This window comes from Brevundimonas alba, from assembly GCF_011927945.1.
In the GTDB taxonomy this organism is placed as follows: Bacteria; Pseudomonadota; Alphaproteobacteria; order Caulobacterales; family Caulobacteraceae; genus Brevundimonas; species Brevundimonas alba.
Window position 1 is genome coordinate 1,027,222 of record NZ_JAATJM010000001.1, and the last position, 890,096, is coordinate 1,917,317.

An 890,096-nucleotide genomic window follows, 5' to 3' on the forward strand; every position below is an offset into this window, starting at 1 on the left:
TCTGGCGCGCGGCGCGGGCCGGGGAACTCGACCTACTCTATGTCTCGCCCGAGGGACTGGCCCAGCCGCATCTGATCGACCGGCTGCACGACCTGCCGCTCTCGCTGATCGCCATCGATGAAGCGCACTGCGTCTCGCAGTGGGGACACGACTTCCGTCCCGACTACCGCACCCTCGGCCGGCTGGCGGAACTGTTCCCCGGTGTGCCGAGGATCGCCGTCACCGCCACGGCCGACGCCCGCACCCGCGAGGACATCGTGCGCTCGCTGCGGCTCGGCGACGCCAGGGTAGTGGTCGACAGCTTCGCCCGGCCCAATCTGCAGCTGGCGGCGGTGCGCAAGGAGAACGGCTCCCGCGCCCGCACCGACGCCGCCGTGATCGATCTGGTCCGCCAGCGGCGCGGCAAGTCCGGCGTGGTCTATTGCGGCTCGCGCGACGGCTGCGAGCGGGTGGCGCAGGCGCTGCGCGACGCCGGGACCAACGCCATAGCCTATCACGCCGGAATGGAGGCGCGGGACCGCGACCGCCGGCTCGAACGCTTCCTCGCCGAAGACGGGGCGGTGATGGTGGCGACCATCGCCTTCGGCATGGGCGTGGACAAGGCGGACGTCCGGTTCGTCATCCACGCCGATCCGCCCGGATCGCTCGAGGCCTACTGGCAGGAGATCGGCCGGGCGGGGCGCGACGGCGAACCGGCCGAGGGCCTGACCCTCTACGGTCCGTCGGACATCGCCTGGACGCTGCGGCGGCTGGAAGGCCGGCCGATGGCGGAAGAGGTCAAGGCGGTGCAGGTGCGCAAGGCCCGCCAGCTGTTCGCCATGCTGGACGGCGCCGTCTGCCGCCCGCAGGCGGTGCGACGCTATTTCGGCGAGGGCGACGCCCAGCCCTGCGGCGTCTGCGACATCTGTCAGGACCCGCCCGCCCTGTTCGACGCCACAGTGCAGGCCCAGAAGGCGCTGGCGGCGGTCCAGCGGCTGGGCGAACGCTTCGGCCGCGGCCGGATCGTCGACCACCTGCTGGGCAAGACAAAGGACGTCCAGCCGTGGGAGACGGCCCTGTCGACCTGGGCCATCGGCGCAGACACGGCCCTGCACACCTGGCGCGACGTGCTCGACCACCTGATGTTCGAGGGGCTGCTGGTCGAGGATCCGAACGATGGCAAACCGCTGGTCAGACTGGGCGATCCCGAGGCGGTGCGCGCGGTTTATCGGGGCGAGCGGACGCTTGAAGTGCGGCTGGCCCCCGCCCGCGCCGTCGCCACACGGGAGCGGGTGCGCACAGGACGCAACGCCGCGCTCGAAACCATGGACGCCGATGTCCGCGCCCGATTCGAGACCCTGCGGGCGTGGCGTCGCGACCGCGCGGCCGAGCAGCGGGTGCCGCCCTATGTGATCTTCCAGGACAAGACCCTGCTGGAAATCGCCATGGCAGAACCCGGCGATCTCGAGCGCCTGTCGCATATCCCCGGCGTCGGTCAGACCAAATTGGACCGGTATGGCAAGGGCGTACTGGACGCGCTGGGGCGGCAGGCGGCCTGACCCAAAACGGGCGACCGATGTTCCCACGGTAAGATTCAGGCAAGGTCTCGGAAGGGGGGCCTTAAACTTTCGCCGTCACAGTCCGATGGTGATCCCCAGTCGCGCCCCCTCCCTGATCGACAAACTGGCCGTGGCCGTGGTCCACGAGCCCGTGCGCGCGGTGAATTCCTACGCTCCGCTTCCCGCGGGCGCGCGCGAGGAAGCGCTCCGTTTCCTGCTGCAGACCGCCGCCGACGCCGGCGTCACCCTGGTGGCGACCAAGCCCGAGGGCGACGGCGAGCGCAAACTGGGTCAGGCCTGGCCCTTCCCGTCGCCGTTCCGCGTCACCGTTCGCACCGTGCCCATCACCGAGGGACTGGACCGGGTCGAGGCCCGCGCCCGCCGTTCGCTAGAGCGGCTCGGTCTGCCCCGCGGCGACACCGTTCTGGTTTCCAGCGCCGGTGATCTGGCCGGCGCCGAGGGCCGCGCCCTGTGGGACCGGCTCGAAGCGCTCAAGGCCCGCGGCCTCTACCGCCACATCGGCTTCCGCGCGTCGATCGAAGACGGCCCCGCCCTGCTGGCGCGCCGTTTCCAGCCCGACGTCGTCGAACTGCCGCTGAACCTGCTCGACCAGCGGGCCCAGCACACCGGCGTTCTGGCGGAGCTGGCCTCCCTCAAGGTCGACGTCCACGCCACCTCCGTCTTCGCCGACGGCCTGCTGTTCATCAGCGGCGAGCCCCTGCCGCCCGAGATGGCGGTCCACGCCCACGCCCTGTCGCGCATCCGCCGCCGCCTTGCGGAGGCGCGGATCGATCCGATGCAGGCCACCCTCGCCTACGCCATGAGCCTGCCGGAAGTGTCCGCCGTCATCGCCAGCGTCGCCTCGGCGGCCGAGCTGCGCGCCGTGGTCGCCGCCGCCAACGCCCCGACGCCCGCGCTCGACTGGGCCGCCCTGCAGCTGGAGCCGGCGACGGTCGCCGCCGCCGGCTCCAGTCTTCAAGGGAATGGGCGCGTCAGTAGCGCAGCCTGATCCCGAGGTAGCCGGACCGCCCCGGCTCTCCGTATCCCAGCACCTGCTGATAGCGCTCGTCCGCCAGGTTCTCGATCCGCGCCGTCAGCGACACCTGATCCGTCAGGGCCAAGGCGCCGTTCAGATTGGCGGTGACGAAGGCCTCGCGGACACCACCCGCGTCGTCCTGTTCGCTCTCGCCGCGCACTGTCAGCGCCGCCGACAGACGCTCTCCCGTCCAGCCGAGAGTCGCTGATCCGGCCTGCTCAGGCACGCGCAGCAGCCGCGCGCCGGTGGTCTCGTCGCGCGCATCGGTCCAGGCCCAGGCGAGGCCCAGGTCGAAACCGCCGCCCAGCCGCGCCCGGCCCTCCAGCTCGACTCCGTCCGTCGCCGTCTCGGCCACATTGACGTAATAGCTGTCGAAGGTGACGGGATCGAAGACGTAGGTGATCTGGTCCTCGACCTCGAGCCGGTAGGCGGTCAGCCGCCCCTCGATCCGCCCGTCCGCCGAGGCCCAGCCGACCGCCGCCTCATAGCCTTCCGCCCTCTCGGGCCGCAGCACCGGGAAGGGCTGGGACGAGAAGCAGAAGTCGCACACCGCCTGGCTGATCGACGGCGCCTTGAATCCCGTCCCGTACGCCGCCGACAAGGTCACGCCGCCACCGACGTCGAACGCCGCCGAAACCCGGCCCGTCGTCTTCGAGCCGAAATCGTCCGTCTCGTCGAACCGCAGGGCCCCGGACAGGCTCAGGCGGCTCGAGGGCTCGATCCGCGCCGTGGCGAAGGCCGAACTCGTGCCGAGGTCCTCGGTCAGGCCCGTCGAGAGGCTGCCCTCCGTCTCCTCCCGCTCGGCGCCGACCACAAAGGCGACGCCGCCCGCCGCCCCGTCTGCCTGCCAGCGCAGGATCTGCCGGTCCGCCTCGAACGCGGACGAGAAGGCAGAAACCGTCTCGCGCGCGATGTCCGAGGCCGAGAGGCTGAACTGGTGCGACAGGCCGAACGCATCCAGGCGCAGCCTGCCGAACCCCGACCACTGCTCGCTCTCCTGCGTGTCGTCGGTATCGGCGAGGACGAAGGCCGGGGCCGGATAGCCGTCCAGATCCGCCTCGCTCTCCGTCCAGCGGATCGAACCGTCCACCGACACGGCCTGGCTGAAGAGATACCGTCCCCGCGCGCCGGCCGTGGTCGACCTGAACCCGTCAGCTTCGGTATTCCCGTCCGCCTCGTCCGCCGCGGAGATGCCGTCCGTGTCGAAACGCGAGACCCAGGCGCCGAAACCGTAGCGGTCGGCGGAGACGCCCGCTGCGGCCCGGCCGCGCACCGTGCCGAACGACCCGGCCTCCGCTTCCAGCGCCACACCGTCGAGGTCGCGGGTGGTGAAGGCGATCACCCCGCCGATCGCGTCCGAGCCCCACAGCGATGACTGCGGCCCCGACAGCACCTCGATCCGCTCGATGTCCGACAGTTCAAGGCCCGAGAAGTCGAAGGCGCCGTTGACCTCGGCCGGATCGTTGACCGGCACGCCGTCGACCAGCACGAGCGTCTTGCCCGGCGAGGCGCCCCGCATCCGCACCTGGGCCACGCCGCCGAATGCCCCTGAGCGGACCACGGACAAGCCCGGCACATCGGTCAGTATGTCGGCCGCGAAGACCGCGCCGCGCTGGTCGATCACGGACCGGTCGATGACGCGGGCTCCGGGCGTGTCGCCGACGATGGCCGCCAGGCGGGTGGCGGTGACCACCACCTCCGGCAAGGCGTCGGGGTCATCCGGCGTCTGGGCGTGAGCACACACGGGAAGGAACACGGCCGCGGCCGTGGCGAGAAGCAGGGATCGCATCAGCGATGTCTCCGTCGTCCCCGCGCGAGCGCATCGCGGCGACGGGGGAAGGGCGACCGACACATACCCCGTTCGGGGTATGACGCAGGTGTCGGGTCGCCTCGACGGATCACCGCGCCTCTGTCTGGTCCCGGACAGCGGACGTGCGACGTCGGCGGCCAGGTCTCCTGGCTTGCGGGTCAAAAGCCGCCGTCCACGCCTTCCCGGCGTCCCGAATGAACGCCAGTGACGCCGGAGATCGCTCTCCGGACCGGACGACGGCCTCGCCGCCTACAGTTGCGGGCACAGCCGCGGTGTTGGACCGCGTTCCCTTAACCGCCTGCGGGGCTTGTCGCAGCGCGGTGAAGCCTGTGCAAGGTCTGGAGACGCCGCTTGAGCCCACCGGCGCATTCCGTCACCTTGCGCCGCTCAGATGAACGCCCCCCTCGCCCATCCGCCGAAAGCCGCAGACCTGCCGTCCGCCGAGGGCGTGACGCCGGTGATGGCGCAATTCCTCGCCGCCAAGGCGCAGGCGCCGGACGCGATCCTGTTCTTCCGCATGGGCGATTTCTACGAGCTGTTCTTCAGGGATGCCGAGATCGCCGCGGCGGCGCTGGGCATCACCCTGACCAAGCGCGGCAAGCATCAGGGCGAGGACATTCCGATGGCCGGGGTGCCGGTCCATGCGCTGGACGGCTATCTCGCGCGGCTGATCCGGCAGGGCTTCAAGGCGGCGATCTGCGAGCAACTGGAGGCCCCGTCCGAGGCGAAGAAGCGCGGCTCCAAGGCCGTCGTGCATCGTGACATCGTCCGCGTCGTCACGCCGGGAACCCTGACCGAAGACTCGCTGCTGGATGCGCGCGGCGCCAATCGGCTGGCGGCCGTGGCGATCCGCAAGGGCCGGGCGGCCGTGGCGGTGGTCGAGTTGTCGGCCGGCTCGGTCGATGTCGTCGCCTGTTCGCTGGAAGACTTGGCCGCGACGCTGGCGTCGTTCCGCCCCTCAGAGGTGCTGGTCCCGGACCGTCTGTTCTCGGACGAGGCGGCGAAGGCGGCGCTCGACGGCTCGGGCGGCGTGGTCCAGGTCCTGCCCCAGGCGCTGACGGAGCCGGTCGGCGCGCGCGCCCGGGTCGAGCGGCTCTACGGCGTCGCCTCGCTGGATGGGTACGGCGCCTTTGAGGAGGCGGAAGTCTCGGCGCTGGGACTGATCGCCGCCTATCTGGAGACGACCCAGGCCGGCAAGATTCCGGCTCTGTCGCCGCCGCGCCGCTCGGGCGACACGGGCTTCCTCGCCATCGATCCGGCGACGCGGCTCAGCCTCGAGATCGACCGCACCCAACGCGGCGAGCGAGACGGATCCCTGCTGGCCTGTATCGACCGCACGGTCACCTCCGGGGGCGCGCGGGCCCTGGCAGAACGGATCGCCCGGCCGCTGCGCGACACGACCGCCATCAACCACGGCCTCGACGCCGTTGAATGGCTGTTGGAACGCCGCGATCTCCGCCGCGACCTGCGGGACGGGCTGAAGGCCGCGCCCGACGTGGCGCGCGCCGTCTCGCGTCTGGCGCTCGGCCGCGGCGGCCCGCGCGATCTGGCGGCGATCCGCACCGGCCTGTCGGTGGCCGAAGGCATCGCCGGCCTGTTCCCGCCTGAGCGCAACCCGCTGACCGGGCCGCCCGCGCGACTGGCCGCCTGTCTTGAGCGGCTGACGCTGTCGCCGGACACGGGCGGGCTGCTGGTCGATCTGGCCGAGGGTCTGGTCGCCGAGCCGCCGCATCTCGCCCGCGACGGCGGCTTCGTGAACCCGGCTTTCCGCCCCGAGCTGGACGAAGCCCGCCGCCTGCGCGACGACAGCCGCCGCGTGGTTGCCGATCTGGAGGCGCGGGCCGTCACCGACTCCGGCGTGCCGTTCAAGATCCGCCACAACGCCGTGCTCGGCTATTTCCTCGAGGCCAGCGCCAGGGCCGCCGAGCCATTGCTGCGTCCGACCGGCGACAGCCCCTACATCCACCGCCAGACCCTCGCCAATCAGGTCCGCTTCACCACCGTCGAACTGTCGGAGCTCGACGCCAAGATCAGTCAGGCGGGCCACCGCGCCCTCGCCATCGAGGGTGACACCTTCGAGGTGTGGCGGCGCACGGTCCAGTCGCTCGCCCAGCCCCTGCAGGCGGTCGCCGAGGCGCTGGCCGAGCTCGACGCCCACGCCGCCCTGGCGCAGTGGGCCGAGGAGGTCGGGGCGGTCCGTCCGACCGTCGACGACACCGCCTGTTTCGAGGTCACGGCAGGACGCCATCCGGTGGTCGAGGCGGCGGTCAAGTCCGCGGGCGATCCCTACACTCCGAACGACTGCCGCTTGGACGGCTCCGGGGCGGGCTGTGCGCGGCTGTCGATCGTCACCGGTCCCAACATGGCCGGCAAGTCGACCTTCCTGCGCCAGAACGCCCTGCTGGTGGTGCTGGCCCAGGCCGGCGCCTTCGTGCCCGCCAAATCCATGCGGCTCGGCGTTGTCGATCGCCTGTTCAGCCGCGTCGGCGCCGGAGACGACCTCGCGCGCGGCCGCTCCACCTTCATGATGGAGATGGTCGAGACCGCCGCCATCCTGACCCAGGCCACGGACCGCAGCTTCGTGGTGCTGGACGAGATCGGCCGCGGCACCGCCACCTATGACGGCCTCGCCATCGCCTGGGCCGTGGCCGAGGCCCTGCACGACCGCAACCGCGCCCGCACCCTCTTCGCCACCCATTATCACGAGCTCGCGGGGCTGGAGACGCGGCTGGCCCACGTCTGCAATCTGTCGATGAAGGCGAAGGAGTGGAACGGCGACCTCGTCTTCCTGCACGAGGCCGCGCCCGGCGCCGCCGACCGTTCCTATGGGGTGCAGGTGGCCAAGCTGGCGGGTGTCCCCGCGGCGGTGGTCGGCCGCGCCCGCGAGGTTCTGGACCGGCTGGAGGGCGAGAAGTCGGCGGCGATCAGCCTCGACGACCTGCCGCTGTTCGCGATCGCCGAGCCACCACCACCGCCCCCGTCGTCCGCCTTGAAGGACGCGCTCTCGGCCATCGAGCCGGACGAACTGTCGCCGCGCGAGGCGCTGGAAGCCCTCTACCGGCTCAAGGCGATCAAGGCCTAGCTCGCCCGGGCGAAATCGAGGACGCAGACCCGGCGCCACACCCGGTGCGGGGCGCAGGCCGATCCCACGAGGCCGTAGACCGGATTGAACAGGATGCGGCGGTGACCCCTGTCCGGCACCCCGTCGTCGACGATCAGCTGCAGGATCACGTCCTCGGCGCGGTCAGGGCCGTAGGCGATGGCCTCACCCGTCGCGGACCAGCGGCCACGGCGGCGCATGCGGTCCGCGGGACTGGAGCCGTCAGCCCCGGTATGGGCGACGGCTCCGCTGAGGGCCTGATCCGTCGCGTGCTCGCCGGCGGCCTGGTCGAGACCCGGGTTGCCTCGCAGAGCCGGAAGCGGCGCCTGCGCCTCGAGGAAGGCGATCGCCTCGTCCACCGCCGCCGTGCCCTCATTGGTGACGATGGCCGTCTCTCCGGGGCGCTCGATGCGATCTCCCCTGAACAGGGCGCGGAAGGCGCGGACCTTCCGGGCATAGCCGGCGGGATCGGTCCGGGCGGCGTTGAGCTCCTCGATGAGGTCGGCGCGATAGACCGCGTCCGGCAGATTAGCGGCGGGAGATACGACTCCCGGTGACGAGGCCACGGCGGGCGCGCAGCCGGCTATCAGGCCGGCGAGCAGCAGCCCTGTGATCCTGATCATGCCCGGCCCTCCACAACGTCGTGAGCCACTGTCGCGCAGGCCCGCGCGCCGGTCTATACCGGCGGCATGAGCGCCCGCAGCCGCCGCCCCGCAGACACCGCAGACGTCCGCGGCGCCGACAGTGACGGCTGGGTCGAGGCGGCGTCGGCTGCCGATCCCCGCGCGGCCGCCACGGCGCTTCTCCGTCAGTCGTGGGATGCGGCGAGGGCGCGTGCGGCCCTGCGGCTGGAACACGGCCTCGGCGGTGTCGAGGTGGCGCGGCTCCATGCGGCCGCGGCGGACGAGATGCTGGTTTCGCTATGGCGGTTCGCGACGGAACGCCTCTACCCCGCCCCCAATCCAACCGAGGCCGAGCGGCTCAGCCTGATCGCGGTCGGCGGCTACGGACGCGGCGTGCTGGCGCCCTTCTCCGATCTCGACCTGCTGTTCCTGCGGCCGTGGAAGCCGATCCCGCGCACCGAACAGGTGATCGAGTTCATGCTCTACGTCCTGTGGGATCTGGGCGTGAAGGTCGGCCAGTCGTCCCGCTCCGTCGACGACTGCCTCGCTCTGGCGAAGAGCGACATGACCGTCCGTACGGCGCTTCTCGAGGCGCGCCCGCTCGCCGGCGACGAAAAGCTGGCGGCCGACTTCATCGCCCGCTTCCGCGCCTTGGTCACCAAGGCCGACCCGCGCCCCTTCATCGCCGCCAAGCTGGAGGAGCGCGACACGCGGCATCAGAAGGCCGGGGCGGTGCGCTATCGGGTCGAGCCCAACGTCAAGGACGGCAAGGGCGGGCTGCGCGACCTCAACACCCTGTTCTGGATCGCCCGCTCGCTGGCGCCCGACAGCCCGCTCGGCGCACGGGTCATGGACGATCTGCTGACCCCGCGTGAGCGCCGCACCTTCGAGGAGGCCTTCGACTTCCTGTGGCGCACCCGGGCCCACCTGCACCTCGTCGCCGGGCGGGCAGAAGAGAAGCTGACCTTCGACCTCCAGCCCGAGGTGGCGCGGCGGATGGGCTGGCGCGGACGCGGGGACGAGCCGGCCGTCGAGCGCTTCATGCGCCGCTATTTCATCGTCGCCCGCGACGTCGGCGCCCTGACCCGCGCCCTGTCCGCCAAGCTGGAGGCGCGGCAGCAGAAGCCGACGCTCAGCCTGTCGCGGCTGATTCCGGGCCGCAAACGCAAGCTGGGCGTCGAGGGCTTCATCGAGGACAGCGGGCGGCTGTCGGTGACCGGGCCCGAGGTCTTCGTCGCCGCGCCCGAGAAGCTGCTGATGCTGTTCCGATGCGCCGACGCCCACGATCTGGACCTGCACCCGGACGCCTTCTCGGCGGTCAGTCGGTCGCTGTCGCTGGTCACGCCGTCGCTGCGCCGGGACCCAGAGGCGACCCGCGCCTTCCTCGACATACTGGCGCAGGGCCAGCGGCCCTACCGGGTGCTGACGCTGATGAACGAGACGGGGCTGCTGGGGCGCTTTCTTCCGGAATGGGGGCGGATCGTCGGCCAGACCCAGTTCAACATGTATCACGCCTATACGGTCGACGAGCACACGCTGCAGGCCATCGGCATCATCAACGACATCTGGCGCGGCAAGCTGAAGGCCGAGCATCCGACCGCGACGGAGATCGTCCACCGCATCGACGACTTCGAGGCCCTGATGTTGGCCATGCTGCTGCACGACGTGGGCAAGGGCGGCGACCGGGGGCAGTTGGAGGACGGGGCCATTGCCGCCCGCCGCGCCTGCGACCGGCTGGGCCTCGATCCGCGCCGGACCGAGTTCGTGGTCTGGCTGGTGCGCAACCACCTGGCGCTCAGCGACTACGCCCAGAAGCGCGATGTGTCGGACCCGGAGACGGTGCGCGCCTTCACCGAGCTGGTCGGCGATCCCGAACGGCTGCGCACCCTGCTGATCCTGACCGTGGCCGACATCCGCGCCGTCGGGCCGGGGGTCTGGAACGGCTGGAAGGGCCAGCTGATCCGCGACCTCTATCTACGCACCGAGGCAGCGTTCCGGGGCGAAGATCTCAGCGGCGCCGACCCGCTGGACGACTATCCCGAACTGATGGCCCGCGCCCGCCAGCACGGCGCGGCGGCCGCGGTTCTGGACATGGCGGCCGATCCCGAGGGCGAGCATCCGGCGGCGCGGGTCGCGGTCGCCGCGACGGACCGCCCCGGCCTGTTCGCTGATCTGGCGGAGGCCCTGGCCGCGGCGGGAGCCGACGTCGTCGGCGCGCGGGTGGCGACGGCCGAGGACGGCGCGGCGCTCGATGTGTTCGAACTGCAGGACGGCGCCGGGGCTCCCTATGGCCAGGCCGAGCCCCGCCGGCTCGACCGCCTGCTCAAGGCGCTGGAAGCCGCCGCCCGAGGGCAGGCGGGAAGCCCCCGTCCGTCTCCGCCGCCGTTCAATGCCCGGCGCGCCGCCTTCGACGTAAGGCCCACGACCATCGTCGATCTGGAGCACAGCCCCACCGCCGCCGTGGTCGAGGTCTCGGGCGCCGACCGGCCGGGGCTGCTGGCCGATCTGGCGCGCGTGCTCGCGGGCGCCGGCCTGTCGATCCGCTCGGCCCATATCGCCGGCTTCGGCGAGCGCGCCGTCGACAGTTTCTACGTGACCGACGCCAAGGGCCGGAAGCCCAGGGCCGGCGCGCCGCTGGACCGGCTTCGCGCCGATCTGGAGGCGGTTCTGGACCGCAAGGAGCGGGGCGAGGCCGGCCTCTCGGCGCCGGTGCGGGCCAGCTTGCGCGACGTCTCCGAACTCGGACGGCTGCGGCCCGCGCGGCGCCCCAGACCGGACCCCGTATCGCGCGCGCCGGAAGCAGGCTAAGGCGCGGATATGGCCGAGAAGAACCTGCCCGAGACCGAACCCATGGAAGCCGCTCCGCCGGTGCCCTCGGCGTCGGGCACGAGCGAGCCTCTCGTCCAGCCGCCGGCCTCGGCGACGACCGCGCGCAAGGGCGGCGGCATGATGCGCTCCTCGGCCATCTTCAGCGGCCTGACTTTGGTCAGCCGGCTCGCCGGTTTCGCCCGCGACGTGGTCATTTCGGCGGCGCTCGGCGCCTCGGCGGGACCGGCCGCGGACGCCTACAACACCGCCCTCAACTTCCCCAACCTGTTCCGCCGCATCTTCGCCGAAGGGGCCTTCGCCGCCGCCTTCGTCCCCGCCTACGCCCGCACCCTGCAGGTCGAGGGCGAAGAGGTGGCCGACAAGGTCGCGACGGATGCCCTAGCCGCCGTCGCCTTCGCCACCGTCCTGCTGACCATCGTCGCCCAACTGACGATGCCGTGGCTGATGACGGTCATCAACGTCGGCTTCCTCGACGATCCGGCGCGGTTCAAGCTGGCGGTGATCCTGACCCAGATCACCATGCCCTACCTGCCGTGCATGGCCATCGCGGCCCTGCTGTCGGGGGTGCTCAATGCGCGAGGCCGGTTCATCGTCTCGGGCGCCTATCCGATCCTGCTCAACCTGATCATGCTGGCCGCCGTCATTCCGGCCCGGGGCGACCAGATCGGCGCCGCCTACGCCGCGTCATGGGCCGTGCTGGCGGCGGGTGTCTCGCAGGCGGGACTGTGCTGGTGGGCGGCCCGCAAGGCCGGCGCCGACATCCGTCTCGGCCTCCCCAAGCTGACCCCGGCGGTCAAGGCCATCATCATCACCGCCGTCCCCGCCGCCATCGGCAACTCCGCAACCCAGATCAACGTCTTCATCTCCGGCAACCTCTCCAGCTTCGTGGCCGGGGGACGGACCTGGCTGGCCACTGCCGACCGGCTCTACCAGCTGCCGCTCGGCCTCGTCGGCGTGGCCATCGGCATCGCCCTGCTGCCGCGCCTGTCACGCGCCGTCGCCTCGCAGGATCACGAGCAGCAGCAGGCCTCAATGGACGAGGCCCTGACGCTGTCCATGGCCCTGACCCTGCCGGCCGCCGCGGCCCTGATGGCCATGCCCTATTTCCTGATCGACGCCCTGTTCACCCGCGGGGCCTTCCTTCAGGTCGACGCCATCAACACAGCCCGCGCCCTGTTCCAGTTCGGCTGGGGCGTGCCGGCCTTCGTCCTGATCCGCATCCTCGCCCCCGCCTTCTTCGCCCGGGGAGATACGCGCACGCCGATGATCTTCGCCCTGGTCTCGGTGGTGGTGAACGCGGCGCTCGCCATCGGGCTGTTCAAGCTCGGCTGGGGCATTGCCGGGATCGCGGCGGCTGTGTCGGGCGCGGCCTGGACCAACGTCCTGCTGCTGGGCGGCGCCCTCTGGCGGCGCGGCGTCTATCGACCGAGCGTGGCGGCCTTGTCTCGGCTGGCGCGGATCGCCGTGGCCGCCGCGGGGCTGGCGGTGGTCGTCGGGCTGGCGGCCGCCTTCCGCTCCAGCTTCGAGGCTCCGGTCGCCAACCTGCTCGCTTCGCTGGGCGCGGGCCATGGCGCGAAGGAATCGGCGCTGCTTCTGGTCACGGCCGCGGGCGGGCTGACCTATCTGATCCTCGCCTTCGCCACCCGCGCCGTCACCATGGCCGAGGTCAGAACCCTGATCCGCCGTTCACGCTAGGAATCCCGCGCCGCGGCGGCTTGCCCTCGCGGTCCCGCTGGGGCATGTGCCGCCCATGTCAGACGCCCCGAACTCCTCCCCCGCTCCGGCCGCCTACGCCGGTCCGCGCCGCGTTCTCAGCGGCATCCAGGCGTCCGGCGCCCTGCACCTCGGCAACTACCTCGGCGCCCTCAAGCGGTTCACCCAGCTGCAGGACACGGGCGCGCCCTGCCTGCTGTTCGTGGCCGACCTGCACGCCATCACGGTCTGGCAGGACCCGGCCCTGCTGACCGCCCAGACGCGCGAGATCGCCGCCGCCTATCTGGCCTCGGGCCTCGACCCGGCCCGCTCGATCATCTTCCCGCAGTCGGCCGTGCGCGCCCATGCCGACCTGGCCTGGATCTTCAACTGCGTCGCCCGGCTCGGCTGGCTCGACCGGATGACCCAGTTCAAGGAGAAGTCCGGCAAGCACAAGGAACGCTCCTCGGTCGGCCTCTACACCTATCCGGTGCTGCAGGCGGCCGACATCCTGCTCTACAAGGCCACCGAGGTGCCGACGGGCGAGGACCAGAAGCAGCACTTGGAGCTGACCCGCGACATCGCCGCCAAATTCAACAACGACTTCAACGCACCGGGTTTCTTCCCCCTGCCCGAGCCATTGACCCAGGGCCCGGCGCCGCGCGTCATGAGCCTGCGCGACGGGGCGGCCAAGATGTCCAAGTCCGATCCGTCGGACCAGTCGCGCATCAATCTGACCGACGACGCCGACACCATCCTGGCCAAGGTCCGCAAGGCCAAGACCGATCCGGAACCGCTTCCGGAGACCATCGAGGCGCTGGACGCCCGGCCCGAGGCGAAAAACCTCGTCACCATCTACGCCGCCCTCGCAGACCTCAGCCGCGAACAGGTGCTGGCCGAGTTCGGCGGGCAGGGCTTCGGCGCCTTCAAGCCGAAACTGGCCGACCTCGCCGTCGCCTCCATGGCCCCGGTCACCGCCGAAATGCGCCGCCTGATGGCCGATCCGACCGAGATCGACCGCGTGCTGAAGGACGGCGCCGAGCGGGCGACCGCCATCGCCGATCCGGTGCTGGACGACGTGAAGCAGATCGTCGGCTTCTGGAGGGGTTGAGGATGCTGTTCGGTGTTTTCGGGGCGGCCATCGCCGTCACACTGACGGCCACGGGCGCGGCCCTCGCGCAGGACGCGCCCGCAACAGCGGAGGCTGGCGATCTGACCGTCAGCCAAGCCACGATGATGGGATGGAATTCCTCGCACACCGGGCTGGGCGGCGAGGTCAGCTTTACCGTGCGCAACCTGGGCGAAGCCGACCGGGTCGTTTCGGTGAACTCGCCCGCGGGTCCGCCGGGAGAAGTCTCGGTGCAGGTCGCGCGCAATGGTCAAGCCATCCGTCTGGAACCGGGCGACGCCAGCGTCGCCGCCGCTGTCGACGGTCAGCCCGGTCTCTCGCGGGTTACCGCCCAGTTGACGGGACTGGCGCACGGCCGTCCCTCCTCCGTGCCGACCACCGTCACGGTGACCTTCGAGCGGGCGGGGCAGGTGACGGTTTCTGCGACCCCCGTGTCGCCCGCGCCGCCGCCTGCACAGTGATCCGGCCGGATTCGGACGTCGCGCTCCGTCCGGGGCTGACGGGGGCCGGATCCTGAGGCAGATGTCGGTCATGACAACCGGCCATCCTCTCGACCGCCCCGTCTGGAGCGCCCTTACCGGTCGCGTGGCACCGCTGGCGATCCGGCGGGAGGTCGGCGCCGGCGCGGCCTTGCGTCTGAATCCTGACGTCGGGGTGTTCGTGGCCGCCGCAGACGCCTCCGCCGACAGTCGGACCGCCCTCAACGCCCTCTGCCGCCGATATCCGGGCTCTGGAATGGTGGAACTCGAAGACGGACTGATGGCCCCGGTCCTGCCGGATACGCCGGTCGTTTCGCGTTCGGCCTGCGTGCAGATGACCGCCGCCGCCTTGACCCCGTCGGCCGGGAGTGACCTCGACGTGCTGACCCTGGACGAGGCGGACGCCGAAGAGATGCTCGCCCTCGCCACGCTTACGAAACCCGGCCCCTTTCGGCGCGGCACGCTGCGGCTTGGCGGCTTCGTCGGCGTCCGCCGCGAGGGCCGGCTGATCGCCATGGCCGGCGAGCGCATGAAGGTCGAGGGGTTCACCGAGCTGAGCGGCGTCTGCACCCACCCGGATTTTCGAGGGCAGGGGCTCGCCGGCGCCCTCAGCCGCGTCGTCGTCGGCCGCATTCTGGAGCGCGGCGAACAGGCCTTCCTGCACGCCTACGCCGAACACGCCGCGACGGTCGCCTTCTATGAGGGTCTGGGGTTCGGCGTCCGTGCGCGGATGACCTACACCGTCCTGCCCTAGGAGACGCGGTCCAGCCTGGCGATAAAGAAGCCGTCCAGCCCGCCCTTTTCCGCCCACATCGACGGCAAGATGCGCAGCCAGCCTTCCGGGGTCAGGGCCTCGTCCGGAGCGCCGACCTCGGCGGGAACGGCAGGCGCCGTCCGGAAGGCGGGGTTGCGGCGCAGGAAGGCGATCATCTGGGTCTCGCCCTCCTCGCGCTCCAGCGAGCAGACGCAATAGACCAGCCGTCCGCCCGGCTTCACCCGTTCAGCGGCGGCGTCGAGCAGCCGGTGCTGGACATCGGCCAGCTTGGCCACGTCGGCGGGTTTGGTGGCGCGCAGCACCTCGGGATTGCGGCGGAAGGTGCCTGTGGCGGTGCAGGGCGCGTCCAGCAGGACGGCGTCGAAGCCGCGCGGGTCGTCCCATTCCTCGGCCGGGGTGACCACGACCTCGGCCTCGAGTGCGGTGCGGGCCAGATTGGCCTCCAGCCGCTTCAGGCGCGTCGCCGACCGGTCCAGCGCCACGACCGAGGCCCCGGCGGCCGCCAGCTGCAGCGTCTTTCCGCCGGGCGCGGCGCAGAAGTCGACGATCGCCTCGCCGGCCTTGGGGGCCAGCAGACGGGCCGGCACGGCGGCGGCGGCGTCCTGAACCCACCAGCTTCCGTCGTCGAAGCCGGGCCAGCCGGCCAGATCGCCGCGTCGCGAGGTCCGCACGGTTCCGGCCGGCATGACCTCGCCTTCCAGCAGATCGGCCACGCTGGCGGGATCGACGCCGGGCTTGAGGCTCAGGTCGGTGGCGGGCTCCTCGCGGGCGGCGAGCGCCAGTCCGGTCAGGGCCGGCTCGCCATAGGTCGCGCGCCAGCGGGCCGCGAGCCAGTCGGGCAGGTTGGACTCGGCCGTGGTCAGGCCAGGTCCCTCGCGCTCGATGCCGCGCAGCACGGCGTTGACGAGGTTCTTGTAGGGCCGGGTCTTGGGATCGCGCTCGGCCAGTTTCACCGCGGTCGAGACGGCGGCGAAGGCGGGCGTTTCCAGCACCAGCGTCTGGGCCAGGGCGATGCGCAATATGGTGCGCACGCTGAGCGGCGGCCCCTTCTGCAGGCGGCGGTCGAGGATCTGGTCGATCTCGCCGAGCCGGCGCAGGGCGGCCATGGCCACGGCGCGGGCGAAGGCGCGGTCCGGCCCGGGCAGGGCGGCGACCTCGCGGAACGACAGGGCGGCGTCCAGACCGCCGCGCCCCTCCAGCGCCGCGTTCAGCAGCACGCCGGCGGCCAGACGCGCCTCGACGCCGATGTCGGCGGCCTCGTCACGCGGCTGTTCGACCTTCGGCGGACGCGGACCGCGAGACTTGTCAGCCATGCGGCGACCGCGGGCGGCGGAGTTGCGGCCCTGACCGCCGCCGGAGCCCGGCCCGCGGCTCAAACCGCCACCTGCGTGCCCAGCTCGACCACCCGTCCCGGCGGGATGTGGAAGAAGTCCGTGGGATTGGCCGCGTTGCGCATGAGGAAGATGTACAGCTTGTCCTGCCACAACGGCATGCCCTGGCTGGCCGAGGCGATGATCGAACGGCGGCCGAGGAAAAAGCTGGTCGACATGATGTCGAACCTCAGCCCCTGCTGTTTGCGGCACACGTTCAGTGCCTTGGGCACATTGGGCCGCTCCATGAAGCCGTAGGAGATGACCAGCTTCTTGAAGTCGTCCGAGATGGGCTCGATCCGCACCCGGTCGGCCTCGGACACCCGCGGCCGGTCGGTGGTGCGCACGGTCAGGATGACGTTCTTCTCGTGCAGCACCTTGTTGTGCTTGAGATTGTGCATCAGGGCGACCGGGGCGATCTCCGGGTCGGAGGTCAGGAAGATCGCCGTGCCCGGGGCGCGGTGCGGCGGCCGGGCGCGCAGCATCTCGATCAGGTCGGCCAGCGGCAGGCTGTCCTTGCGCGTCTTCTCCGAGATGATCTGGGTGCCGCGCACCCAGGTCCACATCACCAGCACCAGCAGGGCGCCAAGCACGAGCGGCAGCCAGGCCCCGTCGGGGATCTTCAGCAGGTTGGAGGTCAGGAAGACGGTGTCGATGAAGCCGAACGGGATCAGGGCGCCGAAGACGGCCCACAGCGGCCAGTTCCATTTCCGGCGGATGACCGGATAGGCCATCATGGTGTTGATCAGCATGACGCCGGTGACGGCGACGCCATAGGCGGCGGTCAGGTTGGCCGAGCTCTGGAAGGCGAACAGCAGCACCAGCACGCCCACCATCAGCAGGGTGTTGACCGCGGGGACGTAGATCTGCCCCGCCTGCGTTTCCGAGGTGTTGCGGATGTCGATGCGGGGCAGCAGGCCCAGCTGCACCGCCTGCTGCGTCACCGAGAATGCCCCGGTGATCACGGCCTGGCTGGCGATGACGGTGGCGACCGTGGCGAGGCCCAGCATCGGCCAGTAGATGAAGGTCGGCACCATGCTCCAGAACGGGTTCTCGGAGGCCAGCGGGTCGTCGAGGATCAGGGCGCCCTGGCCGAGATAGTTCAGCGTCAGACAGGGCAGGACGAAGGCGACCCAGCCGAACCGGATGGGCGACTTGCCGAAATGGCCCATGTCCGCATACAGCGCCTCCGCCCCCGTGACGGCGAGGAAGACGCTGCCGAGGATGACGAACCCGAGGAAGCCGTCCTGGATCAGCAGCTGAACGCCATAGTGGGGCGACAGCGCCCTGAGGATGCTCAGGTCGTCGAAGATGTGGATCAGGCCCAGCACGCCGAGGCTCAGGAACCAGACGGCGGTGATCGGGCCGAAGAAGCGCGCCAGACCCGCCGTTCCACGCGCCTGCACGAGGAACAGGGCTATCAGGATGCCCGCGGCCACAGGCACGATGAAGGGGTCGAGGCTGCCGCCGACGCCGGGCGCGTCCTTGACGCCCTCGATGGCCGACAGGACCGAGATGGCCGGCGTGATGATGCCGTCGCCGTAGAACAGCGCCGCGCCGCAGATGCCGAGAATGAAGATGAAGGCGCTGCGCCGGCCCACCGCGTGGGTCGCCAGCGCCATCAGGGCCAGGGTGCCGCCCTCGCCCTTGTTGTCGGCCCGCATCAGGAACATGACGTATTTGAACGTCACCACGATCATCAGCGCCCAGAACGCCAGCGAGACGACGCCGACCACGGCGAGGTCGCCGCCGACGCCTTCGCGGGCATGGCCGATCGCCTCGCGCAGCGCATAGAGCGGGCTGGTGCCGATGTCGCCGAAGACGACGCCGATGGCGCCGAGGATCAGGCCGAATTTGCCCGCCTTGACGTGACCGCCCTCGCCGGCCGCCGCGGGGTGCGGGTGAGCCGGGGCGACCGATCTGTCGGCGGATGGTTTGGGATTCGTGGCGGCGGGCTTGCCGTCTTCACCTTGGGGAGAGGCCCCGGCCATGAAGTTCCTCCGGGACGCCGCACGTTGCGGTTCCCATCAAAAGAGCGGCGAGCCTTTAGGCTCTTTCACCGGGCGGTTCAATCGTGCTGCGAGTGCGAAGGTTGCATGGTTCGGGCGGCGTGGGGAACCGGCGTTTGTGAAAGCGCCGCCGTCATCCTATCTTGGGGATAACGCCATGTCTGACAGCCAACGATTTCCCGTCGCCGCCCACGCTCTGGCCTATCTGGCCCACAAGGGTGCCTACTCGCCGGCCGCCGCCGCGCCGAGCGCGGTTCTGGCCGCCTCCGTTCCGACCAATCCGGTAGTGGTGCGGCGCGTGACCGCCCTGCTGGCCAAGGCCGGCCTGATCGCGACCCGTCCGGGCGCTTCGGGCGGGGCCTGGCTGCTGCACCGGCCGGAAGCCATCACCCTTGACGCGGTCCTGCGGGCCGTGAACGGCTGCGCCCAGTTCGGTTCGCCGCCCGCCGGGGCCAAGGGCTGCCCGGTCAGCGAACACATCCCGCGTCAGGTCGCCCGGGCGATCACCGCCGCAGACAAGGCCGCGGGCGAGGCCCTGTCGAAGATCACCATCGCCGACCTGCTGGACGAGAACCCGCCCTCGCTGGCGGCCTTCGCACCGCATCCGTCCTGCCCTGTCGCCGCCTGAGCCGGTGAGCCGCCGCACCGTCCTGATCACGGGCGCCTCGGCCGGCATCGGCGCGGCGCTGGCCCGCGTCTACGCCGCCGAGGGCTGGGACCTGATCCTGACGGCTCGCCGCCAGGCTCCGCTGCAGGCGCTGGCCGCTGAACTGCCGGGCGCGAACGTCACCGTCATCCCCGAAGACCTCGCCGACCCCCAGGCGCCGCGCCGCCTGTTCGACGCCATCGCCTTGCGCGGACTCACCGTCGACGGCCTGATCAACAACGCCGGCTTCAGCCGCACGGCGGGCTTTCTGGTCACCGACCCCGAGCAGCACGCCGCCATGATCCGCGTCATGCTGACCGCGCCCGTCGAGCTGGCCCGCCTGTTCGCTCCCGCCATGGTCGAGCGGGGCTACGGCCGTATCCTCAACGTCGCCTCTCTGGCCGGACGGATGCCCGCGACCGGCGGCGACACCCTCTACGGTCCGATCAAGTCGTTCCTGATCAAGGCTTCCCAGGGTCTGCATCTGGAGCTGCGCGGGACCGGGGTGCACGTCACCGCTCTCTGCCCCGGCTATACCCTGACCGAGTTCCACGACGCCAACGGCACGCGGGCGGAGGTCTCCGCCGCCTACCCCGGCTGGATGTGGCAGACCGCGGCGCATGTCGCCCGCGTCGGCTACGAGGCCAGCGAGGCCAATCGCCCCAGCGTCACGCCCGGCGTAATGAACAACCTGCTCGCCGGCCTCGCCAAACACCTGCCCGACCGCATGGCCCTCGCCATGGTCGGCGGCCACGCGAAACGGCTGAAGCGGATCTAGACGCTATTGCTGCCGTTCATGCCGGTTGATCCGTTCGATCCAGTCGCTGTCGAGGTTCAGCAGGGCCTCCGCGACGCTGTAATGCCCCTTTGCCACAGCCTCGGCTGCGGCCGCCGACAGCAGCATATCCTCCGTCCAAGGACCTTGCCGGTGCTTGGAGATACAGTCCGGCAGCCGCTCCAAAGCCGCGAAATAGGCCTCGGCGACAAAGGCCGGAACTTCTGGCCCGCGCCCGTTCTGTCTAGCCACTTCGATTGAGGCAGGCAGCATGAAAAAGCTGAAGTCGATGGGCTCGGGGGCGTCGAAGGCGATCTCCACCAGATGCGGCACGGCAGCGTAGGAGGCGGAGTAGACGTCGCCCTGATGGCACAAGCTGGACCAAAGACTGAAGAAAGGCTCGGCATCGGGCGGTTGCTGGCCTGGCGACGCCGCCGCACGCCTCAACAACTCCGGCGTATCCGACGCGGCGCCGTATGCGTGGGTCAGTTCGGACCAGGCCGCATCCTCCAGCGGCAGCATGACTCTAGTGCCCGCCCGTCGGATAGGGCGTCGTCACCGCCCCCGAGATCATGCCGGGGATCGCTTCGGACAGGCCCAGCAGGATGAACTGGATGGCCAGGGCGCACAGGATCAGGCCCAGCACCCGCACGATGATCGACATGCCGACCTCGCCCAGCACCCGGCTGATGGGTCCGGTGGCGGCGAAGCAGAAGAAGGCGGCGATACAGGCGGCTGCGATGGCGGCGACGCCGGCGACCTGACCGGCATAGCCGATCTTCGACGCCTCGCCGGCCTGGATGATGATGGTCGAGATGGCGCCGGGCCCGATCATCAGCGGGATGGCGAAGGGCACGACCAGCCGCTGGAACCGCCGCCGCGCATAGCCGCGCACGTCGGTCACGTCATGGGCCGAGTCCGAGTCGGTGAACGACTTGAGGAAGTCCTCGCGCGTCATGTCGAGGCCGAGCAGCAGCAGCAATATGCCGCCCGCGATCCGGAACGCCGCCAGCGAAATCCCGAAGAACTGCAGCAGCGCCAGGCCGGTGAAGAAGAAGAAGGCCAGGAAGGCGGCGGCGAATACGCAGATCAGGGCCGCGACCGACAGACGCTGGCGGGTCGTCGCCCCCGCCGTCGCCGCGGCGAAGATCGGCACATTGCCGATCGGGTCCACGAGGGCGAACAGGGCCACGAACAGGTTGACGCCCAGATCGACCGCGTCCATGTGCTGACCTCGCCCTGCAATTCACCCTGACAACGGCCATCAAGGCTGACGCCCGCCCGCGCGTCCAGTCCTTAGCTGAGCCGGAGGAGCGACGCCATGACGCCCGTGCTGACCGACCCCCGCCTGATCGTCGGCCTCGATCTGCCGTCGCTGGACGCCGCCCGGGCCATGGTGGAGCGCCTCGGCGCGACCGTCTCCTCCTACAAGATCGGCCTGACCCTGCTGGCCCGCCCCGGCGGCGTCGCCTTCGCCCACGAGCTTCGCGCGCGCGGCAAGATGGTCTTTCAGGACTGGAAGCTGCACGACATCGGGGCCCAGGTGGAGGGCGCGGCCCGCGCCGTGGCCGAGGGCGGCTGCGATCTGCTGACGGTCCATGCCGAGCCGCAGGTGATGCGAGGCGCGGTCAAGGGACGCGACGCCGCCGGATCAGAAACGAAGCTGCTGGCGGTGACGGTGCTGACCAGCCTGTCCGACGCCGACCTGACCGAGCTCGGCTACGGCTTCACCGCCTCCGATCTGGTCGAGCGGCGGGTGCGGCAGGCGCTGGACTGCGGCGTCGACGGCGTGGTCTCCAGCCCGCTCGAGGCGGCCCGGGTGCGTCAGATCGCGGCCGAGGCGGGCCGGCCCGACTTCCTGATCGTCACCCCCGGCGTCCGGCCCGAGGGCGCGGACAAGGGCGACCAGCAGCGCGTGGCCACGCCCCGCGCGGCGCTGGAAGCGGGCGCCACCCACCTCGTGGTCGCCCGTCCGGTGGTCGGGGCCGACAATCCGCTGACGGCCGCCTCGGCTATCGTCGAGTCGATCGACGGCCTCTGATCAGCCGCGCTCGCCCGGCTCCTGGCGGTATTCCTGCCGGGGCGGCGGGGGCGCCTCATGGTGCGGACGGCGGGGCCGATGCGGTCGCGCGGGCGGCGGGGCCGGCGGCTCGTAGCGCGGCGGCTCGGGCAGATAGGGGGCCGGATAGGGCGCCGGCTCGCGGCATCCGCAATCGCCCCGGTCGCGCTCATGATAGTCCCGGTCCTCATACGAACGATCCTCGTACGAGCGATCCTCGTAAGACCGATCCTCATAGGCGCCGTAGCCTTCGTACGCCTCGTATTCCTCGACGCTTTCGTAGCTCTCGTACGAGCTCTCCTGATAGCTGTCGTGGCGTTCGCTGTAGCCGTAGCGGCCGCCGCGGTCATAGCCCTCGTCCCGGTATTCGACGTAGCGGCCGCCGCACGACGGGGCGCGGCGGTCGTCCCGTCCGAAGCCGATGACGATATAGCCGTAGGGCGCGCTGGCGCAGGCCAGGGCCCGCCGGTCGATGTCGTAATAGACCGCGCCGCCGGTATAGCCGTAGCCGACGTCGCCGCCGTAACCGCCGCCGCCGGCATAGATCGTCCCGCCGCCGTATCCGCCGCCCCGGAAACCACCCATGTCATAGGCGCGGGCGTTGAAATACGAGCCCGCCGACGCCGAGGCCTCGGCCGACGCCCGGGCGCTGGCGTTCACATTGATGTTTACGTTGTGAGAGCCGCCGCCGTGATTGCAGCAGGGCGGGGGAGGCGGCGGGGGCGGAGCGCAGCAAGGGCCGCCTCCATGTCCGCCGCCGTGGCGGTCGCCGGCGAGGGCGGAGCCCGCTGAAATCAGGAGAAGGACGGCGGAAAGGGTTAACACGCGCATGACACGGACTCCGATGCTGGAGCCCTTCTAAGTCACTGGAAAGAAAAGGGTTCTAAATGCACCGAGGAGGCGAAATGAGGGGCTTCGCTTTCCCCGGGAGGCGTCAAAATTAACCCTGAACCACCTCAGCGGTCGTAGAGATAGACGTCTCCGCAGCCGCAATCCCGATCCCGGCCATGGTCCCGCCGCTCGCGCGACCACCCCCGCGCCGACGGATGGCGGTCGTCGTTGTAGCCCCACTCGTCGCGATAGCCCTGATAGGGGCGCCGCTCGGACCGGCCATAGCCCTCGCCGTAGCCGTAGTTCCGCCCATAGCCATCGTGGCCATGGCCGTAGCGTGCGTCGTAGCCGTAGCGGGCGTCGTAGCCGTAGCCGCGCCCGCCGTAGCGCCCTCCGTAACGCTCGCCATAGACCGGCGCCGGCACATAGACGTAGGCCTGATCCGAATAGCCGTCGGCCCAGCGGCCGGTGTTCACATAGGACCGGGTCTCGACCTCCGACAGCGGCGTCCCGCCGACGACGTGGCCATAGGGGGTGACGTAGATCGGCTGCCCCCAGGTCTGGGCCGAAGCCGCTCCGGCGAGCGATACGGCGGCGAGGGCTGCGGCGGCGGCGAGGGTGCGGATCATGACGGCGGGCTCCTGTGCGACAGGGTTAACGCCGTTCGTCCGCCGCGGTTCTATGGAGCCGGCGCGGCCTCAGAAATCGACCGCCAGCCCCTTCTTCTCCCAGTCGCCATAGCGGGTCGGCTCGGGCCCACGCGGGCCGCCGTGCTCGGGCTGCAGCGCGCTCTCGCCACCCGAGGCGCGACGTTCCGCCGCTTCCAGCAGGGCGCGCCGCGCGGCCTCGCTCAGGGGGCGCTCCGGGGTGGCGTGGGGCACGTCCGCATTGAAGGCGGGCGCGTCGGTCACGGCCTCGGCGATGTCTGGGGTGGGATGATCGGTCACAGCGGTCCTGCCTTGAGCCAAAGCCGGCGACTCCACAAGTTAGTCCGCGGCGCTCCCTCCGCCAGTCCCGACCCGAGACCGCATCACCGATGAACCACCTGAAGACCTTCACCCTGCTGGCCGCGCTGACCGCGCTGTTCGTCGGCATCGGCTATCTGATCGGCGGCGCGACCGGCATGCTGATCGCCCTGGTCTTTGCCGCCGGGATGAACCTGTTCAGCTACTGGAACGCCGACAGGATCGTGCTGCGCATGTACCGGGCCCAGCCCGTCGACGAGCAGCACCCCAATGCGGTGGTGCGCACCTATGTCGCCGACGTTGTGCAGATGGCGCGGGCCGCGGGCCTGCCGCGTCCGATGATCGCCATCATCCCCAACGACCAGCCCAACGCCTTCGCCACCGGCCGCAATCCGCAGAACGCCGCCGTCTGCGCCACGACCGGCCTGCTCGACATGCTGACCCGCGACGAGATCCGCGGCGTCATGGCGCACGAGCTGGCGCATGTGAAGAACCGCGACACCCTGACCATGACGGTGACCGCCACCGTCGCCGGCGCCATCGCCGCCCTCGCCAATTTCGCCCTCTTCTTCGGCGGCGGCGACGACCGCGAGCGGCCGGGCGGCATCGTCGGGACCCTGGCCCTGATGATCCTCGCCCCCATGGCCGCCGGCCTGGTGCAGATGGCCATCAGCCGCACACGCGAATACGAGGCCGACCGCGTCGGCGCCGAAATCGCCGGCGACCCCGCCGCCCTCGCCTCGGCCCTGCAGAAGATCGAGGCCTGGTCGAAGCGCATCCACAACCCCGTCGCCGAGCGCAATCCCGCCTCTGGCCAGCTGTTCATCATCAACCCGCTGGCGGGCCGCGGCGCCGACAACCTGTTCTCCACCCACCCGGCGACGGGCAACCGGGTGCGGGCTCTGATGGAGCTCGGGACGAAAATGGGTCTGACCCCGCGCGCGACGGCGCCTGTGGCGACCCCGATCCAGAGACCGGCCGCCACCAGCGTCCCGGCCACGCCGTCGCGGACAGCCGGGCCTTGGGGCTGACAAGGCATCCCCATCCAGCAGACGGCCCGGTTTGTCGCCCATCAACGGGATGCTAGGCTGCCCCCATGGCCGAGAACCCCGCCACCGCTGAAGACGCCGCCGCCGGCCTTCTGAACGGTCTGATGATCAGCCTGTTGGGCAGCGCCTTTCCGGTGGCGTTCATCTGGCAGCTGGTCAGCCGCTGGAAGAGCAATCCCATCGATTTGAGCCTCGCCTCATTGTCGGATGTCGGGCCAGTCTTCGGGCTGGCGATCTTCAGCCTCCTGTTCGTCAGGACGGGCGTCCGGCTGCTTTGGGAGAATCTGAAGTATTTCCGGCGCCGCCCCGGCGCACCTTCTCCGGAGTGAGACCGCCGCAATCACGCCCTTGCATCGCGGGGCGTCTGGTCCTTTAAGCGCGCGCAACGCTTGCAACGCCTCCCCGCGTTCGCCGAAGGACCCGCCATGCCGCTTCCCGCGCCGAAGAAAGTCGTGCTCGCCTATTCCGGCGGACTGGACACCTCGATCATCCTCAAGTGGCTGCAGACCGAATACGGCGCGGAGGTCGTGACCTTCACCGCCGACCTCGGTCAGGGCGAGGAACTGGCGCCGGCGCGCGAGAAGGCGCTGAAGCTCGGCATCAAGGAAGAGAACATCTTCATCGACGACCTGCGCGAGGAGTTCGTGCGGGACTACGTCTTCCCCATGTTCCGGGCCAACGCCCTGTACGAGGGCCAGTATCTGCTCGGCACCTCGATCGCGCGGCCGCTGATCGCCAAGCGCCAGATCGAGATCGCCCGCATGGTCGGCGCCGACGCCGTCTGCCACGGCGCCACCGGCAAGGGCAATGATCAGGTCCGGTTCGAGCTCGGCTACTATGCGCTGGAGCCGGACATCCGGGTCATCGCCCCGTGGCGCGAATGGGCCTTCAAGTCGCGCGAGCACCTGCTCGACTTCGCCGAGAAGCACCAGATCCCGATCTCCAAGGACAAGCGCGGCGAGGCGCCGTTCAGCGTCGACGCCAACCTTCTCCACTCCTCCAGCGAGGGCAAGGTGCTGGAGGATCCGGCGGTCGAGGCCCCCGAGTTCGTGCACCAGCGGACGCTCTCGCCCGAGGATGCGCCGGATACGCCCACCGTCATCACCATCGGCTTTGAGCGCGGCGACGCCGTCTCGGTCAATGGCGAGGCGATGAGCCCGGCGACCCTGCTGACGGCCCTGAACCAGTACGGCCATGACAACGGCATCGGCCGCCTCGACCTGGTCGAGAACCGCTTTGTCGGCATGAAGTCGCGCGGCGTCTACGAGACCCCGGGCGGGACCATCCTGCTGGCGGCGCACCGCGGCATCGAGTCGATCACCCTCGACCGCGGCGCCATGCATCTGAAGGACGAGCTGGCCGTCAAATACGCCCACCTGCTCTACAATGGCTTCTGGTTCTCGCCCGAGCGCGAGATGCTGCAGGCCGCCATCGATCACTCGCAGACGAAGGTCTCGGGCACGGTCCGGGTCAAGCTCTACAAGGGCAATGCGACGGTCATCGGCCGCGAAAGCCCGAACAGCCTGTACGATCAGGAACTGGTCACCTTCGAGGACGGCGCCGTGGCCTACGACCAGAAGGACGCCGCCGGCTTCATCAAGCTCAACGCGCTGCGCCTGCGCGTGCTCGGCAAGCGGGATCAGCGCGGCGAAGGCTGAGTCCGCGCGATCCTGAGAATGGCGCCGGCGCGGTCGTCGGCGATCCAGATCGAGCCGTCCCGCGCCACCGCCAGGCCGGCGGGCGATCCGCGCGGGTGCACGCCGGCCCGCGTGTCCCAGCCGGGCGTCAGAACCCGGGCGCGCGGCGCGGGCGCCTGTGCCGGGTAGGGCAGGCTGCCGTGCGGATAGATGGCGTAGCGGGCGCGGCTGTCCGTCATCGGCGCGCCCGCGGCGTCGGTCTCGATGGCGACCACTCTCCCGGCCGCCCGCCGATAGCCGTGCCAGCTCATCAGCATCCGGCCGCGCAGCTCCGGGAACATCGGCCCGTCATAGTAGAGCATGGCCAGCGGCGCCGCGTGCGGCGGCAGCAGGGAGACCGGCGCGGTCCGCTCGCCGCACCGTGACCGGCGCGCGGTCCAGCCGGGCAGGGCCGCGCCCATGTCGGTGCAATACGGCCAGCCGAAATCGGCGCTCGCGTGCAACTGGTTGATCTCGTCGAACGGCCGGTCCGGCGTGGTCAGATCGACCGAGTTCTCGGCCTGATAGACAGCCCCCGACGCATGCCGCGCCATGGCCACCGAGTTGCGCAGCCCGGTCGAATACGCCGTCCACTCGCGGCTCCAGCGCCCGCCGCCCAGATAGCCATAGCGCCGCACCATCCCCTGTTCGGCGCTTTCGACGCACTGGCCCTGCGCGGTCCGTCGGGGCGCGCCCGCCGCGTCGAGGCAGCGGTCCGACGGTGCGCCGACATTGACCAGCAGGGCGCCGTCGCGGTCGAAGACGAAGCTGGACAGCGGATGGCGGTTTTCGTGCAGCCGGTTGTCAGGCAGGCCATCGATCACAGCGGTCACCGCTTCGGGCCGCGCCGGATCGACGGCGAAGATCCGGCTCATCTCGGCGACATAGACGCGCCCGTCGGGGCCGGTCGCCACCGTGTGAGGCATAGACAGGCCGCGCATCAGCCGGGTCCACCGCACGGCCCCGTTACCGCCCGGGCTCATCCGCCACAGGGCCCCGCGCCCCGCCTCCCAGCCGCCGAGGTCGGTGACCAGCCAGTCGCCGTCCGGCAGTTCCAGCAGGCCGCGCGGCATCCGCGGCCCCTCGCCGCCGGTCCGCTGCCACACCCGCCCGAGGCAATAGCCCTCGGCCATCCGCACCGCCGTCGCAGGCCGTCCGCCGCAGTCGCCCGAGACGGCGTAGACATGGCTCGCGCCCTGACCGGCGACGGGGGCGGCGAGGCTCCCGACGACCAGCGCCGCCAATATCGCGATCCGTCGGATCATGCGCCCCTCCTGCTACACCGACGCTAGCGCGAACCGCCGCCGTCAGAAATGGCCTCGCCTCCGCCGTGGTTTGGCGCCACCCTGCGGGCAGGAGCATGGGCTCCTTCGACGTATCAGGAACCCTCTATGTCTCTCCGTATCATTCTCGCCGCCTCGGCCGTTCTCGCCTTCGCTGCGCCCGCCTTCGCCCAGGACGCCCCCGCCGCTCCGCCGGCCGCCAGCGCAGAGGACACCGCGGCCCAGGCCGCCTTCGAGGCCAAGGGCGAAGCCTTCGGCGCCCGCATGGAAGCCATGGGCGGCGAGATGCAGGCGGCCGTCACCGCCGCCAACGGCGATCAGGCCCGCGCGACCGCCGCGCTCGACGTCATCGTCGCCAAATACCAGCCCGAGGCCGACACCTTCGCCACCGAGCTGGAAGCCTTCATCACCAGCCAGATGGCCAATGCTCCCGAAGAGCAGCGCGCCCAGATGGTCGCCATGGGTCCGATGATCTCGGCCCAGGTCAAGGGCGCTCCGGCGCAGATGCGGGACCAGGCCCTCGCCTCGATGACGGCCGCGGCCGCCGCTCCGGCCCAGTAATTTCTCCCATGCGGATGAGGCGGCGGTCACCCCGGCCGCCGCCTTACCGCGATTTCACTTGAGGCGGGACGGCGTTCGGCGGATTTTGATCGGGTCCTTCAGGAGCCCCGCCATGATCAAGGCCCTCTCTCTCGCCGCCGCCCTCGCCCTTCTGCCCCTGTCGACCGCGGTCGCCCAGGAGGCCAAGGGTTCGTCCGAAGCCGCCCTCGAGGCCGCCGCGGCCGTCTTCGAAGCCCGCATGGAAGCCTTCGGCGAACGCGCCGAGGCCATCTCAGCCGACAAGAGCCTGACCGAGGCCCAGCGCGAGGTCCGCATCGCGGCGCTCTGGACCGAATATCAGCCCGACGTGAACGCCTTCACCGCCGCCGCGACCCAGCACGCCTCCGGCATCGCCGCCGAGGCCCTCGCCGAGGTCGACATCGAGGCCGTTGTCGCCGAGGCGCTCGCCTCCGTTGACGTCGCCGCCATCACCACGGAGGCGCTCCAGGGCGTCGACATCCAGGCCATCACCGCCGAAGCCATGGCCGAGGTCGCCGCCTCGGGCGTGCTGCAGGGCGCCCTCGCCGGCGCCGAGGGCATGGCCGCCAACGGCTCCTGGGCCTCCAACGATCCGGAGCATATGGCCACCTACGGCCTGATGGCCGACTACGCCGTGGGCGAGGCGCTCGACTCGCTCGACGAAGCCCAGGCCGACCTCGCCGAGGCCGCCGCGGACGTCGAGGTCGACATCGATGTCGCCGACGAGGCGCCCGAGGCCGCCGACGAGGACTGACGCTTCCCGCTTGACCGCGGAACCCGCTGACGCGACACGGCGGCCATGTCCGGCCTGCCCGTCGATCCGCACCTCTATCTGACCTTCCTCGGGGTCATGGCCGTCATGGCCGTGACGCCCGGGCCCGCCAACCTGTTCTCGGTGGCCAACGGGGTCGAGCGCGGCCCGGCCGGAGCCCTCGCCGGCGTCGTCGGCATGAACGCAGCCACCCTGGTCTGGTTCGGCGCGGCGGCGCTGGGTCTCGGCGCCCTGGTCGTCGCCTTCCCGCAGGTCTTCCGCCTCGTCTCCATCGCCGGCGCCCTCTATGTGGCCTGGCTGGGGATCAACGCCCTGCGCGGCGCCTTCCGCACCGCCGCCGACCCGCACGCCCCCACCATCCGGCTCGGCCGAAGCGCCCTGTTCGACGGCTTCATGGTGCAGATCGCCAACCCCAAGGCGATCCTGTTCTTCACCGCCGTCCTGCCGCCGTTCCTCGATGTCAGCCGCCCTGCGGCCCCCCAGCTGGCCCTGTTCGCCCTCGCCACCATCGGCATGGACGTGCTGTCGATGTCCGCCTACGGTCTGGGTGGAGCGGCCCTCGCGCGGCGCATGTCCGAGCCGCGTTTCAGGCGCGGTTTCGCCCTCGCCACCGGCGGCCTGCTTCTGGCGGCGTCAGTGCTTATTGTCTCAAGATTATAAGGGCTTGTCCGACGGCGGAACCGCGTTGTTCATGTGCCGTTCAGCAGGAAAGGCGCTTTATGGGCGCCTCAAGGAGATTTCAGATGAAGACTCGCGTCCTCAAGCCCGTCCTGCTCGCGGTGACGGCGGCGCTGGCCCTGTCGGCCTGCGCGACGGCGACCCCCTACGGCCCGGCCGGACAGGGCAGCCGCTACGGCTATTCCGACCTCCGTGTCGACCAGAACCGCTTCCGTGTCGCCTTCGCCGGCAATTCGGTGACCTCGCGTGAACAGGTCGAGATGGGCCTGCTCCTGCGCGCCGCCGAGGTGACGCTGGAAAGCGGCAACGACTGGTTCGCCACGGTCAACCGCGCCACTGACCGTGACGTGCGCTACGCCGCCTCGCCGGATCCGTTCTACTACGACCGGTACCGCCCGTACTGGGGTCCCTCGTGGCGCTACTACCGCCGCGGTCTGTGGAGCCCGTGGGCCGATCCGTTCGGCTCCAGCATGGATGTCCGCGAGATCGACCGCTTCGAGGCCAATGCCGAGATCGTGGTCGGCGACGGGCCCAAGCCGGCCGGCGACCCCAACGCCTTCGACGCCCGCGAGGTGATCCAGAACCTCGGCCCCCGCGTCCCGCGTCAGATGTAAGACCGGAAAGCCCCTTCGCCCTCGGCGGAGGGGCTTTTCTCTACCCCAGCCTCGGCGTCTTCAGCCGGCGCTTGTTGGTGTGCGTCTGCGGCGCCGCGCCCAGCTCCTCGGGCAGTTCGCCCTTGAAGTAGAACCGCTGCCACGCCTCCTTGGCCGCGTCCGGATCGCCCGACGCCAGCCGCCTGTTGAAGTCCGTCCGTTGACGGTTCCAGGCCTCGAACTGCCCCTTCATCACCGGATTGGATTCCAGCGACCGGATCACCGGATCGAAGGCCTCCGCCTTGCGGTGCTCGATCGGGGTGATGAAGCAGAACGGCTCCCCCCGCTCGAACTTGATCCGTCCCGGCCGGGTGAAGATCCAGTTCATCGTGAAGGGGAACGGCAGCCAGTCCGTCTCGATCAGCCCGGTTAGCGGCGCGATGCCGTCCTTGATGTGGTTGGGCGCGCCCGTGGCCAGCAGGCCCCAGCCCGGCGGCGTCCGGAACAGATACTGCGGATGCAGGGTGATCACCCCGCGCGAGAAATGCGAGGTGACGATGTGGTGCAGGTTCGGCGCGTGCCGGTCCGGGGTGATGACGATGTCGTTCTGGCTCGGCCCGCCGTTCCACTCCGCCGTGAAGCTGATCGGGCACAGGATCTCCCAGCCCGTCGTATTGGCCATGGTCAGCGGCAGGCAGCGATAGGGATGCCGGCTCGGAAACGCGTCCATCCAGTCGCGCGGCTGCCGTCCCGGCACCAGGTCGCACGGCTGGTCCGACATCGGGTAGCATTCCAGTTCCACGGCGGCGCTCCGGACGGTATCGAGGATGTCCTCATCCCTAGCTGCGCCCCATGACCCAAGACAAGCCGAACGCCGACACAGGCCTCGCGGAGACTGCGCCGCTCTTCGACCGCGACCGCCTGCTGGCGTGGATGGCGGACCACGGCGTGGCCCAGACCACCACCGACCACCCCGCCGTCTTCCGCGTCGAGGAGGGGCTGGAGCTCAAGGCCGCCATGCCCGGCGCCCACACCAAGAACCTGTTCCTCAAGGACAAGAAGGGCCGGCTGTGGCTGATCTCGGCCCGGCAGGACACGGTCGTCGACCTGAAGCGCGCGCCGAAGGCCATCGGCTCCGACCGCCTCTCGTTCGGCAACGAGGCGCTCCTCTACGAAACCCTCGGCGTCCGCCCCGGCTCGGTTACGGCCCTCGCCCTGATCAACGACCCCGACGAGCGCGTGACCTTCGTCCTCGACAAGGCGCTGTGGGACGCGGACATCGTCAATTTCCACCCGCTCACCAATACCGCGACGACGGCGCTGGGGCAGGTGGAGTTCCGCAAATTCCTGTCGCTGATCGGTCGGGAGCCGGTGGTGGTGGACTTCGACCAGCTGACGATCTGACGGCGGCCCATCAGGCCCGCGACGCGTCTCTCGTCTGCGGCCCGTCATCGTTACCCGCCTCGTCCGGTTCCGGCCGCGTCATCGCGTTGCGGAACGCGCGCATGGCGGCGTAGCACTCGCAGGCCTGCCCCTCGAGACGGGCCCGGCTCGCCACCTCGATCACGCCGCGGCTGTAGCGGATCGCGCCGCTCGCCTTGAGCGTCCGGGCCGCGGCGTTGACCGTGGTCCTCTGAATGCCGACGAGGCTCGACAGCAGCTCCTGGCTCATCGGCAGGGCGTCGGTCCCCGAGCGGTCGCTATGCTCCAGCAGCGTCCGCGCCAGCCGCGCGTCGGTCGAGTGACGGGTCCGGCAGGCGATCTCCTGTCTCGCCTCGGTCAGGATCACCTCGCTGTAGTGGGCGATGGTCCGGCGCAAAGACGCGCTGCCGTCGTGCACCGAACAGAAGGTGCGGGCGTCGACCACCCACGCCTCGCCCGGATGCTTGGCCATCGCCCGCATCGAGGAGACGCCGGCGCCACACGCCGCCAGGGCGCCCACCGCACCCTCCCGTCCGATCGAGGCGACCTCGACCGCCGACCCGTCCTCGAACGGCGACACCAGCGACACCACCCCGGAGACCGGGAACCAGACTTTCGCGACATGCGCCCCGGCCTCGGCGAGCGTTTCGCCCTGCCCGAAGGCGACCCTCTTGACCCGTGTCAGCAGCCGCTCGCGGTCCGCCGCCGCCATCGTGTCCAGCAGATGATTTCCGGTCATACGCCGCAGAGCCTCTCAGCCTTTGTCTCGCTCAGGGGCGGCATTACGTCCGATGATCGCGTTTGGATCACTAACCTGAGTCCGGAACCCGACTTTATGCAGCGTGTTTTTGCGCCATGCCGGACAGACAGCAACCCTCCGACAATCCCCGCAAGGGTCCCCTGAACCCGACGGCCCGCGACGCCGTGGTGGTGGTCCAGAATCCGCCCGAAAAGCCGATGCACATGACCCCCGACGAGGCCGACATCTCCGGCATCCGCATGATGGACGCCGCGGACCGGGCGCGAAAAGGCGGAGACAGGCGCTAGGGCGCCGGGTTTTGCGAAACAACTAGATGCTGACCCGGCCTACTCAGCAGCTTGGCTGTGTATCGTTGATCTGCGATATCATCCCATGGCTCCGCGTAAGCAAACCCTTCTAAACACCCTCAAGGACCACATCGCTGTTGTGGTGGGCGTGACCACGATAATCGGCATTGTGGCGGGCTGGGTCGGATCATGGGCCGTCGGTCAACGCGACGCCGGAATACAATCAGCTCAGATCGCTCAGCTGCAGAGCCAGATCGCCGAGCTGAAGAGGCCGATCAACCAGAATCCGACGCTTGAGCAATGCGTAAACCTAAGCAGGGCCCAAGCCGTCGCGATCGAAGAGATGCAGCTAATCAAGGCGGACGAGTATCGCGCGCTAATGGACGATCTCGGCTGTCAGAACGTCAATTCCGGCCTGTAAGCCAAGCTTATGAGCAGCCTCCGGACCCTCGAACTGAACATCGTTTCCGACCTCGTGGATTTCATACGGGGCACGGGATACGTCCTAGATTTCAGCGACGCGTCATTTATGGAGTTCTTTGCGACGGAGCTCGATGTCGATATCGAGGACCATCGCTATTCCGACGTGGGCACCTCGAAGGGCAAGCGCCTCAGGCGTTTTCTCCAGCTTGTCGATGACACCACCGCGCTTAAGACCCTGCGTGCGCTTTGGGAGCATCGTGTCGATTTCTTGATGCGCACTGGCCGTGAAGATCCGGTGCCGAATGCCGAGGTGCGCTATCTCACCCTTGTCGCTCGACTCGGCGGCGGTCCGGCGGCTGCGACGCCACAACAAAGCCCAAAGCCAGCGTTCGATCACGCTCGGTTCGACGTCCTCAAGGCGGAACTCTTAGCGCTGAGCAGTATGGACCCCCATGCTCGCGGCTATGCATTTGAGAAGTTTCTTCGGTCCCTCTTCGCCGCGTATCGTCTCCAGCCACGTACTCCGTTCGAGAACCGTGGCGAACAGATCGATGGCAGCTTCGTCCTAGGAGGCGACACCTATCTACTTGAGGCGAAGTGGCATCAACAACCAACAGGCCAAGCTGACTTGCTCATTTTCGAGGGCAAGTTGGGGAGCAAGGCACCGTGGGCGCGAGGTTTGTTCGTTAGCTACAACGGCTTCACTGACGGAGGCCTTGAGGCATTCGGAAGAGGGAAGCGCACGATTTGCATGAACGGCAACGACATCTACGACGCGCTCGATCGCCGCATTCCCTTCGATGAGGTCATTGATCGCAAGGCGCGGCGCGCTGTGGAAACGGGGTGGCCCTTCATTCCGGTGCGCGAGCTGTTCTAGGGACCCGTGTCTGGGCCAGGCGACTCTGTTGCAATGAGCACGAATGTTGTGACCTCCGCAGTTCTCTCCCCCCGCCGACAATGCTAGAGCCGCCCCGTCTCCCCGACTCCCAGCACAGACACGGACGCCGCCATGCCCGCCGCTCCCGACTTTCCGCCCGCGCCCGACCGCGTGGCGCCCCGCCGCGCGCTGATCTCGCTCAGCGACAAGACGGGACTGGAGGCGGCGGCCCGCGCCCTGCACCACCTCGGCGTCGAACTGGTCTCGACCGGCGGCACCCGCGCCGCCATCACCGGCTTCGGCCTGCCGGTGAAGGACGTGGCCGACCTGACCGGCTTCCCCGAGATGATGGACGGCCGGGTCAAGACGCTGCACCCGGTGGTGCACGGCGGCCTGCTGGGCGTGCGCGACGAGCCTTCTCATGCGCAGGCCATGACCGAGCACGGCATCGGCGGCATCGATATCGCCTGGATCGACCTCTATCCGTTCGAGGCCACGGTCGCTTCGGGTGGCGGCTTCGAGGCGGCGGTCGAGAACATCGACATCGGCGGCCCGGCCATGATCCGCTCGGCCTCCAAGAACCACGGCTATGTCGCCGTCTGCGTCGACAAGACCGGACTGGACGAGGTGCTGGACGCCCTGAAGGCTGACGGCGCGACGACGCTGGAGCTGCGCAAACGCCTCGCCGCCCGCGCCTTCGCCCGCACCGCCGCCTATGACGCCGCCGTCTCCGGCTGGTTCGCGGGACAGGTCGGCGACGCCGCACCCGCCCGCCGCTCGATCTCGGGCGCCTTGGCCCAGACCCTCCGCTACGGCGAGAACCCGCACCAGACCGGCGCCTTCTACCGCACCGGCGACGCGCGGCCCGGCGTCTCGAACGCGCGCCAGCTGCAGGGCAAGGAGCTCGGCTACAACAACATCGCCGACGCCGACGCGGCCTATGAGCTGGTCGCCGAGTTCGAGGCCCCGGCCTGCGTCATCGTCAAACACGCCAACCCCTGCGGCGTCGCTGTCGGGAACGACCTGACCGCCGCCTATGCCCGGGCGCTGGAGTGCGACGCCGTCTCCGCTTTCGGCGGAGTCGTCGCCGTCAACCGGCCGCTGACCGGCGCTGATGCGAAGCTGATCACCGACATTTTCACCGAGGTCGTCATCGCCCCCGGCGCCGACGACGAGGCCCAGGCCATCTTCGCCGCCAAGAAGAATCTGCGCCTGCTGCTGACCGACGGCCTGCCCGATCCGCTTGCGGCCGGCGAGGTGTTCCGTTCGGTGGCCGGCGGCTTCCTCGTTCAGGGGCGCGACCGCTCGCGCATCGCCCCCTCCGACCTGAAGATCGTCACCCGCCGCCAGCCGACGCCGCAGGAGATCGAGGACATGCTGTTCGCCTTCACCGTGGCCAAGCACGTCAAGTCCAACGCCATCGTCTATGCCAAGGACGGCCAGACCGCCGGCATCGGCGCAGGCCAGATGAACCGCCGCGACTCCGCCCGCATCGCCGCCATTCGGGCGAGGGAAGCCGGCGAGGCCAAGGGTCTGGCCCACTCGCTGGCGCAAGGGTCCGCCTGCGCCTCCGAAGCCTTCTTCCCCTTCGCCGACGGCCTGCTCGAAGCCGTCGCCGCGGGGGCCACCGCCGTCATCCAGCCCGGCGGCTCCATCCGCGACGACGAGGTCATCGCGGCGGCGGACGAAGCCGGCGTCGCCATGGCCTTCACCGGCGTGCGCGTGTTCAGGCACTAGGCGTCGTCACCTCGGGCTCATTGTCATCCCGGCCGAAGCGAAGCGGAGAGCCGGGACGGCTCGCAAGCAATGCAGAACTCCCGGAAATCGCCTGCGATTATCCGGGAGCAGGGTAAGGGCCGCACTCCGGTCTGACCTGTCTCCCGGATAGCGGCCGGCGCCGCTTCCGGGAGTGTGACCTCCCGGCGTCCGACGTCCCGGATCACGGCTTCGCCGTGTCCGGGATGACAAGCCGCACTGCTGACAATCCGCCCTCTGTCTCCATACTTTTCGAGACAAACCCCGGCGATTCCAGTCTCTTCCGAAAAACCCAGCGTCACGAACGCGCCGCAGGAGTGGGCGGGCGCATACTCCCGCCCGATCGCCCTGGGTCTTTGACAATCGAACAATCCCCCCGCGCCGCCGAGGCGCGCGCTTTGCGAAGCAAACCCGACTCTATGGACTCTACGGACCCGTGTTTTTAGTTCTACCCGGGTAAAACCCCACCCCGATACCCGCTTCCGCCGCCCCGCCCGTCGGTTATGGTGGCGCTCATGGATACCCCCTCCCAGCGCTGGGCCCGGCTCGAGCCCCACACCACCGTCGTCGGCCCCGACGACGACCGGCCCCGCCCCGCAGTCCTGCTGTTCCACGGCTGCGGCGGTCTTCGGGACCATCTGCCGAGGTATGCCGAGGCGGCCCGGGCGGCGGGGTGGAGAGCCTTCACCGTCGATTCCTACGCCCCGCGCGGCTGGAACCGCCCCTTTGCCCTGGCGACGGTCTGCACCGGTCTGCTGCTCCGCGGATCCGAGCGGGCCGGTGACATCCTCGCCACCCTGCACGGCGTGTCGCAACGGCCCGACGTCGACGCCTCCAAGGTCGTGCTCGCCGGCTGGAGCCACGGCGGCTGGGGCATCATGGAGGCGATGAGCGCCGACCGCTCGCGGCCGGGGCTCGGCGTCGCCGATCCGGGCGCGGTCGATCTCGATGGCGTGCTCGGGACCTATCTCGCCTACCCTTATATCGGGGTGGCGGCGCTGAACCGGATGCGTCCCTGGCGTCACTGCCCGAAGACGCTGGCGGTCATCGCCCGTTCGGATCACCTGACCACGGTGCGCAACGCCGAACGGGTCCACGCCATGATCCGCAACTGCGGCGCCGAGGTCGAGACCTGGGTCGCCGACGGCAGCCACAGCTTCGACGAGCCGACCAGCGCGCCGCCGATGAAGTTCGATGAAGCGCTGACCGCCGAGGCCCTGCGCCGGTTCGCGGCCCTGCTCGGCGACGTGGCGGTCGCGCCCGCCGCCTGATCGGTCTATGGACCGCGCCATGACGACCCTTCTCTATGGCCGCCCCCCGGCGGTGTTCGATCCGCCCGGCGACGCCGTCCAGACCTCGCCCCTGATCCCCGGCTCGACCGCGCTGGAGAGCGTGGCCGAGGGCTCGGCCGAGGCCGCCATGATCTACGCCCCGCCCGGCGTGCTGGAGCGCCGCTACACCCTGGCCCTCGCCCTGCGGGCGCTGAAGCCCGGCGGCCGCCTCGACGTCATGGCGCCCAAGGACAAGGGCGGCTCCCGCCTGAAGAAGGAGCTCACCGGCTTCGGCGTCGAGGTCGGCGAAACCGCCAAGGCCCACCACCGCCGCTGCGTCGTGATCCGCCCGGACCGGGTCGAGGGCTTGGACGAGGCCATCGCCGCCGGCGCGCCGCGCCTCGTGCCGGGGTTGGACGCCTGGTCCCAGCCCGGCGTGTTCGCCTGGGACCGCGTCGACGCCGGCACTCTCCTGCTGGCCCAGGCCCTGCCGCCGCTCAAGGGAGCCGGCGCCGATCTCGGCTGCGGCTACGGGGCGCTCGCGACGGTGGTGCTGGGCTCCCCCGCGGTCACCGCCCTGCGCCTGATCGACCTCGACCGCCGCGCCGTCGAGGCCGCCCGCAAGAACGTCGACGACCCCCGCGCCACCTTCGACTGGGCCGACGCCCGCACGGTGGAAGCCAACGGCGACCTCGACTTCGTGGTCATGAACCCGCCTTTCCACGACGGCGGCGCTGAGGACCGCCGGCTGGGTCAGGCCTTCATCCGGCAGGCCGCCGCCATGCTGAAGAAAGGCGGCGTCCTCTGGCTCGTCGCCAACCGCCATCTGCCCTACGAGGCCGACATCACCGCCGCCTTCAAACGCTCGCAGCCCGTCGCTGACAAAGGCGGCTACAAGGTCATCGAGGCGGTGAAATGAGCCCGCCCTCAAGCAGTCCGAAGGACGCCAGGGCGAACAGGAAAGTCCCGACGAGCCGCGTCGACAAGCTGCTCGGCTCCATGGGCTACGGCTCCCGCACCGAGATGGCGCGCCTCGGCAAGGCGGGCGGAATCGTCCTCGACGGCGTGGACCTGACCGACGTGTCGAAGCGGATCCCGGTCACCCCCGACCTGCCGTCCCGCATGCAGATCGACGGCGAGCCGCTCGACCCGCCGCCCGGTCTGGTGATGATGCTGCACAAGCCGCTGGGCATGACCTGTTCGCACAAGGAGGACGGGGCTCTGGTCTATGACGTCCTGCCCGACCGCTGGCGCCGCCGCGACCCCGCCATCTCCACCATCGGCCGTCTCGACAAGCAGACCACCGGCCTGCTGCTCCTGACCGACGACGGCGACCTGCTCCACCGCGTCATCAGTCCCAAACGCCACGTCGCCAAGGTCTATCGCGCCACGCTTGCCCGCCCCCTTGCGGGAACCGAGGAAGCCCTGTTCGCCGCCGGCGGGCTGGTGCTCGAGGGCGAGGACAAGCCGCTGGCGCCCGCCGTGCTTGAGGTTCTGTCGCCGACCGAGGCCCGGCTGACCGTCACCGAAGGCCGCTATCACATGGTCCGCCGCATGTTCGCGGCCGTCGGCAACCACGTCGAAACCCTGCATCGCGAGCGCATCGGCGGCCTCGCCCTGCCTGACGATCTTCCGCCCGGCGAGTGGCGGCTGCTGGACTCCGCCGGGATCGACGCCATCTTCGCCGCATGACCTCCGTCAAGATCTGCGGCCTGACCACTCCCGAAACCCTCGACGCCGCCCTGGCCGGCGGGGCCGCCTTCGTCGGCGCCGTGATCTTCCCGAAGAGCCCGCGCCACCTCGACCCGCTCCACGCCGCTGCCCTGTTCGAGCGCGCCCGCGGCCGGGCGGGGGTCGTGGCCGTGACCGTCGACGCCGACGACGCCCTGCTGACCGAGATCGCCCTGATACTGAAGCCGGACCTGCTCCAGCTCCACGGCGCCGAAACCCCCGCCCGTGCGGAGCAGGTGCGCACCCTGACCGGCGCGGGGATCATCAAGGCCCTGCCGATCCGGGTCCACGAGGACTTCGCCGAGGCCGAGGTCTGGGATGCATTCGTCGATCACCTGATGTTCGACGCCAAACCGCCCGAAGGCTCCGACCTTCCCGGCGGCGTCGGCGCCCGCTTCGACTGGACGCTTCTGGCCGACCGCGCCTTCCGCCATCCGTGGTTCGTGGCCGGCGGGCTGAACCCCGGCAATGTCGCCGAGGCCATCACGATATCGGGCGCCCCTGCGGTCGATGTGTCCTCTGGCGTGGAAACCGCGCCGGGTGTTAAGGACAGCGCCCTGATCGCGGCCTTCCTCGAAGCGGCGCGCTCGGCCTGATTTCCGCCGCTCCCCCGCGCGAGTTTGTCACCGTGAACGCCATCCTGCCCAACCGCTACGCCATGCCCGACGTCGAAGGCCGCTTCGGCCCATACGGCGGTCAGTTCGTGGCCGAGACCCTGATGCCGCTGATCCACGAGCTCAACGCGGCCTATGAGGCGGCCAAGGCGGATCCGTCGTTCCAGGCCGAACTGGACGGCTTCCTGACCGACTACGTCGGTCGCCCGAGCCCCCTCTATCTCGCCGAGCGGCTGACCGCCCACTACGGCGCGGCCGACATCTGGTTCAAGCGGGACGAGCTGAATCACACCGGCGCCCACAAGATCAACAACTGCATGGGCCAGATCCTTCTGGCCATGCGGATGGGCAAGACCCGCATCATCGCAGAGACCGGCGCCGGCCAGCACGGCGTGGCCACCGCCACCGTCTGCGCCCGCTTCGGGCTCCAGTGCGTCGTCTACATGGGCGCCACCGACGTCGAGCGGCAGTCGCCCAACGTCTTCCGCATGAAGCTGCTCGGCGCCGAGGTCGTGCCGGTGACATCCGGCCGCGCCACGCTCAAGGACGCCATGAACGAGGCGATGCGGGACTGGGTGACGAACGTCGAGGACACCTACTACCTGATCGGCACCGCCGCCGGTCCGCACCCCTATCCGGCCATGGTTCGCGACTTCCAGTCGGTGATCGGCCGCGAGGTCCGCGCCTCCATGCTGGCCCGCAAGGAGAAGCTGCCGGACGCCTGCATTGCGGCGATCGGCGGCGGCTCGAACGCCATCGGCCTGTTCCACCCCTTCATCGAGGACGCCGGCGTCCGCCTGATCGGCATCGAAGCGGCGGGCCGTGGCCTCGACGGCCCCGACCACGCGGCCTCGCTGCAGGGCGGCCGCCCCGGCGTGCTGCACGGCAACCGCACCTATCTGCTGCAGGACGACGACGGCCAGATCCTCGAAGGCCATTCGATTTCCGCCGGCCTCGACTACCCGGGCATCGGCCCGGAGCACGCGTGGCTGAAGGATATCGGCCGCGCCGAATATCGCGCCGCCACTGACGCCGAGGCGCTGGAGGCCTTCCAGCTTTGCTCGAAGCTGGAGGGGATCATCCCCGCGCTCGAACCCAGCCACGCCCTCGCCCGGGTGGGCGAGATCGCAAACGAAGTGGGCAAGGGGGGCGATGTCGTGCTCAATATGTGCGGGCGGGGCGACAAGGACATCTTCGCCGTAGCGAAGCATCTGGGCGTGGAGCTCTAGAAGAATGAGTATGCTGATACTGGCCGCCAGGGCGGCGCTGAGCCTGGCCCAGGCCGCTCCGGCGGCCCCGCTGGACCTCCAGATACCCGAAGTGGCGGGCACGGTCGCCGATCCGACCTGCGGCGGAAACCCCGCCCTGGCGTCACGTGCCTTCTGTGTGGCCACAACCCAGGCCGCCATGCAGGCGGTCGCCGACCAGTATGATGCGGCGTTTCAGTCGCAGGGTTGGCTCGCGGCCTCAGGCGAGGCCAATTTGACCGTCTACGTCCGCCGCAAGGAAGGCGGCGGCTGCACGGCATTCCAGTTGCTGGCTTTCGCCGATCCCAACCGGCCGGCCGCTCCGGGGGCTCCGGGCTATTTCGCCCTCGCCACCATTCCCGGCGACATCTGCGCGGCGTCGACCGCCCCGTCCGGCGCCCAATGACCACAGCGCGTATCGACGCCCGTTTCGCCGCGCTTAAGGCCGACAGCCGCGCCGGGTTCGTGGCCTATGTCATGGCCGGCGACCCCTCGCGGGATCAGTCGCTGGACATCCTGCGCGGCCTGCCCGCGGCCGGCGCCGACATCATCGAACTGGGCTTCCCCTTCTCGGACCCCATGGCAGAGGGCCCGCCGATCCAGCGTGCCGCCCTGCGCGGCCTCAGGGCCGGACTGACGCTGAAGGGCACGCTCGATCTGGCGCGGGCCTTCCGGGAGGGCGACGACCACACGCCGCTGATCCTGATGGGCTACCTCAATCCGATCGAAACCTACGGCTATCAGGCCTTCGCGCGGGATGCCGCAGCCTCGGGCGTCGACGGCCTGATCGTCGTCGATTGCCCGCCCGAAGAGGCCGGACCGCTGTCCGACGCACTGGATGCCGCGCAGGTGTCCCTGATCCGTCTCGCCACCCCAACCTCGGATGACGCCCGGCTCAAGGTAATAGCCGAGCGCACTTCGGGCTTCGTCTACTATGTTTCGGTCGCGGGGGTGACCGGGGTCAAGGAGGCGCAGGCCCTGTCAGTCGCGCCGGCGGTCGAGCGAGTCCGGAAGGCCTCGGGCCTGCCGGTCGCGGTCGGCTTCGGCGTCAAGACGCCGGAGCGCGCGGCCGAGATCGCCCGCGTGGCCGACGCCGTGGTCGCCGGCTCGGTGCTGGTCGACGAAGTGGCTGCGGCGCTCGAGGCGAACGAACCGCCCGCCCCACGCGTTCTGGCAAAGGTGCGGGCGCTGGCCGGGGCGGTCCGGGGTGCACGCGTGACGGAAACCGTCTAGAGACCCGCGCATGGTCGACAAGAACAAACCCCAGCAGGAAAAGCGCGGCGGCTGGCTGTCCCGCTTCGCCCCCGGCGTCCGCAAGATCGTCAGCCGCCGCGACACGCCCGACAATCTCTGGGTCAAGGATCCGGATACGGGCGAGATGCTGTACCGGTCCGACCTCGAGGGGTCGCTGTGGGTCACACCCTCGGGCCGACATATGCGGATCGACGCTCCGACGCGTCTGCGCTTCACCTTCGACGGCGGCGCCTATGAGAACATCGACACCCCCGAGGTGCCTGAGGACCCGTTGAAGTTCTCGGACGGCAAACCGTACAAGGATCGCTTGGCCGCAGCCCGCAAGGCGGCCGGCCGCAGGGACACCATGGCCATCGGCTTCGGCGAGCTGGACGGCACGCCGGCGGTGGTCATCGTGCAGGATTTCACCTTCATGGGCGGTTCGCTGGGCATGGCCGCGGGCGAGGCCTTCATCGCCGCCGCCCGGGCCGCGATCGAACGCGGCGTGCCTCTGGTCTGCTACACCGCCGCCGGGGGCGCGCGCATGCAGGAAGGCGCGCTCAGCCTGATGCAGATGGCGCGCACCACGCTGGCCATCCAGGAGCTGAAGGCGGCCCAACTGCCCTTCGTCGTGGTGCTGACCGATCCCACCACGGGCGGCGTCACCGCCAGCTACGCCATGCTGGGCGACGTCCATCTGGCTGAGCCGGGCGCGCTGATCGGCTTCGCAGGGCCGCGCGTCATCGAGGCGACCATCCGCGAGAAGCTGCCGCCGGGCTTCCAGCGCGCCGAATACCTGCAGGAAAAGGGCATGGTTGACCGTGTCGTTGTCCGCGCCGACCTGCCGCGCGTGCTCGGCCAGATACTGTCGATGCTGATGGGCGGGAAGCGCCGGGCCGCCTGAGCCCGATGGATCCCATCTCCGAACGCCTGCGCGCCCGCCACCCGCAACGCATAGACCTGTCGCTGGAGCGGATGCGGGTTCTGTGCGCCGCATTGGGCGACCCGCAGCATCGGCTGCCGCCGGTGATCCACGTCGCCGGAACCAACGGCAAGGGCTCCACCGTCGCCTTTATCCGTGCCATCGCCGAGGCGGCGGGTCTCAGCGTCCACGCCTACACCTCTCCGCATCTGGTCCGCTTCAACGAGCGCATCCGTCTGGCCGGACAGCTGATCGCAGACGAGGCGCTGAACCCCATTCTCGACAGGATGGAGGCCGCCATCGACGCGTCCGGAAGTCAGGCCACGGTGTTCGAAAGCACGACCGCCGCGGCCTTTGTGGCCATGAGCGAAACCCCAGCCGACCTGGCCATCATCGAGGTTGGACTGGGCGGGATTCTGGACGCCACCAACATTATCGAGCGTCCATTGCTCAGTGTGATCACGCCCGTCGATCTCGACCACGCGGAGTTTCTCGGAACCAGCTTGCGAGGCATCGCGGTGGAGAAGGCCGGCATCCTGAAGCCGGGCGCCCGTGGGCTGATCGCGCGACAGGCCGAGGAAGCCATGGCCGCCATCGAGCTGGCCGCCGCCGCCGTCCATGCTCCATTGACGGTCATGGGCGTGGACTTCGACGGCTGGGCCGAGCGGGGCGGCATGGCTTTCCAGGACCAGAGCCGGTTCCTCGACCTGCCGGCTCCGTCGCTGACCGGTCCGCACCAGATCGCCAATGCTGCCCTCGCGGTGGCCGTGGCGCTGGAACTGGATCTTCCCGAGGCGGCCATCGCCGAGGGTCTGCGCGCCGTGCGGTGGCCGGCCCGGATGCAGCGGCTGACCGCCGGACCCTACGGCGACGCAGCCCGTGCGGCTGATGCGGAGCTTTGGCTGGACGGGGGGCATAATCCGCACGCGGGCCGGGCGCTGGCCGAGACGCTTCTCGAGCGACAGTCACGCGCGCCCCGCCCGCTGGCGCTGATCGTCGGCATGCTGGCCAACAAGGACGCAGGCGGATTCTTCGAGGCGCTGAAAGGCACGGACGCGGCGGTCTTCACCGTCCCGTTCGAGGGCGCGGCCGCAGAGCCCCAGGCGCTCGCCGCAGTAGCGCAGGGGCACGGGCTGGGAGCGACGGCCTGCGGCTCGGCGACGGAGGCGCTGGAACGCGCCCTTCGTCTCGGAGCCGGCCGGGTGGTCATCTGCGGCTCGCTCTACCTCGCGGGGGAGGTGCTAGGGGCGAGCCGCGAGACCTGGCCGGACTGATCAGGCGGCCGAGCTGGCGCCCGAAATGCCCGCCTCGGCCAGCCATTCGACGATCTTGCCCTTGGGCATGGCGCCCACCTTCATCGAGGCCAGCTGACCGTCCTTGAACAGCATCAGGGTCGGAATGCCCTTCACGCCGAGGCGCGACGGGACCATGGGGCTGTCGTCGATATTGACCTTGGCGATGGTGACCTGACCGGCCAGTTCATCGGCGATCTGCTCGAGAGCCGGGCCGATCTGCTTGCAGGGGCCACACCACTCCGCCCAGAAGTCCACGAGCACGGGGGTGGACGATTTCAGGACGTCGGCGTCGAAGCTGTCGTCGGTGACCTTGACGGTGGCCATGGGCTCTCCTTGGTGCGGCAAAAAGCGGCGCGATGCGATTTCAGCCGGCCATCATGCGATGATTCCGGCGGTTCGAAAGCGATGTGGGGCGTCTGCCCGATCAAATCAACGCGCGGCGGCGAGGGCGGCGTCCATCAGGGCCCGAGGGACCGGCATCAGCTTCGGCCCGTCGGTCCAGACCAGCGCCGCCTCGACCGGCCGATCCGGATAGAGCCGCCGCAGCACGGCCACATAGACCGCCAGCTGAAGCACATAGGCCGGATCGGCGTCCTCGATCCTGTCCGGGGCCGGTCGGTTGGTCTTGTAGTCGACGACCAGCACCCGCTCCGGCGTGATCACCAGCCGGTCCATCCGACCCGAGACGGCGACTCCCTGCGGCAGTTCCGGCGCGCTTCCCGTCAAGGCGACCTCGGCCCGCGAGCCCGAACCGAAGACCGGGGCGAAACGGGCGTCGTTCAGCACCAGGAAGGCGGCTTCGGTCATCTCGACGCGCTGGGCATCGGTGAGGTCCCGCTCCCGCGACAGCATCCGTTCCGCCGCCGCCGCCCGCCCGTCCGGGGCGATATCCGGCAGCCGTTCGAGCAGCCGGTGGATCAGGTCGCCGCGCCGGAACCGTCCCAGAGACGCCCCGGCTCCGACGGCCGTCGAGAGCGGCGAGGGCGCCGGACTGCGGATCGACCCCTCCATTTGCGAAGGGGCGGTGAAGCGCGCGGCGTTATCCGCGGCGGGTGACATGCGGGCCCATGCCGGGACCTCCGCGATGCCGCTCCGGATGGAGGGCGTCGCGGCGAGCGTCTCCGGATCGACCCCGAAGCGCAGCACGCCGTCGCCTATGTCGCGGACGTTCAGGGGATCATCGTCCCTTAGTCGCTCGAAGGTCTCTGCGATGACGCTCCACCAGCTGCCGGCCTCGAATCCTTCCTCAGGCCGCCGAAGCGCCCGACCCATAACCACCAGCCGGTCGCGGGCGCGGGTCAGGGCGACATAGAGGAGCCGCAGGGACTCGGCGTCGGTGCGGGCGATGCGGGCATCCCGCGCCGCCTTCGAGGCTGGGCAGTCGTCCTTCGCCGAGCCGGGGCACATCAACCAGCCCTCGCCCTCCTCCCCTGACTCGCTCGCCGAGGGCATCAGGGTCGGTCCCTGCGGCTTGGCCCGCGAGGTTGTGTCGGGGAGGATGACGATCGGCGCCTCCAGTCCCTTGGCGCCGTGCACGGTCCTGACCCGCACCTCGTTGCGGGCGCCCTCCATCTCGCGCTTGACCTCGACATCGGCGGCCTCAAGCCGGGCGACGCAGGTTTCCAGATCGACCCCGCCGCGATCCTCAGCCGCCAGAACCTGGGCCAGGGTCTCGTCGATCGCCTCCTCCGCCTCCCGGCCCAGCCGGGCGAGAATCCGGGCGCGGCCGGAGACGCCGGTCTCGTCGACCCGGTTCAGTAGGCTGGAGAAGAAGGCGAACGGGTCGCGGTACCGGGCATCCAGCGCGGCCTGGACGAAGTCGCGGGCGCGGCGCCATTGGGGCTGTTCATCCGCCCGCCGCCGCAGCTCTCGCCACAGCGAACGGCCCTCCCGCGCCTGCCTGTCCGCCAGCGGGTAGAGGCTGTGCGGATCGCCGAAGTCGGTCACGTCGCAGAAGGGGCTGCGCAGCACCTCGGCCAGGCTCAGATCGTCGTCGGGATAAAGGGCGAAGCGGGCGACGGAGATCAGGTCGTCGAACACGATATGGCTGCTGAGCTTGAGCCGGTCCGCGCCCGCGACGGGGACGGCGTCCGCCTTGAGGGCGCGGATGATCTCCTCGAAGAGGGCGTCGCGGCGCCGCACCAGCACGAGGAAGTCGCCCCAGCGCGCCGGGCGCATACCGCCGGGCGCATCGCGGTCGTGGACCGCCGACCCGGCCATGACCTGTTTCCGGATGCTGCGCGCGAGGGCCTGGGCCAGCTGTTTGCGTCCGCTGCGGGCGTCCTCCTTGTCCACCGGCGCATTCCACGCCTCGCGGTCGGGCGTGACCGGATCATGGAACAGGGGCCACAGATCGACCGACCCGTGCTGGCCGACGCGTGCCGGGTGGTGGGTCGGAATGTCGCCGGCCTCGCCGACGAGGGCCCGTGTCCGCTCCGGCCCCTCGAAGACGGCGTCGACGAAGCCAAGCACCTCTTCAGTCGAGCGGAACGAGGTGTCGAGCGGCACCGCCTCGAAAGGCCGGCCGGCCCCGCGCGCCAGCGCCTCATAGGCCTGCGCCTCCTGCCGCAACCGCTCAGGGCGAGCCCCTTGGAAGGAGTAGATCGACTGTTTCTCGTCCCCGACGGCGAAGACGGTGCGCGGGATGCGGGGATCGTCGCCCCGGCGGCCGGCTCCCTCCCCCGAGAAGAACTCCTCGGTCAGGGCCTTGAAGATAGCCCACTGTTCGGGCGCGGTGTCCTGGGCCTCGTCGACCAGGACGTGTTCGATGCCTCCGTCCAGCTTGAACAGCACCCAGGCGGCGGTGGCGCGCCGGGTCAGCAGATCGACCGTGCGGACCACGAGGTCGGAGAAGTCGAGCGCCCCCTGCCGCGCCTTGGCCGTCTCGTAGAAGGCGGCGTGGGCATGGGCCAGCGTCAGCGCCTTGACGGTGTCGTCCGCCACCCTGGCCGCGCGCATCCGGTCCAGCACGGCGCAGTATTTCAGAGAGACGGCGTCGAGGTAGGCGGCGGCCGCGGGCGGCGCGCTCTTCGTGCCGAACTTCGTCCGCGCCTCGCCCTTCGAGTCGATGAAGAGCGCCTTCATGGCGGCGAGGCTGGAGTGCGGCGGGACCGCCTCGCGCATCTGGGCGGCGATCTTCTGGTCGTTGGTCGAACCGGTAGCGAAGCCGTCGGCGGCGGCGCGCCATGCCATGGGGTCGAGCCAGTTCAGGAAGTCGGTTTCGATGGCCGAGGGAGTGTCATCTTCGGAGACACCAGCCAGGATGTGCGGCCCCGGCGCAGCGCCGCTCTCGACCTGCGCAACATAGGACACCAGCTCGCCGCGCTCGGCCTCGATCATCCCGAGCAGGGCGTGGAAGGATTTCCAGTCCAGTTCGACCGCGAAATGGGAATAGGCGCGCCCCACCGGCCCTTCGGGACCCTTCAGCGCCTCACGCGCCAGATCTTCCCGTGCTTCATGCGACAGGGCGACCGCCGCCTCGTTCTCCAGCACCCTGAAGGCGGGCGAAACGCCGGCTTCGATCGGGAAGCGCCGCAGCAGCTTCTCGCAGAAGGCGTGGATGGTCTGGATCTTCAACCCGCCCGGCGTTTCCAGCGCCCTGGCGAACAGCCGCCGCGCTTCCCGGAGGTCGGAGGGATTCAGCCCCGCCGGATCGCGCCCATCCAGCCGGGCCAGATCGCGCGACAGCTCCGCATCGTCCATGACGGCCCAGCGGCCCAGCTTGTCGAACAGCCGGGCCTGCATCTCCGCCGCCGCGGCCTTGGTGTAGGTGACGCACAGGATTTCGCCGGGCGAGGCCTTCTGCAGGAGCAGCCGCGCCACGCGGTCGACCAGCGTCGTGGTCTTGCCCGAGCCGGCGTTGGCGGTGACGAAGACCGACCGGCCCGGATCGGCGGCGGCGGTCTGATGGGCGCGGGCCTGTTCAAGCGGCGAGAGGGTCATTCCGGCGCCTCGTCCTCGCCGCCGACCACATGCCATTCCCAGACGCGGGCCAGATGGTCGTAGTTGCCGCCGAAATTGCCCATGAACTGCGGCGCGGCCCAGGAAACGTAGGGACGGGCTTGCCGATCGAAATCGGCCACGCCCTCGACCAGCCGCTCCAGTTCGCGCGCCGCCAGCTCCGCCGCGGGCAAGGGCTGGTTGCGGCTCACCCTGCCGACATCGATCGCCTCGCCGGGGGTCTTGCGGCCCGTCACCTTGACGTAGAGCAGTTCGGACGCGGGCGTGGGTGGTGCGCCCGCGAAGCCACCCTCGGCCAGAATGGCGGCGGTCAGGGTCAGCTGTGGCGCGAACCCCTGCGCGACCTGTTTGGCGCTCGGCGTCGAGCCGGTCTTGAAGTCGATGATCGCCGCGCCGCTCGCGTCGAGTTCGATGCGATCGGCCCTCGCGGTCAGGGTGAAGGGACCGGCGGGCGCGTCGAAAGTCATCTCGCCCGTCTGCTCGATCAGCAGGGTCGCGCCGCGCGCCCGCCGCTCCCGCTCCCAGCCGGCCAGCCAGACGGCGCAGTTCCGGGCCAGGGGCGTCTCGCGCGCCATGGCGTGATCCTCGAAGCCGGCGGCGTCCAGTTCCTCACGAAGGAAGGTCTCGATCTGGTCCGCGCAGTCCTCCGGCAGGGCGTCCGGCCAGGTCACGACCACCCGTTCGATCGCCCGGTGCACCGCATTGCCGCGCGCCATGGCCTCGGCCGACGCGCCGGGGCGTTCCAGCTTCCGCAGGCCCAGGATACGCTGGGCGTAGACCGCGTAGGGATCGCGAACCCAGCGCTCGATACCCGTCACGGGCAGCTTGCGCGGCCGCCGGTCCACGGGTGGCGTCGGGGCCGGACGGCGTTCGTAGCGTGGCGGTCCCGGCGGAGGGACATCCAGAGCGCGAGCCACCGCGGCGCTGTCCGAGCTCCGCTCCAGTTGCACCGGCGTGTCCGCAGCATCGGCTCCGCGGGTCAGCATTTCCAGCCGCCAGAGCCAGCGGGACTTGACCGCCGGCTGACCGCCGCGTCGTTCCGAATGAACCAGAATGGCCTCGTCGGCGCAGGCCGCCTGGACGAAGTCCTGCGCGGTCTGGCCAAGGCGGCGTTCGGGCGGAGGCAGGCCCATGGCGGCGCGCATGGGTCGCGACAGGAAGGGGTCGGTCGGAGCGGCGTTGGGCCAGACGCCCTCCTCCAGCCCGGCGAGGATCATCCGGTCCGCGCGCACCAGCCGCGCCTCGATGGCGCCAAGGACCCGCAGCCGCGGCTGATTGGCTCCGCCCGTGCGCACCGTCTCCTCGCTCAGCAGGGCGCGGACCAGTTCGGCGAAGTCGGCGCGGGAGATGGCGCCCAGAGAACCGCCGCCCTCGATCAGACCCGCCAGCAGGGCGGCCGCAGCCTCGCCGTCGGGCCCGCTCCACGCGGCCTGTCCGGCAAGGGATTCGATCAGGACCGTCAGGGCGCGCGTCGCATCGTCCAGCGGCGCGGTGTCGGCGAAGGGCGCACGCGCGGCATCGGTCAGGGCCTCCAGCCGGTCGAGCAGGTGGAGGGCGGCGGCGACCCGCGCCACTGTCCGTTCGGAGCGCGCCGATCCATCCTCGCGCGCCTCGCCTGCCTTGAGCAGCGCCCGGCGAGCGCGCGCCCAGTCTCTCAGGCGTGGCCCGCGCAGGGCGTGCTCCTCCAGCGCCCGGACCGCCGTCTGCGCATCCTCGCCCTGTCCGATTTCGACCAGCGGATGTTTGAGCAGAGCGAGCAGGGCGTGGGGGTCCAGCGGATCGGCCATGAAGCGGACCACGAGGTCGATCAGCCGTCCGGCGGACATGCGGGCGAGCGGCTGGCCTGAGGAATTGTCCGCGACCACGCCCCAGCGTTCGAGACGGGCCGCCACACGACGGCCAAGCGCGAGGTCGGGCGTGACGAGGGCGCAGGTCATGCCCGGCGTCTCCAGCGTCTCGCGCATCATCAGCGCCAGGGTCGCGGCGGCGTCTTCCTCCGCACGCACCGTGACGACCGACAGCCCGTCGAGGCCTTGGGCGATGGGATCGGCCGAGCGCTCCCGGAACGCTTCCTGCCGCAGGGTTCCGATGACTGTGCGCCAGTCGTCTGTCGCATCAGCGGGACGAAGCGCCTCGTTCAGCAGGCGCTGACGGGCGCGGCCACGGACGAGCCGATCGGGCGCTTCCGGCGGCTGGAACCACGGCCTCACGACTTCGCGAGATACCCCGTGTCTGTCTAGCAGGCGCCAGAGCGCATTCTGGGGATGCTGTTCGTTGTCTCCCAGCCGGGACCAGACCTGGGGGTCGAGATCACGGTCCAGCCCCGGCAGCACCACGCAGCCTTGAGGCGCGGCGGCCACCGCGGCGAGTACATCCGCGGCCGCCGGGGCCGTGCCGGTCGAACCGGCGGCAATAACGGGCTGGGTCGGGGGGCGTTCGGTCCAGCTCTCCGCCAGCAGGCGGAGCAGTTGGGCGCGACGCCAGGCGGGATCGACGAGGCCCATCGCCGCCAGACGCTTCGGCCAGGCTTCCACCGCCAGCCCCAGAAAGCGGGCGGAGTCCTGCCAGTGCTCGGCCAGATCGCCCTCGACCAGACTGGCGACCCGCTCGAGATCGCTGATCTCCTCCAGCTGGCAGGAATCGAGAAAGCCGCCGAGAGCGTCCGCCATTTCAAGCGCACGGAGCGGCCCGAGGCCTGGGTGAAACTCCTCGACGATCATCCGCGCCATCTCGAAACGGCGGGTCAGGGGCGCGATGGCGGGCGGCAGGTCGAGACCAAGTTCGCCGGGCGCGAAGGGCGGCTCGTCCTCCTCGAGATCGCCCAGAGGACGGACCTGCGGCAGCAGCACGGGCCGGTCGCCGGCCAGTCTCGACAGGGCCGAGGTGAAGGCGCGGGCGGCGCGCCGGTTGGGCAGCAGGATGACCGCGTCGGACAGGGCCTCGGGAGGATGCTCGCCCAGCCAGTCCAGCACGCCGGCGGCCAGATCCTCGAGGAACGGCCGCCGAGCCTCGACCGCGTACCAGCGGGGGGCGGGCGTCGCGAAGGGATCGAACCGGGCGCTCATCCGCCCCCGGCCAGCCGCGCGTCGGCCTCGTCGCGCGCCTGCGGGTCGCCGACATGCATCCAGTCGCCGTCGAGGACGCAGCCATAGAGGCGGCCGGCGGCCGCCGACTTGCGCCACAGGCCGCTCAGCGAGAACGGACCTTCCGGCCCGTCGGCGACATAGTCGGGCCGGCAGATGTGGACGCCCATATAGGCGAAGGGGGCGTCTACCGCCTCGCCTCGGAAGGTCAGTCGCCCGTCTTCCGCGAGGAAGAAGTCTCCGTCGCCCTCGAAACCGATCGAGCCTTCGCGCCGCGCCAACAGCAGGGCCGCGTCCATGATTGACGGATTCCACAGGCGAGCGAGTTGATTCAGCGCGGAATTCCCCTCCGGGCCGTTGTCGGTCCAGACGCTGTCTATATTAGCCACGAACACCGGATCAGGGCCCAGCAGCGGCCCCGCCTTCTTCAGCCCGCCGCCGGTTTCGAGCAGCTCGGCCCGTTCGTCGGAGATGACGATCTCGGGTCCCCGGCCCCGGGCGCGCAGATGGCCCTCCAACCGGTCGGCGAACCAGTGGACATTGACCACCGCCCGTTCGACGCCGGCGTCCGCCAGCCGGTCGAGAACATGGTCGATCAGCGCGCGGCCGGAAACCTCCACCAGCGCCTTCGGTCGGTCGTCCGTCAACGGCCGCATCCGGGTGCCGAGACCCGCAGCGAGCACCATGGCCGTCCGGGGCGCGGTCACCGGCGCAGCTCCGCCGGGACATGGGTGTCGAACCACGTCTGGACGGCTTGTCCCGCCAGTGGGATATTGCGTTGCAGATGATCCCACATACGCGCCATGAAGGCGCGATAGCGGGGCTTGCCGTCGCGCACGATCAGGCGGGCGAAGATGCCGAGGATGCGGGCCTCGTTCAGCGCCGCCAGCGCCGCATAGGACCGCATGAAGGCCTCCCGGTCGAGGTCGGGCCGCAGGGTGAAATAGTGGTCCAGCGCCCGCGCCTCGAGCTCGGGCGAAACATCGCGCCGCGCGTCCTGCAGCAGCGAATGCAGGTCCCACGACGGATGCGCCCGCACCGCGTCCTGGAAGTCGATCATACCGACGCGGGCGGCGCCCTGCCGCTCCGGCAGCCAGATCAGGTTCTCGGCGTGATAGTCGCGGTGCGCCATGACCGAGGCCTGAGCCTCCGCTTCGCGAATGACCGGAGCCCATGCCGCATCCCACTCCGACAGCGCGGAATCGGCGAAGACGAGGCGCGGCTCCAGTTTGGGCATCCATTCGACGAACAGGTCGGCGCCCCCCTTCAGCGCGACGGCGTCATAGATCTGCAGCGGCCATTCGCCGGCCGGGCCGGACAGGGTCTGTGGCGTTTCGGCCTGGTGCAGGCTTGCCAACGCCTCGACCGCCGCCAGATACAGAGGCTCCTCTGGCTCGCCGTTCTCGATCACCCGGGCGAACAGGCCGTCGCCGAAATCCTCAAGCACGGCGAGACCCGCGTCCGCGTCCACGGCCATGATCTCTGGAGCCGATAGGCCGAGCGACCGGAGATGGTTCGCGACGGCCGCGAACGCCTCGATCCGGCCCGCTGACAGACGTGCGATGGCGTTCCAGCCCTGGGCTTGCCGCTCGGCCGGCGTCCAGGCCGGGTCGCAGGGCCGGGACTCGGCGGCGGGCGCCTGATCCATGAGCATCAGGGATCGGCCCGACGGCGTGGTCAGCCGCTCGTAGCGCCGCGTGGACGCATCGCCGGGCAGGGGCGCGCGCTCCGCGTCGGCGAGGCCGGCGGACTTCAGGAAATCGAGACGCTGTTGTTCGCGGTCAGACATGCAGGTGCTTCAGCTTCCCTTCCCATGCGCCTACGCCAGAAACGGTCGCAACGCGTCCAGCGCCTTTTTCCGAGAGGCTGACGACCAGTCGGTCGGGTCCGAGCCAGGCGGATGCATCCTCGCCGAGCCGTTCCGGCCATTCGATCACCGCGCAGCCGTCGTCGAGCGCTTCATCCAGACCAATCTCCGCGGCTTCCTCGGGTCGGGTCAGGCGATAGAGATCGAAATGCGCCACCGGCGGCGTGCTCTCGTAGAATTGGACGAGGGTGAAGGTAGGGGAGGGCACATCCTCGTCCGGCCTGGTCAGGGCCCGGATCAGGCCGCGCGCCATCGTCGACTTGCCCATGCCCAGCGGACCATAGAGCAGCACCGTCTCCCCCGGCTCGAGCAGGGGCGCGACCGCCGCGCCCAGTTGCGTAGTCGCTTCGGCGTCCGCCAACGTCAGGGTCAGGCCGCCGGCGTCAGGCAAAATCGGCGTCCGGCTGGCTCGGCAGGACCCGTTCCGTAAAGGCCTTGAGCGCGTAGGTCGCCCGCGCCGCGTCGATGTCGAGCCGAGACGGCGGGATAGGCTTGCCGACCTTGAGGAAGAACCGCTTGCGCTTCTTGTTCAGCAGCTCGTGGAAGAGGGTGATGTCCCTCAGTTCGGGCGAGATGCGGTCGAACCAGTGGAACAGGCGCGAGTTCGGGCCCGCGACGTGGATCGGCACCACCGGCGCATTGTATTTGCGCGCCAGTGACGCGGCGGTCGGAGCCCATTCCGGGTCGGTGACGGAGCCGTCCTTCGCCACCCGCGCCAGCCGCCCGGCCGGGAACATCACCAGACACCGGTCGGCTTCGAACGCCTCTTTCGCCGCCAGCAGCGTCGCCCGCGTCTTCTCCCGCGTGCGCTTCTCGACCACCCATTCGACCGGGATGATGGCCTCGCCCAGCCGGGGCGAAACCCTCAGGGCGTCGGCGTTGGCGAAGAAGATGGCGTCCTGCCGCCGCGCCCGGATGGCGTCGAACACCGCGATGCCATCGGCGATGCCGGTCGGGTGGTTGGCGACGACGATGCAGCGTCCGCTGGCCGGGATGCGGTCGGCGTTCATCACCGCGACCTTCAGGTCCAGCAGGTCGCTCATATAGTCGAGTGCGTCGGCTCCGGAGAGCGGTCGCACGGCGTCGGCCATCCGCACCGCCTGCCGGTAATTCAGCAGCTTGTAGAGAATCGGCCGGGCCAGCGGCCAGAAAGCCGACCGCGTCAGGCGCGGCGCGCGCTCGGCGATCAGCACATCGCAGATGTGCGGCTCGGCCCGCGGAGCCGTCGGCGTGTCCAGTGGATCAATGGCGTCAGCGAGAACCATACTCCGCGCTTGTCGCCGCTCCCGCGCCGCCGGGCAAGCGGCTTCAAGTCTCGCAGCTTGGTTGAGGCGACACCGGATGATACCCGTTGACGCCAAGCTTCCGGAGGAACGCTCGCATGGCCCGGTCCGGATCCGCCAACGTCGAACAGCGTCTGGCCGTCCTCCGCGAGCGGCAGGCCGAGCTGGCGGCCGCCGTTCCTGTCGAGGACGCCCGGCTGCGCTCGGTCGGTGACGACATCGTCGCCACGGCCCGGAGCCTGGGCTTCGACCCCGAGGAGGCTGCAGCCATCGCAGCCGGGATCGACGCCCCCGCTACAGGTCCGGGACACACAATGGCCGGGCAGTATCGCGTTCTGCGTGGCGCCGCCGAACCGATCCTTACCTTCTCGGCTCTGGTGGTAGCCGGGGCCGTGACCGGCCTGGGGCAGCCGTTGGCCGGCGCCGCCGTCGTGCTGGCGGCTGTCGCCTCATGGGTGATCCGCGGAGCGCGCCGGATCGCAAGGATCGATATCGACAGCTCCGGCGCGCTAAGCTTTCCTGGCCGCCACGGTCGCATCGATCCGGCGCACCTGACCGCCATCTCTTTCGCCTACCGGTATCCACCGTTCATCGCCGATCACCAGAAGGCGGCGAGCGAGACCGTGGATCTGCGGCTGCATCTTTCCGGAGGGGTGTCGATCAAGTTGGCGCATGGCCCGCTTTGGCGCCTCGCACCCCGCCGGGAGCCTGTCGCCTGGCATCGGCTCGAGCGGCATCTCCTCGCCCATGCGCGCCGCGCCGGCCTGGAGATTGATCACGTCGGCGCGAGCTGGACGGCACGCCGGGTCTGAACGCCCGCGGAGCCTTGGCGACGGCCGAGCGGGGGTGCTACGCCTTCGCCGCAAGCTTTCAGAGGATACGTCCATGCGTCACCGCTCGCTTCTCTCCGGCGTCGCCGCCGCCGTGCTGCTCACCGTCGCCGCACCGGCCCTGGCTGAGTCGCCCGCGAGCCCCGCCGCCGCCGCCGCGCCGGTGCAGGCGGCCGAGCCGTTCACCTATCGCGACATGATCTCGGCGAACCGGCTGGGCGATCCGCAGGTGTCGCCGGATGGCCGCTGGGTGGTCTATTCGGTGACCACGACGGACGTGGAGGCGAGCCGCCGTTCGGGGTCGCTCTACATCATGGACCTCCAGGACCCGGGGGAAGGCCGGCGTCTGGCGATCAGCGAGGGCGGAGCCAACACCGCGCGCTGGGGCTCGGACGGCAAGCTGTATTTCCTGTCCGGACGTTCGGGCACGAGCCAAGTGTGGCGCGCCAACGCCGATGGTACCGGGCCGGTGCAGGTCACCGACCTGCCGCTCGACGTCAACGCCTACCGGCTAAGCGGCGACGCCCACAAGGTCGCGGTCTCGCTGGCGGTCTTCCCGTCCTGCGCCGATCTCGCCTGCACCGTCGATCGCAGCAAGGCCGAGGCCGACAGCAAGAATACCGGCCAGGTCTACGACCGCATGTTCGTGCGCCACTGGGACACCTGGGCCGACGGCACACAGAACCATCTGTTCGTGCAGTCGATCGGCGCCAACGGCCGCGCCTCCGGCGAACCGGTCTGGGTCACCCGCGGCTTCGACGGCGACACCCCCTCCAAGCCGTTCGGCGACGAGAGCGAGTTCACCTTCACGCCCGAGGCCGACGCTGTCGTTTTCTCGGCCCGGCTGGCCGGACAGAGCGAACCCTGGAGCACCAATTTCGATCTCTACCGCACCAATGGCCTGAGCGGCGACGGCACGTTCGAGAACCTGACCGACGACAACGAGGCCTGGGACACCGGCCCGGTCTTCTCGCCCGACGGCCGCACCATGGCCTACCGCGCCATGGCCCGGCCCGGGTTCGAAGCCGACAAATACGCCATCTTCCTGCGCGACGTGCAGACCGGGCGGGTCCGTCAGGTCGCCGCGAACTGGGACCGCTCCGCCGACACCCTGCAGTGGTCGCGCGATGGCAACACCCTGTACGCCACCGCCGGCGACGTGGGTCAGTCCCGCCTGTTCGCCATCGATACCCGCAACGGCGTGGTCACCCCGATCACGGGCGAGGGTCACGTCTCGGCCTTCGCCCAGACGCCGTCGGGCTTCGTCTTTGCCCAAGATTCCCTGACCCGGCCGAGCGAGCTGTTCGTGAAGACCTTCCTCGGCCGCGAAATGCCGCGCCGGATCACGGACGTAAACCCGCAACTGGACGCCAAGGCGTTCGGTGAGGCGGAGCAGTTCACCTTCGCCGGCTGGAACGGCGAGGCGGTGCATGGCTACGTCATCAAGCCGGCCAACTATGTCGAGGGCCGCAAATACCCCGTCGCCTTCCTGATACACGGCGGACCCCAAGGCTCCTTCGGCAACAGCTGGTCCTACCGCTGGAACCCAGAAACCTACGCCGGCGCCGGCTATGCGGTGGTGATGATCGATTTCCACGGCTCGACCGGCTACGGCCAGGCCTTCACCGACGCGATCAGCCAGCACTGGGGCGACCGCCCGCTGGAAGACCTGCAGAAGGGCTGGGCCGCCGCCCAGCAGCGCTACAACTTCCTCGACGGGGACAACGCCTGCGCCCTGGGAGCATCCTACGGCGGCTATATGATCAACTGGATCGCCGGCAACTGGCCGGGCGAGTTCAAATGCCTGGTCAACCACGACGGCGTCTTCGACATCCGCGGCATGGGCTACGGCACCGAGGAGCTGTGGTTCACCGAGTGGGAGTACGGCGGCACGCCCTACGAGAACCCGGAAGGCTATGAGCGCTTCAATCCGGTGCATCACGTCGCGAGATGGCAGGATCCGATGCTGGTGGTCCAGGGCGACCGCGACTTCCGCATCCCGACGTCGCAAGGTCTGTCGACCTTCAGCGCCCTGCAGCGTCGGGGCATCGAAAGCCGGCTGATCGTCTTCCCGGACGAGAACCACTGGGTGCTCAAGCCCGCCAACAGCCTGCAGTGGCACACCGAGGTGTTCGGCTGGCTCGACAAGCATCTGAAGCCGGTTCAGTAGGCCCGGATCAAAGGCCTGACAGAAGGGGCGTCTTCGTTCGCGGAGACGCCCTTTTCGTTTGAAGTCCCGGTTGACTGAGCCTTTCGCCTCGCTCGCGCGTTGTCTCCGCTCGACGGAGTTCGCGCTTGCCCAACCCCTTGAAGGACAACCCCAACTGGCTGGTCGTCCGCGACCGCGCCCTGGTCCCGGCCGGGGCGCGCGTGCGCGGCTGGCGCGACTGGGTCGTGGCCAATGACCCGCTGTACGCGGCCGCCCGCCGCCCGGGCCGGCCCGAGAAGATCGCGGCGACGGTCACGCTTGTCCTGATGGCCGCCATCACCCTGTTCCTGATGCTGTTCGACTGGAACATGCTGCGGGGACCGATCGGCCGCTGGGCCTCGGCGCGCTACGACCGTGAAATCCGGATCAACGGCGATCTCGACGTCAACCTGTTCAGCTGGACGCCCTCGGCGCGCGTTCAGGACGTCCGGATCGGCGGGCCCGACTGGGCGCGCCAGCGCGACACGCTGAAGATCGACGACGGGGAGGCCTCGGTGCGTTTGCGCTCGCTGTTCGCGGGCCGGATCGAGATGCCCATGGTGTCGATCTCCCGCCCGGAGGTGGTGCTGATCTCGACCGCCGACGGCAAGAAGAGCTGGCAGCTCAACCCTGACGCTCCCGATACGGGCGAGGGCGTCAAGCTGCCGCCGATCAACCGCCTGATCATCCGCGACGGCAAGATTTCGCTCGACGAGCAGGGTCGCGAAATCCGCATGGAGGCGACCATCAACGCCCGCGAGGGCTCGGATGGAACGGCCGGCTTCCATCTGGACGGGCGCGGCACCATCAACGGAACGCCTCTGACCCTGAGCGTACGCGGCGGGCCCTTCATCAACATCCGCCGCGACCGGCCCTATACCTTCCATGGCGAAATCGCCGGCGTCGGCACGAGGCTGGTCGCCGACGGCGCGATCACCCGGCCGTTCGATCTCGGTCAGTTCAACGCCACCCTGAGACTGCAGGGCCGCGACCTGGCCGACATCTATCTGCTGACGGGCATCACCACGCCAAATACGCCGCCCTACCGTCTCGCGGGCAAGCTCACGCGCGACGATGCCAAATTCACCTTCGCCGACTTCACCGGACGGGTCGGGTCTTCGGACCTCTCGGGCGATGTGGTGGTCGACAAGACCGGCGACCGCCGCCGGGTCGACGCCGACCTGCGCTCGCGGCTTCTCGATCTGGACGACCTTGCCGCCGTGCTGGGCGCCAAGCCGCAGGTCACCTCCAGCGGAGATACCGTCGCGTCCTCGGGCGCCCCCGGCCGGCTGTTGCCCGATGCGCCGCTCAACGTCGAACGCCTGCGGGTGATGGACGGCACGCTGAAATACCGCGCGGCCCAGGTGAAGCGGAACGAGCTGGACGTGCGACGGGTCGAGCTGGGCGCCGATCTCGAGAAGGGCATACTGAACCTCGATCCTGTGGCCTTCACCTTCAACCGCGGCGAACTGCGCGGCACGGCCAAGATCAATGCGACCCGTAACCGGCCCTACAGCGCCATCGACTTCCGACTGCGCGGCTATCCGCTGGAATCCATCGTGCCCGCCCGCAACGGGGCGCCGACCGTCACCGGCCGTGCGCTGGGCCGGGCGCGGCTGGAGGGGCCGGGCGCTTCGGTCCATGACTTCGCGGCCAATTCGAAAGGCTCGGTCAGCTTGGTGGTGCCGCAGGGCCAGATGCGCGCCGCCTTCGCCGAACTGCTGGGCATCAACGTCACGGCCGGGCTGGGCAAGCTGTTGGGCGGCGACACCTCGACTTCGGAAATCCGCTGCGCCGTGGCGGACTTCTCGGTCAGCGGCGGCACGGCGACGGCGCGGACCTTCGTCATCGACACCACGCCGGTGCTGGCGCAGGGGAGCGGCACGATCGATCTCAGGGCCGAAACCCTGAACCTGCGCATCGACGGCGAGACCAAGGAGGCGCGGCTGGTGCGTCTGTGGTCGCCGATCACCGTGCAAGGGCCGTTGACCGCGCCCAAGGTCGGCGTGGACGCCGGGTCGGTTGCTGGCCAGGTTGGTCTGGCCGCCGCGCTGGGCGCGCTGATCAACCCGCTGGCGGCCCTGCTGCCGTTTGTCGATCCCGGTCTGGCCGAGGACGCCAACTGCGGAGCGTTGATATCGTCGGCGAGGTGATTGAGCCGAATGGCCGCTTCGTGCGTATCCTGCACCGATGACCCGTAGAGGATTTCTCGCCCCCGCCGCCGCAGTGCTCGCCGCGGCCTGCTCGCCGCTCGGCGCGCTGAACGCCCTCGGCCCCCGTGATCCGGGCGTTCGCCGTGTGGGTCGGGACATTCCCTATGGCGAAGACCCCCGTCAGCGCATGGACATCCTCGCGCCCACGGCGGCTGCGGCGGGTCCGTGGCCGACGCTTGTGTTCTTCTACGGCGGCGGCTGGGACTCCGGCATGCGGACCCAGTACGGCTGGGCCGCCCATGCCCTCGCCGCGCGCGGTTTCGTCGTGGTGGTGCCGGACTATCGGCTCGTTCCGCAGGTTCGCTTCCCCGCCTTCATCGAGGACGCCGCAGCGGCGACGGCCAGGGCGGGAGCAATCGCTCGCCAGTACGGCGCCGATCCCGCTCGCCTTGGCGTGATCGGCCATTCGGCGGGCGCGCATCTGGCCATGATGATCGCGCTCGACCGGCGCTACATGGCCGCGGCCGGGGCGCCGAACCTGATCAAGGCGGCCGCCGGGCTGGCGGGCCCGTACGACTTCCTCCCCCTCGACGTGCCCTCCTCGATCAACGCCTTCGGCCGGACGCCCGACCTGACGCTGACCCAGCCCGTCACCTTCGTCAGGCCGGACGCGCCACCGCTCTGGCTCGGACACGGGACGAAGGACGAAGTCGTCCACGCCGAGGACACCACCATCCTTTGCGAGCGGATGCGGGCGGTCGGCGGGCGCTGCGAGGCGAAGCTCTACGAAGGCCTGAACCACGCCGACCTGATCGCGACCTTCTCGCCCCTGTTCCGCAAGAAGGCCCCGGTCCTGCAGGACGTCACCACCTTCCTGCATAGCGAACTCGGATAGGCTGCCGAGGACGAACCGGCTTCAGAGCCTCGCCATTGTCATCATCTTCCGTTATCGGAGGCCATGACAGACATGAACACATCGGCCCTGAGCGGCCCGGCGGCGCTGGACCGCCTCGAAACCCTCTACAACGCAGCCGTCACCAACCTCCGCGAGGCGGTGCGGACTTTCCTCGCCACGGGCGAGCGGCCGGATGCCGAAGCGCGGGCCAAGGGCCTGTTCTCCTATCCCGAGCTGCGCGTCAGCTGGTTCGGCGACCGGCCCGCCAATCTGGCCAGCCGCGCTTACGCCCGCCTGTCCCGGCCCGGCGTCTATTCCACCACCATCACCCGGCCCGAGCTGTTCCGGCCCTATCTGACCGAGCAGCTGGCCCTGCTCGAAGCCGACTATGGCGCGACCTTCGACGTCGGCCCGTCGGAGCAGGAGATTCCCTTCCCCTATGTGATGGACGGCTCGGACGTGGCGCTGGACCGCAGCCAGACCGCCGCCGTCGCCCGCTACTTCCCGACGACCGACCTCGCCCACATCGGCGACGAAATCTCCGATGGCCTTTTCGACACGACGCAGGACTTTCCCCTGGCCCAGTTCGACGGCCTGCGAACCGACTTCTCGCTGGCCCGGCTGCGGCACTACACCGGCACGCCGGTCGAGGACGTCCAGTCCTACATCCTGTTCACCAACTACAACCGGTACGTCGACGAGTTCGTGCGCTGGGCCTGCGAGCAGGTGGCGGATCCGTCCAGCCCCTATGACCGGCTGGTCTGCGCCGGCGGCGTCGTGATCACCCGTGACACGCCCAATCCCGGCGAGATGGTCATGGATGCGGCCTGGAAGAAGCACCAGATGCCCGCCTATCACCTGACGGCGCCGGGCTGGAACGGCATCACCCTGGTCAACATCGGGGTCGGCCCGTCCAACGCCAAGACGATCTGCGACCACCTGGCGGTCACCCGGCCTCATGCGTGGATGATGATCGGCCACTGCGGCGGTCTGCGCGACAGCCAGACCATCGGCGACTATGTGCTGGCCCACGCCTATCTGCGCGAGGACCATGTGCTCGACGCCGTGCTGCCGCCGGACATCCCGATCCCGTCGATCGCCGAGGTCCAGCGCGCCCTCTACGACGCCGCCAAGATGGTCTCCGGCGCGCCGGGCGAAGAGGTCAAACGCCGGCTCCGCACCGGCACGGTGGTCACCACCGACGACCGGAACTGGGAGCTGCGCTACGCCAAATCCGCCCAGCGCTTCAACCAGAGCCGGGCCGTCGCCATCGACATGGAAAGCGCCACCATCGCCGCGCAGGGCTACCGGTTCCGGGTGCCCTACGGCACGCTGCTGTGCGTTTCGGACCGGCCCCTGCACGGCGAGATCAAGCTGCCGGGTCAGGCCAACCGCTTCTACGAGGGCTCGATTTCGGAGCATCTGCAGATCGGCATTCAGGCCGTGGACCTGCTTCGGGCCGAGGGCGCGCGCCTGCACTCCCGCAAGCTCCGCGCCTTCGACGAGCCGCCGTTCCGGTAGAATTCCAGGCAGCGGGGGGCCGATCCGTGGATAAAAGCTCTACAATTATCGCGGTCAGATCCTCGACAATCCGTTGCCAGATTATCGACACTGGCGACTGCCCGCCGGCGGCGAGCTAGCGCTTCAGCCGCTTCGCATTGGCGACTGCGGCGGCGTGGATCGGCGCCAAGGCGTCGGCCTGCAGCTTCAGCATGGTGGAGCCGAAGGCCCAGCCGTCGCTGACAGCCCGGCTCATGGCGGCGGTGACCCAGGCGCCTTGCGCCAGAGCCGCCTCGGCCGGGGTCGAGGCCTTGAGCACCGCACCCAGGGCGCCCTGCGCCGCCGCGGTCTCGCGGGCGACGGCGGCCGCGGTGGTCGCCGCCATGCCGACGGCCGTGTTCAGCCCCACGGTGGCCGAGGCCGTCAGGGCCTCGACCTTCTCGGAGCCCATCAGGCTCATTTCCAGAAGGTCGGCCTTCAAGGGATCACGAAACCCCTCGGCGACGATCTCCAGACGCCGGGCGATGACGTCGCCGGAGGCCTGCAGAAGTTCCTGGCCCGCGCGGGCGGTGCGGGCGGCCTGTTTGATCGGTGACATGGCGGAACCGTGCGCCGCGCCGCGGGCTACGGCAAGACCTCTGCCGTGAAGTCGGCCACGTCCTTCAGCAGGGCCGGAACCGCGACGTCGATGATCTCCTGCCCCTTCTCCGGGCTGGCCAGCAGCGGATCGGAGCCTATGCGGCCGTCGGGGAAGCGCGCCCGATAGTCCAGCGCGTCGCGGATAGGTCCAACGGGGGCGATCCGCGGCTCCATCGCCGCCGTCTTGACCAGATGCGGATAGGCGGCCTGGGTCACGGCGATCTCTGACGGCGTGGCGTGCATGCCGTGGCCGGTCGGGAACATGCGATTGCAGAAGCCGTGGACGCCCGGCAGGTCCCACCAATTACGCAGCTTCAGCACGAAGGGCGGCTGCTCCTCGACGAAGCTCCACTCGGCGTAGATTTCCGCGAAGGTCGCCTCGATGGTGGCGACGTTGCCGCCGTGACCGTTGAGGAAATAGATCCGCTCGAAGCCGTGCCGGCTCAGCGACGACACCCAGTCGGTGATCGCCGCCATGAAGGTCGAGGGCCGCAGGCTGATGGTGCCGGCGAAGGCCAGATGGTGCTGCGCCATGCCGATGTTGAAGGTCGGGGCGACGACCAGTTGTTCGTCCTGCCGCTCCGCCGCATGGGCGACGATCTCGGGGCACAGCCAGTCGGTGCCCAGCAAGCCCGTCGGCCCGTGCTGCTCGTTCGAGCCGATCGGAACGACGACCGTCTTCGTGGTCTTCAGCCGTGCATCGATTTCGGGCCAGGACGACAGGTGGATCAGCATGGGAAGGGTCTCCGACGGGTACTGCCCCGCGCTCTACGCCCTTCGTCCCTCCCCGTCACCCGGCAGGATCAGGGCGCGAAGGCCCGGATGAAACGCCGCGCCGTCTCCGCCGCCCGGGCGTCGCGGTCGAACGGCGGATGGGGCACGCCCAGAACGCCACGCAGATGCCCGTGGCCCAGCACCATGCCGGCGAACATCTCGGCCGCCGCGTCAGGGTCAGGCAGGGCAAGCGCGCCCGTCCGGTTCTGCTCCGCCAGCCATTCCGACAGACGACGCAGGCTTTCGCGCGGCCCGGCTTCGTAGATGGCCAGCGCCACCTCCGGGGCATGGGGCGACATCAGGGCCACGCCGCGCATCGAGGCCTTGCCGTCGTCGCCGCAGATCTTGTCCAGCAGCAGCGCGGCGAGCGTGGTCAGAACCGTTTGCGGATCACCGCCGGCGCGCAGGGGCGCATTGATGGCGTCGGAACGGCGGCTGGCCAGCGCGCGGCCGATCTCCAGCTTTGACGGGAACCGGTTGTAGAGCGTCTGGCGCGACACGCCCGCCCGCTTGGCGATGGCCTCCATCGACACCCCGCCCCCCTGTTCGGAGAACAGCACCGATGCCGCATCGAGAATGGCCTCGGTCTTGGTCTCGTCGACCTGTCCGCGAACGCGCGCCATCAGTGCGCCTCCACCGGCGGCGCTCCAGTCGGGATCTTCACCGGCCTCGCAAGAAGGGTGACGAAGGCGGCGAACGCGCAGCCGATGGCCAGCATGGCGAAGGCGTCGCCGAACGCCAGCGTCGTCGCCTGCAGGTTCAGCATCCCGTAGACCGCCTTCATCGCCGCGCCCGCGGGGTCCAGCGAGCCGGCGAACCGCTCCTGCATGGCCGCCAGCAATCCGACCATGCCGGAGTTGCTGTTGGTAATGTTCTGGGTCAGCTCGCTCATGTGCAGGGCGGTGTTGGTGGTCAGCGAGGTGTTGAGGATCGCCAGACCGAAGGCGCCGCCCACGTTGCGGAACAGGTTCACCAGCCCGGATGCGTTCTTGACCATGTGCGGCGGCAGGGTCGACATGGTCACCTGCTGCGAGGCGATCATGGCCATCATGACGCCGACGCCGCGCAGGGCCTGCACCCCGGCGAACTCCCAGAAGGCCCATTCGGTGGTGACGGCATGCGCGTCCCACATGGCCCAGGCGCACATCATGAAGCCGCTGAACATCAGGATGCGAGGGTCGACCAGCCGGACGAGCCGACCGGCGAACGGCGCGGTCAGGAACATGGCCAGCCCGGACACCACCATCGTCGTGCCGACCTCGGCGGAGGAGTAGCCGCGCACTCGCCCGAGGAAGAGCGGCAGGAGGAAGGTCCCGCCGAACAGGGCCGCGCCGACCGTGAAGGTCATCACCACCCCGACCATGAAGTTGCGGTTGGCGAAGGCGCGCAGTTCGACGATCGGATTGTAGTAGCTCAGCGCCCGCCAGACGAAGGCCGGGCCCGTGATCGCGGCGATGACGGCGAGGAACAGGATGTGGTCGTCGGCGAACCAGTCGTTCTTCGAGCCCTCTTCGAGCACGAACTGCATGCTCATCAGGAAGGTCGCCATCAAGGCCAGGCCCCACCAGTCGAAGCCCTTGGCCAGCGACGGGTCGCCCTTGTCGAAATTGGCGTAGCGGCCGACGAGGAACAGCACCAGCAGTCCCGGCGGCACATTGATGAAGAACAGCCAGCGCCAGCTCAGCTGCTCCGTCAGGTGGCCGCCCAGCGTCGGCCCCACGGTCGGCGCCAGCGTCACGATCAGGCCCATGATGACGCTGGCCGTGACCCGCTGCTTGGGGGGGAAGGCGGTGAAGGCGACGGCGAAGACGGTCGGGATCATGGCCCCGCCGACGAAGCCCTGGATCGCGCGGAAGAAGATCATCTGCTCGACCGAGCCGGACAGACCGACGGCCACGCTCATCAGCATGAAGCCGGCGCAGGAGGCGAGAAACACGTTCCGCGTCCCCCACAGTCGCGACAGATATCCCGACAGCGGGATCATCACGACCTCGGGGATCAGATAGGCGGTCTGGATCCAGCTGATCTCGTCGGCCGAGGCGCCCACGCCGGCCTGGATCTGGGGCAGGGACGAGGCGACGATCTGGATGTCGAGGATGGCCATGAACTGGCCGATCACCATGCCGGCGAAGCCGAGCAGCAGGACCGTCCAGTTGACCTTGGGCTCGCCGGCCGTGGTCGCGCCGGCGCCCATCGCGGGGGCGGCGGCGGTCACTGCGCGACGGGCCCCGCCACGGCTGCGGTCTGCACGGGCGCGGCGGCGGCCTCGGCGAAGGTCAGCGTGCCCGCGCTCTTCAGGTCGACCTTGACCTCGACCGACAGGCCGGGGCGCAGGGCTGCGCCCTCGCGCCGCTCTACGCGGATGCGGACCGGCACGCGCTGGGTGATCTTGGTGAAGTTGCCGGTGGCGTTCTCGACCGGGATCAGGGCGAACTCCGAACCCGTGGCCGGGGCGAAGCTCTCGATCCGGCCGGTCAGGGGCTGACCCTTGAAGGCGTCGGCCTTGATCTCGACGGTCTGGCCGAGGCGCAGCCGCCCGACCTGGGTCTCCTTGAAGTTGGCCACCACATAGGTGTCGCCCAGCGGCACGATCGACAGGATGGAGCCGCCCGGACGGACGTACTGGCCGACGCGCACGCCGCGGGCGCCGATGACGCCCGAAACCGGCGCGCGGATGACGGTGCGCTCGAGGGCGATGCGCGCCTTGTCGACGGCGGCGCGCGCCTGTTCGACCGTGGCCACCGACTGGGTGCGGGTCGAGCCCAGCACGCCGGCGGCGCGTTGTTCGGCGACCAGAGCGGCCTGCGCCTCGGCGACGGAGGCCTGGGCGGTGCGGACGCCTGCGCGTTCGGTCTCGATCCGCTGCTGGGACACCCAGCCCTTCTCGGCCAAGGCGCCGTAGCGGGCGACCTGCTGGCGGGCGAGGTCGGCCTGGGCCTGCGCTTGGCTGACGGCGGCGGCGCGGCTGGCGATCATCGCCTGTTCCTGCGCCGCGCGGGCGTCGACGTTCTGCACGCCGGCCTGAAGGGCGGACAGCTCGGCCTCGGCCTGCGCCAGATTGGCCCTGGCGTCGGCGTCGTCGAGCCGGATCAGCACCTGACCGGCCTCGACCCGCTGGTTGTCGGCGACCAGCACCTCGACCACATAGCCGTCGATCTGCGGGCTGACCTCGGTGGTGTCGGCCTGGACGAAGGCGTTCTCGGTGGCTTCCCACCGCTGCTTGCCCTGCCACCAGACGACGCCGCCCACGATCAGGGCCACGCCCACCACGCCGGCGACGATCAGGGGGAGGCGCTTCTTGAGAGCGGGATTCAGGGCCATTGCGGATCTCGGAGAAAAGCGTTCGGGGAGGAACGGCTGCATAAATGGACAGAACTGTCCAAAAATCAACTCCGCTTGTTCGTGCGCTGCAACACGTCATGTTTCGGCCCGTTAAGGACCGCGATGACCGACCACCTCCCCGCCTCTCTCGACATCGCCGTGATCGGCGCCGGCGCCGCCGGACTGGCGGCGGCCCGCCTGTTGTCGCGCCATCCGCTCGACGTCGCCGTGCTGGAAGCGCGGGACCGTGTCGGCGGCCGCGCCCACACCGTCGGCTTCGAAAGTTATGGCTTGGACATGGGCTGCGGCTGGCTGCATTCCGCCGACGAGAATCCGTTGGCATCCATGGTCGAGCCCGCGGGCCTGACCGTCGACCGCACCCGTCCGCCGTGGGAGAGCCAGGCCTTCAATCACGAGATGTCGCCGGGTGAGCAGGCAGCCTTTCGCGAAGACTTCGCCGCCTTCGAGGAACGGGTCGCCGAGGCCGCGGCGCGAGGTCGGGAGGGCCCCGCCTCGACCCTCTTCGATCCGGACAGCCGCTGGAACGCCCGGATCGACGCCATCTCGGGCGCGCTGAACGGCGCCCGCTTCGCCGAGGTCTCGATCCTCGACTACGACGCCTATCGCGACACCGGGGTGAACTGGCGGGTGGTCGAAGGCTACGGCCGTCTGATCGAGCGGCTGGGGCAGGGCGTTCCGGTGGTGTTCGGTTGTCCGGTCACCCGCATCGACCGTTCCGGACCGGTGCTGCGGCTCGAAACCGGCAGGGGCGCGGTGGAGGCGCGGGCAGTGATCCTCACCCTGCCCACGGACCTGATCGCGGCGGAGGCCATCCGTTTCGATCCGCCGCTGCCGGAGCTGATCGAGACCGCCTCCAGTCTTCCGCTCGGCCTCGCCTCCAAGCTGCACATGACCGTGACGGGCGCGGAGGACTTTCCCAAAGACAGCCAGCTCTGGGGCCGCTCCGACACCCCCGACACCGCCGGCTACCATCTGCGCCCGTTCGGCCGGCCGATGATCGAGGGATGGTTCGGCGGCGACATCGCCCGCCAGCTCGAGGCCGAGGGCGAGGCCGCCTTCTTCGCCTTCGCCACCGACGAACTGGTCAGTCTGCTCGGCTCCGGCATGCGCCGGCGGCTCGCCCCGGTCGCCACCTCCATGTGGGGCGCGGATTCGTGGTCCCGGGGCGCCTATTCCCACGCCCTGCCGGGCCATGCCGGCGACCGCGCGCGGCTCAAGGCGCCTATCGAGAACCGCATCTTCCTTGCCGGTGAAGCGACGTCCGACGGGTTCTACGGCACCGCCCACGGCGCCTGGATCGAGGGAGAGCGGGCGGCGCGGGAGGCGCTAACGGCGCTCGGCCTTGACGCTGGTCCTGAGCCCGGCGACGACGAGGCATGAAGCCGTCCAAGGCCTTGTCGAAGAGCCGCACGAAAACCCTGCGGAATCCCGCGCCGAAACGTCCCGCCGTCCTGACCGGGCCGGTCGTGCCGGTGCTCGGCTGGCCGCCAGACGAAGATCGGGTCGAGGCCGTCTTCGAGCGGCTGTCGCGGACCATGCCCGATCCGAAGACCGAGCTGAATTTCTCCAGCCCCTTCACCCTCGTCGTCGCCGTCGCCCTGTCGGCGCAGGCCACGGACGTTTCGGTCAACAAGGCCACCGACCGGCTGTTCGCCGTCGCCGATACGCCGGAGACCATGCTCGCGCTGGGCGAGGAGGGGCTGATCCCCTTCATCTCCTCGATCGGCCTCTACCGCGGCAAGGCGCGCAACGTCATCGCCCTGAGCCGGCTCGTGCTGGAGCAGCACGGGGGCGAGGTTCCGCTGAACCGGGAGGCGCTGCAGGCCCTCCCCGGCGTCGGTCGCAAGACCGCGAGCGTAGTGCTGAACGAGCTCGGCATCGAGCCGGCCATCGCCGTCGACACCCATGTGTTCCGCGTCTCGCACCGGCTCGGCCTCGCCAACGCCGCGACGCCGGACAAGGTCGAGGCCCAGCTGCACCGGATCGTGCCGGAGGAATGGCTGCCCAAGGCTCACCACTGGCTGATCCTGCACGGCCGCTACACCTGCACGGCGCGGAAGCCGAAATGCAGCGGCTGCGTGATCAGCGACCTCTGCCCCTCACGAGCCGGTTTGCAGGCCTTGGGGGATGCGGGCTAGAGCCGCGCCCGCACCGCCTCAGCGAAACGGCGTCCGCCGTCGGGCGCCGAGCCGAGATAGAAGTCCGGCTCGATCAGCTCGGCCTCCATCAGCAGCCATTCGCCGCCCGGCCCCTGCGCCATGTCGATACGGGCGTAGAGCAGGTCCTCGTCGATGGCGGCGAGCGTCTTCTGCGCCAGAGCCAGCGCGCCTGCGGACGGCTCAGGCAGGGCCGAATATTGGCCCCCGAACTGGACCTGGATGCGGAATTCGCCGGCGACGGGCCGCTTGTTGACCACGTGGCTCAACGCGCCGCCGAAGAACAGCAGCGAGGTTTCGCCCTCGCTCTCGATCGACGGCAAATAGGGCTGGATCATCGCCGGTCCCTCCGGCGCGCCGCTCAGGGGTTCGCCCCGCGACAGCCGCAGCGTCTTCCATGCCCCGCCCGAGACGCGCGGTTTGACGATGACCGTCTCCGCCCCGAAGCGTTCGAAGGCGGCGTCGACATCCGCCTGCGTCACGGCCTCCACCCAGACCGTGGGCGGGATCGCCACGCCCTTGTCGGCCAGCCGGCCCAGATAGGATTTGTCCGAATTCCAGCCGATCACCTCGGCCGGGTTCAGCATCTGCACCCCCGCCGCCTGCCATGTCTCGCAAGCCTGCATCCAGCGTCCGTGGTCGCGGTGGTAGCCCCAGACGATCAGGGGCAGCACCAGCGGATGGCCGGTCAGGCCGGAAGCGTCCTCGACGTGCTCTGTCCACGGGCTCGGCTCGACGGTGATCCCCGCCGTCGCCAGGGCGCCGGCCAGCCGCTCGAGCACGGTGGGCCACTGGCCGGCATAGGAGGAGTCGGCGGGATCGGGGGTCAGGACGGCGATACGGGTCATGGCCCGGTCATTCGCCGGAAAGCCGGGTCTTCGCAACTCCGCTTTGCTTGTGCGCCCACAAGGTGCGCCGCTGGCCATTCGGGGCGCCAGCGGCTATGGGCGCGCCCATGACCCAAGCCCCCACCTACGACGTCTGCGCCGTCGGCAACGCCATCGTCGACGTCCTCGCCCCCAGCGACGCTGCCTTCCTTGACGCCCAGGGACTGACCGCCGGTTCGATGCAGCTGGTGGACGCCGCCCGCAGCGCAGCGCTCTACGAGGCGATGGCGGCTGGGGTGGAGGCCTCGGGCGGCTCGGCGGGCAACACCGTGGCCGGCGTCGGCTCGTTCGGCGGCCGCGCGGCCTATATCGGCAAGGTCGCCGACGATCAGCTGGGCGGCGTCTTCAGCCACGACATCCGCGCCGCCGGCGTCCATTTCGAAACGGCTCCCCTGCGCAACGGCGCCGCCTCCGGCCTCGCCACCGGCGTCTGCATGATCAACGTCACGCCCGACGGCCAGCGCACCATGTGCACCTTCCTCGGCGCCGCCAATCAGCTGGAGGCCGCGGACATCGACGCCGCCCTGATCGGCGCCTCGGCCATCGTCTATCTCGAGGGTTATCTGTTCGATCCGGCTCCGGCCCGCGCCGCCTTCGAAGCCGCCGCCGCCGCGGCCCACGCCGCGGGCCGCAAGGTCGCCATCACCCTGTCGGACAGTTTCGTGGTTCACCGCTGGCGGGCTGAACTTCTCGCCTTCATCGAGGCCTCGGCCGACATCGTCCTCGCCAACGAGGCCGAGCTGACCGCCCTGTTCGAAACCGACGACTTCGACGCCGCCGCCGCCCGTCTCGCCTCCATCGTCGAGGTCGCCGCCGTGACCCGGGGCGCCGAAGGTTCGGTGGTCCTCTCGGGCGACGAGCAGGTCGCCGTCGCCGCCTTCCCGGTCGACAAGGTGGTCGACACCACGGGCGCCGGCGATCAGTACGCGGCGGGTTTCCTGCTCGGCCTTTCCCGGGGCCTTACGCTGGAGGAAGCCGGCCGGCTCGGATCGCTGGCCGCCTCGGAAGTCATCGCCCACTGGGGCCCTCGTCCGATGACCCCCCTTCGCGAGCTGGCGCAGAGCGCGGGCCTGACGCTCGGCGGCTGACTTCGCCATCCGCCTGAATTTTCTGTCATTAGTCTCCCCTTAGCCTCCACTGCGGCAGGCTGTCCGTCGCGCCAGAACGGCGTATGGGGCGGGGGAGAGCATGACAGCCGTTGCGAGCGACTGGCGCCGTCTGGTCTTGCGCCGTCTGCTGCCCCTGCTCGCCATCAGCGTGGCGGTGGCGCTGGTGTCTCTCGCGGCTGTCGCATGGACGAGTTTCGGCTCCCTGACAGCGATCTGGCCCACAAACGCCCTGATCCTTCTCGCCATTCTGCGCGGTCCCCGCGAGCGATTCTGGACCTTCGGCGTCTGCACCGGCTCCTACATCGCGATGGCGGCCCCGATCATGTACGCCGGCGCGCCCCTGATCGGGGCCATGATCATCGCCCTGACCAATATTCTGGAGATCGCGACCGCCGTCTGGTTGCTTGGCGCCTTCCGCTTGATGGACAGGGATCTGACCCGGCCGACCACCCTCGTCGGCTTCCTGCTCTGCGCCGCCGTCATCGCGCCGGCCGCCGGGGCGGGCGCGGCGACTCCTCTGGTCGCCGGTCTCGGCGGCGGCGCGGCGGCGCAGGTGTGGTGGGACTACTGGTCCGCCGACGCGCTCGGCGTGATGATCCTGGTGCCCTTCGGCATGGTGTTGACTCGCGAACACCTCAGCCGGCTGGCGCGCAGCCGCGACCTGATCCAGGCCGCCGGCCTGCTCGCCGCCCTCGCTGTCGGCTGTTTCCTGCTGGTCCGTTCGGATGCGACCCAGCTCGCTCTGCTGACGCCGCTGGCGATCCTCGCCACCCTTCGCTTCGGCGCCCTCGGCGCGGCGGGTTCGGTACTCTGGGCCGGTCTGATCGCCATCGCCCTGAACCTCACCGGTTTCGGCACCGTCGCCGCTGACAGTCCCGACATCCGGGCCGAGCTGTTCAATCTCCAGATCGGCCTGGCCATGCTGCCCCTCGCCACCCTGCCGGTCGCCGCCGTCCTCGCCGAGCGGGACCGCGCTGCCCGAGCCGCCCAGGCCGCCGACCGGGCCAAGTCCGAATTCCTCGCCAATATGAGCCACGAGATCCGCACGCCCCTGAACGGCGTCGTCGGCATGTCCGGCCTGTTGTCCCAGAGCGCCTCCAGCCCTCGGGAGCGCGAGATCGCCTGCGTGATACACGCCTCCGGCCTGACTCTCGAAAGGCTGCTGTCCGACGTGCTGGACCTAGCCCGCATGGAAGCCGGCGGCCTCGATCTCCGGACCGAGACCTTTGACCTCGGCGAGACGCTTAGACTGGCGGTCGGCCTCGCCTCGGAACAGGCGGCGGGCAAGCCACTGACCATCGAAGGCGAAATCGCGCCAGAAGCGGACACGCGGCGGCTCGGGGATGCCGCGCGCGTTCGTCAGGTCGTTTCGACCCTGCTGTCCAACGCGGTCAAATTCACCGACGCGGGCCAGATACGGCTGATAGCCGCCGCTGACGGCGATTACATTCGGCTGACGGTGTCGGACACGGGCTGTGGCTTCGATCCCGCCCACAAGGCCGAGGTCTTCGGACGCTTCCAGCAGGCGGACGGCTCCATCACCCGCCGTCACGACGGCGCCGGCATGGGGCTGGCGATCGCCCGCCACGTCGTCGAACGCATGGGTGGATCACTCGACGCCGAAAGCGTGCCGGGCGAAGGCTCTGTCTTCACCGCGATCCTGCCGCTGGGCCTGCCCGCTGCGAAGGCGTCCACGCCGCTCCAAGCGCCTTCCGAGCTGGCGGAAGGTCGCCCGCTCCGGATCCTTCTGGCCGACGACCATCCGACGAACCGGAAGGTGGTCGAACTCATCCTCGCCCAGGCCGACATCGACCTGATCCAGGTCGAGAACGGCGCCGAGGCTGTCGACGCGTTCAGGGCCGCGCCGTTCGATCTGGTCCTGATGGACATGCAGATGCCCGTGATGGACGGCCTCACCGCCGTGCGCGCGATCCGGGCTCACGAAGCGGTTTCCGCCCTGCCGCGCAGGCCGATCCTGATGCTGACCGCCAACGCCCTGCCCGAACACGCGGAGGCCAGTCTGGCCGCCGGGGCCGACCAGCACCTGACCAAGCCGATCACGCCGCCGGACCTCTTCGCCGCGATCGAGCAGGCCCTGTCGTCGGCGCCCGAGGCCTTGGCCGCCTAGGGCCGACGGATCGTCACATAGAGGGCGCCGTCTCCGCCGTGGCGGCGTGCGGCCGGCGCGAAGCCGGAGACGACGCTACGCAGGCCGGGGCTTTGCAGCCATTCGTGGACCGAGGCCCGGATCACACCGCCGCCCCGTCTGCCTTGACCCGTGATCACCAGCACAGAGCGATAGCCGCGCATCTGCGCCATCGTGAGGAAGGCGGTCAGCGCGTCCTGCGCCTGAAAACGGCCGAAGCCGTGCAGGTCGATCCGCGCCTCGATCGGATCGCGTTCGCGCGAGAGGCGGCGTTGACGGCGGGGCTCCAGTTCTTCGGGGAGACCCCGCGGACGCCCCGGCGCCGAAACGGGTGGCGCATAGGGCGGCGGCACCGGGCGGGCCTTGCCCGATCCCGTCGACAGCGGCGCCGGCGGCGGTTCGGGATCAACGGCTCCGGGAACGATGCGGGCCGGCTTCTTGCGCCGGGAGGGCGTCACCGATCCCGCCACCCTCGCCCAGATACGCCGGTCTTCCGGGCTCAGGTCGTCGCGCCGGCTCATGTCGTGCCGGGGGCGTTTCCGTCCGTGTCCTCGTCGGAACCCGGGTCCTGCGGTCCGGGAGTCTGGATCAGCAGATCGCCCGGCTGGCAGTTCAGCTCACGACAAAGGGCGTCGAGCGTCGTGAAGCGAATGGCCCTCGCCTTGCCCGTCTTCAGGATCGACAGATTGGCCAGGGTCACGCCTACGCGGTCGGCCAGCTCCGTCAGCGACATGCGCCGTTCGAGAAGGATGCGGTCAAGCTGTACGCGGATTGCCATTTGAAACTCTCTATACCGGCGCGCGTGGGGACGGAAAGCCGTCGCCGCCTTGTCAGATGGTCAGTTCGGCCTCGCGGCGCAGGCGCGCGCCCTCGGCGAAGATTTCGGCGATCACCACGACGATGACGACCGCGAAGGATGGGGTGATCAGGTCGAACAGGCTGGGCGTCGGCATGGCGCCGCGCACGAAGCGGGCGACCAGGAACTGGCCGGCCCAGACGCCGAGCATCACCGAGGCGAAGGCCGCACCGATCTGATGCAGCCGGCGCACGTTCACGGGGTGAAAGGGGTCGTCCGCGCGCAGTGTCCCCACGATGCGGGCCAGAAGGCGGAAGATCAGGGCGGAGATGCCGAGGTAGGCGAATGCGGCGGTGGCGACCAGCAGCACATAGGCCCAGGGCAGAGGGATGACGATGGCGTCCTCGCCCTCGCCGGCGGTCACCACAGGGGTGCCGAAAAGCTTCAGCGCCAGAACCGCGGTGGGCACCAGAACGGCGCCCGCGGCCAGGATCCAGAAAGCGACGGTGCAGACCGTGCTCGCCAGGCGCGAGATCGAGACGAAATTCAGAAGTGGCAGGGAGGGGGTGCTTATCCCGAGCGGTTTCGTCTTCGGGAACGGCATACGGCCTCGTTCAGGCCGGAAGTCCAGGCGAGGATGCCGCGCGGGGTCCGGCGAACCCACACGCGGTCTTATTCTTCGCGTTTGTCATGCAAATCGTCAAAGCTCCGGTGAGCCGATTGGAAATCACAGGGCCTGGACGAGGGTGGCGACGAGCGCGGTCGGCAGGGCGGCGAGCAGGAAGGCGTTCAGGAAGCCGTGGCCAACCTTTTCGATGAAGTAGGAAGCGTTCATGGTGTTCATTGTCGTTCTCTGTTGATCCTGAGTGAGGGATGTTTTCACCCCTCGTTCGTTGTACCGCTGCATCGATTTTGCCGGTTTGGCTTCGATCGGGGAACGTTGCGGCGTCCGTCCTTGGGTTAATAGATAGGCCGTGCGCGGCAGGAAGTCATGTTACATATCGTTTAACGATATTAAACTTTGGCAATGGATCGTTACAGAGCGCGTGATCGGTATGAAGTTGAAGCTTATCAAAGGGATGCGGATCGTCGCGGCGACGCACAACCCCGGCAAGGTGCCTGAGATCGAGGCCTTGCTGGGCGGACATTACGAGGTGGTCACCGCCGCGGCGCTGAATCTGCCCGAGCCGGAGGAAACGGAAACCACGTTTGTCGGAAATGCCCTGCTCAAGGCGCGGCACGCGGCGGACCGGGCCGGCGAAGTGGCGCTGGCGGACGATTCCGGCCTGTCGGTGGCGGCGCTCGGCGGTGCTCCGGGCATCTTCTCCGCCCGCTGGGCCGGGCCAGACAAGGATTTCGCCTTCGCCATGCGTCGCGTCGAAGAACGGCTGGACGAGGCAGGCGCAGATGATCGGCGGGCATGGTTCACCTCGGCTCTGGCCGTGGCCTGGCCGGATGGACCCGCCGTGGTGGTCGAGGGTCGGGTCGAGGGGCGGTTAACCTTCCCGCCACGCGGCGACCGGGGCTTCGGCTACGACCCGATCTTCATTCCGGACGGCTATGACCAGACCTTCGGCGAACTGGACCCGAAGCTGAAGGATTCCATCAGCCATCGCGCCCGGGCATTCGAGAAGCTCAAGGCCGCGCTGATTGACTGATCCGTTTCGCGACCCCGGGACGGACGTCGCCCTGTACGTCCACTGGCCCTACTGCGCCCGGATCTGTCCCTACTGCGACTTCAACGTCGTCAGGGATCGTGGCCGCGACACCGAGCAGGCGGCGCTGGTGGGTGCCATCCTGTCCGATATGGAGGCGCAGGCTGCGCTGACCGGCCCCCGGCGCCTTGCCTCCATCTTCTTCGGCGGGGGGACGCCCTCCTTGATGGCCCCGGAAGCGGTGGCGGCGGTGATCGACAGGGCGCGGGCCCTGTTCGCCCCCACGAGCCCCATCGAGATCACGCTCGAGGCCAACCCCACAGACGCTGAAGCCGATCGTTTCGCCGCGCTTGCGGCCGCAGGGGTCAACCGGCTGTCGATGGGGGTGCAGGCGCTGGACGATGCGGCGCTGGCGTTTCTCGGCCGCAACCACTCCGCCGACGAGGCGCGGCGCGCTGTAGCGGTGGCCGGCCGCGCGTTCGACCGTTTGTCGATCGACCTGATCTATGCGCGTCCCGACCAGACGGTGGCGAACTGGACCGCCGAGCTGACCGAGGCGCTGGACCTCGGTTTCGAGCACGTCTCGCCCTATCAGCTGACCATCGAGCCCACGACCGCTTTCGGCCGGGCGGTGGCCCGAGGGGCGTGGACGCCGCCGGATGAAGATCTCTCGGCGGCCCTCTACGAGACGACTCAGGCGGTCCTCGAAGCCGCCGGTTTCGAGGCCTACGAAGTCTCCAATCATGCCCGTGGCGTCACGACCCGCTCGGCTCACAACCTCCACGTCTGGCGAGGCGGCGATTACATCGGCGTGGGCCCCGGGGCCCACGGGCGGCTGACGCTGGAGGGCGTTCGGACCGCGACGGTCGCCCATCGCGGGATCGGAGACTACATCCCGGGCGTCGGGGCAGGCGCGCCCTGGGTCAGCCGCGAGCCGCTCGATCCTGCCGCCGCGGCGGAGGAGCGGATCCTGCTCGGCCTGCGGACCGTCGAAGGCGTCGGGATCGAAGATCTGGCGGCTCTGGGCCTTTCCGGCGATCCGGGCACGCTGGCCAGTCTGATCGCCGACGGCTTCCTGGCCCGAAACGGAGAGCGGGTGGTCGCCACATCGACCGGACGCCCGGTTCTGGATGGCGTGCTCCGGGCCCTCCTCACCTGACGGTGCGACTTCACGGAACCTCCACGCCTGATTGAAGCTTGTGCTGGCTCGCGCCGCTTCGCGGTCCGGGGAGTGTCGTTTGCGTATCGTCATGTTTGTGAAGCGGCACTGGCCTTTTCTGCTGGTGGTGCTGGAGTTGGTCACCATCGCGGCCCTGACCGGCTTCATCGCGGCGACGCCGGTCGGCTAGGCCGCCCTTGAGTGCGCATCGCGCGGCTGGCACGGTCTCGCCGATGCCCGATCCGTCTGCCTTTCCCCCGACCGCTCCGCCGCCGCGCCCGGTTGCGCCGGGCCTCTATCTGGTGGCGACGCCGATCGGGAACCTGCGCGACATGACGTTGAGGGCCCTCGACGTCCTCGCCGCCGCCGATCTGGTTCTCGCCGAGGACACCCGCGTCACGGCCAAACTGCTGTCCGCTTACGGGTTGAAGGCCAGGCTGGAGCGCTGCGACGATCATGCCTCGCCCCGCGCTGCCGAACTGGCCATCGAGCGGCTGCGCGACGGCGCCGTGGTGGCGCTCGTATCCGACGCCGGCACGCCGCTGGTCAGCGACCCCGGCTTCGTTGTGGCCCGGGCCGTGATCGCCGAGGGGTTGCCGGTTCATCCGATCCCCGGACCCTCCAGTCTACTGGCGGCCCTTTGCATCGCCGGCCTGCCGGCGGACCGGGTGCTGTTCGCCGGCTTTCTGCCGCCGAAGTCGGGCGCCCGCCGTGCGGCGCTGGAGGACCTGCGGACGGGCCGACAGACGCTGGTCTTCTTCGAGAGCGGGCCGCGTCTGGCCGACAGCCTCGCAGACATGGCCGCGGTGCTCGGCGCTCGTCCGGCGGCCGTGGCCCGCGAACTGACCAAGCTCTACGAGGAGTGCATCCGCGGCTCCCTGTCCGATCTCGCCACCGACCCGCGCTGTCAGTCGCCCAAGGGCGAGATCGTCATCGTCATAGGACCGGGCGAGATCGAGGTCGCTTCCGAAGCCGACGCCGACGCAGCCCTGGCCGAGGCCATGACCCGGCTCCCGCCCGGCGAGGCGGCCGCGGAGGTTTCCAAGGCGCTGAACCTGCCGCGCAAGCCGCTCTACAAGCGGGCCCTGGAGCTGCAAGGCCGGTGAGCGGCGCCCGGACCCCGGTTCGCCTGAAGGCGCCGAGGGTCGTTGTGGCGAAGCGCGGCTGGCGGGTGTCGCTCGGCGCCCTGTCGCATCGGGAGGGCCATCGCTCCGAATGGCTGGCGGCCCTGCTGCTGATGAGCCGCGGCTATCAGCTGCTCGGCTTCCGGCTGAAGACGCGCGCGGGAGAGATCGACATCCTCGCGCGGCGGGGCCGCACCCTGGCGGTGGTGGAGGTTAAACGGCGCGCCACCCTGGAACTCGCGCTCACCGCCCTGACGGCCAAACAGTACGAACGGCTGTTGGCCGCGGGTCGCGCTGTGTTGCGTCAAAGACCCAGCTTGGCCGGGCATCTGCTCAGAATCGATATGGTGGCGCTGGCTCCGGGACGGCTTCCGCGTCATCGTCGGGGTGTAGAGCCGTTCGGGAGGGAGCGGGCGTGACGCGCGACGAAGCCGAAACCGTACTGATGGAGGCCGGTCAGGCCGACGACGGGGCGTTTCCGCTGCTCGAGGCCGCGATCGCCTGCGCCATCCACGACTACCCCTTCCGCGATCCGGAGCCGGTCAGGACGCTGGCGCACAACGCCGCCGAGCGGCTGGCCGAGCGGGTCGGCAGCGAAGGCCCCGATGACGCCCTGGCGGAAACCATGGCCGCCGATCTGCGGCTCAACGGCGACCTGCTGAACTACGACCATCCGGGCAACACCGATGTGATCGACGTCGCCGAGCGGCGGCGGGGCCTGTCGGCGACGCTGGCGATCTTCTATCTCGACGCCGCCCGGCGGGCCGGCGTGAAGGCGCAGGGCGTCGACTTCCCGGGCCACTTCCTGCTGCGCGTCGAAACGCCCGAGGGGCCGGTGGCGCTGGATCCCTTTAGCCAGGGACGGCTGGTGCTGCCGTCGGAACTGACCCGGCGGGCGCTCCGGGCCGGGCTGACGCCGCATGTCGCCGACCGGCTGGACGTGCTGATGGCCCCGGTCAGCGACCGGCAGGCCCTGCTGCGGCTGCAGAACGTGCTGTTCAGCCGCGCCATCCGGTCACAGGACTATGAGGGCGCGGAGCGTTCCGCCCTGCGCCGTGCGCTGCTCGATCCGGAAGATCACCGGCCCTGGCTCGATGTCGCCGCGGCCCGTGAAAAGCAGGGCGCGCTGGCCGGGGCCCTGGAGGCCCTGTCGCGCGCCCGCACGCTGGACGAGCCGACCGATGTGCATCGCCGCATGTCCGTCGATCGGGTGCGTCTGCAGCTCAACTAGGCTTGCGCCCCGCCGTCCGGCTGCCCATTAGCCAAGCTCCCACCGCGCGGAAGGACAGGGCATGCTGAGAGTCGCGATCCAGATGGACCCCATCGAGGCGGTCAACATCGAGTCCGACACGACCTTCCTGCAGGCGATGGAGGCCCAGAACCGCGGCTATCCGCTGTGGGTCTACGACTTCCGCACCCTGGCGCTGGAGGACGGAGAGTTGTTCTGCCGCGCCCGGCCAGTGACCCTGCGCCAGACTGTCGGCGATCACGTCAGCTTCGGCGACGAGGTGAAGCTGAATCTCGGGGACGATGTCGACGTCATCCTGATGCGGCAGGACCCTCCGTTCGACATGGCCTATGTCACCGCAACCTATCTGCTGGAGACGGTGCATCCGAAAACGCTGGTGGTGAACGACCCTGCCGAGGTGCGTTCGGCGCCCGAGAAGCTGCTGGTCACCCACTTCCCCGGCCTCACCCCGCCGACGCTGATCTCGTCGGACCCGGTCGCCCTCGCCGACTTCCATCGCCGTCATGGCGAGGTGGTCCTGAAGCCGCTGCACGGCGCCGCGGGCTCGGGCGTGGTGCGTCTGAAGGCGGACGATCCCAATCTGGATGCACTGGTCGAGATCCACGCCATGGGCTCGCGCGATCCGCTGGTGATCCAGAAATTCCTCCCTGCCGTGTCGAAGGGCGACAAGCGGATCATCCTGATTGACGGCGAGCCGGTCGGGGCCATCAACCGTATCCCGGCCAAGGATCAGGTGCGGTCCAACCTGCGCGTCGGCGGCACCGCCGCGCCCGTCGAACTGACCGAACGCGACCGCGAGATCTGCGCCGCCATCGGCCCGACTCTGAAGGCGCGGGGGCTGATCTTCGTCGGCATCGATGTGATCGGCGACTGGATGACCGAGATCAACGTCACCTCGCCGACGGGAGCCCAGCAGCTGAAGCGCTTCACCGGCGTGGATGCGGCGGCGCTGATGTGGGACGCTATCGAGCAAAAACGGCTCGCGTAACGCCGCTCTTGTAAAGCTGTCTGGTTCATGGTTCGTTCTCCCTGCGGATTGCGGGAGGGCGGCCGATGGTGGCCAGCGTCGTGACAGTGGCGTTCGAGGGCGTGGACGCCCGGCGCGTGGACGTGCAGGTCCAGCAGCTGTCCAGCGATCAGCCGTCCTTCACCGTCGTCGGTCTGGCCGACAAGGCGGTGGCCGAGAGCCGCGAGCGGGTCCGCGGAGCCTTCGCCGGCATCGGTCTGGCCATGCCGTCGAAGCGGATCATCGCCAATCTCGCGCCCGCTGATCTGCCCAAGGAGGGTAGCCATTTCGACCTGCCGATCGCCCTGGCCCTGCTCGCCTCGATGGGCGTCATTCCCGCCGACGCGCTGGCCGGATGGGCCGCCGTGGGCGAACTGGGGCTGGACGGGCAGATCGCGCCGGTGGGCGGGACGCTCCCCGCCGCCGTGGCCGCCGACGCCATGGGGCTGGGTCTGATCTGTCCTGAGGCGAATGGCCCTGAAGCGGCCTGGGCGGGTGACGTCGCCGTGCTGGCGCCCCGATCGCTGATCGGGCTGGTCAACCATTTCAAGGGCGTGCAGGTGCTGCGCCGGCCCGAGCCGGGCGCCATGCGGTCCGGCGACCGCGTGCCTGACCTGCGCGAGGTCAAGGGACAGGAGAGCGCCAAGCGGGCGCTGGAGATCGCGGCGGCGGGCGGCCACAACCTGTTGTTCGTGGGTCCGCCCGGCTCGGGCAAGTCGATGATGGCGGCGCGGCTGCCCGGCCTGCTGCCGCCGCTGACGCCGAAGGAACTGCTGGAGACCTCGATGGTCTGGTCGGTGGCGGGCCTGATCGAGCGCGGGGCCCTGACCCGCGACCGGCCGTTCCGCTCCCCGCACCATTCGGCGTCCATGGCGGCCCTGACCGGCGGCGGGCTCCGCGCCAAGCCGGGCGAGGCCTCGCTGGCGCACAATGGCGTTCTCTTTCTCGACGAACTGCCGGAGTATTCGGCGCAGGCGCTCGACTCGCTGCGCCAGCCGCTTGAGACGGGCGAGATCGTCGTGGCGAGGGCCAATGCCCATGTCCGCTACCCAGCCCGTTTCCAGCTGGTGGCGGCGATGAACCCCTGCCGCTGCGGCATGGGCGGCGGCGGCAAGGGGGCCTGCGGCAAGGCGCCCCGCTGCCAGCGCGACTATCAGAACCGCATCTCCGGCCCGATGTTCGACCGCATCGACCTGACCGTGGAAACCCCGCCGGTCACCGCCGCCGACATGGCTCTGCCGCCGCCCGCCGAAGGCACGGCCGAGGCGGCCGCCCGCGTCCACGCCGCCCGCGCCATGCAGCAGGACCGGCTGCGCGCCGCCGGCATCGATCCGGACACCGCCTACGATCAGGCGATCAACGCTCGCGCCTCGGGTGAGACGCTGGACAGGTTCGCGACGCCGGACGAGGCCGGTCGCGCCCTGCTGATGAGGGCCGGAGAGGGCGGCGGGCTGACGGCGCGCGGCTGGACCCGGACGTTGAGGCTGGCGCGGACCATCGCCGACCTCGACGGCTGCGACGGCGTGCTGCGCCGGCACATCGCCGAGGCGCTGGTCCACCGTCGCTCCACCGTCGGCGCACAGGCGGACTTCGAACGGCAGGACGGAGGCCGCGCCGACCGCCGCACCGAGACACCGGCGTTCTGACCGATAGCCTTCCTTAACCCACTGGATTGAACCAGCCTTAAGACATTGCCGCGCATGGTTACCGCCCAAGGGGACGGTGATGGCGCGCAAGACGAAACCGGCGACGGACATGGCGAAACCGGAGGCCGCGGCGGCCGAGGGCGCCGAACATCAGTTCCTGCGCCTGATGAGCCACGAAATGCGAACGCCGCTGAACGGCGTCATCGGCATGCTCGGCCTGTTGCAGCGGACCCGTCTCGACGGCGCCCAGCGCGCCTATGCCGAGGCGGCGCGGTCCTCGGCCGAGCATCTGCTGGGTCTCGTCAACGATCTTCTGGACTATGCCCGCCTCGAGGCCGACCGGCTGGAGTTCGACGCCGCCTCGGTCGATCTGGAGACGCTGGTGCGTGGCGTGGCCGAACTGCTCAGCCCGAAGGCCCACGACAAGGGGCTGGAGATCGCCTGGTCGGTCGCGCCTGACGCCATCGACGTCATGGCCGACGAGGGCCGTCTGCGGCAGGTGCTGTTCAATCTCGCCGGCAATGCGGTGAAATTCACCGAGACCGGTGGCGTCCGCATCTCGGTCGAGCGCGCCGGCGGATCGGTGAAACGGCCGAAGCTGGCCTTCATCGTCGATGACACGGGGCCCGGCGTGCCGGCCGAGGCGCGTGGGCGGATCTTCGAAGAGTTCGGCCACGTCGACGCCTCGGATGCGAGCCGCTTCGGCGGCGCGGGTCTCGGTCTGGCGGTGGTCCGCAAGCTGGCCGACGCCATGGGCGGAACCGTCAGCGTCGCCGACCGCCCCGACGGCCCCGGCGCGCGTTTCCGCTTCGAAGCCGCCTTCCCGGTGGTCAAGGGCGCGGAGCGGGTCCTGTCGCTGGGCGGGCAGACCGTCGCGGTTACCAGCCCCGACCCCTTTGTGCGCGCCGCAGCCGCGGCCCAGATCGAGGCGTCGGGCGGGGCCGTGGCGACCAAGGCGCCGGTCGTCCTGATCGATCATGCGGCCAGACAGGCCGGACAGGGCATGGTGTCCCGCCCCTCCGATGCGCGCGCCATCGTGTTGCTCAAGCCGTCGGAGCGCGACCTGATCGCCCGCTACCGGTCGGCGGGATTCCAGGGCTATCTGATCAAGCCCCTGCGGCGGGGATCGCTGGCCGAGCGGGTGCTGGCGGCTTCGGGCGCCCAGCAGGCGATGCAACCCGGACCGCCCCCTCCGCCGCCTGAGGACGACCGCGTCGCCCTGACCCGGTTCTCGGGAATCCGGGTGCTGCTGGTCGAGGACAATCCGGTCGGGGCCCTGCTCGCCGCGACCCTGCTGCGCCGCGAGGGCTGCGCCGTCGAGACCGCCGCCAGCGGCCATGAGGCGCTCGATGCCTTGAAGCGCGCCCGCTACGACCTCGTCTTCATGGACATGCGGATGCCGGGCATGGACGGCCCCAGCGCCGCCCGGGCCATTCGCGCCCGGGGCGACGAGACGCCCATCGTGGCCCTGACCGCCAACGCCTTTGCTGAAGACCGCCGGGCCTGCCTTGAGGCCGGGATGGACGACCATCTGGTCAAGCCGCTGGAGCTCGACGCCCTGCGCGCCGCACTGGCCCGCTGGACGAACCGCGCGGACCGCGCCAAGGTCGCCGTCGCATAACGGCGCCGGGGGGCGTCGCGAGGGACGCACCGATGACTGACAGCTCCACGGCCGCCGCGCCGCGCAAGGCGACCACGAAGGATGTCTTCAAGGCGCTGGGCCGCGGCCGCGTCCTGATCACCCTGCTGCTGGGCTTCGGTTCCGGCCTGCCCTTCCTGCTGACGGGGGCGACGCTCAGCCTCTGGCTGGCGGAAGGCGACGTGGCCCTGTCCGCCATCGGCTTCATCTCCTGGGTCGGCCTCGCCTATTCGTTCAAATTCCTGTGGGCCCCGGTGGTGGACCGGTTCGACGTTCCGCTCCTCGGCCGGTTCGGGCGGCGGCGTGGCTGGATGTTGCTGTCCCAGATTCTCGTCGGCGCCGCCCTGATCGCCATGGCCATCATCGGTCCCGAAGGGGGACTGACGGCGCTGGGCACGGCCGCGCTCGTCACCGCCTTCGCCTCGGCGACCCAGGACATCGTCGTTGACGCCTGGCGGATCGAGACCGCGGAGGACGACGAAGACCTGAGCCTTCTGACCTCGGCCTATCAGCTGGGGTACCGGTTCGCGATCCTGGCGGGCAATGCGCTGATCCTGTTCTTCGCGACATGGTTCGGCTGGAACGGCGCCTACGGCATCTGGGGCGCGGCCATGTCCATCGCCGTCATCGCGACGCTGTTCGCCAAGGAGCCGCTGGATCGGTCCGACATCGCCAAGGCCACGGGCGGGGCCGCGCCGTGGACGCTGCGCGGGATGTTCGATGCGGTGGTTGGGCCCTTCGTCAACTTCGTGAAGACGCACAAGACCGCGGCCCTGCTGATGCTGGCGGCGATCAGCCTGTATCGGCTGCCGGACTTCGTCATGGGGCCGATGGTGGGGCCGTTCTACATCGAACTGGGTCTGACCAAGGAGGCGATCGGGGCGATGCGACTGAGCTTCGGTCTGGCAGGCTCGATCGCCGGCATCGCGGCTGGGGGCCTGTGCGCGCTGCGGTTTGGCTTCGGCCGGACGCTGCTGCTGGGCGCCTTCATCGGTCCGATGTCCAACCTGGGCTATACGCTGATGGCGCTGGCGGGGCTGTCGACGCCGATGTTCGCGAGCGTCCTCTTTGTCGAGAATTTCAGCGAGGGTTTGGCCGGCGCGGCTCTCGTCGCCTACATGTCGAGCCTGACCGGCATCGGCTATACGGCGACCCAGTACGCCCTGCTCAGCTCCTTCTACGCCCTGCTCGGCAAGTTCCTGAAAGGCTTCTCGGGCGTGGTCGTCGAGTGGCTGCAGCAGGGGCACGAGCAGATGGTCGCCTTCGCCCTGTTCTTCGCCGGCACGGCGGCGGTCGGCATTCCGGCCGTCATCCTGTGCTGGCTGCTGGACCGCCGGAACCGCCGGCTGAAGGCGGAGCTCGGGGCGACCTGAGCCCCTACTCCTCCCCGATCGCGCCTTCCTCATAGGCGGCGAAGGTGGCGGCGGTGATGATCTCGCTGACCGAGGCGCCGAGGCTGACGATCTGGACCGACTTCTCGAGGCCGACCAGCAGCGGGCCGATCACGGTCGCGCCGCCGAGCGCCTGCACCAGCCGGGTCGAGATGGCCGCCGAGTGGATGGCCGGCATGACCAGAACATTGGCGTGGCCCGACAGCCGCATGAAGGGGTAGGCCGCGCGCTGCTCGGGATCGAGCGCCAGTTCGGGCGGCATCTCGCCCTCGTATTCGAAGTCCACGCCGCGGGCGTCGAGGATGCGGATGGCCTCGCGCACCTTTTCGGCGCGGTCTCCGGGCGGGTTGCCGAAGGTCGAATAGCTTAGGAAGGCCACGCGCGGCGTCTTGCCCAGTTTGCGGACGGTCTCGGCCGCCTGGATGGCGATCTCGGCCAGTTCTTCCGCATTCGGAAGTTCGTGGATCGAGGTGTCGGCGACGAACAGAGTGCGGCCCTTGGCGAGCAGGATCGACAGGCCGATCATCCGCTCCTTGACGTCGAGGACCCGGCGGACCTCCTTCAGCACCATGTTGAAGTTGCGGGTCACGCCGGTGACCATGCAGTCGGCCTGGCCGCGGGCGCACATGGCGGCGGCGAAATAGTTGCGGTCCTGATTGATCATCCGTTGCACGTCGCGGCGTAGATAGCCCCGGCGCTGCAGGCGCTCGTAGAGCCAGTCCGTGTAGTCGGCGTTGTGCTCGGACACCCGGGCGTTGACGATCTCGATCGCCATTTCGTCGAAGTTCAGACCGGCCTCGGCGGCGTTCTTGCGGATCAGTTCTTCGCGGCCCAGCAGGATCGGCGTGCCCAGCTCGGCCTGTTTGAAGCCCCAGGCCGCGCGGATCACGGAGGTCTCCTCGCCCTCCGCGAAGACGACGCGCTTGTTCGGCGCGGCGCGGACGGCGCCCGAGATGTTCTGCATCAGGGCGGCGGACGGATCGAGGCGCGACCGCAGCCGCGTCCGGTATTCGTCCATGTCCTCGATCGGCTTGCGGGCGACGCCGGTGTCCATGGCGGCCTGGGCCACGAAGGGCGGGATGTACCAGATCAGGCGCGGGTCGAACGGCGTCGGGATGATGTAGTCGCGGCCGAACTTCAGCTTGCGGCCGCGATAGGCGGCGGCGACCTCGTCCGGCACGTCCTCCCGGGCGAGGGCGGCGAGGGCCTGGGCGCAGGCGACCTTCATTTCGTGATTGACCCGCCGGGCGCGCACGTCGAGCGCGCCGCGGAAGATGTAGGGGAAGCCGAGGACGTTGTTGACCTGGTTGGCGTAGTCGGACCGGCCGGTGGCGATGATGGCGTCGGAACGGACCGACTGAACGTCTTCCGGGGTGATTTCCGGGTCGGGGTTGGCCATGGCGAAAATGATCGGATTGGGTGCCATGGAGGCGACCATCTCCTTCGTGATCGCGCCCTTGGCGGACAGGCCGATGACGACGTCGGCGCCGACCATCGCCTCTTCAAGCGTGCGCAGATGGGTGTCGGTGGCGTGGGCCGCCTTCCACTGGTCGACGTTGGCGCGGCCTTTGTAGACGACGCCCTCGCGGTCGATGATGACGGTGTTCTCGGCGCGCACGCCGGCGGCCTTCATCAGGCCGATCGAGGACAGGCCGGCGGCGCCGGCGCCGGTCAGGACGACCTTGAGGTCCTCCAGCTTCTTGCCGGCGATATGGGCGGCGTTGATCAGGCCGGCCGTCGAGATGATGGCGGTGCCGTGCTGGTCGTCGTGGAAGACGGGGATGTCCAGCAGGTCCTGCAGCTGGGCCTCGATCTCGAAACATTCCGGAGACTTGATGTCCTCCAGATTGATGCCGCCCCAGGTGTCGCCGATGTTCTTGACGACGGTGATGAACTCGTCGGGGTCGGTGGTCTTCACCTCGACGTCGAAGCTGTCGACGTCGGCGAAGCGTTTGAACAGGACGGCCTTGCCCTCCATCACCGGCTTGGACGCCATATGGCCGAGGTTGCCCAGCCCGAGGATGGCCGTGCCGTTGGATATGACGGCGACCAGATTGCCCTTTGATGTGTAGTCGTAGGCCTTGTCGATATCGGCCGCGATGGCCAGCACCGGCACGGCCACGCCGGGCGAATAGGCCAGCGACAGGTCGCGCTGGGTCGCCATCGGCTTGATCGGCGCCATGGAGATCTTGCCCGGGGCGGGGAGGCGGTGGAAGTCCAGCGCGTCTTCGTCGGAGAAGGTCTGCTTGTCGGTCAGGTCGGGCATCGGGCTCTCTGGGCTGCCTGCCGTTCCTAGTAGCCCCGGCTCCCCGGGACAACCGCGCAGGCGCGACCTAAGGTCCGGTGACGGGCAGGTGGCGGGCGAGGAAGGCCTCCATCTCCGTCAGCACCAGCGCCTCGTTCTTCATCGACCAGCCGTTGTGCCCCTCATGTTCCAGCTCGACGAGCTTCACATCGGCGCCGGCCCGCCGCAGGGCGCGCTCCATGTCCTTCGACTGATCGAACGGAACCAGTTCGTCGTCCGATCCGTGGATCAGGAGGGTCGGCGGGCGCCAGCCCTCGACATGGCGAACGGGCGAGGTCGCCTCCAGTCGCGCACGATCAGATCCCGGATCACCGATGGAACGAAGCCAGTAGGCGTAGGCGTCCGAGTCGTCGCCATTCACCCGCCGGGCATGAGCCATGAGGGCCGGAAGATCGCTGACGCCCGCGAGGGAGACGACGCAGCGATACAGGTCGGGCTGGGTCGCGCCCCCCCATAGCGCGGCGTATCCGCCGTAGCTCGCTCCGAGGATGCATACGCGAGAGCGGTCGACCAGACCCTCACGGACCATCTGCTCGACCCCGGCGGTGATGTCCTCCTGCATGCGACCGCCCCACTGGCCGTATCCCGCGACGGCGAAGTCGCGGCCCATGCCGGATGAGCCGCGGAAGTTGGGCTGGAACACCTGGTAGCCGCGGCTGGCGAGGAACTGCGCCCATCGATCATAAGTCAGCTGGTCGCGGGCCTCGGGGCCGCCGTGAGGCATGACAATCAGCGGAGCGGCGGATCCCGTGTCGTTGGCGGGCCGCGTCAGATAGCCGAACAGGGAGGCGCCATCGGCACTTCTGTAGTCGTAGCGGAACGCCCGGCCGAGGCCGGTCTCCGGCAGGCCCGCATAGGCGGCCCCGATCGGCTCCAGCCGCGTCTCGGCGACCCGGTACAAATAGAAGGCGCCGGGATTGTGGGGCCGTGTGACCTCCAGCGCCCAGACGTCGCTGTCCTGGGAGCGCGAGACGATCTGCACGCCCGCGTCCTCGCCGAAATGTCGGCGCAGGCTCGTCATGGTCGCCTCCTGTCCGGTGTCGTTGAAGGCGCAGCGGAAGGTGTCGGCCACGACGCACCCGCCGAGGAAGGCGTTGGTCTCGAGATCGATGACGATGCCCGCGGCGTCGTACTGCGGGTCCCGCCAGATCGCAGGGCCGAGCGTCCGGCTGCGGAAGTCGTAGACATGGACGCCGGAGATCGATTCGGCGTCGTCGTCCTCCGGCCTTACGATGGCATAGACCTGCCCGGGCTCCTCCGCCGCCCCGATGAAGGCGTAGTCCGGCAGATCGCGGATCTCGTCCTTCTTCAGGCGGAAGACCTCGGCCCAGCGGCCGTCCTCGCCCCGCGCCTCCATCACCAGAACGCGATCCAGCACGCCCCGGCGCACCGTTCGGCCCACCACATTCCCGTCCCGGTCCGTAACGTAACTGAGCGCCCGGCGGTCGCCGTTCTCCACCTGCTCGGCCTCGCCGGTCAGGACATCAATGCGGGCGACGTCCAGACCGTTGTCGGTATAGGTCATCAGAATGTGACCCGGATCGTGCGGCAGCATATCCAGCACCGGTCCAGGCCGGCCGTCCCGCGTGAAGGGCGGCTTGATCTCCACGAAGCCGCTGCCGTCCCGCGCGACCGAGAACAGTCCCTGCCCGTAACGCCAGTTCCGGATGTCGCCATCGGCGTCGTTGCCGTCCCTGTCGATATCCAGAAGCGTCATCCGGACGATGAGCCGGTCCTCGCCCTTCCATCGGAACCAGTCGATGAACTGGCCGCCGAAGGCCTCGTTGGCCGTGCTGCCCATGACGGCAGTCGCGGTGCCTTCCTGAAGGTCGGTCACCACCACATTGCGCACGTCGCCCGTGCGGCTGATGACCGCGAGATACCGGCCCGACGGCGACAGGGCCGGGCTCGACAGCACGGGCTCCGCGGTGAACTCGGCGATGCTCGGCGGCGCCGTTCGCTCCTGCGCCTGGACGGAAACGCCGGCCAGCGTCACCGCCGTCACGGCCGCCAGAATCAGTCCCCTGCCGGTCATCGCCCGCCCCCTCATTGCTATCGCAGCGTGCCGGTGCCCTCGATCTCGACCGGCCCGGTCATGAATACGTGGCCTGAACTCTCGTCCCAGTCGATGACCAATTCGCCGCCGTCGGCTTCGATGACAGCGTGACGGCCGGTCAGACCGCGGCGGGCCGTAGCCACCAGGGCCGCGCAGGCGCCGGTGCCGCAGGCCTTGGTCAGGCCGGCGCCGCGTTCCCAGACGCGCAGGCGGATGCGGTCGGGGGCGAGGACGTTGGCGAAGCCGACGTTGACGCCTTCGGGGAAGAGGGGGTGGTGCTCGACCAGCGAGCCCGAGCCGCGGACGAAGCCGTCGTCCTGCCGGTCGGTGAAGAAGACCACATGCGGATTGCCCATCGAGACGGCGCCGGGCGTGTGCAGGATCGGGGCGTCGATGGGGCCGACCTGAAGCTCTATGCCACGGGTGTCCATTTCCTCGGCCAGCGGCACATCGGTCCAGTCGAGACCGGGTGGGCCCATATCGACCCGAACCTGATGAAGGCCGGCGCGGCTGGCCGTCGTCGGGCCGCCGAGGGTGTCGATGACGACCGTGTCCTTGCCGGTCGATTCCATCAGCAGCCAGCCGACGCAGCGCAGGGCGTTGCCGCAGGTCTCGACCTGACCGCCGTCGGCGTTCCAAACGCGCATGAAGGCGTCGGCCCTGTCTGACGGTTCGATGGCGATCAGCTGATCGCAGCCCTGCCCGCTGTCGCGGTCCGCGATGGCGCGCGCCTGATCGGCCGTCGGGGCGAACGGCGTCTCCAGCGCATTGACGACGACGAAGTCGTTGCCGGCGCCATTCATGCGGACGAAGGGACGGGTCGCGGAGTGGGTCATCGCAGGCCGATATAAGCCTTGCCGGTTCCTTGCGCGAGCGACGCGCGTTATCGCTGGACCATGAGCCGCTCCAGACCCGTTTCCGCGAACGCGCCGAAAGCCGAGGGCATGCGCCTGAGGGCGCGGTTGCGGTATTTCTACCATGGCTCGTCGCCGATGGCGGTGCGGTTCCGGCTGGCCGTCATCGTCATCGATTTCGCTATCATCGGCTTCTTCCTCGCCGCGCCGATCCTGCATGAGGCGGGGCTGGTCTTCTACGTCGTGGATTATCTGATCGCGGCCGTGCTCGCCGCCGATCTGGCGGCGCGGGCCTATGCCCATACCGACTGGAAGGACTGGCTGAAGAAGCCGGTGGTCTGGGTCGACCTGCTGGTCCTGGCGACGCTTCTGTTTCCGGCTTGGCTGTTCAATTTCGGCTTCCTGCGCCTGCTGCGCCTGTGGACCCTGCTGAACTCGGACTTCTTCTGGCGCACCGTCGGTCACAAGTGGGACGACACCCGGGTCGAGGAGATCACCCGGGCGCTGGCGGCGCTGGTGACCTTCATCTTTGTGGTGACCGGCTTCGTCTATGCGACGTTCCGGAACCGGCACGACGGGATCAGCGGCTATCTGGACGCGCTGTATTTCACCGTCGCCACCCTGACGACGACCGGTTTCGGCGACATCACCCTGCCCGGAAACTGGGGGCGGCTGCTGTCGATCGTGGTCATGCTGACGGGCATCACCCTGTTCCTGCGGCTGGCCCAGACCCTGTTCAAGCCGCACAAGGTCCGCTTTCCCTGCCCGACGTGCGGCCTGCAGAAGCACGATCCGGACGCGGTGCACTGCAAGGCCTGCGGCGAGACGCTGTGCATTCCGGACGAGGGGAGCTGAAGGGGGAGGCGGGATCGACAAACCGTCTTGTAGCCGACCCTCCGCCCGGTAAGGTGCCGCCCGACCAATCCGTCGGGGAATGCCAACAATGATCCGCACCGCCGCGCTCGCCGCGCTTCTCGCCTCCACCGCCCTTTCGAGCGCCGCCATGGCCCAGACTTCTACGCCCGCCCCCGCGCCTGCCGAAGCGTCCGGCGGCGGCTTCGCCACGTCGGAGGCGACCGATCCGTATCTGTGGCTGGAAGAGGTCGACGGCGAACGGGCCATGGCCTGGGTCAACGCTCACAACGAGCATTCGCTGGGCGTGCTGCGCGGCGATCCGCGCTACGAGACCCTGCACCAGCAGGCGCTGGAGATCGTCCAGTCGCGCGACCGCATCCCCTCGCCGGGCTTCAACCACGACGGCACGATCGACAATTTCTGGCAGGACGCGGGCCATGTGCGCGGCGTCTGGCGGACGACGACGCTGGACAGCTACCGCTCGGCCGAGCCGCAGTGGGAGACGGTGCTGGACATCGACGCCCTGTCGGCCGCCGAGGGCAAGAACTGGGTCTACAAGGGCGGGAGCTGCCTGCCGCCGGACGAGACGCGCTGCCTGATCTCGCTGTCGGACGGCGGCAAGGACGCGGTCACGGTGCGCGAGTTCGACCGCTCGACCCGGACCTTCGTCGAGGGCGGCTTCGTCCTGCCGGAATCCAAGGGCGGGGCGTCGTGGGTCGACGCGGACACCCTGCTGATCTCGCGCGACTTCGGACCGGGATCGATGACGACCTCGGGCTATCCGATGATCGTCAAGGTGCTGAAGCGCGGCCAGAGCATCGATCAGGCGCAGACGGTGTTCACCGGCCAGCCGACCGACGTCTCGGTCTCGGGCTACACGCTGCGGGACGCGGACGGCGTCATCCGCGCGACGCTGATCAACCGCGGGATCAATTTCTATGAGGGCGAGACGCACCGGCTGAACGCCGACGGCTCGACCACGAAGCTGGAGCTGCCGGCCAAGTCCAGCATCAACGCCCTGGTGCAGGGCCAGCTGGTGGTGACCACGGATCAGGACTGGACCGCGCCGTCGGGACAGTCGTTCCGTACCGGCGACGTCATCGCCTGGAACCTCGACCGCTGGCTGGCCGATCCGGCGACGCCGGCGCAGCTGGTCATCCGTCCGGGCGAGCGGGAGGCCATCGAGGGCATCTCCAACACCCGCAACAAGCTGGTCGTCGCGCTGTACGAGAACGTGCGCGGCTCGGTCTATGTCTATGAGCCCAATCCGTCGGGCGAGTGGGGTCGGACGCGACTGGACCTGCCGCAGAACGTCACCGTCGGCGTGGGTTCGGCCAGCGAGCGCGACGACAAGGTGTTCGTCAGCGTGGCCGGCTATCTGAACCCGTCCAGCCTCTATCTGGCGGATGCGGCGGCGGGATCGGCCGACGTGGTCAAGTCGCTGCCGGCCAAGTTCGACGCCACTGGCATGGAGGTCGAGCAGTTCGAGGCGACCTCGGCCGACGGGACGAAGGTGCCCTATTTCGTCGTTCACCGCGGCGACATGGCCATGGACGGGTCGAACGCGACGCTGCTGTACGGCTACGGCGGCTTCCAGTCGTCGCTGCTGCCCGGCTATTCGGCCACGGTCGGCAAGCTGTGGCTCGAGCGGGGCGGGGTCTATGTCGTCGCCAACACCCGCGGCGGCGGCGAGTTCGGGCCGCGCTGGCACCAGGCGGCGCTGCAGGAGAACCGGCAGCGGGCGCACGAGGACTATCAGGCCGTGGCGCTGGACCTGATCGCACGCAACATCACCTCGCAGCCGAAGCTGGGCATCATGGGCGGCTCCCAGGGCGGGCTGTTCATGGGGGCGATGCTGACCCAACGGCCGGACCTGATCAACGCGGCGGTCATCCAGGTGCCGCTGTTCGACATGCTGCGCTTCCACAAGCTGCTGGCCGGCGCCTCGTGGATCGCGGAATACGGCAATCCGGACGTGCCCGAGGAGCGGGCGTGGATCGAGCGCTATTCGCCGTATCAGAACCTGCGCGCGGGCCAGCCCTATCCGGAGGTGTTCATCCACACCTCGACCAAGGACGACCGGGTGCATCCGGGCCACGCCCGCAAGGCGGCGGCGCGTCTGGAGGAACTGGGCTATCCGGTGCTGTTCTACGAGAACACCGACGGCGGCCACGCGGCGGGCGCCAACCTGCAGGAAACGGCCCGGCGGCTGGCGCTGGAATACACCTATCTGACCCGGCGGCTGATGGATCAGCCGGCGGCGGAATAGATCGTCCGGCGGCGGACGAAATCCTCGTATTGCGGAGTTTGAGATGAACCGACTGATCCTGTCCGTTGCGATACCGGCCTTGATGCTGGCCGCGTGTTCGACCGCCGGCGCGCAGAACGCGACCTGCGCCGACTGCGGGACCGGTGCGCTGATCGTCCAGACTCCCCCGCCGCACATGCCCGCCGATCTGACCCCCGCCGGTGTGCGGGCCGCCGACGATCATCTGGCGCTCGAGGAGGTCAACGGCGCGGAGGCCATGACCTTCGTCCGGACCGAGAACGAGCGGTCGCTGGCCGCCCTGACCGGCGACCCGCGCTACGAGACCTTCCGCCGGCAGGCCGAGACCATCCTGACGGCGACGGACCGGATCCCGGGGCCGAGCTTCCTCGGCGAGGGGATCGGCAATTTCTGGCAGGACGCGGCCAATCCCAAGGGGATCTGGCGGCGCACGACGCTGGATAGCTACCGCTCGGCGAATACGCGGTGGGAGACGATGCTCGACATCGACGCCCTGTCGAAGGCTGAGGGCAAGGACTGGGTGTGGAAGGGCGCGGACTGCCTCGCGCCGGACGAGACCCGCTGCCTCGTCAGCCTGTCGGACGGCGGCAAGGACGCCGTTGTGGTGCGGGAGTTCGACACCTCCACCGGACTGTGGGTCGAGGACGGCTTCATCCTGCCCGAGGGCAAGCACCGGCTGGAATGGCTGGACCGGGACACGCTTCTGGTCGCGACGGATTTCGGGCCGAACACACTGACTGAGTCAGGTTATCCTTACATCGTGAAATCGCTGAAGCGCGGCCAGACGCTCGCGCAGGCGACGGAAGTGTATCGCGGCGATCAGGGCGACGGCGGCTACGGGGTCAGCCCGAGCGTGTTCCGCGACAAGGATGGCGCTGTTCAGGCCGTGATCATATCCCGCCCGCTGGACACCTTCCGGTCGGAGACGTGGGAACTGGTCGACGGCAGGCCGGTGAAGCTGGAGCTGCCGCAACGGGTCAGCGTCTACGGCGTCCAGGGCGGGTCCTTCATCCTGTCTCCGGACGAGGACTGGTCACGGCCCGGCCGTGACTACAAGGCGGGCTCGCTGCTGGCGATCTGCATTGCCTGCGTGCGGGCGACGGATGGACCCGGGGTTATTTCCAACCAGGCCGATACGATCTTCGTGCCGAGCGACCGCCAGTCGATCAGCGACGTGAGGGTGATGCACGATCGCGTGGTGGTCGGCATTTCGGACAATGTCGTCGGCCGTCTGGCGGTGTTCCAGAACCGCGGCGAATGGGGCTGGCCCCGTACCGACATCGCCGTGCCTGACAACGTCGACGTCTCGCTGGGCGATTCATCGAAATCGCGCGGCGAGATCTTTGTTTCGACCCAAGGCTTCCTGACCTCGCCGACCCTGAGCCTCGCCTCGGTCAATGCCGCCGCCCTGACCCAGCTCCGCTCCGCCCCCGCCCGCTTCGACGCGTCGACCCACGTCGTCGAGCAGTTCGAGGCGACGTCGTCGGACGGGACGAAGATTCCGTATTTCGTGGTGCGGCCGCGCGATCTGGTGATGGACGGCCATGCGCCGACGATCATCTATGGCTACGGCGGGTTCCAGGTGTCCAAGCCGCCGATCTACATCCCCGAGATGGGCAAGCTGTGGCTCGAGAACGGCGGCGTCTACGTCAACGCCAACATCCGCGGCGGCGGCGAGTTCGGACCGCAGTGGCACCAGTCGGTGCTGAAGGAAAACCGGCAGCTGGCGTTCGACGACTATGCGGCGGTCGCGCGAGACCTGCAGCAGCGGGGCATCACGAGCCCGCGCCGAACCGGCATCTATGGCCGCTCGAACGGCGGGGTCCTGACCTCGGTGGCGGTGACGCAGCATCCGGAGCTGATCCATGCGGCGGTGATCGAGAGCCCGCTGATCGACATGCTGCGCTATCACGAGCTGCCCGCGGGCGCCTCCTGGATCGGCGAATACGGCGACCCGCGCGTGCCCGAAGAGGCGGCGTATATCGCGCGCTATTCGGCCTATCAGCAGCTTCGTCCGGGTGCGGACTATCCGCGCGTCTACATCACGACGAACACGCGCGACGACCGGGTGCACCCCGGCCACGCCCGCAAATTCGCGGCCCGGCTGGACGATATGGGCTACGACCACCTGTATTACGAAGAGACGGCGGGCGGGCATTCGAACGACGCCGATCCGGTGGCCAACGCCCGTCGCTGGGCCCGGCATTACGTCTATCTGGCGCAGCAGCTGATGGACTGAGGCGTCAGGCGGGTTCGACCAGTTTGAGCTTGGCGGGCTTCTTCGGCTTGCTCGCCTTCTTCGCCAGCTTGTCGGCCTTTTTCGCGTCGCGGGCGGCCTTCTTGGCGGCCTTCGCTTCGGCCCTGGCCTTGTCGGGCGCGGCGTCGGCCTCGCCGGCAAGGTCGGCGAGCAGGGCGAGGAAGCCGTCGCGCTTGCCCTTGGGCAGCAGGGCCATGATGCGTTTGTCGGCGGCCTCGACGCGGGGGCGGGCGGCCTCCAGCGCGGCGGCGCCCGCCTCGGACAGTCGCACCGCCTTGGCGCGGGCGTCGACGACCGAGCGCTCGCGGTCCAGCAGGCCCTTGGTGGTCATCCGGGCGACGAGGTCGGCGAGGGTCGAGCGGTCAATGCCGGTGGCGCGAACCAGATCGGTCTGGGTCAGCCCGGCCTTGTGCGAGACGGCCTCCAGCACGGCGAACTGGCGCTGGGTCAGGCCGTCAGGGCCGGCCTCCTCGGAATAGATGTCGAGCGCCAGCTGGAGCGCGCGGTGCATCAGATGGCTGGGCGAGGCGGCGAGGCCGCTCCGCTTCGCTTTCGAGCCCGACTTGACCATCGACCGTATCCCTTCGGTTGCAAGGCATAGCTAGCAGCCGCGTTTTACGGTTTGACGACGGACGATCCGCGAACGCCGGAAGCCCGGCCAAGGGCGCGTGATCAGGGAGCCCGGTCGGGCTCGGCCGGGGCCATGGGATCGACCGGCGCGTCGGTCGAGGTCAGGTTGCGCAGGATCAGCGGCACCTGCGACAGGCCGAAGACCGAGGAGGCGATCCACAGCACGCCGCGGAAGCTGACCCAGACGTCGGCCGGGTCGACATCCCCGCGGCCGATCCGCGCTGCGGCCCAGGCGACCAGGGCCTCGCTGCGCACCAGCTCGTTGACGATGGCGACGCAGAGGAAGAACAGGCCGTAGCGGAAGGTCAGGATGCGCCACGCCCGGTCGTTGATCGGAATGACGGAGCCGAGCAGATGCCGCAGGGGCTGTTTGCCCATGGCCAGACCACCCAGGAGGGCGACGGCGAGGGAGGCGTTGAGCACCGTCACCTTGACCTTGACCCACAGGCCGTCGCCGGTGAGCAGGGTCAGCAGGCCAAAGACGAGGGCGAAGCCGCCGACGATCAGGGGCATCAGGGCCAGCCGCTTCTCGACCACCAGACCAACGACGACGGCGACGGCTGAGCCCGCGACCAGCGCCCAGGTCGCCTGCACCAGGGCTTCGTCGCCGGTCATTCCGCGCAGGCGCAGCACGAGGAAGGCAAGGCCGAAGGCCAGCAGGCCGCCGAAATCGACCAGCTGGCGCAGGTTCGATTCCTTCTGCGGAGGCGCGGCGGGGACGGTGGTGTCGGGCTCGGTCATGCGTCAGTCCTCGAGTCCCACCAGCGAGCGTGAAAAGGCCCGGGCGTCGAACGGTTGCAGGTCCTCGATTCCTTCGCCGACGCCGATCAGCTTGATGGGGGCATCGGATGCCTGGGCCACCGGCACCAGAACGCCGCCACGGGCGGTGCCGTCCAGCTTGGTCATGACGATGCCGGAGACATAGGCGATGCGGCCGAAGATCTTCTCCTGCTCCAGCGCATTGCGGCCGACGGTGGCGTCGAGCACCAGCAGGGTCTCGTGCGGAGCGTCGGGATCGACCTTCTTCAGAACCCGGACGATCTTGAGCAGTTCGTCCATCAGGGCGGACTTGTTCTGCAACCGGCCGGCGGTGTCGATCAGGACGACGTCGAAGCCTTCGGCCTTCGCGCGCGTGTAGGCGTCGAAGGCCAAGCCGGCTGGATCGGCTCCGTCGCGGCGGCTCTCGAAGGTCGCGCCGGCGCGTTCGGCCCAGACCTTGAGCTGTTCTCGGGCGGCGGCGCGGAAGGTGTCGCAGGCCACGATCATGACCTTGGCGCCCTGACCCGTCAGGTCGGCGGCGATCTTGCCCAGCGTGGTCGTCTTGCCCGAGCCGTTGACGCCGACGAACAGGGTGACGAAGGGGCGGGGTCCGTCCAGCGGCTCGAACCGGGCCTCGTGATTGACCAGTTCGGCGGCGACGGCTTCCGCCAGCGCCTCCTTGACCTCACGCTCATTGGCGCCCGCGCCGAAGCGCAGCTCGCGGAAGCGGGCGACGATGCGGTCGGTCGCGGCCGGGCCGAGGTCGGATTCGAGCAGATGCTCTTCCAGCCCTTCGAGGGCGGCTTCGGACAGGGGTTCCTTGACGAAGGCGGCGACGACCTGCTCGGTCATCTGCTTCGAGGAGCGGGACAGGCCCTCGCTCAGGCGGGACAGCCAGCCCTTTTTCGGCGCGTCGTTCATGAAGCGGGCTTAGCCGACCATGCGAACGCCGTCACCCATTCCATTCGCCGCTCATCCCCGCGAAGACCGCACCGGCTCCGGGGAGCCAGTTCTTTGGCTGCGCCGTTTAGGCCTGTATGAGCATAAGGCGGTGTCCAGCCGCCTGGCGCTGGACAGTACTGGATCCCTGCCTTCGCGGGGATGAGCGGAAAGACTGATGGCCGACACGCACCCGTTCCACTCCCCCACCACCCACGGCTTCGTCCGCGTCGCGGCGGCGACGCCGGTGGTGCACACGGCCGATCCTGTCGCAAACGCCGACGAGCACATCGCCCTGATCCGGCAGGCGGGGGAGCAGGGGGTGGACCTGCTGGTCTTCCCCGAACTGAGCCTGAGCGCCTACGCCATCGACGATCTGGTGATGCAGGGCGCGCTGCTGGACGAGGTGGAGCGGCAGATCGGACGGCTGGCGCCGGTGACGGCGGAGACGGGCGTCGTGGCGGTGATCGGTGCGCCGCTGCGCCGCGAGGACCGGCTCTATAACTGCGCCGTGGTGCTGGGGAACGGCCGCATTCTCGGCGTTCTGCCCAAGACCTATCTGCCGAACTACCGCGAGTATTACGAGAAGCGCTGGTTCTCGGCGGGCGGGGACGTATCGAGCCGGGACGGCGACCTGACCGTGGCCGGCGAGGAGGCACCGTTCGGGGTCGATCTGGTGTTCGAGGCGCCGAACCGGCCGGGCTTCGTGTTCGGCGTGGAGATCTGCGAGGACTACTGGGCGCCCCTGCCGCCGTCGACGCGTCAGGCGCTGTCGGGCGCGCGCATCCTGCTGAACCTGTCGGCGTCCAACATCGTCATCGGCAAGGCCGACGAGCGGGCGTTGCTCTGCGCCAGCCAGTCGGCGCGGGCCATGGCCGCCTATGTCTTCGCCGCCTCGGGCTGGGGCGAGAGCACCACCGATCTGGCCTGGGATGGACAGGCGACCATCCACGAGCTGGGCGCGCGTCTGGCCGACGGCGAGCGGTTCGCGCTGGAAAGCCATCTGACCGTGGCCGACATCGACGTCGAGCGGATCGGTCTGGACCGGCTGCGCAACGGCACCTTCGCCGACTGCGCCCGCGACGAGCTGGACGGCTATCTGTTTGAACGGGTCCTGTTCGATGCGCGCGAGACGCCGGCGGCCGGCGACCTGATCCGCCCCCTCGACCGCTTCCCCTTCGTGCCGGACGACGAGAAGCGGCTGGATCAGGACTGCTACGAGGCGTTCAACATCCAGGTGCAGGGGCTGATGCGGCGGCTGAAAGCGACCAATGGCGAGCGGATCGTCATCGGCGTCTCGGGCGGGCTGGATTCGACCCATGCCCTGCTGGTGGCCTGCCGCGCCTTCGACCGGCTGGGCCTGCCGCGCACCGGCATCCTCGGCTACACCATGCCCGGGTTCGCGACGTCCGAGGGGACGAAGTCGAACGCCTGGGCGCTGATGAAGGCGCTGGGGATCACGGGGGCGGAGATCGACATCCGGCCCGCCGCCGAGGCCCTGCTGCAGGGCATCGGCCACCCCTATGCCAGGGGCGAGGCCGTCTACGACATCACCTTCGAGAACGTGCAGGCGGGCTTGCGGACCGACTATCTGTTCCGGCTGGCCAACCAGAACGGGGCCTTCGTGCTGGGCACCGGCGACCTGTCGGAACTGGCGCTGGGCTGGGCCACCTATGGCGTCGGCGACCACATGAGCCACTACAGCGTCAACGGCGGGGTGGCGAAGACGCTGATGCGGCACCTGATCCGCTGGGTCGCCGACCGCGCGGTGGTCGGCGAGGACGTTGTTCCGATCCTGCGCGGCATCCTCGGCACCGAAATCTCGCCCGAACTGGTGCCGGCCAAAGACGGCAAGATCCAGTCGACCGAGGGGACGGTCGGCCCCTATGCGCTGAACGACTTCTTCCTGTTCTACGTCACCCGCTTCGGCCTGAAGCCGTCGAAGGTGGCCTATCTGGCGCATCAGGCGTGGAAGGATGCTGGGGTGGGCTTCTGGCCCGCGGGCACGCCGGACGCCGAGAAGATCGAATACGATCTGGCCACGATCAAACACTGGCTGCGGAAGTTTCTGGTGCGGTTCTTCCAGACCTCGCAGTTCAAGCGCTCGGCCCTGCCGAACGGGCCCAAGGTGGTCACCGGCGGATCGCTATCGCCGCGCGGCGACTGGCGGGCTCCGTCCGACAGCACGGCCCGGGTCTGGCTCGACGAGCTGGAAGCGAACGTGCCGGACGCCTGATCAGGCGAGGACGGCGAGCACCAGAAGGATCGGGAACAGGGGCAAGGTCACCCGAAGGATAGGGACGAAGAGCCGCGTATGTCTGTCGGTTAGCCGGTAGCGGCGCGAGTAGAGCAGCGGCAGGTCGATCGTCTGGCCGACGCTTGAGAAGCCTCGTGACAAGCCGAAGAGCCGGGGGGTCGATGCAGGCAGGTCGCCGCTCTGCTTCAAGGCGTGAAGCCGCAGGTCGAGATAGAGAAGCAGGGCCAGCGTCACGACAGCGTTGAGAGCCAGCGCGGACCACAGGATCGCGCCGAGCCCCGGCATCAGTCCACCTCGCCCAGGAACGGGAAGATCGCCGCCTTGGCTTCGGGCTCGTCGAGCATGGGGGCGTGGCCAACGCCGGGGACCTCGACATAGTCCATCTTCGGGGCGCGCTTGCGCATCTTGGCGGCGATCGACTCGCTGAGCAGGTCGGAGGTCTCGCCTCGCACCAGCAGCACGGGCCGCGCCTTCGCCAGACGTCCGAACATCGGCCAAAGGTTGGGAACCAGCGCCTTGGCTCCGGCGGCGCGGATCGGCACGGCGATGTCAGGGTCGTAGTCGAGCACCGGCGCGCCCTCGGTTCCGATCCTGAACACCCGCCGCGCGAACGCGTCCCAGTCCGCGTCGGTGTAGTGGGGGAAGGCAATGGCGTTGTGCTGTTTCACATAGGCGGCGGCCTCGGCCCATGACGGGGTGTCGACGGGCTGGCCGGAATAGGCGGCGATGCGCATCAGCCCCTCCTTGGCCACCTCCGGCCCCACGTCGTTGACGATGGCGGCTGCGATGACCTTCGAGCGGATGGCGGCCAGGGCCATGGTGATCAGCCCACCCATGGAGGTGCCGAGGAAGACGGCGCGGGCGATGCCCGCCTGATCCATCAGGGCCAGCACGTCCTGGGCATAGTTGAGCGGCTGGTAGGTCATGGGATCGGGCGCGCGGTCGGACCGGCCCCGCCCGCGCACGTCGATGGCCAGCACCCGGCGACCGCTCTGGGCGATCAGGGGGGCGATGGCCCCGAAGTCGGCCGAGTTGCGGGTCAGGCCGTGGATGGCGATTACCGGCAGCTTCGCGGGACCCGGCGCGGCGGCGTAGTCGCGGGCGAACAGCGACAGGCCGTCGGGGCTGGTCCAGCGGCGTTCGGCGAAGGTCTGGGTCATGCGGGGCTCCGGTCTCTGGCCGGAGTAATTCACCGCCGGGCGAATTGCTTCAATGGCCCAGCAGGTCTTTTACGAAATCATTGAGGTCGCCGCCCTCGAACAGGAAGCCGGGAATGCCGGCGCGGCGGCCCGCCTCAAGGTCCGTGGCCTGGTCGCCGATCAGGAAGGAGCGGGCCGGATCGATATGGTGATCGGCGATGGCGCGCAGGATCATGCCGGGGTTGGGCTTGCGGTCCGGATGGTCGGGGTGGCGGTAGCGCTCGTCCCGCGCCTCGGTGTGGAAGGGGCAGGCGTAGACGGCGCCGATCACCGCCCCCTTCGCCGCCAGCCGGCGCACGATCAGGGCGTTGAAGGCCTTCATCTGCTCTTCGCTGAACAGGCCGCGGGCGACGCCGGACTGATTGGTCACGATCACGCACAGGAAGCCGAGCGTGTTCAGCCGGCGCACGGCCTCGGCGGCGCCGGGCATGAGGCGCAGATGGGCTTCCAGATGGGGGTAGCCGGTATCCTCGATCAGCACGCCGTCGCGATCGAGGAAGACGGCAGGAACGCCGGATGTCATGATGGCCGGGCATACGGCGCCGTACGCGGTCGTTGCAACCCGTCACGGGAAGTGACTTCCGCGGATTTGGCGTGGCCGCGGACGATTTGGTAGGGAGCGCCACCCCGGCGCGGCCTCGACCGCGCGCTCGGAGACTCCCGGCATGACCATCCCCTTCATCGACCTTCAGGCCCAGCGGTTGCGGCTGGGCGGCGCCATCGAGGCGGCCGTGCAGGAAGCCGTCGTCGGCGGCGCCTGGGTGATGGGTCCGCAGGTGCGCCAGTTCGAGGCCGATCTGGCCTCCTTCGGCAAGGCGAAGCACGCCCTGGGCTGCGCCAACGGCACCGACGCCCTGGCCCTGCCGCTGATGGCCTGGGGGCTCGGGCGGGGCGATGCGGTCTTCGTGCCCAGCTTCACCTTCGCCGCCACCGCCGAGATCGTGCCGTGGTTCGACGCCGAGCCGGTGTTCATCGACGTCGATGCGAAGACCTACAACATGGACCCCGGCCATCTGGAGGCGGCCATCGAGGCGACGCTGAAGGAAGGCCGGCTGAAGCCGCGCGTGGTCATCGCCGTCGACCTGTTCGGCCAGCCCGCCGACTATCCGGCGATCAAGGCGATCTGTGACAAATACGGGCTGAAACTGATCTGTGATTCGGCCCAGGGATTCGGCTGCACCATCGGCGGGGAGCATCCGCTGAAATGGGCCGACATCACCACCACAAGCTTCTTCCCGGCCAAGCCGCTGGGCTGCTACGGCGACGGCGGGGCGGTGCTGACCAATGACGACGAACTGGCGCAGCTGATCGATTCCATCCGCGTGCACGGCAAGGCGGTGGCTATCGACCTGAAGGACCGCACCTTCGAGCACGACCCCAAATATCTGAACATGCGCATCGGCCTGAACAGCCGGCTGGACACCATCCAGGCCGCGGTGCTGATCGAGAAGCTGAAGGTCTTCGGTCAGGAGATCGAATGGCGTAACCGCATCGCCGCCCGCTACAACGAGGGCCTGCGCCCGCATGTGGCGGCGGTCCCGGACGTGCCGGCCGGCAATGTCTCCAACTGGGCCCAGTACACCATCGAGCACGAGGACCGGGACGGTCTGGCGGCGCATCTGAAAGAGCAGGGGGTGCCGACGGCGGTCTACTATCCGATCCCGCTGCACCTGCAGCCGGCCTATGAGATGTATCCGCGCGGGCCGCAGGGCCTGCCCGTCACCGAACGGCTGAAGGACCGGGTCATCAGCCTGCCGATGCACTCGGATCTGGACGAGGCGACGCAGGATCGCATCATCGCCGCCGTCGCCAGCTACAAGGCCTGACCGCATGCCCAACTCGATTCCCCCGCTCAAGGTCGGCGTCGCCGGCGTCGGCGTCATGGGCCGCAACCACGCCCGTGTCCTGTCGGACATCCGCGAATTCGACCTGACGGCGGTGTTCGATCCGGACGCGCCGACGGCCGAGGGTGTGGCCTCCCTCTACGACGCGAAGGCCTTCACCACGGCGGACGATTTCGTCGCCGCCGGTCTGGACGCCGCGGTCGTGGCCACGCCCAACCGCCACCACGCGGACCTCGGCGTGGCCCTGCTGAAAAGGGGCGTCCACGTCCTCGTCGAAAAGCCGATCGCCGCCACCGTCGCCGACGCCCAGCGGATGATCGATGCCGCGAAAGCCAGCGACCGGGTCCTGATGGTCGGCCAGGTCGAGCGGTTCAATCCGGCGGTCGAAGCCGTCAAGCGCGCGATCCAGGGCGAGAAGGTCATCTCGATCCAGATCACCCGCGTCGGCCCCTTCCCGCCGCGCATGGGCGAGGTCGGGGTGGTCATCGATCTGGCCGTCCACGACATCGACATCATTCGCCACCTGACCGACAGCGAGATTGTCGAGGTCCAGCCCCAGCTCGCCCGCACCAAGGCCGAGCGCGAGGACACAGCCCTGCTCCAGTTCAGGCTGGAGAACGGGACCATCGCCCACATCACCACCAACTGGGTCACCCCCTACAAGGTCCGCACACTTCAGGTGGCGACCGAAGGCAAGTTCGTGGTCGCCGATCTGATGACCCGTCAGGTCACCGAATATTTCGGCCAGCAGCCCGACGGCAGCTATTCCACGCGCGGCGTGATGAGCTGGCCCAACGAGCCGCTCAAGAAGGAGCTGGAAGCCTTCGCCCACGCCATCCGCACCGGCGAGCCGCCGGCGGTGACCGGGGAGGACGGGCTGCGGAACCTCGAGGTGGCGTTGAGGTGTCTCGGGGAGGGGTGAACCCTCACCGAGGTCGGCGCGTTTCCCGCGCATGACCGAGGTCCCCATCACCCCCGCTCCCGGCGACGACGCTGAACCCGGCGCGCCGGGGACCGGCGAGAACATCTGCCCGGGGTGCAACGGCACGGGGCTGGTCGGCGACCGGCCGTGTCCGACGTGCGAGGGCTCCGGCCGAGTGATCGAGGGCATAGGCGGCGGCTAGCCCACCACCTGCATTCCCAGCCATTCCGCGATCAGCGCCGGTTTCTCGCCGCCGTCTATCTCGACGGTGACCTCGTGCTTGAGCAGCCAGCGGCCGCCGCCCTTGTCTTCCGCAGAGAGCAGTTTGAATCGACCACGCACGTTCGAACCGGCCGGCACGGGGGCGAGGAAGCGGAGTTTGTCGAAGCCGTAGTTGACGCCCATGACCACGCCTTCCAGCGGCGGCACGGCGTCATAGGTCATGGCCGACAGCAGGCTGAGCGTCAGGAAGCCGTGGGCGATCGTGCCGCCGAACGGCGTCTGCGCCGCCGCCACGGGGTCGATGTGGATGAACTGGCGGTCCTCGGTGATCTCGGCGAAGGCGTCGATCCGCGCCTGGTCGACGGTGATCCAGCGGCTGACGCCGATCTCCTGACCAACGAGGCCGGGCAGGTCGGCGACGGGTGTGGGCGTGCCCTTGCGTTCGGTGCGGCTCATGGTCTGGCTCATGGGCGGAGGTCCTCAGGCGATGGGGGTGAAGCGGTCTTCGATGATGGCGGCGAACAGGGACGGATCGACATTGCCGCCCGACAGGACGACGGCGGTGGTCCTGCCCCTCGCCTCGATCCTGCCCGCCAGCAGGGCGGCCAGCGACACCGCGCCACCCGGCTCGACCACCAGTTTCAAGACGCGGAAGGCGTAGCGCACCGCCTCGGCCACCTCGGCGTCGGAGACGGTCTCGATCCGGTCGAGTCTACGGTTGATCGGGAAGGTCAGCTCGCCCGGTCGGTCGGTCATCAGGGCGTCGCAGATCGTGCCCGGCGCGGCCGCATGGGTCAGCCGCTCGCCCGCCGCGAGCGATAGCTGGGTGTCGTTGTAGTGCCGCGGCTCCACCCCGATCACCGGCGTGTGCGGCGACAGGGCCGCCATCGACAGATTGATCCCCGCGATCAGCCCGCCGCCCGAAGCGCCGCAGACCAGCTGGTCCAGCGGAACGGCGCCGAGCGCCTTCGCCTGATCCATGATCTCAAGGCCGACCGTGCCTTGGCCCTCGATGACGAAGGGATCGTCGAACGGGCGCACCAGCACCGAGCCCTTCAAGGCGGCGATCTCCTCGCCGATGGCCTCGCGGCTCTCGGTGTAGCGGTCGTACATGCGGACCTCGCCGCCGAACGCGATGACGCCCTCGACCTTCACCTTCGGGCTGTCGGCCGGCATGACGATGATGGCGGTGGTCCCGACCATCCGCGCCGCCGCCGCCACGGCCTGGGCGTGATTGCCGGACGAATAGGCGACGACGCCGCGCGCCTTCTCATCGTCGGTCAGGCGGCTGATCCGGTTGTAGGCGCCGCGGAACTTGAAGGCTCCCGCCAGTTGCAGGTTCTCGGCCTTGAGCAGGACCCGGCCGCCGACATGGGCGTTTAGCGCGGGGCTTTCGATCAGCGGCGTGCGCACGGCATGGTCGGCGATCTGACGGGCGGCGTCCTGAACGCCGGCGAAGGAGGCGGTGTGCATCCCGGCACTTAACCCGAAGCGTCGCCTCTGCGTAAGGTGGGCCCATGAACCGACTGATCCTCGCCATCGACCAGGGCACCACCTCGACGCGGGCCATCGCTTTCGAATGCGCGCCCGAGGGCGGGCTGCGGCCCGTCGCCGTCAGCCAGATCGAGCTGGCGCAGCATTTCCCCAGGCCCGGCTGGGTCGAGCACGATGCGGCGGAGATCTGGAGCGCGACCCTTCAGACCTGCCGCGAGGTGATCCGCAAGGCCGGGGGCGTCGGCCGGTTCGCCGCCATCGGCATCACCAACCAGCGCGAGACATCGGTGATCTGGGACGCGGCGACCGGCGAGCCGCTGCATAAGGCCATCGTCTGGCAGGACCGGCGCACGGCGGACGCCACCGGACGGCTGGCGGCGGCCGGTCACGAGCCGATGGTGCAGGCGGCGACGGGTCTGATCCTGGACCCCTATTTCTCCGCCTCGAAATTCGCCTGGCTGCTCGACGCCGTGCCCGGTGCGCGCGAGCGGGCGGAGCGGGGCGAGATCAAGCTCGGCACCATAGAGACCTGGCTGATTTGGAAACTGACGGGAGGAGCCAGCCACGTCACCGACGCCACCAACGCCAGCCGCACCTCCCTGATGGACCTTGCCACGCGCCAGTGGCGGCCTGATCTGGCGGCGCTGTTCAATGTCCCTGTGGCGGGACTACCCGAGATCCGGGGCTGCGCGGATCACTTGGGCGACTGCGAGCCGTCGGTGCTCGGCGCGGCACTGCCGATCCACGGCTCGGCGGGCGATCAGCAGGCCGCGCTCGTGGGACATGGAGCCTTGAAGGCCGGCGACGCCAAGATCACCTACGGCACCGGCGCCTTCCTCGTCGCCAATGTCGGTCCCGCGCCCGTCGCCTCGACCAGCCGGCTTCTCGGCACCCTCGGCTACGCCGCCGACGGCCAGGTCGCCTATGCGCTGGAGGGTTCGATATTCTCGGCCGGCTCGGCGATCCAATGGCTGCGCGACGGACTCAAGGTGATTACCGAGTCGCGCCAGTCCGAGGCGATGGCGCAGGGGCTGACGGACAACGGCGGCGTCTATCTGGTGCCCGGCTTCACCGGCCTCGGCGCGCCTTGGTGGGAGCCGGAGGCGCGCGGCACTATCGTCGGCCTGACCCGCGACAGCGGCCCGGCCCAGATGGTGCGGGCGGCGCTGGAATCGCTGGCCTACCAGACGCGTGACCTGCTCGACGCCCTGGCGAAGGACGGCGCTCCGAAGCTGTCGGTGCTCAAGGTCGACGGCGGGGTGACCGCCAACGCCTTCGCGATGCAGTTCGTCGCCGACATCTGCGAGGTCGTGGTCGAGCGGCCCGCCTTCCAGGAAATGACGGCGCTCGGCGCGGCCAAGCTGGCGGCGCTCGGGGTCGGCCTGCTGGGCGATCTGGACGACCATCCGGTCGAGGCTCCCGCCCGCTGGGAGCCGCGCATGGGGGCGGAGGAGCGTGAGCGGCTGCTCAAGGGCTGGCGCGGCGCGGTCAAGGCCGCCATCATCGCCGCGCAATGAGCCAGACCGACCCCGCCGACGATGTCCAGTCCACCTTCTCCGGCACCCGCGAGGTCGATCCCCGCTATGCGCTGGACGAGGCCCGGCTGGGCGGATGGCTGGCGGCGAATGTCGAGGGCTATGCGGGCCCGCTGATCATCCGCCAGTTCAAGGGCGGGCAGTCCAACCCGACCTATGAGCTGGCCACGCCGGGCCGCACATACGTCCTGCGCCGCAAGCCGCCGGGCACGCTGCTGGCCTCGGCCCATGCCGTGGATCGCGAGTTCACCGTCATCTCCGCCCTGCACGCCCAGGGCTATCCGGTGGCGCGGCCGTGGGCCCTGTGCACCGATGATGGCGTCATCGGCTCGATGTTCTACGTCATGGACAAGGTGGAGGGCCGGGTGCTGTGGGACCTCAAGCTGCCGGGGCTCCAGCCCGATCAGCGCCGCCCCATCTATGACGCCCAGGTCGATGCGCTGGCGGCGCTGCACGCCTTCGACCCGGCCGCCATCGGCCTCGGCGACTACGGCCGGCCGGGCAACTATTTCGAGCGGCAGGTCGGGCGCTGGACCAAACAGTACCGGGCGTCGGAGATCGAGCCGATCCCGGCCATGGACCGGCTGATCGAATTCCTGCCCGCGACCCTGCCGCCGGAAGGGCCGACGCGGATCGTCCACGGCGACTTCCGCCTCGACAATCTGATCCTCGCGCCCGACGCGCCGGAGGTGCGGGCGGTGCTGGACTGGGAGCTGTCGACGCTCGGCGATCCGATGGCCGACTTCTCCTACCTGCTGATCGCCTGGGTCATTCCGGCGAGCGCGCGCAACGGACTGGCGGGGGCGGACATCGAGGCTCTGGGCATTCCGTCAGTGGAGCAGACGGTCGAGCGCTACGCGCGGCTGACCGGGGCGGCGCCGCGGAACCTCGACTGGCTGTTCGCCTACAATCTGTTCCGGCTGGCGGCCATCTGCCAGGGCATCGCCGGGCGGGTGCGCGACGGCACCGCCGCCTCGGCCCATGCCAAGACCATGGCGGCGCAGGTGCCGATGCTGGCGGCGGGGGCCTTGTCGTTCGCGAAGAAGGCCGGAGCCTGAAACCCGCGCCTAGTTGGTCAGCACCTGAACGCGGGTCCACAGCGCCCCGCGGTTGACCACATCGACCCTCAGCCGCGCGGGCGCGCCGGGGGCGAGGGTGCAGACCGGATAGTGATCGCCGAGACCGTCCGAGCACAGCACCTTGCCAGAGGCGTCGCGCACGGTGAGGTCGACGTCCGTATCGCCGTCGCCGATGGCCGCCACGCGCAGGATTTCGGCGCCGCGCGCGTCGATGACGAAGCTCCAGCTCTCGCGTGAGCCGAGCCGTTTGACCGTCGACACCGGCCCGTCCCCGAACGGCGACGAGCGCACACCCATGATCGGTGGCGGTGGCGGTGGCGGAGGAGGAGGTGGCGGCGGAGGCGGCGGCGGAGGCGGCGGCGCCGGCGCGGGCTGACCCTGTGCAGGCGGCTCAACGACCGGAGCGGGAGGCGCCAGAAGGTCATCGCGGTCGACGGGGATCACGGGCGGCTCGCGCCCGGTCGCACGGTTGGCCTCGTCCCGATTGATCCGGGAGCCGGTGATCACGACCTCGTCGATCGTCGTCTGTTCGCCGTCCAGCTCGGCCGCCTCCTGCCGGAGACCGGCGGCGGTCAGCACCGCGGCGACGCCGGGATCGCCGCCGCTTCCGGTGCGCAGCGGCACCTCGTCCAGCATGCGGGCGGCCACCCGCAGGGCTTCGGCGTCGCCGCGTTCGCGGCCCCAGGCGGCGAGTTCGGCGGCGACGACCATCTGCGACACGGCGCGGGCTTCGGGCGTCTCGGCGGCGGGCGCGGGCGCTGTCTGCGGCGCGGTCTGGCGGGCCACCGCGCCCGATGTCGGGGCGGTGAAGGCGAGAGCCAGTCCAAGGGTCGTCAGGAGACGGAGCGCCGGTTTCATGCGGTCACCTGTGTCGCCGCCCGGCCACGAGCGGTCAAGCTCCCACTCTCGGCGCGAGGCCGCGGGGTTCGCCAGTGACGAAAGCTGACGACGTCAGCGTGGCGGCAGGACGGCGCCGTTGAGGATGCGCCGGTCCGTCCGGGCCTGAACCAGCACGGCGACGGCCTCGTTGGCGCCGACTCCGGCGGGCAGGGTGTAGAGCGCCGAGCGGCCGCTCCATGTGCCGAGGCTGCGCACCGAGCGGACCACATTCACCTGCCGCACGGTCTGGCCGCGGTTGTCGCCGCTCTGGATTTCCACCGTCTGCGGACCGGGGCGATAGATCACCGCCACCACCTCGGCCCCGCCGGCGGGGGCGCGGCCGGAGCCAACGCCGACGCGGTCGCCGGTCTCGCGGAACTCGATCTCGGGCGGAAAGACACGGCGGGCGGCCTCTTCGTCGACGGCCGCCTTGAGCGCGGCTTCCTGCGCGCCGGCGACCTGACGGCGGCCGTCGATGACGACCTGCGGCGTGCCGACGGAACGCAGTTTCAGCGGGCGGCGGTAGGCGCGCTGGCGCTGGGCGAACTCGGGCCGGGCGAAGGTGTCCTGCCAGCCCAGATAGTCCCAGTAGTCGACGGCGTAGGTCAGGGCGATGACGCCCGGTTCTCCGGCCAGCGCCTCAACCCGGGCATTGGCCTCGAGGCATCCGGCGCAGCCCTGGGCGGTGAACAGTTCGATGACCACGGGCTCGGGCGGGGTCTCTCCACGCGGGGCGCGGGACGAGGCCGGCTGGGCGCTGGACCCGGCCGCGACGGTCGCGGCCAGCAGGGCCGCCGCAGGGATGATCCAGCCCCTCGTGCGCATGGCGCGCACCTTAATCACGGCGGCGGGGCAGGCGCGCCTCATTTTCCCGTGAGGGCTCAGACGCGGATGTCGAGCAGGGATCCGGGGCGCTGCGGCCGGTCTTCGGCGCGGAAGAAATCGGCTGGCGGCGCGGGGCGTGCGACCGGCGCCGCCTTCGCTTCGGCAGGGGCCGCGACACCGTCGAGGGCGGCGCGGAAGAAGTCGGATCGCGAGGCGCGGGCGGGCGAAAGCGGTGCGCCCGGCGTCTGGGTCGGGAACAGGGGCGAGGGGACAGGAGGACGAATCGCGCTCATGCCGACAGGGTTAATGAAATCCGTCGGAAATGGGTTAACGCGCCTTTAGCCGGCGGCCCGTCAGCGCCGGGTGGCGGTCGGCAGCGGGCGCGGCGGGGCCTGGATGGCGGCGACCAGCCGGTCGATCTCGGCCGGGTCCATCAGCGGCGAGGACGACTTGGCCACCACCCTGCCCATGGCGTCGACAGCGAAGGTCTCAGGCGCGCCGGTGATGCCGAGATCGAGCCCGGCGCGCCCCTCGCGGTCGACCAGCACCATGGAATAGGGGTCGCCCAGTTCGTCGAGGAAGGCGCGGGTCTTTGCGGGGTCGTCCTTCCACGCCACGCCGACGACGGCGACGCCGCGGGCCTTGAGCGCCATCAGCTGCGGGTGTTCGAGGCGGCAGGGCGCGCACCAGCTGGCGAAGACATTGATCAGCATCGGCTTGCCGACGCCGGCGGTCTTGAGGTCCAGCACGCCCGGTCCGGCGGCCGCGCCGGTCAGCATGGGCAGGACCGTCTCGGGAACTGACTGGCCGATCAGGGCGTCGGGCCGGTATTCGCTGCTGCGGTTCTCGGCCAGCGACCGCCCGGTGAAGTCGCCCAGCCGCACGGCGGCGAAGGCGATCAGCGCCACAAGGGCGACCAGCGGAATGACGGCAAGCCAGCGGTTCACGGCTCAGTCCTCCGCGTCCAGCCGCTTGAGCTCGGCAGACCAGCGGCGCGAGGCGGCGACGGCGCGCACGGCCAGACCCGCCAGCACCACGGCGCTGATCGCCCAGGCGGGCCAGACGAAGGCGGCGTAGGGGCTCATGTCCAGATCGATCATGCTCAGGCCTCCAGAGCCCGGCGGGCGCGGATCGACAGCACCCGGCGGCGCACGATCTCGGTACGGATGGCGGTCAGCCAGACGGCGAGAAACAGCAGGCCATAGGCCGCCATCATCGTCAGCAGCGGGGCGAGGAACACCGCCGGCATGGCCGGGCCGTCGGCGCGGATCAGCGAGGCGGGCTGATGCAGGGTGTTCCACCAGTCGACCGAGAATTTGACGATGGGCAGGTTCACCAGCCCCACCAGACCCAGCACGGCGGCGGCGCGCACGGCCTTGGTCTCGTCCTCGATCGAGGCGCGCAGGGCGAGGTAGGCGACGTAGAACAGGAACAGCACCAGCACCGACATCAGCCGCGCATCGCCCCAGGCCCACCAGGCGCCCCACATCGGCTTGCCCCAAAGGCTTCCGGTGATCAGGGCCAGGGCGGTGAAGGCGGCGCCGGGCAGGGCGGCGGCGCGGGCGGCGGCGTCCGCCAGCGGATGGCGGAAGACGAGGGCGAAGAAGCTGGACACGCCCAGCGCCCCATAGGCGATCAGCCCAAGGCTGGCGGCCGGCACATGCACGAACATGATCCGCACCGTGTCGCCCTGCTGGTAGTCCTCGGGCGCTGTGAAGGCGAGCCAGGTCGCCACCGCCAGCAGCACGATGGACAGCCCCCAGACCACCGGCATGAGCGGTCGGGTGAAGCGCAGGAAGCGGTCGGGATTGGCGAGGCCGAACATCGGAGCGCTCTTTAGAGGGCTATCGCCCGCCGCGCTACTTGAGGCGTGGGGGAAGGCGTGTGCTAGAGCGTCGCGCTGATCAGGAGAAGGCGATGACCGACGACGTAACCAGGGACTCGAACGGTAATGTCCTCGCCGACGGCGACAGCGTGACCCTGATAAAGGATCTCAAGGTCAAGGGCTCCGGCGGGGTGACGCTGAAGCGCGGCATGCTCGTCAAGAACATCCGCCTGACCGGCGACACCGACGAGATCGAGGCCAATGTCGAAAAGGTCCGCGGCCTCGTCCTGCGCACCGAGTTCGTCAAGAAGGCCTAGGTCATCCCTGCGCATTCCGGATCGCCGCCGCTCCGGCGAAGGGCGTGACAACAGCGGCGAACAGGACATAGGCGGTCAGGAAGGCCAGCGCCGGCAGAGGCGACAGGCCGTTCACCGCCCGCTCCAGCGCCCCCGCGCCGAACACCACCGGCGGGATGAACAGCGGCAGGACCACGACCGCGATCAGCAGGCCGCCCCGCTTCGATCCCAGCGCCAGCGCCGCCCCCAGCGCGCCGGTCAGGGCGAAGCCGAGGGCGCCGATCAGGGCGGACAGGGCGACCAGCGGCGCCTGCTCCGGCGGCAGGCCCAGGGTGATGGCCGCGACCGGCGCGGTGACCGCGAGCGGCACGCCGACCGCCAGCCACTGGGCCTTGGCCTTGGCGATCACCACCAGTTCGAGCGGGGCAGGGCCGAGGGCGATCAGGTCCAGCGCGCCGTCCTCGAGATCGCGTTCGAACAACCGCTCCAGCGACAGCGTCGAGGACAGGGCCAGCGCCAGCCAGGCGACGCCGCCCGCCATCGGCCTCAGTCCCGCCGGATCGCCGCCCGCCGCCAGCGGCACGAGCACCGTCAGGCACAGGAAAAAGCCGCAGGCCAGCAGCGGCCCGCCGCCGCCCGACCAGGCCAGCGCCAGCTCGCGTCGCCACAGGATCGTCAGGGCGCTCACCGCCCGGCCCCGATGTCGACGGCGCGCGAGGCGACCGGCAGGGGATCGTGCACGGCGGCGAGGATGGCCCCGCCCTTGTCGATGTGCGCCTGCATCAGCAGGCCGAGCGCCCCCCGCCAGCGGGCGTCCAGCGGCGCGAACGGCTCGTCCAGCAGCCAGATAGGGCGCTGGACCGCGATCAGCCGGGCGAAGGCGAGGCGGCGGCGCTGTCCGGCCGACAGCTGGCGCACCTCCAGATCGAGCAAGGGCTCCAGCGCCAGCACATCGACGGCGGCGGCGATCCCCGTCGCGTCGGCGCCCAGCCAGCGGGCCTGAAATTCCAGCTCCTCGCGGGCGCGCCGGCCGCCCTTCAGCCCGTCCAGATGCCCCAGCCAGTGGATGTGCTTCGCCCTTGCTTCCGCCGGATCGGCGTCGGCGAAGGCGATGCTCCCGGCGTCGGGGCGGATGAAGCCGGCCACCGCCCGCAGCAGACTGGTCTTGCCCGCGCCGTTCGCTCCCGTCAGCGCCACGGCCTCGCCCGCCGCCAGCGACAGCGACAGGTCGCGGAACAGCACGCGCTCGCCGCGGGACAGGGTCAGGGCGTCGACGGCGATCATCCGCACCCACCCCAGTTGCGAACACCTATCAATACCCGCGTCCGCGTCGTGGATACATGGACGCCCGCGGGAACCACCGCTATATCCCGCCTCGCCGCAGCAGGCGTTCGCCGCGCGCGGCGGGGACCTGTGCGCCCCGTCGTCAGTCGCGCGTTCGTGCAACCGGATTGTCGGGCGGCGTGAACCAGAGGAAGCCTCTCCATGCCGTCAGTCGACAGCCTTTCCACCCGGCGCGATCTCTCCGTCGGGCGCAAGAAATACGCCTATTACAGCCTTCCGGCCGCCGAGGAAGCGGGCCTGACCGGGATTTCCCGCTTGCCGCGCTCGATGAAGGTGCTGCTGGAGAACCTGCTGCGCAACGAGGACGGCGTCTCGGTCAGCGAGGCCGACCTCAAGGCCGTCGCGGCCTGGATCGAGAACAAGGGCTCGGTCGAGCACGAGATCGCCTTCCGCCCGGCCCGCGTGCTGATGCAGGACTTCACCGGCGTTCCGGCCGTTGTCGACCTCGCCGCCATGCGCGACGCCATGTCGGCCCTCGGCGCGGACGCCTCCAAGATCAACCCGCTGAACCCGGTCGATCTGGTCATCGACCACTCGGTCATGGTCGACCATTTCGGCACGCCGGGCTCGTTCACCCAGAACGTCGAGCGCGAATACGAGCGCAACATCGAGCGCTATAAATTCCTGCGCTGGGGCTCGTCGGCCTTCAACAATTTCCGCGTCGTGCCCCCGGGCACCGGCATCTGCCACCAAGTCAACCTCGAGAACCTCGCCCAGACCGTCTGGACCGCGGCCGAGGGCAAGGCGACGCTGGCCTATCCCGACACCGTGGTCGGCACCGACAGCCACACGACCATGATCAACGGTCTGGCCGTGCTCGGCTGGGGCGTCGGCGGCATCGAGGCCGAGGCGGCCATGCTGGGCCAGCCCATCCCGATGCTGATCCCGGAAGTCATCGGCTTCCGCCTGACCGGCGCCCTGCCGGAAGGCGCGACCGCCACCGACTTGGTGCTGACGGTCACCCAGATGCTGCGCAGGAAGGGCGTGGTCGGCAAGTTCGTCGAATTCTTCGGCCCCGGCGTCACCAGCCTGACCATCGAGGATCAGGCTACCATCGCCAACATGGCGCCGGAATACGGCGCCACCTGCGGCTTCTTCCCCGTGTCGGACGCGACCATCGCCTATCTGACCGCCACGGGCCGCGACAAGGCGCGCGTCGCCCTGGTCGAAGCCTATGCCAAGGCGCAGGGCCTCTGGATCGACGACAGCTCGGAAGACCCGGTCTTCACCGACGTGCTGGATCTCGACATGGCCACGGTCGTGCCGTCGCTGGCCGGTCCCAAGCGTCCGCAGGACAAGGTCGAGCTGACCGTCGCCGCTCCGTCCTTCGAAACCGCCTTGACCGAGGTCTTCAGCCGCCCGGCCGACGCCCCGCGCGTCAAGGTCGAGGGTGAGAAGTTCGACCTCGGCGACGGCGACGTGGTCATCGCCGCCATCACCTCCTGCACCAACACCTCCAACCCGTCGGTGCTGATCGCCGCCGGTCTGGTGGCGCGCAAGGCCCACAAGCTGGGTCTCAAGGTCAAGCCGTGGGTCAAGACCTCGCTGGCTCCCGGCTCGCAGGTCGTCACCGACTATCTGACCGCCGCCGGCCTGCAGACCGACCTCGACGCCCTGGGCTTCAACCTGGTCGGCTACGGCTGCACCACCTGCATCGGCAACTCGGGCCCGCTGTCGGACACCATCTCGAAGGCGATCAACGACAACGGTCTGGTCGCCACCAGCGTGCTGTCGGGCAACCGCAATTTCGAGGGCCGGGTGAACCCCGACGTCCAGGCCAACTATCTCGCCTCGCCGCCGCTGGTCGTCGCCTATGCGCTGGCCGGCTCGATGCGGATCGACATCTCGAGGGATCCGATCGGTCAGGACAAGAAGGGCAAGGACGTCTTCCTCAAGGACGTCTGGCCGACCTCGGCCGAGATCGCCGCCATCCAGAAGAAGTCGGTCACCCCGGCCATGTTCGCCAAACGCTACGCCGACGTCTTCAAGGGCGACAAGCACTGGCAGGGCATCAAGGTCGAGGGCGGCCAGACCTACGCTTGGGACGACGCCTCCACCTATGTGCAGAACCCGCCCTATTTCGAGGGCATGTCGATGGAGCCGGCTCCGGTCTCCGACATCGTCGAGGCCCGCGTTCTCGCCATCTTCGGCGACTCGATCACCACCGACCACATCAGCCCGGCCGGTTCGATCAAGAAGACCTCGCCCGCCGGCGCCTATCTGACCAACCACGGCGTCGACGCCCTGGACTTCAACTCCTACGGCGCCCGCCGCGGGAACCATGAGGTCATGATGCGCGGCACCTTCGCCAACATCCGCATCCGCAACAAGATCACCCCGGAGATCGAGGGCGGCGTCACCAAACACTTCCCGTCGCAGGACGTGATGTCGATCTACGACGCGGCCATGCGCTACCAGTCCGAGGGCCGGCCGCTGGTCGTGTTCGCGGGCAAGGAATACGGCACCGGCTCGTCGCGCGACTGGGCGGCCAAGGGCACCCGTCTGCTGGGCGTTCGCGCCGTCATCGCCGAAAGCTACGAGCGCATCCACCGCTCCAACCTGGTCGGAATGGGCGTCGTGCCGCTGCAGTTCAAGGCGGAAGGCTGGAGCCGTCTGGGCCTCACGGGCGAGGAGATCGTCACCATCCGCGGCCTGTCCGACGCCAACGTCGGCCGCCTGCGTCCGCGTCAGGACCTGTGGGTCGAGCTGTTCCGTCCGTCGGACGGTAAGATGGCCCGTTTCCCGGTCCGCTGCCGCATCGATAACCAGACCGAGCTGGACTACTTCAAGGCCGGCGGCGTCATGCCCTACGTCCTGCGCAACCTCGCCCGCGGCTCCGAAGCCGTCGCGGCGGAGTAGGCGCTGGAGCCTGAACAAGAGAAGGGCCGGCGGAGCGATCCGCCGGCCCTTTTTCTTTTCAGCGAGCGCACCCCCCTCGAAGTACCGGCGGCCTAGTCCTTCAGGGCCTCGGCCACCCGGGGAGCCAGCCGGCGGGCGACGACTTCGATCCCCTTGGCGTTCGGATGGATGCGGTCGCTGAGGGCATAGGCGGGGTTCATGGCGATGCCGTCCAGCAGAAACGGATACAGCGCCGCCTGATGCCGCCGCGCGACGTCGGCGAAGACGCCGTCGAAGGCGATCGCGTACAGGCCGAACCACGGCGGGGCTCGCATGCCGCAGATCATCGCCGGTACCCCCCGCGCGGCGAGATGCTCGAGGATCGCGTCGAGATTGGACCGGATGCGATCCGTCGCGACCATCTGCATCATGTCGTTGGCGCCGAGCGCCACCAGACACAGCCGGGTGTCGTCCGGGACGTGGCGGTCGACCCGGCGCAGGCCGTCCGCGGTGGTGTCCCCCGACACGCCCGCATTGGTGACGACAGCCGGTCGCCCCAGCCGCTCCAGTTCCGCCTGAAGCCGGACCGGCAGGGCCTCGTTCGCGCGAAGGCCGTATCCCGCCGTCAGCGAGTCTCCCAGCATGGTGATCCGGATCGGGTTCACGCCGCCTGACATCCCGGCTCCAGCGGTTCAGGCGGAAAGCCCCAGCGCGGGTTCGCCAGCACCGACACCGGCCGCTCGCCCTCGTACAGGGCGATGGTTTCGAACCCCGCCCAGCCGGCCGACAGGTCGATCATCCGCGTGTGGGCGGCGGCGTCGTCGGCGGCGTTGATCGCCGCGATCTCACGAACCGGGACCCCGGGCAGGTTCACGATGCAATAATAGGCACTCACTCGAGACTCTCCGCGTGGCGGGTCGAAACGGCGCTCGGCCGCCCCGGTTCCCCGGCAAAAGGCCGCACCCGCGTGGCTGGCTTGGGGAGTTTCGGCGACCCGGCGCCATTCCGGCTGAACGCAACGCCAGGCCGCCATCGACCGGGGGGAGGCCGCAGTCGGGTGCGCCTTGGCACGGGCCGACAGCGGCGCCACCCACGGCTTCGACCTCGAGGCCGATGCGCTCAGAAACCCTTGTAGGACGTCTTCTGCGCGGCCTCGCGGGTCTGGTTCGCGCGCGCCTGCGCCGCATCCATCTGTGCGACCGCGGCCGTCGATGCCGCGCGGTCAGCGTCGGAGTATCTCAGGCGCGCGCTATCGGCCGCCAGCACACCAGCCGCCACCACGCCGCAGGCCACGAGGGCGCCGCCGGCCATGAGGGCAAATCGCAGTTTGGTCGAGCGGGTGTCCTGGGTCACGGTCGGGCTCCGGATGCGGAGCGCTGGCTCCATGGGCAGAGGCCCCGCCGGGGGAGCGGCGGGGCCTCGAAGGGGTGGAACGCTGTCGCGGGCGTTCGCCACTGAAATGTAACTGGGCCGGAAGCGTTCCCGGACTGGTAGCGCGACCTGCAGGCCGACGCCGCCGGCGCTACCCCCGCGTTGCGTTATGCGGGCCCGGGTCCCGCGGATTGCGGCCGAAAGCCTGGTCGCAGACGGAGCGGCCGAACTCCTCGGACACCATCATCTGTCGGTCGCCCAGCAGACCGGCGAGACGGCCGCCGGCGGTGGTTGCGACGCTGATCGGGAAACGGCCGACGACGAGATTGTCCCGGCCCGGATCGACGAACTCGACCGTGCCCTGCAGGGTGTGCATGCCCTCGCCGGTCAGCAGGGCTTCGGCCCGGCTCGCCCGTTCCAGCCGTTCGACATGGATGCGGACGTCGATCGGCGCGGTTCCGTGCATGCAGCGGGACAGCTCCTCGCGAACTTCCTCGGAGAAGGTCTCCGAGAAATCCTCCTCGGCGTTCAGCCAGCCGCTGGACATGGTGATCGAGCCGACCTGCGCGGTTTCCTGCAACCCCGGCGGCAGATCCATCGGCGGCCCGCCCTGCACAACAGGCGCGCAGGCGGCGCTGGCGATCAGGGCGGCGGCGGCCGCGGCGGCGAATGCGAGTTTCATGACAGGCCCCTTCTTGTTCCCGTGACGCTTAGGCCAGCGTCGCCGTGAACGGTGGATGAACCGTGTTCGGCTGGAGATGAAATCTCCGTAACCTGGGCGGCCATGCGACCGATGCTGACGGGCCGGTCTGTTAGTCTTCGCCCATGACAGGGGCTGTTGAAGGCGTGGGAGGAACAGTCGGCGGGCCGCTCCAGAGGTGGGAGCAAAACAGACTCTACGGACTCTTCGGACCCCATTTTCTGGTTGTACCCGGATGAAACCCTCCCGGGTCTCAGCGTCCGAAGACCTCGACGCCGATCTCGCCGGTGGGGGTCAGCCAGGCCCGCTTCATGCCCTGGCTGTTGAAGGGATGGGTGATGTTGCCGTCGCGGTCCAGCGCGATCATGCCGCCGTCGCCGCCCATGCCGCCGACGTCATCGATCACTGCCTGCGCCGCCTCGGCGAGGCTCTGACCCGCCTCCACCCGCCACGCCACCTGCGCCGCGGCCACGGCGCGGATGAAATATTCGCCGGTGCCGGTCGAGGAAACCGCCACCCGTCCGTCAGCCCAGCTGCCCGCGCCCGGCAGCGGCGTGTCGCCGACCCGCCCGGGCATCTTGCCGAACACCCCCGCGGTCGAGGTTGCGGCCGCCAGCCGGCCCTGGCTGTCGAGCACGCAGCAGCCGACGGTGCCGTGGGACAGCTTGCCCTTGGGCGGGTGGTTGTCGTCGCTCTGCCCCGCATGGGTGAACCAGGCCGGCTCGTCGCCGATGGCCTCCATGCCCTGCTCGGCCGCGAAGAGGGCCGCGCCCTCGCCGGCCAACATGACGTGGGGCGTGTGCTGCATCACCGCCCGCGCCACCCGCACCGGATTGCGGAACCCCTGCAGCGCCGCCACCGCCCCCGCCTCGCGCGTCGTCCCGTCCATCAGGCTGGCGTCCAGCTCATAAGCGCCGGCCAGATTGGGGCTGGCCCCGCGCCCGGCGACATAGAGGCCCGAGTCCTCGAGCATGACCGTGGCCTCGACCACGACCTCCATGGCCGAGGCTCCTGCGTCGAGCCGCGCCTTCATCGCCTCCACGACCTCGCGCATATGCGCGGCCTCGCGGCTGTAGTCCGTGCCGCGACGGGCGCCTGCGCCGCCGTGAAGGATAAGGGCCGTCATACGTGGTTCGTCTCCGGTTCGGCCTTTCAAAGGCGCGTGGGGCTGATTAGCGTCACTGGAGAACGCGCGCCACGGGGGCGGCGGTCCCGGCCGAGAGAAGTTTTGATGCGCGCAGTCCTGTCCAAGGCCCCCGGCGGCCCCGAATCGCTCGTCGTCGAGGAGGTGCTCGACCCCCGTCCGATGAAGGGCGAGGTGGTGATCGAGGTGAAGGCCGTGGGCGTCAACTTCCCCGACACCCTGATCATCGAGGACCGTTACCAGTTCAAGCCGCAGCGGCCCTTCTCGCCCGGTGGCGAGGTCGCGGGCGTTGTCGAGGCGATCGGCGAGGGCGTGAAGGGGGTCATGAAGGGCGACCGCGTCATCGCCGTGCCCGGCTGGGGCGGAATGGTCGAACGGCTGGCCGTCCCCGCCGCCACGGTGATGAAGATCCCCGACGGCATGGATTTCGAAACCGCCGCGGCCCTGACGATGACCTACGGCACCTCCTACTACGCCCTGAAGGACCGGGCGCAGCTCAAGGCCGGCGAAAGCCTGCTGGTGCTCGGGGCCGCGGGCGGCGTGGGCGTGGCGGCGGTCGAGCTGGGCAAGGCCATGGGCGCGCACGTCATCGCCGCCGCCTCGACCAACGACAAGGTCCAGTTCGCGCTGGAAGCCGGCGCCGACAACGGCCTGATCTATCCGTCGGGCAAGATGGACAAGGCGGCCCAGAAGGAGCTGTCAGGCGAGCTGAAGCTGGCGTCGGGCCGCGACGGGCCGGACGTCGTCTATGACGCGGTGGGCGGCGACTATTGCGAGCCGGCGCTCCGGGCCATGGACTGGAACGGCCGCTATCTGGTGGTCGGCTTCCCGGCCGGCATCCCGGCCCTGCCGCTGAATCTGACCCTGCTGAAGTCCGTCTCGGTCATCGGCGTCTTCTGGGGTGCGGCGGTGATGCGCGACCCGGCCGCCCACGCCGCCAACATGGCCGACCTGTTCCGCTTCTGGAGCGAGGGCAAGATCAAGCCGCGCATCAGCCGCACCTTCCCACTCGAACGCGCCCACGAGGCCATCAAGGCGCTCGGCGACCGTTCGGTCATGGGCAAGGTGGTGGTGACGGTCGACAGCTAGGCGTCGTCGCGCCGCAGCCGCTGCAAGGCCTCCGCCGCCTGCTCCTTGTGCCGCTTGCGGATGTTGGCGCCCAGGGTGGCGATCAGGGCCGCGATCACCGCCGCGTCGTCGGTGAAGCCGATGCCGGCGAAGATGTCGGGAATGGCGTCGACCGGCAGGACGAAATAGGCCAGCGCCCCCATCATGATCCCCTTGGCCGCCATCGGCGTCTCGGGATCGCGGGCGGCGAACCAGACGCTGAGGGCCTGACCGGCGAAGGGAATGCGCGAGGCCGTGCGGCGGATCTTGGGCCAGAATCCCTTGCTGACGCGCACCTCGTTGACCCGCTGCACGGACGGCACGAGGGCGCGCGACGGGTCCAGCGCCTCCTCGGGCGTGACGGGTTTGGCTTTGGCGGTCATGGCGGCTAAATCCCCGCGACGTTCTCAGGTTCACGACAAACATAGGGGCTCCGGCCATGAAACTCGACGGTTCGATCGCGGCGGTGGTGACGGGCGGCGCCTCGGGGCTGGGCGAAGGCACGGCGCGCGCCATCGCAGCGACGGGCGCCAGGGTCGCCCTGTTCGACCTCAACGAGGAGGCCGGCGAGCGCATCGCGGCCGAGATCGGGGGTGTCTTCTGCAAGGTCGACGTGACCGACGACGCCAGCGTCGCCGCCGCCTTCGACAAGGCCCGCGCCGCCCACGGTCAGGAGCGCCTCACCGTCAACTGCGCCGGCATCGCCAGCGGTCAGAAGACCGTCAGCCGCAAGAAGGACACGGGCGAAATCCGCGCCCACGACATGGCGACCTTCGAACGCACCGTGAGGGTCAACCTGTTCGGCACCTTCCGCGTCCTGTCCCAGTCGGCCGCAGGCATGGTGACGCTGGAGCCGATGGCGGACGGCGAGCGCGGCCTGATCGTCAACACCGCCTCGGTTGCGGCGCAGGACGGTCAGATCGGTCAGGCGGCCTATTCGGCGTCCAAGGGCGGCGTCTACGCCATGACCCTGCCGGTCGCCCGCGACCTGGCGCAGGAAGGCGTTCGCGTGAACACCATCCTGCCCGGCATCATGTGGACGCCGATGATGGCCGGCATGGACCAGAAGATCCAGGACGCGCTGGCCGCCGCCATCCCCTTCCCCAGCCGCCTCGGCACGCCCGCCGACTACGCCTCCCTGGTGCTGGAGCTGGCCCGCAACGTCTACATCAACGGCGAATGCATCCGGCTGGACGGCGCCATCCGGCTGGCGCCGCGCTGAAGCCCAAGTAGGCGCTAACGTTCGCGACGCGGTCGCTCGCTGCTTGAGCGCCGAATTTTGCGAGTGGGGGCTTGCGATGGATCGGGCCTTCCCGCTATACGCCCGCCTCCGACTGAAGTGCGGGCGTAGCTCAGTGGTAGAGCACAACCTTGCCAAGGTTGGGGTCGAGAGTTCGAATCTCTTCGCCCGCTCCAGTCGATTGAAGAGGCCCGGTCGCGCGATCGGGCCTTTTTCAATTCCCCGCCGGGCGGCGTGAGTTTGCCAAGGTTGGGGTCGAGAGTTCGAATCTCTTCGCCCGCTCCAGTCGATCCAGGAAGCCCGGTCCTCGCGACCGGGCTTTCTTGCTTTTGGCGGCCTGTGACCGTTACGAACGGGCATGTCCGTGCCCGCGCCCACCCGAGCCATGCTGGAAGCCGCCGTCGCCGCGTTCCGCGTCGCCGACTGGACCGGCGCCCGGGCGCGGCTGGAGGAGGCGACGGCGGCCGGAGCCGATGACGCGGACGCCTGGGCGCTGCTGGCCGCTGTCTGTCATCGGCTGGATGACGCCGCGGCGGCGGATTCGGCGGCGGACCGCGCCTTGGTTCTGAACCCCCGCAACCTGAGGGGCGTGCTGGCCAAGGCCGATGTGCTGGCGGGCCGCGGGGCCAATCGCGAGGCCAGCTTCTATTACAACGCCTTCGTCCTGCTGGGCGGCGAGCGGCCCTCGCTGCCGCCCGATCTGGCGGAAGGTCTCGCCCGGGCCCGCGCGGCGCAGAAGCGCGTCGCCGCCGGCATGATGACCCTGATCGACGAGGAGCTGGAGCAGGCCGGCTATTCCGCGGGCGCATCGGACCGCCGCTTCACCCACGCCCTCGACATCCTGACCGGGCGCAAGCAGCCGTACCTGCAGCAGCCACAGGCATTCTATTATCCCGAACTGCCCAACATCCAGTTTTACCCACGCGCCCAGTTTCCGTGGATGGACGCGGTCGAGGCTGCGACGGAGGCGATGACGGCGGAGCTGAACGCCGTGCTTGAGGATCAGGCGGCTTTCTCGCCCTACCTGAAGACCGATCCGAACCTGCCGAGCCGGCCGGACTATCCGCTGATCGACAGCATGGATTGGAGCAGCTGCTTCCTGTCGAAGGACGGGCGGGAGACGGCCAATGCGGAGCGCTGTCCGCAGACGATGGCGGCGCTGAGTGACGCACCCCTCTGCCAGGTTAAGGGCCGCTCGCCGCAGATCATGTTCTCCCAGCTGAAGGCGGGGGCGCACATCCAGCCGCACACCGGCTTCGTCAACACCCGCCTGACCTGTCACCTGCCTCTGATTGTGCCGCCGGACTGCCATTTCCGTGTCGGCAACGAGACCCGGTCGTGGGTGCGCGGCGAATGCTGGGCCTTCGACGATACCATCGAGCATGAGGCGAAGAACGGCAGCGACCGCACACGGGTGGTGCTCATCTTCGACATCTGGCGTCCGGAGTTGAGCAAGGAGGAGCGGCTGCTGGTCGCCACCCTCTTGGAAACCCTCGATGCCTATTCGCCGCAGGCGGCGGTGTGGGACTGACCATCGCGGATTGATCGGGCACGCCAAATCGAGCACCGTCAGGCGGGATCGGGAGGCTGGGCGATGGATGGTGGGTCAGCGGCAGGTCGTTTCAGGCCTGCGGAAGTGAATCGGCTGGATGCATTCGTCGACGCCGCCTTCGCCTTCGCGGTTTCCCTGCTGATCATCGCCGGCGGGGAGCCGCTGGCGTCGTTCGACGATCTGCTCCGCGCCCTGTCGCGCATTCCCGCCTTCCTCGGTGGATTTGCCCTGATCGTCCTGTTCTGGCTGGCCCACCGGTCGTGGTCCGCGCTTGGCCCCAGGCGGGACGGCTATTCGACGGTGCTTAGTCTGGCCATCGTGTTCTCGGTGCTGGTGTTCGTCTTCCCGCTGAGGCTGCTGACCGAAACGGCGATCCACTTCATGTCCGGCGGCTTTCTGCCGGGTGGCGATCTGATCGAGAGCTTCGAACAGCTGGGCTGGATCTATGCCATCTACGGGATCGGCTTCGCGATCCTGTCGATGCTCTATGTGCTGCTCTTCCGGCATGCTCGGGCAGGGCTGCCGGCGGGCGAGAGCGGGCGAGAGGAAGCCGGGTCCTGGATGCGGACGTGGTTGCTCGCCGGCTGTGCGGGAGCCCTTTCAGCCGTGGCGGCCGTGAGCCCGCTGCTTCGCATTGCGCCCTGGCTGCCGGGCTTTACCTATTGGCTGATCCCGCTGGGAATTGGCGTTCTCGCCCTGCTCGAGCGACGTCAGCGACGGCCACAGGACCGGGTCGCCTGAGCATAGGCGCGGCTGGACCGGACGGCGTTGGCGGTCTAGTCGCCTTCGGGGGGAAACCGGGCTGTTCCGGTTCGCCGTTTGCAGGGTGCCGCCCGAACGGCGCCGGGTGGCGCCAGAACGGGACAGTCGGGTCGCATGTTTCTGGAAGGCCAGATCAACTGGGTGTGGGTTTTGGGCGGTCTCGCGGCCGTCGGCTGGGTCGTCGGCCTGATCGGCCTGTGGCTGGCCCTGAAGAACCGCTCGCGCCATGTCAGCGCTTCCGACCAGCTCGACCTGATCCAGCGCGTGGCCGAGGATTCGCAGAAGCGCCTGTTCGAGACCCTGAACGCTATTCCGGTCGCCCTGGTCGAAACGGACCGGCAGGGAAAGTTCGTCTTCGCCAACCGCGCCGCGCAGCAGTTGCTGGGACGGCGTGACGCCGAGCTGATCGGCCTGCGTTTCCACTCGGCGACCTGGGGCATCACCTTCCCCGACGGGCGCCCGGTGCCGCCGGATCTGCTGCCCAGCGCCCGTGCCCTGCGCGGCCAGACGGTTAAGGGCTTCCAGCACCTGCTGGCCAACCCTGCCTCCCGCAAGAAGATGCTGGTCTCCGTGACGGCCATGCCGATCGAGAACGAACTGGGCCAGATCACCGGCTCGACCGCGGCCATTGTCGAGACCGAAGGGTTGATGACGCCGGAGCCGGAAATGCCGGAAGTCGCAGCGCCGGGAGAAGACCTCACCCGCCGGGTCTTCGACGCCGCCTCCAGCGCGCTGGTTGTGGTTGGGGCCGATGGGCGGGTGCGGGAGGCCAATCGCACAGCCTTGCTGGTGCTGGGGCGTGACAGCGCCGAGGGCGATTTCGCCGACCTGTTCCTCGACGAGGACGAGCGGGTCGAAGGCCGCCAATCGCTGCGGGCCGGCTTGGCCGCACCGGCCGGAGAAGCCGAGCCGATCGTATCACGCCGCGGAGCCGCCGAGGGCATCCGCTGGTCGATGCTGCCGCTCACCGACGCGGAGGGCCAGGTCGACGCCGTGCTGCTGGCAGGAGAGCGGGCCGATCCCATGCCTGCGTCGATCGAACTGGTTGAGGACGCCGGTGACGAAACGGTCTCCGGGTCTGTGGCCGATGAAGCCCTCCGGCAGGAGGCGGAAGCCGCCCGTGCCGCGGCCGCAGAGGCTCTGACCGTCGCCGCTGCGGCACGCCGTGAGGCCGAGGAGGCCCGGATCGCCGCCGAACAGGCGCGCGCAGAGGCCGAAACCGAACTTCAGGGCGGCCGTCGGATGGAAAGCGTCGGACGTCTGACCGGTGGACTGGCTCACGATTTCAACGCCGTCTTGGGCGTCATGACCGGCGCGCTCGACATGATGCTGCGCCAGGCGGACGACCCCGCGCGGGTGCGGCGCATCGGTCAGGCCGCGCTCGCCGCAGGCCAGAAGGGCGAGCTGCTGACCCGGCGCCTAACCGCCTTCTCGCAGGGCGACGACGAGCCGGTGCTGCGCGTCCTGGACGCCGGCGTGCTGCTGCGCGGCATGGAGACCCGTCTGCGTGAAATCGCCGGACCGGGGGTCGACCTGATGATCGAAGGCCCGGCGGAACCGGCTCCGGCCCGTCTGGATCCGGTCGCCTTCGAGGGCGCCGTCAAGGCGCTGACCCGCAACGCCGTCGAGGCCGTGGACGGGCAGGGCTCGGTCGCCGTTCGTCTGGAGAGCTTGATGGAAGGCGGCCTGCGCCTCAGCATTCGCGACAGCGGTCCGGGGATGGATCGCGATCTCGCCGCCCGCGCGGTGGAGCCCTTCTTCACCACGCGCGAGGGCGCAGCCGGTCTCGGCCTGTCGCAGGCCTATGCCTTCGCCCGTCAGTCCGGCGGCGTGCTGTCGATCGACAGCCAGCCGGAACAGGGCGCCGAGGTTTCGATCACCCTTCCCGCCGCCGCCTGAACCGGCGCCGCTGGCGCTGCCAGCTTGGCGGTGTAGAGTGGTTAACGGGGCCATGGGAGGGTCGGTCATGAAGCTGTTGCGTTTGGTCGTGGTGCTGGCGGTTCTGGCCTATGCGGGCTGGCTGGCCTGGCCGTTCATTTCGCCGCTGATCGAGGGCGCCGCGCCCGGGGCCGCGACGATGCGGGCCGAGGCTACGGCGGGCGACGCCGGCCTGCTGTTCGGCTTCGTTCCGTCCTGGGCCCTCTGGGTCGGGGCCATCGCCCTCTATGTCATTTCCGCCCTGCTGCTGGGCGCGGGCAACCCAAAGGCCGCCTTCGCCTATCTGCTCGGCTTCGCGGCCGACGCCGCCCTGCGGCTGGCGCTGGCGGACAAGGGCGGCGAGGCGGCGCGCTCGGGGCCGACGACGATGGCCGCGCCCGACGCGGCCTCGGGCCTGCCGGTGGATCCGCTCTGGCTCACGCTCGGCGCGCTGGTCCTGCTCGGCGTTCTGCTCATGATCGCCAGCCGCCGTATCCGCCGCGCGCGAACCCCGGGACAGCTGTCGTACTAGCTCCCGTTCCGGCCCACGGCGCCTATATGAGTCCGGACGGTTGACGCGCTCCGGCGCGCCGCTAGGTTCCGCGCGCTCCCCCGCGCCCCCACTGAACGAGAGACCCCATGGCCGAAGCCGCATCCCCCAGCGCCGCCTATGACGTCGTCATTATCGGCGGCGGGCCGGGCGGCTATAACGCCGCCATTCGGGCGGGCCAGCTGGGGCTGAAGGCCGCCTGCGTCGAGATGCGCGAAACTCTCGGCGGGACCTGCCTGAACGTCGGCTGCATGCCGTCCAAGGCGCTGCTTCACGCCTCCGAACTGTACGAGGCGGCGATCAAGGAATTCCCCACCCTGGGCATCGAGATCGGCGCGCCCAAGCTGAACCTGGGCCAGATGATGAGCCAGAAGGCCGACAGCGTCGGCGCCCTGACCAAGGGCATCGAGTTCCTGTTCAAGAAGAACAAGGTCGAGTGGATCAAGGGCCGCGGGCGCATTGCCGGGCCGGGTCAGGTCGAGGTCACCGCCGCCGACGGCGCCACCTCCATGCTGGCCGCGAAGAATATCGTCATCGCCACGGGCTCCGAGCCGACGCCGCTGCCGGGCGTGACCTTCGAGGCCGACAGGGTGGTGGACTCGACCGGCGCCCTGTCGCTGCCCGCGGTGCCGAAGCAGCTGATCGTCATCGGCGCCGGCATTATCGGTCTGGAGCTCGGCTCGGTCTGGCGCCGGCTGGGCGCGCAGGTGACGGTCGTTGAGTATCTGGACCGGATCACGCCCGGGATGGACAGCGAGGTCGCCAAGACCTTCCAGCGCGCTCTGACCAAACAGGGCATGAGCTTCAAGCTGGGGGCCAAGGTCACCGGGGCGAAGACGTCGAAGGACGGCGTCGAGCTGACGGTCGAGCCCGCCGCGGGCGGCGCGGCCGAGACGCTGAAGGGTGACGTGGTGTTGGTCGCCATCGGCCGTCGTCCCTACACCGATGGGCTCGGGCTGGAGACGGTCGGCGTCCAGACCGACAAGCGCGGCTTCCTCGTCAACGATCACTTCAAGGTGGCTGAAGGCGTCTGGGTGATAGGCGACGTCACCTACGGTCCGATGCTGGCGCACAAGGCGGAGGAGGACGCCGTGGCGGTGATCGAACTGATCGCCGGCAAGGCCGGGCACGTCGACTACGATCTGGTGCCGAGCGTGGTCTACACCTCGCCGGAAGTGGCCTGGGTCGGCAAGACAGAGGACCAGCTGAAGGAGGCGGGCGTCGCCTACAAGAGCGGCAAATTCCCCTTCACCGCCAACAGCCGGGCCAAGATCAACCACGAGACCGAGGGCTTCGTGAAGGTGCTGGCCGATGCTGCGACGGACCGGCTGCTGGGCGTCCACATCCTCGGCCCGCAGGCCGGCGAGATGATCGGCGAGGCCTGCGTGGCCATGGCCTTCGGCGGCTCGGCCGAGGACATCGCCCGCATCTGCCATCCGCACCCGACGCGTTCGGAGGCGGTGAAGCAGGCGGCGATGGGCGTCGACGGCTGGACGATGCAGGCCTAGCCCAGCGGTCGCAGTCCGCGGAACGCCATGCGCGAGCGGCCGAAATCGAGCATCACTTCGCGGAACCGGTAGAGCAGGTCGGCGCCGATCAGCAGGGCCGGCCGCTCGACCAATTCCAGCGCTTCGAAGGCGTGCAGATCGGCGAACAGAAGCGGCGTCGGGCCCAGCCTCTGGCCGCCCAGCTGGAGGTCTCGGACCTGGCCGCTGGCGGCGGCGAGGACCTGACCGGTGACGCCGTAGACGGTGACCCGCTCCAGCCCTGAGGGGTCTCCGCCGATGGCCGAGAGCAGGGCCATGTTGCCTATGGAATATTGAGCGCCGGTGTCGACGAAGACATCGATCTCGCGCCCTTCCGCGGCGCCGCGCAGGATCAGCGTGCCGAAGCGGCCATGCCGGGCCGGCCGCTCCTGGGTCGGCAGGCGGCTGGCCCGGTGACTGGCCGAGCCGATGGCCACCACGTCCGGGCCCGAGGGTGTCAGCCGCACCCGGCGCGACCCGATGCTCAGGTCGAGACGGAAGCGGCCGAGCACGTCGAGGCCGAGCAGGCCGTCGGCGGCGATGACCGAGCGCGGGAAGACCGGAGCCTGCAGGTCATGCATGCGCCGCCCGCCGAGACTGATCCGGCTGATGTGCACGGTCTGCGCGACCTGGGCGGCGGTCAGGCCGTGTACCAGGACGGAGGGCGCCGGCGGCAGAGCCCATGACCGGGCGAGGTCTTCGGAGATGATGCTCCGGCCGGCGCCGGTGTCGAGCACGAAGACGGCGCCGCGGCGGCCGTTGATGGTGACCCGCAGCGCCATGCGTGTGAGGAGATTGGCGAGCAGTCGGGGTTCGTCGGGTTCCGGCTCCTGGGCCGATACGAGGGTGGGCGCCGCCAGAAGGCCGGCAAGGCCCAGCGCCACGGTCCGCCGGTTCAGGATCGGGATCGCGCCGTCGGTCAGAGCCGCCTCCCCGCGTTCTGCGAAGGCAGTCTAGGCCCGCGGATGCGCCGATGCATAGGCGTCGAGCAGACGGGCGGCGTCGACGGCGGTGTATTTCTGGGTGGTCGAGAGGCTGGCGTGGCCGAGCAGTTCCTGGATTGAGCGCAGGTCGGCGCCGGCGCCGAGCAGATGGGTGGCGAAGCTGTGGCGCAGGGCGTGCGGCGTGGCGCTGGCGGGCAGGCCGAGCCGGCCGCGCAGCCGCTGCACCGTCGCCTGAACGTGGCGGGGGCTGAGCGGACCGCCGCGGCGGGCGCGGAAGAGTGCGTCCGAGGACTCGAGCGGGAAGGGCTGGAGGGAGAGGTAGGCGTCGACGGCCTGACGCACGGCGGGGAGGACGGGCGCGAGCCGGGTCTTGCAGCCCTTGCCTGTGATGCGCAGGGCGTCGGGCAGGGGGGCGTCGGCGCGGGTCAGGGACAGGCCCTCCGAGATGCGCAGGCCGCAGCCGTAGAGCAGGGTCAGGACGGCGCGGTCGCGGGCGGCCTCCCAAGGTTGGGCGTCGGGGTCGGCCTCGGGTTCGAGCGTGAGACCGCGGGCCTGATCCTCGGTGACGGGACGGGGCAGGGAGGCCTTCACCCGGGGGCCGCGGACGAGGGCCAGCTGGGGCGCGGCTACGCCGCAGCGGCGGTCGAGGAAGGCGTGGAAGGTGCGGATGGCCGACAGGGTCTGGCTGATGGAGCGGGCGTTCAGCGGACGGTCGCCGCTCCGGCGTTCGGCGAGGTGGGCGCGGAGTTCGGCGGGGGTGACGGTTCCGAGGTCGGACAGGCTCTGGGTTTCGCCGCGGTGGCTCTGGAGGAAGGCGAGGTAGCGGCGGCCGATGTGGCCATAGGCTTCGAGGGTGCGGGGCGACAGGCGGCGTTCGTGCGCCAGATGCTCCAGCCAGGCGGCCAGCGCCTGTTCGGCGGTCAGCTGAGGATGGGCCATCGTTCGGCCGTGCGCTCGACAACGCGGGCGATGAAGGCGACCAGTTCGCAGCCCATGGTCGGAGTGAAGCCCTCGTCCTCGGACGAGCCGAAGGCGCAGAGGGCCGGACGGGCGCCGGCGTCGTCGCCGGGGAAGACGGGCGACATGCGGATCAGGGCCACGGATTTCACCTCGTCCTCGGCGGCGCCGAACAGGTTCAGGCCTTCGAAATTGGGACCGAGCCAGGTCAGGCCGTGCTCGCCGAGCAGGCCGTCGACGCCGCCGGAGTCGAGCGGTTTCCAGCCGAAGGGGACGGCGCCGGGCTTCTCCAGCGCGATGGCGGCGCCGGTCAGGCCGAACCGGCCCTGGGCCACGGCGTCGAGACGGCGGGCGAGGTCCGAGGGGCTGCGCGCTTCCATCAGATCGAGCGCGGCGACGTGGGTCTGGGTCTGGGCGGCGAAATTGGCGCGGGCCACGGCCTCGATGCGCTTGCGGGCGTCGGCTTCGCGCTCGGCGGCGGCTTCGAGGCGGGTCAGGGCGGCGCGGCCGAACTCGACGACGTTGCGGCCGTGCGGCTTGAGGCCGATCTCTTCCAGCAGGGAACGGTCGTCGAGCAGGGTTTGCGGATTGGCCTGCAGCCAGGCGCGGATTTCCGGCCAGTGAGGCTCGGGAAGGTCCGAAGAGAGGTCAGGCGATACGCTCACAGACCTCTCCTCGAGGCATCGACTAGAGAATGGACTGGCCGGTCTTGCCCCAGTCCGCAAGGAAGGCATCAAGCCCCTTGTCGGTTAACGGGTGCTTGACCAGGGCCTTGAAAACGTCGGCCGGGATGGTCGAGGCGTCGGCGCCGGCGATCGCCGCGGCCGAGACATGGCCCGGATTGCGCAGGCTGGCGGCGAGGATGGCCGTGTCGAAGCCGTGCACGTCGTAGAGCACCCGGATCTCCTCCAGCAGGCCGATGCCGTCGGCGCCGTGATCTTCCAGACGGCCGACGAAGGGCGAGACGAAGGTGGCGCCGGCCTTGGCGGCCAGCATGGCCTGTGCGGCGGAGAAGCAGAGGGTGACGTTGGTCTTGATCCCCTTGTCGGCGAAGGCGCGGGTGGCGCGCAGGCCGTCCCACGTCAGGGGCAGCTTCACGACGACGTTCGGGGCGATGGCGGCGAGCTTGTCGCCCTCCTTGACCATGGTCTCGAAATCGGTCGCCACGGCCTCGGCGGAGATCGGCCCCTCGACGAGGGCGCAAATCTCGGCGATGACCTCGGCGATGTTGCGACCGGATTTGGCGATCAGCGAGGGATTGGTGGTGACGCCGTCCACCATGCCGGTGGGGACCATGTCCTTGATGACGGCGACGTCGGCTGTGTCGAGAAAGAGTTTCATGGGCGCGCTTCTAGCCCTTCGGAGCCGCCGGTGAAAGTCGCCTCGGTTCTCATTCCGCTGCCGGTGCCGGAGGCCTTCGATTACGAGGTTCCGGAGGCGCTGGCGCTTGCGCGGGGCGATCAGGTGGCGGTGCCGCTGGGGCCCCGGCTGATGCGCGGCGTGGTGGCGGAGGTGCGGGAGACGACCGGATCGAACCGGCGGCTCAAGGCGGTCGATCATCGGCTGGACGATCCGCCCCTGCCGGAGCGGACCGTGGATTTCGTGGAGTGGGCGGCGCGGTGGACGCTGAGCGCGCCCGGCGAGATGGCGTCGGCGGCGCTGAAGGGACTGCGCGCGCCGCGGCCCCGGCCCGAGCGGCGGGTGCGGCGCGTCGGCGAGCGAACCCCGGTCAAGACCACGGCGGCCCGGTCGGCGGTGCTGGAGGCGCTGGGCCAGCGGGCCATGGCGGGGGCCGATCTGGCGAGGGCGGCGGGGGTCTCGTCCGGCGTGATCAAGGGACTGGTCGACGAGGGCGTGCTGGAGGTGGTGGAGATCGAGGCGGTGGCCGCCTTCGATGCGCCCGATCCCGATCATGCGCCGGCGACGCTGAACGCGGATCAGGCGGCGGCGGCCGAGGCCATTGCCGAGGCGACGGGGAAGGGCGGTTTCGCGCCCTTCCTGCTGGATGGGGTGACCGGCTCGGGCAAGACCGAGGCCTATCTGGAGGCGGCCGCGCGGGCGCTGAAGGCCGATCCGGCGGCGCAGGTGCTGATCCTGCTGCCCGAAATCGCCTTGACGCAGGCCCTGATCGAGCGGATCGCGGCGCGGTTCGGGGCCGCGCCGGCGGAGTGGCACTCGGGCGTCGCGCCGCCCCGACGGCGGCAGGTCTGGGAGGCGGTTCAGTCGGGGCGCTGCAATATTGTGGTCGGAGCCCGGTCGGCCCTGTTCCTGCCCTACGCCAACCTGCGGCTGCTGGTGGTGGACGAGGAGCACGACGGCTCGTTCAAGCAGGAGGAGGGGCTGGTCTATCACGGCCGGGATCTGGCCGTGGCGCGGGCGCGGATCGAAGGGGCGACGGTGGTGCTGGCCTCGGCCACGCCGTCGCTGGAGACGCTGTGGAACGCCCATCACGGGCGCTACGGCTGGCTGAAGCTGGAGGCGCGGCACGGGGCGGCGGTGCTGCCGGAGATTTCGCTGCTGGACCTGAGGCAGAGCCCTCCGGACCCGCAGACCTGGCTCTCTCAACCGTTGAGAGAGGCGATCGGCGAGACATTGATGCGGGGCGAGCAGACCCTGCTGTTCCTCAACCGCCGGGGCTATGCGCCAGTGGTGCTGTGCCGGGCCTGCGGGCATCGGCTGACGGCGCCGGACACCGATAGCTGGCTGGTCGAGCACCGCTACACCGGGCGGCTGGTCTGCCACCTGACCGGCTTCACCATGCCGCGGCCGAAGCATTGCCCGTCGTGCGGGGCGGAGGATTCGCTGGTCTCGGTGGGGCCGGGCGTCGAACGGGTCGAGGAGGAGGTGCGTCAGCTGTTCCCGCAGGCGCGGACGGCGGTGTTCAGCTCGGACACCGTGCCCGACGGCCGGTCGGCGCGGGCGCTGATCCAGCGGATGGCCGAGGGGGAGATCGACATTCTGGTGGCGACCCAGGCGGCGGCCAAGGGGCACAATTTTCCGCACCTGACGCTGGTCGGGGTGGTGGACGCCGATCTGGGCCTGAGGGGCGGCGACCTGCGGGCGGCAGAGCGGACGTTCCAGCTGCTGACGCAGGCGACGGGCCGGGCCGGGCGGGCGGACAAGCCGGGACGGGCCATCCTGCAGACCTGGACGCCGGAGCATCCGGTGCTGATGGCGCTGGCGGCGGGTGACCGCGACGCCTTCGTCGAGGCCGAGATGGCGGAGCGGGAGGCGGCGGTGCTGCCGCCCTATGGCCGGCTGGCGGCGATCATCCTGTCGGGCGAGAACGCGGCGGCGGTCGAGAAGGTGGCGCGGGAGCTGGCGGGTTCGATCCCGAACGCCGAGCGGCTGGAGGTTTACGGCCCGGCGGATGCGCCTCTGGCGCTGGTGCGGGGCCGGCGGCGCAAGCGGCTGCTGGTCCGGGCCGACCGCGACGTGGACCTGCAGGGCTTCCTGCGGGCCTGGCTGGCGCGGGTGAAGGTGCCGGCGAGCGTGCGTCTGAACGTCGATGTCGATCCGTACAGCTTTCTGTAGGGCGCTATCGCTCGCGACGCGGTCGCTCGCTGCTTGAGCGCGGGTGGGGCGCTATCGCTCGCCGCGCGGCGGCTCGCTGCTTGAGCGCGGGTTGGGGCGCTAACGCTCGCGACTCGGTCGCTCGCTGCTTGGGCGCGGGGTTCCAGACGGCCGTCTTCGTCTTCCGGGGCGTGGGCCGCGAAAGTTGGGGAGGGTGCGGGGTCGCCGGGCCTCGCCCGGTGATGAGTTTTTAGTACCGTTTCGACGAGACAGACGCCCCGCGCAGTCGTTTTCCACACGCCCTCCGACTGGCGGCCCTGCATTCGGGCCTTTGACGGATCACACGGCGACAGCCTTGCGACTGCCGACGCGGGGGGGCCTACCGCCGCTGTTGCGACGTCCTCAACCCCACCTGAAGCGCGCGGCGAGCAAGCAAGCAGGATCCATCCCTGCCCACGAGGACCCCCGGACTCTCCATCGCCCGGGCTTCATCGCTCGACCACAGCCCGTCGCCATCGAGGAACGTGGATCCGACGCCCTCCCCGTCAACGGGATGGGTGAATTATGCGCTCGAAATCCAGCGTGCGCAGAAGATCGGTTTGAGAAAAGGCGAAGCCGCTGAAAAGGCGGGGGTTCGTCCGCGCTATCCGACTATAAAAACGCGGATTGTAAGCACAGCGTCATCACCTCCTTCTCCCTTTGCGGGAGAAGGTGCCCCGGAGAGGCGGATGAGGGGTGAGACACCCATGCATCCGGTCATCCGCCACCCACCTTATATCGGAGAGGCGGATAGAGCCCCCTCATCCGGGCCTCCGGCCCACCTTCTCCCTCAAGGGGAGAAGGAGTCCACTAAACCCCCGGTTCGGCGGTTTCGGAGCGGTTGAGTTCGGCCTGGCGGGCTTGCAGGGCGGCGTTTTTCTTGGCGGCGGAGCGGCGGCCCATCATGTTGAGGGCTTCGACGAGGCCGGAGAAGGCCATGGCGGTATAGATGTAGCCCTTGGGCACATGGACGCCGAAGCCGTCGGCGATCAGCACCATTCCGATCATCAGCAGGAAGCCCAGCGCCAGCATCACCACGGTCGGGTTCTTCTCGATGAAGTTGGCCAGCGGGTTGGAGGCCAGCAGCATGACGGTGACCGCGATGATCACCGCGACCATCATGATCGGCACGTGATCGGTCATGCCGACGGCCGTCAGGATGGAGTCCACCGAGAAGACCAGGTCCAGCAGGATGATCTGGATGATGGCGGCGCCGGCGTTGTTGATGACGGCCGACTTCTTGTCGAGCAGGTCGTGGTCGGACGGGGTCGGATCGACCGTGTGGTGGATCTCCTTGGTCGCCTTCCACAGCAGGAAGACGCCACCGGCGATCAGGATCAGGTCGCGCCAGCTGAAGGAGGTCTCGAACAGGGGCGCGCCGTGCTCGATCGGGCCGGTCAGGCCGAGGTCGAAGACCGGGGCGGTGAGGGCGACAATGAAACCGATCGTCGCCAGCAGGCCCAGACGCATGACGAGCGCGAGGCCGATGCCGAGGCGGCGGACGCGGGCGCGCTGCTCGACCGGCAGCTTGTTCGACAGGATGGAGATGAAGACCAGATTGTCGATGCCGAGCACGACTTCCATGACCACGAGGGTCACCAGCGCCAGCCAGGCGGCGGGATCGGTAATCAGGTGAGCGACGGAATCGAACATGCAGGCCTCTTGTCAGCTTCGCCGCTTCTAACGCAGGTCGAGGGCATACGGCCATAGGAACGGCGCGTCGGATTGTCGCCGCGTTGCGGTCAGGGCGTCTGGCGGGGCGGGACGGGCACGTCGCTGACGAGGGCGCCGGCGCCGCCGCCGGCGATCACCGCCTGACGCACGGCCGCGTGGCTGGCGAAGCTCTGGGCCTCGACATAGATGCGGCCGATCTGGGGGAAGGCGGCGCGCAGGCGGTGTTCGAGACGGGCGACCGTGTCCTCGACGTCGGCGGCGGTCAGGTCGTTGCGGAAGTCGAGGCTGAGGGCGACGAGGATTTCGTTGGGACCGAAATGCATGGTGCGGGCGTCGTTCAGGCCGTCGACGCCCGGCTCCTCCCGGGCGATGGCCTCGATGCCGTGACGCGTGTCGGGGTCGGCCGCCTCGCCGGTCAGCAGGCTCTGGCTCTCGAAGGCGAGGAAGCCGGCGGTGACGGCGAGGATGAGGCCGATGATCACCGAGGCGACGCCGTCCAGCAGAGGCAGGTTCAGGAGGTGGCTGGCCACGACGCCGACGAAGGCGACCACCAGACCCGCCAGCGCCGCCGTGTCCTCGAACAGGACAGTGAAGACGGTCGGATCCTTGGACGAGCGGATAGTGTGCAGGATGGGCCGGCCCGCCCGTTCCTGGTTGAAGGCCTTGAAGGCGACGAACCACGAGGCGCCCTCGAAGCAGATCGACAGGCCCAGGATGATGTAATTGACCCACGGATTGTCGATGGCCTCGGGACTGCGGATGCGTTCGACGCCGTGCAGGATGGACACCACCGCGCCGACGCCGAAGATCAGGACGGCGACGACGAAGGTGTAGAAATAGAGCTGGAGACCGTGGCCGAAGGGGTGGGTCTCCGACGCCGGGCGGGCGGCGCGCTTCAGGCCGATCAGCAGGATGATCTGGTTGCCGGTGTCGACGGTCGAGTGGATCGCCTCGCTCATCATCGCCGCCGAGCCGGTGAACAGGGCGGCCCCGAACTTGGTCACGGCGATGGCGGTATTGCCCGCGAGGGCGGCGAAGATGACGTTCTTCGAAGTGGAGGCGGCCATCGCGGGTCAGCGCGGATTGCGCACTATCGTTCCATGAAGCGGGGCCGTCGCGGGCATGCTCGTGCGACGATCCGGCCTGCTGCGTCGGTTGCTCCCCGGGGGGATGAGTGCTATCAGGCGCCCGGCTGAGCCGGAGGGTGCGTCGCAAGACGTTTCTCTGGCGTGCTTTCTTCAAGCATTTCAGGCCTTTGACCGGCGCGCACTCCGCCGCCGGTCGACAACCCGAACGCTAACCCGCGCGGACCATACAGTGGCTGACGATTACAGGACGACGGAAGTCGGCGAGCGCTATGCACAGGCGCTGTTCGACCTCGCTGACGAGACGGCCTCGCTGGAGGCGGTGCGCGCCGATCTCAAGTCGCTGCGCGCCGCGTGGAACGAGAGCGCGGACCTGCGCCGTCTGGCCACCTCGCCGGTGATCGCCTCCGAGGACCAGCAGAAGGGTCTGGTGGCCATCGCCGATGCGGCGAAGTTCAACGGCGTGACGAAGAATTTCCTCGGCCTGCTGGGCCAGAACGGCCGTTCGCGCGACCTGCCGGGCGTGATCGCCGGCTTCGACAAGCTCTATGCGAAGAAGACGGGCGTGGTCGCCGCGGAGGTGGTTTCGGCCCAGCCGCTGAACGCCGCCCAGATGCAATCCATCCAGTCCGCCCTGCGCGCTTCGCTGGGCAAGGACCCGGAAATGACCGCCCGCGTCGATCCGTCGATCCTGGGCGGCCTCAAGGTCAAGGTGGGGTCGAAGCTGTTCGACGCCTCGCTGAAGACCAAGCTCGACCAGATGAAGTTTGCCCTCAAGCGCGCCTAAGCGCTCCGATCAACAAGACTGCAGCGCCTCAACCGGCGCCCGACAAGACGAAAACAGAGAGCCTGTCATGGACATCCGCGCCGCCGAAATCTCGGCCATCCTCAAGTCGCAGATCGCCAACTTCGGCGTCGAAGCTGACGTTTCGGACGTCGGTCAGGTGCTGTCGGTCGGCGACGGCATCGCCCGCATCCACGGTCTGGACAACGTCCAGGCCGGCGAGATGATCGAGTTCCCGAAGGCCGGCGTGAAGGGCATGGCCCTGAACCTCGAGCGCGACAACGTCGGCGCCGTGATCTTCGGTCAGGACAGCCAGATCGCCGAGGGCGATGAAGTCCGCCGCCTCGGCGAGATCGTGGACGTGCCGGTCGGCAAGGGCCTGCTGGGCCGCGTCGTCAACCCGCTGGGCGAGCCGATCGACGGCAAGGGCCCGATCCAGTTCACCGAGCGCCGCCGCGTGGACGTGAAGGCTCCGGGCATCATCCCCCGCAAGTCGGTTCACGAGCCGATGCAGACCGGCCTGAAGGCCATCGACACCCTGATCCCCGTCGGCCGCGGCCAGCGCGAGCTGATCATCGGTGACCGTCAGGTCGGCAAGACCGCCGTCGCCGTCGACACCATCCTGAACCAGAAGTCGACCAACGCCGCCGCCACGTCGGAAGGCGAGAAGCTGTACTGCATCTACGTCGCCATCGGCCAGAAGCGCTCGACCGTGGCCCAGATCGTCAAGACGCTCGAGGAGCGCGGCGCCCTGGACTACACCATCGTCGTCGCCGCCACGGCGTCGGAGCCGGCCCCGTTGCAGTTCCTGGCCCCGTTCGCCGGCACCGCCATGGGCGAGTTCTTCCGCGACAACGGCATGCACGCCCTGATCGTCTATGACGACCTGTCCAAGCAGGCCGTGGCCTATCGTCAGATGTCGCTGCTGCTGCGCCGTCCGCCGGGCCGTGAAGCGTATCCGGGCGACGTCTTCTACCTGCACTCGCGCCTGCTGGAGCGTTCGGCCAAGCTGAACGAGGACAACGGTTCGGGCTCGATGACCGCCCTGCCGCTGATCGAGACCCAGGCCAACGACGTGTCGGCCTACATCCCGACGAACGTGATCTCGATCACCGACGGCCAGATCTTCCTCGAGTCCGACCTGTTCTACCAGGGCATCCGCCCGGCCGTAAACGTCGGCATCTCGGTGTCGCGCGTGGGCTCCTCGGCCCAGACCAAGGCGATGAAGAAGGTCGCCGGTTCGATCAAGGGCGAGCTGGCCCAGTATCGGGAAATGGCCGCCTTCGCCAAGTTCGGCTCGGACCTCGACGCCTCGACCCAGAAGCTGCTGGCCCGCGGCGCGCGCCTGACCGAGCTGCTGAAGCAGCCGCAGTACTCGCCGCTGACCATGGAAGAGCAGGTCGTGTCGGTCTACGCCGGCACTCGCGGCTACCTGGACGGCATCGCTGTCGGCGACATCGGCCGCTTCGAAACGGAGCTGCTGGCCCGCATCAAGTCGTCGAACGCCGGCCTGCTGGACGGCATTCGCGCCAAGAAGGACCTGACCGCCGAGCTCGAAGCCGAGCTGAAGTCGGTGCTGGAAGCCTTCGTCAAGACGTTCGCCTGAGACCGGCCCGGATAGCGAGAGAGTAGCCCCGGATGGCCAGCCTCAAGGAAATGCGCAATCGGATCGGAAGCGTGAAGTCCACGCAGAAGATCACGAAGGCCCTGAACATGGTCGCCGCGGCCAAGCTGAAGCGCGCCCAGGATCAGGCCGAAAGCGCCCGTCCCTATGCGAAGAAGATGGCGGCGGTGATCGCCAATCTGGCGGCCGGCGTCTCGGGCGACGGCGCGCCGAAGCTGCTGGCCGGCACCGGCCGCGACCAGAAGCACCTCGTCGTTGTCGCCACCGGCGACAAGGGTCTGGCGGGCGGTTTCAACACCAACGTCATCCGGGCGGCGCGAGAGCGCATCAAGAGCCTGATCGACGCCGGCAAGGACGTCCGCGTCATCGCCGTGGGCCGCAAGGTCCGTGACGGCCTGTCGCGGGTCTATGGCGACCGCATCGTCCGCACCTTCGAGATGTCGGACCACAAGGTCATCGGCCTGCCGGCGGCGGAGCCCATCGCGGCCCTGATCGCCGAGGAGTTCGAGGCCGGCAACGCCGACGTCGTGACCCTGTTCTTCAGCCGCTTCCAGTCGGTCATCTCGCAGGTGCCGACGCTGAAACAGCTGATCCCGGCGGTCGTCGACGGCGACGCGCCGCCGATCGACCTGAACGGTGCCACCTACGAATACGAGCCCTCAGAAGAGGAAATCCTCGAGACCCTACTGCCGCGCAACATCACGACCCAGATCCTGGCCGCCCTGTACGAGAACCAGGCCAGCTTCTTCGGGGCCCAGATGGGCGCCATGGACAACGCCACGCGCAACGCGGGCGACCTGATCAACAGCCTGACCCTGCAGTACAACCGCAAGCGCCAGGCCCAGATCACCACCGAACTGATCGAGATCATCGCCGGCGCTGAAGCGCTCTGATCCGACCCCCGCACAGATACGACTTTCCGAACGGAACGAACCGATGACCGACACCACCAAGAAACCCGCCGCCCGCAAGCCCGCCGCTCCCAAGGCGCCCAAGGCCGCCGCCGCGACCGCGCCGAACGCTTCGGCCCGCGTCGCCACGGGCCGCATCGCCCAGGTCATCGGCGCCGTCGTCGACGTCGAGTTCGACGGCCACCTGCCCGCCATCCTGTCGGCTCTGGAAACCCAGAACGTCGACCAGAAGACCGGCCAGCCCTTCACCCTCGTACTGGAAGTCGCCCAGCACCTCGGCGAGAACATGGTCCGCACCATCGCCATGGACACCTCGGAAGGCCTGACGCGCGGCCAGCCGGTGACTGACACGGGCAGCTCGATCCTGGCGCCGGTCGGCCCGGGCACGCTGGGCCGCATCATGAATGTCGTCGGCGCGCCGATCGACGAACAGGGCCCGATCAAGACCACGATGTACCGCCCGATCCACCGCGAGGCGCCGTCGTTCGAAGAGCAGTCGACCTCGTCGGAAATCCTCGTCACCGGCATCAAGGTCATCGACCTGATGTGCCCCTACACCAAGGGCGGCAAGATCGGCCTGTTCGGCGGCGCCGGCGTTGGCAAGACCGTGACCATGCAGGAGCTGATCAACAACATCGCCAAGGCCTACGGCGGCTATTCGGTTCTGGCCGGCGTGGGTGAGCGCACCCGCGAAGGCAACGACCTGTATCACGAGATGATCGAGTCCAACGTCAACGTGGACCCGGCCAAGAACGGCGGCTCGACCGAGGGCTCGAAATGCGCCCTCGTCTACGGCCAGATGAACGAGCCCCCCGGCGCCCGCGCCCGCGTCGCCCTGACCGGCCTGGCCCAGGCCGAGTATTTCCGCGACGAAGAAGGCAAGGACGTCCTGCTGTTCGTCGACAACATCTTCCGCTTCACGCAAGCCGGTTCGGAAGTGTCCGCCCTGCTGGGCCGCATCCCGTCGGCCGTGGGCTATCAGCCGACGCTGGCCACGGAGATGGGCAACCTTCAGGAGCGCATCACCTCGACCAAGAAGGGCTCGATCACCTCGGTCCAGGCCATCTACGTGCCCGCCGACGACCTGACCGACCCGGCGCCCGCCGCCTCGTTCGCCCACTTGGACGCCACGACCGTGCTGTCGCGCGACATCGCCGCCCAGGCCATCTTCCCGGCCGTTGACCCGCTGGACTCGACCTCGCGGATCATGGACCCGCTGGTCATCGGCGAGGAGCACTACCGCGTCGCCCGTTCGGTTCAGGAAGTGCTGCAGCAGTACAAGGCGCTGAAGGACATCATCGCCATCCTGGGCATGGACGAGCTGTCGGAAGAGGACAAGCTGGTCGTCTCGCGCGCCCGCAAGATCCAGCGCTTCCTGTCGCAGCCGTTCTTCGTGGCCGAGCAGTTCACCGGCGCCGACGGCAAATTCGTCTCGCTGGAAGACACCATCCGCTCGTTCAAGGGCATCGTGGCCGGCGAATACGACCACCTGCCGGAAGCCGCCTTCTACATGGTCGGCGCGATCGAGGAAGCCGTCGCCAAGGCGCAGAAACTGGCCGAGGCGGCCTAAGCATGGCCGGCAAGCTCAGCTTCTCGCTGGTGTCGCCTGAACGCGAGGTCTTCTCGGGCCTCGTGGATCAGGTGGACGCGCCCGGCGTCGAGGGCGACTTCGGCGTTCTGGCCGACCACGCGCCCTTCATGACCGCCCTGCGCGAAGGCGTGGTCACGGTCATCGATGGCGGCTCGCGCCGCCAGTTCGAGGTGCACGGCGGCTTCGCCGACGTGACCCCGGCCGGCCTCACCATCCTTGCCGAACAGGCCTCGGAAGTGTCGGCGGCGTAGAGCCGTTTGTCATTCCGGCCGACGCGACGCGGAGAGCCGGGACGCACCTGATTGAAAACTCCTCCTTCCGGAAGGCGCGCAGCGACTGTCCGGGAGCAGGGTTGAACCCACCCGGATCCCGGTTCAGCTCTCCGAGCTGACCGGGATTCGTCGTTTGTGGGCTATGCTCCGTCCCCGATAGCCGCTGCGCGGCTTCGGGGATGACAAGGGCCACGCTTGACCCCCCGGCGAGACAGCCTAGATAGCCCTTCGCAAGACGAGGCCACGTCCTCGCTCCCGCGCCTGATCCTGCATCGGGCGGGACGAAGTCCGGGACGGCCCGGCCCTTTGCGAGGAGGGCTGCGTGGCCTGGACCTATCTGATCATCGCCGGACTGTTCGAAGTCGTCTGGGCCTATTTCATGAAGCAGTCGGCGGGGTTCACCCGCCTGTGGCCGAGTGTGGCCACGCTGGGGTTCATGGGCGTGAGCTTCGCCCTGCTGTCGGTCGCCATGCGGTCGCTGCCGATGGGCACGGCCTATACGGTCTGGACCGGAATCGGCGCGGTCGGCGCCTTCGTCGTCGGGGCGGTGTTCCTGCAGGAGCACGTCAACCTGTGGCGGGTCGTGGCGGCGGGGCTGATCATCGCCGGGATCGTGCTGATGCGGCTGGCGCCGGGGCAGTGACGGTGTAGCTTCCGCATCAGGAGGCTCCCATGCTCGAACTGCGCCCCAACTGCGAATGCTGTGACCGCGACCTGCCGTTCGACAGCGCCGAGGCGCGAATCTGCACCTTCGAATGCACCTTCTGCGCGGGATGCGTGGACGGGGCGCTGAAGGGGGTCTGCCCGAACTGCGGCGGCGGCTTCGTTCCGCGGCCGATCCGTCCGGCTCGGCTGATGGAGAAATATCCGGCGTCCACGAAGCGGGTGCTGAAGCCGGCGGGGTGTGCGGCCTAGACCACCAGCCCCGCGAAGGCCTGCACCACCTGCTCGTAGGCGGCGCGCTTGAAGGGGACGATCAGGTCGGGGGCTTCGTCGAGGCGGCCCCAGCGCCAGGCGTCGAACTCGATCTCGTCGTGCTGTTCAAGGTCGATCTCGGACTCGTCGCCGGTGAAGCGGAAGGCGAACCACTGCTGCTTCTGGCCCTCCCAGCCGCGCGCCTGTTTCGATCCGCCGTAGTCCGCCGGGAAGGTGTAGGCGATCCACTCCTGCGTCCGGGCCAGCAGCTCCACCGAGACGACGCCGGTTTCTTCCTGCAGTTCGCGCCGGGCGGCGGCTTCGAGATCCTCGCCGTCGTCGACGCCGCCTTGGGGAAACTGCCAGTTGTGAGGGCCGGGCGTCGCCGCCCTGCGGCCGTACCAGACGCGGCCGTTCGGATGGAACAGCACCACGCCGACATTGGGTCGAAAGCGGGAGAGGTCGGGCATGGGAGAGTCAGCAGGCATCAGGCAGCAGGCAGCAGGGAGGATGGGTGGTCTTGCTTACAGGAGGCGATATCTGCTGTCGCCCTGCCTGCTGCCTGCTGCCTGCTGCCTGCTGCCTGCTGCCTATCTTCCGGGACGGTTCGCCAGTGCACTGGCCGGCGCCAGCTGCAGGCCACGAGCTTCGAGGCCGGCGGTCCAGCGGGCGGCTGCCTCGACCGTGACGGGATAGCTGAAGCCCGTGCCCAAGGCTTGGCCGCGGGCCTTGGCGAGGGCTTCGAGGGCGTTGAGCTGGCCGACGATCGCGGTCGGGGACTGCTGCTCGTCGATGATGCGGTTGGCGCTGGCGCGGGCCCAGGCGCCCGGGCGGCGGCTCATCGAACCATCGTCGATGAAGGCGACGCCGTGCTGGCGCAGCCGGGTCATGAAGGCGCTCATGCCTTCGTCCGAGGTGGCGAAGCGGTCGCCAAGATAGTTGGTGACGCCGAAATAGCCCGTGGCCCGGCCCAGCAGCCAGTTCAGCTTGGCGTTGATGTCGGCGGGCCCGGCGCCGGACAGAAGCGTGTAGGGGCCGGGGTCGTTGTTCGGATAGCCGGTGGGCTCCATCGGCATTTCCAGCATGACCTCGTGGCCCTGGGCGCGGGCGAGGTCGATCCAGCCCTGCAGGCCCTCGGCATAGGGCACGAAGCTGAGAGTGACCTCCGCGGGCAGGCGTTCGATGGCGGCGCGGGTGGTGACGGCGTTGAGGCCGAGGCCGCCGACAATCAGGGCGACGCGGGGCTTGCCGTTGGAGACGAAGGGACGGGCGTAGGCGACGGCGGGGACGCGGCCGTCGGGGGCGATGCGCGGCAGGGCGCCGTCGGGCCCTGGCTGGCTGAGGCCGGCGATCGGGGCGGCGGTCAGCGGGCGAGCGGCGACGCGCGGGGCGGTGACGGCCGCGCCCTCGCCGGAGACGGTGGCGCCGTCGGGCAGGGTGATGACCGCCTCTCCCATCAGGGCGGGATCGCCGCCGGCGGCGAGGTCCTGATAGAGGCCCGAACCATCCAGCGAGAAGGCTTCGAGCCCGGTTGGGACCGGAGTGGCGGCGGCGGCCGGGCGGTTGAGCGAGACGCGGGCCGAGGGGGCTCCGGCGCGAGGGTCGCCCAGCACGGTGACAAACAGGGCGGCGGCGCCCAGCAGCAGCACGCCCGCGCCCGCGACGGCGACCGGCGGCTTCTTCAGCACGCGGACGGCGGGGGCGAAGGTTTCGGCCATGGAGCGGCGGGCGGGCGGAGCGCCCGCGGTGGCGGCGAGAACGGACTGGCGCTTGGCGAACATGGGCAAGGAACTGGGCGCTCAACGAGAGTCCGCGGGACGGACTCCTTCAGCGCCCACATTGACCGCGCGTCGGTTAAGAAAGCCTAACGCGCTGTTAGCTATGCCGTACTCAGTTCTCGGGGGCCGGATCCGGGCTCGTCGCGGCCATGGCGGTGCCCGGGGCGGTGACGACGATGCCTTCCGGGGCGGCGGCGAGACGGGTCAGGTTTCCGCCGGCGCGGAGCACGTCGAAGGCGCGCTCCAACTGGTAGTCCTTGTCCTTGTCCCAAGCCTCGCCCGGCGCTTCGTGCGGGGTGTGCGGACCCTTGCGCTCGGCGCCGATGGAGGCGTCCAGGGCCGTGGCGAAGGCGGCTTCGGAATAGATGAAGTTCGAGCGCGAGACGATGCGGGCCTCGGCCTCCGAACGGGCGACCTCGAGGTCCGGCTCGATGCCGATCTTCTGGATCGAGGCGCCGGAGGGGGTGTAGTAGCGCGCGGTGGTGATCGACAGGGCGCCGTCGGCCCCGCCGCGCAGCGGGATGACGCTCTGGACCGAGCCCTTGCCGAAGCTGGTCAGGCCGACGAGCGTGGCGCGCTGGTGGTCCTTGAGGGCGCCGGCGACGATCTCGGACGCCGAGGCCGAGCCGTAGTTGATCAGCACCACGACGGGCAGGCCGCCGGTCAGGTCGCCCGGACGGGCGGCGTAGCGCATGATCTGCTCGGGGCTGCGGCCGCGCTGGCTGACGATCTCGCCGCGTTCGAGGAAGGCGTCGGAGACCGCGATAGCCGCGTCGAGCAGGCCACCCCCGTTGTTGCGCAGGTCGACGACGTAACCCTTGATGGCCGGGTTCTCGGTCTTGAGGCGGGCGATGGTCTCCCCCAGCTCGCGGCCGGTGTTCTCGTTGAAGGTCGAGATGCGCAGCACGCCGAAGTCGCCCTCGACGCGGCCGGTGACGGAATCGATCTTGATGATCTCACGGGTCAGGGTGACCTCGCGCGGCTCCTCGCCGTCACGCAGGAAGGTGACCTTGACCGAGGTGCCGGGGGCGCCGCGCAGTTTTTCGGAGACCTGGCTGACGGTCAGGCCCGACGAGTTCTGGCCCTCGATGGAGGAGATGACGTCGCCGGCCTGGACGCCGGCCCGGGCGGCGGGCCCGCCGTCCATGGGCGAGATGATCTTCACCAGCCCGCCCTCGGATGAGATGGTCAGGCCGACGCCGGAATACTGGCCCTCGGTGCGCTCGCGCAGCTCGGCATAGCCCTTGAGGGGCAGATAGGCGGAGTGCGGGTCGAGGGCGCCCATCATGCCCTGCAGGGCGGCCTCGATCAGCTTCTTGTCGTCGACGGGAACGACATAGTCCCGCTCGACCGTGGCGAGGGCGTCGCCGAACAGGCCGATCAGGCGGAAGGCCTCGTTGCGCGGCGTCTGTCCGGCGGTCGTGGCGGCGCCCAGTCCGACCACGGTGGCGGCGGCGGCGCCGATCATCAGCAACTTGCGCATTCGGTCTTTTCCAGCGGGCCGTGAGAGGCGGCCTGAACGTCGACAGATAGGGAGTCTCCGGCGACCAAATCGTGGCCGACCGGTGGTGCGCCGATAAAATCAGCGTCATCGGGGGATGGGAAGCGGATTCGCCTGTTCCGGGCCGATCAGCGGCCCAGCCACGGCGCCGGATCGACGGGGCGTTCGTCGCGGCGGAGCTCGAAGGCGATCTCGCCGTCGGGGCCGGCGCGGCCCAGCGGCTGGCCGTCGGCGACGCGTGCGCCGGTTTCGACGGAGACGTCCTCGAGGCCGGAGACGACGGCGCGCCAGCCGGGGCCGAGGTCGAGGATGACCACCTGGCCCCAGCCTTCCAGCGGGCCGGTCCAGGCCACGCGGCCTGCGGCGGGCGCCGAGGCGGTGAGATCGTCGCCGCGCCAGCGCCAGCCGGTGGAACCGGAGCCGAAGCGGACCGAGGGCGCGCCGCCGACGGGCGGAGTCAGGCGGTCGCGGCCGGCGGGACGGCTGGCGGTCGAGACCGGCGCCTCGGCGTCGAGGGTCGGGACGGTTCCGCCGAGGGCCTTCAGCCGGGTTTCGAGGGCGCGGGCGGCGCGTTCGGCGGTTTCCGCCTCGGCCTTGAGGATGGAGCGCAGGCGGGTCTGGCGGGCGGCGAGGGCTTCGGCGCGGGCGCGGCGGTCGCCCTGCTCGCTCTCGGCGGTGAACAGGGCCTCGCTGTTGAGGGCGGCCAGGCGGCGGATGCGGATCAGCTCGTCCTGCCGGTCGGCGAGGGCGCGGGCGCGGGCCTGAAGTTCGGGCGCGACGGCCTTCATCAGGATGGCGGCGCGCACGGTGTCGATCGCCTTGTCGGCGGGAACCAGCAGGGGCGGGGGCGGACGGCGGCTCATCATCTGCAGGGCGGACAACAGCCGCGCCTGACGGCCGCGCGCCTGCGACAGCCGGGCGACGAGGGCGGCCTCGCGGTCGCTGAGCTCCTTCAGGCGGGCGCGCTGGGCCGAGATGGTGCGGTCGCCGGCGGCCACGTCGGCGCCCAGCGAGGCGAGCTCGCGCTCCAGCCGGGTGATCTCGGCGGCGGCTTCCGCGGCCTCGGCGCGAAGGCGGCGTGCCCGGGCCTGTTCGTCACGGAACTCGGCGCGCAGGCGGCCGATCTCGGCTGTCTGCGGCGCGGCGGCGGCCACCGGCAGGGCGGTCAGGGCGAACAGAAGGGACAAGAGGGCGCGACGCATCAGTCGCGATGATAGGGCGATCCGGCCAGTATGGTCACGGCGCGATAGAGCTGCTCGGCCAGCATGGCGCGGGCGAGGGCGTGGGGCCAGGTCTGGGGGCCGAAGGCGAGGGTCGAGGCGGCGGCGGCGCGGACGCTGTCGTCCAGCCCGTCGGCCCCGCCGATGGCGAAGGCGAGGCGGCGCTCACCGCGGTCGCGGAGCCCGGCGATGTGATCGGCGAAGGCGCGGCTGGAGAAGGTCTTGCCGCGCTCGTCACAGGCGATCAGATGCGCGCCCTCGGCGGCCTTGAGGATCAGCTCGGCCTCGGCCGCCTTGCCGGGCTTGCGGGCTTCCAGATCGATCAGCTCGAGCGGACCCAAGCCGAGCGCCCGACCGGACAGGGTCGCGCGTTCGGCGTAGTCGGCCGCCAGCGTCGCCTCGGGGCCGCGCCCCGGCTTGCCGATGGCGATGACGGCCAGCTTCATGTCAGGAGTCTAGGCGCGGGCGTCGACGCGGTGGCCGCTGTCGACCGACCAGATCTTCTCGATGTTGTAGAAGCTGCGGACTTCCGGGCGGAACAGGTGGACGATCACGTCGCCGGCGTCGAGCAGGACCCAATCGCAGTGCGGCAGGCCGGACACCTTGACCTTGCCGAGGCCCTGTTCCTTCAGCGTGCGCTGCAGGTGATCGGCCAGGGCGCCGACGTGACGGTGCGAGCGCCCGGAGGCGATGATCATGGTGTCGGCCATCGGGCTTTTGCCCTTCAGATCGATGAGAACGATGTCCTGGGCCTTGTCGTCGTCGAGGCGCGAGAGAATGGCCTCTTCCAGCGGGGTCGCGCCGACGGGAAGGGGAGCCTCGTGACCGCTCTCTCGGGGACCGTCTTCTGAATGGATGGGCGCGATGGGGTCCATCTCGTGCGCCGTGTTCGAAACGGCGCTGTCTTGCGCATCGTGCGCGGGCGAGGGGGTCAGCGGAGGGCTCCGGGGAGATTACTAAAGGGGCAGTCTAGCACAAACCGCTCAAGGCGTCACGCGTTGCGCCCGGCGGCCCCGGCTTCAGCCTTCGCCCGCGCCCGGAGCGCCGTCGAGGAGCGGGGGTTGAGCGGGGCGGTGATGTAGGTCCAAGCGGGGGCTTCGAGATAGGGCAGCACCCGGCCTTTCGCGGCGGGGACGCGGGCGGCGGAGAAGCGGGCGGCGGCGGGGGCGGTGCGGCTGTCCAGCTCGGAGCCGGGGCGGGCGATCACCGCCATGGGCATCATCCGCATGATGTCGGTCCAGCCGCGCCAGCGGTGGAAGGTCGCCAGATTGTCGGAGCCCATCAGCCAGACGAAACGCACGCCGGGATGGCGGGCGGTCAGGGCGCGCAGGGTGTCGACGGTCCACTGCGTGCCGACGCGGGTCTCGAAATCGGAGACGATCATGGCGGGGCCGGACGCGGCGCTGGCGGCGGCGGCGCGGGCGGATGCCATGCGCTGGACCAGAGGGGCGCTGTCGCGGGCGTCCTTGAGCGGGTTCTGAGGCGAGACCAGCCAGACCACGCGGTCCAGTCCCAGCCGCCGCAGCGCCGTCTCCGCGACATGGGCGTGGCCGTCGTGGGCCGGGTTGAACGAGCCGCCGAAGAGGCCGACCTTCATGCCCGGCTGGAGGTCGAGCCCGTCACGCAGGCCGCCCGGTCGGGGACCGAAGGCTCGCGGCGCAGGACCGGCGTGGAAGAAGGACAAGGCGGGCTCTGGGCGGGCTTTGGCGGACTTATGCTCAGCAGTGAGCTAACACGCCCCGCCCCGGGTGTCGCCTGTGGTCAGCCGGGCTGTTTCTTGAAGGTGTCGCCGACCTCGGTGGCGTCGGGACCGTCCGGGCCGGCGCTCTTCTGCTCGCGTTCGGCGTTGCGCTTGACCGCCGCGTCGGAGGTCGAGGCGTCGGGCCGGCCGAGCGGAATGGCGCCGTTGTCGTCCCGGCCTTCGGTCTGGATCGGTTTGTCGGACATGGGGGGCTCCTTTCGTCGGGAAAGGAGCCGGTGCGGAATTGCGTTCCGCCGTCAGCCTTAGAAGTCGGCGCAGAACTGATGCATGTGCGCCGTGTATTCGGCCAGCGAGCCCATGTTGAAGTCGTCCCGCAGGGCCTGCACGCGCTCGGCGTCCTCGAGATCGTTGGGGGCCCAGACGCCCTTCGACACGCAGCGGCCCTGACTGCCGTAGCGCTGGGGCCGCCCGGCGTTCACCGCCACCCGGTCGAACAAATAGGCGAAGTCGGAGCGCTCGATCTCGCCCTCCGCCGCGAGGGGCTCGAGCAGGACGAGCATCTCCTGCTGGAATGCGGGGTCGCGATCCGCGTGCTGGATCATCAGCCATGCGGCGTTGCTAGCGGCGGGATGAAAGGCGGAGGTGCGGTACCAGCCGTTGGCGGCGAGGTCCGCCTTGAGCCATGCGGTGTTGTCGCTGTCGATCCCGCACACCCGGCGGCGGAGGTGGCCGAGCATCCGTGTCTGGGCGCCGGGGCTGAGCTCGCCCCACACCTTTGGGCCCGCTCCGAATCCGTGCCGGGTCAACTGGTCCTCGGCCACGCGGCGGTAGAGTTCTCGTTCCCGCTCCGTGGTGGCGCGGGCCATGCCGCGATACCAGCTGGCCACCGAGGCGAACGGCTGTTCCGGTTCCTGATAGCCGCCGGCCAGCTTCTCGGCGTAGGCGTCCCAGCGGGCCAGAGCCTCCGCGGCGGCGACCTTGTCTGCCTCGAAGGTTTCGGCGTCGGGGGCCTCAAGCGCAGCCGAGAGACCCATCTGCAAGGCCTCCTCGCCGGCGGTGAGGCAGCGGTCGCGGGCCCTCATGTAGATCGCGTCGGGGAGGCCTCGCAGGTCCGCGCCCGTCGCCTTGAAGGCCATGTAGTCGAACGCCTCCGCCGCTGCGGCGTCATCCGCCAGCTCCACGAGTTGTGGCGGCACTTGCGGCGGAACGGCCTGGAAGGCCGAGAGCGAGAGCCCGGCTAGCGCGACGGCGAGCGCTCTGGTGAAGCGAAACATGGCCGGCCCTCCCGTGGACGAGAAGAACAGCGTCGCTTCATGCCGAAATCAAGGCGCCCAGCCGCCGGGGGTTTCGACCACCGTTTCGTCCGTCTCGGCGGGGGCGACCTCGCCGCGGTCCTTGCGGACCTCGGTCCAGGCGGCGCGGAGGAGTTCGGTGACGCCTTCGCCGGAGACGCCGGAGACCAGCATCGGGCGGCGGCCGGCGACGGCCTCGAGTTCGGCGGCCTTTTCCTCGCGCGCCTCGGGGGTCAGGGCGTCGATCTTGTTGAGCGCCAGCACCTCGGGCTTGTCGGCGAGGCCGGCGCCGTAGGCCTCCAGCTCGTGGCGGATGATGGCGTAGGCCCGGGCGACGTCGTCCTGGGTCCCGTCGATCAGGTGGATCAGGCAGCCCGAGCGCTCGACGTGGCCGAGGAAGCGGGTGCCGATGCCGGCTCCTTCGTGGGCGCCCTCGATCAGGCCGGGGATGTCGGCGATGACGAACCGTTCGGTGGGCGACAGATCGACCACGCCGAGGTTGGGCACCAGCGTCGTGAAGGGATAGTCGGCGATCTTGGGCCGCGCGGCCGAGGCGGCGGCGAGGAAGGTCGACTTGCCGGCGTTGGGCAGGCCGGCGAGGCCGACGTCGGCGATCAGTTTCAGGCGCAGCCAGATCCAGCGCTCCTGACCTTCCTGACCGGGGTTGGCGTAGGCGGGCGCCTGGTTCGACGGGCCCTTGAAGCGGACGTTGCCCCAGCCACCGTTGCCGCCCTTCAGCAGCATCTCGGTCTTGCCGGCGGCATCCATGTCGAGCAGCACGGTCTCCTTGTCCTCGTCCAGCACCTGGGTGCCGACCGGAACCTTGAGGATGACGTCCTCGCCCTTGGCGCCGTGCATCTGCCGGCCCATGCCGTGGATGCCGGTCTGGGCCTTGAAATGCTGCTGGTAGCGGTAGTCGATCAGGGTGTTCAGGCCCTCGACCGCGGTGATCCAGACGTTGCCGCCATTGCCGCCGTCGCCGCCGTCGGGGCCGCCGTTCGGAATGAACTTTTCGCGCCGGAACGAGACGGCGCCGCCGCCGCCGTTGCCGGAGCGGATGTATATCTTGGCCTGGTCGAGAAACTTCATCGGCGGCTTATGCCGGAAGAGAGCGGCGAATTACAGGCGCAGACCCAGCTTGCGCTCGCAGGCCTCGGCCAGCGGGTTCAGCCTGTCGCGCAGGATGGCGTCGCCCTCGACAGTTTGCCAGATCAGGTCGGCGCCGGCCGACTCGCTGAAGGCCTGGCGGATAGCGGCCTCGTGGCGGGTCCAGCGGCGCTGGTCACCGTCCAGCGCGGCTGCAATGGCGTCGGCGCGGGTCGTCAGGTCGGGGCGATGGTCGACGGGTATGATGCTGCCGCCTTCGCCTCGCTCGTAGCCAGCGTTCTGCATGACCCATGTGATCGCACTGCACGCCGTCGCGTCTTCAACAGACAGGGCTGCGCGGCGTGTAGTCGACCAGCCCGCGGCCATCGCCACGACCGCGGTGAGGATCAGGATGACTGGAAATTGCCACGGCGGCTCGGGGTTCATAGGCGCACGATAACCCCATGCCGCAAGCCACGGGAGATGGCGCAAAGAAAAAGGGCGGCCGAAGCCGCCCTTTCTCCGAGATTTGCGGGGTTCAGCCCTTGGCCCACACGCCGAACGGATCGCTCCACGACAGGCCCATGGCCTCCGCCACCGCCGGATAGGTGATCTCACCCTTGAGCACGTTCAGGCCGCGCGCGAGGTGCGGATTGTCCTTCAGTGCGTCCAGGCCCTTGTCGGCCAGCGCCAGGCCGAAGGGCAGGGTGGCGTTGTTGAGGGCTTCGGACGAGGTGCGCGGGGCGGCGCCGGGCATGTTGGCGACGCAGTAGTGGACCACGTTGTCGATGACGTAGGTCGGATCCTCGTGGGTGGTGGCGTGGCTGGTTTCAAAGCAGCCGCCCTGGTCGATGGCGACGTCGACCAGCACCGAGCCGGGCTTCATCGACTTGAGGTGCTCGCGCTTGATCAGCTTGGGAGCCTCGGCCCCCGGAACCAGCACGGCCCCGATGATGACATCGGCCTTGACCATCTCTTCCTCGACCGCGCCGATCGAGGAGTAGCGGGTGATGACGCGGCCGTTGGTGACCTCGTCGATATAGGCCATGCGCGGGATCGAGCGTTCGAGGACCACGACTTCGGCGCCGAGGCCCATGGCCATGCGGGCCGCGTTGAGGCCGACGACGCCGCCGCCGAGAACGAGGACACGGGCCGGGGCCACGCCGGGGACGCCGCAGAACAGCAGGCCCATGCCGCCGTTGTGCTTGAGCAGGGTCTCGGCGGCCGAGAAGACGGCGATACGGCCGGCGACTTCCGACATCGGGGCCAGCAGGGGCAGGCCGCCCTGGGCATTGGTGACGGTCTCATAGGCGACCGCGGCGCATTTCGATGCGATCAGGCCTTTGGTCTGCTCGGGATCCGGCGCGAGGTGCAGGTAGGTGAAGAGGATCTGGTCCTCGCGGAGCATTTCCCACTCGACCTTCTGCGGCTCCTTGACCTTCACGATCATGTCGTTGTCGGCGAAAATGGTCTTCGCGTCGGCGACGATCTGGGCGCCCGCCTTCTTGTAGTCGGCGTCGGTGAAGCCCGCGCCGAGGCCGGCGCCGGTCTCGATCGAGACGGTGTGGCCGTGGGCCACGTATTCGCGCACGGCGGTCGGCGTCAGGCCGATGCGGTGTTCATTCTTCTTGATTTCCTTGGGGACGCCGACGCGCATGGGAGGTTCCTCTTGCAACAGGGTGCGGGCGCGCTCTGCGGCGGCCTCGCGTCGCGCGGCAATCTAGCGGCGGTCCGAACGCAGGTTCCTGTTCTTTTCACCGGGTGATCGGCGTAAAGTCGCAGAATCTGCGAAGAGGTCCGCGCTTGAAGACGATTTCCGCCGTCGCTCTGGACGACACCGACCGGAAGATGATCCGCGCCCTGCAGGGCGACGGGCGGATGACCAACGCCGATCTGGCCAAGACGGTGAACCTGTCCGAGAGCGCCTGCCTGCGGCGGCTGAGGGCGCTGGAGGCAGCGGAGGTGATCAGCCGATACGCCGCCATCATCAACGAACGCGCCGTCGGCCTGCCGATCAGCGTGTTCGTCACGGTGACCCTGTCGTCGCAGTCGGAAGCGGCGTTGACCGCCTTCGAGACGGCCATCGCCACCGTGCCGGAGGTGGTGGAATGCTATCTGATGACCGGCGGCTCTGACTATCTGCTGCGGCTGGTGGTGCGGGACGTGGACGATCTGGAGCGGGTGCACTCACGCGAGCTGACGCGGATACCGGGCGTGACGCGGGTGTCGTCCAGCGTGGCGATGCGGACGGTGGTGAAGCGCGGGGCGCTGCCGGTGTGATCTTGCGCCGCGGTTCCGCAGCGCCATCTGAAGCGCGGCGGTTCGGAGGGCGGCATGACGCGTGAAGACTGGATCTGGTACGGGGCCGCGGCGCTGTCCCTGCTGTGGGCAGCGCTGGCGCTGGCCTCAGGCGGCAGCGCCCTGTTCCCCGGTCTGGGGCTCTGCCTGAGCCTGATCTGCGCCGCGAGCCCCCAAGCGAGGTCACGGGTCGAGGGCTGGATCGCCGTTCTGTTTTCCGGTCCGCTCTGGCGGTCGGTGCTGATCGTGGTCGGCGCGATGATGCTGATTCAGCTCCTGCCGGTCGAACTCGCGTTGCTCGCCGCCGGCGATGTGCTGGCCTATGTCGAGGTCGTGGCGGCGGTCAGCGTTATCGCCGCAAACACCCGGCTACGACCGCTGGCGCAAGCCATGAAGTTGCGGATCGAGACGGCCGTCGTCCGCCTGCGGGCGGGTCTGCGCGGCGGACGTCAGACGCGAGTTCGACCGAGCCGCCCTGGCAGGGCGCCGCCCGCCGCCGACGACGACGGCCGAGGCTGGGCCTGCGCCTGAGGCTCAGACGTAGAAGCCTTCGCGCAGGTTGATGCCGTGCTCGACCCAGACCTTGAGGGCGGCCAGCATCTGCGACCAGCCCTGGCAGTTGCCGAAGGCGGCCTTGAGCCCCGTCGGCGTTTCGCGCCAGCCTGACTCCTCGATGGTGACGAGGGTGCGGCCGTCGTCGAGCGGTTCGAAGGTGAAGGTCACGGTGGTCATATAGGCGGCGGCCGCCGTCGCCTGACCGTCCTTGGGCGGCCCGTCGTTGGCCTGCCATCGCAGAACGATGCGGCGGTTGGGCTCGACCTCCACGACCTCAACCGGGAAGGCGCCGGGGAAGTCTGCGAAATCCCACTGGACCGTGGCGCCCGTCTCAAGCCGCCCGACCGCGCCGCCGGTGGTGAAATAGGCGGACAGTTTCGCCGGATCGGCCACGGCCTCGAAGACATCCTCGACCGGCCGGGCGATGCGGCCGGACACCTTGAACTTCAGTTCCATCGGACGCGCTCCTTGTTAGATGGCTATGATGTTATATTATTATAACATGTCAACCGAGGCGAATCAGGACCGGATTTTCAAGGCGCTTTCGGCCGGGGTGCGGCGGGCCATGCTGGACGCCCTCAGGGATGCGCCGCAAACGACCGGAGCACTCTGCGAGCGGTTCGGTTCGCTGGACCGGTGCACGGTGATGCAGCATCTGAAGGTGCTGGAAGGGGCGGATCTGATCATCGTCCAGCGGAAGGGACGGGAGCGGTGGAACCACCTGAATCCCCTGCCGATCAAGCAGGTGCATGATCGCTGGATCGGGCCCCACGCCGCACGGGCGGTGGATGTGCTCGAGCGGCTGAAGACCGATCTGGAGGGTGCGGGCTAGGCCTGTTTCAGGGCCAGGGTGACAGCCTTGATGTCCACGTATTCGTCGATGCCGTGGACGGAGCCCTCGCGGCCGTATCCCGACTGTTTGACGCCGCCGAACGGGGCGACGGCGGTAGAGATCAGGCCGGTGTTGACGCCGCACATGCCGGCCTCGATGCGGCGGCCGACGCGCATGGCGCGGTCGAGGTCGCGGGTGAAGACATAGGAGGCGAGGCCGAACTCGCTGTCGTTGGCCTTGCCCAGCACCTCGTCCTCGCTGTTGAAGGGGAAGACGGGGATCAGCGGGCCGAAGGTCTCCTCGTGACGGAACAGTTCATCGTCGCCCCCGAGGGTGACGGTCGGCTGGAAGAAGCGGCCGCCGAGTGCGTGGCGCGCGCCGCCGGTCAGGACCTTGCCGCCGGAGGCCTGGACGCGGGCAAGGTGATCCTCGACCTTGGCGATGGCCTTGTCCTCGATCAGGGGGCCGACCTTCACGCCGGTCTCGAAGGCGGCGCCGACGGGGATTTTCGCGACCTCGGCGGCCAGCTTTTCGGCATAGGCGTCGGCGACCGAGGCTTCGACATAGACGCGGTTGGGGCAGACGCAGGTCTGGCCCGAGTTGCGGAACTTGCCCCTGACGGTTTCCGCGACCGCGAGGTCGATGTCGGCGTCGGCGAAGACGATCAGGGGGGCGGCGCCGCCCAGCTCCATGGAGACGCGCTTGAGGGTGGGGGCGCACTGCTCGGCCAGCTTGCGGCCGACGGGGGTGGAGCCCGTGAAGCTGAGCTTGCGGATCAGGGGCGAGGCGGTCAGGACGCCGCCGATCGTCGCCGCGTCGCCTGTGATCACGCTGAGCGCGCCCTTGGGCAGGCCGGCGGCGTAGGCCAGCTCGGCGAGGGCGAGGGCGGTGAAGGGAGTCTGGCTGGCCGGCTTGACCACCGCAGTGCAGCCGGCGGCGAAGGCGGGCCCCAGCTTGCGGGTCAGCATGGCCGCCGGGAAATTCCACGGGGTGATGAAGGCGCAGGGGCCGACCGCCTCGCGGAAGGTCAGGATGACGTGGCCCAGCGGGCTGTCCTGCGTCTCGCCCAGCAGGCGCTCAGCCTCGCCGGCGAACCATTTGATGAAGCTGTTGGCATAGGCGACCTCGCCCCTGGCCTCCTCGAACGGCTTGCCGTTTTCGAGCGCCATCAGGGCGCCGAGCCCCTCGGTGTTCTCGTCGATCAGCCGGGCCCATTCGCGCAGGAAGGTTGCGCGCTTGTGCGGGTCGGAGCGGGACCAGTCGGGGAAGGCGTCGTGGGCGGCCTGGATGGCGCGCTCGGTCTCGGCGGCGCCGAGGTCCGGCACATGGCCGATGATCTCGCCGGTGGCGGGGTCGTCGACGGGGATGCGTTTGGCGGAGGCGACCGGCTCGCCGGCGATGAAGGCGTGTTCGCGCAGCAGGGCGAGGCCGGCGTCGCGGGCGGATTGGGTCATGGGATCGTCCGGTTCGGGGAGGAACGGAAAGAACGCTCAGTCTTCCATGGTGTTCAGGTCCCGGCCCTTCGTTTCCGGCAGCCAGATGAGGCTGACGATCACGGCGACCAGGGTGAAGGCTACGGAGTACCAGAGGCCGAAATAGATATTCCCCGACGCCGCCACCAGAGCGAAGCTGGCCGCGGGCAGCAGGCCGCCGACCCAGCCGGTGCCGATGTTGTAGGGCAGGCTCATGGCCGTGTAGCGCACCCGCGTCGGGAACAGCTCGACCAGGGCCGCCGCCTGCGGGCCGTAGAGGGCGGTGGCGCCGACCATGAAGATCATCAGGATGGCGAAGACGAACGGCATGTTGATCCGCGCGGGGTCGGCCTTCTCCGGATAGCCGGCGGCGACGAGCGCGGCCTTCACGCGGGTTTCGACGTCGGTGCGCGCGGCCTTGAGCTGGGCCGGCGTCATGCCCGCGCCCTCGACCGACGCGACTTCGGCGGAGCCGACACGAACGGTGGCGACGGAGCCCGGCAAGGCCGTGGCGTTGTCGTAGGAGACGCCGGCGTTTGACAGCACGCTCTTGGCGATGTCGCAGGCGCTGGAGAAGGTCGCCTTGCCGATGGGATCGAACTGCAGGGCGCAGGTCGCGGGGTCGGCGATGACGGTCACGGGCGAGGAGGCCTGGGCCTCGGCCAGCGCCGGATTGGCCGCCTTCGTCAGGGCGTGGAAGCCCGGGAAGAAGGCGACCAGCGCCAGGATCATGCCGAACAGCATCACCGGCTTGCGGCCGATCCGGTCCGAGAGCCAGCCGAAGAAGATGTAGAGCAGGGCTGAGGCGACGGTGACGGCCAGCACCAGCTGGTCGACGGTGTTGGTGTCGACCTTCAGCACCCGCTCCATGAAGAAGCGGGTGTAGAAATAGCCGCAGTACCAGACCGCGCCTTGGGCGATCATGACGCCGAACAGGGCGATCAGCACGAAGCGGCCATTGCTCCACGTCATGAAGGCCTCGCGGTAGGGCGCGCGGTGGTCGCTGTCAGAGGCCTCCGCCTCCATCTGCTGGTAGGCCGGGCTCTCGTTGAGCTTCAGGCGGATCCACAGGGACACCGCGAGCAGCAGGGCCGAGAGCAGGAAGGGAATGCGCCAGCCCCATGCATCGAAGGCCTCGGTCCCGAGGGCGGCGCGGGTGACGAGGATGACCGTCAGGGCGCCGATCAGCCCCATGGCGGCGGTGGTCTGGATCCAGCCGGTCAGCAGGCCCCGCTTCTTCGGCGGCGAATGTTCGGCGACATAGATGGCGGCGCCGCCATACTCGCCGCCCAGCGCGAAGCCCTGGAACATGCGCATGAGCAGCAGCAGGATGGGGGCGGCGATGCCGATCTGTCCGTAGTCGGGCAGCAGGCCGATGGCGACGGTGGCCAGACCCATCAGGGTGATGGTGACGAGGAAGGTGGTCTTGCGCCCGGTCCGGTCGCCGAACCAGCCGAACACCAGCGCCCCCAGCGGCCGCACCACGAAGCCGAGGCCGAAGGTCAGCAGGGCCATGATGTAGCTGACGGTCTCGCCGGCGTCGGCGAAGAAATGTCTTGCGATGATCGTCGTCAGCGAGCCGAAGACGAAGAAGTCGTACCATTCGAAGGCTGTGCCGGACGCCGAGGCGATCACCACGGTCTTGAGCCCGGGGCCGGCGTCGGTCCGTGTCGCCTGTTCCGTCATGGTCGTAGCCCCCGCTGTCGCCTCACGGCGTCGTCTGCGGACGCCTTCAGCGCGATGCTAGCGCCGCCGCCGCGCCACGCAAGCGCCGGACGGGTTCCAGACAAGCGAAGGCCCGCCGGCGGGGGGAAGCCAGGCGGGCCTTCTTCAACCGAGCCGCGTGTCGGGGGAGAGCCGCGGCCGGGAACTCGAAACGGTTAGTTCTTGGCGTCTTCCGCGGCGCCGGTGACGGCGTTGCCGGCGGCCGAGGCGTCACGACCGACACCCGAAACCGTGTTGCAGGCGGCCGCGGTAAGGGCGGCGGCGGCGGCGACGAGAACGAAAATCTTGCGCATGGTGCGATCTCCTTGGCGCCGGGGAGGTGGCGTATGCTTCAAGAACGTCGTGGCGCGGGACGGGTTCCAAGGTCCGACGGATCGGTCGGCGTGATGGCTTCGGGCGTGGCGAAGGTCATGCGGGCGATGGTGCCGCCGCCGGGGGCGGAGACCATCTCCACCTCGCCGCGCAGCTGTTTGGCGAAGGCCCCCATCAGGGTGCGGCCGACGCCCGCCCGGAAGGTTTCGCTGACGCCGGGCCCGTCGTCCTCGACCTCGAGGATGCTGCTCTCGCCCTCGACGCGGAAGCGAACCTGCAGGTCGCCGCCGCGGCCGGCGAAGGCGTGTTTCTGGGCGTTGGTCACGGCCTCGACCAGCCACAGGGCCAGCGGGGCGAGCTTGTCGGGATCGACCACGAGGGAGTCCGCCTCGACGGACGAGGTGACCACCGGTCCCCGCCCGGCCTCGCTGGACACCAGCTGCCCGACCAGTTCGGTCAGGAAGATGCGGGCGTCGGCGTAGCGCAGGTCGGCGCTCTGGTAGAGGGTGCGGTAGATCAGGGCCAGGGCCGAGATGCGCTGGCGCGTGTCGCCCACCGCCGCCTTGGCCTGCGGATCGGTCAGGGCGCGCTGCTGCATCGACAGCAGGGACGAGATGATCTGCAGGTTGTTTTTCACCCGGTGGTGGATCTCGCGCATCAGCGCGTCCTTTTCCTCCAGCGAAGTGTTCAGCGCCGAGTCGCGGGTGGTGATGGTCTCGGCCAGATCGTCGAGGGTGCGCGCCAGCACGCGGATTTCCGCCGGCGCGTTCATCGCCTGCACCGGCCGGACGGTGAACCGCCCTCGCGCATAGATGGCCGCGACCCGCTCCAGATAGACCAGCCAGCGGACCACGATCCGTTCGGACACCCACATGACCGACAAGAAGGCGATCAGCCAGGCCAGCAGCGGCACCATGAACGCGCCGACCGGGTTCAGCCGGGCCCAGGACAGAAGGCCGGGAGCCGGGGCCGACAGCAGGGCATAGACATCGCGGCCGGCGAGGGCGGCTCCGGCATAGACCCGGTGGCGGCCCGCGGCGTCATCCGCCTCGAAGATGGCCGAGGCGTCCTGCCGCGCCCGTTCGACCCAGCCGGTCAGGCTGCGGCCGCGAACGAGGGTGAAGGCCTTCAGATCGGTGGCCGTCAGGATGCGGCCTTCGCCATCGGTCAGCGCGGCCTGCGAGCCCTCGGGCAGGGCGCGGTCGGCGATGTCGGGCTGCAGCGCCGTCAACGGGATGACCGCGATCATGGCCCCGTCGAAGGCGCCGAGCGGGCGTTCCAGCCGGATGGCGACGATCAGGCCAGGCGCCTCGCCTGCCCGAATGGGCGCACGGGCCAGGACCGTGTCCTCACCCTCGCGCAGGCGCTGGAACCACGGCGAGGAAGGGGCCTGCGTCAGCCAGGTGGGAGCGGCGGCGGTGAGCTGGCGCGAGGCGCAGGTGGTCTGACCCGTCGGCGTCACGCGGGCGAGGCCGTCGATCGCCTCGATGCGCTCCACCAGCGAGGTCAGTCGCGGCTCGCAGAACAGCTCCAGCGCTTCCGGACGCAGGGCCTGAAGCAGGACGGTGGTGCTGTCGAGCCGACCCTTGACGCTGGCGGCCGTCCGCTCGGCGGCGAGCTGAAGATCCTCGCGCCGCTCCAGATCCTGTACCCGGAATTGGGTATTGGCCTGAAACGCCCCGAGGGCCAGCACCGGCAGCAGCGCGAAGGCCAGCGCTGCGCCGAGGCGAAAACGGATGCCGTGGAACTGCGGTGGAGCCAGACCCCGACCGAGCGCTCGCCCGACGCGGATCACCTCAGCCCCTGACGCTGCTCAGGCGATCGGCGTCGGCCAGAATGGAACGCATGGCGTCGCCGGCCGAGCGGCCGTCGCGGGCGTAGCCGCCCCGCTCAAGCGTGGCCTGCAGCGCCTTGCGGGCGCGGGAGACGCGGCTCTTCACCGTACCGACCGCGCACTGGCAGATCTCAGCAGCCTCTTCGTAGGCGAAGCCGCCGGCGCCGACGAGGATCAGGGCTTCCCGCTGTTCCTCGGGCAGGGTGGCCAGCGCCAGACGAAGCTCGTCGAGCGCCACCGGCGATTCCGGGTCGTCGACCGCCACCAGGGTGCGTTCCGCGGCTTCCTGGTCCAGCTGGGACTGGCGCCACGAACGGCGCTTTTCCGAGTAGAACTGGTTGCGCAGGATCATGAAGGTCCAGGCCTTCATATTGGTGCCCATCTGATAGCTGGCGCGGGCGTCCCACGCCTTCATCATCGCGTCCTGCGCCAGATCGTCGGCGGCGGTCGGATCACCGGTCAGCGTGCGTGCGAACGCGCGCAGGTGCGGGATCAGCGCGACCAGCTCCCTCTTGAAGGCGTTGTCGTCTGCGGAGGGAGGCTTGGGCGGCGGAGTCGAAGCGCCGCTCATGCGCCGCTCCCGTCCGACGAGCGTTCGTCGGCGCGGCGCAGGATGTCCAGGAACTCGTCCGGCACCGGCTCGTTAACCACCTCGTCGAACATGTGCCGGAGCTTGACCCCGATCGCCTGCTGACGAAGGCGTGCCTCCTCCAATGCGGGCCCGGGCTGGGGCGCCGCCTTGCGGGAAGGATTCGAATTTTCTGTCATTGAATGAACGGCCGCCACCCTGACGCTGTTGCTCGACTGCCGGAAACGCCAGCGCCGATGGACGGTTCCTAGGTTACCGCGGATTAATGCTCAAGCTTTCGCGTGCCTTGGGAACCGTGGCCGATTTGATACGTTGACGAGCACTGCCGAGGTCCCATTTGAGAGGACCGCTATTCATGTCGGGGAAGATTTCATGAGCTTGCTGGCCCGTCTCGCGCCGCACCTGCCGTATGTGCGCCGCTACGCCCGCGCATTGACCGGCGACCAGACCACCGGGGACAACTACGTCCGTGTCGCGCTGGAAGCGCTGGCCGCGGGCGAGCGTCAGCTGCCGCCGGAGATGACCCCCCGGGTCGCCCTCTATCATGTGTTCCACGCCATCTGGGCCTCGACCGGCGCCCAGCTGGAAGACAAGAGCGGCATGGAAGGGCGCGACGACGCCTCGCGCCGTCTGATGCAGATCGCTCCGCGCTCGCGGCAGGCCTTCCTGCTGACCGCGCTGGAAGGCTTCACACCTTCCGAAGCGGCGCAGATCCTCGACGCCGACGCCATGGACGTCGAGCGTCTGATCGCCGAGGCCCAGTCGGACATCGACGCCGAATTGGCCACCGACGTGCTGATCATCGAGGACGAGGCCATCATCTCGGCCGACATCGAGAGCCTGGTGAAGGAACTGGGCCATCGCGTCACCGGCACTGCCACGACTCACGATGAAGCGGTCGACGCCGTCGCCCGCCACCGCCCGGGTCTGGTTCTGGCCGATATCCAGCTGGCCGACGGTTCGTCGGGCATCGACGCGGTCAAGGACATCCTGAAGCGGATCGACGTGCCGGTGATCTTCATCACCGCCTTCCCGGAACGTCTGCTGACCGGCGAACGGCCCGAGCCGACCTTCCTGATCACCAAGCCCTTCCAGCCGGAGACGGTGAAGGCGGCGATCAGCCAGGCGCTGTTCTTCCACCCGTCGCGCCAGCGCGAAGCGGCCTGATTTCTCCCCCGACGCGTGAAAAGCCCCGGTCGCAGGACCGGGGCTTTTTGCTGCGCGGATGTCAGGCGTTTACTGGGCCGGAGCGGAGGGCTGGGCCGAGACGACGGGCGCGTTGACGTTGGGCGCCTCGCCGGTCGGCGGCGTGGTCGGCTGGCCGGTCGAGGTGGTCGGGGCGTCGGCGGCGGGAATATCCGTCCGGTCGGCCTGGAAGGCCGCGGCGTCGACGGCCTGATCGCCATCGTTGGCGTTGGTCTTGGCGAAGCCGCCCTGGCTGACGAACCACATGCCGAGCAGCAGGATCGCCACCGCGGCGAGCGAGATGACCAGCAAGGTCAGGATGCGGACGCCGCCCCGGCCGCCCCGCACATACTGGGCCTCGACGGGACGGCCCTCGTGGACCGCGTCGGCGGCCTTGTCGTGGGGAGATTCATGGGTCATGGCGCGGCCTCCGACGGCGGTTTGTCTGTGCGGGGTGAACGCCGTTGCCAGCGCGGCTGTTCCGGCGCTCGCGCCCCAAGCGAAAAAAGCTGCGTCCGGGTGGAACCGCATGGGGTCCGCTCCGTTATCGGTCTGCGGAGGCGGCGACGCCCCCCCGACTTGAGACTGGTGAGAACCAGTCTGTCGCCTCCGCGCCTCATTCTCGATGATGCCACTTCAAGGCGGACCCTCTGCGGTCCGCCTTTTTCTTTGCCCCGCCCGCTGGACAGGTCGCGCGCCATGGCCAAGATGGCGCGTCCTGAAAGAAAACCTGCGCTCAAGCAGCCCGAAGGGCGATGGCGCCAGACAACGGAGATCGTCCATGGCTCGCGTCAACCGGCAGTGGGTGCTGCGCCAGCGGCCCAAGGGCCTGATCCAGCCGGGCGATCTGGAGCTGGTCGAATCTCCGGTTCCAGCCCTGAACGAATCCGAGGTCCTGGTCCGCACCGTCTACCTGTCTCTGGATCCCACCAACCGCACCTGGATGAACGACGCGGAAGGCTATCTGCCGCCCGTCCCGATCGGCGGCGTCATGCGCGGCCTGACGCTCGGCGTGGTCGAGGAGAGCCGCTCCAGCCGCTTCCGGGCCGGCGACATCGTCACGCCCCTGTCGGGCGGCTGGGCCGACTATGCGATCGTGCCGGAGATGGAGCTGCGTCAGGTGCACCGCGCGCCGGGTCTTCCGCTGACGGCCAATCTGTCGGTGCTCGGCATGACCGGCCTGACCGCCTATTTCGGCGTCACCGATGTGCTGAAACCGCAGGCGGGCGAGACGATGGTGATCTCGGCTGCGGCCGGGGCCGTGGGCTCGATCGCCGGCCAGGTGGCCAAGGCGCGCGGCGCCCGCGTCATCGGCATCGCCGGCGGTCCCGAGAAATGCCGCTGGTTGACCGAGGAACTCGGGTTCGACGCGGCCATCGACTACAAGAACGAGGACGTCGGCGATGCGCTGGACCGGCTTGCGCCCGACGGCGTGGAGATGAATTTCGAGAACGTGGGCGGCGACATCATGATCGCCGTCTTCAACCGCCTGAAGACCCATGGCCGCATGGCGGTCTGCGGTCTGATCTCGGCCTACAATGCGACGAAGATGCCGCCGTCGCCGAACTTCTCGCGCATCATCACCCACCGGCTCAATGTGAGGGGCTTCCTCGTTCTGGACTACGCCCACCGCGCCCGCGAGATGGTTGCGGAGATGGGGCCGTGGCTGCAGTCCGGCGAGGTGAAGTGGAAGGTCCACGTCGACGACGGACTCGAAGGCGCGCTGGATTCGCTGAACCGCTTGTTCACCGGCAACCACGACGGCAAGCTGCTGGTGCGGGTGTCCGAAGAGCCCGCGGGCTGAGGATCTCCGCATGACCGAACCGCTCCACGTCCATTTCGAGGATCTGGCCGTGGGCGAGGTGGTGCCCCTCGGCGCCTGCATGGTCGACGAGGCGGCGATGGAGGTCTTCATCGAGCGGTTCTCGCCCGGCTGGGACGCGTCCTACGGTGCGCCGGACGCCATGGTCTACGCCCTGTGGAGCCGGCTGTTCGCGGACAAGTCCTCGGGCTGGGCCCAGTCAAAGGTGCTGGCCGTCGACGGCCTGCGCTATATGCGTAATCCCCCGGCCGGCGAACTGATGCGCGGTCGGATGACCATCATGGGCAAGGATCCGGTCGGCGACGAAAAGGGCATCGTCATCGCCCAGCACGACCTGCTCGACGAGGCGGGTCGGCTGGTCTTCTCCTGCCTGACACGGGCGTTGCTGGCCCGGCGATAGGCAGCAGGAACTTAGAGCGCAGCGAAAGGGCGGCCCGCCGAAACGAGCCGCCCTGATGCCTACTGCCTGTTGCCTGCTGCCTTCCTAGGCGTTGCCGGCGGTCGCCTGACCTGCGGCGGCCTTCTGGAAGGCGATGGCGATCAGACGATCCCAGCCCAGCAGCGACACGAGGTGGGCGTAGATCTGGCCCAGGGCGCCGTTGTCGCGCAGTTCCACCAGTTTGTCGGCCGGCAGGGCCTTCAGCTTCTCTTCCGAGACCGCGAAATACTCGGCGATCTTCTGCGGCGCGGCGGTCGTGCCGTCCGGGTTGCGCGGCGTGAAGACGGCTTCGCGGGTCTCGAACAGGTCGAGGTCGGTCAGCAGCTTGATGAAGGCCTCGGTGCGCAAGCGCTCCTGCTCGAAATTATTGCAGAACTCCATCGCCTGCTGAACGTAGGGCGAGGGCTGGCCCTCGACGAACAGCGGCGTGGCGCCGCCTTCCGTGATGAAGGGCGCGTCGCGGTCGATGCACAGGATCAGGCGCTGCTGGACTTCGTCGTTGGCGAAGACGAACGGATAGCGGCGCACATAGGCCGGGATGTAGGCCTCGGCCTTGAAGGCGCCGGCCTCGCTGACGAACAGGTTCTCACCCGGACGCAGACCCATCACCGCGACCGGCTGGCGGGCGTCGCCGACGAAGATCACCGGATAGGTCAGGGCGGCGGGCGCGAACTCGGTCACCGTCAGCGGCACGATGTTGGTGTTGGCCACGAAGGCGTAGGGCTGCTCGACCGGATTGACGCCGAGGGCGCTGTGCGCCTCGATCGAGAGCGGTTCCGGCTTGCCGTAGAACAGGACGTTGCCCGAGAGCGGGGCGGCGTTGGCGGTGGTGTCGGTCATGGACGCGAAACGAGCTCTGGATGAAAAAGGGAACGGCGCTTCTAGCCCAGACGGCGCGGGGCGGCAAACGCGGTTCCCCCGGGCGGTGAAGCGCGCGGTGAAAGCGACTTCGGACGGGTTGGATCAGAACCGGTAGTTGACCCCGACGCGCAGGTTGCGGCCGGGCTGCGGCGCGATGTCCTTGAGGAAGGAGGCGTGCTCGCGCGCCTCGACGTCGCCGAGATTCCGGCCCTCGGCGAACAGGGTGACGTTGCGGTCGGCGAACGGCCGCCAGGCCCCGAACAGATTGACCATGGTGTACCCGTCCGTCGGCAGTTCGAACGCGGCGACATCGTCCTGTTCCCCGACGCGGCGCACCTCAAGGCTGAGGTCGACCGGCCTGGAGGCGTAATGTACGCGGCCGGTCAGCGACCATGGCGGGATTCGCGCCGCGGGGCCCAGATCGGTGTCGGCGTCGACGTGGTCTGCCGCGCCTTCCAGCGTCACGACGCGGTCGCCCGAGGTCCAGACGTCATAAGCCAGCTGCGCCTCGAAGCCGCGGAAGTCGGCGCCGGTCTGCACATACTGGAAGATCGGGAAGGACTCGCCGCCGTCGACGAAGACCGAACCGGTGTCGCGGGCGTCGATGAAGCCGTCGTATTTCGAGGCGTAGACGTGCAGGTCGCCGCGCAGGGCGCCGCGATCCAGATGGACCGTGCCCTCCAGCGTCGTGACCTTCTCGCTTTCGAGCGTCGGATCGCCGGTCTCATAGGCGCCGGTGGCGATGTGCAGGCCGTCGGCGAACAGTTCGACCTCGGACGGCGCGCGTTCGTTGCGGGCGAGGCTGAGGCCGAGGAACAGGTCGCGCGAGGGCCGGATGAACGCCGCGGCGGAGGCCGACCAATTGTCGAACGCGCGCTCGACCCCGGTCGTGGTTCCCAGCGGCGTGGCCGTCAGGGTGCGGCGGTCGTAGCGCAGGCCACCCTCGAAACCATAGCCCGTCCGATCCAGCCGCTGGACGGTGTAGACGCCGGCCTCCTCGATCTTCGACGCCGGGATATAGGCCTCGTCGCCCACGGCGGAGAACTCGCGCGACAGGGTCTGGGCCCCGACCGCGCCGTTCCAGCCGCCGCGGTCCCGCTGGATCAGGTCGAGGCGCGCCTCGTGGCCGTCCGAGGCGAAGGTCGTGCCCGGAACGCCGACCGCCTCGAACTCGGTGTGGGTGTAGTCGGCCTGGCCGTAGCTGCCGCGGATCGCCCGGAAGGGCCCGGCTCCGAACCGGTATTCTCCGCGCGCGTCGAACCGCTGCTGCTCCAGCTGGATGAAGACGTCTTCCTCGGCCACGACGCCATAGGTGCTGTCGGTTTCCTTGTACGAGACCCCGGCGAAGCCGGAGTCCGCGACGAACGAGCCGCCGATGTCCCATGCCTCAAGCTCCGAGAAGCTGTTGGACTGGGTCCCGGTCCCGTCGCGCGGGACGCCGGTCGCATCGGACAGGCGTTGCGAGATCGGCGGGGAGGGAATGTCGTAGTCGTCGGCGTCCTTCTTCAGACCGTCCACATGGAGGACGAAGCGGCCGAGGCCGACGTCGGCATGCGCCGCGAACGAGGCGCCCTGATCGACCGTCGAGGTCTGGGCCGACAGGGCGCCGTCGAGACCGCCGTCCGGCTGTTCTTCGGGAACGCGGCCGTCGAGAATGTTGATGACGCCACCGATGGCCGAGCCGCCGTAGGCGAGGGTGGCCGGGCCGCGCACGACCTCGATCCGGTTCGACTCCGCCGGATCGGTGGCGACCTGGTGGTCGGGCGACACGGACGAGGCGTCGATCAGGCCGACGCCGTTGGTCAGCACCTGCACGCGCGGGCCGGTCAGGCCGCGGATCACCGGCCGGCTGGCGCCCGGGGCGAAGCTGGTTGAGCGCAGGCCGGGAAGGCCGCTCAGCAGATCACCGAGTGAGGCCGCCGGTGCGACCGCAAGCGCTTCCTCGTCCAGCACGGAGGTGGCGATGGTGGTGGCGCGCTGGCCGATGCCGAAGGGCGTGCCGGTGACGATCACGTCGTCCACCCGCACCTGCGGCTCCTCCGACGGTCCCTGCGGGCCGTTGGGCGCTGCGACCTGGGCCATGGCGGGAGGCGCGATGGCGATGGAGGCGGAGGCGGCGAGGAGAAGGGAACGGCGGGAGATCATCGGGCGGGCCTCATAGGGAGGCGCAGTGTTATGAGATAACATCACAGATGGTCAACCCCGGCCGTTGCGGCGGGCGGGCCGAACCATTAGCTCTGGCGCATGGGCGACGCCTGTCATCACCACCACACCGATGGCCCGCCGGGAGCGGCGGAGGTCGAGCGCGCGCTCGCCGCGGCCGATGGCCGGCTGACGGCCGAGGGTGAGCGGATGACCGCGGCCCGGCTGCGGGTGCTGGCGCTGCTGCTGGGCGCCGGCGAGCCGGTGAAGGCCTATGACCTGATCGCCCGCTTCGGCGAGGACGGCCAGCCGGCCAAGCCGCCGACGGTCTATCGCGCGCTAGAGTTCCTCGAGCGCAAGGGGCTGGCGCACCGCATCGCCTCGATCAGCGCCTATGTCGCCTGCACCTCGGGCGGGCGCGACCATGCCGCCGCCTTCCTGATCTGCGACTGCTGCGGCGCCACGCAGGAGGTGTCCTCGCCCGTGGCCGGCGATCTGGGCCTCGTCGCCGACGCCGCCGGCTACGCCATCGAGCGCACCACGATCGAGGCCCACGGCCGCTGCCCCGCCTGCCGCATCGCGGCGTGACGTAGCGTCATCTGGCGCGGGCCGCCGCCAGCGCCTATCTGCCCCTGATGGACGCGATCCGGCTCTCCCCGCCCCGTCGCCTGAGCCTGCCGGTCGAGAACCAGTGGGGCGCGGGCGAGATGAGCGTGCTCGATTTCGGCGACCCGAAGCGCCCGGTCGACCTGATCTTCGTCCACGCCAACGGCTTCAACGCCATGACCTACCGCAGCCTGTTGGCGCCCTTGTCGGGCTCGCTGCGTATCTGGGCGCCCGACCTGCGGGGGCATGGGCTGAGCCGCCTGCCGGCCGAGCCCGACGGACGGCGCAACTGGTACGACCACCGCGACGACCTGATCGCCCTGCTGGATACGCTGGACGGTCCGCCGGCGGTGCTGGCCGGGCATTCGATGGGCGGAACCTCGGCGCTGTTGGCGGCCGCCGAACGGCCCGACCGGGTGTCGAAACTGGTGCTGATGGATCCCGTGATCTGGGGCCGGCTGACCGTGCTGGCCTTCCAGCTGCCCCTGCTGGAGCGGATGGCCCATCGCATTCCGCTGGTGAAGAACGCGCGCCGCCGGCGCGCCCTGTTCGACAGCCGCGAACAGGCGATGGCCGCCTACAGCGGACGCGGCGCCTTCCGGGGCTGGCCCGAGCTCATGCTGGCTGACTATCTGGCCGATGGTCTGGTCGAGACCGCTGACGGTCTGGCGCTGGCCTGTCCGCCCGACTGGGAGGCGTCCAACTATGCGGCCCAGGGCCACAATCCGTGGCGGGCGCTGAAGCGGCTCGACCGGCCGGTGCGCATCCTCAAGGCCGAGGCCGGCTCGACCTGCCATCTGTCGCCGAACCCGCGCGGCCTGCCGCTTGTAGCGGTCGAGGCCGTCGAGGGCGGCACCCACTTCTTCCCGATGCTCAAGGCCGACGTGGCCCGCGACGCGCTGTTCGACGCGGCCGTCTGACGCCTCTCGGGCACTGGCGCCCGCCCGTCCGGCGAGCTAAACCGCCGCCCACAAGAACAAGCCTTCAGTTCAGGGAAACGCCGCGTATGCGCGAGATCAACCACTTCATCGACGGCGCCTCCTTCGCCGGCGCCTCGGGTCGCTTCTCGGACGTGTTCAATCCGAACACCGGCGAGGTGCAGGCGCGGGTGCAGCTGGCGAGCATGGCCGAGATGGATCGCGCCGTTCAGGCCGCGCAGAACGCCTTCGACGGCTGGTCCTCGACCAATCCGCAGCGCCGCGCGCGGGTGATGTTCGAGTTCAAGCGCCTGGTCGAAGCGAACATGAACGAGCTGGCCGAGATGCTCAGCTCGGAGCACGGCAAGGTCATCGCCGACTCCAAGGGCGACATCCAGCGCGGGCTGGAAGTGATCGAGTTCGCCTGCGGCATCCCGCATGCGCTGAAGGGTGAATACACCTGGGGCGCGGGTCCCGGCATCGACGTCTATTCGATGCGCCAGCCGCTGGGCGTGGTGGCGGGCATCACCCCGTTCAACTTCCCCGCCATGATCCCGATGTGGATGTTCGGTGTGGCCATCGCCGTCGGCAATACCTTCATCCTCAAGCCGTCCGAGCGCGATCCGTCGGTGCCGGTCCGTCTGGGCGAGCTGATGATGGAGGCCGGCGCTCCGGCCGGGGTGCTGAACGTCGTGCATGGCGACAAGACCGCCGTCGACGCCATCCTGACCCACCCGCTGATCCACGCCGTCAGCTTCGTCGGTTCGTCCGACATCGCCCACTACGTCTACCAGATGGGCGCCGCCAACCATAAGCGCGTCCAGGCCATGGGCGGGGCCAAGAACCACGGCATCGTCCTGCCCGACGCCGACATGGACCAGGTGATCAAGGACCTGTCGGGCGCCGCCTACGGCTCGGCCGGTGAGCGCTGCATGGCGCTGCCGGTGGTGGTGCCGGTCGGCAAGAAAACCGCCGATGAACTGCGCGAGCGGATGGTCGCCGAGATCCCGACCATGCGGGTCGGCGTCTCGACGGACGCCGGCGCTCACTACGGTCCGGTCGTGACGGCGCAGCACAAGGCGCGGGTTGAGGGCTGGATCGAGAAGGGCGTGCAGGAAGGCGCCGAGCTGGTCGTCGACGGCCGCGGCTTCAGCCTGCAGGGCCACGAGAACGGCTATTTCATCGGCCCGTCGCTGTTCGACAATGTCACGCCCGAGATGGAATCCTACAAGGAAGAGATCTTCGGCCCGGTGCTGCAGATCATGCGCGCCGCCAGCTTCGAGGAGGCGCTGAGCCTTCCCAGCAAGCACCAGTACGGCAACGGCGTCGCCATCTTCACCCAGAACGGCCGCGCCGCCCGCGACTTCGCCGCCCGTGTCAACGTCGGCATGGTCGGGATCAACGTCCCGATCCCGGTGCCGGTCGCCTACCACACCTTCGGCGGCTGGAAGCGCTCGGCCTTCGGCGACACCAACCAGCACGGCATGGAAGGCGTCCGCTTCTGGACCAAGACCAAGACGGTCACCGCACGCTGGCCCGACAGCGAACTGGAGCACGCGGACTCCAGCTTCGTCATCCCGACGATGGGCTAGGGGCGGCTTCGCCTGTCGGGCGTGCGAAGCATCGCAAATCAGTGCTAGGCGTTACACTGTCTGAACAGTGAAGCTGGAGCGCTCCCCCGCATGCGTCGCTTTTTCGTCTGGTCGGCCCTCGCGGCCCTGATCGGCCTGGTCGTCGCGGTCGGCGGTTTCTGGGCCTATCAGCATTTCTACGCCCGCTTCCAGCCGGTCACCGTGGACCGCAACCAGGCCGCCATCCAGCGGCTGCTGGACGAGGCGTCATGGCTGTCGTCGGGCGGGGGCGGGGAGCCGCTCTACATCATCGGCTACCGCGACTCGGCGGCCATGCAGCGCTACGAGCGCGAAGAGGCGCCCAAGCTGAGGGCCGCCGGCGTCGAGGTGCGGATCGTCGTCTTCGCCCGCCCCGATCGGGAAGGGCTCAGCCAGTCGACGGCGGCGGAGCGGGCGACCGTGGCCGAGCTGTGGCTGACGCGGGACTGGACCCTGTACCAGCGCTGGACCGCCACGCCGGCCAACAACTGGACCGGGGCCGGCATTCCGGCGGCGGACGGCAGCCTGGCGCGCACCGCCGTGGTCGACGCGGGCCGCACCTTCTCCGGCAAGCTGAATGAATATCTGTCCGGTGCGGGTCTTCAGACGCGGTATCCGCTGATCATCTGGCGCGACCGCGAGGGCTTCATGAAGGCCTGCGCCTGCTCCGACAGCCGGTCATGGGCCTTTGTGCGCGACGATCTGGACGCGCCGGACCGGGTCGAGCCGCCGTCGGTGGTGGCGGACGGCGTGCCGCCTCCGATCGCCTATCCGGGCGACGGCAGCCCCGAGACCCTGCCCTATCCGACCCTGCCGCCGATCCCGCCGGCTGGGGGTCAGGCCGCGCCCGCTCCGTCGCCGGGCGCCGCGCCCGGTACGACGCCGGCCGCCCCGGGAACCGCACCGGCCGCCGGGCAGACGCGGCCCGCGCCTCGCCCGACGCCGCCGGCGCCGCGCAAGGCCCCGGAGCCGAAGCGGCAGGAAGACACGACCTTCTTCTAGAGGCGGGCCGGGTCAGAGCACCCGTTTGCAGACCTCGATCAGCCGCTCGACGTCGGCCTCATCCTGATACAGGCCGAAGCCGAAGCGGATGGTGTCGTCCCGCACGTCGGTGACCACATTGGCCGCCAGCAGACGGGCGCGCCACGCCTGCGCGTCGGCGTGGCGGAAAGCGAGGAAGCGGGCGCGAACCGGCTCGTTGGCGACCGGATTGATCAGTTCGGCATCCGCCAACCGTCCCGCCTCGCCCGCCGCGACGGCGTCCTGGAAGCGGCGCATCAGGCCGCGCGCGTGGTCGGCGACGTCGGCCGTGGTCAGGCCCGCCTCGTCCAGCATCCGGCGGACGGCGCTGAAGCGGTACAGGGGCGTGGCGTCGAAGGTGGCGCCCCAGAACCGTCCGGCGTCGGCGCGGTACTGGACGTCCTCGGGCCGCCCCATCAGGTCGCCGAACTCGGCGAACCAACCGGTGGCGACGGGGCGGGGGCAGTAGCCGTCCGGCGCGTGCAGCAGGCCCGCGCCCTCGCCGGACATGGCGTATTTGTAGCCGCCGGTGACATAGAAGACCTTGTCCGCCACGGCCGACAGATCCGTCGGCGCGGCCATGAAGCCGTGGTAGCCATCGACGAGGACCCACGGCCCGGACGGGTCCGCGAGCGCCGCCAGATCGTCGAGACGCCCGAAGGCCTGACCGGTCTTGAAGAAGATCTGGCTGATCACGATCCAGTCGAAACCGCCGGTCCGCGCCGCCTCGACGAAACGCTCGTCGAAGGTGTCGAAGGGGTGCAGGGGCACGCGGGTGACCACGGCCTCGCCGGCCTCCTCCCAGCGCTCGCCCTGGCGGCGGAAGGAGTGGAATTCGCCGTCGGTCGACAGGATGCGGACCGGCTTCTTTTCGAAGCCCGAGAAGATGCGCAGCAGGAAGTCGTGGGTGTTGGGCGCGAACACCACCGTGTCCGGCGACGGCAGGTTCAGCTCGCGGGCGACATGGCCCTGCGCCTCCGGCACAACGTCGCCGAAGACGAGGTCCCATTTGCGGTCGGCGAACTTGTTCGCCTCAACCCAGGCCCGCAGCTGTCCGTCGAACGAGGCGTCGGGCCACAGGTGATGGCTATGGGCCGCGAAATGCAGCCGCTCCGGATCGAGCGACAGGGCGCGGGAGAACAGGTCCTTGCGAGCGGCCATCTTGATCTCCCTACGCACCAAGCCAGAGACAGCCGATAGCGAGGCGGGGCCCCGCGCTCAAGCCGCGAGCGACCGCGTCGCGAGCGATAGCGCCCTTAAACCAGCGTCCCGTGGCAGTGCTTGAACTTGCGGCCCGAGCCGCAGGGGCAGTCGGCGTTGCGCGGCGTCCGCTCCCAGTTGATCGGCAGGGCGCCGACGGGCAGCCGGGCGCGATCGTCGCCCTGCAGCACGCCTTCGGGCGACTGGGCCATCGGATCGGCCATCTCGTTCTCGCCGGTGCCCGGGTTCAGGTGGATTTCCTGGAACTCCGGCAGCTCCATCGCCGGCGGCTGCTCGAAGCGGAATTCCACCGTCATCAGCCAGCGGGTCACGTTGTGGCGCAGCTCGTAGAGCAGCGTCTCGAAGAGGTTGAAGGCCTCGGTCTTGTACTCGTTCAGCGGATCGCGCTGGCCGTAGCCGCGAAGGCCGATGACGCCACGCAGGTGATCGAGGTGCACGAGGTGCTCGCGCCAGTTCATGTCGATCATCTGCAGCATGAACTGCTTCTCGAGGCCGCGCGTCTGGTCGGCGCCGATGAGGGCCAGCCGTTCGGCGGCGCGGGCGTCGGCCGCGGCCATGACCCGTTCCTCGATCTCCTCGTTCGAGACGCCTTCCTCGGCCGCCCAGTCGTGCAGCGGCAGCTCGAGGCCCAGCGTCGACCGGACCTTCTCGTCGAGCCCCTCGATGTCCCACTGCTCGGCATAGGCCTTGGGCGGCATATGCTTTTCGATCAGGTCGGAAATGACGTCGTTGCGGAACTCGGCGACCAGTTCGGACAGGTCCTCGGCGTCCATGAACTCCTGGCGCTGCTCGAACACGGCCTTGCGCTGGTCGTTCACGACGTCGTCGTATTTCAGCAGGTTCTTGCGGATGTCGTAGTTGCGGGTCTCGACGCGCTTCTGGGCGGTCTCGACGGCGCGGTTCAGCCACGGGTGCGAGATCGCCTCGCCCTCGGCCACGCCGAAGCTGCGCATGATGGCGTCCAGACGGTCGCCGGCGAAGATGCGCAGCAGGTCGTCCTCGCAGGACAGGAAGAATTTCGAGGTGCCGGGGTCGCCCTGACGGCCGGTCCGGCCGCGCAGCTGGTTATCGATGCGGCGGCTCTCGTGGCGTTCGGTGCCGAGCACGAACAGGCCGCCGGCGGCCAGCGACTTCTGCTTCTGGACCGCGATCTCGGCCTTGAACTCGGCCTCGATGGCGGCCTCGCTCTCGGGCGTGACCTCGATAGCCATGTTGCGCTGGTCCTGACGCCACTTCTGCAGCTTCATTTCCAGGTTGCCGCCCAGCTGGATGTCGGTGCCGCGGCCGGCCATGTTGGTAGCGATGGTGACCACGCCGGGCAGGCCGGCTTCAGCGACGATATAGGCTTCCTGCTCGTGCTGACGGGCGTTCAGCACGCTGTGCGGAATGCCGCGGCCGCGCTTGATCTCGATGTCGAAGTCTTCGTCCGTGAGGGCCTGATAAGCCTTCTTCGCCTCGCGCCGGACCTTTTCGTCGTCGCTGGCGGCCTTCTCCAGCAGGTGCTGGTGCTGCGCCTTCAGCGTCTTGAGCGGAACCTCATACTCGTAGGTCTTGAGCAGTTCGGACAGGACCTCGGACTTCTCGATCGACACAGTGCCGACGAGGATCGGCTGACCTTTGACGTGGCATTCGGCGATCAGGCCCGCGATGGCCAGGTTCTTCTCGGCGGCGGTGCGGAAGATTTCGTCGTCGTGGTCGATCCGCTTGATCGGACGGTGCGTCGGCACCTCGAGGACATCCATCTTGTAGATGTCGAGGAATTCCTGGGCCTCGGTCGCCGCCGTGCCGGTCATGCCGGACAGCTTTTCGTAGAGGCGGAAATAGTTCTGGATGGTGACCGAGGCCAGGGTCTGGTTCTCGGGCTGGATCTTGACGCCTTCCTTGGCCTCGATGGCCTGGTGCAGGCCCTCGGACAGACGGCGGCCCTGCATCATCCGGCCGGTGAACTCGTCGATCAGCATGACCTCGCCGGCCTTGATGATGTAGTCCTTGTCCTTCTGGTACAGGGTGTTGGCGCGCAGGGCCTGGTTGATGTGGTGCACCAGGCTGATGTTGGCGGCGTCATAGAGGCCGGTGGTGTCGGCGGCGAACAGGCCGCGCGTCTCCATGATCTCCTCGATCTTCTCGGAGCCTTCCTCGGTCAGCAGGGTCTGCTTCTGCTTCTCGTCGAGGTCGAAGGTCGACGGGTCCTTGATCAGCTCCTTGATGATCTCGTCGACGGTCAGATAGAGGTCCGAACGGTCCTCGGTCGGGCCGGAGATGATCAGCGGCGTGCGCGCCTCATCGATCAGGATGGAGTCGACCTCGTCGACGATGGCGAAGTGGTGCGGGCGCTGCACCATCTCGCGCCGGTCGTAGACCAGGTTGTCGCGCAGATAGTCGAAGCCGAACTCGTTGTTGGTGCCGTAGGTGATGTCGGCGGCGTAGGCGGCCTGGCGCTGACCCGACGACAGGCCGTTGACGATGACCCCGACCTCCATGCCGAGGAAGCGGTAGACGCGGCCCATCCACTCGGCGTCGCGCCGGGCCAGATAGTCGTTGACGGTGATGACATGGACGCCCTTGCCGCTGAGGGCGTTCAGATACACCGGCGCCACGGCGACAAGGGTCTTGCCCTCGCCGGTGCGCATCTCGGCGATGCCGCCGTCGTGCAGGATCATGCCGCCGGTCAGCTGGACGTCGTACTGGCGCTGGCCGAGCACGCGTTTGGAGGCTTCGCGGGCGACGGCGAAGGCCTCGTTCATGATCTTGTCGAGCGTCTCGCCGGCGGACAGACGATCCCGGAACGTATCCGTCATCATCCGCAGCTCGTCGTCGGACAGGGCGGCGAACTTGTCCTCGAGCGCGTTGATCTTCTGCACCCGGCCCATGAAGTCCTTGACCTTGCGGTCATTGGAGGAGCCGAAAATCTTCTTGGCGATGCCGAGCATGAATGATCCGAAGGCGGGCGAGCGGCTGGGGCTCTGGTACTGGAACGGTCCCGAAGGAGCGGCGACGATGCTGCGCCGGGCGAGGCCTCGGCGGCGGCGGCCCGGCGCCCCTGATCACAGGCGCGCGCAAGGGCCGCGCGAACGTTCGAAAACCCCTCGACTTGGGCGCAGGCGGGACTTAAGCACCGGCCTTATCCCTGTCAACGCGAGGGCCTTTGCCGCCCGTGACGGAGCACGCCCCGAAATGAGCCTCATCCCGTCCCGGAGTCTGGCCCGCGCCCTGTTCCCGGCGCTGCTGGCGGTGGTCCTCGCCGTCTCCGCCTGCGCGCGTGGCGGGGGCTCCGACCGGCCGCCGGAACCCGGCGATCGTGCGGTGGCCAAGGTGCAGGACGAAACCATCTGGGCTTCCGACGTCAAGCGCGAGGCGGTGGCCCAGGGCCTCGTCGGCGAGGGCGAGCCGCTGGACGTCACCTCGGACCTGTTCCGCCGGGTGCTGGACGAGGTCATCGACCAGAAGCTGCTGGCCCGCGAGGCCGAGCGCCGCGGCCTCGACAACTCCGCCCTGGCCCAGCGCCGCCTGGCCGCCACCCGCGAGCGCATCCTCGGCGACATGCTGGTCGAGACGGTCGTCAACGGCACCATCGACGACAAGGCGGTCGAGACCATCTACCGCGAACAGGTCCGGCTGGCCGAAACCTCGGAGGAAATCCGCAGCCGCCTGATCCTGTCGCGCACGCGGGAAGAAGCCGACGCCGTCATCGGCCTGCTGGCCCAAGGCTCGGCCTTCGAGGCGGTGGCCCAGCAGCGCTCCATCGACGAGGCGACCCGCTTCTCGGGCGGCGACCTCGGCTACGCCACCCTCGACGTCCTGCCGCAGGCCTATGCCGACGCACTGCGCGACAAGCCCGCCGGCTCGACCGTGGGGCCGTTCCAGACCGAGGGCGGCTGGGCCGTGCTGCGGGTCGAGGACCGCCGCCGCGAGACCCCGCCGACGCTGGAGCAGGCCCGGCCGCAGATCGTCCGCTACCTGACCTATGAAGGCGTGCGGCAGCTGCTGGAGCAGCTGCGCGGCAAGGCCGAGGTCGATGTGCTGTTGGACGGGGAGGCCACGACCCGCGAGCCCGCCTCGGCTCCGGCGAAGGCTCCCGCCGCGCCGGCCGCGGTTCCGGCCGCGCCCCCTCTGGTCGTTCCCGCCGCTCCGGCGCCCGTGAAGGCCCGATGAGCCGCCCGCCCGCGCCGGGCCGGAGCTCGACCGGCCACAAGATCGAGCAGGCGCTGGAGAAGGCGCTGGACCCGCTGACCACCGCGCTCAAGCGCGCCACAAGCCCGGCCACGCCTGCCGCCCCCGCCGCTCCGGGCAAGCCCGGCCTGCAGGTCTCGCCGCTGGCCGTGCCCTTCCCGGCCATACCGCCCATCGCCGGGGTGGAGATCGCCACCGCCCGCGCCGGTTTCTACAAGCACGAGCGCGACGATCTGGTGGTGTTCAGCTTCGCCCGCGGCACGACCTGCGCCGGCGTCTTCACCCGGCACAAGGTCGGATCGGCTCCGGTCGACTGGTGCCGCCGCCATCTGGACGCCGAGGGCGGCGGATCGGATGTTCGGGCGCTGGTGGTCAACGCCGGCTGCGCCAACGCCTTCACCGGCAAGGCGGGGGCCGACGCCGCCCGCCGCACGGCCTCAGAGGTGGCCAAACGCTTCGGCTGCCGTCAGCGCGACGTCATGCTGGCCTCGACCGGGGTGATCGGCGTGGTTCTCGATGACCGCAAGATCGCGGCCCGGCTGCACGATATCGAGGCGGGGCTGGACCCCGATGCCTGGCTGCGCGCCGGCCAGGGCATCATGACCACGGACACCTTCCCCAAGGGCTCGTTCGCCGAGTGCGAGATCGAGGGGCATACGGTGCGGATCGCCGGCATCGCCAAGGGCTCTGGCATGATCGCCCCGGACATGGCGACCATGCTGGCCTTCATCGTCACCGACGCCTGCATCCACCCGAACGTGCTCAGGGCCATGCTGGGTCTGCACGTCCGGACCACCTTCAACAGCGTCACGGTCGATGGCGACACCTCGACCAACGACACCTGCCTGATCTTCGCCACCGGAGCCTCCGGCGCGCCGCGCGTCGGCCGGGTCGGCGACCGCCGGCTGCAGGACTTCTCGCGCGCGCTGGACAAGGTCATGCTCGACCTTGCCCACCAGCTGGTCCGCGACGGCGAGGGCGCGACCAAATTCGTCAAGATCACCGTCGACGGCGCCGCCAGCCCGGCCTCGGCCCGCAAGCTGGCCAAGTCGATCGCCGACAGTCCCCTGGTCAAGACCGCCCTCGCCGGCGAGGACGCCAACTGGGGCCGGGTCGTCATGGCCGTCGGCAAGACCGAGGAACCGGTCGACCGCGACCGCCTGGCCATCCGCTTCGGCCCCCATGTCGCCGCCATCGAAGGCGCGCCGTCGCCCCACTACGACGAGGCGGCGATGAGCGCCTATATGAAGAACGCCGAGATCGACATCACCGTCGACGTGGGCTCCGGCCGGGCGTCGGCGACCGTTTGGACCTGTGACCTGACCAAGCGCTACGTCGAGATCAACGGCGACTACCGGAGCTGACGGTGTTATCGTGCCGGCATGTCTCGCGCTGACGCATGCCCCGACGCCTGCCTGAACGATGCCGAGTTCGACGCCCTCGCTCGCGGCGAATTGGCGCCGGCGGCGCTGGACCGGCTCCGGACGCAGGTTCAGGCCGTGCTGGATGATCCCGCGGACGGAGTCAGTCACGACGCCGTATGGTCGCACCTCGAACAGCGCATGAAGCGTGCCGCTCGCGCCGCTTGACCTGATCTACCGCCGCGAAGCGGTCGCCGACCTCGACAATCTGTTCGAATACATCGCCGCCGATCGGCCCCGTGCAGCGGAGCGTTTCCTGCTCGAGATCAAGAGGGCTTGCGAGGGTCTCCGCTGGTTTCCGATGATCGGGCGCCAGCTCGATCCAGCGGACGACCGGGTGCGGGTCCTGACGGTGCGACGGCGCGCCGCGATCAAATTCTTCGTCCACGAAGGCGCGGTGCACATTCTCGGAATCAGCTACTGGGGACGAGATCTCGCCGCCTTTTTCGAAGGACGACAGCCTTGAAAGCCCTTCCCACCGTCCTCGTCGTCGCCGTGGCCCTGATCGATGCGGACGGGCGGGTGCTGATCGCACAGCGGCCGGAGGGCAAGCAACTGGCCGGGCTGTGGGAGTTTCCGGGCGGCAAGGTCGATCCCGGCGAGCGGCCGGAGGGCGCCCTGATCCGGGAGCTGAAGGAAGAGTTGGACATCGACGTGAACGAGGCCTGCCTGGCTCCGTTCGTTTTTGCGAGCCACGCTTACGATTCGTTTCACCTGTTGATGCCATTGTATCTGTGCCGACGCTGGTCGGGGGTGGTTCGGAACCGCGAGCACGCGGCTCTGAAGTGGGTCCGGCCGAACCAGTTGGCCGATTATCCCATGCCTCCGGCCGACGAACCCCTGGTCGCCTGGTTGCGCGACCTTCTCTAGCCGCCGAAGGAGGGGGCCATGCGAGCTCTGCTCTCCCGGTTCCGGGCCGACGAAAGCGGCGCGACCGCGCTTGAATACGGGCTGATCATCGCCCTGGTCTTCCTCGTGGCGCTCGCCGGCATCACCGCCTTCGCCAGCGCGGGGACGGGCACGTTCAACGAGGCCATGGGCAAGCTGGCGGCGGCGATCGGCGCGAACTGAGGCCCTGCAGGCCTCCGCTCAGTCTTCCTCGCCGGTCCATTCCCTGACCCCGAGCGCATCCGCCAGCCGGACCTTGGCCGAACCGCGCGGCAGCGGCTTCTGCTGGCCTTCATGCGGCGCCCAGCCCGCGAGATGGACGATCTCGAACGTCGCCCGGATACGGCCGTCCGGGTCGGCAAACCGCTCGGCGTAGAGTTCGGCGGCGCGCGCCAGCATGGCCCGGCTCATCGGCCGGACGGCTCCGGCCAGCGCATTGGTCTCGCCCATGGCGCGCAGATCGCGGACGAGGGCATAAAGGTCTGGATAGCGCACCGTCAGCCGGTCCACGTCCGAAACCGGCAGGGCGAAACCGGCCCGCTGCAGCAGGGCCGCGCCGTCGAAACCGTCGGCGAAGGGCGAAACCCGCGCTTGGGCCCCGCCGCGCACCTCCAGCTCGGCCTCGGTCAGCACGGCGCGAAGTTCCTTGAGGGTGCCGGCGCCCAGCAGGGCCCCCAGAAACAGCCCGTCTGGCCGCAGGGCGCGGCGGATCTGGGCCAACGCTCCCGGCAGGTCGTTGGCCCAGTGCAGGCTCATCAGGGAGACGATCAGGTCCTGCGACTGATCAGGCAGGCCCAGCGGACCCGCCCCGGGCGCGGCCCGCGCCGCATCGTCCCCGGGGGTGTGCACCGCGCCGACCCGGCCGGCGGCCGCGCTGTCGGCCAGCAGGCGTGCGAATGGGCCGGGCCGGGCCGACAGGTCGACGGCGTCGGTAAAGTCGCGCAGGATGACTTCGAGGCTGTTCACCGCGTTTTCGGCGGCCCGCACGTGCAGGAAGTCGGCCGCGGCGAACGTCTTTTTCCCCCGCGCCAGTTTCGCCGCGCGGCGTCGGCTGTCGAAGATCTGGGGCGGTCCGGGGGAGGCGGTCATGGTCCATCAGGATGGGGGCTGGCGCGAGCGATTGGAAGCCGGCGGCTCGCGGGTCGCGCTCGGTTTGCGCGCCTTGGGCCGGGGCGCAGCCGACCTTCTGATGCCGCCGCTGGCGCATGACAGCCCTGAAGCCACGGCCTCGGCGGGACTGACGCCGGATGCCTGGACCAAGGTGATCTTCCTCGAAGACCCGGTCTGCGACGGCTGCGGCGCCGGGTTCGAGATGGACGGCGGCGTGTTTGCGGCCCCGCGCTGCGCCGCCTGTCTGGCCCAGCCCTACGCCTTCGCCCGCGCCCGGGCCGCCTGCGTCTACGACGAGGCCTCGCGCGGCCTGATCCTCAAATTCAAGCACGGCGACCACCAGCCGTTCGCGCCGCTGTTCGCCTGCTGGCTCAGCCGCGCCGCCGCGCCCCTGCTGGATGAGGCCGACGCGGTGGTCCCCGTGCCGCTGCACCGGTTCAGGCTGCTATCGCGGCGCTTCAACCAGGCGGCGGAGGTCGCCCGGCCGCTCGCTCGGGGCGCCGGCTTGGACTATCTGCCCGACGCCCTGGTCCGGCAGACGCACACCACGACCCAGGGCGGCAAGTCCGCGCGCGGACGGCGGCTCAACGTCAAAAAGGCCTTCGCCGTCAGCGAGGAAGGCCGCCGCAGGATCAAGGGGCGGCGCATCCTTCTGGTCGACGACGTGTTGACCACGGGCGCCACCGCCGAGGCCTGCGCTCGCGCGCTGATCGAGGCCGGCGCCCGCGCTGTCGACCTGGCGGTCATCGCCCGGGTGCGAACCGCGCGGGAGTTGCCTACATAGCCGCTACAGACACTGGAGATCCCCTTGGCCGACGTCGTCATCTACACCAAGCCCGGTTGCCCCTACTGCATCGCCGCCAAGTCCCTGCTGGACAAGAAGGGCGCCGAGTTCACCGAAATCGTCGCCTCGAACGACCCGGCGAAGAAGCAGGAGATGATCCAGCGCTCCAACGGCCGCATGACCTTCCCGCAGGTCTTCATCGACGAGAAGCACATCGGCGGCTCCGACGAGTTGCATGCGCTTGACCGGCGGGGCGAGCTGGATCCATTGCTGGCGGCCTGATGACCCATGTCCCCGTCGCCCTAATCCAGACCCGCACGCCGGCCGGACCGGCGGCCGCCTTCGCTCATGTCGAGCCGCTGATCCGCGAGGCGGCGGCGGGCGGGGCGAAGCTGATCCTGACGCCGGAAGCGACCAATTTCCTGATCCAGGACCGCGCCGCCCGCGATGCGGTGCTGGAGACGCAGGACCGGGACGAGGCGGTCGGCAGGCTGCGCGATCTGGCCCGCGAACTGGGGGTCTGGCTGCTGATCGGCTCGGCCATCGTCAGGTCGGGCCGGGACGGCGACGACCGCGCCGCCAACCGGTCGCTGCTGATCGACGATGCGGGCGAGGTGGTCGCGACCTACGACAAGCTGCACGTCTATGACGTCGACCTGCCGACCGGCGAGCGCTGGCGCGAGAGCGCCTCGATCCGTCCGGGCGACGGCGCGGTGGTGGCCGGGACGCCTTGGGGCGGGCTGGGCATGACCATCTGCTACGACATCCGCTTCCCGCAGCTGCATCGCGCCCTGGCCAAGGCCGGGGCCGTGATGATCGCCGTGCCCGCCGCCTTCACCGTCCCGACGGGCGAGGCGCACTGGGAGACGCTGCTGCGCGCCCGCGCCATCGAGACCGGCTGCTATGTGCTGGCTCCGGCTCAGGCGGGCGCTCACGAGGACGGCCGCAAGACTTGGGGTCGCTCGACCGTCGTGGCGCCGTGGGGCGAGGTGGTGGCCAAACTGGATCACGACGAACCCGGCGTGCTGTTCGCTTCGCTTGATCTGGAGGCAGTGACCAAGGCGCGGCAGGCCGTGCCGCAACTGACTCACGACCGCGAATTCGCGCTCCCGTCATGATCCGCTACGCCCTCCAGTGCGACCACGACCATGGCTTCGAAGCCTGGTTCGGCGGGTCGGCGGACTATGACGATCAGGCCGCGCGAGGGCTGGTGTCCTGCCCCTTCTGCGGTTCGACCTCGGTCAGCAAACAGATCATGGCGCCCGCCGTCGCGGGCACTCGCAAGACGGCTCCTGCGCCCGACCCTGCGAAAATGCAGGGCATGATGATGCAGATGGCGCGGGAGGTCCGCAGCCATGTGGAGCAGAATTTCGACTACGTCGGCGACGCCTTCGCCCGCGAGGCGCGCGACATCCACGAAGGCCGCTCCGAGAAGCGCGAGATCTACGGCGAGGCCACGCCCGCCGAGGTGAAGAAGCTGAAGGAGGACGGCGTGCCCTGCGCGCCCCTGCCGTCCCTGCCGCCCGATCCCTCGACGCTGAACTGACGCGCCGTGTCGGGGGAGGGGGATCGCTATCAGGAGTTCGAGCCGCCCGCCCCGCTGCGCCCCTTCGTGCGCACGATCTGGACCTACGCCGCCCCGGCGCCTGAGCCGGCAGTGCAGCGGATCGCCCCGGACGGCTGCCCCGAACTGATCGTCGACATCGGCTCGCCCTATGAGGAGCAGGGCCCCGACGGCGTTTTCCGCCTTCAGCCGCCGGCACTCTTCGCCGGGCAGATGACCCGGCCGCTGGCGCTCAGGCCGGTCGGTCCGGTGGAACTGGTCGCCGTGCGTTTCGAACCGGACGGCGCGCGGGACTGGCTGGGTCTGCCGCTTGCCGAGGCGACCGACCGGCGTCTGGACATGACGGCGCGGACCGCCGAGGTGAGGCCCCCCGTCATCGCCCGCGCAGGCGATCCTGAGGCGCAGGTCGAGGTCGTCGTCCACTGGCTCGAGGCGCAGCGTCGCGCAGCGAACTGGGCGCTCGATCCCGTGGTGCGGGCCGAGGTGGAGGGCGCCGAACAGGAAGAGCAGGCCGCGACGCGATCACCCGCCGAGCACCGCGCCCTGCAGCGCCGCTTCCGCGACCGGGTCGGCATACCGCCGCGCATCCTGCGGTCGATCCTGCGGTTCCGCCGTGTCTTCGATCACGCCGGGGAACCCGAGTCCGAGGGGTGGCTGCAGGCGGGGTTGGACGCGGGGTATTTCGATCAACCGCAGCTGGCGCGGGACTTCCGGCGCTTCCTCGGCTGCACGGCGACCGAATGGGCCCGGGAGCAGGTCGGACTGGCGCGGCTGATCGCGTCGCAATCCTACAAGCCGGGGCCGCTGTCGCCGCACTAGGGTCCGGACGAACCAGAGGGGATTTCACAGATGCCGACCGCCGCCCTGATCGCCGCCGTCCTGTTGCAAACCGCGCCCGCCGCCAGCGACGTCTCATGGATGGCCGGCTACTGGCTGGACTGCTCGGGCGGCCGAGAGGCCTCGGAAACATGGAGCGATCCGCGCGCGGGGTTGAGTGTCGGTCATGCCGTGACCCTCTCCGGCGGCGAGGCGTCGTTCGAGGTCTCGCACATCGGGCCGACGCCGCAGGGCTTCGCCTATGTCGCCCAGCCGGACGGCGCGCCTCCGACCGTCTTCGTGCTGGCTGAGACCGGTCCGCGGCGCGTCGTGTTCGCCAACCCGGAAAACGACTTTCCGACGCGGGTCATCTATGAACGCGACGGCGACGCCCTGAAGGCCCGGATCGAGGGCGAGATCGACGGGCAGGCGCGGAGCATGGAATGGAATTTCAAGGCGGCCCCGCTGAACACCCGCTGCCCGGCCTGAGCAGAGAGGGCCTGATCTGGAGGCCGATGACCGCGGCCGATCTGGATGCCGTGGCCCGGATCGCCGTCCTCGGCTTCCCCGATCATTTCGAGGGCCGGGACTGTTTCGAGAACCGGCTGGCTCTGAACCCTGGCGGCTGTTTCGTGCTGGCCGGCGAGGACGGCCGGCCACGGGGCTATCTGGTCGCCTATCCGTGGCGGGCGGAGAGCGCCCCGGCGCTGAACACCCTGATCGAGGCCCTGCCGGCAGATGCGGACGTCATGTATCTGCACGACCTCGCCCTGCACCCTGAGGCGCGGGGCGGCGGCTGGACGGCGCCGATCGTCGAGCGGCTGGCGGCGGAGGCGAAGGCCGCCGGATGGCCGGCCCTTGCCCTCGTGGCGGTCAACGACGCCGCGCCCTTCTGGGAAAGACACGGCTTTCAGGTCGTCGAGAACCCGGCGATGGCGGCGAAGCTGCGAACCTACGGGCCCGACGCCCGCTACATGCTCCGCCGCCTCTAAAGGCCTAGCTGCGGGTCCAGCCCTTGCCGGCCATGCAGTCGCGGAAGGCGTCGTTGTGGCGGTTGCCGGCCTCGGCGCGGCAGGCGTCGCGGGCCTCGTCGAAGGGCTGGGCGTTGTTGCCGTGCCAGGCGTCGTCGCTGTCCGAGGCGTCGATGACGGTGACGCAGGCCGAGGACATCAGGCTGGCGGAGACGGCGGCGAGGATCAGAAGGCGTTTCATGGGGAGCTCCGGCTGAGGAGGTTGAGGAATGTCTCCTCATCCCACCGCCAAGCTTGGCTGTCCCGTTACTTCGACGTCAGGTCCATGAACGCTGGATGAACCGTGGTTAGTCGCGCGTGGCGACCATCATGTAGTTGATCCCGGCGTCGTCGCTCTCGCTCCAGCGGTCTGTCAGGGGATTATAGACCAGGCCGTACGGGCCGCTGACCGCCACCGGCTCTTCCGACAGCATCAGCCGGATCTCGTCCGGCTTGAGGAACTGGTTCCAGTCGTGCGTTCCCGCCGGGACCCAGCGCAGCACATATTCCGCCGCGATCTTGCCGAGGGCCAGCGACTTCAGGGTCCGGTTCAGGGTGGCGACGATCATCATGCCGCCCGGCTTCACCAGCCGCGAACAGGTGCGGACGAAGGCCTTCGGATCGGCGACGTGCTCGATGACCTCCATGGTCAGGACGACGTCGAACGGCCCCGCGCCCTCCGTCTCGATCTGCTCGACCGTCGCGGCGCGGTAGGCGATGTCGAGGCCCTGCTGTTCGGCGTGGACGCGGGCCGTGCCGATGTTCTCGGACGAGGCGTCGATGGCGGTCACGTCAAAGCCCAGACGCCGCATCGGCTCGGCGATGAGGCCGCCGCCGCAGCCGACGTCCAGCAGGGTCAGGCCGGCGAAAGGTTCGCGGCTCCGGATGTCCCGCCCGAACCGCTCCGCCGCCCGGTCGCGGACGAAGCCCAGCCGGGCCGGATTGAACTTGTGCAGCGGCGCGAACGGCCCGCGCGCATCCCACCATTCCGCGGCCTGGGCCGAGAACCGCGCCACATCGGCGGGATCGATCGAAGGGCCGGCGGCGCGGTCCATGGACTCCCCGCCGCTTTGGGGTTTGCGCGCCGATAGCGTGTCGGTAGAAGCGACCATGAGCCGAGGGATGAACCCGGACGGTTCTCCTTGCAAGACGGAGCGCTACGCCACGATGACGCGGCCAGAGTCTGATCGGCTGGTGATGAAGTTCGGCGGCACCTCGATGGGCGACCTCGAGCGCATCCGCCGCGCCGCCCGCATCGTCGCCGCCGAGGCCGCCTCGGGCAAGAAGATCGCCGTGGTGGTCTCGGCCATGGCCGGCAAGACCAATGAGCTGGTCGCCTGGACGGACGGCGCCGGAAGGCCGGGGCAGGGCATCGAGCTGTCGGACGACGAATACGATGTCGTGGTCGCCTCGGGCGAGCAGGTGACCTCGGGCCTGCTGGCCCTGACCCTGCGCAACATGGGACTGAACGCGCGCAGCTGGATGGGCTGGCAGATTCCGATCCTCACCGACGACGCCCACGGCCGGGCCCGCATCGAGGACGTGCCGGGCGAGGTGCTGGGCGCGGCTCTGGACAAGGGCGAGATCGCGGTGGTGCCCGGCTTCCAGGGCGTCACCCGCGACGGCCGGATCACGACGCTGGGCCGGGGCGGCTCCGACACCTCGGCGGTGGCCGTGGCGGCCGCGCTGGGCTGTTCGTGCGACATCTACACCGACGTCGACGGCGTCTACACCACCGACCCGCGCATCGAGTCCCGCGCCCGCCGCCTCGAAAAGGTCTCCTATGAGGAGATGCTGGAGATGGCCTCGCTCGGGGCCAAGGTGCTTCAGACCCGCTCTGTCGAGCTGGCCATGGCGAAACAGGTCCCGGTCCGGGTTCTGTCCAGCTTTATCGAACCCGACGAAAACGGCGTCCTGCCCGCCAAGTCCGGCACCCTGATCTGCGACGAGGAGGAAATCGTGGAAAAACGCATCGTATCCGGCGTGACCATGAGCCGTGACGAGGCCCGCATCACCTTGCTGGGCCTGTCCGACCGCGTCGAGGCGCCCGCCGACGTCTTCACCCGCCTGGCCGAGGCCAACGTCAATGTCGACATGATCGTGCAGTCGCAGGCCCGCACCGAGGGAGCAGTCAACCTGACCTTCACCACCGGCCGCCGCGATGCGCCGCGCGCCGCCGAACTCATGCGCGCCGCCCAGGCACAGATCGGCTTCGAGGAGCTTCGCGTCGACGAGGACGTGGCCAAGGTCTCGGTCGTCGGCGTCGGCATGCGCAGCCACGCGGGCGTCGCCCAGACCATGTTCCGGGCCCTCGCCGACAAGGGGGTCAAGTTCCAGGCCATCTCGACCTCGGAGATCAAGATCAGCGTCCTCATCGATGCGGCCTATGCGGAACTGGCCGTTCGTGCGCTTCATTCGGCCTACGGACTGGAAGCGGTCTAGAATCTAAGCTTGGCGGCGCCCATCTGCGGCGCTGATCAATGGGAGGGGCCATGCCGGTTGGCGGATTGACGACGAGGGGGCCGCGGAACCTCCTTCGCCAGATCCGCGAGGCTATGGCGGGGGCGGCGCCCGCGCAGGACCGTCTCGACACCGTTGTCAAAATCATCGCCCAGTCGATGGTCGCCGAGGTGTGCTCCATCTATCTGCGGCGCGCGTCCGGCGAGCTGGAGCTGTTCGCCACCCAGGGCCTGAAGCCCGAGGCCGTGCACACGACGCGACTGCGCCCCGGCGAGGGCCTCGTCGGCGAGGTGGCCCGGTCGGCCGAACCGATCAGCCTGTCCGACGCGCCGTCGCACCCCAGCTTCGCCTACCGGCCCGAGACGGGCGAAGATCCGTACCACGCCTTCCTCGGCGCTCCCCTGCTGCGCGGCGGCCGGGCTATCGGCGTCCTCGTCGTCCAGAACCGCTCCGAGCGGCGCTATGACGAGGAAGAGGTCGAGGACATCCAGACCATCGCCATGGTCCTGGCTGAGACCGTGGCCTCGGGCGAGCTGCTGGCGCAGGACGAGCTGCGCGACATCGAGGTGGCCCCGCACCGGCCCGAGCGGCTCAAGGGCCAGCGGTTCGCCGAAGGCCTCGCCTACGGCCACGTCGTCCTGCACGAGGCGCCGGTCCCGCCCGACAAGATTCTGGCTGAGAACCAGCAGGTCGAGGAAGTCCGCCTTCGCGAGGCGCTGGTCGCCCTCAAGGCCAATATCGATTCCATGCTCGAGGGCGGGCAGGGCAAGCTGGCGGGCGCCTCGTTCGAGGTGCTGGAAACCTACCGGATGTTCGCCGACGACCGCGGCTGGAACCGGTCGCTGGAAGAGGCGGTCCGCACCGGCCTGACCGCCGAGGCCGCCGTGGACCGGGTGCGCAACGAACACCGCGCCCGCTTCGCCAACGCCCGCGACCCCTATATCCGCGAGCGGCTGCACGACTTCGAGGACCTCGCGAACCGGCTGCTGCGGGTGCTGGCGGGCGACCGGCCGGGCGAGCGCGACTTGCCCGATGACGCCATTCTCGTGGCGCGCAATCTCGGGCCGGCGGACCTGCTGGAGTATCCCCGCCACAAGATCAGGGGCCTGCTGCTGGAGGAGGGGTCGGCCGCCAGCCACGCCGCCATCGTCGCCCGCGCGCTTCAGATCCCCTGCGTCGGCCGCCTCATGGGCCTGCGCGACCGCCTGTCCGAGGACGACCTCGTCATCGTCGACGGCGAGACCGGCGAGGCCTATCTGCGGCCCCGCCCGGACATGCTGTCGGCGGTCCAGTCGCGCATCGAGGTGCGCAGCCAGCGGCAGGCCGAATTCGCCCGGCTGCGCGACGTCGAGGCGGTCACCCGCGACGGAACCCGGATCACCGTCCTGACCAACGCCGGCCTCGCCGTCGATCTGGAGAACCTCGACGCCACCGGGGCCGAGGGCATCGGCCTGTTCCGCACCGAGTTCCAGTTCATGGTCTCGGAAGAACTGCCGCGCCTCGACAGCCAGGCCGCCCTGTACAAGCTGGTGCTGGACACGGCGGGCGACCGGCCGGTGACCTTCCGCACCCTCGACATCGGCGGCGACAAGGTCCTGCCCTATCTGGTGACGGAGCGTGAGGAGAACCCCGCCCTGGGCCGCCGCGCCATCCGCCTCGGCCTCGACCGGCCCGGCCTGCTGCGGCTGCAGCTGCGGGCGTTGCTGACCGCCGCCGCCGGACGCGAGCTGCGCGTCATGTTCCCCATGATCGCCACGGTCGACGAGTTCCGCGCCGCGCGTGAACTGGTCGATGTCGAGTGCGACTGGGCCCGGCGGCGGGGCCGGGCGCTGCCGGCGCTGCTCAGGGTCGGGGCGATGATCGAGTGCCCGTCGCTGCTGTGGCACCTGGACGCCCTGCTGCCGCTGACGGACTTCGTCTCGATCGGCACCAATGATCTGTTCCAGTACATGTTCGCCGCCGACCGGACGAACCCGCTGGTGTCCGACCGCTACGACCCGCTGTCGCCGCCGGCTCTGCGGGCCCTGGCCGAGATCCAGAAGAAATGCGCCGAGACCGGCACGCCCGTGTCCGTCTGCGGCGAGCTGGCGGGCCGACCGCTGGAGGCCTTCGCCCTGCTGACGCTGGGCTATACCCGGCTGTCGGCTCCGGCGGGCGGCGTCGGGCCGGTCAAGCGGATGATCCTGTCGGCCGATCTGCCCGCAGCCCGGCGCGGCATGGCCAACCTGCTCGGCTCCTCCTCGGGTTCGATCCGCGGCGAACTCGAGTCTCTGGCCCGGAAGTTGAACATCACGATCTGAAACCTCCGCGCCCGACACGGCCGGATGCCTAACAAATCGTTGATCGGTCAACTCAAATGAGTTATCCACAAGTCGGAACCGGGTGGTTTGCGGGGGCAAGCCCGAACTGTCATCCCGATATGATACAGGCCCGGGGTTCGAGTACGGCGTGCGTTGAGTCCTTTCGCGCGCCGAGTATGGGGTCAGGCCGGATGGCGCTGGATACGGGGAACTCCCCCGACGAGTTTCGGGACCATCCCGAGTGGAAGGACATGGTTCCTTCCGTGACCGACGCGCCGACTCTCGGCGACGGCCTCCGCATCGCCCGCGCCCACTCCGGCCGCTCGCTGGCCGAGCTGTCCACCATCACCCGGGTGCCGTCCCGCTATCTGACGGCTCTGGAGCAGAACGACTTCTCGGTCCTGCCCAACCGCGTCTTCTCCATCGGCTATGTCCGCGCCTATGCCGGAGCCCTGGGTCTGGACGAGCAGCTCGCGGTCGAGCGGTTCAAGCGCGAGAGCCCCGATCCCTCGGTGCCGCTGCAGCCGCCGGTCGGCGTCGCCTTCGAGGAAGTCCGCCGCTATTCGCCCCGCCTGATCGCCGCCGGTCTGGCGCTGGTGCTGGCCGTGGTCGGCTGGAACGTCTTCCAGCGCGTCAGCCTGATGCGCGCGCCCCAGCCGTCCGACATCGCCGCCGTGCCCGAAAGCTGGACCCTCGGCGCCGTGCCGGGACAGGAGCAGTTCATGCGCCTGACCGCGCCGCGCCCCGCGCCGCCGGACCAGACCGTGCCCGCCCTCTACATCACGCCCGGCCTCGAAGCCCAGTTGACCGGCATTGATCCCGCCTCGCCCGAGGGCCTTGCCGCCGCGGCAGCCGCCGGGCCGCCGGTGCAGAAGGCCTTCAATCCGCGCGGGGCCATCTACGGCGCCGCCGCCAGCGCCTCGCAGGTCGTGCTGCAGGCCCGCAAGTCCGCCTATCTGATCGTGCGCATGGCCGACGGCCGCGTGCTGTTCGCCCGCCAGCTCGCTGCCGGCGACGCCTGGCGCGCGCCGGCCAACGTCGCCGCCACGGTCGACGTGCCCGATCCGGCGGCGTTCGACGTCTATCTGAACGGCGAGCACGGGGGCGCCCTCGCGGCGGCCGAAACCCCGCTGAGCCAGCTGAACCAGCGGGCGCAGGCGCTCGGTCGTCAGGCAGCCGCCGCCGTCGCCGCCCGCACCGAGGCCGCCCGCACCGCCGCGGTCCAGGCGCAGGCCCAGGCCCAGCTTCAGGCCTCGACCACGGTGCAGCAGATCGTCTCCACCAGCGTCGGAGGCTAGGCGCGACGCCGTGCGTCGTGGCCATGCCGCAATCGTGAGCCTATGTTGCGCCCGTCATGAGCGCTGACCATTCGCACATCCGTCCCTGGCGTCACATCGAACGCCGCAAGAGCCGCCAGATCATGGTGGGCAATGTGCCTGTGGGCGGCGACGCGCCGATCACCGTCCAGTCGATGACCAATACCCCGACGTCGGACGCCTCGGCGACGATCGACCAGATCCGCCGGCTGGAAGAGGCGGGGGCCGACATCGTCCGCGTCTCCTGCCCCGACGAGGACTCGACCGCCGCCTTCCGCACCATCGCGCGCGAGGCCCGCGTGCCGCTCGTGGCGGACATCCATTTCCATTACAAACGCGGCATGGAGGCCGCCCAGGCCGGCGCCGCCTGCCTGCGCATCAACCCGGGCAACATCGGCTCGCCCGACCGCGTCCGCGAGGTCATCCAGGCCGCCAAGGACCACGGCTGCTCGATGCGGATCGGCGTCAACGCCGGCTCTCTGGAGCGCGAGTTGCTTGAGAAATACGGCGAGCCCTGCCCGGACGCCATGGTCGAGAGCGCGCTCAACCACGCCCGCATCCTGCAGGACCACGACTTCCACGAGTTCAAGATTTCGGTGAAGGCGTCCGACCCCTTCCTGACCGTCGCCGCCTACCAGCAGCTGGCCGAGGCCATCGATTGCCCGCTGCACCTCGGGGTGACCGAGGCGGGGCCGCTGCGCACCGGCACGATCAAGTCGGCCATCGGCATGGGCTCGATGCTGTGGGCCGGCATCGGCGACACCATCCGCGTCTCGCTGGCCGCCGATCCCGTCGAGGAGATCAAGGTCGGCTTCGACATCCTCAAGTCGCTGGGCCTGCGCCATCGCGGCGTGAACATCATCGCCTGCCCGTCCTGCGCGCGGCAGGGCTTCAACGTGATCGAGACGGTCGGCATTCTCGAGGAGAAGCTGGCCCATGTGACCACGCCCATGTCGCTGTCGATCATCGGCTGCGTCGTCAACGGCCCGGGCGAGGCCCTCTATACCGACGTCGGCTTCACCGGCGGCGGCAAGGGCTCGGGCATGGTCTATCTGAACGGCAAGACCGCCCACAAACTGGCCAACGAGGGCATGGTCGACCACATCGTCGAGCTGGTCGAGGCCAAGGCCGCGGAACTGGACGCCGCCCGCATCGCTGCCCTCGAAGCCGCCGAGTAGCCGCCGGGCCGGGGCTGGGCTACGGAGGAGGTCTCCTCCTTATCCCGGGCCCGTCATGAACCGCTTGCTGACCCTCCTGCGCCTGAGCCTGTCGCTCGCGGCGGCCCTGTCGCTGGTCCCCGTGGCCCCGGCGCTGGCGCAGACCGCCGGCGCTCAATTCGCCCCCGCCTCCGCCGCCGAACATATCGAGCTCCCGGCCAGCGGCGGCCGCACCATCGACGTCAGCGTCTGGCAGGCGGCGGAGGAGCGCGGCGTCGTTGTCTTCAGCCACGGCTACAACGGCGCGCCGGGCGCCTACAGCCGCATCCTGTCGAAATGGGTCGAGGCTGGCTTCACCGTCGTGGCTCCGCTGCACGTCGATTCCCTGCGCCACCCTCAGCACGACCAGTTCGACGGCCCGGCGGCCTTCTCGACCCGGATCGAGGACCTCGCCGTGGTCCGCGGCTTCGTCAAGGCGACCCGGCCCGGCCTGCCCATCATCGCCGCGGGCCATTCGTTCGGCTCGCTGATGTCGCTGATCGAGGGCGGGGCGCGCACCGTCGCCGGCCCTCTGGGCGACGCCGACGTCAAGGCCATCGTCGCCTTCTCCTCCGCCGGTGACCTGCAGGGCGTCGTCCTTCCCGACACCTACGCCGCTCTCGCGACGCCCATGCTGATGATCACCGGCGACGCCGATCTGGTGCCGCAATACGTCACCGACTGGCATGCGCACCGCAGCCCGTTCGACCGCTCCGCGCCCGGCGACAAGATGCTGATGGTCTTCGCCGGCGCCGACCACAGCCTCGTCCGCAACGCCGACGAGGCCGACTTCGACCTGATCGTCCGCGCCACCACGGCCTTCATGGAGGGCTACGGCCTCGGCGATCCGCAGGCACGCGCCGCCGCCCAGTCCCTTGCCGCGCCCGAGGGCGTGTCCATCGAAAGACGCTGAGATGAAACTCTACATCACCGGGCCGTCGCCCTACGCCCGCAAATGCCGGATCGTGGCGCGCGAGAAGGGCGTGCCGCTCGAGGAACTCTCGACCGACCCCTACGCCAACGCCGTCGAACTGCTGGCCTCGAACCCGCTGGTGCAGGTGCCGACCCTGATCGCCGAGGACGGCCTGCCGCTGAACGACAGCCCCGTCATCTGCGAATACCTCGACGAGATCGGGACCGGCCCGCGCCTGCTGCCCGAGGGCGGCGCCGGGCGGCTGCGCGTGCGGCGGGTCGAGACCCTGGCCGACGGTGCGCTCGAAATGGGCGTCAAACTGCTGCTGGAGAAGCGCCGGCCCGAGCACGAGCGGTCGGCATCCTGGATGGAACGCTGGACGACCAATATGGCCCGCTCGCTCGACGCGCTGGAGGCGCAGGACCTGAGCGCCGACGACCTGCACATGGGCACAATCACCGCCGCCGTGGCCATGACGTGGATCGGCTTCCGCCACCCGGACTTCGACCTCGGCAAATGGCCGAAGCTGGGTGCGCTCCAGACCGCGCTCGAGGCCCGGCCGAGCTTCATGGAAACGCGGCCCGCCTAGGCGACCAGACCGGCCAGTTGCGCGCCCTGAAACGCCGCCAGCAGCACCAGCACCGCGCCGACGGCATAGGTCATGGCCCGCTGCGGCACGCGCTTGACGATCAGCCCCGCGAAGGGCGCCGCGATCAGGCCGCCGACCACCAGCCCGCCCACCGCCGCGGCGTGATTCTCCAGCGCCCCCGCCTCTTTCCAGTGACCGCTGACCAGCGACCAGACGAAGGTCGCGCTGATCGCCATGGTGAGGAAGAACTCCGCCGTGTTCACCGTGCCGATGGCGCGGCGCGGCTCCTGCCCCGCGCCCACCAGCGTCGAGGACACAGTCGGTCCCCAGCCGCCGCCGCCGATGGCGTCGAGGAAGCCCCCGATCAGTCCGACCGGCGTCGCCATCCAGGTGCGGATCCGCTTCGGCTTGATGTCGTGCCCCGCTCGCCAGAGGATCCAGCAGCCCATGATGGCGAGGTAGGCGACGACGAACGGCTTCACGACGCCGCTCTCCAGTCCGGCCAGCACATAGGCGCCGAGACAGCCGCCGATGACCCCGGCGATGGCCAGCGGGACGAACAGCCGCCACTCGACGTTCTTGTGCAGCACATGGCTGCCCGCCGAGGCCGCGGTGGTGAAGACCTCGGCCCCGTGAACGCTGGCCGAGGCCATGGCCGGCGGCACGCCGAACGCCAGCAGCACCGAGGACGAAATCACGCCATAGGCCATGCCCAGGGCGCCATCGACCGACTGCGCCAGAACGCCGACGGCCAGAAACAGCAGGAAGGTTTCCATGGAGCCCCTTGCATGGCGGACGCCGTCCGCCCTCCAGGAGCTAATGCGCGAGACGCCGGGCCGTAACAGCTACGCTGTAACTTTTCCGTCAGACCCGGCGCGGCGGGGATTGGACAGGGCGCCGCTTGCCGGATAGGAGATCGGCCCCTCCCGGAGAAACCCTTGCGACTGCCCCAGGCCCGGCTCGATCAGGTGCTCGACCGCTTCCACCAGGTGGAGGCGCGCATGGGTGCGGCCACGGACGGTCAGGAGATCGTGCGCCTGTCCAAGGAGCACGCCGAGATCAAGCCGGTCGCCGACGCGGTCATGGCCCTGGCCCGCATGCGCGCCGAGATGGCCGATCTCGAAGTCATGGCCGCCGATCCGGAGATGGCCGACATGGCCGCCGACGAGCTGGAGACGCTCAAGGCCCGCCTGCCCGACATGGAGCGCGACGTCGCCCTGCTGCTGGCCCCGCGCGACGCCGACGAGAACGCCTCGGCCGTGCTGGAAGTCCGCGCCGGCACCGGCGGCGATGAGGCCGCCCTGTTCGCCGGCGACCTGTTCCGCATGTATTCGCGCTACGCCTCCACGCGCGGCTGGCGGGTCGAGGTCGACAGCGCCACCGAGGGCGAGGCCGGCGGCTACAAGGAGATCATCGCCACCGTCACCGGCGACGGCGTCTTCGGCCGCCTCAAGTTCGAAAGCGGCGTCCACCGCGTCCAGCGCGTCCCGACCACCGAGGCCGGCGGCCGCATCCACACCTCGGCCGCGACCGTCGCCGTCCTGCCCGAGGTCGAGGACGTCGAGATCGAGATCCACGACAAGGACATCCGCATCGACACCTTCCGCGCCTCCGGCTCGGGCGGCCAGCACGTCAACAAGACGGACTCGGCGGTGCGCATCACCCACCTGCCGTCCGGCATCGTGGTGACATCCTCGGAGAAGTCGCAGCACGTCAACCGCGACAAGGCGATGAAGAACCTGCGCGTCCGCCTCTACGACATGCAGCGGCAGGAAAAGGACCTCGCCCGCTCCAGCGCCCGCAAGTCGCAGGTCGGCTCCGGCGACCGGTCCGAGCGCATCCGCACCTACAACTTCCCGCAAGGCCGCGTCACCGACCACCGCATCGGCCTGACCCTGCACAGCCTGCCCCAGATCCTCGAGGGCGACCTCGACCCCATGCTGAACGCCCTGATCGCCGAAGATCAGGCGGCAAGGCTGGCGGATCTGGAAGCGGAGTTCGGGTGAGGCTCACCCCTCCGTCGTCAGCCCCCCGCCTTCGACCCTGACAAACTGCGCCCGGCCCCGCAGCGGCTCGAACAGCTCCGCCTCGGTGCCGGTCATGAAGGCCTGCAAACCCAACGCCTCGATCTCGTCGAACAGGGCGGCGCGCCGGCGCGTATCGAGATGCGCGGGGGCCTCGTCCAGCAGCAGGATGGGCGCCGCCGGCTGATCGGCCAGCCGGGCGATCTGGGCGAGGATGAGGTTCAGCACCAGCGCCTTCTGCTCGCCCGACGACCCCTCGGCCGCGGGCCGGTTCTTCTCGCGGTGCAGGGCGGTCAGGTCGGACCGGTGCGGGCCGTATAGCGACCGTCCGGCGGCGGCGTCGCGGGCGCGGCTGCGGGCCATGCCCTCGCGGATGCCCTCCGCGATCGCCTCCGGCCCCGCCCCCACGCCCGCCATCGCCTCGGCCTCGCCGGTCAGACCCAGATCGGCTTGAGGGAAAGGCCGGTCGCCGCGCCCGTCGATGGCCGCCTGCAGAGTGGCCAGGGCCGCGGAGCGCGCCATCGCCGCGGCGGCCCCCGCCTCGCCCAGCCGGAGCTCCAGCGCGTCGAGCCACAGCGGGTCGGCCGGCTGGCCCTCGGCCCCGTCGGTCAGCAGACGCAGCCGTTCGCGCAGCGCCTTCTCATAGGCCGACACCGAGGCGGCGTGATCCGGCTCCGCCGCAAACACCAGCCGGTCAAAGAATTTCAGCCGCTCCGCCCGCGCGTCCGAGAACAGCCGGTCCTGCTCCGGCGTCGCCCACACCGGCCGCAGATGCTCCAGCAGCCGCCCCGGCTGCGCCGTCTCCCCGTCGATGCGCACGATCCGCCGCGCCGCGCCCGGGGACTGCACACCGGTGCCCAGCTTCGTCTCTTCCTCGCCGTCGGTCAGCACCGCCGCCACGGCCCAGGCCCGGCCGCCTGACTCGCCCGGCTCACGCCGCCCCATCTCCGGCGCCGTCGCCCCGCGCAGCCCCTTGCCCGGGGTGAACAGGCTCAGCGCCTCCAGCAGATTGGTCTTCCCCGCCCCATTCGGCCCATGCAGCACCACCGTCCCCGCCGCGATGGACAGGGTCGCCGCCGCATAGGAGCGGAAATCGGTGAGGGTGAGGGACTGGATCAATTCTACTTCCGCTCATCCGGGCGAAAGCCGGGACCCAGTCCTTTTGCCCAAGCTCAGTCGGGCAGTCCAAACGTATCGAGCAGGTCTATCCAGACCGGGGCTCGATTTTTTGATCAGTTCCACTTTCAAGGCCCGCTTGCAGCGCCAGCCGGGCGCGCTCAGGCCGCACGCGCCTTCATCCGGGCCACGCCGGAGGGCGGCATGCTGAAGCCGACGGCCTCGCCGGGATTCACGGCCACGCCGTATTCGTCGCCGACCACATTCAGAATCCAGTCGGCGCGCACCTGAAGCGCGTGGGGATATTGAGGCGCGTTGCCGGCCCACCTCGAGCACTTGCCGGCGGTGGTGAAGACGACGAGCGCCAGATGGCCCTGTGGCGTCGACACCGTCAGCGGCGAGAGAGTCTGAGGGTCAGGGCCCGGGTCTTCCGCGAGCATGACGACGACGTACGAGCTCATGAACGCCGAGGCGAGGTCGTCGAGGCTTCCGCCGTCGTGTGCGGCCATGATCGCCGCTTCCAGCGCCGCGCCGGCCTCCTCGGGCGGGGGGACCTGCACGTCCTAGACCCGCAGCGGCATCAGCACATATTGCACGCCCGGATCGCCCGGATCGAGGACCAGCGTCGGGCTGGCCGGGTCAGCGAATTTGAAGTGGGCGGTCTCGCCGGTGATCTGGCCGGCGACGTCGAGCAGATAGCGGGCGTTGAAGCCGATCTCGAAGGGCTCCTCGGAATAGCCGATCTCGACCTCCTCGACCCCCTGTCCGGCCTCCATGTTGCGCACCGTCAGGGTGACGCGGTCCAGCTCGAAGGCCAGTTTCACCGACCGGCTCTTCTCGGCCGAGATGGTGGCGACGCGGTCGACGGCCGAGGCGAAGACGGCGTTGTCGATGTCGGCCTGTTTGTCGTTCCCCTTGGGGATGACGCGCATGTAGTCAGGGAAGGCGCCGTCAATGACCTTGGACGTCAGCGACGCCTGGCCGAATTCGAAGCGGATCTTCTGCGGCGAGACCATGACCTCGACCGCGCCCGAGCCGTCGTCCAGCAGGCGGCGGACCTGATCGATGGTCTTGCGCGGGACGATCACGCCGGGGCCGCCCGCGGCGCCCTCGGGGGCGGGGGTCTCTGCCAGGGCCAGACGGTGGCCGTCGGTGGCCACGGCGCGCAGCAGCGGAATGCCCGCCTCGGCCACGGTGTGGAGATACAGGCCGTTCAGATAATAGCGGGTCTCCTCGGTCGAGACCGCGAACCGGGTCTTGTCGATCAGCCGCGCCAGGTCTTCCTTCGGCAGGGTGAAGCGGGCGCCCGAGGTGTCGGTCGACATGACCGGGAAGTCGCCGGCCGGCAGCACCGGCAGATTGAACTTGGACCGTCCGGCCTGAACCACCAGCCGGGGATCGTCGCCGGAATAGCTCAGCGACACTTCGGCGCCGTCGGGCAGCTTGCGGACGATTTCGTAAAGGGTGTGGGCCGGGGCGGTGATCTGGCCCTCGAAGTTCACCGTGGCCTCGGCTTCGTCGACCATCTCCATGTCGAGGTCGGTGGCGGCGAAGCTCAGCTTGTCGCGTCCGGCGCTGAGCAGGACGTTCGACAGGATCGGAATGGTGTTGCGGCGCTCGACGACGCTCTGCACGTGGCCGAGGGCCTTGAGGAGCGCGGATCGTTCGATGGTCAGCTGCATGTCGTCTCGCCCGGCTGCGGCGACTCAAAGCGTCACCGCGAATAGAGGGCCTTGGACACTAGCGGATTGGCGGCGCGGGGCAAGGAAGGGGCGGGGGCTGCCGGGCGCCTGACCCGGGACGAGGCGGCGACTGTCTGTGGACAACCGCCGGGACGGGCCTGCGGGACCGTGACGCTGTGCTGACAATCCGCGGATTTATAGTCGGATAGCGCCGACAATTCCTTGCCCCGTCAGCCGGTTGACGATTTCTCGATCCGATTTGTCCGCCTGAGAAACGGGCGGGAGCATACTCCGGCTCTTCCCGCCTGCCCGGTCTTTGACAATCGAACCACCCCTCCGCCGCCGTCGAAGGCGGAGACGAGATGAGCAAAGCGGACTCTACGGACGCTACGGACCGTGTTTTCGGGGTTTTACCCGGACGTTATTATCCGCCGTGCGGACGTAACGGACTCTTCGGACCCCGTTTTCCGATTTTACCCGGACGTTATCCGTGCCGCGGGAGCCTAGCCGCGCAGCTTGCGGGTCAGGGCCTCCACGTCCCGGGCGATCTGGTCGTCCTGGGCCATCAGCTCCTCGATCTTGCGCACGCCGTGCAGGACCGTGGTGTGGTCGCGCCCGCCGAAGCGCCGGCCGATGTCCGGATAGGAGCGGGTCGTGTGCTGCTTGCACAGCCACATGGCGATCTGGCGCGGCCGGGCCACGGAGCGCGTGCGGCGCTCGGACAGCAGGTCGGCCTGCTTCAGGGTGAAATGCTCGGCGACGGTCTTCTGGATCTCGTCGACGGTGATGCGGCGCTCCGGTCCGCCGCGCAGGGCCGAACCCAGCAGGGTCTGGACCTCGTCGACGGTCAGGGCCGACAGCCGGGCGCCGGCGACGGCGGCCAGGGTGTTCACCGCGCCTTCGAGCTCGCGCATCGAGCCCGGCGTGCGGTCGACCAGATGCTCCAGCACCTCCTGACGCGCCTCCCCCGAGACGACGCCGAGGTTGGCCAGGGCGGCGATGCGGCTGCGGGCCACGGCCAGTTTCAGGGCGCGGTCCGCCGGTTCGACCGGGCAGGTCAGGCCCGAGGCCAAATGGCTGCGCAGGCGCGGCTCGACCTCGGTCAGGGCCATCGGCGGCCGGTCGGCGGACAGGACGATGCGCTTGCCGTCCTCGATCAGGCTGGTCAGCGTCGCCAGCAGTTCGTCCTGCGTCGAGGCCTTGCCGCCCACGAACTGGACGTCGTCGATCAGCAGCATGTCGGCGCCGCGCAGGCTTTCCTTGAACGCCGCGGTAGAGCGGTCCTGCATGGCCCGCACGAAGGTCGACAGGAAGCGTTCGGCGGTCAGATAGACCACCTTGGCGTCCGGGCGCAGGCGCTGGGCCTCCCAGGCGATGGCGTTCAGCAGGTGGGTCTTGCCGTAGCCGTAGGGGCCGCAGAAGAAGATCGGATTGAAGTGGCCGTCGGCCCAGCAGGCGGCCTGGCGGGCGATGGCGAGGGCGAAGGCGTTGCCCTGGCCTTCCACGAAGCTGTCGAAGGTCAGTCGCTCCTGCAGACCGGCGGCGCGCACGGCGCGGGCGCCGTCGGCGACCGGGGCGACCGTGGCCATGGGCATCGGCACGACATTGGCGGCGGGAGCCTCGGCCCGGCCGGCGGCGACCTGCGAGGCCGGGGCGACCGAACCCATCTCGGCGCGGCAACGCACCTCGAGACGGCGCGACAGGCCGTCAAGGCCCAGCCACAGTTCGTTCATGCGGCGCAGGGCGTTCTTGCGCACCCAGTCACGGGCATAGGCGGTCGGAGTGACGAGGATCAGCTGGCCGGCGCCGTCGGCGCGCACCGCCGAGGGGGCGATGTAAGAGCTGAAAGCGCCCTCGCCGATCTCGCTGCGCAGGCGACCCGCCGCCTCGGTCCAGATACGATCCGGATCGGTCATCCCCGCCATCTGTGCGCCCCCCGCCATGTTCAGCCACCCGCTCTAGAATCCATCACCTGACGCCCTTCGAGCGGCCTGGATCGGGGACGACTTCTCCTGTCCGGTGCGGCTGGGCGCCGCCCGGGTGGGGTCAAACTCTCGATCAGACATCTCACGCCGACGCGAAACTGGTCTCGCGCCGTGTTCATCCGTGTGGGGATGGAAGTGCGTTAGAGGCCCAAACTTACGCCGGGAGCGGGGGCCGTCAACGCTGATTCGAATCGCAAAAGGCAGTTAAATTGTTTGACTCCGCTAAAGCCAAACGTTGTCAGCGGAATCCCGGATTTCGCCACCGGGGCGAGCACAATTCGGGGCGTCGGAGGTTAGCCGCGCACGTGCAAACGGCGAGGGAGCGGTTGCGCCCTCGCCGTTGAAATCACTTGGATTTGTCGTGACAGGCCTGTGAAAGGCCGTCCGTCGCCGAAAGATCAGGCGGCCGACATTTTCTTCAGCTGGGCGGCCAGGCGCGACACCTTGCGCGAGCCCGTATTCTTGTGAACCACGCCCTTGGTCACGGCGCGCATCAGCTCGGATTGCGCCTCGACGAAAGCGGTCTTGGCGGCGCCGGCGTCACCACCGGTGACGGCTTCCTGGAACTTGCGCAGGAAGGTGCGGACGCGCGTGCGGCGCGCCTTGTTCACTTCGGTGCGGGCAGCGATCTTGCGGATCGCTTTCTTGGCGCCGGCATTGTTGGCCATCAGTCAAACCTTCGAACGGAAAACGCCGCGGAGCACACGTCCACGGCGCGAAAATCTCAAGAGCGCGCGGCTATAGCCGAAAGGGACGGGGGGTTCAAGGCGAAGAATCCACCTCCGCCCTCCGTCCTTCCCGCGCCTCCCGGCTCAGTTCTTGCCGGAACCGGGCTCGGCCTGTTTGCGGTGCATCTCGGCCAGGGCGGACTCCGGCGTGATGGCGGCCATGGCGGCCTGCAGCTTGTTGCCCATGCCGGCCACGACATCGCCGTCGCCGCGCTTCATAGCCTTGTAGCCGATCTCCGCCACCTTGGCCGCGTCCATCTTCTTGCCCTGGCCCACCATGGTGTCCATCAGGTCGGCGCGTTCGAAGAACTCGGTGTCCGTCGGCCCGGGCATCAGGACGGTGACGCTGACGCCGCTGTCCTTCAGCTCGTTGCGCAGGGCGAAGGAGAAGCTGTCCACGAAGGCCTTGGAGCCGTTGTAGACGGCCTGGAAGGTCCCCGGCATCAGGCCGGCGATCGAGCCGGTGAACAGGATCTGGCCGCGGCCCCGGTCGCGCATCTCACGCCCCACCAGCCACACCAGCCGCAGGGTGCCGGTGACGTTGGTGTTAACGACGGCGAGGATGTCGTCGAAGTCCTGATCGAGGAAGGCGTGGCCGAGTCCCTGACCGGCATTGGCCGCCAGCGCGTCGACGGGCCGGCCGCCGATCCGCTCATGCAGCGCCGTCACCCCCTCCTCGGTCGCAAGGTCGACCTGCACCGCGTCAACCTTCGCGCCGAGGCTCTCGAACGTCTGAACCGCCTCGGCAAGCGGCGTGTCGGCGGCGACCACCAGATCGTAGCCGTCGTCGGCGAACAGCCGCGCCAGCTCATAGCCGATGCCGGACGAGGCGCCGGTGACGACGGCGAGGGGACGGACGCCCTCGGCGGCGGTGGCGGACAGATCGGTCATGGACAGGCTCCCGGCTGGTGTTCGACGCGACAACCGCGCCGCTGCGGACCAGTTCCCGGGAACGAAGCCTGACCTCGACGGGTTCGCTGCCCGAAAGGAGCCGTCATGTCCGAACAGCCGATGTCGACCGACGCCGAGGTCGAATCCACCGCCTTCAACGACAAGGACCGGGTCGAGGGCGAGCACGAGGCCGCCAGCGTCCGCGCCGTGATGATCAACCGCCCGCGTCAGGAGCTCTATGACTTCTGGCGCGACTTCCGGAACCTTCCGGCCTTCATGGAGAATGTGAAGTCGGTCGAGGTGATGGAGTCCGGCCGGTCGAGCTGGATCGTCGCGGGACCCGCCGGCGCCGACTTCGAACTGGTCAGCGAGATCACCGAGGAGCGGCCCGGCGAATACATCGCCTGGCGGTCGCTGGAAGAGAGCGACATCGACCACGAGGGCTGGATCGAGTTCCGGGACAACGCCTTCGGCCGCGGCACGGAAGTCCGTGTCTTTGTCAGCTACGACCCGCCCGCCGGCGCCCTCGGCAAGGTGGTCGCCAAGGTGATGCAGCGCGAGCCGCGCATCCAGGCCCGCCGCGAACTGCGCCGGTTCAAGCAGCTGATGGAGACGGGCGAGATCCCGACCTCGAAGGCGCCGGACGCCGCGCCGCGCGCCAGCCGCCACTTCTGATCCAGACCCCAGCGAAAGAGAGTTTCATGCGCGCCCTGACCTGGCACGGAAAACACAACGTTCAGGTGGACACCGTCCCCGACCCGCAGATCGTCAATCCCCGCGACGCCATCATCAAGATCACCGCCACCGCCATCTGCGGCTCGGACCTGCACCTCTACGACAGCATGATCCCGAGCATGTCCAACGGCGACATCCTCGGTCACGAGTTCATGGGCGAGGTCGTCGAGGTCGGTCGCGGCAACACCAGTCTGCAGGTCGGCCAGAAGGTGGTGGTGCCGTTCGTCATCGCCTGCGGCAGCTGCTTCTTCTGCGGCAAGCAGCAGTACTCGGCCTGCGACAACTCCAATCCGGCGGACAAGTCGGACCTGTCGGAGGTCGCCTACGGCTATCCGATGTCGGGCCTGTTCGGATATTCGCACATGACCGGCGGCTATGCGGGCGGCCAGGCCGAATACGCCCGGGTGCCCTATTCCGACATCGGACCGATCGTGGTGCCCGACGGCATCGAGGACGAGCGGGTGCTGTTCCTGTCGGACATCTTCCCGACCGGATGGATGGCGGCCGAGAACGCCGAGATCGAGCCGGGCGACACGGTAGCGATCTGGGGCTGCGGACCGGTCGGCCTGTTCGCGATCAAGAGCGCCAAGCTGATGGGCGCCGGCCGGATCATCGCCATCGACCACCACCCGAACCGCCTCGCTCTCGCCAAGGCCAACGGGGCCGAGGTGCTGAACTACCACGAGGTCAAGGTGCGCGAGGCTTTGATGGAGATGACGGCCGGGATCGGGCCGGACGCCTGCATCGACGCCGTCGGCATGGAGGCGCACGGCTTCGCGCCGGACAACATTCTGGACGCCGTCAAGCAGGAGACGAAGCTGGGCACCGACCGCCAGCATGTGCTGCGCGAGACGATCATGGCCTGCCGCAAGGGCGGTCGGGTTTCGGTGCCGGGCGTCTACGGCGGCATCGGCGACAAGCTGCCGATCGGCGCCTTCATGCAGAAGGGCCTGACCATCAAGACGGGTCAGACGCACGTGCAGAAATACCTGCCGCAGCTGCTGGAGCTGATCCTCGACGGCAAGATCGACACCACGGACCTGATCTCGCACCGGCTGCCGCTGGAGCAGGCGGCGGAGGGCTACAAGAACTTCCACGACAATCCCAACGAGTGGACCAAGGTGGTTCTGAAACCGCACTGACGCGGAGCCGTTGTTCCTTCAGACACAGGAGAGAGTGCGATGAGCGACAAGCCCCTGAACGACGATCCGCAGAACGACCGCACGCCGGATCCGAGCAACGCCAAGACCGCCGGCGGCCATCGTCCGGATCAGGGCGGCGCCCCTCCCGGACGGGAGCAGGCAGACCCTGCGACGGGCGGCGAGGGCGCGGCGGGCGCCGGAGGCTCCGGCGGCTTCGGGACCTGACGGATGCGGACCTATCGCGTGACCGTGGGGGTCGAAGGCGGCCCCACACGGGTGATCAAGGTGCCGTCCAAGACGGATGTGCAGGCGGGTGACGCCGCCGTGCCGTTGATGTCGGAGGGCGAATCCATCCTCTCGATCGTGGAGACGGACGACCCCTATCAGGAGGTCGACGCCATGCCGGCCGGGAGCCAGACGCACCCGGATCAGATCACCTGAATGACAGCAACGCCCGACGCCCTCTTCGCCCCGCAGGTCCGCCTGAACGGCAACGTCGGCGACCCTATGTTCGGAGCCTTTCAGGATCAGTTCCGCGCCGCCGCCGATGGACTGGACCCTATCGTCATCGAGTTGACCACGATCGGCGGAGATGCGGACGTGGGACGGCGGATCGCGGCGGACATCCGGCTGTTCCGGGAGCGGACGGGGCGCAACCCGCTGTTCTTCGGCAAGACCACAGTGTTCTCGGCCGGGGCGACGATCATGGCGGGGTTCCGGCGCGAGGACCGCTGGCTGGACCGGCACGGGGTGCTGATGGTCCACTGCCGCAAGCTGACCAAGACGCTGGAGCTGTCGAACTTCCTGAAGGCCGAGCGGCCGCGGGTCGAGGCGCTGCTGGCCGAGATCGACCTCGGCATAAAGGTGCAGACCTGGGGCTTCGAGGAGCTGATCGCGGGCAGCGACGTCACCCTCGATGAGCTTGAGGAGCGAGCGCAGGAGAACTGGTATCTGACCGCGGAACAGGCCCTGCAGAGGGGCCTGATCGCGGGCGTCGTCTAGCGGCCGGTGAAGGTCGGCTTCCGCTTCTCGACGAAGGCGGACATGCCCTCTTTCTGATCCTCGAAGGCGAACAGGGAGTGGAACAGGCGGCGCTCGAACTGGACGCCCTGGGTCAGGGTCGTCTCGAGCGCGGCATTGACCATTTCCTTGTTGGCCATGACGGCGAGCGGGCTTTGCGAGGCGATCTTCGCGGCGATCTTGCGGACCTCGTCCAGCAGCGTCTCGTGCGGGACGACGCGGGAGGCGAGGCCGGCGCGCTCGGCCTCGGCGGCGTCCATCATGCGGGCGGTCAGGACCATGTCCATGGCCTTGGCCTTGCCTACGAGGCGGGTCAGGCGCTGCGACCCGCCGATGCCCGGGGCGACGCCGAGGTTGATTTCGGGCTGGCCGAACTTCGCCTTCTCGCTGGCGACGATGAAGTCGCACAACATGGCCAGTTCGCAGCCGCCGCCGAGGGCGAAGCCGTTCACCGCCGCGATGATCGGTTTGCGGAAGCGGGTGATGCGGTCGTGGCCGAGGGAGAAGAAATTGGCCTTGTACATGTCTGCGTAGGACTGGTCGGACATCTCCTTGATGTCGGCGCCGGCGGCGAAGGCCTTGTCGCCCGAGCCGGTCAGGATCAGGCAGCGGACGCTGTCATCATGCTCGACCGCGTCGAGGAAGGCGGCGAGGTCGGCGAAGAGGGCGGAGTTGAGGGCGTTCAGCGCTTCGGGCCGGTTCAGGGTCACCACCGCATAGCCGTCGGCGTGGCGCTCGATAAGCAGGGTGGAATAGCTGTCGGCCATCGTCGTCTCCTCGTACGTGCGGCCCGGCTTACCAAGAGGAACCCGGAGGGGAAAGCGTCCGGGTAAAACCCACGAAAATTGGGTCCAAAGAGTCCGAAGAGTCGGTTTTGCTCCGAGCTCTCTCTTGCTCACTCGAAGCAGTATGCACTGTCCCTGCGTCAGAATCGGTCGTGGTCAGCGGCGCGGCATCAGCATCAGGGTGAAGGCCGCGCGGACCAGCTCCGTCACCACCACCATGGCCAGCAGAACGTTGGCGGCGATGACCGGAACGGCGGAGGACATGCCGATCAGGTTCGTTCCAAACAGGGCCGGCAGGGCGAGCAGACCAGCGAGCGCCAGCACCATGACAATCAACAGCATCAGGGCGACGTGGCTGGCCTGCAGGGCGGCCTGAAGCGTCGGGCCGTCGTCGAGCACCCGGGCGCGCCGCCGGAAAAGCCAGGTGATCACGCCGGTGGCCAGGGCCTCGAGCCCGACGACCAGCGCCAGGGCGCCAAAGAACCACAACGCGAGCCCGCCCGTGTCGCCGCCCCGCAGGGTCTGGATCACATGGGCGAAATAGCCGCCCCAGACCACGACGCCGACGATCAGGCTGATCCAGAGGTGGACCTTGCGATGGCTCATGATGTCGTCTCCACCCCGGCCAGCGCCGCCAGCTTCAGGACCGTATTCCAGTTGCGGCCGGTGCCCATGCCGAGCATGCGCGGCGTCGCCTTCTTGAAGATGGCGGACTCGCCCTGACCGTTGGGGAACCAGAACCACAGCACGTCGTCGATGGCCTCGACCCGCTCGCCGCCTTCGGCGAGGGCGCGGCAGGAGTCCAGCGCGCCGTCCTTGACGCCATCCTTCATCACCATGGCCACGACCTTGGACGGCTGGGCGGTCGCCTCCGCCGGAAAGGGATTGGCGGCGATCACCTTCGCCCACTGTTCCGGCGTCCGGACCATGGCGGCGATCTTCAGGCCGAAGCGGCGTTCCATGGCGGCTTCGATGTCCGCTTCCAGCGCCGCGGTCGCCTTGCCGCTCTCGACCACGAGATTGCCGCTGGCCGCGAGGGTGCGCGGGTTCTTCAGCCCCATCTCCTCGGCCATGGCGCGCTGCTCGGCGACCGGGGCGCGGACGCCGCCGGTGTTCATGCCGCGGAACAGGATGATGCGGTGGGTCATGGGCTTCAGCGCTTCTGGCAGGACGGACAATAGAAGGTCGAGCGGCCGCCCTGCACGATCCGCTTCACGACGCCCGTGCAGCCATCCCCGAGGCAGGGCTTGCCCTCGCGGCCGTAGACATCGAAGCGGTGCTGGAAATAGCCTTGCCCGCCGTCGGCGTTGGCGAAGTCACGGAGGGTCGAGCCGCCGGCCGCGATGGCGTCGTTGAGCACGTCCCGAACGACGGCGGCGAGCGTTTCGAGCCGCGGCTTCGACACCTTGCCCGCCATGGTCAGCGGAGAAATCCGGGCGCGGTAGAGGGCCTCGCAGACGTAGATGTTGCCGAGACCGGCGACGATGCGCTGGTCGAGCAGGCTGACCTTGATGTTCTGCTTCTTGCCGGCGAACGCCTCCGCCAGATGCGCGCCGGAGAAGCCGTTGCCGAGCGGCTCCGGGCCGAGGCCGGCGAACCATGGATGGGCCTCGACCGCGTCCGTGGGGATCAGGCCCATGAAGCCGAAGCGGCGGGCGTCGGCGAAGCCCACGCGCGTGGTGGTCCCGGCTTTCACGGCGCAGAAACTGACGTGCTCATGCTTGCCGGTGGCGGGGGCGTTCTCCTCGAACTCGCCGACCTGTTCGCCGTCCAGGGTGAAGCGGCCGGTCATGCCGAGGTGGGTCACCCAGGTCTCGCCGGTCGAAAGCTGCATCAGCAGGTATTTTGCGCGGCGATCGATCCGTTCGACGGTGGCGCCGTCGAGCCGTTCGGTGAAGCGCTCCGGGAACGGGAAGCGCAGGTCGGGACGGTTCTGACGCACGCGGCTCAGGCGCGCGCCCTCCATCACCGGCTGCAGGCCGCGGCGGACGGTTTCGACCTCGGGAAGTTCAGGCATGGCCGAGGTCTAGCCGGGCGCGGGTCGGCTGGCGAGCCGCCTAGTTGGCCTTGTAGACGTCGTGGCAGGACTGGCAGCTCGCCCGGACGGCGGTCCACTGGGCGGTGAAGGCGGCGGTGTCATCGCCGGCGGCCAGTTCAGCGAGCCGGTCGGCGGCGGCGGCGTATTCGGCGGACTTGGCCTCGAAGCCGGCCCGGTCGCTCCAGACCTCGGCTTTCGCATGGGTCTCGACCCCGGAGTCGGGGCCGCTGCCCGCGGGGAACATGCCGGGCACGGCGTGTGCCCAGCGCGCGAGGGCGCGGCTGTTGAACCGCTGGGTGGCGGGCGCCTGACCCGCATCCATGGCGGACTTCATCGCGCCCATGGCGACGCCCGACAGCATCATCGCCGCCTGGCGCCCGTGGACGATGCCCTCGGGGCCTTCGCCCTGCGCGCTGGCCGTCCCGCCAAGGCACATCAGGCCGACCGCCGCCGTGATGATGATCCGCTTCATGAGTGTCTCTCCCCTTTGCCGTGACGCTCGCTCCCGCGGGCGCGGCTGTCAATGAACCGCATGCGTTCCCGATTGCCCCGGGGGCGGTTCTCGGCTTACCTCCGCGCAACAAGGGAGAGGGCCGCAATGACGGACACTGCTGCAAAGACGCCGCCGAGCACCGGCAAGCGCATCGAACTGACGCTCCGGGCGCTTGTGCTGGGCTGCCTGCTGGCGGTGATCTTCACGGCCGCGAACACCTATCTGGGCCTGAAGGTCGGGCTGACCTTCGCCTCGGCCATTCCGGCGGCGGTCATCTCCATGGCCATCCTTCGGTTGTTCAAGGATTCGACCATCTGGGAGAATATGACGGTGCAGACCGTCGCCTCCGTCGGCGGGGCGATGAGTTCGATCATCTTCGTTCTGCCGGGCCTGGTCATGGTCGGCTGGTGGACGGGCTTCCCGTTCTGGGAGTCGGTGCTGATCTGCGTCTTCGGCGGCGTGCTGGGCGTCACCTTCTCCATTCCCCTGCGCCGCGCCCTCGTCGTCGAGGCCAACCTGCCCTACCCGGAGGGGGTCGCGGCGGCGGAAGTGCTGACGGTCGGATCGCGCGGAGCCGAGCAGACCGAGAGCGCCGTGCGCGAAAACTCGGCCGGCCTGTGGGTCGTCATCACCGGCGCGGTCGTTTCGGCGGGTTACGCCCTGCTGGTCGCCGGACGGGTGTTCGCGGCCGAGGCCACCAAATTCATCAAGCTGCCGGCGGCGCTCGGCGGCGGCGCGACCGGCGTCGGCTTCGGCATGCAGTTCGCCCTGCTGGGCGCCGGTCACCTGATCGGCCTCAGCGTCGGTCTGGCCCAGCTGGTCGGCCTGATCCTGGCCTGGTGCATCGCCGTGCCGATCCTGACCTCGCCCGACACCATCGCCTGGCTGACCGCCCACGGCATTCCCTCGATCGCCACCACGCTGGAGCCCGGCGTCGCCGCCGAGGAGCTGGCCGGCACGGTGTGGAGCCGCGAGGTGCGTTTCATGGGCGCCGGCGTTATCGGCGTCGCGGCCATCTGGACGCTGATCAAACTGGCCGGTCCGCTGATCGGCGGCCTGACCTCGGCCCTGGCCGCCAACCGCCGCCGGCGGAGCGGCGAGGTGCTGGACCTGACCGAGCAGGACATCCCGATCAACATCGTCGCCGGCCTGTCGGTGGCCTGCCTGGTCGGGATCGGCTTCATCCTCGCCTGGTTCGCCAACAGCAATCCGACGCTGGCCGGCTCAATGCCCCTGCTGGTGGGCGGCGGCCTGATCTATGTCGTCTTCATCGGCTTCGCCGTGGCCGCCATCTGCGGCTACATGGCCGGCCTGATCGGGTCGTCGAACAGCCCGGTGTCGGGTGTCGGCATCCTCGCCATCGTCATCGCCTCGGTGCTGATGCTGGGCGTGCTGGCCTTGGCCGGACTGCCCGCCGATCCGTCGGTGGTGGCCTTCGCCCTGATTGTCACCGCGGTGGTGTTCGCGGTGGCGGTGATCGCCAACGACAACCTGCAGGATCTCAAGACCGGCCAGCTGGTCGCCGCTACCCCGTGGCGTCAGCAGACGGCCCTGATCGTCGGCGTCATCGCCGGCGCCATCGTCATCCCGGTGATCCTGAACCTGCTGAACAGCGCCTTCGGCTTCGAGGGGGGACCTAAGGGGATCGCCGACGAGCCGCTGGCGGCGCCCCAGGCGACCCTGATCTCGGCGCTGGCCCGGGGCGTCATAGGCGGCGACCTGCGCTGGGACCTGATCGGTCTGGGCGCCGTGATCGGCGTGGTCATCATCGTCATCGACGCCATCCTCAGCGGCGCGACCAAGGGCAAGATGAAGCTGCCTCCGCTCGCGGTCGGCATCGGCTTCTATCTGCCGGCGGCCGTGACGACGATGCTGGTCATCGGCGCAATCTGCGGCTGGTTCTATGACAAGGCGATCAAGAACACCCGGTTCGCCGATGTCGGCCGCAGGATGGGCGTGCTGCTGGCGTCCGGCCTGATCGTCGGCGAGAGCCTGTTCCTGGTCATGACTGCCGGGGTGATCGTCGGCACGCGGAACGACGCGCCGTTCGCCATGCTGCCCGAGGGGTCGACCTTCCCGGCCATGCTGGCGGGGATCGCGGCCTTCCTGGTGCTGACCCTGGCCATGTACGGCTGGGTGCGCAGACGGTCGGCGAAGGTCTGATCCGGCCCTCACACCGCCGCTTTCTGCGGCGATAACAGTCGTCGTTACGCCAGTGCGTGCTTCCCGCGCACTGGCGTTTCGCCGTTCGCCCCTGTAAGAGGCGCGCGCCTTCCCGCAATCACGCTCTTTTGCAGCGGCCCGGACCTTCCGGGACCGAACACAGTCCGCCCGAGTCCGAAATGAACCTGCGCAACGTCGCCATCATCGCCCACGTCGACCACGGCAAGACCACGCTGGTCGACCAGCTTCTGGCCCAGTCGGGCGTGTTCCGAGCCAATGAGGCGACGACCGAGCGCGCGATGGACTCCAACGATCAGGAGCGCGAGCGCGGCATCACCATCCTGGCCAAATGCACGAGCGTGCTCTGGAACGGCAAGGCGGGCGAGACCCGGATCAACATCATCGACACGCCCGGCCACGCCGACTTCGGCGGCGAGGTGGAGCGGATCCTCGGCATGGTGGACGGCTGCGTCCTGCTGGTCGACGCCGAGGAAGGCGTCATGCCGCAGACCAAATTCGTGCTGACCAAGGCGCTGAAGATGGGCCTGCGCCCGATCCTGTGCATCAACAAGGTCGACCGCGCCCACGCCGATCCGGACCGCGTCCACAACGCCGCCTTCGACCTGTTCGCCGCCATCGGCGCGACCGACGAGCAGCTGGACTTCCCGCACATCTACGCCTCGGGCCGCGCCGGCTGGGCCACGCTGGATCTGAACCAGCCCTCCGACAATCTGGGCCCGCTGTTCGACCTGATCGTCGACCACGTGCCGCCCCCGAAACAGGTCGAGGCCAAGGACAAGCCGTTCCAGATCCTGAACGTGCTGATCGAGAGCGATCCGTTCCTCGGCCGCCTGCTGACGGGCCGGATCGAGAGCGGCAAGGCCGTTCCGGGCATGGCCATCAAGGCCCTGTCGCGCGACGGCAAGACCATCGAACAGGGCCGGATCACCAAGGTGCTGGCCTTCCGTGGCCTGAAGCGCCAGCCGGTGGACGATGCCGAAGCGGGCGACATCGTCGCCATCGCCGGCATGTCCAAGGCGACCGTGGCCGACACCCTGTGCGCACTCGAAGTGACCGAAGCGCTGCCGGCCCAGCCGATCGATCCGCCGACCATCTCGATGACGGTTTCGGTCAACGACAGCCCGCTGGCCGGCCGCGAGGGCGACAAGGTCCAGTCGCGCGTCATCCGTGACCGCCTGCTCAAGGAAGCCGAGGCCAACGTCGCCATCCGCGTCACCGAGACGGGCGGCAAGGACGCCTTCGAGGTCGCCGGCCGGGGCGAACTGCAACTGGGCGTGCTGATCGAGAACATGCGCCGCGAAGGCTTCGAGCTGTCGATCAGCCGTCCGCGCGTGGTCTATCAGACCGGCGAGAACGGCGAGCGACTGGAGCCTATCGAGGACGTCGTCATCGACGTCGACGACGAATACACCGGCGTGGTCATCGAGAAGCTGTCGGCCCGCAAGGCCGAACTGAAGGACATGGGGCCGTCGGGCGCCGGCAAGACGCGCCTGACGCTGAAGTCGCCGTCGCGTTCGCTGATCGGGTACCAGGGCGAGTTCCTGACCGATACGCGCGGTTCGGGCGTGCTGAACCGTGTGTTCAGCCACTATGAGCCGCACAAGGGCGCCATCGAGGGCCGTCTGAAGGGCGTGCTGGTTTCGAACGGCGACGGCGAGACCGCCGCCTTCGCCCTGTGGAACCTCGAAGACCGCGGCGTGATGTTCGTCGGCGGCGGCGAGAAGACCTATCAGGGCATGATCATCGGCGAGAACGCCCGCTGGGACGACCTCGACGTCAACCCGATGAAGGCCAAGCAGCTGAACAACATCCGCGCCGCCGGCAAGGATGAAGCCGTTCGCCTGACGCCGCCGCGCCGTCCCTCGCTCGAACAGGCCATCGCCTACATCGAGGAAGACGAGCTGGTCGAGGTGACGCCCAAGTCGATCCGACTGCGCAAGGCCGTGCTGAACCCGTCGTTCCGCAAAAAGCGCGTCCGCGAGGAATAGGCGAACCGCGGTCGCCCAACACGGGGCGAGGGCGGGGCCATTTCGCGGCGCCCGGAACCGTCAAGCCGGACGTCGGTTGCCTGATCGGTGCGAGCCCTCCCCGCTCGCGTAGATCGAAGGCAATCAAAATGCGTAAGACCGCGCTCCTTTCGGGTGTCGCCGGCCTGCTTCTGATGTCCGCTCCGGCATTCGCGCAGGACGGCACGGCCCCGCAAACGCCTCCCGCCACTACGACTCCGCCCACTGCGGCTCCGAAGACCCTGCCGCCGGCCGCCGAGCCCGCGACGCCACCGGCCGCCGCGACCCAGCAGACGCCGCCCGCCGCACAGGCGACCCAAGCCCCCACCCTCACGCTGCAGCCGGGCATGACCGTGCGCGGCGGCGACGGCGATCTCGGCGTTCTCGTCGGCGCCCGGACCAATGGCGGCGCCCAGCAACTGACCGTGCGCGGCGCCGACGGGACAGTTCGTGCCGTGCCGATCACCGGCATTCGTCAGGACGGCGACGCGGTGGTGGTCGACTTCACCACGGCCCAGTTCGGCACGGCCGAGACGGTGACCGCCCCGGCCACGCCGGCGACACCGGCCCAGCCCGCTGAACCGGGCGTGGCGCCCGCGACCCCGGCCACGCCGGCGACGCCCGCCAATCCGAACACGGCCGAGCCGGCCGTTCCGGACGAGGCGACCCCGCCGGCGGGCGAGCAGACCGCGCCCCCGGCCGCCACGCCTCCGACCCTGCCGCCCAACACCCCGGCGACGCCGGAACCGGGCGAGGCTGACGACGGCGACGACGACGGCGACGAACCCCAGGCCTGACCGAAGGTCTGAGGCCAAAAGAGAAGGGCGGCTCCTCGCGGAGCCGCCCTTTTTGTCCTTCGAAGCGAAGGCGAGGACCGTCAGGTCCGTCGCTTCACCAGCCCCAGCAGGAACAGCAGAACGATCGCGCCGAGCGTGGCGACGATGATGCCGATGATCCAGTTGCCGCCGGCGTCCCCGCCGAGAGTGTTGTAGAGGAAGCCGCCGATCAGGGCGCCGACGATGCCGACGATCAGATTGGTCAGGAGGCCGTGGTTCCGCCCCATGATCTGTTCAGCCAGCCAGCCGGCGATAATGCCGATGACGATCCACGCAATCCATCCAAACCCACTCATAGTCCGCTCCTTCCAGCGATGGTCGATGGCCGTGTAATGCGCCGGAAGCGCAACGGTTGCTCAAGGCCGCCGCCGTCGCGGCCGAACCGGGTTCATCCATTATCCCCCAGCACGGGAAGCGGCACGCCCCTTGCCGCTCACAAGGCGAGCCGTCCCGCATCGGGACAGGTTCGAAACAAGGGGAACAGGGGCCATGGCCACCGACATCGACCTTCATCTCGGACGCCGTCTGCGCCGTCGCCGCCGCCTGCTGGGCCTGACCCAGCAGCAGCTGGCCACGCAGGTCGGAATCCGCTTCCAGCAGATCCAGAAATACGAATGCGGCGCCAACCGCATCTCGGCCGCCCGCCTGTGGCAGCTGTCCGAGGCGCTGGAATCGCCGGTCAGCTATTTCTACGACGGCCTGGAAGAGGCCATCGAGCGCCGGGAGGCGGCCAATCAGGGCGGCGAGATGTTTTCCCGCAAGGAAACGCTCGACCTGATCCAGGCCTATTACCAGCTGGGCGAGCGTCCGCGCCGCCGGCTGCTCGACCTCGCCAAGTCGCTGCACACCGAGGGTGAAGTCGTTCAGGGCTGACGCGGCCGGCGCATTGCACGGCGCCGGATGCAAAGATGCGGTGACATGACGGCGGGGCGTGAGTATCCCGCCTGTCATGACCGAGTTCGAACTGTTCGCCCTTGAGCTGGCCCGTGAGGCGGCGCGTGTTTCGCTGCCCTATTTCCGCGGGACGTTCGAGGAAGTCGACAAGGGCGGCGCCGCCGGCTTCGATCCGGTGACCCAGGCCGATCGCGAGGCCGAGGCGGCGATCCGCCGGCTGATCGCGGAGCGATATCCCGACCATGGCGTGATCGGCGAGGAGTATGGCGAGGACCGGCCCGACGCCGACCACGTCTGGATCCTCGATCCGATCGACGGCACGAGGGCCTTCATCGCCGGCCTGCCGCTCTGGACCAATCTGATCGCGCTGCGCAACGAAGGCTGTCCCGCCGTGGGCGTCATCGGCCAGCCCTATCTGGACGAGATATTCATCGGCGGCCCCTCGGGCGCCCGGCTGATCAAGGGCGCGGACGAGACGCCGCTGCGGGTGCGCGCCTGCGCCCATCTCAACGACGCCCTGATCGCCACCACCGATCCCGACCTGTTCAACGGCGCCGAACTGGGCGCCTGGACGCAGGTGCGCGCCGCCGCGCGACTGGCCCGGCTGGGCTGCGACGCCTACGCCTACGCCATGCTGGCGGCCGGCCGGATCGATCTGGTGGCTGAGAGCGCCTTGAAGGTGTGGGACTGGTCGGCGCTGGTTCCCGTCATCGAGGCGGCGGGCGGCGAGGTCACCAACTGGCGCGGCGAGGCTCCCGACGCATCGGGGCAGATCCTGGCCGTGGGCGACGCCCGTCTGCGGGATCAGGCGCTGGTCGCGCTGAAGCGCGCCGCCCTCTAGGCGGCTTCGGTCGGTTCGTCCGCGGCGGGCGCTGCGATCGGCGACAAGTCTTCGACCGGGGAAACATAGGCCCCCATGGCGTCGAACTCCTCGAGGAAGGTGGCCCTCAGGTCGTCGGTCTCCATGATGACCTCGTGCTTCGCCCCGGGAACCTCGACATAGCGGCCGCGGCCAAGACGCCGCGCCGCCCATTTGCTGGTCTGTTTCCAGACCCGGTCGTCCTCGCCCGCCTGGACGATGGCCACCGGTACGCGGACGGCTTTCAGCGCCTTGGGCTTGAGCGACCGTTCGCCGACATCGAGGGCGAAGGCCAGCCATCCCCAGGTCGGTCCGCCGACCGCCAGATGCGGGCAGGCGTAGAGCTGCTGCCGCCACTGTTCGTAACGGGTCTCGTCGGACGTCAGGGCGTCCTTCTCGAAGGTGTGGTCGAAGGGATCGTCCGGATTGTCGAGGACGTAGTCGCCGGCCTTGCCGTGCCGCAGGTTCCACCGCACCGCCAGCTTGACCGACCAGGCCGACCGTTTGCCGGTCTTGATGCGCAGCATGGGGCTGGTCAGCAGGGCGCCCGAAAAGCGCTCCTCGCCCGCCTGAAGGGTCATCAGGTTCAGGACCGCGCCCATCGAATGGCCGACCATGATCCACGGCTTGGGCGCGCGGGTCTCGTAGGTGTCGAGCAGGCGGGCGTAGTCGTCGAGGAATTCCTCGACCGCCCGGGCGTGGCCCTTGAGCCGATCGGGCAGCAGGCGGGCGGACAGGCCCTGTCCGCGCCAGTCATGGGCCAGCACGCACCAGCCGCGCGCGAGGAAATTGCCGATGACCTCGAAATATTTCTCGATCGGCTCGGTGCGGCCGGGGCTGACGATAACGGTGCCGCGCGGCTTGCGGGTCACGAGGGCGGAGGGCGTCCAGAAGGCGGCGCGCAGGCGCAGGCCGCCGGCCCCGCGGAACCATTCGCCGGTTCCGCCCGGAGGCGCGGAGGCGCGGAGGCGCCCGGAACCCCCATCAGGGGCGCGTTGGCGGCGTAGGCGGCGGCTCGGCTCACTCGGGTTTCCTGAACTTCAAGGTCATGCGGTCGCTCTCGCCGATCTCGTCGTACTTCGACCGGTCGAAGGTCGGGTCCGGCGGCGATCCGCGGGGCGCTGTGAGACCCATGGGGGGCAGGGTCTCGACGCCGAAGGGATGATCCTTGGTATCCCTTTCATTCGCGTTGATTTCCGACGCCGCGACGAAGGCGAAGCCGGCCTCGGCCGCGAGTTGCTTGACGAAGGCTTCCTGGACATAGCCATCGGCGGCCGTCGGGTCCTGATCCTTGTCGGGGCCGAGGCGATGCTGCTCGATGCCCAGAATGCCGCCGGGGCGCAGGGCGGCGTAGGCGTCGGAGAAAGCCTTTTCGGCGATGCCGGCGGCCATCCAGTTGTGGATGTTGCGCATGAACAGGGCCAGATCGACCGTCCCCGGGGGGGCGATGGGGCCGGATGTCGGGCCGAAGGTGGTCAGCTCGATCTCGCCGTACAGACGCCGGTCGTTGGTGAACCGCTCCTGGAAGGCGGCGGTCAGGGCGGTCTGGGCCGGGCTGGCGCCGGGGCCGGTCTGGAAGCCGGCGGCGATGTAGCGGCCTTCGCCCTCGGCCAGATAGGGGGCCAGAATTTCGGTCCACCAGCCGCTGCCGGGCCAGAATTCGACAACGGCCATGCGCGGCTGGAGGCCGAAGAAGCGCAGCGTCTCCATCGGGTGCCGCCACTGGTCGCGGGCCCGGTCCTGAGCCCGCCAGGGCCCGGCGACGGCCCACTCGAGGGATCCCTTCGGCGGACCGTCAGGCTGCGGCGGCGGCTCGGCGGTCTTTTCGCGGCCGCACCCGGCGAGGGCGAGCAGGCCGACGGCCCCCGAAAGAACCTTCCGGCGCGACGCCAGCGGTCGCCAGCCCTCGTGTGATTCAGCCATTCACGTCCCCCGCGACGCCTTGGCGCCATACGGTTCGTCCCCGTTCGGCAAGGGCTTAACCCTGTTCCCGTGGCCGGTCAAAGCGGTTGCGGGAGTGGTCCGCATCAGGCCGGCTTGCGGAAGCGCAGGGTCATCCGGTCGCTCTCGCCGATCGCGTCGAAGGCGGCCCGTTCGGCCTCCGTCAGGGGCGTCGGACGGTCATTCGCATTGCCCTGACGCGGGGCGCTGGTGCGGACCGGAGGCAGGGTCCAGACGCCGTAGGGGTGGTCGTGATCGTCCTTCGGATTGGCGTTCAGTTCGCTGCGCGCCTCCAGCACGAAACCGGCGGCGAGGGCGGCGCGGATGACATAGCTTTCCGGGACATAGCCGGTCGGCGCGGTCTGGTCGGGGTTGAGCCCGTCGACGCTGCGATGCTGTTCGATCGCCAGAACGCCGCCCGGCTTGAGAGCCTTGAAGAAGGCGGCGAGGTAGGGGCCCGTCCGGCCCGCGCGATGCCAGTTGTGGAAGGCCCGGGCGACCACGACCATGTCGGCGGTCCCGTCCGGAACGCCCATGCCCTCGAGCGGCCGGTTGACCGGAACATAGGTTCCGCCGGTGGACGCGGCGTACGGCTCGAGAATATTGCGCCACCAGCCGGCGCCGCCGGGCTCGATCTCGACGATCGTCGAGCCGGGCGTCAGACCCCAGAAGGTCAGGGTCTCGAACGGGTGGCGGTAGACGTCGCGGGCGGCGTCGGCGGCCGGCCGGTCCGATGACCCGACCACGGCCTGCAGCGCCGTGTCCTCCTGCAGGACTGGTGGCGTCATGGCGGCGCGCCGGGCGGTGCGCTGCGCGGCCGTCTCATCGAGGGTCGGCAGAGGGGGCAGGCTCTGGGCGGCCGCCAGCGCGGGCAGGGCCAGCGCGGCGGTCACGGCGAGGGCGAGCAGTCGCATCGATCGTCTCCGGTGGAGGAAGAAGGGCGACCCTGCGGGGTTCGGACCCGCCGGGCAAGTCACGATGGCCCCCGGCGACAGAATGAAGCGCTGAATGCTCAATCGGTGCACCCCTTGACGCTTTTTCGCGGCATCCCACATCTGCTGGCGAGGACGCCGATACCGGGTCCTCCAGCACCGACGGGGCCGATCATCGGGCCGCCGGAGCTGATCTCCCATCGCCGTCCCGGGCTTAAACCGCAGGGCCGGCTCAACCTTGCTGATCCTCAGGAGGATGACCCATGCGTACCTATGATTTCACCCCGCTCTATCGTTCCGCCGTCGGTTTCGACCGTCTGGCCGGCCTGCTGGAAAGCGCCGCGCGCACCAGCCAGGAAAACGGCTGGCCGCCCTACAACATCGAGACCACGGGCGAGAACGCCTATCGCATCGAGATCGCCGTCGCCGGCTTCAAGCCCGACGAGCTGAACATCGAGGTGAAGGAGAACCTGCTGACCGTGACCGGCCGAAAGACCGCGAACGATGACGCAGGCAGCGAGCGGAACTTCCTGCACCGCGGCCTCGCCGAGCGCGATTTCGAGCGCCGGTTCCAGCTGGCCGACTATGTGGTCGTGAAGGCCGCCGATCTGGTCAACGGCCTGCTGTCCATCGATCTGCAGCGCGAGCTGCCGGAAGCCCTGAAGCCCCGCCGCATCGAGATCGGCTCGGGTCAGGCCCTGATCGAAGGCAAGAAGGGCAAGGCCGCCGCTTAAGGGCCGGCTGAAGCTGAAGTCCTTGAAGGGGTGGCGTTCGCGCCGCCCCTTTTTCTTATCAGGCGGCGGCGGGTGGCTCGATTTCCATGCCGCGCGCACCGGTGGTGACCGCGCCGGACATCTCGGCCTGACGCAGGCAGGCGCCGCGCAGGGTGGCGCGGGTCAGGTCGGCGTCGCTCAGATTGGCCCGCTTGAGGTCGGCGCCGGACAGGTCCGCGCCCTTGAGGCAGGCGCCGGTCAGATCGGCGGGCAGCAGGCGGTCGGGGGCGATCATCAGCGGACCGAGCTGGGCCTGCCGCAGATCCGCGCCGTTGAGACGGGCGCGGGCGAGACGCGCGCCGCGCAGGTCGGCGCCCTTCAGATTGACCGAGCGCAGGTCGGCGTCCTCGAGGTGGGCGCCCTGAAGCTGAACCCCCTCCATGTCGAGGCCGTAGAAGACGGCGCCCTTGGCCGACAGGGCGGTCAGATTGTAGCCGGTGATGGAGCGCAGCGCCCTGAGGTCGACGCCGTCGAAGACGGAGGGGCGGCCGGCGGCGCCGCCGGTCTCGCACCAGTGGGCGTGTTCAGCCAGCATCTCGGCGGCGGGCATCTTGTCTACCGGGCTGCCGACGCAGCGATCGTCGGTGAGGGCGCCGGTCAGGTCCGCCCCGTCCGTCCGCCACATGGCCATCTTGACCCCGACCAGCACGGCGTCGCGCAGGTCCGCGCCCGACAGGTCCGCGCCCGACAGGTCCGCTCCGGCCATGTCGGCGCCGCGGAAGCTGGCCTGCTTCAGATTGGCCCGGACCAGTTTGCAGTCCTTCATGATGGCGTCGGAGAAGTCGGCGGCGACGGCGACCACCCCGGTCAGCTTCGACCGCTCCAGATTGGCCCCGACGAGGCAGGCGCCGGTGGCCTGGGTGTCGTTGCGCGCCTTGGCCTCGACGACCTTGAAGCCCAGCTTGGCGTCGGCGGCGGCGATGGTGCCTTCGCGCAGGTCGGCCTCGAACAGGTCGGCTCCGGTCAGGTCGGCTCCGCGCAGGCAGGCGCCGCGCAGGTCGGCCCGGCGCAGGCTGGCGTCCACCAGAACCGCATCCTGCATGTCCGCGCCGAAGAAGGTGGCGTTGTCGAGCTTGGCGCCCGAGAGGTCCGCGCCGATCAGGCTGGCGGCGGCGAAATCGGCGTCGGCGAGGTTGCGGCCGACGAGCGAGAGCCCGGAGAGGTCGAGCCAGGCGAAGACGGCGCGGGCGCCGCCGGGCTTGGCCTGCCACAGGCGGTCGTGCCGGGCGCAGATGGCGTCCAGCTCCTGTTGGTCGATGCGCCTTCTGGCGACTGCTGCTCCGGAATTCCCCGACATGGTCCCGCTATGGCACACCGGCGCTTAAGGAAGCCTGAAATGGTTAGTGGTTTTTCGGACGGTCAGGCGGTCAGCAGGCCCTGTTCGGCGAGGGCGTCGGCGAGTTCGCCGGGGCTGACCCAGACGCGGGTGTAGCCGGCCTCGCCGAGCCGCTTCAGCTCGGTGGCCAGATCGGCCTTGGGAGAGGCGGCGAAGCGGGCGTCGAAGCCCGCCCCGTCGTCGCTGATGCGAACCATGGGGCGGCCGGTCTCGACGCGGTGCAGATAGCCCTCGTAGAGGACGGCGGCGTCCTGGGCGAGGAGGCCGGTTTCGACCTGCAGGCCCGCCTTCTTCAACCGTTCCACGCCGCGCCCGGAGGCGAAGGGGGAGGGGTCGACGGCGGCGACGACCACGCGGCTGACCCCCGCGTCCATCAGGAAATGCGAGCAGGAGGTGCGGCCGGACGAGCGGGCGCCGCAGGGCTCCATGGTGACATAGGCGGTGGCGCCCTTGGCCCGGTCGCCGGCGGCGGGCACGGCCTGCTCCTCGGCGTGGGGCCGGCCGCCCGGTGCGGTGGCGGCCTCGGAGACCACCGCGCCGCCGCTGACGATGACGCAGCCGACCGCCGGATTGGGCCAGGTCTGGCCCATCTGCGCCTTGGCCAGGGCGATGGCGCGCCCCATGAAGCGGATGTCGTCGGAGGCCTGCTGAGCGTCGGTCATGGTTCAGGCTTTCGGCAGGGGCGGCAGTTCGGTCGCCCGGGCCTCGTCGAGATAGCGGGCGGAGACCGGCGTCAGGGTCCCGTCCAGATCGATTTCCAGCGGATTGCCGGTGGGGATTTCGACGCCGACGATCTGGTCGTCGGGCACGGCGAACAGGTGTTTGACGATGGCGCGCAGCGAGTTGCCGTGGGCGGCGATCAGGATGTCGTCCCCGGCCTGAAGTCGTGGCGCGATGGCCTCGTTCCAGTAGGGCAGGACGCGGTCGAGCGTGGTCTTGAGGCTTTCCGTGTCCGGAATGGTCTGGCCGGCGTAGCGGGGATCGCCGGCGAAGTCGTATTCGCCGCCGGGCGCGAGCGGGGGCGGCGGGATGTCGTAGCTGCGGCGCCAGATCTTGACCTGGTCCTCGCCGTGCTTCGCGGCGGTCTCGGCTTTGTCGAGGCCGGTGAGGCCGCCGTAGTGGCGCTCGTTCAGACGCCAGTCCTCGACCACCGGGACGCCCTTGAGCCCGGCCGAGTCCAGCGCGAGGGCGCCGGTGCGCTTCGCCCGCTTGAGCACCGAGGTGAACATCACGTCCGGGGTGAAGCCGGACTGCGCGATCAGTTCGCCGCCGCGCCGCGCCTGCGCCTCGCCCTCGGCGGTCAGGTCCACATCGACCCAGCCGGTGAAGCGATTCTCCAGGTTCCACTGGCTCTGGCCGTGGCGCAGCAGGATCAGGCGAGGCATTCAGGTCTCCGTCGAAGGTTGGACCGGGGTAGGCCCGCCCCGGGAACCGGTCAAGGTTGGCCCGGTTTCACGCCAACGCCGCACCCATACCGGCGTTCCCGCGTTGTTGTGACCCTCCGGCGGCCTGTCTATACCGGGCCCGCCCAAGCCCCAGGACCCATCATGATCAAGCCCCGCCAGGACCTTCGCCCGAACACGGCCGACTATGAGACCGTGCCGCTGGTGAAGCCGACGGGCTTCCGCGAATACGACGCCCGCTGGATCCTCGAGAAGGAGATCAACCTGCTGGGCATCCAGGCGCTGGGCCTCGGTCTGGCCACCTATGTGCACGAGATCGGGCAGCGGCCCCGGATCGTCGTGGGCCACGACTTCCGCTCCTATTCGCTGAGCGTGAAACAGGCGCTGACGCTGGGTCTGCTGGAGGGCGGGATGGAGGTGGTCGACATCGGCCTGGCCCTGTCGCCCATGGCTTATTTTGCCCAGTTCGAACTGGACTGCCCGTGCGTGGCCATGGTCACCGCCAGCCACAACGAGAACGGGTGGACCGGGGTCAAGATGGGGGCCCAGCCGCCGCTGACCTTCGGTCCCGACGAGATCGGGCGGCTGAAGGACATCGTCCTGAACGGCGAGGGCGTCAGCCGGGAGGGCGGGAAACTGATCCGGGTCGAGGACTTCCGCGAACGCTACATCGCCGACATCGTGTCGAAGACGAAGCTGACCCGGCCGATCAAGGTGGTCGCGGCCTGCGGCAACGGCACCGCCGGGGCCTTCGCGCCCGAGGCGCTGCGCCGGATGGGGGCCGAGGTGATCGAGATGGACACCGAGCTCGACTACACCTTCCCCAAATACAATCCGAACCCGGAAGACCACGCCATGCTGATGCAGATGGCGCAGAAGGTGCGGGACACGGGCGCCGATCTGGCGCTGGGCTTCGACGGCGACGGCGACCGCTGCGGGGTGGTCGACGACACGGGCGAGGAGATCTTCGCCGACAAGATCGGCCTGATGCTGGGCCGCGACCTGTCGGTCCTGCACCCCAACGCCACCTTTGTCGTCGATGTGAAATCGACCGGCCTGTACAAGACCGACGAGGTGCTGAAGGCGAACGGGGCCGAGACTGTCTACTGGAAGACCGGCCACAGCTACATCAAGCGCAAGACGGCGGAGCTGGGCGCGCTGGCGGGCTTCGAGAAGTCGGGCCACTTCTTCTTCAACGCTCCGCTGGGCCACGGTTACGACGATGGCATCGTGGCGGCCGGCGCGGTGCTGGCGATGCTGGACCGCAATCCCGGCAAGAAGCTCAGCGAGCTCAAGGCCGCCCTGCCGGACGCCTGGACCAGCCTGACCATGTCGCCGCACTGTGACGACGAGCTGAAATACGAGGTGCTGTCGCGCATCGTCGCCGACTACGAGGCGCTGGCCGCCTCGGGCGGGTCGATCCTCGGCCGAAAGATCGTCGAGGCGATCACCGTCAACGGGGTGCGGGTGCATCTCGAGGACGGGTCCTGGGTGCTGGTGCGGGCCTCGTCCAACAAGCCGGAGCTGGTGGTCGTGGTCGAGAGCATGCGGTCGGAAGACGACATGCGCGCCCTGTTCCGCGAAGAGGTGAAGCCGCGGCTGGCTAAATACCCGGAGATCGGCGCCTACAACCAGGAGATCTGACAGGGTCGCTGAAAAATCGCGAAATCCTGTCATCCCGACACTTCGGTGCGCGTTCCGTAGCCACGGAGCCGGTCGCGCGAGGCCGATTCCTGAGGCGGGAGCGGCGGTGGCTGATTGTCAAAGACCGTCCCCGTGGGGATTTCAGGCATTGGACCATGCCGATGCGTCAGACGCGGACGCAGCTGGTCGGCCGGCCGTTCAGCGATGACCGGAATGGCAGGGTTTGGCCGGGTATGGCCGGAATGACAGGGCGCCGGATGGCAGGGTGTTTTCGCCAGCGAGCGGTTTGACCGTCCGTGCCAGCCAGTCCAGAACGGCGTGAACCGGGAGACTTCGTGGCCGACAGCATCCAGCGCGTGGCGATCTTGGGCGGCGGCTTCTCCGGCGCCATGCTGGCGGCGCGGCTGGCGGAGACCGGCGTCGCCTCGATCCTGATCGACCGCACCGGACGCTTCGGCGCGGGCGTGGCCTACGCCACCACCTTCGAAGGTCATCTGCTGAACGTCCGCTCGAACCGGATGGGGGCTGTGGACGGGACGCCGGACGACTTCGCCCGTTGGCTGGCGGCGCACCACCCGCAGCACGCCGATCCCGACGGCTTCGCGCCAAGGGGGCTGTACGGCCTCTATGTCGAGGACCGGTTGCGGCGCGTGGAAGCCGCCTGCCCGGGCCTGATCGAGCGCGTCACCGGCGAGGCCGTGGCGGTCAGCGGATCGACCGTGAACCTCGCCGACGGGCGGATGATCGGCGCCGACGCCGTGGTCCTGACCACCGGCAATCCCGTTCCCCGCACCGCGCCGGCGGCGAGCGCCGACGGTCGCATCATCGGAGATCCGTGGGGGCCGGGGGCGCTCGACCGGATCGGCGCCGACGAAGATGTGCTGATCATCGGATCGGGCCTGACCATGGTCGATGTCCTGCTCTGGCTGCGTGCGAACGGCTGGCGGGGGAGGGCTTCCGCGATCAGCCGGCGGGGGCTGAAACCGCAGGCGCACGGAGCTCATCACGATCTGCCTGTTCCGCCGACGGACGGGCTGACGCGCGGCCCGCTGTCGGCGCGGCTCGCGGAAGGACGGCGTCTGGCGGAGACGCACGGGTGGCGCGGCGTCATGGAGGGGCTGCGCCCGCTGACGGCCGGCCTCTGGGCCGAGGCGGACACTGCCGGGCGGGCTCGCTTCCTGCGTCATCTGAGGCCCTGGTGGGACGTGCATCGCCATCGGATCGCCGGGCCGGTCGCCGCCGTCCTTCAGGCGCTGGAGGCGGAGGGTCGGCTGTCCGTCGTGGCCGGTCGGGTGCAGGCCGTCGAGGACCGTGGGGACGGCGTGGCTGTAGACTGGATTCCGAGGCGGGGCGCCGCGCGGCCCGCGCTGGCGGGCCGGTGGCTGATCGACTGCACCGGGCCGGGTCACGACCCGGCGGCGGACCCGCTGACCGGTCCGCTGATCGCCTCGGGACGGGCGCGGCTCGATCCGCTGGGGCTGGGTCTCGATCTGGACGCGCGGGGGCGCGTTCGAGGCGCCGACGGCACGCCGGACGAGCGGTTGTTCGTGCTGGGTCCGCCGGCGAGGGCCGCCTTCTGGGAGACGACGGCCGTGCCCGACATCCGCAAGCGGATCGAGGACGTGGCGGCGGCGCTGGCGGGGATCCGGGCTGGATCATGAGCGGCCGGCTCGCGGCGCTGAAGGCATGGGCCCGCCGACTGAAGACAGATGGCCTCGCCCTGTGGATCGCGGCACGCGATCCCCGCACGCCTCTGGCAGCGAAGTTGTTGGCGGCGGCGGTCGCCGCCTACGCCTTCAGTCCGATCGATCTGATCCCCGATTTCGTGCCGGTGCTCGGCTATCTGGACGACCTGCTGATCCTGCCCGTGGGAATCTGGCTGGTCGCGCGGCTGATCCCTCCGGCCCTGATGGACGAGTTCCGGGCCTTGGCGGTCTCGCGCGCCAGACCCGCGAGCCGCGCCGCCGCGGCGGCGATCGTGGCGATCTGGATCCTGTCCGCCGGGGCGTGTGGCTGGCTCTTCTGGGAGGCGATCAACTGAGGCCTCAGACGAGGGCCAGCAAACCGATCAGGCCGAGCGCCAGCACGATCAGGGACAGCAGCGACAGGGTGACGACCGTGGCGATCCGCACGCCGGAGCGGGCGACCGCGCGGGCGTCTGTGCTCAGGCCCAGGGCGGCCATCGAAACAACGGTCAGGGCGGCGGCGATCCGGGCCATGACAGGCAGGACCTCGGCCGGGATCAGGCCGAAGGAGCGCGCCGCCATCATCAGCAGGAAGCCGATCACGAACCACGGAAACAGGTGGCGCAGGGGGATGGGCGCGGGCGAGGGGGCGTCGGCTGCGACCCGCCGACGCAGGGCCATGGCGATGGCCAGCCCGATGCAGACGGGGCCGAGCATCAGCACGCGGACCAGCTTGATCAGCGTCCCCGCCTGGGTCGCGATCGCGCCGACGGGCATGGTGGCGGCGAGGACCTGGGGCACGGCGTAGACGGTCAGGCCTGCGAGCACGCCGTACTGGACACCGCTCATGTGCAGCAGGGCGCCGAGCAGCGGCAGGGTCAGGACGACGCCCACCCCGAGGACGGCGGTAAAGGCGATGGCGGCGGAGACGTCCTCGGGGTCGGCGTCGATCACCGGGGCCACGGCGGCGATGGCGGAGTTGCCGCAGATGGCGTTGCCGCAGGCGATCAGGGCCGCCATCCGGCGTGGCAGGCGGAAGAGCCGTCCCAAGCCATAGCTGACGCCGATGGCGGCGATCACGATGACGGCCGTACCGACCAGCAGACCCGGCCCGATGGCGATGACGGTGGCGGCGCTGACCGAGGCCCCGAGCAGGACCACGGCGATTTCCAGCAGGGTCCGGGCGCTGAACTCGATCCCGGGGCGCAGGTTGTCGGGTGGGGTCCAGACCGAGCGGATGGCCGCGCCGATCAGGATGGCCAGCACGATGGCGTCGAGCCAGCCGCGACCGAACAGCCGCAGTTCAAGCGCCTGAAGGCCCACCGCCACAAGGGTGACGACCGCACAGGCGATCAGGCCCGGCGCCAGGCGGGGGATCAGCGACAGGACAGGTGCGCCGCGGGCGGGAATCATCGCGCAAGACTGCGCCGTGGACGCCCGGGGTTCCATCGCTGAGTTGCGGCGAAGAACGCTGCTTTTTCGCGGCGTGTTCGAGGGCACGGAAACGCCCGCGCCGCGTTGATCTCGCATGCCCTCCGTGCCCGCAGCCTTCGCCGTAGAAATCATTGAGAAAATGAAGGGTTACGCCATCGTGGCCCTGACGGAGGACGGCACCGTGACGGAGTGGCTGGCGGATGCGGAAAACATCACGGGCTTCAGCCGCGACGAGGCCGTCGGGATGAATATCGGCGCGCTGTTCACCGAGGCGGACCTGGCCGCCGGGGCCCATCTGGAAGAGATCGAGAAAGCCCTGGACCAGGGCCGCTACGAGGATTCGCGCTGGCACCTGTGCAAGGACGGCGGGCGGTTCTGGGCCAACGGGCTGACGCTTCCGCTCTCCTATGGCGAGGCCGTGGTGATGAAGGTCTTCCGGGACGAGACCCCGCTGAAGCGGGCGGACGACCAGCGCATCCTGCTGCTCAACGAATTGAACCACCGGGTGAAGAACTCGCTGGCCACGGTGCAGTCGGTGGTCGACCAGACGCTTCGGTCGGCGGGCGTCGATCCCAAGGTCCGCAACGACCTGATCGCCCGGATCATCGCCCTGTCGAGCGCGCACAATGTGCTGGTCGACCAGAACTGGGCCGGCGCCGATCTGGAGGCGATCATCCGTGACGTCGCCCGCGCCTATGAGGGACCGGCCGGACGGTTCGTTCTGGAAGGACCGCTGCTTCAGCTGCACCCGTCGCAGGCGGTGACCCTGTCGCTGGTGCTGCACGAGCTCGTGACCAACGCCGCGAAATACGGAGCCCTGTCTGTCCCCGAGGGCCGCGTCGAGATCAACTGGAACCTGTCCCACGACTCCGAAGGCGTGAGGTTCCTGACCCTGCTTTGGCGCGAACAGGGCGGACCCCCGGTCGCGCCGCCCACGCGGTCAGGCTTCGGCACCCGATTATTGGCCAGCGCCCTCAACCATCAGCATGGCGGAGCCAAGGTGCGCTACGAGCCGGAAGGCGTCTGCGCCGTGCTGACCTGCCGTCTGATGGAGAAGGCGCCGGCGGTCGCGATGGCCACCGGGAACGTGTCGGCCGCGAGCTAGCCCGCCGCCTTCACCGCCGCGGCGACGTCGGACACCACGGCCTTGACCAGCTTCGCATCGTCGCCTTCGGCCATGACGCGGATCAGCTTCTCGGTGCCCGAGGGGCGGACCAGCAGGCGACCCTGACCGGCAAGGCGAGCCTCGGCGTCGGCGATGGCGGCCTTCACCTTGTCATTCTCAAGCGGCCTGGCGGCGGTGAAGCGGACGTTCTCCAGCTTCTGTGGCACGGGTTCGAACTGGCGGGCCAGTTCGCTCATCGGCTTGCCGCTCTCGGCGAGGATGGCGAGCACCTGCAGAGCCGACATCAGGCCGTCGCCCGTGGTGGCGTGGTCGTGGAGGATGATGTGGCCGGACTGTTCGCCGCCCAGATTGAAGCCGCCCTCGCGCATCCGCTCCATGACGTAGCGGTCGCCGACCCTGGTCCGCTCCAGTGTCAGCCCCTCTGCCTGCAGCCGGCGTTCGAGGCCGAGGTTGGACATGACGGTGGCGACGAGGCCGCCGCCCTTGAGCTGGCCGCGCCGGGCCCAGTCCAGCGCCACCATGGCCATGATCTGGTCGCCGTCGACCACGCGGCCGTTCTCGTCGCAGATGATCAGCCGGTCGGCGTCGCCGTCGAGGGCGATACCGATGTCGGCGCGATAGGTGCGGACGGCCTCGGCGATGGTCTGGGGATGGGTCGAGCCGCAGTCGGCGTTGATGTTCAGACCGTTGGGCTCGACGCCGACGGCGCAGACCTCTGCGCCCAGTTCATAGAGAGTCGTCGGGGCCACCTTGTAGCCGGCGCCGTTGGCGCAATCGACGGCGATGCGCAGGCCCTGCAGGCTCAGCCCCTTGGGGAAGCTGGCCTTGGCGATCTCGACGTAGCGCGCCTGGCTGTCGTCGATGCGCTTGACCCGGCCGAGGCGGTCGGCAGGGGCGAGGCCGGAACCGAGGTCCTCGTCCATCATCGACTCGATCTTCAGCTCGACGGCGTCGGACAGCTTGTAGCCGTCGGGGCCGAACAGTTTGATGCCGTTGTCGAGGAAGGCGTTGTGCGAGGCCGAGATCATGACGCCGATGTCGGCGCGCATCGAGCGGGTCATCATGGCCACGCCGGGGGTCGGCAGCGGCCCGAAGGTGCGCACGTCCATGCCGGCTGAGCAGAAGCCCGCCACCAGCGCCGGCTCGATCATATAGCCCGACAGGCGGGTGTCCTTGCCGATGACCACGAGATGGCGGCGGTCGTCCGACGACATGAACATCCGGCCGGCGGCGAGGCCGACGCGCATGGCGACCTCGGGCGTCATCGGGTGGGTGTTGGCGCGGCCGCGGATGCCGTCGGTGCCGAAATAGCGTCTCTCGCCCAAGTGTCGTCTTCCTCGTGTCAGCCCGGCACGGTGGCGCAGAAATGTTGCGAAACCGCTTTTCAGGTGCAATTCCCGGCCCCTGTCGCCTACACCGGCGCCAACGGTCAGGCTAGGCCTGCACCATACCGCATCCGCGCGAGGCGCGGGTCTCCAGATTTCCGAGGGGTAGAGTTCATGTGCGGCATCATCGGTGTCTCCGGCGTCGGCCCCGCCGTTCCCCGCCTGATCGACAGCCTGAAGCGGCTGGAATACCGGGGCTATGACTCCGCCGGGGTGGCGGCGCTGGTCGACGGACGCATCGAGCGCCGGCGGGCCAAGGGCAAGATCCGCGAGCTGGAGGCGGTGCTGGCGGCCGAGCCGCTGAACGCCACGGTCGGCATCGGCCACACGCGATGGGCGACTCATGGCGCCCCGACCACGACCAACGCCCATCCGCACAAGGCGGGCCGGGTGACGCTGGTCCACAACGGCATCATCGAGAATTTCGCCGAGCTGAAGGCTGAACTCGCGGCCGAAGGCCATCAGTTCGAAAGCCAGACCGACACCGAAGTCGTGGCCCATATGATCGACCGCGAGCTGTCGCGGGGGAACGATCCGCTGGTCGGGTTCAAGACCGTGCTGGACCGGCTGACCGGCGCCTATGCGCTGGCCGTGCTGATCGAGGGCGAGGAGGGGCTGATCATGGGCGCGCGGCGCGGCAGCCCGCTGGTGGTCGGCTGGGGCGAGGGCGAGATGTATCTCGGCTCCGACGCGCTGGCGGTCGGGCCGTTCACCCAGAAGATCTCGTATCTGGAAGAGGGCGACTACGTCGGGATCAACCGGTCGGGCGCGCGGATGTTCGACGTCGGCGGCAACCCGGTCGACCGGCCGATCGTGCAGGTCTCGGCGTCTTCGGCCCTGGTCGAGAAGGGCGAGTACCGGCACTTCATGGAGAAGGAAATCCATGAGCAGCCGGACAGCGTCCAGCACACCCTGTCGGAATACCTCGACTTCGTGAACGGCAAGGCCAAGGCCGGGCCGACCGACTTCGCGGCTATCGACCGGGTGCAGATCGTCGCCTGCGGCACCGCCTTCTACGCCGGTCAGATCGGCCGCTATGCGTTCGAGAAGCTGGCGGGCCTGCCGTGCGACGTCGAGATCGCCTCGGAGTTCCGCTACCGCCAGCCGGCGCTGACGCCGGGCACGCTGGCCGTGGCGGTCAGCCAATCGGGGGAGACGGCGGATACGCTGGCGAGCCTGTCGTGGTGCAAGGCCAACGGGCTGAAGACGGCGGCGCTGGTCAATGTCCATTCCTCGTCGATGGCGCGCGAGGCCGAGACCCTGTGGCCGACCCATGCGGGGCCGGAGATCGGCGTGGCCTCGACCAAGGCCTTCACGGCACAGGTCGCCGCCCTGCTGGCGCTGGCCGTGGCGGCGGGCGTGCAGCGAGGCCGGATCGATGCGGCGAAAGAGGCTGAGCTGGTCAAGGCGCTGTTCGAGGCACCCCGCCTGATCGCCGAGGCCATGCTGATGGAGGACGCGCTCAAGCTGGTGGCGCACGACGTGGCCAAGGCCACCGACGTGCTCTTCCTCGGCCGCGGGGCGATGTTCCCGCTGGCCATGGAGGGCGCGCTGAAGCTGAAGGAGATCAGCTACATCCATGCCGAGGGCTACGCCGCCGGCGAGCTGAAGCACGGGCCGATCGCGCTGGTGGACGAACTGACCCCGATCGTGGCCCTCGCGCCGCTGGACGAGGTGTTCGAGAAGACGGCGTCGAACCTGCAGGAGGTCGCGGCGCGCGGCGGGCCGGTGATCATGATCGCGCCGAAGTCGGCTCCCGATCCGCATGGCGCCGGCATCCGCCGGGTCGACGCGCCCGAGTGCCACTCGCTGATCGCGCCGCTGGTCTATGCCGTGCCGGTGCAACTGCTGGCCTACTATGTGGCGGTGCAGAAGGGCACGGACGTCGACCAGCCGCGAAATCTGGCCAAGTCCGTCACCGTCGAGTGATCGCATCGCGGCGGTTATGCGTTAGGCTGGCCGACCTCGCTGTTCAGGATCCCGCATGACCGATCACGCCCGCCGCCTTCGCAAGGCCGTCCTGCCCGTCGCCGGCCTCGGCACGCGCGTTCTGCCCGGCACCAAGACCACGCCGAAGGAACTGCTGAACGTCGTCGACCGGCCGATCCTGAGCTACATCGTGGAAGAGGCGCGCGAGGCCGGGATCGAGCACATCGTCTTCGTCACGGGCCGGTCGAAGGGCGCGATCGAGGACTATTTCGATCACCAGATCGAGCTCGAGGCCCAGCTGATCGCCAAGGGCAAGACCGACATCCTCGACATGATGAACGCCGAACTGGCCAGCGCGGGCGAGATGAGCTTCACCCGCCAGATGCAGCCGCTCGGCCTCGGCCACGCGGTCTGGTGCGCTCGCGACATCATCGGCGACGAGCCGTTCGCGGTGCTGCTGCCCGACGTGATCGTGGACGCCGCGCCGGGCGCGCTGAGACAGCTGGCGGACGTCTATGCCGAGGTCGGCGGCAACGTGATCGGCGTCGAGGCTGTGCCCGAGAGCGAGACGCACAAATACGGCATCGTCGATCCCGAGGACCGCAGCGGGCCGCACATCCGCATGAAGGGGATGGTCGAGAAGCCGCCGCGTGGCGAGGCTCCGTCGAACCTGTCGATCTCGGGCCGCTACATCCTGCAGCCGGAGATTTTCGGCATTCTGGAGAACCAGCCGCGCGGGGCGGGCGGCGAAATCCAGCTGACCGACGGCATGGCCCGACTGATGAAGGACCAGACCTTCACCGCCGTCGAGTATGAAGGCGTGACCCACGACTGCGGCGACAAGATCGGCCTGCTGCGCGCCAACGTCGCCCTGGCGCTGAAGCGGCCTGACCTTGGCGAACAGGCGCGCGCAGCCCTGACCGCGCTCCTTTAGACCGTTCGGCGCCCTGAACCGTCAGCGGTTGGAGGGCTGGCCGGTCACCTTGCAGACGTTGTCGAGCTGCGGACGGCCGGACTGCTGACCGGTTGGCGACAGGATGCCGCCGCGCGCGGTGCAGTCCGCGGACAGGCGCTCGAATTCCGACTGGTAGTGGTTCGAGCCCATGCCCGAGGCGCAGGCCGAGAGGGTAAGGGCGGAGGCGGCGACGATGAGGGCGGTACGCATGGCGTTGTTCCCGGTTGATCTCACGACAATGTAGAGCCTGAACGCCGGTTCCGTTCAACGGCCTCGATCAGCCGGTCCAGATCGGCCGGAGAGGACAGGCGGTGGTCGCCGCCCTCGATCAGGTCCAGCCGCACGTCCGCCCCCGTCAGGTGCTCGATCAGGGTGGTCTGGCGCCGCCACGGCACGACATCGTCGGCGCGCCCCTGCAGGATGTGAACGGGCGCCCGGACCGGCAGAGGCCCGCGCAGCACCAGCCACTCGCGCGCCTCCTCGAACATTTCTCGGGTCAGCACGTATTCGCCGAGGCCCTCCTCGACGACCAGCGTCTCGCCCTCGCGCAGGATCGCCTGACGCTCGTGGTCGGCCAGTCCGGGCCACATGAGATCCTCGGTGAAGTCCGGGGCCGGATTGACGAGCACCAGACCCGCCAGCCGGTCAGGCTGGGCCAGCGCCAGCAGCAGGGCGACCCAGCCGCCCATCGACGAGCCCACGGGAACGACCGGCCCTTCGAGGCTGTCGATCAGGGCGATGGCGTCCTCTCGCCAGCGGCCGATCGTGGCCTTTCGCCAGTCCCCGGACGAGCGGCCGTGGGCGAAATGATCGTAGCGGACGAAGTTCCAGCCCCGCTCGCGCGCCGCCGCGTCCAGCGCCAGCGCCTTGGTCCCCTCCATGTCCGAGCGGAAGCCGCCGATCCAGACGACCGTCGGCCCGGCGCCCCGGACGCGCTTCAGCGCCAGGTGTTCGCCGTCGGGCCGGGCCAGCTGTTCGAGATCGTCCATGGTCGTGCTCTCGCGAAAATCCTCAGGGACTGATAGCGAACGACCGAAAGCGAAGCGAAGGCCAATCCGCGTGTCCGAACCCAGGGTCCTGTTCGTCACCTCCAACCGCATCGGTGACTGCGTCATCTCCTCGGGCGTGATCCGCGAGATCGCGCGGCAGGTTCCGGGGGCGAGGATCACCGTCGCCTGCGGCCGGCCGCCCGCGCCCTTCTTCCGCTCCGCGCCTGGCGTCGAACGGGTCATCATCCTCGACAAGAAGAAGTTCGCCGGACACTGGATCGACCTGCTGAAGCAGGTCTGGCGCACCCGCTGGGACATGGTCATCGACATCCGCGGTTCGGCCCTGGCCTTTCAGGTGCGGGCGAAGAAGCGGCGAGTCTATCACCGGGGACTTGAGACCGGCACGCCCAAGGTGGAGATGGTCACCCGCCTGATGGAGGCGGATCACACCCTCGATCCCGAACTGTTCATCGACGCGCAGGCCCGGGCCGAGGCGGGGGCCGTCATCGATCCGCAACTGGCGACGGCGCCCGGTCCGATCATCGCCCTGGCCCCCATCGCCCATCAGCCGGGCAAGAGCTGGCCGGCGGACCGCTGGGGAGCCCTGGTCGAGAAGCTGAAGGCCGAACCGCGCTTTGACGGCTGGCGGTTCATGCTGGTCGGCGGGCCGGGCGATCATCCGCCGGCCGCGCCCGCTCTCGCCGCGGCGGGAGAGCGGGGCATCGACTTCGTCGGCAAGGGGGACATCCTCGCCTCGGCGGCGGCGATCGACCGCGCCGCCCTGTTCGTTGGCAACGACTCCGGCCTGATGCACGTCGCGGCGGCGGCCGGACGCCCCACGCTCGGCCTGTTCGGGCCGACGGAGTGGTGGCTCTACGGCCCTTGGGGACCGAAGACGCGCACCGTGGCCTCAAACGAGACACGCGGCGAGTTCGCGCCCATCGAGGCGCTGACCGTCGACCATGTGTTCGAGGGCGTTGTGGGTCTGCACGACGCCTTCATCGGCGCCGGAACGCCGGTCAAACCTTGAAGAGACGGGCATTCGCGGTCATATAGGCCGCTGGAGGGGAAGACCGCGATCCGTCGCGTGCTTCGTCTCGCCGACCCTGTCCACAAAAGGAAACGACGCCCATTCGCCGTCCGATGAACCAGCCGCCCGTCAAGGACGGGCCGCCCATGAACCACGAAATCCGCGCGCCGCGCGTTCTGCTGATCGACCAGAACGGCGAAAAGCAGGGCGTCATGCCGACGTCAGCCGCGCTGGAAGCCGCCGAAGAGGCCGGCATGGACCTGGTTCAGATCGTCTCCACCTCCGAGCCGCCGGTGGCGAAGATCCTCGACTACGGCAAGTTCCGTTTCCAGGAGCAGAAGAAGAAGGCCGAGGCCCGCAAGCGCCAGAAGGTCGTCGAGCTCAAGGAGATCAAGCTCCGTCCGAACATCGACACCCACGACTACGAGGTGAAGGCCAAGGCCATGCACCGGTTCTTCGACGAGGGTGACAAGGTCAAGGTGACCCTGCGCTTCCGCGGTCGCGAGATGGCCCACCCGGAGCTGGGCATGAAGCTGCTCAACAAGGTTCAGGCCGACTTCGACGAAATCGCCAAGGTCGAATACGCGCCGCGTATGGAAGGCCGCCAGATGATCATGATCCTGGCGCCGAAATAGGCTCCGCCTGATCGATCGCTGAAAACAGGAAGCCTCGACCGCCACGGTCGGGGCTTTCTTTTTGCCGCGCCAGCCGAGCCCTCTTGAAACCGGGGGCCGTGGCGGTGGACAAGGGCTACACGGCAAAGGGGAGGCTGGGCGCGTGTTCAAGTTGAAGCTGACGGCATGCGCCCTCGCGGTCGCCGCCCTGTGTTGCGGGGGAGGCGACGCATGGGGCCAGAGCGCCCTGCCGGCCCCCGCACCGCTCGAAGCCTACGGCGCGACCCCCGCCATCGAGCTTATCCAGCTATCCCCCAGCGGCGAATTGATCGCCCGGATCACGGTCGCGGGCGAAACCCGGGCCGTCGCGGTGACCCGCCTCGCGACCGGTGAGAACCTGTTCGTGCGCGATATCGGCGCCTACAAGGTTCGCGACCTGAGCTGGATCGGCGAGGGCAAGCTTCTGGTGGTCACCTCGCAGACGCGCAGCATCGCCACCCTGGGCGTGCCGCGGTCAGAACTGTTGTTCGGCCAGCTCATCGATCTGGGAACGCAGAACATCGTCCAGGTGTTGGACCGCACTCCGGACGTGCTGGCGGTGCTTTACGGGCGGCCCTCGGTCCGCCGCACCAGCGAGGGCGACGCCCTGTTCGTGCGCGGCGTCAACATCTCGAACGAACAGATCAATCTGCAGCGGATCGACCTCAGGACCGGGCGCGGGCGCCCGGTGGCCTATATGGATCACACGACCGACGACTATGTGCTGGACGGCGAAGGCAAGGTCATCGCCATGGCCCGCTACAATGATCGTAGCGGCCGGTGGGCGTTGCGCCTGCCCGAGGGACAGAATTACCGCGACGGGTGGACAGTCGACGCGCCGGTGGACACGCCGGCCCTCCACGGCATGGGCCGCACGCCGCGCACCATCGTGATCGGGGCCGACCGGCCGGACATCGCCGCGGCAGATGGAGGGGATCGGGACGCCCTGTTCGAGGTCAATGTGGACACCGGCGACTGGAGCCGCCTGCCGTTTGCCGAGGCCCCCGACTTCCTGGTGCATCATCCGCAGACCGGCCTGATGATCGGCGGCGGCCACATCGGCGAGGGCGGCCTCCGTTACGAGTTTCTGGACCCGCTGGCCCCCCGGCGCTGGCAGTCGGTTGAACGGGCCTTCAAGGACAAGGCCCCGGAGCTTGTTTCGTGGAACGACGCGATGAGCCAGGTCGTCGTCTTCACCGACACGGGCGAGGCGGGCCAGTATCAGCTGGTCGATTTCGGCCGGGGCGTCGCCGACATCCTCGCGGATGCGTATCCGGGCATCGCGCCCGAACAGGTCGGCGCCGTTCGGTCCATTCAGTATGAGGCGCAGGACGGGCTGGGCATTCCCGGTTACCTCACCCTGCCGCCCGGCGTTTCCGAACCGTCAGGCCTTCCGCTCGTGGTGCTGGCGCACGGCGGGCCGGCATCGCAGGATGTGGCGGGCTTCGACTGGTGGGCGCAGGCGCTGGCCTCGCGGGGCTATGCGGTGCTGCAGGCCAATTTCCGGGGATCGACGGGCTATGGCCGCGAGTTCCTCGAGGCGGGCTACGGCGAATGGGGCCGCAAGATGCAGACCGACCTCTCCGACGGCGTGCGCTGGCTGGCGGCCGAAGGCGTCATCGATCCGGCCCGGGTCTGCATCGTCGGCGCCAGCTACGGCGGCTATGCGGCGATGGCGGGCCTCACCCTCGACCACGGCGTCTATCGCTGCGGTGTGTCGGTCGCCGGCGTTTCGGACCTGCGTCGCATGGTCAACCGTGAGGCGCGGCAGGAGCGGCAAAGCGACAGTCAGACCGTGCGCTACTGGAACCGCTTCATGGGCGCGGCGCGGCTCAACGACCGGTCTCTGGACGAGCTGTCCCCGGCCTATCTCGCGGCCTCGATCGACGGCCCCCTGCTGCTGATCCACGGCAAGGACGATACGGTCGTGCCCATCGAACAGAGCCGGGTCATGGCCGAGGCGCTGCGGCGGGCGGGCAAGCCGGTCGAGTTGGTGGAACTGCCGGGCGAGGATCACTGGCTGTCGCGGTCCGACACGCGCCGTCAGATGCTGATCGAGACGGTTCGGTTCCTCGAAGCGAACAATCCGCCGGGCCCGCAGGACTGAAGGGCGCTCCGGGCGAAACAGATGCGGCGGCGATTGTCGTCCGCGCCTTGCGCGACCGCCCGATCTGCCTGACACAGGGGCAGCCCCCCGCCCCGAGAACCGCCCCGTGACGCCAGCCGCCCAGCCTCCGTCTCCCTCGCGATCGGCGCTGGCCGTGCTGTTCGGCGTGGTGTTCGTCAATCTGGTCGGCTTCGGCATCGTCATTCCGCTGCTGCCCTTCTACGGCCAGACGCTGGACGCGCCGCCGTGGCAGGTGGCCCTGATGTTCTCGGCCTATTCGCTGGGCCAGTTCGTCGGCGAGCCGTTCTGGGGACGGCTGTCGGACCGTATCGGGCGCAAGCCGGTGCTGATCGTCACCATACTGGCCAATGCGTTCGGCTATCTGGCGCTCGCCTTCGTCCCGAACATCTGGCTGGCCATCGCCGTTCGGCTGTTCACCGGCCTCGGGGCGGGCAATATCTCGACCGTTCAGGGCTATGTCGCCGACGTCACCCCGCCGGCGCAGCGGGCCGGGCGGATGGGGCTGATCGGCGCGGCCTTCGGTCTGGGCTTCATCTTCGGCCCGGGGCTGGGCGGCGTGCTCACACGGCCGGACCTCGGCGCTCTGGGGTATCAACTGCCCATCTTCGTTGCGGCGGGCCTGTGCCTGCTGGCGGCATTGGGCGTCGCCGTCCTGCTGAAGGAGAGCCGCGCGCCCGCCGATCCGGCGGCCCCGCGCCCGCCGTTCCTGAGCGGAGTGCACGACGCGGTGGCCAATCCGGTGGTGTCCCGGGTGCTGCTGGTGACCCTGATCTACATGGCCGGGTTTTCGGGCATGGAGTCGACCTTCGGCTTCTGGACCGAGGCCCGCTACGGCTGGGGCGCCCGCGAGGTCGGGCTGAGCTTCATGGCCGTGGGCGTGGTCTCGACCATCTGTCAGGGCCTCATCGCCGGACGGCTGGCGCGCCGGTTCGGCGAGGCGCGGGTGCTGGCGGTCGGCTGCCTGATCTTCGGCTCGGGGCTGGTGGGGCAGGTGGTCGCCAGCCGGTTGTTGCCCGACGCCGAACTGCTGGTGCCGGCGATCATGGCCTTCGGAGCCTTCGGGATGGCGGTGACCATGCCCAACATCTCGGCCCTGATCTCCCGTTCGGTCGATCCGGACCGGCAGGGGGCGATGCTGGGCCTGAACATGGCCGCCAGTTCAAGCGCCCGGATATTCGGCCCGATGGCGGCCGGAGCGATCTTTTCGGGGATCGGCCATGACTGGCCGTTCCTGATCGGCGCGGCCCTGACGGTCCCGGCCGCGGTGATGGCGATCAACGCGGGAAGGGCCTTCAGACACCGCGAGCTGTCGCGTGCGCCGCAGCCGGCGGAGTAGGCGGCTCGCGTTTCACGCTTGGCTCCGCTGTCCAAGCCTCCTACGGTTGAGCTTCAACAGCGGGGGGCTTGCATGTCCGTTCGAAATCTCTGCATCGCCGTGGCGGCCGCCTCGGCGGTTCTGTTCGGCGCCGCCGGCGCGGCGCTGGCCCAGTCGGCCCCGATCGAGGCCTACGCCGCCCTGCCGGCGATCGATGGCGTCTCGGTCTCGCCGGATGGATCGGCGCTGGCCTACATCCGACGCAGCCCGGATGGGGACACGGTCGTCGCGCAGGCGCGAACCGGCGAGGCCCTGGTCACCATCGATGTGAGCGACCGGGCTGCGCGCTTCGTGTTCTGGGCCTCGCCCGACCACGTGGTCATCTCGAGCACGATCAACGACAAACTGCCCTACACCACCTCTCCGGGCCTGTATGAGCAGCTGGACATCGTCAATGTGCGCACCCGGCGGGTCGCGCGGGCGCTGGGCAGCGCCGATAAGGCTATCCTGACGGCCAGCTTCGGCCCGGCGACGGTAGGGACCTATCGCGGGCGCCCGGTAATGTATCTGCGGACCTATACGGTCGAGAACAACGCCTACACCTACGACGTCTATCGCGTGGACCTCGACGATGGTCGCGGCCGCCTGCACCAGACGGGCGCCGAGGACACCAGCAGCTATGTCATCCGTCCGGACGGCGAGGTGCTGGCGCGCACCACCTATGACGGCGAGACCGGGGCCTGGCGCCTGCTGGCGCGTCGCGGCGGCAACTGGAACGAACTGCTGAGCCGGCGCTCGTTGCTGGATCGTCCCGCGATCCTCGGCTTCGGCCGTAGCGACGAAACGGTGCTGCTCAGCGAGGATCGCGAAGACGGGCCGGTGCTGGTCGAGATCAGTCTGGCTGACGGATCCGAGGTGGCGCAGCACGACAACGCGGGCGCGGACAACATCGTCCGTGACGGCGCCGGGCATATGGTCGGCATCTCCCGTCAAGGCCTGACCCAGTCCTACAGCCTGTTCGACCCGGCGCACCAGGCGAACTGGGACCGGCTGGTGCAGGGGCTGGCGGGCCGTCAGCTGTTCCTGACCGACACCGACGACGATCTGAGCGTCATGGTGTTCCGGGCCGAAGGCGCGGGCGAGCCGGGCTCGACCTATCTGTTCGACGCCGAGCGGCAGAGCGTGAACCTCATCGGGCGCGAGTATCCGGGTCTGACCGCCGCCGACGTCGCCGAGGTCAGCGCGGTTCGCTACAAGGCCGCCGACGGCATGGACCTGATCGGCTATCTGACCAAGCCGACCGGCCGGGAGGCGCGCAACCTGCCGCTGATCGTCCTGCCTCATGGCGGGCCGGCGGCGCGCGACAAGGCCGGCTTCGACTGGTGGTCGCAGGCGCTGGCGTCCCGCGGCTATGCGGTATTCCAGCCCCAGTTCCGGGGCTCCGAGGGCTTCGGCCAGACGCTTCTGGAGGCGGGCTACGGCGAATGGGGCCGCAAGATGCAGTCCGATCTCGCCGACGGGGTCAAATACCTGGCCGACGCCGGCATGGTCGACGCCTCCCGCGTCTGCATCGTCGGCGCCAGCTATGGCGGTTACGCGGCCCTGGCCGGAATGACGCTGGATGACGGCGTCTACCGCTGCGCCGTATCGGTCGCAGGCATTTCGGACCTGCCGGAATTCCTTGCGGTCGAACGGCGGGAAGGGGGGCGTTCGCGCTTTAACGAAGGACTTCGCTACTGGCAGCGGTTCATGGGCGTCACCAGCGACGTCGACCCGAGCCTCGCCGAACGCTCTCCGGCGCGGCTGATCTCCCGGATCGAGGGGCCGGTCCTGCTGATCCACGGGCGCGACGATACGGTGGTGCCCTTCGAACAGAGCCGGATCATGGATCGCGCCATGCGGGCGGCGGGCAAGGACGTGGAGCTGGTGTCACTGGCGGGGGAAGACCACTACATGAGCTTCCCGGCTACGCGCCGGCAGATGCTGACCGAAACGATCAAATTCCTCGAGGAGCACAATCCGCCCCGATAGGCGGATAATAGCCCTTCCACCTTGCGTTCCGGCCCTGCTTCGACTAGAAGCCGCGCCTTCGCGTACCGAACCGCCGGGCTAACAGGCATGCCTGGGCGGTTCTCAATCAGGGTCTATCCTCCCTATGGGCTCAAGTAGCCGATAGGCGGTAGCCCACTCAAAATAGAGAGTGAAAATGCCGAAACTGAAGACGAAGTCGGGCGCCAAGAAGCGCTTCAAATTCACGGCGACTGGCAAGGTTAAGGCCGGTGTTGCTGGCAAGCGTCACCGCTTGATCAGCCACAACAGCAAATACATCCGCCAGAACCGCGGCACCTCGGTCATGGCCGACGCCGACGCCAAGAAGATCAAATCCTACATGCCGTACGCCTGATCGGCGCGCGCTGTTCGACTGATCTCCACACCGAATTTGAAAGGATAGCGACATGGCTCGCGTCACTCGGGGCGTTACGTCCCATGCCAAGCACAAGAAGGTTCTGAAGCAGGCCAAGGGCTTCTACGGCCGCCGCAAGAACACCATCCGCACGGCCAAGGCCGCCGTCGACCGCGCCGGGCAATACGCCTACCGCGACCGCCGCACCAAGAAGCGCAACTTCCGCGCCCTGTGGATCCAGCGCATCAACGCCGCCGCCCGTCTGGAAGGCTTCACCTACAGCCAGTTCATCCACGGCCTGGGCGTGGCCGGCATCGAGCTTGACCGCAAGGTCCTGGCCGCGATGGCCGCCGACGAAGCCGCCTTCAAGGCGATCGCCGACAAGGTCCGCGGCGCGCTGGCGTAAGCCAAGCTCCATCGTGATTTCGAAACGCCCGCTCCGGTCCGCCGGGGCGGGCGTTTTCGTTTGCGGACCGAACGACTAGGCTTGGGGGATGTTCAGACCCCTATTCTTCGCCGTCGCCCTCGCCCTCCTTTCGGCGCCTGTTCAGGCGCAGCAGCGGGCCGTCGCCGTGACCTTCGACGATCCGCCGTATCAAGCCACCGAGGCGGAACTGTGCGACCCGGTCAGGGCCATGGCCCTGACGCGCGATTTCGTCGCCATGCTGCGGCCGCTGGACACACGGGCGACCGTCTTCGTCAACGAGGGCAAGGTGTGCGAGGAGCGGCGCGCCGACCTGCTGCCCGCCCTGCTGAACATGTGGCTCGACGCCGGGCTGGACATGGGCAACCACACCTTCAGCCATCTGAACATCCACCGGACCACCGTCGAGGCGTATCTGGCGGACGTAGACGCCGGCGCGCCCGTCACGCGCGCCGTGCTGGCGGAGCGGGGCGGCACCCTGCGCTTCTTCCGTCATCCCTTCCTGTTCACCGGCGAGACGCCGGAGAAGAAGGCCGCCATCGCCGCGGGTCTGACCGGGCGGGGCTATACCGTCGCGCCGGTCACCATCGACAACAACGACTGGATGTTCGCTGCGCTTTACCGCCGGGCCGAGGCCGCAGGGGACGAGGCGCTGAAGACGCGGATCGGCGAGGCCTATGTGGCGCACATGGCGGCGGTGCTGGATCACTGGGAGCCCTACAGCGCCGAGCTGACCGGCGGGCGTGAGCCGGCGCAGGTGCTGCTGCTTCACGCTCATACGCTGAACCGGGACTGGTATCCGCGGATCCACGCCCTGTATCTGGCGCGGGGCTACCGCTTCGTGACGCTGGATGAGGCGCTGGCGGACCCGATCTACGGCCACGCCGACGACTATGTGCGGGCCAACGGGGTCTCGTGGCTGCACCGCTGGACCTTCACCGAGGGCCGGCCGATCCGCTGGGAGCCGGACCCGCCGAAGTGGATCATGGACGCCTATGAGGCGCTGAACTGATCAAGCCGCGCCTGACCGGGTGACGAAAGCCCTTCAGCCCGCTAGACGACTGCGACCATGACCGATCTCGCCCAGCTCGAACTCGACCTGATCAACGCCATCGGCCGCGCGGAAACCGCTGCGGCGGTCGAGGATCTGCGCGTCGCCTCGCTGGGCAAGTCCGGATCGATCTCGGGTCTGCTCAAGGGCATGGGGGCGATGAGCCCCGAAGAACGCCGCGAGAAGGGGCCGATGATCAACGGCCTGCGCGACCGGGTGCAGTCCGCCTTGGCCGCCCGCAAGGGCGAACTCGAGGCCGCCGAGCTGGACGCCCGTCTCAAGGCCGAGCACCTCGACCTGACCCTGCCGTCGCGCCCGCGCCGCAAGGGCAGCGTGCATCCGACCATGCAGGTGATGGACGAGATGATCGCCCTGTTCGCCGACATGGGCTTCGCCGTCGCGGAAGGCCCGGACATCGAGGACGACTTCCACAACTTCACGGCCCTGAACTTCCCGCCCAAGCATCCGGCGCGGGAGATGCACGACACCTTCTTCCTGACGCCCGATCCGGAGACCGGCGAGCGCAAGGTCCTGCGCACCCACACCAGCCCGGTGCAGGTGCGCACGATGATGTCCCAAAAGCCGCCGATCCGGATCATCGCCCCGGGCCGGACCTTCCGGAAGGACAGCGACGCCACCCACACGCCCATGTTCCATCAGGTCGAGGGTCTGGTGATCGACAAGGCCATTCACATGGGCCACCTGAAGTGGACGCTGGAGACTTTCGTCGCCCGCTTCTTCGAGGTCGACGACGTCGATGCGCGCTTCCGGCCGCACCACTTCCCCTTCACCGAGCCGTCGGCCGAGATGGACATCCGCTGCGACCGCTCGGGCGGCGAGCTGAAGCTCAATCAGGGCGATAGCTGGATGGAGATTCTCGGCTGCGGGATGGTGCATCCGAACGTGCTGCGGAACTGCGGCATCGACCCCGACGAATACCAGGGCTTCGCCTTCGGCATGGGCGTGGACCGCTTGGCCATGCTGAAATACGGCATCCCCGACCTGCGGCCCATGTTCGAGGCCGATACCCGGTGGCTGGCCCACTACGGTTTCTCCGCCTTCGCGGCGCCCAACCCTGCAAGCGGACTGTCCTGATGGCCACCGACCAATCCCCGAACCGGCCCGTCGAAACCCGCGAGATGGACCCGCGGGCCACGACCTTCGAGGGCGGTCATTTCGCCCTGTTCGACCTGTACCGCGCCAACATCCAGTCGGGCGGCGGGGCCGTGATCGAGGGCCGCACCTTCGACGGCTGCTTCATCGAAGGACCGGCGGTGATGCTGGTGATGGAAGGGACGCATTTCGAGGGCGTCAATTTCGGCCCGTCCGGCGGCGACCTGCGCAACATGCTGTTCCGTCCGATGAGCGGCCAGATGGCCATCGGCGCGATTCCCGTCCGCAACTGCACCTTCCGCAACTGCCAGTTCCACACGCTCGGAATCACCGGCGGCGACGACCTGCTGCGCCGGCTGGTCGAGCAAGTCGCCACCACCGGCTGACGTCCAGAACCCGAGAGATCCGACCATGACCGATCAGACCATGTCCGCCGAAGAGGCCGCCGGTCGCGCCCTGGTGGCCCGCACCACCTTCGAGAACGAGGCCGTCTGGCTGCCCTCGCTGGCGGTCCAGCACTGGAACGCGGGCGAGATGTTCATCGAGGGCAAGACCTTCACCGACTGCGTCATCGAGGGGCCGGCGGTCATGGCCGTGATGAACGGCACCGTCTTCGACAGCTGCGCCATGGGTACGACCAGCGATATGGCGACGCTGCTCTACCGGCCCGTCGGCCGGGTCAAGATGGCCGGTGTGGTGGGCATGGCGAAATGCCGTTTCGTCCGCTGCCGCTTCGTCCAGGTCGGTTTCACCGGCACCGACCAGCTGATCGACGAGCTTCTGGCCGACGTCAAAACCCTGTCGGACGTCGCCGCGCCCACGGAGCCGTCGGCGTGAAATTCACTCTCTCCTGGCTGAAGGAGCATCTCGACACGGAGGCCGAGGTCGCCGCCGTGGCCGACGCCATGACCATGGCCGGCCTTGAGGTCGAGGAGGTCCACGATCCCGTCGCCGCCCTGGCGCCCTTCACCGTGGCGAAGATCGTCTCGGCCGAACGGCACCCGAACGCCGACCGGCTGCAAGTCTGCCAGGTCGCCACCGTCGACGGGCCGAAGGAGATCGTCTGCGGTGCGCCCAACGCGCGCGCCGGCCTGACCACCATCTACGCTCCCATCGGCGCCTATGTGCCGGGCCTCGGCGTCACCCTGGTCGAGAAGCCGGTGCGCGGCGTGGTCTCGAACGGCATGCTGTGCTCGGCCTCCGAGCTGGAACTGTCTGACGAAAGCGACGGCATCCTCGAACTGGGCGACGACCTCAGCGTCGGGACGCCGGCGGCCGGCGTCTTCGGCGCAGAGCCGGTGATCGATTTCGAAGTTACTCCGAACCGCCCCGACTGGCTGGGCGTCGCCGGAATCGCGCGCGATCTGGCGGCGGCCAGCCTCGGCCAGCTGAAGACCCCGTCCATCGTTCCGGTCGCCGGCGCCTTCCCGTCGCCGATCTCGGTGCGGATCGAGGCGCCGGAGATGTGCCCGGTGTTCGCCGGACGGCTGATCCGGGGCGTCAAGAACGGCCCGTCGCCCGAGTGGCTGCAGCGCCGCCTGACCGCCATCGGCCTGCGTCCGATCAACCGGCTGGTCGATGTCACCAACCTGATCGCCTACGACCGCTGCCGTCCCTTGCACGTCTATGACGCGGCCAAGCTGGTGGGCGGCGAGATCGTCGTGCGCGGCGGGCAGGTGTCCGAAGGGGCGGCGCACATAGCCGCCGGCACGCACGAGCAGCTGATCGCGCTGGACGGCAAGACCTACACCGTCGATCCGTCGATGTGCGTCATCGCCGATGCCGCCGGAGAGCGCCCCATCGGCCTCGGCGGCGTGATGGGCGGCGAGTCCACCGGCTGTTCGGACGAGACGGTCGACGTCTTCCTCGAAAGCGCCTGGTTCGATCCTCTGGTCACGGCCCAGACGGGGCGGACGCTGACGCTCAACTCCGACGCCCAGTATCGTTTCGCGCGCGGCGTCGATCCGGCGTCCGTGGTTCCGGGACTGGAGCTGGCGACCAAGCTGATCCTCGAACTGTGCGGCGGCGAGCCGTCGGCGGTCGTGGTGGCCGGACAGGCGCCGGCGAGCCCGCAAGCCTTCGCCTTCGATCCCGCCCGCGTTGGCGCCCTGACGGGCCTGTCGCTGGACGACGACCGTATCGCGGAAATTCTGACGCGGCTCGGTTTCGAGATCGCGCGCGGCGCCCCCTGGACCGTGACGCCGCCGTCGTGGCGTCGCGACGTCGAGGGCCCGGCCGATCTGGTCGAGGAAGTCGCCCGCATCGAGGGCTATGGCGAACTGCCGTCGACCCCGCTGCCTCACCTCGGCGCGCCGTCCAAGGGCATCCTCAACCCGCGTCAAGCGCGCGTGCGCACCGCACGGCGGGCGCTGGCCGCCTTGGGCTATGCCGAGGCCGTCACCTGGTCCTTCACCAAACAGTCCACCGCGGCCCTGTTCGGCGGCGGCGATCAGCGGCTGGTGGTCGAGAACCCCATCGCCGCCGACCTCGACTGCATGCGGCCCTCGGCCCTGCCGAACCTGATCCAGGCGGCGGCGCGCAACGCCGACCGCGGGCATCCGGACGCCGCCCTGTTCGAGATCGGTCCCATCTATCTGGACGACAGCCCGACGGGTCAGCGTACGGTCATCGCCGGTCTGGTCTCGCCGCGCTCGCCGCGCCACTGGGGCGGTGGGGCCGAGGAGGCCCTGTTCGCGCTCAAGGGCGACCTGATGGCGCTGCTGGAGGAGTTGGGCGCGCCCGTCGCCTCGCTGCAGCTGACGCAGGGCCAGAACCGCGACTGGTGGCATCCCGGCCGCTCGGCCCGCCTCCAGCTCGGCCCGAAGAACGTCATGGTCGAGTTTGGGGCCCTGCACCCGCGCGTGCTCAAGGCGCTGGACGCCGATGCGCCGATGCTGGCCTTCGAGATCGTACTCGACGCCGTGCCCGAGCCGCGCGGCAAGGCCACCAAGGCGCGGGGCGCGGCCTTGTTGGCCCCGCTCATGCCCCTGACCCGCGACTTCGCCTTCGTGGTCGAGGAAGGCCGGGCCACCGGCGACGTCGTGCGGGCCGTGGCCGGGGCGGACAAGGCCCTGATCGCCGACGTTCGGGTGTTCGACGTCTACCGCGGCGCCGGCGTGGCCGAGGGCATGAAGTCGGTGGCGCTGGAAGTCGTCATCCAGCCCCGCGACGCGACCCTGACCGAGGCCGAAATCGAGGCGCTGTCGACGAAGGTCGTCGCGGCGGCGGGCAAGGCGGGCGCGACTCTGCGGGGCTAGCAGATCAAGCGGCGGCAAGGTTCCGTTAACCTTGCAGCCGCAAGTCTGCCGCAAAAGCCGGTGACGGTGCCGTCCAGCGCCCGCGCGAGTCGGGCGGACCGTCCCCGCCTTCGGAGCCATCGCCATGCATCGCCGCCAGCTGATCCTTTCCGGCCTCGCCGCCACCGCCGGCGCCTCCGGCCTGTCCGCCTGCGCCACGGGCCCGGCGGCCGATCCGAACTATCCGATCCGCTCCGATCAGGAGGCGCAGGCCTATACCGCCGACGAGCTGATCGCGGCCGGGTCGCGCGAACTGGGCATCGCGGCCGAGGCCATCGGCGCGGCCATCGAGCGCATCTTCGCCGACCAGGGCGACCGCCCGACTGCCTATGTCGCGGGCGAGGAGGCCGCGGGTGCGGCCGGCGTCGGCCTGCGCTATGGCCGCGGCGCCCTGCACATGAAGGACCTCTCCGCGTCGCAGGAGGTGTTCTGGCAGGGCATCTCGATCGGCTGGGATGTGGGCGGCAACGCCAGCCGCGTCTTCACCTTGGTGTACGGCCTCTACCACCCCGACATGATCTACCGCCGCTACCCGGGCGTCGAAGGCTCGGCCTATCTCGTCGGCGGCGTGGGTGTGAACTATCAGCGCGCCGACGGCATCGTCCTGGCTCCGATCCGCACCGGTGTCGGCCTGCGACTGGGCGCCAACGTCGGCACCATGGCCTACAGCCGCCAGCGCAACCTGCTGCCGTTCTAGGCCGGGTTCTGGACGAGACGCACCAGCGTCCCGTCCGGGTCCAGCAGATAGCCGATCCGCAGGCCGGAGTGCTCCAGCGCCGGGGCCTGGACGCGCGGCAAGCCGCCCGACCGCTCCGGTACGCCCGCCGCCTTGCAGACCGCGTGGAAGGCGTCGGCGTCGTCGAGCCGCAGGCAGCAGCCGAACGAACTCGTCGCCGGGTCGAGGTCCGGATAGGGGAAGAATTCCAGCTTGAGGGCGCCCCGCGTCAGGATCATCCAGCCGCCGTCCTTCCACGTCGGTTCGAAGCCGAGCGCGGCGTAGAAGCGGGCGGTGGCGTCGAAATCCCGTGACGGGAGATTTGGCGTGGCGTGGTCGGTCATGGAACCTCCTGCGGCCGCGAAGCTAGCACGCCGCCCCTGACGATTGACGGTTGGGGGACGGGATGTTCCCGGACATCGCAGGCCATCTGTCCGGCATTTTCGAACGCCGATCGGGCCATGTCTCGCTTGTATCGGTTGTAGCGCTTCTGATCCCCGAAAACTGTCGAGGTTGTATCGCCTGATCGTGGTCAGGCCGCCTCTCCGCTGATCAGGGCTCCAAGCCCTTCCCGATACGTCGGATAGCGAGGCCGCCAGCCTAGCTCCGCCTTCGCCCGGGCGTTCGAAAGGCGTTTAGAATCAAGATAGAACCGGCGCATCGCGTCGGACACCGTGGGGTCGTCCAGATCGATCTCGGGCGGGCGGGGCATGCCGAGCCGGTTCGCGGCCCACTCCATGACCGCATCGGCGGGTGCGGGTTCGTCGTCGCACAGCGTATAGGCCGCGCCGGGCCGGGGCCGGGCCATGGAGGCGAACAGGCCGGCGACGGCGTCCTCGACATGGATGCGGTTGAACACCTGCCCCGGCTTGCGGACGATACGGGCCGTGCCGTCCTGCAGCCGGTCGATCGGCGAACGGCCGGGGCCGTAGAGGGCCGGCAGGCGGAAGATCTGCACCGTCAGCCCCATGCCCTGACCGGCGTCCAGCCAGTCGCGCTCGGCCCGCACCCGACGCGCGCCTTCCAGCGAGGCGGCGTTGAGCGGGTCGTCCTCGAAGGCCCAGCCCCCGGCCCGATCGCCATAGACGGCCGTCGAGGAGACATAGCCGATCCAGTCGGGAAAGGCGCCGCTGCGGGTCAGGGCTGGAACCAGCCGCTTCAGTCCGGGGCAGCCGTCGCTCTCGGGCGGGGCGGTGACGAGGATGGCGGTCGCGCCGCGCACGGCCTGCTCGAGCGCTTCGCCGTCGGCCGGGTCGACGGTGTCGAAGCCTTGGCCGAACAGGGCCTCGCGGCGGGCCGGATCGCGGCTGGTCAGGATCGCCCGGCCGCCCCGGCGCACGGCCTCGCGGGCGGCGGCCTGACCCAGCCAGCCGCCGCCGAAGACGAGCAGGGTGGAAGGAGCGTCTGCGGGCATGCCGTCCCGATCAGGCGGAGCGGGCGTGGGCGCCCGGCTGGGGCGCGACCACCACCGGCTCGGCCTTCAGAGCCTCGGCCCGCTTGCTGTTCCAGCTGGAGACGCACGGGACCTTGGTCAGGTCGGCGCGGTCCGCGTAGCGACGGGCGATGTCGGTGACCTCGTCCAGCAGGCCCTGCTCCAGGGTGATCGGCTTGAGGCCGAGGTGGCGGAACTGGTCATTGGCGACCACCAGCTCGTTCTCGTCGGCTTCCTGGCGCGGATTGGGCACGTTGTGGACCTCGGCGCCCGTCATGTCGGCGATCATGGCGGCGAGGTCGCGGACCCGGCGGCTCTCGGTCATCTGGTTGAGGATCTTGACCCGCTCGCCCGTCTTGGGCGGGTTCTTCAGCGCCAGCTCGACGCAGCGCACCGTGTCCTGGATGTGGATGAAGGCCCGCGTCTGGCCGCCCGTCCCGTGCACCGTCAGCGGATAGCCGACCGCCGCCTGCATCAGGAACCGGTTCAGCACCGTGCCGTAGTCGCCGTCGTAGTCGAACCGGTTGATCAGTCGCTCGTCCTGCCGCGTCTCTTCGGTCTGGGTGCCCCAGACGATGCCCTGGTGCAGGTCGGTGATCCGGACGCCGTCGTTCTTGGCGTAGAACTGGAAGAGCAGGGCGTCCTGCGTCTTGGTCATGTGGTAGATCGAGCCGGGGTTCGGCGGGAACAGGATCTCCTGCTCGGTCGGGCCGAAGTCGGTGTCGACGGTGACCTTCAGATAGCCTTCCGGGATCCGCAGCCCAGCGGTGGTGTAGCCATAGACGCCCATGGTCCCGAGGTGGGCCAGATGCACGTCCCGCCCGCTCTCCACGAGGGCGGCCAGCAGGTGGTTGGTGGCGTTCAGATTGTTGTCGACCGTGTACAGCTTGTGCCGCGCCGACTTCATCGAATAGGGCGCTGCCCGCTGCTCGGCGAAGTGGACGACGCTGTCGGGTTTCCAGTCGCGGATCAGGCCGACCAGCCGGTCGAACTCCTTGCCGACCGTCATGTTGACGAACTCGATGGTCTTGCCCGAGACATCCTTCCACGCGGCGACACGCTCGCCCATGGTCCGGATCGGCGTCAGGGACTGGACCTCCAGTTCATTGTCGATGTTGCGCCGGCTCAGGTTGTCGACGACCAGAACGTCCCAGCCCCTCGCCGACAGGTGCAGCGCCGTCGGCCAGCCGCAGAATCCATCGCCGCCCAGAACCAGAACCCGCATCCGTCCAACCCTCATCTTGACCGTCTCTTTGCCTAGCCGATGGCGGCGGCGCGTCAAAGCTTGAGTGTTGAACGCGCGAAGGTAGGGTTCGGGCTCAGCCCCGCGGACGCGAGCGCCACTGCTCGCGGCTCTGGCCCCAGCGATCCACGGCGACGGTATCGAACGGCGGGGGCAGGCGCGTTGGCCCCTGATTGTAAGAGCTCAGCCTTTCGGCCAGCCGCTGCGATGGCGTGTTGTCCGGGTCGATGCAGTGGATCACCGCGGTCCAGCCGAGAACATCGAAGGCGTAGTCGATCGCGGCGGTCGCCGCTTCCACGCCATAGCCCTTGCCCTGGGCGTCAGCGTGCAGGCCCCAGCCGACCTCTGTCCCGGGCCAGCCCAGCGGCGTCCACGGGCCGATGCGGCCCAGCCATTGGCCGGTGTCGCGCTCGATCAGCGAGAACATGCCCACGCCGGTCAGGCTCCACGCTCCGGCCATGGTCATGAAGCCGCGCCAGGCGGTCTCGGCCGGCATGGGGCCGCCGATGAATTTCGCCGCCTCGGGATCGGCCATCATCTCGGCCCAGCGTGGAAAGTCCTCCATCGCGGGCGGGCGCAGGGTCAGGCGGGCGGTCTGGATCACGGGTCCGGTCACAGCCAGTACTCCTGCTCGAGCTGATAGCGGCTGCCGTCGTGGGTCAGGACGCTGGACCACAGGCCGAAGCGGTCGACCCGTATCGGCGGCGAATGCAGCAGATTGTGCCCCGCGATCCACGCCCCGATGCGGTCCGGATTGGTCTGAGGCTTGAGGTAGGCGAGGGTCACGTGGGGGCGGTAGTCGCGCTTCTCCATCGTCACCCCGGCCCGCTCGCCGGCGGAGCGGCAGCGCCCGGCGAGAACCGACAGCCGGTCGTTCGGCTCGACGCCGGCCCACAGGGTGTGGCTGCGGTGCGAGTCCCCGAACGCGCCCACACCCCTCAGGGCGAAGTCGAACGGCCCGCCGGTCGCGGCGCGGCTCAGCTCGGCGGCCAGGTCGTCGGCGCGGCGCTCGTCGATCTCGCCGTAGAAGGCGAGGGTCAGGTGCAACTGGTCGCGGCTACGCCATTTGGCGCCGGGCAGCCCCGACTGGCGCCGTTCAAGGGTGTCGGCCACGTCCTCGGGGATCGACAGGGCGGTGAACAACCGGATCATGCGACCGTTCGTAGCGGCTGAAACTCGACGGCCCAAGTCCGGTTTTCCTTGCGGAAGGGCAAACCGGACCTGATATTCAGGCAAAGGTTGGGACACGCCCCAACCGAACGGAGGACTGATCGCCATGAGCGATTTCGGAAACTACACGGCCGCTGGATCCCGCGCCGACGCCGCGCTCGATCCCGGCCTCAAGAAATTCATGCTCGGCGTCTATCAGAAGATGGGACTCGGCCTGCTGGTGTCGGCCGCGCTTGCCTGGCTGACGTCCAGCTACGCCCCGGTGTCCAACCTCATGTTCGTCAAGACGCCCACCGGCGGGCTGGCGGGCTTCACCCTTCTGGGCATGATCGTCAGCTTCGCGCCGCTGGTCATCCTGCTGGGCTCCAACTTCATGATGAAGCGGGCCAGCGCCAGTTCGGCCAACATCCTCTACTGGGTCATCGTCGCGCTTGTCGGCGCCTCGCTCGGCACCGTGGTGCTGATGTACGCCGGCGCCAGCGTGGTCACGACCTTCCTGATCACGGCGGCGGCCTTCGGCGGGCTCAGCCTGGCGGGCTACACGACCAAGCGCGACCTGTCGGGCATGCGCAGCTTCATCTTCTTCGCCATGTGGGGCTTCGTCTTCGCCGGCATCGCCTTCTCGATCGGCGCATCGTTCGGGCTGTTCAGCGTCGGGCCGGTCTTCATGATCATGAACGCCGTCGGCATCCTGCTGATGGCGGGTCTGATCGCGGCCGAAACCCAGCACCTGAAGATGATCTATTACAGCGTGCGCGGCGACGGCGAGAGCATGTCGGCGGCGACCAGCTTCGGCGCGCTCAACCTCTACATCGCCTTCGTGAACCTGTTCCGCTTCCTGCTCTATTTCATGGGCGTGCGGCGCGACTGATCGACCTGGCATCTGACACGGAAAAGGCCCGGAGCGATCCGGGCCTTTTTCTATTCCACGACGGTGAAGCGGCGGCTGTCGAAGACGCGCAGGACCTGGGGCAGTTCGCGACCGCGCCGCAGCACCACGCCGCCCTCGCCGATCACCGCCCACTGGCCCTGCTTGAGACGAAGGGAAGGGCGCTTCTCGATCCGGTAGGCGGGGGCGTCGCCCGAGCGGCGGAAGACGGCAAACTCGGCCACGTCGGTGTGGCCGACCATGGCGTAGTCGCGCCACTCGCCCGCCGCCACCATCCGCCCGTAGACCCGCAGGATCAGGTCCAGTTCGCGCCGGTCGAAGAAGACCGGGCCCGATGCGGAATGCAGGTCGGCAGCGTCGCTCATGGGAGAAAGGTAGGCCCCCCGCGTCGAAACGCCAGCCCCTGGCTGTCACGGAATTCCACCGACCGGCGTGCCCCGAACGTCACTTTTTCAGGAAATCGCGCGGAACACGAAATAGCCGCGGTTCCGCCCATCCGCCGCCCCCTTGGGGGGCGACACCTGACCCATCGGCCCGTCGGAGTCCGGAGTGATCCTGGATCCTGAACAGCCCCCCCAGCCCCCTGGGATTTCTCCATCAAGGGCTCCGGCGGGTCGATGCTTCCTCCAAGCGAGACGCCCGCTCCGCCGCCCCTCCCCCTTTAGGCCGAGCGGGCGTTTTGCTGTCCGGGCCCCGGGATCGGCGGTCTAGCCGCCCAGCACCACCGTCACATCCTCTTCGCCTCGGCGCACCGTCAGCCGGTGCTCGCCCGCGCCAAGGGCGGCGGCCAGTCCGGCCAGATCGCTGACCGCGACATCGTCGACGCTCTCGATCACGTCCCCGGCCTGCAGGCCCGCTGCGGCCGCCAGTGAGCCGCCCTCGACCGCGAACAGCTGGACGCCGTCCGCGCTGGTGCGGGCGCTGAGACCGCGCGCCATGACCACCTCGGCGCCGGTGATCACGGACGGATCGCCCGGAGCCTCGACGGTCAGGGTGGCGCGGCCCTCGCGGCCTTCGCGCAGATAGACGACCTCGACCCGGGTTCCGGGTTGGGCGATGCCGATGGTCGCCGCCACCGTGCCGGCGTTGGAGACGGGGCGGTTCTGGATGCGGGTGACCACGTCGCCGCGGCGCAGGCCGGCGGCCTCGGCCGAAGAGCCCGGAGCCACGTTCTCGACTACCGCGCCACGGACGATGCCGAGGCCAAAATCACGCGAGCGCGCCGCATTGAGCGAGCCCAGAATGGCGCCGGTCGAGCCGCGCTTGACCTCGCCGATGGTCCGCAGCTGGTCGACCACATACATCAGGATGCGGCTGGGCACGGCGAAGGCGATGCCGTCGTTGCCGCCGCCGCCGCCCGACAGGATCGAGGTGTTGATGCCGATCAGCCGGCCCCGGCTATCCAGCAGCGGACCGCCCGAGTTGCCCGAGTTCACCGCCGCGTCGGTCTGGATATAGTCCTCGATCCGGTCGCCCATGCCGGAGCGCCCCAGACCCGAGATGACGCCCATGGTCAGGGTCTGGTCGAGGCCGAGCGGATAGCCCACCGCAAAGGCCAGATCGCCGGTGCGCAGCTGGTCGGAATCGACCACCTCGATTTCCGACAAGCCTGTCGCGTCGAACTTCAGCACCGCCAGATCGGTGGCCTTGTCGGTGCCGATCAGGACGGCGTCGAAGATGCGGCCGTCGGTCAGGTCGACGGTGAATTTCCGTCCGCCCTCGACCACGTGATTGTTGGTGACGACGATGCCTTCACGCGCGTCGATGATGGCGCCCGAGCCGCTGGAGATCGGGCGGGGCTCGTTCTCGCCGGAGCTGGGACCTTCCGACTGACCCAGGGTGGTGACCTGCACCACCGCCGGCAGGGCCTGTTCCAGACCGCTGGCGAAGGTGAAGACGCCTCGCCGGGCGTCGTAGGGGATCGGGCCCTGTGGCGTGGACTGGGCGGACGCCGCGGTCGCGGCCAGCAGGGGAACGGCGGCGACCAGCGCCAGAATCGACAGGCCGTGAGCCCGGTTGGTGGAACGCCGCATCGCCAATCCCCTGTTCTTGAGCGGACCCTAGCGCGAGAAACGCGCCGTGACGACAGCCCCCGGACGACCGTCATCAACCGTCATGACCGCCCCGTGCCGTTTCAGGATGGCCCGCACGAAGGCGAGGCCCATCCCGTGACTTTCGCGGCCGTCGGCCGGGGGCGGAGCTCCGGTCTGCCGGTCGGACGCGAAGCCCGGCCCCTGATCCGCCACGGAGAGGATGGGCCGGCCGTCCTCGACACTGGCCCGCAGCGTGACGACCCCGCCCGGCGGCGAGAATTTGATCGCGTTGTCGACCAGGTTGGTGACCGCCCGCTGCAGCAGCGACCGGACGCCGAGTACGGAGACCGGTTCCGCCTCGACGCGGATGGCGACCGCGCTCTCCTCAGCCAGCGGCTGGTAGAGCTCCGCCGCCTGCGCCGCCAGTTCGTCAAGCCGCACGCTCTCGAACGCCCACGCCTCGCCGTCGCGCAGCGCCATCGTCTCGTTCATGGAGCGGGTGATCTCGGCGAGGTCGGACCGCGCCTCGTCGATCAGCTTGCGGGCTTCGGGCGTCGTCGCGGAGGCCCGGAGCCGTTCGAGCCGGACCGAGGCGCGGGCCAAGGGCGTCCGGAAATCATGCGCCAGCTGATCGGCCGAGTCGCGCAGCCAGCTGAGCAGTTCGTCGAGGCGATCGAGGGTGCGGTTCACATGGCCGGTCAGCTCGGTCAGCTCCGGGGCCACGGCGGTTTCGGGCGCGCGCACGGAGAAGTCCCCGACCGCCGCCCGGTCCAGCGCCCGGCTGACCTCGGTCACCGCGCCCGTCAGCCGGCGCCGCGCGACCGCCGCGGCGGCCAGGCCGATAACCAGCAGCAGCAGGCCGGTCGCGATCACCGCCGCGACCGCCCAGCCCCAGGCCCGCCCCGAGCGATCGACCGTCCGGCCCACGGCGATGTCCAGGGCGCCGAATGTGCGGCGGACCACCACGACCTCGACCGACCGGGACGGGCAGAGCACGCCCCGGTCCAGCCGCACGACATAGACGTCCTTGCCCAGCCGCCCCGCGCGTTCACCGCGGATTGCGTCCAGCGCCGCCAGACCCGCGGGCTTGCCGACCGGCGCGCGAATGAACCTGACGCCGGCGCCGCCGCGCCCGGTCCGGCAGGTCTCCTCCAGCGTGCCCGCATCCCGGGCCGGTCCGCTCTGGAAGGCGCTCAGCCAAGCCGACAGCCAGGCGGCGTCGGCCTCGGTCAGCCGTTCGGCGGACAGGCTGGTCTCAGAGCCCAGCTTGGTGACCATGGCGCTGTAGTCATCCAGCGCGGCCAGCGCCGCCTTCTCGCGCTGGTCCATGCGCACCGCCGCGCCGGTGATCAGCAACGAGCCGGACAGGGCCAGCGCCGACAACACGCCCATGGCGGCGGCCAATTGCGTCGATGTCCGCCGCGCCAGCCAGCCGGTCAGGCCCGTGGATCGTCCGGCCATCCCCGGCTCAGCCCGCCAGCGCGGACAGGTCGCGGAAGATCAGGCTCTGGCTGCGCGCGGAAACGATCAGCGGGTGCAGATCTTCGCCGAGTTCGGGCGCCTGCTCCTTGAGACGGCGGCGCAAGGCGCTGATGCGGGCGTCGATCACATTGACGAAATTATCGGGCAGGAATTTCCATTCGACCCAGCAGCGGTCCCACAGCATGGTCTTGGTCACCGGTTGGCCCCGCGCGGCCATCAGCTCGCCGACGATGGCGAACTCCAGCGGCGACAGGTCGATCACCCGGCTGTCGCCCCCTTCGAGGTCCAGCCTCAGCGTCCGCGCCCCCGGCGACAGGCGGAAGGGTCCGTTGACCAGTTCGGCGCCCGCCGGACGCGCCGCGCGCGCCGCCCGCCGCAGCTGGGCCGCGATCCGGGCCAGCAGCTCCTCGTCGCCCACGGGCTTGGCCAGATAGTCGTCGGCGCCGCCCAGCAGCCCCTCGACCTTCTGCCGCTCGCCGCCGAGCGCGGTCAGCATCAGGGCTGGAGCATCCGCGGAGGTCCCGCCACCGGCGCGCAGTCTTTTGAGCATCTCCAGCCCGTCCATGCCGGCGGTCAGCCGATCGAGGATCAGCACGTCGTAGGGCGAGCGCGCCGCAGCTTCCAGGGCGGTTTCGCCCGCCTCGAACCGGTCGACGGCCTCGAAGCCGGCGGCGTTCAGCCGCTCGGCGACATGGTCGGACAGGGCGGGGTCGTCCTCGAGCAGCAGGGCGCGTCGGCCCGCGAAGACGGGCCCGAGCCGGGCGAAGGGGTCGTCCCCGTGTGCCATCGTTTCCCCGTCCACCCTGTTCTCCGCCGCAAGCCGCACGATACGGGGTCGAGGCTGAATGACAACGCTCGACGCCGCTCCTGCTCTAGGCCCGGTGGAGAGCGAAGGGGGCTGACCTTTCCTGACGTCCCTCGTCAGTCGCCGCCGTGGCCGTGGCCCTCGGTGTCCGCCGCACCGGCCGCCACGCCCTCTCCATCGCTCCCCGCGAACCAGAACGGCGCACGCGGTCGCTCGCGCGGCGCCACCTCGTTCATGCCCGAGTCGTAAACCCGGCCGTTGGCGATGGTGTAGGCGATGGAGGTGGTGTTGCGGATGTTCTCCAGCGGGTTCTGGTCCAGCACCACCATATCGGCCAGCTTGCCGACCTCGAGCGAGCCGATGTCGCGGTCCATGCCGAGCGCCTTGGCGCCGTTGAGAGTGCCGGAGCGGATCACGTCCAGCGGCGCCATTCCGCCCTGGGCCAGGCTCCACAGTTCCCAGTGGGCGCCGAGGCCCTCGCGCTGGCCGTGGGCGCCGATCTGGACATTGACGCCATCGGCCGCGAGGCTCGTGGCTTCGCGCGCGATGGAGATGTGGTTCCACTCGTTGTCAGGGGCGGTGACCGGCCGGCGCGCGCGCGAGTCGAGAATGCGGCGCGGGACGTACTGGGTCAGGATCGGGTGGTTCCAGACCTCGCTCTCCTGGTACCAGTAGTTCTCGCCGTAGCTGCCGCCATAGGCCACCACCAGCGTCGGGTTGTAGGCGACGTTCGTCTGGCGCCACAGCTGGTGGACGTCGTCGTAGAGGTGCGCCAGCGGGATCGAATGTTCGATCGTGGTGTGGCCGTCGACGATCATCGTCATGTTGTGCTGGAACAGGGAGCCGCCTTCCGGGACGACCATCATGTTCAGTTCGCGCGCCGCTTCGATGATCTGCTGGCGCTGGTCCCGGCGAGGCTGGTTGTAGCTCTTGACGCTCCAGGCGCCCGCCGCCTGCATCCGCCGCAGGGTCGAGAGGGCGTCGTCGAGGCTGTCGATCTTGGCCGTGGCCGCCGTGGTCGCTCCGTACAGGATGGTGCCGGTCGAGAAGATGCGCGGCGCCACGACCCGGCCGGTGCGGGCCAGTTCGCTGTGAGCGAAGATCTCGCTGGTGTCGTTGGACGGATCGTGGATCGTTGTCACGCCGAAGGCGAGGGCCGCATAGTCGACCCAGCTCTGTTCCGGGATGATCTCGTCCGATCCCATCGAGCCGTGCCAGTGGGCATCGACCAGACCGGGCATGATGGTCTTGCCGCTCATGTCCATCGTCGGGATGCCCGCAGGGAGGGACATGCTCGCCGTCGCGCCGATCGCCTCGATGCGGTTGCCGTTCAGGACGATGGTCCCGTTCTCGATGACCTCTGCGCCGTTCATGGTGATCAGCCGGGCGCCGGTCAGGGCCATTCGGCCCTCGGGCTTGTCCGCCGGGACGCTGAAGCCGAGGTTGATCCCGTGCTCGGGGGCCTTGGGCAGTTCCTCCGGCGCGCCGTCGACGAAGGCGAACGACTGGTTCAGGTCCCGCGTGAACAGCTCGGGGCCGAGCGACCATTGCAGGCGGCGGGAGTCGCCCGACCAGCTCAGCCATTCCCCGGCGTCGCGGGTCACCCGGGCCTGAGGCAGGGACTTGCCATCGGGGCTGATGGCGATGGGCCGGCCTGCGGCCACGAAGGGCGCGACATAGGCGTTGAAGCGCTCGGTCCAGCCGATCCAGCGGCCGTCCGGTGACACCGCGAACTCGGTGGCCCATTCGGACGTCAGATGGGTCCGCTCGTCGTCGCCGTTCAGATCGACAGACATCAGGGTGCGTTTGTCGCCGTCGCGGCCGGTCAGGAACAGGCGGCCGCCGTCGGCGCCGAACTGCGGCTGCTCGCCCTCGTCGGAGATCAGGACCGGCTCGCCGCCGCCGGTCGGGATGCGGTAGACGCCCAGGTCGCGGCTCCACAGCGCTCTGGTCAGGAAGCCGTCCGCCACCGTCCGGTAGACGATGGTGCGGCCATCGGGCGAGAAGGTCGGCTCGATGTAGTGGCCCGGCCGGGTGGTCACCACGCGGCCAGCGCCGCCACTGGCTGAAACCACGCGCACCGAGCCCAGCGCCTGATCGTCCCAGGTGGTGTAGACGACCGAACGGCCGTCGCGCGACCAGCTGGGGTAGAGCTCGAAATGGTCGCTCTGGCGGGTCAGGCGGCGCGCCTCGCCGGTCGGCAGATCGCGGATCCACAGGCTGCCCAGCGCCTCGAACACCACCCTCGAACCGTCCGGCGAGGGGCGGGCCCAGCGGATCATCTTCACATCGAAGGTGTCAGGCGCCACCTCGACCGGGAACCGCACGGCGTCCTGCACCCGGCGGGTGTCGGCGACGTGGAACGGGACGTTCGATACTGTCTTCGACGCCACGTCGATGCGCTGGATGCGGCCGTCGGCCCAGAACACGATCGAGCGGTTGTCGGGCGTCCAGCTGATCGCCGGATAGACGCCGTGGATGGCCCAGGTTTCCTGCAGGTCGCGGTCGAGGCCGGAGAACACCGGCGTCTCGCGCCCGGACTCGATGTCCATCACATAGAGGGTCGACTGGTATCGAACGCGCCGGATGAAGGCGAGCGACTTGCCGTCCGGCGACGGCGTCGGGCGTATCGAACCGCCGGGCCCCGTGACAAACGGCTCGATCTCGCCGGTTTCGCGGTCGAGCCGGCGGATGATGTAGATCTGGTCGTTGACGTCCTTGGAATATTCGAAGGTGTTCCCCGGCGTCGCGTCGTCGCTGAAATACAGATAGCGGCCGTCGGGTGAGAAGGCGGGCTCGCCAGTGTCCTTCTGGGGCGTCCGCCGTTCGGTCATCTGCACGCCGCCGCCGCCAGTGCGGTGGTACATCCACAGCTCGCCGGCCCCCAGGGAACGGGACGAGGTGAAATGTTTGCGGGCGACGATGAACTCGCCATCCGGCGTCCATTCCGGCTGGTTCAGCAGGCGGAAGGTTTCCTTGGAAATCTGCAGCGGGTTGGAGCCGTCGGCGTCCATCACCCAGATGTTGTCGCCGCCCGCGCGGTCCGAGGTGAAGGCGATGTGGCGCCCGTCCGGCGACCATTTCGGCTGCATGTCCCAGGCGACACCGCTGGCGATGGCGCGCGCCTCGCCGCCCGAAGCCGGCATGACGTAGATGTCGCCCAGCATGTCGAAGACGATGGTCTGGCCGTCCGGGCTGACGTCCAGCGACATCCAGGTGCCGCGCGTCACGTCGATGGGAATGTCGTGCGAGGGGCCGGGCGGGTTCTGGACATCCCACTTCGCCTCGTCCGCCTTGTCGCTTTCCGGAGTCGTCGGCGCGGCCTGAACGTTGGCGGCCGGCACGACCGGCGGCGGGGCGGGCTCGGTGACCTGGGCCATCGCAGGGCAGGCGAGCGCCAGCAAGGCGGCCGTGGCCAGAAGTTCGCGCTTCATCTGTCTGATCCCCGATTGTCCGGACGTCTTGCGCCGACCGTCGGCTGCGCGCCCTTCCCGAGCGCGCAGAGAGCCTTGTCGGCGAACGAAAGTCCAGACGCTCGCGGGCTTCAGCCCTCTGCGGCCGGGATGTAGTCGCGGGTCAGAGGCACGGCGCCGACCCGCTTCGACAGCTGGATCTGGAAGACCATGCATCCGCGATGGCGGAACGCCACCTCGCTGAGGCACAGGTAGAACTCCCACATCCGGCAGAAGCGCTCATCGTACAGGTCGGCGATCTGCGCGCGGTTGGCTTCGAATCGCTCGCGCCATGCCTTCAGCGTCTCCGCGTAGTGCAGGCGCAGGATTTCCACGTCGGTGACCCACAGGCCGGCTCGCTCGATCGCCGGCAGAACTTCCGACAGCGCCGGCGTATAGCCGCCGGGGAAGATGTATTTGCCGATCCACGGCTGGTTGCTGACCGAGACGTGGTTCTGGCCGATGGCGTGCAGCACCGCGACGCCGTCGTCCTTCAGCAGCCGGGCCACGGTGTCGAAGAACGCCTGATAGTTGGGCGCCCCGACGTGTTCGAACATGCCGACCGAGACGATCCGGTCGAACGTCTCCTCGACGTCGCGATAGTCCTGCTTGCGGAACTCCACCTGCCCGGCGAGCCCTCTCGAGATCGCCCGTTCCTGCGCGACCGCGAGCTGTTCGTCGGACAGGGTGATGCCCGTGACCCGGGCGCCGGCCTCCTCGGCCAGCGTCAGGCCCAGCCCGCCCCAGCCGCAGCCGATGTCGAGCACGCTCTGGCCCGGCTCCAGCAGCAGCTTGGCGGCGATGTGGCGCTTCTTGGCGATCTGCGCCTCGTCCAGCGTCATGTCCGGCCGGGCGAAATAGGCGCAGGAATACTGCATGTCGGGGTCGAGGAACCGGCGGTACACGTCCAGCGACAGGTCGTAGTGATGGGCCACGTTGCGCCGGGCCGCGACGCGGTCGTTCGCCTGAGCGATCCGCCGCCAGAGGCGCGCCAGCCGGCCTCGCCGGGGCGGCGGCCGAAGGGACAGATTGCGGCCCGCGAGGTCGAGCAGGTCCCAGATCGTCCCCCGCTCCATGATGACGCCGCCATCCATATAGGCCTCGCCCAGCGCCAGACCGGGATAGACGGCCAGCCGCCACGCGGTCCGGTAATCTCGCAGCCGGATCCGCACGCCGTCCGGCGCATCCCCCTGACCCGCATGCAGCACGTCTCCGCCGGGCATGACCACAGTCAGGGAGCCGGTCCGGATCAGGCCGCGAAGCAGCCGGGCGAGCGCCGCCCGGACGACGCCGCCGAGGAGGCCACGGGTCCGTCGGCTCGCCGTGTCCGGCGTTTGAATCCGATCGGCGACGAACGAGGCTTCCGAGCTCATCGCAGCTCCCCCTCAAGGGCGGTCAGCCCTCATTTTCGGACAACCTGAGCCGTGGGCCTGAAGTTCCCGGAGCTGCGCCGGAGGCAAGCTGGGAACAAGGCGAAGCGCCAGAGGGTTCGAGAGGCGGGATCAACCCGTCTTGCGCAGGAGCTCCCGATGTTCCCACACACGCTGATCGCCCTGTCGGCCTTCGCCTTTCCTCCCGCGGCGCTTCAAGTCGCAGCGCCGCCGCCGCCGCCCATTCCGGTCGCCGCTCCGGCGCCGGATCAGAGCTTCCCCGCAGGCGCCGAGGTGCTGGCGGTCGATGGCGAACCGCTGGGCGTGCTGGCTCGGGTCGAGATCACCCCCGGCGGCGAGCGCATCCTTCATATCCGCCGGCCCGACGGCACGACCGCCATAGCTCCGGCGACGGTCGCCTCCCGCGGTGAACGCGCCATTGTGCTCGAATGGACCCGCGCCGAGTTCGAAACGCCGCCCGCCGCGCCCGCCCCGGAGGCGACGCCGCCAACGCTGTAGGTCACAGCCCGGACGGCCAGGTCTCGTCAGCTCCCGCCCGCTGCCCCGTGACCAGCGGCGTCACGGCCGAGGTCTCGTCGAACCACACCCAGGCGTCGAACTGCTCCGGCAGGGAACAGCGGGCGTAGTGGCTCCACCGCTCCGTCTCCGGCCGGTAGATGACGCCGATGAACCGCTCCAGCCGGGGGTCCAGCAGGGCCGTTCTCAAGGGTCCGTGCACCCCATCCCTCAGGTCGAGCAGGAAGCGCTCGACGCCGCTGTCATGGGCCAGCCGCTCGTAGCTGTCCGGGCGCGAGGGATTGACCGGCTTGACCTCCAACGGCGCGTCCCAGTCGGAGGCGCAGGCGACCTCACCGTCGTGGGTTCCGAAGCCGATCAGGGCCGCATCCCGACCGAACCGCTCCCGGCATAGCTGGCCGATGTTCAGCTCGCCGCGCTCCCGGCCCATGTCGGTCTTCGATGCGTCGCCGATGTGGGAGTTGTGAGCCCAGACGACCGCCTTCGCCTCCGGCCCCCGCGCCTCCAGCACGGCGCAGAGGGTCTCGAACATATGCGTGTCGCGCAGGTTCCAGCTCTCCGCCCCGCCGTAATAGACCGCGCGATAATAGGCCTCGGCGTTCTTCACCAGCCGGGCGTTGGCGCTGGCGTCGAGGAAGTCGTCGCCGTCGCCGGCCGCGTAGTCCATCTGCTTCCCAAGCATGTCGGTGAGGGTCTTCACCACCGCCCGCTCGCAGCGGGAATACCCCCGGCTCAGCGCCATCCGCCCGTAACCCTGCGGCTCCTCGACCCACGGCTGGAAACAGCCGTAGCGTTCGCGCGCCACCGCCGCCGCCTCCGGATCCACCTCGTCCAGATAATCGATCACGGACCTCAGCGAGGCCGACAGATTGTAGAGATCCAGCCCGTGGAAGCTCGTCCGCGCCTCCGCCGGCCGACTCTCGTTCCAGCCGCGCAGCCATTCGGTGAAGGCCTCGACCTCGGTGTTCCGCCACATCCAGGTTGGGAAGCGCCGGAAGGGCGGCTCGGCGTGCTTCGGATCCGGACGCTGGCGCACATGGCGGTCAATGCTGGCGGCGTCCGGCCAGTCCGCCTCCACGGCGACGATGCTGAAGCCGTGCCGCTCGATCAGCCGGCGGGTGATGGCGGCGCGGGCGCGGTAGAACTCCGACGTCCCGTGACTGGCCTCGCCCAGCAGGACCACGCGCGCCTCCGCGAACCGGTCGAACAGGTCCCCGAACGCCGGGTCGTCGAGGTCAGGCAGCGGCTCCGCGGCCTCGCGGATCATCGCGGCGATCGCTGCGTCCGATGGCGTCTCCATGGCCCGTCAACCGGGGCCTCGCCGCGGTGTTCCGGCTTCGGGCCAGCCGGCCCCGTGCATTCCCGCGCGCCGCCCGCTATCTGGAACGCAGGATCGCCGCCGAGAACTGAAATGACCGACACCATCGACCTGTCCCACTGGATCAACGGCGAGACGGTCGCGAGCGACCGGCCCTCGGAGAGCCTGAACCCCTCCGACACCCGCGATCTCGTGGCCCGCATCCCCGACGGCGGCGTGGCCGAGGTCGATGCGGCGGTAGCCGCGGCCAAGGCGGCCTTCCCGGCCTGGTCGGAGGCCTCGCCCGAGGTGCGCTCCGACATCCTCGACCGGGCCGGGACCCTCGTCATGGAACGCCGCGAGGCGCTCGGCCGCCTGCTGTCGCGCGAGGAGGGCAAGACCCTGGCCGAAGGGATCGGCGAGACCGTCCGCGCCGGCCGCATCCTGAAATATTTCGCCGGCGAGGCGCTCCGTGTTCACGGTCAGAACCTGGCCTCGGTCCGCCCCGGCGTCGAGATCCAGACCTACCGTCAGGCCGTCGGCGTGTTCGGCCTGATCACCCCGTGGAACTTCCCGATCGCCATCCCGGCGTGGAAGGCGGCGCCGGCGCTGGCCTTCGGCAATACGGTCGTGATGAAGCCCGCCGGTCCCACGCCCGCGACGGCCGAAGCTCTGGTGGCCATCCTGCATGAGGCGGGCCTGCCCAAGGGCGTGCTCAACCTCGTCATCGGCCGCGGCCGGGTCGGTCAGGCGATCGTCGACCATGCTGACGTCGACGGTATCTCCTTCACCGGCTCGCAGGGCGTCGGCGCCGGCGTGGCGGCCGGGGCGGTCAAGCGGCAGGCGCGCGTGCAGCTGGAAATGGGCGGCAAGAACCCGCTGATCGTGCTCGACGACGCCGATCTGGAGCGGGCGGTGATGATCGCCCTGGACGGCTCCTACTACGCCACCGGTCAGCGCTGCACCGCATCGAGCCGGCTGATCGTGCAGGACGGCATCCACGACCGCTTCGTCGCGGCGCTCGCCGAGAAGGTCGCCGCCCTGCGCGTCGGCCCGGCGCTGGACCCGAACACCCAGATCGGCCCGGCCGTCAGCGAGGATCAGCGCGAGACCTCCTACCGCTACATCGACATCGCCCGGGGGGAGGGCGGCCGCGTCGCCGCCGGCGGTGAGCGGCTGACGCTCGACACACCCGGCTGGTACGTCCAGCCGACCCTGATCGCCGACACCGATCCGGCGGGCCGGATCAACAATGAGGAGGTGTTCGGCCCCGTCGCCTCGACCATCCGCGTCAAGGATTACGAAGAGGCGCTGGCCATCGCCAACGGCGTCGAGTTCGGCCTGTCGGCGGGCCTCGTCACCAGCTCGCTGAAGCACGCCCGCGACTTCCAGCGGCGCGCCAGGGCGGGCATGACCATGGTCAACCTGCCCACTGCGGGGGTCGATTATCACGTCCCGTTCGGCGGCACGAAATCGTCCAGCTACGGCGCGCGCGAGCAGGGCTTCGCCGCCGTCGAGTTCTTCACCCAGACCAAGACCTCCTATTCCGCCGGCTGACATTTCGCCGTGAACCGCTCGGCGCCCGCGGCGTTGATCGGGAAAGGGAGACAGCCATGGGCACTACCGATCACGTCCTCCGCCGGGCCGAGGCGGCCCCGGAACGCGGCGGCGGCGACGACCTCAGCGACGTCGAACTGGTCATCAGCCGCGCGCGCGCCGGCGACCTGACCGAGAACGAGGCGTTCGAGGATATCGAGCGGATCGTGCGGCGGCGCGACCCGATCGAGATCTACCAGAAGTCCTGGGGCTAGGGCGCGGTCAGCACTGCCCCGACGGCCGCGATCCGCTCCACCTCGCGATAGGCTTCCTGCCGCAGCGTGCCGCCGAACACGTCCGGATCGATCTCTTCGTAGGTCAGGTGCAGGCCGCCTTCGTCGGCGATGACCTGCAGCGCCTCGCGCACGGCGTCATGACCGGCGACGATCGCGCTGCCGGTGTAGAGCAGGAACCGTCCGCCGGGCGTCAGTCGCCGCACGCCTTCACGAACCCAGTCCAGCGCCAGCGCCGCGCCCAGCTGGTCGCCGCCGTCGCGATAGGTGCGTTTGCCCTTGCCCGCGATGTAGGGCGGGTTGGCGGCGATAACGTCAAAGCCGTCGGGCCGCTCCGGGAGACCGCTGCAATGCACCAGATCCAGCGGCAGTCCCCCATGCAGGCTGTTCAGACGCGTGAGCCTGAGCGCGCGGTGGTTGACGTCGCTTGCCACCACGCACGCCGACGGAGACAGCGCCGCGAGCGTCAGGGCGCCGACTCCCGCCCCGACCCCGATATCCAGCGCGGTCCTGAGGTTCGGCGAGCCGCCGAGCGCCTGACGGATGAACCTCACATAGCGATAGCTGTCGGGTCCGAGGAAGACCGCGTCCTCGTCCCGCGTCGGCGCGGAATGAAGGTGAAGACGCCCGTCCACCGTGCTGACCCGGATCGCGAGCCGCAGGCCCTCCGGCGCATGGCGCACGACCCCCGCCGTCTCGGCCAGTTGCATGAGCCCGGGTTCAAGCAGGTCCCGCGAAAAGGGCCGGGACCAGCCGAAGACATCGCGCAGCGCGTCGGCCTCCGAGGCCGCCCGCCGCAGGCCAACCGTCGCGTGCGTCGCCGGGGTCGGCGTGACGAAGGCGTAGCCCGCCTGTTCCAGATGCCGAAGGAGGTCCAGCAGGGCCTGATCCGAGACGGTCAGGCCGTCCGTGGCTATGGCGTCCATCAGGCGGACTGCAGAACCTGCTCAGGCCCCCACAGATGGGCGCGATAGGCGGCGAAGCAGCGCTCGCCCGCCCGCAGACGCATCACCGCGCCTTCCGCCAGGCTGCGGATCGCCTCCGGCCGTTCGGCGGCGAGGGGGCGCAGCACCTCCTCGTTCCACGTCCGGGAATGCTCGACGTCGAGCGTGGCGTGCAGCGCGAAATATTTCCGCTCGGCGCCCACGCCCAGCCGCTTCAGACCCGCGGCCACATGCCCGGCCCGCCACGGCGCCGTCAGCTCGACCGCCCCCAGCGCGCCCAGCGCGTGATAGGCGTATCGTCGGGTGGTCGAGAAGGCGACCAAGGTGTTGCCCAGCGCCAGCGACGGCCAGACCGTCTCGTCAATGGTCGGGTTCAGGTCCAGCACCTTGGCCAGCTTGTCCAGCATCGGCCCGTGCATGCCGCCCTCGTTGCCGCGGCCCATCTCGTCCCAATAGTTGCGGGCCAGTTCGAGCTTGGGCCGGGTCGGCATCTTGACCTGGGCATAGGCGACCAGGTCCTCGAACCCGGCCTCGCCCGCGACTTCCTGCAGCAGGAACCAGCGCATCTCCTCCAGCGTCGCCTGTTCGGCCAGCCAGGGGAACAGCGGGTCGCTCTCGCCCGGCCCAGCGCCCTGCAGCGCCTCGAACCAGGCGATGAAGCCTTCGACGTCCTCCGGCAGGTCACGCAGATACGGCGCCGCGTCGGCGCGCATCCGCTCGACGAAGGCGCCTTCCAGCAAGACCATCTCGGCATCCTCGCGCGCGTCAGCCATCCAGCCGGCATAGGGGATGCCGGGCGCAAGGCGACGATTGTTCCACCGCGACAGCTTGCGGTGGAACGCTGCGGGGTCGGCCACATCGTGGACGGACAGACTGTTCAAGGTTTCGATGCTCACGACAAAGCTCCCTGCGAGGGATGGCGGGCAAGGAATACGCATCCGTATCGCGCCGGTTCCATAGGCAACCGATTGTTTCTTCGGCGGAATATGTCGGCTTCTGGACATAGGAACCCATTGTTCCGACTGGCATTTCCGAAGCCTCTCGATACCGGGGAAGGACGATGCAGCACGCTGGCTATCAGTGGACGATACGACCGTCAGGCGAGGACTGGCTGTGGGAGATACGGGACCACGGCAATGGTGGTCTGGTGCGTGAAGGTCTGGCGCCGTCGCGCGCCGTGGCCGCGGCTCTCGTCATCCGCACGCTCGCGCGCGGCTCGGTCGAGCCGATGCGCCATCAGGACCTCGCCGCATGAGTGTCACGACCGGTTCCCGGCCGATGCGCATCCTCGAACACGGGGTGTATCGCGGCCCGCATCTCTACAGCCATCGGCCCATGGTCCGCATCCAGGTCGATCTGGGCGAGATGGAATCGTGGCCGACGGATCGGCTGCCCGGCTTCGCGGACGCGCTGATCGCGGCCATGCCGACGCTGGACAGCCACCACTGCTCGCTGGGCGAACGTGGCGGGTTTCTGAAGCGTCTCCATGAAGGCACCTGGCTCGGCCATGTGGTCGAGCATGTGGCGCTTGAGATTCAGGCACTGGCAGGCGCGAAAACCACGCGCGGCAAGACCCGGTCGGTGAAAGGCCGCCCCGGCGTCTACAATGTCATGTTCGCCTATGACGACGAGGCCGCAGGCCTGCTGGCGGGCCGTCTCGCCTTCCAGATCGTCAATGCCCTGCTGCCAGAGGAGCGCCGGGGCGTCGAACGGCTCGAAACCCTGACCGATGGAACGGCCGACCTCTCGGGCATCACCACCGTCGAGGCCGCTGTGCCTCTGGTGAAGGCCGCCCGCCGCCGCGGCATGTTCGGCCCCAGCACCCAGGCGCTGGTCGATGCCGCCCGCCGCCGCGGCATTCCCGTCACCCGCCTGAACGGCCAGAGCCTCGTCCAGCTCGGCTGGGGCGCCCGGCAGCGCCGGCTGCGCGCCAGCGTCACCGACCGCACCGGCCTCGTCGCCTCCGAACTGGCGGGCGACAAGGCCGAGGCCAAGGCGCTGCTCTCCGCCATCGGCTGCCCGGTGGCGCGGGGCGTCGTGGTGCGTACCGCGGATCGGGCGATCGCCGAGGCCAAGGGGCTGAAGCGTCCGCTGGTGGTCAAGCCGCTGGACGGCAACCACGGCCGCGGCGTCACCACTGGCCTGCGCACGGAGGACGAAATCCGCGCCGCCTTCGAGCTCGCGGTCCCGCACAGCCGTCACGTCATCGTCGAGGAGGAACTCCCCGGCCGCGACCACCGCATTCTGGTCGTCGACGGACAGGTCGTCGCCGTCGCGGAACGGGTTCCCGCCCAGGTAATCGGCGATGGTTCCCGCACCATCACGGAACTGGTCGCCGAGGCCAACGCCGATCCCCGCCGCGGCGACGGTCACGAGAACACCCTGACCCGCATCCGTCTCGACGATCAGGCGGCGAGGGACATCCTCGAACGGCAGGGGATGACCGTGGACAGCGTCCCGGCGGCCGGTCAGGTCGTCGCCCTGCGCACCACGGCCAACCTGTCGTCGGGCGGGATCGCCATTGACCGCACCGACCAAATCCATCCCGACAACGCCGCCATAGCCCGCCGCGCCGCGCTGGCCGTGGGTCTGGACGTCGCCGGCATCGATCTGCTCGCCCCCGACATCACCCGCTCGATCCGCGAGACCGGCGGCGGCATCGTCGAGGTCAATGCGGCGCCCGGCCTGCGCATGCATCTCGCCCCCTCAGAGGGCCAGGCGCGCGACGTGGCGGAGCCGATCATCCGCATGATGTTCCCGCGCGGCGCCCGGTCCCGCATCCCGATCCTCGCCGTCACGGGCACCAACGGGAAGTCCACCGTGGGCCGGATGCTGTCGCAGATCTTCCGCCATACCGGCCGCACCGTCGGCCTGACCAACACCAGCGGCGTCTACATCAACGACGAGCAGATCGCCGTCGGCGACTCCAGCGGACCCAAAAGCGCCCGCATGGTCCTGCGCGACCCCACCGTCGAGGTGGCCGTTCTGGAGTGCGCGCGCGGCGGCATCCTGCGCGAGGGGCTGGCCTTCGACAGCTGCGACGTCGGGGCGGTGCTGAACGTCCAGCCGGACCACCTCGGTATCAAGGGCATCGACACGCTTGAGGACCTCGCCGCCGTCAAATCGGTGGTGGTGGAAAGCGTCTCCCGGCGCGGCGTCAGCGTGCTCAACGCCGACGATCCCCTGACCCTGCGGATGGCGGAACACTCCGGCGGCCGGACCTGCTGGTTCTCCATGCGCGGCGGGCGAGAGACGCCGGGCTTCCTGCTCAAACACATCGGCGAGGGCGGCCTGGCCGTCCTGCACGACCCCGAGAACGGCGAGATCACCCTGCACGACGCTGGCGCCGCTCACCGGGTCTGCAACGCGCGCGATATCCCTGCGACCCTGAACGGCGCCGCCGCCTTCAATGTACAGAACGCGCTCGCCGCGGCCGGCATGGCCTATGGCGCCGGCGTGGAGCCGACGACCATCGGCGCCGCCTTGTCCGGCTTCGCCTCGACCTTCGAGCAGAACCCCGGACGGCTCAACGTCCACGATGGCCACGGCTTCCGGGTCATCCTCGACTACGCCCACAACCCCGAAGGCCTGCGCGCCCTCGGACGGCTGGTCTCGGCCATCCGTCCCCCGGCGGGTCGGACCATCGCCATGCTCAGCGTGCCCGGCGACCGCCGCGACGCCGAGATGCTGGCGATGGGCGAGATCGGGGCGGAGTTTTTCGACCAGCTGGTCTTCCGCGAGACGCCGGACAACCGCGGCCGTCCCGCCGGCGACGTCATCCGGCTGATGTCGCAGGGTGCCGAGGCGGCGGGCTGCGGACCTGAACGCATCCGCGGCTATCACCGCGAGGAAGACGCCGTGGCCGCCTGTCTGGAGATGGCTCGCCCCGGCGACCTCGTCATCCTGACCCCGACCCGGGTCGAGGCCGTCTGGCGCCAGATGCTCGACTTCCGTCCCGCGGCCTCGATGGACGGCGGCCCCGCCGGCGCCATGCTGGAGCCGCCGCATGGCTGAGCCGGGGGCGCTGATCGCTATCGGCGGTCACGAGGACAAGGAACGCGACCGCGTCATCCTCAAGGAGGTGGCCGGGCGGTTGAACGGCGGCAAGCTGGTCATCGCCACCGTCGCCTCGCACGAGCCCGAGGGCTATTTCGAAAGCTATCAGGAGGCCTTCGGCGCCCTCGGCGTAACGAATCTCGTCGAGCTCTATGTCGAGGAGCGGTCGCAGAGTTCGGACAATCCGGCCCTCGAGGCGCTCGACGGCGCCGCCGGCGTCTTCTTCAGCGGCGGCGACCAGCTGCGCATCTCCAGCCAGATCGGCGACACCCCGATCGAGCGCCGCATCCGCGAACTGCACGAGGCGGGCGCCGTCATCGCCGGCACCTCCGCCGGCGCCTCGGTGATGAGCGAGACCATGCTGGTCAAGGGCGCCAGTTCGGAGTCCTACCGCATCGGCGACCTGCACATGGCGCCCGGCCTCGGCCTGATCCGCGACCTGATCATCGACCAGCATTTCGCCGAGCGCGGCCGCTACGGTCGGCTGCTCGGCGCCGTGGCCCACAATCCGCGCCTGCTCGGTGTCGGCATCGACGAGGACACCGCCATCGTCGTCGAGGGCCGCGCCTTCCGCGTCATCGGCAGCGGCGCCGCCTACGTCGTCGACGGCGCGGAAACAACCCACTCCAACATCGCCGAGGCCCGCGCCGAACGCGCCCTGTCGATGTTCAACGTCTGCATGCACGTCCTGTCCAGCGGCGACCGCTTCGACCTCGACACCCGCAAGCCGACCGCCGGCGCCCACGAGGAGGGCGCCGAGGCCCGCAAGGACCGCGACTGACCGTCCCTCCCAAGAGGGGGTTCAGAGTCCGGCGATGTCTGGAAGAAAATGGCGCGCCCGGAATGAGCGAGATCGGTGTCCGAGCACGTCCGAGATTGTGAGTGGGTGTCCAAAAAGCGATTATATTTCAGATACTTAAATTCCGTGCTAGGCTAGAGCTGTTCGTGAGGATGCGCTCCAATCCAGCGTCCCTCTTATGAACCGAGTTATGAATCATCTCGCGAGGGCGGCTTGCCAAGAACGATGCACAGGCTCTCTGCGAGGGCGGCAGCGACACTGAAAAAACCGGGCATCTACGCTGACGGGGCGGGGCTCTATCTGCGGATTCAAAGCGCGAGCGCGCGGTCGTGGGTCTACATTTTCCATCTGTCTGGGAAGCGTCGCGAGATGGGGCTTGGAGCGCCACCCGGCGTCAGCCTGGCGCGTGCCCGAGAACGGGCCCAGTCCATTCGGGAGAGCGTGGCCGACGGAATCGATCCCATCGCCAGCAAGCGAGTCAGGCGGGACACTCCTACGTTCGGAGATCTAGCCGACGCTTTCATCGAGGATCGGAAAGCGACGGTTCGCTCCGACAAGTCGATCGCCCGGTGGAAGCGCGCGATTGGGCCAGGCGGCTACGCCCACGATCTGCGGGAACTGAAGGTCGACCGAATACAGACTGAAGATGTGCTGCCTGTTCTTCGATCGCTCTGGGAAAGTCACCCATCGAGCGCGGGCCTACTCCGAGGCTATATCGAAACCGTGCTGAACATCGCGAAGGTGAGTGGCCATCGTTCGGGGGATAATCCAGCCGCCTGGAGGGGTCATCTCGAACACATTTTGCCGGTTCGCCAACGCCTGAGCAGGGGCCACCATGCAGCGATGCCGTTCGCCGACGTCCCTCTGTTTTACGCTCGTTTGGGAGCGAATTCGTCCGTTGCCGCCAGAGCGTTGGAATTCACGATTCTTACCGCGGCTAGGACGAGCGAGGCCTTGAAAGCTTCGTGGGAGGAAATCGATCTCGCAAGTAGAGTCTGGACGATCCCGGCAAGCCGAATGAAATCTGCGAAGGAGCACCGCGTGCCCCTGTCCAAGTCCGTCTTGGATATCCTCTCTAAGTTGGGCCCATGTTCCGGACCGATTTTCCCCGGCCGACGAGATGACACGCCCTTGTCGAACATGGCGATGGATATGGTCCTTCGTCGAATGAAGGTGGAGGTGACCGTCCACGGCTTTCGAAGCAGCTTTCGCGACTGGGCAGGGGAAATGACATCCACCCCTCGTGAGGTCGCAGAGGCCGCTCTCGCTCACACGATCGGCAACTCCGCCGAGCTTGCGTATCGTCGCGGCGACGCCCTTGAGAAGAGGCGGGTGCTAATGAACAGCTGGGCGGAGTACTGTGCGGGCGAGACGGCTGAGGTGGCGATGCCTGGGCGTTGACGAAGGTCTGCCATGCGCCAACAGCGGACATTCGACCGCTGGCGAAGAGCAGACATTCCGCCGAACCGACTACAGGTGATTTACGGACGCGCTGCGGAACCCAGATTCGCTAGCCGCCGCTCCCGCCCTTGAAGCTGAAGATTTCCCGGTTGCGCCAGGCGACGACGCTCGTCATGTCGTCGTCTGAACCCGGTGCATTGCTATCCCAAGTCGCTGGTAGGGGATGATGACCGCAGGTCGTCCGGCTGCAAGGTCACGCCGTCACGAAACCCGTAGAGCGACCGGATCCGCTGCCCGTCCCATACGTAACGAAAATGGTCGCCTTGGACCGCACGGCCAAGAACGTCGCGATTGAGAATGGCGACACCTTGGGCGCTGGGACGCTCGGCCGGCCGGAACAGAACCCCGTCGAGGCCCAATTCGCGCACAGCCGCCGCGCGTCGCCAACGCTCCGCCTGGTCCATGTCCGGGTCCCAAGCCGTGAGATCGGCGAAGCGACCAGTCACCGGGCGGCTGAGCACCCGCATGTCCAAGCCCATCGGCTTCTCCCCCGTCCGGGCCAAGAAGGTCTCCCGCCGACCGACCGACACAGCCAACGCCGTCTGTAGGTCGTCGAAGAGCTCGAGCACCGGGGTGGTCGAGTCGAAATACCGCGTGCCCTCCGGGTTGAGGTAGGCGAAAGGCGCGTGATTCCAGTTCTGGAGCTTGGGCGAGTCCACATCCACGGCACCGACGTTGTTCAGCAGTCGCGCCTTCTCGCGCAGCCGCGGATTGGTCATGGCTTCCAATTCGGCGATCGCCTCGCCCCTGTCGGGTCGGGTGATCCGCTCGTACAGGGTGATGGGCGGAAACCGGGACGGGATCAGACCAAAGAAGACCTGTTTGAGGTCGACAATCTCGAACTCACCCGCCGCGCTGCGCGTCGAGGTATTGCCTGACTCGATAGATATCGACAACGCCCCCTCCCAACATCACATCAAGGGCTGACTGCCCGCCAAAATAACTGTTGGGCTTCTTCACCCAGTCATCCGCCGCCGTCTCGTCCGGCAGCAGTATTTCCAAACACTTGTATATCCCTAGCAGGTGAGAAATCCGTTCCAAGGCATCTCTTGGAATCGATCCTCCCTCCTTTTTCCACTTGAAAAACGTAGATCGGCCCGGCGAGCCAAGAAGCTTTATCTGGTCATCGGTGGATATTTTCCAAGCCTCCGCGAGTGAGGTGAACGTTTCCATGGCCACCGGAATCATGGATCGCCCGTCGCCCTCCGGGGCAACAGGGTGCGTGAGCGGCATGAGGCAACCTCCCATTCAAAAAGTCTATCCTTGGACTTGATTTCAATTCCAGTCCAATGATAGACAGTCCACATCGGGACTGAGTCGAGAAGGTAGTCCAACCTGATCGGTCCAGCAACCCGGAAACGGCGAACATATGGAAGGAAACACCCGGATGGCGGGTCAAGAGAACGGTCACGTGCGTATTAACGGCGTCGACTACGAAGTGAACGACGACCTGCTGTCGGGTCGTGAAATCCGCGCGACGGCGTCCCTGGACCCGGCGAGCGCCTACGTCCTGATCGAGTTGCGGGACCGCGGAACGGTGTCGATCGGCCTCGACGAAAAGGTGCCCGTGCCCAAGGGCGGCTCCGTCAGCTTCCGCGCCTTCGAGGGCGACCGCGCCTATGCGTTCACCTTCGACGAACGCGGCTTCGAATGGGGCGAAGACACCATCGCGGAAGCCGAGCTCCGCGCGCTGGCGGGGCTGCAGGACGACGAAGACATCGTCCTCGATCGCGAGCGAGATGAAACCGTGCCGCGCGGCGGGATGATCGCCCTCGGCCCTAAGGGCGTGGAAGCGCTCTACTCGCGCAAGGTTGAGCCGAAGCAGGTGGAAATCTTCGTCAACGGCCGCGCCAAGATGGTGGACCGCGGTCCGATCAGCTTCGAGGCGGTCGTGGCCTTGGCCAACCTGCCGACGCCGCCCGGCGAGACCATCTACACCGTCAGCTACCGCAAGGGCTCCGAGCCCAAGCCCGAAGGCTCGCTCGTCGCGGGTCAGTCCGTTCGCGTCCGCAAGGGGATGGTCTTCAATGTCACCGCAACTAATCGCTCGTAGTCCCGACCTTCAGCGGCTCGTCGACGACGGCTATGAGGTCGAAATCGTCGGCGGCCACCTGGTGCTGAACAGCGTCCCCTATGTGGACGCCCAGCGCCGGGTCCGGCTCGGACGTCTGGTCACCGCTCTCGCCCTGGCGGGCGACCGGACGGTCCAGCCCGCCACCCATGTCGCCACCTTCGCCGGCGACTTCCCCTGCGACGCGCAAGGCCGGCCGCTGAGCCGCATCAGCGCCGGCAGCGCGCGTCAGGCTCTCGGCGGCGGGCTCGTCGTGGATCACACCTTCTCCAGCAAGCCGGCCCAGGGCTACGCTGACTACTACGAGCTGATGACCACCTACGCCGCCATTCTCTCGGGACCGGCGGAGGCGCTGGACCCCGGCGTCTCGGCCCGCACCCACCGGGTCGTCGAATCAACGGACGGGGATGCGCCGTTCGAATATCTCGACACTGCGACCAGCAGGGCGGGTATCGCCGACGTGTCCACCAAACTGGCCCGGAATCGGGCGGTCATCGTCGGCCTAGGCGGCACCGGCTCCTATGTCCTGGACCTACTGGCCAAGACCCCGCTGCGCCGGATCGACCTCTACGACGGCGACGTCTTCCTCCAGCACAACGCCTTCCGCGGCCCGGGTGCCCCGTCCATCGAGGACCTGCGCCGCCGGCCGATGAAGGTCGACCACTGGAAGGCCGTCTACAGCCGCATGCATCGCGGCATCGAGCCCCATCCGGTCTATGTCACCGAGGCCAACATCGGCGAGCTGGAGGGGGCGGACATTGTCTTCCTCTGCATGGACGCCGGCGAGGCCAAGGTGGCGATCATCCGCGGCTTGGAGGCTATGGGCGTCCGCTTCATCGACGTCGGCATGGGGCTGGAGCTGGTCGACGGCTCCCTGCTCGGTCAGCTGCGGGTCACGACTAGCACGCCGGCCAAGCGGGAGCACGTCTGGGCGGGTCAGCGCGTCCCCATGACCGGGGCCGGCAACGACAACGTCTATGCGCGAAACATCCAGGTGGCCGATCTGAACGCCCTGAACGCCTGCCTCGCCGTGATCCGGTGGAAGAAGCTCGTCGGCTTCTATGTCGATCTGGAGGGCGAGCACCACTCCGTGTACGCGCTCGACGGCAACCAGTTGCTCAACGAGGAGGTGGATGATGCGGCGTGACCGGATCCGTGCGGCCTTCGTGGGCGGCGTTCCGGACCGGCTCGAGGAAGGGGTGCTCTACGTCTCGCTCGAGCACGACGCGATGTTGCACCTGTGCGCCTGCGGCTGCGGTCACGAGGTGTCGACGCCGCTCGGCCCGACCGACTGGCGCCTGACTTGGGACGGCGCTTCGATCAGTCTGTCGCCGTCGGTCGGTTCCGGCGCCCTGGCCTGCCGGTCCCACTACCTGATCGAGCGGAACGCCGTGCGCTGGCTGATGCCGATGACCGACTGGTCCATTGCGGACGAACAGGATCGGACGCGGGCCGCCAAGGACCGCTACTGGGGGCCAACCACGTCTGGCAACGATACGCCGGATGCCACGCAGCCGGCTACCCCGGTGCCGACCAATCCGTCTTGGTGGGGCCGGATGTGGAACCGGGTATTCGGCTGAACCAGCCTGTAGTGACGCGGCTGGCCTGATCCAGCCGCGTCCCTCGCCCCGTTCAAGTGAGTCACAAACGCCGGCCTTGGCAGCCTATGCAGGCATCTCCACCCTCGGTGGGCTGACATGAACCAGCGTTCCGACGCCAAAGGCGGCCCCGGCCGCGACCCGCCACGCCCGTCCCTGTCCGATCGACGTAGAACGTTTGCGGTGCGTCAAAAACCGAAGTCCCCGCAGTCGAAACCGCGCAGCAGGCAACCTGCGCCGCAGTCAAGCGGCCGCCAGCGTGACCGGCACGACCTGTCCCGACGTGACCATAACGATGAGGCCGCGCGGCGTGCCGGTCATACCAAGGTAGGATCGGACCTGCCGGACGTAATGATCGACTGTCTCCGGCGCTGGGTTGACGTCGCTTTTCCAGTCAATGACGACCTCGGCCTGTCCACCGGCACCGAAGCTTATCGCGTCCGTGAAGCCTGTGGTCACCCTTTCACCCTCCTCGTCTCGAGCGGAGGCATAGACGGGGAATTCTGCAACCAGTGTCGGCCGCAGTGCCGCTATTTCGGGCAGGGCGAGGGTCCGGCTCACGCATCCGGCCAGCTCATCGGGTGACGGGCCGGCCGCCGCGTCCGCGTTCGGCACTTGGCCGATGGCGACGATCAGCTCTTGGGCTCGGGCCATCAGGCTCTCCTGGTCCTCCGCGACCTCCCCGGTGAGGACCTCTTCAAGCAGCTTGTGCAGGATCAGGCCACGTTCCCGCCCTCCCTGAACTGGCCCGACGGGCACGTCGTCTTGGGGCTGCGCGCCGTCCGGCGCCGACCAGATCTCGGCAACTTCAGGCACAAGGAGCGGTCCTTGCGGGTTCTCGTCGCGACTGGGTGCCATCCATACTAGTGAGTGGCTTGCGACGGCGATGGTGGCAGCCTCAGCGGCGAAGATCTCGCGGGTCTGGAGGTTGGGTTCGATGGCACGGCCTTCACCGAGTTCGGGGGGCAAATGGCGGAGATCGAGGGCCCGCAGGTCCGCCAGCGAGAGGTCGACCAAGCCGATCCATGCCGTGCTCGCCGCCGCCACATCCAGCCGAGGCAAAACGAGAAGGTCTCGGGCCCGGGTCGCGGCGACATACCAGAGGCGGATCCGTTCTCGATCCAGTTCGGCCTTCTCCGCGTCGCGAGCGGCCTCGAACCCTGCCGGGTTCACACCTAGGACCGGGCAGTAGAAGACGTCGTTTGCCCGGTCGGTGACCGCGTTGTCCGTCGCGATCACACGGGTCATGGTATTGACCGGCACCACGATCGGCCATTCCAGACCCTTGGCCGCATGCATGGTGTAGAGGGCCACCGCCTCTTCCTGAGCGTCCGGTCGACCTTCGACCGCACGGGCTTCGTCCGTCCACGCCGTAGTCATCGTTTCGGCGAAGGCGCGCAAGCCTCGCACGCCATAGGCCGTGGCCAGAGAAAGATAGAGATCCACATTAGCCAAGGCGCGCTCAGCCTGACCCTCGTGTCTCTGCAGAAGCAGGGGCCGCACCCTAAGCACATCCACCGCCTGGGACAGAAGGTCGTGCGGCGTGGTGGTGTGAATCCGGCGGCCGAGTGACTGTAGAGCCTTGATGACGGATTGCGCCAACGGGTGCTCGATCAGGTCGGCGTCGACACCAAGGTTCAGCCGCGGGACCTGGTCCGGACGAGCCTCGTCGCGCGGCAAGGCCCAGATGATGTCGAGCAGCTCTTCTTCAGATAGTCCGACCAGCGGCCCGCGCAGGAGCGCGATGAGCGCGAGCCCGTCACGGCGGTCGGCCAAGACTCGCGTGAGAGCGATGAGGTCCTGGATTTCTTGGCGCCGGAACAGGCCCTTGCCGGCTTGGGTGGCGACGGGAATGCCGCGACGCTCGAGCGCTTCTTCGTAGCGCCACAGTTCGCTGCCCGTCGGAGCCAGGAGCGCGATGTCGCCGGGCCGGCAGGCGCGCCTATCCTCCGAGCGGCGATCGAAGATCATCTGGCTACCGATTAGACGAGCGCACATGTCCGCCACGGCTTCGGCTTCGGCGTCTCTCTGGGCGTCGGAAGAAGCCTTGCCCTCAGCATCGGCGGCCGCGACATCCAGAGCGGCAACGCAGACCGTGTCGCCGGGATCGGGATGGAAGGGATCAAGAGCCGTATACCCAGGCTGGCCCTCGCTAGACAGGACCGCTTCGAACCGACTGTTCACATAGTTCAGAATCGGCGCGCATGAGCGGAAATTGGTCGAGATCGACAGGACACTGTCGTCAGCCCGGCCTTCGAAGGTTTCGCGCGCTCGGATATAGGCTGCCACATCGGCACCGCGGAACCGGTAAATGGCCTGTTTGGGATCCCCGACAAGAAAGAGGGCACCGGGCCTGATTTCGAAGCTAGACCAGTCCGGAGCGGCAGCGTCGGCCGCGGCCGCGACCGCGGCCGGCGGTTCACCGCAGAGCCGCCAGAATATTTCCGTCTGCAGGGGATCGGTGTCCTGGAACTCGTCGACCAAGACCCGGGAGAACCGATCCGCCAAGGCGCGACGAACGTGGTCATGGTCGCGAAGCAGGTCTCGCGCTGCGAAGAGCAGATCGTCGAAATCCAACAGCGCAGCCGCACGCTTGTAACTGCGGAACTGGTCCAGGATAGGTTGGATCTGCCCGATCAGGCCCGCAAGTACTTGCCCAGAAGCCGCCTCTAGCAGTTCGCTCCAGGCGTTGCAGCATCGCCGGTACCGTTCCTCCCCTTCGGTGTTCAGACGCTCGCCATCCGCCTTCGACAGGCCCTGCCGTTTGGCGGCCTCGGTCCACTTTGCCTTCTTGCGATAGGCGCTGAAGGAGCCGGAGGCGGTTGTCATGTCGCGATGCGGTTTGAGAACCAGCAGCTGGACAAGGCCAACAGGGGTTTCGACGGCCTCGTCGTCGATCGCCGCCGCCATATCGGCGAAATGACGTGCGATGGCCGCGGTCTCCGGCTCCACCGCGTCGGCACCGGCGATAAAGGCGTTCAACTCACTGACCGCTTGCCGGAAGGCCATGACGTTCGGCGCGAGCGGCGGGGCGGGCGGGGCGGAGACGGTACGCCTCCGGCGCAGGTTGTCCGCGATCTTGTGCACGAGGGCAACGGTCTGCGTGGGATCCTGCACGACTAGTTCGGCGAGCAGACCACCCTGATCCCCCGCCAACTCGTCCCGCAGCCAAGCGTCCACGATCTCGATGAAGGCGAGGTCGCCTTGATTGCGATCCAGAATGGAAGCGCCGGGATCAATGTCGGCCTCGACGGGATAGGGCTTGATCAACCGCTGGCAGAAGCCGTGGATGGTCGAGCAGGTCAGGTCGCTGATGGCCCTGTAGGCGAGCGCCAGATGACCTTTCTGCTCGTCGGTGAGTCCGTCGGGAAAGGCGATGCTCAACTCGTGGGGCATTTCGCCGGCCGCCAGCGTGCTGACGACATCGCGGACCCGGATCAGGAGTTCACTGGCGGCCAACTCGGTGAAGGTCACCGCAGCGATCGAGGAAGGCGCGACACCCTCCGCTAACATCGCGGCGATACGGCCCGCCATGACGGCGGTTTTTCCCGAGCCCGCTCCCGCCTCGACTAGGAGGGAGCGGTCATGGGCTACGATGGCGATGCGACGGGCCTCGTCGTCCCGGAGGGGTTGGACGGCGTCGGTCATCAGGGGGCCTCCCAAACACGCGACGCCTCGCCCAAAGCGGCGACGACAGCGGGCGATTTGCGTTTGCAATAGGCGGCGGCGGCGTTCGCCGGGAGGGCGAACGCTAGGTCGTCATAAGCTCCACCCGCATCCGGGCCTGGTAGAGTCAGACCGGCGCTCAGGCTGGTTCGCGCCGCCTGCAAATATCGCGTGACCTCCGTCAGGGCCGCCTCCGGGTCGGCGAGCACATGCTCGACCGGAATGCGCGGATAGAGCAGGGACGCGGTGATCGATACCTCGCCGCCGAGCATGGCCTTGACGGCGAATGCGTACAAGCAACGCTGGAGTTCCTTGCCTCCGTCCACCACGACCCCCTCCTTGGGGGGACGTCCCGTTTTGTAGTCACGAACCAACGCGCGGCTGCCGTCGCCTGAAAGGTCCAGCCTGTCTATGTAGCCGGTGATTCTGAAGCCGGTATCGGGGATTTCGACCGGTGCTTGGGAGTCCCAGGGTTGAGCGCCCGCGGTCTTCGGCTCGGCGCCGCCGAACCCGACCTCTCCGTAGGATCGCGCGTTCGGCAGCACTTCGTCGCCGAATGTCAGCGCTCGCTTCGTCATCACACGCGCTTCGTCCTGCGTGCGGCGCCAGATGATCTCCGGGGGCGCGGCCTGCTCCACCTCGAACCGGTCGGCGACTTGGGCGGCTGCGACTTCGACAGCTCTCTCGATACCATCGTCGGTGGCGACCGCGATCCCGCCATCGGCTTCCAGGAGGGACAACGCAGCGTCCAACGTCATGTGCACGAGGTTGCCCATCTGCAGGGCGTCGAGCACGAGCGGATCTTCAGTCACGTCACGCCGCCGCAGCGCCATGCCGTAACGCCATACGAAACCGAGCGGGTTGCGGAGGAGTTGCTTTAGCGAGCTCGCCGACTGGGTGCGTTCAAGGATAGCCAGGATGAGCGGGTGATCCGCCCGCACCAAGCCGTCGTGGGCGGTGATCTCCCGCTTTTGCCAATCGCTCCATCCGCCGAGCGCGCTCACGGCCTGCGGGGTCAGGGCGAACTCGCCGCAGCGCGCCATCAGACGGTCGGTTTCGCTGAAGGCATGCGCCGGGATCTCGTTGCGCCGGATATAGGTCTCCTCGTTCGGCGCACCGCCCATGGCCGTGCGGCCGAGCAGTCGTCCGTCGCCGTCGCGCCTCGAGCGCGACAGGACAACGTGGCGTTCCGTGGTCGCCAGGATGGTCTCGAAATCGCGCCGGTCGGCAGCGTCTACGGGAAGCGGATCGAGGTCGAGCTTGGCTATGACGTGGTCGGGGATCAGTCGGTCTTCAGAAATGGGGCGCGGCCAGCGTGACGCGTTCAGGCCGATCAGGCGCACGAACTTGCGCGGCGACGCGGCCAGGCCGCTGGCGGGCATCCATGCGATGGAGGTACACGCCTCGAGACCGTCATCCTGCTTCAAGGAGTTGAGCGTGGCGTCGAGGGACGCCGACGGCCCGGCCAACAGCGCCTTCCGCCAGATAGTCAGGGCGCGGCCGGCGAGGAAGAACTCTCCGGCGCGTTCCGCTGCTTCGTGACCTTCCGCGAGCAAGGCGACCAGCGGCCGCAATACCGCGGCCCCGTCACGCCCTTCGGGCCAATCGTCCGGCGCGAGCCGACCGAACAGACGCTCCCAAGCTTGAACCGATGCAAGAGGCGCATCGGGCGGCATGATCTGCATCCACCCATCGGCAAGGGGCTGGAAGGGTCCAGCATCAGATCCGCAAAGGGCGGCAAGACGCCTTAGACGGGTCTGCGAGAGGCCGCGAACCAGAATGTCGGCGAGCGCTGCGGTCGCCTGCCCGTCTCGGGTGCTGATGGCCTTGATCCCATGTACGAAATGCAGATCGAGGTTCGCGTCTGCCCTTAGGGTGAACAGGTGGTCGTCATATTCGGCCGTGGAGGCAGCGGCGATTGCGATATCGGACGCTTCAGCTTGGCCTGACGCAAGGAGAGCGCGCGCCCATCGAATGGCTTCAATAGCCTCGTGATACGCGGTCGCGGCGCTGACGGCTTGGATTTGAGGCATCCGAGGATCCTCCCGTGTGATCACGATCGCCGATCCGTCGAGCCAATGCGGCGCTGGCCGAGGTCCTGCGGTCCAAGTGACCGGCGTGTGGTCCGCCAGCGCCAGCAGAAGCGGTCGCCAGCAGGGGGACAGCTCCGTGACGCCCACGATCTCTACGGGTCCGACGACCGCGGCCGCATGCTCCAGTCGGCCGGCTGCCGCGGCGACGATGTCGCACGGCCGCATCATGCCCTGCGGCAGACGCGCCAGCACCCCGGCTTCGAGCCGTGCGATCGCGTCGAGGCGCGGGTGATCCGCGGCGCGGCTGGAGAGGTCCACCCCCGCCAGCCAAGCCTTCTTCAGTGTGCCAGCCGCAGCCACGATCATGCCTGGCAGATTCTTGATACTCTCAAGTTCCCCGAGCGGGGTCGCGGGCAGGGTTTGCTGAATCGCTACCCGGAGGCTTTCGTCGTCCACCGCCCGTGAAAAACCGCCGGCGAGACGCACAGCGAGTTGTTCAAACGACATGATCTGAAGGCCGTGATCGGCGTTACGAGCGGCGCGTAGGCGAAACTCGCGCATGGCTAGGCGTCCGTGCACCACCACTGTTCTCCGGACGGACTGAGGCATCGCGTGATCCTGGGAAGCGTGAGCGGGAACAAGTCTCATAAGACGGATGATAGACCCTTGGCCCACCAAGCCGTGCGCATACGAACGCGAAAGATCCCCCGCGCCTTGCGTTGTCATTCACCAAGCCAGAGGCGAGCGAGGCATGCAACCCGAAGCTATGCCAGAGTGTGGCGCCCGGCGGATCAGTCTAGGGACCAAGGCTAGTGCAGCCCCGCCCCACAGCCCACACCCGGAAAGTCGGCTATGAGTCAGGAGCAGACTTCCGCGCCGGATCGGAGCGGTTCCGGATAGTGTGTTTGTGCTGAACTACCCCATTGTCCTTCAGCCGGCGCACGGGTGTGATGTTAAGGACTTCGCGAAGATCCAGGAGCCAAAATGCCCAAACGGACTGATCTGGAAGTCCCCGGGAGGCAGCTGAATGTATCGCCCCGGCAGCATACAATAACGGACCACCGCGGCTCATTCGTCGCCGATCACGGCCGTACCCCCAGAACAACCTTTGACGGCCTGTCGGACGAAAAGCGACAGCGGCTGGCAGCACAGATCAAGGTGGATGAGCGCACGCTCAAGGAGCTGGTGGACGATGCCGGCACAATCGTGGCCGTGTGGCTGCTCGCCCGAACAGGCCGAGACGTCTACTCGAAACCGCAGCATCAGGAGTTCATCAACGCGAGCGTCGAGTTCCTCGAACAAGTTCATCGTTTATCGCGCAGGGGAATAGATCGGCCCGAGTCAGAAGAGGGTTTTGCGGAGGCTAGGCTGACAGAGCTCGCCCTTACGCCGATCCGGCAGGAACTCACGCCGCTGATGAAACTCATCAATCCGGCTTGGCATGATAGCACCAACTGGGATGTCAGAGAGGCGCTGACGATGGCGCTTACGTTGTCTAACAAAATTCCACATGGCGAAGACGCGGCGGGGGACGATCGTGACCGCCTGGCAGCAGACTGCCTTACCGCCTCATGGTTGCGCCGTACGGGGCGCCGCCCAAGTACGGGGACAAAGCGCATGAGCGGGCCGTACCGGTTCTATTTGGCCCTCCTCGACGATAGATCGCCTGATGATCTGAGCCTCCCGGTGGAGCAGCCGCGGAGCATCATTCCGCAGGAACGCAGCAAGTTCTCCAGGGATGAGGTTCGTGATTTTCGCAAGGTTGTTGTTGAGGGCGGAGCTCTTCGTAGGGCGATCCTGCGGTGGCTCAGTGACAGCGAGAAGCGCCGGAAGGCGGGTTAATCCGCATACGGATTACCACCCATTCATTTGTAGACGCCAATCCATCCGTGCGTAAATTCGCGGGCTCCCCAACAAAGGAGCTGCCCCGTGCATTTACCCGTTCAATCCCGGCCATCAGCGGTTCAGCTGATGACGATATCGGAGGCCTGCAGGCGCCTCGAGATATCCCGGTCCACGTTCTACAACCTGGTCGCAGAGGGAAAAATCCCGCTGAGAAAGGTCGGCGGTTCAAGTCGAGTACGCTCGGACGAACTGGATGATTTCATCCAAGACCTGCCCCGCCTAGCGGCCGTCGCGGCAGTCGAGGTGCGGGAATGAGACGCCCCCGTCGTTACCAAGGCCTGAAGGACAACTATCGCCTCGACCGCCTTCTCCCGCCCTCCCAGAAAAACGGAAAAAGGCGGGGGTTTGAAACGGAGCATGCAGCGCTCACTGAGGATTCGACACGCGCCCGTTCGCTCGTTCGTTCTCTGGGAGCTGACACCGTCGCCGTAACTCTGGGCCGCGAGCTCGCAGGCGAGACTATGCCTGAAACCATGGCATCCGCCCGTTGGATGCGCGACGAGCGGCTGGAATTCGGTGCAGCAGTTATCGAAGGTCTCGAACCCTGGCCTGCCAAGAAGATCGCGTTCTTCGCCGGCATTCCGATCTCGGGGGAGGTGCCTGCCGATAAGCTGGACACTATTGACCCCAAGGCGCTGAAAGAACGGCTCCGACAGCAAATAAATCGTCTGGGTCTGACGTTCCGCTCCGGCTTTTTGGTCGCCATTTTTGAGGCCGAATTCGAGCCGGTGTCGAAGATCTACCGCTTCCACTTTCATGGCGCCGCCACGGGTTCGTACGTGAAGGCCCTCCGGCTGCTACAGCAGCTGCCCGCCTACAAGAGACGAGACCACGTTCATCAGCCGTTCCAGATCAAAAAGCTCACCTCGGACGCCGACCGTCCTCAGGCGGTCTCCTACCTGCTGAAAAGTCACTGGAAGCAGCGCCGTATCGGCCCGGTTGGCGAGGATTGCGTGGTCAAGCGCGATCGAAAATATCGTCGGCTCGAAGAGCCTCATCACGCCTACGCCCTGCTCTGGCTGGACCGTCATTCGGTCTCGGACATCACCCTGTTCATGGGCTGTCGCATGCGAAACTCGAAGCTCGAACTAACCGACCCCCGCGCGACGGACCGTACGTGACCCAGGCCGTCCCGTAGCCCTAACCGGGCAATCCAATCATCTAACCGGGCACTCAAGCCCATCCCCACAAAGCGTACGTGGCAACACTGGTGGCTCAACCACCATGATGGCGCGTGCTCAATTTCATAGGAAATCTGGGAAATGAGCCTCACCAAATCGGCGACTGTCGAAGGTATCATCGATCAACACGGCACCCGATGGGTGCAAATCACGACGGCGCTAGGCGTTTGCTCGTTGAGCATGACGGAGGTCGTCGAGCCGTCCAAAGCTGCCCCCAAACTCGCAGAGATCGGGATTGTGTTGCCTCCCGGGAAAGCGCGGTCCGACTTCTTCGCCTCTATTTCGGCCATCGCGAAATATGATGCGGTTCACGTCGTCGACCAAACCGGCTGGCACGGCCGCGTGATCGCGCTCGGGGATGGCGATCAAGTGGTCCCTTCGGGCGAAGACCCGCTTCCCTCAATGATGAAAGCAGAGCCTCGAGCCTGGACGACTCAGGGGTCGTTGAAGGCATGGAAGAAGGAGGTCGCCAAGCCGCTTACCGGGCAACGCATCCCGATGTTCGTGATCGCGTTGGCGTTCGCCCCCGCTATCATACGGTTCCTTCCGGCATGGACTAATCCCGGTTTCGAACTTGTCGGAACACGCGGTACCGGCAAATCGACGGCCCTGAAGCTCGCGTCGAGTGTCTACGGGGGAATCGGGGATGGGGACGGTCGCCGCTACTGGGCTACTTGGAACACCACGGTCGCCGGAATGGAGACCCTTCTTGACGGCCACACCAACTGCTTGCTGCCGCTAGACGAGCTGAACGCTTTCTCTGGCGGGGCGACGGCTGCCGCCAAGAGGAAGGCCTATAGCGACGTTCTCTTCCAACTCGCGGACGGCATCAATCGGACTCGATACGGCGACCGTCGGGGGCGACAGCACTCGCTTTGCTACCTGAGCACTTCCAACACATCGCTCATCCAGGAGCTTCGCGGCTGCGACGTCGAGGTCATCGGTGCTTGTTCCGACCGGCTTTTGACAATCAACGCTGACGCCGGTGCGGGTCTCGGAATTTTCGACTTCGTTCCGGCGGGGTTCCCGGACACCAAGAGCCTGATCGATCACCTAAAGGTCGCTGCTAGCGAAAACCATGGCACTGCAATTCGCCCCTACCTCCAGCAACTCGTCGATGAGGCGGCCAAAGACCCGGATGGACTGACTGCCAAGCTCTGCGCCTGGTCTCAGGAGTTCATGGATCGAGCGGGGCTGGCCAAAGCTTCGGGATCCGAGTTCCGAACTGCGAGCCTATTTGCCCTCGTCTATACCGCGGGACGTCTAGCCCAATCATATGGCGTGCTGCCCAAGGGTTGGAACTGCGGTTCGTCGGCCATGGCCTGCTACGTTCAACACAGGCTAGAAAAATCCCAAGCGCTGGGCGGGCCTCGGGAGATGATCCTGGCGTACAAGACTCTGCCAGGGGTCCTGTCGGGCCATACGTTCACGGCTGATGAGTTCCGAGCGAGCCCCGGCGTTCTGGTTCGTCATCGGGATCACGACGAGCTCATCGTCCACCCGAAGGCCTTGGCCGCCCGCGTACGTGATGCCGTCGCGCTGGTGAAGCAGTTGAAGGCGGTTGGAATCGCAGTGTGTGAGGCGGGAACGCTTCAAACAAAAAGGAGCATCGGGGGTAAGCAGACTCGGGTCCATTGCTTCCGGTTTGAGCGCGGATAGTTCCGCCTGGTGGTGCCCCGGGGGCCAAACTGACGAGTTAGCCCAGTAGGGCATTTGTTACAGATCACCCCATCGGCCGCCCTGACGTCCCCGGTGGCGTCGCGGTACGATCGTCAGACGGAGACGTCCAGGATGGCTTCGGGAGACAAGGCGGCGCTCTCCCTGACCCCCTTCAGCCCGATGGGGGAGCCGCGCCCCCAGAGGTTCCCGGGACGGGTTTGACGCGTCTGTGGCCTTGCCCGCCGCCGCCGGCCGGCCTTGGTTGACTGGGGTCGCGTGGGCAGTTTTGCGCGCCGCAGGACAGTCCGCAGACAGCGCGGTGGCGCTAACTAGCCGCTGTCCCCGGAGCCCGTCTTGAGAGGTCGAACGTGGACCAACATGGTCTCCCTTGGCCGGATCCGGTACTCCCCGCGCCGAACCGTGTAGCGGTCCAGGCGGAGCTCCTTCAGCGTTCCGGAGTCCCTCAGGATGATAGCTTGCGGCGTGATCGACGCGGCCACCGTCCAGTGGTCGTAAATGGGCGTCGATACGTTGAGGACCAGCGCGGACCGCCCTGACGCCATGATGTCCGCAATCGACTCCAAGAACTCCTCGTTGGTCCGGAATGTCGTCTCCCTGAAGGGACGGCTTACGACCACCGAGCCTCCGAGCGCCTTCCTGAAGGTAGGGAACGCGTCATCCGCCGCCCTAAGTAGATCCCGGCCGGTCAGGCCGTCCTTTATGGCCCTACGAAGCGTTCCCCCCGGCAGGGAGCCCGCCAGCTCCTCGAAGATCCTCCGGTGGACGGGTGACCGGCCTAGCCTACAGCCGGCGAGATCAAGGGCGTTGATGAGGGCGTAGAGACCGCAAAGGCCGTCAAAGTCGCCTTGTCTTGCGGCCCTCATGATTGACGCCCCAAGGTGGGGTCCTGATGGCCCGGCATCAGTATTCCTCCGCCAGCATGACCGTGAGCACGCGGACGCATTTGTCGGCGTCCGATGGGTCTACGGCTTGGGTTTTGATCCTCTGGTCGTAGTAGTCGATCTTCCAAAATATCCGCTGCGCGGAGACCGTAACTGCCCCGAAGTCATGCTCGCCGTATGGGTCGTTGGCCTCGTTGAACTCGTTGGCCAGGCTGATCGCCTGAAGCACCGCGGCGACGCCTTCTGGGCCAGCCGCCATGACTCCCTGGGTGATGAAGATGCGGCCCCCGATATGGTGGCGGCGCAGCTGGTCGTTGAGCGCGCGAATGCGCTCGCGCTTTTCAGCGGACATGGAAGACCTCCTGTTTGGACATGAGTCATCGCGCTCTGGCGGGATGCCAGAACGCTGGGGTGGAACTGCTCGTGAGGTAGGCTAGTGGGACGGCCCGGAGCCGCCGTGGGGCGCCTTAGAGGCTGTGGACCAGTCGACGCTGGGCGTCGCTGTCCCCGTCGATGTAGCGCTGCGTGACCTCGATCGACTTGTGGCCCGCGAGCAGTTGAACGTCACGCAAAGTGGCTCCGGATCGATGGGCTTTGCGGGCGGCGTTGGTGATGAAGGTTCGACGCCCTGAGTGCGAAGAACACCCTGCTGCGCCCACCTCCGCAAACAGCGCCGTGAACCAGTTGACGATGCTGTTGGGGCGAAGGTGGCCGCCCTTGGCCGAAGTCACCACGGGACCGATCCGAGCGGTCGGAGCGGCCAGCTGCGTGAGGGCCGTTCGAAGGTCGGGATGCATGGGGATGCGCCTGCCGCTGCCCATCTTCGCTATCGTGTCAGGGAGGGCGATAGATGAGCCAACGCGGCCGTTGGCATCCAGCACCATGGACCAGTTCAGACCGGCGATTTCACACGCTCGAAGACCGGCCCGTAGGGATAGGAGGATGATGACTTGGTCGCGTTTGCCGAGACGGCGGGCGTGAGTGACGGAAAGTGTCCGTCTGACAATTGTGTCGGTGAGTGTTCTGGCCTGACGACCAGCCATGAGCCATCCTTTCGCGAGCTAGCCCCCTCGGAAGGACCGGGAGCTCTGGAGTGATTTTGAGGGACATGGGCGGGGCAGCCAAAATGATGCGCAGCGTCCACCATCTCATTTTTATCACATAACATGTTGATTTGCAAGCAGAAAGTTTGATGCGGCTTGGTTTGGGCCGTGGTTTTCGGCGCTAGCGTTGGGCCGTGAGCGCGTAGGGTACGCTTGGACCTCAGCTAACTCGACCGCCCCTACTCGCGCCTTTCTGTCGTTATTCGCTTGCCCAGCGCCGACAACCTGAAAGGTTGGGGAATGCGGCGGCGCTACGCGGGAAAGCATCCCGCCGCGCGACTCAGCTATGACTGCGTCCTCGACCCCTCATACCCACGGGCCCTGATGTCTTTCGACTACGAGCACACGTTCCAGTTTCCTTTCGGGGAGCGCTATCAGCACCGTGTCATCCCGTACGCGAAGATCGAGCAGGAAGCGCCGATGGGGCCGGGACTCTACAGCTGGCATTTTCGGCTTCCGAGAAATGAGCAGGATCTCGAAAGAGTCCCGGCCTTTCTCCAGGCCCTCTTTCACAGCGGTTCTATCGCCGCCGAGGTGACAGGCAATTTGCGCCAGAAGTATCGAGGAGAACTCCCGCTCCAGACGAACGCTTTCGATCAAGGTTTGTCGGCGGCTCTCGCTCCCGCCTTCTTCGCGATCGCCTACCCGCTCTACATCGGAATCAGCCGAGGGCTACGCGGACGGCTTGGCTGTCACAAGGAGCAGCTGGAGGCCGCGAAGACCCAGCACCTCTACGAGCCCGGTCCCGGCGATACGACCGACGACGAGGCGGAGTCTCGGAACTTCGGCCAGCGCCTGGGGGCCGTATTTCGCAAGGCTGAGTTCTTGGACACAAGCTCCCTGTTCATCAAATGCGTCGCGTATCAGCAAGCTGGATCAGGCACCGAACCTTACGAGGTCTGGTTAGAGCAAGTGATGGTAGACATCGCCGCCGCTGAACGAACCTGCAACACTCTATTCCACCCCGTTTTTGGAAGGCGCTGAACAATGGCTCTCACTGGCACCCCGATCGCGAAACCGACGATCAAGGTTTTCGGCATGTTCGGTGCCTTCCATGTCGGCGATGCAGCGACGGCGAAGGACAAGGTTCTCGTTCGGTACTTCAACACCGTTGCTTCCGGGAAGCAGACGGCCGCCTCGGGGGACAGCCTCGGCCTGCTTCGAGAGCTTAAGCCTATGCGGGAACGTGTGAACGTCTCTGACCTGCGCGACCTCTCAAGCTTGCTCCAACGCGAACTCGATGACGCCCGGGTGGCCGAGGACCTCGTCCCCTACCTTAAGGGCGTCAATTCTGCTGTCGGCTTCTTCCCCGGTATTCTTGTCGCCTTGGTGCCGAAGGGATTCCTCCGCTCGGAGGAAGGGGTGGCCTATCCGAAGCCAGGAGCGGAGGGTGACGCGAACGGTCAAGTCTCAACCGGGTACGACGAATACTGGACGGCGAGCCGCTTCAAATTCGACGGCAAAGCCGTGTCGCTGGGCCTTCTGGAGATCGATCCCATGGTCACGGATCTGATCGTCCTCGATGGCCAGCACAGGGCGAACGCCTTCCGCTTCGCGACAAAGACCTTCGATGCGGTTCAGTCGGGCGAGACCATCTACAGGGCTTTCTACGAAAACGTCTCGGCGCCCAAGGACTTCGATTCCGAGCTGCCCGTAACGGTCGTTTGGTTCGAAAGCCAAGACGACATCGAGGCGCGCCTGATTTCGCGGAAGCTGTTCGTCGATGTGAATATGAGCGCACGGGCGGTCAGCGAGTCCCGGCGCGTCCTGCTTGATGACCGGGATCGGCATTCGATCGTCACCGGCAGCGTCTATCGCGGATTGGCTCAGCGCGCGTTCGATGCAGACCGGCTGTCGCTATTGCACACCGGCTTCGACTGCGAAGAGCAGGAGTTCCATCCCCTGACGTTGATGCTGCCGTCGCGCATGCAGGCGGTCGTCGCTTATGCGGCCTTCGGCAGGGATTCCCATTCGGGCTGGGAACCGTCTCTGAAGGGATACGCGCCCTATCTGGCGAACTACGGGCGCCTGAAGTCTATAGCGCCATCGCTTGACGAGGCGGTCGCCTTGAAGGCGGAGCGCGGTGACAGAAAGGCTTTCGAGGAGACGACCGCGGTCCTTGACGAGGAACTCGCGCCGAAATGGATCGCCGTCCTAGAAGGCTACAATCTTGTCAGCGCTCACATTGAAGCGTCAGTCGAACTGGACAGCTGGGTCCGCACCCAGGTGGTCGCAATCGGGCAGGTTTGGGACAAGGTCTTCCGCGGAGGGGAGGGCCTTTACGGCGGATTCGCTCGGGTTTCGGAGGATGGCTCCGGCAGCGCCCACACGTACAAAAAGGCGATCGACGAGATCTCGGAGAAGTTCATCTCCATCCGAGAAGCCAAGCTATCGGGCTGCGACCCGGATCAGGTCCGCCGGGCCTACGACACCTTCTCCTCAAAGGCGGGCCTGACCGGCCTGTTCATGGCCGCGCACCTTTATCTTGAGCGGCGAGAGGCCGGCTGGGCTGATGTTTCGGCCTTCGTCGCCGACCTCAACAAGATTTCGGCTGAGAACTGGGTGCGCCTGCTGTCGACCTACAAGCCGGCGGTGGTCAGGGAACTAGATCCGAAGCAGTGGCCCGTTATGCGGGCCATCATTCTGCGCGCTCTTCAAGGAGCCGATCCGTCGTTGAACTTCTTCGATCCGACGCTAGCGCAGCTTTACAATCCGGATATTCGTCTCATCAAACGAGCGGTTGAGCAGTCCGTGTCAGGCTATATGGACGGTTTGTCGCCGGCGCAGCGGGAGACGAACAGGGTCAGTGAAGAGCAGATCAGATCCTGGGCAACCGACGCCATGGCCCTGCTTAAAGATATCCTGGCGGGAGCCGGCCTGCAGCCCCTCAATGACGACCAAGTGTTGCGAAACTTCGCGGTGCAGTGGATCGAGAGCCTGCTGCCTAAGCAAGGCCTGGCTGCGGCCGAAGCGGAGGACGACGATGATCCGGATGAGGCCTGAGCGCGGGTGAGCGCTTCATTTACAACTTTAAATTTTAGATGGCTTAGAAGGATAGATGTCGGACGAGCATCTTCGCGGCTCGGACGATGTGCGGGGGACAAATCATGACGGATCAACCGACTACTGACGCAGACATCCCGCGCGTCATCGAGCAGATCGTCGAGCTCCAGCGGGAGTATTTCTTCGAGAACAAGGGCAAGGACCACGAACGGCGTAAACGCCTGCGAGACATCATCGACCGCGCGACCCCCAATGGGGCCGCTTGAGGATGTGGCTCTCACAAATCACGCTGAAGGATTTCCGATGCTTTCCCGGCGAGCACTCGATCGAGTTTTCTCAGGATCCCGAACGTAACGTCACCCTGATCCATGCCGAAAACGGCGTGGGCAAGACGACCCTCCTGAACGCTCTGCTCTGGTGCTTCTACGGTCAGACGACCGAGCGCTTCGAAAAGCGCGATGACCTGGTCAACTACGACGCCAAGGCCGCCGGGGCGCAGCACGCCTTTGTCGAGGTTCTGTTCGAGCACAACGGCAGCCGCTATCGCGCCCGCCGCTTCACCAAGGGAGGCGGGGGCGAGCGAGAGTTCACTGTCATGCGCATTGACGGCGGAAGCCACACCACCCTGCCCAACGCCGACGCCTTCATTAATACGGTCATCCCCAAGAGCATGGCCGGCCATTTCCTGTTCGACGGCGAACATGCCGAGTTCTTTCTTGGAGAAGACAACCGCCGCGCCATCCGCCGCGCCGTCCAAGACATTCTCGGCTGCTCGCTGATCGAGACGGCCATCGCCGATCTCGAGGAGACGGCGACCTGGTATCGCAAGCAGATCCCCAACACCAAGGCGTCCTCCTCCATGGACGCGCTGAGCTCGCGCATCGACGCATTGACGGGTCAGATCGCGGCCGCCCACGAAGCCAAGGACGGGCTGACCGGCGAGATCGAAACGATCGAGCAGCGGATCGCTGACATCGACGACAAGCTGCGCAACTCGTCCGCCGCCAAATCCCTGCAGACCCGACGCGATCGCGCCAAGGGCGAGCTCGTCCGCGCCCGTACCCGCGAAACCGAAGCTCAAACCGAGGTGCTCAAATGGCTCGGCGAGAACGGACGCTTCCTTGTCTCCACCAAGATCACCCAGCTGGCGATGGATCACCTCGATCAGCAGGAGACCAAGGGCAGGCTGCCCTCGCCCTATAACGAGGAGTTTGTGCACGACATCCTCGACATGAAACGCTGCATCTGCGGCGCCGCCCTAGAGCCCGGCAGCGATGCCCATGTCGCGGTGTCCAGCCTGCTGCAGAAGGCCGCGAACGCCACGCTCCGCAGCCGGATCAGCAAGGTGAAGGCGCGACTGTCCCAACTGAAGTCGGAGCGCCAGAAGGCTCCCGGTCGGCTCGACGCGGCCAACAAACGCCTGAATGACGCCCGCCAAGACATCTCCCGTCACGAACAGGAGCTCGACGATGTCTCCGAGAGCCTGAAGGGGATCGATTTCGACGATATCGCCGAGCGGGAGATCAAGCGGAACGATCTGCGCCGAGAAGCCAATGCGAAACGCGAGCACCTCGGCAGCCTCGGCGTGCGGATCCAAACGTCCGAAGCCGACAAAGTCAACGCCGAACGGGACCTCAAGAAACTCGCCGATGAGGACGCCGGCGCAAGGATATTCATGACGCGCTACGCCCTGTGCGAGCGGCTCAAGGGGCAGCTCGAGCTTGAGCTCAAGAAGGAAGAGGAAGAGGCGCGAGGCGTTCTTCGCGCCTCCATCACCCGGATCCTGGCGGACACCAGCCGCAAGGCCTTCAAGCTTAGCATGAGCAGCGACTATTCGATCAGCCTAGTCAACGAAGCCGGCACCCAGATGCCGAAATCAAGCGGAGAAAACCAGCTCCTCGGCCTGGCCTTCACCGCCGCCCTGGTCGAGTTCGCCAAGATCCGCGAGAACGCCTCTGACTACCGGCTGCTGAAGGGCACGGTCGCGCCGCTGGTGCTGGATTCGCCCTTCGGCCAACTCGACGAGGATTACCGGCGGACGACCGCGTCCTTCATTCCCAAGATGGCCGGACAGGTCGTTCTGATGGTGTCGAAATCGCAGGGCTCTGGCTCGGTCCTGGAAGCGCTGCGTGACCGTATCGGCGAAGAGGTGGTTCTCATTCGGCACAACCGCGCGGACCGCGACGGCCGCAAACCTGAGATCCGTCAGTTTCACGGCAAGGATGTAGAGACCGCGGTGTTCGGCGCTCCAAGCGACGGCAGCGCCTTTGTGCGGGTGACCTCCTGATGGCTGATCGCGTCCCCAACATTCACCGCAGCAAGCTCTATGAGGATCTCGTTCAGCGGCTCGCCACCCAGCCCGTTCCAGGGTCGGACCGCAAACTGTTCCCGACCCTGCGCGAAGTGCTTTGCTTCGCCGCCTTGCTCGGCTTCTCGGAAGGTCGCCGCCTTCCCCTGGATCGCTCGCACGGCACGGAGGACATCTCTTATCAGCAGTTCGAGGCCGATCCGGCCGCCGAAGACCTGCTCTGGACCTTGGCGGTGGCGGAAAGCCAGGACGTGGAGATCTTGCGCGAAGGCGAGGAAGGCCGATGTGCGGACATCTTCGAAGAATACGCCAACGGCGGCCTGGCGCTGATTAAGGACTATTTCCTGCGCAATGGCGGCGAGTATCCGGACCGGGCCTTGCTGGCCCTTCTGAGGGAGCGCGGCTACCTGCAACCGGTCGCCGCGGAGCCCGACCTCGCCGCGGTGACCTTCTAGGGATGTTGCGAAGCCTCGTCCTCAAGGGCGTCTACAAGTCCGATCAGGACGACATCCTGAGAAGCTTTTACTTTCCGGCGCTCGCGGCAGCTAATCGCTACGATCGAGCCGTCGGCTATTTCTCCGCTTCGTCCCTCAGCGAGGCCGCCCAAGCTTTGACCGTCTTCATTAAGGGAGACGGCGTGATCCGGCTCGTCGTCGGAGCCTTCACCGCGCAGAGCGACATCGACGCCGTTCGTGAAGGGCTGCGACTGAAGGAGATATCAGAGCGCATTGGTGCCGAGATGGTCGCCGCCGTCAGCGACATCGACGACGAACTCTTCCAGCATCGCTTCAAAGCCCTGGCCTGGTTAATCGCCCATGGCCGCCTCGAAATCCGCGTGGCGCTGCGCCCCAACGGCATCTACCACGACAAGGTGGGCATTATCAGCGACGCCGACGGCGACGCCGTCGTCTTCTCAGGCTCGGCCAATGAAAGCGCCGCCGCGCTTTTGCCGACGCAGAACTATGAATCGATCAACGTCTTTCCCACCTGGCGTCCCGAACTCGCTGACTTCCATGAGCCTCACCGGGATAGTTTCACCCGGCTATGGGACAACAAGAGCCGGGGCACGGTCGTCATCGATCTGCCGACTGCGCTGAAGGACAATCTTCTGGAGGTCGCCGCATCGCTTGACGGACCGCCCGACAGCGAACGGGAGGCCCAGATCGCTGAGCGGCTGCGCGCGCTCGAAGCGAGCGATGAAGCCGAGCCCGAGGCTCGCCTTCCCCGAGCACCGGCGATGATCCACGGGATGCCGTTCAAGATGCGCGAGCATCAGCTCGAGGCGCTGAGGGCCTGGCAGGCGAACGGCTATCGGGGCGTCTTCGATCTAGCGACCGGCGCGGGCAAGACCATCACGGCGGTCTACGCCACCGTGCAGATGGCCAAGGGGATTCCCGGGCTCGCCGTGGTCATCGCCGCCCCCTACCAGAGCCTGGCGGATCAATGGTGCGAGATCCTGGAGGCGTTCAACATACGACCGCTCCAGTGCTACATCTCCAAGGAGAACTGGCACGACGACCTGCAAAAGCGGGTCCTCGACATGCAAGGCGGCTCGGACGCCTTTCAGGCGCTCGTCGTCGTCAACCGCACCCTCAGAACGCCCGAGTTTCAGGCGGCGTTGGCGCGCATCCCCGGTAACCGGCTTCTGTGGATCGGCGACGAGTGTCACCACCACGGCTCGGAGTCCCTCGCGTCAGCCCTGCCGGCGCACGCCCATTACCGTATCGGGCTGTCCGCGACCCCGCTGCACTATCTCGATGAAGAGCGGAACGCCCGGCTCAAGGCCTACTACGGCGATATCGTCTTCAGCTATACGCTCGCCCAAGCCATCGCCGACAAGGTGCTCACCCCCTACAACTACTACCCCACCGTGGTTCCGCTCACGGCCGATGAGGCCAGCGAGTTCATCAGCCTGTCCGACGACATCGCTCGGGCCTTCATGCGCGAAGACAAGGGTTCCGGACCGCCGAGCACCATGCTGACGGCGCTTCTGATGAAGCGGGCGAGGGTCGTCGGCTCGGCCGCCAATAAGATGATCGCCCTGCAGAAGACCTTGGCCGGCCGCCCCCCGCAGCAACACGCCTTGTTTTATTGCGGCGACGGCCAAGTCGAGATGGACGGGGTCGACGAGGACGATGGGGCGGAGGATGGTCAGCCGACGCGTCAGATCGAGGCGGTCAGCCGGCTGCTCGACGATGAGGGATGGAAGGTCTCGCGTTTCACCGCGCGCGAAAGTCGGCGCGAGCGAGAGTCCATCCTGCAGTCCTTCAAGACGGGAGCGATCGACGGCCTGGTGGCCATCAAATGCCTCGATGAAGGCATCGACGTCCCCGCCTGCAGTATCGCCTACATCCTCGCCAGCTCCAAAGACCCGCGCCAGTTCATCCAGCGGCGCGGCCGAATCCTGAGGCGATCGCCCGGCAAGACGATCGCCAATATCCACGACTATATCGTCGTCCTGCCCGAGGACGCCGAGGACGTGAGCGGGGCCGCGCGCAAGCTTATCACCGGAGAACTCAAACGCGTCGCCGAGTTCTCGGGCTTGGCCGAGAACCGCAACGAAGCCTATGCCGCCTTGCGGCCGATCCTGACCGCCTACGATCTGGAACACGTTCTCTGAAGAACGGTCCGGTCCTCACTTGTGACAGGTGAGGCACAGCTTGGCGGCGGATTTGTAGATGTCCTCGATCTCGATCGGCGTGTCTCTGAGCGCGTTGGTCAGGCGGCGCGCCTTGAGGCGCTCCACCCTGCGGTCATGGTCCGCCCGGATCTGCGCGACCCGCTCGGGCCTGGCGATGTCCTCCAAGGACTCGCCGTGGCTCCAAGTGAACGGCGACCCGTGCTCGAGCGCATTCTTTTCGTAGCGTTTGGCGTCCTCGAAACTGTCCGGATGCTCATCCATCAACCGGACCCATTCGATCTTCTGCTGGTAGAAGCAGAAGGTGCAGCCGCTGCGCGACCGCCACCGGTAGTACTCCGGAAGGCCGAGCCCGGCCGCCTCCAGGATCTCCATCACGCCCGCCTTGTCGATGCCGGCTTCACGGAAGGGAAGGTGGGTCCGAAGTGCGTCCTTTCCGGACACATAGCCTTCGCGATAGTCCTCGTCGGAGCGGATGGCGACATAGCTATGGACCGTGACGCCGCTGGCCACCGACGGCTGAACCCAATCCTCGAACGGCTTGATCTTCAGCTGGCGCGTGCACCAGCGCGTCTGGGGCGACGGCAAGAAATTCTTGTATTCACGGAGCCAGTAATCGAAGTCCCGCTCCGGATTGAGACGCTCGATCGGCTTGTGAAGCACGCCCTCCAGCCGGCCGAGAAATTCGTAGACCTCCGGCAACTCCTTGCCGGTGTCGGTGAAGAAATACTCGATGTCCAACTCGGGCCGATGGTGGGACATATAGACCGCCAGCGCCGCGCTATCGCGGCCTCCGGACAGGCCCAGGACGTGCCGTTCAGCCATGGGCGGTCTCCGTTCGTTTCGCCGTCGCCGCATCGCGCGCGGCTTCGGGCGCGGTGCTCAGGATCAGTCCCAAACTGGCGACCGCGGCTAGGGCGACGTCGGGGCTGACGCCTTCGGCGCGAAGCAGGTCATTGATGCGCAGCGCCAAGGCGTCGGCGGTCTCGCGTTCCGCCGCGGAGACCTGAATCTCATGGGATTGCGGCTCGGGGTAGTCAGGGTCGCTGATATAGACCGCCATGGCCACCCGGCCGCCTTCGCGTCCTTTCAGACGCTGGAAGATCTCGGCCTTAAGGAACTGGTCGGCCAAGGCCGCGAGTTCGACGGACGCGGCGTCGAGGTCTCGATCGACCCAATCTCGCGTGGGCTTGTTCGCCGCCAGAACGGCGAACCCTTCCATATCGGCGATGTCGCCTTCGAACGTCGAAAGTCGGGTGGCCAGGGCGTCGAGACGGAAATTGCCGGTCAATCCCTTCACGTCCAAGGCACGCCGACGCAGTTTCGCCAGGCTGTCGGGATCGCCCTTGACCCGCAGCTCCCGCAGCAAGATCGTCTCGAGGCCCGCGAGCATCCCGCTATAGGCGCCCTTCAGTTCGTCCAGGGCGGCGATGACATGCCGCGCCAAAACCGGCCCTGCGTAGTTGTCCGCCTCAAGGCCGAAGGCTTTGGGCACGTCTCGCGTCAAGAACTGGTTCGGGTCGTCCGTGACCTTCGCACGGTCTCGGAACGCGATCGTCGTCGGCGTTAGGCGCGTCGTCCGAAGGGTCCAGTTCGGTAGATTGACGACGGCGGTGATGAGGCCGCGCGCGACGTCGAACGCCGTGGGCGGCACAGTCGCTTCAGTCGTGGACAGCCGCTCCGCCAAGCCCGAGATCAGCGCGACATCCACATCCGTCAGAACGATCGAGCGGATCCGCACGCAGCTCGAATCCTGGACCATTCGGTCGATCAGGAAGCTTTCCAGCCCGGGACGATAGACGCCCTCGAGATAGACTGCGGTCATCCCCGACCGGGTCATCATATAGGCCGCGCCGAGAAGGGTGCAGAGCCCGTCCCTGACTCCGAAGGGGGCCGCGCGCCAATGGGCGAAGATCTCCGCCATCGTCAGGCCGTCCGGCGCCGCCGCCAGCAGCTCGTCGGTTCGGCGCCAGAGGGCGTGAAGATGGTGCGGATCGCCTGCTTCAGGGGCCACGAAACGCCAGGTCCCGGTCGCTTCGTCAAGGCGGTGAAGTCCGGTGCTTTCCAGAAGACTCACGTACAAGCCGGCTTGGGGGGGGAAGCCGACAATGCCGAGGCGCGGCGACGAGGCCTGCCCGACCATGGCCCTGAGCAGGGCTCTGACCGCGGCGGCGGCGTTGGAGGAGGGGCGGCTGCGGTTGACGAGCTCGTTGGGCAGCCACGGCGCGGCGGGATAGCGCCAATCCGCCAGACGCGACGCGACGACGCTGAGACCGGCCGGCCCGGACAGCCGAAGCGAGACGCCGCTGTCGAAACCCTCCGGGGCGACCCATTTGACGCCATGAACCGCGTCGGAGAGCCGATCTTCAAGGTCCGCGCTGAGGCGGGCCACGCGCGCGTCGAGCTCGCGCCGCGCGATCGCATCCCCTTCGAGCTCCGCGCTATGCGCGCGGACATGCTCGAGGGCCGATAGATCGGACGCCATCTCGCGGATCATGAAGCTGTCCGAGGTCCAGCCGAGCACCACGAGCTGCTCACCCGCCAAGGCGGAGGCTCGCTTTAGGATCGTCTGGGCCTGCGCGGCGCTTTCGCCCTCTCCGCTGATGGCCAGAAGAAACAGGCCCGCCGCCCCGGGAGCCGGCCGATAAGCGCGCACGCGGTGTTCGACGTCCGCTAGGGCCGCGATCTCAATCTCAAACCAACGCAGGGCGCCGGTGATCTCATAGTGCCGCTTGGCCAGCACCGGCTGGAGGGCCGCGTGCCGGGCCAGCTGCCGATAGTCGAGGGCGACGCCCGCTTCGCGCGCCCGGTCCACGGCGGCGTCGATGTCGAAATCGCTCCCCGCATAGATCGCATAGCTTCCCGCGTGCTTGCGGAAGATGATCACGGACCAATCCGCGAGCTCCTCGAGAATGCGCTCGACGGCCTTGGGCGCGAGGCCGCTGACGGCATGCTGAAGGACCTGCGGCGTGGCCTGCAGACCCGATCGATCCTTGAACAGATCGATCAGGGCGACGGCCTTGAGAAGCGCGAGATGGTCGGCGCTGGCGGCGCGGCCCTCGGCGCGGACGATCGCCTCAAGGGCCGTCGACCAACGATGGCCGTCTGGCGAGGCCAAGATCGCCGGCTCCAGATTGGCGTGCAGATAGTCCCACAGGCGAGCGAGCGGGAAGAGGGGTGCGTCCTTGGCCGGAACCTCTTCAAGATAGGTCTGGAAGCCGTAGGGCTCGATCGAATTCAGGAAGCCGAACAAACTGCGCTGGTTCTGACCGAACCGCCGCCGAGACACCGGTCCAATCAGCGCCGCTACCAGCGGATGCAGCGGCCAGCAGGCATGCAGCTTGGCTTCGAGCGTCTGAGCGTCGCCTAGGCGCTGACTGCGCAGCAGCTCGGCGACGACCGGGGCGGCGGGATTGGATCGCGCGGTGCTCGGGGGGGCCTCGATGGCTCGACCGATCAGGTCGAGTTGTTCCTCGGCGGCCAGGTTGATCGGGATATCCAGATAGCGGCCCTGGATCTTGATCCATTCGTCACGGGCCTCGCGCGCGAGGCGGTGGGCGTATTCGTCGAAGGCCTGGTGCAGGATGCCGACGAGCAAAAGCCTTTGGTTCGACCGGGACGCTGTTTCCGCCAAGTCCTGGAACAGATGCACGTCGCCGTCGGCGCGCGCGGCGTGTTCGAGGAATTTGCCCATCTCATCGACGAGCAGAAGCAGTCCCGCGTGACGCGGGTCGGCGGAGACCCGCAACGTCCAGGCCGCCAGACTCTCTCGCTTGGCTCGCTCAAGGCCGGGAAGGTCCGCCACGGAGGCGGCGAGCGCCTCGCCGATGGCCCGCTCCGGATCGTCGCGGCGACCGACCGCGGCCACCACGAGCCAGGGCGTCTTGTCGCCACGGAACGCGCCGAGCAGCTCCCGCCGATCAGCGTCTCCGACCTCGGCGAGGAGGCCCTCGGCGGCCTTGCGCGAACCGCCCGCGAGCGCCGCTAGGGCGATGGCCAGACTCGATTTTCCACACCCATAGGGCCCCGTCCAAGTGAAGGCACCGTGCCCCGTGGCGCCGTGATGCCGGGCCATCAGAAGGAGGGCTTCGATCGCGGACTGCGAGCAGACATAGCCGTCGAGCGCGCGAGGATCGGTCAGATCGGCGTCGACGCGCACGGCGCGCGTGAACCGGCGCGCGACGCTGACGATGTCGGAGAGGCGAGGGGTCATGCCGCGAGCCGTCCCATGTCGCGCGCGTACATGGCGCGCAGAACGGCGTCGGCCTGAAGCTGCTCAAGGCCCGGCGCATAGAGTTGACGCATGCCGGAGGATTCATCCCAGCGAAGCGCGCCCCCGGTCAAATCATCGAGCCTCACCAGCCGTTCGGCGACCGCGTCTTCGTCGAGGAGAAAGACCTGTCCCGGCGAGCCTCGCTCGAAGGTGAGGAAGTCGACCGAGAAGGACCGGCGAGTGTCAAACAGCGTCCGCCAGAAATCGATCAGGGCATAGAGGAAGACCTCATCCGGCAGGGACGGCTTGGGCCCGCGTCGAAAGCGATACTGCTCGCCCACGCCGGCCTTCTGGATCAAACCCAGCTCGGCCAGGGGCGACTCGATGCTGTCCTCGGGGGCCCGGCGCCCCCCCGCGGCCGCGGCGTGATAGGTCCGGATGATGCACTCCACATCCCGCTTCAGGGTCACGCCGGCGATCGGCCGGTCGCGACTGAGCCGACCCGATTCCTGAAGCTCCTCGCAGCGACGAACCAGGCGCCGGGTCATCAATTCTCGATCAAAGGCCGGCTCGTGGAACTCGTTGAACGCCCAGTGCCAGGCTGACGCCCGACCGGGCCGGCTGGCCAGCGTCCAGTGCAGCAGCCAAAGCGATCCGGGGTGCTCCAGAAACGGATCGTTCGATTCACCGAACAGGAGGTCGCCGATGGGCCCCAAGGTCACCCGGCTTGTCCGTTCGCCCGGCGCGTCATGAGAAGAAAGAATATCGGTCGCCAAAGCCCAGTGTCTCATAGAAAGGACCATGTTCTTGCCTACGCCGAATCTCGCGATTGCTGCGTCGTCCAAGAAGACGGAAGCGCCTGTTGCCGAATCGACGCGCAGTTGTTCACTAACCGCGTCATAGGCTTTCTTCAGCCATCCGTAGCGGAGCGGAAACGTTTCGTGTCCGGCGAACTGTAGTTTGTAATCGTCGTTGGCGAGGAGGCTGCGGGTCATTGGTCCTGGAATGTCCTTCCAGTTGATGACACCCGGTCTTATGGCCTATGTCAACGGTCCTGGTGATCGTCACCAGCCCGACTTTGGAGGGATTCGCACAGGTGCGCATCGAGGACGCCATCTATCTCGATTATCAGGCTGCCACGCCGGTCGATCCGCGTGTGGCCGAGGCCATGCGCGAGACGATGCTCACGGACTTCGCAAACCCGAGTTCGGACGATCACGCCCTCGGCTGGAAAGCCCATCAGCGCGTTGAGCTCGCACGCGCCGCCATCGCCGACGCCTTCGGCGCTGCGTGGGGAGGCCTCATCTTCACGAGCGGCGCGACCGAAGGCAACAATATCGCGATCTTGGGCGGCGCGCGCAATGCCCCGCCCGAGCGGCGGCGGGTTCTGATCAGCGCCATAGAGCACAAGGCCGTCCTCGAAGCCGCCTCGGCGCTCGCGGCCGAGGGCTACGACATTGAGCGCCTTCCAGTCGACACCAGCGGGTGCCTCGACCTCGACGTCTTGGAGGCGTTGGAAGGAACGACCGTCGCAGTGATTTCGGTCATGGCCGTCAACAATGAGACAGGCGTTGTCCAACCGGTGCGAGCAGTTGCGCAGTGGGCCAAGCGCCACGGCGTCTTTTTTCATTGCGACGCGACCCAAGCGCCGCTCGCCATGGAAGTCGATCTTTCGTCATGGGGCGTGGATGCGGCCAGCCTTTCGAGTCACAAGATTTATGGGCCCAAGGGAATAGGTGTCCTGTACCTCGCTGATGATCGTCCTTGGACCCCCCGACCCTTAACGTTCGGCGGGGGACAGGAGCAGTCGATTCGGCCCGGGACCTTGCCCACTCCGCTCTGCGTGGGCTTCGCGACAGCCTCCATGCTGGTGAGTCGCGAAGGGGCAGCGGAACGCGAGCGCGTCGCTTCCCTTCGCGACTCCTTCGTAGCCTCGTTAAGAGACCTTGATCCCGGACTTCGGCTTACTGCTCCCTCGGGTGATCGTCATCCTGGCAACGCCCACGTCGTATTTTCTCGAGCCGACGCCGCCGATCTTCTGGCGCTTCTCCAGCCGGTCGTGGCCGCGTCCTTGGGGTCAGCCTGCACCTCGGGCGTCATCGGCCCTTCGCACGTTCTTACCGCGATGGGAGTAAGCGACAGCGACGCCAGCCGATGCGTTCGGTTTTCACTAGGTCGGTTCAGTGACGCGGCGCAATTGGCCGAAGCGAGTCACGCCATAGCAAAGGCGCTAAATAAGCAGCGGGGTCGAGCTCTGCCGGCGTAGCCCGCAGAGGGCGTTTATCGACGAACGTCGAGCCTCGCCTATTCCCATTGAGAGATTGCGGGAGGCAGCCGAACCCCCGGCTAGCGCTGGCCTTCGCGCGCATTTCTGGGAGTTATGAAAGGCTGTATGAAGCGTCAGATTTGACGAATACTTCTTCAGCATAAACAGCAGCTTGGAAGAAGAAATGGCGCGCCCGGAACGATTCGAACGTCCGACCCTCAGATTCGTAGTCTGATGCTCTATCCAGCTGAGCTACGGGCGCGCTTGGCCGCGAACGGCGAGGGCGGGTCTTTAGCGGACGAGGGACGGTGGGGCAAGACCCGGTTGGCGGCTTTCCTGCGGTGATTTCGCGACCGGGGGTTTCGCCGTGGCGCCGGGCGCGCCAAGTTGGGGCTCTCCCCGCCGTTCGCCGTCCCGGAACCCTCATGCGCCACGCCTCGCTCACCGCCCTGCGTCCCCTGCTCGCGCTCGCCGTCGGGGCGGGCCTGATGCTGGCGGGCTGCGCGGGCGGGGCCGGGATCGCGCCTGCTCCCGGGTCGGCCGCGTCGGCCGTAGCGGCCGCCCCGCAGGCTCGCGGGCCCTTCGTGGCTGCCGCCAATCCTCTGGCCGTCGAGGCGGGGCTGAAGGTGCTGCGGCAGGGCGGCTCGGCCGTCGACGCAGCGGTGGCCGTGCAGGCCGTGCTGGGTCTGGTCGAGCCGCAATCCTCCGGCCTCGGCGGCGGCGCCTTCATGATGGTGTTCGACGCGGCGACCGGCGAGGTCACCAGCTACGACGGCCGCGAGACGGCGCCTAACGCCGCGACGCCGGAACTGTTCTACGAGAACGGCAGGCCGCTGGGCTTCGGCGACGCGGTGCTGAGCGGCCGCTCCACCGGCGCGCCCGGGGCGGTGGCCCTGCTGGCCATGGCCCAAGGCGAACATGGCCAGCTGGCGTGGCGCGATCTGTTCGGCGACGCCGAGCGGCTGGCCCGCGACGGCTTCGTCGTCAGCCCCCGCCTCGCCGGCATGATCGCCGCCCGCTCGGGTCAGGCGCGGACCCGCTGGGCCAACGCCTATTTCACCAAGGCCGACGGGAGCCGCTATGTCGCCGGCGACGTGCTGCGCAACCCCGCCTACGCCGACACCCTGGCCGAGATCGCGGCGGGCGGAGCCGACGCCTTCTATCACGGCCGGATCGCACGCGAGATCGCCTCGACCGTCGCCGAGGGGCCGCGGCCCGGCGCCCTGACCGAGGCGGACATCGCCGCCTATCAGCCTATCGAGCGCGGCGCCCTGTGCCGGCCCTACCGGATCTATGTCGTCTGCGTGCCGCCGCCCCCGTCCAGCGGCGTGGCGGTGCTTCAGCTGCTGGCCATGGCCGAGCTGACGCCGGACATCCTCGAGGGTCCGGCCAGCGCCGACGCCTGGACCGCCTTCGCCCAACTGCAGCGGCTGATGTACGCCGACCGCGACCGCTACGTCGGCGACCCGGCCTTCGTCGGCGTGCCGGTGCAGGGGCTGCTCGACCCTGACTATGTCGCCGCCCGCGCGGTGCAGGCGCCGACCCTCGTCGGGGCGGCCGAGCCCGGCTTTCCGCCCGGGGGCGTCTTCGCCGGCCCGGACGCGACGCAGGAGCCCGCCGGCACCTCCCACTTCGTCATCGTCGACGCGGCGGGCAACGCCGTCAGCATGACCACGACGGTCGAGAGCGTGTTCGGGTCCGGCCGGATGGCGGCGGGCTTCTTCCTCAACAACCAGCTGACCGACTTCTCCTTCGAGCCGCTGCGGGCGGACGGCCAGCCCGCAGCCAACGCCGTGGCCGCGGGCAAGCGGCCGCGCTCCTCGATGTCGCCGGTCATCATCCTTGACCGGCAGGGCCGGCTCGTCGGCGCGCTGGGCTCGCCGGGCGGGTCGGCCATTCTCGCCTACAACACCAAGGCGCTGGTGGCCGTGCTGGACTGGGGCTTGCCGATGGCCGAGGCCTTCGCCCTGCCGAACCTGGTGGCCAAGGGCGACGATTTCGGCGCGGACACCGACCGGTTCACCCCCGACCTGCAGGCGGCGCTGGCTGCACGGGGTATTCAGTTGCGCCCGAACGCCAGCGAGAACTCCGGCCTGCACGGCGCCATCTGGCGGCAGGCGTCCGATGGAACATGGCGCTGGGACGGCGCGGCCGACGACCGGCGCGAGGGCGTGGCGAGGACCGACTAGTCCCCTACTCCGGCTTGATCGACAGCTGGAAGGCGATCAGGCCTTCCGAGACGTCGGTGTCTACGCCGTTGCCGGCGCGCAGCCCCTCGGCCTCGATCTCGCGATATACGAGGCCGATCGAGCTGTGCACCGGACCGCGCCGCAGGGCCACGCCCAGCGAGGCGTCGCCCATGAAGGCTCCGGAATCGTGGCTGACGCCCGAGCGGGCATAGTCGCCGTCGCGGTTGCGGGCCCAGTTATAGCCCACCGCCCGGCCCGAGCCCGCGGCATAGACATACCAACGCGACCGCTCTCCAAACTCGTCTTCACCGTCCGGCACAAGCCGGTCGAGGTCGCGCCCGATCCGCAGGGTGGCTCCGGCTTCCGTGACGTCGCCGCGGCTGCCCACGCCGACGCCCACGTGCGGCGTCAGGGTGACGTCCAGGCCGTTCTCCGTCTGGCCCAGCGTCTCAGTCCAGCCGCGCGTATAGGTGACGTCATAGTGTTCCGCGTCGTAGGCGGCGGCGTCGAGCGGGCCGGGCGGCAGAGGCGCCCCGTCGGCGCGGCGCACGCGGCCCTCGGTGCGCAGACGCAGCCGGTCGCTATAGGCGTCGCCCTCGTACCAGATGTCGCGGTTCGAAACGGCGCGGGTCGAGGCCGTGTCCCGGGCGGGATCGTAGCCGATCCAGCCGTCGGCGCCCGCGCGGTCGCCGGCGTCGAAGCGCGCGTCGCGGTCCAGACGGGTCAGAAGATCGGAAACATTGGTGGGGCGCTCACGCTCGACCCGCCAGGGATCGACGACGGCTTGCTGCGGCGAGGGCGGCTCCATAGCGGACGCGGACGACGCGATGGCCGCCAGACTCACTACGCCCGCACTAAACGCCCTCAGACGCATCAACGGTCCCCTCAGTCCGTTAACGTGCCCGACCCTCTCACGCGCGAGCCGGAACGCCAACCGACATTTTCCTGTCCGTCGAACGTCCCCCGCCGGGCACGGTTCCTCTTCAGCCCCAGGGGCGGAAATGCTTGGACAGCTTGAGGCCCTGCCGCTGGTAGTGGCTGCCGCCCTCGCCATAGAGACGCGACGGCCGCTCGGTCAGCGGCTCATAGACCAGCCGGGCGACGATCTGGCCGTGCTCCAGCAGGAAGGGCGTGTCGTGGGTGCGCACCTCCAGCACCCCCTTCGAGCCCTTGCCGTGCGCCTCGTCGGTGCCGAAGCCCGGATCGAAGAAGCCGGCGTAATGGACCCGGAACTCGCCCACCGACGGGTCGATGGGCGTCATCTCCGCCGCCTGCATGACCGGGATTTCCACGGCCTCGCGCGACGCCAGGATGTAGAACTCGCCCGGATCCAGCAGCAGCTCGCCGCGCCGCACGCTCAGCGGTTCCCAGAAGTCGCGCGGGTCGTGGCCGTCGATCCGGTCCAGATCGACGACGCCCGCATGCCGCCGTCCGCGATAGCCGACGATGGTGCCGTCCGCGCCTTCCAGATCGACGCCGACGCTGCGGGTCTCCAGCTTCGGCGGCTCCCCGGCCTTGAGCCGCAGCTGGTTCAGCCGCGTCCCCGGACGCACGAGGATGGAGAAGGTCTGGGGCGCGATCTCGAGATACAGCGGCCCGTCGTAGCCCTCTTCCACGTCGTCGAAGCTCGCGCCGCGGTCCGTCAGCAGGCGCACGAAGACGTCGACCCGGCCGGTCGAGCTCTTGGGATTGGCCCGGGCGATCAACCCCTTGGGCAGGGTCAGCCGCTCCTGCAGCCTGGCGATGTAGACGCAGCCCTTCTCCAGCACATAGCCGGCCGACAGGTCGATCGAGTGCATGGCCACGTCGGCGATGCGATCCTCGACCTTGCGCTGCCCCGGCAGGAAGGAGGCGCGCACCCGCCACGCCCGGTCCGACAGCCGCAGGTCCAGGCTGGCCGGCTGCACCTGGTCCGCGTCGAACGGCGTGTCCGAGGCGATCGCGCCGCCGGCGATCAGGGCCTCGATGGATTGCGATGGCAGGATGCCGGGGAGGGAGGTCGAATAGCTCTGCATCGCCCCCGATTACACGATTTCGCGTCGCGTCTCCCCCAAACTGTTCGGCGTCGCGGGCCTCGCCTCGTCGGCGCCACCCTTGACCTGCGGGCCGTGAGGGCGACCATGGGCGGATGCACGATACGCCCGCCTATGAAGCCGAGACCGAGGGCGTCCTCGTCCGCGTCCGCCCCAGCTATCTGGCGGGCCAGTCGGACCCCGAAGGGGGGCGCTGGGTCTGGGCCTATCAGGTCGAGATCGTCAATCTGACGACCACCACGGTCCAGCTGATGGCGCGGCGCTGGGTCATCACCGATGGTCAGGGCCGGGTGGAGGAAGTGCGCGGCGCGGGCGTCGTCGGCGAGCAGCCGGTGATCAAGCCGGGCGACAGCTATTCCTACGCCTCGGGCTGTCCGCTCGGCACGCCGACGGGCTCGATGGTCGGCGGCTACTATATGACGGACGCTTCCGGCCGCTCGTTCGAGGCGGCCATCCCCGCCTTCAGCCTCGACGTCCCGGGGCAGCGGCGGGTGCTGAACTAGGGCCCGCCAACAAAAAACCCGCCCGGAAGGGCGGGGGAGAGGGGGCTGCGTCAACCCGGAGAACCGCAGCCCCGCCCCTGACTCACCACCGCATGCGGGTGCGGCGGCGAGGCGGACGGCGGCTCCATAGGAGCCATTCGTGACAGCCATGTGGCTGAAAACATCAACGGTCGCCCGCGCTCAAACAGCGAGCGACCGTGTCGTGAGCGGTAGCGCTTGTCAGATGTAGCGGCGCAGGCTGCGGGCCAGTTCGGACGCGCCGTCCTTGCCGCCCTTGCGGACCTGCGGCTGGTAGGCGACGCGGGCATGCTCGACGCAGTAGACGCCTTCCGAGGACCGGCGGCCGCAGAAGCTGAACTCGTTCGAGGACGGGTCGCCGATGGGCCATTTGCACATGTGGGCGCCGAGCGTCATCACCGTGGCGGTGCCGGGCAGGTCGGGCATCGGCGCGGGCACAGAGGCCTGAACCGGACGCGGCTGGACCGCCTCGATGCGGCGCGGGGCCGACGGAGCCTGGGTCGGCTGGGCCGCCGGGCGCGGACGCGACGGGCGGAAGGTGGCGCGAGCCGGCTGCGACGGGGCGGCCCGCCCCGACAAGCCGAGGCGGTGCACCTTGCCGATGACGGCGTTGCGGGTGACCCCGCCGCCGAGCTGTTTGGCGATCTGGCTCGCCGACTGGCCTTCCAGCCAGAGCTTCTTCAGCGCGCCGACGCGGTCTTCGGTCCAGCCTGCGGTCATAGCCACCCTCCGGGGTCTCGGATTCAATATATGGGGTCGAGCCATCCCTCCCGGGCTCTCGACCTACCACTAATCGTAAACGAGGCCCTAACGGACGCAAGATGTGCGAATCAGTCCGTCCACAGAAACCAGATGTAGACGTGGTTAACGGCGCGGCGGCCGGAAGGGCCTTTCAGCGCCCCTTGCGAACCGGGCGGCGCCAGCGCATCTGCGGCCCATGACCGATCTGAGCTCGACCCGCCCCGCCGGACTGCCGCAGCCGCGCCGCTACGACGGCGTCAACTGGGTGGGGGTGAAGACCCTCTATCTTCGCGAGGTGCGCCGCTTCTGGAAGGTCGGGGCCCAGACCGTCGCGGCGCCGGTGGTCACTACGCTTCTCTACATGCTGGTCTTTGTGGTCGCCCTGAAGGGGGCACGGCCGCCGCTGCACGGCACGCCCTTCGCCGAGTTCGTGGCCCCCGGCCTGATCATGATGGCGGTGCTGAACAACGCCTTCGCCAACGCCTCGTCCAGCCTGATCCAGGCCAAGATCATGGGCACCTCGACGGACTTCCTGACGCCGCCGCTCAGTCCGCTGGAGCTGACCATCGGCTTCTCGCTCGGCGCCGCCACCCGCGGCATCGTCGTCGGACTGGTGACCGCCGTCTGCGTCCTGCCCTTCGCGCGCCTCGGCGTGGCCAATGTCGCGGCCATCGTCTGGTTCGCCCTCACGGCCTCGCTGATGATGGGAATGATCGGCGTCTTCGCCGGCCTCTGGGCCGAGAAATTCGACCAGCTCGCCGCCGTTCAGAACTTTCTGATCATGCCGATGACCTTCCTGAGCGGCACCTTCTATCTGGTCGACAACCTGCCCGAGCCGTTCGCGACGATCAGCCACTTCAACCCGATCTTCTACATGATCGACGGCTTCCGTTACGGCTTCATCGGCCACGCCGAGGGCAGCCTCTGGATCGGCGTGATCATGAGCGCCGTGCTGACGCTAGCCATGTCGTACGCCTGCTGGCGCGTCTTCAAGTCCGGCTGGCGGCTGAAGAGCTAGCGGTTCTCCCGGCCCCGGTCGTCCGGGTCCACTGCTCCGCCCGGGCCGGCGTTGTTCTCGACATCGCCCTCGACGGTGCTGTCGCCCTCGATCTCGTCCAGTCCCTCGCTCCGGTTCAGGCCCGGAGACTGGCCGATGCCCGGGTTGCGCTCCAGATCGTCGGGCCCCTTCACGGGCTGGTCCTGCGGGTCTGGGTGGTTGGACATGGCGGTCTCCTTTCGTGCGCCGTCAACCAGCCGTTTCGCGGCCGGTTCCGGTCGTCGGGCCGTGGTGTTGACTAACCCCGCCCCCCGTCCGACAAGGCCTGACCCTTTTTCAAGCGGTCCCGACGCCTTCCGCGCCGGGGCCGTCTCGCTTTTGGAGGTCTGCTCCCGTGTCCACTGAACATCTGATGGGTGTCTACAACCGCGCGCCGCTGGAGGTGGATCGTGGTCAGGGCGCGCGTCTGTGGGCGAAGGACGGGACCGAATACCTCGACTGCGTCATGGGCATCTCGACCAATGCGCTCGGACACGCCAATCCGATCCTCGTCCAGGCCGTCAAGGATCAGGCGGAGAAGCTCTGGCACGTCTCCAACATCTTCAAGATTCCCGGTCAGGAAGCGCTCGCGGATGCGCTCTGCGACAAGTCGTTCGCCGACGTGGTCTTCTTCACCAATTCCGGCACGGAAGCCGTCGAGTGCGCCCTGAAGACGGCGCGCCGCCACCACGTCGCCAACGGCCAGCCCGAGCGGATCGACATCTACGGCTTCGACGGCTCGTTCCACGGCCGCACCTATGGCGCGATCAACGCCGCGGCCAACCCCAGCTACACCGAGGGCTTCGGACCGAAGATGGAGGGGTTCCACCAGCTGGTCTGGGGCGACAAGGAGGCCCTTGAGGCCGCGTTCCGCAATCCGACCACCTGCGCCGTCATCCTCGAACCCGTGCAGGGTGAGGGCGGCTGCCGCGCAACGCCCGACGAGGACCTGCGCTGGATGCGCCAGATGGCCGACGAGACCGGCGTCCTGATCATCTTCGACGAGGTCCAGTGCGGCATGGGCCGGACCGGCAAGCTTTGGGCCCACGAATGGGCCGGCATGACGCCCGACATCATGGCCGTGGCGAAAGCCCTCGGCGGCGGCTTCCCGATCGGCGCCTGCCTCGCCACCGCCCACGCGGCCAAGGGCATGACGGTCGGGGTGCACGGCTCGACCTTCGGCGGCAACCCGCTGGCCATGGCCGTCGGCGGCGCGGCCTTCGGCGAAATCTCCAAGCCGGAGACCCTGGCCCACGTCAACGAGATCGCCGGCTATCTGAAGCAGCAGCTGCACGGCCTCGCCCAGCGCTTCCCCGACATCATCGTCGACGTGCGGGGCAAGGGCCTGCTGCTCGGCGTCAAGCTGGTGCCGAACAACCGCGAATTCATGGGCTGGGCCCGCGACACGCAGCAGCTGCTGGTCGCCGGCGGCGGCGACAACTGCGTCCGCATCCTGCCGCCCCTGAACCTGACCCTCGAAGAGGCCCGCGAGGCCGTCGAACGCTTCGAGAAGACCTGCGAAGTCGCACGCGGCAAGCTGGCGGCCTGACCATGGTCCGCCACTTCCTCGACCTGTACCGCCTCGAAGCCGAGGAACTGCGCGCCATCCTCGACGACGCCCACGCCCGCAAACAGGCGCGCAAGGGCTGGCCCAAGGGCCGCGTCGACGCCGATGCGCCCGCTCGCGACCGCGTCCTCGCCATGGTGTTCGAGAAGAACTCGACCCGCACCCGCTTCAGCTTCGACGCGGCCATCCGCCAGCTGGGCGGGGCCTCGATCATCGCCAATGCCGACGATATGCAGCTGGGCCGCGGCGAGCCGGTCGAGGACACCTCCCGCGTCCTGTCGCGCATGGTCGACGCCGTGATGATCCGCGCCAACAGCCACGAGGACGTCGAACGTTTCGCCCGCGTCGCAACCGTACCGGTGATCAACGGCCTGACGGACCGCTCGCACCCCTGCCAGATCCTCGCCGACATCCTGACCATCGAGGAGGCCCGCGGCCCCATCGCCGGCAAGACGATCGCGTGGGTCGGGGACGGCAACAACGTCTGCCACAGCTTCATGCACGCCGCGCCCAAGCTCGGCTTCCACCTGCAGGTCGCCTGCCCGGCGGACTACCATCCCGATCTGCACGACCTCGCCCGCGGCGGAAACCACGTCAGCCTGACCAGTGACCCGCGCGAGGCGGTGCAGGGCGCCGACGTCGTCGTCACCGACACCTGGGTGTCGATGGGCGATCAGGACTATGAAGCCCGGCTCGAGGCCTTCGACGGCTACGGCGTAGATGACGGCCTGATGGAGGCCGCCGCCGCCGATGCGGTCTTCCTCCACTGCCTCCCCGCCCACCGCGGCGAGGAAGTCACCGACGCCGTCATCGACGGCCCCAGCTCCCTCGTCTGGGACGAGGCCGAAAACCGCATCCACGCCCAGAAGGCCGTGCTGGCCTGGTGTTTCGCCGGCTGACGCCTACTGCAGGTTCACATCCGCCACGCCGCCCGAATCCGGCAGAGTCTTCGTCGCATTGGCCTTGGCGATCTCGTAGGCGAATTTGAAGAAGCCGCCCTCGTTGACCCAGACCCGGCCGTCGTCGGCGTCGAACTTCAGGATGGTCAGCTTCGGATCGTCCTTTCCCTCAGGATACCAGGCGGCCAGCACCGGGTTCCAGTAGCGGTCGACGATCTCGCGGTCATGGCCGTGCACCGACAGCTCGCCGTGGATGCAGGCCCAGACGTTCTGGTCCTTCGAGCCATAGTGGAACATGGCGCTCTGCCCCGTTCCCACCGCCGCGTCCTTCGCCAGATCGGTATCGTCGCGGGTGAAGAACCAGATCGTGCCCGTCTCCTGCTCGCGGAAGGCGGTCATCGGCTGGGCGTGGTAGCCCGGCTGGTCTAGGCCCAGCAGGCCGGTGTTCGACTTCTTGAGGCTGTCCCAGAAGGCGTCCTCGGCTTCGGCGGCGGTCAGAGTCTTGTCGGCCATGTCGGCGTCTCCTGATCTTGGGGGTCGATCAGGAATGGCTCGGCCTGTCGCCGGTTCCCTAGCGGCCCCGCTGCGGCAGGCCCGCGAGCGCGGCCAGATGCACCAGCAGCAGCACGACCACCGCGGCCGACAGGATCATGATGAAGCGCCACGGGACCATGCGCACGCCGAGGTGCGGCTGGGCCGGCCTTGCGCCTCGCCAGCCCGCGAACACGGCGGCGGCTATGAAGGCGGCGATCAGGCCGAGGGTCACGGACATGGTCATGGCCGCTGACTGGCGCGCCCCGGGCGTACGCGCAAGCGCCAAACTCCTTTCGGAGGCGTTAATCTTCACGCCCCGTTAACGCTTCCGGCGCGAGACTCCGGAGCGGTGTGAGGGCTTTCCACAGGAAGATGGTCGGCCCCTACATCTTGGGGTTAACCGCGCGTTTACACCCCTGATCTGGATGAGTAGCCTTGAGTCAAAGGTCGGGAGGCGAATCAGTGAGCGCAGCCGCGCCGTGGAGCGTAAAGGGGATCGAGCCCCGGGCGCGTGAGATCGCCAAGGACCTCGCCCGCCGCTCCGGCATGACCCTGGGCGAGTGGCTCAACACCATGATCATGGAAGACGGCGACGATGACGAGGGCGTCGTGCCCCTGTCGCGCCGTCCCCACGCCGCCGAAAGCTTCGATCGCCGTGGCCGCAGCCGCCGCGTCGATGACGCCTATGGCGGCGCCGAGGAGCCGTGGCACCGTCTCGGCGCCTCCATCGACGCCATCGCCAGCCGCCTCGAGGCGGCCGAGCGCCGCTCGACCGTGGCGATCCAGGGCGTGGACCAGGCCGTCTCCGGCCTCGTTCGCCGCCTCGACGGCCAGGAAGAGACGGACCGCTCGACCGGCCGCCGCATCGACGACATCGCCGAGGAACTGCGCGAGGGCCATCGCCGCCTGCGCCGCTTCGAGCAGGAAGTCGGGCCCAAGACCGCCGAAACCTTCGGCAAGGTCGAGACCACCCTCGGCGCGCTCGCCGGTCGGCTCTACGACATCGAGGAGCGCCAGCGCGGCAGCGTCAACGAACTGCGCCAGCGTATGGATGCGGTTGAAAAGGTCGCCGGTCCCGGCGTCGGCTCGGACATGCTGGCCCAGGTCGGCCAGCGTCTCGATCAGGCCCAGACCCGCACCACCGAGGCCCTGCGCGGGCTGGAGCGCTCCTTCGCTGATCTGGACCAGCGCCTCCGCGCCGCCGAGTCCCGCGTCGAGCCGGAAAGCGTCCGCGAGGCCGCGCGTTTCGAGAAACTCGCCGAAACCCTCAGCCGTCAGGTCGAGGCCAATCGCGCCGAGATGATGCGCCGGATGGACACGGCCGAGACCGAAGGCCGGATGGACCGCATCGAGCGCGCCGTCCTCGCCATCGGCGATCAGGTCAAGGCGTCCGAGGAACGCTCCGCCCGGGCCGTCGAGGCCATGGGCCACGAAGTCCTGCGCATCGCCCAGAACCTCAACGGCCGCGTCGGCGCCATCGAGACCGACGGCGCCGCCCGTCTGGAACAACTCACCGAAGTCGTCAGCCGCAAGGTCGAAACCGACATGGGCCGTCTGGCCCAGGGTCTGGAGCAGCGCCTCGTCGCCGCCGACGACCGTCATGCCCTCGCCCTCGAGAAGCTTGGCGGCGAGATCACCCGCATCTCCGACCGGCTCAGCGAGCGCATCGCCCAGTCCGAGCGCCGCTCGCAGCAGGCGCTGGAAGACATCGGCCGCCGCCTCGTCGACAGCTCCAGCCGCATCGAGCAGCACTACGACCGCGCCTCGGGCGAACTGGCCGAGCGCATGCGTATGTCGGAAGAGCGCACCGCCGCCCTGATCGCCGAGGCCCGCCAGAACATCGGCCGCCGCGCCGAGCCCACGCCTGCGCCCCCGCCCGAGACGGCTCAGCCGGACTGGCGCGCCGCGGCCTTCCCCGACGCTGCATTCCCCGACGCCGCCTTCCCTGAGGCGTCCTACGCCGAACCGGCCTATCCGGAGCCCGCCGCCTTCGACCCGGCCGACGCCGGCTACGACGATCCGGTGTTCGCGGAACAGCAGGCCTGGTCCGCCGAGCTCGCCCCGCCCGATCCGGAGCCGGAACCCGCAGCCCGCTCGGGCGACGAACCGCTGACGGCCGACGCCGTCTTCGACGCCATCATGCGCGGTCCGCTCGCCGCCGGCGCCCAGCCCGCGACTCCGTTCGGCAGCCGCGCGCCCGAACCCACCTTCGCCGAGCCGACGTTCGCGGAGGAGGTGAGCGCGCCGCCGGCCCACCCCCAAGCCCAGCCGCAGCCGCAGACCTTCACCCCGCCGCCGGTCGCGGCCCAGCCCGCCTTCGGTCAGGGCTTCGGCGGCGCCGACGTCTCCGACGCACTGGCCGCCACCGCGCCCGAGGCCTTCGATTCCGGCCACGAGGACTTCGCCGCCGAGACCGATTTCGTCGATCCGCGCGCCCTTCGCGCCGCCGCTGCCCAGGGCCGCGCCTCCTCGACGCGTCAGGCCATCGACGCTGCTCGCGCCGCCATGGCCGCGCCGGAGGAAGCTCCCGCCCGCTCCGGCTTCGGCCTCAAGCGCGGCGGCAAGTCCAGGCTGCAGGAGCGGCTCGACAAACAGGCCAAGGGTGGCGACACCGTTCGCAAGGCGCTCGGCGCGTCGGCCGTGGCCGTGCTGCTGACCGCCGGCGGCGCCGCAGCCTTCGGCGAACTGACCGGCATGGGGATCAACATTCCCGGTCTGGGCGGATCGGCCGGCGATAACGAGGCCCAGCCGATCGCCGCCCTCGCCATCACCCCGACCGACGCGGTCGCCGTCGATCCGGTCAAAGGCGCCGACCTGTATCGTCAGGCCGTCGAACTGCTCGACGCCGACGACGCGACGGGGATCGACGTGCTGAAACAGGCCGCCGGTCTCGGCAACGCTCCGGCCCAGCTGCACCTCGCCGGCCTGTATCAGGAAGGCGGCAAGGGTCTGACGGCCAGCCCCCGCGAAGCCCGCGTCTGGGCGCGCAAGGCGGCCGACAGCGGCGACGCCCGCGGCATGCACGCCTACGGCATGTATCTGTTCGACGGCGTCGGCGGCGCGCAGGATCGCGGCGAGGCGCTCAACTGGCTCCGCAAGGCGGCCGAGCGCGGCCTCGTCGACAGCCAGTTCAACGTCGCCAAACTCTATGAGAGTGGCGACGAAGGCATCCAGCCCGACCTCGGCGAAGCCTACAAATGGTACCTGATCGCGGCGCGCGCCGGCGACGGCGACGCCCAGGCGGCGGTCGAGCGGCTGCGCATCGCCATCCCGGCGCCCGAGCGCGGCGCGGCCCGTGCGGCGGCGGACGCCTTCCAGGTCGAGCCGCTCGCCTGAGGCGGGTGGGCGCCTAGCCTTTCTGGCGCGTGCGGTGGCGGTCTCCGCCGCATGAGTCTAGGACACACAGTCACCGTCGCCTTTCCGGCGCCTAGCCTCAGTTCCAGCCGAAGGCGCGTCCTTTGGATATCTATCTGCCGATCGCCGAGGTTTCGGTGAACTGGCCGCTCCTGGTCCTGCTGGGAGCGACGGTCGGATTCGTGTCCGGGCTATTCGGCATCGGCGGCGGCTTCCTGATGGCCCCGATCCTGATCTTCCTCGGCATCCCGCCCTCGGTCGCCGTGGCCAGCCAGGCCAGCCATGTCGTCGCCTCCTCGACCTCCGGCGTGATCAGCTACACCAAACAGAAGGCGGTCGATTACCGCATCGGCGGCGTCATGGCCCTGGGCGGGGTCATCGGCGCGCTGCTCGGGGTCGAGCTGTTCCGCTATCTGCGCCTGCTCGGCCAGGCCGATCTGGCCGTCGCCCTGTCATACCTGCTGTTCCTCGGCGCCATCGGCACGCTCATGCTCTATGAGAGCCTCGGCCAGATCCTGCGCCGGGTGCGCGGGGAGGTCATCCCGCACAAGGAACGGCGCCGGCCGCTGTGGCTCTACGGCCTGCCGCTGCGCATGCGCTTCCCGCGCTCCGGCCTCTACATCAGCGCCATTCCGCCATTCGCCCTCGGCGCCTTCGCCGGCGTGCTCTCTGCCATCATGGGGGTCGGCGGCGGCTTCATCCTCGTCCCCGCCATGCTCTATGTGCTGCGGATGCGCGCCAGCGTCGTGGTCGGCACCAGCCTGTTCCAGATCATCGTCACCACCGCCATGACGACCATCCTGCAGGCGGGCCGCAACCAGACCGTGGACATCGTCCTGTCGACCATCCTGCTGCTGGGCGGCGTCGTCGGGGCCCAGTACGGCGCCCGGCTGTCGGGCCGTTTCCGCGCCGAGGAACTGCGCGCCGTGCTCGGCCTGATCGTGCTGCTGGTCGGCATCCAGATGGGGCTGGAACTGTTCGTACGCCCGTCGGACCTGTTCGCCTTCGCCCCCGGGATCGCGGGATGATCGCCGCCCTGCCGCCGCCCCCGCCGACGATTCAGGCCCCGGCGCCCGAGCGGTCCGCCGCGACCACCGGGCAGGTCCGCGTCGCCGCCGCCATGACCGACGCGCAGGTCCGGGTGGACTCGAGCTTCCGCGGCGCCACGATCGTCCTCTACGGCGCGGTCTTCAATCCGACCGATGCGCCCACCGACGTCGTCGTCGTGGTGCGCGGACCGGACGCTCCCGTCCGACTGGTCAAGAAGACCCGCAACATGGGCGTCTGGCTGAACAGCCGCCCCGTCCTGTTCGAGGGCGCGCCCGGCTTCTACATGACCGCCTCGACACGGTCGCTCGGCGACATCGCCGACTTCGGCCAGCTGCGCCGGCTCGGCGTCGGCGTCGACCACCTGCGCATCAACGCCCCGCAGGAAAGCCGCACCGTCACCCGCTACGGCGTGCGCGACGTCGTCGTCAGCCGGCTGGGCGAGGACTATCTGGACTGGCGCCGCGCGGTCATCCGCCTGCGCGAGGCGGCGGCGCTCTACAACACCGATCCGGATGGCGTGGAGTTCGTCGACCAAGGCCTGTTCCGGGCCGAGATCGACCTGCCCGCGGTCGCCCCCACCGGCCAGTATTTCGCCGAGGTCTGGCTGTTCCAGGACGGCGAACCCGTCTCTGTTTCCAACCTCACCCTGACCGTCGAAAAGGTCGGCATCGAGCGCGACATCTTCGAGTTCGCGCATAACCGGCCGTGGACCTACGGCATCCTCTGCGTGCTTCTGGCGGCGCTGACGGGATGGCTCGCCAGCCGCATCTTCCGGCGCTCCTGATCCTCTCGCGGGTTAACCACCCTGCCCGGGAACTTCCCCGCAAAGGCCAAGGTTATGCCTCCGCAATGGAGGGTTCCGTCATGCGTAAGCTGTTCAGCCTCACTGTTCTCGCCGCCGCCATGGCGACCGCCACCGCGGCCCAGGCGCCCAACGCTCCGGTGCAGCGGAACGACCTCTGCTACATCGAATGCCAGTACCGCTGCTACGCCCAGTATCCGGGCGGCGGACCGGCCTGGACCCAGTGCTACATCGCCTGCGCCCAGACCAAATGCTCGTCGGGGGGCTGATCCGTCAGCCGGCGGCGAACTCGCTGAGGGCGTCCAGCACCGCACGATTCTGATCCTCGGTGCCGATGGTGATGCGCAGGCAGTCGGGAAGGCCGTAGCCGCCGACCGGGCGCACGATCACCCCCTTCGAGTTCAGATAGTCGTTGGCGCCCTGCGCCTGCGCCGCATCGCTGAAGCGGACCAGCACGAAATTCCCCGCGCTGGGCAGCACCTCGAAGCCGAAGCCCCGGATGGCCTGCGTCATCCGCGGCCGCCAGGTCTGAATCAGGTCGCGCGACGCCTGCTGGTGCGCCTCGTCGCCCAGCGCCGCCACCGCCGCCTCGATGCCCGGCACCGAGACGTTGAACGGAAGGCGGATGCGGTCGACCGCTTCGGCCACCTTCAGCGGCGCATAGCCGAAGCCGATGCGCAGCCCGCCCAGCCCATGGATCTTGGAGAAGGTGCGGGTGACGACGATGTTCTCGCTGTCGCGCGCCAGCGGGAAGCTGGTCTCCCAGTCCGGCTCGGTGACGTATTCGGCATAGGCCTCGTCGATGACCAGCAGGATGTCTGGCCGCAGCCCCTCGTGCAGCCGCCGGATTTCCTCGGCCGTGTTGTAGCTGCCGGTCGGGTTGGACGGGCTCGAGACGTAAACGATGCGGGTCCGCTCATCGACCTCGGCCAGCAGCGCCTCGGGCGTCGCCTTGAACTGCGGCTCCGGCGCCAGCTTGACCGACGCCTGATTGGCAAGGGCGCTGATGCGATAGGCGAGGAAGCCGTACTGGCCCGTCACGATGTTGTCGCCCGGCGTCAGATAGGTCTGGTTCAGCAGGGCGAAGACCTCGTCCGAGCCGTTGCCGAAGATCAGCCGCTCCGGCTCCAGCCCGTGATGATCCGCCACCGCCCCGCGCAGCTTGGTCGCCCGGCCGTCGGGATAAATGTGGATGTTGCGGACCGCCGCCTCGAACGCCTCGCGCGCCTTCTGGCCCGCCCCCAGCATATTCTCGTTGGACGACAACTTCATCGGTTCGGCCACGCCCTCGATGCGCGACTTGCCGCCGACATAGGGGGCGATGTCGAGGATTCCGGGCTTGGGCGCGGGCGCGGTTGCGTCGGTCATGAAGGTCCTCGAAATCAGAACAGGGGCGCGGCGCCGATGACGCCGGTCAGCGATCCGGGCGCGTCGTGCAGCCGCCCGTCCTCCGCCTGCACATAGCCCGCCAGGGCGAACAGCTTCAACCCGCCGCTCTCGATCAGCGGACTGGCCGCCAGTCCCGCCTCTCCCAGCGCCGCCACGATCCGCCCCGCCGTCATCGGACTGTCGGTGACCCAGAAGGTCCGGTCGTCGCCGGTCGGCCCCGGCGCCGCCCGCTCCACCATCAGCGCCCTCGGCTGCCCCGCGCCATGGTCAGGCAGGGCGGCGGTGACGTGCAGGTCCCGCTCCGCCAGCAGCCGCCCCCACCAGGCCGAGGCCGGCGTCACATCCATCAGCGCCCGCGCCCCGTCCCGCGCCGCCGCCAGCCCCGCCTCGGGCTTGGCCGCAAGCCGCGCCGCCAGCCCGAACCGGTCCGCGGCCAGCACCTGACTCGCCGGACCCCAGACGATCAGCGGCCCGCCGTGCGCGGTCTCGATCCGGCCCAGCACCGACCGCACCGCCGCCGCCTCGGCCGGCGTCAGGCCCTGCAAGACATCCCTCTGGGCGATGGCGTCCGCGTCCGGCGACGCGCGCCGTCCCCCCGCCAGCCGCGCCCGCACGGCCGCGACGACGGCGCGGTCCTGCGCCAGCCGCGTCGGGTCCTCGGCGGGTTCCTGCAGCATCAGAACAGCTTCGGCGCGGGGGCGAGGGCGAACGGCCCCAGCCAGGTCCGGCCATTGTCGAACCGCAGCACCAGATCCATCGGCCGGGCGCCCTGTGCGCTCGCCGCCGCCGCCGCGCCCGCCGCCGCCACCCGGTTCACCGCCCCCGAGCGCGAGCCCGCCAGCCCCGCCATGGCCTCGCCGGGCCGTTCGGCGGTCAGGGCCAGCCGCCCCTCCAGCCTTCCGTCCGCCCGCGCCGACAGCGCCTCGCTGGAAATCCGCGCGCTGCTGTGTCCCGCCAGCAGCCGGCCCCGCACCGCCGTGAACCGTCCGCCCGCCTCGGTCCAGTTGGCGAACACCCCGGCGCTATCCACCCCGCGCAGCCGGCTGGCCTGTTCGATGGTCGTCTCCAGCTCGATGCTCATATGCCCCGACCGCGAGGCCGCCTCGACCGGCCCGTCCGCCCGCCCCCGCGCCTCCAGCAGGCGGAACAGCACGTCCAGCTCGTCGGTCGTCGCCGCCCCGTTCGTCAGGTGCGGCCGCATCTCGAACTGGACTCGCTCGGCCGAGGCGATGGGGAAGGGCTCCGCCCCCTGGCGCGGCGTGAAGGTCGGCCGGATCAGCTCGGCCCTCAGGTCGGGGAAGCGGTCGCGCAGATGGCTGACGCTCAGCCGGGCCCCGTCCCCGCCGATGTCGATCTGGCCCTTGCCCGCCCGGGTCAGCGTCAGCCCGTCCGGGGCGATCATCACCCAGTGTCCGGGGTTCCAGGCGTTGGCCTCCGCCACCAGTTCCGGCGCCGCGACCCCATGCCCCGACGGCGCCACGATCACCGCCTCCGGGAAGGCCAGCCGCGTCCGGAACGGCCATCCGCCCACCGACACCGGCTCGTGCGTGATCCGCCATCCGGCCCCGCGCAGCGCCTCTTCCTGCACCACCAGCCGCGTCTCGATCTGCCCGGCCAGATAGAACCACCACCCACTCCACACGGCCAGCAGCACGCCCAGCAGGACGAACGGAATGATCAGACCGCGGCGGGAATGGCGAACGGGCGGGGCGGCGGGATCGGTCATGATGGTCCGGGGCGGAGCAGGGGCGGGAGCCGGGTGTATCGCGTGGACTTCGCCACTGTCGAGGAACGCCCACAAGGAACGCCGGATGCTCCCGTTCCGTTCGTACGGAAGCGGAACCGGCGGAAAGGAGCCCCGGAATGGAAACCCAGTCCCTGCATCGCGGCCGTCTTATCGATCATGTCCAGCTGGTGGTCGCCGACCTCGCCGCCAGCCGCCGCTTCTACGAGGCGGTGTTCGAGGTTCTGGGCGTGCCCTTGGGCGGGGAGGGCGACAGCTGGTTCTGGGCCGACGAACTGTTCATCTCATCGGTCGACAGCGAAGCCGCGGCCGGCCGGCCCACCGGCCGCTGCCACCTCGCCTTCCAGGCCGGCGACCGCGCGGCCGTCGAGGCCTTCCACAGGGCGGGACTGGCCGCGGGCGGCAAGGACAACGGCGCGCCGGGCGAGCGGCCCTACCATCCCGGCTACTACGCCGCCTTCCTGCTCGATCCCGACGGCAACAACATCGAGGCCGTCTTCCACGGCGACGCCGACCGCTCGGCGCCGAGCGTTGAGATCACTTTTCAGGCCTGAGTCCCGGTCAGCTGCAGGAAGCTTCCCACCAGCTCCACGGCTTCCGCCAGTCCCATCCGCTGCACCTCGGTTCCCGGCGGCAGGCTGCCGAACAGCCGGGTGGGGCAGGCGGCGTCCAGCATGACGAACACCCCCTTGTCGTCGGCCCGCCGGATCAGCCGCCCGAAGGCCTGCGCCATCCGCGCCCGCGCCAGCGCATCGTCGAAGTTTCGCCCGCCCGCGCCTTCGCCGCCGAACCGCGCCCGCCGCGCCTTGTGCAACAGGTCGGGTCGCGGCCACGGCACCCGGTCGAACGCCAGAATCCGCAGCGACCGCCCGGGCACATCCACCCCGTCCCGCACCGCGTCGGTGCCCAGCAGACAGCTGTCCTGCTCGGCCCGGAATACATCGACCAGCGCCCCCACCTCCAGCGGATCGACGTGCTGGGCGTAGAGCGGCAGCCCCGCCTTCGCCAGATCGGGTCCCAGCCGTTCATAGACCGCCTTCAGCCGCCGGATGGCGGTGAACAGACCCAGCCCTCCGCCGCCGGCCGCGAGAAACAGCTCCCGCATCGCCGCCGCCGTCTGGCGCGTGTCGTCCTTGATCAGATCGTTGACGACGATGACCCGCGCATTGGCCGCATAGTCGAACGGGCTCTCCACCTTCAGCGTCCGCGCCGGCTCGATCAGCCGCGCCGAGCCGGTCCTCAGCCGCGCCATGTCGAATGGATCGTCGCTGTCCGGATCGGACAGGGTCGCCGACGTCACCAGCACCCCATGCGCCGGCATCACCACCGCCGCTTCCAGCGGCACGGTCGGGTCGATCCAGTGCCGCCGCAGCGCCACGTCCATGATCCGCCCGAACGCCGCCTCTGCCGACAGCCAGTCCACGAAGTCCGGGTCCGGCTCGTCCGACGACACCTCCAGCGCCGCCAGCATCGACCGCCACCCCGGCAGGGTCATCCGCGCGCGCCGGTCCAGCCCGCGCAGCGCCCCCTCGATCCGCGACCGCTGCGAGCCATCCAGCTCCGCCGCCTCGTCGTCAAGGATGTCCTCCAGATGACGCGCCAGCGCCAGCAGCGGCGCCTCCACCGCGGCCAGCGCCTGCGCCGCCTCCCGCGCGGTCTCCAGCACCGGATCGGTCACCGGCCGCAGGGCGCACTCCATGCCGAACTCGACGCCGGAGCCGGAGGCGTTCTCGCTCGTCCGGGCCCTCAGTTGCTCCAGCCCCGCCAGCAGGAACCGCTCGATCGGCCCGACCGGATTGACCTCGCCCGAGGCCGGCGCGATCCGCCCGGACACGCCTTCGCCCGGCAGTTGCGCCGCCGCCCGCACCGCATCTTGCAGCGCCTTGGTCGCGGCCTCGTTGTCGGCGCACAGGTCGCCCAGCCTCTGCTCCAGCCCGCGTCCGCGCCGCCCGCGCCCCTCCGGTCCCCGGATCCAGCGCCTCAGCTCCGCCGCCTCCTGCCCCGACAGGCAGGCCGAAAACGCGCTGTCCGCCGCGTCGAACAGATGGTGGCCCTCGTCGAACACGATCCGCTTTAGAGCCGCCGTCTCGCCGTCCTGCTTCAGCCCCCGCGCCGACCGTGCCCCGTCGAACGCCGCCTGGGTCATGACCAGCGCATGGTTGGCCACCACCAGATCGGCGCGGCGGCTGGCGCGGATGGTCTTCTCGACGAAACAGGTGCGGTAGTGCGGGCAGGCGGCGTGGACGCACTCGCCGCGCCGGTCGACCAGATTGGCCGCGCTCGCCTGATGGCTCGTCCCGACCGCGAACAGCCCCGGCAGCCAGCCCGGATAATCGCCCCCGGTCATGTCGCCGTCGCGCGTGTGCAGCGCCCAGCGGCTGGACAGCGCCATGCCGATCAGGTCGCCGTTCCCCAGCTGCGCCGCCTGCACCATGTCCTGCAGGTTCAGCAGGCACAGGTAGTTCTCCCGTCCCTTGCGCACGACCGTCTTGCGCTTGCGTTCGACCGGATCGGGCCACAGGGCCGCGCTCTCGCGGTCGATCTGCCGCTGCAGGGCGCGGGTATAGGTCGACACCCAGGCCGCCCCCTGATTGCGCTCGGCCCACAACGACGCCGGCGCCAGATAGCCCAGCGTCTTGCCCGTCCCGGTCCCCGCCTCGGCCAGCAGCACCCGCGGCCGCCCCTCTTCGTTGCGCGGCGAAAAGGCGTAGGCGGCCTCGGCGGCGTAGTCGCTCTGCGTCGGCCGCGTCTCGTCCAGCCCCGACGCCTGCAGCAGCTTTTCCAAGCGGATGCGCGCGCTCTCGGAATCGACCGGCGCCGACCCCGCCTCGCCGCGCGGCGCCTCGTCCTCCCACTCGGGCAGCCGCGACCAGGCGTCCAGCCCCGATCCCCTCAGGTTCCGCTCCCGCACCGGCTGATGCTGCAGCGCTCCGCTGACCCGCCACGCCCACGCCCAGCCCGCCCGCCCCAGCGTCTCCGCCAGGGTGAAGGCCTCCTCCCGTCCCGGATAGGCCGGCTCCGCCAGTTCCCTCAGCAGCCCGTCCGCGGCCTTGCGCAACGCGTCTGCCTGCGCCTCCGCCCCCTTGGGCTCGCTCATCCCCATGGCCAGCGCCAGCCCGCTCGGCGACGGCGCGCAGAACTTTGCCGGCCGCACGAAGGCGAACAGCTCCAGCACATCCAGCAGATCGCTCGACCGCCCCGGCGGCGCGATCCCCAGCCTCCGCGCGGTCAGTGACGCATGCGCCACCAGCACCGGCCCGGTCGTGAAAGCCCCCTCTGCCGCCCCCCGCCCGATCTTCCTCGGGCCCTCGTCATCGCAGATAGCCCCCGCCCCCGGCGGCACGGCCAGCGCCGCCGGCAGCACGAGCCAGGGCTCGGCGCCGGTCAGGCCTGCGGAGGAGGAGAGGGTGGTGGTGGACACGGGTTGTAGATAGCGGTTCCGGCGCGGAAACGGAACGGGAACATTACCCCACCGCGCCCGCCCGGATGTTCGCCCTCAACGCCGGTTCCAGAAGCTTCGGCGGAGGCAGGGTCTCGTCCCGCGCCCGCCGCATGGCGGTGAAGTCCGCCTCTGTTGCGCCGCCGCCGACGTGGACATTCCCCTCGCGCTCGGCCCCGATCGTCGTCTCCCAGCGGAAGTCGCGGCGCCCGTCCTTCGGCAGATAATCGTGGCCGACGAACACCCGCGTCTCCGGCGGCAATGACAGCAGCCTCTGGATCGATCGATACAGCGTCGTCGCATCCCCGCCCGGGAAGTCCGCCCGCGCCGTGCCGAAATCCGGCATGAACAGGGTGTCGCCGACGAACACCGCATCGCCGATCCGGTAGCTGATGCAGGCCGGCGTATGACCCGGCGTGTGCAGCACCTCGACCTCGAGGCTCCCCAGCGCGAACCGGTCGCCATCCGCGAACAACTGGTCGAACACCGCCGCCTCCGGAACCGGCAGGCCGAAGCGCTCTGCGAAGGTCGACTGCACCTCGGTGATACGATCTCCGACGCCGATCGGCGCCCCGGTCAGTCCGCGCAGATAATCGCCGGCCGACAGATGATCGGCATGGGCGTGGGTCTCCAGCAGCCAGACCACTTCCAGCCCCTGCGCCCGCGCCGCCGCCAGCACGGCGTCCGCCGAGGCCGTCGAGGTCCCACCGCTCTCCGCGTCGTAGTCCAGCACCGGATCGATGATGGCCGCCGCCCCGGTCGCGGGGTCGTTGACCAGATAGGTCACGGTATTGGTCGCGTCGTCGAAGAAGGCCTGCACCGTCGGGTTCATCGCTCACCTCCTGCCCGGCGATGATACCGGCGACGTCACGTCGGGACCAGCAACGCTGTGGGGAGGTGAAACGGAACGGGAACATGCTATAGGCGCGGTGTGACGCCGCCGCCCGCTCCTGCAACGCTTTCGCCGCTTTTCGCCGACTGGTTCGCGCGTCGCGGCTGGGCGCCCCGGCGTCACCAGCTGGAGATGATCGCGGCCGCCCAGGCGGGCTCCCATGCCCTGCTCGTCGCCCCGACCGGCGGCGGCAAGACCCTCGCCGGTTTCCTGCCGTCCCTGATCGAACTCGCCGAGCGCGCGCCCAAGCCCGAGACCGGCCCCGGCGCGGGCGTCCACACCCTCTACCTCTCGCCGCTCAAGGCGCTGACCACCGACGTCGAGCGCAACCTGATGACGCCGATCCGCGAGATCGGGCTGAACATCCACGTCGAGAGCCGCACAGGGGATACGAAGCAGTCCAAGCGCCAGCGCCAGCGCGACTTCCCGCCCGACATCCTCCTGACGACGCCGGAGCAGCTCGCCCTGTTCTGCGCCTGGGACGGCGCGCGATCCTATTTCGCCGACCTGAAATGCGTCGTCCTCGACGAGGTCCACGCCATCTGGAGCGGCAAGCGCGGAGACCTTCTCTCGTTGGGGCTGGGCCGGTTGCAGAAATACGCGCCGGAGATGCGGAGGGTGGCCCTGTCCGCCACGGTGGACGACCCGCAGATGATCGCGGACTGGCTGGCGCCTTCTCCCAACGCTCCTCTTCCTTCTCCCCTTGAGGGAGAAGGTGGCCCGGAGGGCCGGATGAGGGGGCTGCCCGCCCCACGCTCATCCCCTGAAAGTCAGCCTGAGGACACAGCCCCCTCATCCGAGTTGCTTCGCAACCCACCTTCTCCCTCGGGGGGAGAAGGAAGCGATGTGCCCGCCGCCTCCACCGTCACCATCGTCCGCGGCGACCCCGGCGCTCCGCCCGTCGTCGATGTCCTCGTCTCCGAGGGCAAGGTCCCGTGGGCCGGCCATACCGGCCAGCACGCCATCCCCGAGGTCTACGACGCCCTGCGCCGCTCGGGCATGACCCTGATCTTCGTCAACACCCGCTGGCAGGCCGAGTTCGTCTTCCAGCAGCTCTGGGCGATCAACGACGAGAACCTGCCCATCGGCCTGCACCACGGCTCCCTCGCCGCCGAGCAGCGCCGCAAGGTCGAGGCGGCCATGGCGCGGGGCGACCTGCGCGCCGTCGTCTGCACCTCGACCCTCGATCTTGGCATCGACTGGGGCGACGTCGACCTCGTCATCCAGCTCGCCGCTCCGAAGGGCGCCTCCCGCCTCGTCCAGCGCATCGGCCGCGCCAACCACCGCCTCGACGAGCCCTCCCGCGCCCTCATGGTTCCCGCCAGCCGCTTTGAGATGCTGGAGTGCCAGGCCGCCCGCGAGGCCGTGGCCGAGAACGCGTTCGACTGGGAGCCGGTCCACACCGGCACCCTCGACACTCTCGCCCAGCACGTCATGGGCTGCGCCTGCTCCGAGCCCTTCCTGATGGAGGACCTCTATGCCGAGATCACAGGCTGCGGCCCCTATCGCGGCCTGACGTACGACCAGTTCGAGGAGGTGGTCGATCTGGTCGCCACCGGCGGCTATGCGCTCCGCACCTACGAGCGGTTCGCCCGCATCGTCCGCGACGCCAAGGGCCGCTGGAAGGTGCGCAACGCCCAGACCGCCCAGCGCCACCGCATGAACGTCGGCGCCATCGTCGCCGCCGCCACCCTCAACGTCCGCATCGCCTCCCGCCGCGGTCAGCGCCTCATGGGCGGCCGCAAGGTCGGGGAGGCCGAGGAGAGCTATTTCGAGCAGATGACGCCCGGCGACACCTTCGTCTTCGCCGGTCAGGTCTGGGCCTTCCAGGCCATCGCCGGCATGGACGCCCTCGTCACCCACGCCCAGCACAGCGACCCCAAGATCCCCTCCTGGGGCGGCTCGAAATTCCCAATGTCGACCTCGCTGGCCGACCGCGTCCGAGCCATGGTCCAGGACCGCGACCACTGGCGCGTCCTGCCACCCGATGTGCAGGAGTGGCTGGAGCTGCAGGAGGCGAAATCCGTCATTCCGCAGGCCGACACCATGCTGGTGGAGACCTTCCCGCGCGGCTCCCGCCACTTCCTCGTCGCCTATCCGTTCGAGGGCGGCCTGGCCCACGCCACTCTGTGCATGCTGCTGACACGCCGCCTCGACCGGCTCGGCGTCGGCCCGCTCGGCTTCGTCGTCACCGACTATTCCCTCGCCATCTGGTCGATCCGGCCGATGGACGGCCTCGACCTCGACCGGCTGTTCGAGCCCGACATGCTCGGCGACGATCTCGAAACCTGGCTGGAGGAGAGCTTCATGATGAAGCGCACCTTCCGCAATTGCGCCCTGATCTCCGGCTTGATCGAGAAACGCCAGCCGGGGAACGAGAAGACCGGGCGGCAGGTGACCTTCTCGACCGACCTGATCTACGACGTGCTCCGCCGCCATCAGCCCGATCATCTGCTGCTCAAGACCGCTCGCGCCGACGCCGCCGCCGGCCTGCTCGACGTCGCCCGTCTCGGCCAGCTGCTCGCCCGCATCCAGGGCCATATCCAGCATGTGCATCTGGACCGCCCCTCGCCCTTCTGCGTCCCCGTGCTGGTCCAGATCGGGCGCGAGCGCGTCGGCGGCGGTCAGGCGGCCGAGATGATCCTCGACGCCAGCGCCTACGGCTTCGACGAGGAAGACCTGATCGCTGAGGTCATGTCCGACGCCCCGCCCGAACTCGCGGGAGCCCAATGAACGCAGCCCTTAAACAGGCCCTGTCACCCGCGCGCTGCCCCAGCGGCGGCCTGCGCGTCTCTATCGAGGGCGAGCCCTGCGTGCTGCGCTGCTCCGGCGCCCTGTGGGTGCTGAACCACTGCACCCTGATCGCCGCCGATCTGCATCTGGAGAAGGGCTCCGCCTTCGCCGCCCGCGGCCAGATGCTGCCGCCCTACGACAGCCGCGCCACCCTCGACCGGCTCGAGGCCGAGATCGACGCCCTGCAGCCGGCCACCGTCATCCTCCTCGGCGACAGCTTCCACGATTCCAAATCCGTCGGCCGCATGGCCCCCGACGACGCCGCCCGCCTGCACCGGCTCGCCGCCGGCCGCGACTGGATCTGGCTCGAGGGCAACCACGACATCCGCGCGCTCGCCGACGCCATGGACGCCCTGCCGGGGCAGGTCATCGAAACCCTGTCGCTCGGCTCGCTCCGCCTGATCCACGAACCACAGCCGGGCGTTCAGCCGGGAGAGGTCGCCGGCCACCTCCATCCCGCCGCCCGCGTCGCCGCCCACGGCCGGGGCGTCCGCCGCCCCGCCTTCGTCACCGACGGCCGCCGCGCCGTCCTGCCGGCCTTCGGCGCCTTCACCGGCGGTCTGGATGTGCGCGACCCGGCCATCGCCGGCCTGTTCGAACACCCCCCGCTCGCCGCCGCCCTCGGCCGCGACAAGGTTCACGCCCTGCCGTGGGAGACGCTGCGCTAGCCGGTCAGGGCGCGGCCTCGAAGGTCACATCGGTCAGCCGGGGCCGGAAGCGCTTGCCGGTCGGCGACCGGTCGTCGTCCACGCCGGAGAACGAGGCCACGCGCCCCGTCACCCGCACCTTGTCCCGCACCGTATGGGCGACACCCGCCGTGTCCTGGAATTTCGCGTTCTTGAGGTCCACCAGCAGGATCTCCCCGGCGCCCGGCATCTGGGGAATGCTTCGCTGGCTGATCAGCGGCGTGTCGACCTGATTGGCCGCCGTCCCGCGCTCCGCCTCGAACAGGATCAGGTCGTCGCCCTGCCCCCGGGGCCGGCTGGTCAGGGTGTAGAGGATGGCGATGCCGCCCTCCTCGTCCGGGCCGTCGTCGATATGGATATAACCGTCGAGCATGACGCGCTTCCCGTCCAGCTCGTCCGAGAACTCCAGCAGCGGCTTGACCTGCGAGGCCTCGATCAGAACCGGCGGCGCCTCGGGTGCTCCGCAGGCCGAAAGCCACAAGGCCGCCGCCGCGACCACCACCCCGATCCGCATATCCTGCCTCCCTCGCTGGAGAGGCCAGAATGTCCCCGGATGATGAAGCGCTCGCGAACGCGCCGGTTACTTCAGCGCGGGCCGGGTCTCCGTCGTCAGCATCGCCCCCGAAGCCCCCTCGATCCGCGCCTCCAGCTGGTTCATGAACTCCGCCCGCTTCAGCCCCGCCGGGATCGCCGGCAGGAACTCATAAACCACCGTCCCGGGATAGCGCCGGAACCCGTGCGCCGGCCAGTGCACGCCCGAGTTGGTGGCCATCGGCACGCAGGGCGCCTCCAGATCGCGGTACAGGGCTGCGATGCCCGGCTTGTAGTCCGGCGCCGCGCCCACCGGGGCCCGCGTCCCCTCCGGGAAGATCAGGATCTGCCGCCCCTCGGCGAACCGCGTCCGCGCCTGTTTGACCATGTCCTTCAGCGCCTTCGAATGCGCCGACCGATCGACCGCGATCATCCCGGTCTTCCAGGCGAACCAGCCGAAGAAGGGCAGGGGCCGCAGCTCCTTCTTCATGATGAAACAATTGTCCGGCAGCACCGCGAACGGCGCGATCACGTCCAGCATGCTCTGGTGCTTGCCCGCGATCAGGGCCGCGCCGGTCGGACGGTGCTCCAGCCCGCGGAACTCGACCTTCACCCCCGCGATCCAGCGCAGGCCGAACAGCACGAACCGCGACCAGCCGCGGATCACCCACATGGCCTGCCGGTACGGCATCAGAAGCGCGGGCGACAGGCCGACGGCGAACAGGGCCATCGACAGATACAGCCAGGCGACGAACAGCAGCGAACGCAGGGTGGTCACGTCAGCCGGCCTTTCCGGCCACGGCGGCCTTCCCCGCGGGCGCGGCCTCGGTCGCGGAACGCTCCGCATCGCCGCCTCCGACCAGCGCCCGACCCAGCGCCGCGAGATATTTCATATACTCCAGCGTCATCCGCCGCGCCGTCACCGCCGCCCGCCACCAGCGCGAATCATCCAGCGACGGCGTCTCGACGGCATAGGGAGTCAGTTCCAGCTCCGGCGAGGCCGCCCGGATCTCGGTCAGGGCCCGGGGCATATGATAGTCCGAAGTCACCACGATCAGGCTGTCATAGCCCTTGGCCTTGGCCCATGCGGCGATCTCCTGCGCGTTGCCGACCGTGTCCTCGGCCTCGAAGCCCAGATCGACGCAGCAGTTGAACAGCTTGTTCGAGCCCGGAGTCAGGGCCCGCAGCTCCTGCCGGCGCACCTCCCGGTTGACGCCCGAGATCAGCACCCGCTGGCCCTTGTCCTGCTCCAGCAGGCGGATGGCGGCGTTGACGCGCTCGGCCGACGGGCCGGTGAGGGCCACGATCGCATCGGCCCGCGCGGGCTCCACAGCGGGCGTGAAGCTGCGCACCCGGTCGGCGAAGGCGAACAGGCCGACAAGCCAGATCACGGCCACGATGGCGACGAAGGTCAGAAACTTCATGGCGTTAACCTAGTGTCCGCCCCGCAATCGCGCCAGCGCGGTCATCCGCGCGGCCACAAGCGCTACCGTAGCGGCCAGCAGCGGGCATGGCGAGAGCATCGCCACGTCCGTCCACGACACGGGCAGGGCGGCCGTCACGCCTTCCGCCCCGCCGAGGAACCTCAGCCCGGCCGTCAGCGCCATCGCCGCCAGCGCCCCGGCCGCCCCCGCGCCCGCCGCCAGCAGGCCGTAGCGGGTCTGGTACAGCCCCGCGATCCGCCCGTCCGAAGCCCCGTTCAGGCTCAGGGTCTCGATGATCGTTCGCTGCGCCGCCATGCCCGCCTGGGTGGCATAGACGATCGCCGCCCCCGCGCCCCCCGCCGTCAGCAGGAATGCCGCGACGGCCAGCGCCGTGATCAGCGCCGCCGACCGTTCCACCTCGCCACGCCACAGGCTGTGATCGTCCACGGTCGCATCCACCCCCGCCTCGGCCAGCGCCCGGCTCAGGCTTACCGCGCTGGCCGGTGCGTTCCGGTCCAGCCGCACGGTGACCAGATGGGGCAGCGGCAGGTCCGGCAGCACCGCATCCCCGACCCACGGTCGCAGCAGGGCCTCGGCGGTGGCGCGATCCATCGCCTCCGCCTCCTCGACTCCGGTCACGCCCGCCAAAGTCTGCGCCGCCCGCGCAGCCGCCTCGGCGCCCGTCTCATTGACGCGTGGTCGCACCTGAACCGTCGCCTCGCTGCGCAACTGCCGCGCCCAGCCGTGCGCCGCCCGGTCCGCCGCCACGGCCCCGACCGCCGACAGGCAGGCGAGGAAACACAGCACCGCCACCACCGCCGCCAGCCACGGCTCGCCGCCGCCGTCCCGCGGCAGGATCGTCGACCGGCCCGAGGTCAGCCGCCGGATCACGCCGCGCCTCCCGACAGCCGCCCGCCTTCGAGCCGCAGAACGGACGCGCCCGACGCGGCCGCCAGCGTCTCGTCATGGCTGGCGATCAGCACCGTGGTGCCCAATCGGTTCAGCGACTGGAACAGCTTCAGCAGCCGCTCGCCCATGGCCGCATCGACGCTGCCGGTCGGCTCGTCGGCCAGAATCAGGTCCGGCCGGTTCACCACCGCACGTGCGATGGCCAGCCTCTGCTTCTCCCCGCCCGACAGGGTCGGCGGCCGGTCATCCATCCGCTCGCCCAGCCCGACCCAGTCCAGCATTTCCACGACGTTGTCCGCGTAGCTGTCCCGCTTCGCCCCCGCCAGCCGCAGCGGCAGAGCGACATTGTCGAACGCCGACAGATGATCCAGCAGGCGGAAATCCTGGAACACCACCCCCATCCGGCTGCGGAAGCGGGGCAGGGCGGACCGCGGCGCCTCGCCCGCATCCTCGCCGAAAAGCGTCAGCCGGCCCGCCGTCGGCCGCTCCGCCAGCGTCAGAACCTTGAGCAATGTCGACTTTCCGGCTCCCGACGGCCCGGTAAGGAAGTGGAAAGAGCCCGCTGCCAGAATGAGGTTAATGTCCCGGAGCACGCCCGGGCCGTCCGCATAGCCGAAGCCCACGCCCGAAAGGCGGACGGTCTCGGTCGCGGAGTCGGTCAAGGCGGCGCGGCGGGGCTGAACGGGCATCGATTTTGGGTCAGGACGCGGCCGTGAAGCCGCGACGGGAGGGGGCGGAACGCCTCTCAGTCAGCGCACATGATACTGACCTGCCCGTCCTGCGCCACCAGCTATTTCACCCCTGACGAGGCGATCGGCGCTGGCGGCCGCACGGTCCGCTGCAAGACCTGCAAACACACGTGGCGGGCCACGCTGGAAGAGCCGCTCGAGCTCTCCGTCTCGCCGCCGGGTCCCGAGCCCTCGACCTTCGCGCGCCGTGAAGACCCCGCCGAGAGCGCCGAATCACTCGCCGAGACACCGGCGCCCGAACTGCCTCGCGCCTTCCGGGCCCGCGCCGAACAGCAGCGCCGGCTGCGACGCGCCGCCGCCCATGGCGTCGTCTGGGCCGGCATCGCCTCCGGTTTCGCCGCCCTGCTGGGCGCCGCATGGCTGTTCCGCGTCGAAGTGGTCGAGATGGCCCCCCGCGCCGCCGCCGCCTATGCCGCCGTCGGCCTGACCGTGAACCCCACCGGCCTGGAGTTCGAGGCCGTTTCGGCTCGCGCCGCCCCCAACGATCCCGGCAAGGTGATCGTCTCGGGCGCCCTGCGGAACGTCCGCGAGAACGAGCGTATCGCGCCGCCGGTCCGCGTCGCCCTGCTCGACGCCTCCGGCGCCGAGATCGGCCACGCGATCGTCCGCATCGACGCCGCCCCGGTCCTGCCCGGCAAGGTTCAGGGTTTCGCCGCCACCATCGCCGATCCCGGCGGCAAGGGTCAGGGCGTCGGCGTCGCCTTCGTGCTCGACGGTTCCGCCCCGGCGCCTGAGCCCGCGGTGCATCACGCCGCCCCGGCCGTTCAGCGCCCGCTGCCGACAGCCGACATCGGCGGCCTGCGCCCCGCCATCTCGCCCGGCGCGTCCGCCCCGCTGGACATGCAGCCGATCGATGCGGTGCCGGTCTCGACGCCCGTCGCGACGCCTGTGGCTATCGACTCCCACGGTCCCGAGGCGGTATCCGCCTCGCATGGCTGACACCCCGACACCCACCGTCCTTCTGCCCGAGGCCGAGGTCGCCCGCATCGTCGCCGATCTGGCGCGCCAGATTGCGCCCGTCACCGATGACGAGACCGTCGCCGCCGTCCTGCTGACCGGCGGCCTGTGGTTCGCCGCCGACCTGACCCGCGCCCTGTCGCGCGTGGGCCGCAACGTCCGATTCGACGCCCTGTGGCTGGCCTCCTACGGCGACGAACAGTCCAGCCGCGGCAAGATCGACGTCTACGCTCCCTTCCAGCGCTCCATCGCCGGCAAGAAGGTGCTGATCCTCGACGACGTCTTCGACACCGGCCTGTCGCTGGCCGAGGCCGTGCGCATTGGGAAAGAGGCCGGCGCCGCCGAGGTCCTCACCTGCGTCTTCGCCAAAAAGCCCTGGCCGCTGCCCCGCGCCCCCGAGCCCGACTTCGTCGGCTGGGACGCCCCCAACCGCTTCCTCGTCGGCTACGGCCTCGACCACGCCGGCGCCCTCCGCGGCCTCCCCGACATCTGCGCCCTGGATTAGGTGTCCTTCTCCCCTTGAGGGAGAAGGTGGCCCGGAGGGCCGGATGAGGGGTAAGCCCGCTCCATTCCGGCTGACAGCCGGCTCGCCCCGGTCAGCCCCCTCATCCGAGCGGCTCCGCCGCCCACCTTCTCCCTCAAGGGGAGAAGGAAGCCGTGACGCTGTGCTGACAATCCGCGTTTCTATAGTCGGATAGCGCCGTCAAACCCTCGCGACTTCAACGACATCGGTTTTTCTCAACCCGATCTTCTGCGCACGCTATCCGGCGGCCGTATAATGCTGGCGTTCGTTTCCGCCGCCGGTCTTTGACAATCGAAACCCGCCCGCCCCATCAGAGGAGCGGCAATCGCTGCACCAGCCTGAACGTGCTGAGAAAACCGCGCCAAAGCGCACGCTTCGGACGGAGCGCACTCTACGGCCTCTACGCACTCTACGGCCTCTTCGGACGCAGTTTTTCAGGTTATACCCGGATAAAACCGACCTCAGCCCAGCCAGTCCGCCTTCGGCTCCCGCGCCCACATTTCTTCGTAGGACGGCCGCCCCCGCACCACGGCCCAGCGCTCGCCGTCGACCAGAACCTCGGGGACCAGCGCCCGCGAATTATACTCGCTCGACAGCACCGCCCCATAGGCGCCCGCGCCCATGAAGGCCACCAGATCGCCGGCCTCCAGCGCCGCCAGACGCCGGTCCCGCGCGAACACGTCCGTCGACTCGCAGATCGGCCCGACCAGATCGTAGGCGCCGGCCTCGCCGTCCCGCTCCCGCACCGGCACGACATCGTGGAAGGCGTCGTAGAGGGCCGGCCGCATCAGGTCGTTCATCCCCGCGTCCAGCACCAGGAAGGTCCGGCCGTCGCTCCTTGCATTGACCTGGATCACCCGGCTCAGCAGCACCCCGGCGTTGGCGGCGAGCAGCCGCCCCGGCTCGAATGCCGCCTCGACCTCCAGCCCGTCCAGCACCCGCGCGGTCATGGCGACATAGTCGGCGATCGACGGCAGGTCGGCCTGACCGTGGTATGGGACCCCCAGCCCGCCGCCGAGGTCCAGCCGACTGACTGTCAGCCCGTCGGCCCGCAGCGCCAGCGTCATCTCGCGCAGCGCCCGGAACGCCGCCTCCAGCGGCTCCAGCGTCGTGATCTGGCTGCCGATATGACAGGCCAGCCCGACCGGCGTCACATGCGGCGAGGCCGCCGCCCGGGCATACAGCGCCGGCGCCTCCTCCGCCGGCACGCCGAACTTGTCCGTCGCCCCGCCGGTGGTGATCTTCGCATGTCCCCCGGCCCCGATCTTCGGATTGACCCGGATGGCGATCTCCGGCGCCGCGCCCTTGGCCGCCGCCACCGCAATCAGCCGGTCCAGCTCGACCGCACTCTCGACATTGATCTGGCGCACACCGGCCTCGATGGCGAAGGCCAGCTCGGCGTCCGTCTTGCCCACGCCCGAGAAGATGATCCGCGACGCCGGCACGCCCGCCGCCAGCGCGCGCCGGATCTCGCCTTCCGACACCGTGTCCGCCCCGCAGCCCAGCCGCGCCAACGTCGCCAGCACCGACAGGTTGGAATTGGCCTTCACCGCAAAGGCGATCAGGGCATCCCCGAGGGAGGTCCGATGCGCGTCCACCGCCTCCCGCAGCAGGCCGTAGTGCCGGGTCAGGGTCGCTGTCGAATAGACATAGACCGGCGTGCCGACGGCGTCGGCGATAGCTTCCAGCGGCACGCCCTCGGCGTGGAGCGCGCCGTCGATCCGGTCGAAATGGTGCAAGGCTCTAGCGGGGGCTGGAACCCGAACCGCCGAACGGGTTCGAGCTGGGCCCGCCGTCGATCGGCGCCTGGCTGGGCGGACGATAGACCGTCGCCGGCTCGACCGGCCCCGGGCCCCGGCCGTCCGGCATGCTGCGCTCGGTGCGCTTGGCCGGCGGGGCGTCCAGGTCGGCCATGCGCCCGCAACCCGCGGCGGAGACGGCGATCAGGGCGGCGGCGCCCATGAGAACGATCTTTTTCATGGCAGACGGCTCTTCCACTCGGCGATACGGGCCCGGACCTGTTCCGGCGCCGTGCCCCCGAAGCTCTGGCGGCTGGCGCAGGAAGCCTCGGGGGTGAGCACCTTGTAAACCGCTTCCGTCACGCCCGCCTCAAGCGATTGCAGTTCGGCCAGCGGCAGTTGCGACAAATCCACGCCCAGCGCCTCCGCCCGCTTTACCGCCGCCCCCGTCACATGGTGCGCCTTGCGGAACGGAAGGTTCAGCTCTCGCACGAGCCAGTCGGCCAGATCGGTCGCCGTCGAGAAGCCCGATCCCGCCGCCGCCCGCATCCGCTCCGTGTCCGGCTGCAGCGCCGCGACCATGGCCGTCATCGCCCCCAGCGCCAGCGTCAGCGCGTCGAAGGCCTCGAACACCGGCGGTTTGTCCTCCTGCATGTCCTTCGAATAGGCCAGCGGCAGGCCCTTCATCACCGTCGACAGCGCCACCAGCGAGCCCATGATCCGGCCCGTCTTGGCCCGCACCAGCTCCGCCGCATCCGGGTTGCGCTTCTGCGGCATGATCGAACTGCCGGTGGTCAGGTCATCCGGCAGGCTGACGAAGCCGAATTGCGGCGTCATCCAGACCACGATCTCCTCCGCCAGCCGCGACAGATGCCCCGCGCAGATCGACGCCGCCGCCAGGCTCTCCAGCGCGAAGTCCCGGTCCGACACGGCGTCCAGCGAATTGCCCATCGGCCGGTCGAAGCCCAGCTCCGCCGCCGTCATGTGCCGGTCGATGGGGAAGGGCGACCCCGCCAGCGCCGCCGCCCCCAGCGGGTTCTCGTTCATCCGCGCCCGCGCATCCGCGAACCGCGAGGCGTCCCGCCCGAACATCTCGACATAGGCCATCAGGTGGTGGCCGAACGTCACCGGCTGGGCCGGCTGCAGATGGGTGAAACCCGGCATCAGGTCCGCCGCGTGCTGTTCCGCCCGCGCCAGCAGCGCCCGCTGCAGCCCCTGAAGCTGCCCTGCCGCCGCGTCGCAGGCGTCCCGCACCCACAGCCGGAAGTCGGTCGCCACCTGATCGTTGCGGCTCCGCGCCGTATGCAGCCGCCCCGACGGCTCGCCGATCAGCTCAGACAGCCGGGCCTCCACATTCATGTGAATGTCCTCGAACTGCTCCCGGAACGGAAAGCTGCCCTCCCGCATCTCAGCGTCGATCGCGTCCAGCCCGGCGAGGATCGCCTCCGCATCCGCCTGTGTGACGATCCCCTGCGCCGCCAGCATCCGGCAATGGGCGCGCGATCCCGCCAGATCCTGCGCCCACAGCCGCCGGTCCACGCCGATGGAGACGTTGATCGCCTGCATGATGTCCGCCGGCCTCGCCGAGAAGCGTCCGCCCCACATGTCTTGACCTTCCGCGTTCGGGGAAGTCTTAACTGTCGCAACGGGGGCGGAAGGCTGTGTCATGAAGGGCTCGAAGACGGCGGGGATAGCGATCGCGGGCGCGCTGGTGATCGGCATGATCGTGGGCGCCGGGCTGCTATACGCCAATCGCGACGCCTTCTTCAAAGCCGCGGCGCCCGAACCTCCCGCCAAGAGCGAACTGGCCCGCTTCGCCAAGGGCTCCTTGGCGCGGCTCGAGACCCCGGCGGCCCTCACGCCCGCGCCCGCCTATGCCTTCAAGACCCGCGACGGCGCCGCCGCCAACTTCGCCCAGTTCCGCGGCAAGGTCGTCGTGGTCAATCTCTGGGCCATGTGGTGCGCGCCCTGCCGCACCGAGATGCCGACCCTCGCACGGCTGGCCGAGGCATATGCCGGCAAGGACCTTGTGGTCCTGCCGATCAACGTGGACGCCACCGAGGACGGCCTCGCCGACGCCCGCAGCTTCATCGATGTCCACGAGCCTCTGCCGCTCTACAGCGACATGAAGTTCCAGCTGCCCTTCGAACTGCCCGGCGAGGGCAAGATGCCCCAGACGGTGCTGCTCGACCGGCAGGGCCGCATCCGGGCTCATTTCTCCGGCGAGGCGGACTGGGCCAGCCCCGAGGCGCGGGCGCTGATCGACGCCCTGCTGGCGGAACCGGCCTGAGCCGCCAGGCCTAGTTGCCCTTGGTGTCGGCCTTGGTCTCGGCCTTCTGCTCGTCGGCTTCCTCGGCCAGACGATCGGTGCCCTCGTCGATCTCCTGAGCGACCTCGCTGGCGCCCGCCTTGACCGCGGACCCGATCTGGGCGGCCTCTTCCTTGAGCGAGGCGCCGGCTTCCTCGGTCGCCTGACCGGTGTCGGCGGCGGCCTCGTTGGCGCTGGCCTGGGCATTGTCCTGCTCCGCCTCGGAGCAGGCGGCGGCGGTGAGCGCGAGAGCAGAGAAGGCGGCGACGACAGCGATACGGGTGCGCATGGGATATCCCCCTTCAGCGTGGAACCTTGGCCGCTAACGCCGCGCGTGGCGGGAGGTTGCGATTTGCCCGCCCGGCCTCGCGTGATACGATCAGGCAATCACACCGGGGAAGACCTCAATGATCTGCAAAGCCATTTTGAGCGGGGCCCTGGCTCTCGCGCTCCTCACGCCCGCCGCCGCGCTGGCCCAGCAGTCGCCCCCGGCGAACAATGGAAGCTCCGGCGGCGTCGGCGTCGGCGCCTACGGCCGGATGACCGAGCAACAGGAAGGCTGGCGCTTCGAGAGCGAAGAGATGCGCCGCCGCAACTCCATGACGCCCGAGGAAGCCGAGGCAGAATACGGGCCGGAGCGGGTCGAGCTGGCGAACCGGGTCCAGGCCCTGATCGATGCGGGCAAATGCCGCGAGGCGCGCGCCATGGCCAATGACGCCGGCGAGCGCCTGATGGCTCTGCGCATCCGTCAGACCTGCCGCGCTCGATGACCTGAGAAGGTGGTGGCTGGAGGCGGGCTCGAACCGCCGACCTGTGGGTTATGAATCCACCGCTCTAACCAGCTGAGCTACCCAGCCCCGATCCTTCGGGTCCGACGGGAACTGGTCTGTCCGCCGGAAGAGGCGTGCCTATAGAGGGGGGCGCGGGCGGTTTCAAGTCGTCGCAGCGGCCTTCTTGCACCTTGCGGCCCGGGTCGGCGGCGGGAACCCTCGGGCCCATTGCTTCGCTTCTCCACCACCAGGTCACAGGGGTTTCCGCCATGCGTCTCGTCGCTCTCGCCGTCTCCGTCTCCGCCATGGCTCTCGCCGCAGCCTGCGGAGCGCAGGGACAGCATCAGACCTCCGCGGCGGCGGCCGCCGGCGCCCCGCTCGAAAGCCGTCCCGCCAACGGCGCAGGCCAGCAACCTGCCTTCGCCGGCCAGACCCGCGCGCCGGGCGTTCGGACGGAGCAGGCTCTGACGCATGCGGTCGTCGCCTCCGGGCTGGAGCATCCCTGGGGGCTGGCCCTGCTACCCGACGGCCGCTGGCTCGTCACCGAACGCCCCGGCCGCCTGCGCATCATCACGGCGGAGGGCGGCGTGGGTGAGCCCATCACCGGACTGCCGGCCGTCGATGCGCGAGGGCAGGGCGGTCTGCTGGACGTCGTCGCCGGTCCGACCTTCGCTGCAGACCGGCTGATCTACTGGAGCTATGCCGAGCCTCGCGAGGGCGGCAACGCCACCTCCGTCGCCTGCGGCCGCCTGTCCGATGACGGAACCCGGGTCGAGGCGGTGCAGGTCCTCTTCCGCGCCCTGCCGACCTACGATGGCGACAAGCATTTCGGCTCCTCGCTGGCCTTCGACCGCCAGGGTCATCTGTTCATCACTCTCGGTGAGCGATCCGATGCGCCGATGCGTCCGCAGGCGCAGGACCTGGGCTCCCACATGGGCAAGGTCATCCGCATCAACTCGGACGGCTCGGTCCCGCGGGACAACCCGTTCGTCGGACGAGCCGGCGCCCTGCCGGAAATCTGGTCGCTGGGCCACCGCAACGTTCAGGGCGTCGCCGTTGCGTCCAATGGCGATGTCTGGACTGTCGAGCACGGCACCCGCGGGGGCGACGAGATCAACCTTGACCGCGCCGGTCTCAACTACGGCTGGCCGGTGATCGCCTATGGCGTCGAATACCGTGGCGGGCCGATCAACGAGGGCGTCACCGCCCGCCAGGGGATGGAGCAGCCCGTCTACTACTGGGACCCGGTCATCGCCCCGGGCGGCATGGTCGTCTACGACGGAGCCATGTTCCCCGGCTGGCGCGGCAACCTTCTGGTCGCCGGTCTCAAGGAAAAGCACATCGCGCGTCTGGTGCTCGAGGGAAACCGCGTGGTCGGCGAGGAGCGGTTGCTGACGGACCTTGGCGAGCGGGTCCGCGACGTGGCCGTCGCCTCCGATGGCGCGGTCTGGGCGATCACCGACGAGCAGAACGGAAAGCTGGTCCGGCTGGCGACGCGCTGACCCCCGCTCATCTTAAGGGTGTGCCGGGCCTCGAAACGTGCTCAGGTTCACTTGTCAGGGGTGGGCGCGGAGTGAACGTCATGTCGATCGGATGGGTCAGGCTCTCGACGGGCCTCTCGATTGCGGCCTTTCTCGCCATGGCTCCCGCTGCTTACGGGCAGATGCCGCCTCAGGATGGAACGACCATCACCTTGGGTGGTCAGGGCCGATTGTCGCGCGCCGAATCCGAGGATCTCGCTGTCTATGAGGCCGCCATGCGGGACTTCGAGTGCCGCGGCTTCGCGGGTCTCGAGGCCAACCGGACCAAGCTGATGCGGTCGCTGGACCGGGCTCCCGCCACTTACCCGGTGGTCGAACGGACCCGCGACCGTATCATCGTGCGGGTCGCCGACCAGGCGGACGCCCTGATGATGTCTCTGATGGCCGGCGCAATGGGCGGGGCCGATGACGGCCGCCCGCGGCAGGTCGTGACCCAGGCCAACGTCTACCCGATGATCGCTCTGGTATTGGGCAGCGCCGCGGTGGAGCGGCAGGACTATGAGGGCGCCATCGTCCTGCTGGATCGCGGTCTCGCGCTTCAGCCGCTGGATCGTTTGTTGCTGGCCGAACGGATCACCGCCCTGCACGGTCTCGGCAAGTGGGAAGAGGGCCTTCGGGCCGCCGACGAGGCTCTCGCGTCGCAGGACCTGCTCATCGCCAGCCATGCTGCGATGTTCCATCGCAAGCGCGGTTTCAGCCTGGTCGAACTGGGTCGGCTGGACGAGGCGCAGGCGGCCTACGAGGAATCACTGACGACCGAGCCCGACAACGCCGCGGCGCTTCGCGAGATCGCCTACATCGCGGAACTCCGTCAGGGCGCGAAGCCGACCGAGGCTCAGTTCATCGCTCCCGGGGCGGCGCCTTCGGCTCAGTAGGGCGTCAGTCCCGCAGCAGTTCGTTCACCCCGGTCTTGGCCCGCGTCTGCGCATCCACGCGTTTGACGATCACGGCGCAATACAGAGACGGCCCGCCATTCGGATCGGCCAGGGCGCCCGGCACCACGACCGACCAGGCCGGCACCTCGCCGCGGAACACCTCGCCGGTGGCCCGGTCGACGATCTTCGTCGAGCCGGACAGATACACGCCCATGGCCAGCACCGCCCCTTCGCGGACGATGACGCCCTCGGCGACTTCGGCCCGGGCGCCGATGAAGCAGCCGTCCTCGATGATCGTCGGATTGGCCTGCAGGGGTTCAAGCACGCCGCCGATGCCGGCGCCGCCGGACAGGTGCACGTTCTTGCCGATCTGTGCGCAGGAGCCGACCGTGGCCCAGGCATCGACCATCGACCCCTCGTCGACATAGGCGCCGATGTTCACGAAGCTGGGCATCAGCACGGCGTTGCGGCCAATGAAGGCCCCGCGGCGGACGATCGAACCGGGCACCGAGCGGAAGCCGGCGTCCTGGTAGTGGTTGGCGGTCCAGTCGCCGAACTTGTTGGGCACCTTGTCCCACCAGGGGCCGACGCCCGGCGCATGGCTGGCCGCTCCCCGGTCGCCGCCACGGACGAGAGTGTTGTCGTTCAGCCGGAACGACAGCAGCACCGCCTTCTTCAGCCACTGATGGGTGGTCCAGACGCCCTCTGCATCCCGGGACGCCACCCTGGCCTCGCCCGAGTCCAGCATGTCGACGGCCGCTTCCACGGCCTTGCGGGTCTCGCCATGGGTCGAGGACGAGACGTTCGCCCGATCCTCCCACGCGGCCTCGATCACGGATTCCAGATGGGCGCAGTCGGTCACGTCGGGTCTCCCGGCAGGATGGCGGTGGCGAGGAACGGTCCCAGCGCGGCGGCCCGGTGATCGACGAACGGCGCTTCCGCGTCGAAGGCGTGGGCGCCGACGAGAACGGTGGTCATGCCGATCGCCTTCGCCGGCTGCAGGTTGCGCGCCGTGTCCTCGAAGAATGCGGCGGACGCGGGCTCCACGCCGAAGCGCTGCGTCATGCGCGCAAAGGTTCTTGGGTCCGGTTTCGGTATCAGGTCGGCGTCCTCGAGCGAGAACAGGCCGTGGAAGAGGTCGCCCAAGCCCAGTTTCCCGACGACCCGCTCGGCATGCGTCTTGGCCCCGTTCGTGAAGACGATGCGGGGCCCCTGCAGCCGCTCGATGGCCGCGCGCAGCCCGGGGTCAGGGGTCAGCAGGTCCAGCGGTACGTCGTGGACCTCGGCCAGGAAGTCGACAGGGTCGATCTGATAGTGCGCCATCAGACCGGCGAGGGAGGTGCCATACTCCCGCAGATAGCTCTTCTGAACCGTCAGGGCTTCATCGGCGGGCAGGCCCACGGTGCGCACGACGTAGTCGTTGATCCGCTGCTGGATCAGACCCATGAACTGCGACTCGGGCGGATACAGGGTGTCGTCCAAGTCGAAGATCCAGCTGCGCACGTGGCGCAGGTCCGCGCCGATCTCGGTCGGCTGCGCAGGCTCGGCGGTCATCCTTCGGCCTTCACCAGCGTGCCGGCGCCATGCTCCGTGAACAGCTCCACCAGCATGGCGTGGGGACGCCGGCCATCGAGGATCACGACCGCCTCGACGCCGTCCCGCACCGCCGCCATCGCGGTCTGCAGCTTGGGTATCATCCCGCCGGTCGCGACGCCGTCCTCGATCAGCTTCGAGGCCTCGCCAACCGTCATCTGGCGGATGATCTCGCCGTCCGCGCCCTTGACCCCCGGTACGTCGGTCAGCAGCAGCATGCGCTTGGCGTTCAGGGACCCGGCCAGGGCGCCCGCTACGGTGTCGGCGTTGACGTTGAAGGTCTGTCCATCGTCGGCCACGCCGATCGGCGCGATCACCGGCACCCAGTCGGCATCCGATTCCAGCAGCCGCACGATCAGCTTCGGATCCACCCGGGTCGGCTCTCCGACGAAGCCCAGATCGACCTCATGCTCGATCATGCTGTCGGGGTCCTTGCGCGTCCGCCGGGTCTTTTCGACCGTCAGCAGGCCCGCGTCCTTGCCCGACAAGCCGATGCCGCGCACGTCCGCCTTGCGCCCGGCCATGGTGATCCAGTGGGCGATCTCCTTGTTGACCGCGCCGGACAGAACCATTTCGGCGACCTGCATGGTATCAGCGTCCGTGACCCGCAGGCCGTCGACGAAGCTCGACTTCACCCCGGCCTTTTCCAGCATGGCGCTGATCTGCGGTCCGCCGCCGTGGACCACGACCGGGTTCACCCCCATCAGCTTCAGCAGCACGACGTCGGCCGCGAACTGTTTCGCCACGGCGCTCTCGCCCATGGCATGGCCGCCGTATTTGATGACCACGGTCTTGCGATCGTAAATCTGGATATACGGCAGCGCCTCGGCCAGCGTCTTCGCCGTGTCCCAGCCCTGCGCGTCTCCGGCGCGATCTGCGGATTGCCGTTCTGTCTCGTCCATCACCCGCGGGTCCGTAAAGCCAAGCCGTGGCCCTGTCATCATGAAACCGGACCCTTGCGTGACCGTTCCGCCACGATGAACGAGCATGACATCGACGACCGCGACCTGACGCCGTCCGATCCGGTCGATCCCGCGACACAGCAGCATCCCGACCCGACTCTCTGTCCTGAATGCCTCGGGGCGGGCGCGCTGCCGTCGGGAGAGGTCTGTCCGGTCTGCGAAGGGACAGGCAAGGCGACCAACCGCACAGGCGGTGGCTGACCTCTGCGGGCCGAACCCCGCGGCTTGTCGTTTCCCTCTGCGCCGCTACGCTGACGGTCGGATTCGTCGGCTGAGTCGTCGCCCGGTCCGGCTCTCCCGCGCAGGATTGCGCGAGGCGAGCTGACCGCGGGGGGTGTCTCGACCGTCGCCACGGAGCAGGCGGCATGATCGGAGATCGGCGAATCCTGGCCATAGTGCCGGCACGGGGCGGATCGCAGCGGCTGATTTCCAAGAACGCCCTGTCCCTCGCGGGACGCCCCATGGTGGCGTGGACGCTCGAGGCGGCGCGAGGATCGACGCTGATCGATCATCTGGTTGTCTCCACGGACGACCCGGCCGTGGCGGCCACAGCGACCGAGCTGGGATGGCCGCCGCCCTTTATGCGACCAGATTATCTGTCCGGCGCCACCGCCTCGGTCATCGACGCCATCGAACACGCGCTGGAGCAGGTCGGCGGCCGCTGGGACTACATCGTTCTGCTTCAGCCGACATCGCCGCTGCGCACTGCCCGGGACATCGACGCCGCCATCCGGCTTTGCGACGAGACCGGCGCTCCGTCGGTGATCGGCGTGTCGCCGCTGCCGAAGCCGGCGAATTTCTACGGACGGGTGGACGGGGCCGGTTGCTTCATGCCCGGCGGCGTCGATCTGGAGCGGACTGTCGTCATCAACGGCGCCGTCTATGTAGGGCGACCCGACATCCTCATGCGCGACCGCACCTTCCAGTCCGAGGGCACGCGAGCCTTCCCGATGCCGTTCGAGCGCAGCTGGGATGTCGACACGCCCGCCGAGTTCGCTGTTTGCGAGGCGCTTTTCCCGTTCCAGACGACAAACGTCACATAACGACGTCCCGATCGGCGCCCGGTTTGAGCCGCTGTAACCGAATGGCCACGCTTGTGTCCGTTTGGACCTTCTTCGTCTCGACCTGGGCCAGCGGGGCTGTTATGAGGGTGCAAGCGGCGGCTCGTGCGCCGCCTTGAGCAATTCACCTGGGCTGCGGAGGGCATCCACCCATGCGCGTTAAGACTTTCATTCTGGCGTCCAGCGCCGCGGGGGCTCTGGCCCTTTCGGCCGGCGTCGCGGCTGCCGAGCCGAACGGCTGGTACGGCGCGGTCGATGTGGGCTACCACACGATCGACGACCTGGAACTGGTTTCGCAGACCACGGGCCCCCAGTGGGACTTCGAGGTCGATGACGACTGGGCGGCGTTCGCCCGTCTGGGCTACCGTTTCACGCCCAACTGGCGCGTGGAACTCGAAGGCGGCTACCGCAGCGGTGAAATCGGCACCGTCGTGAACCCGGGCGGCAACGTGCCGACCGGCGTTTGCAACGCCATCCCGGCCGCCGGCCCCTGCGAAAACCCCGAAGGCGACATCAGCGCCACCACGCTGATGGCCAACGTCATCTATGACTTCGGCAACGAAGACTCGATGCTGCGTCCGTTCATCGGCCTCGGCGCCGGTGTCGCGCGGGTCAACACCGAGTTCCTCGGCACCCTCGGCGGCCGTCGCACGACCGCGGTCGGCGCCGACGACAGCTCGACCAAGCTGGCGGCGCAAGCCATCGCCGGTCTGGCGTGGCAGCTGTCGGACCGGGCTCACCTGGACCTGACCTACCGCTACCTGATGACGAACATGGAGTTCAACACGTTCGTCTCGGTGGCCGCTGACGCCCCGCTGGTCGGCCCGTTCGCCGGCCGTTACGACGACAGCCACACCATCAGCCTGGGCCTGCGCTATGCGTTCGGCGCCGACGAGCCGGTCTACACCGCGCCGCCGCCCCCGCCGCCCCCGCCGCCCCCGCCTCCGCCCCCGCCGCCTCCCCCGCCGCCGCCGCCGCCTGCGCGTCCGGTTGCGCGTGAGTTCGTGGTCTACTTCGACTGGGATCGTTCGGACCTCACGGCCGAAGCCCGCTCGGTGGTCACGCAGGCCGCCAACTACGCCAAGTCGGGCCGTCCGACCCGCGTTCTGGTCGTCGGCCACGCCGACACCTCGGGTTCGGCTGCCTACAACGTCGGCCTGTCCAACCGCCGCGCCCGCACCGTTGCGGACGCGCTGGTCGCCCAGGGCGTCAACGGCGGCGTGATCTCGCTGGACGGCAAGGGTGAAACCGCCCTGGCCCGCCCGACCGCCGACGGCGTTCGCGAGCCTCTGAACCGCCGCGCCACCATCGGCATCAACTTCTAGGACGGTTTTCGGGCGCTGCACGAAGCGCCCGGACAACCACCTGGAAGGCCGAACGGCCTGCGACACGACAGCACCGCCGGTCCCTCACGGGGCCGGCGGTCTTGTTTTAGGCGCACGTCGGGTGAACCATCCGACCGCGGCCACCGTATGCTTCAGGTGCGGCGTCCGCGCGGAGTCTCCCCATGACCAGCCGTCCTCTCGTCAGTTTTGTCTTCCTTGGCCTCGTCGCCTGCTCCCCCGGATCCGCCGAAAGCGCTCCGAACTCACCCCAGGCGGGCGACACGGGCCGGCGCGAGACGGCCGTGTTCGCCGGCGGATGCTTCTGGTCCGTCGAAGCGAATTTCGAGCGGATCCCCGGCGTGGTCGCCGCGGTGTCCGGCTTCGCCGGAGGCTCCACGGCCAATCCCTCCTACGAACAGGTCGTCCGCGGCGGGACGGGGCATGTCGAAGCCGTCCAGGTGACCTTCGACCCGGGCCGGATCAGCTACCGCCAGCTGGTGGACCGCTTCTGGTTGACCATCGACCCCACGGATCCGGACGGCCAGTTCTGCGATCAGGGCCCGTCCTATGCGACGGCCGTCTTCGCCAGCCGGACCCAGAAGTCCGTGGCCGAGGCCTCGCGCCGGGCCGCCGCCTCACGCCTCGGTCAGGCGCGGTTTGTCACGCCTGTGCGGGACGCCGCCCGGTTCTGGCCTGCCGAGGCCTATCATCAGGACTTCGCTCGCCGGAATCCCGCGCGCTATGGGGGCTACAGCCAGTTCTGTGGCAGGACTGCGAGGCTCCGCGCGGTGTGGGGTGAGGCCGCCGCTTCGTCCGATCACGGATAAAGCCAACCATCCACAGACAATCCACCCACAGCGGTGTGTCTCCCGCGCCACCCGGCCGGACTGTCATATCACTGTCACACGAATGTCGTCCCAGTTTCCGATGGGGCCCGTAGAGGGAGCGGGATTTCAGCCGGCCGAGGCCGGACGGTGGGCGTTCGCGCTCTTCTTCATCGGGGATAGATGACAATGATGAACCGCAAACGCGTGTTCTGGGCGACGACCGCCCTCTTCACCGGCCTGTTGGCCGCCGGCGCCGCTTCGGCCCAGTCGTCGGGCACCGTCGCGACCGAGGCCACGGAAGTCGATACCGTTGTCATCACCGGCGTGCGCGGGCCGCGCGAAGTCGGCGGGGCCGTCGCCCAGAACGTCGACAAGACGCGTTCGACCATCGGTCAGGAACTGATCGCCCGTCAGAACCCCGGCCAGACCATCCTGCAGACCCTGAACCTGGTCCCGGGCCTGAACTTCACCAATTCGGACCCTTACGGCAACTCGGGCGGCAACATCCGTCTGCGCGGCTTCGACGGTAACCGCGTCGGCCTGGCCTTCGACGGCGTGCCGCTGAACGACACCGGCAACTATGCGACCTTCACCAACCAGCAGCTCGATCCGGAGCTGATCGAGCGCGCCAGCGTCAGCCAGGGCACGACCGACGTCGACAGCCCGACCGCGGCGGCCCTCGGCGGCATCATCAACTACACCAGCGCCCGTCCGTACGATGAAGCGGGTCTGACGGTGAACGGCTCGGCCGGCGAGTTCAACTACCTCCGCGGCTTCGTGCGCGCAGACACCGGCGCCTTCGGCCCGTGGGGCACGACGGCCTACGCCACCTACTCCTATACGAACTATGACAAGTTCAAGGGCCCGGGCGAGCTCGAGAAGAAGCAGGTCAACGGCCGTATCTACCAGGACCTGGGCGACGGCGATTTCGCCAGCCTGTCCGGCCACTGGAACGTCAACCGCAACGCCTTCTACAACAACTTCATCAACCTCGCTCAGTTCGAGTCGGGCAACTACCTCGAGAACGACATCGCCTGCATCCGTCCGCTGGCGGTCAACGGCACCGTCCAGAACGAAAACACCCAGGCGGTTCGCGTCCAGTCTGACGGCAGCCTCGCCAACGGCAGTTGCACCAACTACGCCGGCCTGCGCATCAACCCGTCGAACACGGGCAACATCCGCGGCCAGTTCAGCTACGGCCTGACCGACAACCTGCGCTTCACCTTCGATCCGTCGTACCAGTTCACCATGGCCAACGGCGGCGGTTTCACCGTCGTGTCCGAGCGTGACGACCGTCTGGACCTCGGCGGCGCGACCGGCGTCGACCTGAACGGCGACACCGACACGCTCGACAGCGTCACCCTCTACACGCCGTCGAACACCAACACGAACCGCTACGGCGTTCTGAGCTCGCTCATCTGGGATCTGAACGACGATCACCGCCTGCGCGCGTCGTACACGCTGGACTACGGCATCCACCGCCAGACCGGTGAAGCCGTCCGCACCGACCGCTTCGCCAACCCGATCGACGTCTTCGGCGGCTCGAAGAACTGGGGCTCGCCGGAAGACCGTGTCTTCGCCTTCAACAACAACTCGTGGTTCCGGACCCGCGACCGTCGCTCGGTCGCCATCCTGAACCAGCTGACCCTCGATTACCGCGGTCAGTTCTTCAACGACGCCCTGACCATCTCGATCGGCGCCCGCGCCCCGATGTTCAAGCGTGAACTGGATCAGTTCTGCTACACGCAGAACGGCACCAACACCGTGCTCTGCACCGCCCAGACCCCGGTCGGCTTCACCACCACGACCAACCCGGGCACCGGCGTCGTCACGACCACCCCGAACGCCGGCATGACCACGGGCGCCAACGGCAACGTCGCCTTCATCGGCAACACCAACCAGTACGTCGCCCCGTATCAGTCCGAGTTCAAATACGACGACATCCTGCCCAACATCGCCATCGGCTATGACTTCGGCGACAGCAGCGTCTACGCCAGCTACTCCGAGCAGATCGCGGTTCCGCGGACCGACAACCTCTACACCGCCTACCGTGTGCCGAACGCCACGACCGTCCAGCCGATCGCGCTGAACGACGTGGATCCGGAGTTCACCAAGAACTACGAAGTCGGCTACCGCTACACGACCTCGTCGGTTGTGGCCTCGGTCGCCGCCTACATGAACCAGTACAGCAACCGCGTCGTGTCGACCCTCGACAACGACCCGACCTCGGAAACCTTCAACACCACCATCGACCGCAACATCGGTGAAGTTGAAACCCGCGGCGTCGAAGGTTCGATCGGCTGGCAGGTTCTGGAGAGCTTCTCGCTCTACGGCGCCTTCACCTACACGGACTCGGAACTGCAGGAAGACCAGATCGTCGGCCAGTTCACCTGCCCGGCCGTCTCCCCGGTCCCGCCGGCCAACGGCGCTGGCTGCGTGCCCGGCGAGCGTTCGCCGCTGCTCATCCCGACCAAGGGCAAGCAGGTCGTCGAGACCCCGGAATGGCAAGTCTCGCTGCGCGCCGACTGGCAGGTCACCGACGCCTTCTCGGTGGGTCTGCAAGGCAAGTGGGTCGACGAGCGCTTCACCACGGACGTCAACGACGAAGTGGTCCCGTCCTACACGGTCGTCGATTTCGACGCCCGCTACGACCTGACCGACACCTTCGGCATCAAGGACGCCTTCGTTCAGCTGAACGTGAGCAACCTGTTCGACGAGCAGTACCCGATCAACATCTCCTCGGGTCAGCACGCGCTGAACCTGGCCGATGTGAACCCGGGCCCGGGCGTGAACCCGCGCACCGGCTCGCCGCGCACCTTCGGCGTCGCCGCTCCGCGCACCGCCGTCATCACCATCGGCACGCGCTTCTAAAACGCGTTCCACACCAAGACGCGAAGGGCGGCCCGGTGATGGGCCGCCCTTTTGCGTTGCGGAGAACGTTGAAGTCGCGGCCCCCGGTGTCTATCTGGCGCGGCTGGCCCTTCGCTCCTGCCCGAGGACACCTCCGCTCCATGACCACGCCCGTCCCCGCCGAATGGTCGCCGCACCGCGCCATGTGGGTCGGCTGGCCCAGTCACGGCGAACTCTGGGAGGACAACCTCGAACCGGCCCAGGCCGAGGTCGAGGCGCTGGTCCGCGCCCTGACGGGACCCGGCCGCGAGACCGTCAAACTCATGGGGGGCAAGCCCGAGGCCCTGGACGAGGCCCGCGCCCGCTTCGACGGCGTCGCCAACCTCGAGATCGTCGACGGCCGCTTCGGCGACATCTGGCTGAGGGACACCGGCCCGATCTTCGGCGCCGGCTCGGCCCGCGCCGCCGCCTTCCGCTTCAACGGCTGGGGCGGAAAATACGACCTCGAGCACGACGACACGGTCTCCACCCAGATCGGCCAACAGTCGGGCACCCCGCTCGACCGCCACGACTTCATCCTCGAGGGCGGGGCGCTGGATCATGACGGGCAGGGGACCATCCTCACCACCCGCCAGTGCCTGCTGAACCCCAACCGCAACACTGGCTGGACCGAGGCCGCCGCCGAACAGGCGCTGACCCCCTCTCTCGGCGCCCGCAAGGTGCTTTGGCTGGGTGACGGTCTGCTCAATGACCACACCGACGGCCATGTCGACAATCTGGCGCGCTTCGTCGCGCCCGGCGTCGTCGCCTGTCCCGTCGCCTGGGGCCGTGGCGATCCCAACGACGACGTCTATGCCGAGGTGGCCCGGGCCCTGTCGGAGATGACCGACGCCGAGGGGCAGCCGATCCGCATCCTGCCCCTGCCGTCCCCCGGCTTCGTCGGCGACGAGGACGAGAAGCCGATCCCCGCCAGCCATATGAACTTTCTCATCGCCAACGGCGCGGTGATCGTGCCCACCTACGGCGACGCCCGCGCCGCCGACCTCGTGTGCCAAGGCCTGAAGACCGTTTTCCCGGATCGCGAGATCATCCCCCTGCCGTCCCTCGCCATTCTCTCCGGCGGCGGATCCTTCCACTGCATCTCTCAGCAGGAGCCCGCCTGATGGCCAGAACGATCTCGGTCGCCGCCCTCCAGACGTCCTATGGCGAGGACCTGCAGGCGAACATCGACAAGACCATCGGCCTGATCCGCGACGCCGCCGGCAAGGGGGCGCAGGTCATCCTGCCGTCCGAACTGTTCCAGGGCCCTTACTTCTGCGTCAGCCAGGAGGAGAAGTGGTTCGCCACCGCCCATCCCTGGCGCGAGCATCCCTGCGTCACCGCCCTCCAGCCGGTCGCCGCCGAACTGGGCGTCGCCATCCCCGTCTCGATCTTCGAGCGCGAGGGGCCGCACTATTTCAACTCGATGGTCATGCTGGACGCCGACGGCTCCGCGCTCGGCCTCTATCGCAAGAGCCACATCCCTGACGGCCCCGGCTATCAGGAGAAATACTATTTCCGGCCCGGCGACACCGGCTTCAAGGTCTGGAACACCCGCCACGGCCGCGTCGGCGTCGGCATCTGCTGGGACCAATGGTACCCCGAGACCGCGCGGGCGATGATGCTGCAGGGCGCCGAGGTGCTGTTCTATCCGACCGCCATCGGCTCGGAGCCGCACGACAAGGAGCTGGACACCGCCGATCCGTGGCGGCGCGCCATGCAGGGCCATGCCGTCTCCAATGTCGTGCCGGTCGTCGGGGCCAACCGCACCGGGGCGGAATACGCCACCGAGGTAGGCCAGGTCTTCTACGGCTCATCGTTCATCGCCGATCATCGCGGCGATCTGGTCGAGAGCTTTGGCCGCGAGGAGGAGGGGGCGTTGGTCCACACCTTCGACCTCGACTACATCGACCGCCACCGCGCCGCCTGGGGCTTCTTCCGGGACCGGCGCACGGACCTGTACGGCTCGCTGGTCAGTCCCCGGCCATCCTGAGGGCTCGCCGCTCGGCGGCGCAGGCGGGGCTGGAAAGCCCCTCGGCGCGAGCCGCAGCGATCTCCAGGCGGGCCGACTCCATATCGACGGTAAATCCGGGCGAGGCGCTGGCCTGCTCATAGATCGTCTGGCCCAGCCGCAGGCCGTCTTCGACGTCGGACGGCCAGTTGGTGGCGCAGACGGCGCGGCTGATCCCGATTTCGCGTCCCATGGCCCGTGCAGCCCCGGCGCGATCCGGGGCGAGGGCCGCGAACAACTCCCCATAGGCTCCGCCCGCCACGGCCGCCGCCGCTGGCCACGAGCCGCCGGCCTTCTGAGCTTCGGTCAGACGCTGGCAGGCGCGCCGCTCGGGATCGACTATGGTGGGACGAGGCCGGGGATGGGCCTCGGCGAGCCTTTCCGTCAACACGGCGGAGTCCGTCAGCAGCCGCGCCATGATCCGCGTCAGGGCGGGGCGCGGCCCTCCGGTCAGCCGTGTCCCGAGTACGCAGTCGAAATGTTGCGCGGCTTCCGGTGGACGGATTTCGGCGTGGGCTGTGGCCATCCACCAGCGATCCGTGTCCTCGAACGCTCTCAGCGCTTCCGACGCGGCCAGATCGCCCTGATCGCTCCAGACGCCCGCTCCATCGGCCAATGCCTCGATCCGGTCGGGCGGCAGATAGCCGGTCACGGCTTCGGGCGTCAGCGACGGCGAGGCGCCCGCGCAGGCCGTCATCAGGGCGCAGGCGGCCAGGGCGGCCGCCGGTCTCACCGTCCGGCGGTCCAGGTAAGCTGCACGCTGGTCGGCTCTCCGTCGACGCGGGTGGCTACGACGCTCAGCAACTGGCCGCGGCCGTTCACCCCGTCGCCGGCGCTGTAGCCCATGGAGTCGCCGTTGTTCATCGTATTGATTGACTTCAAGCCCGCCGCCTCGGCCCGTTGGCGATAGAAGGCGACGACATCGGCGGGGCTTGCCTCTGTGGTGAACTCGACGATCCCGCCGGGGCCCTCGGCGCTCTGCGCCTGGGTCGCCGGGCCGCCCGGCGAACCGCCCGGGTAGATCACGGCAAAGGCAGGCGCGCCGTCGGCCGCCGGCGTAGCGGAGGCAGCGGCAGGGGCGGGCGCCATGCGGGCAGTGCTGTCAGCGGTAGCCGGCGCCGCAACGCTTTCCGCAGCGGCGGCGCCTTCGGCATTGGCCTCATCGGCCGGGCGGGACTGCCCACACCCGGCCAGAACCATGGCCCCCACGATGGCGGTGGCCGCAAGACTGCGCTTCATCCCTCGGTCGTCCCTGAAAAAGACTGTGTCGTTGGCTTCACCGTGGCCCAAGCCTGCGGCGGCGGCAAGGCGGGTTCGCGCCGCACCCTGGGCGGGAGGTGACGTTCCGTTCAGCCTGACGCGGCGTCGGCGTTATTGCCCATGCCCGGCTTGCCCTCGACGGGATCGCCGGCTGGCCCGGTGAAGCCGGTTCCCGCCTCGTCGTCGCCGGTATTGTTGATCGGCTGGTCGGAGTCGGCGCCCTGCGGCGGCGAGGTGGCGGAACGCATGCCTTCGCTGGCCAGACTTTCGTTGATCGCGTCTTGATCCGGATCGATCTCGGACCCGGTCGCGGCGCCGCCCTGCAGCGAACCGGCGCGCGTGTCAGAGCCCATCCCGCTGCCGGAAACCGCTTCGGTCAGGGCGTCGGGCGTGCGGCCCAGATCGGGTTTTTCGCCCATGTCGTCCGCCTCCCGGGCGTCTTCCGTCTGCTGCGACTGTTGCTGCTGGGTCATGGCGAACTCCTTCGCCCCGATAAGCGGATCGCCGGGTTCGCGGTTCCGTGGAGCCGGCCCGCCGCCGGTTTCAGGCACGAAAAAGGGCCGGGATTCGCATCCCGGCCCCATCGTTGTTCGATCGGCGTCCTATTTGCCGAACAGCTTGGCCCAGCGGCGCTTGTCCCGGTTCTTCCAGGCGCCCCGGTGGTAGGCGTCAGAGCCGATCAGCGGCACGACCGTGGTGGCCTCGGCGAAGACCATCTGTTCGTGCGTGGTCTGCACCTTGCCCCACGAGGCGGCTTCCTTGAGCGTCGAGGACGAGCAGGCGCCGTCGCGGACGTCGGCGACCGTGATCTGGACGGCATAACGGTGCATCTCGGCCTCGATACCCAGGATCTCGGCGCAGACGACGGTGTCCTGCGCAAAGTTCTTCGGCACGCCGCCGCCGACCATGAACAGGCCGGTAACGCCCGCGGCGATCTTGATGTCGGTCAGTTCGCGGAAGTCGGCCACCGCGTCGATCATCAGATACGGCTTGCCCTCGGCGATCCGCTCCTTCTGGTGCTTGACCAGACCGAAGCCGGCCGAGGAGTCGACGAACGCCGGGCAGAAGATCGGCACGCCTTCTTCATAGGCGGTCTGGATCAGGCTGCCTTCCTTCTTGGCGTTACCTTCCGACAGCCACTTGCCCATCTCCCAGATGAACTCGCGCGAGGAGTAGCCGCGCGGCTCAAGCCGGTTGCAGATTTCCAGGATGGTGTGGTCGCAGGCCTGGAGCTCTTCCTCGTCGATATAGGTGTCATAGATCCGGTCGATGTAGTTGTCGCGCAGGACGTTGTCGTCCACCTCGCCGGCGGCCTGGTAGTGTTTGAAGCCGAGGGCCTCGAAGAAATCCATGTCGACGATCGAGGCGCCAGTGGCGACCACGGCGTCGATCATGCCGAACTTCACCATGTCGCGGTACACGTGCATGCAGCCGCCAGCCGAGGTCGATCCGGCGAGGATCAGCCACGGCGAGCAGTCGGCGTCCTCGATCGCCATATTGAAGATGTCCGCGGCCCGGGCCGTGTCGCGACTCGAGAACGACATCTTGCGCATGCTGTCGATGATCGGACGGGCGTCGAACGACGTGATGTCCACGTGCTCGACGACGTTCTGCAGCAGCTGGGCCTTCTGGTTCGACTGAACTGGAGCGTTCATTGCAAGGGTTTCCCTTTGGTTTGAGCGCCCGTCGTCAAAAGAGACAGCGGCCCGGACGGAGCGACGGGCCGCTGCTTGTTGCTATGCTCCGGCGTCTACAACGCCCGAGTGACGATTTAGCGGCGACGTTGCTTCCGCTGACCGGCCTTGCCCTTGGGACGGCTCAGGCGAACCACCTTGCGGGCCTGTTCCTCGGCCGAGGTGCGCACGGTCGGGATCGATCGTGGCGCCAGGCCGTACAGCGAGGCCATCGGGGCGTCACCGACCATGGCGATGTCGTGCTCGCCATAGCCGTTGAAGCCGGTCGACATGGCCACGCCATAGGCGCCCAGCATGCCGATCTCGATGAAGTCGCCTTCCTGCACATCGGCCGGCAGCCAGAAGGGGCCCGGCATGTGGTCGATGCTGTCGCAGGTCGGGCCGTAGAAACGGAACGGCTTCAGATCGTTCGATGCATCGCCGTCCCGGACCAGCTTGGTCGGGAAGGGCCAGCGCGAGTGGGTGGCGTCGAACAGCGAGCCGTACGACCCGTCGTTCAGATACAGGGCGTCACCCTTGCGCAGGTCGACCCGGCAAAGGACCGACGAGCTTTCGGCGACCAGCGCCCGGCCAGGCTCGCACCACAGTTCGGTGGTGTGGGTGACCGGCATCTCGGCGAAGCCGCGGTGAATGGCGTCGGCGTATTCGCTCATGTCCGGCGGGACCATGCCCGGATAGACCGAGGGGAAGCCGCCGCCGACATCGACGATGTCGACGATCACGCCGGCGCGGGTGATGGCGCGGCCGACCTGGGCCATGGCGGCCTCATAGGCGGACGGGCGCATGCACTGCGAGCCGACGTGGAACGAGACGCCCATCAGCCCGTCCTTGACCGCCTGGCGGGTGGCCAGCAGCAGGGACGGAGCCTGATCCGGCGAGACGCCGAACTTGCCCGACAGGGAGTAGGCCGCGCCGTCCGCCGAAACCGCCATGCGGACGATCAGGTTCAGGTCCGCGGCGCCGCCCGCGGCGTCGATGATCTTGGCCAGCTCGTCATGGCTGTCGAGCGAGAAGGTGCGGACGCCGAATTCGAAATAGGCGCGGGTGATGGCGCCGCGGCTCTTGACCGGGTGCATGAAGGCCAGACGCGCGTCGGCGCTGACCAAACGGACCAGTTCGACCTCGGCGAGCGATGCGACGTCGAAACCGGTGACACCCGCCTCGATCAGGGTCTCGATGACCCAGCGCGAGGGATTGGCCTTCACCGCATAGAAGACGTCAGCGTTCAGATTGTCCTGGAACCAGCGCGCCGCTACGGAAACTGAACGCGGCCGCACGAGTGCGACGGGACGTTCAGGGGACCGCTCGCGGACCAGGTCCAGGGGAAATGGATACGTGCGCAATTCACGTAAACCCCTGTAATTGTTAAACCCAGACCGGCGTTAGCAGCGCAACGTTTAGACCTACGGGGTCCGCCGGAAGCCGCGATGTAGGGTCACGTGCCTGTCATGTAAAGCGGTTTTTTCTAGGCGGGCCCTGAGTTTGCGCGGCTTTGTCAGGGGACGGATCGAAGTCGCGCGCGCGAGCCGCCCTTCGTGACTCAGCCGTAACTTGCCGGGTGAGCGACCGCTGATACCGTCGCGGGCGAACTCTGGGGACTTTCGATGCGCAACGCCGCCTTCCTCGCCGCCGCCGCCGTTCTGCTGGCCGCCCCTTCGGTCGTTCTGGCCCAGGCCTCGCGGCCCGCGCCCGCTTCCGAACTCGCCCGGGGCGTCGACATCCCGTTCGAGGAGTTCACGCTCGACAACGGTCTGCGCGTCGTCGTCCACACCGACCGGAAGGCGCCCGTGGTCGCCGTCGCGGCCTGGTACAACGTCGGGGCCAAGGACGAGCCCGAGGGCCAGACCGGCTACGCCCACCTGTTCGAGCACATCGGCCTGTTCAACCCCACCGAAAACCTGCCGGGCGGCCTGATGGAGCCGCTGCGGGCCATCGGAGCCACGGACTGGAATGGCACCACCTGGTTCGACCGGACCAATTTCTTCCAGACCGTCCCGACCTCCGCCCTCGACCAGGCGCTCTACATGGAGAGCGATCGGATGGGCCACCTGCTGGGAGCGCTCAACCAGGAGCGGCTCGATAACCAGCGCGGCGTTGTCCAAAACGAGAAGCGGCAGGGCGACAACCAGCCCTACGGCCTCGTCTACTACGCCCAGCTCGAGGCGCTCTTCCCGCCCGGCCATCCCTATCGCCACTCCACAGTCGGCTCGATGGCCGACCTCGACGCGGCCAGCCTCGAGGATCTGCGCCAGTGGCACCGCGACAACTACGGCCCGAACAACGCCGTGCTGGTCGTGGCGGGCGACATCGACGCCGCGACCGCCCGTCAGAAGGTCCAGCAGTATTTCGGGCACATTCCCCGTGGTGCGACGAACGAGCCGGCGCAGGCGGACATCCCGACCCTGCCGGCCCGCATCGACCAGCTGATGCACGACCGGGTGCCGAACACCCGCCTGTACCGCACCTGGGTGGTGCCGGGCCTGCTGGCCGAGGAGTCGGCCGATCTGCAGGTGGCCGCCTCCGTGCTCGGCGGTCTGGCCAGCTCACGCCTCGACAACGCTCTCGTGCGCGGCGATGAATCCGCCACCTCCGTCGGCACGGGCTATCAGGCCTTCCACCGCATCGGCATGTTCTCCGTCACCGTGGACGTGAAGCCGGAGCAGGACGCCGACGCCGTGTCCCGCAAGCTCGATGACCTGATCGCCGACTTCGTTGCCAACGGCCCCACCGCCGACGAGATCGCCCGCACCGTCACCAGCACCCTGTCCGGCCAGATTCAGGCGCTGGAGCCGGTCGGCGGCTTCGGCGGCAAGGCCGTCGTCCTCGCCGAGGGCGAGCTCTACGCCGGCGACCCCGGCTTCTACCGCAAGGAGCTGGCCGCCATGGGCGCGGTCACGCCCGCCTCGGTCAAGTCGGTCATGGGCCGCTGGCTGACCCGTCCGGTGCTCGCCACGCGAGTCGATCCCGGCGACCGCGAGCCCTACGCCGAGGCCGCCGACACCCGACCGGCGCCGGCCCCGGCCGCGCCGCTGCCGGTCACCCCCCGCACGCCGATGCCCGGCGTCGGCGTCATGAAGGCGCTGGACTTCCCCGCCGTCGAGCGCGCCCGCCTGTCGAACGGCATCGAGGTGATCTACGCCCGCTCGACGACCGTGCCGACCACCCGCGTGGCCGTGGACTTCAATGCGGGCGTCGCCGCCGATCCGGCCGATGCGCCGGGCACGCAGCGGCTGATGCTCGACCTGCTGACCGAGGGCACGACCGGCAAGACCGCCGTGCAGATCGCGGAGGAGGAGGAACGGCTGGGCGCCGACGTTGCCGCCTTCGCCAGCGTCGACCGCACCACCGTCGGTCTGACGGCTCTCAGCGCCAATCTGGAGCCGTCGCTCGACCTTCTGGCCGAAGTGATCCGCAACCCGGCGTTCCGCGCCGCCGACATCGAACGTCGCCGCAACCAGCAGCTGGCCTCCATCGCCCAGGAGAAGAGCTCGCCCAACGGTATGGGAGCCCGCGCTCTGCCGGTGGTGCTGTACGGCCCCGAACACCCCTACGGCCGCGCCTGGTCGGGCCTCGGCGCCACAGAGGCGGTTCAGGCCCTCGACCGGGATGATCTCACCGGCTTCCACCAGCGCTGGATCCGGCCCGACAACGCACAGCTGTTTGTCGTGTCCGACCGTCCCCTGGCCGAACTGACGCCGCTGCTCGAAGCGCGCTTCGGCGCCTGGGCCGCGCCCGCCGTCGCCAGGGGAACCAAGAGCTTCGATGCGCCAATCCCGGCCGGCCGCCCCCGCGTGGTCCTGATCGACCGGCCCCAGTCGCCGCAGTCGCTGATCATGGGCGGTATCGTCCTGCCGGTCACCGGCCGCGACGATCTGGTCACCCTGAACGCCGCCAACGAGGTCATCGGCAACGGCTTCCTGTCCCGCATCAATCAGGACATCCGCGAGACCCGCGGCTGGTCCTACGGCCTCAACGGCCGGGTCAATCTGCTCGAGCACCAGACGCCCTACATCGTCAATGCGCCTGTCCAGTCCGACCGCACCGGCGAGTCCATCGCCGTCCTGATCGACCAGTACCGCGGCTTCCTCTCCGACCGGGGCGTGACGCCCGCCGAGCGCGACCGCACGGTCAACGGCAACGTCCGCCAGCTGCCGGGCAGCTTCGAGACCTCGGCCGCCGTGCTGAACGCCCTGCGCACCAACGCCCTCTACGGCCGCCCCGACAACTATTGGGAGACCTTGGCGCCCCGCTACGAGGCCCTGACGCCCGCGGCCATGGACGCCTCGGCCAGGCAGGTTCTCGACAGCACCAACATGGTCTGGGTCGTCGTCGGCGACGCCGCGGTGGTCCGGCCCCAGCTGGAAAGCCTCGGTCTGGAAGTGGAAGTCCGGGCGGCGCAATAGGCGGCCCCGCCCCCTCCGCTGCCGTCACGCTGGACGAAATCGTCGCGGCCGTGCCATTAAGACTTGCCCCAAGGGCCCGTTCGGGCCATGCGGCGCGCCCCTGCAACCGTCGACAGTCTGTCCATGACCGCATCCGCCGCCGCCGTCGCGTCCGTCCGGGACGTGTCCAAGACCTTCGGCGCCCGCAAGGCGCTGAACGGCGTGTCCGTCGAGGTCGGGGCGGGTGAAATGGTGGCCCTGATCGGCCCGTCGGGCTCGGGCAAGTCGACCCTGCTACGCTCCATCACCGGTCTCCAGAGCATCGACGGCGGCAAGGGTGTGATCGAGGTCTTCGGCGAGGTCGTGCAGAAGAACGGCCGCACCACCGGCCAGTGCCGCTCGGCCCGCCAGAAGCTCGGCATGATCTTCCAGCAGTTCAATCTGGTCGGCCGTCTGTCGCTGTTCTCCAACGTCATGCTCGGCGCCCTCGGCCGCATCCCCGGCTGGCAGGGGCTGCTTGGCGTCTGGCCGTCCGCGGACAAGCAGAAGGCCATGGCGGCCCTGCATCGCGTCGGCGTCGCCGACTACGCGGCCCAGCGCGCCAACACCCTGTCCGGCGGCCAGCAGCAGCGCGGCGCCATCGCCCGGGCGCTAGTCCAGGGCGCGAAAGCCATCCTCGCCGACGAGCCGGTCGCCTCGCTCGATCCGGTGTCGGCTCGCAAGGTCATGGAATTGCTCGTCGAGCTGAACAAGCGCGACGGCCTCGGCGTCATCGTCACCCTGCACCAGGTCGACTACGCTATCCGCTACTGCGACCGCGTCATCGCGCTCAAGGCGGGCAAGATCGTCTATGACGGCCCGTCGACCGGTCTCGACACCAAACAGCTTATCGACATCTACGGTCCCGAGTTCGAGGACGCGTTCTGGGAAGCCAAGGCATGACCCTGCCATCCTTCACCCGCCGGCTGGCGCTGGCCGCCCTTCTCGCCCTCGGCGTCGCCTCGTGTGGCGGCGGCGACGACACCAAGGCCGGCGGCGCGCCGGACGAGATCGTCTTCTCCATCCTCTCCGCCGAGGGCCAGGCCTCGGCCGGCCCGCTGTGGCAGCCGCTGCTGGACGACATGTCCAAGGCCATCGGCGTTCCGGTGAAGCCCTATTTCGGCTCGAACTACACCGTTCTGGTGAAGGCCATGGAGGGCAACCAGACCCACGTCGCCTGGTTCTCGGCCAAGCCCGCCATCGAGGCCATCGACCGCGCCCAGGCCGAGGTCATCGCCCGCACCGTCAACAAGGAGGGGATGGACAGCTATCGCTCCACCCTGATCGTCCGCACCGGCTCGGGCATCACGCTCGACCAGGTCCTGGCCTGCGGCAAGCGCTACGACTTCGGCATCGGCGACGCCCAGTCGACCTCGGGCACGCTGGCTCCGATGGCCTTCCTGTTCAATCCGCGTGGCGTCGTTCCGGCCCAGTGCTTCAAGACCGTGCGCTCGGCCAACCACCAGGCCAACGCCTTCTCGGTGGCCTCTGGCGTGCTCGATGTGGCGACCTCCAACACCGTCAACGCGGTCTTCCTCGCCAAGCAGAACCCGCAGGTGGCCAGCCAGATTCAGGAAATCTGGCAGTCGCCGCCGATCCCCGAGAGCGGCATCCTGATCCGCGAGGATCTCGACCCGGCGCTCAAGGAAAAGATCCGCAGCTTCTTCCTGACCTACGGCCAGGGCGACACCGCCGAGGCCCGGCGCCAGCGTCAGATCCTGACCACACTCGAATATTCGCGCTTCAGCGCGGCCGACGACAGCTATCTGAACCCCGTCCGGGAAATGGTCGCCGACCAGCAGCTGGGCGAGGCGCGCGCCAAGGGCGACACTGCCGCGGCCGCCACGGCCGAACGCGAACTGCAGCGGCTGCGCAGCCTGCGTGAGGTCCAGCCTTGACCGACGCCGTCGCCCGGCCTGCCGCCGCGATCCCCAACCCGCCCGTCAAGTCGATGGGCGCGTGGGTGCTCGACGTCCTGATCTGGGGCGGCGTCGCGGCCCTGCTGGTCTACAGCTTCGGCCCGGTCGAACTGAACCACGCCACCCGTCTGTTCGACCCGTCGGAAAGCACCCGCAATTTCGCCCGCGAACTGCTGAGGCCTGACCTGACCGACTGGCGGCTGTTCGTCTCCAAGATGTGGGAGACCATCCAGATCGCGCTCTGGGGCACCTTCCTGGCCGTCTTCGCCGCCATTCCCATGGGGCTCGCGGCCGCCCGCAACATCGCGCCGGTGTGGGTCGTCACGCCGGTTCGCTGGGTCATGAACCTGCTGCGGTCGATCCCTGATCTGGTCATTGGCCTGCTGTTCGTCGTCGCCGTCGGGCTGGGGCCGCTGCCCGGCGTCCTCGCCATCGCCCTGAACACCGCCGGCGTTCTGGCCAAGCTGTTTTCCGAGGCCGTCGAGTCCATCGACAAGGGGCCGGTCGAGGGCGTCCGCGCCACCGGGGCCACCAAGCTGCACGAGATCGTCTGGGGCGTGATCCCGCAGGTTGCGCCGCTGTGGACCTCCTTCGCCCTCTACCGCTTCGAGTCCAACAGCCGCTCGGCCACCGTGCTCGGTCTGATCGGGGCGGGCGGCATCGGCCAGGTGCTGTTTGACCGCATGAACGCCTTCGACTTCCGCGACGTCTCGGCCATCGTGATCATCGTGGTCGTCGCCGTGACCCTGATCGACATGCTGTCTCAGGCCATGCGCAAGCGCCTGCTGTAACGGACCTCACGTCGTCCTCGCCGGTTGTCCTCCCGGAGCCGTCCTTGGCTCCGGCAGGAGATCCACCGTGGCCATTCTCGACAACATGTTCCAGCCCACGTCCGGCGACAGCGGAAAGACCGGCGCGAACGACACCGACGGCGGCGCTGAGCCGCAGGTGTCGCTGCTGAACGACGAAACCGATCAGAACGAGGACGGCACGCTCGATCACGAGCAGGGCGCCGCGCCGACGTCGCCCATGGCGGACGACGCCGACGCCTCCGGTTTCTGACGGTCAGCCGCGCAGGTCGGGCGGGGTCGCCTCTTCGGTCAGGATGCGAATGGCCTCCTCGACCGTGACCACCTCCTGCGCCTGCGAGCCGAGACGGCGCAGCGCCACCTTGCCCTCGGCGGCCTCGTTCTTGCCGACCACGGCGATGACCGGCACCTTGCCGACGGAGTGTTCGCGGACCTTGTAGCCGACCTTCTCGTTGCGCAGGTCGATCTCGGTGCGCAGGCCTGCCGCCTTGAATTTCGCCACCACCTCGCGGGCGTAGTCGTCGGCCTCGGAGACGATCGTCGCCACCACCGCCTGCGTCGGCGCAAGCCACAAGGGGAAGGCCCCGGCGTAGTTCTCGATCATGATGCCGATGAACCGCTCGAAGCTGCCGAGGATGGCCCGGTGCAGCATGACCGGCCGATGCTTCTGGCCGTCCTCGCCGATGTATTCCGCGTTCAGCCGCTCGGGCAGGACGTAGTCGAGCTGCAGTGTGCCGCAGGTCCACTCCCGGCCGATGGCGTCCTTGACCACGAAGTCCAGCTTGGGCGCATAGAAGGCGCCGTCGCCCTCGGCGATGACCGGATCGACCCCGGCCAGCCGCGCGGCCTCGCCCAGCATGCCCTCAGCCTTGTCCCAGAACTCGTCGGAACCAGCACGGACATCCGGGCGCGTGGCCAGATTGATGTAGGCCGTCTGCATGCCCAGATCGGCATGGACGATCTTGGTCAGCTCGATGAACCGGCGCGTCTCGTCGACGATCTGGTCCTCGCGGCAGAAGATGTGGGCGTCGTCCTGGGTGAAGCCGCGGACCCGCATCAGGCCGTGCAGTGCCCCGGACGGCTCATAGCGGTGGCAGGCCCCGAACTCGGCCATGCGCAGCGGCAGCTCGCGGTATGACCGCTGGCCGATGCCGAAGATCTGGACGTGGCCCGGGCAGTTCATCGGCTTGAGGGACAGGGTCTCGCCCTCGACCGTCTCGCACACGAACATGTTGGGCCGGTATTTCTCCCAGTGGCCCGAGGCCTCCCAGAACTTCCGGTCCAGCACCTGCGGCGTCTTCACCTCGACATAGCCGGCGGCGTCGAGCCGGCGGCGCATATAGGCCTCGATGACCTGCCACAGCACCCAGCCCTTGGGATGCCAGAAGACCATGCCCCGGCCCTCTTCCTGCATGTGGAAGAGCTCCATGGCGCGGCCGATCTTGCGGTGGTCGCGCTTCTCGGCCTCCTCGACGCGCAGCAGATAGGCGTCGAGATCCTCCTTGGTGGCCCAGGCCGTCGCATAGATGCGCTGCAGTTGCGGATTGCGGTGGTCGCCGCGCCAGTAGGCGCCGGCCAGCTTGGTCAGTTTGAAGGCCTTGCCGACGAACTTGGTCGAGGGGAAATGCGGCCCCCGGCACAGGTCGACCCAGCCGCCCGTGGCGTAGGTCGTGATCGTCTCATCCGCCGGCAGATCGCGGATCAACTCGGCCTTGAACGTCTCGCCCTTGGCCTCGAACAGCTTGATGGCCTCGTCACGATCCCAGACCTGACGGACCAACTTCTCGTCGCGGTCGACGATCTCGGCCATCTTCTTCTCGATGGCGGCGAAGTCGTCGGTCGAGAACGGCTCTTCGCGGAAGAAGTCGTAATAGAATCCGTCCTCGATGGCTGGACCGATGGTCACCTGGGTGCCGGGGAACAGCTCCTGCACCGCCTGCGCCAGCACGTGCGCCGCATCGTGGCGGATGGTCTCCAGCGCCTCGGGATCGTCGCGCATGATCAGGCGGAAGGCGCCGCCGCTTTCCAGCGGACGGTCCAAGTCCCACTGTTTGCCGTTGATCTCGGCCAGGGCCGCCCGCTTGGCCAGCGACGGCGAAATGGAGGCGGCGACGTCGCGGCCCGTGGAGCCGTCGGGATATTCGCGGCTGGCGCCGTCGGGGAATTTCAGTTCGATCATCGTTCAGTCTTTGCAGGCGGCGGAACCGGGTCATAGCCCGATTTGCCGAATGGATGGCATTTGCAGAGGCGCCGGACGGTGAGCCATCCCCCCTTGACCGGTCCGTGCTGGATCAGCGCGTCCCGGCCATAGTCGGAGCAGGTCGGCAGGAACCGGCACTGCTGCCCGATCAGGGGCGACAGCGTCAGCTTGTAGCCGCGATGGGCCAGCCGGACGCCGCGTTCGTAGAGATTACCGCCGGGTGCCATGTCGCCGCGCTTATCCCCCGAGGCAGGCTCCGGGGCAACGGGCGCTATGCAGCGCCGGCGAGGCTAGTTCGCGTGTCGGGGCTCTTGCGCGCCAGCGCCTGCTTGACGGCGTCCAGCGTCGCTTCGATCGCCACCATGGTCGAGGCATGCCGCGCCGGATAGTCGGCGACCAGCTTCAACGCTCGCAGCCCTTCGAACCGACCCTCAGGACCTTCCCCGCCGGACTTGAGCATCGCCGTCATGGCGTGGCGGGCGGCCTCGATCTCTTCGGCCGAGGCGCCGAGTACGCTCTCGCCCAGAACGCCCGCCGCCGCCTGTCCGAGGGCGCAGGCCTTCACGTCCTGGGCGAAGTCGGCGATGCGCCCGGCGTCGTCCAGAACCACGTCCACAATGGCTTTCGACCCGCACAGCTTGGCCACCCGCTCGCCCGTGCCCGCAGGCGCAGCCAGCCGTCCGCTGTGCGGCAGGTTCGCGGCCAGCTTGAGGATGCGCGCGCTGTACAGCTCGTCGATCATGGCTCGAAGATAGGCGGGCAGGGGGGCGGAGTGAAGCCCGGGCCTTCAGCCGCCCTGCAGGGAACCCCAGGTCCGCGCCTGATCCGCGGCGCCCGCGCCGGTCCGGGCCCGCAGCCATTCCAGATTGCGGTCGGCGGCGTCCGGCGGCAGGTCGCGGCGCATCATCTGCTCGGCCTCGTCCATCTTTCCGTTCAGCCCCAGCGCCATGGCGAGGTTCAGCCGCACCTTCAGCGAGGCCCCCGGCTGGGCGGCGGCGCGGCGCAGCAGCGGCTCGGCGGCCGTCGTATCGCCCCGCGTCATCGCCGACATCGCCATATTGGTCAGTACATCGGGATTGTCCGGCGACAGCTGCAGCGCCCGGGCCCACGCCATCTGCGCGTCCTGCGACCGCCGCACCTGCTCATAGGCCGTGCCCAGCAGGGACCAGGCGCGCCAGTCGTTCGGCCGGGCGTCCCGCGCCTTCTCCAGCGCAGCGACGCCGTAGAAGGCCTGACCGCGCGCGATATGGCCCCGGCCGACCTCCAGCATCGCCTCGACGTTGTCGGGCTGGATCAGCAGAACCCGCTCGGCCATCTCGGCGGCCTCGACGTAGCGACCCAGCTCGCGCATCGACTGCGCCGCCTTCACCCCGGCGACCGGGTCGCGCGGGTCGATCTCGGCCTGTTCGGTCCAGAAGACGGAGCGGCTCAGGGCGTCGGCCCGGTCGTAGGCGGCGCGGGCCTCGGCGCTGGCGGGTGTGCGCGGCGCGGCGGCGGGCGCTGCTGGTGCGGTTTGTTGCGCGAGGGCGGGCGCGCCGACCACCAACAATGGCGCGGCGAGCAGGACGATGGTTGCGATGCGGGCGGTCGTGCGCGACATGGAAGGCGCTCCGGAAGGTTCGGGCTCCAGACTCGGCCCTTCGCGTCAATCCTTGGTTAAGATCGGCCTTCTTCGGCCGGAAAGGCCGCCTGCGATGTCCGCCCTCCACCCCGACTTGCTGACCACCGACGCCGACGGCGCCCTGCCGGTCCGCATCGTGAAGAAGGATGCGTCGATCGAGGGGGTCTGGAGCGCCTGGGCCCGCGCCAACGACTTCACCGGCAAGACCGGCCAGTTGCTGCTCCTGCCCGGCTCGGACGATGGAGTCTCCGGCGCCCTGTTCGGGGCGGGCGAGACCTTCGACCCGCAGTCCACCCGCGCCCTCGCCGCCAGACTGCCCGAAGGTCTGTGGCGGCTGGAGGGTCTCGAGCCAGCGCAGGCCGCTCCGGCCGCGCTCGCCTTCGCCCTCGGGACCTACCGCTTCGACCGATACAAAACCCGGCCCGCCAGTGCTGTCCGACTGGCCGTGGACCCTACAGTCGACGTCGCCGCCATCCAGCGGATCGCCGCCGCCTGCGCCCTCGCGCGCGAGATGGTCGACACGCCCGCCGCCGACATGGGCCCGCTGCAGATCGAGACCATCGCCCGCGAGATCGCTGGCCAATCCGGCGCCTCCATCAGCGTCGTCGCCGGTGACGCCCTGCTCGACGACAACTATCCCGCCGTCCACGCCGTCGGACGCGCCGCAACTCCGCACCGCGCACCCCGCGTCATCGAGCTGGGCTGGAACCTCGACCGGGCCGACCTCCCGCTCGTCGCCCTCGTCGGCAAGGGTGTGGTCTTCGACACCGGCGGCCTCGACATCAAGGCCGCCGCGGGCATGCGCAACATGAAGAAGGACATGGGCGGCTCGGCCCATGCCCTGGCCCTAGGTCGACTGGTCATGCAGGCCGGCTTGCCAGTGCGGCTGGTCGTCCTGGTCGCCGCCGTCGAGAACGCCATCTCCGCAGACGCCTTCCGACCGGGCGACATCCTCAACAGCCGCAAGGGGCTGACCATCGAGATCGGCAATACCGACGCCGAAGGCCGGCTGATCCTTGCCGACATCCTGACGCGCGCAGGCGAGCATTCTCCTGACCTGACGCTCGACTTCGCCACCCTGACCGGCGCTGCCCGCATCGCTCTCGGCCCCGAACTGCCCCCGCTCTACACGGACGACGAGACATTGGCCGCAGACCTGCTCGAGGCGTCGCGCGCCGTCGGCGACCCCCTGTGGCGCATGCCGCTGTGGCCTGGCTATCGAGCGTCGATCGAAACCGAGATCGCCGACGTCCGCAATGACTCCGCCGCCTGGGCCCAAGCCGGCTCCGTCACCGCCGCCCTGTTCCTGCAGAAATTCGCGCCGACGACGGGCTCATGGGCCCACATGGACATCTTCGCCTGGAACTCCCGCGCGCAGCCCGGCCGCCCCGAGGGGGCCGAAGCCCAGGCCCTGCGCGCCTGTTTCGAGATGCTGTCCCGGCGCTTCCCCGCTGACGCTTCGCCACGATAAAGCCTCCGTTCGTTAACGGCCCTTTCGGCATATCGCGGCATGCTGCGCTCTCAACCGGACGCGCCTTGCTTGACCCCAGACGCCGCCTCGACTGATCCCCGCACCACGCTCGCACGGCCCGACCTGGCCGAGCAGGCGCTGGAGGGGCTCGTGCGCGCGGACAGCTATCTGCCCGCCCGGCCGATGCACGCCGCCGTCCCCGTCGCCGACCTTCATGCCGGCGCTGCCCCGGCTTCGGAACGCATCGACCAGCTTCTGTTCGGCGAGGCGTTCGACGTGCTGGACCAGCAAGGCGACCGCCTCTGGGGCCGTGCTCGCCGCGACGGCATGGTCGGCTGGGTTTCCGCCTCGGCCCTGCGCCCCGGCGCGCCGCGCCCGAGCCACCGGGTAACCGCCATCGACGCCCCCCTGCCGCTGAACGCCCTGGTCGCCGAGGGCGATCTGCCCGCCTCCGACCTGTCCCCCGTCGGCGCATTCGAAAGCGACCCCGTCGCCGTCGCCGAACGCCTGCTCGGCGTGCGGCACAGCCTCGGCGCCCGGTCATCGGCCGCCACCGACTGCTCGGGTCTGATCCAGCAGGCCCTCTATGCCTGCGGCCTCGCCGGCCCGCGTCATTCGGACCAGCAGGCCGAACTCGGTGTCGCCGTCGAACGCGACACCGCCGGTCGCGGCGATCTCGTTATCTGGCTCGCCGAACCGGGCGAGCACAGCTGGACCGGCCACTCAGCCTTCATGCTCGACACCGACCGCGTGCTCCACGCCACCGGCCACCACGGCGCCGTCGTCATCGAGAGCTTCGCCGAGGCCGACGCCCGCTACCGCGCCGACGGCTTCCACGCCCCGGTCTTCCGCCGCCTTCAGGCCTGATCGCCCGTCCACTCCGTCTGGACTGAAGTATTCGCCTCGCCTCCCAGCCGCTCGGCCCGGAGCGCCCCGAAGCCGGGTTCGTCCATCAGCCGCGACAGCGCCCACACCGCCGCGCCCCGCACCAGCGGGGAGGCATCGTCCAGCAGCCCCCGCGCCGATGCGATCAGCGCCGCATCCCCGCTGTTGCCGATCGCATAGAGAACGTTGCGCACGAACCGGTCCCGCCCGATCCGCTTGACCGGGCTTTTCGAGAACAGGGCCCGGAACGCGGCGTCGTCCAGCGCCGCCAGATCGGCCAGCCGCGGCGACACCAACGCCTCCCGCGCCTGCACCCGCGCCTCGTGCGAGGTCACCGCGAACTTGTTCCAGGGGCAGACGGCCAGACAGTCGTCGCAGCCATAGATCCGCGACCCCGTCATCGACCGGAACTCGACCGGCCACGGCCCCGCGAACTCGATAGTCAGATAGGACAGGCACCGCCGCGCATCGAGCTGGAACGGTGCGGGGAACGCCTTTGTCGGGCAGGCATCGAGACAGGCCGTACAGCCCCCGCAATGCTCCGTCTCCGCTGCGTCCGGCTCCAGCTCCGCCGCCGTCAGGATCACGCCGAGGAACAGCCAGTTGCCCCGGCTCCGCGACAGCAGATTGGTGTGTTTCCCCTGCCAGCCGAGCCCCGCGCGCTGCGCCAGCGGCTTCTCCATCAAGGGCGCGGTGTCGACGAACACCTTGACCTCCTCGCCCGTCCGCGCCGCCACCTGCCCGGCCAGCGTCTTCAGCCGGCCCTTGATCAGCTCGTGATAGTCGTCGCCGCGCGCATAGACCGAGATGTATCCCGCCGATGCGTCGTCCATCTCCGGCAGCGGGTCATGCCCCGGTCCGTAGTTGAGCCCCAGCACGATGGCGGTCTTCGCGTCCGGCCACATCGAAGTTGGATGCGCCCGCCGCTCCAGCGTCGTCTCCATCCATCCCATGTCGCCATGCCGCCCGGACCCGACGAAATGCGCCAGCCGTTCCCCGGCGGTCCAAGGCTCCGACGCGGACGCGAACCGGCACACGTCGAACCCGAGGGCCGCCGCCTGCTTCCGGATAGTGTCGCGAGGATCGGGCAAGGTGTCACTGCATGGCTGCCAGCATCAGCTGGCGACGGGAAAATTCGGCGGCACGCTCGGCAACCAGCACTTCCGCCTTCGCCACCACTGCGTTCTGGGCATTGCCGTCGTTGGCCTCCGTGGCCGCGGCGAGGGCGACGTTCTGATCGGCGATCTGCCGCTCCAGCTCGGCGCTGCGATACAGGCTTTCGAGCATCGGCATCAATGCTTGGTACAGGGGAGTGCCGACGAGATCGGGCTCGTTGTCGAGCATCTGCTTGGTACGGGTGGTGGAGAGCGTCATGTCGTCGGCGGCCTCTCGCGAAAGCGCGGCGTGTTCCCGCATCCGACGTACCGTGCCCGCGCGGTCGAACGGCTGACCAAGGACGATCGCGCGGTTGAGCTGAAGCCAGGTGATCGCCACTCTGTTGGCCTCGGCCATCGCATTGGAGAAATAGTAGTTCGGCTCGCCGACCGGCCCTCGCGTGGCGGTGAGCATCAGGATTTCGGCTTCGAGGTGGGCTTCCAGCACCGCGTAGTGCCCGCCGTCCAGCGCCGCCAGATCCCCCGCCCGTCCCGAAGAAGCGGCTACGACGAGGTCGATGTAGGTCTCGCCGGATGACTGCGTCTGACGCAGCAGGGTTCCGATGCGGTCGCGAAGCTCGACCAGACTCTGGGCCGACTGCCGCAGCGCGGGATCCGTGCTGATTGTCGCCGGCAGCGGCGGCGGCGTCGGCGGAAGTCCGCTGAACGCCTCATACTCGGCCGCCATGCCGGCTCGCTGCTCGGCCGCCCACCGCACTGCCCAAGAACGCGCTTCGCGGTTTTTTACGGCGTTCAGAAGGTTCAGGACGTGGTCCTTGCCCTGGCCCAGCGACACCAGCCGGTCTGCACGCTGGTCGATCATCGCCGTGTACGGCGCGCTCCAGGCGGCGCTGCGACCGAGCCAGTCCTGCATGTCGGCGGCCTGGACCTCCAGGCTCTGGACGGCGGGCGGCGGTTCGGTCGTTGAAGCCGCCGCAGGCGTCACGGCGAAAAGCAGCACTGCGGCCAAGGCCGCCTCAGGACGAATGGAAATCACGCAAGCCCCCAATCAACAATGCCCCATCATGGCCCGACGGAGGCCTTCGGGAGAAGCGAAATACAGGGGCTCAGAAGTCGAGGTCGTGGTACCAGACGGAGGGCTGCACGCCCGGAAACCGGTCCGCCAGCAGCGGTCGGAAGCAGGGCCGGGACTTCAGCTTCATGTACCAGGTCTTGAGCGCCGGATACGACGCCCACGGAACCTCGCCGAAATAGTCGAGCACCGACAGATGCGCCGCCGCGACCATGTCGGCCTGGGTGATCCGGCGTCCGGCCAGCGCATCGCGTGCCGCCAGCAGGCCCTCCAGCATCGTCAGATGCGCCTTCAGCGACTCGCGGCCCGCCCTTAGCGCCTTGGCGTCGGGAGACCCCAGCCGCAGCAGCGGCTTCTCCATCCGCTCGTGCAGCAGCACGGCGTTGACCTCGTCGTTGAAGCGGCGGTCGAACCAGCCGACCAGCCGCCGCGTCTCCGCCCGTTCGGCCGGGTCCGACGGCATCAGGAACGGCTCCTTCGAGCGATCCTCCAGCCAGCCCAGAATTGCGGCCGGTTCGCACAGGGTCAGTGTCCGACCCGTCTCGGTCACCTGCAGCACCGGCGGCATGCCGGACGGGTTCAGCGTCGCCACCGGACAACCGTCTTCCCACGGCCGCACCACGGTGTCGGCGAACTCGACCTTGGCCTCGCCCAGCGCCAGCCGCGCGGCGCGGGAGCCGGGGTCGAAGGGGAAATGATACAAGACGCAGGCCGACATGGGCCGATCCATGCGCCAGAGGGCGTTAAGCCCGCGTTAGCCATCGAGGCCGGCGCGGCGCCTGACGGTTATTTCCGTTTGGCGGCGGCCTTGGGTGGCGTGACCGGAACCGAGGTCATTGTCGGAGCCGGCGTCACCGGACCTCGCGGATCGGGATGGATCAGGATGTCGGCGCGCGGGAAGGCCTCCAGTATGCGCGTCTCCGCCCCGACCACGATGGCGTGGGCCTGTTCCAGCGTCAGGCTCGGCTCCATGTCGACGTGCATCTGGATCATCATGACCGGGCCCGCCATCCGGCTGCGCAGCTGGTGCACGCCGGTGATGCGAGGGTCGGCGAGGACGGCGGTGGTGATGGCGATGCGATCGGCGTCCGACACTGCCCGATCGAGCAGATGATCCGCCGCGTCCTTCAGCAGCCCCAACGCCCCCCAGAACAACCAGACCCCCACGATCAGCCCCGCCGCCGCGTCCAGTCCGGGCGCGGCCAGAAAGGCGGCCGAGGCCACCCCGATCAGCACGACGACGTTCGAGGCGAGGTCGGCGGCGTAATGGGCCCGATCCGCCTTCACCGCCATGGAATCGCTGCGCCGGATGGCCCGGTCCTGCATCCACACCAGCCACCCCGTCAGGGCGATGGAGATAAGCATGACCATGACGGCCCAGTAGCCGGAGCTCACCGCGCGAGGGTCGAAGATGCGCTGCACCGCCTCCCAGCCGATGAAGAGGGCCGAGGCGAAGATCAGGCCCGCCTGCACGAGCGCGGCCATGGCCTCACCCTTGCCGTGGCCGTAGCGATGCTCGGCGTCGGGCGGCGCGGCGGCCCAGCGCACGGCGAAGAAGGTGGTCAGCGACGCCGCCAGATCGAGCGCGGAATCGGCCAACGAGGCGAGGATCGACACGGAGCCCGACGCGCCGAGGGCGAAGGCCTTCAGCGCGATCAGCACCACCGCCACGCCGACGGACAGGCGGGTTATGTCGCGGGTGGCCATATTCGCGTCGTCAACGTCGGTCGTGGTCATCGCCGCCTTGTCGCGGAAAGCGTCGGCGGCGCCAAGCGTCCCGCGTTAGCGGCATCGTCACGAAATGGCCCCATGCTGCGCGCCGCATGGACCTTGGGGTCCATCAGGCCCCTGGAGGCGACATGCAGTCGGCAGAGACGGCATCGCAGGCCGGCCGCTGGATCGGACGCGGCGAGGCTCTGGCCCGGTTGGGGGTCAAGGCCCAGACGCTCTACGCCTATGTCAGCCGCGGTCGCATCGCCGCCCGGCCCGACCCCGACGATTCCCGCCGCAGCCTCTACGCCGTCGCCGACATCGTCCGCCTCAGCGGCGACGAACCCGCCGCGGGCGAGATCGGCCAGTGGCTGCCCCCTCCCGAGGAGATGGAGGCTGCGGAGCCGGAGCTGCGCTCCTCCGTCTCGGTCACGGCGCGGGGACGGCTGTTCTACCGCGGCATGGACGCCGCCCAGCTCGCCGAGTCGGCGACGCTGGAAGAGGTTGCGCGCCTGATCTGGGACGCCCGCCCGGCCAATCCTTTCGCCGAGGTGCGGCCCCGCGTCGGCTCGACGCCGGGCCCCTCCGCCCGCGGCCGGCTGTTCTCGGCCCTTGCGCGGCGGACCGACGAGGACGCGGAACTCAAGGACCGGTCGCCCGAGGCCCTGCGCATCGAATGCGCCCGGGTGCTCGATGAAGCGGTCGATGCGGTCGCAGGTCCCGGCCCCCGCCTGTTCCTGCATCAGCGCCTCGCCCGCGCGTGGAAGGTGCAGGAGCGGGACGCCCATCTGATCCGCCGCGCCCTCGTCCTCGCAGCCGACGCGGGGCTTGACGCTCCGGCGCTCGCCGCCCGGGCGGCCGCGGACGGCGGCGCCTGTCCGGCCGGCGCGGCTCTGGCCGGGCTGGCGACGCTCAGCGGATCTCCGGCCATTGTCGATCTGTCCCGCGCCTCGGCCTGGGTCGTGGCCGTCCGCCGGCAGGCCGCCGACGCCGCCCGCCGCGCGCACGAGGCCGGCTCCCTGACGGGTTTCGGCGATCCCGACTGGCCGCAGGGCGACCCGCGCGGCGCCGCCCTGCTGCAAGCCGTCGACCTGCCCGACGACATGGCCCGCGCCATGCGTGAGGGACGGGAGATGACCGGTCGCGCCCCAACCTTCGGCCTGGCGCTCGTCGCGGTGGCTCGCCGGCTGGAGCTGCCGCGCGACGCCGCCGCCGACCTGCTGATGGTCGGACGCCTTGCCGGCCTTCTGGCGCATGCGCTGGATCAGATGACGAACGGCTCGCCTATCCGGGCGCGCCTGCGCTATGTGGGTCCGGAACCGGGCGCGAACTGATCCGCCCGGGCCTTATCGGGGGCGCGGATGGCGGACTGGCTGGCGGCGATCATTCTGGGTCTGGTCGAGGGACTGACCGAGTTCATTCCGGTGTCCTCGACGGGCCACCTGCTGCTGGCCAAACAGGCCCTCGGCCTCGCCGACGAGTCCTGGGACACCTTCATCGTCATGATCCAGCTCGGCGCCATCCTCGCGGTGGTCGCCCTCTATTTCCAGCGCCTGTGGAAGGTGCTGATCGGCCTGCCCGGCAAGGACCCCGCCGCCCGCCGCTTCGCCCTGTCGGTGCTGCTGGCCTTCATCCCGTCCGCCATCGTCGGCCTGCTGTTCCACGACTTCATCAAGGACGTGCTGTTCAACACCACCATCGTCTGCATCACCCTGATCGTCGGCGGTTTCGGCCTGATCGCGGCGGAGCGCTGGGCGCCCGCGCCGAAGGAGCACGACGCCATGACCTTCTCGTGGAAGACGGCCCTGGGCGTCGGCCTGTTCCAGTGCCTTTCGATCATCCCCGGCGTCTCGCGCAGCGGCGCCACCATCGTCGGCGGCCTTCTGCTGGGCGTGGAGAAGCGGGCGGCGGCGGAGTTCTCGTTCTTCCTCGCCATCCCGACCATGGTCGCGGCCTTCGGCCTGGATTTCTGGGAAAGCCGTGACCTGATCACCGCCGACGTCGCCGGCATCATCGCCATCGGCTTCGTCGTGTCCTTCATCAGCGGACTGTTCATCGTCCGCTTCCTGATCGACTTCGTCGGCCGCTACGGCTTCGCCCCGTTCGCGGCCTGGCGCATCCTGATCGGAACCCTCGGCCTGCTCGGCATGTCGCTCTACGCCTGAGCCGTCAGGCCTGAACGGTAGACGCCATGTCGGTCGGCCGCTCCGAGAACTGCCCGCCGCGCCGGTAGCGCCACAGGTATGACGGCGCGATGGCCTCGATGCCGGTCGGCTCGATGCCCAGTTCGGCCAGACCTTCCGCGCCCTCGGCAACGACATTGTCGGTCTTCAGCAGCTCGACTTGATCACGGGTCAGCACCGGCGCGATGCCGACGAGGCTGGTCAGCTGCGCCAGGCCGCCGATCGCGCGGGCCGCGAAGAAGGGCAGGGGGATCAGGCCGTTGCTGCGCCGCGTCTCGCGCAACACCAGCTTCAGCACGTCCTCGAAGGTCATCACTGCCGGACCGCCCAGTTCGAAGGTCCGGCCCGCCGCCGCCGGCTCCTCGACCGCCCGGACGATGGCCGCCGAGACGTCGCCGACATAGACCGGCTGGAAGCGGGTGCTCCCTCCGCCGATCAGCGGCAGGGCCGGGGCCATGCTCGCCATGCCGGCGAACCGGTTCAGGAAGCTGTCGCCGGCGCCGAACACGATCGAGGGGCGAACGATGACGGCATCGGGCTTGGCTTCGCGCACGGCCATTTCGCCGGCGGCCTTGGTCACCGCGTATTTCGATTCGCTTTCCGGGTTCGCACCGATCGCCGACATATGCACCAGCCGGCCGACGCGGGCGGCGGCACAGCCGACGGCGATGTTTCGGGCGGCCTCGACGTGCATCGCCTCGAACGACCGCTTGCCCGACTCGTACAGCACGCCGATCAGGTTGATAGCGGCGTCCGCGCCCATCAGGGCCGCCTCGACCTGCGCCGGGTCGGTCGCGTCACAGCGCACCGCCTGCATCTGGCCTACATGACCCGAGGTCTGCAGCTTGTAGGCCCGGTCCGGCCGGCGCACCGCCACCCGGATCCGCCAGCCGCGGCGCGCCAGATCCCGCACCACCTGGCTGCCGACAAAACCCGAACCGCCGAAGACGGTGATCAGGCCGGGCGCAGCTTCGCTCATGACAGACTCCAAAGGCGGGCGGCCGGCGCGAACCGGCCTCGGCGCGGGGATTAGACGATGGCCACCATGGCTGCAACGCAAACAGGACAAAAGCCTGTTGACCCGCCGTAGGGGCTGCCTTAAGGGTCCGCGCCTTCCGGACGGGAACGCGCGAAAGCGGGAACTGGTCTGGGCCCAGATGGCGGAATTGGTAGACGCGCTGGCTTCAGGTGCCAGTGATCGAAAGGTCGTGGAGGTTCGAGTCCTCTTCTGGGCACCATATTTTTGAGACGGCGTCGCATCCCTGATGCGGCGCCGTTTCTTTTTGGCCCTATCGCCTCGCGCGTCCCGAGAGGCTAGTTGAGGGGCTGATGACCTTGCCGAGACCGACCGCATGACCGTGCATTTCCACGAAGGCGACCTTCCGGACGGCCTCGACCTCGGCCCGGAGGTCGCGATCGATTCCGAGACCATGGGCCTGCGTTTCCGCCGCGATCCGCTGTGCGTGGTTCAGCTATCGGCCGGTGATGGCGACGCTCACGTCGTGCGCATGGCCCGGCCCGGCTACGACTGCCCGAACCTGAAGCGCCTGCTGGCCGATCCGGCGGTGCTGAAACTGTTCCACTTCGGCCGTTTCGACATCGGCATGTTCCAGCTGCACCTCGGCGTCGAGACCCGCCCGGTCTACTGCACCAAGATCGCTTCCAAGCTGGCCCGCACCTACACCGACCGGCACGGTCTCAAGGACGTCGTCCGCGAACTGGCCGGCGTCGACCTGTCCAAGGCCCAGCAGAGCTCCGACTGGGGTGCGGAGACCCTGACCCCGGCCCAGCTGGAATACGCCGCCTCCGACGTCCTTCATCTCCACGCGGTCAAGGCCCGCCTCGACGAGATGCTGGAGCGCGAGGGCCGCGCCGAACTGGCCCGCAAATGCTTCGACTTCCTGCCCACCCGGTCCGCCCTGGACCTCGCGGGCTGGGACGAGATGGACATCTTCGCGCACACCTGATGACCGATCCCGCCGACCTTCGCGATCAGGCGGACGAGGCCCGCATCGCCGCCACGGCCCGGGCCTTCCGCGCCCGTTCGCGGCGGGTTCAGCTGCTGCGCCGGGTTCTCCCCGTGGCGATCATCGTCCTGGCGGGCGGCACCATCAGCTGGATCGTGCTGCGCAGCGTCATCTCCGATGTCGAGCGCAAGGCCGGGGCGACGCGGGAGGTCACCCTCGAAAAATCCCGCTTCCTCGGCCAGGACGCCCAGGGCCGCAGCTTCGTCATCGGCTTCGAGCGCGCGGTGCGCGACGCCGACACCGGCCGCTTCCGCCTTGTCGGCCCCGCGCTCCGCCTCAATCTCGGCGGCCGAAAGGTCACCACCCTGACGGCCGACGGCGGCGTCTATGACGAGGCTTCCAAGAGCGTCACCATCGGGCCGAACGTCCGTATTTCCGACGGGGGCTCAGGTTTCACCCTCGTCACGCCCGAGGCAGTGGTGAACACCTCGACCGGCGTCGTGACCGGTTCGAAGGGCGTTCAGGGCTCCGGCCCCCTTGGAACCATCAACGCATCGTCCTATGCCATCTATGAACAGGGCGAACGGGTCGTGTTCAGCGGCTCCGGTGATAACAAGGTGCGCGGGACCATCAACGCCGCGAGGTCGGACGGATGAGCATGACCAGAACCCTGACGACGGCGGCGATCGCCCTGGCCCTCGCCGCCCTTCCCACCATCGGCGGGGCGCAGAGCTTCCAGGCCGGTCAGCCCATCATGTGGGGCGCCGACGAGGTGTCACGCACGACCACGGCCCTGTCGCTGCGCGGACGCGCCGAACTGACCCAGGGCGACAGCCGCATCCGCGCCGATCGCGTCGAGGGCGTGATCGCCAACGGCGGGCTCAGCCGCGTCGAGGCGACCGGCAACGTCTATTTCGTCACGCCCGAGCAGACGATCCGCGGCGACCGCGCCGTCTATACGCCCTCCAACGACACCATCGTCCTGACCGGTGACGTGATCCTGACCCAAGGCGAAAACGTCATGACCGGCGGCCGCCTGACCTACAACACCCGCACCGAGGCCGCCGAGATGGACGGGGGCGGCCAAAACGGCCGTGTGCAGGGCGTCTTCTATCCCGAACGCAGCGGGACCTGAGCCCCGGCTCGGACGACAGCGTGGCCCGCAAGGAACTCTCCGCACTCAACGTTCATGACGCCGCCGCCGAGGCGGTGGCAGAAGCCCCGCGCGCGACCGGCCTCAGGGTGCAGAACATCGCCCGCGCCTTCGGCCAGCGGCAGGTCGTGCGCGACGTCTCCGTGCACGTCGAGCGTGGTCAGGTGGCGGGCCTCCTCGGCCCCAACGGCGCCGGCAAGACGACCTGCTTCTACATGATCACCGGCTTGATCCCGCCCGACAGCGGCACGATCTGGCTCGATGGCGAGGACATCACCGCCCAGCCGATGTACCAGCGCGCCCGCATGGGGCTCGGCTATCTGGCGCAGGAGGCTTCGATCTTCCGCGGCATGACGGTCGAGCAGAATGTCCGCGCCGTCGTCGAACTGCACCACACCGGGCGCCAGACCATCGCCGACGAGACCACCCGCCTGCTGGAAGAGCTCCGCATCGACCACCTGCGCCATGCGCCGGCTGCGGGCCTGTCCGGCGGCGAGCGCCGGCGCTGCGAGATCGCCCGCGCCCTGGCCGGCCGCCCGTCGTTCATGCTGCTCGACGAACCCTTCGCCGGCATCGACCCCCTCGCCATCGCCGACATCCGTCAGGTCATCCGCTATCTCGCCGGGCAGGGGATCGGGGTGCTGATCACCGACCACAATGTCCGCGAGACGCTGGAGATCATCGACCACGCCTCCATCATCTCGGGCGGCGCCGTCCTGTTCGAGGGCAAGGCCGAGGACGTCATCCGCGACCCGGAAGTCCGCCGTGTCTATCTCGGCGACATGTACGGCTGAGGCTCAGGCGCCCCGCCGGCCGAACGGCCGCGCCGGAGCGATCCCCGCATCCCACGACGGTTGCCTCGGCTCGGGCGCGGGCTCCGGCTGCCGCGTCGGTCCCGGCCCGAAGTCAAACACGGGCGCGTAGGATGAGGCCTGCGCAGCCGGGGCCTCGTGGCCGCCGCCCCGCGCCCGCTTCGCCTCCTCGAACAGCTCTTCCAGGCGGCGCTCGTCATAGACGCTGGAGGTCGTCCGGTCCGGAGCCGGCGCATCGGGATTGCGCGGGTCGGGTCCGAACCGGTTGGGCCCCTGCGTGCCCGGCAGCACGGTCATGACCATCAGCCCCAGGCTGCAGGCGCCCGCGATCAGGATGATCAGCATGCTCTGGCTGAAGGCCTGCACGAAGATCGCCGCCGCCTCGGATTCCGCCACCCCGGCGTTGATGCGGCGGAAGGCGCCGGCCATGTTCTGACCCGCCAGGAAGGGCCACAGCGCACCGGGCAGCATCAACAGCATCCACCAGGCGGTCTGCCCGATGTCGTGCAGACGCCGGGCCAGAACGGCCAGATAGGGCACGAACAGCACCGTACTGGCCAGTCCGTACAGGCCCAGCCACTTCATGAAATTCCCGAAGGCCACGCCGGGGTTCTGCGGATTGTCCAGCGAGCCGATCGCCATCGCCAGGCATCCGCCGACGACCACCCCCTGGAACAGCACGAACAGCCAGTATTCGGCGCGTCGCGCGCGGCCGCGGAATACGGCGTAGCGAAGCAGCGGGCGGAACATCAGCATGGCGATCCCCATGGTGGCGACGCCGTCAGTGTGACCGACGAATTGTGAAGGGAGGCCCAACCGCGATGGTTAAGCGCGGCGCTTAGAAGCCGTTAACCGCTTCGGCCACAAGGTGGCCGCCAGCAAGTTTCGGGCCAACCGGTCCGGCTGGGGGTTTTCGAAGGTGCTCGGACAAAGGCTGGAGATACGGCAGGGGCAGGGGCTCGTCATTACCCCCCAGCTGCAGCAGGCGATCAAGCTGCTGCAGCTGTCCAACCTCGAGCTGGACGCCTTCGTCGAGGCCGAGCTCGAGAAGAACCCCCTGCTCCAGCGCGAGGACGCCGAGCCGGCGGGCGACGCCGACGCCCCCGCGGTCGAAAGCCACGACGCCGCCGAGATGAGCTTCGACGAAGGTCGGGTCCAGGACGCCGACCGCGCCCTCGACGCCCGCTCCGACGACGTCTACGGCGACGCCAGCCCGGGCGAGCGCACCTCCGACCGGATGGAGGACGTCGGAACCGGCGAGGCCCAGCCCGGTCTCAACGACTGGTCACGCGCCGGCTCCGGCGGCGGCCTGCCCGACGGCGAAGGCCGCGAGCAACCGGACACCCGCGAGGCCACCCTGTGGGAGCATCTGCAGGCCCAGGCCTCGCAGGCCGGCTTCAGCCCCGCCGACCACGCCATCGCCCTGTCCCTGATCGACGGCGTCGACGAGGGCGGCTATCTGCGCGGCGACCTGAACGAGGTCGCCGACCGGCTCGGCGTGGCGCTGGAGCGTGTCGAGGCCGTGCTGACCACCTGCCACGGCTTCGAGCCGACCGGCATCATGGCCCGCTCGGTGCCGGAATGCCTCAAGCTGCAGCTGGTCGAGCGCAACCGCTTCGATCCGGCCATGGAATGCCTGCTCGACAACCTCGACCTGCTGGCCAAGCGAGACCTCACCGCGCTGAAGAAGGCCTGCGGCGTCGACGGCGAGGACATGGCCGAGATGATCGCCGAACTGAAGGCTCTGACCCCGCGTCCCGGCGCAGGCTTCGGCGGCGAGCCGGCCCAGACCGTCATCCCTGATGTCCACGTCCGCCCCGACCCGGCAGGTGGCTGGAAGGTCGAGCTGAACGCTGACACCCTGCCGCGCCTGATCATGGACAAGCGCTATCACGGCGTCGTCGCGGCGGGTGCGCGGTCCGATACCGAAAAGACCTTCGTCGCGGAATGCGCCGCCCAGGCCAGCTGGCTGGTCAAGTCGCTGGACCAACGGGCGAAGACCATCCTCAAGGTCTCGTCCGAGATCGTGCGCCAGCAGGACGCTTTCCTCGCCTTCGGTGTCGAGTTCCTGCGCCCGCTGAACCTCAAGACCGTGGCCGACGCTATCGGCATGCACGAGTCGACCGTCAGCCGCGTCACCTCGAACAAATACGTCTCCACGCCGCGGGGCGTGTTCGAGCTGAAATTCTTCTTCACGGCCGCCATCCAGTCGTCCGACGGCGGCGCGACCCACTCGGCCGAGGCGGTCCGTCACCGCATCAAGGCCATGATCGACGGCGAGGCGCGCGATGGCGACGTTTTGTCCGACGACCGCATCGTCGAGATCCTTAACGAGGCCGGCATCGATATCGCCCGCCGAACCGTCGCCAAATACCGGGAAGCGCTGCGCATTCCCTCGTCCGTCCAGCGCAAGCGGATGCTGAAGGCCGGCTGAAGCTCCACCACATTTCGGTGATCGGCGTTGACACCAAACGCCTTCGGTCGCGTTCTACTCCCATGCAAATCCAGGTCAGCGGTAAGCACGTGGATGTCGGCGAAGCGTTAGGCTCCCGCATCTCCCAGGAACTCCAGGACGGGATCGGCAAATACTTCGAACGAGGGGCCCAGGACGCCGAGGTGATCGTCGCCAAGGAGGGTCACAGCTTCAAGGTTGATTGCTGGGTCCGTCTGGCTTCGGGCCAGGTGGTCTTCACCTCGGGCCTGGGCGGCGACGCCCATTCGGCCTTCACCGAAAGCCTCGAAAAGCTCGAGAAGCGGGTGCGTCGCTACAAGCGCCGGCTCAAGGATCACCACATCGGTCCCAAGGGCCTGTCGCCCGAGAAGACCGAGATGGCCGCCCGCGAGGTCGCCCGCAGCATCGTGCTGCGCGACCCGGACTCGGTCGAGGATGCGGATTTCGGCGAGGCTGGCGCGCCTGACGAGCCCCCGCCCGTCGGCATGGTCATCGCCGAGACCGAGGCGGAGATCCGCACGGTCACCGTCGGCCGCGCCGTGCTCGAGCTCGACATGACCGGCTATCCGGTCGTCGTCTTCCGCAATGCGGCCCACGGCGGCCTGTCCGTCGTCTACCGCCGTCCGGACGGCAACGTCGGCTGGATCGACCCCGAGCGGACCACCAGATCGCTCAACGGACACGGTTCGGTAAACGGTGGCTCGTCATAGTGCTTCCCACAAAGAGGCGGGTCGTCTAAACGGCGCCCGCCCGTCGGGAATGATCGGGTAGAGTCGGGATCAGCGTCATGGATATCGGGGATTTGCTGGCGGAGGGCGGAGTCGTCCTGCGCAGCGGCGCGTCGTCCAAGCGGCAGGCGCTGCACACCGTGGCTGAGGCCGCGGCGCAGACGCTTGGCCTGCCCGAAGCCCGGATCATGGAGGCGCTGCTGGAGCGCGAGGCCTTGGGCTCGACGGGCCTTGGCTCGGGCGTCGCCGTGCCCCACGCCCGCCTCGAAGGCGTCGATCAGGTGACCGCCGTCTTCGTGCGGCTGGATACGCCCGTGGCCTATGGCGCCGTGGACGACCGTCCGGTGGATCTGATCTTCGCCCTGTTCGCTCCGCCCCGCGACGGCGCCGAGCATCTGCGCGCCTTGGCCGCCGTTTCCCGCGCCCTGCGTTCGGCCGAGATGCGCGAACACCTGCGTCAGGCGCGTACCGTCGACGCCATCCGCGCCCTGTTCGTCAAGGACAAGGCCCCCGCTACCGCGGCCTAAAAGGCAGCGGTGCGAAGCGCGTTAGCGCCCTTCGTTTAATGCACCGAAACCGGCTCCAACTCGTGCGCCACCGCGGCGGCGAAGGCCGTCTCGCGGTCCATCATCACGGCCAGCCGCTCGCCGTCGGCGCCGTGCACCGCATAGAGGGTTGTCTCGGGATCGATCGACAGCCCCTTCACCTCGGGGAGGGGCGCATCTTCCAGAATATCGGCGGCGCGGATCTCGCGCACATAGACCAGGTCGGGCGCTCCGAGCCCCCGCAGGTCTTCCTTGGTCATCATCGTCGGCGTCATTGCGACCGCCTCCTTACTCTCGACTAACGCCCCGAAGGGCCGTGTGGTTCGGCCCCGAATGCGGCGGCCGTTAAAAACGACGCCCGGGTCAGGCCGTCGTGATGGGGATTCTGCGGATCGTCGGCAGGTCTTCCGGCCGGCTCAGTTCGACGTGCAGCAGCCCGTGCTCCAGCCTCGCCTGATCGACCTCCAGCCCGTCCGCCAGCACGAAGCTGCGGACGAAGCCGCGTCCGGCGATACCGCGATGCAGGAAGGCCTGCTCGCCCTTGCCGGCGTCCTCCCGCTTGCCCGCGATGGTCAGCTGCCGGCCTTCCAGCGTCACCGCCAGATCGTCGGGTCCAAAACCCGCGACCGCCAGGGTGATGCGCACCGAATGCTCGCCCAGTTGTTCGACGTTGTACGGCGGATAGCTGTCCGCCGCCGCCCGCGCGGCCCGGTCGATCAGGGCGCGGGTATGGTCGAAGCCCAGCAGGAAGGGGCTGTCGAATAGAATGGTGCGTGTCGTCATCTGGCCCTCGCGAAAGCGACCGGACCCTCCTCCGCCCCCCGATATCGGCAGGGCGCCGGGTCCAGCTTCCAGATGGGACTTCGGGCCTCCGGAATCAACGCCGGCGGCCCGTCAGGTCACCAGATCTCGACGCGGTCGGCAGGCGCCAGATACATGCCCTGGCCCGGCCGCACGCCGAAGGCGTCGTACCAGGCGTCGAGGTTGCGCACCGTGGCCGCGCGGTAGCGTCCCGGCGAGTGGCCGTTGGTCAGGATCTGGTTGCGCTCGGCGGCCTCGCGCGTATTGACGCGATAGTTCTGGGCGAAGCCGAGGAAGAAGCGCTGGTCGCCGGTGAACCCGTCGATCACCGGCGCCGGACGCCCGCCCAGCGAGCGGTGGTAGGCGTCGAGCGCCGCGCTGACGCCCGCGACGTCGGCGATGTTCTCGCCCAGCGTCAGCTCGCCGTTCAGCGCCAGATCGGGGTAGGGCCGGTAGGTGTTGTACTGCTCGACCAGCTTCTGGCCGTTGGCCTCGAAGCGGGCGAAGTCGGCCGGCGTCCACCAGTTGGTCAGCTTGCCGTTGACGTCGAACAGGGCGCCCGAGTTGTCGAAGCCGTGGCTGATCTCATGGCCGATCACCGCGCCGATGGCGCCGTAGTTGACGGCCGGGTCGGCGTTCAGATCGAAGAACGGCGGCTCCAGGATGGCGGCCGGAAACTGGATGGAGTTCTGCGACGGCGCGTTCAGGGCGTTGACCGTCTGCGGCACCATGAACCACTCGCCCCGGTCCACCGGCCCGTGCAGCTTGGCGATGTTGCGCTGGTATTCCCACAGACCGGCGCGCTCGGCGTTGCCCAGCGCATCGTCACGGCGGATTTCGAGGGCCGAATAGTCCTTCCAACGGTCTGGATAGCCGACGCTGACGGTCATGGCCGCCAACTTGGCGCGCGCCTGCGCCTTGGTCGCGGGGGTCATCCAGTCGAGCGCCGCGATGCGGGCGTCGAAGGCCGCCTTGATGTTCTGGACCATGTTCTGCACCTCGGCCTTGGCCTCGGGCGAGAAGTGGCGCTCGACATACATCTGGCCGACCGCGTCGCCGAGCGCTCCGTTGGTCGAGGCCACGGCCCGCTTCCAGCGGTCTGACTGGGCCGACGCCCCGGTCAGCGCCGTGCCGTGGAACGAGAAGCGCTGGTCGACAAAGGCTTTCGACAGGAAGGGCGCCGCGCGGTTGACGGCGTGATAGGTCAGATAGTCCTTCCACACGTCCAGCGACTCCGAACCGACGAGCGCCGCCAGTCCGGTGATCGCCTCCGGCTGCCACACCTTGATCATGTCCTGATCGGCCAGCCGCGAGGCGTCGAAGAAGGCGTTCCAGTCCATGCCGGGGGCGCGTGTGGCGAACTCGGCGCGCCGCCAGCTGTTGTTGCCCTTCGCCATGTCGCCGGTCGCCGTGGCGTCCCAGTGGCTGCGGGCGATGGCGGTCTCCAGCGCCAGGACGCCCCGCGCCCGCCGCTCGCCGTCAGACACGCCCGCCAGCGTCAGCATGGCCGCGACGTGCCGCAGATAGGTCTCGCGCAGTTGCACCGATCGCGGGCTGTCGGACAGATAATAATCCCGGTCGGGCATCCCGAGACCGCCCTGCATCAGATAGGCGGCGTAGCGGTCCGGGTGGTCGAAGTCCTGCGCCACCCACAGGCCCAGCGGCCGCTCCGTATAGGTATTGGTCGCGTTGATCGCGTCCACGTCTGCCCGCATCGTCGCGCCGATCTCGCGGCTCAGCGCCGCGCGGCTGTCGACCGCGGCGATCCGCGCCAGCGCCGGCCTCAGCGGCGTCGCCCCCAAGCGCTCGATGGCGGCCTCGTCCATATAGGCGGTGAAATAGTCGCCGACCTTGCGCGGCGACTCGCCCTCGGCCTGCCCGGCGGCCGCGGCGCGGATCAGCTCCACATTCCGCTCGTTGGCGCGGTCATTGAGGATGTCGAAGGTGCTCAGGCGCGACTTGTCCGCCGGGATCTGGGTCCGCGCCGCCCATCCGCCGTTGGCGTAGTCGTAGAACTCGTCGCCCGGCGCCACCGACGTATCCATGCCGGAGACATCGAAGCCGAACGAGCCGTAGAGCGGCCGGCTTGACGCCGCCGGAGCGTCGCCCGGAGCAGACGGCATCGAGACGGCGCAGCCGCTGGCGAACAGCACGGCGGCGGCGGAAAGCAGGAGATGGCGACGGATCATCGGATGGCCTTTCGGAGTCCTCTGGACCTCGGCGCCGCTGGGGCCCGCCGGTCCGACGGGGCGCATATGGCCACAGCTTCCGCCGCCGCCACAGGGCCCAAAGATGAGGAATCCGTAATATTGCGCCAGATATGGCGAAGGCCCCGCGGGTGTCCCGCGGGGCCTTCATGGTGGAGCTTAGCGGAGTCGAACCGCTGACCTCTTGCATGCCATGCAAGCGCTCTACCAACTGAGCTAAAGCCCCGAACCGTTTCCGGTCGGCTCGTCGGGGGAAAACCGCCCCCCGGCGAGGCGGCGGAACCTATGTCAGGGTCTGACGGCGATCAACCCCGGTCCCGCCATTTATTTTCGGTCCGTCCGGAGCCGCTCGCGGCGGCCCCGGACGACCCGGAAATCCTAGTCTTCGTCCTTGCCCGGCTTGACGATGTCGTCGTCGAAGGCGTCATCGTCCTCGTCCTCGATGAAGGGCACGGAGTCGTCGTCATCGTCGTCGGCCAGCACGTCGTCGTCATCGCCTGCTTCGCCCATGCCGGGCTCTTCGGTCGGATCGACGGGCGTCTCGTCGTCGTCGTCGTCCGGAGTCAGGATCGGCTCGTGGCCTTCCTCGTCGATCTCCGGCGTGGCGACGGCTTCTTCCTCGTCCTCGTCGTCACCGGCGGCCTTCTTCTCGACCTGATCCTCGGCGTCCTCGTCGGGGGTCTCGTCAGCGGCGTAGCCGGCCGGACGGCCGCGGCGGTTGCGCAGCTTCAGCGCCTCTTCCGGGTCGAAGTCGGTCGCGCATTTGGGGCAGTGGGCCGGGCGGCGGCCCAGGTCGTAGAATTTGGCCTGGCAGTTCGGGCAGACCTGCTTTTGGCCCAGTTCGGGATTGGCCACGGGGGCGCCTCTCTCGGTGGGGGGAATTCGGGCGCGTCCCTTGCCACCCCTGAGGGCCGCTGTCAAAAGCCATCTCCGCGCCGCCTGCACGCTTCGGAGATCGCCGGGTGACGACCCCCTCCCATCTGACCGCCCGCCGCGCCTCCGCCCTGACCGGCGTGGTGAGCGCACCGGGCGACAAGAGCATGTCGCACCGCGCCCTGATCCTCGGCGCCATGGCGACCGGCGTGACGGACATCGACGGCTTGCTCGAGGGTGACGATGTCCTCGCCACCGCCCGCGCGGTCGAGGCCTTCGGCGCCGGCGTCGAGCGTCTGGGTCAGGGCCGCTGGCGCGTCACCGGCCATGGCGGCTTCCGCCAGCCCGCCGGTGTCATCGACTGCGGCAACGCAGGCACCGGCGTCCGCCTGCTGATGGGCGCCGCGGCCGGCTATCCGATAACCGTCACCTTCGACGGCGACGCCTCCCTGCGGAAGCGGCCGATGAAGCGCGTCACGGGCCCACTGGCCCGGATGGGCGCGCGGTTCGAATGGCTCGGCGAGGAAGACCGCCTTCCCCTGACCCTCACCGGCGGCGGCCTCTCGGCCATCGACCATGTCCAGAGCGTCGCCTCAGCCCAGATCAAGTCGGCCATACTGCTCGCCGGCCTCAATGCGAACGGCGTCACCACCGTCGCGGAGCCAGAGCCCAGCCGCGACCACACCGAGCGCATGCTCTGCGCCTTCGGAGCCGAGGTCGGCGTCCTGCCCGACGGCGCCGGCTGGCGGGTCACCCTCACCGGCGGCCAGCCTCTGACCGCCACCCCCGTCTCCGTTCCCGGCGACCCGTCCTCCGCCGCCTTCCCGCTTGCCGCCGCCCTGATCATTCCCGGCTCGCAAGTCACGGTGGAGAGCGTCATGCTCAACCCCCTGCGCACCGGCCTGTTCGAGACCTGGCGCGAGATGGGCGCAGACCTGACCGTCGCCAACCGCCGCATGGCCGGCGGTGAGGAGGTCGGCGACGTCACCGCCCGCCACTCCGCCCTCACAGGCGTGGTCGTTCCGCCCGACCGCGCCGCCTCGATGATCGACGAATACCCGATCCTCGCCGCAACGGCCGCCTTCGCATCCGGCGCCACCGTCATGCGCGGCATCGGCGAGATGCGGGTCAAGGAAAGCGACCGCATCGCCCTCATGGCCGCCGGGCTGCAGGCCTGCGGCGTCGCCGTCGAGGAGGAGCCCGAAGGCTTCACCGTCACCGGCGGTCCCGTTCGCGGAGGCGCAACCGTCATCACCCATGGCGACCACCGCATAGCCATGAGCCATCTGATCCTCGGCCTCGCCGCCGCCGAACAGGTCACCGTCGACGAGCCCGGCATGATCGCCACCAGCTTCCCCGGCTTCGTCGAGTTGATGCGCGGCCTCGGCGGGGATATCGCCTCCGCATGAGCGCCGCCCTGATCATCGCCGTCGACGGACCCGCCGCCTCGGGCAAGGGCACCATCGCCGCGCGTCTGGCGGCGGAGTACGGCCTGCCGTTCCTCGACACCGGCCTGCTGTACCGTGCGGTCGGCGTCGGCGTGCTCGACGCCGGGGGCTCCCTCGACGACGAGGCGGCGGCGGAGGCCGTCGCCCGCGCCCTCGACGCCAGCCACCTCAGCGACACCGAACGCCTGACCAGCCGCGAGGCCGGCGAGGCCGCAAGCCGCGTCGCCGGATACACCGGCGTCCGCGCGGCCCTACTCCAATTTCAGAAAGCCTTCGCCCTCCAGCCCGGCGGCGCCGTCCTCGACGGCCGCGACATCGGCACGGTCATCGCCCCCGAGGCCCAGGCCAAGCTGTTCGTCACCGCCACGCCTGAGGTCCGCGCCACGCGCCGCTGGCGGCAGTTGACCGGCCGGGGCGAGGTCATCGCCTACGAGGACATGCTGGCCGACATCGTCCGCCGCGACGAGCGCGACGCCGGCCGCGGCGCGGCGCCCATGATCCAGGCCGAAGACGCCGTCTTGCTGGATACGACCGATATGGATATAGAGGCCGCCTTCGATGCGGCCCGCCGTATCGTCGAGGCGGCGCGCGTCCGACATGGTCTCTAGGGGCCCTGGGACAAATCCAACGCTCCCATCCTCGGCTTCCGCGGGCGTCCTGGCTTCATCTGCCTCGTATCCCGACGACCTGATCTCACTTTCAAACTCACCTCGCGCGGGGCCGTCCGGTCACGCGCCACAACCGTTAGAAACCCCAACCCTGCATGACCGATACCCAAAGCTTCTCCCCCTCGCGTGACGACTTCGCCGCGCTGCTCGACGAAACCCTTCAGGGCCGTGACCTCGGCGAAGGCCAGGTCGTCCACGGCCGCGTCGTCGGCATGGAAAAGGACATCCTGATCATCGACGTCGGTCTGAAGACCGAAGGCCGCATCCCCGCCCGCGAATTCGGCATCGGCGAAGGCGCCGTCATCCCGAAGGTCGGCGACAACGTCGAAGTCTACCTCGAGCGCGTCGAGAACGCCTTGGGTGAAGCGGTCATCAGCCGCGACAAGGCTCGCCGCGAAGAAGCCTGGACCCGTCTGGAAGTCGTCTTCGCCGACGGCCAACCGGTCAACGGCACCATCGTCGGCCGCGTCAAGGGCGGCTTCACCGTCGACCTCGGCGGCGCCTCGGCCTTCCTGCCGGGCTCGCAGGTCGACATCCGTCCGGTGCGCGACGTCGCCCCGCTGATGGGCAAGGAACAGCCCTTCGCCATCCTCAAGATGGACCGTCCGCGCGGCAACATCGTCGTCTCGCGTCGCGCCATCCTGGAAGAAGCCCGCGCCGAACAGCGCACCGAGCTGGTCGGCCAGCTGCAAGAGGGTGAAGTCCGCGAAGGCGTGGTCAAGAACATCACCGACTACGGCGCGTTCGTGGATCTGGGCGGCATCGACGGCCTGCTGCACGTCACCGACATGTCGTGGAAGCGCGTCTCGCACCCGTCGCAGGTCCTCGCCGTCGGCGACACCGTCAAGGTCCAGATCGTCAAGATCAACCCGGACACCCAGCGCATCTCGCTCGGCATGAAGCAGCTTCAGGCCGACCCGTGGGACGGCGTGGAAGCCAAGTATCCGGTCGGCGCCAAGATGTCGGGCCGCATCACCAACATCACCGACTACGGCGCGTTTGTTGAGCTGGAAGCCGGCGTTGAAGGCCTGGTCCACGTCTCGGAAATGTCCTGGACCAAGAAGAACGTCCACCCCGGCAAGATCGTCTCGACCTCGCAGGAAGTCGACGTGGTCGTGCTGGATGTCGACGCCTCCAAGCGCCGCATCTCGCTGGGCCTGAAGCAGGCGCAGGACAATCCGTGGGACGCCTTCGTCGCCAACAATCCGATCGGCTCGACCGTCGAGGGCGAAGTCAAGAACGCCACCGAGTTCGGCCTCTTCATCGGCCTGGACAACGACATCGACGGCATGGTCCACCTGTCGGACCTCGACTGGAACGTCTCGGGCGAGGAAGCCATCCAGCGCTACCGCAAGGGCGAAACCGTCAAGGCCAAGGTGCTGGACGTCGACGTCGAGAAGGAACGCGTCTCGCTGGGCATCAAGCAGCTCGGCGGCGATCCGATGGAAGGCGACACCTTCAAGAAGGGTCAGCAGGTCACGGTCACGGTGACGGCGGTGGAAACCGGCGGCATCGAGGTCAAGTTCGGTGAAGACGACGCTCCGGCGACCGCCTTCATCCGCAAGTCCGACCTGTCCCGCGACCGCAACGAGCAGCGCACCGAGCGCTTCTCGGTCGGCGACCGCGTCGACGCCATGGTCACCGGCATCGACAAGGCCTCGCGCCGCGTCTCGGTGTCGATCAAGGCGCTGGAAATGAAGGATGAGGCCGCGGCCATCGAACAGTTCGGCTCCTCGGACTCGGGCGCCTCGCTGGGCGACATCCTCGGCGCCGCCCTGCGCGAGAAGGCCGGTTCCAAGGAGTAGGTCTTCGCTGCAGAGCGAATGAACAGGGGCGGCCGGAGCGATCCGGCCGCCCTTTTTCATGCCCGCGCAGGCAAGGTAAACGTCCAATAACCGACATTTACAGCGCTCGGGCCTTTTGCCGTCGGCAGGCGGACGCTAGGGTGGGGATTGCATTCGAACCGCGGATGCACCCGTATGAGCCCTGAGAAGGGCGTTGGAGGGCGGGGGCCTGACATGATCAAATCCGAGCTGATCGAAAAGCTGGCGGCCGAGAACACCCATTTGACCCATGCGGAGGTCGAACGGGTGGTCAACATCGTGCTGGGCCGGATGGTCGAGGCGCTCGGTGACGGCGGCCGCGTCGAGCTGCGCGGCTTCGGCGCCTTCTCCGTCCGCAGCCGCCCCGCCCGGGCCGGCCGCAACCCGCGCACGGGCGAGACCGTCGACGTACCCGCCAAGGCCGTGCCCTTCTTCAAGAGCGGCAAGGAACTGCGCGAGCGGCTGAACGCCACCGACGCCTGATGGGCCTGCTTACCGAATTCAAGGAATTCGCCGCCCGCGGCAACGTCGTCGACCTCGCCGTCGGCGTCATCATCGGCGCTTCCTTCGGCAAGATCGTCACCAGCCTGGTCGATCAGGTCATCATGCCGCCCGTCGGCCTGCTGTTGGGCAGCGTCGACTTCTCACGCCTCCAGTGGGTGCTGAAGCCCGAGGATCCCGCCACCGAGGCCGTCGAAAAGGTCGCCATCCAGTACGGCGCCTTCATCAACACCCTGATCCAGTTCCTGATCGTCGCCTTCGTGGTCTTCCTGCTGGTCAAGGGCATCAACCGCCTCCGCCGCGCCGAAGCCGCCGCTCCGGAAGCCGCGCCGGCCGCGCCGACCCCGACCGAAGCCCTCCTCGCCGAAATCCGCGACGAGCTGAAGGCCCGGCGGCAGGACCTCGCATAAGGCTGACAGGCATTGCCCAAGCGCCTTCCGGCGCGCTGCATCCGGCTGCTGACGAAGCGCTTCTGCGCAAACGCCATCGTCAGCTCACCGCGCGAACCTCACGTTTAGCCATGCAACTGCGGAAGCCGGATCGACCCGCCGTTCTCCGGCAGACCGGCCTGTTGCTTTTGCGCCACAGTAACGTGACGGGGTGTCTCCGCATCGAAAAACGATGCAACCCCTTTCCAGCTTGGCCATTGATCCACGGCTCGCGGGTGTCGTTCCCGCGATTGAGGGATAGAGAATGAAGAAGCAATTGATGGCCGGAGCTGCGCTCCTGGCTTTGTTCGGCGCCACCCCGGCGCTGGCTGATCCGGATGGCGTCTATGTCGCCGGCGACCTGGGCTACCACTGGCCCCAGGAAAACGAATGGGAAGCCTGCACGGGGATCGTCTGCGCTCCGGTGGACGTCAGGGCTGGTGAAGACTGGGCCGGCTTCGGCCGTCTGGGTTACCGCCTGAACTCCAACTGGCGCATCGAGGCCGAGGCCGGCTATCGTGAGAGCAACGAGGTCGAGCTGGACGGTCTGACCGTGTCGGACGTCGATGCGAGCACCAGCACGCTGATGGCCAACGTGCTGTATGACTTCGGCAACCGCGACGCCTCGTTCCGTCCGTTCCTGGGCGCGGGTGTCGGCGGCGCCAAGGTCGAGTTCGAAGACATCGACGACACCACCTGGGGCTGGCAGCTGCTGGCCGGCGCCGCCTGGCGCCTCAGCGAGCGCGCCAGCGTGGACCTGACCTACCGCTATCTGAACGTTTCCGATCTGGAACTGACGGATGGCGTCGACAGCCTGTCGGGCGACTTCGAAGATCACTCGCTCAGCCTGGGCCTGCGCTACTCGTTCGGCGCCGTGGCGGCTCCGCCGCCCCCGCCGGTCGTGGCCCCTCCGCCCCCGCCGCCGCCCGTCACGCCTCCGCCCCCGCCGCCGGCTCCGCCGCGCCCGGTGGCCCCGGCTGACCGCGAGTTCGTGGTCTACTTCGACTGGGACCGTTCGGACCTCACGGCCGAAGCCCAATCGGTGGTTACGCAGGCCGCCAACTACGCCAAGTCGGGTCGTCCGACGCGCATCCTGATCGTCGGCCACGCCGACACCTCGGGTTCGGCCGCCTACAACGTCGGCCTGTCGAACCGCCGCGCCCGCACCGTCGCGGATGCGCTGGTATCGCAGGGCGTCAACGGCGGCGCGATCTCGCTGGACGGCAAGGGTGAAACCGCTCTGGCCCGCCCGACCGCCGACGGCGTTCGCGAGCCTCTGAACCGCCGCGCCACCATCGGCATCAACTTCCGCTAGGAAGCGAAGCTGATCCGGATCCTCGGCCCCGATCGGGCCGAAGGACGGAAGGCCTAAAACAGAGCCGCCGGTCCTCCCACGAGGGCCGGCGGTCTTTTTTTCCCGACAGATCAGCCGGCCCGGCGAACTCTAAGGCCAAGTTCACCGCGCAGTTGAAATAACAGTGCGCGCTCAGCGAAGAGCGCGTAGGCTCCCGCTTGCCCGGCGTCGCCGGCTGACCGTCATCGAGCCTGTGATGTGAGCAGGCCGACCCTGGAGCCGCACTCATGTTGGCATTCCCCACACACCGCGGTGTTTCCGGCTCCCTGATCAATCAGGGCCAGGCAGACGGCCCGGCCTCTCCACCGAGCCCCATGGCCGCCTTGCAGGCCGGCGCGTCGCCCGGGCCCCTGGCGGCCTCGCCCCCGGTGGATCAGCCGTCGAACGGCTATCTCGAGGGCATCGCTTTCGGCAACACGGTCTCAAACCTGCAACCGTCGCTGGCGCTGATCCAGGTGATGCCGCTGTCTGGCTTTTATCCGCAACGCGACGGGCCGGACGGGTCCAGCTACGGGTTCCAGCTGGGCCAGGTCCGCACCACCGCGGGAAACTTCTCATTCGCCGAAAACACCGCCAACGGCGCGACCTTGGCCATCCAGCAACACACGGCCCTGTTCAGCATCCTGGGCGTCACCTACGGCGGCAACGGGGTCAACACCTTCCGCTTACCGGACCTCGGCGGCCTCCTGACGGTCGGCGCGGGCAACGGGCCCGGCCTGTCCAACTTCGAGCTGGGCGAGTTCTTCGGGTCCGTTGGGCACAACCTGGCGACTGCGAACATGCCCGCCGCGGCCGGCGGAGGCGGCCAGGCTTTCAGCAATTCGCAGGAGTCCCTCGCGCTGAGGTGGCTGATCGCCGTTGACGGCTATTTCCCGATCGAGGGCGGTGGCGGGACCGACGGCTCTGCCGACATGATGGGCGCGCTCAGCCAGTGGGCGGGCTATTTCGAGCCCGCTGGCTTCATGTACGCTGACGGCCGCGAGCTGCTGATATCGGACTGGCCGGCGCTCTACGCGATTATCGGCAAGGCCTATGGCGGCGACGGCATCACGACCTTCCGTATCCCGGATCTGCGGGGTCGTACGGCCGTGGGCGCGGACAACGACTCGCCTGTTGGGACTGTGACGGGCGCGGAGACCGTGCTTCTGAACACGGACAACCTGCCGACGGCGGCGGGTGGCGTCGGCGCGCCGATTTCCAACCTGCAACCGACGCTGGCCGTGACCTATCTGATCGCCACCACAGGCGCCTTCCCCAGCCGCGGCGATAGCGCCGATTCCGAAATCATGTATCTCGGCGAGGTGATCGCCTTCGCCGGCGACTTCACACCCGGCGGCTACATGGAGGCCAACGGCCAGCTGCTGTCGATCCAGAGCAACCAGGCCCTCTTCGCCCTGCTGGGGACAACGTACGGCGGAAATGGCGTGACCACCTTCGCCCTGCCGAACCTGAACGACCGGGCGGTGATGGGCACGGGCTACAATCCCGAGCTGGGCTACGTCGCGCAGGGGCAGGTTTGGGGAGCGGAGTCGACCACCCTCACCTCGGCCGACATCGTCAATATCGCCCCCACGATCGCCGGCCTTCAGACCGACGACACAGGTGTGGAACAGGTCTACGACCGCCTCGATCAATCGGTCGACATCCAGGACTACAACCTCGACGTCAGGGGCTACGGGGGGGCGACCCTCGCCATCGGCCGTCAGGGCGGCGCGAGCGCCGAGGACGCCTTCCGCATCGACGCGACCGGCGCCAGCTTCACCATCTCAGGCACTGACGCCAGCGGCGCGCTTCTTGTCGCGGGGGTAACGGTCGCCACCTACGCCCTGTCCGGCGGCGTGCTGACCATCACCTTCGCCAACGCGGCGACCTCGGCCCTGGTGGATTCGGTGGCCTCGCGGATCGCCTACGCCAACCAGAGTGATACGCCTCCCGCCAGCGTGACACTGGCCTATACCTTCCGGGACGGGAACCTGGGCGCCCAGGGCGCCGGCGGCGTAGGCGTTCATATCGGTACGACCGTCGTCGCCCTGACCGCTGTCAACGATGCGGCCGTCGCCCGGCCCGACGCGGTCTCGGGCGCCGAGGCGGCGACGATCAGCGGCAACGTCTTCAGCAACAACGGGTCGGGCGTCGACAGCGACGCCGAGGGCGATGCCTTCACGGTCACAGCGGTCAACGGCGTCGGCGCCAGTGTGGGAGTCCAGATTACCCTGCCCTCGGGCGCTCTGCTGACACTGAACGCGGACGGAACCTTCGCCTACGACCCCAACGGCGCCTTCGCCTTCGCGCCCGGGGCCGGCTCGGGGGCCTCGAACCCGCCGCCCACCGACAGCTTCACTTACACCCTTGCCGGCGGTGGGGTCTCGACGGTGACCGTTACGATCAACGGCCAGGATTCCGACGGCGACGTGCTGGTTGGAACCCCGGGGAACGACACCCTGGACGGCGGGAACGGCGTTGACACCGTGGACTACAGCGGCGCGTCCTCAGGGGTCTCCGCCCAGCTTAACGACACCATCGCGGCCAGGGACGGCGACGGCGGGTTCGACACCCTGGTCAACATCGAGAACCTGACGGGCTCGGCCTTCAACGACCTCCTGATCGGCTCGAACGGCGGCAATGTCCTGATTGGCGGCGCCGGCTCGGACATCCTGCTCGGACTGGGCGGCAATGACCGGCTGGTGGGCGGAACCGGCGCATCCAATCAGCTCCAGGGCGGACTGGGCGACGACACCTATGTGGTCGACGCCACCGACACCATCGTCGAGGCGGCGGGGCAGGGATACGACACCATCGAGACCAGCCGCCTCAACTACACGCTCAACGCCAACGTCGAGGCGCTGCGCTACACCGGCGGCGGAGCCTTCACCGGCCGCGGCAACGCTCTCGACAACCGCGTCGAGGGCGGCTCCGGCGATGATTTCCTGAGCGGCCGGGGGGGCGTGGACCTGCTGGACGGCAATACCGGCTCCGACACGGCGGACTACGGTCAGGCCGCCGGAGCGGTGACCGCCAGCCTGTTCGAAGGCGCCGCTTCCAATGACGGCGACGGCTCCACGGATACGCTCAGCGAGATCGAGAACATCCAGGGCTCGGCCTTCGGCGACCGTCTGACCGGCGATGGCTCGGTCAACCGGTTGACGGGCGGATCGGGCGACGACACCCTGGAAGGCCGCGGCGGCGCCGACCTCTTGTTTGGCGGCACTGGTTCGGACACCGCCTCCTACGCGCTCGCGGGCTCGGCCGTTCTGGTCCAGCTGGGCCTGAATACGGCGCACGACGGCGAAGGCGGGATCGACACCCTGAACGCCATCGAGAATGTCACCGGATCGGACTTCAACGACACCCTCTTCGGCGACGGCGCGGCCAATGTTCTCAGCGGCGGCCTCGGCGCGGACGTCCTGATCGGCCTGGACGGGAACGACACCCTGCGGGGTGGATCCGGCGCGGCCAACCAGCTTCAGGGCGGCGCGGGCGACGACCGTTACATCCTCGACGCCTCCGACACGATCGTCGAACTGGCCGGCGAAGGCGTCGACACGGTCGAGGCGCGGGTCGGCAGCTACACGCTCGGAAACAACGTCGAAAACCTGATCTACTCAGGCTCCGGCAAGTTCATCGGCGCGGGCAACGCCTTGAACAACGTCCTGACCGGCGGCGCCCTGAACGACATCTTCAGCGGCAAGGGCGGCAATGACACCATCAACGGCGGTCTCGGGACTGACGAGGTGCAGCTACGTGGCGTCGCGGCCAACTACACCATCACCGCCGAAGGCGCGGGCTACCGCATCGTCGACAACGTCGCGGGCCGCGACGGCTCGACCTTCGTCACCTCGGTCGAGGTGCTCAGGTTCTCCAACAACACCACCACCACCCTGGTCTATCCGCCGGCCGGCCCGGCGCCGCTCGAGCCGTCGGAGAAGGGAGCCGGCGCACAGGTCCTGCCCACCGTCCACGATGACGGCTTCGTCCTGCCCGCCATCGTCGACGACCAGCCTCTCGTCCTTCCGGGCGCCGAGGCCCTCAAGTTCATCGACGAGCCGCTGGTTCTGCCCGGAGCCGACGACACGGACCCGCTATTCCTCCCGGTCGACGCGCGGCTGGACAGCCATCACGCCTTCATCGGCGACTGGATGATCACCCTGGATCCGGACGGCCAGCTGGCCGGCCTGCCGGCCTATCGGGAGAACGGCTGGTTCTAGGCCCCGGAGCTTGAGCAGGGGCGGCGGCCCACCCTTGGCAAGGGTCCGCTCCCGACCCATGGCGGACGTTTACAGCGCCACGCACAGCCAGTCGGATCACCCCTCTCGAGAGGCCCTGTCGCCCCAGGGCAGGGCCTCCACATCTCGAACGTGACCGCGCCGGGTCGTGCACTGGACGCCGGGGCGACCATTGTGGGCGGGTTCCCAGCCGTAGATGAGCGTCTCCGTGCCAGGCACGTCCTGAACTATGGCTGGCTCATCCAGCTGCACTCCGAGACTGGCCGCGCGTGCCCGGCACACGTCTTCGGTCGAGAGTGTTTGGGAGCCTGACGCCGCGGAAAGCACAATCGCGATGAGCGTCCGTCGGGCTTTCATGCGCTCAGGCTATCAGTGGGCCTCCACAAGGTCGATTTTCGACCTGTGCGTGACAGTCCGCTCCCGACCCATTGCGGGCGTCCAACGCTGCCGTATGCTGACAGCGGGTGCGGTAGCATAACTGGAGAGTGCATCAGGTTCGCCCTGAAGACGCTGGGTTCAAGTCCCGGCCCGCGCCTGCAACGTCCGCTGTTCGCATCCCTCTGACGGTCCGCTTCCGACCCGTTGCGGACATTGGCAATGAGGCTAAGTTCGATGGCTGAACCGAGGCGCAGCGGACAATGATGAAGGAAGTCGCCCTGCTATTGGCTGTCGGCGCAGTGCCGTGGTTGAGCCCGCCAAACGCCACACCGGTGACAACCGCCGAGGAGGCTTGTGCAGCAGTAAAAGCCCACGTCGTATCGCGGAATAGCCGAGCGGCGTCGGTGATAGCGTTCTGCGACCACATTCCGGAAACCGAGAGCCCTCGCGGCTACTACGTCATGGCTCTGCACAGCAATCGCGAGTGTGAAGGCATTTGCAGCACCAACATGGGGTGGTTTGCCGTCCAGAAATCGACGGGCGACGTGCTTGACTGGGACGTTGCGGAATGGCGACCGGGATAGCCGATCGATGGCCTCGGGAATGTCCACTTCCCACCCTTAGCCGACGTTTGCACCGGCTGCTCGTCGCCAACTGCGAAGAGGGTGGACGGCCGTGAGTTGAGGGCCCGCCGCCGCCATTTTCGGTTCGGCTTGAGGATTGCAGAGTGGGGGGTGTCAACCTGACACCGAGGAATATATTCCTCTCTGTCCCTTGACCCTCTCTCCCCGCTCCCCATGTTCCGACGGCATGGCCTTCAGGCCCTGCAGGGTCTTTGACAATCGGGTGAGGAGCGCGGCGGTTCAGCGGCGTTCTGCAGCACGCTTCGGACGGAGCGGACTCTACGCACTGAGCGGACTCTGCGGACTCTTCGCACTCTTCGGACCCTAATTTTTGGGATTACATCCGGGTAAAACCTCTCATCCCCAAGGAATCCGATTCCGCGTTTGACTCTGTTCCCGGCTGGAACAAATAATGAACATCCAGCTTCTGAACGATCATGAACCCGTCGCCCATCCTGTCACAGGACCCGTTCCCGGAGGTCGCCGCGCCGCTTGAGGAGGCGTGCGCGCCATCGCCCCGCGACGTGGGCGCGGCCGTGCTGTTCGCGGTGTCGCGGCGGCGGGCGGGCGACGACCGGCCGCTGCTGATGACCGCGCCCCGGGCGTTGTTCGTGGAATACGGCCGTCCCTACGGCCCCGGTCTGGCCGGCCTGCCCTTCATCCTCGCGCCCGTCTCCACCCTGGCCGAGGCCCTGTGGACCATGGAGCAGGGGCTGCGCTCGGGCGCGGTGTCGATGGGGCTGGGCGCGGTCGAGGGCGCGACCCTGGCCCAGACCCGGCGGCTGGATTTCGCGGCGAAACAGGGCGAGGCCGTCGGCCTGATCCTGTCGCGGGGGCTGGAGGGGCTCAGCGCGGCCCGCCGCCGCTGGCGCATCTCGACGCAGCCCAGCGCCGTCGACCCCGAGGACGAGCGCGCCCCCGGCCCGGGCCGCCTTCTCGCCGAACTGACGCGCGGACGGGGCGAGCGGCCCGGCGCATGGATGCTGGAGCAGGATGATGAGACGCATCGTCTCCGTCTGGCTGATCGACTGGCCGATCTCGGTCCGCCGTCGATCGCTGGAACGGGCGCGCCGTCCGGCCTCGCCGCCTGATCCCGCCCTCGACCCCCGCAATCCGTTCGCCCTGATCCTCAAGAACAGCCGGGGCGCGGCGGTGCTCCACGCCCTGAATCCGGCCGCCCGGGCGGCGGGGCTGCGGCGCGAACAGGGTCAGGCCGACGCCCTGGCCATGATCCCCTACCTGCTGCGCCAGCCCGCCGATCCCGCCGCCGACGAACGGGCCCTGAAGGCGCTGGCCCACTGGGCCGAGCGCTGGTCCCCCTCGGTCAGCGTCGATCCCTCCGGCGACGGGCTGGAAGGCCTGTTCCTCGACGTCACCGGCGCGGCCCATCTGTTCGGCGGCGAGGCGGCGCTGCTGCGCCAGATCCGCGACCGGCTGGCCGAGGCCGGCATCCCCGCCCGCGTCGCCATGGCCCCCACGCCCGGCGCGGCCTGGGCTCTGGCCCGCTGGGGCGGCGGCGACGGTCAGGCGCCCATCGCGGCCGACGACACGGTCCGCGACCTGCTGGCCCCCCTGCCGGTCGAGGCCCTGCGGATACAGGACCGCACCCTCAGGCAGGCGCGCCGCTTCGGCCTCAAGCGGATCGGCGACCTCTATCCCATGCCCCGTGCCGGACTGGCCCGCCGCTTCCGCAAGGAGGGCGGGGTCGATCTGGTCCAGCGTCTGGATCAGGCCCTCGGCCATGCCGCCGAGGCCCTCGTTCCCGTCCGCCCGCCGGCCCGCTATCGCGCCTGGCAGACCTGGATGGAGCCGGTCGCCGATCTGGAGGGTGTGGAGGCCCGGTTGTCCGAACTGGTCGCCGACCTCGCCGCCCCCCTTGAGCGTGACGGGCAGGGCGCCCGGTCCCTGACCCTGACCGGCTTCCGCTCGGACGGCGGCGCCACCGCCCTGTCGGTCCGCATGGGCCTTCCGGGCCGGGACGCCGGCATCTGGCTGCGCCTGTTCCGCGAGGCCGGTCTGGGCAATCTGGAGCTGGGCTTCGGTCTCGACGCCCTGATGCTGACCGCCGACGTGGTCGAGCCCATGCCCGCCCGTCAGGCCGCTCTGGAGACCGAGGCGGAGACCCGGCAGGCCGAAAGCCTCGCCGCCCTGCTGGACCGGCTGACGGCCCGGCTGGGCGAGGATCGGGTGCTGGCGCCCGAGGCGGTGGACAGCTGGATCCCCGAACGGGCCGAGCGGCTGCGTCCCGCCCTGGGCCGCCGCGTCGAGGGCGATGCGGGCGGCATGAGCCGCCGCCCGATCCTGCTGCTGGAGCCGCCCGAGCCCATCAAGGATCCCCTGTTCGACCTGCCCGACGGGGCCCCGGTCCGCTTCATCTGGCGCCGCGCTCCCCGCCGGGTGACCCGCGCCGAGGGGCCCGAGCGGCTGTCCCCCGAATGGTGGAGGACGGCCAAGGCCCGCACCCGCGACTACTACTGCCTCGAGGACGCCGACGGGGCCCGCTACTGGGTCTTCCGCGAGGGCCTCTATGGCCGCGACTACACCGGCGACCCGAAGCTGGTGAACGAGGAGCGCGCGCCCAGCTGGTGGATGCACGGGGTGCTGCCGTGAGCGGCTGGACCGGCGAATACGCCGAGCTCGGCGCCATGACCAACTTCAGCTTCCTCGAGGGCGCCTCCCACCCCGGCGAGCTGATGATGCAGGCGAAGTCGCTGGGGCTGGCCGCCGTGGGCGTGGCCGACCGCAACACCTTGGCCGGCATCGTCCGGGCCCTGATGGGCGCCGAGGAGGTCGGCTTGCGGCTGGTGATCGGCTCGCGGCTGGTCTTCACCGACGGCACGGCCCTGATGGTCTTCCCCCGCGACCGCGCCGCCTACGGCCGCCTCTGCCGCCTGCTCTCCCTCGGCAAGAGCGAGGCGGTGCCCCAGCCCGGCGCCGATCCCGACGGCGAGCGCATCGAGAAGGCCGAGACCCGCCTGACCTTCGAACAGGCCCTTGGTCTGGGCGAAGGCATGATCGCCCTCGTTCCCGCGCCCGACCACCCGGACGAAGCCTTCGAGACGCGGCTGGCGGCGTGGCGGCGCGCCTGGCCCGACGACCTCTATCTGGCCGCCTCGCCCCTCTGGCGCGGAGACGACCGCCGGCGCCTGAACCGGCTGGCCGCCATGGCCCGCCGCACCCGCGCGCCCATGATCGCCACCAACGCCGTCCTCTACCACCACCCCGACCGCCGCATGCTGCAGGACGTCCTGACCTGCATCCGCGAAGGGACCACCATCGACAAGGCCGGCCGCCGTCTACAGGCCAACGCCGAACGCTTTCTCAAGCCCCCCACCCAGATGGCCCGCCTGTTCCGCGGCCACGAAGCCGCGCTGGCCCGCACCATGGATGTGGCGAGAGCCTGCACCTTCTCGCTGCGGGAGCTCAGCTATCAATACCCGGACGAACCCGTTCCTCCGGGATACTCCCCGCAGGGCTGGTTGACCCGGCTGACGCTGAGGGGCGCCCGCTCCCGCTGGCCCGACGGCGTTCCGCCCGACGTCAAGGAGACGATCCACAAGGAGCTCAAGCTGGTCCGGTCGCTGGACTACGCGCCCTACTTCCTGACCGTCCACGACATCGTCGACTGGGCTCGCTCCCGTCCCGACCCCATCCTCTGCCAGGGCCGGGGCTCCGCCGCCAATTCGGTGATCTGCTTCTGCCTCGGCATCACCAATGTCGATCCCACCCGGCAGGATCTTCTGATCGAGCGCTTCATCTCCTCCGAGCGCTCCGAGCCGCCCGACATCGACGTCGACTTCGAGCACGAGCGGCGCGAGGAAGTCATGCAGCAGGTCTACAGGCGCTATGGCCGGGACCGCGCCGGGATCGTGGCGACGATCATCCACTACCGCCCCCGATCCGCCATCCGCGACGTGGGCAAGGCGCTCGGCCTGACCGAGGACGTCACCGCCCGCATGGCCGACACCGTCTGGGGCTCATGGGGCTCGAAGGTCGAAGAAGGCCATGTCGATCGGACCGGTTTGAGCCGCGACGATGCCCGGATGAAGCTGGCGCTGGAACTGACCGCCGAACTGATCCAGTTCCCGCGCCACCTCAGCCAGCACGTCGGCGGCTTCGTGCTCAGCCAGACGCCCCTGCTCGAGATCGTGCCCATCGGCAACGCCGCCATGCCGGACCGCACCTTCATCGAATGGGACAAGGACGACATCGACTTCCTCAAGCTGATGAAGGTCGACGTCCTGGCGCTCGGCATGCTGACAGCGATGAAGCGCGCCTTCCGCATGATCGAGACGACCTATGGCCGGCCTCTGCCCGACACCGCCGCCGTCCCCGCCGAGCGCCGCGGCGTCTACGACATGCTGTGCAGGGCCGACTCCCTCGGGGTCTTCCAAGTCGAGAGCCGGGCCCAGATGAGCATGCTGCCCCGGCTCCGGCCGGTGGAGTTCTACGATCTGGTGGTCCAGGTCGCGATCGTCCGGCCCGGCCCCATCCAGGGCAAGATGGTCCACCCCTATCTGCAACGCCGGATGGAGCGCCGGGCCTATGAGGCCAGACCCGGCGCAGGCAAATACCGCTTCTCCATGCCGGGCTCGACGAAGAACCCCGAAGAGCTGGCCAACATCCTGCGCAAGACGCTGGGGGTGCCCCTGTTCCAGGAACAGGCGATGAAGATCGCCATGGTGGCGGCGGAATTCACCGGCGACGAGGCCAATGGTCTTCGGCGCGCCATGGCCACCTTCCGGCACAACGGCACCATCGGCAATTACGAGACCCTGATGGTCAGCCGGATGATCAGGCGCGGCTACGATCCCGACTTCGCCCAGAACTGCTTCAACCAGATCAAAGGCTTTGGCGAATACGGCTTTCCCGAGAGTCACGCCTCCGCCTTTGCCCACCTCGTCTACGTCTCGGCCTGGGTGAAATGGCTGTATCCGGACGTCTTCGCCGCCTGCCTGCTGAACAGCCAGCCGATGGGCTTCTACGCCCCGGCCCAGATCGTTCGTGACGCCCGCGAGCACAAGGTCGAGGTGCGGCACCCGGACGTCAACGCCAGCGGCTGGGATGCGACGCTGGAGCCCCGGGCGGGACGCCGTCGCCGCGCCCTGCGGCTGGGCATGCGCTCCATCGACGGGTTCCGAAAGGAGTGGGCCGATCGGATTGTGGAGGTTCGGCAGGCGGGGCCGTTCGGCGATCTGGAAGACCTGCGGGTGCGGGCGCAGTTGCCGTCGGCGGCGCTGGACCGGCTGGCGGAGGCGGACGCCTATGGCTCACTGGACCTGTCGCGCCGGCAAGGGCTGTGGGCGGCCAAGGGCGCGGCTCCGGCCGCCTCTGCCCCGCTGTTCGAGGCCATGGGGCTGGACGAGACCGACGGCCAGCCGCCGGATGCCCTGCCCGAGCTGGCGCATTCCGAGGAGGTGGTCGGCGATTACCAGTCCCTGCGCCTGTCCCTGAAAGGCCACCCCGTCGCCTTCCTGAGGGAGCGGCTCAAGCAGGCGGGTGCGGTAATGGCGCGGGCCTGCGAGGCTGTGGCCAATGGCCGCCGGACGGTGGTGGGCGGGGTGGTGCTGGTCAGGCAGCGGCCCGGCACGGCCAAGGGCGTCTGCTTCATGACCGTCGAGGACGAGACGGGCATCGTCAATCTGGTGCTCTGGCCCGACGTGTTCGAGCGCTTCCGGCCGACGGCCATGGGCGCGCGGATGGTGCTGGCGAAGGGGCGGATCCAGAGGGCCGACGGCGTGACCCATCTGGTGGTCGAGGCGATCGAGGACTGGACCCCGATGCTGGGGAACCTGACGCCCGACCGGGCCCCCGGATCGGGCCATGAGCCGGCGCGGGGACGGCACCCGCGCGACGTGCGGGTGCTGCCGGGCTCACGCGACTTTCACTGACCCCGGCGGCGCTCCAGCCACTTCCACAAGGCGTTGCCCAGGATCGGCAGGAAGCCCCCGATCAGCGCCGCGATCAGCACGGTCCAGAAGCCGCCGCCCAGACCGTATTTGCCGACCGCCGCCCCGATCCCGGCCGCCAGCAAGGGCCCGAGCCAGGGCAGCCACGTCGGCGGCTTAGGCATCGACCTTGATGACGCCGCGCCGGATCTGGTCCAGTTCGATCGAGTCGAACAGCGCCTGGAAATTGCCCTCGCCGAACGCCTGGTTGCCCTTGCGCTGGATGATCTCGAAGAAGATCGGGCCGAAGGTGTCCTGGGTGAAGATCTGCAGCAGCAGGCCATCCTCGTCCGAACCATCGATCAGGATGCGGTTCAGCCGCATGCGGGCGACGTCGTGGCCGTGCCCGGGCAGGCGTTTGTCGATCAGGTCGAAATAGGTGTCGATGGTATCCTGGAAGGGTATGCCGCGGCGCTTCATCTCCTCGACGGTCTCGAAGATGTCGTCGGTGGCCAGGGCGATGTGCTGGATGCCCTCGCCGTTGTAGCGCTTGAGGAACTCCTCGATCTGGGAGTTCTCGTCCTGGCTCTCGTTCAGGGGGATGCGGATGGCGCGGTCGGGCGCGATCATGGCCTGGGACAGCAGGCCGGTCGCCTTGCCCTTGATGTTGAAATACTTCTGCTCCTCGAAGGCGAAGACGTCGCCGTAGAAGCCCGACCAGGTGCGCATCTGGCCGCGGCGCACGTTGTGGGTCAGGTGGTCGAGGCAGAACAGGCCGACGGAGTTCTTGCGCTCGGCTTCTTCCCAGCCCTCGATCTCGTCCCAGCTGTCGTAGAGGGAGCCGCGCTCGCCGTACTGGTCGACGATGTAGAGCAGCGAGCCGCCGATGCCCTGCAGGATGTAGGAATAGCCGTTCCCCAGCGCGCCGCCGTTGTGGTTCTCTGCCGGGCGGGCGCCGCGGGCGACGGCGCCCTCATAGGCGGCCCTGGCGTCGGCGACGCGGAAGGCCATGCCGTTGGCGGAGGGGCCGTGTTCGCGGGCGAACTCTTCAGCCTGGCCTTGGGGCGAGAGGTCGACCAGCAGGGTGATGTCGCCCTGCTTGAGGCGCACGGCGCCGGTGGCGGGGTTCACATGGGTGCGGGTGAAGCCCATCAGCTCGAGGCGGGAGGCCATGGCCTCGGGCTCGGGGCCGGTGAACTCGACGAACTCGAAGCCGTCCACGCCGAGCGGGTTCTCGTGATCCAGCCGGGCGGCGGCGTCAGACTGAGGGGCGTCGTGCATGGGGCGTCTCCTGAAAGGCTCGCGGCGGAACCTAGTGGCGGGCCGCCCGGAATCCAAGGTCAGGCGTGGAGGGCCTTGGGCGGTTCGGCGTCGTGGACCGCGGCGTGGCCGCCGTGGCGCAGGTGGGTCTCGTCGATCTCCTGGATCAGGGCGTCGGCGCGGTCCTTGCCGACGAGGTGGATCAGGGCGTCGATCTTGGCCTCCATCCGGTCGTCATTCTCCTTGGAGGAGGGCGAGCCGACGTAGAGGAAATAGGCCAGGCCCACGACCTGCCAGAGCAGCTGGAGGAACTCGGACTGCCAGTTCTCGAAGGTGTCCCGGCCCATTTCGATGAGCCAGGGCGAGAGCTCGGCGGCCTGGCCGTGGGACTGGGCCTCGTCGACGTAGGCGAACCAGCCGAAGCCCCAGTGGAGCACGATCGAGACGGTGAAGAAGACCAGGGTGATCCAGGCGTAGGCGTATTTCTTCAACATGGCGGCGATCCCTTCCTGCGAGGGCAACGCTTATCGCGGCGCTTCGGCTCCCGGGGGGACGTTGCCGGCCTCGACGCCGCGGGCGGAGGCGTCGCCGCTGGGATCGGCGCCGGGGGCGACCTGTGCGGGCGCGACGGGGACGCTGTCGTCGGCGGGGGTGGGCAGCTGGGCGGGCTGGACGGGGCCGCCGGCGGCCTCGTCGGCGGCGCTGTCGTCCGTGGCGCTCCAGTGGGACCAGACGTAGATGCCGGCGACCACAAACAGAAGAACCACCAGCCCGACCACCAGGCCGTTGAACTTCGTAGAACGTTTCGGGGCGGGCCGGTTCGAGCCGGCGGGATCGATCTGGGTCACGGGCGTCTCCTGCTGTCGGTCAGCTTAACCGGCGGGAGGGGCGCCGCGTTCCCGGAGCGGGAGGGCTCAGTGGCCGGCGTGGAGCTCCGGCGGCGGGGTCTGGCGGTCGAGCCGCATGACCAGCCGGTCGTCCTCAAACACCTCGACCCCCTCGCAGCTGGAATGCTGCTGCAGCTGGCCGAAGGCGGTGCGGGCCGCCTCGATGTCGTGCCGGCAGCTGGCGAAATCGAGCGCGGGGCGCCGGCCCCGACGGTCGTAGAAATGGAACTGGTAGATCCGCATCGCCGTCGCGCCCCTGATTAGGAAAGCATTAAAACCTTCCGTCACGGCAAAGTCTGTCGGGGTTTAGACATAACGACGGTTCTACACGGGCTCGTGAGCGCTCCGTCCGGCGACCGACTCGGAATTGGAGTGAAAAACAGCGTCCGAAGCGTCCGAAGAGTGCGAAGCGTCCGATGCGTTCGCTGCGTCAAATGCGTCGTCCACTGCGTCCGTAGCGGCCGCCGCGTCAGCGGCCGCCGCCTTCTGCGCCTCGTAGGCCGCGAGTTCGGCCCAGCCGGCGCGTTCATAACGGATCGCCTCGTGCTGGGCGGTGACGCGGTCGATCTCGGCCTGCTCCTCGTCCATGGCGATCCGCACCTTGCGCCAGCGCAGCGCCTCGGCCGCGTCGCCGCGCATCACCGCCCGCATGGACCGCCGATGGGCGACGAAGGAGAGCTGGTAGAATTCGACCTTGTCGAGGTCCCCGCCGGCGCGGTCCTCAAGCAGTATGCCCTCGTCGCTGACATCCAGCTCGTTCGGCGGCGGCGCCCACGCCTGGTCTCTCCGCCGCCAGAGCTCGCGGGCGGCCCGGCTGCGCAGGGCGGTCACCCCCACGCCGTAGAGGCGGCAGACGTCCGGGGCCGACATGCCGTCCAGATAGGCGTCGCGCACGCGCCGCCAGACATCCTCCGGCGCGGCGTGGCGGCCCCGGCGCGGCCGCGTGGCGGTGATCTGTGTTCCCTTGGCCATCCGGCGGCCCTTTCCTGACTGCGTTTCAACGGCCGGCATTATGCGGCCGCCGGTTTGTCAGGCGGACAAGTCGGATCGAGAAAAGCGGATGTCGTTGGAAAGGCGGGGGTTTGTTCGCGCTATCCGACTATAGAAACGCGGATTGTCAGCACAGCGTCATGGGGGTTTGGCAGCGCGCTGTCCTTCTCCCCTTGAGGGAGAAGGTGGGCCGGAGGCCCGGATGAGGGGGCTGTGTCGGCGCCCCGACTATCGGGTGTTTGGCGAATTGTCGGAAGCATGGGTGTCTCACCCCTCATCCGACCCGCTGCGCGGGCCACCTTCTCCCTCAAGGGGAGAAGGAAGTGGGTTAGTCCAGCGCGGCCCAGCCGAAATGGAGCAGGGGGCGCATGTCGGCGACGAAGTCGGCGAGGGTATCCGGCAGGTTGGGCGACGCGATCTCGGCCCCGGTTAGCGGCCGCCGCGCATACCACTGCAGGCGTTTCAGGGCGGGTTCCAGCGGGCCGCCGGCGTGGGCTTCGTAGCCCTTGGGCATGCGTTTGACGGCCATGCCGGGGGCGAGGCGGAGGCCGCGGGAGGCGAGGGCGGCCTCGACCTCGAGCCAGGCGTCGGGGTCGGCGGCGATGGCGCGGCGCACGCGTTCGGAGTTCTTCCGGTCGTAGAGATAGAAGCCGGCCGAAACGAAGGGGCCGCGGCCGTGGGCGTTCTCGAGGTCGGGGATTTCGCCTCCCCCGGTCAAGCCGGAGGATGACGAAGGCGCTTCGGACAGGCGGGCGCCGGGGTGGGTCGAGGGGTCGAGCGGGTCGATGCTGTCGTAGTCGAAACTGGCCTCGGTTACGCGCGAGCCGCCCTCGGGCTCGATGTGGATATAGGCCATGCCGGGCGACATCTTGCCCCCGCCGCGCGTCAGCACCGCCGCGACATGGGTCTTGTAGGGGCTCTTGTCCTTCGAAAAGCGCGTGTCGCGGTGGAGGCGGAACTGGCTCTTGGCCGGGTCGCCGGCGAGGGCGAGACCGCGGGCGGCGCAGGCGGCGGTCGTGTCGGTGATCAGGGCGGCGAGCGCGGGCTTGAGCCGGTCGTCATAGGTGGCGCGGTTGGCGGTGAACCAGTCGCGGTCGTTGTGGGCGGCGAGGTCGGAGAGGAACCGCAGGTCGGCGGGGAGGAAGCCGGGGAAGGTCATGGGGGAGGGGGGGATTAGGGGTTAGGGAATAGGGATTAGGGGCGAGGGCGTTCCGGATCGGGCTTCCCGGTCACAGGCAGCGACCCCACGAGACGGCCGGGCCAACCGTTCCCATATCCTGCCCTGACACCTGATCCCTAATCCCTACTCCCTAATCCCCACCACCGGAGCGTCCCATGCCCAAAACCCTGCACATCGACTTCGTCTCCGACGTCGTCTGCCCGTGGTGCGTCGTCGGCCTCGGCGGGCTGACGGAGGCGCTGGAGACGCTGAAGGGCGAGGGGATCGAGGCGCAGGTGCGGTTCCAGCCGTTCGAGCTGAACCCGCAGATGCCGCCCGAGGGCGAGAACATCGTCGACCATATCGGCCGCAAATACGGCTCGACGCCGGAGCAGTCGGCGAAGAACCGAGAGATGATCCGGGCGCGGGCGGCGGAGGCCTGGCCCGGGTTCGACATGCGGATGGGCGAGACGAGCCGCATCTGGAACACCTTCGACGCCCACCGGCTGCTGCATTGGGCCGGGGAGACGGCTGGGATGGAGGGCCAGGCGGCGCTGAAGCGGGCGCTGTTCGAGGCCCATTTCACACGGGGGGAGGATATCGGCGACGCACGCGTGCTGGCCGGGGCGGCGGAGGCGGCGGGGCTGGACCGCGCCGAGGCGGCGGCGGTGCTGGCGGAGGGGCGCTATGCGGACGAGGTGCGGGCGGCGGAGGCGCTGTGGGTCTCGCGCGGCATCACCGGCGTACCGGCGGTGGTGGTGGAGGGGAAGTATTTGATCAGCGGGGGGCAGCCGGCCTCTGTGTTTGAGGAGGCGCTCCGAAAGATGGCGGCCGAAACCTGATCCTTCTCCCCCTGAGGGAGAAGGTGGGCCGGAGGCCCGGATGAGGGGGCTGTTTCGGCGCCCTGGCTCGCGGGCGGTTGGCGGCTTGCCGGAGGAATGGGTGTCTCACCCCTCATCCGCCCCCTGCCAGGGGGCACCTTTTCCCTCAAGGGGAGAAGGGACGCGACGGGGTCTCGCGCGGGATCACCGCCGTGCCGGCGGTGGTGGTGGTGGAGAGGAAATGGCTGATCAGTGGGGCAGCCGGCTAGTCGAGCGGCTGTTTGTCCCGCTCACCACCGCCCGCCTTCTTCCAAGCAGCATACCGATGGGTCGCCGCGCCGAAGCTGATGTTCAAGGATTGCGCGACCGCGTACCGGGAGAGCCCCTTATCGAAAAGCCGATAGCAGATCTCGACACCGCGAGGCGTGAGCTTTTCTAAGCCTCCGATTTCATACTTGTTTCGAGGGTCCTTCGGGTCGAGCCCGCCCGCATCTTTCTCCGGTATAGCGAGATGGTCCCGAAGCATCAGCAGTCCCCCCCGGATCTTCTCGATACCATCGAGGAGGTGATCAACGGCGGCGCGCATTTCGGTGCCCGGTTGTGCTGGGATGGAAACTATCATGGCTGTTTGTCCTTAAGTAGGTTATAGACAAGACTCTCTTTAGCTAGGCTAAGGGTAAGGCGCAAGGCTTTTTATAGGCACCCTACCTAAAGGCCTAAGTTCGGTGCATTGCGCCGTTGCCACGCCGTATTGGGCGAGATGAGATCAGAACATTGACAGCGTCCGCGAGAACGCCGATCATCGACACGCGTGCTGAAAAGCCGCGGAACCGGGGCCGCAAGGTCCCACATTGAAACCTGGAGCAGGTTTCGGTCGAAGACTGGATAGCGCCGTGATCGGTGCTGCTCGCTGTTTTTCGAGCGACGCCTGTTCCTTTCGAAAGTCGAAAGGGACTTTTTTTATGTCTAACTTCATTCTGAAGTTCGCCCACGTCTCCGTTCAGCCGAGCGGAGATGAGAATTCCATTCGCCGCGCGGTGGGCTTTGTGAACATCGGCCAGTTGCTGTCGATCCTGGACAGCAAGGCGCTGGCTCCCAATCCGCGGAGCGCGAAGCGCAATGCCATCGTCGAAGGCATTCTAGGAACCCTCAACGACACCCCGGAACTTTTCCGATTTAAGTCGAAGGGACTGCTGATCTCCTCCCATCGGGTGGAGGAACTTCAGCGCGGCCGTTTTCGTGTGACTTTTGAAAAGGAGTTCGTGGACGGCGTCTTGGACGGCGGGCACAATCTCTTCGCCATCGGCCTGTTCGTGCTGTCCCAAGTCCTTGAACATAAGGAAGTCGCCCGCATCAAGACGTGGGAGCAGCTCGACCATGTTTGGGCCGAAAAGCGGAAGGAGATCGAGGGGCTAGAGTTCGACCCCGAGGATCTCGTTTCCGTGGAACTGCTCTATCCCGGTTCCAACAGCGAAGCTGATCAGGAAGCTTTTGATCGGGCAGCCTTTGATATCTCGCAGGCCCGGAACGCCAACACCGAAGTCAAAACGGAAGCGTTCCAGAACAAGCTCGGTTTTTATGACGTCTTGAAGGATGCGCTTCCCGTGGAACTCAGCCAACGGGTGGAATGGAAACCCGGTGTGGTCGAGCAAGCGGAGGCGAAACCTATTCCTGTCCGGGATATCGTCGCGCTGGCATGGATCCCGCTAAACCTCGCGAATGAGCACAAGTTGCTGCCCATCGATATCTCTGTGCTCCCTCAGAACATCTATCGCAACAAGGGGGAGTGTTCCGACAAATTCAAGACCCTCATGGCGCACAACGAAGTAACGGAACCGATCGGCGGCCAAGCGGGACAGGCTCGTGAACTAAAGCACGTGACTGTCGAATCCTGTCTGTTTATTGCGGGCGACCTTCCGCGCCTTTACGATCTGATCTACGAGAAATTTCCCCGTTTCTATAACGATGGAACCCATCGGTTCGGGAGTCGGAATGTGGTCAAGATGTACGACCCCGACAAGCTGAAGCAGCTGAAGGCCGATGGGAAGGACGCGTCTGGCTATACCGGGATCCGTCCTCTGACACCCTTCTTCCAACGGTCGTCGAAGGACATGAAATGGAAGTATCCTGACGCGTTGATCATTCCCTTCGTGACGGCTCTGTCGGCGCTCATGAAAATCGAGGGTGATGAGGTCGTTTGGGCTGTCGACGACATCGACAAGACGGTGTTGGAGAAGCTTGAGAAGGCTGCGCCGCTCTACGACGGGCAGCTGGACGCATACGACTGGGACCCCCAGCGTCTAGCCAAGAGCCCGTCCAGCCATAAGCAGGCCGCGAGCTACTACCGAGTCCTCTGACCCAAGCTGAACTTGGGCCAGAATGGTGGGGCGGGTCTTAGAGCCCGCCCCCTTTTTTTGCTCTCAGACCTTCACTTCGATGGCGCCGCCCCCAGCCCGGAATTTCGCGCTCATCTCCGCCATCCCGGCCTCCGCCTCGGCCAGCGAACCGCCGGCGTCGTTCTGCGCCTGGGCGTCCCGGCGGATGTCCTGGCTGATCTTCATCGAGCAGAATTTCGGGCCGCACATGCTGCAGAAGTGGGCGGTCTTGTGGGCTTCCTTGGGCAGGGTGGCGTCGTGGTATTTGCGGGCGGTTTCGGGGTCGAGGCCGAGGTTGAACTGGTCTTCCCAGCGGAACTCGAACCGGGCGCGGCTGAGGGCGTCGTCGTGGGCGCGGGCGGCGGGGTGGCCCTTGGCGAGGTCGGCGGCGTGGGCGGCGATCTTGTAGGTGATGACGCCGTCCTTGACGTCCTGACGGTCGGGCAGGCCGAGGTGCTCCTTGGGCGTGACGTAGCAGAGCATGGCGGTGCCGAACCAGCCGATCATGGCCGCACCAATGGCCGAGGTGATGTGGTCGTAGCCGGGGGCGATATCGGTGGTCAGGGGGCCAAGCGTATAGAAGGGCGCCTCGTGGCAGTGTTTCAGCTGCTCATCCATGTTGGCCTTGATCTTGTGCATCGGCACGTGGCCGGGGCCCTCGATCATGACCTGGCAGCCGTGGTCCCAGGCGATTTTGGTCAGCTCGCCGAGGGTGCGCAGTTCGGCGAACTGGGCCTCGTCGTTGGCGTCGGCGATGGAGCCGGGGCGCAGGCCGTCGCCGAGGCTGAAGCTGACGTCATAGGCGCGCATGATCTCGCAGATGTCGGCGAAATGCTCGTAGAGGAAGGACTCGCGGTGGTGGCTGAGGCACCACTTGGCCATGATCGAGCCGCCGCGTGAGACGATGCCGGTGACGCGGTTGGCGGTCAGCGGCACGAAGGGCAGGCGGACGCCGGCGTGGATGGTGAAATAGTCGACGCCCTGCTCGGCCTGTTCGATGAGGGTGTCGCGATAGACCTCCCAGGTCAGGTCCTCGGCGATGCCGCCGACCTTCTCCAGCGCCTGGTAGATGGGGACGGTGCCGATGGGGACGCTGGAGTTGCGGATGATCCAGTCGCGGATGTTGTGGATGTTGCGGCCGGTCGACAGGTCCATGACGTTGTCGGCGCCCCAGCGGGTGGCCCAGACCAGCTTGTCGACCTCGTCGTCGACGGAGCTGAGGACGGCGGAGTTGCCTATGTTGGCGTTGATCTTCACCAGGAAGTTGCGGCCGATGATCATCGGCTCGACCTCGGGGTGGTTGATGTTGTGCGGGATGATGGCGCGGCCGCGGGCGATCTCCTGACGCACGAACTCTGGGGTGACGAAGTCGGGGATGGAGGCGCCGAAATCCTCGCCGTCGCGGACGCAGGGGGCGGACTGCTCGCGGCGCAGGTTCTCGCGGATGGCGACGTATTCCATTTCCGGAGTGATCACCCCCTGACGGGCGTATTCGTACTGGGTGACGGGCCGGCCGGGGACGCCCTTGAAGACGCGGTGATTGCTGGTGTCGAAGCGGGGGGCGAGGTGGCGGCCGGAGGCGTGGCCGTTGTCCTCGGGTCTGACGTCGCGCGGGTTGGCGACGGGGGCGATGTCGCCGCGGTCGAGCTGCCAGCTGGATTTGACCTTCGGCAGGCCGCGCTTGATGTCGATGCTGACCGTGGGGTCGGTATAGGGGCCGGAGGAGTCGTAGATGGTCACCGGCGGCTCATTGGCGCTCGGGTGCACCGCCACTTCGCGGAAGGGGACGCGGATCTCCGGGTAGAGCTCGCCCTGCACATAGACCTTGCGGGAGCCGGCGCGCTCGCCGGTGGGGATGGTCCCGGTCTCGCGCATCACCTGATCGCGGGCGTCCTTGAGCGCCAGATCGACGTTCGGCTCTTCGGGAAGGGCGGGCGGGGTGACGACGATGTTCATGGCGGCCTCGATGTTGAGGGCGCCGACGCCGGGCGTGAGGGTCCTGTAACGTGGACCGAAGCGTACTCATCCCTTCGCCGGCATGACCCGGATCAGGTTCGACGGGTCGTGGGCTTACCCACCTCTCAGCCGCTCAAGCGCGACCCCCCGGAGAACGGGACAGTCCTACGCCTGAGGAGCCGAGGGTTCAACGGGTCAGGGTTCGGTCCAGCCGCGGGCGTGGAGCTGGAGGCCGGCGCGGGGGTCGGACTGGAAGCCGAGGGTGACGGTCTCCTCGCCGCCGGCGGGGACGTAGTCGATCGTGGCGGAGGCGGTCTCGTCGCCGAGCACGCCCTCGATCTCGACGGCGGCGGCGGTGGCGTGGCCGGTGTTGCGCACCTCGACCTCGGCCCGCCAGTGGCCCGGAGCCCCGCTTACGGCCTGCAGGCTGGGTTCGATCACGGGTGGGCCGCCCGGGCCCATCGCCTCGTGCAGCATGACGGCGAGGACGCCGAGGGTGAGCAGCAGACCGAGGCCGCCCATGATCCATTCGAGGACCGGCGGCTTCATGTCGGGGGCGGGCTTCTTCGAGGGCATGATCAGACCAGCAGGCGGGCGGCGGCGGCGCCGAGGGAGCCGGGGAAGGCGAGGACCACCACGGCGTCGACGATCTCGACGAAGCCGTGGCTGTCGGTGCGGCCGAACACCCAGAGGGTGCAGACGCTAACCAGCAGGACGAGGCCGTAGCCGGCGAGGGTGTAGTGGACGAAGGCGGTCAGGGCGCTCTCCTGCCTGTGCTCGCCCGCGAAGCCGGCGCGGTAGACGATGGCGTGCATGACCGCGAGGGAGACGAAGATCAGGGCGATCGCGTGCCAGGGGGTCATCCGGTAGGCGATCAGGATCATCTCCTCGGTCGGGGCCACGTTGAGGGCGAGGAACAGGCCGCCCGCGACCATCAGGAACAGCTCGCCGGGATACCGGGCCTCCGTCTCGTCGCCGTCGCCGCGGCCGGCGCTGAGCTGACGGCGGGCCAGCAGGGCGCCCATGGCGCCGGGCACCGCCTGCAGGGCGATCTGGCCGATGGAGTGGCGTAGCGGGGCGTCGGGCTGGACAATCGCCATGACCGTCAGCAGCAGGGCGGCGGTGAGATAGCCGACGGCGAGGGCGACGAAGGTGTCGAGCACCGCGTGGGCGACGCCATGATGCTGGTGGCTGAAGCCGGCGTAGTAGGCGAGGCCGACCAGCAGGGGCGCGGCGACGATCAGGAACAGGGCGAGGCGGCCGGGGTGGAGGCTGAAGCCGAACCACCACATCTCCATCGTCATCAGCAGAGGCAGGCTGAACAGGATCGCGCCGCCGAAGGCGCGGCCGAGGTCGCGGGCGTAGGCGGTTTCGCGGCGCGGATGAACGGCGGCGGGGCTCATGGATACGGCAACGCCTGAACGGGCGGTCCGGCTCCGCGAAGCTACTCCGGGAAGGCGACGAGCAGGGCGTCGAGAGCGGTTTCGATGCGGGCCCAGCCGGCTTCGTCGAGGGCGACGCCGCCGACGCCGGGGCGGGTTCCGCCGGACAGGGCAAGGTGCTGGACGGCGGCGAGGAGGACGGCGTTGATGGCCACGGCGTCGCCGGCGGGCGGGGTGCGCAGGCGGGGACGGCGCTCACGCATCCAAGCCTGCAGCACGGCGGAGCGTTCAGCCTCGATGCGGTTGAGCAGGGGCGAGGATTCGACGAGGGCCCAAGCCATCAGGCGCAGGGTCAGGGGACTGGCGCGCAGGGCGCCCAGCCAGGCCGAGAGGCTCTCCCGGGCGAAGGCGCGCAGGGACTCCGTCCCCGAGGCGGGCACGGCGTCGAGGAAGCGGACGAGGGAGGCGTTGGCGCGGCGGGCAATGCGCTCGACCACGCCATCGGCACCGTCGAAATAGCGGTAGACCAGCTTGCGGTCGCAGCCTGCCTCGGCTGCGAGAGTCTGGACGTTCAGACCGGGGAAGCCGTCGCGCAGCAGGATGCGCTCGCCGGCCTCGACGATGAGGGCTTCGGTGGCGGAGCGGTCGCGGAGGCGGGCGGGTGCAGGCGATTCGGCCATGCGGACAGCATCACGCCCGCAGGGAGTCGCGGCAAGGGATGTTGGATGGAGAGGAAAGGTGCGGCCCGACCTGCGTCGGGGGGGCGTGGCAGAGGCCGGGCCGCTTTTTCGGACTTAGTCGAGCGCGCATCGCCGCTTGGTCCGATCGATAAACATCACTCGGCGAGTTCGGTTCCGGGGGGCGCGCGACTTTTCTGAATTCTTTTCGCTCGGCGCCGATCTGTCCAGTCTTGGACATAGTGCCTTTGCTATCAAGCACTTGTAGACGGCGGGCCGAAACACGATAGGGTCACGGCGGAGCTGGAGGGATCATGCCGACACGAATAGACCGACTCGTTTACCGCAGCGTGGCGACCATGCCGACGGATGCGTTGATCCCGCTGGCCGAGCTGCTGGGCGAGGCGCAACGGAACAACGAGCGGGTCGGACTGACCGGCGCGCTGGCGGTGCACGGCGGGCGGTTCCTGCAGGTGGTCGAGGGCGATCCCGGGACGCTGGACCTGCTGCAGCGCCGGCTGGCCAAGGACGGGCGGCACCGGGACATCGAAGTGCTGGGCCGGCAACCGATCGAGCGCCGCGCCTTCGATGGTTGGAGCATGGCCAGCGCCGTCATCACGCCCTCCCTGCGGCCGGAGCTGGAGACGTTGATGAGCGGGATGACGCCATCCACGGACCGGATCGTCGGGGTGTTGCTGGAAGCCGTCGAGACGGCCGGGCAAGTTCGGGCCTGACGCGAGGCAGGCGCGTCGGTCGCGGAAGATGTCGGGCGCGTCCCCGGACAGGGCCGCGAGGCGTATGGCTCCGAACCCGTCGGCAAATCGCATCGGATGCGTCTAGAAGAGACGACCCACAGGAGCCCGCCCAAATGCATCTCGCCCGCTTCCCCCGCGTCCGTCTGGCGCACCTGCCCACGCCGCTGGAGCCGTTGCCGCGGCTGTCGGAGGAGCTCGGCGTCGAGCTTTGGATCAAGCGCGACGACTGCACCGGCCTGGCGGGCGGGGGCAACAAGACCCGCAAGCTGGAATTCCTGCTCGGCGAGGCGTTCGAGCAGGAGGCGGACACGCTCGTCACCCAGGGGGCGGTGCAGTCGAACCACGTGCGCCAGACGGCGGCGGCGGCGGCGGCGCACGGTCTGGCTTGCGAGGTCATTCTGGAGGAGCGGACCGGCTCGAAGGCGCACGACTACGTCGCCAACGGCAATGTGCTTCTGGACCGGCTGTTCGGAGCGGGCGTGCGGTTCGTGCCGGGCGGCAGCGACATGCCGGCGGAACTGGAGAAGACCGCCGCCGAGGTGCGGGCTCGCGGCGGGCGGCCCTATGTGATCCCGGGCGGCGGATCGAACCCGGTCGGGGCGCTGGGCTATGTCGACTGCGCGCGCGAGATCGTCGTCGGCGCGGACGAACTGGATCTGAGGATCGATCGGATCATCACGGCGACGGGCAGCGCCGGGACTCACGCCGGGCTGGTGGCTGGCCTTGCTGTGATGGGGGCGGACATCCCGGTGCTGGGCATCGGCGTGCGCGCGCCGAAGCCGAAGCAGGAAGAGAATGTACTGAAGCTGGCGCGGGAGACGGCGGCCCTGCTGGGACGGCCGGACGCGGTGACGCCGGAGATGGTCGTCGCAGACTGCGACTATGTCGGCGAGGGATACGGGCTCGTCGACGAGGCGGTGATCGAGGCGTTGAAGCTGGTGGCGCGCACCGACGGCATCGTTCTGGACCCGGTCTATAGCGCCAAGGCGATGAAGGGGCTGATCGCCCTGGCGCGGAAGGGCGCGTTCGAGGGGGAGACGGTGGTGTTCCTGCACACCGGCGGAGCGCAGGGGCTGTTCGGCTACGAGAGCGTGATCGGAACGGGTCTTTAAGGTTGCGGAACCTGAGCCGTATCAGTGCACTTTAGCGCGTGAGTTTTCCGGGGTGGGTATGATCAGGGACAGGCCGGCATCGCTGCGCACCGTGCTGGTGCTGTTCGCCCTATGCATCATCCTGCCGACGACCCTGGCCATCGGCGGCATGGTTGCGTGGAACGTGATGCAGGTGCGGCGTTCCCACGAGGCCGAGCTGCTGGCCACGGCAAGATCGGCCTCGAAGGCGGTCGACATCAAGATGGTGCAGCTCAAGACCGCGGCCGACGCCCTGGCCACGTCGGAACCCGTGATTGCCCAGAACTGGGGCGCGGCCCGTCGGCGCATAGAGCGGCTGGGTCTTCCTTCCGACTCGTGGGTCGCGGTGAGTGACCAAGCGGGACGGCGTCTGCTGAACACCAGCCCGCTCGCCGGACCGGCTCCGCCGCCCCGGCTGCCGAGACCCGCAGGCGTTCAGGCCGCGCTGAGAAGCGGCCGCGCCGTGATAAGCGACCTGTTCGTCGGGGCCAGCACCGGTCAGCAGGTGGTGGCGATCGACCGGGCGGTTCCGGGTGATCCGAACCAGAAGGTTGTCTCGCTGATCGTGGCGCCACGCAGGCTGTTGCCGTCCGCGGATGAACTGGCGTTGCCGGCGGGCGCCATCATCACGATCGTCGACCGGAGCCAGCACGTGATCGCCCGGAGTTCGGGGCATGAGCGGTTCCAGGGCGTCAGCGCGACCCCGCATATGAAGGCCATCCTGAACCGGCGGGTGGAGGACGTGGCGGCCAGCCGGTCGCTCGACGGGCGTCCGACGGTCGTGGCCTACAGCCGCTCGGACCTGACGGGATGGACCACGATGGTGGTGGTGCCGGAAGGCACCGTCCTGCAGCCGGTGCTGAGGAACGCCGGGGCCTTCGTCCTGCTGGCTGCGATCCTTCTGCTGCTCGGGATCGGTCTGTCGCGCATCTTCGGCAATGTGCTGATCCGGGAGCTGCGGGCGCTGGAGGAGGACGCGGTGCGTCTGGGCCATGGGCAGAAGGTGGAGCGCAGGCCGGGGCGGATCGAGAATGTCGAGACGGTGCAGTCGGCCCTTAGCGAGGCTTCGGCCGAGCTGCGGCAGCGGGCGTCGCGGCAGGAGCTGATGATCAACGAGTTGAACCACCGGGTGAAGAACACCCTGGCCACGGTTCAGGGCATCGCGGTGCAGACCTTCCGCCAGGCGGATCCCGACGCGCCGGCCAAGTTCGATCACCGGCTGGTCGCCCTCGCCGCGGCGCACGACCTGCTGACGAAGACGTCATGGGAGCCGGTCGACATCCGGTCGGTGGCGGAGGGCTGTCTGGAGGCGTCGGGCGGCGATCTGGTGTTCACCGGGCCGTCGATCCTGCTGCCGCCGCACGCGGCGCTGGCGCTGTGCATGTGCCTGCACGAGCTGGTGACCAACAGCCTGAAATATGGGGCGCTGTCCTCGCCCGGCGGCAAGGTGTTCATGTCGTGGACGCTGACCGACGAGGGCGAGATCGACTTCCTGTGGCGCGAGCAGGGCGGGCCGCCGGTCAGGACGCCCGAGCGGCGCGGCTTCGGCAGCCGGCTGGTCGACCGACTGGTGAAGACGGAACTGGGCGGGCACGTTGAACGGGAGTTCGCGCCGGAGGGGCTGGTGATCACCGGACGGTTCGTGCTGCCGGACTCGGAGCGGTGGCGGAACTCGTTCTGACGGGAAGTTCGGCGGCTACGCTTTGGATGAGGGCGGGGCGGGATTATCCTGCTGTTTTCCTTGAAGCTTCGCCATATGACGCCCGAACAGATCAAGGCTCACGCCGACGAGGTGCGCGAGATCAGCGCGACCATCGTGCGGGGGCTGTTTCCCGTCGAGACCATCGACGCCTGGAACGCGGCCTTCCAGCCGCTGCTGGCCGAGGCGATGGCGCGGGAGGGTGACGACCCGAACCGGGGTGCGGCGCGGTTTTATGTGACGCTGCCGTTCGACGGGCTCTGGGCCGATCCGGAGATCATCGACAACGACGTGGTGATGGCGATCGTATCCGAGCTGGTCGGGGCCGACGGGATGATGTGCCAGCTGGCCAGCGACACGCCGCTGAACGGGTCGGACTATCAGGGACTGCACCGGGACACGCAGCTGCTGTTTCCCGAGACGGGGGCGGAGACACCGCCGTACCAGCTGGCGGTCAATTTTCCGCTGGTCGATGTCACCGAGGCGAACGGGCCGATGGAGATGGCGGCGGGGACGCACATGCTGTCGAAGGCCGAGGGCATGCGCCGGGTCGAGAGCGGCGAGGCGCCGCTGGAGCCGGTGCTGATGAAGCGCGGCGACGTGATGATCCGCGACGTGCGCCACATCCACCGGGGGACGCCGAACCGCACCGACGAGCCGCGGCCGATGGTGGTGATCGGCTACAGCCGGCGCTGGCTGTACCGGCCGGAGGTGGGCATCCGCGTGCCGCGGGCGACGCTGGAGCGGCTGCCCGAGCGGGCGCGGCGGTGGCTGAGGTTCAATCCGGTGTTCGCTAACACGGCCGAGGCGCTGCAGGCCGGGGAGAGCTATCGCGAGTTCGCCTACTAGCGGCGGCGGGGTTTCGGCGCATAAGGGCGGCTGGACGATCGGCGGAGGCGAGATGGGCAAGGTTCTGGGCGTGCTGGGCGGCATGGGGCCGGCGGCGACGGTGGCGTTTCTGGCGCGGGTGCAGGCGCTGACGCCGGCCGAGGGCGACCAGGATCACATCCGGGTCATCGCCGACATCAATCCGCAGGTGCCGGACCGGAACCGCGCGCCCGACGCGGCCGAGGCGGTGTTGGGGCAGATGGCGATGCGGCTGCGCGACGCCGGGGCCCAGGTGCTGGCCATGCCGTGCAACACGGCGCACGGGCAGGCGGCGGGGATCCGCAAGGTCGGCCTGCCCTTCATCGACATGATCGCCGAGACGACCGAGGCCGCGGCCGCGGGCGGGGCGAAGAAGATCGGCGTGCTGGCGACGCCGGGCGGGGAGGCGCTCTATACGCGCTCGCTGCAAGGCAAGGGGCTGGTGGTGGTGCGGCTGGCGGGGCACGACCGCGACGCCTTCATGGACTGCGTCTATGCGGTGAAGCGCGGGGACGTGGGCGAGGCGCCGCGGGCGGAGATGCGGCGGCTGGCGGCGGCGCTGGTCAGCGCGGGGGCGCAGGCGGTGATCGCGGGCTGCACGGAGGTGCCGCTGCTGCTGGAGGCGGGGGAGGTCAGCGTGGCCTTCGTCGACTCGGCCGAGGTGCTGGCGGCGGCCTGCGTCAAGGCGTGCGCCTGACGGTTGCCTATCGGAGCGAGCCGCTCCAAACCTGATCCCGTGAACAGACAATCCCTCATCCTTGATTGCGACCCCGGTGTGGACGACGCTGTGGCGCTGATGCTTGCGTTCGGCGCGGGCGAGTTCGAGCTGCTGGCCGTCACCGCGGTGGGCGGCAATGTGCCGGTGGAGAAGACGGCGCGGAATGCGCGGATGCTGCGCCAGATTGCGGGGCGGGAGGACGTGCCGGTGTTCGCGGGCGCCGACCGGCCGCTGAGGCGCGAGCCGGCGGGCGCGGGCGAGTTTCACGGCGAGGAGGGGGTGGGCGACATGGAGCCCTTCGAGCCGGATGCTCCGTGTGCGGACGGTCACGCGGTCGACGCCATCGTCGATCTGGTCATGGCGCGGCCGGAGGGGTCGGTGGCCATGGCGGTGGTCGGCCCGATGACCAATCTGGCGCTGGCCCTGCGCAAGGAACCGGCGCTGGCGCAGCGGCTGGGGCCGGTGGCGGTGATGGGCGGGGCGCGGGCCGAGGGCGGCAACATCACGGCCTCGGCGGAATTCAACATCTGGGCCGATCCCGAGGCGGCGGCGGAGGTGCTGGCCAGCGGCTGCCGGGTGGTGCTGTTCGGACTGGACGCCACGCATCAGGTGCGGGCGACGGACGAGCGGATCGCGGCGCTGGAGGCCACGGGAACGCCGAGGGCGGGCGTGGCGGCCTCGATGATGCGGTTCTCGCAGCGGATCGAGCGGGAGATCGTCGGCTGGGACGCGCCGCCGGTGCATGATCCGTGTCCGGTGGCCTGGCTGCTGAAGCCGGAGCTGTTCGAACTGGCGGCCTGCCACATCCGGGTCGAGACCGAGAGCGAGCTGACGCGGGGACATACGGCGGTGGAGTTCCGCCGCGAGGTGGCGGGAACGCTGCCGCATGGCTGGGCGGTCACGGCGGACGCGGACGGGGTGTTCGCCCTGATCGGGGAGAAATGCGCGTGACCCGGATCACCGTCGTGGGGTCGATCAATCTGGATCTGGTGGCGTCCGCGCCGCACCTGCCGCGGGCGGGGGAGACGGTGACCGGGGCGACGCTGGCGCGGCATCCGGGCGGCAAGGGGGCCAATCAGGCGCTGGCCGCCCGGCGGCTTGGGGCCGAGGTGGCGCTGGTCGGGCGGGTCGGCGACGACGCGATGGCCGACGAGGCGACGGCGCTGCTGGAGGCCGGCGGGGTCGACCTGTCGGAGGTGGAGAACGATGCGGAGGCGCCGACCGGCGTGGCCCTGATCGCGGTTGATCCGTCGGGCGAGAACCAGATCGTGGTGGCGGCCGGGGCCAACCACCGGATGACGGCGGCGCAGCTGCCGGCGCGGATCGAGGGAGCGCTGATCCTGCAGCTGGAGCTGCCGCTGGAGGTGTGCGAGGCGGCGGTGGGGCGGGCGACCGACTTTGTCTGCGTCAACCTGGCCCCCGCCCAGCCGGTGTCGGACCAACTGCTGCGGCGGGCCGATCTGATCGTGGTCAACGAGACCGAGGCGGCCTTCTATGGCGACCTGCTGCATCATGGCGGCGGGCGGGTGGTGACCACGCTCGGCGCGAACGGGGCGGTGATGCATCAGCGCGGGGGAGAGATCGCGCGAGCCGCGCCGCCGAAGGTGACGGCGGTAGATGCGACGGGGGCGGGGGACGCGTTCGTCGGGGCGATCTGCGTGGCGCTGCTGGAGGGGATGGAACCGCAGGCGGCGCTTGCCTTCGCCTGCGCGGCGGGGGCGTTGGCGGCGACGCGGCCGGGAGCCCAGCCGTCGCTGCCGACGCGGGCCGAGGTCGAGGCGATCATTACAGCGTCGTAACTTGGGAGGCGGCGGGGCGGCTGTCAGGGTCTCGTCTTCTGTTCAGACCTGATCCTGGGGAACGCCGACATGACCCGCACCGCAGCCCTTCTGGGCGCCTCGCTGCTCGCCCTGACCGCCTTCGCCGGCGCCGCCTCGGCCCAGACCGCGCCGATCAGCGTGCCGCCGCTGGAATACACCCATCGCGAGCTGGCCAACGGGCTGGACGTCTACGCCATGCCCGACCCGAGCGCGGGCACGGTGACCGTGACCCTCTGGTACGACGTCGGCGGCAAGGACGATCCGCAGGGCCGCTCGGGCTTTGCCCACCTGTTCGAGCACATCCTGAGCCGCAAGACGGTCAACCTGCCCTACGGCCAGATCTCGACCATCGTCGAGAACGCCGGCGGGACGCGGAATGCGTCGACCGGGCAGGACTTCACCAACTACTATGAGACGGTGCCGCCGCAGTACCTGGAGACGATGCTGTGGACCCACGCCGAGCGGATGGCGCGGCCGGTGGTCGACGAGGCGGTGTTCCAGGCCGAGCGCTCGATCGTGAAGGAAGAGCTGCGCCAGCGGGTGCTGGCTCCTCCCTACGGCCGGTTCCAGCGCTTCGTGATCGGCGACAACGCCTTCGACGAGAGCATCTATCGCCGCAGCGTGATCGGCTCGATCGAGGAGCTGGACTCGGCCGTGATCGAGGACGCCCGGGCCTTCCATGAGGCCTACTACCGCCCGGCCACGGCGACGATGATCGTGTCGGGCAATTTCGATCCGGCGCAGCTGAACCGCTGGGTCGACCAGTATTTCGCCGGCATCGAGAACCCGTCGCGTCCGGTGCCGGTGTTCGAGCGGCCGGTCGAGACGCCGCGGACCACGCCCCGGTCGGTCGACTCCTATGCACCGAACGTACCGCTGCCGGCGGTCGGGATCATCTATCCCGGCGTGGCGGCCAACCATCCGGACGCGGCGGCTCTGGACGTGATGCAGGGCATCCTGTCGCGCGGCGAGAGCTCGCGGCTGTATCAGGCGCTCGTCTATGACACCCAGCTGGCTTCGAACGCCGGGCTCGGCGTGGGCAGCAACGAGGAGGACGGCACGATCACCGTCACGGCGACGGTGGCCCGCGGCAAGGCCATCGCCGATGTCGAGGCGGCGCTGAACGCCCAGCTGGCGCGGATGCGCGACGAGCCGGTGACGGCGGCGGAACTGGCGGAGGCCAAGACCGAGATCGTGGCGGGCGAACTGCGTCAGCGCGAGACGTCCTCGGGCCGGGCCTTCATCCTCGGACAGGCGATCGTCAGCGAGAACAATCCCAAGGCGCCGGACGAGCATCTGGCGGCGGTGCAGGCGGTCACGGCCGCCGACGTGCAGCGCGTCGCGCGGGCCTATCTGAACGACCAGGCGCGGGTGTCGCTGCGCTATCAGGACGAGAGCGCGCGTCCGGCGGGCGTGCCGGAGGACAGCTGGCGCAATCCGGCGCCGATGCCGACCTTCCTGACCGTGCCGGCCGCCGTTCTGCCGGCCAACGAACTGCTGCCGGAGGGTCAGCGGATGGCCCCGCCGGCGCCGGGCGAGGCGCGAGCCATGGCGACGCCGCGGCCGGTCGAGCGGCGGCTGTCCAACGGGCTGCGGGTGATCGCGGCCAAGTCGACGGACCTGCCGATCATGAACGCCCAACTGGTCATCGGCGGCGGGGCGGCGGCCGATCCCGACGACCGCGCCGGTCTGGCCTCGATGACCGCCAGTCTGGCGACACAGGGCGCCGGCGGGCGCACTGCGCCGGAGATCGCGCGGACGCTGGAAGCGCTGGGCGCCAACATCGGCGGCGGGGCGGATTCCGACGGCACGACCCTGTTCGTTTCGGCCCCGGTCGCTTCGGCCGAGGCGGTCGGCGAGGTGATGGCCGATGTGGTGATGAAACCCGCCTTCGCGGCCGAGGAACTGGAGCGCAGCCGCACCCAGACGATCAACGCCCTGACGGTCAACCTGCGTCAGCCGGGGCCGCTGGCCTCGCTGGTGCTGAACCGCCTGGCCTATGGCGGCGCGGCCTACGGGCGGCCCGCGAGCGGCACGCCGGAGAGCCTGGCGCGGCTGACGCGCGAGGACGTCACGGCCTTCCACGACGCGTGGTGGCGGCCGGACAATGCGACCCTGATCGTCACCGGCGGCATGGAGCCCGAGGCGGCGTTCGCCTTCGCCGAGAAGACCTTCGGCGGCTGGCGCGCGCCTTCGGGAGCCGTGCCCGCGGTGACCGCGAGGGCCGGCGGCGAGATGCTGGCGCCGCGCGTCGTGGTGGTCGACCTGCCGGGCGCGGGTCAGGCGGCGGTGGCGGCGGCGGTGCGCGGGCCGCGCCGCTCGGACGACGCCTGGTATCCGCTGGCGGTCGCCAACAGCGTCATCGGCGGCGGCCAGAACGGCCACCTGTTCCAGGAAATTCGCGCCAAGCGCGGCCTGTCGTACGGGGCCAACTCCTCGCTCGGCGCACGCGTCGACGGCGGCCTGCTGACCGCGGCGACCCAGACCAAGAACGAGAGCGCCGCCGAGGTGGTCGGACTGGTGCTGGCCGAGTTCGACCGGCTGCGCACCGAGGCGGTCGAGCCGCAGATCGTCACCGACCGGGAGACCTACCTGACCGGCGGCTTCTCGCGGAATATCGAGACCACCGGCGGCCTCGGCGGCTTCATCGCCGATGCGGTGACCTATGGCCTGCCGCTGAGCGAGATCGAGGCCTATCCGACGAAGATCAACGCGACGACCCCGGAAAGCCTGATGGCGGCGGCGCAGGCGGTCAGCTCGGAACAGGCCTATGTGGTCGTGGTCGGTCAGGCTTCTATGTTCATCGACGCGCTGCGGGCCCAGCACCCGGATGTGGTGGTGATCCCGGCGGCGGAACTGGACCTGAACAGCGCAGGGTTGGGGCTGCAGGGGCCAGTTTCCTCCCCGCGCATTGCGTGGGGAGGGGGACCGCGAAGCGGTGGAGGGGCTGGTTGATCCTGCCCCACTACCGCTCGCTGGCCGCAGCCCGTATGCCCGCCAGCACCCCGTCCAGATTGTCCCGGATCGAGAGCGCCGGGTAACGCAGGATGGCGATCCCCCGAGCTTCGAGCCAGGCGGTCCGCCGCTGGTCGTAGGCCATCTGTTCGGGTGTACCGTGGCGTGCGCCGTCCACCTCCACCGCGAGTCGCGAGGCGGCGCAGTAGAAGTCGAGGATGTAGGTCCCGATCGAATGCTGCCGACGGAACTTGAATCCGAGGGCACCACCCTTGAGGCAGCCCCAGAGACGGGCTTCCGGAGGCGTCATGTGGCGGCGCATGCGTGCAGCGCGCTGGTAGATGATCGGGTCTGAACCCACCGGCCCCTCCACCGCTTCGCGGTCCCCCTCCCCATCGCTGCGCGACGGGAAGGAAAGATGAGCGCGTGCTGTGGGTGAAAGCCAGAGGCTTCCTATCGAGGGTTGATTACCTCGCCCGGAACGCCGCGATGGCGTCCACGGTCCTCCGGACCTGCGCTTCAATCCCCGCCCAGTCGCTGGCCTTGACCGCGGCGTCGGTGACCAGTTTCGAGCCCATGCCGGCGGCGACGATGCCGGAGCCGAACCATTTGGCGATGGAGGCTTCGTCGGGGTCGACGCCGCCGGTGGGCATGATCTTGGTCCAGGGCATGGGGCCGAGCACGGCCTTGACGAAGTCGGCGCCGCCGACGCTGGCGCCGGGAAAGAGCTTGACGATCTCGCAGCCCAGTTCGTGAGCCTGGCCGATCTCGCTGACCGAGCCGCAGCCGGGGAAGTAGGCGGTCATGCGCCGGTTGCAGACGCGGGCGACCTCCTCGACCAGGCAGGGGCTGACCACGAAGCGGGCCCCGCGGTTGAGGTAGAGGGCGGCGGTGCCGGCGTCGACGACCGAGCCGATGCCCAGGATGATGTCCGGATCGGTACGCTGCAGCTCACGGGCGAGGTCACCGAACAGGTCGCAGGCGAAGTCGCCGCGGTTGGTGAACTCCACCGCCTTCGCGCCGCCGCGGGCGCAGGCGCGGATGACGTTGAGGCTGACCTCGGGATCCGGGTGATAGAAGACGGGGGCCACGCCCTGCGCTTCGAGGGCGGTCAGGACGGCGAGGCGGTCGTGGCGCATGGAGAACCCTTGTCCGCTTGTCCCGGTGAGCGCCGGGATCCGGTGTTGGCAGTCTGACCAGTAGGGCCGGACACCCACCATGACTATCCCAGCCTGAGCGCACAACGAAAGAGCCCGCGCAGCGGCTTCGCTGGATCGCGCTGAACTTATTGTTTCGAAGGGGCGCAGGCCCACAGGTCGGAGGAACCGTTCGTGCACGGAACCGGACGGAGGCTGACGGATTTCCTGACCCGATGATCGCCACCTTCCTGTCACTTTTGCTGCCCTGCGCCCTCCCGCAGAGCGCGCCGGCCCCCGCGTCCGCGCCAGCCGCAGAGGCCGCCGCTCCACCGGATATCGAACTGTCGATCACGGCGCGGGCGGACGAGATTCGCTGGCGGCAGGTCGGCTCGATTTCCGTCCGGGTTTGGAGCGAGCCGTCAGGAGCGGTGATCGAGGAGAACCTGAGCACGGGACTGCCGCGGCCGATCCCGGGCCAAAGGACGTTCCGCGACGTCGAATGGCGGCTGCGCGGCGCGGCGACGATCGCTTCGCCGACGCCGCAGATCGAGATCGAGGCCGGCGAGGCACCGGCGACTGAAACCCCCGAAGGAGATCCGGAATGAAACTCTTGCTGACGGGCGGCGTGGCCGCCGCAGTTCTCTTCGGCGCTGGCGCGGCCGCAGCCCAGACGTCCCCGTCCTCGCAGGTTTCACCGGTGGAGCCGGTATCGAGCCAGTCGTACGCCGCGGCGCCGGGCGATCCGTCGGCCGAGCCCGACGTGCTTCTGGACGTGCCGAACCTGTCAGTCGAGGAGATCACCATCGAGGTGGAGAACCTCGAGGCGCATCTGGCGCTGGAGGCGCGGCTGGCGAACCTGCTGTTCCTGAAGGCCGGCGCCGATGTGACCATCGACAACGTCAAGGTCACCATCAAGGGGGTCGAAGCCCAGGTCCTGTTGAAGGTGCGGCTGGACAATGTGCAGCGGATCATCGACCGCACATTGACCACGATCGACCGCAACCCGGAAATTCTGGAGCGGCTGCTGACTACGGTCGACAACACCGTCGGCACTGTGGGCGGGGTCGCCAACACGACGCTGCAGCCGGGCGGGGTGGTCGACAATGCGGTTGGAACGGTCGGCGGTGTCGCCGGGCAGGTGATCCCGCCTCGGCAGTGAGCTGACTATTCGGGGTAGTCTGGCACGGGATACAGGCTGCGGCTGAGCTGACGTTCGGTCGGCAGCTCGGGTGGGCGGTCCTGCAGCTCCGCGAGCGGAGCGAAGCCCACAACGGTCCACCCGGCGTCGGTCTGGTCGGCGTAGACGATCACGAAGTCGGCGAGGTCGAGGGGCCGGTTGCAAGTATCGCCGCGGTGGCGTGCGAGCGCCGGCACGGGATCCGGGAGGGCCGTGTCGTAGAGCGGCGCGATGGGCGAGAAGGTGAAGACGACGCCGTAGTCACGCGCCAGCCGCTGTCCGCTGACCTGGGCGAGGAAGACCGCTTTCGACCGCAAACGCCATTCGGCCTGCTGACGAGCCCAGCCGCGTGGAGAGTTCACAGGATAGGATTCTCCGTTCGGCTCAACGACCGCGAGCGGCGCGCAAGCCTCCGCCGTAGATGCCGGCAGGCAGGCGGTGGCGCTGATTGCAGCCACGCCGGCGAGAAGGATGCGGCTCATGTCGTCTCCTTCGCCAACTCCGCGATCCGCTTCACCAGGGCGCTGTCCTTGTCGAACAGCGGGTCCAGCACGGTGAAATGGTCGAGGCCGGGGAGGGCTTCGTAGCGGGTCTCGACGCCGCGGGCGGCCCAGAGGTCGGTCATCATGCGGGACTGGCGCAGGAACTCCGGGCTCTCGTTCGCGCCGACGATGCAGTCGAGCACCGTGCCGCCGGGCATGGAGCCGTCGGGGACCGGCCAGTGGATGGGCGAGAGGGCGGCGGCCTCGGCTTCGTCGAGCCGCAGGGCGACGTTGAGCGAGGTGGGGATCAGGGGGGCGAGGTCGAAGACGCCGCTGATGGCGACGGCGGCGGAGGCGCGGGCCTCGGACAGCATGCAGGCCGCCATGTGGCCTCCGGCGGAATGGCCGAAGACGATCGGGCGGACGCCCGCGCGCGCTCGGACAGCGTCGGTCGCGGCGCGGACCTGGCGCAGGATGTGACCGAGGCGGACGGCGGGGGCGAGGTCATAGGAGGGGATGGCGAGACTGACGCCGTGGGCGTTCAGGGCCGGGGCGAGGCCGGAGAACCAGCTGCGATCCAGCGCCTGCCAGTAGCCGCCGTGGAGGAAGACGGCGACGGGCGCGTCATCTCCGGCGGAGAACAGGTCCATGACCTCGCGCTCGCCGGGACCGTAGGCGATCTCCTGCGGGGGTGTGGCCAGGCGGGCGGCTTCGGCGGCGGCCCGCCAGCGCAGCATGACCGTCTGGTGGTCCGGCACGCGGGCGCGGTTGTTGTATTCCGCCTCGAGATCGATCGCGCTCTTACCCGTCACGCCGCCATCCGCTAGATGAACCTCCGGACACCGGAGGGACCGCCGCCATGATGACCGCCATCTTCGTCTTCATCAAATGCGAGCTGGGCCACGCCAACGACGTGGCGGCGGATATCGTGGACAATGTCGAGCACGTGTCGGAGGTTTATTCGACCTCGGGCCAGTACGACCTGCTGGCCAAGTTTCAGCTGCCGAAGGAGATGGACATCGGCACCTTCGTGACCAAGTCGGTGCAGACGCGGGCGAACATCCGGGACACGTTCACGGTGATCACCTTCTCGCCGTTCCTGCCGACGAAATAGTCGACCGACAGCCCCTCCACCGGTGCGCGGTCCCCCTCCCCATCAAGATGGGGAGGAGACGCTGACGCTGACGTAACGTCACCCGCGAAACGCTGCTAACGTCCCGGAGACGGAGGCTCGAATGACCGATCTGGATACCTTCCGCGCGGAGACGCGGGCGTGGCTGGAGGCGAACTGCCCGGCGGAGTGCCGCGGGCCGGTGGCCAGCGACGAGGACCGGGTGTGGGGCGGGCGCAATGCGACCTTCCCGACGCCGGCGCACAAGCTCTGGCTGGAGCGGATGGGCGAGCGGGGCTGGACGGCGCCGGAGTGGCCGGCCGAATACGGCGGAGGCGGGCTGAGCCGCGAACAGGCCAAGGTGCTGGCGTCGGAGATGCGCCGCATCGATGCGCAGGCGCCGCTGGCCAGTTTCGGCGTCTGGATGCTGGGCCCGGCCCTGTTGCAGTTCGGTACCGAGGAGCAGAAGCAGCGTTTTCTGCCCGAGATCGTCCGGGGGGAGATACGCTGGTGCCAGGGCTATTCCGAGCCGGGCGCGGGGTCCGATCTGGCGGCGATCCAGACGCGGGCGGAGGATCGGGGGGACCACTGGATCGTCAACGGGCAGAAGGTCTGGACCTCCTACGCCGACAAGGCGGACTGGATCTTCTGTCTGGTCCGGACGGACCCGGAGGCGCCCAAGCATCTCGGCATTTCGTTCGTGCTGTTCGACATGGCGACGAAGGGTGTGTCGACGCGGCCGATCACCCTGATCAGCGGCAAGAGCCCGTTCTGCGAGACCTTCTTCGACGATGTGCGGGTGGAGAAGACGAACCTCGTCGGCACGCTGAACCGCGGTTGGGACGTGGCCAAGGCGCTGCTGGCGCATGAGCGGACGATGATCGGGGCCATGGGCGAGATCGGCGGCGGACGGCCGCTGGGGCAGGTGGCGACGGGGTCGCTGGGCCTCGACGACGGTGGGCGGCTGGACGAGCCGATGCTCCGTGCCCGGATCGCCGAGCTGGAGGTGGACGCGGCGGCGTTCCGGCTGGCGATGGAGCGGACGGGCGATCTGGCCAAGGCCGGGCAGGCGCATCCGGCCATCGCCTCGATGCTGAAATACTATGGCTCCGAGCTGAACAAGCGGCGGCACGAACTGCTGATGGCGGCGGGCGGGTCGGACGCGCTGGAATGGGAGGGCGAGCGGTCGCGCGGGGGAGCGACGGCGCGCGACTGGCTGCGGACCAAGGCCAACTCCATCGAGGGCGGGACGTCCGAGGTCCAGCTCAACATCATCGCCAAACACCTGCTGCAATTGCCGGGCGCCTGACCTCCATGCCGCTGATCCTGACCGAAGAGCAGACCATGCTGAAGGAGGCCGCGGATGGCTTCCTGGGCGAGCACGCGCCGATCGCGCACCTGCGCAAGCTGAGGGACGAGCGTGATCCCGACGGGGTGTCGCGCGAGCTGTGGCGGGCGTTCGGCGAGATGGGTTTCGCCGGGGTGCTGATCCCGGAGGCGCATGGCGGCTCGGGATTGGGCGCGGTCGAGGCCGGGGTGGTGGCCGAGGCGCTGGGACGGACGTTGACGCCGTCGCCCTTCATGGGCTCCGGCGTGCTGGCGGCGACGGTGCTGGCGGGCGGATCGGACGAGCAGCAGGCGGCGTGGCTGCCGAAGATTGCGGCGGGCGAGGCGATCGTTTCGCTGGCGGTGGACGAGGGGCCCAAGCACGCGCCGGCGCGGATGACGGCCATGGCGGAGCGGTCGGGCAACGGCTTCCGGCTGAACGGGGCCAAGGGGTTCGTGCTGGACGGTCATGTCGCCGACGCGCTCATCGTGGCGGCGAAGACGGGCGAGGGGATCGGCCTGTTCCTGATCGATCCGTCCACGGACGGTGTGGCGGTCGAGCGGACGGTGATGGTCGATGCGCACAATGCGGCGCGGGTGACGCTGACGGATGTCCAGGTCGATGCCGATGCGCTGATCGGATCGGTCGAGGGCGGGGAGGCGCTGCTGGAGCGGGCGCTGAACCTGGGCCGGGCGTGCGCGGCGGCGTCGCTGACCGGGGCGGGGGATCAGGCGTTCCAGACGACGCTGGAGTATCTTCGGACGCGCAAACAGTTCGGCAAGCTGATCGGCGAGTTCCAGGCGCTGCAGCACCGGGCGGCGCATCTCTTCTCGGAGATCGAGATCGCCCGGGCGGCGGTGATGGGCGCGCTGCAGGCGCTGGACGCGGGCAGGGACAGCGCGCCGCTGGCGGTGTCGGTGGCCAAGGCCAAGGCCGGGCGGGTGGCCGAACTGGCGGTGCAGGAGGCGGTGCAGATGCACGGCGGGGTCGGCATGACGGACGAGTTCGACGTCGGCCTGTTCATGAAGCGGGTGCGGGTGCTGAACGAACTGCTCGGAGACGCCGGGTTCCATCAGGAGCGGATGGCGCGGGCGCAGGGGTTCTGAGAGGATCGACAGGATGCTGTCCATCGGACTTGCGCTCGTGGCCGTTGGACAAGACCCGCAGGTCCTGAACGGCGTGATCGTCCGCCCGCAATGGGTGGCGACGCCGACCGCCGAACAGATGATGCCGGAAAGCATCCGCCGTCCTGAGGGGACAGACCACCTTCCATACGGCGAAGTGCAACTGCGCTGCGTGGTGCAGGCCGAGGGTCGACTCGACGAGTGCCGGATTGTCACCCTGTCGACGGCCTATCCGGAGCTGGGCGAAGCCGCCTTGGACGCCGCGAGATATTTCCGGCATGCGCCAAGACTTGAAAATGGTCCGCCTGCCGCGGGACTGGGCGTTCTTCTCAAGTTGCGCTGGGCTTCGCCGGCAGACTGAGCGGGGTAGTGTGTCGCCCGCAGCCCCGCTAAACCTCCCTCACGGGAGACGACGCACCATGACGACGCGAGCCAACGCGCCAGCCTATATGCCGGGGTTCGGCAATCATTTCTCGACCGAGGCTGTGGCGGGCGCCCTGCCTGAGGGGCGGAACTCGCCGCAGCGGACGCCGATGGGGCTGTATGCGGAGCAGTTGTCGGGGACGGCGTTCACGGCCCCGCGGAGTGAGAACCGCCGGTCGTGGCTGTACCGGCTGAGGCCGTCGGCGCAGCATCCGGCGTACAAGCCGTTTCATCAGGGGCTGGTGAGGTCGGGGCCGTTCCACGAAGCGCCGCCGTCGCCGAACCGGATGCGCTGGGACCCGCTGCCGATGCCGGCCGAGCCGACAGACTGGGTCGAGGGGCTGGTGACCTATGGCGGCAACGGAGACGCCGAGGCCGGGATCGGGACGGGCATCCACCTGTATGCCGCCAACCGGTCGATGACAGACCGGGTCTTCTACTGCGCCGACGGCGAGCTGCTGATCGTGCCGCAGATGGGGGAACAGGCCTTCGTCACCGAGATGGGCCGGATCGACGCTCGGCCGGGCGAGATCGTGGTCATTCCGCGTGGCGTGCGGTTCCGGGTGGAGTGCTCCGGCCCGATCCGGGGGTATGTCTGCGAGAACTACGGGGCCGCGTTCCGGCTGCCGGATCTGGGGCCGATCGGCTCGAACGGACTGGCCAATCCGCGGGATTTCCAGACGCCCGTGGCGGCGTTCGAGGACGTGGATCGCCAGACGGAGTGCGTGCAGAAATTCGGCGGGCGGCTGTACAGCACGACCTTCGATCACAGTCCGCTGGACGTGGTCGCCTGGCACGGCAACAACGCGCCGTACAAATACGATACGGCGACGTTCAACACGATCGGCACGGTCAGCTTCGACCATCCGGACCCCTCGATCTTCACGGTGCTGACGTCGCCGAGTGATACGCCGGGCGTGGCCAACGCGGACTTCGTGATCTTCCCGCCGCGCTGGATGGTGGCCGAGGACACCTTCCGCCCGCCGTGGTTCCACCGGAACGTCATGAGCGAGTTCATGGGGCTGGTGACCGGCGAATATGACGCCAAGGAGGGCGGGTTCGCGCCGGGCGGGGCCAGCCTGCACAACTGCATGAGCGGTCACGGGCCGGATCAGGCCAGCTATGACAAGGCGGTCGCGGCCGATCTGAAGCCGGTCAAGATCGAGAATACACTGGCCTTCATGTTCGAGACGCGCATGCCGATCCGCACCACGGAATGGGCGCAAACCTCGCCGACCATGCAACTGGACTACGACGACGTGTGGACGGGATTCAAAAAGGGGCGGGTCGGGTAGTGGTGCGATCGGCGACCTTGTTCTTGCTGGTGCTGATGATCGCCGGCGGCGTCAACGCCCAGCCGACACAATCAGGGCCAGCGTACGTCCGCGGGGAACAACCCGCGCCTTACTCTGAATGGCTCGCCTGCGAGCAGGGCGGAGGCGAGATGAGGCGGGAAGGATTCCGGCAGCTCTACATGTGCGTCACGCGGTTCCGCGATGCCGGAAGGGTCTGCGACGCCAAGAGCGACTGCGAAGGTCAGTGCTTCGGCCGACCTGGTCGAACGCACCGCATTGGCCAAGCCGCTACAGGCATCTGCCAGGCCGATACCGCGGAGGCCTTCGGGTGTCGAACCCGCGTCGATGGTGGTCGCGTTGTAAGTCAGATGTGTATTGATTGACCCGTTCAGACAGGATGCCCCTTATGCGCTCAGTTCTAATTCTCGTCGCGGCCCTGTTCGCCGTCGCCTGCCAGCCGATGCCCGCGGACGGGGGAAAGACCGATCTGGCCCAGTCGTCGGGGCAGGTTCCGGTCCAGACCCCGGCGCAGAGCGCGGCCGGTGGAACGGACGCGGCGGCGTGCGCGGCCCAGGGCGGCAAGATGCTGCCGCAGGGACGGATGCAGACGATGCGCTGCGTGATCTCCTATACCGACGCCGGGAACCGCTGCACCGATGGCGGCCAGTGCCAGGGCGACTGCCGGGTCGAGGCCGCAGCCGAAGCGCCGAACGCCGGGGCGGCGGCGGTCGGCCAGTGCCAGGCCACCAGCAGCCGCTTCGGCTGCTACACCACCGTCAAGGACGGCAAGGCCGAAGCCACGATCTGCGTCGACTGACCGGATGCATCCGGCGTCCAGCCGCGGCGTTGCCGTGACATGACACTGCCCGAGATCGCCGCCCTGCTGGGCCTGAACCTGGTCCTGTCGCTGGCGGCGATGGCGGCTGCATGGGCCGTGGCCTGGCGAACCGGCAAGTCCGGTCTGGTCGACGGCGTCTGGCCGCTGGTCATGCTGCTGATGGCGGGGACGACCTTTCTGATCGTGGACGGCGACCCGGTTCGCAAGGCGCTGCTGCTCTGGCTGACCGGGCTGTGGGCCGTGCGCGAGGCATGGCGCGGGCTGTCGCCAAGGCTGAGGCTCAAGGCGGATGCACGCTACGCCCGCGTGTTCGAGAACAGCACGGGGCTGAAGACCACGGCCGCGGCGCCGCTGCTGTTGTGCTTCCTGCCGCAGGGGGCGCTGGGGTGGCTGACCGCCCTGCCGGCCCAGCTGGGACAAGTCGAATTCGCCCCGACGGTCGGATGGCTGGGTTGGTCCGGCGCGGTGCTGGCGGTGGCCGGCATGGCGGCGGCGGCGCTGGGCGATCTGCGACCGCAGGTGTTCGGCGGCGAGCGGGTGGCGGCGAAGGGACGGATCGGGTCGGCCTGGGCTCTCTGGCTCAAGCGCCCGGACTATCTCGGCGATCTGGCCGTCTGGTGGGGGCTGTTCCTGATCGCAGCGGAGACGGGGCCGGGTCGTTGGTCCATCGCCGGGCCTGTGTTCCTGACCGTGGCGCTGACCCACTGGGCGCAACGGAAAACCCCCGCCGCGTGAGCGACGGGGGCTGACCGTTCGAAGAAGTTCGCCGGGGTCATGAACCCCCGGCGTAGTTCGTCTTACTGACCCGGGTTCGCCGTCGAAGGCGAGGTGTTCGGGGTGTTCTCGGTGGTCATGCCGCCGTCGGCGTTGCCGGCTTGTTGCTCGATGGCGTCAGCCTTTTCGTTAAGCGCGGTTTCCTGCGACTCGGTCGGAGCGGCCGCGGCCTGCTCTTCCAGGGCGTCCGCTTTGACTTCGGCGGCGTTGTCGGCCGGGCTGTTGCAGGCGGCGAGGCCGGCGAAGGCGAGGGCGGCGGCAGAGGCGATGATCAGCTTACGCATTGTGAGTTCCTTCCACAGTGGAGCCTCCATAATGCGCCGCTTCGGACTTGGTTCACGTCCGCGTGACCAAAAAGTGAGATTCCCGACTTAAACCGCCTCAGCGAAGGCCACGCGGGCCGCTCCGAGCAAGGCTGCGTGCTTGTGCAGGATAACGTGGGTGGGGATTGCCGCCATGTAGTCGGTGAACCGGCCCTTGCGTTCAAACCGTTCACGGAACGGGCTCGACTGCAGGAACGGCAGGATGCGCGGAGCGATGCCGCCGGCGATGTAGACGCCGCCGCGAGCGCCGGTCGTCAGGGCGATGTCGCCGGCCACGGCGCCGAGGATGGCGCAGAAACGAGCGAGGGTGGCGCCGCAGGCGCTGCGCGGATCGGCGAGCGCCTCGTCCGTGATCTGGGCCGGGTCGTCGATGTGGGTCTCGCGCCCGTCGATCTCGGCCAAAGCGCGGTGCATGTTGAGCAGGCCGGGGCCGCAGATCAGCCGCTCGATCGAGACGCGGTCGTAACGGCGGCGCAGGATGCGCAGGATCTCGTCCTCGATCGCATCGCCGGGGGCGAAACAGGCGTGCCCACCCTCGGAGGGCATGGCCAGTTCATTGCCGCGGCCATCGCGCACCAGAGCCGAGACGCCAAAGCCGGTGCCGGGGCCGAGCACGGCGATGGCGGACTGGGGATCGCCTTCCTCGGGACCGCCCAGCGACGCCAGTTCGTCTTGCGGCACGACAGGTGCGCCCCAGGCGAGGGCCTCGAAGTCGTTGATCAGGCGGACGGGCTCGAGGCCGAGCGTGCCGAGTTCCTGTTCCGACACGCGCCAAGGCGAGTTGGTCAGGTCGATGGCGCCGTCGGTCACCGGACCGGCGACGGCGATGACGCCCGAGGTCGGCTTGACGTCGCAGCCGTCGATGAAGGCCTTCACCCCGCCGAGGAAGGTCGGGTGATCCGCGCCCTTGAAGCTCTGGTGATGCTCCAGCACCGGGCGGCCGTTGATCATGTGGGCGATGGCGAAGCGGGCGTTGGTGCCGCCGACGTCGCCGACCAGCAGCGTCTTGTCCCAAGCGATGGTCATTGGATGTTTGCCCTGTCGTTCGCCGCGCGGCGGCTCTCTGCTTGAGGGAGCGTCATGCGTCGACCGCGCGGTCGACGAGGTTCGGGTCGGGCTGGCTGTCGTTCCATTCCGATCCGGCGGTCGGGGCCGGGAAGCAGACGGTGGCGCCCTGCTCGGCGGTCGAGACGACATGGCGGAAGGCGCCGAACAGCTCGCGGCCATAGCCCCAAGCGGAGCCGCTGGCGTGCTCCGGCGAGCGGACGGCGGCTGTCCGGGAGGACAGGTCGACGCCGACGGTGGTCAGCACGCCGGCCTCGGGATCGAGCCGGATGATGTCGCCGTCGCGGACGCGGGCCAGCATGCCGCCCGCGAGCGCTTCGGGCGAGACGTGGATGGCGGCGGGCGTCTTGCCCGAGGCGCCGGACATGCGGCCGTCAGTGACGAAGGCGACCTTGAAGCCCTTGTCCTGCAGCACGCCGAGGGCCGGCGAGAGGCTGTGCAGTTCCGGCATTCCGTTCGCCTTGGGGCCCTGGAAGCGCAGGACGACGACCACGTCGCGGGCGAGCTTGCCGTCCTTGAACGCCTGAAGGGCGTCTTCCTGGGTTTCGAAGACCATGGCGGGCGCCTCGATGACGCGGTTCTCCGGCTTGACGGCCGAGACCTTGATCACGGCGCGGCCGAGGTCGCCCTGAACCAGACGCAGGCCGCCCTCCCGGTCGAAGGGGGCGGAGGCGGGGCGGAGAATGTCCGTATCCAGACTCTCCGTGACGCCGTCGCGCCAGACCAGCTCGCCGTCGACCAAGGACGGCTCCTGGAAATAGTGATGGATGCCGGGACCCATGATGGTCTGGACGTCGGAATGGATGTTGCCGGCCTGGGCGAGTTCGCGAGCGACGAAGGCGACGCCGCCAGCGGCCTGGAAGGCGTTCACGTCCGCCGAGCCGTTGGGATAGACGCGGGCCAGCAGGGGGGTGACCGAGCTGAGCTGGTCCATGTCGGTCCAGTCGATCAGGACGCCCGCCGCGCGCGCCATGGCCACGAGGTGGATGGCGTGGTTGGTCGAGCCGCCGGTGGCGAGCAGGGCCACGACCATGTTGACTACCGACTTCTCGTCGACGACGTCGGCCATCCGGCCCTGTCCCTCGCGGGCCAGTTCGACCGCGCGCTTGGCGGCGGCGGCGGTGAGGGCGTCGCGCAGACCGGTCTCCGGATGGACGAAGGCGGTCGAGGGCATGTGCAGGCCGCACAGCTCCATCATCATCTGGTTGGAGTTGGCCGTGCCGTAGAAGGTGCAGGTGCCGGGCGAGTGGTAGGAGCCGATCTCGCTCTCCAGCAGGGTCTGACGGTCGACCTGGTTCTGGGCGTAGAGGGCGCGGACGCGGGCCTTCTCCGCGTTGGGAATGCCGCTGGGCATGGGACCGGCGGGGGCGAAGACGACAGGCAGGTGCCCGAAGGCCAGCGAGCCCATGAACAGCCCGGGCACGATCTTGTCGCAGACGCCGAGGCAGATGACAGAGTCGAAGGCGTCGTGGGTCAGGGCGACGCCGGTCGACATGGCGATGACGTCGCGGCTGAACAGCGACAGCTCCATGCCGGGACGTCCTTGGGTGACGCCGTCGCACATGGCGGGGGTGCCACCGGCGACCTGTGCCGTGGCCCCGACCTCGCGCACCGCCTCGCGGATGATGTGCGGGAAGCGCTCGAACGGCTGATGGGCCGAGAGCATGTCGTTGTAGGCGGTGACGACGCCGACGTTGGGCGCCGTGCCGGACATGGCCGTCAGCTTGTCCTTGATGGGATTGCCGGCGAAGGCGTGGGCCCAGTTGGCGCAGCTGAGCTTGGCGCGGGCGACGCCCGAGGCTCCGGCGGCGTCCATGCGGCGGAGGTAGTCGGAGCGGGTGGCGCGGGAGCGCTCGACGATGCGGGCGGTGACCTCGGCGACGACGGGGTTCAGGGCGGGAGCGGTGCTTGGCATCAGGCCTTCTCCGTCCACAGAACGTCGAGCGGGACGCCGTTGGCGACGAGGGCGGCGATCGGCTGGGTGTTGGGATCGCCGGCGGCCTCGCGCTCGAAGACATCGCGCTTGGCGGCGCCGGTGAGGGCGAGGACCACCCGGCGGGCGCCCATCAGATAGGGCAGGTTGATCGACAGCCGCTCAAGCGTTGGGCCACGGCCGTCGCGGCCGGTGGGCACGCCGAGGACGGTCGGGTTCAGCTTCGGGGAGAGCAGCGATTTCAGGGTGGGGCTTTCGGGGAACATGGAGCAGATATGGCCATCCTCCCCCATGCCGAGAAGGACCGCGTCGAGATGTCCGCCCTCGGTGGCGAGCGCGTGGGCCGCGACGGCGGCGGCGCGGTCGACGGTGACCTGCGGTGAATAGAGGGGGACGAAGCGGCTGGTGGCGGCGGGGCCGTTCAGCAGGGTCCGCTTCATCAGGGCGGCGTTGGACTCGGGCGAGGACTCGGGGACGTAACGCTCATCGACAAGGGTGACGACGATGCGGGGCCAGTCGAGCGGCGCCTGGGACAGACGGGCGTAGATCGGGGAGGGCGTCGAGCCGCCGGCTCCGGCGAAGACAGCCTTGCCGGATTCGGCCAAGGCGGCGGACAGCGTCTCTGTCAGGCGGGCGGCGCAGGCGGCGGCCCAGCTATCGGCGTCGGGAAGGGTTTCGACCTCAGGCATCGCCGGAGTTCCAGGCGCGGCCGGTGCGGGAGAGGAGCAGGTCCGCGGCCTCGGGGCCCCAGGTGCCGGCGGGATATTCGTGCGGCTTGAAGGCCGCGCCCTCCCAGGCCTCGGAGACCTCGTCGACCCATTTCCACGCCTGTTCCGCCTCGTCGCGGCGGACGAACAGGGTGGAATCGCCGTGCAGGGCGTCGAGCAGCAGGCGCTCGTAGGCGATGCGGCGGCGGGGTGGCTTGGCAGCCTTGTCGTTCTGGCCCCAGGACAGGCTCATGCGGATGGGCTGGAGCTGCATCCGCTGGTCGAGGCCGGGCTTCTTGTTCATCACCGATAGGGAGATGTCTTCCTCGGGCTGGAGCTCGATCACCATGCGGTTGGCCTGGATCTCGCCGCGTTCGTTGCGGTCGAAGATCGAGTGGGGCAGCGGCTTGAACTGGATGACGATCTCGGTGCGCTTCTCGGGCAGGCGTTTGCCGGTGCGCATGAAGAAGGGCACGCCGGCCCAGCGCCAGTTGTCGATGTCGGCGCGGACGGCGACGAAGGTTTCGGTGTCGGACGGCTGGCCCCGTTCGTCGTCGTAGCCGGGGACGGCCTTGCCCTCGCTCTCGCCGGCGACGTATTGGCCGCGGACGGTGACGCGCTCGGCTTCTTCATAGGTGATCGGACGAAGCGAGCGGAGAACCTTGACCTTTTCGTTGCGGACGGAGTCCGGATCGAGGTCCGACGGGGGCTCCATGGCCACCAGGCAGAGCAGCTGGAGCATGTGGTTCTGGAGCATGTCCCGCAAGGCTCCGTACTCGTCGTAATAGGGCCAGCGGTCGCCGACGCCGACGGTCTCGCCGACCGTGATCTGGACGTGATCGATCGACAGGTTGTTCCAGAGCGGCTCGAAGATGGTGTTGCCGAAGCGCAGGGCGATCAGGTTCTGGACCGTTTCCTTGCCGAGGTAGTGGTCGATGCGGAAGACCTGATGCTCGGAGAAAGCGTCGGCGACGGCGTCGTCAATCTGGCGGAAGGTTTCGAGGTCCCGACCGACGGGCTTTTCCAGCACGACGCGGTCTTCGGGCTCGGCCAGTCCGGCCGCGCGCATGGCGGTGACGATGCGGGCGTAGAGCGAGGGCGAGACGGCGAGGAAGGAGGTGCAGGCCCCGTCGCCGACCTTGTCCTTGAGCGGCTTCAGGCTTTCGGCCGAGGTGGCGTCGACGGCGAGATAGTCGAGACGGGCCGCCATCCGGGACCATGCCTCGTCTGACCAAGCATCGTCGGCCTTCGCCTTGGCCTCGACCGACTGGCGGACCTTGGCGACATAGTCGTCACGGCTTTCGTCGGACCGGGCGGCGCCGATGATCTCGAGGCCGTCAGGCAGCAGGCCGTCGTGCTCGAGGAAGTAGAGCGAGGGCAGGAGCATCCTCATGGCGAGGTCGCCGCCGCCACCGAACAGCACCAAGGCCGCCATGCGCTCTCCTCAGGTTCAGGTCCCAGCTTGACCGGGGGTTTGTCTGGCCGCTTCCGCCCGCCGCGCCAAGACGTCGAGGACGTCCTGAAACACCATGTGACGGGCGCGCAGCAGCACCAGCAGATGATAGACCAAATCCGCGGCCTCCGAGGCGAGTTCCGCGTCGGGACCGGCGGCGCCGGCGAGGGCCGTTTCCACACCCTCCTCGCCGACCTTCTGGGCGGCGCGTTTGGGCCCCTCAGCCAGCAGGCGCGCGGTCCAGCTTTGGGACGGATCCGCGGCGGCGCGGGCGGCGATGGTCTGCTCCAGCCGGGCGATGCGGCCGAGGCCAGGGGCGTCGTCCTCGCCGAAGCAGCTGACGCGGTTCAGGTGGCAGGCGTTTCCGACCGGGCGGACCTTGAGGACCAAGGCGTCGGCGTCACAGTCGGGGGTGATCGAGACCACGTGCAGGCGGTCGCCGGAGGTCTCGCCCTTGCGCCAGCGGCCGCCGCGGGAGCGGGAGAAGAAGGTCGCCTCGCCCGATGCGATGGTCTCGTCGAGGGCGGCGCGATCCATATAGGCGAGGGTCAGGACCTGCAGAGTTGCGGCGTCCTGGACGACGACGGGTATCAGGCCGTCGCCCTTGGCGAAGTCGAGTGTGGCAGGGTCGATCATGGTCTGACCTCAACGCCCGAGCCGGCGAGATACGCCTTGAGCTCGGGTATTCTGAGCGCGCCCGTGTGGAAGACGCTGGCGGCGAGGGCGCCGGAGACGTTGGCGCTGGTGAAGACGTCGAGGAAGTGGGAGGCCGCGCCGGCGCCGCCCGAGGCCACCAGCGGAATGGTCAGGCGGGCGCGGGCGGCGGCGAGCTGGCCGAGGTCGTAGCCGCGGCGGACGCCGTCCTCGTCCATGCAGTTGAGGACGATCTCGCCGGCGCCGAGCGTCTGGGCCTCGATGATCCAGTCGAGGGTGCGGCGACCGGCGCCGCGGCTGGCGGTGGTATCGCCGGTGTACTGGTGGACCAGCCAGTCGTCGCCCGACCGTTTCGAGTCCACGCCGACGACGACGCATTGCGAGCCGAAGCGCGCGGCGAGGTCGGAGATCAGGTCAGGACGTTCGAGGGCTGGCGAGTTGATCGAGACCTTGTCCGCGCCGTGGTCGAGGCAGCGGCCGGCCTGTTCGACCGAACGGATGCCGCCGGCGACGCTGAAGGGAATATCGAGCAGGCGCGCGATGTGGCGCACCCAGCCGTAGTCGAGCGTCCGGCCCTCCGGGCTGGCGGTGATGTCATAGAAGACCAGTTCGTCGGCGCCCTCGTCACGGTAGCGGGCGGCGAGGTCGGCGGCGTCGCCCATGTCGACGTGGCCCTCGAAGCGCACGCCCTTGACCACGCGGCCGTCCCTGACGTCGAGGCAGGGGATGATCCTCCGGGCCGTCATTGGCGAGCGGTCTCCAGCGCCTGTTCCAGCGTGAAGCGGCCTTCGTAGAGGGCGCGGCCGACGATGGCTCCGGAGGCTCCGACGGAGCGGGCGCCGGTGAGGTCGGACAGGTCGGCGACGCCCCCCGAGGCCTGAAGCCAGAGGTCGGGGCGCCGCTGGTGGATTTCGGCCAGCAGATCGAGATTGGGACCGGTCAGGGCGCCGTCGCGCCCGACGTCGGTGACCAGCAGGTGTTTCGCCGAACCGGGGGGGTAGCGGTCGAGGGCGGCCCACAGGTCGATGTCGGCCGCCTCGGTCCAGCCCTTGAGCGCCGGGATGTAGCGATCGCCTTCGGCCTTCACGTCGATGGCGAGGGTGATGCAGTCCGTGCCGAAGCGCTCCAGCCAGCCGGTCACCGCGTCAAGATCGGAGACCGCGAGGGAGCCGACGACCACCCGGCTGACGCCGGCGTCGAGCAGGCGCTGGACGTCGTCGGCGGAGCGCACGCCGCCGCCGGACTGGATGCGAATGTCGATGGCGGCGGCGAGCTCGCCGATCAGGGCGTGCTGCATGGCGCGGCCCGCCTCGGCTCCGTCGAGATCAACGATGTGGGCCCAGCTCGCGCCGGCGGCGCGGAAGGCGGCGAGCCGGGCGGCGGGGTCGTCGTCATAGCGGGTCACGGCGTCGAAGCGGCCGTGCATCAGGCGCACGCAGACGCCGCCGCGCAGGTCGATGGCCGGATAGACGATCATGCGCTCAGGTCCAAAAAGTTGCGGAGGATGCGGGCGCCAGTGGCGGCGGACCGCTCGGGGTGAAACTGGCAGCCCCAGCGGTTTCCGTTTCGGACCACCGCCGGGACGGAGCCGCCGTAGTCGGCGCAGGCGAGGGTCGCGTCGCCGTCGGGGCAGGCGTAGCTGTGCACGAAATAGGCCCAGTCGCCGTCCTTGACGCCCTCCAGCAACGGGTCGGTTCGGGTGACGGTCAGGGCGGACCAGCCCATGTGCGGCACGGGGCGGTCGGCGCCGGGGTCCATCTTGCGGACGGTGCCGGGAATGAGGCCTAGCAGCGGGGCGCCGCCGCCCTCTTCGCTGGTCTCGAACAGCAGCTGCTGGCCGAGGCAAACGCCGAGCAGGGGCCGTCCGTAGGTGCGGATGGGCTCGATCAGTTCGAGCTCGGACAGGCGCGCCATGGCGTAGCCGGCGGCGCCGACGCCCGGGAGGATCAGGCGTTCGGCGTCCGCGATCTCGACGGGATCGGCGGTCAGGCGAACGGTGGCTCCGAGCCGTTCCAGCGCGAACTGGACCGAGGCCACATTGCCCGCGCCGTAGGAGACGACGGTGACCGTGCTCACAGAACCCCCTTGGTCGAGGGCACCGCTTCGCCCTCAATGCGGATGGCCTGCCGGAGGGCGCGGCCGAACGCCTTGTAGACGGCCTCGGTCTTGTGGTGGTCGTCGTCGCCGGTGACGGAGACGTGGATGGCCGCGCCCAGGTGTTCGGCGAGCGAGCGGAAGACGTGGGCGGTCAGGTCGGTGCGGTAGTCGCCGATGAAAGGCGTGCTGAACTCGCCATCGAACACGGGGAAGGGACGGCCAGACAGGTCGATGGACACGGATGCATTTGCCTCGTCCATCGGCAGGACGAAGCCGTAGCGGGCGATGCCGCGCCGTTCGCCGAGCGCCTGTTTCAGCGCCTGACCCAGGGCGATGGCCGAGTCCTCGATGGTGTGGTGCGGATCGGTGTGCAGGTCACCGTCGCATGACAGGCGCAGGGAGAAACCGCCGTGAGCCGCGATCTGCTCCAGCATGTGATCGAAGAAGCCGACGCCGGTCTGGATCGAGATGGGGCTGGCCGCGTCGAGGTCGACGGCGCAGACGATGCGGGTCTCTTTCGTGTCGCGGATGGACTGGCCGGTCCGGTGTGCGCGGGTGGCGGGCGCGAGGTCGAGGGCGGCGAGCAGGCGGTCGTTGATCTCGGGCCGGTCGGAGACGGGGAGGCGCAGGCGGTCGCCCGAGAGATCCGCCGCGACACCGAAGCGCGCGAGATCGTTGCGGATGGTCTGGGGATCGGAAGGCCGGGTCATGACGATGGGCCCGAATCCGGGCTCGACAGGCATGGCTCGGGATAGAGCCCTGGTCATCCGCTCGCGTTCGGAGCGGACGAGGCCGATCCGTTGCCGGGTTTCCATCATCCGCGATGGGTCCAGCGCCTGAAGGGCCAGCCGGATGGAGACCTCCGGCAGCGCGTAGGGTTCGAGCACGGCGGACAACCGGGCAAGAGTTTCGGGCTGCGCCAGAGCGGCACCGACCCGGGCTCCCGCGAGACCGTACGCGAGGGAGAGGCTGCGCAGGACGACGAGGTTGGCGTGCTTGCTCAGGAGGGTGGCGGCGGAGGGGGCGTCGGTGAACTCGGCCAGTCCTTCGTCGATGACCAGCAGGGTGGGAGCGAGGCGTGCGGCCATCTCCGCCACAGCTTCGGGCGAGCCGAGGGCCCGCACGACCACAGGGCCCGGCTGGGCGTCCGGGCGGACGTAGAGGGCGTCGAGCGAGCGGTACGGTTCGGCGTTGGGCGCTTGGACGCCGAGACCGTCGCGGGCCGCGAGGCGGAAGACGAGCTCCAGCCCGTGGGTGAGGCCGCGAACGGGCAGAACGCTATCGACGGGGACCCCGTATACCTCGGCCAAGCGGGCGGCGAGCGCCTTGGGCTCGGTCGGGTAGCGGTCCAGACCTTCGCCGCCGGAGACGAGCGGCGCGAAGGGGGCCGGCAGGTTGGTGATCATGAGCCGCTCCTCAGATCGGCGGCGCGTGCGTGGGCCTCGAGACCTTCCAAACGAGCGAGGCGGGCGGCGACCGGGGCGAGGGCGCGGGCGCCGGCTTCGCTGACGGACTGGACCGACATCGAGGTCATGAAGCTGGCGGTGGTGATCCCGCCCAAGGTGCGGGCCGCGCCGTCGGTCGGAAGAACGTGGCTGGGACCGGCGGCGTAGTCCCCGAGCGTCTCGGCGGCGTATGGGCCGACGAAGATGGCGCCGGCGGCCGTGATCCGGTCGATCAGGTCGTCGGCGTCGACGGTCTGCAGGGCGAGGTGCTCGGGGCCATAGAGGTTGGCGACTTCGCAGGCCTCGGCGACGTCGCGGACGCGGATGGCGCGACCCTCGGCGAGCGAGGCGCGGGCTATGGCGGCGCGGGGGAGGGTTTCGAGCTGACGTTCGAGTTCGGCCAGGATGGCGGCGATGTTGGCGCGGCTCTCCGAGACGAGGATGACCTGGGCGTCGGCGTCATGTTCGGCTTGGCTGAGCAGGTCGGCGGCGGCGATCTCCGGGTCGGCGTCCCGGTCGGCGATAACCAGCAGTTCCGACGGGCCGGCGGGCATGTCGGACGATGGGCCGCCGGGCAGGGCCGACGCCTGCTTCTTGGCCTCGGCCACCCATGCGTTGCCGGGTCCGAACAGCTTCCCGACGGGTTCGATCTCGCCGTCGTCGAGCGCGGCGCCGAAGGTCAGGGCGGCGATGGCCTGAGCTCCGCCGATCAGCCACAGGGCGTCGAGCCCGGCCTCGTCAGCAGCGACGATCATCGCGGGGTGGGGCTCGCCCGCCTTCGAAGGCGGAGTGAGGGCGAGACGCCGCCCGACCCCCGCGACCTGTGCGGGGATGGCCAGCATCATCAGGGAGGAGAACAGGGGCGCGGTGCCGCCGGGCACATAGAGGCCCGCCGAACCGATCGGCCGCCAGACCTGCCGGGAGCGGACGCCGGGGGTGGTCTCGATCCACGGGCTGTCTTCCGGACGGGTCGCCTGATGGAAGATGCGGACGTTCTCGGCGGCGATGCGCAGGCTGTGGGTGGCCGAGGGCGGCAGGGCGGCGCGGGCTGCGGCGACGACGTCCGGCGTGATGGCGATGCGGCGGGGCGGGGCGCCGTCGAGGCGGACGCTCCAGTCGGTGACGGCGGCGCCGCCGCGCGCCTGCACGTCCTCGAAGATGGCGCGGACGCCGCCGGTGACCTGCGTTCCGGTCCGGCGCTGCGGACGGGCCAGGGCGTCGCGGCGGCCGGCGGCGTCGAGGGTGTTCCAGTCGATCTGGCGCATCACATCATCTTCTCGATGGGGAGGACGAGAATGGCCGAGGCGCCGGCGGCCTTGAGCTTCTCCAGGGTCTCCCAGAAGACCGCCTCCTGGCAGACGGCGTGGACGGCGACGGCGTCGTCCCGGCCGGACAGGGGCATGACGGTCGGCGAACCCGCGCCGGGCAGGATGGCGGTGATCTGGTCCAGCGCCGAGCGGGGGGCATTGAGCATGACGTATTTGGCCCCCTGCGAGGAAACGACGCCGGCCATCCGCTCGATGATGCTGTCGAGCAGGTGCTGCAGCCCCGGCTCGGGCGCGACGGGGGAGCGGATCAGAACGGCCTGGCTTTCCAGCACGGTCTCGCGCGGGCCGAGGCCGTTGGCTTCGAGCGTCGCGCCGGTCGAGACGAGGTCGCAGATGGCCGAAGCCAGCTTCAGGCGGGGAGCGACTTCGACGGCGCCGCGCATGGTGACGATGTCGGCGCGGACGTTCCGCTCGTCGAGGAAGCGGCGCAGGATCTTCGGATAGGAGGTGGCGACGCGCAGGCCCTCCAGCGACGCCGGGCTGTCGTAGGCCAGGGTCGGCGGGACGGCGATCTTGAGCGTGCAACGGCCGAAGCCGAGCGGCATGATCACCTCGGCGGTCGGGCCGCCGTTGCGCGCCTCTTCCAGCACGTTCTCGCCGACGATTCCGAGATCGCAGACGCCGTCGGCGACGAAGGTCGGGATGTCGTCGTCGCGGACGCGCAGCAGGTCGATGGGGTAGTTCTCGACCCGATAGAGCAGGTCGTTGTTGCCCTTGACCACGCGCAGGCCCGCGTCGCGGACCAGATCGAGGCTGCGGTCGGCCAGACGGCCGGATTTCTGGACGGCGATACGCAGCCGACCCTGAACGGTGCTCATGATTTCAACTCAGGCTTTGAGGCGGTCCAGCACCATGCGGTAGCCCTGGTGCGGCATTTCCTTGAGGAAGCGGGCGACACGCACGACCGTGGTCGGGCTGGCCTGCGCCTCGGCGGCGATCTCTCGATACGACTTGCCGCCGGCGTCGAGCAGGCGGGCGACTTCCCAGCGCTCGGCGAAGGCGCGGACCTCGGCCGGGGTGCAGAGATCGGCGAGGAAGGCGTCGACCTCCTCGCGCGTCTTCAGCGACAGCAGGGCGTCATACAGGGCGACGCGGCTGCGCGCCGTGGCGGCGGCGTTGCGGGGGAGGGTGTCGGTCATGGTTGTTCCACTATGATGTAACAGTGGCACGGTCAAGCGACTCGTGTCGGAGCCGGCTGTGGCGGAGCGCCGCGGTTCGATCTATCTGCGGATCATGAGCAAGGTTCTGATCATCGGCGCGGGGCATGCGGGCGGAACGGCGGCGGCGCTGCTGCGGCAGTACGGCCATGAGGGGCCGATCGTGCTGGTGGGCGAGGAGGCTGCTCCGCCATACCAGCGGCCGCCGCTGTCGAAGGCGTGGCTGAAGGGCGAAGCCGATCTGGAAGCGCTGCTGCTGCGGCCGGAGGAATTCTACGCGGAACATGGCATCGAACTGCGGCTGGGTGTGACGGCGACGGGGATCGACGCGGCGGCGAAGAAGGTGACCTTCGCGGACGGGACAGCGGAGGCGTACGACGCGCTGATCCTGGCGACGGGCTCGACGGCGCGGAAGCTGGCGATCCCGGGGGCGGAGCGGCCGAACCTGCTGGAACTGCGGACGCTGAAGGACGCGGAGAGGCTGAAGGCGGCCTTGGGGCCGGGGCGGCGGCTCGCTGTGGTCGGCGGCGGCTATGTCGGGCTGGAGGCGGCGGCCTCGGCGCGGGCGCTGGGAGCCGAGGCGGTGGTCATCGAGCGGATGGACCGGGTGCTGGCGCGGGTCGCGTCGCGGCCGCTGTCGGAGTTTTTCACCGGCTATCATCGGACGCACGGAGTGGAGGTGCTGACCTCGGCCGAGGTAACGGCCTTCGAGGACAGCGGCGTGCGGCTGGGCGACGGGCGGCTGATCGAGGCAGACGCCATCCTGGTCGGTGTGGGAGCGCTGGCGTGCGACCAGCTGGCCGGCTCGGCGGGACTGACTTGCGAGAATGGCGTGGTCGTGGATGAGGCGGCGCGGACCTCCGATCCGGCGATCTGGGCCATCGGCGACGTGACATATCGGCCCGTGCCCGTGCATGGCGGGCGGCGGCACCGGCTGGAGAGCGTGCCCAATGCGCTGGAGCAGGCGAAGCAGGCGGCGGCGGCGATCACCGGACGTCCTGCGCCGACGCCGGAAGTCCCTTGGTTCTGGTCGGATCAGTACGATGTGAAGCTGCAGATCGCAGGGCTGCCGGACGCGGCGGACCGGCAGGTGGTGCGGGGCGATGCGGTGACGGCCTCGTTCGCGGTCTTTCATCTGACGGGCGACAGGATCGTCTGCGTCGAGGCGGTCAATGCGGCGGCGGAATTCATGGCCGGGCGGCAGATGATCGGGCGCGGCACGGCGGTGGACGCGGCGCGGCTGGCCGACCCGGAGGTGACGATGAAGGCCGTGGCGGCGGGCTGAGCCCGGTTCAGCCGACGGCGGTCTTGCCCCTGGCCTGCGGCTGTTCGGCGAGACGCTCGATCATCGCCGAAAGCGAGACGGGTCGGCCGATCAGATAGCCCTGCGCGAGGTCGCAGCCCATGCCCCGCAGGAGGGCGAGGGCGGTTGGGGTTTCGACCCCTTCGGCCGTCACCTTCAGGCCAAGGCCGTGGGCGAGGTCGATGGTCGACTTGACCAGCAAGCCGTCGCGGGCGGACTGGTCGAGGCCGAGAATGAAGGCCTTGTCGATCTTCAGCTCGTCGGCGCGGATCTGCTTCAGATAGGCGAGCGACGACAGGCCCGAGCCATAGTCGTCGAGCGAGATCGAGATTCCGGCGTCGGCGAAGCGGGAGACGATGCGCAGGGCCGTCTCCGGGTTGGTCATCACCGCCGTCTCGGTGATCTCGAAGCACAGGCGCGCGCCGGCGGAGGTCACCGCGGCGATGGCGAGGTCGGCGAAGGACTCGTCGGCCAAAAGGCGGCCCGAGATGTTCACCGAGACCAGCAGATCGTGACCGGCGGCTGAGAGGGTCCGCTGATCCTCGATGGCGCGATCAATGGCCCATTCGGTCAGCGGCCGGATGTGACCGGTCTCCTCGGCCATGCCGATGAAGAGGTCTGGCGGGACGAAGCCCCGGCGCGGGTGGGTCCAGCGCATCAGGGCCTCGACGCCGGTGACCCGCTCGGCCCGGAAGTCGTATTTCGGTTGGTAGGCGAGGGTGACCTCGCCTCCGCGCAACGCGGTCATCAGTTCGGAAATGAGGGACAGGTTGCCGGCGGGGTCGCCGTAGACCGCGGGATCGAAGGCGGCCACGTGGCGCTTGGCGGCGCGGGCCTGATCCAGGGCGATGGCGGCGCGGTCGACCGGGGAGGCGAGGTCGGAGCCGGAGCGGCCACGGTCGGCGACGCCGACGGTGACGGTGATGTCGACGGGCGCGCCGTTGATGATGACCGGTTCCTGGGCGGCCCCGACCAGACGCTCCGCCAAGGCGACAGCCTCGTCGGCGTCGGCGGCCTCGACCACCAGACCCAGAACGCCGGCGCCGACGCGAGCCACGGGCTCACCATCCGCAAGGGCCTCAATACGACGGCCCAGGGCGCCGATCAGGCGGGCCATGGAGTCGTAGCCGATGGCGTTGCGCACCACCTCGAAGCGTTCGACGCCGAACAGCAGGACCCAGCCGCCGGCCACGGCGCCGGCGCGGCGCTCGAGGGCAAGGCGATTGGGAAGGCCGGTCTCCTGATCGTGCAGCGCCATGTGGGTCAGGCGCGCCTCGCGGTCGCGCAGGTCGCCGACCATGGCGTTGAAGCTGGAGGCCAGCCGCCCGATCTCGTCGGAGGAGGTCACGGGCGCCTCGACGTATTCGCCGCGCTGCAGGCCGTGAACGGCGTCGTCGAGGGCTGTGATCGGGCGGGTCAGGCTTAGCGACAGCAGCCAGGTTCCGCCCATCAGAAGGGCGATGCCGGCGATGCCGATGATGGTCAGCGACAGGAACAGCGGCTCGTAGGGCTTGAGCGCGCGCGACAGGGGATAGGTCAGGACCAGAGCCGCCGGCGTCGCCCTGTCGAGGCTCGGCAGGGGCCGGGCAAGCCGCATGGAAGGGCCCTCGGCAGTCGGGACGATGGCCGTGCCGCGGTCCGTGGCGGCGGCGTTGGCGCCCACGATGACGGAGGCCGACAGCGGGATGGCGGACAGGCCTTCGAGATTGCGCATCTGCGCGGCGTCGAGCCGTTCCGCGAACACCACCCATCCAATCAGGACGGGCGCCATGACGGGGGCGGCAACCACTTGATAGGGCTGACCGTCGATGGTCAGGACGCCGGCCTCGACACCGTCGCGGTCGAGACCGGCGAACAGGGTGTCGAGCGTCGGCGCGTCGAGGTTGAGGCCTGTGGCGGCGGCATAGCCGTCGACACCCAGCATCAGCGCACCGTCGACGCCCTGGCGACTGCGAAGATTGTCGAGGGCGGACCGGACGGTGGCTTCGTCGCCGGTCGCGACGGCTTCGCGGAAGCCATAATCGCGGGCGAGGACCGCGGCGCCCTGTTGAAGCTGGTCCGAGCGGGAGGCCCAGATCTGCCCATAGACCGCCCCCGATGCGGTCATTTCGTTGCGCACCACCTTGCGGGCGCTGCTGCCGACCGCATTGAAGATGGCGACGGCAGCGAGCAGCAGGGCGATGCCGAACAGCCCCATGTAGAGGACCGTCAGGCGGGTGCGCAGCCGATTGAACCGCGGGAGCCGGGGCAAGGTGAACCCGGCGGTCACCGCACCGCCGCCCGACCGCTGAAGTCCCCCGTAAAGGTGCGCTGGGCTGCCGCCGCCGTGACAGTCACGGCCTGCGCCGTCTCGTTGCCGCGCACGACCAGTTGTGGATGCCATACCTTGAGGGTGGCGGCGCCCGCCGGGATGCCGCGCAGGGTGACGGTTCCGTCAGCGCCGCTTTTGGCTGCCCAAGGCGTGTCGACGACCTTGATGTAGGCCAGCATCTGGTCGTGGATGTTACAGCCCATTGCCGCGACGCCGACGGTATTGAAGGTGTAGGATCGGGACTGGTCGCGGCCGTAGAGTTCGATCTCGAAGCGGTTGCCGCGCGAGAAGGAATAGACGTGGTGGCGGACCCGATCGAGGTTCGGGAAGGAGACGACGCCGCCGACCGGCACGATCAGGACGTAGGGCTGGAACTGCAGGTCTTCCTGCGTCATCCGCAGCGGCCATGAGAACCGGATGGGGCCGCGCGGAACGCCGGCGGCGGGCGTGACCGTGACGACGGCGTCCCGGATCGCCTGTCCGCGAGCGTCCCGCACGCTCACGGTCAGGTCGCCGGCGAGCGCCGAACCGCCTGAGAAGAGCATCGCCAGAAGGATGAAAAGCGCCCGCATCTCTCCGGTCTTAGGGGCGTGATGTGAAATCAAGGTAAACCCTGAAGCAGGGTGAAGCGCCCGAGGCTACCCGAGGCGCCGCCGGTCAGGGTTCACAGGGACTTAACCTTAAATCGCGATGTGTTCCGCGGGCGAAGACCGTCGCCGGGGCGAAACGATGCGACACCTGCTGAAGCTGTCTCTGGCTTTTATGGCGCTATCGACCGCCGTTCAGGCCCAGAACCTCATTCCCGACAGCCGCAGTGGCGGCAAGCTGCTTCTGACCGGCGGCGTATCGACCGTCGAAGGCTCGGGCGGCGGCGGCATCGCAACCTGGGCCACGATCACCGGCTATGGCGAGGAAGACGGCATCGGCGCCAATGCGCACGCCACCTTCGTCGATCTGCCGGATTATGAGTTTCGCACGGCGGGCGTGGCCGTAGGGCTGTGGGACCGCGTTGAGCTGTCCATTGCGCGGCAGGAGTTCGACACCGGCAACACGGGCGCGCTTCTGGGTCTGGGGCAGGGGTTCACCTTCACCCAGGATGTGTTCGGCGCGAAGGTGCGACTGACAGGCGACGCGGTCTACGATCAGGACCGCTGGATGCCGCAGATCGCGGTCGGCGTTCAACACAAGGTCAACGATCAGGGGGTGATCATCGCCGCAGTCGGGGGGCGGGACCACGAGGGGACGGAGGTCTACGTCGCCGCGACCAAGCTGTTCCTCGCCCAGAGCCTGTTAGTCAACGGCACGGTGCGCTGGACCAACGCCAACCAGACGGGTCTGCTGGGCTTCGGGGGCGACGCCAACGACGAACACGAGGCCCAGTTCGAGGGCTCGGTCGGCTGGCTGGTCAGCCGCAACCTCGTAATCGGGGCCGAATACCGCACCAAGCCCGACAACCTGTCCTTCGCCGAGGAGGAGGACTGGTTCGATCTCTACGCGGCGTGGGCGGTGAACAAGCATTTCTCGATCACGGCGGCCTGGGCCGCTCTTGGGTCGATCGCGACCTTCGAGGACCAGCGCGGCCTCTACATCTCCCTGCAGGCGGGGTTCTGACATGATCCGGATGCTGAGCCTGACGGCGATGCTGGCGGTGGCGACACCCGTTGTGGCGCAAGACCCGGCGCATATGCCGGGCGAGGAGGCGGTCGACCCGTATTCGGTCGCCGACGCGAATGCGGGTGCGCAGCCCTTCGCGGGCACGGAAATGTTCGACGCCTTCCATGGTCAGGCGGGGATCGATCGTATCGTCGACCGGATGCTGGATCGATCGGCGGCGGATCCGAGGACGGCGGGCATTTTCGTCGCCACGGACATGATCCGGCTGCGGCGGACGCTGAAGGAGCAGTTCTGTTACGTGCTGGGCGGTCCTTGCGCCTACACCGGCCGGTCGATGAAAGACGCGCACGACGATATCGGTCTGCAGCCCGCTGACATGGGCGCACTGGTCGAGCATCTGCAGACGGCGATGGAGGAGGAGGGGGTGCCCTTCCATACGCAGAACCGGTTCCTGGCGAAGCTGGCGCCGATGCGGCGGGACATCGTCACCCGCTAACGGTCAAGTTTTCTGAGAATGTGTCGCAAAGGCGGTTGCGGCCCGGCGGGAAAGTGATATTGCGAGCCACTCGCAGATCACCTCCCCGGACGTTCTCATGACCTCTCGCGCCGAAGCCCTCCGAGCCCTGCTGTTCGCCTCCAGCGCGGCGGGCATGCTTATGGCGGGATCGGCGCTGGCGGACCCGGCGACAGATCCCGTCGATCCGCAGGACGCGACCAACCTCGGCACGGTCACCGTGAATGGCGCACCGACGCGGCGGGAGCCGAAGTCGCCGGAGTTCGTGGCCCCGCTGGTCGACACGCCGCGGGCCGTGACGATCATTCCGCAGCAGATCATCGAGCAGACGGCGGCGACCTCGCTGCAGGACATCCTGCGGAACTCGCCGGGGATCACCTTTGGGGCGGGCGAGGGCGGGCAGCCGCTGGCGGACCGGCCGTTCATCCGCGGGCAGGCGTCGGGCAACAACGTCTTCGTCGACGGCATCCGCGACTCCGGCGGCCAGCAGCGCGAGGTGTTCAACCTCGAGCAGGTCGAGGTCGTGAAGGGGCCGGACGCCGTCTATTCGGGGCGTGGTTCGGGCGGCGGCAGCATCAATCTGGGTTCCAAAGCGCCGCGCCTGACCGACTTCACCCGCTTCGGCCTGGGCGTCGGCACGGACGGCTATCTGCGCGGCACGATCGACAAGAACTGGAACCTCGGCGAGACCGCGGGCCTGCGCCTGAACCTGATGGGTTCCGAAGGCGACGTGCCGGGCCGGGAAGCGGTGGACTACGACAAATGGGGTCTGGGCCTGTCGCTGGCGGCGGGGCTGGGGACGGACACTTCGGCGACCTTCAGCCTCTATCACCTGACCAGCCACCAGATGCCCGACTACGGGATTCCGCTGTTCACCAAGATCGGCGTCCGGACCACCGACAGCGGCATTCTCGACGTGCCCTACGACAGCTTCTACGGCCTGACGGCGCGGGACTATCTGACCAATGAGGTCGACAGCCTGACGTTCGAGATCGAGCACGCCGTCACCCCCGGTCTGACGATCCGCAACGTCAGCCGCTGGTCCGAGACCCTGAACGACTATGTCGTCACCAACCCGGGCGACGGCGGCAACATCACCAACGGCGGCGTGGCGCTGATCGGCGGCGAGTACTGGATGAAGCGGGGCACCAAGTCGCGCTGGAACCCGACCACGACCATCGCCAACGTCACCGACCTGACCGGGAGGTTCTCGACGGGCGGGATGGAGCACAGCTTCAACGCGGGTCTCGAGCTGGCGCGGGAGAAGAACCGCAACGCCTCCTACACGGTCGTCACCACCGGCGGGTCGGTGTGCCCGGCGCCGCTGACCGGGTTCGACTGCACCCGGCTCTATGATCCGAACCCGTCGGATCCGTGGACCGGAACGATCGACCGTGGCGTCATCAGCACCAGCACGACGGATACGGTGGGCCTGTATGCGCTGGACTCGATCGCCTTCGGGGAGCGCTGGATCCTGAACCTGGGCGTCCGGTACGACGACTATTCGGTCCAAGGGGTGAACGGCACGGGGACGACCGCCGCGCCGATCTATACGCCGGTGGGGGGCGACTGGGAGTTCGTCAACTATCAGGTCGGGCTGGTGTTCAAGCCCACGGCGGATTCGAGCGTCTACGCCTCGTGGGCGACGTCGGCGACGCCGCCGACGATCTCGGCCGGCGACCAGAACACGGGCGGCGCCGTCGGGACCGAACTGCTCGATCCAGAGGAGACCGAGAGCTTCGAGATCGGGGCCAAGGTCAATCTGTTCAACGACCGGCTGGCGCTGTCCGGGGCGGCCTTCATGCTGAAGCGCGAGAACGCCCAGATACTGGTGTCGCCCGGCGTCTTCGAACAGGCCGGAGAGGCCGAGGTGAAGGGGATCGAGCTGGGCGTGTCGGGCAATATCACCCGGGCCTGGCAGGTGTTCGGCGGCTACACCTGGATGGACTCGGAGCTGGTCTCCGGCGCCTATAACAACGTCAATGTCGGCGACCCGCTGGCCAATACGCCGGAGCATACCTTCAGCCTGTTCAGCACCTATCGGGTGACCCCGAAGCTGAGCCTCGGCGGCGGCGTCTACTATGTGTCCGACAGCTTCGGCGGCAATCAGGGCGGGGCGGGCGGCGGCGCCAACCGGGTCTATGCGCCCGAGTACACGCGGGTGGACCTGTTCGCCTCGTATGACCTGACCGAGACCGCCTCGCTGCAGCTGAACGTGCAGAATGCGGGTGACGAGGAGTATGTGATGCGCACCAATGGCGTGCACCACGCCGACGTGGCGCCGGCGCGGCAGGCTATCCTGACGCTGAATCTGCGCTACTAGATCGGGCCATGCTGCTTCACATCCCCGGTGTCTTCTCGAAGGACGAGGTCGCGACGCTGCGATCGCGTCTGGACGCCGGGCCGTGGGCGGACGGCAATGTCACCTCAGGCCACCAGTCGGCGACCGCCAAGGTCAACCGGCAGCTGCCCGAGGACTCGGCCGAGGCGCGGGAGGTCGGGGCGCTGGTGCTGCAGGCGCTGAACGCCAATCCGATGTTCGTGTCGGCGGCCTTGCCGCACACGATTTTTCCGCCGCTGTTCAACGCCTATGAGGGCGGGGAGCATTTCGGGACGCATGTCGACAACGCGATCCGGCAGCGGGGGAACGTCCGTATCCGGAGCGATCTGTCGGCGACGTTATTCCTTGAAGAACCCGAGGCTTACGACGGCGGAGAGCTGATCGTGGAGGAGATGTACGGCGCCCAGTCGGTCAAGCTGCCGGCCGGCGATCTAGTGCTGTATCCGTCCAAGAGCCTTCACCGGGTGACGCCGGTGACGCGGGGACGGCGGGTGGCGAGTTTCTTCTGGATTCAAAGCCTTGTGCGGGATGACGCGGACCGGGAGGCTCTGTTCCGGATGGATGTGGCGATCCAGAGGGTCAATGCGGACAAGGGGCCGAAGGACCCGGCGGTGCTGGAGCTGACGGCCGTCTATCACAACCTGCTGCGCCGCTGGGCGGAGGTTTAGGGCGACGATTTCGACCACGGAAATCGGACGATTAAGACCAGTGGGACTGACCACTTCAATCAGCTTGACCATGAAGATCAGGGACGTCTGCCGAGGAGGCCTGAAATTGGCGCGCGCGCGATTGCAGGTTCAGTAGACGTCGCGGCGGTAGCGACCGGTTTCGGTGAGTTCCAGGAGGCGGTCGGTCCCAAGGGCTGACTCGAGCGCGGCATGGACGCCGGTCGACATGCCTTCGAGGCTGCCGCAGACAAGGATGACGGCGCCGCGGCCGACCCAGGACACCAGTTCGTCCGTGTTCTGAGCGATCAGCTGCTGGACGTAGCGGCCGTCCTGGGCGTCGCGCGAGAAGGCGCGGTCGAGGCGGGTCAGGGCGCCGGAGGCGAGCGCCGTCTGAAGCTCGGCGTCGAGGAAGGCGTCATGGGCCGAGGTGCGCTCGCCGAACATCAGCCACACGCCGCCATGGGGCTGGCTCGCGCGGGCTCGCCAATGAGCGCGGAGACCGGCGAGGCCGGTGCCGTTTCCGATCAGGATCAGCGGCGTCTCGGGGGATGGGCCGTGGAAGCCGCGGTTGGTGCGGATGCGCATGGCGACCGGGTCGCCGAGGGCGAGGTCGCGGATCAGCCAGCCGGAAGCGAGGCCGGGCGAGCCGTCGGGGCGGGTCATCAGGCGGACGATGAACTCGACACGGCCGTCCGACGGCAGGGAGGCGACGGAGTATTCCCGGCTGCCGGGCGAGGGGTCGCCCGGCAGGCCGATCTCGGCGATGTCGCCGGCGACCCAGTCGGGCGCGTGATCGACCGGTTCGAACGCCAGCAGCCAGGCCTCGCCGCCGGGACTGCCGGGGTTGAGGTGCGAGCGGGCGGCGAGCCGCCAGCAGTCGTATGCGGGCGGGGTCCAGTCGGCCTGAACGGCGTGGCCGGTGACGACGCCGAGCTGGTGCTGCCAGTGGCGGATGGCGCCGGCGTCGCCGTTGTCGACCTCGATCCGGTTGAACAGGGACGTGGCGCCCGAGCGCTGCAGCCAGCTGTCGAGCGCCCGGCCAAAGCCGCAGAAGTCGGCGTAGGTGCGGTCGCCGAGCGCCAGCAGACCGTAGGAGAGCCCCGACAGGTCGGCGGGGCCGGTCATGTGCTTGCGGGCGAACCACGACATGGCGTCGGGGCCGTCGCCCTCGCCGGTGGTGGAAGCGACGATCAGGACGCGCCCAGCGGCCTTGAGTTCGGCGGGTTCGAGATCGCCGAGCAGGGCCACGCGGGCGGGGACACCGGCGTCGGACAGGCTGGAAGCGGTCATCCAGGCGAGCTCCTCGGCCTGACCGGTCTGGCTGGCGAAGGCGACGAGCAGGCTCGCGTCGTCCGCCGAGGCGAGGGAGGAGGCGCGGAGTGTCGCGGCGCGGCGGGCGCGGGCGCGACTGAGGGCGACCCCGGCGACGATCAGCAGCCAGAGGCCGACGGCCAGGGCGGCCCAGAGCCAGCGGATCGGATCGGCGGTCACGCGCCCTCTTCGAGCATGGCGGAGAAGGCGGGGGTGATGGTCTCGGTGAGGCCGTCCTCGCCGCGCACCACGAAGGCGGCGGCGATGTTCATGGCCTCCGCGAAGGCGAGGCCTTCTTCAGAGCCCATGACGGTCAGGGCCGTGGCCATGGCGTCTGCGTAGATGGCGGTGTCGGCGAGCACTGTGACGGAGGCGACGCCGGTGTCGACCGGACGCCCGGTGCGGCCGTCGAGGGTGTGGCTGTAGGTCTGGCCATAGACTTCGTAGCGGCGAACCCAGTCTCCCGAGGTGGCGACAGCCATGTCGAAGAGTGCGGCGACGGTGCGGGGGGCGGGAGAGCCGGGGGCCTGTTCCAGCTGGACCCACCACGGCTGGCCGTCGGGCTTGACGCCGGCGCCGCGCAGCTCGCCGCCGATCTCCACGAGGTGGTGGGTCGCGCCCATGGCCGTGAGCCGCTCCGACAGCCGGTCGACGGCATGGCCCTTGGCGATGCCGGAGAGGTCGAGCTTGACGCCGCCCAGCTGCTGGACCGCGCGGGCCTCGCGGTTGAGGCGCAGACGGCCCCAGCCGCTGAGGGCGAGGGCGGCGGCGATCTCGTCCTCGAAGGGCACGGTCGGACCCACGCCGAAGGCGTCCAGCGGCCGCGGTCCCGGCGGGCCGAAACCCCACAGATCGACGAGCGCGCCCAAGGTCGGATCGACTGCGCCATTGGTCTCGTCCGCCAGATCGAGGGCGGCGTTGAGCAACGTCCAGAACGGCTCTGATACCGCCCAGAAGCCCGGCGGAGCGGCGTTCAGGCGCGACAGTTCGGAGCGGGGCTCCCAATGGCTGAAGAGCAGGATGATGCGTTTCAGCTCATCCTCGATGGCCGACTGAAAATCGGCGCGGGCGGACCCCGGCGGCGGTGAGAGGCGCACCGCCCAGGTGGTGCCCATGCTCTCGCCGGCGAAGTCCCAGATCAGGTCCGACGGCGGGCGAGAGGGCGCCCTTCCGTGGGCCGGGATCAGCACGCGGTTGTCCACGCGCGGTCCGCCGTCGCCGATCAGGATGGGCGGCGGGGCGGAGCGGTTCGCGGCGGACGGTCCGTCGGTCAGGGCAGGACTTCCATGACCGCGACGTACTGGGCATTCGCGGCGATGGTCTCGCCCTGCGCCGGGGTGCGGACGGTGGCGTTCAGCCAGTACATGCCGGGCTCGGGCCAGGTGACGGTGAAGGCGCCGTCGGCGCCGGTGGTGACCGTCATCTCTTCCGGATTGTCGCGGTAGCGCGTGCCGCCGCGGGCGACGGTGACCTCGACGCCCGACGCTGCAACGCCGTCCATCGACAGTTTGAAGGTGGCCGCTTCGCCCGCGGCCAGATCGTTGGGGTGGGTGACCGGGATCAGCACCAGTCCGCTGGCAGGATTGGTGAAGACGGTGTCGGTCGGGGCGCCGAGGGTGACGAAGGTCTCGACCCGGTTCGACGTGCGGGTGGCGACCACATCGGTGGCGCCCGCCGGGATGGCGCCCGGGAATTCGGCGGCCTGACCGCGCCAGCGCTTCTCTTCGCCATTCTCCCTGTAGGTGGCGTTGATGCCGCTGGAGACATTGGCGACCTTCCAGGTGCCCGGCTGCGTCAGGTGCAGGTCGAAGGACGAGCGGTAGCGGGCGCGGACCATGTTCTCGGGCTGGGCGGTCGAGCCGTCCGGCGCCGTGATGACCAGGCCGGCGAGGTTCATGGCGGCGTGGTCGGGGATGAAGACGCCGTTGGACATGCCGGCGTCGAAGCCGACCCAGGCGTCGGCGCCCGAGAGGACCGTGGAGGTCGGAGCCAGCCATGCGCGGTGGGCCTGGGCCGACATCGGCAGGGCCAGCGTCGCGAGAGCGGCGATAAGAGCGATCGACTTCTTCATGGCGATGATCCTTTAGCGGGTGACGGTGAGGCTGACGGCGCCGAGTTCGGTGGAGCCGGAGGCGCGGGCGGTATTGGCGGCGCCCCAGCGGAAGGGAACGCGGACGACCTCGCGGCCGCCCAGTTCGCGGGCCGCCTCGATGACCACGACATAGTCTCCGGCGGGCAGGCCGGCGAGACGGGCGCCGGGGACCGAGACCGTCTGGCGACCGGGCGCCTTGGTCGCGCTGGAAACGCCGTCGGCGGGCAGGGTCATGGCGCGGCCGCCACGGCGCCACCAGGTGCGCATGTCCTTGAGCCAGTCCTTGCCTTCGGCGACGTTGGAAACCTCGTACCAGACCGCGAGGGTGCGGACCGCCGTGTTGTCGGGCCGCTCGATCCAGACCGCGACATAGGGGCGGTGATAGGCGGCGACGGAGAGGCGGGGAATCTCGACCGAGACGTTCAGGTCGCCGGCAAGGGCCGGCGCGGCGGCGGCGCTTGCCATGGCGGCTGTGGCGGCGAGGGTGAGCTTACGCATGGGGCACTCGTCAGTGAATGAACAGCAGGGCGATGAGGGCGGGGATCAGCAGGCCGAGCCCGAGGAGGGGCCATGTCGAGGGGCGCTGGCGGGCGTGCATCCATGTCAGGCCGAAGCCGGTGACGGCGAAGATCAGGCAGGCGGCGGCGAAGACGTCGATGAACCAGTACCAGACGGGGCCCGTGTTGCGGCCTTTGTGCAGGTCGTTGAGCCAGGCGATCCAGCCGCGGGTCGTGCGCTCGCGCAGGGCCTCGCCGGTGGCCCGGTCGATGGTAAGCCAGCCGTCGCCGCCGGGCTCGGGCAGGGCAATGTAGATCTCTTCGGCTGTGGTCTCGGTGGGGTGCCCGGAGACCTGCACCTTGAAGGCGTCCGAGGCCCAGCGGGCGACGGCGTCGGGAACCGGCTCGGTGGTCTCTTCCGGGAAGGCGGTCAGCCGCTCCAGCAGCGGGGCGGGCACGGCGCCGGTCTGTTCGACCGTGATGGGCTCGGCGGGGATCTGGCGGGCGTGGTTCAGGGTGATGCCGGTGACGGCGAACAGCATCAGGCCGATCAGGCTGAGGGCCGCCGAAATCCAGTGCCACTGATGCAGCTGCTTGAGCCAGAACGAGCGTCTGGCGTTGAGGGCCTTCGGGGGCCGTGCGGGCGTGGCGGCGTCGGTCACCAACGGCTTGTGCCGAACTTGCGAACGGTTTGCAAGAGCGTCAGCGCGTGAGTCTGACGCCGAGGCTGAGGGTGCGGGGCGGGCCGAAGCCGGCGACGCCCGTAGCGGTTTCGGAAACCTCGACCTCGGCATCGAACAGATTGTCGGCGGCGAGCCAGAGCGTGGCCGAGGGCGAGAGGGTCCAGTCGGCGCGGAGATCGACGGTGGCGGCGGGGTCGAGAACCCGGCTGTTGAGGTCGTCCTCGAAGCGGCGGCTCTCCCAGCGGAGGTCGGCGGCGAGGGTCAGGCGGTCGAGGGGGCGCCAGTCGGCGCCGGCGACGGCGCTCCAGATCGGGGCTTGGGCCGGGCGCAGGCCGGTCAGCTGCGGGGCCATGGCGCCGCCGTCCACGCGGGCGTCGGTGGCGGAGAGGGCGGCGCGGAGGGAGAAGGCGTCCGACAGGTCGATGCGGCCGTCGACCTCGATGCCTGTCGCCTCGATCGTCCCGGCGTTCATCCGCTGGCGCAGGACGCCGCCGGCGGGGACGAAGCCGGCGCGGGGGAAGGTGGCCGGGCCGGTGCCGACGGTGACGTTGACGATGGCGTCCTCGACGGAGGTCCAGAAGGCGGTGGCGGTGAGCTCAGCGCGGTCGCCAGTCCATGACCAGCCGGCCTCGACGCCGGTGAGGCGCTCGGGCTCCAGGCCGGCGTTGGCTTCGGTCAGGTCGTTGCCAACCCGGAACGGACGGTGGAGCTCGTTCAGGGTGGCGGGGCGGAAGCCGGAGTAGGCGGCGAGGCGCAGCGCCTGTCCCGAACCGATGTCGCGTCGGGCGGCGAGGCGGGCGCTGACGACCTGACCGGAACGGTCGGGGTCGGTTTCGTCGAGGGTCGGCAAGCCGGTGGCGAGATCGCGTTCGAGACGGCGGCCCTCACTGTTGGACCAGGCGTCGTAGCGGAGGCCGCCGGCGACGAGCCATGCGCCACTGGTCCATGAGCCTTCGCCGTAGACGCCGGCGACGGAGGTCTCGCCGCCGGCGATGCGGTCGCGGGTGAAGGCACCGGACATAAAGCGGAAGCGTTCGCGGGTTTCGCCCTCGCTGAAGCGGGCGTCGGCGCCGAGCTCCCATTCAAGGCGGGCGACGCCGCTGACGACGACGCGGCGGAGGGCGGCGTTGGCGCCCCATCCGGTGGCGGGGGTTTCGTACTGGTCGTTGGCGGGGGTGGTGGAGGCGCGGTCAGCGGAGACGGCGACGGAGCTGTTGGTCAGATCGCTCTCGCGGCGCCACGCCTGCAGCCGCCAGCCGGGACGGTCGGCGCTGGGCGGGAGGGCGGCGGTGGCGGAGAGGGCCGAGCCGCTGGCGGTGGCCCGGGCGCCGGCGAGACCGGAGCCGCGGTCCTCCTCGAAGGCGGAGGCGCGGAGGGACAGGGCGGCCTCGCCCAAGGGGATGTCGGCGCGGAGGGCGGCGGCGCGGACCCCGAGATCGAGAGGGGTATCGGCGGCGCCGGCGTCGGGGCCGCGGATGGGGACGTAGCCGTCGCTGGTTTCATAGAGGCCGGAGGCGACGAGGCGCGCAGGTCCAAGGTTCGCTGCGCCGGATGCGCCGAGGCGGGCGCCGCCGCGCTCTGACAGAGAGGCGTTGAGGACGGAGCCGTCGTCGCGCTCGCGCAGCTGGATCACGCCGGTGAGGGCGCCCGCGCCGTAAGGACCGGCGCCGGAGCCGCGGACGATGTCGAGGCCGGAGAGGCTTTCGGTCGGGACCTGCGACCAGATCACCCAGCCGCCGAACGGATCATTCAGCGGCACGCCGTCGAGGGTGACCAGGGTGCGGCCGGCGCCGGACGGCGCGATGGCGCGCAGGCTGATGCCCTGGGTGGTGGGGTTGGCCGAGAGGCTGGAGGTGCGACGGAACAGGGAGACGGCGGGGACGGAGGCGAGGGCCTCGTCGAGGCGCTGCTGGCCGCGCAGGTCTTCCTCGTCGCGGCGGATGACGGAGAAGGCGGCCTCGCCGGCCGCGGGCGGGAGACGGGCGCCGGTGACGACGACCTCGGGGAGCTGCGGCGGGGCGTCCTGTATCATCCGGCCGAAGCGCGCAGGCGCTCCAGAAGCTCCGCTGCGAAGGTGGAAAGGGTGTCGTCGCGGGCCCCCATGACGACGATCCGGTCGCCGGGGCGGGCGAGGTCGACCAGGCGATCGCCGCAGGCTTCGCGGGTGGGCAGGGCTTCGGCGGAGCGGCCGGCGGCGCGGATGCCCGAAGCGATGTCCTCGCTGCCGACGCTGCGGTCCGTGGTGCCGCCGTAATAGACGGGCTCGGGCATCAGCAGGACGTCGTCGGAGCGGAGCAGGCCGGTGAAGCCGTCGATGAACTCGTGCTTCATCAGCTTCAGCGGGCCGAAGCCGTGGGGCTGGAACAGGATCAGCAGGCGGCCGTCGAAGGCGTGCAGGGTCTTGAGGGTGGCGGCGATCTTGTCGGGGTTATGGGCGAAGTCGTCGATGACGGTGACGCCGGCGGCGGTCCCGACCACCTCCATGCGGCGGCCGATGCCGGAGAAGGTCTCGAGAGCGGCGACGGCGTGATCCAGCGGCACGCCGATGGCCCGGACGGCGCCGAGGGCGGCGAGGGCGTTGGCGACGTTATGCGCGCCAGGGACGTTGAGGGTGACCGGCAGGGTCTGGCCTGAGGCGCGGTCCGTCAGGTCGAAACGCATACCGGTGGGCTGGGGGATCAGGTCGTGGGCGGAGAGGTCGGCGGTCGCATTGCCCAGGGCGAAGGTGACGACCGCGTCGCCGCGTCCGGTCTCGACCATCTGCTGGGCGAGGGCGGCGGTCTCGGGGTTGTCCAGGTTGAGCACGGCCGTGGTGGAGCGGGCGGTGAAGCCGCCGAACAGGTCGCGCAGTTCCTCCATCGACTTGTGGTCGAGCGAGATGTTGGAGACGACGGCGACGGTCGGGTCGTAGCGGGCGATGGAGCCGTCGGACTCGTCGACCTCGGCGACGAACAGGTCGCGGCCGCCGATCAGGGCGCTGGCGAACGGATGGTCGGCGTCGGCGAAATTGCGCATCACCGCGCCGTTCATGACGGTGGGCTCGCGGCCGGCCTGATGCAGGATCCAGGCGATCATGCCGGTGATGGTCGACTTGCCGCTGGTGCCGGCGACCCCGATGGAGGTCGGGGCGGCGTTGAATATCTGGCTGAGCAATCCAGGACGGGAGACGATGCGGGCGCCGGCGCGACGGGCGGCGCCGATGTCGGGGACGGTGTCCTCGATGGCGCCGGTGGCGACGACGGTCTGGGCGGCGCGGGTGACGCCGGAGCCGTCCTGCGGATGCAGGGTGACCCCATGGGCCTCGAGCCAGGCGAATTTCTCGGGCGTGCGGCCCTGGTCGCGGGAGCGGTCGGAGCCTTCGATCCGGCCGCCTTGCGCCTGCACGATCATCGCCAGGGGCAGCATGCCCGAGCCGCCGATGCCGCAGAAGAAATAGTCGTCTTGATTCATGAGGGCGAAACCGGGGAATGTCCGGCGGCCTGACTAGCACGGTCGGGCGGGGAGGCCAGCGGCCAGATGAAGATCGGCATCGTCAACGCCAGTTCGCGCTTCAGTCGGGAGCGGGCCGAGGCCGTCCACGCATGGTTCGCTGCCAATGTGCCGGACGGGTCGATCAAGGTGGTGTTTCACCCGGCCAGCTTCGGCAAGCACGGCCATTTCGGGGGCGACGACGCGAGCCGTGCGGCGGCCTTCGTGGAATACGCCAATGATCCGCGGCTGGACGCGGTGTGGTTCGCGCGCGGTGGATACGGATCGTGCCGGATCGCCGAGGCGGTGCTGCCGCGGCTGACGGAGGTCGCGCGGAAGAAGCGGTATCTGGGCTATTCGGACGCGGGGACCCTGCTGGCCGGGCTCTACAAGGCGGGGTTTCCGCATGTGGCGCACGGGCCGATGGCCTCGGACGCGGTGCGTCATGACGCGACGGCGTGGCGGGCGCTGAACTGGCTGAAGAGCGGCGACAAGGCGTCGTGGGAACCGTCGCTGCATGAGGATGGGCGGCCCGCCGTGGCGTTCAATCTGAGCATTCTGGACGCGTTGACGGGGACGTCGGTCGAGCCGGACCTGACCGGCCACGTGCTGATGCTGGAGGATGTGTCAGAGCCGCTGTACCGGGTCGACCGCATGATGTTCCACCTGACGGGGCAAGCGTCGATCCGGAAGGTGGCGGGCATCAGGCTGGGGCGGGTGTCGGACATCGTCGAGAACGATCCGGACTTCGGCCTGACCCCCGAGGAGATCGTCCGCTACTGGTGCCAGCGGTCGGGCATTCCGTTCCTTGGAGCCGCCGACATCGGCCATGACCGCGAGAACAAGGTGGTGCCGTTCGGGCCTCGATAGGGGCGCGACAGCGGCGACGCTGGCGCCCGGCCATCGGCCGCGCCATGTTCGAGGCGTATGAACCGTCGCAACCTGTTGATCCGGGCCGCAGGACTGGCCGCTGTCGTCGGCGGCGCCTGGTGGGCGCGCGAGACCCTGTTCTGGCCCGCGCCGGACCTGACCTTCGACGCCGGCGGAGCGACGCCGTGGCTGCCCTATGCACGGCGGGCCAATGTGCCGACGATCAAGGTTCAGGTCGGCGGACGCGAGGTGATCGCGCTGATCGACACCGGCGCCCAGTATTCCGTCATCGACCGGGCCCTGGTCGCCGCCCTGCCGCCGCAGCAGCGGGCGCTGTTCGAGATGCCGCTGGTCGCCTACGGCGTCGGCGGCGGGACGCAGATGGGGCGCGGCACGACGGTGAATGTGCGGCTGCCCGGTCTGACGATCGGCAAGCTGAGGGCCGCCATTCTGGATCTGGGGCCGCTGGCGTCGGAAGCCGGACTGAAGACGCCGCTGATCCTCGGTCGCGACGTGCTCGAGCATCTGGTGCTTGCGCTGGATCCGCAGCGTCGGCACGTGCGGCTGATCGCCCGGGAAGCGTTCGTCCGGCCGCCTGATCTCGCCCCCGCCGTGGTGCGGCGTTCGGGCGGCGGGCTGATCGCCCAGGTCACCGTGGAGGGCGTGACGGTGGACGCCATCGTCGACACCGGCGCGTCGTCCCTGCTGGCGCTGGACAAGGCGACCGCGCAGGCAGCTGGGCTGCTCAACGGACGTCCGCAGCAGACCGGCACAAGTCTCGTGCTGGGGGGCGCGATGCAGGCGGCGGTGCTTGAGGCGCGGACGGTAACCTTCGCCGATCACCTGTATCGGCGGGTGCAGGTGGGTGTGTTCGACCAGCCGCCGCTGCCGAATTTCCCGGGCGCCCTGATCGGCATGGAGGCGTTCGCCGGCCGCCGGGTCGCGCTGGACGTCGGCGCGGGCACGCTGCACGTCTCGCAGCCGCTGGATCTGACGGTCGGCTGAGCCGGGTCAGACGGCCGAGAAGGTGTCGCAGGCGGACGGATCGCCGGCCTCGTAGCCGCGACGCAGCCACTCGGTCCGCTGGGCCGAGGAGCCGTGGGTGAAGCCCTCGGGCACGACCCGACCGCCCTGACGACGCTGAAGTGTGTCGTCGCCGATGGCCGAGGCGGTGCGCAGGCCTTCCTCCAGATCGCCGGCTTCCAGCGCCACCGCGCCGTTCGAGGCGGCGGAGGCGTTGCGGGCCCAGACGCCGGCGTAGCAGTCGGCCTGAAGCTCCAGGGCGACGGAGTAGCGGTTGGCTTCGGCCTCGCCCGAGGCGCGCTGCTGGGCGCGTTGAACCTGATCCGAGGTGCCCATCAGGGTCTGGACGTGATGGCCGTATTCGTGGGCGATGACATAGGCGCGCGCGAAATCGGCGGCCGAGGCGCCGAGCTGGCTTTCCATCTGCTGCCAGAAGGACAGGTCGAGATACACGCGGCGATCACTGGGGCAGTAGAAGGGGCCCATGGCGGCCTGACCGAAGCCGCAGCCGGTCTGGGTGCCCTGTTCGTAGATGACGGTGGTGGGCGGGGTGTAGTTCGCCAGCTTCGTCTTCCAGACGTCGTCGACGTTCGTCCCGATCACATCGACGAAGGCGCCGGCCTGATCGGCGGGGCTACCCTGCGTCCCCTGTTGCGCGCTGCCGACGCCGCCGAGCTGGCTGGTGATCTGCTGGGTGGTTTCGGGCGGGACGCCGAAGACGAAATAGCCGATGGCCGCGAGGATCAGGGCGCCGATGCCGCCCCCCGCCATGCCCACGCCGCCCATGCCGCGCCGGTCCTCGATATTACCGCCGCGTCGTCCACCCTGCCAGCGCATGCTCGCTCCCTCGTCCTGTTCAAGCCAAGCCGTAACGCAGGCGACGGTGAAGGGATGCAGAGGGGGAGTCTAGCGCGCGGGCCGGTCCAGCCAGGCGTCGATCTGACCGACGCCGGAGGCCGTGGTGCGGCGGCGTTCGGTGGCGGATTCCCGCAGGGCCCGTTCCTCTTCGGGCGAACGCAGGGCGCGGTAGGGCTGCGGCTGGATCGGCTCGGGCTGGCGGGCGGCCTCGATCTCGAGCCGGTTCAGACGGGTTTCGGTCTGAAGCTGACTGGCGAAGGCCGCGCGCTGGTCGGCCTGGGCCCGCAGGCGGTCCATCTCGTAGCGATGCTGGTCCGCCTGATAGCGGTGGATGTCGACGCCGGGCGCGGTGTAGCGCGGGGCGGTCTGCGCCTGGACCGATGAGGCGGCGAAGGCGGCGCAGGCCAGGGTCAGGGCGATCAGCGGGCGGGTCATGGAGGGAAGATGGTCCCGGAGACGATTGTCGGCAAGCGAGGCCGCAACCCGGGGCGTGCGAGGCGGTTGTTGCGGCGACCTCCCGCTATCCAGAAGGAACCCTCCCCATGGCCCAGACCCTGTCCGGAAAGACCGTCGCCGCACTCGCCACCGATGGCGTCGAGCAGGTCGAGCTGACCGAGCCCGTGAAGGCGCTGAAGGAGGCCGGGGCGACGGTGCACGTCGTGTCGCTGAAGCCCGGTCAGATCCAGGGCTTCAACCATCTGACGCCGGGTGACAAGATCCCCGTCGACAAGGCGCTGTCGGAGACGGACCCTTCCGCCTACGACGCCCTGCTGCTGCCGGGCGGTGTCGCCAATCCGGACCAGCTGCGCGGCAGGGAGGAGGCGGTGAGTTTCGTCCGCGCCTTCTTCGACGCCGGCAAGCCGGTGGCGGCGATCTGCCATGCGCCGTGGCTGCTGGTGGAAGCCGGGGTTGCGGACGGCCGGACCATGACCGGCTATTCGACCATCCGCACCGATCTGAAGAACGCCGGCGCGACGGTGGTGGACGAGGCGGTTGTGGTGGACGACGGACTGGTCACCAGCCGCAACCCCGACGACATCCCCGCCTTCTGCGAAAAGATGATCGAGGAGTTCGCCGAGGGCCGGCACCGGGGACAGGCGCAGGCGGCGGCGGAAAGCTCTCGCCCCGCGGCGAACTGAGGGCCGCGCCGCTAGAGCGTCCAGACGCGGGTGCGTTTGACGGCGGAGTCCTCCAGCTCGCGGGTGGTGGGGACTTCGTATTCGGCCAGCAGCTGGAAGCCTGACTTCGGGAAGTAGGTGCGCAGGGGATCGCCGACGAGGATGCGGGTTCCCCGTGCGGTGGCGGCGGTGAGCCACGCCAGCACCCGCTCGGCCATCGGCTTTTCGTAAAACACGTCGCCGGCGCAGATGACGTCGACCTCGGGCGGCGGGGCGTCGAGCAGGTCGTCCGCGGTGAAGGCCAGGGCGACGCCGTTTCCTTCGGCGTTCAGCGCGACGGCGGCGCCGCAGAAGGGATCGATGTCGGCGCACAGGGTCGAGGCGGCTCCCGCCTTCATCGCCGCGACGCCCACGAGGCCGGAGCCTGCGGCGAAGTCGAGCACACGCTTGCCTGCCACTTCGTGCGGATTGTCGAGCAGCCAGCGGGCGAGTCCCTGACCCCCGGCCCAGGCGAAGGCCCAGAACGGCGGCGGCAGGCCCATCTCACCGAGCTCCTCCTCGGTCAGCCGCCAGATCGGGGTGATCTCGTCGGCGAGCCAGAGGGAAATCTCCGGCGCGTGAGGCGTCGGCTGAAGGCGGGTGTTGGCGAGGATGAAGGCGGCGGGGTCAGCGATCACGTGCGGCCGCTGGCTGACCGAAGGACGTCGACATAGCCGGCGGCGACCTCCATCCTCTCGCCCTGCGGTTTGGTCCGGACGGCGCGGTGGAGGGCGGGGAGCTTCCAGCAGGGGACGTGCATGAACAGGTGGTGCTCGGCGTGGAAATTGACCCAGTAGGGAGCGATCAGGGCGCGCTCCCACCAGGAGGCGCGGGTGGTGCGGGCGGCGCGGAAGGGGTCTTCGGCCGAGCCCTCGACACAGGCGTGTTCAGCGATGTTGCGCAGACGGGTGACCATGGGGAACCAGGTCGCCAGCGGCAGCAGCCATAGAGCGAAATACGCCCACCAGACGCCGGCGAGGATGGCGGCGAGCAGCAGGGCGGCGTTGACCAGCAGGAAGGGCAGCACGGAGCGGCCGGTGACGACAGCCCCCTCGGCGAGGTCTTCCTCGCGGCGACTTGAGAAAGCCTTGAGCGCGAACAGCACGCGCTGTTTGAAGAAGGTCTGGCCGGTCAGGTCGCGGACGATCTTGCGGTGCAGTGAGGCGCGGGTGACCGGGAAGGGGGCGGAGAGGACGAGGTCCGGATCCTCGGCCTGCTGGGCGTATTTGTGGTGGCTGAGGTGGTAGGGCCGGTAGAGGGCGAGCGAGGCGCCGACCGGCACGGCGCAGAGCCAGTGGCCAAGGGCGTCGTTCAGACGGGCCTTCGGCGACAGGCCGCCGTGGGCCGCCTCGTGCATCAGGATGGCGAGGCCTAGCTGGCGCGTGCCGATGACGGCGACGCAGAGCGGGATCAGGACCGGCCAGATCACGCCGATGGCGGCCGCCAGCAGGATGACGCCCCAGCAGTGCAGGACCAGCAGGGGGCCGGCCCAGGCGGCGCGCGTCTGGAACGGCGCCCACTCGTCGGGGGTGAATAGGTCCGTCGGACGGGCGCGGGGAGCGGCGGGCATAGAGTGGAGGATACGCCGCCTCGCAGGCCTCTGGAAGGCGACTCGGCCCGGCGAAGGAGTGTCAGGCTGAGCTGACGGAAAGTCAGGTTGACACGACACGACGCTAGTGTAAGGTAAGCATGACATCACGTCAGGAGGACTTGTCATGTTGGCCATGGCCAGAAACAGCACCCCGGCCCATCAGCGCTACGTCGTGCGGACGATGGCCTTCATGAGCGGCTATGTGGCGATTAACGTGGCGGCCATCTTCGGCGCGTTCGACGACATATCGTCGCCCGTGGCGGCCTGGGCCCTGGCGCTGGCGGTCTCCGCACCGGTGATCGGACAGATCTGGGCGACGCTGTCGCTGTTGCGGGAGTCGGACGAGTTCGTGCGGGCCGTGACGGCCAAGCAGTTCATTCTGGCTGCGGGCATGGCCATGGCCATCGCCAGCGTCTGGGGGTTCGGCGAGAGCTACGCCGACGCCTACCACCTGCCGGCCTGGATCATCTATCCGCTGTTCTGGGCCTGCTTCGGCCTGACGGCACCGTTCGTGAGGAACAGCCGATGAAGAACCGGCTGAAACTGCTCCGCGTCGAGCGGGACTGGACGCAGGGACAACTGGGCGAGGCGCTGGGTGTCTCACGGCAGGCCGTGAATGCGCTGGAGACCGAGAAGCACGACCCGTCGCTGGACCTCGCCTTCCGCATAGCCGTGCTGTTCGGGCGGCCGGTCGAGGACATCTTCGAAAACCCGCACGCCTGACGGCTTCAGGCGCTTTCAAAGGAAACTTCCCATGCTGCATCTCCGTCACTTCGTGGCGCGCTCGACCCTGCGCGCATTGTGCCTGGCCTCTGCGTCAGTTTTGGTCGCAGGCGTCGCGGTTCTGGCCGTGAGGGCCGAGGCCGCGCCGGTTGCGGCGGTCGCCCAGACCGCCTTCGTGTCCGACCGTCTCTCGGTCGAGGTGGTGGGTCAGGGTCCGGATGTCGTCCTGATCCCCGGCTTCGCCTCGTCGCGGGAGGTGTGGCGGGCCGAGGCGAACCGGCTGGCGGCCACGCACCGGGTGCACCTGGTCCAGCTGGCCGGGTTCGCGGGCGAGCCGTGGACGCATGGCGACGGCCCCTATGTCGCGCCGATGGTCGAGGAACTGGCGCGCTACGTCCGCCAGGCGGGACTGGAGCGGCCGGCGGTGATCGGTCATTCGATGGGCGGGCTGACGGGGGTGCTGCTGGCGCAGGGGCATCCGGAGCTGGTCGGCAAGGTGATGAGCGTCGACAGTCTGCCGTTCTTCAGCGCCATGTTCGGGCCGCAGGTGACGGCGGAGGCGGCGCGGCCGTTCGCCGATCAGGCGGCGGCGGGCATCCTGTCGGCGGACGAGGCGGGCTTCCGGGCGCAGCAGACCCAGACCGCGGTCGGACTGATCCGCGATCCGGCGACGCGGGAGGCCATGGTCGAATGGTCGATGGCCTCCGACCGGCACGGCATGGCGGCGGCGATCCGCGACGTGATGACCACCGACGCGAGGCCGGGTCTGGTGGCGATGACGACGCCGGTCTGGGCCATCTACGCCTCGGATGCCGACGGCGGCGCGCCGGCGGCCATGGCGGACGCCCTGTGGTCGCGCGAATACGCCCCGCTGCCGGGGGTGAAGCTGTTCCGCGTCGACGGCAGCCGGCACTTCATCATGGCGGACCAGCCGGCGCGGTTCGCCGAACTGGTGGATCAGTTCCTGGCGGACTGACCCAGACCGGCCAGACCGGCGTTGCCGGGCAGGCGGCAGGCGGACACGACGCGCTGGCGCCGCCCCGCCTGTCCCTCGTCGGGAGCCAGATCGAGGCAGTCGACCACCTGCATCGGATCGGTGTCGGCGATGATGACCCCGCCGCCCTCGACACAATCGATCTCGAGCAGCGGACCGCCGTCACGTGTGCGGCCGATCACGGCGGCCTCAGCCACCGTGCAGAGCAGTCCGGCGCGGCCGACGGCGGCGGCGGCCTGCTCGCGCGCCGCGGCGTTCGAGTCGGGCGAGGCAGAGCCGTTGCGGCCGTGGTTCATCGCTTCGCGGGAGGCGGCCATGCGGCTGGGCGTCTCGGCCGTGACCCCGAACTGCCCCGGGGTGTAGATGCGGACGCCCTCCGGCGCGCGAGGGGCGGTCTGCGACCAGGCCGGACCGGCCGCTGCGAGTGCGGCGACGAGCAGGGGGAGGATGATGCGCATCAGATCACCTGCGACGGCGAGGGCGTGACGTCGCCGGCCTTGAGCAGCTCCCCGCCGAACTCACCAGCATAGGCGGTGGCGAGCAGGGAGCGGAACAGGGTTGCCGGAATGGCGATCTCGTAGGCCCCCTCGACATAGGGTCCGGCCTGATAGGGGCCGACCAGGAAGGTCAGGCCGCCGGCCTTGCCCTGCACCGTGCCGGAGGCGAGCACGAAGGGCGTGGTGGCGATGCGGGGGCAGGCGAAGGGCTTGCTCTCGAAGGTGATCGAGGCGCCATCCGGGACGCGGGTGCGCTTGGCGGTGTTCAGGGCCGAGCAAAGGGCCTGATCGAGGACGGTCAGGTCCGCGCCTTTGCGGAACAGGTCCGCGAGGCCGATCTGCCGCTTCAGCGCCTTGTCCCAGAGGATGCCGCTGGTCAGGGTGTTGGGGTGCGCTCCGCCGGAATAGTCGAGCGAGGACCGCTTCAGGCTGAACAGCTTGCCGGTCTCGGCGGCCGCCGTGATGGTGACGGTGTTCTCGTATTTGGGCTGGTCCGGGTCGGCGCCGCCTTCGGTGCGGTCGCTCTGGGCCCCGTCGAGATACTGGCGCAGCTTGCGGACCTCCTCGGCGTAAAGGCGGGCGTGCAGATCGGGCTGGGCCTTGATCGCTTCCGGCAGGGTCAGCTTGACGTCGGCATAGGGGGTCTTTTCCTCGAAGCCGCCGGGGGCCGCGGCGTCGGCGAGGGTGATCTCGGCGTTGGACCCCTGTTTCGCGGCGGCGGCCTTGGCCGGATCGCGGTCGCGGTTGCAAGCGGACAGGGTGGTCGCGGCGAGGGCTGTCAGGAGCAGCAGTCGGAGGGGGGAGGTCATGCGGATGTCCTTCACAGCGGAAGCTGAACCGAGCCGAGAATGATGGCGAGAAGCAGGATGAAGCCGGCGTCCCTGTTCGAGCGGAACAGGCGCAGGGCGAGGGCGGGATCGTCGGGGCGCACGTCGCGGGTCTGGCGGAAGAGGTGGGCGGCCCAGGGCAGGAGGGCGACGTAGAAGACCGGGCCGAGGCTGGCGGTCAGGCCGGCGAGGACGGTGAGGAGGACGGTGGCGAGATAGAAGAGGCCGACGCCGCGGCGGACGTTGGCGCCAAGCCGGCGGGCGGAGGATTTCACCCCGACCACGGCGTCGTCCTCGATGTCCTGCAGGGCGTAGATGGTGTCGTAGCCGAGGGTCCAGAACACGCCGCCGAGGTAGAGGAGGAGGGCGGGGATGCAGAGCAGCACCGGCGAAATGAAGGCCACATTGGTTGTGCCGGTTTCGACAACGCCAGCGACCGTCATGAGCACGCTGCTCCCGAACAGCGCCGCTGCGAAGCCCATGAGGGCGCCCCAGTTGAAGGTCAGCCCGAGCCAGGCCTGGGGCCACCAGGTGATGCGCTTCATGAAGGGGTAGGCCGCGACGAGGGCGAGGGAGGCGACGCCGAGCAGGACGGCGACCAGATTGAGGGTCAGAAGGATCAGCAGGCTGACGAGACTGCAGCCGATCAGGAAGGCCCAGGCCTGTTTGACGCTGATCCGGCCGGAGGGGATGGGGCGCAGGGCGGTGCGCGCGACCTTCGCATCGATGTCTCGGTCGACGATGTCGTTGAAGGCGCAGCCGGCGGCGCGCATCAGGCAGGCGCCGAGGGCGAAGCCGACGAGCAGCCAGAGGTCATAGAGGTCAGGCGTCTTGCGATACTGACTGAGCGCGAGGGCGATGCCCTGCCAGCCGGGGAGAAGCAGGAGCCAGATGCCGATCGGCCGGTCGAAGCGGCCGAGCTTGAGCCACGGCTTCAGGCCTTCCGGCGCATGACGGTCCACCCAGTTCGATCCGGCGTCGGGAAGGGGGGCGGAGGTCATGGCCAAGGTGTAGCGGGTTCCGGGGGCGGGGGTGAAGGGACAAGCACGGGTTTTCGCCGCTTCGGCTGAAGCGGTGAGCGGGAGGCGTGCGGAGCGCCGGGCCTGCGCCCGGAGAAGAAGAGTTGATTACCGTTTCGACGCAGTCAGACGCTCCGCGCGGAGATTGTTCGGAAGCTTGCGTCGGGTGGCGGTGTTATCGCCTTACCGCAGCGCCTCCGGCGGGCGGGTCGGCCTTGCGCAGCCGAGCCCCGGACCGGACGAGTATCCCCCTCGCCCCTGGACCCGCTTCTCCACATCCCGCCGCCAAAGGACGCAAGGCCTCTGCGCCTCCCCTGCGACGGGACGGGAGGAGTATGCGCCGGCGCTCTCCTATGGCGCGTTCGTGACGCTGGGAAAGTGGTGAAAGCACTCGATTACAGCGTGTTGGCTGTTCAAAGTATGGAGACAGAGGCCGGATTTGCAGCGCAGCAATCTCTTCCTTCTCCCCTCGAGGGAGAAGGTGGGCCGGAGGCCCGGATGAGGGGGCTTTGTCCTTCAGTCGCGCTGCGTGACGATCAGCGGCTTTCCGGATGCGTGAGTGTCTCACCCCTCATCCGCCCCTCCGGGGCACCTTCTCCCGCAAGGGGAGAAGGGAGGCTTAGTTCGGCCGTCCCACCACCGCATCGACGGAGTTGGTGGTGACCGGGTGGTAGCCGGGGCGGGCCTGGGCGTAGATGCGGCGGGCGATGGGGCGGCCCCAGTCGCCTTCGGCCCAGAGGCTGGTGAACAGGGGCAGGACGAATTTGCGGCGGCCCTGGGTGGTGAGGAAATGCTCCAGCGTCGGCAGGGCCGGCTGGTAGCGGTGGGCTACGGCGATCTGGAGCCAGGCGAAGACCAGTTCCGAATTGCCTTCCTCGCGCAGGTTCAGGGACGCCTCCAGATCGGCGAGCTGGGCGTCGGTGAGCCAGTCGGCGCCTGCGCGCAGACCCTCGGGACGCCAGGCCAGGAAGCGCTGGCGCTCCTGCGTCGACCAGCCCGACCACGGGATGGCCGAGGCCGGTCCCTTGTCGGCGTAGAAGGCGCGGGCGGCGGCGTCGACCGGGACGAAGGCGGTGGAGACCGGCGGCACCCAGTTGGACGGCATGCCCGGCTGGTAGATCCAGGCGTCCATCATGAGCTGGTCCTCGAGGGCCTGCGTCGTGACGAGGTGGGCGCGGATGTCCTCGAGGAAGCGTTCGGTGGTCATCGGGCGGAAGGCGTTGCGCTCGAAATAGCCCTTGAGCCAGGCGTCGAACTTCTCGCGGCCGACGATGCGTTCGATGGTGCGCAGGAAGGCGGCGCCCTTTTCATAGGCGATGTCGGTCAGGCCTTCGTCGGGGTCGCGGCCGTCGAGATTGATCTTCAGCTTCGTGTCGGCGGCGGGCAGGTCGGCGAGGGTCGACTGCAGGTCGCCCCAGCCGAGCGACTGGAGCATCAGGGCCCGGTCTCGGCCGTAGAGCCGCTCCATGATCCGGTTCTCGAAATAGACGGTGAAGCCCTCGTTGAGCCAGAAGTCGGACCAGGTGGCGTTGGTGACCAGATTGCCCGACCAGCTGTGCGCCAGCTCATGCGCGACGAGCGAGACCAGCGACTGGTCGCCGGCGACGATGGTCGGGGTGGCGAAGGTCAGGCGCGGATTCTCCATCCCGCCGAACGGGAAGGAGGGCGGCAGGACGAGCAGGTCGTAGCGGCCCCAGCGATAGGGGCCGTAGAGCTGCTCGGCGGCGTCGACCATGCCGGCGGTCGGCGTCAGTTCGTCATGGGCGGCGCGCAGCATCGACGGCTCGGTCCAGACGCCGGTGCGCTCGTCGATGGACTGGAAGGCGACGTCGCCGACGCCGACCGCGATCAGATAGGGCGGGACCGGATTGGTCATGCGGAAGCGCCATGCCGTCTGGCCGCCCGAGGCGGGCTCGGCGCCGCCAACGGACTCGGCGCTCATCACCACCTTGAGGTCGGACGGCGCGACGATGCGGGCGTCCCAGGTCTGACGGATGCCGGGGCTGTCCTGGGTCGGAACCCAAGTGCGGGTCAGGATCGCCTGGCCCTGGCTGAACATATAGGGCTTCTGGCCGCCGGCGGTCTGGGCTGGAGTGAGCCACTGGAGGGCGGCGGCGTCGGGACGGGTGGCGTAGCGGATGACGATGCGACGCTGTTCGCCCGGGGCGAAGGCGGGGAAGCGGATGGTCAGCGGCTGGCCGAGGATCGGGTCATTGGGGCCGGTCTCGAACTGGAGCGGCTGGCCCTGGCCGTCGCGGACGTCCTGGATGTCGAGGTTGCGGACGTCGAGGACGATCTCGTTGGCGCCGGGCTCGGCGGTGATGTCGAGGGCGGCCGTTCCGGAGAGGGTCTTCGACTGGAAGTCGGCGGTCAGGTCGAGGGCGACGTGCTTCACCCGCGCGATCTCGGGCCGGGCGTAGGAGTGGATGTCGCGGACATAGTCGACCGCGGTCATGGCCGAGGCAGGCACGGGCGGCATGTCCGATCCGGACGTGTTCATGGCGGCGCAGCCTCCGAGAGCGGCGGCGAGGGCGAGGGCGGATACGAGGCCGATCTTGCGGATCATCGGGGCGTCCTTTGCGAGTGTGCGCGGAGAACGCCTCGGCGGGCCGGAAAGATCAACCCCCCGGATCAGCTTACGGTCGCGACCGGCTGGAGGTTCCGCGCCTTGAACAGTCGACCGCGCTCCGCGACCAGCACGAAGACGAGGGCGGCGAGGCCCATGGTCATCATGCCGAGGGCCATGGGCGCGACCGAGCCGTTGAACTGCTGGCCGATCAGGAAGCCGAGCGTCGAGCCGATGGTGGTCGAGACAAAGCCTTGGGCCGAAGAGGCGGTGCCGGCGATATGGCCCATCGGCTCCATGGCCATGGAGCCGAAATTGCCGGCGATCAGGCCGAAGCAGAACATGGTCAGGCCCTGCAGGACGGCGAAGGTCCAGATGGTCTCATAGCCGCTGAGGGTCACGGCCGAATGGATGGCGGCCATGGTGATGAAGCCGAGCAGGGCCGAGTGGGAGATCAGCCGCGAGCCGAGCTTCTCGACCAGCCGGGCGTTCAGCAGTGAGGCGACGGCGATGCCGCCGGCCACCATGGCGAAGACGGTTGTGAACAGCCGGGGGGCTTCGAACACGTCGTAGAAGATCTGCTGGCTGGAGTTGATGAAGCCGAACAGCGCCCCGGTGATGCAGGTCATGGCGAGGGTGTAGCCAATGGACTGGCGGTTGGTGACGGCCTGACGGAAGGCGGAGACGATGCGGCCGACCTGGATCGGCATGCGGTCCTCGGCGTGCAGGGTCTCGGGCAGGCGGATGGCGGCCCACAGCATGAAGGCGCCGCCGGCCAGGGCGAGGACGCCGAAGATCCACGGCCAGGGGGCGACGGTCAGGATCAGCTGGCCCAGCGTCGGGGCGATGATCGGAATGCCGAGGAAGACGAGGAAGCTCAGCGACATCACGCGGGCCATGGTCCGGCCGCTGTAGCGGTCGCGCACGATGGAGACGGCCAGTACGCGCAGGGCCGCGGCGCCGAGGCCGGTGCCGACGCGGGCGGCGATCAGCAGCTCGAAGCTCGCAGCGAAGGCGGCGAGGACGCTGAACAGGACATAGAGCGACAGGCCGATCATCAGCACCGGCTTGCGGCCGTAGCGGTCGGCGAGGGGGCCGTAGATCAGCTGGGCCACGCCGAAGCCGAGCAGATAGGCGGTGATGATCCACTGCCGGCTGTTCTCGGACACGACGTTCAGGGCCTCGCCGATGGCGGGCAGGGCCGGCAGCATGGCGTCAATGGCGAGGGCGTTGAGCGCCATCATCATGGCGATCAGGGCGACGAACTCGGGGAAGCCGGGGCCTTTGACGACGGGAGCGGGCGCGGGAGAGGCGGGGGAGGTCATCCGGGGCCAGATGCGGACGCAGGGCCGCCGACGCAACCACCGGGCCTTGAAATAGCGGCGGCGAAACGTGAAGTGAGCCCGTCCCGGCGCACCTTGGCAGAGCGAACCATGAGCGACTTTCCCGTCACCGTTTTTCACAACCCCGCCTGCGGCACCTCGCGCAACGTGCTGGGGATGGTCGAGGCGGCGGGCTACCGGCCCGAGGTAGTGGAGTATCTGAAGGCCGGCTGGGACGCGGGGCAGCTTAGGGCGCTGTTCGAACGGGCGGGGCTGACGCCGCGCGAGGCGCTGCGCGGGAAGGAGCCTCTGGCGGTGGAACTGGGGCTGTTGGAGGCGGGCGACGACGCCATCCTCAGCGCCATGGCCGAGCACCCTGTGCTGGTGAACCGGCCGATCGTCAGCACGCCGAAGGGCGCGGCCCTGTGCCGGCCGTCGGAGCGGGTGCTGGACCTGCTGGACCGGACACCGGAGACCTTCGTCAAGGAAGGCGGCGAGGTCGTGCGGGGCTGACAAGCGCCGCGTTGCCATGCCGCCCGACAGATGCGAAGGCGGGGTGACGGGCGTGGCGGGATGAGCGGAATGGCGGCGGGTGTGACGATCTATGACGTGGCGGCCCGGGCGGGCGTCTCGATCAAGTCGGTGTCACGCGTGCTGAACGGCGAGGCCAATGTCAGCCCGGCCCTGCGCGAGAGCGTCAACACGGCGGTGGCGGAGCTGGGCTATCGCCGGAACCTGTCGGCGCGGTCGCTGGCGGGGTCGTCGTCCTCGATCATCATCGCCATGGTCGACGAGGCCCTGACCATCGAGCATTGGCGCAGCGGGCGCGGCAACGACTATCTGAGCCGGCTGGAGCTGGGCCTGCTGATGGAGTGCCGGCAGGCGGACTATTATCTGATGGTCGAGCTGGTGGATTACGGGGCCGCGACTCTCCGGCGCGACCTGTCGGCCATGCTGGCGGCGATCCGGCCCGAGGGGGTGGTGCTGACGCCGCCGAACTCGGATCACCCGGTGGTGCTGGATGTGCTGGACGAGGCGGGCGTGGCCTATGCGCGGATCGGCCCGGAGCGGGATCTGGACCGCGGCGTGCGCATCCGCATGGATGAGCGGCAGGCGGCGGAGGACATCACCCGCCATCTGATCGAACTGGGGCACCGGCGGCTGGCGCATATCGCGGGGCCGTCGGCCTATTCGGCGAGCCGGCTGCGGCGCGAGGGGTTCGAGGCGGCGCTGCGCAAGCACGGGCTGGCGGTGGACGAGAGCCTGATCCTCGAGGGGGATTTCACCTTCCAGTCCGGGCTGCAGGGCGTGGAGCGGCTGCTGGCCCTGGCGGAGCGGCCGACCGCGGTTTTCGCGGCCAATGACGACATGGCGCTGGGAGCGTTGCAGGGCGCGGCGGCGGCGGGACTGAGCGTGCCGGGCGCGCTGTCCGTCGCGGGTTTCGACGACACGCCGAGCGCCCTGTTCAGCACCCCGGCGCTCACGACGATCCGTCAGCCGGTGGCCGAGATGGCGGCGGCGGCGGCGCGGCGGCTGGTGCCGACGCTGCGGGGGGAGATGCCCCGGTCAAGCGATCTGAACGAAGAGACGGTGCCGTATCAGCTGATGGTGCGGGGTTCGACCGGCCCGCTGGCCTGACGATCAGGCTGCGGGTTGACAGCGCTGTCAAACGGGGGCGCTATAGTCGGGCGAGGCGGCGTTTTCGTCTGGCGGACTTCCTGAGCGACCTGTCCGCGGCGGCTCACCCTGCCGCGGATTTTTTCCTGTAGAGGCATCCCATGCGCAGCACCGTTTCGCTTCTGGCCCTCGCGTTCGCCATCTCCGGGGTGGCGGGCGCCGCCGTGGCGCAGGCCCGTCCGGACGTTCCGGCGGAGGCTCGGGCGGATGTCTCGCACTGGCCGCACGCGGCCTCGCCGGCGGCGCTGAGCGATGCGCGGACGGAAGCCTTCGTCACCGAGCTGATGAGCCGGATGACGCTGGAGGAGAAGGTTGGGCAGACCATCCAGGCGGACATTTCGGCGATCAAGCCGGAAGAACTGCTGACCTATCCGCTGGGCTCGATCCTGGCGGGCGGCAACTCGTCGCCGGCGGGCAACGAGCGGTCCACGCCGCAGGCCTGGGTCGATCTGGCGCGAGCCTTCCGGGAAGCCAATGCGCGGCGGCCCGGGACGGCGATCCCGCTGATCTACGGCATCGACGCGGTGCACGGGCACAACAACGTCGTCGGAGCCACGGTCTTTCCGCACAACATTGGACTGGGCGCGGCGCGCGACCCGGACTTGATCCGGCGGATCGGCGAGGCGACGGCGCTGGAGGTGGCGGTCACGGGCGCCGACTGGACCTTCGGGCCGACGCTGGCGGTGCCGCGCGACGACCGCTGGGGCCGGGCCTATGAGGGCTATGCCGAAGACCCGGAGGTGGCGCGGACCTATGCCGGGCCGATGACGCTGGGCCTGCAGGGCGAGCTGACCGTCAACGGCTCGCTGACGCCGGGGCATATCGCCGGATCGGCCAAGCATTTCCTCGCCGACGGCGGGACCGACAACGGCAAGGACCAGGGCGATTTCAGCGGGTCGGAACGCGAGCTGATCGACGTCCATCTGAGCGGCTATCCGCAGGCGATCGACGCGGGCGTGCTGTCGATCATGGCCAGCTTCTCGAGCTGGAACGGGGTCAAGCATTCGGGCAATCCGACGATCCTGACCGACGTGCTGCGCGGGCCGCTGGGCTTCACCGGCTTCGTGGTGTCGGACTGGAACGCGCACGGGCAACTGCCGGGCTGTTCCAACGAGAGCTGCCCGACGGCCTTCACAGCGGGCATCGACATGTTCATGGCGCCCGACAGCTGGCGGCCGCTTTACGACAATACGCTGGCCCAGGCGCGCTCGGGCGAGATCCCGATGGCGCGGCTGGACGAGGCCGTGCGCCGGATCCTGCGCGCCAAGGTCAAGGCCGGGCTGTTCGGCGAGGCGCGGCCGGTCGAGGGACGGTTCGAGCATCTGGGATCGGCGGAGCACCGGGCGCTGGCGCGCGAGGCCGTGCGCAAGTCGCTGGTCCTGCTGAAGAACGAGGGCGGGGTGCTGCCGATCCGGGCCGGGGCGCGCGTTCTGGTCGCCGGGACGGCGGCGGACGACATCGGACAGGCCGCGGGCGGCTGGACCCTGACGTGGCAGGGGACGGGCAACAGCAACGCTGACTTCCCCAACGGCGAGTCGATCTGGGCGGGCATCGAGACGGCGATCGAGGGCGCGGGCGGCGAGGCCGTGCTGAGCGCCGACGGCTCGTTCTCGGACAAGCCGGACGTGGCCATCGTGGTGTTCGGCGAAACGCCTTACGCCGAGTTCCAGGGCGATGTGGAGACGCTCGACTTCGTGCCGGAGGAGCCGCTGGCGGCGCTGAAGCGGCTGCGCGCGGCGGGGGTGCCGACGGTGGCGGTCTTCCTGTCGGGCCGGCCGATGTGGACCAATCCGGAGATCAACGCCTCCGACGCCTTCGTGGCGGCCTGGCTGCCGGGCTCGGAAGGCGGCGGGGTGGCGGATGTGCTGGTCGGCGACGCGGCCGGTGCGCCGCGACACGACTTCTCCGGGAAGCTGGGCTTCTCATGGCCGAAGGACGCCGGGGGCCAGCCGTTGAACCGCGGCGAGCCCGGCTACGATCCGCAGTTCGCCTATGGCTACGGCCTGAGCTACGCGGCGCCGGCGGCGGTCGGGACCCTGTCGGAAGACAGCGGCGTCGCGGCCTCGGCGTCGAGCGTGGCCAATTATCTGGTCGACGGGCGTGTGGTGCCGCCGTGGTCGCTGGCGCTTGAGGACAGCGGCGGCCAGACGCGGGTCGGGGCCGAGAAGAACGTCGCCAGCCCGCGCGGCGGGGTGACCATGACGGTGGTCGACGATCTGGCGCAGGAGAGCGGACGCCGCTTCGCCTTCTCGGGCGGAGACGCTGAGCGGGCGCTGATCTGGGGCGGGGCGGTCGACCTGACCCGCCAGACCAATGGCGAGATGGCGCTGGGCTTCCGCTATCGCGTCGATGCGGCGCCGCAGGGGACGGTGCTGCTGGCCGCTGGCCCCGGCCAAGTCGATCTGACGCCGACGCTGCGTGCGGCGCCGATGGGCGAGTGGCGCACCATCAAGGTGCGGCTGTCCTGCTTCCGTGACGCCGGGTCCGACGTGGCGGCCATCGACCGGCCGTTCCAGCTGATCTCGACGGGCGCGCTGACGATCTCGGTGTCAGAGGTGGCGCTGGCCTCGAACGAGGGCGACGCGGTCTGCCCGGCGGCCGTCCGATGATCTGACGAGGTCGCCCGCGAGGGCGCTTGCGTCCGGCCGCCGTCGCGGTGACACCTGACGGATGGAGCGCGCCGCGAACACCGAGGGAGAGACGCGGCAACCGTCGCCGGTCAGCCGCGTCTTCATGGGCCTGTACGCCTTGGCGCAGATCGGCGGCTTCATCGCCTTCGTGCCGATGCTCAACATCCTGCTGCCGCTGAAAGCGGGGGCGATCGATCCGGCCGGCAAGGCCATTCTGCTCAGTCAGGTCAGTCTGTGGGGCGCGCTGGCGGCGGGCCTCGCCAATCTGGCCGCCGGGGCGCTGAGCGACGGCACGCGCGGGCGGTTCGGCCGGCGGCGGCCGTGGATCGTCGTCGGGACGCTGGCGGTCGTGGCCGCGCACGGACTGGTGTTCGCGGCGGATTCCATGGTCGCCCTGCTGGCAGGGTTCCTGCTGTTCCAGCTGACGGTGAACATCATGTTCGGGCCGCTGAACGCGATCCTGCCGGACATGGTGCCGGACCGGCAGAAGGGGCTGGTGTCGGCGCTGGCCGGACTGGCGCCGCCTGCCGCTGGTCTGTTCGCGGGGTTCGGCGTGGCGGTGCTGCTGACCGGACTGGGGAGCCGGTTCGGCGTCGTCGCCGCGGCCATCCTGCTGCTGATCCTGCCGTTCGCCCTCTGGGTGCGCGAGCCGAAGGCGGGATCGCCGGCGGGCGAGCGAGGGCCGCTGATCTCCTTCGTTGCGCTGCGGGACCACGACTATCTGATGGCCTTCCTGTCGCGCCTGTTCGTGCAGGTGACGATGACGCTGAACGTCCTCTATCTGCTGTTCTATCTGCAGGAGGTCGCCGTCTTCGGTGACCGGTTCGCGGGGCGATCGCCGGAGTCGATTCTCGGCTGGCTGCTGGCGGCGGGGACGCTGGCGGCGCTGGCGGCGGGGATGGCGGGGGGCGTGCTGTCGGACCGGCTGGGGCGGCGACGGGTGTTCGTCATGGCGGGCGGGCTGGCCATGGCGGCGGGCGCGGGGTTGATGGCGCTGGCGCCGGAATGGCCCGGTCCGCTGGCGGCGCAGATCCTGTTCGGGGCGGGGCTCGGCCTCTATTCGACCGTCGACATTGCGCTGGTGGCCGAGGTGCTGCCGGACCGGAACCGCGCCGGCCGCGACCTGGGTCTGATGAACGTGGCAATCACCGTGCCGCAGGTCATCGCGCCGCTGCTGGGGCTGTTGCTGCTGGCGGAGGCGGGGCGCGGCCTGCCATGGCTGTTCGCCGCGTCGAGCCTGTTCGGGTTGGCCGGCGCGCTGATCGTGATGCGGATCCGCCGGGTGCGCTGACGCCAGCCGTCAGTGATGCGCAGCGGGGTTCAGCGTGCGCAGCCGTTCGCGGACGAAATGGCCCGAGGGGCTGATCACGGCGTCGGTCCAGCCGCCGGTCCCGGAGGCGCCGGGCAGCAGGGCGGCCGAGGTTTCCTGCTTGTCCGTGATCGACCAGTTCAGGTCGCTGAGGCCGTGAGCCTGAACGAAGTCCCACCACAGCCGGGTCTCGGCCACGTCCATGGGGCCGTCGCCGGTCGCCGGGGTCGAGCCCCATTCGGTGACGAACAGGGCGGCGCCGAGGTCCATGGCCTTCTGCGCCTTGTCGCGCAGTTCCTGTCGGTGGGTGCCGGCGTAGAAATGCAGGGTGTAGGCGACGTTGTTGAAGGGCAGGGGATCGGCGGCGGCGATGTCGACGTCCTGCGACCAGGTGGGGGTGCCAGCGACGATCAGATTGTCGGGGTCGACGGCCCGGATGCCGGGGATGACGGCCATATGGTAGGGCTTCACCACCTCGGCCCAGCCATGGATGTTCAGCGGCTCGTTGTAGGTCTCGTAGATCACGTTGGGGCGGTCGCCATATTTGGCGGCAATGCGGGCGAAGAAGGCGGCGGCTGCCTCGGGCTCCGGCAGGTGGGCGTGCCAATCGACGATGACGTAGATGCCCTCGGCGATCGTGGCGTCGATCACCGCCTCGACCTTTGCGATCTCCCGCTCGGGATTGTCCATATAGCCGTCGTGGTGGACGGCCATGGCGGCGCGGACGACGGTGACGTTCCAGTCCGTCGCCAGCCAGTGGACGGCGTCGGCGTTGTAGAACTGGGGCTGCCACTGGCTCCAGAATAGGGACATGCCGTGGAGTGCGACCGGGTCGCCATGTTCGTCGACGATGCGGGCGCCGTCGACGCGAAGGGCGCCGTGCCGCTCGACCGGCGTGTGGGCCAGCGCCGGGGTGGCGAAGAGCAACGTGAGGGCGAGGATCAGGCGGATCATGGGCGTCTCCTGAGAGGCACTAGAGCTTGGCCTGACAGCGCTGTCAAACGTTCAGGGTTCTGGCTGCCAGCCGACGTTGCCGCCGCCGTCATGAAGGTCGAAGGCGGGCTGGTGGCGGTCGACGGATGACCGAATTTCCTCGGCGGCGATGTTGCTGACCGACGCCTCTCCCGGGGCGCGGATCTGCAGGACGGAGGCGCCACCCGTGATCTGGCCGCCGTCGATGGTGAGGCCACGGATCGGCTTGCCGAGGACCATGAAGGCGGCGTCGGTGCTGTCGAGGATGGTGGTCTCCTCGATGCGAATGCGGGCTCCGGTGATCGGAGGGTCGAGGGCGTAGAGCCAGAGCGCGCCGACGCCGTGGTTCCAGACAGGGTCGATGGAGCCCGCGCGGGCTACGAGGTTGTCGCTCAGAAAGATGTTGCCTGCGAAGGCGGTGGCGTCGAAGCGGGCGCCGAGGTGCAGGCCTCCGCCGCGTGTCAGGGTGTCGGCGACCAGGGTGTTCGAAACGGTGATGTCGCGGCCGCCGTAGATGGCGACGCCGTTGGCGAGGACCGGGGCGACGATGGTGTTGTCGCGGTAGACGATGTTCCGGTTCGGGGTTCGGTGCGACCAGGCGGCGAGGCCGTCGTCGCCGGTGTTGCGGACGAAGGACTGCTCGACGACCGCGTTTGTGACGCCACCGTGCAAGTTGAGGCCGTCGGCGGTCTGGTCGAGAATTCTCAGGCCGGTGACGGTCAGATCGGACATGGGGCCGTCGAGCCAGACGCCGACCTTGGTGTGCTGGATGAAGAGGTTGGAGAGGCGCGACCGGTTCAGCGCGCCGCCGACGCCGTTGAGCTGGGCGTGGTCGTCGCGATCCATCACCTCGCCGACGATGGCGAGGTCCTTCAGCACGACATCGTGGCTGCCGCCCGCCGCGGCCTTGCGGCCGTAGAGGCCGACGCCGTCGCCGAACAGGATGGAGCGCCAGGGACCGGCCCCGGCGAGAGTGACTTTGTCTATGGTGAGATGGCCCTCGACGCGGAAGCGGCCCTCGGGGAGCCAGACGGGGCGGCGGGAGCGGCGGCCTTGGTCGAGAGCGCGCTGGATGGCGACGCGGGACGAGGCGACGCCCGTCGGGTCGGCGCCGAAGTCGAGGACGGAGAGGTCGCCGGGCGGCGGGGTGTTCGCCGGCGGGACTAGCTCGAAGTCGGCGAGGTCGATGACGACCCAAGGCGCGGGACCGGTCTCGAAGACGAGTTCGACCCGGGCTCCGACGGGGGCGGGACGCTCCAGACGCAGGCGGGCGTGGTCGTAGAAATGATGCGCGCCGCCGGCCGCCGGATCGTTGGTGAAGGGGTAGTCGCCGTAGAACCAGCCGTAGCAGGGGGTGAGCGGGAGGCGGCCGGCGGGCTGTCCGTCGATGAGGACCGCCAGCGTCGTGTCGCCCGAGCGGCAGGGGGCGGCGTCGGGGACGCTGTAGCGGACCGTCAGGGCGTCGGCGGGCGCGTCGAGGATGAAGGCGACGGACTCGCCGGGTGCGTCGAGCCGGACGGCGCGGCGACCCGAGGCCTCGGCCGCCAGCGTTCCGAAGGTGCGGTCGGGACCGATGATCTCGCCGTCGGTGAAGGCGGTCTCGGCCTCGTGCTCGGCGAAGGGGGCGCTCGCGCCGTGGCGGCCGACGACATCGAGCGGCAGGCCCGCCATGGTCCGGGCCTCGGTCTGGGCCGAGGCCGCCCCGGCGAGAAGCGTGGCGAGCAGGGCGGGCAGGAACAGAGGCGCCCTCACGGCCGGCCGAGCGTCCGCGCCAGCGCCGTTCGCACCGCCTTGATGGTGGGGCCGTCGAGCCGACCCATGACGCCGCGGCGGGTCTCGGGAATGTGGTCGGCGGGGGCGCCGTTCCGCTCGAAGACATGGTGGTCGAACATGATCCGCCACGCCTCGCGGTGCGCGGGGTGCAGGTCGCGGACGGCGAGCATGGCGTGCATCAGGGCGTCCACCGGACGGCCACGCCCCTGGTCGGCGGGCGCCCACCAGTAGTTGACCAGCATGTTCATTCGCTCGGTCGAGCGGACGTGGTGCCACCACAGATAGGGGATGTAGAGGGCGTCGCCCGGTTCGAGGTCGACGGTCAGGCTGTGGTCGAGGGCGGTGCGGAAGCGGGGGAAGCGCTCGAAGTCGGGGGCGTCGAAATCGACCATGCTGACGGCGGGGCCGGCGGGGGTCAGCTCGAACGGACCCATGTAGAGATTGGCCACCTGATCGGGCGGGAACAGGGTGAAGCGGCGGCGGCCGGCGGCGACACAGGCGATGTTCTCGGACGGGTCGTGATGGGCGGCGACGGTGACGGCGTTGCCGATCCAGACCCGGGGCTCGACGGCGTCGCCCAGCAGCGGCATCCGGTTCTCGCGCTCGAACTCCGGCATGTGCTCGCGGACCGGCACGGACTGGACGGCGAGGGAGGAGGGGGCCTCCTCGCGGGCGTATTCCAGCAGCAGATCCATCGCCGCGCCGACGCGGACGGGCCCTCGCCGGAAGTTGAAGCCGCTCAGATCGTCGTTGTAGTGGAAGCGGCCGCCGATGCCGGGAGGGCCGAACATGGCGTTGACGCTGGAGCCCCGGTCGAACTGTTTCATGTAGGCGGCGAGGGCTTCCGGCGACTCGCGGCCGGCCTGGACGACAGGCCAGCCGGCGACGAGGCCGCGGAACACCACGGGCCGGGCTGCCGCCAGGATATGGTCCCGGAAGTGTTCCGAAGTCACGGAACCCATCTCGGCGACGCCGGCCGCCGTCAAACCCGGCTGGTTCATGTCAGCGTTCCCCGAGGTCAACTTCGATACTGGATAGCCGCGGCCGACACCTGACCGGACCCATGTTGTGTTCACTACGACACAGAAGAGCCGGATCGAATGAGACTTTTGGGCCTGTTACATAAAGCTACTGGCGGGAATTGATCCGTACCGGTTAGGAATGTGGCAAGTTCGGGACACGCGGACAGGGGGAGGGGTTCACAACGGTGAACCTGACAAACGCCGGATCGACCGGCCAAGTCGCCGACCTGCTGTCATCGTTGTCTGCTCATCGCCCTCCGGCGCGAGGCCTCGCAGAAGGTCCGTGGCGGGGGATTTCGTTCAAGTGCGTATCGGCCCCCTTCGGGGCTCTCGTGCCGGTCAAATTGACAGGGCTGTCATGGCCCACTCATCCGCTGTTGGGAGGCGGTAGGAATGAAGACTTCACGCAAAGGCATGACGCCGGGGCTGCGCAACAGCGCGTCCATGGTGATCCTGGCGGCGGCAGCCGCGGCCGCCTTCGTCCCGTCGACCGCGCTGGCGCAGGATGCGCCCGCCCAGGACCCGAGCGAGGACGCCACCCAGGTCGACGAGGTTATCGTCACCGGCACCCGCAGGGCGCTGGAAACCTCGCAGGAGCTGCGGCGTAACGCCGACACGGTCGTGGATACGATCACCGCCACCGACATCGGGGCCTTCCCCGACAAGTCGGTCGCCGAGGCGCTGCAACGCGTGCCGGGCGTGACCGTCAACCGGTTCGCCGCCAGCGACGACACCTCCCACTTCGGGGCCGAGCCCTCGGGCGTTCTGGTCCGCGGCCTGCAGCAGGTGCGGTCCGAGTACAACGGCCGCGACACCTTCAGCGCCAACTCCTCGCGCGGGCTGAGCTGGGGCGACATCTCGCCCGAGCTGATGCAGGGCGTCGACACCTACAAGAACCAGACGGCGGAACTGATCGAGGGCGGCATCGCCGGCACGATCAACCTGCGCACCCGCGTGCCGTTCGATTCGCCCGGCCGGCTGATGCAGCTGTCCGCCAATGTGAACTACGGCGACATCTCCAAGGAATACACGCCGGAAGCCTCGGCCATCTTCTCGGATCGCTGGGTCACCGACATGGGTGAGTTCGGCTTCCTGGCCAACATCGCCTATTCGGACGTCACCACGAACTCGCAGACCATCCAGTACGGCCGGATGGGCATCTTCGAGGGCGTGTTCGGTCCGGGCACCCAGTACATCCCGTCCAGCGTCGGCTACCGCGACACTGAATACCAGCGCCAGCGCAACGGCCTGGCCTTCGCGGCGCAGTGGGAAAGCACCGACGGCAAGCTGATGGCCACGGCCCAGTACAACCGTTCGGACTTCACCAACCAGTGGAGAGAGCGCGGCGTCATTGGCTACAACGCCGACATGTTCGCCCTGCCGACGGACTTCAGCTACTCCCCCGGCGGACCGCGGGCGCAGTGGATTCCGGTTCCGGCCCAGGGCACCCCGGGCTTCACCTTCGACTCCGACGGCAATTTCCAGAACGGCACGCTGGTCATCCAGCAGACCGACACCTTCTGGTGGGGCGCGTCCGACGCCGAGGCCACGCAGATCGCGGTCAACGATCAGGGCCAGAACATGCTGGTGCCCTGCTATGCCTGGCAGGGGACCTGCACCAATCCGACCCGCGGCGGCGACATCAATGCGGTGACCCGGTACAACGAAACCAACAACCTGACCGAGGACGCGGCGGTCAATCTGCGCTGGGCGATCAGCGACCGGCTGCGCGCCAATTTCGACGCCCAGTTCATCCACTCCGAGGTCGACAACTACGACATCGAAGTGGGCCAGTATTCGTTCGGCAACATGACGCTGGACGCCAGCGGCGACCGGCCGGTGATGACCTTCTCGGCTCCGACCAATATCCGCCAGTCGGCCGGCGGTCTGAGCAACGCCAACAACTACCGCTACAACCACGCCATGGATCACCTCGAGGACAGCGAGGGTGACGAAGTCGCCCTCCGCGCGGACCTCGAATACGACATCGACACCAACTGGCTGAACTCGTTGCGCGTCGGCGTCCGCTACGCCGACCGCGAGCAGGCCGTGAAGTACAGCGGCTATAACTGGGGCAACATCACCAACAACTGGAACCTCGGCAGCGGCCAGGCGGCCTACTGGAACATCGACCGGACGGCGCCGAACGGAGCCTTCAATGGCTATCCGACCGGCCTGTACGAGACGCGGGAACTGGGCGGCGGCTTCTTCGGCGGCGGCGCCAACCCCTATGTCTTCTTCGACATGGACCGGCTGGCCGCGCATGGCGCGGACCTGCTGAGCTACGACAACATCGGCGTCGGACAGGACCAGTGGCGGCCGATCTGCGATCGTCCGGGCGAGGTCGACGGATGCTTCCGCGCCAACGAACTGAACGATGTCGAGGAAGAGACGCAAGCGGCCTACGCCATGCTGCGCTTCGGCGGCGACAACGCGCTGCTGGGCGGCACGCCCGTGTCGGGCAACATCGGCTTCCGCTACGTCGAGACCGAGAACACCAGCACCGGTTCGCTGTCCTATCCGGTCCCGTTCTCGCCCGGCACGCTGGCCTGTAATCCGGTGCCGCCGATCCCCGGCGTCCCGAGCACTCCGGGCAGCATCGGCTGCTATCTGTCGGCTGACGACATCGCCTTCAACTCGGGCGGCGGTCTGTTGAGCACGGCGGAGTCGAAGCACAGGAACTGGCTGCCGAGCTTCAACATCAAGTTCGACATCCGCGAGGACTGGGTGCTGCGGTTCGCCGCGTCGCGCGCCATGGCCCGGCCGGACATCGGCCTGCTGAAGAACTACATCGAAATCTCGACCAGCCTGCCGGGCACCGATCCGACGGATCCGCGCTACGTCACCGGCGGCGGCGGGGTCATTACCGGGGTCAACCCGACCTATACGGCCAACGCCTACAACCCGTATCTGGAGCCGACGACGGCCGACCAGTTCGACCTCGCCCTCGAGCACTATTTCGCCGAGGTCGGATCGCTGACCTTCACGGCCTTCTACAAGACCTTCGACAACTACATCCAGTACGGCTCCTACGACCTGGACGTCACCAACAACGGGGTGACGCGGACGGTCCGGGTGCGCGGCCCGATGAACGGCGACGGCGCCAAGATCCGGGGTATCGAGGTCGCCTACCAGCGCTTCTTCGACTTCCTGCCCGGACCGTGGGCCGGGCTGGGGATGCAGGCGAACTACACCTACATCGACAACCAGGGCATCACGAACACCAACCTGAAGGTCGCCAGCGGCGGCGCGGACGGTCAGACGGCCCAGCCGGGCAGCGCCGGCACGGTGCTGACGGTCGACAAGCTCGAGGGCCTGTCCGATCACCAGTACAACCTGGTCGGCATGTACGAGTGGGGCCCCTGGGCCGCGCGTCTGGCCTACAACTGGCGCTCGGACTACCTCGTCACCGCGGTCGACTGCTGCGTCTATCTGCCGATCTGGCAGGAGGCCGCCGGCTTCCTCGACGGATCGATCCGCTACGCCGTCAACGACCGGCTGGAGCTGAGCCTGCAGGGCAGCAACCTGCTGAACACCGAGACGCGGCTGTTCCAGCAGGTCAACAACGCCTCGGAAGGCGGCACGCTGACGCCGAACGCCTGGCTGCAGTCGGACCGGCGCCTCGTGTTCGGGTTCCGCTTCCGCTACTGACGATCAGAGCGCGGGAGGAGGGTGACAGCTCTCCTCCCGCGTCGCCTGTCGTGAATGTTCAGTGAGGACGCTGGTGTGACCGGACCGCTCGATGTCGTCATTGTCGGCGGCGGCACGGCAGGCTGGATGAGCGCGGCCGGTCTGGTCGGCGTGCTGAAGCCCGATCAGTGCCGGGTGCGGCTGGTCGAATCCGACGAGATCGGCACGGTCGGTGTCGGCGAGGCCACCCTGCCTCAGATGCGCGAGTTCAACGATCTGATCGGGATCGTCGAATCCGACATGATGCGGAAGACCAACGCGACCTTCAAAATCGGCATCGAATTTCGCGACTGGGGCTTCAAGGGCTCCAACTACGTCCATCCCTTTGGCGCGCACGGCAAGGCCATGGGCGGGGTGGCCTTCCACCATCAGTGGGTGCGGGCGGGCCAACAGAGCAGGGTCGCCGATATCGGCGAGTATTCCTACGCCATCGAAGCTTGCCGGAAGAACCGGTTCGACTTCCCGGTGGACGATCCCGAGGCCATCAACTCGACCTACAACTACGCCTACCACTTCGACGCCAGTCTCTATGCGCGCTACCTGCGGGGGTGGTGCGAGGCGCGGGGGCTGACGCGGATCGAGGGGAAGGTCAACGACGTCGCCCTGGACCCGCAGTCCGGGGATGTGGCCTCGATCACGCTGGAGTCCGGCGAGCGCATCACCGCCGACCTGTTCATCGACTGCTCCGGATTCCGTGGACTGATCATTGGTCAGGCGCTGAACGTGCCGTTCGAGGACTGGACCCGCTGGTTGCCCTGCGACCGGGCGCTGGCGGTGCCGACGGAGCGGTCGGAGGATTTCGCGCCCTATACGCGGTCGACGGCGCTGGAGGCCGGATGGCAGTGGCGCATCCCGCTGCAGCACCGGACCGGCAACGGCTATGTCTATTCCAGCGCCTTCATCAGCGACGACGAGGCAATGACGCGGTTGCTCGGCAATCTGGACGGCAAGCCGCTGGCCGAGCCGCGGCCGATCCGCTTCAAGTCAGGGCGGCGCACGGCGTCCTGGACGAAGAACTGCATCGCGATCGGTCTGGCCAGCGGCTTCCTCGAACCGCTGGAGTCGACCAGCATCTATCTGACGCAGGTGGCGATTCTGAACCTGCTGAAGCTGTTCCCGCGGTCGCGGATCGACCCGGCGCTGGCGGAGCGGTTCAACCGTGTCGTCGACAATGAGTACGACCGGGTGCGGGACTTCCTGATCCTGCATTACCACGCCACCAGCCGGACGGATTCGGAGCTGTGGCGGCACTGCCGGGAAATGGATATCCCCGACACCCTGCGGGACCGGATGGCGCTGTTCGAACACCGCGGCCACATCGCCCAGTATCGCGACGGCCTGTTCTCGCCGCCCAGCTGGCTGAGCGTCTTCGTCGGTCAGGGGATGAGGCCGACAGGCTATCATCCGATGGCGGACAATCTGCCGCTCGAAACAGTGACGGCAGGCCTGGAGGCGATCCGACGGCGGGTGTCGGAGCGGGTCGAGGCCATGCCGATGCATGACGCCTTCGTGCGCGACTATTGCGCCGCGGCCGACATGGTCCCGGCATGAGCCGCAAGGTCGAACAGGTTCTGATCGTCGGCCGTGACGCGGCGGCCTGGCTGACGGCGCTGGCGCTGCAGCGGGCGTTCGGACGGACGGGCGTGACGGTCCGGGTGGTGGAGCTGCCGTCGCTGCTCGGGCCCGCCGACGTTTATGCGGCCGTGCCGTCGCTGACTGCGCTGCATGGCCTGCTGGGGCTGAATGACCATGAGGTGCTGGCGGCGACCTCGGGCGTGCCGGTGCTGGGGCAGCGATTTTCCAACTGGTCGGGGGCGGGCAAGCCGTTCGTGCACGGCTACGACACCCAGCGGGTGGCGATCGAGGACCTCGACTTCCTCCAGTTCTGGGTCAAGGCGCGGGCCGAGGGGCTGAAGGTCGAACTGGAGGATTTCTCGCTCGCCGCCGCCGCCGCGCGGCAGGGCCGGTCACCGGTCGAGGCCGACGGGACGCAGGTCGAGACGCCGGTCGCGCCCGGCTGGCATTTCGACGGCCGGAGCTATGTCGATCTGCTGCGCCGCGCCGCCTTGTCTGCCGGCGTCGAGGGCCGGGCCGCGGGGGTGCAGGCGGTCAGCCGCGAGGGCGATCGGATCGTATCGGTGACGCTGGACGACGGGCTGACGGTCGCGGCGGACCTGTTCATCGACGCCTCTGGCGCGGAGGCGGTGCTGATCGGCGACAGCCCCGGGGCAGAGTTCGAAAGCTGGCGCGATGCGTTCCGGGCCGACCGGATTCTCGTCGCCTCGGCGCCCGCGCTGACGCCGCTGCCCGGCCACAGCGAGATCGCGGCCTTCCCGGCCGGTTGGCTGGGGCTGTTTCCCCTGCGCGACCGCACGGCGATCACCGCCGTCTATGACTCCTCGGTGATGTCCGACCGGGATGTGGCGCAGGCCATCCCGGTACTGTGCGGACGGCCTGTCATCGGTGAGGTCACGGTCGAGCCGTTCGCGCCCGGCCTTCGGCCTGGATGGGTCGGCAACTGCGTCGCCATCGGGGGGGCCGCCGTGGCGCTGGAGCCGCTGGACGCCATCCTGCTGCACCTGATCCACACAGGCCTGTCGCACCTGATCGCCCTGTTCCCCGTGGATGCGGACCAGATGCCCGAGGCGCCGGTGTTCAACGCCGGCTTCGCCTCGCATGTGCGGAACATCCGCGATTTTCAGCTGACCCACTATGCGCTCAACCGGCGCTTCGACGAGCCGTTCTGGGACCGCGCCCGCGACGTGCCTGTGCCGGAGCGGCTGGCGGAACGGTTCCGCCTGTTCGAGGCGCGGGGGACGGTCGCCATCTATGACGACGAGTCGTTCCAGGAGCAGAACTGGACCTCGATCTTCGTCGGCCATGGCCTGATCCCGCGCAGCTATACGCCGCTGGTCGACCGTGTGCCGGTCGAGGAGCAGATGGCCAAATTCCGCGGACTGCTGGCGCGGGTAGCGGAGGAGGTCCGCGCCATGCCGGAGGTCGAAAGTCAGTTCGGCGGAGCGGCGCGATGACCGGCCCGGCCCGGGTCCGCGACATCGTCATCGTCGGCGGCGGCACGGCCGGCTGGATGACCGCCGCGGCGCTGGCGAAGGTGATCGGAACCCAGACCTATTCGATCACCCTGGTCGAGTCGGACGAGATCGGCACGGTGGGCGTGGGCGAGGCGACCATCCCGCCGATCCTGCTGTTCAACAAACTGCTCGGGATCGACGAGAACGAGTTCATCCGCGAGACCAACGCCACCTTCAAACTGGGCATCCAGTTCGTCGACTGGGGTCGGCCGGGGCACACCTACATGCATCCGTTCGGCCTGTTCGGGGCGGACATGAACGGCGTCGGCTTCAGCCACTACTGGCTGAGGGCGGTGGCGGCGGGCGGCGATCCGGATAATCACCGGTTCGTGGCCGAGGCGGAGGCGTTGCGGCTGGGCCGATTCATGCGGACGCCGCAGAAGACGCCGGACAAGCCGCAGATCAACTACGCCTTCCAGTTCGACGCCAGTCTGTATGCGGCCTACCTGCGCCGGTTCTCGGAGAAGCGGGGCGTGAAGCGGACGGAGGGGAAGATTTCCACCGTCGCCCGCCATCCGGAGTCGGGGCTGATCGAGAGCGTCACCCTGGCCGACGGCTCGACCGTCCGGGGGGACTTCTTCGTCGACTGCTCCGGCTTCCGGGGCCTGCTGATCGAGGGGGCGCTGCAGGCGGGCTACGAGGACTGGACGAACTGGCTGCCGGCCAACCGGGCCGTGGCCGTACCCTGCGACCGGGTCGAGGATCCGGGGCCCTATACGCGGTCGACGGCGGTCGAGGCGGGCTGGCAGTGGCGCATTCCGCTGCAGCACCGGACCGGCAACGGCTATGTGTTCAGCGACGCCTTCATCAGCGAGGACGAGGCGACGGCGGCGCTGATGCGGCGGCTGGACGCGCCGGCGCAGGCGGAGCCGCGGGTGCTGCGCTTCGTCGCCGGGCGGCGGCGCAAGGGCTGGGTCGCCAACTGCGTCGCCATCGGCCTGTCGAGCGGCTTCCTCGAGCCGCTGGAGTCGACGAGCATCCATCTGATCCAGGCCGCCATATCGAAATTGCTGGCCCTGTTCCCGACGACGCGCAACGAGCCGGAACTGGCGGAGCGGTTCAATCGGGATCTGGACCTGCAGTACGAGAGCGTCCGCGACTTCATCATCGCCCACTACAAGGTGTCCACACGCGACGACACGCCGTTCTGGCGGCACTGCCGCGACATGGCGATGCCGGACACCCTGCAGGCCAAGCTGGAGAGTTTCCGGGCGCGCGGCGAGGTGATGGTGGAGAACCACGAGCTGTTCCGCGAGACCAACTGGTTCGCCATCCTCTACGGGCAGGGGCTCGTGCCGGAGGGTTATCATCCGTTGGCGGACGTTCTCTCGGACGACGAACTGAAGCTGCGGCTGGCGGGCATCCGCGCGGGGATCGAGCGGCGGGTCGCGGAGATGCCGTCGCATGAAGCCTTCCTGAGGCAGTGCCTTGAGGGCGTAACTCGGCGCTGAAACCGGTTCGGCCTCTCTGCCAGACCGGAACGGCTTCGCCCGCTTCCGGGTTAGGTGAGAGTGAACGGAGCAGCAGATGATCGACACGGATCGCAGATCGCCAGAAGCCCTGGAGGAGCAGGCCGAGCGCGTGGAAGAGGACGCGGACGCGATGGATCGGCCGGACCGCGCAATCCCGCTTCCGCAGGATGGAGAGGATGAAGGCGTCGGGCCGATCACGACTCTCGTACCCTGATCCAGGCCGGCCGCGGCAAGGCCGATGCTGTTCCCGGATCTGGATTTGGTGCGGGCGGTCGGGCTCGAACCGACACTCCTTTCGGAACCGGATTTTGAGTCCGGCGCGTCTACCAGTTCCACCACGCCCGCACAGGCCGTCTGGGTCTTTCGGCAGGGCGGGAGAGGTAGCGCGGGCGGCGCGGGGAGGCAATCGCGGAAAGTGCAACAGAGGCTCTTGCGTTTCACTGTGGTGTAACGCATTTGCGCTGCATGAGCGCGCTTCCCGACCTAGCCATCGTCTATGAACATCCGCAGTGGTTTGAACCCCTGTTCGAGGCGCTGGACCGGCGCGGCGTCTCGTATGTGAAGGTCCCGCTGGCGGGGCATGTGTTCGATCCGGCAGGCAGTCCTGCGCCGGCGCGGGTGGTGTTCAGCCGGGTGGCGATGTCGTCCTTCCTGCGCGAGCCGGAGCACCCGATTTTCTACGCCCAAAGCCTGTTCGAACACTGGCAGGGTCAGGGGACGCGGGTGATCAACGCCTCGGCCTTGCCGATCGATACGTCCAAGGCGCGGCAGCTGAGCCTGATCGCGCGGCTGGGTTTCAAGGGGCCGGAGACGCGGGCGGCGCACCGTCAGGCGGACCTGCCGAGGGCGGCCGAGGGGCTGCGCTTCCCGGTGCTGGTCAAGGCAGACATCGGCGGTTCGGGTTCGGGCATCATGCGCTACGACACCGCGGACGAACTGGCCGAGGCGGCGCGGGCGGGGACGGCGCCGGCGGGCATCAACGGCATCTCACTGGTGCAGGAATATGCGCCGCGCGAGGGCGGGCGGATCACGCGGGTGGAGACGCTGGCGGGGCGGTATCTATATGCGCTGGACGTCGAGAGCCCGGGCGACGCCTTCGACCTGTGCCCGGCCGACGCCTGTCTGATCCGGCCCGGATCGGCCGTGCTGGGCATGACGCGGGTGGAGCCGCCGGCGGAGGTGATCGCGGCCGTCGAGGCGATCGTGCGGGCGGGCCAGGTGGAGATCGGCTCGGTCGAATATCTGGTCGACGAGCGGGACGGATCGATCCGCTTCTACGACATCAACGCCCTGTCCAATTTCGTGGCGAAACCGCTGGAAGTGCTGGGCTTCGATCCGCACGACAACCTGGTCGACTGGCTGGTCGGCATCATCGACGAAGAGAAGGCGAAGCGCCCATGAGGTACGGCTACTGGGCCCCGGTGTTCGGCGGCTGGCTGAGGAACATCGACGACGAGCGCGAGGCGTCGTGGGAGAACCTGTCGCGGCTGGTCAAGCGGTCGGAAGAGATCGGCTGGGACCTGACCCTGATCGCCGAGCTGAACCTGAACGACATCAAGGGCATCGAGGCGCCGGCGCTGGACGCCTGGTCGAGCGCGGCGGCGCTGGCGGCGGTGACAAAGACCATCGAGCTGATGGTGGCGGTGCGGCCGAACTTCCATCAGCCGGCGCTGTTCGCCAAGGCGGCCGCCAACATCGACCGCATCTCGAAGGGGCGGCTGGCGCTGAATGTCGTGTCGTCCTGGTGGGCCAAGGAAGCCGAGAGCTACGGCCTGCAGTTCGACCAGCACGACGACCGCTATGCCCGGACGACGGAGTGGCTGCAGGTTGTCGATCGTCTGTGGACGGAGACGCGAACGGACTTCGAGGGCCGCTACTACACGCTGAAGGACGCGATCGTGGAGCCCAAGCCGACCTCGACGGCGGCGCGGCCGCGGCCCGTGATCTATGCCGGCGGAGAGAGCGAGGCGGCCAAGACGCTGATCGCGCGATACTGCGACGCCTATGTCATGCATGGCGACGAGCCGGAGCATATCGCGGCCAAGATCGCGGACATGAAGGCGCGGCGCGAGAGCTTCGGCCTGCCGCCGATGTCGTTCGGCATGGCCGGCTATGCCGTGGTGCGCGACAGCCAGGCCGAGGCCGACCGGGAGCTGGAGCGGATCACGACGATCCCAGGGCTCGCCGAGGGCAAGCCGCCGGCAGGTTTCGCCAACTTCGACCAGTGGCTGTCCGGGACCGAGTTGGAGCGCGAGCTGAAGATCCGGGAATACAGCGTGTCGAACCGGGGGCTGCGGCCGGGGTTTGCCGGCACGCCTGAAACCGTGCGGGAACGGATCGCCGAGTTCGAGGCGGCGGGGCTGGATCTGCTCCTGCTGCAGATGTCGCCGCAGGAAGAAGAGATGGAGCGGTTCGCCGCGCAGGTGATCCGCGCCTGAGCGCTAGCGCATCCGGAAAATGGTGCGGAAGGACATACGCACCACCGGGACAGGCTGACCCTCGTTCGGGTTGCGGACGCGGGCATGTTCGGCGCCCTCAAGCGCGGCGCGGCCGAAGCGGCCATCATGGGGGTGTTCCATCTCCACCACGCAGTCGCGAAGCGCGCCTTGCGGCGTGGTCATGCAGGTGGTGACAACGAAGCCCGACGCGTACCGCGATGAGGGATAGCGCGGCCGGGGCGCGCGGTCCCAAACGAGCTCGCCCGTCAGGCCGGTTTCGCCGATCGCTTCCAGCTCGGCATCGCGCGGATCGACCAGCGGGCGGCCGCAGGCGGTGAGGGCCTCGTCTACGGCGGCGCTGGAGGTCGGGAGTTCGACATCGTAGCGAAGGTTCCGACCATCGGCGGCGCCGCGGGGCACAGTCAGCTTCAAGGCCCCGCCCTGCCGGAACTCTCGCGCGAGCGGCGCGGGGAAGTCGCTGACGACGACCGAGCTGTCGGTGGTCGAGGTCCACATGGTGGGATGGGCTTCGTCGTCCCGGAACGCCAGATCCAGCGTGCGCCGCTCGTCCCGCGACGGCGGCAGTCCGGCGATGACGGCGTTGAACGAGCCGTCGATGCAACGGAAGCCGACGCTCAGACCGTTGTCGAAGGTGGTGTAGGCGAGGACCATCCTCTTCGCCGGGTCGCGGCTGATGTCCCAGTCGCCCGAGGTGTCCTGGGCGAGCGCCGGCAGGGCGACGGCCGACGCGGTCAGCAGGACGAGAGCACGCTTCATCGGAGACGATCCAGACGGGGAGACAGGTTCGGAGGTGCGCGAACTCCGCTGCTTGCGTCAAGCGCCGCCGCAGGCTTCAGGCGACTTCGACGTGACCGTCGCCTCCACCAGCCTGAATCCGGCGGGCGCGGATGAACATCTCGATGCGCTGGACCACGATCATCCCGACCACGAACACCAGGAAGGCGTCGGTGATGGCGAGCGGATTGAGTCCGTATTCCGCCGCATGTGGCTCAAGAAAAGCCGTCAGGGCGCGGCGGCCCAGCATCACGGCGATGATGAGGATCAGGCCGATGGGCGAGGCCTGCGCCTTGAGCGTGCCGTCGGCGTGTTTCTCGATCGTCGTCATCTTGCCCCGCCACCAGCCGAAAACGCCCCCGAGAACCAGGCCGACGGCGACCATGACCCAGGCGAGGGTGTCGAAGGCGATGTGCGGCATGCGAGGATCCATGCTGCTGCCCCACAGCGCCAGGCCCATCAGCGGCACGATCAGAGCCGGCGTCACCCACATCCATTTGAGCCGAAGAGTCCGGGGCTTGCGATTACGCAGCAGGATCAGCGGCAGGAAAATGAGGATGGCGATGAGCGGAATCAGCTGCTGGGTCGTCATGCCGCGGGGCTCCCGTCCGCCGCCCCCCGATGGACGCGAACCTGTCGAAAGCTTAACCGCCGTCCCGCATCCGTAAAGCGCCTTCATCGCCTCCTGTGCGGACAAGGAGACGATGATGAAGCTCAGACATCTGATGACGGCCGCCCTGGGCGGTCTGGTCCTCTCGTGTGAAGGACCGGCAGCGGTGCTGGCGCAGGAGGCGGCGCCAGTCGTTCAGCCGCAGACGGCGATCACGGAGGCGCACCGGGCGCGGGCGCTCGATACGCTGGACCGCCGGCTGGCGCACTATGTGATGCACGAGCGGACGCCGGCGATCCGGGCCCGACTGGCGGAGCGGCGTGCGGCCTATCTGGCGCTTGCCGATCCGGAGGCGTTCCGGCAGGCCATCAACGCGGACCTGCTGGCGGTGTCGGGCGACAAGCATCTTCAGGTCTGGATCGAGCCGCGCAGCCGCGACGAGGTGATTGCGGAGGGGCCGCCCCCGACGATGGAGCAGATGTCGACGGAGGAGGCGCGGAACGGCTTCGGCGTGCGTGATGTGCGCGTGCTGGAGGGCGGGGTCGGCTACCTCGACCTCGCCTATTTCAGCGGCCATCCCGACGCAGGTGCGGCGATCGATGCCGCGCTGGCGAAGCTGGCCGGATCGCGGGCGCTGGTGCTCGACCTGCGGCGCAACGGCGGGGGCGGCGAGGCGGCGCTGAAGCGGCTGATGGGGCATCTTGCGCCGACGCCGATGCGGCTGGAGGATATCCAGATGCGCCGCTGCGCGCCTGATCCCGCCGATCCGGAAGGCTGCGTGCAGGACGGCTCGCGGGAGGTGCAGGAACGCCATGCGGACGCCGTGGCGGCGCCGGTGTTTCCGACACAGCCGGTCTATGCGCTGACCTCGGGCGGGACCTTCTCGGCGGCGGAGGCGGTAGCCTACGACCTGCAGGCCACCGGCCGGGCGACGGTGATCGGCGAGGTCACCGGCGGCGGCGCCAACCCGTCGATCGCCATGGACCTGGGCCCCTGGTTCACGGTCATCATGCCGATCGGCGAGGCGCGGCACCCGGCGACGGGGACGAACTGGGAGGGAGTCGGCGTTCAGCCAGACGTGGCCGTTCCGGAGGACCGGGCGCTGGAGGAGGCGCTAGGACGGATCGGCTAGGCGGCCGCCACCGTCTGTTCGATCGCGCCGAAGATGGAGTGGTGCTGATCGTCCAGCATTTCGATGCGGACGGTGTCGCCGTGCTTGAGGAACTCCGTCTCGGCCTTGCCGCGCAGGATGGTCTCGACCGTGCGGACCTCGGCGATACAGGAGTAGCCTAGGCCGCCTTCGCTGACCGGCTTGCCCGGACCGCCGTCCGCGTCGCGGTTCGACACGGTGCCCGAGCCGATGATGGTCCCGGCGCACAGGCTACGGGTTTTGGCGAGGTGGGCGATCAGGGTGCCGAAATCGAAGGTCATGTCGACGCCGGCGTCCGCCTTGCCGAAGTCCTTGCCGTTGAGCTGGACGTTCAGTTCGCCCTTGAGCTTGCCGTGGGCCCAGCGGTCGCCGAGTGCGTCGGGGGTGACGAACACCGGCGACAGGGCCGAGGCGGGTTTCGACTGAACGAAGCCGAAGCCCTTGGCCAGTTCGGCCGGGATCAGGTTGCGCAGGCTGACGTCGTTGACGAGGCCGACGAGGCGGATGTGCGACAGCGCCTCTTCGCGCGACACGCCCTGCGGCACGTCGCCGGTGACGACCACGACCTCGGCCTCCAGATCGCAGCCCCAGCTTTCGTCGGACAGGGGGATCGGATCGCGCGGGGCGAGGAAGGCGTCGGAGCCGCCCTGATACATCAGGGGATCGGTCCAGAAGCTGTCGGGCATTTCGGCGCCGCGCGCCTGCCGCACAAGGGCGACGTGGTTCACATAGGCCGAGCCGTCGGCCCACTGATAGGCCCGGGGCAGGGGCGAGGCGGCCTCCCGCTCATGGAAGCGGCCACGCGGCACGCCGCCGTGCTCGAGGCTCTCGGCCAGGGCTCGCAGGTCCGGCTCGACCCGGTCCCAGTCGTCGAGCGCCGCCTGCAGCGTCGGGGCGATCAGGAAGGCGTCCGTAAACCAGGCGAGGTCGTTGGAGACGAGGACGAGGCGACCGTCGCGGCCGTGCTTGAGCGAGGCGAGTTTCATGCCTCAAGGCTTAAGCGGTTTCCCGGCGTTGGGGAACAGGTCGTGTCAGTGATGACCGCCGCTGTGGCTCAGATGGGGGCGACGCGGTCCGGGATCGGAGAGCTCGGCGACGATGGCTCGCATCTCGCCTTGCCGGGCTGAGCGGTGGCGCCAGTAGTCGTTGAAGGCGGCGACCGCGAGCCGGAGGGCGTCGTTGCGTTCCTGCGTCGTCATCGGCCGCTTGGGGGAATGATGCGGCTGATGCGGCGCGTGCCCTGCGCCGGTCGTCGGGGCGTGCACGGAGATGGTGACGTTGGCCTGGGCGGGGGCGGGGGCATGATCCTGCCCTTGGCCGTCGTGGTCGTGCGGGGTCTCGCCGTGAGGGGCGGGAGAGTGACCGCCAGCGTGAGCCTTCTCATCGACCTCGCCTTTCAGCGCTTCGTCGAGCGACTTCATGCAGCGGTTCAGGTCGCCACCGAAAGCGAGGGTGCAGCCCAAGCGCGCCTTCACCACGCGCTGCAGTTCGGCGGCGCGGGCCGGCAGGGAGTCGGTGTCGGCCTTCATGGCGTTCTTGGCCGCATCGTCGACGGCCTCCCAGATGCCGGGCGCGGCGTCGCCCTTCCGCGAACGGGAGCCGCTGCCCATCAGCCAGCCGATCATCGCCGCCACGACCAGCGCGAGAAGGATGGCGCCCCAGATCATTGGGTCGGCGCCGATCAGAAGGGGCGCGTCGAGCGGCGCATTGGCCGCATCGGCGGTGGCGAAATCGGGGCCGTAGGACATGCTGATCCCCGCTGGAGCGACCGCGGTTCGCGGACGGCGCATCTTGCCCTCACCGTCACGCTTGGCAACGGTAAAGGTTAACGAGCGTGGCCGGACCTAGTCGGGGGTGATCAGCGCCTTGGCCTCGGCGCCGGTGCGGGCCCCGATGTCGCGCACCTCGACCTCGACGGAGACCGAGCCTTCGGGTTCGTGGGCCCAGAGGTAGCGGCGCTCGACCTCCACTTCGCGGCCGGAGGGCGCGAAGCCGGTGAAACTGTCGCCCCACGGGGTGATCGCCTTGATCTCCTGCCAGGCCAGGGCGCAGGCGGCGTCGAGCTCCTCCATGGCCATCAGGGAGAGTTCGTCACGCGGGTCGGTCACGGGCGCAGCGCCTCGTCACCGTAGATGGCCACGCGGGCGGGTTCGCTGGAGGAGACGGCGCCGCGGTACATGCCGGAGGTGTTCATGGCGAAGGCGGGGGTTCCGTCCAGGCCCATGACGATGACCCCGCCATCGCCGCGGATGGAGGCGACGTCGGCGATCTCGGCCTCGGCGGCGGTCTGGACGTCGGCGCCGGCGGCGGTGCGATGGCAGATGTCGCGGGCCACGGTGGCGCGGATGAAGTATTCGCCGGAACCGGTGGCGGAGACCGCGCAGCCGTCGGCGTTGGAGGCATAGGTGCCGGCGCCGATGATCGGCACATCGCCTACACGGCCCCAGCGCTTGGCGGTCATGCCGCCGGTCGAGGTGCCGGCGGCGAGGCGGCCCTGACTGTCCAGCGCGACCGCGCCGACAGTCCCGAATTTGCGCTCGTTGAGGGGCGGGGCGGGGAGATTGCTCGCGGCGTGGGGTGATGGAGCGCCGGTGGGTCGCTCGGGGATGGGCTGGCCTTGCTGTTCGAGCGCGCGGACGAGACCTTGCCAACGGCGCTCGGTGAAGAAGAAGGACGGCTCGACCTGCTCGAGACCGACGGAGGCGGCGAAGGTATCGGCGCCCTCGCCGATGAGCATGACGTGCGGCGACTGCTCCATCACGGCGCGGGCGGCGGCAATGGGGTGACGGGTGGTGGTCAGGCCGGCAACAGCGCCAGCGGTCAAGTTTGAGCCATTCATGATCGCCGAGTCGAGCTCATTGCGTCCCGCCGCGGTGAAAACGGCGCCGCGCCCGGCGTTGAACAGGGGATCGTCTTCCATGATCTGGATCGCGGCCTGAACGGCGTCGAGCGCCGAGCCCCCGCTGGCGAGGACGGCCGAGCCCGCCTCCAGCGCCACCTTGAGCGCGGCGCGGTAAGCGGCGTCCTGTTCGGGCGTCAGGCTGTCGCGCTCGATGACGCCGGCCCCGCCATGGATAGCGAAGGACCAGCGGGCGGGTTCCTGTGCGGCGGCGGGCGCGGCGATCAGGGCGAGGGCGGCGGCGAGGGGGAGCAGGCGGGTCAGGGTCATGGCCGCAAGGTCGGCCAAGCGCGGGCTCAACTCAAGGCCTGAAACCAGGGGTCTGGCCGCAGCACGGACAGCCGGTGGTCTCGACGCCGAACAGGGCGCGGATACGATCGGCGCCGAGGGCGTAGGCGGGCGTTTTGACTTCGATCCAGTCCGGACCGATGGCCAGAATGCGGTCGGCCCTTGCCGCGAACGGCAGGTGGTGGGTGGAGGCGAGGACGATCCGGCCCTCCGCGGCGAGAGGCCGGACCGCGGCCTCGACCGCCTGGGCATGGGCGGGGTCGAGCATCGCCAGCGGCTCGTCGAGCAGGCAGACCGGGGCTGCCTGCACGAACATGCGCGCGATCAGGACCAGTTGCTGCTGACCGCTGGAGAGACGGTCGAAGGGACGATCCGCGAGGTCGAGGACGTCGAGCCGGGACAGGGCCGCGCGGGCCGCCTCGACGTCGTCAGGCGTCAGGCCGGGGGACCAGCGGCGCAGACCCGCCCGGCCGAGCGCCGTCAGGTGCAGGGCGGAAAAGGCAGCGGAGACGGCGCCTGGCGGCGGGAGGTAGGCGGCGGAGGCCGGGCCGTCGATGCGGCCCGCGAGCGGCGGGATCAGACCGGCCAGGGTCTTCAGGAGGGTGGTCTTGCCGGCGCCGTTGGGACCGATCAGGGCGATGACCTCGCCTGGGCTGGCCGTCATGTCGAGCGGCGGCAGTCGGAAGCCCGCGCCGGTCCGCGAGCGCCGGCCCGCGACCAGGCCGTCAAGGACAAGCGCGCTCACACCCGCCTCGATGTGGCGATGAAGAGGGCGAGAAACGCGGGGGCGCCGACGGCGGCGGAGAGCAGGCCGACGGGCAGTTCGGCGGGGCCGAAGGCGGTGGACAGTCGGTCGAGGAGCAGGGCGAAAAGGGCGCCCATGGCCATGGCGGAGGGGATCAGCCGCTCCGCTCGGTCGCCGACGAGGCGGCGGGCGGCGTGGGGCGCGAGCAGGCCGATCCAGCCGACGATGCCCGCAATGGCGACGGCGGAGGACGTCATGAGCGCGGCGGCGGCGAGAGCCAGAAGGCGAAGAGGAGCAGCGGGGAGTCCGAGAGAGCGGGCCTGCTCATCACCCAGAGAGAGGACATCGAGGCGGAAGCCCAACCATAGGAGAACCGCGGAGCCCAGCCCGACCGGGGCGAGGGCCAGAAGCGCCTCGCCGGCCGTCGCCCGGGTGAAGGAGCCAAGCAGCCAGTAGGTGATCGACGGCAGTTGGGAGTAGGGCTCGGCCACGATGATCACGAGGCCCAGCCCGGCGGAGGCGAGGGCGCCGGCGACGATGCCGCACAGGATGAGGGCGAGCCGGCCGTCGCCGCTACGGGTCAGGGCGGCGCAGGCGATGGCGACGGCGCCTGTCGCCAGACCGCCGGCGAAGGCCGCGCCTTGGGTCAGCAGGGCTCCAGCGCCGAGCAGCAGGGCCAGAGCCGCGCCGAATCCCGCGCCGGATGTGACGCCGAGCAGATCCGGGGAGGCCAGTGGATTGCGGAACAGAATCTGGAACCCGGCGCCCGCTCCCGCGAGGGCCGCCCCGCAGGTCATGGCCGCCAGCAGGCGCGGCCCCCGAAGCGACAGGGCGAGCTCGGCCTCCGGCGGCCCATGGCCGAAGAGGGCCGTGATCAGCTGCTCGGGTGAGACGCCCAGAGGACCGGTCGCGAGAACCGCCGCGGCGGCCGCAAGGGCCAGCAGCGCCAGCGCCAGAGGCGCGGCGAGGGCGCGGAAGCGCTTCAGCGGATCCATCGCGGGCGGGGGATTTCCGCGGGCGCCATGCCGTACAGGCGGCGGCTGAGCACGGTCAGCTCCATCCAGCCGTGCTCGGGATTGGCCAACCAGGCGCAGCCCAGCAGGCGGTTTACGGACGGTGGCCGGTCGATCCAGCCGAAGGGCGTGGTCGGCAGCAGGAGAAGGGTTCGCCGCGCGCCGTTGCGACGGTTCCGCCAGACCGGATCGTCGGCGGCCGCTGCCGCGAACTCCGGACTGAGGGTGACGATCACCTCCGGATCCCAGGCGGCGACCTGTTCGCGGGTGACGCGGCCTATGTCGCGAGACCCCTCCGCGACGTTGGTCCAGCGGGCGCCCTCCAGCACTTCAGTGGCCAGCGCGCCGCGGAAGCCGGTCTCGAGCCCGTCGGCCCCACGGGCGTAGTAGAAGGTCCTTCCCGCCGGCGCACGTCGCCAGCGTTCGAGGATATCGGCGGCGGCATCGGCGAGTTCCTCCCCACGAGACCTGGAGTCGAGGAGCTGGCCGGCCTCGTGGAAGGCCTCGGGCATGCGCGGCAGCGAGCCGTCGATCAGCCGCCAGTCGACGCCGAGACGGGCTTTCATACGGGTCGCGAGACCCTGATGCTCCGGGTCGGCGTCGCCATAGTCGATGACCAGCCGAGGCTTGAGCGCGGCGATGGCCTCAGGCGTGGCCGGGCGGCCGCCGCTGGCCAGGGCGCCGAGCTCGGGAAGGGCCGCCGCCAATCCCGGCAGGGCGGCGAGAGCGGCCATATCGGGTTTGCGCGGCCAGCCCGCGAGGCGGTTCCGCGCCACGGCCCAGATCAGGAGGGCCGCCGGTTGACCCGCTGCCACCACGTCACCTGCGGCCGCGGTCGGCGGACCTGAACAGCCGGCCGCCAGCAGGCCTCCCGCCAGGCCTGAGAGCGTCAATGCGCGTCGTGTCAGCATGGCAGGGGCGGTCCTCCGCAGTCCGGTGCGAGGCCTCTCACGACCGGTTACGACTTGTAAAGCCTGACGCTCGGTGGTCCTATCGCCGCTTCGTCAGGGGAGGCGGGTGCGCCTTTTCGCGCGCCTTCAATCGAGGGCGGTGCATCCCCGCAGTCATAGGTTTGGCATGAATTTAGTCATCTTGCTGGGGGTGGTCGTCACCCTCGTCACGGGCATTCCCGTGCTGCTCCAGATCCTCAAGAACCACCCGAAGGGCCTGATCACCTGCTTCTTCGCCGAGATGTGGGAGCGCTTCTCCTTCTACGGGATGCGCGGGCTTCTGATCTTCTACCTGACCCAGCATTTCCTGTTCGATGACCGGTTCGCGTCGGGCCAGTACGGCACCTATGGTTCGCTGGTCTACCTGCTGCCGCTGATCGGCGGCATCGTGGCGGACCGGTATATCGGCACCCGCAAGGCGATCATGTTCGGCGCCGTCCTGCTGGTTATGGGCCATGGCCTGATGGCCTTCGAAGGCCGCGCCGCCACCCAGACGCTGGTCTATGGCGACGACACCTATCAGGTGCAGATCGAGGGCCGCGGCGATGACCGCCAGACCCGCCTGCTGGTCGACGGCCAGCCCTATGCCTTCTCGCAACGCGAGGCTTCCGGTCTGCAGATCGAGGGCGCGCCGGGTCTGCCGGCGACGCTGGCTAAGGACACGTACACCATCACCGACCCGGTCGAGGTCAACAAGCCGGCCTGGGCCGTGCTGGGTGACTTGGTCGAGGTCGAGCGGACGGTGACCACCGAACAGACCCTGACCTATCAAGGCCAGACCTACCCGGTCCGCAACGTCACGGAGGACGGTGAGACCCGCACCACCGTGCAGGTGGCCGGACGTGACTATCCGATGCCGACGACCGCCGGTCTCACGATCGAGGGCCTGCCCGCGACGGCTTCGCTGCCGGCGTCGCTGGACCAGGAGGACTTCACCTTCCAGGAACAGCGCGACCCGATGGGCCTGAACGTCTTCTGGCTGGCCCTGTCGCTGATCATCATGGGGGTGGGCTTCCTGAAGCCGAACATCTCGACGCTCGTCGGTCAGCTCTATCCGCAGGGCGACCCGCGCCGGGACTCGGGATTCACCCTCTACTACTACGGCATCAACCTCGGTTCGTTCTGGGCGGCGGTGCTGTGCGGCTTCCTCGGCCAGACCTATGGCTGGGGCTGGGGCTTCGGGCTCGCGGGCATCGGCATGTTCGCGGGTCTGGTGGTCTTCGTGCTCGGCAAGAAGCTGCTGCAGGGCAAGGGCGAGAGCCCCTATCCGGAGCTGATCAAGAAGCCGGTGCTGGGACCGATCAACCGCGAGTGGCTGATCTACATCCTCGCCTTCGTCGGCGTCGGCCTGCTGGCCACCTTCATCGTGTCGAACCACATGTTCGTCGGCATCGGCCTGGTCATCTCGACCGTGCTGTCGCTGGGCTTCATCACCTGGTTCATCATCACCAAATGCGACAAGGTCGCACGTGAGCGGATGATGCTGGCGATGGTGCTGGTGTTCGGCTCCGCGGTGTTCTTCACCCTGTTCGAACAGGCCGGCTCGTCGCTGAACCTGTTCGCGGACCGCAACGTCGATCTGGCGGTGACCAGCCAGGCCTATACCCTGTTCGGCATGCCCGTGGGCTCGCCGGCCCAGGTGGCGGCCGCCGGACTGGACACCTCGAACTGGTGGGGCTGGATCAACACCTCGCTGACCGCGTCGCAGACGCAGTCGTTCAACGCCGGCTTCATCCTGATCTTCGCGCCGATCTTCGCCGCGCTGTGGGCCTTCCTCGCCGCGCGCCGCATCGACCCGAACCCGGTGGTCAAGTTCGGCCTCGGCATCATCCAGGTCGGCCTCGGCTTCCTGGTAATCGTCTGGGGCGTGGAGGCCGGGATGGTCAACGAGGCCTTCCGCACCCCGCTGGTGCTGCTGGCCCTGCTCTACCTGCTGCACACCACCGGCGAGCTGTTCCTGAGCCCTGTCGGCCTGTCGGAGATCACCAAGCTTTCGGTGCCCTCCATCGTCAGCTTCATGATGGCGGTGTGGTTCATGGCCTCGTCGATCGCCCACTTCGTCGGCGGCATCATCGCCGCCACGGCGGGGACGGCCACGGTCGGCGGCGAGGTGACCAACCCGGAGGCGGCGCTGCAAAGCTCTATGTCCACCTTCAACAGCATCGGCTGGGTGGGTGTCGGCATCGGCGTAGCGTTCATCGCGGCGAGCTTCTTCATCGCCAAATGGGCCAACGGCGTAAACGACCCGGACAACCATCCGGGGCCGACGCTGACCGATCGCGGCGGGGAAGACGGCAACGTCGCCCGTCCGGAAACGACGACGCTCGGCTAAGGCGTCCGGCACGCCGAAACGGAAAGGGCGGGGCCTCGCGGCTCCGCCCTTTTTGTTTGCGCTATCGTCCGTCGGACGGATTGAGCTTCGTCAGAAGCTCTTGCGGACCTGCACGAACACCCACGGGCTCATCGTCGTGCGGCGAACCTCGCGGAAGGCGACCGGGGAGACGTCCCGGGGACCCGCATAGATCTCGCGGTCATAGCCGAGCTCGCGATCGGCGATGTTGGCGTAGTCGATCTTGATGGTCAGGTCCGCAGACGGCTTCCACTGGGCGTAGAGGGTGATGAAGGGCTCCTGGTAGAGGGATCGCACCTCGCGCACCCGGAACAGCCGTCCCTTGTCGATGTTGCAGCCGTGGTCGAAGCCGTAGGACCACTTTCCGCCCTGCAGGTCGTGGTTGAAGTTCACGCCGCAGCCGAAAGCCTGGTTGCCCTGGAAGCGGCGGGTCTCGCCGGTCAGGGGGTCGGTCACCTCGGTGTGGACCCAGCTGCCGCGCGCCTGCAGGCGGGCATTTGGGATGCCCAGCTTGTCCATCGGGAGGGTGAGGCGGGTTTCCAGCACGTCGAACGAGCCGTCGCCGATGTTGCCCACGCCGTCGAAGCCGCCGGTCAGGGGGATGATGTCCACCACGTCCTCGACCTCGCCGTGCTGGGCCATGATCGTCAGGGCGCCTTCGCCCCAGAAGCGACGTTCGTAGACGGCTTCCAGCAGGGTGGTCTTGTCCGGCTCGAGGTCGGGGTTGCCGCCCTCGACCTGGCCGATGTCGATGTCAGCCGAGGCGACGAAGTCGCCGAAGTCCAGCTGTCCGACCTGCCGCTCGGCCCGGAGGCGGAACTGGTGGCCCTCCCAAGGGGTCCAGGTCAGTTGCACCCGGGGTTTGGGATAGACGAAGGACTTGGTCAGATCGCTGTCGCCGGACTGGCTGATCTCGGAGACCTCGACCCGCAGGCCGGCTTCGAGGGTCAGTTTCGGGCTCGGGCGCCAAGTGGCCTGTCCGAACACTTCGCCGCGCAGTTCCTCGACCTTGACCGAGGACGACGGCAGCGGGATCTGCACGCCGTTTTCCTCATAGGCCGTGGCGCTGTCGAGGAAGTTGTAGGCGACCTCGCCGCCGCCCTCGAAGGCCCAGCGGTCGTTCGGGCGGAAGCGCAGCACGGCGCGGCCGATGGACTCGCCCTGGCTGCTGTCCTCGGAGAAGGTCGAACTGTTCGGACCGCTCTCGGAGACACCGACATAGTCCTGGGCGCCGTAGCGCTGCAGGCCGACGAGTTCGAGGCCGAGGCGGGGGGACAGGTCGCGGGTCCAGTTGACGCCGAGCTCGCTGTTGACGGACTCGACGTCCTCGTCGTTGAAGCTGTCGATGCCGGCGCCCGAGCGGATCAGGACGTCCTGCGAACTCTCGCTGCCGAACCAGCCCAGCAGCCCGTTCACCTTCAGGCTGCCGCCGGCGAACGGACGCTGGATGGCGCCGGTGCCGCGCACGTTGCGGAAGCGGTCCCAGAGGACGAGGTCGGCGTCCTGGATCAGGGCGCCGGACGGATCGTAGCGGCGGCGGAAGCCCTCGCCGGTGCCGTCGGTGCGGTCGGTGGTGGCGCTGAACGATCCCTCGATCGAGTTCTCGCCCTCGCGACGGGAATAGGAGCCTGCGATGATCGGGCCGAGGTAGCCGTCGGGATACATGTAGGTGTTGAGCTCGAGCACCCGCTCGACGGTGACGGTGCGGCGCAGGACGACGTTGGCGACCACAGACTGGCCCTGCATGTCGATGCCCGGCGCGCCGCCGCGGATCAGCTCGATGCGCTCGACGCTGTCGGCGGAGATGCGGCGCAGGACCTGGTCGAGACCGTCGCTCTTGGACGAGGGCCGGTCGCCGTCGATGAGGACGTTGCCGGCGGCCCCGGCATAGCCGCGCGTGCCGTTGTCGCCGGGGTTGAAGCCAAAGCCTGGCAGGCGGGCGATCATGTCCAGCGCCGTGTCCGGCCGCGAGTCGGCGAAGAAGGCCGGCTCGAAGACCAGCACGCCCTGCTGGGTGGCGTCGACCTCGGGCGCGGACTGCACGGGGCCGGTCGGCACGGGTGCGCGGGCGGCGCTGTCGGGGGTCGGCGACTGGGCCGGGGTGGTCTGCGCCAGGGCAGGCGCGGCCAGTACGGTCAGGGCGGCGGTGGCCAGCCAGATGGTCTTGTTCATAGGTCCCTCTCCAAGTGAGGGGACCGTGCCCGCGGCCCCGGGAGGGCTCCAGTTACAAGCCTGACAGGTGGATTAAATCGGAGACAGGCTTGCGGCGGAGGGGTGTCGCAAGGCTGGAGCGGCCGGCGGGAATCGAACCCGCGACATTCAGCTTGGGAAGCGTGCTTTGTCCTAGCAACATCAGTTGGATACTTCCCAACTACGCCCGGGGCGGCGCTAACCGATACAATGCGTTGAAGCGGTTTTCCCAACCGCCGCCCCGAGTGGTAATGTCCCCGTTTCCTCTGGAGATTGCGCGTTGGTCCAGCCTGGTCGCTTCAACCCATTCCGCCCGAATAACATGGTCAACCCGGGCATGTTTGTCGGTCGCGTGGATGAGCTTCAGGCCGTCGATCGCTGTCTGTTCCAGGCGAAGAATGGAAACCCCCAGCACTTTCTTGTGCTCGGCGAGCGTGGGATCGGGAAGTCCTCGCTTCTCTACTATGTGGAGTTAATCGCCTCGGGGAAGATTAAGGGCTTCAACCAAGTCGGAATGCGGTTCCTCACCGTCTCGATCGACCTAGGAAACTGCCCCACACAGTTCGACATCATTCGGAAGATCGCTCGCGGCCTCAAGCAAGCTGCCGGGGAGCATCTGATTGCCAGAGAGGCCGCCAAAGCGCTCTGGAACTGGCTGACCAACTGGGAAGTGCTTGGAGTTAAATACCAGAAGACATCCACCGAGATGGACAGCGAGGAGGTTATGGAGGACCTCGTCACCCGCCTCAGCGCCTTTTGTAGTGAAACTGTCGGGCATCTGGACGGGGTCCTCTTCCTCATAGACGAGGCGGACCGTCCCCATTCAGATGCGGGGCTGGGGGCGCTGCTAAAGTTCTTCACCGAGCGGCTCGCGCGCAAAAGCTGCAACAACGTGATCGTTGGTATGGCTGGCCTGCCGAGCGTTATGACCCGACTTCGGGAAAGCCACGAGTCGTCGCCGCGGCTGTTTCACACGCTGCCTCTGGAACCCTTGGAAGTCTCGGAGAGAAAGCAGGTGGTGGAGATCGGCCTGCTCAACGCGGCCGAGAAAAACCATGTGGCCACCCGGGCTACTCCTGAAGCCCTGAGTTTCATCGCAGAGCTTTCAGAAGGCTACCCTCACTTTGTCCAACAGTTCGCGTATGATGCGTTCGAGCAGGACCACGACGACGTGATCGACGTCGAGGATGTTGGCATCGGTGCGTACAAGGAGGGCGGCGCCCTTTCGCAGCTCGGCGACAAGTATTTCGCTGAGATGTACCACGCCCGGATAGGCTCTGAAGATTATCGCCGCGTGCTGAATGCGATGGCCCCCTACGGGGACGGTTGGGTGTCACGCAAGGACATCATCTGCGAGTCTGGCGTCTCTGAAACGAACGTCACCAACGCATTAGGCACCCTGAAGCAGAAGAACATCATCATCCAAGATGAGTCGCGGAGGGGGTTTTATCGGCTTCCGACCAAATCCTTCGGTGCGTGGATCAACGCCATCAAAGCGGCGAAGCAGAAGACCGAAGGGCAAAGTGGCGAACTATTTCTAGGCTGATGAGAGCTAGCGTCCGTTATGAGCCATTGGGATCCATTAGGGTCCATTAGGGTCCATTAGGGCCCATTAGGGTCCATTAGGTTCCGCCAGCTCTCGTTCATGAAGCTGAAAGTTCGGTAACCTCGGGACGCCCTTTCGCACATTGGGTGTTATGCGAAATCAGAGCGGGATGATCCGGGCGACGCGCCCTTCAATGTCTGACCGCCGCGCCGCCCGATCAGACGCATGATGAAGCGCCCGATGGCAGTTGGGGCAAATCGCAACAGCGTTTTCCACGATGTCTGGACCACCCTCGCCGAGGGGCTTCAGATGATGCACCTCAAGGAACGGTCCGGAGGCGGTCTGGAATGGGGCGGCGGATTGGCAGCCTTCACATACGCCGGCGGCGGCCTGAAGCACCCAGGCGACTACCTTCGGGTCGCGTTTGTGGACGACAACCGTGGTGGTCTTCGTCGGGGGGGTCTGATTGCCCGGTGGCTTGCTCGTGAGCGTTCCCCTGAGAGCCTGCGCCCGCGCGCTCAGTTCTTCCCTGTCGAACGTCGCCTCGTCCTCTTGAGCGTCCCATAGCTCGACAATGCGACGCCTGACGTTCGTACCAACCCTGGTCTGGGTAAGTCCGAACCTAGCAGTGTGCGGCCGGCCGGCGTCTTTTAGGGCGACGGCCACGTTTGACAGCCGTCGGGATGCTTTGTCCTGCGCGCGATTGGGGAGTGCTTTCGCCAGACCTTTCGAGATGTCGACGGGTTTGAAGTCCACACCCCGGGCCTCGAGATCCATCGCCAGTCGGAAGTGACGGATGGCTTCCGCCAGTTCGTCGTCGCTCCAGAGGTTCTGCGCCATGAGTGCTACTCGCGGATCAAATCAGCGGGGGTCACGCCCAGGGCCTTCGCGAGGCGAGCCAGCACCAACAGACTTGGATTCCGCTTCCCCCGTTCAATCCCGCCAACATACGTAAGGTCAAGGTCGGCGTCGAACGCGAGCTGCTCTTGGGTCATCTGCCGCGCCTGGCGGAGCCGGCGCACATTCCCCCCAACGATCGCCCGCCAATCCATTCAGAGATAGGCGGCTGTCGGGCATATAGTCACTAGGGACGATAGTCCCTATTCAGCACGCCCCACACATCTGGCGGCGCGTCTTTGTCCCAACCCGAAAATGCGCGTTCTGTCGCCGCCCTCTTCGAGGCGCTGGACGAGGTCGGGCGCGAGGTGGAATCCGTGACCGTGCATACCGACGGTCGCATCGAGTTCACCCTCACCAAGCCCACGCCGCCGAACGCGCTCGACCTCTGGCGGCACAGCCGTCGAGCGCCGAAAAGCTGACGTTCTTCGTTGCGGTTCAAACGACTAACGCCCGACCAGCAGCGTGGTTGGGAGCGGACGTCCGCAGTGAGTGGCTGCTAAGATATTGATTTGTAATCTGAAGGCGGAGCGGCCGGCGGGAATCGAACCCGCGACATTCAGCTTGGGAAGCTGACGTTCTACCTCTGAACTACGGCCGCGACCGGGTCGCCGATCGGAGGCGGACCATAGCTTCGCGCCGGCAAAAGAAAAGGCCCGGCGCGGCGGCCGGGCCTGTTCGTTCAGTTGATCCGTTCGACGCGGACGCCGCGGCGGTTGAGCATCGACTGCACGCTGTCGCCGCCGGCGAGGTGGGCGGAGCCGACGGCGATGAAGACGGTGCCGGAGCCGTCCAGCATGGTCTGGATCTGGTTGGCCCAGTTGGTGTTCCGCTTGACCAGCAGGGCCTCGTAGAGGGCGCGGTCGGCGCGGCGCATCGGCTGGACGCCGAGCCGGTCGATGGCGCGGACGTCGCCCGTCGACCAGGCCTCGACCAGACGATCCAGATCGGTGGAGGCGCTTTCGAAGTCCTCCAGTGTGCTGCGCAGGAAGGCCAGCTGGTCGTCTTCGGGGAAGCCGGCGAGGATGCGGACCTGCTCGTCGATCGTCTCGAAGCCGCCGACCTCCTTGCCGGCCGCGGTGGCGCGCGCCTTCAGGCCGAGCTCGACGCCGGACATCGGATCGTAGCCGGCATTGGTCAGCGGGGCGACGGAGAGGGTCAGGGCCGCGAGCCACGGGCGCATCGGATCGAGCGCCGCGCCGCTGGCGCCCATGGTCTGGGCGGCGGCGTCGAGTTTGACCCGTTCCTCGGCGTTCAGCAGGCTGGACAGCGGGCGCTCGGGAGACAGGCCACGCTGCTGGACGAGGGGCACGATGGCCGCCTGATCGTCGGGGTTGGAGATCTCCAGAACCACGCGGTCGGCGCTGTCGAAGGCGTTCTCGATCCGGGCCCAGCGCCACAGGGTGGTGGGGCGCAGCACGTGGACGGTGCCGAACAGATAGAGGGTGGAGTCCTCGTCGCGGACGACCCAGAGGGCCGGGCCGCCGGAGCTGGAGACGGGTGCGGAGGCGGCGGCTGCGTTGGCTTGAGCGAGCGCGGCGGCGGGCTGGAAGAGCAGGGCGGCGGCGATGCCGAGGCCGAGAACAGCGCGGAAGGGGCCGGCGAGGCGGCGGGGCTTGAAGGCGGACATCAGGCGGCGGGTCCTTGTTCGGTGTCGATGAAGATGGCTTCGATGGGTTGGGCGAAGACGCGGGCGATGCGGAAGGCGAGGGGCAGGGACGGGTCGTAGCGGCCCGTCTCCAGCGCGTTGACGGTCTGGCGGGAGACGCCGAGCCGCTCCGCCAGATCGGCCTGGCTCCAGTCGCGTTCGGCGCGCAGCACCTTGAGGCGGTTGTTCATGCGGCGGCTCCTAGCGGTGCTTCAGCCACCACACCGCCCAGGCGATGCCGTAGCCGGCCAGCTGGAACAGCAGGATGGTCCACATGCCGCCGACGATGAGCTCGGGGGCGGTGAGACCCGCCGGGGCCGCGACGGCGTCTCCGCCGACGGCGGTCAGGGAGACGAGCAGGATCGCGCCGACCGCCATGCCGCCGGACCCGCCCCACCACCAGGCCCATTTGTGAGCCTCACGGGCCGCCTCGTCGATGCCGCGCCACCACCAGATGCAGGCGGCGAAACCGACCGCCATGCCGAAGGTCATGGCGGCGACAGTCAGGGCGAGGCCGAGCTGTCCCGGCTGGTCGCCGAGCAGGGCCCGGGCGGCGCCGACAACACCGCCGACCAGGCCGACGCCCAGCAGCATCAGGACATAGGTTCCGAGCCCGAAGGGCTTTCTGGGGCGGCCGGCGGAGTTCATGAGGAGGTCCCTGTCGCGATGACAAGGGTGTTTTACATCAGCCGCCGTCGGTGTCAAGCAGGCTTGTCATCGTCCCCGCGAGACCTCGCGGCTAGCCGGCCACCCGTTCGGGGGCGGGCGCGATCAGTTCCGGGCGGGACAGGGCGCGCGGCGTCTGTTCGACCGGGATCAGGTCGGGCAGATCCTTGCCCTCGTGGTCGACCTGCAGATCCTCGAAGCGTCGGGCGGAGACCATGACCTGGCTCTCGAGCGAACCGACGAACTGGTTGTAGCGGCCGACGGCGGCCTCCAGCGCCTTGCCGACGGACGCCGCGTGGCCGCCCATCACCGACAGGCGCTTGTAGAGTTCCTTGCCGAGCCGGGCGACGTCTTCGGCATTCTTCGCCTGCTCCTCCGCCCGCCAGCCGTAGGCCACGGCCTTGCACAGGGCGAACAGGGTGGTCGGGGTTACGATGACGACGCGCGAGGCCATGGCCGTCGTCATTAGCTCCGGTTCGTGGTCGAGGGCGGCGGCGAGGAAGGCGTCGCCCGGGACGAACATGGCCACGAAGTCGGGGCTGGGTTTGAACTGGTCCTGATAGGCCTTGGAGGCCAGCTGCCGCACGTGGGTCTTCATACTGGCGGCCGTGCGCAGGGAGGCGGCGAGGCGCTGGGCCTCCTCGTCCCCGTCGGTCTCATCCCCGAAGGCGAGCGACACCTTGGCGTCGATGACGAACATGCCGCCGCCCGGCAGGCGGACGATGAAGTCGGGGCGGGAGTGGCGGCCCTCCTCGTTGGCGGCCGAAGTCTGTTCCTCGAAATCGAAGCGGCCGGCCATGCCGGCGGCCTCGAGCACATTGCGGCAGGTCTGTTCGCCCCAGCGGCCGCGCCGGCCCGTATTGCCCTTGAGCGCCTCGGTGAGGCGGCGGGCTTCGTCGCGGGTGGCGGTGGAGGCGGTCATCAGCAGCTGAAGCTGCTCCTTGAGGCCGCCGGTCTCCTCGGCGCGGACCTTTTCGAGCGCCGCGACCTGTTCCTGGAACTGCTTCAGCGTGTCGGCGACCGGCTTGAGCTGGGCCTCCATCCGTTGCTGGGCCATCAGCTCGCGATTGCGGAAGGTCTCGTCGGTGCGCTTGAGCAGTTCCTCGGCGACCGTGTTGGCGGACTGGGCGGCCTGGGCGCGGAGGAGTTCGGTGGAGGTCGCCGCCTGATCCTCGAACAGCCGCATCCGGGCCTCGGTCTCGGCGTGACGCTCGCGCAGTTCCCAGGCGCGGGTCTCGGCCGCGGCGGCGCGTCGGCGCTCCATCAGGGCCCAGCCGAGGGCGATCAGGGCGACGACGGAGGCGGCGAAAAAGGCGACGAGCGAAGCGTTCATGCTCCGTTCCTTACCGGGAGTCGCGAGGCGCCGCCATGGCGGGCGGCGAATGGAAGACGGGCCTTGGCCACGGGCGAGCAGGGCAGCGCGGACCCGCGAAATGGCCGTCGAAAAACGTCGGCCAGTGCGGCCACTTCGGCCACTTCCATCTGATGCATTCGACCCTCTCCATCCCGCCGGTACGCCGCAGGGACACGATAGCCGGGGGCTGCGTCAGGATCGGTCGTAGGTCCCGCTCTCTCCGTCAGTCCCGGGTCGAGCCGGAGAATGACAGGATTGGATCGACCTACGCCGGCCTTCGTTGCCGCAAGGCCTGGATGATCGTCCCGTCGTCGAGCCAGTCGAGTTCGCCGCCGACGGGGACGCCGCGGGCGAGGGAGGTGATCTCGACGCCGGAGCCGGCGACCCGCTCGGCGATATAGTGGGCGGTGGTCTGGCCGTCGACGGTGGCGGGCAGGGCCAGAACCACCTCCTTCGCCTCGCCGCCCCGGACGCGGCCGACCAGTTCGGCGACCCGCAGGGCGTCAGGGCCGATGCCGTCCAGCGCGGACAGCAGGCCGCCGAGCACGTGATATTTGCCGCGGAAGGCGCCCGACCGCTCCATGGCCCACAGGGCTCCGGCCTCCTCGACGACGCAGATCAGGCCGTTGTCACGGGAGCCGTCGGAGCAGATCGAACAGGGGTCGCGGGTGTCGGGCGCGCCGCACACTGAGCAGGAGGTGACCTTGTCCGCCGTCTCCTGCAAAGAGGCGGCGAGGGGGACCAGCAGTTGGTCGCGCTTCTTGAGCAGGGCGAGGGCCGCGCGCCGGGCCGAACGCGGACCCATGCCGGGCAGCTTGGCAAGCAGCGAGATCAGGCGCTCGATTTCGGGTCCTGCGGAAGCGGCCAAGTCAGAACAGCTTGGGCATGCCGGGGATGTTCATCCCGGCCATGGGGCCGGCGGCCTCGCGCATCAGGGCGGAGTTGACCTCGTCCAGCTTGCGCTTGGCGTCGGCGTGGGCGGCGACGATCAGGTCGGCGAGGATTTCGGTGTCGCCGGGGACCATCAGGCTGTCGTCGATCCGGACAGACGTCACCTCGCCGGGGCCTTTGAGATCGACGGTGACGAGGCCGCCGCCGGAGGTGCCAGAGGCGGTGGTTTCGGCCATTTTGGCCTGGGCGTCCTGCAGCTTCTGCTGCATCGCCTGGGCCTGCTGCATGAGGGCGTTGAGGTCTTTCATGGAGCCTAGATAGGCCTCGCCGCCCCGGCCCCGCAAGGGATCGGACAAGCGTGGCCATATTCGCAACAGTTTTTGTGCTTGATCCCCTTGCGCGCGCTCCGAACGGACCTAATTAGCAATCACTGCTGTTGCTAATGCCGATCAGGAGGGTTTTCCCCATGGCCTACGATTCCACCGTCGTCCGCGACCGCCCGCTGTCCGACAGCGCCTTGGCCCAGCTGTTCACCGAGGCCCGGACGCGCAACGCCTGGTCGGACCGACCGGTTTCGGAAGACCTGCTGCGCAAGCTGTACGAGCTGACCAAATTCGGACCGACGGCGGTGAACAACACGCCCGCGCGCTTCGTGTTCGTGACCTCGCCCGAGGCCAAGGCCCGGCTGGCCCCGCACATGTCGGAAGGCAACCGCGCCAAGACGCTGCAGGCGCCGGTCAATGTGATCATCGGCCAGGACATTGACTTCCATGAGCATCTGCCGGTGCTGTTCCCGCATGCGCCGGGGGCGAAGGACTGGTTCGCCGACGAGGCGGCCCGGCGCGAGGCGGCGTTCCGCAACAGCTCGCTGCAGGGCGGCTATTTCCTGCTGGCGGCGCGGGCGCTGGGGTTGGACGTCGGGCCGATGTCGGGGTTCGACCCGGCGGGCGTGAAGGCTGAGTTCTTCGCGGGCACGTCGGTGGAGCCGAACTTCATCGTCAACCTCGGCTACGGCACCGACGAGAACCTGTTCCCGCGCTCGCCCCGGCTGAGCTTCGAGGACGCGGCGCAAATCCTCTAGGCGCCTGAGTGTCATCCCGGCCGTAGCGCAAGGCGGCGGCCGGGACGGTCGGTCAGCCCGCCTCGATCAGTTCGCGGATACGGATGCCGAGCGAGTCCATGGCGAACGGCTTCGTCATCACATGCATGCCGGGAGCCAGATGTCCGTGGCTGAGCACGGCGTTCTCGGCGAAGCCGGTGATGAAGAGCACCTTCAGGTCTGGCCGCTTCGAGCGGGCGGCGTCGGCGACCTGCCGGCCGTTCAGCCCGCCGGGCAGGCCGACGTCGGTGATGAGCAGGTCCACCCGGGCGTCGGACTCGAGAACCTTGAGCCCCGTCGCTCCGTCCTCGGCCTCGATGGCGGTGTAGCCGAGGTCGGACAGGACTTCGCTGACGAGCATGCGAACGGTGGGCTCGTCGTCGATGACGAGCACGGTTTCGCCGGCCCCGCGGGGCACGGACGCGGGCTCGGGAAGCGGCTCGGCCAGTTCGCCTTCGCCGAGATGGCGGGGCAGGTAGATGCACAGCATCGTCCCCTGACCCAGCTCGGAATAGATGTTGGCGGCCCCGCCGGACTGTTTGGCGAAGCCATAGACCATCGACAGGCCCAGCCCGGTTCCGACGCCGATGGGTTTGGTGGTGAAGAAGGGGTCGAAGGCCTTGGCCTGAACCGCGGGCGTCATGCCGACGCCGGTGTCTGAGACGCAGACGGAGATGTACTGGCCCGGCTCCACGCCACGGTCGCGGGCGCTGCGCTGATCGAACCAGCGGTTGGCCGTCTCGATGGTGATCCGGCCACCGTCCGGCATGGCGTCCCGCGCGTTGATGCACAGGTTGAGGATGGCGTTCTCGAGCTGATGCGGGTCGATCAGGCTGGGCCACAGGCCGGCGGCGTTGACGGTCTCCAACTGAATGCCGGGACCGATGGTGCGGGAGATCAGGTCGCCCATGCCGGCGACGAGCTGTTTCACGTCCGTGGGTTTGGGCGAAAGCGTCTGCCGACGGGAGAAGGCGAGCAGCCGGTGGGTCAGGGACGCTGCGCGGTTCGCGGCGCCCTGGGCCGCGGTGATGAAGCGCGAGACCTCCGCCGTACGGCCTTGGGCGAGGCGGCTCTCGATCAGGTCCAGCGAGCCCGAGATGCCGGTCAGCAGGTTGTTGAAATCGTGGGCGAGGCCGCCCGTGAGCTGGCCGACGGCCTCCATCTTCTGGCTCTGACGGAGCATCTCCTCGCGGCGCAGGTCTTCGGTGATGTCCCGTCCGACGGTGTAGAACAGGCCCGAGCCCGGCGTGGAATCCGGAACCGCCGACCATGAGAAGGCGATCGGCTCGCCCTCCTGAGTGAGAAGACGGACGAGGAATTGATGGACGGGTACGCCCTTCATCAGTGCGGCGATGACGTTGACTGTCTCGTCCAGATCGTCGGGATGGATGATCTCGGCGAAGGGTCTGGCCAGCAGGTCCTCTTCGGATCGGCCAAGCGCGCTGGACCAGGCCGGGTTTATCGACTTGAGATAGCCGTCGAAGGTGGCGATGCCGAACAGGTCGCGCGACATCTCGAACAGCCGCTGCCGTTCGATCGCTGATTGACGTTGCGCCAGAACCTGGCTGGTCGTTTCGAGGCAGGAACAGAACATGCCTCCGACCCGGTCATCCTCGTCGAGGACCGGCGAATAGGAGAAGGTCCACCAGGTCTCCTCGAGATAGCCGTGGCGGTTCATGGTGAGGGGCAGGTTCTCGGACCAGGTCGCCTCGCCGGCCAGGGCGCGGTCGATGAGCGGCCGGATGTCGTCCCAGATCTCAGCCCAGATATGCTGGAACGGCTTGCCGAGGGCGGAGGGGTGTTTGCTGCCGAGGATGTCGGCATAGGCGTCGTTGTAGATGAAGGTCAGGTCCTCGCCCCAGGCGACGAACATCGGCTGGCGAGAGTTGAGCGCGATATCGACGGCCGTCTTCAGGGAGCGGGGCCAGTCGGCGACGGGGCCGAGGGGCGTGGCCTCCCAGTCGAGGCGCTCGACGCTTTGGGCCATGCCGACGGGAACGGGGTCCTGCGCGCTCAATCCAGATTCCTTGCTGGCGCGGGCCACGCCGCGCGGACCGGAGATTGCTCAAAAGCGTGACGGTGGCTGGCGTTCCCGCGAACCGTGAATTGGATCGCGCAGGGACGGGCTGAAGACGCGGCCAACCCGCGCGGGCGTCAGTCCTCTTCGCCAGCCTCGTCCGGGATCACCGGCAATTCCACGGGGGCGGCCAGCGTCTTGATCTCGCCGATCTTGGCGCCGGGGAAGGCCTCCATGACGGCGACGATGAAGGGGTCGGCCTCGATCTGCGCGCGTTCCTCGGCGCGCTTGCGGCGGTCGATCTCGATCATGGTCTCGCCGCCGCCCTGACCGTTGGCGGCGATCAGCCAGGTGCGGCCTGTCCACTCCTTGAGGCGTGACGAGAGGCGGCGGGCGAGGTCGATTGGCGCGCCCTGGATGCTTTCGTAGGTGATGGCGCCGGGTTTGAAGGCGACGGGGCGGACGTAGCGCTGGACGTCCATCTGCAGGCCGACCTCGCGCTTCTCGCCGATCAGGGCGACGACCTGTTCGAACGACTGCGGGTCGGGGAGGGCCGGAGCCTGCACCGGGCGGGCCGCGAGCTCGGCCGAGGCGCCGCCGCCTCCGCCGCCGGAGGGGCCGCGCGGGGCCGAGCCGCCGCCGGGCATGGGCTCGCCGTCGCGGAGGGCCTTGAGGGCCTCTTCCGGTCCGGGCAGGTCGGCGGCGTAGGCGAGGCGGACGATGGCCATCTCGACCGCGTCGGCGGGATTGGGCGCGCGGCGGACCTCGTCCAGCGCCTTGAGCAGCATCTGCCAGACGCGGGCGAGGGTGCCGGCCGAGATGACCGCGCCGAGGGCCGTCAGCTTCTGGGCCTGGTCGTTGGGCAGGCGGGTGGCCTGCGGGCCGAGCATCTTGGCGACCGAGGCGGCGTGGCAGTGTTCGAGCAGGTCGTTGGTCACCTGCACCGGATCGGCGCCGTAGCCGTAGAGGGTGCGGAACAGCTCCAGCGCCTCGGGCGTGCGGCCGGCCATGACGGCCTCGAACAGGGCGATGGTCTGGCTGCGGTCGGCGAGGCCGAGCATGTCGCGGACGACGGTGGTCTGGACCGTCTCGCCCTTTTCGCCCTGCACCAGCGCCTGATCGAGCAGGGACAGACCGTCGCGGACGGAGCCCTCGGCGGCGCGGGCGATCAGGGCCAGGGCGTCCTGCTCGATCTTCATGCCCTCGCGGTCGGCGATGCGGGCAAGGTGTTCGATCAGGATCTCGGGCTCGACGCGGCGCAGGTCGAAACGCTGGCAGCGGGACAGGATGGTCACCGGCACCTTGCGGATTTCCGTGGTGGCGAAGATGAACTTCGCGTGGGGCGGCGGCTCTTCCAGCGTCTTCAGCAGGGCGTTGAAGGCCTGGTTCGACAGCATGTGGACTTCGTCGAGGACGTAGACCTTGTAGCGCGCCTCGACCGGGGCGTAGCGGACGCTCTCGATGATGTCGCGGATGCCGTCGATGCCGGTGTGGGAGGCGGCGTCCATCTCGACCACGTCCATGTGCTGGCCGGCCATGATGGCGGCGTCGTGCCGGCCGTGGGCGGTGAGCTCCAGCGAGGGCCGCTCGATGACATCGGTCTCGTTGTTGAGGGCGCGGGCCAGCAGGCGGGCGGTGGTCGTCTTGCCGACGCCCCGCACGCCGGTGAGCATGAAGGCGTGGGCGATGCGGCCGGTGGCGAAGGCGTTGGTCAGGGTGCGGACCATGGCCTCCTGGCCGATCAGGTCCTCGAAGGTGCGCGGGCGGTATTTGCGGGCGAGGACGGTGTAGGCCTCGCCGTCGTCGGTGTGGGCGGCGGGACCGTCGTCGGCGGGAGCGGGCGTCGTCTTCTTTGGAGCCTTGGGGGCCGGCGCTTCGGCGACGGCCGCGGGCACGGGTTCCGGCGCAGCGGCGGCTTCGGCCTCGCGCATGCCGGCGGGCTCGGGCGCGCCGAACATGTCGTCGGTGTTGGGATCGCGCTCCTCGGCTTCGGGCGCGTCCTCCTCCCACGGGGGGCTTTCGAGACTCGGGTCGACGTCGCTCATGGTCCCGTCTTAGCGCGGGGGGGCGCGGGGGCGAAGGGGGTGCGGGAAGGGAGTTGTGGGTGGTCGGCCAGCCCCTCCACCGCTTCGCGGTCCCCCTCCCCACTGCGTGGGGAGAAAACGCGCTCAAGCAGCGAGGCTCCGCGAGCCGAGCGGTAGCGCACTAACAAAGAGGGAGAAGTGGAGACCGCGACCCGAAGGGGAATTCGTTGTGGCTGCTGCCTTCCGGCCCTGACCAGGTTGGCGAAGCCTTCGCCCGCGATCTCCGAGCGGGGATATGACGATTCCGGCTCGCGGATGCAAGCGCCGGCTTGCTAGACAGGCGCCATGCCTCTTCCCGCGCTGAACACCTTCGCCGGCAATCCGCTCGATCGGGCGGGGGACCGGCGGAACGATCCCGACTGGCTGGCCGAGCAGGCCTCCGACCCGGAAGCGCTGGCGCTGGTGCTGTGGGAAGGACGGCCGCTGCTGGAGGCGGGCGGGGAGCCCCGGCTGGCGTGGCTGGCCATGAGCCATGCGCGGGCAGTCGTTCCGGACCGGGAGCTGTTCCTCGGCCTGTGGAAGGGCGCGCCGGTGTTCGCGGTCGAGGTCGAGGGGACGGTCGATCCGTCGGCCGGGCCGCTGCAGGGACTGGGCGCCTTTCATGAGATGCGCGAGGCGGCGGCGCTGTTGCCGGCGCCGGACGCCGCCATGGCGGGGACGGCGAAGTCGCTGTTCGACTGGCGGCGGCGGCACGGCTTCTGCGCCGCCTGCGGGGTGCAGACCGGGAACGCCTGCGGAGGCTGGAAGCGTGTGTGCCCGGCCTGCGCCACGGAGCATTTCCCGCGGGTCGATCCGGTGACGATCATGTTGGCGGTCTACAGAGGCGGAGCCGAGCCGCGTTGTCTGCTGGGGCGGCAGGCGAGCTGGCCGGAGGGCCGGATGTCGGCGCTGGCGGGGTTCCTCGAGCCCGGCGAGACCATCGAGGAGGCCTGCGCGCGCGAGATCGAGGAGGAGGCGGGGCTGACGGTGACGGCGGTGCGCTATCATTCGAGCCAGCCGTGGCCGTTTCCGTCGCAGTTGATGATCGGGCTGATCTGCGAGGTCGATTCGGAGGACGCCGCGCCGGACCAGACGGAACTGGAAGCGGTGGTCTGGCTGACAAAGTCGGAGGCGGCCGCAGCGCTGGCCGGCGTTCACCCGACCATCAAGGCCCCGCCGAGGATCGCCATCGCCCGGACGCTGCTGCAGGCGTGGGTGGACGAAAGGGATTAGGGATCAGGGATTAGGGATTACAGTGTTCCTCCAGGGCTGTACTTTGGAGGCGACATGGCGATCCGATCACATCGCGATCTGGCGGTTTGGCAGAAGGGTATCGACCTTGCCTGCGGCGTGTATGCCCTCACGCGCTCTATGCCCAAGGAGGAAACCTATCGCCTATCCGGCCAGATCATTCGATGCTCCACTTCCATCTCCGCCAATATTGCCGAAGGGAATGCCCGAGGCACGCGCAAGGACTACGCGCACTTCATCAGCATCGCTCGAGGATCAGCGGCGGAGTTGGAAACCTTCCTAGTCATCATCAATCGCCTAGCATTGGCGCCGCGCGAGCAGGCCGAAGGCTTGTTGCGCGAGACGGAGGAGATTGGGCGAATGCTGACGGCGCTCAGGTCTCGCCTAGCCGCTCCTTCAATCCCTAATCCCTAATCCCTACTACCGCGCGCGCCGCTGCCAAGTCCGCCGGGCTGTCCACCGAGAGCGGGGCTTCGTCGATGACGGCGGCCCAGATCTGGAGCCCCATTTCGAGGGCGCGGAGCTGTTCCAGCTTTTCGCGGCGCTCCAGCGGTGAAGGCGGGGCGGCGCAGAAGCGTTCGAGGGCCGCGCGGCGGTAGCCGTAGAGGCCGATATGGCGCCAGACGGGTGCGTCGCCGTACAGGGTCGACCGGGTGAAATAGAGGGCGCGGCCGTGGGGCGCGCCTTCGGGGAGGGCGAGCACCGCCTTGACCACATCGGCATTGGCGCGGTCCGAGGCGTCGGCCTCACGGGCGACGAGGGTGGCGATGTCGCAGGACGGCTCGGCGTCCAGCAGGTTGGCGCAGGCGGTCGCGAGGCCGGGGTCGGCGAAGGGCATGTCGCCCTGCAGGTTGATCACCGCGTCGTGCCGGCCGTCCGGGTCGATGGCGTCGAGAGCCGCCCGGATGCGGTCGGAGCCGGACGGCAGATCGGGATCGGTCAGAACGGCGACCCCTCCGGCGGCCTCGACGGCCTCGACGATCTCGGGATCGCCGGCCGCGACCGCGACGGGCAGGCCCGATGCGACGGCCTGACGCCAGGCGCGGACGATCATCGGCTGGCCGCCGATGTCGGCGAGGGGCTTTCCGGGCAGGCGGGTCGCGGCCATTCGGGCCGGGATCAGAACGAGGGGGTTCATCGTTACCTTCCTGCCTGCGACGCCGGGACCGGGACAGGGACGCTCGGGGCCGGTTGCGAAGGTCGCGCTAGCGTGTAAGAGACGCCCACGCAAGAATCCGCCCGTCCGCACTCGCGGTCCGGGCCTCAAGAACGGGATGCGACGACGCGCATGAGCGGCGATCTGAACGCGAACAAGATTTTGGGCGCCGTGCTGGCGACCGCCTTCGTCATCGTCGGCGTGCAGCAGGTTACGGGCGCGATCTACCACAGCGAAGCCCCTGAAAAGATGGGCTACTTCGTCGACGCGCCGGAAGAGGCCGCGGGCGGAGCCGCCGAGGTCGAGCTGGCTCCCGACTGGGGCACCGTCCTGCCGACCGCCGATCTGGCCGCCGGCGAGGCCGCCTTCGCGCGCTGCCAGACGTGCCACAACATCGCCGCCGGCGGTCCGAACGGCACCGGCCCGAACCTGTACGGCGTCGTCGGCCGTGCGGTCGCCAGCCACGGGGGCTTCGCCTATTCCGACGCCATGGTCGCGCACAAAGCCGAGGCGCCGACCTGGTCTCTGGACGCGCTGGACGAGTTCCTGACCGCGCCGGGCCGCGTCGTGCAGGGCACCAAGATGTCGTTCGCCGGCATCCGCGACACCCAGACCCGGGTCAATCTGATCGCCTGGCTGCGTTCGCAAGGCTCGGGCGGCTACGCCATCCCGGCGCCCGATCCCACCCGCCAGCCGGGCGCTGCCCCGGCCGCCGGCGCGGCTCCGGCCGCCGAAGGCGCGCAGGACGCTGCGGCTGCGAACAACGGCCAGAACGGCGGTGCGCCGGAGACGGGCGCCGCCGCCCGTCCGGAAACCCAGACCTCGCCGGTGGCTCCGCCGCCGTCGGACAGCAACAGCAACAACAACACCGAACGCTAGGCCGCACGCCGGCCATGGCCTGAACGGGCGTCCGCAGCCGCGGACGCCCGTTTTCTATTGGTGGATGGTCTCGCCGTGCTGGGTGTAGTCGAGGCCCTCGATCTCCTCTTCCTTCGGCACCCGCAGGCCGGTGGTGAATTTGCACACCATCAGGATGAGGAAGGTGCCGACGCCGCTCCAGGCCACGACGGCCGCCAAGCCGATGGCCTGGTTCAGCAGGTTGGCGCTCGCGGCTGCGGGGTTGATCGCGGTGGTGGCGAAGACGCCGGTCAGCAGGGCCCCGACGATGCCGCCGACGCCGTGCAGTCCGAAGGCGTCGAGGCTGTCGTCGTATTTCAGCGCGCGCTTGAGCCAGACCGCGCCAGCGTAGCAGGCGGGGCCCGAGATCAGGCCGATGAAGAAGGCGCCCTTGGGGTCGACCAGACCGGCGGCGGGGGTGATGCCGACGAGGCCTGCGACCAGGCCGGACAGCAGGCCGAGCAGGGTCGGACGCCTGTGGTCGATCCACTCGACCACGATCCAGCCGATGGCGGCGGCCGCGGCCGCCAGAATGGTGTTGAAGGCGGCCACGCCCGCGATTCCGTCCGCGGCCCAGGCCGAGCCGGCGTTGAAGCCGAGCCATCCGACCAGCAGCAGGCCCGCCCCGATGGCGGTGAAGGCGAGGTTGTGCGGCGCCATGTTGTCCCGGCCGAAGCCGTGGCGGGGGCCCAGCACGAGCGCGGCCACAAGGCCGGCGACCCCGGCGTTGACGTGGACCACCGCGCCGCCGGCGAAGTCGAGGACGCCGAGCGAGCCCATCCAGCCGCCGCCCCAGACCTGATGGCAGATCGGCGCATAGACCAGCAGGTGCCACAGGAAGAAGAACAGGATGGAGGCCGAGAATTTGATCCGCTCGGCGAAGGCGCCGGCGATCAGGGCCGGGGTGATGATGGCGAAGGTCAGCTGGTAGGCGATCCACAGGAACTCGGGCAGGCCCGGCGCGAGGCTGTGCGCCGTGGACGGCGTGACGCCATTCAGGAAGGCGGCCTGCAATCCGCCGACGAAGCCGTTGGTCGCCACGCCGCTGGAGCCGAAGGACAGGCTGTAGCCGGCCACGAACCACAGCACGGTGACGATGGCGAAGGCGGCGGTGGAGTGGGCGAGGGTGGCGATGACGTTCTTGCGCCGCACCATGCCGCCGTAGAACAGGGCCAGCCCCGGCAGGGTCATCATCAGGACCAGGGCGGTCGAGGTCAGGATCCAGGCCGAGGACGCCTCGTTGAGCGCGAGCTGAGCCTGATGAGCCAGAAGGGCCGGGGCGGCCGAGGCTGAAGATACGGCGGCGAGGCTCGCGACAAGGGCGAGGGCGGCGGCGAGAAGTCGGTTCATGCGGCGTCCGGGCTGGGAGCTTCGAAATCTCGGCCCGAATCCGCGTCCGGCGCCACGGAGACAGACAGGACTATATTGCGCTGCAACAGGCAATAGATTTCGCAGACCGGCGTCTCACGTTTGGAAACGTGCCCCCTGTACGCCAGGCGGGGTCGACACAGCATGAACCTGCCTTCGGCCTTCGCAGGGGCGAACCCGAGCCGGGGGACGCGCGAAATTCGCCCCTTGCCAAGCAGCCGCGGGTTGTCGCCACTGTCGACAGCGCCTCGGCGCGACATGTCATTCAGGGGGTTATCTCATGCGCACTGCCCGTCTCGCACTGCTCGGAGGCGCGGCCTCGGCCGTCCTTCTCCTCGCCACCGCCGCACAGGCCCAGACTGTCGATGTGGCGGTCGCGCCGGCCGCCGCCGCGGCTCAGTCGAGGGAGCGGCTGGCGCCCCTGCCCGACGTCGACATCCCCTTCACCAAATTCACGCTCGACAACGGCCTGACGGTGATCGTCCACGAGGACCACAAGGCCCCGATCGTGGCGGTGAATATCTGGTACCACGTCGGTTCCAAGAACGAGCCCGAGGCCCGGTCCGGCTTCGCCCACCTGTTCGAACACCTGATGTTCAACGGGTCGGAGAACTACAACACCGACTTCTTCAAGGGCACGGAGCTGCTGGGCGCGACCGACCAGAACGGGACCACCAACACCGACCGCACCAACTATTTCCAGAACGTGCCGACGACGGCGCTCGATTCCATCCTGTGGCTGGAGAGCGACCGGATGGGCCACCTCATCGGCGCGATCGACCAGGCGCGTCTGGATGAGCAGCGCGGCGTCGTCCAGAACGAGAAGCGCCAGGGCGAGACCCAGCCGTACGGCCGCGTCTTCAACGCCATCACCGCCGCGACCTGGCCCGACGAGCATCCTTACGGCCACACCGTCATCGGTTCGATGGAGGACCTGAACGCCGCGGATGTGGCGACGGTGCAGCAGTGGTTCCGCGACTACTACGGCGCGGCCAACGCCGTGATCGTGCTGGCCGGCGACATCACGCCGGAAGTCGCGCGCGAGAAGGTGCAGCGCTACTTCGGCGATATTCCCTCGGGCCCGCCCGTCACCCAGCCGCGCCGCATGGTGGCGCCGATGGTCGGGGCCCAGCGCGAGGTCATGTACGACCGGGTCGGCCAGCCGCGCCTCTACAAGGTGTGGAACACCACCCCGTCCGGCGAGGCCGACACCGACTATCTGCAGATGGTCGCCGACGTCCTGACCTCGGGACGTTCGTCGCGTCTCTACAAGCGGCTGGTCATCGACGATCAGTTGGCGACGTCGGTGCAGGCCGGGGCGGGCGGACGCGAGATCGCGGGCCAGTTCACGGTCGTGGCCACGGCCAAGGCCGGCGGCGACCTCGGCCGGATCGAGGCTATCATCGACGAGGAGATGGCGCGTCTGCTGCGTGACGGCCCAACGGCGATCGAGCTGGAGCGGGTGCGGACGCAGACGGCCGCGGGCTATATCCGCGGTCTCGAGCGGATCGGCGGTTTCGGCGGCAAGTCCGATCGTCTGGCCCAGTCGGAGGTCTTCCTCGGCGATCCGGGCGCCTGGCGTACAAGCTACCAGCGGGTCGTCGATGCGACGCCGCGCAACCTGACCGACGCGGGCCGTCGCTGGCTGACTGACGGCAGCTACAGCCTCGAGGTCCTGCCGTTCCCGGATTATTCGGTGGCCCAGACCGGCGTCGACCGCAGCGCGGGCTTGCCGCCCGCCGGCCCGGCCGCCCAGGCCGTGTTCCCGAACGTGGAGCATGCCCAGCTGTCCAACGGCCTGAAGGTCCTGCTGGTCCAGCGCGAGGGCGTGCCGACCGTCAGCATGAATCTGGTGCTCGACGCCGGGGCGGTTGTCGATCCCGACGACAAGGCGGGTCTGGCCCAGCTGGCGCCGCAGGTGATGACCAATGGCACGGACGAGCTGACCGCGCTGGAAATCAGCGACCGGCTGCAGCTGCTGGGCGCCACGCTCGGCGCGGGCTCGGGCAGCAATGCCACCAATGTGTCGATGACGGCCCTGACGGCGCGGCTGGATCCGTCGCTGGATCTCTATGCCGACGTGATCCTGAACCCGGCCTTCCGTCAGGAAGATTTCCAGCGGGTGCAGGTGCAGCAGATCGCCGGCATCCAGCAGGGACGGCGCAACCCGGGCACCATCGCCCGCACGGTGCTGAACCGCGAGCTCTATGGTCCGACCAGCCCCTATGGCCGTCCGCTGTCGGGGACGGAGGCGACGGTGGGCGCGATCACGACCGCCGACGCCGAGGCCTGGCACGACACCTGGTTCCGGCCGGACAACGCCACCCTCGTCGTGGTCGGCGACGTCAGCCTGGCGGAACTGACGCCGAAGCTGGAGCGGGCCTTCGCCAACTGGCAGGCGCCGTCCTCGCCGATGCCGGCCAAGCCGGGCCCGGCCGACGCGCCGGACGCCGGGCCGGTGCGCGTCCTGATCGTGGACCGGGCGGGGCCGCAGTCGACCATCCTCGGCGGCCGCGTGGTGGATGCGTTCGATCCGGCCCGCGAGCCGGCCATCGACACCATGAACACCGCGCTCGGCGGCGCCTTCACCAGCCGGATCAACATGAACCTGCGTGAGGCCAAGGGCTGGTCCTACGGCGCGGGCGGCGGGGTGCCCTACGGCCGCGGCGAGCGGGTCTATTCCGTCAGCGCCGGGGTCCAGTCGGACAAGACGGCCGAGAGCCTGGCCGAGCTGCGCCGCGAGCTGACCGAGGTGGTGGGTACGCGCCCGCTGACCGACGAGGAGATCGCGGCGGCCCGTTCCAACATGGTGCAGGGCATGGCCGGCAACTGGGAAACCAATGCCGCCATCGCCGGCGAGCTTCAGAACATGGTCGTCTGGGGCGTGCCGGAAAACTACTACGACACCTACGCCCAGCGGGTTTCCGGCATGACCGGGCAGCAGGCGACGGAGGCGGCGCGCGCGGTGGTGGGCGCGGGGCCGACGACGTGGGTGGTGGTGGGCGACCGGGCCTCGATCGAGCCGAAGATCCGGGCGCTGAACATCGGCGAGGTGATCGTCGTCGACGCGGACGGCCGGCCGATCCAGTAGGCCTCTCGGGTGATGGCGAAGGGCGGGGCCGGCGACGGCTCCGCCCTTTCGTTTGCGTGGCGTCAGGCGCCGTAGAAGTCGCGGTACCAGTCAACGAAGCGGCGCACGCCGACGTCGATGGGGGTGGACTGGCTGTAGCCCAGAGCGGCCTGGGTCTCCGAGATGTCGGCCTCGGTGCGGGCGACGTCGCCGTCCTGCACCGGCATCAGATTGAGCTCGGCCTTGCGACCCAGCGCCTCCTCCAGCACCTCGATGTAGCGCATCAGCGGCTCGCGGCGGCCGGCACCGAGGTTGAGGATGCGCCACGGGGCCACGCCGCTGGTCGAGGGGTCCGGCCTGGTCGCATCCCACGCCGGATCGATGCGGGCCGGCTGGTCGAGGGCGGCGATCACGCCGGAGACGATGTCGTCCACATAGGTGAAGTCGCGCTCCATCTTGCCGTGGCCGTAGACGTCGATGGGGCGGCCCTCGAGGATGGCCTTGGTGAACTTGAACAGCGCCATGTCCGGCCGGCCCCACGGTCCGTAGACGGTGAAGAAGCGCAGGCCGGTCGAGGGGAAGCCGAACAGGTGGGAGTAGGAGTGGGCCATCGCCTCATTGGCGATCTTGGTGGCGGCATAGACCGTCATCGGATGGGCCACGCCCTGCTTCACCGAGAAGGGCAGGGCGCCGTTGGCCCCGAAGGCGGAACTGGTCGAGGCGAAGACCAGATGGTCGGCCTGCACGGCGCGGGCGCCTTCGAGGATGGTCAGGAAGCCGACGACGTTGGAGTCGATGTAGCTCTCGGGCTGTTCGAGGCTGTAGCGGACCCCCGCCTGGGCCCCGAGGTGGACGATGCGGCGGGGGGCGTGCTGCGCAAACAGGGCGGCCATGCCCGGGCGGTCGGCGAGGTCGAGGGTGTGGTGGATATAGTTCGGCTGGGCCTGCAGCCGTTCCAGCCGGGCCTGTTTCAGGGCCGGGTCGTAGTAGCTGTTGAGATTGTCGAGGCCGACCACCGTCTCGCCGCGCGCCAGCAGGCGCTGCGCCGTGTGGAAGCCGATGAAGCCGGCCGAACCGGTGACGAGGACGGGGCCCTTGCTCATCCGTCCTCGTTACCGCCCGCCGCCGCCGACCGCCAGAGTCAGCGGGCGTATCTCTCCTCTACCGGGGCGTAGCGGTCCCAGATGGCGCGGTCGGCGAGGGAGCGGAGGAGCTTGATGTATTCGGCGTGGGTCCAGGCCAGCGGAGTGGCGGAGTTGGTGCCTTCACCGGGACGGTAGTCGTGGGCGGTGTCGTCGCCGACGCCGTCCCAGACCTGTTCGGGCAGCAGCAGGCCGCCGTTGGCGAAGGACTCCATGCCGCGGACGTAGGTCTGGCGGATGCCGTTCAGCTGAGCCTGCGTCCAGCCGGTGTCGGCCGAGGGATGCTGCAGGGCGGCGGCCAGTTCGTACTGGCCGCGCTCGCCGGTGAAGATGGGCCAGAGGCGGCCGCGCTGACCCGCGTGCATCTCGCCGCCGACGCCGTAGTTCCCGCCCGTGTCGGTCTGCTCGCCATAGCCGTCGTTGCCGTAGCGGCGGAAGGCCGGGACGCCGTTGATGTCGTAGCGCACGCGGAAGCGGTCCTCGCGGGTCTGGTCGTCATACTCGGGCAGGCTGGCGAGGATGGACGGGGCGTCAGGCGCGCGGACGCCGTAGCGGACCAGTTCGAGGAAGCCGCCGTCGACGATACGGTCCTCGGGCATGGCGGGCTGGCCGTTGTTTTCGCCCAGCGGATTGTGGTCGTTCGGGTTCTCGTTGCGGCTCAGGCGGATGAAATAGTCGCCGTCGCCCCACGGGCCGTCGGTGGTGAACATCCGGGCCTCGACCTTCGAGGCGTAGTCGTCGGCGGCGGCCTGGTAGCGGGTCGCGGAGGCGGCATCACCGGAAGCGCGGGCGATGTCGGCGGCCACGGTCAGGCCGGTGATGACGGCGGCGGTGGTGGAGGGGGAATAGCCCTCCTGCTCCTCCCAGCGCTCCTGCTGGGTCCAGGGCGGGGTGATCTGGCGGTCGTTCCACAGCAGGCCGATCTTGCCGCCGTCGACGAGGAAGTCGGCGGCCGGCTTGATCATGCCGGCGTACATGCGGGCCATCTCGGAGTCGGTGACGAGGCCGGCCTTCCACAGCTTCCAGCCCAGCATGATCGGCATGGCGGTCTGGTCGAGCTGGACGCCGACCCATTCGATCTCGCCGTCGACGTGGGTCTTCTGCAGGAACCAGCCGGTGGCGCCCGTATTGCCCGGCGTCTGCGCATCGACCTGCACCTGCGGCAGGTAGCGGAAGGCGGCCAGCGGCGTCTCCTCGTCCCCGAGGGCCAGCAGGGCCATGGCCACCTGATAGAAGTCGCGCGGCCAGACGGCCTTGTAGCCGGTCGAGGGATTGGTCGCGTCGACGGTGTCGCCCCACGGATTGGACAGGGAGGCGATGAGGGCGCCGGCGTGGGTGCGATCCTCCTGCACCTTGAGCATCAGGGCGGAGGCGTATGCGAGCTTACCGCCATCGGTCGATTGCTCCGCAATGCGGGGAAGCTGGTCGAGGGAGGCGATGTAGTCCTCCCAGCCGACGCGTTCGCCCTCGCCGTTGAAGCGGCGGAGGACCTCGTCGAGGCCGGTGGTGGTCGTGGCCTCGATCGCGGCGTCTGCTTCCGCCTCAGAGGCGCCGAAGCCGATCACGAAGCTCCGTTCGGCCGTCTCACCCTCGGTGATGGGACCCATCGCACCGGTGAGCATGAGGTTGCCGGCCGTCTCACCGGTCGATGCGTAGGCATGATCGAGACGGCCATCGGCAAGGTCGGCGAGGCCATCCGACTGGCCTACAAAGCCCACGCTCGTGGCGGCAAAGGGTCGTCCGGGGCGGAGCACCAGATGCACGCCGTCTTCCCAAGCGTGCAGTCTTGACGGCAGGAAGCCGGAGGCGTCGCCGTCCACGATCATCGTGCTTGTCGATGCGTCGCCGCGGTCCCCCACCCCGGTATTGGCCATGTGCGGCTCGAGCAGGAGATAGGGCGTGATCCGTCCCCTGAGAGCACGGATGGAGGCCTGGATCACCAGGCTTTGGCTGTCGGGGTCGGTGTAGATCCGCTTTTCGATCTCGAAGCGGCCCTGTTTGTCGGTGGTGATGACGCGGTACGCGGGCGACAGCGGGCGGCCCTGCGCGTCGGTGTGCAGGTATTCGGTGCGATGGGTGGTGTCGGTTCCCTCGACCGACAAGCCGGTGTCGGTGACCACGGCGAAGCGCAGCTGCTTGATCTGGGCTTGGTGGATCAGGCCGTACATGGTCTCGGTCAGGACGCCGTCGGCGAGGGAGAACCAGACGCGCGAAACTTCGCCGGTGCGGCCGCCGTCGCGATACTGGCCGTCGACATAGGCCTCGTAGGATGCGCCGGCGCCGGTCTTGGCGGCGTTGACCCAGGTGGGTTTGTCGCCGGGCGCGCCGGGGGCGACGGAGGCGATTTCGGGCGCGACCTCCGACGGCGTCGCATCGTCGTGGCCGGGCATCAGCCCCTGCAGGGTCGAACAGCCGCCGAGGGCGGCCAGGGCGGCTCCGGCGAGAAGGCTGGAGATCAAGCGCATGGGGTGACTCATCGGGGCAGGGGCGGAAGCAGGAAGGTCAGGGGCACGTCGAGGCGGGCGTTCCAGCTCGTCTCGTTGTGTTCGGCGCCGGGGAACACCAGCGAGCGGAAGCGGTCCGGGGTCCAGCCGCTGGACCGGATCGCCGCATCGATGCGACTCTGGAACTCGGCGTAGAAAGCGTCGAGGGTCTCGTCGCCGCGGTCGAAATACAGGCGGTGGCGGCCCGGCGGCGGCAGGTCGGCGCGGACCACACCGGTCCAGGCCGCGGTCAGCCGCTCGCGCCACGCGTCGAGGTCGGCCGGGTCCGTCAGCTGGTCTATGCGAATGGGCCAGTGCGTCGAGACGCAGCCGGCGCCGCCGAACACCTCCGGATGCCTCATCAGCGCGTACATGGAGATCAGCCCGCCCATGCTGCTGCCCATGATCGCCGTGTCGTCGCGGCCGGGGCGCGTGCGGTAGGCGCCGTCGATGAGGGGCTTCAGCTCCTCGACGAGGAAGCGGAGGTAGCCGTCGGACAGGGACTCGCCGCCGTAGATGGCCTGCACGTCCGCGCGCATGTCCTCGGGCAGGGCGCGGATCAGATTGGCCGGGATGTATTCCCGCAGCCGCAGCGGCGTATTGCCGACGCCGACGACGATCGGCGTGCGGATCTGTCCGTTGGCGGCGAGGCGGGCGACGTGTTCGTCCACGCCCCATTCCGCGCCGTAGGGTGCGCGGCCCGCGTCGAACAGGTTCTGGCCGTCGTGCATGTAGAGGACGGGATACGCGCTGTCGGAAGCGTCGTAGCCGGGCGGCAGCCAGACGGTGACGTCGCGGGGCTGGACGTGGGCCGAGGCCATCGCCGGATGCTCGACGAGCCGGCCCTCGGTGGGCGCGTCGGCGCGGGCGGCGGACGCCAGCGGCAGCGCCGAAAGGCCGGCCAGCAGGGCGCGGCGGTGCAGCCTCATGCCGCCTCCGGCTTCACCTCGGGCACCAGCAGGCTGAAGCCCGCGGCGATCAGGAAGCTGACGGCGCCGAGGACCAACGCCCAGATCGCCTCGCCGCCGAAGACGCCCTTGAGGATGGCGCCGAGAATGGTGGCGGCGACCAGCTGGGGCACGACGATGAAGATGTTGAAGATGCCCATGTAGACGCCCATTTTCCGGCCCGGCACGGCGTTGGACAGGATGGCGTAGGGCATCGAGACGATCGACGCCCAGGCGAAGCCGACGCCGATCATCGGCAGCCACAGCAGGGCCGGGTCGCGGATCAGGAAGATGCCGAGGAAGCCCGCGGCGCCGAGCGTCAGATTGACGGCATGGGCGCCGCGCAGGCCGGTCTTCCGGGCCAGCACCGGGATCAGGAAGGCGGCGAGGGCGGCGACGCCATTGTAGACGCCCATCAGCACGCCGACCCAGTTGGCGCCCTCGCCGTAGCCGGCCGAGGTGGGATCGGGCGAGCCGTAGTGCACCGCCGTGACCGCAGGCGTCAGATAAATCCACATGGCGAACAGGGCGAACCAGCTGAAGAACTGGACGACGGCGAGCCCCTGCATCGTCTTCGGCATCGCGAAGATGTCGCCCATGATCTCGGTCAGGGCGTTCGAGCGCTGCGCCGCCGAAAGCGCGCCGACCACCATCTGCAGCAGGCCGAAGGCGAGGATGAAGCCCGCCAGAATGTAGAGTTCCTTCTGCAGGGCCAGCAGATTGACCGCGGTCACCCCCAGCACCCCCGCCAGCGCCCAGATCAGGCCTCCGGTGTACCAGGCCGTTTGCGACCTTGCGGCGGCGGGGGCATGTCCGGCGTCCCGCGAGGCTTCGAAGGCCTCGATCTGCTCGGGGCTGTATTCGCGGGTGGTGAAGACGGTCCAGAGCACCGCCGCCAGAAGGGCAATGGCGCCGACGTAGAAGGAGATGCGCACCGCCATTGGCACGACGCGTTCAGGCGCCGTCGAGGCCACGCCAAACCATTCCGTCAGGATGTACGGGAGGCAGGAGGCGAAGACCGCGCCGGCGCCGATGAAGAAGCTCTGCATCGCATAGCCGGTGGTCCGCTGCTCCGCGGGCAGGTTGTCGCCGACGAAGGCGCGGAACGGCTCCATGGTGATGTTGATCGATGCATCCATGATCCAGAGCATCGACGCCGCCATCCAGAGATACGGACTGTGCGGCATGACCAGCAGGGCGAGGGTGGTCAGGATCGCGCCGGCGAGGAAGTAGGGACGCCGGCGGCCCAGCGGCGTCCACGTCCGGTCGCTGAAATAGCCGACGATCGGCTGGACCAGCAGACCGGTCAGGGGCGCGGCGATCCACAGGATGGCCAGCGAATCCACGTCCGCGCCCAGGGTCTGGAAGATGCGGCTGGTGTTGGCGTTCTGCAGGCCGAAGCCGATCTGGATGCCGAAGAAGCCGACGCACATGTTCCAGATCGCCAGCCCGCTGAGACGGGGGCGGGCGGCGAGCCGGGCGTCAGGCGTGGCTGTGGTCACCGGCGGGCCCTTCCAAGCGGGACGAAGCGGATGGCCTGGCCGCCGCCGGGGGCGAGGCGCAGGTCGAGGACATCGGCGGCGGTGACTTCGCGCTGCTCGATGACGATGGCTTCGCGGTTGGTCTTCCAGTGGGCGTCGGGCGCGTCGCGGTAGATCTCCGCGCGATAGCGGCGGCCGGCGTCGAGGAAGGTCAGCGGCTCGGAGAAGGATCGCGGCGACTCGTCGGTGATCGAGCCGAGGAACCATTCGTCGGAGTTGCGGTCCTTGCGGACGATGGTGACGTAGTCGCCGACCTCGCCGTTCAGCACGCGGGTGTCAGCCCAGTCGACCGCGACGTCCTTGATGAACTGGAACGGCCCGGGGTTGGCCTCGTAGTTGACCAGCAGGTCGGCGGCCATCTGGATCGGGCTGTAGATAGCCACATAGAGGGCCAGTTGCTTGGCCCAGGTGGTGGCGACGCCGTCGGGGCTGCGCGTGGTCATGCCGAAGATGCCGGGGGTGAAGTCCATCGGCCCGGCCAAGAGCCGGGTGAAGACCAGATTGACCTCGTGCTCCGGCGGATTCCCGGGCTGGCCCCAGGCGTTGAACTCCATGCCGCGCGCGCCCTCGCGGCTGATCATGTTCGGGTAGGTCCGGCGCAGGCCGGTGTCCTTGAACGGCTCGTGGGCGTTGATTGCGACCTGATATTTCGCGGCGGTCTCGACCACCTTGAGGTGGTGGCGGGCCATGTCCTGGCTCTCGTGCCAGGCCATGTGGGCCTGACCGTCCGCGCCGGTAATACGCGCGCCGCCGGCGTCGGCGACATAGCCGGTCTTCACCGAATGCCAGCCGTGGCGCTGCATCTGGGCGAAGGCGGCGTCGAGCTGCTTCTCATAGACGAAGGCGTTGCCGCCGGTCTCGTGGTGGCCGATCAGCTGGACGCCCTTCTGGCGCGCATAGGCGGCGATGCGATCGATGTCGAAATCGGGGTAGGGCTGGGTGAAGCTGAAGTTCCAGCCGGTGCCGAACCACTCGCCGTCCCAGCCGACGTTCCAGCCCTCGACCAGGACGCCGCCGAAGCCGTGCTTCGCCGCGAAATCGATGTGCTTGAGCGTGTTCTCGGTCGTGGCCCCGTGCTTCGGACCCGAGTTCCAGCTCTTCAGGTCGAGGTGCATCTCCCACCAGATGCCGACGTATTTCATCGGCTTGAACCAGCTGACGTCGCCCAGCTTGTTGGGCTCGTTGAGGTTCAGGATCAGGCTGGATTCGACGAGGTCTCCGGCCTGGTCGGCGATCTGCACGGTGCGCCAGGGGGTGGCGAAGGGGGCGGCGCGGACGACGGCGGCGTTGGTCTGGCCGGGCGTCAGCATGGCGGTGAAACGCCCGCCCTCGGACCGGCGCAGATTCATGCCGGCGTAGTCGATCACGGCCGCCTCGTGGATCGACACGTGCAGGCCGTCGTCCAGCTTCATGGTCAGCGGGGTCTGGGCGACGCCGACGCCGGAGATCGGGGTTCTGGTGTAGAGATATTCCTCGCGGTTCCACTCGAAGGCCGGGATCCACCAGGCCGTGCCGGGCGAGACGACGGCGAACTCGGTCAGTTCGGCGCCGATGTTGACCGTCTTCAGATTGGCCTGATCGGGGAATTCGTAGCGGAAGCCGAGGCCGTCATCATAGAGGCGGAAGACCACGTCCATGCGGCGCTGCAGGCTGGAGGTCTCGGCGAAGTGGACGCGGAACTCGGTGTAGTGGTTGCGGATGAAGCGGCGCTCGCCCCACGGCTGCTCCCAGGTGTCGTCATGCTGCGTCGGGGCGTCGGCAGTGACGGTGAAGTTGCGCTCCAGCTTGGCGGCGTCGGTCAGGATGAAGCCGAGACGCGAGGGCGCGATGACCGGGCGGCCGAGGCGGCTGACGGTGTATTCGGGACGGCCCTCGCCGGTCACCCCGACCTCGACGGTGAGGACACCGCCGGGCGAGGAGGCGCTGATCTTGCCGTTGGTTCCGGCCGGGGCCTGGGCGACATCCTGCGCCTCGGCGGCGACGGGAACGGCGGCCAGAACGGCGCTGGTGGAGAGCAGGGAACGGCGGGTCAGCATCGGGACGGGCTCCGGATAACAGGGCTTGCCAAGCGCGCGGCGCGTGGCGCAGAACCAGCAAGGTTTGCAGCAAAATTTGCAGCCGCGCCATCGACAGGAAACCAAACGTGAGCCGCCGCAACACCCGTCTCGAGGATCTGGCAAAGCTGGCGGGCGTCTCGATTTCCACGGCCTCGCGCGCGCTCAACGACAGCCCGGCGGTCAATGCGCGGACCAAGCAGCTGATCTGGAAGCTGGCGCGCGAGCACGACTATCCGTTCCGCCGCTACATGCCCGCCGGGCCGATCGGCGCCGACGGGGTGATCGCCCTGGTGACGCCGCGGCCGCAGGGACGCGAGGGGCGGCTGAGCGACCCCTTCTTTCTCGAGCTTCTGGCGGGGGTCGGCGAGGCGGCGCGGGAGCGCGGCTGCGACGTGATCATGAGTCATTTCGCCCCGACCAGCTACGACGACCTGTCGGCGGCGATGAACACCAGCCGCGCCGACGGGGTGATCTTTCTCGGCCAGTCCTTCCTGCACCAGAGCCTGAACCGGCTGGCGGAAACCGATGGGCGTTTCGTGGTCTGGGGCGCTGAGATGTCTGACCAGCTGTACTGCTCGGTCGGGTCGGACAACCTCGCGGGCGGGCGCCGGGCGACGCTGCATCTGGCGCGGCTGGGCCGGAAGCGGATCGTCTTCCTCGGCGACCTCGATCCGCCCGAGGCCATGCAGCGGCATCGTGGATACCTCGAGGCGCTGGCCAAGGCGGGGCTGCCGGTCGATCCGGACCTGATCATGGAAGCCCATTTCGAGGTCGAGTCGGCCGAGGCGTCGGTGGACAGCCTGATCCGGCGCGGCGTCAGTTTCGACGGGGTGGTGTGCGCCTCGGACCAGATCGCGCTGGGCGCCGTGCGGGCCTTGCTGCACGCGGGGCTGCGGGTGCCGGAGGACGTGTCGGTCATCGGCTTCGACAATGTTCCGTTCAGCCGCTACTCGCGCCCGGCCCTGACCACGATCGCGCAGGACACGATGAAGGCGGGACGGCTGTTGGTGTCCAAGCTGCTCGACAACCCCGGCGACTCCGTCGGCCGGTCGGAGCGGATCCCGACCGACCTGATCGTGCGCGAGAGCTGCGGCGGCTGAGGTCATCCGGCGGCGGCGAGGACCAGCCCGGCCATCGGCGGCAGGGCGCCGCCTGAACCGGCCTCTAGGTTGACCGTCTCGACGACGCGCCAGCCGGCGGGGGCCGTCCAGTCGACCGGCTGCTCGCCCAGATTGAAGACGCACAGCAGCCGCTCGCCGGGGAGGGCGCGCTCGAAGCAGAGCAGGCCGGGCGCGCCGTCCACCAGTCGCATTTCGCCCCGCGTCAGGGCGGGGTGCGCCTTGCGCAGCGCGACGAGCCGGCGGGTGACGTTGAGCATGGACGACGGATCCGCCTCCTGCCGGTCCACCGCGAGGGCGACGTGGCGCGCATCGACCGGCAGCCAGGGCTCGGCGCTGGAGAAGCCGGCGTGGGCGGCGCCGGCCGACCACGGCATGGGGGTGCGGGCGCCGTCGCGGCCGAGCGTCTGGGGCCAGTTGGCGATGGCCTCGGGATCGACCAGCCGGTCGAACGGCACATCGGCCTGGGGCAGGGCCAGCTCCTCGCCCTGATAGATGAAGACGTTCCCGCGCAGGCACATCAGCAGCAGCATCGCCATCTCGGCGAAGGCCTTGAGATCGCGGGTGCCGGCCCAGCGGGAAATGGCCCGCGGAGCGTCGTGGTTGGAGAAGGTCCATGACGGCCAGCCCTGACCGTCGCGGCCGTGCCAGGCCTCGGCCCCCTCGCGGACGAGCTGGTCGCTGAGCGCCGGGGCGTAGAGGTAGAGGAAGCCATAGGCGCTGTTCAGGTGGTCGTCGCCGGCGGTGAAGGCCTGCATTTCGCGCTCGGCGTGATCGCCCCCGACCTCGGCCACGGTGAAACGGCCGCCGTAGCTGTCGGTCAAGGCGCGGACGCGCTTGAGGAAGTCGGCGATCTGCGGCTGCGACTGGTTGTGGACCTTGTCCTGGAAGTCGAACGGCCGGGTGCGCTTGCCGCCGGGCGGCAGGGGCGGATTGTCCCGCAGCAGCGGGTCGTGCATCGAGAAATTGATGGCGTCGAAACGGAAACCGTCGACGCCCCGATCGAGCCAGAAGCGGGCGGCGTCCAGCAGGGCGTCCTGCACCGCCTGCAGGTGCAGGTTCAGCTGCGGCTGCTCGGGCAGGAAATTGTGCATGTAGTACTGGCCACGGCGGGCGTCCCAGGTCCAGGCGGGACCGCCGAAGACCGACTGCCAGTTGGAGGGCGGCGAGCCGTCGGCCTTGGCGTCGGCCCAGACGTACCAGTCCGCCTTCGCATTGCTCCGGGACTGGCGGCTCTCGCGGAACCAGGCGTGCTGGTCGGAGGTATGCGCGAAGACCAGATCCGTGATGATGCGCAGGCCGAGCCGGTGCGCCTTGGCGACCAAGGCGTCGAAGTCGGCGAGCGTGCCGAAGATCGGGTCGACGTCGCAGTAGTCCGCCACGTCATAGCCGAAGTCCTTCATGGGCGAGGTGAAGAAGGGCGACAGCCAGACGGCGTCGACGCCCAGCGAGGCGATGTGGTCCAGGTGTTGGGTGATGCCCTTCAGATCCCCGATGCCGTCGCCATTGGTATCGGCGAAGCTGCGCGGATAGACCTGATAGACCACCGCGCCGCGCCACCATTCGGCGGCGTCGGTCCCGGCATGCGGAGACTCGAGGAACTGGACGGTCAAGCTCAACCTTCAGATACGCAGACGAGATAGCCCAGGGCGGGCACGGAGACGGATACGGCGCCGGGGGCGGCGGAACGGGCAGGGCACTGGCCGAGCAGGGCGCGCCATTCGGACGAGCGGACCTCGACCGGAACATTGACGTCGCGCGCCACGGTAGAGGTGTTGAACACCACCAGCGTCTCGCCGTCACTATCCAGACGGGAAATGGCGAGAATACCGGGCGTCTGGTCGGCGATGCGGACGGCGACACGGCCGCGACGGAGGCGGCTGTCGGCCGCCCGGACTCGGGTCATTTCCGCGATGCGTCGATACATGTCCGCATTCGTGTCGAAAGGCCCGGACGCCTGGCCGATGCGCCGGTCGTCGGCGTAGGCGGCGGTGCGGGTCTCGAACATGTCCTGCCGGGCGCGGCGGTCGTCGCCGTCGCCGGTGAAGCCCTGCTCGTCGCCGTAGTAGATGACCGGCACGCCCCGCCCCAGCACCACGAAGGCATGGGCGAGGGCCGACCGATCCAGCAGCTCCGCGTCTGAGATATCCGGCATGGCCTTGAGGATCAGGTGGCCGATCCGGCCCAGGTCATGGTTGCCGGTGAAGGTCGGCAGCTGCCGCGCGGTGTCGACGCCGCCGGCGTAGACGGCGTCCTCCATCAGCAGATAGCCCATGGCGTCCGGGTGCTGGACGCCGGTGACCATGTTCTGGACCACGCGCTGATAGGCGAAGTCGAGCACGGCCGGCAGGCGATCAACGACGGTGTGCATCGCCGCCGTGCCACTCTGGAAGTCGTAGGTCTCGCCGAAGATGTGGAAGTTGGGGATGCCCTTCGCGCGGGCACGGTCGAGGATGGCGGGCACGAACGCCTGCCAGAACTCGGGGTTCACGTGCCGGGCCGTGTCGATGCGATAGCCGTCGATCCCGTAGTCGTCGATCCAGCCGCCGTAGATGTCGATGAAGCCCTGAACCACGCGCGGGTGCTCGGTGAACAGGTCGTCGAGGCCCGAGAAATCCCCGTCCATGCGGGCTTCACTGTACCAGGCGCTGTTGCCCCGGTTGTGATAGAGCGAGACGTCGTTCAACCAGGCCGGCGCCTTCAGCGTCTCCTCGCCCGCCGGGTTGTAGGGCGTGTACGCATAATCCGGGCTGGTCAGGGTCGAGAAGTCGCCGCCGGGCTCGCCGGTGAAGCCCCGGTTTATCGCCTCGCCGGTCAGGCCGCCGCGGCGCTGATACGGATAGTCGCCCTTCCACCGGTAGTCGCAGTCGTTCTCGGGGCATTCGCGATAGCGGATGACGTCGGCCGTGTGGTTGATGACGATGTCCAGATAGACCTTCATCCCGCGCGCATGGGCGGCGTCGACGAGGGCGCGGAAGTCGTCGTTGGTCCCGAAGTGTGGATCGATGCGGGTGAAGTCGGTGATCCAGTAGCCGTGATAGGCCGCGCTCTCGTGGCCGGGCGGACCCTGAACCGGCTTGTTCACGAACGGCGGCGCGATCCACAGGGCGGTGACGCCCAGGCCCTGCAGATAGTCCAGGCGTTCGGTCAGGCCGGGCAGATCGCCGCCATGATAGAAGCCGGGATCGGTCGGGTCGTAGCCGGTCTGGAGGCGGTCGCCTCGAAGGCCGCCCCGGTCGTTTGCCGGGTCGCCATTGGCGAATCGATCCGGCAGCAGAAAATAGATCACCTCGTCTTCGGGCAGGCGGTCGCGCACCGCGGCAGTCGGGTCGGCAGACTGGGTAAGCGGCGTTGCGTCGGCGCTACCCGTGGTGGAGATCATCGCCGCGCACAGGGCAGCCGCACAGATCCAGCCTCGTCGCCCTGAGCTTGCCGCCATTGTCTCCGTCCCTCGGATCGCCCGCCGGCAGCATGGTCCGGCAAGTCGTTTGCAAGATTTTGCAGCGGACAGGCCGGATGTCAACCGGCACAGCCACGGCGTTCAAATTGCGGCGCTGCAAGGCCCAAACCCTTGCTGCACTGCAAAATGGCCGAGCCTGCGCGTCACATTTCAGCCACGGATCGTCGGTTGTTGAAGAGACGGCGCTTGCATCCTTTCCATAAGTTTGCGTAACTTTGCGATGACACCGGACGCTTCGTTAGAAATGCGACGGCCTTAGGGAGAATGAGATGCGAACCCAAGTCACTCGCCGTGCCCGCCTGCTCGGGGGCGCAGCCCTCGGCGCCGTCGCCGCCCTGGCCTTCACCGGAACCGCTTCCGCGCAGGACGCGCCGCAGGATGCGACCCAAGTCGACGAAATCGTCGTCACCGGCATCCGCTCTTCCATCGAGAGCTCGATCGCCAGCAAGCGGACCAACGACTCGATCGTCGAGGTCGTCACCGCCGAAGACATCGGCAAGCTGCCGGACGTCTCCATCGCCGAATCTCTGGCCCGCCTTCCGGGCCTGACGGCGCAGCGCCTCGACGGACGCGGTCAGGTCATCTCCATCCGCGGCCTGTCGCCCGACTTCACCACGGCGCTGCTGAACGGCCGCGAACAGGTTTCCGCCGGCGACAACCGCGGTGTGGAGTTCGATCAGTATCCGTCCGAACTGCTGGGCAGCGTTCTGGTTTACAAGACGCCCGACGCGGCGCTGATCGGTCAGGGCCTCGCCGGCACCGCCGACCTGCGGACCATCCGCCCGCTGGAATACGGTCGTCAGGCCATCGCCCTGAACGCCCGCTACGAGTGGAACGACTACGGCGCGCTGAACTCCGGCACCGAAGACACCGGCCAGCGCTACAGCATCAGCTACATCGACCAATTCATGGACGGCGCCCTGGGCGTGGTGCTGGGTTACGCCCACCTGTCGACCCCGTATCAGGCCGAGCGTTTCAACGCGTGGGGCTATCCGGGCGACAATGCCGTGGCCCAGCCCAACCTCGTGATCGGCGGCGCCAAGCCCTACGTCCAGTCGAGCGAGCTGGTCCGTGACGGCTATATGGCGACGGTCGAATTCCGGCCGAACGACCGCTGGCACTCGACGTTCGACGCCTTCTATTCCGAGTTCGACAACACCCAGATCCTGCGCGGCATCGAGTTCCCGCTGGCCTGGGGCGGCAGCTCCGGCGCCTGCCCCGGACCGGTCGCCGTCTGCCGGCCCGGACCCCAGCTGCAGCCCGGCTTCACCGTCGAGGACGGCATCGTCACGGCCGGCACATTCACCAACGTCAAGGGCGTCGTCCGCAACGACGGCAACCGCCGCACGGCCGAGCTGACCTCGGTGGGCTGGAACAACGAATTCCAGCTGGACGACAACTGGGCCGCGACCATCGACGTCAGCTATTCGAAGGCTGACCGCACCGACACGGTTCTGGAAACCAACGCCGGCACCGGCCGCAACATCGACGGCGCGCTGGACACGCTCAGCTTCGTGACCACGCCGGAAGGCACCACCTTCACCTCGACGCTCGACTATTCCGATCCGTCGCTGATCCTGCTGACCAGTCCGCAGGGTTGGGGCGGCGGCGTCTTCCCGGCCGGCATTCCCGGCGGTCAGGACGGCTTCATCAACAGCCCGTCGATCGTGGACGAGCTGCAGTCGATCCGCGGCGAGGTCGGCCGCGACTATGACGAGGGCCCGTTCAGCCGCTTCGAGTTCGGCTTCAACGTCACCAGCCGCGACAAGGAACTGACGCTCGAGCGCTACTATCTGGTGCTGGCCGCCAACGCCGCCGATCCGCTGCACAACACCAGCGTGCCGGTGCCGTCGCAGTTCCTGCTGGAGCCGACGCAGCTGAGCTACCTCGGACTCGGCGGCATGATCAGCTACGACCCGTTCGCCCTCGCCGAAAGCGGCATCTACAACCTGGTCGCGCCGCAGGACGACAACCTGCTGGCCTTCGGCTGGTCCGTTTCGGAGACGGTGAGCACCGGCTACTGGAAGGCGGACATCGGCTCCGAAATGTTCGGCATGCCGCTGACCGGCAACATGGGCTTCCAGGTCGTTCACACCGACCAGAGCTCGGACGGCACGGTCGCCTCGGGCAACCCGGCGACGCCGGTGCCGGTCTCGGGCGGCGACGAGTACACCTACATCCTGCCCAGCATGAACCTGAACTTCGAGGTTCATGAAGACCTCTACGTCCGCATCGGTCTGGCCCGCGAAATGGCCCGTCCGCGGATGGATCAGATGCGCGCGTCGATCAACATCGACTACAACGCCGGTCTCGCGAACAGCACGGACATCAACAACGGTCCGTGGGGCGGCAGCGGGGGCAACCCCAACCTGCGTCCGTGGATCGCCAACGCCGCCGACATCTCGATCGAGAAGTATTTCGGCCGCCGCGGTTACGTCTCGCTGGCTCTCTTCTACAAGGACCTGCAGAGCTACATCTACGACCAGCGCCAGATCGCCGACTTCACCGGCTATCCGGTCACGGGTCCCCAGCCGGTCCTGCGCCAGGGCATCATCAACACGCCGCAGAACGGCGAGGGCGGTGAAATCCAGGGCGCCGAATTCGCGGTGTCGGTGCCGTTCGACATGTTCTGGGAGCCGCTGGAAGGCTTCGGCATGACGTTCAGCGCCTCCTATACGGACAGCAACATCATCCCCAATCCGGGCAGCCCCTCGACCCCGCTGCCGGGCCTGTCGGAGAAGGTCGGCAACCTGACCGTCTACTACGAGCGTGACGGCTTCCAGGCCCGGATCTCGAACCGCTACCGCTCCGAGTTCCTCGGCGAGCTGTCCGGCGTCGGCACCGACCGCATCCAGCGAATGGTCGATGCGGAATCCGTCGTCGACGCCCAGATCGGCTACGAGTTCCAGTCGGGTCCGCTGGAAGGCCTCTCGGCGCTGTTCCAGGTCAACAACCTGACCGACGAGCAGTTCAAGACCTTCGAGAACAACGACGACCGCCGCGTCATCGACTTCCAGCAGTACGGCCGGACCTATCTGGTCGGGGTCAACTACCGCTACTGATCGTCCCAACCGATCAGCAAGGCTGGGCCGTCCCGCATGCCGGGGCGGCCCTTTTTGCATCCGGAGACCCGCCGCGGGCCACTTTTGGTTACGGCTCCGGTAAAACGGCTGGACGCGGACGTTCGACGGTGAAACCGTTTACCCAATCGCCGCGCACGTCAGAGGCGCGGCTATCCGGGGAGAGATATGACCGACACGAACGCGCCGGCGCGGCAGGGCACGACCCTGGCCTTCGCCTATGTGACCACCCTGTTCTTCGCCTGGGGCTTCGCCACCTCGCTGATCGACCCGCTGATCGCGGCGGTTCGCCGGGTGTTCGATCTGAGCACGGCCGAGGCCATGCTGACCGCCTCGGCCTGGTTCATCGCCTATGCCGTCGTCTCGGTCCCGGCGGCCGCCGTGCTGAGCAAGCTGGGCTACAGCCGATCGATCATCTCGGCGCTGGCCGTGATGGTGCTGGGCTGCCTGATCGTGCCGGTGGCGACCATCATGGACTGGTACCCCGGTGTGCTCATCGCCCTGTTCGTCATCGCCTCGGGCGTGACGCTGCTGCAGGTGGCCGCAAACCCGCTGGTGGCGGCGCTGGGCTCGAAGAAGAGTTCGCATGCGCGGCTGAACTTCTCGCAGTTCTTCAACTCGCTCGGCACCACGGTCGGCCCGTACCTCGGCTCGACCGTCCTGCTGACCGGCGGCGTGTTCGCCGCGGGGGCCGTGGTCACCGCCGCGACCCGGGACGAATCCCTGCGCAGCATCGACTTCGCCTTCCTCGCCCTCGGCGCCTTCTTCGCGGTCGTCGCCTTCTTCATCTTCACGGCCCGGAAGAAGATCAACGCCGCCGCCGCCGGAGCCGAGGAAGCCGGCGGCGTGTCGTCGCCGTTCCGGGCGTTCAGCTCGCGCTGGGCCCTGTTCGGCGCCCTGGCCATCTTCATTTACGTCGGGTCCGAGGTCGCGATCGGCGGCATCCTGACCAACTTCCTCAGCAGCCCCACGATCCTGAACATCCCCGAGGCCGACGCCGGCCGCATGGTCAGCCTCTACTGGGGCGGCGCCATGGTGGGCCGGTTTGTCGGCGCCCTGCTGCTGACCAAAGTGCGGGCGGGCGTGCTGCTGACGATCAATACGGCCGTCGCGGCCCTGCTCTGCCTCGTGGTCACCCAGACCTCGGGCGAGACGGCCGCCTACGCCGCCATCGCCGTGGGCTTCTTCAACTCCATCATGTTCCCGACCATCTTCACCCTGACGCTGGAGCGGTCGAACGCGCCGGCGTCGGCGACGTCGGGCCTGCTCTGCACCGCCATCGTGGGCGGCGCGGTGCTGCCCTACATCGGCGGCCAGATCGCGGACGCTTCCGCGACCTTCAATCCGGTCTTCTTCGTCCCGCTGGTCGGCTACGTCCTGCTGACGATCTTCGCCATCGCGGCAGCCCGGGCCAGGGTCGTCGACGGCGATGTGGTGGCGGCGCCCGGCTCGCACTGAGCCCCATCACGCAGACATGAGGGCCGCCGGGCATCCCCCGGCGGCCCTTGTGCGTTCAGAAACTTCGCCGATGTGGGCGGGACGGCAGTGAGCGTGAGCAGTGCGCGTATGGATACTCGGCGCCGCGCTGGCGCTGATTGCAGGCCAGGCCTGGGCCGAGGTGACGGTGACCTTCTACGCCCACCCGGGCGCGCGGATCCGGGGCGCGTATCTTCTGTTTCCGCACGCCTATGTGCACGCCGACGGGACCGTCGAGGCGACGGGCGAGGCGGTCGACTGGTCCGCCGGCTTCACCGCCAAAAGTCCGGGACCACAGCTGCTGTTCGCCCGCGGCGGCGGCGTGGTGACCGCGCCTGACGCCCGCTATGTCAGCGAGGGGCGGCCCTTCCTGCGGCTGACGGTCGACGACGCGACCTGGTACGCCCTGAAGGCGCGGGCGGAATGGTGGAACAGTCCGGAGGGCTCGGTCTACGACCTGCGACGGCGCAACTGCATCAGCTTCGTCGCGGACCTGGCCCGCGTGGCGGGACTGCGGACCGCGCGCGAGCCGTCGATGAAGCCCGGGACCTTCCTTGAGGCGACGGCGGCGCTGAATCCCGAGGCGGCATGGCGGGGGGGCGCAGCGGTCAACGCCGCGCAGGCGGCCCCGGCTCCGCCGATTGTCGTGGTCGCGCCGCCCGTTGCCGAACCGGTCCGCTAGGCTTCGCCGGACCACATGTTGTTGGCCTTCAGGAACGCCTCGTGCTCCGGCAGGGCCTCGACCGTGCGGGCGAAGACGTCGGAGACGTTGCGCAGTCCCGCCGCGGCGCGGTCCTGATCGGAATAGCCGTACAGCGGGTTGAACATGCGCGGGCGGATGCCCTGGCCGTACATCACGGCCAGCCATGACGCCTGGCTGAAATACTCGTCGGCGCCGACCTGATAGAGCAGGGCGCGGTCGCGGAAGGCCTCCACGCGCTCCGCAAGGCTGTCGGGGATCGGCATCGCCGCCACCTGCCGCCAGAACGGCGTGTCGGCCCTCTGGGTCGCGTGATAGTGCAGGATGACGAAGTCGCGGATCAGCTCGACCTCGCGTCCCAGCCGAGTGTTGTAGGCCGCTATATTGACGGGGCTGAACGACCGGTCCGGGAAATGCTGAAGCAGCCGGATCAGGCCCGCCTGAACGAGGTGGATGCTGGTCGATTCGAGCGGTTCAATGAAGCCGCTGGAGAGGCCCAAGCTGACGACGTTGCGGTCCCAGTATGTCTTTCGGCGGCCGGTGACGAAGCGGAGCGTGCGAGTCTCCGCGAGGGGCTCGCCGTCGAGGTTGGCCAGCAGGGTCTCGCGGGCGGCGTCGTCTTCGATGTGGTCCGAACAGTAGACGTAGCCGTTGCCGGTGCGGTGCTGCAGCCCGATGCGCCACTGCCATCCCGCCTCCCGGGCCGTCGAGAGGGTGTAGGGCGTGACCGGACCGACCTTGGCGCAGGGCACGGCGACGGCGCGGTCGACGGGCAGCCAGTGGGACCAGTCCTCGTACCCCGCCTTGAGCGCCCCCTCGATCAGCAGGCCCCGAAAGCCGGTGCAGTCGATGAACAGGTCGGCCGAAAGGCTGCGGCCATCCTCAAGGGTGATGCTGTCGACGAAGCCGTCTCGGGCCCGCTGCACCACATCGACAACCTTGCCCTCGATGCGTTCGACGCCGCGGCCCTCGCACACCTTGCGCAGGTAGCGGGCGTAGAGGCCGGCGTCGAAATGATAGGCGGTGAACAGGCCGTTGCGGGGCGAGCGCGGATCCGGATCGCGCGGCCCGACCTTGCCGGCGTCGGCGGCGCGCCAGCAGATCGAATAGTCCCCGAGGGGGCCCACCCGATCCTGCGCCTGAAGCGCCAGCCAGGTCTGCTGGAAGTCCCCGAGCGTGGGCCCGGGTCCGAAGGTGCCGAACGGGTGGGTGTAGCGGTTGCCGACCTGTCCCCAGTCCTGGAAGACGATGGCGACCTTCAGCGTGGCCTTGGTCTCGCGCATGAACTCGGCTTCGTCGAGGCCGATCATGACGTTGAAGTCGCGGATGGGAGGCACCGTCGCCTCGCCTACGCCGACGATGCCGATTTCCTCGGACTCGACCAGCGAGACCTTCACGTGCGGGCCAAGCGTCCGCTGCAGAGCCGCCGCCGCCATCCATCCCGCCGTTCCGCCCCCCACGATCAGGATGGTGCGGATCGGCCCGGACATCAGGCCAGTTCCCGTTCCGTGGGTCGCGCGGCCTTTTCGAGGATGGCCGCGCACAGGGCGAAGAGACAGGCGAGTGTGGCCGTGCGTAGCGGGTAGTCGACGGCCGAGTGCGCCAGCATGACCAGCAGGGCGATGCTGGCCGCCCTCTGCAGATCCCGCTCGCGCGACGGACCGGCGCGCCAGGCGCTCCACAGCCGCCGCCCGTACCAGACGAGGAAGGCCAGGATCAGCAGGGCCCCGGGCCAGCCCGCTTCCAGCCACGTCTCGAGATACTCGTTGTGGGCATGGTTGAAGAAGGTCGGATCAAGCTGCTCCAGCGGCTCGACCGACCGGAATACCGCGTCGAAGCTGCCGATGCCGGAACCGAGCGGCAGGTGGGTTTCCGCGGCGGCCGCGACGATCGGCCAGCCTTCGAAACGGCCTTCCGGCGCGGACTGAACCTCGAAGCGGGCGAGGATCGGCGGCAGGGCGAACAGGGCGACGGCGGCGACCGCGACGGCGGCTCCCCCTGCGAGGGCGATCAGCGCCGGCTTGGGTCGCCCGCGCCCAGCCGCGATCCATGCGGCCAAGAGGCTGGCGATCACGGCGGGGCCGAACAGGATCACGCCGGCGCGCGACCTGATCGCGGCCAGACCGATCACCACCAGACCCATGAAGAAGGCCCCAAACCAGAGCGCCAGACGCCGGTCGTCGGACTTATGACGCAAGGTGGCGGCCCCGAAGGCGGCGGCGAAGGGCAGGGTGGCCAGCAGCAGGGTGGCCAGATGGTTGCGATTGGCGAAGAAGCCCGTCACCGAACCGGCGCTGGTGGTTTCCCAAGGGTAGAGGCGCTCACCGCCGCTGGCGAGCTGGGCGGCGCCCAGCAGCACACCGACCACGGCGGCGGCCATGTAGATCCCGATCAGGCGGCTGTTCAGGGTGTGTGAGGATGAAAGCGCCAGCAGGAAGACGGCGGCGGGAGGTGTCAGGGCCAGGAAGGAGGCCCATGTCAGATCCGGCGTCAGGCTGAGTGGAGCCCAGCCGGGCTGAAGACCGGCGAGCTCAAGGGCCAGCACCAGTTCGTCGCGGCCGGGCAGGCCCGTCCAGACGGCGGCGGGCAAGGGGATCAGCTGGACGAGCGGAATGGCCGCGAGCGCGGCCAGCAAGCCCAGAGCGAATCTGTGCTCACGCCAGAGCCCGGAACGGATCAGGCGGCCGGCGCCGATCACCAGGACAGGAAGGGCGGCCAGCTCGACGATGGTGAGCCGCAGGGTGTGCTCCCGGCTGGCTCCGCCGAGGACGACAGAAAGGGCCAGCAGGATGATCGCCACGATCGCGGCGAGGTCCCACTGGCCCTTCGAAACCTTGTTTGGCACGCGTTACGTCAGCGCAATGGCGGGCGCGTCGCGGACCAGATCGGCTTAGTCGCTTTCCGACTCGTCATCGCTGGCGACGACGACCGTGGCGATGATCACCGCGGTGCCGATCAGCAGGACCGGGAGCGGAATGCCAGCGAATTCCGACGAGGCGTCAGCGCGGGCGCCAACGCGATCGCCAACGCGGGCAACGGCAGAGTTATTGGCGGCGGCGGCTTGGCCGGCCACGAGCAGCAGGCCCGCCGTGACAGCGGCGATGGTCTTACGCATGCTTTAATCCCCTTCTGAACAGGTCTTTGGTACGGGCTGGCCCGCGACGTATCAAGAATGGGTATACGGGCCGAAGGTTTCAAAAGCAATACGATTCAAAGAAAGTGTGGCGCCGGCGCATTACCCTCTGTGCTCGCGTAATCCTTATTGCACCGGGTTTACGGCCACCCGATCGATCCAGGCCACGGTCGGCGCGCGGCGGTCGCCGCCACTGCTTTCGAGCCTCAACCATTGGCCGGAACAGTCGCCGGGGACGGTGAATTCGGCCGAAACCGGGGTCCAGACCGATGCTGAACGCGGCAGGGCGGCAGCGGCGAGCACGCGCCGCTCTCCCGGCGAGCAGGTCACGGACCACACCAGCCGCTGGCCGGGTTCCCCCGCCTCGGCCCGCGCTTCCGCCGTCAGCCGATAGCGGCCCGGGCTCAGGAACAGCAGCTGTTCCGCGAACAGGACGCTGGAATAGCCGTCGTATTCAATGCGCAATGCGGGATCGGCCGGCCTGACCTCGTCCGGCACGATTTCGACGATCGCACCCGCTTCCTGACCCAACCGCCACTGGAACGGCTGCGGCGCGGTCTCGTCGTCGAAGCCGCCGTTCGAAACGGCGCCCCGGGCGGGCCGGTTCAGGCGCGCGCGGACCATGCGCAGGGCCGGGACCTGGCCCTTGTCGAGCAGGTGCATGTAGAACTGGGCGAGTTCCACGTTGGTCAGGGGCGCCTTGCCACGCTGGAGCATCACAGCGAGGCTGGCCGCGACCTGCAGGCCCTCTACCGTTCCGTACAGGCTGTCGAGATAGGACTGACGCCAAGGCGGCCGGGCGTCCAGAAGAGCGGCGATTTCCGGCAGAGCGCGGTTCGCATCCTGCGTGGCCGCGACGGTGAACAGTCTGAAGACTTGGGGTCGGATGTCTTCGCGACGCCTCACGAGGGTGTCGGCGTGGGCGAAGGCCGAGGCGTAGTCGCCCCGACGGAGACGGTGCTCCACCAGCCAGGCATGGGCCGGGTCGTCGCGAAGGCTCCAGTTGCCCGCCAGCGTCAGGATATCGTCCGCGGCCGCTTCACGGCCCGCGCGGGCCTCGGTCAGGCCGACGATCCTGAGGGCCCGGACATCGAACGGGGCCCTGTGCAGAGCGTCGCGCGCGAGTGACGCGGCGTTTGCATAGCGGCGGGCGTCGTTCGCCTCCTGACCAGCGACGAACTCCGCCTCGGCGGCGCGGCGCAAGACCGTCGGGGAACCGGACGCCGCGCGAACGGCGATCTCGGGCGGCGCTCGCTCGATGACCGGCTGAAGCAGGATCTGCCAGCCCAGCCAGACGGCGCCGACCGTCAGAACATACGGGGCGTAGTCCGCAAGCCGGCCTCGTCCGCGAGCGCGAGGGGCGGCCGGTGCGTCCGCCCGCTCCCTCAAGCCTTCTTGCCCTTCTTGGGCCCGGGCTCGCCGTCAGACCCGTAGGCGTAGTCGTACGCGTAGTCATAGCCGCCGTAGGAGGTGGTCTTGGCGTTGAACTTGGTCAGCACCGTACCCAGCAGACGGGCCCGGCCGACCTTGAGCCGGCGCAGGGCGCCCCGGGCCTGACCCCGGCGGGTGCCGCGCGACTCGAGCACGAACAGGACGCCGCCGACGCTCGCCGCCAGCAGGGGGGAGTCCGCAAAGCCGAGCACGGGCGGCCCGTCGACGATGACGTGGTCGAAGCTGTTGCGCGCCTCGAGCAGGAACTGGCGCAGGCGATCGCTGCCCCACAGTTCCGCGGGGTTCGGGGGCAGGGGACCGCAGGGGATGAAGAACAGATTGTCCTGACGCGTGCGCTGGACGACGCTCTGCAGGTCGGCCGAGCCGGAGAGCAGATTGCTCATACCGCGCTCGTTCTCGACCCCGACCACGCGGTGCATGGACGGATTGCGCAGGTCGCCGTCGATCAGCAGCACGCGCTTGCCGACACGGGCGAGGTTGAGCGCCACGGCATAGGCGGTCGTGGACTTGCCCTCGGCCGGACGGGCGCTGGAGACCAGCAGGCTGGCCGGAGCGCCATCGGGCGTAGAGAACTGCAGCGCCGTTCGGAGCGAATAGTAGGCCTCGGAGAAGCCTGACCGGATGTCGGCGAGCGCCGCGGCGGTGGTCTGACCCTTGTCGAGCAGGGGCACGACGCCGAGGACCGGGACGCCCAGCTTCTTCTCGACGTCGTCCGGCGTGGCCACCGTCTCGTCGAGGGCTTCCAGAACCAGGGCGGCGATGACGCCGAGGCCGAGGCCGAACAGGGCCGCCAGCGCCAGGTTGATCATCATGTTCGGCTTGGAGGGCGCGGAGGGAGGACGGGCGCTGTCGACGATGGAGATGTTGTTCGCCGTGACGTCGCCGGTGACCGCGATCTCTTTGTAGCGCTGCAGCAGGCTCTCATAGAGCGTCCGCGTGGTGTCGAGTTCGCGCTGCAGGATGTTGTACTGGATCGAACGGTCCCGCAGATCCAGCACGTCGCCCTTGAGGCCGTTCACCTGGGCCTGCAGCGAACGCTCCTGATTGGCGGCGACCACATACTGGTTCTGGATCGAGGACCGGATGTTGGCGGCCAGCGACTGGACCTGGCCGTCGACTTCGTTGATCTGGGCCCGCAGGCGGACCATCTCGGGATAGTCCTCCTGATAGACGCTGAGCTTCTGCTGGTACTCGGAATCCAGCTGGGCGCGCTGCTCGGTGAGACGCTGGATGGAGGGGTTCTGCAGCACTTCCGGCAGGGTCATTAGCTGGCTGGTGCGGGCCGAACGCCATTTCTCCTCGGCGGCCACACGGGCAGCGCGGGCGGTCGCGAGTGAGCTGTTCAGCGCCACAAGGTTGTTCGAGGCGAGCGACTGGCTGGCGCCGCTGTTCGCGTCGCCCTCGTCGGACTCGCCGACGTTGATGATCTGCTGGTTCGCGGCGTAGGCGACGAGTTGACGCTCGGCCTCTTCAAGGCGGCCCTTGGTCTGGGCGATGCGCTCCTCGAGGAACTCGCGGGCATAGGCCGAGCTCTCGTATTTCCGGTCCAGATTGGACTGGATGAAGTTCTCGGCGAAGGCGTTGGCGATCCGCGCGGCGACCACGGGGTCGGGATTGTCGAAGCTGATGGCGACCAGCCGGGATCCCCGCACGGGCGTGACGCCGAGCCCCTCCTGAATCACACCGAGAGCCACGGCGCGGCGGCGCTCGGCCTGGGCGGCGGCGGTGCCGGAGCGGGCCGGGGGCTCGGCGCCGATCGAGGCGAGCGCCTGATCGGAACTGGCGAGGCCAAGGCTCTCGACGACGCGTTCGGCCAGCGACCGGCTGCGCAGCAGGCCGTACTGGGTCTGGAAGAACTCTTCCCCCATGGCCATGTTTTCACGCGGCGTGACGTCTTCGGAGGTGACGACCCGGGCGGCCTCGCGGTCGATCTGCAGGGTCGCCGTGGCCGTGTAGATCGGCGTCATCAGCAGGGTCAGGGCCGCGCCGATGGCGAGAGCGCCGAGGAAGCAGCCGAGGATCAGGATGCGGTGCTTGAGCGCCAGCCTCCAGTAGGAGGCCAGGTCGAACGCCGGCGCTTCCTGCGGTTCTTCGCTCCAGAGGGCGGCCTGATCGTCTTCGAAGACGGCATCGCCGAATCCTCCGGCCGCGCGGCCCGCGCGCGGATTACGATCGTCAGCGGAGGAGGGATCGCCCAGCATCATTCAGTCGCTCATACGGTGGCGGCCCGGCCGCCGGTCACGTCAGGTTCGAGGCTGATATCGCAAAGCCTCGGCGGGCGCACACGAATTCCGCCTGAGACAGGCCGTCCACATGCGCGCATCTTGTTCTCGTCGGGGGGCGCCCGCAGGTCAAGCCGGAGGCTGGCCGGCAGGTGAAACCTGCAGGTCAGGATCGGCCGCGGACGATCGTTTCTGCGAGGGTTGCACGGTCCAGCTTCGATCCCAGACGACTTCGCTGTATAGGCCGGCCGTTCGCGCGCCGAAGGGCGACTGTTCGAGGCCCCGGCGACGCTCGAGGCGCGGCCGGTCCAGTCCATCCGTGCTGTGTATCGCCATCGTCCCTTCCCTCCCCGGAGACGTTAACCCAGTTCCATGAGACGTGCGAATCACCCCGACTCCCGCGGCCCAGGACCGCGAAACGAACCCGGTCTCCGGCTGTTCCGTACGGCTACGCTGGTCTGGGCGGTTGTGATGGCGTGGCTGGCGTTCCGCCCCGTCACCGGCGTGGAGGGCGGGCTTCCGTGGGACAAGGCCAATCACGCCCTGGCCTTCATCGTGCTGACGGCCCTGGCGGGCCGGGGATGGCCGGTCCTGTCGCGAGCGGCGCTGTTTCTCATCATGCTCGTCGCAGGGATCGGCATCGAGCTGGTACAGGGACTGCCCCAGATCGGCAGGGACGCGGACGTCTGGGATGTCGTCGCGGACGCCGTCGGAATCCTGGTCGGTTTGGCGCTGCTCGGCTGGCTGCGCCGATCCCGCTGGCGTGCCTAGGGGATAAGCGGGCGTCCGGCGGCCTTGCGTGAGGCGATGTCCTCGAGCACCGGCTGCAGCGCCCGACGGCGGCCGTCGGCGGACTGATAAATGCCCCCCGCATTGAACTGCGGTCCGCCCGCGCCTTCGTCGACCGTCGCCCAGCTCGTGAGAAACTCCATGGCGCGTGACGGGTCGAACTCCGCCCGCGTCAGGAGGAACAGGCCCATCCGGTCGGCGTCGGCTTCCGAAGACAGAGACAGACCCCGGCGCATCGAGATCGCCCAGTTCAGCCCGCCCCGGACCCCGACCACGTCGGGCTGTGTGCGATGTTCAAGCACCGCGTGCGCCAGTTCGTGGGCGAGGACGAAAGCCAGCTCGTCGTCGTTCTCGGCCAGATTGGCCATGCCGTCGGAGATGAAGATGTGCCGCCCGTCAGCCCGGCTTCGGAACGTCCCGGTGACTTCCACCTGCGTCGGGTAGGCGCAGGCGAGCACCGGCCGCAACGCGACGTCCCGCTCACGCCCGTCACGCCGCACCTTCAGTGTGACTGGACCGGCCGCGAGCGCGGCGTCCAGACGCGTGCTGTTGGCCGCAAGCCCGTCATAGGATTCGGCCGCGCCGGCTTCGCCCCGACTGAGCGCCTCGCCATTCACCGCGACGATCAGGTCGCCGGGTGCGAGACCCGCCTCGGACGCCGGGCTTCCGACCGGAGCCGCGACCACGCCGGGCAGGTCGCCGTTCAGTCCGAACCGCGCCTCGGCCAGCGGCCTGAGCTCGGCGCCGTACTGGCTGGCGGATTGCAGGGTCCAGCCGGCGCGCTGATGGCTCACAGGGCAGAGGTCGGCATTGGCGCGCGCGAGCCGCCACGCCACCTCGGCCACCCGGACATCCAGCCGCGTCAGCCGGTCCAGCCGAACGGCCGGACCATCCTGAATGCCGGCGGCGCCGGCGTCCGGCGCAGGATGGCCGCAGCCGCCGGCGGCAAGCGCCAGCGCCAGCGTTCCTGCCGCGATCAGGCGTGCAGGCCTCCGCACGGGATCAGAACGGACGGAAGATCGACAGGGCGGGAAGGGCGTTGAGGAGCTCGCGCATGTTGGCGCTCATCCGCGAGGTGTCGACGACGATGACGTCGTCGCCCAGCACCCTCGGGTCCTCGGCGCGGCCCTGACGGATGGCGGCGAGATCGAACAGGGCCACCGAGCGCTGGCCGTCGATGGTGCGGAACACAGCGACCTTGGTCAGGTCGGCGACACGGCTGGGGCCTTCGGCCATGGCGACGGCCTGCAGCAGCGAGGTCGTGCCGCGCATGGTGTAGACGCCGGGCTTGGTCACGGCGCCGTCGACGGTGATCTTCTGGCTGGCCGCCTCGGTCACGGTGACGGTGACCTGCGGGTTGCGCAGATACTGGCTGCTGAGCCGCTCGGCGACGGCGGCCGACAGTTCGCCCGACGTCAGGCCGGTCGCGCGGACCGCGCCGATCAGCGGCATCTGGATGTCCCCGGAGGTATCCACGGTCAGGCTGTCGAACGACAGGTCGGGCACCTGGAAGACCCGCAGGCTCAGCTTGTCGCCAACGCCGATCCGGTATTCGGTCTGGGGCGCCGAAGAGATTTGCCCGGCGGTCTGCAGGTCGACGGGCTGGGCCGCCGTCATCTGGCCGACGTCCATCTTCGTTCCACCGCAGGCAGCGAGAAGGGTGGCCGAGGCGATCAGGACCAGCGATAGGGCGCGCATCATGGGCGACAGTACCTTGAAACTCAGGCGGCCTTGAACAGCCGTTTGAAGAAACCGGGCCGGGAAGCCTGGCGCGGGGCGCCGACCGCGGGGGGGACCGAGGCTGGCGTAGCGTTTTCCAGCACGGCGAGGGGTCGGGTCAACACCATGTCCTTCGCCGCCTGCTCACCGAGCCTGCGGGAGACCGCCTCGACGGCCTCGGACAGCACCGGCGAACGGCTGCGAAGATTGTGGGCGTCGGTGGCGAGAATATGGACGATGCCCTCGTCCAGCATGCGCTCGGCCCAGTATTGGGTGCGCTTGCCGAACCGGCCGGTGACGGACCCAGCCGTGATCTGCATCCACGCCCCGACCTCGGCCATCTGAACCATCAGCTCGTACTGATCCTCGATCCAGCGCAGGCGCTCGGGATGGGTGATCAGCGGGTGGAAGCCGGCGGCCATGCAGTCGAACACGGCGTCCGCCATGCGCGGCGGCGCGGTGTTGTGGGGCGGCTCGAACAGGAAGTAGCGCGTGTCCGCGAGGGTCAGCTTCGAGCCGTCACGCAGACCCGAGGCGAGCCCCGGCACGAGGTGCACATCAGCGCCCGTGACGAGCTTGAGGGGAATGCCAGCCTGGTCGAGTTCGGCCTGCAGGGCCACCACGGCGGCGCGCACTCCGTCGGAGGTGTTCTCGTAATAGCCCGGCATCATGTGGGGGGTGCAGGCGGTGACGGTGATGCCGTCGGCGACAGCCATCCGCGCCATCTGAAGCGAGGTTTCGAGGTCCGGCGCCCCGTCGTCTATGCCGGGTAGAATATGGCAGTGCAGATCGATCAAGTCAGTCTCGCGTCCGGGCCCTGTCTCTAGAGGACAGCGTCGCCGGTGAACAGGGGATGAAGCCCGGCCCCCCGGCCGGTGATCCTGAACGCGAACCGTGACGGTTGGTTCAGATCGTCAGGCCAGACCGACCGGCGCGTCCGCGATCAGAACCTCCCGCGCCGCGACGCAGACCTCATCGAAGGCCCCGATGATATGATAGAGCGAGCTGGCCGGAGCCGGCTCGTCGACGAAGCTCCCGTCGGGCTGCAACTTGTCCCGCCACGTTCCGTTGGCGCAGAGGTAGCGGTTCAGGCCACGCATCGCCTTTCCGGCCTCGGCCAGTCGCTCCCGCCGCTCATCGCCGTCAGACAGCGCCGCCATCGCCAGAGCGGCGCGCAGCCATTCCGTCTGCGGCCACAGGCGGGCGCCAGCGCTGCGGACCTTGAGCACGTCGTCGAGTTGGTCGATCGCCACACCGCGGCGCGGATCGACGCCGCGCAGGCCGTGGGCGTACAGCTTGCGGGCTGCGGCCATGGCGGCCGCGTCCTGCCGGGCCAGAGCGTGACGCGACAGCAGCCAGCTCCATTCGAACTGATGCCCCGGCTCGACCAGATGCCCGTCCTCGCCCGGCGCGGGCCGCCAGTCGGCGTCGAAGAACTCGCGCAGGAAGCCGCGCTCAGGGTCGATCAGGCGCGTCAGGGCCAGGCTGGCGATGGTGTCGGCGATACCGTTCCAGCGGTCGTCCACCCCTCGCGCCGACCAGGCCTGCGCGGCCTCGAACAGATGCATGTTGGCGTTGGCCTGGAACGGGTGATCGCCCGCCTCGCGCCAGCCGCCGCCGGGGAGACGTTCCGCCTCCAGCCGATCCAGAAGAGTCCTCGCCTGAGCCTCGCAGCGCTCCGGAAGGATGCCGGCTTCGTGCGCCGCCGCCAGGGCCAGCAGGGCGAAAGCCTGCTCATACAGCACGGCGGTATCATCGAGGACCGTTCCGTCCGTGTTCAGGGCATTGCGGATCGCGCCGTCCTCACGGACGTAGCCATCGAGGAACCGGTTGAGCCCCGCCTCCGCCCGTTCGCGCCACGGCCCCTGCCAGCCGAGCGCACCCGCCCGGCACAGGACGAAAATCTGTCGGCTCTGCACACGCGCTCGCCGTCGGCTCTCGCTATGGCGGCCCTCCAGCGTCAGGGCCTCGACGAAGGCGCCGTCGGGGTGGACGCCAAGCGTGGTCCATAGGGGCAGGGCGGCGGTTCGCATCCAGTCGCCAAAGCGCGCGAACGGCGCCGCCTCTCGCCGCTCGGGGATGTCGGCGTGGCCGGGCGCTTCGGTCCTGATCCGATCGACGATGGCCTTGACCTGCTGGGCGCGGTCGAGGGCGCAGACGAGAACGGCGTCTGGTTCGACGATCACCGCCAGGTTCGACACGCCCAGCGTCGCTACCACCATGCCGTCCGGGACGCGGACGAGACAGCTCTCGCTGTCGACGGCGATGTGAATGCCGGATTGGCCCTCGCCGGTGTCCATCACCGAGTCCCAGGCGCCGACGTCGGACCATGCGAAATGGACCGGCAGGACGGAGGTTCGCCCGCTCTTCTCCATGACGGCATAGTCGATCGAGATCTTGGGCGCCGAACGGAAGGCGTCGCCGAGGCGTATCACCGGACCCGTTTCACCGCTGGCCGGGAGCGATGCCCGAACCTGCACCCCGATTTCGGGCGCGTGGGCGGCCAGGTCGTCCATTAACGTGCGGGCCGCGACGATGAAATTGCCGCTGTTCCACAGATAGCCCTCGGCGACGTAGCGGGCCGCGGTGGCGGTATCCGGCTTCTCGACGAACCGTTTGACCGGGGCGAGGCCGGGCCCCGACGGGCAGATGTAGCCGTAGGCCGAAGAGGGCGAGGTCGGGGTGACTCCAAGGGTGACGATCCGCCCTTGCGCCGCTTCAGTCGCGGCTATGCGCACCGCCTCCCGAAAGGCCTCGGCGTCCGGGATGTGGTGGTCCGAGGCCATGATGGCGGCTACGCCTGTGGGGTCCAGCGCCTCGATGAAGGCGGCGGCCGCGGCCATGGCGGGACCGGAGTCGCGCGCCTCCGGCTCAAGCAGGACGATCGCCTCCGCCTCGATTTCGGCAAGCTGGGCGGCGACAGCGTCCGCATGACCCGCGCCGGCGACCACGATGACCCGGCCATCCGACGCCAGCGGCGCGACCCTCAGCACGGTGCTCTGGAACAGGGAGTGCTCACCCGTGAGGGCGAGGAACTGCTTGGGCCGTCCGGGACGGGAGGCGGGCCAGAGGCGCGAGCCGGCTCCGCCGCACATGATCACCGGATAGATCGTCATCGGCCCCCCACGCCCTGGTCGTGTCGTGTTCTAGCGGCTCAAGGGCGCTGCGTCTCCCTTTCGGCGCAGCGCAATGGCTGCGACCGGTGTCAGGCCTCCAATCGGCCCTAGAGAAATCGCGAGTTCTGAAGAGCTGTCGTCTCAAATATATATTTTCCGAAACCCTTGTTACGCCTGTGGGGTGCAGGCAGGTGACAGCTTGGCCGGAAATGGCTAAGACGCCGGAACTTTTTCGGGTTTCGGTGATTGGAGGCCGTCGGGGGATTGTCGCGGGGGCTTGCGCGACCGTTTCCTTCTGATCGGCATAGAAGTGAAGGGACCGACTGTTTTCGTCACCATACTGCGATGACGCGCACTTATACTGTGGGCGACGCCGGTTTGGGGTCATATCAGCGGCGGAACTGACTTGGGCATTGCAAACACGCTGATTATCCGGGGACTGAAGGTAACCGCGCGCGCCGGCATCCGGGTGGCGGCGGTGATCGCCGCCTATATGCTGGTGGCGGGCCATGGCCTGACTCCGGCCGGAGTTCTCCGGGCCGCTGAAGCGGCGTGGCCGCACGCGATGGCGTTCGCCGTCCTGGGTCTCGCGCTCGACCTGGCGTTCCGGACAGACCGCGCCCTGTGGCGCTATGTTTCCATCGTCGACATCGGTCCGCTGGTCCGCAACTCCGTCCTGTCGGCCTTCATCTTCCTCGCCTTCAACTTCTTCCTCGAGCGGGGCGCGTCCCTGCCCCGCACGACACTGCTTATCCTGCCGGTGCTCGACATCGTCATGACGCTGGCCTTGGTGCTGGTGCGGCGGATCGCCCACGACAAGGACGCCCTGAGAAGCCTCGTCCCCTTCCTCGGCAAGCAGGACGACCGCAGCCCGCTCATTCTGGTCGGCCGAATGGATCGCGCGGACACCTTCCTGCGGGATCTGTCGCGCAGCGAGGACGACTACCGTCCGGCGGGCATCGTCACCGAGTCAGCGGGAGCGGCGGCGCGGGAACTGCGCGGCGTGAAGGTTCTCGCTGGCGTTCAGCAGGCCGCGGACATGCTCGAAGAGCTGGCGGAGCGCGGCGCCGAGCCGGCGATCGTATTCCTCGACGACTCCATCAGCCCGGCGGAGTTCGGCGTCGAGCGCCTGGGTCATCTGCGGACCGGCGGCGTCAAGCTGCTGCGTACCCCCAGCCTGGTCGAGGTCGGCGGCGCCGGCGACGACGGCGCGATGCGCGAGTTCCAGCTTGAAGAGCTGCTGGCGCGTCCGCCCGTTCGGCTCGATGACGCCCCGCTCAGGGCGCTGGTTGCGGGCCGGCGGGTGCTGGTCACCGGCGCCGGCGGCTCGATCGGCTCGGAAATCTGCCGGCAGGTCGCCAGCCTCGGCTGCGGGCATCTGGCGATGGTCGACAACTCGGAGTTCGGCCTGTTCAAGATCGATCAGGAGATCGGAGATCGCTGGCCGACCCTCTCGCGGCGCGAATATCTGTACGACGTCCGCAACAAGGCGCTGCTGAACGACTGTTTCGAGGACGTGCGCCCGGACGTCGTCTTCCACGCCGCGGCCCTGAAGCATGTGCCGCTGATGGAGCGGCATCCCTGCGAGAGCGTGCTGACCAATGTCGTCGGCACCTGGAACGTGGCCGAAGCGGCCAACGCCGCCGGCGTCAAGCACATGGTCTTCATCTCGACCGACAAGGCTGTCGATCCGCCGAACGTGATGGGCGCGACCAAGCGTCTGGCCGAGGCGGTCGTGCGCGCGCAGCAGACCAGCGCCGGCAACACCCGGTTCAGCGTCGTCCGGTTCGGCAATGTGCTGGGCTCCGCCGGCTCGGTGGTGCCGACCTTCCGGGCGCAGATCGAGCGCGGCGGCCCCGTGACGGTGACCCATCCGGATATCGAGCGCTACTTCATGACCATCCCCGAGGCCGTGCAGCTGGTCCTGCACGCCACGGCGCATTCGGCGCGGCAGACGGACGGTCCGCTGGGCGTCTTCGTGCTCGACATGGGCAAGCCGGTGAAGATCATGGATCTGGCCCGTCAGCTGATCGAGCTGTCCGGCAAGACGCCCGGGCGGGATATCGAGATCGAGGTCACCGGCCTGCGCCCCGGCGAGAAGCTGTTCGAGGAGCTGGTCGATTCCAGCGAGGTCTCGGAGATGTGCGGCCAGAGCCTGATGTGCGTCACCGACCGCATCCAAGGGGCGCGCATGACCGAGCAGACCGTGCACAAGCTGGAGCGGGTCGCCCGTCAGGGTGACGATGCGGCGACGCGGACGCTGATCTTCGAAACCCTCGCCAAGGTCCGCGCGGTGTCGTCGGAAGAGATGTCGGCGGCGGTGCTGCCGATGCGCCGGGCCTGACCGCGGCGGCCGGTCCGGCGGACCGGACTAGTGCGAAATGTCCTTGGCCCGCACGACCTTGCCGACGGTCATCCAGATCGTCTTCAGGTCCATGCCGAAGGTCCGGTTCTGCAGATATTCGACGTCCAGCCGGACCTTGTCGGGAATGGGCAGTTCGTCCCGACCGTTGACCTGGGCCCAGCCGGTCAGGCCGGGACGCAGCCGGTGAACGCCGAGCTCCGTGCGCAGGGCGATCAGGTCGTCCTGGTTGAACAGGGCGGGACGCGGACCCACGATCGACATGTCGCCGACGAGGATGCTCCACAGCTGCGGCAGTTCATCCAGGCTGCTCTTGCGCAGGAAGCCGCCGATCGGGGTCAGCCAGGCGGTGGTGTCGCTGAGCAGATGAGTGGCGACCGCCGGCGTCTCGATACGCATCGAGCGGAACTTGGGCATCCGGAACAGCCGGTTCTCCCGACCGACGCGGTCGGACCAGTAGATCGCCGGCCCCTTCGACGTCGCGCGCACGGCGATGGCCACGGCCAGCATGGGAAGGGCGAAGACGATCAGCGCGCCCAGCGCCATGATGAAGTCGAACGCGCGCTTCATGGGTTCAGCGGCCCTTGAAAATGCCGCGCATGGCGTCGACGACCCGCGCGATTTCGGCGGGGCTCATGTTCGAGCCCGAGGGCATGCATAGTCCCTGATCGAATATCCGGTCCGACACGGGTTCGTTCCCGTGGGCGAAGTGACGGCAGTGGGCGAAGACCGGCTGCAGATGCATCGGCTTCCATACGGGGCGGGCCTCGATCATCTCGTCCCCGAGCCGGCGGATCACGTCCGACGCCGTGAAGCCGGCGACGTCGGGATCGATTGTCAGGGCCGAGAGCCAGCGGTTGGAATAGCTCCAGTCCGGCTCCGGCTGCCACTCCAGCCCCTCGATGTCGGACAGGCCGTCGCGATAGGCCTCATAGACCGCCCGCCGCGCCTCGACGCGCTGCTCCAGCACCTGCAGCTGACCGCGCCCGACCCCCGCCAGGATGTTCGACATGCGGTAGTTGAAGCCGATCTGGCTGTGCTGATAGTGCGGCGCCGGATCGCGGGCCTGGGTGGCGAGGAACCGCGCCTGTTTGATCAGCTCCTCGTCGTCGGAGACCAGCATGCCGCCGCCCGAGGTGGTGATGATCTTGTTGCCGTTGAAAGAGTAGACGCCCATCCGCCCGAACACGCCGGAGGGCCGGCCCTTGTAGCGGGCGCCGAGGCTTTCGGCGGCGTCCTCGATCACCGGCACGCCGTGGCGGTCGCAGATGGCGTTGAGCGCGTCCATGTCGGCGCTCTGGCCGTACAGATTGACCACGATCACGGCCTTGGGCAGCCACCCCTCGGCGGTCGCGGCGTCGAAGGCGCGCTCCAGCGCGACCGGCGACATGTTCCAGCTGCCCGGTTCGCTGTCGATGAAGACCGGCTCGCCGCCCTCATAGACGATCGGATTGGCCGAGGCCGCGAAGGTCAGGGTCGAGCAGAAGACCTTGTCGCCGGGCTGCACGCCGAGGATGCGCACCGCCAGATGGATCGCCGCCGTGCCGGAGGAGACGGCCGCCGCGTGCCCGGCCCCGACCAGATCGGCGATCTCGCGCTCGAAGGCGTCGACGTTGGGTCCCAGCGGCGCGATCCAGTTGGTGCGGAACGCCTCCTCCACATAGTGCAGCTCGGCCTCGCCCATGTGCGGCGTGGACAGCAGGATGGGCGCGCCGATATCGCGGCGGTTCAGCACCCGCACCACCCGCCCGTCGCCGTCGATAAGCGGCAGGTGGTTGATCTCGTGCTTGTCCATCAGGGCGAGCGCGCCCTTGCGGCTGATCTCTTCCGGCGCGGTGACGGAGGCCAGGTCCGGCAGGCTCTCCAGCGTCCCGGCCATTTCCGCGCCGTCCAGCAGAAGGCGTCGCAGGTCGCCGTCGGTCACGGTGCGCTGGAAGCGGCCATCGGCGTCGAGCAGCAGCAGCATCTGCATGCCCGAAGCGTTGATCGTCGCCATGGCGTCCCGGATCGTCGCCGTGCGCCGGGCGCAGAAGTCGTTGATGTCTGTCATGCGTTGCAGCTTCCCCCCGGCGCTTTCGCGTCCGGCCATGTCTCGTCGGATTGCAGGTCCCGGCTGACGACCGCGCCCGGCGCGACCACAGCGCCGGGGCCTACCGTTCGTCCGGTCGGCACGACGGCGCCGGGGCCCACGGTCGCCCTCTCGCCGATCGTCACCCCGCCGCCGAGCGCGGCGTTGGCGCCGATGAAGGCGTGATCGCCGATCCGGCTGTCATGTTCGACGACCGCCCCGTGATTGACGATCACATTCCGGCCGACGACGGCCCCCGGCCCGACCACCGCCAGTGCTCCGACGAAGGCGCCGTCGCCGATCCGTGCCAAGGGCGAGAGCGAGGCCGAGGGGTGTCGCACCGCCACCGGCCGCGCGCCTGCGGCCTCAGCGGCGAGGAAGAGACGGGCGCGGACGGCGTTGGCTCCGACCGCGACATGCACCGCCTGCCCTGATAGCCGTTCGTCGATCTCGGGACAGTCCACGGTGACGCCGAGCACCTCCGCGCCCTGCATCTCGGGCCGGCCGTCGCGAACCCGCAGTCCACCGCGATCGGCGCCGCCGGCGAGCAGCGCGTCGATGACGACCTTGCAGTGACCTCCGCCCCCGATCAGATGGATCATCTCAGTACCGGTTCACCTTCATCAGCAGGGCGTCGTCGATGACCGCGCTGGCCAGATGCGCCGTGATCCGCTCCGCCGCCGTGCCGCCCGGAACGCTGTAGATGTTGTCCGTCGGATAGCGTCCGTGGGCCAGCAGGTCGCGGAGGCCGGCGCCGACCGCCTCGGCCGTGATCGGGACATCGGTCGTATTGGCGTTGCGCTCGCGCAGGTTCTGGCGCCGCCCGACGTTGAGCACCGGCGTGCCGAAGCTCGAGGCCTCGGTGATGCCCGAACTGGAGTTGCCGACCATCAGATCGGCCACGGCGAGAGCGGCGAGGAAGTCCGGGCGCGCCAGATGGGTGCGAAGTTGCACGTCCAGCCGATGCTCCGCGTCGCGGAGGGCCTGCCGGACCCCGTCGCTGCCGGCGTCGGCGTTGGGCATCAGCGCCAGCAGCTGAAAACCCGCGGCCAGGATTTGGTCGACCAGAATGGCGGTGTCGGAGGCGGCGCGATCCGCCTCCTGCAGCACGGGGTGATAGACCATCAGCGCGAAGGGGCGCGCCGGATCGAGGCCTTGCGCCGCCATGACGGCCGCGCGGTCAGGCAGGGGGCCATCGGTCAGGCCGTCGATGCCCGGCGCGCCGACGACATGCACGTGCTCGGGAGCCTCGCCCATGCGGATCAGCCGCTCACGCGCGCCCTCGGTGGCGGCGAAATGCAGATGGGACAGCTTCGAGATGGCGTGCCGGATGGGCTCGTCGACGGTGCCGGAGCGCTCGCCGCCGCAGACATGGGCCACCGGCAGGTTCAGGTGGATGGCGGCTATGGCCCCGGCCAGCATCTCGCCCCGGTCGCCGAGCAGCAGGACGATATCGGGCCGCGCCGCCTCCATGGCGTCGACGAAGGCCGGGATCATCGCCCCGATGCCCCGCGCCATGGTCGCGCCGGTCGCCGGTTCCAGCGCCACGGGCACGCGGTCCACGATGTCGAAGCCCGCCGCTGCCACTTCGTCCACGGTGTGGCCGTGCTCGCGGGACAGATGCATGCCGGTGACGATAACCGACAGCGACAGGTCCGGATGACCGTCGATGGCCAGCAGGGTGCGCTGCATCAGGCCGAAGTCGGCCCGGGTCCCGCTGACATAGCAGATGCGGCGCATCGTCAGGCCAGATGCTCCCACTGCAGGGGGTGGCCTTCCTCGATCGGGGCGGTGAGCGTCCGGCCCAGCACCTCGTCCAGCGCCTTGGCCGGGATTCCCGATGCCGGTCGCAGCAGGATCACGTCCTCCAGTCCCAGCACGTGACCTGCGGGCAGGGCGCGGCGGGCGGTGACCGAGCGCCTAACCACCGCGCGAACCGGTATTTCGGAGGCCGTAGGCGCCTTGACCGGAGAGCCGAGCGCCGCCTCGACGTCGCGGATCTGGCGGATCAGGGCGGTCAGTTCATGCGGTTCCAGCGATGCGCGGTGGTCCGGGCCGGGCAGGGTGTTGTCGAGGGTGAAATGCTTCTCGATGACCGTCGCACCCATGGCCACGGCGGCGGTCGAGACCGCCAGTCCCAGGGTGTGATCGGAATAGCCGATCGGCAGACCGGTGACCTCGGCGATGCTCTGCATGGCGCGCAGGTTCACGTCGGAGCAGGCCGCCGGATAGTTGGAGGTGCAGTGCAGAATGGTGACCGCCTCGCTCATCGGCGCTGTGAAGCCATGCCCCTCGCGAACCCGGGCGATCAGGGCGACGGCCTCCTCGATCTCCTGCATGTCGGCCATGCCTGTGGAGACGATCAGCGGCCGGTCCTTCGACGCCAGGAAGCGCAGGAAGGGGTGGTTGACGATTTCGCCCGACGGCACCTTGATCCGCTTCATGCCGAGGTCGAGCAGGAAGTCGGCCGCCTCCTCGTCGAAGGGGGTCGACATGAACTCGATGCCCTGCTCGCGGCAGCGTTCCACCAGCCGGCGGTGCAGTTCGTCGGACATTTCCAGCGGGCGCACCATGTCGCGCTGGCTGCCCTCGCCGGTTTCGCGCTTCTGGTACTCGGCCTTCTCGGCGGTGGGGCCGATGACCTTGTCGGTCGAGAAGGTCTGGAACTTGATCGCGTCGGCCCCAGCGGCCCGCGCGGCATCGACCATGGCGAGCGCCCGGTCGGCGTCGCCGTTATGGTTCACACCCGCTTCGGCGATGATGAAGACGCTCAATTCCAGACCCCTTCCAGGACGCGGCGGCGGGCGCCGTCACGCTTCGATGACCTAACCCATTCACCGCTTGCGAGAAAGCGCCGGGCGCCGTGTCCGCCTGTGTTCACGGGGTCCAGCCGAGGGTGTCGCGGGTGTGGGCGATGTCGACCTCCAGATCACCGAACAGCTGGGCGCTCATGGCGGAGCGGCCCGCCAACTTCAGCGCCAGCGCCAGTAGGCCGGTCGGCACTGGCAGCAGCCTGAGCGGCCGTCCCATATCGGCGGCCATGTCTTCCAGCAGTCGACGGGTGGACACAGGCGCGCCGTCGCTGACGAGGAAGGTCTGACCGGCCGCCGCCGGATGGTCGATGCAGATCGCGATCAGGTCGGCCAGCGTCTCGCGCGAAACCAGATCCCGCCGGTTGCGCGTGGCCAGGGCGAAGGGCAGGGGCAGGCCGCGCGCGATGAAGCGCGCCAGCGTGCCCAGGTTGCCCTTTGGGTCCGGCCCGGTGATCAGCGGCGGCCGGATGATGACCAGTTCGAGGCCGGTCGTCGCCGCAGCCTCCGCCAACCCCAGCTCCCCTTCATGTTTCGACACGGCGTAGGGCGAATGGGGGCGAGGCGTGTCGATCGGGCGGAACGGTTCGCCACGGGTCTCGGCGCCGTTCACCCCGATGCTGGAGATGAAGATCAGCCGCCGGACGCCCGCGACCGCCGCCTGCCGCCCGAGCGCCACGGCCCCGTCGGCGTTGACCCTCCGGAACTCTGCCAAGGGATCGCCGGCTGTCTCGCGAAGCACGTGCGCCCGGGCGGCGCAGTGAATGACCGTCTCGACGCCGGACAGCGCCTCCGCCCAATCCGTGTCAGGGCCCAGGTCTCCGACGGATACGGTTTCGACGCCCGCCGGCATCGGCGCGCCCGCCTGCCTTACGGCGGCGCGGACCGGGCGGCCGTCGGCGACGAGCCGGGCCACGACGGCGCCGCCGAGGAAACCGGTCGCACCGGTGACCAGCACCTTTCCGGTCCGGTTCGCCATCTGTCATCCCCGCTGAACGCCGTTGGAGCCGACCCTTAGCCCGGCGGTGGCGAGGGTCATATGACTATGCCAGTATCGCCCCATGAAAATCGCCATCTACGGACCGGGCGGCTTCGGCCGCGAGCTCGTGCGATCGGCCCTCGACGCGGTCGAGGCCGCGGGGGGCGGCTCGGTCGTCTTCGTCTCCGATGATCCGAGCGAGATCGGCGGCGTGGTTTGCGGCCTGCCGGTGATCGGTCCCGACGCCCTGGATTGTCCGGCGGTCGTGGCGGTCGGAGACGCCGCCGTCCGCCGCCGCATCGCCGACCGGATCACCGCGGGCAGTCTGGCCGCCGCGACCCACCGGCGCGGCCCGGACGTGGTCGTGGGCGAGGGCGCCGTATTCTGCGACTTCACCGTCGTCACCGCCTCGGCGCGGATCGGCCGTCACTTCCACTGCAACATCTATTCGTATGTCGCCCATGACTGCGTGATCGGGGACTTCGTCACCTTCGCGCCGAACGTCTGCTGCAACGGCAACGTCCACATCGAGGACGACGTCTACGTCGGCACCGGCGCGATCCTGCGTCAGGGCGCGCGCGACAAGCCCCTGCGTATCGGCAAGGGTGCGATCATCGGCATGGGCGCGGTGGTGACGAAGGACGTGCCGCCGGGCGTGACCGTGATCGGCAATCCGGCGAAGCCGATGGAGACGCGGCCCACCTGACGGTCCGTCAGTCGACCTTGACCCCGGCGCTCACGGCCGCGTTCGGATCCGGCGCCGGACCCGTCATCGGGAGGTCGCCATTGGCCCGCGCCATCTTGATCCACCGCCGTGCGCCCGCGAGGCTCGGGTGGTCGTCGTCGTAGTACATCGACTGGTTGTCGATGATCGAGCGGCACTGCACCTCGTCGCAGAAGGCCGGCGTCGGATCGACGAGGTTCACGCCGGGCAGGCTGTCCAGCCGTCGCAGCACGGGCAGGATGCGTGCGTTGCGGGCGCGGTAGAACTCCATGCTAGCGCCGGTGATCCGGTCCGGATCGCTGCGGTCGCTGGCGAAGATATACCGCTCCACGTGGGTCGGCAGTTCCGGGATCGGCATCACGACATGCACCCGCTTCCCGGCGGCGCTGAGCCGGCGGACGGTTTCGCTGAAGCTGTCGATGTAGATCTGGCGGGCCTGTTCCGCGGAAACGCCCTTGAGGAAGACCGGCATCTCGTTCGGCACGCGCGGATAGCTGCGGGTCTGGTCGCCGAACATGTGGAAGCTGTGGCGGAAGACGACCACCACGTCGGTGATCTCCGGCGCCCGCTCGAGGAAGGCCACCGACTGTCGCATCCATTCGCTGCAGCCCGGATTGGTCGATTCATAGGTCAGCGCCGCCTGGCAGGCGGAATAGGTGAGATGCAGGACGCCTTCGCCGGCGGGCCTCAGTTCCTCGGCCAGGACGTAGGCGGTCTCGACGCCGTGACTGTCGCCCAGCACGGCCCAGTGCACCTTGTCGGTGAAGTAGCGGCAGGCGCTTTCAGGCGGCTTCGGATTCAGGCGGTCGGCGTGGCACTCGACCCGTTTGAGGCTGAACCCGGCGGTGGCGTTCAAGGCCAGGGTCTCGCGGTCGAAGCGGTTCGGGAAACCCATGGCGAAATGCCCCGCGACGCCGCCCGCGACCAGCACGCCCGAGAGGATGAAGAACAGGATGTAGATCCGCAGACGGCTGATCCGCCGACGATCCCGGAACGGCTGCTCGACGAACCGCCAGGACAGATAGGCCAGCACGAAGGTCGCGGCGATCAGGATGGCGTAGATGAAGGGGCCGCGCTCGGTCAGTCCATAGACCCGCGACAGGGCGTACAACGGCTGATGCCAGAGGTAGGCGCTGTAGGAGAGCAGGCCGACGCCCACCATCGGTCCGCTGGCCAGAACACGCCCGACGATCGATGTCCGGCTGCTGGTGAGGATCAGCGCCGCCGTGCCGAGAACCGGGATCGCGGCCACCGCGCCGGGGAAGGCGGTGGTGCTGTCGAACATGAAGATAGAGACGAGGACGGCCGCCGCTCCGGTCAGCTCGATCGCGGGCCGAACGCCCCGGACCTTGTCCAGACTAGCCAGCCACGGCCGCTGGTACATGGCGACGAAGACGCCGGCGATCAGCTCCCAGGCCCGCATCGGCGTGAGGAAGAAGGCGGCCAGCGGATGGTCACGGGTGACGTAGACGCAGGCCGCGAACGAGACCGCGAATACCGCCGCCATCAGCCACGGCAGCCACCGCTTGCGGGGTCCGGCGGCGATGAGAACGAGGAAGGGGAAGAAGACGTAATACTGCTCCTCGACCGCGAGGCTCCACATGTGGACCAGCGGGAACAGCTCGGCGTCGCCGCCGAAATAGCCGCTCTTGAACCAGAAGAAGAGGTTGGCCGCGAAGGCCGTGGTGGCGACGACGCTCTGGGTGAACGTCTGCATCTGCTCCGGCGGCAGGATGAACCAGGACCCCACCGAGGTCGCGAGCAACACGACGAACAGGGCGGGGAAGATGCGCCGTATGCGCCGCTCGTAGAAGCCGACGAAGGTGAACCGCTTCTGGTCCATCTCGCGCAGGATGATCGACGAGATCAGATAGCCGCTGATCACGAAGAACACATCGACGCCGATGTAGCCGCCGGTGGCGAGCCCGAGGTTCGTGTGGAACAGGATGACGGCGACGACCGCCACCGCCCTCAACCCGTCGACCTCCGGCCTGTAGCCGTCCGCGCCCCCCGCTGAAGTCATCGAGCTATGCTTTCCTTCGCGCGGGACTGCCGGCCGCCGGCGGCGTCTGGACACGTATCGTGCGAGACAGGACCAGGGTCAGCACCATCCAGAAATGGGTGACCAGTCCGTTCGAGAAGCCGATGGGCGTGCCGATCGTGCTGAAGGCAATGCCGAGCGTGACGAAGGGGACCGCCAGCAGCCATCTGGGATCCACGCCTTGTTTGACCCTGCGGTACACCAGCCCGGTCAGCCATCCCCAGCCGCCAGAGACCAGCAGGCCGAAGAATTTCAGATCGACGTAAAGCGCGCCGAAGGCCGAGGGCAGGAAGCCGTAGACGTTGATCGCGCCCAGATGGGAGTAGCCGTCCGCCACGAACTGTCCGTTCAGGCGGCGCATCAGCGCCGAGATGAGGTCGATGCCATAGACGCCGAGGAGGGCCGGTCCGTCGTAGGTGCTGAACACCGCGTTCGACATGACGTAGCCCTGGATCCAGTACCAGACGAACACGAAGACCATGTAGGTCGCGTCAGGCCCGAGCAGGGAGAAGAACACGTCGGACCCGCGTCCGTTGAAGTTGACGCCCCACTGGCCGCCGGCGACCCCGAACATCGCGTCAATCCCGCCGGCTACGTCGGCGCGAGCGGAGAAGACCTGGACGAAGTAGACCAGCATCGCCAGACCCAGCACGCCGATGGCGGCCTTGGCCGGCGCGTTCAGCCGGAAAGGCGTCTTCGACCGCAGGGTCGGGCGGGGCATGCCGGGCCTCCAGCCGGCCGGCGGCGCTGGCCGTCGCGTCGCCGCGGGCTTGGGCGGGAACAGCTGTCGGCGCAGGGCGAAGCCGTAGACCAGCATCAGCAGGGCATAGAACAGCGGCGCCCGGCCGCCCATGGCGAGGGACGCGAGCGCGACCGGCAGAAGGCCGAAGACGCCGATCTTCCACGGCACCGGGCGGAGCCGGAACGCCACCTCGCGCACGATGTAGACGTAGCCGGCCGGGTAGGTGACGAACGCCAGCTGGAACCAGATCGTACTGTCCGAGCCGCGACCGGCCATCAGGTCGCCAGCCCGGTCCGAACGGATTTCGTAGGAGGCGGCCAGATCGAAGACGTTGCGGCCCGCCGTGTCGGCCAGAGCGGCCAGAATGGCGATCGACGCCGCCAGCATGAGAGCCCGGTCCGCCAGTCTGAAATCGACCGTGGTTCCGGGCGGCAGGGGCCTCTGCGCCATCGGGAGACTGGCGCTCAGGGCTCCGGCGCAGAAAACGGCGATGAAAAGCGCCAGGATCATGAACCCGTACAGGGTCATGAACCGGTTCTCGAGCTGGAACGGCAGGATGTAGAACAGGCCCATGCAGGCCGCCCACACCATCACCATCAGGACGGCGGGATGAAACCTCACGTCAGGATCCCTGTATGGGCGGGCGCGCCCGGCGCGGGCCCCGTCATCCGATCACGCAGGTGATGACGCGGCGCTCACCCTCGACGACCATGCCGCCGCGGTGAATCCCCTTGGTGTCGAACAGGACGATGGAGCCCTTCGGGGCCTTGATGGCCCACAGACCGGCGTTGATGCGCTCACTGAGCGGCGACGCCGGCGTGAGGTCGTTGCCGAACGCCCCCTTCTGCCGCAGCTTCTTCGGCAGGGCGGCGAACCGTTCGCGCGCGACGGGATCGGTCGCGCCGAGGCCATTGCTGTCGTTGGTCTCGCAGATCAGGTCGTCCACGCGCGAGATACGCATCCGGTTCGAGCCCAGCACATAGCTGAACGGTCCGTTCCGCTCGCCGACGTCGCTCAGATAGATGATCGCCTTCAGGTCGCCGCCCGAGGCGTCGCGGTGGCAGTAGGCGGTGGCCGGTAGCTGGTCGGCGGCCACGTCCGGGAAGATGTCGCGCCAGAAGCTGTCGCTGACGTCGTTGATCTGCGGATTGACGTCGATCAGGCGGGCCGGGCGGCCGAGATAGGCTCCCGACGCCGCCATGACGCCGGACTCCTGCAAGGCGGTCTCGATGGCGTCGAACAGTGTGCGCGCCCGGGCGCGGCTGGCTTGGGCGCGGGATTCCTCGAACTCCCGCTTGCCGTTGGACTGGCCCCGGCGCGCGGCCAGTTCCTCAAACAGCGGAGCGGCGGCCTCTTCCAGGGTGGCCGTCTTGGCGGGTGGCATGGTGACGACCATGCAGCCCAAGCTGTCCATGGCGCCCGCGGCGGAGGCGGGAGCCGCCGTCGCATGGCGCTTGCGCATCGCTCCCGCGGTCGCGTTCGACAGGGCGGCGCCGACGAAGCGCAGGCGACCGCGCGGCGATCTGTCATCGCGCACGTCGTAGGGGATCATCTCGTAGCGTATCACCCGCTTCAGCAGCAGTTTCGCCAGCGCGGCCGTGAAGATGACGCTCGCCTTGATCCGGGCGCCGAGGGCGGGCCGGGCCAGAAAGTCGCGATAGGCGTCGTGAGCCTCGTACCGCACCAGGTCGGGCGACCACTGGATCTCGTCCATCGGCCGGACATCGGGTCCGGGTTCAACGATCGCGTAGCCGGGCGACATCATCGGACTGGCCTGTCTGACTGCGGAAGGCGGCGCGAAAACACCAGGGATCGGGGCGGCCCCCCGGAGGTTGTCCTATCGAAGCTCACCCCGTAGGGTCAAGCACAGCTCGGGCCGGAGCCGCTTATCGCAGCGGCGATCCCTCGTGATTTCCTCCGCCCGGCGGCAACTCGCGCCGGTGCCAGTCCTCGCCATCGGGGCCAAGCTGCCTGAGACGCTGACCGAGCCGGCGTCCCAGTTCGGCGGCGGCGGGGTTCGGATCGGACGGATCGAACTTCTGGAACGAGAAGAAGTCGGCATCGAAACTGCCCTGCAGCAGATGCGCGATGGTCCGGCCCTGACGGGCGCGCAGATCGGCGGGCTCGCCGGTCAGGTCGAGGCGTTCAGGCAGCGCCGCGAGGTCATCCCACGAGCGCAGCACGATGAAGTCGTCGTCCGACCCGACATAATAGGCCTCGCAGACGACCGAGCGATTGCCCAGAAGCCCGGCCTGCAGACCCAGGGTGCCCGTCGCCGTTACGCTGACGCCGCACATCGCCAGAACGGCGTTGCCGCTGACCTCATAAGGCACGATCACCACGTTCGGCAGGCTTCTGAGCGCCTCGATCAGCTCCGTCTGGCGGAAGCCGAACTGAAGCGGGTGGTCCTTGACCACGACGACGTAGCCCGCAGCGGTCAGGCCCCGCGCGAGTTCGACCAGAGCGTCCTCGTGCCGGACCAGATCGAGGTCGTCGAGCCAGTAGTCGATGGAGGCTTCCGGCAGCAGCTGAAGGCCAAAGAAGACCCGGCGATCGCGCGGGAAAGCTTCGATCCGCGCCTGCCAGTCGGCGTCGATCATGCCGACGATGCGCATGTCGCGCCATTTCGCCTTGTGGCCGAGGCTCGGCTGGGCGTCGAGGTAGTGGAGGTTGAGCGGATCGTTGACCAGCCAGGACCAGACCTTGAAGTACAGCGCCCTCAGCCGGAAATACCCCAAGGTCTTGATGAAGCGCATCGGGGTGTAGGCGGCCTGCCCCTGGACATAGCTCGGCGTGAACAACGGGTCGGCGATCTCGCGGATTCGCGCCTCGACCAGCGCCGGTTCGGGCTGCGCTTTGGCCGTGATCAGCCGGCCCCGGTGCATCAGCATGCACATGTCCGGCAGCGGGCTGGCGGTCAGTTCGTAATAGGGAACGCCGTGGGCGCGTGCCCGACGGGCCAGCACGTCCGAGACGTAACTGTCGATCGGGAAGCCCAGCGCCACGACCGGCCGAACCTCCTCCAAAACCCTCTCCATCGCCTCGGCCATGGCCAGCGCCATGGCGGCGGCCCGGGCCTTCGGCAGCCAGCGCAGTACCCGGCAGCGCGCGATGACGTCCGCTACATCGGCTTCGCTCAGCAGGGGGGAGGCCGTCGCCTTGTCACGCCGAAGTCTGCGATAGGCGCGATAGAAGTCGTTGGTCACCCACCGGTCGCCGCAGCCTCGCCGGTCTGTCAGCACCACGGCCTCGTCGTAGCCGAGCGCATCGCCGACAGCCTTCCACCAGCCTTCCATCCGGTGGATCGAATAGATCAGCGCGCGCGCCGTCATGCGGAGCCTTCCCCCTTTTTCGCGACCGTCCCGTCCCGGGCCTCCAGCCAGTCGGCGGTGCGGCGAACCCCTTCTTCCATCGACACCACGGGCAGCCCGGCGATGCTGTCGATCGGCGCGGTGTCATAGACGTATTCGGCCATCATGTTCGAGAGCCGCTTGCTGGTCAGCGGCGCGCGCAGACCGATCATGGCCATGCCGTCGCCTATCAGACCGAGGGCGCGGGCAACCGGCTCCGGCAGGGCGGCGATGCGCCGGCCGAAGCGGGCGGCGAAACTGTCCGACCAGGCCCTGAGGTCGATCGGCGGACTGTCGGCCAGATAGAAGGTGCGGCCATGAACCGTCTCCGCCGGCGCGACGCCGAGCGCCTCCAGCTGGGAGGCGAGGGTCTCGATGTAGGAATAGGACTTCAGCCGCGGCTTGCGGCCGACATGGAAATAGACGCCCCGCCGGATCAGCCGCAGCACGCCGAGATAGTGCTCGCTCATGCCCGGCCCCCAGATTGTCGTCGAGCGCACGATGACCCACGTCCGGCCGGCGCCCTCGTCTGCCCGCACCAGCTTCTCGCCCTCGACCTTGCTGGCGCCGTAGCCGCCCTCGGGATCGTAGTCCGTGTCCGTTTTGGGGGTGCGCCCCGGCCGGTTGACCAGTTGCGACGACATCCAGATCACGCGCGAGACGGACGGCGCTTCGGCCACGGCGTCGAGCAGGTTCCGGACGCCCTCGATGTTGACGGCATAGCCCCCCTTGGGCGCGCCCTTGAGGTCTGTCTCGGCGGCGAGGTTGTAGATGACTTCGGGCTGGAAGCCGGCAAGCGCCTCCCGGAGAGACGCGGGGTTCAGCAGGTCGCCCTGCAGGGTGTCGGGCGCGGCCCTCCGGCTGAACCCGCGCACCTCGTGGCCGGTCGAGACCAGCCGCGCCATCAGGGCCTTGCCCACGAAGCCGCTGCTGCCCGTGATCAGAACCCTCATGCCGCTGCTCCCGCGCTGCGCCGCTCGGCAACCGCCACGCTGCGGGCGACCAGCGCCAGATAAAGGCCGGAGGTGACGACGCCGGCAGAGGCCGCGCCATAGACCCCGAACCGCCAGGTCAGAAGCCCCAGCAGCACGCCGCCGACGACGAAGGCGATCGCCTGCTGGCGCAGCACGTCAGCCTCGCGATGGCGAGCGTTCAGGATCAGGGCGTGGAAGTCGGCGGCGGCCCTCAGCATGAAGCCGGCCAGCATCACCGCCATGAGCAGCAGGCTGAGGTGGAACCGCTCGGCATAGGCGCCGCCCGTCAGCAGGTTCGCCAGCCAGGCCGCGCCCAACAGCAGCGGCGTCCCGATCAGCGTCTTGCCGTACTCACGCAGCACGCGGCCGCGGATGTGGGCGATGTCCTGCGTCTTGGCCTCGGCGAAGATGGCGGGCGTGATGCGGTTGAACGAGACGACGTTGAACGCCTGATAGGCCAGCGACACCAGCAGCGTATGGCGGAAATACAGGCCGACCTGGTCCAGGCTCATCAGCGCCCCTACGGCGAGGCGGTCGTACTGCAGGATCAGGATGGCGATCAGGCCGAGCATGAAATGCGTCGCCGACGCCCGGTGCTGGCCCAGAATATCGTCAGCGAACCGGAACGGGCGGGTGCGGGGTTCGGCCTGCCTCAGCTTTGCCCACATGACACCTAGCGCGGCGGTGCACATGACCGCGCCGATGGCCCAGATCTCCAGCGCGAACTCCAGATCGAAGCCCTCCCGCGACAGCAGGGCGCGATACAGGACGATCATCAGAAGCACGATGTTCTTGACCGTGACCACCAGCAGCAGCGGGTAGTAGCGCGGGGAGATCAGGGCGTACTGATAGGCCTGATTGGACAGGTGCTCGCCGACAACGATCAGAACCGCGAGGCCCAGCAGATCCCAGCTGGCGTGCGTCAGCAAGGCGGCCGAGACGAGGAAGACCGGGATCATCAGCAGCCAGTTGAAGGCGAAGAACCCGAGAGCCGAGGTCACCGCCCTGTCGAACACCGGATGCGGCTCGCCCGCCGTGCGGCGCTGGATGTCGATGTGCCGCTCGAAATTGAACGCGAAGGCGAACAGGGTCACCAGGGTGACGAACAGGCCGAACTGGCCCGCCTGGGCGATGGGCAATCCATAGGTCGCGGCCAGTACGAATCCGGCGCGCGCGGCGACGTCCGTCAGTTTGACGACGACGAGGTAGAGGTCGCGTCGGCGCTGGTCGTCGATCACCAGGCGGTCCATCCGCCATCGACCACCAGAACGTGGCCCGTGACATAGCTCGAGGCGTCTGTGGCGAGGAACATCAGCGGCGGGACCATCTCGCCCGCCTCGGCCATTCGTCCCATGGGCACGCGCGCGGAATAGCGCTCGCTGAACTCGGAGTTCTGGCCGCTGGAGACGCCGCCCGGGACGATGCAGTTCACCCGGATGCCGCGGTCGGCCCAGTAGGTCGCCAGCCATTTGGTGAAGCCCACGACCGCGGCCTTGGACGCCGAATAGACGGCCGGGGTGTTGATCGGTCCGCCGAGGTAGGAGGAGCCTTCGTAGATGCGATTGTCCGGTCCGAGCAGTCCGTAGATCGACGAGGTCTGGATGATGCGGCCCTTGATCTCGCCGGCCACCATCACCTTGCCGACGGCCTGGGCCATCAGGAACATGCCGTCGATATTGACCGACATGATCTCCCGCCAGGTGTCGATGCTGTAGTCCTCGAACGGAGCCATGCAGGCCCGCACGTCCGCCGTCTTGGTCGCGGCGTTGTTGACGAGGATGTCGATCCGCCCAAACCGCTCGACGACCGCGTCGACGCACGCCTTGACCGACGCAGGGTCAGAGACGTCGCAGGCGAAACCCTGAGCCTGGGGGCCGATCGCCGCTGCGGCTTCGGCGGCGGCTTCGGCGAACAAATCGACCACCGCGACCTGCGCGCCGCCGTCGGCCAGTCCCTGGCAGAAGCGGCGTCCGAGGATGCCCGCGCCGCCTGTGACCAGCGCAACCTGCCCGTCCAGTCGGAGGCCCTCGCCCATCAGTTATGGGTCCGGAAAACGGGCTTGATCACGTGGTCGTCCTTGTAGCGCTCGATGCCTTCGTTGAGGGCGGCGGCGCAGACCTTGAGCGCGCCATCCAGCGCCTCCAGCGTCATCTGCAACTCGGTCTCGCCATGCGCCTGACAGGTTCCAAGCCAAGGCATCATGACCCCGCGCCGGATCATTTCCTGCGACAGCAGCGTCCGCAGCGGCAACGACGGCTGACCGTCCCGGTCCCGCGTCACATAGTTCATCAGAATCTCGGGGCCTTCGGTGGTGAAATGGTCCTGCATGCCGTTGGCGGCCGCGACCTCCGTGAAACCGGCCTTCAGCTTGCGGCCATAGGCCCAGAGGCCGCGCGGCACGTCCTCTTCCGCGTTGATCCGCGTCGCCTCGACGAAGGCGCCCAGCGCGGGCATTTCGCCCCCGTGCGTGGTGGACAGCAGGAAGGTCCGCTCCATACCGGGGCGGTCGGTCGAGCCGACCTGCATGTATTCGCGCCGGCCGACCACCGCCGCGAGGGCGAAGCCGTTGGCCATGGCCTTGCCGAAGGTGGCGATGTCGGGCTCGATCCCGAACAGCTCCGCCGCGCCCTTCAGATGCCAGCGGAAGCCGGTGATCATCTCGTCGAGAATGAACAGGGCGCCGTCGCCGTGGGCGATCGCCTTGACCTGATGCAGGAAGTTGCCCGCGTGGCCTGCGGCGTCCGGATCGGGGCCCGGAGCCAGTCCCGGCTCGCCGTTCGGGCCGCACGGGATCAGATGCGTAGCCGGTTCCATCATGACCGCGGCGATCTCACCGGGGTGGGCGTCGAAATGCGCCTGCAGCGAGCCGATGTCGTTGTAATCGAACAGCAAGGTCGAGGCGGCGTGGTCGGGCAGGGTGCCGCGCTTGATCGCCGTCGAGCCGATGAACCAGTCGTCGAACGAGAAGAACGGATGCTGGCGCGGGATGCAGACGTAGCGCCGCCCGGTGTAGGCGCGCGCGATCTTCACCGCCGCCGTCGTGGCGTTCGACCCGTTCTTGGCGAATTTGACCATTTCCGCATAGGGGATGACGTCGCAGATCAGCTCCGCGGCCTCCAGCTCGATGGCCGAGGCGCGGGTCAGGTTCACGCCGTTCTCGATCTCCCGGATCGCGGCGGCGTTCACACGGTCGTCGGCATAGCCGATCGAGATGGCTCTCAGCGCCATGCCGTAGTCGAGATAGCGGTTGTCGTGGGTGTCCCAGACATAGGCGCCCTTGCCGCGCACCAGCACCGGCGGCGCATTGGTCGGGAACTGGTCGTCGCCGCGCGAATAGGTGTGCGCCCCGCCCGGAATGACCTGGTGCAGCCGCTTGCGGAGTGCGGCGAAGTCGGCGGCCGCGTTCGAGCCGGAGTGGATGTCGTCGGGCATCGGAAAGTCTGGTCCTTACACGCGCCAGAGGGGGAAGCTGGCGTCCTGACGCCGAAGCGTCGCAGTCTTGGGATTACCGATATACAGGGTGTGGTCCGGCAGGTCGCGGTCCAGCACGAGGGATTCCGCGGCGATCTGGCAATGGTCGCCGACGGTGCAGTTTCCCAGCACCGCGCTGCCCGGCCGCAGCGTCACGTGCCGGCCCAGCGTCGGATAGACGTCGCGGTTGGAGCCGATGCCGCAGCGCTGGTAGGCGACGAAATAGTCGCTGTAGGTTCCGCGCCCCAGCACCGTCCCCAGCGGATGAACCAGCAGGAAGATCGACGGCAGCTCGACCTCGTGGAAGGCGTCGATCCCGTGCAGGGCCTTGTTCAGCAGGAACAGCTTGGAGCAGGCGGCGGCGGGACCGCCCTGGCGGTACAGCTCGTTCGACAGCAGGTACAGCCACATGGCGTACTGATCGCCGTGCAGGTGTCTGAACACCGCGCTCTCGCCGTCGAAGAAATACTTGTTGTCGACGTGGACGAAGCAATGCTCCAGCCGGGGCAGGGCTCCCTCGACGGCGGGCATAAGGACATCGGCCTCGACGGGATCGCCGTCAGGGAACATGCCGTTCACCTGCGCCGCGGCGTAGGCGGCCAGACCGGCGGCGTCGAGGCTGGAGCGGACCCTGAGCGTCATGCGGACGTCTCCGCCGCCGGGCTGCGCCCGCGGAAAAGACGCCAGAGGCCGATCACGGGCGTCGCCTGCTGCCAGAGCCAGGCTTCGGGGAGACGCTCGGCGACGAGCCCGTAGACCAGCGGCTGGTCGCCGCGCGCGACAGAGGTGCCGAACATATGGTCCCAGATCGACAGGACGCCCCCGTAGTTCCGGTCCAAATGCGGCTCCAGCGAGGAGTGGTGAACCTCGTGGAACGACGGCGACACGAAGATGCGATCCAGCGGTCCGAACGACCACCCGCTGTCGGAGTGGATGACCAGCTGGTGAAACTGCAGGACGGCGGCCAAGGCGACCGGCAGGGCCGCGTCGACCTGCATCATGGCGGCCGGAACGGCCATGATGGCAAAGGCCACGATCCGGTCGATGACCGTCGCGCGGAAAGTGGTCATGACGTTCAGATTGACCTGCGAATGGTGGGTCTTGTGGAACTGCCAGACGATCCGGCTCTCGTGCTGCAACCGGTGCCACCAGTAGACGCAGAAGTCCGTCACCACGAACAGGATGGTCAGCTGCGCCCACACCGGCAGCTGGGCGAGCGCCGTGACCTCCAGCCAGGGCGCCCAGACCTGCAGGCCGCGGGTGATGAACAGTCCCACCGGCAGGATGACGGCGAACTGGATGAGGTGCAGAAACTCTAGAACAGCGTAGACGGCGTCCACCCGCACCGACCGGCTCCAGTACCGCGAGACCAGGTCCCGCCGGCGCAGCAGATCGATGGTCAGGCCCAGCAGGAGGGCGGCGACGAACTGGCCGTAGAACCACTGCTCGGCGGCCAGATTGCGCGAAAGGCTGTCCACGATCGCTATGGCGGCGCTCGCCGGATCGGCGAGGGCGCGGGCCGGATCGATGGACAGCAGGCCGCTCACGAGCGGCTGCCCTTCTGGCTGCGCACGTTGACGCCGTTGGTGCTTAGATAGGTCCGCACCTTGATCGGGCTGTGATCGGTGAAGATGAACATCGACGAGATGGTGATCGCCGAAGCCCCGGCGTCCAGCGCCTTCTTGCAGTCGTCCAGACTGCCCGCGCCGCTCGACGCGATCAGCGGGATGTCCAGCGTGTCCGACAGGGCGGCGATCATGTCGAGGTCGTAGCCGTCCATCATCCCGTCCCGGTCGATGGAGGTCATCAGGATCTCGCCGGCGTGGAGGTCTTGCATGCGCAGGGCGAACTCCACCGGATCGTGACTGGTCTGCAGGGTGCCGCCATGTCCGTGGACGCGCTTCTTGCCGAACTCGTCGGCCTTGTAGTCAACCGAGACGACGATGCACTGGTCGCCGAAACGCGAAGCCGCCTGGGTGATGAAGGCCGGATCGTCGATGGCGGCGGAGTTGATGCTGACCTTGTCAGCGCCGCTCTTCAGCAGGGCCTCGATATGGCTGAGCGTCCGCACGCCGCCGCCCGCCGTGAGCGGAACGAACACCTCCTCGGCGACGCGTTCGATGATGTTGCCGGTGACCACGCGGGTCTCGCGGGTCGCGTCGATGTCGACGAAGATCAGTTCGTCCACGCCGTAGGAGTCATAGACCTTTGCGGTCGAGACCGGGTTGCCGGCCTCGCGCTGATCGTCGTGAAACCGGCGCATCTTCACCAGACGGCCGCCGCGGATCAGGAATTTCGGGATGATCCGTTTCTTGAGCATCAGAAGTCGTGCGCCAGCCAGTTCTGCAGCAACTGCAGTCCGTTGTCCTGGCTCTTTTCCGGATGGAACTGGGTCGCCACCAGATTGCCGCGCCGCACCGCCGCGGTGACGGTCCCACCGTGGTCGGTCGTGCCCACCCGGTCCGCCGGATCGGCGCAGACCATGTGGAAGGAGTGGACGAAATAGTAGTCGCTCTCGCCCGACGGCAGGCCCTTGAACAGCCATTCGTCCGGCGCGAACGAGACGGCGTTCCAGCCCACGTGCGGCACCTTGGCGGGCGGCGCGACCTCCAGCGGCTGGATCTCGGCGTCGAGCCAGCCGAGCCCTTGGTGCGTGCCGTGCTCGTGGCTGACGCGGGCGAACAGCTGCATGCCCAGGCAGACGCCGAGCACCGGCTTCTTCACCTCCAGCGCCAGCCGGTCCAGCACCGGCTTCAGCCCCTTGGCGTCGATGGCCTTCATGGCGTCGCCGAACGCGCCGACGCCGGGCAATACGAGCCGGTCGGCCGCCTCCAGCTCGTCGAAGTCGGCGGTCACGACCGCGTCCTCGCCGATGTATTCGAAGGCGTTCATCAGTGAACGGACATTGCCCATGCCGTAGTCGATGATGGCGATGGTCATCAGGCGGCGATCCCTATTCCGCGGGCGTCTTCGGCGGGCCGACGGGGATGTGGCTCAGATCGGTGCGGTCCCACTTTTCGAAGTCGGGCATCACCGGTCCGGTCTCGAAATTCGACTTGTCGAACTTCCACGGATGGACCTGGTGCGGCTCCAGATATTTGTAGAACTCGTCCTCGGTCATCTGCAGCGTCTCGAGGAACCAGTCCATCGAGGCGGGGCGCTTGCCGTCGTACTGGCGCTCGATCTCGACGGCTTCCTCGCGGGTCTTGCGGCCGTTGCGGATGTCGATCGACAGCAGGTGGTTGGCGCGCCCGTAGCCGCGCTTCACGAATTTCGACCAGTCGCGCATGCCCTGGAAGGTGCACTCGATCTTTTCGTAGTCATACTCCGGCGGCACGCCCTCGACCTGCTGACCCTTCCAGCCGAGCTCTCGCTCGATCAGGGCCACGTTGGCCTTGGTGTCCCACTCGATATAGTTGCCGAGGCAGATCGAGCGGACCTTCAGGGCCATCAGGTCCTTGCGCTTCGGATAGTCGAACATCCACAGGTCGCGGCGCTCCACGCGCCCCTGCAGGAATTCGTACATGTCGTCGGCGGTGATCCCCTGGTTCATCAGGCGGTTGAACCGCTTCTCGTCGACCTCCTCCATCTCTTCGAAGGTGTACCAGCTGTGGTACTCGGCCGAGGTCTCGCCCCAGAACAGCAGCGGAATGCCGAACCGCACCGCCATGTGCATGACGCCGGAATAGATGCCTGTGTGGCAGTGCCAGCAGAAGTCGCCGCGGCGCTTGAAGCTCTCCAGCATCAGCTCGCGCACGACGTGGAAGTTCGGCGTGAACTCGACGACGTCGACGCCCAGCTGCTTGAACACCGAGGTGTTCAGGTCCTCGACCTTGGGCCGGTAGCCCCAGTGGTTGTAGCGCACCACCAGCGGCTTCAGCTTCAGCGTCTTGACGATGTAATAGAGCTGGAAGACCGAGTCCTTGCCGCCCGAATAGGGGACGATGCAGTCGTAGAGGTCCTTGCCCTTGTACTGGTCGATGATCTCGTCGAGCTGCCGCTGGCGGTCGGCCCAATCGATCTTGTCCTTCTTGGCCTCGATCTGACGGCAGACGGAGCAGACGCCTTCCTCATCGAAGGTGATGGTGTCGACGGTCTCCGGGACCAGACATTTGGTGCATTTGCGCATGGGCTATCTCGCGCCGGACGGGGAGGTCCGGCTTTCCTCTTGTCGAATGGTGTCCAGATGGGCGGCGATCGCCTCGATGCACAGGAAGTCGACCAGATCATCAACCTCGTGCGCCTTGTGGCGGGCCGTCCGGTAGCCGAGCGTCCCGGCGTGGCAGAAACCCTGCTCCCGCCGCAGCGCCTCGACCGTCGAAATATACAGGCTGCCGTCCAAGCCGAACACCGGCTCCAGGTCCTGGCGGCGGGGCATGGCGGCGAAGCCACCGGGCTGCAGCGGATCGATCACGCCGTCGGACCGCATCCGCACCGCATAGGCGGGGTGGTTGGTCTCCAGGGCGGTCACCCCGACGATCGCGTCCGCCCCGGACGCGATCAACTGCTCCAGCGCCGCGTCGACGTCGGCGCCCTCGGTCAGGGGCGAGGTCGGCTCCAGCAAGACGACGTACTCGTAGACGTCGCCGGCCTCCGCCAGCGTGTCCACGGCGTGAAGGATGAAGCCGATCGAGGGCGCGGTGTCCGACGCCAACTCGGCCGGCCTCAGGAACGGAGCCTCGGCCCCATGCGCCACGGCGATGTCGGCAAAGCCCTGATCGTCCGTGGAGATGATCACCCGGTCGACATGGCTGGACGCGCGCGCGGCGGCGATCGGCCACGCCAGCAGGGGCTTGCCCGCCAGAGGCCGCACGTTCTTCAGCGGCAGGCCCTTGGAGCCCTTCCGCGCCGGAACGATCGCGAGAACACGCCTGCCGTCGATCATTGGCCGGCCGATCCCACGATGTCGGGCGCCTTCACGAAGGGCGCGCGCGCGCGCTGCACCGACCGGTCCAGCACCTTGTGGGCGAAGAACAGCGCCTTGGGGTAGTGCAGGCCGTGCGCCGCCTGACTGCGCCGGATCTCGTCGTTCTGCTTCATGATGCTGGCGGCCGTGCCCCCGGTCGCCCCGCCCGAGCGCATCCGGACCCAGATCTGCGGCAGGTACACCGACTTGATCTGGTGGACGAAGAAGGCCCTGAGCATGAAGTCGTAGTCGGCGGCCAGACGGTAGCTGGTGTCGAACTGTCCGATCTTGTCGTAGGCGGCGCGGGTCAGGAACAAGGTCGGGTGGGCCGGAATGAATCCCCGGCGCAGGTTCTCGACGGTCGCCGGCCGCGACTTCCAGTGCCGCTCGATCTTGCCGGTGTTCGCCGGGTCCACATAGACGAGGTCGGCGTGCACCGCCTCGACCGTCGGGTCCTCAAACGCCTTCATCACATTGGCGATGACGTCGGGCGCGCAATAGTAGTCGTCCGAGTTGATGAAGCCGATAACCTCCCCGGTCGCCCGCGACAGGCCCTTGTTATAGGCGTCGTAGATGCCCTTGTCGGGCTCGGACACGGCGGAGGTCACGCGCTGTCCCTCGCGCGCCACGATCTCCATCGTCTCGTCCTTTGAGCCGCCGTCGACGACCAGATATTCGATCTGCGGATACGTCTGGGCGTTCACCGACCGCAGGGTGTCCGCGATGGTGCGCGCGCTGTTGTACGATGCGGTGATCAGCGAAAGCGTCTTCATCACTCTGTTCCAGCCGCCGGCAGCGGCGGCGCCGCGCGGTCCTTGTCCGACAGGATCACGGTATCGACCCCCAACAGGGCCGGAAGGCGATCCGCGATCGAGAACGCCAGTTCCGACCCCTCATCGTAGCCGCCGTCGCAAACATATTCAAAGACAGTGTCTTGCAGGGCGAAAAAGCCGTGTGCGTACTCAGCTCCGATGCGAACCCAGCCGTCTTCGGGCGTCAGGCGGGTGGTGCGGAGCTCCCGGGTCGGGTCGTCCATCGAGACCACGACATCGACGATGGCCCCTGAGACCACCCGGATGACCTTGGTCTGCTCGGACGGCGCCTGCTGAACATGCAGGCCCCGGAACACGCCCGCCTTCGAGAACGACCGCTTCAGCACCATGCTGTCGCTTTCGTAGAGCACCTCGAGCCAGCCGCGATTGTCCTCGCGGCGGCGGGTGGTCTGATCCAGCCGGACGAAGGGATCCAAGACCTCAGCTCCAGTCCGCGTTCTTGATCAGCAGGGCCTTGCGGGCGGCCAGAAGGTCCGCCTCCATCATTTCGTCGACCAGCTCTTCGAACGTGATCTCCGGCTCCCAGCCCAGCTTCGCCTTGGCCTTGGACGGATCGCCCAGCAGGGTTTCCACCTCGGTCGGACGGAAGTAGCGCGGGTCGACCCGCACAATCGTCTGGCCCTCCTTGATCGCCGGGCAGCGGCTCACGGCGTGCGACGGATCGACCGCCTCGACGATCCCCCGCTCCTCCACCCCGGAGCCTTCCCAGCGCAGGGTGACGCCGATGCGGGCGGCCGAGGCCTCGACGAACTGGCGGACGCTGTACTGTTTGCCCGTGGCGATCACATAATCGTCCGGCGTGTCCTGCTGCAGCATCATCCACTGCATGCGCACGTAGTCCTTGGCGTGACCCCAGTCGCGCAGGGCATCCATGTTGCCGAGATACAGGCAGTCGCTCAGGCCTTGGGCGATCTCGCCGAGCCCGCGGGTGATCTTGCGGGTGACGAAGGTCTCGCCCCGCCGCTCGCTCTCGTGATTGAACAGGATGCCGTTGCAGGCGAAGATTCCGTAGGCCTCGCGGTAGTTCACGCACATCCAGTAGGCGAACATCTTGGCCACGGCGTAGGGGCTGCGCGGGTAGAAGGGCGTCGTTTCCGACTGGACCGGCTCCTGCACCAGGCCATACAGCTCGGATGTCGAGGCCTGGTAGAATTTGGTCTTCTTCTCCATGCCCAGCAGGCGGATAGCCTCGAGCAGGCGCAGGGTGCCGAGGGCGTCCACGTCCGCGGTATATTCCGGCGTCTCGAAGCTGACGGCGACGTGGCTCTGGGCCCCGAGGTTGTAGATCTCGTCCGGCTGAACCTGCTGGATGATGCGCACCAGGTTCGACGTGTCCGTCAGGTCGCCGAAATGCATCTGGAAGCGCACGTCCGCGTCGTGCAGGTCCTGATAGATGTGGTCGACCCGCTCGGTGTTGAACAGCGACGAGCGGCGTTTGATGCCGTGCACGTCGTAGCCCTTCTCGAGCAGGAATTCCGCCAGATAGGAGCCGTCCTGGCCCGTGATGCCGGTGATCAGCGCGGTCTTCTTCGTCATCGGGCCTTCCAGACAGAGCGGCCGGAGGGCGCACGAGCGCGCGAGGCGCGGCCCGGGTACCCCCCGTATCGGGCGAATGCGGCCCCTGAACGCGCCTGGACAGGCGGCGATCCACAGCCGCCGCCTGTCTAGGCGGGAAATGTGACATTGGCCAGCGGAGCGCAGGCGATGACTGCGTTTCCCGCCTCAGGCGTCGATGGCGGGCTGGCGTCCAGGAGCCGGGGCGCGGCTCATCGGCATGGAGTGCGGTCGCAGGCGCATGCAGTGGAGCCAGCAGCGCCGACCCCGAACAGGCGCTGTCCTCTATCCAGGGGTAGTCGCGAAGCGGGTGAAGTCCCGTTCAGGTTGCTCCGAGGGCCGCATTCAACGCAAGTGTGAAGCGGCTCCGCTTGTCGTTTCGCGAAGCCGCGTTACGGTGACCGCCGGAAATTTTCGTCGGTTGGGCCCTACGCATGTTCGATTCCTTCTCGCGGAGCTTCGGCTCGCCGTCTTCGTTCGTCGCCGATAGCGATGGAGCGCCGTCTGTCCAGCCGGTGGCGGATCCCTCGTTCGGAGCCGTCGCCAGCTATGACATCTGCGGCTGCTGCGGACGGTTCCACGGGGCTGTCGAAGCCGCTGGTTCAGGCCCGCAAGGCGTGCTGCTGAACGCCGACGACCGCGGCCTGTTCGGTCCCAACGGCAAACCCTCGCTCGATCCGATCGACGCCGGGTCGCAGATCACGCGCTCGAACACCAGCTGGGCCACCGGGCTCGGGCAGCCGGCCGTGGTTACCTATGCCTTCCGCCTCTCGGCTGCCGTCATGCCGACGGACACTGCGGGCTTCTCGCAGTTCAACAGTTTCCAGATCGCCGCCGCCGAGCTCTCGCTCGCGGCCTGGTCCGACGTGGCGAACATCACCTTCAACCGCGTCACGGACGTCGGCAGCCAGTACTCCAACAACGCCACCATCCTGTTCGGCAACTATGCGTCCGGCCAGGACGGCGCGGCCGCCTTCGCCTATCTGCCCGGCGGCATGCCGGGGGCTACGAGCTCCAACGCCGTCCAGGGCGACGTATGGGTCAACAGCTCGCTGTCCTACAACGCCGTGCCGGTGATGCAGGCCTATGGTCATCAGGCCCTGCTGCACGAGATCGGCCACGCTATCGGCCTCAGCCACCCGGCGGACTACAACGCCAGCGCCACCGGCGTGATCACCTACGGCGCGGACGCCATCTACTTCGAGGACTCCCGCCAGTTTTCGGTGATGAGCTACTTCTCCGAGCAGGAGACGGGGGCGGACTTCCGCACGAACGGCACCGGCAACAATCGCTACTCCGCCGTGCCCCTGCTCGATGATATCGCGGCGGCCCAGCGCCTCTACGGCGCCAACATGACCACCCGTACCGGGGACACGGTCTACGGCTTCAACTCCACGGCGACCTTCCCCTGGTTCAACGCCAACTCGGCGGCCAGCGCCCTCATCTTCGCGGTCTGGGATGCCGGCGGCACGGACACCTTCGACTTCTCCGGCTACAGCGTCGCCCAGACGATCGACCTTCGGCAGGGCGCCTTCTCCAGCGTCGGCGGTCTGGTCGGCAATATCGCGATCGCCATCGGCGTGGTGATCGAGAACGTCATCGGCGGCTCCGGCGTCGACACCATCCGCGGCAACTCTGCGGCCAATGTGATCACCGGCAACGGCGGCAATGACGTCATCGACGGGGGCCTGGGCACGGACACGGTCGTCTTCTCGGGCGCCCGCGCCAGCTACACCATCACCTGGAACGGCCAGGTCGGCACCGTGACGGGCCCGGACGGGACGGTCACCGTCCGCAACGTGGAATCCCTCCAGTTCTCGGACCAGACCATCGCCGCCGCTCCGACGGGCGGCGTGACGGTCGCCGGCGACATCACCAATGAAACCATCAACGGGACGAACTTCGCCGACACCATCGGCGGTCTCGGCGGCACGGACACGATCAACGGTCTCGACGGCGCCGACACGCTCAGCGGCGGTTCGGGCGACGACGTTCTGAACGGTGGAAACGACGCCGACTTCCTCGTGGGCGGCCTCGGCGCGGACACGCTGAACGGCGGCGCAGGCTTCGATACCGCAGACTATTCCGGCGCCGGCGCCGGCATTACGGTCAACCTGACGAACGGCGTGGCCAGCGGCGGCGCGGGCGCAGACACCCTCTCCAGTATCGAGGAAGTGCGGGGCACGGCCTTCGCCGACACCCTCACGGGCGACGGCGCCGACAACATCCTGCGCGGCGGCGGCGGCCTCGATACGCTGAATGGCGGCGGCGGTGCGGACCAGCTGTTCTCCGGCGCGCCCGGCGAAGGCGGCGGCGCGCCCGACATCGTCAAATCCTTCTCGACGACCAACAATTCGATCGGCTCCGCGGTGTCGCTGGCCGGCGGCTTCGATCTGGGCACCCGCTCGGACGTGGCGAACTCGACCACCATTCCGCATGCCACGGTCGTCGCCACCGGCCATGGCGGCAAGGAGTTCTACGCGGTCACCGTGGCCGCGGGCGAGACGGTCGTCTTCGACATCGACAACGCCAGCTTCGACAGCGTGCTGCGCATCTACGACGCCGGCAATGTCCGTCTGGCCCAGAACGACGACGCCGCGACGGGCGACGGCGGCTCGGCGACCGACTCGGCCCTGAGCTACACCTTCGCCTCCGCCGGGACCTACTACATCGAGGTGTCGCAGTGGCAGTCGGGCTCTGACGCCACCCTCGTCACCTCGGCCCCCCCGGCCGGCGGCACCTACAGACTGCATGTCTCGGTTCCGAGCGCGCCGGTGACGCCGATCCTGTTCCTCGGCGCCACCATGAACGGCGAGGCCGGAAACGATGTCCTCAACGGCAGCATCGGCCGCGACACCCTCAACGGCGGGGCCGACGACGACCAGCTGATCGGCGGCGCCGAGAACGACACCATCGACGGCGGAAACGGCACGGACACGGCCGTCTTCAGCGGCGCCCGTTCGGCCTACACCATCACCCTCAACGCGGGCGTGACGACCGTCACCGGCCCCGAGGGGACCGACACGCTCAGCAATGTCGAGCGCCTGCAGTTCGCCGACGGCCTGTTCGATCCGGCCGGGGCGCCGCTCAACGGGACCATCAACGGCACGCCGAACGCCGACAGCCTGAACGGCACCACCGGCGCCGACACCATCAACGGCCTCGACGGCGACGACCTGATCAACGCCGGTCTCGGCAACGACACCGTCGATGGCGGCACGGGCGTCGACACGGCGGTGTTCTCCGGAACCATGGCCGGTTCGACGGTCTCCACGGCCGCGGGCGTCACCACGGTGAACGGCCCCGACGGCGTCGACAGCCTGTCGAACGTCGAGCGGCTCCGCTTCTCCGACGGCACGCTGATCGTGGGCGCGGGCGGCGGCCAGTATTACGCGGGAACCGCCAACGCGGACGCGATCACCGGCACCGCCTTCAACGACCAGATCGAGTCCGCCGGCAGCGACGACACCATCACCGGCGGCGCGGGAGCCGACGCGATCGACGGCGGCGGCGGCACGGATACGGCCGTCTACAGCGGCGCTCGGTCCGCCTACACCATCAGCTTCGCGGCCGGGGTCACGACCATCACCGGACCCGACGGGACCGACACCCTGACCAATGTCGAGCGGCTCCAGTTCGCCGATGGCTTCTACACCATCGCCGGCGCGCCGATCATGAACCCGATCAATGGCACGGCCGGGGCCGATACCCTGACGGGCACCGCCGGCTTCGACGCGATCAGCGGCGGCGGCGGCGACGACACCCTCACCGGCGGCGGCTCGAACGACACCATCAGCGGCGACGCCGGCACGGACACGGCGGTCTTCAGCGGCCTGCGCTCGGCCTATACGGTGTCGACGGTCGGCGGGACCACGACGGTCACCGGCCCCGACGGGACCGACACCCTGACCACGGTCGAGCGTCTTCGCTTCGACGACATCACCCTGATCGTGGGCGCGGGCGGCGGCCAGTATTTCGCGGGCACGCCGAACAATGACGCCTTTGTCGGCACGGCCTTCGCAGACGAGTTCCAGGGAGCGGGCGGCGCGGACGTGATCAACGGCCAGGCCGGCGACGACCTGATCGTCGGCGGCGACGGCGACGACCAGCTGACCGCCGGCGGCGGGGTGGATGTCCTGTTCGGCGGCCTCGGAGCGGATGCCCTGAGCGGCGATTCCGGCGACCAGCTGTGGGGCGAGGACGGCGACGACACCCTGGTCGTGACCGGCTCGGCCGCCTCGGCCGGCGTTCTGATCTCGGGCGGCACGGGTGTCGACACGGCCGTCCTGAACGGCGTTTCGGCCCAGGTGGACCTCTCCGCCGGAACCGGCTCGGTCGGATCAACGGCGGTGTCCATCTTCGCCACCGAGAACGTGACGGTCGGCGGCACGACCGCCGCGGTTCGCACCGTCTCGGGCAGCAGCGGCGCCAATACGCTCGCCGCCGCCGCCGGAAGCGCCTTCGCGGTCGTGTTCGACGGCCGGGGCGGAGACGACGTCCTGACGGGCGCCAATGGCTCCGACAGCCTGACGGGCGGCGAGGGCGACGACACCCTGCGTGGCGGCGCCGGCTCCGACCAGTTGATCGGCGGCAATGGTGTCGACACTGGCGACTATCGCGGCGCGGCCGGCGGGGTCACCGCCAACCTGACCCTCGGCTCGGCGAGCAACGACGGCGACGGGGCCACCGACGTCCTCAGCGCCCTCGAGAACCTGTTCGGCTCGGCCTTCAACGACGTGCTGACGGGCGACGGCGGTGACAATGTGTTCCGCGGCGGCGCGGGCGTGGACGTCCTGAACGGCGGCGCGGGGATCGACACGGTCGACTACTCGGGGGCCGCGGGGGCCGTGAACGCCCAGCTGAACGCCAACAGGTCGACCAACGACGGCGACGGCGGGACCGACACCTTCACCGGCGTCGAAAACCTGACCGGCTCGGCCTTCAACGACACCCTGATCGGCGACGGCGGCGCAAACGTGCTGCGCGGCGGGCTGGGATCGGACACCCTGCTGGGCCTCGTGGGCAATGACGTGCTGTGGGGCGGCTCCGGCGCGCTCAACGCCCTCCAGGGCGGACTTGGCGACGACACCTATGTGCTGGAGGCGGCCGACTCGGTGTTCGAGGCCGCCGGCGAGGGGACCGACACGGTCGATGCGCGGATCGCCACCTATGTGTTGGCCAACAACGTCGAGAACCTGATCTTCGGCGGCGTCGGAAACTTCACTGGCACCGGCAATGCGGCGGCCAACGTCATGACCGGCGGCGCGGGCGACGACGTGCTGCGCGGCCGCGGCGGGGCCGATGTGATGAACGGCGGCGCGGGAACCGACACGGCGGACTACACCCTGGCCGCGGCGGCGACGGTGATCCGGCTGGACCTGCAGCGGGCCACCAACGACGGCGACGGGGCCACCGACACCTTCACCTCGGTCGAGAACGCCATCGGTTCGAACTACAACGACGTCATCTACGGCGACGCCAACGCCAACGTCATCCAGGGCGGCATCGGCTCGGACGTCCTCGTCGGCGGCGGCGGCAACGACATCCTGATGGGCGGCTCGGGCGGGGTGAACAACCAGCTGCAGGGCGGGACCGGAGACGACCTCTACATCCTGGACGCCTTCGATACGATCGTGGAGCTGGCCGGCGAAGGGATCGACACCGTGCAGGCGCGGGTCGGTTCCTACACCCTGGGCAACAACGTCGAGAACCTGTTCTACACCGGGCCCGGCAGCTTCGTGGGCAGCGGCAACGCCCTGAACAACACCATCACCGGCGGCGCTCTGGACGATATCCTGCGCGGCGGCGGCGGCAACGACACGATCAACGGCGGTCTGGGTAGCGACGAACTGCAGCTGCGCGGCGTCGCCGCCAACTACACCATCACCGCCGAAGGCGCGGGCTGGCGGATCGTCGACAGCGTCGCCGGCCGCGACGGCTCAACCTTCGTCACCTCCATCGAGGTGCTGCGCTACGCCAACAACACCACTACGACCCTGACCTACGGCGCCCCGGCCCCGCTGGAGCCGGCGGCCAAGGATGGGGGAATGCTGGTTCTGCCGACGCTGGTGGACGATAAAGACCTCTTCGGCCCGCAGGTGCTGCCGATCCAGGACGACTTCCTCGTCCTGCCGGACACCTTCGTGGACGCAGCGGCCAAGGATTGGGATGACGCCCAGGTCCTGCCCGGAGCAGCCGACGACGCCGCCTTTGTGATCATGGAGGACCGTCACTACACCGAGTTCCAGCATGCTCCGGCGGACCGTATCGACACGACCCACGACGTGTTCGACTACACCCGCGCCTGGCTCGATCCCTGGGCGTAAGAGACGGAAACCTGCGCGGTCCGGCGCCCGTCGGGCCGCGCGAACTTCTCCGGTCGGTTGTTGCACCTTGTGGCGGCCGACCCTAACTGCGACCCGGCGCCCACTTGGGTACGGGCCTCGCGGGATGCTACTGTGCAGCTTCCCCATGCGGGGACTGCCGCCTGACGGCTGCACGGACAGGGGATAGACGGCGCAATGCGGACTCTCGCAACCGAACCGGACCGTGACGACGCCTTCCCGGCCGTTCCGGAAAAGGCCGGTTTCGCGTCTCCGCCGATCGACGGAGCACTCTCCGCCGGCGCACAGCCCTCCGATCCCATCGCCGATCCTGCGCCGACCTACGAATATTCGTTCGATTTCGACTATGGTCTGGGGCCCTGGACGACCTGGCTGGCCCCGTCCGTCGTCCATGAAGCGGGCGGCGAGCACGAGTCCTTCACCCGCCTCCACGCCCCCGGCGCCCTGGATCCCAACCATATCGACGGCATCGGGGCCCTGCGGCTGATCGCCCACCTGTCGGTGCCTGCGGTCGGCTCGCCCGGGATCCTGAACCTCCTGGATGCGGAGTTCGAGATCACGGTTCGCGCCACCGACTATCATGCGAACGGCGGCAAGCTCGTGGTCTGGCTGTGCCGCTATGTCCCTGAAGAGGGGGTGTTCAAGAACTACTACGTCAATCTCGTCGCCAATAACTGGGCCAACACGGGCAACGATCTGACCGACCAGCTGGTCGAGGGCGAGTGGGTCACGATCACCGTGCAACTGAGCGACGACCCGGCCGACTGGACCTACGCCGGCGAAAACCACTCGCAGCAGGGCGACTGGGCCGACCGCTATCAGCCATTCGGCGTGACGGAGACGTTGTCACAGACCGACGCGACCCTGCACCTCGTCGTCATCAACGACGAGCCCGACGAGTTTCCGACCGGCTTCCTCGACATCGCCAACATAACGGTGCGGACGCAGACGCCTGCCATTCCGTCCCACCCGAACAACACCAACACCAATCGCGAGTTCTTCCACGGGCTGGAAGACCAGGTCACGGCCGGCACGCTCGTCGGCGACGGGGTCGTCAACCTGGCCAACGCCACCTTCACCCTCGTGCCCGGCTCGGCGACGAACGGCGCGGTGACGCTGGATCCGGCCACGGGCGCCTTCGTCTTCACGCCGAACGCCAACTATTTCGGACCGACGGACTTCGTCGGGCCGGCGACGTTCCGCTACACCGTCAGCGACGGCGTCCACACCTCCGCCGTCCGCACCGCCTACATCTACATCGGCGGGATCAACGACGCGCCGGTCGCCAGCACCCAGGACGAGGCGATGGAGATCGCCGCTGGCGAGGCCTTCACCTATGGGCTTCGGCTGGGGTCGGATGTCGACCACGACGAACGGCTGACCTACCACCTTGTCGGCGGGTCGGAGACGAACGGCACGGTCACCATAGACCCGTCAAACGGGCGTTATGTCTTCACGCCGGCCGATGGCTTTTCCGGTCAGGCGACGTTCTCCTACTACGTAAGCGATGGCCAGCTGGACAGCGCGCCCAAGACTGTGACCCTGACCGTTCTGGCGGACGGCGAGCCCGCCGTTCGCCTGACTTACAACCAGGCGGTCGACCTGCTTATCGCGGGCGATTTCCAGGGCTTCGTCCGCAACATCATCCTGCTCGCCGACAGGGGCGATGTGGGCGGGGCCTATTTCTACGGCACATGGCTGCGCAACGGCCAGAACGTGCCGATGGATACGGCCCTGGCCGCCCACTATCTCGAAATGGTGCGTCAGATACCGGACGCCGCCCTGATGCTGGCGGACATGTATGTGTCGGGCGAAGGCGTCGCGCGGGACTATGCGGAAGCGCGCGAACTCTATGAGAGCCTGCCCAACAATGGCACGGCCCTGTATCGGCTCGCGATCCTGCACGACAATGGCTACGGCGGGCCCGTCGACGACGCCGGGGCGGTCGCCCTCTATGTGAAGGCCGCGGAACTCGGCAACGCCGACGCCATGTACACGCTCGGGCGGCGCTATCTGTCTGGCGAGGGTGTCGCCGTTTCGGCCGCCGACGCCTATTTCTGGCTGGGCGTGGGACTGAAGTTGAATGGCGGGCCCGCCGTCGGCGCCTTCGATCAGCTGCTGGTCTTCAACATGCAGCAGGCCGTCACCCTTGGTCTGACGGCGGGACAAAAGGCGGCGCTCGACGCCGCCATCGCCGGCTGGACTCCGGGCCAATCCGTTCCGGTGAACGATGCGCCCACGCCGGGTGACGAGAGCGCCGTGCATGCCGGCTCCACCAACCAGCCGGTCCTGGGAACTCTTGCGCATGCGACGGACGTCGACGGCGAGTCGCCTCGCTATGTCCTCGTCGCCGGATCGGCCTTGCACGGAACCGTCACGATCAACGCCGACACCGGCGCCTTCGTCTTCACGCCCGCCAACGGATATTTCGGGCCGGCGTCGTTCCGCTACTATGTGACCGACGGACAGGCCAACAGCGCCGAAGTCGAGGTCGCGTTCGAGATTGAACTGGGCACGGCCGCCCTCGCCGATGGCGCAGCCGTCAACGAGACGGGAGGCCTGACGGCCACCGCCTCGGCGGGTCTTCTTGTCAACGACACCGTTTCCGCCGACGGCGCGTCCCTGGTCGTCAGTTCAGTGAACGGCTCGGCCGGCAACGTCGGCCAGACCATCGCCGGCACGTACGGCGACATCACCGTCAATGCGGACGGCAGCTATTCCTTCCAGGCCTACGCCTCGACCGCGGCGCTGACGCAGGGCCAGACCGCCGTCGAAACCATCACCTACGCCGTCACCGACGGGCTGGGCGTGACCTCGACCTCCACCCTGACGATCACGGTCAATGGCCAGGGCGGCACGATCCTGAACGGCTCGGGCGTGCTGATCGGCAGCCAGTTCGGAGATCTGATCACCGGCGGAACCGGATCGGACGTGATCCTCGGCCAAGGCGGCGACGACGTCATCGACGGCGGGTCTGGCGGAGCCAACGAGATCTACGGCGGGGCCGGCAACGACACCTTCATCCTGTCGGCGGTCGGCGATACGGTCATCGAGCTGGCGAACGAGGGAACGGACACGGTCCGGACCAGCCTGAACACCTTCATCCTGGGTCAGAACATCGAGAATCTGACCTTCACCGGTTCAGGCGACCTCACGGCGACCGGGAACGCCTCGAACAATGTGTTCGTCGTCGGCACGGGCGCGAACGTCATCGACGGCGCGGGTGGCGTCGATACCGTGGATTACGGCTCGGCGACGGGCGGCCTGACCGTCAAACTCGCCAACGGCAGCGCGGTGAAGGGCGGCGGCGTCAACGACGTTCTGACCAGCATCGAGAATGTGATCGGCTCGGCCTTCAACGATACCCTGGTCGGAACGTCCGGCGCCAACCGGCTCGAGGGTGGTCTGGGCAGCGACTATCTGATCGGCGGCGCGGGCGACGACATCCTGGTCGGCGGCGCGGGTCTGGCCAACGCCATGCAGGGCGGCACGGGCAACGACCTCTACATCATGACGGCCGCAGGGGATTCTCTCAACGAGTTCGCCGGGGAAGGCGTAGACAGCGTCCAGACCAGCCTCACCGCCTATTCGCTGCGGGCGAATTTCGAGAACCTGACCTACACAGGCTCCGCCGCCTTCACCGGCTACGGCAACAACGAGAACAACATCATCATCAGCGGCGCCGGGAATGACACCCTGCGCAGCGGCGGCGGCAGCGACACCCTTAACGCGGGTGGCGGCGTCGACACAGTTGACTACAGTGACGCCACGGCCGCCGTGAGCGTAAACCTCCGAAGCCACTCCGCCTCCAAATCGGCCGGCGGCGCCGACGTCCTGATAGGCTTCGAGAACATCACCGGCTCCGCCTACGCCGACGTTCTGATCAGCGACCATGGCGGCAGCGTGCTGAACGGCGGTCTCGGGTCGGACTACCTGATCGGCGGCAATGGGGCGGACGTCCTGATCGGCGGCGCCGGGCAGGCCAACGCCATGCAGGGCGGCGCGGGCAACGACCGCTACATCGTCTCCGTGGTCGGGGATTCCCTTTCCGAGTTCGCAGGCGAGGGCGTCGACACCGTCGAGACGACGCTCAGCCAGTACACGCTCAGGGACAACTTCGAGAACCTCGTCTTCACCGGCTCGGGCGCCTTCTCCGGCGTCGGCAACAGCGCCAACAACCAGCTGACCGGGGGCGCCTTCAACGACATCCTGCGCGGCGGCGGCGGCAGTGACATCCTGAACGGCGGCGGCGGCGCCGACACGGCCGACTACGCCACCGCCACGGCGGGGGTGACGGTCAATATCCGCACCCAGTCCGCGACCAAGAGCGCCGGCGGAAGCGACACCCTCGTCAGCATCGAGAACGTCACCGGTTCGGCCTTCAACGACACCCTGATCGGCGGCGCGGGCTTCAACAGCCTGAACGGCGGCGCGGGGAACGACACGGTCGACTACAGCGCCGCGGCCGGCGCCGTGACCGTCAAACTGGCGGGCTCGCTCGCCTCTGCGGACGGGGACGGCGCGACCGATCTCCTGATCAGCATCGAGAACGTCACCGGCTCGGCCTTCAACGATCTGCTGTTCGGCGACGCCCAGAACAATGTGCTGAGCGGCGGGGCCGGCAGCGACACTCTGCTCGGTCAGGCCGGCGACGATGTGCTGATCGGCGGCGCCGGGGCCGCGAACATCATGCAGGGGGGCCTAGGCGACGACCGCTATGTCGTGACCGCCGTCGGGGACACCCTGACGGAATTCGCCGGCCAGGGAATCGACACCGTCGAGACCAGTCTCGCCGCCTACACCCTGCGCGATTATTTCGAGAAGCTGACCTACATCGGCTCGGGGAATTTCACCGGCCTCGGCAACGCCGCGGACAATGTGATCACCGGCGGCCTGGGCGCCGACACCCTGAAAGGCGCTGCGGGCAACGACGTGCTGGTTGGCGGCGACGGCGCGGCCAACCTGCTGCAGGGCGGCACGGGCGACGACCGCTATGTCGTGACAGCCGCCGGCGACACCGTGACCGAACTCGCGGGCGAAGGCACGGACACGATCCAGACGACCCTCGCCGCCTGGACGCTCCAGAACCATGTGGAGAACCTGACCTACATCGGCTCAGGCGCCTTCAGCGGCACAGGCAACGCCCTCGCCAACGTCATTACCGGGGGCGGCCACGCCGACGTGCTGAACGGCGGCGATGGCGCGGATACCCTCGTCGGCGGAGCCGGCGACGATGTGCTGACCGGCGGCGATGGCGCCGCGAATATCCTGCAGGGCGGCACGGGCGACGATCGTTACATCGTCACCGCCGCCGGCGACACGGTCACCGAACTCAGCGGCGAAGGCACAGACGTCGTCGAGACGACGCTGGCCAGCTGGACGCTGCAGAACAACGTCGAGAACCTGACCTACACCGGCGTCGGCGCCTTCGCAGGCACAGGCAACGGGCTCGACAACATCATCACCGGCGGGGCCGGCGGCGATACCCTGATCGGCGCCGGCGGGAACGATGTGCTGATCGGCGGGGACGGCGCGGCCAACGTGCTGCAGGGCGGAACGGGCGACGACCGATATGTGGTCACCACGGCCGGCGACACCGTGACCGAACTGTCCGGCGAAGGCGTGGATACGGTTGAAACCAACCTGTCGACCTGGACGCTTCAGGATCACGTCGAGAACCTGACCTACACCGGCTCCGGCGCCTTCACGGGTTCCGGCAACGCGCTGGGCAACGTCATCACCGGCGGCGGCAATGCCGACGCGCTCGACGGTGGAGAGGGCGCTGACACCCTCGTCGGCGGAGCCGGCGACGATGTGCTGACCGGCGGCGACGGGGCCGCCAATGTCCTGCAGGGCGGAACAGGCGACGACCGCTATGTCGTCACGGCCGCCGGAGACACGGTGACCGAACTGGCCGACGAAGGCGTCGACCTCATCGAGACGACGCTCTCAGCCTGGACGCTCCAGGCCAATGTCGAGAACCTGACCTACACCGGCGGCGGCGATTTCACCGGCACGGGCAATGCGCTGGATAACGTCATCACCGGCGGCGCTCATGCCGACGCGCTGAACGGCGGCGAGGGCGCCGACACACTGGTCGGTGGGGCCGGTGACGATGTGCTGACCGGCGGCGACGGAGCATCCAACATCCTGCAGGGTGGAACGGGCGCCGATCGCTACGTGGTCACCGCAGCCGGCGATATCGTGACCGAGCTGGCCGACGAGGGCGTGGACGTCATCGAGACGAACCTCACCACCTGGACCCTTCAGGATCACGTTGAGAATCTGACCTACACCGGCTCCGGCGCCTTCACGGGCTCCGGCAACGGGCTGGACAATGTCATCACGGGCGGCGGCGACGCAGACCTGCTGGACGGCGGCGAGGGCGCTGACACTCTCATCGGCGCAGTCGGGGACGATGTGCTGACCGGCGGCGCCGGCGCGGCCAACATCCTGCAGGGCGGAACGGGCGACGACCGCTATGTGGTGACCGCAGCCGGAGACACGGTGACCGAACTGGCCGACGAAGGCGTCGACCTGGTTGAGACCACCCTGTCCGCCTGGACCCTTCAGGCCAACGTAGAGAACCTGACCTACACCGGCGCCGGCGACTTCGCGGGCACGGGCAACGAGCTCGACAACGTCGTCACCGGCGGCGACGGAAGCGACACCCTGAGCGGCGCGGCGGGCAATGACGTGCTCATCGGCGGCGCCGGCGCGGCCAACGTCCTCCAGGGCGGCGTGGGCGACGACCGCTATGTCGTGACCGCCGAGGGCGACACCGTGACCGAGCTGGCCGACGAGGGCCTGGACGTCATCGAGACGAACCTCTCCACCTGGACCCTTCAGGACCACGTCGAGAATCTGACCTACACCGGCTCCGGCGCCTTTACGGGCTCCGGCAACGCGCTGGACAACGTCATCACCGGCGGCGGCGAGGCAGACCTTCTGGACGGCGGTGAGGGCGCTGACACCCTCATCGGCGCAGCCGGTGACGATGTGCTGACCGGCGGCGCCGGCGCGGCCAATGTCCTGCAGGGTGGAACGGGCGATGACCGCTATGTCGTGGCCGCCGAAGGCGACACCGTGACCGAACTGGCCGACGAAGGCGTCGACGTCGTCGAGACCACCCTGTCCGCCTGGACCCTTCAGGCCAACGTAGAGAACCTGACCTACACCGGCTCCGGCGACTTCGCGGGCACAGGCAACGAGCTCGACAATGTCGTCACCGGCGGCGACGGGAGCGACACTCTGAACGGCGCGGCGGGCAATGACGTTCTCATCGGGGGCGCCGGCGCGGCCAATGTCCTGCAGGGCGGCGCCGGCGACGACCGCTATGTCGTGACCGCCGAGGGCGACACCGTGACCGAACTGGCTGACGAGGGCGTCGACCAGGTCGAGACGACCCTCGCGGCCTACGTTCTCGGCGACAATCTCGAGACCCTGGCGTTCGTCGGCGCCGGCGCCTTCGAAGGCACGGGCAACGCCCTCGACAACGTCATCACGGGCGGCGCGGCCAACGACACGCTCTCGGGCGGCGCGGGCAATGATGCGCTGAACGGTGGCGACGGCGAGGATACCGCCCTGCTGTCAGGCGCGCAGGCGAGCTACACCGTCACCCTCAATGAGGACGGGTCGGTCACGGTCGTGGACACGGCGGCCGGCGAGGACGGCGACGACGGGACGGATATCCTGAACGGCATGGAGTTCCTCCACTTCGGGGACGGTTCGGTGCTCGATCTGTCGACCCTGTCTCCGCCGGGCGCCCCCCTGCAGGGCCCGGACGCGAAGACGTTCGCCACCGCCTTCACCGCGCCCGCGGCGCAGGATGACGCGGCCGTAGCTCTGACCTTCGAAAGCCTCGGCCAGCGTGCCGCCGATCCGGATCTCTCCGGCAAGTTCATGGGGCTGTTCGACCATCAGCTGACCCTGTCCTTCGACGGGGTCTCCCCGACGTTCGGCCATGAACCCGTGGATCAGGATCCCGACTGGTTCTTCTGACGCGGTTTCCGGTCAGGCGTGCAGATCGGCGTCCTTGCGGTCGCGGATGAACAGGACGCCGGCCACGACCGTGACCAGCGCCACCACCACGGGGTACCAGAGGCCGTAGTAGATGTTGCCCGTCGCGGCGACCATGGCGAAGGCCGTGGTCGGCAGGAAGCCGCCGAACCAGCCGTTGCCGATGTGATAGGGCAGGGACATCGAGGTGTAGCGGATGCGGGTGGGGAACATCTCCACCAGCGCCGCCGCGATCGGCCCGTAGACCATGGTCACATAGAAGACGAGCAGGAACAGGATGCCGATCACCAGCGGCCGGTTCACCAGGGTGCTGTCCGCCTTGGTCGGATAGCCGGCGGCGGTCAGGGCCGCGCCGAGCGAGGTCTCCCACGCCGCCTTGGCCGCGGAGAAGTCTGCTGCCGGCAAGGCCGCCCGGTCGAGACCCGGAAGCAGGGTCCCGCCGACCCGCACCACCGCCAGGGAGCCCTTTGGGGATGCGGTGTTGGCGTAGGTCACACCCGCCTTCGCGAGGTATGACTTGGCCAGATCGCACGAGCTGTTGAACTTCGCCTTGCCGACCGGATCGAACTGGAACGAGCAGTCGGCGGGGTCGGCAACGACGACGACCGGCGCGGAGGCGGAGGCCGCCGCCAGCCGCGGATTGGCCGCCTCCGTCAGGGCGTGAAACAGCGGGAAATAGGTCAGCGCCGCCAGAAGGCAGCCGGTCAGGATGATCGGCTTGCGGCCCACCCGATCCGACAGCCAGCCCCAGAAGACGAAGAAGGGGGTGGCCAGCAGCAGGGCGACAGCGATCAGGATATTGGCGAGCGCCGGCTCGACCTTCAGCGTCTTCTCGAGGAAGAACAGGGCGTAGAACTGACCCGTGTACCAGACCACCGCCTGCCCCGCCGTCAGCCCCACCAGCGCCAGCAGCACCAGCTTCAGGTTCGGCCATTTGCCGAAACTGTCCCTGAGCGGCGTCGCGGAGCCCTTGCCCTCCGCCTTCATGCGGGCGAACGCCGGGCTCTCCGCCAGCTTCAGCCGGATCCACAGCGACACGCCCAGCAGCAGGATCGAAACGAGGAAGGGGACGCGCCATCCCCAGTCCTTGAAGGCGTCCTCGCCGATCGCGGTCCGCACGCCGAGGATGACCAGCAGGCTCAGCATCAGTCCCGCCGTCGCCGTGATCTGGATGAAGCTGGTGAAGAAGCCGCGCTTCCCGGGCGGGGCGTGTTCGGCGACATAGGTGGCCGCGCCGCCATACTCTCCGCCGAGCGCCAGTCCCTGCACCAGCCGCATGGCGATCAGAACGGCCGGCGCCGCGACGCCGATGGCCGCGTAGGACGGCAGCAGCCCGACCACGAAGGTCGACAGCCCCATCAGCAGCATGGTCACGAGGAAGGTGTTCTTGCGCCCCCACAGATCGCCGAGGCGGCCGAAGAAGACCGCCCCGAACGGCCGCACCGCGAACCCCGCCGCGAAGGCCATCAGGGCGAAGACGTAGCCCGTCGTCTCGTTGACGCCCGAGAAGAACTGGCTGGTGATGATCGCCGCCAGCGATCCGTAGAGGTAGAAATCGTACCACTCGATCACCGTGCCGACGGACGAGGCCAGAATGACCAGCCGGTCTCTGCGGTCGACGGTGTGCGGTTCGGCGGCGTCGGTCATGGTCCCTCCCCGGACTCGTCCCGGGGAAATCGTGGACCGGATTTGGCCGGCGCGCCAGCAGGCGGGCCGTGCCGAGCCTCACCTGGAGGCGCGGCACGGTCTGGTGATCAGGCTGAGACCGTCCCGTTCCAGCCGCCGGCCAGCGCCTTGAACAGGGCGATCTGGTAGGTGGTCACCAGCGCTTCAGAGGCCGCCAGTTGCGCGTCGGCGGCGGCCAGCGTCCGTTCGGCGTCCAGAACGGTCAGGAAGCTGTCCGCGCCGGCCTCGAACCGCAGGCGCGAGAGCCGGGCGGCGTTGGCCGCCTGATCCCGGGCCGCCTGCAAGGCAGAGCGCCGGTCCAGTTCGTTGGCGTAGTTGGCCAGCGCCGTCTCGGTTTCCTGCAGCGCGACCAGCACCGTCTGGTCGAAGGTGGCGAGCGCCGCCTCGGAGCCGGCGCTGGCCTGTTCGATCCGCGCGCGGGCGGCGAAGACGTTCGGGAAGGACCAGCTGATCAACGGGCCGACGCTGAAGCGGAAGCTGGCGCCATCGCCCAGATCGCCGGCGTCCAGCGCCGTCGAACCCAGCGAGCCGCCGAGGCTGATGCGCGGATAGAGGTCCGCCGTCGCCACGTTCACCCGCGCCGCCGCGGCGGCCAGGTTGCGCTCCGCCCGGCGCACATCGGGACGGCGCGCCAGCAGGGCCGCGCCGTCGCCGACCGGGATCGGCTGCTTCAGTTGCGGCGGCCGGGCGCAGGCCCGGGCCGCTTCGCTGGCATCGGCCGGGGTGCGGCCGGTCAGGGTCGCCAGCCGGAACAGGGCTCCGTCGCGCTGCGCCCGCAGCGGGGGCAGGGAGGCGCGGGTGCTCTCAAGAGCGGAGCGCGCGCGGGCGGTGTCCAGACCATTGCCGGCCCCGCCCTCGAGCAGCCGCTGCGTCAGGTCCACGGAGCTGGACTGCAACTGGATCGACCGCTCGGCCACCTCTATCTGGGCATTGGCCGAGCAGGCGTCGGCATAGGCGCGCGCCGTCTCGGCGGCGACGCTGACGCGCACCACATCCAGAGCGGCGGCCGCGGCGTCGGCGTCGGCGCGGGCGGCGCGGATGGTCGAGCCGACGCGGCCGAACAGATCGACCTCATAGGCGACGTCGAGGCCCACGTCGTAGGTCTCGCCTTCGTCCAGCGGCTGGCCGCCGTTGCCGCCCGGGACCGTGGCGGCCGAGGCGCGACCGTACTGGCCCGTGGCGCTGGTGGTCGTCGAAGGCAGGCGGCCGGTGCGCGCCTCGCCCAGCGCGGCGCGGACGCGGCGCAGGTTGGCGGCCGCGGCCTCCAGCTCGTTGTTCTCGGTCAGGGCTTGGCCGACCAGGCCGTCGAGCACCGGATCGTCATACAGCCGCCACCAGTCGTCGCGCGCGGCCTCGGCCGTCACGGCGGGGGTGGAGGCCCCGATGAAGGCGCCCGACGCCTGGGGTGGGAGGGCGGCGTCGGGCGCCTTCGGCCCGACCGCGCACGAGGCGAGCACGAGGCTCGCGCCAGCGGTTGCGGTCAGGAACCGGAGAGAGGATCGGGTGGTCATCAGGCGTCTCCCAGCCGCGGCGTGGCCGGTGCGGTCCCGGCGTCATGCGGCGGCAGGCCGTGGGTGGTGGGGATGGTCGGCTCCTTGCCGGGCGCCTTGGGCATCTTCGTCGCCGCCCATCGCATCACGACATAGAAGACCGGCGTGAACATCAGGCCGAAGAAGGTTACGCCCAGCATGCCGGAGAAGACCGCTGTGCCCAGCGACTGGCGCATCTCTGCGCCGGGACCGGTCGCCAGCATCAGCGGCACGACGCCGAAGATGAAGGCGAAGGACGTCATCAGGATCGGACGCAGGCGGGTCCGCGCGGCGCGGACGGCGGCGTCCCAGCGGCTCAGCCCTTCTTCCTCTGCCTGTTTGGCGAACTCCACGATCAGGATGGCGTTCTTGGCCGCCAGCGCGATCAGCACCACCAAGCCGATCTGGACGAGGATGTTGTTGTCCAGACCCCGGATGTTGATCCCGATCATCGCCGCCAGAATGCACATCGGCACGATCAGCACGACCGCCAGCGGCAGGGTGAAGGCCTCATACTGCGCGGCCAGCACGAGGAAGACGAACACCACCGCCATGATGAAGACGAGGGTCGCGCCGCCCGACGACTGCTTCTCCTGCAGCGCCAGCTCGGTCCATTCGTACGAGAAGCCGGGGGGCAGGGTGGCTTGCGCCAGCTTCTCCATGCTGGCGATGGCCTGACCGGACGACACGCCGGGCGCCGCCTGTCCCTGCAGCTCGGAAGCGGGGAACAGGTTGTAGCGTACGATCCGCGACGGTCCGCTGTCGTCCCTCAGGGTCGCCACCGAGCCGATCGGCACCATGGCCCCGGAGGCCGAGCGGGTCTTCAGGTTGGCGATGTCGGCGACGTCGTCGCGATAGGCCGGCTCCGCCTGCGCCGTGACCCGGAAGGTGCGGCCCAGATAGTTGAAGTCGTTGATGTAGGACGAGCCCAGATAGACCCCCAGCGTGCTGAACACGTCGGAAGGCTGGACCCCCATCATCAGCGCCCTGTCGCGGTCAACGTCGGCGGCGATGCGGGGCGAGCCGGTGTTGTAGGTCGAGAACACCTGCTGCACCTGATCCGGCGCCTGGGCCGCTGCCCCCATCATGGCGAAGGTGGCCCCCTCCAGCGCGCGGTAGCCCGCGCCCGAACGGTCCTGCACCATCATCTTGAAGCCGTTGCCGTTGCCCAGACCCTGAACCGCGGGCGGGGCGATGACGAAGATGTTGGCGTCCTCGATGCCCGAGGTGGCGCCGGTGATGGCGCCCGCCAGAGCCGCGGCCGCCTCTTCCTTCGTCTTGCGCTCCTTGAAGTCCTCGAGGCGCACGAAGATGGTCGCGGCGTTGGACCCGAACGAGAAGCTCGAACCGTCGAGGCCGGCGAAGGCCACGGTGCCGTCCACGCCCTCGGTCTTCTTGATGATGTCCGCGGCGCGGCTCATCACCGCCTCCGTCCGCTCCAGCGAGGCGCCGGATGGCAGCTGGATGACGCCGATCAGGAATCCCTGGTCCTGCTCCGGGATGAAGCCCGACGGCGTGTCCAGCACCCGCCAGGTCGTCAAGCCCAGCAGGCCGACATAGATGACCAGCACGATGCCGACGGTCCGCACCAGCCGCGCGGTCAGCCGGCCGTACTTGTCCGACAGCCAGTCGAAGCCCTCGTTGAAGCGCCGCCCGGCCCAGCCGCCGTAATAGACGACCGTGCCCAGCGCGCCTGGCTTGCGGGCGTTGTCGTCGTGTTCCTTGTGCGGCTTCAGCAGCAGCGCGGCCATGGCCGGCGACAGGGTCAGCGACACCAGCAGCGAGACCACCGAGGCCGTGGTGATGACGATGGCGAACTCGCGATAGAAGATGCCCGGAATGCCCGGCACGAACATCGTCGGCACGAACACCGAGACCAGCACCAGCCCGATCGAGATCAGGGCGCCCGAAACCTCCCGCATCGACCGGTAGGCCGCCTCCTTGGGCGTTAGCCCTTCGCGGATGTATCGCTCGACGTTCTCGACCACGACGATGGCGTCATCGACCACGATCCCGACCGCCAGCACCAGCGCGAACAGCGACAGCGAGTTGATCGAATAGCCGAGCATCAGCTGCACGGCGAATGTCGCCACCAGCGCCACCGGAATGGCCACGATCGGAATGATCGCCGCCCTCCAGGTCTGCAGGAAGACGATGACCACCAGCACGACGAGGATCACCGCCTCGAACAGGGTGTGCTGCACCGACTCCACCGAGGCGGCGACGAATTCGGTCGGGTTGTAGGGGATGGAGATGGCCATGCCGGCGGGCAGCTCGCCGCGGATCGCCTCGACCTCGTCCAGCACCCGTTCGGCGGTGCCCAGGGCGTTGGCGCCGGGCTGCTGGATGATGGCGATGCCGACGCCGCGCTCGCCGTCGAAATAGCCCCGGATGCCGTAGTCCTGCGCCCCCAGTTCGACGCGGCCGATGTCGCGGACCCGGGTGACCCGGCCCTCGGCGTCGGTCTTGATGACCACCTCGGAGAACTGCTGCGGATCGCTCAGACGGCCCTGCACCTGCACCGGCAGCTGGAAGGCCGCGGCGTTGGTGGCGAAGGGCGGCTGGCCGATCGCGCCGGCGGCGGCCTGCACGTTCTGGGCGCGCAGGGCGGCGACGATCTCGGGCCCCGTCAGATTGCGCGCGGCGGCCTTGGCGGGGTCGATCCAGACCCGCATCGAATAGTTGCCGCCGCCAAAGACCTGCACATTGCCCACGCCGTCGACCCGCAGCAGCCGGTCGCGCAACGTCGACTGGGCGTAGTTGCCGACGTAGTCGTTATCCAGCGACTTGTCGGGCGAGGTCAGCCCGACGATCATCAGGAAGCCGCTCTCCTGCTTGTTCACGGTCACGCCGATCTGGCGGACCTGTTCGGGCAGGCGGGGTTCGGCCAGGGCGACGCGGTTCTGGACCAGCACCTGCGCGGCATCCAGATCGGTGCCCGGCTGGAAGGTCACGGTGACCGCGACTGTCCCGTCCGAGGTGGAGGAGGACGTCAGGTACAGCATGCCCTCGACGCCGTTGACCTCCTGCTCGATCGGAGCCGAGACGGTCTCGGCCACGGTCTCGGCCGAGGCGCCCGGATAGGCGGTGTTGATGGTGATCGTCGGCGGCGCGATCTCCGGATACTGCGACAGCGGCAGCAGCGGATAGGCGAAGATGCCGATCAGGGTGATGAACACCGCGATCACACCGGCGAAGATCGGCCGGTCGATGAAGAAGCGAGAGATGTTCATGTCCGGCTCAGTCGCCCGATGACAGGCTGTTGGCGAAGGTCGCGGTCGAGGCCGGCGCGGCCTGGGTCACGGGGACCTGGGTCTCGCGGGCGACGGGGCGGATCTGCCCGACCGTGGCCTTGACCTTCATCCCCGGCGCCTGGATGCGCTGGACGCCATTGATGATGACGCGGTCGGTCGGGGCGAGGCCCGAGCGGATCACCCGCAGGCCGTCGACCACCGGGCCCAGCTGCACCGGCTTGGGCGCGACCGATCCGTCGGCGGCGACGACATAGACGATGCGGCGGGCCTGATCGGTGGCCACGGCGGCGTCCGGCACGAGCATGGCGCGGTAGCTGCCCGAGCCGGCCAGACGCGCCTGACCGAACATGCCCGGCTTCAGGAAGCCGTCGGCGTTCGGGATCAGCGCCCTCAGGCGGATGACGCCCGAGGCGGTGTCGACCGCGTTGTCGGTGAAGTCCAGCGTGCCCGAGCGGCTGAAGCCGCTCTCGTCCTGCAGACGCACCTGGATCGGCGCCGCGCCGTTGCGGGCCTGCCGCTGATACTTCAGCAGCACGGCTTCCGAGCCGTCGAAGACGAAGTGGATCGGGGCGCTGGAAACCACGGTGGTCAGCACGTCCGCCGCCGACGATCCGCCGGCCACCAGGTTGCCTGCATCTACCCGGCGGTCCGAGACCCGGCCCGAAATCGGCGCCGTCACTCGCGTGAATTCCAGATCGAGCTGGCGGGCGCGGACATTGGCGTTGGCGGCGGCGATGGCGGCCTGGGCCGTCTGCAGGGCGCCGCGGCGGGTGTCGACCTCGGCCTGCGACACGGCCTGCGATTCCAGCAGGGTCTCGGCGCGAGTCAGTTCGCTCCGCGCCAGCGTCAGCTGCGCCTGCGCCTGCGACAGCTGCGCCCGGGCCGAGGCCAGGGCCGCCTGCGCCGGTCGCGGGTCGAGCGTGAACAGCAGTTGCCCGCGGCGCACGTAATCGCCGTCACGGAAGTGGACGCCCGAGATATAGCCGCCGACGCGCGCGCGCACCTCGACCGACTGGGTCGCCTCGAACCGCCCGGTGAACTCGTCCCAGTCCTGGACCGCCTGAACCAGCGGCACGGCCACGGTCACCGACGGCGCCGGCGGGGCCTGCGCCTCGCTCTTCGAGGAACAGCCATAGAGCGCGGCCGCCATGAGGGCGGACGCGGCCACGATCTTCACCGTGCGCATGAATAGTAGTCTCCGTAAGGGAGAAATCCCTGTCTTTGTCGACGGCGGCGATCGGGGAGGAGGCCGGTAGTCAACGCCCGGTGACTTAATGGTGATCCGATCGCCGCTTGTCAACGGGCGATGACAAAGCCATATAGCGCGTGGGGCTTTGTCAGGAGCTATCCTGTTGTTTTGTCATGTGCCGCCTCGGCCGAGAAACGCCGAGGCGACCCGCGCCGCCATTCTGGACGCCGCGCGCGAACGGTTCGCGCGTGAAAGCTACGACGACGTCGGCATGCGCGACATCGCCGGCGACGTCGGCGTCGATGCGGCCCTCGTGTCCCGCTATTTCGGCTCCAAGGAAGACCTGTTCACCGCCGTTCTCGACAGCTGTTCGAACGGCTCAGAACTGATGGAAGGCGACCGTTCGGAGTTCGGCCGCCGGGTCGCCCGTGAGGTCGTCTTCGAGCCTGCCAAGGAAGGCAAGCTGAAGGGGCTGCTCATCATGCTGCGCTCGGTCGGCTCGACCAAGGCCATGGAGCTGGTTCAGCGCACCGGCAGCGAGCGCTTCTTCAATCCGTTCGCGGCCTGGGTCGGCGGCGAGGACGCGGCGGTCCGCGCCCGGCTCGCCTCTGCCACCATCATGGGCATGGCCGTCAGCCGCGAGATCACCGGCGGATTCGATCTGTCGCCGGCGGAATGCGAGCGGATGGTCGGCCGGATGGCCGTCATCCTTCAGGACATCATCGACGGCTGACCGTCAGCTGCGCTTTTCGAACTTCCGGATCACGCCCGAGAAGGTCATCAGCACCCGCTCGCCCGCGTTGATCTGGCCGCGCACGAAGATCAGGCTCTTGCCGGCCCGGATCACCTCGCCGGTCGCCTCGACCAGCTCGCCGACATAGGCGCCGTCGATGAAGGTCGAGTCGAGCTGAACCGTCACGCCCGACGCCCCCTCCATCTCCTGATAGGCGGTCTGGAACAGGGCGATGTCGGCGAAGGTCATCAGACAGCCGCCGTGCATCCGGTTGCCCGCATTCATGTGCTTGGGCTCGGCGCGGAAGGCGCAGCGCATCCGCCCGTCGGGGTCCGGTTTGAAGTAGAACGGCCCGACCACCTGATCGAAGGTGCCGTGCAGGTCGTACATCTGCCAGCCGGCGAACTCGCCTTCCGCAACCGTGACTTTCGCGACCATGTGGAACTCCGCCTTCTTATTGCTCCCGCAATGCAGCATATAGGCGCGATGAGCGACCCTATCGAAACGGCCATCTTCGAAAAACTGGCCAAGGCCGATCCGAAAAACGTCGGCGGCAAGAGCATCGAGCCCGCCGACGTGGCCAAGGAACTGCAGCCGGAGCAGTGGCAGCGCATGCTGCCCAAGGTGCGCGCCTGCGCCCTGGGCCTGATGCGTCAGGGCAAATTGACCATCACCAAGAAGGGCAAGCCGGTCGATCCGAACGCCTTCAAGGGCGTCATCCGCCTGCGCCTCCCGACCGAGGCCGAAACCGCCGCGGCGCTGGCGGCGCTGCCGCCGGCCGCCGAAAGCGATGACGACTTCGCCTGACGCTTCCGGCCTCGAGGCCGTACTCGCCGACATCCGCGCCTGCCGGGCCTGTCTCGGCCAGTTGCCGCACACGCCGCGTCCCGTGGTCCGCGTTTTCCCGGAAACGCGTCTGCTGATCTGCGGCCAGGCGCCCGGCCGGCGGGTTCACGAGAGCGGCCTGCCGTTCACCGATCCCTCCGGCGACCGTCTGCGCGACTGGATGGGGGTGGACTACGAAACCTTCTACGCCGACCACCGCCTCGGCGTAGCGGCGCAGGCCTTCTGCTACCCCGGCACCGCGTCCAAGGGCGGCGACTACCCGCCGCCGCGCCGTTGCGCCGAACTGTGGCGTCCGCAGTTGCTCGCTGAGCTGCCCGGCGTGGAGTTGACCCTGTTGGTCGGCGGCTACGCCCAGGTCTGGGCGCTCGGCGACCGCGCGAAGGTCAACATGACCGAGACCGTGCGGGCCTGGCGCGACTACGCTCCCGACATCCTGCCCCTGCCTCACCCCTCCTGGCGCAACACCGCCTGGCTGAAGCGAAACCCGTGGTTCGAGGCCGAGGTGCTGCCATATCTTCGCGAGCGCGTCCGGGGCATTCTGGGCGGATGATCCGCGTCCTCGCCGCTCTGTTGCTGACGTTCGCGCTCGCCGCCTGCGCCACGCCCGCGGTCCAGCCGGCACTCACGCCGCCGCCGGGTTTCGCCGGCGCCTACCTTACCGCTGACGCCGTCATCACGGACGACGGAGCCCGCCTGCCGCTGGCCCGCTGGACGCCGGATGGCGAGCCATGGGCTGTCATCGTGGCTCTGCACGGCATGAACGACAGCCGCGCCTCCTTCCGCCTCGCGGGGCCGTGGTGGGCCGAGCACGGGATCGCGACCTGGGCTTTCGACCAGCGCGGCTTCGGTCAGGCGCCCGGCCGCGGCGTCTGGGCCGGGGAGGCGCGGATGGTCGAGGATCTGCGCACCACCGTCGCCCTGGCGCGCGCGCGCAATCCCCGGGCCCTGATCGTCGTCGCGGGCGAGAGCATGGGCGGGGCCGTGGCCGTCGCCGCCTTCGCCTCCGACCGCCCCCCGGACGCCGACCGGCTGGTGCTGCTCGCCCCCGCCGTGTGGGGCTGGACCGCCCAGGGGCCCGTCAATTCCGTCGCCCTGTGGCTCGCCGCCCGCGCCATGGGCGACCGCGCCGTCGATGCGCCGGAGTGGGCCGTCCGCGACCGGCTTGCCTCGGACAATATGATCGAGCTGTTCCGGAACGGCCGCGACCCTAACAGCGTCATCTCCACCCGGTTCGACGCCCTCTATGGTCTGGTCGATCTGATGGAGACGGCCTCGACGCGGCTGGGCGAGGTGCGGGCGCCGACGCTGCTGCTTTACGGCAGCCACGACAACGTGATCCAGCAGGCCCCGATGCGGCTCGCGCTGGAGCGGGCAGGGGACCGGCCCGGCCTGCGGACAGGCTTCTATCCTGAGGGCTGGCACATCCTGAACCGGGACCTGCAGGCGGAGACGGTCTATCGCGACGTCGAGGCCTGGCTGCTCGATCCGGCCCCGGCCCTGCCGTCCGGCGCGGGCTCGGTCCTGCCGGCGCTGCGCCGCAAATAGCCTCCCGGCGGCCCCCAAACCGCCGTGCTTGCCCTGTTGAAGCTGGAGGCGTATCAGCCCCGCAACAAAAAACTACCCCGGGAGACGCCGCTTATGGGCAAGACGCTGTTCGATTCCCCGTCCTTCGTGAATCATGAGGGCGTCCACGCCGTCTTTGACGAAAAGACCGGCCTCCGCGCTATTATCGCTGTTCACTCAACCGCCCGCGGTCCGGCGGTCGGCGGCACGCGCATGTGGAACTACGCTTCCAGCGCCGAAGCGCTCGAGGATGTCCTGCGTCTGTCGCGCGGCATGAGCTACAAGAACGCCGTGGCCGATCTGGAAATGGGCGGCGGCAAGTCGGTCATCATCGGCGACAGCCGCACCCAGAAGACCCCCGAACTGTTCCGCGCCTTCGGCCGCGCCGTCGACACCCTCGGCGGCATCTATTACGCGGCGGAAGACGTCGGCGTGTCGGTCGCCGACATCGCCGAGGCCCGCAAGGTCACTCCCTATGTCCTCGGCCTCAACGATGGCCCCGAGGCCTCGGGCGATCCCAGCCCCGTCACCGCCGAGGGCGTCTTCCGCTCGACCCTGACTGTCGCCCGCCGCCTGTGGAAGCAGGACGATCTGACCGGCCTGACCGTCGCCCTGCAGGGCATCGGCCACGTCGGCGGTTATCTCGCCGACAAGCTGCACGCCGCCGGCGCCAGGCTGGTGATGACCGACGTCAACACGGCACTGCTGTCGGAAGTCGCCGCCCGCACCAACGCCGAGATCGTGGCCCCCGACGCCATCTATGACGTCAAGGCCGACATCTACGCCCCGTGCGCGCTCGGAGCGACGCTGAACCCGGAAACCCTGGACCGTATCACCGCCAAGGCCGTCGTCGGCGCCGCCAACAACCAGCTCGCCACCCCGGACATCGGCCAGCGGCTGTTCGAGCGCGGCGTGCTCTACGCCCCCGACTACGTCGTCAACGGCGGCGGCATCATCAACGTCGCCTCGGAACTTCTGGCTCGTCAGACCGGCGGCGCCTACGACCCGCAATGGGTCGAGGGCAAGCTGTCACGCCTGATGGAAACGCTCGAGGAAATCCTCGAACGCTCCGCCACCGAAAAGCGCCCGACCCACGAGATCGCGGACGCCATCGCCGAGGCCCGCATCAACGCCGCGCGCGACCAGAAGGCCGAGCAGCGCAAGGCCGCCTGAGCTACGTCCGATTCTGACGCACTCCTCCTTTAAGGTGCGCCCTGAACGCTGAACCAGAACGGAGCCTCCTCGTCTTGTGGATGCTGCCGGCTCGGCTGTGCGGCAGGTGGTGGCGCGCGAGCAAAACCGACTCTTCGGACTCTTCGGACTCTGTTTTTCCGTCGCGATGAGTCGGATTCGCTCCCGCGGCCCGGACGGCCCATCATCGCCGGAAACGCCCATCTGATTCGGGCCGAGGCGCCATGACCGCAACCTCCCGCAAGGCTTTCGATCCGCTGCTCGTCGTCATGGCGGTGGGCTTTGTCGTCGCGGTCGGGGCCCTGGCCTATCCCGCCTTCCGGGCCGATCCGATGAGCGCCCCGGGCCTGGTGCTGATCTTCACCGTCGGCGCCGTGGCCCTGATCGGGCTGTTCGCCTTCGCCCGCAGCGAGGGCCGCAAGCCCCTCGGCGACGTCACCATCGACCTGCTCGACGCCATGGCCGAGCCCGCCGCCCTCGTCTGGGCCTCGGGTCAGGTCCTCGCGTTCAACGCCGCCTGGGCCGAGAACCATGGCGCGACCACGACCCTGCCCAAGGGCCGTTCGGCCTCGGCCCTCTACATGGCCTTCGCCCAAGCCCGCGCCGGCGAGCAGGGCCGCGCCATCGTCGTCATCGGCGAGCGCGAGCAGGAGGTGCTGATCGGCATGGCCGGGGAGGGGCGTTTCCTCGTCCGCGCCGCGCCGGACGCCGCCATCCCGGTCATGACCAGCACTGGCGCGCCCGTCGCCGCCTCAAACGGTCCCGAGAGCCGCGCCATGGCCGCCGGCGCTCCCTTCGGCTCGGCCGTCATCGCCTCCGAGGACCTGTTCGGCGGCAAGGTCGAGGAGGCCAACGCCGCCCTGTCCGTGCTGACCGGCCCCGCCGCCGCCCGCGACGCCGCCTTCGGCCACCTGTTCGATCCCGCCGGCGTGACCGACGCTCGCGCCAAACTCGCCGCCGGCTCCTCCGGCCCGATCGAGCTCGTGGCCCGCGCCTTCCCCGACAAGATGCTGCACCTCTACGTCGCCCCCGAAGGCGACCGGCGCCGTATCTGGCTGTTCGACGTCACCGGCCAGAAGTCGATGGAGCTCCAGCTCTCCCAGGCGCAGAAGATGCAGGCCGTCGGCCAGCTCGCCGGCGGCGTGGCCCACGACTTCAACAATCTGCTGACCGCTATCCAGCTTCAGCTCTCCGGCCTTCTGGAACGCCACCCCGTCGGCGATCCCTCCTACGAGGGCCTGAACGAAATCCGCCAGACCGCCATCCGCGCCGCCGACCTGGTCCGCAAGCTGCTGGCCTTCTCGCGCAAGTCCACCGTCCGCCGCGAGCGCCTCGACCTCGGGGAGCTGGTTGGCGAGTTCGCCGTACTCCTGCGCCGTCTGCTCCGCGAGGACGTCCGCCTCGAAACCGACTACGGCCGCGACCTGCCGGTGGTGCTGGCGGACAAGAGCCAGCTCGAGACCGCCGTGATGAACCTCGCCGTCAACGCCCGCGACGCTATGCGCGGCGTCGTCGAGCCCGGCGCCGGCGTCGTCACCATCCGCACCCTGCGCCTGACCCGCGACGAAGCCCGCGCCCTCGGCTGGGCCGCCGCCCCGACCGAAAACGTCGCCCTGATCGAGGTCACCGACACCGGCCCCGGCGTCCCGCCCGAGATCATCGACAAGATCTTCGAGCCGTTCTTCACCACCAAGGCGGTGAACGAAGGCACCGGCATGGGCCTTGCCACCGTCTACGGCATCGTCGAACAGGCCGGCGGCCACATCAACGTCTCGAACGTCGAAGGCGCCGGGGCCGCCTTCCGCATCTTCCTGCCCGAGGCCGCCGAAGCCGAACTGGCGGAGACGCCGGTGGTCGAGAAGGTCGCTAAAGCGCCGCGCGACCTGTCGGGAGCCGGCCGCATCCTGTTCGTCGAGGACGAAGCGGCCGTCCGCGGGATCGCCGCCCGCCTGCTGCGCCAGCGCGGCTACGAGGTGATCGAGGCCGCAGACGGCGAGGAGGCTCTCGCCCTGGCCGAGGAACACGCCGGCACCATCGACATGATGATCTCCGACGTCATCATGCCCGGCCTCGACGGCCCGTCGCTGCTGAAGAAGGCGCGGCCCTTCCTCGGCGACGCCCCGGTCATGTTCATCTCCGGCTATGCCGAGAGCGACTTCTCCGACCTGCTGCAGGACGAGGTCGGCGTCTCCTTCCTGCCGAAGCCGCTCGACATCAAGACGCTCGCCGAACGGGTCAAGCAGGAGCTCCGCGCGGCCTGATCTACTTGTGCCGGCGGCCGTGGTCGCGGCCCCGGTCGTCCCCGCCCCGCCCGTGATCGCGGCCGCCGTCGCCGTGCCGCCGTTCCCGCCAGTACGGCGACTCCGGCGGGATCCAGACATCGCGATAGCCGTAGTCGCCCGGGCAGTATTGCTGTCGCGCGCCATAGGGAATTCCCGGCGGCGCGGCCCAGTAACAGTTGGCGTTCTGGTATTCGAGATCGGCCGCCGCCTGATCCAGCCCCTGCGCCACCGCGTCCCAGAACGCCGGATCGCTGCTGCATGCCGAGGTCGCCAACCCCGCCGCGGCGACCGCCGCCACCCATCCCGATCTCGTCCAAACACCCATGTCACCCTCCCTGCCGCAGTGACGGTGTCCGCGTAACGGCGGCGTCTCAACCGACGAAAGCTGACGGGGCGTGCTTGTCGAGGCGGCGCCGTTGGGCTCAACGTGTCGGCCAGACCGGAGAGCCGCCATGATCGACCGCCGTCGCCTGCTCCAGACCGCCGCCGCCGGCGCGAGCCTCGCCTTCGCGGGGCCGGCCCTCGCCCGCAGCGAAGCCGACGACCGGCTCGACGCCATGCTGAACCGCTGGTTCGACGAGGACGTCGACACCTCGCCCGAAACGGCCACCAATCTGGGCCTCGACCGCGGCGAGCGCACTCATCTCTCTTCGAAGCTGTCGGATCGCAGCGAGGCCGCGTGGATGACCGACCGCGCCACGGCGAACGCCCGCCTGCAGAGCCTCGCCGACTTCGATCAGACCGGCCTCACGCGGCCCGGCACCGTCAACCTCGCGGTCGCCGCCTTCCGCGCGCAGACCGCCTCCACCGGCGCCGCCTTCGACTATGGCTCGGCGATGGAGGGCGGGCGGATGGGGCCCTACCTCGTCAACCAGATGACGGGCTCCTACTTCACCGTCCCCGACTTCATGGACACCCAGCACCGCGTCGAGGATCGCGACGGCGCCGAGGCCTTCCTCGGCCGCCTGTCCGGGTTCGCGCCCAACCTCGACGCCGAGACCGCCCGTATCGACCGCGACGCCGGCAAGGGGGTGATCCCGCCGGACTTCATCATCGACCTGACGCTCGGCCAGCTGAAGGCCACCCGCGCCCAGCCGGCGCCCGACATGGCCATGATCCGCACGCTGGAGCGCAAGGCGACGGCGCTGGGGCTGACCGGCTACGCGGACCGCGCCGCCGCCATCGTCGATGCCGAGGTCAAGCCCGCGCTCGACCGCCAGATCGCCATCTTCGAACGCCTGCGCCCCAACGCCGTCCATGACGCCGGCGTCTGGCGTCTCCCTGATGGCGAGCGCTTCTACGCCCACGGTCTGAAATACTGGACCACCACCAGTATGACGCCGGACGAGGTCCACGCCGTCGGCCTCGAACAGGTCGCGAGCATCAGCGCCGAGATCGACACCATCCTGAAGGCGCAGGGGATGACGCAGGGCACGGTCGGCCAGCGCATCGACGCCCTCAACAAGGACCCGGCTCAGCTCTGGCCCAATACGGACGAGGGCAAGGCCGCCCTGATCGAGAGCCTGAACCGGCAGGTCGCCGCCCTCGATCCGCTGCTGCCGCGCCTGTTTGGCCGCCTGCCGCGCTCGAAGGTCGAGGTGCGCCGCGTGCCGCCGGCGATCGAGGCCGGCGCGCCGGGCGGCTACTATCAGGGACCGCCGCTCGATGGATCACGGCCGGGCGCCTACTACATCAACCTGCGGGACACGGCGAACTGGCCGAAATTCTCGCTCCCGACCCTGACCTATCACGAGGCCTCACCGGGCCATCATCTCCAGGTCGCCCTGCAGAGGGAGACGGAGAGCCTGCCCGCCTGGCGGCGCGCCAACGGCTTCTCGGCCTACAGCGAGGGCTGGGCCCTCTACGCCGAGGCGGTCGCCGCCGACGACCTGAACGTCTACGCCGACGATCCGCTGGGCCGGGTCGGCTTCCTGATGTCCTACCTGTTCCGGGCCGTGCGGCTCGTCGTCGACACCGGCCTGCACCACAAGCGCTGGAGCCGGGAACAGGCCGTCGACTACATGGTCGAATCTGGCGCCAAGCCCGTCGGGGCCGCGAACAGCGAGATCAACCGCTACTGCGCCATGCCGGCGCAGGCCTGCTCCTACAAGATCGGACACACCGTTATCGCCCGGCTGCGGGCGGAGGCGCAGGCGCGTCCGGGCTTCAACCTGCGGCGCTTCCACGACGCCGTGCTGGTCAACGGTTCGACGCCCCTGTCGGTGCTCGAGGACCTGATGCGGACTTGAGCGCGGCGCGTGAACGTTCCGTAACTTGCTGCCCCGCCAGCGGCGGTCATAGCTGTCTCCGCCTCGAACGGAGCCCGCCATGATCGACCGCCGCAAGCTTCTCATGACCGCCGGAGCCGGCGTCGGCCTCGCCGCCGCGGGCGTCCCCGCCTTCGCCAGCCCGCGTCAGACCGCGGCCGCCGGGCAGCTGACCGCCTTCATGGACCGCGCCTTCGAGCGCATCCTCGACAGCTCGCCCGAGACGGTCACCGCCTTCGGCCTCGACACCGGCGCCCGCGCCGACGCCGCCTCGCAATTGTCGGTTCCGACGCTGGCCGAGGAAGAGAAGAGCCGGGCCCTGACCCGCAGCCTGCGCGCCGAGCTCGCCGCGATCGACCGCGGCGCGCTGACCGGTCAGTCCGCCATCCACTACGACACTCTGGCCGCCAACTGGGACGCGGTGATCGCCACCTATGACGTGCCCTACGGTCAGGGCGGCTGGCCCGACATCTATCGCGTCAGCCAGCAGTCGGGCGCCTACCAGTCGACGCCGGACTTCCTCGACAGCCAGCACCGTATCGAGAGCGCCGCCGACGCCGAGGCCTATGTCTCCCGCATCAACGCCTTCGCCGATGTCCTGACCGCCGAAACGGAACGGGTCCGGGAGGACTTCGCCCGCGGCGTCGTTCCGCCCGACTTCATCACGGCCAAGGCCATCTCGCAGCAGGAGGGCATGACCTCTACGCCTGCCGGCGCCTCGCCGATGGTCAACTCGATTGTCCGCCGCACGGCCGAGAAGAGCATCCCCGGCGACTGGGGCCCTCGCGTCGAGCGCCTGCTGACGGAGCGGGTCTATCCCGCCCTCTCCGCTCAGACCGCCGTGCTGAAGCAGCGCCTTCCGACCGCCGGCCACGAGGCCACCGTCGCCCGTCTGCCGGCCGGCGAGAAATTCTACGCCAACAGCCTGCACTACATCACCACCACCCGACTGAGCGCCGACGAGATCCACCGCATCGGCGTCGACCAGGTTGCCGAGCTCTCGGCGCGCGCCGACGTCCTGCTCAAGGCGCAGGGACTGACGCAGGGTTCGGTGGCGCAGCGTATCGCGGCGCTGGGAGCCGACCCGCAGTACACCTATGCCAACACGGACGCCGGCAAGGCCGATCTGATCGCGGACCTGAACCGCCAGATGCAAGACATGCAGGCGCGTCTGCCGCAGGCCTTTGGCCGCCTCCCGAAGTCGGGCGTCGAGATCAAGCGTGTGCCGCCCGAGATCGAGGCCGGCGCCTCGCTGGGCTATTACAACTCGCCCAGCCTCGATGGTTCGCGGCCGGGCATCTACTACATCAATCTGCGCGACACGTCGGAATGGCCGAAGTGGACGCTGCCGACGCTGACCTATCACGAGGCCACGCCGGGGCATCACTTCCAGATCGCCATCCAGCAGGAGAGCGACGCCGCGCCCAAGCTGATGAACCTCGTCTTCTTCTCCAGCTACGTCGAGGGCTGGGGCCTGTACGCCGAGCAGCTGGCCGACGAACTCGGCGCCTATGAAAGCGATCCGCTGGGTCAGGTGGGGTATCTGCAATCGCTGATGTTCCGCGCCGCCCGTCTGGTGGTCGACACCGGCATCCATTCCAAGCGATGGAGCCGCGAGCAGGGCATCCGCTACATGGTCGAGACCCTGGGCGACCAGGAGAGCGCCTCGACCAGTGAGGTCGAGCGCTACTGCGGCTGGCCCGGCCAGGCGTGCGCCTACAAGGTTGGCCACAACGAGTGGGTGCGACTGCGCGAGAAGGCCAAGGCCGCGCTGGGGCCTCGCTTCGACCTCAAGGACTTCCACGACGTGGCCCTGGCCGGCGGCGGCGTGCCGCTGACCGTGCTGGAGCGGGTCGTCGACGACTGGACCGCGCGCCGGATGGCCTGATGGTCAAGCGGCTTCGGCGGTCTCCCGCGCCGCCCGCAGCGCCGGATCAGCCGCCGCGGCCGCGAGGATCCAGTCGCGGAAGCGCGCGATCTTGGGCGACCGGCGCCGGCCTTCCGGCCAGACCAGCCAATAGGCATAGCCGGGCACCAGCTTGACCGACAGCGGCACGGGCTGAACCAGCAGTCCCGCCGCCAGCTCTCGCGCGAACAGGATCGGCGAGGCCAGCGCTACCCCCTGATCGCCGAGGGCCGAGGCCACCTCCAGCGCCTGATAGTCGGCACGAAGCCGCGATGGCGCCTGACCGTCCGCCGCCACGCCCGCCGCCGCGAACCACACCGCCCACTCCTTCTCCAGCCCGATGCGGGGCGCCTTGAGGAGGTCCTCCGCGGTTTGCAGCCCCAGCTGATCGCGCAGACGCGGACTGCAGACCGGGGTGAAGACGCTCGGCATGACCTCGACGCTCTCCAGCCCTGGCCACTCACCCGTGCCGGAGCGAATGCCGACGTCGAAGCCCTCGCGCGACAGGTCAATCAGATGCGCCGCCGTATCCAGCCGCACCGCCAGCTCAGGATGCGCCAGCTGGAACTCCCCCAGTCTCGGCGCCAGCCACTGCGTGGCCAGCGTTGCGAGGGTGGTGATCGACAGGATGGCTTGGTCCGCCTCGGTCAGGTCGAGCAGGGCGCGGCGGAGCAGGCTCATGGCCTCGGTGGCGGCGCGCGACAGCCGCTCGCCGGATTCCGTGGGCACGACCTCCCGCGGGAGGCGGCGGAACAGACTCTGCCCCAGCCGGCCTTCCAGCGCCTTGATCTGCCAGCTGACGGCGGCCTGGGTCATGCCCAGTTCCTCCGCGGCGCGGGTGAAGCTGTTCAGTCGGGCGGCGGCCTCGAACACCCGTATCGAGGCGAGGGGAATGCCGGCGAGTGGATCGGACATAAGCGAGCCTTATGCTGGGTCCGGCCAATCTGGTTTGCGGCAGGCTCCTGTCAAGCTCAATCTCCCCCTGTCATCAGCGCAGGATGCACAGGAGGCCGAGATGGAAGAGGTTCACCGGATACATAAGGAAGCCGCATGGGGCTGGGTGGCGGTCCTTGATGACTGGCGCCGCAGCCGTACGCGAAAACGCATTCGCCGGGAGCAGCGGATCGGAACCTCCCGCCCGCGCTAGGCCTTCAAGAGAGTGGCGGCGCAGGGGCCCAATCCCCGGCGTCCCGCGATCACCGTCCTCCCCGACTGTGATCCTTGAGCGCGGCCCGGTTCCTGAAGCAGCCTCCTGCTTCCGGGCCGGGCCGTTTCCTTTTCAGCCGACCGTCCAGCCGTCCGCATCGCGCAGGGCGTTGTGAATCGCCGTCGCGGCGATGGCGGCCTCGGCCCCGGCCACGGCGATCTGGTTCAGGCCGCGGACCACATCTCCTGCGGCGTAGAGGCCCGGCACGGACGTCGCCTGATGGTCATCGACAATCATCCGCCCATCTTCGCCGACCTTGGCTCCGAGCCCTCTCGCCAGCGCCGCGTTCGGCGAGGTGCCCAAGGCCGAATAGACGTGGTCGAAGACCCTGAACGTCCCGCCCCAGCTCAACGCCGTCACCCGGTCGCCTTCGAGCCGCACATTGTCGATCGGCGCCCGGATCAGCTCAACGCTCATGCGGCGCAGTTCGTCCTCCTGGGTCAGGTCCTCGGGCCGGCCCACGTGGATCAGCGTCACCCGGTCGGAATAGGTCCGCAGGAAGGCCGCCTCCCGGACCCCCATGTCGTCCTTGCCGATGATCGCCACGGCCTTGCCGATGGCCTCGTAGCCGTCGCAGATCGGGCAGATGCGGACCACCGACCGCTCAATTGCGCGCTCCACGCCCGGCAGGTCAGGGTGATGATCCACCACTCCCGTCGCCAGCAGCACCGCCCGCGCACGGAGGTCGCGCCCGTTCAGCCGCGCCCTGAACCCGTCGCCGTCGCGTTCCAGCGCCTCGACCCGGCCCGGCTCGATCGTGGCGTCGAACTCCAGCGCCTGCTCGGTCATCCGCTTCAGGATCGCCTCGCCGGTTATGCCTTGCGGGAAGCCGGGCAGGTTATGGCTGAGAGGGATCCAGCAGGCTCGCGGCGCCCCGCCATCGGCGACGAGCACGCGGCGCCGGAACCGCGCCAGATAGGTCGCCGCCGTCAGACCCGCCGGGCCCGCGCCGATGATCAGAACCTCCGGGCGGGTATTGCTCAACGCGTCCGCCATGTGCTCGGCCATTGGTCGGGTGGAACGCCCCAGCATTCGGTCATCTCGTGCTCTTCGCTCAGGACGAAGGCGCGGCCGGTCCAGGTCCAGGTCTGCGCCAGACCACAGTCGCCGGGTCCGCGGCCCTTGGCGAAGGCGACGAGGGTTCGCGCGTTGGCTGCGTAGCCGCCGTTGATAGTGCCGGTCGTCGTCTCGCCACTGGCGGATGCCAGCTGGACCGGTCGCGGGTTTCGTCCGCCGGGACCTGTCAGATACCAGTCGTGGCCGATGTTGTAGGCGCCGGAGAAACAGGGGACAGCCCACAGCTCCGTCGAGGCGTCCAGTCGCGCGGACATGACCTCTTTCCGGACCCAGTCGCTGTCGGCTTCCTCCCGGCATTCACGAACGGCGGGCAGGGCTTCCAGCGCGGCGGGAAGTGTCTGGCCGGAATCGCCGAAGCCGGCCTGCGAGACGGCGGGCGCGGGCGTAACCACCGGCGGCGCGGGCGGAGCCGGAATGGCCGAGACCGGTCGCGTACCCCGGCCGACGAGGGCGGCTGGGGTCTGCAGCTTTCCCTGACGCTCGTCGATCCACAGCATGGCCGCCGCCGCGCCGGACAAGGAAACCATTCTCGGCGCATCGCCCGCGCCGACGCTCATAGCCTTGCCGCTTCCGATCATGGCGATCAGGGCCGGAGCATCCCCGGGTGCGATCCGGAAGTCGTCGGATCCCTGTTCCGACCGGGCGACGAAACGTCGCCCGTCGATGTCGACCGACATGGCGCCGGTCTTGGCGTCCGTATCGCCCCACACTCCGAGGCTGACCGACCGCGCGCCGTTCGGGCCGGGCGAAGCGGCGACGCGGATCCAGCCCGTCTGGTCGGATGCGGGTCCAAAGGCGGCGCATTCATTGGTGTTGTCGCACACCGCCAGCCAGTCGCGGAATTTGCGGCTGGCGCTTGGCATCGTCGGACCGCTCGCCTGTGTCGCCGATGCGGCCGGCATAGACCCAGCGATCAACGGAGTTGGTGACGCGCTTCCGGCCTTCGCCGCCTTTCCATCGCCGTCGCCACAGGCGACCAGCGCGAGGGCCAGCAGGCACGGTCCGATGATGCGTCGCATGAAACCCCCTCCGCTCAGAGCTTACGGAGTTCCTCCGGCTTGTGCGCCGCCCTGGCTCCGGTCTTGTCGCTCTGAACGATATACTCCGGATTGTCGGGGGACGCCGCCACCTTGTGACCCTTGATCTTCGTCGGGCTGACGGCCTTTCGGACGACCTTTCCCTCGGTCGTGCCCTGACTGTGATCCCAAGCGACCTTGTCGCCTGCCTTGAAGTCCTTGCCGGTCACGGGTTCGTCTCGTCGCTGCTGTGTTCCTCCAGCAGGGACCGCATCAGATCGACATCGGCGATCACCGGCGGTTCGCCCGTCGCTTCGATCCAGCGGGCGGTCAGGACTTCCATTTCGGACATGGGGACGCTCCGTTCACAGAGCTCCCAAACCATCCGGCGGGTATCTGGTTCAACCGGAAGGGAGAAGTCTTTCGTCCAGCGAGGTTAACGGCGGCAGCCTTGCCCTTTGCGCACCGGAACGTGCGCCGCTATACCGCCCGCCAACCCTCCCATTCCAAAGCCAAAGGCAGCTTCAGCATGACCAGGATCAAGGTCGCCAATCCCATCGTGGACATCGACGGCGACGAGATGACCCGGATCATCTGGCAGATGATCAAGGACAAGCTGGTCTTCCCCTTCCTCGACCTCGAGCTCGACTACTACGACCTCGGCATGGAGCACCGCGACGCCACCGACGATCAGGTGACGATCGATGCGGCGAAAGCGATCCAGAAGCACGGCGTCGGCGTGAAGTGCGCCACCATCACCCCGGACGAAGCGCGGGTGAAGGAGTTCGGCCTCAAGAAGATGTGGAAGTCGCCGAACGGCACGATCCGCAACATCCTCGGCGGCGTGGTCTTCCGCGAGCCGATCATCTGCTCGAACGTGCCGCGTCTGGTGCCCGGCTGGACCCAGCCCATCGTCGTGGGCCGCCACGCCTTCGGCGACCAGTACAAGGCCACGGACTTCCTCGTTCCGGGCCCCGGCAAGCTGACGATCAAATTCCAGGGCGAGGACGGTCAGGTCATCGAGCACGAGGTGTTCGACTTCCCCTCGGCCGGCGTGGCCATGGGCATGTACAACCTGGATGACTCGATCACCGAGTTCGCCCGCGCCAGCTTCTCCTTCGGCCTGCAGCGCAACTTCCCGGTCTATCTCTCGACCAAGAACACCATCCTCAAGGCCTACGACGGGCGCTTCAAGGACATCTTCCAGAAGGTGTTCGACGAGGAGTTCGCGGCCGAGTTCAAGGAAAAGGGCCTGACCTATGAGCATCGCCTGATCGACGACATGGTGGCCGCGGCGATCAAGTGGTCGGGCGGCTTCGTCTGGGCGTGCAAGAACTACGACGGCGACGTTCAGTCGGACGTGGTGGCGCAGGGCTTCGGCTCGCTGGGCCTGATGACCTCGGTGCTGATGACCCCGGACGGCAAGGTGCTGGAATCGGAAGCCGCCCACGGCACCGTCACCCGCCACTACCGCCAGCATCAGAAGGGCGAGGCGACCTCGACCAATTCGATCGCCTCCATCTTCGCCTGGACGCGCGGCTTCTCGCACCGGGCCAAGCTGGACGGCAACGATGAACTGGCTGCCTTTGCCGCCACGCTCGAGCGCGTCGTGGTCGAGACGGTGGAAGCCGGCCACATGACCAAGGACCTGGCGCTGCTGGTCGGCGATCAGCAGGGCTGGCTGACCACCGAGGGCTTCCTCGACAAGGTGGCCGAGAACCTGACCAAGGCGATGCAAGCCCAATAAGGCGCTACCGTTCGCGACGCGGTCGCTCACTGCTGGAGCGCAGCCGCAGCTACATGACCAAGCCCGCCGGATTCGCGTCCGGCGGGCCTTTCGTTTGAGCCGGATCGGTGTTCGTGCATTGATGGTCTGAACTCCGGAGCCGCCATGAAGAAGCTTTTCGGCAACCTGCTGCTGCTGGCCCTGATCATCGGGGTGGTCAGCTTCTTCGCCGCGCCGGCCGTGGGCTTCTTCGGCATCCGTTCGGCGGCCGACGCCAACGACGTGTCGGGCCTGTCGCGGCTGGTCGACTTCGCCGCCGTGCGGCAGTCGTTGCGGCCCCAGTTGTCAGGCAACCCCGCCGCCCTCGCCCCCGCGCCGACCTTCCTCGAGGATCCGATCGGCGCCGTCCGGCGTCAGTTCGAGCAGGCCGATTCCGCCTCCGTCGCAGATGTGGACGCCTATCTGACGCCCGCCGCGCTGGCAGCCCTGACGCGGGGCGAGGGGCGCTACGCTTCGCAGCGCTCCCGTCTGGCGGGCGGCCCTCCGTCCGACGCTAACCCGATGCCGGCGCCCGTGTTCTGGGGCGTCAACCGGGTGAGGATGGCGGTCACGGACGAGGGTGGGTCCCGGACGATCTTCACCTTCGAGCGCAAGGGGCCGTTCGAATGGAAGCTGGTGCATGTCGGCCTGCCCGAAGGGGCGGCTCCGGCCGTGGTCGCGCCCGCGCCCGCGCCCGCGCGCGCCGCACCGCCGCCGGCCCAGCGCTAGGCAGTCAACTCGACTCGCGGCAACCGTAGCCGTGGGGAAGCGTTTCGACGCCAGAGGGTAGAATGATCAAGAAGCTTGTCATCGGCGGCGTCGCCGCGGCCATCGTCGTAGGAGTCGTCGCCTGGGCCGCCGCCCCAATTCTGGCCGCGCAGGCGCTGGTCCGCGCCGCCAAGGCGGGGGACGCCCACCGCATCGAACAGCTCGTCGACTTCCCCTCGTTGCGCGAGAGCCTGAAGGATGAGCTGAACGCCGAACTGGCGGCCCAGATGCGCCGCGATCCGCGCATGGCCGAGAGCGGGCTGGGCGGGCTCGGCATGATCCTCGCGCCCATGCTGCTGTCCGGCGCGGTCGATGCGGCGGTGACCCCGCAGGTGGTGGCGCAGATGGTGACCACGGCTGAAGCGCCCGACCCGACGGTCCGTGACGAGCCCGAGCCCGGCGATACGGCGGACAAGGGCGACGATATTCATCAGGCGTGGGGCTACCGTGACCTCAACGCCTTCGCCGTGACCCTGACCGACCGCGACCATCCGGACCAGCGGCTGGCCCTGATCATGGAGCGCCGCGGCCTGTTCAGCTGGAGGCTGGCCGCCGTCGATATCCAGAACGACGGTCGGGCCTGAGGCCGACCCGCGCCTGAGATCAGGCGAGAGCGGCCCGCACCGCCGCCAGACCGTCTTCGGCCTTGCCGCCGTCAGGGGCGCCGCCCTGGGCGAAGTCGGGCTTGCCGCCCGCGCCCTGACCGCCCATCGCCAGCACGGCCGCGCGCGCCAGATCGGCCGCGTTGACCTTGCCGGTCATATCCGAGGTGACGGCGACGGTGACCGCCGCCTTGCCCTCGGTCACGCCGATCAGAGCGACGACGCCCGAGCCGACCTGTTTGCGGAAGTCCTCGGCCACTCCGCGCAGACCCTTGCCGTCCACGCCGTCCAGCACCCGGGCGATCAGCTTCACGCCGTTGATCTCCTCCGGAGCCGCCGACGCGCCTGAGCCCCCGCCGAGCGCCAGTTGCTTCTTCAGGTCGGCGACCTGCTTCTCCAGCGTGCGGACGGAGCCGCTCAGCGCCTCGACGCGGGCCGGAACGTCGCCCGGCTGGACCTTGAACGACTGGGCCAGCTTCTTGGCGACCCCGGCCTGCCCCAGCAGATACTGACGTGCAGCCTCGGCGGTCAGCGCCTCGATCCGACGAACCCCGGCGGCGATGCCGCTTTCCGACACGATCTTGAACAGGGCGATGTCGCCGGTGCGGGCGACATGGGTGCCGCCGCACAGCTCGACCGAATAGGGCTTGTCCGTCTCGGTCAACGAGCGGCCGAGCGTCAGCACCCGAACCTCGTCGCCGTATTTCTCGCCGAAGAGGGCCACGGCGCCGGCGTCGATGGCGGCCTGCGGGGCCATCATCTTCGTCTCCGCCGGGATGTTCTGGCGGATGACGGCGTTCACCTCGTCCTCCATCCGCGCCAGCTCGTCCTCGGTCACCGGGGCGTTGTGGCTGAAGTCGAAGCGCAGGCGTTCGGCGTCGACCATCTGACCCTTCTGGGCCACGTGGCCGCCCAGCACATTGGCGAGAGCCTTGTGCAAAAGGTGCGCCGCCGAATGGTTGGCGCGTGTGGTCAGGCGCGCGTCAGCGCTGACGCGCAGCTGGACGCGGGCGCCGATGGCGAGCGTGCCCGAGCTGATTTCGATGCGATGGGCGAACAGGTCGCCGGCGTGCTTCTGGACGTCGAGCACCACGCCCGAGCCCTGCTGGCCGGTGGCGTCGGTCCACTCGATCTCGCCACGGTCGCCGGCTTGGCCGCCGCCCTCGCCGTAGAAGGGGGTCTGGTCGAACAGGACCTCGGCCGTTTCGCCGGCGCCGAGTTCGTCGACCGAGGAGCCGTCGCGGACGACGGCCAGCACCTCACCCGAGCCCTCGACCGAGTCGTAGCCAGTGAAGACGGTCGGGCCGAGGCGGTCGCGCAGGGCGAGCCATTCGCCGGCCGAAGCGGTCTGACCCGAGCCGGTCCAGTGTTCGCGCGAGCGGCTGCGCTGCTCGTTCATGGCGGCGTCGAAACCTTCGGTATCGACGGTGAAGCCGCGGCGGCGCGCCTCGTCCTGCGTCAGGTCGAGCGGGAAGCCGTAGGTGTCATACAGGGTGAAGGCGGTCTGGCCGGACAGCACGCCGCCCTCGCCGAGATCGCGAGAGGCGTCTTCCAGCAGGCCCATGCCGCGGCCGAGGGTGGTGCGGAAGCGGATTTCCTCCTGCTTCAGCGTGTCCTCGATGAAGGCCTGGGCGCGGCGCAGCTCGGGATAGGCCTCGCCCATCTCCTGCACCAGCGTCGGCACCAGACGGTGCATCAGCGGATCGGCGGCGCCCAGCAGGTGGGCGTGGCGCATGGCGCGGCGCATGATCCGGCGCAGCACATAGCCACGGCCCTCGTTCGAGGGCGTGACCCCGTCCGCGATCAGGAAGGACGACGAGCGCAGGTGGTCGGCGATGACGCGATGGCTCGGCGTTCGGTCGCCCTCGGCCGAGGTGTTGGTCTCATGCTCCGAGGCCGCGATCAGGGTGCGGAACAGGTCGGTCTCGTAGTTGGAGTGCACGCCCTGAAGCACGGCGGCGACGCGCTCGAGGCCTGCGCCGGTGTCGATCGAGGGCCTGGGCAGGAGCGAGCGTGAACCGTCCGCCTGTTGGTCGAACTGCATGAAGACGAGGTTCCAGATCTCGACCCAGCGGTCGCCGTCCTCTTCCGGGGTGCCGGGAGGGCCGCCCCAGATGTGGTCGCCGTGGTCGTAGAATATCTCGGTGCAGGGACCGCAGGGGCCGGTGTCGCCCATCGACCAGAAATTGTCCGAGCCGGCGATGCGGGCGATCTTCGATTCCGGGAGGCCGGCGATCTTCTTCCAGAGGTCGAAGGCCTCGTCGTCGTCGATGTAGACGGTGGCCATCAGCCGGTCGGCGGGGATGCCGAACTCTTTCGTGACGAGGTTCCACGCCAGCTCGATGGCGTGCTCCTTGAAGTAGTCGCCGAAGGAGAAATTGCCGAGCATCTCGAAGAAGGTGTGGTGCCGGGCGGTGTAGCCGACGTTGTCGAGGTCGTTGTGCTTGCCGCCGGCGCGGACGCATTTCTGCGAGCTGGTGGCGCGTTTCGTCGCGCGGGTTTCCTGACCGGTGAAGACGTTCTTGAACGGGACCATGCCGGCGTTGACGAACAGCAGGGTGGGATCGTTCTGCGGCACGAGCGGAGCCGACTGGACCTTCTCGTGGCCGTCGGCCGCGAAATAGTCGAGGAAGGTCGAGCGGATCTGGTTCAGGCTGGACATGGCGGGGCGGTCATTCGGGGAGGCGAAAAGGAACGCGCCTCATATAGGGCTTTCGGCCCGAAAGCATCACCCGGCCGTGATCGGCGACGGGATCGGGTTCAGGCGGAGGGGCCGAACGTCCGCCGCGCGATCCACGCCATGGGCAGGCCGACCATCAGCACGTGGACGATCAGGCCCTGGACGATGTGCAGGGCGTCGGGGATCGGCAGGGGCGAGGCCGACATCGGGACGACGACGAGCGTCATCACGGTCCAGACCAGCGCGCCCCAGATGACGCCGGCGGCGATCCACTGGCGCCGCAGGGCCTCGGTTCGGGCGGCGAGGGTCATGTAGACGGCGGCGATGACGAGCATGATGCCGAAGTGGGCGGCGAGGCCGAGCAGGCCGGTGGTCCAGCCGCCGCGGTAGGCTTCGGTCCCCATCCAGCCGCCGGCGACGGACTGGAGGACGATCAGCGGGCCGACGCGCAGGTTGAGCAGGATGGCGGCGCAGATGTCGAGCGCACCCGCGGCGAGGGTGGCCAGCAGGATGGCGCGGCCCGTGGAGCCCCTGGTCGATCCGGTCATGTCGCGTCTCCCCCGAGATGAGGGGAGCTTAGGCGCGGGCGGGGCGGCTGGCCAGTGGCGGGTCAGTCGGCGTCGTCAACCTCGTCGGCGGCGGCCTCGTCCTCGGAGAGGAGCTCGTCGAGGGCGTCGATGATGGCGTCGATCTGCTCCGGAGAGGCTGTCACCGCCATGGAGGCGCCCCCGTCGCCCTCGATCTCGAGCAGGTAGCCGTCAGGGGTTTCGGACAGGGTGAACTGGCTGAGGGACTGGACCTGATTGTCGGCCATGGGCGCGCTCCGTTTGACGAACCCGACAACCGCCGCGCTGGAGGAAAGGTCCAGCTTCGAAGAAAAAAGGCCGCCCGACCCGGGTGGGATCGAGCGGCCGCTCCGTCCGGCCCGGCCCGGCGGGGTCGGTGGCGGGTCGGCGGACCCGGCCGGAGAAGTTGGATGGGGCGGAAGGAAGTGGCCGCGAAAAACGACGGCCACTTCGGCCACTTCGGTCAGTTGGGGGGATCAGCCCTCGAGGTCCTGGCCCTCGTCGGGCTCGGGCGTGCCCAGCAGTTCCTCGGCGATCTTGCTGGTCGAGGCGCGCACGGCCTTCTCGATCGAGTCGGCGATGTCCGGGTTGGCCTTGAGGAAGGCGCGCACGTTCTCGCGGCCCTGGCCGATGCGCTGGCTGTCGTAGGAGAACCAGCTGCCCGACTTCTCGATCACGCCGGCCTTGACGCCCAGGTCGATGATCTCGCCCAGCTTGGAGATACCCTCGCCATACATGATGTCGAAGATGACCTCGCGGAACGGCGGGGCGACCTTGTTCTTGACCACCTTGACCCGGGTGGTGTTGCCGACGACCTCGTCGCGGTCCTTGATCGCGCCGGTGCGGCGGATGTCGAGGCGGACAGAGGCGTAGAATTTCAGCGCATTGCCGCCCGTCGTCGTCTCGGGCGAGCCGTACATGACGCCGATCTTGTGACGGATCTGGTTGATGAACAGCACGATGCACTGCGACTTGTTGATCGAGGCGGTCAGCTTGCGCAGGGCCTGGCTCATCAGACGGGCCTGAAGGCCGGGCAGGCTGTCGCCCATCTCGCCCTCGATCTCGGCGCGCGGCGTCAGGGCGGCGACGGAGTCGACCACCACGATGTCCACGGCGCCCGAACGAACGAGGGTGTCGACGATCTCGAGCGCCTGTTCGCCGGTGTCGGGCTGCGAGACCAGAAGATCGTCGAGATTGACCCCCAGCTTCTGGGCGTAGCCCGGATCGAGCGCGTGCTCCGCGTCGACGAAGGCGGCGGTGCCGCCCGCCTTCTGGATTTCGGCCACGGTGTGCAGGGCCAAGGTCGTCTTGCCCGAGCTTTCCGGACCGAACACCTCGATGACCCGGCCACGCGGGAGACCGCCGATGCCGAGGGCCATGTCGAGGCCCAGCGAGCCGGTCGACACCGAAGGAATGGCTTCGGTCACGCCGTTCTTGCCCAGCTTCATGACCGAGCCCTTGCCGAAGGCGCGGTCGATCTGGGCGATCGCCGCCTCCAGAGCCCGTTGCTTGTCGCCGTCGTCCTTGCCGACCAATTTCAATGCCGCCTGCGCTGCCACCTTGCCACTCTCCCTTGCCATGATTCCCGTTCGGTACCCGGGGGAGAGGCCCGCCTTCGGTCCGATGACCGTGACCCGCTCCCTGTGAGGGGAGATATGTGCACGGTTTGTTCCGGTTGCCAATATGTTCTTTTTGGAACGGTGAGAGCCTACGTCCGATTTTGACGTATCGGAATCAAGCTTTGCCTTTGGAAACAGGCGGTTCCGCGTTTTGCCCTAGGGCCGGCGCCAGGCCACGATGCCGAGGTGGGAGATCTGGACCGCTTCGCCGTGCTGGTTCCGGGTTTCGTGGCGGGTGCGGACGATGCCGCGCTCTGGACGAGACTTCGAGGGCAGGATCTCCAGCACCTCGACGTGCACGGTCAGAACGTCGCCCGGACGGGTCGGCCGTGGCCAGGTGGTTTCGCCGCCGACGCCGACCAGGCCGCCGGCGAAGGGCAGGCCGTCGACCATCAGCCGCATGCTCAGCGCCGCCGTGTGCCAGCCGCTGGCCGCCAGACCGCCGAACAGGCTGTCGCGGGCGGCCTCCTCGTCCAGATGGAACGGCTGGGGGTCATAGTCGCGCGCGAACGCCTTGATGGCCTCGGTCGTGACGGTCACCGAGCCGGTCGTGAAGGTCTGACCGACGTGGAGGTCTTCAAGATAGAGCGGCTGGGTCATGAGCCTTCTTCGCGGCCCCCGACGGCGGCGTCAAATCAGGACGTCGGCGATGCGGCGGCGGGCGGCGGTTCGACCGGCATCGGCTGCGCGACCCGGGCCCAGGCCGACACGCCGGCGCCGAGGACCAGAACGGCCAGGGCCGCCATCAGCCAAGGCCGGACGACGCCCCGCTCGGGCGATAGCGGTCGGACCAGCATCAGAACCAGCAGGCCGATCAGCACCAGCACGCCGGGCAGGTCGATGCCGATGCCGAGGAAGACCGGATGCGACAGGCCGATCAGCCAGCCGCCGCCGAGCACGGCCGCGATGGCGACCGGGACGAGGGACTTCGGGCGGGCGAGGGCCGGGTCGAGGAAGGCGGCCACCGCCGCCACGGCCGCGGCGAGGACGCCGGGCCAGAGGAACAGGAAGGCGGCCTCGGGCGCGACGGCCTGGGCCACGGCGCCGATGACCAGGACCAGAGCGATCAGGCCGCTCCAGCCGCCCCAGACCGTCTTCGCCGCCAGACCCGGCGCCATCGACAGGCCGATGGCGATCACGGAGGCGCCGATCACGATCGGGCTGAACCCGCCGAGCACGAGGGCGGCCACAGCGGCAAGCCCGAGCGCGCCGGCGGTGACGCGCCAGTCGGGCCGGCCGCGCCCTCCCATCAGCGCCATGGAGAGAGCGAGCACGGTGAGGGCGGTCCCCGCCTCCATCCACGGGAGGCGTCCGAGCAGGGTGTAGTAGGCGTCCGCGCTCGCGGCGCGCTGCGCCATGGGGCCGGCGAGGGTGCGCACGGCCTGTGTCAGGACCAGCCCGACGGCGAGGAACCAGACGCCGTCGATCATGCCGCGTCCGACGTCGGCGAACGTCAGGCCGGCGAGACGGCGCGACCGCCAGACCGCCGCTCCAAGGAAGGCCAGCGCGAGTGCCAGCAGGGCCCAGCCCGCGCCGGGCGGATGGCTGACGATCATCCGGCCGAACAGGTCGGCGTAGACGGTATTGGCCGTGCGGGCGGGCAGGGCAGGGGCGCGCAGCAGGGCGTCGGCGTTCTCCAGCGCCTGCGAGCCGATGTGCTGCACCGCGCCCCGGTCCAGCGCCTCGGGCGTGGAGCGGGCATGGTACTGGTTCGGACGGCCGATGAAGGCGAGGTTCAGGCCCTGAACGCCGCGGTCCTTGGGAATGGTGAAGTCGGTGCCGTTGGGCATCCGCTCATAGACGAAGACCGCCAGCGAGTTGGAGGTGACGCCGCCGTCGGCGCGCACGCCCGCGCGGCCGAACAGGGCGATGGTGTCGGCATTGCCGCGGCCGGTCTCGAACATCATGGCGCGGCCGCCGCCGCCGCGGGCCTCCAGATTGATCACGGCGCCGATGCGGTCGCGCAGGGGGTGTCCGCCCCAGAACACTCGCGCGCCGTCGAGGCCGATCTCCTCGGCATCGGTCAGCAGGACGACCAGCGTCCGGTCGGCGGGTCCGCGCGCGCGGATGGCCCGTACCGTCTCCAGCACCGCGGCGACGCCGGCGGTGTCGTCGGCCGCGCCGGCGGACTTCGGCACGGTGTCATAGTGGGCCATCAGGGCGACGGCGGGCAGGGCGGGGTTCCGGCCGGGCAGGACGCCGATCAGGTTCGTCGCCGAGAAATTCGCCTCCGCCGGGTCGCCGCCGATCTTCGTCAGATACTGCGCCGCGCCGGGGGAGAGGGGACCGGTCTGGGTGGTGGTCTGCAGGCTGAGGCCGGTCATGCGCTGGATCAGCAGGGCCTGGACCCGGGCGTGATCCGCAGAGCCGACGGGATGCGGCCACCGGGCGATTTCCCGCACATCGGCCATGGCCCGTTCGGCCGAGAAGGTTGTCGCCGGAGCGTTCGCGCCCGCGGGTCCGGGAACCTGCAGGGTCGCCACTCCGATCAGCAGCGCGAGCGCCAGCGATCCGATCAGCCAGAACAGCCGCATGAGACATCCTCCCCGATGACCGCACGACCCTAGCGGGGGCCGGGCGGTCCGTCATCACCGGGGATGACGGGAGGGGCTCAGTTCATCCAGTCGTCGAAGCGGTGCGCCGGCTCGCCCGTTCCGGCGTCGAGCGTGAGCGCCCAGCCGGGAGTCTCCAGCCGCGCCTCGAGGGCCAGGAACAGGGACGCCGCGTCTTCGGCTCCGGGCAGGACGAGCGGCTCGTCAGCGAATTTGAACGCCTCGGCGCCCGGCAGGACGAGGGGCTGGTCGTCGACGATGGCCGGCAGGACGAAACCGTCGTCGTGGATGCTGGGCAGAACCTGGGACAGATCGCCGCCCTTGTCGCCGGCTTCCTGCGGGGCCGGAGCCGGCGGCGGATAGGTCAGGACGCGGTAGGTGTTGTTGGAGAACCGCACCACCTCCATGCTCTCGACATAGGTGGATCCGTCGCGCCCGGCGACGCTGTCGACGATGCGGTAGCCGGCGCCCTCGGCGGTGATGGTGTAGTTGGCCGAGACGCCGCGCAGTTGCAACTCGTCCTGTCCGCCGCCGCCGTAGATGCTGTCGTTGCCGCCGCCGCCGCGCAGGATGTCGGCCTTGGTTCCGCCGGTGATGATGTTGTTCAGAACGTTGCCGGTGCCGACGAAGCCGCCGGGGCCGGTGTAGATCAGGTTCTCGATGTTGGCCCCGAGCGTATAGGAGCCGACCCGGGCCTCGACGGTGTCGATGCCCTGACCGGCGACTTCGACGCAGGTGTCGAAGGCGTCGAGGATGTAGCGGTCGTCGCCGTCGCCGCCCTGCAGCTGGTTGGCGGCGCCCGAGCCGCCCATCAGGATGTCATTACCGCCGAAGCCGAGCAGGGTGTCGGTGCCGATGCCGCCCTGCAGCAGGTTCGCGCCGGTCCCGCCGATCAGGGTGTCGTTGAAGTTCGACCCGATCAGGTTCTCGATGTTGGTGTAGGTATCGGTCGCGCCGTCGCCGTCATTGGTGGCGCGTTGCAGGTCGATGCGGGCCGTGACCCCGGCGGCGGCCAGGGTGTAGTCGGCCGTATCCACGCCGTTTCCACCATTCAGCACGTCGATCCCCCCGCGCCCGCGCAGCACGTCGTCGCCACCGCCGCCGGTGATGACGTTGGCCGCCGCATTGCCCGTGCCCGCGAAATTGCCCGTGCCGCCGAAGATCAGGTTCTCGACGTTGACGTTGCTGAGGACGTAGGTGTTGATCCGCGCATCGACGGTGTCGGTGCCCTCGCCGGCGTTCTCGATGACGGAGTCGGCGGCCTCGAGGACATAGGTGTCGTTTCCAAGACCTCCGGTCAGGGCGTTCAGGGCGCCGGCGCCGCCCCAGAGGACATCGTTGCCGCCGAGGCCGAGCAGGGTGTCCGAACCCAGGCCACCCCGCAGGACGTTGACGTTGTTGTCGCCGATCAGCGTGTCGTTGAAGGCCGAGCCGGTCAGATTCTCGATTTCCGTGAAGATGTCCGAGCCGCCATCGCCGTCGTTGGATGAGGCGTTGGAGTTCAGCTGGGCCCGCATGCCCGCCGCGGCCAGCGAATAGTCCGCCGTGTCGATACCGCCTCCGCCGCTCAGGACGTCCGCGCCGGCCCCGCCACGAAGAACATCGTCGCCGTCGGCTCCATAGAGCACGTCCGCGCCCGCGCCGCCGGTTAGCCGGTTGGCCCATTCGTCGCCCGACAGATTGTCCGCGAAGGCCGAACCGATCAGGTTCTCGACCTGATAGATCGTGTCGGAGCTTCCGTCGCCGTCGTTGGAGATGGCATTGGCCGCAAGGATCGCCGTGACGCCCCCCGCCGCCAGCGAAAAGTCCGCCGTATCGACGCCGTCGCCGCCGTAAATTTCGTCCGCGCCGCCGCCGCCGCGCAGGATGTCGTCGTCGCCGTTGCCGTCGAGGTAGTCGGCGCCCAGCCCTCCGTCGAGACTGTCGGCTCCACCTCCTCCGTAGAGGCTGTCCGTGTCGCCGCCGCCGCTGAGGCTGTCGTCGCCGGCGCCGCCGCCGAGGTTGTCGGAGCCCAGCCCGCCGTCGAGGCTGTCCGCGCCCTCGCCTCCGTCCATCGCGTCGGCGCCATCGCCGCCGCTGAGGATGTCGTCGCCGCCTTGGCCGTTGAGGCTGTCCGCGTCGTCACCGCCGCTGAGGTTGTCGGCGCCGCTTCCGCCATACATGGCGTCGTTCCCGGCCAACCCGATCAGGACATCGTCGAGGCCGCCGCCATAAAACTGGTTGGCGGCATCCGTTCCGGTAACGTGCGCCGCTCGGCCCGTCTGGATATAGAGCCCCTCGACCGACGTCAGGGTGACCCATGCGTCCGCCGACATCTGCTGTTCGGTTGTGAGCCGCAGATCGAGGGTAAGCAGACCCTGGCCGCCCTGGATCAGGATCGTGTCGTCGCCGTTCCCGCCGTCCATGATGGTGTGGCCGTCGTCGTCGATGAACCGGTCGGCGCCCTCTCCGCCCTCCAGATGGTCGTCGCCCCCGGCGCCTTGCAGGAAGTCGGCGCCGTCATTGCCCATCAGGTGATCGGCGCCGTCGCCGCCGTAGCAGTTCTCGTCGCGGGTTCCGCCATGCAGGATGTCGTCGCCGCCGCTCATGTTGAGCTCGATGTAGCCGCTGGCGGTGGTTGAACCGATCACCACATCGTTGCCCTCCCCCATGCTGAACGCCTCGATGCCGACGAGCACGTCCCCGACGGCGTCGCCGGTATCCGTGTTCCCGTCGAGATCAAGCACGACCGCCGGGCCATAGTAGGCCGCGATGTCGTAAGAACCGGCGCTGCCGTCGAGATAGTCCGCTCCGGCCCCGCCATTGAGGTAGTTGACGCCGCTGCCACCCACGAGCACGTCGTTCCCTTCGCCTCCGTTGAGCTGGTGGAACGAGCCGCCGCCTGCGATCAGCACATCATTCCCGTCTTCGCCGTAGAGGTTGTCGTCGTCGCCGCCGCCCTCGATGTGATCGTCGCCGTGGCCACCGGACAGGATGTCCGCGCCGTCGTCGCCGTACAGGGCGTCGTCCCCGCCATGGCCGGAAATGACGTCATCGCCGCCCAGGCCATGGATGATGTCCACGTTTGGCGTGACCGGGTCGCCTGCGAGGTTGTCGGAGTCCCCGCTGCCATTGATCACGTTCGGGGTCGCCGCCGGAATCGTCATGTCGGCGAAGGCGAGGAATTCGACACCGGTCAGGACGTTGTCTTCGACGCCATTGGAAACATGGACGCCATCGTCGAGATAACTGACTGTCCAGAGCGCACGGTTTCCAGCGAACACCGCCGTATCGCTGCCGAGGCCGCCATTGACGACGTCGTCGCCGCCCGCGCCCGTCAGGGTGTCGTCGCCGTCGTTGCCGTTCAGTGTGTTGGCGATCGCGTTGCCGACCCCCGTGTGGTTGGCCGCGGTGGTGAAGGTCAGCGTCTCGACGTTGACCGCCAGCGTGTGGCTGGCCAGGGCGGTGCGGACCTCGTCCACGCCCTGGTCGAGGAATTCCTGCACCGCGTCGCTGACGTCGTCGAGGACGTAGATGTCGTTGCCGAAGCCGCCGCGGAGCAGGTCGTTGGCGAAGCCCCCGTCGAGGGTGTCGTCGCCGAAGCCGCCTATCAGTGTGTCGAAGCCGCCGCCGCCGAGTATCGTATCGTCGCCTTCTCCGCCCGTAATTTCCTCACCCACGGCGCTGCCGGTGATGTGGTCGGCGTGGGCCGTGCCGACGACCGCGAAGAGTTCGAAACCGCTGAGCTGGAAGCCGCCCATCGCCTCGATGGCCGCCTCGGCCCCCGCGCTCATGTCGAGGACGATACCGGAGCCGCGCCCGTAGAAGCTCGCCACGGCCGCGTCGGAGCCGAGCCCGCCGCTGGCGATGTCGCCCTCGCCGACAAAGATGGTGTCGTTCCCGCCACCGCCGTCGATCGTGTCGACTGCGGCGTCGAAGCCGTTTTCGGCCTGGCTGTTGTTCCAGATCTGGTCGTGGTCGTCGCCGCCGTTGAGGACATCGCTGCCGAAACCGCCGATCAGCAAATCGTTGCCTGCCAGGCCGTTGAGGGTGTCGACACCGCCGTTGCCGACGAATCGATTGGCCAGGCCGTCGCCGGTCAGGCTGTCATTGAACTCTGTGGCGTTGACGTTCTCGATGCTGCTGAAGGTGTCGCCGGTGGCGTGGCCGCCGGACGCGGTGAGCGCCGTCAGGTTGATGGTGACGCCCGCGTCCGACCCGAAATAGCTGAGCTCGTCCAGACCGTTACCGCCGATGAGGGAGTCGCCGCCGGCGCCGCCCCGCAGGCTGTCGTTCCCGTCGCGGCCCTCGAGCGTATCGGCGCCGAGGCTGCCGGTGAGATTGTTGAAGCCGGCGTCCCCGAGGAAGTGGAAGCTCTGGTTGGCCGACTCCGCGATGCCGCGCAGATGTTCGACACCCACGATCGTGTCATTGCCGTTGCCAGTGTCCTGGGCCGTGGCGATGGTCAGATCCACGGTCACGGCCAGCGGATCGCCGCCTGTGATCCGGGTGATGAAGAGATCGAAGCCGTTCCCCCCCTGGATGTCGTCGTTTCCGGCGCCGCCGTCCACGATGTCATCGCCATCGTCGCCGCGAAGGATGTCGTCACCGTCGCCGCCGTACAGTTCGTCGCGCCCGCCGCGGCCCTCCAGTCGGTCGTTGCCGCCATAGCCCTCCATCGTCATGGGGAGACCGGCGTCCAGATCGTTGCCGATCATGACGTCATTGAAGTTGGCCCCGACGAGGCCGAGCTGTTCGAATTCGTAGACCGTGACGAAGCCGGCGAAGATGTTGTTCAGCCAGCTGTTGACGTCGGTGACGCCCGTCAGATCCCAGTTGACACCGCTGGCGGTGAAATAGCTCTGGGTCCCATAGAAGGTCACCCGGTCGATGCCGGCGCCGCCGTAGGCGATGTCGAAGGCCCCGATGTCGATGACGTCGTTGCCCGCGCCCCCATCGAGGTAGTCGTAGAAGAAGTCATCGAGCAGATAGTCGGTCGAGGTGTTGTGATTGAGGTAGTCGGCGCCGTCCCCGCCGAAGAGCACGTCCTCACCGCCGAAGCCGTTGATGATGTCGTTGCCGCCGAGGCCGTAGATGTCGTCCGGGGTCGAGGTTCCGGGCAGGGTGTCGGGACCGTTCGTGCCGTTGATCGTCGTCATCTCGGAAGCCCCCCGCGGCGGCGGATGATCCGCGCCAACGCCGGGCAGGGAATGCTTGATCACGCCCCCCGGCGCCCTGACGGTCGCACGGTACGGCGCCGTACGCAAATTCGCGTGACGGCGTTATTTAATCGCGGTGGGGTTGTTTGGCGCCCGTCAGGGCTGCGTCAGGCGGCGCGACGCAGGGCCGCCGGCGTCTTGACGAACAGGCCCTTGCGGCCGGCCACGGGACGGAATGCGATACTGTCGGCCTCCAGCCCTTCGTCCGCGCCCAGGAACAGGCAGCCGTCGTCGACCAGCCGCCGCTCGAGGTTGTCCAGCGCCTGCGCCCTGCGGGCCGCGTCCATGTCGGCCAGAACATAGCGGCAGAAGATGACGTCGAACCGATGGTCGTCCGCCGGCGCGTCCAGCAGGTTGGCGCGGGCGAAATGGACGGCGGCGCGCAGTTGCGGGCGGGCGATCCAGCTGTCTTCGGCCTGGTCGAACCAGTTCAGCATGGTCCCGGCGGCGAGGCCCCGCTGGATCTCGAAACCGGTGTAGGCGCCGGACCGCGCCTTCTCCAGCGCGCGCTGGGACAGGTCGGTGGCGACGATTTCGACCGGGAAGCCGGCGTCCATGGCGGCCATGGCCAGAGACCACGGCTCCTGCCCGGTGGAGCAGCCCGCCGACCAGACCTTGACCGGCGCGCCGCCGCGGGCGGCGGACAGGGCCGGCAGGAGTTCGCCGGCGAAGGTATCGAAGGTCTTGCGGTCGCGGCGGAACCACGTTTCGGGATTGAGCAGGGACTCGATCACCGCCCACGCCATCCCCGCGACCGGCTTGGCCCAGAGCGAGGCCAGCAGGGCGTCGACCGTTTCGTAGCCTTCGCGGCGCGCCAGCGGGCCCAGCCGGTGCTCTGCCAGCTTCATCCGGTCGCGCGTCAGCCGGAACCCCGCGCGCGAGGCCATCAGCGACTGGAGGCGGTCGAAATCGTCCGGCGACATGGGTTCAGACGGCCCCCACCTCGGCGAATTTCGAAGTCAGGATCTCGCCGTCGAACGGCTTCATCACATAGTCGTCGGCGCCCGCGGACAGGGCCTCGGCGATACGTTCGGCGCGCGTCTCGATAGTGCAGAACAGAACCTTGGGACCGCCGCCGCCGGGCAGGGTGCGCAGACGGCGCAGGAAGGTCATTCCGTCCATGACCGGCATCGACCAGTCGAGCAGGATGACTTCGGGCATGACGCCCGCGCAGAAGGCGAGGGCCTCGGACCCGTCAGCCGCCTCGTCGACCTCGAACCCGAGGCCTTCGACGATGCGCCGGGCGACCTTGCGGATGATCCGGCTGTCGTCGACGATCAGACAGGTTCTGGGGGTCAAAAGATCGCTTCCAAACTACGCACAACGCCTGCGTGTGTGCGCCATCCGCTATAATCACCGTGCGCCGGTTAACGAGTCCTTGGGAAACCGCCTTAAGCGTCAGTTAGGCATGTGGGCGGTCAGGGTGACGCGGCCTTCGTCGGCCTGCACTTCGAGGGTTCCGCCCACGTCATGGGCGGTGAGCCACAGCCAGTAGGGCTGGATCCACTGGCCCGGCAGGCCCTCGCTGAGCGGCCGGCCCGACAGACCGGCGACGGCTTCGGGCTTGAGCCGGGCGCGGGCGCCCTCGGCCACGCCCTCGATTTTCATCGCCTCGCCGCGTTCGGTCGAAATCTTCGCGGCGCCGCCCGACGGCAGGGCCGCCATCGTCAGGTAGGCGAGGTTCACAAGTGCGCGAGCCTGCGCCTTGGAGTAGTCGCCGGCCTCCACGCGCCAGTCGAGGGTGGCGCGGCCGCCCTCGGTCAGGCCCGCCACCAGTTCGCCGAGCTCGGCTCCGGAAAACCGCTCGGCCGAGGTCGAGGCGCCGAAGGCCACGCGGGCGAAGGCGACCAGCGCCACCATCTTCTTCGCGCTGGCCTCGATCAGCCCCATGGCGTCGTCGCGCATGTCCTGGGCCGTCGGGTCCTTGAGCAGGTCCAGACCCGAACTGATCGCGCCCGCGGGGCTGATGAAGTCGTGGCACAGCTTGCCCGCGACCAGCGCCGCCAGGGCTTGGCCGTCGGGGAGGGAGGAGGGGGCGGCGGTGTCGGTCATCGGGCTCGAAAACAACAGGTGATCGGTCGCGCGGACGCTGCCCTGATTTGCCGGTTCTTCAAACCGTCCCGATGGGCTATCGGAGCGGCCATGAGCAAACGACTGACTGCCGACCTCGCCTCGGGCGCATTGACCGAGGCGCTGGCCGATATCGCCGAGGATGCGGCGCGCGTGATCCTGCCCTACTGGCGCAACGGCGTCGTCGCCGAGACCAAGTCGGACGACAGCCCCGTGACCAAGGCGGATCGCGAGGCCGAGGCCCTGATCCTCGAACGGCTGGAGGCGCGGTATCCCGGCGTCCAGACGGTGGCCGAGGAGGCCGTGGCGGCCGACGGCGCACCGGCCGAGGCGGCGGAGTGGTTCTGGCTGATCGATCCGCTGGACGGCACGCGCGGCTTTATCGAGGGCCGCGAGAGCTACACGGTGAACATCGCTCTGGTGCACAAGGGGGCTGTGGTGGCGGGCGTCGTCACCGCCCCTGCCACCGCCACGACCTGGCGTTCAGGCGCGCCCGGAGCCGGCGCGTCGCGCCGTCGCTTCGGCGAGAGCTGGCAGGCCATCAAGGTGCGCAACCGTCCCGCCTCGCCCATGGCGGTGATGAGCCATTCCATGACCGACGTCGAGGCCGAGCGCCTCGCCTCGCGCCACGGCTGCGTGCAGTGGCAGGGGACGGATTCGTCGCTGAAATTCTGCCTGATCGCCGAGGGCCGGTTCGACGCCTATCCGCGCACCGGGCCGACCTCGGAGTGGGACACGGCGGCGGGGCAGGCGGTGCTCGAGGCCGCCGGCGGCCGGGTCATGGCCGAAGACGGCCAGCCGCTGCGGTACGGCAAGCCCCGGTTCGGCAACGGCGGCTTCGTGGCGCTGGGCGGCTAGGCTCAGGCTCAGGCTCTGGCCACCGTCTCCGGCGTCGCCAGCACGGCGCGTTGCATCAGCGACGGCGCGCCCCATTCGCGGGCAGTCTCCAGCGCCTCGGCCAGCATCAGTCCGACCGATCGCGGCTCCGTCGAGGTCAGCCGGGCCTTGGCCATGGCCAGATGGGCCATGCCGATCTGGTCGGCGGCCCAGTCGAGCGGCTCGGTGCGGGGCCCGTCTTGCAGCCGGCGGCGGACGACCGCTTCCAGACCGGACAGGGTGGCGATATCCGTCATCGCCTCGGCCAGAGCCGCCTCCGCCGCCATGCGCCGTTCCCGCGCCAGGGCGCCGAGGATCAGGCCCGGCTCGCGGCTCAGCGCCTCGGCCTCGGCCAGCAGGAGCAGCGGGGTGTCGGACTGGGCTCGCGCCATGCGGACGGCGACCCAGTCCAAGGGGCTGTGGTCGGGGGTGAACTGGTCGGCGGCGGCGTCGAACAGCGCCTGCCCCTGCGCCTTGGCGGCGTCGTTCCTCGCCAGTTCGGCCAGCGCCATCAGGCCGGCTCCAGCCAGCGCGAGGGCTCGCGCCCGGGTCAGGGGACGGTAGTCGGGAGAGGCGGTCTCGATCAGGGCGCGCAGGTCGCGGCCGGCCTGATCCAGCAGCCGCCCGTCGCGCCGGGCCACGCCCGCCTCGAGGGCCAGGGCCGCACGGTCCAGCCTGAGTTCGTCTCCCACCATCGGCGGCAGGGCCCGGGCGCCGTGCAGCGCCGCGTCCAGCAGAGCGGCGGCGTCCAGCAGCGTCGAGGGCTCGCCGGACAGCCGGGCGCGCCGGGCGCACAGCCGGGCATGAAGCGCGGCGGCGGCGGCTCGCGTCACCGGCCGTTCGGCCGTCAGCGACTGGGCGTCCGACAGGGCGGCGGTCAGGGCCGCCGGGCCACCGAACAGATCGAAGCGCAGGAGGTGAATCTCACCGGACTCGATCGCCACGGCGGCGGTCTGGTCGGGGGTGGTGGTGTGGTGGGCGGCGTCGGAAGCGCATCGGGCGGCGCGTTCCAGGCTTTCGCGGCGGCCGGTGCGGCGGGCGTGCTCGCGCCACAGGGCGCTGGCCCGCATCCAGCTGTCGAAGGGACGGGTGCAGGAGACCCGGCCCGCGTCGACGGCCTCGCGGCGCGCCTCGGCCTCCACCAGGTCGGCGCCGATCAGCTCCAGCCAGCCGAGGTCGTCGCTTTCGCGCGCCTTTTCGAACAGCTTCCTCAGGTCCCGACCGAATTCGAACATGGGGTGACCCGCGCTCCGTCCCGCTTCGGGACTGACAGCCGTCCCTCTCGCTGCCCTTGCAAACGCAACGCCGCGGTCACGGTTCGGCTTGACGGTGAGAGGTTCGTCCGGCGGGGCGGATGCGGACTAGCCGCGCTCCTTCGTCTTCGTGAACGCCACGCTGGGGAAGCGCTCCATGACGTAGCCGGTTTCCCAGCTGGACTTGGCGAGGAAGACGGGGTCGTCGTCGATGTCGCGGGCCATCTGGCCGCGGTATTTGCCCATGAAGTCTTCCAGATCGGCCTTGGTCCCGCCGATCCAGCGCGCCTCGGCCCAGGGCGAGGGTTCGAAGATGACTTCCAGCCCGTATTCCTCGCCCAGCCGGTCGGCCATGACCTCGAACTGCAGCTGGCCGACGGCGCCGACGATGAAGTCAGAGCCCATCTCGGGGCGGAACAGCTGGGTCACGCCCTCTTCGGCCAAGCCGTCCAGCGCCTTCTTCAGGTGTTTGGCCTTGAGCGGATCCTTGACCCGGACGCGCTGCAGGATTTCGGGAGCGAAGTTCGGCAGGCCGGCGAAGCGGATCAGGCCGGTCTCGGACAGGCTGTCGCCGACGCGGAGGACGCCGTGGTTGGGAATGCCGATGACATCGCCGGCGAAGGCGTCCTCGGCCAGCTCGCGGTCGCTGGCGAAGAACATGATCGGCGCGTTCACCGACAGCTGTTTGCCGGTGTTCTGGACCTTCAGCTTCATGCCGCGTTTGAACGACCCCGAGGCCATGCGGAACATGGCGATACGGTCGCGATGGTTGGGGTCCATGTTGGCCTGGACCTTGAAAACGAAGCCGGTGACCTCGGCGGCGCCCGGCTCGACGGTCAGGTCGACCGGGGCGGGGGCGTTGCGGGTCTCGGGCGGGGCTTCCTTGCGGGCCTTCATGACCTTGGGCGCGGGGGCCCATTCGCCGATCGCCCTGAGCAGTTCGTCGATGCCGAAATGGCGCAGGGCCGAGCCCCAAAGCACCGGCGTCATATGGCCCTCGAGGAAGGACTGGCGGTCGAACGCCGGATAGCCGCCCTCGACCAGCTCCTGCGCCTCCATCAGCGCCTCGTGCTCGCCTTCCTCGAAATAGCGGGCGGCGTCCGACAGGGGCAGAGCCTCGGGGTGGGGCACGTCCTCGGCCGAGCCGGCCGGCTTGCGGGCGTAGGGCTGGAACATGCCGGTGCCCATCTCGACCATGCCGCGCAGGCGGTTGCCGCTCTCGGCCGGCCACCAGATGGGGGCGGGATCGAGCTGCAGGCGGCTGGCGATCTCGTCCAGCAGCGCCATCGGGTCCTGGGCCTCGCGGTCCAGCTTGTTGATGAAGGTGATGATCGGGATGTCGCGCAGGCGGCAGACCTCGAACAGCTTCAGGGTCTGCGGCTCGATGCCCTTGGCGGCGTCCAGCACCATGATGGCGCAGTCGGCGGCGGTCAGGGTGCGGTAGGTGTCTTCCGAGAAGTCCTCGTGGCCTGGCGTGTCCAGCAGGTTGAACATCTTGCCGTCGTGCTCGAACGTCATGACCGAGGCGCTGACGGAGATGCCGCGCTCCTTCTCGATCTTCATCCAGTCGGACTGGGTGCGCCGGTTTTCGCCCCGCGCCCGCACGGCGCCCGCCGCGCGAATGGCCCCGCCGGCCAGCAGGATGTGCTCGGTCAGCGTGGTCTTGCCGGCGTCGGGGTGCGCGATGATGGCGAAGGTCCTGCGACGCAGGGCCTCCTGCTGGAGGGTCAGTTTCGACATGTTCGATCCGTTGGGCCGCGCGAGTTAGCGCGGACGGGGCCGAAAGTCACCCGCCGGCGAATAGCCCCTAGGCAGACAGGGCCATTGGAGTCATCGTCGGGGCCGGCGAGACGTCCGGTCACGCAATCGGGCGCCGCCTTGGAAACGCAAGGAACGGCCATGGCCCTTGATCTGCCTGAAACGCCCCCGCCCCATCATGACGGCCCGCACCCCGCGGTCAGCCTGCTGGCCGGCTTCGGCGTGATCCTGGTCGGCGCGACCATCGTGCACGTGGTCTTCAACGTGCTGGTCTAGGCGGCGGGCGCCTCCGCCGGGTCCTCTTCCGAGGGCGGAGCCTCGAACACCTCGGTCGAGCGGCCCATGGCGGCGTTGGCGGCGGCGATCATTTCGCGCGCCCGCCGGGTATAGCCGCTGCGGTGCGGGCTGTTGGCGACCGGCGTCAGGACATTGATCGCCTCGGCGTTGAGCTGCCGCGCCAGATAGGCCTGGCCGAGACGCAGCCGGGTGTCGAAGGATTGCGGGGCCAAGGCCATGGCCACCTCGAGGGTCGAGACGTCGTTGTCGGTGGGGTAGCGGGCCTGCCCCTTTCGCGCGTCGTTCAGGCCCAGATAGATGCGGAAGTCGAGCGGATCGGCGTCCAGCGCGCGGCTGAGATAGCCCATGGCGGCGCGGCGCCGGCCCATGGCGGCGTCCGCATCGGCTTCCTTGTCGGCGAGATCCAGCAGGCTCATGCCGGCCAGACGGAGCGCGTCGGCGTCGGTCGAGCCCTCTCCGACGAGGGATTCGAGCGCGTTGAAGGCGGCTTCGGGATCGTGCGACAGCCGGTGGGCCCGCGCCTCCGCCAGCATGGCCATGCGGTCGCCGCGGTGGCGTTCGGCCATGGCGAAGGCGTCGCGGATCAGCTTTGCGCGCTCCTCCGCCTCTTCGCGCGCCTCGCGCGCCTTCTGCGCCTCCGACTTGCGGGTGGCGCCGTCCTCTTCCGCCGGCTCCTCGATCACCGGCGTGCGGTCGAGGCGCAGATCGAGCCAGGCCATGGCGGACTCGGCGGGGGTGAGGGAGGTGACGGTGACCTGCGGCTCGGGAATGGTGATCTGCGGCGTCCACACATTGATGGAGCCCGACAGATACATGCGGACGTCGGTCTGGAGCTGCTCCGGCGTCCGGCCGGTCGCCTCGCGCATGGCCTGCACCGAGTTCTGGCCGCCGACCACTGCGGCGAGGTAGCGGCCGAGCATCTGCGTCCGCTCGGGGGTGCTCATGAAGTAGTGGGTCATGCCCCAGGCTTGGGCGTAATACAGATAGGCGGGATAGCGGCCGGAAGGCGTGTAGCGCCACGTCAGCACGTCCTCCATTTTGGCCCAGCTGTTGGGGCCAAGGTTCAGCGCCTGCATCCGGCCGGGATGATGCCGGCCGAACTGGATGCGGTCCGGCCGGATGTCGGCGGTCGCATAGTATTCGGCGAACCCCTCCACGAACCACGACGGGTAGGCGTTGGAGTTCATCTGGAACATGAAATGGTGGGCATATTCGTGGAACAGCACCACGTCGCCCGAGATCGCCTCGGTGTTCACCACCGCGTGGATGCGGCCGCTGTTGGGCGAGTAGTAGCCGCCCACGCCGGCGCTGATGCCCGGCGAGGCCTGGAGCATGTCGCGGCGACCGTCGGCGAGGAAGATTTCCAGCTTGGGAATCTCGTGGTCGACCACGATCGGATAGTAGGTGCGCAGCAGACTATCGAACCGCTCGGCCTTCTGGGCGTAGGCGCGCAAAGCCTGTTCGGAGGCGTCGCCATAGACGATGAAATGCGCCGTCTCGGCCTTGCGCCAGTCGGCCCGGACGGGACCGGCGGCGCAGGCGACCAGCAGCACAAGCGCGGCGGCCAGCGGTTTGGTGAAAGCGGTGAACATGGGAGCCCCCTCCAGGCAGGGGACAACCCTACCGTTGGCGGCGACGGCTACACAAGCTGGGCGGTTGTCAGGCCGCGAGCCGCATCCAGACGGCCTTGTCGGCGGCGACGGCGTCCAGCTTGCCCTTCGAGGCGCGGGTCTTGAGCTGACGCATGACCGGCTCGGGCAGGGCGCAGAACTGCGGCTCGACCAGATCGGGGTCGCAGCCCGCCACCGGCGCGGCGAACAGGGCCGCGTTGACCTCGGGCGAGCGGTCGTGGATCAGCCACGCCAGACGGCGCGCGCGCTCCGGGTCGTTGTGGTGCAGCAGAGGGTCCTCGGCGAACAGCTCGCAGCCGAGGGCCAGCACATAATCGAAGCCCAGCTTGTCGAAGCGGCGCGCGTCGCCGGGCGTGACCGGGCAGGTCTCGTCCAGGTCGAACACCACATCGTTCAGCAGAAAGAGCATCGAAAACACCCGTCCATCTCCGGGCTCATTGCGGCCCGTTAGATGTGACCGTAGCGGCAGGCGCTTGCGGTTCCGTTCCCGAACGTCGTTAAGGATTTCGCACCGCCGAACGCGGACGAAACGGCTGGTTAGGAACTGGCGTCCGAACCCCGGGAACATCCGCCGGGCGCGCCCGGTTGCCCCTGCGACCCGCAACCCACCGCAAGGAAATCCGCCATGTCCGTCGTCGACAAGGTTCTCGGCAAGATCACCCCCATGCCGAACGATGAGAAACGTGCGGAGGCCACCGCCAACGCCCGCGCGATCGCCAGCCGCGACGGCTGGCTCTGGATGGTGCTGGATCACCACGACCAGATCCGCGCGTGCTTCGAGGCCTGCCGTGATGCGGAGTCGGCCGAGGACCGGGTGGCGGCGATGAAGGAGCTGGCCGTGATCCTGAAAGGCCATTCGCTGGCCGAGGAGGTGGTGCTGTATCCGGCGCTGGCCCAGGCCGGCGAGAAGATGCACGCGGGCCACGCCTACAGCGAACAGACCACGGCCAAGATGCAGATGGCGGAGTGGGAGAACATCGCCCCCTCGACGCCGCAGTGGAAGGACAAGCTGGAGCACATCCGCGGCGCGGTCCTGACCCATATGTACGAGGAGGAATCGAGCTGGTTCCTGCATCTCAAGGACAAGGCCGACCGGCAGGACCACCTGACCGACCGCTACCGCGAGGAGTTCGAACGCTACTGCGGCGAAAGCGCTGACGGCGGGATGGGCCGAAGCGCCGCGCAGGATGCGAGCCGGGGCGACGGCCTAGGCGCGGGCATGGGCGCCTGAGCGGAGGCGAGCCGATGACCCAGACGCCGCTGCAGGAAGAAGAGGCGGCCGGAACCCTCGCCGCCGGAGCCGATCTCTCCGAGCTCGATCCGACGGCGGATGTGGTGCGGTCCGACGGAGAGGCCGAGCCCGCCGCCGATCTCGATGCCGTGGAGGCGAAGGCCGGGCCGGTCTCGCTGAAGGCGCGGATGGTGCATACGCCCAAGGGGCTGCTGGCGGCGGGGGTGCTGGTCAGCGGGATCCTGCTGTCGACGGCGGTGCTGGTGTGGGTCGCCACCGCCTCCGCCCGTCGTCACCCCGTCGCGACGGCCTAGGCGTTCAGGCGCCGCTGACAGGCAGATCGACGAGACGGCGGGCCGTGCCTGGGCCTATAGGGCGGTTCATGCCCACGTCCCGCTCCGCCGCCCTCGTCGTCCTGCTGATCGCCGCCTGCGTGCTCGGGCTGGCGCCGATCCTCGTGCGGCTGACGGAAACCGGGCCCGCCGCCGCCGGCTTCTGGCGCTTCGCCTTCGCCCTGCCTCTGCTGCTGGCGATCACCGCCCGGCCGGGCGGTGAGGGCGTCGGAACACCATCGAAATGGATGGGGCTGGCGGCGCTGTTCTTCGTTCTGGACCTGTCCTTCTGGCACTACGGCATCGTCATGACCTCGGTGGCCAACGCCACCGTGCTCTGCAACCTGACGCCGGTGGTGGTGACGCTGTTCGCATGGTTCGCCTTCCGCGAGCGTCCGCGTCGGCTGTTCATCCTTGCCCTTGGGCTGGCGCTGGCCGGCGCCTTCGCCATGTCGGCCGGGGCGGATGGCGGGCAGGGGACCAACCCCCGTCTGGGCGACCTGTTCTCCCTGTCCGTGGCGCTCTGGTACGCCGGCTACTTCCTGGCGGTGAAGGCCGCGCGCCGGACGGCGTCGGCGATGAAGATCATGCTGTGGTCGACGGGTCTCGGCCTGCCGTTGCTGCTCGGCGTCTCGCTGGCGCTGGGCGAGGACCTGTGGCCGGCGACCGCCGCCGGCTGGACCGCCTGCGCCGCCATGGGGGTGATGCACGTCGTGGGGCAGGGCGGCGTGGCGTGGGCGCTGGGCAAGCTGCCGGCGGCGCTGACCGCGGTGACCATCCTGATCCAGCCCGTCGTGGCGGCGGCTTTGGGCTGGCTGGTGTTCGGCGAGACGATGACGGCGGTGCAACTGATCGGCGGGGCGGTGGTGCTGACCGCGATCGTGCTGGCGCAGTGGTCTTCGCTCAAAAAGAAGGGCGCGGAAGCCGTAGCCGCCGCGCCCGTTCCCTAGATTGTCGGTTCAGCTCAGAGGAGCTTGAGCTCCACCGCCGAGGTCTTGCCGCGCTGGGATTCCAGCTCGTATTCGACCTTGGCGTTTTCATCGAGGCCTTGCAGGCCCGCCTTCTGAACGGCGGTGACGTGAACGAACACGTCCTGACCGCCGCCATCGGGTTGAATGAAGCCGTAGCCCTTGGTGGGGTTGAACCACTTGACCGTGCCGGTCGCCATGTCTGCGTCTCCGTAAACGCGCTTTCCAGGCAGGCGCCCCTGCGGGGTCGCCCGTCAGCCCATCTGGACAAGCTCGTTCAGGCGAAGGAGCGCTGCACGGGTGTGGAAGCCGCGCCAAATCCGGACTGCGCCGACTTTCTCTCGCGAAAAAGCGGGGCCGGTCAACCGCAAACCGATTCTCTCGTCCGGCGAACAAGGTTACCGGTTTATGGGGCGCTGGTCAGGCGCACAGGCCCCGCTCGGCGCCGTCGAGGTGCAGGTGGTCGCGGTGCGCCTCGTTGTAGTCGGGCGTCAGCACGGTGGAGAACACCCGGCAGGCGCCGTCGCGAATGCGCTTGAGGAAGGTGCGGCCCTGCTCGCCCTCGCGGCCCTCTCCGGCCCAGTCGCCCGCCACCGAGACCTTGCGGCCGTCGGCCAAGGTGACCCCGGCGATATCCAGAGCATTGGCCCGCGCGTGCTCCGAGGGGCGAACCGAGGCGTCGGTCTGGCCGTAAAGGCGGCGACAGGAATAGGAGCCGTAGTTCTCGACCCGCGCCACGCGTGATCCGAAGGTCGCCTCCGCCGCCGGCTGCAGCACCTGCCGGTCCCAGATGACATAGCGGACGGCCAGCGGGCACTGCATGACGAGGCCGCCGGGCGCCAGAGGCGTCACCGCGCCGCCAGTGATCCGCACGGCGCCGCGCACGATGCAGAAGCCGCCGTCGTCGCGGTCCTCGGCCCGTTCGACCTTGACCCCCGCCTCGCGCAGCACCTGCATGCAGGCGTCGGTGACAGCCTTGACCTCTTCCGGCGCGGCGGTGCGGACCAGTTCGAAATCGTCGACCTTGGACGCGGTCGCCTGTCCGATGGGATGGCTGAGGTCCAGCGGCTTCCACGGCAGGTCCTGCGCGGGCGCGAGGACGTTCAGCAGGGCGAAAGCCGCGCACAGGCCGAGGCCGGCTTCCCAGAGCAGATTCCAGAAATCGGCGAAGTCGCGGTCCATGCCCGATCAGCCTCCCGCCGTCCGAACCAGCCGCTGGACGAGCGCGCCGAGCGCGGGCCCGCCCCGTGTCGACTCGTTCGACATCCCGAGATAGCCGACGCCGCCGACAGGATCGAGCAGGGCTATCGCATGCCAAAGAGTGTTCGAGCCCTCGTGCACCAGCACCGGACCGGCGGCCCAGCCCGGCCGCTCGACCGCCCAGCCCAGCGCATAGTCCCGGCCCACTCCCTCGCCGGGCGTGGTCAGGACTTCGAAGGCTGCCGGGCTCAGCACATCGCCGCCCCGGTTCAGGAACAGGCCAAGGAAGCGGGCGTAGTCAGACAGGCTCATGTGCGCGGTGCCCGCCGGGCCCATCAGCGGCGGATTGTCCGGCTTGAGGAGGGGATCGAGCGGGGTGCTGATGGCGCCCAGCGTCTGATGGCCCCAAGGCTGAGCACCTTCCGGCGCGCCGAAGCCGCCGGACGTGATGCCGAGCGGTTCGAACAGTTCGGATTGCATGGCCGCTTCCCACGACTGACCGGTGATCCGTTCGACCGCCGCGCCCGCGAGGACATAGTCGATATTGGCGTAGGCATAGGTTCCGACCGTTCCGCCCGGCGCGGTCGCGAGCGCCGCCCGCACCCGATCCAGCCGTTGCTCGACCAGCGGACGGGCATCGTCGCGGGCCGCGACCCGCACCTCGCGCGGCAGCAGATCGTCGTCCCTTAGCCCGGCGTGGTGCGACATCAGCTGGTCGACGGTTATCCCCTGCCAGGCGGGGTCGGCGGCCATCTCCGGGAAGATGTCGACCAAGGGCCGCTGCCATCGGGTCTGCCCGCGGTCGACCAGTCGGCCGTAGATCGCCGCCGTCATGGCCTTGGTGTTGGAGCCCAGATGCCAGCGGTCCTGCAGGGTGGCGGCGTCATCCGAGCCCCTTCGCCGTACGCCGCGCACGCCCGACCAGCGCAGCCCCTCCGCGCCCATGATCCCGAACGCCAGCGCCGGTGGCGCATGCTCCGCGAACACCGCATCGAGGACGTCGTCAGGCGTCTCGCGCGCCAAGGCCGGCCGCGCCGCCCCCGCCATCGCGGTCGCCCCGATCAGCGCCATCGCGCGTCGTCTGTTCATGGTCCGCTCCCGCGTCGCCGTGCAACAGGCTTGCCCGAGGCGGGCCATCGCCTCAAGGTCTGGGGATGGGAAAGAAGTCGGACGCCTACGAAGCGGAACTGGAACGGCTGCAGATCCTGCTGGTCGAGACCCAGGCCTGGACTATCGACGAGGGCAAGAAGACCCTGATCGTGTTCGAGGGGCGGGACAGCGCCGGCAAGGACGGGGCGATCAAGCGGATCACCGAATTCGCCTCGCCGCGGCAGACGCGGGTCGTGGCCCTGCCCAAGCCGACGGAGCGGGAGGCGAGCCAGTGGTATTTCCAGCGCTACGTGCCCCACCTGCCGTCGGGCGGCGAGACGGTGATCTTCAACCGCTCCTGGTACAACCGCGGCGGGGTGGAGCCGGTGATGGGCTTCTGTACCGCGGAGCAGCACGAGCAGTTCCTGAGGGACGCGCCCCGGTTCGAGCAGCTGCTGGCCGGTGGTGGGGTGACGATCATCAAGCTGTGGCTCGACATCTCGAAGAAGGAACAGGCGAAGCGGCTGGAGGAGCGGGTCGAGGACCCTTTGAAGCGGTTCAAGGTGTCCTCGCTCGACGCCGAGGCCCAGACCCGCTGGGACGCCTACACCGCCGCCCGGGACGAGATGCTGGCCGAGACGGACCATAAGGCCGCGCCGTGGACCGTGGTGGCGACGGACGACAAGAAGACCGCCCGGCTGAACATCATCCGCCATATCCTGCGCACCATCGGCGGCCCCGGCGGGCGGGCTGACAGGCCGGACGCGGAGGTAGTGTTCGGGGCGGCGAAGTCCCGGGAACGTCTGTTCCGCTGATCAGACGCCGAGTTCGGCCCGCAGCTGTTCCGGTGTGACGCCGTCCGCCCTGAGCTGGGCGAGGGTGACCGAGTTGTCCCGCTTGGCGAAGCGGCGGCCGTCGGGGCCGGTCAGCAGGCGGTGGTGGCGATAGACCGGCGTGGGCCAGCCCATCAGCGTCTGGATCAGCACCTGGATGTGCGTCGCCTCGAACAAGTCCTCCCCTCGGACGACGTGGGTGACGCCCTGCAGCGCGTCGTCGTGGGTGACGGCCACGTGGTAGGCGGTCCCGGCGTCCTTGCGGGCCAGAACGACGTCGCCCGCCGTCTCCGGCCGGGCCTGTACCAGCCCCGTCTCACCGTTCGGACCGCGGCCTTCCTCGCGGAAGGCGAGGGCGTTCCACGCGGTTTCGCCCAAGGTCTCGCGGGCGCGGTCGAGCGACATCCGCCAGGCGAAGGGGCGGCCCTCGGCCAGCAGTCGCGCCTCTTCGTCCGCCGGATGAGGACCGGGGCGGGCCGCATCGGCGGGGCCGTGCGGCGCATCTCCGATGGCGTCGAGGATTTCCTTGCGGGTGCGAAAGCAGCGGTAGAGCAGGCCCCGGCCGTCCAGCGCCTCGACCACGGCGGCGTAGTCGGCGAGGTGCTCCGACTGGCGACGCACCGGCTCCTCCCAGTCCAGACCCAGCCAGCTCAGGTCCTCGAGGATCGCCGCATCGAACTCCGGCCGGCATCGGGTCGGGTCGATGTCCTCGATGCGCAGGATGAAGCGGCCGCCTGCGTCCTGCGCCGCCCGCCACGCCGTCAGGGCCGAGAAGGCGTGGCCCTTGTGCAGGCGGCCGGTCGGGGAGGGGGCGAAGCGGGTGGCGAACATCGACGCAGGATAGCGGGAAGCGGACGCGATCACAGCCGCCGTGCTTGTGGCCGCCGGGGCCGTCGCTAGGGTCGGCGCATGCAGACACCCTACTGGCAGGACGACATCGAGGCGGCGCGGCGGTCGATTGTGGCGCTGGATCCGGCGTTGGCCCGCGCCCATGAACGGACCCCGGCCTTCGTGTGGCGGCGTCGCGTCGGCGGCTACGAGGGTCTGTTCCACATGATCGTCGACCAGCAGGTCTCGCTGGCCTCGGCCGCCGCGATCTGGGCGCGGGTCGAGGCGGGGCTGGGCGGAGAGGTGACGCCGGGACGGGTGTTGGCCACGGACATCGAGACGCTGCGCGGCTTCGGCCTGTCGATCCAGAAGGCCACCTACGGCCACGAGATCGCGCGGGCGCACGTCGAGGGCCGCATCGACTTCGACCATCTGGAGCGGCTGTCGGACGAGGAGGCCGTCGCCCGGCTGACGGCCATCAAGGGCGTTGGCAAATGGACGGCCGAGACTTTTCTGATGTTCTGCGAGGGACGGCGCGATGTCTTCCCGGCGGGCGACATCGCCCTGCAGGAGGCGATGCGCTGGGCCGACGGGGCGGCGCTGCGGCCTCGAGAGAAGGAGGCCTATGCCCGCGCCGAAATCTGGCGCCCGCACCGCAGCGTTGCGGCGCATCTGCTGTGGGGGTGGTATGGAGCGGTGAAGCGCGGCGAGGTCGCGCTGGAGGACCCCGCAGCTTGACCCCAATCGTCGATCCCGCCCTCGCCACTCCGGAGACCGTGCTCGGTGCGCTGGACTTCGCCGGGGTGGCGGTGTTCGCGGCCACCGGCGCGCTGGCGGCCGCGCGGGAGAGGCACGACCTCGTCACCTTCGCCTTCTTCGGGGCCATCACCGGCGTGGGCGGCGGCACCCTGCGCGACCTGCTGATCGGTGCGCCGGTCTTCTGGGTCGGGGACTGGAGATACATCGCGGTCTGCGTCGCGGCGTCGGTGGCGGTATGGATGGTCGGGGCCCGGCCGTGGCGGTTCCGCGCCCTGCTGTGGCTCGATGCCGTAGGGTTGGCGGCCTATGGCGTGTTCGGCGCCGCCAAGGCCGAGCTGTTCGGGGTCGCGCCGCTGATCTGCGTGGTCATGGGCGCGCTGACGGCCTGCTTCGGCGGGATCGTGCGCGACCTGCTGGCCGGGCAGCCGTCGATCCTGCTGCGCCGCGAGATCACGGTGTCCGCCGCCCTGCTGGCGGCCAGCGTCTATGTCATCGCCCGCGCGCTGGGGCTGGACGCCTGGCCGGCCGCCTTCCTCGCCTCCGGACTGGGGTTCGCGCTGAGGGCCGGAGCGCTCGTCTGGGGCTGGAGTCTGCCCGCCTTCCCGGGAGCCGGGACGCGGGGCTGAGCGTTACCGAACCGTCGTCCGGCCGTCATCGCCAAGCTGTCGAATCAGGCGTAGGATTCGGACATAGCTAGGGAAGGAGACGTGTCTTCAGTCCGGTCGCGTCCATAAACCTCGTTCCGGTGGCGAGGGCCTGATGCAGGTCCTGAGCCGCCCCCCGTCAGGCTGGCCCGCGCTGGTGCTGAACGCCGACTTCCGCCCGCTGTCCTACTACCCGCTGTCGATCTGGCCGTGGGAAGAGGTGGTCAAGGCGGTGTACCAGGACCGCGTCGACGTGGTCTCGACCTATGACAAGGTCGTCCGCAGCCCCTCGATGGAAATCGTCCTGCCCAGCGTGATCGCGCTGAAGAACTACGTCGATCAGGACCGGCAGCCCGCCTTCACCCGCTTCAACGTCTTCCTGCGCGACGGCTTCGCCTGCCAGTACTGCAATGCGACGACCGAGCTGACCTTCGACCATGTGATCCCGCGCAGTCGGGGCGGACGCACGACGTGGGAGAACATCGTCGCCGCCTGCAGCCCCTGCAATCTGAAGAAGGGCGGCCGGACCCCGCAGCAGGCGGGCATGCCCATGCGCCGCGCCCCTCACCGCCCCAGCGCCTGGCAGTTGCAGGAATTCGGCCGCCGCTTCCCGCCCCACTACCTGCACCAGAGCTGGCTCGACTACCTCTACTGGGACATCGAGCTGGAGCCGTAGGAACGCCGGCCTCGTTTGAGGCTTGTCCTCGGGGGCTCCAGTTTCTAACGAGCAGCGATGAAAATCCGCGTTCGCGCCGACCTCGTCTATCGCTTCGATCCGCCGACGGACGCCATTTACAAGATTCAGGTGGCGCACTGGCCCGGGCAGACCATTCTCGAGGAGCGGCTGAACGCCGTCCCGGCGGTCGACTTCATCGAAGACCAGGACGAGGAGTTCGGGGCCCGCACCCTGCGCGCCCACCTGACCGGCGAAGTTGCCCTCACCTATGAGGCGCTGGTCGACAACGGCACCTTGAAAGGCCTGCCGCCCGTCACCGTCCAGCACGACTGGAACGACCTGCCGGCCGAGGTGCTGACCTATCTGTGGCCCAGCCGATACTGCCCCTCGGACCAGTTCGGCCGCTTCGTCGAGCGCACCTTCGGCGGAACCGTCGGCGGCGACCGGGTGCTGAAGATCCTCGAATGGATCAAGGCCGAGATCGACTACGAGCCGGGCGCCTCGGACAGCGAGACCACCGCCGCCCGCACCTTCATCGACCGCGCCGGGGTGTGCCGCGATTTCACCCACATGGGCATCACCCTGTGCCGGGCGTCCGGTATCCCGGCCCGCGCCGTCAGCGCCTATGCCCACCAGCTGACGCCGCCGGACTTCCACGCCATCTTCGAGGTCTGGCTGTCGAACGGCTGGTGGCTGGTCGATCCGACGGGGCTGGCGCCGGTGGAGGGGCTGGTCCGCATCGCCTGCGGCCGCGACGCCGCCGACATCGCCTTCCTGACGACGCAGGGGCGTTGCGAACTGGTCCGGCAATCGGTGACGGCCGTAGCGGTCTAGTCGTCGGCCGCCGCTGCCGCCGCCGCCGTCTTCCACGCCTCGATATGCTCCAGACGGCGCAGCACCTTGTTGTCCGGGTCGATCCGCACATGCGCGCTGACGGGGGCCGTCACGGAGCCGCGGCCATCGTTCATTGGCAGGGTCTGGCGGCGACCATCGATCTCGACCTCCACAGGCATCGGGAAGACGCCGCCGTCGCCGGTCACCCATTCGAACGACAGCCGGTCGCCTTCGCGCGTCTGGCGCAGGTCGGGCAGGGCGGCCTGATACAGGTAGCCGCGGAAGAACCAGGACAGGTCGCGGCCGGCCTCCTCGTTGACAATGGTGCGGAACTCCTCGGTCGTGCCGAAGCGCGGCTGGAGGCTGCCGGGCCGCGGTGTCGCCGTGCCGTAGACCAGCCGGGTCACCGAGCGGAAGAAGGCCTCGTCGCCGATCAGCATCCGCAGCGAATGGGCGATCAGCGAGCCCTTGGAATAGATGTCGTTCCCCGGCCCGATGTCCCCGTTGTAGACCTGATCCTCGGTCTTCTCCGACCCGGAGACGACCGGGAACTTGTTGGCCAGGCCCTTGCGCTGGTTGACCAGCGAAGCCTGCATCCAGCCTTCGCCGTTGAGCCAGCGGTCATAGAGCGGCTGCATATAGCTGCCCAGTCCTTCGTGCAGCCACATGTCGTCGGCGTTGCGGTTGGTCAGCTGGTTGCCGAACCATTCGTGGCTGAGCTCGTGGTGCAGCAGCCAGTCGAAGCCGCGGCCGTCCAGCTTGTACTCGTTGCCGTAGGCGTTGATCGTCTGGTGCTCCATGCCGAGGTGGGGCGTCTCGACCACGCCCATCTTCTCGTCCGCGAAGGGGTAGGGGCCGACGGTCGCCTCGTAGAAATCCATCATCGGCGAGAACTGGGCGAACAGGGCGTCGACCTTCGCCGGATCATCGCTGTCCAGATGCCAGTAGGTCATCGGGAAGGTGTTGCCGAACCGGCTGCGGTATTCGGTCGTCCGTTCGGCGTAGGGGCCGATGTTCAGGGCGATGGCGTAGGTGTTGGGGTGCGCCGCCGACCAGTTCCAGGTCGTCCAGCCGTCGCCGTGATCCTGCTTGCCGAGGAAGCGTCCGTTCGACGGCGCCGACAGATCCGACGGCACGGTGATGTGCAGATCGACCCGGCCCGGCTCGGCCAGCGGATGGTCGATGCAGGGCCAGAACAGATCGCAGCCCTCGCCCTGCACGGCGGTGGCGATCCACGGCTTCCCGTCCGGCGTCGTCGCCCACTGGAAGCCGCCGTCCCACGGCGAGTTCGGCGCCACACGGGGCTGGCCGGCGTAGGCGATGCGCAGCTGCGCCGTCTGACCGGGCTGGAGTGTGCGGCCGAGCTCGACCGTCATCCGCCCTTCCGGATTGGCCCATTGGCCTGCGGGGACGGCGACACCGTCCACAGCGACTTCGGACACCGTCAGCAGGGTGTCCAGCTCAACGACCAGCCGCTCGATGGGGGCCGTGGCGGTGAAGTCGAGCACGGCGACCGCGTCGATGGCCTTGTCGTCCGGGATCACCTTGATCGACAGATCGGCCCTGTCGAACGTGACGGCGAGTTGCTCCGGCGCGCGGGGCTGGTCGGTGTTCAGGGTGAACTCGGTGGACTCGCGCACGGGCGCCGCCGGCTCCTGCGCCAGCGCCGCGGTCGCGCCCAGAGCGGCGGCCAGAGCCAGCAGTGACGCCCGGCTGATAGCGCGGCCCATCACTGCGACGCCCGCTGACGGTCGCGCTGCGCCCGCTCATAGGCTTGCAGCGCGTCGACGGCGTCGAGCTGGCGCAGCACCTTGTTCTCCGGGTCGATGCGGACGATGGCTCCGGGCGGCGTGTCGATCGAGCCGCGGCCGTCGCGCATGTCCAGCTCCCGCACGCGCCCGTTGACCTCGACTTCCAGCGGCATCGGGAAGACCCCGGCGGGGGTCTGCCATTCGAGGTTCAGCCGGTCGCCGTCGCGGCTCTGCTGCAGGACGGGCAGCGAGGCCTCGTACAGATAGGCGTTGAAAAACCAGTCGTAGTTCCGGCCGGTCACCTCATTGACGATGCGGTTGTACTCCGGCGTCGAGCGCGTCACGGGCCGGAAATTACCCGGCGCGGGATCCGGACGGCCGTAGACCAGAATGCGAAGCGCTTCGAAGAAGTCCCGGTCGCCCATGGTCATGCGCAGGGTGTGGGCGATCAGCGAGCCCTTGGAATAGATGTCCCCGCCGGGCCCGGTCGGCCTGTTGTAGACGTCGTCCACGGTCTGGGCCCGTCGCGACACCACCGGGGCCCGGTTGATCAGCCCGTCGCGCTGGTCGGCCAGTTCGCGCTGCATGTAGCGGTCGCCGCGAAGCCACCCGGCGAAGAGCGGCTGCATATAGCTGCCCAGCCCCTCGTGCAGCCACATGTCGTCGGCGTTCCAGTTGGTCAGCTGGTTGGCGAACCACTCGTGTGAGAATTCGTGCTGCAGCAGCTCGTCGTAGCCCCGCTCCTCGATCGCATAGCCGTTGCCGTAGGCGTTCAGCGTCTGGTGCTCCATGCCCAGATACGGCGTCTCGACCACCCCCATCTTCTCGCCGCCGAACGGGAAGGGTCCGACATAGGCCTCGAAGAAATCCAGCATCTGCGGGAATTCGGCGAACAGCCGCTGCACGTCCTCGGGCTTGTCCGACTTCAGGTGCCAGTAGTGCATCGGGATGACGTTGCCGAAGCGGCTGCGGTACTCGCCCGAGACCTCCTCAAATGGCCCGACGTTGACGTTCACGGCGTAGATGTTGGGATCCCCGATGGTCCAGTTCCACGTCGTGGTGCCGTCGCCGTTGTCGGTCTTGCCCTGGAAGACGCCGTTGCCGGGCGCGACCAGGTTGGAGGGCGCGGTCAGGTGCAGGTCGACCCGGCCCGGCTCGGCGTTGGAGTTGTCGATGCAGGGGAAGATCAGGTCGCAGCCGTCCAGCTGGACGGCCGTGCCGATCCAGGGCTCGCCGCCGGGAGCGGTCGCCCAGACCCAGCCGCCGTTCCAGGGCGCCCGCCGCGCCGTATGCGGGTGGCCGCCGTAGGCGATGCGAAGGGCCGTCGTCTCGCCGGCCGCCAAGGGGCGGGGCAGCTGGATGGTCATGCGGCCTTCCGGATTGCTCCAGCGGTCGCGGGGGATGGTCTGGCCGTCGACCTGAACGTCCGAGACGTCGAACAGGGCGTCCAGTTCGACCACCAGCGCCTCAACCGGCGACAGGACGGTGAAGTCCAGCACGGTGACCCCGCGCATGGCCTTGTCCTCGGGCAGGACGGTGATCGACACATCGGCCTTGTCGAAGCGGACGGCCTCCTGCTCGGGCGTGCGCGGCTGGTCGGTCTCGAGGGTGAAGGCCGAGGCCTGCGGGCCGCCGGCGGCGTTACGGTCCTGGGCCACGGCGGCGGTCGCCATAAGCGCCAGCACGCTGGTCATCGCCACGGCACGTCCAAACGTTCTCAGCATCGCCAAGCCCCATCCTGTTGACCGGCGGGACGGTAGGCGATGAGTCCGCCCCGACAAATGAACTCCCTGTAATCTTAGCCGTCGAAACCGTGCGCCTTACGCTGCGCCTTGGTGGCTCGGCGCGCCCACGCCTTGTCGATCTGCTCGCGCAGGCGGCTGTCGTCAGCGGCGGCAAACCGCACCAGCACCGCCGGCCAGCCCTCGAAATGCGGGGTCTGGAAATAGGTCTGCGGCTCGGTCTCCATCAGGAAGGCCACCGTGCCGTGGTCGAGCGCCAGCGCCAGCGCGCCGGCCTCCCGACTGTCGTTGACGATCCAGTGGCCGCGCACCCGCACGCAGCGCCCGCCATGCAAGGTCGAATCCTCGGCGCCGGGCCGGGTCAGGGCATAGGCGAACATCTCGTCGCGCGTCATGGGACCAGCCTGCCCCCGTCGCGCGCAAAGAAAAAGGGCCGGTGTTTCCACCGGCCCTTCAGAACTTTGTGCGGCAGTCGCCGATCAGGCGGCGGCTTGCTCGGCCAGCTTGGCCTTGACCTGGCGCTTGATGCGCTGGGCGGCGACCGACAGCTGCTCGTCGCGGGCCTTGACGATGAACGGGTCCAGGCCGCCCTTGAAGTCGAGGGTGCGCAGCGCGGCGTTCGAGATGCGCAGCGAGAAGGTCTGGCCGAGGGCCTCCGAAGCGACCTTGACCGTCTTCAGCGACGGCAGGAACCGGCGCTTGGTCTTGATGTTCGAGTGGCTCACGCTGTGGCCGACCATCGGGCCGATACCGGTGAGTTCGCAACGACGCGACATCTGACTATCCTTCGGAGCGGTCCACGATACGAAGCGGACGCATGAAACAGGTGCGCGCGGGAGGTCATCCCGCGCGAGAGGGGGGCGTATAGAGGAGGAGTCGCCGCGCCGTCAAGACTTGCAGCCGCATCGAAGCCGTTCAGCCGCCGTTCAAATCCCGCCATATATCGGCATTAGTCATGAGACCGATGTTCAAACCCGGAACCGCCATGAAGCCGTCCGTCCTCGCCCGTGTCGCCGCCACCGCCGCGCCCGTCATCGCCGGCGCCCTGTTCCTCGCCGCGCCCGCCGCGCCGCAGGCGGCCATGTCGCCCCAGTCCAGCGCCGACACCGTCCTGCCGGGCTACTGGCAGTACACCACCAGCGCTGTCGGCGTGCGCGACACCGAAACCAAATGCGTCCGCCCCAGCGAGATCAACCGCTTCTTCGGCGGCCTGTCGACGCGTCGCTGGCAGTGTACCTATCCGGTGCGCCAGGTCGGCAACGGCAACGCCCGCTTCGAAGGCGTCTGCACCGACCACAAGGGCCGGCGGGTCAACATCCGCCTGAACGGCACCTACCAGCAGGAGAGCTTCTCCTTCCGCGGCGGGGCCCAACTGGCGCGAGGCACGCCTTACCTGCCGGCCTCGATCACGGCTCGCCGCCTCGCCGCCCAGTGCCCGGCCAACGCCGAGTATTTCTGAGGGCTCGGGCGGCGTTCAGGCCGGGTTCACCGCCGGTAGCCTCTTTGGCGGAACGTCCCGGGTCGTGAGTGCATTCAACCGACAGTTCGTCGGGGGCTGAGTTCGGCCCGACCGCTTTAGTCTGGTCTGGCCCATTTTTTCCGCGTCCCCTGATTTCCGGATTCCCGGCGACCTGCCTTCCGCCTCGCTGAGGCCCCGGGCGAAGGCGATGCGGCGCGCCTTCGCCACGCCGCCCCCGCGACGGCGGCTGCTGTACGTCCCGGTCCACGCCAAATTCGTCATCGCCCTGAGCCTGGCCATCGCCTGGACCGGGTTCAGCGTCTGGATGTCCCAGCGGTGGCTCGCCGACCTGGCGGAGATCGTCACCCCGGCGGGGGCCCTGATCATCATCGGCTTCATCGCCTATGTGCCCGGGTTCATGAACGCCTTCCTCGTGGCGACCATCCTGATCGACCGAAGGCCGATCCACCGGCCGCCGATCGCCTATCCGCCCGTCAGCATTCTGGTCGCCTGCTATAATGAAGCGCTCAACATCGGCGACACCCTGACCAGTCTGGCGCTTCAGGATTATCCCGGTCCGTTCGAGGTCATCATCCTCAACGACGGCTCGACGGACGACACCCTGATGGCGACGGCGCGCATGATCGGCGCGTTGCAGGCGCGGACGCACGGCACGCTCAGACTGGTGAATTTCGCGGCGAATGCGGGCAAGTCCGCCGTGCTGAACCGGGGGCTCGGGATCGCGGCGCACGACCTCATCGTCACCGTCGACGGCGATTGCTGGCTACGTCAGGACGCCCTGACCCGGATCGTCGAACGGAAGCTGTCGGACCCCAGGGGGACCGAGGCCGTCGCCGGCTCCGTCCTCGTCCGCAACTCCCGCCGTAACCTGCTTACGGCGGCGCAGGAGTGGGACTATTTCCACGGGATCGCGGCCGTGAAGCGCATGCAGAGCATGTTCCACGGCACCCTTGTGGCGCAGGGCGCGTTCTCGCTCTACACGCGCCGCGCGCTGCTCAGCGTCGGTGGTTGGCCCCCCTGCGTCGGCGAGGACATCGTAATCACCTGGGCGTTTCTCAAAGCCGGATACCGGGTCGGTTACGCCGAGGACGCCCTCGTCTTCACCAACGTCCCGCATGAGTTCCGGCAGTTCGCCAACCAGAGGCGGCGGTGGTCGCGGGGTCTGATCGAGGCGTTCGCGGCCCACTGGCCCATGCTGTTCAAGTGGCGGCTCTCGACCCTGTTCATCTGGTGGAATCTGCTCTTCCTGCCACTCGACCTTGTCTACACCTTTGCCTTCATTCCCGGTCTCGTGCTGGCCCTGTTCGGCATCTACTGGATCGCCGGGCCGCTGACGCTGGCCGTGCTGCCGCTGGCGGCGCTGTGGAACTGGTTCATCTTCCGGGTGCAGCGAAAGATGTTCCGGGCGCAGGGCCTGCGCGTCCGACGCAATCCGGTCGGCTTCCTCTTCTACGTCTTCGCCTACAGCCTGCTGATGCAGCCCGTGTGCGTGGCGGGGTATTTCGCCGAGGTCGCCGGGCTTCGCAAAACATGGGGCACGAAATGATCAGCGCCGCCCGCTGTATTATCACCGCCGCCGCTCTCGCGGGCGCATCCGCCGCCGTGGCGGAAGAGCGGCCCTACTATGAAGACGTCTCGACCGGGCAGCGGCCGCTGAACCCTGGGGTCGGCGCGGATGTCTTCTATTCGTCGGACGCCGATGAATCCGAGACGCTGAAGCTCGGCCTCAACCTCGACTGGGACTGGCAGGGGCCGGACAGCTATCAGGGCGTCCGGATCGAAACGGCCCGTTTCACCCCGCTCGGCACGGAAGGGCTCGAGGAGGAGCGGATCTATTACCGGTTCGCCCGCAAGGGTTCGACCTGGTCGTCCGCGGGGATGATCGGCACCAATGGCGAGACCCTGATCGGCTCTGTCAGCGTCTATAACGACAGCCCCCGGCGGCAGGAGTATTTCGTCGAGCGCGACCGGCTCGAGACGCCGCAGGGTCTGGCCGCAGACGCCTACACCACCCTCGCCGGCGCCGCGCTGGACGTACCGCTCGATGACTTCAACAGCCTGACCTTCCTGGCAGGGCTGCAGGACTTCGGCGGCGATAATCTCCGGACGCACCTGCGGGCCCGGTACGTCCATGTGGTGAAACCGGAGTGGGGTCTGAGCGCCCAGCTGCGGACCCGCTATTTCCAGAACAGCGAGCCGGCGGAGGGCGACTACTTCTCTCCTCGCTGGTACGTCGAGCTTCTGCCGACGGTTCAGGTCCAGCGCTTCCACGACGGCTGGCGGTATCAGGTCGCCGTGGGCCTGGGCGCGCAGCGGGACGCCGACACCGACTGGCGCGCCGCCCGCTTTTTCGAGGCCTCGGTGACCAGCCCGAAGATCAATCGCGAATGGTATGTGAAGGCGTCGGTCGTTCACAGCAACACGCCCGGCGCGAGCGGCTACGCCTACGACTACAGCCAGCTGAACATCGCCCTGACCCGCGGCTTCTGACCGCGCGCCGGTCGCGGAGCGCGCGCAAAGCAAAAGGCCCGGGATCGCTCCCGGGCCTTCAGTCTATTCAGCGTCGTCGGCCTTTCAGGCGGCTTCGGCTTCTTCCGCGGCCTCGGCGGCGGCGATGACGGCCTTCTTGGCGCTCAGCGACTTGCCGAGCAGCTCGACGGCGGCGTCCTTGTCGATGCGGTTGGCCGCGGCGACTTCGCGGGCCATGCGGTCCAGCGCCGATTCATAGAGCTGCCGCTCCGAATAGGACTGTTCCGGCTGGCTGTCGGCGCGGTGCAGGTCGCGGACCACTTCAGCGATCGAGATCAGGTCGCCGGAGTTGATCTTGGCTTCGTATTCCTGCGCGCGGCGCGACCACATGGTGCGCTTGATGCGGGCGCGGCCCTTGAGGGTGGTCAGGGCCTTCGACACGACGTCGTCGGCGGCCAGCGAACGCAGGCCGGCGGTCTTGGCCTTCTTGGTCGGCACCCGCAGGGTCATCTTCTCGTGGTCGAAGGTCACGACGTAGACCTCCAGCGACATGCCCGCGACTTCCTGGGTCTCGACCGCCGCCACCTTGCCGACGCCGTGCGCCGGATAGACGACAGCGTCGCCAACCTTGAATTCCAGACCAGTCTTGTTCGTCATGTCATTCCTTTCCCGGCGCGGAGGGCGGGCGAGACGAAAAACGCAAAGACGGAGACGCATCGGCCGGCGGCGGAAAGCCGTCGGAGCGAGATGTCAGTCGTCGAAACGGAAACGGATCACCAAACCTCTGGCCGATCCCGTCTTCGTGGACGGGATTCTGTCGCAAACGCGGGCGGCGCGAAGAAATCGCAGACCGCCCGACCCAATGACAGTAACCTATCACAAATCTGCGGAATTTCAAAACGTCCACAGCGTCAGTACGCGGAACGCTGTAAAACCTCTCCGGATTGTGAATGCGTCCGGCCCGGTCAGGCGAACGCCGATCAGGAACCCTTGCCCGGCGCGGGCGAGAAGTATTTCTCGAACTTGCCGGTTTCGCGCTCGAACTGTTCGGCGTCGGAGGGCGGCGCGCCCTTGACCGTGATGTTCGGCCAGACCTTGGCGTATTCGGCGTTGACCATCAGCCACTTGCCGTCGGGCTCGTCCTCGGTGTCGGGCTTGATGGCGTCGACCGGGCACTCCGGCTCGCAGACGCCGCAGTCGATGCATTCGTCCGGCGCGATGACGAGGAAGTTCTCGCCCTCATAGAAGCAGTCGACGGGGCAGACCTCGACGCAGTCCATGAACTTACATTTCACGCAGGCGTCGGTGACGATGTAGGTCATTGAGCGGAAGGCGTTCGCGGTTGAGGGGGACGGGCTGCGCAGATGACCCCGGCGGCGGGCGGTGTCAACCGGGACCCGCGTCGCGCGCGGCGTACAGGGCTCGCGCCTCCTCCGCCGGACCCCGCCTTTCGCCCAGCGCCTCGACCGTCAGATCGACCAGCCGGCCGCCGAGGGCGAACACCAGACCGTCGCCGACGTGGACGCTGCGGCTGGGCTTGTCGAGCCGGGTCTGCACGCCGTTGTGGGTCAGCCGCACGGCCCCCCGCTCGACCATGGCGGCGGCAAGAGACCGGCTCTTCGCGAACCGCGCCCGCCACAGCCAGACATCGATACGGCAGCTGGTTTCGTTCACGCAGACTTCCTGCGCGGACGCGACCGTTTGCGGCGGGCAGGCGCGGGCGACGGCGCGGTCAAGGCCGACAGAGCGGCGAACGGCGAGTCCGTGGGCGGCTTGGGCGCGCGGTTGGGCCGGTCCGGCTGCTGGGCCCGGGTGGATTTCAGCGCACTGGCCAGCGCCTTCGCCTGTTCGAGGGTCAGGCCCAGCTCGGCAAGGTCGGTTTCGTTGAGCACGCCCTTGTTGCGCGCCTTCCGCTCGGCGAGCGATTCCAGCAGTTCCACGCTCGCGGCGACCCGGCCGACCGCGCGCAGCCCGAAGGCGGACAACAGTCGGGGGGAGGGCGCGGCCTCCGGCAGCGGGGTCAGCGGTCCGGCGCCAAGCCGGAACGGCTCGCTCGCGACAAAGGCCTGCGCCACCGCCGCCCCCCGGCCCTTCATCAGCGCCGGCAGCCAGACGGAGTGGGCGCCCAGCCGCACGCCGAAGGTCTTCAGCGTTCGCCGTTCGACCTGACTCAGCGCCGCGAGATCACGCTCGACATCGCGACGGTCGAGCACGCCGCCCGCCTCGACCAGCCGATAGGCGATGCCGCGCGGCAGGCCCTTCAGCGTCCCGTTCTCGACCGCCGTCTTCAGCCGCCGCAGTGCCCGCAGCGCGCGTCCCGCCTCGGACGCCAGCCAAGCCTCCAGCCGCCGCTGCGCCCGCTCCCGCGAGGCGACGGAGCCGAGTTCGCCCAGCAGCCGCACCCGCGGCGCGAACCAGTCGCCGCCGACGACCTGTCCGGCCTGGGCCCCACGCCACAGCACCGCTCCGTCGGGCGTGACCGAGAAGGCTTCGTCCGCATCCGCCGCCAGCCGGCCCAGCCGTCGCGCGATCTCCGGCGTGACCGCCTGCCGCGCGGCGTGCCGCAGCGCGCGGTCTTCCAGCGCGCTCGAGCCCTTGTCGATCTGGAAGTCGACACCGTTCAGCCGCCCGACCGCATGGCCCTCGACCACCACCGCGCCCTCGGCGTCGACATCGGCGACGGCGTCCTCGCGCACGTTCAGCGCCCGCATCAGGGCGGTAGTGCGCCGGTCGACGAAACGCGCGGTCAGCCGCTCGTGCAGCACGTCGGACAGCCGTTCCTCCAGCGCCTTGGTGCGGTCGCGCCAGCCTTGCGCCTGATCCAGCCAGTCGGGGCGGTTGGCGATATAGCTCAGCGTCCGCACCCCGCTGAGCCGCGCCGACAGCTGGTCGATCTGGCCGTCGTCGCGGTCGAGGTCGGCGAAGCGCGGGGCGATCCAGTCAGCCGTCAGCCGCCCGCGCCTGCCCGTCAGCGCCTCGAAGATTTCCTTCGCCAGCCGCGAATGCTCGTCCAGCGTGGTCTTCTGGAAGTCCGGCAGCTGGCAAGCCTCCCACAGCCGCATGATCGCCCCGCGCGACCGGCCGATCCGCGCCACCTCTTCGTCCTTGATCAGCCGCCGCAGCAGGGTCTCGTCCAGCGCCGGCTGCGTCAGGTTCAGCCCGCGCACGCCCGGCGAAACCGTCAGCGAGCGCAGCAGGTCTGGCAGGGTGTCGAAGTCCAGCCGGGCGTTGCGCCACTCCGCGGCCTCGACGGGATCGAAGCGGTGCTCGACCACCTGTTCGACCAGATCGGGGTCCAGCTCGATCGCCTCGCCCGTGACGCCGAAAGTGCCGTCGCGCAGATGCCGCCCGGCCCGTCCGGCGATCTGGCCGATCTCGTGCGCGTGCAGCCAGCGCGTGCGCCGCCCGTCGAACTTCCTCAGGCCGGCGAAGGCGACGTGGTCGACCTCCATATTCAGCCCCATGCCGATCGCGTCCGTGGCCACGAGGAAGTCGACCTCGCCGGACTGGAACAGCTCCACCTGGGCGTTGCGGGTGCGGGGGCTGAGCGAGCCCATGACGACCGCTGCGCCGCCGCGCTGACGCCGGATCAGCTCGGCGATGGCGTAGACCTGCTCGGTGCTGAAGGCGACGATGGCGCTGCGCCGGGGCAGGCGGGTCAGCTTCTTCGAGCCCGCATAGCTCAGCGTCGACAGCCGCTCGCGCTGAACGATCTCCACGTCAGGAACCAGCGACCGGATCAGCGGCGCCATGGTTCCGGCGCCCAGGAACATGGTCTCGAACCGGCCCCGGGCGTGCAGCAGCCGCTGGGTGAAGACGTGGCCCCGCTCCGGATCGGCGACCAGCTGGATCTCGTCCACCGCCAGGAACTCGACCTGCCGCTCCATCGGCATGGCCTCGACGGTGCAGACGAAATAATGGGCCCGCGGCGGGACGATCTTCTCCTCGCCAGTGACCAGGGCCACCGCCGCGGCCCCGCGCCGCTTGACGATCCGGTCGTAGATTTCGCGCGCCAGCAGTCTGAGCGGCAGGCCGATCATGCCCGAGGCATGGCCCAGCATCCGCTCGACCGCCAGATGGGTCTTGCCGGTATTGGTGGGCCCCAGCACCGCGACGACGCGCGAGGGGGCCATGCCGGTGGCGCGGTCGCTCATGATACGGAAAAGGTGGCTGTTCCACGCCGGTTCCTCAAGCGTCGCGGCGCCGATTTCCGGTGCAGGTAAACGGCGGGGCGGGTTCGGGCGGAACAGGGGCGAAACGAATCAGGACCGAATCACCGACACGGCCCGATTCGGGATTTGTTCTCCACAAGATATTGTATCTTAAGAGCGATTAACCACAACAGCAGAGGTGAGGAAGCGGTGGATGGAACGCACGCCACGGACCGGGCCGTCGATTTCGGCTTTCCGCCCGCTTCCCCCGCGCCGCATGAGCCGCTAGGTCACCGCCGATGGCCCCGTAGCTCAGCTGCATAGAGCAAGGCTTTCCTAAAGCCGAGGTCGCAGGTTGGAGTCCTGCCGGGGTCGCCATCACCCCACTGCACCGCTTCTGCACAGGGTCTGCGCCCAAGCTCCTCGCCGCGCCCCGCAGGCCTCGACCGCGCCGCGCGACAACCGGCTCCTCGCAAGGGGAGACGGTCATGCTTCACGCCCATCCATTCACCCGCACGTCCTTCTGGCTGAAGGCCGCCGTGGCGGTCCTGCTGGTCGCGCTGGCGGACAGCCTGTTCTTCATGCAGCCGGCGGGCGCCACGCTTGGCTTGTTCGCCCTGGTCTGGACGGTCGGAACGCTTGTCGCCCGACCGGGGCTGAGGCGCGATCCGCGCGCCCTGTTCGCGGCGGCGGTCGCCGTCGGACTGGCGCTGGTCATGATCGACCGGCCGGGTCCGCTGCTCTGGCTGCTGTTCGGCCTGATGCTGAGCGTCGCCGTGCTGTCGGCGCGGGTGAAGGCGGGCGAGCCGGCGTGGCGCTGGGTCCAGCGGCTGGCGGTTCACGGCTTCGTCGCCGTGGCCGGTCCGGTGCTCGACGCCGTGCGGATGAGCCGGCTGCGGCGGCGCGGCAGGGCCGTCGCATCGCCCTGGCCGATGATCCGCCTGCTGATCCTGCCGTTGATCGGCGGCGCGGTGTTCCTCGCCCTGTTCGCCAGCGCCAATCCGCTGATCTCCGACGCCTTGGATCAGGTCCGCGTGCCGAGCGTCTCGGTGGGGCCGGGGCGGGTGATCATCTGGGGCTTCCTGCTACTGATCGTCGGCGCGACCCTGAGGCCCCGCTGGCGGCGCAAGCTGATCGCGCTGCCGTCCCTCGGCGACGCGAAGATGCCGGGGGTGAGCGGCGCCTCGATCACCCTGTCGCTCATCGTGTTCAACGCCGTCTTCGCCCTGCAGAACGCACTGGACGTGGTCTTCCTGTGGAGCGGCGCGCCCCTGCCCGGCGATGTGACGCTGGCGGACTACGCCCATCGCGGGGCGTGGTCGCTGATCGCCACCGCCCTGCTGGCCGGTCTGTTCGTGCTGGTCGCGCTACGGCCCGGCTCCGAGACGGCGCGGAAGCCCTTGGTGCGCAGGCTGGTGGTCCTGTGGGTCGGGCAGAACCTGCTGCTGGTCGCCTCCAGCCTGCTGCGCACCGCCGACTATGTGGAGTCCTACGCCCTGACCCCCTTCCGCATTGCGGCGATGATCTGGATGGGGCTCGTCGGCGCCGGCCTGCTGCTGATCGTGTGGCGCCTGCTGCAGCGGAAGGACGGTCACTGGCTGATCGACGCCAACGTCCGGCTGACGCTGGTGGTGCTGGCGGTGGTCAGCACCCTCGACCTCGGCGCGATCGCGGCCTCGTGGAACGTCCGGCACGCGCGCGAAATCGACGGCACAGGCGCGGTGCTCGATCTCGGCTACCTCCGCTCCCTCGGGGCCCCGGCGCTGGTGTCGCTGGTCGAGCTGGAGCAGCGGACCGCGGACCCGGAGCTGCGCGACCGTGTCGCCGCCGTGCGGGCCGAGCTTCACGCGCAGATCCGGAAACAGCAGGGCGACTGGCACAGCTGGACATGGCGTGACGCCCGCCGTCTGGGCCGCATCGAGGCCCTGACAGAGGGCCGGCCGCTGCTGCGCCCCCGGCCCGGGGCCCGGGACTGGGAGGGCCGGCTTGTGCCGCCGGAGCTCCCCGCACCAGACCTGGTCCCGGTCGCAGTCCAGCCGACCGCCCCGGTCGAACCACCGCCCGCGCCCGACCACACCGCCCAGCCGTTGACCTCGACGCCGGGAGCCTGAACATGGCCGCCATGCAGCGCACCGTCCTGGTGGTCGACGACGACCCTCACATCCGCGACCTCCTGACCTTCGCCCTGCAGAAGGCCGGCCTCGCCACGCGCGAGGCCGCCGATGGGGAGGCGGCTCTGGCCGACATCGCCGCCCGGGCGCCCGATCTGGTGGTGCTGGACATCAACATGCCGCGCATGGACGGGATCGAGGTCTGCCGCCGCATCCGGGCGCAGGGCGATCTGCCGGTGCTGTTCCTGTCCTCCCGCGACGACGAGATCGACCGTGTGCTGGGCATAGAGCTCGGGGCGGACGACTATGTGGTCAAGCCGTTCAGCCCGCGCGAGGTGGTCGCCCGCGTCGCCGCCATTCTGCGCCGGACCGCCCGGACCCCGCCGGCCGAGCTGTCAGGGATGCTGACCCGCGGCCGCCTGACGCTCGACGCCGACGACTGGCGCGCCCGCTGGGACGGGGCCGAGGTGCCGCTGACGGTTACGGAGTTCAGCATCGTACGGGTGCTGGCCGACGGGCCGCGACGGGTGTTCAGCCGCGACGCCATCATCGACCGGGTGCACGGCCCCGGCTTCGCCATGACGGACCGGACCATCGACAGCCACGTCCGCAACCTGCGCATCAAATTTGCGGCGGCGGGCGGGACCGATGTGGTCGAGACCCGCGCCGGGGTTGGCTACCAGCTCGGTCCCTGCCTCGGCGGTCCCGCGTGACCAGTCCGCTGCGCGCCTGGGTCCGGGCGCACTGGCCGGCGATGCGGCTGCGCACCATCCTGCTGGCGGTGCTGCTGTTCGCGGCCGTCCTGCCGGGGATCAGCGCCATCTTCCTTCGGGTCTACGAGAACACCCTCGTGCGCCAGACGGAGGCGGAGCTGGTGGCGCAGGCCGCGACCCTCGCCGCCGCGGCGGAGAGCTTCTGGCCCGGCGCGCCCGCCTTCGATCCCGCGACGGTCCGGCGCGATACGCCCGGCTACTATCGGCCCGAGCCGGCGACCATCGATCTCGGCTCGACACCGGTGCTGCCCGCCCGGCCCCCGGCGCGGGCCGTCGGCCATCCCGCCGATCCTGAAGCCGTCGCGGTCGCGGCGCGGCTCGCGCCGGTGATGGAGCGGACCAGCCAGACGACCCTGGCCTCGATCATCTTCCTCGACCGGTCCGGCGTGGTCGTCGAAGGCTTCGGCGAAGGCGGCGGCTGGGGCGACCTGCCCGAGATCCGCGCCGCTCTCGCGGGCCGGCCCGAGACGGTCCTGCGGCGTAACGATTCCTACCATCCGCGCTATTCGCTGGAGTGGCTCAGCCGGGCGTCGGCCCTGCGCATCCACCACGCGCGGCCGGTGGTCGTCGGGCGGCAGGTGAAGGGGGTGATCCTGACCTCGCGCTCGCCCCGGGCCCTGTTCAAGGGGCTCTATCAGGACCGCATCAAGATCGGCCTGGGCGTCGTCGGCACCCTGGGCCTGATCGGCCTGCTGGCCGTGCTGGTGTCCCGCGGTATCGCCCGGCCGATCGAGGCCCTGAGCCGCGCCGCCCGCGACGTGACCTCGGGCGCAGGCTCCCTGCCGCCGCCGCCCGCCACCGCCGCGGTCGAGATACGCACCCTCTACGAGGACTTCGGCCGCATGGCCGAGGCGGTCGAGCGCCGCTCCCGCTATCTGCGCGACTTCGCCGCCGCCGTGAGCCACGAGTTCAAGACGCCGCTGGCCGGCATTCAGGGGGCGGTCGAACTGCTGCAGGACCACGGCGACGGCATGGAGCCCGGTCAGCGCCGCCGCTTCCTCGACAACATCGCCGCCGACGGCCGCCGGCTTTCGGCCCTCGTCACCCGCCTGCTCGATCTCGCCCGCGCCGACATGGCGCGCCCCGAGGCCGGACTGGCGGTCGATCTGCGGCCGGCCCTGCGCAAGGCGGTCGACGCCCGCGCGCCCGATCTGAAGGTCGATCTGGTCCTGCCGGAGGGCCTGCCGCCGGTCGCCGCCCCGGCGGCCACTCTGGAGATGGTCGTCTCGACCCTGCTGGAAAACAGCCGTCAGGCCGGAGCTTCGACGGTGCGGATCGAGGCCGGCGAGGTGGACGGTCTGGTCATGCTGACGGTCAGCGATGACGGGCCGGGCGTGGCCTCCGCCGACGCCCGGCGCATCTTCGAGCCCTTCTTCACCACCCGGCGCGGGGAGGGCGGGGCCGGGCTCGGCCTGTCCATCGCCCGCGCCTTGCTGGCCGCCAATAAGGCGACGCTGGACCTGCGCCCGTCGGAAAGCGGCGCGGTGTTCGAACTGGGTCTGCCGGTGGCCGGAGCGGCGCCGGCGGCCTAGGCGGTCAGCCTCGCCTCAGCGCCACTTGGACCCGTCGCCGTGCTTGCCGACGCTCTCGAACTCCGGCGGGGCGGCCTTGTGCACATACTGCTCGGACACCAGCCAGCCCTTGAGCGGCCGCAACACGCCGAGACAGCCGACCACCAGCAGCGGCATGGTCACCACCATATGCACCCAGATCGGCGGGTGGACGGTGAACTCGAACCACATGAACAGGATCATGCCGACCACGCCGACCAGGCTCATGCCGAAGAAGGCGGGACCGTCAGCGGGTTCGGCGAAGCTGAAGTCGAGGCCGCAGACCGGGCAGGATTCCCGGATGGTCAGATATCCCTTCAGCAGCGGCCCCTTGCCGCAGCGCGGACAGCGGCAGCGCAGGCCGGTGGAGAGGGTGCCGAGGGTGGGATAGTCGGGGGCGGTCAAGGCGTGGTCCTCGATGGGATGACCGGGATGTCGGCCTCGCCGACGAGTGATGCAAGCGGTGTGATTGTCGCGGGAACACGGGGTGACGCGCGACCGTTCCACCCCTATGACGGAAACCCTCAGCCCCGCCGTTCCAGACGACGTAGAGGCCCTGATCGACCGGGTCCTGCAAGCCGCCCATGACAATGACGTATCGATCGCCACGGCGGAAAGCTGCACCGGCGGCCTCATCGCCTCCGTCCTGACCGATGTGGAGGGCCGCTCGCACGTCTTCGAGCGCGGCTATGTGGTCTACACCAACGACGCCAAGGCCGACGAACTGGCCGTGCCGCTGCGGCTGATCGAACAGAACGGCGCGGTCTCGGAGCCGGTGGCGCGGGCGATGGCCGAGGGGGCCCTGCGATCCTCCGGGGCGGGTGTGGCGGTCTCGGTGACGGGGTTCGCCGGCGCGGCGGGGCCTGACGACGAGCCGGGCCTGGTCCACTTCGGCCTTGCCGCCGTCGGAGCTCCGACGGTGCACGAAGAGCATCATTTCGGCGACCGCGGCCGGGGACCGGTCAGGCTGGAATGCCTGCGAGTCGCCCTGCGCATGCTGGAGCAGGCGGTCACCAACCGTTAACCGCGTTGAAAGGCGGCTCGCGCGAGGGTGCGCGCGCATGTCCGGGGCAACTTCCAAGCGCATCCTGCGAACGACCGTCGCCGCCGCCGCGGCCGGCGCCGTCGTGTTCGCGCCGATGGCGCCGCTCGCGCAGGAAGCTTCCGCGGCGCTGGATCCCGTCACCATCCGGATCGGGGCCAACGCCGAGTTCACCCGCATCGAGTTCGCCGGCGTCATCGGGGCGCGGTCCCGCGTAAGGCGCGAGGGCGATCAGGTCATCGTCCGCATCGGTTCGACCGCGGCCCCCGACGTCTCCCGCCTCAAGGTCGATCCGCCAAAAGGGGTGGCCAGGGTCGAGACCCGGGCCGTCACGGGCGCCACCGAACTGGTCCTGACCCTCGCAGAGGGCGCCGACGCCCGCTCGGGCAGCGCCGACGGGGCGGTCTATCTGAACCTCTACGCCGAGGCGCCGCCCGCGCCCGTCGTGTCGACGGCCCGGACGGTGCCGGTCGTCACCCAGGCCTCGCCCGGCAAGGTCACCATGGCCTTCCAGTGGCCTACGCCCGTCGGAGCCGCCGTCTTCCGGCGCGGCGAGGCGGTCTGGATCGTGTTCGACACCCCCGCACGGCTGGATATGTCCGGCGCCGCCCAACTCGGGCCCGCCTCCGACGCCCACTGGACCGCCGGGCCGGACCACGTCGCCATCCGCGTCGCCGCCCCCGTGAACGCGCCCGTCTCCGCCGCGGCCACCGGCTCGACCTGGACCGTCACCATCGGCGGCGCCTCCGCCGCCGTCGACAGCGTGCAGATCGACCGCGACGACACTGGCAAGCCCGCCCTCGTGGCCCATATGGCCGGAGCGACCAGGGCGGTCTGGCTGACCGATCCGCTGGTCGGGGACCGCTTCGCCGCAGTGACGGCGCTCGCGCCCGGCAAGGGCTTCGGCGATCGCCGCCGCACCGTCGATCTCGCCCTGCTGCCGACCGCCCACGGTCTGGCGGTGGAGACGACCGCCACCGATCTCGCCGTCCATGCCGATGGTGATCTGGTCACCCTCAGCCGGCCCGGCGGCCTGACCCTGTCGCCGCCGTCCGCGGCTCTGGAGGCCGCCCCGGCGGAATCGGGCGCGCCCCTGCGGGCTCGCTACTCCGGCCTGATCCTCGCCGAATGGGCCGATCCGGGCCACGCCGGCTTCTCGGCCCGCTACCGCCAGCTTCAGGACGCCGCGGCGGCCGAGGGCGCCGCCGCGGCCGACGACCCGCGCGCGCCCGCCGAGGCCCGCTTCGCCTTCGCCCGTTTCCTCGTAGGCTCAGGCCTCGGCTACGAAGCCGTCGGCGTGCTCAACGCCATCGTCGCCAAGGCGCCCAACATGGCCGGCGAGCCAGAGCTGCGCGGTCTGCGTGGCGCGTCCCGGGCCTCCATCGGACGCTTCGAGGAAGCCGAGGCCGATTTCGCCTCGGCCGCCGTCGCCGGCGATCCGGCCTCCGCCGTCTGGCGCGGTTACATGGCCTCGGCCAAGGGCGACCACGCCGCCGCGCGTCAGGCTTTCGCCGCCGGGGCGCCAGCAGTCGACGCCTTCCCCGCCGCCTGGCGCGCCCGCTTCGGCGCCGCCCACGCCCTCTCGGCGCTGGAAACCGGCGACCTCGACGCCGCCCGCGCCCTGCTGGCCTACAGCTTCAGCCAGAACGCGCCCGCGGCCGATCAGCTGACCGCCCGGCTGGTGCAGGCCAAGCTGTTCGAGCTCGACGGCCAGTCGGATCGGGCGCTCGCCGTCTACACCGCCATCGGCCGCGCGCCGCTCGACGCCGTGGCCGTGCCCGCCAAGCTCGGCGTGGTTCGGCTGTCTCTGGCCAAGGGCTCCATGAAGCCGGACGCCGCCGCCGCCGCCCTCGAAGGCCTGCGCTGGCGCTGGCGCGGCGACGCCACCGAACTGGCCGTGATCCGCCAGCTGGGTCAGCTCTACCTGTCGCAGGGCCTCTACCGCGAGGCGTTGACGGCCCTGAAGGGCGCCGGCCCCGGCCTGCAACGGCTCGACGGGGCCGCGGACATCCAGGCCGACCTCGGCGCAGCCTTCCGCATGCTGTTCCTCGAAGGCGGCGCGGATGGCCTCCAGCCGGTGCAGGCGCTCGGCCTGTTCTACGACTTCCGCGAACTGACCCCGATCGGCGCCGACGGCGACGAGATGGTCCGCCGCCTCGCCCGCCGTCTGGTCGATGTCGACCTGCTGGATCAGGCCGCAGAGCTTCTGAAATACCAGGTCGACAACCGGCTCGAGGGCGTCGCCAAGGCGCAGGTCGCGACCGATCTGGCCACCGTCTATCTGATGGACCGCCAGCCCGAGGCGGCGCTTCAGGCCATCTGGAGCTCGCGCACGACGCTGCTGCCGACCGCCCTGAACACGGAGCGGCGCGCGCTGGAAGCCCGCGCCCTGGCCGGCCTCGGCCGCTACGACCACGCGCTCGAGGTGCTCGGCTCCGACGCCGGGCCGGAGGCGCGCGACGTTCGCGCCGAAATTCTCTGGAAGCAGGAAAACTGGGCCGGGGCCGCCGCCCTCTACGATGCGCGGCTCGGCGACCGCTTCAAGGATCCCGCCGCCCTGACGGCGGACGAGGAGGCCCGGTTGATCCGCGCGGGCATCGGCTATTCGCTGGGCCGCGACAGCGCCGCCCTGACCCGTCTGTCGCGCAACTACCGCCCGTTCGTCGCCGGAGCCCGCGCCAAATCCGCGCTGGCGATCGCCCTCGATGCAGGGGAGGGCGGCGCCTCGATCGGCGACTTCGCCGCCCTGACGGCTTCGGCCGACACCTTCTCGGGCTGGGTCTCGGCCATGAAGGCGGACCTCAGACAGAAAACGGGCGGGAACCGACCCGCGGCGCCCGCCCGTCCTCAAGCTGCGGCGGCGGCCCCCGCGAGGCCCGCCGCCTGAGACCGTGAGGTCTTACTTGTTGACCGCATCCTTGAGCGGCTTCGAAACGCGGAAGCGCACGGCCTTCGACGCGGCGATCTTGATGGTCGCGCCCGTGGCCGGGTTGCGGCCTTCGCGAGCGGCGCGGGCGGCGGTGTCGAACACGCCCAGATTCGAGATGCGGACGTCGCCGCCCGACTTCAGGGACGCATGGATCTGTTCGACGATGGCGGTCAGAACCTTGCCGGCGTCGGCTTGCGAGACGCCCGCGTCCTTGGCGACGGCGGCGATGAGTTCGGCTTGAGTGGTCATTGTGGGTCGTTTCCCGATTGAAGCTCGCCCCCCGATTCAAGGGCGATGACGGACGGATTGACGCCGCTTTTTCTTCCCTTGGCAAGCGACTTTGCCGTTCAAACCCCCACGGGCTGGGGATTTACCCGCTGCCGGAGGCTCTCTGGAAGCTCTCGACGAGGCTTCCGGCGACCAGTCTCCACCCGTCCACGAGCACGAAAAAGATCAGCTTGAAGGGCAGGGAAATGACCACCGGCGGCAGCATCATCATACCCATGGACATGAGCACGCTGGCGACCACCAGATCGATCACAAGGAACGGAACGAAAAGGAGAAATCCAATCTCGAAGGCGCGCTTCAACTCACTGATCATGAAGGCCGGTGTGACCACCCGGAGAGGCAGGTCGGCGACCGGGGTGGAGGCCTCCACCTGGGACAGCCGGGTGAACAGCGAAAGGTCGTCCCGATCCACCTGCGCGAGCATGAAAGTCTTCACAGGTTCGGAGGCCGCATCGAAGGCCTGCGGCAGCTCCATCTGCTGGTCCAGCAGGGGTCGGATGCCCGAATCATAGGCGTCCTGCCACGTCGGAGCCATGACGATGGCGCTCAGAAACAGGGCCAGAGACACCAGTACGGCGTTGGGCGGGGCCTGCTGCATGCCGAGGGCGGTCCGCAGCAGCGACAGCACCACCACGATGCGCACGAAGCTGGTGGTCATGATCACGATCGACGGCGCCAGCGACAGCACGGTCATCAGGCCGACCAGCTGCACCACCCGCTCGGTCAGACCGGCGCCGGTGCCCAGGTCGACATTGATTGCCGCGCCCGCTCCACCCGCCGCCGCGACATCCTGCGCCAGCGCCGCCAGCGGCCAAACCAAGCACAGAGCCGTCGTCATCAGCGACAGCATGGCCGCCCGCTTCAGCTCGTCGCGGGTCGGGAGGACGAAGGCGTCCTTCAGCTTCACTGGTCCGCTCCCACGCCGGCGCCGGAACCGCGCGGCTCGATCAGTTCGCGGCCTTCGCCGAGAATCAGCAGCCGCTCCTCGTCGTCGATCTTCACCAGCACCAGCCGCCGGGCGGGATCCAGCACCAGGGTCTCGACCACCGTCATCCGCCGCTCGCCGCGTTCGGCGCTCAGCTTGGCCAGAAGTTGCGGGGCGTAGCGGCGCGCGGCCCAAGCGGCCAGGCCGATGATGCCGATGGTGAAGGCCAGGGCGAACAGCGCCCGCAGCAGATCGAGGAAATTCATGCGACAGCCGCCCCGCCGGCGAACGCGTCCGGCGCGTCAGCCTTCTCCGATCATGGTTAACGAGGCGTTGAGATAACCTCCCATTAACCATGCAGGCGGCAGTTTCTGCCCATCGGACCGTGGACGAATCGCGCCCGCGATCCAGCCACCTGTTCCGCGAGGGAGGGCGCCGCCCTTGGCCATCAACGACCTGCCGCTTCTCAGCCAGATCAAGGGCCGCCTCAGCTGGCTGGACCAGCGCCAGCGCGTCATCGCCGAGAACGTCGCCAACGCCGACACGCCCGGCTACGTCGGCCGCGACCTGAACCAGCCCGCCGATTTCGCGGCCGCCATGCGCTCCGGCGGCCGTGTCCAGATGGTCCGCACCAGCGCCATGCACATCGCCCCCACGGGTCAGGCTTCGCGTTTCGAGGCGACGAACGCCCCCGATTCCGAGACCACGCTCGACGGCAACTCCGTGGTCGTCGAGGAGCAGATGCTGAAGATGGCCGAGAGCCGCATGGCCTATGACGCCGCCATCGGCATCTATCAGAAGTCGATGCAGATGCTGCGCATGGCCGCTCGCGCGCCCGGCCGCTGAGGGAAAAATAGATGACCGACCCCGTCCCGCCCCGGAACAGCGCCATGGCCGTCGCGGCCAGCGCGCTCAAGGCCCAGCAGTCGCGCATGCGCGTCATCGCCGAGAACATCGCCAACGCCCAGTCGACCGCCGACGTCGCCGGCGGCCAGCCCTATCGCCGCCAGATCCCGGTCTTCCAGGCCCGCGAGATCGACGGCGCGACCGGCGTCACCCTGGCCGAGGTCCGGCCCGACATGGGCGACTTCCGCAGCGAATACGATCCGTCCCATCCGGCCGCCAACGCCGAGGGCTACGTCCTGCGTCCCAACGTCGACACCCTTGTCGAGGCCATGGACATGCGTGAGGCCCAGCGCGCCTACGAGGCCAACCTGAACGTCATCGAGACCGCGCGCTCGATGGACAGCCGCACCCTCGACATCCTCAAGAAGTAGGGCTGACCGATGAACCCGATGATGGCGGCCAAGGCCTATGCCTCGATCCAGGGCGGCGCCATGCCCGCGGCGCCGGCGGCGGGCCCGGCCCAGGCCGGCTTTGCGGATCTGCTCAGCAACGTCATGGGCGACATGACACAGGCCTCGAAGGCCGCCGAGACGCAGATGACCTCGATGGTGCAGGGCCAGGGCAGTCTGATCGACGTCGTCACCGCCGTCTCGTCCGCCGAGGCCTCGCTGGAAACCGTCATGGCGGTCCGCGACCAGGTCATCGCCGCCTATCAGGAAATCATGCGGATGCCGATCTGAGGCGTCGTCGCCAAGCTCTACCTTACGGCGATTTCATCCGGCCGACCGCATCCACCGGACCGCGTTCGCGCCTCCCGTAAGGGCCACGAACCGGAGCCGCCATGTCCCGCCTGACCTTCGCCGCCGCCGCCGCCCTCCTCGCCGCCTGCCTGCCTGCAGTCGCTGCGGCCCAAGGCGGACCTCAGCCGTTGACGCTGGTCCACGCGGGAAACCTGTTCGATTCCGAGGCGGGACGCATGGTCGGCCCGCGCGACATCCTGATCCGCGGCGAGCGCGTCGCGGAGGTGGGGCAGGGGCTGACGGCGCCCGACGGTGCGATCGAGGTCGATCTGTCGCGCTGCTCGGTCCTGCCCGGCCTGATCGACGCCCACACCCACCTGCTGCTCGAACAACGCGCCGACGAGCCGCTGTCGGGTGTCGCCGCGCGCGATCAGGCCCAGGGCGACGTCTACCGGGTGCTCAGCGGCGCGAGCCGGGGTCGTCAGTATCTGGAGGCGGGCTTCACCACCGTCCGCGATCTGGGCAACTCCGGCCGCTACCTCGACCTGATGCTGGAGCGCGGGATCAACGACGGCCTCGTCGCCGGTCCGCGCATCTACGGCTCCGGCCCCGGCCTCGCTCCCGCCGGGGGCCAGCTGGAGCCGATGGCGGTGGACCCGCATCATCTCGTCGACGCCGAATACCGCATCGTCACGAGCCCCGACGACGCCCGCGCCGCGGTGCGCGAGGCCATCGCCCGCGGGGCCGACGTCATCAAGATGTACCCGGAGGCCACCCCCCAGCGCACCCGCATGTCCGTGGCCGAGATGCAGGCGGTGGTCTCCGAGGCTGGTCGCCATGGCATACCGGTCGCCGCCCACGCCACCTCCGACGCGGCCATTCGCGAGGCCGTCGAGGCGGGCGTCACCTCGATCGAGCACGGCTATGAGATTTCCGACGAGACCCTGCGGCTGATGGCGGCCAAGGGCGTCTGGCTGGTGCCCACCGATCCGTCGCTCGAGATGGCGCTGGAGTTCACCTCGACCTGGCCCCAGCAGCCGCCTCGCGAGGAGATCGACCGCCATCTGCAGGGCGGCCGCGACCGGCTGATGCGCGCCCATCGGCTCGGCGTCCGCATCGCCCTCGGCTCGGACCTCTACTTCCCCTATGCGCCGGGGCGTGGCGCGGGCTCCCGCGCGACCCTGGACGCCTATGTGGAGTCCGGCCTCACCCCCGCCGAGGCCTTGCAGGCCGCGACATGGGAAGCCGGCCGCCTGCTCGGCGACGGCGCGCTCGGGGCGGTCCGGGCCGATGCCTGGGCGGACCTGGTGGCGGTCGAAGGCGATCCGACGCAGGGCCTCGCCCCGCTGCGCTCGCCCCGGCTGGTGATGAAGGGCGGGCGGATCGAAGCGGGCGCGGCCTCCGCCTGCGCCGGCTAGACCCGGAACGGGGCCGCCCGCGAAGCGCTTCAGCTTCACCCAAGCCGGAGCGCAGCCATGCTGAAGGACCGCAACTCGTCCGCCATCGTCGCCGTCAGCGACATCGGCCGGGCTCGCCGATTCTACAGCGAGACTCTCGGGCTCGAACTCGCGCCGGACAGCGGCGAAGACCCCCTGATGTTCCGGACCGGGAGCACCACCCTCGGCGTCTACACCTCGGAGTTCGCGGGCACGAACAAGGCCAATGCGGTGGTCTGGGGTGTCGGCGACGAGCTGGAAGCCATCGTCGCCGACCTGCGCGGCAAGGGCGTGTCGTTCGAGCGCTATGACTTCGAGGGCGCCGAGTTCGCCGACGGCATCCACCGCTTCGGCGACTTCCGCGCCGCCTGGTTCAAGGACCCGGACGGCAATATCCTGCACATCAACAGCGGCGACTAGCCTTCCAGCGACACCACCGGCTGCGACGCCAGCACCGGCCGCCTGCTCCGGCCCCTCAGCCAAGCGCGAACGCGGTTCTGGATCGGCGTGTCGATCACGAAGTGGAAGGCGAAGGCGAAGGCGAACGCCGCGACCACCCCGCCGGCCCACAGCGCCCACTGTGCCCCGACCGGCAGGCCGAACCGGGCGATGGCGACATTGGCGACGCCGAACCAGGCGATCCGCACCACCTCGTTGGTGATGAACATCGAGAACGACACCTGCGCGGCCTTCTCGACCCATTTCGACGGACGCGGCGTCGGCGTCGCGCCGGCCGCCAGAATGATCGTGGAGATGCAGGTCAGGGAGATCAGGGCGTTCTTGTCGAAATACTGGACGAAGGCGAGCAGCAGCGCCGCGCCGACCCCGGCCCAGCCGGCCAGTTTCGGGCTGATCCAGACCTTCTGCGCGAACCACGCCAGCGACATGCCGAGGGCGAACAGCGGCAGGGCGCGGAAGAAGCCGTAGCCCATGGGCATCTGATAGACGGGGTAGCCCAGCAGGTTCCACGTGAGCTGATTGGCCAACAGATAGCCGCCGACGCCCAGCGCCAGCACGCTCCACGGTCCCAGCCGCACCAGTCCCTTCAGCAGCCACGGGAAGACGAGATAACAGCCGATCAGGGCCGAGATCGACCAGCTCGGCGCGTTCCAGCCGTAGCCGCCGGGCACGCCATAGGCCTGCGTCAGGGTGATTTGCGCCCACAGCTGGTCCCAGCGGAACCACTCCGGCGCCCGGGGCGAGAACCCGATCAGGCCGCCGAGGACCACGAGGGTGACCAGCGCCGCCCCCATGATCAGGTGGGCGGGCAGCACGCGCAGGTACCGTTTGAGGAAGAAGTCGCCCGCCGACATCCGGCCGCCGGCGACAGAGGCGCCATAGACCCGCATCAGCACATAGCCGCTGTCGATCAGGAAGAAGTTGGTCAGCAGGAAACCGCCCCGCTCGAACACCGGATGAAGGCCTTCGGCCAGCGGCACGGGGCCAGCGCCCTGGAAGTGATGCAGGATGATCAGCCCGGCCACGATGAAACGCAGCGCGTCGAGCCATCCCCCCCTGACGATGGGAAGTGTCTCATTCCGGGTCGAAATCGCGGTCCAGGCCATGGGAAAAGCCTCCTCTGAGGCGAATTCCGCAAGGACCGGGCCGGGCTCAGCGCAGCTCGGGCAGCCGCCGGTTGAACGAGGTCACCAGCCGTTTGCGCCGGTCGGTCAGGGTCTTGCGCCGCCCCTTGGCCACGCTGTGATCCGGCCGTCCCCAGAGTCGGCCCACGGCGTCGGACAGATACTGATGACGGTCGTACTGATGCACCACCGGGCTGATCGAGCCATCGGGATTGACGATCAAGTCGTCGTCGCGGACGTGCATCGGCTCCGTGCTCGCGTCGCCGATCGTCGCCACCCGCTCGAAATTCGGCCGGACATCCGCCTCTATCAGCCCCATGTGGACCGCCAGGTTGAAGGCCGCCTGATCGGCGCCGAAGCCGCCGCCCACCTGCGATCTCGGGATCGCCGCCAGCATCAGCAGGGTGCGGCACAGGCGGCTGACCTCAACCGCCGGACCGCAGATGGTCCCGGCGCACAGGCTCGGCCGGTCCGCGAGGGATGAAGTCATCGACGCTCCGGCCAGGGCCTTGAGGTGTTTCACATTGAACGCGTGCGCCCCGATCCCGCCGCGGCCCTCGGTATAGGCTTCCAGCCGCGTCAGCGGCCGTGCGAACGGATCGCCCTGGAACACCACGTCCCGCACATCCGTCAGCAGGACCTCGGTCACGTCCCGCCGCCGCGAAATCCACCGGTCGTAGGCGGCGAACCGTTCGACGACGGGGTGGGGCGTCCAGGCGTCGCTGACCAGCGGCGCCTCGGCCATGATGTCGAACCGCGCGAGAAACTCTGCCACATCCGGCCGGTCGTCGACCGTCAGCGCCACGACCCCGTCGAAATGGGCCCGGAGAGAACGCACGAACGGCTCGAGATCAGCCGGCCCATAGCCGGTGGCGTAGCCCAGAACCGCCTTGCCCCGGCTCCCCTCGATGCGCGCGCGCGGCTCGGCCACGAGGGCGGAACTCAACCACGAAAGATAGGGTGTCGGCGCTACGGTCACGCTTGGGCGATTTACAGCAAACTGTGGCTAGAAACGGGCTAACCACCTGAATAACAGCGCTCTTTCAGCGTTGTTCCGTCAGCCCCGCACCAGCCGCAGAAACTCTTCCCGGGTCCGGCCGTCGTCGCGGATGACGCCGATCAGGTGGCTGGTGGTCAGGCTGGTCCCCGGCGCGTTGACGCCGCGCAGGGTCATGCAGCTGTGCTCGGCCTCGATGACGACGCCGACGCCCTGCGGCTGCAGCACTTCCTGAATCGCCTTGGCGATTTCCGAGGTCATCTTCTCCTGGATCTGCAGCCGCCGGGCATAGCCCCGCACCACCCGCGCCAGCTTGGAGATGCCGACCACACGGTCCGTCGGCAGATAGGCCACGTGCGCCTTGCCGATCACCGGCAGCATGTGGTGTTCGCAGACGCTGACGAAGCGGATGTCCTTCAGCACGATCAGCTCGTCGTAGCCGCCCACCTCCTCGAACGTCCGCTCCAGATATTCGCGCGGATCGACGTCGTAGCCGGCATACATCTCGCGATAGCTGCGCATCACCCGGTCGGGGGTGTCGACCAGCCCCTCGCGGTCCGGGTTGTCGCCGGTCCAGCGGATCAGCGTCCGCACCGCGGCCCGGACCTCGTCCTCTTCCGGCAGGTCCGCTTCGGGTCGTCGCCCGCCCCGTCGCGGCAACGGCGTCCCCGCCGCCCGCGCCAGCGCCTCGCGCTCGACCCAGCTGCCGTCGCAATCGGCGTCGTGAGTATGGCGGGCGTCATCCATGGCGGCATCCTGCGGCAAGCGGCACGGGACCGGAGCAGTCCTGTCCGCTCCCTTAACGCCCCACGGCGAGGAAGGGGAGCGGGTCAGGCGCGAAAGCGACACCGCTAACCCCTCGTTAACCACACTCCCGGCATTTTCTGCCCAGTGCGGCCCGGCGGGCCAGGCGTAGTCTCGGGGCGTGGAATGAACGGCGCGGAAGTTCTGGATGTGGGCCGCGACGCCCTGTGGCTGACCATCCAGCTGTGCCTGCCCGTCCTCGTCGTCGGCCTCGTCGTCGGCGTGGTCATCGGCCTGTTCCAGGCCCTGACCCAGATCCAGGAGCAGACCCTGGTCTACGCCCCCAAAATCATCGCCATCTTCGTTTCGCTGCTGCTCTTCCTGCCGCTGATGGGCGCCCTGCTGGGCGGCTTCATGCGGACCATCGCCGCGCGCATCGCCGGCATGTGACCTGACGGGTGGAGCCCTACGCCACAGCCGACCAGGTCTGGCAGGGGGCCATGATCTTCGCCCGCATCGGAGCGGTGCTGCTGATGCTGCCCGGCGTGGGCGAAAGCTATGTCCCGCCGCGCATCCGTCTGTCGCTGGCGCTGGTCGTGTCGCTGGCCCTGTGGCCGGTGGTCTCCGGCGCCCTGCCGGCCCTGCCGGAGACGCTGGGCGGCATGGCCGGCTGGATCATCCGCGAGGTCATCGTCGGCCTCGCCATTGGCGCCCTGCTGCGCAGCTTCCTGACCGTGCTGGCCACCGCCGGAGAGGTCGTCGCCCTGCAGACCACCCTGGCCTTCGCCCAGACCGCCAACCCGCTGCAAGCCCAGCCCGGCAGCACCATCTCGGCCTTCCTGATGCTGCTCGGCACGACCCTGATCTTCGCCACCAACACCCATCACCTGTTCATCGCCGGGCTCGTCGGCTCCTATGAGCTGATCGCGCCGGCGAAGCCGCTGGTCACCGGCGATTTCGCCACCATGGCCATCCGCACCCTCGGCGACGCCTTCATGCTGGGCATACAGCTGTCGGCGCCGGTGCTGGTCTTCGCCCTGATCTTCAACCTGGCGTCCGGCCTCGTCGGCCGCGTCATGCCAGCCTTCCAGGTCTATTTCGCCGCCGCCCCGCTCAGTATCATCCTGGGCCTGTCGGTCTTCGCCCTCGGCCTCGGCGTGATGGGAACGGTCTTCATCGACCGCTACCGCGCCCTGGCCAATGTTTTCGCGGGAGGCGCCGGTGGCTGAAGGCGCCGATCCCGAGTCGAAAACAGAAGAGGCGACACCCCGAAAACTAGCCGACGCCAGACAGAAGGGCGATGTCGCCAAGTCCGCAGACGTCGCCTCGGCCCTGTCGCTGATGGGGGCGGCCGCCGTCATCCTGATGTCGGGCAGCTGGTTCGCCACCTCCATCGCCGGCCAGCTCCTGCCCTTCATCGCCGAGCCCCACGCCATGATCGGCGGGCTGGAAACGGGAGCGGGGGTCGAGATCGGCGCCAAGGCCCTGTGGGCCATCGCCCCCTTTCTCGGCGCCGTCATGCTGGCCACCATCCTCGGCGGCGTCGGAGGCAACCTGGCCCAGTCCGGCCTGATCTTCACCGCCGAAAAGCTCAAGCCCGACTGGTCCAAGGTGAACCCGCTGGCCGGGTTCAAGCGCATCTTCGGGCCCGACGGGTTCGTGCAGTTCATCAAGACCTTCCTCAAGCTGCTCGCGGTCGGCGCCATCTGCTGGATGGTGCTCAAGCCGCACGTGCGCGAGCTCGAGAACATGGCCGCCATGTCGCCGGCCCTGATCCTGCCGATGGCCCGCGATCTCGCCCTCGCCCTGATGACCTCGGCGCTGGTTTTCCTCGGCTTCACCGCCGGGGCCGACTACATCTGGCAGCGCTTCCGCTTCGCCGAGCGGATGAAGATGTCCAAGGAAGAGCTCAAGGAGGACTACAAGCAGTCCGAGGGCGACCCGCACGTCAAGGCCAAGCTCAAGCAGATCCGGGCCCAGCGCAGCCGCCAGCGGATGATGCAGAACGTGCCCAAGGCCACGGTCATCGTCACCAACCCGACCCACTATTCCGTGGCGCTACGCTACGAGACCGGCGACGCCGCCCCGGTATGCGTGGCCAAGGGCGTCGACGCCCTCGCCCTGCGCATCCGCGAGGTGGCCCGCGAACACGCCGTGCCGATCGTCGAGAATGTGCCCCTGGCCCGCGCCCTCTACGCCGCGGTCGACGTCGACGAGACCATCCCGCGCGAGCATTTTGAGGCCGCGGCCAAGGTCATCGGCTTCGTCATGCAGCGGCGGAAGACGCGCTGAACCCCGGCGCATAGGGCGCGAACGGGCTCAGCCCCAGCCAGGTCTGCATATCCTTCGCCAGACCGTCGTCGCCGGTCAGCGTCATCCTCTGGTCCGACAGCGCCCCGCGCACGGTCTCATAGCCCATCCAGATCGCCGTCATCGTCCTCAGGTCGACGCTGACATACAGGTCGACGTCGAAGCCCGGATCGGCCGCGCACAGGTCCACCCCGATGTCGGGATCGACCAGCAGCCAGGCGTTCCTCTGGTTGGCCGGCAGGTCGGGATAGATGAACTGGATAACCACCCGCCGCTGCGGCATCGGCGTGGTGTTCAGGCCGCGGTGCATGTCCCACATCAGCAGCTGCACATCGAGATGCTCCAGCGAGACCTCGGCCTTGATGCGCCGCTGGCCCCAGATGCCGAAGGCGTCGACGATCGGCTGCAGCTCCTTGCCGGCCTCGGTCAGCCGGTACTCGACCGCGCCCGAGGCGCCGGTGACCCTCGCCACCACCCCCGCCGCCTGCAGATCCTTCAGCCGCTGCGACAGCAGGGCCGGCGACATGCGCGGCACGCCCCGCCGCAGATCATTGAACCGCGTCGATCCGGCGATCAGCTCGCGCAGCAGCACGATGGTCCATCGCGTGCACAGCAATTCCGCCGCCATGGCGACCGGACAAAACTGGCGGTAGGTTCCCTGAGCCATCGCGGCCTCCCTCGATAAGGGGCAGGATAACGCCGATCGCTCGCGTGAGACAGTTCAGTATCTGTAGCGGCCGGATTCAGTTCCTGAACTGGAGCGGAGCCGTTCCGGCCGTCTAGTCAGCCGCCTCCAACCGACACGACGAGGTGTTCCATGTCGACTTCCCACGCCATCGCCGAACTGGCGACCCGCATCGACTGGCTGGCCCGCGCCGAGGCCGTCGCCGGTCAACTGGCCGCCAACGCCGCCCGCCACGACGCGGAGGACAGCTTCGTGGCCGACAACTATGCGCTCCTGAAAGAGCAGGGCTTCTTCAGCGCCCACGTCCCGGCCGAGCTCGGAGGCGGCGATGCGAACTATGCGGAGACCGCCGCGGTCATCCGCCGGCTGGGTTCCGCCTGCGGCTCGACGGCCCTGACCTATTCCATGCATTCGCATCTGGTCGCCGCCGCCCTGTGGCGCTGGCGCAATCAGAAGGCCCCCACCGACGGCCTGCTCAAGCGGGTCGCGGCCGAGAACCTGGTGCTGATCTCCAGCGGCGGCTCGGACTGGCTGAAGAGCGCGGGCGACGCCGTGAAGGTCGACGGCGGCTTCCGCATCACCGCGCGCAAGATCTTCTCCAGCGGCTGCCTCGCCGGCGATCTGCTGATGACCAGCGCCGTCTATGACGATCCCGAGGCCGGGCCGACCGTGCTCCATTTCGGCGTGCCCTTCTCGGCCGAGGGCGTGGAGATCCACGAGACCTGGCGCGTCATGGGTATGCGGGGCACCGGCTCCCACGATGTCGAGCTGAACGGCGTCTTCGTGCCCGACGCGGCCATCGCCGGCCGTCGCGAGCAGGGCAAATGGCACCCTCTGTTCCACATCATCAGCCTGATCGCCTTCCCCCTGATCTACGCCGCCTATCTCGGCGTGGCGGAGGGCGCACGGGCCAAGGCGCTCGAGGTCGCCCGCCGCCGTCCGGCGGATGAGGGGCTGATGCAGCTGGTCGGGGAGATGCAGAACGCTTTCTCGGCCGCCGAGGCCAGCCACGACCGGATGATCCGTCTGGCCCAGACCGCGACGCCGGGAGCCGACACGACCAGCGAGGTCATGATCGGCCGCACCCTCGTCGGAGAGGCGGCGATCCGCACCACCGAACTGGCGCTCGAAGTCGCCGGCGGCGGGGCCTTCCACCGATCAATGGGCATCGAGCGCGCCTTCCGAGACGTCCAGGGCGCCCGCTTCCACCCGATGCAGCAGAAGGCCCAGCTCCGCTACACGGGCCGGCTGGCACTGGGTCTGGATATCGACGGCTAGGTTACTTCCCGCCCGCCACCGGCAGGGGAATGATCTCCGCCCCGCCTTCCGGCGCCGGCGCCCGCGCCACCTGCGCCACCGGCAGGCGCACGGTGACCGCCGTGCCTTCGCCCAGCGTGCTGTCGATGCTCATCCGCCCGCCGTGCAGCTCCGCGAAGGCCCGCACCAGAGACAGACCCAGCCCCGTGCCCTGACGGCGCTGCTCGATGGCCCCCGCCTGTTCGAACGGCCGGCCCAGACGGCGCACGTCCTCCGGGGCGATGCCGACGCCAGTGTCCGCCACCACCAGCTCCAGATAGGGGCCGATAGCCTCGACCGTGACGGTGACCGTTCCGCCCGGGGGCGTGAACTTAACGGCGTTCGACATCAGGTTCAGCGCGATCTGCTTCAGCGCCCGTTTGTCGGCCGAGACATCGACGGTTTCGGCGGGCAGGACGCCGGTCAGGGCTACGCCCTTCTCTTCGGCGTTGACCCGCACCAGGGCGATGGCGGCCGACACAAGCTCACGCGCGTCGAACCGTTCCAGCGTCAGCACATACCGCTCGGCCTCGATCTTCGACACGTCCAGCACGTCGTTGATCAGCTCCAGCAGGTGCCCGCCGGCCTCGTGGATGTTGTCGACATAGGCCGCGTAACGCTCCGGCATCGGGCCGAACAGCCGCTGGCGCATGATGTCCGAGAAGCCGAGAACGGCGTTCAGCGGCGTCCGCAGCTCATGGCTCATATTGGCGAGGAAGCGGCTCTTGCCGGCCTCGCGCGCCTCGGCCTCGGCCCGGGCGGTCTCAAGCCCCAGTTCGCGCGCGTACTGGCTCGTGCCGTCGAAGGCCTGTGCGATCAGCCGCGGCGCCTCGGCCTCGGGTCCATCCAGCCGCCGCAGGATCAGCTGCACCCGGCGGTCCAGCGCCAGCCTCGGCGCGAACACCGCGGAGGCGTCATGCCCCTGCAGCGCGCGGTCGATGGCCGCCAGCAGCCGCGGACGATCCGGCGCGTGAACCGAGGCGACCAGTCCCTGTTCGAACAGCGGATCGACGGGCAGGGCGGATGGCGGGGCGCCATAGGCCGCCAGCACGCGGCCGGACCGTTCCAGCACCAGCGTCAGGCCCGGCTGGGCCACCAGCAGCCGCTCGATCTTGCCCGCTTCGCTCTCCGCCGCTGTCGCGCGAAGTTCGTTCTGCCGCCACGACAGACGCACCGCCAGCGCCGCCGCACCCGCCGTCATGACCGCCGAAATCGCCGCCAGCCCCGGCAGGTGCGGACCCGGTCCGCCCAGCCAGGCCGAGAACAGCCCCGCCAGCGCGGCCACTCCAACGCCCAGCGCACCGGCCTGCACCAGCCGTACTCCACCGAGCGCCAGTCCGGCCGTCAGCGGCAGGAACAGAAAACCAGCCAACGGACCGGTCAGCCCGCCCGACAGCCCGGCCGCGGTCATCGCCGCCAGCCCCCACAGGCCCAGCAACGTCATACGCTCCGGCCCGCCGTCCCGCTGCAGCAGCGCCAGGCCGGTGACGCCCGGCACGACCATGGCCAGCACGCCGTAGAAAACAGGTCCGTCGACGCCGCCCAGCCAGCGCGCGCCCAAGGCCAGCAGCGCCGCCGCCACCGCCCAGCCGGCGTGCCAGGCGGCAAGCCCCGGCCGGTCGCTTCCGGCCTTGCGGTCGGTCGGCGCATCCTTGGCGGTGATGTCGGCGGGCGTGGGCAAGGCGGGTGCGGGACCGTTTGGCGAGCTTCCGGACATGGAACGCCCGGCCGTAGAGCCTACCGGCCCCGGCGAGTCGGCCAAAGCCCGCACCCTTCTCAGGGGAGCGGCCGATGGCCAAAGCGGCAGAAATCTGGGGAGAGACCCGGCGGTTGTCGTTAACGCCGCACCGGCCTATCTGGCGCCGATGAGTTACGCCGTCCCGCCCGCCTCCTCGATCGACGCCACCCTCGCTGAACTGGTGGAGGAGTTCGATCTGCTGGGCGACTGGGAAGGGCGGATCGAATACGTCATCGAACTCGGCAAGGATCTGGCGCCGCTGCCGGACGCCGACCGGGCCGAGGCCAACAAGGTGCCGGGCTGCGCCGCTCAGGTCTGGCTGGCCGTCCGTCGGGACGGCGACCGGCTGCGCTTCCTCGCCGACAGCGACAGCGCCCTGTCCAAGGGCAACATCGCCCTGCTGCTGCGGCTGTATTCCGGCCGGACGCCGGCGGAGATTCTGGGTTTCGACGCCCGCGCCGCCCTCGACCGGCTGGGCCTGCCATCGGCGCTGACGCGGCAGCGCGCCAACGGCCTGAACGCCATGGTCGGCCGCATCCGCGAGGCGGCGCTGGCCGCCGCCTAGCCCGGCGTCAGTAGTAGAAGCCGCGCGCGGCCAGCACCGCCCGCTCGCCCGGCGCCTCCGTCACGTCGATCTGGATCGTGTATTCTTCCGGGTGCCCGGTGACCCGGTCCCAGCGCCACGGCTCGCCTTCGGACTGCGCCCAGCGGGGATTGTTCCGCACAACCTGCCGCGCCACCATAGCCAGTTCGCGGGCGCTGGCCTGGTTCGACGACACGCCGCAGGTCACGGAATAGGCCGGGACATCGCCCTCGGCCGGGCCTTCCTCGATGCGCACCCGCCAGCGTCCATCCTTGGACACCAACTCGACGACCGTCTCCCACTCTTCCAGCGCGAGGGCGGGACCGGCCGGGCGGCGGAATTCCATGTCGCGTGCGGCGCGGATCGCGCCCTCGAAGGTCTTGGCGCGGCTGGCGAACGGCAGGCAGACCCGCGACATCACGAAGCCCGCGAAAATATCGTCGGCGCGCGCCGGTGCGGGCGCGGACACGACCAACAGACTTGCAGCCACCACGGCGGACGCAACAGACTTCACCAGCACCACCAAGCCCAACTCCCCAGGGCGGCCGATGAACGGCTCTTCCCGTGACGGACCGCTCCTCCGCATGGAGGAAACAGGCCGGGCGAAACCCTAGGGTGGTTGTCCCGACCCGAAAAGTTACGTCCCTGTAACGTGGAATTCCGTGCGTTCCGTCGCTCAGCCGATCCGGTAGTGCGCCGCGAGCGCTCGCAGCCCCGCCTTGAGCAGCAGCTTGCCCTGCCGCCGGCGCAGTCCCAGTCCCTGCTCCGCCGCCTGCAGCGAACTCGCGCGGATGCAGACCTGCTCCACCATCGCCCGCGCGGGGCCGCAGGCCGCCAGCGCCGCCTCGACCCGCCGTCCCGCCGCCAGCGCCCGGTCGCCCGGCTCGGTCCGCGCCGCCGAACCGCCGCCGCAGCGGGGCAGGGCGTCCCAGCGCATCGTCAGCGACGGACCCGCCAACGCCAGCTCCGCCTCCGCCGCCAGCCGGTCCGCGGCGGCCCGCTCGGCCCGGTCGATCCATGGCCGCCCGCCGGCGTCCCGCCGTCCCGACAGCCAGGCGATGGGGGAGGGGGCCAGGTTGGCGCGATGCGTCTCCATCCGCCCGTTCGCGCCCATCACCGTCCGCTCGCCTTCCACGAAGCCCGGCCGCCCGGGCGCCGGAGCGACGGCGTCCTGGCTCTCCCGCCGCTGCACCCAGCCCCCGCCCGGCCGCGCCTTCAGCCCCGGGTCCTCGACCAGCCGCCGGAAGTCCGCCTCGTCCACCGTCGCCACCACGCGAGAGCGCCGGTCCGGTCCGATCCGCACTGCATAGCCGCCCTCGGACCGTGGCTCGATCCAGCCGCCCGGCCGCGCCAGCAGCCGTCGCGCCCGTCCCGCCCCGCCGCTCATACCGGCAGCTCGCACGCGGGCGCCTCCAGCACCGCCTTGGCGCAGCGCTCCAGCCGGTCCAGCAGATCGTCGACGATCGGCCGGTCCCGCCCGTCCTCGGCCCAGCGGCACGCCGCCGCCGCCGTTGCGCGGTTCAGCCCGAACGCATGCCCGACCCGGTCCATCGGCCAGCCGAACGTCACATAGGCCAGATACATCGCCAGCCAGCGCGCCCGGCAGGACCGGCCGTCCAGCCGGCTCCGTGTCTCCATCATCTCCTTCGGCACGCCCGTGGAGGCGGCGACCAGTTGCAGGGCCAGCCCCGCCTTGATCCTGTCCTCCTGCCGCACGGGCACCCGATACGCCTCATCCACCCGATTTCTCCATTCACGCGTGACCCGCTTGGGCCCGCATCCATGGATAGGAAGATATGCCTACGATCCGTCGAAATCGGTCGTATCGAAGGGCGACTTCGGCAAATCGTTAAAAAATGTCGGAGCGTTGACTCGGGGAGTCTCGACGCCGATTCGCAAATCAGCCTACGATTCGTTTTGGGACAGGCGTTAACCCTTCTTAAGGTTTTCCCCGGTTAACGTTCGAACAAGGTTACCCCGAAACGGGGCAGTTACATTTACGGTCAAGCTCTGCCTTGGAGGGGCATCAATGCGCGTCCTGCTTATCGAAGATGATCATGCGACAGCGCAGAGCATCGAACTTATGCTCAAGTCTGAAGGCTTCAATGTCTACACCACCGATCTCGGTGAAGAGGGCATCGATCTCGGCAAGATCTACGACTACGACCTGATCCTGCTGGACCTGAACCTCCCGGACATGAACGGCCTCGAAGTCCTGCGCCAGCTTCGCGTCGGCAAGGTCAATACTCCGGTGATGATCCTCTCGGGCACCTCGGAGATCGAGACCAAGGTCAAGACCTTCGGCGGCGGCGCCGACGACTACATGACCAAGCCCTTCCACAAGGACGAGCTGATCGCGCGCACCCACGCCGTGGTCCGCCGCTCCAAGGGTCACGCCCAGGCCATCATCCACACCGGCGAGATCGCGGTGAACCTGGACGGCAAGACGGTCGAGGTGAACGGTCACCGCGTCCATCTCACGGGCAAGGAATACCAGATGCTGGAGCTCCTCTCCCTGCGTAAGGGCACGACCCTGACCAAGGAGATGTTCCTCAACCACCTCTACGGCGGCATGGACGAGCCCGAGCTGAAGATCATCGACGTCTTCATCTGCAAGCTGCGCAAGAAGCTGGCGACGGCCGCCGGCGGCAAACACTACATCGAAACCGTCTGGGGCCGCGGCTACGTGCTGCGCGACCCGTCGGAATCCAGCGCCCCGATCACCGCCGCCGCCTGAAAGCGCTCAGGCAGCAAGCTTCCGCCAAGCGAGCGGTAGCGCACCAAAGACAAAACGCCCGCCGGATCGCTCCGGCGGGCGTTTTTCGTGGTTCCGGCAGCTTTCAGGGCGCCTGACCGGCATCGTCCTCAGATCACGACCATCAGGTCATAGCGCACCATCTGCGCGCCGCGCTCATAGACGCTTCCGTCCTCATAGGGGCGGATGATGCCGTCTCGCTGGGCCGGGTTGGTGACCGAGGACAGCGCGATGTCGCTGTCGTTCAGCGGTTCGCCCGCCACATAGAGCTGCGACGTCAGCCGCCGGATCCCCCGGGTCGAGATCGCGACGTGAATGTGGGGCGCCCTGACGATCGGGGTTCCGGTGACGGCGTAGGAGACCGGTCGAATGGTTCTGAAGCGGAACGAGCCGTCGCGGCCCGTCAATGCCTTGCCATAGCCCTGGAACCGCAGATCGGGCGCACGTCCGGCCTCCAGATCGTCCGGATGGCGGTAGCGTCCGTGGGCGTCGCACTGCCAGATTTCGACGAGGGCGTCGCTCAGCGGCGTGGCCTCCGCGTTCCAGACCGTGCCGAACACGTGGGTCACCTGGCCCATGGCCTCGGCGTCTCCCGCGCCCAGCCTGACCAGATCTGCGTCCTGATCCCTTGGCGGGTTGTAGGGATAGAAGGGCCCCTCGATCTGCGAAGCGGTGGGAACCTGTTGGGCCCTGACCTTGTGGGCCGAGCCCAGGCCGAAGGCGGCCACGCCGAGCCCGCCCAGCACCAGGCCGCGCCTGTCCAGTTTCGATGTCATCCCACCCTCCCAAGCAGTCAGCCGAATTAACACGGTGGAGCTTGAGCGGAAACACGGCGTTATCCGAGAGGAGTTCGGTTTCGATCCCGGGAAGCTGCGCCGCCGGAGCGGTCTGGCGGCGCGGCGCGGCTCAGAACCCGTAGCGAAGCGTCTCGTTCAGCGTCACCGGCGCGGCCGTCACGCTGAATTTGTGATCGTCGAACACGGGCGGCCCCATCAACTGGTGCGCGCTGTTCGAGACGGACCAGCCGTCCGTTCCGAAGTCGAACTGATCGTTGGCGTTCAGGTCGTGCATGACCATCAGGGCGTAGTCGCCCGGCGTCACGTTCTCGAACGTCAGGGTCACGCCGCCTGCCGTGGCGGCGGCCGTCGCCGTATAGGCCGGCGCGGCGCGCAGGAACTGGTCGCGCGTGTTCAGGCTGGCCATGATGGGGCCGGGGCGGGCCTCGACGCCCGTCAGGTGCACGGTGACGGTTCCGGCCGCGGCGGCGCCGCTGGTCAGGGCGAGGGCGGTCAGGGCGAGCAGCAGGGTCTTCATCAGTTTTCCTCCAGTGATGAAGAACTTTATGATACAAAGTCCTCTTCGCGTCAACAGGCATGGAAAAGGGCGCGATCGTCTCCGACCGCGCCCTTCCATTCTTCAGCCTTCAGCCTCAGGCCTTGGCGTAGCCCTGTCCGCCGTTCGACGGACGCCGGCGACGCGGACGGCGCTTGATCTCGCCCTCGGGCTTGACGGCCACGGCCGTGCCGCCCCCGCCCTGACGCGGGTCGTTATTGCTGTTCCGCGGCCGGTCACGGGCCATCGGGTCGAAGGCGCGTTCCGGCGTCGGGCGGGCGTCGCGGCCCGGACCGGCCTTGCGGACGCGGTGCGGTTGCCCGCCGCCTTCCGGCTTGACGCCGTCGCGGCGCGGATTGCGCGGACCGCGTTGCTGCTGGCGGTCCCCGCGGCCGTCTTCCGGCATCGAGGCCTTGGACTTGACGCCCGAAGCCATGATGGAGGCGTCCAGCGAGGCCAGCTGGCGGTCGTTGCGGCGGTCGATAGCCGGGATCTTCTGACGCGTGACCTTTTCGATGTCGCGCAGCAGCTTCATCTCGTCGCCGGCCACGAAGCTGATCGCCGTGCCGTCGGCGCCCGCGCGGGCCGTCCGGCCAATGCGGTGCACATAGGCTTCCGGCACGAAGGGCAGCTCGAAGTTCACGACGTGCGAGACGCCGTCCACGTCGATGCCGCGCGCGGCGATGTCGGTGGCGACCAGAACGCGCAGCTTGCCCGCCTTGAAGGCGGCCAGGGTGCGTTCGCGCTGCGGCTGGCTCTTGTTGCCGTGGATGGCGCCGGCTTCGACGCCGCCGGCCTCAAGATAGGCCGCGACCTTGTCAGCCCCGTGCTTGGTCTTGGTGAAGACCAGGCAGCGGGTATAGCCCGGATCGCTGAACATCTCGGTCAGCAGGGCGCGCTTGCGGCCCTGTTCGATGTGGACGACCGACTGGCTGATGCGCTGCACCGTGGTGGCCTGCGGCGTGACCGAGACCTTGACCGGGTCTTTCAGCAGTTCGCCGGCCAGCTTGCCGATCTCGGTCGGCATGGTGGCCGAGAAGAACAGGTTCTGGCGCTTGGCCGGGATGCGGCTGACGATCTGGCGGATCGGCTTGATGAAGCCGAGGTCCAGCATCTGATCGGCCTCGTCGAGAACGAAGATCTCGGTGCGGCTCAGGTCCAGCGTCTTCTGCTGCAGGTGATCCAGCAGGCGGCCGGGGGCGGCGACCAGCACGTCGAGACCCTGCTGCAGGGCGCGTTCCTGCGGCCCGTATTTCACGCCGCCGAAGATCACGGCGACGCGGAAGCCCAGGTGTTTGCCGTAGGTCTTGAAGCTCTCGCCGATCTGGCTGGCCAGTTCGCGCGTCGGCGACAGGATCAGCACCCGCGTGGTGCGGGGCACCGGCGCGATGCGGTTGGCGGCCAGACGGTGCAGGATCGGCAGGGCGAAGGCGGCGGTCTTGCCGGTGCCCGTCTGGGCGATGCCCAGCAGGTCCTTGCCGGCCATAACGTCAGGGATGGCCTGCGTCTGGATCGGGGTGGGGGTGGTGTAACCCTCGGACGCCAGCGCCTGCAGCAGGGCCGGGTTGAGGTTCATGGATTCAAAGGTCTTGTTGCTCACGGAGCGTTCTTTCGCATGCGGCGACGCGCATCGACCGGGCTGACAAGCCGAAGGCCGCGCACCGCCAGTCCCGATTAAGCCTCAGCGTGAGGCCGTCGGGGTGGATCGGGCGCCGCCCCGCGTGTCCGGGCAGCGAATGAATCTTGAGGAGCCGGCCCCTGCTACAGTCAGGGCTTCAATCGGAAAGCCCCACACGCGCTGGAGAGGCCGGTAATCGCATTTGTGCGATGCAGCGTAACTGGGCTCTTAATGTGGTTTAGTCAAGGCGCACAGGTTAACCGGCGCCCAGCAGACCCACCGCCAGATTGACTGAAAGCGCGACGATCACGGTGTTGAACACGAAGGCGGTCACGCTGTGCACGGTCGAGGTGCGGCGCAGTGCCTTGCTGGCGATCTGCACGTCGGCTGTCTGGGACGCCACGCCGATGATCAGCGCAAAATGCAGGAAGTCCCAATAGTCGGGCGCCTCCTCGCCGGGGAACAGCAGCCCGCCGGCGTCTCCACCCTTCACCGGCGCATAGAAGGCGTGGGCGTAGTGGAAGGCGAAGATCACGTGGATGAACACCCACGACAGGGCGACCGTGCTCAAGGCGAGGATCGCCGAGGTCCGGTCTCCCGCGCCGCCCGCCGCCTCGCCGATCACGACCACCACGCTGGCCAGAGCGGCGATCAGGGCCAGCGGCAATATTGCCCGCCCCGCTTCGTCCATGGCGGCGGCGCGTGAGCGGATGTCATTGGTCGTCCGCGCTCGCATGACCTTGGCCGCGCTCTCGATCAGGAACAGCGCCACCCCGACGTCCCACCCCAGCGCCAGCCGCGTCAGCCATCCCCCGGGCAGGGGCCAGACGACGCTCGACGCCGCGATGATCAACAGCCCCACCAACGGCCAGTGGAGACGAAGCCAGAGTTTCATCCGTCGACCATGCGCCGGGGAGGGGATTGCGCAACCCGGTTCCTTCTCCCCTTGGGAGAAGGTGCCCCGGAGGGGCGGATGAGGGGTGATACACCCGTCGTTCCGGCAAGCCGCAACCCGTCCCGCACCGGAGAGGTGGACGCAGCCCCCTCATCCGGGCCTCCGGCCCACCTTCTCCCTCAAGGGAGAAGGATCCCATGACGCTGTGCTGACAATCCGCGTTTCTATAGTCGGATAGCGCCGACAAACCCGAGCGACTTCAACCCCTTCGCCTTTTCTCAACCCGATCTTCTGCGCACGCTATCCGGTGGCCGTATAATGCTCCCGTTCGTTTCGCCGCCGGTCTTTGACAACCCACCCCGCCTGCGCCGTCAAAGGTGCAGCCGCCCACTGAATTCGCTCAGCATTGCGGGGCAAACCGCACTCTACGCACTCTGCGCACTGAGCGGACGCTGCGGACGCTGCGGTCGCTTCGGACACTTCGGACGGAGTTTTTCGTCCGATTTGTCCGCCCGTCGCTTCATCCCGACGGTTCTCCCGCACTGCAAAAACCGGCTCGACTTCCGTGGGGTCACCACGGAATGTTACAGCCGACGCCCACGGAGACGCCCATGCCGATGACGCCGCGCGCCGGACTCGAGGTCGACGACTCTCTCGCCGCCTTCATCGAAACCGAGGTCCTCCCCGACCTCGATCTCGACACGGACCGGTTCTGGAGCGGCGCCGCAGACGTCTTCGCCCGCTTCGCTCCGGAGAACCGTCGCCTGCTGGCGATCCGTGACGACCTTCAGGCCCGTATCGACGCCTGGCACGCCGAACGCCGCGGCCGGCCCTATGACGTCCCCGCCGCCGCCTCCTTCCTGCGTGAGATCGGCTACCTCGCAGACGAGCCCGCGCCCTTCGTCATCGGCACGCGCAACGTCGACGCCGAGGTGGCGACCCTCGCGGGGCCCCAACTGGTGGTCCCCGGCCTCAACGCCCGCTTCGTGCTCAATGCCGCCAACGCCCGATGGGGCAGTCTCTACGACGCCCTCTACGGCACAGACGCGTTGGGCGATCTCCCCGCTGCCGGGGACTACAACCCCGAACGCGGAGCCCGCGTCGTCGCCCGGGCCAAGGCCTTCCTCGACCAAGCCGTCCCCTTGGCCGAGGGCTCATGGGCCGACTTCGATGATCCTTCGAACGGCATAGCCATGCGCGACCCCGGCCAGTACGTCGGCCGCAGCGAGAAGAGCCGGCTGTTCCGCCACAACGGGCTGCACATCGAAGTCGTCTTCGACCCCGCCCACCCGATCGGCCGCACCGATCCCGCCGGCATCTCCGACGTTATCCTTGAGGCCGCCCTCTCGACCATCGTCGATCTCGAGGACTCCGTCGCCGCCGTCGACGCCGCCGACAAGACCGCCGCCTATCGCAACTGGCTCGGCCTGATGAAGGGCGACCTGGCCGAGACCTTCACGAAGGGCGGCGAACGCCTGACCCGCACCCTCGCCCCCGACCGGACGTTCACCGCCAGCGACGGCTCCACCGTCGTCCTGCCCGGCCGCTCGCTGCTGTTCGTCCGCAACGTCGGTCACCTGATGACCACCCCTGCCGTCCGCCTGCCGGACGGCTCCGAAGCGCCCGAGGGCATCCTCGACGCCATCGTCACCAGCCTGATCGCCTGCCACGACCTGAAACGGCAGGGGCGTTTCACCAACAGCCGGACCGGCTCGATCTACATCGTCAAACCCAAGATGCACGGGCCCAAGGAGTGCGCTTTCACCGACGCCCTGTTCGACGCCGTCGAGGACCTGCTGGCTCTCCCGCGCCACACCATCAAGGTCGGCGTCATGGATGAGGAGCGCCGCACCTCCGCCAACCTCGCCGCCTGCATCCACGCGGTCCGCGACCGCATCGTCTTCATCAACACCGGCTTCCTGGACCGCACCGGCGACGAGATACACACCGCGATGCAGGCGGGCCCGGTGGTCCGCAAGGGCGACATCAAATCCTCAGACTGGATCGCCGCCTATGAGGCCCGTAACGTCGCCATCGGCCTGCAGTGCGGCCTCTCCGGCAAGGCCCAGATCGGCAAGGGCATGTGGGCCGCCCCCGACCGAATGGCCGAGATGCTCGACCAGAAGGCCGCCCATCCGAAGACCGGCGCCAACACCGCCTGGGTGCCCTCGCCGACCGCCGCGACCCTCCACGCCCTCCACTACCACCAGACCGACGTCTTCGCCCTCCGCGACGCCATCGCCGCCCGCCCGGTGCCCGGCCTCGAGGCCCTCCTGACCCCGCCGCTGGCTTCCGGCCGTAACTGGTCCGAACTGGAGATCGCCGAGGAGCTCGACAACAACGCGCAAGGGCTGCTCGGCTACGTCGTCCGCTGGATCGACCAGGGCGTCGGCTGTTCCAAGGTCCCCGACATCCACGACATCGGCCTGATGGAGGACCGCGCCACCCTGCGCATCTCCTCCCAGCACATGACCAACTGGCTGCTCCACGGCGTCTGCACGCCCGAACAGGTCGACGCCGCTCTTCTGCGCATGGCCGCGAAGGTCGACGCCCAGAACGCCGCCGACCCGCTCTACCGGTCCATGGCCCCGGACCCGGCGAACAGCCTCGCCTTCCAGGCCGCCCGCGCCCTCGTCTTCGACGGCGTCAGCCAGCCCAACGGCTACACCGAGCCGCTGCTGCACGCCTTCCGAAGGAGGGCCAAGGGCGAGGCCTGACCGGCCCTACTGCTCGCTGCCCGAGCGCCACAGGTTGTCCACCAGCGGCTCCAGCAGATAGTTCAGCGCCGTCCGCTTGCGCAGCAGGATGATTACCTCGACCGGCGCCCCCGGCCGCAGCGTATTGGCCGACCGGCCCAGCTTGGCCAGTTCCGCCGCCGGCACCACGATCTCGGCCCGGAAATAGCTGGCGCCGGTCTCCTCGACCGTGAAGCTGTCCGCCGAGATTCGTGTGACGCGGCCATGGATCGTCGGCGGATTGCGCTCCCGCAGACCCGGGAACCGGACCTCGGTGGTCTGGCCGTTGCGCAGGTTGTCGACGTCGTTGGGGCTGACCTGGGCGACGATGATCTGCGACGCCTCATTGGGCACGATCTCCATCAACGTCTGCCCCGGCTGGATGACCCCGCCCTGGGTGAAGATGGTCAGGCCGACAACCTGGCCGCTCGCGGGCGCCCGGACCTCGCTCCGCGCGATCTGCGACCGCAGCTCGGTCATCCGCGGCCGCAGCTCGTTCAGCTGCACGTCGATCTGGCGCAGCTGATCGGCCACGTCCTCATTCATCTCCGACGACACGCCCGCCATCTGCAGCCGGGTCTCGCCGACGGCCTCCCGCGACCGCGCGATCTGCGCACGCAGCGAGCCGAGTTCCCCATCCAGCTGCGCCGCCGTCCGCTCCAGAGCCCGCACCCGCGTCAGCGGCGCATAGCCCTTCTCAGCGAGGCTGCGCATGCCGGTCAGCTCTTCCTGGATCAGCCGCTGCTGCTCGATATTGGCCGTGATCTGCCGCTCATAGCCCTGAATCTGCTCGTTAAGCTGGGCGACCCGCTGGTTCAGCACGCCGGTCTCAGTCGACCGGCCCGTCCGCCTCGCCCCGAATTGCAGCTGCTGGATACGCAGCGACTCCATCGCCAGCACCGCATCCTCGGGCGGCAGATTGGCGAACTCCACCGGCGTCGGGATGCCCCGCAGCCGGTCCCGCTCGGCGATCAGCCGGGCCCGCTGCGCCAGCAGGGCGAACACCTGTCCCGCCACGCCACGCTCGGTCGCCCGCAGCTCGCCGCTCGACAGGCTCAGCAGGATCTGCCCGCGCTGGACGGTGTCGCCTTCCTTGACGTGCAGGGCGCTGACCACGCCGCCTTCGCGATGCTGCACGGCCTGACGGTTGCCCGACACCGCGATCTGGCCATGGGCGTAGGCTCCCGCATCCAGAGGGGCCAAGGCGGCCCAGCCCAGGAACAGGCCGAAGAACAGCAGAATGATCACCCCGCCGACGATCAGCTCGCGGCGCGGCGTATCGGAAACGGTCTCCGGCCCTGCCGGCGGCGCGGCGGAAGCGGGCGGCGCCTCAGCGCTCGCGGGAACGGCGGCGTCGGTCATTGGGCGCGCCGGGTCTGAGACGGATCGGTCAGGCGGGTCACGTTAGCGGGCTGGCCTGCAGCCGCCTGGCCCGGCGCCGGCTGGCCGGGAGCCTTGGGTGCGGCGGCCCGCATCCGCTCGAGCACCTCCTCGCGGGGGCCCTCCATCTGCACCACCCCGTCGCGCATCATCAGCAGCCGGTCGACCCGGGCCAGCACACCCGCCCGGTGCGCGATGATGACCACAGAGGCGCCCCGCGCCGCCGCTCCGAGGATGGCCTGCATCAAGGCGGCTTCGCCCTCCTGGTCGAGGTTGGAGTTCGGCTCGTCCAGCACCAGCAGCACCGGATCGTTGTAGAGCGCCCGCGCCAGCGCCACGCGCTGCGCCTGTCCCGCCGACAATCCCTGTCCAAACGGGCCCAGCTGGGTGTCGTATCCGTTCGGCAGCCGCAGGATCAGCTCATGCGCCCCCGCGGCCATCGCCGCCTTGACCGCTCCGCGGTCCGCCGTCTCCTGATCCACGCCGGTCGCCGTAGCGAAGCGCGAAATATTGTCCTTGATCGAACCCGCAAAAAGGCTCGGAACCTGCGGCAGATAGCCGATCCAGCGCGCCAGCTCGTCGCCTTCGCGCGCCTCGTACTCGGCCCCGTCCAGCCGCACCGTGCCCGCCTGCGCCTTCAGCGCCCCGGCGATGACACGGGCCAGCGTGGTCTTGCCCGAACCGCTGGCTCCGACCACGCCCAGCGTCTGCCCCGGCTGGAGCGTCAGCGAAACTGACCGCAGCTGAGGCGCCTCGGTGTCAGGGAATTTCACCGTCACCGCCTCGACCTGCAGCTTGCCCTTCGGATCCGGCAGAGTGGTCCGCTCGCGCTCCACAGAAGCGGTGCTGGCGAACAGGTCGGTCATCGTCTTCCAGCTGGCGCGCGCCTGAACCAGCGTCGGCCATACGCCGACCAGCAGTTCGATCGGCGCCACGGCGCGGCTCAGCAGCACCGAAGAAGCGATGATCGAGCCCGGCGAGATGTCGCCCTTGACCGCCAGCAGGGCCGCCAGACCGAGCGCGGCCGACTGCATCACCAGCCGCAGGAATTTGATCGCGCCGGAGTATTTGCCGCCGGTCAGCTGCGCGTCGGCCTGCGCCGCCGTGGCGGCGCGGCGCTGATCGATCTGCCGCGCGATCGACGATTGGCGCATGCCCAGGGCGCGCACGACCTCGGACTGGCCGGCGACCGCCTCCTGCGCCGCATAGGCGCTGTTCTGGGACTGGATCGCCTTGCCCAGCCGCGGGCGTGTATCCCGCTCGTTCAGCCAGGCAAGGCTGAACAGGATCAGGCCGCCGATGAGGGTCAGGCCGCCGATGGCCGGGTGCAGCAGGAAGCAGCAGGCGAGGTAGATCGGCGTCCAGGGCGCGTCGAACAGCGCCAGCATGCCCTGACCGCTGATCGCGCTGCGAACGTTGTCGAACTCGCGCAGCGCCTGGGTGTTGGGGGACTTGGCCTGCAGGTCCATGACCCGGGCCAGAACCTTGCCGGACAGCATCCGGTCGAGCCGGAGCCCCGCTCGCAGCATCAGGCGACCGCGCAGCCAGTCCAGTCCGGCAAGGGCGGCGAGGGCGAAGACGGCGACTGCCGTAATCAGCACCAGCGTCGTCAGGCCGCCGGTCGGCACCACCCGGTCATACACCTGCATCATGTACAGGGTCGGCGTCAGGTAGAGCAGGTTGACCAAGGCAGAGAAGATCGCGGCCCAGACAAAATGGGTCTGACACGCCTTCAGCGCCTCGGCGAGAGGCTCCGTACCCGGCTTGCTCGGAAGCAGATTCTTCAACACGGAGTGGGGACTTCCTGAGGCAATGGTATGCCAGTCTAACGGGTTGGCGAGGCTACAGATAGCTTCTGGTTTTCAGACCACAATCACCCAAAGGCGGGATGGCGGATCGCCTCCCTGCAAGGGACGGTCCAGTTCGACGTCGACGCGCCGCTTGACTCCGTCATACAGGATGCGTCATACACTGTGTGTCACACACTATGTGACGGCGGGTGAGCTGATGGTCGTCGATCCTGAACTGTTCGAATCCATGCGTCTGGAGCTCCGGCGGGGCTCGCTGGTGCTGGCCGTTCTCGCCCGTCTCCGGGAGGAACGATACGGCTACACCCTCCGGCAGGCGCTGGCTTCCGACGGCCTCGAGATGGAGGAGAGCACCCTCTATCCGCTGCTCCGCAGGCTCGAGAGCCAAGGCCTGCTGACCAGCGAATGGCGCGAGGAGGAGAAGCGGAAGAAGCGCTTCTACCGGCTGTCGCCGATGGGCGAGGCGATGCTGTCGGCGCTGACAGACGAATGGCGAGGCATTTCCGCCTCGCTCGACAGAATTCTTTGAAACCGGGGCTTGGGGAAGACCAATGGACCTGATCGACCGTTACCTGAACGCCGTTGCGGCCCAGCTGCCGCAGGACGAGCGCGCCGACATCGTCGCCGAGCTGCGCGACCTGATCCTGAGCCGTTTCGAGGCGAGGGAGGAGGAACTGGGCCGGGCCCTGACCGAGGACGAACAGGAAGCGATCCTTCACGAGATCGGCCACCCTCTGGTTGTGGCGGCACGCTACCGCAAGGGACCCGATTCACTGGTGGGACCGGAGCTGTTTCCCTACTGGCTGTTCGCCGTTAAGGCGGGCTTGCTGCTGATGCTCGTCATCCAGGCCATCGTGCTTTTCATCAACCTGATCAGCGGACCGGCGGATGCGGGCCAGTCGATCGCACAGGCCTTCCACGGCTTCTTCGGCGCGGGCCTGGCTCTGGTTGGCGCGGCTACCGTCGCGGCCGCGATTTTCGAACACTATGGCGTGCGGCCGAAGTGGTTGACGAACTGGCGGGTCAAGGATCTCGGGGCGTTCGAACTGGCCGATCCGGCGGCTTGGGGCGCCTCCGTCGGCGGAACGCCGCGGGTGAAGCTGTGGATCGCACCGAAGGTCAAGGTGAAGGCCTGGCCGGGCGGGGAGTATCTGTTCTCGTTCCTCGCCACCGGCCTGTTCGTGCTGTGGTGGATCGGTGTGCTGCACTTCCCCGGCCTGATGCATGTGGACCTGCGCGGGACGAACGCCGACGTGACCGGCGCGCCGATCTGGACCACGCTCTACGGGGCCATCCTGTTCTACGCCGTGGCGCAGATGGCCATCGACCTGGCCAGCCTTGCCCGCCCGTATGCAGTGCGGATGCGGGCAGCGGCCGAGGCGGCGATCTCGGCTGTGGGCCTGTGGCTGACGTACACGATCTTCGAGGCCGGCCACTGGTTCACCCTGAACCGGGACGGCGAGACCGCGCGGATCGCCGGCGACTGGACGATGCTGGACTTCGACCGGCTGCGCGGCATCGGCGAGGGCTCGACCGACCTGACCGGCGTGGCGAGCACTCTGTCGCTGATCATGACGTGGGTGCTGGCGATCGTGGCCATCAGCCTGGTGTTCAAAATCGCCGCCAACCTGTGGCGACTGGTCCAGCCGGAGGCCAGGCCGGCCGCCTGACGGAACCGTCATCCGGAGGCCCTTCTTCCGCCGGAAGTTGTCGGGCAACCTGACGGAATGAGCGAATCCGGAGCCCGCCTCAGGGACGTCTACATCACCGGCGTCGGGGCCCATCTGCCCGGACCCGCGGTCGGAAACGACCGGATGGAGGACCATATCGGCCGCGTGCATGGCCGGGACTCCGTGGTCGGGCGGCGGGCCTTGCGCTGGAACGGGATCCAGACCCGCCACTATGCGATGGCACCCGAGGGAGCGGTGCTCGACACCAACGCGGGCATGACGGCGAAGGCCGTGGCGGCGGCCATCGACGCCGCGGGGCTGCAGATCGGAGCCTTGCAGCATCTGGCGACGGCGACGACCCAGGGCGACTACCTCGTGCCGGGTCATGCGGCGGCGGTGCAGGCCGAACTCGGCGCCGGGCCGATGGAGATCGCCAGCTACCAGTCCGTCTGCGCCTCGGCGCTCATGGCGGCCAAGGGCGCCTGCCTGCAGGTGCGGGCGGGGGAGGCGGACGTCGCCGTCGCCGCGGGAGGCGAGTTCTCGTCCCGCTGGTTCCGTCCCGGCTTCTACGAAGGCACGGCCCTGGTCGACGCCAAGGGACGGCTGACGACGGAGGCGGACTTCCTGCGCTTCACCCTCTCGGACGGCGCCGGGGCGGTGGTGATGGAGCCGCAGCCGAGGGCGGAAGGCCTGTCGCTGAAGGTCGACTGGGTCGACCTGACTTCACTCGCTGGCCGGTTCGACCCCTGCATGTGGGCGGGCTCCACCCGGGCGGACCGGGCGGACATGGCCAGCGCCTGGAGCCATGCGGGACCGGCGGCGGCTCACGCCGCGGGCGCGGTGGCTTTGCTGCAGGATTTCGAACTGCTGAAAATCGTCATTCGGGCGTGGATCGGCGTCTGGCTGGAGAAGGTCGACAGCGGCCGCATCGTGCCGGACCAGGTCGACCACCTGCTGTGCCACTACTCCGCCCGGTCACTGCGCGAGGAGATCGTCGGCCTGCTACGGAACACCGCCGCCATGATCCCCGAGGAAAAGTGGTTCACCACCCTGCCCGAGACGGGCAACATCGGCTCGGCCTCGATCTGGGTCATGCTGGAGGCCTTCATGAAGAGCGGACGGCCGAAGCCGGGCGACCGGGTGCTGCTGATCGTGCCCGAAAGCGGTCGGGCCATGATCGGCTTCATGATGCTGGAGGTGGTGTGATGGTTGATGGAGCCGTGGCGGATCCTGCCATCGCCGACACCCTGCGGAAGCTGGCGGTGGTGTTCGCGGACTTCGAGCAGCGGCTCGAGGCCACGCCCCTGATCCGCAAGCTGACCCGCGGCCGGTTCGAACTGGCCGACTACCACGCCTTTCTCATCAACCTGCGCCAGCAGGTGAAGGACGGGGCCCTGTGGATGAGCCGGGCGGCGTCGAACATCGGCGAGGATCGCCTCGAATTGCGCTCCATCCTGATGAAGCACGCGGTCACCGAGCATCGGGACTTCCGCCTGCTGGAGAAGGATTTCGTCGCATCCGGGGGTGACCTTTCCGACATCCTGTCGGCGAAGAAGAACGTCGGCTCGGAGGCCCTCTCCGCATGGATGTTCCACGAGGCGTCGAAGCCGGATCCGTTCGGCCTGCTGGGCGCCATGTGGGTTATCGAGGGACTGGGCTCGATCAAGGCCAAGCCCTGGGGGCTGAAGGTCAAGGAGCGGCTGGGCCTGCCTGAGGACGCCCTGCGCTTCCTGCTCTACCACGGCGACAACGACGTCGAGCACATGGAGGAGTTCCGCGATATGCTGGCCATGGTCCTGCCGGACGAGGCGGTCGCCGAGCGGATCGTCACGACCGCGAAGGTGACGGCGCGGCTCTATGCGCTGCAGATCGAGGAGATCGCCGCGTGACGGCAGCCTACGATCCGTTCGTCGGCATGGCGCACGATCCGCGCGATCCGGACCCGTGGCTGGCGCTGTATCTGGATCAGAGTCTTCCGATCGACCCCGAGGCCAAGCGCTGCCTGCTGGTCGGAGCGCGCTCGTGGTCGCGCCGCTGGCTGTTCCCGGTCAGCCGGCCGCTGGTGATCCTGTTCTTCTGCGTGGTGAAGGTGCTGCGGGCGATCTCGCCCCGCTTCCCGAACCTCAACGGCCTGCTGCACAAGACCATTCACTGGGGCCTGCGGACCTTCGGGACGCCCGAGACCAACACCCTGATCCTGCGTCATTTCCACGTCGGCACGGAGTTGCTGGCCTTCATGCGGGTGAACGCCGGAGCCGCCGACATCTCCAGCCATCCGCTACGCCCGACACGGCTCAAGGACATCGAGGAGAACCTGTTCCTCCAGCACGACCTGAACGTCTTCAACTTCATCATCGAGCTGAACCAGCGGCTGCGCGCCGAGGGGCGGGAGATCATGCCGGCGGAGGCGCTGGACTTCTCGATGATCTCCGACGCGTTTCCGACCTTCGAGCGGTTTCCGACCGGGCTGCTGAACCGGATCGACGTACAGACGGCGGTCGAATTCTACACGCCGCTGTACGCGCTGATGCTGCCCCGCAACGACTTCGTCCGCGCCGCCCATTCGCTGCAGCTGGACGAGACGGTGGCCATCTACATCGCCCGCATTCTCGGAACGGACTACCACCTGAATTTCATCAAGAACGGCCATCCCATGGTGGCGCTGTCGACACTGCAGGCGGGCTATCGCCTGATGATGCACGGGCTGGACTGCGAGGCCCTGCACGGCTGGCTGCGGACTATGAAGGCGCGGCAGGCGGCGGGCCTTCCGGTGGACCCGCGGGCCGGCTGAGAATTCGACTACGGCGACGGGATGACTTCGTATAGCTCCGGCGAAGACTCGGGGACATTGAAGACCAAGCCACGGCCGTGTCCGAAAACCGCGAGACTCACGCGGCTCGGCGGCCCATTCTCCGCTCATGGAAATCGCCGACCAGCTCGATCAGGAGGCCTGCTACCGCGCGGTGCTGACGCGCGATGCGCGGTTCGACGGCCGGTTCTTCGGCTGCGTGAAGACGACCGGCATCTACTGCCGTCCCGTATGTCCGGCGCGGACGCCGAAGCGGGAGAATATGTTCTTCGTGGTGTCGGCGGCGGCGGCCGAGGAGGCGGGCTTCCGCGCCTGTCTGCGCTGCCGGCCCGAGACCGCGCCCGACATGGGCGCATGGCGTGGGACCTCGAACACCGTCAGCCGGGCCCTGGCCCTGATCGAGGCGGGCGCGCTTGACGAAGGCGATGTCGACGCGCTGGCCGGACGGCTGGGCGTCGGCGAGCGGCACCTGCGCCGCCTGTTCCGCCAGCACCTCGGGGCCGCCCCGGTAAGCGTGGCCCAGACGCGGCGCGTGCTTCTGGCCAAGGCCCTGATCCATCAGACAGACCTGTCGATGGCCCAAGTGGCGCTGGCTTCCGGCTTCGGCAGCGTCCGCCGCTTCAACGAAACATTCCAGGCGCTCTACGGCCGTCCCCCGTCGGCTCTGCGTCGCCGGGGCGAGAAGGTCCACGCGGGCGGCGTCCGGCTGAGCCTGTCGTACCGATCCCCTTACGACTGGGACGCCATGCTCGCGGCGCTGGCCGCGCATGGAGACGCGGTCGAGGGCCGGAAATGGGCACGCCGGCTGTCCAAAGCCGTGGACGGCGCCGAGGGTTCGGTCACCGTGGAGCCTGCCCAACCGGGCCGCGTCTCGATCTGCATCGAAGCCGACGACCTGAAGGCCCTGCCCGGCGTCCTTGCGCGGATCCGGCGGGTGTTCGACCTGTCGGCCGATCCCGAGGCCATCGGCCGCGACCTGTCGAACGATCCCGCGCTTGCTCCGTTGGTCGCCGCGCGGCCCGGACTGAGACTGCCGGGGGACTGGAGCGATGACGGGGCCGAGCCGCCCAACGACCGACTGAACGACGAAACCCTGACCGCTCGCGCGGAGGCTTGGCGGCCCTGGCGAGCCTACGGCGCCCTGCATCTGGCCATGGCCGGTATCGGGGCGGCGGAGCTGATGGAGAAGACAGATGCCAAACGCGCAGCCTGAAACCCTGACCCTGAACCGGATCGCCACGCCCTTGGGCGAGGTCCTGCTGGTGACCGACGCGGACGGCGCTGTCCGGGCCCTGGATTTCTCCGACTATGAGGTGCGGATGATGCGGCTCCTCGGCCGCCACAGCCCCGGCTTCGCGCTTGCCGAAGGCCGCGCCCCGGTCGCTGTCCGACGCGCCGTCGAAGCCTATTTCTCCGGCGAGGTGAGGGCGCTGGACGCGGTCGCGGTGAAGACCGGCGGCACCGTCTTCCAGCGCACCGTCTGGGCCGCGCTGCGGGCCATTCCGCCGGGCGAAACGCGCAGCTACGGCCAACTCGCCGCCGCCATCGGCTCGCCCAAGGCCGTGCGGGCGGCCGGACTGGCCAACGGCCAGAACCCCGTCGCAGTCATCGTCCCCTGCCACCGCGTGATCGGCGCCAACGGAACGCTGACCGGCTATGCCGGCGGGCTGGAGCGCAAGCGCTGGCTGCTGAAGCATGAGGGCGTAACTCTCCGCTAACCGCGTCTCTGCCCTTGCATTTCCACGCCATCCGCCTAGATTGTTCCTGCTTATGCTGAAAGTGAGCATAAGTCGGCGGCGGGCGATGAACCCGGCCGCCGTTCTTCGGACCCAGCATTTGCTCAGATCGAGCAAAAGGGGATTGGAATGGCCGACGGCGCTTTCGGACTGAGCAAAGAACTGGAACTGGCCACTGCGCCCGTCTGGGCCAAGGTTCGCGACCACGTGACGCCTCTGGAATGGCCGGCGCAGGCCGCGCTGATCCACGAGATCAACGCCCTGAAGCGCGAGCGCGACGCCGTGATCCTGGCGCACAACTACATGACGCCGGAAATCTTCCATGGCGTAGGCGACTATGTCGGCGACAGCCTCGGCCTGGCGAAGGAGGCCGCGAAGTCGAAGGCGAAAGTGATCGTCCAGGCCGGCGTGCACTTCATGGCCGAGACTTCGAAAATCCTGTCGCCCGAGAAGACGGTGCTGATCCCCGATCTGAAAGCCGGCTGCTCGCTGGCCGAGGCGATCACGGGCGAAGACGTGCGGCTGATCAAGCAGCGCTATCCGGGCCTGCCGGTGGTCACCTATGTGAATACGACGGCCGACGTGAAGGCCGAGACGGACATCTGCTGCACCAGCGCCAATGCCGTGCAGGTCGTCGAATGGGCGGCCAAGGAATGGGGCGTCGACCGCGTCATCCTGATCCCCGACGAGTTCCTGGCGCGCAACGTCGCGGCCCAGACCAATGTCGGCATCATCGCCTGGAAAGGTCGCTGTATCGTGCACGAGCGCTTCACCGCCTCGGACATCGCCGAGATGCGGGAGGCCTATCCGGGCGCCGAGATTCTCGCCCACCCCGAATGCCCCGAGGACGTTCTGTCGGCCGCCGACTTCGCCGGCTCGACGGCAGCGATGACCGACTACATCACCAGCCGCAAGCCGAAGCAGGTCGTGCTCATCACCGAATGCTCGATGGCCGCCAACATACAGGGCGACGTGCCCGAGGTCAGCTTCATCGGCCCGTGCAACATGTGCCCCTACATGAAGCGGATCACGCTGGAGAACATCCGCGACTGCCTGCGCGACATGAAGTTCGAGGTGACGGTGCCCGAAGAGATGGCCGAGCGTGCGCGGCTGGCGGTGCAGCGGATGATCGACCTTCCGCCGCCGGTGGTTCCTGCCCGCTACGATCTGGTCAAGGCGCGCCACCATGTGGCGGTGGAGCTGATCTGATGCACTACGTCGCGCCGGTCCGCGCGGTCGCGACGGTCGACCGGAAGACCCTGCGGCTTCTCGCCCTCCTGGCCTTGTGGCTCAGGTCGGAGAAAGCCACCTCACGGAGATGACCGAAACCAACGCACCCCGTCCGCGCGGCCCCTGGGATCCGCGGCCCGACGACATCGTCGCGGCGCCCGCCGCCGCTGAGGCCGCTCACGCGACGGAACCGCCGCTGGCCAAGGGGCAGGATCCGCTCTGGGCGGCGCTGTCGACGCTGCTGCTCGGCGGCCTGATCTGGTACTGGACGCGGAGCTTCGTCATCGTCGGCGCAGTGCTCTGGGGCCTGCTCGTGCACGAGTACGGTCATGTGCTGGCGATGAACCGCTTCGGCATGGGTCCCGCACGAATCCATGTCATCCCCTTCTTCGGTGGCGCGGCGGTGAGCCAGCGGCCGGCGGCGAGCGAATGGCATGGCGTGCTGGTGTCGCTGGCGGGGCCGGCGTTCGGCCTGCTGGCGGCCATCCCCTTCTTCGCCCTGTTCCTCGTGACGCGGCAGGGCTCCTGGCTGGCCGGAGCGGCCACCATCGCGGCCCTGAACCTGATCAACCTCGCCCCCGCGCCGCCGCTGGATGGCTCGAGAGCGTTGGGACCGGTGCTGGCGCGCATCCATCCCATGCTGGAGCGGATCGCCCTGCTCGCGATCGGCGGTCTGGTGGTGTGGTGGAGCCTGGCGACGGGCCGGTGGTTCCTGAGCGTGTTCCTCGTCATCGCCCTGCTGGGCCATCTGCGGAACGCCGGCTGGCGGCCGGAGGCCCGGCGTCTGACCGTGCGGGAAAGCCTGTCCAGCGTCAGCCTGTACATCGCCACCGGCGCGGCGTGCGCGGCGGTGGGGCTGGCCGCGCTGATCCCGCTTGGCGGCGATTCCCTGACGGTCGCACTGGAGGTCGCCGGCCGATATCTGGGCATCGGCCGTTGAGCCGGATCGAGCATGACGGGCCGCTGATCATCGGCGGCGGGCTGGCCGGGCTTTCGGCCGCTCTGGAAGCCGCGCCACGTAAGGTGCTGGTGGTGACGCCGGCGCCGCTGCTGCAGGCCTGCTCCTCGGCCTGGGCTCAAGGCGGGGTGGCGGCGGCCCTGTCGGAAAGCGATGCGCCGGCGCTGCACGCGGCGGATACGCTGGCGGCGGGCGCTGGACTGGTCGAGGCGGAGGCCACGGAGGTTCTCACAGCCGACGGACGGGCGACCGTCGAGTGGCTGGCGGCCCTGGGCGCGCCGTTCGACCGCGACGCGGCGGGCGGGTTCGCGGTCAGTCTGGAAGCGGCGCATTCGCGGGCGCGGGTGGCGCGGGTCGGCGGCGACGGCGCGGGGCGGGCGATCCTGTCGGCGCTGGTCGCGGCCGCGCGCGCGGCGCCGCATATCGAGGTCTGGGAAGACGGAAGGCTACGCGGCCTGCTGCAGGACGACGACGGCCGCGTCCGCGGGGCGTTGATCGAACGAGACGGCCGGCTGGTCGAGGTCCTGGCGCCGGCGGTGGTGCTGGCGACGGGCGGGGCGGGCGGTCTCTACGCGCAAACCACGACGCCGGCCTCGTTGCTGGGTGAGGGGATGGCGCTGGCCTGGCGGGCGGGCGCCGAGGTTCTGGACCCCGAGTTCGTGCAGTTCCATCCGACCGCCATCGACGTCGGCCTCGATCCCATGCCGCTGGCGACAGAGGCGTTGCGGGGCGAGGGCGCGCGGCTGATCGACGGCGAGGGACGCTATCTGCTGGGGGACGGCGCCGCGGCAGACCTGCAGCCGCGCGATGTGGTGGCGCGGGCGGTTCATGCTGCGAGAGCGGCTGGACGGGGCGCCTTCCTCGATGCGCGAACCGCCATCGGCGCGGCCTTCCCGCACGAGTTTCCAGGCGTGTTCGCCGCCTGCATGCGGGCTGGGCTGGATCCGCGCGAGACGCCGATCCCGATCGCGGCGGCGGCCCACTACCACATGGGCGGCATCGCCGCGGGACCGGACGGACGCACCAGCCTGCAGGGTCTGTTCGCCGTTGGAGAGTGCGCGGCGACGGGGGTGCACGGGGCCAATCGGCTGGCGTCCAACTCCCTGCTCGAAGCCGCGGCCTTCGGAAGGCGCACCGGGCGGACGGCGGCGCAGATTCTGGCGGGCTCCGGCAAGGTTCACGGAGTCGCTCCGTCTGCAGATATGTCCTCTGACGATCTCGCGGAACTGCGGCGGACCATGAGCGACGATGTCGGCGTGGTCCGGAACGCGGCCGGTCTTACTCGTGCCTTGGCCGTGCTGGACCGGCTGGAGTCGCGGACGCCGGAGGCTCCGGCCTTGGTCGCCGCGCGGCTGATCGTCGAGGCGTCTCTGGCGCGGCGGGAGAGCCGTGGCGGCCACTATCGGACGGACTTCCCGGCGACCGATGCGCAAGCCCGGCACACGCGCCTGAGGGCTTCGGTTCTCGCGGCGGCGGAATGAGCGGAGATCGCATGGCCCGACAGCTTCCCGATCTGCTGATCGAGCCGGTAGTGCGCATGGCGCTGGCGGAGGATCTCGGCCGCGCGGGGGACCTCACGGCGCAGGCCTGCATCCCGGAGGGCGCCCGTATGCGGGCGGTGTTCGCGGCGCGCAAGCCGGGGGTGCTGGCAGGCGTGGACTGCGTGCGGCTGGCCCTGCTCGCCATGGACCCGGCGGCGACCATCACGGCGCGGCTGAAGGACGGCGACGCCTTCGAGGCCGGCGCGGTTCTGGTCGAGGCCGAGGCCGACGCCCGCGCCTTCCTCGCGGCCGAGCGGACGGCGCTGAACCTGCTGGCCCGGCTGTGCGGCATCGCCACCCTGACCCGCGCCTATGTCCAGGCGGTCGAGGGGACCGGCGCGCGCATCGCCGACACGCGCAAGACCACGCCCGGCCTGCGGGCCCTGGAGAAGCATGCGGTCATGTGCGGCGGCGGTCTGAACCATCGCTTCGGGCTGGATGACGCCATCCTGATCAAGGACAACCACGTCGCCGTCTGCGGCGGCGTCGGCGAGGCGATCCGGCGGGCACGCGCTGCGGCGGGGCATCTGGTGAAAATCGAGGTCGAGGTCGACGGCCTCGCCCAGCTGGACGAGGCGCTGGCGGAGCGGCCGGACGTCATAATGCTCGACAATTTCACGGCGGAGATGCTGCGCGAGGCGGTGTCGCGCGTCGGCGGGCGGGTGGTGCTGGAGGCCTCCGGAGGCGTCACGCTGGAGACGGTTCGAGGCATCGCCGAGACGGGCGTGAAGGTGATCTCGGTTGGAGCCCTGACCCATTCCGCGGCCTCGCTCGACATCGGCCTGGACGCAGTCTGAAGCGCGGCGGTAAGGAACGGCGTCAGCCGGGGCCCGTTTCCTGAACACAGCCGTTCAAGGAGCGAACCCCATGAGCAAGACGCCGAAAATCCCCGAGGAGCAGACCAGCTTCGCCGGTGACAAGACCGCCGGACGGGAGGGCAAGACCGACCGCCGCGACCTGCGTACCGACGTGCGCGACGGCCAGCCGGGCGACGCCGGGATCAATACCGCCGAGCAGGGCCGCTTCGGCGACATCAAGCAGAACACCACCCATCAGGGCTATCAGCAGGACCGCTGACGTGGCGCGCGATGACAGGGCCGCCGGCCCGCCGCGCGCACCCGTGGACTCGCCCGCGACCGAACGGCAGCCGTTCGGCTCCCTTCAGGGCAGCCCGTTGATCCAGTGGAACGTTCAGGAGCGACACCGATGAGCAACAACCAGCACAACCCCGAACCGGTCGACGAAAAGCGCTGGGGCGGACCGGGCTCGAGCCATCAGAACGCGGATCGCGAGCCGCCGGCGTTCGAGGATCCGCGCGATGGGGGTCCGACCAATCCGCGCAACAGCAAGGTGTCGGGCGGCGGCGGCGAGCGAGACCTGAAGCACAGCCATATCGACGAGCGCCGCTCGTCGAAGGGCGACCGGGACGCCTGATCTCAGGCGGCGGGCGTCGAAACCGCGGCAGACGCCGGAGCGGCCGTCTCGGCGGGCGCGGTGATCTGAACCGCCGGGACGGTCGCCGGAGCGTTGGTCTCGGAGGGCGCGCCCGCACCGTCCTGGGCCACCAGCAGATTGTAGGCGATCGCGCCGGCCTCGCGCACCGTGCCGGTCGGATCGAGGCTGGCCTGGATCAGGCGCGGCTGGTCAGAGGCGCTCGACGGGCGCGCGGCATAGGAGAAGGCGGCGCCGGAGCCCGAACGCCCGCCGAAGCGGTAGAACAGGTGATCGCCGACTTGGCTGACCCGGATGAGCGAACTGCGCCACTGGGGCGACACCCCGGTGGTGTGGAAATGGGTGGCGTTGCCGACGCGCGCATAGACCGAGCCGGACAGGGCGCTGGAGGCGATGTCGCGGGCCCGGTTCCAGGCGGCGCCGCTGACCCGGCCGCGCATCGAGCCGTCGCAGGTGAAGCTGAACTGGCAGCCGGTCCGCCGGGCCGCGCCCTGGAACACGACGCCGCAGACGCTCTTGGGGAAGGCGGGATGGCGGACGCGGTTCAGGACCACCTGGGCCACGGCCTTCATGCCTTCCCGGCCTTCGCCGCGGGCTTCGTAGTAAACCGCCTGCGTCAGGCAATCGAGATCGCGCGAGGCGTCCAGGGCGCCGCCGAGGCGGAATGGCTGGGCCGCTACGGGGCCGGTCAGGCTGACCCGGCGCAGGGTGTTCTCGGGGGATTGGGCCCGAAGTTGCTCAAGCCGGGCCGTCAGCAGTTCGGCCTGCCGGTCGCGCTGGGCCGAGCCGGCGACGGTATAGGGGTCGTGCCGCCGGGCGATGGCGAGGGCGCTTTCATCGAGACCGCCGGCCGCGGCGGCCAGCGCCTCTTCGGTAAAGCCTGCCGCTGATGCGCTTTCGATACGCACCGCCTGGGCCCGCACCGTCGTGGCCTTCGCCACTGCGCCGCCCAGATAGGCGCAGCCGATCGCCAGCCCCACCATCGCGCCAAACGTCGCCGCCGCCGCGCCGGGCCGGATCATGGCCTTGCGGTCGGCAGGGGATGTCGCACGCGAATGCGAGGAGTTTGGCAAAGGCTCGATCCTGTTCAGCAGGGCGCAGCGCCGCCCCCGGGTAGTCTCGCGGCGGGGGCGACAACGGCCGCGGCCCGGCTGCGGTAGATCGACGGTCGGCGAACGGGCTGATCGTCGGGACGCGCCTTAAGCCAGCCGTTTATGGCGTCATTGTGGTTGATTCGCAAGATTAGGGTGCGCTGCAACATCGCACCGCATCCGCCCTGTATATCTTGGTTAACCAGCCGTTCACATCGGACAAGCCTCGCAGTGAGCAGGCCAAATACTGAACAGGGTGACCATCGCACAGCTCAGAGCCACGCTTATGCATCGGGCCAACGATTGTTCTAGGGTAAATCTATTGTCTTCGCGACGGGCGAGTCATCGCCGATTTCTCTGGCGCTTGAGCCCGGAACACCTTGGCCGTGGCCGCGTTTCCGCTGCACAGCACAGGAGCCCGCCATGAAACGCACCATTCTGATCCTCGCCTCGGCCCTCTCCGTGGCCGGTCTCGCCGCCTGCGGCCACAGCATCGAACAGAAGGCCGCCACGGGCGCCATCGCGGGCGCCATGGTCGCCGGCCCGGTGGGCGCCGCCGTCGGCGGTGCAGCCGGCGCGGCGGTCGGTCACGCCGACAAGCCGAACTGACACAGGTCGGAACTCAATGTGGGGCGGAGACGCGTTCTCCGCCTCGCAACCTTGATTTCCGTCCCCATATGGGCTTAGCCCACCCAGCGTTGGCTGAGCGCCGCTCGCCTGCGCCGTTTGCGCATCTGACAGACAATCAAGGACATCGACGACCGCTCGCATGAGAGATCTGAAACAAACCGGCTTCACGGACCGCCTTTCCGCCCAGCAGGACGCCAAGAAGGCCCTGCTCGCCCGCTTCAAGCCGAAGCCCGCCGCGCCCGACCCCGAGTTCGAGAAACTGCAGGAGAAGCGCGCCGCCGAGAAGGAGGCCCTGCGCCAGCAGCGCGAACTGGAGAAGGCTGAGGTTCGCCGTCAGAAGGCCGAGGTCGAAGCCGCTCGACTCGCCGCCGATCACGACGCCCAGGAAGCCATCGAGGCCGAGAAGCGCGCCGCCCGCAAGGAGCGCAAACAGCTTTCCAAGGAAGAGCAGAAGGCCGCCCGCGACGCCCGCTACGCGGCCCGCAAGGCTCGCCAGCGCTAAGGCCTTCACGCCCGAAAGACAGTCAGGACCGTCCGGTTTCGCCGGGCGGTCTTTTCTTTTGGACTCAGGCCGGACCGCCGTCCGCCAGCGCGCCCAGCACCGCCGCCAGCTGCTCGCCGGAGTAGGGCTTGCGCACGAACGGCCACGGCGCGTCGGCCAGGGCGGCGTCGACGTCGTCGCCCGCATAGCCCGACGTAAGCACGATCCGCATGTCTGACCATGTCCGGGCGCATTCCCGGGCCAGCTCGATCCCGGTCATGCCGCCCGGCATGACCACATCCGTCAGCATGATGTCGAACCGCTCCTCGCGAAGCAGCTCCAGCGCCTGCGGCGCGCTCTCGGCGGCCCGGACCTCGAGCCCGAGACCCGTCAGCAGCTCCTGGGCGACGGCGGACACGCCCGGATCGTCCTCGACCAGCAGCAGGCGGCGGCCGGCCGTCATGGCTGTTACGGCCTCGGTCTGCACCACCGTCTCGGCGGTCTGAGCACTCATCAGGGGCGGCAGGAACAGCCGGATTTCCGTGCCCCGCCCAACGGTCGAGGTGACCCGCACCCCGCCGCCGCTCTGGCGGGCGAAGCCATAGACCTGGCTGAGGCCCAGCCCCGTCCCCTTACCGACCGCCTTGGTGGTGAAGAAGGGCTCAAAGACGCGTTCGATGACCTCGGGAGCCATGCCGGACCCGTTGTCGGAAACGGTGACGCAGACGTATTGGCCGGCCGCCAATTCGGGAATCTCTCCCGCCTCGACGGGGCAGCTCATGGTCTGGACGCTGACCTTGCCGCGGTCGCCCAGCGCGTCGCGGGCGTTGACGATCAGGTTCAGCAGGGCCGCCTCGAACTGGGCCGGATCGACGCTGACCCTCGCGCCGCCGCGCCGCAGCTTGAGCTTGAAGTCGATGGCCTCGCCCAGCGCCCGCCGCAGCAGGGGCTCGCTCTCGCGGATCAGGCCGTTCAGGTCGGTCGGCTCCGGCCGCAGCGCCTGTCGCCTCGAGAAGGCCAGCAGCTGGTGGGTCAGCCGCTCGCCGCGCCGGGCCGCCGACAGCGCCGCTTCGCCCAGCTTCTTCTGGCGCGCGGCGTTGTCCGGGGACCTCAGCATCATGTCCAGCGCGCCGATCACCACGGTCAGCAGGTTGTTGAAGTCGTGGGCCACGCCCCCCGTCAGACGACCGACGGCCTCCATCCGCTGGGCGTGCATCAGGTCCGCCTCGGCCTTGGCCTTCTCCGCCAGCGCCTCTCCGACCCGCTCTTCCAGCAGCTCGTTGATCCGCTTCAGATCGTCCTCGGCGCGCTTGGCCTCGGTCACATCGATATTGGCGCCGACGTAGCCTTGGAACTGGCCGGCCCCGTCGAACCGCGGCACGCCCTCGCAGCGCAGCCAGCGCGGCCCCAGCATCGGATGATTGACCCGGGCCAGAGCCTCGAAACGGTCGCGGCCGGCCAGCGCCTTGCGGAACGCCCCGACGAACGCCTCCAGATCCGCCGGCTCCGCCAGACGCCGCCAGCCCTCGTCGATCGCGTCTTCGGACTCCACGCCGAAGAAGGTCTTGTAGCGCCGGTTGGCGAAGACCATGCGGCCTGCCTCGTCGCTCATCCAGATCAGGGCGGGGGCGCTGTCGGCGACGGTGCGGAACCGGGTTTCCGACTCCTGCAGACGCGCCTGCGCTTCGCGGATGTCGGTGACGTCGAAGGCGACGCCGACGAAGCCGATGACCTCGCCGCCGGCGCCGAAGCGTGGCCGGGAGAAGGACTTCAGCCAGCGATATTCGCCGTCGCCCTGCAGGTATCGCGCCTCCATCGAGAAGGGCTCGCCGGTCGCCTCGCCGTCGAGCGACTCCTGGAGCACACGGGGCTGATCCTCCGGATGAATGATCGCCCGCCAGTCCATCAGCCGGGCCTCTTCGTAGGCGCCGCCGCTGAAGGCGACATAGGCCTGGTTGACGAAGGCGCGGGTGCGGTCCTGCTGCGTCACCCAGATCAGCACCGGGGCGGTGTCGGCGATGGCGCGGAACCGCTCCTCGCTCTCGCGCACCTCGGCCTCGGCGCGGGTGCGCTCGATCTCCGTCCAGGTGCGGCCGGCCACCTCTTGCAGCAGCTCCAGTTCGTGGTCGGTCCATTCGCGGACCTGAGAATCGTGGGCGTAGAGGAAGGCCCGCAACCGGCCGCCGCGGATCAGCGGGGCTCGCATCAGCGAGCGGGTCTTCAGACGGTCGAACAGCTCGAAAGCGTTCTCAGTCCGTGGGTCTTCCCGCACGTCGGCGATCCGCACCGCATTACCCGCCGCGAGTTCGGCGATCAGTCCGGCGCCGAAATCCTCCAGTGAGAACCGGCCGTGCGCGCTGACGGCGTCGGCGGTCCAGTCGCGGCTCATGGAAACCGTCCCGCGCTCCTGATCGACCTCGCCATAGCCGACCCGCTGGGCGCCGAGTTCAGAGCCCAGCGCGCGCTCGACCTCGGTCATGATGTCGTCCGGCGAAGTCAGATCCCTCAGGGAGTCTGTGAGGGCGAGCAGGAAGGTCTGCCGGCGCTCCTGCCGGGCGATCAGTTCTATGGCCTCACGGGTGTCTGTGACGTCGAACGACATGCCGACGTAGCCGAGGAAGGCTCCATTGGCGTCGAACCGCGGATTGACCGCGATCCGCATCCACCGCCAGTCACCGTCTGCCCGACGGAAGCGGGCCTCGAAACCGTAAGGCTTGTGCTTCGGCCGAAGGCGCTCCTGAACGGCATTTACCGCCGGCACATCGTCAGGATGCATCGCCTCGCGCCATACATGGCCTAGGACGTTTTCCGAGGGGCGGCCGTAGAACTGCACCAGGGCATCGTTGACGAATTCCACCTCGCCAACGGCGTTGGTCATCCAGACCGGGGAGGGGGCCGTGTCCGCCATCAGTCGGAACCGCGTCTCGCTCTCGCGCAGCGCCGCCTCTGCCGCCTTGGCTCCGGAGATGTCGACGATGACGGCGATGAAGCTGTCGACCACGCCGTGCGCATTGGTCAGCGCCCGGATGCTGATGACCACCCAGACGGTCGCACCGTCTGCATGAAGGTAGCGCTTCTCCAGCTGCGTCCCGCCCTCGCTCAGGGCGCGATCGAGCGCCTTCTGGGTCGCCTCGATGTCGTCCGGATGGGTGACGGCCTCCGTACTCAGTCCCACCACATCGCCGGGGGAAACGCCGACGATCTCGGCATAGCGGGCATTGGCGCTGAGGACGGCGCCATCCAGCCCAACCCGGGCGATGCCGGCGGACGCCTGGTCGACCATGGCCTGCAACTGGGCTTCCCGCTCACGCAGGGCGATGTCCGCGGCTCGAGCCTCTGTGACGTCGATGTTGACGCCGATCATCCCCCGAAACCGACCGTCGGCGTCGATCCGGGGCAGGGCTTCGGTGTGCAGCACGCGCCATTCCCCGTCGGCCCGGCGGAAGCGTGCTTCGACTTCGAGAACCCCTGCCTGTTCCATCGCGCCTCGCGTCGCGTCCCCGACCCGGTCCCGGTCGTCCGCGTGCACGAATGACGAGAAGTCTATGGTCTCGGCTGCGTCGTTCACGCCCCAGAATTCACGCAGGGCCTTGTTCAGATGGACGCACCGGCCGTGCTCGTCGCTCATCCAGAGCATGACCGGCGCCTGTTCGCTGATCAGCTGGAGGCGCTGCTCGCTGTCGCTGATCTGGTCTGCGGACAGGCGCAGGGCGTCGATGGAGGCATCCAGCCGGCCAAGCACCTTGCGCAGGGAGGCTGCGACGACCGTGACGAACAGGCCGACGATGATAAAATTGGTGGTGGCGACGACCCCAAGGTGATTGCGGACGCCGACGCCGAGGGCGTCCGGGCCTGCGAATACATCCATGACAGCCCAGCCGCCGAACAGGCAGGAGACGACCGCCACCAAGCCTGCGGCTCGCCCACCCGCCAGCGAAGCGACGATCACTGCGGGCAGCAGGATCATGAAGCCGGTGAGGTCGCCGTAGAACGTCGAGAGGCTGGCCCGGAGTACCAATACAACCACGGCTGCCGCGACGCCGATCAGAGCCGACACCCACCACGGCTGCGGGCGCACGCGTGCGAGGCGGGTGATACCCGCATCAACATCAAGAATCCGCCGAAGAACCCCGACCACGCCCAACAATCAGCCCCCGTTCGCGCACGCGCGACCTCCCGCAACGTATTGGCGCGATTTGCGTTCCGGCAAGCGCGGTGTTTCGGTCGGGCGCTGTTTCGCGCCTTGCGCGGGCGGTTCGCGCGCCTAACTCCAAGCCAGCGAAACCCATCCAGAGCCCGGAGCCTCCATGACCGCCACCATCGACACAGGCCTTTCGAAGACCGAACGCACGGACGTGGCGCAGGAACTGACCAAGGTTCTGGCGGACAGTTTCGCGGTCTATCTGAAGACCCACGGCTATCACTGGAATGTCCGCGGGCCCGAGTTCTTCAGCTTCCACAACCTGCTGGAACAGCAGTACCGCGACATCTGGGCGGCGCTGGACGACATCGCCGAGCGCATCCGCGCGCTGGGCGTTCTGGCCCCGCAGAGCTTCTCCGGCTTCGGCAACCTGACTTCGATCAAGGACGGCGATCCTGAGAAGGAGGCGACGGCCATGCTGACGGAGCTGATGCAGGACCACGAGACCCTGATCGCTACGGCCCGCAAGGCGTTCGAGGCCGCCGACGCCGCCGGTGACGAGGCCTCCGCCGACCTGATGACCCAGCGTCTGGCGGCCCATGAGAAGTTCGCCTGGATGTTGCGTTCGACGCTCGGCGGACGCTGACCCTTGACCGAGCGGCGGTTTTTGGTCTGAAAACCGCCGCGCTTTGCGACTAACAAGGGTTTTCGAGGTTACCCTCGAAGCAGGAGCTTGATTTGCCCGGGATCGACTGGACATCGATGCTGAAGACGACCCGCCGGTTCGCCGCCGCGGCTCCCGCCGCCTTGGCCGCGATCGGCGTCGCTATGGCCGCCAGCTCGACCGTCCGACCCGAGATCGATCGCCGCGCCGAGGCGGTTCGCCGTCTGACGCAGGGCGACCTGAGCGACAAGGGTCTGGCCGCCATCACCGCCCGCATGACGCCGGCTCAACTGGCCATCGCCATCCGTCACGATCCGAACGAGCGTAACCCGGCCCTCTACGGGCTCACGCCGGGATGGGAGAGCCTGTCGCTGGGCGGCAAGCCCTCGCTCGATTTCGGCGCATCAGGCCTCGAAGCGCAGAAACTCAACGCCGCCATGCCGGTGTCGGGTCTGCTGCGGCCCGCCCGCCCGTTCGACTTCAAGCCGGCGACGGCCGAGGATCGCCGCCGCGCGATCCGCTGTCTGACCCAGGCCATCTACTATGAGGCGGCGCTGGAGCCGACCGAAGGCCAGGAGGCAGTCGCCCAGGTCGTGCTCAACCGGGTGCGGGATCCGAACTACGCCAACTCCGTCTGCGGCGTGGTGTTCGAAGGCGCCGAACGGGTCACCGGCTGCCAGTTCAGCTTCACCTGCGATGGCTCGCTGGGGCAGGCGCCGGTCGCCTGGGCATGGAGCCGCGCCGCCCGCGTGGCCGAGCGTGCGCTGGCCGGCGCCGTGGCGACCAAGGTCGGCACGGCGACCCACTACCACGCCAACTACGTCCATCCGTGGTGGGCCCCGACGCTGAACAAGCTGACGCAGATCGGGGCGCACATCTTCTATCGCTGGAAGGGTGTCTACGGCGAACCGGCGGCGTTCCGGCAGGCCTATTCGGGCCATGAGCCCCGGATCGACGAAGTCCGCTTCGCCCGCCTGCGGATCCAGATCGCCTCTACAAAGGATGCCGAGGCCGCCTTGGCCGAAGCCGCCGCCAACGGTGAAAGCGCCACGCGCACGGTGGTGATCGACGGCCAGACCCGCACGGTCGGCGTCGTCTCGCTGGGCGGCCGGCAACAGCCGACCCGCGAGCAGATCGCCGAGATCAATCAGCGCCTCGCCACCTTCGAGACCCCGAAGGCCGCAACGCCCGCGCCTGCCGCCCCGCCGCCGGGTGTCACCGTGATGGACGTAGAGGAAGTGGGCCGCCCCGGCAGCTGACGAAACTCCGGTCTCTCATTGCAACGCTTTGAATGGATCGGCATTGAAGGAAGCCGGCGCGCCACGCCACTCCTGAGGTCCGTTTGAACCCCACGACAAACAACACGGCTGACTGGTCCGAGGCCGACCGGCTCGCGGCTCTTCGCGCCTACGACATCCTCGATACGCCTCGTGAAGGCGCCTTCGATGATATCGTGAACCTCGTGGCGCGGCATTTCGATGCCCCCATCGCCGTGATCAACCTGATCGATGAGGGCCGGCAGTGGTTCAAGGCCGAGACCGGGCTGGGCGTGCGCGAGACGCCGCTCGACACCTCCTTTTGCGCCCACGCCATTCTCGCCGAAGACCGGATGGTGGTTCCCGACGCGACGAAGGACGACCGGTTTGCCTGCAACCCGCTGGTGACGGCCGAACCCCATCTCCGCTTCTACGCCGGCCAGGTGCTCAAGTCGGCCGAAGGTCTTCCCATCGGCACCCTCTGCGTTCTCGACACCAAGGTGCGACCTGACGGGCCGACGCCGCTGCAGATGGAAACGCTCGAGGTCCTTGCCGCCCAGGTCATGACCCAGCTCGACCTGCGTCGCGCCCTGGCCGGGCAGCAGCAGTCGCAGGCCCAGTTCCGCGCCATCGCCGACTCCATGCCGCAGATGGTCTGGTCGACGCTGCCCGACGGATTCCACGACTACTACAACGCCCGCTGGTACGAATTCACCGGCGTGCCCGATGGCTCGACCGACGGCGAAGGCTGGAACGGCATGTTCCATCCGGAGGATCAGGATCGCGCCTGGGCGACATGGCGCCGCTGTCTCGAGACGGGCGATCCGTACGAGATCGAATATCGCCTGCGCCGCCACGACGGCGTCTATCGCTGGACACTGGGTCGCGCCCGGCCGATCCGCAACGAGACTGGCGAGATCACGCGCTGGTTCGGCACCTGCACCGACATCGACGACCTGAAGCGCTCCGATCAGGCCAAGGAGTTGCTCAGCCAGGAACTCAGCCACCGGATCAAGAACATCTTCGCCGTGGTCTCGGCCCTGATCGCCCTGTCGGCCCGCCAGCATCCCGAGGCCAAGGAGTTCGCCGGCGCGGTCCGCACCCGCATCAATGCCCTCGCCCGGGCCCACGAGTTCGTCAGGCCGCACACCGAGAATTCGCGCCCGACCGTCGGCACCATGACGCTGCACGCCTTCCTGACCGACCTGTTCAAGGCCTACAGCGAACTGACGGGCACGCCGCGGGTGGTGGTCACGGGAGACGACGCCACCTTCGATGATCAGGCGGCCACCTCCGTCGCCCTGCTGTTCCACGAACTGGCCACCAACGCCGCCAAATATGGCGCCCTGTCGGCGGAAGGCGGCAAGGTCACGCTCGACACCCGCCGCCTCGACGACCGCTTCGTCCTGACCTGGACCGAGACCGGCGGACCGGCCGTGGAGGGCGCGCCGGTGCAGACCGGCTTCGGCACCTCGCTGGCCACCCTGTCGGTCGAGGGACAGCTCGGCGGCCGGCTGGAACGCAAATGGCTGCGCGAGGGTTTGCAGGTCGTCGCCGATCTTCCCGCTACAGCCCTCTCACGCCGTCGCGCGGCCCAAAACGCCGCATGATGGAACCCGCACGCAACCTGCACGCTCAATAACCGTCACCGTATGTTCGGTGACGTACCAAAGGCCCCAGACTGACCGACTGCCATGACTGCGCGTATCCTGATCATCGAAGACGAGGCCCTTGTGGCCATGGAGCTCCGCTTCGTCCTTGAGGACCTCGGCCACGACGTCGTGGCTACTGTCGCCGACGCCCGTTCGGCGCGCGAGGTGGTGCAGGAGACGGACGTCGATCTGGCGCTGGTCGACATCCACCTGTCGGACGGTCCGACCGGCGTGGCGCTGGGCCGCGAGCTGGGTCAGGACCTCGGCGTATCCGTGCTCTTCATGACCGCCAACCCCGGCATGGTCCGCGGCGGCGTCGCCGGCACGATCGGCGTCCTGTCCAAGCCGACCGACGAGGCCGCGGTGCAGAAGGCGGTCGACTACGCCCTGCGCCGTCGTCAGGGCCAGCCGGTGCTCTACGCCCCGCCGGAATTGCAGCTGTTCGGCTAAACGCCCGACGTCACCAGACGCCGATCTTTTCGGCTTCCTTGTGCGTGATCGGGTGGCCCTGCGTCTTGTGGTCGTGTTCGGCGAGGAAGCGAACGGCCTCCAGCGCCGCCATGCATCCCATGCCGGCCGCCGTGACCGCCTGGCGATAGACGTCGTCCGTCACGTCGCCCGCCGCCCACACGCCCTCGATCGCCGTCGCCGCCGTGCCGGGTTTCACCACCAGATAGCCGCCCTGCTTGGTCTCCAGCTGGCCGGCGAACAACTCCGACGACGGCGCGTGGCCGATGGCGATGAAGACGCCGTCCGCCTTGATCTCCCGAGTCTCGCCCGTCTTCACGTTCTTGACCCGCGCCCCGGTGACGTTGACGCCGCCGAATTCGTTGGTCTCGCCGAGGATCTCGTCGATGGCGTTGTCCCAGACCACCTCGACCTTCGGATGGGCGAACAGCCGGTCCTGCAGGATGCGCTCGGCGCGGAACTCGTCGCGCCGGTGCACCACCGTGACCTTCGACGCGAAATTGGTCAGGAACAGCGCCTCCTCGACCGCGGTGTTGCCGCCGCCGACCACGATCACGTCCTTGCCGCGATAGAAGAAGCCGTCGCAGGTGGCGCAGGCCGACACGCCGAAGCCCTGGTATTTCGCTTCGCTCTCGATCCCCAGCCATTTCGCCTGCGCGCCGGTCGAGATGATCACCGTCTCGGCCAGCATCTCGGTCCCTGAGTCCAGCGTCAGCCGGAACGGCCGCTGCGACAGGTCGACCTTGACGACGATGTCCTCGACCACCTCGGTGCCGACGTGCTCGGCCTGGGCCCGCATCTGCTCCATCAGCCACGGCCCCTGGATCACATCCTTGAAGCCGGGATAGTTCTCGACGTCGGTTGTGATGGTCAGCTGGCCGCCGGGCTGCAGACCGGCGATGACGACCGGGCTCAGCATCGCGCGCGCGGCGTAGATGGCGGCGGTCCAGCCGGCGGGGCCGGACCCGATGATGGCGACGCGGACGGTGCGGGGAGTGCTCATGGCCTCTATTTAGGCGCTGATTCCGGTTCGCGCGATGCTAGGCTGCGATCCATTCACAGCCATGCGACGGAGAAGACCCATGGAAGGTCGCAGCCACCTCGGCATAGGCATCGCGCTCGGCGTGGCCATCGGCTCCGGTCTGGGCGTCGCCATGGACAACCTCGCCATGGGCATCGGCGTCGGCATCGCCGTCGGGTTCGCTCTCGGCATCGCCATGGACGCCCGGAACAAGCGGCGCGGCGGCGACGACGCCAAATGAGGGCCTGCCCGGCCTGAGCCACAGCAACGGCCCGTGCTGGACGGCTTGACGGAACGCCGCTTTTCCAGTCCCCTCAACGGCTTGGGGTGAGGGTACCGCGATGAAACTTGTGCAGCTTGGCGTGTTCGCCGTCAGCGTCGTCATGGCTGGAGCCGGAGCGGCTGACGCCCAGTCGGCGCTCACCCCCGGCGGAACCCTGCGCGGGCAGTTGGCGACCTCGGACGCGCGGCTCGGCGACGACAGCTTCTACGACTGCCTCTCGCTCCAGACCCGCCCCGGCCAGCGCTACCGTGTGGAGATGCGGTCAGCCGCGTTCGACGCCTATATGGCCCTCGGCTCCGGCGCCAAATGCGTCTGGAGCAGCAGCGAGTCTGATGATGACAGCGCTGGCGGGACCGACGCACGGATCGAATTCACTGGCGACGGCGGCCTCTGGTCGGTCCGCGCCAACAGCCTCTCGGCCGGGCAGACCGGCGCCTACACCGTCACGGTTCAGGAACTCGGCGGCGCCCCCATGCCCCCGGTCGCCACGTCCGGCGCCTCTATCGCCTTTGGTCAGACGGTGCGCGGCGCCCTCGCCGCCGGTGATTCCGTCGCCGAAGACGACAGCTTCTACGACTGCTTCACCTTCACCGGACGCGCCGGCCAGAGGGCGGTGGTCGAGATGCGCTCCGCCGACTTCGACACCTATCTGTCGCTCTATTCCGGCGGCTCCTGCGCCGGCGACGGCCTCGGGACCGACGACGACGGCGCCGGTGGTACGGATTCGCGGATCGACCTCACCCTGCCGCGAGAGGGCGCCTACACCATCCGCGCCAACAGCCTCGGGGGCGGGGAGACCGGCGCCTATCAGCTCAGCCTCTTGATCGGCGGCGGATCATCCTCACCCGCGCCCGCGCCGGTCCAGTCGTCCCGCTTCGCGAATCAGGCCTCTACGGGCGCCTGCATCTATCAGCGGGGGTCTCGCGCCCTGCGCTCGATGCGGGGCAAGACTGACGGAACCGACAGCGTCGTGATCATGGAGGGCCGTGAAGTCGCCCTCGCCGATATCGGCGCCACCCAGGCGGTGGGTCTGCCATGGTTCAGGGACAATCAGCCGGTCCGCATCAACGGCCGCACCTATATGAAATATGGACTGCCGCGGGTGCTGAGCTTCCAGGAGGTGGAGTTCTTCGCCGAACACGACGGCGTCGGCTTCGCGGCGGAGACGGGCGTGGCTAACCCGGAGGTTCTCTACGCCGTCGTGCGCAGCGTCGGCTGCGAGTTCCAGCCGTACGCGCTGCAGAACTAGGCGCGAATGGCGCTCAACGCGTCCAGCACCGCCCGCGCCGCGCGCTCCGTCTCATTGAGCGGCGCGTAGCTCCATCCCTCCAGCCGGCCGTCGAACGGCCGGGCCGCGCCGCGGGCCCGCAGATCGGCGTGCAGGCGGGCGAACTTGTCAGCGGACTTCAGCGGGACCATCGGCAGCACGTGCACCGGGGCGCCGGTCGACGCCGCCTCCGCCGCCATATTGGCGCTGTCCTCGGTGACCAGCACATGGTCGGCGAAATGCAGGAAGGCGAAATAGGGGTTCGGCCCCGTCCCGTCCCAGATCATGCCGGGCAGGGAGGCCAGCCGCGCGGTCATCGCCTGTTTCGCCGCCTCGGGCGTGCGGCGTGAGAAGGTCAGCATCAGCGACCCGCCGACCGCCGCCACAGCCGCCGCGATCTGATCGGCCAAGGCCGCCGCATGGGCTTCAGGCAGGTCGAACGCCGCTGATCGCCCGCCGATCAGGACAGCCACGCGCGGGCGGGGCAGGGGCCCCAGCCTGTCTTCGAAAGCCACCGCGCCTTCCGCCAGCTTTTCAACGGTCACCCGGTGCGGCGATCCGGTGATCGACAGCACGTTCGGCCCAACTACGCCGTCGTGCGCCGGCGCGACCACCAGATCATAGGAGTCCATCTTCCAGCGAGGATCCTGCGTCTGGACCACGAAGGTCCGCCCGCCCGAGCGGCGCCGGACCATGGCCGACAGCGGCAGGGTGGCGCGGCCCGTCGCGATCCATAGATCCGGCCAAGCCTCCCCCCCGCTCGGGAAAACCGGGTCCGACGATGGATCCAGCATCCACCCGGCTTTCAGCGCCGACGGCAGCCGGTCGAACGCCTTGCGCCAGCGCACGCGCTTGATCTCTATCCGGGACGGAAAAAGGCGCTGGACGGCTTCCGCCAGACCCAGCGCCTGATTTTCGATGCCGGCCCGGCCGTCGGAGACGACCTGGACGGTAAGCGGGGGCCTGTCGGTCCCTACTTCCACTCGACCTTGAGGATTTCATAAGCCTTCACGCCGCCGGGCGTGTTGACCTCGACCACGTCGCCGACCTCCTTGGAGATCATGGCGCGCGCGATCGGCGAGGTGACGGAGATCTTGCCCGCCTTCACGTCGGCCTCGTGCTCGCCGACGATCTGGTAGCGGCCCTCTTCCTCTGTGTCCTCGTCGACCACGGTGACCGTGGCGCCGAACTTCACCTGATTGCCGTCCAGTTTGGAGACGTCGATGACCTGGGCGCGGCTGATCTTGTCCTCGATCTCGGCGATCTGACCTTCGATCCAGCCCTGCCGCTCTTTGGCCGCGTGATACTCGGCGTTTTCGGACAGGTCGCCGTGTTCGCGCGCCTCCGAAATGGCCGCGATGACGCTCGGCCTCTCGACCGACTTCAATTGCTTCAACTGATCGTCGAGGGCGCGATAGCCCTCGGCCGTCATCGGCACTTTTTCCATATGTCGTGAGTTTCTTGGCTAGCCCGACTGACAGACTTACTCGGCACAGAGGTCGCTGGGCGCACGCGACCGGCCAAAGAGGGTAGGGCGCCCTGCGCCGCGGTTCAAGGCCTGATCAGACGGACCCGGATGCGGGCCGCCCGCGCGTCCGGCCGCGGACCTGCCGGATCAGGCTCCACGCCAGCCAGGCAATGGCGGCGAGGCCGGCGGCCATGAACAGACTCGAGACGATAAATATTCCGGCCGCCATGAAGGCGAGCACGAAGGCGACGGCTGCGGCCAAGGCGGCGATAACTTGAACGGTTTTCAGGCGCATGAACCGTTAACGACCGGGAGGGGCGCCGGTTGCCGTCCGGCTCGCGGCCATTTCAGGGCAGGCGCCGGGTGTGGCTTCTCCGCCGCATAGGCTCACGCGTAGCTATATGGCCCGCCGCGTTCCAGCGCCCGCTGGTAGGCGGGACGGGCGTGGATACGCTCCAGAAACGCCTTTAGACGGGGCTTGTCCGCGCCATAGCCGACCCGGCTGCCCGCCGCCTCGACCGGAAAGCTCATCATGATGTCGGCGGCCGAGAAGGCGTCGCCGGCGAACCATTCCGACTTGGCCAGTTCGGCTTCCCAATAGGCCGTGTGGGCGGCGATCTGCGGGTTTACCAGCGAGGCGTCGACCTTGCGGGCGATGCCGGACGCGACCGGACGCACCATCAGGGGAGACCGTTTGGGAATCTGGCTGAAGATCAGCTTCAGCAGCAGCGGCGTCATCGCCGACCCTTCGGCGTAGTGCAGCCAGTAGGTGAAGCGCCGCCCTTCCGGCGTGCCCCGCGCCGGCCGGAGGGCCGAGCCGCCATGGCTGTCCAGCAGGTATTCGATGATCGCGCCCGTCTCGGCGATCCGCGCGGGTCCGTCGTCCAGCACCGGAGACTTGCCGAGCGGATGAATGGCCTTGAGTTCGGGCGGAGCCAGCATCGTGCGCGCGTCGCGCTGATACCGCTTCACCTCATAGGCGACACCCAGTTCCTCCAGCAGCCACAGGACCCGCTGCGAGCGGGAGTCGTTCAGATGGTGGACGGTGATCATGACCAAGGCTCCGCTGGGCGTCGCAGTTAGCGGAGTTTACGCGGCGTCGGTCCAGCGATTTTCAGCTTCGCCGACCGCTCCAGCGACGCCGTGGCTTCGGCATGGGCTCGGGCGGCGGGGCGGTGCGGCCGGTCCGGCGGCTCTCCCACAGCTGGAACGCCAGCGTAGCCAGCGCCAGCTTGCCTGCATGGCGGCCGGCCAGCCGCCGACCGCCCTGGCTGAGCAGCAGTCCGCCGATCAGGGGCGCAAGTCTGGGGATGGGCATGGCGGTCTCCTTCGGAAGCACAACGCTCGGGCGGTCCGGCCGTTCACGCCGCGTGGCCCCCGTGTCGTGATTGGGTTTGCTCAACCCAAGGCGGCGTGACCACATAAGGCCAAGGTTCAATCCCGGATGCGTGGGCTGCTCATGATCGAAACCATCGCCGCCTTGCTGGCCGCGCTTGCGCTCGCGGGACCCCAGGATCCCGTGCAGGATCCGCAGACCGCCCCCACCCGCGTCGAGGACGTCGAGGTGGTCGCGCGCGCCAATGTCGATCTTGCGCGGGCCTTCGTCGAACGTGTCTCGGCCCCGGCCCGCGGACGGGGTCTTGGCCGGTGGCTGAAGGTCTGCCACGGCATCGCCAACCTCGACCGCGCCGTCGCCCAGCCCATCGTCGACCGGATGGCCGCGCGGGCGGGCGAACTGGGCATCGAGGTCGAAGGCCCCGGCTGCGAGGCCAACATCATCGTCGTCTTCACCACCGAGGCCGGCGCGCTCACCCGGGCCGTCGTCGAGGCCGATCCTCGTGTCTTCCGCCACGGCGGCAATGGCATCGACCGGGGCACGGCGGCACTCCGGGAGTTTCAGCAGACGGAGCGGCCGGTCCGCTGGTGGACGCTCAGCGTGCCGATCGACAGCGAGACGGGGCGGCGTGCGGTCCGGGTGCCGGGCGACCGCGCAGGAAGTTCCGTCAGCCGTCGGCTATCCGAGGCGCTGGGGTGCGAGACGCCGACCGACTGCGTCGGTGTCGGCGCGCCCATCATCCAGTCGGCCGGTGGCGCCTCCCGGCTGACCAGCCAGATCATCGATCAGCTCTACAAGTCGATCGTCATCGTCGACATCGACGGCGTCGCGGGTCTGAACGCCGCCCAGCTCGGCGACTATCTGGCCATGGTCACCCTGGCTCAGGTCGATCCGGGAGCGGACACCGGCGCCTTCGATACGGTTCTGAACCTGTTCGACAATCGGCTGGGCGTGCCGGGCATGACCGAATGGGACGAGTCCTACCTCCGGGCCCTCTACGACTCCCCCTCCCGCCGCCGCACCGCCGGCGCCCAGGCCGACGCCGTGGCCGCTATCATGAACCGGACGGCGGCCGCGGAACCTGCGGAGTGACCATCAGAAGGCGGCGGGTTCAGTCCCTCGCCGGAACCCGCACGACCCGGCTCAACGGCGATACGCCGCTCGGCGAAAAGGCCTCGACAGCGAACCAGTAGTCCACGCCGGTGTTCAACGCCCGCACCTCCAGCTGATCGCCGAGATCGCGCAGGTCGTCGCCATAGACTTGATACGTCAGGAACAGCCGGTCGGGCGCCGTGCCCCAGCGGACGTTGTAGCCCAAAGCGCCCGAGACCGGGGCGATGTGGACGGTGGCGTTCCTCTGGTCACGGCCGCGCTCGACGCGGATATCGGTCGGCCGCTCCGGCGGCAGGCCGTCCGAGGTTCCGAACACCCGCAGGTCCGAGATGGCCAGATGGGCCGCCGCGACCTCGCCGTGCTCGTAGCGGATAAACCGCGCATCCACCGGCCGCTCGCCCTCGACATAGGCGTTGGGACGGTCGCGTTCTGAATCCGACAGGTCCGCGAACACCCGCCAGTCGGCGCCGTCGACGGACCACAGGATGCGGAACCGGGTGCGGATGTCCGGCCGCTCGGCATAGATGCCCGACTGGTAGTCCGCATAGTTGACCTGCACCGCATGGACCCTCTTCACCCCGCCTAGGTCCAGCGTCAGCGTCTCGCCCGCCCGGTTGGCCCCGGCGACCCAGAAGGTGCGGGGGTTCTCGTCGGTCGCCCTGTCGGCGGTGAACTCGCCCACCGTCGAGGACGCCTCGGCCTCGGCCTTGTAGGACAGCGGGAACCAGCCAGTGAACAGGCTGTCGGGATCCTCGACCGTCTCCGTCGGCATCCGCTGCGGATAGTCGCCGAACCGGCTGGAGAAATGCATCTGGCCGTCGGCCGTGAAGCCGCCGGGGAACATCGCGATGCGCCGCTCGAAGGTCCAGTTGTGCCCGATCCACGGCGTGCCCGTGTTCCACCAGTTGCCGTATCGATCCTGGAAGGTCGAGCCGTGCCCCGCCCCCTCGACGAAGCCTCCCGGCTTGTAGCTGACCGGGTTGTACGGCGCGTATTCGAACGGTCCCAACGGGCTGGACGCCACATAGGTCCCGTTGGCGTAGGCGTTGTATTCCGTGCCGGGGGCGCCGTACTGCAGATAGTACCGCCCGCCGTGCTTCGTCATCCACGCCCCTTCCATGAAGGACTTGATGGCCGTCCCGTCCGGCAGGGTCCCTGAGTGATCCTGACCGAAACGCTCCCAGCCATGCTGGTCCGGATGCAGCACATGCAGCCGCGTCGGCTCGCCCACGAACCGCACCGGCGGCGTCGGATCGATCTCCGAGCCGAACAGCGGATAGACGTTCGACGAGCCCCAGTAGAGGTACCACTTCCCATCGTCGTCGATGAACAGGCCCGGGTCCCACGGCCCCGGCGGCAGCTTGCCCTCTGGCAGGCCGGCGTCGCCATAGCTGCCTTCCTCGTTCTGGCTCACCGCACCGGAGACGGGCGGCAGCACCCGCGTATGCCAGTCCCATTGCCCCGTCTCCGGATGCTCGCTGACCAGCATCGGCCGCGGTTCGAACGCCGACTGCATCAGATACAGCCGCTCCCCGTCCGACGCCGCCGCCGGCGCGACATTCGACTCGAACGGCCACTTGTCCGGCTGCACATAGGTCCAGTCGAGCAGGTTCTCGCTGGTCCAGTATCCGTCCGCCAGCGTCTGGAACAGGAAGTAGCGGTCGCGGTGCAGCACGATGACCGGGTCCGCCCCGGTCCGGTAGCTGATGCCCCGGTGCGTCTGCTCGAAATTGTATTTGTAATCGACGTCTACCGGATTGGCCCATGTCCGCGGCCGGGCCTCCTGGGCGGCGGCGGGGACCGCCAGAAGAACGGCGGCGAGGGCGATCGGCAGGGCGGTGCGCATGACCCCACGGTACCACGCGCCCCCGCCTGTTGAGTTCACGAGCGGTTTCGCCCAGACCTTGGCCATGACCACGCCAGAGAGCCCTGCAGAGCCCCGCCTGACCTCGCTCGCCCACGGCGGCGGCTGCGGCTGCAAGATCGCGCCGGCCCTGCTGCAGGACATCCTCAAGGGCATGCCGCAGGCCGTACCGTTCGCCGATCTGCTCGTCGGGACCGAGACCAGCGACGACGCCGCCGTCTGGCGCCTCAACGACACCCAGGCGCTCGTCGCCACCACCGACTTCTTCATGCCGGTGGTCGACGATCCCTTCGACTTCGGCCGGATCGCCGCGACCAACGCCTTGTCCGACGTCTACGCCATGGGCGGGACCCCAATCTTCGCCCTCGCCCTCGTCGGCATGCCGGTGAATGTGCTGTCAACCGCCACCATCGGGCGGATTCTCGAAGGCGGCGCCTCGGTCTGCGCGGCGGCCGGCATCCCCGTCGCCGGGGGCCATTCCATCGACAGCTTCGAGCCGATCTACGGCCTCGTCGCCCTCGGTCTCGTCCATCCGGATCAGGTCCTGACCAACCGCGGCGCGCGGGCCGGCGACGTCCTCCTCCTGACCAAGCCACTCGGCGTCGGCGTTCTCAGCGCCGCCTTGAAGCAGGAGAAACTGGACGAGGCGGGCTACGCGGCCCTGATCGCTTCCAGCACCCGGCTGAACACCCTCGGCGCCAAACTGTCAGGCCGCCCGGGAGTCCACGCAGTCACCGACGTGACCGGCTTCGGTCTGCTGGGCCATGCGCTGGAGATGGCCCGCGGCACCGCCGCGACCATCGAGATCACCGCCCGCCCGCCGCTCCTGTCCGGCGTCCTTCCCCTGCTGCAAGCCGGCGTCCGCACCGGCGCCTCGACCCGCAACTGGGCCAGCTACGGCGCCGACATCGACCTGCCGGACGGCCTCGAACCCTGGCGCCGCGACCTGCTGACCGACCCCCAGACCTCCGGCGGCCTGCTGATCGCCGTGGCCGAAGCCGACGCCCCGGCCGTCCGGGCCCTCGCAAGCGCGGAGGGCTTCACCGCCGAGCCCGTCGGCCGCGTCCTCGAAGGCCCGCCCCGCATCCGCGTCGTCGCATGATCCGCCGCACGACCGACCTGTCGCCCGACGCCCGAGACGGCTTCGACGCCATCATCGACGTGCGCAGCCCCTCCGAATTCGCCCTCGACCACATCCCCGGCGCCATCAACTTGCCCGTCCTCGACGACGCCCAGCGCGCCGCCGTCGGAACCGAATACGTGCAGGGCTCCAAATTCCTCGCACGCCGAACCGGCGCCGCCCTCGTCGCCCGCAACATCGCCGCACATCTGGAAGGCCCGCTCGGCGGCCGCGACGGATCGTTCAAGCCACTGGTCTATTGCTGGCGGAGCGGGCAGCGCTTCGGCGCCATGGTGACCGTCATGGACCAGGTCGGCTGGCCGGTCGCTGTGCTCGACGGCGGCTACCAGACCTGGCGTCGTCAGGTGAAGGCGGCCCTCTACGACGCCCCTCTGCCGCACCGCCTGACCCTGCTCGACGGCCCCACCGGCTCCGGCAAGACCGCCCTCCTGCACGCCATCGCCGCGCGCGGCGTCCAGACCCTCGACCTCGAGGCGCTCGCCGCCCACCGCGGCTCCCTGTTCGGCGCCATGCCCGGCGGCCAGCCCTCGCAGAAGGCCTTCGAGACCGGTCTGCACGACGCCCTGTCCCGTCTCGACCCGGCCCGGCCCGTGATCGTCGAGGCCGAGAGCAGCAAGATCGGCGCGCGTGTCGTCCCGCCCTCCCTCTGGGCCGCCATGGCCGCGGCGTCCGTGATCGAGATCGAAGCCCCCGTGGACGCCCGCGTGGCCTTCACCCTGCGCGCCTACGCCGGGATCGCCGCCGACCCGCAGGCGCTTGACGTCGCCCTGACCCGCCTCCCGCGCCACCACGCCAAAACCACCGTCGCCGAATGGCGGGCGCTCGCCGCCGCCGGGGATCTGGAGCCCCTGGTCCGCCAATTGATCGAGGCCCACTACGACCCCGCGTACCGCCGTACTGGCGCCGCTCGCGACCGCCCGCTGCTGCGTCGCCTTTCCCTGCCGGACCTGACCCCCGCCGCCCTGGACGCCGCCGCCGCCGACATCGTTTCCGCGCTCGACGCTGGCGCTCGCCACGCCTAGCTTCGCGCCATGACCCGTTCCCGCACCGCCGCCCTGATGTCCTCCCTCAGCCTGAGGGTCCTCGTCGCCCTCGTCGCCGGCCTGCTCGCCGGCGCGGCGGCCCAAGCCTGGGGCATCCCCGGCGGCACGGGCACGGTGGCCGTCGTCGAAGGCCTCGGCCAGCTGTGGCTCAACGCCCTGCGCATGACCATCATCCCGCTGGTCTTCGCCCTGCTGGTGACGGGCATCGCCTCCATCTCGGACGCCGCGGCGACCGGTCGGCTGGCCCTCAAGGCGGTCGCCGTCTTCGCGGCCCTGCTGGTCGGCGCCACCCTCTACGGCATCCTCGCCTCCGAAGGCCTGCACGCGATCTGGCCCATCGATCCCGAAGGCGGGCGGCTTCTGCTGTCCGGCGCCACGGGAGACGCGGCGGTCCGCGAGAACGTCGGCGGCGGCGGCCTGACCGCCTTCCTGACCAGCCTCGCCCCGGCCAATCCCATTCGCGCCGCGGCGGAGGACGCCATCCTCGGCATCGTCGTCTTCGCCATCGTCTTCGGCTTCGCGGCGACCCGCCTGCCGGACCGGCTGCGCCAGCCCCTGACTGTCTTCTTCGAAGCGGTGGCCGAGGCGATGATCGTCATCGTCCACTGGGTTCTGCTCGCCGCCCCCGTCGGCGTCTTCGCCCTGTCGCTCGGCGTCGGCCTCAGGGCCGGACTCGGGGCCGCCGGGGTGCTGGGCCACTACATCGGCATCGTGGTGCTGGCCCTCATCGGCCTGATCCTGCTTACCTACGCCGTCGCCGTGGTCTGGGGCCGCGTGAGCCTGCCGCGCTTCGCCCGCGCCGCCGCTCCGGCCCAAGTGGTGGCCTTCTCGACCCAGTCCTCGCTCGCCTGCCTGCCGGTGATGGTCGAGCGCGCCCGTGACCGGCTCGGCGTTTCCGCCGCGACGGCCGGCCTAGTCCTGCCGCTCGCGGTGGCGGTGTTCCGCATCACCTCTACCGTCGCCAACCTCGCCGTCTGCATCTACGTCGCTCACCTGCACGGCATTCCCCTGACCCCCGGCGTCCTGATCGCCGGCGGAGTCACCGCCCTGGCCGTCAGCGTCGGCACGGTCGGCCTGCCGGGTCAGGTCAGCTTCTTCGCCTCCATCGCCCCCATCGCCATCGTCATGGGCCTGCCGCTGGAAGTGCTGCCCCTGCTGCTCGCCGTCGAGGTCGTGCCCGACATCTTCCGCACCATCGGCAACGTCACCGCCGACCTCGCGGCCGCCCGCATCGTCGAGGGCCGCGACGCGACGGCGGATCCGGAGGCGGCGTCGGGGATCTAGCCCGCGAGCGAGCATCGCTTGCGGCGAGACTGTGGCCGGACCTGTCCGACATTTAATCCACCTGTCCAGATTGTAACTGGAGAGGCTGCAACTCGACCGGCAGCTTCAGTTCAGGACGCACCCGGTGGAGGGGTCCGACGCAGGGCGCTTGAGGGGGCGTTCGGTGATGTTCCGTGTCGGGTGAACTGCGCCGAGGGCGCGGAGCCGCCTGCTCTCTCCGTAGAGGCGTCCGATGAGCTGCGCACCCATAGCCTTGACTCCGCCGGCCGTTCGACGGGGCATGAGCTCCGGCCTTGCCCTGCTGGCGGCGCTCGGGCTCGCGACTGTGGTTCACGCCCAGACGCCCGCGCCTGCCGAAGTAGCGCCCGCAGCGGCCGAAACTCAGATCAGGACCTACACGCCGGCCGACTTCGCCCGCTTTGCGCCGTCCAACGCGCTGGACATGCTGAACCAGGTGCCGGGATTCTCCATCCGGACCGATGTTGTGGAACGCGGACTCGGAGAGGCGACGGGCAATGTGCTCGTCAACGGCCAGCGGGCGTCCAACAAGAGCGACGACGTCCTGGCCCAGCTGCGCCGCATACCGGCCGCCAACGTAGAGCGGATCGAAATACGCGATGCGGCCGGCCTCCGGATACCCGGCCTTTCGGGGCAGGTCGCAAACATCATCGTCAAGGCAGGGGGGCTGACCGGTCAGTATGCATACACGCCCGAGTACCGCGCGCGGTTCACCGAGCCGGTCTGGACCCGGTTCAACGTCTCCGTCAGCGGGGAGAGGGGACCGGTCCAGTACACCTTCGGCCTTGAAAACCAGGTCAATCACAGCGGAGCCGGAGGTGACACCTTCATTTACAATCCTGACGGGAGCATCCGCGAGGAGCGTTATGATGTCTGGACGGCGGATTCGAACCAGCCTCGGGCGACCGCGCGGTTCAGGGTGGATGGTCCCGGCGATGCGGCGGGCAATCTGAGCCTCGCCTACCGCGACATCAGGTCGGATTATCTCGAGGAGAGCCGCCGCACCCCGGCTACAGGCGTGGCGCGCACGGTCGATTTCGACAACCTGACCGAAGGCTTCGATTACGAGATCGGCGGTGACTACGAGTTTGCGGTCGGGGCGGGTCGGCTGAAGCTGATCGGGCTGGACCGACTCCGCGACGTCGAATTCGAGAACAATGTCGTCTCCACCTGGGACGATGGTCGGGCGAACACCGGCGACCGCCTCACCGGCCGCTCAGAGGAATCGGAGAGGATCGGCCGCGGCGAATACCGCTGGAAACAAGGCAAGGCGGACTGGCAGATCTCGGTGGAGGCCGCGTTCAATGCTCTCGACAGCGAGAGCCGGCTGTTCCTGCTGCAACCGGCAGGGAACTACACGGAAATTCCCTTCCCCGGCGCGACGGCGCGGGTCGAGGAGATGCGCTACGAGGCCATCGCCAGCTACGGCCGCCCTCTCAGCCCGACGTTCTCGTTCCAGATCGCCGCGGGCGCGGAGTATTCGGAACTCAGCCAGATCGGCGGCAATGGCCTTACGCGCACCTTCCAGCGGCCCAAAGGCCAGCTGACCGCCGTGTGGCAGGCCTCGCCGGAGACGCGGTACAATATCCGTCTTCAGCGCCGGGTCGGCCAGCTGAACTTCGGCGACTTCCTCGCGTCGATCGACCTGAGCAACAACACCAGCGAGGAAGAGAATCCCAATCTGGTGCCGCCACAAAGCTGGGAAGCCGAGGTCGAGGCGAACCACAGCCGCGGTGCTTGGGGCAGTTCGACGCTGAGGGTTTACGCCCACCTCATCGACGACATCGTGGACATCATCCCGGTCGGCGCGACAGGGCAGTCTGTCGGCAATCTCGACAGCGCGACGCGATACGGAGTCGAATGGCGCAATACCGTCAACCTCGACCCCATGGGCTGGCGCGGGGTCAAGATCGATACCCGTCTCTGGTTCCAGGAGACGAGCCTCGAGGACCCGGTCACGGGCGAGGACCGGCCAATCACGGGGAACCTTCGCCGCTTCGTCAGCCTTTCGTTCCGTCACGACGTGCCGGAGACGCCTTGGGCCTATGGCTTCGGCGTCAGCCACCAGCGCTACGCGCCTACCTTCCGGCCGTCAGAAGTCGCGCACGGATTTGAGTTCCCCGTCAGCGGCAACGTCTTCGTCGAGCACAAGGATGTGTATGGCCTGACAGTTCGGGCCAGTGTCGGCAACGTGTTCAGCGGCGAAAGCTATCTGCGCCGCACCAGCTTCGCGGGGCGGCGCACGGACCCCGTATCATTCTATGAGCGGCGCGACAGGACGGTTGGTCCGATCTACGCGCTTGAAATCAGGGGCAAGTTCTAAAGTCGTCCGGGGAACATTACCGGCTTGGTTCAGGTGTCGGGCATCTGGCTCAGAAGCAGCCAGAAGAGGGAAGCGACGCCGATCAGGTGGGTGAGGATCATGACCCCTAACCGGGTGCGAAACGGTTCCTTGCGCGTCTTGTGGCGAAGCAGGTGCTGGCCCGTCCAGCCGCCCAGACCCCCGAACACCGAGGCGAGAAGGAGGGTGCTCTCCCCCACGCGCCATCCATGTTCGCGGGACTGATGCTTGTCGAACCAGAACAGGCAGAATGTCGCCGCCTCGGCCAGGATCAGCAGGATGAGCCCCCGGTCGATGACAGAGACGCTGAGCACAGGCTCAGCCATAATCCTGGATCGGCCGAACATCCAGGTCCCCGGCCTTGATCGCCCCGATCGCCTGTGACGCCGCGAGCGCCCCGGCGGTCGTGGTGTAGTAGGGGATCTTCATCATCAGGGCCGTCCGGCGCAGGCTGAAGCTGTCCTGCAGCGACTGCTTGCCCTCGGTCGTGTTGATAACCAGCTGGACCTCGCCGTTCTTCATCGCGTCGACTATGTGCGGACGGCCCTCCAGCACCTTCTTGACGAAGGTCACGGGCAGGCCTTGGTCGACCAGGAAGCTGTGCGTGCCACCCGTCGCCATCACGCTGAAGCCCTCGGCCAGCAGGGTCTTCACCGCATCGACGATGAACGGCTTGTCGCCGTCCTTGACGCTGACGAAGGCGCAGCCGGCGACGGGCAGGGTGGTGCCGCCCCCGATCTGGCTCTTGGCGAAGGCGCGGGCGAAGGCGGGGGCCATGTCGGCCTCGCCGTCGCGCTTCCAGTCCAGCCCCATGACCTCGCCCGTCGAACGCATCTCGGGACCCAGGATGGTGTCGACGCCGGCGAAGCGCGCGAACGGGAAGACAGCCTCCTTGACCGCGATATGGTCGTACGGCTTGTCGGCCAGGCCGAACGACTTCAGCGGCACGCCGGCCATGACCTTGGCGGCGATCGACGCGATGGGCTGGCCGATGGTCTTGGCCACGAAGGGCGCCGTGCGGCTGGCGCGCGGATTGACCTCCAGCACGAAGATGCGCGGTTCGGCGCTGTGCGGCTCCTCGATGGCGAACTGCACGTTCATCAGGCCACGGACCTTCAGCGCCCGCGCCATGGCCTCGGTCTGGCGCTTCAGCTCGGCGACGATCTCGGCCGACAGCGAGAACGGCGGCATCGAACAGGCGCTGTCGCCGGAGTGCACGCCGGCCTCCTCGATATGCTCCAGCACGCCGGCGACGAAGACCGTCTCGTCGTCGCACAGGGCGTCGACGTCGACCTCGGTGGCGCGGTTCAGATAGTGGTCGATCAGCACGGGATCGTCGCCCGACACCCGCATGGCCTCGCCGACGTAGCGATCCAGCTGCTCGCGGTCGTGGACGATCATCATGCCGCGGCCGCCCAGCACATAGGAGGGACGCAGCACGACCGGATAGCCGACCTCGTCCGCCTTGCGCGCGGCTTCTTCGGCGCTGCGGGCCAGACCGTTCGGCGGCTGCATCAGGCCGATGTCGTGCAGCATGACCTGGAACCGCTCGCGATCCTCGGCCAGATCGATGGAGTCCACGCTGGTGCCCAGGATCGGCACGCCGTCTTCCTGCAGGGCATGGGCCAGCTTCAACGGAGTCTGGCCGCCGAACTGCACGACCACGCCGATCAGCTCGCCCTTCGAGCGCTCGACATCGATCAGCTCCAGCACGTCCTCGGCCGTCAGCGGCTCGAAATACAGCCGGTCCGAGGTGTCGTAGTCGGTCGACACCGTCTCGGGGTTGCAGTTGACCATGATCGACTCCACGCCGATGTCGTCGAAGGCGAAGGCCGCGTGGCAGCAGCAGTAATCGAACTCGATGCCTTGCCCGATCCGGTTCGGCCCGCCGCCGAGGATGATCGCCTTCCTGCGGTCGCTCGGGTCGGACTCGCAGGCCGGAACCTGACCCAGCGCGCCGGTCTCGTAGGTCGAATACATATAGGCGGTGGCGCTGGCGAACTCGGCCGCGCAGGTGTCGATCCGCTTGAACACCGGGCGGACGTCGAGGGCGCGGCGGGCCTTGCGAACGGCGGCCTCCGTTGCGCCGGTCAACTGAGCGAGGCGGGCGTCCGAGAAGCCCTTGGCCTTCAGCTTGCGGAAGTCGGTGGCGGTGGTCGGCAGGCCCTGAACGACGATGTGGCCCTCGGTGCGCACGATGTCCGCGATCTGGCGCAGGAACCACGGCTCGTAGGAGCAGGCGGCGTTGACCTCCTCTACCGACAGACCATGACGGAAGGCTTGGGCGATGACGCGGATGCGGTCCGGCGTCGGCTGGCCCAGCGCCCGCACGACGGCGGCGCGGACAGAGGCCTCGTCGTCGACCTCCAGCACCCCGTCGATCTCGATCTCGTTGAAGCCGGTCAGGCCGGTCTCCAGCCCCCGCAGCGCCTTCTGCATCGACTCCTGGAAGGTTCGGCCGATGGCCATGACCTCGCCGACCGATTTCATTGACGTCGACAGGGTCGCCTCGGCCCCGGGGTATTTCTCGAATGCGAAGCGCGGGATCTTGGTGACCACATAATCGATGCTCGGCTCGAACGAGGCCGGCGTGACCTGGGTGATGTCGTTGGTGAGTTCGTCCAGCGTGTAGCCGACGGCCAGCCGGGCGGCGACCTTGGCGATCGGGAACCCCGTGGCCTTGGACGCCAGCGCCGAGGACCGCGACACGCGCGGATTCATCTCGATCACCACCATCCGGCCGTCCGCCGGGTTGATCGCCCACTGCACGTTCGACCCGCCGGTCTCGACGCCGATCTCGCGCAGGACGTTGATCGAGCCCGTGCGCATCCGCTGGTACTCTTTGTCGGTCAGCGTCAGGGCCGGGGCGACGGTGATGGAGTCGCCGGTGTGCACCCCCATCGGGTCGATGTTCTCGATGGAGCAGATGATGATGCAGTTGTCCGCCTTGTCGCGGACGACCTCCATCTCATACTCCTTCCAGCCCAGCACCGACTCCTCGATGAGGACTTCGGTGGTCGGCGACAGGTCGAGGCCGCGCTCCACGATCTCGCGGAACTCCTCGACATTGTAGGCGATGCCGCCGCCGGTGCCGGCGAGGGTGAAGCTGGGGCGGATGATCGCCGGCAGACCCACGAACTCCAGCGCGTCTTCGGCCTCGTCGATGTGGTGGATGGCCTTGGACCGCGGGCTCTCGAGGCCCAGCTTGTCCATGGCGTCACGGAATTTCTGGCGGTCCTCGGCCTTGTCGATGACGTCGGCGCGGGCCCCGATCATCTCGACGCCCCACTTTTTCAGCGCGCCCGAGGCGTCCAGCGCCAGCGCCGTATTGAGCGCGGTCTGCCCGCCCATGGTCGGCAGCAGGGCGTCGGGCCGCTCTTTCTCGATGATGCGCTCGACGAACTCCGGCGTGATCGGCTCGATGTAGGTGGCGTCGGCCACCTCCGGGTCCGTCATGATCGTGGCCGGATTGGAATTGACCAGAACGACCCTATATCCCTCGGCCTTCAGCGCCTTGCACGCCTGGACGCCGGAATAGTCGAACTCGCACGCCTGTCCGATCACAATGGGCCCCGCCCCAATGATCAGGATCGACTGAATATCCGTGCGCTTCGGCATTGTTTCTACAGCACTTTCAGTTCGTCACGACCGCGCACTCCCAGCCGTCGTAATCCAGCTGGAAGGCCGCGGCCCAGGATTGCATCATGGCGGAGACCGGGTCGAAGGACGTCTGATCCACCGCCATCGTGGTTTCGAGGATGGTGCAGTCGTCCTGCCCCCGCGTCAGGAAGCCGGCCCGTCGCGCCACCTCGTTGAGGTCGTCGTGATCCCCCGCCCCGTAGAAGTAGAACAGCGTGTGCCTGGGCGTGATGCCGCTGTCGCCATGCTCCGCAAGGGACGCCCGGACCATGGCGTCGCGCTCTTCGTGAGGGACGGCGTCATCGGTCAAGGCGGCGGCTCTCCTCGCGTGCGCGGGCTCGGCGCGGGCAGGGGCCTGCGCGGGGCGGTTCCGGTTGTCGGTTAAGCGGCCCGTTTAGAGAGGGGGGGCGGCAGTGGCAACGAAAAAGGGGCGGCTCTTGCGAGCCGCCCCCCGTTCGTGATCGTCCGTGCTGTTTAGAACGGGCGCCAGTTCAGGCCGATGAAGAAGCGACGGCCGTAGGGGTCGAAGTTCGAGTATAGCGTGGTGCCGAGATAGGGCGCCTGCTCCGCGTCGAACGCGTTGACCACGCCCGCCCGCAGCGACAGGTCGTCCCGCACATTGTACCGGACCGTGAAGTCGTTCCGGGCGAAGTTGCGGGTGTCCCGCTCGTCGAAGGCCCGCTGGTCCGGGTTGGCGATCAGATCCCGGATCTGCACGATGTCCTGGGCGGTCTGCCAGTCCATCGTCCAGTTGACGCTCCACACGTCGTTCGGGGTCCAAGTCAGCGACGAGGTCATGCGAACGCGCGGGTAGAACAGCGTGCTCGACAGTTCGTCGAAGTCCGAGGGATCCTCCGAGTTCAGGAACTGCTGCTGCTCGATCAGCCACAGGCCGCCCAGCGAGTAGTCCAGCGTGCCCCAGTTGCGGCCCATCATCTCCTCGAAGTCGAAGGAGTACCGCGCCGTGAAGTCCAGACCGCGGGTCGACAGCGAGGCGTAGTTGACCGACCCCTCGATGAAGCCGCCGATCGGATCCCCAACCGGAGCGCCGATGCCGAACGGGATGTCCGGGTTGTTGCGGAAGATGGTGGCGCAGGCGGCCGAGTTCAGCGTCGGGCCGCTCACGCAGTTGGCCGCCACGGTTCCCGCCGAAACCGCCGAGATCACTTGATCGATCTCGATCTCGTAATAGTCCAGCACCAGCGAGAAGTTCGGGATGAAGCGCGGACGCAGCACCGTCGAGAAGGTGAAGCTTTCCGACTCTTCCGGGTTCAGGAACGGGTTGCCGCCGCTGACGCCCGCCACGCCCGACTGATAGTCGGGGCGGAAGTCGTCGGCGTTGGTCGCCGTGGCGCCGGCGAAGTCGAACGTCAGACCTTGCTGCTGGGCCAGGGCCGTGCAGTTGGCGATGCGGTTCGCTTGCGTTTCGGCGTCCTGGGCCGCGATCGCCAAGGTGGCGCAGGGATCGACGATGTCGTTCAGGAACGTCTGGCTGTAGGGCGAGAAATTCTCACCCAGGTTCGGCACGCGAACCGAAGTGTTGAAGCTGGTCTTGAACGAGATGTCCTCGATCGGACGGTAGACCAGGTTCACGCCATAGACGTCGACGTTCCCGACGGTGCTGTAGTCGGCGTAGCGATACGAACCGCTCAGTTCGGCATACTCGCCCATCCAGCTGTCGCGGAACAGCGGCAGCGACAGTTCGGCGAAGGCTTCCTTGCTGGTGTATTCTGCTTCCGGGAAATCCGGACCGGTGTTGAGGAACAGCAGCGGACGGCCGGCGGTGTCATTGTCGCGGCCGGTGGCCGAGGTGGCTTCGCGACGGTACTCGGCGCCGAGGGCCAGACCGATCGGTCCGGCGCCCCACAGGTCCCACAGATTGCCGGAGACCGAAGCGATCGCCTGCTCCTGCTCGTTGCGCTCCGTGATGCCGACGACGGCGTCGATGTACGCCAGAGCTTCAGCGCTCTGGTTGCCCTTGCCGAAGACGTTGAGCGGAGCGCACTCGTCGATCGACTGTTGACCATACGCCGTGTCGCGCAGATCCCCCGGAGCGGCGGGCCCCTGCGAAAGACGGCCGGGCGCCACGCCTTGGGCGGCGAGCAGTTGAACGCGGCAGACGATTTCACCGGGCGTTCCGTTGACGATGCCAGCGGTGTCGACAACGGCGTCCGCGGCGAGGGCGAAGCGCTGGCTGTCGACGGCCCGTTCACGGTTCTCGACCTCGACCTCACCGTAGGTGTAGCCGATGTCCCACGAGATATCGCTGACGAAGCCGAGTTGATCGCGGACGCCCCGGATGCCGGCGACGAAGCGCGTCAGTTCGCGGGTGTTCTCCTGGCTGCGGTCCGGACCGAACAGGCTGTGACGAGCCTGCTGCACGAGGATGGGCGCCAGCGGCGTGCCGGGGCTGGTCGCGGTAGGCGGCGAATAGGGCGTCACGAAGTTGTTCGCGATCGCCGCCTTCACATTGGCCGGCAGGAAGGCGTTGTCGCTCCAGCGCAGGTCGAAGTTGGCGACGTTGTAGATCGGGTTGGCCCGGGTCGCGCTGTAGGAATCGACCAGATCGATGTCGAAGAACGTCGGCTGCGAGACGTCGTACGAGTCTTCGGTGATGTATTTGGCTTCACCGTAGAGGGTGATGTCCGGCGTCAGTTCGAAGTTCAGGCCGGTCTGGAAGCGCGCCGATTCCGAGCTGGGCACCCGTGAGCCGGTGCTGAATTCCGCCGGGTTCTCGCCGTCGCCGCCGATGTTGTACGGACGGTTGGCGCCCGTGTTGCCGACGCGGGTGCCGAAGTTGGCCAGACGCGCCGTATTGCCCTCGTACCAGTAGGTCCGGCCCGGCGTGACGCCGAAGCAGTTGGCCGCGTAGGTGAAGGAGAACTGGTCGGTCGGATCAGGGAAGCAGTTCTCGTAAGGGACGTCCGGATCGCTCAGCGGGCTCGGCTGCTGGACGGTGACGAGCGTCGTCTGACCCCAGCGGGGCAGGTCGATGCGGCGCACGCCGGTGAACAGGGTCGCGTCCTGGATGCCGTCGAAGCGGGCGGTGGTCGGATCGGCGTCCGTGCCGATGCGGACCGGAGCGTTGCGCAGCCAGTCGATGTCGAGCGAGGTGACTTCGTCGATTTCCTCGTACTCGCCGTGAACATAGACGTTCAGGCGGTCGTCGAGGAGATTGGTGCCCCAAAGCGCGGAGAAGCGTTTGTTGGCTTCACCGTGCTGGTTGATCATGCCGTAGTTGGCGTCGATCTCCAGGCCTTCGAAATCCTTGCGCAGGATGAAGTTCAGGACGCCCGAAACGGCGTCGGCGCCGTAAACCGAGGCCGCGCCGCCCGTGACGATCTCGATGTTCTCGATCAGCAGGCGGGGGATGGTGTCGATGTCGACCGAAAGCGAGCCGCCGTTCGAACCGACGTGACGGCGGCCGTCTACCAGCGTCAGGGTGCGGTTCGACCCGAGGCTGCGCAGGTTCGGCAGCGACAGACCGGAGTCGCCGAGGCCGGAGCCCGTGGTGTCCGACGGAACGACGGAGTTCGACAGGGCCGGGATGGTCGCGAGATAGTCGATGACCGTGGCCTGACCGGTGTTCAGCAGCTCTTCGCGCTGAACCTGGATCAGCGGGGTCGGGGCGTTGGTCGGGTCGCGGCGGATGCGCGAACCGGTGACCACGATTTCTCCGAGCTGGGCGGCTTCGGGCTCGGCCGGATCCGGGATCTGGTTGACCGGCGCGTTCTGAACCGTGTTCGGATCGGTGGCCGGGGAGGGCGTCTGGGCGAAAGCGGTCGCCGAGAACGCCATTGCGCCCGCCAGAACCGTGCTGGCGAGCAGATGGTTACGCTTTGCAGTCATAAAATTAGGTCTCGATCGTGAGAGGAACCGGAAGCCTGCCTCCCCCAAGCCAGACGACCGACACAAACTCACCACAGATATGCCGGGTCAAGACCTCTGGCGGACATATCTAAAATATTTCTGCGTTACTTGAGCAATGGTCCAGCTTGTTCTGTCATGCGACGACGTTAGTCGAACGAGCGTTGCTGTTCTTCGATCCAGTCCGGAAGTTGCTCGATCGAATGCAAGGCTCCGTAGCGGGTGTGGCCCTCGGGGGCATCGGCCAACTCGTGCGCCCAGGTGATCGCATACGGGATGTGGACGGCAAATGCGCCGGCCTGGAGAGCAGGCAACACGTCCGACTTCATCGAGTTCCCGGCCATTACGGCTTCCTCCGCCCCGGTTCCGTGGCGGGCGAAGATTCGTTCGTAGGTAGACCGGTCCTTCTCCGAAACGATCTCGATCGCAGCAAACAGGTCGCCGAGCCCCGAGGCCGCCAGCTTCCGTTCCTGATCCAGCAGATCGCCCTTGGTGATCAGCACCAGACGGTGGCGTTCCGACAGACGCGCCAGCGCCTCGTCCACGCCGGGGAGGGTTTCGACCGGGTGAGCCAGCATCTCGCGACCGGCTGCCAGAATTTCCCGGATCGCGCCCGATGGCGGGTCGCCGCCGCACATCTCCATCGCGGTCTCGATCATCGACAGGGTGAAACCCTTTACCCCGTAACCATAGAGCCGAAGGTTGCGGCGTTCGACCTCCGCCAGTCGCTGCTGGACCGCCTCGGTGTCGTGCTCGGACAACAGCTCGAGGAACCGCGTCTGCGTCAGGCGGAAGATAGTCTCGTTGTGCCAGAGGGTATCGTCGGCATCGAGGCCGACCGTGGTGATGGTCATGGCCGTCCTTCGCGCGGGACGGCGGCGGATTCAACCCGTGAAAAGGTCTCAGGACGGGTCGTTCAGGGCCGTGCGGAGAAAGGCGAGAAGCCGTGGCCATCCATCCGCCCGCGCCGCCACCAGTCCGGGGATGGTGCCGCCGACGGACAGCGCCCGCTCCAGTCCCGGCGCATCAGCCGCCACCGGCGGTCCGAACACCGCGTGTCCCGCGTCTGGGTAGGCGACGTGAATTACGGGGTAGGCGAAGTCATGGGCCCGCAGACGGTTCTCCACCCGGCGAGCCATCTCGGCGGACGGCCAGAGTGTGTCGGCCTCGCCGGAAAGCATCAGGATCGGGCCGTTGATTCGCTCCACCTGGATTTCCGCCTCGGCAGGCGCCGTGGGCAAGCGGTCGGCGTAGAGCCGGTAGATGCTGAGGAAACCGTTGCTGGTTTCATACGGTGCGAAGGACAGGGGCTCGCCGCCCTCAGTCCATGACGAGCCGGTCGGGCCGCCTCGGAGATCGATACCCTGCCAAACAAGATTGGACGGCACCCCGACGGCGACGGCGCGGATCGCTGGCGTGCGGCTGGCGACCAGCAGCGCCAGCTCGGCGCCCTTGGACACGCCGACGATAGCGATCGGCCCGCTCGCCTCTGGTCTCTCCGCCAGCCAGGCAAGGGCACGACCGATTGGCTCGATCGGGATTTGATCGAGGCGCGCCGCCTGCCCCGGCTCGCCGAAGTAGGAGACGGCGATGGCGTTGAAGCCCTCTGCCGCGAGACGGCGCGCCAGAGTCCTCGATCCGCCGAGGCCGCCTTCGGAACCACCCAGCACGATGACGCCGCCAAGAGCCGTGGGGCGTGAGGCTGCGAAATAGTCGGCGACCAGCCCGTCCTGCCGAATCTCGACGGTTGCGGGGGTTGGTGCAGGGGTGGCCGTGGCTGGAGGCGGTTGCGTTTGGGCCAAGGACGGCGTGGCGGTGCTGAGGAAGGCGGCAACCAGAAGAGTGCGGACGGCGAGGGACATGTCGATTTCCTATGCGCAGAGAACTTTACAACACAAAGTAGGCCCGCGGTCAAGGCGCTCGGTTCGGTGCGGGCCTGGATGTGGTGAAAATCCGTTGACCGCGTTTGTTGGCGATCTGTTGGCTCCAGAGGTTCACCGTGTTGCGCTCACGAGTCTCATGTCGAGGAGGCAGCGATGCCGTACCGCCTCGGCCCCACGCACCCGGACAGCGCGGGAACCGCAGAAAACCATCCGTCCGGAGACGGCCGATCGATCGGCGAGCGCCGCTCGTATGCGGCGGCGTATGAGAGCCTGACCTTTCCGCTGGTCACGCGCGGCGGTCGAGAGCTGACGGTCACGCTTGCGGCCCAGCCGGTGTTCGATCTGACCAGGTCGGCTCCGGTGGCGCGGCGCGTTCGCCGGTCGATCCGTCACAGGGGCGGCGAGAGCGCGCTCGTCGGGCTGGGCGGCCGTACCATCGAAGCCGTCGATCTGAAGCGGATCGACCTTCAGACGTTGAGGGACGGACTGGACCTGCTTCGGCTGGGGCCGGACGACAGTGGCGTCGTGCCGGCTTTCTGGCGGACCATCGCATCCTCGGGCGGACGGTTCGCGCTGTTGTGCACGGAGCTGCAGCACCCGGCCGCCCCGGGCGCCCTGCTGGTCGAGGTGATGGGCGGGCTGGAGCAGGCGCCGGCAGAGGCGATCGCCGAGGCGATCTCGCATTTCCAAACCCGGGCCGTGGGAGTCATCCTGCACGTGGCTCCGGACGCAGGAGCGGTTCGCAGGCTGGCCTCGATCAACGCCCAGTGTCTCGCCATCGACTTCGCGGGGGTCGAGCACGAGGCCATGCGCGACTGGCAGGGGGCTGCTCAGCTGATCGCGGCCGCGCGGGAGGCGTGCCAGCAGGTCATGCTGCTGAACCTGCGTCCGGATCGGGGACTGGCTGCGCAGGCGGCTGGCGCGACCCATGCGGTCTTCGCGGGCATGGAAGCGGTCATCGTCTGACGGACGGTTGACGCCGCGCTTCGCCGCAGGCCTTGATCGGTCATGCAGGCCACGCTTCCCGCCCGACTCTATGGATGCCCCGATGCGTGGACGCGGGAGCGTTGCGCGGTCTTCGGTAGCGCCTGGCTGTTCCTGGCGCATGAGGCGGAGGCTGGTGCACCCGGCGACTGGATCGCGGCGGATGTGGCCGGACATCGGCTGCTGGCGGTGCGGGGCAAGGATGGCGTTCTGCGGGCGTTTCACAACGTCTGCCGGCACCGGGCGGGGCCTCTGGTGCAGGGGACTAGTGGGCGGTGCGAGGGCGAGCTGGTCTGCGGCTATCACGGCTGGCGGTATGCACTGGACGGGCGGCTGCGGGCGGCGACGGGGTTCGGGAACGCGGACGGTTTCGATCCGCGCGAGTTCGGACTGCTGGGGGTGACGCTGGAGGTCTGGCGGGGGCTGGTGTTCGTCAACCTCGATCCGGACGCGGCGCCGTTGGCCGATAGCGTGGCACCGCTCGAGGCGCTGCTGGCTGAGCGAGGGCTGGAGATCGCCGCGCCGGCGGTGCGGCGCAGCCATGAGCTGGCCTGCGACTGGAAGGTCTACGCCGAGAACTATCTGGAGGGGTATCACATCGGTTCGGTGCATCCGGTGCTCGCTGACGAGCTGGGCTCGGCGGAGTATCGCATCCGGGTGGAGGGCGATCTGGTTGTTCAAGAGGCGGTCGGGGTGAACGACGGGCCGCAGGCGGGGGTCTGGGGGTGGCTGTGGCCGAACCTAGGGATCAACGTCTATCGCGACGGGGCCATGATCGAGCGGATGACGCCGACGGGCCCGGGTCGGACGCGGCTGGACTATCTGTTCCTGAACGACGGCGGAGCCGGGGCTCTCGGAGAGGCGATCGAGGCGTCGGACCGGCTGACCGCCGAGGATGCGCGGATCTGCGAGGCGGTGCAGGCGAATCTGTCGGCGGGAGCGTATGACAGGGGCGTGCTCAGTCCGCGGCATGAGGCCGCCGTAGCCTGGTTTCAGTCCCGCCTTGCGGAGGTCCATGGATGAACGACGCGACCCGCCACATTCCGCTGCCCGAAGAGCCGCTGTCCGATCGGCACAAGTTGGGCTGGGGGCTGGCCGCCCTGGTGGTCGCCGGCAACATGATCGGCTCCGGCGTGTACCTGCTGCCGGTCAGTCTGGCGTCGGTGGGCAGTTCCAGCCTGATCGGCTGGCTGGTCGCGGGGGCAGGGGCGGTGACGTTGGCGCTGGTGTTCGGCGCGCTTGGGCGGCTGCAGCCGGACGCGGACGGCCTGCCCGGCTTCGCGGAGCGCGGGCTTGGGCGGTTCTTCGGATTCCAGACGGCGCTGGCCTTCTGGACCGCCTGCCTCGTCGGCAACGTGGCCATCGCGGTGGCGGCGACAGGGTATCTCGGCTTCTTCTGGCCGGTGCTGAAGGACCCGATCGCGGCGACCTTCTGCAATCTCGGCATCATCTGGCTGGCGACCATCGCCTACATCATCGGGGCGAGGACGGCGTCCGGGCTGGCCGCCGTCGCGCTGGCCATCGGGCTGGCCCCGATCGTGGTCGCCGTGGCTGCCGGGATCATGGCCTTCGATCCGGAGACCTTCGCCGCTTCGTGGAGCCCCTCGGGGACGGCGCTCGTGGCCAGCGTGCCGGCCTCGCTGGCGGTGATCTTCTGGGCCTTCCTGGGCGTTGAGAGCGCCGCGGCCCTGTCGGTGCGGGTCAAGCACCCGGGGCGGGACGTCGGCCGCGCCTCGGTGGCGGGGGTGCTGCTGGCCACCGTGGTCTATGTCGCGGCGACCGTGGCGGTGTTCGGGGTCATCCCGGCCGATGTGCTGGCCAACTCGACCAGCCCCTATGCCGATCTGGCGGCTCGGGTGTTCGGGGCCTCGATCGCGGGCGTGGTGGCGGTCTGCGCCGTCATCAAGACCGTGGGCACCGTCGGCGGCTGGGTCATGCTGGGCGGAGAGACGGCCCGCTCGGCGGCGCGTCAGGGCTATCTGCCCTCAGGTTTCGGGGCCGGTGAGCACACGCCCATAGCCAACCCCCTGCTGGGCGCGGCGATCATGACGGTGGTGACGGTTGTGGTCTCGGGCCAGCCGACGCTGGGCGACCAGTTCGGGGTGCTGGCGGGGGCGACTTCGGTGCTGTCGCTGGTGGTCTACGCCATCTGCTCGGCGTCGCTGTTCCGGCTGGCGAGGCGGACGCAGGCCCGGACCATCGCTGTGGCGGGCTTCCTGTTCGCCTGCGCGGCGGTGGGCTTCGCGGGCCTCGAATACGTCTGGCCGGCGGCGGCGTTTTTCGTACTGACCACGGTCGCCTGGTTCCTCTTCATGCGGAAAGGCCGGCGTCCGGTTGACCCGGCCACGGGCGAGGCCTAACCACCCCGCCGTTTGTCCGCCGGGATTCGGTGGCAGGAGGATGCGCATGACCACCCAGCTGCTCCCCGGCGTCACCGGCGTCCTCGCCCTCGCGGACGGAACCATCCTGCAAGGCATCGGCTGTGGCGCGACGGGCTCGGCGCTGGGCGAGGTGGTCTTCAACACCGCCATGACCGGGTATCAGGAGATTCTGACCGACCCGTCCTACATGAGCCAGATCCTGGCCTTCACCTTCCCGCACGTCGGCAACACCGGGGTGAATGTCGAGGACGTGGAGCAGATCGGCGGCGGCTCCGACACCTCGGCGCGGGGCGCCATCTTCCGGGATGTGCCGACCGATCCGGCCAACTGGCGCAGCGAGAGCGACTTCGACGCCTGGATGAGGCGGCGCGGCGTGGTCGGTCTGGCCGGGGTCGACACGCGGGAGCTGACGGCGCGTATCCGCGACACCGGGGCGCCGCACGCCGTCGTCGCTCATGACCCTGAAGGACTGTTCGATCTCGAGGCGCTGGTGGCGCAGGCCAAGGCCTGGACCGGGCTGGTCGGGCTCGATCTCGCCAAAGACGCTTCGACCCTGCAGTCGTTCGACTGGGACGAGGGGCTGTGGGACTGGCCGGAAGGCCACCCCCGCGTCGACGCCGCCGACCGGTCCGTGGTGGTCGTGGACTATGGCGTGAAGCGCAACATTCTGCGGGCGCTGGCGTCGACGGGCGCGAAGATCACCGTCGTCCCGGCGACGACGACGGCGGAAGAGATTCTGGCGCGCAACCCGGACGGCGTGGTGCTGTCGAACGGGCCGGGCGATCCGGCGGCGACCGGCGAATATGCGGTGCCGGAAATCCGCAAGCTGGTCGACAGCGGCAAGCCGGTGTTCGGCATCTGCCTGGGCCACCAGATGCTCGCGCTCGCTCTGGGCGCGAAGACGGTCAAGATGGATCAGGGCCACCACGGCGCGAACCATCCGGTGAAGGACCTGACCACCGGCAAGGTCGAGATCGTGTCAATGAACCACGGCTTCACGGTGGACCGGGACAGCCTGCCCGACGCGGTGGTGGAAACCCATGTCAGCCTGTTCGACGGCACCAACTGCGGCATCGCCCTGAAGGACCGGCCTGTGTTCAGCGTCCAGCATCACCCGGAGGCGTCGCCGGGACCGACGGACAGCCTCTATCTGTTCCAGCGTTTCGCGGATTCGATGAAGGGCTGAGGCCGTCCCGAACCGGAGTCCCGGCGAGAAAAATAGCGTCCGAAGCGTCCATTGCGTCCGATGCGTCCGATGCGTGCGATGCGTCCGAAACCTCGGGTGCTCCATGCCATGCATCCGCGGCGACGCCGGCAGATTCAGTTTTCAAAGACCACGCCTGCCGAATGAGGCAGACAGCGCATTATGGACCGGCCTGTTCCTAAGACGGGAAGATTGGCTCGAGAAAAACCTATGCCTCTGATCCAGGGCGGAATTGTCCGCTGAACCCGCGCATAATTCCCCGGATTCTAAGCACAGCGTCACGTCCGCTGAGCCGCCCCGCCGGGCGCCATAAGCGCCGCACTAGTCCTCGAAGCCGAACCGCACCGCCACGCTGACGAGGGCGTTTTCCCCGTCGTGCGAGCGCATCAGGACGCTGACGTAGCGAACGGGTCCGAGGCGGCGGCCGGAGGCTTCGGCGATTGTCTCGGCCTGGGCGCGAGCCTTGCGGACGCCGTCGGCGGACGCCTGGTTCCAGACCGCCTCGCCGGGATCGCGGCCTCCATCCAGCCCCAGCAGGGAGATGAAGGGCGCCATTGCCCCGAAATTCACCCCGTTAAGGCTGTCGTCGAGATTGGTGACGCCGGCCTCCACCAGCGCGTCGACGAAGCCCGGCAGGCGGGACTCATTGGGCCGATCCAGCTTGACCTGAACGGATGCCGTGACGGTCCGGGTATCGCCCGGGGCGTCCACGGCCGCGGCCACCATGGCGGCGTCAGAGTTGGTTTCCCCCCCTGCTTCGATGGCGCTCCAGTCGACGTCCGCCATCGGCGAGTCCATCGTCCAGGCGTCAGCCTCGGCGATCGAATAGTTGGTGGCGCCGACGTCGATGGCGACATCGAAGCGGTTGGCGACACCCCGCACGCGCTCGAGCTGGGCGTTGCGGTCTGCGACGGCCTCGACGGCGGTCTTGCCGGTCCCCTTGATGGTGATGGTCATCGGGACGGCGGAGGCGGCGGGCATCGCGGCCTCACCCTGGGCGGTGACGAACAGGCCCGGCCCGCCCGTCATGGACTCCGCCATGCCCTGACCGAACTGGTCGACGGCGGCGGCGACGGGGCCGACAAAATCCTGCGCGGCGGCCGGCGCCGCGCCGGGCATGGCGAGAACAAGCGCGGCGGCGGCCACGACGGCGGTGCGGTTCATGATGCTTCCCCCCAAAGATGCGAGGGCCAGACAACCACAGGCGCTCGGCCCTGACCAGCCGGGGCGGATGTCGGCCCGCCTCTGGCGCATGGGCCAAAAGCCGCCCTAAGCTGCGCCGTGGAGGGACGCCCATGACCGCTCAGCCCGTCGAGGCCGCACACGATGCGCCGCTCGCATCGCCCGCCGCCGCCGCCGCGAATGGCGTCACCCGCACAGGGGCGACGCGTCTGGACGGGATCGACGCCCTGAGAGGCCTGGTGATCGTCCTGATGGTGCTGGATCACGTGCGCGACTTCGTTCACCGCACCGCCTTCACCGCCGATCCGCTCGCGTTGGGCGACGCCGGCGATCCGGCGCTGTTCATGACCCGCTGGATCACCCACCTGTGCGCCCCGACCTTCGTCTTCCTCGCCGGGGTGTCGATCTGGCTGCAGAAGGCCAACGGCAAGCCGCGGCCCGAGTTGAGCCGGTTCCTGCTGACCCGCGGCGCCTGGCTGATCGTGCTCGAGCTGACGCTGGTGGAGTGGGGCTTCAACTTCGGCGGTGGACTGTTCCTGCAGGTCATCTGGGCCATTGGGGCGTCGATGCTGGTGATCGCGGCGCTGATCTGGCTGCCGCGATTCGCCATTCTGGCGCTGGGGGCGCTGGTCATCGTCGGGCATCAGGCGGTGGGGCCGGTGGAGCCGGCCGATTTCGGGCCCGCCGGTCCTGTGTGGCAGTTCGCCGTCGAGTTCGGTCCGGCGCCCTTCGGCGGCTTCATCGCCTATCCGGTCGTGCAGTGGCTCGGGATCATGATGGTCGGCTACGGCCTCGGCGGCCTGTTCACGCGACCAGAGCCGGCCCGGACCCGTGCGGTGCTGATGCTGTCGGGCGGACTGCTCGTCGCCTTCGCCGTGATCCGGGCGGTGAACGGCTATGGCGATCCGCGGCCGTGGGCCATGCAGGAAGATGGGCTGTGGACCGCCCTGTCGTTCATCAATGTCGCGAAATATCCGCCGTCGCTCGATTATGTGCTGGTGACGCTGGGGGTGTCGCTGGCGTTGCTGCCGTTGCTCGAGCGGCTGTGGCGGCCGGCGAGGGGGGTCTTGCTGACCTTTGGGCGAACGCCACTGTTCACCTATCTGCTGCACGTCTGGCTGGCGCATGGGCTGGCGCTGGCGGCAGGCGTGGCGATGGGCGTGCCGGCGTCGGCCTTCTTCAACATGCTGGCCGATCCGAGCCGGCTGACCGCCGCGGGCTGGGGCTTCGGCCTGCCCGGCCTGTACGCCTTCTGGCTGCTGACGGTCGCGCTGCTCTATCCGGCGTCGCGGTGGTTCGAGGGCGTCAAACGACGCCGCCGCGACTGGTGGCTGGGGTACATCTAGCCCCCGAACGCCGCGTCAGGGCAGGGGAGCGAAGCTCTTTTCCTCGCGCAGGGCGCTGGCCTTGCGGACCGCGACCGGCGCGGCGTGGAGCCAGTAGTCGGCGTCCTCCAGCCGATTGCTGCGCAGCCGCTCGACGCCACGTCTGCGCCTGAGCGCGGCGTTCTCGAGCAGGCGCGCATGCAGGGCGCGGGGCGGCAGTTCGACGATGGCGGGGGAGCCGGGGACGGCGACGGCGTCGGGGCCTTGGGGCTCCACCGCCGGGCGGGCGATGGCGATAAACATGGGCTACTGTCACTCTCGGGACGGCTCCGCGATCTTGGCCGGGAGGCCGCCAAACTCCGTCGGCTTCTTCGACGGCATGCATGGTTAATCCACAGGCTTGTGGACAGTTCCGAACTGCTCATAAAAATGTGCGTGGAATCAGGCGGTTATGAACGCGGTTTCGCCTTTGTGGTTAACAAAAGGTAAAAGGCCCCGAACCCTGAGTCGCGCGCTATAAGGGCGACGTGCGCTTCGACGAACGCTTCCTTGAAGAACTGAAGGCCCGCCTTCGGCCGTCCGACATCATCGGACGGACGGTGAAGCTCAAGCGACAGGGACGCGAGTACGTCGGCCTGTCGCCCTTCTCGAAGGAGAAGTCGCCGTCGTTCTTCGTCAATGACGACAAGGGCTTCTTCCACGACTTCTCGTCGGGCAAGCACGGCGACGTCATCAGCTTCCTGCAGGAGACCGAGCGGCTGTCCTTCGTCGAGGCCGTGCAGCGGCTGGCTGGCGAGGCGGGGATGGCTCTGCCGGCCGAGGATCCGCAGGCGGCGGAGCGGGAGGTCAGGAAGCAGGGCCTGACCGACTGGATGGACCTGGCCCAGAAATGGTTCGCGGCCAATCTGCGACGGTCGCCGGGCAAGGCGGCGCGCGAATATCTGGAGAAGCGAGGCCTGCCCGAAGACCAGTGGGAGCGGTTCGGGCTCGGCTATGCGCCGAACGACCGCGAGGGGCTGAAGGCGGCGCTGGTGCAGCGGGGGGCGAAGCCGGGCGATCTGGTCGAGGCGGGCATGCTGATCGCGCCGGAGGGCGGCGGGACGCCTTACGACCGGTTCCGGGACCGGCTGATGTTCCCGATCCTCGACGCGCGCGGGCGGATCGTCTCGTTCGGGGGGCGGGCGATGAACCCGGACGACCGGGCGAAGTATCTGAACGGACCGGAGAGCCCCCTCTTCCACAAGGGCGCGACCCTGTACGGCCTGCCGGAGGCGCGGCGCATCCTCGGGGCGGAGAGTCGGGACAGCCAGGCCATCGTGGTGGTCGAGGGCTATATGGATGTGATCGCCTGCCAGCGGGCGGGCATCCCGGCCGTGGCGCCGATGGGCACCGCCCTGACCGAAGAGCAGATGGAGCGGCTGTGGCGGGTCTCGTCGGAGCCGGTGCTGTGCTTCGACGGTGACGCGGCGGGACGGCGGGCGGCGTATCGGGCCATAGAGCGGGCGATGCCCCAGTTGAAGCCGGGGCGGTCGTTCCGCTTCGCCCTGCTGGAGGCGGGGCAGGATCCGGACGATATCCTGCGCGACCGGGGAGCCCCAGCGCTGCGGCAGGCGCTGGCGGCGACGAGGCCGTTCTCGGAGGTTCTGTTCCAGAAGGAGGCGGAGGCAGAGCCGCTGGACACGCCCGAGCGCCGGGCCGGACTGAAGGGTCGGCTGCGGCAGGCGGCCTCGGCGGTGCAGGACAAGGATCTGGCGGAACAGTACCGGCGCGACCTGTTCGAGCGGTTCGACGTCCTGTTTCCGGCGCGGCGCGCTCCAGCCGGTTCACCGCCGACAGGACCGGGCGGACGCTGGCGGCCGGGCCCGCCACCCAAGCTGGGTCAGACGGCGGAGGGGGCGCAGGCGATGCAGTCGCTGGCCCGCTCGATAGAGCCTGTGGCCGCGGCGCTGGCGCATGGCGCGGTGGACGATCCGGAGCGGATGGATGACCACCTCGAGGCCATCGCCGCCCACGGGTTCGGCGATCCGGCTCTGGACGGGCTGGCGCAGGAGATGGTCCGGCTGCGGTTCTCGGGGCAAGACCTTGACTCGGCGGCGCTGCGTCGCCATCTGGCGCAATCGGGTCATGGCGTCTTGATGCACGAGGTCGAGAAGGCGGCGGCAAAGTCCGGCGCGCCCTTCCTGGCCACAGACAAGCCCCTCGGCGAGGCGCGGATCCGATGGTCGCAGGCGTTCGACGCGCTCACCCGCGTGGCGGCGCTGGAGGATGCCCTGACTTCGGCGCGTGGCGTGCCGGGGCAGGACGAGGCGTTTCGCCGGCTGAAGGCCGAGCGTGACGTCCTGCGTCGTGCGATCAAAACCGGCGAGATTTGGGAAGACAGCGCGGGTTCGTAACAAACGACCCCGCCACACGTTGTATTTGGCGGACGGCCTGATCAGCCTCCGCCCGGAGAAGACTGAATGAGTGCGCAGACCGAGACGCAGGAAGCCGAAGTCCAGAGCGACGGCCCGCTGCTCGACCTTACCGACGCCGGGGTGAAGAAATTCATCAAACAGGCCAAGGCGCGCGGCTATGTGACGATGGAGGACCTGAACAAGGTCCTGCCGTCCGAGGAAGTGACGCCCGACGCCATCGAGGACACGCTGGCAATGCTGTCCGAAATGGGCGTCAACGTGGTCGAGGCCGAAGAAGACGCCGAACAGAAGGACGGCGAGGGCGGTGAAGTCGCCGCGACCGCCGAGACCTCCGTCGCCGAAACGCCGGCCAAGGCCGCCTACGACCGCACCGACGACCCGGTGCGGATGTACCTGCGCGAAATGGGCTCGGTCGAGCTGCTGAGCCGCGAGGGCGAGATCGCCATCGCCAAGCGCATCGAGGCCGGCCGCGACGCCATGATCTCGGGTCTGTGCGAGAGCGCGCTGACGTTCGAGGCCATCATGGTGTGGCGCGACGAGCTGGCCAACAACCGCATCCTGCTGCGCGAAGTCATCGATCTGGACGCCACCTATGGCGTGCTGAACCCCTCGTCCCTGCCGCACAACCAGCCCCCGCAGCCGGTCCCGGGCTCGCCCGAGGCCAAGGAAGCGGCGCAGGAGGCGGATGCCGAGAAATCGGAAGAGGACGAGGAGGACGAGGACTTCGACGACGGCGGCGGCATGTCGATCTCGGCGCTCGAGGCCGAGCTGCGCGACGGGGTCATGGAAGTACTGGACGCCATCGCCGGCGACTTCGGCGCCTTCCGCAAGCTGCAGGACAAGCTGGTCGAGGCGCGTCTCAAGGGCGAGGTCCTCAACGCCAAGGACCAGAAGGCCTATGACACGCTGACGGCGACCATCTCCGGCCGCCTGAAGACGATGAAGCTGAACAACAACCGCATCGAGGCGCTGGTCGAGCAGCTCTATGCGATCAACAAGCGTCTGATGGGTCTGGAAGGCCGGCTGCTGCGCCTCGCCGACAGCTACGGCATCTCGCGGCCCGAGTTCCTCAAGGCCTATTTCGGCGCCGAGCTGGACCCGACCTGGGCCGACCGCGTCAAGGAAATGGGCGTGCGCTGGACCAAGTTCAGCGAGAACGAACAGGCCCAGATCGGCCAGATCCGCGGCGACGTCGCGGCTGTGGCCACCGAGGCCGGCCTGCCGATCGACGACTACCGCCGCATCGTCCAGACGGTGCAGAAGGGCGAGCGCGAAGCCCGTCAGGCCAAGAAGGAAATGGTCGAAGCCAACCTGCGCCTCGTCATCTCCATCGCCAAGAAATACACCAACCGCGGCCTGCAGTTCCTGGACCTGATCCAGGAGGGCAACATCGGTCTGATGAAGGCGGTCGACAAGTTCGAATACCGCCGCGGCTACAAGTTCTCGACCTATGCGACCTGGTGGATCCGTCAGGCGATCACCCGCTCGATCGCCGACCAGGCGCGCACCATCCGCATCCCGGTGCACATGATCGAGACGATCAACAAGATCGTCCGCACCAGCCGCCAGATGCTGCACGAGATCGGCCGCGAGCCGACCCCGGAAGAGCTGGCCGAAAAGCTGGCCATGCCGCTGGAGAAGGTCCGCAAGGTCCTCAAGATCGCCAAGGAGCCGATCAGCCTCGAGACCCCGATCGGCGACGAGGAAGACAGCCACCTGGGCGACTTCATCGAGGACAAGAACGCCGTCCTGCCGATCGACGCGGCCATCCAGTCGAACCTGCGCGAGACCACCACCCGCGTGCTGGCGTCGCTGACGCCGCGCGAGGAGCGGGTGCTGCGCATGCGCTTCGGCATCGGCATGAACACTGACCACACGCTGGAAGAGGTCGGCCAGCAGTTCTCGGTCACCCGCGAACGCATCCGCCAGATCGAGGCCAAGGCCCTGAGGAAGCTGAAACACCCGAGCCGGAGCCGGAAACTGCGGAGCTTCCTGGACAGCTGAGGTCGGGCAGCAGGCAACAGGCAGCAGGCAACAGGGGCCCGGTGGAAACGCCGGGCCCTTTTGCGTTGGCGGCGGGCAAGCCGCCGCCCTCATAAGGCGAGCCAACCGCCGTCTGCACTCAGGACAAGAGAAACTCCTATTCCCTGTCCTGCCTGTCTGGTACGCCATTCGTGGCGAAATACGGGCGGGGGAAGCACCTTGAGAAACAAGCTGATGCTGGCCGCGTCGGTCTGGCTGCTAGGGACTTCCGCTCTGGCGGGCGAAACGATCTTGCGGGGCCCTACGCCCGACTGGATACCGGCGGTTGCGCCGCATTTGTCCAACTTGCCGGACAACCCGTCGCAACACGTTCGCTATGAATTGGTCGAAAGTCATGTGCGCGCTTTCGGCACCCATACCGAAAGCTATGTCCGCATCCGGCTGCGGGTGTTGACCCCCCTTGGTCTCCAACAGGCCTCGCAACTGGGACTGGAATGGAACCCGGCCTTGCAGACGCCGACCGTCCACCACGCCCAGATCATCCGCGCGGGCGAAACCTCTGACATTCTGGAGAAGGCCGACTTCACCATTCTCCGCCGGGAAGCGGCGCTGGAGCAGTCGCTGCAGATCAATGGCGTCCTGACGGGTGTTCTCGTGAACCCTGACATCCGGGTGGGCGACACGATCGACTTTGCGTATTCCATTCGCACCCAGTTCGACGTCTTCAACAACCCGCTTGAAGCGATGGCCTATTCCCACTCCCCTATCCCTGTCGATCTGGGGACAATGTCCATCAGCTGGCCTGTGTCGATGAGGGTGCAAACCCGCGCTGGACGCCACGCCACCCTTCCCCCGATCACCGAGCAGGGCGGCTTCAACGTGCTCGTCAACCGCTTGACCGACGCCGGCGGTGAAACCTATCCGGACACCATCGCCACCCGGTCGCTTCCCGACTACGGCTGGCAGGTCAGCAGCATCCCGCAGTGGGGGACTATCGCGGACCAGATTCGTCCTGCCTATGATCAAGCCAGTTCCATGCCCGATGCCGCCGATCTGGCCGCCCAGGTGGCGCGGATAAGGTCCGAGCACACTACCCCGCAAGCCCGCGCCCTGGCGGCCCTGCGACTGGTTCAGGACGAGGTGCGCTATGTGGCTCTGACGCTCGGCGAGGGCGGGTGGATTCCGGTCGCGGCCAGCGAAGTCTGGGCGACGCGCCAGGGCGACTGCAAGGGCAAGACCGTGCTTTTGGTCGCCCTGCTGAGAGAGCTGGGGATCGACGCCGTTCCCGTGCTGGCGTCCTCGCAGAACCTGTCGCTCGACAAGTATTTGCCGATGGTCAGCGCGTTCGATCATGTGATCGTCAAGGCTCGTATCAACGGCGAGACATATCTGATGGACGGGACGCGTATCGGAGATCGCAGCCTGACTCCGGACGTTCCACTGGTCCACGAGTACGTCCTGCCCATCGTGGAGCGCGCGCGCCTGGAGCAAATTCCGCTCAGATTGCCGGCGCGCCCGACCGGCGGGATGCAGATCGAGATCGACTTTTCCGACGGCATCTACAGCCCTGCGCGCGTTACGCTGACCGACATCGAGCGGGGCAACAGCGCCACGGAAATGCAGGCCGGTGTGGCGCAGGTCCCCGCCGCTGAACTGACCCGTTTGTATGACGAACGCTGGACCGGCTTCCTGAAGGATTACGGTCAGATTTCCGACCTCAGGAGCCAGTGGGAATACCGCGAAGACACGCATGAGTTTGTCGCCAGTGCGACGGCTCACGTCGTCTTCGACTGGAGCGATGGACCGATCGATATCCCCCTGGCTCACGTGACGTGGCAGGGGCTTGAGCCACACAGCAACGAGAGGTTCAGGGACGCCGATTATGGCAAGAGCTTCCCCAGTTCATCGTCATTCCGCACCACCATCATCCTGCCTGAGGGGGATGACGTCGTAGACCTGTCCGTCGAGCCTTACGAGGTTGAGGCCGGCGCGACCCGCTATTTCCGCACGGTCCAGCGCAACGGAAACCGGCTGGAGACGGATCGCGGTTCGGTCACTCTGCGCCCCTATGCCACCGCGGCGGAAGTCCAGACCGAGCAGGCCGGCATGGACAGCTTCAAAGACCTGAGGGCCACCATGCGGGTGAAGCGAGGCTACACCCTGACCGCGGCTGACCGTCAAACGCTGACAGCGGCTCCTGACGGCAATCCGGAGGTCGCCTTGCGCCGCGGTTATGCCCTTATGAACGAAGGCGACTATGCCGGAGCCATCTCGCAGTTCGACGTCGCCATCGGGGCGTTCCCGTCGCCGCATGCCAATGCCCTGGCCAATCGCGCACTGGCCTTTCTGGCGCTGAACGACCTCGAAAAGGCCCGCGCCGATATCGCCGCGGGCGAGGCCGCCGATCCGGACGAGACGATCCTCCTTCATGCGAAAGGGCGTCTGGCCGAAATCGAAGAAGACGATCTGGAGGCCGTTCTGGCCTTTACCGCTGCGCTCCGCTCGTGGCCCGAGAACATCCACGCGCTATACCGACGCGCCGCCGCCTATGAACGGATGGGCCAGTCTGCCCGCGCGCTCGCCGATCTGGAGAGGATCACCGTACTGCGGCCGCAAGACAATGACGCCAGGACGGCGCTGGCGACACAGTTGCTCCGGATGGGCCGGGCTGAACCGGCCTATGAGCAGTTGGGAATGGTGGCCCAGTCCATCGGCTACCCCGAGGCCAAGGTTCAGATGTTCATCGGGGTGGCCCAGTCATTGGCGTCCAGCCTCAGGGACTCGGACCCGGCCAAGGCCGAGGCGGTGCTGACCAACGTCCTGGCAGTCGAATCCGACTTCCCCGCCCTTCTGATCGATCGCGCGCGGATCCGCGAGATGCAGGGCGACAGCCGGGGGGCCGCCGCCGATATGGCGCGGTTCAAGGAGTTGACGCGCATCAACCTTGATGACCCAAGGCAGGCCTGCGTCTTGCCGTCTCTTTTCCGGCACAGCCGGGACGCAGCGCTGACCATGTGCGACAAGGCCCTTGAGCGAAACGTGGACGACGCCGAGCTGCACCGACGGCGCGGATATCTGCTGTACGTCCTGAACCGCGAAGGTGAGGCCGTAGCGGCCTATAGAACGGCGACCGAACTGGACCCGTCCGACCAGAGGGCCAGATACGGTCTGGGCATGGTGCTCAAAGACACCGGACAAGCCGCCGAGGGCGACGCCCTCATGGCCGCGGCATTGAGCGCCGATCCCGAAGCCAATGAAGGGTATGAGTCATCCATGCTCGAGGTCCGCATCAGCGACTAGGGTTGAACGGGGTTGAGGATGGCGGCCCCTCCAGCCTCCCGTCGCCGCCGCCCGGCTTCAGAAGGTCCCCTCCCCATTCGCCAAGAGCGAACGGGAAGGAGACGGCAGGGCGTCGTCGGCGCCCGGCTACTTCCCTTCGAACACCGGGTCGAAGCCAGCCCACATCATGCGCTTGCCGTCGAAGGGCATGTCCATCCCGTCGAAGTCGGGGTCGGACATCATCTGCTCGAAACATTTGTCGGCGGTGGCGCGGTCGGGCCAGCGCAACCACGAGAAGACCACCGCCTCGCCGGGCTCGCGCTTGACGGCGCGGGGGAAGCTGGTGGTCTCGCCCTCCGGGATGTCCTCGCCCCAGGTCTCGACCTGTTCGAGGGCGCCGTATTTCTGGAACAGCGGCCAGGACTGGCGGGCGGAGGCGATGTAGGCCGCCTTGTTCTCGATCTTCACGGGGATGAGGAAGCCGGTGACGTAGCTCATAGGGTTTCTCCTTTGCTCCGGTTGAGACTCATGCCGCGTTGAGTTACATATGGCAAGTATGAAGTTAGAAAAAATAACTAGCGAGCGGGGGCGGCGGTACGAGGACGCGTGCGGGACGGCGCTGGGGCTGGAGATCCTCGGCGAGCGGTGGGCGCTGCTGGTGGTGCGGGAGCTGATGCTGGGGCCGAAGCGGTTCGGGGATCTGCGGTCCAGCCTGCCGGGGCTGAGCGCCAATGTGCTGACGCAGCGGCTGGAGGGACTGGAAGCAGCGGGGGTGCTGGTGCGGCGCAGGCTGCCGCCGCCGGCGTCGGTGCAAGTCTATGAGCTGACGGAGTGGGGGCTGGAGGCCGAGCCGATCATCTCGGCCATGGGGCGGTGGGCGGCGCGGTCGCCGGACCACGACGCCAGCCTGCCGCTGAGCCCGGTGGGGCTGATGCTGTCGTTCCGGACCATGTTCGATGCGGGCAGGGCGGATGGGGCGCGGGCGACGCTGGGGTTCCGGTTCGGGGCGGAGAGCTTCGTGGTGCGGGTGGCGGATGGAGCGCTGACGGCCGCGCGCGCCGACGCTGGGGGGGCGGAGGCGGTGCTGACCGGCTCGCCCGAGGCGGTGGCGGCGGTGGTCTATGGCGACGAGGCGGGGGCGGCGGCGCGGATGGCGGAGCTGCTGACGGTCGAGGGGGACGGGGCGGCGTTCCTTCGCTTCGCCCGTTGGTTCGAACTGCCGCCCAAGGCCGAACGGCCCGCAGGCTGAAGGCTCCGGCGAGCGGCGTTCGCTGAATCGACAGCCGGGGCCGGACGTGGTTGGCTGGGGCCATGATCAGCCTGGCTCATCTGAAGCATCGTCTGGGGCAGTACGCCGCCGCGTGGGTGGCGGGGTTCCTGCTGGCCGGGGCGGCGATCCTGGCGGGGCTGTGGTTCGCGGATCTGATGACGGCGGCGGACTGGGTGCTGCCGGTGGGGCTGGCGGCGGTGGCTCTGGCGCTGGGGGCGGGCGTGGTGGCCAGCCTTGTGTCGGGCGAGACGGTGGGGACCAAGCTGGCGGTGGTGGTGCTGGCGGTGCTGCTGGTATTGCCGCTGCTGTGGGCGCCGGTTTCGGCGGCGGTGGCGATCGCCTTCTTCGCGGACCGGTCGATCGAATATTCGGAGGCCTATGCGGCGTTCCAGATCGGGGTGTCGCGGGTGCTGTTCCCGATCGGGGAGGCGCTGGGCGACGGCGACCTGTTCGGCTGGATGTGGAGCGCGTTCCAGTGGGTGTCGACGGTGGTCGGCTTCGTCTCGGCCCTGGCCAAGGTGTGGCCGATGGTGCGGCGGCTGCTGGGACCGGAGCCGGCTCCGGAGGTCTGAAGCCGGCGGCGTCAGAATATCCGGGGTTGTAGATGACCGAACTGTAATGTTCGGACGGCTCTATTCTGGCCCTCAGCATGACCAAGAAGTAACTATCGAAGCGCGGGTGCGCTCTCTAGTTGTTCGAGGCAGTTTCGGGAGACGACTCCCGCGGCCTCGGGGGGAGCCTGTCGTGAATTCAATCCGCTTTATGCTGCTGGTCGGCACGGCCCTGGCCACGACGGCCGGAGCGGCCGTGGCCCAGACGTCGCCCCAGACTCCGCCGACGGCTCCGCGCACACAGACGCCGCCGCCGCCGCCCGCCGACGCTGAGGCGAAGGATGACGAGGCCGAGGCCACGACGGTCGACGAGGTCGTCGTCCAGGGCCGCCAGACCGATGTGCGCACCTCGGTCGATTCGATCAGCTACAGCCTCGCCGACGACCTGCAGGCGCGGACGGGCAGCCTGGCCGACGCCCTGCGCAATGTGCCTTCGGTGGATGTGGACCCGCAGGGGAATGTGTCGCTGCGCGGGGATTCCAACGTCACCATCCTGATCGACGGACGCCCATCGGGCATGCTGAGCGGCGAGAGCCGGGCGCAGGCGCTGCTGCAGCTGCCGGCCGACAGCTACGCCCGCATCGAGGTGATGACCAATCCGTCGGCGGCCTACAGCCCCGAGGGGTCGGGCGGCGTCATCAATCTGATCACCAAGCCGACGGCGGTGCGTCCGGGCGCGACGACGACGGGATCGCTGCGGGTCAACGCCGGCGAGGAGGGGCGTTACAACGTCGGCCTCAGCGCCGCCTACAGCCGCGACCGGCTGACGCTGTCGGGCGATCTGGGCCTGCGCCACGACAGCATCCTGCAGGAGGTCGACCGCTTCCGCGAGGTGAACGCCGGCGGCGGCGTGTTCCTCGAGAGCCGCCAGAGCCAGGACATCGATTCCACGCTGGACGGCCGGTTCGGGCGGCTGACGGCGGAATACAAACTGACCGACAAGACCCAGCTGACCGGCGAACTGCGGGCCCAGCGCTTCAGCAACGACGGCGTGGGCGTGGAGCTGTTCGAGGGCGAGAACGCGGGGGGGACGGTGGACCGTTCGTATCGCCGCGACAGCGAGGGCGGCTTCGATGGTCAGGGCGAGGGCGCAACGGCCCGGGTGCTGCATCGTTTCGACGATCAGGGCCATGAATGGTCGAACGAGCTGCGCATCGACCACGGACGCAACGAGTTCGAGCAGGCGACGGTCACGGACCCGATCCTGCCGGCGGGGCCGGACGTCTATGAGCTGGTGCGGAACCGCACCGAGTTCACGATCATGGGACTGACCAGCGCCTACATCCGGCCGCTGTCGGACGGGGGCAAGCTGCGGCTGGGCTATGAGCTGGAGACGCGGCAGCCGGAGATCGGCAATGCGGTCAGCCGCGGGCCTTCGCCGGGCGCGCTGACGCCGGACCCGACGGTGACCAACCAGTTCAACGCCGAACAGGCGGTGCATGCGGTCTATGGCACCTGGGAGCGGCCGTTCGGCAAGCTGACGGCGCAGGCCGGCCTGCGGCTGGAATACACCGAGATCGACCTCGACCAGGTGACCAGCGGCATCCAGGTGTCGAACGACTATTTCCGCGCCTATCCGACCCTGCACCTCGGCTATGAACTGAGCGACGACCAGACCCTGCGCGCCAGCTACAGCCGGCGGGTGCAGCGGCCGCAGCCGTTCGACCTGAACCCGTTCCTCGTGTTCCAGGACCCGTTCAACTACCGCTCGGGCAATCCGCAGCTGGAGCCGCAGGAGACGGATTCCTACGAGCTGATGTGGCAGCGGCGCGTGCAGCAGACCTTCTATCAGGCGACGCTGTATTTCCGCGACACCAGCAAGGCCTTCACCCAGGTCAGCACCGATATCGGCGGCGGCATCTTCGTGACCCGGCCCGAGAACCTCGGCGCGCGGCGGGACCTCGGGTTGGAGCTGACCGGCAACGGCAAGCTGCTCGAGACCCTGCGCTACAACGCCAGCATCAATGTCTTCCATCAGGAGATCGACGCCTCAGGCATTCCGGGGGCCCAGGACAGTTCGGGCACGGTGGTATCGGGCCGGGCCAATCTGAACTGGCAGCCGACGCCCGAGGACTTCCTGCAGATCTCCGGCCTGTGGCAGGGCGAGTCGCTGCAGGCGCAGGGCGTCCGGGAAGCCGGCGGCATGATCAACCTGGGCTACCGCCGCAAGCTGTCGGACAAATGGGCCTTCCAGGCGACGGTTCGTGACGTGTTCGACGAGTTCGGCGACGTCACGGTCTTCGACACGCCCGCCTTCCGCGAGCGGACCGAGCGCCGCTTCGGCGGCCGCGCCTGGTACGTCGGTCTGACCTATTCGTTCGGTCAGGGGCCGCGCCGTCAGGAGCCGCAGTTCGACTTCTCGGCGCCACAGACGGGCGGCTGATTCAGCGCCGCCCGGGATCCCAGCCGGGAAGGGCGGCGGCCTGTCTGATCCAGTCCGCCATCCGGGCTTCGTCCAACGGGTCGGTCTCGTGAATGTCGATCCAGCGGGCGTTCTTGCTGCGCTCGGTCCCGCCCGGCGGGATCGGGTCCAGAGATGTACCTTCGAAGAAGGTGACCTTCACGTAGCGGGTCAGGACGTGGAACGACAGGAACCATCCCTTGCCCTCCATGCCGTAGAAGGGCGAGTTCCAGCGCACAGCCTTGCGTACGTCCGGCGCGGTGCGGACGATCAGGGCGTCCAGCCGGGCGCCAAGATCGCTTTTCCAACCCGGCATCGCGGCGATATAGGCCTGCACCGGCGCGTCGCCGTCGGCCTTGGCGATCTGTGGATTGCCGCCCGAGAGCAGAACGACCTCAGGCACGGCTGGACGCCTTGGCCTTCGGCGCCCTGGCCGCGTTCACGGCGACGGCCGACTGGATCAGCGCCTTGAACGCCGCGGCGTCGATCTCGGAGCCTTGCAGGATGTCGATCGCGCGGCGGGTCGCGCCGTCGAGGCTGGAGTTGAACAGGCCCGCCGGGTCGGCGACGGCCGCGCCGTGGGCAAAGGTCATTTTGACGGCCTTCTTGTAGGCCTCGCCCGTGCAGATGATGCCGTTGTGAGACCAGACCGGCGTGTTCCACTTCCACTCCTCGACGACGTCGGGGGCCGCCTCGTGGATCAGGGCGCGGACCCGGGCCAGCGTTTCGCCGCGCCAGTCGCCCAGCGCGGCGATGCGCTGGTCGATCAGGCGGGAGGCGGGAACGCCGACATCGGCGGCGGCCATGGACTTTCCGAAGGACATGAGGATCGCTCCCTGTGCGTTGCGGTTCGTGGCTCAGGCGGGTTGGGCGAGCACGTCCTCGAGCTTGCCGAAGAACTGGGCCCAGCCGACGCGGGCGCCGCCGAGGGCCTGTTTCTGGGTGGGCCGGAAGCCGGCCTGTTCCATCCGCAGGTGGGTCCCGGCGGCGGTGGGGCTGAGGGTGAAGGTGACGACGCTGTCCAGATTGTAGGCCGGGTCGTCGTGGGCGAAGTTCCAAGTGTAGGCGAGGGTCCGGTTGGGCTCGACGACCAGCACCTCGCAATCTAGCACGCCGCCCCAGTCGCCGCGCAGGTTGAAGCGGTGGCCGACATCGGGACGGAAGTCATTCTTCATCAGCCAGGCCTCGATCAGGTGCGGCTGGGTGAGGGCGCGCCAGAGCTTCTCGGGCGGTGCGGCGAACTCGCGCTCGACAACGACGGAGCGGGTTTCAACGGCGGCGTCGGTCATTGATCCATCCTCTTGAGCAGGTCTTCCAGGTCGTCGAAGCGGGCTTCCCAGAAGCCGGCCATGTCGCGGGTCCAGTCCATCAGCGGGGCGAGGGCGCCGATTTGCGCGCTGTAGTGGGTCTGACGGCCTGCGGGGCGGTCGCTGACGAGGCCCGCCAGCTTCAGCACGCCGAGGTGTTTCGAGACCGCGGGCTGGGAGACGCCGGCGCGGGCGGTCAGCGCCCCCACGGTCTGCTCGCCGTCGCGGCACAGCCCCTCGAAGATCGCCCGGCGGGTCGGATCGGCGAGGGTTCTGAAGAGAATGTCCGGCGAGGTGTGCATCTGAACCGATAACCAATGGGCTATGGGTCGGACGTATAACCAGCGAGATATGGATGAGTCAAGCGGCGGCCGTGGGGCCTGTTCACTGGCTGGACTTGCGGTGAACCGGGGCCGGAGTCATCGTCGGCGCATGACCACCCAACCGCCGGCGGGCGAACGCTTCCAGAGCTTCTCGGCCTTCTACCCGTACTACATCCACGAGCATTCGAACCGGACGTGCCGGCGGATCCACGTGGTGGGGTCGGCGCTGGTTCTGGCGGCGCTGGTCACGGCGGTCGTGACGCTGAACCCGTGGTGGCTGCTGGCCATGCCACTGGTCGGCTACGGCTTCGCCTGGGTCGGGCATTTCTTCTTCGAGAAGAACCGGCCGGCCACGTTCAAATACCCGCTGTGGAGCCTGATGGGCGACTGGCGGATGTTCTTCGAGACCATCACCGGCAAGCGCCGGTTCTAGCGGCCGTGCCGAGGATCAGCGCGGTCGCCGCAGCCATCTGCGGGTCGCGCCCCAAGGCGATGTCCATGGCGGAGGTCGCGACTTCCACGTCCGGGAAGATGGGCGCGTCCGGCTGCGGCGTATCCGGAAAGCTGGCGATCAGAGGCAGGTCGACGACGATTCCCGAGGCCGGCAGGCGGAGGAAGAAGAAGGCGCCTCCGTTGATGCCGCGACGGTTTCCGCCGGTGGCCTGACCCAGCAGAGTGGCGAGGCCGTTGTCCTTGACCATCTGGGCGAACTGGAAGGTCGCCGAACTGTTCGACGCATCGCAGAGGACGACGACCGGGCCGGCGAAACGCCGCCCCTCGGGCCGGATGATGAAGGTTTCCCCGTCTTCGTCGTAGCGCGTGAGCCGATAGAAGCCCCGATCGTCAGGACCGGCGGCGGCGTCGCCCCAGTCAAGGAAGCTGCGGTCCCAGGTTTCCAGGTGCGGATGAAGCGCGTCTGGCGCACGGCGGTAGCGGACGAAGCGCTGGGTGCGGGAGAGGGCGAGATCCCGGTCTATGAGGCGGCTGATGATGACATTGCCACAGTCGAGCCCGCCTTCGTTGCCGCGCAGGTCGACGATCAGACCGCGCGCGCCTTCCGCGGAAAGGTCGTCCATCGTCTGACCCAGCCATGCCTGCCATGCGAAGTCGGAATCGTAGAGGGCCCAGCCCGGCATGGTCAGGCGAGCGACGCCATCGGGGCCGGTCTCCATGGAGCATGGATTGGCGCCGGACGGCCGTTCCGGAGCGCCCGCCGCCTTTCGTTGGGCAAGTGTCAGAAGGGGTGCACGGACAATCCGACCGTTCTCGAGCGTGAAATCGGCGGCGTCGGAGAGGCCGGGCAGGACAAGCGGCAGGTGAATGTCGAAGGTTTCGAAGCCATCGTCGCCCCGCACCTCCATCAGGCTGATGCGTTTGCCGTCATTGTCGCCGTCCGCCCGTGCGAGCGGAATGAGCCGGTCCAGGATATCGCCTGCGCGAACGCCCTCGATCGCCTCGATGGCGCTTCCCCTCGGGAAGAGCCCAGCGCCGGAATCGTCGCGCAGCACAATCATGCTCCGGCCGATCCAGCGGAAGCGGAATGGAACCAGAGCGCGATCCGGATAGAGCTGCGCGACCACCAGGTCGCCGCCGTTGTAGGGACTGGGGTAGGTGTGGCCGCACTTCACCAAGGCGGTAACGCGGGTGAGGGCGAGGAAGCGTTCGCGGAAGGAGGCCGGCGTCCGCCATGCATCCGCAAGTCCGTCCAGCCTCGCAGCGATCTGCTCGGGACTGCTGTAGCGGTGAATGCCCGGGTGCATGGTCTCCCAGGCCTGACGCAGGATCGCAACGTCGCCGCTCCAGTCATCCGCAAGGGGCGCGGCGCGGGCCGGAGCGGTCGAGGCGAGGGCGAGCGCGCCCGTCATCTGGAACAGGCGGCGGCGGCTGAGATGGGTCATTCGGGACTCCACGGTGCGGTCGGGAGACATTGGCTCCGGTCAGAGCGCGACGCGCCTCAGTTTCGCTTCAGGGTCCGCAAAGTCATGATCTGAGACGGATCGGCGGTATTGAGAGGGGGCCATTCCGAAGCGGGACTTGAACGCTCGATTGAAGCTGGCCTTGGACGCGAACCCCATGTCGAAGGCGAGATCGAGGAGGTCCGCATCCGGGTCGGCGCGCAGGGCCCCGGCGACACCCTCAGCCCGAAGGCCGTTGACGAAGGTCGAGAAATTCACGCCGAGGCCGAGGTTGAGCGCGCGTGAGAGGCGGCCGGTGTTGGTCCCGAGCAGGCGGGACAGCCTCGGCAGGGTGAGGTCAGGTTCGCGCCACCATCCGGCCTCCCGCACACGATGGTCCACGTCGGTGGCCACGACCGCCCAGTCAGGAGGCGGTGACGACGTCGGCGGCTCCGCGACGACCGGAGGCAGTGGGGCGGGAAGCGGAACAGGCAGGGCGCCATGACGCCAGCCGGCTACGCCGAGGTAGAGGCCGAGCGCGGCCAGGGCGAGATAGAGGCCGGTCTCCTGGAAGAAGTCGATGCCGCCAGTGATCAGGGACCAAAGCCAGAAGCCGGTCTGTGTCACAAGACCGATCAGGATCGCCGCTTGAAGCCGTCCGAGCCAACGAGCGGAGAAGCGATCATCGTCGCTGCGCTGATCCGCCAGCCGGGTGCGTTGCCGCCGCAGGACGCCGCGCAGGGCAAAGGCATAGGCGGCGAGGCTGACGATCTCCATCGCCTGAAACAGCGGAGCCACGAACGTCCGATGGCCGCCCGTGTACCAGTCCCACTTCAGATCGGCAGGCAGCAGGAAACAGAGGGCGAACCAGGCGAGCTGCAGGACGGGCGGAGCGAGATGCGCGCGCCAGCGCGGTGGAAGACGTCCGTCCGCGAGGGAGGCGGCATAGCCGTACAGCAGCGGCCCGACCGCCAGCGGGATGGCGAAAGGCGCGAAGGTCAGCCAGCGGAAGGCGTCATAGAAGCCCGCGAAGCCGATCGCATAGGGGATGAGCAGGCCGGCGAGAACGGCGAGCAAGGCCGCCAGCGTCCGGTTGGCTACGCGGTTTCCCGTCTCAACGAGCAGGGCGACGGCGAGCAGGAGAATCTGCAGCGTCGCCAGACCGAGCAGCGCGGTCCGCCATCCGAGATAGAGATCAGCGCCCTCCATCCGGGGACGCTAACCCGGCGCGGCGGGCCGTGGAACAGAGACTATTGCGAGCCGACGCTGGTGGCGGCGGAGGCCATCAGGGTGGACTGGCTGGGCTGTGCGTCCCACGACGGCGGGCAGCCGTCGAAGCGGCCGGCGTCCACGAGCGTCAGGCGGCGCTGGTTGAAGCGCATGGCCGGCTGCATCGAGCCGCGGCCCTGGCCGGTGAAGATGTCGATCTTCTGGCCCTTGATCGCGCCGCCCGTATCGGAGGCGTACCAGTAGCCATCGTGGATGGAGCCGTCGGCCATGCGCATGCCGACCGTTTCCGGAATGAAGACGCGGGTGCGGCGGGGAATGTAGCGGGGGTCGGTGGCGATGGTGCGCATCGGCACGGGACGGCATCCGAGGCTGTCGTTGCCCGTCGCTCCGCCGCCGCCCGCATGGTAAAGGTTGACGCGCGCGGTCCAGCGCGGGTCCGTATCCATCAGGGCCTGCTGTTCGGCGTTCATACCCGCCATGCCGCTGTCGGAACCTTCGGTCGCGGGCTCCGTTGATTCCACGACCCGGTCGGCTGCAACCGCGGCTTCGTAGGAAACGGGATCACCCTGAACCGCCCCATGAGCGGGGAAGGCCATCGCCCAGAAAAGGGCGAACGCAGCGGCACTGCCGACCATGATTCGACTCGCGTAAGCACCGGCCCCTGTCCGTCCGGCGGGGCGCTTGTCGTCAAGGAATGTGGCGAAAACCAGACATTCGAGCCCGGGTGCGACCACCTGTCCGGTCAAGCGGTGGATAAGTGGGCCTTGTGATGGTTAAGCCGAATCTCGTTTGGCCAAGGCCGTCAAATCTGTAAGCTGTATTCGCAGATCAAAAACACTTTGCTGGGGCGCGATGCTTACTGTTTTCGGAGATATTCGCTCGGGCAACTGTTTGAAGGTCAAGTGGTTGCTGGAATGGCTCGGCCGTGATTATCGGTGGGTCGAAACCGACGTCATGAGCGGTGCGACGCGGTCCACAGAACTTCTCGCGATGAATCCGGCGGGACAGGTTCCGGCGATGGTGTCCGACGATGGTCGGGTGCTGGCGCAGTCGAACGCGATCATCGGGTTTCTGGGCGAGGGGACGGCCTTCATGCCGGCCGATCCGTGGGATCGCGCGCGGATGTACGAATGGCTGTTCTGGGAGCAGTACAGTCACGAACCTTACGTGGCCGTGGCGCGGTTTCAGCGGGCGTTCCTCGGCAAGGCGGCGGAGGAGATCGAGCCGCGGCTGATGGAGCGCGGCCGTGCGGCGCTGGATCGGATGGAAGCGGCGCTGACCGGGGCGGACTGGCTGGTCGGCAACGGGCCGACGCTCGCCGATCTGGCGCTGGTCGCCTACACGCGGGTGGCGCACGAGGGCGGGTTCGACCTTGGCGGATATCCGGCGGTCACGGCCTGGGTGGCGCGGACCGAGCAGGCGTTCGGGATCCGCTGATCCTTCCGCGGGGAACTACTGCCGCGGCTGCGGACGCCCGCCTTCGGCCCATTCCGGCTTGAAGTCGGTGGAGGCGAGCCAGCGAAGGGGCTCGACCAGCGACTGGATGGCCTGGGTCATGAAGGGGATGTCGAGGTGGGCCAGGTCGTCCTCGGCCGTGTGATAAGTCGGGATGGTGGCCCAGCCGGAGATGGTGTGGGCGACGACGCCCTGCAGGGCCAGCTGGTAGTTGTCCGAGCGCTCGAAGAAATGCTGCTCGGGATAGAGGTCGGGGGCGATCAGGGCGCCGCGCTCCTTGAGGGCCGCGCCGAAATTGGAGCGGTCGAAGCCGGTCATCATCATCACGCCCGCCGGCATGTTGGGGTCCTGGGCGCCGATCATCTCGATCTCGAGATTGGCGATGACGTCGGTCAGGGGCACGGGCGAATGGGAACCGAAATACTCGGAGCCGAGCAGGCCCAGTTCTTCGGAGCCGTAGCAGACGAACAGGATGCTGCGCTTCGGACGTTCGCCGGCGGCGAGGGTGCGGGCGAGCTCCAGCACGGCCGTCGTGCCCGAGGCGTCGTCGTTGGCGCCGTAGCGCACCGTGCCGTCCGGCTGGACGCCGAGGTGGTCGAGGTGGGCGGTGATCATGATGACGCCGGCCGACGGGTCGGAGCCCTGCAGCCAGCCGATGGCGTTGGTGGTGATCCGCACCGCGCCCTCGGGCCCGGTGACCGTGAAGCGGGGACGGCGGCCGGGGGCGCTGGGCGGCTGCTGGACCACGCCGGCGGTCTGCAGATAGCCGCTCATGCCGGGCGCGGGAGTAAGGCCGTATTCCTGGAACCGGGCGGCGACATAGGCGGCGGCGACGGCCTCGTCCGGTGTGGCGCTGCCGCGGCCACGCAGAGCCTCGCCGGCGAGGAAATTCTCATGGGCGGCGACGCGGACGGGATCGACGGTCGCCGGGCTTTGGGCGGTGGCGGCGGTGGCGAAGGCCAGCAGGCCGGCGGAAAGCAGAAGCGCGCGTTTGAACATGACCCAACCCCGGAAAACGATGCGGAAGCAGGGGTAGGGGGCCGGTGCGGGGGCGGTCAAGCGGGCCCGCCCCGATAATGCCGCTGGACGCCGCCGCGGCGTGGATTTAACCCGGCGGAACCCAGTCCGGAGCCTGTTCCATGAAGCGTTTCGCCCTCGCCGCCGCCGCCGTCTCGGCGCTGCTGCTCGCCTCCGTGCCCGCGGCCGTCTCGGCGTGGGGCAACACCGGGCACCGGCTGATCGGCGTGGCGGCGGTGCGGGGCCTGCCGGAGGAACTGCCGGGGTTCCTGCGCACGCCGGGCGCGGCGGCCGACATCGGCGAACTGGCGCGGGAGCCGGACCGGACCAAGGGGGGCGGACAGCCGCACGACCGGGAGCGCGACACCGCCCACTTCATCGACATGGACGACAACGCCCATGTGATCAGCGCCGCCGGGCCGTCGATCGACGCCCTGCCGCGGCTGAAGTCGGAATATGACGCGGCGCTGGTCGCCGCCGGGCTCGATGTCGACGACGCCGGCTACCTGCCCTACGCCATCTGGGACGCCTACCAGCATCTGGTGCGTGACTTCGCGACGTGGCGGGTGCTGAACGCCGCCGAGGCGCGCGAGACGGATCCGGGCAAGCGGGCCTGGTATCGCGAGGACCGGCAGCGGCGCGAGGCTGTGATCCTGCGCGACATGGGCTATCTGGCCCACTACGTCGGCGACGGCAGCCAGCCGCACCATACGACGATCCATTTCAACGGTTGGGCGCGGGATGCCGCCAACCCCGAGGGCTTCACCACCTCGCGGCAGACGCACGGCGCCTTTGAGGGGGCGTTCACCGCGCGGGTCGCCCGGCTGGATGTGGTCGAGGCGGCGATGAGCGCGCCGCGGCTGGAAGGTTTCGACCTGCGCGCGCGGGTGCCCGCTTATCTGAAGACGACGCTGGCGGAGGTGACGCCCTTCTACCGGCTGGAGAAGGCCGGCGGCTTCGGCGAGGGCGATGCGCGGGGCGCGACGTTCGCCATCGGGCGGCTGGCGGCGGGGGCGTCGGAGCTGCGCGACCTCTATGTGCTGGCGTGGCGCGACGCGGCGGACGACTCGATCGGCTGGCCGGCGGTGAAGGTGGCCGAGGTCGAGGCCGGGACCGCCGATCCGTGGCTGGCGATGTATGGCGAGGACTGACCGGACGTGAGCGAGCTCACCCCCCCCGTCGTCATCCTCGACAAGCCGCAGTTGGCCGACAACATCGGCGCGGTGGCGCGGGTGATGGCCAATTTCGGCCTGTCCGAACTGCGTCTGGTCAGCCCGCGCGACGGCTGGCCGCAGGACCGGGCATGGGCCACGGCCTCGGGCGCCGACTGGGTGCTGGACGCCGTGAAGGTGTTCGACAGCGTGGCGGAGGCCGTGGCCGACCTGAACACCGTCTTCTCGACCACCGCCCGGCCGCGTGAGACGCGGATGCCGGTGCGGACGCCGCGCGAGGCGTCGCGGTTGCTGTACGACGACCGGGCCTCCGGGCTGAGCGTGGGGCTGCTGTTCGGCGGCGAGCGGGCCGGGCTGGAGACGACCGACATCGCCCTGACGCAGGGGATCGTCACCATCCCCATCGATCCCAAGCATCACTCCTTGAACCTCGCGCAGGCGGTGGCGATCAACGCCTATGAGTGGCGGACGCTGATCCTCGACGCGCCGCCGCCGCGGTTCCGGGAGGGCGATCCGCCGGCGTCGAACGACCTGCTGATCGGCATGTACGAGCATCTGGAGAAGGAGCTCGACGAGGGCGGCTTCTTCCATCCGCCGGAGAAGAAGCGGTCGATGAGCCAGAACCTGCGGGTCATGCTGGGCCGGGCGGCGTTCAGCGAGCAGGAGGTGGCGACGTTCCGGGGCGTGATCCACGCTCTGGCCAAGGGGCGCGGCCGGGTGCTGGCCAAACTGGCGGCGAAGAAGGCGGCGGGCGAGAGCTAGAGGCCGGCGAAGAAGGCCGGCACGATCTCGGTCGCCGGACCGTAGCGGGCATCGTCGAAGAAACGGCTGCCGAGGGAGGGCTCGAGGTTGAGCTCGACCGTGCGGGCGCCGGCGTGGTTGGCCAGCTGGACGAAGCCGGCGGCCGGATAGACCGCGCCGGACGTGCCGATGGAGACGAACAGGTCGCAGGCGGCGAGGGCGGCCTCGATCCGGTCCATCCGCAGCGGCCATTCGCCGAACCAGACGATGTGCGGGCGCAGGCGACCTTTTGGACGAAACGGCGAGGGCTGGTCGGGGGCGAGGTCGCCGGGCCAGTCGAGGACCTGGCCGGTGGCGGTGCACTGCGCCTTGAGCAGTTCGCCGTGCATGTGGATCAGCTCGAAGCCGGCCGCGGGCGGGGTGGACGCATGGGCACGGTCGTGGAGGTCGTCGACGTTCTGCGTGACCAGCAGGAGGTCTCCGTCCCAGCGGGCGGCGAGCTCGGCGAGGGCTTGGTGGGCGGCGTTGGGCTCGACCTGCGCCAGCTGGCGGCGGCGCTGGTTGTAGAAGTCCTGCACGAGGGCGGGGTCGCGAGCGAAGGCCTCGGGCGTGGCGACGTCCTGCACGCGATGACCCATCCACAGACCGTCGGCGGCGCGAAAGGTGGGGACGCCGGACTCGGCGGAAATGCCGGAGCCGGTGAGGATGACGAGGTTTCTGTGCGTCATGCGGTTCCATAGCATCGGCGGTCTGTCCTAGAAGAACGCCAACGCACAGGAGACCCGATCCATGAAAACCCGCGCCGCCGTCGCCTTTGAGGCCAAACGTCCGCTGGAGATCGTCGAGGTCGATCTGGAGGGGCCGCGCGCCGGGGAGGTGCTGGTCGAGATCAAGGCGACGGGCATCTGCCACACCGACGCCTATACGCTGGACGGGCTGGACTCGGAGGGCATCTTCCCGAGCATTCTGGGCCATGAGGGCGCCGGGGTGGTGGTCGAGGTCGGGCCGGGGGTGACGAGCGTCGCGGTCGGGGACCATGTGATCCCGCTGTACACGCCGGAATGCCGGCAATGTAAAAGCTGCCTGAGCCGCAAGACCAATCTGTGCACCGCCATCCGGGCGACGCAGGGCAAGGGGCTGATGCCCGACGGGACCTCGCGATTTTCCTACAAGGGGCAGGCCATCGCCCACTACATGGGCTGCTCGACCTTCTCGAACTTCACGGTGCTGCCCGAGATAGCGGTGGCGAAGATCCGCAAGGACGCGCCGTTCGACAAGGCCTGCTACGTCGGCTGCGGCGTGACCACGGGCGTGGGGGCGGTGGTCAATACGGCCAAGGTCGAGCCGGGCGCCAACTGCGTCGTCTTCGGACTGGGCGGCATCGGGCTGAACGTCATCCAGGGGCTGAAGATGGTCGGGGCCGACATGATCGTCGGCGTAGACATCAATCCGTCCAAGGAAGAGTGGGGCCGCCGGTTCGGCATGACCCATTTCGTCAATCCGACGGATGTGCCGGACGTGGTGGCGCATCTGGTCGAGATGACCGGCGGCGGGGCGGACTACACCTTCGACTGCACCGGCAACACGGTGGTGATGCGTCAGGCGCTTGAGGCCTGCCACCGCGGCTGGGGCGAGAGTGTGATCATCGGCGTGGCCGAGGCGAGCAAGGAGATCGCCACGCGGCCGTTCCAGCTGGTCACTGGCCGGGTGTGGCGCGGCTCGGCGTTCGGCGGCGCGCGGGGGCGGACCGACACGCCCAAGGTCGTCGACTGGTACATGGACGGGAAGATCGAGATCGACCCGATGATCACTCATACCCTGCCGCTGGAGCGGATCAACGAGGCGTTCGACCTGATGCATGCAGGCGAGAGCATCCGCAGCGTGGTGGTGTTCTGAGGCTTGCGCGGCGCGGACAGTTGTTTAAGAAAACTGTCTGAACAACAGGAGGGGAAGCCATGTTCACCCACGTCACACTCGGTGCGGACGACGTCGAGGCGTCGCGGAAATTCTATGACGCCGTTCTGGGATCGCTGGGGCTGGAGCCAGCCAGCGGGCCCGATCCGAAGGGACGCTACTGGTGGCGGACGGCGCGCGGCGCCTTCGCGGTCGGCAAGCCGATCGACGGCGACCCGGCCTGCCACGCCAACGGCGGAACGATCGGCTTCCATGCGAAAACGCCCGAGATGGTGCAGGCTTTCCACGACGCCGGCGTGGCGGCGGGCGGCCGCTCGATCGAGGATCCGCCCGGTGAGCGGAATGGTCCGTTCGGGACGCTGGTGCTGGCCTATCTGCGCGATCCGGCGGGCAACAAGGTCTGCGCCATGCACAGGCCGGGGTGACTTTCTCATACCGCTCATCCCCGCGAACGCGGGGACCCAGTGCTTTGGGTGATCGGTCTGTCTAGACTGGCAGGAACGATCTCCTGAAACGCCTGCATCTCGCTGGAAAGAACTGGATCCCCGCCTTCGCGGGGATGAGCGGAAATATGGAAACCCTGAAGACTCACGCTGTTCACGGCGGCACCCTGCGTTATCTGCGGCACGACAGCGCGACCACCGGCACACCCATGACGCTGTCGGTGTTCACGCCCCCGGGCGAGGGGCCGTTCCCGGTGCTGATCTGGCTGTCGGGCCTGACCTGCACCGAGGATAATTTCACCACCAAGGCGGGGGCCTACCGAGCCGCGGCGGAGCATGGCGTCATCGTCGTCGCGTCGGATACCTCGCCCCGCGGCGAGGGCGTGGCGGACGATCCCGCCTATGACCTCGGGCAGGGGGCGGGCTTCTATGTGGATGCGACGCAGGCGCCCTGGGCGCCGCACTTCCGCATGGAGAGCTATGTCACGGGCGAGCTGATCGGACTGATCGACGCGGAGTTTCCGACGACGAAGGCGCGGTCGATCAGCGGGCATTCGATGGGCGGGCACGGGGCGCTCACGCTGGCGCTCAGGCATCCGCATCTGTTCCGGTCGGTGTCGGCCTTCGCGCCGATCGCTTCGCCGACGCGGTGTCCGTGGGGGGAGAAGGCGTTCGCGGCCTATCTGGGCGATGACCGCGAGGCCTGGGCGGAGCATGACGCCGCGCGGCTGATCGAGGCCGGCGTGGGCGACGGATGCTATGACGACATCCTGATCGATCAGGGGGACGCCGACCCCTTCCTGGCCGAACAGCTGAAGCCGGAACTGCTGACGGCCGCGGCGGAGGCGGCGGGGCAGACGGTCACCCTGCGGATGCAGCCGGGGTACGACCACTCCTACTTCTTCATGGCCAGCTTCATCGCCGACCATGTGGCGTTCCACGCCGAAAGGCTTAAGGGCTGAGTTCAAACAGGAAGCTTGCGATGAGCGACGAAGCCCACCTCGACGATACCTATGACAACCTCTTTTCAGCCCTGTGCGTAGAGCTGGGCTTCTGCCTGCATGAGAAGGGGCAGAAGCGCGTGATCGGCGCACTTTCCGATGGACTGGACGCCGCGACCAAGGCGGTGTTCGTCGCTGAGGGCGTCGACTTCCTCAATGCCTCCGGCGACCTGCGGCGGGCCGTGCGCGACTGTCTGAAGGCCAATCTGCCGGCGGGCTGAGGGGAACGGAATTCGGCCGCCGGCCTTGGGTTCGGGACACGGGCGCCTAGATGAGGGCTCCCCGAAACCTGTCGAAGGAGCCTCCCCATGGCCTTTACGCTTCCGCCCCTCCCGTATGACTATGACGCGCTGGAGCCGGCCATCGACAAGGAGACGATGACCTTCCACCACGACAAGCACCACCAGACCTATGTCGACAATCTGAACAAGGCGGTGGAGGCCGACAGCGCGCTGCAGGGCCAGTCGCTGGAGGAGCTGTTCGCGGGGATTTCGAAGCTTCCCAAGGCGGTCCGCAACAACGGCGGCGGGCACTGGAACCACAGCCTGTTCTGGGAGCTGCTGGCGCCGGTCGATCAGGCGGGTCAGCCCTCGGCCGAACTGGCGGCGGCGATCGACCGCGATCTGGGCGGCATGGACGCGTTCAAGGAGGCGTTCAACGCGGCGGGGGCCGGGCAGTTCGGCTCGGGCTGGGCCTGGCTGATCGTTCAGGATGGCAAGCTGAAGGTCACCTCGACCCCGAACCAGGACAATCCGCTGATGGATGTGGCGGACGAGAAGGGCGCTGTGGTGCTGGCCGCCGACGTCTGGGAGCACGCCTATTACCTGAAGTACCAGAACCGGCGGGCCGACTATCTGAAGGCGTTCTGGACGGTGGTGAACTGGAACAAGGCCAACGAACTGTTCGCCGCGGCGACGGCCTGACCCGAAAAGACGCCCGGTGCGCTGGCGCCGGGCGTTGCGGTTCCCAAGTTAGCGTAGCTGCAGTTCTCGCCCCCGGAGCCGTCATGACCTTTTATGCCCGCATCGCCGCCGCCAGCCTGATCCTCGCCGCCATGGGCGCGGCGGCCTGTTCGCCGGAGCCGGAAAAGCGGGAGGCGACGTCGACCCCGCCGGCCGCGCTGTCGCATCCGGACATCCACGCCTTCCGCATCGGCCAGATACAGGCGGTGGCGCTGAAGGACGGTGAGATGGCCTTCCCGGCCACGAACCGCGAGATGAGTCCATGGAGCGACACCGCCGAGGTGTCGGCGCTGCTGACGGCCTCGGGTCAGGCGGACGGGCAGATCCATCTGTCGATCCAGCCGCTGCTGGTCCGGGACGGGGAGCGGGTGGTGCTGATCGACACCGGCGCGGGCGGACAGATGGGCACGGAGGGCAAGTTGCTTGCCTCGCTGAGGGCCGCGGGCGTCGAGCCGGGGCAGGTGACGGATGTGCTGATCTCGCACGCCCACGGCGACCACGTCGGCGGACTGGCCGGCAAGGACGGCGCCCTGACCTTCCCCAACGCCGTGGTCCGCATGAGCGCGGCGGAGTGGGAGTTCGCCAAGGCCGGCGCGGCCGAGGCGGGAGCCGCGCCTCTGCTGGCGGCCATCACGCCCAGGGTGCAGACGTTCGCGCCGGGCGCGCAGGTGACTCCCTCGATCAAGGCGGTTCCGCTGGCGGGGCATACGCCGGGGCACAGCGGCTATGAGATCGTCTCGGGAACCGAGCGGCTGCTGTATATCGGCGATGCGATGCACAGTTCGCTGGTCTCGGTGCAGCGGCCGGAACTGGTGAACGGCTGGGACAGCGATGGCGCCCCCGGCGTGACCACGCGGCAGGGGCTGCTGAACCGGGGGGCGTCGGAGAGCCTTCGGGTTTACGGCGTCCACTTCCCGTTCCCCGGCGTGGGCCGCTTCCAGCGTCGGGACGACGGCTTCGTCTGGGTTCCCGAGTCTTGACGCGGCGGGCCTGGGCGGTCATAAGCCCCGCCTTCACGCCACCGGCTCGCCGCGTTGCGTGATCCACTACGGACGATGCGTGGACCGCCGTTGAGATCGTCCCTCCAGTTGGGGAGGGACCGGGCCGCATCATATAGAGAGTGACTTATGTCCAAGCGCCACAGCGCCAAGTACAAGCTCGACCGGGCCATGGGTGAAAACCTCTGGGGCCGTTCGAAATCCCCGGTCAACAAGCGTTCCTACGGCCCCGGCCAGCACGGCCAGCGCCGCAAGTCGAAAGTCTCGGACTTCGGCCTGCAGCTGAAGGCCAAGCAGAAGCTGAAGGGCTACTACGCCAACATCACCGAGAAGCAGTTCGCCGCGACCTATGCGGAAGCTGCTCGCCGCAAGGGCAACAGCTCGGAGAACCTGATCGGCCTGCTGGAATCGCGTCTGGACGCCATCGTCTACCGCGCCAAATTCGTGCCGACCCCTTGGGCCGCGCGCCAGTTCGTCAACCACGGCCACGTGACCGTCGACGGCAAGAAGGTCGACATCGCCTCGTACCGGGTCAAGCCGGGCCAGGTCATCGAGGTCAAGGAAAAGTCCCGCGCCATGGCGCTGGTGCTCGAAGCCCAGCAGTCGTCGGAGCGCGACGTGCCTGACTACCTCGAGCTGGGCGACCGCGGCTTCTCGGTTCGCTACGTCCGCGTGCCTGAACTGGCCGACGTGCCGTTCCCGGTGAAGATGGAGCCGAACCTGGTGGTCGAGTACTACTCGTCCTAAGCGCTTCGCCTTCGACAGGATTTCAGGGGCCCCGGAGCAATCCGGGGCCCCTTTCCGTATCCGCCCGAGCCGGGTTCCCCTTGCGGGCGAACAGGCGCACATTGGGGCTGTTCAGGATTTCGGCGCGGGAGGCCGGGAATGAAACGGATCGTCACGCTCGCCGGAGCGCTCGCGCTGGCCGCCGCCCTGCCGGGTTGCGCGCTTGTCGACCGGTTCATGCCGCAGGATCAGCCGGTCGAGACGGCTGAGGCTCCGGGCCAGATCGAGGCGGTGCACGCGGCCGCCATCGTGCAGGACCAGGCCGTGTTCTGGGTCAGCTCGAACGGCTGCACGGAGAAGGCCGATCTGACGCCGGTCGTGCGCCGCGACGGCGAAGGCTCGGTGATCACCCTGCGCCGGATCAAGGAAGACCGCTGCCAGCAGCCGCGCGCCGAGGGCGTCGAGATGCGCTGGACCTTCCAGGAGATGGGACTGGCGCCGGGCAGCCGGGTCTCGGTCGAGAACCCCTACCAGCTGCCACGCGGCTAAGGCCGGTCAGCGCGCCTCGAACGCGGGCAGCATGTCGGCGGGGATGCGGTGCGGCCGCATGGTCGCGGCGTCGACCAACACCCACTCCGAGACGCCCTGCGCGCAGAGCCGGCCCTCGGCGTCCTCGATGCGGACATAGCGGTTGAAGCGTGGGCCCTGCGGGTCGCCGACCCATGTGCGGGCCTTCACGCCGACGGCGTCGGGAAGCAGCGGGCGGAAATAGTCGATCTCGTGCCGGACGGCGACCCACGACCAGCGGGCGCGGGTTTCGGCGTCGAAGCGGGCGTTCCAGTGGGCCGTGCCCGCGTCCTGCAGCCAGCCGACATAGACGACGTTGTTGACGTGGCCGTTGTCGTCGATGTGATCAGGACGGACCTCGAGCGGGACGACGAAGATCTCGCGGTCGGTCCGGGGCTCGAGCTGGGCCTTCGCCATCAGGCGTCGGCGTCGCCGAGGGGCACGCCCTTGTCGGTCAGCAGGGTCTGGAGCTCGCCGGCGTTGAACATTTCGCGGACGATGTCGGAGCCGCCGACGAACTCGCCCTTCACATAGAGCTGGGGAATGGTCGGCCAGTCGCTGAAGGTCTTGATGCCGTCGCGCAGGGCTTCGTCCTGCAGCACGTCGACGCCGACGAACGACGCGCCCACGTGGTCGAGAATCTGCACCGCCAGCGAGGAGAAGCCGCAGCGCGGCGCGTCCGGCGTGCCCTTCATGAACAGGACGACGTCATGCTCTTTCACCGTATCGGCGATGAAGGCGTGGACGGGATTGGCGACGGCTTGATCGGTCACTGCAACGGGCCTTTCGGTGAAGGCCGTCAGCTAGGCGCCCGAAGGGGCCGGGTCAAGGCGCCGGAAGGCCTCAGGGCCGGTGTCAGGCCGCCTTGGCGCCGGCGACGCGGGCCATTTCGATCTGGGCGGCGAGGCCCGGGGGCATGTCGCGATCCGGCACCAAGGCCAGCATGTTGAGCCGTTCGGTGTCGCTGGCGCGGATCAGCACGCTGGAGACCGACGGGTCGGTCAGGGCGTAGGCGAGGCAGATGGCCTCGGCCGGCCAGTTGTTGGTCCGGTGCAGGAAGGCGAAGGTGCCGGCGTGGGCCAGCGGGTTCGCCTTCGATTTCGAGCCGCCGAAGCCGAACAGGCCCTTCTTGGGCTGGTGCACCGCCGCGGCCTTCTTCGCCGTGTCGAGGCTTTCCGGGAAATAGTCGTAGACGAAGATGGCCATGTCCGCCTCGCGGGCGGCGCGCAGGCGTGAGCGGATCTGCCAGGGCGAGTTGACGTGGAACGGCGTGGTCAGGACGTCAAAGGCGCCGGTCGAGACATAGGTGTCCATCACCTCGCCCTCGCCGGAGATGCCCAGCAGGCGGACGCGCTCGGTGGCGCGCAGGGCCTTGAGGGCGCCGAGGGTGGGTTGCGGCAATTCGTGGTCGGCAGGCTCGTCCAGAACGGCCAGATCGAACCAGCCCAGGCCGGAGATGCTGAGTGCGCGGTCGATGGCCGAGGTGATGCCCTCGGCCGAGAAGTCGCGGTCCGAGCCGCGGCGGCCGTCGCCGGCGCCGAGGGTCAGGGAGACCTGCACCAGCTTGCGGTCGACGTGTTTCAGAGCCTGGCCGAGGATTTCCGCCAGCACGGGATCGGCGGTTTCCAGGCGGTAGCTGTTGATGCCGGCTTCGAGGGCCGAATAGATCAGTTCACGGCCGGCTTCCGGGCCTTGTGCGATGTCGCGCGGCCCGAGGCTCAGCGTCAGCGCCGAAACTGCCTGACCCGCCTGTCCGAAGGGACGGTAGCGCATGGTTCAGTCTCCTGCCGGCGAGGCTTGGGCCGGCGTCGAGGTTTCGAGCGCCAGGGCGTGCAGTTCGCCGCCCATCTTGCCCTTCAGCGCCGCATAGACGAGCTGGTGCTGACGGACCCGCGGCAGACCGGCGAAGGCCGCAGAGACGATGCGGGCGCGATAGTGGTCGCCGTCGCCGGCCAGATCGTCGATGACGATCTCGGCGTCGGGAAAGGCTTCGGTCAGATGACCGCGAAGCTCTTCGACAGGCATGGGCATGGGCGGACGGCGTCTCTCACGAATTTCGCCCGCCACAATGCCGCGTAAACCTTAATGGCTGGCTACAGCGTCGCGGTTCAGGCGGCGGTGCGCTCAAACAGGGTTACCGCCTCGCCCTTGTAGGTGGTCTCGACGTAGGGGGCGTAGCCCGCGCGGCGGGCGAGGGCGACGGAGGGGGTGTTGTCCGGCGAGATCATGCAGACGGTACGGGCGGCGTTCAGGCTGTCGTCGCACCAGGCGAGGGCGGCGGACAGGGCCTCGAAGGCCAGGCCCTTGCCCTGGAAGCGCGGATGGACGCCCCAGCCGAGCTCCGGCGCGTCGAAGGCGGGCTCCATGACACGATGGTAGTCGAGAACGCCGACGCTGCCGACATAGTCGCCGCTGTCCTTCAGGCGGATCGTCCAGTTGCCGTGGCCCAGCGCCTCCCAGTGGCCGATGTCGCGCAGCAGGCGGAACCAGACGTCCTCGCGGCTCAGGGGATCGGGGAAGATATGCTGGATGAAGGCGGGATCGGCCCAGAGCGCGCACAGGTCGTCGTAGTCGGACAGGGCGGCCGGCGTCAGTGTCAGGCGTTCGGTGATCAGGGTAGTCATGGGGTCTCGAAGAGGGCTCCGGCTCGCTCGATGCGGGTATGGCCGGCGGCGTCGGTCACGGCGTAGGTGAAGCCAGGCTGGAGTGCAAAGCCGCCGGCGCGGCCCTGTTTGTCGAGAGCCAGCAGGGCGACCTGCGAGGCGGCGACCTTCGAGCCGCGCAGCCGGGCGAGCCGTTCGATGACGCGGCGGCAGGCGGCGGTCGGGTCGAGGCCAGCGCGCATGGCTTCGACCACCGAATGGGCCCCGGCGACACGGACAACGTCCTCGCCCACACCCGTGGCGGTGGCGCCGCCGACCTCGTCGTCGACATAGAGGCCCGCGCCGATGATCGGGCTGTCGCCGACGCGGCCGCGCATCTTGAACGCCATGCCCGAGGTGGTGCAGGCGCCCGCCATGCGGTTGGCGGCGTCGATGGCCAGCAGGCCGATGGTGTCATGGTTGCCGGGACCGCCGGGCATGGAGCGCCAGTCGGTGTTCTCGCTGTTGATGCGGGGCGCGTAGTCGGCGGTTTTCAGCCACTCCCGCCATGCCGCCTCGGCGCGGGGCGTGAGCAGGTTCTGAAGCTCGAAGCCCTGATCGATGGCGAAGGTCCGGGCGCCCTCGCCGACCAGCATGGTGTGGGGCGTGCGCTCCATGACGCGGCGGGCGACGGAGACGGCATGGACGACGTCCTCGAGCGCGCAGACGGCGCCGATGTCCCCGGCCCAGGTCATGACGCAGGCGTCCAGCGTCACGCGGCCGTCGCGGTCCGGGAGGCCGCCCAGCCCGACGGAGGAGTTGCTTTCGTCCGCCTCGGCCACCCGACCGCCCGCTTCGACCATGTCCAGCGCAGAGCCGCCGCCGGACCGGGCCGCGACACCAGCGGCGTTTGCGGCGGCGCCGAAGTCCCAGGTGGAGACCATGACGGCGGGGGACGCGGGCTGGGCGGAGACCGCGCCGGCGAGGGCGGCGACCGGAGCGGCGCCCAGCAGGGCCCTGCGCGATGGCCCGCTCACATCAGCCCCAGCTGTTTGAAGCTGGCGACGCCGTCACGGCCGACGATCAGGTGGTCGTGGACGGAGAGGTCGAGAGCGCGGGCGGCCTCGATGATCTGGCGGGTCATCTCGATGTCGGGCCGGGACGGGGTCGGGTCGCCGGAGGGATGGTTGTGGACGATGATCATCGACTTGGCCGAAAGCTCCAGCGCCCGGCGCACGACCTCGCGCGGATAGACCGGGGCATGGTCGACGGTGCCGCGATTCTGGATTTCGTCGAGGATCAGCTGGTTGCGGTTGTCGAGATAGAGGACGCGGAACTGCTCGCGCGGCTCGTGCTGGAGCGAGAGGCGGACGTAGGCGAGCAGGGCCGTCCAGGAGGAGATGACGGTCCGCTTGCTCGCTTCTTCGAGACTGACCCGCCGGGCGACCTCGTGCAGGGCGGCGAGGTCGAGCGCCGTCTCCGCGCCGATGCCCTTGGTGCGCCCGCGGGCGTCCTCAGTCCGGACCGTCATGAGATCCTCGACGGAGGCGGCGAGCACGGCCGCGAGAGAGCCGAACCGCGCCAGCAGGGCCTTGGCGATGGGTTTGACGTCGCCCTGCGGCTGGCTGCGGAACAGGAAGAGTTCGAGGAGTTCGTAGTCGGGGAGGTGGTGGAGGCCGGCGGCTCTGGCGCGGTCGCGCAGCCGCTCGCGATGGCCGGAGAGGCCGGCGCTCTTGAGGGGAGCAACCGCCGCCGGCGCGGAGGCCGGGCGGGGGGAGAGGGTGGGGAAGGGCAGCACTGCGGACACGGCGGCCTCCAGCCAAGCTGCCGCACCATGTCAGAACATAAGAAGAACGTCCAGTTCGGCGGCGGCCCCGGTCAGGCTCGCCGGCGGCCCGTCAGAATTTCGGGCGGAACAGGCCGGCGGGGCTGGCGGTGAAGAGTTCGCAGCCGTCCTCGGTGACGCCGATGCTGTGTTCGCACTGGGACGACAGCGACTTGTCGCGGGTCACGGCGGTCCAGCCGTCGGACAGAACCTTCACGTGCGGCTTGCCCAGGTTCACCATCGGCTCGACGGTGAAGAACATGCCGGTGCGCAGGGTCGCGCCCTCGCCGCGGCGGCCGTAGTGCAGGACGTTGGGGCTGTCGTGGAAGACGCGGCCGATGCCGTGACCGCAGAAGTCGCGGACGACCGACATGCGGTTGGCCTCGACCACCTGCTGGATGGCGTAGCCGATGTCGCCGAAGGTGGCTCCCGGTTTGATCACGGCGAGGCCGGCCGCGAGAGAGTCATAGGTGACGTCGATCAGTTTGCGGGCGCGGGCGTTGATATTCCCGACGGCATACATGCGGCTGGAGTCGCCGTGCCAGCCGTCGACCAGCACCGTGTGGTCGATATTGACGATGTCGCCGTCCTTGAGAACCTTGTCGCCGGGGATGCCGTGGCAGACGACGTGGTTGATCGAGGTGCAGACGGTCTTTTCGTAGCCCTTGTAGCCGAGGCAGGCGGGCAGGGCGCCGTGGTCGAGGGTGAACTCGCGGATGCGGTCGTCGATCTCGCCGGTGGTGACGCCCGGGACCACATAGGGGGTGATCATGTCGAGCGCCTCGGCCACCAGACGGCCGGCCTTGCGCATGCCCTCGAAAGCCTCGGCGTCGTGGACGCGGATTTCGTGGGTGCGGACGAAGGCGTCGCTGTCCAGTTCGGGGGTCTCGTACATCAGGCGGGGCTTTCGGGGTCTCGGTCGGCGCGTTCAGATGGCGATCATAGCACACAAGCTCAAGGCGTTACGATGACCGCGCGTCCCTGACCGTATAGCGTAGACCCATGACCAAACCGTCTCCCACCGCCGCCGTGCTGATCATCGGCGATGAAGTCCTGTCCGGGCGAACGCAGGACACCAACCTGAACACCATCGCGCGGTTCCTGTCGGCGCTGGGGATAGACCTGCTGGAGGCGCGGACGGTGGGGGATCGGAAGGGGCAGATCGTGGAGGCGCTGAATGCGCTGCGGGGCGCCCATGACTACGTTTTCACCACCGGCGGCATCGGGCCGACACACGACGACATCACGGCGGACGCGGTCGCCTCGGCGTTAGGCGTAGGCCTGCCGGAGCATCCGGAGGCGCTGGCGATCCTCGAGCGGCGCTATGGCGACGAACTGAACGCGCCGCGGCGGCGGATGGCGCGGATACCGGAGAGCGGTTCGCTGATCGCCAATCCGGTGACCGATGCGCCCGGGTTCCAGATCGGCAACGTCTTCGTAATGGCGGGGGTGCCGAAGATCATGACAGCCATGCTGGAGGACGTGGCTCCGCGCCTGAGGAAAGGCGCGGTGGTGCAGGCGCGGACGGTGCGGGTAACCGGCGTCGGCGAGGGCAATATCGCGGACATTCTGACCGCGGCGGCGCGGGCGCAGAGGGATATCAGCTTCGGCAGCTATCCATTCGGCGCGGGAACGGCGGGCGAGATCGGGACCAATCTGGTGGTGCGCGGGCGGGACGCCGAGGCGGTCGACGCCGCGGTGGTGGCGCTGCTGGCCGAGCTGGAGATGGCGGGGATCGATGCGGCTGTGGTCTAGGCGCCCGCGCGGCCGCTGAAGGCGTCGGCGACGGCCTGATAGGCCGGATTGGCGCGGCCATGGGCGTCGAGCAGGAGGGGGCTGTCGTCGTCGCCCTTGCGGTTCGGATCGCGGAGCAACCAGCTGTCGGTGTCGCGCAGGCCCCAGGTGGTGAAGGCGTAGCGCTGGCGCTCCGGCAGGGCCATGAAGGCCTCGGCCAATTCGCCGACGCGGGCGACCTGCTGCGCCCGCTTGCCGGCCATGGAGCGCAGGTCCGGCATGCGGCCGTCGCGCTTCATCGGGAAGTCGAGCTCCGAGACGTGGATCGGCAGCCCCAGCGAGGCGGCGTCGCGCATGAAGGCGGTGATCTGGCCAGCGGGGATTTCGATGTCGAGGTGCGACTGGGTGCCGATGCCGCCGACAGGCGCGCCGAGCTTGAGCAGGCGCTCGACCAGCCGGAGGAAGGTCGCGCCCTTGGCCGGGATGTTCTCGAGATTGTACTCGTTGAGGAACAGGACGGCGTCGGGATCGGCGGCCTTCGCCTGCTGGAAGGCACGAACCATGTAGCCGTCGAGACCCAAGGCGCGGCTCCAGTGACAGTCGCGCAGGCCGTTTCCGTCTTCCGCCACCGGCTCGTTGACGACGTCCCAGCCGGCCATCCGGCCCCGATAGCGGCTGACCGCCGTGGTGATGTAGCGATCGAACTCGGCGGCGAAGCGGTCGCGCGGGAGATCGTCGTTGAAGAATTCGGCGCCCTGGGCATACCAGATCAGGGTGTGGCCGTGGACGCGCAGGCCGTTGTCGCGGGCGAAGGCGACGACCCGGTCCGACGGCCCGAAATCATAGGTGAAGCCGGGACCGAGGGTGCGCTCCATCTTCTGCTCCCACTCGGGGGTCAGCTGGGAACAGTGGCGGAGGATCTGTTCGACCCATTCAGGCTGGTCGAGCTGCCAGGTCATGCCGGTGGCGCCGAAGGGGCAGGGGGCGATCGACTTCAGCGGCGCGGGGATCGGGCCGGGCGTCTGGGCCACGGCGGCCGAACGTTCGGTGCAGGCGGCGATCGCGAACGGGGCGGCGAGAACGGCCCGGCGGTTCAGGGCGAACCGGTCAGCCGGCACGACGCCTCAGACCCAGTTCGTCGAAGGCGGCGGTTTCGCGCTTGCCGGCGGCGATCAGCCGGTTGAGGCGCGTCGTTTCAGCGACGTGCTCGAACTTCTTGAGTTCCTCGAAGGCGCCGGTGAGGGCGTCGCGGGCGCCATCCTCTTCCGCGCTGATCTCGACGACGTCGGCCTGGGCGGCGGATTTGCGCAGCTTCCAGCCGTTCAGATAGGCCTGCAGCAGGAGACCGGCCTCGGCATCCTCGCGGGCGCGTTCCTGCTCGATCTCGACCTCGGCCTCGAGCACGGCGATACGCATTTCGGCGGAGGCGCGGCGGGCGGTGATCTCGGCGAGGCGCTTCTGCAGCGTCTCGACCTCGTAGTTGGAGATGCGGATCAGGGATTGGGCCCAGGCGGTCATCGTGCGTCTCCGGTCACTGGACCATTCCTTGATTCAGAATGGTTTCCAGACGGTCAAAGGAATCGGCCAGTCGCGTCACGTCATGGTGATCCTGCCCGAGGAAGGCCTCGAGCGCGGGATTGAGGGCGATGGCGCGGTCGACGATCGGGTCCGCGCCTGTGCGGTAGGCCCCGATCTTGATCAACTCTTCCATGTTGGCGTAGGCCGACAGGCACTGGCGGGCGCGGCGGTTCAGCTCCCGCTCCGGCGGCGTCTGGCAGCCCGGAAGCGTGCGGCTGACGGACTTGAGCACGTCGATGGCGGGGAAGCGGCCGCGCTCGGCGATCTTGCGGTCCATGACGATGTGGCCATCGAGGATGCCTCGTACAGCGTCGGCGATGGGCTCGTCATGATCTCCGCCGTCCACCAGCACGGTGAACAGGGCGGTGATCGGCCCGGCGGTCGTGCCGTCGGAGCGGACGGGACCGGGGCCAGCGCGCTCCAGCAGCTTGGGCAGTTCGGTGAAGACTGTGGGCGTGTAGCCCTTGGTGGTGGGCGGCTCGCCCGCAGCGAGGCCGATCTCGCGCTGGGCCATGGCGAAACGGGTGACGGAGTCCATCAGGCACAGGACTTCAAGGTCCTGATCGCGCAGGAATTCCGCGATGGCCATGGTCATATAGGCGGCCTGCCGGCGTTTCAGTGCCGGCTCGTCGGAGGTGGCGACGACGACGATGGCGCGGCGCAGGCCTTCCTCGCCGAGCGTCTCCTCGATGAACTCGCGGACCTCCCGGCCCCGTTCGCCGATCAGGCCGACGACGACGACATCGCAGGTGGCCTGACGCGCCAGCATGGAGAGGAGCACCGACTTGCCGACGCCGGAGCCGGCGAAGATGCCGAGACGCTGGCCACGGCAGGTGGTGGTGAAAACGTCCATGGCGCGGACGCCGAGGTCGAGCCGCTCTCCGACCCGGCCGCGCGAATGGGCCGGCGGCGGGGGCGCGCGCAGGGGGTAGGCGGCGGGGCCGAGGGGCAAGGGCCCTTTGCCGTCGATGGGCGTCCCGAAGGCGTCGATGATGCGGCCCAGCCACGCGGTGGTGGGACGCACGGCGGCGGCGGTGTCAATGATGCGGATGTCGGCGCCGGGGGCCACGCCCTCGACCGGCCCGAATGGCATCAGCAGGGCCTTGGCGTCGCGGAAGCCGACGACCTCGGCGGGCAGGGGTGACAGGTGGCGGCGCTCGATCTCGGCCCGGGCGCCGACCGCCAGGCGCGAGAGGCCGCCCTTGGACTCGATCAGCAGACCGTTCACGCCCGCGACCTTGCCGGTCACGACCAGCGGGTCGATCGCTTCGACGGCGGCGGCGAGATTGCGCAAACGAGGGCCCCTGAACAGGCCTTAACGGATGCGGGATCGTGGTTAACCAGCCGTGAAGATCGGGCCGTCTATCCCCGCTTGAGCGCGGGTTTCACGCCGTAGGTGGCCCAGCGCCATAGCCATTCCGCCGGCCCGTACGCGTAACGGCCGAGCCACCAGCGGCTGAACACGATCTGCACGGCGAACACGACCAGCGCGAAGGCGAGACTGAGCGTCGGACCCATCCACGGCAGCAGTCCGAAACCGAAGCCGTACAGGAAGACGAAGAAGAAGGCGCTCTGGGTCAGGTAGTTGGTCAGGGCCATCTGGCCGACGGAGCCGAGGCCGGAGAGGAACCGGCGAACCCGCGGAAGCTGGCAGAGGATGATGATCAGGGCGCCGTAGCCGAGGGCGAGGATAACCTCGGCCACCGGGTTCAGGCCGCGGAAGATCGGCTGGGCCCAGACCATGGGCTTCAGTTCGAGGGACTTCATGATCGGGCGGAGCAGCGTCAGCATCAGCCCGAGCGGGATGAAGGTGGCGGCGACAATGGAGAAGCCTGTCAGATACCGCTGCGGCGCCTGCAGCCAGCCCTGCCGGAAAATCCAGCTGCCGATCATGAAGCGGCCGAGGATCCAGCCGAGATAGCTGAACGCGATCGGCTGGCCGTAGAATTCAAAGAAGGTCCCGCGGAACATCGCGACGACGAAGGCCGGATAGTCATGGCCCATGACGAACGGCCAGCGGCTGGCCGCTCCGGCATCGAAAATGGCGAGGAAGGGCGGGGGAACGTCGGGGTAGGCGAGCTGATAGTAGAGCATCAGCAGGCCGGGCAGGACGCCGGCCAGAAACACGCCGACAGCGAGCAGGAGCTTGCCGGGCCATTTTCGGGTCAGGAGCAGGAGGAAGCCCATGGCGGCGTAGGCGTTGAGGATGTCGCCCATCCAGAGCAGCAGCACATGGGCGAGGCCGACGATCAGCAGGACCGTCAGGCGCCGGAGGTAGATACGCGTTCCGTTGCCGCCCCTCTGGCCGATCCGCTCCATCATGATGGCGAAGCCGAAGCCGAACAGCATCGAGAACAGGGCCTGCGCCTTGCCGCCCATCAGGAGGTGCGAGGCGAACCCGACGATCTTCTCCAGCGTCGGCAGTTCCGTCAGGCCGTGGATTTTGTCGGCGGGAACGAGGAAGTCGCCCATGCCGAGGACGTTCATCCACAACACCCCGAACAGGGCGAAGCCACGGATGATGTCGACCTCGCCGATCCGGTCGGCCTGGGCGGTGGGCAGTGTAGCGTCTGTCATGTGAGCGTCCCCCGGCAACCAAGCTAGGCCGTGGGAATCTGCGGGTCCAGCCTTGCGGCGCGAGTATTCGCCCTATCTTGTAGGCAGCCAGACCGGCATTTCCGGAGACCTTCCCATGTCCGACGCCGCCTATGACCCGAGCCGCCACGCCAAGTCGGGGCGGGGAAAGGTCTACGCTTCCATCCTCGACACCATCGGCGATACGCCTCTGGTGGGCCTGCCGCGGCTGTCGGCGGAGTACCAGCCGAAGGCGACGGTGCTGGCCAAGCTGGAATTCTTCAATCCGATCGCCTCGGTGAAGGACCGCATCGGCGTTGCCATGATCGACGCGCTGGAGCAGGCGGGGCGGATCGGGCCGGAGGCGGTGCTGATCGAGCCGACCAGCGGCAATACGGGGATCGCGCTGGCGTTCGTCGCCGCGGCCAAGGGTTATCGGCTGATCCTCGTCATGCCGGAGAGCATGTCGATGGAGCGACGCAAGATGCTGGCGCTGCTGGGCGCGGAACTGGTCCTGACGCCGGCCGAGAAGGGGATGAAGGGCGCTATCGCCATGGCCCAGGAACTGCTGGACCGGACGCCGGGCGCGGTCAGCCCCTCTCAGTTCGAAAACCCGGCCAATCCGGCCATCCACCGGGTCACCACCGCCGAGGAGATCTGGAACGACACGGCGGGCGCGGTCGACATCGTGATCTCCGGCGTCGGTACGGGCGGGACAATCACGGGCGTCGGCCAGGTGCTGAAGGCCCGCAAGCCGTCGGTGCGGATGATCGCGGTCGAGCCGACGGCCTCGCCGGTGCTGTCCGGCGGCGAGCCGGGGCCGCACAAGATCCAAGGTATCGGCGCGGGGTTCATCCCCTCGATCGTGGACCGCTCGGTCATCGACGGCGTGGAACAGGTATCGAACGAGGACGCCTTCGACATGGCCCGCAGGGCTGCGCGGGTGGAGGGCATTCCGGTCGGCATCAGTTCGGGCGCGGCGCTGGTCGCGGCCTTCCGCCAGGCTGAGCTGCCGGAGAATGCCGGCAAGACGATCGTGGCCATCATTCCCAGCTTCGCGGAGCGCTATCTGTCGACGGCGCTGTTCGAAGGGCTGTAGCGCGATCGGGCGGGATCACCGTCACAGGCGGTTAACCGACGCGCCTTAGCGTCGCTGACGACATGTCCGAAACCGCTCCCATGCCAGAGGAGGCCGCGCCGCAAGGCGGCTTCCGCGCGCGCCACGCGCTGCTGAAGCGGCTGGCCGACGTTGTGTCGCTGCCGACGAGCCGGATCAACGCCTTCGAACGCTCCGTGACCGGCGATCTGCTGGTCGAAATGCTGCGGCTGGCGTCGCACGAGGACCGCAAACGGGTCGCGGCGCGCCTGGCGCCCCTGGCCGAGTTGCCGAACGTGCTGGCGCGGATGCTGCTGCGGGACGAGCCGGACATCGCCGCCCTGCTGATCGAGCAGTGCGCGTCGCTGTCGGACGCCGATCTGGTCGCCTGCGCCCGGGACGCCGCGCTGGAGCATCGGTTCCTGATGGCCAGCCGGCGTGGACTGTCGGAGGTGGTCACCGAAGCCCTGTTGAGCTTCGGCGAGACCCAGGTGATCGAGGCGGTGCTGCGGAACTCGACGGCCCGGCTGAGCCAGGTCGCGGTCGAGGGCGTGGTCAGCCTGAGCCGGACCGAGCGCAGCCTTTGCCCGCATATCCTCAAGCGCCCCGAACTTAGGCCGTCTGGCGCCTATGTGATGTTCTGGTGGTGCGAGCCGGACGACCGGCGGACCATTCTGCAGCGGTTCGCCGTCTCGCGCGAAGTCATGCAGGAGGTCGTCGAGGACGTCTTCGCCATGGCCGCCGAGGAAAACTGGCAGGATCCGGTGTCGCGAAAGGCGCTGCAGTTCATCGAGCGGCGGCAAAGGAACCGGGCGGCGATCGAGAAGAGCCCGTACGACAGTCTTGAACAGGCGGTGGAAGCGGCGTCTCAGAACGGCCTGACCCGCGAGGTGGCGACGGAGATCGCCTATCTGGCCGGCGTAAAGCCGATAACCGGCGCGAAGATACTGGGAGACCCCGGCGGCGAACCCCTGGCTATTCTCTGCAAGGCGACGGGGCTGGCCAAGTCGGACCTCGCCGGTCTGTGGCGTTCGATGCGCCGGCCCGAAGTTACCGAGGACGGGTCGCCCGATCCGACGTGGGAGCGGGTTCAGGTCACCTATGACATGCTGGCGGTGGACCGGGTGCAGACGGTGCTGCGTTACTGGAATTGGTCGCTGTCGTCCGCTTTGACGCCCGCTCTATTAAGGGCGATCCGGGACGGCGAGGAAGACGGCGTGGACGACTATTCGACGCCGGAACGGGCCGCGATGCTGGCGCTGGCGGAAAACTTCGGCCGCTGATCTGAACCTAAGTAGAGCGCCGCTAGTCTGATAAGCGTTAGCTATAGCGTGCACGAATACGCTATTGCGTGAATCGGCGTTCGTCTCTATTGACCGCCGCACAGGCTGGCGATGAACGTTCAGCCGACACCATCAGATCACAAGGTGAGGCTGCGCATGGAAGACAACTCGCAACTGCTCGAGATGACCGCTGACATCGTGTCGGCCTATGTCGGCAACAACAGTGTTCAGGCCGCCGAAGTGCCGGGCCTGATCTCGAGCATCCATGCGGCGCTGTCGCAGGTGTCGACCGGAGCGGTCGAGCCGGAGCCCGAGCCCAAGGAACCGGCGGTTCCGGTCCGCAAGTCGATCACGCCGGACTACCTGATCTGCCTGGAAGACGGCCGCAAGTTCAAGTCGCTGAAGCGTCACCTGCGCACCAAATACAACATGAGCCCCGAGGAATACCGGGCCAAGTGGGGCCTCGCGAAGGACTATCCGATGGTTGCGCCGAACTACGCCAAGGCGCGTTCGGATCTGGCCAAGCAGATGGGTCTCGGCCAGGGCGGCCGGAAGCCGGCCCGCGCCGGTCGCGCCAAGAAGTAACAACTGGTCTGAAGACTGGACGAAACGCCCGCCCCGGTCACGGGGCGGGCGTTTTGCTTTGCGGTACCGGTTTCAGGCGGCCTGGGCGCCGCGCCGCATACGCCAGAAGCGCAGCGTCCTGAGCGCCGCTTCGCGGGTGAGCTCGGCGTACATGCGGGCGTAGGAGTGGGCCTTGGCCATGGCGTCGCCGTCGTCGTTCAGCAGGACCACGGCATAGGTCAGGAACAGGGCGCGATCGAGATCGGCGGCCTTGCAGACCACGGCGAGGGCGTCGAGTTCGCGCCGTTCGACGATCTGGCGGGCGGTGTGGAAGTCGATGTCCGCCAGCTGGGCCAGGGCGATCAGGAAGGACGTGCGTCCGCCGCCTCCGTCGCCGGAGCGCAGGAAGCGCGCCAGCATCTGGGGCGTGAGCTGACCGGCGGCGCGGAGCTCTTCCACATAGGCCGAGCATTCGGTGTAGTCCGCCGGCAGGGCGCCGTCGTCAGTGGCGATGCGGGCGCGGCCGGCGGCCAGGGCGCTTTCGAGCAGGCCCGGGTCCATGCTGGCGTTCTGTTCGAGTATCCGGGTTCGCAGTCGGGCCTCGACGACGAAATACATGTCGTTCAGCAGGTCGGCGGGCAGGGAGGCGCGGGAGACCGTGGCCTCGTGCAGGGCCGGATTGACCTTGGCGCGCTCGACGGCGGCTTCCGAGGCCTTCCGCGAGAGACGGGCGCCGTCGTTGCGCAGAAGCGTGCCGAGGGTCTCGTCGTCGCCACGTTCGACGATGACGTCGGAGACCGCTTCGGACACCGATGGGCGGGCCGAGACGGCCCGGAGGTGGTCCTGACCATGCCGACGCACCACGCCGAGCAGGTCTTCGTCTGTCAGCACAGGGGATGCGGCCAGAACGGCGCCGGCGACGGCCGCCTCGTCATTAGCCAGACGCCGGATCAGGTTGTGCGGGGCGTCCAGGGCGTTGGCGAAACGGGCGGACAGTTCCGCCCGGACGGCCGTTTCCATGTCGGCAGCCAGCTTGACCAGAACGGCGTCGTAGAGCGCGTCTTCGGTGGCGGTGCGCGGCGAGCCGCCGAAGAAGTGGTCGGTCAGTTCACGCAGCAGGGTGCGGCGCTTCTCGCTGGAATCCACTTCGGCGAGGGCGATCAGGTCGGGCAGGCGGGACAGGGCGGAAGCCTCGCTCACTGGTGGTCCCCGTCGGACGAGGCGGGCACGGGCCGCATGGAGCCGTTGCGGTCCCGGATCAGGGTCGGACCGGGATCGGGGGCGGCGAGATCCTGGGTCGCGGGCGTCTCGGCCATGGTGACCACGAGGGCGTCGACATAGGTCGGCTCTGGCATGGCGACGGCGTCCGGCTCGCGGCCGTTCTGGCGGTGAACGGAGTAGTAGCGGGCTCCGTCGCGGGGGGCGGCCTCGCCAGAGGCGGCGACCTCCATGACGCGGCGGGGTTGGGGCTCGGTTTCGGGCCGGGCGGGCGCTTCGGCGCGCGGGGCGGCCTGCGGCGCGGCTTGCGGCTGCGGCGGGGGCGTCTGCTGCATCCGGAAGATCGGGGCGTCGCGGCGCGGGGCCATCGGATCGGATGGCGCGAGTTCCGGAGCAGATGCCATCGGCTCCGTCGCGGGATAGATGGCCTCTGCAGGCGCGGGCTGGCCTCGTCCGCCTTGGTCGGGGAGATAGTCCGGACGCTGGACGGGTCGAGCCGCAGGCGGGGGCGCGGAAACGACGGCGGGAGCGGGCGCGCGGGGCAGAGCCGGGCGTGGCGCAACGGGAGCGGGGCCCGGGGCCGGGGGTGGGGCGGCCTCGGGCTCGACGGACCGGGGCTGGAGCCAGGCGTTGGCGGGGGTCAGGGTCCGACGCGCCGGAGCGGCGGCGGGACGGCCGGGATCGGGCGCAGCAGCGGCCGCGAAGCCGCCGTGCGGAATGACGGTGTTGGGGCGGCGAAGGCCGGAGCGGCCGCTAACGGGCTGACCTGTCTCAGGGCCGGCGGGGGCGGTCACCTCGCCGCGGCCTTGCCACGACAGATAGCGAAGCCCCTGCGCCTGTCCGGGGGAGGGAGCCGCCTGGGCCGATGCGGCGCCGGCGAGCGCCAGCACGCCTGTGGCGGCGAGGGCGGCGGAAAGGACTGTCGAGGCGCGGCGCAAGGGCTGGCTCCGGGCACGGGGACTGGAGCCCAACGGTAGCCGTCCGGGACTTAACCCGCCGCTAACGGGCGAGGGCGTTCAGGCGAGCCGGCGGCGGACCGCGCCCTCAACGGCGCCCACGGCGGCGTTCAGCGCCAGACCCATGATCATCAAACAGGCGAGGGCGGCGAGCATGTCGGCGGTGCGCAGGCGGTTGCCGGCCTCCAGCAGGCGCCATGCGAGGCCCTGTGTCGCCCCGGAGCCGGAGACGAACTCGGCCACCACGGCGCCGATGACGGACAGGCCGGCGGCGACCCTGAGGCCTTCGAGAATGAAGGGCAGGGCGGCCGGCAGGCGCAGGCGGATCAGGCGCTGCAGAGCCGAGGCGCCGTAAAGATCGAACAGGCGTTCGAGGTCGGGATCAGCGGACTTGAGGCCCGTCAGCACGCCCGAGAACAGGGGGAAGAAGGCTACGGCGGCGGCGAGAGCGACGACGGCGCGGTCGGCGTGGTCGAGCCCGGCCCAGATCAGCACCAGAGGCGCGATGGCGACCACGGGCGTGACCTGCAGCGCCACGGCGAGAGGCCGCACCGCGCGCTCGCTGGTCTGGTTCAACGACACGGCGAGGGCGAGCCCGCCGCCGATGACGAAGGCGACGACCAGCGCCTGAAACGCCATCCAGAAGGTGGCGGCGGCGGAGGAGAGCAGCAGCGGGGCGCGCTGGATGAGGGATACGGCCACGTCGCTGGGTGGGGGCAGGAGGTAGACCGGCAGTTGCAGGGCGCGGCAGGCGATCTCCCATGCGGCCAGCAGGAGGGCGGTCAGGATGAGGGAGGGCAGCAGGCGGGTCATGCGGCGACGCCTTCTGGCCCGGCGCCGCTCGGGGCGGCCATCGACCGCGCCAGTTCGTCAGCCAGTCGCTCGACGGCCTCGCGGAAGCTCCGGTCCGAACGCCAGCCGTCGGGGCGAGGCAGTGCGCCGGGCGACGGGAGGTCAGCTGTCACGCGGCCGCTCGCGGCGTCGAGCACCACCGTCCGTTCCGCAAGATAGACGGCCTCTTCCACGTCATGCGTGACGAAGACGATGGCGGGACGAGGGGTACGAGAGGCCCAGAGCGCGTGCAGGTCCTCGATCAGCCGCCGACGAGTGACGCTGTCGAGGGCGGCGAAGGGCTCATCGAGAAGGAGGAGATCCGGTTCGGTGACGAGCGCCCGGGCCAGCGAGGCGCGCATGGCCATGCCGCCGGAGAGCTGGCGGGGGCGGGCGGCGAGACGGTCGCCGAGACCCACGGCGGCGAGGGCCTCGGCGGCGCGGCGGCGGGCGTCGTCGCGAGGCACGCCCGCGAGTTCGAGCGGCAGGGCGACATTGGACTGGATATTCGCCCACGGCATCAAGGTCGCGTTCTGGAAGACGAAGCCGGTGCGGCCACGGCCGTCGCCGCGAAAGACCGAGCCGTCCGACGTAGCCTCTAGGCCGGCGAGAAGACGCAGGATGGTGGACTTGCCGGCCCCCGAGGCGCCGACGACGGCGACGATCTCTCCGGGCGCGACGGTAAGGTCGACGGGGCCGATCGGCGGACGGCCCGGATAGCGAACCACGACCTGCCGCAGCGCCGCCGCGCAGGTCGAAGTGGTGTCAGCCACGGCCGGGCAGGTACTGGGTCGTGAAGGCCTGACGCCAGTCGAGACTGGTCGGGTAGACACCGGCCTGAGAGGTCACCTCGAAGAAGGCGCGCCACCGCTCGGCCGTCATGGCGCCGAGGCCGTAGAGAGCGGCGTCGCCGCCATCGACGATGCCGTTCGCCTTCAACTTCGCCCGGGCCTGATCAAGGATATCCTGGGTCATGTCCGGATTGTCCCGGCGGATCAGGGCGTCGGCGGCCTTGCCGTCGCCCTGGATGTAGTCGCGCCAGCCCTCGGCCGAGGCGGCGATGAAGCTGCGCAGGGCGCGGGCGTTGTCGCGGGCGAAGGCTGTCGGGGCCAGGACCATGGTGGCGTAGGAGGGGTAGCCCTCCTCGGCGAGGAGGAAGACCTTGGGTGTGAAGCCCGCCTCCTTCTCGATCGTATAGGGCTCGCTGGTCAGATAGCCCTGCTGCACGGCCCGCTCGTCGGCGAGGAAGGGGGCGAGGTTGAAGGTGTATTTGCGGACCTGATCGTCGGTGAAGCCGTATTTGGACTTCAGCCAGACCCAGAAGGCGTTGATCGAGGCGTCGGCCAGCAGGATGGGGCGGCCGCGCAGATCGGCGATGGAGTTCAGCGCCGGGTCGGGGTGGGCGATCAGAACCTGCGGATCCTTCTGGAAGAAGGCGGCGACGGCCTTCACCGGAGCGCCCTCGGCAACGAGGTTCATCGGGATGAAGCTGTTCGAACCCATGCCGAGCTCGACCGCGCCGGACGCCAGTAGCTGGGGCACGTTGACCGCGGGGCCGCCCTGAATGATCTGGACGTTGAGGCCGCGCTTCTCGTAGGCGCCGGACGCCAACGCCTGGTAGAAGCCGCCGTGCTCAGCCTGGGCGCGCCAGTCGGTGGCGAAGCGGAGCCGGACGCGGCCATCATCGTCGACGGGCGCCTCGGACCGGTCGCAGCCGGCGAGGGCGGTGGTCGCGGCCAAGGCACCGGCGCCTGCGATCAGGGCGCGGCGGTCAGGCGACGATGGGCGATTCCCGCGACGGTTCATGGGCTTGGTTTACGGCCCGTGCGGAGGGAAGGGAAGGGCGCGTCCGCGGGGCTGCTTTCCCGAACCGGACGCCGGAATTGAGCGAGGGGACGAAGATCCCCGGCGAACCGGTTTTCCTCGTCCCCTCGCCAAGTCCGGGTTGGACTTGGCCATTGAGGTTCAGGGCCCTGGCTTCGGCATCAGCGAGGCGAACCCCGGTGATGGTCAGCTGTATCCTGTCGCGCTCCTGGTCTCCGGCGTTCCACGAGGTCGAGCCCCGCGCCGTCCATCGATCCTGATCCGGTTCCCTCCGGTCTTCTGGGGCCGAAGCCTTCGAAGGGTCCTTTGGGCCTTGATCCTGCCCCCCGCTCGTTAAGGTCCGAAAACCCCCCGGTAGCATCAGGTCAGAGAGCCGGGCCGGTCCGCTTTGAGCCCCGGGTCTCCCCGGATTTCCGCGCCGCCGTGTCCCTCGGCCTGTTGACGTTCGCGCCAAATCCGGTAGACGGCAAGCGCCCGAATTCGGCCGGCTGTGCGGAACCGCCCCAGCCCGGTGGACAACCCTGTGCATATCTGTGGGCGGACAGAATTGGCTTAGCCGTATCAGCGGCTTGCGTTGTCCACAGAAACGGGCGGAACAGCGAGCATTTCGTCGATCCAGCGGCGGATGAAGGCTTGGGCCGGGCCGGCGGAGGCGACGACGAAGTGCTGGAAGCCGTGCGGAGCGAGCGGCACGTCGAGCAGCATTGTGTCGGCATGGGCGGACCATCGGTCGGCCATGAGCAGGCTGTCGTCGCGAAGAGGGTCGGCTTCGCCCATGACAAACAAGGCGGGCGGCATGCCGGTGAGGTCGCCATGAAGCGGCGAGACGTCCGGCTGGCGGCGAGCCGCCTCGTCGCGACCCGGAGTCAGTTTGCCGAGGTCGCGAACGAGGTTTGGGCCGTCGAACAGCAAGGTGGCGGCGTCTGCGGCGTGAACCGAAGGCGTGCCCGCCAGATCGAAAACGCCCTGTACGAAGATCGGGAGCGGTAGGTCGGCGGCGCCGTCGTCCCTCAGCCGTTGCAGGGCGAGTGCGGCCAGGTGCGCCCCGGCGGACTCGCCAATGACGAAGACGTGGTCGACGTTGAACCGGGCGCGGCCTTCGCCGACCGCCCAGCGCAGGGCGGCGACGCAGTCGGCCAGGGCGTCGGGCATCCAGACGCCGCGGGTCTCGTCGAGCAGACGGTAGTCGACGGAGGCGACTGCGAGGGCCGCCTCAGCGAGATGCCCGGTCAAGCGGTCATTGAGGGCGGCGCTGCCGAACACCCAGCCGCCGCCATGGAGGTCGACGACCAAGGCTCGCGGCTGAGCTGCAGGCAGCAGCAGGCGCAGGGGGAGCGGGCCCGCCGGTCCGGCGACGGTTTCGAGGGCCACGGTCACACCTCGGCGTTTCAACGCCGCCGCCGTGAAACGGCCGGCGGTGACGCTGGCGATGCCGTTGAGCTTCATGCCGAGAGCCAGGCGCCAGCCGCCCATTTTCAGGCGCGGAGCCCGGGCCATGGCGGCGTTGACTCGCCGCGCCGCGGCCATTTGTGCGGGCGTGAGCGGGAGACGATGAACCGTCAGGGACATGGCGTCATCCTAGCGGTCGAAAGCCTGTGCGCCATGCGGCAGGTCAGCCCGCCAGCGCCTCGCGTTTGGCTTCGAGTTCCATCCATTCCTCTTCCGCTGCGGCCAGAAGGGTGCGGGCGCGGTCGGCGTTGGCGGTGGCGCGGTCGAAGGCCTTGCGGTCGCGGCTGTAGAGGTCCGGGTCGGCGAGGGTCGCCTCGTGACGGGCGATGTCGGCGGGGAGGGTTTCCAGGAGCCCTTCCAGTTCCTTGAGACGATGGGCGTCCTTGAAGGAGAGTTTGCCGGGTTTCTTCGAAGCGGCCGGCGCGACGGAAGCGGGAGCAGGCTGCGCCTCGGCGCGACGGGCGGCCTCCTTGTCCTGCGGGCGGGGATTGGCGCCGGGCTGGAGGAAGCCGGGGTTCTGGCGGATGAAGTCGGTCCAGCCGCCGGGCGTTTCGACGATGTCTCCGCGGCCGTTCATGGCGACGGTCGAAGTGGCGAGGCGGTCGACGAAGTCGCGGTCGTGGCTGACGAGGATCAGGGTGCCGTCGTACTGCTCGAGCAGTTCCTCGAGCTTGTCGAGGGTGTCCATGTCGAGGTCGTTGGTCGGCTCGTCGAGGACCAGCATGTTGGCGGGCTTGGCCAGGGCGCGGGCGAGAAGCAGGCGGTTGCGCTCGCCGCCGGAGAGGGTGGAGATCGGCTGGCGAAGCTGACCTTCCTGGAAAAGGAAGTCCTTGGCGTAGGCGGCCACGTGTTTCGAGACACCGCGCACGAGGATGGAGTCGCCGCCACCGGGGGTGAGGGCGTCCCACAGGGTCATGTCGCTGCGCAGGCCCTCGCGCGACTGGTCGAGATAGACCGGGTCGAGATTGGCGCCGAGCCGCACCGTGCCGCCGTCGGGCTGGAGTTCGCCGAGGAGGATCTTCACCAGGGTGGTCTTGCCGGCGCCGTTGGGGCCGACGATGGCGAGCCGGTCGCCGCGGATGACGCGGGTGGTGAAGGGCTTGATGACGGTGCGCTCGCCAAACGCCTTGGTCACGCCCTTCAGATCGGCGACGAGCTTGCCCGACGCCGCGCCGGAATCGACGCCGAGGTTCAGTTCGCGAGGCAGGTCGCGGACGCGTTCGGCCCGGTCGGCGCGCATGGCCTGGAGGGCGCGCGCGCGGCCCTCATTGCGGGTGCGCTGGGCGGTGATCGAGCGGTAGAAGGTGTAGGTCTCGCTCTCGATCCGCTTGGTCAGGCGGCGCAGGGATTCCGCCTCCTCCTCCATCACCTTGGCGGCCCATTCGTCGAAGGCGGCGAAGCCCTTGTTGAGAGTGCGCACGCGGCGGTTTTCGAGCCAGTGCACGGCTTGGGTGGTGCGGTTCAGGAAGGCGCGGTCGTGGCTGACCACCAGCACGGCGAAGCGAGCGCTGAGCAGCTCGTTCTCCAGCAGCTCGATGGCGAGGATGTCGAGGTGGTTGGTCGGCTCGTCGAGGAGGAGCAGGTCGGGCTCCTCGGCGAAAGCGCGGGCGAGGGCGGCGCGGCGGATCTCGCCCCCCGACAGGTTCAGGGCCGGTTTGGAGGGGTCGAGGCCGAAGGTGGTCAGCCACGCCTCGGCGGTCCACGGCTGGGCGTCGCCGGAGATCGCGTAGTCGAGCAGGGTTTCGCCGGTGATGACCGGCTCCTGCGGAACATAGGCGAAGCGGGTGCCGGCCTGTACCGACCGGTCACCGGCGTCGGCCTCGATCAGACCCATGACGAGCTTCATCAGGGTAGACTTGCCGGCGCCGTTGCGACCGACGAGTGCGGCGCGCGTACGCGGCTCGATAGCGAGATCGACGCCGTCGAACAGAGGGCGCGGTCCGTCCTGAAGCCGGACGTCCTTGAGCGCGACGAGGGGAGGTCTTCCGGGGGACTTGGCGGCCATGAGGCGGGGGCTATAGACCGCGCGGCGGCGGTCCGCCACCCGGTCTCAGGCCAGTTCGCCGGGTGTGCGCCCCTTCTTCTTCCGCCGAAAGCGCTCGGGCAGGACGGACCGGCCCTCGAGGACGCTCGCGACGCCGGTGAGGGTCGCCGCCAACAACAGCCAGAGGCTGAGGCCGACGAAGGTGCGGACGGCGAGGTCGGGAAAGGGCAGGAAGGCGGAGACGAGGAGCCCCCCGATCCAGCCGGCCAGCATGATCGACCGGCGAGGCACGACAAACGAACCAATGCGGCCCCAGGCCATCGCCCGGTCGCCCAGCGAAAGCGCTGTGACCACACCGCAGGCCGCGCCCATGCCCCAGCCGGAGGCGGCGCTGCCGACCACGGCGAGGGCTGCGATGACAACGACCGCGAGCTGTGTGGCGCCGGCGCGGCGGCGGCGGGAGATGTCCCATTGGGCGAACTCGTCGGCGATGGCTTCGGCCCCGACCTGCAGGGCCGCGGCTGCACCGACGAAGGCGACCAGAAGCGCGGTGCCCGCCTGTCCAGCCACAGCGCCGCCCTGCAGAAGCAGATAGCCGGCGATGGGAGCGAGGCCGGCGTATCGGCCCCAGTCCTTGTTGACGCCGTAGGGGGGTGGAACGTGGCTGCTGGTGATGCGGGCCCATGTCCAGACGACGAACGACAGTGGCAGCAGAAGCAGCGCCACCCACCAGGCCGGCGGGACTGCGCCCGCGATGACCAGCAGGGCCAGGGCCGCAGGCGCCCATCCGAAACGCTGCCACAGGGGGCGATGCCAAGGCGAGGCCGCGCGCCACGCCAGCCGCGGACGGGTGATGCCGTGGAGATATCCCACGCCGAGTGCGAAGAGGGCCGACCCGATCACGGTCCAGAAGGCGAAGAAGGTCAGCGGGGAAGGTGGGCCGAAGTCGCCCGTCGCGTTCAGCATCAGCGCGGCGAGGCCCGGGCCGATCATCAGGGTCCACAGGAAGATCGGTCCAAGGCCGGGCCTCTCCAGCCACGCCCGCCAATGCGCCTCGGACGCGGGGTTCATCCGCGCCATCATGTCCGGGTGCTCGTACTGGAAGCGCTGGAGCATGTCGTTCACGCGGCCGGCGAACTTGGGCGTCAGGCGCTGACGGATGCGATCGATCCGTGTCGGTTCGGACGTCAGGGCCTTCCAGACATCGTGGTCAGGATGGGAGCTGCGCTCGAGGCGGCGCAGGGTGAGGCCGGCCTCGCGCCGGCGCAGCACAGGCTCTGCGTGGCGGAGATCGACACCGACGCGGGTGGAGTCCCAGCCGAAGAATTGGATCGCGGGTTCGACCATATCGTCGACCACGGGACCGCCGAAGCTGATGACGTGCGCGAGCCATTGCTCGGTCCGGGCGTGGGTGGTCAGCGAGTCCATGGCCGGTGAGCGGAAGACGCGGATCATGGCCGCAAGGGCCTCGTGCCGGTCGCCGTCCAGGTTGGCGATCAGTTTGGTCAGGGCGTCACAGAGGCCTTGATGAGCCTCGGCCAAGTCGCGCTCGCGGGCCAGTTCGGCGCGGATGTCGTCGGGCAGTTCGGCTTCGGCCGCGGCCTGTTGCTCGGGAGTGGCGCGCGCCCATCGGTCCTCGGGCGGCGGGGCCCAGCCGCGTGAGGCGTGGTTTGCCGCCGCCGGCCGCCAGTTTGCGACCTCGTCCGGCCAGTCGTCATCGTCATCGAAGGCTTCGTCGTCCTCGCCCCCAGGACGGGTCTCTGGCACGGCCCATTTGTTCCGGGCCATGTTCGACGCCTGATCGTAGGCGGCCCGCAAGGCCTGAAACCCCTCCGGATCGTCCTCGGGGTGAACCTCTTTCAGCCGGCGGGCGTAGGCGCGGCGGACCTCATCCGTGTCGTTGGTCGGAGAAATGCCGAGCGTGGTCCAGATGGATCGGCTCACAGCCAGGTCTCGCCCTCGAAGCGGTCAAGAACCTGCGTGAGCTGGGCGCGGGCGTGTTCGATGTCGCGCGGGTCCTGCCGGTCGAGGACGATCTCGAATTCGCGGATCTGATCGGCGATGAAGGCGCGCTGGTCGCCGAGCGATTCCTCGTAGCAGCGGTTGGCGCGGGCCATGGCGGCCTTGTTGGCGTCGGCGTCGCGGGGGTGCTGCTTGAGGGCCGCGAGCGCGAGGCGTCGCTTCTCGAAATCGGCGTCGGCCATGACGGCCTCGTCGGCGACGACGAGTTCCCGCTTCTCGCCGGTCTTGGGAATGTGGACGTCGACTTCAAGCAGGCCGTTGATGTCGTAGCTGAAGCGAATTTCGATGTGGACGCTGCCGGCGGGGCCGGGCGGGATCGGCACCTCGATCTTTCCGAGAAGGATGTTGTCGGCGACGTTGCGCGACTCGCCCTGGTAGATCGGAATGTCGACGATCCGCTGGTTGGCCGAGGCGTTCTGATAGTACTGGACCCGGCTGGCCGGAATGACGGTGTTGCGTTCGATGATCGGGGAGAAGGCGATGCCGATCGATCGACCCGCCGCGTCCGTCTCGCTGGCGCCGACCCCTAGGCTGTAGGGGCAGACGTCGGTCATGACGACTTCCTTCAGCGCGACGTCGCGCGCCTTCAGGCCGGCCTGGACCGCCGCGCCGACGGCGACGGCTTCGTCGGGATTAACGGCGTTGGCCGGGAAGCGGCCGAACATCCGGGTGATGGCGCGGCGCACGATAGGCATCCGGGTCGAGCCGCCGACGAGGATAATCTCGGACAGGTCTTCGGCGCGGAGGTTTGCGTCGCGCAGGGAGCGGAGCACCGGATCGCGAAGGCGGGTCAGGAGCCCCTGACAGAGAACTTCGAAGTCTTCGGTGGTGACCTGCCGCTCGAGGGCCTTGTCCTTCCAGATCACGGACATGGTCGCAGACGGGTGCTCGCTGAGGGTGCGGCGGGCGCGCTCGGCGGCAGCGCGGATGCGCTCGCGCAGGAGGGGATCGGAGCGATCCTTGTCGGAGACGTCCTTGCCGGCGGTGCGGCGGAATTCCTCGGAGAGCACGTCGTTGAAGTCCTCGCCGCCCAGACGGTTGTCGCCGGTGGAGGAGCGGACCTCGATGATGCCCTCGAAGATCTCCAGCACCGAGACGTCGAAGGTGCCGCCGCCCAGGTCGAAGACGAGGAACCGACTGGCGTCGCCGAGCTCATGAATGCCGTAGGCGAGGGCGGCGGCGGTCGGCTCGTTCAGAAGCCGCTCGACCTTCAGGCCCGCCAGTTCGCCGGCGCGGCGCGTGGCCTTGCGCTGCTTGTCGTTGAAATAGGCCGGCACGGTGATCACGGCTTCGGTCACCGGCTCTCCGAGAAAGGCCTCGGCATCGGCCTTGAGGCGGGCGAGGACGAGGGCGGAGAGCTCCTCGGCCGTGAAGCTGCGCTTGCCCAGCTTCGTGATCCGGCTGGACCCCATGTAGCGTTTGAAGGCGGTGGCGGTGAGCTCGGGGTGGGTGGACTGCCGTTCGCGCGCGGCGAGGCCGACCATCAGCTCGCCCGAGCTTTCGTCAAAGCTGACAGCCGACGGCGTCAGGACGTGGCCGAGGCTGTTCGGGATCAGCTCGGCCTTGCCGTCGCGAAAAATGCCGACCGCGCTGTTGGTCGTGCCCAGATCGATGCCGATGATCACGCGTATCCCCCGAACGCCACTCGAATTATTCCCTAGCTTGACGGCGGGCGCGGTGGAAGTGCGCGCGACACGCTCAATCAATGAGCGTATGAGGCCGCCGATGGAACGACCCTTCTGGCAAACCAAGCGCCTCGAACAGATGACGCGCGAGGAGTGGGAAAGCCTGTGCGACGGTTGCGGCCTGTGCTGCCTGGTCCGGTTCGAGGACGAGGACACGGGCGAGGTGGTGCCAACGCGGGTGCATTGCCGCCTGTTCGATCCGGTGCGCTGCACCTGTTCGGACTATGCCAATCGCCGGGAGCATGTGCCGGACTGCATCAAGCTGACGCCGTGGAACATCGAGGCGCTGGAGTGGATGCCTAAGTCGTGCGCCTACCGGCGAATCCATGAGGGGCGGTCATTGGCGGCATGGCATCCGCTGGTTTCTGGCGACACAGAGAGCGTGCATGAGGCCGGGGTGTCGGTGCGGGGGCAGACGGTGTCGGAACTGGCGCTGAAGGATCCCGAGGACGCGCTGGATTTCGAAGCGCCCGAATGGACCGGCGAGCGAGGCGCGTAACAGCGCTAACCGAAACTTCGTTGTTGGCTGAGAGGGTGGCGGGATGGGCGCCCACCAACCGCCAGCTTCGCGCAACGCGCCGCAGGGTCTGAACCTCGACAGTCCCTTCGAGCGGCTGACTGCGCTTGCCTGCGCGATGTTCGACACACCCCACGCGATGGTCGGGCTGATAGAGCGGGACCGCACCCTCTTCAGGGCCAATGTAGGCATCGACCAAACCGAGATGCGGCGCGACCTGAGCGTAACGCAACTGATGGTCGCCATGGGTCCGGACGCCGTCTGGGTCGTCGAGGATTCGCGTGAGGATGACCGGGTTCGGGACCATCCGATGGTGGTGGGTGAGCCTGGGCTGCGGTTCTTCGCCGGGGCGACGGTGAGCGACGCCAGTGGCAAGGCAGTCGGCGCGATCGGTGTCATGGATGTTGAGCCGCGCGCCGGCACGACTGAGGCGGAAATCGCCAATCTGAGAATTCTGGCCCGTATGGCGGGTGACATCGTCGATCAGGCGGAACTGGCGCATCGCCAGTCCGAACAGCTGAAGCTGCTGCGCCTCACGGAGGATCTCGCGGGTGTTGGACAATGGCGGCTGGACGCAGAGACGCTGAGGTCCACCTGGTCGGATCAGGTTTACCGCATCTACGGCGTGACGCGGGATACGTTTGACCCGTGCCTCTCCGACTCCCTGTCGTTCTACCATCTGGACGACCGGGAGATGATCCGCAGCGGCGTGCTGCGCGGACTGGAGACCGGAGAGGGATTTCGGGTCCGGGCGCGGCTGATACGCGCTGACGGCGAGGAGCGACTGGTCGAGGCGCAGGCGGACACCGAGCGACATCCGGACGGGCGGGTGGCGACGATGTTCGGCGTGTTCCAGGACGTGACCGATCAGGAGCAGGCGATCCAGAAGGTCACGGACAGCGAGCGGCGCTACCGTCTGCTGGCGTCGCGGGTGACGGACATCATCATCACCTACGGCGTGGACGGGTTGGTGACCTATGTGTCGCCCTCGGTCGAGGCCGTGAGCGGCTACAAGCCGGAGGAACTGGTCGGGAAGCCGGTGACGGACCTGATCCACCCGGATGACATTCCGGCGCTGACGGAAAGCTTCCGCGAGTTCGTCAAATCGCCGCCGGAGTGGTCACAGCGCGGGGTCACGTACCGGGGGCTTCCGCGAGACGGGGAAACCCGATGGTTCGAGGCGAGGACCTCGATCATCAGGGATGAGACCGGGCGGGCCATCGAATTCCAGGATCTCGTCCGCGACGTCACCGACACCAAACGGCTGGAGCAGGAGCTGACCGAGGCCCGGGACAGAGCCGAGGCGGCGGCGCAGACCAAGTCGGAGTTTCTGGCCAATATGAGCCACGAACTGCGGACGCCGCTGACGAGTGTCATCGGATTCTCGGGCCTGTTGCAGCAGAGCGCGGCGTTGCCGGATGCGGAGCGCCGCTATGCCGACCGCATCGCGACCGCCAGCGAGGCGCTGCTGGGGGTGATCAATGACATCCTCGACTACTCCAAACTGGAAGCGGACGCCGTGTCGCTCGAGCCGCGCCCCTTCGATCCCGCGGCCATGGTCAGGGCCGCAGCGGCGATGGTCGAGGGACAGTGCGAGACGCGTGGCCTGGCGCTGACGGTTTCGATCAGTCCTGACATGCCGGTCCTGCTGACGGGGGATGAGGGCCGCATACGGCAGGTGGTGCTGAACTTCCTCGCCAATGCGGCCAAGTTCACGGCCAAGGGCGACATACGTCTGGAGGCCGGCTGGGCGAAGGGCCGGTTGCGGGTGGCGGTCAGCGACACCGGCATCGGGGTCTCGACCGACAAGATCGAAGCGCTTTTCGAACGGTTCAGCCAGGCCGACACATCGACCACGCGGGTCTATGGAGGGACCGGACTGGGGCTGTCGATCTCCCGTCGACTGGTCGAGAAGATGGACGGCACGATCGGCGCGGAGAGCCGGCCCGGCGAGGGCTCGACCTTCTGGTTCGAGGTTCCGCTGAGCATCGCCAAGGCCGCTGACGCCAACACTCCGGCTTCCGAGAGCCCATCACCTCGTGGTCTGCGCATCCTGATGGCTGACGACGCTTCGGCCAACCGGGAACTGGTCACGGCGATCCTGAGCGGAATGGGCGTCGCGCTGGAAACGGTCACCAACGGCGCGCAGGCCGTGGAGGCGGCGCGGGGCGGCGCCTACGACCTGATCCTGATGGACGTGCATATGCCTGTGATGGACGGCCTTGACGCCACGCGGGCGATCCGGAGCCTCGGAGGCGCCGTCGGCAGAACTCCGATCATCGCCCTGACGGCGAACGTGCAGCCGGAACAGGCGGAGCGGTGCCGTCAGGCGGGAATGGACGCTCACGTCGGAAAGCCGGTGCAGGTCGCCGAACTGCTGCAGGTGATCGCCGACCAGCTGGCCGGGCGCGCCGGAGACCTGAATGGGCCGAGATCCGTGCGGGCGTGACGCTGTGCTTACAATTCGGGAATCTATAGTCGGATAGTGGAGAAAGATTCCAGCGATTCCAGTGGCTTGACGAATTCTCGACGCGACTTTCCATCCGGATAGCGCTGCCGATGTATGATGTGGCCAGCTCGGAAATCCAAGTGAAGGCCCCGCCAAAGCGGTCGACATCCCTGATCCGGACGTGACCTGACCGGCGCGGCGCGCCCTCCCAATCCGGAGATCATCATGTTGAACTGGCGGCGACCCTTCGGGGGGCGACGGAGCGTTGTCGCGCCCGAAATCAAGGACAGCCGGGCCGGACCGCTGATCGCGCTGACCAGCGCCGGTCGCCCCCGCTGGACGCCGAGGGACTATGCAAGCCTGGCGGTGGAAGGCTTCGCTCGTAACGCGGTGGCCTATCGCTGCGTCCGGATGGTGGCCGAGGCGGCGGCGTCGACTCCGCTGGCCGTGTTCGTGGACGGCGCGAGGCAAGAAGACCACCCACTGGCGAAGCTGCTGGCGCAGCCGAACCCGGAGCAGTCAGGGACCGAATGGCTGGAGACGCTGTACGGGGGACTGCAGACGGCGGGAAACGCCTACGCCGAGGCCGTGGGCGACGAGACGCCGGCGGAGCTTTGGACGCTTCGGCCCGATCGGGTGAAGGTGACGCCGGGCCGGACGGGATGGGTCGAGGCCTACGAATATTCGGTCGACGGGCGGTCGATCCGGATCGGGCGGCAGGCCGACGGCTGGATGCCCGTCATGCACCTGAAGCTGTTTCATCCGACGGACGACCACTACGGCTTTTCGCCGCTGGAAGCGGCAGCCACCGCGATCGACGTACACAACGCCTCGGGCGCCTGGAACAAGGCGCTGCTGGACAACGCAGCCCGGCCGAGTGGAGCGCTAGTTTACGGCTCCAGAGACGGCGAGCGGCTGACGGGCGAGCAGTTCGAGGCCCTGCGCTCGCAGATCAACGAGAGCCACGCCGGGACGATGAACGCCGGGCGTCCGATGATCCTGGAAGGCGGGCTGGACTGGAAGCCGATGAGCTGGACGCCGGCGGACATGGACTTCATCGCCGGCAAGCACGCGGCGGCGCGGGAGATCGCTCTGGCGTTCGGGGTGGCACCGCAGCTGCTGGGCATCCCGGGAGACGCGACCTATTCCAACTACCGCGAGGCCAACGCCGCCTTCTGGCGAGGGACGGTCGCGCCGCTGGTGCGCAAGACGGCAGCGGCTCTCACAGGATGGCTGGGGGGCCGGTTCGGCGGCGCGAGGATCGAAGCCGATCTGGACGGCGTGCCGGGGCTGCAGCCGGAGAGAGACGCCCTGTGGGCCCGGCTCGAGGCGGCCAGCTTCCTGACAGACGATGAACGGCGGCGAATGGCGGGAGTCGGCGCGTGATGGACATGCGGAAGATACCCGTGGCGGTCATCGCGGCGCTGGCGGTGCAGACGGCAGGGGCACTGGTGTGGGCGGGGGGCGCGGCGGCGCGGATCGCGACTCTGGAGGACCGGGTCGGGGAGCATCGGCAGGTCGCTGAACGGCTGGCGCGGCTGGAGGAGCAGAGCAAGGCCACGCGCGCCGCGGTCGAGCGGATCGAAACGCGTCTGGAGCGGGCGGAATGAGCGCCCCGGCGGCGGCTCACGCGCCTTGGATGACTGTCGCGCCGGAGGGCCTGCGGATCGAGGGTTACGCCTCCCTCTGGGGCGTGGCCGATCTGAACGGGGACGTCGTCGCAAGGGGTGCGTTCGGCGCGAGCCTGGCGGCGACGGGCGGGGGCGGCGTACGGATGCTCCACCAGCATGAAAGCCGGTCTCCGGTCGGCGTATGGGACGAGATGGTCGAGGACGAGCGGGGGCTGCGCGTACGCGGGCGGATCATGGACTGGTCGGCCGAGGCGCGGTTCGCCCAGGCTTTGTCTAGAGCCGGCGCGCTCGACGGGCTGTCGATCGGCTTCCGCAGTCAAAGGGCGCGCCGGGACGGACGACTGAGAGTCCTCGTCGAGGTCGACTTGTGGGAGGTGTCGCTCGTGACGTTTCCGATGTTGCCGGCAGCCAGGTTCGGCCTTCAGACGCCGACTTCGCCGCCTTACGCCTTTAGGGGCTCTGGCGGGCCGGAAGGCGGCTGATCTCGCTCTGCGGCACGACGCGGGCGACCTGCACATTGCAGGTCCTGAGGATCGCCGCGTGACTGCGGAGGTCCAGATGGGCCGGATCGCCGAGACAGATATCTGAGCCGGCCAGGCCGACGGCGCGCACCACCACCTCCGCACGGTCGGGCGTACTCAGGCAGGCCGCTTCGCCAGTCAGCAGAAGAGCCTCCCCGCTGCGCACCCTGACGTAGGCGCCGTCCGACGGCTGCAGCTTGATGAGGCGCGCTTCGGCGGGCGTGAAGCAGCGGCGGGCCGTTCCTTGTCCGTCGGCGGCGCCGTCGGTCGCCATGGGCGCGCAGCCGGTGACGATCAGAACCGTGGCGAGTGTTCCAACCAGACGCATAACGGAGTTCCTTTCAGCAAAGCCCCTGTGAACAGACAGGAGCGCCGATGGTTCGGCCGAGTCCAGCACCGATTTCGCCGCCACCGCAGACCGCGGAGCGACTGAGCGGCCGGGCTCCTGACCAAGCGGCATTTCCAAGGGGCGTCCGCGCCTCGATCCCAACCGCATCCCGCGGTTTCTGAAAACCGGAGACACCATGAAAGAGACCAAGACGGCCTCGGGCACCCCCGAGGCGCGCGCCGCCATGCATGAAATGATGGCGGCGTTCGAGGCGTTCAAAGGGGCGAACGACGCCCGGCTGGACGAAATCGAGCGCAAGGCCTCGGCCGATACGCTGCTGGAGGAGAAGGTCGCCCGTATCGATCAGGCTGTCAGCAGCGCCCAGGCGCGGCTGGACCGCGTGGTGAGCGAAGGGCGGCGGCCCAGCATCGGAGGCGAGGCTGCCGGTCTTTCAGTCGGCTTGCGCTCGCTCTCGCGGTCGCATGGCGAGGAGACGAAGTCCGCTTTCGACGGCTACCTCAAGACGGGCCAGTCATTCGGCCTCGAGCTCAAGGCGGGACTTTCGACTGCCTCGAACTCGGCCGGCTATGTGGTGCCGGAGCAGACCGAACGCGCCATCGAGCGCCGGCTGATGGCCGGCTCGCCCATGCGCGAGATCGCCAGCGTCCGTACCGTGGGAGCCGGCGTGTTCAGAAAGCCGGTCTCAACCGCGGGCCTGGCGGCCGGCTGGGTCGCCGAGACGGCGGCGCGGCCGGAAACGGATCCGGCGACCCTGGCCTTGCTGGAGTTCCCGTCGGCCGATCTCTACGCCAGCCCGGCGGCCACGCAGAGCCTGCTGGACGACGCCCTGATCGACCTGGACGAGTGGCTGGCCTCGGAAGTCGAGGACGCCTTCGCCGCGCAGGAAACCAGCGCGTTCGTGAACGGCGACGGCGTCAACAAGCCCAAGGGCTTCCTGAGCTACGAGATCGTCGCCGAGGCGAGCCACGACTGGGGGAAGATCGGCTACGTCGCGTCAGGCGCGGCCGGGGCGTTCTCGGGAACCAGTCCGACAGACCGGCTGATCGACCTCGTCTACGCTCCCAAGGCGCGATACCGCCGAATGGCCGCTTCGTCATGAACCGCAGGACCGTTTCGGCGGTGCGCAAATTCAAGGACAGCGACGGCGCCTACATCTGGCAGCCGGCGCAGCGGCCGGGGGAAACCGCCAGCCTGCTCGGCTATGCGGTGACCGAGATCGAGACCATGCCGGACGTGGCGGCCAATACGGCGGCGATCGCCTTCGGCGACTTCCAGCGGGGCTATCTGATCGTTGATCGCGCGGGCGTGCGGGTGCTGCGGGATCCGTATTCCGCCAAGCCCTATGTGCTGTTCTACACCACCAAGCGCGTCGGCGGCGGGGTGCAGAATTTCGACGCCATCAAGGTGATGAAGTTCGCCGTGAGCTGATCCCGGCTGAGAGAGGGGGACAGGCGGCGAGTACGCCGCCGCCTGTCTCGCGCCCCGACCAGATCGGCTTTGGCCGAACAGGAGACAGGCGGGCTGGAACGCTCGTCTCCCCCACCGCCACCAGAATTGCGAGGTTCCGATGACCGCACCCGTCTCGCTGGCGGAAGCGAAGCTGTTTCTGCGCGTCGAGCACGACGCGGAGGACGCACTGATACAAGCCCTGATCGATGCGGCCCGAGCTCGGGTCGAGGGCGATGTGGGCCTGTCGCTCACTTCCATCTCGCCCGCTCCGTTGCGGCTGGGAATCCTGTTGCTCGCCCTGCGCGCCTACGAGCGTGACGACCGGGAAATGTCGATCCAGCCTGTCGAGGCCTGGATTGCACCTTATCGCATGGTGCGGCTGTGAGACTCCTCGCCGGGCTGTTCGAGGGCGTGGAGAGCGAAACGCCCTACGGCGGACGGGCAGTCAGCTGGAACGCCCTCGGATCCGTCTGGCTGAAGCCCGGGCCCCGGCACCGGCGCGAAAAAAGCGAGCCGGGGGGCGCCCGAACCAGCGAGACGATGGCGGCGGAAGCGCGCGCAGACCCGCGCCTGACCGAGGATCGAGTGCTCAGGTTCGGCGGAGCCGACTGGCGCATCCGGTCGGCCGAAACCGTGGGCGGCATCGCCATTCTGACCCTGGAGCGAACGACATGAGCCACGAACTGGCCCTGCAAAAGGCCCTGATCGCGCATCTGGCCGGCGATGCCGGTGTGTGCGCCGTGCTTGGAGAGCCCCCGCGCATCTGGGATGCAGCGCCGGCCAGACCGGAGTTCCCCCACCTGCTGATCGGCCGGTCGGAAAGCCGTCCGGTCGGGGCCGACGGCGGCGGGGTGGAGCATGCGCTGACCCTGACCGCCGTCTCCCGATTTCGCGGCAGCGAGGAAGCGAAGGCGGTGCTGGCGGTGCTGCGATCGAGACTGACAGACGCGTCTCTGGCGGCGGACGGCGTGCGGACGGTGAGCCTGAGGCTGACCTTCGCGGACGTCTATTCCGCAGCCGATGGATTGAGAACATTCGCGGTGCTGCGTGTGCGCGCCGTCACCGAGGAGGACTGACGATGACGGCGCAGCGCGGCAAGGATATCCTGCTGAAGATCGAGGGGGCTCCCGGCGTATTCACGACCGTGGCGGGCCTGAGGGCGCGGACGCTGTCGCTGAACGCGCGGACCGTCGACGCCACGGACGGAGACAGCGCAGGCCGGTGGCGCGAACTGCTGAACGGCGCCGGCGTGAAGTCGGCGGCCGTGGCCGGGCAGGGTATTTTTCGGGATGCGGCGTCGGATGCGCTGATCCGGGAGGCCTTCTTCGACCAGACCGCCCGGATGTGGCGGCTGATCGTTCCGGATTTCGGCACGCTCGAAGGGCCGTTTCTGATCGCCGCGCTGGAATACGCCGGCGAGCATGAGGGGGAGGCGACGTTCGCCATCAGTCTGGCGAGCGCGGGCGAAGTCACCTTCGGCGCCGCCTGATGGCGACCAACGGGATGCGAGGCGAAGTCCTCATGAGCCTCGCCGGAGCCGAGCGGCGCCTGTGCCTGACGCTCGGCGCGCTGGCGGAAATAGAGACAGCGCTGGGCTGCGACGGTCTCGCTTCTTTGGCGGAACGAATGCGGTCCTTGTCCGCGGTGGATCTGACCGTGGTTCTGGCCGCGCTGCTGAGAGGCGGCGGTGAAGAGGTCCTCGCGTCGGGTCTGGCCCAGGCGCCGGTCGATGCGCGCGAGGCGGCGGAGGCGGTGGCCAGGGCCTTCGCGGCGGCGGCATGAAAACGCCTTGGGGCGAGATGCTGCGGATCGCCGCCAGGCTGGGGGTCGCGCCGGGGGACTTCTGGCGCCTGTCGCTGACCGAATGGCGGATGCTGACGGAAAACCCGCCTTCGGCCTTGCCGATGTCGCGGGACCAATTCGAGCAAATGGCGGAGGCGTGGCCCGATGACTGACGAGCCCGGAGACGAAGGCATTGCGTCCATGGCGCGCCGAACGGCCGAGGCGGCGGCGGCGCTGGACGGGCTGAAGGAACCGGCCGAGAGGGCGGCGGCCTCGATCGAGAACGCGTTCGACCGCGCGGGCAGCGGTCTGGCCCGATCCCTGGCGCGAGCGGCCGCGGATGGCGAACTGTCACTCACCGAATTGGTGCGCGCAGTGCTGGCGGCGGTGAACGCGGCAGCCGGCGGGCGTGGCGGCGGGCTGTCCGGCGCGATCGCTCAAGCGGTCGGATCGATCTTCTCGGGGTCCAGGGCCGACGGCGGGCCTGTCGCCGCAGGAGGCGCGTATCTGGTCGGGGAGCGGGGACCGGAGCTGTTTCGCCCGGCCGGTGCAGGCGCGATCGAGCCCGCCAGCGGGTCCAACATAACAGTCAACGTGCAGGTCGAGGGCGGGCCAGAAGCCCTGCTGAGGTCCGAAGCGCAGATCGCCCAGGCGCTCGCACGGGCGGTCTCTCTGGGCGCGCGCCGCCTCTAGGCTTCCGCGCTGCGGAACAATCCAAGGAGACATCGAGATGGCCTTTCACGAGGTGAGGCTGCCCGCGCGTCTGGCGTTTGGATCAACCGGCGGCGTCGAACGCCGAACGGAAATCGTGACGCTCGGCTCAGGCTTCGAGCGACGGTCCACGCCCTGGGCTCATGGCCGTCGGCGCTATCTGATCGGGGCGAACCTGAAGTCGCTGGACGACATGGCGACCCTGACCGCCTTCTTCGAAGCCCGGCTTGGACGGCTGTATGGCTTTCGCTTCCGGGATTTCGCCGACTTCAAATCGTGTCCGCCGAGCGGGACGATATCGTCTGTCGACCAAGGCATCGGCGCCGGCGACGGCGCGCGCACCGTATTCGATCTGACGAAGCGGTACGACGATGACCAAGCGGCGTGCGAACGCCGGATACACAAACCGGTCGAGGGCACGGTCGCGATCGCGGTGGATGGAGTTGAACTCGACGCGGCGGTTTTCGCCGTCGACCTCACGACAGGAACCGTCACGCTCGCGACACCCCCGGCCAACGGCGCCGTCGTTACGGCGGGCTACGAGTTCGACGTCCCGGTCCGGTTCGACGCGGATCGGATCGATGTGACGCTGGAAAGCTTCGCTGCGGGACGGATGGCCGCCGTGCCCCTCATCGAAGTGAGGGTCTGAGCATGCGCCAGATACCCGCCGAGCTGGCCGCCCGCATCGAGAGCGGGGCGTCGACCCTGTGCCATGCCTGGCTGCTGAAAAGAGCCGATGGCCTCCAGCTGGGCTTCACCGACCATGATCGGGACCTGGAGCTCGGAGGCATTACCTGCAGGGCCGCCAGCGGGTGGACAACGGGCGCAGCTGAAAGCGCGATCGGCCTGACGGGCGGATCGGCGGCAGCGGCGGGCGTTCTCGACGACATCGCCATCTGCGAAGCGGATATCTCAGCCGGCCTGTATGACGGCGCGCAGGTCGCGTTGTGGCGGGTCGATTGGCGCCGGCCGGACCTGAAGGTGCGGCTTTGGGTGGCGCGGCTCGCCCGGATCCGTCGGGAGGGCGAGGGGTTCACTGCCGACCTCGAGGGCCCGATGGCGGCGCTGGAGCGGGTGACAGGGCGCACCTATGGCCGCGACTGCGACGCGCAACTGGGCGACGCACGATGTCGGGTGGAACTCGACGGCTTCCCCGGCGCGGTTTGCGACAAACGCTGGGCCACCTGCGTCGGTACATTCAGCAACGGCGTCAACTTCCAGGGCTTTCCGGACATTCCCGGCGACGACTTCCTGACGGCTGCGCCGGTGCAGGGCGGTCGCAACGATGGTCGGAGCCGGCGATGAGCGCGGCGGCCGCGATTGCGGCTCGAGGTTGGCTGGGCACGCCCTATCGTCATCAAGCCAGCCTGAGAGGAGAGGGCGCGGACTGTCTCGGGCTGGTGCGAGGGGTGTGGCGGGAGCTGCTCGGAGCAGAGCCGGAAGTCGTGCCGGCTTACCGCCCGGACTGGGCGGAGGTCGGCGGCGAGGAAACCCTGCTGCGCGTGGCGCGGCGCTGGCTGACGGAAATACCTCTCGCATCCGCCAGGGCCGGTGACGTGCTGCTGTTTCGAATGGCTCCGGGCTGTCCGGCGAAGCACTGCGCGATCCTGAGCGAGGGCGCCCTGGCCGGCGGGGCCGAGCCGCGCATGATCCACGCCTACTGGGGTCGGGCGGTGGTCGAGAGCTGGATGGGCGTCTGGTGGCGGAGCCGGCTGGTGGCCGCGTTCGCCTGGCCTTCCCAAGGAACCGACAGGGAGATCGGCTGATGGCGCAGGTGGTTCTGGGCGGGATCGGGGCCTCGATCGGAGGCGGGTTCGGAGGCGCCCTCGGCGCTGCGCTCGGTGGAATGCTGGATCAGGCGCTGGTCGCCGGACTGGAGCCGGCGCGCCAGAAGGGCCCGCGGCTCAGCGCTCTTGCCCTGCAGGGAACGGCTGAAGGCGCGCCGATGGCCTGCGTCTTCGGCCGCGCGCGGGTGGTCGGACAGATCATCTGGGCGGCCCGGTTCCTTGAAGGCCGCAAGACATCGTCGGCCGGCAAGGGCGGGCCGCGCACGGTGGAGTACGACTACTCACTGAGCTTCGCTGTGGCCCTGTGCGAGGGCGCGGTGGATGGCATCGGCCGCGTCTGGGCGGACGGTCAGCCGATGGACCTGACAGGTGTAACGATGCGGCTGCATCGTGGGGCTGACAACCAGACCCCGGATTCTCTGATAGAGGCCATCGAGACCGGCGCGCCCGCGTATCGCGGTACGGCATACGTTGTGTTCGAGGACCTGCCGTTGGGCCCTTACGGCAATCGGCCGCCGCAGCTTGCATTCGAGGTGTTCCGACGGGCCCGCGGGTCGGAGCCGCGACTTGAGGACCGGCTCGAGGGCGTCTGTCTGATACCCGGTGCGGGCGAGTTCGTTCTGGCGACCGAGGCGGTCGTGAGGCGTGAAGGTCTGACGAGGACGGCGCCCGAGAACGTCCATGCCGGAAGTGGGGGGACAGATCTCGCGGTGTCCCTTGATCAGCTTCAGGCGCAGGCCCCCAATCTGAAACGGGTCAGCCTCGTGATCGGCTGGTTCGGCAACGATCTGAGGGCGGATCACTGCGTGGTCAGGCCGGGCGTGGAGCGTCTCGATAAACCGACCGAGCCGATGGTTTGGTCTGTGGCGGGTCTGATGCGGGGCGAGGCCCACCTGATTTCGCAGAGCGGCGGCGCACCGGCCTATGGCGGAACGCCGTCAGACGACGCCGTGCGACAGGCCGTCGCGGAACTGAAGGCACGCGGGCTGGAAGTGACCCTTTATCCCTTCGTCTTCATGGATGTGCCGGCCGGCAATGGCCTTCCCGATCCCGACGGCGCGGCCGAGCAGCCTGCCTATCCCTGGCGCGGGCGCATTCGGGGCGAGGACGGAGTCGGGGCGACGGCCGAGGTCGCGGCTCTCTTCGGCGACGAGGCCGGCTGGGGACTGCGCCGCCTCGCCCTGCACTACGCGCAACTGGCTGCGGAAACGGGCGCGGAAGGGCTGTTGTTCGGCTCGGAGATGCGGGGGCTGACCTGGACGCGTGATGCCGACGGCGGTTTTCCAGCCGTGGAGGCCTTCCGTGCACTGGCAAACGAATGCCGCGCCGTCGTCGGAGCTGACGTCAAGCTGTCGTATGCGGCGGACTGGTCGGAGTATTCCGGATGGCGCGAAGAAGCGGACGTGATCTTCCATCTCGATCCGCTGTGGGCTGATCCCGAGGTCGATTACGTGGGTGTCGACTGGTATCCGCCCTTGGCAGACTGGCGAGACGGCGACGGCGGCGTGGACGGGGAGGTCTTCTCCGGTCCGGACGATCCGGCGGCTCTGGCCGCGCAGGTCGCGGGCGGTGAGGGCTTCGACTGGTTCTATGCCTCGCCGGCCGACAGGGCTGCGCAACAGCGCACGCCCGTCGTCGATACCGCTCACGAAGAGAATTGGGTCTTTCGGTCGAAGGATCTGAAGGGCTGGTGGTCCAACGCACACCACGACCGGGCCGATGGCGTTCGCGCGGTTGAGCCGACTGCATGGGTTCCGGGTATGAAGCCGGTCCGTCTGACGGAGTTCGCTGTCCCGCCGTGGATCGGGGCGGCAACGCGCCGCACCTGTTTCAGGACGCCAAGAGTTCGGAGGGCGGGCTGCCTCCATTCTCCACCGGCGGCCGGGATGATCAGATGCAGCGCCGCGCGATCGAGGCCGTGCTGGGTCATTTTGCCGATCCGGACAACAACCCAGTGTCGTCGGTCTATGGCGGACCGATGCTTGAGGCCGCCGACCTCTGGTGCTGGGACGCGCGTCCCTGGCCGCACTTTCCGGGGCGATCGGATGTCTGGGCCGACGCCCCGGCTTGGCGCACCGGTCACTGGCTGAACGGCCGGCTCGGGGGCGACACGCGCGATCTGATCTCCGAAATCCTGAGGCGTGGCGGGCTTTCCGCGGGTGAGGTCGAGGTGGGTGCGTCCTCCGGAGAGGTGCAGGGCTACGTCATCGACCGGCCGATGCGGACGCGCGACGCACTCGAGCCCCTCCTGGCCGCTCTCGGCATGGTCGCGGCGGAGCGGGACGGCCGGGTGGCAATCGTTGGGGACGAGCCCGCGACGCTGGAGCTCTCCGCGGAAGCCTTGGCGCTTCCCGCCAACGGTGGAAGCGTGCGGGCGGATCGGACGCTCGAAGCCGCGCCGTCCGCAGCGAGAGTCAGGTTCATCGACGGCTCCCGGGACTACCAGACCGGTTCGGTCGTGCTCAGGACTGCGAGCGAAGGTGGCGGGCTGGACATCGACCTTCCCGCCGTATGTTCGCGCGCTCTGGCTCTGACCGCCGCGGCGAGACGGCTGGAGCAGGGCTCGGATCGCCTGACGCTGGCGCTTGGGCCGCTGGAGTCTCTGACAGTTGAGCCGGGCGATGTGGTGACGGTCGAGGCGGACGAGCGAAATTGGCGCGTTGGCCGGCGCGACAGGGACGAGACGCCTTCGGCCCTTCTCGAACCCACGTCTGGCGTCAGCATGGGCGAAGACGACGGCATCCCGTCGCCGGGAGAGCCATCGGGGCTGATCGGAGAGCCGTTCTTCCGCATGATAGATCCGCCGCCGCTGGCGGGCGTGGAGGAGGACCGCCGACCGATCGCCGTTGTCTCCGGCGACCCATGGCGACCGATGCGGGTGTTCGCTGGAGCGGACTCGTCGAGCCTGACGACGCGAGGGGACGTCGGCGAGCCGGCCACGGTCGGTATCCTGGCTTCGGCATTGGGCTTCGGCGTCTGCAATCGTTGGGACGAAGCCAACGTGCTGGACGTTCGTGTCGAAGGCCGGGCGCCGGAAAGCCTGTCTGTCCATTCGGTGCTGGCCGGCGGCAACGCCCTTGCCGTCGAGACGGCGTCGGGCTGGGAGATCATCCAGTTCCGTGCTGCGCAATTGATCGGGGACGGTATCTGGCGACTGTCGGGCCTGCTGCGCGGTCAACAGGGCACCGATGTGGAAGCCATGGAGGGCGCCGAAACTGGCACCATCGTTGTCTTCCTGGATCAGAGCACGGTGCGTGTGGCTTCGCCGTCGTCGGAACGCGGGCTGTCAATGGTCTGGCGAGCCGGTCCGGTCGGCGCGCCCGCCGGTGGAGCGGGTGTCAGCGATACGGCTTTCACGCCGGGAGGCCGGAATGACCGACCGTGGAGTCCCGCTCATTTGCGAAGCGCACTTCGAGTCGACGGCGGATTCGATCTCGGATGGGTCGCCCGCAACCGGATTGACGGGGATCGGTGGGACGGGGAGCCGGCGATGTCCGACTCCTTGCGCTTTCAGGTCAGAATTCTCGACGCCGGAGACCCGGTTCGCGTCTTCGAAGTCGACGCTCAGGCCGCGGTCTATTCCGCGGTGGATGTGGCCGCAGACTTCGAGGGCGATCTGGCCGGCGCCGAGGCAGCGGTGGCGCAGTGGGGCGAAGGCTACGGCTGGGGCACGGAGGCGCGCGTCCGGCTGGTCTGATCGTCGACGGGGACGCTTTTCGCCTGAGCGCCTTTGCGGTCTGATGCGAATGCCCTAACTGACAGGTCTGGTTTGACGCAGCAGGAGCGAACTCGAACGTGGCGGGCGATCCCTACAAGGAACTGGGCGTTTCAAGGGGCGCGAGCGCGGACGAGATCAAGAAGGCGTTCCGCAAGCTCGCCAAGGAGCTCCATCCCGACAAGAACCCCGGCAACCGCGAGGCGGACGAACGCTTCAAGCGTGTGACCGCGGCATTCGACCTGCTTGGCGACGCGGAGAAGCGCGCCCGGTTCGACCGTGGCGAGATCGATGCCGACGGGCGGGAGCAATTCGCCGGCTTCAGCGGCAGGACAAGAGGCGGTTCAGGCGCCAACCCGTTCGGCCAGGGCGGCGCCCAGCGCGGCGGATTCGAGAACATCGACCTGGACGATATTTTTGGCGGAATGTTCGGTGGCGGAGCGCGCGCGGGCGGTGGCGCTCGGGGCGGATTTCCCTCACGGGGTCAGGACGTCAAGGCGACGCTGGAGATCAGCCTTGAGGACTCCATCTCGGGCGCAACCCGGCGTATCCAGTTTTCGGACGGCCGCACGCTCGACGTGACCATTCCCAAGGGCGCAGCCGACGGCCAGACCATCCGGCTGCGAGGGCAGGGTGCGCCCGGTGCGTCGGGGCGCAGCGAAGCCGGTGACGCCCTGATCACGCTCAAGATCGCACCGCATCCTGTCTTCCAGCGCGACGGCGCGGACCTCACGATGGACCTGCCAGTGCCCCTGCCGGATGCCGTTCTCGGCGGCAAGGTTCCGGTGCGGACGCCGGAAGGTACGGTCAACATGACCATCCCGCCCGGATCGAACTCCGGCAAGGTGCTGCGACTGAAGGGCAGGGGCGCGTTCGTCGCCGGCAAGCGCGGCGATCTGCTGGCCAAGCTGATGGTCATGCTCCCGGACAGCGAGGACGAAGGCCTGACGAAGCTGGCCGAGGCCATGCGTGACAGGGGGGCTTACCGCCCCTGGCGCGACTGATGCCCGGCAAGCCGAACGCCAAACCCGCGCGGCCGTGGTTCTCCTCCGGCCCGACAGCGAAGCGGCCTGGCTGGTCCAGTCAGAGCCTTCCGCACGAGCTGCTCGGCCGCGGAATCCGCGCGCCGGAAGTCGTGGAGCGGTTTTCGCACGCCCTTCGGCGGACCCGTGATCTCCTGCAGATCCCCGCCGACTGGAAGCTTGTCTATGTGCCGGGATCGGATACAGGCGCCGTCGAAGCGGTGATGTGGTCGATGCTGGGCGAGCGCCCCGTTCAGGTACTGGCGTTCGAGAATTTCGGGCAGGTCTGGGCGACCGATCTCCGCGATCACCTCGACCTTCAGCCGGATGTGCTCACCGCGCCCTGGGGCCAGTTCCCGGATGTGGCCGGGATCGACCCCGCCAAGGATCTCGTTCTGCCATGGAACGGCACCACGTCGGGTGTGAAGGCGCCGGACGGCGACTGGATCGCCGCTGATCGCGAGGGGCTGGTGATTTGCGACGCCACCTCGGCGGCGTTCGCCATGCCGCTGCCCTGGGATCGGCTGGACGTGGTGACGTTCAGTTTCCAGAAGGCCTTGGGCGGGGAAGCGGGGCTGGGCGTCGCCGCCCTGTCGCCTCGTGCAATCGAACGGCTGGACCGATACACGCCGCCTCGCCCTATCCCGAAAGTTCTCCGTCTGCGCAATGGCGAGGGGTTCGACCAAGCGCTGGCCTCCGGATCGATGATCAACACCTTCTCGGTCTGGACCATCGAGGACTGGATCGACGGTGTGGAGTGGGGCTTGGCGATCGGAGGACTGCCGGCGCTCATCGCCCGCACCGACGCCAACGCCGCCGTTCTCGACGCCTGGGTCCAGCGGACGGACTGGATCGACTATCTTGCCGAGAACCCCGACATCCGGTCGACGACCTCGGTATGCCTGAAGTTCGTCGATCCGCGAGTCAGCGCCATGGATGAGACCGCCCGCCGGGATCTGGTGCTGCGGATGAAGGGTCTGGTGGAGGCGGAAGGGGCGGCCTTCGACGTCGAGAGCCATCGGAACGCCCCGCCCGGCCTGCGCATCTGGTGCGGGTGCACAGTCGACGCGGCCGACATCGAGGCTCTCACGCCGTGGCTCGACTGGGCGTTCGAAACAGCCTTGGCCGATTAATGCGCCGGTCAGGACGACACCGGACGATTCCCCCGCTATAGGCTGCGCCCGCATCCCAAAGTCGGTAGCGGAGAAACGTCTTGGCGAACGTCGCGGTGGTCGGCGCCCAGTGGGGTGACGAGGGCAAGGGCAAGATCGTCGACTGGCTGTCGAACCGCGCCGACGTGGTCGTACGCTTCCAGGGCGGGCACAACGCCGGGCACACGCTGGTCGTCGACGGCAAGGTCTACAAGCTGGCGCTGCTGCCCAGCGGGGTGGTGCAGGGCAAGCCTTCGATCATCGGCAATGGCGTGGTCGTCGATCCCTGGCATCTGGTCGGCGAAATCGAGAAGATTGTCGCGCAGGGCGTCGCCATCAGCCCGGACGTGCTGATCGTCGCCGACAACGCCTGCCTGATCCTGCCCATCCATCCCGCTCTCGACGTCGCGCGCGAGGCGGCGGCCAGCGCGCCCGGCGCCCGCATCGGCACCACAGGACGCGGCATCGGTCCCGCCTATGAAGACAAGGTCGGCCGCCGGGCGATCCGGGTCTGCGATCTCGCCAGCGCCGAGGACCTGAAGGTCAAGATCGACCGGCTACGGGCCCACCATGACCCGCTCCGCGCTGGGCTGGGCCTTGAGCCGATCGATCCGGAGGGGCTGCTACAGCAGTTGCTCGATATCGCCCCGAAGATCCTGCCCTACGTCCAGCCGGCGTGGCGGGTGCTGGATCAGGCGCGGCGCGCCGGCAAGCGTGTCCTGTTCGAAGGCGCGCAGGGTGCCTTCCTGGACGTGGACCACGGCACCTATCCCTATGTAACGAGCTCGAACACCGTCGCCGGTCAGGCCGCGGCCGGCGCGGGCATCGGCCCCCGCGGCGTCGGCTATGTGCTCGGCATCGTGAAGGCCTACACCACGCGCGTCGGCGAGGGGCCGTTCGCCTGCGAACTGAACGACGAGGTTGGCCAGCATCTGGCGACCGTCGGCCGCGAGGTTGGCGTCAACACCGGCAGGGCCCGCCGCTGCGGCTGGTTCGATGCGGTGCTGGTCCGGCAATCGGTGGCGATCAACGGGATCGACGGCATCGCCTTGACCAAGCTGGATGTCCTCGACGGACTGAAGACGCTGAAAATCTGCACCGGCTATCGGATCGGCGGCGAGGTGCTCGACTACCTGCCCTCGAGCCTCAAGGATCAGGCGGCTGCCCAGCCCGTGTTCGAGGAACTGGAGGGTTGGAGCGAGAGCACCGCGTCCGCCCGCAGCTTCCGCGATCTGAACGCCAATGCGATCAAATACGTCCGGCGGATCGAGGAACTGATCGGCGCCCCGGTGGCCCTGCTGTCGACCAGCCCCGAGCGGGACGACACCATCCTGATGCACGATCCCTTTCAGGGCTGAGCGCCCTAGCCGAAACGTCAGCGTTCAACGGGTCTTAACCCAACCCCATTAAGGATGACGGTCTGTCTGGAGGGCCTGCGTCTTGTTTGCTGTCGATCCTCGCGTTCTGGCGAAGGTGGCGCCGATCCTGAGGCGTGTTCTGGTCGTCGACCCGAACCCTCATGCCGCACGCCTGCTGACCGAGATCATCAAGGGGATGGGGGCGGGTGAGATCGTCGTCGAGCAGAGCCAGCAGCGGGCGCTACAGGCCGCGGCAGACCTCGAACCGGGGATCATCTTCACCGAACGCAACGGCGATAACCTCGAAGGCGAGGCGCTGGCTCGCGCCTTGCGCCGATCAAGCCTTCCCTGCCGTCGGGCGCCGATCATCATGGTCACCGCCGACGCGACCGCCAGCACCATCATCGGCGCCCGCGACAGCGGCGTGCACGAATTCCTCCGCAAGCCCTTCACGAGCGCCGACCTGCTCAAACGGGTGGAGAACGTCGCGCTGAAGCCTCGCGACTGGGTCGAGGCCGTGGGCTATGTCGGCCCGGACCGTCGCCGCTTCAACTCGGGTGAGTTCTCGGGCGACCGGAAGCGCAAGGCCGATCGGCCGGCGACCGGCGCGGCGGCGATGGCGGCGGCCAAGGATCAGGCGATGCGGATTCTCGCGGCCGCTCTGGATCAGTTCGACAGCGATCCGATGCAGGCCGTCAGGGCCATTCGGGAACAGGCGGCGACGCTGAAGTCGTTGGCGATGAAGGCGTCGGACTCGCGTCTTGCAGTCGCCGTGGGCGCGCTGGAGGTCACGCTGGCATCGGGCCCGCCTAGCAAGGCCACCCTTGCTGCGCCTATCGGATCGCTGCTGGCCATGGCGCCGCCGGAGCCGATGAAGAAGGCAGGCTGAGGCCGGCCCAGCCGGGCCTCAGCGCCTCGCCGAACATCAGGCGTCTACCAGGTTCCGCTCTTCGGCCGCGGCGCGCATCGCCTTCTGCAGCTTCTCAAACGCCCGCACCTCGATCTGGCGCACGCGCTCGCGCGAGACGCCGTACTGACCCGCGAGCTCTTCCAGGGTGACCGGGTCATCCTTCAGGCGGCGCTCTGTCAGGATGTGCTTCTCACGGTCGGTCAGCTCCTGCATCGCTTCCTCGAGCAGGCCCCTGCGGATCGACTTTTCCTCGTCCTCGGCGAGCTGGGTTTCCTGCGACACCGCGGTGTCGTCGGCCAGCCAGTCCTGCCATTCGCTTTCGCCATCCGCGCGCAGCGGCGCGTTCAGCGAGGCGTCGCCGCCGAGGCGGCGGTTCATGTTGGTGACCTCTTCCTCGGACACGCCCAGCTTGGTGGCGATGGCCGAGAGGTGCTCCGGATGCAGGTCGCCCTCTTCGAAGGCCGAGATCTGGCTCTTGGCCTTGCGCAGGTTGAAGAACAGCTTCTTCTGGGCCGCGGTCGTGCCCATCTTCACGAGCGACCAGCTGCGCAGGATGTATTCCTGGATCGAGGCGCGGATCCACCACATGGCGTAGGTCGCCAGACGGAAACCCTTGTCCGGGTCGAATTTCTTGACGGCCTGCATCAGGCCGACGTTGCCCTCCGAGATCACCTCGCCGATCGGCAGGCCGTAGCCGCGATAACCCATGGCGATCTTGGCCACGAGGCGCAGGTGAGACGTCACGAGGCGATGCGCGGCCTCGGGGTCCTGGTGCTCGGTCCAGCGCTTGGCGAGCATGAACTCTTCGTCCTTCGCCAGCATCGGGAATTTGCGGATTTCAGTCAGGTATCGCGACAGTCCCTGTTCAGGCGACATCACCGCGAGCGATCTAGCTACAGCCATTTGGTCCCTCCGACCGTGAGAACGAGCGGGCTCTGCGGAGACGGCCACCGGATGTGCGCCATCGCCTCGCCCCTCAACCGATGAGATAGGGTCGGGTTTCCGCTTTTGTCAGAGGCGGATCGTCACACAGAAGCGTGACCGTTGCCCCGGCGCCACTGCACCGAATGAGTGGTGGTATAGCGCAGAGTGCGTCCTTAATCAAGACTTACTTGGCCGAGGCCGCCCGGATTCGCAGCCGCGCCAAGTCCCAGGCGGTCGTGTCGCCGTTGTGCTTCTCCGGGTGCAAGGCCTGCAGGTCGCGGATGTCGCCGGCCGAACCAGCCCTTGCGGGAACCCCTTCCACAATCGCGAACGCCGTCAGCGCCGCCCAGTCCTGCGCGGCGGGATTGGCTGCCGCCGGCGCGTCCAGTCTGTGGGCTGACCAGCGGATTGCGTCGACGATCTGCCGCCGGAAGCGCGGATCGGCCCAGGTCGACGGCGTGTGGCCGAGGTTGGTGTAGAATAGCCGGCCCCCTCCCATTTCTCGCACCCAGGTTATCGGCACGGGATAGGGCCGGCGAATGGGCCCTGCCGACATGTCCAGCGTCTGAAGCACACGAACCCGATCGGGCTCGAAGGCCGTGTATTGGTAAATCTCCTCGGCGAAGTCGGTCCCGTCGGGCCACATCGAGGCGAGCGGATGGGAACGCTCGAGGTTCGTCAGGCGAATGGGCGTGCCCTGCGTCCACGGGTGGCCGTCGAAGCGTCCGCCTATGAACGCGGTGTACGCTTCCTGCCCGCCCTCGAAATCCAGCGCCGTATCGGCTGCGCTGTGGATGCCCACGAAACCGCCCCGGCCGCTCTCGATCCAGTCGACGATGGCGCTCCAGGTCTGGCGGTCGATCGGCAGGGAGCCGGTGGTGCCGAAAACCAGAACGTCGATATCGTTCAGGCGAGCGGCTGTCAGCTCGCGGGCATCCTGCGTCAGCTCGACGGCGAAGGCGCCGCTGTCGCGGGCCATTTCCTGCATGGCGATCTCTGATGGCGCCAAACCATCGGTCGGCCGGCGGGCGGTGTCGTGCACAAACCCCACCGACTGCGACAGATACAGAACCCGCACGGGCGCTCCTTCGGCAGTGGGCATCGAGCTGCATGCCGCGAGACCCAGCGCGAGAAACAACCCGGCCAGGAGACGAACCATCATAGTCCGAGGATCTGGCGATACGTCGGATGCACGACGTCGGCGTGTTCCGGGTGCTTCTGGAAGTAACCGGAGAAGAACGGGCAGACAGGCAGGATGACCAGGCCGCGCTCCCGTGCGTCTGCGATCACATGCTTCGCAAGTCGGCTGGCGATCCCCCGACCCTCCAGCGCCTCCGGCACCAGCGTCTCCGTGATCATCAGGTTCTCGCCGGACAGGTTGTAGATCACCACGGCCGTCCGTCCCTCGACGTCCAGCTCGTATCGGTGAGCGTCTGCGTTGTCGCGAATCTCGGGGTCACTCATCGCGGGCTTTCCCTTCCCGTTGGGCCGATCACAGGTCTGCAAGCAACCGCTCCAATTCCGTCATGTCGCGGGGAGGGGCTGTTTCAAAGCGTAGCTGGTCGCCGGTCACCGGGTGGACGAACCCCAAAACAGCTGCGTGCAGCGCCTGACGCTTCAAGCCAGCATCCGCAATGGCGGCCTTGACTCCAGCGGCCGGGCTGCCCGAGCCATAAACCGCATCACCGAGGATCGGCGCGCCCTTCGAGGCGAGGTGGACACGGATCTGATGTGTCCGACCGGTCTGAAGGGTGCAGGAGACCCGGGCGGCCATCGAGGCGCCGCCAGCCTTGGCGGGCTCGCCAAAGCGCCGTTCGACCACATAGTCAGTGATGGCATTGCGGCCGCCACTGTTCAGCACCGCCATCTTCTTGCGATCCGAGGACGAGCGCCCGATCAGCGTCTCGATACGGCCCTTCGCAGGGCTCGGCGCGCCGCGGGTCAGGGCGATATAGGTTCGCTCGATGTCGTGGGTCGCGAACAGGGCCGAGAGGCCCGCATGCGCCCGGTCCGACTTGGCCGCCACCATGACGCCCGAGGTGTCCTTGTCCAGCCGGTGCACGATGCCCGGCCGCGCGACACCGCCGATCCCGGACAGCGAGGCGCCGCAGTGGGCCAGCAGCGCGTTGACCAGCGTGCCGGTCTCCGACCCCGGCGCTGGGTGGGCCGCCATGCCGGCGGGCTTGTCGACCACAATCAGATCGGCGTCCTCGAACAGCACCGTCAGCGGAATGGCCTCGGGCGCCGGCGTCGCGGAGACCACCGGCGGCAGTGTGATTGTATACAGTCCCTCGCGGGCCTTGGCCGAGCCGCCGGAAACGGGCTCGCCATCGCGGGTCACCGCGCCTTCGGCGAGCAGCGCCTGCAGCCGGGCGCGCGACAGGGTGGGGAAGATCTCGGCAAGCGCCTTGTCGAGCCGCACCCCGCCGCTCTCAAGATGCGCCTCCAGAGCTGTGCCGTCCTCATCGTCGATCAGGGGTTCGTCGGACACCAAGCGCTCCGCCGCCGGCCGGGCGGTCCCCGATCTAGCACGCCCCGCCCGCGCCCCGGCAAGTCGCCAGCTTGGCTGTTCTGCGGAATTCCGTCATGGTGAACGCGGGTATCTGGGGAGGCATCCAATGAAATATCTGATCATCGCCGCCGCCGCTGGTGGCGCCGCCCTGGCTCTGGGCAGCTGCGCGACCATGAGCGAGGAGCAGTGCATGGCCGGCGACTGGTCCGGCCAAGGCTATGTCGACGGCCAATCCGGCTACACCATGAGCCGACTGGATGAGCATGCAGAGGCCTGCGCCAAACACGGCATCGCGCCGGATGCGACGGCCTATGCGGCGGGGCGACGGCAGGGGCTCGTCTACTACTGCACGCCCGCGAAGGGCTTCGAAGTCGGCCGCACCGGCTCCGGCTACGGCGGCGTCTGCCCTTCGGAACTCGAAGCGGACTTCATGCCAGCCTACCGCGACGGTCAAATCGTCCACGAGGTCGAGGCGGCGCTGGCAGCCGCCCGCAGCCGTGTCGACGGGCTCGGGGCCCGGCTCCAGGAACTGGACGAAAAGATCGTCGCCAAACAGGCCGAGGCCCGCGCGGACGGTCTGACGGACGAGCAGCGCGAGCAGATCCGGAACCGCATCGCCGAGATCCGGCGCGAACGGGCGGACACCGAGCGCGAATGGCGGCGGGGGCAGGACGAGATCGACGACGCGGAGCGCGACGTCCGCGACGTCCGCTGGCGTTTCCGGGATCAGTACGGCAGCTGGTGAGGGCCTAGGCGGCCTTCTTCTCCAGCTTCTTCTCCCACTGGCCCAGTGAGGCCAGCCCGTTCATGCGGGCGCGGTGGTGGAAGGCGGCCTGACAGGCGACCGCATTCTCGGCCTTGCCCGACCAGGCGCGCTGCGGCGACGCCTGAAGCGCGCGGCCGTACGAGAAGGTCATCTTCCACGGGAAGCCGCCGATCCGGTTCATGGCGTCGAGGTGAGCCGTGGCCTGCTCGTCGGTCTGGCCGCCCGAAAGATACGCGATGCCGGGCACCGACGACGGGACCGTCGCCTTCAGCGCGGCGATCGTCCGCTCCGCCACTTCCTTGACCGAGGCTTGGCGGACGCTGCCCTTGCCGGAGATGACCATGTTCGGCTTCAGCACGATGCCTTCCAGCGCCACGCGCTGTTCGTAGAGCTCGTTGAACACCGTCTGCAGCACCTGACGGGTGACTTCGTCGCAGCGGGCGATGTCGTGAGAGCCGTCCATCAGCACTTCAGGCTCGACGATCGGCACGATCTGCTCCTGCTGGCAGATGCGGGCGTAGCGGGCGAGGGCGTGGGCGTTGGACTTGACGCAGCCCCAGGTCGGAATGCCGTCGGCGATGTCGATCACCGCGCGCCATTTGGCGAAGCGGGCGCCGCGTTCGTAGTGGGCGCGCAGCCGCTTGGACAGGCCGTCCAGACCCTTGGTCACCGTCTCGCCGGGGAAGCCGGCCATCTTGGTCGCGCCCTTGTCGACCTTGATGCCGGGGATCGAACCGGCGGCCTTGATGATCTCGACCAGCGGCGTGCCGTCGGCGGCGTCCTGGTACAGGGTCTCCTCGAACAGGATCACGCCCGAGATGTGCTCGCGCATCGTCTGCTCCGCGCGGAACAGGCATTCGCGATAGTCGCGGCGGTTCTCTTCGGTGTTCTCGACTCCGATGGCGTCGAAGCGCTTCTTGATCGTGCCCGTGGACTCGTCGGCCGCCAGAATGCCCTTGCCGGGCGTTACCATCGCCTGGGCCACTGCGTTGAGCGCCGCCAAATCCATCGGTTCCTCCTGAGCTTTGTGTTGGGGGTGATCTAGCCCCGTCAACGCCCAAAGTCACGCATTGTTACAGCGGCTTCGCGGGAGTTTGGCGCAAGGCTCAGGCCCGGAGAGCCTCGACTCCCGGCAGCGGCTTGCCCTCCATCCATTCGAGGAAGGCGCCGCCGGCGGTCGACACGAAGGTCATGTCCTCGGCCACGCCCGCGTGATGCAGGGCCGCGACCGTATCGCCGCCGCCGGCCACCGCGACCAGTGCGCCGGCCTTGGCCAACTGCGCCGCCGCCTGCGCGGCCTTCACGGTGGCGGCGTCGAAGGGCGGGACCTCGAACACGCCCAGCGGGCCGTTCCAGATCAGCGTCCGCGACAGCGCCATCGCCTTGATCAGCTTCTCGACCGTCAACGGTCCGGCATCGAGGATCTTCTCGTCCCCGCCGATCTCCTCGCGCGCCAGCACGGTATGCGTGTCGACCCCCGGTTTGACGTCCTTCGCCACCACCACATCGATCGGCAGCAGGATTTCGCAGCCCTTCGCCTCGGCCTCGGCGAGGATGTCCCGCGCCGTGTCGGCCATGTCCTTCTCGGCCAGAGAGCCGCCGATATCGACGCCTTGGGCGAACAGAAAGGTGTTGGCCATGCCGCCGCCGATGGCGAGGCGGTCCAGCTTGCCGACGAGGTTCTTCAGCAGGTCCAGCTTGGTCGAGACCTTGGCACCGCCGACGATGCCGATCACCGGCTTCTGCGGATTGCCCAGCGCGGCGTCTAGCGCATCCAGTTCGCGCCGCATCGACTCCCCGGCATAGGCGGGCAGCAGTCGCGCCAGCCCCTCCGTCGAAGCGTGGGCCCGGTGCGCGGCCGAGAAGGCGTCGTTGACGTACAGGTCGCCCAGCTCCGCCATCTGCGCGGCGAAGGCGGGATCGTTCTTCTCCTCGCCGGCGTGAAAGCGAACGTTCTCCAGCAGCACCACGCCGCCGGCCTCGAGGTCGGCCAACGCTGCCTTGGCCTCGTCGCCCACGCAGTCGTCGGCGAACCGCACCGGCGCGCCCAGCAGCTTCTCCAGATCGTCCACCACGGGCTTCAGGCTCATCGAGGGAACGCGCTGTCCCTGGGGCCGGTCGAAGTGGGCCAGCAGCGCGACCCTGGCCCCGGCGTCCCGAAGCTTCTGGATCGTCGGCAGGGCTACCCGAAGCCGCGTGTCCTCGGTGACCTTCCCCGCCTCCATCGGCACGTTGAAGTCCACCCGCACGAGCGCGGTCTTGCCAGCGAGAGAGGGGGCGTCGTCTAGGGTGCGGAAGGTCATGGAAAAATCTCTAGGAGCAAGGCGACCGTGAAGACGCCGAACAGGGTCAGCACCGGCAAAAACATGCCTGCGAATGATTTCGCGCCGAAGGTCCGCCCAACCAACGTCAGTACAACAACAAGCAGCGCGAGCAGGGCGAGGATGGCCAGAGAAGCGCCTATGCCGCGACTGCCGGCGTAGGTCGTGATCAGCCAAGCGGTAGCCTTGGCCCCACCGGCTCCCAAAGGAACGCTGAGAGCAACGGCGCCGGCGATCAGCCTGATGTCCGAATTGAACGCGTCGACGGGGGACAGCCTAGCTTGGTCTTCAAGCTTTCGAGCCCACTTCGGAGCCATCTCAGATGAACTTGCTCATTACCAGAGCCGTATCGGCCATCCGCGTCGCAAAGCCCCACTCGTTGTCGTACCAGCTCAGCACCCGGGCCAGCTTGCCGTCGACGACCTGGGTCTGGGGCAGGGCGGCGGTTGAAGAGGCCGACACGTGGTTCAGGTCGCTCGAGACCAGCGGGTCGGTGGTGGTGAACAGCACGCCCTTCATCGGCCCGTCGGCGGCGGCCTGAAGCGCGGCGTTGATCTCCTCGACCGTGACCTCACGGCCGGCCACGACCTTCAGATCGACCACCGAGACGTTCGGCGTCGGCACGCGGATCGAGGAGCCGTCCAGCTTGCCCTTGAGTTCCGGCAGCACCAGCCCCAGCGCCTTGGCGGCGCCTGTCGAGGTCGGGATCATGCTCAGGCCTGCCGCGCGGGCGCGGTACAGATCCTTGTGCATCGTATCCAGCGTCGGCTGGTCGCCGGTGTAGCTGTGGATCGTGGTCATGTAGCCGCGCTCGATGCCGAACAGGTCGTTCAGCACCTTGGCCACCGGAGCGAGGGCGTTGGTCGTGCACGAGCCGTTCGAGACCACGATGTCGTCGGCGGTCAGGGTCTCGTGGTTGACCTTGTAGACGATGGTCTTGTCGGCGTTGTCGGCGGGGGCCGAGACCAGCACGCGCTTGGCCCCCGCGGTCAGGTGCGCCGACGCCTTGTCCTTGGACGTGAACAGGCCCGTGCATTCGAAGGCGATGTCGACGTTCAGTTCCTTGTGCGGCAGCTTCGACGGATCGCGCTCGGCCGTGACCTTGATCCTGCCCATGCCGACGTCGATCCAGTCCTCGCCGGTCGTCACCGTGGCCGGAAACCGGCCGTGTACGCTGTCGTAGCGAAGCAGGTGGGCGTTGGTCTCGACCGGCCCCAGATCGTTGATCGCCACCACCTCGATGTCGCTACGGCCATGCTCGACGATCGAGCGCAGGACGAGGCGGCCGATGCGGCCGAAACCATTGATGGCGACGCGAACGGTCATGAGGGCGGTCTCCTGAAGCGTGGTGTTATCGTTGGCGCTTCAATGGAACCGGCGGCGCGGGGTTTCAACCCCGTGCCTGTAACAAGGCGTGATGAACTGTAACGCTTAGTCGGTCCGGCGCGCGCGAGGGCCCGGACCGCCGAACCCGACCTGATCCATGGTCACGACTCGCCCGGCCCCATCCCGTGAAAACTGCACGCGTCGTCCCGGATCGCCCACGACGGTGAACAAGTCCCCATCCAGCCGCGCAAGAGCAACCGGCGGGCGGCGGCCGCGGACGACGTTCAGCCGGTCGCCGGCGACTGAAATGGTCTGCTCCCCATAGGTGCCGGCGTAGGGCGTCAGGTCGCCCGCCGGGGCGGTAGAGTTCATCGCCTGCAGGGCCCATGCGGCGTCGGTGCGGCCGCTGTCGGCGGTCACGATCGCTTCCAGCGCCAGCTTATGAGCCCGCGTCAGGGCCTGATCCCACGGCACGGCCACGTCCGGGATGACACCCGTCCCTTCCCAGTTGCCGCCCGTATTCGGGTTTTTCGGCGAGCCCTGCGAGATGAAGATCGCGAAGCCGCCGCCGACAGGCACCATGCCGCCCGGGTTCGCCGCCCCGCCGCTCGCCTCGCCGACGATCGTGGCGCGCCGCGCACCCTGCAATGTGTAGGGGAAGGCTTCGCCGGCCGACCCGGTCCGGCCGCTGATCAGCACATAGACCGGCACGTCCAGCCGCGGTGTCGGATAGAAGACTTGCGGCGCCTCGCTCTGCGTCCCCTCCCGACTATGGAAGACATTGTAGATCGGGGCGTTCGCCGGAGTGAAGGCGCTGGTCAGATAGCCGACCATCGACGGCGCGCCGCCGCCGTTGTCGCGCAGATCGAAGATGACCGCATCGGCGTCGGCGACGAAGTCCAAGGCTGCGTCGGCAGCGCGCCGGGCCGGATCGGCCGGGTTGCCGAAGTCGATGTTAGAGAACTGCCGCAGATCGATATAGCCGACGTTGCCGGGCAGTATCTCGACCTTCCGGAACCCGAAGTGGCCGCGCGCCTCCATCGGATTGGCCCCGCGCCGCTCGGGCCCACCCGCGCCGGGAGGCGGCGGAGAGCCCGGAGCCCGGCGGACCCGCTGTGGCCCACCGCCGGGGCCGCCCGCGGCGGGTGCGTTGGGATCCCAGGCGACGTTGAAATGGGCGTCGAGCGGCCGCAGCCGCCGGCTCAGCGCCGCAGCCAGATCGCGTGGATCGGTCAGGGCGTCGAAGGCCCCGGCCGCGCTCTCGGCCTCCAGTCCGTCGGCGATCCGGTCTCCGGCCGCCGGGTCGAAATACAGCTCGCGGATGCGGCCCGCGACCGCGCCGACCGTCTCTCGAGGCACCGGCACGTCGGCCTGCGACTGAGCCTCGCTGCGCGGTCGGTTGTCCTGCGCCTCCGCAGGCAGGGTCATCAATGCGGCCAGAGCCGTGGCCAGTATGAGGATACGCATCAGCGGGTCTCCACAACGGTTGAAGCCAAAGGCAGATCGAGGCGAGCGGTCAGCCCGCCCTCAGTTCGCCGGATCAGGACGACGTCTCCGCCGTGAGCGCGGGCGGCTTGCCGGGCGACGGTGAGCCCCAGGCCCGCGCCGCCTGTTTCCCGACTGCGCGAGCGTTCCGCCCGGTGGAAGGGCTCGAACACCGCTTCAAGCTCGCTCTCGTCGAGGCCCGGACCGTCGTCCTCGACCTCGACGATGGCCCGGCCGTCGCGCGCGAAAGCCTTCACCCGCGCAGCTCCGCCGTATTTGACGGCGTTTTCGATCAGATTGCCCAAGGCGCGCCGCAGTCCCGCCGCGTCGCCTTCGACCGGCAGCGCCCCGCCGCCGTCGAAACGCACCGCCGCCCCCGTTTCCGCGAACCCGCCAGCGCAGTCAGCGGCAAGCGCATCGAGATCCAAGGGTTCGCGCCGGTCAGGCGTCGTCTCGCCGCGTACGAAGGCCATGGCCTGGGCGATCAGCGCGTCCATCTCCTCGATGTCAGACGCCATCCGGTCCCGCACGGTCTCCGACGCCTGCTCGGCCCGGAAGCGCAGCCGGGTCAGCGGCGTGCGCAGGTCGTGGGCGATGGCCGCGATGGTCTGGGTGCGCTGGCGCATGTGGTTGCGGAGTGACGCCTGCATATCATTGAAGGCGTGGATGGCGGTTCGCACCTCGCTGGGGCCGGACGGCGCCAGCGGCTCGGCGTCGGGATTGGCTCCCAGCCGCTCGGCCGCTTCGGCGAATACCCGGATTGGGCGCGTCAGACGCCGCGCCAGCCACCACACGAGCGGCGCCAGCAGCAGCATCGAAATGCCCAGGGCCAGCAGCACCCGCTGCTGCCATGGAGAGAGCAGGCCATGCGGAGGCTCTACCGTCGCCCACCGCCCGTCCGCCTGCCGCACCGAGGCGGAGAAGGGCGCGAAAGTCAGTCGGTCGGTCAGGATCGTGAACTCGCGCGTGGTCGAGTTCAGGACGATGGCGCTGTCGTCCCCCCGGGGTGCGAAATGCCGCATGTGCATCTCGGCCCTGCGATGGGCCTCATCCGGATTCAGTTTGGTCACGACGCGGACTTCATTGGAGCCGCCTGACCGTCCCTCCCGGGCATCGGGACGTACGAAGACGAAGCTGGCTGCTCCCGATTCCTCGTGAGGTGGAGGGCTGGGCCGCGGCCCCCGCCGCCGGTCCACCGACACGCGGACCATCCCCTGCTCGACCCCAAGACGGTTCGCCAGGCCCGCTGAAATGGCGAGAGCCATTGGATCGACGCGGTCCACGCCATCTGGCGACACCGGATCATCGGTGATCCGCCGCTTGAGCTCCCTGCCGTCGGATGTGCGGGCGGGGTCCCCCTTCAGTGCATCCGCCGCCGCCTCGATGCTGAAGCCGGCAGGGCGTGGTTCCGGCGCCAGCACGACCACGCCGAACGCCACCGCCTGCGACATCACCACGGCGAACGCCGCCAGCGCCGCCACCTGGACCAGGACGGGCAGGGAGGAGGGACGCTTCATGAGCCGCCCCTCGCCGCGCCGTTCTGGCGGTCCACCCGCACGTCGAACATATAGCCCTCGCCGCGCAGGGTCTGGATCAGCTCCAGCCCCGATCCGTCGTCCAGCTTCTTCCTCAGGCGGCTGATCTGCACGTCCATGGCGCGGTCGAAGACATCGCTGTCCGCCCCCCGAGCCCGCTCCAACAACTGGTCGCGGGTCATGATCCGGCCCGGCCGCTCGGCGAAGGCGCGCAGTAGGGCGAACTCCCCCGCGGACAGGCTGACGATCCGGCCGTCCGGTCTCACCAGTTCCCGCCGCATCAGGTCCAGCCGCCAGCCCGCAAACGCAAGGCACGGCCCATCCGCCTCGGCCGCATCCCGCGGTCGCCTCAGCACCGCCCGCACTCGCGCCAGCAGTTCGCGCGGATTGCACGGCTTGGCCAGATAGTCGTCGGCGCCCAGCTCCAGTCCGATGATCCGGTCCGTGTCCTCGCCCATGGCCGACAGCATGACGATCGGCGGGCCCTTGCCTGCCATCCGCCGACAGACCGACAGTCCGTCCTCGCCCGGCATCATCAGATCCAGCACGATCAGGTCCGGCGCGCGGGCGGCGATGGCGCGGTCCATCTCGGCCGCCGTCGCCGCCCCCTCTGCGGCGTAGCCGTGCTGGGACAGGTATTCGGTCAGCACCTCGCGGATGCCGGGGTCGTCGTCGACAACGAGGATGCGCGGGGCGGCTTCGGCTTGCATGCGGCCATTGTGGCGAACGACGGTCGCCTCGTCATTTCACCGCTGAAACAATTCCCGCCGCCTCTGAAACACGGGCGAAAGGCCATCGTGGTCGAACAGGGGAATATCCAACGGGAGCCGACCGCTCATGCTGACCCTAATCGCTCTGTCCGCCGTCCTCATCCAGGAGCCGCCCACCCCGCCGGCGCCGCCCGAAATCCACACCCGGGTGATGGTCATGGGCTCCGATGGCCCCGGCACGCTCGACAAGGACGGCGACGGCCAGGTCTCGCGCGAAGAGTTCGCCGCGCCGATGAACGATCATTTCGCCCGGATGGACCAGAACGGCGACGGTCGTCTCTCGACGGAGGAACTTTCCGGCGGCCACGGCCCCGATGGCGACGGCGACGTCGTGTTCTTCCGCGGCGGACCCGACGGGGCGCCCGGCGTTCACCGCTTCGAGATGCGACGTCCCGGCGGCGAAGGCGGCCGCGAGGAGCGTGAGATCGTCATTCACGGACCCGACGGACGCGGCATGCCGATGATGATCCACGGCGGTCACGGCGGCCCCGGCGAAGAGTCCCGCGTCGAAACTCGCCGGATGGGCGGTCCCGGCGGGCACGACGACATGGACAAGGACGGCGACGGCAAGGTCAGCGAGGCCGAGTTCGTCGGCCCACTGCGCGACGCTTTCGCCCGCATGGACGCCGACCACTCCGGCTTCATCGAGGAGGGTGAACACGGCGGCGGAGATGGCGAGGTGCGGGTCTTCACCCACCATATCGAGACGCGCGACGAGCATTGAAGCCGTCCTGCGCTTTCGTGATTTGAAGACCGGAGGTCCGCCGCTCTAACGTGGCGCCGATGAACCTCCGCCGCCTCCTTCTCGAACTGACCGGGTCAGCCGCGATGAGCCTTGTGCTTGTCGCGGCGCCGGCGTCGGCGCGTGATCCTGCGACAGAACCCGCTGCGGCCGCGGCTCCCCGCGCGCGGATGCCCTCCGAGCGGGCGCGGATGAACCAGCGCGTCTTCGACCGCGTCTGGAACGAGGTCCGCACCCAGTATTACGACCCGGGACTGCACGGCGTGGACTGGAACGCCGCCCGGCGCACCTATCGACCGCAGGCGCTCGCCGCCGCGGATGACCGCGCCCTCTACCGCGTGCTCGGCGAGATGCTGGACCTGCTGGACGACGAACACGCGGGCGCCTCGGCCCCGGCCGTGTCCCGCCGGATCGACACCGTCCGGCAGGCGCGTCCCGCGATCGGCGTCACCCTCCGCGCCGATCCCGGCAAGCCGGGGCTGTACGTAGTCGAGATGGTCCGCGAAGGGTCGCCGGCCGAGGCGGCGGGCGTCGCCGCCGGCTGGCGGTTGGATACCACCGCGCCGGGGGTCTGGTACCCCGAACTGGATGTGCTCGACGGCCAGACCGTCACCCTCGCCCTCGCCGATCCGCAGGGCGTGCCCCACACCGTCTCAATCACGCCCCGGGTCATGGAGCCGCGCTCGCCGTTCGCCGTCGACCTGTCCCGGCCCGGGGTGGCGGTGCTGCGCATCGACGCCTTCGACCCCGGTCTCGGCGACTGGATGGGCCGGCAGCTCGCGGCTCTTCCGTCCGAGACCGACGTCATTCTGGACCTGCGCGGCAATCCCGGCGGTCGTCTGGTCGAGGCGGATGCGGTCCTGAGCTGCTTCCTTCCGCGCCACCGCGCCTGGGCGACCCGGACGACACGGTCCGGCCGGGCGATCGTGCTGACGACCGCCGGAGGCTGCGGCGATCTGGAGGGGCCCGCGCCGAACGACGTGGCCGTTCTCGTCGACGCCAACAGCCGCAGCGCCGCCGAGCTGACGCCCGCCGCCCTGCAGGAAGCCCGCCGCGCCGTGGTGGTCGGCGAACAGACCGCCGGCGCCGTGCTGATTTCGCAGGACACACGCCTGCCGGATGGCGGTCGCCTCAGCCTCAGCCGCTCGGACTTTGTCACCGCGGGCGGGGTCCGGCTGGAGAAGCGCGGCGTCACTCCGGACCTGACCGCCCCCGTCGCGGAGCGCGAGGCGCACGGTCAGGATCCGGCGCTCGATCTCGCCATCGCCGCCCTGTCGGGCACGGGCGCCCAGCAGGTCCGCGCGGCCGAGCCCGCGCCGCTCTAGCCGGCGCCGCACTAGCCTTGGACTGGCCGGACCTTCGACGCCGCCTCGCGGGCGCGCTCCCGCGCCTGTTCGACCGTGTCGCCCCGCGCCGTCGCCACGCCCATCCGCCGGCGCTCGTAGCTCTCCGGCTTGCCGAACAGCCGCAGGTCGGCCGTCGGGACTGACAAGGCCTCGTCCACCCCCTCGAAGGCGATACCGGGCGCGTCCATGCCGCCATAGATCACCGCGCTCGCGCCTATGTCGCGTTGGCTGACGTCCACCGGCAGGCCCAGGATTGCCCGGGCGTGCAGGGCGAACTCGCTCATCGTCTGGGTCGCCAGGGTCACCAGACCCGTGTCGTGCGGCCGCGGAGACACCTCCGAGAACCAGACCTCGTCGCCCCTGACGAACAGCTCCACCCCGAATACGCCGAGCCCGCCCAGCGCGTCGGTTACCTTGCGCGCGATATCCTGCGCCGCCGCCAGCGCCGCCGGGCTCATCGCCTGCGGCTGCCAGCTCTCGACATAGTCGCCCTGCACCTGCCGATGGCCGATGGGCGCGCAGAAGTCGGTCCGAACGGCCCCCTCACGCATCGACCGCACGGTCAGCAGGGTGATCTCGAAATCGAAGTCGATCCGCTCCTCGACGATGACCCTCGCCGTCTGGACCCGGCCGCTCGACTGGGCATGGGCCCAGGCGTTGGCGGCGTCCTCGAGTGCGTCGATCATCGACTGGCCCTTGCCCGATGACGACATCACCGGCTTGACGAACACCGGCAGGCCGATGCGGTGCGCCGCCTCGGCCAGTTCAGCCGCGCTGCCGACAAAGGCGTAGGGGGAGGTCGGCAGGCCGAGTTCCTCCGCCGCCAGCCGCCGGATGCCTTCGCGGTTCATGGTCAGGTGCACGGCGCGGCCGGTCGGAATGACCCGCGCCACGCCCGCCGCCTCGATCGCCGCCAGGGCCTCTGTGGCGATGGCCTCGATCTCCGGCACGATGATGTGCGGCGCCTCGGCCATGATGATGCCGTTCAGCACCTGCGGGTCGGTCATCGGGATGACGTGACTGCGATGCGCCACCTGCATGGCCGGCGCGTTCGGATAGCGGTCCACCGCGATCACCTCGGCGCCCAGCCGCTGCAGCTCGATGGCCACCTCCTTGCCCAGCTCGCCGGCGCCCAGCAGCATGACGCGGGTGGAGTTGGCGGATAGCGGCGTGCCGATACGCATGGGTCAGTCTCCGGTCCGGGCGGGTTCGATCAGGTCCCAGGCGTTGCCGTACAGGTCCTCGAACACCACCACCTTGCCATAGCTTTCGTGCCGCGGCTCCTCGCGGAACCGCACGCCCGCGGCCAGCCAGGCGGCATGATCGCGCATCAGGTCGTGGGTCTCGAGGAACAGCCAGACGCGCCCGCCCGCCTGATCGCCAACCCGCGCCCGCTGCTCCTCCGTTGTCGCCTTGGCCAGCAGGAGTGAGGTCTCGCCGCCTTTGGGCGTGACCCGCACCCAGCGCTTTCCGCCGCCCATGTCGGTGTCTTCGCTGAGCGCGAACCCCAGCGTGCCGACATAGAAGGCGACCGCCTCGTCATAGTCGCGGACCAGCAGGCTGACCGCGCCGAGACGCGCCATCGTCAGAGCCGCGCCTTGACCGCCGCGACCACCGCCTCGGTGGTGATGCCGAACTTCTCGTACAGCACTTCCGCCGGAGCCGAGGCTCCGAACCCGGTCATGCCGACGAAGGCGCCGTCCTCGCCGATGAACCGTTCCCAGCCCTGCTGGATCGCGGCCTCGACGGCGACGCGCACGGTGCCGCGGCCCAGCACCGACGCCTGATAGGCCGCGTCCTGCTGGAAGAAGAGTTCGAAGCAGGGGACCGACACCACCCGCGTCGGCGTGCCTTCGGCTTCCAGTTTCTCCGCGGCGGCGAGCGCCAGCGGCACCTCGGTGCCGGTCGCGAACAGGGTGGCCTTCGCCTCGCCGTTCGCCGCCTTCAGCTCATAGGCCCCGCGCGCCGAGAGGTTCTCCGGTGCCGCGACCATCCGCACCGCCGCCGTCTTCTGCCGCGACAGGGCCAGCGCCGACGGCGTCGACCTGTGTTCCAGCGCCAGACGCCAGCACTCCATCGCCTCGACCGTGTCCGCCGGGCGGAACACCATCAGGTTCGGAATCGCCCGCAGCGCCGCCAGATGTTCGACCGGCTGGTGCGTCGGTCCGTCTTCACCGAGGCCGATGCTGTCGTGGGTCAGCACGTGGATGACGCGGATGCCCATCAGACCCGCCAGACGGATCGACGGGCGGCTGTAGTCCGAGAACACCATGAAGGTGCCGCCGTAGGGGATGACCCCGCCGTGCAGGGCCATGCCGTTCATCGCCGCGGCCATGCCGTGCTCGCGAATGCCCCAGTTGACGTAGCGGCCCTCATAGGTCGGCGCGTCGAAGATCGGCGTGCCCTTGACGAAGGTGTTGTTGGAGCCGGTCAGGTCGGCCGAGCCGCCGATCAGTTCCGGCACGGCGGCGAACAGCTCGTCCAGGGCGGCCCCGGACGACTGGCGCGTGGCCTGCGCCGGCTTCGTCTCGACCAGTTCGGCGATCTTGGCGTCCAGCGCCGTGAAGGCTCCCTCGGGCAGATCGCCCTTCATGGCCCGGGTGAAGTCCGCCGCCTGCGCCGACGCCGCCAGTCGGGCTTCCCACGCCTTGCGATCGCGCGCCCCGCGCTTGCCGACCTTGCGCCAGGCGCTTTCAACGTTCTGCGGCAGTTCGAACGGATCATGGGCCCACGACAGGCCCAGCCGCGTGGCGGCCACCTCGGCCGCGCCCAGAGCCGCGCCGTGGGTCTTGTGGCTGCCTTCCATGGTCGCGGCGCCACGGCCGATCTTGGTGCGGCAGGCGATCAGCGTCGGCTTGTCCTGACGCGTCGCCCACTTCAGCGCCGCCTTGATCTGCCCCATGTCATGGCCGTCGATGGCCTTGACCGCCCAGCCCGCCGACTTGAAGCGCGCCTTCTGATCTGTGGCGTCCGACAGGCCGACCTTGCCGTCGATGGTGATCTCGTTGTCGTCCCACAGCACGGTCAGCTTGTTCAGCCGGTAGCGGCCGGCGAGGGTGATCGCCTCCTGCGACACGCCCTCCATCAGGCAGCCGTCGCCGGCGATGACCCAGGTCCGGTGGTCGACCAGATCGTCGCCGAATCGCGCTGCCAGATGCCGCTCTGCCATGGCGAAACCGACCGAGTTGGCGAGACCTTGTCCCAGCGGTCCCGTGGTCGTCTCGACGCCGGGCATATGGCCGAACTCGGGGTGCCCTGCCGTCTTCGAGCCCCACTGACGGAAGTTCGACAGCTCGTCTTTCGTCGCGGCCTTGTAGCCGGTCAGGTGCAGCAAGGCGTAGATCAGCATCGAGCCGTGGCCCGCCGACAGGATGAAACGGTCCCGGTCGGCCCAGTCCGGGCGGCTGGCGTCGAACTTCAGGAATTTCGAGAACAGCACCGTCGCCACGTCGGCCATGCCCATCGGCATGCCGGGGTGGCCGCTCTTCGCCTTCTCGACTCCGTCCATGGCCAGAACGCGAATGGCGTCCGCCATCTGCTTCGGCGTGGCTTTTTCGGATACGGCTTTGGCGTCGGTCACGGGCGGGACCTTTCGTCGGAAGGCGGAAAAAGGGAGGCGCGCCGCTTTACCCCGGCGCGCCAGCGGGTTCTATACGGATTCTGGAGGAAGTGACCTGCATGGACGCTGCATCGGCCGCCAAGGACCGGGTTGATCGCGCGCTGGCGCTGCTCGAACGCCGCCTGCTCGACCTGAAAAGCCGCGCCGCGGGCGCGGGCCGCGCGCCCGACGACGACCTGTTCGCGCCACAACCCTCCAGCGAGACCGACCGGGCCCGCATCCACGAACTTGAATCCGCCGGACGCGACGCCGCCGAGGTGCTGGCTCGCGCCGCCGACGCCATTCGCGACAGCCTCGCCGAGCGGGAGGCCCGCTGATGGCCACCGTGACCGTCGAGATCAACGGCCGCCCCTACGCCGTCGGCTGCGCCGATGGACAGGAAGAGCGCGTCCGCATTCTCGCCAAACAGTTCGACGGCCACGTGCGTCAGGTGGCGGGCGAGGTCGGCCATGTCGGTGACATCCGCCTGTTCCTGATGGCGGGCCTGCTGCTCGCCGACGAACTGCATGAAGCCCGCCTGGCGGTGCCGGGCTCCGAACCCGCCGCCGCCTCAGCCGGCGACGGGGTGGCCGAGGCGCTCAACGCCGTCGCCGCGCGTCTGGAAAAGATCGCCCAAGGCCTGTGACAGACCGCCGCTCCGGTGGAGATTGACTCCCGGTCTTCGTTGTCTGATATTTCTGTAATGACAGAAATAACAAAACTGCCAGTCTCGATCGAACGCTTCGTCCTTCATTGGGGCGAGATGGGGGGCTTCTGGGGCGTGAACCGCTCCGTCGCACAGATCCACGCCTTCCTGATGACGGCCGACAGGCCAGTGACGGCCGAGAACGTCGCCGTCGCGCTGGAAATGGCGCGGTCGAACGTATCGACCTCCCTGAAGGAACTGCAGAGCTGGAATCTGATCCGGCGCGTTCCGATCCGGGGGGATCGGCGCGATCATTTCGAGGCCGAGACGGACGTCTGGGAAGTCGCCTCCCGGATCGCGGCCGGGCGAAAGGCCAAGGAGATCGATCCCGCTCTTGAAACCCTCCGGGTCTGCGTCGCTGAGGCCGAAACCGATCCCACAGTCCATCCCGTCGCTCTCAAGCGGCTGAAAGAGATGCTCGAATTCACCGAGACCCTCGACCGCTGGTACGGGCAGATCACCACCGTAGCGCGGCCGAAACTGATGGCGCTGCTCAAGCTCGGAGCGCGCATCGCGGCGCTCATTCCAGGTGGCAAATAGGCGGAGGAGGGGACAATGGGGGCGAGGCCCGCAATCCGGGAAGATCGACCGATCGCGCAGGCGGACGGCGACCTGCTTGATCTGCGCTTCCGGGCTCTGCTTGCCGAGCCGGAGTGGAAGACCCTGCCACTGGCTGTTCGGCGCCGCTTCACCAAGCGCATGAAGAGCGGCGACACCGTGGTTTATCGAGGCCATGTGATCGAGATCGAAACCCGTCCGCTGGGACGCCTTCTGGCGTTCGCCGCGCGGATGATCGGCGGGCCGCTACCGCTGGTCTTCGCGCCCGGCGCCGCGGTCGTCACCGTAACCGAGGATGCCATCGGGCGCGGTCAGGTCTGGACGCGGATGTACGTTCGCCGCGCCGGCTTCCCCCAGGTCATCCATAGCGCCAAGCGGTTCGCCGGTCCGACGGGTCTGGAAGAACACATCGGCGGCGGCGTCGGCATGGCTCTGACCGTCGCGGCCGAGGACCGGGCGCTGGTGTTCCGCAGCGCCTTCTACTTCGCCACCTTGGCCGGAGTGCGGTTGCGCCTGCCACAGTGGCTCGAGCCCGGCGCCCTGACGATCGTCCATCGCGACCTCGGCCATGGCCGGTTTGCCTTCACACTGGCTCTCGACCATCCCCTGTTCGGCCGGCTGATCGGGCAGAATGCGACATTCCGGGACGCGCCGGCCGAGGAGGCGCGGGATGTCTGACCTGCTCTGGATTCTACTGACGCTGCAGATCGCCATGGGGGCGTTCGACACGTTGTTCCATCACGAACTGACCGAGCGGCTGGCCTGGAAGCCCTCGCAGAAATCGGAACTGCGCCTCCACGGGGTTCGAAACCTGATCTACGCGGTGCTTTTCCTGCTGATCGGCTGGACTGAACCGAAGGGTTGGCTGGCGGCCGCGATCCTCTGCCTGCTGGCCATCGAAGTGGCGATCACACTGACTGATTTCGTGGAAGAAGACCGGACACGCCGGCTGCCCGCTTCCGAGCGGATCACCCACACCCTGCTGGCGCTAAACTACGGCGCCATACTGACCCTGCTTGCGCCGCTGCTTCTGCACTGGTCAGGCGAGCCCACGGGGTTCGTGGCCGTCTCGCATGGCCTTTGGAGCGCCATGGCCTCGACCGCCGCTGTCGGCGTCGGCATCTTCGGATTGCGCGACCTCGCAGCCGCGGACCGTTCCGACCGCCTGATACCGCCGAGCGCCGCCGTTATGGGCCGGGAACTGCCGGGCCGCCGCCGCATCCTGATCACGGGTGCGACCGGCTTCATCGGCCGGCGGCTGACCTCGGCCCTGACGGAAGCGGGGCACGAGGTCGTGGCGCTCATGCGTGATCCGGCGACCGCCAATCTCCCGGCTCCGATCATGATCGTCACCGCCCTCGACCAGATCTCCGGCGACACTCGGATCGACGCGGTCATCAACCTCGCAGGCGAACCGATCAGCGACGGCCTTTGGACGCTCGCCAAGCGCCGCCGCATTCTTCGCTCCCGGCTCCGCACCACCCGCGAGGTGCGCCGGCTCATCGCGCGGCTCCAGAGGCGGCCGGAGGTCCTCGTAAGCGGCTCGGCGATTGGTTGGTATGGCCTGCATGCGGATGCGCCTCTGGACGAAACGGGCTCGTACATCCCCTGTTTCAGCCACCGTCTCTGCCACGCCTGGGAGCAGGCAGCTCTCCGGACGGAGACCTTGGGCGTACGGGTCGTCACCGTGCGCATCGGTCTGGTGCTTGGGTCGGCGGGCGGCATGCTGTCACGCCTGTTGACGCCATTCGAGTTTGGGCTCGGCGGCCCGATGGGGTCGGGCAGACAGTGGATGTCATGGATATCTCTCGACGACTGCGTGCGCCTTATCCTGCATGCCGTGGCCGATCGCCGGCTCAACGGACCCATGAACGCGACAGCCCCCTGCCCGGTGACCAGTGCAGAATTTTCCCGCGCTCTGGGCAGCGCATTGCGCCGGCCCGCCCTCTTGGCTGCGCCTGCCGCACCCCTGCGGTTCGCGTTCGGAGCCTTCGCGGACGAACTGCTTCTGGGTGGACAGCGGGTGCTGCCCGCAAAGGCGCTGGCGACCGGTTTCCGGTTTCGTCACCCGGACGTCGAGACGGCCTTTCACGAGATTGTCGGAGCCCCGCCGGCGCCCGCCACTGGCGCGGCGAGACGCGAGCGACTATCTTGCTCGACGGCGGGTCCTGCTGCGGCCCTCGTCGAAGGCAACATTTCCTCGCGACCTTAATTCACTCGAAGGGATCTGTCCCTGTTTGGGCTCGAGGGCCCGGGCACACGGAGCCCACCTGGCTACCCAGGTCGAGAGGATTTAAACGTCCTTCACGGTTCTTGCGGCGCCGCCACCCACTCTTTGCGCGCTAGCGCTCGCCGCGCGGCGGCTCGCTGCTTGAGCGCGTTCCATGATCGACAAACACGAACTCCGGGCGGCGATGCGGGCCACGCGCAAGCGGCTGGCCGGACTCGATCCCGAGGCGTCGCTGCGGGCGGCGGAGCACGCCGGTGACCTGCCGCCGGGAGAGGTCGTCGCGGTCTATCGCGCCATCGGCTCGGAGATCGGTGCGGACGCCCTGTCGATGGCGCTGACCTGTCAGGGTCGCTCGCTCTGCCTCCCCGTCGTGATCGAACGGGACGCTCCGATGATCTTCCGCCGCTGGTCGCCGGGCGAGCCGCTGGAACTCGACGTCGCCGGCGTGCCCGCGCCCCTGCCGCTCGCCGAAACCGTAACGCCCGACCTGATCATGACCCCCCTGCTGGCCTTCGACGCAGCGGGTGGACGGCTGGGGCAGGGGGGCGGCTACTACGACCGGACCTTCGCCGCCCTGTCGGACGCCCTCCGCGTCGGCTTCGCCTATGCCGGGCAGGAAGTCGAAAATCTGCCCGTCGAACTGCACGACATCCGCCTGCATGGCGTTCTGACCGAGAGGGGCTATAGAGCCGTCCCATGAGGCAGAGCGTATGAGACTCGCGTTTTTCGGCGATGTGGTGGGCAAATCCGGCCGCGACGGGCTCAGCGATCACCTGCCCGCGCTCAAGCGCGACCTGAAGCTCGACTTCGTGGTGGTCAACGCCGAGAACGCCGCCGGCGGCTTCGGCATCACCGAGAACACCGCACGCGAGCTGTTCATGGCCGGCGCCGACTGCCTGACCCTCGGCAATCACAGCTGGGACCAGCGCGAGGCCCTGACCTACATCGTGCGCGAGCCGCGCCTGATCCGCCCCCTGAACTACCCGCGCCTGATGGACGCGCCGGGCGCGGGGGCCAACCTGTTCGAGACGCATTCCGGCAAGACCGTGCTGGTCATGAACGCCCTTGGCCGCATCCATATGGACGCGGTCGACGACCCGTTCGGAGCGGTCGAGAAGGAACTCGCCGCCTGTCCGCTGGGCATGGCCGCCGACGCCATCATCGTCGACATGCATTGCGAGGCCACGTCCGAGAAGATGGCCATGGGCCATTTCTGCGACGGCCGCGCCAGCCTCGTTGTCGGCACCCACACCCACGTCCCGACCGCCGACTGCCAGATCCTGCCGGGCGGCACGGCCTACCAGACCGACGCCGGCGGCTGCTGCGACTACGACAGCGTCATCGGCAACGAGAAGGAAGAGCCCCTGCGGCGCTTCACCACCCGTCTGTCCGGTGGTCGCTACACCCCGGCCCACGGGCCCGCGACCATCTGCGGCGTCTATGTCGAGACGGACGACCGCACGGGTCTGGCTACCCGGGTGGAGCCGATCCGGGTCGGCGGACGGCTGAGCCAGGCGGTGCCGGTAACCGCCTAGGCGGGCACCACCCGCGCATCCCCGCTCGCCACCGCCAGCGTCGCCCGCGTGGTCAGCGTCCCGTCCTTCTCCGAGACCTTGTCCAGCACCTTGAACTCGGTCTGCCAGCGCTCCGGCGTCACGTCGCAGACGACATAGCCGCGCTGGGCGTTGTTGAACTTGAGGAACGGATTGTCCGCCAGGAAGCGCCGCCCCTCGGCCCGCTGATCCTGCCCGTCGCCGGACGAACTGATCGAGGTGGTGACGAACTCCGCCGCAACGGGCGCGCCTTCGGGATTGCGGCTGTCGAGGTAAAGCTCGCCCGCATAGTTCTGATGTTCGTCACCCGTCAGCACGATGGTGTTGCCGATCCGGCGATCCTTCAGACGCCGCAGCAGCCGCTGCCGGGGGATGCTGTAACCGGCCCAGGTGTCGAGGTTGTAGCCCGGCTCCGGGCCTTCCTTGCGGTCCAGATCCATCACCATGATCTGCTGCGCCAGCACCTTCCAGTGCGCCTGCGACTGGTCGAGCGCGCGATAGAGCCATGCCTCCTGCGCCTCGCCCAGCACCTGCGCGGCGGGATCGGCCACGCCCGCGCATGTCGTGGCCCAGGCGTCGTCACACGGCTGATCCGACCGATAGGACCGGGTATCGAGCAGGTTCAGATCCAGAAGATCGCCCCAGGCCGCATTCCGGTACAGCTGCATCTCCGCGCCTCGCGGAAACGCCGACCGGCGCAGCGGCATATGCTCGTAAAAGGCCTGCGCCGCCGCCTGCCGCCGCAACAGGAAGACCTCGGGCGGCACATCATCCGGGTCCTGATCCGACACCCAGTTGTTCTGGATCTCGTGATCGTCCCACGTCACGAACCAGGCCGCCGCGGCGTGGCTGGACTGCAGGTCGGTATCCAGCTTGTACTGCGCATAGCGGCGCCGGTAGTCGTCCAGCGAATAGACCTCGCCGCCGATGTGCTGGCGCGGATTCTCGATGGTCCCGCCCGACCCCGTATAGGTCCGGCTCCCGCGCCCTTCGTAGATGTAGTCGCCGTAGCAGTAGATAAAGTCGAAATCCTCGGCCGCCGCCTTGCGGTGCGCGGTGTAGAATCCCTGCTCATAAGCCTGACAGCCCAACACGCCGAACCGCGCCTGCGTCACCCGGGCGCCACGCGCCGGAGCCGTCTTGGCCCGGCCGGACGGCGTGCGCTCCGCGCCGGCGGTGAAGCGGTAGAAATACTCGCGGCCGGGTTCCAGACCCTCGACCTCGACATGGACGGCATGGCCGAGTTCCGGCCGGGCTATGGCCTCGCCCCGCTGCGCCACATTGGAGAAGCCGCGGTCCGTCGCCACCTCCCATTTCACCGGCACGGGCGCGGACGGCATCCCGTGGCCGATCTCTAGCGGACGCGGGGCCAGCCGGGTCCAGATTACGAAGCCGTCCGGCGCCGGATCGCCGGCGGCGATGCCCAGCTGGAACGGATATTCCGCGAACACCGGATCGGCCAGCGCCCGACGGCCCGAGCCCAGCACCACGCCCCCGGCGCCGAGCGCCAGCATCAGCCCGCGACGGGATACGGAATCGGGCAGGCGCATGTCGGAATCTCCTTCTGAAGGACGAGCCTGACTAGCCCGGAAATATGACGGTCGTCACTCGTCGGGCGTCGCCGCCGGCCGCAAAGCCTGGAGTTCGGCGATTTCCCGGCGACGGGCGGCGATCACCTTCTCGGCCGCGCGCCGCACCTCGGGATCGTCCGTGCGCTCGAGCAGAAGCGCGGTGGCCGAAATCGTGCGGCGGTGGTCCTCGATGGTCGCCTCGATCCAGGCCGTGTCGCCGCTCGTGGCGGGCGCGGCCTGCGCCGGCCGGGCGGCTTCTATCTCGGCGGTCGTTTTCGTCGCCGCCGCCTGACGGGCGGCCGCCGCATCGCGCAGGGCGCTGTCGACCGGATCTTCCCCGTCGCACCCCGTCAGAGCCAGACCGGCCGCGGTCAGGATCAGCAGCCGCTTCACCCTTGCACGCCTTCGATCCAGTTCGGCAGCCAGCTCTCGTGCATCTCGCGCAGGTGGTCGAGCGGCAGGCGGAACAGGTCGCCGTCCGGTCCGCCGGAGCAGAAGTCCCGGCCCCTGGCCCGGCCGACCACGCTGGCGTGGATGCCGGCGGCCTGTGCCGCCGCGATGATGTCCGTCGCCTCGGGCACGGCCACCAGATAGCGCGCCTGATCTTCCCCGAAGAGCAGGATGTGCGCGTGCGTCGCCGAGGTCGCGTCCAGCTCCACGCCGACGTCCGAGGCCAACGCCAGGTCCGCCGCCGCGCCGATCAGCCCGCCGTCGGACAGGTCGTGCACCACGGTCAGTTCGCCGCCTTCGATCAGGCCGCGAACGAAGTCGCCTGTCTTGCGCTCCAGCGCCAGATCGACCGGCGGCGGCGCACCCTCTTCGCGGCCCAGCACCTCGCGCAGATAGATCGAGGAGCCCAGCTCCCCGACCGTCTCGCCGATCAGCACCAGCACATCGCCCTCGGCCATGCCGCCGAAGCCGGTCACGACATCGTAGTTGGGCAGCAGGCCGACCGCGCCCACGGTCGGAGTCGGCGGAATGGCCGCGCCATTGGTCTCGTTATACAGGCTGACATTGCCGCTCACGACGGGGAAGTCCAGCACCCGGCAGGCCTCGGCCATGCCGTCGATGGCGCGGACGATCTGGCCCATGATCTCGGGCCGCTGCGGATTGCCGAAATTCAGATTGTCGGTGATGGCGATCGGGCGGCTGCCCACCGCCGTCAGGTTGCGCCAGGCCTCGGCGACGGCCTGTTTCCCGCCCTCGTAGGGGTCGGCCAGCACATAGCGCGGCGTGACGTCCGAGGTCATGGCCAGACCCTTGTCCGTACCATGCACCCGGACCACGCCCGCATCTGCGCCCGTCGAGGAGTCCTGCAGGGTGTCGGCCATGACGTGCCGGTCGTACTGCTCCCAGATCCAGCGCTTGGACGCCATGTCGGGGCATGTCAGCACCTTGATCACTGCATCGACCCAGCTGTCCGGCGCCGGGACCTCCTTCGGGTCGAGGCGCGGCCGCAGCTCGGGCTGGACCCACGGCCGGTCGTACAGGGGCGCGTCGTCGAACAGCGGCGCCAGCGGCACGTCGCAGACCGTTTCGCCGTGATGCTTCAGCACCAGATGGCCGGTGTCGGTCGTGATGCCGACGACGGCGGCGTCCAGACCCCATTTTTCGAAGATGCGGTAGCCGTCCTGCTCGCGGCCGGGCTTGAGCACCGCCAGCATCCGCTCCTGGCTTTCCGACAGCATCATCTCATAGGCGGTCATGTCCTCTTCGCGCTGGGGCACCATGTCCATGTTCAGCTCGATGCCGACGCCGCCCTTGCCGGCCATCTCGACCGACGACGACGTCAGGCCCGCCGCGCCCATGTCCTGGATCGCGGCGACCGCGCCTGACGCCATCAGCTCCAGCGTCGCCTCGATCAGCAGTTTCTCGGCGAACGGATCGCCGACCTGCACGGTCGGGCGCTTCTCGTCCGAATCCTCGTCGAACTCGGCCGAGGCCATGGTCGCGCCATGGATGCCGTCGCGGCCGGTCTTGGATCCGAAATAGACCACCGACAGGCCCGGCGCCGGGGCGGCCGAGTAGAACAGGCTGTCCGCCTTGGCCACGCCCACGCACATGGCGTTGACCAGGATGTTGCCGTTGTAGCCGGCGTGGAAATTGGTCTCGCCGCCCACGGTCGGCACGCCGACGCAGTTGCCGTAGCCGCCGATGCCGGACACCACGCCCTTGACCAGCCGCCTGGTCTTCTCGTGTGACGGATCGCCGAAGCGCAGGGCGTTCAGCAGGGCCACGGGCCGCGCGCCCATGGTGAAGACGTCGCGCATGATGCCGCCGACGCCCGTCGCCGCGCCCTGATAGGGCTCGATGAAGCTGGGGTGGTTATGCGACTCCATCTTGAAGATGCAGGCGTCGCCGTCGTCGATGTCGATCACGCCGGCGTTCTCGCCCGGCCCGCAGATCACCCGCGGCCCCTTGGTCGGGAATTTGCCGAGGTGAATCTTCGACGACTTGTAGGAGCAGTGCTCCGACCACATCACCGAGAACACGCCCAGCTCGACGTTGTTCGGCTCGCGCCCCAGCCGGTCGAGGACGACCTGATACTCATTGGGGGCCAAGCCGTATTCGGCGGCCAGTTCGGCCATGGTCTTTTCGGGAGCGCTCATGGCCCGGCCTTCTAGCCGCAAGTGGCGAGTCTGTCAGCCGTCGGCGGCGGAACATCGTCGCCGGCCCGCCATTGAGTCAGGCGAAGCCAAAGGAGGCCGCCATGACGGACCAGCCTGTCGACCCCGCCGCAACGCCCGAAGACCCCGACGCGCCCGAGATCGCCGCCGACGATGTGGGCGCCAGCGCCGCCGCCGAACGCGCCTCCAAACAGGCCGCCAACGACGACATGGCCGCGGAGAACGACTGATGGCCCGCACCGGCAGCGAGACCACGCCGACCCCGGCGGATCACCAGCAGATGGATCGCTCCAACGATCCGGAAATCACCCGCGAAATGGACGAGGCCGCGCCGGAGCAGGCCTTGGCCAGCCGTCGGCAACGCTTCGCCGGGTCCGCCACGGGCGTCGGCAGCGTCGGCTTCGACGAGAAAGGCGCCTTCGACGTCGGCGATCCCGACGCCGATCCGGAGGAGAACCCCGAGGCCGGCTAGGCCGCTTCGGGACGCTCCACCCCCGGCCGCAGCCGGAAGGTCAGGATCACGGCCCCGACGAGAACCGCCACCGCCGCGGCCAGCGCGACATAGGCCAGCGGCGTGTTCCGTTCCTGCTCGGCCACGAACGCGCCGAGCAGACCCCAGGCCACGGGCAGGGCGTAGGCCAGCATCCGCAGCCTCACCGTCACGCCCAGCGCCACCAGGGCGACGACGCCGATGGCCAGCATGGCCCAGACGGTCGGACTGACCGACGTCGGCAGGTCGCCATTGCCAGTCAGAATCGTCAGCAGATTCACCGGCGCCGCCACCGTCAGCCAGCCGGCCAGCAGGGCCAGCGGCCAGACCACCATCCAGCGGTCCCGCTCTGTCCGGCCCAGCGCCCGTACCGCGCCGCTGTTGGCGAGGAGCGGAACCAGCAGCACCAGAAGCGACGCGAAGATCAGCACGACCGTCGCCCACTCCCAGTCGAACGCGGCCGCCACGACCCACCAGCCGATGCCGAGGAAGGCCGCGACCGAGGGCCAGCCGAGCCGGTGGATCAGCAGGCTCTCGCCGGTCTGCTTCAGCACCTGCCGGACGGCGTAGATGAGTATGCCGAGATAGATCACGCCCCAGATCGAGAAGGCGTATCCCGCCACCCGAAGGGTCGCATCGCTGTCGGCCGAGAACTCCGCCGGCGTCTGGCCCCAGCCCATCAGCACCTGTGTCTGGCCGACCACCACGGCGAAGATGGCGCTGGCGAGCACGATCAGACGCCGGGTCATCTGGGCGGAGGTGGGGCGGACGATCGAGGACATGGCGTCTCCTGCGGCGGCACGGTGTGTGGAGACTACGCACCGGAACCCGCGTCGGTTCACCCGTCGGAACCTCGACCGTCGCGCGCGGGTTCCTTTGGCAAAGGAGACCACCATGGCCGACGAAACCGACCGCCCCGACGAAACGCCCGTGTTCGAGACTGATTTCGTCCAGGCCGACCGGGCCCGCGAGCAGGGTCTCGGCCTCGGCGAGCGCGAGCTGAACGCCCAGCGTGACCCCGGCGGCGTCCGCACCGCCGACGAGGATCCCACGATGGAGGACGGCGCCTCGCTGAACTCGGATGACGACGATGCGCTGGACCAGTCGATCGGCGTCCAGGGCTCGGCCGACGGCGAGCTTCGCCGCGCCGACGACGTCTAGCGCCTGACCCGGGCCGGATTGCCCACGGCGGTCGCGCCCGCAGGCACGTCACGGGTGACGACGGCCCCGGCGCCGATCACGGCGTCGTCACCGATGGTCACGCCCGGCAGGATCAGCGCCCCTCCGCCGATCCACACATTGGTCCCGATCACGATCGGCCGCCCGAACTCGATGCCGGCGGCGCGCTCGGCGAAGTCACGCGGGCGGTCGGCGGTTAGAATCTGCACCCCGGGCCCGATCTGCGTCCCGTCTCCGATCTCGACCTCGCAGACATCCAGAACGATGCAGTTGAAGTTGAGGAAGACGTTGCGGCCCAGCCGGATGTTGTAGCCGTAGTCGCAGTGGAAGGGCGGGCCTATCACCGCGCCTTCTCCAACCTCGCCCAGCCGCTGGCGCAGCAGGTCGCGCCGTTCAGCCGGCGTCGAGCCGAGGGCGGCGTTGTAGCGCGCCATCCACTGCTGCGCCGTGCTCTGGTCGGCCTGAAGCTCCGGGTCGCCGGGATCGTACGGCAGGCCAGAAATCATCTTCTGGCGTTCGCTCATGAACATGGTGGTCCCCCGCTACGCATCCGTGCCGACTTCGGCCGCAGCGATGGCCGCGGTCAAGCCCGGCGTGTCAGGCGGCGGCGAAGACGCTGCGGAACAGGGTCGCGCCGTCGGCCGAGCCGAGCTCTTCCTCGAACGCCCTGTCGGGGTGGGGCATCATGCCCAGCACATTGCCTTGCGCGTTCTGGATGCCGGCGATGTCCGCGACCGAGCCGTTCGGATTGTCGACATAGCGGAACACGACCTGCCCCTCGCCCTCGAGCCGGGCCAGCGTCTCGGCGTCGGCGAAGTAATTCCCGTCGCCATTGCCCTGGGTCATGATCACTTCGCGCTGGCCCTGATAGCCTGCGGTGAAGCGGGTCTGGCCGTTGGCGACGGTCAGGCTGATCGGCTTGCAGACGTATTTCAGCCCGGCGTTCTTCAGCAGCGCGCCCGGCAGCATCCCGGCCTCGCACAGGATCTGGAAGCCGTTGCAGATGCCGACCACGGCCACGCCGTCGTCCGCGGCCTTCTTCACCGCCTGCATCACCGGGGACTGCACCGCCATCGCGCCGCAGCGCAGATAGTCGCCGTAGGAGAACCCACCGGGCAGCACGATCAGGTCCAGCCCCGACGGCAGCTCCGTCTCCTGGTGCCATACCATTTGGACGGTCTCGCCCGTCGAGCGTTCGATCGCGACCTTGCAGTCGCGGTCGCAGTTTGACCCCGGGAAGACGATGACGGCTGCGCTCATGGGCGCGCCTCTAGCACCGTTCGGAGGCGATGTCAGGGCGCCCGTCAGCCTTGGCCGGTGTTCTCGTACGTCGCCGTGATCGTCGCCTTCGCCAGCGTGTGGAAATGCAGGTTGAAGCCGAACACCGCGCCCGAGTTGTCCGGCGTCACGTCCAGCTTTTCCGTGTCCACGGCGAAGACGGTGAAGATGTAGCGGTGTGGCCCATGCCCCGGCGGCGGGGCGGCGCCGCCGAAGCCCGGCGAGCCATAGTCCGTGCGACCCTCGACGGCTCCGGACGGGACGGGCCCTCCGGTGGACAGCTCCGTCACATCCGCCGGAATATTGGCCACGGTCCAGTGCCAGAAGCCCGAGCCCGTCGGCGCGTCCGGGTCGTAGCAGGTCACGGCGTAGCTCTTCGTCCCCTCGGGCGCGCCGGACCATTTCAGATGCGGCGAGGTGTTCCCCTTCGCCTGCACCTGCGCGTCGGGCAGCACGCCGCCGTCGGTGATGTCGTTGGAGCTGAGGGTGAAGGTCATGGGCGCCTCGTCAATGATCGTCGAACGACCCTAACGCACGAGCGGCCTCAATGTCCCTGCTGCTGCGCCGCCGTCGTGAAGGCGCTGTCGTCCATCAGCCCGCCCGCCAGAGCCGCCGCGAAGATCACGCAGGACACCATGATGAACAGGGCGATGGCCAGTTTCAGTCCGCGCTTCACGCGACCTCGATGCGGTAGCTTTCGATGACGGTGTTGGCGAGCAGGGTCTCGCACATCTTCTTCGCTTCGGCTGCGGGATCGGCCGCGCCGTCCAGATCGAACTCGACCAGCTTGCCCACGCGAGCGTTGGCCACGCCGCCCCAGCCAAGGCCGTGCAACGCGCCTTCGACGGCCTTGCCCTGAACGTCCAGCACGCCCGGCTTCAGGAACACGTGAACCTTCACCTTGGCCATCAGTGCAGCCCCCCCTGAATCACGGTCGGCATGTCCTTCATGATGCCGAGGCGGCGGGCCACCTCGGTGTAGCTCTCGATGACATTGCCCAGATCGCGGCGGAAGCGGTCCTTGTCCAGCTTCTCGCCCGTGGCGCTGTCCCACAGCCGGCACGAATCGGGACTGATCTCGTCGGCGAGGATCACGCGGCTGAAGTCGTTCTCCCAGATGCGGCCGAACTCGATCTTGAAGTCCACCAGGGTGATGCCGACGGCGCCGAACATGCCCGACAGATAGTCGTTCACGCGAACGGTCATGGCGAGGATGTCGTCCAGCTCCTGGGTCGAGGCCCAGTTGAAGGCCGTGATGTGCTCCTCGGTGACCATAGGGTCGTTGAGCTCGTCCTTCTTGAGGTAGAATTCGATGATCGAGCGGGGCAGGGGCGTGCCCTCGTCGATGCCCAGCCGCTGGCTCATCGAACCGGCGACGATGTTGCGGCAGACGACCTCGAGCGGAATGATCTCGACCTCGCGGATCAGCTGCTCGCGCAGGTTCAGCCGCTTGATGAAGTGGTTGGTCACGCCGATGCCGTTGAGGCGCGCCATGACGAACTCGCTGATGCGGTTGTTGATGACACCCTTGCCCTCGAGCTGCGCCTTCTTCTCGCCGTTGAAAGCGGTGGCGTCGTCCTTGAAATACTGGATCAGGGTGCCGGGCTCGGGGCCTTCGTAGAGGATCTTGGCCTTGCCCTCGTAGAGCTTCTTGCGCTTGACGTTCATCATCACGGGTCCGGGCGGGGCCTCGCCGGAAACGAAAATCGCGCGGCCAGCACGGTGGTCTGGGCGGCGCGATCCTGAATCGGGCGGGCGGGAGAATTGGTCGGCCACCCCTTACCGGAAGCCGGGCTGCGACACAAACAGCGGCGCGCGCAGGACCCCCTCCGGTTTCCGTTGCGTTCGCCCCCCGGGGAGCTATAGACCTGCTCGACCGCGGCCACCTCACGAGCCGCCTGACGGAGCCTGCAGACGCCCATGACGACCTTCGACGATCGGGAAAGGGGCTTCGAGTCCAAGTTCGCCCTCGATCAGGAACAGGAATTCAAGGCGATCGCCCGGCGCAACAAGCTGCTGGGGCTGTGGGCCGCCGAGAAGATGGGTCTGTCGCCGGAAACGGCCGACCAGTACGCCGGCGCGGTCGTCCGGGCGGACTTCGAGCAGCCGGGCGAGGAAGACGTCTACCGCAAGATCGCCCAGGACCTCGAAGGCGCCGGCCTGACCGTCTCGGAAGGCGAAATCCGCCGCAAGATGGACGAGCTGTCCTCGGTCGCCCGCGAGCAGATTCGCAACGGCGAATAGCCGCCGGCCCGCCCGCTAGCCGGGCGACAGCACCGTATCCAGTCCATGGATCACGCCGTTGGAGCCGACCATGTCGGCCTCGATGACGCGCGCCACGCCCCCCGCCGCATCGGTCAGCCCGATGGATCCGTCCGGATTGGTCTTCGCCGTCAGCGTGCCGCCCTGCATCGTCGTCAGCGCCAGCGACCCGCCGGCGGCCTGAATCCGCTGCGCCAGCGCGGCCGCATCCAGTCGGCCGGGGACGATGTGATAGGTCAGCAACCGCCGCAGCTCCGCCTTGCCTTCGGGCTTGGTCAGGGCGTCGCGCCGCTCGGCGGGCACCTTTTCGAAAGCGGCGTTGGTCGGGGCGAATACGGTGAAGGGGCCGCCTCCGCCAAGGGTCGCGGCCACCTCGGCTGTCTGCAGGGCGCTGACCAGGGTGGTGAAGTCCGGACCGCGCTGGGCGACGAGCAACACCGTGTCGGTCGTGGCGGGCGCAGGCGCGGGAGCCGCCGACGGCGCGGCGGCTTGCTTCGGCACCTCACGGTTGTCGCAGCCCGGCAGGATGGCGGCGCACGCCAGCACGGCAAGCAAGGTACCGGTCGTTCTCATCGCAGGGCCTCCTGACGCCGCCGCTATGACGGCTTCACAGACTGATATGGCTCAGCCGTCGAAAGGATGCGCCCGGGCGGCGATTTCCCCAAACCCGCGCGTCACGCGATCCACGGCGACAGCACTGACCACGCGAGCGCCTTGTCCGCGAACCGCCGTGCGTGCGCCGGACTGGACGAGGGCAAGTCGATCAGGGTGAGGCTTTCGCCGACGTCCCTGAGGACCGCCCGTCCCAGCCGCGCGGCTGTGCCTCCGTTGAAGGCGACCACTCGCAGATCCGGCAGGGCCTCGACCAGCCCCCGCAGGTCCGCCGCCTCCGGCAGCCGGATCGCCGCGTCGAGGCTGCCCGGCCTTTCCGCGCTGGCGATGACGTCCCACAGCCCCACGCGCGCCGCCGTCAGCGCGGCCAGCCGGTCCTCGTAGGGCAGGGCGGCCAGTTCGCGCCTGATGACCCCTCCGATCAACCGCCAGAAGGCGTTCTGCGGATGCCCGTAATACTGCCCCGCCCTCAGCGAGGTGTCGCCGGGAAGACTTCCGAGGATCAGCAGCCGCGTCCGCTCATCGACGACCGGATCGAAGGCGCGCTTGCGGTTCAGAGCGTCCGCATCCGGACCGTGAAACGCACCCGTTCTCCCGTTGCCGGCCGGCCGTCCTCCCAACGGAATTTGTAGCCCCGCGAGGCGCATTCAGCGGCATAGCGAAGCTCCCGCGAAGTGTCGGGCTCGAACTCGCAACGCGTGGGACCGCCGATGCTGTTCACTTCACAGCTCACCGGGACCGCGAAATCTCGCCCGCGGGGAAGATCCCTCAGGCATCGGCTGATCCCGCGGGACGGCTGGTCGAAAGTCCTGACGATCGTCCTGCCTTCCGGATTGGCGGCCGAATCCTGGCCCAGCATGGCGGCGAGCAGGGCGAACATGCTGATCATCATGCGGTCAGTTTCCGAACACCCGCGCGAACACGGTGTCCACGTGCTTGGTGTGATAGCCGATGTCGAACAGCGCCTCGAGCTGCGCCTCCGGCAGCGTCACCCGCTCGTCGGCCTTCAGGAAGTCGAGGAACCGGCCTTCGCCGCGCCAGACCTTCATGGCGTTCTCCTGCACCGCGGCATAGGCGCTCTCGCGCGACACGCCCGCCTGGGTCAGCGCCAGCATGACCCGCTGGGAGTGAACCAGCCCGCCCAGCAGGTTCAGGTTCTTCTCCATATTGGCCGGATAGATGTTCAGCCGCTCGACCACGTTCGCCAGCCGGTGCAGGGCGAAGTCGAGATGGATCGTCGCGTCCGGTCCGATGCCGCGCTCGACCGATGAATGGCTGATATCCCGCTCGTGCCAGAGGGCGACGTTCTCCATCGCCGGCGTCACCGCCGAACGCACCAGCCGAGCCAGACCGGTCAGGTTCTCGGTCAGGATCGGGTTGCGCTTGTGCGGCATGGCCGACGAGCCCTTCTGGCCCTTGTCGAAGAACTCTTCGGCCTCCAGCACCTCGGTGCGCTGCAGGTGGCGGATCTCGACGGCGAGCCGTTCGACCGACGAGGCGACGACGCCCAGCGCCGCGAAGAAGGCGGCGTGCCGGTCGCGCGGGATGACCTGGGTCGAGACCGGCTCGACCTGCAGGCCCATCTTGTCCGCCACATAGGCCTCGACCGCCGGATCGACGTTGGCGAATGTGCCGACCGCGCCCGAGATGGCGCAGGTGGCGATCTCTTCCTTGGCCGTCAGCAGGCGGCGCCTGGCCCGCTGGAATTCGGCATGATAGCCGACCAGCTTCAGGCCGAAGGTCACCGGCTCGGCGTGGATGCCGTGGCTGCGCCCCACGCACGGCGTGAATTTGTGCTCCTTCGCCCGGGTTTCCAGCGCGGCCAGAACGCGGTCCGTACCCTCGATCAGCAGGTCCGCCGAACGTGCCAGCTGCACCGCGAAACAGGTATCCAGCACGTCCGAGGAGGTCATGCCCTGGTGCAGGAACCGCGCCTCGTCGCCGACGATCTCGGCCACGTGCGTCAGGAAGGCGATGACGTCGTGCTTGGTGGTGCGTTCGATCTCGTCGATGCGGTCGGCGTCGAACGCCGCATCCTTGCCCTTGGCCCAGATCGCATCGGCGGCGTCGGCGGGGATCACGCCCAGCTCGGCCATCTTGGTGGCGGCGTGCGCCTCGATCTCGAACCAGATCCGGTATTTGGTCTCCTGCGACCAGATATCGACGGCGGCGGGGCGGGAATAGCGGATGATCATGGGCGCGGGGTGTCGGTCCCGGGCCGCCGCGAGTCAAGCGCAGCTTGTGGCGGGCCACGGTGAACTCGCCCACCGGGGCATGGCGGATCGTGCCGGCTCGCTCTAATCCTTCCGCTCGATGGAGGGACACATGGAACTGATCATCGGGCCGCGCCTGTATTCGACGTGGTCGCTGCGGCCGTGGCTGGTGCTGAAGCGCTGCAAGGCGGACTTCACCGTCCGCGAGATCGACATCTACTCCCCCGCCGGTCAGGCGGAGCTGGAGCGCATATCACCCTCCCGCCTCGTGCCCCTGCTCAACGTCGATGGCGAGACCGTCTGGGACTCGATGGCCATCTCGGTCTGGTGCGCCGAACGCTATCCTGAGGCCAAGCTGTGGCCCTCGGACGCCCACGCCCGCTGGCTGGCGCGGTCCGCCGCCTGCGAGATGCACGGCGGCTTCATGGCGCTTCGCACCGCCTGCAGCATGGGTCCGGACCACACCATGGTCGGCCCCGATCGTTCGCCGCCGCCGAAAGGCGAGGCCGTCGATCGCGATATCCGCCGCATCGTCGAACTCTGGAAGCAGATGCGCGGCCGCTTTGGCGCGGGGGGTCCCTACCTGTTCGGGGAATGGTCTGTGCCCGACGCCTTCTTCACGCCCGTGGCCACCCGATTCCGTCACTTCCAGGTCGATCTGGCCGCCCAGGGCGACGACGGGACCGCCGCCGCCTACCGCGATGCCCTCTTGGCTCAGCCTGACTTTCTGGAGTGGTCGGCGGAAGCGTTGCGTTAACCGCGCGCCCGAACCCGGCCTTAAGACAACGGCGGTATCTCTGGACCTCCAGATGCGCAGAAGCGTTCAGGGTCAGCCATGTCGATGCCCGCCGAACAGCCCCAAGCCCGCCGCCCCAGCCTGATGGTCTACGGGCTGATGATCGTCATCGCCTGCTGCCTGCCGGCCCTGCTTCTCGCAGGGATCTAGGGCTAGCCCTCGGTCGCCGGAGCCGACGCCACTTCCACAGGCTGGGAGGAAGGCGGCGGCGGCACATAGTCCAGCGCCAGCGGCACCAGCGTCGCCCCCGACGCCACTGCATCCAGCGTGTTCAGCGGGCGGCCGTTCAGACGCTGGTAGATCCAGTAGGCCGCGACGACCTTTTCGACATACTCCCGCGCCTGCGGCACATCGATGGTCTCGATCAGCAGCAGCGGATCGGCGTCCTGGCCCAGCTTGCGCACGGCAGCGACCATCGGACCCGGACCTGCGTTGTAAGACGCCGAAACCCTCAGCAGGTCGCCGTTGATCGCCGGCATCGCCAGCACCTTGTTGACATAGGCCTGACCCAGACGGGCGTTCACCGCGGGATCGAACAGCCGGTCGGGCTCGGACACGAACCCGCGGTCGTTGGCCAGTTCGGCAGCCGTGGTCGGCATCACCTGCATCAGGCCATAGGCGCCGACCGGCGACCGGGCGCGGGCGTTGAAGTCGGTTTCCTTGCGGGCGATGGCGTAGACCAGCGAGCGTTCGATGGTGAAGCCGCCGTCGGGCGCGATCTCGGGCTGCGGATAGCGGCCTGCGTCGATGCGTCGGCCGTCGTCGCTGACGCCCATCACGCGCGGACCGAGCGCGCGTCCGAGCGCGGCCCACAGCTGGCGCCCACGATCCGTCAGGGCCGAGCGCAGGCCGGTGCGCAGTTCGTCGCGGGCGTCCGTGCCCCGGCCGACCTCATAGTAGGCCACCGTCCGCCGGGCCCGGTCGTCCGAGCGGATGAAGGCGTTCAGCTCGTCGGCGTCCACATCGGCCGGTTCGTCCGGCTGGTAGGAGGCGCGGTGCAGGGGCGCGGCCTGATACGGCGTCGGCCCGACGTTCTCGATGGCGGGTTCCTCGCCCAGCTGACGCAGCGCGATCTGTCCATAGAAGGTCGCCGGCCAGGCTCCGGCGCGGCGGAGCAGGGGCTGCACGCGATCCTGCTGACCCGAGCGGCCCGCCGACCGGGCGGCCCAGAAGGCGGCGCCCGAACGGACCCAGCCATCCTCGGTCGGATCATTCAGCACGCGTTCGAAGGCGGTGGTCGACTTGCCGAACTCGCCCAGCCGGTACTGCGCCAACCCGACCACCCACCAGTCGCCGATCTGCTCGCCCAGCGTCACCGCGCCGGTCAGATCGTCGTGGTTCAGGGCGATGCGCGCCGCCTTGGTCGGATCGTCCGCCGAGGCCCCGCCGCCGGCCGCAACGACGCTGGACCACGTCCGGCCGCTGACACTCGAGGGCCGCTTCGGCTCAGGCGCGCCGTCGGGACGGCGGCGCAGGGCCAGATTGTAGGCGCGCGGGGCGCACGGCAGGTCGGAATACTCCTCCAGCCACGCCGCCAGCTCTTCATAGGTGGCCGAATAGTCGGCGTGAAACAGCCGTTCGAACTCGACCTGTCCAAGAAGCACACGATCGTTGGCCTGCCGGGCCGAGGCGCGGGCGGCCTCCAGGTCTCCGCGGCGCAGGGCGTCGAAGGCGGTGGTGTAGCTCAGGCGATCCGCGGCGCTCAGGGCCGAAACGCCCCGCCGGTTCTCATCCTCGGCGTGCGAGGGCAGGGCGGCCCCCAGAGCGAGGGCGAACGCCAATGCAATCGTCGGCGCGGAAAACGCGCGGCGGATATCAAGCGGCACTGAGGCGGCCCCCCTTAGAGCGCGATCTGGATCGTCTCGACTCGATCCACCCGACGCTGTTCGTTCGGTCGTCAGGCCAGAAAGGCGCCACAGCCCCGGCCCGTGTCAAGGAATGACCCCATTTTGCGGCGGTTTTGCGTCGTCCGGGTTAACGAGCTTCGCCGTTCTCGAGCCGCGCCGCCAGCGCCAACATGTCCGCCCACGCCTGCCGTTTGGCCATCGGCTGACGCAGCAGGAAGGCCGGATGCAGCGTCGGCAGGGCCGGGGCGGAGACGTTTCCCTCGGCGAGCCGCCACTCGCGCCATTGGCCCCGCAGCTTCAGAATCCCTTCATCCACCCCCAGCACGGCCTTTGCCGAGGCCCCGCCGACAAGCAGCACCGCCCGGGGCTTCAGCAGCGCGAAAGCCCGCTCAACGAACGGCGCACAGACGGCCTGTTCCGCCGGGGTCGGGGTCCGGTTGCCCGGCGGGCGCCAGAACACCGTGTTGGTGATGAACACACGGCCCTCCAGCCCGGCCTCCTTCAGCATCCGGTCCAGCAGCTGGCCCGCCTTGCCGACGAACGGCTGACCGCGCTCGTCCTCCTCCGCGCCGGGGCCTTCGCCGATGACCAGCACCTCGGCCTCGGGATTGCCCCGCGCGAACACCGCCTGCCGTGCACCCAACCCCCGCAGCGGACAGCCTTCGAACATCGCGATGGCCTGCCCGAGCTCTTCCAGCGTGCCCGCGCCCGCCGCCAGACGCCGCGCCTCCGACAGGGCGTCCGCCGTGTCGACGACAGGCGTCACGGCCGCCGTCGCCTTGGCCACGGCCTTCACGGCGGGCGGCGGCTCCACATGCGTCCGGTCCACCGGCGCGTCGCCGTAACAGGCGTCGACCCCCGCATCGCGCCAGAAGGCGAGCAGGCTCTCGGTCGCGGCGATGTCGGGGCTGTGCAGCGTCATGGGCGGATCGGCACAGGGATAGTCCTTGACCGCCCCGGCGTCACCTTCCGATAAGGCATGACCCACAAGACCCTGACGATGACGAGGATTTCAGCCATGGCCGAGGACGCTATCGAAGGCGGCGGGACGAACGCCTGGCAGGAAGCCGTGATCGACAAGCTCCCGCCTGCCGAGGCGCTGGCCGGCGTCGAGCGCGAGGTCATGGAGTACGATGTCGTCATCGTCGGCGGCGGCCCCGCCGGCCTCGCCTCCGCCATCCGCCTCAAGCAGCGGGCGGAAAAGGACGGCAAGGAGATCTCCGTCGCCGTGCTCGAGAAGAGCGCCGAGATCGGCGGCCACATCCTGTCCGGGGCAGTGATCGATCCCCGCGCCCTGACCGAACTCTTCCCCGACTGGAAGGAACGCGGCGCGCCGCTGGAAACGCCGGTCACCCGCGACCGCTTCCTCGTCCTCGGCCCGCAGGGCGAGGCCTCGCTGCCGATGTTCCTGCTGCCGCCGATGATGCACAACGACGGCTGCTACATCGCCTCGCTGGGCAACCTGTGCCGCTGGCTCGGCGAACAGGCCGAGGCGCTGGGCGTCGAGGTCTATCCCGGCATGGCCGCCAGCCACGTCGTCTGGGACGAGCCCATGGGCCGGGTGAAGGGCGTCGTCGCCGGCGTCTTCGGCATCGACCGGGAAGGCAAGCCGACCGGCGAGTTCCAGCCCGGCATCGAACTGCACGGCAAATACGTCTTCATCGCCGAGGGCGTGCGCGGCTCGCTGGCCAAGACCATCATGGCCCGCCACAACCTGTGCGACACGGCCGAGCCCCAGAAGTTCGGCATCGGCATCAAGGAGCTGTGGCAGGTCCCGGCGGAGCAGCACCAGCCGGGTCTAGCCCAGCACACCACCGGCTGGCCGCTGGACGAGAACACCGGCGGCGGCAGCTTCATGTATCATTTCGGGGACCGCTACGTCGCCGTCGGCTACGTGGTGCACCTGAACTACAAGAACCCGTTCCTGTCGCCGTTCGACGAGTTCCAGCGCTTCAAGCACCACCCCTCCATCGCCGAACATCTCGTGGGTGGGACGCGCATCTCCTACGGCGCCCGCGCCATCACCGAGGGCGGCTTCCAGTCGGTGCCGAAGCTGTCGTTCCCCGGCGGGGCGCTGATCGGCTGCTCGGCCGGCTTCGTGAACGTGCCGCGCATCAAGGGCAGCCACAACGCCATGAAGACCGGCATGCTCGCCGCTGACTGCGCCTATGAGGCCATCTCGGCCGGTCGCGCCGGTGACCAGCTGGTCGAATACCAGACCGCCTACGAGAACAGCTGGGTCTATCAGGAGCTCAAGCGCGTCCGGAACGCCAAACCCCTGCTGACCCGGTTCGGCACCTCGCTGGGCGGGGCGCTAGGCCTTTTCGACATGTGGTTCCAGACCGTGTTCGGGGGCTTCTCGCTGTTCGGCACGCTGAAGCACAAGAAGACCGACGCCGCCTCGACTGAACCCGCGTCGAAGCACAGGCCGATCGTCTATCCGAAGCCGGACGGAAAGCTGTCCTTCGACAAGCTGTCCTCGGTCTTCGTCTCCAACACCAACCACGCCGAGGACCAGCCGGCCCATCTGAAGCTGCTTGATCCGTCCGTGCCGATCCGGGTCAACCTGCCGAAATACGGCGAGCCCGCGCGTCTCTACTGCCCGGCCGGCGTCTACGAGGTCGTCTATGGCGACGAGGCGGCCAAGACCGATCCCCGCTTCGTCATCAACGCCCAGAACTGCGTCCACTGCAAAACCTGCGACATCAAGGATCCGTCGCAGAACATCGTCTGGACCACGCCCGAGGGCGGCGGCGGCCCCAACTATCCGAACATGTGACGGCCAATGTGACGGGGGCGTAAGCGAGAGGCCTTGCCGCCGCCGCATAATCCGGGAAGGGTCCGGGCCATGCGCGTCACATCCCTTCGCCTGCTTCTGACCGGTTGCGCCCTGCTGGCCTTGGCCGCACCCGCCATGGCGCAGGAGCCGCCCGCCGCGTCCCCTCCGCCGTCGGCCCAGCCCGCGCCGGACGGAGCTCCGGCGGTGGTGGTCGAGCCCGACCGGACGCCGGCCGAAGCGCCGCCTGCCCCCGCCATTCCCGCGGTCTGGGCCCCGGCGCCGTTCACAGCTGACGGCGAGTCCGCCTACGGCCTCTACCTTTCGGGTCGGGTGGCCAGTCTCCGCGGTGACCGCGACGTTGGCGCCGAGCTTCTGGCCCAAAGCCAGGCCCTGACCCCGGAACAGCCGCAGCTGGGCGGGGAGGCCTTCCTCGCCAGCCTGTTCTCCGGCGACATCGACGAGGTCGTGCGGCTCACGCCCTCTGTCTCGGAGACACCCCTGTTCGCCGGAGCGGGTCGTTTGGCCACGGTGACCCGCGCGCTGCGTGACGGAGACGGCGCAGCGGCGCTGGCTCTGATGCAGGCCGGACCCTTCCCGGACCCCTACGGCCCGGTTTCGCGCTATCTGCTGCCATCGATCGCTGCGGCGGGAGGCGACTGGACCACGGCGCTTCAACCGGTCCAGGCGCCGGTGACCGAGACGGCCGGCTTGGTCCTGCGCAATCAGCGCGCCCGCCTGCTCGAAAGCCGCCGCCGTTTCGCCGAGGCCGACGCCGAGTTCCAGGCCCTGCTGGCGGTGCCTGACGGCGCGCGCCTGTTCCGCGTCGACTACGGCGGCTTCCTCGAACGGCAGGGCCGTCGCGACGAGGCGCTGGCCGTCTATACCGCGGCGCTGGCCGGTGCAGATCCCGATCCGCGCGCCTTGGCGGCGGGCCGCCGAATGCGCAACGGCGGCCGCCCGGCCGCGCCGGCCACGCTGCGTCAGCTGGCCTCCGACGCCTTCGCCTTCGCTGCGATGGAGACGTCGCAGGTCGATGTGCACGAACTCTCGGCCATCTATCTGCGCCTCGCCGAGGCCCTGAACCCCGAGGACACCATCACCCTCCGGCTGGCCGAAAGCCTGAACGAGGCGCATCAGACCGCCGCCGCGCGGACCGCCTTCGCCCGTGTGGGTCGCACCAATCCCATCATCTACGCCAGCGCGCAGCTCGGGCTCGGCGTCAGCCTCGCGGACGAAGATCGTCCCGACGAAGCGCTCGAAGCCTTCCTCCGCGCCGACGCCGCCGCGCCCGATCAGGTCGTGGTGTCGCGCCTGCTGGCCAACCAGTATTTCAATCTGGGGCGTTACGAGGAGGCCCTCGCCGTCCTCAACCGGCCGACCGTGAACACGGCCGACCAGTCGGTCGAGATCCGCTTCGACCGGGGCCGCGCGCTCGAACAACTCGGCCGCACCGAGGAGGCCGAGGCCGAACTCTGGACCGCCCTGCAGATGGCCCCCGACAATCCGGTAATCCTGAACCACCTCGGCTATCTGTGGGTCGACAGCGGCCGCCGCGTCGAACAGGGCGCCGAGATGATCGCCCGCGCCTTCGCCGCCGATCCTCGCAATCCCAGTGTCCAGGATTCGCTCGGCTGGGCCCAGTACCGCCGCGGCCAATACGAGACGGCCGTGGAAACCCTGGAGCAGGCTGTCGCCAAGGAACCGGCAAACGCGGAAATCAACGACCACCTCGGCGACGCCTATTGGCAGGTCGGGCGCCTTCGCGAGGCGGGCTGGCAGTGGAACCGGGTTCTGACCCTCGAGCCAGAACCGCAACGCCGCGCGGAGGTCGAGCAGAAACTCGCCTCGGGCCTGTCGACCTCGCCCACGACCGGCAGCCAGCCCTGACGCATGGCGACGCGATCGGCCCTCGCCCCGGCCAAGGTCAATCTGTTCCTCCATGTCGGCCCGGTGGACGCCGCCGGCTATCATCCGCTCGCCAGCCTCGTCGCCTTCGCCGACGTCGGCGACCGGATCAGCGTTGAGCCCGCCGACCGTCTGTCGCTCACCGTGACCGGCCCCTTCGCGGCCGGTCTGGAGGACGAGGGTGACAACCTGATCCTCCGCGCCCTTCGCGGCCTCGGGCAGGCCGCGGGCATCGGCGAACCGCCTCTGGCCGTCACCCTCGACAAACGCCTGCCCATCGCGGCCGGGCTCGGCGGCGGCTCCTCGGATGCGGGCGCGGCGCTAAAGCTGGCCCGCGACGCCCTCGAACTTGATCTGACCGATGACGGGCTCGCGGAGATCGCCGCGACCATCGGCGCCGACGGACCCATGTGCTTGCACGCCCGCGCCGCCTGGGCCGAGGGCAGGGGAGACCGCCTCGCGTTCGAGCCGCGCCTGCCGTCGCTTCCGGCGGTTCTGATCAATCCCGGCGTGCCCTCGCCGACGGGCGAGGTCTACCGCGCTTATGACGCCGGGCCGCCCGCCGCCGCCGACCAGCCGTCACCGCCCACGGACTGGAGCGCCGCCGCCGTCGTCGAATGGCTGGTGGAGCAGCGCAACGACCTTGAGGCGCCGGCTGTCGCCCGCTCGCCCGCCATCGGCGAGGCCATAGCCGCCGCTGAGGCTATGGGCGGAGTCCGCCTGGTCCGCATGTCCGGCTCCGGGGCGACGGTGTTCGCCCTTTTCGAGAGCGGGGATCAGGCCATCGCCGCCGCCGCTGAACATCGAGCGGCCCACCCCCGCTGGTGGATCACGCCGGCGAATCTGGCTTAGCTGCCGCCCGCGCCCAAGCTTTATGGCCGCATATCGTTGGTATTGTGCAGTTCACCCCGGAATGGCCTTGAGATGACCTCGCGGACCGGGATGTTTCGCCTTCAACCGACGCCAATATGAAAACCTGAAGTTCGTCCCAACGTGTCTGGGTCGCACTTCATCATCATGACCGCGCCTCCCGGCGTTCTGCGGTCTCTTGAGAACGAAAAGGGATACTGATGCTTCGTATCAAACTGCTCACCGCCGCCGCCGCGACGGCTCTGCTGACCGCTTCGGCCGCCATGGCCCAGACCGCTCCGGCCGCCGAGGCCGCCCCGGCCGCCCAGGCTCCCGCCGTCGCTGGCACCGTCATCGACGTGCTGAAGGAGCGGGGACAGTTCACGACCCTCCTGCGCGCCCTCGACCAGGCCCAGCTGACCGAGACCCTCGCCACGCGTCCGGCCATCACCCTGTTCGCGCCGACGGACGAGGCCTTCGCCGCCCTGTCCGAAGCTGAGCGCACCCGCCTGCTGGACCCGGCGAACGCCCAGGAGCTGCGCAACCTGATGCTCTATCATGTGGTCGTCACCGAGCTGACCACCGACCAGATCAAGGGCGCGCGCGGCCCGATCCCGACCGGTGGCGGCGTTGAAGTCACCATCGACGGCACCGGCGAGACCATCGACGTGGGCGGCGCCAAGGTCGTCCAGGCCGAGATCGACGCCTCGAACGGCGGCATCTTCGTCATCGACAAGGTGCTGACGCCAAGCGCGGCTCCGGCCGAAACGGCTCCGGCGGCCGCCGGCGCCTGATCGCGCTGCAGCGCTGAAAGACAGAGGCGGCGGACCCCGGTCCGCCGCCTTTTTCATGCGCGCCGGGCTTTAACGGTCGGCCAACCGCTGTTGTGTACGCTGCGGGCATGGAAACGCTGACGCCCGCCCAAATCGTCGCCTTCGAGGCCGTGCTGGCCCGGGTGTCGCCCGACGACCGGGCCCGTCTCCACGCGCTGAAGGACGCCGCCGCCGACGCGGCCGCCGCCTCCGCTCCTCACTGGGATTTCGACCAGCCGGGCCATCGCGCCGAGGAAGCCCTGAAGGCCGCCTTCGGTCCCGCCCTGACCGACGACCACCGCCGCGCCCTCGTGGCCATCTGGGCGCTGGAGATGCCGGCGCGCGTTCCCGCCGCCGACCTGCCGCAGGCGTCGCTCGAACTCTATCCGGAATGGATCGGCCGCCTCGCCGACTTCCTGACCGCCGCCGCCGATCCCTACGACCGCGACTTCTGGGCCAAGGACGTGCGCATCTCGCTGGTCCTCAGTGTCCCCGGCGCCCGGACCCAGATGATCGACCTGTCCTCCCCCATGGGCCCCGGGCAGGTTCTACGCCATGCCCGCGAGGGCTGGGGCTGGTCCGTCATCCCGGCCTACGCCGCCGCCCAGGCCTGGAAGCCGTGGCTGGAGGTCCATACCGAGAGCCGCGAGCTGTCCGACTTCAACGAGGCCGGCTGGGACCGCGCCTGGGCCACCGCCGCGGAAATCCTCAAGCGCCGGCCCGAGATGGCCGGAATGCTCGGCTCGTCGTGGTTCTACGATCCGCCGCTGGAAACCATCAGCCCGCGACTGGCCTATCTGCGGACCAATCCGCTGAAGCACGGCGCCTTCATGGTCCATCAGGGCCCGGGCGAGATCCACACCCAGCGCGCCGCGACCAGTTCCCCGACCCGCGCCGCCATGATCGAGAAGGGCGAATACACCGCCCGCTCATGGATCGTCGCCTGGCCTCGCGCCGCCCTGATCCGCTGGGCGGATGGGCGCAGGGCGTCGATGATGAGCGAAGCGGCCTAGCCCCGCGCGACGGTCCAAGCGGCGGCCACCGGCTGTATCTCCAGCCCCGCCGCCCTGGCCAGTCGCAGCACCCGGTCCAGATCATCCGGCGTGCAACCATAGTCCGTCGGCCGGTCCGACACGTCGTGCCCATAGGCCGTCAGCCAGCCGCGGCGCTCCGCCGTCTCGGCCATCAGACCTTCGAGGTCGTATCCGGGCAGCCGCCGGCTCTCCAGCCCGACACTCTTGATCAGCGCCCGGTCCTCGCGACCGGCATTCACCCCGTCGCGCACGCCGCGGCCCAGCGCGAACCGCTCCCGAACCATCCGCTTGGCCCCGACCGTCGCGTCGCCGAACGGCCAGGCGAAAGTCGTCATCCGGTACCCGTCCAGCCGCTCCGCCACCCAGGCCGCATTGGCGTCGAGGCTCAGCCGCAGCGCCTCCCGGTCCATCCGCAGGGCGCTGGTGTGCCCGAAGGTGTGGCAGCCGACCTCGTGCCCGGCCGCGTGCAGCGCCTGCAGGTGCTCCACCCGGAACTGGTCGCGGTCCATGTTCACGCCGCCGCACAGGCCGCCGCAGACATAGTAGGTCGCCGCAACCCCATGCTCGGCCAGCACCGGCCCGGCCTCGGTCCAGGCGCTCGCCGGAATGTCGTCGAAGCTCAGCGAGAACACGCCCCGCGCCGGCGCGATCTGCACCGCCTCCACGTCGAGATAGCGCGCGGCCCGCCGACGCATCTGGTCGATCTGCTTCATCGAGCCATCTTGCAGGGGCTCCGCTTAACGTTCCCTTCGCGAGCCTTGCGACCGCTTCTGACGCATCGGCCTGCCATGATCCGTGGGTTGAAGGTCTTGAGGGAGGCGATTTGTCCGAAGTGGCCGAAGTGGCCCACGAAATTCGCGGCCACTTTGCCCGCGTCGCCGGCGTTGCCTTGATAGGGCAGGGGCGCCCGTCTAGGGTCCGCGCCTCTCATTTTGCGACTGCGAACAGCCCTTGTGACCACCGAACCGCTCGCCTTCCAAGACCTCATCCTGACGCTTCACAAATACTGGGGCGATCAGAGTTGCGCGATCCTCCAGCCCTATGACATCGAGGTCGGCGCCGGCACCCTGCACCCGGCCACGGTCCTGCGCGCGCTGGGCCCGCGCCCGTGGAAGGCCGCCTATGTCCAGCCCAGCCGCCGCCCCGGCGACGGCCGCTACGGTGAAAATCCCAATAGATTACAACACTATTACCAGTATCAAGTGATCCTGAAGCCGAACCCGGACAACCTGCAGCAGCTGTATCTGGGGTCGCTGGCGGCGATCGGGATCGATCCGAAACTGCACGACATCCGCTTCGTCGAGGACGACTGGGAGAACCCGACGGTCGGCGCTTGGGGGCTCGGCTGGGAGGTCTGGTGCGACGGCATGGAGGTGACGCAGTTCACCTATTTCCAGGGCGTCGGCGGCATCGAGGTCGACGTCGTTTCGGGCGAGCTGACCTACGGGCTGGAGCGGCTGGCCATGTACGTTCAGGGCGTCGACAACGTCTATGATCTGAAGTTCACCAAGGAAGGCCTGACGTATCGCGAGGTCTTCCTGGAGAACGAGCGCCAGCAGTCGGAAGCCAATTTCCACGGCTACGACGTCGACGGTCTCAAGCGCCGGTTCGAGGACATGGTCGCCGAGGTCTCGCGCTTCCTCGCCATGAAGGGTCCGCAAGGCCAGGCGCTGGTCCTGCCCGCCTACGACCAGGTGCTGAAGGCCTCGCACCTGTTCAACCTGATGGACGCCCGCGGCGCCATCGCCGTCGCCGAACGCCAGAGCTACATCGGCCGGATCAGGGACCTGTGTAAGGCGTGCGCGGTGGCCTACGTCGAACAAGAGCGGGCAGACGCGTGAACACGGACGGTCGCCACAGCGCCCCCTTCCCCTCGAGGGGGAAGGGCCGGGGATGGGGTGGGGGCACGCTGCGTCAGGATTTGGCGCATGAGGCGTCGTCGCCTGCTCGATCGGGCCCATCGATGCTCCCCGGCGACCAACCTGCCTCCACCCCTCCCAACCCTCCCCCTCGAGGGGAGGGCTTTGACCGGTTTGCCGGTCCTGATCGCATCAAACCCGGCGGCGTCCAGCGTAGCCGCCGTCTCCGCGCGACGCCGACCTTCACCGAGGAAAAGCTCTGGAAGAGTCTCCGCACGCTTGCCATCCGTTTCCGCCGGCAAGCGCCCATCGGCCCCTGTGTTGTTGACTTCGCGTGTCACCGCGCCCGGCTGGTGATCGAGGTCGACGGCGGGGTGCACAGCCTTCCGGAGGTCGCCGTCCGCGACCTTGGTCGGGACGAATGGCTGGCCGCGCAAGGCTATCGTGTCCTGCGTTTCACCACGAGGCAGGTCGAGGACGATATCGAGTCCGTTCTGGCGAGTATCCGCGCCGCTTCTCCCCTTTCCCTCGACGACGAAATCTGATGCCCCAGCTTCTCCTCGAACTGTTCTCGGAAGAGATCCCCGCCCGCATGCAGCAGGGCGCCGCGCGCGACCTGGAGCGCATGGCCGCCGACCGGCTCAAGGCCGCCGGCCTGACGTATGACGCCCTGACGACCTGGGCCGGTCCGCGCCGTCTGACCCTCATGGTCGACGGCCTGCCCGCCGCCACTCCGGACCGCGAGGAGGAGCTCAAGGGCCCCCGCGCCAATGCTCCGGAACAGGCGCTGGAAGGCTTCCTGCGCAAGACCGGCCTGACCCGGGACCAGCTGGTCGAGCGCGACGGCGTCCTGTTCGCCGTGATCAGCCAGAAGGGCCAGCCCACCGCCGGCCTGATCCCCGACATGGTCGACCAGATCGTCCGCGCCTTCCCCTGGCCCAAGTCGATGCGCTGGGGCTCGGGCACGCTGCGCTGGGTGCGGCCGCTGAAGCGAATCCTCGCCCTGTTCGACGGTCAGGTGGTCCAGTTCGACATCGACGGCATCAAGGCCGAGGACGTCACCGAGGGTCACCGCTTCCTCGGCGCGGGCCAGCCGTTCACGGTCAGGGACTTCGCCGACTACCGCCACAAGCTGGGGCGTGAGCACGTCCTGCTCGACGTCGCCGACCGCAAGCTGCGCATCCTCGAGGCCGCCCGCGCGGCCTGCCACGACCACGGCCTCGCCCTCGTCGACGACGACGGCCTGCTGGACGAGGTCGCCGGCCTCGCCGAATGGCCGACCCCCATCCTCGGCGACATGGACCCGCAGTTCCTCGACCTGCCGCCCGAGGTGGTCCGCCTGTCGATGAAGGTGCACCAGAAATATTTCGCCGTCCGCGATCCGGCGACGCAGGGGCTCGCCCCCCATTTCGTCGTCGTCGCCAACGTCGAGGCCTCCGACGGGGGCGCGGCGCTGGCCGCCGGCAACAGCCGCGTCCTCTCCGCTCGCCTGAACGACGCCCGCTTCTTCTGGGACGAAGACCTCAAGACCGGCTTCGACGCCTGGAACGACAAGCTGTCCGGCGTCACCTTCCACGCCAAACTCGGCACCCTCGCCGAACGCGTCGACCGCATCGCCGCCCTCGCCCGCGAGATCGCCCCCTTGGTCGGAGCCGACCCCGATCAGGCAGAGACTGCCGCCCGCCTTGCCAAGGCCGACCTTGCCTCGGGCATGGTCGGGGAATTCCCCGAGCTGCAGGGCGTCATGGGCGGCTACTACGCCCGCGCCTTCGGCCAGCCCGACGCCATCGCCGACGCCGTCCGCGACCACTACAAGCCTCAGGGCCCCGCGGACTCCGTCCCGACCGCGCCCCTGACCGTCGCCGTCTCGCTGGCCGATAAACTCGACACCCTCGTCGGCTTCTTCGCCATCGACGAGAAGCCGACCGGCTCCAAGGACCCGTTCGCTCTGCGGCGGGCTGCCTTGGGCGTCATCCGGCTGGTGCTTGAGAACAACCTCCGAGCGCCGTTGAAGCCGGTTCTCAAACAAGAGGGCGCATTCCTCTACGACCGCCTCGGCTTCAAGCTCCGCGAAGACGGCTTCGCGAACGAGACTGACCTCCTGAGGGACGACGGACAGCCTCAACGGCGCAGTTCGCGCCGTATCGAAACGGTTGCGCTCGACCTCCTCGCCTTTTTCGCCGACCGTCTGAAGGTCCTCCTCCGCGACCAGGGCAAGCGCCACGATCTCGTCGACGCCGTCTTCGCCCTCGGCGACGACGACCTCGTCCGCATCGTCCGCCGGGTGGAGGCGCTCGACGCCTTCCTCGCCACCGACGACGGCGCGAACCTGCTGGCCGGCTACAAGCGCGCCTCCAACATCCTCCGCGCCGAAGAGAAGAAGGGGCCGCTGCCCGAGGGCATGGTCCGCACCGGCCTGCCGGACCAGCCGGAACAGGAGACCGCCCTGGCCTTCGCCGCAGCCGCCGCCGCGACCGCGGTCGATCAGGCGCTGGAGACGGAGGACTTCGCCGCCGCGATGCGGGCGCTCGCCGCCCTGCGCGCGCCGGTCGACGCCTTCTTCGACAAGGTGCTGGTCAACTCCGACGTGCCGGAGGAGCGGGACAACCGCCTGAAACTGCTCGGTCAGGTCCGCGCGGTGATGGGCCGCGTCGCGGACTTCGGCCAGATCAGCGGCTAGGGCAGACGCTCACCCCCTTGTCATCCCGGACGCCGCAGGCGATCCGGGACGGCCCAGCGAACTCACGAAGCCGCCCGGAAATCGCACTGCGATTATCCGGGCGAAAGGTCGATGTCGCTCTGTCCCTGAACCGTCTCCCGGATAGCCGCTGACGCGCCTTCCGCGAGGTCCAATGGCCGCTCCGCCGTCCCGGCTCTCCGCTTCGCTACGGCCGGGATGACAAGGCTTCTCAGCCCCGCAGCACCTTGCGCAGCTGCGGATGCAGCTCCGCGTTCGACGCCAGGATCTGCCCGCCCGTCATCGGATTTCCGTCCTCGTCGATGGTCGTGACGATGCCGCCCGCCTCGGTGACGAACAGGATGCCCGCCGCCACGTCCCACGGCTGCAGATTGCGTTCGTAATAGGCGTCGTACCGCCCCGCGGCGACCCAGGCGAAGTCCAGCGCGGCCGAGCCCAGACGACGGATGCCCGCCACCCGCTGGCCGATGGCGTGGATGTCCTTGATGGCCTGCGCGTGACCCGTCTTGCCGATGAAGGGCAGGCCGGTGGCGATCAGGCTCTCCGACAGGTCCTTGCGCCCCGCGACGCGAATGCGCTGGTCGTTCAGGTAGCAGCCCTTGCCCTTTTCAGCCCAGAACAGCTCGTTCATGACGGGGTTGTAGGTCACGCCCGCGACGATCTCGGAATGGCCGTCCGGCGCCGTCCGCTGCAGCCCCACCGTGATGGCGAAGTGCGGCATGGCGTGCATGAAGTTGGTGGTGCCGTCGATCGGGTCGACGATCCAGGTGTGCGACTTGTCCGTGCCCTCGATCAGGCCGCGTTCCTCGCCGAGGAAACCGTAGCCCGGCCGCGACTTCATCAGCAGTTCGTAGAGCGTGTCCTCGGCCTTGATGTCCGCGGCCGTGACGAAGTCGCCCGGCCCCTTGCGCGACACCTGCAGCTGGGCGACCTCGCCGAAGTCGCGCAGCATCGGCCGGGCGGTCTTGCGGACCGCATCCATCATCACTTGCAGCAGGGCGGAGGCGAGGGCCATGGGGGAATCTCCTGGTCCGACATGCCCTCCAAGGCTCGCGGCCCGGGCATGCGGAGAAGTTCAAACGCTCAGGCCCCCGACGGGAGCCCGAAAAAACTCAGTCCGCGCGGCGGACGTATTCGCCGGTCGTGGTGTCGACGATGATCTTCTCGCCCGCCGACATATAGGGCGGGATCATGATGCGGACGCCGTTGTTGGCGATGGCGGGCTTGTAGGACGACGAGGCGGTCTGGCCCTTCACGGTCGGCTCGGTCTCGACCACTTCCAGCGTCACCTGATCCGGCAGCGACAGGCCGATCGGACGGTCCTCGTGGCTCTCGATGACGACCTTCATGCCTTCCTGCAGGTAGGGGATGCGCTCGTCGCCGACCCAGTCCTTCTGCAGTTCGATCTGCTCGTAGTTCTCGTCGTTCATGAACACCAGGGTGTCGCCGCCGTCGTACAGGTACGAATAGTCGCGCTGTTCCAGCGTGACGCGCTCGACCTTGTCTTCCGACCGGAAGCGTTCGTTCAGCTTGTTGCCGGTCTCGAGGTTCTTGGCCTCGACGTTGGCGAAGGCGCCGCCCTTGCCCGGTTTGACGTGGCTGGCCTTGGTGACGACCCACAGGCCGCCGTTCACTTGCAGGACCATGCCGGGCTTGATGGTGTTGCCGTTGATCTTCATCGGTGTCTCGGAAGGTTGGGGCGCAGCCCTGACGGCGCGCGCGACGGCGCTCCCTAGAGGAAGCCGCGTCTCCCGGCAAGGCGAAGCCGCGCCGACGGCCGCTCAGTGCACCGTCGGATGGCCGTCGGCCTTCTTCTGCATGATGTTGGCCATATGCACCCCGCCGCCGACCGGAGAGGCCAGTTTGCCGGCCCGGGCGTCGATCTTGCGGGCCTCATGGGCGAAGGCCGCGGCCATGCCCGCCGACGACATCGCCGCTCCGATCTGCAGCGCGCGTCCGGCCGGCCGCATGGCGATCCAGACGGCGTTCAGGGCCTGCGCCGCCGCCCACAGTCCCATGGCCAGATGCCGCTCGCGGCTGGCCGGGGCGTTCCATACCCGCACCGCCGACAGGGTGGTCACGGAAAACACCGCCGGCAGGATCAGGCTCAGCGGCCCGCGCGGCCGCTCCGAGATCGGCGCATCGTCTTCGGCCAGATGTACCGGCCGGGCCCGCACCGTCCGGCTCGCGAACAGCGTCGCCGCCAGCGCGAACCCGACCGTCACGGCGACGCCCAGCACCACATGGCCCGGATGCCGGCCCTCCGCGTTCAGGAACTCGGTCGCCGCGTCCCGCGCGTCGTCCAGGGCGTCGTCGATGCTCATGGTCCCGTCCCTCCAGTCTCGGGACCGGAATGGGCCGGAAGGGAAGGGGTTCCGCCAGCGCCTTGTCATGCACGGCCGGCCCGGCCATCGTCACAAGGGGGAGGGCTCCATGCTCCACATCGCCGCGGCCGTGTTAGCACTGACCGATCCGTCAGGACCGATCGTGGACGCGCGCATCGCCGATATCATCGCGGATCCCGAGCGCTACGGTGGCCAGACCCTGAGCATCCGCGGCCAGATCGACGCCTGCTACGGCTTCACCTGTTCGATCTGTCCGGAGGAAATGACGCCCGCGACGGCGAACGACGAGCAGTGCCTGCGCATCTCCTTCGACAGCTATATGAGCGAAGAAGATACGAAGGGGCCCCGGGACGCCCTTTGGACGCCCTCGGCGCGGAGCCTCGTCGAAGAAACCTTCCGCTTCTCGGTGGTTACGGCCGAGGGAGTGTTCAATCCGGAGTGCCTGACCGGGCGGCCTTGGCCACCCGAAGCGCCTGCCTCGAACGCCGACGAAGTCGTGGAGATCGTCTGCGTAGACAGGGCAGTCACTTGGGGCGGCGTAGTTGTCAGGGCGGTGCACCGCCGCATCCCGTCCAACGACGGTCTGGTATTCGACGTGGATTTCGGGGTGTTGACGTCGGCTCCGGCGGAGATCGCCGTGCAGGTCGAAACGGCCTACCGGGACTATCTGGTTTCGCTTGACGATGGGCCGGAAGACCGGCCGCTGGCCGTCTTCGTGCCGCAGTCCCCCGACTTCAGGCCGGCGGGAGAAGAGGCGCGCCTCTGCATCTGCCTCAAAGAGGAGTGCGGGGGTGATTGGCCTGTTCGCGACATCAGCCTCCGGGCTCGCACTCCCAACGACCCCTACGTTTGCTATTCCGCGCTGCGCATCGCCGGAGTGTGGCGCGTCTACCCGGACTAACGGCTAGTTCCCCGTCGCGCTGCGATCCGGGGCGATCTCGGTCATGGCCGACTGCAGGTAGTTCTGCTCGCCCAGCTGTTCGATCAGCTTGTGCTGCGCCTCGAGGAAGTCGATGTGCTCCTCGGTGTCGGCGAGGATCTCGGTCAGGATCTGGCGGCTGATGAAGTCTGAAGCCGCCTCGCACTGGGCGATGCCGGCCAGCAGGGTGTCGCGCCCACCCAGCTCCAGCGACAGGTCGGCGCCGAAGCATTCGACCACGCTCTCGCCGATCTTCAGCTTGTGCAGGTCCTGCAGGTTCGGCAGGCCATCGAGGAACAGCACGCGCTTGATCAGCTTGTCGGCGTGTTTCATCTCGCCGATCGACTCGTCGTAGATGATCTGGCCGAGGTGCTTGAGGCCCCAGCTCTCGAACATCCGGGCGTGCAGGAAGTACTGGTTGACCGCCGTCAGCTCGTTGGTCAGCACCGCGTTCAGGGTGCGGATGATCGCGGGGTCGCCCTTCATGGCATCGTCCTCAGGTCGGGCGGCGATCCGTCCGGATTCGCCGCGTGGAGACGCGGTTCATAACACGTGCGAACGCTGCGTGTTCACTTGCGAACACTTATCACAACATTGAAAATGCGAGTAAATCTCGCCCGCAACAGGCCCGCGGCTACTCGGCGGCCATGGCGAAGGCCTGGCGGCTTTCCTGGATCATTTCGCGCATCTCGCAGACGCATTTGGCGCATTGCGCGGCGCACTGGTGGCGCACGAAGACGTCGCGGGGACGGGTCGCGCCGGCCTCGATGGCGGCGGCGACATCTCGCTTGCGAAGACCGTTGCAGTTGCAGACGTACACGAGGCGAACCCGGCGATTGCGAATGGTTCTCCATAGCAGGCCAAATGCGGCGAATGCAAGTCGTTCGCATCAGCCGCCGTCAGGTTTCGGTGGTTGTCGCGAGGCGGGAACTCTGATGACATCGTGCTTCAGGTTGTGGAGGGGCGTCATGGCGGGTCGTCGGGTCGGAATTCGGATCGCTCTGGTCCTGCTGGCCCTCGCCTGGCCCGCCGCTGCGCTGGCCCAGACCGCGCCCTCCCTCGAACCCGTCGGCTCGCCGGAAGAACTGCAGCAGATCCTCGAGGCGGCCGAGCCGGACTGCGACATCACGCCGGAACTCTGCCCGGCCGCGCAGGACCCCTCTGCCGACCAGACGGCCGTGGAGGAGGTCGTCGTCACCGGTGTCCGGGTCGCTGCGCCCAGCATCACCAACAACCAGTCCGTCGGCGTGGACGAAGGCGATGTCGTCAAGGCGCGAGGTTCGACCCTAGTCATCCTGCGTCGCGGCAGGCTGTTCACGGTCGACACCGCCGGCGGCCGTCTGCGCCTCGTCGACACCATCGAAGCGTATCCGCCCGGAGCCGACGCCGCCTACGACTGGTACGACGAGATGCTCGTCTCCGGCGACCGGGTCGTCGTCATCGGCTACAGCTACGGACGCGGCGGGACTGAGATCAACCGCTTCCTGATGGACGCGGCCGGGCGCCTGACGTTCGAGGACAGCCACCACCTCCGGTCCAGCGACTACTACTCGTCGCGCAACTACGCCTCGAGGCTCGTGGGCGGCGAATTGGTCGTCTACACGCCGGTCGACACCGGCCCGACGGCCGATCCGCTCGAGCTTACACCGACCCTCAGCCGCTGGCGCTCCGACGCCGACGACGACGCGACGGGCATCCGCCTGCTGCGGGCCGAGGACATCTACCGGGCGCCGGGTCTTGGGGAGCGACCCGACGTCTGGGCCGACACCATCCACACCGTCATCCGCTGCGACCTGTCGGTGAAAGACCTGAACTGCACCGCCACCGGCATCCTCGGCCCCGAGTCCCGGAACTTCTACGTCGCCCCGACCGCCGTCTACGTCTGGATGGGCGAGAGCCGCTGGAACCTGCCCAAGGGCGAGGAGCCGGACGCCTGGCTTTACCGCGTGCCGCTGGACGGCGGACGGCCGCAGGCGGCGGCGACGCGCGGCATGCCGATCGACCAGTTCTCCTTCCGCGAAGACCCCGAGGACGCCCTGATCAACGTCATGGTCGTCTCGGACAGCGAAGGCGACGGCATGTGGGGCTCCGAGAGCGCCCGGGGCGACGCCGCCCTGCTGCGGCTGCCCTTCGCCCGCTTCGGCGACGGCGAGTCCGGGCCGGTGGCCGACGACTATCGCATCCTGCCGGCCATGGCCGCCGGATGGGGCGCCCAGAACCGCTTCGTCGGCGGCCACCTGCTGTACGCGGACGTGCTGCGCAAGGAGTACAGCAAGGACAACGACGCCGCCCCGGACGAGGAGGGCCGTCTCACGGTGGTGCCGCTCGACGGCGGTCCGCTGGTCCGCTTCATGGTGCCCGGGCAGATCGGCCGCATCGAGCAGATGGGTCCCGACGCCCTGGCCGTGTCCAGCGGGGAGGACGTCTTCTTCACCTCCATCGACCTGCAGACCCCGCGCCCGACCATCTCGGACCAGTTCGTCATGGTCGGCTCCGAAGAGACCGAGAGCCGCAGCCACGCCTTCTACTACCGGCCCGATCCCTCCAGCCCCGACGGCGCGCGTGGCGTGCTCGGCCTGCCCGTGACCAAGCCGCTGCCGCCGGAGCGCGCCGCGGTCGCCGGTCAGTACGGACAGCTGGAGACCATTGCCTATCTCCGGCGCGACGGCGGCGGGCGGCTGCGCGACCTCGGCGGGCTGGAGGCCAGCCCGGTTCAGGAACGGATCGACGACGGCTGTGTCGCCTCCTGCATCGACTGGTACGGCGACGCGCGCCCGATCTTCCTCGGCGATCGCATCTTCGCCCTGCTCGGCTATGAGATCGTGGAGGGCCGGGAGCAGGGCGGACGCATCCGCGAACTGCGCCGCATCGACGTGACCCCGCCGCCGCCGCCCGGCCCGCGTCCCTATTATACGGATTGACGGAGCGTCCCCGCCGCCGCACTTCCCCGGCATGGCCAGAGAACCCGTCGTCCCGCCGCGCCCGCCCTGCCGGCTGTATCTGATCACCCCGCCGGCGATCGCGGACCTGAACGCCTTCGCGCGCGTGCTGGACGAGGCGCTGGCCGCCAGCGACGTCGCCGCCCTGCAGATCCGGCTCAAGCCCGCCGACGACGCCGCCATTCTCGCGGCCGTCGCGGCGCTGGCCCCCGTCGCCCGGGCACGCGGGGTGGCGGTGCTGCTCAACGACCGTCCCGACCTCGCCGCCCGCTCGGGCTGCGACGGGGTGCATATCGGCCAGTCCGACGCCTCGCTCGCCGAGGCCCGCCGCGCCCTGGGCCCCGACGCCATGATCGGCGTGACCTGTCACGACAGCCGGGAGCTGGCCATGGACGCCGCCGAGGCCGGGGCCGACTATGTCGCCTTCGGGGCCTTCTTCCCGACCACGACCAAGGAAACGGCGCACCGACCCGATCCGGAAGTCCTGACCATCTGGCAGGAGACGGTCGAAGTTCCCTGCGTCGCCATCGGCGGGATTACGCCCGAAAACGCCGGCGATCTGGCCCGGGCCGGCGCGGACTTCGTCGCCGTCAGCGCCGCGGTCTGGGGCCATCCGGAAGGCGCCGCCGCCGCGGTTCGCGCCTTCAACCAAGCGCTGGCCGCAAACGCCTGACCTTCAGGGGATATTAGGAAGCAGCGGGCTAAGGAAACCGCAAGACAAGGCTCCTCCCCCGGACTCCGCATGCTCATGAGCCGCGCGCTCGACCCGTCAGAACCGGTTGTGGCCCCCAAGGCCGCCGCCAAGGCGCGCGCCGATGCGCCCGTCGCGGTCAACAGCGCCGTCGCCTTCTTCCGCGAGCCGCTTGCGCCCATCTTCACCGCCATGGCCGTGATGGTGCTGGTGGTGCTGTGCATCCAGTTCGCCCGCACCGCCGGCCTCGTCGCCGCCCTGTGGGGCGCGGGCGGTCTGGCCGTCGCGGTCTGGCTCCGCAATGCGCGCGGGCCGTCCTACGACCTCTGTTTCGCGGGTCTTCTGGCCACCGGCATCGTCGCCGGCGAGCTGCTGGCCGGCAATTCCTACGCCCTCAGCGCCCTGTTCACCGTCATCAACATGGTGGAGATCGTGACCGCCGTGCTGCTGGCGCGGCGGTTCGCCCCGACGCTCAATCTGGCGACGGTCGACGGCGCCTGCCGCTTCCTGCTCAACGCCGCCGTCATCGCGCCCATTCCCGCCGCCCTCGCGGCGGCCGGCGCCCTGTACTGGCTCGAGGGCGCGGACCCCCTCTACAGCTTCCAGACCTGGTGGTTCGGCCATGCGCTGGGCATCGCCGTGATCGGCGCCTTCGGCCTGTCGCTGACCCGCCGTCACGTGATCATGCTGCGCAATCCGGTCCGCGCGGCCGAGGCGGCGGTGCTGCTGGCCCTTCTGGTGGCCGTCTGCGTCGGCGTCTTCTTCCAGTCCAAGGTCCAGATCGGCTTCGTCGTCGTGCCGATCCTGATCCTGTTCGCGGCCCGCTTCCGCGTGCTCGGCGTATCCACCGCTCTCGTCCTCGTCGCCATCACCGCCGTCGGCGGCGCCATGATGGGCCGCGGTCCGTTCATTTCCGCCGGCCCCGGCCTCGCCGATCAGGCCCTGCTGGCCCAGCTGATGGTGCTGCTCGGCTGCATGCCCATCCTGCTGGTCGCTTCGCTGCTTGAGGAGCGCGACCGCCTGTCCGACCGCGCCAAGGCCGGCCAAACCCGCGCCGAACGCGCCTCCGAGGCCAAGTCCCGCCTGCTCGCCAACGTCGCCCACGAGATCAAGAGCCCGGTCGGCGGCGTCATCGGCATCGGCGAACTGTGGAAGGCCGGCCAGCTGGGCGAGATCACCCCGACCCAGGCCGAAATGGCCGAAATGCTGGTCAAGACCGCCCGTCAGGTCGAGGCCCTCGCCCATGACCTGCTCGATGTGGCCCGTGCCGAGTCCGGCGCGGTCAAGGTCGAGCTGCGCCCCACCGACGTGCCCGGTGTCCTCGAGGACGTCCGCCGCGCTACCGCCCTGCGCCCCGAGGCGAAGGACGTGCGCCTGCATGTGATCAGCGAGGGCGACGGCTTGATCGCCCTGGCCGACTCCCAGCGCCTGACCCAGGTCATCGCCAACCTCGCCTCCAACGCCGTCAAATACGGCGGCGAGGGCGGGCAGGTGATCTTCCGCGCCAGCAAGATCTACGACGGCGTCCGCATCGAGGTCATCGACCGCGGCCCCGGCCTCTCGCCCGAGAAACAGGCCCAGCTGTTCGAGCCGTTCAACCGTCTCGGCCTCGAACGCTCGACGGTCGAGGGCCACGGCATCGGTCTGGCCCTCGCCAAGCGGCTGGTCGAGCTGCAGGGCGGGACGATCGGCGTGACCTCGACGCCCGGCGAAGGCGCGGCCTTCTGGGTCGAACTCCCCGCCGCCTGACTGCCGTCAAGCTTTGCGGCGATCCGCCGCGCGGCCGATGGCCCGGTGGACCTTTCGCCCGCCTCGCCGCATTGTCGCGACGTCATCTCACTGGGGACGTCCCGCCGTGGAATTCGACGCCCTGCTGCTGTCGCGACTGCAGTTCGCCTTCACCATCGCCTTCCACATCCTGTTCCCCGCCTTCACCATCGGGCTGGCGGCCTTCCTCGCCGTGCTCGAGGGCCTCTGGCTCTGGACGAAACGCGACGCCTTCAAGGTGCTCTACCTGTTCTGGGTCAAGATCTTCGCCCTCAGCTTCGGCATGGGCGTCGTCTCCGGCGTGGTGCTCAGCTATCAGTTCGGCACCAACTGGTCCGAGTTTATCCGCCTGACCGGCGGCGTCATCGGACCCCTGCTGGCCTATGAGGTCCTGACCGCCTTCTTCCTTGAGGCCTCCTTCCTCGGCGTCATGCTGTTCGGCTGGAAGAAGGTCGGTCCGCGCCTGCATTTCCTCGCCACGGTTCTGGTTGCCGTCGGCACCACCATCTCCGCCTTCTGGATCCTGTCGGCCAACAGTTGGATGCAGACGCCGCAGGGCTTCCAGATCATGGCCGACGGCCGGTTCGAGGCCACCGACTACATGGCCGTCATCTTTAACCCGAGCTTCCCCTCGCGGCTGGTGCACATGCTGCTCGCCGCCTTCCTGACCACCGGTCTCGTCGTCGGCGGCGCGTCCGCCTTCCGGGTGCTGAAGGAGCGCGAAGGCCCGCCTGTCACCGGCTGGACCGAGAGCCGCATCTCCCTTGTCATGGCCGTCGGCCTGATCGCCGTCCTCGCGCCGCTGCAGCTGCTCGCCGGCCACTGGTCGGGCGAGGTGGCGCACGAGCATCAGCCGTCCAAGCTTGCGGCCATCGAGGGCTATTGGGACAGCCAGGCCGATCCGCCCCTGCACGTCTTCGGCATCCCCGACCGCGACGCCCAGAAGAACCATTTCCAGATCTCGATCCCGCACGCCGGCGCTCTCGTCCAGAACATCGACCGCGACGAGGTGGTCAAGGGACTGAAGGCCTTCCCGCGCGAGGATCAGCCGCCGCCCTTCATCCCCTTCTTCGGCTTCCGCATCATGGTCGGCCTGGGCCTGCTGATGATCCTGCTCGGCGGGGTCGGCGCCGTGCTGATCTGGCGCCGGAAGCTGTTCGCCAGCCGCTGGTTCCTGCGCTTCTGCGTAGCCATGGGGCCGGCCGGTTTCATCGCCGTCCTGGCCGGCTGGATGGTCACCGAGGTCGGCCGCCAGCCTTGGGTCGTCTACGGCGTCCTGCGCACCCGCGACGCCATCTCGCCGGTCACCACGGGGCAGGTGGCGACCAGCCTCATCGCCTACATGATCGTCTACGCCATCGTCTTCACCGCCGGCGCGGTCTTCATCCTTCGGCTGATGGCCGAGGGTCCCGTCGCGGCCCTGACCGAGCCCGCGCCGCGTCAGGACCGAGCGCCCGGGAGTTCGATGGCCAAGGCGCCGGAAGACACGTCACCCGACGATGACGGGCGCGGGGAGGGCCGCTGATGCTCGATCTGCCTCTGATCTGGGCCGGGCTGATCGCCGTTGCGGTCCTGCTCTACGTCATGCTCGACGGCTTCGACCTCGGCATCGGCATCCTCTTCCCCTTCGCCAGATCGAAGGAAGAGCGGGACGTGATGATGAACACCATCGCCCCCGTCTGGGACGGCAACGAGACCTGGCTGGTGCTGGGCGGCGGCGGCCTGTTGGCCGCCTTCCCCCTGGCCTATTCGGTGCTGATGCCGGCCCTCTACCTGCCGGTCCTGCTGATGCTCGGCGGCCTGATCCTGCGCGGCGTGGCCTTCGAGTTCCGCTTCCGCGCCCGCAACCGCGGCCGCAAATTCTGGACCCAGATGTTCGCCGGCGGCTCGATCCTGACGGCGGTCGCCCAGGGCCTGATCCTCGGCGGCTTCATCCAGGGCGTGACCGTCGCCGGCAACCGGTTCGCGGGCGGGCCGCTCGATTGGCTGACGCCCTACACCCTGCTGGTCGCCGCCGGTATCGTCGCCGGTTACGCCCTGCTCGGCGGGTCATGGCTGATGATGAAGACCAGCGACAACCTGCATGGCGACGCGAAGCGCTGGACCCTCATCAGCGCCGCCGCCGTCACCCTGCTGCTCGCCGCCGTCAGCATCGCCACCCTGTTCATCCACCGCCGCATCGCCACGCGCTGGGGCTTCGATCTCAGCGAGGGTTTCGCCGTCGACTGGAGCACCTTGGCGCCGCTTCTGCTCATCCCCGCTCTCGGCCTCGCCGGCCTTCTGCTGGTCGTCGGCATGGCGCGCCGGGGTTCGCACCGCTGGCCCTTCTTCGGCTCGCTGCTGGTCTTCCTGTCCGGCTATCTCGGTCTGGCCGCCAGCTTCATGCCGACCATCGTGCCCTATGACATCGGCTTCCGGCAGGCGGCCGCGCCCGACAATGCGCTCGGCCTGATGCTGGTCGGCACGTCGGTCATCCTGCCCCTGATCCTCGCCTATACGGCCTGGGTCTATTGGGTCTTCCGCGGCAAGATGACGGAGGAGACCGGCTATCATCATTGAGCCCGTCCCCCCGCCCGAGCCGGGCGCCGAAGCCGGGCCGCTGTGGAAGCGGCTCGCATGGTTCGCGGGGCTCGCGCTCGCCGCCTCCGCCGTCACCGCGGTCGTCGCCTATGTGCTCAGGGCCTTGCCGTTCGCGGGCTGAGGCGCGACAGTCCGCCCATGATCATCGGAGTCTCCGCCGCCGCCCTGCTGCTCGCCGCCCAAGGCCAGACAGCGCCCTCCAGCGCCAGCCAGACGCCGCCGCCCGCCCAGCCCGGCGCTGACTTCACCAGCAGCCTCAACAGCGGCCCGCCGCGTCCGGCGACCTATCTCGCGCCCGAGCCGGCGCCAGAGCCCACGCCTGCGCCTCCGCCCGCGAGCGCGCCGGTCAGCCACACGCCCGGACCTGTTCCGGTCCGGCCCACCGCGCCCACCGCGCCCGCCGCCTCGCCGCCGCCGACGACCACGGCCCGTCCGGCCACGACCCCGGCGCCCGTCCAGCCGCGCCCGTCGCCTGTCAGCCCACCGGCCGCCACGACCACTCCGCCCGTCACCGCCGCACCCGCCCCGGTGCGGCCCGCCACGCCACCGCCGACCCGTTCCACAGCGACCCCGCCGGCCGCCAGTTCGCCGGTCCCCGCGCCTGCGCCCGTCCGGACCACCCCTGCGCCCACGCCTGTAGCGACCCCGCCCGCGCCGGTCGCCGAGCCGCCCCCGCCGCCGTCCGTTCGCGCCGTCACCGTGCTGGACGGCTCCGCCCGCGCCGCCCTGCCGTTTACGGTCGAGCTGCCGTCCGGGTTCGAGATTGTCACCGGCCGGCCGGGCCCGGACTTCAGGATCTATACGATCCGCCGCGGCGACCAGTCCTTCGCCATGATCTACGCCGGGCCTGCCTCGCAGTTTCCGATCTACAGCGGCGAGATGGTCGAGGCCGGCGGCCGCGCCTCCGTGGTGTCCACGGAGGACGGCGTCCGTCACGCCCGCGAGCACCTGTTCCAGCGCGAGAACGGCACCCCCCGCGAAATCCACGTCTGGACCATGAGCCTCGACGGCGTCGACCGCACCCTTGCCGAGCGCATCGCCCAGTCGGTCGACGCCCGCTGAGCCCTCCCGGAAACCTATTTGATTTGGGCGCGTAGTCTCCAAGCGCTGCCATGGCGCGAGGGGGCGTCGCACCTTGGATCAGTCCGGCAAGCTTGACGGGATGGCGGCCGCGATCGCCGCCAAAGACTGGTCCCTCACGCCCCTCGGCCCGATTGAGAGCTGGCCTCCGGCGCTGAAGACTACCGTCTCCCTGATCCTCGCATCCGGCTTCCCGCAGGCGATCGTCTGGGGCGAGGGTCTGACGACGATCTACAACGATGCCTTCGCCCCGATCCTCGGCGACAAGGCGGATCCGCTCGGCAAGGCCTTCAACGAGATCTGGTCCGAGGCTTGGCCGTCGCTTCAGCCCATCGCCGAGGCGGCCTTCGAAGGCCAGTCCACTTATGTCGAGGACTTTCCGCTGGAGATCGAGCGCGGCGAGGGGCCGGAGCACGCCTTTTTCACCTTCAGCTACAGCCCCATCCGGGACGAGAACGGTCTCGTCGTGGGTATGCTGGACACGGTGACCGAAACCACCGCCGCCGTCGTGGCGCGCGAAAAGCTCGGCTTCCTCGACGCGCTCGGCCGGGCTCTGGCCGGGATCGAGGACCCGGACGTCATTCTGGCGGTGACCACCAGGCTCGTCGCCGCGCGGCTCGGTCTGTCCAACTGCGCCTATGCCGACATGGACGAGGACGAGGACGGCTTCACAATCCGCGGCGACTGGGCCGCTCCCGGCTCGCCCAGCATCGTCGGCCATTACAGCCTCGCCGACTTCGGCCTGCTGGCGGTGCAGGAGCTGTCCGCCGCCCGTCCGCTGATCGTGAACGACAATCTGAAGGAACTGGCCCCCGAAGAGGCCGCGACCTTCCAGAACATCGGCATCGCCGCCACCATCTGCATGCCGTTGGTCAAGAACGGCCGCCTGACCGCGCTGATGGCCATCCACGACCGCAAGCCCCACCGATGGTCCGCCTTCGAGCTCGACCTGATCGGCGAGGTGACCGAGCGCTCATGGGCGCACATCGAGCGGGTCCGCGCCGCCGCCGACCTGCGGGCCTCGATGCGCGAGCTCGACGAGCTCAACCGCACGCTGGAGAAGAAGGTCGAACAGGCCGTGGCGGAACGGGTCACGGCCGAGGAGGCGCTGCGCCACACCCAGCGTCTGGAGGCAATCGGCCAGCTGACCGGCGGCGTCGCCCACGACTTCAACAACCTGCTCACCATCATCCGCGGCTCGGCGGACCTGCTGGCGCGCGACAACGTTCCGGAAGCCCGGCGCGAACGCTACATCACCGCCATCCGCGAGACTGCCGACCGCGCCGCGAAACTGACCAGCCAGCTTCTCAGCTTCTCGCGCCGGCAGGCCCTGACGCCGAGGGTCTTCGACGTCGGCGCCCGCGCCCGGGTCATCGGCGAGATGATGCGCTCGACGCTCGGCGAGCAGCTCTCCGTCGACGTCGCAAGTGTCGCGACCGGCCTGTTCACCAACGCCGATCCAGTCGAGTTCGAAACCAGCCTGCTGAACCTCGGCGTCAACGCCCGGGACGCCATGGCCGGCGCCGGCGTGCTCTCGCTGGCGGTCGAGCCGGTCTCGTCGATCCCCTCTATCCGGGGCCAGCCGGCCCGTTCGGGCGACTACATCGCCCTGCGCGTCAGCGACACGGGGCCGGGCATCGCCGTGGCCGATCACGCCCGCATCTTCGAACCCTTCTACACCACCAAGCCGGTGGGCGAGGGGACGGGGCTCGGGCTGAGCCAGGTCTTCGGCTTCGCCAACCAGTCCGGCGGCGACATCGCCATCGAGAGCGAGGAAGGTCGCGGCGCAGCCTTCACCCTCTATCTGCCGCGCACCCCGGCGCCGCCGGTTACGGACGAGGCCGGCGAAGAGGCCGGCCCGGCCGGCAAGGCGCAGGGCCGCATCCTCGTGGTCGAGGACAACGCCGACGTCGGCGCATTCGCCATCAACCTGCTCGAGGACCTCGGCTATCAGCCCGTCCTGACGTCCAGCGGCGAGGCCGCGCTTGACCTGCTCGGAACGGACGACGCCTTCGACCTCGTGTTCAGCGACGTTCTGATGCCGGGCATGGATGGCGTGGCCCTCGGCGCGGCCATTCGCCAACGTTGGCCCGGCAAGGCGGTGCTCCTGACCAGCGGCTACAGCCACGCCCTCGCGACGGACGCGGAGCACGGCTTCGACGTCCTGCGAAAACCCTACGCGATCGAGGAGCTGTCCCTCGCCATCCGCCGCCTTCTGGGCTGACGGCGCCTCAGGCCGGGCTCAGGTCTCCGACCAAACCGCCAGCTCGTTGCCCGTCGGGTCGCGGAAGTGGAACCGCCGTCCGCCGGGGAAGTCGAAGATCGGCTTCACCACCGTCCCGCCCGCCGCCTCGACCTTGGCCAGCATGGCCTCCAGATCGCTCGCGAACAGGATCGGCAGCGGCGTCCGCACCCCGTCCGACTGCGCATCGAACCCGCCGTCCATTCCCTCGTCGAAGCCCGCATATTCCGGCCCGTAGTCGACGAACTTCCAGCCGAACGCCTCGCCGTAGAAGGCCTTGTTCGCCGGCAGATCGCCGCCGGGCAGTTCGATGTAGTCCAGCTTTCCGTCTTCACGCATGGGATGCTCTCCGTCAGTCGCCACCGACCTCCCGGCGCTTGCCACGCCCGCTCCCGCTGCGCAATCCACGGCTCAGAGCACCTCGCGCCGGCTCAGGTGCGCCAAGGCGCCGGCCATCACCGCGGCCCCCAGACCCAGCCCCAGCCCGAGGGCGGTATTCACCCGCCACGCCTCGGTCGCCAGCATGTTCACCGGCATCTGCCACGGGAAGAAGACGCCCTGTTTCGCCGACGTCGCCACCACCGAAAAGAAGGTCCCGCCGATGCCGATCGCCAGCGCCGGCACGAAGCTGGCGAACCGCAGGGCGACCAACAACTGGATCGCGATCATCAGCAGGGCGGCGGCGTAGATCTTGGCGAACGTCGCGGCGTAGTGGCCCAGCTCGAACGCGCCGGTCGGCGTCAGCTGCGGCTTGATCGCCGTTGCCAGCATCACCGCGCCCCAGGTCATGGCCATCACCGCCGCGCTCATCAGCGCCACCAGCGCCAGCACGCAGACCGCCTTGGCCGCGTACAGCCGCCAGCGGGGAAGGGGCAGGGC

The 890,096-nt window shown here is 68.9% G+C and carries 842 protein-coding genes, 9 tRNA genes, 2 other RNA genes, 4 pseudogenes and 2 riboswitches (2 of these 859 only partly in view); of the genes and pseudogenes, 421 read left to right on the forward strand and 436 right to left on the reverse strand.

Annotated elements, in window-relative coordinates:
* Together recQ and GGQ87_RS05135 are read left to right on the forward strand one after the other, a co-directional pair.
* On the forward strand, positions 1-1,538 hold the 3' portion of the coding sequence (recQ, locus tag GGQ87_RS05130) for a DNA helicase RecQ (protein WP_168045610.1). It extends 331 nt beyond the left edge of the window; the window shows 1,538 of its 1,869 coding nt (coding positions 332-1,869); the start codon falls outside the window, past its left edge; the stop codon is at positions 1,536-1,538.
* 85 nt (positions 1,539-1,623) lie between these two features.
* Complete coding sequence (locus GGQ87_RS05135; RefSeq protein WP_168045611.1) at positions 1,624-2,547, forward strand: aldo/keto reductase; 924 nt, start codon at positions 1,624-1,626, stop codon at positions 2,545-2,547.
* Here the strand turns inward: GGQ87_RS05135 and GGQ87_RS05140 are convergent.
* Positions 2,531-4,363 (reverse strand): TonB-dependent receptor plug domain-containing protein, encoded by a 1,833-nt coding sequence (locus GGQ87_RS05140; RefSeq protein ID WP_209282392.1) that lies wholly within the window; start codon positions 4,361-4,363, stop codon positions 2,531-2,533. The genes GGQ87_RS05135 and GGQ87_RS05140 overlap by 17 nt on opposite strands.
* A 160-nt stretch (positions 4,364-4,523) precedes the next feature.
* Positions 4,524-4,675: riboswitch (cobalamin riboswitch) on the reverse strand.
* 100 nt (positions 4,676-4,775) lie between these two features.
* On the opposite strand from GGQ87_RS05140, the gene mutS reads away from it, so the two are divergent.
* Positions 4,776-7,466 carry a DNA mismatch repair protein MutS gene (mutS, locus tag GGQ87_RS05145; RefSeq protein ID WP_168045612.1) on the forward strand — a complete coding sequence of 897 codons (2,691 nt, stop codon included), beginning with the start codon at positions 4,776-4,778 and terminating at the stop codon, positions 7,464-7,466.
* Here mutS and GGQ87_RS05150 read toward each other — a convergent pair.
* The gene (locus GGQ87_RS05150; protein WP_168045613.1) at positions 7,463-8,107 is read right to left on the reverse strand and encodes a CAP domain-containing protein; all 645 of its coding nucleotides are present in this window, start codon (positions 8,105-8,107) and stop codon (positions 7,463-7,465) included. The two genes, mutS and GGQ87_RS05150, sit on opposite strands and share 4 nt — an antisense overlap.
* A 66-nt stretch (positions 8,108-8,173) precedes the next feature.
* Here GGQ87_RS05150 and glnD point away from each other — a divergent pair, with 66 nt between their 5' ends.
* The 5 genes from glnD to GGQ87_RS05175 all read left to right on the forward strand — a co-directional run bounded on the left by glnD (position 8,174) and on the right by GGQ87_RS05175 (position 14,990).
* The gene (gene glnD, locus GGQ87_RS05155) at positions 8,174-10,915 is read left to right on the forward strand and encodes a [protein-PII] uridylyltransferase (RefSeq protein WP_168045614.1); all 2,742 of its coding nucleotides are present in this window, start codon (positions 8,174-8,176) and stop codon (positions 10,913-10,915) included.
* Positions 10,916-10,924: 9 nt separating this feature from the next.
* The gene (gene murJ, locus GGQ87_RS05160) at positions 10,925-12,631 is read left to right on the forward strand and encodes a murein biosynthesis integral membrane protein MurJ (RefSeq protein WP_168045615.1); all 1,707 of its coding nucleotides are present in this window, start codon (positions 10,925-10,927) and stop codon (positions 12,629-12,631) included.
* Between the two features lie 55 nt (positions 12,632-12,686).
* The gene (gene trpS / locus GGQ87_RS05165; RefSeq protein WP_168045616.1) at positions 12,687-13,739 is read left to right on the forward strand and encodes a tryptophan--tRNA ligase; all 1,053 of its coding nucleotides are present in this window, start codon (positions 12,687-12,689) and stop codon (positions 13,737-13,739) included.
* 2 nt (positions 13,740-13,741) lie between these two features.
* On the forward strand, positions 13,742-14,218 hold the full coding sequence (locus GGQ87_RS05170) for a hypothetical protein (protein WP_168045617.1): 477 nt from the start codon (positions 13,742-13,744) through the stop codon (positions 14,216-14,218).
* Between the two features lie 61 nt (positions 14,219-14,279).
* Positions 14,280-14,990: a GNAT family N-acetyltransferase gene (locus GGQ87_RS05175; RefSeq protein WP_342448306.1), complete on the forward strand. Its 711-nt coding sequence runs from the start codon at positions 14,280-14,282 to the stop codon at positions 14,988-14,990.
* Here the strand turns inward: GGQ87_RS05175 and GGQ87_RS05180 are convergent.
* A complete protein-coding gene (locus GGQ87_RS05180; RefSeq protein WP_168045618.1) occupies positions 14,987-16,324 on the reverse strand; it encodes an RsmB/NOP family class I SAM-dependent RNA methyltransferase in 1,338 nt (445 codons plus the stop codon). The two genes, GGQ87_RS05175 and GGQ87_RS05180, sit on opposite strands and share 4 nt — an antisense overlap.
* A gap of 59 nt (positions 16,325-16,383) precedes the next feature.
* On the reverse strand, positions 16,384-18,372 hold the full coding sequence (locus tag GGQ87_RS05185) for a potassium transporter Kup (protein ID WP_168045619.1): 1,989 nt from the start codon (positions 18,370-18,372) through the stop codon (positions 16,384-16,386).
* A gap of 175 nt (positions 18,373-18,547) precedes the next feature.
* On the opposite strand from GGQ87_RS05185, the gene GGQ87_RS05190 reads away from it, so the two are divergent.
* Both GGQ87_RS05190 and GGQ87_RS05195 read left to right on the forward strand, forming a co-directional pair.
* On the forward strand, positions 18,548-19,018 hold the full coding sequence (locus GGQ87_RS05190) for an Rrf2 family transcriptional regulator (protein ID WP_168045620.1): 471 nt from the start codon (positions 18,548-18,550) through the stop codon (positions 19,016-19,018).
* A gap of 4 nt (positions 19,019-19,022) precedes the next feature.
* A complete protein-coding gene (locus tag GGQ87_RS05195) occupies positions 19,023-19,814 on the forward strand; it encodes an SDR family NAD(P)-dependent oxidoreductase (RefSeq protein ID WP_168045621.1) in 792 nt (263 codons plus the stop codon).
* 3 nt (positions 19,815-19,817) lie between these two features.
* Here the strand turns inward: GGQ87_RS05195 and GGQ87_RS05200 are convergent, their stop codons facing one another.
* Positions 19,818-20,333, reverse strand: a complete 516-nt coding sequence (locus GGQ87_RS05200) for a hypothetical protein (RefSeq protein ID WP_168045622.1) — start codon at positions 20,331-20,333, stop codon at positions 19,818-19,820.
* A 4-nt stretch (positions 20,334-20,337) separates the two neighbouring features.
* Entirely contained in the window at positions 20,338-21,036 is a 699-nt protein-coding gene (locus tag GGQ87_RS05205; protein ID WP_168045623.1) for a MarC family protein, read from the reverse strand.
* A 105-nt stretch (positions 21,037-21,141) separates the two neighbouring features.
* Between GGQ87_RS05205 and pyrF the strand changes: the two genes are divergently transcribed.
* Positions 21,142-21,852, forward strand: a complete 711-nt coding sequence (gene pyrF / locus GGQ87_RS05210; protein WP_168047342.1) for an orotidine-5'-phosphate decarboxylase — start codon at positions 21,142-21,144, stop codon at positions 21,850-21,852.
* On the opposite strand, the gene GGQ87_RS15255 is transcribed toward pyrF, so the two are convergent.
* The 3 genes from GGQ87_RS15255 to GGQ87_RS15365 all read right to left on the reverse strand — a co-directional run bounded on the left by GGQ87_RS15255 (position 21,853) and on the right by GGQ87_RS15365 (position 23,648).
* Complete coding sequence (locus GGQ87_RS15255) at positions 21,853-22,530, reverse strand: hypothetical protein (RefSeq protein ID WP_209282394.1); 678 nt, start codon at positions 22,528-22,530, stop codon at positions 21,853-21,855.
* A 296-nt stretch (positions 22,531-22,826) separates the two neighbouring features.
* Positions 22,827-23,330, reverse strand: a complete 504-nt coding sequence (locus GGQ87_RS15545; RefSeq protein WP_168045624.1) for a hypothetical protein — start codon at positions 23,328-23,330, stop codon at positions 22,827-22,829.
* Between the two features lie 69 nt (positions 23,331-23,399).
* The gene (locus tag GGQ87_RS15365) at positions 23,400-23,648 is read right to left on the reverse strand and encodes a DUF1674 domain-containing protein (RefSeq protein WP_168045625.1); all 249 of its coding nucleotides are present in this window, start codon (positions 23,646-23,648) and stop codon (positions 23,400-23,402) included.
* Positions 23,649-23,737: 89 nt separating this feature from the next.
* Here GGQ87_RS15365 and htpX point away from each other — a divergent pair, with 89 nt between their 5' ends.
* The 3 genes from htpX to GGQ87_RS05240 all read left to right on the forward strand — a co-directional run bounded on the left by htpX (position 23,738) and on the right by GGQ87_RS05240 (position 26,373).
* Positions 23,738-24,697, forward strand: coding sequence for a zinc metalloprotease HtpX (gene htpX / locus GGQ87_RS05230; RefSeq protein ID WP_168045626.1), 960 nt, complete (start codon positions 23,738-23,740; stop codon positions 24,695-24,697).
* 65 nt (positions 24,698-24,762) lie between these two features.
* Positions 24,763-25,044, forward strand: coding sequence for a hypothetical protein (locus GGQ87_RS05235; protein ID WP_168045627.1), 282 nt, complete (start codon positions 24,763-24,765; stop codon positions 25,042-25,044).
* A gap of 96 nt (positions 25,045-25,140) precedes the next feature.
* Complete coding sequence (locus tag GGQ87_RS05240; protein ID WP_168045628.1) at positions 25,141-26,373, forward strand: argininosuccinate synthase; 1,233 nt, start codon at positions 25,141-25,143, stop codon at positions 26,371-26,373.
* On the opposite strand, the gene GGQ87_RS05245 is transcribed toward GGQ87_RS05240, so the two are convergent.
* On the reverse strand, positions 26,355-27,656 hold the full coding sequence (locus GGQ87_RS05245) for a PQQ-dependent sugar dehydrogenase (RefSeq protein ID WP_168045629.1): 1,302 nt from the start codon (positions 27,654-27,656) through the stop codon (positions 26,355-26,357). The two genes, GGQ87_RS05240 and GGQ87_RS05245, sit on opposite strands and share 19 nt — an antisense overlap.
* 126 nt (positions 27,657-27,782) lie before the next feature.
* On the opposite strand from GGQ87_RS05245, the gene GGQ87_RS05250 reads away from it, so the two are divergent.
* From GGQ87_RS05250 to GGQ87_RS05265, 4 genes are all read left to right on the forward strand, one after another.
* The gene (locus tag GGQ87_RS05250) at positions 27,783-28,235 is read left to right on the forward strand and encodes a translation initiation factor IF-2 (RefSeq protein WP_168045630.1); all 453 of its coding nucleotides are present in this window, start codon (positions 27,783-27,785) and stop codon (positions 28,233-28,235) included.
* A 112-nt stretch (positions 28,236-28,347) separates the two neighbouring features.
* The gene (locus GGQ87_RS05255; protein ID WP_209282396.1) at positions 28,348-29,007 is read left to right on the forward strand and encodes a hypothetical protein; all 660 of its coding nucleotides are present in this window, start codon (positions 28,348-28,350) and stop codon (positions 29,005-29,007) included.
* Between the two features lie 45 nt (positions 29,008-29,052).
* Positions 29,053-29,685: a LysE family translocator gene (locus GGQ87_RS05260; protein ID WP_168045631.1), complete on the forward strand. Its 633-nt coding sequence runs from the start codon at positions 29,053-29,055 to the stop codon at positions 29,683-29,685.
* A gap of 83 nt (positions 29,686-29,768) precedes the next feature.
* On the forward strand, positions 29,769-30,317 hold the full coding sequence (locus GGQ87_RS05265; protein ID WP_168045632.1) for a CC0125/CC1285 family lipoprotein: 549 nt from the start codon (positions 29,769-29,771) through the stop codon (positions 30,315-30,317).
* Between the two features lie 40 nt (positions 30,318-30,357).
* Here GGQ87_RS05265 and GGQ87_RS05270 read toward each other — a convergent pair whose 3' ends face one another.
* Positions 30,358-31,098, reverse strand: a complete 741-nt coding sequence (locus GGQ87_RS05270; RefSeq protein ID WP_168045633.1) for a DUF6065 family protein — start codon at positions 31,096-31,098, stop codon at positions 30,358-30,360.
* A 50-nt stretch (positions 31,099-31,148) separates the two neighbouring features.
* Here GGQ87_RS05270 and GGQ87_RS05275 point away from each other — a divergent pair, with 50 nt between their 5' ends.
* On the forward strand, positions 31,149-31,700 hold the full coding sequence (locus GGQ87_RS05275) for a prolyl-tRNA synthetase associated domain-containing protein (RefSeq protein ID WP_168045634.1): 552 nt from the start codon (positions 31,149-31,151) through the stop codon (positions 31,698-31,700).
* A gap of 10 nt (positions 31,701-31,710) precedes the next feature.
* Here the strand turns inward: GGQ87_RS05275 and GGQ87_RS05280 are convergent, their stop codons facing one another.
* Positions 31,711-32,457, reverse strand: a complete 747-nt coding sequence (locus GGQ87_RS05280) for a Crp/Fnr family transcriptional regulator (RefSeq protein ID WP_168045635.1) — start codon at positions 32,455-32,457, stop codon at positions 31,711-31,713.
* 116 nt (positions 32,458-32,573) lie between these two features.
* Here GGQ87_RS05280 and GGQ87_RS05285 point away from each other — a divergent pair, with 116 nt between their 5' ends.
* From GGQ87_RS05285 to GGQ87_RS05345, 13 genes are all read left to right on the forward strand, one after another.
* A complete protein-coding gene (locus GGQ87_RS05285) occupies positions 32,574-32,765 on the forward strand; it encodes a hypothetical protein (RefSeq protein ID WP_168045636.1) in 192 nt (63 codons plus the stop codon).
* Between the two features lie 85 nt (positions 32,766-32,850).
* Positions 32,851-33,186: a hypothetical protein gene (locus GGQ87_RS05290; RefSeq protein WP_168045637.1), complete on the forward strand. Its 336-nt coding sequence runs from the start codon at positions 32,851-32,853 to the stop codon at positions 33,184-33,186.
* Positions 33,187-33,195: 9 nt separating this feature from the next.
* Positions 33,196-34,065, forward strand: coding sequence for a restriction endonuclease (locus GGQ87_RS05295; protein ID WP_168045638.1), 870 nt, complete (start codon positions 33,196-33,198; stop codon positions 34,063-34,065).
* A gap of 132 nt (positions 34,066-34,197) precedes the next feature.
* Entirely contained in the window at positions 34,198-35,802 is a 1,605-nt protein-coding gene (gene purH / locus GGQ87_RS05300) for a bifunctional phosphoribosylaminoimidazolecarboxamide formyltransferase/IMP cyclohydrolase (RefSeq protein ID WP_168045639.1), read from the forward strand.
* Positions 35,803-36,335: 533 nt separating this feature from the next.
* The gene (locus GGQ87_RS05305) at positions 36,336-37,091 is read left to right on the forward strand and encodes a dienelactone hydrolase family protein (RefSeq protein WP_168045640.1); all 756 of its coding nucleotides are present in this window, start codon (positions 36,336-36,338) and stop codon (positions 37,089-37,091) included.
* 19 nt (positions 37,092-37,110) lie between these two features.
* Positions 37,111-38,010, forward strand: coding sequence for a class I SAM-dependent methyltransferase (locus GGQ87_RS05310; RefSeq protein WP_168045641.1), 900 nt, complete (start codon positions 37,111-37,113; stop codon positions 38,008-38,010).
* Complete coding sequence (locus GGQ87_RS05315; protein WP_168045642.1) at positions 38,007-38,783, forward strand: pseudouridine synthase; 777 nt, start codon at positions 38,007-38,009, stop codon at positions 38,781-38,783. The genes GGQ87_RS05310 and GGQ87_RS05315 overlap by 4 nt, the downstream gene beginning before the upstream one ends.
* Complete coding sequence (locus tag GGQ87_RS05320; protein ID WP_168045643.1) at positions 38,780-39,418, forward strand: phosphoribosylanthranilate isomerase; 639 nt, start codon at positions 38,780-38,782, stop codon at positions 39,416-39,418. Before GGQ87_RS05315 ends, GGQ87_RS05320 begins: the two co-directional genes overlap by 4 nt.
* A 62-nt stretch (positions 39,419-39,480) precedes the next feature.
* Positions 39,481-40,665, forward strand: a complete 1,185-nt coding sequence (gene trpB / locus GGQ87_RS05325; protein WP_209282482.1) for a tryptophan synthase subunit beta — start codon at positions 39,481-39,483, stop codon at positions 40,663-40,665.
* Between the two features lie 4 nt (positions 40,666-40,669).
* Positions 40,670-41,089: a hypothetical protein gene (locus tag GGQ87_RS05330; protein ID WP_168045645.1), complete on the forward strand. Its 420-nt coding sequence runs from the start codon at positions 40,670-40,672 to the stop codon at positions 41,087-41,089.
* Positions 41,086-41,916, forward strand: coding sequence for a tryptophan synthase subunit alpha (trpA, locus tag GGQ87_RS05335; RefSeq protein WP_168045646.1), 831 nt, complete (start codon positions 41,086-41,088; stop codon positions 41,914-41,916). The genes GGQ87_RS05330 and trpA overlap by 4 nt, the downstream gene beginning before the upstream one ends.
* Before the next feature lie 10 nt (positions 41,917-41,926).
* Positions 41,927-42,820: an acetyl-CoA carboxylase carboxyltransferase subunit beta gene (locus GGQ87_RS05340; protein WP_168045647.1), complete on the forward strand. Its 894-nt coding sequence runs from the start codon at positions 41,927-41,929 to the stop codon at positions 42,818-42,820.
* A gap of 5 nt (positions 42,821-42,825) precedes the next feature.
* Positions 42,826-44,112, forward strand: coding sequence for a bifunctional folylpolyglutamate synthase/dihydrofolate synthase (locus GGQ87_RS05345; protein WP_168045648.1), 1,287 nt, complete (start codon positions 42,826-42,828; stop codon positions 44,110-44,112).
* On the opposite strand, the gene trxA is transcribed toward GGQ87_RS05345, so the two are convergent.
* The 7 genes from trxA to GGQ87_RS05380 form a co-directional block, all read right to left on the reverse strand.
* On the reverse strand, positions 44,113-44,457 hold the full coding sequence (gene trxA, locus GGQ87_RS05350) for a thioredoxin (RefSeq protein ID WP_168045649.1): 345 nt from the start codon (positions 44,455-44,457) through the stop codon (positions 44,113-44,115).
* A 105-nt stretch (positions 44,458-44,562) separates the two neighbouring features.
* The gene (addA, locus tag GGQ87_RS05355) at positions 44,563-48,075 is read right to left on the reverse strand and encodes a double-strand break repair helicase AddA (protein WP_168045650.1); all 3,513 of its coding nucleotides are present in this window, start codon (positions 48,073-48,075) and stop codon (positions 44,563-44,565) included.
* The gene (addB, locus tag GGQ87_RS05360) at positions 48,072-51,158 is read right to left on the reverse strand and encodes a double-strand break repair protein AddB (protein ID WP_168045651.1); all 3,087 of its coding nucleotides are present in this window, start codon (positions 51,156-51,158) and stop codon (positions 48,072-48,074) included. The genes addA and addB overlap by 4 nt, the downstream gene beginning before the upstream one ends.
* Entirely contained in the window at positions 51,155-51,862 is a 708-nt protein-coding gene (murU, locus tag GGQ87_RS05365; RefSeq protein WP_168047344.1) for an N-acetylmuramate alpha-1-phosphate uridylyltransferase MurU, read from the reverse strand. The genes addB and murU overlap by 4 nt, the downstream gene beginning before the upstream one ends.
* A 17-nt stretch (positions 51,863-51,879) precedes the next feature.
* Entirely contained in the window at positions 51,880-52,965 is a 1,086-nt protein-coding gene (gene amgK / locus GGQ87_RS05370) for an N-acetylmuramate/N-acetylglucosamine kinase AmgK (protein WP_168045652.1), read from the reverse strand.
* Positions 52,958-53,434: a tRNA (adenosine(37)-N6)-threonylcarbamoyltransferase complex ATPase subunit type 1 TsaE gene (gene tsaE / locus GGQ87_RS05375; protein WP_245161416.1), complete on the reverse strand. Its 477-nt coding sequence runs from the start codon at positions 53,432-53,434 to the stop codon at positions 52,958-52,960. Before tsaE ends, amgK begins: the two co-directional genes overlap by 8 nt.
* The gene (locus tag GGQ87_RS05380; protein WP_168045653.1) at positions 53,427-54,308 is read right to left on the reverse strand and encodes a GNAT family N-acetyltransferase; all 882 of its coding nucleotides are present in this window, start codon (positions 54,306-54,308) and stop codon (positions 53,427-53,429) included. Before GGQ87_RS05380 ends, tsaE begins: the two co-directional genes overlap by 8 nt.
* A 116-nt stretch (positions 54,309-54,424) precedes the next feature.
* Between GGQ87_RS05380 and GGQ87_RS05385 the strand changes: the two genes are divergently transcribed.
* From GGQ87_RS05385 to GGQ87_RS05405, 5 genes are all read left to right on the forward strand, one after another.
* Positions 54,425-55,138, forward strand: coding sequence for a hypothetical protein (locus tag GGQ87_RS05385; RefSeq protein WP_168045654.1), 714 nt, complete (start codon positions 54,425-54,427; stop codon positions 55,136-55,138).
* Between the two features lie 73 nt (positions 55,139-55,211).
* Positions 55,212-57,326, forward strand: coding sequence for a S9 family peptidase (locus GGQ87_RS05390; RefSeq protein ID WP_168045655.1), 2,115 nt, complete (start codon positions 55,212-55,214; stop codon positions 57,324-57,326).
* A 125-nt stretch (positions 57,327-57,451) separates the two neighbouring features.
* Complete coding sequence (locus tag GGQ87_RS05395; protein WP_245161417.1) at positions 57,452-59,497, forward strand: AsmA family protein; 2,046 nt, start codon at positions 57,452-57,454, stop codon at positions 59,495-59,497.
* A 37-nt stretch (positions 59,498-59,534) separates the two neighbouring features.
* Positions 59,535-60,392, forward strand: coding sequence for an alpha/beta hydrolase (locus tag GGQ87_RS05400; protein WP_168045656.1), 858 nt, complete (start codon positions 59,535-59,537; stop codon positions 60,390-60,392).
* A gap of 63 nt (positions 60,393-60,455) precedes the next feature.
* Complete coding sequence (locus GGQ87_RS05405) at positions 60,456-61,913, forward strand: AMP nucleosidase (RefSeq protein WP_209282397.1); 1,458 nt, start codon at positions 60,456-60,458, stop codon at positions 61,911-61,913.
* 115 nt (positions 61,914-62,028) lie between these two features.
* Here the strand turns inward: GGQ87_RS05405 and GGQ87_RS05410 are convergent, their stop codons facing one another.
* From GGQ87_RS05410 to GGQ87_RS05430, 5 genes are all read right to left on the reverse strand, one after another.
* Positions 62,029-62,490: a hypothetical protein gene (locus GGQ87_RS05410; protein ID WP_168045658.1), complete on the reverse strand. Its 462-nt coding sequence runs from the start codon at positions 62,488-62,490 to the stop codon at positions 62,029-62,031.
* A gap of 26 nt (positions 62,491-62,516) precedes the next feature.
* Entirely contained in the window at positions 62,517-63,266 is a 750-nt protein-coding gene (locus GGQ87_RS05415; RefSeq protein WP_168045659.1) for a creatininase family protein, read from the reverse strand.
* 68 nt (positions 63,267-63,334) lie between these two features.
* On the reverse strand, positions 63,335-63,928 hold the full coding sequence (locus GGQ87_RS05420) for a TetR/AcrR family transcriptional regulator (RefSeq protein WP_168045660.1): 594 nt from the start codon (positions 63,926-63,928) through the stop codon (positions 63,335-63,337).
* Entirely contained in the window at positions 63,928-65,499 is a 1,572-nt protein-coding gene (locus GGQ87_RS05425) for a DHA2 family efflux MFS transporter permease subunit (protein WP_168047350.1), read from the reverse strand. The genes GGQ87_RS05420 and GGQ87_RS05425 overlap by 1 nt, the downstream gene beginning before the upstream one ends.
* A gap of 17 nt (positions 65,500-65,516) precedes the next feature.
* On the reverse strand, positions 65,517-66,626 hold the full coding sequence (locus tag GGQ87_RS05430; RefSeq protein ID WP_168045661.1) for an HlyD family secretion protein: 1,110 nt from the start codon (positions 66,624-66,626) through the stop codon (positions 65,517-65,519).
* Positions 66,627-66,749: 123 nt separating this feature from the next.
* Here GGQ87_RS05430 and GGQ87_RS05435 point away from each other — a divergent pair, with 123 nt between their 5' ends.
* Entirely contained in the window at positions 66,750-68,027 is a 1,278-nt protein-coding gene (locus tag GGQ87_RS05435; RefSeq protein WP_168045662.1) for a flavin monoamine oxidase family protein, read from the forward strand.
* Entirely contained in the window at positions 68,024-68,785 is a 762-nt protein-coding gene (gene nth / locus GGQ87_RS05440; protein ID WP_168045663.1) for an endonuclease III, read from the forward strand. The genes GGQ87_RS05435 and nth overlap by 4 nt, the downstream gene beginning before the upstream one ends.
* Here nth and GGQ87_RS05445 read toward each other — a convergent pair.
* A complete protein-coding gene (locus GGQ87_RS05445; RefSeq protein ID WP_168045664.1) occupies positions 68,782-69,651 on the reverse strand; it encodes an ATP-grasp domain-containing protein in 870 nt (289 codons plus the stop codon). The two genes, nth and GGQ87_RS05445, sit on opposite strands and share 4 nt — an antisense overlap.
* Before the next feature lie 107 nt (positions 69,652-69,758).
* On the opposite strand from GGQ87_RS05445, the gene GGQ87_RS05450 reads away from it, so the two are divergent.
* Together GGQ87_RS05450 and GGQ87_RS05455 are read left to right on the forward strand one after the other, a co-directional pair.
* Complete coding sequence (locus GGQ87_RS05450; RefSeq protein ID WP_168045665.1) at positions 69,759-70,778, forward strand: adenosine kinase; 1,020 nt, start codon at positions 69,759-69,761, stop codon at positions 70,776-70,778.
* Between the two features lie 100 nt (positions 70,779-70,878).
* The gene (locus GGQ87_RS05455) at positions 70,879-72,927 is read left to right on the forward strand and encodes an ATP-binding protein (RefSeq protein ID WP_168045666.1); all 2,049 of its coding nucleotides are present in this window, start codon (positions 70,879-70,881) and stop codon (positions 72,925-72,927) included.
* Here GGQ87_RS05455 and GGQ87_RS05460 read toward each other — a convergent pair.
* From GGQ87_RS05460 to GGQ87_RS05470, 3 genes are read right to left on the reverse strand one after another with little or no spacing between them, the layout of a single operon-like run.
* Positions 72,924-73,466 carry a Smr/MutS family protein gene (locus GGQ87_RS05460; RefSeq protein WP_168045667.1) on the reverse strand — a complete coding sequence of 181 codons (543 nt, stop codon included), beginning with the start codon at positions 73,464-73,466 and terminating at the stop codon, positions 72,924-72,926. The genes GGQ87_RS05455 and GGQ87_RS05460 overlap by 4 nt on opposite strands.
* A complete protein-coding gene (locus GGQ87_RS05465) occupies positions 73,463-73,723 on the reverse strand; it encodes a helix-turn-helix domain-containing protein (protein ID WP_168045668.1) in 261 nt (86 codons plus the stop codon). Before GGQ87_RS05465 ends, GGQ87_RS05460 begins: the two co-directional genes overlap by 4 nt.
* 52 nt (positions 73,724-73,775) lie before the next feature.
* Positions 73,776-74,345, reverse strand: coding sequence for a DUF2975 domain-containing protein (locus GGQ87_RS05470; RefSeq protein WP_168045669.1), 570 nt, complete (start codon positions 74,343-74,345; stop codon positions 73,776-73,778).
* A 451-nt stretch (positions 74,346-74,796) separates the two neighbouring features.
* Here GGQ87_RS05470 and rdgB point away from each other — a divergent pair, with 451 nt between their 5' ends.
* The 9 genes from rdgB to GGQ87_RS05515 all read left to right on the forward strand — a co-directional run bounded on the left by rdgB (position 74,797) and on the right by GGQ87_RS05515 (position 84,592).
* The gene (rdgB, locus tag GGQ87_RS05475; protein ID WP_168047352.1) at positions 74,797-75,399 is read left to right on the forward strand and encodes an RdgB/HAM1 family non-canonical purine NTP pyrophosphatase; all 603 of its coding nucleotides are present in this window, start codon (positions 74,797-74,799) and stop codon (positions 75,397-75,399) included.
* On the forward strand, positions 75,392-76,555 hold the full coding sequence (gene hemW / locus GGQ87_RS05480) for a radical SAM family heme chaperone HemW (protein WP_168045670.1): 1,164 nt from the start codon (positions 75,392-75,394) through the stop codon (positions 76,553-76,555). The genes rdgB and hemW overlap by 8 nt, the downstream gene beginning before the upstream one ends.
* A gap of 233 nt (positions 76,556-76,788) precedes the next feature.
* Positions 76,789-77,661 (forward strand): 16S rRNA (cytidine(1402)-2'-O)-methyltransferase, encoded by an 873-nt coding sequence (rsmI, locus tag GGQ87_RS05485; protein WP_168045671.1) that lies wholly within the window; start codon positions 76,789-76,791, stop codon positions 77,659-77,661.
* Positions 77,658-78,098 carry a YraN family protein gene (locus GGQ87_RS05490; protein WP_425339268.1) on the forward strand — a complete coding sequence of 147 codons (441 nt, stop codon included), beginning with the start codon at positions 77,658-77,660 and terminating at the stop codon, positions 78,096-78,098. Before rsmI ends, GGQ87_RS05490 begins: the two co-directional genes overlap by 4 nt.
* Positions 78,095-78,910 carry a transglutaminase family protein gene (locus GGQ87_RS05495; RefSeq protein WP_168045672.1) on the forward strand — a complete coding sequence of 272 codons (816 nt, stop codon included), beginning with the start codon at positions 78,095-78,097 and terminating at the stop codon, positions 78,908-78,910. The genes GGQ87_RS05490 and GGQ87_RS05495 overlap by 4 nt, the downstream gene beginning before the upstream one ends.
* Before the next feature lie 61 nt (positions 78,911-78,971).
* Entirely contained in the window at positions 78,972-79,916 is a 945-nt protein-coding gene (gshB, locus tag GGQ87_RS05500) for a glutathione synthase (RefSeq protein ID WP_168045673.1), read from the forward strand.
* 65 nt (positions 79,917-79,981) lie between these two features.
* Positions 79,982-81,580, forward strand: a complete 1,599-nt coding sequence (locus GGQ87_RS05505) for a YifB family Mg chelatase-like AAA ATPase (RefSeq protein ID WP_168045674.1) — start codon at positions 79,982-79,984, stop codon at positions 81,578-81,580.
* A gap of 79 nt (positions 81,581-81,659) precedes the next feature.
* Complete coding sequence (locus tag GGQ87_RS05510; protein ID WP_168045675.1) at positions 81,660-83,201, forward strand: response regulator; 1,542 nt, start codon at positions 81,660-81,662, stop codon at positions 83,199-83,201.
* 32 nt (positions 83,202-83,233) lie between these two features.
* Positions 83,234-84,592: an AmpG family muropeptide MFS transporter gene (locus GGQ87_RS05515; protein ID WP_168045676.1), complete on the forward strand. Its 1,359-nt coding sequence runs from the start codon at positions 83,234-83,236 to the stop codon at positions 84,590-84,592.
* Positions 84,593-84,596: 4 nt separating this feature from the next.
* Here GGQ87_RS05515 and GGQ87_RS05520 read toward each other — a convergent pair whose 3' ends face one another.
* The 3 genes from GGQ87_RS05520 to dapF form a co-directional block, all read right to left on the reverse strand.
* Complete coding sequence (locus tag GGQ87_RS05520; protein WP_168045677.1) at positions 84,597-86,876, reverse strand: NADP-dependent malic enzyme; 2,280 nt, start codon at positions 86,874-86,876, stop codon at positions 84,597-84,599.
* 67 nt (positions 86,877-86,943) lie between these two features.
* Complete coding sequence (locus GGQ87_RS05525; RefSeq protein ID WP_168045678.1) at positions 86,944-88,950, reverse strand: alpha/beta hydrolase family protein; 2,007 nt, start codon at positions 88,948-88,950, stop codon at positions 86,944-86,946.
* 17 nt (positions 88,951-88,967) lie between these two features.
* Positions 88,968-89,807, reverse strand: a complete 840-nt coding sequence (gene dapF, locus GGQ87_RS05530) for a diaminopimelate epimerase (RefSeq protein WP_168045679.1) — start codon at positions 89,805-89,807, stop codon at positions 88,968-88,970.
* A 108-nt stretch (positions 89,808-89,915) separates the two neighbouring features.
* Between dapF and GGQ87_RS05535 the strand changes: the two genes are divergently transcribed.
* The 3 genes from GGQ87_RS05535 to GGQ87_RS05545 all read left to right on the forward strand — a co-directional run bounded on the left by GGQ87_RS05535 (position 89,916) and on the right by GGQ87_RS05545 (position 95,206).
* Positions 89,916-90,680: a potassium channel family protein gene (locus tag GGQ87_RS05535; protein WP_245161418.1), complete on the forward strand. Its 765-nt coding sequence runs from the start codon at positions 89,916-89,918 to the stop codon at positions 90,678-90,680.
* An 88-nt stretch (positions 90,681-90,768) separates the two neighbouring features.
* The gene (locus GGQ87_RS05540; RefSeq protein WP_168045681.1) at positions 90,769-92,949 is read left to right on the forward strand and encodes a prolyl oligopeptidase family serine peptidase; all 2,181 of its coding nucleotides are present in this window, start codon (positions 90,769-90,771) and stop codon (positions 92,947-92,949) included.
* Positions 92,950-92,992: 43 nt separating this feature from the next.
* Positions 92,993-95,206, forward strand: a complete 2,214-nt coding sequence (locus GGQ87_RS05545) for a prolyl oligopeptidase family serine peptidase (RefSeq protein ID WP_168045682.1) — start codon at positions 92,993-92,995, stop codon at positions 95,204-95,206.
* A gap of 4 nt (positions 95,207-95,210) precedes the next feature.
* On the opposite strand, the gene GGQ87_RS05550 is transcribed toward GGQ87_RS05545, so the two are convergent.
* The 3 genes from GGQ87_RS05550 to ftsY form a co-directional block, all read right to left on the reverse strand.
* Positions 95,211-95,795, reverse strand: a complete 585-nt coding sequence (locus GGQ87_RS05550) for a MarR family winged helix-turn-helix transcriptional regulator (protein WP_168045683.1) — start codon at positions 95,793-95,795, stop codon at positions 95,211-95,213.
* Between the two features lie 101 nt (positions 95,796-95,896).
* Positions 95,897-96,595: an inner membrane-spanning protein YciB gene (locus GGQ87_RS05555; RefSeq protein WP_168045684.1), complete on the reverse strand. Its 699-nt coding sequence runs from the start codon at positions 96,593-96,595 to the stop codon at positions 95,897-95,899.
* A gap of 3 nt (positions 96,596-96,598) precedes the next feature.
* Complete coding sequence (gene ftsY / locus GGQ87_RS05560) at positions 96,599-97,534, reverse strand: signal recognition particle-docking protein FtsY (RefSeq protein ID WP_168045685.1); 936 nt, start codon at positions 97,532-97,534, stop codon at positions 96,599-96,601.
* Positions 97,535-97,730: 196 nt separating this feature from the next.
* Here ftsY and GGQ87_RS05565 point away from each other — a divergent pair, with 196 nt between their 5' ends.
* A complete protein-coding gene (locus GGQ87_RS05565; RefSeq protein ID WP_168045686.1) occupies positions 97,731-99,788 on the forward strand; it encodes an NAD(+) synthase in 2,058 nt (685 codons plus the stop codon).
* Here the strand turns inward: GGQ87_RS05565 and GGQ87_RS05570 are convergent, their stop codons facing one another.
* Genes GGQ87_RS05570 through GGQ87_RS05580 form a run of 3 tightly spaced genes read right to left on the reverse strand, consistent with a single transcriptional unit; the run spans position 99,789 to position 101,531 of the window.
* A complete protein-coding gene (locus GGQ87_RS05570) occupies positions 99,789-100,094 on the reverse strand; it encodes a hypothetical protein (protein ID WP_168045687.1) in 306 nt (101 codons plus the stop codon).
* On the reverse strand, positions 100,094-100,969 hold the full coding sequence (locus GGQ87_RS05575; protein ID WP_168045688.1) for an alpha/beta fold hydrolase: 876 nt from the start codon (positions 100,967-100,969) through the stop codon (positions 100,094-100,096). The genes GGQ87_RS05570 and GGQ87_RS05575 overlap by 1 nt, the downstream gene beginning before the upstream one ends.
* Before the next feature lie 49 nt (positions 100,970-101,018).
* On the reverse strand, positions 101,019-101,531 hold the full coding sequence (locus GGQ87_RS05580; protein ID WP_168045689.1) for a D-glycero-alpha-D-manno-heptose-1,7-bisphosphate 7-phosphatase: 513 nt from the start codon (positions 101,529-101,531) through the stop codon (positions 101,019-101,021).
* Positions 101,532-101,673: 142 nt separating this feature from the next.
* On the opposite strand from GGQ87_RS05580, the gene GGQ87_RS05585 reads away from it, so the two are divergent.
* The 3 genes from GGQ87_RS05585 to GGQ87_RS05595 are packed head-to-tail and all read left to right on the forward strand — an operon-like array spanning position 101,674 to position 103,976.
* A complete protein-coding gene (locus GGQ87_RS05585) occupies positions 101,674-102,834 on the forward strand; it encodes a DegT/DnrJ/EryC1/StrS family aminotransferase (RefSeq protein ID WP_168045690.1) in 1,161 nt (386 codons plus the stop codon).
* Between the two features lie 4 nt (positions 102,835-102,838).
* Entirely contained in the window at positions 102,839-103,774 is a 936-nt protein-coding gene (locus GGQ87_RS05590; RefSeq protein ID WP_168045691.1) for a Gfo/Idh/MocA family protein, read from the forward strand.
* Positions 103,775-103,805: 31 nt separating this feature from the next.
* Positions 103,806-103,976 (forward strand): hypothetical protein, encoded by a 171-nt coding sequence (locus GGQ87_RS05595; protein WP_168045692.1) that lies wholly within the window; start codon positions 103,806-103,808, stop codon positions 103,974-103,976.
* Here GGQ87_RS05595 and GGQ87_RS05600 read toward each other — a convergent pair.
* Positions 103,973-104,464 carry a MaoC family dehydratase gene (locus GGQ87_RS05600; protein ID WP_245161419.1) on the reverse strand — a complete coding sequence of 164 codons (492 nt, stop codon included), beginning with the start codon at positions 104,462-104,464 and terminating at the stop codon, positions 103,973-103,975. The genes GGQ87_RS05595 and GGQ87_RS05600 overlap by 4 nt on opposite strands.
* A gap of 12 nt (positions 104,465-104,476) precedes the next feature.
* Positions 104,477-105,469 (reverse strand): threonine ammonia-lyase, encoded by a 993-nt coding sequence (locus GGQ87_RS05605; protein WP_168045693.1) that lies wholly within the window; start codon positions 105,467-105,469, stop codon positions 104,477-104,479.
* A gap of 44 nt (positions 105,470-105,513) precedes the next feature.
* Here GGQ87_RS05605 and glpK point away from each other — a divergent pair, with 44 nt between their 5' ends.
* Both glpK and GGQ87_RS05615 read left to right on the forward strand, forming a co-directional pair.
* Positions 105,514-107,007 carry a glycerol kinase GlpK gene (gene glpK / locus GGQ87_RS05610; RefSeq protein ID WP_168045694.1) on the forward strand — a complete coding sequence of 498 codons (1,494 nt, stop codon included), beginning with the start codon at positions 105,514-105,516 and terminating at the stop codon, positions 107,005-107,007.
* Positions 107,004-108,083, forward strand: a complete 1,080-nt coding sequence (locus tag GGQ87_RS05615; RefSeq protein ID WP_168045695.1) for a phosphotransferase family protein — start codon at positions 107,004-107,006, stop codon at positions 108,081-108,083. Before glpK ends, GGQ87_RS05615 begins: the two co-directional genes overlap by 4 nt.
* Before the next feature lie 9 nt (positions 108,084-108,092).
* Here the strand turns inward: GGQ87_RS05615 and GGQ87_RS05620 are convergent, their stop codons facing one another.
* The 6 genes from GGQ87_RS05620 to ccmC form a co-directional block, all read right to left on the reverse strand.
* Positions 108,093-108,962 (reverse strand): hypothetical protein, encoded by an 870-nt coding sequence (locus GGQ87_RS05620; RefSeq protein ID WP_168044689.1) that lies wholly within the window; start codon positions 108,960-108,962, stop codon positions 108,093-108,095.
* 93 nt (positions 108,963-109,055) lie between these two features.
* Positions 109,056-109,808: a DUF1223 domain-containing protein gene (locus tag GGQ87_RS05625; protein WP_168045696.1), complete on the reverse strand. Its 753-nt coding sequence runs from the start codon at positions 109,806-109,808 to the stop codon at positions 109,056-109,058.
* Positions 109,809-109,864: 56 nt separating this feature from the next.
* Positions 109,865-110,101, reverse strand: coding sequence for a hypothetical protein (locus tag GGQ87_RS05630; RefSeq protein WP_168045697.1), 237 nt, complete (start codon positions 110,099-110,101; stop codon positions 109,865-109,867).
* 60 nt (positions 110,102-110,161) lie between these two features.
* The gene (locus GGQ87_RS05635) at positions 110,162-110,755 is read right to left on the reverse strand and encodes a DsbE family thiol:disulfide interchange protein (protein ID WP_168045698.1); all 594 of its coding nucleotides are present in this window, start codon (positions 110,753-110,755) and stop codon (positions 110,162-110,164) included.
* A 3-nt stretch (positions 110,756-110,758) separates the two neighbouring features.
* Positions 110,759-110,908: a heme exporter protein CcmD gene (gene ccmD / locus GGQ87_RS05640; RefSeq protein WP_168045699.1), complete on the reverse strand. Its 150-nt coding sequence runs from the start codon at positions 110,906-110,908 to the stop codon at positions 110,759-110,761.
* 2 nt (positions 110,909-110,910) lie between these two features.
* Positions 110,911-111,633 carry a heme ABC transporter permease CcmC gene (ccmC, locus tag GGQ87_RS05645; protein ID WP_168045700.1) on the reverse strand — a complete coding sequence of 241 codons (723 nt, stop codon included), beginning with the start codon at positions 111,631-111,633 and terminating at the stop codon, positions 110,911-110,913.
* Between the two features lie 92 nt (positions 111,634-111,725).
* Here ccmC and GGQ87_RS05650 point away from each other — a divergent pair, with 92 nt between their 5' ends.
* A complete protein-coding gene (locus tag GGQ87_RS05650; RefSeq protein WP_168045701.1) occupies positions 111,726-111,950 on the forward strand; it encodes an alkylphosphonate utilization protein in 225 nt (74 codons plus the stop codon).
* Position 111,951: 1 nt separating this feature from the next.
* Here GGQ87_RS05650 and ccmB read toward each other — a convergent pair whose 3' ends face one another.
* Positions 111,952-112,617: a heme exporter protein CcmB gene (ccmB, locus tag GGQ87_RS05655; RefSeq protein WP_168045702.1), complete on the reverse strand. Its 666-nt coding sequence runs from the start codon at positions 112,615-112,617 to the stop codon at positions 111,952-111,954.
* The gene (gene ccmA / locus GGQ87_RS05660) at positions 112,614-113,213 is read right to left on the reverse strand and encodes a heme ABC exporter ATP-binding protein CcmA (protein WP_168045703.1); all 600 of its coding nucleotides are present in this window, start codon (positions 113,211-113,213) and stop codon (positions 112,614-112,616) included. Before ccmA ends, ccmB begins: the two co-directional genes overlap by 4 nt.
* A gap of 201 nt (positions 113,214-113,414) precedes the next feature.
* On the opposite strand from ccmA, the gene acnA reads away from it, so the two are divergent.
* Positions 113,415-116,132 (forward strand): aconitate hydratase AcnA, encoded by a 2,718-nt coding sequence (gene acnA, locus GGQ87_RS05665; protein WP_168045704.1) that lies wholly within the window; start codon positions 113,415-113,417, stop codon positions 116,130-116,132.
* Positions 116,133-116,224: 92 nt separating this feature from the next.
* Here acnA and GGQ87_RS05670 read toward each other — a convergent pair whose 3' ends face one another.
* The 5 genes from GGQ87_RS05670 to GGQ87_RS05690 all read right to left on the reverse strand — a co-directional run bounded on the left by GGQ87_RS05670 (position 116,225) and on the right by GGQ87_RS05690 (position 119,308).
* Entirely contained in the window at positions 116,225-116,788 is a 564-nt protein-coding gene (locus GGQ87_RS05670) for an arylesterase (RefSeq protein WP_209282398.1), read from the reverse strand.
* On the reverse strand, positions 116,773-117,006 hold the full coding sequence (locus GGQ87_RS05675) for a hypothetical protein (RefSeq protein ID WP_168045705.1): 234 nt from the start codon (positions 117,004-117,006) through the stop codon (positions 116,773-116,775). Before GGQ87_RS05675 ends, GGQ87_RS05670 begins: the two co-directional genes overlap by 16 nt.
* A gap of 224 nt (positions 117,007-117,230) precedes the next feature.
* Positions 117,231-117,464, reverse strand: a complete 234-nt coding sequence (locus tag GGQ87_RS05680) for a hypothetical protein (RefSeq protein WP_168045706.1) — start codon at positions 117,462-117,464, stop codon at positions 117,231-117,233.
* A 169-nt stretch (positions 117,465-117,633) separates the two neighbouring features.
* Complete coding sequence (locus tag GGQ87_RS05685; RefSeq protein WP_168045707.1) at positions 117,634-118,164, reverse strand: hypothetical protein; 531 nt, start codon at positions 118,162-118,164, stop codon at positions 117,634-117,636.
* Positions 118,165-118,435: 271 nt separating this feature from the next.
* Complete coding sequence (locus tag GGQ87_RS05690; RefSeq protein ID WP_168045708.1) at positions 118,436-119,308, reverse strand: isoaspartyl peptidase/L-asparaginase family protein; 873 nt, start codon at positions 119,306-119,308, stop codon at positions 118,436-118,438.
* A 105-nt stretch (positions 119,309-119,413) separates the two neighbouring features.
* Here GGQ87_RS05690 and GGQ87_RS05695 point away from each other — a divergent pair, with 105 nt between their 5' ends.
* Complete coding sequence (locus GGQ87_RS05695) at positions 119,414-120,415, forward strand: NADPH:quinone oxidoreductase family protein (RefSeq protein WP_168045709.1); 1,002 nt, start codon at positions 119,414-119,416, stop codon at positions 120,413-120,415.
* Here the strand turns inward: GGQ87_RS05695 and GGQ87_RS05700 are convergent.
* Positions 120,412-120,816, reverse strand: coding sequence for a YkvA family protein (locus GGQ87_RS05700; RefSeq protein ID WP_168045710.1), 405 nt, complete (start codon positions 120,814-120,816; stop codon positions 120,412-120,414). The genes GGQ87_RS05695 and GGQ87_RS05700 overlap by 4 nt on opposite strands.
* Before the next feature lie 56 nt (positions 120,817-120,872).
* Here GGQ87_RS05700 and GGQ87_RS05705 point away from each other — a divergent pair, with 56 nt between their 5' ends.
* The 7 genes from GGQ87_RS05705 (at position 120,873) to lpdA (ending at position 127,962) form a co-directional block, all read left to right on the forward strand.
* On the forward strand, positions 120,873-121,655 hold the full coding sequence (locus tag GGQ87_RS05705) for an SDR family NAD(P)-dependent oxidoreductase (RefSeq protein ID WP_168045711.1): 783 nt from the start codon (positions 120,873-120,875) through the stop codon (positions 121,653-121,655).
* A gap of 119 nt (positions 121,656-121,774) precedes the next feature.
* A tRNA-Gly gene (locus GGQ87_RS05710) sits at positions 121,775-121,849 on the forward strand.
* Between the two features lie 188 nt (positions 121,850-122,037).
* A complete protein-coding gene (locus GGQ87_RS15610) occupies positions 122,038-123,204 on the forward strand; it encodes an aspartyl/asparaginyl beta-hydroxylase domain-containing protein (protein ID WP_168045712.1) in 1,167 nt (388 codons plus the stop codon).
* A 105-nt stretch (positions 123,205-123,309) separates the two neighbouring features.
* Positions 123,310-123,966 carry a TMEM175 family protein gene (locus GGQ87_RS05720; protein ID WP_168045713.1) on the forward strand — a complete coding sequence of 219 codons (657 nt, stop codon included), beginning with the start codon at positions 123,310-123,312 and terminating at the stop codon, positions 123,964-123,966.
* A 135-nt stretch (positions 123,967-124,101) separates the two neighbouring features.
* Positions 124,102-125,886 (forward strand): ATP-binding protein, encoded by a 1,785-nt coding sequence (locus GGQ87_RS05725; RefSeq protein WP_168045714.1) that lies wholly within the window; start codon positions 124,102-124,104, stop codon positions 125,884-125,886.
* A 67-nt stretch (positions 125,887-125,953) separates the two neighbouring features.
* Positions 125,954-126,436 carry a hypothetical protein gene (locus GGQ87_RS05730; protein ID WP_168045715.1) on the forward strand — a complete coding sequence of 161 codons (483 nt, stop codon included), beginning with the start codon at positions 125,954-125,956 and terminating at the stop codon, positions 126,434-126,436.
* A gap of 107 nt (positions 126,437-126,543) precedes the next feature.
* Positions 126,544-127,962, forward strand: coding sequence for a dihydrolipoyl dehydrogenase (gene lpdA, locus GGQ87_RS05735; protein ID WP_168045716.1), 1,419 nt, complete (start codon positions 126,544-126,546; stop codon positions 127,960-127,962).
* Here the strand turns inward: lpdA and GGQ87_RS05740 are convergent.
* The 4 genes from GGQ87_RS05740 to fsa all read right to left on the reverse strand — a co-directional run bounded on the left by GGQ87_RS05740 (position 127,959) and on the right by fsa (position 131,222).
* The gene (locus GGQ87_RS05740; RefSeq protein ID WP_168045717.1) at positions 127,959-128,864 is read right to left on the reverse strand and encodes an aspartyl protease family protein; all 906 of its coding nucleotides are present in this window, start codon (positions 128,862-128,864) and stop codon (positions 127,959-127,961) included. The genes lpdA and GGQ87_RS05740 overlap by 4 nt on opposite strands.
* A gap of 69 nt (positions 128,865-128,933) precedes the next feature.
* A complete protein-coding gene (locus GGQ87_RS05745) occupies positions 128,934-129,863 on the reverse strand; it encodes a tyrosine recombinase XerC (RefSeq protein ID WP_168045718.1) in 930 nt (309 codons plus the stop codon).
* A complete protein-coding gene (locus tag GGQ87_RS05750; protein WP_342448308.1) occupies positions 129,845-130,546 on the reverse strand; it encodes a DUF484 family protein in 702 nt (233 codons plus the stop codon). Before GGQ87_RS05750 ends, GGQ87_RS05745 begins: the two co-directional genes overlap by 19 nt.
* A 22-nt stretch (positions 130,547-130,568) precedes the next feature.
* Positions 130,569-131,222 (reverse strand): fructose-6-phosphate aldolase, encoded by a 654-nt coding sequence (fsa, locus tag GGQ87_RS05755; protein WP_168045720.1) that lies wholly within the window; start codon positions 131,220-131,222, stop codon positions 130,569-130,571.
* A 30-nt stretch (positions 131,223-131,252) separates the two neighbouring features.
* Here fsa and GGQ87_RS05760 point away from each other — a divergent pair, with 30 nt between their 5' ends.
* Positions 131,253-133,415, forward strand: a complete 2,163-nt coding sequence (locus GGQ87_RS05760) for a primosomal protein N' (RefSeq protein WP_168045721.1) — start codon at positions 131,253-131,255, stop codon at positions 133,413-133,415.
* An 828-nt stretch (positions 133,416-134,243) separates the two neighbouring features.
* On the opposite strand, the gene GGQ87_RS05765 is transcribed toward GGQ87_RS05760, so the two are convergent.
* Positions 134,244-135,086, reverse strand: coding sequence for a TerC family protein (locus GGQ87_RS05765; RefSeq protein ID WP_168045722.1), 843 nt, complete (start codon positions 135,084-135,086; stop codon positions 134,244-134,246).
* 89 nt (positions 135,087-135,175) lie between these two features.
* Positions 135,176-136,174: a cation diffusion facilitator family transporter gene (locus GGQ87_RS05770; RefSeq protein ID WP_168045723.1), complete on the reverse strand. Its 999-nt coding sequence runs from the start codon at positions 136,172-136,174 to the stop codon at positions 135,176-135,178.
* Positions 136,175-136,424: 250 nt separating this feature from the next.
* Here GGQ87_RS05770 and GGQ87_RS05775 point away from each other — a divergent pair, with 250 nt between their 5' ends.
* From GGQ87_RS05775 to GGQ87_RS05805, 7 genes are all read left to right on the forward strand, one after another.
* Positions 136,425-136,979 carry a F0F1 ATP synthase subunit delta gene (locus GGQ87_RS05775; protein ID WP_168045724.1) on the forward strand — a complete coding sequence of 185 codons (555 nt, stop codon included), beginning with the start codon at positions 136,425-136,427 and terminating at the stop codon, positions 136,977-136,979.
* Positions 136,980-137,046: 67 nt separating this feature from the next.
* Positions 137,047-138,582 (forward strand): F0F1 ATP synthase subunit alpha, encoded by a 1,536-nt coding sequence (gene atpA, locus GGQ87_RS05780; RefSeq protein ID WP_168045725.1) that lies wholly within the window; start codon positions 137,047-137,049, stop codon positions 138,580-138,582.
* A gap of 32 nt (positions 138,583-138,614) precedes the next feature.
* Complete coding sequence (locus GGQ87_RS05785; RefSeq protein WP_168045726.1) at positions 138,615-139,493, forward strand: F0F1 ATP synthase subunit gamma; 879 nt, start codon at positions 138,615-138,617, stop codon at positions 139,491-139,493.
* A gap of 43 nt (positions 139,494-139,536) precedes the next feature.
* Complete coding sequence (gene atpD, locus GGQ87_RS05790; protein WP_168045727.1) at positions 139,537-141,081, forward strand: F0F1 ATP synthase subunit beta; 1,545 nt, start codon at positions 139,537-139,539, stop codon at positions 141,079-141,081.
* A gap of 2 nt (positions 141,082-141,083) precedes the next feature.
* Complete coding sequence (locus GGQ87_RS05795) at positions 141,084-141,353, forward strand: ATP synthase F1 subunit epsilon (protein ID WP_168045728.1); 270 nt, start codon at positions 141,084-141,086, stop codon at positions 141,351-141,353.
* Positions 141,354-141,696: 343 nt separating this feature from the next.
* A complete protein-coding gene (locus GGQ87_RS05800) occupies positions 141,697-142,017 on the forward strand; it encodes an SMR family transporter (RefSeq protein WP_168045729.1) in 321 nt (106 codons plus the stop codon).
* A gap of 29 nt (positions 142,018-142,046) precedes the next feature.
* Positions 142,047-142,289 carry a DUF1272 domain-containing protein gene (locus tag GGQ87_RS05805; protein ID WP_168045730.1) on the forward strand — a complete coding sequence of 81 codons (243 nt, stop codon included), beginning with the start codon at positions 142,047-142,049 and terminating at the stop codon, positions 142,287-142,289.
* On the opposite strand, the gene GGQ87_RS05810 is transcribed toward GGQ87_RS05805, so the two are convergent.
* From GGQ87_RS05810 to ald, 12 genes are all read right to left on the reverse strand, one after another.
* Positions 142,286-142,759, reverse strand: coding sequence for an RNA pyrophosphohydrolase (locus tag GGQ87_RS05810; protein WP_168045731.1), 474 nt, complete (start codon positions 142,757-142,759; stop codon positions 142,286-142,288). The genes GGQ87_RS05805 and GGQ87_RS05810 overlap by 4 nt on opposite strands.
* 120 nt (positions 142,760-142,879) lie before the next feature.
* On the reverse strand, positions 142,880-144,070 hold the full coding sequence (locus tag GGQ87_RS05815; protein ID WP_168047360.1) for a divergent polysaccharide deacetylase family protein: 1,191 nt from the start codon (positions 144,068-144,070) through the stop codon (positions 142,880-142,882).
* Between the two features lie 109 nt (positions 144,071-144,179).
* On the reverse strand, positions 144,180-145,550 hold the full coding sequence (locus GGQ87_RS05820; RefSeq protein WP_168045732.1) for a S41 family peptidase: 1,371 nt from the start codon (positions 145,548-145,550) through the stop codon (positions 144,180-144,182).
* A 146-nt stretch (positions 145,551-145,696) separates the two neighbouring features.
* Positions 145,697-146,770 (reverse strand): murein hydrolase activator EnvC family protein, encoded by a 1,074-nt coding sequence (locus GGQ87_RS05825; protein ID WP_168045733.1) that lies wholly within the window; start codon positions 146,768-146,770, stop codon positions 145,697-145,699.
* The gene (gene rlmH, locus GGQ87_RS05830) at positions 146,770-147,234 is read right to left on the reverse strand and encodes a 23S rRNA (pseudouridine(1915)-N(3))-methyltransferase RlmH (RefSeq protein ID WP_168045734.1); all 465 of its coding nucleotides are present in this window, start codon (positions 147,232-147,234) and stop codon (positions 146,770-146,772) included. Before rlmH ends, GGQ87_RS05825 begins: the two co-directional genes overlap by 1 nt.
* A gap of 9 nt (positions 147,235-147,243) precedes the next feature.
* Positions 147,244-147,663, reverse strand: coding sequence for a ribosome silencing factor (gene rsfS, locus GGQ87_RS05835; RefSeq protein ID WP_168045735.1), 420 nt, complete (start codon positions 147,661-147,663; stop codon positions 147,244-147,246).
* Between the two features lie 116 nt (positions 147,664-147,779).
* A complete protein-coding gene (locus tag GGQ87_RS05840) occupies positions 147,780-148,472 on the reverse strand; it encodes a nicotinate-nucleotide adenylyltransferase (protein WP_168045736.1) in 693 nt (230 codons plus the stop codon).
* A 77-nt stretch (positions 148,473-148,549) separates the two neighbouring features.
* Positions 148,550-148,735 carry a hypothetical protein gene (locus GGQ87_RS05845; protein ID WP_168045737.1) on the reverse strand — a complete coding sequence of 62 codons (186 nt, stop codon included), beginning with the start codon at positions 148,733-148,735 and terminating at the stop codon, positions 148,550-148,552.
* Positions 148,736-148,792: 57 nt separating this feature from the next.
* The gene (locus GGQ87_RS05850) at positions 148,793-149,764 is read right to left on the reverse strand and encodes a DUF6624 domain-containing protein (protein WP_168045738.1); all 972 of its coding nucleotides are present in this window, start codon (positions 149,762-149,764) and stop codon (positions 148,793-148,795) included.
* Between the two features lie 48 nt (positions 149,765-149,812).
* Positions 149,813-150,871, reverse strand: coding sequence for a GTPase ObgE (gene obgE / locus GGQ87_RS05855; RefSeq protein ID WP_168045739.1), 1,059 nt, complete (start codon positions 150,869-150,871; stop codon positions 149,813-149,815).
* A gap of 30 nt (positions 150,872-150,901) precedes the next feature.
* A complete protein-coding gene (locus GGQ87_RS05860; protein WP_168045740.1) occupies positions 150,902-151,174 on the reverse strand; it encodes a hypothetical protein in 273 nt (90 codons plus the stop codon).
* A 232-nt stretch (positions 151,175-151,406) separates the two neighbouring features.
* A complete protein-coding gene (ald, locus tag GGQ87_RS05865; RefSeq protein ID WP_168045741.1) occupies positions 151,407-152,525 on the reverse strand; it encodes an alanine dehydrogenase in 1,119 nt (372 codons plus the stop codon).
* A gap of 155 nt (positions 152,526-152,680) precedes the next feature.
* Here ald and GGQ87_RS05870 point away from each other — a divergent pair, with 155 nt between their 5' ends.
* Together GGQ87_RS05870 and GGQ87_RS05875 are read left to right on the forward strand one after the other, a co-directional pair.
* A complete protein-coding gene (locus GGQ87_RS05870) occupies positions 152,681-153,148 on the forward strand; it encodes an Lrp/AsnC family transcriptional regulator (RefSeq protein WP_342448343.1) in 468 nt (155 codons plus the stop codon).
* Positions 153,149-153,202: 54 nt separating this feature from the next.
* Positions 153,203-153,697, forward strand: coding sequence for a hypothetical protein (locus GGQ87_RS05875; protein ID WP_168045743.1), 495 nt, complete (start codon positions 153,203-153,205; stop codon positions 153,695-153,697).
* A gap of 3 nt (positions 153,698-153,700) precedes the next feature.
* Here the strand turns inward: GGQ87_RS05875 and GGQ87_RS05880 are convergent, their stop codons facing one another.
* The gene (locus GGQ87_RS05880; protein ID WP_168045744.1) at positions 153,701-154,177 is read right to left on the reverse strand and encodes an SRPBCC family protein; all 477 of its coding nucleotides are present in this window, start codon (positions 154,175-154,177) and stop codon (positions 153,701-153,703) included.
* A 46-nt stretch (positions 154,178-154,223) separates the two neighbouring features.
* Here GGQ87_RS05880 and GGQ87_RS05885 point away from each other — a divergent pair, with 46 nt between their 5' ends.
* The gene (locus tag GGQ87_RS05885; RefSeq protein WP_168045745.1) at positions 154,224-154,553 is read left to right on the forward strand and encodes an ArsR/SmtB family transcription factor; all 330 of its coding nucleotides are present in this window, start codon (positions 154,224-154,226) and stop codon (positions 154,551-154,553) included.
* Here GGQ87_RS05885 and GGQ87_RS05890 read toward each other — a convergent pair.
* From GGQ87_RS05890 to nepR, 6 genes are all read right to left on the reverse strand, one after another.
* Positions 154,550-156,007 carry an NAD-dependent succinate-semialdehyde dehydrogenase gene (locus tag GGQ87_RS05890; RefSeq protein WP_168045746.1) on the reverse strand — a complete coding sequence of 486 codons (1,458 nt, stop codon included), beginning with the start codon at positions 156,005-156,007 and terminating at the stop codon, positions 154,550-154,552. The two genes, GGQ87_RS05885 and GGQ87_RS05890, sit on opposite strands and share 4 nt — an antisense overlap.
* Positions 156,008-156,043: 36 nt before the next feature.
* Positions 156,044-157,711, reverse strand: a complete 1,668-nt coding sequence (locus tag GGQ87_RS05895) for an MFS transporter (RefSeq protein ID WP_168045747.1) — start codon at positions 157,709-157,711, stop codon at positions 156,044-156,046.
* A 194-nt stretch (positions 157,712-157,905) separates the two neighbouring features.
* On the reverse strand, positions 157,906-158,043 hold the full coding sequence (locus tag GGQ87_RS05900; RefSeq protein ID WP_168045748.1) for an entericidin EcnA/B family protein: 138 nt from the start codon (positions 158,041-158,043) through the stop codon (positions 157,906-157,908).
* Positions 158,044-158,081: 38 nt separating this feature from the next.
* Positions 158,082-159,857 (reverse strand): sensor histidine kinase PhyK, encoded by a 1,776-nt coding sequence (gene phyK / locus GGQ87_RS05905; protein ID WP_342448309.1) that lies wholly within the window; start codon positions 159,855-159,857, stop codon positions 158,082-158,084.
* Position 159,858: 1 nt separating this feature from the next.
* On the reverse strand, positions 159,859-160,467 hold the full coding sequence (locus tag GGQ87_RS05910; RefSeq protein WP_168045749.1) for a sigma-70 family RNA polymerase sigma factor: 609 nt from the start codon (positions 160,465-160,467) through the stop codon (positions 159,859-159,861).
* Positions 160,464-160,664, reverse strand: a complete 201-nt coding sequence (gene nepR / locus GGQ87_RS05915; protein ID WP_168047364.1) for an anti-sigma T factor NepR — start codon at positions 160,662-160,664, stop codon at positions 160,464-160,466. The genes GGQ87_RS05910 and nepR overlap by 4 nt, the downstream gene beginning before the upstream one ends.
* A gap of 193 nt (positions 160,665-160,857) precedes the next feature.
* Here nepR and phyR point away from each other — a divergent pair, with 193 nt between their 5' ends.
* The gene (gene phyR, locus GGQ87_RS05920; protein WP_168045750.1) at positions 160,858-161,652 is read left to right on the forward strand and encodes an anti-anti sigma factor/receiver protein PhyR; all 795 of its coding nucleotides are present in this window, start codon (positions 160,858-160,860) and stop codon (positions 161,650-161,652) included.
* Between the two features lie 69 nt (positions 161,653-161,721).
* Here phyR and GGQ87_RS05925 read toward each other — a convergent pair whose 3' ends face one another.
* Positions 161,722-162,090 carry a hypothetical protein gene (locus GGQ87_RS05925; protein WP_168045751.1) on the reverse strand — a complete coding sequence of 123 codons (369 nt, stop codon included), beginning with the start codon at positions 162,088-162,090 and terminating at the stop codon, positions 161,722-161,724.
* A gap of 361 nt (positions 162,091-162,451) precedes the next feature.
* On the opposite strand from GGQ87_RS05925, the gene GGQ87_RS05930 reads away from it, so the two are divergent.
* Both GGQ87_RS05930 and GGQ87_RS05935 read left to right on the forward strand, forming a co-directional pair.
* Entirely contained in the window at positions 162,452-163,474 is a 1,023-nt protein-coding gene (locus tag GGQ87_RS05930; RefSeq protein WP_168045752.1) for an NADP-dependent oxidoreductase, read from the forward strand.
* A gap of 10 nt (positions 163,475-163,484) precedes the next feature.
* On the forward strand, positions 163,485-163,892 hold the full coding sequence (locus tag GGQ87_RS05935; RefSeq protein ID WP_168045753.1) for a hotdog family protein: 408 nt from the start codon (positions 163,485-163,487) through the stop codon (positions 163,890-163,892).
* 84 nt (positions 163,893-163,976) lie between these two features.
* Here GGQ87_RS05935 and GGQ87_RS05940 read toward each other — a convergent pair whose 3' ends face one another.
* Both GGQ87_RS05940 and GGQ87_RS05945 read right to left on the reverse strand, forming a co-directional pair.
* Positions 163,977-164,771: a SapC family protein gene (locus tag GGQ87_RS05940; protein ID WP_168045754.1), complete on the reverse strand. Its 795-nt coding sequence runs from the start codon at positions 164,769-164,771 to the stop codon at positions 163,977-163,979.
* 123 nt (positions 164,772-164,894) lie between these two features.
* Positions 164,895-166,937 (reverse strand): TonB-dependent receptor, encoded by a 2,043-nt coding sequence (locus GGQ87_RS05945; protein WP_168045755.1) that lies wholly within the window; start codon positions 166,935-166,937, stop codon positions 164,895-164,897.
* A 99-nt stretch (positions 166,938-167,036) separates the two neighbouring features.
* On the opposite strand from GGQ87_RS05945, the gene GGQ87_RS05950 reads away from it, so the two are divergent.
* The 4 genes from GGQ87_RS05950 to GGQ87_RS05965 all read left to right on the forward strand — a co-directional run bounded on the left by GGQ87_RS05950 (position 167,037) and on the right by GGQ87_RS05965 (position 171,069).
* Complete coding sequence (locus GGQ87_RS05950) at positions 167,037-167,522, forward strand: Fur family transcriptional regulator (protein WP_168045756.1); 486 nt, start codon at positions 167,037-167,039, stop codon at positions 167,520-167,522.
* A gap of 47 nt (positions 167,523-167,569) precedes the next feature.
* Complete coding sequence (locus GGQ87_RS05955) at positions 167,570-168,460, forward strand: alpha/beta fold hydrolase (RefSeq protein ID WP_168045757.1); 891 nt, start codon at positions 167,570-167,572, stop codon at positions 168,458-168,460.
* A gap of 86 nt (positions 168,461-168,546) precedes the next feature.
* Positions 168,547-170,049 (forward strand): CoA-acylating methylmalonate-semialdehyde dehydrogenase, encoded by a 1,503-nt coding sequence (locus GGQ87_RS05960; protein ID WP_168045758.1) that lies wholly within the window; start codon positions 168,547-168,549, stop codon positions 170,047-170,049.
* A 90-nt stretch (positions 170,050-170,139) separates the two neighbouring features.
* A complete protein-coding gene (locus GGQ87_RS05965; RefSeq protein WP_168045759.1) occupies positions 170,140-171,069 on the forward strand; it encodes a hypothetical protein in 930 nt (309 codons plus the stop codon).
* Between the two features lie 12 nt (positions 171,070-171,081).
* On the opposite strand, the gene GGQ87_RS05970 is transcribed toward GGQ87_RS05965, so the two are convergent.
* Together GGQ87_RS05970 and secA are read right to left on the reverse strand one after the other, a co-directional pair.
* Positions 171,082-172,248: an aminotransferase class V-fold PLP-dependent enzyme gene (locus GGQ87_RS05970; RefSeq protein ID WP_168045760.1), complete on the reverse strand. Its 1,167-nt coding sequence runs from the start codon at positions 172,246-172,248 to the stop codon at positions 171,082-171,084.
* Between the two features lie 95 nt (positions 172,249-172,343).
* A complete protein-coding gene (gene secA / locus GGQ87_RS05975) occupies positions 172,344-175,238 on the reverse strand; it encodes a preprotein translocase subunit SecA (protein ID WP_168045761.1) in 2,895 nt (964 codons plus the stop codon).
* Positions 175,239-175,482: 244 nt separating this feature from the next.
* On the opposite strand from secA, the gene GGQ87_RS05980 reads away from it, so the two are divergent.
* Genes GGQ87_RS05980 through GGQ87_RS06005 form a run of 6 tightly spaced genes read left to right on the forward strand, consistent with a single transcriptional unit; the run spans position 175,483 to position 178,970 of the window.
* Positions 175,483-176,460 carry a peptidylprolyl isomerase gene (locus tag GGQ87_RS05980; protein ID WP_168045762.1) on the forward strand — a complete coding sequence of 326 codons (978 nt, stop codon included), beginning with the start codon at positions 175,483-175,485 and terminating at the stop codon, positions 176,458-176,460.
* Positions 176,457-177,842 (forward strand): bifunctional glutamate N-acetyltransferase/amino-acid acetyltransferase ArgJ, encoded by a 1,386-nt coding sequence (argJ, locus tag GGQ87_RS05985; protein ID WP_168045763.1) that lies wholly within the window; start codon positions 176,457-176,459, stop codon positions 177,840-177,842. Before GGQ87_RS05980 ends, argJ begins: the two co-directional genes overlap by 4 nt.
* Before the next feature lie 18 nt (positions 177,843-177,860).
* Entirely contained in the window at positions 177,861-178,067 is a 207-nt protein-coding gene (locus GGQ87_RS05990; RefSeq protein WP_168045764.1) for a hypothetical protein, read from the forward strand.
* The gene (locus GGQ87_RS05995; protein ID WP_168045765.1) at positions 178,048-178,365 is read left to right on the forward strand and encodes a type II toxin-antitoxin system RelE/ParE family toxin; all 318 of its coding nucleotides are present in this window, start codon (positions 178,048-178,050) and stop codon (positions 178,363-178,365) included. Before GGQ87_RS05990 ends, GGQ87_RS05995 begins: the two co-directional genes overlap by 20 nt.
* On the forward strand, positions 178,362-178,769 hold the full coding sequence (locus GGQ87_RS06000) for a (deoxy)nucleoside triphosphate pyrophosphohydrolase (RefSeq protein ID WP_168045766.1): 408 nt from the start codon (positions 178,362-178,364) through the stop codon (positions 178,767-178,769). The genes GGQ87_RS05995 and GGQ87_RS06000 overlap by 4 nt, the downstream gene beginning before the upstream one ends.
* 18 nt (positions 178,770-178,787) lie before the next feature.
* A complete protein-coding gene (locus GGQ87_RS06005) occupies positions 178,788-178,970 on the forward strand; it encodes a Flp family type IVb pilin (RefSeq protein WP_168045767.1) in 183 nt (60 codons plus the stop codon).
* 18 nt (positions 178,971-178,988) lie between these two features.
* On the opposite strand, the gene GGQ87_RS06010 is transcribed toward GGQ87_RS06005, so the two are convergent.
* Complete coding sequence (locus GGQ87_RS06010; protein ID WP_168045768.1) at positions 178,989-179,876, reverse strand: class I SAM-dependent methyltransferase; 888 nt, start codon at positions 179,874-179,876, stop codon at positions 178,989-178,991.
* Between GGQ87_RS06010 and GGQ87_RS06015 the strand changes: the two genes are divergently transcribed.
* The 7 genes from GGQ87_RS06015 to GGQ87_RS06045 are packed head-to-tail and all read left to right on the forward strand — an operon-like array spanning position 179,875 to position 184,053.
* Positions 179,875-180,681, forward strand: coding sequence for a ComF family protein (locus tag GGQ87_RS06015; protein ID WP_168045769.1), 807 nt, complete (start codon positions 179,875-179,877; stop codon positions 180,679-180,681). The two genes, GGQ87_RS06010 and GGQ87_RS06015, sit on opposite strands and share 2 nt — an antisense overlap.
* Before the next feature lie 24 nt (positions 180,682-180,705).
* Complete coding sequence (gene grxC, locus GGQ87_RS06020; RefSeq protein ID WP_168045770.1) at positions 180,706-180,963, forward strand: glutaredoxin 3; 258 nt, start codon at positions 180,706-180,708, stop codon at positions 180,961-180,963.
* Positions 180,963-181,799 (forward strand): carbon-nitrogen hydrolase family protein, encoded by an 837-nt coding sequence (locus GGQ87_RS06025; protein WP_168045771.1) that lies wholly within the window; start codon positions 180,963-180,965, stop codon positions 181,797-181,799. Before grxC ends, GGQ87_RS06025 begins: the two co-directional genes overlap by 1 nt.
* Positions 181,796-182,227: a DUF1178 family protein gene (locus GGQ87_RS06030; RefSeq protein ID WP_168045772.1), complete on the forward strand. Its 432-nt coding sequence runs from the start codon at positions 181,796-181,798 to the stop codon at positions 182,225-182,227. Before GGQ87_RS06025 ends, GGQ87_RS06030 begins: the two co-directional genes overlap by 4 nt.
* 6 nt (positions 182,228-182,233) lie before the next feature.
* Positions 182,234-183,064, forward strand: a complete 831-nt coding sequence (locus tag GGQ87_RS15615; RefSeq protein WP_168045773.1) for a DUF6597 domain-containing transcriptional factor — start codon at positions 182,234-182,236, stop codon at positions 183,062-183,064.
* A 30-nt stretch (positions 183,065-183,094) separates the two neighbouring features.
* The gene (locus GGQ87_RS06040) at positions 183,095-183,550 is read left to right on the forward strand and encodes a DUF6265 family protein (RefSeq protein WP_168045774.1); all 456 of its coding nucleotides are present in this window, start codon (positions 183,095-183,097) and stop codon (positions 183,548-183,550) included.
* A gap of 26 nt (positions 183,551-183,576) precedes the next feature.
* Positions 183,577-184,053 carry a GNAT family N-acetyltransferase gene (locus GGQ87_RS06045; protein ID WP_168045775.1) on the forward strand — a complete coding sequence of 159 codons (477 nt, stop codon included), beginning with the start codon at positions 183,577-183,579 and terminating at the stop codon, positions 184,051-184,053.
* Between the two features lie 4 nt (positions 184,054-184,057).
* Here GGQ87_RS06045 and GGQ87_RS06050 read toward each other — a convergent pair whose 3' ends face one another.
* Together GGQ87_RS06050 and ubiG are read right to left on the reverse strand one after the other, a co-directional pair.
* Positions 184,058-184,273, reverse strand: coding sequence for a hypothetical protein (locus GGQ87_RS06050; RefSeq protein WP_168045776.1), 216 nt, complete (start codon positions 184,271-184,273; stop codon positions 184,058-184,060).
* Between the two features lie 106 nt (positions 184,274-184,379).
* Positions 184,380-185,126, reverse strand: coding sequence for a bifunctional 2-polyprenyl-6-hydroxyphenol methylase/3-demethylubiquinol 3-O-methyltransferase UbiG (ubiG, locus tag GGQ87_RS06055; RefSeq protein WP_245161420.1), 747 nt, complete (start codon positions 185,124-185,126; stop codon positions 184,380-184,382).
* 112 nt (positions 185,127-185,238) lie between these two features.
* Here ubiG and GGQ87_RS06060 point away from each other — a divergent pair, with 112 nt between their 5' ends.
* From GGQ87_RS06060 to GGQ87_RS06085, 6 genes are all read left to right on the forward strand, one after another.
* A complete protein-coding gene (locus GGQ87_RS06060; protein ID WP_168045778.1) occupies positions 185,239-186,513 on the forward strand; it encodes an aspartate kinase in 1,275 nt (424 codons plus the stop codon).
* Between the two features lie 113 nt (positions 186,514-186,626).
* Positions 186,627-188,831: a phosphoenolpyruvate--protein phosphotransferase gene (gene ptsP, locus GGQ87_RS06065; protein ID WP_425339269.1), complete on the forward strand. Its 2,205-nt coding sequence runs from the start codon at positions 186,627-186,629 to the stop codon at positions 188,829-188,831.
* 263 nt (positions 188,832-189,094) lie between these two features.
* Positions 189,095-190,129 carry a helix-turn-helix domain-containing protein gene (locus GGQ87_RS06070; RefSeq protein WP_342448310.1) on the forward strand — a complete coding sequence of 345 codons (1,035 nt, stop codon included), beginning with the start codon at positions 189,095-189,097 and terminating at the stop codon, positions 190,127-190,129.
* Between the two features lie 56 nt (positions 190,130-190,185).
* Complete coding sequence (gene ispG / locus GGQ87_RS06075; RefSeq protein WP_168045781.1) at positions 190,186-191,325, forward strand: flavodoxin-dependent (E)-4-hydroxy-3-methylbut-2-enyl-diphosphate synthase; 1,140 nt, start codon at positions 190,186-190,188, stop codon at positions 191,323-191,325.
* Between the two features lie 55 nt (positions 191,326-191,380).
* On the forward strand, positions 191,381-192,256 hold the full coding sequence (locus tag GGQ87_RS06080; RefSeq protein WP_168045782.1) for an alpha/beta hydrolase family protein: 876 nt from the start codon (positions 191,381-191,383) through the stop codon (positions 192,254-192,256).
* Position 192,257: 1 nt separating this feature from the next.
* Positions 192,258-192,845 carry a glutathione S-transferase family protein gene (locus tag GGQ87_RS06085; RefSeq protein WP_168045783.1) on the forward strand — a complete coding sequence of 196 codons (588 nt, stop codon included), beginning with the start codon at positions 192,258-192,260 and terminating at the stop codon, positions 192,843-192,845.
* On the opposite strand, the gene GGQ87_RS06090 is transcribed toward GGQ87_RS06085, so the two are convergent.
* A complete protein-coding gene (locus GGQ87_RS06090; RefSeq protein WP_168045784.1) occupies positions 192,842-193,621 on the reverse strand; it encodes a sulfite exporter TauE/SafE family protein in 780 nt (259 codons plus the stop codon). The genes GGQ87_RS06085 and GGQ87_RS06090 overlap by 4 nt on opposite strands.
* Positions 193,622-193,783: 162 nt before the next feature.
* On the opposite strand from GGQ87_RS06090, the gene prfA reads away from it, so the two are divergent.
* Positions 193,784-194,851 (forward strand): peptide chain release factor 1, encoded by a 1,068-nt coding sequence (gene prfA, locus GGQ87_RS06095; RefSeq protein ID WP_168045785.1) that lies wholly within the window; start codon positions 193,784-193,786, stop codon positions 194,849-194,851.
* Between the two features lie 3 nt (positions 194,852-194,854).
* On the opposite strand, the gene recF is transcribed toward prfA, so the two are convergent.
* The 6 genes from recF to GGQ87_RS06125 all read right to left on the reverse strand — a co-directional run bounded on the left by recF (position 194,855) and on the right by GGQ87_RS06125 (position 201,271).
* Positions 194,855-195,988 carry a DNA replication/repair protein RecF gene (gene recF, locus GGQ87_RS06100; protein WP_168045786.1) on the reverse strand — a complete coding sequence of 378 codons (1,134 nt, stop codon included), beginning with the start codon at positions 195,986-195,988 and terminating at the stop codon, positions 194,855-194,857.
* A gap of 158 nt (positions 195,989-196,146) precedes the next feature.
* A complete protein-coding gene (locus GGQ87_RS06105) occupies positions 196,147-196,545 on the reverse strand; it encodes an SseB family protein (RefSeq protein ID WP_168045787.1) in 399 nt (132 codons plus the stop codon).
* 3 nt (positions 196,546-196,548) lie between these two features.
* On the reverse strand, positions 196,549-197,667 hold the full coding sequence (gene dnaN / locus GGQ87_RS06110; protein ID WP_168045788.1) for a DNA polymerase III subunit beta: 1,119 nt from the start codon (positions 197,665-197,667) through the stop codon (positions 196,549-196,551).
* Between the two features lie 503 nt (positions 197,668-198,170).
* Positions 198,171-199,616, reverse strand: coding sequence for a chromosomal replication initiator protein DnaA (gene dnaA / locus GGQ87_RS06115; RefSeq protein WP_425339277.1), 1,446 nt, complete (start codon positions 199,614-199,616; stop codon positions 198,171-198,173).
* A gap of 434 nt (positions 199,617-200,050) precedes the next feature.
* Positions 200,051-200,320, reverse strand: a complete 270-nt coding sequence (rpsT, locus tag GGQ87_RS06120; protein ID WP_168045790.1) for a 30S ribosomal protein S20 — start codon at positions 200,318-200,320, stop codon at positions 200,051-200,053.
* Between the two features lie 144 nt (positions 200,321-200,464).
* Complete coding sequence (locus GGQ87_RS06125; RefSeq protein WP_168045791.1) at positions 200,465-201,271, reverse strand: SDR family NAD(P)-dependent oxidoreductase; 807 nt, start codon at positions 201,269-201,271, stop codon at positions 200,465-200,467.
* A gap of 105 nt (positions 201,272-201,376) precedes the next feature.
* Here GGQ87_RS06125 and GGQ87_RS06130 point away from each other — a divergent pair, with 105 nt between their 5' ends.
* Genes GGQ87_RS06130 through GGQ87_RS06150 form a run of 5 tightly spaced genes read left to right on the forward strand, consistent with a single transcriptional unit; the run spans position 201,377 to position 204,150 of the window.
* Positions 201,377-201,946 carry an SRPBCC family protein gene (locus GGQ87_RS06130; RefSeq protein ID WP_168045792.1) on the forward strand — a complete coding sequence of 190 codons (570 nt, stop codon included), beginning with the start codon at positions 201,377-201,379 and terminating at the stop codon, positions 201,944-201,946.
* Positions 201,947-201,972: 26 nt separating this feature from the next.
* On the forward strand, positions 201,973-203,148 hold the full coding sequence (locus tag GGQ87_RS06135) for a zinc-dependent alcohol dehydrogenase (protein WP_168045793.1): 1,176 nt from the start codon (positions 201,973-201,975) through the stop codon (positions 203,146-203,148).
* 39 nt (positions 203,149-203,187) lie between these two features.
* Positions 203,188-203,373 (forward strand): hypothetical protein, encoded by a 186-nt coding sequence (locus tag GGQ87_RS06140; RefSeq protein ID WP_168045794.1) that lies wholly within the window; start codon positions 203,188-203,190, stop codon positions 203,371-203,373.
* A 3-nt stretch (positions 203,374-203,376) separates the two neighbouring features.
* On the forward strand, positions 203,377-203,589 hold the full coding sequence (locus GGQ87_RS06145) for a hypothetical protein (protein ID WP_168045795.1): 213 nt from the start codon (positions 203,377-203,379) through the stop codon (positions 203,587-203,589).
* Entirely contained in the window at positions 203,590-204,150 is a 561-nt protein-coding gene (locus tag GGQ87_RS06150) for a Clp protease/crotonase-like domain-containing protein (protein ID WP_168045796.1), read from the forward strand. It abuts the gene before it with no gap.
* On the opposite strand, the gene GGQ87_RS06155 is transcribed toward GGQ87_RS06150, so the two are convergent.
* The 5 genes from GGQ87_RS06155 to GGQ87_RS06175 all read right to left on the reverse strand — a co-directional run bounded on the left by GGQ87_RS06155 (position 204,147) and on the right by GGQ87_RS06175 (position 207,463).
* Entirely contained in the window at positions 204,147-204,935 is a 789-nt protein-coding gene (locus tag GGQ87_RS06155; RefSeq protein WP_168045797.1) for an enoyl-CoA hydratase-related protein, read from the reverse strand. The two genes, GGQ87_RS06150 and GGQ87_RS06155, sit on opposite strands and share 4 nt — an antisense overlap.
* A 174-nt stretch (positions 204,936-205,109) precedes the next feature.
* Complete coding sequence (locus GGQ87_RS06160) at positions 205,110-205,559, reverse strand: hypothetical protein (RefSeq protein ID WP_168045798.1); 450 nt, start codon at positions 205,557-205,559, stop codon at positions 205,110-205,112.
* Positions 205,556-206,101, reverse strand: coding sequence for a DUF1697 domain-containing protein (locus GGQ87_RS06165; RefSeq protein WP_168045799.1), 546 nt, complete (start codon positions 206,099-206,101; stop codon positions 205,556-205,558). The genes GGQ87_RS06160 and GGQ87_RS06165 overlap by 4 nt, the downstream gene beginning before the upstream one ends.
* Before the next feature lie 5 nt (positions 206,102-206,106).
* Positions 206,107-206,970 carry a bifunctional DNA-formamidopyrimidine glycosylase/DNA-(apurinic or apyrimidinic site) lyase gene (gene mutM, locus GGQ87_RS06170; RefSeq protein WP_168045800.1) on the reverse strand — a complete coding sequence of 288 codons (864 nt, stop codon included), beginning with the start codon at positions 206,968-206,970 and terminating at the stop codon, positions 206,107-206,109.
* 40 nt (positions 206,971-207,010) lie between these two features.
* A complete protein-coding gene (locus GGQ87_RS06175) occupies positions 207,011-207,463 on the reverse strand; it encodes a c-type cytochrome (protein ID WP_168045801.1) in 453 nt (150 codons plus the stop codon).
* 126 nt (positions 207,464-207,589) lie between these two features.
* Here GGQ87_RS06175 and GGQ87_RS06180 point away from each other — a divergent pair, with 126 nt between their 5' ends.
* The 3 genes from GGQ87_RS06180 (at position 207,590) to GGQ87_RS06190 (ending at position 212,471) form a co-directional block, all read left to right on the forward strand.
* Complete coding sequence (locus GGQ87_RS06180; RefSeq protein ID WP_168045802.1) at positions 207,590-209,647, forward strand: OPT family oligopeptide transporter; 2,058 nt, start codon at positions 207,590-207,592, stop codon at positions 209,645-209,647.
* 179 nt (positions 209,648-209,826) lie between these two features.
* Positions 209,827-211,656 carry a translational GTPase TypA gene (gene typA / locus GGQ87_RS06185; protein WP_168045803.1) on the forward strand — a complete coding sequence of 610 codons (1,830 nt, stop codon included), beginning with the start codon at positions 209,827-209,829 and terminating at the stop codon, positions 211,654-211,656.
* 128 nt (positions 211,657-211,784) lie between these two features.
* The gene (locus GGQ87_RS06190; RefSeq protein WP_168045804.1) at positions 211,785-212,471 is read left to right on the forward strand and encodes a hypothetical protein; all 687 of its coding nucleotides are present in this window, start codon (positions 211,785-211,787) and stop codon (positions 212,469-212,471) included.
* Between the two features lie 80 nt (positions 212,472-212,551).
* On the opposite strand, the gene GGQ87_RS06195 is transcribed toward GGQ87_RS06190, so the two are convergent.
* Positions 212,552-212,806, reverse strand: a complete 255-nt coding sequence (locus tag GGQ87_RS06195; protein WP_168045805.1) for a GlsB/YeaQ/YmgE family stress response membrane protein — start codon at positions 212,804-212,806, stop codon at positions 212,552-212,554.
* A 193-nt stretch (positions 212,807-212,999) separates the two neighbouring features.
* Between GGQ87_RS06195 and GGQ87_RS06200 the strand changes: the two genes are divergently transcribed.
* The gene (locus GGQ87_RS06200; protein ID WP_168045806.1) at positions 213,000-213,383 is read left to right on the forward strand and encodes a helix-turn-helix domain-containing protein; all 384 of its coding nucleotides are present in this window, start codon (positions 213,000-213,002) and stop codon (positions 213,381-213,383) included.
* Positions 213,384-213,459: 76 nt separating this feature from the next.
* Positions 213,460-214,245, forward strand: a complete 786-nt coding sequence (gene hisN / locus GGQ87_RS06205; protein ID WP_168047366.1) for a histidinol-phosphatase — start codon at positions 213,460-213,462, stop codon at positions 214,243-214,245.
* Here hisN and GGQ87_RS06210 read toward each other — a convergent pair.
* The 3 genes from GGQ87_RS06210 to GGQ87_RS06220 form a co-directional block, all read right to left on the reverse strand.
* Complete coding sequence (locus tag GGQ87_RS06210; RefSeq protein WP_342448311.1) at positions 214,242-215,135, reverse strand: alpha/beta fold hydrolase; 894 nt, start codon at positions 215,133-215,135, stop codon at positions 214,242-214,244. The genes hisN and GGQ87_RS06210 overlap by 4 nt on opposite strands.
* 148 nt (positions 215,136-215,283) lie before the next feature.
* Positions 215,284-216,186, reverse strand: a complete 903-nt coding sequence (locus GGQ87_RS06215; RefSeq protein WP_168045807.1) for a class I SAM-dependent methyltransferase — start codon at positions 216,184-216,186, stop codon at positions 215,284-215,286.
* 104 nt (positions 216,187-216,290) lie between these two features.
* Positions 216,291-217,118 (reverse strand): class I SAM-dependent methyltransferase, encoded by an 828-nt coding sequence (locus tag GGQ87_RS06220; protein ID WP_168045808.1) that lies wholly within the window; start codon positions 217,116-217,118, stop codon positions 216,291-216,293.
* Between the two features lie 281 nt (positions 217,119-217,399).
* Between GGQ87_RS06220 and GGQ87_RS06225 the strand changes: the two genes are divergently transcribed.
* Positions 217,400-217,870, forward strand: a complete 471-nt coding sequence (locus GGQ87_RS06225; protein WP_168045809.1) for an Hsp20 family protein — start codon at positions 217,400-217,402, stop codon at positions 217,868-217,870.
* A 58-nt stretch (positions 217,871-217,928) separates the two neighbouring features.
* Here the strand turns inward: GGQ87_RS06225 and GGQ87_RS06230 are convergent, their stop codons facing one another.
* The 3 genes from GGQ87_RS06230 to gpmA all read right to left on the reverse strand — a co-directional run bounded on the left by GGQ87_RS06230 (position 217,929) and on the right by gpmA (position 220,630).
* Positions 217,929-219,206: a pentapeptide repeat-containing protein gene (locus tag GGQ87_RS06230; RefSeq protein WP_168045810.1), complete on the reverse strand. Its 1,278-nt coding sequence runs from the start codon at positions 219,204-219,206 to the stop codon at positions 217,929-217,931.
* 62 nt (positions 219,207-219,268) lie between these two features.
* The gene (locus GGQ87_RS06235; protein ID WP_168045811.1) at positions 219,269-219,907 is read right to left on the reverse strand and encodes a bifunctional diaminohydroxyphosphoribosylaminopyrimidine deaminase/5-amino-6-(5-phosphoribosylamino)uracil reductase RibD; all 639 of its coding nucleotides are present in this window, start codon (positions 219,905-219,907) and stop codon (positions 219,269-219,271) included.
* Between the two features lie 3 nt (positions 219,908-219,910).
* Entirely contained in the window at positions 219,911-220,630 is a 720-nt protein-coding gene (gpmA, locus tag GGQ87_RS06240) for a 2,3-diphosphoglycerate-dependent phosphoglycerate mutase (RefSeq protein ID WP_168045812.1), read from the reverse strand.
* Positions 220,631-220,792: 162 nt separating this feature from the next.
* Here gpmA and GGQ87_RS06245 point away from each other — a divergent pair, with 162 nt between their 5' ends.
* The 3 genes and pseudogenes from GGQ87_RS06245 to GGQ87_RS06255 all read left to right on the forward strand — a co-directional run.
* The gene (locus tag GGQ87_RS06245) at positions 220,793-222,292 is read left to right on the forward strand and encodes a phosphomannomutase/phosphoglucomutase (RefSeq protein WP_168045813.1); all 1,500 of its coding nucleotides are present in this window, start codon (positions 220,793-220,795) and stop codon (positions 222,290-222,292) included.
* A gap of 335 nt (positions 222,293-222,627) precedes the next feature.
* Positions 222,628-223,953, forward strand: coding sequence for an FAD/NAD(P)-binding protein (locus GGQ87_RS06250; protein WP_342448312.1), 1,326 nt, complete (start codon positions 222,628-222,630; stop codon positions 223,951-223,953).
* A gap of 32 nt (positions 223,954-223,985) precedes the next feature.
* A pseudogene (locus tag GGQ87_RS06255) lies at positions 223,986-224,333 on the forward strand (YkvA family protein); the annotation flags it as partial.
* 4 nt (positions 224,334-224,337) lie between these two features.
* On the opposite strand, the gene GGQ87_RS06260 reads toward GGQ87_RS06255, so the two are convergent.
* On the reverse strand, positions 224,338-225,390 hold the full coding sequence (locus GGQ87_RS06260) for a YeiH family protein (RefSeq protein ID WP_168045815.1): 1,053 nt from the start codon (positions 225,388-225,390) through the stop codon (positions 224,338-224,340).
* 160 nt (positions 225,391-225,550) lie between these two features.
* Between GGQ87_RS06260 and GGQ87_RS06265 the strand changes: the two genes are divergently transcribed.
* Positions 225,551-226,516 carry a sensor histidine kinase gene (locus GGQ87_RS06265; protein ID WP_168045816.1) on the forward strand — a complete coding sequence of 322 codons (966 nt, stop codon included), beginning with the start codon at positions 225,551-225,553 and terminating at the stop codon, positions 226,514-226,516.
* Here the strand turns inward: GGQ87_RS06265 and glmM are convergent.
* Positions 226,513-227,862, reverse strand: coding sequence for a phosphoglucosamine mutase (gene glmM, locus GGQ87_RS06270; protein ID WP_168045817.1), 1,350 nt, complete (start codon positions 227,860-227,862; stop codon positions 226,513-226,515). The two genes, GGQ87_RS06265 and glmM, sit on opposite strands and share 4 nt — an antisense overlap.
* 174 nt (positions 227,863-228,036) lie before the next feature.
* Between glmM and glmS the strand changes: the two genes are divergently transcribed.
* Together glmS and galU are read left to right on the forward strand one after the other, a co-directional pair.
* On the forward strand, positions 228,037-229,851 hold the full coding sequence (gene glmS, locus GGQ87_RS06275) for a glutamine--fructose-6-phosphate transaminase (isomerizing) (protein ID WP_168045818.1): 1,815 nt from the start codon (positions 228,037-228,039) through the stop codon (positions 229,849-229,851).
* Positions 229,852-229,906: 55 nt separating this feature from the next.
* A complete protein-coding gene (gene galU / locus GGQ87_RS06280; protein ID WP_168045819.1) occupies positions 229,907-230,785 on the forward strand; it encodes a UTP--glucose-1-phosphate uridylyltransferase GalU in 879 nt (292 codons plus the stop codon).
* Positions 230,786-230,806: 21 nt separating this feature from the next.
* Here galU and GGQ87_RS06285 read toward each other — a convergent pair whose 3' ends face one another.
* Together GGQ87_RS06285 and GGQ87_RS06290 are read right to left on the reverse strand one after the other, a co-directional pair.
* On the reverse strand, positions 230,807-231,016 hold the full coding sequence (locus tag GGQ87_RS06285) for a hypothetical protein (protein WP_168045820.1): 210 nt from the start codon (positions 231,014-231,016) through the stop codon (positions 230,807-230,809).
* Positions 231,017-231,036: 20 nt separating this feature from the next.
* Positions 231,037-231,795 carry an alpha/beta fold hydrolase gene (locus GGQ87_RS06290; RefSeq protein WP_168045821.1) on the reverse strand — a complete coding sequence of 253 codons (759 nt, stop codon included), beginning with the start codon at positions 231,793-231,795 and terminating at the stop codon, positions 231,037-231,039.
* 70 nt (positions 231,796-231,865) lie between these two features.
* On the opposite strand from GGQ87_RS06290, the gene GGQ87_RS06295 reads away from it, so the two are divergent.
* The 13 genes from GGQ87_RS06295 (at position 231,866) to GGQ87_RS06355 (ending at position 245,906) form a co-directional block, all read left to right on the forward strand.
* Positions 231,866-232,825: a glycosyltransferase family 9 protein gene (locus GGQ87_RS06295; protein ID WP_168045822.1), complete on the forward strand. Its 960-nt coding sequence runs from the start codon at positions 231,866-231,868 to the stop codon at positions 232,823-232,825.
* 113 nt (positions 232,826-232,938) lie between these two features.
* The gene (gene infC / locus GGQ87_RS06300) at positions 232,939-233,460 is read left to right on the forward strand and encodes a translation initiation factor IF-3 (RefSeq protein WP_168045823.1); all 522 of its coding nucleotides are present in this window, start codon (positions 232,939-232,941) and stop codon (positions 233,458-233,460) included.
* A gap of 142 nt (positions 233,461-233,602) precedes the next feature.
* Complete coding sequence (locus GGQ87_RS06305) at positions 233,603-235,585, forward strand: alpha/beta fold hydrolase (RefSeq protein ID WP_168045824.1); 1,983 nt, start codon at positions 233,603-233,605, stop codon at positions 235,583-235,585.
* Positions 235,586-235,691: 106 nt separating this feature from the next.
* Positions 235,692-236,942 (forward strand): MFS transporter, encoded by a 1,251-nt coding sequence (locus GGQ87_RS06310; protein ID WP_168045825.1) that lies wholly within the window; start codon positions 235,692-235,694, stop codon positions 236,940-236,942.
* A 72-nt stretch (positions 236,943-237,014) separates the two neighbouring features.
* On the forward strand, positions 237,015-238,952 hold the full coding sequence (locus tag GGQ87_RS06315) for an alpha/beta hydrolase family protein (protein WP_168045826.1): 1,938 nt from the start codon (positions 237,015-237,017) through the stop codon (positions 238,950-238,952).
* A 175-nt stretch (positions 238,953-239,127) separates the two neighbouring features.
* Complete coding sequence (gene rpmI, locus GGQ87_RS06320) at positions 239,128-239,325, forward strand: 50S ribosomal protein L35 (protein ID WP_003166435.1); 198 nt, start codon at positions 239,128-239,130, stop codon at positions 239,323-239,325.
* 52 nt (positions 239,326-239,377) lie between these two features.
* A complete protein-coding gene (gene rplT, locus GGQ87_RS06325; protein WP_168045827.1) occupies positions 239,378-239,731 on the forward strand; it encodes a 50S ribosomal protein L20 in 354 nt (117 codons plus the stop codon).
* Between the two features lie 88 nt (positions 239,732-239,819).
* Positions 239,820-240,761, forward strand: coding sequence for a polysaccharide deacetylase family protein (locus GGQ87_RS06330; protein ID WP_168045828.1), 942 nt, complete (start codon positions 239,820-239,822; stop codon positions 240,759-240,761).
* Positions 240,762-240,818: 57 nt separating this feature from the next.
* Positions 240,819-241,895: a phenylalanine--tRNA ligase subunit alpha gene (gene pheS, locus GGQ87_RS06335; protein ID WP_168045829.1), complete on the forward strand. Its 1,077-nt coding sequence runs from the start codon at positions 240,819-240,821 to the stop codon at positions 241,893-241,895.
* Positions 241,895-242,299, forward strand: a complete 405-nt coding sequence (locus GGQ87_RS06340) for a hypothetical protein (RefSeq protein ID WP_168045830.1) — start codon at positions 241,895-241,897, stop codon at positions 242,297-242,299. Before pheS ends, GGQ87_RS06340 begins: the two co-directional genes overlap by 1 nt.
* 25 nt (positions 242,300-242,324) lie before the next feature.
* Entirely contained in the window at positions 242,325-242,750 is a 426-nt protein-coding gene (locus tag GGQ87_RS15380) for a hypothetical protein (RefSeq protein ID WP_168045831.1), read from the forward strand.
* Positions 242,747-245,170, forward strand: a complete 2,424-nt coding sequence (gene pheT, locus GGQ87_RS06350) for a phenylalanine--tRNA ligase subunit beta (RefSeq protein ID WP_168045832.1) — start codon at positions 242,747-242,749, stop codon at positions 245,168-245,170. The genes GGQ87_RS15380 and pheT overlap by 4 nt, the downstream gene beginning before the upstream one ends.
* 124 nt (positions 245,171-245,294) lie before the next feature.
* Positions 245,295-245,906, forward strand: coding sequence for an EipA family protein (locus GGQ87_RS06355; RefSeq protein ID WP_168045833.1), 612 nt, complete (start codon positions 245,295-245,297; stop codon positions 245,904-245,906).
* Here the strand turns inward: GGQ87_RS06355 and GGQ87_RS06360 are convergent.
* The 5 genes from GGQ87_RS06360 to thpR all read right to left on the reverse strand — a co-directional run bounded on the left by GGQ87_RS06360 (position 245,903) and on the right by thpR (position 249,751).
* Positions 245,903-246,268 carry a bleomycin resistance protein gene (locus GGQ87_RS06360; protein WP_168045834.1) on the reverse strand — a complete coding sequence of 122 codons (366 nt, stop codon included), beginning with the start codon at positions 246,266-246,268 and terminating at the stop codon, positions 245,903-245,905. The two genes, GGQ87_RS06355 and GGQ87_RS06360, sit on opposite strands and share 4 nt — an antisense overlap.
* 188 nt (positions 246,269-246,456) lie before the next feature.
* Positions 246,457-247,338: an SDR family oxidoreductase gene (locus GGQ87_RS06365; protein WP_168045835.1), complete on the reverse strand. Its 882-nt coding sequence runs from the start codon at positions 247,336-247,338 to the stop codon at positions 246,457-246,459.
* Positions 247,339-247,348: 10 nt separating this feature from the next.
* On the reverse strand, positions 247,349-248,581 hold the full coding sequence (locus GGQ87_RS06370; protein ID WP_168045836.1) for an NAD-dependent epimerase/dehydratase family protein: 1,233 nt from the start codon (positions 248,579-248,581) through the stop codon (positions 247,349-247,351).
* A 94-nt stretch (positions 248,582-248,675) separates the two neighbouring features.
* On the reverse strand, positions 248,676-249,215 hold the full coding sequence (locus tag GGQ87_RS06375; protein WP_168045837.1) for a GNAT family N-acetyltransferase: 540 nt from the start codon (positions 249,213-249,215) through the stop codon (positions 248,676-248,678).
* Positions 249,212-249,751 carry an RNA 2',3'-cyclic phosphodiesterase gene (gene thpR, locus GGQ87_RS06380; protein WP_168045838.1) on the reverse strand — a complete coding sequence of 180 codons (540 nt, stop codon included), beginning with the start codon at positions 249,749-249,751 and terminating at the stop codon, positions 249,212-249,214. The genes GGQ87_RS06375 and thpR overlap by 4 nt, the downstream gene beginning before the upstream one ends.
* Positions 249,752-249,875: 124 nt before the next feature.
* On the opposite strand from thpR, the gene GGQ87_RS06385 reads away from it, so the two are divergent.
* On the forward strand, positions 249,876-250,640 hold the full coding sequence (locus tag GGQ87_RS06385) for a Bax inhibitor-1/YccA family protein (protein ID WP_168045839.1): 765 nt from the start codon (positions 249,876-249,878) through the stop codon (positions 250,638-250,640).
* Positions 250,641-250,690: 50 nt separating this feature from the next.
* On the opposite strand, the gene GGQ87_RS06390 is transcribed toward GGQ87_RS06385, so the two are convergent.
* The 6 genes from GGQ87_RS06390 to GGQ87_RS06415 form a co-directional block, all read right to left on the reverse strand.
* Positions 250,691-251,023 carry a DUF2794 domain-containing protein gene (locus GGQ87_RS06390; RefSeq protein ID WP_168045840.1) on the reverse strand — a complete coding sequence of 111 codons (333 nt, stop codon included), beginning with the start codon at positions 251,021-251,023 and terminating at the stop codon, positions 250,691-250,693.
* A 342-nt stretch (positions 251,024-251,365) separates the two neighbouring features.
* Entirely contained in the window at positions 251,366-252,691 is a 1,326-nt protein-coding gene (locus GGQ87_RS06395; RefSeq protein ID WP_168045841.1) for a S1C family serine protease, read from the reverse strand.
* A 27-nt stretch (positions 252,692-252,718) separates the two neighbouring features.
* Entirely contained in the window at positions 252,719-254,152 is a 1,434-nt protein-coding gene (locus GGQ87_RS06400) for a sensor histidine kinase (RefSeq protein ID WP_168045842.1), read from the reverse strand.
* Between the two features lie 7 nt (positions 254,153-254,159).
* Positions 254,160-254,960 (reverse strand): response regulator transcription factor, encoded by an 801-nt coding sequence (locus GGQ87_RS06405; protein WP_168045843.1) that lies wholly within the window; start codon positions 254,958-254,960, stop codon positions 254,160-254,162.
* Positions 254,961-255,094: 134 nt separating this feature from the next.
* A complete protein-coding gene (locus GGQ87_RS06410; RefSeq protein WP_168045844.1) occupies positions 255,095-258,412 on the reverse strand; it encodes an amidohydrolase family protein in 3,318 nt (1,105 codons plus the stop codon).
* A 110-nt stretch (positions 258,413-258,522) separates the two neighbouring features.
* The gene (locus tag GGQ87_RS06415; RefSeq protein WP_168045845.1) at positions 258,523-259,803 is read right to left on the reverse strand and encodes a class I SAM-dependent methyltransferase; all 1,281 of its coding nucleotides are present in this window, start codon (positions 259,801-259,803) and stop codon (positions 258,523-258,525) included.
* 156 nt (positions 259,804-259,959) lie between these two features.
* On the opposite strand from GGQ87_RS06415, the gene GGQ87_RS06420 reads away from it, so the two are divergent.
* Positions 259,960-260,319: a hypothetical protein gene (locus tag GGQ87_RS06420; RefSeq protein WP_168045846.1), complete on the forward strand. Its 360-nt coding sequence runs from the start codon at positions 259,960-259,962 to the stop codon at positions 260,317-260,319.
* Between the two features lies 1 nt (position 260,320).
* Here the strand turns inward: GGQ87_RS06420 and GGQ87_RS06425 are convergent, their stop codons facing one another.
* Positions 260,321-261,637: an erythromycin esterase family protein gene (locus GGQ87_RS06425; RefSeq protein ID WP_168045847.1), complete on the reverse strand. Its 1,317-nt coding sequence runs from the start codon at positions 261,635-261,637 to the stop codon at positions 260,321-260,323.
* 111 nt (positions 261,638-261,748) lie between these two features.
* Here GGQ87_RS06425 and GGQ87_RS06430 point away from each other — a divergent pair, with 111 nt between their 5' ends.
* Positions 261,749-263,191, forward strand: coding sequence for an aldehyde dehydrogenase family protein (locus GGQ87_RS06430; protein ID WP_168045848.1), 1,443 nt, complete (start codon positions 261,749-261,751; stop codon positions 263,189-263,191).
* A gap of 56 nt (positions 263,192-263,247) precedes the next feature.
* On the forward strand, positions 263,248-263,445 hold the full coding sequence (locus tag GGQ87_RS06435) for a hypothetical protein (RefSeq protein ID WP_168045849.1): 198 nt from the start codon (positions 263,248-263,250) through the stop codon (positions 263,443-263,445).
* On the opposite strand, the gene GGQ87_RS06440 is transcribed toward GGQ87_RS06435, so the two are convergent.
* Positions 263,442-264,389, reverse strand: a complete 948-nt coding sequence (locus tag GGQ87_RS06440) for a methyltransferase (protein ID WP_168045850.1) — start codon at positions 264,387-264,389, stop codon at positions 263,442-263,444. The two genes, GGQ87_RS06435 and GGQ87_RS06440, sit on opposite strands and share 4 nt — an antisense overlap.
* Positions 264,389-265,303, reverse strand: a complete 915-nt coding sequence (locus GGQ87_RS06445) for an iron-containing redox enzyme family protein (RefSeq protein WP_342448313.1) — start codon at positions 265,301-265,303, stop codon at positions 264,389-264,391. The genes GGQ87_RS06440 and GGQ87_RS06445 overlap by 1 nt, the downstream gene beginning before the upstream one ends.
* Before the next feature lie 164 nt (positions 265,304-265,467).
* On the opposite strand from GGQ87_RS06445, the gene GGQ87_RS06450 reads away from it, so the two are divergent.
* From GGQ87_RS06450 to GGQ87_RS06465, 4 genes are all read left to right on the forward strand, one after another.
* Positions 265,468-265,662, forward strand: a complete 195-nt coding sequence (locus GGQ87_RS06450) for a hypothetical protein (protein ID WP_168045852.1) — start codon at positions 265,468-265,470, stop codon at positions 265,660-265,662.
* A complete protein-coding gene (gene cphA / locus GGQ87_RS06455) occupies positions 265,659-268,421 on the forward strand; it encodes a cyanophycin synthetase (protein WP_209282402.1) in 2,763 nt (920 codons plus the stop codon). The genes GGQ87_RS06450 and cphA overlap by 4 nt, the downstream gene beginning before the upstream one ends.
* The gene (locus GGQ87_RS06460; RefSeq protein WP_168045853.1) at positions 268,414-269,244 is read left to right on the forward strand and encodes a cyanophycinase; all 831 of its coding nucleotides are present in this window, start codon (positions 268,414-268,416) and stop codon (positions 269,242-269,244) included. Before cphA ends, GGQ87_RS06460 begins: the two co-directional genes overlap by 8 nt.
* A gap of 243 nt (positions 269,245-269,487) precedes the next feature.
* Positions 269,488-270,663: a tyrosine-type recombinase/integrase gene (locus tag GGQ87_RS06465; RefSeq protein ID WP_168045854.1), complete on the forward strand. Its 1,176-nt coding sequence runs from the start codon at positions 269,488-269,490 to the stop codon at positions 270,661-270,663.
* A 200-nt stretch (positions 270,664-270,863) separates the two neighbouring features.
* Here GGQ87_RS06465 and GGQ87_RS06470 read toward each other — a convergent pair whose 3' ends face one another.
* Both GGQ87_RS06470 and GGQ87_RS06475 read right to left on the reverse strand, forming a co-directional pair.
* On the reverse strand, positions 270,864-271,619 hold the full coding sequence (locus GGQ87_RS06470) for an RES family NAD+ phosphorylase (RefSeq protein WP_209282404.1): 756 nt from the start codon (positions 271,617-271,619) through the stop codon (positions 270,864-270,866).
* The gene (locus tag GGQ87_RS06475) at positions 271,567-271,956 is read right to left on the reverse strand and encodes an MbcA/ParS/Xre antitoxin family protein (RefSeq protein WP_209282405.1); all 390 of its coding nucleotides are present in this window, start codon (positions 271,954-271,956) and stop codon (positions 271,567-271,569) included. Before GGQ87_RS06475 ends, GGQ87_RS06470 begins: the two co-directional genes overlap by 53 nt.
* Positions 271,957-272,110: 154 nt before the next feature.
* On the opposite strand from GGQ87_RS06475, the gene GGQ87_RS06480 reads away from it, so the two are divergent.
* Genes GGQ87_RS06480 through GGQ87_RS06490 form a run of 3 tightly spaced genes read left to right on the forward strand, consistent with a single transcriptional unit; the run spans position 272,111 to position 274,374 of the window.
* Positions 272,111-272,776: a multiubiquitin domain-containing protein gene (locus tag GGQ87_RS06480; protein WP_168045855.1), complete on the forward strand. Its 666-nt coding sequence runs from the start codon at positions 272,111-272,113 to the stop codon at positions 272,774-272,776.
* Positions 272,751-273,941 (forward strand): ThiF family adenylyltransferase, encoded by a 1,191-nt coding sequence (locus tag GGQ87_RS06485; RefSeq protein ID WP_168045856.1) that lies wholly within the window; start codon positions 272,751-272,753, stop codon positions 273,939-273,941. Before GGQ87_RS06480 ends, GGQ87_RS06485 begins: the two co-directional genes overlap by 26 nt.
* Positions 273,931-274,374 (forward strand): ubiquitination-like system serine protease family protein, encoded by a 444-nt coding sequence (locus GGQ87_RS06490; RefSeq protein ID WP_168045857.1) that lies wholly within the window; start codon positions 273,931-273,933, stop codon positions 274,372-274,374. The genes GGQ87_RS06485 and GGQ87_RS06490 overlap by 11 nt, the downstream gene beginning before the upstream one ends.
* 261 nt (positions 274,375-274,635) lie before the next feature.
* Here GGQ87_RS06490 and GGQ87_RS06495 read toward each other — a convergent pair whose 3' ends face one another.
* Together GGQ87_RS06495 and GGQ87_RS06500 are read right to left on the reverse strand one after the other, a co-directional pair.
* Positions 274,636-278,040 (reverse strand): UvrD-helicase domain-containing protein, encoded by a 3,405-nt coding sequence (locus GGQ87_RS06495; protein ID WP_168045858.1) that lies wholly within the window; start codon positions 278,038-278,040, stop codon positions 274,636-274,638.
* Complete coding sequence (locus GGQ87_RS06500) at positions 278,040-280,652, reverse strand: PD-(D/E)XK nuclease family protein (RefSeq protein ID WP_168045859.1); 2,613 nt, start codon at positions 280,650-280,652, stop codon at positions 278,040-278,042. Before GGQ87_RS06500 ends, GGQ87_RS06495 begins: the two co-directional genes overlap by 1 nt.
* Positions 280,653-281,075: 423 nt before the next feature.
* On the opposite strand from GGQ87_RS06500, the gene GGQ87_RS06505 reads away from it, so the two are divergent.
* From GGQ87_RS06505 to GGQ87_RS06520, 4 genes are all read left to right on the forward strand, one after another.
* Positions 281,076-281,933 carry a hypothetical protein gene (locus tag GGQ87_RS06505; RefSeq protein WP_168045860.1) on the forward strand — a complete coding sequence of 286 codons (858 nt, stop codon included), beginning with the start codon at positions 281,076-281,078 and terminating at the stop codon, positions 281,931-281,933.
* Positions 281,934-282,062: 129 nt separating this feature from the next.
* On the forward strand, positions 282,063-282,251 hold the full coding sequence (locus tag GGQ87_RS15665; RefSeq protein ID WP_425339278.1) for a helix-turn-helix domain-containing protein: 189 nt from the start codon (positions 282,063-282,065) through the stop codon (positions 282,249-282,251).
* Positions 282,248-283,117, forward strand: coding sequence for a hypothetical protein (locus GGQ87_RS06515; RefSeq protein WP_168045862.1), 870 nt, complete (start codon positions 282,248-282,250; stop codon positions 283,115-283,117). Before GGQ87_RS15665 ends, GGQ87_RS06515 begins: the two co-directional genes overlap by 4 nt.
* Before the next feature lie 141 nt (positions 283,118-283,258).
* Positions 283,259-284,836 carry a DUF927 domain-containing protein gene (locus GGQ87_RS06520; RefSeq protein ID WP_168045863.1) on the forward strand — a complete coding sequence of 526 codons (1,578 nt, stop codon included), beginning with the start codon at positions 283,259-283,261 and terminating at the stop codon, positions 284,834-284,836.
* 329 nt (positions 284,837-285,165) lie between these two features.
* Here the strand turns inward: GGQ87_RS06520 and GGQ87_RS06525 are convergent, their stop codons facing one another.
* The 3 genes from GGQ87_RS06525 to GGQ87_RS06535 form a co-directional block, all read right to left on the reverse strand.
* Positions 285,166-285,720: a hypothetical protein gene (locus tag GGQ87_RS06525; RefSeq protein ID WP_168045864.1), complete on the reverse strand. Its 555-nt coding sequence runs from the start codon at positions 285,718-285,720 to the stop codon at positions 285,166-285,168.
* Positions 285,721-285,757: 37 nt separating this feature from the next.
* Positions 285,758-286,090 (reverse strand): DUF3768 domain-containing protein, encoded by a 333-nt coding sequence (locus tag GGQ87_RS06530; protein WP_168045865.1) that lies wholly within the window; start codon positions 286,088-286,090, stop codon positions 285,758-285,760.
* Between the two features lie 115 nt (positions 286,091-286,205).
* A complete protein-coding gene (locus tag GGQ87_RS06535) occupies positions 286,206-286,781 on the reverse strand; it encodes a tyrosine-type recombinase/integrase (RefSeq protein WP_168045866.1) in 576 nt (191 codons plus the stop codon).
* A gap of 384 nt (positions 286,782-287,165) precedes the next feature.
* Here GGQ87_RS06535 and GGQ87_RS06540 point away from each other — a divergent pair, with 384 nt between their 5' ends.
* The 6 genes from GGQ87_RS06540 to GGQ87_RS06565 all read left to right on the forward strand — a co-directional run bounded on the left by GGQ87_RS06540 (position 287,166) and on the right by GGQ87_RS06565 (position 294,772).
* A complete protein-coding gene (locus GGQ87_RS06540; RefSeq protein WP_168045867.1) occupies positions 287,166-287,825 on the forward strand; it encodes a hypothetical protein in 660 nt (219 codons plus the stop codon).
* Between the two features lie 3 nt (positions 287,826-287,828).
* Positions 287,829-289,844: a ParB N-terminal domain-containing protein gene (locus GGQ87_RS06545; RefSeq protein WP_168045868.1), complete on the forward strand. Its 2,016-nt coding sequence runs from the start codon at positions 287,829-287,831 to the stop codon at positions 289,842-289,844.
* Positions 289,845-289,948: 104 nt separating this feature from the next.
* Complete coding sequence (locus GGQ87_RS06550) at positions 289,949-290,110, forward strand: hypothetical protein (RefSeq protein WP_168045869.1); 162 nt, start codon at positions 289,949-289,951, stop codon at positions 290,108-290,110.
* A gap of 2 nt (positions 290,111-290,112) precedes the next feature.
* Entirely contained in the window at positions 290,113-292,131 is a 2,019-nt protein-coding gene (locus tag GGQ87_RS06555) for an AAA family ATPase (protein WP_168045870.1), read from the forward strand.
* Entirely contained in the window at positions 292,131-292,607 is a 477-nt protein-coding gene (locus GGQ87_RS06560; RefSeq protein WP_168045871.1) for a DNA phosphorothioation-associated protein 4, read from the forward strand. The genes GGQ87_RS06555 and GGQ87_RS06560 overlap by 1 nt, the downstream gene beginning before the upstream one ends.
* Positions 292,608-292,609: 2 nt before the next feature.
* Positions 292,610-294,772 (forward strand): DEAD/DEAH box helicase family protein, encoded by a 2,163-nt coding sequence (locus GGQ87_RS06565; RefSeq protein WP_168045872.1) that lies wholly within the window; start codon positions 292,610-292,612, stop codon positions 294,770-294,772.
* A gap of 15 nt (positions 294,773-294,787) precedes the next feature.
* On the opposite strand, the gene GGQ87_RS06570 is transcribed toward GGQ87_RS06565, so the two are convergent.
* From GGQ87_RS06570 to GGQ87_RS06580, 3 genes are read right to left on the reverse strand one after another with little or no spacing between them, the layout of a single operon-like run.
* Entirely contained in the window at positions 294,788-295,615 is an 828-nt protein-coding gene (locus GGQ87_RS06570; RefSeq protein ID WP_168045873.1) for a phosphoadenosine phosphosulfate reductase family protein, read from the reverse strand.
* Positions 295,608-299,003 (reverse strand): ATP-binding protein, encoded by a 3,396-nt coding sequence (locus GGQ87_RS06575; RefSeq protein ID WP_168045874.1) that lies wholly within the window; start codon positions 299,001-299,003, stop codon positions 295,608-295,610. Before GGQ87_RS06575 ends, GGQ87_RS06570 begins: the two co-directional genes overlap by 8 nt.
* Positions 299,000-299,998, reverse strand: coding sequence for a DUF4007 family protein (locus GGQ87_RS06580; RefSeq protein ID WP_168045875.1), 999 nt, complete (start codon positions 299,996-299,998; stop codon positions 299,000-299,002). Before GGQ87_RS06580 ends, GGQ87_RS06575 begins: the two co-directional genes overlap by 4 nt.
* A gap of 62 nt (positions 299,999-300,060) precedes the next feature.
* Between GGQ87_RS06580 and GGQ87_RS06585 the strand changes: the two genes are divergently transcribed.
* Positions 300,061-301,269 carry an aminotransferase class V-fold PLP-dependent enzyme gene (locus GGQ87_RS06585; protein ID WP_168045876.1) on the forward strand — a complete coding sequence of 403 codons (1,209 nt, stop codon included), beginning with the start codon at positions 300,061-300,063 and terminating at the stop codon, positions 301,267-301,269.
* A gap of 185 nt (positions 301,270-301,454) precedes the next feature.
* Here the strand turns inward: GGQ87_RS06585 and GGQ87_RS06590 are convergent.
* Positions 301,455-301,531 (reverse strand) — tRNA-Arg (locus tag GGQ87_RS06590).
* Between the two features lie 163 nt (positions 301,532-301,694).
* Between GGQ87_RS06590 and GGQ87_RS06595 the strand changes: the two genes are divergently transcribed.
* Complete coding sequence (locus GGQ87_RS06595) at positions 301,695-303,458, forward strand: gamma-glutamyltransferase family protein (RefSeq protein WP_168045877.1); 1,764 nt, start codon at positions 301,695-301,697, stop codon at positions 303,456-303,458.
* 4 nt (positions 303,459-303,462) lie between these two features.
* On the opposite strand, the gene GGQ87_RS06600 is transcribed toward GGQ87_RS06595, so the two are convergent.
* Entirely contained in the window at positions 303,463-304,332 is an 870-nt protein-coding gene (locus GGQ87_RS06600; protein WP_245161423.1) for a lipid A-modifier LpxR family protein, read from the reverse strand.
* A 109-nt stretch (positions 304,333-304,441) separates the two neighbouring features.
* A complete protein-coding gene (locus GGQ87_RS06605; protein WP_168045878.1) occupies positions 304,442-305,473 on the reverse strand; it encodes a 2'-deoxycytidine 5'-triphosphate deaminase in 1,032 nt (343 codons plus the stop codon).
* 113 nt (positions 305,474-305,586) lie between these two features.
* On the opposite strand from GGQ87_RS06605, the gene apaG reads away from it, so the two are divergent.
* Complete coding sequence (gene apaG, locus GGQ87_RS06610) at positions 305,587-305,994, forward strand: Co2+/Mg2+ efflux protein ApaG (RefSeq protein WP_168045879.1); 408 nt, start codon at positions 305,587-305,589, stop codon at positions 305,992-305,994.
* 219 nt (positions 305,995-306,213) lie between these two features.
* Here the strand turns inward: apaG and gcrA are convergent, their stop codons facing one another.
* The gene (gene gcrA / locus GGQ87_RS06615; RefSeq protein WP_168045880.1) at positions 306,214-306,732 is read right to left on the reverse strand and encodes a cell cycle sigma 70 cofactor GcrA; all 519 of its coding nucleotides are present in this window, start codon (positions 306,730-306,732) and stop codon (positions 306,214-306,216) included.
* A gap of 217 nt (positions 306,733-306,949) precedes the next feature.
* On the opposite strand from gcrA, the gene GGQ87_RS06620 reads away from it, so the two are divergent.
* On the forward strand, positions 306,950-307,771 hold the full coding sequence (locus GGQ87_RS06620; RefSeq protein ID WP_168045881.1) for an ABC transporter permease: 822 nt from the start codon (positions 306,950-306,952) through the stop codon (positions 307,769-307,771).
* Here the strand turns inward: GGQ87_RS06620 and GGQ87_RS06625 are convergent.
* Positions 307,768-307,977, reverse strand: coding sequence for a hypothetical protein (locus tag GGQ87_RS06625; RefSeq protein ID WP_168045882.1), 210 nt, complete (start codon positions 307,975-307,977; stop codon positions 307,768-307,770). The genes GGQ87_RS06620 and GGQ87_RS06625 overlap by 4 nt on opposite strands.
* 167 nt (positions 307,978-308,144) lie before the next feature.
* Here GGQ87_RS06625 and GGQ87_RS06630 point away from each other — a divergent pair, with 167 nt between their 5' ends.
* Both GGQ87_RS06630 and argF read left to right on the forward strand, forming a co-directional pair.
* Positions 308,145-309,338, forward strand: coding sequence for an aspartate aminotransferase family protein (locus GGQ87_RS06630; protein ID WP_342448315.1), 1,194 nt, complete (start codon positions 308,145-308,147; stop codon positions 309,336-309,338).
* Positions 309,335-310,255, forward strand: a complete 921-nt coding sequence (gene argF / locus GGQ87_RS06635) for an ornithine carbamoyltransferase (protein ID WP_168047380.1) — start codon at positions 309,335-309,337, stop codon at positions 310,253-310,255. Before GGQ87_RS06630 ends, argF begins: the two co-directional genes overlap by 4 nt.
* Positions 310,256-310,258: 3 nt before the next feature.
* On the opposite strand, the gene GGQ87_RS06640 is transcribed toward argF, so the two are convergent.
* Together GGQ87_RS06640 and GGQ87_RS06645 are read right to left on the reverse strand one after the other, a co-directional pair.
* Positions 310,259-310,768: a pyridoxamine 5'-phosphate oxidase family protein gene (locus tag GGQ87_RS06640; RefSeq protein WP_168045883.1), complete on the reverse strand. Its 510-nt coding sequence runs from the start codon at positions 310,766-310,768 to the stop codon at positions 310,259-310,261.
* 58 nt (positions 310,769-310,826) lie between these two features.
* Positions 310,827-311,033 (reverse strand): hypothetical protein, encoded by a 207-nt coding sequence (locus GGQ87_RS06645; protein WP_168045884.1) that lies wholly within the window; start codon positions 311,031-311,033, stop codon positions 310,827-310,829.
* Positions 311,034-311,251: 218 nt separating this feature from the next.
* Here GGQ87_RS06645 and GGQ87_RS06650 point away from each other — a divergent pair, with 218 nt between their 5' ends.
* From GGQ87_RS06650 to GGQ87_RS06665, 4 genes are all read left to right on the forward strand, one after another.
* Complete coding sequence (locus GGQ87_RS06650) at positions 311,252-314,125, forward strand: SEL1-like repeat protein (RefSeq protein WP_342448316.1); 2,874 nt, start codon at positions 311,252-311,254, stop codon at positions 314,123-314,125.
* Positions 314,126-314,247: 122 nt separating this feature from the next.
* Positions 314,248-315,171, forward strand: coding sequence for a sulfite exporter TauE/SafE family protein (locus tag GGQ87_RS06655; RefSeq protein WP_168045885.1), 924 nt, complete (start codon positions 314,248-314,250; stop codon positions 315,169-315,171).
* Positions 315,168-315,977 carry a TIGR02186 family protein gene (locus GGQ87_RS06660; RefSeq protein WP_168045886.1) on the forward strand — a complete coding sequence of 270 codons (810 nt, stop codon included), beginning with the start codon at positions 315,168-315,170 and terminating at the stop codon, positions 315,975-315,977. Before GGQ87_RS06655 ends, GGQ87_RS06660 begins: the two co-directional genes overlap by 4 nt.
* 80 nt (positions 315,978-316,057) lie before the next feature.
* The gene (locus GGQ87_RS06665; protein WP_168045887.1) at positions 316,058-316,264 is read left to right on the forward strand and encodes a hypothetical protein; all 207 of its coding nucleotides are present in this window, start codon (positions 316,058-316,060) and stop codon (positions 316,262-316,264) included.
* A 4-nt stretch (positions 316,265-316,268) separates the two neighbouring features.
* On the opposite strand, the gene hisC is transcribed toward GGQ87_RS06665, so the two are convergent.
* Genes hisC through GGQ87_RS06680 form a run of 3 tightly spaced genes read right to left on the reverse strand, consistent with a single transcriptional unit; the run spans position 316,269 to position 319,110 of the window.
* Positions 316,269-317,363 carry a histidinol-phosphate transaminase gene (hisC, locus tag GGQ87_RS06670; protein WP_168045888.1) on the reverse strand — a complete coding sequence of 365 codons (1,095 nt, stop codon included), beginning with the start codon at positions 317,361-317,363 and terminating at the stop codon, positions 316,269-316,271.
* 14 nt (positions 317,364-317,377) lie between these two features.
* The gene (locus GGQ87_RS06675) at positions 317,378-318,061 is read right to left on the reverse strand and encodes a hypothetical protein (protein WP_168045889.1); all 684 of its coding nucleotides are present in this window, start codon (positions 318,059-318,061) and stop codon (positions 317,378-317,380) included.
* The gene (locus GGQ87_RS06680; protein ID WP_168045890.1) at positions 318,061-319,110 is read right to left on the reverse strand and encodes a DUF2125 domain-containing protein; all 1,050 of its coding nucleotides are present in this window, start codon (positions 319,108-319,110) and stop codon (positions 318,061-318,063) included. Before GGQ87_RS06680 ends, GGQ87_RS06675 begins: the two co-directional genes overlap by 1 nt.
* Before the next feature lie 137 nt (positions 319,111-319,247).
* Between GGQ87_RS06680 and GGQ87_RS06685 the strand changes: the two genes are divergently transcribed.
* The gene (locus tag GGQ87_RS06685) at positions 319,248-319,682 is read left to right on the forward strand and encodes a VOC family protein (protein ID WP_168045891.1); all 435 of its coding nucleotides are present in this window, start codon (positions 319,248-319,250) and stop codon (positions 319,680-319,682) included.
* On the opposite strand, the gene GGQ87_RS06690 is transcribed toward GGQ87_RS06685, so the two are convergent.
* Together GGQ87_RS06690 and GGQ87_RS06695 are read right to left on the reverse strand one after the other, a co-directional pair.
* Entirely contained in the window at positions 319,673-322,549 is a 2,877-nt protein-coding gene (locus GGQ87_RS06690; protein WP_168045892.1) for a helicase C-terminal domain-containing protein, read from the reverse strand. The two genes, GGQ87_RS06685 and GGQ87_RS06690, sit on opposite strands and share 10 nt — an antisense overlap.
* A gap of 43 nt (positions 322,550-322,592) precedes the next feature.
* Complete coding sequence (locus GGQ87_RS06695) at positions 322,593-323,399, reverse strand: MBL fold metallo-hydrolase (RefSeq protein WP_168045893.1); 807 nt, start codon at positions 323,397-323,399, stop codon at positions 322,593-322,595.
* A gap of 99 nt (positions 323,400-323,498) precedes the next feature.
* Here GGQ87_RS06695 and GGQ87_RS06700 point away from each other — a divergent pair, with 99 nt between their 5' ends.
* Both GGQ87_RS06700 and pdeM read left to right on the forward strand, forming a co-directional pair.
* The gene (locus GGQ87_RS06700) at positions 323,499-326,192 is read left to right on the forward strand and encodes a DEAD/DEAH box helicase (protein ID WP_168045894.1); all 2,694 of its coding nucleotides are present in this window, start codon (positions 323,499-323,501) and stop codon (positions 326,190-326,192) included.
* A complete protein-coding gene (gene pdeM / locus GGQ87_RS06705) occupies positions 326,189-326,920 on the forward strand; it encodes a ligase-associated DNA damage response endonuclease PdeM (RefSeq protein ID WP_168045895.1) in 732 nt (243 codons plus the stop codon). The genes GGQ87_RS06700 and pdeM overlap by 4 nt, the downstream gene beginning before the upstream one ends.
* Positions 326,921-326,924: 4 nt before the next feature.
* Here the strand turns inward: pdeM and GGQ87_RS06710 are convergent, their stop codons facing one another.
* The 5 genes from GGQ87_RS06710 to GGQ87_RS06730 form a co-directional block, all read right to left on the reverse strand.
* Positions 326,925-327,452 carry a hypothetical protein gene (locus GGQ87_RS06710; RefSeq protein ID WP_168045896.1) on the reverse strand — a complete coding sequence of 176 codons (528 nt, stop codon included), beginning with the start codon at positions 327,450-327,452 and terminating at the stop codon, positions 326,925-326,927.
* Between the two features lie 66 nt (positions 327,453-327,518).
* Positions 327,519-328,247: a 1-acyl-sn-glycerol-3-phosphate acyltransferase gene (locus tag GGQ87_RS06715; RefSeq protein WP_168045897.1), complete on the reverse strand. Its 729-nt coding sequence runs from the start codon at positions 328,245-328,247 to the stop codon at positions 327,519-327,521.
* Position 328,248: 1 nt separating this feature from the next.
* A complete protein-coding gene (locus tag GGQ87_RS06720; protein ID WP_168045898.1) occupies positions 328,249-328,893 on the reverse strand; it encodes a YdcF family protein in 645 nt (214 codons plus the stop codon).
* A gap of 9 nt (positions 328,894-328,902) precedes the next feature.
* Entirely contained in the window at positions 328,903-329,784 is an 882-nt protein-coding gene (locus GGQ87_RS06725; protein WP_168045899.1) for a cell division FtsX domain-containing protein, read from the reverse strand.
* Positions 329,781-330,491, reverse strand: a complete 711-nt coding sequence (locus tag GGQ87_RS06730) for a cell division ATP-binding protein FtsE (RefSeq protein ID WP_168045900.1) — start codon at positions 330,489-330,491, stop codon at positions 329,781-329,783. The genes GGQ87_RS06725 and GGQ87_RS06730 overlap by 4 nt, the downstream gene beginning before the upstream one ends.
* Before the next feature lie 69 nt (positions 330,492-330,560).
* Between GGQ87_RS06730 and GGQ87_RS06735 the strand changes: the two genes are divergently transcribed.
* Both GGQ87_RS06735 and GGQ87_RS06740 read left to right on the forward strand, forming a co-directional pair.
* Positions 330,561-331,490, forward strand: a complete 930-nt coding sequence (locus GGQ87_RS06735; RefSeq protein WP_168045901.1) for an MJ0042-type zinc finger domain-containing protein — start codon at positions 330,561-330,563, stop codon at positions 331,488-331,490.
* Complete coding sequence (locus tag GGQ87_RS06740) at positions 331,483-332,013, forward strand: phosphoribosyltransferase (protein ID WP_168045902.1); 531 nt, start codon at positions 331,483-331,485, stop codon at positions 332,011-332,013. Before GGQ87_RS06735 ends, GGQ87_RS06740 begins: the two co-directional genes overlap by 8 nt.
* A gap of 479 nt (positions 332,014-332,492) precedes the next feature.
* Here the strand turns inward: GGQ87_RS06740 and lysA are convergent, their stop codons facing one another.
* From lysA to argH, 3 genes are read right to left on the reverse strand one after another with little or no spacing between them, the layout of a single operon-like run.
* Positions 332,493-333,770 carry a diaminopimelate decarboxylase gene (lysA, locus tag GGQ87_RS06745; protein ID WP_168045903.1) on the reverse strand — a complete coding sequence of 426 codons (1,278 nt, stop codon included), beginning with the start codon at positions 333,768-333,770 and terminating at the stop codon, positions 332,493-332,495.
* Positions 333,771-333,774: 4 nt separating this feature from the next.
* Positions 333,775-334,011 (reverse strand): hypothetical protein, encoded by a 237-nt coding sequence (locus GGQ87_RS06750; protein ID WP_168045904.1) that lies wholly within the window; start codon positions 334,009-334,011, stop codon positions 333,775-333,777.
* Positions 334,008-335,375, reverse strand: coding sequence for an argininosuccinate lyase (argH, locus tag GGQ87_RS06755; protein ID WP_168045905.1), 1,368 nt, complete (start codon positions 335,373-335,375; stop codon positions 334,008-334,010). Before argH ends, GGQ87_RS06750 begins: the two co-directional genes overlap by 4 nt.
* Positions 335,376-335,436: 61 nt before the next feature.
* On the opposite strand from argH, the gene GGQ87_RS06760 reads away from it, so the two are divergent.
* Positions 335,437-336,060, forward strand: a complete 624-nt coding sequence (locus GGQ87_RS06760) for a TlpA family protein disulfide reductase (protein ID WP_168045906.1) — start codon at positions 335,437-335,439, stop codon at positions 336,058-336,060.
* Between the two features lie 10 nt (positions 336,061-336,070).
* On the opposite strand, the gene GGQ87_RS06765 is transcribed toward GGQ87_RS06760, so the two are convergent.
* Positions 336,071-336,367, reverse strand: a complete 297-nt coding sequence (locus GGQ87_RS06765) for a hypothetical protein (protein WP_168045907.1) — start codon at positions 336,365-336,367, stop codon at positions 336,071-336,073.
* Between the two features lie 118 nt (positions 336,368-336,485).
* Between GGQ87_RS06765 and GGQ87_RS06770 the strand changes: the two genes are divergently transcribed.
* Complete coding sequence (locus GGQ87_RS06770) at positions 336,486-336,848, forward strand: hypothetical protein (protein ID WP_168045908.1); 363 nt, start codon at positions 336,486-336,488, stop codon at positions 336,846-336,848.
* 10 nt (positions 336,849-336,858) lie between these two features.
* On the opposite strand, the gene GGQ87_RS06775 is transcribed toward GGQ87_RS06770, so the two are convergent.
* A tRNA-Met gene (locus GGQ87_RS06775) sits at positions 336,859-336,935 on the reverse strand.
* Between the two features lie 182 nt (positions 336,936-337,117).
* Between GGQ87_RS06775 and GGQ87_RS06780 the strand changes: the two genes are divergently transcribed.
* Positions 337,118-338,350: a PQQ-dependent sugar dehydrogenase gene (locus tag GGQ87_RS06780; RefSeq protein ID WP_168045909.1), complete on the forward strand. Its 1,233-nt coding sequence runs from the start codon at positions 337,118-337,120 to the stop codon at positions 338,348-338,350.
* A gap of 80 nt (positions 338,351-338,430) precedes the next feature.
* Positions 338,431-339,264: a hypothetical protein gene (locus tag GGQ87_RS06785; protein ID WP_168045910.1), complete on the forward strand. Its 834-nt coding sequence runs from the start codon at positions 338,431-338,433 to the stop codon at positions 339,262-339,264.
* Between the two features lie 4 nt (positions 339,265-339,268).
* Here the strand turns inward: GGQ87_RS06785 and dapD are convergent, their stop codons facing one another.
* The 3 genes from dapD to argB are packed head-to-tail and all read right to left on the reverse strand — an operon-like array spanning position 339,269 to position 341,759.
* Positions 339,269-340,126 (reverse strand): 2,3,4,5-tetrahydropyridine-2,6-dicarboxylate N-succinyltransferase, encoded by an 858-nt coding sequence (gene dapD / locus GGQ87_RS06790; RefSeq protein ID WP_168045912.1) that lies wholly within the window; start codon positions 340,124-340,126, stop codon positions 339,269-339,271.
* Complete coding sequence (locus tag GGQ87_RS06795) at positions 340,123-340,818, reverse strand: pyrimidine 5'-nucleotidase (RefSeq protein WP_168045914.1); 696 nt, start codon at positions 340,816-340,818, stop codon at positions 340,123-340,125. The genes dapD and GGQ87_RS06795 overlap by 4 nt, the downstream gene beginning before the upstream one ends.
* Positions 340,815-341,759 (reverse strand): acetylglutamate kinase, encoded by a 945-nt coding sequence (gene argB / locus GGQ87_RS06800; protein ID WP_168045916.1) that lies wholly within the window; start codon positions 341,757-341,759, stop codon positions 340,815-340,817. The genes GGQ87_RS06795 and argB overlap by 4 nt, the downstream gene beginning before the upstream one ends.
* A gap of 54 nt (positions 341,760-341,813) precedes the next feature.
* On the opposite strand from argB, the gene GGQ87_RS06805 reads away from it, so the two are divergent.
* From GGQ87_RS06805 to aguB, 7 genes are all read left to right on the forward strand, one after another.
* Entirely contained in the window at positions 341,814-342,020 is a 207-nt protein-coding gene (locus GGQ87_RS06805) for a hypothetical protein (protein ID WP_168045917.1), read from the forward strand.
* Positions 342,021-342,184: 164 nt separating this feature from the next.
* Positions 342,185-342,862 (forward strand): acylneuraminate cytidylyltransferase family protein, encoded by a 678-nt coding sequence (locus GGQ87_RS06810; RefSeq protein ID WP_168045918.1) that lies wholly within the window; start codon positions 342,185-342,187, stop codon positions 342,860-342,862.
* 170 nt (positions 342,863-343,032) lie between these two features.
* Complete coding sequence (locus GGQ87_RS06815) at positions 343,033-344,205, forward strand: OmpA family protein (RefSeq protein WP_168045919.1); 1,173 nt, start codon at positions 343,033-343,035, stop codon at positions 344,203-344,205.
* A gap of 182 nt (positions 344,206-344,387) precedes the next feature.
* A complete protein-coding gene (gene msrA / locus GGQ87_RS06820; protein WP_168045920.1) occupies positions 344,388-345,032 on the forward strand; it encodes a peptide-methionine (S)-S-oxide reductase MsrA in 645 nt (214 codons plus the stop codon).
* Positions 345,033-345,221: 189 nt separating this feature from the next.
* Entirely contained in the window at positions 345,222-347,903 is a 2,682-nt protein-coding gene (locus GGQ87_RS06825; RefSeq protein ID WP_245161424.1) for a TonB-dependent receptor, read from the forward strand.
* A gap of 140 nt (positions 347,904-348,043) precedes the next feature.
* On the forward strand, positions 348,044-349,045 hold the full coding sequence (locus GGQ87_RS06830) for an agmatine deiminase family protein (RefSeq protein WP_168045922.1): 1,002 nt from the start codon (positions 348,044-348,046) through the stop codon (positions 349,043-349,045).
* Positions 349,045-349,914 (forward strand): N-carbamoylputrescine amidase, encoded by an 870-nt coding sequence (gene aguB / locus GGQ87_RS06835; protein WP_168045923.1) that lies wholly within the window; start codon positions 349,045-349,047, stop codon positions 349,912-349,914. The genes GGQ87_RS06830 and aguB overlap by 1 nt, the downstream gene beginning before the upstream one ends.
* Here the strand turns inward: aguB and GGQ87_RS06840 are convergent.
* The 5 genes from GGQ87_RS06840 to GGQ87_RS06860 form a co-directional block, all read right to left on the reverse strand.
* Entirely contained in the window at positions 349,895-350,665 is a 771-nt protein-coding gene (locus GGQ87_RS06840) for a phosphatase PAP2 family protein (RefSeq protein WP_342448317.1), read from the reverse strand. The two genes, aguB and GGQ87_RS06840, sit on opposite strands and share 20 nt — an antisense overlap.
* On the reverse strand, positions 350,662-351,171 hold the full coding sequence (locus GGQ87_RS06845; RefSeq protein WP_168045924.1) for a hypothetical protein: 510 nt from the start codon (positions 351,169-351,171) through the stop codon (positions 350,662-350,664). The genes GGQ87_RS06840 and GGQ87_RS06845 overlap by 4 nt, the downstream gene beginning before the upstream one ends.
* Positions 351,172-351,281: 110 nt before the next feature.
* Complete coding sequence (locus tag GGQ87_RS15260; RefSeq protein WP_209282408.1) at positions 351,282-351,665, reverse strand: ribonuclease; 384 nt, start codon at positions 351,663-351,665, stop codon at positions 351,282-351,284.
* A gap of 129 nt (positions 351,666-351,794) precedes the next feature.
* Positions 351,795-352,847: a 1,9-bis(guanidino)-5-aza-nonane synthase gene (locus tag GGQ87_RS06855; RefSeq protein WP_168045926.1), complete on the reverse strand. Its 1,053-nt coding sequence runs from the start codon at positions 352,845-352,847 to the stop codon at positions 351,795-351,797.
* Between the two features lie 116 nt (positions 352,848-352,963).
* The gene (locus GGQ87_RS06860) at positions 352,964-354,229 is read right to left on the reverse strand and encodes a type III PLP-dependent enzyme (RefSeq protein ID WP_168045928.1); all 1,266 of its coding nucleotides are present in this window, start codon (positions 354,227-354,229) and stop codon (positions 352,964-352,966) included.
* Between the two features lie 261 nt (positions 354,230-354,490).
* On the opposite strand from GGQ87_RS06860, the gene GGQ87_RS06865 reads away from it, so the two are divergent.
* The 5 genes from GGQ87_RS06865 to GGQ87_RS06885 all read left to right on the forward strand — a co-directional run bounded on the left by GGQ87_RS06865 (position 354,491) and on the right by GGQ87_RS06885 (position 360,288).
* Entirely contained in the window at positions 354,491-357,289 is a 2,799-nt protein-coding gene (locus GGQ87_RS06865) for a M16 family metallopeptidase (protein WP_168045930.1), read from the forward strand.
* A 123-nt stretch (positions 357,290-357,412) separates the two neighbouring features.
* Entirely contained in the window at positions 357,413-358,210 is a 798-nt protein-coding gene (gene phnC, locus GGQ87_RS06870; protein WP_168045932.1) for a phosphonate ABC transporter ATP-binding protein, read from the forward strand.
* Positions 358,207-359,205, forward strand: coding sequence for a phosphate/phosphite/phosphonate ABC transporter substrate-binding protein (gene phnD, locus GGQ87_RS06875; RefSeq protein ID WP_168045934.1), 999 nt, complete (start codon positions 358,207-358,209; stop codon positions 359,203-359,205). Before phnC ends, phnD begins: the two co-directional genes overlap by 4 nt.
* Entirely contained in the window at positions 359,202-360,017 is an 816-nt protein-coding gene (phnE, locus tag GGQ87_RS06880; RefSeq protein ID WP_425339270.1) for a phosphonate ABC transporter, permease protein PhnE, read from the forward strand. Before phnD ends, phnE begins: the two co-directional genes overlap by 4 nt.
* Positions 360,018-360,084: 67 nt before the next feature.
* The gene (locus GGQ87_RS06885; protein WP_168045936.1) at positions 360,085-360,288 is read left to right on the forward strand and encodes a hypothetical protein; all 204 of its coding nucleotides are present in this window, start codon (positions 360,085-360,087) and stop codon (positions 360,286-360,288) included.
* A 3-nt stretch (positions 360,289-360,291) separates the two neighbouring features.
* Here GGQ87_RS06885 and thrS read toward each other — a convergent pair whose 3' ends face one another.
* The 4 genes from thrS to GGQ87_RS06905 are packed head-to-tail and all read right to left on the reverse strand — an operon-like array spanning position 360,292 to position 363,835.
* Positions 360,292-362,214 carry a threonine--tRNA ligase gene (thrS, locus tag GGQ87_RS06890; protein WP_168045938.1) on the reverse strand — a complete coding sequence of 641 codons (1,923 nt, stop codon included), beginning with the start codon at positions 362,212-362,214 and terminating at the stop codon, positions 360,292-360,294.
* A complete protein-coding gene (gene yidD / locus GGQ87_RS06895) occupies positions 362,211-362,462 on the reverse strand; it encodes a membrane protein insertion efficiency factor YidD (RefSeq protein ID WP_168045940.1) in 252 nt (83 codons plus the stop codon). Before yidD ends, thrS begins: the two co-directional genes overlap by 4 nt.
* A gap of 44 nt (positions 362,463-362,506) precedes the next feature.
* A complete protein-coding gene (locus GGQ87_RS06900; protein ID WP_168045942.1) occupies positions 362,507-362,977 on the reverse strand; it encodes an iron-sulfur cluster assembly scaffold protein in 471 nt (156 codons plus the stop codon).
* 45 nt (positions 362,978-363,022) lie between these two features.
* Positions 363,023-363,835: a tetratricopeptide repeat protein gene (locus tag GGQ87_RS06905; protein ID WP_168045944.1), complete on the reverse strand. Its 813-nt coding sequence runs from the start codon at positions 363,833-363,835 to the stop codon at positions 363,023-363,025.
* A gap of 94 nt (positions 363,836-363,929) precedes the next feature.
* Between GGQ87_RS06905 and GGQ87_RS06910 the strand changes: the two genes are divergently transcribed.
* Together GGQ87_RS06910 and GGQ87_RS06915 are read left to right on the forward strand one after the other, a co-directional pair.
* On the forward strand, positions 363,930-365,327 hold the full coding sequence (locus GGQ87_RS06910; protein WP_168045946.1) for a leucyl aminopeptidase family protein: 1,398 nt from the start codon (positions 363,930-363,932) through the stop codon (positions 365,325-365,327).
* A 69-nt stretch (positions 365,328-365,396) separates the two neighbouring features.
* Positions 365,397-366,194: a C40 family peptidase gene (locus GGQ87_RS06915; RefSeq protein WP_245161425.1), complete on the forward strand. Its 798-nt coding sequence runs from the start codon at positions 365,397-365,399 to the stop codon at positions 366,192-366,194.
* Here the strand turns inward: GGQ87_RS06915 and queG are convergent.
* The 4 genes from queG to GGQ87_RS06935 form a co-directional block, all read right to left on the reverse strand.
* Positions 366,185-367,303: a tRNA epoxyqueuosine(34) reductase QueG gene (queG, locus tag GGQ87_RS06920; protein ID WP_168045950.1), complete on the reverse strand. Its 1,119-nt coding sequence runs from the start codon at positions 367,301-367,303 to the stop codon at positions 366,185-366,187. The two genes, GGQ87_RS06915 and queG, sit on opposite strands and share 10 nt — an antisense overlap.
* A 4-nt stretch (positions 367,304-367,307) precedes the next feature.
* Positions 367,308-368,336: a hypothetical protein gene (locus GGQ87_RS06925; protein ID WP_168045952.1), complete on the reverse strand. Its 1,029-nt coding sequence runs from the start codon at positions 368,334-368,336 to the stop codon at positions 367,308-367,310.
* Between the two features lie 97 nt (positions 368,337-368,433).
* A complete protein-coding gene (gene fzlA / locus GGQ87_RS06930; RefSeq protein WP_168045954.1) occupies positions 368,434-369,117 on the reverse strand; it encodes an FtsZ-binding protein FzlA in 684 nt (227 codons plus the stop codon).
* A gap of 68 nt (positions 369,118-369,185) precedes the next feature.
* Complete coding sequence (locus GGQ87_RS06935; RefSeq protein WP_168045956.1) at positions 369,186-370,136, reverse strand: cation diffusion facilitator family transporter; 951 nt, start codon at positions 370,134-370,136, stop codon at positions 369,186-369,188.
* Positions 370,137-370,258: 122 nt separating this feature from the next.
* Between GGQ87_RS06935 and GGQ87_RS06940 the strand changes: the two genes are divergently transcribed.
* Positions 370,259-371,443: a citrate/2-methylcitrate synthase gene (locus tag GGQ87_RS06940; RefSeq protein WP_245161426.1), complete on the forward strand. Its 1,185-nt coding sequence runs from the start codon at positions 370,259-370,261 to the stop codon at positions 371,441-371,443.
* Positions 371,444-371,470: 27 nt separating this feature from the next.
* Positions 371,471-372,274, forward strand: a complete 804-nt coding sequence (locus GGQ87_RS06945; RefSeq protein ID WP_168045960.1) for an undecaprenyl-diphosphate phosphatase — start codon at positions 371,471-371,473, stop codon at positions 372,272-372,274.
* A gap of 4 nt (positions 372,275-372,278) precedes the next feature.
* Here the strand turns inward: GGQ87_RS06945 and GGQ87_RS06950 are convergent, their stop codons facing one another.
* Positions 372,279-373,271 carry a complex I NDUFA9 subunit family protein gene (locus tag GGQ87_RS06950; protein WP_168045962.1) on the reverse strand — a complete coding sequence of 331 codons (993 nt, stop codon included), beginning with the start codon at positions 373,269-373,271 and terminating at the stop codon, positions 372,279-372,281.
* 172 nt (positions 373,272-373,443) lie between these two features.
* On the opposite strand from GGQ87_RS06950, the gene GGQ87_RS06955 reads away from it, so the two are divergent.
* From GGQ87_RS06955 to lptB, 5 genes are all read left to right on the forward strand, one after another.
* Positions 373,444-373,530: transfer RNA gene (locus tag GGQ87_RS06955), tRNA-Leu, on the forward strand.
* 114 nt (positions 373,531-373,644) lie between these two features.
* Positions 373,645-374,259 (forward strand): ribonuclease D, encoded by a 615-nt coding sequence (locus GGQ87_RS06960; RefSeq protein WP_168045964.1) that lies wholly within the window; start codon positions 373,645-373,647, stop codon positions 374,257-374,259.
* A complete protein-coding gene (lptC, locus tag GGQ87_RS06965) occupies positions 374,259-374,915 on the forward strand; it encodes an LPS export ABC transporter periplasmic protein LptC (protein ID WP_168045966.1) in 657 nt (218 codons plus the stop codon). Before GGQ87_RS06960 ends, lptC begins: the two co-directional genes overlap by 1 nt.
* Before the next feature lie 2 nt (positions 374,916-374,917).
* Positions 374,918-375,394, forward strand: coding sequence for an LptA/OstA family protein (locus tag GGQ87_RS06970; RefSeq protein ID WP_245161427.1), 477 nt, complete (start codon positions 374,918-374,920; stop codon positions 375,392-375,394).
* A gap of 20 nt (positions 375,395-375,414) precedes the next feature.
* On the forward strand, positions 375,415-376,206 hold the full coding sequence (gene lptB / locus GGQ87_RS06975) for an LPS export ABC transporter ATP-binding protein (protein ID WP_342448318.1): 792 nt from the start codon (positions 375,415-375,417) through the stop codon (positions 376,204-376,206).
* A gap of 3 nt (positions 376,207-376,209) precedes the next feature.
* On the opposite strand, the gene GGQ87_RS06980 is transcribed toward lptB, so the two are convergent.
* Positions 376,210-376,980 carry a DUF805 domain-containing protein gene (locus GGQ87_RS06980; RefSeq protein ID WP_168045970.1) on the reverse strand — a complete coding sequence of 257 codons (771 nt, stop codon included), beginning with the start codon at positions 376,978-376,980 and terminating at the stop codon, positions 376,210-376,212.
* Between the two features lie 163 nt (positions 376,981-377,143).
* Here GGQ87_RS06980 and rpoN point away from each other — a divergent pair, with 163 nt between their 5' ends.
* The 3 genes from rpoN to ptsN all read left to right on the forward strand — a co-directional run bounded on the left by rpoN (position 377,144) and on the right by ptsN (position 379,931).
* A complete protein-coding gene (gene rpoN / locus GGQ87_RS06985) occupies positions 377,144-378,658 on the forward strand; it encodes an RNA polymerase factor sigma-54 (protein WP_168047390.1) in 1,515 nt (504 codons plus the stop codon).
* Between the two features lie 62 nt (positions 378,659-378,720).
* Positions 378,721-379,386, forward strand: a complete 666-nt coding sequence (gene hpf, locus GGQ87_RS06990; RefSeq protein ID WP_168045972.1) for a ribosome hibernation-promoting factor, HPF/YfiA family — start codon at positions 378,721-378,723, stop codon at positions 379,384-379,386.
* A gap of 77 nt (positions 379,387-379,463) precedes the next feature.
* Positions 379,464-379,931: a PTS IIA-like nitrogen regulatory protein PtsN gene (gene ptsN, locus GGQ87_RS06995; protein WP_168045974.1), complete on the forward strand. Its 468-nt coding sequence runs from the start codon at positions 379,464-379,466 to the stop codon at positions 379,929-379,931.
* A gap of 35 nt (positions 379,932-379,966) precedes the next feature.
* On the opposite strand, the gene GGQ87_RS07000 is transcribed toward ptsN, so the two are convergent.
* The 5 genes from GGQ87_RS07000 to GGQ87_RS07020 all read right to left on the reverse strand — a co-directional run bounded on the left by GGQ87_RS07000 (position 379,967) and on the right by GGQ87_RS07020 (position 383,812).
* Positions 379,967-380,224, reverse strand: coding sequence for a DUF1150 family protein (locus tag GGQ87_RS07000; protein WP_168045976.1), 258 nt, complete (start codon positions 380,222-380,224; stop codon positions 379,967-379,969).
* A gap of 88 nt (positions 380,225-380,312) precedes the next feature.
* Positions 380,313-380,732: an Hsp20 family protein gene (locus tag GGQ87_RS07005; RefSeq protein ID WP_168045978.1), complete on the reverse strand. Its 420-nt coding sequence runs from the start codon at positions 380,730-380,732 to the stop codon at positions 380,313-380,315.
* Positions 380,733-380,848: 116 nt separating this feature from the next.
* On the reverse strand, positions 380,849-382,939 hold the full coding sequence (locus GGQ87_RS07010) for a M13 family metallopeptidase (protein WP_168045980.1): 2,091 nt from the start codon (positions 382,937-382,939) through the stop codon (positions 380,849-380,851).
* 168 nt (positions 382,940-383,107) lie between these two features.
* Positions 383,108-383,183, reverse strand: a tRNA-Ala gene (locus GGQ87_RS07015).
* Positions 383,184-383,335: 152 nt separating this feature from the next.
* Positions 383,336-383,812, reverse strand: coding sequence for a TIGR02300 family protein (locus GGQ87_RS07020; RefSeq protein ID WP_168045982.1), 477 nt, complete (start codon positions 383,810-383,812; stop codon positions 383,336-383,338).
* A gap of 125 nt (positions 383,813-383,937) precedes the next feature.
* On the opposite strand from GGQ87_RS07020, the gene aroA reads away from it, so the two are divergent.
* The 12 genes from aroA to GGQ87_RS07075 all read left to right on the forward strand — a co-directional run bounded on the left by aroA (position 383,938) and on the right by GGQ87_RS07075 (position 401,167).
* Entirely contained in the window at positions 383,938-385,239 is a 1,302-nt protein-coding gene (aroA, locus tag GGQ87_RS07025) for a 3-phosphoshikimate 1-carboxyvinyltransferase (RefSeq protein ID WP_280644128.1), read from the forward strand.
* On the forward strand, positions 385,236-385,886 hold the full coding sequence (gene cmk / locus GGQ87_RS07030; protein ID WP_168045984.1) for a (d)CMP kinase: 651 nt from the start codon (positions 385,236-385,238) through the stop codon (positions 385,884-385,886). The genes aroA and cmk overlap by 4 nt, the downstream gene beginning before the upstream one ends.
* Positions 385,887-386,041: 155 nt before the next feature.
* The gene (gene rpsA, locus GGQ87_RS07035; RefSeq protein WP_168045986.1) at positions 386,042-387,751 is read left to right on the forward strand and encodes a 30S ribosomal protein S1; all 1,710 of its coding nucleotides are present in this window, start codon (positions 386,042-386,044) and stop codon (positions 387,749-387,751) included.
* A 213-nt stretch (positions 387,752-387,964) separates the two neighbouring features.
* Positions 387,965-388,252 carry an integration host factor subunit beta gene (locus tag GGQ87_RS07040; RefSeq protein WP_168045988.1) on the forward strand — a complete coding sequence of 96 codons (288 nt, stop codon included), beginning with the start codon at positions 387,965-387,967 and terminating at the stop codon, positions 388,250-388,252.
* A complete protein-coding gene (mscL, locus tag GGQ87_RS07045; RefSeq protein ID WP_168045990.1) occupies positions 388,252-388,680 on the forward strand; it encodes a large-conductance mechanosensitive channel protein MscL in 429 nt (142 codons plus the stop codon). The genes GGQ87_RS07040 and mscL overlap by 1 nt, the downstream gene beginning before the upstream one ends.
* Before the next feature lie 298 nt (positions 388,681-388,978).
* Positions 388,979-390,013, forward strand: a complete 1,035-nt coding sequence (locus GGQ87_RS07050; protein WP_245161428.1) for an OmpA family protein — start codon at positions 388,979-388,981, stop codon at positions 390,011-390,013.
* A 353-nt stretch (positions 390,014-390,366) separates the two neighbouring features.
* Complete coding sequence (locus GGQ87_RS07055) at positions 390,367-394,257, forward strand: tail fiber protein (RefSeq protein WP_168045993.1); 3,891 nt, start codon at positions 390,367-390,369, stop codon at positions 394,255-394,257.
* 481 nt (positions 394,258-394,738) lie between these two features.
* Positions 394,739-394,811, forward strand: a tRNA-Arg gene (locus tag GGQ87_RS07060).
* A gap of 105 nt (positions 394,812-394,916) precedes the next feature.
* Entirely contained in the window at positions 394,917-395,237 is a 321-nt protein-coding gene (locus GGQ87_RS07065) for a hypothetical protein (RefSeq protein ID WP_168045995.1), read from the forward strand.
* A 476-nt stretch (positions 395,238-395,713) separates the two neighbouring features.
* Entirely contained in the window at positions 395,714-396,367 is a 654-nt protein-coding gene (locus tag GGQ87_RS07070; RefSeq protein WP_168045997.1) for a hypothetical protein, read from the forward strand.
* Complete coding sequence (locus GGQ87_RS15385) at positions 396,273-397,886, forward strand: Y-family DNA polymerase (protein WP_245161429.1); 1,614 nt, start codon at positions 396,273-396,275, stop codon at positions 397,884-397,886. Before GGQ87_RS07070 ends, GGQ87_RS15385 begins: the two co-directional genes overlap by 95 nt.
* Positions 397,887-397,921: 35 nt before the next feature.
* The gene (locus tag GGQ87_RS07075) at positions 397,922-401,167 is read left to right on the forward strand and encodes an error-prone DNA polymerase (protein ID WP_245161524.1); all 3,246 of its coding nucleotides are present in this window, start codon (positions 397,922-397,924) and stop codon (positions 401,165-401,167) included.
* On the opposite strand, the gene GGQ87_RS07080 is transcribed toward GGQ87_RS07075, so the two are convergent.
* The 7 genes from GGQ87_RS07080 to GGQ87_RS07110 all read right to left on the reverse strand — a co-directional run bounded on the left by GGQ87_RS07080 (position 401,161) and on the right by GGQ87_RS07110 (position 405,460).
* A complete protein-coding gene (locus GGQ87_RS07080) occupies positions 401,161-401,349 on the reverse strand; it encodes a hypothetical protein (protein WP_168046001.1) in 189 nt (62 codons plus the stop codon). The two genes, GGQ87_RS07075 and GGQ87_RS07080, sit on opposite strands and share 7 nt — an antisense overlap.
* Positions 401,342-402,445 (reverse strand): 4-hydroxyphenylpyruvate dioxygenase, encoded by a 1,104-nt coding sequence (hppD, locus tag GGQ87_RS07085; protein WP_168046003.1) that lies wholly within the window; start codon positions 402,443-402,445, stop codon positions 401,342-401,344. The genes GGQ87_RS07080 and hppD overlap by 8 nt, the downstream gene beginning before the upstream one ends.
* A gap of 59 nt (positions 402,446-402,504) precedes the next feature.
* Complete coding sequence (locus GGQ87_RS07090) at positions 402,505-402,918, reverse strand: DUF6766 family protein (RefSeq protein WP_209282410.1); 414 nt, start codon at positions 402,916-402,918, stop codon at positions 402,505-402,507.
* A gap of 30 nt (positions 402,919-402,948) precedes the next feature.
* The gene (locus GGQ87_RS07095; protein ID WP_168046005.1) at positions 402,949-403,272 is read right to left on the reverse strand and encodes a hypothetical protein; all 324 of its coding nucleotides are present in this window, start codon (positions 403,270-403,272) and stop codon (positions 402,949-402,951) included.
* Positions 403,273-403,338: 66 nt separating this feature from the next.
* Positions 403,339-403,554: a hypothetical protein gene (locus tag GGQ87_RS07100; RefSeq protein WP_168046007.1), complete on the reverse strand. Its 216-nt coding sequence runs from the start codon at positions 403,552-403,554 to the stop codon at positions 403,339-403,341.
* A gap of 81 nt (positions 403,555-403,635) precedes the next feature.
* Positions 403,636-404,283 (reverse strand): hypothetical protein, encoded by a 648-nt coding sequence (locus GGQ87_RS07105; protein WP_168046009.1) that lies wholly within the window; start codon positions 404,281-404,283, stop codon positions 403,636-403,638.
* 346 nt (positions 404,284-404,629) lie between these two features.
* Positions 404,630-405,460: a DUF2461 domain-containing protein gene (locus GGQ87_RS07110; RefSeq protein WP_168046011.1), complete on the reverse strand. Its 831-nt coding sequence runs from the start codon at positions 405,458-405,460 to the stop codon at positions 404,630-404,632.
* Between the two features lie 176 nt (positions 405,461-405,636).
* On the opposite strand from GGQ87_RS07110, the gene GGQ87_RS07115 reads away from it, so the two are divergent.
* The gene (locus GGQ87_RS07115; RefSeq protein ID WP_168046013.1) at positions 405,637-406,302 is read left to right on the forward strand and encodes a DsbA family oxidoreductase; all 666 of its coding nucleotides are present in this window, start codon (positions 405,637-405,639) and stop codon (positions 406,300-406,302) included.
* Positions 406,303-406,546: 244 nt separating this feature from the next.
* Here GGQ87_RS07115 and GGQ87_RS07120 read toward each other — a convergent pair whose 3' ends face one another.
* Positions 406,547-406,903: a hypothetical protein gene (locus GGQ87_RS07120; RefSeq protein WP_168046015.1), complete on the reverse strand. Its 357-nt coding sequence runs from the start codon at positions 406,901-406,903 to the stop codon at positions 406,547-406,549.
* 271 nt (positions 406,904-407,174) lie between these two features.
* On the opposite strand from GGQ87_RS07120, the gene GGQ87_RS07125 reads away from it, so the two are divergent.
* Positions 407,175-408,638 (forward strand): hypothetical protein, encoded by a 1,464-nt coding sequence (locus tag GGQ87_RS07125; RefSeq protein WP_168046017.1) that lies wholly within the window; start codon positions 407,175-407,177, stop codon positions 408,636-408,638.
* Positions 408,639-408,701: 63 nt separating this feature from the next.
* Here GGQ87_RS07125 and thiC read toward each other — a convergent pair whose 3' ends face one another.
* The 4 genes from thiC to GGQ87_RS07145 all read right to left on the reverse strand — a co-directional run bounded on the left by thiC (position 408,702) and on the right by GGQ87_RS07145 (position 412,674).
* Entirely contained in the window at positions 408,702-410,531 is a 1,830-nt protein-coding gene (thiC, locus tag GGQ87_RS07130; protein WP_168047396.1) for a phosphomethylpyrimidine synthase ThiC, read from the reverse strand.
* A gap of 132 nt (positions 410,532-410,663) precedes the next feature.
* Positions 410,664-410,772, reverse strand: a riboswitch (TPP riboswitch).
* A 35-nt stretch (positions 410,773-410,807) separates the two neighbouring features.
* Positions 410,808-411,161: a hypothetical protein gene (locus GGQ87_RS07135; protein ID WP_209282411.1), complete on the reverse strand. Its 354-nt coding sequence runs from the start codon at positions 411,159-411,161 to the stop codon at positions 410,808-410,810.
* A 29-nt stretch (positions 411,162-411,190) separates the two neighbouring features.
* A complete protein-coding gene (locus GGQ87_RS07140) occupies positions 411,191-412,015 on the reverse strand; it encodes a TIGR02587 family membrane protein (protein ID WP_168046021.1) in 825 nt (274 codons plus the stop codon).
* Between the two features lie 41 nt (positions 412,016-412,056).
* On the reverse strand, positions 412,057-412,674 hold the full coding sequence (locus tag GGQ87_RS07145) for a TetR/AcrR family transcriptional regulator (RefSeq protein ID WP_168046023.1): 618 nt from the start codon (positions 412,672-412,674) through the stop codon (positions 412,057-412,059).
* Between the two features lie 311 nt (positions 412,675-412,985).
* Between GGQ87_RS07145 and GGQ87_RS07150 the strand changes: the two genes are divergently transcribed.
* The 8 genes from GGQ87_RS07150 (at position 412,986) to GGQ87_RS07185 (ending at position 422,615) form a co-directional block, all read left to right on the forward strand.
* The gene (locus tag GGQ87_RS07150) at positions 412,986-413,405 is read left to right on the forward strand and encodes a BLUF domain-containing protein (RefSeq protein WP_168046025.1); all 420 of its coding nucleotides are present in this window, start codon (positions 412,986-412,988) and stop codon (positions 413,403-413,405) included.
* A gap of 134 nt (positions 413,406-413,539) precedes the next feature.
* Entirely contained in the window at positions 413,540-414,538 is a 999-nt protein-coding gene (cuyA, locus tag GGQ87_RS07155; protein WP_168046027.1) for a D-cysteate sulfo-lyase, read from the forward strand.
* A 58-nt stretch (positions 414,539-414,596) separates the two neighbouring features.
* On the forward strand, positions 414,597-416,237 hold the full coding sequence (locus GGQ87_RS07160; protein WP_245161525.1) for a sensor histidine kinase: 1,641 nt from the start codon (positions 414,597-414,599) through the stop codon (positions 416,235-416,237).
* Between the two features lie 75 nt (positions 416,238-416,312).
* Complete coding sequence (locus tag GGQ87_RS07165) at positions 416,313-417,104, forward strand: phytanoyl-CoA dioxygenase family protein (protein WP_168046030.1); 792 nt, start codon at positions 416,313-416,315, stop codon at positions 417,102-417,104.
* 52 nt (positions 417,105-417,156) lie between these two features.
* A complete protein-coding gene (gene cuyB / locus GGQ87_RS07170) occupies positions 417,157-417,819 on the forward strand; it encodes a cysteate racemase (protein WP_168046032.1) in 663 nt (220 codons plus the stop codon).
* Positions 417,820-417,858: 39 nt separating this feature from the next.
* On the forward strand, positions 417,859-418,791 hold the full coding sequence (locus GGQ87_RS07175; RefSeq protein ID WP_168046034.1) for a nucleoside hydrolase: 933 nt from the start codon (positions 417,859-417,861) through the stop codon (positions 418,789-418,791).
* On the forward strand, positions 418,788-419,639 hold the full coding sequence (locus GGQ87_RS07180; protein ID WP_342448321.1) for a ribokinase: 852 nt from the start codon (positions 418,788-418,790) through the stop codon (positions 419,637-419,639). Before GGQ87_RS07175 ends, GGQ87_RS07180 begins: the two co-directional genes overlap by 4 nt.
* Before the next feature lie 69 nt (positions 419,640-419,708).
* The gene (locus tag GGQ87_RS07185) at positions 419,709-422,615 is read left to right on the forward strand and encodes a M16 family metallopeptidase (protein ID WP_168046038.1); all 2,907 of its coding nucleotides are present in this window, start codon (positions 419,709-419,711) and stop codon (positions 422,613-422,615) included.
* Between the two features lie 10 nt (positions 422,616-422,625).
* Here the strand turns inward: GGQ87_RS07185 and GGQ87_RS07190 are convergent, their stop codons facing one another.
* Both GGQ87_RS07190 and GGQ87_RS07195 read right to left on the reverse strand, forming a co-directional pair.
* Positions 422,626-422,976, reverse strand: a complete 351-nt coding sequence (locus GGQ87_RS07190; RefSeq protein WP_342448322.1) for an endonuclease domain-containing protein — start codon at positions 422,974-422,976, stop codon at positions 422,626-422,628.
* 106 nt (positions 422,977-423,082) lie between these two features.
* The gene (locus GGQ87_RS07195; protein ID WP_168046040.1) at positions 423,083-423,754 is read right to left on the reverse strand and encodes a bifunctional 4-hydroxy-2-oxoglutarate aldolase/2-dehydro-3-deoxy-phosphogluconate aldolase; all 672 of its coding nucleotides are present in this window, start codon (positions 423,752-423,754) and stop codon (positions 423,083-423,085) included.
* Between the two features lie 233 nt (positions 423,755-423,987).
* Between GGQ87_RS07195 and GGQ87_RS07200 the strand changes: the two genes are divergently transcribed.
* Both GGQ87_RS07200 and GGQ87_RS07205 read left to right on the forward strand, forming a co-directional pair.
* The gene (locus GGQ87_RS07200; RefSeq protein WP_168046042.1) at positions 423,988-424,359 is read left to right on the forward strand and encodes a hypothetical protein; all 372 of its coding nucleotides are present in this window, start codon (positions 423,988-423,990) and stop codon (positions 424,357-424,359) included.
* The gene (locus GGQ87_RS07205; protein WP_209282413.1) at positions 424,356-424,913 is read left to right on the forward strand and encodes a hypothetical protein; all 558 of its coding nucleotides are present in this window, start codon (positions 424,356-424,358) and stop codon (positions 424,911-424,913) included. Before GGQ87_RS07200 ends, GGQ87_RS07205 begins: the two co-directional genes overlap by 4 nt.
* A 5-nt stretch (positions 424,914-424,918) precedes the next feature.
* On the opposite strand, the gene GGQ87_RS07210 is transcribed toward GGQ87_RS07205, so the two are convergent.
* Both GGQ87_RS07210 and GGQ87_RS07215 read right to left on the reverse strand, forming a co-directional pair.
* The gene (locus tag GGQ87_RS07210) at positions 424,919-425,413 is read right to left on the reverse strand and encodes a hypothetical protein (protein ID WP_168046044.1); all 495 of its coding nucleotides are present in this window, start codon (positions 425,411-425,413) and stop codon (positions 424,919-424,921) included.
* Complete coding sequence (locus tag GGQ87_RS07215; protein WP_342448323.1) at positions 425,410-426,225, reverse strand: alpha/beta hydrolase; 816 nt, start codon at positions 426,223-426,225, stop codon at positions 425,410-425,412. Before GGQ87_RS07215 ends, GGQ87_RS07210 begins: the two co-directional genes overlap by 4 nt.
* A 47-nt stretch (positions 426,226-426,272) precedes the next feature.
* Between GGQ87_RS07215 and GGQ87_RS07220 the strand changes: the two genes are divergently transcribed.
* The 7 genes from GGQ87_RS07220 to GGQ87_RS07250 all read left to right on the forward strand — a co-directional run bounded on the left by GGQ87_RS07220 (position 426,273) and on the right by GGQ87_RS07250 (position 432,266).
* Positions 426,273-426,527 (forward strand): Lrp/AsnC family transcriptional regulator, encoded by a 255-nt coding sequence (locus GGQ87_RS07220; RefSeq protein ID WP_168046046.1) that lies wholly within the window; start codon positions 426,273-426,275, stop codon positions 426,525-426,527.
* A gap of 121 nt (positions 426,528-426,648) precedes the next feature.
* Positions 426,649-427,833 (forward strand): acyl-CoA dehydrogenase family protein, encoded by a 1,185-nt coding sequence (locus tag GGQ87_RS07225; protein ID WP_168046048.1) that lies wholly within the window; start codon positions 426,649-426,651, stop codon positions 427,831-427,833.
* Positions 427,834-427,838: 5 nt separating this feature from the next.
* A complete protein-coding gene (locus tag GGQ87_RS07230; RefSeq protein WP_168046050.1) occupies positions 427,839-428,957 on the forward strand; it encodes an acyl-CoA dehydrogenase family protein in 1,119 nt (372 codons plus the stop codon).
* A gap of 13 nt (positions 428,958-428,970) precedes the next feature.
* Positions 428,971-429,336, forward strand: a complete 366-nt coding sequence (locus GGQ87_RS07235) for an energy transducer TonB (protein ID WP_168046052.1) — start codon at positions 428,971-428,973, stop codon at positions 429,334-429,336.
* A gap of 58 nt (positions 429,337-429,394) precedes the next feature.
* Positions 429,395-430,693 (forward strand): homogentisate 1,2-dioxygenase, encoded by a 1,299-nt coding sequence (hmgA, locus tag GGQ87_RS07240; RefSeq protein WP_168046054.1) that lies wholly within the window; start codon positions 429,395-429,397, stop codon positions 430,691-430,693.
* A gap of 406 nt (positions 430,694-431,099) precedes the next feature.
* Positions 431,100-431,510 (forward strand): hypothetical protein, encoded by a 411-nt coding sequence (locus tag GGQ87_RS07245; RefSeq protein WP_245161430.1) that lies wholly within the window; start codon positions 431,100-431,102, stop codon positions 431,508-431,510.
* A 39-nt stretch (positions 431,511-431,549) separates the two neighbouring features.
* Positions 431,550-432,266: a DUF1295 domain-containing protein gene (locus tag GGQ87_RS07250; protein ID WP_168046058.1), complete on the forward strand. Its 717-nt coding sequence runs from the start codon at positions 431,550-431,552 to the stop codon at positions 432,264-432,266.
* 62 nt (positions 432,267-432,328) lie between these two features.
* Here GGQ87_RS07250 and GGQ87_RS07255 read toward each other — a convergent pair whose 3' ends face one another.
* The 13 genes from GGQ87_RS07255 to GGQ87_RS07315 form a co-directional block, all read right to left on the reverse strand.
* The gene (locus tag GGQ87_RS07255; protein ID WP_168046060.1) at positions 432,329-432,589 is read right to left on the reverse strand and encodes a hypothetical protein; all 261 of its coding nucleotides are present in this window, start codon (positions 432,587-432,589) and stop codon (positions 432,329-432,331) included.
* Between the two features lie 87 nt (positions 432,590-432,676).
* Positions 432,677-433,654: a glucokinase gene (gene glk / locus GGQ87_RS07260; protein ID WP_168046062.1), complete on the reverse strand. Its 978-nt coding sequence runs from the start codon at positions 433,652-433,654 to the stop codon at positions 432,677-432,679.
* A gap of 52 nt (positions 433,655-433,706) precedes the next feature.
* Positions 433,707-435,608, reverse strand: a complete 1,902-nt coding sequence (edd, locus tag GGQ87_RS07265; RefSeq protein WP_168046064.1) for a phosphogluconate dehydratase — start codon at positions 435,606-435,608, stop codon at positions 433,707-433,709.
* Positions 435,608-436,315, reverse strand: coding sequence for a 6-phosphogluconolactonase (gene pgl / locus GGQ87_RS07270; protein ID WP_168046066.1), 708 nt, complete (start codon positions 436,313-436,315; stop codon positions 435,608-435,610). The genes edd and pgl overlap by 1 nt, the downstream gene beginning before the upstream one ends.
* Entirely contained in the window at positions 436,308-437,768 is a 1,461-nt protein-coding gene (gene zwf, locus GGQ87_RS07275; RefSeq protein WP_168046068.1) for a glucose-6-phosphate dehydrogenase, read from the reverse strand. The genes pgl and zwf overlap by 8 nt, the downstream gene beginning before the upstream one ends.
* Before the next feature lie 15 nt (positions 437,769-437,783).
* Complete coding sequence (gene hisIE / locus GGQ87_RS07280) at positions 437,784-438,422, reverse strand: bifunctional phosphoribosyl-AMP cyclohydrolase/phosphoribosyl-ATP diphosphatase HisIE (protein ID WP_168046070.1); 639 nt, start codon at positions 438,420-438,422, stop codon at positions 437,784-437,786.
* Complete coding sequence (gene hisF / locus GGQ87_RS07285; RefSeq protein ID WP_168046072.1) at positions 438,419-439,186, reverse strand: imidazole glycerol phosphate synthase subunit HisF; 768 nt, start codon at positions 439,184-439,186, stop codon at positions 438,419-438,421. Before hisF (GGQ87_RS07285) ends, hisIE begins: the two co-directional genes overlap by 4 nt.
* Positions 439,183-439,917, reverse strand: coding sequence for a 1-(5-phosphoribosyl)-5-[(5-phosphoribosylamino)methylideneamino] imidazole-4-carboxamide isomerase (locus GGQ87_RS07290; RefSeq protein WP_168046074.1), 735 nt, complete (start codon positions 439,915-439,917; stop codon positions 439,183-439,185). The genes hisF (GGQ87_RS07285) and GGQ87_RS07290 overlap by 4 nt, the downstream gene beginning before the upstream one ends.
* Positions 439,914-440,516 carry an imidazole glycerol phosphate synthase subunit HisH gene (hisH, locus tag GGQ87_RS07295; protein WP_168046076.1) on the reverse strand — a complete coding sequence of 201 codons (603 nt, stop codon included), beginning with the start codon at positions 440,514-440,516 and terminating at the stop codon, positions 439,914-439,916. Before hisH (GGQ87_RS07295) ends, GGQ87_RS07290 begins: the two co-directional genes overlap by 4 nt.
* Entirely contained in the window at positions 440,513-441,943 is a 1,431-nt protein-coding gene (gene hisB, locus GGQ87_RS07300) for an imidazoleglycerol-phosphate dehydratase HisB (RefSeq protein WP_168046078.1), read from the reverse strand. Before hisB ends, hisH (GGQ87_RS07295) begins: the two co-directional genes overlap by 4 nt.
* Complete coding sequence (gene hisD, locus GGQ87_RS07305) at positions 441,940-443,247, reverse strand: histidinol dehydrogenase (RefSeq protein ID WP_168046080.1); 1,308 nt, start codon at positions 443,245-443,247, stop codon at positions 441,940-441,942. The genes hisB and hisD overlap by 4 nt, the downstream gene beginning before the upstream one ends.
* Positions 443,247-444,128, reverse strand: coding sequence for an ATP phosphoribosyltransferase (gene hisG / locus GGQ87_RS07310; protein ID WP_168046082.1), 882 nt, complete (start codon positions 444,126-444,128; stop codon positions 443,247-443,249). The genes hisD and hisG overlap by 1 nt, the downstream gene beginning before the upstream one ends.
* 9 nt (positions 444,129-444,137) lie before the next feature.
* Positions 444,138-444,449: a YerC/YecD family TrpR-related protein gene (locus tag GGQ87_RS07315; RefSeq protein ID WP_168046084.1), complete on the reverse strand. Its 312-nt coding sequence runs from the start codon at positions 444,447-444,449 to the stop codon at positions 444,138-444,140.
* A 94-nt stretch (positions 444,450-444,543) separates the two neighbouring features.
* Between GGQ87_RS07315 and GGQ87_RS07320 the strand changes: the two genes are divergently transcribed.
* Positions 444,544-445,752 carry an NAD(P)/FAD-dependent oxidoreductase gene (locus tag GGQ87_RS07320; protein ID WP_168047402.1) on the forward strand — a complete coding sequence of 403 codons (1,209 nt, stop codon included), beginning with the start codon at positions 444,544-444,546 and terminating at the stop codon, positions 445,750-445,752.
* A 7-nt stretch (positions 445,753-445,759) separates the two neighbouring features.
* On the opposite strand, the gene GGQ87_RS07325 is transcribed toward GGQ87_RS07320, so the two are convergent.
* Together GGQ87_RS07325 and GGQ87_RS07330 are read right to left on the reverse strand one after the other, a co-directional pair.
* Positions 445,760-448,021 (reverse strand): putative bifunctional diguanylate cyclase/phosphodiesterase, encoded by a 2,262-nt coding sequence (locus GGQ87_RS07325; RefSeq protein WP_168046086.1) that lies wholly within the window; start codon positions 448,019-448,021, stop codon positions 445,760-445,762.
* A 14-nt stretch (positions 448,022-448,035) separates the two neighbouring features.
* Positions 448,036-448,653: a cupredoxin domain-containing protein gene (locus GGQ87_RS07330; RefSeq protein WP_168046088.1), complete on the reverse strand. Its 618-nt coding sequence runs from the start codon at positions 448,651-448,653 to the stop codon at positions 448,036-448,038.
* A 157-nt stretch (positions 448,654-448,810) separates the two neighbouring features.
* Here GGQ87_RS07330 and GGQ87_RS07335 point away from each other — a divergent pair, with 157 nt between their 5' ends.
* The 4 genes from GGQ87_RS07335 to GGQ87_RS07350 all read left to right on the forward strand — a co-directional run bounded on the left by GGQ87_RS07335 (position 448,811) and on the right by GGQ87_RS07350 (position 453,218).
* Positions 448,811-449,692, forward strand: coding sequence for a DUF3034 family protein (locus tag GGQ87_RS07335; protein ID WP_168046090.1), 882 nt, complete (start codon positions 448,811-448,813; stop codon positions 449,690-449,692).
* Between the two features lies 1 nt (position 449,693).
* The gene (locus GGQ87_RS07340; protein ID WP_209282414.1) at positions 449,694-450,191 is read left to right on the forward strand and encodes a group I truncated hemoglobin; all 498 of its coding nucleotides are present in this window, start codon (positions 449,694-449,696) and stop codon (positions 450,189-450,191) included.
* A 97-nt stretch (positions 450,192-450,288) separates the two neighbouring features.
* Positions 450,289-452,532 carry a TonB-dependent receptor gene (locus GGQ87_RS07345; protein ID WP_168046092.1) on the forward strand — a complete coding sequence of 748 codons (2,244 nt, stop codon included), beginning with the start codon at positions 450,289-450,291 and terminating at the stop codon, positions 452,530-452,532.
* 8 nt (positions 452,533-452,540) lie between these two features.
* On the forward strand, positions 452,541-453,218 hold the full coding sequence (locus tag GGQ87_RS07350; RefSeq protein ID WP_168046094.1) for a Fe2+-dependent dioxygenase: 678 nt from the start codon (positions 452,541-452,543) through the stop codon (positions 453,216-453,218).
* A gap of 129 nt (positions 453,219-453,347) precedes the next feature.
* Here the strand turns inward: GGQ87_RS07350 and GGQ87_RS07355 are convergent, their stop codons facing one another.
* The 7 genes from GGQ87_RS07355 to GGQ87_RS07385 form a co-directional block, all read right to left on the reverse strand.
* Positions 453,348-454,709, reverse strand: coding sequence for a flavodoxin domain-containing protein (locus GGQ87_RS07355; protein ID WP_168046096.1), 1,362 nt, complete (start codon positions 454,707-454,709; stop codon positions 453,348-453,350).
* Positions 454,706-455,731: an FAD:protein FMN transferase gene (locus GGQ87_RS07360; RefSeq protein WP_342448324.1), complete on the reverse strand. Its 1,026-nt coding sequence runs from the start codon at positions 455,729-455,731 to the stop codon at positions 454,706-454,708. The genes GGQ87_RS07355 and GGQ87_RS07360 overlap by 4 nt, the downstream gene beginning before the upstream one ends.
* 68 nt (positions 455,732-455,799) lie before the next feature.
* Positions 455,800-456,600 (reverse strand): DUF4198 domain-containing protein, encoded by an 801-nt coding sequence (locus GGQ87_RS07365; RefSeq protein ID WP_168046098.1) that lies wholly within the window; start codon positions 456,598-456,600, stop codon positions 455,800-455,802.
* Between the two features lie 12 nt (positions 456,601-456,612).
* Positions 456,613-457,119 carry a DUF2271 domain-containing protein gene (locus tag GGQ87_RS07370; protein ID WP_168046100.1) on the reverse strand — a complete coding sequence of 169 codons (507 nt, stop codon included), beginning with the start codon at positions 457,117-457,119 and terminating at the stop codon, positions 456,613-456,615.
* A 10-nt stretch (positions 457,120-457,129) separates the two neighbouring features.
* Positions 457,130-457,780 (reverse strand): PepSY-associated TM helix domain-containing protein, encoded by a 651-nt coding sequence (locus tag GGQ87_RS07375; RefSeq protein WP_342448325.1) that lies wholly within the window; start codon positions 457,778-457,780, stop codon positions 457,130-457,132.
* 40 nt (positions 457,781-457,820) lie between these two features.
* Positions 457,821-459,833 (reverse strand): TonB-dependent receptor, encoded by a 2,013-nt coding sequence (locus GGQ87_RS07380; RefSeq protein ID WP_168046104.1) that lies wholly within the window; start codon positions 459,831-459,833, stop codon positions 457,821-457,823.
* A complete protein-coding gene (locus GGQ87_RS07385; protein WP_168046106.1) occupies positions 459,830-461,251 on the reverse strand; it encodes a UDP-N-acetylmuramate--L-alanine ligase in 1,422 nt (473 codons plus the stop codon). Before GGQ87_RS07385 ends, GGQ87_RS07380 begins: the two co-directional genes overlap by 4 nt.
* Positions 461,252-461,317: 66 nt before the next feature.
* Here GGQ87_RS07385 and GGQ87_RS07390 point away from each other — a divergent pair, with 66 nt between their 5' ends.
* The gene (locus GGQ87_RS07390; RefSeq protein WP_168046108.1) at positions 461,318-462,139 is read left to right on the forward strand and encodes an LD-carboxypeptidase; all 822 of its coding nucleotides are present in this window, start codon (positions 461,318-461,320) and stop codon (positions 462,137-462,139) included.
* 57 nt (positions 462,140-462,196) lie between these two features.
* Positions 462,197-463,144 (forward strand): retropepsin-like aspartic protease, encoded by a 948-nt coding sequence (locus GGQ87_RS07395; protein WP_168046110.1) that lies wholly within the window; start codon positions 462,197-462,199, stop codon positions 463,142-463,144.
* 6 nt (positions 463,145-463,150) lie between these two features.
* Here GGQ87_RS07395 and ypfJ read toward each other — a convergent pair whose 3' ends face one another.
* Positions 463,151-463,999 carry a KPN_02809 family neutral zinc metallopeptidase gene (ypfJ, locus tag GGQ87_RS07400; protein WP_168046112.1) on the reverse strand — a complete coding sequence of 283 codons (849 nt, stop codon included), beginning with the start codon at positions 463,997-463,999 and terminating at the stop codon, positions 463,151-463,153.
* 69 nt (positions 464,000-464,068) lie between these two features.
* Entirely contained in the window at positions 464,069-464,455 is a 387-nt protein-coding gene (locus tag GGQ87_RS07405) for a hypothetical protein (protein ID WP_168046114.1), read from the reverse strand.
* A gap of 107 nt (positions 464,456-464,562) precedes the next feature.
* On the opposite strand from GGQ87_RS07405, the gene GGQ87_RS07410 reads away from it, so the two are divergent.
* Positions 464,563-465,159: a type 1 glutamine amidotransferase domain-containing protein gene (locus GGQ87_RS07410; RefSeq protein ID WP_168046116.1), complete on the forward strand. Its 597-nt coding sequence runs from the start codon at positions 464,563-464,565 to the stop codon at positions 465,157-465,159.
* Positions 465,160-465,170: 11 nt separating this feature from the next.
* Here GGQ87_RS07410 and GGQ87_RS07415 read toward each other — a convergent pair whose 3' ends face one another.
* The gene (locus GGQ87_RS07415) at positions 465,171-465,815 is read right to left on the reverse strand and encodes a class I SAM-dependent methyltransferase (RefSeq protein WP_168046118.1); all 645 of its coding nucleotides are present in this window, start codon (positions 465,813-465,815) and stop codon (positions 465,171-465,173) included.
* Positions 465,812-466,747: a fatty acid desaturase family protein gene (locus GGQ87_RS07420; protein ID WP_168046120.1), complete on the reverse strand. Its 936-nt coding sequence runs from the start codon at positions 466,745-466,747 to the stop codon at positions 465,812-465,814. The genes GGQ87_RS07415 and GGQ87_RS07420 overlap by 4 nt, the downstream gene beginning before the upstream one ends.
* A 145-nt stretch (positions 466,748-466,892) precedes the next feature.
* Here GGQ87_RS07420 and GGQ87_RS07425 point away from each other — a divergent pair, with 145 nt between their 5' ends.
* Genes GGQ87_RS07425 through GGQ87_RS07435 form a run of 3 tightly spaced genes read left to right on the forward strand, consistent with a single transcriptional unit; the run spans position 466,893 to position 468,467 of the window.
* Positions 466,893-467,297, forward strand: coding sequence for a hypothetical protein (locus GGQ87_RS07425; protein WP_168046122.1), 405 nt, complete (start codon positions 466,893-466,895; stop codon positions 467,295-467,297).
* A complete protein-coding gene (locus GGQ87_RS07430) occupies positions 467,294-467,491 on the forward strand; it encodes a helix-turn-helix transcriptional regulator (protein ID WP_168046124.1) in 198 nt (65 codons plus the stop codon). The genes GGQ87_RS07425 and GGQ87_RS07430 overlap by 4 nt, the downstream gene beginning before the upstream one ends.
* Positions 467,492-467,522: 31 nt before the next feature.
* Positions 467,523-468,467 carry an alpha/beta fold hydrolase gene (locus GGQ87_RS07435; RefSeq protein ID WP_168046125.1) on the forward strand — a complete coding sequence of 315 codons (945 nt, stop codon included), beginning with the start codon at positions 467,523-467,525 and terminating at the stop codon, positions 468,465-468,467.
* Here GGQ87_RS07435 and GGQ87_RS07440 read toward each other — a convergent pair.
* From GGQ87_RS07440 to GGQ87_RS07460, 5 genes are all read right to left on the reverse strand, one after another.
* The gene (locus GGQ87_RS07440; protein WP_168046127.1) at positions 468,449-468,943 is read right to left on the reverse strand and encodes a hypothetical protein; all 495 of its coding nucleotides are present in this window, start codon (positions 468,941-468,943) and stop codon (positions 468,449-468,451) included. The genes GGQ87_RS07435 and GGQ87_RS07440 overlap by 19 nt on opposite strands.
* A complete protein-coding gene (locus GGQ87_RS07445; protein ID WP_168046129.1) occupies positions 468,943-469,791 on the reverse strand; it encodes a DUF3298 and DUF4163 domain-containing protein in 849 nt (282 codons plus the stop codon). The genes GGQ87_RS07440 and GGQ87_RS07445 overlap by 1 nt, the downstream gene beginning before the upstream one ends.
* 11 nt (positions 469,792-469,802) lie before the next feature.
* Positions 469,803-470,810, reverse strand: a complete 1,008-nt coding sequence (locus GGQ87_RS07450; protein WP_168046131.1) for a UbiA family prenyltransferase — start codon at positions 470,808-470,810, stop codon at positions 469,803-469,805.
* Between the two features lie 637 nt (positions 470,811-471,447).
* On the reverse strand, positions 471,448-473,394 hold the full coding sequence (locus GGQ87_RS07455; protein WP_168046133.1) for a M1 family metallopeptidase: 1,947 nt from the start codon (positions 473,392-473,394) through the stop codon (positions 471,448-471,450).
* Positions 473,395-473,459: 65 nt separating this feature from the next.
* Positions 473,460-474,719: a multidrug effflux MFS transporter gene (locus tag GGQ87_RS07460; RefSeq protein WP_168046135.1), complete on the reverse strand. Its 1,260-nt coding sequence runs from the start codon at positions 474,717-474,719 to the stop codon at positions 473,460-473,462.
* Between the two features lie 108 nt (positions 474,720-474,827).
* On the opposite strand from GGQ87_RS07460, the gene arsC reads away from it, so the two are divergent.
* The 4 genes from arsC (at position 474,828) to GGQ87_RS07480 (ending at position 480,314) form a co-directional block, all read left to right on the forward strand.
* Positions 474,828-475,229 (forward strand): arsenate reductase (glutaredoxin), encoded by a 402-nt coding sequence (gene arsC, locus GGQ87_RS07465; protein ID WP_168046137.1) that lies wholly within the window; start codon positions 474,828-474,830, stop codon positions 475,227-475,229.
* A gap of 60 nt (positions 475,230-475,289) precedes the next feature.
* Positions 475,290-476,354: a LacI family DNA-binding transcriptional regulator gene (locus GGQ87_RS07470; RefSeq protein WP_245161431.1), complete on the forward strand. Its 1,065-nt coding sequence runs from the start codon at positions 475,290-475,292 to the stop codon at positions 476,352-476,354.
* A gap of 140 nt (positions 476,355-476,494) precedes the next feature.
* Complete coding sequence (locus GGQ87_RS07475; RefSeq protein ID WP_168046139.1) at positions 476,495-479,002, forward strand: glycoside hydrolase family 3 protein; 2,508 nt, start codon at positions 476,495-476,497, stop codon at positions 479,000-479,002.
* A 61-nt stretch (positions 479,003-479,063) separates the two neighbouring features.
* A complete protein-coding gene (locus GGQ87_RS07480; protein WP_168046141.1) occupies positions 479,064-480,314 on the forward strand; it encodes an MFS transporter in 1,251 nt (416 codons plus the stop codon).
* Positions 480,315-480,323: 9 nt separating this feature from the next.
* On the opposite strand, the gene GGQ87_RS07485 is transcribed toward GGQ87_RS07480, so the two are convergent.
* From GGQ87_RS07485 to GGQ87_RS07495, 3 genes are read right to left on the reverse strand one after another with little or no spacing between them, the layout of a single operon-like run.
* Positions 480,324-481,286, reverse strand: coding sequence for a glycoside hydrolase family 5 protein (locus GGQ87_RS07485; RefSeq protein WP_168046143.1), 963 nt, complete (start codon positions 481,284-481,286; stop codon positions 480,324-480,326).
* Positions 481,287-481,337: 51 nt separating this feature from the next.
* Positions 481,338-483,056: a glycosyl hydrolase family 28-related protein gene (locus tag GGQ87_RS07490; RefSeq protein ID WP_168046145.1), complete on the reverse strand. Its 1,719-nt coding sequence runs from the start codon at positions 483,054-483,056 to the stop codon at positions 481,338-481,340.
* Complete coding sequence (locus tag GGQ87_RS07495; protein ID WP_168046147.1) at positions 483,053-484,078, reverse strand: cupin-like domain-containing protein; 1,026 nt, start codon at positions 484,076-484,078, stop codon at positions 483,053-483,055. Before GGQ87_RS07495 ends, GGQ87_RS07490 begins: the two co-directional genes overlap by 4 nt.
* Before the next feature lie 414 nt (positions 484,079-484,492).
* Here GGQ87_RS07495 and GGQ87_RS07500 point away from each other — a divergent pair, with 414 nt between their 5' ends.
* The 5 genes from GGQ87_RS07500 (at position 484,493) to GGQ87_RS07520 (ending at position 492,567) form a co-directional block, all read left to right on the forward strand.
* Positions 484,493-487,750, forward strand: a complete 3,258-nt coding sequence (locus tag GGQ87_RS07500) for a TonB-dependent receptor (RefSeq protein WP_168046149.1) — start codon at positions 484,493-484,495, stop codon at positions 487,748-487,750.
* Between the two features lie 75 nt (positions 487,751-487,825).
* Entirely contained in the window at positions 487,826-489,340 is a 1,515-nt protein-coding gene (locus GGQ87_RS07505; RefSeq protein WP_342448326.1) for a tryptophan halogenase family protein, read from the forward strand.
* Entirely contained in the window at positions 489,337-490,821 is a 1,485-nt protein-coding gene (locus GGQ87_RS07510) for a tryptophan 7-halogenase (protein ID WP_168046153.1), read from the forward strand. The genes GGQ87_RS07505 and GGQ87_RS07510 overlap by 4 nt, the downstream gene beginning before the upstream one ends.
* Positions 490,818-492,332 (forward strand): tryptophan halogenase family protein, encoded by a 1,515-nt coding sequence (locus GGQ87_RS07515; protein WP_168046155.1) that lies wholly within the window; start codon positions 490,818-490,820, stop codon positions 492,330-492,332. The genes GGQ87_RS07510 and GGQ87_RS07515 overlap by 4 nt, the downstream gene beginning before the upstream one ends.
* Positions 492,333-492,408: 76 nt before the next feature.
* The gene (locus tag GGQ87_RS07520) at positions 492,409-492,567 is read left to right on the forward strand and encodes a hypothetical protein (RefSeq protein ID WP_168046157.1); all 159 of its coding nucleotides are present in this window, start codon (positions 492,409-492,411) and stop codon (positions 492,565-492,567) included.
* 46 nt (positions 492,568-492,613) lie between these two features.
* Here the strand turns inward: GGQ87_RS07520 and GGQ87_RS07525 are convergent.
* Positions 492,614-492,698 (reverse strand) — tRNA-Leu (locus GGQ87_RS07525).
* Positions 492,699-492,818: 120 nt separating this feature from the next.
* Here GGQ87_RS07525 and GGQ87_RS07530 point away from each other — a divergent pair.
* Both GGQ87_RS07530 and GGQ87_RS07535 read left to right on the forward strand, forming a co-directional pair.
* Entirely contained in the window at positions 492,819-493,754 is a 936-nt protein-coding gene (locus tag GGQ87_RS07530) for an ATP-grasp domain-containing protein (RefSeq protein WP_168046159.1), read from the forward strand.
* Entirely contained in the window at positions 493,751-494,791 is a 1,041-nt protein-coding gene (locus GGQ87_RS07535; RefSeq protein WP_168046161.1) for an LLM class flavin-dependent oxidoreductase, read from the forward strand. The genes GGQ87_RS07530 and GGQ87_RS07535 overlap by 4 nt, the downstream gene beginning before the upstream one ends.
* Before the next feature lie 3 nt (positions 494,792-494,794).
* On the opposite strand, the gene GGQ87_RS07540 is transcribed toward GGQ87_RS07535, so the two are convergent.
* Together GGQ87_RS07540 and GGQ87_RS07545 are read right to left on the reverse strand one after the other, a co-directional pair.
* Positions 494,795-495,568 carry a hypothetical protein gene (locus GGQ87_RS07540; RefSeq protein WP_168046163.1) on the reverse strand — a complete coding sequence of 258 codons (774 nt, stop codon included), beginning with the start codon at positions 495,566-495,568 and terminating at the stop codon, positions 494,795-494,797.
* Between the two features lie 76 nt (positions 495,569-495,644).
* Positions 495,645-496,178, reverse strand: a complete 534-nt coding sequence (locus tag GGQ87_RS07545; protein WP_168046165.1) for a CcdC protein domain-containing protein — start codon at positions 496,176-496,178, stop codon at positions 495,645-495,647.
* Between the two features lie 115 nt (positions 496,179-496,293).
* On the opposite strand from GGQ87_RS07545, the gene GGQ87_RS07550 reads away from it, so the two are divergent.
* Positions 496,294-497,328 carry a S41 family peptidase gene (locus tag GGQ87_RS07550; RefSeq protein ID WP_168046167.1) on the forward strand — a complete coding sequence of 345 codons (1,035 nt, stop codon included), beginning with the start codon at positions 496,294-496,296 and terminating at the stop codon, positions 497,326-497,328.
* Here GGQ87_RS07550 and GGQ87_RS07555 read toward each other — a convergent pair.
* The 7 genes from GGQ87_RS07555 to GGQ87_RS07585 form a co-directional block, all read right to left on the reverse strand.
* On the reverse strand, positions 497,325-498,332 hold the full coding sequence (locus GGQ87_RS07555) for a fumarylacetoacetate hydrolase family protein (protein ID WP_168046169.1): 1,008 nt from the start codon (positions 498,330-498,332) through the stop codon (positions 497,325-497,327). The genes GGQ87_RS07550 and GGQ87_RS07555 overlap by 4 nt on opposite strands.
* A 45-nt stretch (positions 498,333-498,377) precedes the next feature.
* On the reverse strand, positions 498,378-499,094 hold the full coding sequence (locus GGQ87_RS07560; RefSeq protein ID WP_168046171.1) for a hypothetical protein: 717 nt from the start codon (positions 499,092-499,094) through the stop codon (positions 498,378-498,380).
* Positions 499,095-499,190: 96 nt separating this feature from the next.
* Positions 499,191-499,454, reverse strand: a complete 264-nt coding sequence (locus tag GGQ87_RS07565; RefSeq protein ID WP_342448327.1) for a hypothetical protein — start codon at positions 499,452-499,454, stop codon at positions 499,191-499,193.
* Positions 499,451-500,515 (reverse strand): isoaspartyl peptidase/L-asparaginase family protein, encoded by a 1,065-nt coding sequence (locus GGQ87_RS07570; RefSeq protein WP_168047410.1) that lies wholly within the window; start codon positions 500,513-500,515, stop codon positions 499,451-499,453. The genes GGQ87_RS07565 and GGQ87_RS07570 overlap by 4 nt, the downstream gene beginning before the upstream one ends.
* A gap of 31 nt (positions 500,516-500,546) precedes the next feature.
* Positions 500,547-501,278, reverse strand: coding sequence for an ATP-binding cassette domain-containing protein (locus GGQ87_RS07575; RefSeq protein WP_168046173.1), 732 nt, complete (start codon positions 501,276-501,278; stop codon positions 500,547-500,549).
* On the reverse strand, positions 501,275-502,273 hold the full coding sequence (locus tag GGQ87_RS07580; protein ID WP_168046175.1) for a FecCD family ABC transporter permease: 999 nt from the start codon (positions 502,271-502,273) through the stop codon (positions 501,275-501,277). Before GGQ87_RS07580 ends, GGQ87_RS07575 begins: the two co-directional genes overlap by 4 nt.
* On the reverse strand, positions 502,261-503,202 hold the full coding sequence (locus GGQ87_RS07585; RefSeq protein WP_168046176.1) for a TroA family protein: 942 nt from the start codon (positions 503,200-503,202) through the stop codon (positions 502,261-502,263). Before GGQ87_RS07585 ends, GGQ87_RS07580 begins: the two co-directional genes overlap by 13 nt.
* Positions 503,203-503,368: 166 nt before the next feature.
* Here GGQ87_RS07585 and GGQ87_RS07590 point away from each other — a divergent pair, with 166 nt between their 5' ends.
* On the forward strand, positions 503,369-505,573 hold the full coding sequence (locus GGQ87_RS07590; RefSeq protein ID WP_245161432.1) for a peptide MFS transporter: 2,205 nt from the start codon (positions 503,369-503,371) through the stop codon (positions 505,571-505,573).
* 90 nt (positions 505,574-505,663) lie between these two features.
* Here the strand turns inward: GGQ87_RS07590 and GGQ87_RS07595 are convergent, their stop codons facing one another.
* Complete coding sequence (locus GGQ87_RS07595) at positions 505,664-507,763, reverse strand: TonB-dependent receptor plug domain-containing protein (protein WP_168046178.1); 2,100 nt, start codon at positions 507,761-507,763, stop codon at positions 505,664-505,666.
* Positions 507,764-508,061: 298 nt separating this feature from the next.
* On the opposite strand from GGQ87_RS07595, the gene GGQ87_RS07600 reads away from it, so the two are divergent.
* Positions 508,062-509,327, forward strand: coding sequence for an AAA family ATPase (locus GGQ87_RS07600; RefSeq protein WP_168046180.1), 1,266 nt, complete (start codon positions 508,062-508,064; stop codon positions 509,325-509,327).
* A 159-nt stretch (positions 509,328-509,486) separates the two neighbouring features.
* Here GGQ87_RS07600 and GGQ87_RS07605 read toward each other — a convergent pair whose 3' ends face one another.
* Both GGQ87_RS07605 and GGQ87_RS07610 read right to left on the reverse strand, forming a co-directional pair.
* Positions 509,487-510,167, reverse strand: a complete 681-nt coding sequence (locus GGQ87_RS07605; protein ID WP_168046182.1) for an HNH endonuclease — start codon at positions 510,165-510,167, stop codon at positions 509,487-509,489.
* A 5-nt stretch (positions 510,168-510,172) separates the two neighbouring features.
* The gene (locus tag GGQ87_RS07610) at positions 510,173-510,379 is read right to left on the reverse strand and encodes a helix-turn-helix domain-containing protein (RefSeq protein ID WP_168046184.1); all 207 of its coding nucleotides are present in this window, start codon (positions 510,377-510,379) and stop codon (positions 510,173-510,175) included.
* An 84-nt stretch (positions 510,380-510,463) separates the two neighbouring features.
* Between GGQ87_RS07610 and GGQ87_RS07615 the strand changes: the two genes are divergently transcribed.
* The gene (locus GGQ87_RS07615; protein ID WP_168046186.1) at positions 510,464-510,646 is read left to right on the forward strand and encodes a hypothetical protein; all 183 of its coding nucleotides are present in this window, start codon (positions 510,464-510,466) and stop codon (positions 510,644-510,646) included.
* 107 nt (positions 510,647-510,753) lie between these two features.
* Here GGQ87_RS07615 and GGQ87_RS07620 read toward each other — a convergent pair.
* The 7 genes from GGQ87_RS07620 to GGQ87_RS07650 form a co-directional block, all read right to left on the reverse strand.
* Positions 510,754-510,825, reverse strand: a tRNA-Gly gene (locus GGQ87_RS07620).
* Between the two features lie 81 nt (positions 510,826-510,906).
* Entirely contained in the window at positions 510,907-511,854 is a 948-nt protein-coding gene (locus GGQ87_RS07625; protein ID WP_168046188.1) for a TraB/GumN family protein, read from the reverse strand.
* Positions 511,854-512,063: a helix-turn-helix transcriptional regulator gene (locus tag GGQ87_RS07630; RefSeq protein WP_168046190.1), complete on the reverse strand. Its 210-nt coding sequence runs from the start codon at positions 512,061-512,063 to the stop codon at positions 511,854-511,856. The genes GGQ87_RS07625 and GGQ87_RS07630 overlap by 1 nt, the downstream gene beginning before the upstream one ends.
* Positions 512,064-512,073: 10 nt before the next feature.
* Positions 512,074-512,520, reverse strand: coding sequence for a hypothetical protein (locus GGQ87_RS07635; protein ID WP_168046193.1), 447 nt, complete (start codon positions 512,518-512,520; stop codon positions 512,074-512,076).
* Between the two features lie 91 nt (positions 512,521-512,611).
* Positions 512,612-513,871, reverse strand: coding sequence for a DNA recombination protein RmuC (locus tag GGQ87_RS07640; RefSeq protein ID WP_168046195.1), 1,260 nt, complete (start codon positions 513,869-513,871; stop codon positions 512,612-512,614).
* A gap of 286 nt (positions 513,872-514,157) precedes the next feature.
* Entirely contained in the window at positions 514,158-514,760 is a 603-nt protein-coding gene (gene recR / locus GGQ87_RS07645; protein ID WP_168046197.1) for a recombination mediator RecR, read from the reverse strand.
* A gap of 1 nt (position 514,761) precedes the next feature.
* Positions 514,762-515,091 (reverse strand): YbaB/EbfC family nucleoid-associated protein, encoded by a 330-nt coding sequence (locus tag GGQ87_RS07650; RefSeq protein ID WP_168047416.1) that lies wholly within the window; start codon positions 515,089-515,091, stop codon positions 514,762-514,764.
* Positions 515,092-515,249: 158 nt separating this feature from the next.
* Here GGQ87_RS07650 and GGQ87_RS07655 point away from each other — a divergent pair, with 158 nt between their 5' ends.
* Positions 515,250-515,864 carry a malonic semialdehyde reductase gene (locus GGQ87_RS07655; protein WP_168046199.1) on the forward strand — a complete coding sequence of 205 codons (615 nt, stop codon included), beginning with the start codon at positions 515,250-515,252 and terminating at the stop codon, positions 515,862-515,864.
* A gap of 52 nt (positions 515,865-515,916) precedes the next feature.
* Here GGQ87_RS07655 and GGQ87_RS07660 read toward each other — a convergent pair whose 3' ends face one another.
* The 3 genes from GGQ87_RS07660 to ffs form a co-directional block, all read right to left on the reverse strand.
* Entirely contained in the window at positions 515,917-517,899 is a 1,983-nt protein-coding gene (locus tag GGQ87_RS07660; protein ID WP_245161433.1) for a hybrid sensor histidine kinase/response regulator, read from the reverse strand.
* A gap of 137 nt (positions 517,900-518,036) precedes the next feature.
* The gene (locus tag GGQ87_RS07665) at positions 518,037-519,944 is read right to left on the reverse strand and encodes a DNA polymerase III subunit gamma/tau (protein WP_168046201.1); all 1,908 of its coding nucleotides are present in this window, start codon (positions 519,942-519,944) and stop codon (positions 518,037-518,039) included.
* A 173-nt stretch (positions 519,945-520,117) separates the two neighbouring features.
* An RNA gene (gene ffs, locus GGQ87_RS07670) (signal recognition particle sRNA small type) lies at positions 520,118-520,211 on the reverse strand.
* A gap of 57 nt (positions 520,212-520,268) precedes the next feature.
* On the opposite strand from ffs, the gene nudC reads away from it, so the two are divergent.
* Positions 520,269-521,195, forward strand: a complete 927-nt coding sequence (gene nudC / locus GGQ87_RS07675) for an NAD(+) diphosphatase (protein WP_168046203.1) — start codon at positions 520,269-520,271, stop codon at positions 521,193-521,195.
* A gap of 54 nt (positions 521,196-521,249) precedes the next feature.
* The gene (locus GGQ87_RS07680; protein ID WP_168046205.1) at positions 521,250-521,627 is read left to right on the forward strand and encodes a four helix bundle protein; all 378 of its coding nucleotides are present in this window, start codon (positions 521,250-521,252) and stop codon (positions 521,625-521,627) included.
* Here the strand turns inward: GGQ87_RS07680 and GGQ87_RS07685 are convergent.
* On the reverse strand, positions 521,617-522,351 hold the full coding sequence (locus tag GGQ87_RS07685; protein ID WP_168046207.1) for a 3-deoxy-manno-octulosonate cytidylyltransferase: 735 nt from the start codon (positions 522,349-522,351) through the stop codon (positions 521,617-521,619). The genes GGQ87_RS07680 and GGQ87_RS07685 overlap by 11 nt on opposite strands.
* A gap of 150 nt (positions 522,352-522,501) precedes the next feature.
* On the opposite strand from GGQ87_RS07685, the gene GGQ87_RS07690 reads away from it, so the two are divergent.
* Positions 522,502-523,248: a c-type cytochrome gene (locus GGQ87_RS07690; protein ID WP_168046209.1), complete on the forward strand. Its 747-nt coding sequence runs from the start codon at positions 522,502-522,504 to the stop codon at positions 523,246-523,248.
* 54 nt (positions 523,249-523,302) lie between these two features.
* On the opposite strand, the gene GGQ87_RS07695 is transcribed toward GGQ87_RS07690, so the two are convergent.
* Positions 523,303-524,616, reverse strand: coding sequence for an ammonium transporter (locus tag GGQ87_RS07695; RefSeq protein WP_168046211.1), 1,314 nt, complete (start codon positions 524,614-524,616; stop codon positions 523,303-523,305).
* Between the two features lie 298 nt (positions 524,617-524,914).
* Between GGQ87_RS07695 and GGQ87_RS07700 the strand changes: the two genes are divergently transcribed.
* Complete coding sequence (locus GGQ87_RS07700; protein ID WP_168046213.1) at positions 524,915-527,725, forward strand: M16 family metallopeptidase; 2,811 nt, start codon at positions 524,915-524,917, stop codon at positions 527,723-527,725.
* A gap of 62 nt (positions 527,726-527,787) precedes the next feature.
* On the opposite strand, the gene GGQ87_RS07705 is transcribed toward GGQ87_RS07700, so the two are convergent.
* From GGQ87_RS07705 to GGQ87_RS07725, 5 genes are all read right to left on the reverse strand, one after another.
* Positions 527,788-528,807 carry an NAD-dependent epimerase/dehydratase family protein gene (locus GGQ87_RS07705; RefSeq protein WP_168046215.1) on the reverse strand — a complete coding sequence of 340 codons (1,020 nt, stop codon included), beginning with the start codon at positions 528,805-528,807 and terminating at the stop codon, positions 527,788-527,790.
* A gap of 38 nt (positions 528,808-528,845) precedes the next feature.
* Positions 528,846-531,236, reverse strand: a complete 2,391-nt coding sequence (locus GGQ87_RS07710) for a glucan 1,4-alpha-glucosidase (RefSeq protein WP_209282503.1) — start codon at positions 531,234-531,236, stop codon at positions 528,846-528,848.
* Between the two features lie 83 nt (positions 531,237-531,319).
* Positions 531,320-532,258 (reverse strand): alpha/beta hydrolase, encoded by a 939-nt coding sequence (locus GGQ87_RS07715; RefSeq protein ID WP_168046219.1) that lies wholly within the window; start codon positions 532,256-532,258, stop codon positions 531,320-531,322.
* Positions 532,255-533,709: an MFS transporter gene (locus GGQ87_RS07720; protein ID WP_168047420.1), complete on the reverse strand. Its 1,455-nt coding sequence runs from the start codon at positions 533,707-533,709 to the stop codon at positions 532,255-532,257. The genes GGQ87_RS07715 and GGQ87_RS07720 overlap by 4 nt, the downstream gene beginning before the upstream one ends.
* A 65-nt stretch (positions 533,710-533,774) precedes the next feature.
* On the reverse strand, positions 533,775-535,853 hold the full coding sequence (locus tag GGQ87_RS07725; RefSeq protein ID WP_168046221.1) for a glycoside hydrolase family 97 protein: 2,079 nt from the start codon (positions 535,851-535,853) through the stop codon (positions 533,775-533,777).
* Positions 535,854-535,927: 74 nt separating this feature from the next.
* Here GGQ87_RS07725 and GGQ87_RS07730 point away from each other — a divergent pair, with 74 nt between their 5' ends.
* A complete protein-coding gene (locus GGQ87_RS07730) occupies positions 535,928-536,974 on the forward strand; it encodes a LacI family DNA-binding transcriptional regulator (protein ID WP_342448345.1) in 1,047 nt (348 codons plus the stop codon).
* Between the two features lie 2 nt (positions 536,975-536,976).
* Here GGQ87_RS07730 and GGQ87_RS07735 read toward each other — a convergent pair whose 3' ends face one another.
* Positions 536,977-538,605 (reverse strand): alpha-amylase family glycosyl hydrolase, encoded by a 1,629-nt coding sequence (locus GGQ87_RS07735; RefSeq protein WP_245161434.1) that lies wholly within the window; start codon positions 538,603-538,605, stop codon positions 536,977-536,979.
* Positions 538,606-538,607: 2 nt separating this feature from the next.
* On the reverse strand, positions 538,608-540,374 hold the full coding sequence (locus tag GGQ87_RS07740; RefSeq protein WP_245161435.1) for an alpha-amylase family glycosyl hydrolase: 1,767 nt from the start codon (positions 540,372-540,374) through the stop codon (positions 538,608-538,610).
* A 347-nt stretch (positions 540,375-540,721) separates the two neighbouring features.
* On the opposite strand from GGQ87_RS07740, the gene GGQ87_RS07745 reads away from it, so the two are divergent.
* The 3 genes from GGQ87_RS07745 (at position 540,722) to GGQ87_RS07755 (ending at position 545,690) form a co-directional block, all read left to right on the forward strand.
* Entirely contained in the window at positions 540,722-543,514 is a 2,793-nt protein-coding gene (locus tag GGQ87_RS07745) for a TonB-dependent receptor (RefSeq protein ID WP_168046229.1), read from the forward strand.
* Between the two features lie 186 nt (positions 543,515-543,700).
* Entirely contained in the window at positions 543,701-544,990 is a 1,290-nt protein-coding gene (gluP, locus tag GGQ87_RS07750; RefSeq protein ID WP_168046231.1) for a glucose/galactose MFS transporter, read from the forward strand.
* A 100-nt stretch (positions 544,991-545,090) separates the two neighbouring features.
* On the forward strand, positions 545,091-545,690 hold the full coding sequence (locus GGQ87_RS07755; protein ID WP_168046233.1) for a hypothetical protein: 600 nt from the start codon (positions 545,091-545,093) through the stop codon (positions 545,688-545,690).
* Here the strand turns inward: GGQ87_RS07755 and GGQ87_RS07760 are convergent.
* From GGQ87_RS07760 to GGQ87_RS07780, 5 genes are all read right to left on the reverse strand, one after another.
* The gene (locus tag GGQ87_RS07760; protein ID WP_168046235.1) at positions 545,687-547,198 is read right to left on the reverse strand and encodes a tryptophan halogenase family protein; all 1,512 of its coding nucleotides are present in this window, start codon (positions 547,196-547,198) and stop codon (positions 545,687-545,689) included. The genes GGQ87_RS07755 and GGQ87_RS07760 overlap by 4 nt on opposite strands.
* The gene (locus GGQ87_RS15620) at positions 547,198-548,553 is read right to left on the reverse strand and encodes an O-antigen ligase family protein (protein WP_168046237.1); all 1,356 of its coding nucleotides are present in this window, start codon (positions 548,551-548,553) and stop codon (positions 547,198-547,200) included. Before GGQ87_RS15620 ends, GGQ87_RS07760 begins: the two co-directional genes overlap by 1 nt.
* 45 nt (positions 548,554-548,598) lie before the next feature.
* Positions 548,599-548,823: a hypothetical protein gene (locus GGQ87_RS07770; RefSeq protein WP_168046239.1), complete on the reverse strand. Its 225-nt coding sequence runs from the start codon at positions 548,821-548,823 to the stop codon at positions 548,599-548,601.
* 144 nt (positions 548,824-548,967) lie between these two features.
* Positions 548,968-550,230 (reverse strand): hypothetical protein, encoded by a 1,263-nt coding sequence (locus tag GGQ87_RS07775; protein ID WP_168046241.1) that lies wholly within the window; start codon positions 550,228-550,230, stop codon positions 548,968-548,970.
* Positions 550,227-552,497, reverse strand: coding sequence for a GumC family protein (locus GGQ87_RS07780; RefSeq protein WP_168046243.1), 2,271 nt, complete (start codon positions 552,495-552,497; stop codon positions 550,227-550,229). The genes GGQ87_RS07775 and GGQ87_RS07780 overlap by 4 nt, the downstream gene beginning before the upstream one ends.
* Positions 552,498-552,986: 489 nt before the next feature.
* On the opposite strand from GGQ87_RS07780, the gene GGQ87_RS07785 reads away from it, so the two are divergent.
* Positions 552,987-553,286 (forward strand): VanZ family protein, encoded by a 300-nt coding sequence (locus tag GGQ87_RS07785; protein ID WP_168046245.1) that lies wholly within the window; start codon positions 552,987-552,989, stop codon positions 553,284-553,286.
* Here the strand turns inward: GGQ87_RS07785 and GGQ87_RS07790 are convergent.
* The 4 genes from GGQ87_RS07790 to GGQ87_RS07805 all read right to left on the reverse strand — a co-directional run bounded on the left by GGQ87_RS07790 (position 553,283) and on the right by GGQ87_RS07805 (position 558,139).
* A complete protein-coding gene (locus tag GGQ87_RS07790; protein WP_168046247.1) occupies positions 553,283-554,302 on the reverse strand; it encodes a M48 family metalloprotease in 1,020 nt (339 codons plus the stop codon). The two genes, GGQ87_RS07785 and GGQ87_RS07790, sit on opposite strands and share 4 nt — an antisense overlap.
* A gap of 4 nt (positions 554,303-554,306) precedes the next feature.
* A complete protein-coding gene (locus GGQ87_RS07795; RefSeq protein ID WP_168046249.1) occupies positions 554,307-555,005 on the reverse strand; it encodes a polysaccharide biosynthesis/export family protein in 699 nt (232 codons plus the stop codon).
* 20 nt (positions 555,006-555,025) lie between these two features.
* Positions 555,026-555,820 carry a tyrosine-protein phosphatase gene (locus GGQ87_RS07800; RefSeq protein WP_168046251.1) on the reverse strand — a complete coding sequence of 265 codons (795 nt, stop codon included), beginning with the start codon at positions 555,818-555,820 and terminating at the stop codon, positions 555,026-555,028.
* A 117-nt stretch (positions 555,821-555,937) separates the two neighbouring features.
* Positions 555,938-558,139 carry an AGE family epimerase/isomerase gene (locus GGQ87_RS07805; RefSeq protein ID WP_168046253.1) on the reverse strand — a complete coding sequence of 734 codons (2,202 nt, stop codon included), beginning with the start codon at positions 558,137-558,139 and terminating at the stop codon, positions 555,938-555,940.
* A 406-nt stretch (positions 558,140-558,545) separates the two neighbouring features.
* On the opposite strand from GGQ87_RS07805, the gene GGQ87_RS07810 reads away from it, so the two are divergent.
* The gene (locus tag GGQ87_RS07810; protein WP_168046255.1) at positions 558,546-560,483 is read left to right on the forward strand and encodes a polysaccharide biosynthesis protein; all 1,938 of its coding nucleotides are present in this window, start codon (positions 558,546-558,548) and stop codon (positions 560,481-560,483) included.
* 27 nt (positions 560,484-560,510) lie between these two features.
* On the opposite strand, the gene GGQ87_RS07815 is transcribed toward GGQ87_RS07810, so the two are convergent.
* From GGQ87_RS07815 to GGQ87_RS07840, 6 genes are all read right to left on the reverse strand, one after another.
* On the reverse strand, positions 560,511-561,071 hold the full coding sequence (locus tag GGQ87_RS07815; RefSeq protein WP_168046257.1) for a sugar transferase: 561 nt from the start codon (positions 561,069-561,071) through the stop codon (positions 560,511-560,513).
* A 4-nt stretch (positions 561,072-561,075) separates the two neighbouring features.
* The gene (locus GGQ87_RS07820; RefSeq protein ID WP_168046259.1) at positions 561,076-562,551 is read right to left on the reverse strand and encodes an aminotransferase class I/II-fold pyridoxal phosphate-dependent enzyme; all 1,476 of its coding nucleotides are present in this window, start codon (positions 562,549-562,551) and stop codon (positions 561,076-561,078) included.
* Positions 562,548-563,171 (reverse strand): acetyltransferase, encoded by a 624-nt coding sequence (locus GGQ87_RS07825; RefSeq protein ID WP_168046261.1) that lies wholly within the window; start codon positions 563,169-563,171, stop codon positions 562,548-562,550. Before GGQ87_RS07825 ends, GGQ87_RS07820 begins: the two co-directional genes overlap by 4 nt.
* A gap of 1 nt (position 563,172) precedes the next feature.
* On the reverse strand, positions 563,173-564,330 hold the full coding sequence (neuC, locus tag GGQ87_RS07830; RefSeq protein ID WP_209282415.1) for a UDP-N-acetylglucosamine 2-epimerase: 1,158 nt from the start codon (positions 564,328-564,330) through the stop codon (positions 563,173-563,175).
* Positions 564,312-565,343, reverse strand: a complete 1,032-nt coding sequence (neuB, locus tag GGQ87_RS07835; protein ID WP_168046265.1) for an N-acetylneuraminate synthase — start codon at positions 565,341-565,343, stop codon at positions 564,312-564,314. The genes neuC and neuB overlap by 19 nt, the downstream gene beginning before the upstream one ends.
* Before the next feature lie 103 nt (positions 565,344-565,446).
* Positions 565,447-566,358 carry an NAD-dependent epimerase/dehydratase family protein gene (locus GGQ87_RS07840; protein ID WP_168046268.1) on the reverse strand — a complete coding sequence of 304 codons (912 nt, stop codon included), beginning with the start codon at positions 566,356-566,358 and terminating at the stop codon, positions 565,447-565,449.
* A gap of 82 nt (positions 566,359-566,440) precedes the next feature.
* On the opposite strand from GGQ87_RS07840, the gene GGQ87_RS07845 reads away from it, so the two are divergent.
* Entirely contained in the window at positions 566,441-567,064 is a 624-nt protein-coding gene (locus GGQ87_RS07845; RefSeq protein ID WP_168046270.1) for a NeuD/PglB/VioB family sugar acetyltransferase, read from the forward strand.
* A gap of 7 nt (positions 567,065-567,071) precedes the next feature.
* On the opposite strand, the gene GGQ87_RS07850 is transcribed toward GGQ87_RS07845, so the two are convergent.
* The 17 genes from GGQ87_RS07850 to gmd all read right to left on the reverse strand — a co-directional run bounded on the left by GGQ87_RS07850 (position 567,072) and on the right by gmd (position 584,935).
* Positions 567,072-569,105 carry an acyltransferase family protein gene (locus GGQ87_RS07850; protein ID WP_168046272.1) on the reverse strand — a complete coding sequence of 678 codons (2,034 nt, stop codon included), beginning with the start codon at positions 569,103-569,105 and terminating at the stop codon, positions 567,072-567,074.
* Positions 569,106-569,109: 4 nt separating this feature from the next.
* Entirely contained in the window at positions 569,110-570,486 is a 1,377-nt protein-coding gene (locus tag GGQ87_RS07855; protein ID WP_168046274.1) for a hypothetical protein, read from the reverse strand.
* Between the two features lie 43 nt (positions 570,487-570,529).
* On the reverse strand, positions 570,530-571,579 hold the full coding sequence (locus GGQ87_RS07860; protein WP_209282416.1) for a hypothetical protein: 1,050 nt from the start codon (positions 571,577-571,579) through the stop codon (positions 570,530-570,532).
* Between the two features lie 172 nt (positions 571,580-571,751).
* Entirely contained in the window at positions 571,752-573,197 is a 1,446-nt protein-coding gene (locus GGQ87_RS07865; RefSeq protein ID WP_168046278.1) for a hypothetical protein, read from the reverse strand.
* On the reverse strand, positions 573,194-574,168 hold the full coding sequence (locus tag GGQ87_RS07870) for an NAD-dependent epimerase/dehydratase family protein (protein ID WP_168046280.1): 975 nt from the start codon (positions 574,166-574,168) through the stop codon (positions 573,194-573,196). Before GGQ87_RS07870 ends, GGQ87_RS07865 begins: the two co-directional genes overlap by 4 nt.
* Positions 574,165-575,439 (reverse strand): lipopolysaccharide biosynthesis protein, encoded by a 1,275-nt coding sequence (locus tag GGQ87_RS07875; RefSeq protein ID WP_168046299.1) that lies wholly within the window; start codon positions 575,437-575,439, stop codon positions 574,165-574,167. The genes GGQ87_RS07870 and GGQ87_RS07875 overlap by 4 nt, the downstream gene beginning before the upstream one ends.
* Positions 575,424-576,224, reverse strand: coding sequence for an SDR family oxidoreductase (locus GGQ87_RS07880; RefSeq protein ID WP_168046301.1), 801 nt, complete (start codon positions 576,222-576,224; stop codon positions 575,424-575,426). The genes GGQ87_RS07875 and GGQ87_RS07880 overlap by 16 nt, the downstream gene beginning before the upstream one ends.
* The gene (locus GGQ87_RS07885) at positions 576,224-577,621 is read right to left on the reverse strand and encodes a glutamate-1-semialdehyde 2,1-aminomutase (RefSeq protein WP_168046303.1); all 1,398 of its coding nucleotides are present in this window, start codon (positions 577,619-577,621) and stop codon (positions 576,224-576,226) included. The genes GGQ87_RS07880 and GGQ87_RS07885 overlap by 1 nt, the downstream gene beginning before the upstream one ends.
* A 15-nt stretch (positions 577,622-577,636) precedes the next feature.
* Entirely contained in the window at positions 577,637-578,302 is a 666-nt protein-coding gene (locus GGQ87_RS07890; RefSeq protein ID WP_168046305.1) for an LbetaH domain-containing protein, read from the reverse strand.
* On the reverse strand, positions 578,299-579,207 hold the full coding sequence (locus GGQ87_RS07895) for a sterol desaturase family protein (RefSeq protein ID WP_168046307.1): 909 nt from the start codon (positions 579,205-579,207) through the stop codon (positions 578,299-578,301). Before GGQ87_RS07895 ends, GGQ87_RS07890 begins: the two co-directional genes overlap by 4 nt.
* Positions 579,204-579,980, reverse strand: a complete 777-nt coding sequence (gene hisF / locus GGQ87_RS07900; protein WP_168046309.1) for an imidazole glycerol phosphate synthase subunit HisF — start codon at positions 579,978-579,980, stop codon at positions 579,204-579,206. Before hisF (GGQ87_RS07900) ends, GGQ87_RS07895 begins: the two co-directional genes overlap by 4 nt.
* Positions 579,980-580,600 carry an imidazole glycerol phosphate synthase subunit HisH gene (hisH, locus tag GGQ87_RS07905; RefSeq protein ID WP_168046310.1) on the reverse strand — a complete coding sequence of 207 codons (621 nt, stop codon included), beginning with the start codon at positions 580,598-580,600 and terminating at the stop codon, positions 579,980-579,982. Before hisH (GGQ87_RS07905) ends, hisF (GGQ87_RS07900) begins: the two co-directional genes overlap by 1 nt.
* Before the next feature lie 13 nt (positions 580,601-580,613).
* Positions 580,614-581,789 carry an N-acetyl sugar amidotransferase gene (locus tag GGQ87_RS07910; RefSeq protein ID WP_168046322.1) on the reverse strand — a complete coding sequence of 392 codons (1,176 nt, stop codon included), beginning with the start codon at positions 581,787-581,789 and terminating at the stop codon, positions 580,614-580,616.
* 3 nt (positions 581,790-581,792) lie between these two features.
* On the reverse strand, positions 581,793-582,545 hold the full coding sequence (locus GGQ87_RS07915; protein WP_168046324.1) for an acylneuraminate cytidylyltransferase family protein: 753 nt from the start codon (positions 582,543-582,545) through the stop codon (positions 581,793-581,795).
* The gene (locus GGQ87_RS07920; RefSeq protein WP_168046326.1) at positions 582,542-583,339 is read right to left on the reverse strand and encodes a glycosyltransferase family 2 protein; all 798 of its coding nucleotides are present in this window, start codon (positions 583,337-583,339) and stop codon (positions 582,542-582,544) included. The genes GGQ87_RS07915 and GGQ87_RS07920 overlap by 4 nt, the downstream gene beginning before the upstream one ends.
* Entirely contained in the window at positions 583,339-583,815 is a 477-nt protein-coding gene (locus GGQ87_RS07925; protein WP_168046328.1) for a dTDP-4-dehydrorhamnose 3,5-epimerase family protein, read from the reverse strand. Before GGQ87_RS07925 ends, GGQ87_RS07920 begins: the two co-directional genes overlap by 1 nt.
* Positions 583,816-583,819: 4 nt before the next feature.
* The gene (gene gmd, locus GGQ87_RS07930; protein ID WP_168046330.1) at positions 583,820-584,935 is read right to left on the reverse strand and encodes a GDP-mannose 4,6-dehydratase; all 1,116 of its coding nucleotides are present in this window, start codon (positions 584,933-584,935) and stop codon (positions 583,820-583,822) included.
* Between the two features lie 452 nt (positions 584,936-585,387).
* Between gmd and GGQ87_RS07935 the strand changes: the two genes are divergently transcribed.
* A complete protein-coding gene (locus GGQ87_RS07935) occupies positions 585,388-591,279 on the forward strand; it encodes a M10 family metallopeptidase C-terminal domain-containing protein (protein WP_168046332.1) in 5,892 nt (1,963 codons plus the stop codon).
* A gap of 954 nt (positions 591,280-592,233) precedes the next feature.
* Positions 592,234-599,298 (forward strand): Ig-like domain-containing protein, encoded by a 7,065-nt coding sequence (locus GGQ87_RS07940; protein ID WP_425339279.1) that lies wholly within the window; start codon positions 592,234-592,236, stop codon positions 599,296-599,298.
* A gap of 12 nt (positions 599,299-599,310) precedes the next feature.
* On the opposite strand, the gene GGQ87_RS07945 is transcribed toward GGQ87_RS07940, so the two are convergent.
* The 4 genes from GGQ87_RS07945 to GGQ87_RS07960 form a co-directional block, all read right to left on the reverse strand.
* The gene (locus GGQ87_RS07945; RefSeq protein ID WP_168046336.1) at positions 599,311-600,963 is read right to left on the reverse strand and encodes an MFS transporter; all 1,653 of its coding nucleotides are present in this window, start codon (positions 600,961-600,963) and stop codon (positions 599,311-599,313) included.
* A gap of 107 nt (positions 600,964-601,070) precedes the next feature.
* Positions 601,071-602,513, reverse strand: coding sequence for an efflux transporter outer membrane subunit (locus tag GGQ87_RS07950; RefSeq protein ID WP_168046338.1), 1,443 nt, complete (start codon positions 602,511-602,513; stop codon positions 601,071-601,073).
* Positions 602,513-605,764, reverse strand: a complete 3,252-nt coding sequence (locus GGQ87_RS07955; protein WP_168046340.1) for an efflux RND transporter permease subunit — start codon at positions 605,762-605,764, stop codon at positions 602,513-602,515. Before GGQ87_RS07955 ends, GGQ87_RS07950 begins: the two co-directional genes overlap by 1 nt.
* Before the next feature lie 7 nt (positions 605,765-605,771).
* The gene (locus tag GGQ87_RS07960) at positions 605,772-606,971 is read right to left on the reverse strand and encodes an efflux RND transporter periplasmic adaptor subunit (protein ID WP_168046342.1); all 1,200 of its coding nucleotides are present in this window, start codon (positions 606,969-606,971) and stop codon (positions 605,772-605,774) included.
* 178 nt (positions 606,972-607,149) lie between these two features.
* Here GGQ87_RS07960 and GGQ87_RS07965 point away from each other — a divergent pair, with 178 nt between their 5' ends.
* On the forward strand, positions 607,150-607,707 hold the full coding sequence (locus GGQ87_RS07965) for a TetR/AcrR family transcriptional regulator (RefSeq protein WP_342448328.1): 558 nt from the start codon (positions 607,150-607,152) through the stop codon (positions 607,705-607,707).
* Positions 607,708-607,710: 3 nt separating this feature from the next.
* On the opposite strand, the gene GGQ87_RS07970 is transcribed toward GGQ87_RS07965, so the two are convergent.
* The gene (locus GGQ87_RS07970; RefSeq protein ID WP_168046344.1) at positions 607,711-608,145 is read right to left on the reverse strand and encodes a PaaI family thioesterase; all 435 of its coding nucleotides are present in this window, start codon (positions 608,143-608,145) and stop codon (positions 607,711-607,713) included.
* 48 nt (positions 608,146-608,193) lie between these two features.
* Here GGQ87_RS07970 and GGQ87_RS07975 point away from each other — a divergent pair, with 48 nt between their 5' ends.
* The 5 genes from GGQ87_RS07975 to cckA all read left to right on the forward strand — a co-directional run bounded on the left by GGQ87_RS07975 (position 608,194) and on the right by cckA (position 613,568).
* Positions 608,194-608,514, forward strand: coding sequence for a DUF3253 domain-containing protein (locus tag GGQ87_RS07975; RefSeq protein ID WP_168046346.1), 321 nt, complete (start codon positions 608,194-608,196; stop codon positions 608,512-608,514).
* Entirely contained in the window at positions 608,498-609,103 is a 606-nt protein-coding gene (locus GGQ87_RS07980; protein ID WP_168046348.1) for a uracil-DNA glycosylase family protein, read from the forward strand. The genes GGQ87_RS07975 and GGQ87_RS07980 overlap by 17 nt, the downstream gene beginning before the upstream one ends.
* Entirely contained in the window at positions 609,100-610,098 is a 999-nt protein-coding gene (locus GGQ87_RS07985) for an alpha/beta fold hydrolase (RefSeq protein ID WP_168046350.1), read from the forward strand. The genes GGQ87_RS07980 and GGQ87_RS07985 overlap by 4 nt, the downstream gene beginning before the upstream one ends.
* A gap of 93 nt (positions 610,099-610,191) precedes the next feature.
* Positions 610,192-611,289 carry a Glu/Leu/Phe/Val family dehydrogenase gene (locus tag GGQ87_RS07990; RefSeq protein ID WP_168046352.1) on the forward strand — a complete coding sequence of 366 codons (1,098 nt, stop codon included), beginning with the start codon at positions 610,192-610,194 and terminating at the stop codon, positions 611,287-611,289.
* Between the two features lie 242 nt (positions 611,290-611,531).
* Entirely contained in the window at positions 611,532-613,568 is a 2,037-nt protein-coding gene (gene cckA, locus GGQ87_RS07995; protein WP_209282417.1) for a cell cycle histidine kinase CckA, read from the forward strand.
* 1 nt (position 613,569) lies between these two features.
* Here the strand turns inward: cckA and GGQ87_RS08000 are convergent, their stop codons facing one another.
* Positions 613,570-613,914: a hypothetical protein gene (locus GGQ87_RS08000; RefSeq protein ID WP_168046354.1), complete on the reverse strand. Its 345-nt coding sequence runs from the start codon at positions 613,912-613,914 to the stop codon at positions 613,570-613,572.
* Between the two features lie 127 nt (positions 613,915-614,041).
* Between GGQ87_RS08000 and GGQ87_RS08005 the strand changes: the two genes are divergently transcribed.
* Both GGQ87_RS08005 and GGQ87_RS08010 read left to right on the forward strand, forming a co-directional pair.
* Entirely contained in the window at positions 614,042-615,838 is a 1,797-nt protein-coding gene (locus tag GGQ87_RS08005; RefSeq protein ID WP_168046356.1) for a DUF885 domain-containing protein, read from the forward strand.
* A gap of 79 nt (positions 615,839-615,917) precedes the next feature.
* Complete coding sequence (locus GGQ87_RS08010; RefSeq protein ID WP_168046358.1) at positions 615,918-617,744, forward strand: DUF885 domain-containing protein; 1,827 nt, start codon at positions 615,918-615,920, stop codon at positions 617,742-617,744.
* Between the two features lie 3 nt (positions 617,745-617,747).
* Here the strand turns inward: GGQ87_RS08010 and GGQ87_RS08015 are convergent, their stop codons facing one another.
* The 5 genes from GGQ87_RS08015 to GGQ87_RS15550 all read right to left on the reverse strand — a co-directional run bounded on the left by GGQ87_RS08015 (position 617,748) and on the right by GGQ87_RS15550 (position 621,414).
* Complete coding sequence (locus GGQ87_RS08015) at positions 617,748-618,677, reverse strand: LysR substrate-binding domain-containing protein (RefSeq protein WP_168046360.1); 930 nt, start codon at positions 618,675-618,677, stop codon at positions 617,748-617,750.
* A 364-nt stretch (positions 618,678-619,041) separates the two neighbouring features.
* Positions 619,042-620,001, reverse strand: a complete 960-nt coding sequence (locus tag GGQ87_RS08020) for an NAD(P)/FAD-dependent oxidoreductase (protein ID WP_245161436.1) — start codon at positions 619,999-620,001, stop codon at positions 619,042-619,044.
* A complete protein-coding gene (locus GGQ87_RS08025; protein WP_168046362.1) occupies positions 619,950-621,065 on the reverse strand; it encodes a DUF1176 domain-containing protein in 1,116 nt (371 codons plus the stop codon). The genes GGQ87_RS08020 and GGQ87_RS08025 overlap by 52 nt, the downstream gene beginning before the upstream one ends.
* 14 nt (positions 621,066-621,079) lie before the next feature.
* Positions 621,080-621,292 (reverse strand): HVA1 family protein, encoded by a 213-nt coding sequence (locus GGQ87_RS15400; protein ID WP_168046364.1) that lies wholly within the window; start codon positions 621,290-621,292, stop codon positions 621,080-621,082.
* On the reverse strand, positions 621,289-621,414 hold the full coding sequence (locus GGQ87_RS15550; protein ID WP_280644098.1) for a hypothetical protein: 126 nt from the start codon (positions 621,412-621,414) through the stop codon (positions 621,289-621,291). The genes GGQ87_RS15400 and GGQ87_RS15550 overlap by 4 nt, the downstream gene beginning before the upstream one ends.
* Before the next feature lie 177 nt (positions 621,415-621,591).
* Between GGQ87_RS15550 and GGQ87_RS08035 the strand changes: the two genes are divergently transcribed.
* The 3 genes from GGQ87_RS08035 (at position 621,592) to GGQ87_RS08045 (ending at position 624,179) form a co-directional block, all read left to right on the forward strand.
* A complete protein-coding gene (locus GGQ87_RS08035) occupies positions 621,592-622,809 on the forward strand; it encodes an NADP-dependent isocitrate dehydrogenase (protein WP_168046366.1) in 1,218 nt (405 codons plus the stop codon).
* Between the two features lie 144 nt (positions 622,810-622,953).
* Positions 622,954-623,556 carry a DUF2939 domain-containing protein gene (locus tag GGQ87_RS08040; RefSeq protein WP_168046368.1) on the forward strand — a complete coding sequence of 201 codons (603 nt, stop codon included), beginning with the start codon at positions 622,954-622,956 and terminating at the stop codon, positions 623,554-623,556.
* A 62-nt stretch (positions 623,557-623,618) separates the two neighbouring features.
* On the forward strand, positions 623,619-624,179 hold the full coding sequence (locus GGQ87_RS08045; protein ID WP_168046370.1) for a DUF2939 domain-containing protein: 561 nt from the start codon (positions 623,619-623,621) through the stop codon (positions 624,177-624,179).
* 19 nt (positions 624,180-624,198) lie between these two features.
* Here GGQ87_RS08045 and alaS read toward each other — a convergent pair whose 3' ends face one another.
* The 10 genes from alaS to chpT all read right to left on the reverse strand — a co-directional run bounded on the left by alaS (position 624,199) and on the right by chpT (position 638,864).
* The gene (alaS, locus tag GGQ87_RS08050; protein ID WP_168046372.1) at positions 624,199-626,859 is read right to left on the reverse strand and encodes an alanine--tRNA ligase; all 2,661 of its coding nucleotides are present in this window, start codon (positions 626,857-626,859) and stop codon (positions 624,199-624,201) included.
* Between the two features lie 98 nt (positions 626,860-626,957).
* Positions 626,958-627,425: a hypothetical protein gene (locus GGQ87_RS08055; RefSeq protein WP_168046374.1), complete on the reverse strand. Its 468-nt coding sequence runs from the start codon at positions 627,423-627,425 to the stop codon at positions 626,958-626,960.
* A gap of 62 nt (positions 627,426-627,487) precedes the next feature.
* Complete coding sequence (locus GGQ87_RS08060) at positions 627,488-627,691, reverse strand: hypothetical protein (RefSeq protein ID WP_168046376.1); 204 nt, start codon at positions 627,689-627,691, stop codon at positions 627,488-627,490.
* A gap of 228 nt (positions 627,692-627,919) precedes the next feature.
* Positions 627,920-629,002: a recombinase RecA gene (recA, locus tag GGQ87_RS08065; RefSeq protein WP_168047428.1), complete on the reverse strand. Its 1,083-nt coding sequence runs from the start codon at positions 629,000-629,002 to the stop codon at positions 627,920-627,922.
* A gap of 216 nt (positions 629,003-629,218) precedes the next feature.
* Complete coding sequence (locus GGQ87_RS08070) at positions 629,219-629,662, reverse strand: MaoC family dehydratase (RefSeq protein ID WP_168046378.1); 444 nt, start codon at positions 629,660-629,662, stop codon at positions 629,219-629,221.
* A 35-nt stretch (positions 629,663-629,697) separates the two neighbouring features.
* On the reverse strand, positions 629,698-631,596 hold the full coding sequence (locus GGQ87_RS08075) for a M20/M25/M40 family metallo-hydrolase (RefSeq protein WP_168046380.1): 1,899 nt from the start codon (positions 631,594-631,596) through the stop codon (positions 629,698-629,700).
* A gap of 77 nt (positions 631,597-631,673) precedes the next feature.
* Positions 631,674-636,752 (reverse strand): beta strand repeat-containing protein, encoded by a 5,079-nt coding sequence (locus GGQ87_RS08080; protein ID WP_168046382.1) that lies wholly within the window; start codon positions 636,750-636,752, stop codon positions 631,674-631,676.
* Positions 636,753-636,919: 167 nt separating this feature from the next.
* A complete protein-coding gene (locus tag GGQ87_RS08085; protein ID WP_168046384.1) occupies positions 636,920-637,735 on the reverse strand; it encodes a CheR family methyltransferase in 816 nt (271 codons plus the stop codon).
* A 4-nt stretch (positions 637,736-637,739) separates the two neighbouring features.
* Positions 637,740-638,111, reverse strand: coding sequence for a response regulator (locus GGQ87_RS08090; protein WP_168046386.1), 372 nt, complete (start codon positions 638,109-638,111; stop codon positions 637,740-637,742).
* Between the two features lie 99 nt (positions 638,112-638,210).
* Positions 638,211-638,864 (reverse strand): histidine phosphotransferase ChpT, encoded by a 654-nt coding sequence (gene chpT, locus GGQ87_RS08095; RefSeq protein WP_168046388.1) that lies wholly within the window; start codon positions 638,862-638,864, stop codon positions 638,211-638,213.
* 90 nt (positions 638,865-638,954) lie between these two features.
* Here chpT and cysQ point away from each other — a divergent pair, with 90 nt between their 5' ends.
* Positions 638,955-639,740 (forward strand): 3'(2'),5'-bisphosphate nucleotidase CysQ, encoded by a 786-nt coding sequence (gene cysQ / locus GGQ87_RS08100; RefSeq protein ID WP_168046390.1) that lies wholly within the window; start codon positions 638,955-638,957, stop codon positions 639,738-639,740.
* Between the two features lie 8 nt (positions 639,741-639,748).
* Here cysQ and GGQ87_RS08105 read toward each other — a convergent pair whose 3' ends face one another.
* Entirely contained in the window at positions 639,749-640,993 is a 1,245-nt protein-coding gene (locus tag GGQ87_RS08105; protein ID WP_168046392.1) for a hypothetical protein, read from the reverse strand.
* Positions 640,994-641,119: 126 nt separating this feature from the next.
* The gene (locus tag GGQ87_RS08110; RefSeq protein WP_168046394.1) at positions 641,120-642,751 is read right to left on the reverse strand and encodes a peptide chain release factor 3; all 1,632 of its coding nucleotides are present in this window, start codon (positions 642,749-642,751) and stop codon (positions 641,120-641,122) included.
* Positions 642,752-642,910: 159 nt separating this feature from the next.
* Between GGQ87_RS08110 and GGQ87_RS15555 the strand changes: the two genes are divergently transcribed.
* Positions 642,911-643,045, forward strand: coding sequence for a hypothetical protein (locus GGQ87_RS15555; RefSeq protein ID WP_280644099.1), 135 nt, complete (start codon positions 642,911-642,913; stop codon positions 643,043-643,045).
* On the opposite strand, the gene GGQ87_RS08115 is transcribed toward GGQ87_RS15555, so the two are convergent.
* Both GGQ87_RS08115 and GGQ87_RS08120 read right to left on the reverse strand, forming a co-directional pair.
* Positions 643,042-644,658, reverse strand: a complete 1,617-nt coding sequence (locus tag GGQ87_RS08115; RefSeq protein ID WP_168046396.1) for a hypothetical protein — start codon at positions 644,656-644,658, stop codon at positions 643,042-643,044. The two genes, GGQ87_RS15555 and GGQ87_RS08115, sit on opposite strands and share 4 nt — an antisense overlap.
* 67 nt (positions 644,659-644,725) lie before the next feature.
* Entirely contained in the window at positions 644,726-645,106 is a 381-nt protein-coding gene (locus tag GGQ87_RS08120; protein WP_168046398.1) for a histidine phosphatase family protein, read from the reverse strand.
* 216 nt (positions 645,107-645,322) lie between these two features.
* Here GGQ87_RS08120 and GGQ87_RS08125 point away from each other — a divergent pair, with 216 nt between their 5' ends.
* The 3 genes from GGQ87_RS08125 to GGQ87_RS08135 all read left to right on the forward strand — a co-directional run bounded on the left by GGQ87_RS08125 (position 645,323) and on the right by GGQ87_RS08135 (position 647,210).
* Positions 645,323-645,928: a hemerythrin domain-containing protein gene (locus GGQ87_RS08125; protein ID WP_168046400.1), complete on the forward strand. Its 606-nt coding sequence runs from the start codon at positions 645,323-645,325 to the stop codon at positions 645,926-645,928.
* A 14-nt stretch (positions 645,929-645,942) separates the two neighbouring features.
* Positions 645,943-646,242 (forward strand): hypothetical protein, encoded by a 300-nt coding sequence (locus tag GGQ87_RS08130; protein ID WP_168046402.1) that lies wholly within the window; start codon positions 645,943-645,945, stop codon positions 646,240-646,242.
* A gap of 68 nt (positions 646,243-646,310) precedes the next feature.
* Complete coding sequence (locus tag GGQ87_RS08135) at positions 646,311-647,210, forward strand: DMT family transporter (RefSeq protein WP_168046404.1); 900 nt, start codon at positions 646,311-646,313, stop codon at positions 647,208-647,210.
* A gap of 14 nt (positions 647,211-647,224) precedes the next feature.
* On the opposite strand, the gene GGQ87_RS08140 is transcribed toward GGQ87_RS08135, so the two are convergent.
* The 3 genes from GGQ87_RS08140 to GGQ87_RS08150 all read right to left on the reverse strand — a co-directional run bounded on the left by GGQ87_RS08140 (position 647,225) and on the right by GGQ87_RS08150 (position 649,517).
* Positions 647,225-647,428 carry a cold-shock protein gene (locus GGQ87_RS08140; protein WP_056451926.1) on the reverse strand — a complete coding sequence of 68 codons (204 nt, stop codon included), beginning with the start codon at positions 647,426-647,428 and terminating at the stop codon, positions 647,225-647,227.
* Between the two features lie 220 nt (positions 647,429-647,648).
* Entirely contained in the window at positions 647,649-648,410 is a 762-nt protein-coding gene (locus GGQ87_RS08145) for an extensin-like domain-containing protein (RefSeq protein ID WP_168046406.1), read from the reverse strand.
* A 6-nt stretch (positions 648,411-648,416) separates the two neighbouring features.
* Positions 648,417-649,517 (reverse strand): serine hydrolase domain-containing protein, encoded by a 1,101-nt coding sequence (locus GGQ87_RS08150; RefSeq protein ID WP_168046408.1) that lies wholly within the window; start codon positions 649,515-649,517, stop codon positions 648,417-648,419.
* Between the two features lie 65 nt (positions 649,518-649,582).
* Between GGQ87_RS08150 and ppk2 the strand changes: the two genes are divergently transcribed.
* Positions 649,583-650,332 (forward strand): polyphosphate kinase 2, encoded by a 750-nt coding sequence (gene ppk2, locus GGQ87_RS08155; protein WP_168046410.1) that lies wholly within the window; start codon positions 649,583-649,585, stop codon positions 650,330-650,332.
* Here ppk2 and gluQRS read toward each other — a convergent pair whose 3' ends face one another.
* Positions 650,333-651,181 carry a tRNA glutamyl-Q(34) synthetase GluQRS gene (gene gluQRS, locus GGQ87_RS08160; RefSeq protein WP_168046412.1) on the reverse strand — a complete coding sequence of 283 codons (849 nt, stop codon included), beginning with the start codon at positions 651,179-651,181 and terminating at the stop codon, positions 650,333-650,335. It lies immediately after the preceding gene.
* Between the two features lie 78 nt (positions 651,182-651,259).
* On the opposite strand from gluQRS, the gene GGQ87_RS08165 reads away from it, so the two are divergent.
* The 4 genes from GGQ87_RS08165 (at position 651,260) to GGQ87_RS08180 (ending at position 654,091) form a co-directional block, all read left to right on the forward strand.
* Positions 651,260-651,916, forward strand: coding sequence for a DNA-3-methyladenine glycosylase family protein (locus GGQ87_RS08165; RefSeq protein ID WP_168046414.1), 657 nt, complete (start codon positions 651,260-651,262; stop codon positions 651,914-651,916).
* On the forward strand, positions 651,913-652,563 hold the full coding sequence (locus GGQ87_RS08170; protein ID WP_168046416.1) for a trimeric intracellular cation channel family protein: 651 nt from the start codon (positions 651,913-651,915) through the stop codon (positions 652,561-652,563). Before GGQ87_RS08165 ends, GGQ87_RS08170 begins: the two co-directional genes overlap by 4 nt.
* A 133-nt stretch (positions 652,564-652,696) precedes the next feature.
* A complete protein-coding gene (locus GGQ87_RS08175; RefSeq protein ID WP_168046418.1) occupies positions 652,697-653,257 on the forward strand; it encodes an HNH endonuclease in 561 nt (186 codons plus the stop codon).
* Between the two features lie 57 nt (positions 653,258-653,314).
* Positions 653,315-654,091 carry a transglutaminase-like domain-containing protein gene (locus GGQ87_RS08180; RefSeq protein WP_168046420.1) on the forward strand — a complete coding sequence of 259 codons (777 nt, stop codon included), beginning with the start codon at positions 653,315-653,317 and terminating at the stop codon, positions 654,089-654,091.
* Here GGQ87_RS08180 and GGQ87_RS08185 read toward each other — a convergent pair.
* The 4 genes from GGQ87_RS08185 to rpmB all read right to left on the reverse strand — a co-directional run bounded on the left by GGQ87_RS08185 (position 654,088) and on the right by rpmB (position 658,360).
* On the reverse strand, positions 654,088-655,821 hold the full coding sequence (locus tag GGQ87_RS08185) for a M1 family metallopeptidase (protein ID WP_168046422.1): 1,734 nt from the start codon (positions 655,819-655,821) through the stop codon (positions 654,088-654,090). The genes GGQ87_RS08180 and GGQ87_RS08185 overlap by 4 nt on opposite strands.
* Positions 655,821-657,536, reverse strand: coding sequence for a M1 family metallopeptidase (locus tag GGQ87_RS08190; protein ID WP_245161541.1), 1,716 nt, complete (start codon positions 657,534-657,536; stop codon positions 655,821-655,823). The genes GGQ87_RS08185 and GGQ87_RS08190 overlap by 1 nt, the downstream gene beginning before the upstream one ends.
* Positions 657,537-657,640: 104 nt before the next feature.
* Entirely contained in the window at positions 657,641-657,979 is a 339-nt protein-coding gene (locus GGQ87_RS08195) for an MmcQ/YjbR family DNA-binding protein (protein WP_168046426.1), read from the reverse strand.
* Positions 657,980-658,063: 84 nt separating this feature from the next.
* Positions 658,064-658,360 carry a 50S ribosomal protein L28 gene (rpmB, locus tag GGQ87_RS08200; protein WP_168046428.1) on the reverse strand — a complete coding sequence of 99 codons (297 nt, stop codon included), beginning with the start codon at positions 658,358-658,360 and terminating at the stop codon, positions 658,064-658,066.
* Between the two features lie 188 nt (positions 658,361-658,548).
* Here rpmB and GGQ87_RS08205 point away from each other — a divergent pair, with 188 nt between their 5' ends.
* The 3 genes from GGQ87_RS08205 (at position 658,549) to GGQ87_RS08215 (ending at position 661,554) form a co-directional block, all read left to right on the forward strand.
* Positions 658,549-659,043, forward strand: a complete 495-nt coding sequence (locus GGQ87_RS08205) for a DUF3617 domain-containing protein (protein WP_245161437.1) — start codon at positions 658,549-658,551, stop codon at positions 659,041-659,043.
* 208 nt (positions 659,044-659,251) lie between these two features.
* A complete protein-coding gene (locus tag GGQ87_RS08210) occupies positions 659,252-660,610 on the forward strand; it encodes a glycosyltransferase family 2 protein (RefSeq protein WP_245161438.1) in 1,359 nt (452 codons plus the stop codon).
* On the forward strand, positions 660,607-661,554 hold the full coding sequence (locus tag GGQ87_RS08215; RefSeq protein ID WP_168046432.1) for a hypothetical protein: 948 nt from the start codon (positions 660,607-660,609) through the stop codon (positions 661,552-661,554). The genes GGQ87_RS08210 and GGQ87_RS08215 overlap by 4 nt, the downstream gene beginning before the upstream one ends.
* A gap of 84 nt (positions 661,555-661,638) precedes the next feature.
* Here the strand turns inward: GGQ87_RS08215 and GGQ87_RS08220 are convergent, their stop codons facing one another.
* The 4 genes from GGQ87_RS08220 to GGQ87_RS08235 form a co-directional block, all read right to left on the reverse strand.
* Positions 661,639-662,190: a CarD family transcriptional regulator gene (locus GGQ87_RS08220; RefSeq protein WP_168046434.1), complete on the reverse strand. Its 552-nt coding sequence runs from the start codon at positions 662,188-662,190 to the stop codon at positions 661,639-661,641.
* 323 nt (positions 662,191-662,513) lie between these two features.
* Complete coding sequence (gene fdxA / locus GGQ87_RS08225) at positions 662,514-662,855, reverse strand: ferredoxin FdxA (RefSeq protein WP_168046436.1); 342 nt, start codon at positions 662,853-662,855, stop codon at positions 662,514-662,516.
* Between the two features lie 64 nt (positions 662,856-662,919).
* On the reverse strand, positions 662,920-663,207 hold the full coding sequence (locus GGQ87_RS08230) for a S4 domain-containing protein (RefSeq protein ID WP_168046438.1): 288 nt from the start codon (positions 663,205-663,207) through the stop codon (positions 662,920-662,922).
* The gene (locus GGQ87_RS08235) at positions 663,204-665,687 is read right to left on the reverse strand and encodes a helicase-related protein (protein WP_168046440.1); all 2,484 of its coding nucleotides are present in this window, start codon (positions 665,685-665,687) and stop codon (positions 663,204-663,206) included. Before GGQ87_RS08235 ends, GGQ87_RS08230 begins: the two co-directional genes overlap by 4 nt.
* Before the next feature lie 298 nt (positions 665,688-665,985).
* Between GGQ87_RS08235 and GGQ87_RS08240 the strand changes: the two genes are divergently transcribed.
* From GGQ87_RS08240 to GGQ87_RS08255, 4 genes are all read left to right on the forward strand, one after another.
* Positions 665,986-666,062 (forward strand) — tRNA-Arg (locus tag GGQ87_RS08240).
* Between the two features lie 110 nt (positions 666,063-666,172).
* A complete protein-coding gene (locus GGQ87_RS08245) occupies positions 666,173-667,795 on the forward strand; it encodes a DUF4153 domain-containing protein (protein WP_168046442.1) in 1,623 nt (540 codons plus the stop codon).
* Between the two features lie 2 nt (positions 667,796-667,797).
* Positions 667,798-668,508 carry a response regulator transcription factor gene (locus GGQ87_RS08250; RefSeq protein WP_168046444.1) on the forward strand — a complete coding sequence of 237 codons (711 nt, stop codon included), beginning with the start codon at positions 667,798-667,800 and terminating at the stop codon, positions 668,506-668,508.
* On the forward strand, positions 668,505-670,100 hold the full coding sequence (locus GGQ87_RS08255; protein ID WP_342448329.1) for a sensor histidine kinase: 1,596 nt from the start codon (positions 668,505-668,507) through the stop codon (positions 670,098-670,100). Before GGQ87_RS08250 ends, GGQ87_RS08255 begins: the two co-directional genes overlap by 4 nt.
* A gap of 15 nt (positions 670,101-670,115) precedes the next feature.
* Here GGQ87_RS08255 and GGQ87_RS08260 read toward each other — a convergent pair whose 3' ends face one another.
* The gene (locus GGQ87_RS08260) at positions 670,116-670,523 is read right to left on the reverse strand and encodes a DUF983 domain-containing protein (RefSeq protein WP_245161439.1); all 408 of its coding nucleotides are present in this window, start codon (positions 670,521-670,523) and stop codon (positions 670,116-670,118) included.
* A gap of 82 nt (positions 670,524-670,605) precedes the next feature.
* Here GGQ87_RS08260 and GGQ87_RS08265 point away from each other — a divergent pair, with 82 nt between their 5' ends.
* Both GGQ87_RS08265 and GGQ87_RS08270 read left to right on the forward strand, forming a co-directional pair.
* Entirely contained in the window at positions 670,606-671,142 is a 537-nt protein-coding gene (locus tag GGQ87_RS08265; RefSeq protein WP_342448330.1) for a CinA family protein, read from the forward strand.
* Between the two features lie 37 nt (positions 671,143-671,179).
* Positions 671,180-674,047 (forward strand): hypothetical protein, encoded by a 2,868-nt coding sequence (locus tag GGQ87_RS08270; RefSeq protein WP_168046446.1) that lies wholly within the window; start codon positions 671,180-671,182, stop codon positions 674,045-674,047.
* 12 nt (positions 674,048-674,059) lie between these two features.
* Here GGQ87_RS08270 and GGQ87_RS08275 read toward each other — a convergent pair whose 3' ends face one another.
* The 3 genes from GGQ87_RS08275 to GGQ87_RS08285 all read right to left on the reverse strand — a co-directional run bounded on the left by GGQ87_RS08275 (position 674,060) and on the right by GGQ87_RS08285 (position 675,568).
* Positions 674,060-674,338 carry an HU family DNA-binding protein gene (locus tag GGQ87_RS08275; RefSeq protein WP_168046449.1) on the reverse strand — a complete coding sequence of 93 codons (279 nt, stop codon included), beginning with the start codon at positions 674,336-674,338 and terminating at the stop codon, positions 674,060-674,062.
* A gap of 121 nt (positions 674,339-674,459) precedes the next feature.
* Positions 674,460-675,227, reverse strand: coding sequence for a flagellar type III secretion system pore protein FliP (fliP, locus tag GGQ87_RS08280; protein ID WP_245161542.1), 768 nt, complete (start codon positions 675,225-675,227; stop codon positions 674,460-674,462).
* A 53-nt stretch (positions 675,228-675,280) separates the two neighbouring features.
* Complete coding sequence (locus GGQ87_RS08285; protein WP_168046453.1) at positions 675,281-675,568, reverse strand: FliO/MopB family protein; 288 nt, start codon at positions 675,566-675,568, stop codon at positions 675,281-675,283.
* A 175-nt stretch (positions 675,569-675,743) separates the two neighbouring features.
* On the opposite strand from GGQ87_RS08285, the gene flgB reads away from it, so the two are divergent.
* The 5 genes from flgB to GGQ87_RS08310 all read left to right on the forward strand — a co-directional run bounded on the left by flgB (position 675,744) and on the right by GGQ87_RS08310 (position 678,744).
* Entirely contained in the window at positions 675,744-676,148 is a 405-nt protein-coding gene (gene flgB, locus GGQ87_RS08290) for a flagellar basal body rod protein FlgB (protein ID WP_168046455.1), read from the forward strand.
* Between the two features lie 44 nt (positions 676,149-676,192).
* Complete coding sequence (flgC, locus tag GGQ87_RS08295; protein ID WP_168047438.1) at positions 676,193-676,579, forward strand: flagellar basal body rod protein FlgC; 387 nt, start codon at positions 676,193-676,195, stop codon at positions 676,577-676,579.
* A 9-nt stretch (positions 676,580-676,588) separates the two neighbouring features.
* Complete coding sequence (gene fliE, locus GGQ87_RS08300; RefSeq protein ID WP_168046457.1) at positions 676,589-676,888, forward strand: flagellar hook-basal body complex protein FliE; 300 nt, start codon at positions 676,589-676,591, stop codon at positions 676,886-676,888.
* Positions 676,889-676,989: 101 nt separating this feature from the next.
* Entirely contained in the window at positions 676,990-678,306 is a 1,317-nt protein-coding gene (locus GGQ87_RS08305) for an amidohydrolase family protein (protein ID WP_168046459.1), read from the forward strand.
* A gap of 57 nt (positions 678,307-678,363) precedes the next feature.
* Positions 678,364-678,744 carry a VOC family protein gene (locus GGQ87_RS08310; RefSeq protein ID WP_168046461.1) on the forward strand — a complete coding sequence of 127 codons (381 nt, stop codon included), beginning with the start codon at positions 678,364-678,366 and terminating at the stop codon, positions 678,742-678,744.
* Here the strand turns inward: GGQ87_RS08310 and GGQ87_RS08315 are convergent.
* The 3 genes from GGQ87_RS08315 to folE all read right to left on the reverse strand — a co-directional run bounded on the left by GGQ87_RS08315 (position 678,741) and on the right by folE (position 681,651).
* Complete coding sequence (locus tag GGQ87_RS08315) at positions 678,741-679,889, reverse strand: acyltransferase family protein (RefSeq protein WP_168046463.1); 1,149 nt, start codon at positions 679,887-679,889, stop codon at positions 678,741-678,743. The two genes, GGQ87_RS08310 and GGQ87_RS08315, sit on opposite strands and share 4 nt — an antisense overlap.
* A 46-nt stretch (positions 679,890-679,935) precedes the next feature.
* The gene (locus tag GGQ87_RS08320; protein WP_342448331.1) at positions 679,936-680,838 is read right to left on the reverse strand and encodes a hypothetical protein; all 903 of its coding nucleotides are present in this window, start codon (positions 680,836-680,838) and stop codon (positions 679,936-679,938) included.
* 126 nt (positions 680,839-680,964) lie between these two features.
* A complete protein-coding gene (gene folE / locus GGQ87_RS08325; RefSeq protein WP_168046467.1) occupies positions 680,965-681,651 on the reverse strand; it encodes a GTP cyclohydrolase I FolE in 687 nt (228 codons plus the stop codon).
* Positions 681,652-681,834: 183 nt separating this feature from the next.
* Here folE and fliQ point away from each other — a divergent pair, with 183 nt between their 5' ends.
* Genes fliQ through flhB form a run of 3 tightly spaced genes read left to right on the forward strand, consistent with a single transcriptional unit; the run spans position 681,835 to position 683,940 of the window.
* Entirely contained in the window at positions 681,835-682,098 is a 264-nt protein-coding gene (fliQ, locus tag GGQ87_RS08330; protein ID WP_168046469.1) for a flagellar biosynthesis protein FliQ, read from the forward strand.
* An 8-nt stretch (positions 682,099-682,106) separates the two neighbouring features.
* Entirely contained in the window at positions 682,107-682,877 is a 771-nt protein-coding gene (fliR, locus tag GGQ87_RS08335) for a flagellar biosynthetic protein FliR (protein ID WP_168046471.1), read from the forward strand.
* Complete coding sequence (gene flhB / locus GGQ87_RS08340) at positions 682,870-683,940, forward strand: flagellar biosynthesis protein FlhB (protein WP_168046473.1); 1,071 nt, start codon at positions 682,870-682,872, stop codon at positions 683,938-683,940. Before fliR ends, flhB begins: the two co-directional genes overlap by 8 nt.
* Here flhB and GGQ87_RS08345 read toward each other — a convergent pair.
* Positions 683,915-684,625, reverse strand: coding sequence for a winged helix-turn-helix transcriptional regulator (locus tag GGQ87_RS08345; protein WP_168046475.1), 711 nt, complete (start codon positions 684,623-684,625; stop codon positions 683,915-683,917). The two genes, flhB and GGQ87_RS08345, sit on opposite strands and share 26 nt — an antisense overlap.
* Before the next feature lie 150 nt (positions 684,626-684,775).
* Between GGQ87_RS08345 and GGQ87_RS08350 the strand changes: the two genes are divergently transcribed.
* Positions 684,776-685,921 (forward strand): acyl-CoA dehydrogenase family protein, encoded by a 1,146-nt coding sequence (locus tag GGQ87_RS08350; RefSeq protein ID WP_168046477.1) that lies wholly within the window; start codon positions 684,776-684,778, stop codon positions 685,919-685,921.
* Between the two features lies 1 nt (position 685,922).
* On the opposite strand, the gene GGQ87_RS08355 is transcribed toward GGQ87_RS08350, so the two are convergent.
* Positions 685,923-687,620, reverse strand: coding sequence for a sensor histidine kinase (locus GGQ87_RS08355; RefSeq protein ID WP_245161440.1), 1,698 nt, complete (start codon positions 687,618-687,620; stop codon positions 685,923-685,925).
* A gap of 184 nt (positions 687,621-687,804) precedes the next feature.
* Here GGQ87_RS08355 and GGQ87_RS08360 point away from each other — a divergent pair, with 184 nt between their 5' ends.
* Entirely contained in the window at positions 687,805-688,242 is a 438-nt protein-coding gene (locus GGQ87_RS08360) for a SufE family protein (RefSeq protein WP_168046481.1), read from the forward strand.
* 7 nt (positions 688,243-688,249) lie between these two features.
* On the opposite strand, the gene GGQ87_RS08365 is transcribed toward GGQ87_RS08360, so the two are convergent.
* The 3 genes from GGQ87_RS08365 to GGQ87_RS08375 all read right to left on the reverse strand — a co-directional run bounded on the left by GGQ87_RS08365 (position 688,250) and on the right by GGQ87_RS08375 (position 690,000).
* Positions 688,250-688,774: a hypothetical protein gene (locus GGQ87_RS08365; protein WP_168046483.1), complete on the reverse strand. Its 525-nt coding sequence runs from the start codon at positions 688,772-688,774 to the stop codon at positions 688,250-688,252.
* Positions 688,775-688,936: 162 nt separating this feature from the next.
* Complete coding sequence (locus GGQ87_RS08370) at positions 688,937-689,662, reverse strand: DUF6456 domain-containing protein (RefSeq protein ID WP_342448332.1); 726 nt, start codon at positions 689,660-689,662, stop codon at positions 688,937-688,939.
* Positions 689,644-690,000, reverse strand: a complete 357-nt coding sequence (locus tag GGQ87_RS08375) for a chromosomal replication initiator DnaA (protein ID WP_168046485.1) — start codon at positions 689,998-690,000, stop codon at positions 689,644-689,646. The genes GGQ87_RS08370 and GGQ87_RS08375 overlap by 19 nt, the downstream gene beginning before the upstream one ends.
* 289 nt (positions 690,001-690,289) lie before the next feature.
* Between GGQ87_RS08375 and ctrA the strand changes: the two genes are divergently transcribed.
* Entirely contained in the window at positions 690,290-690,997 is a 708-nt protein-coding gene (ctrA, locus tag GGQ87_RS08380; protein ID WP_168046487.1) for a response regulator transcription factor CtrA, read from the forward strand.
* A 128-nt stretch (positions 690,998-691,125) separates the two neighbouring features.
* On the opposite strand, the gene GGQ87_RS08385 is transcribed toward ctrA, so the two are convergent.
* The 4 genes from GGQ87_RS08385 to GGQ87_RS08400 form a co-directional block, all read right to left on the reverse strand.
* On the reverse strand, positions 691,126-691,791 hold the full coding sequence (locus GGQ87_RS08385) for a dioxygenase family protein (protein ID WP_168046489.1): 666 nt from the start codon (positions 691,789-691,791) through the stop codon (positions 691,126-691,128).
* Positions 691,792-691,921: 130 nt separating this feature from the next.
* The gene (locus GGQ87_RS08390; RefSeq protein WP_168046491.1) at positions 691,922-692,329 is read right to left on the reverse strand and encodes a DUF2141 domain-containing protein; all 408 of its coding nucleotides are present in this window, start codon (positions 692,327-692,329) and stop codon (positions 691,922-691,924) included.
* 115 nt (positions 692,330-692,444) lie between these two features.
* Positions 692,445-693,923, reverse strand: a complete 1,479-nt coding sequence (locus GGQ87_RS08395; protein WP_168047442.1) for a DEAD/DEAH box helicase — start codon at positions 693,921-693,923, stop codon at positions 692,445-692,447.
* Positions 693,924-694,221: 298 nt separating this feature from the next.
* Positions 694,222-694,860, reverse strand: a complete 639-nt coding sequence (locus GGQ87_RS08400; RefSeq protein WP_168046493.1) for a DUF1345 domain-containing protein — start codon at positions 694,858-694,860, stop codon at positions 694,222-694,224.
* 611 nt (positions 694,861-695,471) lie between these two features.
* On the opposite strand from GGQ87_RS08400, the gene GGQ87_RS08405 reads away from it, so the two are divergent.
* Positions 695,472-697,577 (forward strand): malate synthase G, encoded by a 2,106-nt coding sequence (locus tag GGQ87_RS08405; protein ID WP_425339271.1) that lies wholly within the window; start codon positions 695,472-695,474, stop codon positions 697,575-697,577.
* A 6-nt stretch (positions 697,578-697,583) separates the two neighbouring features.
* On the opposite strand, the gene GGQ87_RS08410 is transcribed toward GGQ87_RS08405, so the two are convergent.
* Both GGQ87_RS08410 and GGQ87_RS08415 read right to left on the reverse strand, forming a co-directional pair.
* Entirely contained in the window at positions 697,584-698,957 is a 1,374-nt protein-coding gene (locus GGQ87_RS08410; RefSeq protein ID WP_168046495.1) for an HlyD family type I secretion periplasmic adaptor subunit, read from the reverse strand.
* Complete coding sequence (locus GGQ87_RS08415; RefSeq protein ID WP_168046497.1) at positions 698,954-700,765, reverse strand: type I secretion system permease/ATPase; 1,812 nt, start codon at positions 700,763-700,765, stop codon at positions 698,954-698,956. Before GGQ87_RS08415 ends, GGQ87_RS08410 begins: the two co-directional genes overlap by 4 nt.
* Before the next feature lie 217 nt (positions 700,766-700,982).
* On the opposite strand from GGQ87_RS08415, the gene GGQ87_RS08420 reads away from it, so the two are divergent.
* The 13 genes from GGQ87_RS08420 (at position 700,983) to GGQ87_RS08480 (ending at position 712,161) form a co-directional block, all read left to right on the forward strand.
* Entirely contained in the window at positions 700,983-701,312 is a 330-nt protein-coding gene (locus tag GGQ87_RS08420; protein WP_209282513.1) for a PadR family transcriptional regulator, read from the forward strand.
* A 22-nt stretch (positions 701,313-701,334) separates the two neighbouring features.
* A complete protein-coding gene (locus GGQ87_RS08425) occupies positions 701,335-702,453 on the forward strand; it encodes an HAAS signaling domain-containing protein (RefSeq protein WP_168046501.1) in 1,119 nt (372 codons plus the stop codon).
* A 57-nt stretch (positions 702,454-702,510) separates the two neighbouring features.
* Positions 702,511-703,659, forward strand: a complete 1,149-nt coding sequence (locus tag GGQ87_RS08430; RefSeq protein WP_168046503.1) for a 3-oxoacyl-[acyl-carrier-protein] synthase III C-terminal domain-containing protein — start codon at positions 702,511-702,513, stop codon at positions 703,657-703,659.
* Positions 703,659-704,342, forward strand: a complete 684-nt coding sequence (locus GGQ87_RS08435; RefSeq protein WP_168046504.1) for an iron-containing redox enzyme family protein — start codon at positions 703,659-703,661, stop codon at positions 704,340-704,342. The genes GGQ87_RS08430 and GGQ87_RS08435 overlap by 1 nt, the downstream gene beginning before the upstream one ends.
* Positions 704,339-705,244 carry a DUF6999 family protein gene (locus GGQ87_RS08440; protein ID WP_342448333.1) on the forward strand — a complete coding sequence of 302 codons (906 nt, stop codon included), beginning with the start codon at positions 704,339-704,341 and terminating at the stop codon, positions 705,242-705,244. The genes GGQ87_RS08435 and GGQ87_RS08440 overlap by 4 nt, the downstream gene beginning before the upstream one ends.
* A gap of 127 nt (positions 705,245-705,371) precedes the next feature.
* On the forward strand, positions 705,372-706,475 hold the full coding sequence (locus GGQ87_RS08445; RefSeq protein ID WP_168046506.1) for a bifunctional transcriptional activator/DNA repair enzyme AdaA: 1,104 nt from the start codon (positions 705,372-705,374) through the stop codon (positions 706,473-706,475).
* A complete protein-coding gene (locus GGQ87_RS08450; protein ID WP_168046507.1) occupies positions 706,456-706,980 on the forward strand; it encodes a methylated-DNA--[protein]-cysteine S-methyltransferase in 525 nt (174 codons plus the stop codon). Before GGQ87_RS08445 ends, GGQ87_RS08450 begins: the two co-directional genes overlap by 20 nt.
* 147 nt (positions 706,981-707,127) lie before the next feature.
* Positions 707,128-708,207: a quinolinate synthase NadA gene (nadA, locus tag GGQ87_RS08455; protein WP_168046509.1), complete on the forward strand. Its 1,080-nt coding sequence runs from the start codon at positions 707,128-707,130 to the stop codon at positions 708,205-708,207.
* A 109-nt stretch (positions 708,208-708,316) separates the two neighbouring features.
* Complete coding sequence (locus GGQ87_RS08460; protein WP_168046510.1) at positions 708,317-709,168, forward strand: metalloprotease; 852 nt, start codon at positions 708,317-708,319, stop codon at positions 709,166-709,168.
* On the forward strand, positions 709,165-710,667 hold the full coding sequence (locus tag GGQ87_RS08465) for an L-aspartate oxidase (protein WP_168046512.1): 1,503 nt from the start codon (positions 709,165-709,167) through the stop codon (positions 710,665-710,667). Before GGQ87_RS08460 ends, GGQ87_RS08465 begins: the two co-directional genes overlap by 4 nt.
* A gap of 11 nt (positions 710,668-710,678) precedes the next feature.
* The gene (gene nadC / locus GGQ87_RS08470) at positions 710,679-711,524 is read left to right on the forward strand and encodes a carboxylating nicotinate-nucleotide diphosphorylase (RefSeq protein WP_168046514.1); all 846 of its coding nucleotides are present in this window, start codon (positions 710,679-710,681) and stop codon (positions 711,522-711,524) included.
* A 70-nt stretch (positions 711,525-711,594) separates the two neighbouring features.
* The gene (locus GGQ87_RS08475; protein ID WP_168046516.1) at positions 711,595-711,804 is read left to right on the forward strand and encodes a hypothetical protein; all 210 of its coding nucleotides are present in this window, start codon (positions 711,595-711,597) and stop codon (positions 711,802-711,804) included.
* A 129-nt stretch (positions 711,805-711,933) separates the two neighbouring features.
* On the forward strand, positions 711,934-712,161 hold the full coding sequence (locus GGQ87_RS08480) for a hypothetical protein (protein WP_168046518.1): 228 nt from the start codon (positions 711,934-711,936) through the stop codon (positions 712,159-712,161).
* 2 nt (positions 712,162-712,163) lie between these two features.
* Here GGQ87_RS08480 and GGQ87_RS08485 read toward each other — a convergent pair whose 3' ends face one another.
* A complete protein-coding gene (locus tag GGQ87_RS08485; RefSeq protein WP_168046520.1) occupies positions 712,164-713,201 on the reverse strand; it encodes a cell wall hydrolase in 1,038 nt (345 codons plus the stop codon).
* Between the two features lie 492 nt (positions 713,202-713,693).
* On the opposite strand from GGQ87_RS08485, the gene GGQ87_RS08490 reads away from it, so the two are divergent.
* Positions 713,694-713,879: a hypothetical protein gene (locus GGQ87_RS08490; RefSeq protein WP_168044690.1), complete on the forward strand. Its 186-nt coding sequence runs from the start codon at positions 713,694-713,696 to the stop codon at positions 713,877-713,879.
* Positions 713,880-714,039: 160 nt separating this feature from the next.
* On the forward strand, positions 714,040-714,402 hold the full coding sequence (locus tag GGQ87_RS08495; protein ID WP_168046522.1) for a DUF6481 family protein: 363 nt from the start codon (positions 714,040-714,042) through the stop codon (positions 714,400-714,402).
* Between the two features lie 64 nt (positions 714,403-714,466).
* Here GGQ87_RS08495 and GGQ87_RS08500 read toward each other — a convergent pair whose 3' ends face one another.
* Complete coding sequence (locus GGQ87_RS08500; RefSeq protein WP_168046524.1) at positions 714,467-718,438, reverse strand: PAS domain S-box protein; 3,972 nt, start codon at positions 718,436-718,438, stop codon at positions 714,467-714,469.
* 250 nt (positions 718,439-718,688) lie between these two features.
* On the opposite strand from GGQ87_RS08500, the gene GGQ87_RS08505 reads away from it, so the two are divergent.
* The 4 genes from GGQ87_RS08505 (at position 718,689) to GGQ87_RS08520 (ending at position 722,544) form a co-directional block, all read left to right on the forward strand.
* Positions 718,689-719,168 (forward strand): Dps family protein, encoded by a 480-nt coding sequence (locus GGQ87_RS08505; RefSeq protein ID WP_168046526.1) that lies wholly within the window; start codon positions 718,689-718,691, stop codon positions 719,166-719,168.
* Positions 719,169-719,260: 92 nt separating this feature from the next.
* Positions 719,261-720,445 (forward strand): cell wall hydrolase, encoded by a 1,185-nt coding sequence (locus GGQ87_RS08510; RefSeq protein ID WP_245161442.1) that lies wholly within the window; start codon positions 719,261-719,263, stop codon positions 720,443-720,445.
* Positions 720,446-720,528: 83 nt separating this feature from the next.
* Entirely contained in the window at positions 720,529-722,052 is a 1,524-nt protein-coding gene (locus GGQ87_RS08515; RefSeq protein ID WP_168046528.1) for a sensor histidine kinase, read from the forward strand.
* Positions 722,053-722,136: 84 nt separating this feature from the next.
* Positions 722,137-722,544 carry a response regulator gene (locus GGQ87_RS08520; protein WP_168046530.1) on the forward strand — a complete coding sequence of 136 codons (408 nt, stop codon included), beginning with the start codon at positions 722,137-722,139 and terminating at the stop codon, positions 722,542-722,544.
* Positions 722,545-722,554: 10 nt separating this feature from the next.
* Here the strand turns inward: GGQ87_RS08520 and trxB are convergent, their stop codons facing one another.
* Positions 722,555-723,565, reverse strand: a complete 1,011-nt coding sequence (trxB, locus tag GGQ87_RS08525; protein WP_168046532.1) for a thioredoxin-disulfide reductase — start codon at positions 723,563-723,565, stop codon at positions 722,555-722,557.
* A gap of 79 nt (positions 723,566-723,644) precedes the next feature.
* Here trxB and GGQ87_RS08530 point away from each other — a divergent pair, with 79 nt between their 5' ends.
* Entirely contained in the window at positions 723,645-723,824 is a 180-nt protein-coding gene (locus GGQ87_RS08530) for a glycine zipper domain-containing protein (protein ID WP_209282421.1), read from the forward strand.
* 100 nt (positions 723,825-723,924) lie between these two features.
* Complete coding sequence (locus tag GGQ87_RS08535; protein ID WP_168046536.1) at positions 723,925-725,115, forward strand: pre-peptidase C-terminal domain-containing protein; 1,191 nt, start codon at positions 723,925-723,927, stop codon at positions 725,113-725,115.
* On the opposite strand, the gene GGQ87_RS08540 is transcribed toward GGQ87_RS08535, so the two are convergent.
* From GGQ87_RS08540 to GGQ87_RS08560, 5 genes are all read right to left on the reverse strand, one after another.
* Complete coding sequence (locus GGQ87_RS08540; RefSeq protein ID WP_168046538.1) at positions 725,112-726,116, reverse strand: ELM1/GtrOC1 family putative glycosyltransferase; 1,005 nt, start codon at positions 726,114-726,116, stop codon at positions 725,112-725,114. The two genes, GGQ87_RS08535 and GGQ87_RS08540, sit on opposite strands and share 4 nt — an antisense overlap.
* On the reverse strand, positions 726,107-726,580 hold the full coding sequence (gene greA, locus GGQ87_RS08545) for a transcription elongation factor GreA (protein WP_168046540.1): 474 nt from the start codon (positions 726,578-726,580) through the stop codon (positions 726,107-726,109). The genes GGQ87_RS08540 and greA overlap by 10 nt, the downstream gene beginning before the upstream one ends.
* 115 nt (positions 726,581-726,695) lie before the next feature.
* Entirely contained in the window at positions 726,696-726,896 is a 201-nt protein-coding gene (locus GGQ87_RS08550) for a hypothetical protein (RefSeq protein ID WP_168046542.1), read from the reverse strand.
* Between the two features lie 92 nt (positions 726,897-726,988).
* A complete protein-coding gene (locus GGQ87_RS08555; RefSeq protein WP_168046544.1) occupies positions 726,989-727,654 on the reverse strand; it encodes a glutathione S-transferase family protein in 666 nt (221 codons plus the stop codon).
* 61 nt (positions 727,655-727,715) lie between these two features.
* Positions 727,716-727,919, reverse strand: coding sequence for a cysteine protease (locus GGQ87_RS08560; RefSeq protein ID WP_168046546.1), 204 nt, complete (start codon positions 727,917-727,919; stop codon positions 727,716-727,718).
* Between the two features lie 126 nt (positions 727,920-728,045).
* Between GGQ87_RS08560 and GGQ87_RS08565 the strand changes: the two genes are divergently transcribed.
* Entirely contained in the window at positions 728,046-729,029 is a 984-nt protein-coding gene (locus GGQ87_RS08565; protein WP_168046548.1) for a hypothetical protein, read from the forward strand.
* 19 nt (positions 729,030-729,048) lie between these two features.
* Here GGQ87_RS08565 and GGQ87_RS08570 read toward each other — a convergent pair whose 3' ends face one another.
* The gene (locus GGQ87_RS08570) at positions 729,049-730,896 is read right to left on the reverse strand and encodes a family 43 glycosylhydrolase (RefSeq protein WP_168046550.1); all 1,848 of its coding nucleotides are present in this window, start codon (positions 730,894-730,896) and stop codon (positions 729,049-729,051) included.
* Positions 730,897-730,960: 64 nt separating this feature from the next.
* On the opposite strand from GGQ87_RS08570, the gene selD reads away from it, so the two are divergent.
* The 4 genes from selD to GGQ87_RS08590 all read left to right on the forward strand — a co-directional run bounded on the left by selD (position 730,961) and on the right by GGQ87_RS08590 (position 736,723).
* Positions 730,961-732,016 (forward strand): selenide, water dikinase SelD, encoded by a 1,056-nt coding sequence (gene selD, locus GGQ87_RS08575; protein ID WP_168046552.1) that lies wholly within the window; start codon positions 730,961-730,963, stop codon positions 732,014-732,016.
* A complete protein-coding gene (gene mnmH / locus GGQ87_RS08580; RefSeq protein ID WP_168046554.1) occupies positions 732,013-733,077 on the forward strand; it encodes a tRNA 2-selenouridine(34) synthase MnmH in 1,065 nt (354 codons plus the stop codon). The genes selD and mnmH overlap by 4 nt, the downstream gene beginning before the upstream one ends.
* 9 nt (positions 733,078-733,086) lie before the next feature.
* Positions 733,087-734,382: a dicarboxylate/amino acid:cation symporter gene (locus GGQ87_RS08585; RefSeq protein WP_168046556.1), complete on the forward strand. Its 1,296-nt coding sequence runs from the start codon at positions 733,087-733,089 to the stop codon at positions 734,380-734,382.
* 280 nt (positions 734,383-734,662) lie between these two features.
* The gene (locus GGQ87_RS08590) at positions 734,663-736,723 is read left to right on the forward strand and encodes a TonB-dependent receptor plug domain-containing protein (protein WP_168046558.1); all 2,061 of its coding nucleotides are present in this window, start codon (positions 734,663-734,665) and stop codon (positions 736,721-736,723) included.
* 29 nt (positions 736,724-736,752) lie between these two features.
* Here the strand turns inward: GGQ87_RS08590 and GGQ87_RS08595 are convergent, their stop codons facing one another.
* From GGQ87_RS08595 to GGQ87_RS08620, 6 genes are all read right to left on the reverse strand, one after another.
* The gene (locus tag GGQ87_RS08595; protein ID WP_168046560.1) at positions 736,753-737,067 is read right to left on the reverse strand and encodes a DUF1294 domain-containing protein; all 315 of its coding nucleotides are present in this window, start codon (positions 737,065-737,067) and stop codon (positions 736,753-736,755) included.
* Complete coding sequence (carB, locus tag GGQ87_RS08600; RefSeq protein ID WP_168046562.1) at positions 737,060-740,359, reverse strand: carbamoyl-phosphate synthase large subunit; 3,300 nt, start codon at positions 740,357-740,359, stop codon at positions 737,060-737,062. Before carB ends, GGQ87_RS08595 begins: the two co-directional genes overlap by 8 nt.
* Before the next feature lie 16 nt (positions 740,360-740,375).
* Positions 740,376-740,690 (reverse strand): ribonuclease E inhibitor RraB, encoded by a 315-nt coding sequence (locus tag GGQ87_RS08605; protein WP_245161443.1) that lies wholly within the window; start codon positions 740,688-740,690, stop codon positions 740,376-740,378.
* Between the two features lie 164 nt (positions 740,691-740,854).
* Positions 740,855-744,229 carry a TonB-dependent receptor domain-containing protein gene (locus tag GGQ87_RS08610; protein ID WP_168046564.1) on the reverse strand — a complete coding sequence of 1,125 codons (3,375 nt, stop codon included), beginning with the start codon at positions 744,227-744,229 and terminating at the stop codon, positions 740,855-740,857.
* A 167-nt stretch (positions 744,230-744,396) separates the two neighbouring features.
* Entirely contained in the window at positions 744,397-745,101 is a 705-nt protein-coding gene (locus GGQ87_RS08615) for an HAD family hydrolase (protein ID WP_168046566.1), read from the reverse strand.
* Positions 745,102-745,149: 48 nt separating this feature from the next.
* Positions 745,150-746,109: an acyl-CoA thioester hydrolase/BAAT C-terminal domain-containing protein gene (locus GGQ87_RS08620; RefSeq protein WP_168046568.1), complete on the reverse strand. Its 960-nt coding sequence runs from the start codon at positions 746,107-746,109 to the stop codon at positions 745,150-745,152.
* A gap of 174 nt (positions 746,110-746,283) precedes the next feature.
* Here GGQ87_RS08620 and GGQ87_RS08625 point away from each other — a divergent pair, with 174 nt between their 5' ends.
* The 4 genes from GGQ87_RS08625 to carA are packed head-to-tail and all read left to right on the forward strand — an operon-like array spanning position 746,284 to position 750,681.
* Entirely contained in the window at positions 746,284-747,096 is an 813-nt protein-coding gene (locus GGQ87_RS08625) for a hypothetical protein (RefSeq protein ID WP_168046570.1), read from the forward strand.
* A 42-nt stretch (positions 747,097-747,138) separates the two neighbouring features.
* A complete protein-coding gene (locus GGQ87_RS08630; protein ID WP_168046572.1) occupies positions 747,139-748,137 on the forward strand; it encodes an aromatic ring-hydroxylating oxygenase subunit alpha in 999 nt (332 codons plus the stop codon).
* Positions 748,134-749,474 carry an amino acid permease gene (locus tag GGQ87_RS08635; protein WP_168046574.1) on the forward strand — a complete coding sequence of 447 codons (1,341 nt, stop codon included), beginning with the start codon at positions 748,134-748,136 and terminating at the stop codon, positions 749,472-749,474. The genes GGQ87_RS08630 and GGQ87_RS08635 overlap by 4 nt, the downstream gene beginning before the upstream one ends.
* A gap of 46 nt (positions 749,475-749,520) precedes the next feature.
* Positions 749,521-750,681, forward strand: coding sequence for a glutamine-hydrolyzing carbamoyl-phosphate synthase small subunit (gene carA / locus GGQ87_RS08640; RefSeq protein WP_168046576.1), 1,161 nt, complete (start codon positions 749,521-749,523; stop codon positions 750,679-750,681).
* A gap of 339 nt (positions 750,682-751,020) precedes the next feature.
* Here the strand turns inward: carA and GGQ87_RS08645 are convergent, their stop codons facing one another.
* A complete protein-coding gene (locus tag GGQ87_RS08645; protein ID WP_168046578.1) occupies positions 751,021-751,863 on the reverse strand; it encodes an SIMPL domain-containing protein in 843 nt (280 codons plus the stop codon).
* 131 nt (positions 751,864-751,994) lie between these two features.
* On the opposite strand from GGQ87_RS08645, the gene GGQ87_RS08650 reads away from it, so the two are divergent.
* Entirely contained in the window at positions 751,995-753,227 is a 1,233-nt protein-coding gene (locus GGQ87_RS08650) for an acetyltransferase domain-containing protein (RefSeq protein WP_168046580.1), read from the forward strand.
* 15 nt (positions 753,228-753,242) lie between these two features.
* On the opposite strand, the gene GGQ87_RS08655 is transcribed toward GGQ87_RS08650, so the two are convergent.
* The gene (locus GGQ87_RS08655) at positions 753,243-753,509 is read right to left on the reverse strand and encodes a hypothetical protein (protein WP_168046582.1); all 267 of its coding nucleotides are present in this window, start codon (positions 753,507-753,509) and stop codon (positions 753,243-753,245) included.
* A gap of 224 nt (positions 753,510-753,733) precedes the next feature.
* Here GGQ87_RS08655 and dnaG point away from each other — a divergent pair, with 224 nt between their 5' ends.
* From dnaG to GGQ87_RS08670, 3 genes are all read left to right on the forward strand, one after another.
* Positions 753,734-755,599: a DNA primase gene (gene dnaG, locus GGQ87_RS08660; RefSeq protein ID WP_168046584.1), complete on the forward strand. Its 1,866-nt coding sequence runs from the start codon at positions 753,734-753,736 to the stop codon at positions 755,597-755,599.
* Positions 755,600-755,665: 66 nt separating this feature from the next.
* Entirely contained in the window at positions 755,666-757,624 is a 1,959-nt protein-coding gene (rpoD, locus tag GGQ87_RS08665; protein WP_168046586.1) for an RNA polymerase sigma factor RpoD, read from the forward strand.
* A gap of 198 nt (positions 757,625-757,822) precedes the next feature.
* Positions 757,823-760,903 (forward strand): DUF3857 domain-containing protein, encoded by a 3,081-nt coding sequence (locus tag GGQ87_RS08670; protein WP_168046588.1) that lies wholly within the window; start codon positions 757,823-757,825, stop codon positions 760,901-760,903.
* Between the two features lie 126 nt (positions 760,904-761,029).
* Here GGQ87_RS08670 and GGQ87_RS08675 read toward each other — a convergent pair whose 3' ends face one another.
* On the reverse strand, positions 761,030-761,380 hold the full coding sequence (locus GGQ87_RS08675) for a DUF1428 domain-containing protein (protein ID WP_168046590.1): 351 nt from the start codon (positions 761,378-761,380) through the stop codon (positions 761,030-761,032).
* 58 nt (positions 761,381-761,438) lie between these two features.
* On the opposite strand from GGQ87_RS08675, the gene GGQ87_RS08680 reads away from it, so the two are divergent.
* From GGQ87_RS08680 to GGQ87_RS08690, 3 genes are all read left to right on the forward strand, one after another.
* The gene (locus tag GGQ87_RS08680) at positions 761,439-762,131 is read left to right on the forward strand and encodes a winged helix-turn-helix transcriptional regulator (protein ID WP_168046592.1); all 693 of its coding nucleotides are present in this window, start codon (positions 761,439-761,441) and stop codon (positions 762,129-762,131) included.
* A gap of 62 nt (positions 762,132-762,193) precedes the next feature.
* Positions 762,194-762,724, forward strand: coding sequence for a hypothetical protein (locus tag GGQ87_RS08685; RefSeq protein ID WP_168046594.1), 531 nt, complete (start codon positions 762,194-762,196; stop codon positions 762,722-762,724).
* Positions 762,725-762,896: 172 nt separating this feature from the next.
* The gene (locus tag GGQ87_RS08690; RefSeq protein WP_342448334.1) at positions 762,897-765,146 is read left to right on the forward strand and encodes a TonB-dependent receptor domain-containing protein; all 2,250 of its coding nucleotides are present in this window, start codon (positions 762,897-762,899) and stop codon (positions 765,144-765,146) included.
* Position 765,147: 1 nt separating this feature from the next.
* Here the strand turns inward: GGQ87_RS08690 and GGQ87_RS08695 are convergent, their stop codons facing one another.
* From GGQ87_RS08695 to GGQ87_RS08710, 4 genes are read right to left on the reverse strand one after another with little or no spacing between them, the layout of a single operon-like run.
* Positions 765,148-765,567 (reverse strand): DUF1801 domain-containing protein, encoded by a 420-nt coding sequence (locus GGQ87_RS08695; protein WP_342448335.1) that lies wholly within the window; start codon positions 765,565-765,567, stop codon positions 765,148-765,150.
* The gene (locus tag GGQ87_RS08700) at positions 765,560-765,988 is read right to left on the reverse strand and encodes a DUF1801 domain-containing protein (protein ID WP_245161444.1); all 429 of its coding nucleotides are present in this window, start codon (positions 765,986-765,988) and stop codon (positions 765,560-765,562) included. The genes GGQ87_RS08695 and GGQ87_RS08700 overlap by 8 nt, the downstream gene beginning before the upstream one ends.
* Before the next feature lie 33 nt (positions 765,989-766,021).
* Positions 766,022-766,453: an SRPBCC family protein gene (locus GGQ87_RS08705; protein ID WP_168046596.1), complete on the reverse strand. Its 432-nt coding sequence runs from the start codon at positions 766,451-766,453 to the stop codon at positions 766,022-766,024.
* Entirely contained in the window at positions 766,450-766,773 is a 324-nt protein-coding gene (locus tag GGQ87_RS08710) for an ArsR/SmtB family transcription factor (RefSeq protein ID WP_168046598.1), read from the reverse strand. The genes GGQ87_RS08705 and GGQ87_RS08710 overlap by 4 nt, the downstream gene beginning before the upstream one ends.
* Positions 766,774-766,903: 130 nt before the next feature.
* On the opposite strand from GGQ87_RS08710, the gene GGQ87_RS08715 reads away from it, so the two are divergent.
* Complete coding sequence (locus GGQ87_RS08715) at positions 766,904-767,227, forward strand: Mpo1-like protein (RefSeq protein ID WP_168046600.1); 324 nt, start codon at positions 766,904-766,906, stop codon at positions 767,225-767,227.
* On the opposite strand, the gene GGQ87_RS08720 is transcribed toward GGQ87_RS08715, so the two are convergent.
* From GGQ87_RS08720 to GGQ87_RS08730, 3 genes are read right to left on the reverse strand one after another with little or no spacing between them, the layout of a single operon-like run.
* Positions 767,205-768,692, reverse strand: a complete 1,488-nt coding sequence (locus tag GGQ87_RS08720) for a S41 family peptidase (RefSeq protein ID WP_168046602.1) — start codon at positions 768,690-768,692, stop codon at positions 767,205-767,207. The two genes, GGQ87_RS08715 and GGQ87_RS08720, sit on opposite strands and share 23 nt — an antisense overlap.
* A 39-nt stretch (positions 768,693-768,731) precedes the next feature.
* Positions 768,732-769,898: a helix-turn-helix domain-containing protein gene (locus tag GGQ87_RS08725; protein WP_168046604.1), complete on the reverse strand. Its 1,167-nt coding sequence runs from the start codon at positions 769,896-769,898 to the stop codon at positions 768,732-768,734.
* A gap of 41 nt (positions 769,899-769,939) precedes the next feature.
* The gene (locus GGQ87_RS08730; RefSeq protein ID WP_245161445.1) at positions 769,940-770,398 is read right to left on the reverse strand and encodes a 3D domain-containing protein; all 459 of its coding nucleotides are present in this window, start codon (positions 770,396-770,398) and stop codon (positions 769,940-769,942) included.
* Positions 770,399-770,708: 310 nt separating this feature from the next.
* Between GGQ87_RS08730 and GGQ87_RS08735 the strand changes: the two genes are divergently transcribed.
* Positions 770,709-771,356 carry a glutathione S-transferase family protein gene (locus GGQ87_RS08735; protein ID WP_342448336.1) on the forward strand — a complete coding sequence of 216 codons (648 nt, stop codon included), beginning with the start codon at positions 770,709-770,711 and terminating at the stop codon, positions 771,354-771,356.
* A 15-nt stretch (positions 771,357-771,371) separates the two neighbouring features.
* On the opposite strand, the gene GGQ87_RS08740 is transcribed toward GGQ87_RS08735, so the two are convergent.
* The gene (locus tag GGQ87_RS08740; protein WP_168046608.1) at positions 771,372-772,373 is read right to left on the reverse strand and encodes a M28 family metallopeptidase; all 1,002 of its coding nucleotides are present in this window, start codon (positions 772,371-772,373) and stop codon (positions 771,372-771,374) included.
* A gap of 140 nt (positions 772,374-772,513) precedes the next feature.
* Here GGQ87_RS08740 and GGQ87_RS08745 point away from each other — a divergent pair, with 140 nt between their 5' ends.
* A complete protein-coding gene (locus GGQ87_RS08745) occupies positions 772,514-773,542 on the forward strand; it encodes a phospholipase C/P1 nuclease family protein (protein ID WP_168046610.1) in 1,029 nt (342 codons plus the stop codon).
* Between the two features lie 6 nt (positions 773,543-773,548).
* Complete coding sequence (locus GGQ87_RS08750) at positions 773,549-774,325, forward strand: TrmH family RNA methyltransferase (protein WP_168046612.1); 777 nt, start codon at positions 773,549-773,551, stop codon at positions 774,323-774,325.
* On the opposite strand, the gene GGQ87_RS08755 is transcribed toward GGQ87_RS08750, so the two are convergent.
* Complete coding sequence (locus tag GGQ87_RS08755; protein ID WP_168046614.1) at positions 774,322-775,032, reverse strand: NAD-dependent deacylase; 711 nt, start codon at positions 775,030-775,032, stop codon at positions 774,322-774,324. The two genes, GGQ87_RS08750 and GGQ87_RS08755, sit on opposite strands and share 4 nt — an antisense overlap.
* 61 nt (positions 775,033-775,093) lie before the next feature.
* On the opposite strand from GGQ87_RS08755, the gene GGQ87_RS08760 reads away from it, so the two are divergent.
* From GGQ87_RS08760 to GGQ87_RS08795, 8 genes are all read left to right on the forward strand, one after another.
* Positions 775,094-776,200 carry an S-(hydroxymethyl)glutathione dehydrogenase/class III alcohol dehydrogenase gene (locus GGQ87_RS08760; RefSeq protein WP_168046616.1) on the forward strand — a complete coding sequence of 369 codons (1,107 nt, stop codon included), beginning with the start codon at positions 775,094-775,096 and terminating at the stop codon, positions 776,198-776,200.
* Between the two features lie 59 nt (positions 776,201-776,259).
* On the forward strand, positions 776,260-776,643 hold the full coding sequence (locus GGQ87_RS08765) for a VOC family protein (RefSeq protein WP_168046618.1): 384 nt from the start codon (positions 776,260-776,262) through the stop codon (positions 776,641-776,643).
* 146 nt (positions 776,644-776,789) lie between these two features.
* Positions 776,790-777,623 carry an S-formylglutathione hydrolase gene (gene fghA, locus GGQ87_RS08770; RefSeq protein WP_168046620.1) on the forward strand — a complete coding sequence of 278 codons (834 nt, stop codon included), beginning with the start codon at positions 776,790-776,792 and terminating at the stop codon, positions 777,621-777,623.
* A gap of 20 nt (positions 777,624-777,643) precedes the next feature.
* Positions 777,644-777,883, forward strand: a complete 240-nt coding sequence (locus GGQ87_RS08775; RefSeq protein ID WP_168046622.1) for a hypothetical protein — start codon at positions 777,644-777,646, stop codon at positions 777,881-777,883.
* A gap of 87 nt (positions 777,884-777,970) precedes the next feature.
* Positions 777,971-778,585 (forward strand): superoxide dismutase, encoded by a 615-nt coding sequence (locus GGQ87_RS08780; protein WP_168046624.1) that lies wholly within the window; start codon positions 777,971-777,973, stop codon positions 778,583-778,585.
* Between the two features lie 83 nt (positions 778,586-778,668).
* Positions 778,669-779,604 carry an MBL fold metallo-hydrolase gene (locus GGQ87_RS08785; protein WP_168046626.1) on the forward strand — a complete coding sequence of 312 codons (936 nt, stop codon included), beginning with the start codon at positions 778,669-778,671 and terminating at the stop codon, positions 779,602-779,604.
* A gap of 147 nt (positions 779,605-779,751) precedes the next feature.
* Entirely contained in the window at positions 779,752-780,369 is a 618-nt protein-coding gene (gene rpsD / locus GGQ87_RS08790; protein WP_168046628.1) for a 30S ribosomal protein S4, read from the forward strand.
* Positions 780,370-780,507: 138 nt separating this feature from the next.
* Positions 780,508-780,897: a hypothetical protein gene (locus GGQ87_RS08795; RefSeq protein WP_168046630.1), complete on the forward strand. Its 390-nt coding sequence runs from the start codon at positions 780,508-780,510 to the stop codon at positions 780,895-780,897.
* 6 nt (positions 780,898-780,903) lie between these two features.
* On the opposite strand, the gene GGQ87_RS08800 is transcribed toward GGQ87_RS08795, so the two are convergent.
* The 8 genes from GGQ87_RS08800 to map all read right to left on the reverse strand — a co-directional run bounded on the left by GGQ87_RS08800 (position 780,904) and on the right by map (position 786,217).
* Positions 780,904-781,332, reverse strand: a complete 429-nt coding sequence (locus tag GGQ87_RS08800; RefSeq protein WP_168046632.1) for an acyl-CoA thioesterase — start codon at positions 781,330-781,332, stop codon at positions 780,904-780,906.
* Positions 781,332-781,688: a Grx4 family monothiol glutaredoxin gene (gene grxD, locus GGQ87_RS08805; RefSeq protein WP_168046634.1), complete on the reverse strand. Its 357-nt coding sequence runs from the start codon at positions 781,686-781,688 to the stop codon at positions 781,332-781,334. Before grxD ends, GGQ87_RS08800 begins: the two co-directional genes overlap by 1 nt.
* Positions 781,689-781,770: 82 nt before the next feature.
* Complete coding sequence (locus GGQ87_RS08810; RefSeq protein WP_168046636.1) at positions 781,771-782,688, reverse strand: aldo/keto reductase; 918 nt, start codon at positions 782,686-782,688, stop codon at positions 781,771-781,773.
* Positions 782,689-782,691: 3 nt separating this feature from the next.
* A complete protein-coding gene (locus GGQ87_RS08815) occupies positions 782,692-782,946 on the reverse strand; it encodes a BolA family protein (protein WP_168046638.1) in 255 nt (84 codons plus the stop codon).
* 77 nt (positions 782,947-783,023) lie between these two features.
* Entirely contained in the window at positions 783,024-783,539 is a 516-nt protein-coding gene (locus GGQ87_RS08820; RefSeq protein WP_168046640.1) for a GNAT family N-acetyltransferase, read from the reverse strand.
* Positions 783,536-784,534, reverse strand: a complete 999-nt coding sequence (locus tag GGQ87_RS08825) for a glycosylasparaginase (RefSeq protein WP_342448337.1) — start codon at positions 784,532-784,534, stop codon at positions 783,536-783,538. Before GGQ87_RS08825 ends, GGQ87_RS08820 begins: the two co-directional genes overlap by 4 nt.
* Positions 784,531-785,199 carry a RadC family protein gene (radC, locus tag GGQ87_RS08830; RefSeq protein ID WP_209282520.1) on the reverse strand — a complete coding sequence of 223 codons (669 nt, stop codon included), beginning with the start codon at positions 785,197-785,199 and terminating at the stop codon, positions 784,531-784,533. The genes GGQ87_RS08825 and radC overlap by 4 nt, the downstream gene beginning before the upstream one ends.
* A 196-nt stretch (positions 785,200-785,395) precedes the next feature.
* Positions 785,396-786,217, reverse strand: coding sequence for a type I methionyl aminopeptidase (gene map, locus GGQ87_RS08835; protein ID WP_168046644.1), 822 nt, complete (start codon positions 786,215-786,217; stop codon positions 785,396-785,398).
* Positions 786,218-786,324: 107 nt separating this feature from the next.
* Between map and GGQ87_RS08840 the strand changes: the two genes are divergently transcribed.
* Positions 786,325-787,077, forward strand: coding sequence for a competence/damage-inducible protein A (locus tag GGQ87_RS08840; RefSeq protein ID WP_168046646.1), 753 nt, complete (start codon positions 786,325-786,327; stop codon positions 787,075-787,077).
* Here GGQ87_RS08840 and GGQ87_RS08845 read toward each other — a convergent pair.
* The 4 genes from GGQ87_RS08845 to GGQ87_RS08860 form a co-directional block, all read right to left on the reverse strand.
* A complete protein-coding gene (locus GGQ87_RS08845; RefSeq protein ID WP_342448338.1) occupies positions 787,074-788,174 on the reverse strand; it encodes an endo-1,4-beta-xylanase in 1,101 nt (366 codons plus the stop codon). The genes GGQ87_RS08840 and GGQ87_RS08845 overlap by 4 nt on opposite strands.
* Complete coding sequence (locus GGQ87_RS08850; protein ID WP_168046648.1) at positions 788,164-788,574, reverse strand: flagellar export protein FliJ; 411 nt, start codon at positions 788,572-788,574, stop codon at positions 788,164-788,166. Before GGQ87_RS08850 ends, GGQ87_RS08845 begins: the two co-directional genes overlap by 11 nt.
* Before the next feature lie 13 nt (positions 788,575-788,587).
* A complete protein-coding gene (gene fliI, locus GGQ87_RS08855; protein WP_168046650.1) occupies positions 788,588-789,928 on the reverse strand; it encodes a flagellar protein export ATPase FliI in 1,341 nt (446 codons plus the stop codon).
* 68 nt (positions 789,929-789,996) lie between these two features.
* Positions 789,997-791,211 (reverse strand): DUF418 domain-containing protein, encoded by a 1,215-nt coding sequence (locus GGQ87_RS08860; RefSeq protein ID WP_168046652.1) that lies wholly within the window; start codon positions 791,209-791,211, stop codon positions 789,997-789,999.
* 115 nt (positions 791,212-791,326) lie between these two features.
* Between GGQ87_RS08860 and cysK the strand changes: the two genes are divergently transcribed.
* From cysK to GGQ87_RS08875, 3 genes are all read left to right on the forward strand, one after another.
* Positions 791,327-792,307, forward strand: a complete 981-nt coding sequence (gene cysK / locus GGQ87_RS08865; protein ID WP_168046654.1) for a cysteine synthase A — start codon at positions 791,327-791,329, stop codon at positions 792,305-792,307.
* Positions 792,308-792,369: 62 nt separating this feature from the next.
* Entirely contained in the window at positions 792,370-793,587 is a 1,218-nt protein-coding gene (locus tag GGQ87_RS08870; protein ID WP_168046656.1) for a DUF2336 domain-containing protein, read from the forward strand.
* Between the two features lie 156 nt (positions 793,588-793,743).
* Complete coding sequence (locus GGQ87_RS08875; protein WP_168046658.1) at positions 793,744-794,172, forward strand: Ros/MucR family transcriptional regulator; 429 nt, start codon at positions 793,744-793,746, stop codon at positions 794,170-794,172.
* A gap of 72 nt (positions 794,173-794,244) precedes the next feature.
* Here the strand turns inward: GGQ87_RS08875 and GGQ87_RS08880 are convergent, their stop codons facing one another.
* From GGQ87_RS08880 to GGQ87_RS08920, 9 genes are all read right to left on the reverse strand, one after another.
* Entirely contained in the window at positions 794,245-795,351 is a 1,107-nt protein-coding gene (locus tag GGQ87_RS08880) for a DUF2336 domain-containing protein (protein WP_168046660.1), read from the reverse strand.
* On the reverse strand, positions 795,348-796,307 hold the full coding sequence (locus GGQ87_RS08885) for a hypothetical protein (protein ID WP_168046662.1): 960 nt from the start codon (positions 796,305-796,307) through the stop codon (positions 795,348-795,350). Before GGQ87_RS08885 ends, GGQ87_RS08880 begins: the two co-directional genes overlap by 4 nt.
* Positions 796,308-796,385: 78 nt before the next feature.
* Complete coding sequence (locus tag GGQ87_RS08890; RefSeq protein WP_168046664.1) at positions 796,386-797,138, reverse strand: ABC transporter permease; 753 nt, start codon at positions 797,136-797,138, stop codon at positions 796,386-796,388.
* Positions 797,135-797,929 carry an ATP-binding cassette domain-containing protein gene (locus tag GGQ87_RS08895; protein ID WP_168046666.1) on the reverse strand — a complete coding sequence of 265 codons (795 nt, stop codon included), beginning with the start codon at positions 797,927-797,929 and terminating at the stop codon, positions 797,135-797,137. Before GGQ87_RS08895 ends, GGQ87_RS08890 begins: the two co-directional genes overlap by 4 nt.
* On the reverse strand, positions 797,922-798,962 hold the full coding sequence (locus tag GGQ87_RS08900; protein WP_168046668.1) for an ABC transporter substrate-binding protein: 1,041 nt from the start codon (positions 798,960-798,962) through the stop codon (positions 797,922-797,924). Before GGQ87_RS08900 ends, GGQ87_RS08895 begins: the two co-directional genes overlap by 8 nt.
* A 579-nt stretch (positions 798,963-799,541) precedes the next feature.
* Entirely contained in the window at positions 799,542-800,549 is a 1,008-nt protein-coding gene (locus GGQ87_RS08905) for an alpha/beta hydrolase fold domain-containing protein (RefSeq protein ID WP_168046670.1), read from the reverse strand.
* 43 nt (positions 800,550-800,592) lie between these two features.
* Positions 800,593-802,434, reverse strand: a complete 1,842-nt coding sequence (locus tag GGQ87_RS08910; RefSeq protein ID WP_168046672.1) for an ABC-F family ATP-binding cassette domain-containing protein — start codon at positions 802,432-802,434, stop codon at positions 800,593-800,595.
* Positions 802,435-802,479: 45 nt separating this feature from the next.
* Complete coding sequence (locus GGQ87_RS08915; RefSeq protein WP_168046674.1) at positions 802,480-804,357, reverse strand: hypothetical protein; 1,878 nt, start codon at positions 804,355-804,357, stop codon at positions 802,480-802,482.
* On the reverse strand, positions 804,354-806,060 hold the full coding sequence (locus GGQ87_RS08920; protein ID WP_168046676.1) for an Hsp70 family protein: 1,707 nt from the start codon (positions 806,058-806,060) through the stop codon (positions 804,354-804,356). The genes GGQ87_RS08915 and GGQ87_RS08920 overlap by 4 nt, the downstream gene beginning before the upstream one ends.
* A gap of 100 nt (positions 806,061-806,160) precedes the next feature.
* Here GGQ87_RS08920 and GGQ87_RS08925 point away from each other — a divergent pair, with 100 nt between their 5' ends.
* The 5 genes from GGQ87_RS08925 to GGQ87_RS08945 all read left to right on the forward strand — a co-directional run bounded on the left by GGQ87_RS08925 (position 806,161) and on the right by GGQ87_RS08945 (position 811,199).
* Complete coding sequence (locus GGQ87_RS08925; protein ID WP_168046678.1) at positions 806,161-806,619, forward strand: YcgN family cysteine cluster protein; 459 nt, start codon at positions 806,161-806,163, stop codon at positions 806,617-806,619.
* A gap of 43 nt (positions 806,620-806,662) precedes the next feature.
* Positions 806,663-809,086 carry a PAS domain-containing protein gene (locus tag GGQ87_RS08930; protein WP_168046680.1) on the forward strand — a complete coding sequence of 808 codons (2,424 nt, stop codon included), beginning with the start codon at positions 806,663-806,665 and terminating at the stop codon, positions 809,084-809,086.
* Between the two features lie 225 nt (positions 809,087-809,311).
* Positions 809,312-810,472 (forward strand): phage portal protein, encoded by a 1,161-nt coding sequence (locus GGQ87_RS08935; protein ID WP_168046682.1) that lies wholly within the window; start codon positions 809,312-809,314, stop codon positions 810,470-810,472.
* 5 nt (positions 810,473-810,477) lie between these two features.
* A complete protein-coding gene (locus GGQ87_RS08940) occupies positions 810,478-810,696 on the forward strand; it encodes a hypothetical protein (RefSeq protein ID WP_245161446.1) in 219 nt (72 codons plus the stop codon).
* On the forward strand, positions 810,693-811,199 hold the full coding sequence (locus GGQ87_RS08945; protein ID WP_245161447.1) for an HK97 family phage prohead protease: 507 nt from the start codon (positions 810,693-810,695) through the stop codon (positions 811,197-811,199). Before GGQ87_RS08940 ends, GGQ87_RS08945 begins: the two co-directional genes overlap by 4 nt.
* On the opposite strand, the gene GGQ87_RS08950 is transcribed toward GGQ87_RS08945, so the two are convergent.
* Entirely contained in the window at positions 811,168-811,566 is a 399-nt protein-coding gene (locus GGQ87_RS08950; RefSeq protein WP_168046686.1) for a hypothetical protein, read from the reverse strand. The two genes, GGQ87_RS08945 and GGQ87_RS08950, sit on opposite strands and share 32 nt — an antisense overlap.
* Positions 811,567-811,762: 196 nt before the next feature.
* Between GGQ87_RS08950 and GGQ87_RS08955 the strand changes: the two are divergent.
* The 17 genes and pseudogenes from GGQ87_RS08955 to GGQ87_RS09030 all read left to right on the forward strand — a co-directional run bounded on the left by GGQ87_RS08955 (position 811,763) and on the right by GGQ87_RS09030 (position 825,451).
* Positions 811,763-813,015 (forward strand): annotated as a pseudogene (locus tag GGQ87_RS08955) (phage major capsid protein).
* Positions 813,016-813,154: 139 nt separating this feature from the next.
* Complete coding sequence (locus tag GGQ87_RS08960) at positions 813,155-813,421, forward strand: head-tail connector protein (protein ID WP_168046688.1); 267 nt, start codon at positions 813,155-813,157, stop codon at positions 813,419-813,421.
* Positions 813,418-813,711, forward strand: coding sequence for a head-tail adaptor protein (locus GGQ87_RS08965; RefSeq protein WP_168046690.1), 294 nt, complete (start codon positions 813,418-813,420; stop codon positions 813,709-813,711). Before GGQ87_RS08960 ends, GGQ87_RS08965 begins: the two co-directional genes overlap by 4 nt.
* Positions 813,708-814,112 (forward strand): DUF3168 domain-containing protein, encoded by a 405-nt coding sequence (locus tag GGQ87_RS08970; RefSeq protein ID WP_168046692.1) that lies wholly within the window; start codon positions 813,708-813,710, stop codon positions 814,110-814,112. Before GGQ87_RS08965 ends, GGQ87_RS08970 begins: the two co-directional genes overlap by 4 nt.
* A gap of 2 nt (positions 814,113-814,114) precedes the next feature.
* Positions 814,115-814,525 (forward strand): phage major tail protein, TP901-1 family, encoded by a 411-nt coding sequence (locus tag GGQ87_RS08975; protein ID WP_168046694.1) that lies wholly within the window; start codon positions 814,115-814,117, stop codon positions 814,523-814,525.
* Positions 814,525-814,818, forward strand: coding sequence for a GTA-gp10 family protein (locus tag GGQ87_RS08980; protein WP_168046696.1), 294 nt, complete (start codon positions 814,525-814,527; stop codon positions 814,816-814,818). Before GGQ87_RS08975 ends, GGQ87_RS08980 begins: the two co-directional genes overlap by 1 nt.
* On the forward strand, positions 814,815-814,991 hold the full coding sequence (locus GGQ87_RS08985) for a phage tail assembly chaperone (RefSeq protein WP_245161449.1): 177 nt from the start codon (positions 814,815-814,817) through the stop codon (positions 814,989-814,991). The genes GGQ87_RS08980 and GGQ87_RS08985 overlap by 4 nt, the downstream gene beginning before the upstream one ends.
* On the forward strand, positions 814,984-815,511 hold the full coding sequence (locus tag GGQ87_RS08990; RefSeq protein WP_168046698.1) for a phage tail tape measure protein: 528 nt from the start codon (positions 814,984-814,986) through the stop codon (positions 815,509-815,511). Before GGQ87_RS08985 ends, GGQ87_RS08990 begins: the two co-directional genes overlap by 8 nt.
* 37 nt (positions 815,512-815,548) lie before the next feature.
* Positions 815,549-816,178: a DUF2460 domain-containing protein gene (locus GGQ87_RS08995; protein ID WP_168046700.1), complete on the forward strand. Its 630-nt coding sequence runs from the start codon at positions 815,549-815,551 to the stop codon at positions 816,176-816,178.
* Positions 816,179-816,180: 2 nt separating this feature from the next.
* On the forward strand, positions 816,181-816,834 hold the full coding sequence (locus GGQ87_RS09000; protein ID WP_168046702.1) for a baseplate hub domain-containing protein: 654 nt from the start codon (positions 816,181-816,183) through the stop codon (positions 816,832-816,834).
* Positions 816,831-817,295, forward strand: a complete 465-nt coding sequence (locus GGQ87_RS09005) for an NlpC/P60 family protein (protein WP_168046704.1) — start codon at positions 816,831-816,833, stop codon at positions 817,293-817,295. Before GGQ87_RS09000 ends, GGQ87_RS09005 begins: the two co-directional genes overlap by 4 nt.
* Positions 817,295-819,291, forward strand: a pseudogene (locus GGQ87_RS15670) (baseplate multidomain protein megatron); the annotation flags it as partial. The gene GGQ87_RS09005 and the pseudogene GGQ87_RS15670, both read left to right, overlap by 1 nt.
* A 288-nt stretch (positions 819,292-819,579) precedes the next feature.
* The gene (locus tag GGQ87_RS15410) at positions 819,580-821,013 is read left to right on the forward strand and encodes a GTA baseplate fiber-binding domain-containing protein (RefSeq protein ID WP_245161548.1); all 1,434 of its coding nucleotides are present in this window, start codon (positions 819,580-819,582) and stop codon (positions 821,011-821,013) included.
* A 98-nt stretch (positions 821,014-821,111) separates the two neighbouring features.
* On the forward strand, positions 821,112-822,035 hold the full coding sequence (locus GGQ87_RS09015; RefSeq protein WP_168046706.1) for a DnaJ C-terminal domain-containing protein: 924 nt from the start codon (positions 821,112-821,114) through the stop codon (positions 822,033-822,035).
* Positions 822,035-823,186 (forward strand): phosphoserine transaminase, encoded by a 1,152-nt coding sequence (locus GGQ87_RS09020; RefSeq protein WP_168046708.1) that lies wholly within the window; start codon positions 822,035-822,037, stop codon positions 823,184-823,186. Before GGQ87_RS09015 ends, GGQ87_RS09020 begins: the two co-directional genes overlap by 1 nt.
* 80 nt (positions 823,187-823,266) lie before the next feature.
* Entirely contained in the window at positions 823,267-824,562 is a 1,296-nt protein-coding gene (locus GGQ87_RS09025) for an adenylosuccinate synthase (RefSeq protein WP_168046710.1), read from the forward strand.
* 82 nt (positions 824,563-824,644) lie between these two features.
* On the forward strand, positions 824,645-825,451 hold the full coding sequence (locus tag GGQ87_RS09030; RefSeq protein ID WP_168046712.1) for a response regulator: 807 nt from the start codon (positions 824,645-824,647) through the stop codon (positions 825,449-825,451).
* A gap of 36 nt (positions 825,452-825,487) precedes the next feature.
* Here the strand turns inward: GGQ87_RS09030 and rpoH are convergent, their stop codons facing one another.
* From rpoH to GGQ87_RS09050, 4 genes are all read right to left on the reverse strand, one after another.
* On the reverse strand, positions 825,488-826,375 hold the full coding sequence (gene rpoH, locus GGQ87_RS09035; protein ID WP_168046714.1) for an RNA polymerase sigma factor RpoH: 888 nt from the start codon (positions 826,373-826,375) through the stop codon (positions 825,488-825,490).
* A gap of 205 nt (positions 826,376-826,580) precedes the next feature.
* On the reverse strand, positions 826,581-827,534 hold the full coding sequence (locus GGQ87_RS09040) for a ThuA domain-containing protein (protein ID WP_245161450.1): 954 nt from the start codon (positions 827,532-827,534) through the stop codon (positions 826,581-826,583).
* 20 nt (positions 827,535-827,554) lie between these two features.
* On the reverse strand, positions 827,555-827,860 hold the full coding sequence (locus GGQ87_RS09045) for a GNAT family N-acetyltransferase (protein WP_168046716.1): 306 nt from the start codon (positions 827,858-827,860) through the stop codon (positions 827,555-827,557).
* Between the two features lie 28 nt (positions 827,861-827,888).
* A complete protein-coding gene (locus tag GGQ87_RS09050) occupies positions 827,889-828,887 on the reverse strand; it encodes an RluA family pseudouridine synthase (RefSeq protein WP_425339272.1) in 999 nt (332 codons plus the stop codon).
* Positions 828,888-829,014: 127 nt separating this feature from the next.
* Here GGQ87_RS09050 and GGQ87_RS09055 point away from each other — a divergent pair, with 127 nt between their 5' ends.
* Complete coding sequence (locus GGQ87_RS09055; protein ID WP_168046720.1) at positions 829,015-829,653, forward strand: DUF2799 domain-containing protein; 639 nt, start codon at positions 829,015-829,017, stop codon at positions 829,651-829,653.
* Positions 829,654-829,657: 4 nt separating this feature from the next.
* On the opposite strand, the gene GGQ87_RS09060 is transcribed toward GGQ87_RS09055, so the two are convergent.
* The 7 genes from GGQ87_RS09060 to GGQ87_RS09090 form a co-directional block, all read right to left on the reverse strand.
* Positions 829,658-830,683 (reverse strand): class I fructose-bisphosphate aldolase, encoded by a 1,026-nt coding sequence (locus GGQ87_RS09060; RefSeq protein ID WP_168046722.1) that lies wholly within the window; start codon positions 830,681-830,683, stop codon positions 829,658-829,660.
* A 97-nt stretch (positions 830,684-830,780) separates the two neighbouring features.
* On the reverse strand, positions 830,781-831,977 hold the full coding sequence (locus GGQ87_RS09065; RefSeq protein ID WP_168046724.1) for a phosphoglycerate kinase: 1,197 nt from the start codon (positions 831,975-831,977) through the stop codon (positions 830,781-830,783).
* Complete coding sequence (locus GGQ87_RS09070; RefSeq protein WP_168046726.1) at positions 831,974-832,312, reverse strand: hypothetical protein; 339 nt, start codon at positions 832,310-832,312, stop codon at positions 831,974-831,976. Before GGQ87_RS09070 ends, GGQ87_RS09065 begins: the two co-directional genes overlap by 4 nt.
* Position 832,313: 1 nt before the next feature.
* Positions 832,314-833,321, reverse strand: a complete 1,008-nt coding sequence (gap, locus tag GGQ87_RS09075; protein ID WP_168046728.1) for a type I glyceraldehyde-3-phosphate dehydrogenase — start codon at positions 833,319-833,321, stop codon at positions 832,314-832,316.
* A 105-nt stretch (positions 833,322-833,426) separates the two neighbouring features.
* A complete protein-coding gene (locus GGQ87_RS09080; RefSeq protein ID WP_168046730.1) occupies positions 833,427-834,788 on the reverse strand; it encodes a S41 family peptidase in 1,362 nt (453 codons plus the stop codon).
* Positions 834,788-836,323: an ATP-binding protein gene (locus GGQ87_RS09085; protein ID WP_168046732.1), complete on the reverse strand. Its 1,536-nt coding sequence runs from the start codon at positions 836,321-836,323 to the stop codon at positions 834,788-834,790. The genes GGQ87_RS09080 and GGQ87_RS09085 overlap by 1 nt, the downstream gene beginning before the upstream one ends.
* The gene (locus GGQ87_RS09090) at positions 836,320-837,051 is read right to left on the reverse strand and encodes a response regulator (protein WP_168046734.1); all 732 of its coding nucleotides are present in this window, start codon (positions 837,049-837,051) and stop codon (positions 836,320-836,322) included. Before GGQ87_RS09090 ends, GGQ87_RS09085 begins: the two co-directional genes overlap by 4 nt.
* A gap of 127 nt (positions 837,052-837,178) precedes the next feature.
* On the opposite strand from GGQ87_RS09090, the gene GGQ87_RS09095 reads away from it, so the two are divergent.
* Positions 837,179-837,835, forward strand: coding sequence for an EF-hand domain-containing protein (locus tag GGQ87_RS09095; RefSeq protein ID WP_168046736.1), 657 nt, complete (start codon positions 837,179-837,181; stop codon positions 837,833-837,835).
* A 209-nt stretch (positions 837,836-838,044) separates the two neighbouring features.
* Entirely contained in the window at positions 838,045-839,178 is a 1,134-nt protein-coding gene (locus GGQ87_RS09100; protein WP_245161451.1) for a S41 family peptidase, read from the forward strand.
* 11 nt (positions 839,179-839,189) lie between these two features.
* Here the strand turns inward: GGQ87_RS09100 and purT are convergent, their stop codons facing one another.
* Genes purT through tkt form a run of 3 tightly spaced genes read right to left on the reverse strand, consistent with a single transcriptional unit; the run spans position 839,190 to position 842,779 of the window.
* A complete protein-coding gene (gene purT, locus GGQ87_RS09105) occupies positions 839,190-840,383 on the reverse strand; it encodes a formate-dependent phosphoribosylglycinamide formyltransferase (RefSeq protein WP_168046740.1) in 1,194 nt (397 codons plus the stop codon).
* A 3-nt stretch (positions 840,384-840,386) separates the two neighbouring features.
* Positions 840,387-840,782 (reverse strand): VOC family protein, encoded by a 396-nt coding sequence (locus GGQ87_RS09110; RefSeq protein WP_168046742.1) that lies wholly within the window; start codon positions 840,780-840,782, stop codon positions 840,387-840,389.
* Between the two features lie 2 nt (positions 840,783-840,784).
* The gene (gene tkt, locus GGQ87_RS09115; RefSeq protein WP_168046744.1) at positions 840,785-842,779 is read right to left on the reverse strand and encodes a transketolase; all 1,995 of its coding nucleotides are present in this window, start codon (positions 842,777-842,779) and stop codon (positions 840,785-840,787) included.
* Between the two features lie 98 nt (positions 842,780-842,877).
* On the opposite strand from tkt, the gene GGQ87_RS09120 reads away from it, so the two are divergent.
* From GGQ87_RS09120 to GGQ87_RS09150, 8 genes and pseudogenes are all read left to right on the forward strand, one after another.
* Positions 842,878-843,135: a hypothetical protein gene (locus GGQ87_RS09120; RefSeq protein WP_168046746.1), complete on the forward strand. Its 258-nt coding sequence runs from the start codon at positions 842,878-842,880 to the stop codon at positions 843,133-843,135.
* Entirely contained in the window at positions 843,135-843,443 is a 309-nt protein-coding gene (locus tag GGQ87_RS09125) for a cell division protein ZapA (protein ID WP_168046748.1), read from the forward strand. The genes GGQ87_RS09120 and GGQ87_RS09125 overlap by 1 nt, the downstream gene beginning before the upstream one ends.
* A gap of 57 nt (positions 843,444-843,500) precedes the next feature.
* Positions 843,501-844,043: a GbsR/MarR family transcriptional regulator gene (locus GGQ87_RS09130; protein WP_168046750.1), complete on the forward strand. Its 543-nt coding sequence runs from the start codon at positions 843,501-843,503 to the stop codon at positions 844,041-844,043.
* Between the two features lie 15 nt (positions 844,044-844,058).
* Positions 844,059-844,739 carry a DUF4166 domain-containing protein gene (locus GGQ87_RS09135; protein ID WP_168046752.1) on the forward strand — a complete coding sequence of 227 codons (681 nt, stop codon included), beginning with the start codon at positions 844,059-844,061 and terminating at the stop codon, positions 844,737-844,739.
* A 511-nt stretch (positions 844,740-845,250) separates the two neighbouring features.
* A pseudogene (locus GGQ87_RS15675) lies at positions 845,251-846,147 on the forward strand (TIGR01777 family oxidoreductase); the annotation flags it as partial.
* 79 nt (positions 846,148-846,226) lie between these two features.
* A non-coding RNA gene (ssrS, locus tag GGQ87_RS15680) (6S RNA) lies at positions 846,227-846,387 on the forward strand.
* 58 nt (positions 846,388-846,445) lie between these two features.
* Positions 846,446-846,991, forward strand: coding sequence for a 5-formyltetrahydrofolate cyclo-ligase (locus GGQ87_RS09145; RefSeq protein WP_168046756.1), 546 nt, complete (start codon positions 846,446-846,448; stop codon positions 846,989-846,991).
* A gap of 10 nt (positions 846,992-847,001) precedes the next feature.
* Positions 847,002-847,826, forward strand: a complete 825-nt coding sequence (locus GGQ87_RS09150) for a TIGR00282 family metallophosphoesterase (RefSeq protein WP_168046758.1) — start codon at positions 847,002-847,004, stop codon at positions 847,824-847,826.
* On the opposite strand, the gene GGQ87_RS09155 is transcribed toward GGQ87_RS09150, so the two are convergent.
* The 3 genes from GGQ87_RS09155 to purL are packed head-to-tail and all read right to left on the reverse strand — an operon-like array spanning position 847,823 to position 852,024.
* Positions 847,823-849,394, reverse strand: coding sequence for an alkaline phosphatase D family protein (locus tag GGQ87_RS09155; RefSeq protein WP_168046760.1), 1,572 nt, complete (start codon positions 849,392-849,394; stop codon positions 847,823-847,825). The genes GGQ87_RS09150 and GGQ87_RS09155 overlap by 4 nt on opposite strands.
* A gap of 54 nt (positions 849,395-849,448) precedes the next feature.
* Positions 849,449-849,808, reverse strand: a complete 360-nt coding sequence (locus GGQ87_RS09160) for a DUF305 domain-containing protein (RefSeq protein WP_168046762.1) — start codon at positions 849,806-849,808, stop codon at positions 849,449-849,451.
* Entirely contained in the window at positions 849,805-852,024 is a 2,220-nt protein-coding gene (gene purL / locus GGQ87_RS09165) for a phosphoribosylformylglycinamidine synthase subunit PurL (RefSeq protein WP_168046764.1), read from the reverse strand. Before purL ends, GGQ87_RS09160 begins: the two co-directional genes overlap by 4 nt.
* A gap of 101 nt (positions 852,025-852,125) precedes the next feature.
* On the opposite strand from purL, the gene GGQ87_RS09170 reads away from it, so the two are divergent.
* Positions 852,126-852,272, forward strand: a complete 147-nt coding sequence (locus tag GGQ87_RS09170; RefSeq protein WP_168046766.1) for a hypothetical protein — start codon at positions 852,126-852,128, stop codon at positions 852,270-852,272.
* Positions 852,272-852,514, forward strand: a complete 243-nt coding sequence (locus GGQ87_RS09175) for a Tat pathway signal protein (protein WP_168046768.1) — start codon at positions 852,272-852,274, stop codon at positions 852,512-852,514. Before GGQ87_RS09170 ends, GGQ87_RS09175 begins: the two co-directional genes overlap by 1 nt.
* On the opposite strand, the gene GGQ87_RS09180 is transcribed toward GGQ87_RS09175, so the two are convergent.
* A complete protein-coding gene (locus GGQ87_RS09180; protein WP_168046770.1) occupies positions 852,511-853,314 on the reverse strand; it encodes a hypothetical protein in 804 nt (267 codons plus the stop codon). The two genes, GGQ87_RS09175 and GGQ87_RS09180, sit on opposite strands and share 4 nt — an antisense overlap.
* 112 nt (positions 853,315-853,426) lie before the next feature.
* Between GGQ87_RS09180 and GGQ87_RS09185 the strand changes: the two genes are divergently transcribed.
* The gene (locus GGQ87_RS09185) at positions 853,427-853,693 is read left to right on the forward strand and encodes a hypothetical protein (protein WP_209282424.1); all 267 of its coding nucleotides are present in this window, start codon (positions 853,427-853,429) and stop codon (positions 853,691-853,693) included.
* On the opposite strand, the gene GGQ87_RS09190 is transcribed toward GGQ87_RS09185, so the two are convergent.
* The 6 genes from GGQ87_RS09190 to purC form a co-directional block, all read right to left on the reverse strand.
* The gene (locus tag GGQ87_RS09190; protein WP_280644100.1) at positions 853,690-854,235 is read right to left on the reverse strand and encodes a sugar O-acetyltransferase; all 546 of its coding nucleotides are present in this window, start codon (positions 854,233-854,235) and stop codon (positions 853,690-853,692) included. The genes GGQ87_RS09185 and GGQ87_RS09190 overlap by 4 nt on opposite strands.
* A gap of 73 nt (positions 854,236-854,308) precedes the next feature.
* The gene (purQ, locus tag GGQ87_RS09195; RefSeq protein WP_168046774.1) at positions 854,309-854,971 is read right to left on the reverse strand and encodes a phosphoribosylformylglycinamidine synthase subunit PurQ; all 663 of its coding nucleotides are present in this window, start codon (positions 854,969-854,971) and stop codon (positions 854,309-854,311) included.
* Between the two features lie 44 nt (positions 854,972-855,015).
* Positions 855,016-855,486, reverse strand: a complete 471-nt coding sequence (locus GGQ87_RS09200) for a YbhB/YbcL family Raf kinase inhibitor-like protein (RefSeq protein WP_168046776.1) — start codon at positions 855,484-855,486, stop codon at positions 855,016-855,018.
* Positions 855,487-855,533: 47 nt separating this feature from the next.
* The gene (locus tag GGQ87_RS15560; RefSeq protein ID WP_280644101.1) at positions 855,534-855,665 is read right to left on the reverse strand and encodes a hypothetical protein; all 132 of its coding nucleotides are present in this window, start codon (positions 855,663-855,665) and stop codon (positions 855,534-855,536) included.
* Positions 855,662-855,898 (reverse strand): phosphoribosylformylglycinamidine synthase subunit PurS, encoded by a 237-nt coding sequence (purS, locus tag GGQ87_RS09205; RefSeq protein WP_168046778.1) that lies wholly within the window; start codon positions 855,896-855,898, stop codon positions 855,662-855,664. The genes GGQ87_RS15560 and purS overlap by 4 nt, the downstream gene beginning before the upstream one ends.
* The gene (gene purC / locus GGQ87_RS09210; RefSeq protein WP_168047470.1) at positions 855,898-856,656 is read right to left on the reverse strand and encodes a phosphoribosylaminoimidazolesuccinocarboxamide synthase; all 759 of its coding nucleotides are present in this window, start codon (positions 856,654-856,656) and stop codon (positions 855,898-855,900) included. The genes purS and purC overlap by 1 nt, the downstream gene beginning before the upstream one ends.
* Before the next feature lie 252 nt (positions 856,657-856,908).
* Between purC and GGQ87_RS09215 the strand changes: the two genes are divergently transcribed.
* Positions 856,909-857,232, forward strand: coding sequence for a DUF1476 domain-containing protein (locus tag GGQ87_RS09215; protein ID WP_209282425.1), 324 nt, complete (start codon positions 856,909-856,911; stop codon positions 857,230-857,232).
* 15 nt (positions 857,233-857,247) lie between these two features.
* Here GGQ87_RS09215 and GGQ87_RS09220 read toward each other — a convergent pair whose 3' ends face one another.
* From GGQ87_RS09220 to purB, 4 genes are all read right to left on the reverse strand, one after another.
* Positions 857,248-857,823 carry a fasciclin domain-containing protein gene (locus tag GGQ87_RS09220; RefSeq protein WP_168046780.1) on the reverse strand — a complete coding sequence of 192 codons (576 nt, stop codon included), beginning with the start codon at positions 857,821-857,823 and terminating at the stop codon, positions 857,248-857,250.
* A gap of 101 nt (positions 857,824-857,924) precedes the next feature.
* Entirely contained in the window at positions 857,925-858,419 is a 495-nt protein-coding gene (locus tag GGQ87_RS09225) for a DNA-deoxyinosine glycosylase (protein WP_245161550.1), read from the reverse strand.
* On the reverse strand, positions 858,416-858,742 hold the full coding sequence (locus GGQ87_RS09230; protein WP_168044691.1) for a hypothetical protein: 327 nt from the start codon (positions 858,740-858,742) through the stop codon (positions 858,416-858,418). Before GGQ87_RS09230 ends, GGQ87_RS09225 begins: the two co-directional genes overlap by 4 nt.
* 16 nt (positions 858,743-858,758) lie before the next feature.
* A complete protein-coding gene (purB, locus tag GGQ87_RS09235) occupies positions 858,759-860,057 on the reverse strand; it encodes an adenylosuccinate lyase (protein WP_168046784.1) in 1,299 nt (432 codons plus the stop codon).
* 130 nt (positions 860,058-860,187) lie between these two features.
* Between purB and GGQ87_RS09240 the strand changes: the two genes are divergently transcribed.
* Positions 860,188-860,832 carry a glutathione S-transferase gene (locus tag GGQ87_RS09240; protein ID WP_168046786.1) on the forward strand — a complete coding sequence of 215 codons (645 nt, stop codon included), beginning with the start codon at positions 860,188-860,190 and terminating at the stop codon, positions 860,830-860,832.
* 191 nt (positions 860,833-861,023) lie between these two features.
* Here GGQ87_RS09240 and GGQ87_RS09245 read toward each other — a convergent pair whose 3' ends face one another.
* Positions 861,024-862,652 carry a lytic transglycosylase domain-containing protein gene (locus GGQ87_RS09245; RefSeq protein ID WP_209282426.1) on the reverse strand — a complete coding sequence of 543 codons (1,629 nt, stop codon included), beginning with the start codon at positions 862,650-862,652 and terminating at the stop codon, positions 861,024-861,026.
* 193 nt (positions 862,653-862,845) lie between these two features.
* Complete coding sequence (locus tag GGQ87_RS09250; protein WP_168046790.1) at positions 862,846-863,640, reverse strand: uracil-DNA glycosylase; 795 nt, start codon at positions 863,638-863,640, stop codon at positions 862,846-862,848.
* 201 nt (positions 863,641-863,841) lie between these two features.
* Between GGQ87_RS09250 and GGQ87_RS09255 the strand changes: the two genes are divergently transcribed.
* The 5 genes from GGQ87_RS09255 to GGQ87_RS09275 all read left to right on the forward strand — a co-directional run bounded on the left by GGQ87_RS09255 (position 863,842) and on the right by GGQ87_RS09275 (position 870,076).
* Positions 863,842-865,497 carry an electron transfer flavoprotein-ubiquinone oxidoreductase gene (locus GGQ87_RS09255; RefSeq protein WP_245161551.1) on the forward strand — a complete coding sequence of 552 codons (1,656 nt, stop codon included), beginning with the start codon at positions 863,842-863,844 and terminating at the stop codon, positions 865,495-865,497.
* A gap of 69 nt (positions 865,498-865,566) precedes the next feature.
* Positions 865,567-867,384 (forward strand): tetratricopeptide repeat protein, encoded by a 1,818-nt coding sequence (locus GGQ87_RS09260; protein WP_168046792.1) that lies wholly within the window; start codon positions 865,567-865,569, stop codon positions 867,382-867,384.
* Between the two features lie 3 nt (positions 867,385-867,387).
* On the forward strand, positions 867,388-868,254 hold the full coding sequence (locus GGQ87_RS09265; protein WP_168046794.1) for a 4-(cytidine 5'-diphospho)-2-C-methyl-D-erythritol kinase: 867 nt from the start codon (positions 867,388-867,390) through the stop codon (positions 868,252-868,254).
* Positions 868,255-868,472: 218 nt separating this feature from the next.
* Positions 868,473-869,045, forward strand: coding sequence for a fasciclin domain-containing protein (locus GGQ87_RS09270; RefSeq protein ID WP_168046796.1), 573 nt, complete (start codon positions 868,473-868,475; stop codon positions 869,043-869,045).
* A gap of 107 nt (positions 869,046-869,152) precedes the next feature.
* Complete coding sequence (locus GGQ87_RS09275) at positions 869,153-870,076, forward strand: hypothetical protein (protein WP_168046798.1); 924 nt, start codon at positions 869,153-869,155, stop codon at positions 870,074-870,076.
* Here GGQ87_RS09275 and GGQ87_RS09280 read toward each other — a convergent pair.
* Positions 870,073-870,810: a polysaccharide deacetylase family protein gene (locus tag GGQ87_RS09280; RefSeq protein WP_168046800.1), complete on the reverse strand. Its 738-nt coding sequence runs from the start codon at positions 870,808-870,810 to the stop codon at positions 870,073-870,075. The genes GGQ87_RS09275 and GGQ87_RS09280 overlap by 4 nt on opposite strands.
* Positions 870,811-871,050: 240 nt before the next feature.
* Between GGQ87_RS09280 and GGQ87_RS09285 the strand changes: the two genes are divergently transcribed.
* The 3 genes from GGQ87_RS09285 to glyS all read left to right on the forward strand — a co-directional run bounded on the left by GGQ87_RS09285 (position 871,051) and on the right by glyS (position 874,636).
* Positions 871,051-871,938, forward strand: coding sequence for a glycine--tRNA ligase subunit alpha (locus tag GGQ87_RS09285; protein ID WP_425339273.1), 888 nt, complete (start codon positions 871,051-871,053; stop codon positions 871,936-871,938).
* Positions 871,939-872,060: 122 nt separating this feature from the next.
* Entirely contained in the window at positions 872,061-872,501 is a 441-nt protein-coding gene (locus GGQ87_RS09290) for an endonuclease domain-containing protein (RefSeq protein ID WP_168046802.1), read from the forward strand.
* Positions 872,501-874,636: a glycine--tRNA ligase subunit beta gene (gene glyS, locus GGQ87_RS09295; RefSeq protein ID WP_168046804.1), complete on the forward strand. Its 2,136-nt coding sequence runs from the start codon at positions 872,501-872,503 to the stop codon at positions 874,634-874,636. Before GGQ87_RS09290 ends, glyS begins: the two co-directional genes overlap by 1 nt.
* A gap of 229 nt (positions 874,637-874,865) precedes the next feature.
* Here the strand turns inward: glyS and GGQ87_RS09300 are convergent, their stop codons facing one another.
* The 3 genes from GGQ87_RS09300 to GGQ87_RS09310 form a co-directional block, all read right to left on the reverse strand.
* A complete protein-coding gene (locus tag GGQ87_RS09300) occupies positions 874,866-875,669 on the reverse strand; it encodes an inositol monophosphatase family protein (RefSeq protein ID WP_168046806.1) in 804 nt (267 codons plus the stop codon).
* A gap of 97 nt (positions 875,670-875,766) precedes the next feature.
* On the reverse strand, positions 875,767-876,333 hold the full coding sequence (gene efp / locus GGQ87_RS09305; protein WP_168046808.1) for an elongation factor P: 567 nt from the start codon (positions 876,331-876,333) through the stop codon (positions 875,767-875,769).
* 102 nt (positions 876,334-876,435) lie between these two features.
* Positions 876,436-876,978 (reverse strand): tryptophan-rich sensory protein, encoded by a 543-nt coding sequence (locus GGQ87_RS09310; RefSeq protein WP_168046810.1) that lies wholly within the window; start codon positions 876,976-876,978, stop codon positions 876,436-876,438.
* 109 nt (positions 876,979-877,087) lie between these two features.
* Here GGQ87_RS09310 and GGQ87_RS09315 point away from each other — a divergent pair, with 109 nt between their 5' ends.
* A complete protein-coding gene (locus GGQ87_RS09315) occupies positions 877,088-877,900 on the forward strand; it encodes a hypothetical protein (RefSeq protein WP_168046812.1) in 813 nt (270 codons plus the stop codon).
* Between the two features lie 3 nt (positions 877,901-877,903).
* Here the strand turns inward: GGQ87_RS09315 and bfr are convergent, their stop codons facing one another.
* Together bfr and GGQ87_RS09325 are read right to left on the reverse strand one after the other, a co-directional pair.
* Positions 877,904-878,404, reverse strand: coding sequence for a bacterioferritin (bfr, locus tag GGQ87_RS09320; protein WP_168046814.1), 501 nt, complete (start codon positions 878,402-878,404; stop codon positions 877,904-877,906).
* Between the two features lie 148 nt (positions 878,405-878,552).
* The gene (locus tag GGQ87_RS09325) at positions 878,553-878,738 is read right to left on the reverse strand and encodes a (2Fe-2S)-binding protein (protein ID WP_168046817.1); all 186 of its coding nucleotides are present in this window, start codon (positions 878,736-878,738) and stop codon (positions 878,553-878,555) included.
* Positions 878,739-878,886: 148 nt separating this feature from the next.
* On the opposite strand from GGQ87_RS09325, the gene GGQ87_RS09330 reads away from it, so the two are divergent.
* The 5 genes from GGQ87_RS09330 to cydB all read left to right on the forward strand — a co-directional run bounded on the left by GGQ87_RS09330 (position 878,887) and on the right by cydB (position 885,874).
* On the forward strand, positions 878,887-880,839 hold the full coding sequence (locus GGQ87_RS09330) for a beta-propeller domain-containing protein (RefSeq protein ID WP_168046819.1): 1,953 nt from the start codon (positions 878,887-878,889) through the stop codon (positions 880,837-880,839).
* Positions 880,840-880,870: 31 nt separating this feature from the next.
* Positions 880,871-881,530, forward strand: a complete 660-nt coding sequence (thiE, locus tag GGQ87_RS09335) for a thiamine phosphate synthase (protein ID WP_168046821.1) — start codon at positions 880,871-880,873, stop codon at positions 881,528-881,530.
* Between the two features lie 75 nt (positions 881,531-881,605).
* A complete protein-coding gene (locus GGQ87_RS09340; RefSeq protein WP_245161452.1) occupies positions 881,606-883,297 on the forward strand; it encodes a sensor histidine kinase in 1,692 nt (563 codons plus the stop codon).
* A 106-nt stretch (positions 883,298-883,403) separates the two neighbouring features.
* A complete protein-coding gene (locus GGQ87_RS09345) occupies positions 883,404-884,840 on the forward strand; it encodes a cytochrome ubiquinol oxidase subunit I (RefSeq protein WP_168046825.1) in 1,437 nt (478 codons plus the stop codon).
* Positions 884,840-885,874, forward strand: a complete 1,035-nt coding sequence (cydB, locus tag GGQ87_RS09350) for a cytochrome d ubiquinol oxidase subunit II (protein WP_168046827.1) — start codon at positions 884,840-884,842, stop codon at positions 885,872-885,874. The genes GGQ87_RS09345 and cydB overlap by 1 nt, the downstream gene beginning before the upstream one ends.
* A 116-nt stretch (positions 885,875-885,990) precedes the next feature.
* Here cydB and GGQ87_RS09355 read toward each other — a convergent pair whose 3' ends face one another.
* Positions 885,991-886,143, reverse strand: a complete 153-nt coding sequence (locus GGQ87_RS09355) for a hypothetical protein (protein ID WP_168046829.1) — start codon at positions 886,141-886,143, stop codon at positions 885,991-885,993.
* A 36-nt stretch (positions 886,144-886,179) separates the two neighbouring features.
* Positions 886,180-886,593 carry a hypothetical protein gene (locus GGQ87_RS09360; RefSeq protein WP_168046831.1) on the reverse strand — a complete coding sequence of 138 codons (414 nt, stop codon included), beginning with the start codon at positions 886,591-886,593 and terminating at the stop codon, positions 886,180-886,182.
* A gap of 1 nt (position 886,594) precedes the next feature.
* On the opposite strand from GGQ87_RS09360, the gene GGQ87_RS09365 reads away from it, so the two are divergent.
* On the forward strand, positions 886,595-886,957 hold the full coding sequence (locus tag GGQ87_RS09365) for a hypothetical protein (protein ID WP_168046833.1): 363 nt from the start codon (positions 886,595-886,597) through the stop codon (positions 886,955-886,957).
* Positions 886,958-887,057: 100 nt separating this feature from the next.
* The gene (locus GGQ87_RS09370) at positions 887,058-889,199 is read left to right on the forward strand and encodes an ATP-binding protein (RefSeq protein ID WP_168046835.1); all 2,142 of its coding nucleotides are present in this window, start codon (positions 887,058-887,060) and stop codon (positions 889,197-889,199) included.
* 18 nt (positions 889,200-889,217) lie between these two features.
* Here the strand turns inward: GGQ87_RS09370 and GGQ87_RS09375 are convergent, their stop codons facing one another.
* Entirely contained in the window at positions 889,218-889,556 is a 339-nt protein-coding gene (locus tag GGQ87_RS09375) for a VOC family protein (RefSeq protein WP_168046837.1), read from the reverse strand.
* 72 nt (positions 889,557-889,628) lie between these two features.
* Positions 889,629-890,096, reverse strand: partial view of an ABC transporter permease gene (locus GGQ87_RS09380; protein WP_168046839.1) — the 3' portion only. The gene runs 273 nt beyond the window's last position; the window shows 468 of its 741 coding nt (coding positions 274-741); its start codon lies beyond the right edge, outside the window; its stop codon occupies positions 889,629-889,631.

What these genes read in the sequence shown, in the direction of transcription:
- GGQ87_RS05135 (WP_168045611.1), top strand. Translation starts at nt 1,624, where the DNA reads ATGGTGATCCCCAGTCGCGCCCCCTCCCTGATCGACAAACTGGCCGTG.
- GGQ87_RS05140 (WP_209282392.1), bottom strand. Translation starts at nt 4,363, where the DNA reads ATGCGATCCCTGCTTCTCGCCACGGCCGCGGCCGTGTTCCTTCCCGTG.
- mutS (WP_168045612.1), top strand. Translation starts at nt 4,776, where the DNA reads ATGAACGCCCCCCTCGCCCATCCGCCGAAAGCCGCAGACCTGCCGTCC.
- GGQ87_RS05150 (WP_168045613.1), bottom strand. Translation starts at nt 8,107, where the DNA reads ATGATCAGGATCACAGGGCTGCTGCTCGCCGGCCTGATAGCCGGCTGC.
- glnD (WP_168045614.1), top strand. Translation starts at nt 8,174, where the DNA reads ATGAGCGCCCGCAGCCGCCGCCCCGCAGACACCGCAGACGTCCGCGGC.
- murJ (WP_168045615.1), top strand. Translation starts at nt 10,925, where the DNA reads ATGGCCGAGAAGAACCTGCCCGAGACCGAACCCATGGAAGCCGCTCCG.
- trpS (WP_168045616.1), top strand. Translation starts at nt 12,687, where the DNA reads ATGTCAGACGCCCCGAACTCCTCCCCCGCTCCGGCCGCCTACGCCGGT.
- GGQ87_RS05170 (WP_168045617.1), top strand. Translation starts at nt 13,742, where the DNA reads ATGCTGTTCGGTGTTTTCGGGGCGGCCATCGCCGTCACACTGACGGCC.
- GGQ87_RS05175 (WP_342448306.1), top strand. Translation starts at nt 14,280, where the DNA reads ATGTCGGTCATGACAACCGGCCATCCTCTCGACCGCCCCGTCTGGAGC.
- GGQ87_RS05180 (WP_168045618.1), bottom strand. Translation starts at nt 16,324, where the DNA reads ATGGCTGACAAGTCTCGCGGTCCGCGTCCGCCGAAGGTCGAACAGCCG.
- GGQ87_RS05185 (WP_168045619.1), bottom strand. Translation starts at nt 18,372, where the DNA reads ATGGCCGGGGCCTCTCCCCAAGGTGAAGACGGCAAGCCCGCCGCCACG.
- GGQ87_RS05190 (WP_168045620.1), top strand. Translation starts at nt 18,548, where the DNA reads ATGTCTGACAGCCAACGATTTCCCGTCGCCGCCCACGCTCTGGCCTAT.
- GGQ87_RS05200 (WP_168045622.1), bottom strand. Translation starts at nt 20,333, where the DNA reads ATGCTGCCGCTGGAGGATGCGGCCTGGTCCGAACTGACCCACGCATAC.
- GGQ87_RS05205 (WP_168045623.1), bottom strand. Translation starts at nt 21,036, where the DNA reads ATGGACGCGGTCGATCTGGGCGTCAACCTGTTCGTGGCCCTGTTCGCC.
- GGQ87_RS15545 (WP_168045624.1), bottom strand. Translation starts at nt 23,330, where the DNA reads ATGATCCGCACCCTCGCCGCCGCCGCAGCCCTCGCCGCCGTATCGCTC.
- htpX (WP_168045626.1), top strand. Translation starts at nt 23,738, where the DNA reads ATGAACCACCTGAAGACCTTCACCCTGCTGGCCGCGCTGACCGCGCTG.
- GGQ87_RS05235 (WP_168045627.1), top strand. Translation starts at nt 24,763, where the DNA reads ATGGCCGAGAACCCCGCCACCGCTGAAGACGCCGCCGCCGGCCTTCTG.
- GGQ87_RS05240 (WP_168045628.1), top strand. Translation starts at nt 25,141, where the DNA reads ATGCCGCTTCCCGCGCCGAAGAAAGTCGTGCTCGCCTATTCCGGCGGA.
- GGQ87_RS05245 (WP_168045629.1), bottom strand. Translation starts at nt 27,656, where the DNA reads ATGATCCGACGGATCGCGATATTGGCGGCGCTGGTCGTCGGGAGCCTC.
- GGQ87_RS05250 (WP_168045630.1), top strand. Translation starts at nt 27,783, where the DNA reads ATGTCTCTCCGTATCATTCTCGCCGCCTCGGCCGTTCTCGCCTTCGCT.
- GGQ87_RS05255 (WP_209282396.1), top strand. Translation starts at nt 28,348, where the DNA reads ATGATCAAGGCCCTCTCTCTCGCCGCCGCCCTCGCCCTTCTGCCCCTG.
- GGQ87_RS05260 (WP_168045631.1), top strand. Translation starts at nt 29,053, where the DNA reads ATGTCCGGCCTGCCCGTCGATCCGCACCTCTATCTGACCTTCCTCGGG.
- GGQ87_RS05265 (WP_168045632.1), top strand. Translation starts at nt 29,769, where the DNA reads ATGAAGACTCGCGTCCTCAAGCCCGTCCTGCTCGCGGTGACGGCGGCG.
- GGQ87_RS05275 (WP_168045634.1), top strand. Translation starts at nt 31,149, where the DNA reads ATGACCCAAGACAAGCCGAACGCCGACACAGGCCTCGCGGAGACTGCG.
- GGQ87_RS05280 (WP_168045635.1), bottom strand. Translation starts at nt 32,457, where the DNA reads ATGACCGGAAATCATCTGCTGGACACGATGGCGGCGGCGGACCGCGAG.
- GGQ87_RS05285 (WP_168045636.1), top strand. Translation starts at nt 32,574, where the DNA reads ATGCCGGACAGACAGCAACCCTCCGACAATCCCCGCAAGGGTCCCCTG.
- GGQ87_RS05290 (WP_168045637.1), top strand. Translation starts at nt 32,851, where the DNA reads ATGGCTCCGCGTAAGCAAACCCTTCTAAACACCCTCAAGGACCACATC.
- GGQ87_RS05295 (WP_168045638.1), top strand. Translation starts at nt 33,196, where the DNA reads ATGAGCAGCCTCCGGACCCTCGAACTGAACATCGTTTCCGACCTCGTG.
- purH (WP_168045639.1), top strand. Translation starts at nt 34,198, where the DNA reads ATGCCCGCCGCTCCCGACTTTCCGCCCGCGCCCGACCGCGTGGCGCCC.
- GGQ87_RS05305 (WP_168045640.1), top strand. Translation starts at nt 36,336, where the DNA reads ATGGATACCCCCTCCCAGCGCTGGGCCCGGCTCGAGCCCCACACCACC.
- GGQ87_RS05310 (WP_168045641.1), top strand. Translation starts at nt 37,111, where the DNA reads ATGACGACCCTTCTCTATGGCCGCCCCCCGGCGGTGTTCGATCCGCCC.
- GGQ87_RS05315 (WP_168045642.1), top strand. Translation starts at nt 38,007, where the DNA reads ATGAGCCCGCCCTCAAGCAGTCCGAAGGACGCCAGGGCGAACAGGAAA.
- GGQ87_RS05320 (WP_168045643.1), top strand. Translation starts at nt 38,780, where the DNA reads ATGACCTCCGTCAAGATCTGCGGCCTGACCACTCCCGAAACCCTCGAC.
- trpB (WP_209282482.1), top strand. Translation starts at nt 39,481, where the DNA reads ATGCCCGACGTCGAAGGCCGCTTCGGCCCATACGGCGGTCAGTTCGTG.
- GGQ87_RS05330 (WP_168045645.1), top strand. Translation starts at nt 40,670, where the DNA reads ATGAGTATGCTGATACTGGCCGCCAGGGCGGCGCTGAGCCTGGCCCAG.
- trpA (WP_168045646.1), top strand. Translation starts at nt 41,086, where the DNA reads ATGACCACAGCGCGTATCGACGCCCGTTTCGCCGCGCTTAAGGCCGAC.
- GGQ87_RS05340 (WP_168045647.1), top strand. Translation starts at nt 41,927, where the DNA reads ATGGTCGACAAGAACAAACCCCAGCAGGAAAAGCGCGGCGGCTGGCTG.
- GGQ87_RS05345 (WP_168045648.1), top strand. Translation starts at nt 42,826, where the DNA reads ATGGATCCCATCTCCGAACGCCTGCGCGCCCGCCACCCGCAACGCATA.
- trxA (WP_168045649.1), bottom strand. Translation starts at nt 44,457, where the DNA reads ATGGCCACCGTCAAGGTCACCGACGACAGCTTCGACGCCGACGTCCTG.
- addA (WP_168045650.1), bottom strand. Translation starts at nt 48,075, where the DNA reads ATGACCCTCTCGCCGCTTGAACAGGCCCGCGCCCATCAGACCGCCGCC.
- addB (WP_168045651.1), bottom strand. Translation starts at nt 51,158, where the DNA reads ATGAGCGCCCGGTTCGATCCCTTCGCGACGCCCGCCCCCCGCTGGTAC.
- murU (WP_168047344.1), bottom strand. Translation starts at nt 51,862, where the DNA reads ATGGTGCTCGCTGCGGGTCTCGGCACCCGGATGCGGCCGTTGACGGAC.
- amgK (WP_168045652.1), bottom strand. Translation starts at nt 52,965, where the DNA reads ATGTCTGACCGCGAACAACAGCGTCTCGATTTCCTGAAGTCCGCCGGC.
- GGQ87_RS05380 (WP_168045653.1), bottom strand. Translation starts at nt 54,308, where the DNA reads ATGGTTCTCGCTGACGCCATTGATCCACTGGACACGCCGACGGCTCCG.
- GGQ87_RS05385 (WP_168045654.1), top strand. Translation starts at nt 54,425, where the DNA reads ATGGCCCGGTCCGGATCCGCCAACGTCGAACAGCGTCTGGCCGTCCTC.
- GGQ87_RS05390 (WP_168045655.1), top strand. Translation starts at nt 55,212, where the DNA reads ATGCGTCACCGCTCGCTTCTCTCCGGCGTCGCCGCCGCCGTGCTGCTC.
- GGQ87_RS05400 (WP_168045656.1), top strand. Translation starts at nt 59,535, where the DNA reads ATGACCCGTAGAGGATTTCTCGCCCCCGCCGCCGCAGTGCTCGCCGCG.
- GGQ87_RS05405 (WP_209282397.1), top strand. Translation starts at nt 60,456, where the DNA reads ATGACAGACATGAACACATCGGCCCTGAGCGGCCCGGCGGCGCTGGAC.
- GGQ87_RS05410 (WP_168045658.1), bottom strand. Translation starts at nt 62,490, where the DNA reads ATGTCACCGATCAAACAGGCCGCCCGCACCGCCCGCGCGGGCCAGGAA.
- GGQ87_RS05415 (WP_168045659.1), bottom strand. Translation starts at nt 63,266, where the DNA reads ATGCTGATCCACCTGTCGTCCTGGCCCGAAATCGATGCACGGCTGAAG.
- GGQ87_RS05420 (WP_168045660.1), bottom strand. Translation starts at nt 63,928, where the DNA reads ATGGCGCGCGTTCGCGGACAGGTCGACGAGACCAAGACCGAGGCCATT.
- GGQ87_RS05425 (WP_168047350.1), bottom strand. Translation starts at nt 65,499, where the DNA reads ATGGGCGCCGGCGCGACCACGGCCGGCGAGCCCAAGGTCAACTGGACG.
- GGQ87_RS05430 (WP_168045661.1), bottom strand. Translation starts at nt 66,626, where the DNA reads ATGGCCCTGAATCCCGCTCTCAAGAAGCGCCTCCCCCTGATCGTCGCC.
- GGQ87_RS05435 (WP_168045662.1), top strand. Translation starts at nt 66,750, where the DNA reads ATGACCGACCACCTCCCCGCCTCTCTCGACATCGCCGTGATCGGCGCC.
- nth (WP_168045663.1), top strand. Translation starts at nt 68,024, where the DNA reads ATGAAGCCGTCCAAGGCCTTGTCGAAGAGCCGCACGAAAACCCTGCGG.
- GGQ87_RS05445 (WP_168045664.1), bottom strand. Translation starts at nt 69,651, where the DNA reads ATGACCCGTATCGCCGTCCTGACCCCCGATCCCGCCGACTCCTCCTAT.
- GGQ87_RS05450 (WP_168045665.1), top strand. Translation starts at nt 69,759, where the DNA reads ATGACCCAAGCCCCCACCTACGACGTCTGCGCCGTCGGCAACGCCATC.
- GGQ87_RS05455 (WP_168045666.1), top strand. Translation starts at nt 70,879, where the DNA reads ATGACAGCCGTTGCGAGCGACTGGCGCCGTCTGGTCTTGCGCCGTCTG.
- GGQ87_RS05460 (WP_168045667.1), bottom strand. Translation starts at nt 73,466, where the DNA reads ATGAGCCGGCGCGACGACCTGAGCCCGGAAGACCGGCGTATCTGGGCG.
- GGQ87_RS05465 (WP_168045668.1), bottom strand. Translation starts at nt 73,723, where the DNA reads ATGGCAATCCGCGTACAGCTTGACCGCATCCTTCTCGAACGGCGCATG.
- GGQ87_RS05470 (WP_168045669.1), bottom strand. Translation starts at nt 74,345, where the DNA reads ATGCCGTTCCCGAAGACGAAACCGCTCGGGATAAGCACCCCCTCCCTG.
- rdgB (WP_168047352.1), top strand. Translation starts at nt 74,797, where the DNA reads ATGAAGTTGAAGCTTATCAAAGGGATGCGGATCGTCGCGGCGACGCAC.
- rsmI (WP_168045671.1), top strand. Translation starts at nt 76,789, where the DNA reads ATGCCCGATCCGTCTGCCTTTCCCCCGACCGCTCCGCCGCCGCGCCCG.
- gshB (WP_168045673.1), top strand. Translation starts at nt 78,972, where the DNA reads ATGCTGAGAGTCGCGATCCAGATGGACCCCATCGAGGCGGTCAACATC.
- GGQ87_RS05505 (WP_168045674.1), top strand. Translation starts at nt 79,982, where the DNA reads ATGGTGGCCAGCGTCGTGACAGTGGCGTTCGAGGGCGTGGACGCCCGG.
- GGQ87_RS05510 (WP_168045675.1), top strand. Translation starts at nt 81,660, where the DNA reads ATGGCGCGCAAGACGAAACCGGCGACGGACATGGCGAAACCGGAGGCC.
- GGQ87_RS05515 (WP_168045676.1), top strand. Translation starts at nt 83,234, where the DNA reads ATGACTGACAGCTCCACGGCCGCCGCGCCGCGCAAGGCGACCACGAAG.
- GGQ87_RS05520 (WP_168045677.1), bottom strand. Translation starts at nt 86,876, where the DNA reads ATGCCCGACCTGACCGACAAGCAGACCTTCTCCGACGAAGACGCGCTG.
- GGQ87_RS05525 (WP_168045678.1), bottom strand. Translation starts at nt 88,950, where the DNA reads ATGACCGGCAGGGGACTGATTCTGGCGGCCGTGACGGCGGTGACGCTG.
- dapF (WP_168045679.1), bottom strand. Translation starts at nt 89,807, where the DNA reads ATGACCCACTCCGCGACCCGTCCCTTCGTCCGCATGAATGGCGCCGGC.
- GGQ87_RS05535 (WP_245161418.1), top strand. Translation starts at nt 89,916, where the DNA reads ATGCGCCTGAGGGCGCGGTTGCGGTATTTCTACCATGGCTCGTCGCCG.
- GGQ87_RS05540 (WP_168045681.1), top strand. Translation starts at nt 90,769, where the DNA reads ATGATCCGCACCGCCGCGCTCGCCGCGCTTCTCGCCTCCACCGCCCTT.
- GGQ87_RS05545 (WP_168045682.1), top strand. Translation starts at nt 92,993, where the DNA reads ATGAACCGACTGATCCTGTCCGTTGCGATACCGGCCTTGATGCTGGCC.
- GGQ87_RS05550 (WP_168045683.1), bottom strand. Translation starts at nt 95,795, where the DNA reads ATGGTCAAGTCGGGCTCGAAAGCGAAGCGGAGCGGCCTCGCCGCCTCG.
- GGQ87_RS05555 (WP_168045684.1), bottom strand. Translation starts at nt 96,595, where the DNA reads ATGACCGAGCCCGACACCACCGTCCCCGCCGCGCCTCCGCAGAAGGAA.
- ftsY (WP_168045685.1), bottom strand. Translation starts at nt 97,534, where the DNA reads ATGAACGACGCGCCGAAAAAGGGCTGGCTGTCCCGCCTGAGCGAGGGC.
- GGQ87_RS05565 (WP_168045686.1), top strand. Translation starts at nt 97,731, where the DNA reads ATGGCCGACACGCACCCGTTCCACTCCCCCACCACCCACGGCTTCGTC.
- GGQ87_RS05570 (WP_168045687.1), bottom strand. Translation starts at nt 100,094, where the DNA reads ATGCCGGGGCTCGGCGCGATCCTGTGGTCCGCGCTGGCTCTCAACGCT.
- GGQ87_RS05575 (WP_168045688.1), bottom strand. Translation starts at nt 100,969, where the DNA reads ATGACCCAGACCTTCGCCGAACGCCGCTGGACCAGCCCCGACGGCCTG.
- GGQ87_RS05580 (WP_168045689.1), bottom strand. Translation starts at nt 101,531, where the DNA reads ATGACATCCGGCGTTCCTGCCGTCTTCCTCGATCGCGACGGCGTGCTG.
- GGQ87_RS05585 (WP_168045690.1), top strand. Translation starts at nt 101,674, where the DNA reads ATGACCATCCCCTTCATCGACCTTCAGGCCCAGCGGTTGCGGCTGGGC.
- GGQ87_RS05590 (WP_168045691.1), top strand. Translation starts at nt 102,839, where the DNA reads ATGCCCAACTCGATTCCCCCGCTCAAGGTCGGCGTCGCCGGCGTCGGC.
- GGQ87_RS05595 (WP_168045692.1), top strand. Translation starts at nt 103,806, where the DNA reads ATGACCGAGGTCCCCATCACCCCCGCTCCCGGCGACGACGCTGAACCC.
- GGQ87_RS05600 (WP_245161419.1), bottom strand. Translation starts at nt 104,464, where the DNA reads ATGAGCCAGACCATGAGCCGCACCGAACGCAAGGGCACGCCCACACCC.
- GGQ87_RS05605 (WP_168045693.1), bottom strand. Translation starts at nt 105,469, where the DNA reads ATGCACACCGCCTCCTTCGCCGGCGTTCAGGACGCCGCCCGTCAGATC.
- glpK (WP_168045694.1), top strand. Translation starts at nt 105,514, where the DNA reads ATGAACCGACTGATCCTCGCCATCGACCAGGGCACCACCTCGACGCGG.
- GGQ87_RS05615 (WP_168045695.1), top strand. Translation starts at nt 107,004, where the DNA reads ATGAGCCAGACCGACCCCGCCGACGATGTCCAGTCCACCTTCTCCGGC.
- GGQ87_RS05620 (WP_168044689.1), bottom strand. Translation starts at nt 108,962, where the DNA reads ATGAAACCGGCGCTCCGTCTCCTGACGACCCTTGGACTGGCTCTCGCC.
- GGQ87_RS05625 (WP_168045696.1), bottom strand. Translation starts at nt 109,808, where the DNA reads ATGCGCACGAGGGGCTGGATCATCCCTGCGGCGGCCCTGCTGGCCGCG.
- GGQ87_RS05630 (WP_168045697.1), bottom strand. Translation starts at nt 110,101, where the DNA reads ATGAGCGCGATTCGTCCTCCTGTCCCCTCGCCCCTGTTCCCGACCCAG.
- ccmD (WP_168045699.1), bottom strand. Translation starts at nt 110,908, where the DNA reads ATGATCGATCTGGACATGAGCCCCTACGCCGCCTTCGTCTGGCCCGCC.
- ccmC (WP_168045700.1), bottom strand. Translation starts at nt 111,633, where the DNA reads ATGTTCGGCCTCGCCAATCCCGACCGCTTCCTGCGCTTCACCCGACCG.
- GGQ87_RS05650 (WP_168045701.1), top strand. Translation starts at nt 111,726, where the DNA reads ATGACCGACGACGTAACCAGGGACTCGAACGGTAATGTCCTCGCCGAC.
- ccmA (WP_168045703.1), bottom strand. Translation starts at nt 113,213, where the DNA reads ATGATCGCCGTCGACGCCCTGACCCTGTCCCGCGGCGAGCGCGTGCTG.
- acnA (WP_168045704.1), top strand. Translation starts at nt 113,415, where the DNA reads ATGCCGTCAGTCGACAGCCTTTCCACCCGGCGCGATCTCTCCGTCGGG.
- GGQ87_RS05670 (WP_209282398.1), bottom strand. Translation starts at nt 116,788, where the DNA reads ATGTCAGGCGGCGTGAACCCGATCCGGATCACCATGCTGGGAGACTCG.
- GGQ87_RS05685 (WP_168045707.1), bottom strand. Translation starts at nt 118,164, where the DNA reads ATGAAACTCGCATTCGCCGCCGCGGCCGCCGCCGCCCTGATCGCCAGC.
- GGQ87_RS05690 (WP_168045708.1), bottom strand. Translation starts at nt 119,308, where the DNA reads ATGACGGCCCTTATCCTTCACGGCGGCGCAGGCGCCCGTCGCGGCACG.
- GGQ87_RS05695 (WP_168045709.1), top strand. Translation starts at nt 119,414, where the DNA reads ATGCGCGCAGTCCTGTCCAAGGCCCCCGGCGGCCCCGAATCGCTCGTC.
- GGQ87_RS05700 (WP_168045710.1), bottom strand. Translation starts at nt 120,816, where the DNA reads ATGACCGCCAAAGCCAAACCCGTCACGCCCGAGGAGGCGCTGGACCCG.
- GGQ87_RS05705 (WP_168045711.1), top strand. Translation starts at nt 120,873, where the DNA reads ATGAAACTCGACGGTTCGATCGCGGCGGTGGTGACGGGCGGCGCCTCG.
- GGQ87_RS05725 (WP_168045714.1), top strand. Translation starts at nt 124,102, where the DNA reads ATGTTTCTGGAAGGCCAGATCAACTGGGTGTGGGTTTTGGGCGGTCTC.
- GGQ87_RS05730 (WP_168045715.1), top strand. Translation starts at nt 125,954, where the DNA reads ATGAAGCTGTTGCGTTTGGTCGTGGTGCTGGCGGTTCTGGCCTATGCG.
- lpdA (WP_168045716.1), top strand. Translation starts at nt 126,544, where the DNA reads ATGGCCGAAGCCGCATCCCCCAGCGCCGCCTATGACGTCGTCATTATC.
- GGQ87_RS05745 (WP_168045718.1), bottom strand. Translation starts at nt 129,863, where the DNA reads ATGGCCCATCCTCAGCTGACCGCCGAACAGGCGCTGGCCGCCTGGCTG.
- fsa (WP_168045720.1), bottom strand. Translation starts at nt 131,222, where the DNA reads ATGAAACTCTTTCTCGACACAGCCGACGTCGCCGTCATCAAGGACATG.
- GGQ87_RS05765 (WP_168045722.1), bottom strand. Translation starts at nt 135,086, where the DNA reads ATGTTCGATTCCGTCGCTCACCTGATTACCGATCCCGCCGCCTGGCTG.
- GGQ87_RS05770 (WP_168045723.1), bottom strand. Translation starts at nt 136,174, where the DNA reads ATGGCCGCCTCCACTTCGAAGAACGTCATCTTCGCCGCCCTCGCGGGC.
- atpA (WP_168045725.1), top strand. Translation starts at nt 137,047, where the DNA reads ATGGACATCCGCGCCGCCGAAATCTCGGCCATCCTCAAGTCGCAGATC.
- GGQ87_RS05785 (WP_168045726.1), top strand. Translation starts at nt 138,615, where the DNA reads ATGGCCAGCCTCAAGGAAATGCGCAATCGGATCGGAAGCGTGAAGTCC.
- atpD (WP_168045727.1), top strand. Translation starts at nt 139,537, where the DNA reads ATGACCGACACCACCAAGAAACCCGCCGCCCGCAAGCCCGCCGCTCCC.
- GGQ87_RS05795 (WP_168045728.1), top strand. Translation starts at nt 141,084, where the DNA reads ATGGCCGGCAAGCTCAGCTTCTCGCTGGTGTCGCCTGAACGCGAGGTC.
- GGQ87_RS05805 (WP_168045730.1), top strand. Translation starts at nt 142,047, where the DNA reads ATGCTCGAACTGCGCCCCAACTGCGAATGCTGTGACCGCGACCTGCCG.
- GGQ87_RS05810 (WP_168045731.1), bottom strand. Translation starts at nt 142,759, where the DNA reads ATGCCCGACCTCTCCCGCTTTCGACCCAATGTCGGCGTGGTGCTGTTC.
- GGQ87_RS05815 (WP_168047360.1), bottom strand. Translation starts at nt 144,070, where the DNA reads ATGTTCGCCAAGCGCCAGTCCGTTCTCGCCGCCACCGCGGGCGCTCCG.
- GGQ87_RS05820 (WP_168045732.1), bottom strand. Translation starts at nt 145,550, where the DNA reads ATGCGCAAGTTGCTGATGATCGGCGCCGCCGCCGCCACCGTGGTCGGA.
- GGQ87_RS05825 (WP_168045733.1), bottom strand. Translation starts at nt 146,770, where the DNA reads ATGCGTCGCGCCCTCTTGTCCCTTCTGTTCGCCCTGACCGCCCTGCCG.
- rlmH (WP_168045734.1), bottom strand. Translation starts at nt 147,234, where the DNA reads ATGAAGCTGGCCGTCATCGCCATCGGCAAGCCGGGGCGCGGCCCCGAG.
- rsfS (WP_168045735.1), bottom strand. Translation starts at nt 147,663, where the DNA reads ATGGACCCCATCGCGCCCATCCATTCAGAAGACGGTCCCCGAGAGAGC.
- GGQ87_RS05845 (WP_168045737.1), bottom strand. Translation starts at nt 148,735, where the DNA reads ATGTCCGACAAACCGATCCAGACCGAAGGCCGGGACGACAACGGCGCC.
- GGQ87_RS05850 (WP_168045738.1), bottom strand. Translation starts at nt 149,764, where the DNA reads ATGTTTCGCTTCACCAGAGCGCTCGCCGTCGCGCTAGCCGGGCTCTCG.
- obgE (WP_168045739.1), bottom strand. Translation starts at nt 150,871, where the DNA reads ATGAAGTTTCTCGACCAGGCCAAGATATACATCCGCTCCGGCAACGGC.
- GGQ87_RS05860 (WP_168045740.1), bottom strand. Translation starts at nt 151,174, where the DNA reads ATGCAGAACGCTGGCTACGAGCGAGGCGAAGGCGGCAGCATCATACCC.
- ald (WP_168045741.1), bottom strand. Translation starts at nt 152,525, where the DNA reads ATGCGCGTCGGCGTCCCCAAGGAAATCAAGAAGAATGAACACCGCATC.
- GGQ87_RS05875 (WP_168045743.1), top strand. Translation starts at nt 153,203, where the DNA reads ATGACGCGTGAAGACTGGATCTGGTACGGGGCCGCGGCGCTGTCCCTG.
- GGQ87_RS05880 (WP_168045744.1), bottom strand. Translation starts at nt 154,177, where the DNA reads ATGGAACTGAAGTTCAAGGTGTCCGGCCGCATCGCCCGGCCGGTCGAG.
- GGQ87_RS05885 (WP_168045745.1), top strand. Translation starts at nt 154,224, where the DNA reads ATGTCAACCGAGGCGAATCAGGACCGGATTTTCAAGGCGCTTTCGGCC.
- GGQ87_RS05890 (WP_168045746.1), bottom strand. Translation starts at nt 156,007, where the DNA reads ATGACCCAATCCGCCCGCGACGCCGGCCTCGCCCTGCTGCGCGAACAC.
- GGQ87_RS05895 (WP_168045747.1), bottom strand. Translation starts at nt 157,711, where the DNA reads ATGACGGAACAGGCGACACGGACCGACGCCGGCCCCGGGCTCAAGACC.
- GGQ87_RS05900 (WP_168045748.1), bottom strand. Translation starts at nt 158,043, where the DNA reads ATGCGCAAGATTTTCGTTCTCGTCGCCGCCGCCGCCGCCCTTACCGCG.
- GGQ87_RS05910 (WP_168045749.1), bottom strand. Translation starts at nt 160,467, where the DNA reads ATGAGCGGCGCTTCGACTCCGCCGCCCAAGCCTCCCTCCGCAGACGAC.
- nepR (WP_168047364.1), bottom strand. Translation starts at nt 160,664, where the DNA reads ATGACAGAAAATTCGAATCCTTCCCGCAAGGCGGCGCCCCAGCCCGGG.
- phyR (WP_168045750.1), top strand. Translation starts at nt 160,858, where the DNA reads ATGAGCTTGCTGGCCCGTCTCGCGCCGCACCTGCCGTATGTGCGCCGC.
- GGQ87_RS05925 (WP_168045751.1), bottom strand. Translation starts at nt 162,090, where the DNA reads ATGACCCATGAATCTCCCCACGACAAGGCCGCCGACGCGGTCCACGAG.
- GGQ87_RS05930 (WP_168045752.1), top strand. Translation starts at nt 162,452, where the DNA reads ATGGCTCGCGTCAACCGGCAGTGGGTGCTGCGCCAGCGGCCCAAGGGC.
- GGQ87_RS05935 (WP_168045753.1), top strand. Translation starts at nt 163,485, where the DNA reads ATGACCGAACCGCTCCACGTCCATTTCGAGGATCTGGCCGTGGGCGAG.
- GGQ87_RS05940 (WP_168045754.1), bottom strand. Translation starts at nt 164,771, where the DNA reads ATGACCGACACCACCGCCAACGCCGCCCCGCTCTCGGGCAACGTCCTG.
- GGQ87_RS05945 (WP_168045755.1), bottom strand. Translation starts at nt 166,937, where the DNA reads ATGATCTCCCGCCGTTCCCTTCTCCTCGCCGCCTCCGCCTCCATCGCC.
- GGQ87_RS05950 (WP_168045756.1), top strand. Translation starts at nt 167,037, where the DNA reads ATGGGCGACGCCTGTCATCACCACCACACCGATGGCCCGCCGGGAGCG.
- GGQ87_RS05955 (WP_168045757.1), top strand. Translation starts at nt 167,570, where the DNA reads ATGGACGCGATCCGGCTCTCCCCGCCCCGTCGCCTGAGCCTGCCGGTC.
- GGQ87_RS05960 (WP_168045758.1), top strand. Translation starts at nt 168,547, where the DNA reads ATGCGCGAGATCAACCACTTCATCGACGGCGCCTCCTTCGCCGGCGCC.
- GGQ87_RS05965 (WP_168045759.1), top strand. Translation starts at nt 170,140, where the DNA reads ATGCGTCGCTTTTTCGTCTGGTCGGCCCTCGCGGCCCTGATCGGCCTG.
- GGQ87_RS05970 (WP_168045760.1), bottom strand. Translation starts at nt 172,248, where the DNA reads ATGGCCGCTCGCAAGGACCTGTTCTCCCGCGCCCTGTCGCTCGATCCG.
- secA (WP_168045761.1), bottom strand. Translation starts at nt 175,238, where the DNA reads ATGCTCGGCATCGCCAAGAAGATTTTCGGCTCCTCCAATGACCGCAAG.
- GGQ87_RS05980 (WP_168045762.1), top strand. Translation starts at nt 175,483, where the DNA reads ATGAGCCTCATCCCGTCCCGGAGTCTGGCCCGCGCCCTGTTCCCGGCG.
- argJ (WP_168045763.1), top strand. Translation starts at nt 176,457, where the DNA reads ATGAGCCGCCCGCCCGCGCCGGGCCGGAGCTCGACCGGCCACAAGATC.
- GGQ87_RS05990 (WP_168045764.1), top strand. Translation starts at nt 177,861, where the DNA reads ATGTCTCGCGCTGACGCATGCCCCGACGCCTGCCTGAACGATGCCGAG.
- GGQ87_RS06005 (WP_168045767.1), top strand. Translation starts at nt 178,788, where the DNA reads ATGCGAGCTCTGCTCTCCCGGTTCCGGGCCGACGAAAGCGGCGCGACC.
- GGQ87_RS06015 (WP_168045769.1), top strand. Translation starts at nt 179,875, where the DNA reads ATGGTCCATCAGGATGGGGGCTGGCGCGAGCGATTGGAAGCCGGCGGC.
- GGQ87_RS06010 (WP_168045768.1), bottom strand. Translation starts at nt 179,876, where the DNA reads ATGACCGCCTCCCCCGGACCGCCCCAGATCTTCGACAGCCGACGCCGC.
- GGQ87_RS06025 (WP_168045771.1), top strand. Translation starts at nt 180,963, where the DNA reads ATGACCCATGTCCCCGTCGCCCTAATCCAGACCCGCACGCCGGCCGGA.
- GGQ87_RS06030 (WP_168045772.1), top strand. Translation starts at nt 181,796, where the DNA reads ATGATCCGCTACGCCCTCCAGTGCGACCACGACCATGGCTTCGAAGCC.
- GGQ87_RS06040 (WP_168045774.1), top strand. Translation starts at nt 183,095, where the DNA reads ATGCCGACCGCCGCCCTGATCGCCGCCGTCCTGTTGCAAACCGCGCCC.
- GGQ87_RS06045 (WP_168045775.1), top strand. Translation starts at nt 183,577, where the DNA reads ATGACCGCGGCCGATCTGGATGCCGTGGCCCGGATCGCCGTCCTCGGC.
- GGQ87_RS06050 (WP_168045776.1), bottom strand. Translation starts at nt 184,273, where the DNA reads ATGAAACGCCTTCTGATCCTCGCCGCCGTCTCCGCCAGCCTGATGTCC.
- ubiG (WP_245161420.1), bottom strand. Translation starts at nt 185,126, where the DNA reads ATGGACCGCGCCGCCGGCCCTTCGATCGATCCCGCCGATGTGGCGCGG.
- GGQ87_RS06060 (WP_168045778.1), top strand. Translation starts at nt 185,239, where the DNA reads ATGACGCGGCCAGAGTCTGATCGGCTGGTGATGAAGTTCGGCGGCACC.
- ptsP (WP_425339269.1), top strand. Translation starts at nt 186,627, where the DNA reads ATGGCGGGGGCGGCGCCCGCGCAGGACCGTCTCGACACCGTTGTCAAA.
- ispG (WP_168045781.1), top strand. Translation starts at nt 190,186, where the DNA reads ATGAGCGCTGACCATTCGCACATCCGTCCCTGGCGTCACATCGAACGC.
- GGQ87_RS06080 (WP_168045782.1), top strand. Translation starts at nt 191,381, where the DNA reads ATGAACCGCTTGCTGACCCTCCTGCGCCTGAGCCTGTCGCTCGCGGCG.
- GGQ87_RS06085 (WP_168045783.1), top strand. Translation starts at nt 192,258, where the DNA reads ATGAAACTCTACATCACCGGGCCGTCGCCCTACGCCCGCAAATGCCGG.
- GGQ87_RS06090 (WP_168045784.1), bottom strand. Translation starts at nt 193,621, where the DNA reads ATGGAAACCTTCCTGCTGTTTCTGGCCGTCGGCGTTCTGGCGCAGTCG.
- dnaN (WP_168045788.1), bottom strand. Translation starts at nt 197,667, where the DNA reads ATGCAGCTGACCATCGAACGATCCGCGCTCCTCAAGGCCCTCGGCCAC.
- rpsT (WP_168045790.1), bottom strand. Translation starts at nt 200,320, where the DNA reads ATGGCCAACAATGCCGGCGCCAAGAAAGCGATCCGCAAGATCGCTGCC.
- GGQ87_RS06125 (WP_168045791.1), bottom strand. Translation starts at nt 201,271, where the DNA reads ATGACCGATCTGTCCGCCACCGCCGCCGAGGGCGTCCGTCCCCTCGCC.
- GGQ87_RS06130 (WP_168045792.1), top strand. Translation starts at nt 201,377, where the DNA reads ATGTCCGAACAGCCGATGTCGACCGACGCCGAGGTCGAATCCACCGCC.
- GGQ87_RS06135 (WP_168045793.1), top strand. Translation starts at nt 201,973, where the DNA reads ATGCGCGCCCTGACCTGGCACGGAAAACACAACGTTCAGGTGGACACC.
- GGQ87_RS06140 (WP_168045794.1), top strand. Translation starts at nt 203,188, where the DNA reads ATGAGCGACAAGCCCCTGAACGACGATCCGCAGAACGACCGCACGCCG.
- GGQ87_RS06145 (WP_168045795.1), top strand. Translation starts at nt 203,377, where the DNA reads ATGCGGACCTATCGCGTGACCGTGGGGGTCGAAGGCGGCCCCACACGG.
- GGQ87_RS06150 (WP_168045796.1), top strand. Translation starts at nt 203,590, where the DNA reads ATGACAGCAACGCCCGACGCCCTCTTCGCCCCGCAGGTCCGCCTGAAC.
- GGQ87_RS06155 (WP_168045797.1), bottom strand. Translation starts at nt 204,935, where the DNA reads ATGGCCGACAGCTATTCCACCCTGCTTATCGAGCGCCACGCCGACGGC.
- GGQ87_RS06160 (WP_168045798.1), bottom strand. Translation starts at nt 205,559, where the DNA reads ATGAGCCATCGCAAGGTCCACCTCTGGATCAGCCTGATCGTCGGCGTC.
- GGQ87_RS06165 (WP_168045799.1), bottom strand. Translation starts at nt 206,101, where the DNA reads ATGACCCACCGCATCATCCTGTTCCGCGGCATGAACACCGGCGGCGTC.
- mutM (WP_168045800.1), bottom strand. Translation starts at nt 206,970, where the DNA reads ATGCCTGAACTTCCCGAGGTCGAAACCGTCCGCCGCGGCCTGCAGCCG.
- GGQ87_RS06175 (WP_168045801.1), bottom strand. Translation starts at nt 207,463, where the DNA reads ATGAAGCGGATCATCATCACGGCGGCGGTCGGCCTGATGTGCCTTGGC.
- GGQ87_RS06180 (WP_168045802.1), top strand. Translation starts at nt 207,590, where the DNA reads ATGACGGACACTGCTGCAAAGACGCCGCCGAGCACCGGCAAGCGCATC.
- typA (WP_168045803.1), top strand. Translation starts at nt 209,827, where the DNA reads ATGAACCTGCGCAACGTCGCCATCATCGCCCACGTCGACCACGGCAAG.
- GGQ87_RS06190 (WP_168045804.1), top strand. Translation starts at nt 211,785, where the DNA reads ATGCGTAAGACCGCGCTCCTTTCGGGTGTCGCCGGCCTGCTTCTGATG.
- GGQ87_RS06195 (WP_168045805.1), bottom strand. Translation starts at nt 212,806, where the DNA reads ATGAGTGGGTTTGGATGGATTGCGTGGATCGTCATCGGCATTATCGCC.
- GGQ87_RS06200 (WP_168045806.1), top strand. Translation starts at nt 213,000, where the DNA reads ATGGCCACCGACATCGACCTTCATCTCGGACGCCGTCTGCGCCGTCGC.
- hisN (WP_168047366.1), top strand. Translation starts at nt 213,460, where the DNA reads ATGACCGAGTTCGAACTGTTCGCCCTTGAGCTGGCCCGTGAGGCGGCG.
- GGQ87_RS06215 (WP_168045807.1), bottom strand. Translation starts at nt 216,186, where the DNA reads ATGGCTGAATCACACGAGGGCTGGCGACCGCTGGCGTCGCGCCGGAAG.
- GGQ87_RS06220 (WP_168045808.1), bottom strand. Translation starts at nt 217,118, where the DNA reads ATGCGACTGCTCGCCCTCGCCGTGACCGCCGCGCTGGCCCTGCCCGCG.
- GGQ87_RS06225 (WP_168045809.1), top strand. Translation starts at nt 217,400, where the DNA reads ATGCGTACCTATGATTTCACCCCGCTCTATCGTTCCGCCGTCGGTTTC.
- GGQ87_RS06230 (WP_168045810.1), bottom strand. Translation starts at nt 219,206, where the DNA reads ATGTCGGGGAATTCCGGAGCAGCAGTCGCCAGAAGGCGCATCGACCAA.
- GGQ87_RS06235 (WP_168045811.1), bottom strand. Translation starts at nt 219,907, where the DNA reads ATGACCGACGCTCAGCAGGCCTCCGACGACATCCGCTTCATGGGGCGC.
- gpmA (WP_168045812.1), bottom strand. Translation starts at nt 220,630, where the DNA reads ATGCCTCGCCTGATCCTGCTGCGCCACGGCCAGAGCCAGTGGAACCTG.
- GGQ87_RS06245 (WP_168045813.1), top strand. Translation starts at nt 220,793, where the DNA reads ATGATCAAGCCCCGCCAGGACCTTCGCCCGAACACGGCCGACTATGAG.
- GGQ87_RS06260 (WP_168045815.1), bottom strand. Translation starts at nt 225,390, where the DNA reads ATGATTCCCGCCCGCGGCGCACCTGTCCTGTCGCTGATCCCCCGCCTG.
- GGQ87_RS06265 (WP_168045816.1), top strand. Translation starts at nt 225,551, where the DNA reads ATGAAGGGTTACGCCATCGTGGCCCTGACGGAGGACGGCACCGTGACG.
- glmS (WP_168045818.1), top strand. Translation starts at nt 228,037, where the DNA reads ATGTGCGGCATCATCGGTGTCTCCGGCGTCGGCCCCGCCGTTCCCCGC.
- galU (WP_168045819.1), top strand. Translation starts at nt 229,907, where the DNA reads ATGACCGATCACGCCCGCCGCCTTCGCAAGGCCGTCCTGCCCGTCGCC.
- GGQ87_RS06285 (WP_168045820.1), bottom strand. Translation starts at nt 231,016, where the DNA reads ATGCGTACCGCCCTCATCGTCGCCGCCTCCGCCCTTACCCTCTCGGCC.
- GGQ87_RS06290 (WP_168045821.1), bottom strand. Translation starts at nt 231,795, where the DNA reads ATGGACGATCTCGAACAGCTGGCCCGGCCCGACGGCGAACACCTGGCG.
- infC (WP_168045823.1), top strand. Translation starts at nt 232,939, where the DNA reads ATGAACCAGCCGCCCGTCAAGGACGGGCCGCCCATGAACCACGAAATC.
- GGQ87_RS06315 (WP_168045826.1), top strand. Translation starts at nt 237,015, where the DNA reads ATGTCCGTTCGAAATCTCTGCATCGCCGTGGCGGCCGCCTCGGCGGTT.
- rpmI (WP_003166435.1), top strand. Translation starts at nt 239,128, where the DNA reads ATGCCGAAACTGAAGACGAAGTCGGGCGCCAAGAAGCGCTTCAAATTC.
- rplT (WP_168045827.1), top strand. Translation starts at nt 239,378, where the DNA reads ATGGCTCGCGTCACTCGGGGCGTTACGTCCCATGCCAAGCACAAGAAG.
- GGQ87_RS06330 (WP_168045828.1), top strand. Translation starts at nt 239,820, where the DNA reads ATGTTCAGACCCCTATTCTTCGCCGTCGCCCTCGCCCTCCTTTCGGCG.
- pheS (WP_168045829.1), top strand. Translation starts at nt 240,819, where the DNA reads ATGACCGATCTCGCCCAGCTCGAACTCGACCTGATCAACGCCATCGGC.
- GGQ87_RS06340 (WP_168045830.1), top strand. Translation starts at nt 241,895, where the DNA reads ATGGCCACCGACCAATCCCCGAACCGGCCCGTCGAAACCCGCGAGATG.
- GGQ87_RS15380 (WP_168045831.1), top strand. Translation starts at nt 242,325, where the DNA reads ATGACCGATCAGACCATGTCCGCCGAAGAGGCCGCCGGTCGCGCCCTG.
- GGQ87_RS06355 (WP_168045833.1), top strand. Translation starts at nt 245,295, where the DNA reads ATGCATCGCCGCCAGCTGATCCTTTCCGGCCTCGCCGCCACCGCCGGC.
- GGQ87_RS06360 (WP_168045834.1), bottom strand. Translation starts at nt 246,268, where the DNA reads ATGACCGACCACGCCACGCCAAATCTCCCGTCACGGGATTTCGACGCC.
- GGQ87_RS06365 (WP_168045835.1), bottom strand. Translation starts at nt 247,338, where the DNA reads ATGCCCGCAGACGCTCCTTCCACCCTGCTCGTCTTCGGCGGCGGCTGG.
- GGQ87_RS06370 (WP_168045836.1), bottom strand. Translation starts at nt 248,581, where the DNA reads ATGCGGGTTCTGGTTCTGGGCGGCGATGGATTCTGCGGCTGGCCGACG.
- thpR (WP_168045838.1), bottom strand. Translation starts at nt 249,751, where the DNA reads ATGATCCGGTTGTTCACCGCCCTGTCGATCCCCGAGGACGTGGCCGAC.
- GGQ87_RS06385 (WP_168045839.1), top strand. Translation starts at nt 249,876, where the DNA reads ATGAGCGATTTCGGAAACTACACGGCCGCTGGATCCCGCGCCGACGCC.
- GGQ87_RS06390 (WP_168045840.1), bottom strand. Translation starts at nt 251,023, where the DNA reads ATGAGCGACGCTGCCGACCTGCATTCCGCATCGGGCCCGGTCTTCTTC.
- GGQ87_RS06395 (WP_168045841.1), bottom strand. Translation starts at nt 252,691, where the DNA reads ATGCGGCGTTCCACCAACCGGGCTCACGGCCTGTCGATTCTGGCGCTG.
- GGQ87_RS06400 (WP_168045842.1), bottom strand. Translation starts at nt 254,152, where the DNA reads ATGGCCGGACGATCCACGGGCCTGACCGGCTGGCTGGCGCGGCGGACA.
- GGQ87_RS06405 (WP_168045843.1), bottom strand. Translation starts at nt 254,960, where the DNA reads ATGGCACACGGGGACGACCCCTTCGCCCGGCTCGGGCCCGTCTTCGCG.
- GGQ87_RS06410 (WP_168045844.1), bottom strand. Translation starts at nt 258,412, where the DNA reads ATGAAGCGCGAACTTCTGGCCACGGCCGCCTTGCTGGCGCTCGCCTGC.
- GGQ87_RS06415 (WP_168045845.1), bottom strand. Translation starts at nt 259,803, where the DNA reads ATGAGCTCGGAAGCCTCGTTCGTCGCCGATCGGATTCAAACGCCGGAC.
- GGQ87_RS06420 (WP_168045846.1), top strand. Translation starts at nt 259,960, where the DNA reads ATGTTCCCACACACGCTGATCGCCCTGTCGGCCTTCGCCTTTCCTCCC.
- GGQ87_RS06425 (WP_168045847.1), bottom strand. Translation starts at nt 261,637, where the DNA reads ATGGAGACGCCATCGGACGCAGCGATCGCCGCGATGATCCGCGAGGCC.
- GGQ87_RS06430 (WP_168045848.1), top strand. Translation starts at nt 261,749, where the DNA reads ATGACCGACACCATCGACCTGTCCCACTGGATCAACGGCGAGACGGTC.
- GGQ87_RS06435 (WP_168045849.1), top strand. Translation starts at nt 263,248, where the DNA reads ATGGGCACTACCGATCACGTCCTCCGCCGGGCCGAGGCGGCCCCGGAA.
- GGQ87_RS06440 (WP_168045850.1), bottom strand. Translation starts at nt 264,389, where the DNA reads ATGGACGCCATAGCCACGGACGGCCTGACCGTCTCGGATCAGGCCCTG.
- GGQ87_RS06450 (WP_168045852.1), top strand. Translation starts at nt 265,468, where the DNA reads ATGCAGCACGCTGGCTATCAGTGGACGATACGACCGTCAGGCGAGGAC.
- cphA (WP_209282402.1), top strand. Translation starts at nt 265,659, where the DNA reads ATGAGTGTCACGACCGGTTCCCGGCCGATGCGCATCCTCGAACACGGG.
- GGQ87_RS06460 (WP_168045853.1), top strand. Translation starts at nt 268,414, where the DNA reads ATGGCTGAGCCGGGGGCGCTGATCGCTATCGGCGGTCACGAGGACAAG.
- GGQ87_RS06465 (WP_168045854.1), top strand. Translation starts at nt 269,488, where the DNA reads ATGCACAGGCTCTCTGCGAGGGCGGCAGCGACACTGAAAAAACCGGGC.
- GGQ87_RS06475 (WP_209282405.1), bottom strand. Translation starts at nt 271,956, where the DNA reads ATGCCGCTCACGCACCCTGTTGCCCCGGAGGGCGACGGGCGATCCATG.
- GGQ87_RS06480 (WP_168045855.1), top strand. Translation starts at nt 272,111, where the DNA reads ATGGCGGGTCAAGAGAACGGTCACGTGCGTATTAACGGCGTCGACTAC.
- GGQ87_RS06485 (WP_168045856.1), top strand. Translation starts at nt 272,751, where the DNA reads ATGTCACCGCAACTAATCGCTCGTAGTCCCGACCTTCAGCGGCTCGTC.
- GGQ87_RS06490 (WP_168045857.1), top strand. Translation starts at nt 273,931, where the DNA reads ATGCGGCGTGACCGGATCCGTGCGGCCTTCGTGGGCGGCGTTCCGGAC.
- GGQ87_RS06495 (WP_168045858.1), bottom strand. Translation starts at nt 278,040, where the DNA reads ATGACCGACGCCGTCCAACCCCTCCGGGACGACGAGGCCCGTCGCATC.
- GGQ87_RS06500 (WP_168045859.1), bottom strand. Translation starts at nt 280,652, where the DNA reads ATGCGCGAGTTTCGCCTACGCGCCGCTCGTAACGCCGATCACGGCCTT.
- GGQ87_RS06505 (WP_168045860.1), top strand. Translation starts at nt 281,076, where the DNA reads ATGCCCAAACGGACTGATCTGGAAGTCCCCGGGAGGCAGCTGAATGTA.
- GGQ87_RS15665 (WP_425339278.1), top strand. Translation starts at nt 282,063, where the DNA reads ATGACGATATCGGAGGCCTGCAGGCGCCTCGAGATATCCCGGTCCACG.
- GGQ87_RS06515 (WP_168045862.1), top strand. Translation starts at nt 282,248, where the DNA reads ATGAGACGCCCCCGTCGTTACCAAGGCCTGAAGGACAACTATCGCCTC.
- GGQ87_RS06520 (WP_168045863.1), top strand. Translation starts at nt 283,259, where the DNA reads ATGAGCCTCACCAAATCGGCGACTGTCGAAGGTATCATCGATCAACAC.
- GGQ87_RS06525 (WP_168045864.1), bottom strand. Translation starts at nt 285,720, where the DNA reads ATGAGGGCCGCAAGACAAGGCGACTTTGACGGCCTTTGCGGTCTCTAC.
- GGQ87_RS06530 (WP_168045865.1), bottom strand. Translation starts at nt 286,090, where the DNA reads ATGTCCGCTGAAAAGCGCGAGCGCATTCGCGCGCTCAACGACCAGCTG.
- GGQ87_RS06535 (WP_168045866.1), bottom strand. Translation starts at nt 286,781, where the DNA reads ATGGCTGGTCGTCAGGCCAGAACACTCACCGACACAATTGTCAGACGG.
- GGQ87_RS06540 (WP_168045867.1), top strand. Translation starts at nt 287,166, where the DNA reads ATGTCTTTCGACTACGAGCACACGTTCCAGTTTCCTTTCGGGGAGCGC.
- GGQ87_RS06545 (WP_168045868.1), top strand. Translation starts at nt 287,829, where the DNA reads ATGGCTCTCACTGGCACCCCGATCGCGAAACCGACGATCAAGGTTTTC.
- GGQ87_RS06550 (WP_168045869.1), top strand. Translation starts at nt 289,949, where the DNA reads ATGACGGATCAACCGACTACTGACGCAGACATCCCGCGCGTCATCGAG.
- GGQ87_RS06555 (WP_168045870.1), top strand. Translation starts at nt 290,113, where the DNA reads ATGTGGCTCTCACAAATCACGCTGAAGGATTTCCGATGCTTTCCCGGC.
- GGQ87_RS06560 (WP_168045871.1), top strand. Translation starts at nt 292,131, where the DNA reads ATGGCTGATCGCGTCCCCAACATTCACCGCAGCAAGCTCTATGAGGAT.
- GGQ87_RS06565 (WP_168045872.1), top strand. Translation starts at nt 292,610, where the DNA reads ATGTTGCGAAGCCTCGTCCTCAAGGGCGTCTACAAGTCCGATCAGGAC.
- GGQ87_RS06570 (WP_168045873.1), bottom strand. Translation starts at nt 295,615, where the DNA reads ATGGCTGAACGGCACGTCCTGGGCCTGTCCGGAGGCCGCGATAGCGCG.
- GGQ87_RS06575 (WP_168045874.1), bottom strand. Translation starts at nt 299,003, where the DNA reads ATGACCCCTCGCCTCTCCGACATCGTCAGCGTCGCGCGCCGGTTCACG.
- GGQ87_RS06580 (WP_168045875.1), bottom strand. Translation starts at nt 299,998, where the DNA reads ATGACCCGCAGCCTCCTCGCCAACGACGATTACAAACTACAGTTCGCC.
- GGQ87_RS06595 (WP_168045877.1), top strand. Translation starts at nt 301,695, where the DNA reads ATGCGCCACGCCTCGCTCACCGCCCTGCGTCCCCTGCTCGCGCTCGCC.
- GGQ87_RS06600 (WP_245161423.1), bottom strand. Translation starts at nt 304,332, where the DNA reads ATGCGTCTGAGGGCGTTTAGTGCGGGCGTAGTGAGTCTGGCGGCCATC.
- GGQ87_RS06605 (WP_168045878.1), bottom strand. Translation starts at nt 305,473, where the DNA reads ATGCAGAGCTATTCGACCTCCCTCCCCGGCATCCTGCCATCGCAATCC.
- apaG (WP_168045879.1), top strand. Translation starts at nt 305,587, where the DNA reads ATGCACGATACGCCCGCCTATGAAGCCGAGACCGAGGGCGTCCTCGTC.
- gcrA (WP_168045880.1), bottom strand. Translation starts at nt 306,732, where the DNA reads ATGACCGCAGGCTGGACCGAAGACCGCGTCGGCGCGCTGAAGAAGCTC.
- GGQ87_RS06620 (WP_168045881.1), top strand. Translation starts at nt 306,950, where the DNA reads ATGACCGATCTGAGCTCGACCCGCCCCGCCGGACTGCCGCAGCCGCGC.
- GGQ87_RS06625 (WP_168045882.1), bottom strand. Translation starts at nt 307,977, where the DNA reads ATGTCCAACCACCCAGACCCGCAGGACCAGCCCGTGAAGGGGCCCGAC.
- GGQ87_RS06640 (WP_168045883.1), bottom strand. Translation starts at nt 310,768, where the DNA reads ATGGCCGACAAGACTCTGACCGCCGCCGAAGCCGAGGACGCCTTCTGG.
- GGQ87_RS06645 (WP_168045884.1), bottom strand. Translation starts at nt 311,033, where the DNA reads ATGACCATGTCCGTGACCCTCGGCCTGATCGCCGCCTTCATAGCCGCC.
- GGQ87_RS06660 (WP_168045886.1), top strand. Translation starts at nt 315,168, where the DNA reads ATGATCGCCGCCCTGCCGCCGCCCCCGCCGACGATTCAGGCCCCGGCG.
- GGQ87_RS06665 (WP_168045887.1), top strand. Translation starts at nt 316,058, where the DNA reads ATGCGTAAGCTGTTCAGCCTCACTGTTCTCGCCGCCGCCATGGCGACC.
- hisC (WP_168045888.1), bottom strand. Translation starts at nt 317,363, where the DNA reads ATGACCGACGCAACCGCGCCCGCGCCCAAGCCCGGAATCCTCGACATC.
- GGQ87_RS06675 (WP_168045889.1), bottom strand. Translation starts at nt 318,061, where the DNA reads ATGCTGCAGGAACCCGCCGAGGACCCGACGCGGCTGGCGCAGGACCGC.
- GGQ87_RS06680 (WP_168045890.1), bottom strand. Translation starts at nt 319,110, where the DNA reads ATGACCGATCCCGCCGCCCCGCCCGTTCGCCATTCCCGCCGCGGTCTG.
- GGQ87_RS06685 (WP_168045891.1), top strand. Translation starts at nt 319,248, where the DNA reads ATGGAAACCCAGTCCCTGCATCGCGGCCGTCTTATCGATCATGTCCAG.
- GGQ87_RS06695 (WP_168045893.1), bottom strand. Translation starts at nt 323,399, where the DNA reads ATGAACCCGACGGTGCAGGCCTTCTTCGACGACGCGACCAATACCGTG.
- pdeM (WP_168045895.1), top strand. Translation starts at nt 326,189, where the DNA reads ATGAACGCAGCCCTTAAACAGGCCCTGTCACCCGCGCGCTGCCCCAGC.
- GGQ87_RS06710 (WP_168045896.1), bottom strand. Translation starts at nt 327,452, where the DNA reads ATGCGGATCGGGGTGGTGGTCGCGGCGGCGGCCTTGTGGCTTTCGGCC.
- GGQ87_RS06720 (WP_168045898.1), bottom strand. Translation starts at nt 328,893, where the DNA reads ATGAAGTTTCTGACCTTCGTCGCCATCGTGGCCGTGATCTGGCTTGTC.
- GGQ87_RS06730 (WP_168045900.1), bottom strand. Translation starts at nt 330,491, where the DNA reads ATGCCCGTTCAGCCCCGCCGCGCCGCCTTGACCGACTCCGCGACCGAG.
- GGQ87_RS06735 (WP_168045901.1), top strand. Translation starts at nt 330,561, where the DNA reads ATGATACTGACCTGCCCGTCCTGCGCCACCAGCTATTTCACCCCTGAC.
- GGQ87_RS06740 (WP_168045902.1), top strand. Translation starts at nt 331,483, where the DNA reads ATGGCTGACACCCCGACACCCACCGTCCTTCTGCCCGAGGCCGAGGTC.
- GGQ87_RS06750 (WP_168045904.1), bottom strand. Translation starts at nt 334,011, where the DNA reads ATGAAAAAGATCGTTCTCATGGGCGCCGCCGCCCTGATCGCCGTCTCC.
- argH (WP_168045905.1), bottom strand. Translation starts at nt 335,375, where the DNA reads ATGTGGGGCGGACGCTTCTCGGCGAGGCCGGCGGACATCATGCAGGCG.
- GGQ87_RS06760 (WP_168045906.1), top strand. Translation starts at nt 335,437, where the DNA reads ATGAAGGGCTCGAAGACGGCGGGGATAGCGATCGCGGGCGCGCTGGTG.
- GGQ87_RS06765 (WP_168045907.1), bottom strand. Translation starts at nt 336,367, where the DNA reads ATGCGCACCCGTATCGCTGTCGTCGCCGCCTTCTCTGCTCTCGCGCTC.
- GGQ87_RS06770 (WP_168045908.1), top strand. Translation starts at nt 336,486, where the DNA reads ATGATCTGCAAAGCCATTTTGAGCGGGGCCCTGGCTCTCGCGCTCCTC.
- GGQ87_RS06780 (WP_168045909.1), top strand. Translation starts at nt 337,118, where the DNA reads ATGCGTCTCGTCGCTCTCGCCGTCTCCGTCTCCGCCATGGCTCTCGCC.
- GGQ87_RS06785 (WP_168045910.1), top strand. Translation starts at nt 338,431, where the DNA reads ATGTCGATCGGATGGGTCAGGCTCTCGACGGGCCTCTCGATTGCGGCC.
- GGQ87_RS06795 (WP_168045914.1), bottom strand. Translation starts at nt 340,818, where the DNA reads ATGACCGCCGAGCCTGCGCAGCCGACCGAGATCGGCGCGGACCTGCGC.
- argB (WP_168045916.1), bottom strand. Translation starts at nt 341,759, where the DNA reads ATGGACGAGACAGAACGGCAATCCGCAGATCGCGCCGGAGACGCGCAG.
- GGQ87_RS06810 (WP_168045918.1), top strand. Translation starts at nt 342,185, where the DNA reads ATGATCGGAGATCGGCGAATCCTGGCCATAGTGCCGGCACGGGGCGGA.
- GGQ87_RS06815 (WP_168045919.1), top strand. Translation starts at nt 343,033, where the DNA reads ATGCGCGTTAAGACTTTCATTCTGGCGTCCAGCGCCGCGGGGGCTCTG.
- msrA (WP_168045920.1), top strand. Translation starts at nt 344,388, where the DNA reads ATGACCAGCCGTCCTCTCGTCAGTTTTGTCTTCCTTGGCCTCGTCGCC.
- GGQ87_RS06825 (WP_245161424.1), top strand. Translation starts at nt 345,222, where the DNA reads ATGAACCGCAAACGCGTGTTCTGGGCGACGACCGCCCTCTTCACCGGC.
- GGQ87_RS06830 (WP_168045922.1), top strand. Translation starts at nt 348,044, where the DNA reads ATGACCACGCCCGTCCCCGCCGAATGGTCGCCGCACCGCGCCATGTGG.
- aguB (WP_168045923.1), top strand. Translation starts at nt 349,045, where the DNA reads ATGGCCAGAACGATCTCGGTCGCCGCCCTCCAGACGTCCTATGGCGAG.
- GGQ87_RS06845 (WP_168045924.1), bottom strand. Translation starts at nt 351,171, where the DNA reads ATGAAGCGCAGTCTTGCGGCCACCGCCATCGTGGGGGCCATGGTTCTG.
- GGQ87_RS15260 (WP_209282408.1), bottom strand. Translation starts at nt 351,665, where the DNA reads ATGACCCAGCAGCAACAGTCGCAGCAGACGGAAGACGCCCGGGAGGCG.
- GGQ87_RS06855 (WP_168045926.1), bottom strand. Translation starts at nt 352,847, where the DNA reads ATGAACGCTCCAGTTCAGTCGAACCAGAAGGCCCAGCTGCTGCAGAAC.
- GGQ87_RS06865 (WP_168045930.1), top strand. Translation starts at nt 354,491, where the DNA reads ATGCGCAACGCCGCCTTCCTCGCCGCCGCCGCCGTTCTGCTGGCCGCC.
- phnC (WP_168045932.1), top strand. Translation starts at nt 357,413, where the DNA reads ATGACCGCATCCGCCGCCGCCGTCGCGTCCGTCCGGGACGTGTCCAAG.
- phnD (WP_168045934.1), top strand. Translation starts at nt 358,207, where the DNA reads ATGACCCTGCCATCCTTCACCCGCCGGCTGGCGCTGGCCGCCCTTCTC.
- thrS (WP_168045938.1), bottom strand. Translation starts at nt 362,214, where the DNA reads ATGATCGAACTGAAATTCCCCGACGGCGCCAGCCGCGAATATCCCGAC.
- yidD (WP_168045940.1), bottom strand. Translation starts at nt 362,462, where the DNA reads ATGGCACCCGGCGGTAATCTCTACGAACGCGGCGTCCGGCTGGCCCAT.
- GGQ87_RS06900 (WP_168045942.1), bottom strand. Translation starts at nt 362,977, where the DNA reads ATGATCGACGAGCTGTACAGCGCGCGCATCCTCAAGCTGGCCGCGAAC.
- GGQ87_RS06905 (WP_168045944.1), bottom strand. Translation starts at nt 363,835, where the DNA reads ATGTCGCGCACGACCGCCCGCATCGCAACCATCGTCCTGCTCGCCGCG.
- GGQ87_RS06910 (WP_168045946.1), top strand. Translation starts at nt 363,930, where the DNA reads ATGTCCGCCCTCCACCCCGACTTGCTGACCACCGACGCCGACGGCGCC.
- fzlA (WP_168045954.1), bottom strand. Translation starts at nt 369,117, where the DNA reads ATGTCGGCCTGCGTCTTGTATCATTTCCCCTTCGACCCCGGCTCCCGC.
- GGQ87_RS06935 (WP_168045956.1), bottom strand. Translation starts at nt 370,136, where the DNA reads ATGACCACGACCGACGTTGACGACGCGAATATGGCCACCCGCGACATA.
- GGQ87_RS06940 (WP_245161426.1), top strand. Translation starts at nt 370,259, where the DNA reads ATGCAGTCGGCAGAGACGGCATCGCAGGCCGGCCGCTGGATCGGACGC.
- GGQ87_RS06945 (WP_168045960.1), top strand. Translation starts at nt 371,471, where the DNA reads ATGGCGGACTGGCTGGCGGCGATCATTCTGGGTCTGGTCGAGGGACTG.
- GGQ87_RS06950 (WP_168045962.1), bottom strand. Translation starts at nt 373,271, where the DNA reads ATGAGCGAAGCTGCGCCCGGCCTGATCACCGTCTTCGGCGGTTCGGGT.
- GGQ87_RS06960 (WP_168045964.1), top strand. Translation starts at nt 373,645, where the DNA reads ATGACCGTGCATTTCCACGAAGGCGACCTTCCGGACGGCCTCGACCTC.
- lptC (WP_168045966.1), top strand. Translation starts at nt 374,259, where the DNA reads ATGACCGATCCCGCCGACCTTCGCGATCAGGCGGACGAGGCCCGCATC.
- GGQ87_RS06970 (WP_245161427.1), top strand. Translation starts at nt 374,918, where the DNA reads ATGACCAGAACCCTGACGACGGCGGCGATCGCCCTGGCCCTCGCCGCC.
- GGQ87_RS06980 (WP_168045970.1), bottom strand. Translation starts at nt 376,980, where the DNA reads ATGCTGATGTTCCGCCCGCTGCTTCGCTACGCCGTATTCCGCGGCCGC.
- hpf (WP_168045972.1), top strand. Translation starts at nt 378,721, where the DNA reads ATGCAAATCCAGGTCAGCGGTAAGCACGTGGATGTCGGCGAAGCGTTA.
- ptsN (WP_168045974.1), top strand. Translation starts at nt 379,464, where the DNA reads ATGGATATCGGGGATTTGCTGGCGGAGGGCGGAGTCGTCCTGCGCAGC.
- GGQ87_RS07000 (WP_168045976.1), bottom strand. Translation starts at nt 380,224, where the DNA reads ATGACGCCGACGATGATGACCAAGGAAGACCTGCGGGGGCTCGGAGCG.
- GGQ87_RS07005 (WP_168045978.1), bottom strand. Translation starts at nt 380,732, where the DNA reads ATGACGACACGCACCATTCTATTCGACAGCCCCTTCCTGCTGGGCTTC.
- GGQ87_RS07010 (WP_168045980.1), bottom strand. Translation starts at nt 382,939, where the DNA reads ATGATCCGTCGCCATCTCCTGCTTTCCGCCGCCGCCGTGCTGTTCGCC.
- cmk (WP_168045984.1), top strand. Translation starts at nt 385,236, where the DNA reads ATGAGCGCCGCCCTGATCATCGCCGTCGACGGACCCGCCGCCTCGGGC.
- rpsA (WP_168045986.1), top strand. Translation starts at nt 386,042, where the DNA reads ATGACCGATACCCAAAGCTTCTCCCCCTCGCGTGACGACTTCGCCGCG.
- GGQ87_RS07040 (WP_168045988.1), top strand. Translation starts at nt 387,965, where the DNA reads ATGATCAAATCCGAGCTGATCGAAAAGCTGGCGGCCGAGAACACCCAT.
- mscL (WP_168045990.1), top strand. Translation starts at nt 388,252, where the DNA reads ATGGGCCTGCTTACCGAATTCAAGGAATTCGCCGCCCGCGGCAACGTC.
- GGQ87_RS07050 (WP_245161428.1), top strand. Translation starts at nt 388,979, where the DNA reads ATGGCCGGAGCTGCGCTCCTGGCTTTGTTCGGCGCCACCCCGGCGCTG.
- GGQ87_RS07055 (WP_168045993.1), top strand. Translation starts at nt 390,367, where the DNA reads ATGGCCGCCTTGCAGGCCGGCGCGTCGCCCGGGCCCCTGGCGGCCTCG.
- GGQ87_RS07065 (WP_168045995.1), top strand. Translation starts at nt 394,917, where the DNA reads ATGAAGGAAGTCGCCCTGCTATTGGCTGTCGGCGCAGTGCCGTGGTTG.
- GGQ87_RS07070 (WP_168045997.1), top strand. Translation starts at nt 395,714, where the DNA reads ATGAACCCGTCGCCCATCCTGTCACAGGACCCGTTCCCGGAGGTCGCC.
- GGQ87_RS15385 (WP_245161429.1), top strand. Translation starts at nt 396,273, where the DNA reads ATGAGACGCATCGTCTCCGTCTGGCTGATCGACTGGCCGATCTCGGTC.
- GGQ87_RS07075 (WP_245161524.1), top strand. Translation starts at nt 397,922, where the DNA reads ATGACCAACTTCAGCTTCCTCGAGGGCGCCTCCCACCCCGGCGAGCTG.
- GGQ87_RS07080 (WP_168046001.1), bottom strand. Translation starts at nt 401,349, where the DNA reads ATGCCTAAGCCGCCGACGTGGCTGCCCTGGCTCGGGCCCTTGCTGGCG.
- hppD (WP_168046003.1), bottom strand. Translation starts at nt 402,445, where the DNA reads ATGCACGACGCCCCTCAGTCTGACGCCGCCGCCCGGCTGGATCACGAG.
- GGQ87_RS07090 (WP_209282410.1), bottom strand. Translation starts at nt 402,918, where the DNA reads ATGTTGAAGAAATACGCCTACGCCTGGATCACCCTGGTCTTCTTCACC.
- GGQ87_RS07100 (WP_168046007.1), bottom strand. Translation starts at nt 403,554, where the DNA reads ATGCGGATCTACCAGTTCCATTTCTACGACCGTCGGGGCCGGCGCCCC.
- GGQ87_RS07105 (WP_168046009.1), bottom strand. Translation starts at nt 404,283, where the DNA reads ATGGCCAAGGGAACACAGATCACCGCCACGCGGCCGCGCCGGGGCCGC.
- GGQ87_RS07110 (WP_168046011.1), bottom strand. Translation starts at nt 405,460, where the DNA reads ATGACCTTCCCCGGCTTCCTCCCCGCCGACCTGCGGTTCCTCTCCGAC.
- GGQ87_RS07115 (WP_168046013.1), top strand. Translation starts at nt 405,637, where the DNA reads ATGCCCAAAACCCTGCACATCGACTTCGTCTCCGACGTCGTCTGCCCG.
- GGQ87_RS07120 (WP_168046015.1), bottom strand. Translation starts at nt 406,903, where the DNA reads ATGATAGTTTCCATCCCAGCACAACCGGGCACCGAAATGCGCGCCGCC.
- thiC (WP_168047396.1), bottom strand. Translation starts at nt 410,531, where the DNA reads ATGCGCGAGACCGGGACCATCCCCACCGGCGAGCGCGCCGGCTCCCGC.
- GGQ87_RS07135 (WP_209282411.1), bottom strand. Translation starts at nt 411,161, where the DNA reads ATGAAGCCGCCGGTCCTCGAATGGATCATGGGCGGCCTCGGTCTGCTG.
- GGQ87_RS07140 (WP_168046021.1), bottom strand. Translation starts at nt 412,015, where the DNA reads ATGAGCCCCGCCGCCGTTCATCCGCGCCGCGAAACCGCCTACGCCCGC.
- GGQ87_RS07145 (WP_168046023.1), bottom strand. Translation starts at nt 412,674, where the DNA reads ATGGCCGAATCGCCTGCACCCGCCCGCCTCCGCGACCGCTCCGCCACC.
- GGQ87_RS07150 (WP_168046025.1), top strand. Translation starts at nt 412,986, where the DNA reads ATGCCGACACGAATAGACCGACTCGTTTACCGCAGCGTGGCGACCATG.
- cuyA (WP_168046027.1), top strand. Translation starts at nt 413,540, where the DNA reads ATGCATCTCGCCCGCTTCCCCCGCGTCCGTCTGGCGCACCTGCCCACG.
- GGQ87_RS07160 (WP_245161525.1), top strand. Translation starts at nt 414,597, where the DNA reads ATGATCAGGGACAGGCCGGCATCGCTGCGCACCGTGCTGGTGCTGTTC.
- GGQ87_RS07165 (WP_168046030.1), top strand. Translation starts at nt 416,313, where the DNA reads ATGACGCCCGAACAGATCAAGGCTCACGCCGACGAGGTGCGCGAGATC.
- cuyB (WP_168046032.1), top strand. Translation starts at nt 417,157, where the DNA reads ATGGGCAAGGTTCTGGGCGTGCTGGGCGGCATGGGGCCGGCGGCGACG.
- GGQ87_RS07185 (WP_168046038.1), top strand. Translation starts at nt 419,709, where the DNA reads ATGACCCGCACCGCAGCCCTTCTGGGCGCCTCGCTGCTCGCCCTGACC.
- GGQ87_RS07195 (WP_168046040.1), bottom strand. Translation starts at nt 423,754, where the DNA reads ATGCGCCACGACCGCCTCGCCGTCCTGACCGCCCTCGAAGCGCAGGGC.
- GGQ87_RS07200 (WP_168046042.1), top strand. Translation starts at nt 423,988, where the DNA reads ATGATCGCCACCTTCCTGTCACTTTTGCTGCCCTGCGCCCTCCCGCAG.
- GGQ87_RS07205 (WP_209282413.1), top strand. Translation starts at nt 424,356, where the DNA reads ATGAAACTCTTGCTGACGGGCGGCGTGGCCGCCGCAGTTCTCTTCGGC.
- GGQ87_RS07210 (WP_168046044.1), bottom strand. Translation starts at nt 425,413, where the DNA reads ATGAGCCGCATCCTTCTCGCCGGCGTGGCTGCAATCAGCGCCACCGCC.
- GGQ87_RS07220 (WP_168046046.1), top strand. Translation starts at nt 426,273, where the DNA reads ATGATGACCGCCATCTTCGTCTTCATCAAATGCGAGCTGGGCCACGCC.
- GGQ87_RS07225 (WP_168046048.1), top strand. Translation starts at nt 426,649, where the DNA reads ATGACCGATCTGGATACCTTCCGCGCGGAGACGCGGGCGTGGCTGGAG.
- GGQ87_RS07230 (WP_168046050.1), top strand. Translation starts at nt 427,839, where the DNA reads ATGCCGCTGATCCTGACCGAAGAGCAGACCATGCTGAAGGAGGCCGCG.
- GGQ87_RS07235 (WP_168046052.1), top strand. Translation starts at nt 428,971, where the DNA reads ATGCTGTCCATCGGACTTGCGCTCGTGGCCGTTGGACAAGACCCGCAG.
- hmgA (WP_168046054.1), top strand. Translation starts at nt 429,395, where the DNA reads ATGACGACGCGAGCCAACGCGCCAGCCTATATGCCGGGGTTCGGCAAT.
- GGQ87_RS07245 (WP_245161430.1), top strand. Translation starts at nt 431,100, where the DNA reads ATGCGCTCAGTTCTAATTCTCGTCGCGGCCCTGTTCGCCGTCGCCTGC.
- GGQ87_RS07250 (WP_168046058.1), top strand. Translation starts at nt 431,550, where the DNA reads ATGACACTGCCCGAGATCGCCGCCCTGCTGGGCCTGAACCTGGTCCTG.
- GGQ87_RS07255 (WP_168046060.1), bottom strand. Translation starts at nt 432,589, where the DNA reads ATGCGTAAGCTGATCATCGCCTCTGCCGCCGCCCTCGCCTTCGCCGGC.
- glk (WP_168046062.1), bottom strand. Translation starts at nt 433,654, where the DNA reads ATGACCATCGCTTGGGACAAGACGCTGCTGGTCGGCGACGTCGGCGGC.
- edd (WP_168046064.1), bottom strand. Translation starts at nt 435,608, where the DNA reads ATGCCAAGCACCGCTCCCGCCCTGAACCCCGTCGTCGCCGAGGTCACC.
- pgl (WP_168046066.1), bottom strand. Translation starts at nt 436,315, where the DNA reads ATGCCTGAGGTCGAAACCCTTCCCGACGCCGATAGCTGGGCCGCCGCC.
- zwf (WP_168046068.1), bottom strand. Translation starts at nt 437,768, where the DNA reads ATGGCGGCCTTGGTGCTGTTCGGTGGCGGCGGCGACCTCGCCATGAGG.
- hisIE (WP_168046070.1), bottom strand. Translation starts at nt 438,422, where the DNA reads ATGATCGACCCTGCCACACTCGACTTCGCCAAGGGCGACGGCCTGATA.
- hisF (WP_168046072.1), bottom strand. Translation starts at nt 439,186, where the DNA reads ATGACGGCCCGGAGGATCATCCCCTGCCTCGACGTCAGGGACGGCCGC.
- GGQ87_RS07290 (WP_168046074.1), bottom strand. Translation starts at nt 439,917, where the DNA reads ATGATCGTCTATCCGGCCATCGACCTGCGCGGCGGCGTCTGCGTGCGC.
- hisB (WP_168046078.1), bottom strand. Translation starts at nt 441,943, where the DNA reads ATGATCACCAACCTGCCGGCCCCCTTCGCGCCGCTCGTCTCCGGCGGC.
- hisD (WP_168046080.1), bottom strand. Translation starts at nt 443,247, where the DNA reads ATGCGCCAGATCGACTGGAACACCCTCGACGCCGCCGGCCGCCGCGAC.
- hisG (WP_168046082.1), bottom strand. Translation starts at nt 444,128, where the DNA reads ATGAGCACCGTTCAGGGTCGGCTGCGTATCGCCGTCCAGAAATCCGGC.
- GGQ87_RS07315 (WP_168046084.1), bottom strand. Translation starts at nt 444,449, where the DNA reads ATGACCGACACCCTCCCCCGCAACGCCGCCGCCACGGCGCGCAGCCGC.
- GGQ87_RS07320 (WP_168047402.1), top strand. Translation starts at nt 444,544, where the DNA reads ATGAGCAAGGTTCTGATCATCGGCGCGGGGCATGCGGGCGGAACGGCG.
- GGQ87_RS07330 (WP_168046088.1), bottom strand. Translation starts at nt 448,653, where the DNA reads ATGCGGGCGCTTTTCATCCTTCTGGCGATGCTCTTCTCAGGCGGTTCG.
- GGQ87_RS07335 (WP_168046090.1), top strand. Translation starts at nt 448,811, where the DNA reads ATGCGACACCTGCTGAAGCTGTCTCTGGCTTTTATGGCGCTATCGACC.
- GGQ87_RS07340 (WP_209282414.1), top strand. Translation starts at nt 449,694, where the DNA reads ATGATCCGGATGCTGAGCCTGACGGCGATGCTGGCGGTGGCGACACCC.
- GGQ87_RS07345 (WP_168046092.1), top strand. Translation starts at nt 450,289, where the DNA reads ATGACCTCTCGCGCCGAAGCCCTCCGAGCCCTGCTGTTCGCCTCCAGC.
- GGQ87_RS07350 (WP_168046094.1), top strand. Translation starts at nt 452,541, where the DNA reads ATGCTGCTTCACATCCCCGGTGTCTTCTCGAAGGACGAGGTCGCGACG.
- GGQ87_RS07365 (WP_168046098.1), bottom strand. Translation starts at nt 456,600, where the DNA reads ATGAAGAAGTCGATCGCTCTTATCGCCGCTCTCGCGACGCTGGCCCTG.
- GGQ87_RS07370 (WP_168046100.1), bottom strand. Translation starts at nt 457,119, where the DNA reads ATGCGTAAGCTCACCCTCGCCGCCACAGCCGCCATGGCAAGCGCCGCC.
- GGQ87_RS07380 (WP_168046104.1), bottom strand. Translation starts at nt 459,833, where the DNA reads ATGATACAGGACGCCCCGCCGCAGCTCCCCGAGGTCGTCGTCACCGGC.
- GGQ87_RS07385 (WP_168046106.1), bottom strand. Translation starts at nt 461,251, where the DNA reads ATGAATCAAGACGACTATTTCTTCTGCGGCATCGGCGGCTCGGGCATG.
- GGQ87_RS07390 (WP_168046108.1), top strand. Translation starts at nt 461,318, where the DNA reads ATGAAGATCGGCATCGTCAACGCCAGTTCGCGCTTCAGTCGGGAGCGG.
- GGQ87_RS07395 (WP_168046110.1), top strand. Translation starts at nt 462,197, where the DNA reads ATGAACCGTCGCAACCTGTTGATCCGGGCCGCAGGACTGGCCGCTGTC.
- ypfJ (WP_168046112.1), bottom strand. Translation starts at nt 463,999, where the DNA reads ATGCGCTGGCAGGGTGGACGACGCGGCGGTAATATCGAGGACCGGCGC.
- GGQ87_RS07405 (WP_168046114.1), bottom strand. Translation starts at nt 464,455, where the DNA reads ATGACCCGCCCGCTGATCGCCCTGACCCTGGCCTGCGCCGCCTTCGCC.
- GGQ87_RS07410 (WP_168046116.1), top strand. Translation starts at nt 464,563, where the DNA reads ATGGCCCAGACCCTGTCCGGAAAGACCGTCGCCGCACTCGCCACCGAT.
- GGQ87_RS07420 (WP_168046120.1), bottom strand. Translation starts at nt 466,747, where the DNA reads ATGCCCGCCGCTCCCCGCGCCCGTCCGACGGACCTATTCACCCCCGAC.
- GGQ87_RS07425 (WP_168046122.1), top strand. Translation starts at nt 466,893, where the DNA reads ATGTTGGCCATGGCCAGAAACAGCACCCCGGCCCATCAGCGCTACGTC.
- GGQ87_RS07430 (WP_168046124.1), top strand. Translation starts at nt 467,294, where the DNA reads ATGAAGAACCGGCTGAAACTGCTCCGCGTCGAGCGGGACTGGACGCAG.
- GGQ87_RS07435 (WP_168046125.1), top strand. Translation starts at nt 467,523, where the DNA reads ATGCTGCATCTCCGTCACTTCGTGGCGCGCTCGACCCTGCGCGCATTG.
- GGQ87_RS07440 (WP_168046127.1), bottom strand. Translation starts at nt 468,943, where the DNA reads ATGCGCATCATCCTCCCCCTGCTCGTCGCCGCACTCGCAGCGGCCGGT.
- GGQ87_RS07445 (WP_168046129.1), bottom strand. Translation starts at nt 469,791, where the DNA reads ATGACCTCCCCCCTCCGACTGCTGCTCCTGACAGCCCTCGCCGCGACC.
- GGQ87_RS07450 (WP_168046131.1), bottom strand. Translation starts at nt 470,810, where the DNA reads ATGACCTCCGCCCCCCTTCCCGACGCCGGATCGAACTGGGTGGACCGT.
- GGQ87_RS07455 (WP_168046133.1), bottom strand. Translation starts at nt 473,394, where the DNA reads ATGATCCGCAAGATCGGCCTCGTATCCGCCCTCGCCCTCGCCGCCGCT.
- GGQ87_RS07460 (WP_168046135.1), bottom strand. Translation starts at nt 474,719, where the DNA reads ATGACCTCCCCCGCCTCTCCCGCGCCCGCTCCCGTCGTCAAAGGCCCC.
- arsC (WP_168046137.1), top strand. Translation starts at nt 474,828, where the DNA reads ATGAGCGACTTTCCCGTCACCGTTTTTCACAACCCCGCCTGCGGCACC.
- GGQ87_RS07470 (WP_245161431.1), top strand. Translation starts at nt 475,290, where the DNA reads ATGAGCGGAATGGCGGCGGGTGTGACGATCTATGACGTGGCGGCCCGG.
- GGQ87_RS07475 (WP_168046139.1), top strand. Translation starts at nt 476,495, where the DNA reads ATGCGCAGCACCGTTTCGCTTCTGGCCCTCGCGTTCGCCATCTCCGGG.
- GGQ87_RS07480 (WP_168046141.1), top strand. Translation starts at nt 479,064, where the DNA reads ATGGAGCGCGCCGCGAACACCGAGGGAGAGACGCGGCAACCGTCGCCG.
- GGQ87_RS07485 (WP_168046143.1), bottom strand. Translation starts at nt 481,286, where the DNA reads ATGATCCGCCTGATCCTCGCCCTCACGTTGCTCTTCGCCACCCCGGCG.
- GGQ87_RS07495 (WP_168046147.1), bottom strand. Translation starts at nt 484,078, where the DNA reads ATGAACCAGCCGGGTTTGACGGCGGCCGGCGTCGCCGAGATGGGTTCC.
- GGQ87_RS07500 (WP_168046149.1), top strand. Translation starts at nt 484,493, where the DNA reads ATGAAGACTTCACGCAAAGGCATGACGCCGGGGCTGCGCAACAGCGCG.
- GGQ87_RS07510 (WP_168046153.1), top strand. Translation starts at nt 489,337, where the DNA reads ATGAGCCGCAAGGTCGAACAGGTTCTGATCGTCGGCCGTGACGCGGCG.
- GGQ87_RS07515 (WP_168046155.1), top strand. Translation starts at nt 490,818, where the DNA reads ATGACCGGCCCGGCCCGGGTCCGCGACATCGTCATCGTCGGCGGCGGC.
- GGQ87_RS07520 (WP_168046157.1), top strand. Translation starts at nt 492,409, where the DNA reads ATGATCGACACGGATCGCAGATCGCCAGAAGCCCTGGAGGAGCAGGCC.
- GGQ87_RS07530 (WP_168046159.1), top strand. Translation starts at nt 492,819, where the DNA reads ATGAGCGCGCTTCCCGACCTAGCCATCGTCTATGAACATCCGCAGTGG.
- GGQ87_RS07535 (WP_168046161.1), top strand. Translation starts at nt 493,751, where the DNA reads ATGAGGTACGGCTACTGGGCCCCGGTGTTCGGCGGCTGGCTGAGGAAC.
- GGQ87_RS07540 (WP_168046163.1), bottom strand. Translation starts at nt 495,568, where the DNA reads ATGAAGCGTGCTCTCGTCCTGCTGACCGCGTCGGCCGTCGCCCTGCCG.
- GGQ87_RS07545 (WP_168046165.1), bottom strand. Translation starts at nt 496,178, where the DNA reads ATGACGACCCAGCAGCTGATTCCGCTCATCGCCATCCTCATTTTCCTG.
- GGQ87_RS07550 (WP_168046167.1), top strand. Translation starts at nt 496,294, where the DNA reads ATGAAGCTCAGACATCTGATGACGGCCGCCCTGGGCGGTCTGGTCCTC.
- GGQ87_RS07555 (WP_168046169.1), bottom strand. Translation starts at nt 498,332, where the DNA reads ATGAAACTCGCCTCGCTCAAGCACGGCCGCGACGGTCGCCTCGTCCTC.
- GGQ87_RS07560 (WP_168046171.1), bottom strand. Translation starts at nt 499,094, where the DNA reads ATGTCCTACGGCCCCGATTTCGCCACCGCCGATGCGGCCAATGCGCCG.
- GGQ87_RS07570 (WP_168047410.1), bottom strand. Translation starts at nt 500,515, where the DNA reads ATGACCCTGACCCGCCTGCTCCCCCTCGCCGCCGCCCTCGCCCTGATC.
- GGQ87_RS07580 (WP_168046175.1), bottom strand. Translation starts at nt 502,273, where the DNA reads ATGGATCCGCTGAAGCGCTTCCGCGCCCTCGCCGCGCCTCTGGCGCTG.
- GGQ87_RS07585 (WP_168046176.1), bottom strand. Translation starts at nt 503,202, where the DNA reads ATGCTGACACGACGCGCATTGACGCTCTCAGGCCTGGCGGGAGGCCTG.
- GGQ87_RS07590 (WP_245161432.1), top strand. Translation starts at nt 503,369, where the DNA reads ATGAATTTAGTCATCTTGCTGGGGGTGGTCGTCACCCTCGTCACGGGC.
- GGQ87_RS07595 (WP_168046178.1), bottom strand. Translation starts at nt 507,763, where the DNA reads ATGAACAAGACCATCTGGCTGGCCACCGCCGCCCTGACCGTACTGGCC.
- GGQ87_RS07605 (WP_168046182.1), bottom strand. Translation starts at nt 510,167, where the DNA reads ATGGCGCAGAACCTCTGGAGCGACGACGAACTGGCGGAAGCCATCCGT.
- GGQ87_RS07610 (WP_168046184.1), bottom strand. Translation starts at nt 510,379, where the DNA reads ATGGATTGGCGGGCGATCGTTGGGGGGAATGTGCGCCGGCTCCGCCAG.
- GGQ87_RS07625 (WP_168046188.1), bottom strand. Translation starts at nt 511,854, where the DNA reads ATGTCCGCCTTCAAGCCCCGCCGCCTCGCCGGCCCCTTCCGCGCTGTT.
- GGQ87_RS07630 (WP_168046190.1), bottom strand. Translation starts at nt 512,063, where the DNA reads ATGAACAACCGCCTCAAGGTGCTGCGCGCCGAACGCGACTGGAGCCAG.
- GGQ87_RS07635 (WP_168046193.1), bottom strand. Translation starts at nt 512,520, where the DNA reads ATGAACTCCGCCGGCCGCCCCAGAAAGCCCTTCGGGCTCGGAACCTAT.
- GGQ87_RS07640 (WP_168046195.1), bottom strand. Translation starts at nt 513,871, where the DNA reads ATGAACGCTTCGCTCGTCGCCTTTTTCGCCGCCTCCGTCGTCGCCCTG.
- GGQ87_RS07650 (WP_168047416.1), bottom strand. Translation starts at nt 515,091, where the DNA reads ATGAAAGACCTCAACGCCCTCATGCAGCAGGCCCAGGCGATGCAGCAG.
- GGQ87_RS07655 (WP_168046199.1), top strand. Translation starts at nt 515,250, where the DNA reads ATGGCCTACGATTCCACCGTCGTCCGCGACCGCCCGCTGTCCGACAGC.
- GGQ87_RS07665 (WP_168046201.1), bottom strand. Translation starts at nt 519,944, where the DNA reads ATGAGCGACGTCGACCCGAGTCTCGAAAGCCCCCCGTGGGAGGAGGAC.
- nudC (WP_168046203.1), top strand. Translation starts at nt 520,269, where the DNA reads ATGCCTCTTCCCGCGCTGAACACCTTCGCCGGCAATCCGCTCGATCGG.
- GGQ87_RS07680 (WP_168046205.1), top strand. Translation starts at nt 521,250, where the DNA reads ATGGCGATCCGATCACATCGCGATCTGGCGGTTTGGCAGAAGGGTATC.
- GGQ87_RS07685 (WP_168046207.1), bottom strand. Translation starts at nt 522,351, where the DNA reads ATGAACCCCCTCGTTCTGATCCCGGCCCGAATGGCCGCGACCCGCCTG.
- GGQ87_RS07690 (WP_168046209.1), top strand. Translation starts at nt 522,502, where the DNA reads ATGAGCGGCGATCTGAACGCGAACAAGATTTTGGGCGCCGTGCTGGCG.
- GGQ87_RS07695 (WP_168046211.1), bottom strand. Translation starts at nt 524,616, where the DNA reads ATGAACCGACTTCTCGCCGCCGCCCTCGCCCTTGTCGCGAGCCTCGCC.
- GGQ87_RS07700 (WP_168046213.1), top strand. Translation starts at nt 524,915, where the DNA reads ATGCGCACTGCCCGTCTCGCACTGCTCGGAGGCGCGGCCTCGGCCGTC.
- GGQ87_RS07705 (WP_168046215.1), bottom strand. Translation starts at nt 528,807, where the DNA reads ATGAGCAAGGGCCCCGTCCTCGTCACCGGTTCGGCCGGCTTCATCGGC.
- GGQ87_RS07710 (WP_209282503.1), bottom strand. Translation starts at nt 531,236, where the DNA reads ATGCCCGGCCACGACGATGCGACGCCGTCGGAGGTCGCGCCCGAAATC.
- GGQ87_RS07715 (WP_168046219.1), bottom strand. Translation starts at nt 532,258, where the DNA reads ATGAGGCTGCACCGCCGCGCCCTGCTGGCCGGCCTTTCGGCGCTGCCG.
- GGQ87_RS07720 (WP_168047420.1), bottom strand. Translation starts at nt 533,709, where the DNA reads ATGTGCGTCGGCTTCTTCGGCATCCAGATCGGCTTCGGCCTGCAGAAC.
- GGQ87_RS07725 (WP_168046221.1), bottom strand. Translation starts at nt 535,853, where the DNA reads ATGCTGACCCGCCGTTCCCTGCTCTCCACCAGCGCCGTTCTGGCCGCC.
- GGQ87_RS07740 (WP_245161435.1), bottom strand. Translation starts at nt 540,374, where the DNA reads ATGATCTCCACCACGGGTAGCGCCGACGCAACGCCGCTTACCCAGTCT.
- GGQ87_RS07745 (WP_168046229.1), top strand. Translation starts at nt 540,722, where the DNA reads ATGCGAACCCAAGTCACTCGCCGTGCCCGCCTGCTCGGGGGCGCAGCC.
- gluP (WP_168046231.1), top strand. Translation starts at nt 543,701, where the DNA reads ATGACCGACACGAACGCGCCGGCGCGGCAGGGCACGACCCTGGCCTTC.
- GGQ87_RS07760 (WP_168046235.1), bottom strand. Translation starts at nt 547,198, where the DNA reads ATGTCCGGGCCGATCCGCACCATCCTGATCGTGGGGGGCGGAACGGCG.
- GGQ87_RS07770 (WP_168046239.1), bottom strand. Translation starts at nt 548,823, where the DNA reads ATGCGTAAGACCATCGCCGCTGTCACGGCGGGCCTGCTGCTCGTGGCC.
- GGQ87_RS07780 (WP_168046243.1), bottom strand. Translation starts at nt 552,497, where the DNA reads ATGATGCTGGGCGATCCCTCCTCCGCTGACGATCGTAATCCGCGCGCG.
- GGQ87_RS07785 (WP_168046245.1), top strand. Translation starts at nt 552,987, where the DNA reads ATGGCGTGGCTGGCGTTCCGCCCCGTCACCGGCGTGGAGGGCGGGCTT.
- GGQ87_RS07795 (WP_168046249.1), bottom strand. Translation starts at nt 555,005, where the DNA reads ATGATGCGCGCCCTATCGCTGGTCCTGATCGCCTCGGCCACCCTTCTC.
- GGQ87_RS07805 (WP_168046253.1), bottom strand. Translation starts at nt 558,139, where the DNA reads ATGACGATCTATCCGGTGATCATGTGCGGCGGAGCCGGCTCGCGCCTC.
- GGQ87_RS07815 (WP_168046257.1), bottom strand. Translation starts at nt 561,071, where the DNA reads ATGAAGCGCGCGTTCGACTTCATCATGGCGCTGGGCGCGCTGATCGTC.
- GGQ87_RS07820 (WP_168046259.1), bottom strand. Translation starts at nt 562,551, where the DNA reads ATGACAGACATCAACGACTTCTGCGCCCGGCGCACGGCGACGATCCGG.
- GGQ87_RS07825 (WP_168046261.1), bottom strand. Translation starts at nt 563,171, where the DNA reads ATGATCCATCTGATCGGGGGCGGAGGTCACTGCAAGGTCGTCATCGAC.
- GGQ87_RS07840 (WP_168046268.1), bottom strand. Translation starts at nt 566,358, where the DNA reads ATGGCGAACCGGACCGGAAAGGTGCTGGTCACCGGTGCGACCGGTTTC.
- GGQ87_RS07845 (WP_168046270.1), top strand. Translation starts at nt 566,441, where the DNA reads ATGAAAATCGCCATCTACGGACCGGGCGGCTTCGGCCGCGAGCTCGTG.
- GGQ87_RS07850 (WP_168046272.1), bottom strand. Translation starts at nt 569,105, where the DNA reads ATGACTTCAGCGGGGGGCGCGGACGGCTACAGGCCGGAGGTCGACGGG.
- GGQ87_RS07860 (WP_209282416.1), bottom strand. Translation starts at nt 571,579, where the DNA reads ATGGACGAGATCCAGTGGTCGCCCGACCTGGTGCGGTACGAGGCTCAC.
- GGQ87_RS07865 (WP_168046278.1), bottom strand. Translation starts at nt 573,197, where the DNA reads ATGACGGCGCGCGCGCTGATCTATTCGATCCACCGGATGGAAGGCTGG.
- GGQ87_RS07870 (WP_168046280.1), bottom strand. Translation starts at nt 574,168, where the DNA reads ATGAGGGTTCTGATCACGGGCAGCAGCGGCTTCGTGGGCAAGGCCCTG.
- GGQ87_RS07875 (WP_168046299.1), bottom strand. Translation starts at nt 575,439, where the DNA reads ATGGACCGCCTGGTGATCGACGACCAGCGCCGACGCGACCTCTACCTC.
- GGQ87_RS07880 (WP_168046301.1), bottom strand. Translation starts at nt 576,224, where the DNA reads ATGGGCGAGGGCCTCCGACTGGACGGGCAGGTTGCGCTGGTCACAGGC.
- GGQ87_RS07885 (WP_168046303.1), bottom strand. Translation starts at nt 577,621, where the DNA reads ATGCCCGACGACATCCACTCCGGCTCGAACGCGGCCGCCGACTTCGCC.
- GGQ87_RS07890 (WP_168046305.1), bottom strand. Translation starts at nt 578,302, where the DNA reads ATGACGCTCAGGGTCCGCTCCAGCCTCGACGCCGCCGGTCTGGCCGCC.
- hisF (WP_168046309.1), bottom strand. Translation starts at nt 579,980, where the DNA reads ATGCTCAAGAAACGGATCATCCCGAAATTCCTGATCCGCGGCGGCCGT.
- hisH (WP_168046310.1), bottom strand. Translation starts at nt 580,600, where the DNA reads ATGACCATCGCCATCATCGACTACGGCATGGGCAATGTCCGTTCACTG.
- GGQ87_RS07910 (WP_168046322.1), bottom strand. Translation starts at nt 581,789, where the DNA reads ATGCGCAAATGCACCAAATGTCTGGTCCCGGAGACCGTCGACACCATC.
- GGQ87_RS07915 (WP_168046324.1), bottom strand. Translation starts at nt 582,545, where the DNA reads ATGATCGACGGCAGGCGTGTTCTCGCGATCGTTCCGGCGCGGAAGGGC.
- GGQ87_RS07920 (WP_168046326.1), bottom strand. Translation starts at nt 583,339, where the DNA reads ATGAAGACGCTTTCGCTGATCACCGCATCGTACAACAGCGCGCGCACC.
- gmd (WP_168046330.1), bottom strand. Translation starts at nt 584,935, where the DNA reads ATGACGAAGAAGACCGCGCTGATCACCGGCATCACGGGCCAGGACGGC.
- GGQ87_RS07935 (WP_168046332.1), top strand. Translation starts at nt 585,388, where the DNA reads ATGTTCGATTCCTTCTCGCGGAGCTTCGGCTCGCCGTCTTCGTTCGTC.
- GGQ87_RS07945 (WP_168046336.1), bottom strand. Translation starts at nt 600,963, where the DNA reads ATGACCGACGCCGCCGAACCGCACACCGTCGACCGCAGAGACCGGCTG.
- GGQ87_RS07950 (WP_168046338.1), bottom strand. Translation starts at nt 602,513, where the DNA reads ATGACCACCCGATCCTCTCTCCGGTTCCTGACCGCAACCGCTGGCGCG.
- GGQ87_RS07955 (WP_168046340.1), bottom strand. Translation starts at nt 605,764, where the DNA reads ATGAACATCTCTCGCTTCTTCATCGACCGGCCGATCTTCGCCGGTGTG.
- GGQ87_RS07960 (WP_168046342.1), bottom strand. Translation starts at nt 606,971, where the DNA reads ATGCGCACGGTGAAGATCGTGGCCGCGTCCGCCCTCATGGCGGCCGCG.
- GGQ87_RS07970 (WP_168046344.1), bottom strand. Translation starts at nt 608,145, where the DNA reads ATGGTCGCGAAAGTCACGGTTGCGGAAGGCGAGTTCGCCGGCTGGCAG.
- GGQ87_RS07975 (WP_168046346.1), top strand. Translation starts at nt 608,194, where the DNA reads ATGAGCGACCCTATCGAAACGGCCATCTTCGAAAAACTGGCCAAGGCC.
- GGQ87_RS07980 (WP_168046348.1), top strand. Translation starts at nt 608,498, where the DNA reads ATGACGACTTCGCCTGACGCTTCCGGCCTCGAGGCCGTACTCGCCGAC.
- GGQ87_RS07985 (WP_168046350.1), top strand. Translation starts at nt 609,100, where the DNA reads ATGATCCGCGTCCTCGCCGCTCTGTTGCTGACGTTCGCGCTCGCCGCC.
- GGQ87_RS07990 (WP_168046352.1), top strand. Translation starts at nt 610,192, where the DNA reads ATGGGCAAGACGCTGTTCGATTCCCCGTCCTTCGTGAATCATGAGGGC.
- cckA (WP_209282417.1), top strand. Translation starts at nt 611,532, where the DNA reads ATGACCGCAACCTCCCGCAAGGCTTTCGATCCGCTGCTCGTCGTCATG.
- GGQ87_RS08000 (WP_168046354.1), bottom strand. Translation starts at nt 613,914, where the DNA reads ATGGGTGTTTGGACGAGATCGGGATGGGTGGCGGCGGTCGCCGCGGCG.
- GGQ87_RS08005 (WP_168046356.1), top strand. Translation starts at nt 614,042, where the DNA reads ATGATCGACCGCCGTCGCCTGCTCCAGACCGCCGCCGCCGGCGCGAGC.
- GGQ87_RS08010 (WP_168046358.1), top strand. Translation starts at nt 615,918, where the DNA reads ATGATCGACCGCCGCAAGCTTCTCATGACCGCCGGAGCCGGCGTCGGC.
- GGQ87_RS08015 (WP_168046360.1), bottom strand. Translation starts at nt 618,677, where the DNA reads ATGTCCGATCCACTCGCCGGCATTCCCCTCGCCTCGATACGGGTGTTC.
- GGQ87_RS08020 (WP_245161436.1), bottom strand. Translation starts at nt 620,001, where the DNA reads ATGCTGGGGCGTTCCACCCGACCAATGGCCGAGCACATGGCGGACGCG.
- GGQ87_RS08025 (WP_168046362.1), bottom strand. Translation starts at nt 621,065, where the DNA reads ATGCGACGCATCATCGGACCGTGCCTGCTGGCCCTCGCGCTGGTCGCC.
- GGQ87_RS15550 (WP_280644098.1), bottom strand. Translation starts at nt 621,414, where the DNA reads ATGTCCGAAATGGAAGTCCTGACCGCCCGCTGGATCGAAGCGACGGGC.
- GGQ87_RS08035 (WP_168046366.1), top strand. Translation starts at nt 621,592, where the DNA reads ATGACCAGGATCAAGGTCGCCAATCCCATCGTGGACATCGACGGCGAC.
- GGQ87_RS08040 (WP_168046368.1), top strand. Translation starts at nt 622,954, where the DNA reads ATGAAGAAGCTTTTCGGCAACCTGCTGCTGCTGGCCCTGATCATCGGG.
- GGQ87_RS08045 (WP_168046370.1), top strand. Translation starts at nt 623,619, where the DNA reads ATGATCAAGAAGCTTGTCATCGGCGGCGTCGCCGCGGCCATCGTCGTA.
- alaS (WP_168046372.1), bottom strand. Translation starts at nt 626,859, where the DNA reads ATGTCCAGCCTGAACCAGATCCGCTCGACCTTCCTCGACTATTTCGCG.
- GGQ87_RS08055 (WP_168046374.1), bottom strand. Translation starts at nt 627,425, where the DNA reads ATGACCGGATCGACCAGGGGCTCCACGGGCCGCGCCATCCTGCTGGCC.
- GGQ87_RS08060 (WP_168046376.1), bottom strand. Translation starts at nt 627,691, where the DNA reads ATGGCCGACAATCAGGTCCAGTCCCTCAGCCAGTTCACCCTGTCCGAA.
- GGQ87_RS08070 (WP_168046378.1), bottom strand. Translation starts at nt 629,662, where the DNA reads ATGACCCAGCCGCTCTATCTTGAAGACCTCCACGTCGGTCAGACCTTC.
- GGQ87_RS08075 (WP_168046380.1), bottom strand. Translation starts at nt 631,596, where the DNA reads ATGCGGCTGTTCTGGCTGATCGGATCGCTGGCGCTCGCGCTGCTGATC.
- GGQ87_RS08080 (WP_168046382.1), bottom strand. Translation starts at nt 636,752, where the DNA reads ATGACGACGATCAACGGCACGAACGGTCCCGACACCCTGCCCGGAACC.
- GGQ87_RS08085 (WP_168046384.1), bottom strand. Translation starts at nt 637,735, where the DNA reads ATGTCGCCGGACGATTTCGACCGCCTCCAGTCGCTGATGGCCTCGCGC.
- chpT (WP_168046388.1), bottom strand. Translation starts at nt 638,864, where the DNA reads ATGACCGACACCGCCGCCCCCTCCTCCCTCCCCGACGGCCAAGCCCTG.
- cysQ (WP_168046390.1), top strand. Translation starts at nt 638,955, where the DNA reads ATGAGCAAACGACTGACTGCCGACCTCGCCTCGGGCGCATTGACCGAG.
- GGQ87_RS08105 (WP_168046392.1), bottom strand. Translation starts at nt 640,993, where the DNA reads ATGTTCGAATTCGGTCGGGACCTGAGGAAGCTGTTCGAAAAGGCGCGC.
- GGQ87_RS08110 (WP_168046394.1), bottom strand. Translation starts at nt 642,751, where the DNA reads ATGTCGAAACTGACCCTCCAGCAGGAGGCCCTGCGTCGCAGGACCTTC.
- GGQ87_RS15555 (WP_280644099.1), top strand. Translation starts at nt 642,911, where the DNA reads ATGGCCCTTGATCTGCCTGAAACGCCCCCGCCCCATCATGACGGCCCG.
- GGQ87_RS08115 (WP_168046396.1), bottom strand. Translation starts at nt 644,658, where the DNA reads ATGTTCACCGCTTTCACCAAACCGCTGGCCGCCGCGCTTGTGCTGCTG.
- GGQ87_RS08120 (WP_168046398.1), bottom strand. Translation starts at nt 645,106, where the DNA reads ATGCTCTTTCTGCTGAACGATGTGGTGTTCGACCTGGACGAGACCTGC.
- GGQ87_RS08125 (WP_168046400.1), top strand. Translation starts at nt 645,323, where the DNA reads ATGTCCGTCGTCGACAAGGTTCTCGGCAAGATCACCCCCATGCCGAAC.
- GGQ87_RS08130 (WP_168046402.1), top strand. Translation starts at nt 645,943, where the DNA reads ATGACCCAGACGCCGCTGCAGGAAGAAGAGGCGGCCGGAACCCTCGCC.
- GGQ87_RS08135 (WP_168046404.1), top strand. Translation starts at nt 646,311, where the DNA reads ATGCCCACGTCCCGCTCCGCCGCCCTCGTCGTCCTGCTGATCGCCGCC.
- GGQ87_RS08140 (WP_056451926.1), bottom strand. Translation starts at nt 647,428, where the DNA reads ATGGCGACCGGCACGGTCAAGTGGTTCAACCCCACCAAGGGCTACGGC.
- GGQ87_RS08145 (WP_168046406.1), bottom strand. Translation starts at nt 648,410, where the DNA reads ATGGACCGCGACTTCGCCGATTTCTGGAATCTGCTCTGGGAAGCCGGC.
- GGQ87_RS08150 (WP_168046408.1), bottom strand. Translation starts at nt 649,517, where the DNA reads ATGAACAGACGACGCGCGATGGCGCTGATCGGGGCGACCGCGATGGCG.
- ppk2 (WP_168046410.1), top strand. Translation starts at nt 649,583, where the DNA reads ATGGGAAAGAAGTCGGACGCCTACGAAGCGGAACTGGAACGGCTGCAG.
- gluQRS (WP_168046412.1), bottom strand. Translation starts at nt 651,181, where the DNA reads ATGTTCGCCACCCGCTTCGCCCCCTCCCCGACCGGCCGCCTGCACAAG.
- GGQ87_RS08165 (WP_168046414.1), top strand. Translation starts at nt 651,260, where the DNA reads ATGCAGACACCCTACTGGCAGGACGACATCGAGGCGGCGCGGCGGTCG.
- GGQ87_RS08175 (WP_168046418.1), top strand. Translation starts at nt 652,697, where the DNA reads ATGCAGGTCCTGAGCCGCCCCCCGTCAGGCTGGCCCGCGCTGGTGCTG.
- GGQ87_RS08180 (WP_168046420.1), top strand. Translation starts at nt 653,315, where the DNA reads ATGAAAATCCGCGTTCGCGCCGACCTCGTCTATCGCTTCGATCCGCCG.
- GGQ87_RS08185 (WP_168046422.1), bottom strand. Translation starts at nt 655,821, where the DNA reads ATGGGCCGCGCTATCAGCCGGGCGTCACTGCTGGCTCTGGCCGCCGCT.
- GGQ87_RS08190 (WP_245161541.1), bottom strand. Translation starts at nt 657,536, where the DNA reads ATGACCAGCGTGCTGGCGCTTATGGCGACCGCCGCCGTGGCCCAGGAC.
- GGQ87_RS08195 (WP_168046426.1), bottom strand. Translation starts at nt 657,979, where the DNA reads ATGACGCGCGACGAGATGTTCGCCTATGCCCTGACCCGGCCCGGCGCC.
- rpmB (WP_168046428.1), bottom strand. Translation starts at nt 658,360, where the DNA reads ATGTCGCGTCGTTGCGAACTCACCGGTATCGGCCCGATGGTCGGCCAC.
- GGQ87_RS08205 (WP_245161437.1), top strand. Translation starts at nt 658,549, where the DNA reads ATGTTCAAACCCGGAACCGCCATGAAGCCGTCCGTCCTCGCCCGTGTC.
- GGQ87_RS08210 (WP_245161438.1), top strand. Translation starts at nt 659,252, where the DNA reads ATGCGGCGCGCCTTCGCCACGCCGCCCCCGCGACGGCGGCTGCTGTAC.
- GGQ87_RS08215 (WP_168046432.1), top strand. Translation starts at nt 660,607, where the DNA reads ATGATCAGCGCCGCCCGCTGTATTATCACCGCCGCCGCTCTCGCGGGC.
- GGQ87_RS08220 (WP_168046434.1), bottom strand. Translation starts at nt 662,190, where the DNA reads ATGACGAACAAGACTGGTCTGGAATTCAAGGTTGGCGACGCTGTCGTC.
- fdxA (WP_168046436.1), bottom strand. Translation starts at nt 662,855, where the DNA reads ATGACCTACATCGTCACCGACGCCTGCGTGAAATGTAAGTTCATGGAC.
- GGQ87_RS08235 (WP_168046440.1), bottom strand. Translation starts at nt 665,687, where the DNA reads ATGAGCGACCGCGCCACCGGCATGGCCCCCTCGCGCGTCGTCGCGGTG.
- GGQ87_RS08245 (WP_168046442.1), top strand. Translation starts at nt 666,173, where the DNA reads ATGCTTCACGCCCATCCATTCACCCGCACGTCCTTCTGGCTGAAGGCC.
- GGQ87_RS08250 (WP_168046444.1), top strand. Translation starts at nt 667,798, where the DNA reads ATGGCCGCCATGCAGCGCACCGTCCTGGTGGTCGACGACGACCCTCAC.
- GGQ87_RS08270 (WP_168046446.1), top strand. Translation starts at nt 671,180, where the DNA reads ATGTCCGGGGCAACTTCCAAGCGCATCCTGCGAACGACCGTCGCCGCC.
- GGQ87_RS08275 (WP_168046449.1), bottom strand. Translation starts at nt 674,338, where the DNA reads ATGACCACTCAAGCCGAACTCATCGCCGCCGTCGCCAAGGACGCGGGC.
- fliP (WP_245161542.1), bottom strand. Translation starts at nt 675,227, where the DNA reads ATGCTGTCGCTGATGACGACGGCTCTGTGCTTGGTTTGGCCGCTGGCG.
- GGQ87_RS08285 (WP_168046453.1), bottom strand. Translation starts at nt 675,568, where the DNA reads ATGAATTTCCTCGATCTGCTGCGGGCGCTGTTCGCCCTGGCCTTCACC.
- flgC (WP_168047438.1), top strand. Translation starts at nt 676,193, where the DNA reads ATGGCCGTCGCGGCCAGCGCGCTCAAGGCCCAGCAGTCGCGCATGCGC.
- fliE (WP_168046457.1), top strand. Translation starts at nt 676,589, where the DNA reads ATGAACCCGATGATGGCGGCCAAGGCCTATGCCTCGATCCAGGGCGGC.
- GGQ87_RS08305 (WP_168046459.1), top strand. Translation starts at nt 676,990, where the DNA reads ATGTCCCGCCTGACCTTCGCCGCCGCCGCCGCCCTCCTCGCCGCCTGC.
- GGQ87_RS08310 (WP_168046461.1), top strand. Translation starts at nt 678,364, where the DNA reads ATGCTGAAGGACCGCAACTCGTCCGCCATCGTCGCCGTCAGCGACATC.
- GGQ87_RS08315 (WP_168046463.1), bottom strand. Translation starts at nt 679,889, where the DNA reads ATGGCCTGGACCGCGATTTCGACCCGGAATGAGACACTTCCCATCGTC.
- folE (WP_168046467.1), bottom strand. Translation starts at nt 681,651, where the DNA reads ATGGATGACGCCCGCCATACTCACGACGCCGATTGCGACGGCAGCTGG.
- fliQ (WP_168046469.1), top strand. Translation starts at nt 681,835, where the DNA reads ATGAACGGCGCGGAAGTTCTGGATGTGGGCCGCGACGCCCTGTGGCTG.
- GGQ87_RS08345 (WP_168046475.1), bottom strand. Translation starts at nt 684,625, where the DNA reads ATGGCTCAGGGAACCTACCGCCAGTTTTGTCCGGTCGCCATGGCGGCG.
- GGQ87_RS08350 (WP_168046477.1), top strand. Translation starts at nt 684,776, where the DNA reads ATGTCGACTTCCCACGCCATCGCCGAACTGGCGACCCGCATCGACTGG.
- GGQ87_RS08360 (WP_168046481.1), top strand. Translation starts at nt 687,805, where the DNA reads ATGAGTTACGCCGTCCCGCCCGCCTCCTCGATCGACGCCACCCTCGCT.
- ctrA (WP_168046487.1), top strand. Translation starts at nt 690,290, where the DNA reads ATGCGCGTCCTGCTTATCGAAGATGATCATGCGACAGCGCAGAGCATC.
- GGQ87_RS08385 (WP_168046489.1), bottom strand. Translation starts at nt 691,791, where the DNA reads ATGACATCGAAACTGGACAGGCGCGGCCTGGTGCTGGGCGGGCTCGGC.
- GGQ87_RS08390 (WP_168046491.1), bottom strand. Translation starts at nt 692,329, where the DNA reads ATGAAGACCCTGCTGCTCGCCCTGACCGCCCTCGCCCTGACCAGCGGC.
- GGQ87_RS08395 (WP_168047442.1), bottom strand. Translation starts at nt 693,923, where the DNA reads ATGAACCTCAACCCGGCCCTGCTGCAGGCGCTGGCGTCCGAGGGTTAC.
- GGQ87_RS08400 (WP_168046493.1), bottom strand. Translation starts at nt 694,860, where the DNA reads ATGAAACTCTGGCTTCGTCTCCACTGGCCGTTGGTGGGGCTGTTGATC.
- GGQ87_RS08405 (WP_425339271.1), top strand. Translation starts at nt 695,472, where the DNA reads ATGCCGATGACGCCGCGCGCCGGACTCGAGGTCGACGACTCTCTCGCC.
- GGQ87_RS08410 (WP_168046495.1), bottom strand. Translation starts at nt 698,957, where the DNA reads ATGACCGACGCCGCCGTTCCCGCGAGCGCTGAGGCGCCGCCCGCTTCC.
- GGQ87_RS08420 (WP_209282513.1), top strand. Translation starts at nt 700,983, where the DNA reads ATGGTCGTCGATCCTGAACTGTTCGAATCCATGCGTCTGGAGCTCCGG.
- GGQ87_RS08425 (WP_168046501.1), top strand. Translation starts at nt 701,335, where the DNA reads ATGGACCTGATCGACCGTTACCTGAACGCCGTTGCGGCCCAGCTGCCG.
- GGQ87_RS08430 (WP_168046503.1), top strand. Translation starts at nt 702,511, where the DNA reads ATGAGCGAATCCGGAGCCCGCCTCAGGGACGTCTACATCACCGGCGTC.
- GGQ87_RS08435 (WP_168046504.1), top strand. Translation starts at nt 703,659, where the DNA reads ATGGTTGATGGAGCCGTGGCGGATCCTGCCATCGCCGACACCCTGCGG.
- GGQ87_RS08445 (WP_168046506.1), top strand. Translation starts at nt 705,372, where the DNA reads ATGGAAATCGCCGACCAGCTCGATCAGGAGGCCTGCTACCGCGCGGTG.
- GGQ87_RS08450 (WP_168046507.1), top strand. Translation starts at nt 706,456, where the DNA reads ATGCCAAACGCGCAGCCTGAAACCCTGACCCTGAACCGGATCGCCACG.
- nadA (WP_168046509.1), top strand. Translation starts at nt 707,128, where the DNA reads ATGGCCGACGGCGCTTTCGGACTGAGCAAAGAACTGGAACTGGCCACT.
- GGQ87_RS08460 (WP_168046510.1), top strand. Translation starts at nt 708,317, where the DNA reads ATGACCGAAACCAACGCACCCCGTCCGCGCGGCCCCTGGGATCCGCGG.
- nadC (WP_168046514.1), top strand. Translation starts at nt 710,679, where the DNA reads ATGGCCCGACAGCTTCCCGATCTGCTGATCGAGCCGGTAGTGCGCATG.
- GGQ87_RS08475 (WP_168046516.1), top strand. Translation starts at nt 711,595, where the DNA reads ATGAGCAAGACGCCGAAAATCCCCGAGGAGCAGACCAGCTTCGCCGGT.
- GGQ87_RS08480 (WP_168046518.1), top strand. Translation starts at nt 711,934, where the DNA reads ATGAGCAACAACCAGCACAACCCCGAACCGGTCGACGAAAAGCGCTGG.
- GGQ87_RS08485 (WP_168046520.1), bottom strand. Translation starts at nt 713,201, where the DNA reads ATGATCCGGCCCGGCGCGGCGGCGGCGACGTTTGGCGCGATGGTGGGG.
- GGQ87_RS08490 (WP_168044690.1), top strand. Translation starts at nt 713,694, where the DNA reads ATGAAACGCACCATTCTGATCCTCGCCTCGGCCCTCTCCGTGGCCGGT.
- GGQ87_RS08495 (WP_168046522.1), top strand. Translation starts at nt 714,040, where the DNA reads ATGAGAGATCTGAAACAAACCGGCTTCACGGACCGCCTTTCCGCCCAG.
- GGQ87_RS08505 (WP_168046526.1), top strand. Translation starts at nt 718,689, where the DNA reads ATGACCGCCACCATCGACACAGGCCTTTCGAAGACCGAACGCACGGAC.
- GGQ87_RS08520 (WP_168046530.1), top strand. Translation starts at nt 722,137, where the DNA reads ATGACTGCGCGTATCCTGATCATCGAAGACGAGGCCCTTGTGGCCATG.
- trxB (WP_168046532.1), bottom strand. Translation starts at nt 723,565, where the DNA reads ATGAGCACTCCCCGCACCGTCCGCGTCGCCATCATCGGGTCCGGCCCC.
- GGQ87_RS08530 (WP_209282421.1), top strand. Translation starts at nt 723,645, where the DNA reads ATGGAAGGTCGCAGCCACCTCGGCATAGGCATCGCGCTCGGCGTGGCC.
- GGQ87_RS08535 (WP_168046536.1), top strand. Translation starts at nt 723,925, where the DNA reads ATGAAACTTGTGCAGCTTGGCGTGTTCGCCGTCAGCGTCGTCATGGCT.
- greA (WP_168046540.1), bottom strand. Translation starts at nt 726,580, where the DNA reads ATGGAAAAAGTGCCGATGACGGCCGAGGGCTATCGCGCCCTCGACGAT.
- GGQ87_RS08550 (WP_168046542.1), bottom strand. Translation starts at nt 726,896, where the DNA reads ATGCGCCTGAAAACCGTTCAAGTTATCGCCGCCTTGGCCGCAGCCGTC.
- GGQ87_RS08555 (WP_168046544.1), bottom strand. Translation starts at nt 727,654, where the DNA reads ATGATCACCGTCCACCATCTGAACGACTCCCGCTCGCAGCGGGTCCTG.
- GGQ87_RS08560 (WP_168046546.1), bottom strand. Translation starts at nt 727,919, where the DNA reads ATGCCCATCCCCAGACTTGCGCCCCTGATCGGCGGACTGCTGCTCAGC.
- GGQ87_RS08565 (WP_168046548.1), top strand. Translation starts at nt 728,046, where the DNA reads ATGCGTGGGCTGCTCATGATCGAAACCATCGCCGCCTTGCTGGCCGCG.
- GGQ87_RS08570 (WP_168046550.1), bottom strand. Translation starts at nt 730,896, where the DNA reads ATGCGCACCGCCCTGCCGATCGCCCTCGCCGCCGTTCTTCTGGCGGTC.
- selD (WP_168046552.1), top strand. Translation starts at nt 730,961, where the DNA reads ATGACCACGCCAGAGAGCCCTGCAGAGCCCCGCCTGACCTCGCTCGCC.
- mnmH (WP_168046554.1), top strand. Translation starts at nt 732,013, where the DNA reads ATGATCCGCCGCACGACCGACCTGTCGCCCGACGCCCGAGACGGCTTC.
- GGQ87_RS08585 (WP_168046556.1), top strand. Translation starts at nt 733,087, where the DNA reads ATGACCCGTTCCCGCACCGCCGCCCTGATGTCCTCCCTCAGCCTGAGG.
- GGQ87_RS08590 (WP_168046558.1), top strand. Translation starts at nt 734,663, where the DNA reads ATGAGCTCCGGCCTTGCCCTGCTGGCGGCGCTCGGGCTCGCGACTGTG.
- GGQ87_RS08595 (WP_168046560.1), bottom strand. Translation starts at nt 737,067, where the DNA reads ATGGCTGAGCCTGTGCTCAGCGTCTCTGTCATCGACCGGGGGCTCATC.
- carB (WP_168046562.1), bottom strand. Translation starts at nt 740,359, where the DNA reads ATGCCGAAGCGCACGGATATTCAGTCGATCCTGATCATTGGGGCGGGG.
- GGQ87_RS08610 (WP_168046564.1), bottom strand. Translation starts at nt 744,229, where the DNA reads ATGACTGCAAAGCGTAACCATCTGCTCGCCAGCACGGTTCTGGCGGGC.
- GGQ87_RS08615 (WP_168046566.1), bottom strand. Translation starts at nt 745,101, where the DNA reads ATGACCATCACCACGGTCGGCCTCGATGCCGACGATACCCTCTGGCAC.
- GGQ87_RS08620 (WP_168046568.1), bottom strand. Translation starts at nt 746,109, where the DNA reads ATGTCCCTCGCCGTCCGCACTCTTCTGGTTGCCGCCTTCCTCAGCACC.
- GGQ87_RS08625 (WP_168046570.1), top strand. Translation starts at nt 746,284, where the DNA reads ATGCCGTACCGCCTCGGCCCCACGCACCCGGACAGCGCGGGAACCGCA.
- GGQ87_RS08630 (WP_168046572.1), top strand. Translation starts at nt 747,139, where the DNA reads ATGCAGGCCACGCTTCCCGCCCGACTCTATGGATGCCCCGATGCGTGG.
- GGQ87_RS08635 (WP_168046574.1), top strand. Translation starts at nt 748,134, where the DNA reads ATGAACGACGCGACCCGCCACATTCCGCTGCCCGAAGAGCCGCTGTCC.
- carA (WP_168046576.1), top strand. Translation starts at nt 749,521, where the DNA reads ATGACCACCCAGCTGCTCCCCGGCGTCACCGGCGTCCTCGCCCTCGCG.
- GGQ87_RS08645 (WP_168046578.1), bottom strand. Translation starts at nt 751,863, where the DNA reads ATGAACCGCACCGCCGTCGTGGCCGCCGCCGCGCTTGTTCTCGCCATG.
- GGQ87_RS08650 (WP_168046580.1), top strand. Translation starts at nt 751,995, where the DNA reads ATGACCGCTCAGCCCGTCGAGGCCGCACACGATGCGCCGCTCGCATCG.
- GGQ87_RS08655 (WP_168046582.1), bottom strand. Translation starts at nt 753,509, where the DNA reads ATGTTTATCGCCATCGCCCGCCCGGCGGTGGAGCCCCAAGGCCCCGAC.
- rpoD (WP_168046586.1), top strand. Translation starts at nt 755,666, where the DNA reads ATGAGTGCGCAGACCGAGACGCAGGAAGCCGAAGTCCAGAGCGACGGC.
- GGQ87_RS08675 (WP_168046590.1), bottom strand. Translation starts at nt 761,380, where the DNA reads ATGAGCTACGTCACCGGCTTCCTCATCCCCGTGAAGATCGAGAACAAG.
- GGQ87_RS08680 (WP_168046592.1), top strand. Translation starts at nt 761,439, where the DNA reads ATGAAGTTAGAAAAAATAACTAGCGAGCGGGGGCGGCGGTACGAGGAC.
- GGQ87_RS08685 (WP_168046594.1), top strand. Translation starts at nt 762,194, where the DNA reads ATGATCAGCCTGGCTCATCTGAAGCATCGTCTGGGGCAGTACGCCGCC.
- GGQ87_RS08700 (WP_245161444.1), bottom strand. Translation starts at nt 765,988, where the DNA reads ATGTCCTTCGGAAAGTCCATGGCCGCCGCCGATGTCGGCGTTCCCGCC.
- GGQ87_RS08705 (WP_168046596.1), bottom strand. Translation starts at nt 766,453, where the DNA reads ATGACCGACGCCGCCGTTGAAACCCGCTCCGTCGTTGTCGAGCGCGAG.
- GGQ87_RS08710 (WP_168046598.1), bottom strand. Translation starts at nt 766,773, where the DNA reads ATGCACACCTCGCCGGACATTCTCTTCAGAACCCTCGCCGATCCGACC.
- GGQ87_RS08715 (WP_168046600.1), top strand. Translation starts at nt 766,904, where the DNA reads ATGACCACCCAACCGCCGGCGGGCGAACGCTTCCAGAGCTTCTCGGCC.
- GGQ87_RS08720 (WP_168046602.1), bottom strand. Translation starts at nt 768,692, where the DNA reads ATGACCCATCTCAGCCGCCGCCGCCTGTTCCAGATGACGGGCGCGCTC.
- GGQ87_RS08725 (WP_168046604.1), bottom strand. Translation starts at nt 769,898, where the DNA reads ATGGAGGGCGCTGATCTCTATCTCGGATGGCGGACCGCGCTGCTCGGT.
- GGQ87_RS08730 (WP_245161445.1), bottom strand. Translation starts at nt 770,398, where the DNA reads ATGGCGGGTATGAACGCCGAACAGCAGGCCCTGATGGATACGGACCCG.
- GGQ87_RS08740 (WP_168046608.1), bottom strand. Translation starts at nt 772,373, where the DNA reads ATGTTCAAACGCGCGCTTCTGCTTTCCGCCGGCCTGCTGGCCTTCGCC.
- GGQ87_RS08745 (WP_168046610.1), top strand. Translation starts at nt 772,514, where the DNA reads ATGAAGCGTTTCGCCCTCGCCGCCGCCGCCGTCTCGGCGCTGCTGCTC.
- GGQ87_RS08755 (WP_168046614.1), bottom strand. Translation starts at nt 775,032, where the DNA reads ATGACGCACAGAAACCTCGTCATCCTCACCGGCTCCGGCATTTCCGCC.
- GGQ87_RS08760 (WP_168046616.1), top strand. Translation starts at nt 775,094, where the DNA reads ATGAAAACCCGCGCCGCCGTCGCCTTTGAGGCCAAACGTCCGCTGGAG.
- GGQ87_RS08765 (WP_168046618.1), top strand. Translation starts at nt 776,260, where the DNA reads ATGTTCACCCACGTCACACTCGGTGCGGACGACGTCGAGGCGTCGCGG.
- fghA (WP_168046620.1), top strand. Translation starts at nt 776,790, where the DNA reads ATGGAAACCCTGAAGACTCACGCTGTTCACGGCGGCACCCTGCGTTAT.
- GGQ87_RS08775 (WP_168046622.1), top strand. Translation starts at nt 777,644, where the DNA reads ATGAGCGACGAAGCCCACCTCGACGATACCTATGACAACCTCTTTTCA.
- GGQ87_RS08780 (WP_168046624.1), top strand. Translation starts at nt 777,971, where the DNA reads ATGGCCTTTACGCTTCCGCCCCTCCCGTATGACTATGACGCGCTGGAG.
- GGQ87_RS08785 (WP_168046626.1), top strand. Translation starts at nt 778,669, where the DNA reads ATGACCTTTTATGCCCGCATCGCCGCCGCCAGCCTGATCCTCGCCGCC.
- rpsD (WP_168046628.1), top strand. Translation starts at nt 779,752, where the DNA reads ATGTCCAAGCGCCACAGCGCCAAGTACAAGCTCGACCGGGCCATGGGT.
- GGQ87_RS08795 (WP_168046630.1), top strand. Translation starts at nt 780,508, where the DNA reads ATGAAACGGATCGTCACGCTCGCCGGAGCGCTCGCGCTGGCCGCCGCC.
- GGQ87_RS08800 (WP_168046632.1), bottom strand. Translation starts at nt 781,332, where the DNA reads ATGGCGAAGGCCCAGCTCGAGCCCCGGACCGACCGCGAGATCTTCGTC.
- GGQ87_RS08810 (WP_168046636.1), bottom strand. Translation starts at nt 782,688, where the DNA reads ATGCGCTACCGTCCCTTCGGACAGGCGGGTCAGGCAGTTTCGGCGCTG.
- GGQ87_RS08815 (WP_168046638.1), bottom strand. Translation starts at nt 782,946, where the DNA reads ATGCCCATGCCTGTCGAAGAGCTTCGCGGTCATCTGACCGAAGCCTTT.
- GGQ87_RS08820 (WP_168046640.1), bottom strand. Translation starts at nt 783,539, where the DNA reads ATGACTACCCTGATCACCGAACGCCTGACACTGACGCCGGCCGCCCTG.
- map (WP_168046644.1), bottom strand. Translation starts at nt 786,217, where the DNA reads ATGTACGAGACCCCCGAACTGGACAGCGACGCCTTCGTCCGCACCCAC.
- GGQ87_RS08840 (WP_168046646.1), top strand. Translation starts at nt 786,325, where the DNA reads ATGACCAAACCGTCTCCCACCGCCGCCGTGCTGATCATCGGCGATGAA.
- GGQ87_RS08850 (WP_168046648.1), bottom strand. Translation starts at nt 788,574, where the DNA reads ATGACCGCCTGGGCCCAATCCCTGATCCGCATCTCCAACTACGAGGTC.
- GGQ87_RS08860 (WP_168046652.1), bottom strand. Translation starts at nt 791,211, where the DNA reads ATGACAGACGCTACACTGCCCACCGCCCAGGCCGACCGGATCGGCGAG.
- cysK (WP_168046654.1), top strand. Translation starts at nt 791,327, where the DNA reads ATGTCCGACGCCGCCTATGACCCGAGCCGCCACGCCAAGTCGGGGCGG.
- GGQ87_RS08870 (WP_168046656.1), top strand. Translation starts at nt 792,370, where the DNA reads ATGTCCGAAACCGCTCCCATGCCAGAGGAGGCCGCGCCGCAAGGCGGC.
- GGQ87_RS08875 (WP_168046658.1), top strand. Translation starts at nt 793,744, where the DNA reads ATGGAAGACAACTCGCAACTGCTCGAGATGACCGCTGACATCGTGTCG.
- GGQ87_RS08890 (WP_168046664.1), bottom strand. Translation starts at nt 797,138, where the DNA reads ATGACCCGCCTGCTGCCCTCCCTCATCCTGACCGCCCTCCTGCTGGCC.
- GGQ87_RS08900 (WP_168046668.1), bottom strand. Translation starts at nt 798,962, where the DNA reads ATGAACCGTCGCGGGAATCGCCCATCGTCGCCTGACCGCCGCGCCCTG.
- GGQ87_RS08905 (WP_168046670.1), bottom strand. Translation starts at nt 800,549, where the DNA reads ATGTCCCTGACGGTTCATCGTCTCCCGCTCACGCCCGCACAAATGGCC.
- GGQ87_RS08910 (WP_168046672.1), bottom strand. Translation starts at nt 802,434, where the DNA reads ATGGCCGCCAAGTCCCCCGGAAGACCTCCCCTCGTCGCGCTCAAGGAC.
- GGQ87_RS08925 (WP_168046678.1), top strand. Translation starts at nt 806,161, where the DNA reads ATGGAACGACCCTTCTGGCAAACCAAGCGCCTCGAACAGATGACGCGC.
- GGQ87_RS08930 (WP_168046680.1), top strand. Translation starts at nt 806,663, where the DNA reads ATGGGCGCCCACCAACCGCCAGCTTCGCGCAACGCGCCGCAGGGTCTG.
- GGQ87_RS08935 (WP_168046682.1), top strand. Translation starts at nt 809,312, where the DNA reads ATGTTGAACTGGCGGCGACCCTTCGGGGGGCGACGGAGCGTTGTCGCG.
- GGQ87_RS08940 (WP_245161446.1), top strand. Translation starts at nt 810,478, where the DNA reads ATGCGGAAGATACCCGTGGCGGTCATCGCGGCGCTGGCGGTGCAGACG.
- GGQ87_RS08945 (WP_245161447.1), top strand. Translation starts at nt 810,693, where the DNA reads ATGAGCGCCCCGGCGGCGGCTCACGCGCCTTGGATGACTGTCGCGCCG.
- GGQ87_RS08950 (WP_168046686.1), bottom strand. Translation starts at nt 811,566, where the DNA reads ATGCGTCTGGTTGGAACACTCGCCACGGTTCTGATCGTCACCGGCTGC.
- GGQ87_RS08960 (WP_168046688.1), top strand. Translation starts at nt 813,155, where the DNA reads ATGACCGCACCCGTCTCGCTGGCGGAAGCGAAGCTGTTTCTGCGCGTC.
- GGQ87_RS08970 (WP_168046692.1), top strand. Translation starts at nt 813,708, where the DNA reads ATGAGCCACGAACTGGCCCTGCAAAAGGCCCTGATCGCGCATCTGGCC.
- GGQ87_RS08975 (WP_168046694.1), top strand. Translation starts at nt 814,115, where the DNA reads ATGACGGCGCAGCGCGGCAAGGATATCCTGCTGAAGATCGAGGGGGCT.
- GGQ87_RS08980 (WP_168046696.1), top strand. Translation starts at nt 814,525, where the DNA reads ATGGCGACCAACGGGATGCGAGGCGAAGTCCTCATGAGCCTCGCCGGA.
- GGQ87_RS08985 (WP_245161449.1), top strand. Translation starts at nt 814,815, where the DNA reads ATGAAAACGCCTTGGGGCGAGATGCTGCGGATCGCCGCCAGGCTGGGG.
- GGQ87_RS08990 (WP_168046698.1), top strand. Translation starts at nt 814,984, where the DNA reads ATGACTGACGAGCCCGGAGACGAAGGCATTGCGTCCATGGCGCGCCGA.
- GGQ87_RS08995 (WP_168046700.1), top strand. Translation starts at nt 815,549, where the DNA reads ATGGCCTTTCACGAGGTGAGGCTGCCCGCGCGTCTGGCGTTTGGATCA.
- GGQ87_RS09000 (WP_168046702.1), top strand. Translation starts at nt 816,181, where the DNA reads ATGCGCCAGATACCCGCCGAGCTGGCCGCCCGCATCGAGAGCGGGGCG.
- GGQ87_RS09005 (WP_168046704.1), top strand. Translation starts at nt 816,831, where the DNA reads ATGAGCGCGGCGGCCGCGATTGCGGCTCGAGGTTGGCTGGGCACGCCC.
- GGQ87_RS15410 (WP_245161548.1), top strand. Translation starts at nt 819,580, where the DNA reads ATGGTCGCGGCGGAGCGGGACGGCCGGGTGGCAATCGTTGGGGACGAG.
- GGQ87_RS09020 (WP_168046708.1), top strand. Translation starts at nt 822,035, where the DNA reads ATGCCCGGCAAGCCGAACGCCAAACCCGCGCGGCCGTGGTTCTCCTCC.
- rpoH (WP_168046714.1), bottom strand. Translation starts at nt 826,375, where the DNA reads ATGGCTGTAGCTAGATCGCTCGCGGTGATGTCGCCTGAACAGGGACTG.
- GGQ87_RS09045 (WP_168046716.1), bottom strand. Translation starts at nt 827,860, where the DNA reads ATGAGTGACCCCGAGATTCGCGACAACGCAGACGCTCACCGATACGAG.
- GGQ87_RS09055 (WP_168046720.1), top strand. Translation starts at nt 829,015, where the DNA reads ATGAAATATCTGATCATCGCCGCCGCCGCTGGTGGCGCCGCCCTGGCT.
- GGQ87_RS09060 (WP_168046722.1), bottom strand. Translation starts at nt 830,683, where the DNA reads ATGGATTTGGCGGCGCTCAACGCAGTGGCCCAGGCGATGGTAACGCCC.
- GGQ87_RS09065 (WP_168046724.1), bottom strand. Translation starts at nt 831,977, where the DNA reads ATGACCTTCCGCACCCTAGACGACGCCCCCTCTCTCGCTGGCAAGACC.
- GGQ87_RS09070 (WP_168046726.1), bottom strand. Translation starts at nt 832,312, where the DNA reads ATGGCTCCGAAGTGGGCTCGAAAGCTTGAAGACCAAGCTAGGCTGTCC.
- gap (WP_168046728.1), bottom strand. Translation starts at nt 833,321, where the DNA reads ATGACCGTTCGCGTCGCCATCAATGGTTTCGGCCGCATCGGCCGCCTC.
- GGQ87_RS09080 (WP_168046730.1), bottom strand. Translation starts at nt 834,788, where the DNA reads ATGCGTATCCTCATACTGGCCACGGCTCTGGCCGCATTGATGACCCTG.
- GGQ87_RS09085 (WP_168046732.1), bottom strand. Translation starts at nt 836,323, where the DNA reads ATGAAGCGTCCCTCCTCCCTGCCCGTCCTGGTCCAGGTGGCGGCGCTG.
- GGQ87_RS09090 (WP_168046734.1), bottom strand. Translation starts at nt 837,051, where the DNA reads ATGCAAGCCGAAGCCGCCCCGCGCATCCTCGTTGTCGACGACGACCCC.
- GGQ87_RS09095 (WP_168046736.1), top strand. Translation starts at nt 837,179, where the DNA reads ATGCTGACCCTAATCGCTCTGTCCGCCGTCCTCATCCAGGAGCCGCCC.
- GGQ87_RS09100 (WP_245161451.1), top strand. Translation starts at nt 838,045, where the DNA reads ATGAACCAGCGCGTCTTCGACCGCGTCTGGAACGAGGTCCGCACCCAG.
- purT (WP_168046740.1), bottom strand. Translation starts at nt 840,383, where the DNA reads ATGCGTATCGGCACGCCGCTATCCGCCAACTCCACCCGCGTCATGCTG.
- GGQ87_RS09110 (WP_168046742.1), bottom strand. Translation starts at nt 840,782, where the DNA reads ATGGCGCGTCTCGGCGCGGTCAGCCTGCTGGTCCGCGACTATGACGAG.
- GGQ87_RS09120 (WP_168046746.1), top strand. Translation starts at nt 842,878, where the DNA reads ATGGACGCTGCATCGGCCGCCAAGGACCGGGTTGATCGCGCGCTGGCG.
- GGQ87_RS09125 (WP_168046748.1), top strand. Translation starts at nt 843,135, where the DNA reads ATGGCCACCGTGACCGTCGAGATCAACGGCCGCCCCTACGCCGTCGGC.
- GGQ87_RS09130 (WP_168046750.1), top strand. Translation starts at nt 843,501, where the DNA reads ATGACAGAAATAACAAAACTGCCAGTCTCGATCGAACGCTTCGTCCTT.
- GGQ87_RS09135 (WP_168046752.1), top strand. Translation starts at nt 844,059, where the DNA reads ATGGGGGCGAGGCCCGCAATCCGGGAAGATCGACCGATCGCGCAGGCG.
- GGQ87_RS09145 (WP_168046756.1), top strand. Translation starts at nt 846,446, where the DNA reads ATGATCGACAAACACGAACTCCGGGCGGCGATGCGGGCCACGCGCAAG.
- GGQ87_RS09150 (WP_168046758.1), top strand. Translation starts at nt 847,002, where the DNA reads ATGAGACTCGCGTTTTTCGGCGATGTGGTGGGCAAATCCGGCCGCGAC.
- GGQ87_RS09155 (WP_168046760.1), bottom strand. Translation starts at nt 849,394, where the DNA reads ATGCGCCTGCCCGATTCCGTATCCCGTCGCGGGCTGATGCTGGCGCTC.
- purL (WP_168046764.1), bottom strand. Translation starts at nt 852,024, where the DNA reads ATGAGCGCTCCCGAAAAGACCATGGCCGAACTGGCCGCCGAATACGGC.
- GGQ87_RS09170 (WP_168046766.1), top strand. Translation starts at nt 852,126, where the DNA reads ATGACGGACCAGCCTGTCGACCCCGCCGCAACGCCCGAAGACCCCGAC.
- GGQ87_RS09175 (WP_168046768.1), top strand. Translation starts at nt 852,272, where the DNA reads ATGGCCCGCACCGGCAGCGAGACCACGCCGACCCCGGCGGATCACCAG.
- GGQ87_RS09180 (WP_168046770.1), bottom strand. Translation starts at nt 853,314, where the DNA reads ATGTCCTCGATCGTCCGCCCCACCTCCGCCCAGATGACCCGGCGTCTG.
- GGQ87_RS09185 (WP_209282424.1), top strand. Translation starts at nt 853,427, where the DNA reads ATGGCCGACGAAACCGACCGCCCCGACGAAACGCCCGTGTTCGAGACT.
- GGQ87_RS09190 (WP_280644100.1), bottom strand. Translation starts at nt 854,235, where the DNA reads ATGAGCGAACGCCAGAAGATGATTTCTGGCCTGCCGTACGATCCCGGC.
- purQ (WP_168046774.1), bottom strand. Translation starts at nt 854,971, where the DNA reads ATGAGCGCAGCCGTCATCGTCTTCCCGGGGTCAAACTGCGACCGCGAC.
- GGQ87_RS09200 (WP_168046776.1), bottom strand. Translation starts at nt 855,486, where the DNA reads ATGACCTTCACCCTCAGCTCCAACGACATCACCGACGGCGGCGTGCTG.
- purS (WP_168046778.1), bottom strand. Translation starts at nt 855,898, where the DNA reads ATGGCCAAGGTGAAGGTTCACGTGTTCCTGAAGCCGGGCGTGCTGGAC.
- purC (WP_168047470.1), bottom strand. Translation starts at nt 856,656, where the DNA reads ATGAACGTCAAGCGCAAGAAGCTCTACGAGGGCAAGGCCAAGATCCTC.
- GGQ87_RS09215 (WP_209282425.1), top strand. Translation starts at nt 856,909, where the DNA reads ATGACGACCTTCGACGATCGGGAAAGGGGCTTCGAGTCCAAGTTCGCC.
- GGQ87_RS09220 (WP_168046780.1), bottom strand. Translation starts at nt 857,823, where the DNA reads ATGAGAACGACCGGTACCTTGCTTGCCGTGCTGGCGTGCGCCGCCATC.
- GGQ87_RS09230 (WP_168044691.1), bottom strand. Translation starts at nt 858,742, where the DNA reads ATGTTCGCCCTGCTCGCCGCCATGCTGGGCCAGGATTCGGCCGCCAAT.
- purB (WP_168046784.1), bottom strand. Translation starts at nt 860,057, where the DNA reads ATGATCATCCGCTATTCCCGCCCCGCCGCCGTCGATATCTGGTCGCAG.
- GGQ87_RS09240 (WP_168046786.1), top strand. Translation starts at nt 860,188, where the DNA reads ATGGAACTGATCATCGGGCCGCGCCTGTATTCGACGTGGTCGCTGCGG.
- GGQ87_RS09250 (WP_168046790.1), bottom strand. Translation starts at nt 863,640, where the DNA reads ATGACGCTGCACAGCCCCGACATCGCCGCGACCGAGAGCCTGCTCGCC.
- GGQ87_RS09255 (WP_245161551.1), top strand. Translation starts at nt 863,842, where the DNA reads ATGGAGTACGATGTCGTCATCGTCGGCGGCGGCCCCGCCGGCCTCGCC.
- GGQ87_RS09260 (WP_168046792.1), top strand. Translation starts at nt 865,567, where the DNA reads ATGCGCGTCACATCCCTTCGCCTGCTTCTGACCGGTTGCGCCCTGCTG.
- GGQ87_RS09265 (WP_168046794.1), top strand. Translation starts at nt 867,388, where the DNA reads ATGGCGACGCGATCGGCCCTCGCCCCGGCCAAGGTCAATCTGTTCCTC.
- GGQ87_RS09270 (WP_168046796.1), top strand. Translation starts at nt 868,473, where the DNA reads ATGCTTCGTATCAAACTGCTCACCGCCGCCGCCGCGACGGCTCTGCTG.
- GGQ87_RS09275 (WP_168046798.1), top strand. Translation starts at nt 869,153, where the DNA reads ATGGAAACGCTGACGCCCGCCCAAATCGTCGCCTTCGAGGCCGTGCTG.
- GGQ87_RS09280 (WP_168046800.1), bottom strand. Translation starts at nt 870,810, where the DNA reads ATGAAGCAGATCGACCAGATGCGTCGGCGGGCCGCGCGCTATCTCGAC.
- GGQ87_RS09290 (WP_168046802.1), top strand. Translation starts at nt 872,061, where the DNA reads ATGCTCCCCGGCGACCAACCTGCCTCCACCCCTCCCAACCCTCCCCCT.
- glyS (WP_168046804.1), top strand. Translation starts at nt 872,501, where the DNA reads ATGCCCCAGCTTCTCCTCGAACTGTTCTCGGAAGAGATCCCCGCCCGC.
- GGQ87_RS09300 (WP_168046806.1), bottom strand. Translation starts at nt 875,669, where the DNA reads ATGGCCCTCGCCTCCGCCCTGCTGCAAGTGATGATGGATGCGGTCCGC.
- efp (WP_168046808.1), bottom strand. Translation starts at nt 876,333, where the DNA reads ATGAAGATCAACGGCAACACCATCAAGCCCGGCATGGTCCTGCAAGTG.
- GGQ87_RS09310 (WP_168046810.1), bottom strand. Translation starts at nt 876,978, where the DNA reads ATGAGCATCGACGACGCCCTGGACGACGCGCGGGACGCGGCGACCGAG.
- GGQ87_RS09315 (WP_168046812.1), top strand. Translation starts at nt 877,088, where the DNA reads ATGCTCCACATCGCCGCGGCCGTGTTAGCACTGACCGATCCGTCAGGA.
- bfr (WP_168046814.1), bottom strand. Translation starts at nt 878,404, where the DNA reads ATGAAGGGCGACCCCGCGATCATCCGCACCCTGAACGCGGTGCTGACC.
- GGQ87_RS09330 (WP_168046819.1), top strand. Translation starts at nt 878,887, where the DNA reads ATGGCGGGTCGTCGGGTCGGAATTCGGATCGCTCTGGTCCTGCTGGCC.
- thiE (WP_168046821.1), top strand. Translation starts at nt 880,871, where the DNA reads ATGGCCAGAGAACCCGTCGTCCCGCCGCGCCCGCCCTGCCGGCTGTAT.
- GGQ87_RS09340 (WP_245161452.1), top strand. Translation starts at nt 881,606, where the DNA reads ATGAGCCGCGCGCTCGACCCGTCAGAACCGGTTGTGGCCCCCAAGGCC.
- cydB (WP_168046827.1), top strand. Translation starts at nt 884,840, where the DNA reads ATGCTCGATCTGCCTCTGATCTGGGCCGGGCTGATCGCCGTTGCGGTC.
- GGQ87_RS09370 (WP_168046835.1), top strand. Translation starts at nt 887,058, where the DNA reads ATGGCGGCCGCGATCGCCGCCAAAGACTGGTCCCTCACGCCCCTCGGC.
- GGQ87_RS09375 (WP_168046837.1), bottom strand. Translation starts at nt 889,556, where the DNA reads ATGCGTGAAGACGGAAAGCTGGACTACATCGAACTGCCCGGCGGCGAT.